The sequence below is a fragment of the Pseudomonas sp. NFACC16-2 genome, from assembly GCF_900119205.1.
GTDB classification, from domain to species: Bacteria; Pseudomonadota; Gammaproteobacteria; order Pseudomonadales; family Pseudomonadaceae; genus Aquipseudomonas; species Aquipseudomonas fluorescens_Q.
The window spans coordinates 1-722,549 of the sequence record NZ_FPIX01000001.1 but is presented as its reverse complement, the minus strand read 5'-3'; the positions used below and the strand labels follow the sequence as shown (position 1 = coordinate 722,549).

Genomic DNA, 722,549 nt, shown 5'->3' with positions numbered 1-722,549 from the left:
CAGCAAGACGCCAGAGATGATCGAGCAAGAGTTGTGGGGCGTGTTGTTGGGCTACAACTTGTTGCGCTATCAGATGGTGGAAATGAGTCGCCACTGTCCTGGCATTTACCCGTGCGAAATGAGCTTCACCGCCTGCACTTGGGCGATTCTCGGGTTTATCAACAGCGTCTCCGCCGACCGTTCCGGGAACATCCCCAAGTATTTGGCCGAGCTTCATGCTTCAGCGCCGCACTACGTGCTGCCGCATCGACGTGAGGAGCGCGTTTATCCTCGGGCGATTCGGCTGAAATCACCGAAATATCCGATCAGAAATGGAAATGCCAGTCAGCTTAACTGACTGGCATTAGCCGGTGAGGCTGCCTTTTTTTTGCGGGTGATTCACACCGCCCTTGGTGGCGAGGGAGCTTGCTCCCGCTCGAGTGCGCAGCGCTCGCAAAAGTGCTCGACGCACCATGGAGGGGGGCTGCTTCACGCCCAGCGGGAGCAAGCTCCCTCGCCACAAGGGCTTGTCTTGGTCCGGAAAATCACCTGAGCCTCTGTGGGAGCGAGCTTGCTCGCGATAGCGCCAGCCCATTCGACACAGGATCACCCGCCGGACTGGCATCCCAAGCCATCGGCCTTATAATGCCCGCCTTTGCGTACCTCAGCAGGCTGTAATTCCTTGGCAAACATAGACAACCCGGCCGCCGAAATGGCGGCCGACGGCTTTTTCCGGATCGCCTTGGGCGTAGAATACAAAGGCTCGCGCTATCGTGGCTGGCAGCGCCAGGCTTCCGGTGTTTTGACGGTGCAGGAAACCCTCGAAAACGCCCTGTCCAAAGTCGCCGACTCGCCCGTGTCGCTGCATTGCGCCGGCCGTACCGATGCCGGCGTGCATGCCTGCGGCCAAGTGGTGCATTTCGACACCCAGGTCGAGCGTTCGATGAAGGCCTGGGTGATGGGCGCCAACATCAACTTGCCCCACGACGTCAGCGTCAGTTGGGCGAAGGTGATGCCGGCGCATTTCCATGCACGCTTCAAGGCCATCGCCCGGCGTTATCGCTACGTGATCTACAACGATCAGATCCGCCCGGCGCACCTGAACGAAGAAATCACCTGGAATCATCGCCCGCTGGACGTCGAACGCATGGCCGAAGCCGCGCAATACCTGATCGGTATCCATGATTTCAGCGCCTTCCGTGCCGGCCAGTGCCAGGCCAAATCCCCGATCAAGGAATTGCATCACCTGCGCGTGACCCGTCACGGCAAGATGATCGTGCTCGACATCCGCGCCAGCGCGTTCCTGCATCACATGGTGCGCAATATTGCTGGCGTGCTGATGACCATTGGTGCTGGCGAACGGCCAGTGGAGTGGATCAAGGAAGTGCTCGACAGTCGTGTCCGTCGCTCCGGTGGTGTCACCGCGCACCCGTTCGGCTTGTACCTGGTACAGGTCGAATATCGCGATGAATTCGAGCTGCCGGAGCGTTACATCGGGCCACATTTCCTCACGGGCTTCTCGGAACTCGACGGCTGACGCCCTCCGCAGCATTTGCTACCATCCGGGACTTTCACGGATTTGCCTGAGGTTTTACCCACCATGCCGGTCGTTCGCAGCAAGATTTGCGGGATCACCCGCGTCGAGGACGCGTTGGCGGCTGTCGAGGCCGGGGCCGATGCCATCGGGCTGGTGTTTTACGCCAAGAGCCCGCGCGCGGTGACGGTGCAGCAGGCGAGGGCGATTATCCAGGCCTTGCCGCCGTTCGTGACGCCCGTGGGCCTGTTCGTCAACGCCAGTCGTTGCGAGTTGGGCGAAATACTCGATGCGGTGCCGCTGGGCCTGTTGCAGTTTCATGGCGACGAGGCCCCCGCCGATTGCGAAGGCTGGCATCGCCCGTACATCAAGGCGTTGCGGGTCAAGGCCGGGGATGACATTGCCGCCAGTTGCGCAGCGTTCGCCAGTGCCAGCGGCATTTTGCTGGACACCTATGTGGAAGGCATTCCCGGCGGGACCGGCGAAGCGTTCGATTGGTCGCTGGTGCCCCAAGGCCTGGACAAACCGATCATCCTGGCCGGTGGCCTGACCGTGGACAACGTGGCCCAGGCCATTCGCCAGGTTCGCCCTTACGCGGTGGACGTGAGCGGAGGTGTGGAGCAGGGCAAGGGCATCAAGGACCCTGCAAAGATTCGTGCATTCATGGCCGCTGTGCGCAGCAGCCAGTCGTCAATGTGACGGCTGGCAGACTGCCGCCGTCCATACCAGCACTGTACAAAGCAGGCAGGTGCCGCCTCCGGGTGGGCCGATAGCGAAGTGGTAGCCGCCGTGCGGTTGCCGGGATGGCTGAGGAAGGTTGGGTTGCACGCAGGTCATGTTTTGCACTGACCGTGGTGGCCCTCGACTCGCCGCACAATGAATTTAGCTCAAGGGCATACGCGGGGCCGCGAACCAAAGCGTTCGGGCCGCCGGTACTGGAGAAAGAAAGCATGAGCAACTGGTTGGTAGACAAACTGATCCCTTCGATCATGCGTTCCGAGGTGAAGAAAAGCTCGGTGCCTGAAGGTCTGTGGCACAAATGTCCATCCTGCGAAGCGGTGCTGTACCGCCCCGAGCTGGAAAAGACCCTGGACGTTTGCCCCAAGTGCAACCATCACATGCGCATCAGTGCGCGTGCCCGTATCGACATTTTCCTCGATGCAGAAGGCCGTGTTGAGCTGGGTGCCGACCTGGAGCCGGTGGACCGTCTGAAATTCCGCGACGGCAAGAAGTACAAGGATCGCCTGACCGCTGCCCAGAAGCAGACCGGCGAAAAAGACGCGCTGATATCCATGAGTGGCACCTTGCTGGGCATGCCGGTGGTGGTATCGGCCTTCGAATTTTCCTTCATGGGCGGCTCCATGGGTGCCATCGTCGGTGAGCGCTTCGTTCGTGCCGCCAACTACGCTCTGGAAAACCGTTGCCCGATGATCTGCTTCGCCGCTTCCGGCGGTGCGCGGATGCAGGAAGCGCTGATCTCCCTGATGCAAATGGCCAAGACCTCCGCGGTGCTGGCGCGTCTGCGCGAGGAAGGCATTCCGTTCATCTCGGTGCTGACCGACCCGGTCTACGGTGGCGTTTCTGCCAGTCTGGCCATGTTGGGCGACGTGATCGTCGGCGAGCCGAAAGCCTTGATCGGCTTTGCCGGCCCGCGCGTGATCGAGCAGACCGTGCGTGAAAAACTGCCGGAAGGCTTCCAGCGCAGCGAGTTCCTGCTGGAGCACGGCGCCATCGACATGATCATCCATCGTCAGGAGTTGCGTCCGCGCCTGGGCAACCTGCTTGCGCAACTGATGGGGCTGCCGACGCCGAAATTCGTCGCCGCGCCGATCGAGCCGATCGTGGTTCCGCCAGTGCCCGCCGGACTATGACCCAACGCACCCTGGGCGACTGGCTTGCCTACCTCGAGCAGTTGCATCCATCGGCCATCGACATGGGGCTGGAGCGCTCGCAAGCGGTAGCGTCCCGCATGGGGCTGTCCAAGCCGGCGCCCCGGGTCATCACCGTCACTGGCACCAACGGCAAGGGTTCGACCTGTGCCTTCGTGGCTTCGCTGCTGCGGGCCCAGGGCCTGGGCGTCGGTGTCTACAGCTCGCCGCACCTGCTGCGCTACAACGAGCGGGTGCAAGTGAACGGCGTCGAAGCCACTGACGTCCAGCTGTGCGAAGCCTTTGCCGCGGTGGAAGCCGGGCGAGGCGATACAACCCTCACGTATTTCGAGATGGGCACCCTGGCAGCGTTCTGGTTGTTTGCCCGTTCCGGTCTCGATGCGGTTGTGCTGGAGGTGGGCCTGGGCGGACGGCTGGATACGGTCAACCTGGTGGACGCAGACATTGCACTGGTCACCAGCATTGGTGTGGACCATGCCGATTACCTGGGCGATACCCGCGAATCCGTGGCCTTCGAGAAGGCCGGCATCTTTCGCCAGGGTGCGCCGGCGCTTTGCGGCGATCTCAATCCCCCCCAGCCGTTGCTGGACAAGGTGCGCGAATTGAGCTGCCCGTTCTTTCTGCGCGGGCGGGATTTCGACCTGGCGATGACCGAGCAGCATTGGCAATGGCGCGGCAGCGACCTGCTGGGCAATCCAGTGGAGTTGCACGATCTGCCCTTGCTGGACCTGCCGATGGAAAACGCCGCGCTGGCGCTCCAGGCCTACCTGTTGCTGGGTTTGCCATGGGATGCCGGGCAAATCGTCCAGGCGCTGCAGGCGACCCGTGTGGTCGGGCGCCTCGATCGTCGTCAGTTCGACTGGCAAGGCAAGCATCTGAACCTGTTGCTGGATGTCGGCCATAACCCCCACGCGGCGCAGTACCTGGCCGAGCGCCTGGCACGGCGACCCGTGGTGGGGCGGCGCCTGGCGGTGTTCGGGCTGCTGGCCGACAAGGATCTGGATGGCGTTGTCGAGGCGTTGGGTGCTAGTGTCCAGCATTGGGCGGTGACGCCACTGGATTCGCCGCGATCGCGTACCGCGGCGCAGTTGCAGGAAGCCTTGCAGCGCCATGGCGCTTCAGTGCAGGCCTACGCTAGCGTGGCCGCCGCGCTGGAAGGGCAGTGCGCCCTGGCGACGGCCGATGATGAAATCCTGCTGTTCGGATCATTTTTTTGTGTTGCCGAGGCCCTTCAATGGTTGGCCCGGCGCTCCACGGAGGAGGCTGCAGATGGCATTGCTGGATAAGGCGTACAAGCAGCGCATGGTCGGGGCCTTGGTGTTGGTGGCCCTGGCGGTGATTTTCCTGCCGATGCTGTTTTCCCGTCAGGACGAGCAACGCCAGGTCACGGTCGACGCGCCGGCCGCGCCCCAGGCACCTTCGGTGCCGCCTGTGCAAGTCGAGCCAGTGGCGGTGCCCGAGCCCCAGGCATTGCCCCAGGAACCTGTCCCGAGCGACGAGGAGTTGGCCGATCAATCGGCGCCGTCGATGCCGATTGCGCCTGCACCCGCAACGCCTGCGGCTGCCGCACCGACCAAGCCGTCAGTCGCTCCGGCTCCAGCTCCCGCTCCGACCGCTCCAGCGGTCAAGCCGGCCCCAAGCCAGCCAGTTACCGCCGCCCCGACCAAGCCTGACACCACGCAAAGCCGCGTGGATGCCAATGGCCTGTCGGTCAGCTGGTCGGTGCAACTGGCCAGCCTGACCAGTCGCGAAAGTGCCGAGAACTTGCAGAAAACCCTGCGCAGCCAGGGCTACAACGCCTACATCCGTTCCGCCGATGGCAAGAACCGGGTGTTTGTCGGGCCGCTGATCGAGCGCGCCGAAGCCGATCGCCTGCGTGACCTGCTCAGCCGCCAGCAGAACCTCAAGGGTTTTGTGGTGCGCTTCCAGCCAGAGCGCGGCTGACAGCGATTTGGCTGATTTGAATTGCAGCTTACCGACAGCCCTGCGCTCTGCTAAAATGCGCCGCCTTATCCGTCTGTAGGCTGCACCGTGCCATTTACCTGGGTTGACTGGGCGATCGTTGCGATCGTCGCCATCTCCGCATTGATCAGTCTGAGTCGCGGCTTCGTCAAGGAAGCCCTCTCGCTGCTGACCTGGATCATCGCGGGAGTCGTAGCCTGGATGTTTGGTGGTTCGCTGTCCCAGTACCTCGCCGGATACATCGAAACTCCGTCGGCTCGCGTGATCGCGGGCTGTGCCATCTTGTTTATCGCCACCTTGCTGGTTGGCGCAATGATCAATTATCTGATCGGCGAACTGATTCGCGTCACCGGGCTTTCCGGGACGGACCGGTTCCTGGGCATGGCCTTTGGCGCGGCGCGTGGCGCGTTGCTGGTGGTCGTGGCCGTCGGGCTCTTGAGCCTGGGGCCGGTACAGCAGGATACGTGGTGGCAGGAGTCCCGGCTCGTGCCACAATTTCTATTGGTCGCAGACTGGTCCAAAAACCTGATCCTGGGTTGGAGTAGTCAGTGGCTTGCCAGCGGTATCAGCGTACCCGCTGAAATACCGTTCAAGGAACACCTCTTGCCAACGGCCAAAACGCCGCAGTAAGTGTTGTTCAGTTCAGATCCATTAAGTAGGGGTTGCGTCGCATGTGTGGCATCGTCGGTATCGTCGGTAAGTCGAACGTCAATCAGGCGCTGTATGACGCGCTAACCGTGCTCCAGCACCGCGGCCAGGACGCTGCCGGTATCGTGACCAGCCATGACGGCCGGTTATTCCTGCGCAAGGACAACGGCCTGGTGCGCGATGTGTTCCACCAGCGCCACATGCAGCGCCTGGTCGGTCATATGGGGATCGGCCACGTGCGCTATCCGACTGCGGGCAGCTCGACGTCGGCTGAAGCCCAGCCGTTCTACGTCAACTCGCCGTACGGCATCACCCTGGCGCACAACGGCAACCTGACCAACGTCGAGCAATTGGCCAAGGAGATCTACGAATCTGACTTGCGCCACGTGAACACCAATTCTGACTCGGAAGTGATGCTCAACGTGTTCGCCCATGAGCTGGCCCAGCGCGGCAAGCTGCAGCCGACCGAAGAAGACGTATTCGCCGCCGTGACCGACGTGCACAACCGTTGCGTCGGCGGCTACGCGGTGGTGGCAATGATCACCGGCTACGGCATCGTCGGTTTCCGCGATCCCCACGGCATCCGCCCGATCGTATTCGGCCAGCGCCACACCGACGAAGGCGTCGAATACATGATCGCCTCCGAAAGCGTGTCCCTGGACGTGCTGGGCTTCACCCTGATTCGCGACCTGGCCCCGGGCGAAGCGGTCTACATCACAGAAGACGGCAAGCTGCACACCCGTCAGTGCGCGACCAACCCGTCCTTGACCCCGTGCATCTTCGAACACGTCTACCTGGCACGTCCGGACTCGATCATCGATGGCGTCTCGGTCTACAAGGCCCGCCTGCGCATGGGTGAGAAACTCGCCGACAAGATCCTGCGCGAGCGTCCGGACCATGACATCGACGTGGTCATCCCGATCCCGGACACCAGCCGCACCGCGGCCCTGGAGCTGGCGAACCACCTGGGCGTCAAGTTCCGCGAAGGCTTCGTGAAGAACCGCTACATTGGCCGGACCTTCATCATGCCAGGCCAGGCCGCACGGAAAAAATCCGTACGCCAGAAGCTCAACGCCATCGAACTGGAGTTCCGCGGCAAGAACGTGATGCTGGTGGACGACTCCATCGTCCGTGGCACCACGTGCAAGCAGATCATTCAGATGGCCCGTGAAGCCGGCGCCAAGAACGTGTATTTCTGCTCTGCGGCCCCGGCCGTGCGCTACCCTAACGTCTACGGCATCGACATGCCGAGTGCCCATGAGCTGATCGCTCATAACCGTACCACCCAGGATGTGGCCGACCTGATCGGCGCCGACTGGCTGATCTACCAGGACCTGCCGGACCTGATCGAAGCGGTCGGTGGCGGCAAGATCAAGATCGAGCACTTCGATTGCGCGGTATTCGACGGCAAGTACGTCACCGGCGACATCGACGAGGCCTACCTGAACAAGATCGAGAACGCACGTAACGATGCGTCCAAGGCCAAGACTCAGGCGGTCAGTGCGATCATCGATCTGTACAACAATTGATTAACCAACCGGCCCTGAGGGGCCGGTTTGCGTTTAAACCGATTTCAGGAGTGACAGCATGAGTCAGGATTGGGATGCCGGTCGGCTGGACAGCGACCTTGAAGGCGTAGCGTTCGATACCCTGGCGGTTCGCGCGGGTCAGCACCGTACACCGGAAGCCGAACATGGCGATCCGATGTTTTTTACCTCCAGCTACGTGTTCCGCACCGCTGCCGATGCAGCCGCACGGTTTGCCGGCGAAGTGCCGGGCAACGTTTACTCGCGCTACACCAACCCGACCGTGCGGGCCTTCGAGGAGCGCATCGCCGCCCTGGAAGGCGCCGAGCAAGCGGTGGCCACTGCCACCGGCATGGCCGCGATCATGGCCGTGGTGATGAGCCTGTGCAGCGCTGGCGACCACGTGCTGGTGTCGCGCAGCGTCTTCGGCTCGACCATCAGCCTGTTCGAAAAGTACTTCAAGCGCTTTGGCGTGGAAGTCGATTACGTGCCCCTGGCGGACCTGTCTGCTTGGGATGCGGCAATCAAGGCCAATACCAAGCTGCTGTTCGTCGAGTCGCCTTCCAACCCTCTGGCCGAGCTGGTGGACATCGCCGCGCTGGCGGAAATCGCCCACGCCAAGGGCGCCATGCTGGTGGTCGATAACTGCTTCTGTACCCCGGCGCTGCAACAGCCACTGAAAATGGGTGCGGACGTGGTGGTGCATTCGGCCACCAAGTTCATCGACGGCCAGGGTCGCTGCATGGGCGGCGTGGTGGCCGGTCGTGGCGAACAGATGAAGGAAGTCGTGGGCTTCCTGCGTACCGCCGGGCCGACCCTCAGCCCGTTCAACGCCTGGATTTTCCTCAAGGGCCTGGAAACCCTGGGCCTGCGCATGAAAGCCCATTGCGCCAATGCCCAGGCCCTGGCCGAGTGGCTGGAGCAGCAGGATGGCATCGAGAAGGTGCATTACGCCGGCCTCAAGAGCCATCCGCAGCATGACCTGGCCTTGCGTCAGCAGCGCGGTTTCGGCGCGGTGGTGAGCTTTGAGGTCAAGGGGGGCAAGGAGGGCGCCTGGCGCTTCATCGACGCGACCCGGTTGATTTCCATCACCGCCAACCTGGGTGACAGCAAGACCACCATCACCCACCCGAGCACCACGTCCCACGGCCGCCTGTCGCCCCAGGAGCGTGAATCGGCGGGTATTCGTGACAGCTTGATCCGCGTTGCGGTGGGCCTGGAAGACGTGGCAGACCTGCAAGCCGACCTGGCCCGCGGGTTGGCGGCCTTGTGATCGAGCTGGCAACGCCACCAAGCGGCACTCATGGCCGGGTTGCCCTGGTTACGGGCGCCGCACGGGGCATCGGCCTGGGCATCGCTGCCTGGCTGATCTGTGAAGGCTGGCAGGTGGTGCTGACCGACCTGGATCGCGAACGCGGTTCCAAGGTGGCGAAGACCCTGGGCGACAATGCCTGGTTCATCGCCATGGACGTGGCGGACGAGGCACAGGTCGCCACCGGTATCGCCGAGGTGCTTGGGCAGTTCGGGCGGCTCGACGCGCTGGTGTGCAACGCGGCCATCGCCGACCCGCACAACATCACCCTGGAAAGCCTGGATCTGGCTTATTGGAATCGGGTCCTGGCGGTGAACCTGGGTGGGCCGATGCTGCTGGCCAAGCACTGCGCACCGTATCTGCGCGCTCACAACGGCGCCATCGTCAACCTGGCCTCGACCCGCGCCGCGCAATCGGAACCCGACACCGAAGCCTATGCGGCGAGCAAGGGCGGCTTGCTGGCCCTGACTCATGCCCTGGCCATCAGCCTCGGGCCGGAGATCCGGGTGAACGCCGTCAGCCCTGGCTGGATCGACGCGCGCGATCCATCACAGCGTCGTGCGCAGCCGCTGACCGATGCCGATCACGCCCAGCATCCAGCGGGCAGGGTAGGCACGGTAGAGGACGTGGCGGCAATGGTGGCGTGGCTGTTGTCGCGCAACGCCGGTTTTGTCACGGGGCAGGAGTTCGTGGTGGACGGCGGCATGACCAAGAAAATGATTTATGAGTGAGGAGCAGCTGCAAGTGGCGAGCTGCAAGCTGCAAGCGACTATGCGGTGTTGGTGCTTCTGACTTGTAGCTTGAAGCTTGCCGCTCGAAGCTGTTTTTGAAAAAAAACCAACCCTGCTATTGACTTAGCTTCGGTACCTGCGTAAATTTCGCGGCCTCAACGAAGCAAAGGGTGATTAGCTCAGCTGGGAGAGCGTCTGCCTTACAAGCAGAATGTCGGCGGTTCGATCCCGTCATCACCCACCATGTTTTACGAGAGTTTTGCGAAAGCAAGACGGAAGCTGTCAAAAGCCTCCACCGACGCGCAGCGGTAGTTCAGTCGGTTAGAATACCGGCCTGTCACGCCGGGGGTCGCGGGTTCGAGTCCCGTCCGCTGCGCCATATTTTCCGAAGCAGGTTCGCCTGGTTCGAGATCCAAGCTCAAGGGGTTGGATCAGACGAGTTAACTGGACGCAAGTCCATAGCGATACGCAGCGGTAGTTCAGTCGGTTAGAATACCGGCCTGTCACGCCGGGGGTCGCGGGTTCGAGTCCCGTCCGCTGCGCCATATCTGCTTCGAGGCCCACTGAACGCCTTGAAGCTAAGAAGAAAGCTGCAAAGCTACTTCTAGTCGATAGCAAAGACCCTGGTCGAAAGACCGGGGTTTTTTGTTTTTGTGGTTTGGGTTTTCTGTCCTTCCTCATACGCCCTTTGTCAGCTCTGGCGGCACGTTTGACGATGCATTCTTATTCAGTATGATTAACTTTAAGTCGAATCGCTGAAGAGCTGCGTAGAATCAGGCGACCTGTACTCAAGAAGACGTAACGACTTGGAGCAATCCTGACATGGCTACCACCACGAAAACCCGATCTGTCACGGCTCACGTCCCTGAGCAACTGGCCCAAAAAGTCGATTTGATGGCGGAGCGTCTGGAGCGCTCCAAAAACTGGATCGTTAAACAGGCACTGTCGGCTTGGATAGATCAGGAAGAAGAGCGTAGTCGCATGACTCATGAGGCCCTGGCTGATGTTGACGCTGGTCGGGTGATTGACCAGCAAGCTGTCCAAGCCTGGGCTGATAGCCTTAGTACCGACACTCCATTGCCGGTGCCGCGCTGATGGAATTGAAGTGGACGAGCAAGGCGCTCTCTGATATATCCCGGCTTTACGAATTTCTGGCGGCAGTGAATCAGCCTGCTGCAGCACGAACGGTGCAGCAGCTCACCGCTGCACCGATCACGTTGCTGACCAGCCCGCGTATCGGTGAACGCCTTGAAGAGTCGAGCCGCGGGATGTGCGCCGAATTCAGATCGGCCACTATGAGATGCGTTACGAAATAATAGATTCCACCGTTTACCTGCTACGCCTGTGGCATACCCGCGAGAATCGATAGCAGGGTTAACCGGCTACGGATGACGAATCGCGAGTTTCAGAACCCAAGCTTATCCCTCAACCCGTAATACCAAGCCCCCATCGCCGCAAACGGCGTGCGCAATAGCTGCCCACCAGGGAAGGGGTAGTGCGGCAGGTCCGCAAACGCATCAAAACGCTCAGCCTGACCCCGTAGCGCTTCCGCCAGGACCTTGCCCGCCAGATGCGTATACGTCACGCCATGGCCGCTGCAGCCCTGGGAATAATAAATGTTATCCCCCAGCCGCCCGACCTGTGGAAGACGCGACAGCGTCAGCAGGAAATTTCCGGTCCAGGCGTAATCGATCTTCACATCCTTGAGCTGCGGGAAGGCCTTGAGCATCTTCGGCCGAATGATCGCCTCAATGTTCGCCGGATCCCTCGCGCCATATACCACGCCGCCCCCGAAGATCAGGCGTTTGTCGCCGGTCAGCCGGTAGTAATCGAGCAGGTAGTTGCAATCTTCGACGCAATAGTCCTGGGGCAGCAGGCTATGAGCCAGTTCATCGCCCAACGGCGCGGTGGCAATCACCTGCGTACCGCAAGGCATGGACTTGGCCGCCAACTCTGGTACCAGATTGCCCAGGTAGGCGTTGCCGGCCACGATAATGAACTTGGCCCTGACCTTGCCCTGTGGTGTATGCACCACAGGGCTGGCGCCTCGTTCGATACGCACCGCAGGCGACTGTTCATAAATCACCCCGCCCAGGGACTCCACCGCCGCTGCTTCGCCCAATGCCAGGTTGAGCGGATGAATATGCCCACCGCTCATATCGAGCATGCCGCCCACATACTCCTCGCAAGCCACCACCTCGCGAATACGACGCTCGTCCAGCAACTCCAACTGGGTATGCCCGAAACGCTCCCATAAACGCTTCTGCGACTCCAGATGGCCCATCTGTTTAGCGGTGAGGGCGGCGAATACACCACCGTCCTTCAAATCACACTGAATCTGATACTTCGCCACCCGCTCACGAATGATCCGTCCGCCCTCGAACGCCATGTTGCCCAGCAACTGCGCTTGCTGAGGGCCGACGCTACGCTCGATCACATCAATATCGCGGCTATAACTGTTAACGATCTGCCCGCCGTTGCGACCCGAAGCTCCAAAGCCGACCTTCGCCGCCTCAAGCACCGTGACCTTGAAACCGTTCTCCAGCAAAAACAATGCAGAGGACAGGCCGGTGTAACCAGCGCCGATCACGCACACATCCGTCTCGACGTCATCCTGCAGGGCAGGGCGCGGAGGAACCGGGTTGGCCGACGCGGCGTAATAGGACGCTGGATAGGATGTGTTCGCCATTCTGCAACCTCTGTTTTATATTTTTTACGAATGCAGCGATCCTACCTGAGATAAAAATCGGCCGCCAGCCACCGCCAAGTCTTGGTCGCATCGGCGAAATTAAATATTTTGCATATTCATAGGGTTAGGTGAAAAAAAGGTGTTGACACCCCTCCGGAATTCCGTAGAATGCCGCCTCACAGCAGGCACGTAGCTCAGTTGGTTAGAGCACCACCTTGACATGGTGGGGGTCGTTGGTTCGAGTCCAATCGCGCCTACCAAACAAAATCCGCTCTGCTGGGCGGTCTAGAAGGGTCAACCGAGAGGTTGGCCCTTTTTTGTTGGCGTATACATAAGGACATGGTCATGCGGGTTGTCACTTCCGTCACTCTTCTTGCTTTAGCACTTGCTGGTTGCTCTGGAATACCTTCAGTTCCATACGAAGAGCCTGCTCAATCAGAGGGCGTGGCGCGTGTTCGCGTTATCACGAACTCCGATGTGTATGGAGATAGCATCGTCGGCAGTTGTGCTCCTGCTACCCGGCATAAGATGGCTGAAGCCGGACGTTTCGGACAGGACGGTACGGCGAGCATCAACTATCCGCAGTATCCCCTGAAGTCGGCGAGCATTGGCATACCGAAAAGAGTTTGGCCCAGTCTTATCCAGTACATCCCTGCAATTCGGATGGGGGAAGGGGCTTACAAAGAGGTCGTGACCGAGTATCGCGTCAGGACGGATCTGCCATTCCAGATTGCAACCCGGGGCGCGACCATTGCGGGCAATGGCAGCTCTTACCTGACCTGTGGTGGCCAGGCGCTCGTTTACAAGCTGGAACCCGGGAAAGACTACGAAGCAGTGGTAGGGGTGGATGGCAGACCAAGCAAAGATGGCGAGCCAGCGCTGATTTGCATGTTGGCGGTTCTCGAACTTACCACTTTGCCTGGCACTTCGATTGTTATTCCCCAAAAGCTGACGCATGCTGCGCCTCCGCAGGTGGTCTGCAAAAACTGATAAGTACAGCCCGCCGTCGAGCGGGTTTTGCGTCTGGCAGAAACGAGAAAGCCCCGACTTGGATCGGGGCTTTTGCGTTGCGGCGGATAACGAGAGGCATAGGCGCCTCGACAGTAATCGGGGCCTTTTCGTTTTCAGCCACGCTGGGTTTTTTGTTGCTTCAAATCCTCGTCATGAGTAGGGCCCAGGTCTTCATGTTTCAGTCTCGCAAGGCTAAAAGCGTCCCAGCCAAAGTTGCTGAGGCGTTCAGAACTTTCACTGAGCCACCAGAACTTATCGTCGTCACCGTCTAGAACTACGGTTGCGAGCTTTGGTGGAACGGCGGCGTACTCCTGTGCCAGTCCAATTGGCAGGCTCAATTCATCCAAGCCTTTATTTGCAAGATGCACGAGGTAACGGGTGGCCGTCGGCTCTTGAATTTGGCGAATCAACAATTTGGTTGGGTTTTGGCTCATTACCTTGACATCAACGTAGAGTTCAAGAGCATCCAGGGCGCGCTCGACCTGATCCATTTTGGAGGTGTGAAGAAAGTCGACCAAGCGATCGCCTTGGGCCTGATGCACACCGAGCAGTCGGCACAAGTCGGCCTTTCGCATATCTCGCTCCATCATGGTGTTCCAAAGCGCGATCTTCGCCACGGTCACCGCAGGTAGATGAACAACGTGTTCGCCTTCCAGCGGGGCGGACGCCGGCGGAATCGAGCGGCGCTCATCGACGTAGATGGAGAGGGTGGATTCAATCCCGTCCAGGGCTTCGCGGATAGCGTGCTTCCGATCATCGCCGTAGCTGTTCAGCTCTGGCAGGTCGCGGCAGAACACGGCAACGCCTGGGGCGCTAACGTCCTGTTCGAATCGGATTGGATAGTCGTACATCGTCACTCCTTGGAGGTGATAGTCCAGTGCTCAGGCGTGGTGAAAGGGCTCTTCAGAGCCCAGTTGTTTAATGATCGCCTTACCGGTCGGTTCCGGCTTTTCCTTGGAACTGTGATCCGCGAGGTAGCCTTGTTGCCGTGGGTGGACTTTGAAGTGGATTCCTTTGCCTGCTTCGAAGGCCATCCTTTGGGTCTTCAACCATTGTCTGAGCTCGCTGAGCTTCATCACTTCGCTTGGTTGTTTGGATGAGTCCACTCTACAACATTTCTGTGTTAATACAACACTTGTGTGTTATTTTGTTCGAGCAGTGCCCGGGCCATGCAGGCCACTTTTATTCTGAAAGGACGATGGACCCTACTGATCTCGGCACAGGCACAGCTACCTGGATGAACTGACGAGCAAAACGAGCATCGCGCAGACCAGCTGTTTGCAGTTGATGGATGTAAGCGGGTGCCTCTCAGCTGTGTTGCGTCGACCGGTTGAATCCACAACCCTGAACGGACATTCATCGACGTCAGTTCAGGGTCGAAAACTGCTTGCTCCGCTATTGCAGCGGAACATACACATCAGTTTGCCAGTGATCTTGCGGTGTCTCGGGATAGATGCTCAAGTAATGGAAGAACAGCGGCTGGTCACGAAGTTCCTCTCCACTGCCAGGAAGCCAATCGCGGTAAATCGGATAGATCGTTTCGCCGATGTGATCCGGTGACCCCTCATGTCGCACCACGGCACAGCGACCGCCGGGAATAACGATTTCGCGCACGCCGAACTCATTCGGCGCCACGGCCTCGTGAATCTCGCCGCAGATTGCGAAGCGGAATGCTTGCGCGGGTGTCGTATCGGGGTTGCCATAGGGAATGCCGAAGCTGCGACTCGACGCCACCGGCGACTGTCCGCTCTGCTTACGCCACTCGATGAACTTGCGCACGCTCTCATTGACGAGCCCGGCGGGCCCGCAGTGTTCAAATGCTGCGACCCTGACTTCAGGGAATTGCACGATTCGTATTTGCATGATGATAGTCCTGGAAAAATGAGGGATTGCGAACACCGCATTCCAGACCTGCCAGTTCGGCTCCTTCCTGAACGCACTCGGCGTCATACCGAACGCCCGCCTGAACGCCCTGCAAAAAGCCTCCGGACTTTCGAAGCCGGCACCGAGTGCGGCCTCCAGTACCGGGTGATCAGCAGCTGCGGCAAGGCGATGCGCCGCGCGTCGTAATCGCATCAGTTGCACATAACGTGAAACAGGCACGCCTACGAACGCGGTGAATTGTCGATGGAAGTGAAATGCCGAAAAGTTCGCCACATGGCTCAACGTATTCACCGACAGATCACCTTCGAGATTCTCATTAATGTAGGCGAGGACGGCGTTGAAGCGTTTTGCGTAAGCGAAGTTGGTCGACATGTCAGACACTGGGAAAAGGCTCCTGGAAGTACGGTCGGCAATAGAGTCGACTATAGCGACCTGAGCGCGCCTAGCCGCGTTTGCTCAAGGCACGTTTTGGGTTGGCACGTGCGATCTCTTCCAAGGCGATGTGAAGGTCGGGGGCATTTCAGGTGACCATTTCTGGCCGTTCTCTGCCGGTGCTCACTGCTTCGTTTGCTGGTCAAGTCGAATGAGAAGGGAAAAAAAGGAGAACAGGGACAGACTACGATTATGAGACCGGTCGATTTTACAAGCGAACTCAAAATCGTGGTTTGTCCCGGTGTCTAATCCGTTCGTCAGGCAGGTGAATGATTAGCTGCATGCCCAGGCTGCGCATGAAGATCAATGCCTAACGCATGAATGACCTTGAGTACGGTATCAAATCTCGGCTTTGATCCGGGTGCGAACGCCTTGTACAAGCTTTCTCGCCCCATGCCAGAGCCTTGGCGATCTGCGCCATGCCGCGGGCCTTGGCGACATAGCCGATCGCTCGGAGAAACTCCTCGCTATCACCATCAGCCAGCACTTGGGAAAGGTATTCACTGATGGCTTCGTCGCTATCGAGTAGTGCCGCCATGTCAAATGTCGTCAGGTGTTGGCTCATGTTCAAATCTCCTTTGCCAATTACGAGGACAGACCACGACCTGATGATGAGTGAACTCAAAACCGTGGTCTCTCCCCAGTCTTTGCGTAGCAGCAAAAAGGAATCAGTGGGATGTATTCGAGGGCTTGTTACGGACTGCGCGCAAACGTCGAGAGGGCGGGTACGGCACGCATAAAAAAGCCCGCGAGAGAGGCGGGCTTATTCAGGGCTGATCTTCAAAGGCAATCGGACTTGCCTATCTGAAAGTCAGTGATCGGAGCACTGCTTGAGTCATTGATTGTGTATTTGATCAAGAGCCCCGACTTCACGAACTGTCCTAGACCTTTTTCATCGCAGGATACAGAGGCCGCAAGGGCTTTTTTGTCTTTCGTAAATGCGTCGGAATCGATTTCATCTTTCGAGGTTTTTGTAAGCGTGTAGGAAATACGCATGATCCCGTCTTGATAGATCACCGAATCAAGGCGAGTGTCATCGACCGTCTTTGGGGATTGGGCATTCATGATGAGCGCGATCCCTTTAAGCTGGCGTTCTCGCTCTTCCTTTTTGTCTTCCGAAGCAGACCGTGCGTGCCAGAGTTGAAGCAGGACAAAGAGTGAGATCATTACTGAAAAAAATAGGATGGGTCCGCGGTACTGCTTCAATTGAAATATCCATGTCAAAAGGCTATCAGTTATTTGACCATGCCGTCCCTCTCATCTCAAGCTGGAAAAATGCCGATGATTCGTGTGGTTGAAAGGATCGTGGTCTGTCCCAGCGCCCGATGATCCGGGTGGCAATTGCCGGGCGCGGCAGCAGCTCGGCGAGCGGTTACCAGAAGAAATTGAGCATCGGTAATCCTGACCTGATAGCGTTGTGGGGAAGGGTCATGGATGGGAACAGCGAATGGCCAAACCATGTGTTCCGATGGCTATTCGGAATGAGGACCGCTAATGCCGTACAACTACACGAACGGCCGCTACCTGGTCTTCAAAGGCAATGGCAGCGATGGGGCACCCTTGGGCCGGATTCACCAGGACGGAAAAATTCGAAACCACTTGGGTGAGCCGCTGTACTACATAGACGTAGACGAGCGTGCGTTCTGTTCGGTCGATTTTACCTTTCAGGGTGATATACAAAAATGTCGCGGCACGTTTTATGTGCTCAGCGACAGAACGCTTTTCACATTTTCCGAGATGAAGGTTAAACCACTGGGAAACGAGACCGAGGAGCAGGCGCTGCACAGGGAGTTCAAAAAGAGGGCGCTAAGTTTGGCGGGGCAGATCGTCCAGGCGAAAAATGAGATGGCGCAGGCACGCTTAGAGATGACCTGGTCCGATTCAAACCCTTTCGGCCGTTTCCTTGCCTTTCACGAGCCGAGCCCGCAGGCAGCGAGCATCGCCAGGATGGCGTTACAGTTAGAAGGTGATCATGAGTTCAAATCGAAGTCTGTCCCCAGCTTTCTGGTTTCCGCCGATCGAGGTGGGTTGTATAGCGGCACTTACAGCAAGTCCTCGCCGTAGCTCATGCTGGGAAAGTATCCAAGCAATCTATACTCCGCGTTTTTGCCCGGACACTCGCCAAATTGATTGGGTCTTATATGAAAGAGGTAGTTTTGGCACTCTCGCTGGTCACACTGGCAGCCTGCATGCCTTATCAATCAGTGACCTCGACAGATCCAAATTGGATGCGTCTGGGTGGAGATGAGCCTGAAGGTTATCCAAGGACGTTTGTTGAGAACCTGAGCGGCAATTGCGCTCTGGTTACCGAGTCATGGTCTGAGGGAAGAATCAATGGTCGTCTTCTGTGGACCAAGAAGCAATCTCGAAAGGCTGTTACCTGCCCATAGGCGCCTGTATAAGGGCTGATTTCGCGCCGGTAAGAAGGGACAAACCCACGATTTTGAGACCGTCAGATTAATGCACGCACCTGGCCCGTCCTTGGCTCGTAGCAGCGAAGTAATGGTGCTAAATTCTGCGCGTCCAGCATGTGAGCCCATCGGGCTCGGCGGGATATTTAACGTCTCTCTCAACTGATTTTGTGGATATGGAAATTCAATGAACACATCCAAGCTTTCGATTGCGCTGTCCTGTGCTGTTGCTGTTTTGATGTTGAGCGGATGCGCTGCTTCTGTAAAAAGCGGCGGAACTGAAACGCTCGTCATTCAGGAGTCAGCCAAGCAGAACCTGGTCGTAAACTTTCAGGGCAATAGCAAGGTTCAACAAAACGAGGACTGGCCTCGCTTGAAGCAAGAGTGGAATGACGCCCTGCAAGTCGAAGCGACTCGCGCCGGCTACAGCCTTAAAGACGCTCAGGCATCAAGCCTCGACGGCAAGGACGGTGTCGGTATCAAGATCAACGTCACCAATTTCCGTTACCTGACCCCAGGTGCTCGCTACGGAGCCGGGGTCATGGTGGGAAATGCGTGGGTCAATTCCAGTGCGGACTACTCAGACTTGAAATCGGGCCGCCTGATTGGAACTCGCACCTATGACACGTCGTCGTCGGCTTGGGAAGGTGTCATGTCGGCTATGACCAAAGAGCAGGTTCAGGCTATTTCTCAGAAAATCATCAGTGATATCAAGAGCGCAAAAGCCAAGTAATGCGATCCTGGCTAATCAGCGGCGATGACCGGGGCGGTGTCAATCTGATGCACGCCGCTGTTGATCTTTCGGAAAGCGGATAGGTAACAGGGAAAACGGGGACAGGTCACGATTATGAGATTCAGATGAATTCAAAATCGTGGTCTGTTCTAGTTTTTAGTGCGTGGCTAGTCCTCTATTCTAGTTTTTCAATGTCTCCGTTTGAAGTTTTGAAGTAGCTTATTATGTCTTTCGGTTGCAAGCCGGAGATTATTTTCATATCGTTGAGGCTGTTGAAATGAAAAAGCTTTAGCTCTTCTGCGTATGTGGCGACAATGGTTTCGTCATTTTCAAGGTGGCATACATACATGTTGTGAAATGGGGGGCGCGTTTCGGGCCAGTCATGGGGCTTGGTGGTGGTGGATGGTATTGGGCCAGCGAACGTTTGATTGTTTCCTGATTTGAAGTCTTCAGTTAGATTTCCTGTATAGAATTCTAGGTGGCCGATAACGTACTCTATTTTTCGAGTGCGAGGTGATGCGGACGGAAAGTGATAAAAGTCATTAAAGTCTCGGACTAGACAAGAGTCCGTGTCGCTGTAGTTTCTTGCGGCCTGGTTCCCCTTGAAAACTTTCCATGATTCCCAGTAGGTTATAGTTTTGTTTGGGGTTTTTTCTATAAAAATTTTGTCTACCAATGAGAATTCTCTTGTTGTAATGGTGACTTTTTGTACTAGATATCCATCTGATGTGGGGTTGTTAATGGCAAATGAGCATTTCCAACTTACATCTCTTCCTTGTGTTCTGCTAGGCAAGTCCAGAGAAACTATTGCGATTCTAGGTTTGTCTTTCATCAATTCCATATGTGCGATCTCCAGGAGGTATTACTTTTCGGACCTCAAGAACCTTAGCTGACTCATGGTTGAACGCCTGATCACCGGTGGAGTAGACCAAGGCTCCAGTATGATCGATACCACGACAGGTCACGAACGCTGGTGTCTTGTGAGAGTGGTCCTTAGCTATCCAACTCTCCGAACTGGGAGCATAGCTGCGTATGGAAAAATCGTAAGGCTGCGATCGTGGGGCGAGCCGATTGCAAGTGAGCTCAAAATTGTGGTGTGTTCCCAGTTTTCTTTTTTGCTCTAAACCTTGTCGCCCAGTCTTGTACCGAGAGCGCGAACGGTTGGCCGTTAGCCGGGTCTGGACACCTGCGTAGTGGTCTGGCGTGTGATGTAATCGCGTCGAAGCTGATGAAACAACGGGCCCGAGGAAGGTTAATCAATGCCAAAGAAACAGCAGGAAAGCAAAGCAGCGACGGCTGCTGACATTGAGCGCTCTATCCAGGCACTGAACAAGATGGCTGAACGCCTCTGGGGCGATGGTCGGGAGGCTGAGGCGAAAGCCCTGCTCGATGCCTTGGATGCTTTAAACAGGGCGCTCGATAGGATCAGGATTGGGGAGAGCCGCAGGGTTCTTCATTGAAGTGCGAAGGAAAATGGGACAGGCACGATATGAAACGGGCCGATTGCAAGGGGCTAGAACCGTGGTCTGTCCCCCAGTTCCATCCCCTCCAACCACTGGGCTTTTGTCCTTGGTGGATGCCTGGCCAGTCTGTTGGCGTTTCATCAAGCCCATGCAAGTCGTGATATCGTTCTGCTACTTAGCAATGGAGGCAAGCGATGAAAGTCGATAATTGGCAAGGCTGGGAACCCGAGTGGCTTAGGCTGACTGAGCATTTCCTCAATGCACCGGCGGCACCCGGCGCCTACATAATCTGTGCAGACCACGAGATTCGCCGGGCTGTCGGTTCCGACGAGCACGGTATCTTGACTATTGGCGAATCGGACAATTTACGGCGGCGTCTTGCTGCGTTTGTGCGCTGCGCAAGGAATCCCGGAGTCTCAGGGCATATGGCGGGCTGGCGGTTTAATTACGCCTCTTTCGAAACCGTTTTCCCTTTGGACACACTTTGGGTTAGCTGGTGTCCGACTCTCGATAAGACAGCCGCCTATGCAAAAGAAGGGGAGATGTTGGCCCTCTATTTGGCCCAGCATTTCGAGCTGCCTCCTCTCAACTACAAATTTAACTGGCCAAAGCTGGAAGTGGCAGTGCTTTAGCCCCAGGGGAAAGCGGGAGAAAACCACGATTATGGGACGGACTGATTTACAGATAAACTCAACATCGTGGATTGTCACCGGTTTCTAGGCGTCGACCTACCTTTGGCACGCAAAGAAAAGCCCGACTGGGGAGGCCGGGCTGAAAGGGTTTCACTAGGAGCTGAGATGACCATAGGCGCTCGGCTGTGAAAGGGATGTGAAAAATTGCGTTCAGTACGAGTTTTAAAATCGTGGTGCCCCTGGTTCCATTAAAGAAATGTTGATCCAGCTGTCGACGTGGCGAGCGAGTGAGATCGACCAATCGCTGCCGCATAACCGGCTACCGCCTACACTGGATTAGCTCATTAATCGAAGGACATGGAATGCTCATCGTCTTCAGCGGCCTTCCCGGCACCGGAAAAACGACTATCGCCAATGATCTCGCCGCTACGACAGGCGCTGTGTACCTGCGGATCGATACGATTGAACAGGCGATTCGAAACTCGGGTGTTCTTGCGCAAGATGTGGGGTGCAGTGGTTACATGGTCGCCAATGCGCTTGCCCTGAGCAACCTTCGTTTGGGGCGGACAGTCATCGTTGATTGTGTCAATCCCGTCCTCGAAAGCCGAGTCGCGTGGAGCGAAATCGCCTCACAGGCGGGTATTCGATTGGCAAATATCCAAGTGGTTTGCTCCGATAAACATGAGCATCAGCGCCGGGTCGAAACACGGATGGTTGATATTCCCGGCCTGACTCCACCAACTTGGCAGTCTGTGCTGGATCATGAATATGAGCCGTGGGATGAAGCTCCGTTTTGCATAGACACAGCCTCGACCTCTCCGGTGCAAGCGGTCTCGATGATCATCAACCGATTTTTGTCCAGTGAGTAGCATCCCTGTGCCGCTCGGATACAAATGATGGGCGAGCCTATGCAATACCCAGTTGAGAACAACATGAAAGTTCGAAAAGCCTTACTAGCCGATGCAGAATCGGTGTCCAAACTCCTAGGCCAGTTAGGCTACCAAGCCTCGCCAAAGCTAATCCGAGATAAGCTTGAGGCTTTAGAACTTAGCGGTCGCGATACCGTGCTGCTGGCACAAGACGGTAAAAATATTGTCGGCGTCATAAGCTTGCACGTACTTGAGCTGTTTCATCAGTCGGGTAGGCTCGGACGCATTACCTCCCTTGTCATCAATGAAGACTTTCGAGGGCGGGGAGTGGGGGCAATGCTTGTTTCCGCTGCTGACGCGTTTTTTACAGAGCAACTTTGCGTACGGGCTGAGGTGACTAGCAGTGACCACCGAATACAGGCTCACACTTTTTATCAGCAGCAAGGTTATGTGGTCGACGAGCGTCGTTTTGTCAAACGGTATGATTCTTCCGGGGCATAGTAAAAATTGGGGAAAGACCACGATTATGAGCCGGGCTGGTAACAGGTGAGCTCAAATCGTGGCCTGTCCCCGGTTCTACCCCGAGGCTGCAAGCGTCCCGATTCGTGGGGACGTAGGCAGAACTAATTCAACCAATACTCCGTCCCAACAACCACTCACTAAACCCCCGAACCGCCGCCTGCCGCTCCCGCCCTGGCACGCACACCACGGTATACCGCGCACCCGCCAAGCGAACCTCAGGGCGATATTCAACCAGCTCCCCACGCGCAACAGCCTCAGCAACCAATACATTGCTGGCAAGCACCAGCCCGTGCCCGGCGATCGCCGCCTGCAGGGCGTGTTGTTCCTCGTCATAACGCCGAAAACGCGCGTTCTCCAGCCAGCCTAGGGTGCCGGCCTTGGCACACCATGCAGGCCAGTCGACTGCAACGTTTGCGCTGCTCAGCCATGGCACGTCGATCAGTTCGACGGGTGAGCCCGCCGCGGGTGGTTGCCAACCGGGGCGGCAATAAACGCCAAAGTGCTCATCCAACAGAGGCTGTTCAAACAGCTGTGGGGCCGGCCTGAAGAGGGCGCGGATCGCCAGGTCGATGCTGGCGTCACGCTGCAGGTCGACCACGTCGTTGCTGGTATGCAGCCTGACGTCGATCTCCGGGTACAACCGATGAAAATCCCCGAGCCGCGGTATCAGCCACAGGCTGGCGAATGCCGGCGTCGTGCTCACCACCAGAGACTGTGCCGCACAAGGTGGTGACAGCACCTGCAGGCCATGTTGGATATCAAGCAGGGCGCGGTGCATGAACGGGTGAAGGCGCTCGCCATCGGCGCTCAGGCGCACGTTTTGGCTGGAGCGTTCGAACAGTCGCACGCCAAGGAAGGCTTCAAGACTTTTGACTTGATGGGAGATCGCCGCCGGGCTGACATTCAGTTCCAGGGCTGCTGCCTTGAAGCTGCCTAGCCGTGCGGCAGACTCAAAGCCACGCAAGGCGGTGAGGGGCAGTTTGGCGAACATGGGCGGGTAGGTTACTCAGGTTGAGCGTGGCTCAATTTAGCTCAATTGTGCGCGAGGGCTCAACTTGCCAGGCTGGGGTCTTCCAAACCGGCTCAGGAGCCCAGCGATGCAAGGTACGCCCCGTAAAATCCTCCAGGCCATCCTCTACGAAGCCGGTGGCGTGCTGTTCGTGGCACCGGCGCTGGCGCTGACTTACGGTCAAGGCATGGGTTATTCAACCCTGCTGTCGCTGGTGATTTCCGCCGTCGCGCTGGCCTGGAACATGCTTTTCAACGGCCTGTTCGAGTGGTGGGAGCGCCGCCAACCCAGTCGCCATCGTAACTGGCAGCGGCGACTACTCCATTCTCTGGGATTTGAAGGCGGCTTGACGTTGATTCTTACCCCGGTGATTGGCGCGTGGTTGGGCATCAGCCTGTGGTTGGCGCTGGTGACCAATCTGGGGTTGTTTGTATTTTTCTTTTTTTACGCACTGGTTTTTCAATGGATGTTCGATCGAGTGTTCGATGTTCCGCTTTCTGCGCAGACCGATCAGGGGTCTGCGTCCAGCGCCCGCTGAGTCAGTTGCACGACGTGACATTGCGCCTGGTTGTTGCTGATCGTCAGTCATAACCGGGTGCCGATGCTAAAAAACTCATCCAGAAGCCGATAAAAATAAATTCTATCCCGATCAACCTCGATCACTCCATATCGCCGCAGAAACGGCGCTACCCATTGTTCTCCCAATCCCTCGGCAATGTCCCGAGTTGCCAGCGCCAGGTCTTGGTATCGATGCGTGTAACGGGGTGGTGGTTGATTCGTCCTGGGGGGCACCGCAGCTCCTTGGAAGGTCTGGGTCGACCGTCATGAAACCACACATTGGCCCGCCGTGGCAGGGTGTCATTGGTCGGCGACTCGTCTAGACCGGGGGTTTATGCCGGGTCAAGGGTTGCCACTCAGGTTGTTGGCGACTACCCTGAAAATGTTTGGATTGTTACGAGTAAATTCAAGCGTGGCAATTTTCGGTCAACCGACTTAAGGATGAGGTGAACACAATGTTTTCTCATGAAGGTGCTGCAATAGAGGTGCTGCTATTCATTTTTGGCTTTGCCGGGTTTGCCTTGGCACTGTGGTTTGTTCACGCCTATTTTGAGCGAAAGACTAGAAATGGTGTAAAAAAACAACATTCAGCTCATCGGGGCAGTTAAGCATCGGCTGATGCTGCTTCCCAAGAATTTTTAATCCCCAGAAACAACAAGCCCGCACACTCTTGATGAGGCGCGGGCTCTCGATGATCCAAGCCTGCAATCAGAGACGCATGCCTTTGAACGGGTTCCAGCCTTGCTCGCCTTTCACTTCCTTGAGGTAGTAGGCGTAGTTGGCCATGAGTGCGTACATCATCGACATGGCGATGCTCAGGCCTGTACTCAACGGCCGCGGAAACTCCATGCCGAGGATCGCGAAAATCACGCTCAATGCGATATTGATCGCCAGGAAAATACCCAGCAGGGCGAGGTTTTTCTTCCAGAGGCCGAGGACGAACAGGTAGATAGGGCCAAAGAAAAACGCAATCACGTTAGCGTTGATGAGGATTTTCTTCTTGACGCCTGGCAGCGTCTTGACGGCTTCCTTGTAGCGCGGGTCGTTTGGTGCGCCATAGGTTTCAAAGAAGTCAAAGCGTTCCTGCCACTTGGCGCTGTATTTACCCGTGCTTTGTACTTGTTCAGTTGTGCTCATTTTGCAAGGCTCCTGCTTTCCATTAGTAATTTTTCTTTCTTCCAAGAAATCCTGTGCTCTGTTTCTAGCGCATTGATTGCTTTGATCTTTGACGAAGGGCGCGAGTGAGTCGCCTGAGGTGTTTATTTTGCCGTTTTATGGGCCTTGGTGTGGAACATTCCGCACTGGCCGCTGGAACGGTCGCCTGGTCTGTGACGTGCTTCACCCTATTTTTTCAATGGGCCCCCCGGTGTTGCTGAATCCGGATCGGGAGCAGCAGGTCGAGAACAGAGCAGCATAGTTAGACGGTTGACCTTCAGGAGCGGCTGACGCTGTCACCGTAGACACGGATCATGTCCAGCAGGTTCTTGACCCGCAACGGCAGGTTGCCGGCTGGATAGACCGCATGCATGCGCGGATCTTCACCCGTGCTGGAGGTCAGCTTGTACTTGGGGAACACCCGCGCCAGGCGTCCCGCAGCCACTTCCGGCTCCGCCAGCCAGTCGGCCAGGCGGGCAATCCCGGCACCGGCCAGCGCAGCCTGGAATACCGCCGCGCCGGAACTGAAGCGAAACTTGGGGTGTACGCGAAAGCTGCCGGCCTGGCCCGGCCCACGAAAATTCCATTCCTTGAGAATCCGCGGCGCCGTGTGCAGGATTAATGCGTGCTGTTCCAGCGCCTCGATGGACGCCGGCTGTCCGCATCGCTCCAGGTAGCCAGGGCTGGCATAGAGGTAGCGCGAATAGCTCCACAGCGGGTAGCCGATCAGGTCGCTGGATTGTGGGAAGGCGCCGCGAATCGAAAAGTCCAGCTTGCCCTCGACCGGATCGACCGCCGCATCGGTAAAGATCACATCCACGCTGACATCGGGATAACGCTGGCTGTACTGGGTGATCAACCCGGGGACCACCGTGTGGGCCAAGGATTCCGGTGCGGAAAAGCGGATCCAGCCGGTGGCCAGGCCGCTAAGCCCGGCCAGGTCCTCGTCCGCCTCACGTTGCAGATCGAGCATTCTGTGGGCGTGGGGCAGTAGCCGCTCGCCGGCCTCGGTCAGCGTCACGGCATTGGCCGAGCGATTGAACAGCTTGACCCCGCTGCGTTCTTCCAGCCCTTGAATGACGCGGGTCAGCGAGCTGGGGGAGCGCCCCAGGCTGCGGGCTGCGACGACAAAGCTGCGCTTGCGGGCCACCGTCGCAAAGGCTTCAAGATCAGCCAACATATCCAGTGCCACCGGCTACCTCATTGCACTTTTCACAATATGACATTGCAACACAAAAAAGCCCCTTCCGTTAGCCTTCCCGCTCTCAGCACAAGGACGTAGGTAGACAGGAGCGATGGATATGTCAACGCTGGATGAAACGCTCAGAAAAGCAACCGCCCTTGCGGGCGAAGCGACCCACGAATGGCTGGTGCCAAAAGCGCCCCTCTCGACAGAACAGCCTTTGGTCGAATTACAGCTTTCCTACGAAGAAAAAAGAAAACTCCACAACGAACTCAGGCATTTCGCGATCGGCGACAGCGCCAGCGGCCTGCGGCAGATGCCGGCCCTCGGACGCTGCCTGGAACAACTGCTGGCTCCGGAAAAATCCCGCTTGCTGCGTGATTTCCAGCACTGCGACGAGGTGGCGCTGGTGATCCGTGGCCTGCCGGTCGACGCGCAGTTGCCGGCGACGCCCTACGGTGGCAACCCGGATATCGCCGAACTGCCGGTGGTCGCCGGGGCGATCCTCGCGGTACTCGCCGTGCTCGGCACCTGCCCGGTGGGCTACCAGGGCGAGAGCGAGGACAGCATATTTCGCCATGTCTCGCCCAAGCAGCAGCGGGAAACCGAGAGGAGTTCTTACGGCTCGCGCCTGGACCTGGGCATGCATGTCGACAATCCACACCTGCCGCTCAGTTGCGAGGCCGTGCAGCAGTTGTCAGCCTGCCCCGAGTACCTGAGCCTGACCGGCTTGCGCTGCGAGCTGACGGTGCCGACGCGGATCGTCGCGATTGCCGATGTGCTCAACATGCTGCCGGACTTCGTCGAGCAGGAGCTGCTGCGCCCGAGCTTTTCGGTCCGCCGACCGGACTCGTTCGCTCGCCAGGACACGGTCCTGGAACATGTCCCGCTGCTCTACCGGCCCGGCAGCGGCGGCCTCCACTGCCGCTACAACATGGCCAGCGTCAGCGCTCACTGCGAGCACTCGCGGCTGGCCCTGCAACTGTTCGCCGCCGCCGCCAATCACCCCGACGTGGTCCGCTCGGTACTGCTGCAGCCCGGTGACATGCTGATCTTCAAGAACCAGCAGACCCTGCACGCGCGCGATGGCTTTGCGCCGCGCTACGACGGCCTGGACCGCTGGATGCTGCGGGTCTTCGGCGTCAACGACCGCAAGCGCCTGCTCCCGCTCTCGACCACCCACCCCTTTATCGCCAGAGCCTGATCCAATGTTCGATATCGTCCTGCTATGTGTCTTCGCCTTCGCCGCCGGCCTGATCGATGCGGCCGTCGGCGGCGGTGGCCTGATCCAGATCCCGGCACTGTTCAATGTGCTGCCCGGCGCCCAGCCCGCGGCCCTGCTCGGCACCAACAAGGTCGCGGCGGCCTGCGGCACGGCCTTTGCTGCGCGCTCGTTCGTGCGCAAGGTGGTGATCGACTGGAGCCTGGTGGTTCCTGCCGCCGGCGCGGCCTTTGTCATGGCCTTCGCTGGCGCGGCGACGGTATCGCTCGTGCCGCAGGCCGTGATGCGCCCGGCGGTATTGGTGCTAATCGTGCTGATGGCGATCTACACCTTCTGGAAAAAGGACTTCGGCAGCCTGCACAAGCCCATGCGCATCGGCACCAAGGAGAAGCTGCTGGCGGTATTGGTCGGTGGCGCCATCGGTTTCTACGACGGGTTGTTCGGACCGGGCACCGGCAGCTTCCTGATCTTCCTGTTCATTCGCTGCTTCGCCTTCGACTTCCTGCACGCCTCGGCGTCGGCCAAGCTGGTGAATATCGCCACCAATGTCGCGGCGCTGCTGTTCTTTATCCCGAGCGGCAACGTGCTCTACTTGGTAGCGCTGCCGATGGCGCTGTTCAATATCCTCGGCGCGCTGACCGGCACCTGGCTGGCGGTGCGCAAGGGTGTGCCCTTTGTCCGCGCGTTGTTCCTGGTGCTGCTGGTGATTCTGATCAGCAAGCTGTCCTATGACCTGATCTCGGTGGGTTGAGTTGCCCATAGCCCCGCCAAAAAGTGTTCGGCAAGCAGATTCAGCCCCATACTCTCGGTTTTTGCATCGCAGATATTCAGAAGAGGCCCTGTCTTGTCGAATGTTGAACCCCACTTGCACGCGCTGACGTTGAATCACATCTATGACGGTTTCAAACAGCTGATCCCAATCTCTCTTTTCGTCGTCGTGTTCGGCGTTGCTTTCGGCCTGGCGGCTGCGCAAACGGGCTTGAGTGATACGTCAGCCGTGCTCATGAGCACGTTGGTTTTTGCCGGCGCTTCTCAATTTGCCGCACTGGATCTATGGGGACAGCAAGTGCCGGTCGTTCCGCTGATGATCACCGTCTTCGCTATCAACGCCCGGCACTTGTTGATGGGCGCGACGCTGTACCCGTGGCTGCGAGAGCTGCCCGTTGCCAAACGCTACGGTGTCATGCTGGTTGTTTCTGACGCCAACTGGGCCATGGCGATGCAGGCGCTCAGTCGTGGCAAGCCGGGGCTCGGGCTTTTATTCGGCGGCGGCATCGCGCTCTGGGTCGCGTGGATCCTGGGCAGTTGGCTGGGACTTCATTTCGGCAGCGCCATTGAGAACCCGGTCAGTTTCGGGCTCGATATGGTGATGGGCTGTTTCTTGTTGGCGATGGTCGTGGGCGGGAAGAAAAACCTGCGCATGTTCATTATCTGGACCGTGGCGGCCTGCTCATCGCTGTTGGCTTACTGGTACTTGCCGGCGAACAGTCATGTCGTGGTCGGCGCTTTGGCGGGGGGCATTCTGGGCGCGCTGTGGATGGAGAAAACACAATGAGCATTGAAACGGCGGGTTACGGCACGCTGATTGTCATATTGATAATGGCCGCGGTGACATTGGCGACTCGGTGGGGCGGTGTTTTCGTGATGTCGTTCGTGCCGATCAACTATCGGGTGCAACAATTCATCACGGCCATGTCCGGTTCGGTGTTGGTGGCGGTGTTGGCGCCGCTGGCGGTTAAAGGTGATAACGGCGCACGCCTGGCTTTGCTGACCACGGCAATCGTCATGCTGATACTGAAAAAACCGTTGCCGGCAATTGCGGCCGGCATACTTGCAGCGGCTTTAGCCAGGCAGTTCTGAACGGTCGAGTCGCCCGCGAACAAGCGAGCGACGAAACCCCCTCAACACCCAGGTCAAAAACTCAGCGCCGCCGCTTCCCCAAACGAGTGATCCTGTACACCCGTCATAAAGTGCAGCGACATCTCTTGTGGCGCCTCGATGGGTGGAATTTCAAAACTCCCCACCACCTGCCCCTGAAGCGCACTCAGCCGTATCGACTCTTCTTCCTTTAACTTTGCCATTCTCGCGTGATTCGCTGCGATTTCGTTGAGAGTTGACACGGTACATCTCCGTTTGCTGACCAAGCATTGATTAATTTGCCGCCGCGTCAGAATTACGTCGTTCTTGGCTGCTGAGACAGGCCCGTGCAAGCCCTGAGCCAGACGTGGCCGCCTGTTGGCCCCGCCACTGGACAGGTGACGAATGGCGGGGCAGACGTGCATTGACGCCAGCAACGTTGCAACCATGCCTCAACAATAAGTCACTGATAATACAAACCGCTCCCCGGCAGGGTCAGTCGGTCTCGGCGCTGTAGATGCTTGACCGGTGTGTCGAATACCTGTGCACCACAACCACCCCGGCTCCGATCAGGCTGGTGGCAACCGCCAGCAGCAGAATCACCTGCTGCGTTCCAATAGGCGCGGCCAACACCGCGACCAGTAGGCCAGCGAGCGGTTGCGACAGGTTGTTGAGCAACGTGATGACGCCGACGGTCTTGCCGAAGTCCTGGGGCGGAATGACTTGCTGGCGGAGGGTGCGGAAGTAGACGTTGAACATTTTGTCGAAACCGACAATCAGCAAGAAACCGACGACGTAGCCCCCTGTGTTCGGGCTGAGTGCAGTGATGAAGGCGCCGACGGCAATCAGCGTGTAGGAGAGGGCGCCCAGCAGTTTCAAGGGCAGGGTCAGTCGGGCGAGGAGGAACAGAATGAGGATGGTGGTCACGGCGCCGGCTGCCTGTAAGCCTGCGTAGTCATCCTTGCCGGCACCGTAATGGCCGATGACCATGGCCGCTGAGGTGGCGAGGGTGACGCCGATGATCAGGTTGACGCCCACTGCCAGGCTGATGATCTTTTTCAGTTCTGCCAGGTTGCGGATGTGGCCGAAGGCAATGCGCAGCGGGTTCAGCCAGAGGTCATGATGCTGCTCGAAGGTTTCCAGGGTGACTGAACTGACGCGTTGCCAATACAGCATTGCCAGGTCTGCCAGCAGGAACAGCCCGGCAATCGCTAGCACCACCCAGTGCCACGCCCACACCTCAAGCAGCAGCGCAGCGATCAGCGGGCCCAGCACCAAGCCGGTCTGGTCGGCGATTTGCGAGTAGGACAGGGTCTTGGTGTAGGTGTAGTGCTTGAAGATGTACGGCATCACCACTTCGCGGGCCATGATGCCCTGGGTGGTCAGCACGCCGCACAGGGCCGAGAGTGCGACGATCCAATAGATCCCGCCGAAGACGCCATGGAGCACGACCGCCACCGCGCAGGCGACGGCGCGATAGACCTGGCTGATGTGCAGGATGCGAATCGGCGAGAACTTGTCGCACAGCGCGCCGCAGATCGGGAACGACAGGTAGCGTGGCAAGGACTCGACGAAGAACGCCAGGCCTGCCCAGGAGACGCTGTTGGTGGTCTGGAAAACAATCAGCGGGACGATGAACAGCAAAATCTGGTCGGCCAACCGGGAGAGGAACATCGAGACGAAAAAAGCCAGGTAATCCTTGCGCATGAAACTCCTTGATGGCGGTGTTCAGGTGTATCCGGTCCAGGCAAGCGGCGCGCAGTGTGATATGGAACTAATATCACCGTTAGTCTCTATACCTTTACAGGGGACATCCCTTTTTTGAGAGAACTGTCATGTTCAAATCGCGCTCGTTGATTGCTGCAGTGACGTGTTTCGCCCTGGCGGCTGGCCCAGGCATTGTTGTCGCGGACCCGGGCAACGGCAAGGGGAATGCTCAATTCGATCAAGGTCCTGGCCACGGGCAGGGAGGCAAAGGCGGGCAAGGCAACAAGGGCGGTCAAGGCAATCCCGGCAACAAGGGCAACCAGGGCGGCAAAGGCAACCAAGGTGGCGGCGGCGGCGATTGGCATAACGGCCCGAGCCTCGACCGCAGCGGCATCCTGGGTGTGATTGGCGGCTATCGCGATTACTGGAGCCCCGGCCCGGCGTTGCCGCCAGGCATCCAGAAAAACCTGGCCCGAGGCAAGCCGTTGCCCCCCGGCATCGCCAAGAAGCTTGATGGCCGGCTGCTGGGGCGGTTGCCGCACTATGACGGTTATGAATGGCAGCAGGTCGGCACGGACCTGATCCTGGTGGCGATCGCCACTGGCATCATCTATGAAGTGCTCAATGGCGCGTTCGACTGACCCGGTGTTCCAACTCAATGGCAACCTCTTCGCAGTGGTGCCAGTCAGTGGAACGAACCTCTTGTGGGAGCGAGCTTGCTCGCGATGGCGTCGTTTCAGTCACTTCATCATTGGCTGAACTGACGCTATCGCGAGCAAGCTCCCACAGTTTCGCGGGTATTCACCACTAACCCCTTGTGGGACAGGGTTTCGTATCAGCTTTCAAGTTGCCGCAGCCGTTTGTACAAGGTATTGCGGCTGACGCCCAGCCGTCGCGCCAGGTGTGAAATGTTCCCGCCCACTGCCTGCAACTGACGGTTCAGGTCCTCGGCATCGTTCAGGTCCACCGTCAGCGGCTCAGGCGTTTCCACCGGTTCCATTTCAAGGTCGACAAAGAAGTCGTCGGGCAGGTGTTCCGGGCGGATCGGCTGTTCCTCGGCCATTGCCAGGGCCACTTGCAGCACGCTGCTGACCTGTCGCAGGTTGCCCGGCCATGGATGGCGTTCGAACAGGTCCAGTACCTCGCGGCTCAGGCCGGCCCATTGGGTCGGTTCGCGGTGGTGTTCCCAGAGGCGTTTGAACAGGGCCTGTTTGTCGCTGCGTTCGCGCAGCGGTGGCAGCTCCAGGGTCAGGCCGCCGATGCGGTAGTACAAGTCTTCGCGAAACCGCCCCAGTTGCACCTGTTCACGCAGCGAGCGGTTGGTGGCGGAAATGATGCGGATATCCACCGGGAACAGCTCGGCGCTGCCCACCGGTTGCACGCAACGTTCCTGCAAGACCCGCAGCAGCCGGGCCTGGGTTGGCAGGGGCATGTCGCCGATCTCGTCGAGGAACAACGTACCCCGGTCGGCCTTGCGGATCAGGCCGATGCTGCCTTTCTGGTTGGCGCCGGTGAAGGCGCCTTTTTCGTAGCCGAACAGTTCCGACTCCACCAACTCGGCGGGGATCGCTGCGCAGTTGACGGCAATGAACGGCTGCTTGCAGCGTGAACTGGCCTGGTGCAGTGCTTTGACGAAGACTTCCTTGCCGACACCGGTCTCGCCGTGGATCAGCAGCGGAATGTCCTTCTCCAGCAAGCGCTCGGCCTGGCGCACGGCTTTCTCCACGCGGCTGTCACCGAAGTGCAGGGTGTTGAGGCTGATGGCGTTGCTGGCGGGGGCCGGCGCAGGTGCTGTTTCGGTGAACACGCGAGCCTTGATCGACACCTGGCTCGGGCGCCGGAGCAAGCACTGGAACCGGTTGCTACCGGATGCTTGCAGGGCGAACGGCAGGCCGTCGGGCTGGTTCAGCAGTTCCAGCAGCGAGACCTTGAACAGGCTTTCGATGCTGACCCGCGACAGGCTCAGGCCCAGCAGGTTGTCGGCCCGACGGTTGGCGGACAGGACCTGGCCGCTCTCATCGAAAATCAGCAGTCCGGCCCATTGGCTGTCAAGGTTGTTCAGGCCGGTGTTGAAGGTCAGTTGGAAGTGTTCACCGCGAAACAGGTTGAGGATCAGCCGGTTCTCCACGGTCTGGCTCATCATCTTGACCATGCCCAGGGTGTGGGAGGGCGGCAGGTAGCTGTCGCTGGAGACGTCCAGCACGGCGATGACCTTGCGCTCGGCATCGAAGATCGGCGCGGCGGAGCCGGTCATGAAGCGATTGGCCTTGAGGAAGTGTTCATCGTGTTCGATGTGCACCGCCTGTTCGCAGGCCAGCGCGGTGCCGATGGCGTTGGTGCCGGTGCAGCGCTCCATCCAGCTCGCCCCGGCGCTGAAGCCATGGGCCAGTTTCGGTTCGATGAAGCGCTGGGTGCCCCAGGAGGTCAGCACTTGGCCCTGGTTGTCGGCCAGCATGATCAGGCAGTTGGAGTTGCTCAGGATGTTTTCGTAGTACGGCAAGACTTCCTGGTGAGTGGTCTGCACCAGCGAATGCTGGCTCTCCAGCAACTGGGCGATGCCTTGGGCGGGCAACTGGTCGAAGGCCGGCACGCTTTGATGGTTCAGGCCGAAGGCGCGGCAACGGGACCAGGAGGCCTGGATGATGGCCTCGTGGGACAAGGCTGGAGCAGGTGCGGCCATGGGGCACTCTCGCAGGAGCTGTTTTTATTGTTGTGGCAAGTCTCGCACAGACGCCTTGTGCTGGGGCAGGCCTGAATACCACTTCATACACAAACCCTTGTGGGAGCGAGCAAGCTCCCACAAGGGCATGGCCAGGCTAGCCGAAAACGTTCTTTCAGTGTTGTTCAAAATTGTTCATTGTCAACCCGCACGTTGTTCAATTGTTCATTTCTGATTGTTCACTTGTGTTCATCAACGAACGTCTTTTTCCAGTGGATAAATGGAAATTTCTTTCAGATCAATGGTTTGTAATTTCTGGCACGGCTTTCGCTTTCTAACTCGGGTCGCTTGACTCCAATAATAAAAAGGCCGAGCCATGTCATTAAAGCTTGAGCACATCTGTCGCACCGTCGAAGGCCAGACCTGGATCGACGATGCCAATCTGAGTTTCGAACCCGGATCCTTCAACGTCCTGTTGGGCCGTACGCTGTCCGGCAAGACCAGTCTCATGCGCCTGATGGCCGGTCTGGACAAACCCGACAGCGGCCGCATCCTGATGAACGGCGTCGACGTCACCAACCGCCCGGTGCGGCTGCGCAATGTGTCGATGGTTTACCAGCAGTTCATCAACTACCCGACCATGACTGTTTTCGAAAACATCGCCTCGCCGTTGCGCCAGGCCGGTGTGTCCAACGAGGTGATCCAGAGCAAGGTGCTGGAAACCGCCAGGATGCTACGCATCGAGAAATTCCTGCAGCGCCATCCGCTGGAATTGTCCGGCGGCCAGCAGCAGCGCACGGCCATGGCCCGGGCCTTGGTCAAGGACGCCGAACTGATCCTGTTCGACGAGCCACTGGTGAACCTGGACTACAAGCTGCGTGAAGAGCTGCGCCAGGAAATGCGCGAGCTGTTCCAGGCTCGCCATACCATCGCTGTCTACGCGACCACCGAGCCCAACGAGGCGTTGGCCCTGGGGGGCACCACCACGATCCTGCATGAGGGCCGGGTGATCCAGAGCGGCAAATCGTCCTCTGTGTATCACCAGCCGCAAACCGTGCTGGCCGCCGAATTGTTCTCCGAACCACCGATCAACCTCATGCCGGGTCGTATCGCCGGCAACGAAGTCAGCTTCGCCAATTTCGTGCACTTTCCGTTGAACGTCGACCTGCGCCCGGTGGGCGAGGGTGAGTTCCGTTTCGGCGTGCGCCCCAGCCATATTTCCCTGGTGCCGAGCAATGACGACGACCTCGAAATGGCGGTGACCGTCGAGGTGGCCGAGATCAGTGGCTCGGAGACCTTCCTGCACGTGCGCAATGAACATTTCCTGCTGGTGCTGCACTTGCCAGGGGTGCATGAGTACGACGTGGATGCGCCGATCCGCATCTACATCCCGACCCATAAACTGTTTGTCTTCGACGCCCAGGGCAAGTTGGTCCAAGCCCCAGGGCAGCGTATCGCGAGGGTTGCCTGATGGCCGAAATTCGTTTGCAGAACCTCGCCCACAGCTACACCAGCACTCCGGCGGGCCCCGAGGACTACGCGATCCGCGAGATGAACCACATCTGGGAGCAGGGCGGCGCCTATGCGCTGCTCGGACCTTCGGGCTGCGGCAAGTCCACGTTGCTCAACATCATTTCCGGATTGCTCAGCCCTTCCGAAGGGCAGGTGATGTTCGACAGCAAGATCGTCAACGAGCTGACCCCGGAGCGGCGCAACATCGCCCAGGTGTTCCAGTTCCCGGTGGTGTACGACACCATGACCGTGTTCGACAACCTGGCGTTCCCGCTGCGTAACCAGGGCATGGCCGAGGCCAGGATCCACACCAAGGTCCAGGAAATCGCCGAGGTCCTGGACCTGCAGAGCCTGCTGGACAAAAAGGCCCGCAACCTCACCGCCGATGAGAAGCAGAAAGTCTCCATGGGCCGCGGGCTGGTGCGTGACGATGTGTCGGCGATCCTGTTCGACGAGCCACTGACCGTGATCGACCCGCACCTGAAATGGAAACTGCGGCGCAAGCTCAAGCAGATTCATGAGCAGTTCAACATCACCATGGTCTACGTCACCCACGACCAGTTGGAAGCCTCGACGTTCGCCGACAAGATCGCGGTGATGTACGGCGGCCAGATCGTGCAGTTCGGCACGCCCCGGGATTTGTTCGAGCGCCCGAGCCACACCTTTGTCGGCTACTTCATCGGCAGCCCGGGGATGAACCTGATCGAGGTCACGGCACAGCCCGGTGGCGTCGGCTTCGCCTCGACGCACTTGCCGCTGTCGGAAACCTTGCAAAGCCGGGTCGCCGAAGCCGAAGGCAAAAGCCTGAAGGTCGGTATCCGCCCCGAGTTCGTGCATGTCTGGGATGGCCCTTACGACGACGCGATGCGGGCTGACGTGGTCCACGTCGAAGACCTGGGCACCTACAAGATCCTGACCCTCAACCTCGATGGCGTACCGCTGAAAGTACGGCTGGCCGAAGACAAGCCCGTGCCTGAAGGTACGGCGTACATCAGTTTTCCGGGCCAATGGCTGATGGTCTATGCCGATGAGTATTTGCTGGAACCGTTGAGCGAGGTGCAGCCATGAACAAGGTGCAGAACAACAAGGCGTGGTGGCTGGTATTGCCGGTGTTCCTACTGGTGGCCTTCAGTGCCGTGATCCCGATGATGACGGTGGTCAACTATTCGGTGCAGGACATCTTCGACCAGTCCAGCCGCTACTTCGTCGGGGCCGACTGGTACAAGCAGGTGCTGCTCGATCCGCGGCTGCATGACTCGCTGCTGCGCCAGTTCATCTACTCGGCGTGCGTGCTGCTGATTGAAATCCCCCTGGGCATCGCCATCGCCCTGACCATGCCGACCAAGGGCAAATGGTCGTCCCTGGTATTGATCATCCTCGCGATCCCACTGCTGATCCCGTGGAACGTGGTGGGCACCATCTGGCAGATTTTCGGTCGCGCCGACATCGGTTTGCTGGGCTCGACCCTCAACGGCCTGGGCATCAACTACAACTATGCGGCCAACACCATGGACGCCTGGGTCACCGTGCTGGTGATGGATGTCTGGCACTGGACTTCGCTGGTGGCGCTGCTGTGCTACTCGGGTCTGCGGGCGATTCCCGACGTTTACTACCAGGCCGCGCGGATCGACCGGGCCTCCAGCTGGGCGGTGTTCCGGCACATCCAGTTGCCGAAGATGAAGAGCGTGTTGCTGATCGCCGTGATGCTGCGTTTCATGGACAGTTTCATGATCTACACCGAGCCGTTCGTACTCACCGGCGGCGGGCCGGGCAATGCCACCACGTTCCTCAGCCAGACCCTGACGCAGATGGCTATCGGCCAATTCGACCTGGGCCCGGCGGCGGCGTTTTCCCTGGTGTACTTCCTGATCATTCTGTTGGTGTCCTGGCTGTTCTACACCGCCATGACGCACTCCGACGCCAACCGTTGAGGCCCGCACGATGAGCAAGAGAAAGCTGATACCCCTGCTGATCTACATCCTGTTCCTGCTGGTGCCCATCTACTGGCTGCTGAACATGTCGTTCAAGAGCAACACCGAAATCCTCGGCAGCCTGACCCTGTGGCCCCAGGATTTCACGTTCCACAACTACAAGGTGATCTTCACTGACCCGAGCTGGTACACCGGTTACCTCAACTCGCTGTACTACGTGAGCCTGAACACGGTGATTTCCCTGTGCGTCGCGTTGCCGGCGGCCTATGCGTTTTCCCGTTACCGATTCCTGGGTGACAAGCACCTGTTCTTCTGGCTGCTGACTAACCGCATGGCTCCTCCGGCGGTGTTCCTGTTGCCGTTCTTCCAGCTGTATTCGTCCATCGGGTTGTTCGATACCCACATCGCCGTGGCCCTGGCCCACTGCCTGTTCAACGTGCCATTGGCGGTGTGGATCCTCGAAGGGTTCATGTCCGGGGTGCCGAAAGAAATTGACGAGACCGCCTACATTGACGGCTACAGTTTCCCCAAGTTCTTCACCAAGATATTCATTCCGTTGATCGGCTCCGGCATCGGGGTCACGGCATTCTTCTGCTTCATGTTTTCCTGGGTCGAGCTGTTGCTGGCTCGGACGTTGACCTCGGTGAATGCCAAGCCGATCGCGGCGGTCATGACCCGTACGGTGTCGGCGTCCGGTATCGACTGGGGCGTGCTGGCGGCGGCGGGGGTGTTGACCATCCTGCCGGGCATGCTGGTGATCTGGTTCGTTCGCAACCACGTGGCCAAGGGCTTCGCCCTGGGCCGGGTCTGAGGAGTCGATGATGGAATGGATGAACTGGACCGCGCCCACGGCGGTATTTTTCGGGGTTATCGCCTTATTTCTGGCAGGCATGACCACTTGGGAGTTGCGTTCGCCGAGCATCCCTCGGCGTGGTTTCCTGCCGATTACCACGACCCGTGGCGATCGGTTGTTTATCGGTCTTCTCGGTAGCGCCTACCTGCACCTGCTGGTAATCGGCGCCACCGACTGGAGCATCTGGATAGCGTTCGCGCTGTCTTGGGTGTGGCTGTTGGCAGTGATGCGGTGGGGCTAGTCGCGAAGGTTCGCCGATCAGGCTCTTAAACCCAAACAGGAGGTCTCTATGTTCAATAAAAACAATAAGCTGCGACATAGCGTTTCATTGGCAGCCATGCTGGCACTCAGCGGGCTGAGTGCTGCGGCCTGGGCCGACGCCTATGAAGACGCCGCTAAAAAATGGATCGGCAGTGAATTCAAGCCGTCTACCTTGACAGCCGAGCAGCAGCTTGAAGAACTCAAATGGTTCATCAAGGCATCCGAGCCGTTTCGCGGTATGAAGATCAACGTGGTGTCGGAAACCCTCACCACTCACGAATACGAGTCCAAGGTACTGGCCAAGGCCTTCACCGAAATCACTGGGATCCAGTTGACCCACGACCTGCTGCAAGAAGGCGACGTCGTGGAAAAGATGCAGACGGTGATGCAGTCGGACAAGAACATCTATGACGGCTGGGTCAACGATTCGGACCTGATTGGTACGCACTTTCGCTACGGCAAGACCGAATCGATCACCGACCTGATGGCCAACGAAGGCAAGGCTTACACTTCGCCAACCCTGGACATCAAGGACTTCATCGGCATTTCCTTCACCACTGCGCCGGACGGCAAGATCTATCAGCTGCCCGACCAGCAATTCGCCAACTTGTACTGGTTCCGTGCCGACTGGTTCGAGCGCCCGGAGCTGAAGGCCAAGTTCAAGGAAAAATACGGCTACGAGCTGGGTGTACCGGTGAACTGGTCGGCCTATGAAGACATCGCAAAGTTCTTCTCCGAAGACGTCAAGGAAATCGACGGCAAGCGTATCTACGGTCACATGGACTATGGCAAGAAAGACCCCTCCCTGGGCTGGCGCTTCACCGATGCCTGGTTCTCCATGGCTGGCGGCGGCGACAAGGGCCTGCCCAACGGTCTGCCGGTGGACGAGTGGGGTATTCGCGTCGAAGACTGCCATCCGGTCGGCTCCAGTGTCACCCGTGGCGGTGATACCAACGGCCCTGCAGCGGTGTTCGCCACCACCAAGTACGTGGACTGGCTGAAGAAGTACGCGCCGCCGGAAGCGGCAGGCATGACCTTCTCCGAGTCTGGTCCGGTACCGTCCCAAGGCAACATCGCCCAGCAGATTTTCTGGTACACCGCGTTTACCGCCGACATGACCAAGCCGGGCCTGCCGGTGGTGAACGCCGATGGCACGCCGAAATGGCGCATGGCGCCTTCGCCGCGTGGTCCGTATTGGGAGCAGGGCATGAAGCTGGGGTATCAGGACGTGGGGTCTTGGACATTCATGAAGTCCACGCCGGAGAAACAGAAACTCGCGGCCTGGCTCTATGCGCAGTTCGTGACGTCCAAGACCGTGTCGCTGAAGAAGACCATCGTTGGCCTGACGCCGATTCGTGAGTCGGACATCAACTCCCAGGCGATGACCGACCTGGCGCCGAAACTCGGTGGCCTGGTGGAGTTCTACCGCAGCCCGGCCCGCGTGCAATGGACCCCGACCGGGACCAACGTGCCGGACTATCCACGCCTGGCTCAGCTGTGGTGGAGCCACATCGCCGAAGCCGCCAGTGGCGAGAAGACCCCGCAGCAGGCCCTCGATGGCTTGGCCAAGGACCAGGATGCGATCATGACGCGCCTGGAACGCTCCAAGGCCCAAGCCACCTGCGCCCCGAAAATGAACCCCGAGCGCGACGCGCAATACTGGTTCGACCAACCGGGCGCACCGAAGCCGAAACTGGCGAACGAGAAGCCTAAAGGTGAAACAGTGAGCTACACCGAGCTGTTGAAATCGTGGGAGGCAGCACGCAAGTAAAACCCCAAGCGTGAAAACGAACGGCACCGAAAGGTGCCGTTTTTTTTGCGTGCGCTTGCACCGCTTTCGCGAGCAAGCTCGCTCCCACAATTTTTCCGCGTCGCTCACAGACCTCGCATGCGCCACAAATCCCCTGTGGGAGCGAGCTTGCTCGCGAAGGCGGCGGGTCAGCTTGCCGCGAGGGAGTGATCAACCCGCTTTGGCCGGGCTGGCCAAGGCGTTTCCGGCCACGGGCGATGGTGGGCTTTTCATCAGGGCATTCAATGCCTGCCGGTAGTTTTTGCCCGCCAGGCTCATGCTGTTGTTATGCGTCGCCCCCGGCACCAGCAGCAGGCGCTTGGGCTCCCGGGCGGCGTTGAACAGTTGCTCGCTGAAGCGCGGCGGGACGTAACGATCGGCAGAGCCATGGACCACCAGCAGCGGCATGTTGATCTCGCCGATTTTGTCGATGGAGTCGAATTTCTGCGACAACAGCCAGCGCACCGGCAGGGACGTATTTGCCATCGCGGTGGCGACATCGCCCAGGGAGGTGAACGTGGATTCGATGATCAGGCCGCGGACCTGGGCCGCGCCATTCTTCGCGGCCTCCTGGCCCAACTGCGCAGCGAGGTCCACCGCGACGGCACCGCCCAGAGAATGACCGTAGATCAGCCGCAGGGCCGGGTCCGGTTGCAGTACCTTGAGGCGTTCCCAAGCGATGCGTGCATCCTCATAGACGCTGGCTTCCGACGGCAGATCCCCATGGCTTTTGCCAAAGCCACGATAATCGATAGCCAGCACCGAATAACCCAGCGCCCTCAGTTGCTGGATACGAAACAACTGGCCGGTCAAATTCCAACGCACACCGTGCAAGTACAGGATCGCCGGTGCGTTCTTGCGTTCGGCCGGCCACCACCAGCCGTGGATATTTTCCCCGGCCTTGAAACTCTTGGGCTTGAGATCGAATTCCTGTACACCGCTCGGCAAACCACTGAACCAGGTCGCCGTGCCCGGCTCGATCCGAAAGACCAGCTCCCGTTCCTTGTGCTGTAACACAGCGCAGCCCACCGGCAGGCCGAGCACTAATGCGCCCATGCACAGCCAGGCCAACCAGCGGCGTTTCAGGCCAGAAAGTAAGAGTGAAGACATCGATGCCATTCGCTAGTCGAAACCGAAGATGCCTTGTAGCAGATTCTCTGAAAACGGCGCAGGGATTTTCGACTGTCATTCGTCTGAAGCGCGCTTTTAGACCCTGGAAAATCCCTCTCCGTGCCTCGCTGGCGCGGGGGGGCTGCGCTGACTGAGCATCTAGTGGGTAGGGAGTGAATCCCCTCCCTACCATCAAGCCTCTATGGCAGAGGGGTCATTACGCCTCCTCAAACTGAACCAGCTCAAATGCCCGTTCAGTGTTGCCATACCCCACCTTCGGCACCCCCGCCAGTCGCTGATTCAGCACCTGGGTCAACGAGCAGCCAGGAGCCAGGTAGGTGTCGCCGAAATCACCATCCAATTGCACTGGATGAACAATCACTTCCAGCAAACCATGGTCCGGTGCCGCGGCGTGCTGCAAGTCGGTTGGCGTGCACACATAGTCGGCCGTCGAGCCGCATAAACGACGCAGGCGGCGGTTGAGCAAAGTCTTGAAGATGCGCTTGGGGAGATTCAGGTTGGCTCCGAGGTTGCGCGCCAGGCGAATGGGTACATCTTGCCGCGCAGCGAAGCGCGCCACCAATGCTCCGATGGGCCAGATGTTATGTACGTGCTGATGGGAGTCGAGGTGGCTTGGGCGCAGTCCGTGGTCCAGGCAGCGTTGCCATTGCGCCTGGAGTTCGTCCTGTATGGCGGCGCGGTCCTTTGAGCCCAGGTGCAGGCAATAGCGGGACAGGCTGAAGTTGAACTGGCCGTCCGCATCGCAAAACGCCGGGCGTGATTGTATGGCCTGGCTCAACGGCTGCCCATGGCTGAGATTGAAATGCAGGCCGATGCGCCCTTTGAGCCGGTGCTGTCGGGCCAATACACAGGCTTGTTCGAAGCCGGGCGTATTGGCCATGAGGGTGGCGGAACTGATCAGCCCTGCTTCGAAGGCTCTAACGATGGTCGCGTTTTCGCTGAAGCACAACCCGAAGTCGTCAGCGTTGATGATCACTTGGCGGGGCATGTGAGTTCTCCTGTTCCTTGGGGATAGAGGATGAATCTGTCGCCGTTTTTTTGGGGGGTGGGTGTTTACGAAGCCAGGGTTTAAGACTTTTCCAGAGTCGCAAGGCGAGCCCGAGGATCAGGCCATCGGGTTGCCAGGAATAAAAACTCCAACGCCAGTGCTCCAGTTGTCCGGTCATGCGTTCGTGCAATTGATGGCTGGAATTATCGAGACTGACCCGTGACGCATCGATCCACCGCCAGTTTTCGTCCAGTCCCCAGCGAATCCACTCTTCGAGCAATACCCGGCCGCTGCCCAGGTCGGCGTGCTGCGGCAGGAACGCCAGGTTGTAATCATACAATCGGCCTTGGTCCAGCAGGCCGAGGCGATAGCTGATGCATTCACCGTTCAGCTCCAACAGCACCACCCGCACCAGGCCCTGGGCGGCGAGGGCGGTGAAGGCATGGGTCATCCATTGCCGGCGCCTGGGGTCGGCGAAGATGCCGACGCCTCCCTCGCCTTTCCAGCTGGCGGCCTCGACGTCGGCCAGGGCTCGCAACAGCTGTCCCATGCTGATGGCGTCCGGCGTCACTCGACGGATTTCGGCACCGCAAGCGGCGATCCGTTTGCGCGCCCGACGCAGCTTGTAGCGTGGATCGCCAGAGACTTCCTGATGATCACTGTCGCTGATCAAGTGCACCGGAACCCTGCAACTGAGCCGCCGCTCCCCGGTGGAGCTCAGTGCCATCCAGGCGCTAAGGACGCTTTGCTCACCAACCGGATCCACCACTTCATTGAGTTGCAACATCGCGTGGGGCACCTGCTGACGGATCTGCATCAGCGCCTGGCCCATGCCTTCGGCATCCAGGCGCACCAGCAGGGCGATGCGGTCGGCCAAGGGGTAACCCAAGTGATGCAACACCCGGAACCGCAGTCCGCCGATACGCTCACGTCCCGAAAGCAGGGGTAGGCATAGCAACAAATCCTGATCCTGCCAGCCCAGTAACACATGCAATTGCTGATCAGGCAACAGGGCAAATTCCGCTGCTTGCAGCCAGGCCAGGGTGTTGAACGGTGTTGCGTCGGCCACCTGGGTTCGCAGCCGTTCATAAGCTGATACAGGAAACTCCGCCGCGCCCAGGGAGCGATACCATTGGAACCGGATGGTCATGGAGGTCAGGCCGCCGCAGTGGATGGAACCGGTTTGGCCGGTTTACGAAAAGAGTCCAGGACCGAGCCGGTGTAAAACGTGTCACGGAAGAACCGCCAGCGGCCGAACAAGCAATGCATATGGGTGATCTGGCCGCGCTCCTGATAGTCCATGCGTAGGTGCAGCTTGACGGCTGGAATGTTGCTCAGCTCGAAGACGTCGACCACTTTGTTGCAACCCTTCTCGGCCATGGCTTTCCACAGATCCAGCTGGAAATCCACCGACAGCTGGGTCCCCCAGTAAGCGCGGTACAGCTCACCACCGAATTCGAAGAACTCACCCGGTTTGACCGGGAACCAGCAGCGAAAGAAATGGCGGTCGAAATAGTCCCGTGTACTGCCCCAGATGAAAGCGACGGTGTCGCCCTTGTCGTCCAGGTACATGAGCCCGGTGTGGCCTTCGGCAGCCAGTTCGCGCATGGTCTCGACGCGGTCGCCAAAGTACGTGGCGAAGGCATCGGCATTTCGGGTGGTAATAATTTCCCGGCGCAACGGCGTATAGGGCCTGAGGTTGTTGGGCCGTATCGGGCTGACCAGATCGCGTTCCATCCACACCAGCTGTTCGTGGAAATACAGGTAGTGTCTGCACAGCTGATTCAGAACGGCGCGCAGACCTTTTTTCCGAATTTGATCACGCAATTTTTGCAGAACGTTCATGGAGCCTCCTGGCGGGGGGCAGGTTGGGGAAAGACCCCATCGCGAGCTTGCTCGCGATGGGAGGTTAAATCGCCATGCACATCAGGCTGGGGCAGCCGATGCACGCGGCGGGGTCGGTTTACGAAAAGCGTCCAGTACCGAGCCGCGGTAGAACGTGTCGCGGAAAAACCGCCAGCGACCGAACAGGCGATACACGTGGGTGATCTTGCCGCGCTCCTGGAAGCCCATGCGCAGGTGCATCTTGATCGCCTGGATGTTTTGCAAATCGCAGACATCGACCATGGTGTTGCAACCGTGGTCTGCCATGACTTTCCACACTTCCAACTGCATGTCCGCGGATATAGTGGTACCCCAGTACTCACGGATCGCCTCGCCACCGAATTGAAAATATTCGCCAGGCTTGATCGGAAAATTGCAGCGATAGAAATGACGGTCGAAATAGTCCCGTGTACTGGCCCAAGCGAAACCCACTGTGTCGCCCTGCGCATCCAGGTACATCAAGCCTATGTAACCTTCGGCCGCCAGCTCGCGCATGGTTTCGACGCGGTCGCCGAAGTGCCGGGCAAAAGCATCGGCATTGCTGACCGTGATGAACTCCAGGCGCATCGGTGGGTAGGGTTTGAGGTTATGCGGGGGAAGTGGGGTCCGCACATCGTGTTCCAGCCACACCAGTCGGGTGTGGAAAAACACGTAGCGCCTGAACAGTTGTTTGAGGACGGCACGCAGGCCTTTTTTCTGAATGCCGTCACGTAATGCTTGCAGAACGCTCATGGTGCCTCCTGACGGGTGGCGGGTTGGGGAAAAGAGAGGGCGGTCCAGCCCAGGGCAAACACGGTTTCTCCTGGCAGGAGAAAACGGATCTGCCCGGCCTCGCAGTTGAACGGGGCGCTGCGGCTCTGGTTGTCGGGGCCGAAATACACCAGCGCTGCTTGCGCCAGGGGGCAGGACGCGGCGTCCAGGCTGACCTGTTGCGGGCGCGTGCTTTTGTTCACGCCCAGCAGGCTGCGCCTCGCGTCGGTGGCCATGGCCAACACGTCGACTTCGAAGGCGTCGTTATCCAGGCGTAGCACCTGGTTGAGCCAATGCTGTTGGATGAACTGCTGGGCCAGACCCACCGGCTTGAGTTCCAAGCGCTGGCCGTCCAGTACTCGCACCATGCCTTTGGGGTATTCAGGTTCGTCGGCGAGCATGAACCAGTTGAGCATGTCCAACCAGCCGTCGGCCGAGGCGTTGATGACCACGGACGTCCACCACAAGGCGGCGTAGTGGGTTTCCTGGTCGTAGGGGCTCAGGCTCGAGCCGCTGGACATGTTGGTCTGGTCCAGCAGCAAGGCCTTGTTCGGCCGGCCCTTGCTGTCCAGGCCCACCAGGTCAGCGGCTAGGCGCACGCTGTTGCGATAGACCCGGGTCGCCAGCAGGTCGCGGATCATCCATTCATGCCAGGCCAGGGCGTCGATCTGGTCACCGTATTTGGCCAGCAAGCGCCGCGCCCAATCGATCCCGCGCCGCTCAGCGGCGTTTTCCGCCAACGGACCATTGGTGAACCGGGAGCTGGCCGGTATGGCTATGCGCACCCCGGCATGGGCGTTGGCGGGGATAGCGCGAACCTGATTGGCCATGCTCTCGAACACCTGCTGGTAGCTGGCGAAATCCGGGTAGTTGAGGTTCGGCTCATCGGCGAAACTGAGGTAGTGGATGCCTTTGCCGCCCAAGGCGCGGGTTGCCTTGAGCCAGGCTTGCAAACCGTTGTTGCTGACGCGGTCGGCCTGCAGGTCGGCCTTGCGCGCGCTACCGGCCAGCAGGGTGATGTCCCGGGTGATGCCGAAGCGGTCCTGGTACAGGCGCCGAAACTGATTTTCATAGTCCGGCCTGTCTGCGGTGATGTCGACCAGGCTGTAGTAGCTGGCGGCCTGGGGCTTGAGGGCTTCGATCACCGGGTAGGCCGATGGCGGAGGCATGACGTAGGGCAGGTAGACCCCCAGTTTCGGGGTTGTTCCCAGGACATCGCCATAGAGTTTCAGGCGCACCTGCCCCGGATCTTGGCGCAGCGGTTGCAGATGCTCTGGGTCCTGGGCGAACAGGTTCGCCGTGCCATCCAGCCAGAATGCCGCCTTGCCGTTGCCCTGCAATTGCAGGCGCCAGGTTTGCTCGACATTGGCGACGGGCAGGGCGATTTGATCGAACTGCCCATAGGCCGGATACGGCTTGAGGTTCAATTGCACCTGTTTGCCATCGGTGACGCGCCGGGCGTGCAGGCTGCGCACGCCGCCATGGAACTTACCCGCCAGCACGGCCTGTTCGCCGGGGGCGACCTTGAAATACAACTCATCGCCGTCGTGGGTTTCGGCGTTGAAATGCACCTTGGCCGGAGCGAACAGCGCCCGGGTATGGGCGTCGTGTTCGACGGTGTAGCGGCGGAAACTGTAGCCGGGAATTTCCAGGCGATAGCTGGCGGCCCCCGGCAGCAAAGGCCACTGCTGCTCGCCACGTTCCTGGGCGGGCTTGATCAGGCGTTCACCCACCAGACGCCCTTGGCCGTTGAGCAGGTACAGGTATTCTGTGTTGGCGTCGGCCTGCCAGGCGGGTACCCAGCGCACGGTCACTTGGTCCGGTTGATCGGTTTGCAGGTACAGGCTGCCGTCGCGAATGCCGGTCCATTGCATGGCCGCGCCATGGGCCAACAAGGCCAGGCTCCAGAGGCACAGGCCGGCGCTCACTTTCCACCCATGCAGCACCGGCGCCATCGCGAGCAGGCTCGCGATGGCGGTTTGGCGGGCAACCATGCTCATGCCGATTTCCCCAGCAGCATCTGACGCATCGGCAGCAAGTCGCTGGGCAGGATGATCAGTGTCTGCCACAGCGCCACGCCGCTGAGGCGGCAGTACATCGCCAGCAGTGCCAGGGTCACGCCCAGGTAGGCGATTGACGACGCGGCGGCGGCTCCGACGATGCCGTAGCGGGGAATCAGGATCAGGTTCAGCGCCAGATTCAGCAGCGCGCCCACGCCCATCAACAGCGACACCGTACCTGGGCGGTCCTTGCCCAGCAGATCCAGACGCAAGATGCTCGCGTAGCAAAGCCCGAACAGGCCTGGCAGCAATGCCAGCAAGGCGGGATACGCCGGCTGGTAGGCGGCGCCGAACAAGGTGACGATCAGCCATTGGCCAATCAGCGCCATGCTCAGGCAAGCGCCGAGCATCACCGTGGCGGTCAGGCGCAGGGCCAGGGGGGTCAGGCGCTGCATGTCACTGTCTTGTTGCAGCAGGCGTTTCATCAGCGGCGTGGTGACGGCTTCCGGCACGATCAGCAGCAATTCGGCGGCGGCGCTGGCCATGGCGTAGTGACCCAGGGCCGTGCTGCCCAGCAGGGCACCGATGAACAGGAAGTCCGAGCGCAGCAGCACTTGCTGGAACAGCAGGTCCGGGTGGCTGCGGGCGCCGTAGCGCAGCAGTTCGTTCTGATGGGTGCGATCCCAGCGCAGGGTCACCACATGATCGCGGCGCAACCACATCCAACCGGCCAGCACCACCAGGCTCAGGCCCGCCAGCCAACTGATCAGCGCCGCTTCCAGGGCCGCATCTTTCCACATCCAGAACAACACCAGGAACAGCACCAGTGGCGCCAGGGATTCCATCAGGCGCAAGGCATTGAAGGCGCCCACGCCACCGGAGGCGTTGTGCAGCGTCAGCAGACCACTCTTGAGCACGGTCAACGGCACGGCCAGCAACAGCAGCCAGGCGAGCAGTCCCAGTTGCGTGGTGATGTCCAGTTCGCCGCCGAACTCGCGCACCAACGCCACCACCAGCAAGGTCAGCAAGCCGGCCAACAGGCAGCCGAAGACCAGCACCTGGCTGAGCAACAACCCCATCGAGCGCTGCTGCGCCGCCTGATAACCCACGGCGGAATTCAGGCCACCGCTGGTGGCGGCGCTGATCAGGTCCGGCAGGGTGCTGAGCAAGGCAAACAACCCGCGTTCGCTGGGCCCGAGAATCCGTGCCAGCAACACGTTGCGCAGCAGGCGCAGGCCGATCATCGCCAGGCGAGTGCCCATGCTCATTGCCAGGTGCTTGAGGTAGTGGGCGCGGCTCATGGGCGTGTCCCTCGGCGAATCCGCCAGGCCAGTAATTCGGGATGATGGGCATTGCGTTGGCTGACGCCGAAGCGCGGCAGATTCAATGGGTCGCCGTCGTGGCGATACAGCCCCGTCTCGGTGCCCAGAGCGAACGCAAAGCCGTGGGCCGCCACGTGCTGGCGTACGCGCTCATCGTTATCCCCGTTGGGGTAGCAATACACCGGCAGCGGTTGAGCGCAGCCGTTTTCCAGGGCGATCCGGCTGCGGGCCAGTTCTTCGTGCAGACGCTGGTCGTTCAGCCCGGTGAGAATTGTGTGGCTGGCGCCATGGGGACCGAAGCGGATCAGCCCCGAGTCTTCCAGCATGCGCACCTGAGACCAGTCCAGGGCCTGGGGTTGTGAACCCGGCGGGCAGGCTTGGGTGAGGTCGCTCAAGACCCGCGGCTCGAGGCTCTTGAGGCTTTGCAAATAGTGCAGCAGCGACAGGCTGCGCCGCTCGACATCCAAGTCGTCGAGCATCACCGGCAACGGGCGGCCGGCGTGTTGCAAGTGCTCGATCAGCGAGTGTCGCGCCACCTGGCCGTGGCTGCCCCACAACGTTTCGCCGATGCTTTCCCACCAGAAGTGCTGGCGACTGCCGATGAAATCGGTGGAGAGGAAAATACTCGCCGGCACCTGGTATTGGCGCAGCAACGGAAAGGCATTCATGGCGTTGTCGCGCCAACCGTCGTCGAAGGTCAGGGCCACTCGCGGACGGTTCGGAACGTTTTCGGGATCGGCCAGCAACAAGGTCATCAGCGGCACGCACTCGAAATGCCGTAGCAGCCAGATCAGCAAATGTTCAAACGCTTCGGGCCCCACGCACAGTTCGTTGCGGTGGGGCAGTTCGGCGGCGCGGTCGTTGTTCAATACACGATGGAGCATCAGGATCACGCCGGCGCCACGCAGGGGGTGGCGGCCCAGGGACGTGTTCAGGTACAGCCAGCCGCCGGTGCGCTTGAAGACTTGTTTGATTGACATGGGCCGTCCTCTTCAGCGGTTCTGTTCGGGGTTCCACTGGCTGTAGCGCTGGCCTCGCAGGAACTGCCAGAGCCCGATGCTCATGCCCGCCAGCGTCACCAGCACGAATGCGGCCAGGCGAAAGGGCCGGGGCAGGCGGTGGCGCGCGTCCATCAACCCGATCAGCGCCATGGCATAACCGAGCAATTGCGCCACCAGGCTCAGGCGATAGAACGGATGGTCGTTCCACAGCCAGGCATTGCTCAGCAAGAGCGGCAGCAGCAACACCGGCGCCAGGCGGCGGATCAACTTGTGGCTGATCAACCCGATGGCGTAGAGCCCATGGCGCAGTGGGTTGAGCAGTTCCCGGCGCTGAGCCAGGCTCTGCAACCCGCCAACGGTGACCCGCTGGCGCCGGCGAAATTGCTTGTCGGCTTCGTCCACGCCCTGGTCGGTCACCCGGGCCATGGGGGCGTAGACGATGGACTTGCCGGCAGCTGGCGCGCAGGTGCTGAGGAAAAAGTCATCGTTGACCTGGGCCGGTATCGGTTGGAACAGCACCCGGCGCAGGGCCAATAGCGCGCCGTCGGCCGAGACCATGCAACCGGTGCGACTCTCCACCCGACGCAACCAGCCTTCGTAATGGCGATACAGGCTGTCGCCCAGGCTCAGGCCCTTGCCCGGCACCGGGATTTCCATGTGCCCGGCACAGGCGCCGACTTCCGGATCGCCCAAGGGCGCCAGCAGATGGCTGAGGGTGTCGTTGGCCCATTGGTTATCGGCGTCGGTGAACACCAGGATCTCGCCGCTGCTGTGGGCGACACCGGTATTGAGGGCGGCGGCTTTGCCCTGGCGCGGCAGGTCAAGCACGGTGATGCGCGGGTCGATCACCTTGCGTGCGCAGGCCACCGTGTCGTCGGTGGAGCCGTCGCTGGCGAGGATGATTCGCAATGAACGGGCCCGATAATCCTGGGCCAGCAAGGTGCGCAACTTTTCCTCGATGTGCCGCGCCTCGTTGTGGGCGGCAATGACGATGCTCACGTCCATCGGAAGCGCCTTGGCGTAGCGCCGCACCGGAAACAGCGGCGCCAGCAGGCTCAACATCAAGGGATAACCGAGGTAGGCGTACACCGGCAGCAACAGGCACGACCAGTAAATGAATTCAGCCACGGGCAGGTCTCCTGGCATTCCAATGACACAGATTGAGCAGCAGTGCGGCGCCGGTCAGGTGCAGGCGCACCCCATGCAAGGCCCATAGCTGAAGTGTCAGGCGCAGATCACGCCGACTCTGGCGCAGGCTGAGGAACAAGGCCGGCAGCGAGGTGATCAGCAACAGCGTCAGCGCCAGGTGCAACTGCCCCTGGAGCAACGCGAGCACCGCCAGCAGGTCCAAGCCCCAGGCGCCGATGGACAACGCCGGGAAGCGCAACAGGCGCAGGCTCGGACCATGGCTGCGCAGCAGCTGCAAATGACTGCCCTGGCGCCACAGTTCCTTGCTCATCCACTCGCGCCAACTGCCTTCGTAGCCCCAGTGCAGGGCGACGCTTTCGTTGACCAGCAGCAATTGCGCGTCGGCCTGGCGCAGGCGCCAGGAGAAGTCCTTGTCTTCACCGGTGCGCAGGCTCTCGTCGAAGCCGCCGACCCGTTCGAACCAACGGCGGCGCATCAACAAGTTGGCACTGGGCAGCCACTGCACCCGATGCAGGAGGCGTGATGCCGGGCGTTGACTGCGGCGCTGCCAGGCTTCGGCGAACCACGGTGCCTGCCGGGGCGTGTCCAGGTCCAGGCCCAGCACATCGCCCTGGTGGCCTTCGAGCTCCAGCAACAGCTTGAGCCAGTCGGCCGGCATTTCGATGTCGGCGTCGATGAACGCCAGCCAGTCGCCGCTGGCGACGGCGGCGCCGCGGTTGCGCAGGGCGCCGATGTGCACGCCGGGCATGATCAACACCCGTGCCCCCAACTCGTTGGCGATGCGCGGGCCATGGTCGTCGGAGCCGTTGTCCACCACGATCAATTCGCACTCCAGCCGCGCCTGGCGCGCGGCTTCCTGCGCAGCCAACAGCGTACGGCCGATGTGACGCGCCTCGTTGTACATCGGGATCACAATGCTGACCCGGCTCATGGGCGAGCCTCCTGCGGCGCGGCCTGCTCAGCGTCGTAGCGCAACACACTGGTGAGGGCGAGCATGATCCACAGCAACTTGTGGTTCGGCGCACTGAGGAACATCAGGAACAATGCCAGCGAGAGAAAACTCGTGCCCAGGTGCGTCAGCAGGTCCGCCTGCGCCCAGTCCCGGCGTTGCAGCCAGAGGCGTCGGGCGTGTAGCAGGTTGTACAGGCCAAGGCCAATCATGCCGACGAACATCAGCCCGCCCGGAACGCCGATTTCGCTGAAGATTTCCAGGTAGGTGTTATGGGCCCGGCGATACAGGTCCCCCAGCTTGCGGTTGGCCGAGAACGCCTTGGCATAGCCGGTGGGCGCGTAGTGCAGGGGGAAGGTTCCGGGCCCTGACCCGAGTATCGGGTTCTCGCGGATCATCTGGCTGCCGACCAGGATGTACGAGGCGCGGCGGCCCAGGGATTCGTCCTTGTGGGCGTTGACGCCGGCGCTGAGTATGCTCAACGACTGGATGCGTGCCACGTAGCCGGCGGGCATCACCGCGACCGCCACGGGAATCAACAACGCCAGCCCGAGCATGGCGAAGCCCAGGTGCCGCGGACGGATGCGCGGCAGCTGCGCACGATAGTGGTACAAGCCGATCACCAGACTGAGCAACAGCACCACCAGTCCGGAACGCGACTCGGTCTTGGTCATGCCGCCCAGCAACAGGATAACCCCCCCGCTCCAGAACAATCGGTGCAACAGGTTCGGACTGCGCAGTACCAGCCACAAGGCCAGCGGTACGGTGAACGCAATCAACAGCGCAAAGGCGTTGGGGTCTTCCAGCAGGCCGGAAGCGCGGCCCTGATCCTGATATTTGGCCGAGAACATCGCGAGCACGCACGTGGTGCAGACGCTCACCGTCATCAGGCGGGCAAACAGATCCAGGTTCAGTTCACGACCGATCAGCAAGGTGATCACGAATAGAATCAGCCCCACCGTCAGCTCTCGCAGATGGGTCAGGGACAGGTCCATGCTTTCCGAGATCAACAGGCTCAGGCCATACAGCGCCATGAAGCCGATCAGCGGCTTCCAGATATTGCTGCGCAAGCGTGTCGCGGGAATCTGGTGCAAGGCCAGTTGCAACATCAGAATCAGGATCAGCGCCAAGCCAAAGAATTTGCTGCCGGAAAACGCGTTGTCCTTGAACAGGCCTTCGAACGGAACCAGCGCGGCAATACCTAGCAAACCCCAGCCGGGCTTGCGGTACAGCACGGCGACGCCGACCAGGCCGAGCACTGCGCCTGGTGCCAGGAACGGATAAGGGCTGGCCAGCAACGCCAGGGACACAAGACCCAGCAGGCCGATGATCGAGAGCGGGACAATCATGAGCGAGCCTCCCGTGCCGTGCGGATGTAAAGCTGCGACCAGCGTTCGGCCAGCGTGCGCAGGTCGTAGCGGTCCTGTTGGGTGCGGCGCGCGTTGTCGGCCAGGATCCGCGCCAGGGGCGGTTCGCTGAACAGCGTTTCGATCTGCGCCGCCAGTTCCGCGCTGTTGGCCGGTGCCGCGAGCAGGCCGTTATGACGGTCCTGCAATACGTCGGGAATGCCGCCGACGCCGAACGCCACCACCGGCACGCCGGCCTGCATGGCTTCGAGCAGAATCATCGGGGTGCCTTCGGTGCGCGAGCTGATCACCAGGGCGTCGAGGCGACTCCACCAGGCGTTCATGTCCGTCTGGTAGCCCGGCAATTCGATACGCGTGGGCAGTCCGGCGTCGGTGATGCGCTTGAGCAGCGCCTGGCGTTCCGGGCCGTCGCCGAGCATCACCGCGTGTAGCGACGCATGCTTCTGGCACAGCGGAATCATGGCGTCGAGAAACAGGTCAGGGCCTTTCTCGCTGCTCAAGCGGCCGACGTAGCCGACCCGCCAGCGTTGCTTGTCGGCGCGATGGGCCAGCGACGTGCTGGCCGCTGGCAGGCCGTTGGGAATGACGTCGAGTTTTTCCGCCTGCACGCTGGCCCGGCGATGCAGCGTGGCGATGCTCTCGGCCACGCAGACGACCCGCTTGACCGAGGCGGTGCGGCACAGTTGCAGGCTCAGCCAGGTATAGAAGCGCTGCTTGGGGCTCCGTGGGGTGAAGCCATGCTGGGTAATCACCAGCGGCAGGCCCAGCAGCGTGGCGGCGGACCAGCCGAACAACAGCCCCTTGAAGTTGTGGGTGTTGATCAGCGGCCGCTCGTCCCGGCGCTGGCGCAAGTGCTGCAACAACTCGGCCCAACTGGCGCAATGACGGCAATCGACCCCGGCCTGGCGAAAACGCTTGATCAAGGTGGGTGGCGCCGCGAGGAACAGCACCTGGTGCTGCCCAGGCGTCGCCAGGCAATGATCGAGCAGCATCCGCTCGGCCCCATAGAAGCCGCCGCTGTCGAGCAGATGAATGATCGACAGGGGACTGCTGTGGCGGGTCGGGCCGAACGGCGCGTTCAATTTCGCACCCAATGGACAAGGCTGGGCAGGCTCCAGTTGCGGTGCGGGTTGACCTTGTCGGGGGACTGTTCGTTGATCACCAACAGTACCGGCACATCCAATTGTTGGGTGATTTGCGCTGGATGCTTGAAGCGATGGTCGAAGAACTCACGCACATAGACCAGGGCGATCGCCAGCAGCAGGCCGGTGAACATGCCGAAGACAATGATCAGCATCGGCTTGGGAAAGGCCGCAGCGGTCGGTTCGAACGGCGGGCTCAGGACCCGGGCGTTGGACAGGTCATTGTCCAGCGAGCGCGCGGTGCTGGCTTCGGCGAAGCGCTGGGCGTAGGTGGAGAAGGCCGCATGCAAGGCGTTGATCTCGGTGTCCATCTGCCGCAGCTTGCTTTGAGTTTCCTGCAACTGATGGATGCGCTCCTTGAAGGCGGCGATGCGTTCGACTTTCTGATTGATCACCGAACTGACCACCGCCAGATCGGTGGTGCGTTCCTGGATCCGGTTGTTGACCACTTTCAGGAACTGCTGGCGCGTGCGGACGATCTGTTCCCGGGCCAGCAGCATCGGTTCGCTGCTGGGCTGGAAGATCGCCAGGTCATTCATGTAGCGGCTGACCTGGCTGGTCAGTTGCTCGCCCAGTTGTTTGATCTCCCGGTCCTCGAAGGCAATGTTGTCCACGGTGGTGGTGAAGGTGAACGGGAAGGTGTAGTCGTTGAACCGCGAGCTATTCGCCGCCGCCAGACTGGTCTTGAGGTAATCGAGCCAGCGTTGGCTTTGCAGCAGGCGATCCTGGTACAGGTTCAGGGCCTGTTCTTCGGTGTTGATGGCGTTCAGGCGGAAGGTGATTTCTTCCTTGGGATCGGACGAGCCGATGTTTTCCAACAGCCCCAGCCGAGTACCTTCCAGGCCGTCGAGGCGGGTCTGGTATTGGGCTTTCTTCTGCTCATAGAAGGTCTGCGGCAGTTCGATCGATTGCAGGTCCTGGCGGCTGCTGAGGTAGTTCTGCAGCAGTTGCGCCACGAACCGGGTGCCCTGGGCCGGGTCGCCGAAACTGTAGACGATGGAGATGACGTTGGAGCCGGGCAGGGTCTCGATCTTCAGGTTTTCGATGGCCTCGTCGGTCAGCGTATCGAGCACGGTGTCGCGCACCGGATCGACCTCCAGCCCCAGGCCGTCGCGCAACGGGTTGATGACGTACTCGCGCAGGGGCTGGGTGATGTAACGCTTGAAGGGATCGCTCACCCATTTGTTGAAGATGCCCGGGCTGGGCGTGTATTCGCCCTGGTCGCGCAGGGTGCTGATGGTCTGCCGGATCAACGCCGGCGAGCGCAGGATATTGCTTTCGGTTTCCATGTCCGCCAGGGACGGCGGGATGAAGGTGGCGTTTTCCTGGTTCAGCGACGTGGTGGCGTCACCCTGGGAGAGTTTTTTCGACTGGACGATCACCTGGGCGGTGATATCGAAGCTCTGCTTGAGCATCAACGGCAGCACCAGGGCGATCACGGCGAAAATCAGGAAGATACGCTTCACCCACTGTTTGTTGGCGAAGAAGATCCTGAAGAACTCGTGCAGATAGTTTTCCTTGGGGTTCATGATCGGTCACCTGGGTCAGTTGCTGTCGCTGCTTTTGTTGTCGAGGCGGTAGCCGAGGCTGACGCCAACGCCCTGGAACAGCACCACGTCGGCCAGTTGCCGGGCCATTTCACCGGCTTTGGCCAGGCCGGTCTTGGGCACGTACAGCATGTCTTCCGGCTGCAGGTAGGCGATCTGCGAGGCATCGCCACTCAGGGCTTTTTCCACGTCGTAGTGGCGGGCTTCGACCTGGTTGCCGTTGCGCCGCATGATCACCACCGAATCGAGCCGGGCCTTGACGTTGGTGCCACGAGCCAGGGTCAGGGCCTCGAGGACTGAGATCGGCCGGCGGATCGGGTAGGAACCAGGCTGCGCCACCTCACCGAGGACATAGATCTCGTTGCCGGCGGTGGACTTGAGCAGCACGTCGACGGTCATGTGGCCTGGCAACTGGGCGTAGCGCTCGTTGAGGAAGGTTTCCAGTTGGGTCACGGTCATGCCTTGCAGTGGCACGGCACCGATTTCCGGGAAGCTTGCGTAACCATCCCGGCCCACGATGATCTCCCGGCTCATGCCAGTGGCCGGGTGGGTCAGGGTGTTGCGCAGGTTTGTCTCGCTGCTCAGCGGGCTGGTCACCATTACCGTCAATTGGTTGCGATTGGGCTGGAACAGCATCTTCTGGTCATAGGCACGCTGGACCGCCAGGCGGGCTTCGTCGGTGGTCAGGCCGGCGACTTTCACTGAGGTGTTGGCCCCTGGCAGTTCGATGCTGCCGTCGGGCATCACCTGTTGCGTGCCGTTGAGCTGGCTGGCGGCGGTGAAGTTCAGGGCCACCTGGTCGCCCGGCTGCACCCGATAGGCCTGGGGCCCGGTGGTGCTGATGTGGAAGATCACATCCAGCACGTCCTGAGGCCGCAGGGTCTGTTCGACCTTGGGCATGTCGGTGGCCTGGGCGTTGGCCGGTGCGGCCGTGAGGATCTGCACCGGCATCGAGCGGGTATCGCTGGTGCTGGAGCAACCGGCAAGCGGCAGCAACAGCAGGACAAGCATTCTGGCGTTCATCTCGTCATCCTTTTGCGGGCTTACAGGTTGTTGTAGAGCCATTTGGGCATGTAGTACTTGCGGCGATTGAACACGCTGCCGACCACTTTCGCGCCGGCTTGGGACAGGCGCTGGCGGGCGGCCTGGGCCACTTCCCAGCGGGTGTCTTCACCGCGCACCACCAGCACCACGCCGTCGACCTGGGTGCTGAGCACCAGTGTGTCGCTGGCCGAATACACCGCGTCGGCGTCGATCACCACGAAGCGGTATTGCGCCGCCAGTTGCCTGAACAGTGGGCGCAGTCGCTCGGGGCTCAAGCGTTCGGCATTGCGGCCCAGGCGACCGTGGGGCAGTACGTCGAAGGGCAGGCTGGACGCCTGCACCACGCAGTCTTGCAACAAGGGTGGGGCGAGACTGTTGAACAGCAGGTCGGTAAAACCGCGCTCCTTGTGCAACGCCAGTTGCTGGCTGAGGTTATGGGGCGACTGGCTGGCGTCCACCAGCAGTACGCGACCGTTGCTCATCTGCGCCAGTTGAGCGGCCAGCGCCATCGCGCTGGTGCTGGTGCCGGTGCCGGTGTTGGCGGACGTCAAGAGCAGGATCCGCAGGGAAGGGTCGAGCACGGTCGAGGTCAGGTTGGTCTCGCTCGGGCTGGCTATGGTCAGGATATTGGTTGAACCGTCCATTTAACTCGCTCCGTGGCCGCTGAATACTTTGAAGGGGGTAATCATCAGGATCTTCAAATCCAGCCACAGGCTTTGTTCAGCGATATAGCTGAGGTCCAATTCCACACGCTGGTCGAAGTCGATATTGCTGCGCCCGGAGATCTGCCAAAGGCCGGTCATGCCGGGGTAGATGCTCAGGCGCACAAGATGGTTGTCCTTGTAGCGATAGGCGTTGAACGAGGTTGGCCGGGGGCCCACCAGGCGCATGTCGCCGGTCACTACATTGATCAGGTTCGGTAGTTCGTCGAGGCTGCTGCGTCGCAGGAACCGGCCGATGGGCGTGATGCGCGGATCGTTGTCGATCTTGAAGTCGATGGCATCGGCACCGTGTTTGTTGAGGTGGCGCAGCGACTCCTTGAGCGCCTCGGCGTCGGCCACCATGGTGCGGAACTTGTACATGCCGAAGACTCGGCCGCGATACCCGGTGCGCTTTTGCACGAACAGCACGGGACCGGGGCTGGAGAACTTGACCAGCAGCGCCAGGCCCAGCAGCAGCGGGCATAACAGCAGCAGGATCGCCAGTGCGCCGAGGCAGGCCACCACGCGATTGGTGTGCGAGACCGTCCAGGGCCGGCCGCCGTCGCGACCGGTCAACCAACCTCGACCCTGGCGGTGGATGGCCGCGTCCAGGCGCCTGCGGTGGTCGGGATCGACACGCTTGTCGCGTCCAGGGGCGTTGATCTCGATGACTTGCTCATGTCGGGTCATGGATTCCTCCGCTGAGGTTGGGCCGCAAGCGTTCAGTCGCGAGCGGTGCGTGGGCAGGCCGTGCGTAGTAATCGAGGAACCACTGGATGAAGCGGCCCAGGCCGTCGTCCAGTTCGATACACGGCTTGAAACCGGTGGCCCGTGCCAGGTCGCTGGCATCGGCGCAGGTGTTGAGCACATCTCCTGCTTGCAGGGGTAGCAGTTCGATGCGGGCGGTTTGTCTCAGGTGCTTTTCCAAAAGTGCGACATAGGTGCGCAGCGCTACCGGGTGCTGCCCGCCGATGTTGTAGATCCGCCAGGGCGCACGGCTGGTGGCCGGGTCCGGTTGTTCGTGATCCAACAGGGGCGTGACTTGGGGCGCACGGTCGAGCAGGCGGGCGATGCTTTCGACGATGTCGTCGATGTAGGTGAAATCGCGTTGGTGCTCGCCGTGATTGAACAGTTGCAGCACACGGTCTTCGACGATGGCGCGGGCAAACTGGATCGGCGACATGTCTGGCCGGCCCCAAGGGCCGTACACCGTGAAGAAGCGCAGGCCGGTGCAGGGAATACCGAACAGGTGGCTATAGCTGTGGGCCATCAGTTCGTTGGCTTTTTTGCTGGCCGCGTACAGCGACAGCGGATGGTCGACGTTGTCCTGCACCGAATAAGGCGTGCGCGAATTGGCGCCGTATACCGAGCTTGAGGAGGCGTAGATCAGGTGCTTGACCGGATAGCGGCGGCAGTTTTCCAGGATGTTCAGGAACCCGGTGATGTTGCTGTCGACATAGGCCTGTGGTTTTTCCAGCGAGTAGCGCACGCCCGCTTGGGCGGCAAGGTGAATCACTACGTCCGGGCGCCGGGCCTGGAACAGTTCATCGATGGCCGGCGCGTCGACCAGATCGATCCGCGCCAGGGGAAATTCGCCGGCCTGCTCGTTCACCCAGGTCACGCGGTCGTGCTTGAGCTGCGGGTCGTAGTAGTCGTTGAAATTGTCCAGCCCGCACACCCGATGGCCGTCGCGCAGCAGTCGCAGCACGACGTGGGCGCCGATGAAGCCGGCCGCGCCGGTGACCAGGATGTTCATGCTTGCGGCCCGGGTAGCGGGGAGCCCGGCACGGTGTGCCGCAGCCCGATACCGCGATACAGCAGTCCGGCGGCGGCCGGGTGTTCGGGGTTGTACAGGTTGCGGCCATCGATGATCACCCGGGCGCGCAACTTGCTGGCCAGCAGGTCGAAGTCCACCACGCGAAAATTCTTCCACTCGGTGCAGATCACCAGGGCGTCGGCGTCTTCCAGGGTGTCGTCGCGGGTGGCGCAGAGGTTCAGGTCCTTGCGATAGCCGTAGAGGCGCCGGCATTCGGACATCGCTTCCGGGTCATAGGCGTGGACGCGGGCGCCTTCGCGCCACAGCGCTTCCATGAGGTAGCGGCTGGGGGCTTCGCGCATGTCATCGGTGTTGGGCTTGAATGCCAGGCCCCAGATGGCAATCGATTTGCCGGCCAGGCCCTCCTGGAATTGCGTTGCCAGTTTCTCGAAGAGGATGTGCCGCTGGCTGTCGTTGACGTCGGTGACGCTGCGCAACAAGCGCAGTGGCATGCCGCTTTGTTCGGCGGTGTGCAGCAAGGCCCGCAGGTCCTTGGGAAAGCACGAGCCGCCAAAACCACAGCCGGGGTAAATGAAGTGGTAACCGATGCGTGGGTCCGAGCCGATGCCTTTGCGCACGGCTTCGATGTCGGCGCCCAGCCGTTCGGTGAGGTTGGCCAGTTCGTTCATGAAGCTGATGCGGGTGGCGAGCATGGCATTGGCGGCGTACTTGGTCAGTTCGGCGCTGCGGTTGTCCATGAACATCAGTTTTTCGTGGTTGCGGCAAAAGGGCGCGTAGAGCTCCGTCATCTGGTCGCGGGCCAGCGGGTCGGCGGTGCCGATGATGATCCGGTCGGGGCGCATGCAATCGGCCAGCGCACTGCCTTCCTTGAGGAACTCGGGGTTGGACACCACGCGCACGTTCAACTGTTTCAGGCCCCGCCGCGCCAACGCCTGGCGGGCGCATTCGGCCACCTTGTCGGCCGTGCCCACCGGCACCGTGGACTTGATGACCAGGGTGCGGTCGCTGTCCATGAAGTCGGTGATTTGCCGGGTGACGGCCAGCACATGGCTCAGGTCTGCCGAGCCGTCTTCATCGGCGGGGGTGCCGACGGCGATGAAAATCAGCTCGCCATGGTTGACTGCGTCACTGGCCTGGGAACTGAACGACAAGCGTCCTTCCTTGATGTTGTCTTCGAGCAAGCTGGACAGCCCCGGCTCGCTGATGGTCGGTACGGCCTGTTGCAGTTGCCGGATTTTGTTCGGGTCGATATCGATGCACAAAACGCGGTGTCCGACGTCGGCCATGGCGGCGGCCTGGATCAGCCCGACATACCCCGTACCAAATACGCTCACGTCCATTTTTGGCGCGCCTCGCAAACCGAATGATGTAACTCGGATGAAACTGTTTAGAGGGGTATAGCGCAGCTTCAGAAAAGCGTGTCAGCAAAATGACAGTTGTCAGTGTTGGCAATTCAAGTGAAATCGGGCCTTTTGATATCAAGTCCTTGACTGTCTTAATAAAGTGGCTGTTTTATTGGGCTTTACGGGAATTTGACAAAGCGATAAACGGTAGTAATCCATAGATTTTTACATTTTGTGATGCGTTTTCGTGTCATTTTTGGGGTAACTTTTTTTTGACGCGTGGTTCGGATGAAGCATTCCTTGCGCTTTGAAAATCGGCTGCTAACGTGCAGGAACGAAGTGCTTTTGACACAGCTATCTGGTCGAGAAAAACATGGCCCGTTACCTCAAGGAACTGCTGCTGGTCCTGTACCTGCTCAAGGGATACGACTATTACCTCGACCGTCTCAGCGCGTTGGGCCTGGGGGGCGCAACGTTGCTGTTCGGCGCCATGTTCACGGTGCTGGTGCTGGCGCTGTGGATGAGTGCCTACATACGCCAGGCCCTGGTAAGGCATGTGTTTGCCTTGGCGATGTTTGTTTCAGCGGTGTTTTTCGAGGTGTACACCCGGGTCACGGACAGTTACCTGACCTATAGCCAGTTCGTTTCGCTGGTGTACTCGGGGGGATTTATCCAGGAGGCGGCTTATCAGTACCGCGACGTGATTATCAGCGCGGTGATCAGCGGCTTGCTGCTGTTATTCGGCATCGCGCTAAAGCCTCGGCGGTCGGTGCGGTTGCCCGGGTATCTGCCGATAGCGGCGCCGGTGCTGGGCGTGTTGTTGCTCAGTGGCGTGTTGTTCGTGCGGGCGGGCGAGGGCGCGCGCGGCCTGCCGGTGATGTACACGCCGTTGGCCTATTTGAATCTGTTTGCCTACGAGTCCTTGCACAACACCATCGGTCCCCGGGAGCCGGTCACCCTGGCGCGACGGTCGTCTTCGATCGAGCAGGATATCGTGCTGATCATCGATGAAAGCATTGGCGGCAATTACCTGGATATCAACACGCCATTCGGCGTGCACACCGGGCTCAAGACGCCGCCCGAGGGCGTGGAGATCTTCAATTTCGGTTATGCGGCCTCCATCGCCAATTGCAGCGCCGACACCAACGTCACCCTGCGCTATGGCGGCACGCGCGCCGACTACATACGTATCAACAGCACCCGGCCGTCGATCTGGCAATACGCCAAAAAGGCGGGGTTGCGTACCGTCTACATCGACGCCCAACGCACTGGTGGCTACCTGCAAAACCTGATGACCGAGCTGGAAAAACAGGACATTGACGAATTCGTCCAATTCGACCAGGCCAGCGTGCGCGACCGCGACATGGCGGCTGCGGCGAAGTTGATCGAACTGCTGGGCGATAACCAGGCCGAACTGGTGGTGATCAACAAGGTGGGGGCGCATTTCCCGGTACACGACAAATACCCCGACGACTTCATGAACTACCGCCCGGCCTTGCCGCGAGGGCAGTTCCAGGATGTGGCCGACACCGGTAGCCGCGATGGCTTCAACGGCCAGAAAGATGACTGGTTGCTGTATCGCAATGCTTACCAGAACACCTTGCTGTGGAACGTCGGCGAGTTCTTCAAGCGCATCTTCCAGCAGGCCGATTTGAGCCATGCCGTGCTGATCTATACCTCCGACCACGGCCAGGACCTGCACGAGCGCGGCAACCCCGGGCTCAACACCCATTGCGGCGGTGACCCGGTGGCGGAGGAGGGGTTGGTGCCGTTGGTAGTGATCCAGGGCAGCCAACTGCACACCCTTGATTGGCGTGATGCCTGGGCCCGGAACAAGGACCGTTCGAGCCACTACAACATCTTCCCGACGTTGTTGCAGTTGATGGGTTACGACCCGGCCGGGGTTGAATCGGCCTATGGGAAATCCCTGAGCCAACCAACCGATGATGATTTCACTTTCAACTATCGCTTCAATGCGCGGTTGGGGGCAAAACCGGCTTGGAAACACATCGACTTGGGCGACATCGTGACACCGCAGTCCGGCCAGGTTGAGATGGCGGTAGGGCATTGACTGGAGTTGAGTTCTTGTTGATTGAGTACATATCCATTGCTGCGGTAACGGCCACTTAGGGTTTCGCCCTGACGGCGACTCACTTTTTTTCAAACGCCAAAAAAAGTAAGCAAAAAAGGCTTGCCCCACCACTCGGCACCTCGCTTAGGCTCGGTGTGCCCTCACTCCGGCATTGCTCCGTGGGCCGCCGCGAAGGGCCATCCATGGCCCAGCGCGGCTATCCCGGCATCCATGCCGGGATGCCCACTGCGCAATGCCTGCGTTCGGCCATCGTGGTTAACGGGGCGCCGAGATCAAAATCCAAAGCAACAGCAACAGCAACAGCAACAGCGAGGAAAATGCCGGCATCTATGTGGCTGAGCCACCGCTATCGCGAGCAAGCTCGCTCCCACATTGGATCTTCAGCAGCCACAAACTTTATGTACACCGCAGCCCCTTTGTGGGAGCGAGCTTGCTCGCGATGAGGCCGGCACATTCAACATCACTGCAAACTGATCTACCGCCTTCGCGAGCAAGCCCGCTCCCACAGGGGAAACGCGGTCCCACCAAGAACCAGGTCGGCTATCAGGCCGCCTCGTGGCGGACGTTGATCTCGGGCGCCCCGTTAACCACGATGGCCGAACGCAGGCATTGTGCAGTGGGCAACCCGGCATGGATGCCGGGTTAGCCGCGCTGGGCCATGGATGGCCCTTCGCGGCGGCCCACGGAGCAATGCCTTCGTTCAGGCATGCCGAGCCTAGGCGAGGCACCGAGTGGTGGGGCAGAAGCGCTTTGGTTACTTTCGCGCTTTTCGAAAGTGACCCGCCGTCAGGGCGGAACCCTAAGCGGCCGTTACCGCAGAAATGGATATACACCCCACCCCGACGAGCGATGAGAAAACCCGTGGGTGAGGACCGTCCCTCAACTCCGCTATCCTGACCCTCACGTTCATCCATCGAGCCTTTTCATGCTTGAAGTCCGCGACGTCTTTAAAAGCTACCCCACGCCCCAAGGCCCGTTGCCGGTGCTGCAGGGTATCGACCTGGCCCTGATGCCTGGCAGCAGTCTGGCGCTGATGGGGGAGTCGGGCAGTGGCAAGAGCACCCTGCTGCACCTGGTCGCTGGGCTGGACAAGGTCGATCGCGGCAGCATTCGCAGTGGCGAGTATCGGCTCGATGGCATGAGTGAAAGCCAGTTGGCGAATTGGCGACGCACGGAAATCGGCCTGGTGTTCCAGCAGTTCAACCTCATCAGCAGCTTGTCGGTGGAGGACAACCTGGCGTTCCAGGCGCGTCTGTGCGGCCGTCATGACGCAGCGTGGCAAGCCCATCTGGTGCAGCGGCTCGGGCTTTCAGGGCTGTTGCGGCGTTATCCCGAGCAACTGTCCGGCGGCCAGCAACAGCGGGTGGCGCTGGGGCGGGCATTGGCTTCGCGACCGCCCTTGTTGCTGGCCGATGAACCCACCGGCAGCCTCGACGAAGCCACCAGCGACGAAGTCCTGCAACTGCTACTGGAACTGCTGGAGGGCAGCCCCACCAGCCTGCTGATGGTGACCCACAGCCCACGGGTGGCAGCTCGCCTGGCCCAGCGCGTGGTATTGCACGGCGGACAGTTGGCGCAGGTGACCCAGGGGTGATGATTTTTCGCCAGACCCTCAAGGCCCTGCTCAGCCATTGGCGCCAACACCCGGTGCAATTCTTCAGCGTGCTGACCGGCCTGTGGCTGGCAACCAGCCTGCTCACCGGTGTGCAAGCGCTGAACAGTCAGGCCCGGGACAGCTACGCTCGGGCCAGCCAACTGATCGGCGGCGAACCCCAGGCCAGCCTCAGTGCTCCCGGTGGTGGCACCTTCCCCCAGCAATGGTTTGTCGAGCTGCGGCGCCAGGGCTGGCCGGTGTCGCCAGTGTTGCAAGCTCGGGTGCTGCTCAAGGACCACGAGGATCAGCGCCTGCAACTGATGGGCATCGACCCGGTGTCGCTGCCGCCCGGTGCCGCGCTGGCGGGGCAGGCGCGGGAGATGACAGAGGTGGTGGCGTTCTTTACCGACCCCGGCCGCACCTGGATCGCCCCGCAAACCTTGCAAGCCCTTGGGCTGACCGAGGGCGACCGCCCCCGGAGCGTCGATGGGCAAACCCTGCCGCCGTTGCATGCCCAGGAGGACATGGCGCCGGGCGTGCTGTTGATGGACATCGGTTTTGCCCAACAGGTACTCGGGGTGCCGGAGCAACTGTCGCGACTGTTGCTGCCCGCCACGTTCAGTGCCGCATTACCGGAAGCGTTCAACGGTCGCCTGCAACTCAAGCACGCCGATGAAGAAAACAACCTGTCGCGCCTGACCGAAAGCTTTCACCTGAACCTCGATGCCTTGGGGTTTTTATCCTTCGTGGTGGGACTGTTCATCGTTCACGCGGCCATCGGCCTGGCCCTGGAACAACGCCGCAGTCTGTTGCGGACCCTGCGCGCCTGTGGTGTCAGTGCGCGGGTGCTGGTCACCAGCCTGACCATCGAGCTGGGCGCGTTGGCCTTGCTGGGCGGGATCGCCGGGGTGCTCAGCGGCTATTGGCTGGCGAGCCTGTTGTTGCCCGATGTCGCGGCGAGCCTGAGAGGTTTGTATGGCGCCGAAGTGGCCGGGCACTTGAACCTCAGCCCGTGGTGGTGGTTCAGCGGTGTCGGTCTGAGTCTGCTCGGTGCGCTGCTGGCCGGGGCTGACAGTCTTTTGCGGGCGGCGCGCCTGCCCTTGCTGGCGCTGGCCAACCCCCAGGCCTGGCATCAGGCCCATGCCCGATGGCTGCGACGCCAGGGTTGGGTGGCGACGGTGGCGGCATTGATTGCCGCATCGGCGTTGATCTGGGGCGACAGCCTGGCCAGTGGTTTTGTCCTGATGACCGCCTTGTTGCTGGGCGCGGCGCTGGCCTTGCCGGTGTTGCTCAACAGCGCGCTGAAGCGGTTGTCGAGGCGCAGCCGCTCGGTGCTCGGGCAATGGTTTCTTGCCGATTGCCGCCAGCAATTGCCGACGTTGAGCCTGGCGCTGATGGCTTTGTTGCTGGCGCTGGCGGCCAATATCGGCGCTGGCAGCATGACCGCCGGCTTTCGTCAGACCTTCAGCAACTGGCTCGAGCAACGGTTGACCGCCGAGTTGTACATCAACCCGCAGACCCCGGCCCAGGCGGACGAACTGCACGCCTGGCTCAAGCAACAACCGGCAATCACTGCCGTCGTTCCCCTCTGGCAAGTCTCGGCCCCGTTGCAGGGCTGGCCGACGGATATCCACGGCATCATCGATCACCCCCACTATCGACAACATTGGCCGCTGTTGGAATCGGCCGGCGACAAGCCGTGGGAGCAACTGGCCGCCGCCGACACCCTCATGCTCAGCGAACAACTGGCACGGCGTCTCAAGGTGAGTATCGGCGATCAGTTGACCCTGCCGACACCCCAGGGGCCATGGGCGTTGCGCATCGTTGGCATCTACGCCGACTACGGCAATCCCAAGGGCCATGTGCTGGTCAACGTCGATCACTTGCTGGCGCACTGGCCGAACCTGACGCCGAACCGTTTCAACCTGCGCATCGAACCGTCCGCGATCCCGGCGCTACTGACAGCGTTGCAAGACCGGTTCAGCCTGGATGACAGCCGCATCGTCGACCAGGCCCGGCTCAAGGGCTGGTCGACCCAAGTGTTCGAACGCACCTTCGCTGCCACCGCTGCCCTCAACAGCCTGACCCTGGCGGTGGCCGGGGTGGCGTTGTTCATCAGTCTGCTGACCCAGAGCCAGAGTCGCCTCGCTCAGTTGGCACCGCTGTGGGCGCTGGGGGTGACACGTCGGCAGTTGATGCTGCTCAACCTCGGCCAGACCTGGCTGCTGGCGCTGCTGACCTTGGTCCTGGCATTGCCGCTGGGCATCGCCCTGGCCTGGTGCCTGGACACAGTGATCAACGTGCAGGCTTTCGGTTGGCGCTTGCCACTGCGGGTGTTCCCGTTGCAATTGGTGCAGTTGCTGGCCCTGGCGACGCTCGCCACGCTGCTGGCATCGGCCTGGCCGCTGTATGCGTTGTACCGCACGCAGCCGGCGGATTTGCTGAGGACCTTTGCCCATGAAGATTAGAGTCGGCGTGTTGTTGCTGCTGGCGTTGCTCAGCGGTTGTGATGACTCCGCGCCAGCGCAAAAGGGCTTTGCCGGCCTCGGTGACCAGGCTGTGGCCTTCACTCCGGTGGTGCCTGGGCGGGTATTCAGTTTCCCCGCCGACCACGGGACTCATGAAGGTTTTCGTATCGAGTGGTGGTACGTCACCGCCAATCTCAAGGATGCCCAGGGGCGTGAGTTCGGCGTGCAATGGACGTTGTTTCGCAGCGCCTTGAATGCCGCGCCCCAGGCCGGTGGCTGGCGCAACCAGACGATCTGGCTCGGCCACGCGGCGGTCACATCCGCCACCGTGCACCATGCCGCCGAGCGTTATGCACGTGGCGGGGTGGGGCAGGCCGGGGTACGGACGACACCCTTCGAGGCCTGGATCGACGACTGGCGCTTCGGCACTCGAACGACGGGCGTCGACCCGCTGGCGGATATGCAATTGCAGGCCCGGGACCCGCGCTTCAGCTATGCATTGCGGCTCACTTCGACCCGTCCGTTGGTATTGCAGGGCGACCACGGTTTCAGCCAGAAATCCGAACAGGGGCAGGCGTCGTACTACTACAGCCAGCCGTTCTTCCGGGCCAGCGGTGAATTGGAAATCGATGGCCAGCGTTACGCGGTCAGCGGTCCGGCCTGGCTCGACCGCGAATGGAGCAGCCAGCCCCTGAGTGCAAACCAGACTGGCTGGGACTGGTTTTCCCTGCACTTGGACAACGGCGAGCACCTGATGCTCTACCGCATGCGCCACAAGGACGGCGCGCCGTATCTCACGGGCACCTGGATCGACGCCCAGGGCCACGCGCAAACCCTGCGCGCCGGGGAGATCAGCCTGGCGCCACTGGACAGCGCCAAGGTCGCCGGGCGGTCGATGCCGGTGCGCTGGTCGATCAAGATCCCTGCCAGGCAGCTCGACGTGACGACCCAACCCTTGAACCCCAACGCCTGGATGAACCTGCAGATTCCTTATTGGGAAGGGCCGGTGCGATTGAACGGTAGCCACGTCGGCAACGGCTACCTGGAAATGACCGGCTACTGAGAATCGCCGGAACTCCCCACGAATCTCAGCCCTCATACCTTATGAATGCCTCGCAGGAGCCCGTCATGAGCGATGACCTCAAACCCCCGTCGCTGGCCGATTGGCAGCGGCTGTTCGACGACAAGGCTTATTGGCAACAATCACCCGACGTTCATTTCACCGAACTGATGCGGGTGGCCGATGATCTGTTTGGCCAGGGAGCTATCGACCTGGCGCAGTGGCAGGCGCTGAAGACCAAGGCTGAGCAACTGCACCAGCGCTCCCCCGATGCCAATGTCGCTGAAGAAGTCGCCGACCCTGATGCTTGATTGCCAGGCTTGAACAACCAAGGAGTTCGCCATGAACCACCGTTCCGATCAAACGCCGCACAACCCTGACGAGCCGGCGATGCCTGGCGAAGTGGAACGCGACAACGACGCCTTGCGCCCCAACGATCCCGCCAAGCGCAAACAGCAGCAGGGGGATGCGGGAGCAGGAGAGACCGATGCGCAGAAAACTGGCCGGCGTGGTTGAGGTGGCGCATCAAGGATGAATAATTATTTAAATGGACTCGCGGAAATATCCTGCAAGTTCCACTAATATTGTGCCGTTCGCCCAGTGTCAGGCTCTTTACCAGTGCATGGATTGCCGAGGCCGTCGCACTGGGCGAACACCTCTGAGGGAAAATATCCCTGTTTACTTCAATGCACATCGGCCAGCAGACCTGGCCGGTGCATTGACGAGTGCGCGGACTTAACCAGCGGCCGGTGCACGCCAGTCATCGACGCCCAGCGTGCTGCAGGCTATGTGATTCCAGGTGATCTTGCGGTACGAGAAGTGCACATCTTGCAAGTGAGTGAAATGTGAATTTGCCGGGTCTTGGCAGTTGAGCATGTAGTCCTTGATTTCGACGATAATCGCGTCCTCCAGCGTAGTGGTGTAGTAATGCTCTTGGGTTCCGGAGGCTGAAGTGCGGTACCACTTGATTTCAACTTTGGCCAGGGTTTCGCCGCGGCACAGGACTTCCTGCAGCATCGGTGAGGTTCTGTCAAAGACTTTAGTGATGACTAAGGGTTGGTGTATGCGTTGACCAGTTGGCTGACCGGACTGGGGGTCTCGTGGAATGGTCACCTGATGCTGGAAACCTTGCACCATGATTTCGTCTTTATGACCTTCCTGATAAATGTTACCCACCGAGTCGGCGGTAAACGCCTTCTCGGTCAGTAATATTTGATGGTTGTCTGTAATGGTCATGTACGCGGGGGTAGCCAATGGATGCTCTCCTTCCTGGATAACGATGGGGCCTGGGACTGGAGTCGTCCGAGGTGGCCTGACGATTATCAAGAGCTATGCCATTTTTAAAAAAACTATAAATATCAATAGGTTGATCTCGTATCGGGCTGATCCTTCCTCCAAACAGACCAGAAAGCGCTCAAAGACTTGCTCGGCCCATTGCAGTGCCTCGCGGTTCCACCAGGCACCGCGATGCCCGGGTCGGCAGGCCAAGAAAGGCGCGCCGCGTGCATGCCTCTCAGGCAGTTTTTTGCCGTTTTGTCCTTCGGCTTATTCCTACACGCCCAATGCAGCCCTGCACTCATCGATGGATCGCTGTTGTGTCTGGGCGTACAGCTCCAACTCATCGATGGTCGCCCGCCCCAGCGCTGCTTCAAAGGCGTGGCGATTGGACTGTCCGGCGTAGTGGCTCTGGGCAGCATCGCCAAGGTTCGACTGGAAAATGCCGGCGGCGCTGACCGGCAGGAAGTCTTCGTACACCAAGGGTTCGGCACGCAGGTATTGCTGCTCCAACAGGCGTTCCAGCGAGGCCGTGCGCTCGACGCTGCCCTTGGCGGCGAGGCCCTTGGGCGTCACGAAATAACGGAAGTACGCCAGTGCTTCTCGACGCAGCTCATCGTGGTTGTCGGGGAATTGGGCAAAGTGTTCGCTCATCAGCGTGTTGTAGCGTTCGGCGTTGGCCTCGTTGGGGAAATCCCCCAACGCATCCCGCGCAGCGTTGAGCAATCGATCGTAGAGTGCACGACCCTTGGGCGTGAGCGCGGCGCCGCGTTGCTCGATTTCGCCAAAGCGAGCGCTGTGGCTGCCTTGGGATTGTGATTGATCGGTGAAGCTGACCGGCTCATCGAGGGCCTTGAAGCTGGTCTGGCGCAGCAGGATCGGGCATTGGCGGCGAGGCGGGCCTTCGATCACCGCTTTGGGCGTGATGCCGTGCACGGGCATCCGGGCCTGGACGATGTCGATGTCCAGGGTGCGCGGTGTCAGGTGATTGATGTGTGGGCCCTTGAAGGCCACCACATCGGCGATCAACCGATGTTGGGCGCTCAGTTGCCGGTACTGCTCGGCGGTGACCGTGGCGCTGTGGTGCCAGCGAAAGGTTTCCAGGGCTTGTAGGACGAAGTCCTCAGCCTGGGACTCGCTCAGGCCACCCTGGTATTCGGCCTGCTCGATGAGCTCAAGGGCCCTGGGGGTGAAGATCTGCCGTTTATCCAATACCGATTCGGCAAAGGCCCGAAGCTCGGCGTTCTCGATCAGTTCCAGGCGCAGTAGCGAGGTAAACACCCGGAACGGGCTGACCTGCAACGCGCTTTCGTGCACGGCGCGGAAGGCGGTGGAATGCACCGGCACCCCGGCAGGCGTGAGGTCGTAGTAGCCCACCGGCTGCATGCCCATGACCGCGAACAGACGCCCCAGGGTCGCCAGCTCGGCGGCGGTGCCGACGCGGATCGCGCCGTGGCGTTCCAGGTCCAGGCGTTCGAGTTCGCCGGTGCTGCGCAGGTGTGCGGCCAGGATCGGGTCTTCGGCCAGCACCTGGGCGTTGGTGTGCTCCACCAGCTTCATCAGGGCGCCATACAGCGGCACCTCGTCGCGGTACATGTCGGACATCGCTCTAGAGAAGCGTTGGCGGATCAGGTCGGGGCTGACGAAGCTCATCGTAAGAATTCCTGGCGAGGGCTGTGGGAAAGTTGGACGAAAGATCGCAGCCTTCGCCGGCCCCGGCAAACGAAGAATCTTCAGGACTTCATTCTGCCAGGGACTGATCCACCAGCTCGATCCAGTGCCGCACGGGCGTGCGACCGGCGCCGTCGAGGTGGTTCTGGCAGCCGACGTTGGCGGTGACGATCAGCTCCGGCTGGCCACTTTCCAGCGCATTGAGGCGGTTGTCGCGCAATTGCCGCGCCAGGGCGGGCTGGGTCAGCGAATAGGTGCCGGCCGAGCCGCAACACAAATGGCCGTCTGGCACCTCGGTGAGGTTGAAACCCAGCCGCGTCAGCAGCGCCTCGATGCTGCCGCCGAGTTTCTGCGCGTGCTGCAAGGTGCAGGGGCAATGCACGGCAATGCGCTGGTTCCTGGCCGCGCAGATCTGTTCCAGCGGTTCGTTGCCGAGCACTTGCACCAGGTCCAGTGCCCGTTCACTCACCTGCTTGGCCTTGGCGGCATAGGCAGGGTCGTGCTCCAGCAGGTGCCCGTAGTCCTTGATGAAGGCGCCGCAGCCGCTGGCGGTCTGGACGATGGCTTCAGCACCGTTTTCCAGGTGCGGCCACCAGGCGTCGATGTTCTGTCGGGCGCGGTCCAGTCCTGTAGCCTGAGCATCGAGGTGATACTCCAGCGCACCGCAGCAGCCGGCCTGCGCACAGGGGATCACGCTGATGCCGAGTCGATCCAGTACCCGCGCTGCCGAGGCATTGGTGTTGGGCGACAGGCCCGGCTGCACGCAACCTTCGAGCATCAACACCGTACGCCGATGTCGCAGAGGCGGGCGCTCGCCGCGAGACGGGGAAGGGCGGGGCAACTTGGCGGTCAGGTTCGCCGGCAGCAACGGACGGAAGACCGCGCCAAGGCGCAGCAGGGCCTTGAACCGCTCGGGGCTGGCGGCCAGGCTGCGCAACCCCAGGCGCAGCGCACGTTGGTCGGCGGGGCGCGGTACGGCGTGATCGACCACCGCCCGGCCGATGTCCAGCAGGTTGTGGTAATCCACGCCGGATGGGCAGGTGGTCTCGCAGTTGCGACACGACAGGCAGCGATCCAGGTGCAGCTGGGTGCTGGCTGTCGCCGGCTGGCCTTCGAGCACTTGCTTGATCAGGTAGATGCGTCCGCGTGGGCCGTCCAGTTCATCGCCGAGCAATTGGTAAGTGGGGCAGGTGGCGTTGCAGAAGCCGCAATGCACGCAACTGCGCAGGATCCGTTCGGCTTCTTCGGCGCGGGGCAGTTTTTTGCTTTCCTCACTGAACCGAGTCTGCATAGTTAGTGTCCTGTATCACAAATGCTGTTCCTTTTTGACGGCGTCTGTTGTCGTCATGCTGCGTTGCCGCTCCTCGCCATAGCGGGCTATGACTCGTCGCGGCGCCTTGCCTGACGACAACAGCCACTCGTCAAAAAAGGAACGCATTTGCGACACAGGGCACTAAAGCTCCGGGTACATCCGACCAGGGTTGAACAGTCCCAGGGGATCGAGCTGGGCCTTGAGTTGCCGGTGATAGCGCAGCAGCGCCGGGGCCAGTGGCTGGAACGGTGTGTCGCTGGCACCCTGACGATAGCAGGTGGCATGGCCGCCGACTTCATGGGCCAAGGCCTGCACCGTGTCGGCCTCGGTTTTCAACCAGCGTTGGGCGCCGGCCCAGTCGATCAGTTGCGCGCCCGGCAGGGTGAGCGGCCCGGTATGGTTGGGCAACGACAGGCGCCACAGCGGCAAGCCTTCATCGAAGAACGCCAACTGATGTTCATTGAGTGCCGTCCAGTATTGATCGTCGATCACCTCGCCACCAAAACGCTGATGAGCGGCGCTGACCGAGCCTTCGCCACCCTCCAGGCGCAGGTGCAGACAGTCGCCGTCATGGCTGGCGGCGCTGATGGGCAGAGGCTGACGGTCCCATTCGGCGAGTTTTTCCAGGGCCTCGGTGCTGTCCAGTTCCAGGCGGATACTCAGGCTGTGACGGGGTTTGGGCAAGACCTTCAAGGAGACTTCGGTGATGACCCCCAGGCAACCGAAACTGCCGGCCAACAGGCGCGACAGATCGTAGCCGGCGACGTTTTTCATCACCTCGCCGCCGAAACGCAACAGCGTGCCGTGGCCACTGATCAGGCGCGTGCCCAGGACGAAGTCGCGCACCGAACCGGCCCATGGACGACGCGGCCCCGACAGCCCGGCGGCGACCATGCCGCCGACCGTCGCGTCATCGCCAAAGGCTGGCGGTTCGCAGGGCAGCCGTTGCCCGGCGGCGTCGAGGGCGGCAAGCAGTTCCCGCAGCGGGGTGCCGGCCCGGGCCGTGATGACCAGTTCGGTGGGGTCGTAGTGGACGATGCCACGATGCACGCGGGTGTCCAGCACTTCGCCAGCCACTTCGCGCCCCAGGAAGGCCTTGCTGTTCGACCCCTGGATACGCAGCGGCGTGGCGTTGGCCCGGGCGCGATTGACCTGTTCGAGCAGCAGGTCGCTGGCGTCCTGGTCGGCTTCGCGGCTCATCAGAAACGCTCCAGTTCAGGAAACGGCAGTTGCCCGCCATGGATGTGCATGGCACCGAATTCGGCGCAGCGGTGCAGGGTGGGGATGTTCTTGCCGGGGTTGAGCAGGCCTTGGGGATCGAACGCGGCTTTTACCGCGTGGAACAGGTTCAGTTCTGCGCTGTTGAATTGCGTGCACATCTGATTGATTTTTTCCCGGCCCACACCGTGCTCGCCGGTGATGCTGCCGCCCACCTGGACACACAGTTCGAGGATTTTCCCGCCCAGGGTTTCGGCGCGCTCCAGTTCGCCGGGCTGGTTGGCATCGAACAGGATCAGCGGGTGCATGTTGCCGTCGCCGGCGTGAAAGACGTTGGCGACGCGCAGGCCATGCTCGGCACCGAGGCTGGCGATGCGCTGCAGTACCTCGGGCAAGGCGCGTCGGGGGATGGTGCCGTCCATGCAGTAATAATCCGGCGCCAGGCGACCCACCGCCGGGAAGGCGTTCTTGCGCCCGGCCCAGAACCGCAGCCGCTCGGCCTCGTCCCGCGCCTGGCGCACCTCGGTGGCCCCGGCCTGCTCCAACACCTGACGGACCCGTTCGCAGTCGTCATGGACATCGGCCTCGACCCCGTCCAGTTCGCACAGCAGGATCGCTTCGGCGTCCACCGGATAGCCGGCGTGGATGAAGTCCTCGGCGGCGCGGATCGCCAGGTTGTCCATCATTTCCAGGCCACCGGGAATGATGCCGGCGGCGATGATGTCGGCCACCGCTCGCCCGGCCTTGTCCACCGAATCGAAACTGGCCAGCAGCACCTTGGCGACCTGGGGCCGGGGCAACAGCTTGACCGTCACTTCGGTGATCACCCCGAGCAAGCCTTCGGAGCCGGTGAACAGCGCCAGCAGGTCCAGGCCCGGCGAGTCCAGGGCTTCACTGCCCAGGGTCAGGCGTTCGCCTTCGATGGTGAGGATTTCCAGCTTCAGCAGGTTGTGCACCGTCAGGCCGTACTTGAGGCAGTGCACGCCGCCGGCATTTTCCGCGACATTGCCACCAATGGAACAGGCGATTTGCGACGAGGGGTCCGGCGCGTAATACAGCCCGAACGGTGCCGCCGCCTGGGAAATCGCCAGGTTGCGCACACCCGGCTGAAGCCGCGCGGTGCGGGCGTCGGGGTCGATGTGCAGGATCTGGTTGAACCGCGCCATCACCAGCAATACGCCGCTTTCCAGGGGCAGGGCGCCACCGGACAGACCGGTCCCGGCCCCCCTGGCGACCACGGGCACATCCAGCCCATGGCAGAGCTTGAGCAGCGCCTGCACCTGCTCGACGCGCCTGGGCAATGCCACCAGCAGGGGCGTGGTGCGGTAGGCCGACAAGCCATCGCATTCATAGGGCTTGAGGTCTTCCTCCTGGTGCAGGATGTCCAGGTCCGGAATCTGTGCCTGCAAGGCTTGACGCAGGGCCTGTTTGTCCACCTTGGGCAAGGGGCCATCGAGGTGTTCGTCGTAGAGGATGTTCATGAAGTCGATACCTCTGAGTCGGCTCGCTCCCACAGGGGTTTCATTTTGTTTTATACATTGCCGTCACTGCCCCAACCCCTTGAGAAATTCCCGATACAGCGCCGCGGTTTTCCCCGGTCGCTCGACCATGGGCATGTGGCCGATACCGTCCCAGATTTCCACCCGCAAATCGGCAATGCCCTTGCTCCACACCGGCACGCTGCTGACGTCGATCAGACGGTCCTTGCGCCCCCAGAGTAGCAGCGAAGGGGCGCGGATGTCGGCCAGGTGCGGTTCCATCGGTGGGCTGGCGCGAAAATCGACGAAGATCTCCGCCAGTTCATCGCGGCGCTGTTCGTAACGTTCGGCCATTGCCGCCAGCACCACGCTGGGCACCCAGGGCGGGGAGGCCATGGTCATTGCGTAGAACGGCGCGAAATCGTCCCGCGAGTCGACGAGGAACGGGTTATGCCCGGCGGCCAGGTGGCGTTCCATGTCGCTGGCCTGGGGGGCGGTGACACCGGCCGGATCGATCAGCGCCAGGGTGAGCACGCGCTCGGGCGACGTGGCCGCCAGCCATGCGGCGAGGTAACCGCCCATGGAATTGCCGATCACATGGACCTTGTCCAGGCCGCAGGCGTCGAGCAACTCGATGACCCGCCGGGCCTGGGTCGGGATGTCATAGCCGCCGCCGGCCTTGAAGCCGGTTTCGCCATGGCCGGCCAGGTCGGGCACCACTACCCGGTAGTCGCCGACAAAATGCCGGGCGAAGCGTAGCCAGAGATTCTTGTCGGCGCTATAGCCATGCAGCATCAGGATGCTGCCGGACGCTTCATAGGGCCCGCCTTGCCAGGTCGAGACGGTCATCTCGCTGATGGGGACGGTGATCTTGTGCAACCGGTAGAGACGTGCCTCCAGCGCCATGCCCATGTCGTACAGCACATGGCCGATGCCTGGATACGTCAACCAGCTCCAGGCGATAAACACGGCAAGGACTACCCACAACACCAACATGTTTTGCCCTCCATGGGTCAGGAAAGAATGTGATCGGCCAGTCTGAGCCGACGGGTCAGATACTCTTAAGTGAAGCTGAAACCCGAGGACATCGCGATGACATGGCGCATTTGCTTTGCTACTTGCTATGACAGCCGCCGGATGACTCATGTATAGCCAAAATCCGCGGCAGGGCCCGACATTTGAAGGCGAATAAATAGCCCTTCATTCAGTGGTGGCTATTTGATGCTGCCCTGATAGACTCCAAGCTACCCCCCGTCCCAATGACTTGGGAAACCCGCGGTGCAGAGGTTCCTATGCAAAAAACGGGAAAAAAGGGACGGACGCTGGCCAGGAGGCTTTATATATCGCGCATTCTGGGCCTGACGCTGGGGTTGCTGCTGGTGAGTGCTGCCATCTTTCCTCTCGAACCGGCGTCGTGGGTCTGGGGTTTCATGCTGTTCAATGGCCTGCTCTGGCCACACTTGTCCTACTGGTGGGCCCGGCGTAGCTCGATGCCCTACCACGCCGAACACCTCAATTTATTGATCGATGCGGTGCTTGGCGGCTTCTGGGTCGCGGCAATGCAGTTCAACCCGCTGCCCGCGGCCGTCACGCTGGCGATGATGGCGATGAACAATGTCGCCATCGGTGGCCTGCGTTTCCTGCTCATTGGAGCCTTGGCCCAAGTGGCCGGCATTGTCGTGGGCGTGCTGATCTTCCCGCTTGCCAGCGTGCCCATGACCAGCCCGGCGCAGATCTATGCGTGTTTGCCGTTGCTGTGCCTGTATCCGATGGCGCTGGGTTGGTTCTGCTATCGCCAGGCCTACACCCTGGGCCGGCAAAAGCGCGAATTGCTGGCCCTGAGTCGCACCGACAGCCTGACCGGCCTGCTTAACCATGGCGCCTGGAAAGATCGCCTCAACGAGGAGTTCCAGCGCTGCCAGCGTCACCCGAATGACGGGGCAGGGCGCGGCGCGATTGCGCTGATCGACATCGATCACTTCAAGGCCATCAATGACACCTATGGCCATGTCGCCGGCGACGTCGTGCTGCGCCAGCTTGGCAAGATGCTCAAGCAAAACCTGCGCGCCGCCGATGTGGTCGGGCGTTATGGCGGGGACGAGTTCTGTGTGATCCTGCCGGACCTGACGCTTCACAACGCCGTGCAGGCCATGGACGGGTTGCGCGAGCGCTTCGCGACGCTCAGCTATGAACAGAACCCGGCGCTGAAGGTGAGCCTGAGTATTGGCCTGGCGGCCTTCAACCCGGCTTATGGCGATGCCACCCATTGGCTCAATGATGCCGACCAGGCGCTTTACGAGGCCAAGACCGGCGGGCGCGACCGAGTCACTTGTTTCCGGCATCGGCAGGTGTCGGAGGAATCGGTCATGTCTCCCTGAGGTGGCCACCTGCGGTCTAGAGCCTTGACCCATTGTCGGGTAGGGTGCCTATGGCACTCTTTCGATACGGAACAAGGATGAAATCATGAGGATGACCGCTCTTCGCTCCCGTCTGGCCGTCAGTCTTGGCCTGAGCCTGGCCCTCGGCGCCTTCGCCCCCGGTGCTTTCGCACAGCCCCATCAACAAGTCCTGAGCGACGCCGAACAGTACAAGGGCGAGGCCCTGAAACTGCTCGAGCGGTTGGTGAACATCGACTCTGGCTCAGGCTATGTACCAGGGTTGACCCAGGTCGGTGATATTGCGATCGATGAGTTGACAAAGTTGGGCGCCACCATCGAAAAGGTGCCTAACTCGGACGGTACCCAGCACATCCTGGCGACCCTCAAGGGCACCGGCAAGGCAAAAATCCTGCTGATGGCCCATATGGACACGGTGTTCAAGGAAGGCTCGGCCGCCGAGCGTCCCTTCCACATCAAGGATGGCCGGGCCTATGGACCGGGGGTGATGGATGACAAGGGCGGCATCGTCGCCGGGATCTACGCCTTGAAGGTGCTCGAGAACCTGGACTTCAAGCACTACGCGCAGATTACTTTCCTGCTCGACGCCAGCGAAGAAACCGGCTCGGATGCCGCCACTGACCTGATCAAGAAAACCGCCAAGGCCCATGACGTGACCCTCAACCTGGAACCGGGTCGTCCGGCCGATGGCTTGGTGGTGTGGCGCAAGGGCAGTGCCACGGCGCTGGTGGAGGTCAAGGGCAAGGCGTCCCACGCCGGTGTCGCACCGGAACTGGGGCGCAATGCGGCGATGGAAGCCGCGCACCAGATTCTGCAACTGGGCAAGCTTGGCGACGCGGAAAAGAAAACCACCATCAACTTCACGGTGATCAAGGCTGGTGACCGGACCAACGTGATCCCCGACCAGGCGAGCGCCAAGGCGGATGTGCGGGCGGCGGTGCCGGAAGAGTTCGACCGCATCGAAAAAGACCTGGCCCGCGTGTCGCAAGACAAATTGATCGCCGACACCGAAGTCACCACCAGCCTCAAGCGCGGCCTGCCACCGATGCCGCAGACAGCGGAGTCGGATCGTTTGATGGCCATGGCCCAACGCATCTATGGCGAACTGGGGCGCAAACTGACTGAAGAAGGCAGCGGCGGCGCGGCGGATGCCAGCCTGTCGGCCGGGGTCGGCACGCCGACGCTGGATGGTTTTGGCATCGTCGGTGGCAACATCCATACGCCGGAGGAATACGCCGAAGTCGAGAGCGTGGTGCCAAGGATTTATTTGTTGTCGCGGATGATCATGGAGTTGGCGGGGCGGTAAAGCGCTATGTCGTCCTGTAGGAGCTGCAGCGGCTAGCGCGCTTCGATCGTTCCCACGCTCCGCGTGGTAATGCCGCCAGGGACGCTCCGCGTTCCGCTTCTGGAAGGTGACACAGAGCGTGGGAATGATCAATTGGTGGATGCCCAGAGCAATGTGGTGCCTTGAGCCTTCCAGGTCGAAGGCCAGGTCGCTGAGCGTGGCGCTGGCCTAAGCCAGAGTTTCGCTGAGGTTGGCGAGTAGGGAATCGGTGTCGACACCGTTGATGACAGTGAAGAGTTGGCCGGGATCAGCCTCGGTTTCGATCGTTCCCACGCTCCTGCGTGGTAATGCCGCCAGGGACGCTCCGCGTTCCGCTTCTGGAAGGTGACGCAGAGCGTCACGGGATGCATCCCACGCAGAGCGTGGCAACGATCAATGGGGTGGGGCGGCTAGCGCGGTTCGACGTTGTGCCCGACCCTAAGGCGTACAAGCCGGCGGATTCTGACGTAGTTGTAGGTAATGGCGCAAGGCGACGGAGCTTGGTCCTACATCGAAATCAGCGGGATAAACACACGGCTCTTGTGGCGAGTGAGCTTGCTCCCGCTCGGCTGCGAAACAGTCGTAAAACCGGTGATGCGGTCCACCTGAAAGACCGCGTCAGTCCATTTTGGGGCGGCTTCGCCACCCAGCGGGAGCAAGCTCCCTCGCCACGGGAATGAAGTTTGCCGTGGGAGAGGTGTCCGGCCTTTGGACCCTAGTGAACCCAAACCTCCACCCGCCGATTCCTGATCCTTCCTTCATCTTCACTATTGGCCGCCACCGGCATCAGCGCGCCGAAGCCGCGCACTTCCCGCAAGGTCACGCCGTACTTGACCAGTTCACGTCGTACCGCCATGGCCCGCAGTTTGGACAGAAGATCCGCCCGCGCCGGGTCGTCCTTGGCGTCGCCGAAACCCACCAGCGTCACGCGGCGCTCGGTCTTGCCGTGTTTCTGGATGTAATCGAGCACCCGGCCCAGGTCCTGGTGGGCCTTGTTGTCGAGGCTGGCGCTGCCTTCTTCGAAGCGGAAATTCACCGTCAGGCGCTGGGCATGGCGGCTCAGGGCCTGGTAACCCTCGGGCATCAATGCATTCGGCGTGACGGCCATGGCCTGGACGGTTTGGGCGATGAACCCGTTGGCCGCGACGATGGCCTGGCCTTTGTCGCTTTGGGTGAACTCGACCAGTGCCGTGGCCCACGGGTTGGTTTCCCGGGGAGGTAAATAGAAGAACAGCCGGCGGGACAAGGGGTAGTCCTCGGTGGCGATCAGGTGGTTCAGCGGCAACATCGGTTGAGAATCACCGTCGGCAATCGCCAAGGCTTTGGCCTGGCGTACGTAAGGCAAACCGATGAAACCGATGCCTTGCGGGTCTTGGCTGACGGCGTCGGACAACTGTTCGCTGGATTCGAAGCGTCGCGCTGTGGGATCCAGCCGCTTACCGTGTCGGCCAAGCACCAATTCCTTGAAGGTATCGTAGGTGCCAGATTGTTCATCCCGGGCATACAGATGAATCGGCCCGCCAACGCCGCCCACCGCTTCCCAGATCTTTGCCTCGCCGCTGAATATTCGTGCCAGTTGCACGGTGTCGAGCTGACGCAACGGGTTTTGCGGATGAAGAATAATCGCCAGTCCATCGATCGCGATGACCTGCTCGGCCGTTGGACTTTTCAGATCGCCGAGGGACGATAATTCCTTCCGCTCGCTGTCCTTGATCGGCCGGGAAGAGGCCGCCAGGTCGGCGCTGGCCTGCTTGAGGGCGGCGAAACCGGTGCTCGAACCATGGGCCGCGATGTCGACTTCCACCCGTCGGCCATCGGCGCTCAGGCCGACGATGCGCTGCTCGTTGTCGCGCCCGGTGATTTCGCTGCTGACCTTGAGCAGGCCCTGATCTTCCAGACCAAAGCCGGCCCCAGCGCCGCGCCGATGGTATTGGAGCCTTGGAGGCGCAAGGCTGGGCCCTGTTCGGGAATGGGCAAATGGCCGGCCCATGCCAAGAACGGCAGCCAGAGGCCCATGAAAACCACAACACACAGCCGCATGCCGGCACCTTCTGAACCTGAGGAAGTGCCGGAAGATTAAGTCAGTCAGGTTACTGAAAGGTGACAGGGGGGCGACGGAGTACCCAAATACAATGTGGGAGCGAGCTTGCTCGCGATGACGGCGGCACATTCAAGACCAATGTGACGGCTGGACCGCTATCGCGAGCAAGCTCGCTCCCACAGGGGACTCGATCAGCTCAACTGCAACCAGATCGGCGCATGGTCCGACGGTTTTTCCATGCCCCGCAGTTCGTAGTCCACGCCGGCATCCTTGACCCGTGGCAGCAGGCCGTGGGAGGTGAGGATCAGGTCGATGCGCAGGCCGCGCTTGGGCTCGTCCTCGAAACCGCGGCTGCGGTAGTCGAACCAGCTGAAGCGGTCGGTGACGTCCGGGTTCAGGTGGCGGAAGCTGTCCACCAGGCCCCAGTTCTTCAGGCGCGCCATCCATTCGCGTTCTTCCGGCAGGAAGCTGCATTTGCCGGTTTTCAGCCAGCGCTTCATGTTGTCCGGGCCGATGCCGATGTCGCAGTCTTCCGGGGAGATGTTCACGTCACCCATCACCACCACCGGCTGATCGTTGCTGAAGCGGCTTTCCAGCAGTTGCTGCAAATCGCTGTAGAAACGTTCCTTGGCCGGGAATTTGGTCGGGTGGTCGCGGCTTTCACCTTGTGGGAAATAACCGTTCATGATGGTCACCGGCACGCCGTTGGCATCGGCGAAGGTGCCCCAGATGAAGCGTCGCTGGGCGTCCTCGTCGTCGCCCTCGAAGCCCTTGTACAGGCTCAGTGGCGCCTGGCGGGAGAGCAGGGCGACGCCGTAGTGGCCCTTTTGCCCGTGGTAATGCACGTGGTAGCCCAGGGCCTGCACCTCGGCCAGGGGAAATTGTTCGTCGTGGACCTTGGTTTCCTGCAGCCCGATCACGTCCGGCTGGTGCTTCTCGATCAGCGCCGCCAACTGATGGGGACGGGCGCGCAGCCCGTTGATGTTGAAGGAGACGATCTTCATGGTCGGCTGTCCTGGCAAAACTGCGATGCTAGCTGACATGTGGGAAGGGAGCCAGCGTGGCAGTAGGACAAATGCGCTGCTAATGTCTTTTGCGTGTAGGAACGATCACGACCCTATCGGGTTCGTACTCAATAAGAGCAGGGCCTCACCGAGCCTCGCCCCAGGAGATCCAACGCCATGCCCGAAACTGCAACCGCCATCGCCGACATCCATATGCTCGACAGTGGTTATTCCCGTGAAGCCCGTTCGTTGCTGTATCAGGCTTATCGCCACGAGCCGACCTTCAGCTACCTGTTCGAATCCGAGCGTCCCGGTTATGAACAGCGGGTACGGGCCACGGTGCGCGAGCTGGTCAAGCAGCATTTTCTCCAGGATTTGCCGGCCATCGGCTTGCTGGTCAACGACCGCCTGATCGGCATCGCCCTGATCGCTCCGCCGCAGCGGCGCCTGGGCATCACCGAAAGCTGGGCCTGGCGCCTGCGCATGGTCTTGAGCACTGGTTTTCGTTGCACCCGGCGCTACCTGGAATACCACGCGGCGGTGCTGGCCTGCCTGCCGTCGGATGCGGTCCATGTATTGCCTCTGCTGGGCGTGCACCCACAGTTCCAGGGCAAGCATTTCGGTGAACAGTTGCTCGAGGCGGTGCATAACTGGTGTGCGGTGGACGAGCATTCCCAGGGTGTGGTGCTGGACACCGGCAACCCACGTTACCTTGAGTTTTATAAACGCCAGGGTTATGAGGAAATCGGCGAAGTGGCGGTAGGACCGATCCGCGAGCATGTGTTCTTCCACGCCAACCCTCAGGTTCTGCAAAGCGCAACGGCATAGTCGGCCGAACTTTTGCGAAATGTCCGGCTCTATCAAGCACCTACGCTCGTGATAGCATCCGCGCCATGAACCTCCCAGGAAGAATGACCAGTGGCGCGCTCTTGCTGTCCCTCAGCTGCGTGGCGCTGGCAAACAGTGAATTGGAAGTACGGGTCAAGCCGTCCGACGATGAACTCAAGGCCAACGTAGAAGGTTACATCGGCGGTGTGGGTGATCGTGATGAGGAGGCCTTGCTGCGCTTCAGCCGTGGTGCCGAGGAGCAGGCGCGCAAGGCCGCCCAGGCGCTGGGCTACTACCAGCCGCAGATCGACAGCGAGGTCAAGGGCGGCAAGGACCCACGCCTGGTGCTGACCATCGACCCCGGCGAGCCTGTGCATTTGCGCAACGTCACCGTGCGCATTGACGGGCCGGCGGCATCGCTCAAAGCCTTTCGCGTACCCAGCAACGCCGCCCTCAAGCCCGGCGCGGTGCTCAACCATGGTCGCTACGAAGACGCCAAGCGAATCATCCAGAACCAGGCCTCGCGTTATGGTTTTTTCAGTGGGCGCTTCACTCGGCAGAAGCTGTTGGTTGACCCCCAGGCGGGCATCGCCGACATCGAACTGATTTACGACAGCGGCCCGCGCTATGCCTTGGGCCCGGTGAGTTTTGAGGGCGACACGCCGTTCGACGAAGACCTGCTGCAGCGCATGGTGCCGTTCAAGGCCGGCACGGCGTACGACTCCGAACTCATTGCAGAGCTCAACCAGGCCCTGCAATCGAGCGGTTATTTCGAAGGCGTCCGGGTGGATGCCGCACCGACGGCGGCCACCGACAACGTGATCCCGGTGGCGGTCAAGCTTGATACGCGCAAGCCGCGCACCATGGGCCTGGGCCTGGGGTTTTCCACCGATGTCGGCCCACGGGTCAAAGCCAACTGGACGCGCCACTGGGTCAACCCCCAGGGCCACAGTTATGGCTGGGAAGCGGAAGTGTCGGCGCCCCGGCAGAACGTCGGCTTGTGGTACGACGTGCCGCTGGATCCGCCGCTGACTGACAAGATACGTTACGCCGGTGGTTATCAATATGAAGAACTGGCCGGCACCGACAGCCTCAGCAAACTGCTCACCGTGGGCCCGGAATGGCACAGCAAGTTGCCCAGCGGCTGGCAGCGGGTGGTATCGCTCAAGTGGCAGCGCGAGGAATATCGCCTCGGCGACGATGCGGGCCTGAGCACATTGCTGATGCCGGGCCTCAGCTATTCCTACCTGCGCAGCGACAACCGCATCGATCCACACAACGGTTACCGCTTGCAGTTCGACACCAAGGTCGCCAAGGAAGGGCTCGGCTCGGACAACAATCTTTTATACGGCACCGCCATGGTCAAGGGCCTGACCACGGTGTTCGACAAGCATCGCTTGCTGGCGCGGGCGCAGATCGGCGGCAGCGCCACCAATGGCTACAAATCCATCCCGCCGTCCCTGCGTTTTTTTGCCGGTGGCGACCAGAGCGTGCGGGGTTATGACTACCAGAGCCTGTCGCCGGAAAATTCCGAAGGCGACCGTATCGGTGGTCGCTACATGGTCGCCGGCAGCCTTGAGTATCAATATTCCATCGCGGAAAAATGGCGAGTGGCGACGTTCATCGACCAAGGCAACTCTTTCAACAGCCTGGAACTGCCGAGCCTCAAGACCGGCGTGGGTGTCGGCGTGCGCTGGGTTTCGCCGGTGGGTCCGATCCGCCTCGACCTGGCCCATGCGATGGACGACGACGGCGGCATCCGCTTGCATTTTTCCATGGGGCCTGAGCTGTGACGCGTGGTTTGAAGATAACGCTGCTGGCGCTCGCCGGGGTGCTGGTGGCGGTCGTGCTGGCCTTGAGCGTGGTGCTGGGCACGGCATTCGGCAGCCGTTGGGCCCTTGGCCTGGTGCCAGGGCTGACCGTGGAGAACTTCCAGGGCCGGCTGGGCGGGCAGTGGAGCGCCGATCTCGTGCTGTGGCAGCAGGACGCCAGTCGGGTGGAGGTGGATCGGCTGATATTCGCCTGGTCGCCGCTGTGCCTGGCGCGCATGACCCTGTGCATCGAACAGCTCAAGGCCGACCAGGTCGCCTTGCAATTGCCTGCCTCTGCCGATGAACCGGGTAGCGGCCCGATCAGCTTGCCGGACCTGGACTTGCCGCTCGCCATCGAACTGGGCGATGTGCAGGTCGGCAGCCTGTCGTTCAACGGCAGCGAGCAGCTCAAGGGGCTGCAATTGGTTGCCCATTGGACCGCCGAGGGCATGCAGATCGATTCGGTGCAATTACAGCGCGATGAACTGAGCCTGAAACTCTCCGGCCTGCTGAAACCGGGCGGCGACTGGCCGTTGCGCGCCGAGGGCCGGTTGACCTTGCCGGCGCCGGGCAGCACGCCCTGGGCGCTGGACCTGAAAGTCGACGGCAACCTGCTCAAGACCCTCAACCTCAAGGCCGACAGCCGCGGTTACCTGCAAGGCCAATTGAGCGGTGAACTGCAACCGCTGGCGGACAACCTGCCCGCCAAGGTGCGCATCAGCGCCGACGGCTTCAAGGCCAGTGCCGATCTGCCGGACACGTTGTTGCTCAATCAGCTGGAATTGACCGGCGAAGGCGATCTGAAAAACGGCTATCAACTGCTCGGCAAAGCGACGCTGCCCGCCGAAAAAGGGTCGGTGGCGTTGTTGCTGCAAGGCACGGTGGACGCCAATGGCGCGCAGATCGCCGGCCTGGATCTGGATGCCGGTGCTCAGCAAAGCCTGAAACTCAGCGGCCAACTGGACTGGCGCGAAGGTCTGCGCGCCGAAGCGAAGGTTGCCTGGCTGGATTTCCCCTGGCATCGCCTTTATCCGCTGATCGATGAGCCACAGGTGACGCTGCGCAGCTTTGATGGCGAAGTCTCTTACACCGATGGCCAATACCTGGGCAACTTCCAGGCCGCGCTGGACGGACCCGCCGGGGCATTCAGCCTGGGCAGCCCGTTCAGCGGCGACCTGACGCAAATCCATTTGCCGCAGCTCAAGCTCGCGGCGGGGCAGGGCAAGGCCGAAGGGCACCTGAGCCTGCAATTTGCCGATGACATCGCCTGGGATACAGCGCTGCAACTGTCGGCCATCAACCCGGCGTATTGGCTTGGCGAACTGCCCGGGACCCTGGCTGGGCCGTTGCGCAGCAAAGGGACGATGAAGAACGACCGCCTCGATCTCGACGCGGACCTGGACCTCAAGGGCAAACTGCGTGGCCAGCCAGCGGTGCTCCAGGCCAAGGCCAGCGGCGCTGGCGAGCAGTGGATGCTCAGCGCGCTGGACATTCGCCTGGGGGATAACCGCATTAACGGCAGTGCCAGCCTGCAAGAGAAACTGACCGGCCAGATCGACATCAAGCTCGCACGCCTGGCTCAACTCTGGCCGCAATTGCGCGGCCAAGTCGTTGGCCGTGTCGACGTGGCCGGCACGCTCAAGGCCCCCCAAGGCAAGCTCGGCCTGCAAGGCACGCAACTGGCCTTCCAGGACAACCGCCTGCAAAGCCTGAACCTGGACGCGACCCTCGACAGCGCCCAGCGCGGCAAGCTCGACCTCAAGGCCAGCGGCATCCGCGTCGGCGAAACGTCACTGGGCGTGCTGACGGTCAGCGGCCAGGGCGATATCAAACAGCAGAAGCTCAACCTGGACCTGCAAGGGCCGCAGCTCGACACGACCCTGGCCCTCGATGGCGCGCTCGACCAGGGCAACTGGCGCGGGCGCCTGGCCAGCGGCGACGTGCAAGCCGGCGGCCAAGCCTGGCGGCTGCAAGCCCCGGCGAAACTGGAGCGCCTGGCCGATGGCACGCTCAACGTCGGCGCTCATTGCTGGCGTTCCTTTGATGCCAGCCTGTGCGGTGAAGACCAGCGGCTGATGCCGGAGCCTAAGCTGCGCTATCACCTCAAGCAATTCCCCATCGAAAGCCTGGCCCAGTGGATGCCCAAGGATTTTGCCTGGCAGGGCCGGCTCAACGCGGATCTGCAATTGGACCTGCCGGCCAGCGGCCCGAACGGCCGGGTCCTGGTGGACGCCAGCGGCGGTACTTTACGGATCCGGGACAAGGAGGGCGATAAGGCGCAATGGCTGGACTTCCCGTACCAGACCCTCACGCTCAACAGCCGCCTGACCCCCAAGCGCATCGACACCGACCTGAATTTCGCCGGCGCCAGGCTCGGCGAACTGATGCTCCAGGCACAAATCAACCCCATGCCGGCCAGCAAACCCATCAGCGGCTCGTTCCGCCTGACCGGCCTGGACCTGTCCGTGGCCCGGCCATTCGTGCCGATGGTGGAAACCCTCACCGGTCACCTGAACGGCAGCGGGACCTTGTCCGGTGGTTTGCTCGCGCCCCAGGTCAACGGCAACCTGGTGCTCAGCGACGGCGAAGTGTCTGGCCCGGAACTGCCGGTCAGCCTCGAAGCCTTGCAGATGCGGGCAACGATTACCGGCGAAGCGGTACAGCTCAATGGCAATTGGAAAAGTGGCAAGAGCGGGCAGGGCAGCCTGAACGGCAACATCGGCTGGGCCGACGCCCTGACCATGAACCTGGCCCTCAAGGGCTCGCAACTGCCGGTCACCGTCGAGCCTTATGCGGTGCTCGACGTGGCGCCCGACCTCAACATCACCCTGCACGGTGAGCAGCTTGCCATTGTCGGTAAGGTCCTGGTGCCCAAAGGCGAGATCACCATTCGCGAACTGCCGCCGTCCACCGTCAAGGTGTCGGATGACACGGTGGTCGTCGGCCACCAGATCGAAGAGGACAAGGCACCGCTGGCCATGGCGATGGACATCGACGTGATCGTCGGCCAGGACAAACTCGCGTTCTCGGGATTCGGCCTGACCGCCAACGTGCAGGGCCAGGTCCACATCGGCGACAACATGGACACCCGCGGCGAGCTCTGGCTCAGCGACGGTCGTTATCGGGCCTACGGGCAACGGCTGACGGTGCGACGGGCGAGGTTGTTGTTCGCCGGGCCTATCGACCAGCCCTACCTGGACATCGAAGCGATCCGCCAGACCGACGACGTGATCGCCGGCATCCGCTTGAGCGGCAGCGCCGAGCAACCGACCACGCAAATCTTCTCGGAACCGGCCATGAGCCAGGAGCAGGCATTGTCCTACTTGGTGCTGGGCCGGCCACTGAGCACCACCGGCGAGGACAACAATATGCTCGCCCAGGCGGCGTTGGGCCTGGGGTTGATGGGCAGCTCGGGCGTGACCACCAGCCTGGCCAATAACCTGGGGATCGAGGATTTCCAGCTCGACACCCAGGGCAGCGGCAATGCCACCAGCGTGGTCGCCAGCGGCAACCTGTCGGAAAAACTCAGCCTGCGCTACGGCGTTGGCGTGTTCGAACCGGCCAACACCATCGCCCTGCGCTACAAGCTCAGCAAGAAGGTCTACCTCGAAGCCGCAAGCGGCGTCGCCAGCTCGCTGGACATCTTCTACAAGCGCGATTTCTAACCTTTCCCCAACCCCTGTGGGAGCGAGCTTGCTCGCGATAGCGGTATGACATTCAACCCCTTCGTTGATTGACACACCGCTATCGCGAGCAAGCTGCTCCCACATTTGTCTTCCCACAGGTTTATCTGCGTTTTGGCTGTCAGTGCATAGCAAGCTAACTATTTAATTGACATTTGCTGCCTAAGCAGTAATATCTCGACATACATTCACTGCCTAGGCAGCAAACGGTGGTCAGATGAAGCATTTCACCCCAGACAACTTTCACAATTGCCATCTCGGCATGCTGCTCGGCCGTACCGCGCTGCTCAAGGACCGGATCATCGACACGCATATGGAACCCGTCGGCATCACCGCCGCGCAGTTCAAGGTGTTGATCATCATGGCCCAGTACGGCATCGAGACGCCGGCCGAGCTGTGTCGCTACCTGTCCCTGGACAGCGGCTCGATGACGCGGATGCTCGATCGCCTGGAGCAGAAAGGTTTCCTGGCCCGTGAACGCTCCGCCCAGGACCGCCGGCAAGTGCGCCTGGTGCTGACCGAAGCCGGCCAGGCCCTTGCCGATCGCCTGCCGTTTATCGGTGCCGAGGCCATGAACCAGTTGGCCAGCGCCATCAGCCCCGAGGAGCTGCAAACCCTCGAACAGATCCTCAAGAAAATTCTGCTCGCCGCCGGTGACCCCATCACCGTGTCGCGAATGGGGGAAAAATGAAGTGTAAAACCTTGCGTACCCGATTAAGCCTGGTGGTCTTGGCCATGAGCCTGGCGGGTTGTGCCAGCTACAGGGGCCTGAAGACCGAAGGCGTCAGCTTGGAGGCCCAGAGCCTCAAGGCCGGGCAGTCCCTGAATGGCGTCACGCTGTCGCAGGCAGCGTGGCCGAAAAGCGATTGGTGGAAGAGCCTCGGCGACCCGCAACTCGACGGCCTGATCCGTGAAGCCCTGCGCGATAGCCCGGATATGCAGATCGCCAGCGCCCGGGTGCATCAGGCCAGTGCCGCGGCCTATGCTGCCAACGCGGCGCGCCTGCCGACCCTCGATGCCAGCGGCGGCGCCAGCCGTTCGCGCCTGTCCCGTGACCAGGACCCGCAAGGGCAGGGCGGGGCGTACAGTACCCTGCGCACGTTAGGCGTGGACTTCAATTACACCTTCGACCTCTGGGGTGGCCAGCGTGCCGCCTGGGAAGCCGCCCTCGGCCAGGCCCGCGCCGCCGAGATCGATCGCCAGGCCGCGCAACTGACCCTGGCCGCCGACGTGGCCCGGGCCTACAGCGACCTGGGCCAGGCCCACATTATTTATGACCTGGCCTCCGAAGACCTCAAGCGCACCCGGCAGATGCTCGACCTGGGCAAGCGCCGCCTCACTGCCGGGATCGACAGCGAATATCAGTTCCAACAGACCGAAAGCCTGGAGGCCAGCGCCGACGCCACCCTGATCGACGCAGAGAAACGCCTGCAAAGCGCCAAGATCGCCCTGGCGGTGTTGCTGGGCAAAGGTCCGGACCGCGGCAATGAAATCCCCCGGCCCAACGTGCTGCAAGCCAGCGCGGTCGCCTTGCCGTCGAACCTGCCGGCCGAGTTGCTGGGGCGTCGTCCGGACCTGGTCGCGGCACGCTGGCGGGTCGAGGCGGCGAGTAAGAACATCGAGGCCGGCAAGACCAATTTCTACCCCAATCTCAACTTGAGCGCAGCCGCCGGAACCCGGTCGTTGCTGGGCGATGCGATGTTCGGCTCGGCCAGCCGCTTCTTCAATGTGGCGCCGACGGTGTCGCTGCCGATCTTCGATGGCGGCCGCTTGCGGGCGGACCTGGATGCCCGGGACGCCGATTACGACCTGGCGGTGGCGCAATACAACAAGAGCCTGGTCACGGCCCTTGGGGATGTCAGCGACACCATCAACCAATTGCGTGACATCGCTCGCCAGATCGGCGCCCAGCAACATGCCACCGATATCGCACAGAGCTCCTACGACACGGTGGTCCAGCGCTACGGCTCGGGCATCGGGAATTACCTGGACGTGCTGAGCATCGAGCAGCAATTGCTCCAGGCCCAGCGCCAACTGGCGAACCTGAATGCCGAGCAGATCGATTTGTCGATCCAACTGATGCAGGCCCTGGGCGGCGGTTTCGAGGCCCAGACCCTGGCGGCGGCCACCCCGGCCGCTACCACGCCAAATAACTGATTCGAGGTACTTGTCATGGCGACTGCCGAAACGACTCAATCCGAACATGCGCAAGATGGCAATCCACGCAAGCGCAAGGTCATGCTGCTGACACTGACGCTGCTGGTCATTCTTTCGGGCCTGGGCGTCTGGGCCTGGCACGAACTGTATGGTCGCTGGAGCGAAAGCACTGACGATGCCTATGTGAACGGCAACGTGGTGGAAATCACGCCGCTGGTCACCGGCACCGTGGTGAGCATCGGGGCCGACGACGGCGACCTGGTGCGTGAGGGCCAGGTGCTGGTGCAGTTCGACCCGAACGACGCCGAAGTCGGGCTGCAAAGTGCCCAGGCCAACCTGGCGCGGACCGTGCGCCAGGTGCGTGGCTTGTACAGCAACGTCGATGGCATGCGCGCGCAGGTCAATGCGCAAGAGGCCGAAGTGCAGAAGGCCCAGGAAAACTACAGCCGACGCAAGAACCTGGCGGCCGGCGGGGCGATTTCCAAGGAGGAACTGTCTCACGCCCGGGATGACCTGACCTCGGCGCAGAACGCCTTGGCCAATGCCCGGCAACAGCTCAAGACCACCAGCGCCTTGGTGGACGATACCGTGGTGTCGTCCCATCCCGACGTGCAGTCCGCCGCCGCGCAGTTGCGCCAGGCCTTCCTGGCCAACGCCCGCAGTACTTTGATCGCACCCGTCACCGGCTATGTCGCCAAGCGCACCGTGCAACTCGGCCAACGGGTGCAGCCGGGCACGGCGTTGATGGCGGTGATCCCGCTGGATCAGCTGTGGATCGACGCCAACTTCAAGGAAACCCAACTGCGCGACATGCGCATCGGCCAACCGGTGGAGATCGAAGCCGACCTGTACGGCAGCGATGTGAAGTACAGCGGCACCATCGACAGCCTTGGCGCCGGGACCGGCAGCGCGTTTGCCTTGCTACCGGCGCAGAACGCCACCGGTAACTGGATCAAGATCGTCCAGCGGGTGCCGGTGCGCATTCACATCAATGCCCAGGAACTGGCCAAGCATCCGCTGCGCATTGGCCTGTCGACCCTGGTCAACGTCGACCTGCACGACCAGAGCGGCCCGGTACTGGCCCAGCAGCCACCGCAGAAAGCCTCGTTCAGTACCCAGGTCTACGATCAGCAGCTGACCGACGCCGACGCGATGATCGCGCGCCTGATCCACGACAACAGTGCGGCTGCGAGCAAGACCGCGCAGCGCTGACGAACCTGTGGCGAGGGGATTTATCCCCGTCGGGCTGCGAAGCAGCCCCTAAACCTGCGGCTCGGAGTGTCAGGGTTAACGCTTCTATCAGACAGGGCCGATTCGCAGCCCAGCGGGGATAAATCCCCTCGCCACAGGGGTTAACCGTGTTCCTGGTTCATGCAGGGCTGAGTCCGGTCCTCTCTGGCTTGCCCGCGATTTCGCCACCTTCGCTTCATAGGATTTCGCAATGAGCAATAACGCGTCTTTCACGCCGCCCAGCCTGTTGCTCAGCACCATCGGGCTGTCGCTGGCGACGTTCATGCAAGTGCTCGACACCACCATTGCCAACGTCGCCTTGCCGACTATTTCCGGCAACCTGGGCGTCAGCTCGGAGCAGGGCACCTGGGTGATCACCTCGTTCGCGGTGAGCAACGCCATTGCCTTGCCGCTTACTGGCTGGCTGAGCCGGCGGTTTGGCGAGGTGAAGCTGTTTTTGTGGGCGACGATGCTGTTCGTGCTCGCGTCGTTCTTGTGTGGTATTTCCACCTCGATGCCGGAGCTGATTGGCTTTCGCGTACTTCAGGGGCTGGTGGCCGGGCCGTTGTACCCGATGACCCAGACCCTGCTGATTGCCGTCTACCCACCGGCCAGGCGCGGCATGGCCCTGGCGTTGCTGGCGATGGTCACGGTGGTGGCGCCGATTGCCGGGCCGATCCTCGGCGGCTGGATCACCGACAGCTACAGCTGGCCGTGGATCTTCTTCATCAACGTGCCCATCGGCGTCTTCGCCGCGCTCGTGGTGCAACAGCAGCTCAAGGCGCGGCCGGTGGTCACCAGCCATCAACCGATGGATTACGTGGGGTTGATCACGTTAATCATCGGCGTCGGCGCGCTCCAGGTGATTCTCGACAAAGGCAATGACCTGGACTGGTTCGAATCGAACTTCATCATCATCGGTGCGCTGATTTCGATCATTGCCCTGGCGGTGTTCGTGATCTGGGAAATGACCGACCGCCACCCGGTGGTCAATCTCCGCCTGTTCGCCTATCGCAACTTTCGCATCGGCACCATTGTGCTGGTGGGGGGCTACGCCGGGTTCTTCGGCATCAACCTGATCCTGCCGCAGTGGTTGCAGACCCAGATGGGCTACACCGCCACCTGGGCCGGGCTGGCGGTGGCCCCCATCGGCATCCTGCCGGTGCTGATGTCGCCCTTCGTCGGCAAGTACGCCCACCGGTTCGACCTGCGCGTATTGGCCGGGCTGGCGTTCCTGGCCATCGGCCTGAGCTGCTTCATGCGCGCCGGGTTCACCAACGAGGTGGATTTCCAGCACATTGCCTTGGTGCAATTGTTCATGGGCATCGGTGTGGCGCTGTTTTTCATGCCGACCTTGAGCATCCTGATGTCGGACCTGCCGCCGCACCAGATCGCCGACGGTGCGGGCCTGGCGACGTTCTTGCGGACCTTGGGCGGCAGCTTTGCCGCGTCCCTGACCACCTGGATCTGGATCCGCCGGGCCGACCTGCACCATGCCTACCTGAGCGAAAGCATCAGCACCTTCGAGCCGGCCACCCGCGAGGCCCTCAACCAGCTTGGCGGCGCGAGCACACCGGCCTATGCCCGGCTTGACCAGGTCCTTACCAGCCAGGCGTACATGCTCTCCACCGTGGATTACTTCACGCTGTTGGGCTGGGCCTTCATGGGCTTGATCGTGCTGGTGTGGCTGGCAAAGCCGCCGTTTGCGGCGAAGGCTGGGCCGGCTTCGGCGGGTCACTGATCACGAAGTGAAGTGCAGTGTATGGGCATGCTGTTCACTTGAAATTCACCCGAATCCCTGTGGCGAGGGAGCTTGCTCCCGCTTGAGTGCGAAGCACTCATACAAAAAAGGGGCTGCTGCGCAGCCCAGCGGGAGCAAGCTCCCTCACCACAGGGGGGATTCAGGTTGGGTGAGGCGCAGGCAGCAGCGGCGGCGGGGCGAACCCAAACGGCGCCAACGCAAACCCTTGTTCATCCACCTGCAACGCCCAGCCTTGCTTGTCCCAATCCCCCAGCACGATGCGCCGGGCGGCGTGTTCGCCCAGTTGCAGCTTGTGGATGGCGGGGCGGTGGGTGTGGCCGTGGATCAAGGTCTTCACGCCGTATTGCTGCATGATCCGCGGGATCTCTTCGGGCGTGACGTCGACGATGTCATTGGCTTTCATGCGTGTCTGCGTGCGGCTTTCGCTGCGCAGTTTGCGCGCCAGTTTCTGGCGACTGCCCAGGGGCAGGTGCCGCAGGACGAACAGCGTGAGTGGGTTGCGCAGCCAGCGCCGCAGCTTCATGTAGCCTTCGTCGCGGGTGCAGAGGCTGTCGCCGTGCATCAGCAGCACCGCCTCGCCATTGAACTGCACGACACTCGGGTCCTTGAGCAGGGTGCAGCCGGCCGCTTTGCAAAAGGCCTGCCCCAGCATGAAGTCGCGATTGCCGTGCATCAGGAAGATGGCCGTGCCACTGTCGCTCAATTCGCGCAGGGCCTGGCAGATGGAACGCTGGAACGGCGTCATGGCATCGTCGCCGATCCAGGCTTCGAAAAAGTCGCCCAGGATGTACAACGCTTGCGCCGAGCGGGCGCGGGTGGCGAGTAAATCCAGAAACGCCCGGGTGATGTCCGGGCGCTCCTCTTCCAGATGCAAATCTGAAATCAGCAGTATCACTCAATGATCTCGGCTTTCTCGATGATCACGTCTTCTGCCGGGACGTCCTGGTGGCCAGCCTTGGACGTGGTGGAAACGCCCTTGATGCTGTCGACCACGTCGGTGCCTTCGATCACTTCACCGAACACGGCATAGCCCCAGCCCTGTACGGTCTTGGCGCTGTGGTTCAGGAAGCTGTTGTCAGCCACGTTGATGAAGAACTGCGCGGAGGCCGAATGCGGCTCCATGGTGCGGGCCATGGCAATGCTGTACTTCTTGTTCGGCAGGCCGTTGTCGGCTTCGTTCTGGATGCTTGGGCGCTTGTCTTTCTTTTCCTTCATGCCCGGCTCGAAACCGCCGCCCTGGATCATGAAGTTGCCGATGACGCGGTGGAAGACGGTGTTGGTGTAGTGACCGGCCTGGACATACTCGATGAAGTTGGCGACGGTCAGCGGCGCCTTTTCTTTGTTCAGTTGCAGAACGATGTCACCGTGGTTGGTGGTCAGTTTGACTTTGCTCATGGTCGGTACTCTTTCAAGGAATTCGTGGGTTTCGGGGCTTCACTGCCCGCAACCGGTCTGGCTGTAATCGGCCAGGCAGGGCAGTTTAGCGTGCCGGGCACGAATTTCGAGGCTGTTTTTTATCAGGCCGTCGATTAAATTCAATCGTTTGCCGCCCTGGCCTGTCAGGTGCTTGACAGCATCGGCTATGATACGGGCTTTGATTTATCAGGCCGCACCCGGCCGCGCACTTGTCTGTTCAAGGATCCTATGAGCAAGCCCACTGTCGACCCTACCTCGAATTCCAAGACCGGCCCGGCCGTGCCGGTCAATTTCCTGCGCCCGATCATCCAGGCGGACCTGGACTCGGGTAAGCACACACAGATCGTCACTCGCTTCCCACCAGAGCCCAACGGCTACCTGCACATCGGCCATGCCAAGTCGATCTGCGTGAATTTCGGCCTGGCCCAGGAGTTCGGCGGCGTCACGCACCTGCGTTTCGACGACACCAACCCGGCCAAGGAAGACCAGGAATACATCGACGCGATCGAAAGCGACGTCAAGTGGCTGGGTTTCCAATGGTCCGGTGAGGTGCGCTACGCCTCGCAATATTTCGACCAGTTGCACGACTGGGCCGTGGAACTGATCAAGGCCGGCAACGCCTATGTGTGCGACCTGACCCCCGAGCAGGCCAAGGAATACCGTGGCAGCCTGACCGAGCCGGGCAAGAACAGTCCGTTCCGTGATCGCAGCGTGGAAGAGAACCTCGACCTGTTCGCCCGTATGCGCGCCGGTGAGTTCCCGGACGGCGCTCGGGTGCTGCGCGCCAAGATCGACATGGCTTCGCCGAACATGAACCTGCGCGACCCGATCATGTACCGCATTCGTCACGCCCATCACCACCAGACTGGCGACAAATGGTGCATCTACCCCAACTATGACTTCACCCACGGCCAGTCGGACGCCATCGAAGGCATCACTCATTCGATCTGCACCCTGGAGTTCGAAAGCCATCGTCCGTTGTACGAGTGGTTCCTCGAGCACCTGCCGGTGCCGGCCACCCCGCGCCAGTACGAATTCAGCCGCCTGAACCTGAACTACACCATCACCAGCAAGCGCAAGCTCAAGCAACTGGTGGACGAGAAGCACGTCAACGGCTGGGACGACCCGCGCATGTCGACGCTGTCGGGCTTCCGTCGTCGCGGCTACACGCCGGCGTCGATCCGCAACTTCTGCGAGATGATCGGCACCAACCGTTCCGACGGTGTGGTCGATTTCGGCATGCTCGAGTTCAGCATCCGTCAGGATCTGGATGCGAATGCCCCGCGCGCCATGTGCGTGTTGCGTCCGTTGAAGGTCGTGATCACCAACTACCCGCAAGACCAGGTCGAAAACCTCGAACTGCCGCGTCATCCGCAAAAAGAAGAACTCGGCGTGCGCAAACTGCCGTTCGCCCGTGAAATCTACATCGACCACGATGACTTCATGGAAGAGCCGCCAAAAGGCTACAAGCGCCTGGAGCCGAATGGCGAAGTGCGTCTGCGCGGCAGCTACGTGATCCGTGCCGACGAAGCGATCAAGGACGCCGACGGCAACATCGTCGAGCTGCGTTGCTCCTACGATCCCGACACCCTGGGCAAGAATCCGGAAGGTCGCAAGGTCAAGGGCGTGATCCACTGGGTGCCGGCCGCCGCCAGCGTCGAGTGCGAAGTGCGTCTGTACGATCGCCTGTTCCGCTCTCCGAATCCGGAGAAGGCCGAAGACAGCGCGAGTTTCCTGGACAACATCAACCCTGACTCACTGCAAGTGCTGACCGGTTGTCGTGCTGAACCCTCGTTGGGCAATGCACAGCCGGAAGACCGTTTCCAGTTCGAGCGCGAAGGCTACTTCGTCGCGGATATCAAGGACTCGAAACCAGGTCAGCCGGTATTCAACCGTACCGTGACCCTGCGTGATTCGTGGGGCCAGTGATCAAGTCTTAAGGAAACACCGTGCTTACGATCTACAACACGCTCACCAAGAGCAAAGAAGTCTTCAAGCCGCTGGATGGCAACAAGGTCCGCATGTACGTCTGCGGCATGACCGTGTACGACTACTGCCACATTGGTCACGGTCGCAGCATGGTCGCCTTCGACCTGGTGACCCGCTGGCTGCGGTTCAGCGGTTATGACCTGACCTACGTGCGCAACATCACCGACATCGAAGACAAGATCATCAACCGTGCCCGCGAAAACGGCGAGCCCTACGATGCGCTGACCGAGCGCATGATCAAGGCCATGCACGAGGATGAGGCGCGCCTCAATATCCTCAAGCCGGACCTGGAGCCCCGTGCCACGGACCACATCCCTGGCATGCTGAGCATGATCCAGACCTTGATCGACAAGGGCTACGCCTACGCACCGGGCAATGGCGACGTGTACTACCGCGTCGCCAGGTTCATGGGCTACGGCAAGTTGTCGCGCAAGAAGATCGAAGACCTGCGTATCGGCGCGCGTATCGAAGTCGACGAGTCGAAAGAAGACCCGCTGGACTTCGTGCTGTGGAAGGGCGCCAAGCCGGGTGAGCCGAGTTGGGAGTCGCCGTGGGGCGCCGGGCGTCCGGGCTGGCACATCGAATGCTCGGTGATGTCCACCTGCTGCCTGGGCGAGACCTTCGACATTCATGGTGGCGGCAGCGACCTGGAGTTCCCGCACCACGAAAACGAAATCGCCCAGAGCGAAGCGGCCACCGGCAAGACCTACGCCAATGCGTGGATGCATTGCGGCATGATCCGGATCAACGGCGAGAAGATGTCCAAGTCCTTGAACAACTTCTTTACCATCCGCGACGTGCTCGACAAATACCACCCGGAAGTCGTGCGTTACCTGTTGGTGTCGAGCCACTACCGCAGCGCCATCAACTACTCGGAAGACAACCTCAAGGACGCCAAGGGTGCCCTGGAGCGTTTCTATCACGCGTTGAAGGGGCTGCCGAGCGTGCCGGCCGCCGGTGGCGAAGCGTTCGTGGCACGGTTTACCGAAGTGATGAACGACGACTTCGGCACGCCGGAAGCGTGCGCGGTGCTGTTCGAGATGGTGCGTGAGATCAACCGCCTGCGTGAGAGCGATCTCAATGCCGCGGCCGGTCTGGCGGCTCGCCTGAAAGAACTGGCCAGTGTACTGGGTGTGTTGCAGCTCGAAGCCGATGACTTCCTGCAGGCCGGTGCCGAAGGCCGCGTGGACGCCGCCGAAGTCGAGACGTTGATCCAGGCGCGCCTGACTGCACGCGCCAACAAGGATTGGGCCGAATCCGACCGCATCCGCGACCAGCTCACCGCCATGGGCGTGGTGCTGGAAGACGGCAAGGGCGGGACGACCTGGCGCCTGGCGGACTAGATCTTCTAAAGCTCGCCGTACCCCTGTGGGAGCGAGCTTGCTCGCGATAGCGTCGGATCAGTCAACAATCATGTTGGCTGAAAGATCGCCATCGCGAGCAAGCTCGCTCCCACAATTTTTTGTGCTCAGCCTGGCAATCATTCCTTTATGAGCTAGTACTGTCAGGTCGATTCGACGTTCTCTGACAGGGCTCTTCCATGTTGGCTCATTGGTCTCTGGCGGCAATACATCTTTTGGCGTTCGCCCTCGGGTTCTGGGCGGTGCTCACGCGCGGCACGGCGCTACGACGCCTGGCGGGTGGTGTGGATGCGGTGCCTAATGTGTTGATGGCGGATAACGTGTGGGGGGTGTCGGCGCTGGTGCTGCTGGTGACCGGTGGGATGCGCGCTTTCGCGGGGTACGAAAAGGGCACGGATTATTACCTGCACCAACCGCTGTTTCACCTGAAGATGACTTTGTTCCTGCTGATCCTGTTGCTTGAGATCGCGCCAATGATCGCCCTGATCAAATGGCGGATGGCACTGGGCAAAGGGGCTGCGATCGATCCCTCGAAAGCCGGCCGGTTTGCACGGATCAGTCACATCGAAGCTTTGTTGCTGATCCTGATGGTGATTGCCGCCACGGGCATGGCGCGCGGCGTGAGCCTGGGTTGACCGACCGCGAACGCCTGCTTCGTCATCATTAAAACGAAACGTCTGACAGCCATGCTAAGCGCCATGTCATTAGTATCGGTTCAACGGGCTGGACGAAAAAAGATGGGGGCAGGGTGAGGTACGGTCGACCAGAATCTTTAGCCAGCCATTGCGACGATGCAAACGGGCTGGCTACGGACTGCAGCAAGGCTCAGGGAGTTTGCGGTTTGTCAGGGGCGGTAAGGCCTGCCTGAATACGCTGATAAATCTCTTCACGATGCACCGCAACGTTTTTCGGGGCGTTGATGCCGATCCGGACTTGTTGGCCGCTAACGCCCAGAATGGTGATCGTGATGTCGTCACCAATGTTTATGCTTTCACCGACTTTGCGGGTGAGTATCAGCATGGTGTTCTCCTTGATTACTTTATAGGGCACCTGATTCAGACAGTGCAGATGTCGGTACTGCTTATAGATTAGTGCTAAGTGTCACAATGTGGGTGCCTCTTTCTGACGCGCAGACGCAGCATTAATTCCCAGGGTGCGACTATACAGAGACGCCGGGCAGGATTCTCGTGTTTTGAGCACTGTTTGCGGCGATCTTGAGGGGCACGGGTGCTAAAATCCGTGCCTCATGTCTTCCGGGGGAAACGTTGTGCGCAAATTGGCTTGGGTTATTGCGGTATTGGTGCTGGCAGGATGCGGTGAAGGGCGTGACGTCGAAGCACCGAAGCCCAAACCCGTAGCGACCTCCGCACCGGCCGCCGCTGCCGCGCCGCAGTGGGCCGTCGAGGTTCGTGGCCAGACGCCGCAGGCGGTCAGCGACCTGACCGGCTGGCTCATCGAACACAGCTTCATGTCGAACGTGGTGCGGGAGAACGGCAAGGAGCGCGTCCTGGTCGGTCCTTTCAGTTCCAAGGCTGAGGCCGAAGCCAAGCAGGAACAGGTGGCGGCTGCCCTGGTCCGGGCGAAAAAACGCAACATCGAGACGTTGGTGGTGGATTGCCCGACGGCCCAATAATCGGGCGACCCAAAAAAGTCAGCCAAGCCACAAAACCTGTGGGAGCGAGCTGTTCACGAGTGCGAGGTCAGCCGCAGGCCTTCATGTCCACCGGCCCCACGAACTCGTTGCCACGGCCCATGACGCACGCCACGCTCTGGTTGCGCTGACGCTCCCAGCTTTCGACCGGGTAGGTCTTGTCCCAGGCTTCATACAGGCGCCGGTCCTGTTTCGAGAGGCGCAGGCCGTATTGTTTGCTCATGTAGAAATAGGTCCGGGCGATCATGCCCCGGATAGAAGGGCGGGGCATGACCTTCTTGGCCTTGAAGTCCACTTGGGTCAGGCATGAGCCGTACTGGCCCTTCTGCACCGGCAACCAGCCAAAACTGAAATTGCTGCGATCACCATTCACTTCCCCGATGCTCGGCACCAGGTTGTGCAGGTCGGCCTCGGCCCGTTGATAGACCGGGTCATAGCGGGTGCAGTTCTTGCGACCACCTTGTTGCCAGCATTGACGCTGATGGCCGATCTGCCAGGCCGGGACAATATGCTCCCACTCGATGCGAGCGGCGCGGCTGGCATTCTTGCGCGGTACATAACCGCAGGCTGCCAGGTTCACGCGATTGCCAGTGTATTTACAGCCACAGTAGAACTCGGTGGATTGTGGTGCGTAGAGTTTCCAGGCGACTTTCTTGGCTTCGTTGAAGGTGCGCGGCGCACCGGCTTGTGCGCCCATCGCGATAAACACAAGCAAAAAAGCTAAACAGCGAACACTCATCAGGCTCAATCTTCCTTCGGCACAACCCAGAAAACCTGCACACCGCCATCATCGCGATAGGCGAGGGTCACGTTGTCGTTCTCGTCGATTTCTTCCAACAGGCGCTCCCACTCATCCACCGGCTCGTCAGGCAGACGGAAGATCAGGGCGGCCTTGGCTTTTTGCGCGGTGGGGGCGTTGATGATTTTCGAGACCCGGAGGCCGAGTCGCGTATAGGAATCTAAAGGGGTAGTTGCAGCGGAGGGGGTGGCCACAGGATTATCCTTATTAAGCTGTACGGGCATACAGTATTTAACCGTAGGCATTTACGCAACTACTTAAAATTCAAGAAAATCGTCTGACAGCACTTTTTTCGTTTTGATGTAGGAAAAAGGAATTTTTTATCGGCTTGCGTAAACAGGTTGTCACCCGCTCAAGGTGGCGAAGCTATTGACTGATTTCATCGGGCGCTAAAGAAAGTGCTTCGGCGGGCGATGTCCTTCGTAGGAATCCCCCTCTATGGAGTTTTGACATGTCGTTTTCCATCGGCTTTCCCAATGCGGCAGCGGTGACCATTGGCGGAAAATCCGCCGGCACCCTGAAGGCTTTGAGCGAGGCAGAAGACCAGGCCGCCGATGAGGCCCTGGGTGCAACGCAAGACTCGGGCAAGGTCCGCACGGGCATGGGCGCTGGCGCTGAAGCAGCCGACCAGGCGCAGGAGGGCGGCAGCAGCCAGAGCGTGGCCGTCCAGGTGCTGCTCAAGCGGATGCAAGAGCTTCAGCAGCAGCTCAGGGAGCAGCAACAACAACTGGCCGCCGCCCAGGCGCGCGACTATGCCACAGAGGAAGCCAGGACCTCGGCGGTCATGGCCATCCAGGGGCAGATCGCCGACACCAGTGGCGCTTTGCTGGAAGTCACTGGTCACTTGGTCACGGAGTTGTCCAAGGGCAGCGGTTCGGGTTCGGTGGTCAATACGACGGCCTGAGCTTCTACGTTGAGCCTCGACGTTGCGGATCAAACCGCAACGTTGACAAATCTGCGAAGCCTTACCATAGTTCACTTCACGCAAACGTTTGCGCGGCGTTCCGTGCATTGATTTGCTCACAATAATCATAAGATCGGAGTGAACCCATGAAGTTGCCATTCGCTGGACGCCTTCTCGCTGTTGCCATGCTCGCGACCGCATCCGCTGCGCTGCCTATCACCTCGGCATTCGCCCAGACCGCAGAAAAGCCCAAGGTCGCCCTGGTCATGAAATCCCTGGCCAACGAATTCTTCCTGACCATGGAAGACGGCGCCAAGGCTTATCAGAAGGAACACTCCGCCGATTTCGACCTGATCTCCAACGGGATCAAGGATGAAACCGACACCGCCAACCAGATCCGCATCGTCGAGCAGATGATCGTGTCCAAGGTCGATGCCCTGATCATCGCGCCAGCGGATTCCAAGGCCATGGTGCCGGTGATCAAGAAAGCCGTGGATGCTGGCATCACGGTGATCAACATCGATAACCAGCTCGATCCGGCCGTGGTCAAGAGCAAGAACATCAACGTGCCGTTCGTAGGCCCGGACAACCGCAAAGGCGCGCGCCTGGTGGGCGAGTACCTGGCCAAGCAGCTCAAGGCCGGTGACGAAGTCGGCATCATCGAAGGCGTGTCCACTACGACCAATGCCCAGGCACGCACCGCAGGCTTCAAGGATGCAATGGAAGCGGCGCAGGTCAAGGTCGTTTCCCTGCAATCGGGTGACTGGGAAATCAACAAGGGCAACCAGGTTGCCGCGTCGATGCTCAGCGAATACCCGAATATCAAGGCACTGCTGGCCGGTAACGACAGCATGGCGGTCGGCGCCGTATCGGCCGTGCGCGCGGCGGGCAAGGCGGGCAAGGTGCAGGTGGTCGGCTACGACAACATCAACGCCATCAAGCCAATGCTCAAGGACGGTCGTGTCCTGGCGACGGCCGACCAGTTCGCCGCCAAGCAGGCTGTGTTCGGCATCGAAACAGCGCTGAAGATCCTCAAGGGCGAAAAAGTCGACAGCGGTACCAACGGCGTTATCGAAACTCCGGTCGAGCTGGTGACCAAGCCGTAATCCTGGCGACACAACGGTGCTCGCCCGTCCGGGCGAGCGCATTGGAGAGTTTGTTATGTCCGTTCGCGACCCGAACGCTGTCCTGTGCGTCAGCGGTATCGGCAAGACCTATGCCCAGCCGGTACTGACCGATATCAACCTGACGTTGATGCGCGGTGAAGTGCTGGCGCTGACCGGCGAAAATGGCGCCGGCAAAAGCACCTTGTCCAAGATCATCGGCGGGTTGGTGACGCCGACGACCGGGCAGATGCAATTTCAGGGGCAGGATTATCATCCTGGCAGCCGGACCCAGGCTGAAGAGCTGGGCGTGCGCATGGTGATGCAGGAGCTCAACCTGCTGCCGACCCTGTCCGTGGCCGAGAACCTGTTCCTCGACAACCTGCCCAATCACGGCGGCTGGATCAGCCGCAAGCAATTGCGCAAGGCGGCCATCGAGGCCATGGCCCAGGTGGGGCTCGACGCAATCGATCCTGACACGTTGGTCGGCGAACTGGGGATCGGTCACCAGCAGATGGTCGAGATCGCCCGCAACCTGATTGGCGATTGCCATGTGCTGATTCTCGATGAGCCGACCGCCATGCTGACGGCCCGCGAAGTCGAGATGCTCTTTGAACAGATCACGCGTCTGCAGGCTCGCGGCGTGTCGATCATCTACATTTCCCATCGCCTCGAAGAACTGGCGCGGGTCGCCCAGCGCATTGCCGTACTGCGTGATGGCAACCTGGTCTGCGTCGAGCCGATGGCCAACTACAACAGCGAGCAACTGGTGACCCTGATGGTCGGCCGGGAGCTGGGTGAGCATATCGACCTGGGTCCACGCCAGATCGGCGCGCCGGCGCTGACGGTTAAAGGCCTGACACGTTCCGACAAGGTCCGCGACGTCTCCTTCGAAGTGCGCAGTGGCGAGATCTTCGGCATCTCCGGCCTGATCGGGGCAGGGCGCACCGAACTGTTGCGGCTGATCTTCGGTGCCGATACCGCTGACAGTGGCACGGTGGCGCTGGGTTCGCCGGCCCAGGTCGTGAGCATTCGCTCCCCGGCCGATGCGGTGGCCCATGGCATTGCGCTGATCACCGAAGACCGCAAGGGTGAGGGCCTGCTGTTGACCCAATCCATCGCCGCCAACATTGCCCTGGGCAACATGCCGGAGATTTCCAGCGCCGGCCTGGTCAATGGCGATGCCGAACTGGCCTTGGCACAGCGGCAGGTCGGCGCCATGCGCATCCGCAGTTCCAGCCCGACCCAGTTGGTGTCCGAGCTGTCGGGCGGTAACCAGCAGAAAGTGGTCATCGGGCGTTGGCTCGAACGCGATTGCGCGGTCATGTTGTTCGATGAGCCGACCCGTGGCATCGACGTCGGCGCCAAATTCGACATTTATGCGCTGCTCGGCGAGCTGACTCGCCAGGGCAAGGCGCTGGTCGTGGTGTCCAGCGACCTGCGGGAGCTGATGTTGATCTGCGACCGGATCGGCGTGCTGTCCGCCGGGCGCCTGATCGACACCTTCGAGCGCGACAGTTGGACCCAGGATGACTTGCTTGCCGCCGCATTCGCCGGCTACCAGAAACGTGATGCGTTGCTCAACGAAGCAGCGCCTAGGGATCTTTCATGAAAACCGCATCTGCCGTCGGCAAATCGAGTGGCAACTTCTATGGCCTCGGCACCTACCTGGGCCTGGCCGGCGCGCTGCTGGCCATGATCGCGCTGTTCTCGGCGCTGAGCAGCCATTTCCTGTCTTATGACACCTTCAGTACCTTGGCCAACCAGATTCCCGACCTGATGGTGTTGGCGGTCGGCATGACGTTCATCCTGATCATCGGCGGCATCGACCTGTCGGTTGGGTCTGTGCTGGCCCTGGCGGCCTCGACGGTCAGCGTGGCCGTGCTCGGCTGGGGCTGGAGCGTCTGGCCCTCGGCCTTGCTCGGCATGGCCGTGGCGGCGCTGGCGGGTACGGTCACCGGTTCGATCACCGTTGCCTGGCGGATTCCATCGTTCATCGTCTCCCTCGGCGTGCTGGAAATGGCCCGGGGCCTGGCGTACCAGATGACTGGGTCCCGGACCGCCTACATCGGCGACTCGTTCGCCTGGCTGTCCAACCCTATCGCCTTTGGCATCTCGCCTTCGTTCATCATCGCCTTGCTGGTGATCTTCATTGCCCAGGCGGTGCTGACCCGCACGGTGTTCGGTCGCTACCTGATCGGCATCGGCACCAATGAAGAAGCCGTGCGCCTGGCCGGTATCAATCCAAAGCCCTACAAGATCCTGGTGTTCAGCCTGATGGGCTTGCTGGCCGGTGTGGCCGCGCTGTTCCAGATTTCGCGCCTGGAAGCGGCGGATCCGAACGCCGGTTCAGGGCTTGAGCTGCAAGTCATCGCTGCCGTGGTCATCGGTGGTACCAGCCTGATGGGGGGCCGCGGTTCGGTCATCAGCACCTTCTTTGGCGTGCTGATCATCTCCGTGCTGGCGGCGGGCCTGGCGCAGATCGGCGCCACTGAGCCAACCAAGCGCATCATTACCGGTGCGGTGATCGTGGTGGCGGTCGTGCTCGATACCTATCGCAGCCAGCGCGCCAGTCGGCGGGGCTGAACCATGGCGACGATCAAGGATGTAGCAGCGCTCGCCGGGATTTCCTACACCACCGTGTCCCACGTGGTGAACAAGACGCGGCCGGTCAGCGAGGAAGTGCGGCTCAAGGTCGAGGCGGCCATCGAGCGCCTGGACTACGTGCCGAGCGCCGTGGCCCGGTCGCTCAAGGCCAAGACCACGGCGACCATCGGCCTGCTGGTGCCCAACAGCCTCAATCCTTACTTTGCCGAGTTGGCCCGGGGGATCGAGGACTACTGTGAGCGCAACGGCTATTGCGTGATTCTGTGCAACTCCGACGACAACCCGGACAAGCAACGCAGCTACCTGCGGGTGCTGCTGGAAAAACGCATCGACGGCCTGATTTTCGCGTCCGCCGGCGGTGATGTCGGCCTGGCCGAGGGGCTGTCCAACGTGCGCACGCCCATGGTGATCGTCGACCGTGGGCTCGAGGGTGTCGACGCAGACCTGGTGCGCATCGATCATGAATACGGTGCGTACCTGGCGACCCGGCACCTGCTTGAGCTGGGTCACCGCGATATCGCCTTCATCGGTGGCCCGGCCAATACCAGCGTGGCGCAAATGCGCTTGGCCGGTTACTGCCGTGCGCTGAAAGAGGCCGGGATCGAGCTGCCTGTCGAGCGTATGCTCGAGAGCGATTTCACCAGTACCGGCGGCTACCGCGCCGCTGCGCAGCTGCTTGAACAGCAGCCACCGAGCGCGATTTTTGCGGCCAACGACATGATCGGTATCGGTGTGCTGCGCGCCGCGGCTGAACGCAATGTGCGCGTGCCCAGCGAACTGTCGGTCATCGGTTTCGATGACATCCAGATGAGCCGTTATGTCTACCCGGCATTGACCACGGTAGGGCAGTCGATCCTGCAGCTCGGCGAGATGGCGGCCGAAGTGCTGCTGCGACGAATTGCGACGCCGGGCCTTGCCACCGAGCAGCGGATCGTGACGCCAAGTATTGTCCTGCGAGAGTCGACTGCGCCGCTGTCCGGCACATTCGCCCAATACCGCTGAACCGAATTGATGAGTAGTGATGTATGCCAGCAAAAGTAGTGGTAATAGGCAGCCTGAACATGGACCTGGTGACCCGGGCGCCGCGTCTGCCGCGTGGTGGTGAAACACTGATCGGCGAGTCCTTCTCCACCATCCCGGGCGGCAAGGGTGCCAACCAGGCGGTGGCCGCCGCGCGCCTGGGCGCCGAGGTATCGATGGTCGGTTGCGTGGGCAATGATGCCTACGGCGAACAATTGCGTGGCGGGCTGTTGGCCGAGGGCATCGACTGCCAAGCGGTCAGCGTGGTGGAGGGGGCCAGCGGCGTGGCGCTGATCGTCGTCGACGACAATAGCCAGAATGCGATCGTTATCGTTGCCGGTGCCAACGGTGCGCTCACCGCCGAGGTCCTGGACAGTGTCGATGAAGTGCTGCAAAGCGCCGATGTCATCATCTGCCAGCTCGAAGTGCCGGATGCCACCGTCGGCCATGCCCTCAAGCGCGCACGTGAGCTGGGCAAAATCGTCATCCTCAACCCGGCGCCGGCTTCCCATACGTTGCCCGCCGACTGGTACGCCTGCATCGACTACCTGGTTCCCAATGAAAGCGAAGCAGCGGTGCTGAGCGGGCTGGCGGTGGATTCCCTGGAAACCGCAGAGGCCGCCGCCGCGCATCTGATCGCCGCCGGTGCCGGCAAGGTGATCGTCACCTTGGGGGCCCAGGGGCTGATGTTCGCCAACGGCGCCAGCTTCGAACACTTCCCGGCCCCGCGGGTCAAGGCAGTGGACACCACGGCGGCCGGAGACACCTTTGTCGGCGGCTTCGCGGCAGCCCTGGCGAGCGGCAAAAGCGAGGTCGATGCGATTCGTTTCGGCCAGGCCGCCGCCGCGCTGTCGGTCACCCGCCCGGGCGCGCAGCCTTCAATCCCCACGTTGTTGGAAGTACAGGCTTTCAAATCATGAAAAAGACGCCGTTGTTGAATGTGGCACTGTCACGACTGATCGCTTCCCTGGGCCATGGCGACAAGGTGGTCATCGGTGATGCCGGCCTGCCTGTGCCGCCTCAGGTCGAATTGATCGACCTGGCCCTGACCCATGGCATTCCTGACTTTGTCAGCACCTTGAAGGTGGTGCTCAGCGAAATGCAGGTGGAAAGCCATGTCCTGGCCGAGGAGATCCTCGACAAACAACCGTCGGCGCTGACGACCCTGGAAGCGCTGCATGCCGAGGGTGCGCTGGGCGAGCGAGCGCTGGTCAGCCATGAGCAATTCAAGGTCATCAGCCGACAGGCACGGGCGATCATTCGCACAGGCGAATGTTCGCCGTACTGCAATATCGTGCTGGTCGCTGGAGTGACGTTCTAACCCTGTTCAACCCTGCACAAGGAGTGCGCCATGCACCGCTATGCTGAGAAAATGCATCAACTGATCCGGAGTCTGCTGCTTTTGTCACTGATCACCGCTACGAGCGCCCAGGCGGCGGAAAAAATCGACCTGATCATCGACACCGACCCAGGGGCCGATGACGTGGTTGCGCTGTTGTTCGCCCTGGCGTCGCCCGAGGAGTTGCATATTCGTGCGCTGACCACTGTCGCCGGCAATGTGCGCCTGGACAAGACCTCTCGCAACGCTCGCCTGGCCCGGGAATGGGCGGGGCGCGAAGACGTGCCTGTGTATGCCGGTGCGCCGAAACCGTTGATGCGCACGCCGATCTACGCGGAAAACATCCATGGCAAGGAAGGCCTGTCGGGTGTCACCGTACACGAGCCGAAGAAGGGCTTGGCCGAAGGCAATGCCGTCAACTACCTGATCGACACGTTGAAAGCGGCCAAGCCCCACAGCATCACCATTGCCATGCTTGGCCCGCAGACCAACCTGGCCCTGGCGCTGGTGCAGGAGCCTGATATCGTCCAGGGCATCAAGGAAGTGGTGATCATGGGCGGTGCGCACTTCAACGGCGGCAATATCACGCCGGTGGCCGAGTTCAATCTGTTCGCCGATCCGCAGGCGGCCGAGGTGGTGGCCAAGAGCGGTGTGAAACTGACCTACCTGCCGTTGGACGTGACCCACAAGATCCTCACCAGCGAGGCGCGCCTGAAGCAGATCGCGGCGCTGAACAACAATGCCAGCAAGCTGGTGGGCGATATCCTCAACGAATACGTCAAGGGCGACATGGAGCACTACGGCATGACGGGCGGGCCGGTGCATGACGCGACGGTGATCGCCTATCTGCTCAAGCCGCAGTTGTTCACTGGTCGTTCGGTCAATGTTGTGGTGGACAGTCGCGAGGGCCCGACGTTCGGGCAGACCATCGTCGATTGGTACGATGGCCTGAAAGCGCCGAAGAACGCGTTCTGGGTGGAAAACGGTGATGCCCAGGGCTTCTTCGATCTGCTGACCGAGCGCCTGGCGCGCCTCAAGTAACCCGCCTGCTATATGCGCCCGCAGGTGGGCCTGCGGGTGCGTGAGCATCAGTCCACGGCGTCGACGACGCTCGGATAGCGCTCGAATGCCTGCTGGATGAAGTTGCGGGCGACCTCCGTCCCCAGTTCCCTCACCAGCAATTCTATGCCGATGATTGCCAGCTCCTCGGGACTGCTCGGGCTATAGGAGCTATGGCCCTCCGACCATTTGGCATTGATGGTGGCTTCGATGCTGACGGTGCTCATGGTAGGGCTCGCGAGTTGGAGGGCTGTAAGTGGAGTTAAGCATTTTTGCCCCCGGTTTGGCACTGCGACTTAGGCATTGGAGGAGGGCTGTGCGACACTCTTTTTTTTGTTTTTAAAGGAGCCCCGCCGTGCAGATCGATTTGAACGCTCCGGATGGCCTGACCCTTGAGGCGGTTCGTCAATTGCTGGCCTCGGCCAGTGATGACGAGCATACCCAGCTGCGCGTGACCAAGGGCGGTATCGCCTATTTGTCCTCGGGTGTGGTCGGTGGCGCTGACATCGATGGTTTGCTGTTTCGGCTCGAAACCTGGGCGAAGGGCTCGGGATACGTCGGGCGGGTTGCGGCCAGCGACGAGGTCTGGGTCATGCAGATCTACAATGCGCTGAAGGATAACTGGCCCAATCCTCCGTTCGATTACATCGACGTTTATTGAGCGGTGTTCATATCCAGTCACGATTCATGTCTGAATAGCCGTGGCGGCTCAGGCAAACTGCCGGTTTTCCGGATGAGCCAGGCCGACGGCTGTGGTGTTGAAACCTAGCGCCGTTTGGGTTGTCGCACGCTCTCTGTTTATCTATCGAAAAAAGGAGGCTTCATGCCTTGGAAGCTCGCGTCATTGAGTACTCTGTTGGCCGCCGTGGTCTTGAGCGGTTGCAGCAGCACCTCGGAATCGACTCCCGAACCCGTGGCGACCGAGACCGGTCACGGCCGTTGCGAAGCGAAGGGCGCCGAGTTCGCCATTGGCAAGCAGGCCTCGCCACAATTGCTGGAGCAGGCTCGTACCCGTGCCGGCGCGCAGATTGCCCGAATCCTCAAGCCCAACGACATGGTGACGCTTGAGTACCGCTCCGATCGCCTGAATCTCAATACCGATGCCAACCTGGTGGTCAACCGGGTGAACTGCGGTTGACCGGCGGTTTTCTACCGCCCATAAAAAACCCCGTCACATGGACGGGGTTTTTTTAGTGCGCCAAGAAATTACTCTGGGCGAACCTGTGCAGCTTGCATACCCTTTTGGCCTTTCTCAGCCACGAAGGAAACGGTCTGGCCTTCTTTCAGGCTTTTGAAACCGTCGCTTTCGATAGCTTTGAAGTGTACGAACAGGTCGTCACCGCCACCTTGAGGAGTGATGAAGCCGAAGCCTTTTTCATCGTTGAACCATTTAACGGTGCCGGTTTGGCGATTAGACATGGTGTATCTCCAAGAAACATATATTTTCAGTGTACTGTGCTGCTCAGGCCAACTGGGCACACCCGGGTATCATAGTCGAAATGTTCGATTTGGGACCCCCCCAGACGCGCTGTTTGCCAATCAGTCGTGTTTACTTTACCGCCTTTACCCGCTGAAAGGCCCGGTTTTAAAGGCTTTCAGCCAAAAGTAAAGACGATAAAAAAAGCTGTAAAACCTGAATAAATCGTCCGAAAAAGCCTGAAATCAGTATTTTTCATCCCTGCCGGGCTCGTTCAGGAAGCCTGCTTTCTCACTTTTTCGCCTTGTTGTCAGCCTTGCATTTTGCGATCTGGCCCAGTGCCTTTTGCTGCAGTTCCGGGGTGGCCTTGTTATCCATCAAGGCCTGGATGTCCGAGGCTGGATAGGACTTGATCGCATCGGCGCCACAGGCGCAATGAGCCTTGGCAGCGGCCGGGCCGATCTGGGGTGTTGCCGCCTCCGTGCATTGGGCCATGTATTTTTCGCGCTCGCCTTTGGGCCAGTCGGCATGGGCGGTCAGTGGAAGCAGCAGGGCGAGTGGGGCGACTACTGCAAACAGTGTATTGAGACGCATGCGAAGATGCTCCTTTCGGGTCGATGTCTTGATATCTGAGGCGTTGCGCTCGGTTCAGTTCAGCACTCTGGCATAAAAACCGTGGATTTACGCCTGCTTCAATTCGAGCGCGGCGATGACCGTTCATCTGTGCTAGCATGCCGGGCTCGGGTATTTCCAGGCTGCGGATGACAACTCGTCCCGGCGGCAAATGTTCGAAATAACCCTGATTTGAATCCCAGTCACTCTGGTTCGGTTTTCCCGGTTGGCCGCAAGGCTCCTGCCGCTGTAAGGCAGGCGTTCGTCATTGAATGGCCTGGACTGGATCTTGTACTGGCTCATCCCAACCCACGTGACCTTTGGTAGGGGTCACCACTAGGAGAGGAGGCGCCATGCCAACTATTACTCTTCCCGACGGCAGTCAACGTTCATTCGATCACCCGGTTTCCGTAGCCGAGGTCGCCGCATCCATCGGCGCGGGACTGGCCAAGGCCACCCTGGCCGGCAAGGTCAACGGCAAACTGGTCGACGCCAGTGACGTCATCGACAGCGACGCCACGCTGCAAATCATCACGCCAAAGGATGAAGAGGGGCTGGAGATCATTCGCCACTCTTGCGCGCACCTGGTCGGCCACGCGGTCAAGCAGCTGTACCCGAGCGCGAAGATGGTCATCGGGCCGGTCATCGACGAAGGCTTCTATTACGACATCGCCTTCGAGCGTCCTTTCACGCCGGAAGACATGGCGGCCATCGAACAGCGCATGCAGCAGCTGATCGAGAAGGATTACGACGTCATCAAGAAAGTCACCCCGCGCGCCGAAGTCATCGAAGTCTTCAAGGCCCGTGGCGAGGACTACAAGCTGCGTCTGGTGGAAGACATGCCGGACGAGCAGGCCATGGGCCTGTACTACCACGAAGAATACGTCGACATGTGCCGTGGCCCGCACGTGCCGAACACGCGTTTCCTCAAATCCTTCAAGCTGACCAAGCTGTCCGGCGCCTACTGGCGTGGCGATGCGAAGAACGAGCAGTTGCAACGCGTCTATGGCACTGCCTGGGCTGACAAGAAGCAACTGGCAGCCTACATCCAGCGTATCGAAGAAGCCGAGAAACGCGACCATCGCAAGATCGGCAAGCGCCTGGGCCTGTTCCACACCCAGGAAGAATCCCCGGGCATGGTGTTCTGGCACCCGAACGGCTGGACCCTGTACCAGGTGCTCGAGCAGTACATGCGCCAGGTCCAGCGTGAAAACGGCTACCTCGAGATCAAGACGCCTCAAGTGGTGGACCGCAGCCTGTGGGAGAAATCCGGGCACTGGGCCAACTACGCCGACAACATGTTCACCACCCAGTCGGAAAACCGCGACTACGCCATCAAGCCGATGAACTGCCCTTGCCACGTGCAGGTGTTCAACCAGGGCCTGAAAAGCTACCGCGAGTTGCCGATGCGCCTGGCCGAGTTCGGTGCCTGCCACCGTAACGAGCCTTCGGGTGCGCTGCACGGCATCATGCGCGTGCGTGCGTTCACCCAGGACGATGCGCACATCTTCTGTACCGAAGAGCAGATGCAGGCCGAATCCGCCGCCTTCATCAAGCTGACCATGGACGTCTACCGCGACTTCGGCTTCACCGAAGTCGAAATGAAGCTGTCCACTCGTCCGGAAAAGCGCGTTGGCTCCGACGAACTGTGGGATCGCGCCGAAGCAGCCCTGGCGGCAGCCCTCGATAGCGCGGGCCTGGCGTACGACCTGCAGCCGGGTGAGGGGGCCTTCTACGGTCCGAAGATCGAGTTCTCGCTGAAAGATTGCCTCGGTCGCGTCTGGCAGTGTGGTACCCTGCAGCTCGATTTCAACCTGCCGATCCGTCTGGGCGCCGAATACGTGTCCGAAGACAACAGTCGCAAGCACCCGGTCATGCTTCACCGCGCGATCCTCGGCTCCTTCGAGCGTTTTGTCGGGATCCTGATCGAGCACTACGAGGGTGCGTTCCCCGCGTGGCTGGCGCCGACCCAGGCAGTGATCATGAATATCACTGATAAACAGGCAGATTTTGCCGCCGAAGTCGAAAAAACTCTCAACCAAAGCGGATTTCGTGCCAAGTCCGACTTGAGAAATGAAAAGATCGGCTTTAAAATCCGCGAGCATACTTTGCTCAAGGTTCCCTTTCTCTTGGTTATTGGAGATCGGGAGGTCGAGATGCAGACTGTCGCTGTGCGTACTCGTGAAGGTGCTGACCTGGGCTCGATGCCCGTCGCCGAATTCGCTGAGTTCCTCGCGCAAGCGGTTTCCCGGCGTGGTCGCCCAGATTTGGAGTAATTATTATTAAGCGTGAAATGAGACAAGATAAACGAGCTGCACCGAAAGCCCCGATCAACGAGAATATCTCGGCACGCGAGGTTCGGTTAATTGGCGCTGACGGCGAGCAGATTGGCATCGTCTCGATTGATGAAGCGCTTCGTATTGCTGAAGAAGCCAAGCTTGATCTGGTAGAAATTTCCGCAGACGCAGTCCCACCGGTTTGCCGGGTGATGGACTACGGCAAGTCGATCTTCGAAAAGAAGAAGCAGATTGCCGCGGCGAAGAAAAACCAGAAGCAGATTCAGGTAAAAGAAATCAAGTTTCGTCCAGGGACGGAGGAAGGGGATTACCAGGTAAAACTGCGCAACCTGGTACGTTTCCTGAGTGACGGGGACAGGGCCAAGGTATCCTTGCGATTCCGCGGCCGTGAGATGGCCCACCAGGAGCTGGGGATGGAACTCCTCAAGCGGGTTGAACAAGACCTGCTCGAGTACGGTTCGGTCGAACAGCATCCTAAGATGGAAGGACGCCAGCTGATCATGGTCATCGCCCCGAAAAAGAAGAAGTAATCACCAGGGCACGGCAGGCCTTGCGATTATGTTTATCAACTGAATGCGGAGTATCCGAACATGCCAAAGATGAAAACCAAAAGTGGTGCTGCTAAGCGGTTTCTGAAAACTGCTAACGGTATCAAGCACAAGCACGCTTTCAAGAGCCACATCCTGACCAAAATGTCGACCAAGCGTAAGCGTCAACTGCGCGGTAGCAGCTTGCTGCATCCGTCTGACGTGGCAAAAGTCGAGCGCATGCTGCGCCTTCGTTAATTTTTGGATCAAGAATAGAGGAAGTAACTCATGGCTCGTGTAAAGCGTGGCGTCATTGCCCGTAAGCGTCACAAGAAAATTATGAAACTTGCTAAAGGCTACTACGGTGCGCGTTCCCGCGTATTCCGTGTTGCCAAGCAAGCCGTAATCAAGGCAGGCCAATACGCCTACCGTGACCGTCGTCAGAAAAAACGTCAGTTCCGCGCTCTGTGGATCGCTCGTATCAACGCTGGTGCTCGTGTTAACGGTCTGTCCTACAGCCGTTTCATTGCCGGCCTGAAAAAAGCGTCCATCGAGATCGACCGTAAGGTTCTGGCTGATCTGGCAGTGAACGAAAAAGCGGCGTTTGCTGCGATTGTCGAGAAAGCTAAAGCCACCTTGGCTTAAGTACCCCCGACAGTCACCAGGGCTCACCTCTGTGGGCTCGGGTGTTAAACGTCATAAATAGGGGAAGAGCCTTAAAGCTCTTCCCCTATTTTGTATCTGGAGTCTGTACATGGAAAACCTGGATGCGCTGGTCGCTCAAGCACTAGAGGCTGTGCGAAGCGCTGAAGATATCAATGCCCTGGAGCAAATCCGGGTTCTGTACCTTGGCAAGAAGGGCGAGTTGACCCAGGTGATGAAGACCCTGGGGAACCTGCCTGCCGAAGAGCGTCCGCAGGTCGGTGCGCTGATCAACGTTGCCAAGGAACGTGTCACAGAGGTCCTTAACGCGCGCAAGGCGTTGTTCGAGGAGGCGGATCTGGCTGCCAAACTCGCCGCCGAGTCCATCGACGTGACCCTGCCTGGCCGTGGCCAGACTTCCGGTGGCCTGCATCCGGTGACCCGGACCCTGGAACGCATCGAGCAGTTCTTCACCCACATCGGCTACGGCATTGCCGAAGGTCCTGAGGTCGAAGACGACTACCACAACTTCGAGGCGCTCAACATCCCAGGCCATCACCCGGCCCGGTCGATGCATGACACCTTCTATTTCAATGCGAACATGCTGTTGCGCACCCATACCTCGCCGGTACAGGTTCGCACCATGGAATCGCAGCAGCCGCCGATCCGCATCGTCTGCCCAGGCCGTGTGTACCGCAGCGACTCCGATATCACCCACTCGCCGATGTTCCACCAGGTCGAAGGCCTGCTGGTCGATCGCGACATCAATTTCGCCGACCTTAAAGGCACGATCGAAGAGTTCCTGCGGGTGTTCTTCGAAAAAGAACTGGCGGTGCGTTTCCGCCCTTCGTACTTCCCGTTCACCGAGCCTTCCGCTGAAGTCGACATGGAATGCGTGATGTGCAGCGGCAAAGGCTGCCGTGTCTGCAAGCAGACTGGCTGGCTGGAAGTGATGGGCTGCGGGATGGTTCACCCGAACGTGCTGCGTATGTCCGGTATCGATCCGGAAGAATTCTCGGGTTTTGCTTTCGGCATGGGCGCCGAGCGCCTGGCCATGCTGCGTTACGGTGTGAATGACTTGCGCCTGTTCTTCGACAACGACTTGCGGTTCCTTGCGCAATTTCGCTAGGCCGCAGTCCGTAACGAATCTATTGGGAGAGCAGGATGAAATTCAGTGAACAATGGCTGCGCGGCTGGGTAAGCCCGCAGGTAAGCCAGGACGAGCTGGTTGCTCGCCTGTCGATGGCCGGCCTCGAGGTCGATAGCGTCACGCCGGCTGCCGGTGATTTCAGCGGTGTGGTAGTGGGCGAGGTGCTGGGCACCGAGCAGCACCCGGACGCTGACAAATTGCGGGTTTGCCAGGTCAGCAATGGCGCGGAGACCTTCCAGGTGGTCTGCGGCGCGCCCAACGTGCGCCCGGGCCTGAAGATCCCGTTCGCCATGATTGGTGCCGAGCTGCCGGGCGACTTCAAGATCAAGAAAGCCAAGCTGCGTGGCGTCGAGTCCAACGGCATGCTGTGCTCCCAGGCCGAACTGAAGATCGGCGAGGGCAACGATGGCCTGATGGAACTGCCGGCTGATGCGCCGGTGGGCCAGGACATCCGTGAGTACCTGGGGCTGGACGATGCGAGCATCGAGGTCGACCTGACGCCGAACCGTGGCGACTGCCTGTCCCTGGCCGGCCTGGCCCGGGAAGTCGGCGCGCTGTATGCCGTCCCCGTGACGCGTCCGGTGGTCGCGGCCGTGCCAGCGGTTCATGATGAGGTGCGTTCGGTTGAAGTCCTCGCGCCAGCGGCGTGCCCACGTTACCTGGGCCGCGTGATCCGTAACGTCGACCTGTCCAAGCCAACACCGCTGTGGATGGTCGAGCGCCTGCGCCGTGCCGACGTGCGCAGCATCGACGCCGCCGTCGACATCACCAACTACGTGATGCTGGAGCTGGGTCAACCGCTGCACGCGTTCGATCTCGCCGAAATCAACGGCGGTATCCGCGTGCGCATGGCCGAAGAGGGCGAGAAGCTGGTCCTGCTCGACGGCCAGGAAGTGACCTTGCGCAGCGATACACTGGTGATTGCCGACCATTCCCGCGCCTTGGCGATTGCCGGCGTAATGGGTGGCGAGCACAGCGGCGTTTCCACCACGACCCGTGACGTATTCCTTGAAAGCGCGTTCTTCGACCAGATCGCAGTGGCTGGCAAGGCGCGCTCCTATGGGCTGCACACCGATGCCTCGCACCGTTACGAGCGTGGCGTGGACTGGCAGCTGGCCCGTGAAGCCATGGAGCGCGCCACTGGCCTGCTGCTGGACATCACTGGTGGCGAAGCCGGTCCGATCATCGAGACCGTCAGCGAACAGCACCTGCCGAAGATCGCTCCGATCACTCTGCGTGCCCAACGCATCACCCAGATGCTGGGTATGGAAATGGACGCTGCCGAAGTCGAGCGCCTGCTCAGTGCCCTGGGCCTGAACATCAGCGCCGATGGGGCAGGGCAGTGGCGTGTCGAAGTGCCAAGCCATCGCTTCGATATCAGTCTGGAAGTCGACCTGATCGAAGAGCTGGCTCGCCTGTATGGCTACAACCGCCTGCCGGTTCGCTACCCGCAAGCACGCCTGGCCCCACAGGCCAAGGCTGAAGCTCGCAGCGACCTGCCGGAACTGCGCCGCCTGCTGGTGGCCCGTGGTTATCAGGAAGCGATCACCTACAGCTTCATCGATCCGCGTCAGTTCGAGCTGTTCAATCCGGGTGTCGAGCCGCTGTTGCTGGCCAACCCGATCTCCAACGACATGGCGGCCATGCGCTCGTCGCTTTGGCCTGGTTTGGTCAAATCGCTGCAGCACAACCTGAACCGTCAACAGGATCGCGTGCGTCTGTTCGAAAGCGGCCTGCGCTTTGTCGGGCAACTGGACGGCTTGAAGCAAGAGTCGATGCTGGCCGGTGTGGTCTGCGGCAGTCGCTTGCCGGAAGGCTGGGCGCAAGGTCGCGATGGCGTCGATTTCTTCGACGTCAAGGCTGACGTGGAAGCGGTGCTCGGCTTCGCCGGTGCGCTCGACGCGTTCACTTTCGTGCCGGGCAAGCATCCAGCGCTGCATCCTGGGCAGACCGCACGCATCGAGCGAGACGGACGTGAAGTCGGCTATGTCGGTGCCATTCACCCTGAACTGTCGAAAACCCTGGGCCTTGATCGTCCGGTCTTCGTTTTCGAGCTGGTTCTGGCTGAAGTCGCCCAGGGGAAAATGCCGAAATTCCAGGAGTTATCGCGCTTTCCTGAAGTGCGTCGTGACCTGGCGTTGCTGGCCGATCGCGACGTTGCATCCAGCGCCGTGCTGGAGGTAATCCGTGAAAATGCAGGCGAATGGCTGACGGACCTCAGGCTATTTGACGTGTATCAGGGTAAAGGCATTGATCCGCATAGAAAAAGCCTTGCAGTTGGCTTGACCTGGCAGCATCCATCGCGCACTCTTAATGACGATGAGGTGAATACCGCAACGCAGAACATCCTCACCTCGCTCGAAAACAGGTTGAACGCCACGTTAAGGAAGTGACGTATGGGGGCTCTGACGAAAGCTGAGATGGCGGAACGTCTGTATGAGGAGCTGGGCCTGAATAAACGGGAGGCCAAAGAATTGGTCGAACTGTTTTTCGAAGAAATCAGGCACGCTTTGGAAGACAACGAGCAGGTCAAATTGTCCGGTTTCGGCAATTTCGACCTTCGGGACAAACGCCAGCGGCCTGGCCGCAATCCGAAAACGGGAGAAGAAATCCCGATCACGGCTCGCCGTGTGGTCACCTTTCGTCCAGGGCAGAAGTTGAAGGCCCGAGTTGAGGCTTATGCTGGAACCAAGTCATAACGACGAACTACCCGTCATCCCGGGCAAACGCTACTTCACCATTGGTGAAGTCAGCGAGCTGTGTGCGGTAAAGCCGCACGTGCTGCGCTATTGGGAGCAGGAGTTTCCTCAACTCAACCCGGTCAAGCGCCGCGGAAACCGCCGGTATTATCAGCGACAAGACGTGCTGATGATCCGGCAGATCCGCGCGCTGCTGTATGACCAGGGGTTCACCATCGGCGGTGCGCGCCTGCGCCTCTCCGGTGATGAGGCCAAAGACGATACAACCCAGTACAAACAGATGATCCGCCAGATGATCGCCGAGCTTGAAGATGTACTGGTGGTGCTCAAGAAATAAATTTCTGCTTTTAAATACTTCCAGTTTTCAAAAGCTTGCGATATATTCCTGAGCGTTCCGTTGAGAAGCGGAACAAGATTCACGCCTAGTCGGGGCGTAGCGCAGTCCGGTAGCGCACTAGCATGGGGTGCTAGGGGTCGAGTGTTCGAATCACTCCGTCCCGACCATATTCTTCAAAGGGTTGCGAGATTTTATCTCGCGACCCTTTTTTATGTGCGCCCGGCATGGGCGCAATCTTGTGGGTGAAAGTCCCACCGTAAGCTGACCACAGCGAACGAAGTGAAGCGCAACTGCATGAGGGCGACCGAGTGTGGGGAGGAAGCGTGGATCGAAGCCATGAGCCGATGTACAAGAACCGGATAGAAGGCGAAGCCGATCAGGGCGAGCGGGCATAAAACCGCGAAGTTCTTGTGGTCAAGGATCAGGCTGCGTAAATCCGGCGGTTGTGTGGTGAAGGATTGCGTTCTTACCTGGGGAGATCTCGCCTTGTGCCTGAAAGGGCGACGGTGCAAGCCGGAGCGAGAAGTCAGCAGAGGCCGTAGTAGTCTTTTCTTTGACGAAGGGCCGAACGAGAGAAAGCGTCATAGGCCATGTTGATGCGAAAGATCGGAAGTTAGATGCCTGCCAAACGTAGGGCGGATGTGAGGACGCAAGCGGTGAAACCGTGAGAGTTCCCATCAGCGACGAGGTCAATCGTCCGCAAAATGAAACCGACAACGCAGGGCAAGGGCTGCTGGAACGGGCCTTTGCGAGAGAAAACCTGAAGCGGGCATGGAAGCGGGTCAAGGCCAACAAGGGAGCAGCGGGCGTCGATGGTCTGGACATTGAACAGACTGCCAAACATCTGCTCAGCCGATGGCCGACGATTTGTGAACAGCTTCTTTCAGGCGTCTACCGGCCCAGTCCGGTAAAACGTGTGGTAATCCCCAAGCCTGACGGTGGCGAGCGCGAGTTAGGTATCTTCTTCAAGTCCACGTTTTGCGCGCCCGGCGTGGAGCGTAAGCGCACCAACCAGGCTGCGGTGGCTACGTGGGGCTTGGAAGGGGGGACTCGCTTTTAGCGAAAGCGTCTATGCAGCTCTTCGCAAAGAAGTAATAAGGACATTGCGTGCTACAAAAAGTGATTCTGCTGATTCTGATCGCCAGCTTGAGCGGTTGCATGGCCACCGCGATGCGGATGGATTACGACAAACACCGATGCCCCTATATAGGCCTGCGCTTTGACTGGTGGCTGATGGGCACGTCCAAAGGAAAGCTGATCCCTTTCTTGCTTATCGACGCACCGTTCTCACTGGTGGTCGATACCGTATTCTTCCCCTTCGAATATCAGTACAGCTGCAACCTATAAGTGACAGGGATTCTTACGTGTCGGGGGATTTGTGGTTACTGTTGGCGTTGGTTCGCGGCAAGGCCTGTCCGCGAACCCGGATTCAGGCATAGCGCTTTTCTAAAGTAGAGGGATCCTCATGAAAGCCGTAGTTTACGAAGCCTTCTCCCAACCCCCACGTTTGATGACTGTCGAAGACCCGACCCCCGAGCGTCACGGTGTGGTGGTTCAGGTCCTTGGCACGGGCGTCTGCCGAAGCGACTGGCATGGCTGGAAAGGTCACGACCCTGACATTCGACTGCCCCATGTGCCCGGTCACGAATTGGCAGGGATCGTGGCTGAGGTCGGTAAAGATGTCACAAGATGGAAGGTGGGCGATCGCATCACCGTGCCTTTTGTCGGCGGCTGCGGCGCGTGTCCGGAATGCAATAGCGGCAACCAGCAGGTGTGCCACAGCCAGTTTCAGCCGGGTTTCACCCATTGGGGCTCTTTCGCCGAGTATGTGGGGATTCACAAGGCGGATTTGAACCTGGTTGCGTTGCCGGAAAACATGGACTTCGCCACGGCGGCGAGCCTGGGCTGTCGTTTCGTCACCTCGTTCCGCGCGGTTGTCGATCAAGGCAGGGTCTCGGCGGGGCAGTGGGTGGCGGTTCATGGCTGTGGTGGCGTGGGGCTGTCCGCGGTGATGATCGCCCACGCTATCGGGGCGAACGTCATCGCCATCGATATCTGCGACGATAAGCTCAAGCTTGCCCAGTCGCTCGGTGCCGTCGCGACGGTCAACGCAAGCCGGGTGGCGGATGTCACCGAGGCGGTACTCGAGATTACGAAGGGCGGCGCTCACGTTTCGCTGGATGCCCTGGGTCATCCAACGACCTGCTTCAACTCCATCAATAATCTGAGACGGCGCGGCAGGCATGTCCAGGTCGGTTTGATGCTGGCGGACCACAGCACGCCCTCGATCCCAATGAGCAAGGTCATTGCCTACGAGCTGGATATCTGTGGCAGCCATGGCATGCAGGCTCACCGTTACGGTGCGATGATGGAGATGATCACGTCCGGCAAGCTGGCGCCTGAAAAACTGGTAGGTAAGACCATCAGCCTTGAGCAATCGATTGATGCGCTCATGAACATGGACCGGTTTGACACCGCAGGCGTTACGGTTGTGACGCAGTTCTAAACGCTTGCCGCCGGCTGGCCGAGCGATTCCCGATACTGCGTTTCATCGACCTCGCTCAGCGTCGCATAACCGTCGTAACGGTAGAACCGATGCCTGTCACGGGCGTAGCGGTCATTCAGAAATTCGAGGGTGGCCAGGTCGATTCGCTTGGCGCTCAGCGGGCGTCGGTGGCAGAACAACTTGCGCGTGCCCAGTTGCAAAAAGTCAGGGTGGGGCACGTGGACCTCATCGGGACCGAACGCCACGTCCAGCGGCTTGCCTTCCGAGAAGATCAGCGTAGGGCTGATGGCATAGGTGCCGAGCATGCGGGTGTCCGAGGGATGTAGCCGCTTTTTCGCCTCGCCGTAGTAATACACCGCATCCCGATCCTTGGCCCAGCCATGCCCGCAGGATTCGAAAGAGGCCGCTTGTGCCTTACGAATCGGTTCCGGGGGATGGTAAAAAATCCGGTGGCAGAACACCGTCTTGCCGTCGGTCAGGTAGGGTGGGCCGAGTGAGCGAAAATGTTCCGCCGCTTCCGGGGAAAAACGTTCGGGTACTTCCGTGTCGGCGTTATGGAATGGGATCAGATACAAGCCGTTGGCATCGCCGCACAGATGCGTGTCCAGCAATTTGAAACTCGCTGCGTCCAGCCCGTTGATCACGCGTCCATGGAAATACACCTGGTCGCCTAGCTCAAAACCGAGACCGATGGCCTGTAGCGGCAGCGTTTCCGTGTGCGTTTGTGCGGCTTCAGGCCGTGCCTGCAAGCAGTGCCACCAATAACCTTCCAACTGCGGATGGGCTTCGAAGTAAGGCGCCCATGCCGCTTGCATGGCCGCATCGATGATGCCGCCAGAGCCCAGCGGGCCGTGCTTGTCACCTGCCAGCACGGGCGAGTAATCCTGGTCATGGCGATAGAGTTGGGTCACGACGAAGCTATCCACGTCGACATCGAGGCGTTTCTGGCGCCTGTAGACGTGTTGGTGATCACGGTAATAATCGAACCCCAAATGACGAAAACTCGGGCCATGGGCATCGCGCAGGCGGGTCCCGGCGGCGTAGACGTACTGGTCGTCCACGGCAAAATACTCATCCTCGTATTCGCTGGCGCTGACCACGCGACCGCCTTCATCGAACGCCGGCTGCCAGCATTGGAGCAGGTGGAAGTCGCCCACGTAGCGAATGGTTTTTCCGGTCAGGTAATAGGCGCGTTGCTTGTCCTTGGCGTAGCGTTCGTTAAGCACGGTGAAGGTCGCCAGGTCGGCATTGTCGATGCGGTAGAAGTACTCATAGGAAATGCTCGAACCTTGCTGCGCTTGCACGATGATCGACTGCCCATCGGTGCCCCAGCGTTGGGCGAGCATCTGGAAATCGTCCGGGGTGGCGACCGGCAGCGGCGTGCCGTCCTTCTGGTGCAGGGGCTTGAAGCCCCTATAGACTTGATCGTCGATCACTCGATAGGACGGGTGGTTGCAATACCGCACCCGCGCCGTGGCGCTGGCGATAATGTGCCCCTGCAAAAAGAGATGCGCACCGTCGCAGAACAGGGCGGACGCTGAAGTCACCGAGGCTGGGGACGAGGCCAGCAGGGCCAGCCTGTCGGGTCGCGCCTCGTGGATTTGGGTGATCGCGCACTCGCCGAACCAATAGGCACCGGTTGCGTCACGCCAGTACTGGTGACCGAGGCTTTCCAGGCCGTTGTCGAAGCGAAACGGCAGGGCCTGCAGCGCGTGGTAGCCATGGCGCTCCCGGTAGGCCGGAAGCAGGTAGTAATCACGCAGGGCGTCGCGCAAGACCCAAGGGTTGCGTCGATGCCGCCAAACCGGCTGACCGGCCAGCAAGGGTGAGGGCGGATAGTGCCCAGCGCTGGCACATTGTGCCAACTCGCCGGGTCGTGTGCCTTGAGGGTTGAGCATGATGTACACATCAGGCACTTGCCCATCGCCCAGCAGCACACCGTCCATGAATGCGAAGCCTTGATGCCATTCAAGGTTCAGCGGTTCCCAGTCAGCCTTATCCGTCCCTGTGATTGTCATTTATTGCGATCTGCTCTCCAGGTAGGTGGGACACCAAGTCAAAGATCGTCGCCGCCACGCTCAAAAAATGAACTTGAACAGCGCAATCACCACGATCAGGCCAATCAGGAAAATGATACCTACGGTGCCGCCAAGGAATTTCAACATAAGAACGCTCTCATCGGATGGGCTTAATCGTCTAGACCGCCACCGATAGCGCTCGTTTCGTCGAATATTCATGGGCGATGATCAATGGACCGCAAAGGACCTTGGCACCGGCACATGCTCGAATTTGGAAATGGTCTTGATCCAGTAGCGGCGATAGTCCGTCTGGTCCGGCGCCAGCGGCTTGTGGCCGGACCATGGGTGTTTCTCCTTCAGGCTGGCGCGGTACGCTTCCCATTCTTTCTGCTCGGCCACTTCCCGGGCTTTGCTCCGGTCGTCGAACCAGCCCAGGACGTAAGCTTCGCCCTGGTCCGTGCCGTGCGCTATCAGCAAATAAATCTCTGTCATGACTGACCTACCGTTCTGTCCTGCGCCCCAGTTGCGGGGTCTTACCCTGGGTATCGGCCGTTATTGGCCGTTTTTGAGATTGATCGCAGAAAAACGCTGAGCCCAAAGGTGCGCCTGACGAAATTGATGAACAGTCGAGCGGTCGCTTTGGCTGGCGAGTGCTTCCATGGCGGTTTTACCCAGATCGGTGCCTTCATCCACGATCCAGACCCCCGGTTCTCGGTCGCGCAGGGCCATTTCACCGAAGCGAGTGGAGATGACGGGCAGGCCGAGGGCGCGGTACTCGTAGTATTTGATCGGGTCGACCGAGGCGGTCAGGCGGTTGAGCTTGAACGGGATCAGGCCCACCGAAAACGTTGCCATGGCTGCGATTGCACCGGCGTGGGAGCACTCGGGGAGCAGCTCGATGTTGGCGGGCAATACGCAAGGCGGTGGTGTGAAGAGGGGGCCGATCAGCCGGATCTGGTTTCCAGGATTGGCCTGCGCCAGCGCGATGACCAGCTCCCAATCGAACCAACGCCCCAGCGTGCCAACGTAGCCGAGTACCTGCTGTTTGACACCGAAGTCCAGGCTTTCGATCGGCGCCAGTGCATGCATGTCACAGGCATTGAGGGCCAGTTCTACCTGGTCGGTCATACCCAGGAGTCTGTCGCGAAGCGGGCTGGAGGACGCCAGTACTGTGCCCACCTGTCCAATGAGCTGCGCCTGGCGACGTTCCATGGACCTGCGTGACAGGCCCTGATAAAAGGCCGGGAAATCATCCATGGCATCGTAGACGGCACGGCTGCCAGGGATGAGGGCGAGCAGTTGCAGGGCCAGTTCGGAAGGTTTTCCGACACAGATCATGCAGGGCTCTTGCGCGGAAAATGCCACGGCCTCGTTGAGCAGGTTGCGCCACAGTCGCTTGAGCAGCAACGCCGCGCCCGGAATGGGCTCGATGGGTAAGCTCCGGGGTTTGCAGACCTGCAACCAGGGTGGAACGGCGACGCTTTGCTGATCGGCAACAGGCGGTTTGCGCTTGAAATCGTTCAGCGTGGGTAAACGCGTCGGGTACGGATCGATCCAGAGTACTGGCGCCCCGGTCTGCTGGTGATACCCGTTGACGAAGTGATGGGGGCGCTGGCTGAAGCTGGCCCAAGGCACCGGGGACAGGTAGATCATGCGCATGGCTGCAAATGCTGCCTGAGAACGTCGACGATGCGCGCGGCGGCCTTGCCGTCACCATAGGGGGAAACTCCACGCGCCATGCCCTGGTAAGCCTGTGGGTCATCGAGCAGGCGCTGTGCCTGTTCGACGATGGTGTCCCGGTTGGCGCCCACCAGCTTGACCACGCCGAGCTCGACGGCCTCCGGGCGTTCGGTTTCCTCCCGCAATACCAGCACGGGTTTGCCCAGGGCCGGGGCTTCTTCCTGCACGCCCCCGGAGTCACTGATGATCAGGTAAGAACGCTTCATTGCCGCGATAAACGGTGCGTAATCCAGCGGTGCGCAGAGGAGGATGTTCGGCGTCTGGCCGAGCAATCGGTGCGCGACATCCTTGACGTTCGGGTTGGGATGGACGGGGTAGAGGATCTGGATGCCTGGGTTGCGCTCGGCCAGGTCCTTGAGGGCCTGGCAGATATCCTGGAACGGTTCGCCGAAGTTTTCCCGCCGATGGGCGGTCACCAGCACCAGGCGTTTGCTGGCGTCCAGTGGGATAGCCAAGGCGGAGTCTTGTGCGGCTGTCATCAACAAGGCATCGATCACGGTATTGCCAGTCAGGGTGATATCCCTGGCGGCGACACCCTCGCGCAGCAAGTTGTCCACGGCCTGCTGGGTCGGCGCGAAATGCCAGCGAGCCAGTTTGCCGGCGATCACCCGGTTGGCTTCTTCGGGGAACGGATTGCCTAGGTCCCCGGTACGCAGGCCGGCTTCAACATGGCCAAAGGGAATCCGCAGGTGGAAACACGCCAGTGCGGCGCACATGACCGTGGTCGTGTCGCCTTGAGCCAGTACGACGTCCGGTTTCTCGGCTTGCAGTACCCCGTCGAGTTCAAGCAGCAAGCGTGAGGTCAGCGCCGTCAATGACTGGTTGGGGCGCATGATGTCCAGGTCCAGATCGGCGGTGATTGCGAAGCCCTCAAGCACCTGGTCCAGCAAGCCTCGGTGCTGGGCGGTGGCGAGCACCCGACAAACGATATTGTCTTGGGCCTGGAGCGCCTTGATCACAGGGGCCATTTTGATGGCCTCCGGACGCGTACCGACGATGCAGAGTACCTTGCGTGTCATGCCTTGTGATTCCCTATCGTTGTTACGAGTGAACGGGCTATTCGGTCCGCGTTGGCCATGAGAGTCAGCGTGTGGGATTTCTCGGTCAGGCTGGGCAGGCAGGCGCCGTCGACAATATGCACGCCGCCAAGGCCCGCGATTTCGCCGAGGCGATCGGTCTGCCCGATCCTGGGCGCCGAGTGCATGGGCAGGGTGCCCGCATAATGGATATCCGCCCCCGGCCTGCCGACCGTGAAGCTCATGGGCATCAATAGCGCGCCCATTTTCCAATAGATCCGCCGCAGCTTTGCCTCGGCGGTCTTCATGAGGCCGGGAAGCTCCGGATGCTCGTGGCCGTTGATGCTCAACGAACCGTCAGGGCGCAAGACCGCCGTGTTGTGAGACAAGTGCCCGGGCAGGAAGATATTCCCGACGACGCAGGCGCTGAGCAGGTTTTTCAGCAGTTCGATGCTGTAGCGTTTGCTCATGGGGATCCGGCTGACAAATTCGGTCATCGGCAAGCCTGTGGTGCTGAACGTCGAACCGAAAGCAGTGGTACTGGCCGTCAGCGCCAGGACGAACGATAGCTGGCCCAGGCCAAATGTCGACACCCTTGGGGTTCCGAGCATTTTTGGCAGCCACAGCAGGAAGGCGGCCGTCGGCGATGACAGCAGCGGGATCGGGGACGAATGGTTCAGGCCCTTGAGGGCGAGCCGGGTCGTGGCCAGGGTGCCCGTTGCCAGCAGCAGGCGCGTACCGCAGAAGCGCCGGGCGCAGCGATGATCGGTGATCGCCCATGCACCGTCCAGTTTCTGCAGATCCTCCACGAGAAAGTCCTGGACGTGCTGGAACCCAGGGTATTGCTTGAGTTTTTGCAGCTCTTGCGAGGCGCTGTACAAGGCCTGGTTCTGACAGCCCCACAAGCAGTTTCCAGACAGGTCGCAGGCCTTGCGCTCGTCCAGCGGCTGGCTCAAGACGGCGACCCTGGAGCGGCCAAGGCGAAACCCCAGTTCGGGAAACGCCGATCGGCGCCGGGTGTATTGATCGAGCAGGCGCTGGTGCAGTGTGTCCAATGGCAGGGGCGGTTGCGACCACTCATCGAGACCGAAGTAGCTTGAGAGATCATCGTCGATCCGGCCACTGATACCGATCCGGCGAGTTACCGTTTCATAGGACGCCTGCATCTCGGAGTAATCGATGGGCAGCCCGGCAAAGTCGCTGGCCCCGAGCGTTGCCACGCCGCAGCCCCAGGCATTGGACAGGCCTCCGGTGGCCAGTGAACCGATGCCGATAAAGTTGTCGGTCTCGATGCGATTGCGGGCGCTGAACCCTTCGAAAACATGGGCGTGGGTCGGCGTCTTCAGCTTGGGCGATACCGCGTCCAGTTGGCTCAAGGCGTGGAAGTTTTCGCCGATCGTCCATTTCCACTGATGCTCGTCGTTTGCCCTGGCGCTGAGAAATGGACGCGTCGGCGCTGTCACTGAGCCTGTATCGGCTTGGGCATCGACCATCAGGACTTTCAGGCCCGCCTTGACCAGCGGATAGGCTGCCGAAGTCCCGGCCGGACCGCTGCCGACAATGATCACATCAAATTCAGGCTTCACGGTGGGCTTCACTTCCATGCAACAGTTGGCGGGCAAAGGGGCGGCCTAACAGCGCCGCTATCTTCCACGCCAGCGCTTTGACCGAGGTGAGTCCCAGCGCAACCAGCGTGGCGACCAGGCTGCGCGGCTGTTGGGCGCCGAGAAACACTTGCGCGCCCTGGGGGCAGGCTTCGGCTATACCGAGTGCAACCTGCAGGCGCCAGGACAGTTCCTGGCCGCCGGGCTTGTGCAGGACACCGGGATTGTCCAGAAGCGCCAGGAGTATCGGCCAGCGCATCAGCAAGGGTGAATGAATGATGGGTCGGGTTTTACCCGCACGTTGCAATGCCCTGGCGTAACGACTGACCAGGCTTTTTTGCGGCGGGCGTTTGAGCAGGTAGTGCAGGAGGATTGCGGCTTCTTGCAGAAGACCGCGACGTTGCCCATGGCCGGAGCGATGCATGCCGTGGGCAAGGGGGCGCAACTGGATGCCGAGTTTTTGCAGGGACTGCGCGCTGTCCATGGGCGGCAGGTGGATGAGGGAAAAAATCCGCGCCAGGCCCCATTTCGCGCTCAAGGAGCGTCCGAGTGACAGGCGCAATAGCCTGAGCAATGCCACCGGCAGAGGGACTGGCAGGCGAGCGGCACGCACCCGGTGCGCGGCAATCGACATCAGGAAGCTGCCAAAGGCAATCGGCTGCACGGCGCCCAGATTGAGGATCTCGGCGTCAAGGTCATCCCGCTCGACGACCGCTAAGATCGAGGCTGCCAAGTCGTCGACATGAATAGGTTGCACGCCAGGCGCCGGCATCAGGATCGGAACGAACGGGCTGCGGCGCACCAACCCTGACAACAAGCCAAAGAGCCCGCGTTCGGGGCCACCATACACTTGGCCAGGACGGATCACGGTGCCCCCGGCGGCCAATACGTGCTGCTCGATACGCCACTTTGTCCGGCCATAAGCGCCAGGGGCCGTGGCCATGGCGGTTTGACTGGAGATGAAGATGAACCTGGCCGAGCCTTGTTGGGCGCAACGGATCAGTGCCTCGGCCGCCTTGACTTCGTCGTCCGTGTTGGTGGGGGATGTCGATGTGTCGGCCGCCAAGTGGATCAACACCTGGGTACCCGCCGGGCACTCGGGCGCCGGGCCCTGCAGGTCATAAGGGAGCCAGGTATAGGTGGCGGGACACGGCTGGCGCGTGGCGCAAATGACCTCGTGTCCGCTGGCCGCCGCGAGGGCTGACAAGCGTTGTCCGATGTAGCCTGTCGCGCCGGTAATCAGTAGCTTCATCGTCATGCGCCTTCGGCGCGGTCAGTGGGAGCAGGCGGGTGCGCAGCGCAATGGAACACGAACAGTTTGCTGATCCAGTAAGTCAGCACCACGCAGGCCACATCGCAGACAAATTTCAACAGGGCAGGGCTGTTGACGAAGTACAGCCCCACGCTGAACAGCGCCGAAGCGAGCGGAATATTGACGGCAAGCAACGAGAAATAGCGCATCGCTTGAACCTTGCTGCTGCCCCCGGTCGACTGGAACGTGAAGTGCCGATGCAAAAAGAACGCGAACACACCGGCGACGCCTTTACCGACGATGTTGGCCAGGACGGGTTGATCGTTGGACAAGGCCATCAATAGCAAGAAAGTCCCCATGTCCAGCGCATAGGCCACGAGTTGGATGATGCCGTACCTGATAAAGGTCAAGACGTCCTCCGGATGACCACGATGTGGTGCAGCGCCAATACCCGTCTCAACGGATACAACAGTTTTTCAACGACCTTTAGCACAGAGATCAGCGCGTCGGGCAGCAACTGGCGAAAGTTCAAGCCGCCGGAAATCAGGTAGCGCAGATAGTTGCCGCAGATTTCCTGGTGGACGATTTCCAGGCCCGGGTGCTTGCGCTCGAACGCCTGCCTGTCGCGAACGAAGACGATGTAGCTGAGGGCTTGATTGGCACCGTTCATGGGCCCGCTCGACGGTGTTTCCCAGGATGGGAAGTGCATGTCGAAGCCTTCGGACTTGAACAGGCGTTTATAGAGAAAAGCGGCAAAGGGGCCGTGGAAGGGTTCGATCAAAATGGCGCCGCCGCCGATCTTGAGGGTTCTTTCCAGCTCCGTGAAGAAGCGATCGGGATGAGGGAAGTGGTGAAAACAGTTCTGAGCGTAAAAGGCCCTGACCGAGTGATCGTCCAGGCTCATTGCCTCGGCATTGAGCGCCATGTCCAGTTGCTCGGTGGCGACAATGTCCGTGGCCAATACGTCAGGGTATGAGTGACGCATGGGGGCGATGCCTGCCCCCAACTCCACCTCAAGACCTTCGACCTTGAAATAGTGGTCCGCCAGGCGATGAAACGCGTGGTGGAACTCCACGAAGACTTCCCGAAGCATCCGCTTGCGCTCAAGCACTTTGCCGTGAAGTTCCAGGCGTTCGCTGCCATCGACATCCAATGCCTTGAGCGACGGGTCCGATAAAAAATCTCTCAGCGCTTTAATGAGTTTTCTTCCCGCAATGACGTTGCTTTAACACGCCTGGATTGCCGTGGCCGGCTGGGCACCGAGGCGATGTCGTAACCGAGGAACGCCATGATCAGCTGCAACCCCATGAGCATGGGCAGTGCGCTGAGCATCACCGTGCCGGCGGGAGTCGCGATGCCATTCTGCGCCGATTCATACCAGTGGTAACTGCCGAAGAAGACGCCGAACAAGAACATGACAATCCCGATCGGCAGCTCGATCGAGGCCAGGGACATGTCGCGAAGATAATAGTTGTAGAGCACGCGCTTGGTGAAATTGCGCAGGTGTTTGAACAGGAACTCGCCAACGATCTTCGAGATCTTGAGGTGGCTGACTTCGTTGCCGTATCGGGCTTCCATCGGAATATCCACCACGACGGCGCGCACGGTGTTCAGGCGGAACAGAATGTCGGTCTCGAAAAAGTAGCGTTGGCTGACCTTGTCCAGGGGTAAAAGCCTGGCGACGTCGCGGTGAATCGCCGTGTAGCCGTTGGTGGGGTCGAACAGATCCCAATAACCCGTCGACAGTTTGGCCATCAGCGACAACACGGCGTTGCCAAAAAGGCGCAGCCGCGGCATCGATTGGACCTCTTCCAGATCGAAAAACCGATTGCCCTTGGTGTAGTCGGCTTCTCCCGCCAGGATCGGCTCGATGAACAGCGGGATCAGGGTCGGGTCCATCTGGCCGTCCCCATCGACTTTGACGATGATACGCGCACCGTCGGCGAGGGCGGCTCGATAGCCGGTCATGACCGCACCGCCCACGCCTTGGTTGACCTCATGGGGCAGCACCTTGACCCGGGGGTCGTGACAGGAAGCCAGGACATGCCCGCCGGAACCGTCCGGGCAGGCATCGTCGATGACGTAGATGCGCCAGACCTCCGGCCCTATGGCCGCTATGACGGCGTCTATATGAGCGGTAACCCGATAGCTGGGGATGACGACGGCGACGCGTTGTTCGTCCGTGAAAAGCGCTGTTTTTGAGTTCATCGATATCGCCCGCTATTGCCTGAATGAAAGTGACTTGAACTCCAGGGGGATGTCGGTGTGCCCGGACGCATAAATGATCACGGACGTGGCATTCGCGGGGGCAACGACGCTCATCTCATGGGTCTCCCATTGCGTGGTGCAGTCAAACGTTTCGATGCTGGTGGTAATGAAGCTGCCTTGGTCGTCCATCCAATTGGCCTGGATTCTTCCGGCGGTGGCCGTCGTTGCGCAACGTGCGGACACGCTGTTGATGTACGTCAGCCCCGGCGTCACTTCGACCCGCTGTGTGGTCGGTGTCTTGACGTTGACGGTCAGGATCTTGCGCGACGCGTCATAGGTCGAGGGTGACGTCAGGCTCCAGCCCTCGAGGCTGGACAGCGCTGGGTTGAGCAGGTGTTCGTAGTGCGTGACATTGAGCTTGCGCAGGTCCAGGTCACCCAGTCTGGCATACGACGTGGACACCGTGAGCAGCCGATCGAGTGGCGCCTGGTGAAGGGACTTGAGGTCGATCACCAGCCAGCTCACCTGGCGCCGGCGCAAGCGTTGGGCAAGTTCTGATGGCGAGGTCGCCGCGTCGAATTCGTTTTTCCACTTCAGGTTGTACCACGACGCGTAGAGGGCATCGCCATGTAAACCCGCCATCAAGGGCGACGCAAAGACCGCCACGGGCTGATGTCCGGTATTCAAGGCGTTGACGGTGTCGACCATTTTTCGAATGGGCAGGCGCTCCGATAGATAGGCATCCCGACCGGCCTGGCTCAACAGCGCAGAGGGTTTGATGTCGCCATAGTAAGTTGCGGCCTGGATGAAACGGGTATTGGTCAGGACCAGCACGGCACCGGCGACGATGGCGAGGCTGCGCGGGAAGATCCTGGCGTCGGAAAAGGGCAGGGACAGGATCACTGAGAACAGCGCGAAGGAGGGGAACACATAACGCAGGTAGGCCGTTGAGTGGAACGTCATGAACATCGCGCCGGCACCGACCAGGAGGATGCACAGGGCTTTTTTGTTGCCGCTCACCAGCACGGCGACGGCGGCCGTGGGCAGCAACAGCCATTGAAAGCCTGCCGCGCCGACGCGCCCCTCGATGAACTGAGGCGACTTGAAGACCATTCGATAGAGGGTGTCCCAGGTCATCCCTGTACCGAAAGCGGCCGGCGGTTCGAAATTGATGTTCGGCCAGAGTGGCGAATGGAAAATGGCATTGAAAAACGGAAACACCGGGTTACCGGTCAAGTACCCGGCAGAGACGTAAGGGGTGGCACCGGCCAGTATCAGGGCGACACTGCCCAGCAGGAGCGTCTTGACGATCCCTTGGACGGCCCAGGCCTTGTAGTGCAGCAAGAGGATCACCAGCAGGACCGGCAGGACGCTCAGGGTCACGGCCTTGGTCGCCATGGCGAAGCCCAGCAGGAGGCCCGCCAGGAGCAATTGTGACAGGCGCTCCCTGGGCTCCGGCGTAGCGCTTGAGACCTTCAGGATCGCCAGCGTCCCGGCCATCATGAAGGCGGTCCACGCCGATTCGATGTGCAGGCTGCTGCTTTCAGCGAAGGCGAGAGGCGTTGACAGAAAGATCAGGCTGGCCCAGCGGGCGCTTGTGGCGGAGCCTCCGGCCCAGAGGGTCATGTTGCGGATTTGCCACGCCAGCAGCAGGGTGGATGCGCTGTTGCTCAGGCGCGCTGCCGTTTCGCCGCCCAGCATATAGACGATGCTATAGATCCAGTCGGCCAGCATGGGCATGACCGCCCACACATAGGTGCTGGCGTCGAACGACCATTGATGCCGCTGGGCCAGGTGTGACGGGACAAAGAGGTGCATGGCCAATGCGTCATGCCCGACCTCCGGCATGAAGGCGACCAACACATAGAGGCAGGCGAAGCTGCAGATCAGTACGTCGAACCCCGTCTGGAGGGGTGTTTGCGCTGAGCGGCCGGCCCGGATTTGCCGCAACAGTTCACGGCCTATCGAGGTGACGTGTCTGCGTCCCAATACAAGCGGCAACAACAGCAGCGCGCCATACAGCCAGGGGTAGTTGATCGGCAAGTAGGCCGCCAGGCCTGTCAGCGTGCCGAACGTACCGGCTCCCACCAGCAGGTGGACGCTCCAGTCGTCCAAGGTTTCTTGCCTGAGCATCCACCTGCCGAGCACGGTCGAAGACAGTGCGAACACCGCGACGACCATCACCGGCCAAATCTGTGCGCAGGCAATGGACAGGCACGCCAGCAAACCCAGGCAAAGAATGATCGGTGGCTTGCGCGTGAAGACGGTGAGGGCGGCCAGGGCTGCCATCGACAGCAATATAGTCCGGGTGCCGCTGTTCATGGACGCCAGTTCAAGCGTCGAAAAACCATACACGCCGACCACTGCACTCGCCAGTAAAACCAACAACACCACGGCGTACTTCAGGCTGAATCTGGGCAAAATATCGTCTCGGCTAAAGGGGCAATGCTGTTCACTGGATGCTTGTTCGATTCATTGTGGCGAGGGGATAAATCCCCTCGCCACAAATTCATCTGCTGCGCATGCAAAGGGGCTGCTTATACGTCTCGGTACGTGTGCGGGACCCAGGATCCCCACTTGCTTTCGTAGATCGCCCGGTTCTTTTCGAAAAGTGCCTGTTTTTTCCTTGCGCCCAAGGTGTTGAACGAGGCGGACAGGTGGTGGTGCACAAAAACGTCTTCGGCACACGCCGCGCGCATGCCACGACGCTGCACGCGACGGCAGTAATCGTCATCCTCGAAGAACCCCAGGCCATACTCTTCGCACAGGCCACCGATTTGCTCGTAGGTCGAGCGTGGGAACATCACGCAGAAAAATGCCAGGGTGTTGATTTCGAACCACTCGCCCATACGGGCGCGGGTCATCTGCGCGGCTTCGGCGGGCATGTCTTCGATCCGGCCATAGCGGGTGCTGACTTTGGCCTCGTTGCCGATGTTGTTGGTGATCGGGCCGATGATGCCGATTTCCTTGTGGTCCTGCAGATGGCGGATCAAGCCTTTGATCCAGCCGGCGGTGACGACCGTGTCGTTGTTCAGGATGACCAGATAGTCGCCACTGGCCGCTGCGAGGCCCTGGTTGTTGCCGGCGGCGAAGCCCTTGTTGTCCGGGTTGAGGATGACGATCCGGTCCGGATGTCCCTTGGCCCAGGCGGTGAGATAGGCCGGGGTCTGGTCGCTGGAGTGGTTGTCGACGACGATGATTTCAAGGTTCGGGTATTGGCTCTGGGTCAACAGGCTGTCGAGGCAGGCCTTGGTCAATTCGAGGTTGTTGTAGGTCAGCACCACGACGCTGACTTTGGGCTGGGGCAATGTGGCGATGGCATCGCGCAGGCTGGCGGCCCGGTGCTGCCAGGTCTGGCCTCGGGCGAACGATTGACGAGCCTCCAATGTGGCGCTGGCCTCCGGCAGTGCCCCCAGGACAGCGCGCAGGGTCGAGATGAACTCAGTCGGCTCTTCAACCGCCCAGACCAGTTTGCCGAACTGGCTCAACTCCGGCAGTTTCACCGACACCACCGGTTTTCCCGCGCTCAGGTATTCATAGACCTTGACCGGGTTGGTGGCGAGGGTCAACGGCATGACCTTGAACGGTAGCAGGCAAACGTCCATGGCGTGGAGGTAGTAAGGCAGGGCGGTATACGGGACTTCACCTTCCAGGATCACATTCGGGCAGGCCTTGAAGTGTTTTTTTGCCTGGACGATATCACTGCCGATCAACAGAACCAGGTGCTGCGGGAAGGATTGGGCGACCCGCTTGACCAGGTCCAGGTCGAACCATTCGGCAATGACGCCGTAGTAACCGATGATCTTTCTGTTGGCAGGGTCCCGGTAGACCCTGTCGGGACGTCGGCTGAAGAAACTGAACTCGCAGGCGTTACGGATCACCTCGACGTTGCGGTTTTCCCGCTTGCCGTGTTGTTCGATCCAGTCGGACGTCGCCACCAGCAGATCGGCCCTGCGCATCAGGGCGATTTCCAGGTCGAGCAGTTCCTGGGCAACGTTGCCGAAACCTTCGTGATGATCCATGCAGTCATAGACCAGGGTGGCGTTGGGGACACGCCTTGCCAGCGGAAACCAGTAGGCGTGCTGGACAATGCAATCCGCGGCATCGACGTTCGCCGCTTCCAGGAGCATGGCCAGGCCTTCGCACAACTGGCGGATCACGGCCGCTGACGGCGGGGCATGATAGATGGCCGGTGCACCGCGTACCTTGAAACGGATCTGGAACAGCCGGTGGGAGCCTTCCAAAGGTTCTGCCTGGAAGCCGGGGGCCTCGTCGTCGATGAAATTGTTCGAGATATAAAAAGTCGTTTGTCCGGCCCGGGCCAATTCCTTGGCCAGGTTTTGTGGGCGTTGGATGCGAAAGTGCCAGTCAATCACGCCGAACATCAGGATCATGGGCTGCCCGAGGCTGGACGGTACGGCAACGTTTACGGGCGGTGGCAGAGTTTGCAGCGCAAAACCAGCGTCTGGCGATGATTCGCCTGGTGTTGCCTTGCCGGGTTTCAGCCAATTTCGAAGCCGACGCGCCAGTTTGCTTTTCTGCTGTGCGGTGAGGGGCAACCAGGCGTAGACCCGGCGCGATAATTTATACAATTGCTTGCGTATCGAATAACGCAGCGGTGCACGTTCGATGGCGTTGCCCCAGTCGGAAAGCTTGAACAACTCGGCTTGCTTGGCCGCCAGTTGGGCACGCAAATCCACCGCCCAATCGGAAAACACGACAGCCTCTTTTTCCTTTGCCTGGATTAATGCCTCGGCGTCCTTGAGGCGCTGTTCGGCCAGCCGCAGTCGCTCACGCAGCCGCCCGGTCTTGCCTTCTTGAAGTGACAGGCGGGTGCGAAGGGCTTTTGAATCAAGGTTCAGTTGTTTGATAAGCCGATCTCGATTCTCGATTTCCTTGACCAGTTGCAAGGCTTCAATGGATCTGGATTGTGTTGAGCGAGTCAGTTTGTCAATGCAATCAACAAGATGGTTGATCTGGTCCATGCGGTTTTCTGGTCCTTTGGTCAATACGGCAACGCATACTCGGTCTTTCAGGATCGATGTTGGCTTCAATCAACAGACAGGCCCAGGCTCCAGCCGTGCATGAATCATCATAGCGGCTGCTGGACGGGGCGCCACGCAAACAAGCGTCATATGACGTCGGCAAAGCCTTTGCGTGTCCGCTGGAACCAGGCGAACCCTGAGCAGGCAATCAGCGCGGAGATCGCCGAATAAGCGGCCAGTTGCCCCCATTGTGGCGCCTTGCCCCAAAACAGGACATCGCGAACCATTTCCACCGGCAGCGTCAGGGGGTTTGCCTGCAGGGCGACCTGGTAGCTTTGGGGCAGGGTCGAGAGAGGATAGAAAATCGGTGAGAGAAACAGCATCGCCGTGATGATAATGCCGATGAACTGGCCTATATCGCGCAGGTAGACGCTTATCGAGGCAAGAAACCAGGAGATTCCCAGCGTCAGCAGCACCAATGGGAACAGCACCACCGGTAGCAGAAGAGCGGTTACCGGAGGGGTACCGAACAGGACGATATAGAACACCAACCAGGCCAGGACGCTGACCGCCATGTGGAACAGCGCTGCGCCGAGCGACACCAGGGGCAGGGTTTCCAGTGGAAACACGATCTTCTTGACGTAGTTGGTATTGGCCAGCACCAGGCCCGGCGCACGGTTCACGCATTCGGAAAACAGGTTGAAGACCAGCAGGCCTGCGAACAGCACCAAGGCGAATTCGCTCTTGGATTCACCGCCCCCAGACCAGCGGGCCTTGAAAACGACACTGAACACGAATGTGTAGACCACCAGCATGAAAACCGGCGTGAAGAACGACCATAGAATACCGAGCATCGAGCCTTTGTAGCGACCGATGACTTCCTTGCGGATCAACACGTAGATCAAGATTCGATTGATCAGGACACTCCTGAGCATGGCAACGGGGGACGTGCTGAACGACTGCATGGGGGCTTGATCCTTAGGACAATAGCGGATGCTCCTTGAGTCGCATCCTCATGGAGTAGGCCCAGTGTAGATTCATTCGAAGTTTTTTATCCCATCTGTGCTTAACTCATCCGCAGCACCCAGCGAAGGACTGATTCAGTAACGCCGCAATAATGGCCGTGATTCATGGAAGGGTTTTATCGATGTCGTTTGAAGTGGCCATCCGCGCCGAAAACCTGAGCAAGTGTTATCAGATTTACGATGCCCCCAAGGACCGCCTGTTGCAGATGCTGGTGCGCGGCAGGAAGCGTTTCTATCGCGAGTTCTGGGCCCTGGACGATGTTTCCCTGACCATCGCAAGGGGGGAGACCGTCGGTATCATCGGCCGTAATGGCAGTGGCAAATCCACCCTGTTGCAACTGATCTGCGGAACGTTGATGCCGACCCGGGGCAGTGTCCAGGGGCAGGGGCGGATTGCGGCGTTGCTCGAGCTGGGGTCTGGTTTCAATCCGGAGTTCACCGGCCGGGAAAACGTCTATGTGAATGCGGCGGTGCTGGGCTTGAGTCGCTCGGAAATCGACGCTCACTTCGATGACATCCTCGCCTTTGCCAATATCGGCGACTTTATCGACCAGCCCACCAAAATCTATTCCAGCGGGATGCTGGTACGGCTGGCCTTCGCCGTTTCGGTCTGTGTCGAGCCCGAGATCCTGATCGTCGATGAGGCCCTTTCCGTCGGCGATGCCTCGTTTCAATTCAAATGCCTGAATCGGCTGGAGGAACTGGCTGCCAAAGGCACGACCCTGCTGTTCGTCTCCCATGACATGAGCATGGTCAAGCGCTTTTGCCATCGGGTCATCTATCTGCGCGCGGGCCGGGTCGTTGCCAGCGGTTCGCCCGATGAAATGGCCGAGCTGCATTTGCTCGACATGCGTGACGAGCAACGCCGCTGGGCCAGTGGCGGGGTCATACCGGTGACGCGCAAGTCCTTCATGGGCGGGCAGGAGGGGATGGCCTTCGGGACCGAGGAGGGGCACATCAGCGCTGCCTTTTTCACCAACACCCAGCAACTTTCCTCCAGCTACCTGTATGGCGACGACATCGAGATTCGTGCCGAGGCGTTGCTGCATGAGTCGATCACTCAACCCAACATCAGCTTCACCATCCAGGAAGCCAGGCTGCTGGTGATCGGCGGGGGCAACTTCGCACTGCAAGCAGGCCCGGCCGAGAATGGCTGGCGGCGCGGGGCGATCACGGTGCGCTTCCCGGCCAACCTCGCCGAGGGGCGCTATCATGTCACGCTCAAGCTGTTGCACGGCGTGACGGAAGACACCTCGCAACTGATCGAGAAACAGGTGGCGCCCTTGGCGTTCGACATGTTGCCGAACCACAAGCATTTTCTGGGCATGGTTGACCTGGGGTTGCAGAGGATCGACCCTCGACCAGTCGAGTCGCTTGCCAAGGCCTGCGGGACTCAAGGAGAGAAGGTCTTGACGCACCACCTGGACGAGCGCACGTGGCAGGTCGCTATATTCGGAACCTTTGATGTAGAAAACTACGGTGATCTGCTGTTTCCGATCATTGCCGAGGCGGAATTGGTCCGGCGCTTGGGTTCAGTCAACCTGCATCGGTTTTCCTATCACGGAAAAAATCGACCTGAATGGCCCTATGCGGTGACGTCTTTGACGCAGTTGCCTCATGTAGCGGCCAGCCTGGATGGCGTTTTGATCGGCGGGGGCTTCCTGATCCGGTTCGATAAAGTCGTTGCCCACGGCTATGGTCCGACAACCGCCAATATCCATCACCCCACCGGTTACTGGTTGACCCCTGCGCTTATCGCGCAGCAGCACGGGGTTCCGGTCATATGGAATGCCCCCGGGATGCATTGCAACAGTATTCCCGACTGGGCCAGGCCGTTGTTGACGATGGCCCTTGAGCAAAGCCAGTACGTGCGCGTCCGTGATGCGCTGTCGCGCGATGCCCTCGGTGCGCTCACCCCGCAGGCCGAGATCGAAGTGCTGCCCGATACCGCGTTTGGCTTGCCCCGCCTGATCGATGAGCAGCAACCCTCGGCCGAGTTCGTTCGCCTGCGTGAGCAGGCCGGGTTGAATGGGCCCTACATCGTGATCCACGCCATTCATGTGGTGGAGTCTTTTGTAAAACTGTTCGAAGACCACGCCGAGGCGTTCCAGGGCTATCAGTTTTTGGTGGTGCCGATTGGCCCTGTCCTGGGGGACGATCCGTCGGTCATTGCCGGGCGCTTGCCTGGGGCCGTCACCTTGTCGTTCTGGCCGGAACCGTTGCTGATGGCGGAAATTCTCAGCCAGGCCCAAGCGGTGATCGGCCATAGTTACCACCTGGCAATCACCGCTTTGGCGTTTGGCGTCCCGGTGTTCTGCTCGGCGGACCTGACCACGGGCAAATACACGGCGTTGGCTGGGTTCGACACACTCCACGCATTGCCGGACGTGGCGACGGTCGATCCGCAATGGTTCCTCGCGCGGGTGGGCAAGACCCGCCCATCGCCCGCGGCGCTTGCGGCGGCAGATCGGTTGGTCGAGCATTGGGACCGGGTCGCGGCGATCATTCGCCAGGGCAAAACCTCGTCCCAGCCGGTGTTGGGCGCTTTTCTACAGCATCTGCCCAATCTGCTCGAAAGCGCAGCCCAGGGGCGCGACCCATTGCCGGCTGAATGTCCGGCAAGCCCCGTCGTGGCGGAGCCTGAGGTCGTCGAACCGACGTCGGAGCCGGCAGCACAGGCGCTCGCCCAGCAGCAACGGATTGCCCAACTCAGTCAGCAACTGGCCTTCAGTGACGCCAGGATGCTTGAGTTGCAGAACTCCAATTCATTCCGAATGACCGCACCACTGCGTTCCATCGCCCGTGGTATCAGAAACCTGACAGCGAACAAGAACAGACAATGCTAGATCTCTCTCGTCTCACGCCAGCGGCGCTAAAGTCTCATCCATTCTCATGGGCTGAAATCGGCAGTCTGTATTCGGCCGGGGATGCCGCCGCGTTGGCGGCAACCTTCCCCCATGATCACTTCAAGACGGTGAGTGGCTATGGTGGTGAAAAAAACTATGACTATGAGGCACGCGCCCTGGTAGGCATGGGCAGCCATACCATCGCTTTCCCCGAAGAACTGAGCGAGGCGTGGTTGAGGCTGGCGCAGGATCTTGGCTCGGCCGGCTATCGTGAGGCCATGTCGGAGCTGACCGGGATTGATCTGCGCAGCGTGCCGATGGAGGTCAACGTTTTTCATTACGGTCCTGGCGCGAGCCTGGGGGCCCATCCAGACCTGCCCGATAAACTGGTCACCCATATCCTGTATTTCAATGAGTCCTGGGACCGCAACGACGGCGGGTGCCTGAACATCTTGCACCGTAACGATCCCACTGCCGTGGCGGCCGAGATCGAGCCCCTGGTGGGCAACTCGGCGATCCTGGTGCGTTCGGATAACTCCTGGCATGCTGTCACGCCCGTGGTGAGCGGCTGTCATTCCTCCCGCCGCAGCCTGACGGCAACGTTCTACCGACCGGGGTCCCTCAGTTCCATGTGGCCACCGGGCGACAGCACTCCACTGCATGGATACCCACGTGCTTAAGCTCGACAGCACCTTGATCGACCGCGACGCCGCCTTGGCTCAAAGAGATGCGGCCATCAATGAGCGCGATATTGCCTTGGCAAAAGTCGACTTCCTGCAAAACACCCGTTCGTGGCGTTTCACCCGACCGCTGCGTTCGCTTTTCCGGTTGATGCGTTATGGGTTTGCCGCCGCCCAGGAGTTCCCCGACACAGCCGCTGCAATCGTCTACCCGACCGCGCCGGAGCCGTTGCCGAACGTTGAGGTGGACGCTGATTTCGCCACGAAGGGACGCCTGGATATTCTCTGCTTCGCCAACATCGATTGGGCCGCACGCTTCCAGCGACCGCAGCAGTTGATGAGTCAGTTTGCGAGCAATGGTTATCGGGTGTTCTATATCGTCCCCGCCCGTGTGCCGGAACAGGGACAGCGCTATGGATTGACATCGGTGGCGCCCAATGTCTTTGAAGTGGTCCTGCAGCGCGAGGCGCAAGAGGCGTATTACGAGAAAATAGTGACGCCTGAAAATCATCAGGCGTTGCTGCGTGCCCTGGCTGCATTGGTCGCCGACATGCAGATCAGAACCGCCCTCTCGGTGGTGCATATCGCTTACTGGAGCCCCGTGGCACTCAGCCTGCGAGCCATGCATGGCTGGCGTATTCTCTATGACTGCATGGATGACTGGGATGGTTTCCCGAACATCGGCGAACAGCTGCTGAGCGAGGAAAAGACCCTGGTTGCCCAGGCGGATCTGGTGACCGTTTCCGCCGCGTTGCTTTACCACAAGTGGTGCGCCCATAACCCACGCTGCGTGCTGGTGCGAAACGCGGTGGATTTCGCTTTTTTTCGGCAGCACTGCTTTACCAATGATGTGCTGAACGGGCTTGTCGGGCCTGTCATTGGTTACTACGGTGCCCTGGCGCAATGGCTCGATTTTCCTTTGCTGGCGGCGTTGGCGGACAGGCGGCCTGAGTGGAACTTCGTCCTGGTGGGAGATGTTTTTGTCGACGATCTGGCGGGCCTTGAGCGCAAGCCCAATGTCCAGTTGTTGGGCCGCAAGCCTTATTCGCAGATGCCGCTTTACCTGGATCATTTCGATGCCTGCCTGATTCCCTTCAGGCTCTACAACGTGACGCATGCGGTCGATCCGGTGAAGTTCTACGAGTACATCAGTGCAGGCAAACCGGTGATCTCCACGCCTTTGACGGAGATGAGCATTTATAAGGACCTGCTGTACTTCGCCACCGGGGTCGATGAGTTCATCGAGCAGATCGAGTGTGCCTTGGCCGAGCGCGACCTGGCCCTGTACAAGCGACGCGTGGAGCTCGCCCGAGCGAACGACTGGAAGGATCGGTTCAATAGCATGCAACTTGCTATCGTCGGGCTGTACGAGAAAGTCTCCATCGTGCTCGTGACCTACAACAACCTCAACCTGACGATTCAATGCGTAAACAGCATTCTGCGCAATACCACCTGGCCCAATTACCAGCTCATTGTCGTCGACAACGGCTCGGAGGATGGTACGGGCGATTATCTTGAGCGCCTGCGCCAAGAGCTGCCGACCGCGAAGGTCATCCTCAACCCCGACAACCGAGGCTTCGCTGCGGCCAATAACCAGGGCTTGCGAGAAGCCGACGGTGACATCCTGCTGTTGCTCAATAACGACACGGTAGTGCCTGGCGGCTGGCTGGATCCGCTGGTCAGGCATTTGAGAGAGCCGAGTATCGGCCTGGTCGGGCCGGTCACGAATGCGGTAGGCAACGAAGCGAAAATCGAAGTCTCCTACACCGACATTCAACAGATGCAAGATTTTGCAGACCGCTACACCGAAGCCCGCAAGGGACAGACGTTCGACATCTCGATGCTGGCGATGTTTTGTGTCGCCTTTCGCCGCAGCATCCTCGAAGAGGTGGGTTATCTGGATGAAGCCTTCGGTATCGGCATGTTCGAGGACGACGACTACAGTCGTCGCGTACAGGCGGCGGGCTACCGGACGGTCTGCGCCGAAGACGCGTTTATCCATCATTATGGGCAGGCGTCGTTCAGGAAGCTGATCGCCAGTGGTGAGTACCAGGCCCTCTGGGACAAAAACCAGGCGTACTTCGAAAGCAAATGGGGGGCGTGGCAGGCCCACGTTCATCGTCACGAGCCTGGCGGGGAAACGGGGGAGAAGGCTGGGTCGCAATAAGGCCGGCACCGACACATCCAGCATCATCGCAACCATGGCAAGGCTGTTTCAGCGTCCAGGCAAATCTTCATCCATCAGATGAAACGCCCGGGGAGCAAAACCAAGCCAGTCACTGGCGTGCGAATGGTCGAACACCAGGTCCTGGTTCATCCGCCCCACCAGGGCGCTTGAAAGATGTCGGTAACGTGGCAGGCAGCGCAAAATCGAAACGCCCGCGCTGAGTGCCTTGGCGGGAAGGGACAGCGTTCGCTCCGGGCGTCCCATGGCCTGGAAGATTCGCCGCACCATCGTGTGATACGGCAAGACTTCTCCTCCTGAGAGGTTGTAGCCGCCGCTGGGCAGGCCAGGTGTACTCATGGCGGCCAGACACGCCTGGATCACGTCATCCCCATGCACTGGCTGGCGCAAACCGGTACCGCCACCGATAAGCGGGAAAAACCCGAAGCGTTGAATGAAACGTGCTATTTCCGAGATGTTCTTGTCGCGGCCAAAGCCATAGATCAGCGTCGGTCGCAGGATCACCCATTCGATTTGCCGTTCGATCGCCCACTGCTCGAGTTGTTCTTCTGCACAGATCAAGCGTTGCGCCACGTCGCGCTCCCGAGCGTCAGGCGATGCGTGCTTGGCAAAGCGGCTCGTGGAGGAGAGCACGACAACGCGTTTGACGTGAGTACTGGCAAGGCGCTCCAGGTAGTCGGGCAGCACCCAGAGGGGGGCGAAGGACAGGAAGGTGTCCAGCGCCAGTCCGTGCCAGTCGTCCGCCTTTCGCCAGGTCACTCCGGGACCGGGCACCTTGGGCAGGCTTCGAGTGAAGGCGCTCGTCGGGTGGCCGGTTTGAGCCAGCAATGGCAGGACGCGCTCGCCCAAGAGGCTGGAGCCGCCCAATATTCCTATCCGCAATTGAACGCCCTTATCGTAGATTCCATGCATTCCTGAACCGGGTGGTGGCGTGGCGAAGGATCACCAGGCCGAATCGAAACCAGACCCCGATCACCACGCTGATCCACAGGACGGTAGGGTACTTGCGGCGAAAGAACTTGCGATAGAAACGCAGGAATCCCAAGTGTTTGTGCCATTCGACGAAATAGGGACGATGACGACTGCAACCACCGGATACATGCATCACCCGGGCATCAGGTACGAACAGTACGCGCCAGCCGGCCTGATGGAAGCGCATGCACCAGTCCAGGTCTTCGCAATGAAGGAAATAGTCTTCGTCCCATAAGCCGACACTCTCGATCGCTTCGCGCTTGACCAGCATGCACGCCCCGGAGATGGCCTCAACGACAACGGGGGTGCCGGGTAGCGGCTCCTTGTGCAATAAAAAATCGGATAACAGCGATGGGAAAAGTACTGAGAGCCGCGAAAGTCCGAAAGCCCGCATGAAGGCGCGCCTGGGCGTGGGGAATACCCGGCGCCCACCAGCTTGCTCGCTGCCGTCCGGGTTGCACAGGAACCCTCCGACCATGCCGATCTCCGGCGCGCTGCGCAGTGCCAGTAGCAAGTGGTCTATGGCATCGGCGGCCAGCGAGGTGTCCGGGTTCAAGAAAAACAAGTTGGGGGCCGCTGACAGGCGGGCACCTTGGTTGCACGCCACGGCGAAGCCGAGGTTGGCGGCATTGCGTACGATTTGAAGCGCGTCGCCGGCAGCGTGGGTTCGCTCCACCAGCATCAGGCTATCGTCGTGGGAGTCGTTATCCACCACGATCACTCGGGAAGCGCCGGCGGCAAATGCCGACCCTACACACGCCAGTAAAAGCTTGCCAGCGTTGTAATTGACGATGATCACATCACACTCGCCACGCAGAGATGATGTGGCCCATTCATCCATAGCGAGCAGTTCCACTGCTTCCAACTTCATCACTCCATTGCTCAAACCTGGATACGTATGGGATCGCAACTACTCAGGTCTGTATCAAAGATAGCAGGTCCGTGCCCTGCGACCAGTTCCGGTCAGCGCTTTCAGAACATTTGCCCCAAGGAAAACTGGAATACCTGCGTATCAGGTTATCCAGCGTTCGGACCGGAAAGGCGACGTTGGCGCTCAACGGGCCCAGCGGGCTATACCAGGTCACCCCGACCCCCACCGAGCTGGCCATCTGGCTGAGATCGACCCCATCGCATCCCTGGGTGGTGCTCAGGTAGCACTTGTCGGAATAGACGCTGCCAACGTCCCAGAACACCGAGGTACGCAGTGATTTGTTGTCTTTGATGAAGGGCAGCGGGAACAGGTACTCCACGCCGCCGGTGATGAGTATGTTGCCGCCCAGTGACTCGGTGTGCCGGTCGGAGTAGTCCCCGGTTTGATGCTGTCATGTTGCACCGTCACGCCGACATTCAACCAGGAGGCTTCATTGATCGGATAGCTGAGAGAGGTGCCGGCGCCATAGCTATTGATGGAATAGTATGAATTATCGTCATTGCCATATTCGTTGTAGTCGGTGGCGTTGTAGAACGCGCTGTAACCCAGGCTCACGGCGTCCGGTGTGAAGTAGGGGTCGAAGTGCTGGGAGTGCCTGTGAGAGGAGTCCCTGTGTGAGCCGAGCTTGCTCCCACAGGGGATGTCGTGAACCCGTATGAATTGGAAACAGACTCAAGCCGCCGTCGATTTTTCCCGGCTGTCAGTCGCGGTGTCGCGGAACAGCCGAGGCGACATGCCGAACGTCGATTTGAAATGCCGGCTGAAGTGGGAGCTGCTGCCATAGCCCCAGGCGTAGGCGATTTCAGTGAGTGAGCGGTGGGCATGTTCCCGGTTGCGCAGGTCCTCGGCACAACGTGACAGGCGCCGCTGCCAGATGTATTCGCTGACACTGCACCCCAGCTCATCCTGGAAGGCGCGGTGCAGGCTGCGGACCGAGCACTGTTCGGCGTTGGCGATGCGTTCAATGCTCAGGTCGCGGTCGGCCAGGTGGCGTTCGATGTACGCCTTGAGGCGGTTCTGCTTGAAGAAGCGGAAGTCGTGTTCGAGTTGCTTTTCTTCCTGTTTGTTCTTCAGCGCGTTATCCAGCAGCCCGGTGATGCTGTCACCGATCAGCCCGGCCGAATGGTTGTTCAGCAAGGGATATTGATTGTAGGCATCGCTGATCAGGTGCATGAGCATCCGCCCCAGTCCATTGCGACCATTAAGGTGCATGTCGGCGGTTTGCGCGAACTGCCCGGAAGCCCCTTGGAACAGCAGGATGAAATGTTCGCAGCCTTGCGTGCTGGTTACGTTGAACGGTTTGCCGCAGTCGACCAGGAGTATTTCGTCAGGGGCCAGCACGCTGCTTTGCTGGCCCTGCTCGAAATGACTGACGCCGGCCACCTGCATGATCAACATGCGCGGCGTATCGAGGGCGTCGACCGCTTTGCTCAGGTGGCGCGAATATCGATGGGCGCTGGCGGTCATTCGACAGAAACGCAACTGGCCCAGGTCCCCGTACTCCAGCCGGCCCTGGAAGTTGCTGTCATGCAATGGGTCGATGAACGTCGATTCCAGCCGTTTTATATAGTCCGGCGTACGCCCCAGGTGATCGCTCATGAACTCTTTCCATTTCATCAGGCGGTCGGAGCGAACAACCTGATCGGTGGACACGCAGGCTAAATGGTTCATTTTTCGCCTCTATTTATTATTGTTTTCTGACGGATCGGGCAAAGGGGTCGATTTGCCCGATCCGGGTCTGATCAAGGGGGCCACAGATTCAGAACGGGTAGCGATGGCCTCCCGGCTGCCAGGTCACCCAATGGGCACGGGTAAACTCATCCAGGGCATAGTGACCGTTGAAGCGCCCGAGGCCGGAATTCTTTTCACCACCGAACGGGGCATTGGGTTGGTCATCGACGGTGATGTCGTTGATATGGGTCATGCCCGCCACAATGCCACGGGCGAAGTTCAAGCCACGGGCCATGTCCCGGGTGAACACGGCGCTGGACAGGCCATACTCGCTGGCGTTCGCCAACGCCAATGCATGGGTTTCGTTTTCTGCGACCAGCAGCGGCATCAGGGGGCCGAACGTTTCATCGCGGGCCAGTTCCTGATCGGCTCCCACTTCACCGAACACATGGGCAGGCAGCACCAGCCCGGATGCCGGGCCGCCGCACAGTTGCTTGAGGCCGGCACTCCGGGCGCCGTCGAGCTTGCGCAACAGGCCATCGAGCTGGCTCTGATTGACCACTGGCCCGATCACCGTGTCTGCCTTGGTCGGATCACCCGTCTTGAGGTTGCGCACGCGTTCCACCACCAGCGACGCGAAATCGGCATACAGCGAGCGGTCGACAATCACTCGGTTGACGCTCATGCAGATCTGGCCCTGGTGCAGGAAACGCCCGACCACCGCAGCGTGCGCCGCAACGTCAATGTCGGCGTCATCCAGCACCACCAGCGGCGCATTGCCGCCCAGTTCCAGGGCCACGCGCTTGATGTGTTTGCCACTGGTGGCAATACGGCCGACATTGCGTCCCACATCCGTCGAACCGGTGAAGGAAATCAGGCTCGGCACCGGGTGTTCGACAAAAGCATCGCCGATTTCCGAGCCCGCGCCGACCACCACGTTGAGCGAGCCCTCGGGGAAGCCGGCCTCTTCGAACAGGTGGGCAATCAGCAGGCCGCCGGTCACAGCTGTGTCGCTGGCGGGCTTGAGCACGATCGTGTTGCCCAGGGCGAGTGCCGGCACCACCGAGCGCATGCTCAGGTACAGCGGGAAATTCCATGGGCTGATGACGCCCACCACACCCAAGGGCTCACGGAAGACAAAGCTCTGTTCTCCGGGCTTGTAGCTGGTCAGGATCCGACCTTCGACCTGCATCGGCATCGTCGTGCATTCGCGCACCAGGTTCAGCGTGAATTGCCATTCCATGCTCGCCTTGATCCGGGTGCTGCCGGATTCGTGGATCAGCCAGTCGATGATTTCTTCGCGGCGGCTCTGGATGACCTGGGCGAGCTTTTCAAGTTGTGCGCCGCGCTGGGTGGGGTGCAGTTGTGCCCACGGTGCCTGCGCCTTTTGTGCCGCCTGATAGGCGTCGTCGAGATCGGCAATCGAGGCCAGGGGCATCTCCAGCAGTTGTTCGCCGTTGAAGGGGTTGCGGTCGTCCAGGCGGCGTGCGGAGCGCCCTGCACGCCAGGTGCCGTTGATGTATTGGTCGCCGTTGATGGCGTAGGGCGCGAGCGGTTGAGTCGTCATGGTCTTTTACCTTTGGAGGCAGGTGATCGCCTCGTTTAGAAATTAGGGGTGCAAACGCCGTTGGGAAATTGCTCAGCTCCTGATCCAGGCGCGGCCCCAGGAATTGAGTGTGTATTCCTCTTGTGCCCAGACGCCGGGCTGGCGGCTGGCATCGGTGACTTCCAGTTCAGCCGAGAACTCCAGGCGGTTGCGATCGGCATCGACCACCATGAAAAACAGGTTGTTGCCCGGCCCATGTCGGCCGGGCCCGAAGAAAATGGTGATGCGTTCCTTGGCGAAGCGATCACCCCAGTCGCGGATGTCATTCCATTCGTTGGTTTCGTAACAGTGGTGGTCCCACTCGTTTTTCGAACCGCGGAAAAACGCCAAGGTGTGGTGCTCGTCGTCCGAGCGCAGGAAGCACGTCATCAGTTGGCCGGTCTGCTCATCCACGACGTTGTCCGAAACAGTGAAGCCCACTGTGTTGACGTAGAAATCGATCATGGCTTCCAGCTCCGTGGTCTGGAATACCACGTGTTGCAAGCGGCCGGGCATGCCTTGGCCCGAGCCCTGGAGAGCGGGGTGAGCGACGCCAAATATCGTTTGCCGGCCCTGGGGATCACGGATCAGGAAGGCCCCCATTTCGAGCAGTGGCGAGTCGAGCTCTTCGATGAAACAGCCGTTGCCGAGCAGGCGAATCCGCAGTGCTTGCAGGCGAGGCTGACTGCCCAGGTCGAACGCCGCCGCGAGCAGGCCACTGTGGTCGGCGGGAGACACGAGCATGGCGCGTTGCGGGCCGCTGAGCATCCAGCTGCCGTCGGCTTGCGCCTGGCTATCCATGTCCAGCATCCGTCGATAGAAATCGATTTGGCGTTGCGCGTCCTTGCTCGCCAGGTGCAGGTAGCACAGGCGTGCAGGTGTGGAAGTCTGGAGTGTTTGCATAACCACCTCTGTGCTTGAAGGTTTAATGAAAGACGGGCGCGATGCTCGGCTCGATTGCGCTGCTGTGGGCCGCGGCGATGCCGAACAGCGACTGCAACGATTCGGCGGCCGGGGTTTCGGTGGTCCTGTCGAAAATCGCGGCGACATAGCGATCCGGGCGCAGCAGCAGGAACGGGTGTGAATCGCCCAGCAGGGTTCTGAGCTGGCCTTCACGGTCCTGGAGCACCGTGCAGCCGGGGATCGACGGCATGGCCTGGACGGACGCGGGCAGGATCAGGATGCGCCTGGCTTCAAGGTGGCTCCAGAGGCCATGCTTGAGTTCATCGATACGCTGGCGGGTCGGGTCGCCGTATTGAATCAAGGCGAAGCCGGCGCCGATGGCGTCATCGAGCAGGCGTTCTTGGCCGTGGGCGTCGGTGAGCATCGGTTGCGGGAACATCTGTCCGCAGGACAACGTGCCTGCTTGGCCTTCGGTCAGCACCAGGCCCCGGGTGAAGCGGGGTTTGGGCTTGAAGCGCATCTGCAGGAAGTAGTCGCGCAACGGCGGCAACAGGCCGACCAAGGCGAATGCGCCACTGATCAGGCGAGCACGCAGGACGGTGGCCGGTGCCATGACCACGCCGAGGTTCAAGGCCAACTTGATCAATGCCCATGCATGATCACGACGCTCGCTTTCGTAGGACAGCAGTGCGCTTTCCGCCATTTTCCCCTTCAGCACGCCGACCAGCTTCCAGCCCAGGTTGTGGGCATCGCGAACGCCGCTGTTCATGCCTTGCCCGGCATAGGGCGGGGTCAAGTGAGCGGCGTCGCCGGCGAGAAACACCCGCTGCACCTGCCACCGCTCGGCGACCCGGGCATGGAAGGTGTAGACCGTCTTGCGCACGATGGAAACCGGCGCGTTACCCTTGAAGGGGCGCAGCAATGCTTGCAGGCAGGTTTCGTCGAGCATCTGTTCGTCCGTTTCTCCGGGCTTGAGCAGGAACTCGAATCGGCGCGTACGGTGAGGGCCGGGCACTTCCACCACCGGACGCCTGGCGTCGCAATACACACGGGTCTGCCAGAAGGGGTCGTCGTCCTGGTCGGTATCGACCACCAGCCAGCGCGAGGAGAAGCTCGAACCGACCATCTCGATCCCGAGCTGCTTGCGCACCGGGCTGCGGCCACCGTCGCAGGCCACCAGGTAAGCTGCGTGGACTTCCATCAGTTGCCCTTCGGCGTCACGCACCAGCGCGCATACGCCGTGTGGGTCCTGGGTGAATTCCACCAGCTCGTGGCTGAACCGAGCCGTCAGGCTGGCAAAACGTTCGAGACCTCGCCTGAGGGTGTTTTCAAACAGCGGTTGGCGAAACGCGTTGCGCTTGGGGAAGCCATACAGCTTGCCGGTCGGCTCGACCTTGCCGAAGCAGCGACCGCCGGGCCGGGTGAAGTAATGCACGCCGTAGCCGGGCACGACATCATGCAGCACAGCGGCATCGAGCCCGATGGCCTGCATGGTGCGCAAGGACTCGTCATCGATTGAAACCGCCCGCGGCTCGCTCACGGTGCCCGGCTTGCGATCGATGATCAGGGTGTCCACATCGGCTTGGCCGAGCAGGTTGGCCAGGGTCAGCCCGGTAGGGCCGGCACCGATGACCAGGACCTGAGTGTTGATGCGTTTGAGGGTTGTCATTGTTATTCCCTTCCGGATGGCTCAGCCCAGTGGCTTGGCGCGGTTGGCGAGCGCAGCCATGCGTTGCGACAGTTCTTGCGCCAGGGCAAGGATCTGTTGCCCTTGTGTCTCTTCCTGGGCGCTGTCGCGTTCTCGTACCGGACGCACGCAACTGATGCTGCCGACGACCTTGCCATCGCCGTCGAAGATCGGCGCGGCCAGGCCATAGACGCCCGCGTCGACTTCACCTGCGCTGGCCACATAGCCTTGGCGACGCAGTTGCTGCAACGAGCGACGAAACGCTTCCCAGGTCTGGCCAAGTTGACTGGCGCGCACTTCATCGGGGTGGTCGAGAAACAGTTGGCTGTGTTGGCGCGAGGTCATGTTGGCGAGGATCGCCTTGGACGTCGCTCCCAGGAACAAGGGCCTGGGTGAACCACGGGAGTAGCTGACCTCACTGAACAGGTCCCCGTGTTGGTGAATGCACACAACCTGGTCCTTGAACAGCCGGCAGATCAGCCACACCTGTTGTTCGCTCCACTGCGGGAAGCCGGGCTCAAGCGATTGCGCGGCGCGTACGAGGGGGTCGCTCAGGCGCAGTTGGCGGTCCCAGGTAATGATTCGCGCGCCCAGGGCATAACGCCCGGCTTCGACCTGGAACAACAGGTTGGCTTCGGCCAATTCGCGCACGTAGCGGTAGATTGTCGAACGGGTAAAACCCAGGGCGCTGCCCATGTCGTCCACCGCCCAGATCGGGCTCTGTTCGGTGAACAGGTCGAGTACCCGCAACATGCGCTCCAGGCTCGAGCCTTTGCTGTCGCCATCCTGCTCGGGCAGGGCGTCAGGGGTGTGTAGGTTTTCCATGCTTATTGCTCGTCCACGATGTTGTTGCGCAGGGTGCCGATTCGAGCGATCTCGATCTCGACTTCGTCGCCTGGTTTCATCCATACCGGCGGCTCGCGGAACGCCCCGACGCCGCCGGTGGTGCCGGTGACAATCACGTCACCGGCGGCCAGTTCGGTGAAGGTGGAGCAGTACTCGATCAGTTGGCGCACATCGAAAATCATGTCGCTGGTACGGGTGTGCTGCATCACTTCGCCATTCAGGCGGGTGGTCAATTCCAGGTCCTGCGGATCGCCGATCTCGTCGCCGGTCACCAGCCAGGGGCCGAAACCGCCGGTGTTCGGGAAGTTCTTGCCGGGGACGAACTGAATGGTGTGCTTCTGCCAGTCGCGGACACTGCCGTCGTTGTAGCAGGCATAACCGGCGACGTAGTCCAGCGCGTCGGCCTGTTTGACGTGGCGGGCCGCTTTACCGATCACCACCGCCAGCTCGCCCTCGAAATCAAGCTTGTGGGACGCGGTCGGGCGAACGATGGGTTGCAGGTGGGCGGTCTGACTGTCGGCGAAGCGGGTAAAAATCATCGGATAGGTCGGCATTTCCCGACCGGTTTCGCGCACGTGGGTGGCGTAGTTGATACCGATGCAGAGCACTTTGCCCGGGTTCGGGATCACCGGCAGGAACGTCACGTCAGCCAAGGGGATACGCGGCAGGCGTGCCAGGCGCGCGGCGCCCAGTTCGTTCAGGCGATTGTGGCCGATGGCCTGCTTGAGATCGCTGCCAAGGGTTGGCTTGAGCGATTCCAGGTCGATGATTTGATCACCTTCGACCACACCGTAGCTACTACGGCCTTGGACAATAAAGCTTGCGAGTTTCATGGCGGTTCCTGGAGAGAGGGAGGGTGCAATGAGGGTTAATCTAGTCTTGCTATAAAATCCTGTAAAGTAGGATTTGTGCAAAAATCCTAAAATATGGAATTTATGTGTTTTTTTGGCGAGACTGTACCTTTGCCGGACTTGGGAGCCAAGGGAGGGGAGTCAGGCAGCCACCGCAGATGGCAGGGGCCGCCAGAGGTGCGCAAAAGGCTCTGAACGTGTGGGAGCGAGCTTGCTCGCGATGAGGCCAGCCAAGTTCAATACTCATGTAACTGAACCGCCGCCATCGCGAGCAAGCTCGCTCACAGGGATGGTGCTTAATTGACGGGCATCAGGGCCCGATGCCAATCAATCGCTCGGTGCCCAGCAGCCATGCAGCGACATGCGCATCCGGAAGGGAATCTTGATCCGGGCAATGGGGCCGCTGGCCATGTCACGGGTGTCCAGCACCACCAGTTCACTGCGCCCTTCGGCAATGAGGTTGAGCAGGGCAACCACGTAGCCATCGGCTTCCTCTGCATCCGCCGAGCGCGGTATGAAGATGGGTTCCTGGAAGCATCCGCTGTCGCCGGGAAACCAGGCGTCGGTGCGGCCTGTCTGCAGGTCCAGATGCGCCAGCAGGTTGAAAAACTGGAAGGGCATCGGTCCATTCGCCGAGCTGTAAGGCCGCTCAGGGTCAAAGGCGAGCAGGAACCCATGCCGGTATTTCCGACCGATGTAGCGATCATCACACCGTGGAAACTCGCAAGGATATGCCGTCAGTGGCTGCGGTCGAACGTCCTCCTGCGCGCCATTCAGGTCGAAGGTCCAGCGCATCAGGCTGGCGGCCAGGGTTTCAGGCGGTGGTACGTAGCCGTCGGCCTGGGGGAAGAAGTAGAAGATATTCCCGCCGGTGACCGGCATGTCCACGTACACCTTGCCGTCCTCATCGAACGCATTGAGCGTATGTCCCTGGAAACCGTCCTTGGGCCCCTTGAACCAGCGCACATCTTGCCCACGCCCGTTGCGCGGCACGATGGCGAACAGCTGGGGCAGGTCGGGTTGCCACTGGAAATGTGGCCCGCCGTTTTTCATGCGTTCGACGTCCACCGTCAACGGAATCAACGGGAACACGACGTAGCGTTCGGTCACCGCGAAATCATGCACCATCGCCGCATAAGGCGCCTGGAACCAGATCTCGTGCAGCAGCTTTCCGTCCGGCGAGATTTCGAAATAGGCCAGGTCGGGCGTGCCGTCGCCTTTGGCCTCATAACTGCAGGCCAGCAGGTTGCCTGTCACCGGATCGAGCTTGGGGTGGGCAGTGAACGTCGCGGCTTTGATCTGCCCGTCAAAGCTCCATTCACCGAGGGTCTCCAGGGTTTCGAGGTCCATCGCCCAAGGCAGGGCATCTTCCTTGAGCGCCAACAGGACGCCGTTGTGAGGGATAACGGTGGTGTTGGCGGTGGTGTTGTTTTTCGCCGCGAGGGGGTCATTGGTGTAGACGTTTCGATAGACGCCGTTGAGTGAACGCCCTTCACGGCGCTGGGCCAGCAGGCGATCGGTTTTCACGTAGCGGCGTCGCATCGAGACTTTGCCATTGGCGAAGTTGAAGCGGCTAACCACGCCGTCGCCGTTGAAAAAAATGTCGTTACCCAGCATGGGGGGGTACTGCGGGTCTGGCGCCACCTGATAAAAAGTCCCACAGATCGAAACAGGCAGGATGCCTTCGATCTCAAGATCGAACACCTCTGCTTCCACGCGGCTGGGCGTGTAGAGAGCACCGGAAAATTCAGGGGTTTGAGGGAATGGAATACTCATCAGGCAATCTCGTCAATGTGCGGGTTCGTTCAGGTTCAGGCCGATTGCGGGGACATCGCCGGTCCGGAAGGCTTCACGCCGCGGCGAAAGCGTGCAACGACCAGGCACGAGATCACCAAGGCTAGCAGATAGGCTGAGGCGGCCAGCCATCCGACCGCGCGCAAGTGTCCCTCGCCCACGACCAGTGCGGCGCCAAACGGGCCGAGTCCCTGGCCGATGAAAATCGCAGCGTTACCCAGGCCTGCCAATCGGCCGGAAGGGTCCAGTTCCGCCGCCATGGAAAGCAGGTAGGGCAGGCTGAAAAACCAGACCATATGGATCAGGCAGGCCGTGGTGATAAAAGCAACGGGACTGGTGCCATAGACCATGATCAAGGTCGCCAGCAATGCCGTGCCGAAGCTCAACAGTTGCGGAAACAGTAGGCCCAGGCGTCGTCCGATCAGCCCGGCCAGCGCGGCGCCAAGGGCACCGGCAAGGATGCTGCCGCCGAGGATGCCGCCAATCTGCTGGGGCTCCAGGCCGATGCTCTTGCCAATGCGTTCCTGGTACACCCACAGTGCCGAGTGGCCGAAGAACAGCAGGGCAAACAGCAGGATCAACAGCATGGCGGTGAGACCGAATGGCTGGATCGAGCCATTGGCCGCGCGATGGGCGTCCGGGTAGCGCTTGGGCACTCTCCAGCAACCCAGCGCCGCGAGCACGCTGGTGATCGCCAACAGGGAAAACGCGCCATTCACACCAAATGCTTGAAGGACCCGCGGCATGGAGGTCACCAGCAGCATGCCCCACAGCAGGTTGCCGATGTTGATGACCGCGAAGGTCGCATCCTTGGATGTACGCAGCGCTGCGGTGGCATAGACCACCGCCATGACCGCGCCGCCGCTGGCGCCGCAGATCATCCTGGAAATGACCAGTCCGGCCTGGCTGTGCAGTTGTGTGCTGGCCAGGTTACCCAATGCCAGGATCAACAAGGCCACCAGGGCGAAGCGACGCCGGTCGACGCTCGCCATGAACAGGGCGCAGACCCCGCAAGCGATGGCCATCGCCATGAGTTCAGCGGCGAAAAGAGCGCCGATTGCATTGAGCGGCAGGCCGAGTTGGTCAATCAAGGCACCGCCCAGGATCGGTTGGATCTGCAGTGTCCCCAGGGAAATGACCATCATCAGGCAGATGGCGCCCAGTGATTTTTTGCTGTCGATGGAGTCGAGTGCGTTCATGAAGCATCACCTCTGGTAAAGAGTCCGCTCATGCGTGAGCCGGCCTACACGTCAATCAGAACTTGTGGACGTAGCGAACCTGCACCTGGTAATCCGCTCGGGAGCGATTCTCGACGCCGGTTTCTTTATAGGTGTTGAGCCAGAAGGCTTTGTCTTCGGTGATTTTCCAGAACAGGCCCGGGCCAAAGCCCAGCACCTTTTCCCGGGAGTCGGTCAGGGTGTTGCCGTTGACCTTGTCATCCGAGATCTGCCGGAAGTAGTAGCCGTTGATGCCGACCGAGACCTTCGGAAACACTTCGTACGAAGCGGTGAAGTTGGCCCATGCCGACTGTCCTGACTGGGTGTCGTGCACCGTTTGCCCTTCAAAGAACTGCTGCGAACTGCTCGCCGGATCGTCGTTCTTGAAGTTGTACAGATAGTTCAGTCTCCAGCTCACTTCCCAACGGGGGGCCGGCATCCAGGTCGCTGCCCAGTAGGGGTTCAGGGAGAAGTGGTTGGAGCCTGGGTTCAGGTCTTTGTCTTTGTCGTACTTGCCTGTTGGCAGGATGGTGTCGAAGGCCATGCGCTGGACGAAAACCGGCCGGCCGCTGGCGTCGACGATCGGATCGAACTGGACCTGGGGCCCCACCGTGACATCGCCCAGGCCGGTAGCGTTGTCCTTGAGCTTGGCGCCGTTGTCACCGAAGTCGCCGTCCAGGGACACGACGGGAACCAGCAGGCTCCAACCCAGGTGTGCCCCTCCCACGAAAGTGTCGGGTGAGTAGTAGCTCAACTGATTGATCATCGTGATGACATTGATTTTCGGGTCATCGAAGGCGCCGTTTTTCTTGCCGCCGTTGGTCCTGATGCTGCTGGCGGTGCTGAACTTCAGGTAGGTCTGGTGAGTCAGCCCGGGTGGCCCCGCAAACCCGTCGTAGAAGCTGGTGCCGCCCAGGTTGATACCGCTGGGTTGGCTTACGGAAGGTGGAGGAGGGCCATCGGCGGCATGGGCGGCAAATGACGCGAAGCTGAGTGCCAGGCACGCTGGCAGGGATTTGGTCGGGCTCATTGAAGTGGCTCTATTCTTGGAATTGTGAGCGGGGGGGAATGTCCCCTGGCACTTCGACTTTAAGTCCCGGTGGTGGGTGATGCTTGAGCGCAACGGCCAGAGTTGACTGGGAGCGCCATGAACCGGGAGAAACCCGAGCGAGTTGCTCAGCCGCCAGAACCCTTTCTCCAGATAACTCATGCCCTGGTTGGCGTGGGCGAAATCGCGTTGTTGGATTCAGCCTGCGTTATCTTGGCTTGCCTGAGAAGCATGCCTTGTATGCGGTTTTTGCTCTGATGACGTTCGCTTTGGCGGGAACAGTGCTGGGGCCACATCCCAGCCGTTCAACTACACCCTGCTGGTATTTGCCACGCTGATTGGCCTGTTGGTGTTCGGCGAGCTACCAGCGAGCTTGCTCGCGAAGAGGTCGGCACATCCAGCATATTCATTGGCTGTGACCACGCATTCGCGAGCAAGCTCGCTCCCACATTTGATCTTCAGTGGACGTAAGCCCGGTTTAGAACCTGAAGCGCCCAACCAAGCCCTTGAGCTGACCGGAAATATCCGTCAGACGCCCCGAGCCGGTCTGTGCCGAGTGAGCGAACTCCTCGACCAACTGGGCATCGGCATGGATCTGCGCGATGTGCCGGTTGATGTCTTCGGCCACCTGGTGCTGCTCCTCTGCCGCTGTGGCGATCTGCGTATTCTGGTCGCGAATCGAGTCCACCGAGTTGCGGATCTTGTCGAAGCTGTCGCGGGCCTGTTGGATGCGTTCCACGCTGGTTTGCGACACTTGCAGGCTGCTTTGCATCTGTTGGGTGACTTCCTGGGTGCGCCGTGCGAGGTTGCCCAGCAGGCTGTCGATTTCGCCGGTGGAATCGGCGGTACGCCGTGCCAGCGCCCGGACTTCGTCAGCCACTACGGCAAACCCGCGACCTTGATCGCCGGCCCGTGCGGCTTCGATGGCGGCGTTGAGGGCCAACAGGTTGGTCTGCTCGGCGATCGAGCGAATGGTGTCGAGGATGGTGTTGATGTTCTTGCTGTCTTGTTCCAGCGCCTGCATGGTCTGGGTCGACTTTTGCAGGTCGTCGCTCAGTTTCATCACGCTGCCGGTGGCTTCGCCGATGTGATGCTGGCCATCGTGTACATCGCGATAGCCTTCGTCCGCGCTGGAGGCGGCCTGGCTGCAAGAGCGGGCCACTTCGTTGGCGGTGGCGACCATTTCGTTGAACGCGGTGCTCACCAGTTCCACCGCCTGGCGCTGGCGCCCGGCAGCGTCGTTCATGTTCTGGGCCACGTGGCTGGTATCGGCTGCGGCAGTTTGCAGGTCGGAAGAGGCGCTGCCGATGCGCTGCATCAGTTGCGCGATCATGCCCAGGAACTGGTTGAACCAGCCCGCCAGGGTGGCCGTTTCGTCCTTGCCTTGTACGGTGAGCTTGCGGGTGAGGTCGCCTTCACCTTCGGCGATTTCCTGCAGGCCATTGGCTACGCCGCGAATCGGCCGCACGATCACGCTGGCGAAACTGGCGCCCACCAAAGCGAACACCACGGCCAGTACGGCGGCAATGGCGGCGATCAGCCAAGTCAGGCTCGAAGCCCCGGCCATCACTTCATCGCGCTTGATCAGGCCGATGAAGCGCCAGCCCAACCCTTTGGAGCTGACCACGTTGGCCATGTAGGGCACGCCGTCGATCTCGATCTGGGTCACGCCATCACTGCTTTTGGCCAGCTCGGCATAGTTGGGCCCAAGGTCGGCCAGCGGCTTGAAGTTGTGCTTGGCATCGGCGGCGTCCACCAGGACGTTGCCGTTGGCTTCCACCAGCATCAGGTAGCCGCTTTCACCCAGCTTGATGTTCTTGACCAGTTCGGTCAGTTGCTTGAGCGACACGTCCAGGCCCACAACGCCCACCAGCTTGCCGCTGGCGTCGGCAATCGTGTGTACGATCCCAATCAGCGACACGTCGTCCGGCGCCCAGTAGTAGGCGTCAGTACGCACGGTGTTGCCAGGCGAGGCGACGGCCGCCTTGTACCATGGACGCACGCGTGGGTCGTAGTTGGAGATCTTGGGATCGTCAGGCCAGCTGGCGTAGCCGCCATCGGCCAACCCCACGGAAAGATAGGCGGTGGTTGGATGGCTCTTGGCGAATCTGTCGAAAATCTCCAAAAGCTGCTTGTTGTTTTCCGGCAGGGGCGTTTGCGCGGCGTCGGCGCCGGAATAGTTTTTCAGGTCTTTGGCGGCGACGATGCGCGGGTCCTTGGCAAAGAACTCGACGTTCTGGCTGATGCCATCGAAAAACTGCTTCATGCCGTTGTCGATCTGGCGAATCTCACGACCACTGCTGTCCAGGAAGTTGGCTTTTGCGGCGTCGCGCAGGTTCAGCACGACAAGCACCGCCACCAGGATAACCGGGAGGCAGGCGATGGCCGCGAACGCCCATGTCAGCTTCTGTTTGATATTCATGACTTCTCCCGCGGAATATTTTTAAGTGTTGGAACGGCGGAAACAGCAGTGCTTGGCGTTGCGAGTCTCTGGAAAGGAAAAGCGCCCATGCCTACTGACAGTGTATCGACCAAAGTCGTAGGCACTTGAGGCCTTCCATTATGGCGCGGACCGACCGGTAGACGGCGCAGGCGCGATTGCAGCCGGCTTGACTAGCCTGGAAGATAGCGTGGTTTGCTCTGCGCCTCGCCCTACGGCTCAAGGCACCCAAGCGCAGCCAATCATCATCGTCTTTGATGTATTAACGAGGCCCTATGCCAAGCGCATTCGAGAGCGTACTCAAAAACAAGAACATGGCTTATCGACCGCTCGGATCAGCCCCCGCCAGCCAGGTGCCGATCCGCGTCGCGTTTGTATTGATGGATAATTTCTCGATGATGTCCTTCACCGGTGCCGTGGACGCGCTGGTGACCGCCAATCTGATGAGCGACATGCCCCTCTATGAAGTGCTGACGGTGGGGGTTTCAGGTGGGCAAGTCACGAGCGACCTGGGCATTGTCATCTCGACCGACATCGAACTGGCGCAGATGCCGGAAAACCTGGACGTGCTGATTGTCGCCGGGGGCTTTCGCGTGAAGTTGCAAGGCCATCCCTTGCTGCGGCGCAAGCTGCGCGCCAACGCGGCGTCTGGGACGATACTGGGAGGACTGTGGAACGGCGTCTTCTTTGTGGCCGATGCCAATCTGCTGGACGGTTTCGAATGCGCTGTCCACCCGGAAAGTCGCGCCATGATGGCCGAGGTGTTTCCCCATGTGAAGGTGTCCAGCCGGGCCTATGTCGTTGACCGGGAGCGGGTCAGTTGCGCGGGTGCCAACAGTTCGCTGCGCATGATGCTCCAATTGATTCGCCAGACGGGCGGGGCGGCGCTCGTGGGCGCCATCGAGGAAATTCTTCGTTGTGACGAGTCAGGCGATGATGCGACGGACTTGCCTCCGGTCTTCGTCGAAACCGACCCGACGTTGCCGGAAAGCCTCAAGCTGGCTCTTGAACTGATGTGGCAAAACGTAGAAGAGCCGTTGACCATCGATGAGCTGGCGGCATGCGTCAAGATTTCCAAGCGGCAGTTGGAGCGGCGGTTCTGCAGTTTTCTCGGTGCGACGCCCACGCGCTATTACTTGGAACTGCGCTTGACGCGTGCCCGCCAGCTCATCCAGCAAACCAATCGATCCGTGACCGAAATCGCCGTGGCGACGGGTTTCGTCAGCTCCCCGCACTTCCAGCGTCGTTTCCGGGATTTTTTTGGTGTGCCGCCTGGTAGCTATCGCTCGAAATCGGAGCGCAAACAAACCGTGCGATGAAGACGCAGGCGGATCAGAGATGAGTTTTCAGGGAGCAGAGGGCATTGCCGCGCCGTAGCGCGGGAGCTATGTGGGGGCAAGCTTCACTCCCACAGTTCCTGCGCGACGAATACAAGTCAGGTGTTATCGTCTGTTTGTGTTTCGGTGGGCAGGTCTTCAGTTTGTGGCGCGGCTTTCGAAGCGGTCAAGGAGGTGTCGTTGCACAACGCTTTTCCGACTTCGTCGGCTATCGAGCCATCGATGATTCTTCCTTCCATCTGGTCGAACTGAGCTTTTTCCACCCCTGAAAGACTGTTGTACATCCCCATGTGCCGAACATTGCGGTTGGCGCAGTCGAGTTCAAGCTTCGTGTAGTTGGTGAAGTAAGTGCCCGATCTTTGTACGGTGGCCTGGATGGTTGAACCGCTGTCGACAAACGAAACGATGGAGTACACGGCATCCGAATCATCGTAGAGGTACTTGATGTTCTGGACGTCCGCAGCCGCACTGCACGCAATAGAGAGTAACGCGAGGGATATAACGGTTTTCATGCTTTCTTCCGTGAATAAGCAAGTCAGGAGAGTTGATGGCAAAGTGAAATTATTTTGCCTTGATGCGTGCATCGGGTCAATTTGCGTTGGATAGTATCCAATGACCATTGGTCAGAAATGAAACTATTATGGGAACTTTATAGGCCGGCCTGGCTCGTGGCAACAGACGAATACATTTGAGGCGGCCCGGTGATTCTCTCCTAATGCGCGATCCCTCCATTATCAAAGCCTGGATTATTCAGGTTGCCTGACTTTTTTTAGATGTTTTTCGCCTGAAATACGTTGTTGATCATGGATTCAGGACTTTCGAATCTTTCTTGGCGTTATGCGCAAGATAAGTCTTGTGGGAGCTGGCCCGCTCCCACAAGGGTTCATGGGGTTGCTTCAGGGCATCTGTGGCAGTTCCTGCGGCCGCAGATCGAACACCAGCACTTCGGCATCCTTGCCGTTGTTCAAGGTCAGGATTTGTTCCTCGCGCACCCGCACGCCATCACCTTCCTCTAGAGGTATGCCATTGAGCTCGACAGCGCCTCGTGCCACGTGCACATAGGCATAGCGTTCTGGCGCCAGGGCCAGGGTGGCGCTTTGCTCGCCATCGAACAGCCCGGCGTAGACCCGTGCATCCTGGCGCACTTGGAGCGAGCCGTCGGTGCCGTCAGGGGAGATGATCAATTGCAGGCGACTGCGCTTCTGCTCGCTGCTGAAATGCTTCTGTTGGTAGCGTGGTGTTGCACCGCTGACGTTGGGCACGATCCAGATCTGCAGGAAGTGCACCAGCTCGTCCGCGCTATGGTTGAACTCGCTGTGGGCCACGCCGCTGCCGGCGCTCATCAACTGCACGTCACCCGGGCGAATGACCGAGCCTGTGCCGAGCGTGTCCTTGTGTTCCAGCGCCCCTTCGAGCACATAGGAAAAGATCTCCATGTCCCGGTGGGGATGCTGGCCGAAACCCTTGGCGGCGGCGACCCGGTCATCGTTGATGACCAGCAGGTCGGAGAAGCCTTGTTCGTTGAGGTCGCGGTAGCTGGCGAACGAGAAGGTGTGAAACGAGGTCAGCCAGCCGTGGCGGGCAATGCCGCGGTCCGAAGCTTTGCGAAGGGTCAGCATGGTCAATTCTCCTGATGTCTGTGGGCGACGACTGGGCCGTTCGCCGGGTTCAGAAGAAGGTTAATGGTTATCCAGATGTTCAATAAGCGGGTGGAAAACGAAAGACTGTCCGCTACTGGTGGACAATCGAGAGTGCCTACCGGCGGGTGCTTCGCTTCGACATAATGCTGACGAGAAACCCTGTGCGAGCTTGCTCGCGATAGCGTCGGGTCAATTGGAATTGATGCGACTGACTCACCGCTATCGCGAGCAAGCCCCCACAGGGGGGCATTTATAGTTTCTGGATCTTTTTGGCGTCTTTTTAAATGAAAACCGTTGCAATAGTGCTGTTCCCGGATTTTTTGCTGCTCGACATGGCCGGGCCCCTGGAGGTGTTTTCCATCGCCAATCGTTACCTCGCAGCGGATCAGCGTTATCAATTGCTGACCCTGGGAACCGAGCGTGGGCCGTTGCGAGCGTCCAACGGTGTGTCGGTGCAGGCCGATATCCATATCGACCAGGCATGGGCGGCCTATGACGTGTTGCTGGTACCGGGCGGGCCGGGGGCCTATAACGACCAGCATCCGGGGCTGCACCACTGGTTGCGGGCCGCGGCGCAACGGGCTACGCGCTACGGCTCGATCTGCACCGGGGCCTTTGTGCTCGGTGAGGCGGGCTTGCTTGACGGTTATCGCGTCACCACCCACTGGCATTACACTGAACGCCTGATCCAACGTTTCCCCAGGGCCCTGGTGGAAACCGACAAGATCTTCCTGCAGGACCGGCGCCTGATCACCTCCGGTGGCGTCACCGCCGGGATCGACCTGGCCTTGTCCATCGTCGCTCAGGATCACGGTCGCAAAGTCGCGTTGGACGTGGCCAAGGTGCTGCTGGTGGTGATGAAACGCCAGGGCGGACAGGCGCAGTTCAGCCCCTCGGTGGCGGCGGTGTCGACGCAGGAATCGGCCATTACCCGCGTGCAGAATCATGTGATGGAACATCTGGAAGAACCCTTCACCATCGAGCGCATGGCCGCGTTGGCCGCCATGAGTGCGCGGCATTTCGCCCGGGTCTTCGCCCGTGAAGTGAAGATGACACCCATGGAGTTCCTGCAAGGCGCGCGCATTGACCGCGCGCGTCAGTTGCTGGAAACCACCGACCTGCCACTCAAGACCGTGGCGTTTCGCAGCGGCTTCGGCAGCGTGCGGCACATGCGCTTTTTGTTCGGTGAAAAGCTCGGCCTGACCCCGGTGCAGTATCGCCAGCAGTTCAGTTGAGCCATCGGTGTCCGTCCAGGGCACTGTGATGTCCGTGGCGCTCCCTGTGCCAGCATTGTCCTGAGGCCTGCGCCTGCCAAGATAACGGCGAACCCTTTGGAAAGGATGCGCAGGAGCCAGGGCAGCCGTGTTCGGTGAATCCGCACACTGACGCTCGCACCGGTTATCCGGCGCTGGATCGCCCATGAACAGTTTCGTCAAACCCGATAGCGAGCCGGCGGTGAGCTTCGGTCCGTTTGTCTTCTACCGGCAGCAGCGGCTGGTCACCCGTGACGGCCAGCCCCTCGCACTGGGCGGTCGTGCCCTGGATGTCCTGCAGGTGCTGGTGGAGCACGCCGGCCAGTACGTCAGCAAGCAAACACTCATCGCCCACGTCTGGCCGGACAGCGTCGTGGAGGCCATCAACCTGCGGGTGCACATTGCGGCGCTGCGGCGGGCGTTCGGTGATGGGCGGGGCGGCGCTCGCTACATTCTCAATCATCCTCGACAAGGCTATTGCCTTGCGCTGCCCCTGATAGCGCAAGAACGCGTTGAGTCGCCTTTCAGTCCACAAACCGAGCGACACAACCTGCCCAGGCGCTTGAACCCGGTGGTGGGTCGCGACAAAGTCCTGGGGCGGTTGCTGGCGCAAGTGCCCCGTCAAGCCGTGACCACCGTGACCGGCCCCGGCGGGGTCGGCAAGACCACCGTGGTGGTGCGGGTGGCGGAACTGCTGCTCGAACACTTTAAGGACGGTGCCTGGTTCGTTGACCTGGCGGCCGTCAACGATCCCTCACAAGTGGTGGCGCAAGTGGCCGGTGTGCTGGGCGTGGAGCAGGGGGCTTTGGCCCGCTCTCTCGAACCCTGTCGGATGTTGCTGGTGCTCGACGGTTGCGAGCACCTGCTCGATGCTTGTCGGGAGCTGGTCCAGGCAGTGGCTGCGGCGCCCGGGGTGTCGTTGCTGGTCAGCAGTCGCGCACCCTTGGACTTGCCCGACGAAAGAATTGTGTCACTGCCGGGCCTGGCCGTGGCGTCGCCCCTGGAACCGGAGCACCAGATCGAGGCATGCCCGGCGGTGCAGTTGCTGATCGAGCGGGTCGGCGCCCGGCAGCAGGGCTTCAGGCCGGGTGGGCGCGACTGGCGGACGCTTGCGCAGATCTGCCAGCGCCTGGACGGATTGCCGCTGGCGTTGGAATTGGCGGCGGCCCAAGTCGATGCCTTGGGAGTGGCAGGGGTTCTGGAACAACTGGGTCACGGTTTATCCCTCTTGAGCCATGGGCGGCGTACGGCGGTGGCCCGGCACCGCAGCCTGGAGGCGGTGTTGGACTCGAGTTTCGAGCGTTTGAGCACTGACGAAAAAACCGCATTCCAGCGTCTGGCGGTGTTCGAGGGGCCGTTTACGCTCAAGGCGGCGCTGGCCGTGATCAGTTGCGCTGAGCTGAGTGTCGGGCAATTACCCTCGCTGCTGTCGCGGCTGGTGGGCGCGTCACTGCTGATGGTCGAGCCGCTTGCCGAAGGGGGGCGCTTCCATCTGCTCCACACCACTCGCGCCTATGCCATGGACAAACTGCGACGCAGTGGCCAGTGGCCTGTGTTTCATCGGCGTTACGTGTTGCAAGGCGCATGGGGAGTCCGGCATTCAAGGCCCCAACCGTCAAGTCAGCGCCTGGAGCAGCGCGCTGGCTTCCAATAGGTCGGGGGTCTCGAAACCTTCGGTGAAGCGTCGATAGACCGGGTCGAGCAGCGCCTGCGCGGCATGCACCTGCCCTTGGCGCTGCCACAAACGGGCCAGGGACGTGGCGCTGCGCAGTTCCCAGGCCAGGGCCTGGTGACGACGGGCGATGCCCAGGGCGGCCAGCAGTTGCGCTTCGGCTGCTTCTTCCAGAGACGGTTCGTCCCGGGCCAGCAAAGTCTCGGCATCGGCCCGCAGGATCTCCGCCGAACACCAACCCGCGGCGCCACTGCGCGCCCGTTCGATTTGCGCCGGGCTGACGAAGTCGCTGCGCAGGGTGACGGCGATGTCCTGGATCAAGCCGTTTGTCGGGCATGTTGCCAGGGGCTGGCCATCGAATGTGCGTTCGTAATGGCAAGCCCAGTCATGGAACAGCATCACCGAATGTTTCTTGGCCTGCTGCTTCAACAGGTCGAGCCTTTCCCGGGCAATCGAATGATCGCCGGTGTAGTGGGCGATCACGCAACCGGCCAGCGCCAAGGTGTAGCAGATCGAAATGCCGTGGTTGATCTGCAAGGCGATTTGCAGCGCCAGGTTGGCTGTACGCCGGGCTTTCTCGGCAAAACCTTGCAGCCAGAGGATGCGCGCCAGAACCGTCAGCGTGGCCACGCTCTGATCGTATTGCACGCCGAAGCCGTGGCTGAAGCGGCTGAGGTGACCGCTCTGGGCCAGGCGCTGGATCACCTGTTCGGCTTCGCGCCGCGCCGCGCCCTGGTCGCCGGTGAAATGCAACGCCAGCACCCGCAGGCGTTGGGTGCTCAAGGACAGGGTCGGGTCGCCCTGCAAGCCCAACCGGTCGAAATCCCGGCTGTGTGCCAGGGCCTGTTGGTAGTCGCCGCAACTGAGGTCGACGGTCATTTGCCCGGACACGGCCCGCAGTTCGCCGGCCAGTTCCTGGCATTGCCGGGCCAGTTGCCGGGCCGTGGCGAAGGCGCGGACCGTGGCCGGCGTGCCGCCCTCGGTGTGGTAGTTGAAACTGGCGTGGGCCAGTTCCAGGGCGAGGGTCAAGCGCGGGCATGGCGCGGGGCTGGCCCGCAATAATTGCAGCGCTTTGTTGACGTAGAGGCCGTGTTCCTTGAGCAGCGACAGCTCCTGCCAGAGGGGCAGGGTACGGGCGGTCAGGCGGATCGCGATGGCGTGTGAACCTTGCGGGCCCAAGCCGCGGTCGAGCGCTGCGCGGATATCGTCGCGATAGTCGGCGTAGCGGGTGATCCACAGTCGGGTGGGGGTGTTTTCCCAATCGCTTTCCGCTTGTCCCATGAGCGCCAGGCAGCGCTCGGCATGGCGTTCCTGGCTGGCCGCCAGCTCCCCGGCTTCGGCCAGTTGCTCCAAGGCATAACGGCGGGTGGTGTCCAACAGGCGATAGCGCACCTCTTCGTCGCCTATCTCTACATTGAGCAACGATTTGGCGACCAGCTGGCTGACCGACACCAGCACCTGGTCGGGCGCGACATGCTGGCCGACGATCACTGCGGCGGCCGAGGCCAGGTTGAAACTGCCCATGAACACCGCCAGCCGCCGCAGGCAGGTCTGCTCGCAGGCCGTGAGCAATGCGAAGCTCCAGTCCAGCGTGGCGCGCAGGGTTTGCTGGCGCGGGGCGGCGTCGGCGTCGTTGTGAAGCAGGGCGACGCTGTCTTGCAGTTGCTGGTGAAGCTCCTCCAGGGTGAAACGGCCGATTTGCGCGGCAGCCAGCTCGATGGCCAAGGGAATGCCATCCAGCCGTCGGCAGATGTCGATCACCAACGGCACCTCGCGGTCGCTCAGTTCGAAGTCGTCACGGCTGGCCAGCGCGCGCTCGGCAAACAGTTGCAGCGCCGGGTATTCCAGGGCGGGATAGCCTTCGATGGGCATTTCCCGGGGCGGGAACGCCAGGGCATCCAGGCGCTGTACGTGTTCGCCTTCGGCGCGCAGGCCTTCGCGGCTGGTGGCCAGGATGTGCAGGTGAGGGGCGCCGCGCAGCAGGGTTTCGGCGAGCAGGGCGATGGCGTCGATCAGGTGCTCGCAGTTGTCGATGACCAGCAGCAGATGCCGCTCCTTGAGCTGCCGGGCGATGGCGTCCAGCGGATCACCGTCCTGCAGTGGCAGGTCGAGCAATGCGCACAGGTTGGGGGCGATCATGGCCGCGTCGTTGAGCGATGCCAGGTCCAGCAGATGAGTGCCGTCACGGTACTGGCCGATCAGCCGTTCAGCGACTCGCAGGGCAACGGTGGTCTTGCCGATGCCGCCGGTACCGACCAAGGTAATGAAGCGTTTTCGCGGTAGCTGGGCCACCAGGTTTTCCACCAGGGCCTGGCGTCCGATCATGCGGGTGCGCTGCAGCGGTAGGTTGCGCGTCAAAGACGGATGAGGGATGTGCGCCCATTGGTCGAGCGGTTCGAATGACAGCGGCGCGACAAAACTGTAGCCGCGCTGCGCCACGGTGACGATGTAGCGCTGCCCGGCCTGGCCATCCCCGAGGGCTTTGCGCAGTGCCGCGACGTGCACGCGCAGGTTGGTATCTTCCACCACGCTCCTGGGCCAGACCCGGGCGATCAGTTGCTGCTTGCTCACCACCTCGCCAGCGTGCTCGAGCAGCACCAGCAGAATCTCCACGGCCCGCCTGCCCAGGCGCAACGGTTGCCCACCCTCGAGCACCAGCCGCTGGCGAGGATGGACCCGGTAAGGGCCGAAGTGCACCGTCTGTTCGACGGGCAGGCTGAGGTATTGGCTCATGTTGCTCTCAATGTTCTGGTCGCGGTGCCTGGGCTTTACCCGAGCATATTCCTCAGGTTTTGCGTCAAGCGCAACGGCGCGGGCTTTCCTGCCAGGCACAGACTTCTGTGGCGAGGGGATTTATCCCCGTTGGGCTGCGAAGCGGCCCCCAAAACCCAAACTCCAGTCAGCCTGACACACCGACATGTCGCTTTTGGGGCTGCTGCGCAGCCCAGCGGGGATAAATCCCCTCGCCACAAAAGCAGTCTCCATCAGGGTTTTTAACACTTCAGTTCCGAAAAAATTAACAACGTTTAACTCACGCAGATGCCTCCCATGGCCGGACCATAAAGCGATCCACCCACCTCAAGGAGTCACGTCATGAGCACCTTCATTACCCGCGACGGCACCGAGATTTACTACAAGGACTGGGGCAGTGGTCAACCGGTGGTCTTCAGCCACGGCTGGCCGTTGAACTCGGACAGTTGGGAAGCGCAGATGATGTTCCTGGCGTCCAAGGGCTACCGGGTGATCGCCCATGACCGCCGTGGGCACGGGCGTTCCAGCCAGCCCTGGGACGGCAACGACATGGACACCTATGCCGATGACCTGGCCGAGCTGATCGAGCGGCTGGACTTGAAGGACGCGGTGTTGCTCGGCTTCTCCACCGGCGGTGGCGAAGTGGCGCGCTACATCGGCCGCCATGGGGCTGCCCGTGTCGCCAAGCTCGGCCTGATTTCGGCGGTGACGCCGCTGATGCTCAAGACCCCGGCCAACCCCGGCGGTCTGCCTGTGGAGGTGTTCGACGGTTTCCGCCAGGCCTCCCTGGCCGACCGTTCTCAGCTATACAAAGATGTGGCCAGCGCGTTTTTCGGTGCCAACCGTCCGGGCGCCAAAGTCTCCCAAGGCATGATCGACTGGTTCTGGATGCAGGGCATGCTCGCCGGCCACAAGAACACCTATGACTGCATCAAGGCGTTCTCGGAGACCGATCTTTCCGAAGACCTGCGCAACATCGACGTGCCGACCCTGGTGGTCCATGGCGATGACGATCAGGTGGTCCCCATCGAGACCGCCGGCATCGCCGCCGCCAAATTGCTGAAGAACTCGCAGTTGCTGGTATACCCGGGCGCGCCCCACGGGCTGACCGATACCCACAAGGACCGATTGAACGCCGACCTGCTGGCGTTCATTCAGGGCTGATCAAGCCACACACCTGTGGGAGCGAGCTTGCTCCGGGCGGCGTTCCGACGATGGCGGCGCAACAGTCAACATCGCCGCCGACTGACACCCGGCTATCGCGAGCAAGCTCGCTCCCACAGGATCGGTATTCGACAGGACCAACACCCATGAACCGCAACGATTTACGCCGCCTCGACATGAACCTGCTGGTGATCTTCGAGGCGCTGATGTTCGAGAAAAACCTGACCCGCGTCGCCGAAAAACTGTTCATGGGCCAGCCGGCGGTGAGCGCGGCGCTGGGGCGGCTGCGGGATCTGTTCGATGATCCGTTGCTGATCCGCCACGGTCGCGGCATGGAGCCGACGCCGCGGGCCCTGGCGATCCTGCAAGAGCTGCAACCGGCCATGGACACCATCTCCGGCGCGGTCAGCCGGGCCAAGGCGTTCGATCCGTCCACCAGTTGCGACGTGTTTCGTATCGGTCTGTCCGACGATGCCGAATTCGGCCTGTTTCCACCGTTGTTGAGCCAACTGCGCGAAGAGGCGCCGGGGATCATCGTGGTGGTGCGCCGGGCCAATTTCCTGCTGATGTCGTCGCTGCTGGCCAGCGGTGAAATCAGCGTCGGTGTCAGCTACACCACCGATCTGCCGGCCAATGCCAAACGCAAGAAACTGCGGGACATCCCTTGCAAAGTCTTGCGTGGCGACCAGCGCCCGGGGCCGCTGACCCTGGACGAGTACTGCTCGCGTCCCCACGCCATGGTCTCGTTCTCGGGCGACCTGAGCGGCAACATCGACCTGGACCTGGCCCGCATCGGCCGGACCCGCAAAGTGGTGCTGGCGGTGCCGCAATTCAGCGGGTTACGGGCCTTGCTGGCCGGCACCGAGCTGATCGCCACCGTGCCCGACTACGCCGCCTGCGCGCTGGTGGAAGGCTGCGCGCTGCGCGCCGAGGACCCTCCGTTCGAGATCAATGCCGCCGAGCTGTCGATGGTCTGGAGCGGGGTGCATGACAACGACCCGGCCGAGCGCTGGCTGCGTTCGCGCATTGCCAGCCACATGTCCCAACCGCTGCCAGCGGCGGCCTCGATCGCCGCGCACGGAGCCCACCGATGAACATGACCGATGAGCGCCCGTGGCAGGACCTGGGCTTGTTGTTCCTGCGCCTGAGTAGCGCGTTGTTTTTGCTGTGGGTCCATGGGTTGCCGAAGCTGTTGCACTACAGCGTCGAACTGACCCGCATCGAAGACCCGTTTCACTTGGGTGCAGCACCGACCCTGATCCTGGCGATTTTCGCCGAGGTGCTGTGTCCGCTGCTGATCATGGCCGGTGTGCTGGTGCGCCTGGCGTGCCTGCCGATCCTGTTTCTCCTGGCGGTGGCGCTGCTGGTGGTGCACCCGCAATGGAGCCTGGAAGAGGGGCAGTTCGGCTGGTTGCTGCTGATCATATTTACCAGCGTGTTCATCGCCGGGCCCGGGCGCCTGGCAATCAACACGCGTTTTGTTGGAGTGCTTCGCCATGTCTGAATCTCAAGCCATTGAATCCCCCGTGAGCCCGGCCAAACCCGGCTTCGATGAAATCGTGACCCTGGTGGTCAAGCACCGGATCAAGGCCGGCCAGGACGTGGCGTACGAGGCCTGGTTACGCCGCATCGTGCGCGTGGCCGGTCAATGGCCGGGCCACCTGGGCGTGGACGTAGTGCGCGGCAAACTGGGTGGGTTGTCGCTGTTCACCTGCGTGCTGCGCTTCTGCTCCACCGAAGCCATGCAACGCTGGCTGGACTCACCCGAGCGCCGCGAGCTGGTGGAAGAGGCCGCGCCGCTGTTGGCCGATGGCGACCAGACTGAAGTCGCCTCGCACAAGGAATTCTGGTTCGCTCCGCTGGCCGATGCCGCCACGCCACCGCCGCGCTGGAAGCAGGCCGTGGTGACGCTGCTGGTCATCCTGCCGCACACCTTGCTGGTGCCGTTGCTCTGGGGTCCGGTGCTGCAACTCAACGCCTTTCTGTCGAACTACGTGGTTGCCACGTTTTTGATCACCCTGACCATCGTGCTCTCGGTCTGCTACGTGTGCATGCCGCTGGCGACCCGTGTGTTCGCACCTTGGCTGGAAGCCTCGAAAGCTCACGAACAGCTGAAACCATAAGCGTTATCACATTGTGCTGGCGAGCGCTCTTGTGGCGAGGGGATTTATCCCCGCTGGACTGCGAAGCAGTCCTGAAAGAGCGGCCGCTACGCGACCGAGCGGGGATAAATCCCCTCGCCACACATTCTATTTTTGATAGTTGAAGGAAAAACCTATGAACGCCGATCTGATTTTGTTCAATGGCCAGTTCCATACCGTCGACCGCGAGAAGCCCCGCGCCAGCGCTGTCGCCATCAGCCAGGGCCGCTTCGTCGCGGTGGGCACCGATGCCGAAGCCATGGCCTTGCGAGGCAGCGGCACCCAGGTCATCGACCTCAAGGGCCGTACCGTCATCCCCGGGCTCAACGACTCGCACCTGCACTTGATCCGTGGCGGCCTGAACTACAACCTGGAGCTGCGCTGGGAGGGCGTGCCATCCCTGGCCGATGCCTTGCGCATGCTCAAGGACCAGGCCGACCGCACGCCAACGCCACAGTGGGTGCGCGTGGTCGGCGGCTGGAACGAATTCCAGTTCGCCGAAAAACGCATGCCGACCCTGGAAGAACTGAACCAGGCCGCTCCCGATACGCCGGTGTTCGTGCTGCACCTGTATGACCGTGCCTTGCTCAACCGTGCCGCGCTGCGGGTGGCCGGCTACACCCGTGACACGCCGAACCCGCCGGGTGGCGAGATCGTGCGTGACAGCAAGGGCGAACCCACCGGCATGTTGGTGGCGCGGCCCAACGCGATGATCCTTTATTCGACGCTGGCGAAAGGGCCGAAGCTGCCGCTGGAGTACCAGGTCAACTCCACTCGCCAATTCATGCGTGAACTCAATCGCCTGGGCCTGACCAGTGCCATCGATGCTGGCGGCGGCTTCCAGAACTACCCGGACGACTATGCGGTGATCGAGCAGTTGGCCCGCGAGCAGCAGTTGACGGTGCGCATCGCCTACAACCTGTTCACCCAGAAGCCCAAGGAAGAACTCAGCGATTTCAAGAACTGGACCGGCAGCGTCAAGTTGCACCAGGGCGATGATTTCCTGCGGCACAACGGCGCCGGTGAAATGCTGGTGTTCTCGGCGGCGGATTTCGAAGATTTCCTCGAACCGCGTCCGGACCTGCCGCCCGGCATGGAGCAGGACCTGGAACCGGTGGTCCGCCACCTGGTGGAACAGCGCTGGCCGTTCCGCCTGCACGCCACCTATGACGAATCCATCAGCCGCATGCTCGACGTGTTCGAGAAGGTCAACCGTGACATCCCGTTCAATGGCTTGCCGTGGTTCTTCGACCACGCCGAAACCATCACGCCGAAGAACATCGAGCGCGTACGGGCGTTGGGCGGCGGCATTGCGATCCAGGACCGCATGGCCTTCCAGGGTGAATACTTCGTCGACCGCTACGGCGCCAAGGCCGCCGAAGCCACGCCGCCGATCAAGCGCATGCTCGCCGAAGGCGTGCCGGTGGGCGCCGGCACCGACGCCACCCGCGTCTCCAGCTACAACCCCTGGACCTCGCTGTACTGGATGGTCAGCGGGCGCACGGTCGGCGGCCTTTCGTTGCACGAAGAGGGCTTGCCGCGCCTGACCGCTTTAGAACTGTTCACCCATGGCAGCGCCTGGTTCTCGTCGGAGCAGGGCAAGAAAGGCCAGATCAAGGTCGGTCAACTGGCGGACCTGGCAGCCCTGAGCGCGGACTTCTTCAGCGTCGAGGAAGAAGCCATCAAGTGGATCGAGTCGGTACTGACGGTGGTCGACGGCAAGGTGGTGTACGCCGCCGGCGACTTCGAAAAGCTCGGGCCGGCCAGCGTCCCGGTGCTGCCGGACTGGTCGCCGGTGGTCAAGGTCCCGGGCCACTGGCGCCCGACCTCACCGTTGCAGGCCCAGGTCCACCAGTGCAGCGGCCCGTGCACGGTGCATGCCCACAGCCATGAACGGGCGCGGTTGTCGAACGTCCCGGTCAGCGATTTCCAAGGCTTCTGGGGCGCGTTTGGCTGTTCCTGCTTTGCCTTTTGACTAACGCACCGATTCATCCCTGTGGGAGCGAGCTTGCTCGCGATGGCGGCGGAACATTCAACGTCGCCGCCGCCTGACACTCCGCTATCGCGAGCAAGCTCGCTCCCACAAGTTTTTGTAACATCCATCCCAAAGGAGTTATCCCATGAGCAACGTTCCCGCCTACAACCGTCTGAACAAAGACGACGCGGTCGTCCTGCTGGTCGATCACCAGACCGGCCTGATTTCCCTGGTCCAGGACTTCTCGCCCAACGAGTTCAAGAACAACGTGCTGGCCTTGGCTGACTTGGCAAAGTTCTTCGAACTGCCGACCATCCTGACCACCAGCTTCGAAAAAGGCCCTAACGGTCCGATCGTGCCGGAGCTCAAGGAAATGTTCCCGGACGCGCCGTACATCCCACGTCCAGGCCAGATCAATGCCTGGGACAACGAAGACTTCGTCAAGGCGATCAAGGCCACCGGCCGCAAGCAACTGATCATCGCCGGTGTGGTCACCGATGTCTGCGTGGCGTTCCCGACCCTGTCGGCGCTGGCCGAAGGTTTCGACGTGTTCGTCGTCACCGACGCCTCGGGTACGTTCAACGAAACCGTGCAACAGGCCGCCTGGGTACGCATGACCGCTGCCGGCGCGCAGATGATGAACTGGTTCTCGGTGGCCTGTGAGCTGCACCGCGACTGGCGCAACGACATCGAAGGCCTGGGCAACCTGCTGTCCCAGCGCATTCCGAACTACCGCAACCTGATGAACAGCTACTCGGCGCTGACGGCCAAGTAAGCTGCTTTCTTGCTGAACGGATGCCCGCCAATGTGCGGGCATCTTTTTGGCTGGCAATTAACCTTGTGGCGAGGGGATTTATCCCCGCTGGGTTGCGCAGCGGCCCCAAAGTCAGTCAACCAGTTGTGTCAGAATGTGCCCATGATTCATTACCGGGTCTGCTGCGCAGCCCAGCGGGGATAAATCCCCTCGCCACAGTTCTGTGTTCGGCTGACACCTTCCGTCTACTTGGAAAGAAATGAACCCCTTCGAAGAAATGCGCATCTTTGCCCAGGTCATGGAGTCGGGCAGTTTCACCGCCGCAGCGGAAAAACTGGGGCTGTCCAAGCAGTTCGTCAGCCGCAAGCTGATGGAACTGGAACAGCGCCTGGGCGTGCGCCTGCTCAATCGCTCGACCCGGCGGCTGGATGTCACGCCCCTGGGCCAGCGCTATCACCAAGCGGCGCTGCGTCTGCTCAATGAGCTCGAACAGGTGGAGCAGGGCATCAGCGGCCAGACCCGCGAGCCCCGCGGCACCATTCGGCTCAGCGCACCGCTGTCCTTCGCCATGGCGCATCTGGGCAGCCTGTTGCCGCTGTTCTTGCAGCGCTATCCGGGCGTCAGCGTCGAAGTGGACCTGAGCGACCGTTCGGTGGATCTGCTGGGGGAGGGTTATGACCTGGCGCTGCGCATCGGCGTGCTGGAGGATTCGACGCTGATTGCCCGGCGTATCGCGACTATCGAGCGGGTGTACTGCGCCAGCCCCGCCTACCTGGCACAAAAAGGCACACCCGCGCGGCCTGAAGACCTGCGCAATCACGACTGCTTGCCCTATGGTCACAGCCGTCAGGTGCAGTGGCGTTTCGTGGGGGCCGGCAAACCGCTGACCCTGGAGGTCACGGGACGCATGCGCGCCAATAACGGGGATTTGCTCAGGGACGCGGCCATCGCCGGCATGGGCATCACCTATCTGCCTGCTTTCATCCTCGGCGATGCCTTGAAGGATGGGCGGCTGATCAAGGTCCTGGAAGGCTTCGAGACCGAACCGTTGGCGCTGTCGGCGGTGTATCCCCAGCATCGGCAAAGTGCACGCCCGGTGCAGGCGTTGGTGGAATTCCTGCGTGAACAAATGCAATAAAGCGCCGCAACGCATTCAGCCGTCACATGACGGCTGAAGCATCTACCGCGCTTTGATCAGGCGGCGAGGTTGGCGCTGCTCAGTTCTTTTTTGTACTGCGCTTTCATCGTTTCCATGTCTGCACCCAAGGCATCGAGTTTTGCCTTGCCCAACAATTTTTTCGCGTGGGGGAACATCTCCTTTTCTTCTTCCTCGATGTGATGCTCGAGCAGTTCCTTGACCACTTTCACCCGACCGGCGAATTCCGGCTGGGTTGGATCGGTGGCCTTGAGGTCCGGCAGCACCAGCGAGTCGACGGTACGGTGTTCTTCCTTGGCCTCGTAATACATTTCAGCCTCGTCCTTGCCACCGGCCTGCTTGAAAGCCGGATAAAGAATTTCTTCTTCCAGGCGGGTGTGGATGGAAATTTCCATTTCCAGTTTCGCCAACAGGTCGGTGCGTTTTTTCACGGCGCGTTCAGTCGACTCGCTCAGTTGAGTCAGGATGGCTTTGACGCGTTCGTGGTCGGCTTTCAACAGATCGATGGCATTCATAGGTAGCTCCTCGGCAATACACGGAAGCGGGCAGGCTTCGAGCGCCTACGCCGCGTAAGAGCTGAATTGCATCAGCTGTGCCAGCCGAAGATCGATTTAAAAACTCTTTAAAAACAATAGGTTGAAAAGATAATAATTTCCGGCGTCGTGCAAGCTGCATGAGCGGGCTGCAAAATGCGTTGCACTTTGCGCGGGTGGCTAGACATTTTCGATCCGCTGTCGGACCCGGCTGGCGATTGCCAGGCAGGACGTCAGCCCAGGCGACTCGATGCCGAGCAGGTTGATCAACCCAGGCACTCGGTGTTCGGCCTCGCTGCTGATGACAAAGTCGTGGGCCGGCTCGCCGGGGGCGGAAATCTTCGGGCGGATGCCGCTGTACGCCGGTTGCAGGCTTTGGTCCGGCAGGCCTGGCCAATAATTGCGGATCGCCGGGTAAAACGCTTCGGCCCGGGCCGGATCCACTCGGTAGTCCTCACAGTCGACCCATTCGGTGTCCGGGCCGAAACGCGCCTGGCCGGCCAGGTCCAGCGTCATGTGGATGCCCAGGCCGGCGGCTTCCGGGGCGGGATAGACCAAGTGCCGGAACGGTGCTCGCCCGGCGAGGCTGAAGTAGTTGCCTTTGCACAAAAAGTCTTCGGGCACCGATTGCATGTGAAGGCCTTCGATGCGGCGGGCGAGAGCAGGTGCCTGGAGGCCCGCGGCGTTGATCAGCAGGCGACAGGACAAGGTCATCTGCGCCGTGCCGCCCAATTCCAGGATGAAGCCCCCAGTGATGATGCGAGCGCCCAGTAAAGGCGTACGGAAAGCAATGTTCGCCCCAGCCGCTTCGGCGTCACCCAGCAAGGCGAGCATCAGAGCGTGGGAATCGACGATACCGGTGGAAGGCGAATACAGCGCGGCGACACAGGCCAGGGCCGGTTCCAGTGCCTGCGCCTGTTCTTGGTCGAGCAGGCGCAGGTCGTCCACGCCGTTCTTCAAGCCCCGCTCAAGCAATGTTTCGAGTCCGCCCACCTGCGCCTGATCCGTGGCTACGATCAACTTGCCGAGCCGGCGGGTGGCGATGCCATGGCTTTCACAATAGGTGTACAACCGGTGCCGGCCTTCGACGCACAGCTGCACCTTGAGACTGCCCGGCGGATAATAGATGCCCGCATGGATAACTTCGGAGTTGCGCGAGCTGATGCCCATGCCGATGGCTTCGGCGGCTTCGATCAGCAGCACTTCATGCCCGGCACGCGCCATCTCTCGCGCCACGGCGAGCCCAACGACGCCAGCGCCCACGACCACGCATTCAAAATCGACGTTCAACCTTGTCTCTCCTTCCGGGCCCGCAAGTTAGTCTTTCATAGCGCAGGTTTGATTTGATCGCTCACGCTCTCAACTTCAGGGGCAGATAGCCTGAGGCCAGCCGACACGCGCTGCACGCAGGAGGCTGGCTTTAACGACCATACGGTGAAAGGGGGCAATAACGAAGATGTAGGCCCGGCCCAGACGGTTGTGGCACTGGACCACGGTTGAAAGAACCAGTTGCCGACTACCTTCTGGCTCTGCCTCACCAGAACACAGGATCGATATCCGGAAGTCGAGGTGCTTGTCGTCCTCGCCCAATACGATTTCAGTCTGGTTCGTGCTGTAGACCTTGAAGATACCAACCCGATTAGCAAGGGTTGCCAAGTGTCTGGCTGTCTTGAGACCAAAACCGGCAACGACAGTGTCTCGGACTTTCAGGAGCCATCCGATCCAGGATGGCTGGTGGGAAAAGATGAATCGAGCCAGCAGATCTGGATTGCTGGATGTGCCCGCAGGGAGCCGAATCGCAAAAGCGTCCGCCAGGTTCATCGACTTGTAAAGGTGGGTGATGCCGGACCTCGAGGGGACTGGCACGGCCATGATGAGCTCAAATTCTCGGGGCATCGGGGATCTCTCCTGAGTTCTAACTACCAATTCGGCGACAGGCCATGTCGCGTTTCTTGTTGGGCGGCGCCCACTTCTCCTTGTCGGATACTGAGCCCGATCAAGGCATCATAGAGTGCTTGCTGCCCAGCGGGCAGAACAGGGAGCAACGTCGCACGGCGTTTGTCGGCATCGAACCAGGATTCAACCAACCATCCCACCAGATAGAGCGCCGAAAGGCATCCGCCAGCGGTTGCAACGTTTCCCTGGCATACAAGCGGTTGGTCCATGGATTCAAGTCCCAGCGCTTGCAGGCTCGCTCGTGCATCCGGGTGGGTAGTGGCTGGGCCGCTGAGCAGCCCAAGCCGTTCGAGAATGAACGCTCCGGCGCATATGGAGCCGATTCGCTGGCGTCTGGCGTCAAGTTCAAACGACGTCAGGAAATCCGGGGCGGCAAGTGCAGCGGGTATCCCTTCCTTGCCGCTGACGAACAATACCGCGTCAGCACTGTTGGCCTCGGAAAGCGGACCGTGCACCGAAACAGGCAGGCCGTGCGCCGATCGCACGATAGCGCTGGAACCCAATATTCGGACGTGCCAATCCTCAGTGTTGCGGCCTAAGATGTCCCACATCAGGAATAGGTCGATATCAGTGAATTGGTCGAAAGCGACCAGAACGATTTTCTTCAAGGCGAGCTCCATGAAAAGTGCTGGCGTGCAAAACGCAACGGCCATCTCTGCTGGTGTTCGCAGCGTACTGATCGGTTACGCACCCTACACAGTCTGTATGGTGCTCAATAGGAGCGAAATGATCGGTGGGAAAGCTAACGCGTCACCATTGGATCGCGGCTGGTTTTGAGGCCCTCGACCAAATAGGGCATACCGGCGTTTCGGCCGAGAGTCTATCGCGCCGATTGAATGTGACCCGCGGATCGTTCTACCACCATTTCCGCAATCGCGAAGATTTTGTCCGCACCTTGCTGGCCGCTTGGGAAGAAGACTACACAGAGCGCATGCTCGCTTATGCGGGGCAGGGCAGTAGCGCGGGTGAAATCCTGAAACGCTATTTGAGTATTGCCGCTGAGAAACAACCGGGGCGGGAAGTTTCCATCCGCGCCTGGTCGCTGCATGATCCGTTGGTAGGCGAATTTCAGCAGCGTGTTGACACACGACGACTGGACTTCGCGATCCGGACGTGCCGCCGCTTGGTCCATATGCCAGGCGAAGCAGAAGTGATAGGTCAGGTGGCCCATCTGTGCCTGATTGGTGGTCAACAGGCAGGACTGCGGCGTGATGCCGCTCGCTTCAACCGGTTCCTGCATGGCGCCTTTTCACTTTTCGAAAGGGCGCTTCCACCGTGGCGGGCTGGGTCATGAGCTAGATCGGGCAACTGAATCAATAGCATTCCAATGCTGGCGTTCGAGCCATTGGCCTGCGGCACTAAAGATGTTTCCTTGCGTATAAAAAAACGGCACCTAAAAGGTGCCGTTTCTGTTTTCTACGAGCTACCGCTACGCGATCAACCTGTCAGGCCTGCCTGCTGAACCAGGGTCAGCAACGGCTGCGGGTACACGCCGAGGAAGAACGCCAGTACGGCGATGGCCAGCAGCATCACGCCGCCTGCCTTCTGTTCCCAGTGCAGCTCGGCGTCGTGGCGACGCAGGTTCGGTTCCATCAGGTACAGGGTGACCATGACGCGCAGGTAGTAGAACACGCCGATGGCACTGCCCAGCACCAGCGAGCCGACCAGCCACCATTGGTGAGCCTCGACGCCAGTGGCGATGATGTAGAACTTGCCGATGAAGCCGGCGGTCAGCGGGATGCCGGCCAGGGACAGCATCATCACGGTCAGCACGGCGGTCAGGTACGGACGGCGCCAGAACAGACCGCGGTACTCGTACAGGGCGTCGGCGTCGCGACCGTTGTATGGCGAGGACATCAGGGTGATCACGCCGAAGGCGCCGAGGCTGGTGATCACGTAGGTGACCAGGTACACGCCGATGGCTTCCACGGCCAGGCCTTTGCTGGCGATCAGGGCGATCAGCAGGTAGCCGAAGTGGGCAATGGACGAGTAACCCAGCAGACGCTTGAGGTTGCTCTGGGTCAGTGCCAGCAGGTTACCGAACAGGATCGACGCGATGGCGATGAGGGTCAGTACGTTGCTCAGCACACCGCTGCTGGCCACTGGCGAGATCTGGAACAGACGCACCATCACCGCGAACACCGCGACTTTCGATGCGGTGGCCAGGAACGCCGCCACCGGCGCCGGGGCGCCTTCGTAGACGTCCGGGGTCCAGAGGTGGAAGGGCACCAGCGACAGCTTGAACGCCAGGCCGATCAGCATCATGCCCAGGCCCAGTTGCGCGATCGGGCTAGGCAGGCCGGTGGCCGCCAGGGCCTGGCCGATGCCGACGAAGCTCAGGGTGCCGGCTTCGGCGTACAGCAGCGCCATGCCGAACAACAGGAACGCGGAACCGGCCGCCGACAGCACCATGTACTTGATGCCGGCTTCCAGGGAGCGCTTGTTGAAGAAGGCATAGGCCACCAGGCCGTAGACCGGTACCGACAGCAGTTCCAGGCCGATGAACAGGCTGGCCAGGTGCTGCGCGCTGACCAGGACCAGGCCACCGGCGGCGGCCATCAGGATCAGCAGGTACAGTTCTTCGCGGTTGCCCGGGTAACCCGAACCGCCATCGCCGAGGTAGGCGTGGGCGAGGGTAACGCAGGCCAGGGTGGCGACCAGGATCAGCGCCATGTACAGGCAGGCGAAGCTGTCGATCTGTATCAGCGGGGTGACCGCCAGGGGCGCGACTTTCAGGGCCGGCAAGATCGACAGCAAGGCCAGGTTCAGCCCCGCCACCGACAGCAGGAAGGTCTGTGAGTGATTGCGCCGCCAGGCGATCGCCAGCATCACCACGATGATCGTGGCGCTGGTGATCAACAGCGGCGCAAGCGCGATAAAGTGTTGAATCGTGAATTCCATAGCGCTCTTACCGGGCCGAAGCGAGTTGAGAGAAGGCGGTGCCGAGCCACTGCTGCACGCCATGCATCGTGGCGGCAGAGGTGTCGAGGAACGGTTGCGGGGAAACGCCGAGGTAAACCAGCAGCACCGCAAGGCCGAGCACCATGATCAGTTCGCGACCGTCCATGCCGCGCAGCACTTCGTCCGACTTGGACGGGCCGAAGTAGGCGCGGTGGATCATGATCAGCGAGTAGACCGAACCGAACACCAGGCCGGAAGTCGCAATGGCGGTGATCCATGGCGAACTGACGAACGAGCCGATCAGGATCAGGAACTCGCCAACGAAGTTACCCGTGCCCGGCAAGCCCAGGGACGCGGCCGCGAAGAACAGGCTGATGGCCGGCAGGTAGGCGATGCGCGACCAGATGCCGCCCATCTCACGCATGTCCCGGGTGTGCAGGCGCTCGTACAACTGGCCGCTGAGGATAAACAGCGCCGCCGCCGACAGGCCGTGAGCCAACATCTGGATCACCGCGCCTTGCAGGGCGAGCTGGCTGCCGGAGTAGATCCCGATCAGCACGAAGCCCATGTGCGAAACGCTGGAGAACGCGATCAGGCGCTTGATGTCGGTCTGGGCGAACGCCAGGAACGCACCGTAGAAAATCCCGATCAGGCCCAGGGTCATGGCGATCGGCGCGAACTCCGCCGAGGCATTGGGGAACAGCGGCAGGGCAAAGCGCAGCAGGCCGTAGGCCGCGGTCTTGAGCAAGATACCGGCCAGGTCCACGGAACCGGCGGTCGGCGCCTGGGCGTGGGCGTCCGGCAGCCAGGAGTGGAACGGCACCACCGGCAGCTTCACCGCGAAGGCGATGAAGAAGCCGAGCATCAGCACGTACTCGGTGGTCTTGGACATCTGCACTTTCAACAGGTCGGCGTAATTGAAGGTAATCACACCGGTGTTGTTGAAGTTGACCAGTACCAGGCCAAGGATCGCCACCAACATGATCAGGCCGGAAGCCTGGGTGAAGATGAAGAACTTGGTCGCCGCGTAGATCCGGGTTTTCTTGCCGTCCGAAGAGCTGTGACCCCAGAGCGCGATGAGGAAGTACATCGGCACCAGCATCATTTCCCAGAAGAAGAAGAACATGAACAGGTCCAGCGCCAGGAACACGCCGATGACGCCGCCCAGGATCCACATCAGGTTCAGGTGGAAGAAACCCACGTGACGCTGGATCTCTTTCCAGGAGCAGAGTACCGAGAGGATACCCAGCAGGCCGGTCAGCAGGATCATCAGCAGCGACAGGCCGTCGAGGGCCAGGTGCACGCTGATGCCGAAGCGCGCGATCCAGGCATGCTTGAATTCAAGCGCCCAGGTTGGATCGGCGCCAGGCGCCGGAGCGAATGAATAGTCACCGGTCGCCCACAGCCAGAGGCCGAGCGCGAGTTCCAGGGACATGGTCAGCAGCGCAATCCAGCGCGGGAGCGTGGAGCTGGAGCGCTCCGCGATCCAGCACAGCAGGCCGCCGATGAAGGGGATCAGGATTAGCCAGGGCAGAATCATGACGGGCTCGTTTCCTTTCGCAAGTTCGCAAGGTTCATATCAGACCGCTACCAGCACGATGGCGCCGATAACCAGCACGGCGCCAGCCGCCATGGAAGCCGCATACCAACGCAGTTGACCGGTCTCGGTACGGCTCAGGGCGGTGTGGCCGCCCTTGGCCATGCGCGGGATCAGGCCAATGGTCTGGTCGAGCGGGTCTTTGCGCAGAATGTGGCTGATCGCAAGGTATGGCTTGACGAACAGTTTGTCGTAGATCCAGTCGAAGCCCCAGGCGGCGAACCACCAGGCCGAAAGGAATCGCCCGATGCCGCTGTTGGCGATCGCCGTGACGAAGCGACGCTTGCCCAGGAACAGCAGGGCGGCCAGCAGGATACCCGCCAGGGCAATGGCGCCCGAGGCGATTTCCAGGCTGTGCTTGGCTTCGCCGCCGGCATGGCCGACGCTTTGCGGCAGCACATCGGCCAGCGGTGGGGTGATCATGGCGCCGACGAAGGTCGACAGCACGATCAGCACCGACAGTGGCAGCCAGTGGGCAATGCCATGGCCGGCATGGGCTTCGGTCTTGGCTTCACCATGGAACGCGATGAAGATCAGGCGGAAGGTGTACAGCGAGGTCATGAACGCACCCACCAGGCCGGCATAGAGCAGCGCCTGGTTACCGCTGGCGAACGCTTCCCAGAGGATCTCGTCCTTGGAGTAGAAACCGGCGGTGACCAGTGGCAGGGCCGCCAGGGCCGCGCCGCCGACGATGAAGCTGGTGTAGGCCAGCGGCAGTTTTTTCCACAGGCCGCCCATCTTGAAGATGTTCTGCTCGTGGTGGCAGGCCACGATCACCGCACCGGAGGCCAGGAACAGCAGGGCCTTGAAGAACGCGTGGGTCATCAGGTGGAAAATCGCGCCTTCCCAGGCACCCACGCCCAGGGCCAGGAACATGTAGCCGATCTGGCTCATGGTCGAGTAGGCGAGGATGCGCTTGATGTCGGTCTGTACCAGGGCGGCAAAACCGGCCAGTACCAGGGTCACGCCACCGACGATGCCCACCAGGTGCAGGATGTCCGGCGCCAGGGCGAACAGGCCGTGGGTACGGGCGATCAGGTAGACGCCCGCGGTCACCATGGTCGCGGCGTGGATCAGTGCCGAGACCGGGGTAGGGCCGGCCATCGCGTCCGCCAACCAGGTTTGCAGCGGCAGTTGCGCGGATTTACCGACGGCACCGCCCAGCAGCATCAGGGTCGCCAGGACGATCCAGAAGTCGCCGACCTTGAAGTGCTCCGGCGCCTTGACCAGCAGTTCCTGGATGTTCAGCGTGCCCAGTTGCTGGAACAGGATGAACAGGCCGATGGCCATGAACACGTCGCCGATCCGGGTGACGATGAACGCCTTGAGTGCCGCGTTCCCGTTGTTGCGGTTGCTGTAGTAGAAACCGATCAACAGGTACGAGCACAGGCCCACGCCTTCCCAGCCGAAGTACAGGAACAACAGGTTATCGCCGAGCACCAGGAACAGCATGCTGGCGATGAACAGGTTGGTGTAGGCGAAGAAGCGCGAGTAACCGGCTTCACCGCGCATGTACCAGGAGGCGAACAGGTGGATCAGGAAGCCTACGCCGACCACCACGCCAAGCATGGTGATGGACAGGCCGTCCAGGTAGAGGGCGAAGTTCGGCGTGAAGCCTTCCACCGCCATCCAGCGCCACAGCACCTGCACATACACACCGCCTTCGGGCGGGGCGACGTTGAACTGCCAGATCACGTAGGCCGTGACGATGGCAGACAGGCCGATGGAACCCACGCCAACCAGCGCCGAAAGGTTTTCCGACCAGCGTCCACGGGAGAACGACAGCAGCAGGAAACCAATGAGGGGGAATACGAAAGTCAGAAAGATTAGGTTCATCCGCGCATCTCGCTGGCAGCGTCGATATCGAGAGTGTGGAAGCGGCGGTACAGCTGCAACAGGATCGCCAGGCCGATACTGGCCTCGGCGGCTGCCAGGCTGATCACCAGGATGAACATGATCTGTCCATCCGGCTGCGCCCAGCGAGCGCCCGCGACGATGAAGGCCAGGGCGGAGGCATTCATCATGACCTCCAGGCTCATCAGCACGAACAGAATGTTGCGGCGGACCATCAGGCCAACCAGACCGAGGCAGAACAGGATGCCGGCAACCGCCAGACCATGCTCGAGAGGGATAGCAGGCATGTGATTACTCCTTCGCCTCGTTACGGCCCAAATGGAACGCCGTGACGGCTGCGGCAAGCAGCAGCATCGAGGCGAGTTCGACCACCAGCAGGTACGGACCGAACAGGCTGATGCCCACGGCCTTGGCACCTACGGTGGTGTGGCCGATGGCCTGGCCGCTCTGGTGAGCGAACAGCACATACAGCAGTTCACCCAGCAGCAGGGCGGACAGGATCACCGGCCCCGCCCAGATGCCGGGCTTGAGCCAGGAGCGTTCCTGCTGGACCGCGGCCGGGCCGAGGTTGAGCATCATCACCACGAACACGAACAGCACCATGATGGCGCCGGCGTAGGCGATCACTTCCAGCGCGCCGGCGAACGGTGCACCGAGGGCGAAGAAGGTCATGGCCACGGCGATCAGCGAAATGATCAGGTAGAGCAGGGCGTGCACAGGGTTGGTGTTGGTGACCACACGAAGCGTGGACACCACCGCGATACCCGATGCGAAATAGAAAGCGAATTCCATCTTTCTTCCTTAAGGCAGCAAGCTCTTCACGTTGATCGGTTCGGCTTCGTTCTGCGCGGCGCCTTTTGGCTTACCGGCAATGGCCATACCTGCAACACGATAGAAGTTGTAATCAGGGTTTTTACCGGGACCGGAAATCAGCAGATCTTCTTTCTCGTACACCAGGTCCTGACGTTTGAACTCGGCCATTTCGAAATCCGGTGTGAGCTGGATCGCGGTGGTCGGGCACGCTTCCTCGCAGAGGCCGCAGAAAATGCAGCGCGAGAAGTTGATGCGGAAGAAGTCCGGGTACCAGCGACCGTCTTCGGTTTCAGCTTTCTGCAGCGAGATGCAACCCACCGGGCACGCCACGGCGCACAGGTTGCAGGCCACGCAGCGTTCCTCGCCGTCGGGGTCGCGGGTCAGGACGATACGGCCGCGATAGCGGGGGGCCAGGTAGACCGGCTCTTCCGGGTATTGCAGGGTGTCGCGCTTGCGGAAGCCATGGCCGAAGATCATGACCAGGCTTCGCAGTTGGGTACCGGTACCCTTAACGATGTCGCCAATATATTTGAACATGGGTCAAATCCTCACTGAACCGCGGCCGCAGGCGCGTTCATCAAAACGATCGCAGCGGTCACCAGCATGTTGATCAGGGTCAGCGGCAGGCAGAATTTCCAGCTGAAGTCCATCACCTGGTCGTAGCGTGGGCGCGGGATCGAGGCGCGCAGCAGGACGAACAGCATGATGAAGAACGCGGTCTTCAGGGCGAACCAGACGAAGGACAGTTGCGGCAGGATGCCGAACGGACCGTGCCAGCCACCGAAGAACAGCGTCACCAGCAGTGCCGAGATCAGGATGATGCCGATGTATTCACCAACGAAGAACATGCCCCATTTCATGCCGGCATATTCAATGTGGTAACCGTCGGCGAGTTCCTGCTCCGCTTCCGGCTGGTCGAAGGGGTGACGGTGAGTCACGGCCACGCCAGCGATGAAGAAAGTACAGAAACCGAAGAACTGCGGAATGATGAACCACAGGTTCTGGGCCTGGTACTCGACGATGTCGCGCATGTTGAACGAGCCGGCCTGGATCACGATGCCCATGAGCGCCAGGCCCATGAACACTTCGTAGGACACGGTCTGGGCCGAGGCCCGCAGGCTGCCCAGCAGGGCGAACTTGTTGTTGCTCGACCAACCGGCGAACAGCACCGCATACACCGACAGGCCAGCCATGGCGAAGAAGAACAGCAGGCCGATGTTCAGGTCCGCCACGCCCCAGGTCGGGGTGATCGGGATGATCGCGAAGGCGATCAGCAAGGCGCTCATGGCCACGACCGGTGCCAGGGTGAAGATCACCTTGTCGGCGAACGGCGGCGTCCAGTCTTCCTTGAAGAACATCTTGATCATGTCGGCGGCGATCTGGAACATGCCGAACGGGCCGACACGGTTCGGACCGTAACGGTCCTGCCACCAGCCCAGCAGGCGACGTTCGACGAAGCTCAGCAGCGCGCCGCAGACCACCACGGCCAGCAGGATCACGATGGCCTTGAGGACCGTCAGGATCACGGCGATCACTTCGGGGGTGAACCAGCTCATTGCGCTGCCTCCTGCAGACCGTCGACGGTTTTGCCGAATACGGCTGGCGGAATGCCCGCCAGGCCGGCCGGCAGGGCCACCAGGCCGGCGCCCAGTTCTTCATTGATGCGCAGCGGCAGACGCAGGGTCTGGCCGGCCACGTTCAGGCTCAACAGGGCCCCGTCGTTGACGCCCAGGCGATCGGCTTCGGACTTGGCCAGCGCCACGTAGGCGGCCGGGATGCGTTCCTGCACCGGAGCGGCCTTGGAAGAGTTCTCTTCGCTGCCGAACAGGTGATGGAACGGCACGACCTGCCAGGTGCCCGGCGCCGGGTTGAAGGCGCGCGGCACGCTGGCGAACCAGCTGAGGCCATCGCCCTGGCTTTCGATCAGGCGGGTGCCCGGGTCGCCAGCACGCAGGTGACCGCCGACTTCGTCCTGGAACTTGTTCCACGCTTGCGGCGAGTTCCAGCCCGGCGACCAGGCGAACGGCACCTGGGAGCGCGGTTCGGTCGAGCCCGAGTAGCCTTCCATGGAGAACGAGAACGCAGTGTCGTTGTCCTGGGAAGTGCGCGGTTCGTGAACGCTGATGTCGGCGCGCATGGCGGTGCGACCGGAGTAGCGCAGCGGTTCGCGCGCCAGCTTCAGGCCCTTGATGCGGAACGCGGCCGATGGCGCGGCGTCGACGATGCGAGCCAGTTGCGGGCTGCTCGAAGCGACGGCGGCGGTGACGTGGTCCAGTTGCGTCCAGTCGATCGGCTGGTCCAGCAGGGTGGCGCGCAGGGCATGCAGCCAGCGCCAGCCTTCGTGAACCAGGATGCTGGCGTCCAGGTATTGCGGGTCGAAAACCTGGAAGAAGCGCTGGGCGCGACCTTCCTGGCTGACCAGCGTACCGTCGCCTTCGGCGAAGCTCGCCGCCGGCAGCACCAGGTGGGCGCGGTCGGTGGTGGCGGTTTTCTGATGGTCGGCGACGATCAGCACTTTCGCGGCGTTCAGGGCGGCGTCCACCCGGGCCTTGTCGGTGCGGGTGTAGAGGTCGTTTTCCAGCACCACGATGGCGTCGGCATTGCCGTCGATCACCGCTTGCAGGGCCGCGTCCACCGATTCGCCACCGAGCATGGCCAGGCCAAGGCTGTTGGCTTCCGGCACGATCAGGCTGATGGAACCGTCCTTCTCGCGCAGCTTCAAGGCCTTGGCGATGTTGGCGGCGGCTTCGATCAGCGCCTTGGAGCCCAACGAGGTGCCGGCGATGATCAGTGGGCGCTTGGCGGCCAGCAGGGCGTCGGCGATGCGCTGGGCCAGGGCGGCCGCTTCGCTGTCCAGGCCTTCGACGGCCGGGGCGCTGGCGTCCAGGGCGTGGGCCACGGCAAAGCCGATACGGGCCAGGTCGTCAGGGGCGGCGTGGACGCATTCTTCGGCGACGTCGTCGAGCTTGGTTTCAGCGAGGCTGGCGATGAACAGCGGGTTCAGCGCGTGCTGGCCGATGTTCTTCACGGCGGCGTCGAGCCATGGCTGGACGCGCATGGCGTCGGCCATGTCTTCGGCCTTGCCCTTGACCGACTGGCGCAGGGCCAGGGCCATGCGGGCGGCGGTCTGGGTCAGGTCTTCGCCAAGCACGAACACCGCGTCGTGGTCTTCGATGTCACGCATCGTCGGCACCGGCAGCGGGCTGTCCTTGAGCACTTGCAGCACCAGGCGGATGCGTTCCAGCTCACCGGCTTCGATGCCGCTGTAGAAGTGCTCGGCACCGACCAGTTCACGCAGGGCGTAGTTGCTTTCCAGGCTGGCCCGTGGCGAACCGATGCCGACGATGTTGCGACCGCGCAGCAGCTCGGCGGCCTTGTCCAGCGCTTCGTCCAGGCTCAGCTTGGCACCGCCCGCCAGCTGCGGTTGGCGTGGGCGATCCTTGCGGTTGACGTAGCCATAGCCGAAACGGCCACGGTCACACAGGAAGTACTGGTTAACCGAACCGTTGAAGCGGTTTTCGATGCGCCGCAGTTCACCGTAGCGCTCGCCCGGAGAGATGTTGCAACCGCTGGAGCAGCCATGGCAGATGCTCGGCGAGAACTGCATGTCCCACTTGCGGTTGTAGCGTTCGGAGTGAGTCTTGTCGGTGAACACGCCGGTCGGGCAGACCTCGGTGAGGTTGCCGGAGAACTCGCTTTCCAGGGTGCCGTCTTCGACGCGACCGAAGTACACGTTGTCGTGGGCACCGAACACGCCCAGGTCGGTGCCGCCGGCGTAGTCCTTGTAGAAACGCACGCAACGGTAGCAGGCGATGCAGCGGTTCATCTCGTGGGAGATGAACGGACCGAGGTCCTGGTTCTGGTGGGTGCGCTTGGTGAAGCGATAACGGCGCTCGTTGTGGCCGGTCATCACGGTCATGTCTTGCAGATGGCAGTGGCCGCCTTCCTCACAGACCGGGCAGTCGTGAGGGTGGTTGGTCATCAGCCATTCGACGACGCTGGCGCGAAACACTTTCGCTTCTTCGTCGTCGATGGAGATCCAGCTGCCGTCGGTGGCGGGGGTCATGCAGGACATGACGATCCGACCACGCTTGTCGTTCTCGTCGGTGTACTGCTTGACCGCGCACTGGCGACAAGCGCCAACGCTGCCAAGGGCGGGGTGCCAGCAGAAATAAGGAATGTCGAGGCCCAGGGACAGACATGCCTGTAACAGGTTGTCTGCGCCATCGACTTCGAGCTCTTTGCCGTCTACGTGGATAGTGGCCATGGTTCAAAGTTCTTCGTTGGCCCGGTGTCAGCGGGCGTGGCTAATGGAATCTTGTTGTTCGTCCGAATCCAAACAGCCTGGGTAAAAGGCGTCATCGGACGAAAGGCGAAGGGCACGGACCCTTCGCCTTTTAAAGCGTCGTTACGCGCCGACCATGGTCGGCGTGACCACCTGATTGAGGTCCCCGGCGCGCGTTGGCGCGATGCCGGCCTCGAATTCAGGGCGGAAGTATTTGATCGCGCTGCCCAACGGCTCCACGGCACCCGGTGCGTGAGCACAGAAGGTCTTGCCTGGGCCGAGGAAACCCACCAGACCCAGCAGGGTCTCGATGTCGCCGGCCTGGCCTTCGCCGTTTTCAAGGGCGCGCAGCAGCTTGACGCTCCAGGGCAGGCCATCGCGGCAAGGGGTGCAGAAACCGCACGACTCACGGGAGAAGAACTCTTCCATGTTGCGCAGCAGCGACACCATGTTGACGCTGTCGTCCACCGCCATCGCCAGGCCGGTACCCATGCGGGTGCCGACCTTGGCGATGCCGCCGGCGTACATTTGGGCGTCCAGGTGTTCGGGCAACAGGAACCCGGTACCGGCGCCGCCAGGCTGCCAGCACTTGAGCGTGTAGCCGTCGCGCATGCCGCCGGCGTAGTCTTCGAACAGTTCGCGGCCGGTGACGCCGAACGGCAGTTCCCACAGGCCAGGGTTCTTGACCTTGCCGGAGAAGCCCATGAGCTTGGTGCCCATGTCTTCGCTGCCGTCACGGGCCAGGGATTTGTACCAGTCCACGCCGTCGGCGATGATCGCTGGCACGTTGCACAGGGTCTCGACGTTGTTCACGCAGGTCGGCTTGCCCCACACGCCCACGGCGGCAGGGAAGGGCGGCTTGGAGCGCGGGTTGGCGCGGCGGCCTTCCAGGGAGTTGATCAGCGCGGTTTCTTCACCGCAGATGTAGCGCCCGGCACCGGTGTGGACGAACAGCTCGAAATCGAAGCCGCTGCCCAGGATGTTCTTGCCCAGCAGGCCCGCGGCCTTGGCTTCTTCCACGGCACGGTTCAGGTGCTTGGCGGCGGTGGTGTATTCGCCACGCAGGAAGATATAGCCACGGTAGGTTTTCAGCGCGCGGGCGCTGATCAGCATGCCTTCGATCAGCAGATGGGGCAGTTGCTCCATCAGCATGCGGTCTTTCCAGGTGTTGGGCTCCATTTCATCCGCGTTGCACAGCAGGTAGCGGATGTTGATGGATTCGTCCTTGGGCATCAGGCCCCACTTCACGCCGGTGGGGAAGCCCGCGCCGCCACGACCTTTAAGGCCGGAATCCTTTACGGTCTGGACGATGTCGTCGCCGGCCATGTCGGCGAATGCCTTGCGCGCGGCAGCGTAGCCGTTCTTGGCCTGGTATTCGTCCAGCCATACCGCTTCGCCGTCGTCACGCAGACGCCAGGTCAGGGGATGGGTTTCGGCTGAACGCTGGATGCGGTTGGCGGGCCCGAAGGAAGTCAGGGTCATACGTAGCCCTCCAGCAGTTTGGCGACGCCATCTGGCTTGACGTCACCGAAGGTGTCGTCGTCGATCATCAGCGCTGGAGCCTTGTCGCAGTTGCCCAGGCAGCACACCGGCAGCAGGGTGAAGCGACCGTCGGCGGTGGTCTGGCCGAGGCCAATGCCCAGCTTGCTCTGGAGCTCGCTGACCACCGATTCGTGGCCACCGATGTAGCAGACCATGCTGTCGCAGACGCGAATGATGTGACGGCCCACTGGCTGGCGGAAAATCTGGCTGTAGAAGGTGGCGACGCCTTCGACGTCGCTGGCCGGGATGCCGAGGATCTCGCCGATGGCGTAGAGCGCGCCATCGGGCACCCAGCCACGTTCCTTCTGGACGATCTTCAGGGCTTCGATCGACGCCGCGCGCGGGTCTTCGTAGTGATGCAGCTCGTGCTCGATGGCCGAGCGCTCGGTTTCGCTCAGGGCGAAACGGTCTGTCTGGATAAGCGTGCTGTTCATGCTTAGCGGTCCACGTCGGCCATAACGAAATCGATACTACCCAGGTACGCGATCAAGTCCGCGACCATGCTGCCTTTGATCACGGAAGGGATCTGCTGCAGGTGCGGGTAGCTTGGGGTGCGAATCCGGGTGCGGTAGCTCATGGTGCCGCCGTCGCTCGTCAGGTAATAACTGTTGATGCCCTTGGTCGCTTCGATCATCTGGAAGGACTCGTTGGCCGGCATGACCGGGCCCCACGAAACCTGCAGGAAGTGCGTGATCAGGGTCTCGATGTGTTGCAGCGTGCGCTCTTTTGGCGGCGGCGTGGTCAGCGGGTGATCCGCCTTGTACGGGCCTTCCGGCATGTTGCGCAGGCATTGGTCGATGATCTTGATGCTCTGGCGCATTTCCTCGACGCGAACCATGCAGCGGTCGTAGGCATCGCCATTGGCCGCCAGCGGTACTTCGAATTCGAAGTTTTCGTAGCCGGAGTAAGGGCGCGCCTTGCGCAGGTCGAAGTCGCAACCGGTGGAGCGCAGGCCAGCACCAGTGACGCCCCATTCCAGGGCCTCTTTGGTGTTGTAGGCAGCGACCCCGATGGTACGACCCTTGAGGATGCTGTTCTGCAGGGCGGCCTTGGTGTATTCGTCCAGGCGCTTGGGCATCCACTCGACGAAGTCCTTGACCAGCTTTTCCCAGCCGCGTGGCAGGTCGTGGGCAACGCCACCGATGCGGTACCAGGCCGGGTGCAGGCGGAAACCGGTGATGGCTTCGATCACCGTGTAGGCCTTCTGGCGGTCGGTGAAGGTGAAGAACACCGGGGTCATGGCCCCCACGTCCTGGATATAGGTCCCCAGGAACAGCAGGTGGCTGGTGATACGGAAGAACTCGGCCATCATGATGCGGATGACGTCGACCTTCTCCGGTACCTTGATCCCGGCCAGTTTTTCCACCGACAGCACGTACGGCAGGTTGTTCATCACGCCGCCGAGGTAGTCGATGCGGTCGGTGTACGGGATGAAGCTGTGCCAGGACTGGCGCTCGGCCATTTTCTCGGCGCCACGGTGGTGGTAGCCGATGTCAGGGACGCAGTCGACGATCTCTTCGCCGTCCAGCTGCAGGATGATGCGGAACGCACCGTGGGCCGAAGGGTGGTTCGGGCCGAGGTTGAGGAACATGTAGTCCTCGTTGGCACCCGAACGCTTCATGCCCCAGTCTTCAGGCTTGAAGCGCGCGGCTTCTTCCTCGAGCTGTTGCTTGGCCAGGGACAGGCTGAACGGGTCGAACTCGGTGGCACGGGCCGGGAAGTCCTTGCGCAGCGGGTGACCTTCCCAGGTCGGTGGCATCATGATGCGCGACAGGTGCGGGTGGCCGGGGAAGTCGATCCCGAACATGTCCCACACTTCACGTTCGTACCAGTTGGCGTTCGGCCAGATACCGGTCACGGTCGGCACGCTGAGGTCGCTCTCGGACAAGGCGACCTTGATCATTACGTCACTATTACGCTCGATCGACAGCAAGTGATAGAACACGGTGAAGTCGACGCCGTCGGGCAGCCCTTGACGCTTGGTGCGCAGACGCTCGTCCACGCCGTGCAGGTCATAGAGCATGACGTACGGCTTGGGCAGGTTGCGCAGGAAAGTCAGGACTTCGACGAGTTTGGCGCGGGCAACCCAAAGTACCGGCATGCCGGTGCGGGTCGGCTGGGCGGTGAACGCCTCGGGGCCAAAACGGTTGTTCAGTTCGACGACCACATCCTGGTCGTCTGCCTTGTAAGGCGGGATGTACAGAGCACTGCCTGTAGTCATGGTTATTTATCGCTTTCGGTCAACGTAAAGAATGAAGCCAGGTTCTCGTTTCTTGTAGGGAACAGAGCTGGATCAGACTTCGTCGGGGCTGCGCAAGTTGGTGACTGCGATACGCTGTTCGCGACGCTGTTCCTTTTGCGATGGCATGTCGGCGCGATAGACGCCTTGATCGCCAACGACCCAGGACAGCGGGCGACGCTCCTGGCCAATCGACTCCTGCAACAGCATCAGGCCTTGCAGGAAAGCTTCAGGGCGAGGCGGGCAGCCGGGCACGTAGACGTCCACGGGCAGGAACTTGTCCACCCCTTGAACGACGGAATAGATGTCGTACATGCCACCGGAGTTGGCGCACGAACCCATGGAGATAACCCACTTCGGCTCGAGCATTTGCTCGTAGAGACGCTGGATGATCGGCGCCATCTTGATGAAGCAGGTACCGGCGATAACCATGAAATCCGCCTGGCGTGGCGATGCCCGGATCACTTCGGCGCCAAAGCGCGCGATGTCGTGGGGCGCCGTGAAGGCGGTGGTCATTTCCACGTAGCAGCACGAAAGACCGAAGTTGTACGGCCACAGGGAGTTCTTGCGACCCCAGTTGACCGTGCTGTTCAGCACGTCTTCGAGCTTGCCCATGAAGATGTTTTTGTGGACTTGATCTTCTAACGGATCGGCGACGGTTTCCCGTTCGCCAATCGGATACTGCTCGTTAGGAGCATCGGGGTCGATCCTGGTGAGATTGTATTGCATTGCCAAAGCCTCATTGTTTCAGCTTCGCTTGCCGCTTGCGCCGAGCTTCCGGAGCCCAATCAAGCGCCCCCACTCGGTAAAGGTAGACAAGACCTGCCAACAGAATTGCTATGAAAACGAGAGCTTCGACGAATCCGGTCCAGCCGCTTTCGCGGACGGACACAGACCAGGCAAAGAGAAAGAGGGCTTCGATATCGAAGATCACGAAGAGCATCGCGACCAGATAGAATTTGGCTGAGAGCCGCAAGCGGGCGCCACCGGTAGGTAGCATGCCGGACTCGAACGGTTCATTTTTGCTGCGGCCCCAGGCTTTTGACCCGAGCAGGCTCGACACGCCGAGCATGAAGGCGCACAGGCCGACGACACCCAGAAGGAAAATGGCAAAGCCCCAGTTGTGGGCCATGAGTCCTGTCGCTTCGGGCATGCTGGAAATCCTTAACAGAGAGCAAAGGTCTCTGAGCTTGAATAGAAATAACGCAGTGACGATATGTCGCAGCAATCAATCGCGGTGATTTTATGGCTAAACACCGGGCAAGTAAAATTCCTATGGCGAAATTATTTATTGGAATAAGGACATAGCGCACCTCCAGGGCCCTGCGGCCCCGGCCCCGTGGGCGTTGGCCGGCTGTTCAGCAATAATATTTCGTGCGGAATGTAACAATGATAACGACTTCCAAATGATAATTATTATTATCTAGCCAGCCTTTTCTACAGTGCTCTTAGTGTCGTGTCCGAGAGGCTGTCTTACATCGTCGCTACTGCAATTGTCAGCGTCGGACGTTTTACTCCTTTTCCGACTGCCCAATACTGCGTTCGATCAATTTTTCTAGCGCTGCGTCGAAGTTTTTGTGGGGGCGGTGTCCGGCGAAGGTTGGGTCTGCATGAGGGACTGCTCCGTGGAAGCCAAGCTTGCTTGCAATGGCGGCAACGCGGTCCCGAGGCAGACAGCCTTATCGTGCATCGCAGCCAAGCCTGGCTTCCACAGTGCAGGCTTGCTCTTACAGCGTAGGTGGCTTCAAGGAAAACGGGTGAAAATACCTCGTCATCAGATCGAGGCCGCCCAGCCGAGCCAACCAAGAATCTTGCGCCCCTGGGCATTGACGCGTTAAGCGAACCCGCTTTGCCTGCAAAAATCGGCATGAGGCCGGCCCTAGAGCCTTGAAGAGTTGATGGCAAATGGCTATCTTTGCTGCTCACTCATCTAATCATCTATATCAATGCTGATTAGACAATTGCCCCTTCATAGATAGCTGCGTCAGTTTTTATCGTTCGCGGCGGATTACCAAAGGACTGTCATGAACTCTTGGATCGCGAACATGAGCGTGATGCTCAAGCTGGCTCTGGGTTTTGCTGTTGTGCTGTTTCTGACCGCGATCCTCGCCGCGACCGGCTGGACCAGCCTGGGCAAAATGATCCAGCGTGCGGATCGAATGACCAGCATTACCGAACTCGCCAACCGTCTTGATCACCTGCGCAGGGCTCGCTTGCAATACCAGGTGGACAAGGGCGATGAACAAAAAGGTGAATTGATCCAGGCGTCGCTGGAACAATTTGTCGCCAAGCAAAAAAGCCTTGCAAGTGAGTTGAAAAAACCCGAAAACCTGAAAAAACTTGCGCTGATCGAGCAGGCCAGCGCCCAGTATCAAGTGGCGCTGAATACAATGCGCGAGGCTTATCGCACTGACGCAGCCATGCGCAAGGAGATGGGCGTCAATGCGGTCAAGGGCGCCGCGCTGATTGCCAAGGTCATCGATGACGTAGAAGCAATGCCTGCCACGGACGAGCGCCGTTTTGAGTTGTACCGGATTATCCTCAAAGCCAAAGAGGACGTCGCGCTTGTGCGTTATGAAGTGCGTGGCTACACCGGCAACCCCAACAGCGCCACCGAACAGGCCGCCACCCGCCAGCTCGAAAATGCGCTCAAGAGCATCGAAACCCTTAACGGTGCTTTCGGCCCGAGCTATGCCGACACCATCAAGCAGCTGGAAACCGCGCTGATTGCTTACCGCCGCTCGGTGCAGAACTTCACCGCCAGTAATCAGGCCATTGGCAAGGCCGTGCAGGACACCATCGATCTGGGTGAAACCATCACTCGTCTAACTGACGAAATGTATGCCAGCCAGTTGGTCTCCCTGGGTGACGAAAGCGCCCAGTCCCGTATCCTGCAGTTGAGTTGCACTGCCTTGGCGATGCTGTTGGGGATTCTTGCGGCCATGATCATCACTCGCCAGATTACCCGGCCGTTGCAGGACACATTGGCTGTGGTCGATCGCATTGCGGCAGGCGATCTCACGCAAGGTACGGTCGTGACCCGTGGTGATGAACTGGGTGTCTTGCAGCAAGGTATCCAGCGCATGGGCACCACGTTGCGCGACTTGATCGGTGGCATCCGCGATGGCGTCACCCAAATCGCCAGCGCCGCCGAAGAGTTGTCGGCCGTCACCGAGCAGACCAGTGCCGGGGTCAATAGCCAGAAGACCGAGACCGACCAGGTGGCTACCGCCATGCAGGAAATGTCGGCCACCGTGCATGAAGTCGCGCGTAATGCCGAACAGGCTTGCACGGTTGCGTCAGAGGCCGATGCACAGGCCCGTATCGGCGACCAGGTGGTTGCGCAAGCCATCGTTCAGATCGAGCGCTTGGCCAGCGAAGTCGGGCGTTCCGTCGACGCCATGGATGAGCTGGAACAAGAAAGCGCGCGCATCGGCAAGATCATGGACGTGATCAGGGCAGTGGCTGAGCAGACCAACTTGCTGGCCCTTAACGCCGCCATCGAGGCCGCTCGCGCGGGTGACGCCGGGCGCGGTTTTGCCGTGGTCGCCGACGAAGTGCGGGGGCTGGCCCAGCGTACCCAGCATTCCACCGAAGAGATCGAAAGCCTGGTGGCGGGCTTGCAGAACGGCACGCGCCAGGTGTCGAGTATCATGCGCAATAGCCGCGAATTGACCGACAGCAGCGTGGAATTGGCCGGCAAGGCCGGCATTTCCCTGGGCAACATCACCCAGGCGGTTTCGGGCATCCAGGCCATGAACCAGCAGATTGCCGCTGCTGCGGTGCAACAAAGCTCGGTGGCCGAGGAAATCAGCCGCAGCATCCTGAATGTGCGCGATGTATCCGAACAGACCGCCTCAGCCAGCGAAGAAACCGCAGCCTCCAGCATCGAGCTGGCGCGCCTGGGTAACCAGTTGCAGCAACTGGTCAGTCACTTCAAAGTGTAAAAAACGGAAAAAAAAGCCCCGAACCAGTCGGGGCTTCAGATCGTCGGCTTTGCGGTTAGTTTTTATCCGGTCCGCAAGGGCCGCTCACTCGAGGCAAGCGTGTGAATCAGTGGAACTGTTCTTCTTCGGTGGAGCCGGTCAGTGCGGTCACCGACGAAGTGCCGCCCTGGATCACGGTGGTCATGTCGTCGAAGTAGCCGGTGCCCACTTCCTGCTGGTGAGCCACGAAGGTGTAACCCTTGGCGGCGTCAGCGAACTCCTGCTCTTGCAGCTTCACGTAGGCGGTCATGTCGTTGCGGGCGTAGTCGTGCGCCAGGTTGAACATGCTGTGCCACATGTTGTGGATGCCGGCCAGGGTGATGAACTGGTGCTTGTAGCCCATGGCGGACAGTTCGCGCTGGAACTTGGCGATGGTCGCGTCGTCCAGGTTCTTCTTCCAGTTGAAGGAAGGCGAGCAGTTGTACGACAGGATCTGGTCGGGGTATTCCTTCTTGATCGCTTCGGCAAAGCGACGGGCTTCGTCCAGGTCCGGCTTGGCGGTTTCGCACCAGATCAGGTCGGCGTACGGCGCATAGGCCAGGCCACGGGCGATGGCCTGGTCGAGGCCGGCGCGCACCTTGTAGAAGCCTTCCTGGGTGCGGGTACCGGTTACGAACGGCTGGTCGTACGGGTCGCAGTCGGAGGTCAGCAGGTCAGCGGCGTTGGCGTCGGTACGGGCCAGGATGATGGTCGGTACGCCGGCAACGTCGGCGGCCAGGCGGGCAGCGGTCAGCTTCTGCACGGCTTCCTGGGTTGGAACCAGCACCTTGCCGCCCATGTGGCCGCATTTCTTCACCGAAGCCAATTGGTCTTCGAAGTGAACGCCGGCGGCACCTGCCTCGATCATGCTCTTCATCAGCTCGTAGGCGTTCAGGACGCCACCGAAACCGGCTTCAGCGTCAGCCACGATCGGCGCGAAGTAGTCGATGTAGCCTTCGTCGCCCGGGTTCTTGCCGGCTTTCCACTGGATCTGGTCGGCGCGACGGAACGAGTTGTTGATGCGCTTGACCACGGTTGGAACCGAATCCACCGGGTACAGCGACTGGTCGGGGTACATCGACTCGGCGGAGTTGTTGTCCGCGGCCACTTGCCAGCCCGACAGGTAGATCGCCTGGATGCCGGCCTTGACTTGCTGCACAGCCTGGCCGCCGGTCAGGGCGCCCATGCAGTTGACGAAATCTTTCTCGGGACGGAAGGCTGGCTTGGCGCCCTGGGTCACCAGGTTCCAGAGCTTCTCGGCGCCCATTTTCGCAAGGGTGTGCTCAGGTTGAACCGAGCCACGCAGACGGACGACGTCAGCAGCGGAATAATTGCGCTTCACGCCTTTCCAGCGCGGGTTTTCAGCCCAGTCTTTTTCAAGGGCTGCAATTTGCTGTTCGCGTGTCAGTGCCATGGAGATAAACCTCGTCGCATAGGTCTTGGTGGAAAATTCCTGCTCCTGCCGACTAGGGGTTGGCGTACAAGTCGGTTCAGGCGGGGAGGCGACGGGATGAACGATGGGCTCGAGGGGAAAGTGAGCAGGTAGGGGCGAACTGCGGGCGCATTCGGGCGTCGTGGGCCTCCATACGAACTCAGAGTGATGCCGGGTTACCTAGTTACGCTTCCGTCCCTCGGGACAACTTCGTTCCAGTCGCAACCTCGTCAAACACACCTTGTGGGCGGTACAGACACGAATCGGCTCGCAGGGTAGTTGCAAGCGTCGACCCGAAGGCCCTTGCCAGGGCCCCTGATTAGCGGGAGCGAGGCCATCATGCCTTCGGTTTTTTTGCTCGTCAAACGTTTTGTAGTGCTTTTTTTATGGCACTACATCTTTGGTCTAATACGACTCATCAGTCAGTTTTTGGTGCTTCAGTTCAGGGTATCGACCTTGACCCGCAAAATCATGTCGTCGCGGCCCTGGGTCGAGTAGCTGCGGGTCAGGCCCTGTTTGTCGGCTTGAGTCTGGCGATTGACGCCGGCCAGGGTGATCCATTCGCCCAGGCGACCGCTGACGGTTGTGTCGGTACTCTGAACGTTCACTACATCGGGACGCTCCTGGCTCATGCGGTCACGATTGGTGCTGATGCTCAGATGAACGGTCTCGCCGGTGACGCTGGCCGTGACATAGAAACCCTGGGTGACGTTGCGGTATTCAGTCTGGCTCTGCATGCGGCCGTAGTTGTCGGTCTGGTTGCTGGTGAAGGGCACGCTCTGGCCTACCTGGATCAGCGCCGGCTGGCCTTCACTGGCCTGCACCTGCTGTACGCCGCCGTCACGGCTGGCGGTGCTGCGGTTGATGATGCGGGTCTGGCTGGGGGCGGCGCCGTTGATCGAGTAACCCTGGTCGCCCTGGAGGTTGTTTTCGTTGGTGTCGACCGTGATCAGCAGGCGCTTGGGGGCGGTGTCCAATTGGGCGAGGAATTGCCGCAGTTCTTCGATCTTGCCGGGCTCGGCGTTGACGATCAGCTGGTTGCCGTAGGCGCTGACCTGGCCGTCCTTGCCGATGAAGTTCTGTGCCACCGGCAGCAGGTCGGCGCTGGTGCGGTAGTTCAGCGGCACGATTTGCGTGTCGGCCATGACCGACAGGCTGCAACCGAGCAGCAGGGTGACCAGGAAGGTGCGTAGAGGCATGTCCATTTCTCCGCGAGACAAAGGCTTGATATTGCCAGTTTGTCGGCCTGGGGTGGGGCAAGTTGAATGGTAGACGGCAAAACGCCCCGGCATCGGAGATGACGGGGCGTTTTGGATGTGAGCTGAGTGATTACTTTGTGGCGAGGGGATTTATCCCCGCTGGGCTGCGAAGCAGCCCTCAAATCAATCGACGCGGTGTGTCAGGTCAATGCAATTCAGCTCCATTGGGGCTGCTGCGCAGCCCAGCGGGGATAAATCCCCTCGCCACAGGATTTGTGTCAAGCCGAATGCCGCACCATGTCCACATGGGGAATCCCGGCTTCCAGGAACTCCTCGCTGACCACCGCAAACCCCAGCCGCTCATAGAACGGCGTGGCGTGCACCTGGGCGCTGAGCATCTGTTGCTTGAGCCCGCGCTTCTCGGCTTCGGCGATCACGGCGTGCATCAGCGCGTCGCCCACCTTCAGGCCACGCCAGTCCTTGAGGACCGAGACACGGCCGATATGGCCATCGGTCAACAGGCGGGCAGTGCCGATGGGAAAGTCACCTTCAAACGCCAGAAAATGCACTGCGCTCTGGTCGTCGGCATCCCATTCCAACTCAGGAGGAACGGACTGCTCGGCAATGAACACGGTCTCACGAATGCGCCGGATCTCGGCGTTATCCTTTTGCCAGTCTGCGACACGAACGTGAATTTTATTCATCGGCAAACCCCAGGCTGCCTTGCTTGACCAGCTCGCAGACCAGGCCGCGACCGTCTTCGTCGGCCAACCACGGTCCGAGGTTCTCGATGTGCAGGGCGTCAGCGGCGCAGATCATTTTCAGCAGCTCGCGTAGCTTGCCTGGCAGGTAACGGCTCTGGCCGCTGGCGAACAGCAGCAGGTCGTCATCGACTTCCGACCAGGCCAGGCGCGCGCTCGGGTTGCGAATGATCACAGCGCCTTGTTCCAGGCTGGCCAGCAGGTCGTCTTCTTCCAGTTCCGGGCCCACCACCAGTTCCGGGTAGCGCGGCTCGGTCATGAACTGGCCGAACCAGGTCAGCAGCAGGCGCTCGTCGCTCATGTGCTCGGCCAGCAGGCCCTTGAGGCGGTCGAGAGCATCGTGCTGGATCTGGTGCGGATCGCTCACGGGCCGCGCATCAGCGTCGGTGTAGCGTTCTTCGTCCGGCAGGAACTGGCTGAGGAAGTCGGTGAAGTGGGTCAGCACTTCGGCGGCGCTCGGTGCACGGAAACCCACCGAGTAGGTCATGCAGTCGTCCACGGCCACGCCACAGTGCGCCAGGCGCGGCGGCAGGTAGAGCATGTCGCCTGGTTCCAGGGTCCACTCATCAGTGGCTTCGAATTCAGCGAGGATGCGCAGGTCGGCGTGCTGCAGCAGCGGGCTCTCGGAGTCGCACATCTGGCCGATCTTCCAGTTGCGCTGGCCATGGCCCTGGAGCAGGAACACGTCATAGTTATCGAAATGCGGACCCACGCTGCCACCTGGTGCGGCGAAGCTGATCATCACATCGTCGATGCGCCAGCTCGGCAGGAAGCGGAAGTTCTCCAGCAGCTCGCTGACTTCCGGTACGAACTGATCGACCGCCTGTACCAGCAGGGTCCACTCGCGCTCCGGCAGCTTGCTGAATTCGTCTTCGGCGAACGGGCCGCGACGCAATTCCCAGGGGCGCTCGCCGTGTTCGATCACCAGGCGCGATTCGACTTCTTCTTCCAGGGCCAGACCGGCCAGTTCATCGGCATCGATCGGGCTTTGGAAGTCAGGGATTGCCTGGCGGATCAGCAGGGGTTTTTTCTGCCAGTAGTCGCGCAGGAACTCCCGTGCCGTGATGCCGCCCAGGAGTTGCAGAGGAATATCAGGATTCATGTGTAACCTATTGAAAAAATATACTTTTCAGACGCGAATAAAAACGCCCGGCGCGGCCGGGCGTCTCAAAGGTAAAGCCGTGGATCAGATGCGCTTGGCTTGTGCCGCCGCGTTGCCGATGTAGCTGGCCGGCGTGAGCTTCTTCAGCTCTGCCTTGGCCTCGGCGGGCATGTCCAGGCCATCGATGAAAGTCTGCAACGCTTCAGGGCTGATGCCCTTGCCACGGGTCAGCTCTTTCAGCTTTTCATACGGGTTTTCGATGTTGTAGCGACGCATCACGGTCTGGATCGGCTCGGCCAGGACTTCCCAGCAGGCGTCCAGGTCGGCGGCGATCTTCTGCTCGTTCAGTTCCAGCTTGCCGATGCCCTTGAGGCTGGCTTCGTAGGCAATGACGCTATGGGCAAAACCCACGCCCAGGTTGCGCAGCACGGTGGAGTCGGTCAGGTCGCGCTGCCAGCGGGAGATCGGCAGTTTGCTCGCCAGGTGCTGGAACAGTGCGTTGGCGATGCCCAGGTTGCCTTCGGAGTTTTCGAAGTCGATCGGGTTGACCTTGTGCGGCATGGTCGAGGAACCGATTTCGCCGGCGATGGTGCGCTGCTTGAAGTAGCCCAGGGAGATGTAGCCCCAGATGTCGCGGTCGAAGTCGATCAGGATGGTGTTGAAGCGCGCGATCGCATCGAACAGTTCGGCGATGTAGTCGTGCGGTTCGATTTGGGTGGTGTAGGGGTTGAAGCTCAGGCCCAGCTCGTCTTCGATGAAGGCGCGGGCATTGGCTTCCCAGTCGATGTCCGGGTAGGCCGACAGGTGGGCGTTGTAGTTGCCCACGGCGCCGTTGATCTTGCCCAGCAGCGGCACGGCGGCTACCTGGGCGATCTGGCGCTCCAGGCGGTAGACCACGTTCGCCAGTTCCTTGCCCAGGGTGGTCGGCGAAGCCGGTTGACCGTGGGTGCGCGACAGCATCGGCACGTCGGCGAAGCGAATCGCCAGCTCACGGATGGCCTGGGCGATCTGGCGCATCAGCGGCAGCAGTACATCATCACGGCCTTCGCGCAGCATCAGGGCGTGGGACAGGTTGTTGATGTCCTCGCTGGTGCAGGCAAAGTGGATGAATTCGCTGACGTTGGCCAGTTCCGGCAGCTTGGCCGCCTGCTCCTTGAGCAGGTATTCGATGGCCTTGACGTCGTGGTTGGTGGTGCGCTCGATCTCTTTGACGCGCTCGGCGTGCTCCAGCACAAAATTTTCTGCCAGGGTGTTCAGCACCGCGTTGGCTTCGGCGGAAAACGCCGGGACTTCGCTGATGGCAGGGTGGGCGGCCAGGCGCTGGAGCCAGCGCACTTCAACCAGGACGCGGGCACGGATCAGGCCGTACTCGCTGAAAATCGGGCGCAGGGCCTGGGTTTTGCCGGCGTAGCGGCCGTCAACAGGGGAAACCGCAGTGAGCGAAGAGAGCTGCATGGGGTGTTCTCGGACAGTCGGGCAACGAAATGGGGCGCGTATCATACATGAAATCTTGCGCCGGTCCGTCGCCAACTGACCGGCGTATTACGCGTAACGAGATAAAACTGTTTATTACCTGTGGCGAGGGGATTTATCCCCGCTGGGCTGCGCAGCAGCCCTAAAAGCAGCGAACTCAATCTTCTTGGCGCACCGAGTTGCCTGGTTTGGGGCCGCTTCGCAGCCCAGCGGGGCGGTGCGACGTTTCGCTAAATCCCCTCACCACAAAAAAAGCAGGCTGAGGCGACTTATTCGTTGCGCATCAACGGGTAAAGCTCTTTAAGCAATTTGCGCCGGCTGACCACCAGTTGCCAGCGATGGCCGCCCAGCTGCCGCCACAGCCGTGCCGAACGAATCCCGGCCAGTAACAGGGCGCGGATCTTCGAGGCATTGCTCGGTTGCTGCAGGTTGCGCATGTCGCCATGCACCTGGATGCGTTGGCGCAGGGTACTCAGGGTGTCCTGGTACAGCGCGCCGCAGGCCGCGACGACGTTTTCGTGGGACGGGCCGAAGTGCTCGACCTGGGACTGGATCTGCGGCAAGCGTTTGCCGATGGTCTCCAGCAGGTCGTCGCGCTTGGCCAGCTGGCGCTCAAGGCCCAGCATCGACAGCGCATAACGCAGCGGTTCGCGTTGCAGGGCGCTGGGATCGCGCTCCAGGGCGCCGATCAGTGCACGATAGCCTTCGCGCAGGTTCAAGTCGTCGCCGCCGTAGACTTCCAGGGTGTCCTTGGGGTCGCGAACCAGCAGGCTGCCGAGCATGCAGGCCACGCCCGCTTCGGTGGCCTGGCCGGTCTTGGCGATCCTGTCCACCAGCACGGCGGCGAGAAACACACCGCCCAATGCCGTCAGTTGTTCCTGGATGGGGCTCATGCCTTGCTGCTCCAGGGTTCTGCCACTTCGATCACGCCGCCGCCCAGGCAGATTTCGCCGTCATAGAACACCACGGACTGGCCGGGCGTGACCGCCCGCTGCGGGTCATCGAAGGTGGCTCGGTAGCCCGTGGCGGTTTTTTCCAGGGTGCAGGGCTGGTCGCTCTGGCGGTAGCGAACCTTGGCCGTCAGACGGCGTGGTTCGCTGAGGTCGATCGGGTTGACCCAATAGATGTCGGAGGCGAGCAGGGCGCGGGAAAACAACCAGGGATGGTCGTTGCCCTGGCCGACGATCAGCTCATTGTGCTCCAGATCCTTGACCAGCACGTACCACGGCTCTTCCCCGGCGTCTTTCAGGCCGCCGATGCCCAGGCCCTGGCGCTGGCCGATGGTGTGGTACATCAGGCCATGGTGGCGGCCGATGACTTCGCCTTCGGTCGTCTTGATCTCGCCCGGTTGGGCCGGCAGGTATTGCTTGAGGAAGTCGCTGAAACGGCGCTCGCCGATAAAGCAGATCCCGGTGGAGTCTTTTTTCTTGGCGGTGGCGAGCTGGTGTTTTTCGGCGATCGCGCGCACTTCGGGCTTTTCCAGTTCGCCTACCGGGAACAGGGTCTTGGCGATCTGCTCGCCGCCGACGGCATGCAGGAAGTAGCTCTGGTCCTTGTTCGGGTCCAGGCCCTTGAGCAATTCGGTGCGACCGTCGATGTCGCGGCGGCGCACGTAGTGGCCGGTGGCGATCAGGTCGGCGCCGAGCATCATGGCGTAGTCGAGGAACGCCTTGAACTTGATTTCGCGGTTGCAGAGGATGTCCGGGTTCGGCGTGCGGCCGGCCTTGTATTCGGCCAGGAAGTGCTCGAACACGTTGTCCCAGTACTCGGCGGCGAAGTTGGCGGTGTGCAGCTTGATGCCGATCTTGTCGCACACGGCCTGGGCGTCCGCCAGGTCGTCCATGGCGGTGCAGTATTCGGTGCCGTCGTCTTCTTCCCAGTTCTTCATGAACAGGCCTTCCACCTCATAACCCTGCTCGATCAGCAGAAGGGCGGAAACGGAAGAGTCCACGCCGCCGGACATGCCGACAATGACGCGCTTCTTGGATGTGTCAGAAGGAGCTGGATCACGCATAGGAGTTCAATGAGTGTCTTGAAAAAGGACGCGATTCTATCAGGCCCGGGCGCACAAGGCTAAAGAGAAGGATGGATCAGCGTCAGACTGTGGCAGTGGCCGGCCAGATAATCGTCGATGCAGCGGATGATCAGCTCGCTGCGCCAGTGCTCGCGTTGCTCCAGCAGTTCGTCACGGCTTAGCCATTTGGCCCCGAGGATGCCATCGTCCAGTTGATACTCGGGATGGTGTTTCAAGGCCTTGGCAGCGAAACAGACGCGCTGGTAGGTCACGCCATTGCTGGGCGCGGTGTACAGGTAAATGCCCACCACGCTCGTGGGTTCGACGTCCCAGCCGGTTTCTTCCAGGGTTTCGCGCACGGCGGCTTCGATCAGTGTTTCGTCGGGATCCAGGTGGCCGGCGGGCTGGTTGAGCACCGCGCGTCCGCCTTTGGATTCTTCCACCATCAGGAAGCGGCCGTTGTCCTCGACGATGGTGGCGACGGTGATGTGGGGTTGCCAATCCATGGGGGGGGCTCCTCTAGTTCTCAAATGTGAATGCAGACCACTGTGGGAATATATCGTCAGGGGGAAATGCGTTGAGGTCAGAAACACAAACCCCGGCACTCGGCCGGGGTTCGTGGTACTGCCTACAACCTTACACCAGCGCAGCAATCGCCGCGTTGAAGGTGTTGCTCGGGCGCATGGCCTTGCTGGTCAGCTCCGGGTTGGCGAAGTAGTAACCGCCGATGTCCACTGGCTTGCCTTGGACGGCATTGAGTTCGGCAACGATTTTTTCTTCGTTGTCGGTCAGGGTCTTGGCCAGGGAAGCGAACTGAGCCTTGAGGGCTGCGTCGTCATCCTGGGCGGCCAGAGCCTGGGCCCAGAACAGGGTCAGGTAGAAGTGGCTGCCACGGTTGTCGATACCGCCGACCTTGCGCGAAGGCGACTTGTTGCGGTCCAGGAACTCACCGGTAGCCTGGTCCAGGGTCTTGGCCAGCACCAGTGCTTTCGGGTTGTTGTAGGTCACGCCCAGGTGCTCGAGGGACGCGGCCAGGGCCAGGAACTCGCCCAGGGAATCCCAGCGCAGGAAGTTTTCTTCCAGCAATTGCTGCACGTGCTTGGGGGCCGAGCCGCCAGCGCCGGTTTCGAACAGGCCACCGCCGTTCATCAGCGGCACGATCGACAGCATCTTGGCGCTGGTGCCCAGTTCCATGATCGGGAACAGGTCGGTCAGGTAGTCGCGCAGTACGTTGCCAGTCACCGAGATGGTGTCCTTGCCTTCGCGGGTGCGGGCCAGGGTGAACTTCATCGCGTCGACCGGCGCCATGATGCGGATGTCCAGGCCGGCAGTGTCGTAGTCCTTCAGGTAGGTCTGGACTTTCTCGATCACGACGCCGTCATGGGCGCGCATCGGGTCCAGCCAGAAGATTGCCGGCGTGTCGCTGGCGCGGGCACGGTTGACGGCCAGCTTGACCCAATCCTGGATCGGCGCGTCCTTGGTCTGGCACATGCGGAAGATGTCGCCAGCTTCGACGCTTTGCTCCAGCAGGGTGCGGCCGTTGCTGTCCGAAACACGGACCACGCCGTCGACCTTGATCTGGAAGGTCTTGTCGTGGGAGCCGTACTCTTCGGCTTTCTTGGCCATCAGGCCAACGTTCGGCACGCTGCCCATGGTGGTTGGGTCGAAGGCGCCGTGTTGCTTGCAGTCTTCGATCACCGCCTGGTAGATGGTGGCGTAGCAGCGATCCGGGATCACGGCCTTGGTGTCGTGCAGTTGGCCGTCGGTGCCCCACATCTTGCCGGAGTCACGGATCATGGCTGGCATCGAGGCGTCGACGATGACGTCGCTCGGCACGTGCAGGTTGGTGATGCCTTTGTCGGAGTTGACCATCGCCAGGGATGGGCGCGCCGCGTAGACCGCCTGGATGTCGGCTTCGATCTGCGCCTGTTGCTCGGCCGGCAGGGCCTTGATGCGGGCATACAGGTCGCCGATGCCGTTGTTCAGGTTGAAGCCGATCTGCTCCAGCACTTGTGCGTGCTTGGCCAGGGCATCTTTATAGAACTCGGCAACGATCTGGCCGAACATGATCGGGTCGGAGACCTTCATCATGGTGGCCTTGAGGTGAACCGACAGCAGGACGCCTTTTTGCTTGGCGTCTTCGATTTCAGCGGCGATGAAGTCGCGCAGGGCGTTTTTGCTCATCACGGCGCAGTCGAGGATCTCACCGGCTTGTACGGTGGTTTTTTCCTTCAGGACAGTGGCAGTGCCGTCCTGGGCGATCAGCTCGATCTTCACGCTGCCGGCGGCGTCGATCAGGGCGGCTTTTTCGCTGCCGTAGAAATCGCCGGTGCTCATGTGGGCCACGTGGGACTTGGAGTCGGCTGCCCAGGCGCCCATCTTGTGCGGGTGCTTGCGGGCGTAGTTCTTGACCGACAGCGGTGCGCGGCGGTCGGAGTTGCCTTCGCGCAGGACCGGGTTCACGGCGCTGCCCTTGACCTTGTCGTAGCGGGCGCGAGCGTCTTTCTCGGCATCGGTGGTCACGGTTTCCGGATAGTCCGGCAGTGCGTAGCCCTGGGCCTGCAATTCCTTGATCGCGGCCTGCAGTTGCGGCACCGAGGCGCTGATGTTCGGCAGCTTGATGATGTTGGCTTCAGGCGTAACGGCCAGGTCACCCAGTTCGGCGAGGTGGTCGGCTACGGCTTTGTCACCCAGTTGCTCGGGGAAGCTGGCCAGGATGCGCCCTGCGAGGGAGATATCGCGGGTTTCCACGGCGATATCGGCCGAAGCGGTAAAGGCTTCGACGATCGGCAGCAGCGAATAGGTGGCGAGGGCGGGCGCTTCGTCGGTGAAGGTATAGATGATCTTCGAGCGGGTGGGCATATTCGGATTAACTCTCTTCTTTGCTAAAGCATGCGCAGAAACTCGAGGGGCGCCGGGTAAGCGCGTTCGTTCAAAGTCATCCGTGAACCGAATGTCGAGGTTTCTTCGCGGTGATGTTGGGTGCATCAGTCGAGCGTCAAGCGGTTGGGCCGCGGTAACGGTCCGGCTTTTAGACTGGCGCAAAAGTCCTGTGATAGAGCGCTCAGCCAGCGTGACCCTGTGGTCAGCGGCGGCATTATACATAGGTAGCTGGCAATCTGCCGATGGTTCATAGACTTCCGTACACGTCCATTGGTCTAAACGTCGCAGTACCCAAGGAGCGGGCTATGCTCATGTTTGGCGCTTTTCCCTTGGTTTTCAGGGTTGTACACCGCGAACTGCAACGCTTTACCCCGGATGAGCCTAACGTAGGGTTTGCGCGCCGATTCAAGTGGGGTACGCTCGAACGCAGCCAGATGTTCAATCCAAGCAATGGAGTTCAGCATGGGGTATCAAAAGATTCAGGTTCCAGCCGTCGGTGACAAAATCACCGTCAATGCAGACCATTCTCTTAATGTTCCCGACAACCCGATCATCCCCTTCATCGAAGGCGACGGCATTGGCGTCGATATCAGTCCGGTCATGATCAAGGTTGTGGACGCTGCGGTTCAGAAGGCCTATGGCGGCAAGCGCAAGATTTCCTGGATGGAAGTCTATGCCGGTGAGAAAGCGACTCAAGTCTACGACCAGGACACCTGGCTGCCCCAGGAAACCCTGGACGCGGTCAAGGATTACGTGGTTTCCATCAAGGGGCCGCTGACCACGCCGGTGGGTGGTGGTATCCGTTCGCTGAACGTGGCCCTGCGCCAGCAGCTCGACCTGTACGTGTGCCTGCGTCCGGTGCGCTGGTTCGAAGGCGTGCCAAGCCCTGTCAAGAAGCCTGGCGACGTGGACATGACGATCTTCCGCGAGAACTCCGAGGACATCTACGCTGGCATCGAGTGGAAGGCCGGTTCGGCCGAAGCGACCAAGGTCATCAAGTTCCTGAAAGAAGAAATGGGTGTGACCAAGATCCGTTTCGACGAGGACTGCGGCATCGGCGTCAAGCCGGTTTCCAAGCAGGGCACCCAGCGTCTGGCCCGCAAGGCCTTGCAGTATGTTGTCGACAATGACCGCGACTCGCTGACCATCGTGCATAAAGGCAACATCATGAAGTTCACCGAAGGTGCCTTCAAGGAATGGGCCTACGAAGTGGCCGCCGAGGAATTTGGTGCGACCCTGCTCGACGGCGGGCCGTGGATGCAGTTCAAGAATCCGAAGACCGGCAAGAATGTCGTCGTCAAGGACGCCATCGCCGATGCGATGTTGCAGCAAATCCTGCTGCGTCCGGCCGAATATGACGTGATCGCCACCCTGAACCTGAACGGTGACTACCTGTCCGACGCCCTGGCGGCGGAAGTGGGCGGTATCGGTATTGCGCCGGGCGCCAACCTGTCCGACACCGTGGCCATGTTCGAAGCCACCCACGGTACCGCGCCCAAGTATGCCGGAAAGGACCAGGTCAACCCGGGGTCGTTGATCCTGTCGGCGGAAATGATGCTGCGCCACATGGGTTGGACCGAAGCGGCCGACCTGATCATCAAGGGCACCAACGGCGCGATTTCGGCCAAGACCGTGACCTATGACTTCGAACGTCTGATGGAGGGTGCCAAGCTGGTGTCGTCCTCGGGCTTCGGCGATGCCCTGATCTCGCACATGTAAGCGGATCGGCGCTCAGCGCGAATGCCCGGCTCGAGTGATCGAGCCGGGCATTTTCATTTGTCCGGTGCGGCGACCGGTCAATGGGTCTCGGTGACCCTGGCCTGGACAGGGGCGGGCGTTTGTTCGGCGGTGACAACCTTGATGTTGACCGCGTGCAGGCCCTTGGGTCCCTGGATGACGTCGAACGTCACAGGCTGTCCGGCCTTCAGGGTTTTATAGCCTTCCATGTTGATGGCCGAGTAATGGGCGAAAAGGTCTTCATCATCCCTGCCGGCCGCGATAATGAAACCGTAGCCCTTGGCATTGTTGAACCATTTCACCTTGCCATTCATCTTGACGACCGACATAACCCATTTCCCTCTGCAACGCACTCCATCACTGGAGTATCATCCAGTCCATCCGCAGGCTAATCTTGAAGTAAGGATAGATTCCACGGACCTTTTTAACCCACGATGGGCTCTATTGGTTGTAACACCGTTTTGCCGATAGTCAAGGTGGTCGGGTGGTCGTGGTTGAAATCGCCCACAAGCGCCCCCATCACTGTATTCGCCAACTAAACGAACCTTTCTTTCCATGCATGCAGTCAGCCAGATTCGACTAACATTCAATCAGGATCGCCCGGATCTACACGACGACGATTCCGCAGGCATTGCTGTTCAGGAAGCAAAGCCTGCATTACAGGCGCCACCGATGTACAAGGTGGTTTTGTTCAACGATGACTACACACCGATGGATTTCGTCGTCGAAGTGCTCGAGGTGTTTTTTAACCTGAATCGCGAGCTGGCGACCAAGGTCATGCTGGCCGTCCATACAGAGGGACGGGCAGTATGTGGAGTGTTTACCCGCGACATCGCCGAGACGAAGGCCATGCAGGTCAACCAATACGCCCGGGAAAGCCAGCATCCGCTACTCTGTGAAATCGAGAAGGACGGTTAACGCCGACCACTTGGGTATGAGGTGAAGCTATGTTAAACCGCGAGCTCGAAGTCACCCTCAATCTTGCCTTCAAGGAGGCTCGTTCGAAGCGTCATGAATTCATGACCGTCGAACACCTGCTGCTGGCCCTATTGGATAACGAGGCTGCCGCCACCGTTTTGCGTGCCTGCGGCGCGAACCTCGATAAACTCAAGCATGATCTGCAGGAGTTCATCGACTCCACCACGCCACTGATCCCCGTTCATGACGAGGATCGCGAAACCCAGCCAACCTTGGGCTTCCAGCGTGTCCTGCAGCGTGCTGTCTTCCATGTACAGAGCTCGGGCAAGCGTGAAGTCACCGGCGCCAACGTGCTGGTTGCCATCTTCAGCGAGCAGGAAAGCCAGGCGGTGTTCCTGCTCAAGCAGCAGAGCGTTGCGCGTATCGATGTCGTCAACTACATCGCCCATGGCATCTCCAAGGTGCCGGGGCATGGCGATCATTCTGAGGGTGAGCAGGATATGCAGGACGACGAGGGCGGTGAGTCTTCTTCTTCAGGCAACCCATTGGATGCCTATGCCAGCAACCTGAACGAACTGGCACGCCAGGGGCGCATTGACCCGCTGGTCGGGCGCGAAGCGGAAGTCGAGCGTGTTGCCCAGATCCTGGCTCGGCGTCGCAAGAACAACCCATTGCTGGTGGGCGAGGCGGGCGTGGGCAAGACCGCAATCGCCGAAGGCCTGGCCAAGCGCATCGTTGACGACCAGGTGCCGGACCTGCTGGCCAACAGCGTGGTGTATTCCCTCGACCTGGGTGCCTTGCTGGCCGGTACCAAGTACCGCGGCGATTTCGAGAAACGCTTCAAGGCGTTGCTCGGCGAGTTGAAAAAACGTCCGCAAGCGATCCTGTTCATCGACGAAATCCACACCATTATTGGTGCCGGGGCGGCGTCGGGTGGAGTCATGGATGCATCGAACCTGCTCAAGCCATTGCTGTCGTCGGGTGATATCCGTTGCATCGGCTCGACCACGTTCCAGGAATTCCGCGGGATCTTCGAGAAAGACCGTGCCCTGGCCCGGCGTTTCCAGAAGGTCGATGTGTCGGAGCCTTCAGTGGAGGACACCATTGGTATCCTGCGCGGCCTGAAAGGGCGTTTCGAGCTGCACCACAACATCGAATACAGCGATGAAGCCCTGCGTGCGGCGGCGGAGCTGGCCTCGCGTTACATCAACGACCGGCACATGCCGGACAAGGCCATCGACGTCATCGACGAGGCGGGTGCCTACCAGCGCCTGCAACCGTTGGAGAAGCGCGTCAAGCGCATCGAAGTGCCTCAGGTCGAGGACATCGTGGCAAAAATCGCGCGTATTCCGCCTAAGCACGTCACCAGTTCCGACAAGGAGTTGCTGCGCAACCTGGAGCGTGACCTGAAGCTGACGGTGTTCGGCCAGGATGCGGCCATCGACTCGCTGTCGACCGCCATCAAGCTGTCCCGCGCCGGTCTCAAATCGCCGGACAAGCCCGTGGGTTCGTTCCTGTTCGCCGGTCCTACCGGCGTCGGCAAGACCGAGGCGGCGCGGCAACTGGCCAAGGCAATGGGTATCGAGCTGGTTCGCTTCGACATGTCCGAGTACATGGAGCGCCACACCGTATCGCGTCTGATCGGTGCGCCTCCAGGCTATGTCGGTTTCGACCAGGGCGGCCTGCTGACCGAAGCCATCACCAAGCAGCCACACTGCGTATTGTTGCTCGATGAAATCGAGAAGGCGCATCCGGAAGTCTTCAACCTGCTCCTGCAGGTCATGGACCACGGCACGCTGACCGATAACAACGGGCGCAAGGCGGACTTCCGCAACGTGATCATCATCATGACCACGAACGCCGGTGCCGAAACTGCGGCTCGCGCTTCGATCGGTTTCACCCATCAGGACCACTCGTCCGATGCGATGGAAGTGATCAAGAAGAGCTTCACGCCTGAATTCCGCAACCGCCTGGATACCATTATCCAGTTTGGTCGCCTCAGCCATGAAGTCATCAAGAGCGTGGTGGACAAGTTCCTTACCGAACTTCAGGCGCAGCTCGAAGACAAGCGTGTCTTGTTGGAAGTCACCGATGCGGCCCGCAGTTGGCTGGCAGAAGGTGGTTACGATGTGACGATGGGTGCGCGGCCGATGGCTCGCTTGATCCAGGACAAGATCAAGCGTCCGCTGGCCGAGGAAATCCTCTTTGGCGAACTGGCCGAGCATGGCGGTGTGGTGCACATCGACATCAAGGATGGCGAGCTGACCTTCGACTTCGAAACCACGGCCGAAATGGCCTGATCGACCCGCAACAAAGCAAAAGGCGCCGAAAGGCGCCTTTTTGCTGTGTATGGGATCGTTCCCACGCTCCGCGTGGGAATGCCTCAACGGACGCTCCGCGTTCGGCTTTTGGGACGCAGAGCATCCCTGGCTGCATTCCCGCGCAGAGCGTGGGAATGATCCGCGTTGCGCGCAAACAAAAACGCCCGGCATCAGCCGGGCGTTTTGTATTGACTTGTTAGCGAGCGCGGTAAGTGATGCGCCCTTTGCTCAAGTCATAGGGCGTCAGCTCGACGCGCACTTTGTCACCGGTAAGAATACGAATGTAGTTCTTGCGCATCTTGCCGGAGATATGCGCGGTTACGACGTGCCCATTTTCCAACTCCACACGAAACATGGTGTTGGGCAGGGTGTCGACGACAGTGCCTTCCATTTCGAAGCTGTCTTCTTTCGACATGCAGTAAAGCCCTCGGTATCCAGTGAATGGCCCGGTGCAACTGCGCCAGGCAAAAGCGGCGTGCATTGTGCCCGAAAAAGGGGGTTCAAGCCAAGGGGTTCTAGCTTTATAAGCCGAAGGGGTCTAACTCAGGACAACCCACCGCTGGTTAATCAGCAGTTCAATGGGGCGATATTGGGTCTTGTAGTTCATTTTCTTGCAGTTCTTGATCCAGTAGCCCAGATACACCGCTTCCAGGCCCAGGCGCCGGGCTTCGTTGATTTGCCAGAGGATGGCAAACCGTCCCAGGCTGCGCCGTTCTTCGTCCGGCTCGTAGAAGGTGTACACCGCCGAAAGTCCATTGGGCAGCAGGTCCGTGACGGCGATGGCGACCAGGCGCCCGTCCAGTCGGAACTCGTAGAAGCGGGAAAACGGCAGGTCACGCACCAGGAACGTCGAGAACTGATCCCGACTGGGTGGGTACATGTCGCCATCGGCATGGCGTTGTTCGATGTAGCGCTGGTACAGGTCGAAATATTCTTCGGTGAACTGCGGCTTGGCCGGGCGGACCTGAAGATCGGCGTTGCGCTTGAAAATGCGTTTCTGCTGACGGTTGGGCAAAAATTGCGTCACAGGGATGCGCGCCGGGACGCAGGCGTTGCAATGCTGGCAGTGGGGCCGGTAGAGGTGGTCGCCGCTACGACGAAAGCCCATTTCCGACAGGTCTGCGTAGACATGCACATCCATGGGCTGGCTGGGGTCGAGGAACAGCGTCGTGGCCTGCTCCTCCGGCAGATAACTGCAAGAGTGGGGCTGAGTGGCATAGAACTTCAAGCGCGCCAACTCGGTCATGATCAACCCTCGGGATAAGCTTTTAGATTTAAGTGTAAGCCACGCGCGCGAATGTCGCTCAGCAAACCCAGGTTGCGTGGCTGGGTTGATCCAGATGGGCCTTGAGATAGCCAGCAAACTCAGTCCGTGGAATCGAGCGGGCGCCCAGGCTGTGCAGATGCTCGGTGGGCATCTGGCAGTCGATCAGCACGAAACCGGCGGCCTTGAGGTGTTGGACCAGCCTCGCGAAGCCGAATTTCGACGCGTTGTCGGCCCGGCTGAACATCGACTCGCCAAAAAACAGCTGGCCCATGGCCAAGCCATACAGGCCGCCCACCAACGCCCCTTGGTCCCACACTTCCACCGAATGGGCGAAACCGCGTCGGTGCAGTTCCAGATAGGCGGTTTGCATGGCGTCGGTGATCCAGGTGCCCTCGGCATACTCCCGCGGCGCCGCGCAGGCCTGGATGACTGCCGCAAAATCCCGATCGAACGTCACTTCATAGCGCTGCTTGCGCAGCAGTTTGCCCAGGCTGCGGGATATGTGCAGTTCGTCGGGAAACAGCACCGTGCGCGGGTCTGGCGACCACCAGAGGATCGGCTGCCCCTCGGAAAACCATGGGAAGCAACCATGGCGATACGCCTGGATCAACCTGTCGGCGGATAGATCGCCACCGGCGGCCAATAACCCGTTGGGGTCGCGCATGGCTTTTGCCAGGGGCGGGAACTCGAAGCTGTTGCGTTGTAACCAGGTCAGCATTGGTATCCGGCTTAGTAGAAGGGGAGGGCGGCAGGTGGTGGGCTTCGCCCATCCGTGAGCGTCCGCCTGGAAGGTTAACCGTCAAACGGCAGGGATGTCATCGAGATACTTCTCAGCGTCGAGTGCGGCCATGCAGCCGGCACCGGCGGAGGTAATTGCCTGGCGATAGACGTGGTCGGCCACATCGCCGGCGGCGAACACGCCCTCGATATCGGTCGCGGTGGCGTTGCCTTCGCTGCCGCCGCGTACGAGCAGGTAGCCGTCACGCATCTTCAACTGGCCCTGGAATAGCTCGGTATTGGGTTTATGGCCGATAGCTATGAATACGCCGGCCAGGGGCAAGGTGCTGGTTTCGCCGGTCTCACTGTGGCGCAGGCGCGCGCCAGTCACGCCGCTGGCGTCGCCCAGGACTTCATCCAGGTTCTGGTTCCAATGCAGCCTGATATTGCCGCTGGCGGCCTTTTCGAAGAGTTTGTCTTGCAGGATCTTCTCTGAACGCAGCTTGTCGCGACGGTGGATCAGGTGCACTTCCCTGGCGATGTTCGACAGGTACAAGGCTTCCTCGACCGCCGTGTTACCGCCGCCGACCACGGCCACCACCTGGTTTCGATAGAAAAAACCATCGCAGGTTGCACAGGCCGAAACGCCCTTGCCGGCGAAGGTCTCTTCCGAGGGCAGGCCCAGGTATTGCGCGGAAGCGCCGGTGGCAATGATCAGCGCATCGCAGGTGTAGGTGCCGCTGTCGCCGATAAGCTCGAAGGGACGCTGTTGCAACTTGGCGGTGTGAATATGGTCGTAGACGATCTGCGTGTCGAAGCGCTCGGCGTGCCGTTGCATGCGTTCCATCAGTACCGGGCCCGTCAGGCCTTCGACGTCGCCGGGCCAGTTGTCGACTTCCACCGTGGTGGTGAGCTGGCCACCGGCCTGCAGGCCGGTAATGACAACGGGTTTGAGGTTGGCGCGGGCAGCATAGACGGCAGCGCTGTACCCCGCAGGGCCCGAACCGAGAATGATCAGGCGTGAATGCTTCACTTCGCTCATAAAAAACACCTCATAAGCCTTTGTCACAAAAGAGAATGCATGGTCCAATTGGCGCGTGTATACCCTGTATTCGGCTATGCTGTCAGGCAATGCCTTGGCGCGGACAAAACCGTACAATGCTTGAGTTTTGAACGCAGGATGGGCTAAAGATCAAAATCTTCGGCAACACCTGCGGTTTTCTGGATGCACCCCACAGTGGTAAAAGTAGTACCGGTTGTGCACATTCACTTTTTTACCTGCTCGTCGTGGGCAGTTTTTTATAGTCATTCAACAGATGGACGCGCCGTTGGCGCAGGAAAAGAAGCGTTTTGAAGAAATCCACCGCAGCACCCAAACCAGTCGTTCCGCTCTGGCGCCAGCAATTGCACTACCGGCTCAAGGAAGGTGCGTTGATCGCCATCGGCGCCCTGTGCCTGTTCCTGATGATGGCCCTGCTGACCTACGGCAAGGACGATCCGGGCTGGAGCCATAACAGCAAGATCGACGATGTGCAGAATTTCGGCGGTCCGGCCGGTTCCTACAGCGCCGATATCCTGTTCATGGTGCTGGGCTATTTTGCCTACATCTTCCCGTTGCTGCTGGCGATCAAGGCCTACCAGATCTTCCGCCAGCGCCACGAGCCGTGGCAGTGGAGCGGCTGGCTGTTCTCCTGGCGGCTGATCGGCCTGGTGTTCCTGGTGTTGTCGGGTGCCGCACTGGCCCATATCCATTTCCACGCGCCCACCGGCTTGCCGGCCGGGGCGGGCGGGGCGCTGGGGGAAAGCCTCGGCGACCTGGCCAGGAACGCCCTGAACATCCAGGGCAGTACGCTGCTGTTCATCGCCTTGTTCCTGTTCGGCCTGACGGTGTTCACCGACCTGTCGTGGTTCAAGGTCATGGACGTCACCGGCAAGATCACCCTCGACCTGATCGAACTGATCCAGGGCGCGATGAACCGCTGGTGGGCGGCGCGCACCGAGCGCAAGCAACTGGTGGCGCAACTGCGTGAAGTCGACGACCGCGTCCACGACGTGGTAGCCCCGACGACGCCGGACAAACGCGAGCAGGCCAAGGTCAAGGAGCGCCTGATCGAGCGTGAGCAGGCGTTGAGCAAGCACATGTCCGAGCGCGAGAAACAGGTGCCGCCGGTCATCACCATGGCCCCGGCCAAGCCGCCCGAGCAAAGCAAGCGCGTCCAGAAGGAGAAACAGGCGCCGCTGTTCGTCGACAGCGCGGTGGAAGGCACCTTGCCGCCGATCTCGATCTTGGACCCGGCCGAGAAGAAACAACTCAACTATTCCCCCGAATCCCTGGCGGCCGTTGGCCATTTGCTGGAGATCAAGCTCAAGGAGTTCGGTGTCGAGGTCTCGGTGGACTCGATCCACCCGGGCCCGGTCATCACCCGCTACGAGATCCAGCCGGCCGCCGGCGTGAAGGTCAGCCGCATCGCCAACCTCGCGAAGGACCTGGCGCGTTCCCTGGCCGTGACCAGCGTACGGGTGGTGGAAGTGATTCCCGGCAAGACCACCGTGGGTATCGAGATTCCCAACGAAGACCGGCAGATCGTGCGCTTCTCTGAAGTGTTGTCGACGCCTGAGTACGACAACCACAAGTCGCCGGTCACCCTGGCCCTGGGGCACGACATCGGCGGCAAGCCGGTCATCACCGACCTGGCGAAGATGCCCCACCTGCTGGTGGCCGGTACCACCGGCTCCGGTAAGTCGGTGGGTGTGAACGCGATGATCCTGTCGATTCTGTTCAAGTCCGGCCCCGAAGACGCCAAGCTGATCATGATCGACCCGAAAATGCTCGAGCTGTCCATCTACGAGGGCATCCCGCACTTGCTGTGCCCGGTGGTCACCGACATGAAGGACGCCGCCAACGCGCTGCGCTGGAGCGTCGCGGAGATGGAGCGCCGCTACAAGCTGATGGCGAAGATGGGCGTGCGCAACCTGTCGGGCTTCAACGCCAAGGTCAAGGAAGCCGAAGAGGCCGGCACGCCGTTGAGCGACCCGCTGTATCACCGCGAAAATATTCACGACGAAGCGCCATTGCTGCATAAGCTGCCGACCATCGTGGTGGTGGTGGACGAATTCGCCGACATGATGATGATCGTCGGCAAGAAGGTCGAAGAGCTGATCGCCCGTATTGCCCAGAAGGCCCGTGCGGCCGGTATCCACTTGATTCTCGCCACCCAGCGGCCGTCGGTGGACGTGATCACCGGCCTGATCAAGGCCAACATCCCGACGCGCATGGCGTTCCAGGTGTCGAGCAAGATCGACTCACGGACCATCATCGACCAGGGCGGCGCCGAGCAGTTGCTTGGTCACGGTGACATGCTCTACATGCCGCCGGGCACCAGCCTGCCGATTCGCGTGCATGGCGCGTTCGTCTCCGACGACGAAGTGCACCGCGTGGTGGAAGCCTGGAAGCTGCGTGGCGCCCCAGAATACAACGACGACATCCTCAACGGTGTCGAAGAAGCCGGCAGCGGTTTCGAGGGCAGCAGCGGCGGCGGTGACGACGATGCTGAAACCGATGCGCTCTACGACGAAGCGGTGCAGTTCGTCCTGGAGAGCCGCCGGGCCTCGATTTCTGCCGTTCAGCGCAAGCTGAAGATTGGCTACAACCGCGCCGCCCGCATGATCGAAGCCATGGAAATGGCCGGGGTGGTGACGGCCATGAACACCAACGGCTCGCGCGAAGTACTAGCGCCGGGCCCGATGCGCGACTAACGACCCGGGCGGCCTGCTCATACGCCGCTCGACCCCCACGACTTCATGAGGACTCCCATGCGCCTGATTCGCATGTTGCTGTTGCCCGTACTGGCCTTGTCTACTATGTCGGCCCACGCCGGCGAAAAGGATGTGGCCCGCCTGACCCAATTGCTGGGGGGCTCCCAGACCCTGACGGCACGCTTCTCCCAGTTGACCCTCGATGGCAGTGGTACCCAATTGCAGGAAACCGCCGGCGACATGGCCCTGCAGCGTCCAGGTCTGTTCTACTGGCACACCGATGCGCCAGCCGAACAACTGATGGTCTCCGATGGCAAGAAAGTCTCCCTATGGGACCCGGACCTGGAACAGGTGACCATCAAGACCCTCGACCAGCGTCTGACCCAGACGCCGGCGTTGCTGCTCTCCGGCGACATCTCCGAGATCAGCCAGAGTTTCGAGATCTCCTCCAAGGAGGCTGGGGGCGTGATTGACTTCACCCTCAAGCCCAAGACCAAGGACAGCCTGTTCGACAGCCTGCGCCTGTCGTTCCGTAACGGCCTGGTCAACGATATGCAACTGATCGACAGTGTCGGCCAGCGCACCAATATCCTGTTCACCGGGGTCAAGGCCAACGAGCCGATCGCCGCGTCCAAGTTCAAGTTCGACATCCCCAAGGGTGCCGATGTAATCCAGGAATAAACACTGGCCCCCTGTTGGAAATGGCCTGTGGGGGCCGATCTGCTCCGGCAGAGAGGATTGGCAACAGGACCCAGCGGAGGTTGTGTAAGTAGTGATGGACCTGTTTCGAAGCGCCCCGATTGCCCAGCCATTGGCCGCCCGCCTGCGTGCGACCAACCTGGATGAGTACGTCGGCCAGGAGCATGTGCTCGCTCGTGGCAAGCCTTTGCGCGAAGCCTTGGAGCAGGGTGCGTTGCACTCGATGATCTTCTGGGGCCCGCCGGGTGTGGGCAAGACCACCCTGGCGCGGCTGCTGGCGGAAGTCTCGGACGCCCATTTCGAAACGGTGTCGGCGGTGCTGGCCGGGGTCAAGGAGATCCGCCAGGCGGTGGAAGTGGCCAAGCAGCAGGCCGGGCAATACGGCAAGCGCACGATCCTGTTCGTCGACGAAGTCCACCGTTTCAACAAGTCCCAACAGGACGCGTTCCTGCCCTACGTCGAAGACGGCACGCTGATCTTCATCGGTGCGACCACCGAAAACCCTTCGTTCGAACTCAACAACGCCTTGCTGTCCCGGGCGCGGGTCTATGTGCTCAAGAGCCTCGACGAGACGGCGATGCGCAAGCTGGTGCATCGGGCGCTGACCGAGGAGCGCGGCCTGGGCAAGCGGCATTTGAGCCTCAGCGATGAAGGCTTCCAGATCCTGTTTTCAGCCGCCGATGGCGATGGCCGACGCTTGCTCAACCTGCTGGAAAACGCCTCGGACCTGGCCGAAGATGACAGCGAGATTGGCGTCGAGCTGCTGCAAAGCTTGCTGGGCGATACCCGGCGTCGCTTCGACAAGGGGGGCGAGGCGTTCTATGACCAGATTTCGGCGCTGCACAAATCCATCCGTGGTTCCAACCCCGACGCGGCCTTGTACTGGTTTGCGCGCATGATCGACGGCGGCTGCGATCCGCTGTACCTGGCGCGGCGCGTGGTGCGCATGGCCAGCGAAGACATCGGCAATGCCGACCCGCGGGCCCTGAGCCTGTGCCTGGCAGCCTGGGATGTGCAGGAGCGCCTCGGCAGCCCGGAAGGCGAGCTCGCCGTGGCCCAGGCCATTACCTACCTGGCCTGCGCGCCAAAAAGCAACGCCGTGTACATGGGCTTCAAGGCGGCGATGCGCAGCGCTACCGAGCACGGTTCCCTCGAGGTACCGCTGCACCTGCGTAATGCGCCGACCAAGCTCATGAAGCAGTTGGGCTATGGCGATGAATACCGTTACGCCCACGACGAACCGGACGCCTATGCCGCCGGTGAAGACTATTTTCCCGACGAACTCGAACCCCAGCGGTTCTACCAGCCGGTGCCCCGGGGCCTGGAGCTGAAGATCGGCGAGAAGCTCAACCACTTGGCGCAACTGGACCGCCTGAGTCCACGGCAGCGGAGAAAACCTTGATTCCCTTGATCCTTGCAGTCTCCGCTGGCGGTGTTGCCGGCACCCTGGCACGGTTCGCCACCAGCAATTGGGTTAGCGCAAATTGGCCGCGGCACTTCTATACCGCGACGCTGGCCGTTAATATCGTGGGCTGTCTGCTGATCGGCGTCCTGTACGGCCTGTTTTTGATTCGCCCGGAAGTGCCTGTCGAAGTGCGTGCCGGGCTCATCGTCGGCTTCCTGGGCGGCCTGACGACCTTTTCATCCTTTTCACTGGATACGGTGCGCCTGCTGGAAAGCGGGCAGGTGCCGCTGGCCCTGGGCTACGCGGCCATCAGCGTATTCGGCGGGCTGCTCGCCACCTGGGCCGGCCTGTCCCTGACCAAACTTATCTAACGAGAGACCGACATGCTCGATTCCAAACTGTTACGTAGCAACCTTCAGGACGTAGCGGACCGCCTGGCATCCCGTGGCTTTGCCCTGGACGTCGCGCGCATCGAAGCGCTGGAAGAACAGCGCAAGATCGTCCAGACCCGCACCGAAGCCCTGCAGGCTGAACGTAACTCGCGCTCCAAATCCATCGGTCAGGCCAAGCAACGCGGTGAAGACATCGCGCCGCTGATGGCCGATGTCGAGCGCATGGCGGGCGAGTTGAGCGCCGGCAAGGTCGAGCTGGACGCAATCCAGACCGAACTGGATTCGATCCTGCTGGGCATCCCCAACCTGCCTCACGAATCGGTGCCGGTCGGGGAAGACGAATGCGGCAACGTCGAAGTGCGCCGTTGGGGCACGCCGACAGCCTTCGATTTCCCGGTGCAGGACCATGTCGCCCTGGGCGAGAAGTTCGGCTGGCTGGACTTCGAAACCGCCGCCAAGCTGTCGGGCGCCCGTTTTGCCCTGTTGCGTGGGCCGATCGCGCGTCTGCATCGGGCCCTGGCGCAGTTCATGATCAACCTGCACGTCACCGAGCACGGCTACGAAGAAGCCTACACACCGTACCTGGTCCAGGCCCCGGCGCTGCAAGGCACCGGTCAGTTGCCGAAGTTCGAGGAAGACCTGTTCAAGATCAGCCGCGACGGCGAGGCCGACCTGTACCTGATCCCGACCGCCGAAGTGTCGCTGACCAACATCGTGGCCGGCGAGATCGTCGACGCCAAGCAACTGCCGATCAAGTTCGTCGCCCACACGCCGTGCTTCCGCAGTGAAGCCGGGGCGTCGGGCCGTGATACCCGCGGCATGATCCGCCAGCACCAGTTCGACAAGGTCGAGATGGTCCAGATTGTCGAGCCGTCGAAATCCATGGAAGCGTTGGAAAGCCTGACCGCCAACGCCGAGAAGGTCCTGCAACTGCTGGAGCTGCCGTATCGCACCCTGGCGCTGTGCACCGGCGACATGGGCTTCAGCGCGGTCAAGACCTACGACCTGGAAGTCTGGATTCCGAGCCAGGACAAGTACCGCGAGATTTCCTCGTGCTCCAACTGCGGCGACTTCCAGGCCCGCCGCATGCAGGCGCGTTTCCGCAACCCGGAAACCGGCAAGCCGGAACTGGTCCACACCCTCAATGGCTCCGGCCTGGCGGTGGGTCGTACCCTGGTGGCGGTGCTGGAAAACTACCAGCAGGCCGACGGTTCGATCCGTGTGCCCGAGGTGTTGAAACCGTACATGGGCGGCATCGAGGTCATCGGTTAAATGGACTATCTGCCACTGTTCCACAACCTGCGCGGCAGCCGCGTGCTGGTGGTCGGCGGCGGGGAGATTGCCTTGCGCAAGTCCCGCTTGCTGGCCGATGCCGGCGCATTGCTGCGGGTGGTCGCACCCGACATCGAACCGCAGTTGCGGGAACTGGTCAGTGGCAGCGGCGGTGAATGCATCCTGCGTGGTTACGTCGAAGCGGATCTGGACGGCTGCGGCCTGATCATCGCCGCCACCGACGACGAACCGCTCAATGCCCAGGTCTCGGCAGACGCTCATAAGCGTTGCGTGCCGGTCAACGTGGTGGATGCGCCGACGCTGTGTAGCGTGATCTTCCCGGCGATTGTCGACCGTTCACCCTTGGTGATCGCGGTGTCCAGTGGCGGCGATGCGCCGGTGCTGGCGCGGTTGATCCGGGCCAAGCTGGAAACCTGGATTCCGTCGACCTATGGGCAGTTGGCTGGGTTGGCGGCGCGTTTTCGCCGCCAGGTCAAAGGCTTGTTTCCCGATGTGCAGCAACGACGGGCGTTCTGGGAAGACGTGTTCCAGGGCCCTATCGCCGACCGGCAACTGGCCGGGCAGGGCGCGGAAGCCGAGCGTCTGCTGCGGGAAAAGATCGATGGCCAGGCGCCGAACGCACCGGGCGAAGTTTATCTGGTGGGCGCCGGGCCGGGTGATCCGGACCTGTTGACCTTCCGCGCCTTGCGCTTGATGCAGCAGGCCGACGTGGTGCTGTACGACCGCCTGGTGGCGCCGGCGATCCTGGAACTGTGCCGGCGCGACGCCGAGCGCATCTACGTCGGCAAGCGCCGTTCCGAACACGCCGTGCCCCAGGACCAGATCAACCAGCAATTGGTCGACCTGGCCCGCCAGGGCAAGCGCGTGGTGCGGTTGAAGGGTGGCGATCCGTTCATCTTCGGGCGCGGCGGCGAGGAGATCGAAGAACTGGCAGCCCATGGCATTCCGTTCCAGGTCGTCCCGGGCATCACCGCGGCCAGTGGTTGCGCGGCCTACGCCGGGATCCCGCTGACCCATCGCGACTATGCCCAATCGGTGCGTTTCATCACCGGCCATCTCAAGGATGGCACCAGCGACTTGCCGTGGGCGGACCTGGTTTCGCCTGCCCAGACCCTGGTGTTCTACATGGGCTTGGTGGGGTTGCCAGTGATCTGCGACGAGTTGATCAAGCACGGTCGCGGGGCGGATACGCCAGCGGCGTTGATCCAGCAGGGCACCACGTCGAACCAGCGGGTCTTCACCGGCACCTTGGCGGACTTGCCACGGCTGGTGGCCGAGCATGAGGTGCATGCGCCGACGCTGGTGATCGTTGGGGAAGTGGTGCAGTTGCGCGAGAAACTGGCTTGGTTTGAAGGGGCTCAGGGGCAGGTCTAGAAAGACCCGCACCGTTGATCGTTCCCGACGCTCCGCGTGGGAATGCATCCGGTGACGCTCTGCGTCACGCCAAGAACGGAACGCGGAGCGTCCCGGGCGGCATTCCCACGCGGAGCGTGGGAACGATCTCATTGGTGCTGCCAGATCCCTTTTCCGCTCAACCGCCCCCGATCATGGGCAACCCTGAAATCCTGCTTCGGCCCCTTGGGCACGATTCCATTGGGGTTGATGGTCTTGTGGCTGCCATAGTAATGGCCCTGGATATGCGTGAAATCCACGGTCTCGGCAATGCCCGGCCACTGGTACAGCTCCCGCAGCCAGTTCGACAGGTTCGGATAATCGGCGATGCGCCGCAGGTTGCATTTGAAGTGCCCGAAGTACACCGCGTCGAAGCGGATCATCGTGGTGAACAGGCGGATGTCGGCCTCGGTCAGGTATTCGCCAGCCAGGTAGCGGCGGGTTTCCAGTAACGCTTCCAGCCAATCCAGTTCGGCGAATAGCCGGTCGAAGGCTTCTTCATACGCGGCTTGGGTCGTGGCGAACCCGGCGCGATACACGCCATTGTTCACCGCCGGATAAATCCGCTCGTTCAACGCGTCGATGTCGCCGCGCAGGTGTTCGGGATAGAGGTCCAGCCCGTTGCCGGTCAAGCCGTCGAAGGCACTGTTGAACATGCGGATGATTTCCGCCGATTCATTGTTGACGATGCGCTGTTGGCGTTTGTCCCAAAGGGCCGGAACCGTGACGCGGCCAGTGTAGTCCGGCGTGTCGGCGGTGTAGCGCTGATGCAGGAATTGCAGATGGTCGAGCTTGTCGCCGGTGGAGCCGTGGGCCTTGTCGAAGGTCCAGCCGTTTTCCAGCATCAGGTAGCTGACCACCGAGACATCGATCAGCGCCTCCAGGCCCTTGAGCTTGCGCACGATCAGCGTGCGGTGGGCCCAGGGGCAAGCCAGGGAGACATACAAATGGTAGCGCCCGGCCTCGGCGGCAAAGCCGCTCTCGCCCGAGGGGCCAGCGCTGCCGTCGGCGGTGACCCAATGACGGCGCTGCGCCTGTTCGCGCTGGAAGGTGCCGTCCTTGCTTTCATACCACTGGTCCTGCCAGCGGCCCTTGACCAACAAACCCATCTGGATCTCCTCGCTCAATAATCATTGGAGACGAGTCTATTCCCATAGGTTCGAACTAAAAGCGCAAAGGTTGGGCGTTAATGATCGGTTAAATCGAACGATCCCGAGCATCCCAATACCGCCGGGCTTTATCGAACGCTTCTTCGCGAGCCAGGCCCAGGCCACGCAAGGCCAGGGCCATGGTGGCGATGAGCGCCAGTTGCGGGTAGCTGTCTTCGACGTCACCACGCCAGATCGCTTTCAAGTGCTCGGGATCGAGGTTTTCCGGTTTGACGTGGCGCTGCTCGGCCAGTCGCGGCCATTCTTCGTCCCAGCTGGCGCCGCCGGTGGTGCCGTACAGGTGGCTGTCGGCGTCCGGGTTGATTTCGATCTCGCCGCCGTCGCCCTTGATCACGATGGCGGTATCACCGAGCAAACCGCTGGCGTCGCGATGCACGGCTTGGTAGCCCGGGTGGAAAATGCTTTGCAAGCCGCAACGGGCGGCCAGCGGGTTGAGGATGCGTGCCAATGAGTGGATCGGCGAGCGCAGGCCCAGGGTGTTGCGCAGGTCGATCATCCGCTGCATCTGCGGCGCCCAGTCCACCAGCGGCATGAAGGCCAGGCCGCCGTTGTCCAGCGCACTGCCGACCTGTTGCCAGTCACGGCATAGCGGGATCTGCAAAAACGCCAACAGTTGTTCGGTGTAGAGCCGGCCCGCCGTATGAGCGCCGCCGCCGTGCATGAAGATCCGCACGCCGTTCTGCCCAAGGCACTTGGCCGCCAGCAGGTACCACGGCAAATGGCGCTTCTTGCCGGCGTAGGTCGGCCAGTCGAGGTCCACCGCCAACGCCGGGACCACCAGGCGTTCACGCAGGGCCTCGGTGAAACCGGCCATCTCCTCGGCACTTTCTTCCTTGTGCCGCAGCAACATCAGGAAGGCGCCAAGCTGGGTGTCCTCGACCTTTTCGTCGAGCACCAGGCCCATGGCTTCGCGGGCTTCTTCGCGGGTCAGGTTGCGGGCGCCGCGCTTGCCTTTGCCCAGGATGCGCACGAACTGGGCGAACGGGTGTTCGGCCGGGGTCTCAAGGGTCAGCGATGGAAAGTCGGTCATAAGCAATTCGTCGGTTTGGGCAGGCCCGCCAGCTTGGCGGCGAGTTTGGCGGGAGTGCCTTTGAACAATCGGTTCAGGTGCAGGCTGTTGCCTTTGTCCGCGCCCAGTTTCAGTGCCGTGTACTTGATCAGCGGCCGGGTCGCGGGGGAGAGCTGGAATTCGTTATAGAAGCCGCGCAGCAGTTCGAGGATCTCCCAGTGTTCGGGGCCCAGCTCGATGTCTTCGGCAGTGGCCAGGGCCGTGGCGACCTCGGCCGACCAGTCGTCAAGGTCGGCCAGGTAGCCGTCCTTGTCCAGCGCGATGGCGCGTTCGCCCACGTTCAGCGTCTTCATAGCCAGGTGTTGACCTTGTCGTGCTCGATCGACAGCTCGACGAAACCCGAGTAGTTGATGGCTTCGGCCCAGTCTGGCGTGTCCAAGGCGCGGGCCTGGAGGTCTTCGGCGAGCACGAACAGGTTCACGCCAGCGGCCTGCAGCACTGCAAACGGTGGGCTGCCCGGTTGCAACGCGTACGTCGCGTCACCGCACAGCAGCAGCGCATCCTGATTGCCCAGTACCCGCAGGCAACTGGCGAGGCGGTTATCGCCGAAGGGCGAATGAGACAACACATGCAAAGTCGACATCAGAGGGTGATCACCTGGTCGTAACGGTCAATGAGCGCGGCGATTTGCGGCGCGGTCAGTGCTTTCATGTCGGCCAGCGCCAGGGTGTCGAGGGCGACACCGCGTTCGGCGGCGCTGTCGGCGCAGACAAACAGGTCGTCGACGCCAAACATCGGCAATGCCTGCAAGTTCGCGCTCAGGTCCTTTTGCTGGACGGCCTTGGCGTTTTGGCCGCTTGTCAGTTGGAATACCCCGTCATCGAGAAACAGCAGGCCGATGGGCAGGTCGAAGGCGCCGCCGGCCAACACGATGTCCAGCGCTTCCCGGGCGCCGGGGCCGGACCAGGGGGCCTGGCGGCTGATCAACAACAAAGACTTGGCCATCACGCGCCTCCAAAGCAGATCAAACGGTCGGCGTCCTGGATCGCATCGTGCAACTGGCCCAGCCCGGACAAGGCCCAGGGTGCCTCGACGCTAACCGCCGAACGCTGGTAGCGCTGGGCCTCTTCCTCGTTCAACACCCCACGGCGCAACGCCGCCGCGATGCAGACCACACCGTCGAGCTGGTTGTCGCTGACAAAGGTTCGCCATTGTTGGGGCAGGTCCTGTTCGTCCTGGGGCGTGACGACACTGGCGCAGGCGTTATAGACGCCGTCCTGATAGAAAAACAGCCGCACGATCTCATGCCCGCCCGCCAGCGCAGCCTGGGCAAACAGCAAGGCACGGCGCGAGGAGGGCGCATGGGCGGCGGAAAACAGCGCGATGGCGAACTTCATGACAGACCCGATCAGTAAAACTGCGGCCATGATAAAGCTTTATGGGCGGTGGGGCGATTGCCAGGAGATTCAACACAAGGGCATGGTTTGAATACTTTGTGGCGAGGGAATTTATCTTGTGGCGAGGGGATTTATCCCCGTTGGGTCGCGTAGCGGCCCCTCTTTCAGCCACCGCGGCCTGTCTGATACACCGCGTTGGCGGGTCGAGGGGCTGCTTTGCAGCCCAACGGGGATAAATCCCCTCGCCACAGTTGGTCTGCCATGTGTCGATCGTTCCCACGCTCCCGCGTGGGAATGCCGCCAGGGGACGCTCTGCGTTCCGGTTCTTCAAAAACACCGCGTTGGCAGGTTTTAGGATCGCTACGCGATCCAGCGGGAGCAAGCTCCCTCGCCACAGGGGCTGTGCTAGACCTTGAGCCCATGCAACTCGCAATACTCCGCCCACGCCATCCCCGCCATCTCCGCCACTTCCTTGTGCACTTCCAGGCGCTGGGCCTGGTAGTCCTGGGGCGAGGCGGCGGTCAGTTGCAGGGTCAGTTCCCAGGCAAACAGGCCCAGGCGCTCGGCCTCGGCTTCAAACGCTTCGTGCAAGCGCTCGGCGCGGTACTGCGCGGCGGTCTCGCCCTTGGCCTGGGCCAGCAGCGGGTTGAGGTGGTCCAGTTCGTGGCGCAGTTCGGGGCGCTCATCGAGAAACTTTGCCAGGGCCCGTTCGTGTTGCTGTTCGGTTGCCGCCATGGTCACTCCTTGGGAGACGAAGACTGCTTCTTGCTGGCCTTGGCCGCAGCCGCCAGGCATTCGAGGGCGAACTGTTCGGTGTAGCTCATCTGGATCGGCGTGGTTTCGCCCTTGACGGTGCGTTCCCCGTCGAGGATGTAGCGAACCCGCTTGTCGGTGACGCCGATGCGCTTGGCGATCCAGGACGGTGTCTGGCCGATCTGGCTGATCAGTTTGTCGGCGTATTCGGCAGTGGGTTTGTAGAATTCGGCGTTGGGAGTCATGGGGCGTGTTCCGTTGTGGCTGGTGGCAATGGCGCGACAGGGTGCGCGAATCGCAGGCCGATGTCCCGTGTAAATTTCAGTAAAGCAGCACGAAGGCCCGGGCCGCAGTGCTACAGTCCGTTTTTTTCTTGATGAGTGAACGCAATGCGAATGTTGACCGTGGCCCTGGCCGCGACCTTGCTGGCCGGCTGCGCGGGTTCTGCGATGAACGAGGCCCGGACCCAGGCCCCTTACAAGACCCTGACCTCGGACAAACCCGAACAGGTCGTGGCCCAGTGCGTGCAGTTCTCCTGGCAGGACGAAGCGGTGTTCGGTGTCGATGCTGGCGCCTACCTGCAACCGGGCAAGAAGGGGGGCTCGACGGTCTACACCCGCTCCGCTGAATCGTTTGTCGATTTGCACGCCGGTGCGACGGGCACCGAGTTGAGTTATTACGCCAAGCATGACGACTTCGTGGCCAAGCGCCGGTTGGCGGCGTTGGCGACGTGTCTTTGAACAGATAGATCGATCGCGAGCAGGCTCGCTCCCACAAGGACTGTTTTTAGTCAGAGGGCGTCAGGCGCTTCTGGAAGAAGAAGTGCTGGTGACCTGGCGGGTAGTCGTCGATCTGGCCGATTTCCGTGAAGCCGTGCCTGCGGTAGAACTCCGGCGCCTGGAAGTCGAAGGTGTCCAGCCAGATGCCCACGCAGTTTTTCTCCCGGGCCAGTGCTTCGGCCATCTGCATCAGGGTCGAGCCGGTGCCCTGGCCTCGGGCCTGTTCCGGCACCACCAGCAGCTCGATATACAGCCAGCGAAAAAACACTCGGCCATAGAGCCCGCCGACAATTTCGCCCTGTTCGTCCCTCACCAGCCAGGCCACCAGTTCAGGTGCACTGCCACCGGTCTTGGCCGTGTTATAGGCGCGCAGCGGAGCGAGGATGGCTTGGCGTTCTTCGTCGGTGGGCGCGTCCGTGCGTTCGATGCGTAGCGTCATTGGCAATGTCCTTATTCAGTCAAGATTAACCGCAGGAGCCTATCTCAAAGGCTGCCGTGGCGTCACCCGGTCGCCTTGGAAAACAGGCGCAATACGCAAACCGGGCCATACTAGCTAGTTGCTTGATGCGATCGCCGACTGTTTAAAACAAGAAGAGGCCGAATCATGAAGTTCGAATCCTTAGCGCGTACCCTCATTGCCACATCCCTGACCCTCAGCTGTTTGTATGCCCAGGCCGCCTCCCAGGCACCGGTGGCCGCCGAGAACGGCATGGTGGTCACCGCCCAGCACCTGGCGACCCATGTCGGTGTCGATGTGCTCAAGAACGGTGGCAATGCCGTGGATGCGGCGGTGGCGGTGGGGTATGCCCTGGCGGTGGTGTATCCGGCGGCGGGTAATCTGGGCGGGGGTGGGTTCATGACCCTTCAAATGGCCGATGGCCGCAAGACGTTCCTGGATTTCCGCGAAAAAGCCCCCCTGGCCGCCACGGCCAACATGTATCTGGACAAGGACGGCAACGTCGTCCCCGACCTCAGTACCCGCGGACACCTGGCCGTGGGCGTACCCGGCACCGTCTCCGGCATGGAGTTGGCGTTGAAGAAGTACGGCAGTAAACCACGGGCGGAACTGATCGCCCCGGCCATCAAGTTCGCCGAGGAAGGCTTCGCCCTGGAGCAGGGAGATGTCGATCTGCTGGAAACCGCCACCGATGTGTTCAAGAAGGACATGCGCGACTCCGGGGCGATCTTCCTGCACAACGGCGAGCCCATGCAGGTCGGCCAGAAGCTGGTGCAAAAAGACCTCGCCAAGACCCTGCGGGAAATCTCCGCCAAGGGGGCCGACGGCTTCTACAAGGGCTGGGTCGCCGATGCGCTGGTCACCTCCAGCCAGGCCAACAAAGGCATCATCACCCAGGCCGACCTGGACAAATACAAGACCCGCGAACTGGCCCCGGTGGAATGTGACTATCGCGGCTACCACATCATCTCGGCGCCGCCACCCAGTTCCGGCGGGGTGGTGCTGTGCCAGATCATGAACATCCTCGACGGCTATCCGATGAAGGACCTGGGGTTCCATTCGGCCCAGGGCATGCACTATCAGATCGAAGCCATGCGCCACGCCTACGTGGACCGCAACAGTTACCTGGGTGACCCGGACTTCGTGAAGAACCCCATCGACCATCTGCTGGATAAAAACTACGCCGCCAAGCTGCGGGCCGCGATCGAACCGCAAAAGGCCGGCGACTCGCAGAAGATCAAGCCCGGCGTGGCGCCCCATGAGGGCAGCAACACCACTCATTACTCCATTGTCGACAAGTGGGGCAATGCCGTCTCGGTCACCTACACCCTGAACGACTGGTTCGGTGCCGGTGTCATGGCGAGCAAGACCGGGGTGATTCTCAACGATGAAATGGACGATTTCACCGCCAAGGTCGGCGTGCCCAACATGTACGGCCTGGTGCAGGGCGAAGCCAATGCCATCGCGCCGGGCAAGGCGCCGCTGTCATCCATGAGCCCGACCATTGTCACCAAGGATGGCAAGACGGTCATGGTGGTGGGCACCCCGGGCGGTAGCCGGATCATCACCGCGACGTTGCTGACTATCCTCAATGTGATCGACTACGGCATGAACCTCCAGGAGGCGGTCGACGCGCCGCGTTTCCACCAGCAGTGGATGCCGGAGGAAACCAACCTGGAGACGTTCGCGGCCAGCCCCGATACCCGGAAGCTGCTGGAGAGCTGGGGGCACAAGTTTGCCGGCCCGCAGGACCCCAACCACATTGCCGCGATCCTGGTCGGTGCACCGTCATTGGGTGGCAAGCCGGTGGGCAAGAACCGCTTCTATGGCGCCAACGACCCCCGTCGCAACACGGGGTTGTCGCTGGGGTATTGAGTCATCGCGCGGCTCCGATAATGTTTGAAGAGGGAAGGTCATGAACACCGCATTGCTGATCATCGATGTCCAGAACGCGCTGTGCTCAGGCGAAGAGGAATGCTTCGACAGCCAGCGCATCATCCGGACCATCAACGACCTGGCGGCCAAAACCCGGGCCCTCGGCTTGACGGTGATCCTGATCCAGCACGAAGAGTTGGAAGGTTCGCTGACCTATGGTTCTGCCGCCTGGCAACTGGCCGACGACCTGTTGACCGCAGCCGATGACCTGCGGGTGCGCAAGACCACCCCCGATGCCTTCTACCAGACCGACCTGCAACCGTTGTTGCAGGCCCGAGGCATCGACCGCCTGGTGATCTGCGGGCTGCAAACCGACTATTGCGTCAACGCCACCGTGCGCCAGGCCCATGCCCTGGGGTACGACGTGGTTTTGGTGGCCGATGCCCACTCCTCGGTGGACAACGGCAGCATGGCGGCCGAGCAGATCATCGCCAATCACAACAATCGATTGGGGCGGCTGAGCAGTGCGGTATCGCGGATTGATGTGGTGCCGGCTGCTGAAGTCCGCCTCTGACCCGAAACCAATGAGAGAGCACGTCAATCCTGCGGCGAGGGGATGCTTCTGTGGCGAGGGGATTTATCCCCGTTGGCTGCGGAGCAGCCCCTTGGTTACGAAGTGCGTCAGGTAAACCACAGTGACCCAGCGGGGATAAATCCCCTCGCCACAAGGGTGTATGCAAATCGGGACCACATCACGGTGCGCCAAGCACCAGCGTCCAGTACACCCCCGCATCACTGCGCGAATCGCTGGCGGAAGCGGCGCCCATCTGGGTGAACATCGGGTTCATCAGGTTGGCGCAGTGCCCCGGGCTGGCCAGCCAGTCGTGCATGGCCTGGGTCGGTGAGCGTTGTCCGGCGGCGATGTTCTCGCCCAATTTATGTCCGCGAAAGCCGGCGCTCTTGGCCCGATCGGAAGAGGAACGACCGTCCGGGTCGCGATGGGCGAAATAATTCTCGCGGGCCATCGACCGGCTGTGGCCTTGGGCGGCGGTTCCCAGCGCGGCGTTCCAGCTCAGCGGCCGGGCCGCGGCGAAGCGCTGGCGCCCGCACATCCGCGGCTTGGCCCTGGCGGCGTTGACCTGGACCAGCAGCGACTTGTCCGTCGCACCCGCGTCGCTCATCCGTGTGCCCCCCATGGGCTGCGCCAGCACCACGCGCCACTCATCACCGACCCGATTGACGCCAATGTCGGCGTATTGGTTGTCCAGCAGTGTTGCGCAATGTTCGTCGGCCAACATGTCGAACGCTTCTTCGGCGTCCCGCGCATCGGTCAGGCGGATGCTGCGCACGGCCCGGGCCTGGTAGCCGGCGTCTTTCAAGGTCTCCCGCAGACCACCGCGAAAGCCCATCGGCAAGCCCAGGTTCGAGCGCAGCACCAGCGGCGGCGTGGCACGCACCGTGCGCCATTCACAGCGGCGTGATTGGCTACGGAAATCGTTGATGGCGTCCACCAGTTGCCTTTCGCCACGGGCGTGGGCGGGGCTGGCAAATAAGGGATACAGGGCAAGCAAGCACAGCGAAACGAAACGGCTAGAGCGAACAGGGTGGCGCATGGGGCGAACGGCTCAAGAGGGGGAGGTGCTTTAGCGCCAGGCTTGGCGCCGATCAGCTGGAAAACCCGGCGCTGCAGATCGGCGGGGTTTTCACGGCTGGGGTAGGACTGTCTGTTTGGGAACAAGTTTCAGGAGGGCGAGAGTATCTGTGAGCTGGCACAACACCATTGTGGCGAGGGAGCTTGCTCCCGCTGGCCTGCGAAGCAGGCCCAACGCATTGGCGACCGCTTCGCGCCCGAGCGGGAGTAAGCTCCCTCGCCACAACGCTGTTCAGTCAGTTCAATTCGCCGTTTCAGCCACTGGCACCTTGGCCCGCTCAACCTTGCGAGAGGTCAGCAATACGATGCCCGTCACCACAATCGCGCCACCCATCACCTGGCCTGGGTTGAGCATCTGGTCCAGCACCAGCCAGCCGATCAGCAGCGTGGCCAGCGGTTCGATGTTCATCACCGGGGCGTTGCGCGGCATGTCCAGGCGGGGCACGGAAATGAACAGCACAGTGAAGCCGGTGCCGTAGAGCACCACCAGGGTCGCCAGGGCGAACCAACCGGTGCTGCTGGCTGGCAGGTCGAAACCGCCGGGCAGGGCACCGGTCAGGCCGGCGAGGTTGACGCTGCTGAAGACGATGAAAATCGTCAGCAGGCTGCGCACCGAACCACGGACCTGGGACAGCTTGTGGTCGGTGATCCACAGCGCACAAGCGAACACGCAAGCGGCACAGAAGGCCAGGCCCACCCCCAGTAGCCATTGCGGGCCAACGCTCTGTTCAGACGATAACCGCGCCGGCACCTCCAGCACGAATACCAGGCCCACCAGGATCATCCCCATCAACGTGGCGGTGCGTGCAGTGGGCCGTGGCCCGCCCAGCGCCCAGGTCAGCAAGGCCAGCAGAATCGGAAAGACGTTGCCCACCAACAGCGCCAATGCCACCGGCACCCGGGCCACGGCCGAGTACAGGCACAGGCTCTGCGCAGCGATGAGCAACCCCAGCAGCACTTGCCAACGCCATGCGCCCGGCGGCAAACGCAGGCTCTGACGTTGCCACAGTACCATCGCGGCCAACACCAGCAGCGTCCCGCCTGAGCGCAGCAGGATCGCCAGCAATACCCCGGCACCGTCATCGAACGCCGCTCGGGCGGCGACATGATTGCCGGCAAAGGCACAGCCCATGCACAGCAGAACGAGCACCGCGAGGTGACGGGGCAATGGAGGCGGGGCGTCAGGTGCAGCGGCGGGACGAGTCATGGCAGGGTGTCTCAATGGTGGGCCGCCCAGGCAAATCGCCTTGGATCAGCTGTTTTTAGTTATAAGTCGTCGTACAACTTTGAGGGCTGTTTTTACCCTATAGGATTACAAGAGACAAGGTCGGGGTTGCGGGGGAGCTCTACCTTTAAGTGAATGACCGCGCGCACATTGTCCTGCGCTTTGCTGTACAACAACCTGACCGTTGTGTCGTTTACAGCATTGCCCTTTGCGGAGCTGCCCCATGCGCCTGGCCGATTTCATTCTCGACAATATCGAGCCGATTCTTCAGGCGTGGGAAGACTTCGCCAAAACCATCACCCCCGCATCCATTGGCATGGATTCCGTGGCCCTGCGCGACCATGCCGAGCAGATGCTGCGCACTATCGCCGCTGACCTGCGCACCTCGCAAACGCGCAATGAGGCGATTGCCAAGTCCCACGGCGAGGCCCCGCCGGTTGATGCCGAAACCGCCGCCGAAACCCATGCGGTCATCCGCCAGTCCTCGGGTTTTACCGTGGAGCAAATGGTTTCCGAGTACCGGGCCCTGCGCACCAGCGTGCTTATGCTCTGGATGCCGCACACGCAGTTGGATCACAAACAGGTCATGGACGATCTGATTCGATTCAACGAGGCCGTGGACCAGGCCTTGGCCGAGTCCGTCGTCAGTTACTCGGGGGCGGTGGATGCGTCGCGCAATATCTTTCTCGGGATTCTGGGGCATGACTTGCGCAGCCCCTTGGGCGCGATCCTGCTGAGTTCCGAAGTGCTGCTGCGGGCGGGGGACCTGCCCGCCAAGGCGACCAAGATCACTTCGCGCATCTACACCAGCGTCAAGCGGGCCAACAAAATCGTCGGCGATCTGCTGGATTTCACCCGCACCCAACTCGGCTCGGGCATTCCAGTGCAGCGCTTCAAGGGTGATCTGGTGGCCGCCTGCGAAGGTATGGTGGAGGAGGCGCGGGCCTATCACCCGGAAAGCGAAATTGTCTTTAAAACGAGCGGCGCCCTGGAGGCGCTGTTTGATCCGGCCCGCATGGAGCAGGTATTTGCCAACCTGATTGGCAATGCCGTCCAGCATGGTGCCGAAGGCTCGCCGGTGACTGTTTCGTTGAGCGTGGAAAAGGATATGGCCGTGATCGCGATCAACAACCAGGGCAAGCCTATCGAGAAAGAGGCCATTGCCAACATCTTCAACCCAATGGTCCGAAATCTGTGCAGCAGTGAAATGCAGTACGGTTCCACGGCTGGACTCGGACTTGGCCTGCACATCGCTTCGGCGATCGTATCGGCCCATCAGGGCACCATCAAGGTCCACTCGGAGGCGCAATTCGGCACGACCTTTACTGTTCGTATACCGCTGAACCCGGCCTGATCGACTGTGCGCAGAGCAGATTCACATACTTGTACGATGTCTTATCACGTAGTAAAACTGTCGTCCCGTCCAATAATAATTAACGGAGACGCACCGATGGATGCTTCGCAATCTGCAACCGCCGCCGATCAGGGCCGCCGGGTATTCCTGAAAAAATCCCTGGTGGTCTCGGCTGCTGCGGCCGCCCTTGGCAACCTGCCCGGGCTCGCTCAGGCCGAGCCCTTGAGTCAGCGTTACCCGGACCCGCTGATCAATATCCTTGACCCCAGCTTCATGGACTTGCGCATCTTCAACGCCAGCGTGGAGAAACTCGCCACCGGTTTGCGTTGGGCAGAAGGGCCGGTGTGGATTGGTGACGGTCGTTACCTGCTGGTCAGCGACATTCCCAACAACCGCATCGTGCGCTGGGATGAAATTACCGGTGGCCTGTCGGTCTATCGCGAGAATTCCAACTTCTCCAACGGCATGTGCCGCGATCGCCAGGGCCGGCTGCTGGTGTGCGAAGGCTCCACCACCGCCAGCGAAGGCCGACGCATCACCCGCACCGAGCACAACGGCACTATCACCGTGCTGGCGGACAGTTTCGAAGGCAAGCCGCTGAACTCGCCCAACGACATCGTGTGCAAGCGCGATGGCTCGGTGTGGTTCACCGACCCACCGTTCCAGACCGGCAACAATTACGAGGGACACAAAGTCACCCCCGCCCAGCCTCACGCGGTGTATCGCATCGATGGCGAAACCGGCAAGGTCACGCGGGTCATCGACGACCTGGCGGGGCCGAACGGGCTGTGTTTTTCCCCGGATGAGAAAATCCTCTACGTGGTCGAAGGCCGGGCCAAGCCCAACCGCTTGATCTGGGCGATCACCGTCAAGGATGACGGCACGCTGGGTGAGCGGCGCAAACACATCGAAGGCCTGGATTACGCGGCGATCGACGGAATCAAATGTGATGAAAGCGGCAACCTCTGGTGCGGTTGGGGCGGCAATGGCGACCCCAAGGCCGACCTGGAAAAACTCGACGGCGTGCGGGTGTTCAACCCTGAAGGCAAGGCCATCGGGCACATTTCCCTGCCGGAGCGCTGTCCCAACGTCTGCTTCGGCGGACGGGAAGGCAATCGGTTGTTCATGGCCGGCAGCCACTCGCTGTATTCGCTGTTCGTGAATACCCGAGGCGCGACGTTTGCCTGATGCAACAACCGATCTTCAGCCTGTTGACCATTGTGGCGAGGGGATTTATCCCCGCTGGGCTGCGAAGCAGCCCTAAGCTCAGTCAACCTCATGAGCCTGATGCACCGAGATGCCAGGCTTTAGGGCCGCTTCGCGGCCAGCGGGGATAAATCCCCTCGCCACAGTTCCTTGTCATGCCAAAGGGGCCGTACTGCCCCGCACCGTCAACTCAAACGGCAACACCACATGCCGTTCGGCAATCGGCTTCTTCTCGATCAAAGCGATCAGCATCTCTACCGCTTTTTGACCAAACGCTTCGGCAGGCTGCGCAATAGTGGTCAGGGGCGGGTCGCAGTAGGCGGCGAACGGGATGTCATCAAAACCCACCAGGGAAATATCCGCAGGCACCCGCAGGCCCATTTGCTTGATGCGCCTGAGCGCGCCGATGGCCATCTCGTCGTTTTCACAGAACAGCGCACTGGGGCGGTCGGCCAGCGCCAACATCGCGCCGGCTCCGTCATCACCGGCCTTCAAGGTGAAGTCGCCATGGCAGATCAGGCTGGGGTCGACGGCGATGCCGGCCTGGTGCAGGGCATCCTGGTAGCCGGCCACGCGATCCAGGGTCAGGGGGCTGCTGCGTGGTCCCTTGATGATGCCGATGCGGCGGTGGCCGAGGCCGATCAGGTGCTCGGTCATGGCCTGGGCGGCGGCGCGGTTGTCGAGACTGATGGTCGGGTAGGGGGCGTTCTTGACCACTTCGCAGGCGTTGACCAGCGGCAGGCTTTCGACGCCTGCCGGCATCGATTCGAAAGGATCGCTGGCGCGCAACTGGATCACCCCATCGGCCTGGTGGGCGTAGACCAGCGCGGCAAATTCCCGCTCGATCTGCGCGCGGCCCCGGGTGTCGCACAGCAGCAATCGATAACCCGCCGCCTGCGCGGCCTGCTGCGCGCCGCTGATGACCCGGGCGAAAAACGTATTGGCGATGGCCGGCACCAGGATCACCAGGTTGCCGGTGCGCCGGGAGCGAAATTGCACCGCCATCAGGTTGGGCCGATAGCCGGCCTGTTCCACCGCCGCGTTGACCTTGTCCCGGGTTTCGGGAAGCACCCGCTCGGGTGATCTCAGGGTTCTGGACACCGTGGCCACCGAAACACCCGCCAGCCGGGCCACCTCACGAATGTTGGACAAAATCACCTCGGGGAACAGGGGGTACGGTGGGGGAGCTTACCGCAGGTTGAGCGCCTCACAAATATTCCACGGTGAACCCTGTGGGTTTGACACGCGGGGAAACTGAGCCTAGATTTTCGCCATGATGTAACCGGTTACATCATCATCCTGACAGGAAGAGAATCGCGATGAATCCTGTAGCACCGAAAATAAGAATGGGCTTCGTCGGCGGTGGAGAGGGCGCGTTCATCGGCCAGGCCCACCGTCAGGCCGCGGGCCTGGACGGCGGTTTCGAACTGGTCTGCGGCGCATTCAGCCGCGACCCTCGCAACACTCGGCAGACCGGCGCGGCCCTGGGCCTGGCCGCGTCCCGTTGCTACCACGACTGGCAGCAGATGCTCGACACCGAAGCGCTGCTGCCGCTTGATCAGCGCATGGAATTGCTGGTCATTGTTACCCCCAATCATCTTCATGCACCCATCGCCAGCCAGGCTTTGAAAGCCGGTTTCCATGTGTTCAGCGAGAAACCCGCCGCACTGGACCTCAACGAGTTGCTGGCCCTCAGGGAAGTGCTGCAAGGCAGCCGTTGCCTCTACGGGCTGGCCCATACCTACCTGGGTTATCCCATGGTGTGGCAGGCCCGGGAGATGGTGCGCTCGGGCGCGATCGGCCAGGTGCGCAAAGTGCTGGTCGAGTACCCCCAAGGCTGGCTCAGCCAGGATGTCGCCACCCAAGGCAATAAACAGGCCGAATGGCGCGACGACCCCGGGCAGTCCGGCCTGGGCGGTTGCATCGGCGACATCGGCACCCACGCGTTTTCCCTCGCCGAGTTCGTCGCAGACCAGCCTATCCAGCAGCTATGCGCCACGTTGGGCACCCATGTTCCGGGCCGGCAATTGGATGACGACGTCGCGATGCTGTTCAAGATGGCGGGTGGCGCCAGCGGTGTGCTGATCGCCAGCCAGGTTTGCACCGGCGAAGAGAACCCGCTGAAGATTCGCGTCTACGGCGATAAGGGCGCCTTGGAGTGGCGCCAGGAAGAACCGGCGAGCCTGATCCATCGCGCCTTCGACCAGCCGTTGCGCATCCTGCGTAGCGGCGTCGGCCAGCCGTGGCTGTGCGCGGCGGCCACACGGCGCATGCGCCTGCCGGCCGGGCATCCCGAGGGCTACCTGGAAGCCATGGCCAATCTCTACGGCGATTTCGCCCACGCTATTCGCAACCATGTCGAAGGCCCCGACGCCCCAGGCGTACCCGGCATCGAGACCGGCTTGCGTGGCATGGCATTCATCGAGGCCGCCATCCTCAACCACCGTGGTGACGCGAAGTGGACCACCGTGCAAACCGGAGCATCCCTGTTGTGAGTACCCTCGACACACCACCGAGTGGCCTGCGTGGCCCAGGTATTTTCCTGGCGCAATTCATGTCCGCCGAAGCGCCGTTCGATACCCTGGCCAACATCGCCCAGTGGGCGGCGTCGCAAGGCTACAAGGCCATTCAGCTGCCGACATCGGGCACCCAATACATAGACCTGGCCCGGGCCGCCGAGAGCCAGGCCTATTGCGATGAGCTCAAGGCCACCTGTGCCCAGGCCGGTGTCGAGATCAGCGAGTTATCGACGCACCTGCAAGGTCAGTTGGTGGCAGTGCACCCGGCGTTCGACGCGCTGTTCGACGACTTCGCCCCGGCCCCTCTGCGCGGCCAGCCCCAGGCGCGGACCGAGTGGGCGATCGAGCAACTCAAGCTGGCCGCCCGCGCCAGCCAGCGGCTGGGTCTCAAGGCCCATGCGACGTTTTCCGGCGCGCTGCTGTGGCCGTATCTCTACCCTTGGCCGCAGCGGCCGGCGGGTCTGGTGGAGCAGGGGTTCGCCGAACTGGCCCGGCGCTGGTTGCCGATTCTCGATGCCTTCGACGTGGCGGGGGTGGACCTGTGCTACGAAATCCACCCCGGCGAAGACCTCCATGACGGCGCCTCGTTCGAGCGCTTTTTGGAGGCGGTCGATCATCACCCGCGGGCGGCGATTCTCTACGACCCCAGCCATTTGCTGCTGCAACAGATGGACTACCTGGGCTTCATCGACCGCTACTACGCGCGCATCCGCATGTTCCACGTCAAGGACGCCGAATTCCGCCCCAATGCCCGTTCCGGGGTATACGGCGGCTACCAGGGCTGGGTCGATCGGCCCGGGCGGTTCCGTTCGTTGGGCGATGGCCAGATCGATTTCAAATCGATCTTCAGCAAACTGACCCAATACGATTTCAGCGGTTGGGCGGTCCTGGAATGGGAATGCTGCTTGAAGGATTCACAACAGGGCGCCGCAGAAGGGGCAGCGTTCATCCAGCGGCACATGATCAGCAAGACCGGCAAGGCGTTCGATGATTTTGCCAGCGTCACGGCGGATGAGGATTCCAATCGGCGGTTGTTGGGCTTGCCCCCAATGCCAAAAGCGTAACCCTGTGGCGAGGGGATTTATCCCCGCTGGGCTGCGAAGCAGTCCTAAACCCTGACATCCCGGTTCGCCCAGGTTGATTGAGTCGACTGTTTTTTTGGGCTGCTTCGCAGCCCAACGGGGATAAATCCCCTCGCCACAGAGGACTCTGTAAAAGCTTCATTTTTCACAAGAACAACAATAAAACGGTGACGCTCATGACCACGATGAATGCACGCCTCAGCGTGATGATGTTCCTGCAGTTCTTTATCTGGGGTGGCTGGTTCGTCACCCTCGGCACCTTCCTCTCCAGCACCCTGGGCGCCAGCGGTGGGCAGATCGGCATGGCGTTCTCCACGCAATCGTGGGGAGCGATCATTGCACCGTTCGTCATCGGCCTGATCGCCGACCGCTTGTTCAACGCCGAACGGATCCTGGCGGTGTTGCACCTGCTCGGCGCGGTGTTGCTGTACCAGCTGTATTCGGCGGCGGATTTCAGCGTGTTCTACCCGTACGTGCTGGTGTACATGGTGGTCTACATGCCGACGCTGGCACTGGTCAATTCCGTGGCCTTCCGGCAGATGCGCGATCCGGCGCTGGAGTTCTCCCGTATCCGGGTGTGGGGCACGATTGGCTGGATCGTCGCGGGCGTGGTGATCAGTTTTGTGTTCGCCTGGGATTCGCGCGAAGCGATCTCGGCAGGCGGCTTGCGCAATACGTTCCTGATGGCGGCCGTTGCTTCCCTGGTCCTGGGGCTCTACAGCTTCACGCTGCCGGCCACGGCGCCGCTCAAGGAGCAGGCCAGCGCGGGCGGCGTCAAGCAGTTGCTGGGGCTGGACGCGTTGGGGCTGTTGAAGGATCGCAGCTACCTGGTGTTCTTCATCGCCTCGATCCTGATCTGCATTCCGCTGGCGTTCTATTACCAGAATGCCAACCCGTTCCTGGCCGAAACCGGGATGACCAATCCGACGGCAAAGATGGCCATCGGGCAGGTCTCGGAAGTGTTGTTCATGCTGCTGTTGCCGCTGTTCATCCAGCGCTTCGGCATCAAGCTGGCGCTGTTGGTGGGCATGTTGGCGTGGGCGCTGCGCTACCTGTTGTTCGCCTACGGCAATAACGGCGACCTGGCGTTCATGTTGTTCACCGGCATTGCCCTGCACGGCATCTGCTACGACTTCTTTTTTGTCTCGGGGCAGATCTACACCGATGCCAAGGCACCGGAGCGCTTTCGCAGCTCGGCCCAGGGCCTGATTACCCTGGCGACCTATGGCGTGGGGATGCTGATCGGCTTCTGGGTGGCGGGGCAGGTGACCGATCACTTTGTCGTGGCGGGCGGTCATGACTGGCAGAGCATCTGGCTGTTCCCGGCCGGTTTCGCGCTGCTGGTGTTGCTCTGCTTCCTGTTTACCTTCCGCGGCCAACAAGCGCTCGCTGCGCCGTCAAAGGCTTGAAGCAGGGCCGGGCGTCAGTCATTTGTGACTGACGTCCAGCTTGGTGTAGGTCACTTTCCCGCCTTCGTTGGAATAACCCTTGTTGTCCAAGGTGTAGACGCCGGCCTTGAAATAGAAGTCATAGCCGTACCAGGACGGGTCCAACTTCACCTGTTTGCCCGTGTTGCCGATCAGCACCGAGACCTTGCCTTGCTTGTCCATTTGCAGCGAATAGGAGAAGTCCTTGTTCAGCGGCACGTTGGGCACGGTGTAGATCACCGGGCTCTTCTTGTCCTTGGGCTTGACCCGGTATTCCACGTCGATATTGCCGGTGCCCTTGGCGTAGCGGTACACCAGTTTCAGCAACGGCGTGGGGGCGTCCTTGGCGTGGATCTGCGCCACCACCACCCGTCCTTCGGAAGGCACCTGGTTCACCGCCAGGGTGCCCTTGAGGGTATTGGTGCCGCTGTTGTAGCGCCAGTTGCGCAGCTTGCCGTCCTTGTTGGTTTCCCGCAGCTCGGAGCGCGGGTATTCGCTTTTACCGGTATGGGAACCGGTGACCGGCGCCCAGAAGACGATCCGCTGGCCGTTATTGTCGAAATACTTGTTTTTCAGGGTTGGCATGGCTTTGGTCGCCACGACCTGCGCCGGCGTTTGCACGGGCAGGGTAATGTTCCAGACAGTCAGGTCAATCATGATAAAACCCTCCAACGGGACCGGCCGCTACCTGGCGGCCGTCAAGACAGAAACTGCCTTCCGTGGCGCAGTTTTCATGTTATCGACGGGGGGCTGTTTCGCTGGAGGCGCACCTGACGGATGGCTCTGCGATGAGCCTTTCAGGCACTGGATTGGGCGGATTATCGTGTGTCAATTTATTGCTGATCGGTTAAAGTGCGCGCCGCCCGAGAGACGGATCCCGGGCGTCTTCCCATGGAGCATCAAATGAACCAAATCAGCAAAGTTGTCGCCTGCGCACTGTTCGGCCTGGCCCTGGCGGGTTGCACCGGCACCCCGATGAAAACCCAGCAATACGACAGCAGCCAATACACCGTTGTCGGCCACAGTGAAGCCAAGGCCACCGGCCTGTTGCTGTTCGGCGTGATCCCGATTCGCCAGAACAACCGTTTCGTGCGTGCCCAGGACGCGGCGATCAAGGCCAAGGGCGGCGACGCCATGATCAACACCCAAGTCCAGGAAAACTGGTTCTGGGCCTGGGTCCTGACCGGCTACACCACCTCGGTGTCCGGTGACGTGGTCAAGCTGAAAAGCGTTCAGTAACGCCGTTGCTTTGATCGTTCCCACGCTCCGCGTGGGAATGCCGCCCGGGACGCTCCGCGTTCCGTTAAGCGTGACGCAGAGCGTCAGTGGATGCATTCCCACGCGGGAGCGTGGGAACGATCAATCATGCCCGATCCTCTGTCAGTGTCCTCCCACCACCATATGCGTGAACGGCGCCACATACGCCTGCAACGTCACCAGCCCGCCCACCAGAATCGCCAGCACCACCGAGTGGAAAAACACGTAGCGCAGGATTTCGCCTTCGTGACCGTACCAACGGGTCGCGGTGGAGGCGACCACGATCGACTGGGCGTCGACCATCTTGCCCATCACCCCACCGGAACTGTTGGCGGCGGCCATCAACACCGGGCTGATGCCCAATTGCTCGGACGTGACCCGTTGCAAGCCGCCAAACAATACGTTGGACGCCGTGTCCGAACCGGTCAGCGCCACGCCGAGCCAGCCCAGCAAGGTGCCGAACATGGGGTAGAAAATGCCCGTGGCGGCGAAGGCCAGGCCCATGGTCGCGTCCAGGCCTGAGTAGCGCGTGAGAAACCCCAGGGCCAACATTGCTACGATGGTGATCAGCGAGTAGCGCACCACCCAGAGCGTTCGCAGGTAGTGGTGCAGCAGTTGCGGGATGGAATAGCCCATCAGCAAGCCACCGAGAATCGCCGCCAAGAAGATGCCGCTGCCCGTGGCGGTGAACCAGTTGAACTTGTAGACCGCTTCCTCGGTTTTAGGCTGGGGCACCACGGGCGGGACTTTTTCGATCTGCTGGTGGATGGTGCCGAAGGTCACCAGGGGCGAGAAGATCGGATTGGCCTCACGCATCGGTTTGCCTTGGGGATCAAGCTTGGCCGATTGGGTCTGCGGGTCCAGCGCCGGGCGGGTATCGAACAGGTTCTTGAAACCCTGGGTGCCCCAGGCGAACACGAAGACCGTAAGGATGATCCATGGCATCCAAGCCCGTCCCACGGCGGAGCGGGTGTCGCTGGAAAATGCCGCGCTGGCGACGGGTTTTTCATCCTCGCTGGCGTCGATCTTCGAGTTGTCGACCCGCCCGGACAGCGCGGCGGAGGTGTGCACCGTGGCCGGTTTCCAGACCTTGAGGAAACCGGTGAGGCAGGCCATGGAAATCAGCGCGGCAATCACATCCACCAGCATCGGCCCGTGGTAATTGGACACCAGGAACTGAGGGACGGCGAAGCTGACACCCGCCACCAGAATCGCCGGCCAGATTTCCAGCATCTTGCGCCACCCGGCAAACGCCCAGATCAACCAGAACGGCACCAGCATCGAGAAAAATGGCAACTGCCGACCGACCATCATCGACAACTCCATTTCATCCAGCCCGGTAACCTTGGCCAGGGTGATGATCGGCGTGCCCAGGGCGCCGAACGCCACGGGCGCAGTGTTGGCGATCAGCGCCAGGCCCGAAGCGGCCAAGGGGGAGAAGCCCAGCCCGATCAGGATCGCCCCGGTCACCGCCACCGGCGTCCCGAAACCCGCGGCGCCCTCGAAGAACGCACCGAAGCAAAAGGCGATCAGCAGCAATTGCAGGCGTCGGTCGTCGGTGATGCGGGCGAGGGAATCCTGCAGGACCTTGAACGAGCCGTTCTCGGTGGTCAGGCGGTGCAGGAAGATGATGTTGAGGACAATCCAGCCAATGGGCAGCAGGCCGTTGGCCGCGCCGTAAAGTGCTGCTGACCCGGCCATGCCGGCGGGCATGCCGAAGGCGAAGATTGCGATCAGCAAGGCCGAGGCCAAGGCCATCAACGCCGCCAGGTGCGCCTTGACATGAAAGAACGCCAGGGACGCCAGCATCACCACCACCGGAACCGCCGCCAGGAGCGTCGACAGCACCGCATTACCGAAGGGATCGTAGACTTGTTGCCAGACCATGTTCCACCTCTGCTTTTTATTGTTGGAAGTGCAGGCCCCGGGGGGATTGGCAGAGAAGTATAGGCGGGGATTGGCGAGGAGATTGCCAGGCAAACCCCTGTGGCGAGGGGATTTATCCCCGCTGGGCTGCGCAGCAGCCCCAAAAAGGCGGGTAGGGATCAACCTGACACACCGAGTTGACAGACATTGGGACTGCTGCGCAGCCCAGCGGGGATAAATCCCCTCGCCACAAAGGTGATGTGTCCGGCTAGCGTGCTTCGACGTTGTCCAGCGCGCGGTTCGCCAGCATTGCGCTCAGTTCGATCAGTTGCTGGATGCCCAGGGCAATGTGGCGCCTGGGACCTTCCAGGTCGAAGGCCAGGTCACTGACCATGGCATTGGCCGAGGCCAGGTTTTCGCTGAGATTGGCGAGCAGGGTTTCGGTGTCGACGCCATGGGCGACGGTGAACAATTGGCCGGGATCGGCCTCGGGTTTGTTGGGTTTGGGCTTGAGGTAGTGATCGAGAATGCGGTCGGCGGCTTTGTCGAACGCTTTTGAGTTGGCTGGATCGGTGTCCGGTGGGTTGGGTGTTGGTTTGAACATGGTGAATCTCCGTGATTGGTTGAGCCACCACGACCTATCGCTAAACAAGTAAAGGTGGCGGCTGTACGCAGGTTAGCGATCCGGGTCACAGAAACCCCGGGTAGACCAGAAGGTCTCCCACGCACAGCCACCATTAAGCGAGTTGCAGACGTAAAGACTGCAATCGAGACTGGGCATTGTTGCGTCTGTGTTGAGTCGGATCGCTAAACCCGATCACTGACTTATCAGTGACTCGGAAACGATAGAGCCCGCCCCCCCCAGGCGCACAAGCCGGCGGATTCTGGCGCAGTTGTAGGCAACGGCGCAAGACAACGTAGCCCGATCCCGAATGATCCTACATCTGGATAAACACAGGTCTGTCTGGGCTGGAAATAGGGTTAAGAACACACCTTGTGGCGAGGGGATTTATCCCCGCTGGGCTGCGAAGCAGCCCCAACATCAGTCACCTCGGTGAATCAGGTTGATCTCTATCAGCTTCTTTGGGGCTGCTGCGCAGTCCAGCGGGGATAAATCCCCTCGCCACAAAGGAGTCGTGTCTGTTGGGAGGTGGTCAGTTCAGCCCTTCGCCGCCATCGCCGTCACTTCCACTTTCATGCCTTCAACCGCCAGCCCCGCCACACCCACCGCCGCGCGAACCGGCCAAGGCTTGGCGAAGAAGCGTTTGTAGACCTCGTTGAACGCGGCGCGGTCGGCCATGTCGGTCAGGTAGATGGTCAGGTGCAGGACCCGGTCCATGGAACTGCCGGCGCCTTCCAGGGCGGTCTTGAGGGCTTGCAGCGTGCATTCGCTCTGCAGGGTGATGTCGCCCAGTTCCAGGCTGCCGTCGGCGTGGGTGGGGATTTGCGTGGAAACCAGCAGGCCGCCGAAACCGGCGACGTCGGAGGAAATGGAGTCCGCATCCGGATCTGGAATAAACGTGATGTCTGGGTTGCTCATGCAAAGCCTCATGCTGGAAAAAGAAAAAGGAGCGCCGCAGTTTACCGTTCATTGCCGCGCCGTTCCTGCATCCCTTTATCCGTGCGCCCCCAGCCCGTTGTTTTGCACCAGTGCCTGGATGTAGGCCTCGAGCGTCATGGTGCCGTGCAAGGCGTCGTCGCCCACGTCGAAGCCGCTGTCTAGGCTGACGGCGCTCATGCGCGCATAGGATTGCGCCGCAGCGGGGCTGAAGCCGAGGCTCTGGAAGGTGCTTTCCCATCGGTCCCTGGGTATCACGTGTACCTTGACCGGTCGGCCGAGCGCCTGGGAAAAAGCCTGCGCCACATCGTTGGGCGAGTACAGGCCAGGCCCCTGCACGTTACGCACGCCAATGTCATCCACCGACGATAGCAACCGCGCGGCCGCCACTTCGCCCAGGTCCCGAGGCGCAACCATGGGGAAGGCCAGGTCGGCTGGAAACAGCGTCGGCAGCTTGCCGGTCTCGCGGACGGTATCGAGCAGGCTGTCCCAGTTGCTCATGTAATAAGCGCCGCGATTGATCGCCGCCGGGATCGACTGGTTACGCAGCCCTTCTTCCAATTCCCACAACACGCTGAGATCGCCGATACGCCTGCCAGGCTGGGCGCCGGCGGTGGATTGCACGACAATTTTCTCAAGACCCGATCCGTCGAGGGCGGCCAGGATGTTGGCGACCGTGCGCCGTTCCACCGTATCGGTATCGGTACTGGGAGCCGCCGGCGGGTTGAGAATGAACGCCCTGCGCCCGAGCCGAAACGCTGCGCGCAACGACTCGACGTTTTCGGCGTCCGCTTCGACGATTTGAGCGCCCCTGGCCCGCCATTCAGTGGCGTGGGAGGCGTTGCGGGTCATGATAATCACGGCATGCCCTGGCGCCAGCAAGGCGCGGCCCGTGGCCGAGCCAACGTGACCTGTGGCGCCCATTATCACGTACATGGCTTTATCTCCCGAAGTCAAAGTCCGCCCTGGGCCGGACGGTGGGTTGTCAGTGCCGGTTCAAGGGGCGGTTGCGCGCCGTTCAGGCGTGCGGCCAGCTGTTGTGCCTGTTCCCATCCCAGGGCGGGCTCCAGCCAGTCGAGCGCATCTTCGGCACTGAAGGCCAGTACCCGCTGCTGCTGGCTGGCGATGTCGCCATACGTCACCAGGGCCAGGCCGTCACAGCCAAACGGGGTCTCGCTGGCCTGGGCCAGGGCAGCCAGGAAAATCGGGGCCGACTGCCGGGCGGTCGTGTAGGTGCGGCGTTGCGCCTGGGAGGGCGAGGCGGGGGCTTGTGACTCATACCAACCCTCCACGGGAACCAATACGCGGCCTTCGTGCTTGATGGGGTCGAAGACCTTGGAGCGCATCACCAGATGCAAGGGTAGATGGGTCAGGGGCGGCATCGTCCCGACCGACCAGATGGGCGACCAACCCCAGCGAACCTTGATGCATTCCAAATGCCCACCGCGACGACGAAGGGCGCTGACCTGCATGTTTGGCTTGATCAGACTCTGGCGCTCCTGGACCTTGGGCGGCGTTGTCACGTACAGGTCCAAGGGCGTCACGCTTGCACCGAAGCGGCTGCCGGGCGTGTCTCGCTGGGCGAAATACGCCAGGGAGTCTTTTGAAGAAACGTGTTGAACAAGACTGTCACACATAACGAAAACTCCCGGCAGTGAACGCAAAGAAGCCTTGATCCAGCCGCTGTTCAAGCCGTGACGTCGAAGCGCGTCAGCATAGCTTTCAGCAGTGTCATGTAGGTCCGAGCCGTGGCGAATGGCTTGGTTCGAAAATCCTTGCGGCGGGGAGACGAGCGGGCGGTGTGTCAGTTTGCAGAGAGGTTGGCTGTGCCGATGCCTTCGCGAGCAAGCTCGCTCCCACACTGTTGTGCGTTGATGAAGTCCACGAAAGCCCTCAATGGCGAGGGCAGGTAGCGGCGGCCGGGGTAGTAGAGAAATGGGCCGGTAAAGCGTTGCCACCAGGGTTCGAGTACCGGCTCGAGGGCGCCGCTGTCCAGGTAGGGTCGTAACCAATCTTCGAACAGGTAGACGATGCCCAGACCGTCTACAGCGGCTTGCACCGACAGGTCCACCGCACCGCCAATGCGCGTGATCAACGGGCCGCTCGGGTCGACGCTGATGGTTTCGCCGCCGCGCTCATACTCCCACAGCGGCAGGGCGCCGCTGGGGAACTTGCCCCGCAGGCACGCGTGTTCCAGCAGGTCTCTGGGATGTTCCGGCCTGCCTCGGGCATCGAGGTATGCCGGGGCGGCGGCCGTGGCGAAGCGCTGGAACCGTGGGCCGATGGGGATGGCGATCATGTCCTGCTCCAGGCGCTCGTCGTAGCGAATGCCCGCGTCGCAGCCGGCCGCGAGCATGTCGACGAAGCTCTCTTCGGTGACCACTTCCAGGCGGATGTCGGGATAGCTTTTCAGGAACGGCGTGATAATCGCCGGCAACACCAGCCGGGCCGCGCTGACCGGCACGTTCAGTCTGAGGGTGCCCGAAGGACGGTCGCGAAAGTCGTTGACCACGTCCATGGCCGCCTCGACCTCGCCCAGGGCCGGGACGATGCGTTCCATCAACCGGGCACCGGCCTCGGTCGGTACCACGCTGCGGGTGGTGCGATTGAGCAGGCGTACGCCGAGCCGGCTTTCCATCCGGCGTACGGCGTCGCTCAGGCTTGAGGCAGACTTGCCGCTCAGCCGCGCGCCTTCACGAAAGCCTTTCGCATTGACCACGGCCACGAAGGCCAACAAGTCTTGAATATCCGTCGTCATTGTTCTCTGCGCCGTACAACCTGTGCTGATTGCACCTGATTATCAGGAGAATGGTCAACGCCTATAGTCGGCTCACTCACATTGAACCGAGGGCGACGAGATGAACATTGCAGGCAAGGCAGGCAGCTTTTTACTGGGCGATCGCACGGTCAATCGCATGGGCTATGGCGCGATGCAGCTGGCGGGGCCCCAGGTCTTCGGGCCACCCAAAGACCCGGCGGTCGCCATCGCCGTGCTGCGCGAAGCATTGGCGAGCGGGGTCAACCACATCGACACCGCCGATTTCTACGGGCCCCATGTCACCAACCAACTGATCCGTGAAGCGCTGCACCCTTATGCCCAGGACTTGGTCATCGTGACCAAGGTCGGTGCCGTGCGCGGTGCCGATGCGTCCTGGAACCCGGCCCACAGCCCCGCCGAGCTGACCCGGGCGGTCCACGACAATCTGCGCAACCTGGGTGTGGAGGTCCTGGATGTGGTCAACCTGCGGGTGTGGGGCGACCTGCATTCGCCCACGGAAGATTCCATTGAGGAATCGTTCACGACGCTGGCCGAGCTGCAGCGCCAGGGCCTCATCCGTCACCTGGGGCTGAGCAATGTCACGGCCGCGCAGGTCAAGCAGGCCCAAGGCATTGCCCAGGTGGTCTGCGTGCAGAACCACTACAACCTGACCCATCGCGACGACGAACACCTTATCGCCGACCTGGGCCGGCAGGGCATCGCCTACGTGCCGTTCTTCCCCTTGGGCGGCTTCACACCGCTTCAGTCGGAAACCCTTTCCAGCGTGGCGGCGCGCTTGCAGGCGTCACCGCTGTGCGTGGCCCTGGCGTGGTTGCTGCAACGTGCGCCGAATCTGCTGCTGATTCCCGGTACATCGTCCCTGACGCACCTGCGGGAAAACCTCACGGCGAGTGAGCTGAAGATCCCTGCGCCGATGCTCGCCGAGCTGGATGCATTGGTTTAGTGGCCTGCAAGACCAACGTCTCGACAGCATCGTTGCTGAGTTGGGTTCCAGCAGCCGCTCGAACTGGCAGCGTATGTTCAAGGCGCCGACCGGGCTGACGCCGGTGCAATACCGGCGGGTATGACGCCGGTCAACCCGGCGTCTTGTCGGTTTCGTTGCGATGGTGTTCCTGCCAGTTGTCGACGGGGCGGGCACGGTCTTCGTTGAACATGTCCGTGAGCAGCGCATTGGCGCGCCGATAGGCATCGTGGCGGAACTTGAGGTCGTCTTCCGGCTGGGCGACGATCTCCTCCAGCATCTTGAGGTTCAGCCGGCGGAACTGATCCGCCCGCTCACGCGCTTCGTAAGCCCCGACGCCCATGTGCTCCAGTGCACTGCGACCCAATGCCAGCGCGCTCTCGAAGGTTTCCCGCTCGGCCGCCTCCACGCCCATCTGCCGAAGGGTGATGAGGTGGCCCATGTCCCGCGCCCGCACGATCAACTGCAACGCGGGGAAGTGCTCCTGGGCCAGCCGGGTCAGCGTCAGGTTGTCTTCCTGATTGTCGATCGCATTGATCAGCACCACCGCTTGGGCCGCGCCGGCTGCGTGCAGCAGATCAAGGCGCGTGGCATCGCCATAAAAGACTTTCACGCCGAATTTACGCAGCGTCTCGATGTTGTCAGGGTCGTGATCCAATACCACCACCTCGACGCCGCAAGACATCAGCAGGCGTCCGGCGATCTGCCCGAAACGCCCGAATCCGGCGATGATCACCCGTGGATTCTGCTGGTCGACGAGGTCGGATTCGCGTTTGTTTTTCTTGGCGACGGACTCGAACCGATCCAGCAACACGATCAGCAACGGCGTCAGGCACATGGACAGGGCCACCGCCAGGGTCAGGCTCTTGCCCCATTGATCGGTCAAGATGCCGGCCACGGTCGCCGCGCCAAACACCACGAAGGCGAATTCGCTGCCCTGGCCCAGCAACACCGCCTGCCAGGAGCGCTGGCCGGCGGGGACGTTGAGGAACCGGCCCGCCATCTTGATCACCAGCAGCTTGATCAGGATGAAGCCCAGGGTCAGGGTGACGACTTTCAGCGGTGCGTTGATCAGGGTGCCGAAATCGATCGACATGCCGACACCGATGAAGAACAGGCCCAACAACAGGCCTTTGAACGGTTCGATGTCGCTTTCCAGGGCATGGCGGTATTCGGAGCTGGCCAGCAGCACGCCGGCGAGGAACGCGCCCATGGCCATCGATAAACCGGCTTCCTCCAGCAGAAAGCCGAAACCGAACACCAGGAAAAGCGCCACGGCACTGAAGATCTCGCGCAAGCCTGACCGCGCGGCGAAGCGCAACAGCGGTCGCGTCACGTAGCGCCCCAACAGCACGACGATGGCGATGGCGGCGACGATTTTGCCAATCGATAGCAACAGCGCCATGCCCGAAGGCGTGTCGCCGTGGGCCGACAACAACGGGATCATCGCCACCAGCGGAATGGCCGCGATGTCCTGGAACAGCAGCACGGCAAAGCTGCTGCGCCCGACCGCGGTGGCGGTCAGGTTGCGTTCGTTCATCGCCTGCATGGCGATGGCCGTGGAGGACAGGCTCAGGGTCAGGCCGACCAGCAGCGCTGCCGTCCAGCTCAGGCCAAGGGCCGTGCAGAACAAGCCAATGGCAGCGCCACAGGCGAGCATCTGCAGGGCGCCACCACCGAACACCATCTTGCGCAGAGCCCAGAGCCGTTTGGGGTCGAGCTCAAGGCCGATGATGAACAGCATCAGCACCACGCCGATTTCAGCGAACTCCAGGATGGCTTTTACATCGGTAATCAGCTTCAGCCCCCACGGGCCGATGATGCACCCGGCCAGTAGATAACCCAACACCGGGCCCAGGCCAAATCGAACGGCAATGGGTACGATCAGCGTCGCCGAGGCCAGGTAGATGAGCATTTCAATCAGGCTGTGAGTTTCCACTTCAATCTTCCTTCCAGGCGGCCAGGCGAGCGGCATAGTGTTCGATTTGGGCGTGTTGGGCATCCGCTTCGGCGGCATAGGCGCCATGCACGACGACCGGCTCCAGCCAGCGCATGCCGCAATAGATGGCCGTGGCGTGGAGCGGTTGGGCCAGTGCGGCAAAGCCTGGGTAGCCGCCGATCTGGAAATGCCCCTGATCGCCACCGGTGGACACGGCCCACAGCAGGGACTTGTCCTTGAGCGCCGCGGCGCCTTTGCCATAGGCCCAGCCGTGGGTGAAGACTTTATCGATCCACAGTTTCAGCAGGGGCGGGGAGCTGTACCAGTACATCGGGTGCTGGAGGACGACCAGCTCTGCTTGTTCCACCGCACGCTGTTCCGCCTCGACGTCGATATCGAAGTCGGGATAAAGCCCATAGAGCGAACGTATGACCACGTCCGGGTTGGTCGACACTCGCTTGAGCATCTGCTGGTTGACCCGCGATTTGTCGGGGTAGGGGTGCGCGTAAATGATAAGAATCATCGGTGAATTCCTTGGTTTGGCTCCGTCGATTCCTGTCTGTCGTGAGCGCGAACGATGGCATTGAGTCGAGCGATACAAACAAGAGTGCCTTCCCGGAACAGGGCCCAGGCCGGAAAAACCGGACATCCTACCGAGGAAGGCGCTGATTGTTTAGCGCGGATCGGTACATCGGGCACTTCAGTCAAGCGGCAGCGAGACCCTGGCCTCCAATCCGCCGCCTTTTCGATTGCGCAGGGTCAGCGTGCCGCCATGCTCCAGCACCGTCGCCCGGGCCGCCGACAGGCCCAGCCCGACGCCGCCAGTGTGCTTGTTGCGAGAACCTTCGATGCGAAAGAACGGCGTGAAGACCTGCTCAAGGTATTGGGCGTCGATGCCCGGCCCTCGGTCCAGGATGCGAATGTCCACACGGTGGGGCTCGGCTTGGAGTCGAACCGTCGGCTGGCCGCCATATTTGATCGCGTTGTCGATCAGGTTGACCAAGGCGCGTTTGATGCCGATGGGCCGACCGACATACACCAAGCGCTGGGTACCTTCGAACCCAACCTCGGTGCCGGCGTCCTTGAGGTCATCGACGATGGTGTGCAGCAGCTCAGCCAGGTCGAACGCGGTGGCGTGTTCGAGCCGGGCATCGTCGCGGAAGAACTCCAGGGCCGAGTTGACCATCGCCTGCATTTCGTCCACGTCCCTGAACAAGCGCGATTGCTGTTCGGCATCCTCAATGAACTCCCCACGCAGGCGCATGCGGGTCAACGGCGCGCGCAAGTCATGGGAGATGGCGGCGAGCATCTGCGTGCGGTCCTGCAGGAAGTGCTTGAGCTGGGCCTGCATGGCATTGAACGCGAGGATCGCCTGGCGGATTTCGTGGGGGCCGATGACCGGAATCGGTGGCGCCTGGTGGTCGACGCCAAAGCGCCGGGCGCCCTTGGCGAAACGTTCCAGTGGGGCGGCCAGGTGCCGGGTGGCGATCAGCGCGACGATCAACGTCGAGAGCAGGATCAGCGCAATGATGATCCCGTTGCGTGCCCATTCGCCCAGCCCCCAACTGCGCGACGGCACGGAGAAGATCACCCACGAATGGTCGGCCAATTCGATGATCACCGCGTAGCGTGCATCCGGTTGGTCGGCCGGCCAGTCGCCCGGTTCGTAGGCTTCGATCCGGGCGTCCGGCCGGCCCAATTGCTGGCGCAGGAGCGCCGAACCTTCACTGAACTCCGGGTCGTCGATCACCGGCAACCGCGCGTCTTCATGCCGTTGCAGCCATTGTGCGTTGAACGCCTGGTCGCTGGCGGCCCTGGCAATCGCGGGGCGTTGTGCGGGGGCGACCGAGTCAATGATGCGGGTGATGGCGGCGGCCTTTTCCATCAGGCCGGTTTCCATCAGGGGAGGGCGCGCCCAGGCACCGGCCAGCAGGCTGAACAGCTCATTGAGAGCCAACAAGGTCAGCATGGCGAGCATGGTGGTCAGGGCGATCCAGCGCGCTACCGTGTCCCGTGGACGTTGGGAGCCCGAGCGCGAGGGTTTCATCGCTTCACCACGTGAGGGCTAAAGAGGTAGCCGCTGTTGCGCACGGTGCGGATCATCGACGCCCCGGTGATGTCGGTCTCCAACTTGCGCCGCAAGCGGCTGACCTGGACATCGATGCTGCGGTCAAACGCCTCGAAGGTTTCGCCGCGGGCCAGGTCCAGCAACTGCTGGCGCGTCAGCACCCGGCGCGGGTGTTCGGCAAACACCAGTAGCAGTTCGAACTCGCCGGCGGACAGCGGGATCATGACCTTGTCCGGTGAGCGCAGTTCGCGCCGGGTAACGTCCAGTTGCCAGTTCTCGAACTCCAGGATTGGCCGGGAGGCGTCGCTTGACGCGCCCCTGGCTTCACCGGTGCGCCGCAGAACGGCTCGCACCCGGGCCAACAGTTCCCGGGCGTCGAAGGGCTTGGTCAGGTAATCGTCCGCCCCCAGCTCCAGGCCGACGACGCGATCACTCAATTCGCCCATGGCGGTGAGCATGATGATGCCGACCGTGTGCTCGGCCCGCAGTCGTTGGCAAAGCACCAGCCCATTGTCGCCCGGCAGCATGACGTCGAGGATGACGAGGTCCGGCACCCGACGCTGCACCGCCTGCCACAGGGCGTTGCCGTCGGCGGCCACCTCCACGCTGTAGCCATGTTGTTGGAGGAACTTGCGCAAGAGGGCGAGGACTTCGAGGTCGTCGTCCACCAGTAATAAATGGCTCACGGCGGGCACGCAGGGTAATGAATACAGGAGGCGATACTAGGGGCAATCCAGGGCCTGCGTCATATATTTCAATCCGGCAATAAAGTTGCCGACGGGCAATATTCTGGAAATCTCCAGGCAAAGAAACAGCGGCAGGATCGCCCCGATGTCAGTCAGCAAAAGATAGCCGGTCCCACACAGAACCTGTGGCGAGGGGATTTTTCCCTGTTGGGCTGCGAAGCAGCCCCAAAACTGTCGACTCAATGAACCAGACACACTGGGATGTCTGGTATGAGGGTCGCTTCGCAACCCAGCGGGGATAAATCCCCTCGCCACAAGAGTTGTGTCAGGGTCCGTTTCTTTAGCTGATCGGTATCACCTCCATTCCTCGCCGAGATCACCCTGTATGCCGATCACCAGACCCGCTCCGTTGCTTGTTCGATCCACCGTTGTGGTTGTATTGACGGCATTCGCCAGTGGTTGCTCCAGCACGCCTGCTGCAAAACCGGGCGTGTGTGAGCGCGCGGCCTATACCGTTCACGATCCCGCAGAACCGGTCAACCGCGGTATCTTCGCGTTCAACCGGACCGTGGATGACTATGTGCTGGCCCCGGTCGCCCGTGGTTACCTCAAGTTGCCGGAGATGTTCCAGGCCGGCGTCCACAACTTCGTGGCGAACTTCGGTGAGCCCAAGGTGTTTATCAACGACCTGCTGCAAGGCAATGCACAACGCTCGGTCAACACACTGGGGCGGTTCGTCATCAACACCACGGCGGGCATCGTCGGGCTGATCGACGTGTCGGGCAAGTTGGGCATCGAGCGCCATAAGGCCGATTTCGGCCAGACCTTCGGCGTCTGGAACGTCGCCCCCGGACCGATCGTGGAACTGCCGTTGCTGGGCAGCGCCAACCTGAGGGACGCGTCGGGCAAAGTGCTGAGTTTTGCCGTCGACCCGTTTGGCGACAACAGCAGCACCGTCGACACCCTGGGTACGATCAACACCGTCGGCGGCGTTGTCGATGGCCGCGCCGAGGCATTGCCGCTGACCGACCAGTTGCAGGCCCAGGCGGATTACTATGCGGCGCTTCGCGATGCAACGGCGCAGCGGCGTGCCGATTTTGTCGCGCAAGGGAAGTGGGGGGCGGTAGTGCAGGACCGTCCGCAATGCCAGGACGGAGCCGCTGCTGATGAGTAGCGAGGTGTTGGTCCTGCATCGGCGAATGCGCACGCTCGATCCGGATGTGCTGCATTGCCGTGAGGTTGAACTGCGGTTGGCCGAGGATGGCCGCCACGTGCTGCTCAAGCGTTATGTCGAGTTGTATCGCCATGAGCACGTCAGTTGGTGCGCCATCCAGCAGCATCGGGTGCCGTTGGCGAGGATGGTGCGCTGGATGGTCGATAACGGCGAGCAGGTAAGGGGTTAGTGGCAATTTGCTCGTGAATACAACGGTCTCTTGGGAGCGGATACCATGAAACATTTCTACATAATTACGCATCAATAATGGTTGTACGACGTCGTATCTAATATGTTCGACTGTGGCCGATTCTCACAAAAAAAATAACGGAGATTCCATCCATGACGAGCATTCCTTCCGCTGAAGGCCAGGCTGCGGCGTCCACGCAAGGCCGTTTCGTACGCCTGCTCAAGCTTCTCGGCCCCGGCATCATCGCGGTCCTTTCCTGGCTGGGCGCAGGCGACTTGATCACTTCATCCGTGGCCGGCGCGAATTATGGCTACGCGATGATGTGGGTACTGGCGGTCTCTCTGCTGCTGCGTTACCTGATCGTCAACATCATCGCGCGCTTCCAGCTCTGCAATAACCAGGGCATGACCATCCTGCAAGGCTATGCCCAGCTCAATCCGTTTTTCGCCTGGTTCCTGTTGGTGTATGCGTTGCTCATGGGGCACTTGATGAACGCTTACATGATCAAGGGGGCTGGCGAGGCCTTGGCCATGTTGCTCAAGGTCGACTATCCACTGCTGTGTTCGGTGGCAGTGGTGTTGGCGGTGTGGATGCTTGTCGGGCGCAATATCTATTCGATGATTGAAGGCGTGATGAAAGGACTGCTGGCGATCATGACGCTGGCGTTCCTGGCCCTGGCGGTGATGTCCGGCCCGGATGTCGCCGGCATCGTCAGAGGCACCATCGGCTTCAGTATCCCGCCCGATGAAGGGGTGCACGGTGCGTTGCTGGTGGCCGTCTCGGTGATCGGTGCGGTGGCCGGTTCCATCGCCAACTTCGTTCATCCGTATGTCATGCGCCAGAAGGGCTGGGTGGGGCCGGAACACAAGCGTATCCAGCGTAACGACCTGCTGTTTGCGGTGTTTGTCGGTATCGTCATCAACCTGGCCATCTGGATCGTCGGTGCGGAAATCCTGCGACCCAACGGCATCGAGGTCAAAACCCTGGGCGATTTGGGCAAGGCCTTGGAAATGTTCTTCGGTTCGATCGGTTGGTACGTGTTCTTTATCGGTGTGTTTGCCACGCTGTTCGCCAGCATATCCGGCAAGACCACGGCGTTCCCGATGCTCATCACCGACGCCTTCCAGCACGTACGGCCCGAGCGCCGGGAGCGTTACGGCAAAGAGTTCCACCGTGACCCGATGCACAAATGGTTCATGCTGTTCATCCTCGTGACACCATTGATCTGGTCGCTTCCCGGCATGCCGGACTTCGTCACGCTGACCATCGGCGTCAATGCGCTGAACATCATCGGCTTGCCGGTGATTTCCCTGGGCCTGCTGATCATGTCCAACCAGAAGTCCCTGCTGGGCAAGGAGTACCGCAACAACCTGTTCGAGAACATCGCGTTGATGTTTGCCACAGGCCTGGCGTTGTGGGTTGCGTTCCAGTTGGGGGTTGATCTGTTCATCTGAGGGCAGGTCATCTGTAGCTTTCGGAGGGGCTGCTAGACTTTATCGTCCAGTCCCTTTCGGAGAACCGGAATGAACCATAAAAACAGGATTTGTCTCTGGTACGACGGCACCGCCCAGGAAGCGGCAGAGTTCTACGCGAAAACTTTTCCCGACAGTGCGGTGAGTGCTATCCATCATGCCCCGGGCGATTATCCGTCGGGCAAGCAGGGTGACGTGATCACGGTGGAGTTCACGGTGATCGGCATCCCTTGCATCGGCCTCAACGGCGGCCCGGTGTTCAAGCACAGCGAGGCCTTTTCATTCCAGATTGCAACTGAAGACCAGGCCGAAACGGACCGCTTGTGGAACGCGATCATCGACAACGGCGGCCAGGCCAGCGAGTGTGGCTGGTGCAAGGACAAGTGGGGCTTGTCGTGGCAGATCAGCCCGCGTGTGTTGCTTGAAGCGGTCGCCAGTCCTGACAAGGCCGTCGCCAAGCGGGCCTTCGAGGCCATGATGACAATGACCAAGATCGACATCGCGGCGATTGAAGCGGCGGTGAAAGGCTAGCCGACGTAGCGCTTTCATCCCCTTGTGGGAGCGAGCTCGCTCCCACACTCGATATTACGGGGTGGCCTCAGGCAACCTGGCAATCACCTTGATCTCGAACTGAAAACCATACAACCACGTCACGCCCACCGCCGTCAGTGTCGGATGCGGCGCGCTGCCCCAGAACTCGGGCACGACGCTCCAGACCCGCTCGAAGGTCGATTCGGGATCGACCATGAACACCGTCACATCCACCACATCGTCAAAGCTGCAATCGGCCGCGGCGAGGATCGCCTTCAGGTTGTTGAACGCCAGCCGCACCTGAGCTTCCAGGTCAGGTTCCGGCGAACCGTCGACGGTGCTGCCGACCTGTCCCGAGACGAACAGGAAACCATTGGAACGAATCGCCGGCGAATAGCGATTGCGATCATAGAGTGCCTGGCGTCCAGGCGGGAAAACCACGTCGCGCTGTGTCATGAGTATCTCCATCAAAGAGTGGGTTCCAAACGTTGAACTCACTCTAGGGGCTTGTGTCCTGGCGATAAACGAGCAACCTTGGCGATCACTGTTTGTAGAATCCAAACAATCGGATCGACACCCGAGGCACAGATGGATCGTTTTGATGCGATGCAAGCGTTCGTTCGAGTCGTGGAGGCGGGCAGCTTCACCAAGGCGGCTGAAACCCTGCACATGAGCAAAACCACCGTGACCCAATTGGTGCAGCAGCTCGAGGCACGGTTGCGGGTCAAGTTGCTCAACCGCACCACGCGCAAGGTCAACGTCACCGCCGACGGCGCGGTTTATTACGAGCGGGTGATCCGGCTGCTGGCCGACATGGACGATGCCGAGACCAGCGTGTCCGGCGCCCAGGCGCTACCTCGCGGGCGACTGCGTGTGGACGTGCCGAGCCCGCTGGCCGCGATGATCCTGATACCGGCCTTGCCGGCGTTCTACGCGCGATACCCGGACATCCAGATCGACATGGGCGTCAGTGATCGCATCGTCGACATGCTCGATGAAAACGTCGATTGCGTGGTGCGCGGCGGTGAGTTGAGGGATCAGTCGCTGGTCGCCCGACGCGTTGGCGATCTCGCCCTCGGCGTCTTCGCCGCCCCGAGTTACCTGGCACGATTTGGCCTGCCCGCGCATCCGCGAGAACTGGAAGATTCGCACCACCGCACTGTGGGTTTCCTGTGGGCACGCACCGGCAAATCCTTGCCCTACGCCATGCGCCGTGACGGTGAGCTGCTCCACGTCAAAGGGCGTTACTCGCTCGCCATCGACGACGGCAACGCCTACCTCGCGGCTGGTTTGGCGGGGCTGGGGGTGCTCTGGCTGCCCAAGTACATGTCCAGGCCTCATGAAGCGCAGGGTGAGTTGGTGCCGCTGTTCGAAGACTGGCACCTCGAGCCGATGCCGCTGTATTTGGCCTATCCTCCGAACCGGCACATCAGCGCCAAGCTGCGAGTGTTCATCGATTGGGTTGTGGAACTGATGGCGCAACATGCGCCGGTTGACGCCAAGGGAGGCGCGCAATGATCGCCGAAGGACTCGTTGTACTGTTGGACTACACCCTGTATCTGCTGCCGGGCCTGGCGCTCTTCGGCCTCTGGTTCGCGTTGACGCCCAAGACCCAGACAGCGTTGCGTATCGTGATTTTGCTATTGGCATTCGTGTTGATGCGCGATGCGATGACGCCCTTGGGCATGTGGTCCCTGAACGGCGATCTGCAGATTGGTTTTCTGGCCAACCCGTTCGTCCTGGCGATGTTGGGCGCTTCGTCGCTGCTGTTGGTCGCGTTGAGCGCGCGCCTGTTGCCGGACTTGTGGCAACTGGTCGTTCTATTCAAAGGCAATCGATTGGCTGGCCTGGTCCTGGGCATCGCCGTGGGCTGCCTGATCGGCCTGCCGCTGCGGCTTTATCAAGGGGCTGAAACGGCGATTCCAGGTTATTGGGCCTGGCTGCCCGGCATGACGGTGCTGGCCTACGGGGCCAACGCCCTGGAAGAAGTGTTGTTTCGTGGTTTCCTGCAGGGTTACCTCGAACTGCACGCCAGCGCCTTGCGAGCAGCGCTGATCAGTGCCGTGGCGTTTTCGGCGCTGCATGCTTTTCTCGCCTTGAGCGTCACCCCACTCGGTTGGCCCGTGTTGCTGTTTACGCTGATAGAGGGCCTGGCCTGCGGGCTCATTCGCATGCGCTACGGCGTCGTGGCATCGACCGCTACCCATGGGACGGCGATATTGCTGATCGCCGTGCCGATGATGAGTTAAACGAGTTAAACCAGGAACAGGCAGGCGCGGTCGAAGGTTGTATCTCGACCGCTCGACGACAGAGGAGACCCACCATGGACCGATTCACCGGCGGTTGCCTATGCGGCAACGTGCGTATCGAGGCCTCGGGCCGTCCGTATCGGGTTGGCCTTTGTCACTGCCTCGACTGTCGCAAGCATCACGGCGCGTTGTTCTACGCGGCTGCCGTGTTCCCCCAGGATGCCGTGACGATCGAGGGTGAAACACGGGATTACGCCGGGCGCTTTTTCTGCCCTCGCTGTGGCTCGTCGGTGTTCGCCCGTACCGGCGATGAAATCGAAGTGAACCTCGGCACGCTGGATGCCCCCGATCAACTGATGCCCACCTACGAAAGCTGGACCGTGCGCCGTGAGGCCTGGTTGCCGGCGTTTCCGTTCAGCCGACATTACGCGCATGATCGCGAGGGCACCGGGCGGGCTGAGGAGTAGGGCGCTCATTCGAAGCCGACAATCGCCTTGGTCTCCAGATACTCCTCGAAACCGTGAACCCCATACTCACGACCATTGCCCGAACGCTTGTAGCCACCGAACGGTGCCATCGGGTTCCACGCCGGGTAGTTCAACAGCACTTGCCCTGCGCGAATACGCGACGCAACGGCGCGCACAAGATCAAGGTCCTGACCCTGGACATGCGCCCCCAGCCCATAGACGGTGTCGTTGGCGATGGCGACGGCTTCATCGACCGTGTCATAGGCAATGATGCACAGCACCGGGCCGAAGATTTCTTCCTGGGCGATGCGCATGGCGCTGTCGACCTGCGAGAAAACCGTGGGGCGGGTGTAGAAGCCTTGTTCAAGACCCTCCGGGCGTCCTGGGCCACCGCACACAAGCTTGGCTCCTTCATTCATGCCGGCTTCAATCATGGCTTGCACGCGATTGAACTGGGCCTCGTTGGCGATGGGACCGAGTACGGTTTCTTCCAGTTGCGGATTGCCCACGATGATCGCGTTGGCGGTGGCGGCAGCCAATGCCTCGACTTCTGCCAGCCGATTCCTTGGCACGATCATTCGGGTTGGTGCGCTGCACGACTGGCCGACGTTGCGAAAAGCCGACATCACGCCCGGCGGTACGGCCTTGGCGAAGTCGGTATCGGGCAACAGCACGTTCGGTGACTTGCCGCCCAACTCTTGGGTAACGCGCTTGACCGTAGGGGCGGCCGCCTGGGCCACCAGTGCGCCCGCGCGGTTCGAGCCGGTGATGGAGATCAGGTCGATGTCGGGATGCGCCGCCATGGCCGCGCCGACCTCGGCACCGCTGCCGTTCACCAGGTTGAAGACGCCGGCAGGCAGGCCTGCGTCATGCACCAGTTGGGCGAAGAGCAGGGCGCTCAGGGGCGACAGTTCGCTGGGTTTCAACACCACCGTGCATCCGGCGGCAATCGCTGGGGCGACTTTGGCGGTGATTTGGTACAGCGGCCAGTTCCACGGCGTGATGAGGCCGCAGACGCCAATGGGTTCGCGTTGAATGGCCGTGCCATGCTCCATCTTCTGGAAGGTGTAAGTGGACAGCACATCGCGGGCCACCCGAACGTGTTCGGCGGCCAGCGGCACTTGCATGGCCCGTGCGAAGCCAATGGCCGCGCCCATTTCCAGCGAGAGCGCCTGGGCCAGTTCTTCTTTGCGTTCAAGGATTAGTGCATGGATCTTTCCCAGGATTGCCACGCGGGCATCCACCGCAGTCGAAGACCAGCCGGCAAAGGCTGCGCGAGCCGCCGCTACGGCGCGGTCAACGTCTTCGCCGGACCCTCGGGCGACCTCGGCAATGACTTGCTCGGTAGCAGGATTGACCACGGGCAGCGTGGCCGGGTATGCCGGAGGCAGCCACTCACCATTGATATAAAACTGCTGGGACGTAGGCGAGGTGTTCAAAAAAGGGGTGGTCATCCAACGGGCTCCCATAGAGCGGTGATAGCACTGCCGGCGACAGATCCTGAGGCCGTTTTCTTCTCGATAAACTAACAAAGCGGCCCGCAAGGGATATGCCGTTCTCAAGCCTGGCAAAGAAGAATCTGCTGTATCTGCCGGGTTAACTTCGCGAAAAAAGTGGCAGCATCCGTCCAGGGCAAAAAGGGCGCCCAGTCGCTTGTGTCAAATGAGCCTGCCGGTGCCGGGCGTGCTCATCTCATGCATTGTCAGGGCGGTCGGTTCGGTGAACCTGCGAATATCGAAGGGGCTGATCAGGGTGCGGGTGCTGCCGGTGCTGATCAGCTCGGCCATGACGTCGCCGACGCCCGGGCCGAGCTGGAAGCCATGCCCGCAGAACCCAAAGGCATAGAACAACCCCTTGACCTTGCCGCTTGGGCCCATGATCGGCAGCGAGTCTGGCGTATAGCTTTCGATGCCGCTCCACACCCGGATGATGTTGAGGTTCGCCACCCCGGGCAGCAGGCGGCTCATCTGCTGCATCTGGTTGAGCAGGCTCTCGGGCTTGAAGTAGGCGCGACGGTTGATCATGTCCGGTTTGCAGCGGTTGCCGCCGCCGATGATGAGATTGCCTCGGGGGATCTGCCGGAAGTAAATCACCTCTTCCTTGATCTTGGTGAACACGCCGATCACGGTCGGCAAGGCATAGGGCACAGGTTCGGTGACCGACATCTGTGGGCCATTGGCTTGTAACGGCACCGCTTCGTCGAATTGCTCGGACAGCTTCGCCCCCCACGCGCCCGCCGTGATCAGCAGTTGCTCAGCGATGAATAGCTGGCCGTCGGTGGTGGTCACGTGGAAATGGTCATTTTCCTTTCGTACTGTGGCGACTTCCGTTCGCTCGCGGATGCTGGCCCCGGCCCGTGTCGCCGCGCGTGCAAATGCGGGGGCTGCCAGGCGCGGGTTGGCGTGGCCGTCGTGCGGGGCGTACGAGCCGCCCTTGACCTCCGCGCCGAGGAACGGGAAACGCGCGTGCAACGCCTTGCCAGTGATGATCTGCAAGTCCAGCTCCCGGGCTTCGGGGGCGGCGGCGTAGGCTTCAAGCTCGGCGATTTCGTCCTCGCGATAACAAACGCGCATATGGCCGCTGGGGATGAACTCCAGGTCATCGCCAATCAACTCGGGGAGCCGTTTCCACAATCCGTACGAGCGATTCGACAGTTCCAGTTGGCCGAGGAATCGCCCTTGGCGTCGCACGTTGCCGAAATTCACCCCACTGGCGTATTGGCCGATCAGATCGCGTTCCAACAGGGTCACCGAGTGCCCACGCTGGCGCAGAAAGAACGCCGACGCCGACCCCATGATGCCGCCGCCGATAATCAATACATCGCTTTTTTCTGGCTTCATGATATTCCCTCGAAAATCCTCGACCGCGGTTCAATAGCAATACAAGACCTGGCCAGCCTCCCTCGCCACAGGTTCATCTAGGCCGTCGGGAAGGCGTGCACACGTGCCAGCGCTTCGATTTCGATCAGGTACCCATGGTGCAAGGCCGGGACGGGCACTACTGCACGCGCGGGCCGGTGTTCGCCGAGATAGTGGGCGTAGATCCGGTCGAAAGCCGGCCAGTGTTCGATGCCGGCGACATAGACCGTCACCTTCAGCAGGTCATTGGGGCTGCGGCCTGCCGCGCAGAGAATCGCCATCAGGTTGTCCAGGGCGATGGCGGCTTGCACTTCGAACGGTTGGTCGACGCTGTGGCTGCCATCGGCGCGTACCGGCAGTTGCCCGGACACGTACAAGACGCCCTGGTGCAAGACCGCCTGGGTGTAATGTCCGCCCGCTGCGGCCGCCTGGGTCGTGTGAATCAACTCGATTTCACCAGCCATGCAGACGACTCCAGGTGTGCACCGCGCCCGAGGCATCGCAGGCGCGGTAGTCAGGGAATTGCGCACCGGTGGCGCAGGCGTGGTTGGGCAGGATGCGCAGGCGACTGCCGATGGAAAACCGCTCGGTGATATCGATGTCCCCGGGAGTGGAAAGGGTGACGATACCGTGCTCCTGGTTGGCGCTGCAGAGCAGGGCGCCCTCGATCCAGTCGCCGGCTTCGCTGCACACTTGCCCATACCCGAAATCCCGCTGCTGGCGCTGGGTACCCCGATCACGACTCATGGCCATCCAACCGGCATCGGTGATGATCCAGCCTTTGTCCGGCTGATGGCCGATCACGGTGGTCAGTACGCTCAGGGCCAGCTCATCCGCCTGGCAAACACCGATGTTGTGCATCACCAGGTCGAAGAACACATAGACGCCAGCGCGCACTTCAGTGACGCCCTCCAGGCTTTGCGCCGAAAGTGCCGTGGGGGTGGAGCCGATGCTGACCTCGGGGCAGGCCAGCCCGGCTGCGCGGATGCGCTGGGCGGCGCTGACGCAGAGGTGGCGTTCTTGTTCGGCCAAGGCTTGCAGCGCTTGGAGTGTATCGAGCTCGTAGCTGGACCCGGCGTGGGTCATGACGCCGCAGAGCTGCATGCCGCCTTCGCTGAGTCGCCGTGCGATGTCGACGAGTGCATCGTCTTCAGCGCGCACGCCGGAACGATGGCCATCGCAATCGATCTCGATCCAGACCTCGAAACGCTCGTCGTGCTGCCTGCCAAAATCGACGATGGCCTGCGTCGCCGCCAGGCTGTCGGTCAGGATGCTCAATCGACAGCCCTTGCGCCGCAGCGTCAGGGCCTGGGCCAGTTTGCCAGGTGCCATGGATACGGCATAAAAGATGTCGCGGATGCCGTCGGCGAAGCAATGTTCGGCTTCCTTAAGGGTCGACACGGTGATGGCGTTGGCGCCTGCTGCAAGCTGCGCCCGGACCACCGGCAGGCATTTGCTGGTCTTGATGTGCGGGCGCAAACGCACGCCCAAGGCATCCATGCGTTGTTGCATGCGCTGGATATTGCGCTGCATTCGCGGCATATCGATGAGCGCGACCGGGGTATCGAGGGAAGCAATTGAGACTGGCATGGACGAGGCTCGCGGGTGAAAGACAGGTTCGACTCTACTCAGTCATCGTAAAGCCGTGGTTCAATGCGCTGTCATCAATCATTAAGTTGAACTGAATGATCAGCCTCGAAGACCTGCGTATGGCCGTGACGCTGGCACGCTGCGAATCGTTGAGCGCCGCTGCCAGGGCCCTCAATGTCTCGCCACCGGCGCTGTCCATGCGCTTGCGCAAACTGGAGACGTTCCTGGGCCTGACCTTGGCCAATCGCGACGCCCGGCGGCTGAGCCTGACCGCCGACGGCGAGCGTTTCTCGCGCCAGAGTGCGCTGTTGCTGGAACAGCTGGAGGCGCTTCCCGAATCGTTCAGGCAGCAAGACGATCAACTGGCCGGCACCCTGAGGCTGGCGGCACCGTTCGGCTATGGGCGCCAACGCCTCGCGCCGCTGCTGGCCCGTTTTGCCAGGTTGCACCCGCAGCTATGCCTGCATCTGGATCTCCGGGAAACGCCCTGGCCTGACCGTCATGACAGCGATGCGGTGATTCACATCGGTCACCTGAGCGACAGCCAGTGGGTCGCCCGGCCCCTTACGCAAAATGACCGTTGGCTGTGCGCGAGCCCCGCTTACCTGGAGCAGAACGGCACACCGTTAGCGCCGGAGCAACTCGCCGAGCATCGTTGTATCTGCATTCGTGAAAACGATGAAGATGTCACCCTGTGGCACCTGCGCAACGCGCACGGGCGCAAGACCCTGCGGATCAAGCCTGCCTTGTTGAGCAACGACGGCAGCGTGGCTCGACGCTGGGCCGAACAGGGCCTGGGGCTGGTGCTGCGTTCGCAATGGGACGTCAACAAAGCCATCGCCGACGGTCGCCTGGTACGGGTGCTCGCCGATTGGCAATTCGACAGCGCCCCAATCAACCTGCTGGTGCCCTCGCGCAAACTGCGCAGTGCACGGGTGCAGGCGTTGGTGAGTTTCCTGGAGGCCGAACTGAAGGTCTGAATCGGACACTGTTGCTACCGACCCACCGCCATCGCGAGCCCATTCACCAGGGGTGCTGAAGCTGCTGCGCCAAGCGCATATTCTGCCGGAAACAACCCTTTGCAGAGCCGTCTGGCGCACCATAACTGCCCGCAAACCCAAAGAAACACGGGCGCGACGCCCACGCCTGGAGCATCCCGCAAAGTCTGCTGAGCGAGCCCCGCAAAACGGTGGTTTGTACCAAGCGGCCGGTATTTTTAACGATTTATCCACGGTCTCATGGTGTTGTAATGAAAACGTGATGCAGCGTTGCACCGATGCCTCACGAAAGGCGCCATCGTTCGCCTCGTCGAGCCTTCAACAACCATCCAGGACCGCACTCATGAGCTTTCTTCGACCCAAGTACATCACCTTCGACTGCTACGGCACGTTGACCAATTTCCAGATGGGCACCATGACCCGCGAGCTGTTCGCCGATCGTGTCGATGCCGGGCAGATGGACCAGTTCGTCAAGGATTTCTCCGCTTATCGCCTGGACCAGGTGATGGGTGACTGGCGGCCCTATGATGAAATCATCAAGACCTCCCTGATGCGGGTCTGCAAGCGTTGGGGCGTCGAATATCGTGGCGAAGGCCAACTCTATTACGACGCCGTGCCAACCTGGGGCCCCCACGCCGATGTACCGGCGGGCCTGTCGAAAATCGCCGGCAAGATCCCCCTGGTGATTTTTTCCAACGCGATGGACGAGCAGATCATGTCCAACGTCGACAAGCTCGGCGCGCCTTTTTACAAAGTCTTCACCGCCCAACAGGCCCAAGCCTACAAGCCGCGCCTGGCCGCCTTCGAGTTCATGCTCGATAACCTCGGCTGCGGACCGGAAGACGTCCTGCATGTGTCGTCGAGCTTCCGCTACGACCTGATGTCGGCCCACGACATGAAGATCAAGCACAAGGCCTTCGTCGCCCGCGGACATGAACAACCGGCCAACGCTGCCTTTGGCTACCAACAGATCTCGGACATCGGCGGGTTGCCCGCCCTGGTCGGGCTCTGAGTCTCGACGCACGCTTGAAGGCGAAAGGGGTTAGACATGGGCAGTGAGTCCTATTGGCTCGACACCGCACCGGCGTTCACCGGTGCTCAGCTCGGCGGATTGCCCGGGCAGGTCGATGTCGCCATCGTCGGTGGCGGCTTCACCGGCCTGGCGGCGGCGCGGGCCCTGGCCTTGAAGGGGGCCAGCGTGGCGGTGCTGGAAGCGGGCAGGGTGATTGGCGAGGCGTCGGGGCGCAACGGTGGGCATTGCAGTACCGGCGTGGCCCAGGATTACGCGGCGCTCACCGCCAGCCTCGGCGCCGACAAGGCCCGGGCGTATTACCAAGCCTATGAAAACGCCGTGCACAGCGTCGTGACGCTGGTGGAGCAAGAGCAGATTGCTTGCGACCTCAAGCGCAACGGCAAGCTCAAGCTGGCTGCCAAGCCGATGCATTACGAAGGGTTGGCGCGCACCTGTGAATTGATCCGCAAGGAAGTCGATGCCGAGGTCGAGTTGCTTTCGGCCCAGGAGACGCGGGCGGAAGTCAATTCGGCGCAGTTTCATGGCGGCTTGTTGCAGCGCAATGGTGTGCAGATGCATGTCGGGCGTTTCGGCGTCGGCCTGGCCGAAGCGGCCGCCCGTCACGGTGCGTTGATCTTCCAGGGCGTAGCGGTGCAGGACTGGAAGGCCAGTGCCGGCGGCTATCGAGTCAACACCAGCAAAGGGGCGCTGCAGGCCTCGCAAATCCTGCTGGCGACCGGTACCTGTCAGCAGGGTGGCCTGGGCTGGTATCGGCGGCGAATCGTGCCGGTGGGCAGTTTCGTGATCGCCACCGAGGTATTGCCCCAGGCGTTGATCGACAGCTTGCTGCCGGCACGCCGCTCCTATGTCACCAGCCGCATGATCGGCAACTACTTTCGCCTGACCCCGGACAACCGCTTGCTGTTTGGCGGCCGTGCGCGGTTCGCCATGTCCGACAGTGTTTCCGATGCCAAGAGCGGCAAGGTGTTGCAGGCCGCCATGGTGCAGATGTTCCCGCAATTGTCGAACACCCGGATCGACTATTGCTGGGGCGGCCTGGTGGACATGACCTCCGATCGCCTGCCCCGGGCCGGCCAGCATGGCGGGGTTTATCACTCCATGGGCTACAGCGGCCACGGTGTGCAGATGTCGGTGCACATGGGCCAGGTCATGGCCGAGGTCATGGCCGGCAAGGTCGAGGCCAACCCTTGGCGCGAACTGGATTGGCCGGCCATTCCCGGGCACTTCGGCAAGCCTTGGTTTTTGCCGCTGGTCGGCGCGTATTACCGCTTGCAGGACTACCTGCACTGAGTTTCACCGCGTTGTTTGGCGTTTCAACCACGTTGCGTTAACGCAACGTCATCGAGCCCTATCATTTTCCGAAAGGTAGAACTGACATGAGTGACACTAAAAACGGCATCAAAGACCAGTTGATCACCGGTACAGAAAGTCTGCGTGTTTTCGAAGGGCTCAATCGTGGCATGTCACGCCGGCATGCCTTGCAAATGCTGGGGCTGGCCGGTGTGGCCGCGGCGGGTGCCGGCAGCCTGTTCGGTGCCGCCGGCAAGCTGCTTGCCGATGAACAGGCGAGCCCCGGCAAAGGCAAGCCCGGCGGGCGTATCCGGGTCGCCGGTATCTCCAGTTCCACCGCCGATACCCTGGACCCGGCCAAAGGCTCATCGTCCACGGACTACGTGCGCCATTACATGTTCTACAACGGCCTGACGCGTTTCGACAGCCACATGGTGCCGCAACTGGAACTGGCCGAACGCATGGACACCACCGATGCCACGCTCTGGGTGATTACCCTGCGCAAGGAAGTGACCTTCCACAACGGCAAGGGCCTCACCGCCGCCGACGTGGTGTTTTCCCTGATGCGCCACAAGGACCCGATCACCGGTTCCAAGGTCTTGCCGCTGGCCGAGCAGTTTGCCGAGGTCAAGGCCACCGGCACCCATGAAGTGCAGATACGCCTGAGCGGCCCGAATGCCGAGCTGCCATCGATCCTTGCCATTTCCCACCTGTTGATCGTCCCTGAGGGCACCAGCGACTTCAACCAGGGCATCGGCACCGGTCCATTCAAGGTCAAGGAGTTCAAGCCTGGGGTGCGTTCCATCGGTGCGCGCAATACCAATTACTGGAAACCTGGCCTGCCGTACCTGGACGAAATCGAATTCATCGGCATCGGTGACGAGCCGTCACGGGTCAACGCGTTGCTGTCGGGCGACGTGCAGATCATCAACGAGGTCAACCCGCGCTCGACCACGCGCATCAAGGACAGCACCACCCATCGCGTAGTGGATTCGCCGTCGGGTAACTACACCGACCTGATCATTCGCCAGGACCAGATGCCCGGCCAGAGCCCGGAGTTCACCGAGGCGATGAAACTGCTGCTGGACCGCGAACAGGTCAAGTCGGCGATCTTCCGTGGGTTCGCCAGGGTCGGTAACGACCATCCGATCGCCCCCGGCGCACGCTTCTACAACGCCGACCTGCCGCAACGGACCTACGATCCGGAGAAGGCTCGTTTCCTGCTGAAGAAGGCCGGCATGGAAAGCATCAGCATGCCGGTGATGTGCTCGCCAGCCGCCACCGGTTCGGTCGACGTTGCTGTGCTGCTGCAGCAATCGGCCAAGGAGGCCGGGCTCAAGCTCAACGTCAATCGCCTGCCGAGCGACGGCTACTGGTCCAACCACTGGGCCAAGCACCCGCTGAGCTTTGGCAATATCAACCCGCGGCCTAACGCCGACATGTTGTTCTCGCAGTTCTTCCAGTCGACGGCGCCGTGGAACGAATCCGGCTGGAAAAACCCGCAGTTCGACCAGTTGCTGATCCAGGCTCGCGGTGAAACCGATGAGGCCAAGCGCGGGCAGATGTATGCCGACATGCAGACCCTGGTGCATGACCACAGCGGCATCGGCATCCCGGTGTTTATCAGCAACATCGATGGCGTCGACCAACGCGTCAAAGGTTATGGCACCAACCCGCTGGGCGGTTTCATGGGCTATATGTTCGCTGAGCAAGTCTGGCTTGACGCTTGATGCGTGTTGTCTTGCGGCGTGACCTGGCACAAGGGGTAGGGCGATGAATAGCAACACACTTTGGTTGATCGGCCGGCGCCTGGGCGCTGCGGTCGTGACCCTGTTGATCGTATCGATGGTGGTGTTCGCCATTACGGCGGTGTTGCCGGGAGACGCGGCGCAACAGTCCCTTGGACAGTTCGCCACGCCTGAGCAAGTGGCGGCGCTGCGGGTGAAGATGGGCCTGGACCAACCGGGTGTGTTGCGCTACCTGCACTGGTTGATGAGCCTGCTCAGCGGTGACATGGGCGTGTCGATCTCCAACGCCACGCCGGTCAGCGAGTTGATGGCTGGCCGGGTGCCCAACACCCTGATGCTGGCGGCGGCCACGGCGCTGGTGTCGGTGCCCGTGGCGTTGATCCTGGGCATCGGCTCGGCGATGGGGCGAGGGGGACGCATCGACGGCTTCCTGAGCTTCTTCACCCTGACGATGGTGGCGGTGCCGGAGTTCCTGGTCGCCACCCTTGCAGTGCTGATTTTCGCGGTGAACCTGGGTTGGCTTTCGGCGCTGTCCTATTCCAGCGAGGTCACTTCGCCTCTGCAATTCATGCGTACCTACGCCTTGCCGGTGATGACCCTGTGCTGCGTCATCGTTGCGCAGATGGCGCGCATGACCCGGGCGGCGGTGATCGATCAACTCGACAGCCCCTACGTGGAAATGGCCCGTCTCAAAGGCGTGAGTCCGGTGCGGGTGGTGCTGCGCCATGCCTTGCCCAATGCCATCGGGCCGATCGCCAATGCCATCGCCCTGAGCCTGTCCTACCTGTTGGGTGGGGTGGTGATCGTCGAGACGATTTTCAACTATCCCGGCATCGCCAGCTTGATGGTCGATGCCGTGACCAACCGCGACATGGCGTTGGTCCAGGCCTGCACCATGCTGTTTTGTACGGCGTACCTGGCGTTGGTGCTGGTGGCTGACCTGTGCGCGATCCTGTCCAATCCGAGGCTGAGAAACCAATGAACAATCTCATTGTGAAATCCCCGCCTGCGGCGCCCGAACCGGCGTTGGTCAAGGTGTCGCGCAAAACGCCCTGGCTCGGCCTGATCGGCGCCGCGATGTGTGTGATCTGGTTGCTGGTGGCTATCTTCGGGCCATGGCTGGCGCCGCACCCGGTGGGGGAAGTGGTCTCCGACAATGTCTTCGACAACCTCAGCGCCACTTATCCGCTGGGCACCGACTATCTGGGCCGCGACATGCTCAGCCGCATTCTCGTGGGCGCGCGCTTCACGGTGGGCCTGGCGTTGGTGGCGGCGGTGCTGGCCAGTGGGCTGGGCACCAGTTGCGCGCTGTTGTCGGTGGTTTCGCCGAAGTGGCTGGACGAGCTGATCAGCCGCCTGATGGACGCTTTCATTTCAATCCCGAGCAAGATGCTGGCGCTGATCATGGTCTCGGCGTTCGGTTCGTCGGTGACGCTGCTGATCTGCACGGCGGTGCTCAGTTTCATGCCGGGGGCGTTTCGTATCGCCCGCAGCATGGCGGTGAACATCGAGGCCCTGGAATACGTGCAAGTGGCCCGCACCCGTGGCGAACGCCGGCTGTACATCGCCTGTGTGGAAATCCTGCCGAACATGCTCAACCCGGTGCTGACCGACCTGGGCCTGCGTTTCGGCTTCATCGTCCTGCTGCTTAGCGGTATGAGCTTCCTCGGCCTGGGCGTGCAACCGCCGGATGCCGACCTGGGCTCGCTGGTGCGGGAAAACATCGGCGGCCTCAACCAGGGTGCGCCGGCCATCGTGATTCCAGCCCTGGCCATCGGCACCCTGACCATCGGCGTCAATCTGTTTATCGACCGCTTGTCTTCGCGGCGCAACCGACGTACGGGAGGCCATTGATATGAGCCAATTGATCCGAGTCGAGAACCTGCGTGTAGTCGCCTGTGGCGAGCGCAGCGAAGTGGAGATCGTCAAGGGCGTGAGTTTTTCCCTGGAAAAAGGTGAAGTGCTGGCGCTGATCGGCGAGTCCGGTTCGGGCAAGACCACCATCGCCCTGGCGCTGCTCGGTTATGCCCGGCGCGGTTGTCGCCTGGCCGGCGGCGTGGTGCAGATTGGCGAACACGACATGCTCGCCTTGAGTGAGCGCGAGCTGCAAGGCCTGCGCGGCAATCGGGTGTCGTACATCGCCCAAAGCGCCGCGGCGGCGTTCAACCCGGCCAAGAAACTCATCGACCAGGTGGTGGAAGGCGCGGTGATCCATGGCCTGGGCAGCCGTGCCGTGCTCGAAGCCAAGGCCATCGAACTGTTCCGCGACCTGGCGCTGCCGGATCCCGAGCGCATCGGCCAGCGCTATCCCCATCAAGTGTCCGGCGGGCAACTGCAGCGGGTGATGGCGGCCATGGCGCTGATCAGCGATCCGCTGCTGGTGGTACTCGATGAGCCGACCACGGCCCTCGATGTGACGACCCAGATCGACGTGCTGCGCGCCTTCAAGCGGGTCGTGCGCGAACGTGGCGCGACGGCGGTCTATGTGTCCCACGACCTGGCCGTCGTGGCGCAGATGGCCGATCAGATCGTGGTGCTCAACGGCGGGCAGATCTTCGAACAGAGTGCCACGGCGCCGCTGCTCAAGGGCCCGGCTCACGCCTACACCCGCAGTCTGCTGGCGGCGGCACGGCCAGACACGACGATTCGCCCACCCTGCGGCGTGGCCGAAGACACGCCGCTGCTGACCATCCAGGGCCTGACCGCAGGCTACGGCAACAAGAACCAGCAGGGCATGCCGGCGATCCGGGTGCTCGAAGACATCGACCTGACGGTGCGCAGGGGCCAGGCCATCGGTGTGATCGGTGAGTCAGGCTCGGGCAAATCGACCTTGGCGCGGGTGGTGGCCGGGCTGTTGACCCCGGCCCTGGGCGGGCTGACGTTTGACGGTCAGCCACTGGGTGGCAGCTTGTCCGAACGCACGGACGAACAGTTCCGGCGTATTCAAATGGTGTTCCAGAATGCCGACACCGCGCTCAACCCGATGCACAGCATCAGCACCATCCTGAGTCGGCCGTTGAAGATGTATTTCGGCCTCAAGGGTGCTGCGCTGCGTGAGCGTATCGGCGAATTGCTCGACCTGGTGCGTCTGCCACGGGACATGGCCGAGCGCCGCCCGAGCGAACTCTCCGGCGGGCAGAAACAGCGGGTCAACCTGGCCCGGGCGCTGGCGGCCAAGCCGGATCTGATCCTGTGCGATGAAGTGACCTCGGCCCTCGACACCGTGGTCGGCGCGGCGATCCTTGAACTGCTGCGCGACCTGCGCCAGCAACTGGGGGTTTCCTACCTGTTCATCAGCCACGACATTTCCACGGTGCGGGCGCTGTGCGACGACATCGTGGTGATGTACAGCGGCCACAAGGTCCAGGCGGGCACCCGACAATCGTTCGCCCAGGCGCCGTTCCATCCCTACACCGACCTGCTGATCCATTCGGTACCGGAGATGCGTCAGGGTTGGCTGGAAAGTTGTGGCGCCACCACCTGCGGCACGCTGCCGGTGTTGGGCGCGCGCGCCGAGGTGCCAGACCTGTGCACCTTCCTCAATCGCTGCCCGGTGCGGGTCGACGGCCTGTGCAATCACACCGCGCCGCCCCGGCGGACCATCGATGGCGGCAGCGAGGTGCTCTGTCATCACGACAGCGCCGAGCTGCTCAAGCGCCAACAGGATTCAAACAGCATGATCGTGGGAGCCTACGCATGAACGCGCGTTTCGTGAGGTTGGCCGAACAGGGCCGGCCTGTCGTCAAATTGAAAGTGGATGGCGTCCCGGTCGAGGCGTTGCAGGGCGACACCTTGATGGTCGCCTTGCTGACCCACGGCCCGGCGTTGCGCCAGTCGGAATTCGATCCGGGCAGCCGTGCCGGTTTCTGCCTGATGGGCGCCTGCCAGGATTGCTGGGTCTGGACCCGCAGCGGCGAACGCCTGCGGGCCTGCTCCAATGAAGTACGCGAAGGGCTGGACATCATGACTCAACAACCGGAGGCGATATGGCCACTGCGCGGCTGAACACGCATCGAGTTGTCATCGTCGGCGCCGGGCCGGCCGGCATCCGTTGTGCCCAGACCCTGGTCGCAGCGGGCTTCAAGCCGATCCTGCTCGACGAAAACCGTCGCGATGGCGGGCAGATCTATCGGCGCCAGCCCGAAGGGTTCACCCGCAACTACGCCACGCTGTACGGCACCGAGGCGGACAAGGCCCGTGACCTGCACGAAAGCTTCGACCGCTTGCGTCCGCAGATCGACTACCGTCCGGACACCCTGGTGTGGAACCTGACCCCCGGGCAATTGTGCTGCGTCAGCCAGGGCCAGCACACGACGGTGGATTACGACGCGCTGATCCTCTGCACCGGCGCCACCGACCGCTTGATGCCCGTCGAGGGCTGGCAGTTGGGCGGCACCTACAGCCTCGGCGGCGCGCAGATTGCCTTGAAGGCCCAAGCGGTTTCCATCGGTCATCGGGTGGTGTTCATGGGCAGCGGGCCATTGCTGTATCTGGTCGCCAGCCAATACCTCAAGGCCGGCGCCAATGTCGCAGCGGTGCTGGACACATCGCCGCTGGGCCAGCGCATCAAAGCCTTGCCCAAGCTCATGGCGCGCCCGGGCTTGCTGTTCACCGGCATGAAATTGTTGGCGCAGTTGTATCGGGCGAAGATTGCCGTGCACCTGGGCATTTCGCCGCTGCAAATCCTGGGAGAGGCGAGCAGCGGCGTCAGCGGCGTGCGGGTCCGTACCGCGAGTGGGGAAACCTTGACGGTGGCATGCGACGCGGTGGCGCTGGGTTATCACTTGCGCCCGGAAACCCAACTGGCTGACCTGGCGGGCTGCCGCCTGCGCTTTGACGAGGCCTCCAGCCAATGGCTGCTGGACACCGACGAAGAGGGGCGGACCTCGGTCAGCGGTGTCTACGCCGCCGGTGATGGTTCGAAGATCCGTGGCGCCGATGCCGCCGAGCACGCTGGACGCCTGGTCGCCCTGGCATTGTTGGGCGATCTGCAGCAGCCGGTGGACGCCGCACTCGTCGCCGAACAGCGCCAGGCGCTCAAGGTGATGGACGCGTTTCGCCTAGGCCTGGCCCAGGCGTTTCCCTGGCCGGCGGCACAAGCGAAGGCCTTGTCGGACGACGCCATCATTTGCCGCTGCGAGATGATCAGCGCCGGCGAACTGCGCCGCACGGTCAGCGAAAAAGGTGCCTGTGAAGTCAATCGGGCCAAGGCGTTCAGCCGGGTTGGCATGGGCCGCTGCCAGGGACGTTATTGCTCCCAGGCCGGGGCCGAAGTCATTGCAGCAGCAGCGGGTGTCCAGGTGCAGGAGGTGGGTCGCCAGCGCGGCCAGGCACCCGTGAAACCCCTTTCGATGCTCACTCGGGAGGTGACGCCATGACGCTGAATAAAGCCGATGTGGTGATTGTCGGCGGCGGCCTGATGGGCTCGGCGGCAGCGTTTTTCCTGCGCCAGCGGGGGCAGTCGGTGATCCTGCTGGAGCGTGACCAGATCGGCCAGTACGCCAGCGGCGTCAACTTCGGCAACGTCCGGCGCCAGGGACGTTTCCTTGGGCAACTGGAACTGGCGAACCGCTCCTGGGCGCTGTGGAAACGCCTGCCGGAGCTGATCGACGACGACCTGGAATTCATCGCCAGCGGGCACATGCGCGTGTGTTATCGCGAGGATGAGATCCCTGAGCTCGAGGCTTACGCAGCGGCACCGGAAGCGGCGCAACTGGACTTGCAGATCTATCGCGGCAGCGAGCTGCACGCGCGTTTTCCGTTTCTTGGCAAGGACGTCAAGGGCGGCTCCTATGCGCCCCACGACGGTCACGCCAACCCGCGCCTGGCTGCCCCGGCGTTCGCCCGGGCGGCGCGGCGGCTCGGGGCACGCATCGAGGAGCGCTGCGAAGTGGCCGAGGTGCAGAAGGTCGGTGAGGGGTTCGGTATCAGCACCACCGATGGTCGCCAGTTCAGCGCCGCGCAACTGTTGATTACCGCAGGCGCTTGGGGCCAGAAGCTCTCGGCGCAATTCGGCGAGCCAGTGCCGCTGGAAACCAACGGCCCGCAGATGGCCGTCACCGAGCCGGTGCCTTACGCCTTGCCGACGGTGATCGGGGTGTACACCAAGATTCCTGAAGAAGTGATCTATTTCCGCCAGATTCCCCGGGGCAATATCATCATCGGCGGCGGCTATCGCAGTAAACCGGACATGCTCAACCGCCGGGCCTATGTCGAGCCGCGCAGCATCCTCAACCAACTGGAGCAGATGCGTCGGCTGCTGCCGGGTGTCGGCCATCTCAACATCATCCGCGTGTGGAGCGGCATCGAAGGCTACCTGTCCGATTCCCTGCCGGTGATGGGGCCCAGCGGCAACGTCGATGGCTTGTACTATGCGTTCGGCTTCAGCGGCCATGGCTTCCAGCTCGGTCCGGGCGTTGGCGATGTCATGGCTGAACTGATCAGCACCGGCAGCACTCGAACCTTCATCGAGCCGTTCTCCATCCGCCGGTTCGCCCTTTTCGCCGAGCAACGGAGCAAGGCCTCATGAAACCCCGCGTGTTAGCCATTTTCGAACGCCTGCTGGCGTTTGAAACGGTCTCTTCAGAATCGAACCTGGCCCTGATCGAGTACGTGCGCGAGCTGTTGCTGAGCAAGGGCATCGAGTCGCTGATCGTCAAGGATGAGAGCGGCAAGAAGGCCAACCTGTTCGCCAGCACTGGCCCGCGTGACTTGCCCGGGGTCCTGCTGTCCGGCCACACCGACGTGGTGCCGGCGGCGGGGCAGGCCTGGACCGTTCCGGCGTTCCAGGCGACCGTGCGCGATGGGCGGGTCTACGGGCGCGGCAGTTGTGACATGAAAGGTTTCATTGCGCTGGCCATCGACGCCATGCTCGATGCCGCCGACCATTCGTTGAACCGGCCATTGCAACTGGCGCTTTCCCACGACGAAGAGATCGGTTGCGTGGGGGTGCGGCGCTTGCTCGACGTGCTGCACCTGGCGCCGGTGCGCCCGTTTCTGTGCGTGATCGGCGAGCCGACCAACATGCAATTCGTGCTCGGCCATAAGGGCAAGGGTTCCTATCGCACCTACTGTCGCGGCCTGGAAGCGCACTCATCGTTGGCACCGCGCTCGGTCAATGCGATTCACGTGGCCTGCGATTTCATCGCGGCGTTGCGCCAGAGCCAGCAGCAATTGCAGGAGCAAGGCGCCCAGGACACGGATTACGACGTGCCCTACAGCACCGTGCATGTCGGGCAGATTGTCGGCGGCAAGGCACTGAACATCGTGCCAAACCTGTGCACCCTGGATTTCGAAGTGCGCAATTTGCCGGCCGATGATCTGGACCTGTTCCTGGAGCAACTGCGTGAGCGCGCCGAGATGATCGTGCGCGAGGCGAAAAAACTCTCCAGCGTCGCGGACATCGAGATCGAAACCCTGAACGTCTATCCGGGCCTCGACACCCATCCGAGCGTCGAAGCCGTGCGCTTCCTGAAAAATTTCGCCACCCCGGACACCGGCACCGCCAAGGTCTCCTTCGGCACCGAGGGCGGCCTGTTCAAGCAGCGTCTGGATGTCCCCGTGGTGGTCTGCGGCCCAGGCTCCATCGAACAGGCGCACAAGCCTGACGAGTTCATCGAAATCAGCCAGATGGACGCGGGGGAGCGGTTTCTGGAAGGGTTGTTGGGGTCGTTGAAAATCTAAGCCCTACACAAAACAAATGCGAGGTTCAGTGGTGACGCTGACACCTCGGTAGAGCCTGCCGTCCCACCTCGAAATTTCAGCATCCAACACTGCCCAATCCCCGCTTTCAGCATCCTGCCCCGCGGCATCTCCCTAGACTGGAGCTACCTCGGAACAGGACGCGACCATGCTCAAGAATCGATTGAAAGACCCCAGCCTGTTGGCAGAACTCGCTTACGTCGACGGTCAGTGGATCGGTGCCGACAACGCCGCCACCCTTGACGTCATTGACCCGGCCACCGGCCAGTCGCTGGCTCGTGTACCCGCGATGCAAGGCGTGGAAACCCGGCGTGCCATCGAGGCCGCCGAGCGCGCCTGGCCAGCGTGGCGCGCGCGTCCGGCGGCGGAGCGGGCAGCGCTGTTGGAGCGCTGGTATCAGGCCATGATGGACAACCTCGACGACCTCGCGCTGATCATGACGTGTGAGCAGGGCAAGCCGTTGAGCGAAGCCAAAGGCGAAATCCGCTATGGGGCCGGTTTCGCCAAATGGTTTGCCGAAGAGGCCCGGCGGGTCTATGGCGAGACCATCCCGGCGCCCAGCGGCGACCGACGCCTGCTCACGCTCAAGCAGCCGGTGGGGGTCTGTGCCGCGATCACCCCATGGAATTTTCCCAATGCGATGATCACTCGCAAGTGCGCACCGGCCTTGGCGGCGGGGTGCCCGGTCATCGTCAAACCCTCGGACCTGACTCCTTTGTCGGCCCTGGCCCTGGCGGTGCTGGCCGAGCGGGTCGGGATTCCGGCCGGGGTGTTCAATGTCGTGACAGGTATGCCCGCCGGTATCGGCGAAGAACTGACCGGCAACCCGACGGTGCGCAAGATTTCCTTTACTGGTTCGACCGCCGTCGGGCGTTTGTTGATGCGCCAGAGCGCCGAGCACATCAAGCGCTTGAGCCTGGAGCTGGGCGGTAACGCACCGTTCATCGTGTTTGACGATGCGGACCTTGAGCAAGCCGTCGCCGGCATCATGCTTAGCAAGTTTCGCAACGCCGGCCAGACCTGCGTCTGCGCCAACCGCATCCTGGTGCAGGACGGTATCTACGAACGCTTCGCCGCGCGGCTGGTGGAGGAGGTGGGCAAGCTCAAGGTCGGCAATGGGCTGGAGGCTGGCGTGATGATCGGTCCGCTGATCAACCTCGCTGCGGTGAACAAAGTTGCCCGGCACATCGACGACGCGTTGAGCCAGGGCGCGCGCCTGCTCTGTGGTGGCGTTCCCGAGGGCGACAGTCAGTTCGTCCAGCCAACGGTACTGGGCGAGGCCCACGCCGGGATGTTGCTGGCCAACGAAGAAACCTTCGGCCCGGTGGCTCCGCTGATGCGCTTTACTACAGAAGAGCAGGCCCTGGCCCTGGCCAATGCCACGCCGTATGGCCTGGGCGCTTATTACTTCACCCAGGACCTGCGCCGCTCATGGCGTTTCGGCGAGGCGCTGGAGTTCGGCATGGTCGGGCTCAACACCGGGATCATTTCCATGGAAGTCGCGCCCTTCGGCGGCATCAAGCAGTCGGGCCTGGGGCGCGAAGGCAGCAAGTACGGCCTGGACGAATACCTTGAAGTCAAAGCCTTCCACATCGGTGGGTTGTGATGCGACCGTCATTTGAACAGACACCAGGGAGCCACGATTGATGAGCAAACCATTTCGAATCGCTGCCATTGCCGGCGATGGCATCGGCAAGGAAGTCCTGCCTGAAGGGCTGCGGGTACTAGAGCAAGCCGCGAAAAAGTGGCAGTTGTCGCTGGACATCGAAGTGCTCGATTGGGCCCATTGCGATTACTACTTGGAACACGGGCAGATGATGCCCGCCGACTGGTTCGAACAACTCAAGGACTTCGACGCCATCTACTTCGGCGCCGTGGGCTGGCCGGACAAGGTGCCGGATCATGTTTCCCTGTGGGGCTCGCTGCTCAAGTTCCGCCGCGACTTCGACCAGTACGTGAACATCCGCCCGGTGCGGCTGTTTCCGGGCGTGCCGTGCCCCCTGGCCGGGCGCAAGGCGGGGGACATCGACTTCGTGGTGATTCGTGAAAACACCGAGGGCGAATACTCTTCCGTCGGCGGCAAGATGTTCGAGGGCACCGAGCATGAGTTCGTGCTGCAGGAATCGGTGTTCACCCGGCGCGGGGTCGACCGGATCCTCAAGTTCGCTTTCGACCTGGCCCAGACCCGACCGCGCAAACGGTTGACAGCGGCAACCAAGTCCAACGGCATTTCCATCAGCATGCCGTATTGGGACGAGCGCACGGCGTTGATGGCCGAGCGGTATCCGGATGTGCAGTGGGACAAGCAACACATCGACATCCTCTGCGCTCGCTTCGTTTTGCAGCCCGACCGGTTTGATGTGGTGGTGGCGTCGAATCTGTTCGGCGACATCCTTTCCGACCTGGGCCCGGCCTGCGCCGGCACTATCGGCATTGCACCGTCGGCCAACCTTGATCCGGAACGCCGCTACCCGTCGCTGTTTGAACCGGTGCATGGCTCGGCCCCCGATATCTATGGGCGGAACATCGCCAACCCGATCGCGATGATCTGGTCCGGCGCCTTGATGCTCGACTTCCTGGGTAACGGCGATGAACGCTACCGCGCGGCCCATGATGGGATTCTCAAGGCCATCGAACAGGTGATCGCCGAAGGCCCCATCACCCCCGACCTGGGTGGACAAGGCTCGACCCAGGCTGTTGGCCAGGCCATCGCCGCCGCGCTCTGAGGCTTGATCCAACCGGTGACACCTTTTGCCCGCTCACACTGCGGGCTTTTTTTATTCCAGATCGACCACCCACTTCACACCCGCCACCAATCCCTTGTGGGAGCGAGCTTGCTCGCGATAGCGCCAGTGCTGCCGTACACCGGATTACTTGACGACGTACACCTTGCGCACATAAACGCTGCTTTTCCAGGCACACGGGGCATTCAGCGGGACGAATACGGTATCGCCGGTGTTGACCGTCAAGTCGCTGCCGTCGGCTGCCTGTAAGGTGACGCTGCCTTCGAGCAGGTGCATCAGTTCATGCAGTTTGTGCGGTCGTGACTTGCGGGTGTAGGGCGTCGAGTCCCAGATACCGATGCGCAGGTTGCTCGCTTCTTCGACAAACAGATTGTGCGAGCGACATTGCGGTGGCGGGCTGAGCAGGATCTCGTCATCCGGGGCTGCGGAAGGCGAGAGCAGGGTGTGGGCGGGGAGTGCCGTCAGTCCGGGAAGGTGCGCTTCGATGCGCTGGGTGTCGGCACAGAAGGCCCAAAGCGAGCCGGGTTGCGCCTCGACTTCAAGCGCCGTCCCCCGACCGATCACCGCGCTTTCACCTGGCTTGAGCTGCAGCGTCTGCCCTTGGCTGCGCAGCGTTACTGCGCCGGCATGCACCACGAGCGTCTCACTGAAGGGGTATCCATCGACGCTGAACAGCCCGCTCGCCCGGACGACGCCGGCAGTCATGCCATCCTCCCCGGCATAGGCGATGAGTCGGTCGAACGGATCCCTGGCGCCCAGTGAACCCGGGGTGAACGGGGTTGAGGCAAGACGGCCATCGGCGTGTGCCAACAGCACTGCAGTGGGTTCGAGCATGAAGATGATTCTCCAGGGAAGCGTTGAGGGGAGTGTGGGTTTTCAGCCAATGGCTTGGGTCACCGGCGCAAATTGCCGAACCGCACCGCTAGCCTGCGGAGGCGTGCCCCGTGCCATTTGGGCGACGGTGTCGACCTGCTTGAGCCCGGCCTCTTCCAGCCAAGGGGCCAGACCGCTGTTTGAGGGAATGTCGATGCGAACGAATGCCCCCGGCACTTGCGCCAGCAGCACGGCGATCAAGTGCTGAGCCTGTTCCAGGGTCTGGGCGATGACCGGGCCAATGCAGCGACCACGGCCAAAGGGACGCAGCAGGGCGAAAGCGCACAGGTGACCGTCCTGTTCGATACCCACGCAATGTTCAACGACACCGAACAGGTCATTGAGTACGGCGGTTCGTTCCAGCCCGCTCCCGGCATTGGCCAGTTTGATCAACTCGGCGTGATCGGCTTCGTCCAGCACGCGGCAGCGTTCGTCGGCGGCCAGTTCTTGCGGGGCCGGCACCAGCGCTTGCCCTTGATGCTGCTGGATATGCCCAAAATCCACGAACCCCTGGCTGGCATACAGCGGGGCACCGGCCAGCGTCGCATTGAGGATGGCGGTTCGCGAGCCGCAAGCTTCGATTGCCAGTTCCATCAGTTTGCGACCGATTCCCTGGCCTTGATATTCATCGTCGACAATCACCAGGCCGATCGTGGCGTAATCCCCCTGGGCGCAGGTGAACGCCGTGCCAATCAAACGGCCCTGGTCTTCCACGACAAAACCCTGGGCAACACGTTGCAACATCGCCCAGTCTTCCAGGCGATGGGGCCACTTCAACTGCACGGACAAGGCATGGGCCGCAGGCACGTCGGCGGCGGTCATGGCGCGATAGAAGTAAGTAGGGCGTTGCGAAATGGACATGGCAGATCACCATAGAATAAGGGGCGAAATCGGATGGATGTATGCGCTGAAAGTCTTTGTATCTCACCTGCCATCGGGCCTGGCAAGGGCGGCAAATCGATTCGGTATCTTCCGTAAGCAACGGCTCTGCCGGCCACATTTCTTGCTCAAATCAGACGCTTGGCCAGCAGTAAATACCGGGTCGTTTTTTCGCTGTTCAGATCGAAACCAGAGGTCATCGAGGGCTCAATAGTTACGCTCACGATCAACCAGGCCCAGCATCGATTTGCCCCGTTGATGCCGGCGGATGTTCTCCAACAACACGCCAAAGGCACTTTCAGGCTGAGTCATCGCCGCGATGTGCGGCGTCAACAGTATCTGTGGATGGTGCCAGAAGGGGTGATCCATCGGTGCCGGCTCCTGCTCCAGCACGTCCAGCACCGCGGCGCTGAGTTGGCCGTCGGCAAGGGCTTCAAGCAGGTCCGCTTCCACCAGGTGCCCACCTCGGCCCATGTTGACCAACGCTGCGCCCTTGGGCAGGTGTTGGAACAGCTGGCGGTTGAGGATCCCTCGGGTCTGCTCGGTCAACGGCAGGACGCACAGCACAATGTCGCATTGACCGAGAAAGGCCGGCAATTGCTCATCGCCAGCAAAGCAGGCGACGCCCTCGATGTCATGCTCGCTGCGGGCCCAGCCCGATAAGGCAAAACCAAAGGTCTTCAAGCTGGCGAGTATCTGCCGTGCCTGCAAACCCAGGCCCATGACGCCCACCCGGCGTTGCCCGGCGGGTACCAGCCGGTGCGCTTGCCAGCACCGTTCGGCCTGTTGCTGACGATAGCGCAACATGTCCCGGTGCAGGCTGAGCACGGCGAAACTGGCGTACTCGCACATGCCCTGGCTGATGCCCGGGTCGAGCAAGCGCACCACCGGCAGCATCGTAGGCAACCGGCTCAGGTCAAGTTGATCCACGCCGGCCGACAAGGCAAACAGCACCTGCAGATTCGGCAACAGCGTTTCGACGTCGTCCGGCGCCTGCCAGGCCGCCAGGTACTGGATATCCCGCGGGTCGCCGATGTCTGGCCAGGCACGCCATTCGATGTCCGGCGCGTGTTCGGCGAATAGGCGCCGCCAGTGTTCGCCGCGTACCGGGTCAGCTTTATAGAGCAGGGCCATGGGTCACTTCTCGCCTGAATCAAGGAGCCCCTAGCATGCCTCAACGCTGGAGCAGGATCTGTCGAAAGGGCCGGCGTAGCAGCATCGCACTGCGTTGCAAGGTGCCTCTTGCGGCAGATTCCATGGGGCTGGAATGCCTCTGGAGGATTCTGCTGTTTGCCGGGGTGTAAACAGTCGATCCGAATTTCTCAACGACCAAGTTCGGCTTAGACAATCGCGTCGAACGCTTAACCTGTGAACACACCGCAGCCGCTTCCTGGGTGCGAGGCTCACGATGGGAAATGCCAATGAACAGTAAAGTCGAAGAAACCCCAAGTTTGCTCCGTCAGCGTGATCAATTCGTGCCACGTGGCCTGGTCACCGCGCACCCGTTGGTGATCGATCGGGCCCAGGGCTCGGAATTATGGGACGTGGATGGCAAGCGCTACCTGGACTTCGTCGGCGGCATCGGTGTGTTGAACATCGGCCACAATCACCCCAAGGTCGTCGCGGCCGTGCAGGCCCAGTTGCAGAAAATCTCCCATGCCTGCTTCCAGGTCGTGGCCTACAAGCCCTACCTGGACCTGGCCCAGCGCCTGTGCGAAATGATCGGCGGCCAGCACGCCTATAAAGCGGCATTTTTCACCTCGGGTGCCGAAGCGGTGGAAAATGCGGTGAAGATCGCCCGGGCCCACACCAACCGCTCGGCCGTGATTGCCTTTCGCGGCGGGTTCCATGGCCGGACCTTGCTCGGCACCACGCTGACCGGCATGAGCCAGCCGTACAAACAGAACTTCGGCCCGTTCGCCCCGGAGGTCTTCCACACGCCCTATCCGAATGCCTATCGCGGCGTCACCAGCGCCATGGCGCTCCAGGCGCTGGACGAGCTGTTAGCCACCCAAGTGGCACCTGAGCGGGTCGCGGCCATCATCATCGAGCCGGTGCAGGGCGATGGCGGTTTCCTGTCGGCCCCCGCCGAGTTTTTGCAGGGCCTGCGCGCATTGACGCAAAAGCATGGCATTGTGTTGATTCTCGATGAAATCCAGACCGGTTTCGGTCGTACCGGTAAATGGTTCGGTTTCCAGCACGCCGGTATCCAGCCGGACCTGGTCACGGTCGCCAAGAGCCTCGCCGGTGGCTTGCCGCTGTCGGGTGTGGTCGGCAAGGCCGAGATCATGGACGCTCCACTGCCGGGTGGCCTGGGCGGTACGTACGGCGGTAATGCGCTGTCGTGCGCGGCGGCGCTGGCGGTGATCGAGGCGTACGAGCAAGAACAGCTGCTGGCCCGTGGTGAAGTCCTGGGTGAGCGCTTGCGCCAGGGCCTGCTGCATCTGCAAACGCGTTACCCGCAGATCGGCGACGTGCGCGGCAGCGGCTTCATGCTGGCGATCGAACTGATCAAGCATGACGAGGCGCGCACCCCGGATGCCGACCTGAACCAACGCCTGATCGACGAAGCCCGGGCCGATGGTTTGCTGGTGATCAAGTGCGGGGTGTACCGCAACGTCTTGCGCTTCCTGGCGCCGCTGGTGACCAGCGAAGCGCAGATCGACGAAGCGTTGCAGATTCTCGACGGTGCCTTGGCACGCGTCCTGGGCTGATGCCTGCGTTCATGACGTTTGCCGGGGCAAGCGTCAGTGGCGGTTAATGGAGCGTTGATCGATGGGACATCATCGGAGGCTTTACAGATGAGGCTGACTGAATATCGGGCGTTGTTGATCGACTGCGATGAGGTCTTGGTGGATCGGGACTCCGGCGTCTGGACGGCGTTGCAACCGTTGCTGGAAAACCATGGCGAGCCATTGGACAAAACACAGGTGCTCGCCGATTTTGACGAAGTACTGCAAGCCTTGTACCCGCGTTTCGGTGAATTGGGCTTCAGCGGCTTGCTGTGTTTCGCCCACCGTCAATTGGCCGAGCGCTGGAAGCTCAAAATCAGTTGGGAGGAGGGCATGAGCTTCGCCCGCTCGGCTGCCGGTTGGACGCTGTTCGAGGATGCACCAGGTGCGATGCTCTACCTGCGCAAGTTCTATCGGTTGTTGGTGCAAGGGGATCGCGATGCCGAGGACCGGGGCGTGTTGTGCGAGCGCCTGGGCATCGAGCCTGATGATTTTATTTCGCTGGCGAGCGACCCGTTGCAGGATCACGATTGGCTGGCGGCCAATGGCCTGAGCGCCGAGACGATTCTTCAGGTGACCCGTCCTGGCGCCCGTCCACGGTCGGTTGGGGCTGTCTGCCTGATCTGCCGCAACGCCGATAGGTCGCCCGCGCCCTGTGCGGCGGACTACTGCATCAACAGCATGGCTGATCTGGTCGCTCAGCATCAGCTGTCCTTACGACGCTGATTTTGTTAGAAGATTGTCTTACAAACGGCAGGCAAGAGGTATGCGATGGAAGGTTTAGCGAAACTGGACCGGATCGACATCAGCATTTTGGTAGAGCTTCAAAAAGATGGCCGCATGACCAACGTCAGCCTGGCCGATGCCGTGGGCTTGTCCGCCAGCCCGTGCCTGCAGCGGGTCAAGCGACTGGAGTCGTTGGGGTACATTTCCAGCTACAAGGCCCACCTGAACCTGGCCAAGATTACCGACTCGGTGACGGTCTTCACCGAGGTCACCCTGAGCGACCACAAGCGCGAGGACTTCGCCAAGTTCGAATCCAACATCCGCCTGGTGGATGAAGTACTCGAATGCCACCTCATCAGCGGCGGCTACGACTACCTGGTGCGCTTCATGACCCGCAGCATCCAGGACTATCAGGACGTGATGGAAAGCCTGCTGGACAAGAACATCGGCATCTCCAAGTACTTCAGCTACATCGTCATCAAGTCACCGGTGCGCAAGGATGAGATTCCATTGCGTAAGTTGTTGCGGCATTGAGTTCGGAAACCATCCTGAAACAACTGCGGGAGCGAGCTTGCTCGCGAGGGCGTCGGCAGATTCAGCATTGAGGCAAGCTGATCCACCGCCATCGCGAGCAAGCTCGCTCCCACAAGGGATCTGGGCTTTTATTCCTTGAGGAAGGTCAGCAGATCCTGATTGAGACGATCCTTGTGCGTCTCGGTCAAGCCGTGCGGCGCGCCAGGGTAGACGATCAGTCGAGCGCCCTTGATCAGTGCCGCCGAGGCCCGGCCTGAAGCGTCGATAGGCACGATCTGGTCGTCATCGCCATGGATCACCAGCGTCGGCACATCGAATTTCTTCAAATCGCCGCGAAAGTCGGTAGCCGAGAATGCCGCGATCGAGTCATAGGTATTCTTGCTGCCACCCTGCATGCCTTGCACCCAGAACGACTGGATCAACCCCTGGGATGGCTTGGCGCCCTTGCGGTTGTAGCCGTAGAACGGGCCCGAGGCAATGTCCAGGTACAGCTGCGAGCGGTTCTCCAGGGATGCCTTGCGCAGGCCATCGAACACTTCGATAGGCAAGCCACCGGGGTTGGTGTCGGTCTTGAGCATCAACGGCGGGACAGAGGACACCAGCACGGCCTTCTTCACTCGAGCGGTGCCGTGACGGCCGATGTAGCGAGCCACTTCACCGCCCCCTGTCGAGAAGCCCACCAGGGTGACGTCCTTCAGGTCCAGCGCTTCAATCACCGCCGCCAAGTCATCGGCATAGTGATCCATGTCGTTGCCTTCCCAAGGCTGGCTGGAGCGACCGTGGCCGCGACGGTCATGAGCCACCACGCGATAACCCTTCGAGGCGAGGAACATCATCTGGCCTTCCCAGCTGTCGGAGTCCAGTGGCCAGCCGTGGCTGAAGGTCACGACCTGACCATCGCGCGGGCCCCAGTCCTTGTAATACAGCTGGACGCCATCCTGGGTGGTGATGTAACTGGCGGACTGAACCACGCTGCCGACAGCAGACGCGCTGGCAGCGGCCTGGACAGGTGACGCGGCTTCGGCGCTGAGGGTGGCCAATGCCAGGGTGGCGATAGCGAGGGTGCGGTTGAATGTGTTCATCGTTTCTCTCTCCATAAGGTCGGTTTGATCTGCGGCGATCGTCGTCGATCGCGTTGGTGGGCAGATTAGAGAGAGAGGCCGAGGACGAGAACGGCGCCGGTATCGATAGCAACTATGGGAAAATCGGATAACTGCGTTTCGCTTCGGTTGCGTGTGAATGGTCGGCGCGGGTTATGGTGACCTTGTGGCGAGGGGATAAATCCCCTCGCCACAATTGGCTGCTCTGTACAGATTCACACGGATGAAAGCGGCAGTGTCTTCAGGCCATTTGGCGTTTGAATATGCGCCACCAGGTAGGGAGCTAAAGACGCTTGCCGTGCATGAAGATGAACCGGGCCAGAAAAGTTCATGGCCGTCAGGATCGCGCTGGCTTTTTCCGGATCCGTATGGAAGATCTCCAGCGCCAATAAAGCGCACCCCTTGTCCTGGAGCATGTCCGCAGGATGAGGCCCAGGCGCCCATTGAATGAGGGTGGGGACTGATCCAGCCATGGGAAGGCTGCCATTAGCCGGTATGGTTATTTGCCAGTTCAATGCTCCTCTCGTCATGGGTTCGACATCTCCGACAAGGCCAGGGCAGGCATCACGAGCCGTATGGATATCATCGGTGCGTGCCACCCAGGTCGCCAGGCGTGTCGGCGAATCGGGGGCCAATTGATCGAGGCCGAACCAGCGTGCCCGCTCCGGACGTGGGGCGGACGGGTCCACGGCAATCACTTCGAGGTAGACCCCGGGGCCAAGGTGCAGCAGCCTGTTATGGGTGCCCATGCGTGAGTGGACGCCACCCGGCTGAAGGTCGACGCCCAGCGCGTCAGTCACGAACGCGCAGCCGGTATCGAGGTCTGTTGCCACGATGACGAGGTGATCAAGGGTGGTTTTCATGTGTTCATCCATCCGTGGGTTGGGAACTGTCTGTTGTCATCAACCAAAAGAAGGCATCGGCCCCAGCGAGTGCAAGATCCACATGACCGCCGCCACTGCTGCCAGCACGGCGACCCCTATGCCGATCAGCACCCATTTCAGGATTTTCTGCCCTTTCGACGGCTGGGACTTTGGCCCGTGTGCCTCTACCCTGTGCCGAATTTCCCCGGCGCATCGCGGGCAAGCAGCGGTGTCGTAAGGGAGGAGGGACCCGCATTGATCACAGTTTGTCATGTCGTCACTTCGAGGCTCAAAGGAGGGGCTGCCCTTTATGGGCTCGTAAAAGCGGACCGAACATATGTGGCGCCAGTCGCTTAATATTTGTAGACGATGCCCAGCCTGCCCATGATCTCCAAGGCATTGATCAGGCCCAGGCCGTTCATGGGCAGGCAGGCGAAGGCCTGGTATTCATCGAAGTGCGTACCGATGGCTAACAGCTTCAAGTCATGGGCTTCCAGCTGGGCGTTGAAGTACTGCAGGAGCGCACGCTCCCAATCGTTGGCGCGGTTGATGGCATCGATGGCTTTGCGCTCAGGCGCAGGGATTTCAATGCCCAACTGTCGCAGCGGAGCGAGGGCATTGACGGCATCGATCCCGTAGGACGACCACTCCTTCCATTCGAACCCGGCCAACTGATGGGTCTCGGTGAGTGCTGACTCGATTTGCGTCCAAGCCCAATCCCACTGCCCGGTAGGCGCCGGGATGTTCTGAATGAGCGCCTGCGCGCGCGCCTCGTCGAACAGGCAATCAAACAGATCGGCCAGGGTATCGGCCAAATCGGGCTGCGGCCCGTGTCCCTGGGTGTCCAGGTCGTGGCTCAAGCGCTGCCACAGACTGCCCAGTTCGGTCCAGTCCTCGTCGTCCATGTCGTCATCGATCACCTGGGCCTTATGGCCGCGCAGGTAGTTATCCAGCCGTGTCTTGCGCACGCGTACGCTGCCCTCGGCGAGATCGACCTCATAGCTGCGGTAATCCAGGTAGTTGGTCTGGAAAACGATACGGTCAGCAAACACCTCATGGGCGAGGCTTTCCTCAGCGTCGAAATACGCCGCGCCTTCGCAGTTGCCATGGGCGGTAATGATGCGTTGAAACGACAGTGGGTCGATCGGATTCATGTGGACTGGTCACAGGGAGAAGGGCGAAAGGGAAGTGCGGCGTACGCTGGCCGATATCCGGATCGCGCTGATCGTACACCAAGGCCTGGAGGTTGCTAAGGGGCGGAATGTGGACTGCGTCAACTGGCGGGCGCGTGTTTGGGTCTATGCTTACCTTGCCCCCTTGAATCAGGCCCGCCCATGCACAAACACCGAACAATCCACCGGGAGAACACGTGAAACATTCGACACCGGTTGCAGCGCTGATCTGCCTATTGCTCGGCACGGTTGATGCCTGGGCCGAGGAGTATCAAGTCGTCACCGAAGAGTGGGCACCGTACAACTATCAGGAAAACAATCAGCTCACCGGCATGACCACCGAGATCGTCCGGGCCATCATGGCGCTCACCGGGAATGACTTCGAGTTGCTGTTGCAGCCGAGTATGCGAGCCACCCAGGTACTGAAGACGCGACCCAAGACCATCATGTACTCCCTGTTCCGCACACCGGAGCGCGAGCCGTTGTACAAATGGGTCGGACCGATCGTGGAGGAGTCCATCCACCCCTATCAACTGGCCAGTACGCCGCCGGTGAACTCCCTGGAACAACTGCTGCATGCCCCGCAGATCACCACCCGTCACGCCGGCCTGGTGCCGCAGATGTTGCAGTCGCTGGGCTTCAACAACCTGGATAAAAGCGCCACCGAGAGCAAGCTGCTTTACCGCATGCTGCTTGCCGGGCGCACCGACATCATCGTCGGTGACACCGATGCGGGCGTGGCTTATTACAGCCGTCAGTTGAATATCGCGCCGGGCACCTTGCGACGGATCCCTATCGAGTTGTATCGCTCATCGCTGTACATCGCCTTCAGCCCTGACAGTGAGGATGAAGTGGTGGCGGCGTGGGCCAGTGCGTTGGAGAAGTTGCGGCGTTCCGGAGAGTTGGAGCGGATTCAGCGGCGGTATGAGGGGGCGGTGGGGCAATGAGCGCGCGGAACCGGCGAAAGCCGGCCCCGCAGACCTGCACTCACTTCACGCTCTGCACATGCATGTCGATGGATACCGAGTCATTTTTGTCAGTACTGGCGTGATAGAAGAACCCATAGTCAACCAAGTAGTAATAGTGCTTCAGCGGCACGACCGTCAAGCTTGGGCGCTGTTCACGGCAGCTCAACGCCTTGGCGTTACCGCTCAAGGCTGGGTTCAGTCGTTTGGCTGGCCCTTCACTGTCGACGGTACAGTCGAAGGTTTTCGGTTCCTTGCCCACGGTGCCGATCAGATTGCTGGTGAGGCTGCCCTGGCGGGTAAAGCCCAACTGACTGCCCACAGGCATACGCTGCCAATCGCCACGGAAACTCAGGCTGTTGACCACCTCGGTGTTCTCGGAACGCGTTGCCTGCTCTGTGCCCGATAGCCTGATCAGGCCGCGCCAGTTGATCTGGCGGCCATTGAGGTTTTCGCTTTTGTGAACAATGCTGAGCTGCCGGGTCACAGGGTCAGTGGACAGGAAGTACTCAGTACGCTCCGGCCAACTTTCTTGGGCATGACTGGCGGTGCCTGCCAACTCAATATAAGTCAGCGTCTTGACCGGGGCCGGCATGTGAAGTTGCTCAATGCTCCTCAACACACCTGGGCTGATATCGGGCAGAGCATCCGCCGCGATCGGTGCTTTGGTACGTGACTTGAACGGCGGCAGAGTGGCAATGGTCGTAGGCGCGTTGCACACGAGTTCAAAAACCTTCAACTGATCCTGATCGGCCGCTGTCATCGCCTTGGCCTCGGGAAACATCTCGATTTTCCCGTCAGTGACCTCGTTATTGGCATTGAGGTAATAACGGGCCAACAGCGTGACGTTTCGCGCTGCGCAGTCCAGCGTGTACTGCTCGCGGGTCTGCGTGAAAGGAGACCGACTCAGCGGGTTCAGGCGGGTCTGCGGCTCGTCGTACGCCATCCAGAACTGCACCTGTTTACCGCTTTTGCGCACGCTGCTGTTATCCAGCAACAGCCACCGTTCAGCGTCCCCCTTCATCACCTGGCGCCAATCCGGAGCGGGGAGATTTTTACACGCCTGGGTGAACGCCCGGTTGTTCATCAGCGTGGCGTGATAACGCTCGGGCAACGCTGTTGGCGGGGCATAGTGGCCGCTATTGTTGGCGTAGGAGCGGCGCAGCATGAACGAGTAAACCTGGTTGACCTGAGGTCTGGAGCAGGCCGCCGAAAACTGAACCGTTTGCCAGAAGGGTATGTTCGGCTCGCGGGGGGCAAACACCTGGAAGTTGATGACGTCGCCTTCGCGCATCAGGCTGTTGGGCGTCAACGGCTGAGCGAGCAGGGTGGCTAGCTTATCGGCTGGTGGCTGTTGGCTGGCGCAGGCGGTTAGCAGCACTGAGGCGATGAGAAGGGTAGGGCGTTGCACAGATGTCTCCGGTAAGTCCATTGAGGGAGGCAGGGTGGGGCGATGTCTTGGGGCTGGGGGCTTAGGATAGAGGGAGTGATTAGCTGATGCGAGCCCGGGTCAGCAATCAGGCCGGCCAGCGTCGGTGAAACGACGACTACCGGCCTGTGACACTGCATCGAGCAACAACACGGGTTGGGGCTTGACGGAACGTCCAATGGGTAACTGGTTTACCTACGGGCGCTAGGCCAAAGGTATGACACGGACCCATTCATGTATGAGTTTTATCCTCTACCGTCTTCAAGTAGGCCGCAGGTACCGACTCCACAAGCCAAACGCCGTTGTCCGCCTGAAAGAACCGAACCCCTGCCTGTTTCATACCCTGTACATCAACAGCGAGTAGAACAGGTTGTCCATAGCGCTTGCCGACGGCCATTGCCGTTTCGGGACTTTCAGTCAGATGGACATGGTGCCGACTGCCTGGGATCAAGCCCTGCACCTCGATGGAGGCCATGAAGCGGCTGGCGGTTCCATGATAGAGCTGGGCCGGTGGTGTTTTTTCGACGTGTTGCACCTGGACCTGCCCGGTGCTGTGACCTTGTGCGGCTCGAATGCGTTGGCCATCTTCAGAGAGCGTGAAACGCTTCTTTTCGTTGGTCTCGACCACTTCGTGCAGCATCTGGTAGTCGAAGGTATGGCCATGTTGGTGGGCGTTCGAAATCAGATTATCAATATCGGTCCAACCGTCGCGGTCCAGGACTAGCCCCATGGATTCGGGGGCGTGGCGTAGTACGTAGCTGAGGAGCTTGCTGATGTCGTCGCGTTGTTTCTTGTTCAAGGAAAGGTCCGTTTTCATTGGCTGATTGCAAATAGTACTGTGCTTGGTTGTATGGCGGCACTCAAACGAACGTTGCCCGCAGGCCGACGCGGGCAGTTTCGTTGGCTTTGGCGCACAAGGAAAGGGATTCCCACGGTTTCGTAGGCGTTGTGATGGCTGCGCGGGGAAACGGCGTATCGACTGATTCGGGGGCGTGAGGCAGGCGCATGATGAAATCACTCGCGGCAGTCTTTCTACCGCGCTTGATAGTACTGCGCCCTACGCCTGGCCTCTTCCCGCTCCATTTCTTCATAATGCTTGCGTTCTTCCCGCTCCCTCGCTTGATGGCGCTCGCGGTGTTTCCTGTCTGCTGCTCTGTCCATTTCGCGCTGGTGTTCCCAGTGGCGCCTGTTTGCCTCTCGATAGTCCTGGTTCCGATCACCGGCAAATGCGCCCGCTGAGGTGAAGCCAATCCAGGTGAGTACAAAAATGGCAGCCATTTTCATGTGATTGTCTCTCTGGCGCAGAGGTATGCAGGGGTGTGCCATTTGCGGCTTCCGGTAGACCATAAGGAGGGTCGCGAGTGCACTGCTTTGGGTTGAAAGGGGACGTTCCAAGTGACGTCCCCTTTTTTCTGCTTTCTAGAAACTGTACTTGGCGGTCAACATCATGTTGCGAGGGTTGCCGTAGGCATCACCGCCGTAGCTCACGGAGTTGGCGATGGTCGAGTAGTACTTGCGGTCGAAGATGTTGTTGGCGTTGACCTGCAAGTCCAGGTTCTGGCTGACCCGGTAGCCGGCCATCAGATCGGTGATCGCGTAGCTGCCCTGTTCGAGGCGGTATGTGCTGCCATCAGCCAGCGAGATGTCGTTGTACATACGGCTCTACCAGGAGACGTTGCCGCCCACGCGCAGTTTTTCCAGCGGGCCCTGGAAGTGGTAGCGGGTGGTCAGCTTGAACAGATGCTCCGGCGTGTCGGTGTCGAACTGCTTGTTTACGTTCTGCGGGTTGGCAGCGTCCTTGATGGTGTGTGCGCGCGCGTAGGTGTAGCCACCGCCGACTTGCCAGTTTTCGGTCAAGGCGCCTTGCAGTTCGAAGTCGATACCCTGGCTGCGAATCTCGCCGGAAGCTTCATAGCAGGTTGCCTGTGGGCAGTTTGCGGTAAACAGCTGCACGGCGCGGTTTTCCTGGTCGACGCGGAACAGCGCCACGCTCGCATTCAGCGCGCCATCAAAATATTCGCCCTTGATGCCGACCTCGTAGTTCTTGCCGACGATCGGCTTGACCGGGCTGCCGGAAGTGTCCTTGGAGCTCTGCGGCGTGAAGATATCGCTATAGCTGACGTAGACCGAGTGATGCTCGTCCAGGTCGTAGATCAGGCCGGCGTAACGGGTGAGGTTACGGGTGACCTTGTAGTCACCGTCGCCATCGCGGTTATCGTAGTCGTACCAGTCCCGGCGCCCGCCGAGAATCAGCTTCAACGGGTCGGCCAGGCTCAGGCGTGTGGTGAGATAGACGCCGTCCTGAGTGGTCACTTCGCGCTGGTTGCTGGTGTGGACGAAGTCCGGTTTACCCGCATTGAGCGGCCAGTTGGTGTCGTACGGGCTGTAGTTGTGGGTGGTCATGTCGTAGATGCGCTTGCTGGCGCCCACCACCAGTTCATGGGTACGCCCGAACGCTGCGAAGGGCCCACTGGCAAAGGCGTCTACGCCGGCCTGGTTTTCATCGAAGTCGGCCTGGTAAACCGTGCAGGCCAGTTTGTTGTTGACCCAGCGCGATTGGTAAGAGCCGGAGAATAACGCGTTCTGTTCGGCGTAGTTGGCGTTGACCTGAAGGTTCCAGTCGTTGGCCAGGCGATGACGGACTTCGGCGAATATGGTGTTGATCTCCTGATCCTTGTTCTCCCAATCCGTGCCCGGATTGTAGGAACGTGGCAGATCCAGATGATGGCCGTCCTGGCCGATCATCGAAGAGCCCCAGAAGTAATTGGTCTTGTCCTTCTGGTGGGAAAAACCCAGGGTCAGGGTGGTGTCTTCGCTCAAGTCCGCTTCGGTGACCGCATAAAACAGGCCGTGATCTTCTTCGACATTGTCGATGAAGCTGTTGGCGTCCTGGTAAGAGGTCACGACCCGGCCGCGCAGCGTGCCACTGTCGTTGAGCGGGCTGGAGGCATCGACCTCGCCACGGTAGTCGTCCCAACTGCCGGCGGCACCGGTCAGGGTGACTTTTTGCTCGGCCAATGGCCGCTTGCGAATCAGGTTGATGGCGGCCGAAGGGTTGCCTGCACCCGTCACCAGGCCGGTGGCACCGCGCACCACCTCGACCCGATCGAACATGGCCAGGTTAGGCTGGGCGCCAACGTTAACGCCGTTGTAGCCACTCGGGATGCGGTCATACATCAAGTTGTCGATTTCAAAACCGCGTGCCTTGTAGGTCTGCCGACCAGGACCAGAGGAAAAGTCCAGGAACAAACCGGGCGTCGCCTTGACCACGTCGTTGATGTCGGTCATCGGTTTTCATGTGGAGCGAGGGTTTCCGGTCCGTCGGGGTGTAACGCATTGAGAATGCGTTGATGCAGAAAACCTGAAGTGCGGAGCATGAATGCCCAGGGGAGCAAGTCTCTGCGGCTAATTAATCCAGATGCGTTGCATCTGCGCTGAGATACTGAGACCAGGCACGGCGGTCAGTGAGTTTTTGTGACAGTCGAGCGAATTTTTATCGATTGCTGGATTGACAGCGCCTTCTTAGGATTTCCACTGACCAACTGGGCTTGGCAACGATAATAAAAGAGGAGTTCTCGATGACGCTTGCAAACAAGAAAGTCGCCGTAATTACCGGCGGCGCTATGGGTATCGGAGCGGAAGCGGCAAGTGCGCTGGCGAGTGATGGCCACCATGTGATCATTTGCGACATCAATACCACCGAGGCCGAACGTTTCGCGCAACACCTGCGTGACCAAGGTTTCTGCGCCGATGCCTTCCAGATCGATGTCGGTACACCTGCCTCTGTGTCTGCTACGTTCGAATGGGTTGAGGGCAAGTTTGGGCGCTGCGATGTGCTGGTCAATTCTGCAGGCATCGCCAAGACCATGCCCTTCCTGGAATTTGATGCCGATGTCTTCAACCGGACAATGCTGATCAATGTCACGGGCACGTTCTTGTGCTGCCAGCTGGCGGCACGCATCATGCGTAAGCACGAGTTCGGCCGGATCATCAACATCGCCTCCGTTGCCGGGATGCGCGCAGTGGGCAAAGGCCGGACGGCCTACGGCACATCAAAAGGTGCTGTGATCGCGCTGACAAGGCAGATGGCCGTCGAACTGAGCGAATACGGAATCACCGCAAATGCCATCGCCCCTGGACCGGTCGATACGCCGATGACCAAAGAACTGCACAGCGATGAGTTCCGTAAGGCTTACAGCAACGCCATCCCAGCGAAACGTTATGGCACCACGCGTGAAATCGCCGGAGCAGTCAGCTATCTGGCGTCTGACGTCTCAGCTTACGTCAACGGAATTGTCCTACCCGTGGATGGTGGTTTCCTTGCGTGGGGCGCTGGCGATATCTGAGTAGCGCTGATACGAACAAAGGGGGCGCGTAATGAGCAGGCACTCCCTGTGCGGCTGATCATTCGGCCGCCATTTCTTCTACGATCCACTTCACCAGGTCTGCTGTGTCGGCCCGCGCTCTGGCGTTGGGCGAGATCCACAGCACCAATTTTTCCGGGCCTTCAACACAGCCAAACGGGGCTACCAGCGCGCCGCTCTCCAGTTCCGCTTGCACCAGCATCCGCGGCACACAGGCAAATCCCAAGCCGACCTTAGCCGCTTGAATCAGCAGATAGAAATGCTCGAAGTATTCCAATTCAGGGGGATCGGGCATGGTCATCTGCAACGCTGAATACCATTCTTTCCAAGCATGCGGGCGAGTCTTGGTAGCCAGCAGCTTTTTGCCGCTCAAGTCGCTCACTTGCTGCACACCTGAAGCCTTAAGGTAATCAGGCGAGCATATAGCCCCAATCCATTCATTGGCCAACGGGATCGGCGCGATGCCGGGAGGTGGGTCAATGCTTTCCAAGCGTATTGCCACGCTGACGCCATCTTGGACAAAGTCGATTGGACCGTGTCCGGTTCTCAAGCCCAGCTCCATCGTCGGAAAGTTGCTGTGCAACCCGGCAAGCCTGGGTAGCAACCAATGCATCATGATCGACGCCGAACATGACAGCTCCAGCGGTTGAGGGCGCACTTCGTCGATACTTTGCTGGATCAAGTTGAATGCGCGGCCCAGGCCAGCGGCAAGGCGCGCGCCTTCTGGAGTCAGTTTAGTGCCATGCGCATTGCGCGTGAGCAAGACGACCCCCAGCACGTCCTCAAGCGTCCGAATGTGTCGGCTGATAGCACCGTGAGTCACGGAAAGGGCATCAGCGGCTTCGCCGAAGGTGCCTTTCCTCGCAACCATTTCGAAAGCTCTGAGTGCATTGAGAGACGGTCGCGGAGGGGATGACATGTGCTGCACCTCATGGGCAGGCCATGGCGACCAGAGCGTCGGTCGAACCAGAAGCCTAATGTGAGTTTTTCTCAACTTAGCGGGAAATCATATCGTTAGCCCGTTCGCAGGGTCAATGTATATTCGAGGTGAAGGCCGCCCCTGCAAAAGCGGCCATTGAATATAAAAAAAGTAGAGCCAAGGTGATTATCGATGGTCGATCAAACAGCCGGGCGCGAAGAGTTTACGGCCCGCTTCTTCGTAGAGAGCAGTTACCCGATTGAACGTGTCGGCGAGGTCATCGCTGGCGAGCAATCCAGCGGTACATTCATTGCCTTGCCCGGCGAATCAGCTGATTTGAAAGAGCGTTCACGGGCCCGTGTGGTGTCGGTCAAGTCTCTTCCAGCGGTCACCCGTGCTTCGTTACATAGCGAATATCTGGCTCGGCACAATCCTTCGGCGACGTACTATCGCGGCGAAGTTGAAATCGCTTTTCCAACGGCCAATATTGGTCCGAATCTTCCTGCACTGCTGACCACCGTTGCCGGCAATCTATTCGAGATAGGTGAAGTCAGCGGTTTAAGAGTGCTCGATGTCGATCTTCCGGCAACATTTGCCGCTGGCTTCTTGGGCCCACAGTTTGGTATTGAAGGGACTCGTAAACTGTGCGGCGTTCATGACCGTCCAATCATTGGCACCATCATTAAACCCAGCATCGGCCTGACACCTGAGCAGACCGCTACCGTGGCCGATGAGCTGTGTGCGGGTGGTATTGAGTTCCTCAAAGATGATGAACTCTTGATCGACCCGACCTATGCATCCTTCGATGCGAGGCTAAATGCTGTCATGCCTGTACTTCACAAGCATGCAGATCGCCTCGGCAGGATGCCAATGTACGCGATCAATATTTCTGGGAGCATTGATGAAATGCTTCGCCGCCACGACGCCGTGCTGGAGTCGGGGGGGACCTGCGTCATGCTCTGCCTGAACTGGGTTGGGCATTCGGGGGTCGAGCACATCCGCAAGCATTCCCAGCTACCTATTCACGGCCATCGCAACGGCTGGGGTGCCTTTACCCGCAATCCACAGCTGGGCTTTTCGTTTGAGGTCTACCAGAAAATCTGGCGCCTGGCTGGCATCGATCATCTGCACGTCAATGGCATTCAGAGCAAATTCTGGGAACCGGATGACTCAGTCATTGCCTCGGCACTGAGCTGCCTGACCCCGTTTTCGGGCGTCCAACCGATCCTGCCGGTTTTCTCTTCCGGCCAATGGGCTGCGCAAGCGCCAACGCTGTTCGAAAAGCTGCAGTCGGTGGATCTCATGCATCTGGCGGGCGGTGGAATTATCGGCCATCCCCTAGGTATCGGTGCCGGCGTTCAGAGTATGCGCGAAGGATGGGAAGCGGCGACTCAGGGCATACCCCTGCAACAGTATGCAGAGGGCAGACCCGCACTAACCGCCGCCTTGGCAAAATTCGGAGGCGTATAAATCATGCGTTCAGCCAATACGCCCAGGCTTCGTCTGGTGTTTTACGGTGATGATTTCACCGGCTCGACCGATGCTCTGGAAGTCCTTACCGCAGCCGGCCTGAGATGCGCACTGTTTTTGGCGCCACCGTCGCCCGAGTTGTTAGAAGAGCTGGGTGGTTTCGACGCTATTGGCATCGCTGGCGATAGCCGCGCGTTATCCAATGCTGAAATGGATGAAGTGCTTCCAGACCTATTCGAAGCAATCAAGCGCCTGTCCCCCGACCTTGTGCATTACAAAGTTTGCTCCACGTTCGACAGCGCTCCCGACGTGGGCAACATTGGCCATGTCATCGAGCTCGCATCACGCGCCTTTGGGGTCAAGGGGGTGCCGATCATCGCGGGTAACCCGGCCCTGGGTCGTTACTGCGTGTTTGGCAATTTGTTTGCGCTGTCCAAGACCGACCACTGTGTACACCGGATCGACCGCCATCCCGTCATGCGGGCGCACCCCATCACGCCTATGGGAGAAGCCGATCTGAGTGTCCATATCGGCCAGCAAAAGCATTTGTCGATTGCCAAAATCGACATCCTGCAGCTTGACCAAACTGCCGACCTGGCGTCCTTGGTCAGCCAAGCTTCTCTGAGTCATGACTCGGTTCTGATCGACGGCACTACCAATGCACATATGACCCTTGCAGGAAAAGCACTCACGGAGATCTCTAGTCGCTCGGCGCCGTTATTCGTGGTTGGCTCTTCAGGTGTCGAGTATGGATTAACGCAGCACTGGCATTCGGTGGGGCTGATAGATGCCTACCAAACTCAGGTCATTGCGCTGCAGCCCGCCAGACAAGTGTTGGTCATTTCTGGAAGTGCGTCCCCGTTAAGTCGCGCTCAAATCGATACCGCTATCGCGAGTGGATTTGTCGAACTGGCGGTGGATGCGGCAGCGATCCTCGCAGAATCACATAAAGGAGGGCGGGTTCAAGATGTAGTGGCGACGGCAGTCGCGCACCTCAAAAGCGGACGCTCCGTGCTGATCCACACGGCAAAAGGTCCGGATGACCTGAGAATCGAACAGATGATCGAAGCGATGACCGCCAAAGGACTGCTTCGTGACGAGGCAAAAATCCGCGGCGGTAAGCAATTGGCTGTCGAAATGGGCTACATCGTTCTGGACATTCTTAAGGCGTATCCGCTCGAAAGACTGGTTATATCCGGCGGTGATACGTCAAGTCAGATCACCAAGATTCTCGCCCCTGATGCATTGGTCATCAAATCCGATCTCTCTCCCGGTGCGCCCCTCTGCCAGGTGCGCTCAAACAAACCGTACTTGGACAACCTGGAAATCGCCTTGAAAGGCGGGCAGATGGGTGACCAGGACTACTTCGTAAAAGCGCTCACAGGTAGGAGCTAACTTCCGTTCCAGGACAGGAACACGCTTGCATATTTACAATAACAACAGGTGAAACTATGCAAACCTCACTCTTAAGTAACAGCGAGACTCATCATGAACATGTTGATGATGAGAAGAAAAAATCCATGAAAAATGTTGTAGCCGGAAGTCTCTTCGGCACAGCGTTAGAAACCTATGACCTCTATTTGTACGGTACCGCGGCGGCGCTGATCTTCGCTCCTCTGTTCTTTCCTGGCACCGATGAAGCTGTCTCAAGACTCGCCTCGCTAGCGTCCTTCGCCATATCATTTGTCGCACGGCCACTGGGTTCGCTGGTGCTTGGACATTTCGGCGACCGGATAGGCCGCAAGAAATTGCTCTACCTCACGTTGATCATCATGGGCTTGAGCACCGTCGGCATCGGCTTGCTGCCTACCTACGCGAGCGTAGGAATCTGGGCACCCATCATGCTGTGTGTGCTGCGCTTCATCCAGGGTTTCGCTTTTGCCGGAGAATACAGCGGTGCAGTGCTCATGCTACTTGAGCATGCGCCCCGGCGAAAACGTGGTTTTTATGCAGCCATCAACAATATTGGTCCGGTGTTCGGATTCATCGCCTCGGCGGGGTTGCTGCTGATCGTCAGCAGTTTATTGTCGGTGGAGGATTTCTATAGGTGGGGATGGCGCATTCCATTCATTGCCAGTCTCGCCCTGTTGGTCGTTGGCGTCTTCGTACGGTCTAAAGTTGCCGAATCTCCGGTGTTCGAAAAGACCGCCGAAAAACGCGCGGCAGCCAAGGGGCCGAACCTGTCACCTGCCATGCGCCTGTTCACCAAGTACCCTAAACAGTTACTTTTGGTCGCGGGTGCCAACATTTGTCATTTTTCGACATTTTATCTTTTTACCGTGTTCGCATTGAGTTACGGCCAGAAGGAACTGGGCCTTTCCAATGCCTTTGTGCTCGCGGTAGCGATGGTAGCCATTTGCACGCACCTGGTAATCGTTCCCTTCGCCGGCGCAATGGCCGATCGACTGGGTCGACGCACCATGATGTTGATCGGCTTCGCGGTGACTGCACTGGCCGCGTTTCCCTTCTGGCACCTATTTTCCACAGGCCAGTTCCTACCCATGGTCTTGGGCTCATGCCTGTTCATGGCCGGCTACGGCCTGGTATACGGTGCTGTGCCTTCATTCACCGGCGAGGCATTTGGACCCAGCGCACGATTCACCGGGTTCGCCATGGCCACCAATGTCGGTGGCATCATCGGTGGCGGCACGGCACCCATCGTCGGCGCCTATCTGCTCAGCCATTATGGCTCGCCCTATGCCATCTCGGTCTACACGGTAGTGCTCGCGGCAATCTCTGCCTTGTGCGTCTACCTGTCAGCCGAAACCAGAACGATCAATATCACTGACGAGTAATGACCCCCGCGTGCGGCTTGTCCACATGCCGCACGCCCAGAGGTGACGGTCAGTGCCAGGTGGGTGATCAACTCCGGGCGTTCGAGCGCTGGGTGTCACCTGAGGCTCCAGGCAGAAAGAGGCGTTTGGCGGGGGATGCGATCATGGTTCGGTTCTTGAAGGTGGGATTGAAAGAGTCAGCAGGGGGGTAAGATGAATGCCGCAAGGTCAGATAACCACTTTTTTTCATCCGTGATTTAACGGTATGTTGAAGTCCCCACTCAAGGACGACCCATGGCCATCCACGTAGCCACCCCCACGCAAAAACACTTGGCAGTGTTAATCGACGCCGACAATGCCCCCGCCGCGATTGTCGAAGGTTTGTTCGAGGAAATCGCCAAGTACGGCGTCGCCAACGTCAAGCGAATCTACGGCGACTGGACTGGCCCCCAACTGGGGGGATGGAAAAAGGTGCTGCTCGACTACTCGATTCAACCTATCCAACAGTTCGCCTACACCAAAGGAAAGAACGCAACGGACAGCGCCTTGATCATCGACGCAATGGACCTGCTTTATACCCGACGCTTCGACGGTTTCTGCCTGGTTTCGAGTGACAGTGACTTCACCCGTCTCGCGTCGCGGCTACGCGAAGAAGGTTTGATCGTCTACGGGTTTGGTGAGGAGAAAACCCCAAGACCGTTCGTGTCGGCGTGCGACAAGTTCATCTATACCGAATTGCTTCGCAGTGAAGTGCTTGTTGCTGCGAGCAATGGGCATGATCGACCCGAGCCGGAGCGTGATCCTCCCGCTGCAATCGAGGCTGTCAAAGTTGCCAGTACGCCCGAGGCTAGAAAACTACCCAAGGCACCGGTAAGTTTCATTGCCAAGATCTTGGATGACATTGCCGACGAAGACGGCTGGGCCCACTTGGGAGCGCTGGGCACCAATATCAGCAAATTGAGGCCTGAATTCGACCCTCGCACCCATGGTTATAAAAAGCTCAGTGAGTTGATCAAGGGGTATCCGGATACGTTTGAACTGCAAGCGAGAGGAACGTCGGGAGTGGGGGGCTCGATACTCTATGCCCGGCATCGGCAGCCAAGCGCGTAGCCTCGGCGAGTACGCGCTCGGCGGCTGCAATCGATTGAGGCAGGGGCGTCAGGGGGGCGGACGGCTTGACGCGGGAACTGCCATGCTATTTGTCACGAAGACGGTAGTCGCTGCTGCTCCGATGAGCGTTGCCGAGAAGGTACGCCGGTTCATGACCATTTTCGATTTCTTTTCTGAACTTGGGTGAGTGTCACCTTCGGTGATGGAAGACGACCGCGAATCCTGTTCTAGCCTTCGGCTGGCGCTGAGCGAGGACGCGGGAACCAGTCAAAGTGTTTTGTGATCAACGGACTCACAATAAAGACAATGAGGCTTACGGTGATCGGCGTCAGAACCAGTGTTCGATGCCATACAGCCCAGTGGTCGGCCAACGGACTCAATGCGTAGAGCAGAAAGGATGGGGTCACGTTCCACAACCAAAGCTGAGCCCGGACTACCAGATCAGTGCCCAGGCGTTCAAGCGACCGTATTTTTGATCGAGAAATGGCGTCCGTCCCAATCATCGGCGTGTCGGGATACAGCTCCTCCAGATATTCGACGATGGCGGCGGAGTCGGTGATCGGCACACCCTCATCCTTCGCCAAGCTCACCATCATCACAAGAAGCGAAGACCCTGATGGCGCCTTAGACCGCTCGGGATGCGGCCCAAGGCAAGGAATAACCAGGTTTGCGGTCTACACCCATAAGTCAGCCACTCCGATCAACTGAAAGACCTCCTCTGCCGGGGGCTCGGCGAAGGTGATGTCCAAGTCACGGTAACCGGAGTGGTCCCCGACCAAGCTCAACTCGAATCGAGCCCCATCGGCGTCGGCTTCGTAGCTCTTCAAGTAAGTCAGGTTCTTGGTTTCATTGAAAACCACGTCCAGCGTGCCGTTGTAACCATTTCCCAGCCGGGTAAAGCCCAAGGCGGACAAATCGATCGTGTCTTCACCGGCGGTATAGTCAACCAGGCGATCAGTGTGGTTTTCGGTGGCGGTACGGTAGCTGTCGCTCAGTACGTCGAAGCGGAACACATCGTTGTTGCCGCCACCCGTCAATAGGTCCCGGCCCGCTGCGCCAACCAATACATCATTGCCTAGCGCTCCATAAAGGCGATCATCGCCCGCGAATCCTTCGATGATTTCGCCTCGAGCGTTGCCTTGTAAACGATCGGCCTCTTCGGTGCCCATCAGCCTGGCCGGCTGAAACAGGAGGTTGGTTTCATTCAGCGCTTGGCTCAAGTCACCGTCGAAGACCACTTCGAAGCGTTCCCCATCCGCGTTGGCATCGAAACTCTTGAGGTAGGTCCGCGTCCCGCTTTCATTGACTCGAATCGCCAGCGTTCCGTCGTGTCCATTACCCAGCCCGAGAAAGCCCAGGGAGGCGAGGTCGATCGTATCGGTGCTGGGGTCGAAGTCGGTGATGCGGTCGCTATGGGCCGTGGTTGCGGTTCGGTAGCTGTCTGTGACTGACTGGTAACGGAACGTATCGGCCCCGGCACCGCCCGTCAGCAGGTCACGACCTTGCTGGCCATCGAGCAGATCGTTGCCGGCCCCGCCGAAGATCGCATCGTCGAACGAGGCGGTGCCGAGCAAGAAGTCATCATCGCGGCTACCGTCAAGGTGGTAATAGCCGTCGTCGGGATTGCCAAAGCTGTGGTCCAGGCTGCCGTCGGGGTTCAGCTGGACCAGGGCGGCCAGATAGCCGTCCGCGCTGGTACCTTGGCTTGCGCCAATCAACAGCTTGCCGTCGGCCAGTACGAGCATGTCGGCTACGGCGAAAGGCGCGCTTTGCGAGCCCCAATGGACCTGGCCCTGATCACCGAAATCGCGGTCGAGCGAGCCATCGGCGTTGAGTCGGATGACGGTTGCCACGCCGCCCGAGGCGCCCGCCAGGAGGATTTTGCCGTCATCCTGGAGGACGAGGGCGTCTGCGTGAACATCCAGGGCCAGGCTGCCGCCGTTGGCAAAGCTGCTGTCCAGGGTGCCGTCCTGGTTGAGGCGCGTCAGGGTATCCTGCCCCGTGACCAATACCTTCCCGTCTCCCTGCAGCGAAACGTCGATCGTGCGGCTGGGTTGAATGCCGACGGACGCTGGCAGGTGCAGGATCCCGGCCTCTGCGAAAGACGAGACCAGGGCCCCCGTCGCGTCGAAGCGGGCGATATAGATCTCCCCAGAGGGATACGCGGCGCTGGCGAAAAAACTGCCGTCGCGTTGCACGGAGAACGACGCTTGCTGGCCTAGAGAGTCATTCCAGTAGAAAGGCACTGTCGCGGTGCCGCCATTCCCGAAACTCGTATCGAGGTTGCCGTCAGCCAAGGTACGGCTTACGCCCGACACCCAGGTGTCGCCTACTTTCACGTATTGCGCCACCAGGTAACTCCCTCCCGGCTGCACCGCGGCATTGCCGCCGTCCTCGATATCGAGCGCCACAGGCAGGAGGGATTTACCGTCGCCACTGAAGTGGCGGTCCAGGCTACCGTTGGCATTGAACCGGACCAGGCTGCCGGTGAAGCCTGAATCCTCTTCGCCGCCGAGTCCCAGGCGACTATAGGCGCCAAGCCAGATAGCACCGTCCGGATCGACCGTGATACCGCCGATTTTGTCCGAGCCCCACAAGGACGTGGCGACCATGCCTGTGTTCCCCACGGCTGAAGCGGCGGGCGAAATGCTCTGATTCATGTCCATGCCTCCGATAGCTATTCCGTCGCCAAAAACAATAGACAGGGTTCAGTCTGGTTGCCAGCAGCGGCTAGGATGTGGCCTTTCTGCGGGCGCCTAACTAATTGAAAGTCATTATCATTTGATATATTCTCGCGACTCCTCCTCGCTTGAGTCGCTTGCGTGTCCAGGCCATCCGATCCTCATTCCACCGACGGCCAGTTCGAGAGCCATTCGAGTGAACTGCTGCACTTCCTCACACGGCAGGTGAAGTGCGCAGAACTGGCGGCCGACCTGCGCCAGGAGACTTGGCTGCGCTTTCGTCGGCGCGAATCCGGGCAGGAGATCGGCAACCTTCGTGCGTTCCTCTATCGCATCGCGCGCAACCTGATCATCGACTACCGCCGTCAGCAAAAATCCCGTCCGGTCGAGGAGGAGCTATCCATCGAATTGGTCAGTGCCCAGCCGGGTCCGGAGCGAGCGGCAAGCGACGCCCAACGCCTGGAGCGACTGCAGCGCGTGGTCCAGGGTTTGCCGCCGCACCTGCGCGAGGCGTTGTTGTGGAATCGCCTGGACGGGCTGACCCAGCGTGAGATCGGCGAGCGTCTGGGTGTCTCGGAAAGCATGGCCGGACGCTATATCCTGAAGGCCCTCGAACACTGCCAGCAGCAGATGGACCCGCAGCCGTGACTCATCCTTCGCTTCTCGACCAGGCCCGACAATGGCAGGTGCTGCTGCATTCTGGCCGCGCCACCGCTGCCGATCGCGCTGCCGCGCAGGTCTGGCGCCAGGCGGCGCCCGAACACGAGCAGGCGTTGCGGGAGGTGGAAGGGCTGTGGTCGTTGCTCGGCCAGATAGAACGTCCGGCCGAGCAGCCCCAGGTGCGCGTGCTGCGTCGTCGTCGACTGTGGGCGGCTCCACTGGCCTGCGCCGCGATGCTGTTGCTCGCCTTGTGGCTACCGCGCGGCACCTGGATTGGCCTGTATGCCGACATCAGCACCCAGCCGGGGGAGGTGCGCGAGGTGCGGCTGGCCGATGGTTCGCTGTTGACCCTCAACGGCGATTCAGCGCTGGACTGGCAGTTTGTCGACGGTCGCCGCGAGGTCAGGCTGTACCGTGGCGAGGCGGATTTCCAGGTCGCCCATGACCCGGCCCGGCCATTCATTGTCAGGGCCGGCGAGGCGCGCATCCGCGTCACTGGCACGCGCTTCGATGTGCGTCTGGAGGAGGGCGGTGTCGACCTTGCGGTAAGCGAGGGCCGTGTGCTGGCCTCCAGCGAGGGGCGCGAGTCGCTGCCCGTGGTGGGCGGGCAACAGGTGCAGTGGCGCGGCGGGGCGCTGCAGGCGCCGCAGGCACTGGATGCGCGCCAACGCTTGGGCTGGCAGCGCGGCAAGCTGGTGTTCCGCGACAGGCCGCTGGAGCAAGTGTTCGCCGAGCTCGAGCGCAGCCAGTCTACGCGAGTGCTGTTTGTCGACGAAGCCGCTCGCCGGCTACAGGTGACCGGCGTGTTCGCCCTTGACGACCCACAGGCGGTGTTGAGCGCTGTGGAAACCACCTTGCCTGTGCGTCTGGTGCGCCTGCCGGGGTTGATCCTGGTCACGTCCCGCTGAGCTTCGCGCCGCGCCTGTACCTTCAAGAAAAAGAAAATATTTAGGCGGCGATGGTTCAGAAATCATCGCCGCCTTCGTCTTCCGTTCCTGCAAATGCGACTTCTTCGTATTGAAAGCCAAGGACATCAGCATGCGGTCGACTTCCTTCCTCGCGGCGCTAGCCGTTCTTCCCCTGGCCATGACCGCCGCACAGGCGCAAGCCGTCGAGCTCGACGTGCCTGCCCAGCGGCTCGACGCGGCGCTCACCGATTTCGCCGAGCAGGCCAACGTGCGGTTGCTCTATGACGCCGGCCTGACCCGTGGCAGCGCCATGGTGCCGGCGCTCAAGGGCGACTATTCGGTGATCGACGGCCTGCAGCGGTTGCTGGAGGGCAGCGGCCTGACCTTCCAGGCCGGCAACGACGGCACCATCACCCTGGTGCCGCTGCCCGAGCAGGGCGTGCTGGAGCTGGGCCCGACCACCATCAGTGGGCTCGCCGAAGACCGTGTCGACCTGCCGGCCGAGTACGCCGGCGGGGAGGCGGCGCGCGGTGCCCGCATCGGCGTGCTGGGCAACCAGGACATGCAAGATGTGCCCTTCGCTTTCTCCAGCTACACCTCCGAGCTGATCGAGAAGCGCCAGGCGCAGACCCTGGCCGATGTACTGGCCAGCGATCCGGGCGTGCGTCAGTCGTTTGGCTTTGGCAACTTCTCCCAAGTGTTCGTCGTGCGCGGGTTCCAGCTGTTCAGCGACGACATTGCCTTCAACGGCCTGTACGGCATTCTGCCGCGCCAGATCATCTCCACCGAGTCGGTCGAGCGCGTCGAAGTGTTCAAGGGCGCCAACGCCTTCGTCAATGGCGTGTCGCCGTCGGGCAGCGGTGTCGGCGGGGCGATCAACGTGGTCTCCAAGCGTGCCGAGGACACCCCCACGCGCAGCGCCACCCTGGACTATGCCAGCGACAGCCGAGTGGGTGGGCACCTCGACCTGGGCCAACGCTTCGGTGAGGACAACCGCTTTGGCGTGAGGGTGAACCTGGCCCAGCGCGAGGGCGAGACAGCAGTGGACGATGAACATTCGCGCTTCAGTCTGGCCACCCTCGGTCTGGACTATCGCGGTGACCGTCTGCGCCTGTCTGCGGACCTCGGTTACCAGAAGCAACGGGTCAATGAGGGACGCTCGGTGGTCTACCTGACCACGACGGGGCCTACCAGCACACTCAACGGCAAGACGCCGTCGGCACCCGACGCCGACCACAACTACGCGCAACCCTGGAGCTGGTCGCAGCTCGAAGACACCTATGGCATGTTCAGCGCCGAGTACGACCTGTCGCCCAGTTGGACCGCCTACCTGAGCGCAGGCGGCAAATACACGCGGGAAAACGGTGTCTACGCCTCCAACTACGTCTATGGCGCGAATGGCGACGCCCGTATCGGCCGCCTCTATTCGCCGCTGGACCAGGAAACCCTCAGCGCCGTCACCGGGCTGCGCGGCGAACTCGCCACCGGGCCGGTCAGCCACCGTATCAACCTGGCCGCCAACGGTATCTGGCAGGAGAAGCGCAACGCGTTCGAGAACACCGCGGCGGGCAGTCGCGGCTTTGGCAATCTGTACGAGGGCCAGCCCGTCGCCGAGCCGCCGGCCACCAGCGTCTCCGGCGATATCCACGACCCGGACACCACCGCCAAGGTGCAGAACCGTAGCCTGGCGGTGTCCGACACCCTGGGCTTGCTTGACGACCGCGTGCTCCTGACCCTTGGCGTGCGCCGCCAATCCATCGGCGCCGACGCCTGGAGCGCGGCCAGCGGTGCCCGCACCTCCAACTATCAGGAAAGTATCACCACGCCGGCCTATGGCCTGGTGATCAAGCCCACCGAGTACCTGTCGCTCTATGCCAACCGCGTCGAGTCGCTGCAACAGGGCCCGACCGCGCCGGCCGCCGCGCTCAACAACGGCGAGATGTTCGCGCCCTATCGCTCCAAGCAGACCGAGGTGGGCGCCAAGCTCGACTGGGGCACCTTCGGCGGCAGCCTCAGCCTGTTCCGCATCGAGCAGCCGCAAGGCGTGCTCGGCGGCGACGGCTACTACCGGGTGGATGCCGAGCAGCGCAATCGCGGCGTGGAATTGAGCCTGTTCGGTGAACCGCTGGACGGCCTGCGCCTGCTGAGCGGCGCCACCTGGACCAAAGCCGAACTTAGCGGCACCACCGGCGGTCGCGACGATGGTAACCAGGCGGTAGGGGTGCCGAAATTCCAGTTCAATCTGGGCGCCGACTGGGATGTGCCCGGCTTGCCCGGGGTGAGCCTGAACGGCCTGCTACTGCGCACCGGCGGCCAGTTCGTAGACAGCGCCAACGACTACAGCATCCCCGCCTGGACCCGCGTCGACCTGGGCGCGCGCTATCGGACGAAAATGGATGGCCGCGGGGTGACCTTCAACGCGATGCTGGAGAACGTTGCCGATGAGAATTACTGGGCCTCGGCCAATGGTGGATATCTGACCCAAGGGGCGCCGCGTACGTTGAAGGTGTCGGCTACTGTTGATTTCTGATGTGGCTGCATGGAAAGGCCCGCTAAGGGAAAAAGCCTCTCAGATAGTGCAATGCTGTTCACTTAAGGCAATCGACAAACCCGTGGCGAGGGAGCTTGCTCCCGTTGGGCCGCGAAGCGGCCCCAAACCTGCCAAATGCGGAGAATCAGGCACACCGCACTCGCCGGGTTACGACTGCTTCGCCGCCGAGCGGGAGCAAGCTCCCTCGCCACAGGTCCATCATTTTTAAGTGAACAGCATTGCTCAGATGAGTGGCTTTTTTTGCCTGAGATTTGTGTGCTTAAGCGTCGGGCAGGTGCAGTTGCACATCCATAGCGTCATGCAGGAGTCGGATGATCTCTATGACGTCGTCGTTTGCCACACGATAAAATACGATATGGCGTGGACTCTTGACACTTCCGTGCGGGTGTTTTGCCTGCTGGCGTGAGTAGATGAGGTGATAGCTGCGAAGGCCCGGTGCAATCTCATGTCGGTCGTGGCTGCCGATGCGGGTGGGCACGCCGGCGATATCTTGCAGCGCCGCAAGAATCAGTGCCTGGTAGCGCTGGCGTGCTTGATCGCCGAATTGTGTTTGGGAGAGCCTGAGGATGTAGACAATGTCTGTGCGCGCCGCGGCGGAAATCCGATAGTGCGGCATGCTCAGTGTTTCTCTCTCGCGGGGAGGGTTGCCTCCACGCTCAAGCCCTCGAGGTAATGCTCCAGGTCCCCCTCGTTCAACTGCGTGAAACGGCCGTGTTCAAGATCCATGATGCCGATCGAGGTCGCCTGACGCAGGGCCTCAATTTTCGCGGTGTCTTCCGCGACGCGTTGCTCCAATAGCCGCAAACCCTCTCGCATCACTTCGCTGGCGTTCTGATAACGGCCGGACTGAACCAAGTCATGGATAACCTGCTCCTGATGGGGGGTAAGCACAACGTTTCGCGTCGCCATAATTAGCTCCAGGTCTGGACAAACAGGTTTTCGATAGTTGGCATATTATGCCATTTCCCTCGTGAGCACTTGATTTCGGGATTTGTATCTGACGAACTGTTTGGTAGGGAGATCCTTCTGGCCTTGACCCGGACTGCATGTACCGCTTGGACGGCACCGACGATTTCAACGGCCTGAAACTACTGATGGCCTCGTTGATGACGATGAACGATCAGGAGATCACCATCATCGAAGTGATGTCCAGCGTAAACGACGCGGCCGGCCATACCGCTGCGTTGAAGAACATTCTGGGCAAGTAAACCGCAGGTTTCCGGATAGTAGGCTGTCGGCTCCCGACGGTCTGTCCATCACATGGAGCCCGCATGATCTCGTGCGCAAAGCTTGCCCAACTTGATGCCGTGCTCCCCGACCCGTTCGCGGCCGGCGAGAAGGACGACCAGATTCTGGCTAAACAGGGCTGAACCTAGGCGCAGATCGAGACTCTGTGTTCGCAGACCATGATCTGAAGAATGGGTCAGACTTTTCGAGCATTGCGGTCATTGGCGCGCGTCACGCCAACAGCGGAGCAAGGAAATAGGGAACGAGGATGACGACGGCCACCAGCACCGTCCAGCTTTCGAACAAGAGTCGCACCCCCCAGGGGGCGTGATCCAGTTCCATGAAGTGGAGCAGGACCATACGCACCTTCCAGGCGGCAATCAATATCGTCGCGATCGTGGCGGTCGCTGCGGTGACGCTGTCTTTCGACAAGCCCCAGGTCGTGACGATCGTCGCGATGCTCAGCAACAACCACACGCTGGTTACCCATCGTTGTGCGCGGTCCATGTATTACCTCATGAGATAAAGTAGCGGGAAAAGGACGATCCAAAGCAAATCGACCATGTGCCAGTAGATTCCCATGCTCTCGATACCTACCAGGCTGCTGTCTCTGGCGTATGTCCCCGCCCGAGCGCGTGTCCAGAACACGGCAAGCGCCACGCAGCCGGCGACGACATGCAGGAGGTGGATGCCGGTCAGCGCGAAATAGAACATGAAGAAGTCGTTGGTCAGCATGGTGTAGCCGGCCTGAATCTTCCCCATGTATTCAAAGACTTTCGAAATGCCAAACGCGATGCCGCTGGCGAGGGCGGCCGCCAGCCACGGACCGACCGCGGCGCGCCGGCGCGCCGCCTGGACGGCGCGAACCATGCACCAGGAACTGGTCAGTAAGATCAGCGTGTTGCCTCCTCCAAAGTGGAGGTTTAGAGCCTGACGTGAAGCCTCGAAGGTGTCGGGATTCTTTAGACGCTCGACCATGAATGAGCCGAACAGCAGCGCGAAGATCATCATGTCCAGGCCGACGAATACCCAGATACCTTCCAAACCCGGCAGGCGACGGACTTGTGGCGTGCACATGGGGGGCAAAAGGGGCCTGGCGGTAACACGCTGCCGTGACGGAATTAACTTCAATTCTTCCCCCGATCTTCCGCTTCGAGTCGCAGCAAAGCCTTCCGGGTCAACGGCACAAGGCAAAAGAGGTAGACGAAGAACGTCACGAACACGAGCCAGAAGGTGATCAGGCCGTGCCATGCAAAGATGCCGGTGGTCAGGAAAGGAATCAGTAGGACCGAGATGAAAGTTGCGCAGGTGAAGAAACCCAACCACGCGATCCAGGATGGAAATAGGGGCTGCTCCCGCTTGTCCATCAGCATGCAGATGCCAATGGCGCACCACTCGATCGCAAAGATCACAAAGGGTGGATCGAACATGAACCAGCCTAGGTCGTAGAGCATCTGGATCTCCCCATCGGAGCGGCTGTCGGGCCGAAAGGCGGCGGTCATCCAGTAGAGTGCAGGCAGCATCAAGGTCAACATGGCAGCTACGCCGCTAGTGCGCACCACCTGCGAGAGAACGCTCATGGAGTCCGTTAGGATGCGTTCCATGATTTTGGCCATGACCGCAGTCCAGGTCAGGTAGAAGGGCATACAGACGAACATGACCATCATGCCCACTCGGATACCGAAACTATTTTCTCGAAAATAGCTGCTGATTTCGCTTGCGTTGAGGTAGGCCGGAGGCGGTGGCCAGAAACCCGCGAATACAGCAAACCCAAGTAGTCCACCAAGCGCGACGATCAGAACAGAGTAGTTGCACAGATGCAGGATTCGGTAACTTGCCGAGCGTTCGGTCGTCATCGCGAGAGGTCCTTTTTTATGGCGAATAGTCAGTTTTTCTTGTGTTGGCGAAAGCATCATAGAGTTCGTCCGATCAGTTTCTCGAGGAGTTCGTTGGTTTATGTGTAGGTCGGCCCGATGAGTGCGATTCCGCTGCGTGGCCAATCGTCGGTTACGACGATTTTGCGTAACAGCGCTGGATTGTTTGCTGATAGTTCGAAAATATGCGGCGCCAACACAGGTGGTTGACACGGTATCTGCTAACTACCCATGAAAAACCCACTATCCAGAGCTGGTAAGCATCCCCTTGTTGGGTGATCCCGCCGTTACGTGCAAAAACTCTATTTACAGCCCTGGTTCTTAGCTTTCGCTTTGACGCAGATAATCAAGATAAGCCTTCGACCACCCCATTTCGACGTGACCTACACCTGGTTCACCATCAATCTCCACAACCATCGAACCCTCGTTAAGGGTGTACAGGGGGCTGACTTCGAACTCAAACAAGGCAAATAGCTTGGTACGCACAGTGGTGACGCGTCCGGCTGCATCTTCGATAACAAAGGCCATCTCGGTGTGATAAAACATCGGGTCTAGCGTGAAGTCGACCCGCACGTCCGTCACCTGCTCAATGCGTCCCTCTTTCTGGATGTATCCCATGAAGCCAGTGCGGCCAACAGCCATGTACTGAAAGACATTCAAGGCCACATCGGGGCCCGCCTGAGCTTCGAGCCACTTCGACTGCTGCACTTGCCCCCAATCACGCGTCCCCCACGAGTGGTCACGATGACCAAACGTCTCGAAGGGAATCGTGCGCTCGCCAAGGCGAAGCACGCCCTTTACGCGCCCACTTTGCTCAAAACGGTCTGTCGCCATCCAAGTTGGACATCCTTCCGGGCTGGAGCCGTAGTTGTAGGCCGGGTGCATCGCTTCGAACTGGTATTCGATACTGGCTTTCTGGCCGGAGTAGTGAACTTCCGCAGTCTCAAGCGGTAAGCGATGGCGGACTCGGACATCACCCACGTGCCAATCGTCAAAATCCATATCACTGGGTACAAGAATACCGTCGCAAATCTCAAATATGGGCTCTTTGCCCACGCCGGAACCGTAAACGCTCAAGGCGGCGCCTGCTTTATTGTCCCCGCTCACCCAGGTGTAAATGAAAGCGGCGATGTTTTCCTCGGCAAGCTGCAACATGAAAACCAGCGACTCGCGCGCATGGGATTCGTTACCTAATTTATGACGGAGGTCGTGTTCCGGTCCTAGGGAAAATGCTGCTGTTGAAGATTTATTACCTACCTTGTTCATGTCCACTCCTGATTATTATCGTATTTTCAAGGCAGCGCCTTGCTACAGAGTGCTGCCTGTCCGGACGTATGACGCAGTTCTCGACGGATGCTCACTTTCAGCTTTAGTTGAAGAGTGCTTCTGCATTCAGCTCCAGAACATGCGCGCCATGACGCTCCAGCGAAGCTTTGTACATCGCTAAGCCGCGCTCATTCTGTTGAACTAGCATGGAAGTACCCACCGCCATGAAAAACCCGTACAGGGCATGCAGGCGATAGCCATCCCAACAGGCTTGCCAAGAAAAGTCCCTTACTCCCATGGCAAGCAGCTGTTCGTGATAGTCACGGATTAACTCTTGCTCATGGCGCTGGCGGAGTTTCGTGGAGAGGCCGGCTCCGAGATAAAACGCGGCGTCGACCATCGGCGACCCTAAGCGCACCGTCTGCCAGTCAACAACTATCAATGGCGAATGCTCGCTATCGTGACCGAAGAGCATATTGTCGAGCCTGTAATCACCATGCTGTATGACTCGGGGGCCGTCCAACCTACTAATGTATTCGACTGAGCGAGGCACCACGCGCTCCGCCAGGCGAATCAGCTCGGGGTCGATGAGGGGCGCGAAGGTTTTGGAAAACACACCCAAGACACCAGGGAAGAGAGAGAACAAGCCCACGGTGCGTCGCTGGTCCGCGAGCCATGGCAGATCCAGGAGCAATGGGTCGTTCCAGCGCGGTTCCTGTAACCTGATAAGTTGTTGTAGCGCGAGACGTGCTTGCTCGACGGTTCCTCCTTCAATGACATTGCCCACACTGTAGGTACCAAGATCCTCGAACAGCAAAGTGAACCAGCCTTCGGTCGGGTCGAACTCTGCGAACCAGCAGCGTGGCGTTCTGATTTCAACGGTGCGACTGATTTGCTGATAAAAGCGTACTTCGGCTTCATACACTCCCATGGCAACGCCCGTTTGACGACTGGTCTCACTTACGGAAGCCAGTTTGGCAATAATGGTATTGGGGGCAAATTCATCGGCTCCCTCATAAGTAGGCGTCAGGCGTACGACGGAGCCCAATTGCCCTGTGCCAACGGTCTCCACCGTAAGATTGGAAACATGTCCTTTTGTAAGCGCACCGGCCTTGGTAAGGGTGTCCGTTAACCAGGCTGGGGTAAACTCTGCAGGGTTGCGAATGATCGGTTTCATGTTGCCTCTTCAATTTGTGCGTGATCGGTTGGGTCGGTGAGGCGTATAAATAAACGCTTTGGATTGCATTTTTTACTGGGTTGTTGGAAGTGAAATGTTTAATCTTGGCCTAGTCTGAGTCCAATAAATATGATTGTGGAAACAAGAAGCAGCCAGCCATCAAACGCTAATTTCCATGGCAGTGCCATGTTCTTGATCTGCATGAATTCCCGCATGACTAGCCTGCATTTAAACGCGGCAATGGCGATCATGATCAAGCGGCTCTCACTACTGGTGATCGCACTGCCAAGCGTGCTGCCCGAGAAATAAAAAGTCGCTAGCGTGGCCATTATCAGAAGCAGCCAGACAAAAGTTTCGCGAGATGGGAATGAGTAAGTCATCTTGCTATCTCATGATGTAGAGCAGGGGGAAAATTATAATCCACAGTAAATCCACCATGTGCCAGAAGGTGGCGGAGCTTTCAAGTCCGTGAACGCCCGATGAGCCATTTTTAATGCGAAAAAACATGACGATTAGAACAATTGATCCAATGAGTACATGCATAAAATGTAGGCCGGTAATCATGTAGTAAAACATGAAAAAGTCGTTGGTGAGCATGGTTATGCCGGTAGACAGTTTTTCTTTGTACTCTAGGAACTTTGAAATCGTGAAAGCCAAGCTGCACGCTAGAGTCAGGAGAATAAACACCATGCAGGTGCGCCGGTTCAGCTTGGACAGGCTACGTATGGCCAATACGATAAACCATGAGCTGGTTAAGAGAATGAGCGTGTTGAAAATTCCCGCATTTACGGATAACGACGATTGAGATTGAATGAAGCTGTCAGGATTTTTGGCTCTTTCATAAAAGTAAGAGCAGAATATAATCATAAATAACATCATGTCCATCAGGACAAGGATGAAGACTCCTTCCTCGCCAGGGGTGTGCTTGTTTTCTGTTCGAGTAGGAATGGTTTCATGTTGCTCTGGGCGAGAGCTGTGTAGTGCTCCGAGCGGGTAGTTGGACTGTCTGTTTTTTACTTTCTCAATGCTGGCAACCATTTCAAATCGCTCTGTTATGGAAGTTTGAAGCCCAATTGCACGCCCGCGAGTGTGCAATAGGACGGTCGCTCTATCTTTTTTTGCAGAAAATCAATGGTGCTCGGTAAACAATTGCAGTCAGGCGATGCCAATAGAATCCTGCTCGATGCGCTTAATGGCTTTCAGTACATAGTGAGTGGCGATGATGATCCATATAAAGAAATCAAACAGGCCAACGTAGTAGCAAAGAAGACCGTTCCACGCGAATGGGCCTGTCCGGAAAAACGGAATTAATACCGCCATAAGGAACGACAGACCCATGGCAATCGAGAACCATCCCAGCCATTTGGGGAATAGCGGTCTTGGGTTTTTATCAATTAGGCACAGGCAGCCAAATGAAACAAACTGGGTGACGGATACCATGACTGTGGTGTCAAACCATAACCAAGAGTAATCGGCCAGCAATTTTATGTCTTGTGCTGTCTTCAGTTCGGGGTCATAGGCGGATGCCTCCCAGCCTACGCATGAGGCCCAGGTCGCCACTACAGTGCCGAAAGCCCCCATTAATTGTATGAGGGAAAGCGTGCCATTCGGGCCTTCGACATATTGCATGGTTCTAGAAACTGCACTGCCCCATATGTAATAGAGGGGGGTGGATAGAAGTATCATTAACATGCCGATTCGGATGCGGAGGCTGTTGTCAATATAGTATTGATGGGTTTCATCTACGCTAAGGCTCTGTGCGGGAGGCGGTAAAAAGCCCGCAACTCCAGCCCAGGCTATAAGGATGATAATGCAGTATAGGTAACCTGCCCAGCCGCACCAGCGCCAACTTGTGAAGTGGGGGCGTTGGGGGATGTTATATATGGATTTCATGTTTTTTCTCCGATGGCTATGCGCTTGTTGTATTTGTGTCATGAAATTCAGTACGCGGCCTGTCTGGGTGAATATAGTTTCGCGAAACTTTCGTCGGTCGGAAGACGGTCTGCATCGTCAAAAAGTCCAGGCAACGAGGTCGGCGCATTTCACTAGATTCAGTAAGTCTTCTTCAGGCATTCCCTGAGCGATGAATCGCGAACACTGTTATTTAGGTATTATCTTCTCCCCCTGACGTCCACCCGACGTCGTCGAAATCGACGAATTAATGGGGGTCAGACCTTGAACTGATTAATGGCCTGGCGCAGGTCAGCAGCGGCACCGTCCAAACTGCGGGAGACCGCTGCGGCGTGCTCGCCGGTGCTGCAATTTTCCTGGCTCATCTGCGCCACCGCCTCGATCCGTTGGGCGATTATCTGGGTGGTGCGGTCCTGCTCGATCAGTGCCTGGGAAACCGCGCTGATTCCCTCCGATACCAGGCTGGCACTCTGCAGGATCTCGTTCATGCTGGCCGCCGCGTTTTCCGATAGCGCCTGGCTTTCGCGAGTGCGGCTGGTCACTATGGCCATTTCCACGACGGCCTGGCGGGCGGAGGCCTGCATGGAACTGACCATATCGCGGATCTCCTCGGCCGAAGTGCGCGTGCGCTCGGCCAACTGGCGTACCTCGTCGGCTACCACGGCGAAGCCACGGCCCTGCTCGCCGGCCCTTGCTGCTTCGATGGCGGCGTTAAGGGCGAGCAGGTTGGTCTGTTCGGCAACCGCCTTGATCACCTCGACGATGGTGGTGATGCGATCCGTTTCGTTGCCCAGTGCGCTGATAGTCTCGCTCGCTCGGCCGACCTGGCGCGTCACCTGGTCGGTTTCCTCTGCTGTGCGGCTGATTGCCTGCGCGCCGCAACCGGCGGCGTCCGCAGCATCCTGGGCTCGGGCGTGAGCATCGCGGGTACTGGCATTGATCTGGCCGATGGATGCGCTCATCTGTTCGATGGCGCTGGCGATATCTGTGGCAGCTTCGTTCTGCTGCACCGAACTCTTGGCCACCTGTTTAGCCATGGTGCTGGTCTGTTGGGCCGTTTGGTCGATGCGATTGGCGCCGACCATCACTTCGAGCAAGGCGGTCTGCACCCGTTCGAGCAAGGCGTTGAATGCGCTGGCGGCTTGCGCCACCTCGTCGCGGCCATGGTTAAGTGCACGGAGGGAAAAATCGTTGCTGCTGCGCACCTGTTCGAAGGTCGAGCGCAGCTGATGCAGCGGATTGACCACGCTGCGTACGATCAGGGCGGCGAGAATACCGAGGATCAGCATGGTGGCCCCTAGTACGCTGGCGATCAGGCTGTTGGCGGTGGCGATTACCGACTCGCCGCCAGCTTGCGCCTGCGCGGCATCGGTGACTCCGAGCTTGAGCAGTTTCTCCAGCGGCTCACTGGAGGCGTGGATCGCCGCTGCCCAGGGTAGGGTGTTAGTTACCAGCTCCAACGAGCGAATATGTACGTCGTCCCAGCTCTTCGCTTGAGCGAGGGTCTCGCAGATTTCGGTCTGCACTTGGTCGGCGCTCTGGAATTCGTTCCACAGCGCGCTGAATTCCTGCCACAGGGCCTGCTCTTCACGGCTTTTGGTCTGGGTATCGTAGGCTTTGAACGCCAGCTCGGCCTGCGTCAAGGCTTCGCGGTGGCGCGTGAGGATGTCGTTGAACAGGTCGTGGGCTTCGGCCAGTGCGTCGCTCTTGTCGCTCATCGAGTCGAACGCCTCGGGGCGCCAACTGGCGCCCTCCTGCATGGCGGCGATTGAGATCAGTCGCGCGTGACGCAGAGATGCCAAGGCATCAACGGCACTTAGCGCGCCGCTGACCTCTTCCATGCTGTGGCCGGCATTGTGGATACCGAGCCGGCTGGCGGTCCCTACGACGGCGAGGCTGGTGATGAAGCAGAACATCAGGAAGTACAGCTTTGTACGCACGGACAGATTGCGCATATGACGCTCCTTGGCTTCTGGCGGATGCTTCTGGGCAGCTTGGAGGGCGTAGGGGAGTCTCATTCAACGCATTTGTGCAGGTACACCGGGCCAACGTGGCCCGGGCGATGATGAGTCATACAACCTCGAAGTAGTCCGCCTTGCCGGCTCCGCAGTCCGGGCACATCCAGTCGTCAGGGAGGTCTTCCAGGGGGGTGCCGGGAGGGATACCGTTGTCCGGATCACCAAGACGCTCATCGTAAATGTGTGAGCAGAAACTGCATTGCCAACGTTTCATGGTCGGGCTCCTCTTCAGGTGGACAGATGGATGACGGGTTGAATGGCGAAGCCATGCTGAATCTGCAGGTTGCGCTGTCGTAGCTCCGGCTCCAATAATTGCCAGGCTTTCACATGCTGATACGCGGGCATGGTTGGGAACAGGTGATGAATCAGGTGGTAGTTGTGGTACTGACACAGCGGCGTCAGCAACCACTCGTGGCCCAGGCGCATGGAAGTAGCCAGGGTCAAGTCCTGCTCGGATTCCACGTCGTCCTTGACATGGGGCAGCCAGAAGAACACGCAGCCCACCAAGATGAAGACCAGGCGCGAGGGGATGAACCACAACAGCAGCACATGCATGCCGTAACCCAGGTAGGTCAACGCCGCGGCTATGGCCAGGGTGATCGCGGCATTGAGCAGTGTGCCGCGCAGGTGGCGCATGGCGATCGGATCCCGGTTCTTCATGATGAATAGCAGGTAACCAATTTCCAGCAGGGACCAGCGTGCCGGCAGGCTCCACCAGGGGCCGTGCATCCAGTTGTCGGGATCTTTCGGGCCATTGGTGAAACGGTGATGCTGGATATGCGCCCAACGGAAAATTCCCAAGCTGATCTGCGGTGCGAAGGTGGCCATGCCGATATGGCCAAACAGGTCGTTGAGCTTCTGATTCTTCGCCGCTGAACGGTGAATCGAGTCATGGGCCACAGTGAACTGCCAGTACATCAGGAAGGTATTGAGCAGGCAGGTCCAGCCTAGGTTGAAGTAGCCGAGCACGGCCAGGATGTCGGCAACAATCACGCCGCCGGTGGAGGCGACCAGCAGTCCAAGCACCATGGGGGAAGCGCCGGGGACACGGCACAATTTTTCGAGGGCCGCGCGCTTTTCCAGGGGGACGGTAAAGCGAGCCAGGGCATTGATAGTCACAGGTCTTCTCCTCTACATCAGCTATGCGACGACTGGCTAGTCGGTGGCTGCGGTTTTTTTGTTGGGGGGGCGATATCGCCTGCGTGCAGAAAACTGTCGATCAGCGGCCATGCCATTTCGCGCAGAGACAGGCCATGCACCAGCTGGTTAGCCGTGTGCAAAGAGAGCATCCCGTGCAGCAGGCTCCATAGACCGTGGGTAAGTAACAGGGCATTGCCATGCAGGCGTTTCTGGTCAATGGCGGTCTGTACCAGATCGACGCACGAGGCGAAAAACTCCCAGCGTTCTGTCAGCAGCGGTGGGTATTCGGTGAGATCCGGCTGAGTGTCAGAAAAAATGAGCCGGTATTTGGCTGGTTGGCTGCTGCCAAACGCCAGTAACTCCCGAAGGGTCGAGCGGATGCGTTCGATCGGATCTCTTTCGTCATCATTGGCCGGCATTGCCGCGGCCTTCAGCTCCAAAAGGCATGCGCGACGCATCTCGGCGACCAGGGCTTCCTTATTGGCGAAGTAGCGGTAGCCGACGGTGTGGCTCAGTCCCACCCGCTTGGCGATCCGACGCAGGGTGACGTTGTCCATACCTTCTTCCAGGTACAGCTCCAGGGCTCCGCGCACCAGGGTCTGGCGAAGGTTCTCGGTTTCATCGGCTGAGTAGACTGGGCGGGCCATGGATCATCGTGTTCAGTGGGGTGTGGGGCCAAACTAACAGCATTTTTGAGTATTGTTAACTGTGTAAAAATAACATTGTTAATCTTTAAGGGCCGCTGATCTGCTGCTATCTATCTGAATAAAAAAGTGATTTCGCCTGTTTGCCGATTTCGGCAGGTGGTTGAAAATCGTCGAATCCGACGAGCGGGAATGTGGGGTGTGCTCGACCCTGGCGCCCTTGGTTTTCGGGGCGAATGCAAGAGCGTGAGTCGTATTGAAGAGGTTAAGAAAAGGGTCGTTCAGTTGAGCAGTTAGTCGGCGGCGACTGGACTGTCTGGTGCGGGTGTTGGGGAATTCGTCGAAAGCGACGATCTGGGTTTTCGGGGGCATCGATACAGTGCCGGCTATCGAGTCTTCACTCCCCTTCAGAGGTTCGCGATGACGACATTAATTCCCACCCGTAACTGGGATGACCTGGTCCAGCATGACCGCGTGCATGGTTCGGTCTACACCGACGAAGAGCTCTTCCAGCTCGAGTTGGAACGGATCTGGTACCGCACCTGGGTTTACGTTGGCCATGTCAGCGAGGTTCCCAAACTCAACGATTTCGTGGTCAAGTCGATCGGCCCGCAGCCGGTGATCATGACCCGCGACGGGGAGGGGCAAATCCATCTGCTACTCAACCGTTGCCCGCATCGAGGCAACCAGGTGTGCCTGGAGCATGCGGGTAATCGCAGATCATTTACCTGCCCCTATCACGGTTGGACCTTCTCCAATACCGGTAGCTTGCGCGGTTATCCGTTCGCGGCCGGCTACGAAGGCACCGACCGAAGCACTCTGGGCTTGGGCAAGGTGGCGCGCATCGGCATTTACCAGGGCTTTGTGTTCGGCAGCATGGCCGTGGAGGGGCCGACGCTGGAGGAGCACCTGGGGGCGGCCCGTGGCGCGCTCGATGCGCTGGTGGTGACGTCGCCCGAGGGTGAGGTGGAAATCACTGCCGGTTTCCTGCAGCACAAGGCCAAGTCTAACTGGAAGTTCATCGTCGAGAACGAGACCGACGGTTACCACCCTCAGTTCGTTCATGCCTCGATCTTTGATGTCGCCTCCAGCGGTATCGGCGATCTGTACAGTGCTGACTCCACTGCCGTGGCCCGGGACATGGGCGGTGGCCACACCGAGATCGACCTGCGACCAGAGTTCCGCCGCATCGGCCAGCCCATGGGCTGGTTTGGCACCACCGAAGCACGCCTGCCCGAGTACGTGAGCAAGATGCGTGAAGCATATGGCACCGAGCGCGCCAACGAAATCATGATCGATGGCACGCCACACATCATGATCTTCCCCAACCTGTTCATCGCCGAAATCCAGATTTTCGTGATCCAACCGCTGGCGGTCGACGAGACCGTGCAACACGTCACCGCGCTGCAGTTCAAGGGCGCACCCGATCTCAACCGGCGCCTGCGCCAGCAGACAATGGGCTCGGTCGGGCCGGCTGGTTTCCTGCTCGCCGACGACTCGGAAATGTACGAGCGCACCCAGCGTGGGGTTCGCAGCCGCAATCCGGAGTGGAACTACCTCGGCCGCGGCCTGGCGCGTGAGCGCCGCGATGCTGACGGCTTCCTGATCGGTGACGCTACCGACGAAGTGACCACCCGTGGCATCTGGAGCCACTACCGCTCGCTGATGGAGGCGCAATAAATGGGCAGTGCAGTTATCCCGGAAAAAAACCTGATCGCCGAAGTTAGCCAGTTCCTCTACCGCGAAGCCCGCCTGCAGGATACTCACGAGTACGACGACTGGGAGGCTCTATGGACCACCGACGGTGTGTACTGGGTGCCGGCTAACGGCGATGACATCGACCCGGAAACGCAGATGTCGATTATCTATGACAACCGCTCGCGCATCGCCCTGCGGATCAAGCAGTTCCATACTGGCAAGCGCCACACTCAGTCTCCGCGCTCGCGCCTGGGGCGGGTGCTGTCCAACGTCGAGATCATCGAGGCCAGTGGTGACGAGATTCGGGTGGCGGCTAATGCCATGGTCTTTGAGTCCAACTTGCGCGCCGACACCGTGTGGTGCACCCGCAACGAATACCTGCTGCGTCGAGAAGAAGACAGCCTGCGCATGGCGCGCAAGAAAGTGGTCTTGGTTAACAACGACAAGGCCCTTTTCACCCTGTCTTTCCTAATCTGAGTTCGTCTTCCATGAGCAGTATGGATTGGCGCAGGTGCTGGGGCTGTACGGCGGCGGGTTAAGGGCGGGTCATCAATGTCGGTTACGAGGCCTGGGAGGCGTGCTGGGGCCGCTACCAGTGCGTCATGCAGTTGCTGCCTGAAGCCCCTTCCTGCGCCGGGCAGCCCCCGTTGTTCAAGCGGCTCGATCAACCGGGAGTGAGCCCGTTTCTGACCCCTGGATGGCAGGTAAGGGAGCCGCCACGAGTTCGTCGCAAACGACGATGTGCGGCTTCCAGCAGCGGGCGAGCATGACTGAAAAATGCAAGCCATAGTCATCTCGAAGAGAGCCGCCCCATGTATCCACAGAACGAAACTGCCGTCATTGTCGGCGCCGGTCATGCAGGTGCCGAACTGGTGGCTACGCTGCGTCAGAACGGCTATCCCGGCCGGATTATCCTGATCGGCGATGAGCCCGAGCTTCCTTATCGGCGCCCGCCGTTGTCCAAGACCTACCTTTCCGGCGAGGCGAGCCGCGAGTCGTTGCTGATTCGCAGTGCGGCCGCGTACGACAAGTTGCAGGTGGCGTGCTGGACCGGCGTGCAGGTCTGCGCCATCGACCGCGAGCGGCGGATCGTCACGCTCAGTGACGGCCGGACTCAGGCCTATGACAAGCTGGTGCTGGCTACCGGCGGAAGGCCGCGTCGCCTGGAGGAGCCGGCTGCGCAGAAACCCAATGTTCATTACATTCGTAACCTGGCGGATATCGAACGGTTACAGCCGGACTTCGTCGCGGGCAAGCGTCTGCTGGTGATCGGCGGCGGTTACATCGGTCTGGAGGCCGCCTCGGTCGGGATCAAGAACGGCCTGCAGGTCACCGTCCTGGAGGCGGCGCCACGGGTGCTGGCACGGGTCGCGGCTCCGGAGATTTCCGCGTTCTACGAGGGCGTTCATCGCCGCCGGGGCGTGGATGTGCGCACGGAAACCAGCGTGCAGGTATTCCAGGGGGCCGAGCGAGTGGAGTCGGTGCAGCTAAGCGACGGCAGTGAGTTGCCGGTCGACTTGATCATCGTCGGCATCGGAATCTTGCCCAATGACCAACTGGCCCGTGACGCCGGTCTGGAGATCGACAACGGCATCGTTGTCGACTCTTACGCGCAGACCCTTGATCCAGACATCCTGGCGGTTGGCGACTGCGCCCGACACGTCAACGGTTTCCTCGGCTGTCTCATCCGCATCGAATCGGTGCCGAGTGCCCAGGAGCAGGCGCGCACGGCCGCTCATACGATCTGTGGCAAGAACCTGCCACACATCGCCGTACCCTGGTTCTGGTCCGACCAGTTTGATCTCAAGCTGCAGATGGTCGGCCTGTCCCAGGGCTACGACCAACTGGTGCTGCGGGGCGATATGGCTGCTGAATCCTTCTGCGCCTTTTACCTGCGCAAGGGGGTGGTGTTGTCCGTCGACGCGGTCAACCGGCCGCAGGACTTCATGGTCGGCAAGCGTCTGGTTGCCGAGCGAGTTCAAGTCGATCCACAAGTGCTGGCGGACGAAAGTGTTGATCTCAAGTCGTTACTTGCCGCAGCGCTCTGACGCCGTTGCCAGAACAGTAGGAAGTAGAACTATGCCGAAAATCATTTTTATCGAACATTCTGATGTGGTGCACAGCGTTGAGGCCGAGACAGGCCGGTCGCTGATGCAGATCGCCGTCGACAATCTGGTGCCGGGCATCGACGGCGAATGCGGTGGGGCCTGCAGCTGTGCAACCTGCCATGTGTATGTCGATCCCGCCTGGCAGTCACTGTTGCCGGCGCGCAGCAGCGACGAAACCTTCATGCTGGAAGGCGCCTTCGAGGTCAATGAGAGCAGCCGCCTGGGCTGCCAATTGAAGATGTGCGAGGAGTGGAATGGGCTGGTGGTCAGGATTCCAGTGAGCCAGGGTTGATTTGCAGACTTCCTGTAAGTCTGCCTCGGCAAGTGAGGTTACGAAGTTGAATGGATTGATCTAACACACTTCACGATCACGAAGACCGGCGGCCTGGCGGTAACCATGGTTGCACCTAGATGGCATAGAGTGCGATTGCTGCACCGCCAGTCAGTCCGATCCAGGCCATGAATATGTGGCGCAGTACCCGAGGAGCCCCGCGAAGCTCCATGAAGTCCATGCCGATGTAATAGACCTTGATGAAGGCGATGGCTATCGCAATGGAGGACGCCAGGTGTTCGCTCGTGGCAGAAAAAGGGTGGCTGGTACTCAGCCACCAGGTAGCGCAGGTGGCTAATACCAGAGAGAGCCAGACGATGGTCACATGTTGCCGCGAAGAGGCACTCATGCGATGCATACCAAATAGAGCAGCGTGTAGATGAGGATCCACAACAGATCGACCATATGCCAATAGACCGCCGAGATTTCGACAAAAGCGCGCTCATCGCTCCAGGAAGCTTGGCTGTGACATCTGCTCCACCAGAGGCTGAGCAGGCATACGCCAATCAGAACGTGCAATAAGTGGATGCCAGTCAGAACGAAGTAAAAGGTGAAGAACAAGGAGCTTGTAGGTGTATGCCCATTGGCGACTTCAATGCTGTATTCGATTGCCTTGAGGCTGGCGAATCCTAACGCGCAGACCAAAGCGCCTAGTATCAGGCGGCCGGCGCGGACGGTATGACCGCGACGCTGTGCGCCCACAGCGAGCACAACCAGGTATGAGCTGAGGAGTAGGATGAGTGTATTGATGCCGCCGATGCTCTGGAACAGACTGCCTGCATCGTTTGAAAAGGCACTACGATCTTGGCGGTTGTTCCAGAGGAACGTCAAAAAGAGGGCACCGAAAATCATCATGTCACCGAAGATGAATACCCAGATTCCCGCTTCGCCAGGGTGGTTGTCATCGGCGGCATGCGACGGTTTACCCTCTATGGGCATTGCGACGTCGTTGCAGAGAAAGTCCGGGACCTGAGAGGTCATGCAGAGGCTCTTTCCATTTTGGCGAGGGCAATGATTTGTGCATTGGCGTGTTTGATTGCAACGCCCATGCCTACCAGGAATACCGCGTAAGCCCCCAGTGCCAACCAGAAGACGAAGATCCCGTTCCAGGCGAATGGTCCGCTCATGAAGAAGTAAGCGAGTACGTCAGGTACAAAGGCCAATGCAACCCACAGATTGAGGAACCCTGCCCAGCGTGGAAAGACTTTGTGGGGGGCGCTGAGCACTGCCGTGCCGATGGCAATGTTTTGGATCATGAAAGGTATGATCCCCGTGAACAGCAACAACCAAGCGATATCGTTCAGTGTTCGATACTCCTCGGGTGTTCGATCGGTACGAAAGGCGATGGTCGCCCACAGTAACTGGGGGAGGGTGTTAAGTATCACGGTAACTGCGCCGGCAATCATCTGGGTAAAACTGAGCAATGGGTAACGACCTTCCATGCGCAACATGTGCATTGAGATGGCAGCCAACATGGGAAGCATCAGTCCAACGCCGACGGAAGCAATGACAAAGCCTATCTTCGTCACCGTCGCATCGTCGATGAAGAACGCGGCGACTTCTATAGCGCTGGTTGAGGGGCCTAGGGGGAGTGGCAGTATTCCTGCGATCAGCCACCCGAGACAGGTAACAACTAATGCGGCAGTACCGCTCCAGGCGCTGATGCTGAAAACGCGCTGGTTCATAGTGCTTCCTTAGGACTACTGCTGGTGTGATCAACAGCGTGGGATTGTGGGATGGGTTGTGATACGGCTTTTGCATGTTCTTGTTGTTGGGGCTCGAGCGCCGCTTGTGCTGCTTGCCAGGGGTATGCTCGTTCAATCTTGGCCGCTACCAGAATGGCCGTTTCGGCACAGGCGGTCGTTGCCGCGCTACCCCATTCTTTGACGCCATCGCCGACGTTCCAGAGGTTCGCAATGGGGGTTTCATTCGGCAAGTCCGCGCCAGCCATGGCTCGTTGGGCGGGCCACTCGTCGCGGGTCACTACCACGTCCAAAATGCGTGCCTGCGCGAAGCCAGGGAACTCGTCTAGCAGGTCGGCTTTCAGGAGTTCTATTTCATTGGTTTCATTGAAGTCGCCGGTGCAGGGTTGCGGTACGCTGGCTCCGCAGTAAAGATGCCAGTTTGGCGGCGAGTTTTCCGGACAGGTTGGCGTGAAACTCGTTGCGTAGCAGAGCCTCCGGGTGGAGCTGAAGCAGGCAAATCCTGGGAAACTGGCCAGGGGCGTAGTACTGGCAAAGTAAATCGTGATGATGGCGCTTGGCTGGTGCTGGCGCTTTACCGTAGTGATGTAGTCGGCGGGAAGGTTTGCGTCCCCGCACAGGCCAAGGGTTGCCTGTGGCCCTATGTCACTCACCGTCAGCTTGGTTGTCAGTTGCCGTGGGATTCCATCGCGATTGACCGTAGCACCGTTCACCGTGCCGTCGGTTGCAAAACTAAGTTGCTCTACTTGCGCGTTCAACCAAATCTCGCCGCCGTGACGTTTGTAGGCCGTGAGGAGTTCCTGCCATACCGTTACGGTTCCACCAGGAGGGAATCCGAATTGCTTGAATGCTCCTTTGGTCGTCAGGTAATGCAAAAAAAGATCGGCGGGTAACAGGTGTGGCGTGGTGGCAAAGATTGATCCAATGAAGTTGTGAAGTACACCCAGGACCGTCGGATTGTTGGTGAAGCGTGTAACCCAGGCATGACTGGACTCACCTGGGCGCGGCTGGAGTGGTGGGATAACGTGGAGAGCAAGCCGCAGTAGCTTTATAGCAACACGGTTTGCCATGCCAGGAAGACCTGCCGAGATGTTTATATCCTTGCCTGAGACCCGGCAAACTATACCTGGCGAGGGTTGACGCACTATCAACCGTGCGCCAACTTCGTTGAAAACCTCTTCAGTTTCTGTACCTATTTCAATCCCGAGCGCCCCGGTATTCACGGCGAAGCCATCTTTGTAACGAGTCGACGCGCGGCCTCCGACTTCGCCGAGACGCTCCACGAGCAATGTGCGGTAGCCGCGCTTTGCCAGCAGTGCTGCGGTAAACAGACCACCGGCACCCGCGCCAATGACTAAGGCGTCAAATTCTAAGTTATCCGACATCATTGTCTCCTTGCGCCGAGGGGGCGTTACAGGCCGCGGCCGATGATTTCCCTGAGGATCTCGTTGGAGCCAGCGTAGATGGGTTCGATGCGTGCATCGATATACATGCGGGCAATCGGATACTCGAGCATATAGCCGTGGCCGCCGAACAACTGCAGGCAGCGGCTGATGATTTCGCATTGCTGCTCGCTGATCCACCACTTGCTCATCGAGGCAATGTCGGCGGTGATGGTGCCATCTAGATAGCGTTCGACGGCGAAGTCGGAGAACACCCGGGCAATAGTGGCCACGGTCTTGATCTCGGCCAGTTCGAAGCGCGGGTGTTGTAGATCGATCAGACGCTTGTCGAACATGGTGCGGTCGTGGGCATAGTCGCGGGTCACGCGGAAAGCGCGTTCCATGACGGCGGCGCAGTTGATGCCGGTCAAGGTGCGTTCGTAGGTGAGGTCCTGCATCATCTGGTAGAAACCGCGACCTTCGACGCCGCCGAGCAGCGCGCTTTCGGGCACCTCGCAGTCTTCGAAGAACAGCTCGCAGGTGTCAGAGCCGTGCAAGCCGATCTTCTTCAGGCGTTGGCCGACGCGAAAGCCCGGGTTGTTGGTTTCAAAGATGAACAGCGAGACGCCCTTGGCTTTTTGTTTGGGGTCTGTTTTTGCCGCCAGCACCAGGATGTCGGCAATGGAGCCGTTGGTGATAAAGGTCTTGGCACCGTTGATGATGTACTTGTCGCCCTGCTTGATGGCGCGGGTGCGCATGTTCTGCAGGTCGGTGCCTCCGCTGGGTTCGGTCATGCCCATGCCGGCAATCAGTTCGCCGCTGGCCAGGCCTGGCAGATAACGCTGTTTCTGCTCTTCGCTGCCGTAGCGTTCGATGTAGTGGGCGGCGATCACATGGATCTGCTGGCCACAGCGCCAACTGGTATCACCGGCCAGGCACAGTTCTTGGGCCAGTACCGCTTCGTGGGCAAAGGTGCCGTCGGAACCGCCGTACTCGCTGGAGATGTCCGGTAGCAGGATGCCGGCGGCACCGGCCTTGAGCCAGACTTCGCGGTCGGTGGCGCCCTGTTCGTACCAGCGCTCCTGATTGGGGGTAACTTCTTCGGCGGTGAAACGTCTGGCAAGATCTTGCAGCGCCAGAAGCTCTTCGTTCATCCAGCGCGGTTGGTAACTGTCGATCATAGGAATGTCCATGCTTTGCTTTGGGCTGATGCCTGCATGCTAGGCAAGGGGGGATTGTTCAGTGTCGTCGTTTACGACGATTTCCATCTTCGAAGCGTTGGCGATGATGAGGGTCAGTCAGTCCTATACCAGAGAGTTGCGCCATGTCCGCTGCCCCGGCACCGATCTTCCCTACCGAGACACTGACGCCGCAGTTGGCGGCGGATATCCAGCGGATATTTGCGATTCAGCGCCAGACGGCACTAAGCCTGCGCAGCTCCACTGTCGAGCAGCGCATCGCCAAGCTGAGACGCTTGCGTGAGGTCCTGATGATGCATCGCGAAGCCATAGTCGAGGCCGCCGGGAAAGATTTCAAACGGCCACCGGTGGAGGTCGATTTCACCGAGCTGATGCCGGTGATCATGGATATCTCGGACTATTGCAGGCGCCTGAAGAAATGGCTAAAGCCACGCCGTGTGCGGCAGTCGATGATGATGCTGGGAACTCGTGCTTGGGTTCGCTATGAGCCGCGGGGGCGCTGTCTGATTCTGGCGCCATGGAATTACCCGGTAACGCTGACCCTGGGGCCGCTGATCCCGGCCATTGCCAGTGGCAATACGGCGATGATCAAAACCTCGGAGATTGCACCAAACCTGTCGGCGGTATTGGTAAAGATCATTCGTGAAGTGTTCGATGAGTCCGAAGTGGCTGTGTTTGAGGGCGATGCCAGTGTGGCACAGGCGCTACTCGAGCTACCCTTCGACCATGTTTTCTTCACCGGATCGCCGTCGATTGGCAAGGTGGTGATGACCGCTGCAGCCAAGCATCTCACCAGTGTCACCCTGGAATTGGGCGGCAAGTCGCCGGTGGTGGTCGACCAGAGCGCTGACATCGAGCTTGCGGCCAAGACCATCGCCTGGGGTAAGTTCATCAATGCCGGACAGACCTGCATCGCGCCAGACCACATTTATGTTCACAGCAGTATCAGTGCGCAGTTTGTGCAGCGCGTTTGCGCTTACCTTGACACCTGGTACGGCGAGGGACTGGCCGCCATGGATGCTGAACTGTCGCGGGTTATCAACGTGCGTCACACCCAGCGTGTGGCCGACCTGATCGACGACGCCAAGACCCGCGGTGCGCGGCTGATTTATGGCGGAGCAGTGGATGTCGGCGCGCATTTTGTTTCGCCGACGTTGTTGGGGGACGTACCTGATGACGCGCGGATCATGCAAGAAGAAATCTTCGGGCCGGTGTTGCCGATTATCGCTTTCAATCATCTGGATGAGGTGATCGAGCGCATCAACGCAGCGCCCAAACCGCTGGCGTTGTATATCTGGAGTCGCGACCCGGCCAGTGCCGATGCGTTGATTGTCCGTACCAGTGCTGGCGGTACTTGTGTCAACCACATTGCCGCACACTTTCTGCACCACAACCTGCCGTTTGGTGGAGTCAATAACTCCGGCATCGGCAGTTACCATGGCGAATGGGGCATTCGCGCATTTTCCCATGAGCGCGCCATCGTCAAGACGCAGGTGCTTTTGGCGACTATGTTCTTTCCGCCTTACAAGCCACGAGTGCGCAAGATACTCGGCTGGATACTCAAGCATCTGTGAACCACTGCATAACAACCATAATCGTGTGCAGCCACACGAGCGTAAGCAATGCCAACTGTCAAGAGGCCGCTGCAATGAGCGACAAGCAACCCCAACTGTACCCAGGCGTGCATGCTATGCGTACGCCGGAAAAACCCGCTGTGATCATGGCTGAAACAGGCGCCACGCTGACCTACGCCGCACTGGATACCTATGCCAACCGGCTCGGCCGCCTTTACCAGTGGTTGGGTCTGAAGCCAGGTGATCACGTGGCCTATTGCCTGGAAAATCGCCTGGAGTGTCCAGCAGTACAGTGGGGAGCGCATTATGCTGGCCTGTATTACACCTTTATCAGTACGCGTCTGACTGCTCTCGAGGCGGCCTATATTGTGGCTGACTGCGAAGCCCAGGTACTGCTGGTCAGTGCCAAGACAGCACCGGCGATTCTTGATGCCGTGCGCGCCTTGCCAAGGCCACCGCAGATCTACAGCCTCGACCCGGTGCCTGGCGTCAAGCTATTCGATGACGCGTTGTCAGCGTTCGATGGCAGCCCCATTCGCAATGCCGTGGAAGGTAGCGAAATGCTTTATTCCTCGGGTACTACTGGGCGGCCAAAGGGGGTGAAGCCGAACCTTACCGGTTTGCCTTTGGGTAGTACGGCGGTAATCGCAGGTCTTATGCAGCGCGGTTTTGGTGTTAACGAAGAGTCGGTGTATTTCTCTTCATCGCCTTACTATCACGCCGCGCCAATGAAGTGGGGGCAAGGCATGACCATCCTGGGCGGCATCCTGGTGCTGGCGGAGAAGTTCGACTCCGAAAACGCCCTCAAAGCCATTGAGCGCTACCTCGTCACCCACAGCCAGTGGGTGCCGACCATGTTCCACCGCCTGCTGGCGCTGCCGCAGGAAGTGCGTGAGCGCTATGACCTGTCGAGTCAGAAGGTTGCGGTGCATGCAGGGGCTCCATGTCCGGTACCGACCAAGCAGGCGATGATTGAATGGTGGGGGCCGATCCTCGCCGAGTTCTATTCCTGTACTGAAAGCATCGGTTCCACCATGGTCGATAGCAAGACCGCGCTGGCGCGTCCTGGCACTGTCGGTCGCGCTATTCTCGGCGAGCTGCATATCGTCGGTGAGGACGGTCAGGAGCTACCGGTGGGTCAGGATGGCTTGGTGTATTTCGCCAACGGCCCGCGCTTCAGCTACCACAAGGACCCGGAGAAAACCGCCGAGGCCTACAATGCGGCCGGCTGGGCCACGGTGGGCGATATCGGACATGTGGATGCCGATGGCTTCCTGTACCTCACCGACCGCAAAAACAACATGATCATTTCCGGTGGGGTCAACGTGTACCCGCAGGAGACCGAGAACGTACTGATCACTCACCCCAAGGTGTTCGACGTGGCGGTGATCGGCACGCCTCACCGTGACTTTGGTGAGGAGGTGCGCGCGGTGGTGCAACTGGAATCGGGCGTGGAACCTTCCCCTACGCTGGTCGATGAGCTGATTGCCTACTGCCGCGAGCGCTTGTCGCCGATCAAGTGTCCGCGGGTGATTGACTTCGCCGAGAGCTTGCCGCGTGAGCCTAACGGCAAGCTGCTCAAGCGCCTGCTGCGTGACGAATACCGTGCCCGGTTAGCCTGAGCACCGTGCCATAACGAAAAAGGCCGCCCAAGGGCTAATGCCAGTCAGTTAAGGATCACATGACACAAAACCTGTGGGAGCAAAGCTTGCTCCCACAGGGTTTGAGGCTTAACTGATCGGCATTACACCCAAGGGCGGTCTTTTCGCTGGTGAGTGGTGTTGCGTTCAGGTGCACAGGCCCATGCGTCGCGCGATGGCGATGGCCTGGGTGCGGCTGCTGGCGTGCAGCTTGAGGTTTATGTTGCGCAGATGGGTGCGCACGGTCGAGTCGGAGACAAACAGCTTTTCCGCCATCGCCGCGTTGGACAATCCTTGGCCCAGCAGGTTGAGCACTTTCAGCTCTTTCTGCGTCAGCGGGTCGACCAGTGTGCCGTTGCTGCCGGCTGCGGGCTGAGCGGTGGCGCTGCTGCGCAGCCAGCGTTCGAGGCTGCTGTCATCCGTTGCGTCCTTGTCCTCGCGTTCGTTGTGCAGCTCGCGCAGCATGACCTGCACGGTCGCGCCTTCTTCCAGGAAGGTACGCACGAAGCCTTCGGTCTGGGCGAACTTCAGGGCTCGTTCCAAGGTGCGCAGGGCCATTTTCGCCTGGTTGTCGCGGTACAGCGCCTCGGCCAGCAGAATGCGCAGTTTCAGCGCCCGGCGCCCGCGTTGCAGGCGTTCGGCTTCGGCCAACTCGCTGCGCAGCGGCGCGATGGCCTTGCCGGACGCTCCACTGCGGATCATCCAGCGCAGGCGGCCGATGGTCGGGGTCAGGGTGTCGTTGGCGATGCCCCAGTGGGTCGCGGTCTCGGTCCAGGGAAAGGTCTGTTCGGCCAGGGCCAATTGTTCGAGGGCGCCGCTCTGGTCGCCATGGGCCAGCGTTTGCATGGCCCGTTCCAGGCGCGCACTGGCCGAGACGCGGGGCAGACCCAGGCGGTGGCCGACGTTTTCCAGTTCGCTGAGCATTTGCAGGGCGCGATCACGGTCGCCCTTGTCGTCGGCGATGCGGGCCAGCAGGGTATGGGCGGTGATTAGGCCGTCGGAGAGACCGAGATCTTGCACCAGGGGGGTATAGATCAGTAACAGGCGCAGGGCTTCCTCGCACTCGTCGCTTTCATAGAGCGTCTCGGCCAGCTGGACGGCGGCCAGGGCGTTGCCATTGCGATCACGTCGGCGCGAGCCTTCGAGCATGGTCGTGGCCAGGCGCAGGCGCGCGGTCGCTTGTTTGAGGCGGCCGGCCATCATGTCGAGCAGCGCTTCGGCCGATTCGGCGAGGACGAAACCGAACGCGCCAGCGGAATCGCTCTGCGCCCGACGTGCCTCATCGACGTATTGGTGCGCTTCCTGATGTCGGCCGAGGAGGATGCTGGCCTGCGTCAGCGCCTGGTTGAGCATGGCCCAGGCGAAGGGGTATGCGGTGGTCACCTGGGCCAGGGACTGCGTGCCCATCTCGTAGGCCTGTTCGGATTGGTCCATCATCACCAGCAGCATCGGGCGCAGGGCCAGCAGATAGGCTGCGGACTCGCCCGAGAGAGTGCTGCTGTCGATATCTGCCACCAGGGTCAGGGCCTCCTTGGGGCCCCAGGTGAAGGCCGTGCACCAGGCGCGGATCAATTGCAGTCGGGGGTGACGCTGAAGCTCTGTCTTCGGTAGTTGACCGATGCACTCGGCCAGCAGGCGCAGACGGCCCTGGCTGAGCAGCATGTCGACATGCTGGTGGAGCAGGTCGATGGCAATCTGTGTATTGCCGCACTGCAGAGCATGGCGGATGGCCGGAATGACCCGTCCTTGCGCAAGATAGGCATTGCAGGCGGCCAGGTGCAGGGCTGGCAGCTCTTCGTTGTAACGGCGTTGCATCTGGTGGCGGAGGAAGTCGAGAAACAGGCTGTGATAACGGTAAAGGTCGCGCTGCTCGTCGATCGGGACGAGGAACAGTTGGTGACGCTCCAGTTCGCGCAGCATGTCGAGGCTGTCGCTGCAGCCGCAGATCGCGTTGCACAAAGCCGGGCTCAACTCGTCGAGTAGGCTGCTGCGCAACAGGAACAGGCGCAGTGGCTCGGGCAGGGCGGCCAGCACATCCTCGGCAAGGTAGGCGGCGATGGCCGCATTGGAACCGGAGAAGGAATCGAGGAACTTGTCGGTGTCGCCGTGGTTCTCCAGGGCCAGCGAGGCCAGCCAGAGGGCAGTGACCCAGCCTTCGGTGCTGCACTGCAGGCGCTCGACCTGGGTGCTGCTCAGGCCGACGCCACGGCGCTGAGTGAGGAAATCCTGGGTTTCCTCGACACTGAAGCGCAAGCTGGCGGCATCGATCTCGGTCAGGCTGCCACGTGCGCGCAGACGGGCCAGGCCTATATCCGGCAAGGTGCGGCTGCCTATGACTAGGCAGGTCTTGTGCGGAATCGCCTCGATGCCGCGAGCCACCAGGCCGAGTACGACAGGGTTGCGAATGGCTTCGAAGTCGTCGAAGAAAATGGCCAGCGGGGTCTGGTGTGTACCGATCTGGTCGAGGATCCAGGCAACCAGATCGGTGTTGCGCAACTGGCCCAGGTCCTGTTGCGGCGCGTCTGGCTGTAGGCCGGCGATGGCGGTGGCGAAACCGCTGAGGAAGCGCGAAACATCGTTGTCGCCAGCGTCGAGGGTAAGCCAGACGGTGGTCATGCGCTGTTGACGATAGCGGGCCAGCAGCTGGGTCATGAAGGTGGTCTTGCCGAAGCCGGCTGGTGCATGCACCAGCACGGCACGGCTGGTCTCGGCTTGGCCCGCGCGGTCGAGCATGGCCTGACGCGGGACTTCGAAGTGCGAGGTGGCGGGAGGCGTCACCTTGGCTCGCGAGATGTAGGGCAAGGAGCGGTGATTCGACGACATCATGAATCCTTCATGGAGGTGCGATGCCTCCGCCTGTTCTTATTGGTTTCTTAAACTATGGGGCAAGCGGTACCTGGCGCAAGCCCTTTCAACGCTTGTGACTAAAACCAGACAAGGTTAAAACAGCCGAGGAAGCGGAGTCTACGAGGTGTAAATGAGCATTTCGAGGCTGTTTCAAACACCGTATGGCCGACGGCCAGGAACTCGTGAACGAGTTCTGGGCTGGTTATCGGGCTACCTCCCGCGGTCGCATGGCACTGGCGGCAGATACGGGTTGGCATAGTCTGGTGCGGCAGTACTGCGGTGATCGTCGCTTCCGACGATGTGGTCAGTCAGGGAGGCTCATAGGCTTCGGTCATGCAACCGAAATCGCCAAGAGGAGCCTCCCAATGTCACAGGCAGTATTCATTTACGACGCCGTACGCACGCCGCGTGGTAAGGGCAAGAAAGATGGCGCGCTTTACAGCGTCAAACCCGTGCACATGGCCGCCGGGCTGCTGACCGAGCTGCAGCAGCGGTACGATCTGGATACCTCGCGTGTCGATGACGTGGTGCTCGGCTGTGGCCAGCCCGTAGGCGAGCAGGGTGGCGACGTTGCCAAATGCGTGGTTCAGTACGCCGGCTGGGACGAGAGCGTGCCCGGTGTACAGATCGACCGTTTCTGCGCCTCTGGCCTGGAGGCGGTGAATCAGGCGGCCAGTCGCATTGCCAGCGGTTGGGAGGACTTGATCGTGGCAGGTGGCGTTGAGTCGATGTCGCGCCTGCCAATGGGCGCCGCCGGCCAGGCCTGGATTCAGGATCCGGAAATCGCCTTCAAGTTGCAGTCGGTACCCCAGGGCATCGGGGCAGACCTGCTGGCCGCGCTCGACGGCTATTCGCGCGAGGATGTTGACCGCTTCGCCTTGGTTTCCCAGCAGCGTGCCGCCCATGCACGCGACAGTGGCTACTTCGATCGCTCGGTGGTGCCGGTGCGCGACCTTAATGGTCTGGTCGTTCTCGAGCGCGACGAGTTCATTAAACCGGCCACCACCCTGGAGGCCCTGAGCCAGCTCAAGCCTTCATTCGCGGCCATGGGTAAGCTCGGCTACAGCGACGTAGCCCTGCGCAAGTACCCTCAGGTGGCGCGCATCGAACCTATCCATACGGCCGGCAATTCCTCGGGCATCGTCGACGGCGCCAGCGCCACGCTACTGGGCAGCGAACGTATTGGTCAGCAACTGGGGCTTGCTCCGCGCGGGCGGATCGTCGCCACCGCGGTGCTCTCCACCGAGCCGACGCTGATGCTGGCCGGCCCCGGTCCGGCTGCCAAGAAGGCCCTGGCCAAGGCGGGCCTGAGCGTGCAGGACATCGATCTGTTCGAGATCAACGAGGCCTTTGCTTCGGTGGTGCTGCGCTTCATGCGCGACCTCGATATCTCGCCGGAAGTCACCAACGTCAATGGCGGTGCCATTGCCCTCGGCCACCCGATCGGCGCCACCGGCGCGATGCTGGTCGGCACCGTGCTGGATGAGCTGGAGCGGCGCAACCTCAAGCGCGGCCTGATCGCCCTGTGCGTCGGTGGCGGCATGGGTATCGCCACCATCATCGAACGCCTCTGAGCCACTTCAAAGCCGCTGCGAGTCTGTGCCGTGGCGGATCACTCTTTCTACGAGAAACAACCTATGAGCGCATTCAATTACGAGAAGGACGCCGACGGCATTGTCACTGTGACCATGGATATGCCGGGGCCGGTCAACGCGATGAACCAGTTGTACCGCGAAACCATGGCTGCGACCGTGAATCGCCTAGAGCAGGAAAACGGCCTGACCGGTGTCGTCATCGCCTCGGCGAAAAGCACTTTTTTTGCCGGTGGCGACCTTAACGAGCTGACCGATTTCAAGCCCGGTGATGAAGCCGATTTTCAGGCCAAGATCGAGCTGACGAAGAATGACCTGCGCCGCCTTGAGCGTCTGCCGGTGCCGGTGGTCGCCGCGATCAATGGCGCGGCCCTGGGTGGCGGCTTCGAGATCGCCCTGGCCTGTAACTATCGGGTGCTGCTCAACAGCCCTGCCGCGTTGGTCGGCCTGCCCGAAGTCTCCCTCGGCCTGCTCCCGGGGGGCGGAGGCATCGTCCGTCTGGTGCACCATCTGGGCCTGGAAAGAGCTTTACCGTTGCTGCTTGAAGGCAAGCGCATGAAGCCGGCGGAAGCGCTGGCCCTGGGGCTGGTCAATGAGCTGATCGAGCAGACTGACGCGTTGGTGCCGGCGGCCAAGGCCTGGATAAAGGCGCAGGTCGGCGATGATGGCGTCAGCCTACAGCCTTGGGATCACAAGGGGCACAAGATTCCCGGCGGAACTGCGCAGCAACCCCATGTGGCGCAGATGATCGCCGGGGCTCAGGCGATGACGGCGAAGAACACCCGCGGCCTGCTGCCGGCGCCGGAGCGTATTCTCGCTGTGGCGGTGGAGGCTACCCTGCTGGACTTCGATGCCGCGCTGCTGGTGGAAACCCGTGGCCTTACCCACCTGGCCGCCAGCGTGCAGGCGAAGAACATCATCAACACCATGTTCTTCCAGATGAACGAAGTGAACGGTGGCTCCAGCCGGCCGACAGGTTTCGACAAGAGCAAGGTGAGCAAGCTCGGCATCATTGGCGCCGGCATGATGGGCAATGGCATCGCCCATGTGTCGGCCAAGGTCGGCATCGAGGTGATGCTGCTGGATGTCAGTCTGGAGGCCGCCGAGCGCGGCAAGGCCAATGTCGAGAAACTGCTGAGCAAGACGGTCAGCCAGGGGCGCCTGAGCGAAGCGAAGAAGGACGAGATTCTCGCCCTGATCAAGCCCACCGTGGACTATGCCGACCTGCAGGGCGTCGACTTCGTCGTCGAGGCCGTGTTCGAAAGCGTCGATCTGAAAGGCAAGGTCACCCAGCAGGCTGAAGCTCAGATGCCTGAGTCTGCCGTGTTTGGCACCAACACCTCGACCCTGCCGATTTCCCTGTTGGCCAAGGCCTCCAAGCGCCCAGCCAATTTCATCGGTATCCATTTCTTTTCGCCGGTGGAGAGAATGCCGCTGGTAGAAATCATCTGTGGTGAGCAGACCAGCGACGCGGCCTTGGCCAGGGCCTTCGACTTTGCCCGGCAGATCGGCAAGACCGCCATCGTGGTCAACGATTCGCTGGGCTTCTTTACCTCGCGCACCTTCGGCAGCTACTTCGACGAAGGCTGCAAGCTGCTCCAGGAAGGTGTTGATCCACTGCTGATCGACAACCTAGGCAAGCAGATCGGCATGCCGGTAGGGCCATTGACCGTACTCGACGAAGTCAGCCTGGAGCTGATGCGTAAGGTCAACGAGACGCAGAAGGAGATGGGCGTGTTTGCCACCGTCTTCGACAACAGCCACAGCGACGCGGTCGGCAACATCCTGATCAAGGAGTACAACCGCCCGGGGCGTCACTACGGCGGTGGCTTCTACGACTACCCGGAAGGCGGCGAAAAGACCATCTGGCCGGGGCTCTACGAGCTGTTCGTCAGGCCGGAGGTGGTGCTGCCGGTCGAGGATATCAAGGAGCGTATGTTGTTCCGTCAGGTTATCGAGGCGGTGAAGTGCCTGCAGGAGGGTGTGTTGCGCTCGGTGGCGGACGGTAACGTCGGCTCGATCCTCGGCATTGGTGCGCCGACCTGGACCGGTGGCTTCTTGCAGTTTGTCAACGGCTATGGCGTCGAGCGTTTTGTTCAGCGTGCCCGTGAGCTTGCGCAGACCTATGGTGAACGCTTTGCGCCACCGGTGTTGCTGCTGGAAAAGGCCGCCAAGGGTGAAGAGCTGCGTTAACCCTGGTGGCGGCGCAATTCGTCGCTTTCGACGACCGAAACGGGAGGGGCTGAGCGTAAGTTAAATTCAACGACCCCCCGCGACCCGGGCGCGTAGCTTGGGGGCGGACGGATTGCACCAATGCCTGAAATGCTTGCGGGTACTGGGCGAAAGTCCTCGAGCCCGTTGACCCCTAGTCTGGTGCTGCCACGGTGGCGCCACCCGATGAATATAACAAGAGAGGGAAACATGAAGCGAAGCAACCTAGCCAGCGTATTGGCGCTTGCCGTCCTGGCCGGCGCCGTTCAATCAGCTTTCGCCAGCGAGGCCGGGCAATTGGGTGGGGCTGAGCTGACGGCGTTCGGTGCGCAGCGTAGCGGTAATGCCGACGGCAGCATCCCGGCGTACTCGGACGAGCCGCTCAGCCTGCCAGCCTGCTACGACAAGGACGAGCCGACCAACTTCTGTGATCCGTGGAACGATAAGCCGATATTTACCATCACGCCGCAGAACCTTTCCCAGTACGCCGAGCGCCTGACCGAGGGGCAAAAGGCGCTGTTCGCGCGCTACCCCGAGTACAAGATGAATGTGTACCAGACTCGGCGTACTGTGCGTTTCCCGCAAACCTATCAGGACAATACGCGCAAGAACGTGGACGCCTGTAAGACCGCCAACGCCGGGGTCAGTATCGAGGGCTGCTATGCGGGTCTGCCGTTCCCGCTGCCGAAGACCGGCAACGAAGTGATCTGGAACCACCAGTTGCAGTACTCCCCGCCCTTGCAAGCTAACGCCCGATCCTATCTGGTCGATGGTAGTGCTCGGCGGATTTTGCTGAATGCATTGAAGGTATTGGAATCCAGCGAGTTTCTGGATACCACCGACAACGGTCCGAAAGGCAGCGGTGCCGAGTTTTGGCGCGTACGCTTCTTCGTGTACGACCCGGCCCGGCGTAACGGCGAGCAGACGCTGGCACGCTACCAGGTCAGCGGCGAACAGCGCGCTTGGCAGTACCTTCCTGGCCAGCGTCGGGTCAAATTGGCCCCGGATCTGGCTTATGACACACCGTCGCCAGTGGCGGGCGGCATCACCACCATGGATCAGCAGCGTTTGATCCTGGGGAAACAGGATCGCTACGACTTCAAGTATCTGGGAGTGGAGGAGAAGCTGATCAACTACAACAACTTCGCCGTCTACGACTACAAGGCGTGCTCGGAAGACAAGCTGTTCACAAAGAGTTTCCCGAATCCGGAGTGCATCCGCTGGGAGCTGCACCGTGTGCGGGTGGTCGAGGCCACGCTGAAACCGGGCTTCCGTCATCTGCTACCCAAGCGGCGCTTCTACATCGATGAAGATGCGAGCGGGGCCGGTACTGCCGACAGCTACGATGTCACCGGAAAGCTGATTCGCATCGACAGCATGCTGACCATCCCGAACTATGTGTACGGCTATGGACTGATTCCGGACAATACGCTGACGTTCGATCTGGAGCGAGGTGCTTACATTCTGCCGTCCTTTACGGGTTTCAAGGGGGGCGGCTACGCAGCGATTGGCAAACCCCCGGAGTCCACCTGGTCCCCCGAAAACATGGGGCAGACGGGTATCCGTTGAATGAATAACGGTACAGGCCGCAATCCGTTTCGGGTGCGGCCTTGTGCTGTCTGCAAAAAGGATCGCTGGAGGCCGGAGGTGCCCCTACCAAGGTGCAGATGCCGGCCTATCCGATGTATTGGACGATGGATGGCAGCAGACAGGCCCGCTTCGGCGGGCCTTGTTGTTTCCGGGCTTCCTATGGCCACTTCTATCGACTCACGTCCCGCTAACTGGATTCGTCGGTTCCGACGACAGGGGTGGGGGCTGTGGAGCGTAACGTCGTCTGCCAGTAGTCATCGTACGGGGCATTCATGCTCCTCTGCCAGGAGTGTTCCGCCGCGATGTTCGGTATGTGCGAATGGGCTAATAAATAACAAGAAGGAGCCAAATCTATGAAGATGGCAAGTCGATACCGGGCAGCGGGCGGCAACCTGCTGGTCGCGCCAATGATGGTTTTTTGTGTGGCTGGGCCGGCAAATGCGGTTACGGTCGATCTCGGCAATCCTGATATGTCGCTGCGCTGGGATAACACCGTGCGCTACAACGTGGGTTTTCGGGTGAATGACTGCGATAAAGATATTTGTGGAAACGACGCGGGCGCGGGCGATGTGACGGCCTACCAGTCCGACCGCAAGTTCTCCGATGCCGGCGACGTGGTCACCAATCGTGTCGATATCCTCACTGAGATGGACTTCGTTTACAAAGACCGTCACGGTGCGCGTCTGAGCGCCAGTGGCTGGTACGATCAGGCCTATGACGGTGATGTCGAGGGAGACCGTGCACTCGATGCCAGTGGTGCTGGCAACGGTGCGGGACGTGACGGCGACAACTACAGCCGCTACACCGATCGCTGGAACAACGGCCCCTCTGGCGAGATCCTGGATGCCTTCGTGTTTACCGGCTTCGACCTGGGCAGCGTGCCGGTCAACCTCAAGGCCGGCCAACATAACGTGTATTGGGGCGAATCGCTGTTCTCCTTCGTCAACGGCGTGTCTTACCAGCAGGGCCCGGTGGATATCCGCAAGGCGCTCGCCACGCCGGGCACCGAGGCCAAGGAACTGTTCAAACCGCTCAACCAGGTATCCATGATCGCCCAGTTGCAGCCGGATCTGACCGTTGCCGCGCAGTACCTCCTGGACTGGAAGCCGATGCTGGTCCCCAATGGCGGTACCTATTTTGGCGCGATCGATGGCTTGAGCTTGGGCAGTGGGGGCAGTGTCTTCGGCTTGCCCTTTGAGGTCACCGATGAGCCGGACAAGAAACACGGCGACTGGGGCATTTCGGCCCGCTGGTCGCCGCAGTGGCTCGATGGCACCCTGGGTTTCTATTACCGCGAGTACACCAACCGCTTCCCACAGCTGGTGCTGACCAAGATGGTGGTCATTCCCGGTGTGGGTGCCTTTCCGGCGGGAGCGGGTATCGACTACTCCTCGAACAAGCGGGAGAAGTTATACGGCGTGAGCCTGTCCAAGCAGGTCTGGGGTATTTCCTGGGGTACCGACATTACTTACCGAGAGGATGCGGTGCTGGCTACTACGCCGCTTTCTAACTTCGTGCCGGAAGGTACCGCCCCGGATACTTGGGTGCCACGCGGCAAACTGTGGTCCGGCGTTTTCAACGGTGTGGCCTACTTCAGTAAGACGCCGTTCTATGATGCTGCTTCCTTGACCGCCGAGCTGAACTACTCCTATCTGGACGAAGTCACCGAGAACGCGCAGACGTACAATGGTAAAGGCTACAATTGCGCCGACGACCATAACGCCACCAAGATTGCCTGCCAGACTCGCGATGCTCTAGGCGCGTCTCTGATGTTCCGGCCGACCTGGTACCAGGTAATGCCGGGAATCGATTTGTCCATGCCGTTGTTTGTCGATATCGGTTTGCACGGTAACTCGCCGGTCATGTTCGGTAGCAACGAAGGGCAGGGCACCTGGAGCATGGGCGTGTCTGCGGACATCTATGCCCAGTACAGCGTTGATCTGAAGTACAACGGTTTCATCTCCAAGCATTCGGATGATGAGCTCGGTGCTGGCAGCCTGAATAACTCCTCCCTGGGTAAGTACTGGGATCGTGACTGGGTATCTCTGACCTTCAAGACCACGTTCTGACAGGTCGAGTCGACTACCAGGAGCGATCGCCTGCGCGCGCGGACGGTCGTTCCTGATGGGTGTGCGTTTCGAAAGCCCTGAAGTGAGGTTTGTCATGCTTGCTGGAATACTGTTTTATTCTGCCCCTCTGCCTCGCTCGATTCTCGGGCGTCTGCTATTTGTCTGCTTGTCCCTGGCGACGCCCTTTGTGCACGCGTTCGAACCTCCGCTACAGGTCGCTGCCGTGCATAGCGAGCGCATGGCTGCCGGTCCGATGCTGGCGATTACCCGCGCCGGTGAGCGTCTGGTCGCCGTTGGCCTGCGTGGAGCCATCCTGTTTTCCGACGATCAAGGGCGCAGCTGGAGTCAGGCGCAGGTTCCGGTAAGTGTGGATCTGGTCGCTGTTGCTTTTGCCAATGCGACCCAAGGGTGGGCCGTAGGGCACGGTGGGGTGATTCTGCACAGCGATGATGCTGGAGCCACCTGGCAGAAACAGCTCGATGGCCTGCAGGCCAGCCAGCTGGCCATCGATTTCTATACCGCGAGCGCCGCTCGAGTGGCGGACGCAGCGGGTTACCTGGAGAAGGAGAAGCGGCTGGCGGTCGATCATGAGACCCAGCCATTTCTCGACGTTTACTTTGCCGACGAGCTTCACGGTTATGTGGTCGGCACCTTCAATCGCATCTTCGCTACCGAGGATGGTGGGCGTAGCTGGCTTCCGCAGATGCATCTGACCAATAACCCACAGGAGTGGCACTTCTACGCTGTCACGGGGCGCAATGGCCAGCTGTACCTGTCTGGAGAGCAGGGCCATGTCTGGCGTCGCGATGCACAGAGCGAGCAGTTCGTCTCGATAGATACGCCCTACAACGGCACCTTGTTCGGCGTTACTGCGACCGAGGGCGAGGTCTATGCCTATGGGATGCGCGGTAGCTTCTTCCGCAGCGCGGATCAGGGGCAAAGCTGGAGTCGCACCACGTTGCCACTGGGCAGCAATCTGATGCGGGTACTGCCGCTCGGCGCGCAGCGTCTACTTGTAGTCGCGCAGAGTGGAGAGGCGCTGTTGAGTGACGACGGAGCCCGGATTTTCAAGCCGCTGCGTCTGAGCCAGCCGATGCCTTACTACGGTGCCGTTCTGCTGGGCGACAGCCGCCTGGCGCTTGTCGGTGCCTTGGGGATCAGGGTCGAAGACCTCTGATCGCTGCCTCTACAACAATGAGAAGAACCTGATGATCGACAGCAAGCATGAAGGCGCGGGACTGATGAGCGTCATCCGTGATCCCGCGCTATTTAACCGGCTTTCCGGCAACTTTTTCGAGCGCATGATCTTCAACCATCGGCTGCTCATCATTGCCTTCTGCGTCATCGCCACGCTGCTCTCAGCCTGGCAGGCACGTAACCTGACGGTGACCACCAGCTTCGACAAGATGCTGCCGCACGGTCATCCCTTCATTCGCAACTTTCTGGACAACCGCGACCAGCTGCGCGGGCTCGGCGACTCCGTGCGCTTTGTGGTCGAGAACCGCAAGGGCGACGTGTTCGATGCCGAATACTTGAAGGCGCTCGGCCAGATGAACGATGAACTTTTCCGTATCCCGGGCGTAGACAGGACCTGGGTCAAGTCGATCTGGACGCCTGTGGTGCGCTGGACCGAGGTCACCGAGGAGGGGTTTGTCGGCGGTCCTGTGATGCCGGGCAACTTCGATGGTTCTCCCGAGACTATCGAACAACTGCGTTTGAACATCGCCCGTGCGGGGGTGGTGGGCAGTCTTATCTCCACCGACTATCACTCCAGCATGATCGAGATTCCATTGCTGGCGACCGTGGACGGCCAGCCGCTGAGTTACCAGGACTTGTCCGAGGCCCTCGAACGCATTCGCGTCAAGTACGAGGGGGCAGATCTCGGCATCTACATCACCGGATTCGCCAAAATCTCCGGTGACATGATCGATGGCATCTACAAGGTTATGCTGTTCTTCATTGTCGCCGCGTTGGTGGCGGCGCTGATCATCTACTTCCACACCCGCTGTGTTCGCAGCACCGCCCTGGTGCTGCTCTGTTCGGTTATTGCGGTGCTTTGGCAGCAGGGGCTGGTGATCGCCTTCGGTGGTGTCCTGGACGCTTTCACCATCCTGATCCCCTTCCTGATATTTGCCATTGGCGTATCCCACGGCCTTCAGAAAATGAACGGCATTGCTCAGGATATCGCCCGTGGTACCCACCCCTGGGTCGCTGCCCGCTATACCTTCCGTCGCTTGTTCCTGCCGGGGCTGATCGCGCTGATTGCCGATGGCGTCGGTTTTGCCGTGCTGGTATTGGTGGATATTCCGATCATCCGCGAGTTGGCACTGTCGGCTAGCCTCGGTTTCGCCATGCTGGTGGTCACCAACTTGATCCTGCTGCCGGTGCTGCTGTCGTTTACCGGTATCAGCCAGGAAGCGGCGCGTCGACACATCATCGAGCACGATACGACTATCCATAAGCTGGGCATCGATCGGGTTTGGAACAGCCTCGACCGTTTCACCGAGCGCCGCTGGGCTGTCCTGGCGATTGCCGTGGCGCTGGGCCTTACGGTGTTGGCGTTGGTAGAACGCAGCAAACTGCAGGTAGGCGATCTGCACGCCGGCAGCCCTGAGCTACGTCCCGACTCGCGTTACAACCGCGACAACACCTTCATTACTTCGAGGTTCGGCGTCTCCAGCGATGTGTTTGCAGTCATGATAAAGACGCCCGCAGACCAGTGTGGCTCGTACGAGGCTCTCATCGAGGCTGACCGACTTGCCCGGCAGCTGTCCCAAGTACCTGGCGTCCAGGCCACCGCCTCGCTGGCCGATACGGTACGAGCCTACACCTCTGGTGGTTTCGAAGGCAGTCCGAAGTGGTTCACGATCAGCGACAATAAGGGGGTTCTCTGGCCGCAGGTCAATAATGCCTTGGTGTGGAACTCCCAGTTCCTCAACAGCGAGTGCTCACTGATGCCTGTTTTGGCCTACCTTTCAGACCATAAAGCCGCCACGCTGGATGCTGTGCTGAAGGTGGCAAGCGAGTTCGCGGAACAACACAGTGTGAAGGACCGCCAGTTCTTGCTGGCTGCCGGCAGTGCGGGCATCGAGGCGGCGACCAACATCGTTGTGAAAAGTGTGCAGTTGGAAATGTTGCTGGCCGTCTATTTCGCCGTTGCCTTGCTGTGCCTGATGACCTTCCGCAGCTGGCGTGCTGTAGTGGTGGCCCTCCTACCGTTGGTGCTCACTTCCCTGCTGGCCGAAGCGCTCATGGTGCAGTTGAACATCGGCCTTAAGGTGGCCACCTTGCCAGTGGTTGCACTCGGCGTTGGCGTCGGGGTGGACTACGCCCTGTATCTGCTCAGCGTCCAGTTGGAAGGCCAGCGTATGGGACTCTCCCTGCAGCAGGCATACCGTCGGGCCATTCAATTTACTGGCAAGATGGTAGCCCTGGTCGGCGTCACCTTGGCGGTGGGCGTAGTCACCTGGGTATGGTCCCCGATCAAATTCCAGGCCGATATGGGGATCCTGCTGGCGTTTATGTTCCTCTGGAACATGCTGGCTGCGCTGGTGCTGATTCCCGCGCTGTCGCACTTTTTGCTTAATGGCCGGCATTTTCATGTAGCCCAGGCGAAGGCTTTTGCCGAGCAAGGCAATTCTATGGGAAGGCTTCAGGCGACTGGCCATTCGACCCGTGCTGAGAGTGTGAGGGCATCTGTCTGACGTTTTCCGCACCTATGCTGTGGCGATGCAGCATGGGTGCGCAAGTCCGTTTACGCGCATCGACACGAGCTAGTCTGGTGCATGCGCGTAGCGAGATCGCCCGTCAGGGCAGGAGGGCAAGGTTGATACAGCAGGCCGCAACATAAGGTTCTGCCGCCGCTCGCGGGCAACCCGCCCATGTCGAGAAAATTTGATGCGCTGACGAGGTAGGGGGAGCGAGCGGGGGGAAGTGCGGTTTACTCAGTCGTACCGGGTTTGTGAAACAGTACGGTTTCGGTGAATTCCACGACCTTTTCGCCACGCTGGTTTTTGGTAACGTGCAGCAGGTCGAGAATGGTAAAGCCGCTACTGCTGATGGCTTTGATCTTGGCTTCGCCTTCTACGTGCAAGGTGTCACCAGGGAATGCGGCGGAATGAATGCGTGCCTGCAGCCCAGTCATGCCTGCAAAGTTGCCCACGGCATGGCCTTCGAGGACGTCGGCGACAACCTTCATCAGAATCGGTGAGACTAAACCCATCGAGTAGGAGATGATCATTGGCCCCGGGGCAAAGCGGTTCTGGTGGGCGCCGGACATGTTGGCCTTCAGGTATTCCATGTCGATGAAATAGGGCTCATGAAAGCCCGTGAGGTTGACGAAATTGACGATGTCGGTCTCGGTGATGGTGCGCCGATGGGTGACAAACTTATGGGTGGGAAACTCTGCTGCATTGGTTTCGGACATCGATGGTGCTCCTTCGCTGTTTCAATAAAGGTCCGCAACGCCCATGCGTAGCGGCCTGGCAGCTATTGTGGAAACAGCGGGGAGCGGCGGTATCGTCGCATCCGACGAATCTGTGAGGGTGGTCGCGCTCCATGCATGGGGCTGTATGCACCAAGGCTATCAAGCGCAGACCGACGGATGCGCGAAGCGCACCCAACAGCTTTAGATTTTTTCGACCTGATGCACAGTCCACCACAGGATGTTGGGTATCCAGCGCCGCAGTCTCCAGGACATGGCAGTCATCGGTCCGGGAAACACCCACAATTTGTTGCCCTTGAGTACACGCTCAATCTTGTTCAGTACCACTTCGGCGGTAATAGGCGGGAACACGTCGAAGATCTTTGGCCATACCGTCGATTTGGCTTGATCCAGTAGCGGCGTGGCAACGATGGGTGGGCACACGCACACGATGCGCACTCCGCTGTTGCGGGTCTCGTGGAACAGCACTTCGGTGTAGGCGGTGACTGCATGTTTGGCGGCGTTGTAGGCACCCATGTAGATGATCGGCCAATGACCCGCCATGGAGGCGTAGCTGACGAACTCCCCGCGGCCACGGGCGATCATCTTCGGCAGTGCGGCCTTGGACAGATTGACCATGCCGCCGAAGTTGATCGCCATGATGTTCTGAATGACCTCGCGCGGCTGTTCCATCAGCAGCCCCAGCGGCATGATTGCGGCGGCGTTGGTCAGTCGGGTGATGGGGCCCAGCTCGGTTTCGCAGCGCTCGACCGCTGCTTCCACAGCGCTGGGGTCGGTGATGTCAACTACCAGTTTCAGCAGCCTGGGTGAGGAGCCCAATTGGTTGAGGCCGGCTTCGTTGATGTCCATGGCTGCGACAGCCCAGCCATCGGACAGCGCGCGCTTGGCGCTGAGTTGCCCGAGGCCACTACCGGCACCGGTAATGAACAGAACATTCTGATTCATGGAGCACTCCAGTTTGTTGTTCCCGGTTATCCGCCGCCGGGTTTTGTTTGGGTTATTTTCAATCTTCACGGCGGGTTACCTGTCGTCGTTTCCGACGAGATAGGGCCTCGGCCAGCCCATCGCTTTTTATCGTCATCACTTTCGAGGCTTCCGGACGCCCGCTGGCACCGGCCTGCATCGCCGCCGGCGAGCTGGCGCAGCGACGAGCTAACTCAATGAATCAGTTAGTAATTTTTCATCGTGCCAATCCACTTTTGGAAATCCATGGGGGGTTGCTTGTAAGCGCCGTCCTTGAGCGATTATGCCCCCGGTCGGACAATTTTCTTCACCCGCTGCAAAACCGTCGGAACCGACGAGTTGACCCAGACACCTCGCGCAGACTCTGAGCGCCCTCAGAAATCAGCAGAGGGCGTGAAAAATATGAGCAGGGTGGAAGAAGTCAAAAGACAGGCTGTGAGCCTGATGGCGGATAAGGGTTTCGAGGCCATGTCGTTGCGCCAGCTCGCGGCGGCGCTCGGGGTGCGCTCCGGTTCGGTGTACACCCACTACGAAAGTAAAGGTCAACTGCTCTTGGATGTGCACTGTGAGTTCTTGGAAGACCTACTTTCTACCTGGTTGGAACAACGCCCAAAGCGCTTGGACAGTGTGCGGATGCTGCAACGCTTTGTGAGTGTCTACGTCAGCTTTCATTACGCAAGGCGGGCTGAAAGCCGCATCGTTCAGCTGGATTTTCGTAGCCTTGATGAAGCGGGTAGGGCGCAGGTCAGCGAACTGAGATCGCAGTATGACGCTGAGCTGGAAACGATCCTGCAGACAGGTGAACAGCGAGGTTTTTTTCAGTTTGAGGACCTGCGTAACACGTGCTTGGCAATGTTCTGCGTGTTGCAGGGTGTTTGCGCTGGCGAGGCATTGCCCGAAGCGCGTGCCCTGGAGGTGTGTCTATCCAGCATTTCGCGGCTTGCCGGCATCCCTGCGCCACCTCAATCGCGCCTGCATGGCGAACTGTATGTCACGGGCCGAGTTGCCACCGCGCTTAAGGCCTCCATCCCCCAGGATCAAAAGCATCGAGGCTGAAGTCTCCGTACAGGGAATGCGCTTTGTCGTGGGAGGGATGGGCGGTATTCCGATTCCGCCTCGAGCCGCAAAGGTCGATTGACCAATGGTTCGAACGAAATTCGTCCAAAACGACGATTGGACGCGCGCCCTCCATCCCTAAAGTACGAAGCGTTGAAACCGGTGGCGACGAAATTCGCGTGACGGCCAACGCCAGGGTCTTCGAGCCCAACCTGCGGGCCGAAACAGTCTGGCGCGCCGCGAATCAGTTGGCCTGCGCATGGCCTGCAAAAAAGGTGGTGTTGGTCAACACCGACAAAGCCCTCTACACCCTTTCATTCCTGATTTGAGTGCCCTTTGATGAGCCAGCCTGAACTGTTGATCACCTCCGGCTTCGTGCTGCTGAGCTTGCATGGCAGCGTTGCCCACTTGCACCTGAATCGCCCGGACGCCGCCAATGGTCTGGATATTCCCACGCTGCAAGACCTTATCGCGGCGCTGATGCGCTGCCATGGCGAACGGCGTGTGCGCGTGGTGTTGCTCACCGGGGCCGGCGCTAACTTCTGCGCCGGCGGCGATGTGCATACCTTTGTCGGCAAGGGTGACGATTTACCGGAGTACATCCGCCAAGCCACGGTGTATTTGCAGGCTGCCATCAGCGCCATGATCCATTTGGATGCGCCGGTAATTGCCGCTGTGCAGGGCTTTGCTGCGGGTGGCGGCGGCATGGGGCTGGTGTGTGCGGCAGATGTGGTGATCGCGGGTGAGTCAGCCAAGTTTCTTGCCGGCGCCACTCGCGTGGCCATGGCGCCGGACGCTGGTTTGTCGGTGACCTTGCCGCGCTTGGTAGGACCACGCAAAGCCACTGAAATGTTGCTCATGAACCCGGTGGTGAAAGCCCCGGAAGCGCTCGCAATGGGCTTGATCAACCAAGTCGTCGCAGATGCTGAGTTGCAGACTACCGCCATGGCCTACGCCCAGCAGATGACCGAGGCCGCTCCCCTGGCTTTGGCCGCGACTAAACGTTTGCTGTGGGCGGGCATTGGTCTTGGCGTCGATGCCGCGATGCCGGAAGAAAGCCGTACCGTTGCCGAGCTGTGCCGCACCCGTGATGTGCGTGAAGGGCTGGCGGCGGTGATCGAAAAGCGCACCGCGCAGTTCGAGGGCCAATGACCATGCGTGCATTGACCGGTCAACGGGCTTTTGTCACTGGCGGTTCCAAAGGTATTGGCGAAGCCATCGTTCGGCGTCTGGCAGCCGAGGGCGCCAAGGTAGTGATTGCCGCGCAGGATATGATCAGCGCCGAGCGGCTGGCCGATGAAGTGGGCGGCCTGGCCGTTCGCCTGGATGTCACCGACCTGCTCGAAGTAGAGCGTGTGGTGACCATGCTAGGTCCATTCGAAATTTTGGTTAACAACGCTGGCTATGACCAGCATGACTTCTTCACCAAAACCACGGTGGAGCAGTGGCGCTACTTGTTGGCGGTCAACCTCGAAGGCGTATTTGCCTCAACCCACGCCGCGCTACCGGCGATGCAGGCGGCCGGTTACGGGCGAATCATTAATGTCGGGTCAGAGGCTGGCCGTCAGGGCTCCAAAGGTGGCGCCGTGTATGCCGCTGCCAAGGGCGGCGTGATCGCCTTCAGTAAATCCATTGCCCGGGAAAATGCCCGTTATGGCATCACTGTCAATGTGGTCGCGCCAGGACCAGTGGATACGCCTTTGCTGCGCAAAGCCCTCGACCGTGGCGGTGAAAAATTGTTGGCGGCCATGGAGGCCTCCACCCTGGTGGGGCGCTTGGGCGAGCCGAATGAAGTGGCGGCTGCCGTGGTGTTTCTCGCCAGTCGTGACGCCAGTTTTATTACCGGCGAAACCCTTGGTGTCTCTGGCGGGATGGGTTGCTGATGCACGCTCAAAGCGAGGCGGTGGAACGGGTAATTGCCCGCATCCAGACCGTGTACGGCCGCTGGCGTCGGCACACGCCGATTGAAACCCTGCGCCGCGATTGGGATGACTTGTTTTGGGCCGATAAGCTGACGTGTGAAACCCAAGACGCCAGCGCCAACGGTGTGCCGGTGCGCTGGATCAAAACGCCCGGTGTCGCCGAGCAGCAGGTGTTGATTTATCTGCATGGCGGCGGATTCAAAATGGGCTCGCTCACCTCTCACCATGACCTGATGGTGCGCCTTTCTGTGGCCGCGGGTTGCAGGATCCTGGGTGTCGATTATCGCCTGCTGCCTGAGCATGGTTTTCCCGAACCCCTGCTTGATGTACTTGCGGTCTACGACTGGTTGGTGGCCCAGGGTTTTGAACCCGATCAACTGGCCATCGCGGGGGATTCCGCAGGTGGTGGGTTGGCCGCCGCGGCCTTGCTGGCCCTACGCGACAAAGGCCGCCCGTTGCCGGCCGCCGCTGTGTTGCTGTCGGCCTGGACCGACCTCAGCGCCAGCGGCGAAAGCTACCTGACCCGTGCCGAGTCTGACCCCATTCACCAACGCCCAATGATTGTTGCCCTGGCCGCGCAGTATCTGGGGAAGGACGGCGATCCGTTCGACCCTTTAGCTTCGCCGCTGCATGGCGATCTGACCGGTTTGCCGCCGTTGCTGCTCCAAGTCGGCGACCGCGAAACCGGTCTGGACGACAGCACGCTGTTTGCCGCCAAGGCCCGCGCAGCAGGGGTTGCGGTTGAGCTGCAGGTATGGCCGCAAATGTTCCACGTTTTCCAACAGTTCGCCGCCGAGCTGGCGGAAGCACGCGAGGCCATCGTTTGCATCGGTACGTTTTTACGCAAGCACTGGAACCTAAAATGAGGACTGCATTGTGAGCATCGGTATCACCGGATTCGGCGCCTATATCCCGCGCCTGCGTTTGAGCCGGCAAGCCGTGGTAGCGGCCAATGCCTGGTACGCCCCCGAGCTGAAAGGCAAAGCCCGTGGCCATCGCGCCATGGCCAACTGGGATGAGGACAGCATTACCATGGCGGTCGCGGCTGCACGCGATGCCTTGGGCGGACAGGACCTGCAGGGCCGAGTGCGCGAGGTGATTCTCGCTTCGTGCACCCTGCCGTTTGCCGAGCGCCTCAACGCGGCAGTGGTTGCCGAAGCGCTAAACCTGGGTGAGTACACTGGCGCCAGTGACGTCACCGGCTCGCAGTGCGCGGCCCTGGCCGGTTTTTCCCAAGCCTTGGCCAGTGCCGCTAGCGCCCCAGGCACTGTGTTGCTGACAGCCGCCGACAACCGCCGCACCCGCGCCGCCAGCGCGCAGGAGCTGGATTACGGTGATGGCGCTGCCGCGCTGTTGTTCGGTCGTGAACAGGTGATCGCAGAAGTGCTCGGCCAGGCGGCGTCGAGCGTCGACTTTATCGACCACTTCCGCCTCACTGGCCGCGAGATCGATTATTTCGGCGAAGAGCGTTGGGTGCGTGATGAAGGCGTTAGTCGCTGCATGCCCCAGGTGATCAAACGCGCCCTGAGCGACAGCGGCGTCGACGCCGAAGCGGTGGCACATTTCATCTTCCCCACCTCGCTGGCGAAGATGGATGCGCAACTGGCCCAGGCCTGTGGCATCCCTGCCGAAGCGGTGGTCGATGGCCTGGCGGCAGAAGTGGGTAACACTGGCGTCGGCCATGGCCTGTTGCTGCTGGCCAATGTCCTGGAAAGTGCCGAGCCGGGGCAGGTGATCGTGCTCGCCCAATTTGGCAGCGGTGCTCGCGCCGTGGTACTGCGGGTGACCGATGAAATCAAACACTTCACCGCTCGCCGTGGCGTGTCCGGCTGGCTGGCCCGTGGCCGTGAAGAGCTCAGTTATACGCGCTTTCTCACCTACAAGGGCCAGTTGCAACTGGAGCGCGGTGTGCGCGGTGAGCAAGACAAAAAGACCGCGCTGAGCACAGCCTATCGCCATCGTCGCGCCATTCTCGGCCTGGTGGCCGGGCGTTGCCGTGTGAGTGGTGACGTGCATTTCCCACCCTCACGGCTGACCTACACCCCCGATGCCGCCGCCCTGGATACGCAGGACGCCCATCCCCTGGCTGACCGCCTTGGCCGGGTGCTGAGCTGGTCCGCCGAGTCACTGTCGTCCTATATGGCGCCGCCCCATCACTACGGGCAAATCGACTTCGAGGGGGGCGGTCGCATCCTGATGGAATTCACCGACGTCGCCAAGGGCGAAGTGCAGACCGCGCTCGAGGTGGAGATGGTCTTTCGCATCAAAGACATCGACGACCTGCGCGGTTTCAAGCGCTACTTCTGGAAAGCCACCCCCGTTCACACCCCCGCGCCGCAAGCGCCGTTGGAGTAATTCGTCATGCCCATTGGTATCAAAGACAAAGTTGCGATTCTCGGCATGGGCTGCTGCCGCTTCGGCGAACGCTGGGACGCCAGCCCGGAAGATTTGATGGTCGAGGCTTACAGTGAGGCCATGGCTGATGCAGGCATCTCCCCGGAGCAAATCGACGCCGCCTGGTTTTCCACCCACATGGAAGATGTGGGCACCGGCCGTGGCGGTACACCGATGAGCATTGCCCTGCGGTTGCCGAACATTGGCGTAACCCGAGTAGAGAACTTCTGTGCCGGCGGTTCAGAAGCCATTCGCGCGGCGGTGTATGCGGTGGCCTCTGGCGCCTGCGATATCGCCTTGGCCCTGGGCGTGGAAAAGCTGAAAGACACCGGCTACGGTGGCCTGCCGGTCGCAACAGTCGGTACCTATATTCCGCAGTGGTACCCCAGCGCCGTGGCCCCGGCCAATTTCGCTCAACTGGCCTCGGCTTACCAGGCGCGTTTTAACGTTGACCCGCAGCTACTCAAGCGGGCCATCGCCCATGTGTCGGTCAAAAGCCACGCCAACGGTGCCAAAAACCCCAAGGCGCACCTGCGCAAAATCATCACTGAAGAGCAGTGCCTGAAGGCGCCGATCATCGCTGAGCCCCTGGGCTTGTTTGATTGCTGTGGGGTTTCCGATGGAGCGGCGGCGGTGATCGTCACTCGCCCGGACATTGCCAGGGCCATGGGCAAGACCGATCTGGTGACCTTCAAGGCCCTGCAAGTGGCGGTCTCCAATGGCTGGGAAATGCAGGGCAATGGCTGGGACGGGAGCTATGTGCACACCACCCGCATTGCTGCCAGGAAAGCCTACGCCGAAGCCGGCATCACCCGGCCACGTGAACAGATCAGTCTGACTGAGGTGCACGACTGCTTCTCCATCACCGAGTTGGTGACCATGGAGGATCTGTTCCTCTCTGAGCCAGGTATGGCGGTGCGCGACGTACTGGATGGCGCCTTCGACGCTGAAGGCCGAGTGCCTTGCCAGATTGACGGCGGTCTCAAGTGCTTCGGTCACCCGGTTGGCGCCAGCGGGATCCGCATGCTCTACGAAATCTACTTGCAGCTACAGGGGCGCGCCGGTCCGCGGCAGTTGCCAGACCCGCGTACTGGGTTGATTCACAACCTTGGCGGGCAGCCATCACAGAACGTTTGCTCGATTTCCATCATTGGTAGAGAAGAAGACTGATGGCCATCCTGATCGATGATCCCGCCCCTGGCGTCCGGCGGTTGCTGATTAACCGTCCCGAGAAGCGCAATGCGATAAACCATGACGTACGCCAGTCACTCATCGATGCATTGACTGAGGCGCGTGAGCAGGCGGCTTGTCGAGCCATTATCTTGGGAGGTGTTGGAGGGATGTTTTCCGCTGGTGGCGACATTACGACCATGGCTGATCTGGACGAGTCCGGTGCGCGTGAGCGAATGCAGCACATCCATCAGCTCTGCCGTTTGTTGGGGCAATTTCCGATGCCTGTCATATCGGCAGTAGAAGGCATCTGTGCAGGAGCGGGGGTTGGACTGGCGTTGCTGGGAGACGTTGTGCTCGCCGGCACCAAGACACGGTTTCTGTTCCCTTTTCTGAAGCTGGGTCTCTCTCCCGATTGGGGATTGCTGCGAACACTACCTGCCCGAGTGGGTGTCGCCGAAGCAAAGCGCATGCTGACCCACGGCCAATACATATCCGCCGAGGAGGCCGTCGTCGCGGGTTTGGCGGATGAATGTGTTGGTCTAAATGTGATGGACTCAGCAGTCAGCCTGGCGAGCAGGATGAGTCGTTTACCGCGCGACGCGTTTTCTCGAATGAAAAATCGCCTGGATCACCCGTCGGCGAGCTTGGCCGAAGAGCTGCAGCGCGAGGAAGCCGACCAGGCGGTGCTGTTGCTCGGTGCCGATTTTCGCGAAGGTTTTGCCGCTTTTGCAGAGAAGCGCGAGCCGCAGTTCACCAGCACCGTGGACTACCTCGTATGAGCACACCGGTGGTGGTAGAGCGAAATGGCGCGGTGGCTATCTTGCGGCTGAACCGTGTTGAAAAGCGCAATGCACTGGACCTCAGCATGCGTGTCGCCATCGCCAGCGCCATGCAGGAACTGGAGCGTGACAACGGTGTGGCGGTGATCGTGATTACCGGCGGTGATAGCGTGTTTGCCGCTGGTGCCGATCTCAATCTACTGGTGGACAAGGGCGCCCAACAAGTGGCGGAGTTGGACCTGGGCCAGTACTGGGCGCCTGTGGCGAAAAGCCAGAAGCCGCTGATTGCGGCGGTCAGCGGCTTTGCCCTGGGGGCGGGCTGCGAGTTGGCGATGATGTGCGACATCCTGGTCGCCGACAACTCGGCGCGCTTCGGTCAGCCCGAAGCGAGGGTGGGCATTATGCCCGGCGCTGGCGGTACTCAGCGTTTACTGCGTGCCGTGGGTAAACCAGTGGCCAGCCTGATGCTGTTGGCCGGTGAACTGCTCAGCGCCGAGCGCGCTAGCCAGTTGGGTTTGGTCAGCGAATTGGTGACGGAGGGCAGCGCCTTGGCGCGCGCCATCGTCCTCGCCCAAGCCACGGCAACCATGCCGCCCAAGGCCTTGCGAGCAATCAAACGGGTGCTGGCGCTGGGCGCCGATCAATCGCTGGACCTTGCACTGGCCTTGGAACATCGCGAATTCCTACTGCTGTTCGACACGCAGGACAAAACCGAAGGCATGCGTGCATTCCTTGATAAACGCCCGCCGCGTTACACGGGAAACTAACTATGAGTATCCACAGTATCGCCGTGATTGGCGCCGGCACCATGGGCCGCGGAATCGTTCAGTTATTCGCCCAAGCCGGCCATTCGGTGCGTTGTTATGACGCTGTCGAGGGCGCCGCGCAGAGCGCCATCGAGTTTGTCCGTGACCTGATCGACAGGGCTGTTAGCAAAGAACGTTACAGCCGCGAGCAAGGCGACGCGATTATCGCGCGCATGTCCGCCTGCACACACATCGAAGACTTGGCCGGTTGCGACTTGGCTATTGAAGCGGTGGTGGAGGACCTCGGTATCAAGCGTGAGTTGTTCCGTGCCCTGGAAGCGGTGCTGGGTGATACGGCGATTCTGGCCAGCAATACGTCTTCGCTAATGATCGCTGATATCGCTGCCGGTTGCCGCCGTCCCGAACGCGTGGCCGGACTGCACTTTTTCAACCCGGTACCCTTGATGAAGGTCGCCGAAGTCATCGCCGCTGTGCGTACTGCGCCCGCCACTGTCGCTGCCTTGCAGTCAGTGGTAGTGGGGGCGGGTCACCGCGCGGTGGTGGCCGAAGACCAGCCGGGATTTCTGGTTAACCATGCCGGCCGTGGGCTATACACCGAAGGCTTGCGCATCCTCGAGGAGCAGGTGGCCTCGGTACAGGACATCGACACTTTGATGCGCGAAGCCGGTGGCTTTCGCATGGGCCCATTTGAGCTGCTCGACCTTACGGGGCTGGATGTGTCCGGCAAGGTGATGGAGTCCATCTACCAGCAGTTTTACCAAGAGCCGCGTTTTCGTCCATCGTCTCTGGTAGCGCCGCGCCTGGGTGCTGGCCTCTATGGACGCAAGACGGGTGAAGGCTGGTATCGCTACAGCGACAACCTCAAAAAACAGGTGGCACCTGCTCGGCCTGTTCCTGCGCTCAACCACGAGTTGTTGGTCTGGGTGGACCCGGCTGCCGACGACTACGAACGCCTGCAAGGTCTGGTGTTGGAGGTCGGCATGATGCTGCACCCTCTACCTGATGAGGCGGATATATCGCTGGTGCAGTTCTGGGGCGATGACGTCTCGCGTTACTGCGCCGTGCACGGTCTCGACCCCACCCGAACGGTGGCCGTGGACCCGCTGCCTGGCCTGGAAAATCACCGTACCCTGATGCTCAGCAGCGTCACCCGTCCAGAGGTGCGCGATGCCGCCTGGGCGATGCTGGCCGCACAAGACACACCGGTGACGGTGATCAACGACAGCTGCGGGTTCGTTGTCCAGCGAGTGTTGGCGACTATCGTCAATATCGCTGCCGATATTGTTCAACGGGGCATCGCCAGTGTCGCTGACATCGAAGATGCGGTGCGCCTTGGTCTGGGTTACCCGCAAGGACCGCTAAGCCTTGGCGATGCCATTGGTGGCAAGCGGGTGATGAACATTCTTACTCGCATGCATGAGCTCAGCGGTGACCCCCGTTACCGCCCCAGCCCCTGGTTGGCCCGGCGCGCGGCATTGGGGCTCTCGTTACTCACCGCAGAGACAGCGCGCGATGACTGAAATTGATATCGACTACTTGCGTGGCTGGGTAGGCCGCGAGCGTGTGCGTGAAGAGCTGTTGGCGCCGTTCGCTGTCCAGGCGCTGAGCGCTACGCTGGATCGCGAACAGGTGCCTATGCAAGGCGAGACGCTGCCACCTACCTGGCAATGGCTGTACTTCAATGACTGCGCCCAGCGTACCAACCTGGGTGCTGACGGCCATGGCAGAACCGGAGGCTTCCTGCCACCGGTGCCCTTGCCTCGACGTATGTGGGCGTCGGGTGAGTTCATGTGTGAGCGACCATTGCGCATCGGCGAACTGGCCGAACAGCGCTCGGTGGTCACTTCTGTTGAGCTGAAGGCGGGAAAAACCGGGGCCCTGGTGTTTGTCAGCCTGGAACATCAGATCAGCCAGCAGGGACGACGCTGTCTCGTGGAGAAACAACACTTGGTCTACCGGGAAATGGCCAACGGCCCCAGCCCCTCGCTGCCCGGCGAGCCCGCGCCAGATGAAGCGGATGTTAAGCAGCCGTTTCAACCTGACCCGGTACTGCTCTTTCGCTACAGCGCGCTGACCTTCAACGGTCACCGCATTCACTACGATCGCGACTACGCCACGCGGCAGGAGCATTATCCGGCGCTGGTGGTGCATGGCCCATTGTTGGCGACCTTACTGGCCGAGCAGGTGGCGATACAAATGCCCGAGGTACGGGTAAGCAGTTTTGGTTTTCGCGCTGTGCGCCCGGTGTTCGACACTGACCACTTATTGCTGTGCAGCAAACGCAGTGGCGATCGTGTTGATCTGTGGACGCAGAACCAGGATGGCTTTGTCACCATGATCGCCACCGCCAACGTGGAGGTGCCGCAATGAGTCGTGCATTCCCAATGTGGCGCTCGCTGCTGTTTGTCCCCGCACATATTGGCAAGTTCACTGAAAAAGCCCACGAGCGAAACGCTGATGCCTGCATCCTAGACCTTGAAGACAGCGTTGCTCCCGGGCAAAAGGCACAAGCTCGCGACGCTGCCAGCAGCGCCGCACAGAACATCTCCAACCATGGCCTGGATGTATTGGTGCGTATCAATACACCCGATAGCGGCGGGCTGTTGGATTTGCAGGCAATTGTCAGCCCCGCCGTTTGCGCCGTGGTGCTGCCCAAAGTGGCCTCTGCCGAGGTGGTGCGCCAGGTGGCCTTGCAACTGGACCGTTTGGAAGCCGAGCGCGGTATGACCTCGGGGCAAACGCTGATCCTCGCGCAGATCGAAGATGTAGCGGCGTTGCCCTTACTGGATGAAATTGCCACGGCCTCGCCACGGCTGATGGGCATGAGCCTGGGCCCGGAAGATTTTTCCGTGTCCGCGGGAATGGAACCTGTGCCGGAAACGTTACTGTGGCCCAACCAGCAAGTGGCCTTTGCCTGCCGCCGCGCAGGAATTCTGCCCTTTGGTTTTCCAGGCTCGATTGCCGATTTCAGTGATATCCCACGTTTTCGTCAGACCCTGGTACTGGGGCGGCAGCTGGGAATGATCGGCGCCTTCTGCATTCATCCTGAGCAAGTGGCGGTGCTTAACGAAGTGTTTTCTCCTGGCGATGCCGAGGTTGAATACTCCGTCGCTCTGCTGGCTGAGTATGCCTGTGCCGAAGCCGAGGGGCGAGGCGCCTTTGCCTTCCGCGGCAAGATGATCGATGCGCCGATCGTCGCCCGTGCCCGAGAGCTGCTGACCCGCCACATGTCTGCCATTCACTGCCAACGACTGCCAGCTAAATAATGTTTGGAGTTCGACCTATGCTGCCAATTACCGCTACCAACGATTTGCTGGGCCTGCTGTTACAGTTGCGCGGCGTACTGGAGCAGGCCACCCGTGCCTTGGCTTCACGCTGCACCAAGGGCCAGCAACTGGATGCTGACCTGCTGGACCTGATGCAAGTACCGACTTTCGAACTCGCTTGGGCCAGTGCCGAATTGTTGGCCGCCGAGCGTTCATTGCAGGCCATTGATGCCGGTACTAGCGCGGTGGATCGGCGCCTGATTTTGGTGTTTGCTGTGGAGGCCATCACCTTGGTGCGCAATCGCTTGGAGGCAATTTGTGCAGAGCTGGATCTGGCTGATAGCGCCCTGCATGCCATCGCGGCAGACCCTAGACTGCGTGCATTGCGTCGTAGTGTTTTATCGAGTGCTGCCCTGCATGACAGTGCGCGTTTAATGGCAGAACGTCCAGAGCAGATCGGTCAGGTGGCGATGGGGGACGAACTGTCGATGATTGAGGATCAGTTCCGCCGCTTCGCTGCTGACACCGTGGCACCACTTGCCGAGCACATTCATCGCGAAGACCTCACCATCCCCGACAGCTTGCTGGCAGCTTTGCGCGATATGGGCGTCTTTGGGCTGTCCATTCCCGAGCAGTACGGCGGCAGCGCTCCAGACGATCAGGAGGATCCGTTAACCATGATTGTGGTCACCGAGGCCCTGTCTCAGGCTTCACTGGCTGCCGCAGGCAGCCTGATCACTCGTCCGGAAATTCTCTCCAGAGCGCTACTGAGCGGCGGCACTGAGTCCCAGAAGCAGCACTGGCTTGCGCGACTGGCTGTGGGAGAGCCGTTGTGCGCGATTGCAATTACCGAACCTGATTATGGTTCCGATGTGGCCAACCTGACCCTGCGAGGAACTCCCTGCGAGGGCGGCTGGCGCCTGAATGGAGCGAAAACCTGGTGTACCTTTGCCGGGAAGGCAGGGGTGCTGATGGTGGTCGCCCGTACTCATCCCGACAAAGACCTGGGGCACCGCGGCCTCAGTTTGTTGCTGGCGGAGAAGCCTAGTTACGACGGCCATGACTTTGATTTTCGTCAACCGGGGGGAGGGCGCCTTACCGGGCGGGCAATTCCTACCATCGGCTACCGTGGCATGCATTCGTTCGATCTGTCGTTCGAGGACTTCTTTGTGCCTGACGGCAATGTGATTGGCGAGACTCAGGGCCTGGGTAGAGGTTTCTACTACACCATGGCGGGGATGACAGGCGGGCGTATGCAAACGGCCGGACGGGCCAGCGGCGTGATGCGGGCGGCTCTATTGGCGGGGCTGCAATATGCAACGGAGCGCAAGGTGTTCGGAGCCCCACTGGCGGATTACCCGCTGACCGGCGCCAAGCTGACAAAAATGGCTGCACGTTATGTCGCCAGCCGTTATCTCACCTATTCGGTGGGACGTATGCTGGCTCAGGGCGAGGGCCGAATGGAAGCAAGCCTGGTGAAATTGTTCGCCTGCCGTAGCGCAGAACTGGTGACACGCGAATCTCTGCAGATTCACGGCGGCATGGGCTATGCCGAGGAAGTGGCGGTGAGCCGCTACTTTGTCGACGCGCGGGTGCTGTCAATTTTTGAGGGCGCCGAAGAAACCCTGGCGTTGAAAGTCATTGGCCGCAGCCTGCTGGAAGCCGCACTGAAAGTCGAGGTCGCCTGATGAGCGAGGCAATTCTCAAGGGCATGCGCGTAATTGAGGTATCGGCCTTTGTCGCCGCTCCGCTAGGTGGCATGACCCTGGCGCAGATGGGGGCCGATGTGATCCGCGTCGATGGTCTCGACGGCGGCCTGGACTATCGCCGCTGGCCGGTCACCGACGACAACACCAGCTTGTTCTGGGCCGGGCTCAATAAAGGCAAGCGCTCGGTGGCTATTGATATCAATCGCCCCGAGGGCCGTGAGCTGGCCCAGGCGCTGATCACTGCGCCGGGCACGGATGCCGGCATGCTGCTGACCAACTTTCCGCCCCGAGGCTGGCTGGACTACGACACCCTGCGTTCCCAGCGTGCGGACCTGATTCAGTTGACCATTCAGGGCGATCGCCATGGCGGCTCGGCGGTTGATTACACGATTAATCCGCGCATTGGTTTGCCCTATCTCACCGGCCCGCAGGGCGTCGATGGCGCGGTCAACCATGTGCTGCCAGCCTGGGATCTGATCACTGGGCAAATGGCGGCCGTTGGGCTACTTGCCGCTGAGCGTCAGCGCAGCCGGCAGGGCATTGGTCAGCAGGTGAAGCTGGCTCTGGAAGATGTGGCGCTGGCAGTGATGGGGCATTTGGGCTTTCTTGCCGAAGCCCAGCGCGGCGTACAACGGCAACGCCACGGCAATGACTTGTTCGGCGCCTTTGGCCGCGACTTCGTGACCCGTGACGGGCAGCGCATTATGGTGGTTGGTCTGACCCTCAAACAGTGGCGCAGCCTCTGCGAGGTCACAGCTATCACCGAACAGGTGGAGGCCTTGGGTCGACACCTAGAGGTCGATCTAAATCGCGAAGGTGAGCGTTTCCACGCCCGTGAGGCCTTGGCCTCATTGGTCAGCCCCTGGGTGGCGGAGCGCACCCTGGAAGAGATAACCGCCCTCTTTGAAGACAGCGGCGTGTGCTGGAGCCACTACCAGAGCATCAGCACACTGCTCGAAGAAGACCCGTCCTGCTCCGAGCAAAACCCCTTGTTCAAAATACTGGAGCAACCCGGCATCGGCCAAATACTCACCCCCGGCATGCCCCTGCGTTTCAACGGCCACTACCGCACGCCGCAGCCGGCACCGCAATTGGGGGCTGATACCGAGGCGGTGTTGATGGACGTGCTGGGGTTGAGCAGTAGCGAGTTCGGCGCGTTGCATGACCAGGAATTGGTGCGTATCGCACATCGGTAGGGATGTGCCCGCGTCAACGTCGGGCGAGGATAGCTACAGGAGATCCAAACGGCCATCTTGCTCAAGGTTGTCAGGTCGTGCAGTCGTAAGAGAGCCCCGCCAGTCATCGTCTGTCTTATTTCGCGCGCGTCGCATGCAGACGATGCGCCGAATGGCCGTAGGGATCGTTGGAGAATACGCCAGGAAAAGGCAGCCCCGATCATCAAAACGCTGCATGACTGGATGTTGGCCCAGCGTGATCTGGTGCCCAACGGATCGGCAACAGCCAAATCCCTGGATTACAGCCTTAAACGCTGGATAGCGCTGACGCGCTACCTGGACGACGGGGCTGTGCCCATTGACAACAACCAAGTCGAAAACCAGATCAGGCCGTGGGCACTTGGGCGTTCCAACTGGTTGTTCGCCGGATCGCTACGCAGCGGCAAACGGGCGGCAGCAATCATGAGTTTGATTCAGTCTGCACGCATGAATGGGCATGATCCGTATGCATATTTGAAGGACGTGCTGATGCGGCTGCCGACGCAGCGGGCAAGCGAAATTACCGACTTGCTCCCTTTTCGCTGGGTCAAACAGGGAGGCTGATCGTTGGGAACATCCATCAAGCGGGAAGATAGCGATAGACCTTTGTTTCTCTAACAGAAAATCCTGCTCCCTCATATAAAGGATGAGCAGATTCTCGATTTGGGTTAGACGTGAGATCCAGTGTTTTTGCGCCCAGAGCATGACTTCTTTCTACAGCTGCCTGAATGAGTGCTTTGCCGACCCCTTGTCCCCGGGCACCAGCATCCACAACAACGTCCTCGATCCACGCACGAACTCCTGTCGGAATACGGAAATGAATGAGGGTTAGCGCTCCCAAGATATTTTCTCCACCTGTCCCCTTTACGACTAATAAACCCGAGCATTCTGCACCTACGATCTGCTGCAATTCTTGCATTGTCATCGCCTTCGCATTCATGGAAAGCTGGGGGAGTAGGTCATTCAAAGACTTGAGCAATACCGGATTTGTCTCTCGAACCAACTCGATCAATATGGGTTGATTTGTCATTAGAGATCCTCGGATAGGGAGCAGTGGAGAAGGTAAGAAGTCTATCAAGACACGGCACCAAGCCTCACACCATGCGATCAGACAGATTGCAGTCTCAATATAGTACAGGCTACCCATGACCCGCTGGCTGACGTTGGACATCTCGCTGTTTGACAGCCACAGTCAAAGAAACCAGACGGGATGACCGGACGCTTACGATCGAAGAACATTGAGGACGGGTGCGCCATAGGCATCAAGCATCTTGGCAATGGCTCGTTGCCTCAGACCCCGACTCTTGTGACGTTGGACGCGTGATACGTCTTTTGATACTGAGTTCATGATTAAGCATGGACACTCTGTACCGGATTGGCTGGGTGCTGCTCTCGAGGTTTGCCGCCGCCCGTAGACTACTTCTGACCCGATTCACTCAGCCACTGCTCTGAGTCGCTGTTCGCTCGACCATCAATTTCTTTGTACATAAAGTTGCCCGATAGCAGCGTACTGACCCCTCGGGCTGGCAGGCTGGTACAAGTTGCATGGCTGCTATCGTCAAGACCCTCTAATTTTTTTGTGGTGAGATGGCTATATGCAAAACATTCTGCCTTTCACAACACATAAGCATAAAGAGGGTTCGATATGTGCAAGTTTCACCGTAGCGTGTTGTTGCTCTCCGCCCTGAGTACCATGAACTCAGGTGCTTGGGCCTACGAGTTATACTCCGATTCTGACACTACATTGAAATTGAATGTTCAAGGGGCTGTGGGTTTCTTTCATAGCGACGAAAGTTACAATCAGGGTGGCCCGATAAAACCAGGTTCAGTGGCATGGCAAGAGGGTTTTGTACGCTACGGGATGAGCGGAACTCAGGTCTTTCCAGGTTCTGCAAACACTTCGTTGTATGGAGAATTCAACTTGGTCAGCAATGCTACCTGGGGTGAGGGTGACGCAGCTGGCTATACCGATGGAACGGAGCGTCGTACGGCTGTTGACCGTGCCTACGTTGGCTGGCGCTCCGGGGATCTGTTTCCCGCCTTGGGCAAGGACGGCGTAGACTTCTCCGCCGGCAGCCAGAAGGTCAAGATTGGTGATGGGTTCATCATCAACGGTGATGGTCTGAGTGTGGGTAATAACTTCGCCGACGGTAGCCTTGATCGCGGAGGGGCCTACTATTTGACCGCCCGCAATGCCTTCGATCGGACAGCCTGGTTGCGCCTCGGTGGACAGGAGGGTTGGCGCGGGGATTTGATCTGGTTGAAGTCAGATAATGAAATCAAGGCCAAGCCTGAGCTCGGTATCGGTGTGCTTGAGCATGTAGCGCCTGAGGGTACGGTAGGTCTGACGTATATCAAAGGGTTAGGCGTTGATGACAAACTGGCGAATGCTTTCAGCAGGCAGCGCGACGGTTTGAAGGTCACCAGCTTGCGTGCCCAGGGTAACGCTGGGGTTAAAGACTTGTTCCTGTCCTTCGAGTATGCCCATGAAGAGAAAAGTCTGGGTGATGAACATGCTTGGTATGCCGAGGCGGGCTGGACGTTCTCCGCTGCACCTTGGCAGCCACGTCTCGGTTACCGCTACAGCCGCTATTCGGAAAACTACGATCCGCTGTTCAGTGGCTTCAGTCGGGGGTATGGAACCTGGTTCCAGGGCGAGGTGGCGGGTAATTACTCAGGTCCATTTCAGCGGAATGCCGCCATTCAGATGGTCAGCCTTGGCCTGACACCGCATCCTGATGTAGCGATGGGTGTACTTCTCTTCGATTTCAACACCCTCGACCCTGCTCAAGGCAACCTCGACGCTAAAGAGTTGGATCTTTACCTCGATTGGACCTTGGGACAGTTCACGGTCAGCCCGCTAGTAGGCTTGTATAAGCCGAAGAAGAGCGCAGAAGAGGGTGGGTCGCAACAGGGTAGCGATGACCTTAACCTTTACAGCCAGTTGGTCATCTCATTTGCATTTTAGTGATCGTCTCCTGCCGTAAAGATGTTAAACCATAAATACATTACGAATAGGATATATCCGATGCGTGCTCCCTTTTTTCGCTCCGCGCTGGCTGCGACAGTCGGTATAGCTGCTTCACTCAGCGTCTCGTGCGCGCTGGCCGCCTCCAGCGACCCTACCAAGCCAAATATTCTAGTTGTCGTTGCCGATGACATGGGCTACTCCGATCTTGGTAGTTTCGGAGGTGAGATAGAAACCCCGAACCTTGATTCCCTGGCAGCGTCCGGGGTGCAACTGACCAACTTCCAGGCTATGCCTGCCTGCTCTCCAACCCGTGCCGCGCTGCTGACAGGGGCGGACCCCCATCAGGTCGGTTTGGGCAATATGGCTGAAGAAACAGCACCTAACCAGGAAGGCAAAAAGGGTTACGAAGGGTATCTGAATGATCGGGCAGTCACGATCGCCTCCCTATTGCGCGATTCAGGCTATGACACGTACCTGGCAGGTAAATGGCATCTTGGAAGTACTGAGCAAACCACTCCGAACCAGCGCGGCTTTGAGCATTCCTTCAGTATGCTTAGCGGTGGTGCCAGTCACTTCCCGGACATGAAGCCTGCCTATGCACCTACGCCGGAAGCTAGGGCACCCTACGCGGAGGACGGCAAAATACTTAAAACATTGCCCGCGCAATTTACCTATTCCAGCCAGTACTACGCGGATAGGATGATCGACTATATAGCCGCAGATAAGGACAGTGGGCGTCCATTCTTCGGCATGATGGCCTTCACTGCGCCGCATTGGCCGTTGCAAGCGCCAGATGAGGCTGTGGCCAAATATCGAGGTCGCTACGACGCTGGTTATGATGCATTGCTCGAAGCCAGGCTGAGTAAGCAAAAAGCCTTGGGTCTGGTGCCGGCGGGTGCCGAACCGGCAGCCCGTTCCCCTAAAGGTCGGCCATGGAATAGCCTCACCGACGAAGAACGTAAGCGTGAAGCCCGTGCAATGGAAATCTATGCGGCGATGGTGGATCAAATGGACGTAAACACGGGGCGTGTCTTCGACTATCTGCGCAAAAATGGTCTGTACGACAATACGGTCGTTATCTTCATTTCTGATAACGGCGCGGAAGGCCACGACCTGGACGATACATGGCCAGGCGACAAATTTCCAAAGATCCGCAAGGTAATCGACGAGACTAACGACTTCAGTTTCGAACGCATGGGTAAGCCTGGTTCCTACACATTCCTTGGTCCTAACTGGGCTCGTGTGTCATCCCCGACCTTTAGCCTTTTTAAAGGTTTTCCGACCGAGGGAGGCACCCGTACTGCGGGTATCATCCGCATTCCGGGTATTGAATCGCACGGTAAAAAGCTCGACAAGCTGGTCAGCGTCAAAGATTTCGCGCCAACATTGTTAGAGCTGGCAGGTGTCAAACGTCCTGGAGTGCAGTACCAAGGCCGTGAAGTTGCACCGATGACGGGGACCTCGATCATACCGCTGCTCAAGGGGCAGAATGTGGCTGAGCGAACGGAGGCCGGTGAATTGTTCGGTAAGCGCTTCGTACGTAAAGGCGACTGGAAGCTGGTGCATATGCCCAAGCCATGGGGTAATGGTGAGTGGCAGTTGTTCAACCTTCATACGGATCTGGCTGAGGCGCACGATCTCAGCGCAAAAGAGCCAGCTAGAGTGGCAGAACTAAAAAAGACGTGGGACCAGTACGCGCAGCAAAATCAAGTGGTCCTGCCGGATCAGGTTAGCGGCTATTGATTTACGCCTAAGCGGAACCAGCGGCGGATCTTCGCGGCTTCTACTCGATAAGAGATTGATCAATGCCTTACCGGGCCGTTCTAAAATGCTTGTGCTTGTTGCAAATTTTGTTGTCGACGCCCGGTATGGCAGCTTCGTCTCCTCCCGCACAAGCCTTTTCGGATGGTTATGTCGCTCAAGAGAGTTGCTCCGGCTGTCATCAGGCCGAGGCAAATGCATGGGCAGGTTCCCATCACAGTTGGTCCCTGCGGGAAGCTCGTGAGGGTAACGTTTTAGGGGACTTTAATGACGTCATTTTCAATGATGGCAATGGCATTGAGCTTCGGTTTTACAGGCGTGGTGACCGCGTTTACGTTAATGCTGAGGACGAGCAGGGTAAACTCACCGACTTTGTGATCGCGTACACCTTTGGTTTCTATCCACTACAACAATACTTGATAGAGCGCCCTGGCGGGCGCTTGCAGAGTCTGACCGTAGCCTGGGATAGTCGTCCGCAGATGGCGGGCGGGCAGCGATGGTTTTCACTGTATCCTGGGCAACGGTTCAGCCCCAATGACGCACTGCACTGGACGGGTCGCTACCAGAATTGGAACGCCATGTGTGCAGACTGTCATTCTGGCAATTTGCGCAAAGGTTACGATGCTGCTGCGGATACCTACCAAACTACCTGGAGCGAAATGGCGGTGGGGTGCCAAAGCTGCCATGGTCCAGGTCAACGGCATATCGACTGGGCAACAAAGAGCGCCCAAGAAACTGAGCGTTCCGGTCCGGATGAGAAAGGGCTCGCCGTCGACTTCCATAACTCTCAGAAAGGTTACCTGGTTGAGCAATGCGCTCGCTGCCATAGCCGTCGCCAACCCCTTGGTAATGGAGGTCAGCCCGGCAAACCACTGCTTGATGCGATGCGCCCAGCGGTGCTTTCAGCAGGGCTCTATCATGCCGATGGGCAAATCCTCGATGAAGTCTTTGAGTATGGCTCATTCACTCAGAGCAAAATGTTTAACAAAGGCGTGACCTGCAGCAATTGCCATGAGCCCCACACAACGAAGCTGCGTGCTGAAGGCAACGACCTTTGCAAGGCATGCCACAATCCGGCAGGCAATCCACTATTTCCCAGTCTGATACCTAAAAATTACGATAATCCAGCACATCATCATCACGTGCCTGGCTCTCAAGGCGCGCAGTGCGTCAACTGCCATATGCCGACTCGTACTTATATGGGTGTAGATGAGCGACGCGACCACGCTTTGCGCATACCTCGCCCGGATTTGGATGCACAGACCGGATCGCCCGACGCTTGTACTGGCTGTCATAAAGGAGAAACCCCGGCCTGGGCGGCACAAGCGCTCGCAGGATGGAATTTCCGACCTCCCCTTGTTAAGCACTACGGCGAAGTCTTCGCTGCAGCTCGTCGCAACGATCCTGAGGTCCTCCCTCAATTAGCGAAGCTCATCACCGACACTACGCAGCCTGCCATCGTCCGGGCTACCGCGGTTGAGCTTGGCGCAAGTTACGGCTCGGCTTTAGATCGCAGTTTTATCGAAGCACTAAAAGACGACAGTCCAGAGGTTCGGCTGCAAGCAGCACGTAGTGTGGAGGCGCATTCACCCACACAGCGTTTGGAGTATCTGCTGCCATTGTTGCGTGATCCGATCCTGGCGGTCCGTGATCAGGCGGCTCGGGGGCTCGCCGACTATTACAATACTGGCTTGCAGCCGCCGTTACAGGACCTGCTTTCCTCTCAGCTCGCCGACCATGAGCAGCGCTTGGCGCGCGACGCTGATCTGCCTGTGACAAGAGTGAACTTGGCGATACTGCAGGAGCGTCTGCATCGACCTGAAGACGCAAAGCACAACTACCGCCAGGCTCTTGTACAGGACGCACGTTTCGTACCGGCCCGTACGGGTCTTGTGCGTCTGCTGGTCATTCAAGGTCAGACCGTTGAAGCTGAACAGTTACTTCGCGCAGGACTGGCGTCACAGCCTCAGCAGCAGGAGCTTATCTTAACGCTTGGGCTTTTGCTCGCACAGCAGGGTAATGCTCCAGAGGCAATAGAATGGTTGCAGCGTGCCGACACTCCACGAGCGCATTACAACCTTGGTCTGCTTTTGAGCCGGATGGGGCGTCAGAAGGAGGCGAAAATATCATTGTTAAGAGGATTGGAGCAGGATCCCGCTAATCAGGATCTGCGCTACACGCTAGCGTACCTGAGTGCGCAAAACAACGAGTTGGATGACGCGCTTAAATATTGCGAAGGTTCTAACGATATGAGATGTCAGCGGCTATCCGATGCGATAAAGGCCCGTGGACAATGAACGCTCAGTAGTTCTATGGCCCTGTAACGGGTGAGCACTTCAACTGCGGCCTTGACCGCCGCGTAAACGCTTTATCCCGGCAATGTGAGTAAGCGGCCAGTGAACACACCTTGCTCAGATCAGGCAGGTATCCATTGATGCGCCAACAGTTGCTCGATCTCACTGGCTCGCTGCGTTGGCAGCCGCGTGAGCACATCCTTGAGATAAGCAAACGGATCATGCTCATTGATGGGCGCCGACTGGATCAGGCTCATGATCGCCGCCGCCCGCTTGCCGTCCCTACCGCGACCATCAGTGCCGACTAGATCATCACTTCCAAACACGTTTATTTGGTCTCCAATACCATAGCGCTAAACTTCTCCCTCACGTCTCGTTCTGGCAGTCCATCTCCAATAATAATGAGCTGGGTAGACCGCAAGTTCCCGGGCCATGCCTCCAAGCTGGTTTCGGGAAAGAGATAATGCTCCACCCCTTGTACGATGATGGGCTTATCCGATTCCATTATGTTCAAAATCCCCTTCATTCTTAACAGCTTGTGGCTGTACGTCCGGGCCAGCCACCTTAGAAAAGAGATGGCGACGGCCCACTTGATCGGCTCGTCGGCACTTAAGCAGAAAGTATGCACCCCCTTGTGATTGTGCGTCGAAGTACTCACCGATAAAGATGGTTGGAAATGCGTAGGTCTAAGCCTTAGAAGCATCTCTTTTGCCAATGGCTGCTGTTGGTTTCTCAAGCAGTAACGAAAAAATATCCTGTTGAACGCGACCATTTGTAATGGGTTTATCTGGGTACAATTCGCGCAGCTTTTTAGTAATACCTACAAGGGTATCGGTACTCACCAGATCTGTTTTTGTCAGTACCAGGTGATCGGCGATACCTATTTGTCTGTCTCGCTCTACCCGAGGCCGATGCTCCAGCGCACCTATCTGGCAATCCACCGTGGTCACTACTGCCTGAAGTCTAAATCTTGAAACGAGGCCTTCATCACCAAGCAACAGCTTCACCAGTGGAACAGGATCTGCCAACCCCGTCGTTTCGACAATCACACGATTAAAGTTTGGTAACACTCCGCTTTCACGTCGGTTAAACAGTGACTTGAGGGTGTCCCCAAACTCAGATTTCATAGTACAGCACACACATCCGCTTTTAAGGAGTACGGCATCGTCGTCGAGCGTTCCGACCAGTAGGTGATCCAACCCAACCTCACCGATTTCGTTGATGATGACGGCGGTGCGCGCCATGCGTGTGTCGGCGAGAAGCTCGCGGAGCAATGTCGTTTTACCGCTGCCAAGGAAACCGGTCAGAAGTGTGACCGGTATACGGTCATGGGTGGTCAGGTTGGTCACCATATTCTCCTAATTCACGCCGATTCCAGTGAGTAGACTTCTTCCCCACAGATGAAAGTTTTGAGTACTTTCGTCTCCGCTATTTCGGCGGGAGAGGCCTCGAATATAGGCGTGTCCAACACAATGAATGTCGCCTCTTTACCAATCTCCAAAGAGCCCCGTTGATCTGATCGACCGACAGCAATGGCGCCATTTATGGTTAACATTTCCACTCCGAGTTCAAGAGAAACGCTTTCATCTCCATGCTCCAATACCCCTGCAAGCGCCGGGAATAACGTTGGAGTAGGAGGTAATAGCCAGTCCGTGCCGATCGTCATCAAAGCGCCGTTCTCGTACAGGGTGCGAAAATCGTAAGCCCTACCCAATGCTTCTTGATACTGCGGAATATGCCAGATCGCCGGAGACATTTCGGCCACAACGCCTAGATCTGCGAAGCGCTTGCGATCCCGCTCAGAAATATAGTGGGCATGAGCGATGTCGTGGTATTGGCCTGGGGCTCGAGGTACATGCGATGCGCGTTCGTAGTTATCGAGTCCAATTCGGGCAGAACCGTACCCAGTGCAATGGGACTTAACAATAAGACCCTCAGCAGTCCAGTCCGCAATCCGTTCGCTCAGTTCATCTGGATCTAATAAGAGGTTGTATGTGATCGGTTGGTCAGTCACCGGATCAAGCGGTACATGGCTGAAAACGGGTGCCATGGAGGTCCCATCAAGTAAAACCTTGATAGCGTTCACGTCAACCCTTGGGCTTGCATACATAGCGCGATTCGCAATCACTGCATCCTGGCCGGCCTTATTGCAGCCCGCAAGCATTTCCGAGCCCCATGGTATGTGACATGTCAGGTTCAGAGTGAGCTGTCCACGAGAATCCAAAGCTTTCGCTGCTTTCAAAAACGCTTCGTTTGCTGAAGCCTCCTGAACCGACGTGATTCCATGCTCATTACAAACCAACGCCGCCACTTTAAGAGCTTCTACGTTCTCTTCAAGAGAACTTTGAGGAGCGGCGCGGTGTACAACCCCCCAAGCTTGCTCACGGAGAATTCCGTTCAGTTCCCCGGTATCCTCATCACGGCCAATAACGCCACCGGGAATTGGAGGGGAATTTTTATGCAATCCGGCGGCGGCGAGAGCGGCGCTATTCGCCATCGCATTGTGGTAGGAAAAATCGTGTAGCACGATAGGTACACCGGGGAGGACATTATCCAGCCATTCCAACGTCAGGATTTCAGTGGTCAAGACTAATGGATTGTAAACGCTAGCCGTAATCCATTTACGATGTGAGTTTTTTGTCCAATAAGCCCGGAGCTGTGAGGCAAGCTCATCTAGGGTCTGTGGGTCGTCCAGTTGGCACTGAAACCCCAGTCTGCGTGCCGCCGCCCAGATCAAATGGCTATGGGCATCGTGCAGTCCAGGAATGATTGTCTTACCCTTGAGGTCGACATTTACAGTTTGAGCATTTGCTAGAGCATTGATCTCGGTCACGTCCCCGATAGCCAAGATTTTTCCATCATTTACCAGCATCGCCTCAGCCCTAGGCTGATTCTTATTAACCGTCCAGATTTTTGCGTTGTAGTAGAGAGTTGACATGGTTACTCCTTTCAGACTTTTGACGTAAGTTCAGTTGAGATGCGAGGCGGATGCGCTTTTATCAGGTAGACGATGATCCCGGCCACGGTCGAACAGGTCGCAGAGATCACGAACACTGGCGCGAGGCTGTCTCCTACTATGACGCTGGCGATTAGTGTCGGGGCCAGAGCAACCGCTAGGCATTGAGTGACGCCCATATACCTAACGTAGATATAGTTTGGATCGTTTGCGGCGATGTGCGCCATGTAATACGAAAGCGCAAGCATCCATCCTACGTTCATTACAAACAGCGAAGTCATCAGTCCGTTTGTAGTGACACTTGACGTAGCTAAAATTACGGTCGGGACGGCGATTAAAATACAGCCGATTAGAATGAAAGGCTTCCTGCCCCAAGTATTGCCAACTAAGGCGGCGAAACCGGCTCCAGGCAAACCTCCTAATAGACCAATACCAAATGCCCAGCCAATGTCCACCTCGGAAATCCCTTGAGCCATACCAATGTTACCAACGTATCCCCACAGGGAAAATATAGCCACCTCTAAAAGGAACATACCCAACATGGCAACGCCGCCATCAAATTGCGTACCTTGTCCTAATAATGTTGAAGACGAAACACTCTGTTGGAGGCGAAAAAGATACTGGCTTAAAAAAGCGCCAGCGACAGTGATCATGACAAACCATATCCCGATAGAGTAAATAGCAGTTTTTGCACTGTAGTACTCAACGATGACTGGGTACAAAATGGCGTACCCGCAGAAGACCAATGTTTGCAGTGCTAGCGTGATGCCATATGAACGCTCTTGACCTTTGATCAATCCTAGATAGTAGATAGCCAAGCTGAATGCCAGTCCCGCACCGCATCCCGCCATAAATCTTGAAGCCAGGACTACCTGGAAGTTAGCAAACTGGGCGGATACTGTGTTAAAAATGAGTGCAATTAATCCAGCGCAGATGAAAAGAATGGCAGGTTTAATACGCTTGGCTAGCGAGGCACAAACTACGGTGCCGAGCAGCATGCCATAGCTTTCCGCAGAAATAATCCAGCCCTGTTCGGAAAGATCTAGATTGCGTATCGCCGCAAGCGACCCAATGAACATCGGAAGAATACCAAGAACAATTATTGCAATGGTTGCAATCCATATGAGTAGCAGTCGATCACGGTTTACATTGGAGGCGTGATGGTTGTGCATGATGCACCTGTTTGGTTTTGGCGTTGGAGGGATGGTCTGATCAGTATTTATACGCAACCCAGAACTCAAGTGCGCTGAAGGTTTCATCACCCAATGCTTGCTTCGCACCGGACAACGGCTGCACCCAATTGAAAGAAACGAAAGAATAGATGGAAGGGGTGGGGGTCCATTCCAAGTACAGACCTGTCTCATTTGCAAAGTTTTTATTTGTCACTGGCGTGCCAAAGTAATTACTTTCCGCCAGCTCAAAGTGATGGTGTTGGGCACCAACCGAAAAAACTTCGTTGAGCTTCATTCTGCCGCGGAGAGTACTGACCTTTGCGTTACTGTTGTACAGCACATAGTTGCCGACAACTTCCCCAATCAACCATTGCCCCCAGTCAGTGTATCCCTTCGTGCTAGGGTCAAAGCTTCGCTTGGTGTTATCGCCCGGATCGTCATCGCCTGAAAAATACGCATAGCGATATCCAATCGAGGGCGCAGACGGCATGGAAAACGTATAGTCCAACGATCCGTACCAAGCTTTGGCGTCGTATTTGATTCCGTCTCCGCTGCCTTTCTCCAATGCATACTCTGCGTTGTAGACTAGGCCAGGAAGACTAGGAATACTGCCTTTGAGCGCGCGTAAGTTGTAAACGTTTTGACCATTTCGTTGTGACGAGAGGGCGGAAAGCTCCGACTCCATTGTGTCGACTTTGTAAGCCATTGCTCCTAGCACGACGTTTGGCAATTGCCAGTCAGCGTTTAGACCTTGGAGCCTAAAGTCACCCGCATGTCCGTCTGTGCGAAGAGAAAAAGCCTGAGCACTGACATGGCTACCTGTCCAGTTGAGAACGACAGAGTCCCGGTAGGCCGTTCTGGGCGCGCTGTAGTAGGCGCCGTCACCAAATGCATCCACATTCCCATCACCAATAAGGAACATGTTCCCTACAGCGAAGTTTTGGTTACCAACGGTCAGCTTCCAATCTCCGACTTGCACGCCACCATATAACTCCTCTAGGGCAGTGTTGTTGGCGCCGTTGCGGGTGTAGCCCCCTGGGTCAGCCCCACCTTGTGTGGTAGCTGCAACGATGGAACCTCCGGCCAATAGGGTGATGTCTGGGTTGACGCTATATTCCATTGTTACGCCTGGCTTTACCGAGAACTCTTGCCAGGAATGGTTTTGCCCGGTCGGTTTGCCTGACCGGATATCGAATGCGCCAGCACCAAAGTTGGCGTTTTTTGAAGAAACCGAGGCCGCCAGTGCGGATAGGGTGAAATCAGCCTTGAAATCGCCTTCTTGGATTTGGTAACCGGCAAAGGCGGTTCCAGAAAGCGTCAGGCCAACGCCATACGATAGACAAGTGAGGCCGTAGGTACGTGCGAACCTATGCATTTGTGGCTCCTGTGTATTTGATTTTTTTGTTCAACAGGGCAGTGAGGAAGCTCCGAGTTCGAGATCGTCCTGATCAGATGTAGCTCGGCGTAGCTGTTTGTCTTGGGAGGTGAACCTCCCGGAGCTATGAGGCCTGAATCGGCCTCTGCGAGGCTCACCCATCTCCGTAGCGGGGGCCGTGAATTGATTTTTGCCATCAAAAAATATTTTTGTAAAGAAAATAATTTGAATAAAAAATAAAACTACCCTAATCTACGATCATCTGGAGAGAGGACAGTCATGACGGGGTTGAGAGAGCGACAGAAGGCGCAACGTCGGCAGGTGATTGCCGACGCCGCGCTGGCCGTATTCAGTGAGGTCGGATTTTCAGCAGCGACGCTTGACCAGATCGCCATTCGGGCCGGCGTGTCCGCGCCTACCGTAGTGAACTACTTTGGGGGCAAGCAGGAGATTTTGCTTGAGCTTCTCAAAGCGCCGGATGCGGTAGCAATCCAGCGCCTAAGGCTTCGTGCCGAAAAAGCCAGTAGTTTGCTGAACGCGCTTTGCGAAATTGATACAGAGGTCGCTGTACTCCAGCTGGAAGCATTTCCACCTAAATTGTGGGCTGAAATTGCACCAGCCCTTTTAGCAGGAGAGCTGCAGTACATTTTCAACATTTGGAATGAAGTCTTGCTGTCTGAGGTCAAGCTGATTTTGCAATATTACCAGCGTTCAGGCCTGTTCAAACCAGAGGTGAGCATTGACGTGGCGCTGCGCATTATCAGTGATCTTAGCAATATGGCATTCGCCCGCCTTGTCACTCAACCTGAGCCTGACTTGGTGGGGCATGCCGTCCAGATGCGCGCTACGTTTGAGGCCATTTGTGCTGGACTGGAAGCGGTTGGCCACTCTGGTCTGACACTTTCCTCTAAAAAGAAAAGCACTGCTGCAGGTTCCAATTTAGAGGCTAAAAACTGATAACCGCTTTTTGAGGTTTAGGAGCCTCGGTTCGATCCAAGTTCTGCACTCGTTAATCGCCCTTGTAGAGCAGAAGCGATGATGACCATGATCTAGTGGAAGTCTCCACAGTGATCTGCGGCTCAGTAAGCATGGGACAAGGCCACAAGCCAGATGGACTTAGCACCCAGCAACGGCTGAACGCTTGTGACGACCTGTTCGCCAATCGGCTTGATGGAATGCGCTCGTATGAAAGGCTAGCTAGTCATTAGGCCATTAGGAAGAAGTATATCTAACACTGAAGTATTTAACATGCCCAGTTGCATCGCAGGCCGTCGAACTACAAGAGATGTACACAAGGAAGCTTTTATATAGCCTCGATCGATAAATTTACTAATTCCACCATTCTTGCTCAATGGTCACAATCAAACAAAACGACGAGGCTCCTGTTATGTCTTCAAAGGAATATTGGAAAACATTGGTCCATAGCCAAAAATTCGCCAGTCACGCATGGATTGGAGGGCAAGGCACAGTTTCGCCCAATACATTTGAAAGCATAAATCCTGCTACCGGACAGACGCTTGCTCACGTCATCAATTGTGGGGAGGTGGAAGTCAATCAAGCAGTCGAAGGCGCCCGAGCAGCATTCAACTCAGGTGTATGGTCTTCTTGCAGTCCGGTCGAACGGAAGCAGGTGCTGTTGCGATTGGCTGATCTGATAATTGAGCACAGAGAAGAGCTCGCGCTTCTCGAGTCAAGCTGCATGGGCAAACCCATTTCTGACGCTATGAACATCGATGTTCCAGGTTCGGCAAATGTTTTTCGCTGGTATGCGGAAAGCCTAGACAAGCTGTACGGCGAAACCGCACCTTCGGCGCCTAATGTATTGGCTACGATCACCCGCGAACCACTGGGCGTGATCGGTGCGGTAGTGCCATGGAATTTCCCGCTGGACATGGCGTCGTGGAAGATTGCGCCGGCATTGGCTGCTGGTAACTCTGTCGTATTAAAACCTGCAGAACAATCACCATTCTCCGCCATTCGACTGGCTGAATTGGCAACGGAAGCGGGCGTGCCCTCTGGTGTGTTCAACGTAGTTCCTGGTTTAGGAGAAACCACTGGACGGTTGGTTGGGCTACATAACGATATTGATTGCCTGGTTTTCACCGGCTCCACACAAGTGGGAAAAAAGTTCATGGCGTACTCGTCACAGTCCAACCTGAAGCAAGTATGGCTGGAGTGCGGTGGTAAGAGCGCCAATCTCGTCTTTGCTGATTGCGAAGATCTTGAGCTCGCCGCCGAGAAAGCTGCCTTTGGCATCTTCTTCAATCAAGGGGAAATCTGTTCTGCAAACTCTCGATTGTTGGTGGAGCGGAGTATCCACGATAAATTCGTCGCGCTGCTGAAAGCTAAGGCTGCCCTTTGGATGCCCGGTGACCCGCTGGACCCCACAAGCCCCGCTGGTGCAATTGTCGACGCAAAGCAAACAAGCAACATTCTCGAACACATCGAAATCGCGAAGGCCCAGGGTGCAACACTTGTTTGTGGAGGGCAAAGCGTTGAAATCAACAATTCCAGCAACTTCATTGAGCCGACTATTTTCACAGACGTGAATCCGTCTATGACCTTAGCCACCGAAGAGGTCTTTGGCCCTGTGCTCGCGGTCATACCGTTCGACACGGAAGATGAGGCAGTGGAGATTGCGAACTCGAGCGTTTATGGGCTGGCCGCCTCAGTTTGGACGGACAATCTGAACCGCGCCCACCGTGTAGCTAAAAAACTTCGTGCGGGGACCGTATCGGTAAACACCGTTGATGCGTTGGACGTGACGATACCTTTCGGTGGATTCAAACAGTCGGGCTTCGGGCGCGATCTATCTCTGCATTCTTTTGAGAAATATACCCAGTTGAAAACCACGTGGTTTCAATTGCGCTAAGCAGCGCCAGGAGAGATGAAATGACCAAACCGATACGCACTACAAGCGACTATCAGAAGCTCGATGCCGCACACCATATCCATGCCTTTCTAGACCAGAAGGTGCTAAACGATAAAGGCGCACTGGTAATCGAACGTGGAGATCGTTTGCATCTGTGGGACACTCAGGGAAAACGGTACCTTGACGGCATGTCTGGCCTGTGGTGTACGAACCTGGGTTACGGGCGTAAGGATCTCGCAGACGTTGCCCATCGTCAGCTTCAAGAGCTGCCATACTACAACCTGTTTTTCCAAACCACTCACCCTAGAGTGAATGAGCTGTCCGAGCTGCTCTTTAGTCTCCTGCCAAACCGCTACAGTCACGCGATTTATACAAACTCCGGCTCCGAGGCAAACGAGGTACTGATTCGCACAGTGCGCCGTTACTGGCAGATCCTGGACAAGCCCGAAAAAAGCATCATGATCGGACGCTGGAATGGATATCACGGCTCCACTCTGGGCAGCACAGCCCTAGGGGGCATGGGTTTCATGCACGAGATGGGTGGCATGCTCCCAGGCTTCGCTCATATTGGTGAACCCTACTGGTACGCCCAAGGCGGCGAACTCGACGAGCAGGCCTTTGGCCTGAAAGCAGCGGCTGAGCTTGAAACGAAGATCCTTGAACTCGGGGCAGAAAAGGTAGCGGCCTTCGTTGCTGAACCATTCCAAGGCGCAGGCGGCATGATTTTTCCTCCGGCGAGTTATTGGTCCGAGATCCAGCGGATCTGCCGCAAATATGATGTCCTTCTTTGCGCAGACGAAGTGATCGGTGGTTTTGGTCGTACTGGCGAATGGTTTGCTCACGAACATTTTGGCTTTGAACCGGACACCCTCTCTATCGCTAAGGGACTGACCAGCGGATACATCCCGATGGGGGGCCTGGTTCTGAGCAAAAAGATAGCGGAGGTGCTGGTCGAAAAAGGCGGTGTTTTCGCAAGTGGCCTGACTTATTCTGGCCATCCCGTGGCCGCTGCTGTTGCTATAGCGAACATCCTGGCTTTGCGCAATGAAGGGATTGTCACCCAAGTTAAAAACGACACGGGCCCGTACCTTCAGAAAATCTTGCGTGAGGCATTCAACAATCATCCGCTGATTGGCGACGTGCAAGGGGTGGGAATGGTTGCTGCTCTGCAATTTGCTGAAGAAAAATCATCTCGCAAACGGTTTGAAGCGGAGAACGATATCGCCTGGCACTGCCGGACTGTCGGTTTTGAAGAGGGTTTGATTATCCGCTCAACCTTGGGTCGGATGATCATGGCGCCTGCTTTGATCGCTAACCATTCTGAGCTTGATGAGTTAGTAGAGAAAACTCTCCGGGCAGTGAACCGCACGGGCCAGGAACTCAATCTGATCTAGCTATTGCCGAGCCTCAGCTTCCAAGGTTGAGGTTTGAGAGCCTTCCTGTAGAAAGGGGCTCCGCTCGGAGTCATGGACATACCCTGAGCATGATGCTGGATGAGCAACCGTACACCAAATCTCTCGCCGTAGAGATCGAGGGTTGGACTATATAGAGCTTGCGTGAGGCCTCTGCTACGCATCCACACTCAATTGCCGCAATGAAGTATTTGAGCTGTCGTAAGGTTTGTGCCGCCCCCGGCTTGCTAAGCGACGGCTCAATCAAGGTGAGTTCCACTGGCCCACGTATTCGGCACGGCTCGGAAGTCTAAATCTAAGCCGAGCAATGCCCGCTTGTGCCAAATCGCATACGCCCGACTATGAAGTGCCTTAACCAGGCATGGACGTCCATAAGTACCGCGTCTTGCAGGCGCTGGAGATCGTACGTCATTTGCTGCATCAGGTTGTCCCCGCGCAACGTTACTTGTTTGGTAAGCGTCCGGCCAACTCACCTTCCTGACTCCGACTCCAAAGGCGATGGCGTCCACCTAAGCGGACGCAATCACCCTTAATGCTGGAGTTCGGTAGGTGACTTGGCCGGACGCCTAGTGCGCCAGTTAAAGCTGGCGGAGGATAGTCGATGAAAGTTCGATACTGGTAAGAAATGGCGAATCAACCAGGCCCCGAGTCATGCATGTTGCACCGTGAGGTGCAGGGTGAAGCGTTGACAGGGGAAACCGATGGGCCAGCCATTGAGCCGCGTAATCAGGAATTCGGGATGCCGATGCTGTTAAGCGAAGCAGAAGGCAATACGGAGCATGGCGTTATACGCCAGTCATGCTCTGATCCCGCGCGGTCGGAGACCCTGTGCACGTCGGGAAGTCCTTCGCACAGAAACTGGGAGATCTCAGCGGCGCCCGGTGCGCAAGCACCGGGCGGAGCAGGAGAGGCCAAAAGCCGAAACCCTGCTGTCTACGCCGCCGAGAAGTCGGATACGTCCGTAGTACCTGAGAAGCCATCGAACAAAGGGTCTGGCCCTGCGGAGATAGTGGGGGAAAGGGACGTAGCCAAGGGAAACACCAACAAGCCTCCCGCGCCCCGGACACTGAGCCGGATCAGTTGCGCGTCGATGGGACTTGAAGGTGTACGTGAAGCAGCCCGAAGGAACAAGGGCATGCAGTTCACGGCTTTGCTGCACCACATCACACCGCAGTTATTGGCGCAGAGTTTTTATGCCCTGCACCGCGATGCAGCGGTAGGCGTGGACGGCATGTCGTGGTGGGAATACGAGGAAGGTCTTCTCCAGCGGGTAACTGATTTGCACGCAAGGCTCCACGGTGGAGCCTATCGAGCAACGCCATCGCGGTGGGTCTACATTTCCAAAACTGATGGCAGGCAACGCCCGTTGGGCATTGCCTCTCTGGAGGACAAGATCGTACAGCAGGCAGCCGTTACCGTTCTGATGCGATCTATGAAGAGGACTTTCTGGGACTCTCGTATGGGTTTCGGCCGGGACGTAGCCAGCACGATGCGCTGGATGCGTTGACGGTCGCGTTGAAGGGCCAGAAGGTGAACTGGATATTGGATGCGGATATCACGTCGTTCTTTGATGAGATCGACCATGAATGGATGCTGATGTTTCTGGGACACCGGATTGCAGACTGGCGCCTGCTCGGGCTTATCTGCAAATGGCTTCAGGCGGGTGTTATGGAAGATGGCCGTAGGGTAGCTGCGACCAAGGGGACGCCCCAAGGCGCAGTGATATCGCCATTGCTGGCGAATATCTATCTTCACTACGTGTTGGATCTGTGGGCAAGGCAGTGGGCCAGCGGCATGCCCGTGGCGATGTAATTATTGTGCGTTACGCGGACGACAGCGTGGCGGGCTTCAGGACGAAAGTGCAGGCTCAGCAGTTTTTGGTGCAATTGCAGGAACGGTTGGCCAAGTTCGGTTTATCGCTCAACGCCTCGAAAACACGACTGATTGAGTTCGGTCGTTTTGCTGCGAGAAATCGTAGGAAGCGAGGTTTAGGTAAACCGCAGGCCTTTGACTTCCTGGGCTTCACACACTGTTGTAGTACCAACAGAAACGGTGGCTTTCAATACTGCGACTGACGGTCAAGAAGCGAATGCGTGCGACGCTGCTGGCCATTCGGGATGAGCTGAAACGTCGACGTCATGAACCCATCCGGGTTCAAGGGCAATGGCTCACTCGGGTGGTGAGCGGTTACTTCAATTACCATGCGGTGCCGGGAAACCTGATACGTCCTGGCGGTTTTCGTTTGGCGGTATGTCACCTGTGACGGCAAGCCCTCAAACGTCGCAGCTAGCGTAATCGGCTTCAATGGTCACGCTATGGACGCCTTGCTGACCTCCACATACCTAGACCCAGAAATGCACATCCTTACCCTGAAGATCGCTTCGCGTCACGTACCCAAGGCAGGAGCCGTATGCGGTAGTTCCGCACGTACGGATCTGTGCGGGGGGCGGCAGGTAACTGCCGTCCCAATCGCGACCGATGTGCCGGCATAAACTATGCCTCAATCAGTTTACAGTTTTGACTCAAATACTTGACGAAGCATCCGCCGCATCACTTTGCCGCTGCTCGTTTTGGGCAAATCTTCGACGATTTGGAACAGGCGGGGCACCTTGTACGCCGCCAGTCGATCACGGCAGTGGCGCTCTATTTGTTGAGTGTCAATCTCGTATCCGATTTTGGGCACAATGTAGGCCTTGGCTAGCTCGCCTTTGACCTCGTCCAATACGCTTCCTACCGCAACCATCGCCACCGAAGGGTGCTCCGCAATCACGCGCTCAAGCTCAGCCGGATAGATGTTGAAGCCCGCAGTAATGAACATGTCCTTGAGGCGGTCAACGATGTAAATAAAACCCTCAGAGTCCATTCTTGCCAGGTCGCCGGTACGAAGCCAGCCTTCATCTGTTTTTGTTTCGGCTGTTGCATCAGGGCGCCCCAAGTAATGCTTCATTACTACTGGGCCGCGAATCTGAAGCTCGCCTATTTCACCGAGCGGCAGGGTATCCCCGTCAAGCTCAAGCTGGGAAATTCGCGCTTCCAGATGAGGAAGGGCTACGCCAATGGATCCCAGTCGGCGCTCACCATAGAAAGAGTGGGTTGTGCCTAATCCGCCGAGCTCGGTCATTCCCCACAATTCCAGAAGACGGCAACCTAATGCGCGCTCGACTTCTTCCATTGCCGTATAGGGCATCGTTTGTCCTCCTACTGTACATCGCGTTAACGAAGACACGTCGTAGGCGCCGAGATTAGGGTAATTGAGAAGATAGATGTACATGGTAGGCACGCCTTCTAAGAGGGTCGCACCATAGGTTTGAATGCTGGATAAAACAGCTTCTGCATCAAATGTTTTATGCAATACCAGTGTCATTCCGTATGCAATCGCTGAGTTCATGACTACGTTCCCATAGACATGAGACAGTGGCAGCGCGCTGACCGCAGTGTCAGACGCTGTACGTAAATGCATTGTTGCAGTCATGGAAACGTTTGTGAGAATGCATCTATGTGAAAGCACTGCGCCTTTGGGTTGTCCTGTTGTGCCAGACGTGTAACCAATGGTCGAAATATCATCTTTTTGAATGCCCGTAACTGGATATTCAGGTACTGCAATGTTGGCATCGACCAACAGATTGAACTGTTGCATCCCCGCGACAGTTACGCCGTCGAAAGAGATTAGTGCTGTAACTTCCGTTGGCCCGATATGCTCCTGTAAAGCCAACAGTTTGTCTGAAGTAGAAAATACTGCCACTGCGCCACAGTTTTTTATCGCAAACGCCGCTTCACAGGCGGTAAGCATCATATTGAGTGGGTTGACGATCGCACCTATTTTTAAGATGGCGTAGTAAGTGATGACCCACTCTGGTGAGTTGGATGAGTAAATCGAAACTACTTCCTCTCGCTTCACACCCATCGACTCTAAACTTGCAGCCAGGCGGGATGACTGCACGTCGATATCTAGGAAAGACCAACATTTGCCTTCGAAAATAATCGCAGGTTTATTGCCGAAGCGTGCAGCTGATTGCCCAACCCAATTTCCGATTGAATGTTCCATAGTCGATCTCCTATCGGATCATTGCGCGGCTTTTAATAAAACTGTTTGCATGTTTGTGTATTCTGCGAGGCCATGAAGAGAGTTCTCAATTCCCATGCCCGAGTTCTTATGTCCTCCAAAAGCAACGTATGGAGAAAATTGGTGAGCGTGATTAATCCATACCGTGCCAGATTCGATCTGCTTTGCGACTCTTTGTGCTGCGTCCAAGTCTTTGGACCAAATGGTTGCTGCCAATCCATACTCCGAGCTATTGGCCTGTTTTATTACATCCTCCAAATCACGATATTTGATCATTGGAAGCACTGGGCCAAATGCCTCCTCTACGACGCAGCGAGCGTCAGCCGGGGGATTGTCGATGATCGTGACTGGAATGAAGTATCCCTTTCTTTCCTCAAGCTCACCTCCCATGAGGAAGGAGAAACCTCTGGTTTTGCAGTCCAGGAGCAGATCTTTGACTTTGTTGAACTGCATCCTGTTTTGCAAAGGGCCGAGCGCGACTTCCGGATCAGCGCCATTGCCCATTTTAACGGTACCTGCATACGCGACGAGTTCCCGAGCTACTTCATCGTAAATATCCTCATGAACGTAGAGGCGTTTTGTGGCCACGCAAAATTGTCCGCTATTAGCAAATGCCGCCCAAAACAAATCTTGTGCGATAGCCTTCGGATCTACATCGGGAAATACGATTGCGGGATCATTACCCCCGAGCTCCAGCGTGAGGCGTTTGAGATTGGTGGAAGCGCTCTGCATCACTCGTTTACCCGTCGCGGTAGAGCCAGTGAATGAAATTTTTCCAATGTCCGGATGCTCGGTAATTAGTTGCCCGAGCTCGTTTCCTCCCGACAGCACATTCAGCACTCCGGGGGGCAAGATCTTGTTTGCGAGTTCACCAAACCAGAGGGTACAAAGCGGGGTGAAAGGAGATGGCTTCAGCACCATTGTATTACCGGCTAGCAGTGCGGGAGCGACCTTCCAGATTGCAAGCAGAAGCGGGAAGTTCCATGGAGTGATTGCACCGATTACACCGATTGGAGTATGACGGCTTACGATTAATTCGCCAGTTACCCCCTGAGGGAACTCGTCTTCGAGTGACTGTTTGGCTATTTCACGGCACCAATGAATGCAACCGTCAATTTCCCATTCAGCCCCAGACCGTCCCTTACCCTGTTCGGTGGTTAGGAGTGTGATGAACGCTTCACGTTGTTCCTCAATAATATCCCCGAATGCGGCTACCAGCTTTTTTCGCTGTTCGATGGGGGTTACTCGCCAGTCTGTGAATGCGATCTTTGCTGCTTGGACAGCCTCCTCAAGCTGCGTGCGCGAAGCCAGGGGGTATTCACAAATAGGCTCCTCAGTCGCCGGGTTGATAGCGAAAGCCGTCTCAAGGGATTCTTCAGCGCGCCCATTGATGGACAGTTTAAAAGTTTGCAGCTTCATGAGAATTTTCCTTAGGCTTTTTTGGCCATTGTTTTTGTAGGGGTAAATTCTTCTTAACTCTTTGCGACAAATCCATCCGCCGGGGCATGGAACGCTGGACAGAGGGAATCTCTACGCCTCGGTGGATGGCGTGGTGAGCAATACGCTTGCCCATTAGAACAATCGACGTAGCGTTGCTCTTTGTTGGCAGGTCGGTTGATTGATCTTGTATCAAACGTGGAGGAGGCTATAGAGCGGTTAGGGTCAAAATCGAGCCGAAACGGCCAATGTGGGATGTTTTAGATAAGGCGTTTGGAGCGAAACAGCTATTCCTGGCAGCCCTCTAATTATCATGGTTGAGGTTTGACCCGCAGGAGGCTGCCAGCGAGTATGGCGACCCATATACTCTTGCTGGTAGATGGCGTCCGAGGTGAATCATGACCATTCAGTCAAAAAAACACGCTACGTTGACACCTGTTCATCTTTGCGCGTGCATTACAAGCTATCTGGAGCGAGCAGGTATCCCATTAGACGATGTGCTATTTGGAACCGGCCTCAAACCGCTCGACTTTGAAAAGTCAGCAAAAATGGTCGACCTCGATCAGGAGCAACTTTTGCTCTCGAATGCATTGAGGCTTTCAGGATGTCCATTTCTTGGCTTGGACATCGGATTGGCTGCACGGATTTCTTCATATGGCCTCCTGGGGTACGCCATGATGACGGCAGCAGACCTGCGTAGCGGTCTTCAAATTCCCATAACACTGCCAGCGTTGCTAGGTACCTACTTCTCGCTGAGCCTGGTCGTTGACGGTGAGAAGGTTCAATTGCGCGCGGATCACTGCAGGGCGCCAAAAGAGCTTGAGCCGATCTTGACTGAACTCTGCCTTGGCTCGTTCAAAACCATCATGAGCGATATGGTGGGAAGCTCGTTTGAGTTGGTTCAGGCGTGCTTCAGGTATGAAAGCTTTGAGGGCGCGTCAGAGGCTTACCGAGATGCCTTTGGCTGCGAGGTTCAGTTTGAATATTCATGCTCGATGATCGTCTTCGACACAGCGGCTTTGGACATTTGCTTGCCTCTGGCCAACAGTCTCTGCCACCGAAAAATTCTAGAGCTCTGTCAGCATGAGAATCGAGACCTTGTTTCCAACAGGGAATGGTTGGAGAAACTGCGAACATTCCTCGCTCTCAACTTAAAGGAGCCGCCAGCTTTCGACGCGCTCGCTCAACAGATGCACTGCTCGTCCCGCACTCTTCGTCGGCAACTGGACGGACAGCATACGAGCTACCGGCAGCAGCTCGATGAGCTGCGATTTGCGAAAGCCAAGGCCTTATTGAGCTCTGAGAGCGGAACCATCGACCAGATTGCGGAGCAGGTCGGTTTTAGTGATGGTGCTGCTTTGCGGAGGGCTTTCCGTAGGTGGTGCGGACTATCTCCAAAGGTGTTTCGTTCCTAGGCGGCCAGCCGATTGGACACTTTCGGCCCGGTTTTGACCTCGTTCGCTATATAGCGTGCTCCGGCACCTACCGCAGAATCATTACCAAGAGGTTTGAGTATCGATTTGCAGAACAGGGCATAACCGGAATGAAGACTATCTACAGCGCACAGCATAGCGGGCATTTCGGACGGTCAGAGCTGATCGATGGCGTGTTCCATTCAAGTTTTGAATGTCCTGCTCGCGCTACCCGGATTCTAGAGATGGTCAAAAGCCGCAACGTAGGCCCTGTGGAAGAATCACGTGATTCTGGTCTATCACCCATACTGCGTATCCATGGTTGCGAATACATTGATTTCCTTGAAGGAACGCGGGGCGCTGGACGGCAGAAGGCAACAATTTCGATCTGCTTTCGCCATCCCTCCTATGAATATACCTCGACACTTTTATAGATGATCCAATCTCGAAGTTTAAGTTGGATAGTATTGGCTGCAAGGTAATGGGGCAATTTATAGGAACTCTGGGGCTTGCTACACTCTTCGTCCAAGAGGGTGGGGGTGCCGTAGGTGATATCGGTAGGGATGTAACTAATGTCTTGCAGGGCCATTGCGACGCTGCGTAACCAGCTCTGTTCAGATAGATGCTATGTGTAATGTCTGGTAACGATCTTAAGCTGAGCGATACACATGGCTAAGCAACGATAAAGAATTAGAAAAAATCGAATCGCTTCATTTTGTTTTCTCTGCCGTCAAAAATAAATATTACTCATATGGCGAGGTTGTTATGCAAGATAATACTGATGGGATCTTTAGGGCCCGCCCGATTCAAAAAGTCGCTGCGTTAGTCATACCTTGTCTGGCTAGTTTACCTATTATGGTGATGCCCTTCATATTTGGTGCGGTCATTGATCAAGTACAGGTCGACTCATCCAACGCGACCTATGCCACCAGTGCTGAAATCTCCATGATCGCGTTAGCATCGCTTCTGGTTTCAATTGCGCTGAAGGTGCTCCCTCCGAGATTAACTGCGTTGATAGGTTTATCGCTTGCAGCAATTGGACATTTTCTCTCAATCGGAAGCACGTCGCTTGAGCCAATGATTATTGCCAGAGCGATAGCGGGGTTCGGTGAAGGATTATGCATGGGGATGGGCTTTGCTACCCTGGCCCAGATTATCGGCGGCACAAGGTTACTTGCTTATTCATCGGGCATTGTTGCAGCGGCATCACTCATCTCTTTTATTACGGTGCCTGCTTTACAGTCCCATCTCGGATCCAGCTCTATTTTTTGGTTCATGCTCGTGGTCACTTTAATCTGTTTTCCACTGTTCATATGGATGCCCATAGCAAAACTTAAGCAATTGCCCAATGCAGCAGGTGGCGTTTATGCCCTGTTTAATATAAAGAGCTTTTCACTTTTTCTTGTGGCGTTTTTAGCAAGCTCTGGATCGAATACGCTTTGGCTTTATTTTGAGCAGGTTGGTCATTCGGTGGGGATGGATTTGGCCGCTATAGGAAAACTGGGATCATTTTCATCCATTCCTACCCTTCTCGTTCCGTTTGTTGCAAATTTTATATTTGCGCGAAATAAAACGGTTGTGCCAATTGCCGTAGCCTGTTTGCTTTCCGGTATTGCATCATACTTTTATGGCGCACCACCATCAGTCATTGCCTTTTGTTCCGTGGTTGTAATTATGTCGTTCCTCTATGTTTTCCTTATAGCATATATTCGGATGTTTTCAGCGCACTTAGATAGTAGTGGTCGCACCACGGCTGCAGTCGGTGGGGCCGACTCGCTTGGAATGGTCGTTGGCCCATTAGTCGCCGCATTCACGCTCAATTTAACTACAGGTTTCTCGTCGTTAAGTTCCTTCGGTCTTGCTTTGCAATCGTTGTGTGTAATCCCTTGTCTGGGTTTCCTTTTCTATAAAGCATCGCGGCATACACGCAGTGTCGGGAACGCCTGATTTGTAGGTGGACTGGAGAAATTATGAAGTCGATCGTTGAGCAATCTTTGTCGTCCACAAAGTTCATGCCTTTTTGGCTCGATAGCCCGGACGCTCCGAGCGCTTCGCCAGCATTCAGTGGCTTTCAAGAAGTGGATCTGGTGGTCATTGGGGGCGGGTTTACTGGCTTGTGGACGGCCATTCTCGCAAAGGAAGCGAATCCCACTTGGTCGATTATAGTTTTGGAGGCTGGGCGAGTAGCACATGGAGCATCTGGGCGCCCAGGTGGAATCATTTCCACGTCAGTTATGCACGGTTTGGCGAACGAAGATCGAGTCTTTCCCGACGACATCGATATCCTTGAAAGACTGGGTATGGAGAATCTTGACGGATTCAAGAAAGCGTTGGCGGATTATGGGATTGACGCCGATGTCGAGTGGAATGGTGAGATGACCATTGCCGTAAAGCCGGAGCATGTAGCTGACTTAAAAGAAGAATATGAACTGCATCTAAAACACGGGCATGAGGTGCAGTTTCTTGACGCAGAGCAGACAAGGAAACAGCTCAAATCGCCTATGTTTGTAGCCGGTATGTGGTCGCAAAAACGCAGTGGTATCATTAATCCTGCCAAGCTGGCTTGGGGGCTCAAGGCTGCGGCGATCAAATTAGGCGTACAGGTGCATGAAAACTCCAAGATGACCGAGTTATCTGAACTAGCAGATGGAATGCTGGTTCGTACTGAAGGAGGGAAGATATCAGCTCCTAAGGTTTTCCTGGCTACGAATGCGTGGCACGCTGGGCAGCGTGATATTAAGCGCAGAATTATTGCTGTTCGCGACCATGTACTGGCTACCGAGCCTCTTTCACAGGAACAGCTAGCGCGTATAGGTTGGGGCAATCGTCAGGGTATTTATGATACTCGGACGCAGCTCAACTACATGCGACTAACAGCAGATAATCGAGTTATTTTTGGTGGTAGTGTTAGCTATCATTTTAACGGTGATACGGCTCCTAAATGTGATGCCAGAGCTGATACTTACTACAGCCTGGCTGAGGCGTTTTATACAACATTTCCAAGCTTAAAGGACGTTAGATTCAGTCACGCATGGGGTGGGCCTATTGATTATTCGATGCGTTTTTCGGTTTTCTTCAGAAAATATTTTTCTGGGAAAGTTGTATATGCGGGTGGGTACACCGGGTTTGGTGTCGCAGGAAGTCGATTTGGCGCATCAATGGGGTTGGGGATACTCACCAATAATCCCGACCCGATTTATAAGCTGGCTATCGCCATAGAGCCTTCCGGATATATACCTCCGGAGCCTTTCCGTTGGATTGGCGCAAAAATCACATTCGCCGCTCTAAGTAAAGTAGATGAGAAGGGTGGGTGGCGCCGTTTATGGCTCAATTTTGTAAAGGTGCTGGGTTTCCCTTTCTGATACCCGATTCGCTAGTTTATATAGGCGTGTAGAGAGACTTTGTAATGACTAAAAATATTATTGTGGTGGGCTCGGGTATCTCCGGCCTTAGCGCTGCTTATGACCTGACCAAGGCTGGTCACAAAGTTACTGTGCTTGAGTCGACGGCGACAGCCGGTGGTCGTATGGCCGATGTTGACATGAAAGGCCTTAATGTTCATTCGGGAGCCACCATTATCTGGGACAACTTTAAAGATATGATGGGGCTCGTCAATGAACTCGGAATGAAAGATCAATTGGTGTCATGGACGCGTGATGCTACGCGTGTTGATAATGGGCAAAAAGTCTACGATATCCAGTACCATTTCAGTGTGAGTAACATGTTGACGCACCCTGCCTTTGGTACTGCAACAAAGCTTAAGCTGGCTAAATTACTGCCAGATATCATTCGCAGTGGTTTGAAAACTGACCCTTGTTTTATGCATACGGCTGCGGAGTTCGATACTGAGTCCGTTGCGGAATATTTGACTGATAAGGGCGTTGTTGATTTTCTCGAAAATTATATTGAACCCTTGTTTCGCGCGCCATGGAATTGGGAGCCGGAAGAGTTTTCCAAGGCTTACCTGCTGACCATGATGGGGCATTTGCCTACGGCGAAGACCCATACATTTAAATATGGTATCGGCTCGTTAACGCGCGAGTTGGCGAAGCACGTTGACGTTAAGTACCAGACAAAAGTCCTCAGCATCGTTGAGAAGCAAGGTGCTGGGTGTGACGTCCAGATCGAGAACAACGATGGGACACATATTCTTCAAGCTGATATCGTGGTATTTGCGGCACCTGCGGATCGAGCCAGTGCATTAGTATCGACTCTAAATAACGAGGAAAAAGCATTCTTCGAGAGTGTGAGATACAACGAGTGCGGCATTGTTTATTATGTGCTGAATAAGCCTTTGGAGCAAAAGCTGCAATGGTACACGCGCAAGCATCCGTCCCCCGTCGTTTTCTATGCGCAAATTCCTGAGGATGAGCATGTTCCCGAAGGCCACCGCCAGCCACCTCACCTGTATCTTGAACTGACACCTCAACAGCGAGATCGAGCTGTTGCAGAGGGTGGGACAGGTCACCTTAAGCAGTATGTCCATCAGTTTGCCAAGGATATGTATCCAGCTGTTGATGAGGAGACCGTTGAAGTTATTGAACAATGGATTCCTCAGATGTTGCCTCTTTGGTATCCAGGATACGCTAAAAAAGTTGCTGCTTTTATCGAGACGTACGAAGCTGCCCCACGGTCTATATATTTCGCAGGCGATTATCTGGCTCATTCGCATACCGGAGGCGCGTGTGCGAGTGGTCGTCGCGCCGCACGTTTGATTCAAAAGCACTGGAATTAAGCAGGGACGCCGACGGGATTCGTCGGCGTCCTCATGGGGTAAGTAAGCCAATGCGAAACCAACTTTATATTGATGGTAAGTGGAAGTTTGGCGGCGGACAGCGTTGGGATGTAATCAACCCGGCCACAGAGGACGTTGTTGCTACCATAGCCCTTGCTAGTGAGCAAGACGCCGATAGTGCTGTTGAAGCTGCTTCAAAGGCTTTTCCTTCTTGGAGGCGCACTTCCGCCGAGCAAAGATCTGCTCTCCTTTTGTCAGTAGCGTACAAAGTGAGAGACTATCGCGATGCGTTGATAGCGTTGCAGATGGAAAGTAGCGGAAAACCGTATTATGAAGCTGAAATTGATGTCGTCGCCGTTGCGGAAACTTTTGAATTTTACGCGGAGCTACTTCATTCACATCCAGATCGATGTGGCGTCGATTTGAAGGTGGAAGGCTTTTACGCTGAAGTGCTTGCAGAGCCTGTAGGTGTCGCTGCTTTGATCGTGCCTTGGAATTTTCCAATGGTCACCACTTCATGGAAACTTGCTGCTGCGCTTGCTGCGGGTTGTACGGCGGTGGTCAAACCGTCTGAATACACGCCATTAGCTGAATTGGCGTTGGCAGATATTATGGCTGAAGTTGGATTTCCTCCTGGGGTGGTGAACTTTGTACCAGGATTGGGGGAAGTAGTTGGTACGAAGCTAATATCAGACCCCCGTGTTCGTAAGGTTTCTTTTACCGGCAGCGGCTCGGTTGGAAAATCAATATTGACGCAGACGGCCAGATCTGTGAAGAACGTCAGTCTTGAATTAGGTGGGAAATCTCCAATAATAGTGTTTGAAGACGCTGATATCGATGTTGCCTTGGATCTAGTGGTTGCGGGGATTTTTTATAATGCTGGCCAGGTCTGCTCCGCCACATCTCGCTTGCTCATTTCGGAGAGTATACGAGATAAGTTTGTCGAACTGTTGCTAGGCAAGATCGCTGAGGTCGTAGTGGGTAGTCCGCGCTCTGGCGAAACAACGATGGGACCGTTGATTTCGAAACTACATTACGATCGTGTTTTGGCCATGGTCAATCAAGCAAGAACTGATTCAAACGCAAACATTATGGCGGGAGGCAAAAGGCCGCCGGGAGTTGGTGCGCGTGGGTTTTTCTTTGAACCCACCCTCATAGAAATTTTCTCGCATGAATGTGAGATATGGAATCAGGAAGTATTTGGCCCTGTTCTATGTTTTATGGTCTTCCATTCAGAAGAAGAAGCTATCGCTTTAGCTAACTCTTCAGTGTACGGCCTAGCTGCTACGATAGTAACCGAATCCGGCGAACGCGCTGAAAGGGTTGTAAATAACCTAGAAGCCGGCTTTATTACTGTTAATGCGCCACAAATAGTTAGCCCCAGATTGTCATGGGGAGGCTATAAGGAAAGTAGTCAGGGTAGGGAGTTAGGCCCTTATGGGCTTGCGTCCTTTCAAGAGATAAAGAGCGTTATAAAAGCTCAGCGATAAGAATTTTACAATAAAAATCTCGTGTATCGTCTGCGGGAACGCCCTTCGCTGTTTAGAAACTGCCCCAATGTAAATAAAATCAAAGAGAGGCTAATATGCGATTTGCGAGACTTGTGCTGGTAGTAGGTGTTACTGTTCCTTTTGTTTCCGCTCATGCTGTGGAACTTAATGAAAATTGGTCGTTGTTGCTCAATGTCGGAGCGTTCTCGGAGTATAGCTCACGAGGAATATCGCAAACTCAGCGTAACCCCGCTATCCAGGCTTCCGCAACCATTGCACATTCTAGCGGGCTATACGCTGGGCTGTGGACTTCCAATGTTGACTTTGGGGGTGGGTTAGATGCACGTCAAGAAGTAGATTATATAGCGGGTTACCTATGGCAGCCTTCAGATAAGGTTAGTCTTGATTTGGGGTATATTAAATATACATATGATAAAAGTTCGTTGTTGAATCTTAGTGAAACATATGCAGTGCTTACAGCATATGATTTTGTGTTGGGTGCCAGCTATTCTAGCGATAACTTTGGTGATCAATCAGCGTTGTATGAGTTCGTGGGTTATAAGTTTGTGCTACCTTATGATACTGCGTTAGATGTACGTTACGGGCGGGCAGATTTTAAAGACCCGGTTCTTGTTTCCAACGACGGGAAAGGTTCAGATTCTTATCGTGAATGGGAAGCGAAACTCTCGCACGATTTCGTGGGGGTGAAGTGGTCTTTGAGCTATATCGATACCGACCTATCTGAAGCGCAATGTCAGTCGTATATATTTTACAAGGATGTTTGCTCTGCTAGGTTTGTTGTCGGCGCGAGTAAAAGCTTTTAAGGCGTCGGCGTTTCTTGTTGACTAGTTTGCGGGTCTAAAGCCGTCGGCTCGAGTAGAACTTTCTCAAATTCTCCAGAAGGGTATATGATGTCTAAGTCGGAACTTGATCTTTGCTATCTCACTGCCACGGAGGCCGTGGCGCAATTTAAAGCGAAAACGCTATCCCCAGTCGACGTCTTGCGTGCTCAAATTGCGCGCATCGAAGCCGTGAATTCGAAACTTAACGCCATAACCTACACTCATTTTGATCGCGCGCTCAAAGAGGCTCAAGTTGCGGAGGGCCTCTACATGCGTGGCGTAGCGACTCGGCCGCTCGAAGGCGTCACCTGCGCAATAAAGGATGGCAATCCGATCAAGGGCGAGATCATGACCGTTGGCTCGAAGGCCTTCGCGGATTTCATCCCGGATGAATCGGCTCCGACCGTCGAGCGCCTAATAAATGCCGGGGCCATCGTCCATTGTCGCACCACGATGTCTGAGTTTGGTCATTCCGCTATCACCAAGAGTCCGTTGTGGGGTGTGACACGTAACGCCTGGAACCCTGAATATAGTAGCGGAGGCTCCAGCGGCGGCGCTGGATCGGCTCTCGCTGCGGGAATGACAACCTTGGCCGACGGTACTGATGGTGGCGGTTCAATTCGAGTTCCAGCGGCTCTTGGAGGGCTGTTTGGATACAAGCCACCCTTCGGACGAAATCCTGTGGACACTCTCTCGCCCGGGGAGACCCTGATGCACTACGGTCCTTTGGCTAGATCGGTCGCAGATTGCGCTCTGATGCAGAACGTTATGTCGGGTCAGCACCCAAAAGATCTCTACTCGTTGCCGGATCAAGTTGTTCTACCCACGTTTGGCGAAAGCCTTCGCGGAAGGCGGATCGCGTTGTCGATGAATCTCGGGTTTTATGAGGTCTCCAAAGAGGTTCGTGAAAACACCTTAGCGGCGGCGGAAATTTTTCGCGGTCTTGGCTGTATCGTGGAGGAGATTCAACTGCCTTGGGAACGGGCATCCGTAGAGGACGCCTGGCTTATCAAATGGCAGGCCCTACTATGGGCTCAGTGCGGCGACCTGCTGCCCGAATTTCGGAATGACCTCGATCCTTTCGTTGTGGAACTCATGGAACAGGGAAGCCATCTCGACCTCAGGCGCTTTTATCGTACCAATCAAACGAAGCATGAGATGCATCAGGCGCTTGTGGCTGCGATGTCGGGTTATGACCTTCTTATCGCACCAACTACGGCAACGACCCAGATCCCAGCAGATCGCCACGACGCGGACCCTCTGCTAATAAATGGCAAAGCGATCGATAGGCCCTATGTAGGATGGTTGCTGACGACCCCCTTCAATCTTCTCAGCCAGTATCCAGTCTTCAGCGTCCCGTCTGGGGTAGATCAGACCACCTCAATCCCAACGGGCCTTCAAATTATCGGGCCGGCCTACGATGACTTGGCGGTGTTCAGCGCTGCATACGCTTTTGAGGCTGCTACCCAGCCCTGGAGCTTCCGACGACCGCTCTTGTGATTGACGCGCTCATGCATGTCAAACGGCATGCAAATTGCCGCCGAAGCACGAAAGGACTTCCATGCCAGAGGCGACGGAATGAACGTGCAATAGTAAGGGGCGGTCAACCACGCCACCAAGGGCCGAACAGGTTATGCCGCCAGTAGGCGTCAGAGTCTCGTCGAATGTCACAAAAGCAGAAATCTCTCCTCAAGAGGGCAGTAACCGCAAGTCCCGGACGGAATCCGGGCCTTGCGGCTGGCAGTGCGCAGGCATCGACGGCGTCTGCGACGTGGACGAACGCGGAGCCGGGCACGCTGATGGAGCGGGTGCTCGCGGTTCCATCCTGTACTCGTCCTTGTCTCTGAGCAACCGCCATGCATTGGAACCAGCAGTAGGCGGGGGACTATTTAAGATATTCCATGCGTCGTTTGGCCTTGTAACAGTCATTGATATCGATAGCCTTCTGGTAATACTCCAAGCGACGCGCACGATTGCTGTCGCCCTGTAGGCGGTAGATTTCAGCTTGATAATCACGACCATTGCCCCATTGCATGGCGAAACCCACAGGTTCCTCAGGCTTGCATTCAAGCCGGACAACTGGTTGTGGAAAATACTTTTCGTAGAGTGGCATGCTGGTTTCTATGGCCTGCAAGGTTTTCTGGTACTCGGGCGTATCGGTAAACGCCAAGCACCAGGAGACAATTTCAAGTGCTGGAGGGGCAAAGCCCTGGGCGAGGCTTCGTTCGAACAAGGGGCAAGCTTTCTCTTTGATCACTTCGCTCGGAGACAGCATCGCGTAAATCAATCCGAGACGATATTGGGCTACGGGATGATCAAGGGCCGCTGCTTGTTCAAGCAAGGTAAAGGCAGGTTTGAGTAGCGCACCTCCTTCTTCGGCTAGGGTTAGGGAGCGCTGTCTCTCCTCTTCGCTTGTTGTTGGGGTGTCAGCTGTCACTGCTTCGAGCTTGGCATTCGCTTGTAGTAGGTATGGAACAGCTTCTTGGTAAAGACGCTCGGCACGAGGATCTATATGCAGTGTGCTGGCCAGGCTCAACTGTGGCAGCAGACAAGTTAGTAGGATGTAGCTCCAACGATGTAGGTGCACAAATTGGCCTTCTTGCATCAGCTATTGGGGGGCGGTCTAGACAAACTGCCTGGCTTTTTTTTGACCGGCCGCCGGCTAGTATCGGCCAGTTCGGTTGAAAAATTAGCTCCGGGTTACTGTGTGCAGCGGATCCGGGATGTCCTGGGGCCGCTGGTCATCGACATGCTCTCGACGGGGGCTCCCGTGGTTCTCGATTTTCCTGCCAACACTCCGGCAGATCGTCATTGGCTACGCAGCCTGGCTGACGCTGCGAAAGTCCCTCACCGTGTTCACTACGTCGAGATGGACGATGACACCTGCCGTCGCAGGCTGCACCACAGGAATGCGCGTGGCGAGCATGACTTCGCAGCCACTGATGCTGAATTCGACCTGATCACGAGCTACTTTCGTGCACCCGACCAGGCGGAAGGGCTGGATGTTGTCGTACACCGAATTTTGATCCGTTGAACATGTCGGGGCATTAAAGGTCGGTTTGCAGCTCGTGAAATACAGGGCATCGAATCCATAGGTTCGCTACGGCAGGCGTGCTTCACGATCCCATCCACTTATCCAAGAAATCCGTGAGTATGTCTGTGGATAACCGAGCTGATGCCCGGTAGGCAGGGCGTTTTAACGGGCGCTCAAAAAATGTACAGGCAGGTTGGCATCACCCTCCCGCCATAGGCCATTCAATCCTGCTAAACGTGGACTGCGTTGTGAGGCACTCAGTTGACTGAAATCCTTCCATGGCCGCGCGCGAAGCGGGCACGTTGAGACTATGCTCATTGCCACTGCAGGCAATGTACTGGTTTCACTGGTCGCCCACTAAGGAAAGGAGTCTGTATGTGTCTGATTCTTCATGCCCGGTTCTATTATCTGAATGGTCGAATGCGCAGTCTGGTAACGCGTGTCCATCGGCGTATTTCGAACACTCACAAAATCTTCTGGCGCTTGGCCGGCTGCGTGACTGGGCTGGCGCTGGTTGCTGTCAATCCAGTCCACGCTGCCGACGGCGGCATCGCCGGCGGCCCTACCGCGGGCTATAGCATTGCCTTCAGCAACTCCTATGCGGGCAGTGATTTCCGCAAGGTGATGGTGCGCAACTGGCAGGAGATTGCGGTCCAGGCGCAAAAGGATGGCTTGATCCGCGAGGCTCCGGTGGTCAGTGCCGATAACTCGGCCTCGGAACAAGCGGCTCATATCCAGGACATGATCGTCAAGGGTGCCAACGCCATCGTCATCCTGGCCGCGTCCGACACGGCCCTCAACGGCGTGATCCGCGATGCCTGCAACGCTGGCATCGTGGTAGTGGTCATGGCCAGCCTGGTCACCGAACCCTGCGTCTATACCGTGGACTACAACTGGTCCGCCATGGGCCGCGTGGAAATGGACTACATCGCCGGGCGCCTCAAGGGGAACGGAACGCTGCTGGAGATTCGCGGCATTGCCGGCGATGCCACCGATAAAAACATCAGCGACGGCATCCGCAAGGCCGCTGGCGATTACCCGGGCCTGAAGTTCGCCAAGACCGTCTACGGCAACTGGACCGCTTCCGTGGCACGCAAGGAGGTGGCGCTGGCGCTGCCGTCGCTGCCCAGCATCGATGCCGTCGCGACCCAAGGGGGCGACGGTTATGGCGCGGCCATGGCGTTCAAGGCGGCAGGACGCCCTTTGCCGATCATCGTGATGGGAAATCGTCAGGACGAACTTGCCCTGTGGAAACAGGAGCGCGATGCCAATGGCTACGAGACCGTCTCTGTCTCCGCTTCCCCGAGCGTCTCCCAGGTGGGTTTCTGGGTGGCCCAGCAGATTCTGGCGGGCAAGCAGGTGCCGAAGTTCGTCGAAGTGCCGCTGGTGCGTATCGATGGGAAAGACCTGGACGCCTGGCTCGCCACCATGCCGGTGGGCGGCGCCGCCAATCCTTCCTATGACCAGGCTTCCGTTGCGGCGATGATCGACGCGGCCATCAGCAATACGGCGCCGCCGACGCCTTTGCCGGAGGTGACGAAGCAGTAGTGCCAGGCGTGGAGCGGGGAGGCGAGGCGCCATGTTGACATTCAAATCCTCCACGGACAGGCCCATTGCCGTCAGGATTGGCCTGGCGGTCGCCGCGCTGGTGTTCCTGATGCTGGTGGTATCGCTGGTGAACCTCTATGGCCTGCGAGGCATGGTGCGTGCGGTGGATTCCGCCAGCCATTCAGCGGAAATTCTGGCCTCGGTCAACGGGGCCACCGGGCGGGTGGAAAACTTCATCGCCACCCGCGATCAGGAAAGCCTGTCCCAGGCCGAAGGTATGGTGGCGACGGCTATCGCCGGCCTCACCGCCATTCCGGTGGCAGAGGCGCAATCGCTCAAGGGCAGTCTGGAAAGGCTCGCTGCGGCAATCGCCGCCTTGCGCGCGGCGACCCTGACCATGGACGGCGAAACGGAGAACATGACAGCCCACTACGGGCGGATGCGAGAGGCGACGATCCTCGTCGAACAGGGCATCGCCGATGGGCTGAAGGGGATTGATGCCCGCGCCGCTGAGCACGAGGCGCGGGTGAGCAACATCGAAAGTGCTCATCGCATTCTGGATATCCTGCGCAACGGCGAACGGATCATCATCGCCAATGTGGCCAAGATGCTGGTGACCGGTAATGGGGCGGCCGTCACTGCGGCGCGGAACGCCTGCGCGGCACTCCCGCCGGTGGTCGAGCAATTGCGCGAGTCGATGGAGGCGCCGCAGGAGCGAGAGACTTTGGACCAGTTGGCGACGGCGGTCGCGGCTGTCAGCCAGGCGGTCGAGCATCTTGGCGAGGCACCCAAGCTCCGGGGAGACGAGGCTTTGCGGCATCTCGCCGCCGTCGGGGATTTGGTCGAGCGCCTCGATGCCATGTTGGGTGAAGTGGACGGGCATGTTTCCCGTGACGCAAACGACATTCAGGCAGCAACCGGTTTGCTGCAAAATGCCGCCGCGTTGTCCAAGCGTTTCGCCGAGCGTGTTGCGACCCTGGAGGCGCAGACCTTGTCGTTTCGCCTGTCTCCGTCGGCCGAGGTCGCCGGTTCGGTCGGCCACATCCTGGACGAGCTCTCCCGGCTCTCTCGGGTTCTCCCGGCGTCCGTGGGGCTGCAGGCCAAGGCTACGCCTCTGACGGTCAGCGAACAGATTGCCGGCTACCGGGCGGCATTCGCCAGGTTCCATCAGGCGAGCAACGCCTTGAGCGACGCGCGCGACCAGGTTCGCAACGAGGCTCGGAGCGCCGGCCTGTTGGTGGCGCGCTTCGCAGGTCAAGCGCGTTCCGACGCCGTGGTCCACAATGATCGCGGCATGCTTGCGACCATAGTTGCAGGGACCGTCGCCATCCTGCTGGCCGGCGCCATCGCCTGGAGCACGTCGCGATTTGTCGCGCAGCCCATCGTGGCCCTGGCTTCGGTCATGCGCCGGCTTGCGGCTGGCGATCTGAACGCCGAGATCGCCAGCGCCGGACGCGGCGACGAGATTGGAATCATGACCCGCGCCGTGCGGGTGTTCCAGGAGAATGCCCTGCGCATCCGGGTGTTGGAGGCCGAGGCCGAGGCCGAGCGACAGCAAGTCCAGGCCTCTTTGGAAAGAATGGTCGCCGAACGGACCGACGCGCTGCACCATCAGACCGAGGTGCTGGAGGCGCAGGCCATCGAACTCATTCAGGCGCGCAACCAGGCCGAGGCGGCTAACCAGGCGAAGAGCGATTTCGTGGCCACGGTCAGCCACGAACTGCGCACCCCCCTGACCCTCATTCTCGCTCCCCTGGAGCAACTCTGGGCGGCGACCACCCCGCCGGCGGACTGGCATGTGCAAGTCGAACGCGCCCAACGCAACGCGCTGCGCTTGATGATCCGGGTGAACGACATCCTCGATTTCTCCAAGGCCGAAGCGGGCAAGTTCGAGTTGTGTCCGATGCCCGTTGACTTGAACAAGACGGTGGGTGTGCTGGCCGAGGATGCCGCCATGGTGGCTGAGGGCAAAGGCTGCACCTTGACCTGCAGCATCGATCCCGCGCTCGGTACGGTGTTCCTGGACCCCCGGCACTTCGAGAAGATTCTCCTCAACCTGGTGAGCAATGCCATCAAGTTCACGCCCGCTGGCGGCACCGTGCACGTGGCAGTGACCGCGATTGATGGCGAGCGATTCGAGCTCGCGGTGCAAGACTCGGGGATTGGCATTGCGCCTGACAAACTGCCGTTGCTGTTCCAGCGTTTTTCCCAGATCGACAATTCCGCCACGCGCCATTACAGCGGCACCGGCATCGGTCTCGCTCTGGTCAAGGATCTGGTCAAACTGATGGGGGGCGAAGTCGGCGTCAATAGCGAGCCCGGGCGGGGTTCGTGCTTCTTTGTTCGACTTCCGCTGGGGGCCGAGCAAGACGCTGTACCGGGCGAAACCAGCCATATGCACGAGCGATCGTCACCGGGTACAGCAAGCACAACCGAGCAGCGCCACCTGCGTTTCGACGACGGCCGCCATGACAGTCGCAATGGCCGGGCGCCGATGGAAGACGCGGGCAAGCAGCACTCGGAACACGCCTTGCGATCCAACGTGCTCGTGGTAGACGACAGCCCGGAAATGCTTAGCTATCTGCGCGAGCTGTTGCGCGATGACTACAGCGTCGCCACCGCAACCGATGGAGAGCAGGCCTGGGCACTCCTGCAGCGTCGGCCCATCGATGTCGTCGTCTCGGATGTGATGATGCCGAAGCTCGACGGCTTTGGCTTGACGGCCAGAATCAAGGCCAGCGCCGGTTTCGCCCATTTGCCCGTGATCCTGGTGACCGCTCGCGGCGGTAGCGAGGCTTGCGTCTCCGGGCTGGAGAGTGGCGCCGATGACTACATCGCCAAACCCTTTTCGCCGCTGGAACTCAAGGCTCGCGTACGCGCGGCGCTGCGCATGAGCCAGGTACAAACCGAACTGCACGCAAAATCCCGTCAGGCGGGCATGGCCGAAATCGCTACGACTGTGCTGCACAACGTCGGCAACGTTCTCAACAGCGTGAACGTATCGGCAGAACTGGTCAGCAGCCAGATGCGCACCTCCAAAGCCCAGGGGCTGGGCAAGGTGGCTCAACTGCTGAGCGAACACGTCCATGACCTGAGCGATTTTCTCACTAGGGACCACAAAGGGAAGATGCTGCCCGACTACCTGCTCAGGTTGGCGAAAGTGGTGACGGAGGAGCAACAGGGCATCATCGAAGAACTTGGGCAACTCACCAAGGGCATTGACCACATCAAAACCATTGTCGCTGCCCAGCAGTCCTATGCCGTCGCCGTCAGTATTGTCGAGACAGTGCCGGTCGCAGAGTTAATCGACGATGCCTTGCGCATGAGTGCTGGATTACTGGCGCGCCAGGAGGTGACGATGGTCAAGGACATTGCCGACTTGCCCCTGCTGGCGTTGGATCGGCACCGGGTGCTGCTGATTCTGGTGAACCTGATCGGCAACGCCAAGCAGGCGTTGGACGGCGTGATCGATCGCAGCCCATGCGTCACGTTCAGCGTGTCCCTCGTTGAAGGGTCAGTATTGCGTATCACGGTGGCCGACAACGGCAATGGGATTGCGCCTGAGCACCTGAAGCGTATTTTTACCCATGGCTTCACGACGCGCAAAGACGGTCATGGTTTTGGCCTGCACAGCTGCGCGCTGGCCGCGCAGGAAATGGGTGGCAGCTTGACCGTGCACAGCGACGGGGTTGGACAGGGCGCAACCTTTACCCTCGATATTCCTCTTGATGCTTCGCTGAGTAAGCCATGAACACCTACCTGGCCTGACTGGCGCCTCAAAGGGGAATGTGGGTGGTCGACAAGACCTGGCGCAACCCCATGAACGAGCGAATCTGGCGAACCCCGGGCAGGTAAAGCAGTTGCTCCGCGTGGAGCCGGTTGAAGCTGTTGCTGTCCTTGGTTCGTATCAACATGAAGTAGTCGAATTCCCCCGTCACCACATGGCATTCCATGCAGCCGGACACTTTTTGTGCGGCCGCCTCGAATGCGGCGAAGGACTCCGGTGTGGAACGGTCCAGCACCACGCCGATCAAGACCACCATCCCCGCATCCAGCGCTTCATTGTCCAGCAGTGCGACGATGTGCTTGATCAGGCCGGCCTGCTTGAGCCGTTCGACGCGTCGCAAGCAGGCTGGCGCGCTCAGTTTGACCTTCTCTGCCAGCGCCACATTGGAGATGGAGGCGTCCCGCTGCAGGGCCTTGAGAATGGCGCGGTCGGTTCGATCCAGCGGCTGCGGCGTTGGGGCTATTTCGGTCGGCTTCTTGCGAGTATTTATTGCGCTCATATGTATTTCTACGCAGTAAAAGTATGTTTGATGGTTTTTTCTGAAAATTATGTTTCTTTAATTTCTAATAATTTGCAATACATATTTTTCGATTTCTTCTTAGTATTGAACTCATCGAAGCCCCCGTGGAAGAGCCTGGAATGCAGCCCTTTGCTTCTCGGCCTGGCGCTTGGATATTCAATAATCGAGGAGCAGAGTCATGAACCTGAATCGTTTTAAACGTTATCCGTTGACCTTCGGTCCTTCTCCCATCACGCCCTTGAAGCGTCTCAGTGAACACCTGGGTGGCAAGGTCGAGCTGTATGCCAAGCGTGAAGACTGCAACAGTGGCCTGGCCTTTGGCGGGAACAAGACTCGCAAGCTCGAATACCTGATTCCCGAAGCGATCGAGCAAGGCTGCGATACGTTGGTCTCCATCGGTGGCATCCAGTCGAACCAGACCCGCCAGGTCGCTGCAGTCGCTGCCCACTTGGGCATGAAGTGCGTGCTGGTGCAGGAAAACTGGGTGAATTATTCCGACGCGGTGTATGACCGGGTGGGCAACATCGAGATGTCGCGCATCATGGGGGCGGACGTGCGGCTTGACGCAGCAGGTTTTGATATTGGTATCCGGCCGAGTTGGGAGAAGGCCATGAGCGATGTCGTGGAGCAGGGAGGCAAACCGTTCCCGATCCCGGCGGGTTGTTCCGAGCATCCCTATGGCGGCCTCGGGTTCGTCGGCTTTGCCGAGGAAGTGCGCGAGCAGGAAAAACAACTGGGCTTCACGTTTGACTACATCGTGGTCTGTTCCGTGACCGGCAGTACCCAGGCCGGCATGGTCGTCGGTTTCGCCGCGGACGGCCGTTCGAAGAACGTGATCGGCATCGATGCCTCGGCCAAGCCAGAGAAAACCAAGGCACAGATCCTGCGTATCGCCCGGCATACCGCGGAACTGGTGGAGTTGGGCCGCGAAATCACCGAAGAGGACGTGGTGCTCGATACGCGGTTTGCCTATCCGGAATACGGTTTGCCTAACGACGGTACGCTGGAAGCGATTCGCCTGTGCGGCAGCCTGGAAGGTGTGCTGACCGATCCGGTGTACGAAGGAAAATCCATGCACGGGATGATTGAAATGGTCCGCCGTGGCGAGTTCCCCGAAGGCTCGAAAGTGCTTTACGCGCACTTGGGCGGGGCGCCGGCACTGAATGCCTACAGCTTCCTGTTCCGCAACGGCTGATTCACGCCAATGACCTGTAGGCGAGCGCTTGCTCACGAGGCGGTGGGGCAGTCGGCATGCATGTTGAATGTCACGGCCTCATCGTCGGATCGCCGCTCGGAGCGAGCCGCTGCAACCCAACCGCCGGGAGTACCGCCATGCATGGGATATCGCAATCCGCAGTCTGGATCAAGGAACCTTCGGCGGATGCCGGGGTGGTCATCGTGACCAGCGCCGCATTGCCCAAATACATGATCGACAAGCTGCACGTGACGATAGATGACTGGGACCAGGTGGCTTATCTGGCCGTCGCGCAATCCGAGGCGTTGTTGGTCGACTGGTTGCGGGTCGGGTCCAGTCCGGAGCCGTCTGCCGGGGGCGACACGTGTCATGCCCGCCAACTGTTGCGCTCCGTCCCCCACGGCAGCTTTTTACTGGAAGTCGGCACGGTGCCTGGCCTGACCTGGCTGGGATCCGTCTGCGGCCATCCGCTGCGCGTCGTCGAACTGGGAACGATAGCCTCATCCACTGCGGCGATGGATCGACAGGTGGAAGAAGTGTTATCGGCGACCCGGAGCCTGGCGAAAAGTGTGCTGCAGGCGCGTGGCGTCATTTAATCCAGTCCTCGTCAATTCGCCTGTTGAAACCAGAAAGGCAACGCTTATGAGCCGAACCGCCGAGGGTCGTATCCATGCAATGAAGTGGATGCGCGAGCCTTCCAGTTGTACGCGTATCGTGGTCATCGTGAGCGGACTCGATAGCGACCATATCGATTTGATCCATCAGGGGTTCAGCTGTTTTGACAATGTTGCGCTGATCCATGTCGATACGGTGAATACCGTGAATGGCAAGCTGGTTGGCGTGCAAATGGCCAAGAGTGACTACTGTTTTGTGGTACTCGGTGAGCTTGATGAGCGCTTCTTGCAGGACCTTTCCATTGGTCAGCCCTGCCTCTACCCGGTCGCACCGGACGAGGCGGCCGAACGCTCCGTCATTGCGGCGCTAGAGCAGGTAAAACGCCTCGCCCGAGTGAGCCACTCGCGCCACTTTGAAGTGATACCCGACACCTGCAGGAGTTGCCTATGAACCTGTCCGATCCCCATGCCCAATGGCCGACCCAGGCTGCCGAGGATGAAGAAATGGCCGAGTGGCGTGAGGCTTTGCTCTCCGTCGCAGCCCACGGCGGCACGGGCCGGGCCAAACAGATCCTCGACATGCTGCTGGCCGTTGCTAGCACTTCGGACATCGGCTGGCGACCCAGCCATGGCACCCCTTACATCAATACCATCAGCGTTGAGCAGCAACCGGTGTTTCCCGGGGACCTGGCCATGGAGGAGCGTCTGGCATCGATCATGCGCTGGAATGCCCTGGCGATGGTTGCCCGGGCCAATCACGCCTATGGCGAATTGGGCGGACACATCGCCAGTTATGCCAGTGCGGCGGATTTGTTTGAAGTGGGCTTCAATCACTTCTTCAAGGCGCGCACCCCAACCGGCGGCGGTGATCTGGTGTTCTACCAACCCCACTCGGCGCCAGGCGTCTATGCCCGGGCGTTCCTCGAGGGACGCCTGGAAGAAAAGGATCTGCAGCACTATCGACAAGAGATCGGCGCGCGTGCCAAGGGCGCCCGGGGGTTGTCAAGTTATCCGCATCCCTGGTTGATGCCGGACTTCTGGCAGTTCCCGACGGGCTCCATGGGGATCGGTCCGATCAGCTCGATCTACCAGGCGCGTTTCATGCGCTATCTGGAGCACCGCGGCCTGCAAAAAACCTCGGGGAGAACTGTCTGGGGGGTGTTTGGCGACGGTGAAATGGATGAGCCGGAAAGCATGTCGGCGCTGACCCTGGCGGCGCGCGAAGGGCTGGATAACCTGGTCTGGGTGGTCAACTGCAACCTCCAACGCCTGGACGGCCCGGTGCGTGGCAACGGTCGCATCATCGACGAGCTCGAGGCGTTGTTCGGCGGTGCGGGCTGGAACGTGATCAAACTGGTCTGGGGTTCCGACTGGGACAGATTGTTTGCCCGGGATAAGGACGGCGCGTTGGTCCGGGCCTTGTCGGCCACGGTCGATGGCCAGTTCCAGACGTTCGCGGCCAAGGATGGGCGCTTCAACCGTGAGCATTTCTTCGGCCAGGACGAAGCCCTGGCGCATTTGGCCGAAGGCCTGACCGACGAGCAGATCGACCGCCTCAAGCGCGGTGGTCATGATCTGGTGAAGATCTTTGCCGCCTATCAAAGTGCAATGCTCGAGGGCAAGAAACCGACGGTCATCCTGGCCCAGACCAAGAAGGGCTTCGGCATGGGTGACGCCGGGCAGGGCAAGATGACCGTGCACCAGCAGAAGAAACTCGACAGCGAGGCGTTGATCGCGTTCCGCAACCGTTTCAACCTGCCATTGACCGATGAACAGGCCACCTCGCTGAGCTTCTTCAAGCCGAGCGACGACAGCGCGGAAATGCGTTATCTGCATGCACGCCGCCGGGCATTGGGCGGTTACCTACCTGCGCGATCTTCGACCTGCGCGTCATTGGCCGTGCCCGACGTAAACAGCTACGCCGGGTTTGCCATCGCCGCCCAGGGCAAGGAAATGTCCACCACCATGGCCTTCGTGCGGATGCTCAGCGGCTTGCTCCGGGACAAGCAACTGGGGCCGCGAATCGTACCGATCGTGGCGGATGAAGCGCGTACGTTCGGCATGGCCAGCCTGTTCAAGCAGATCGGCATCTATTCCAGCGTGGGGCAGCGTTATGAGCCGGAGGACATCGGCTCGATCCTCAGTTATCGAGAAGCCCTGGACGGGCAGATTCTCGAAGAGGGCATCAGCGAGGCGGGGGCGATCAGTTCCTGGGTGGCAGCGGCGACCAGCTATTCGGTGCATGGCTTGCCGATGCTGCCGTTCTACATCTACTACTCGATGTTCGGCTTCCAGCGCATCGGCGACCTGATCTGGGCGGCGGCGGATCAACGGGCTCGTGGTTTTCTGCTGGGTGCCACCGCTGGCCGTACGACATTGGGTGGCGAAGGTCTGCAGCACCAGGACGGCAACAGTCATCTGATGGCGGCGATGGTCCCCAATTGTCGGGCTTACGATCCGGCATTCGCCGGCGAGTTCGCGGTGATCCTGAATCACGGCATGCGCCAGATGCTGGAGCGCCAGGTCGACGAGTTTTACTACGTCACCTTGATGAACGAGAACTACCCGCAGCCCAACCTTCCTGAAGGTGTAGAACAGGCCGTTATCAAGGGCATGTACCTGTTTGCCCGGCATGAAGTCGAGGAGGCGCGTGGACGTGTTCAGTTGTTGGGTTCCGGCGCCATCCTGGGCGAAGTGATTGTCGCCGCCGAATTGCTGGCGAGCGATTGGGGGATCGACAGTCAGGTCTGGAGCGTTACCAGCTTCACCGAATTGGCCAGGGAGGCACGGGAAGTGGAGCGCTGGAATCGACTGCATCCCGGACAACCTGCCAAGCGCAGTCATGTTCAAGAATGTCTCCACGACTCGGCGTCCGTCATTGCCTGTACCGACTATGTGCGCGCCTTGCCCCAGTTGATTGCCAGTTATCTCGATGGCCATTACACCGTACTCGGCACCGACGGGTTTGGCCGCAGCGATACCCGCAGCCAACTGCGCAGGTTCTTCGAAGTGGACCGCCACCAGATCGTCCTCAGTGCGCTGACCTCCCTGGTGCATGAGGGGCGTCTGGACGCCAGTGTCTGTGCCGAGGCCATTGAACGCTACGCCATTGACGTTGACGCCGTGGCCCCTTGGGTGGCTTGAAACCGGGCCATCAACCGCTTTCACCGACAGACAGGATGGTCGCCACCAACGCCTGGGCGCGAGGCACCAGCGTGTCCAGCTTCAGGTATTCACGATCGGTGTGGACCTTGCCCCCCACCGGACCGAGGCCACACAGGGTTGGAATGCCCAGGCTGGCGGTGAACCCGGAGTCGGCGCAACCGCCGGTGAATTCGCCTTCGACGCTGAAACCCAGCGCCAGGGCTTTTTGTTGGTAGATGTGCAGCAATCGTTCGCTGTGACGGGCCTCCATCGGCAGAAAGGTGGTCGCTTCCTTGAGGATGGCGTGGGTGCCGATCAGTTCTTCTTCGGCGACGATGGCCAGGATTGCGCTAAGGATTTGATCCCAGTGCTTGAGTTCGATGAAGCGTACGTCCAGTCGCGCGCAGGCGCTAGGCGCGACGGTGTTGCTGGACGTGCCTCCGGATATCAGGCCCACATTAGTGGTGATGCCTGCCGAGTAATCGGTCAAGGCATGGAGCTTGACGATCTTGCGTGCCAGGGCCTCGATGGCGCTGGCGCCGTCGGCATGATTGACCCCGGCATGCGCCGCGCGCCCGCTGACTTCGATGATCAGCGTGGCGCCGCCTTTGCGGGCGCTGACCACGTTGCCGCTGGCCCGACCGGGTTCGGTATTGAGCACGGCGCGGGCGGCACGGGCGGCGTGTTCGATATGGGTCCTGGCGCTGCCGGAGCCTATTTCTTCGTCACCGGTGTACAGGACCTGCACCGGATAGGGCAACGAACCGGCGCGCTTGAGTGCCTTGAGCGCGAAGCAGTTGAGCACCAGGCCGCCTTTCATGTCGGCGACACCGGGGCCATAGGCGAGGTTGGCGTCGCGGCTGTAGCCGCGCGTCGTGGTGGTGCCTTTGGGGAACACCGTGTCGCGATGGCCCAGCAGCAACACCGGCTTGCCAGGTTCGCCTGGCACTTCGGCGAGCATCACGTCGCCAAAACCCTCCACCGGCATGCGCTTGAGCAGGATGCCGTCGGCTTCCAGTTCCGCCGCGAGCAGCGCCCCCACCGCGTCGACGCCCACCTTGTCATAGCTGTTGGAGTCGGTGTCGACGATACGCTGCAGCAGCGCTTCCATGGCTGGGCGCTGGTCAGCCAGCCAGTCCAGCGCCTGTTGTGCAGTGGCACTCATTGCGCCTGCTCCCGCAACTGATGTTCCTGGGTCAGGCGTGCTGCGTCGTTGCCCAGGTCCCAGAACAGCCCGGCCATGATTTGCAGGCTTTCCTTGACCACCGGTGCCAGCAGATGTTCGTTCGGCGCATGTTGTGAGCAGGCCGGGTACGAGTGCGGCACCCACAAGGTTGGCAGGCCGAGCACATCGGCGAACACATCGTTGGGCAGCGAGCCACCGAGGTTTGGCAGCAGCGCGGGTTTTTTGCCGGTGGTCTGTGCCAAGGAGCTGAGCGCCCAATTGACCCATGGGCTCTGCGGGTCCAGCCGCGTGGCATGCATCACCTCGACATGGCTTTGCTTGACCTCGACATTGCTGAAACCATGGGCATCCAGGTGGGCGCGCACCGCCGGGATAAAGGTCGTGTAGTCGCTGTTCACCACGAAACGGATGTGACAATGGGCATTGGCCTTGCCGGGGATCGCATGCACAGGAGCATCCGGGTTGCCGGTCTTGAAGGCGATGACGTCGAGGGTGTTCCAGCCGAACACTTTTTCGCTCAGGGATAGCTCCGGGTTACCCCAGTTGGCGTCGATGTCCGGATCGCCCGGTCCGCCACCGACGTCAATATCGGCCAGTGCCTGGCGAACCGGCTCAGGCAGTGATTCAGGCATCAGGCCCGCCACTTTCACCCAACCGTGTTCATCGACCATGCTCGCGATGGCATTGGCCAGGATGATGCCTGGGTTGGCCAGCAACCCGCCCCAGTTGCCAGAGTGATGAGCGCCTTCGCGCAGATTGACCACCAGCTCGAAGTTGAACACCCCCCGTGAACCGAGAAAAATCGTCGGTCGTGAGGCCGCCAGGCGCGGGCCGTCCGAGGCGATGAAAACATCCGCGGCGAGCTCTTTACTGTGGGCGGCACAGAATGCATTCAAGCCCGGAGAGCCTTCTTCTTCGCCCATTTCCAGCAGCAGCTTGACGTTGAACCCCAGCTTGCCGTCGCGAGCCTTGAGGGTTTGCTCCAGCGCGGTCAGGTTGATCAGGTGCTGGCCTTTGTTATCCGCCGTGCCTCGGCCGTACCAGCGATCACCTTCGGCAATGACTTGCCACGGCGACAGCCCCTCACGCCATTGCGCTTCATAGCCGCGTACCACATCACCGTGGCCATAGCTGAGTACGGTCGGCAGTTCCGGATGCTCGATGCGCGTGGCGATCATGAAGGGACCGCGCTCTGCCACCGGGTTGTCATAGATCTTGACGCTGAAGCCCATCGCCTCGACATGCGGGGTGATGAACTCATGGAGGTAGCGATACAACTCGGGCCGGCTGTCCGTTGCCTGGCTTTCGGTGTGCAAGGCGACGCTGCGTTCGAGCAGATTGAAAAATGCGCCGCTATCGAATTGCTCGGTGGTGTTGCTGATGGCCAGTGAACGACTCATGAGTGGACAAGCTCCAGTGTTTGGGCGGGACTGTCGTGGAGGTGGCAACGCACGTTGCCGCCGATAATCGGATCATTGGCCGGGTAGGCCGTTTTGCAGGGGGCGAAGCAGCTCGGGCAGCGCGGATGGAAGGCGCAACCGGAGGGCGGTGACATCGGATTGGGGAAGGCACCGCGCAGGCCGATTTCGGGAATGCCCAGGCGCGGATCGGGCGTGAGCACCGAATCCAGCAAGGCGCGGGTGTAGGGGTGGCCGGGTTTGGCGAATAACGCTTCGCGGGTGCGTTCCTCGACGATACGCCCCAAGTACATCACCGCGACCCGGTCGGCGAGGTGTTCGATGACCGCCAGGTTATGGCTGATCAGCAGATAGGTCAGGCCGAATTCGCGCTTGAGGTCTTGCAGCAGGTTGAGAATCTGCGCCTGCACCGACACGTCCAGCGCCGAGGTGGGTTCGTCGCAGATCAACACGTCAGGACGCATGATCAACGCCCGGGCAATGGCCACCCGTTGCCGTTGGCCGCCGGACAGTTGGCTTGGATAACTGTCGATGACGCGCTTGGGCAGGCCGACCACATCGAGCATCGCTTCGGTCTTCTTGCGCCGTTCGGCCGGGCTGCCGATGTCATGCACGATCAGCGGCAGGGTAATGATTTCGCGCAGTGTCTTGCGTGGGTTCAGCGAGGAATACGGGTCCTGGAATATCGGCTGGATGTGCCGGGCCATTGCCTTGCGATCCGTCGCTGCCAGATGTTTGCCATTGATCAGCACATCGCCGCTGGTTGGCGCCAACAGACCGAGCAATAGCTTTGCCAGGGTACTTTTTCCGCAACCGGACTCACCTACCAGGCCGAGGGTCTCGCCACGCATCAGGCGCAGGGAAACACCATCCACGGCTTTCAGGGTGGCGGTGGGTTTGAACAAGCCCTTGTTGATCCGAAACTCGCGACGGATGTCGCACAGCTCCAAGGCAATGTCTTTTTTCATGACCGAGCCCTCTCTTGAAGGCGAATCGGCGCCGGGGCCGGTGCGGCGAACAGGCAGCGCGCCATGTGGCCGTCCTGTTCGATTTCGGGGATGTCTTGCGCGCAGGCCGTTATCGCCTGGGCGCAACGATTGCGGAACGCACAACCTTGCTGTTCGCCCACCAGGCTTGGCACCAGGCCTGGAATCGAACCCAGTGCCTCGCCCGGTTTGGTCCGGCCGGGGATTGGAATACTGGCCAGCAGACCACGGGTGTACGGATGCTGCGGGTTCTCGAACAGTTGTAGGGCAGGGGCGGTTTCGACGATTTCCCCGGCATACATCACCGCGACCCGATCGGCGATCCGTGCCACCAGCCCAAGGTCGTGGGTGATGAAAATCACCGCCAGGCCGAGCTCTTTCTGAATGTCGCGGATCAAGCGCAGGATCTGCGCCTGGATGGTCACGTCCAATGCCGTGGTGGGTTCATCAGCGATGATCAGGTCCGGCTCGCACATCAACGCCATGGCGATGATCACCCGCTGGCGCAAACCGCCAGACAATTGATGCGGGTACTGGCGCAAGCGTTCGGTGGCGTTGCTGATACCGACTTTCTCCAGCATCTGCGCGGCGCGCGCCAGGGCATCCTTGCGTGACACCTTGCGATGCTGGGTCAGTACTTCGCTGAGCTGGTCGCCAATGCTGTAGGCCGGGTTCAGCGAAGTCATCGGTTCCTGGAAGATCATCGCCAGACGGTTGCCGCGCAGGTCGCACATGCGCCGCTCGCTCTGGCCGAGCATGTCGATGCCGTCCAGTGTCAGCCGGGACGCGGTGCGTCTGGCCTTGCGTGGCAACAGGTCCATCAGCGCCAGCGAGGTCAGGGATTTACCGCAGCCGGATTCGCCGACGATACACAGCATTTCACCGCGCTCGACTTCAAAATCCAGACCGCGCACGGCATGCAGCATGTCATCCGGCGTCGGGCTGTTGCCCATGGGGATGTCCACGCGCAGGTTTTCAACATGGAGTAGTGCCATGTCCGGTACCCTCTATTAGTAAGGCCGTCTATCAGTTGCGGCCGTCGGGCAGGATCAGATCGCGCAGGCCGTCGCCGACCAGGTTGATGCCCAGCACCAGAATCATCAGGGCGACGCCGGGAATGGCGATGACCCACGGGGAAAAGAACATGTAGGGTTTGCCTTCGGCGATCATCAAGCCCCAGGACGGCGTCGGCGGTTGCACGCCAACGCCGAGGAACGACAGGGCCGACTCCAGCAGGATCGCGTGGGCCATTTCCAGCGTCGCGACAACGATCAGCGCGCCGACCAGATTGGGCAGGATTTCACTGGCCAGAATGCGCAGGGTCGAGCAGCCCAGCGCCTGGGCCGAGGCCACATATTCAGCATCGCGAATCTGTTGCACCGAAGCCCTGACCACCACCGCGAAGCGATCCCACAGCAGGCAGCCGAGCAGCACGATGACCACTTTCAGCGAGCCGCCCATCAGCGAGGCCGAGGCCAGCGCGACCATCACCACTGGCATCGCCAGCCGGGTGGTGATCAGGTAGCTGATAAATGCATCGACCTTGCCGCCGTAGTAACCCGCCAACAGCCCCATGACGGTGCCGATAAAGCCGGAAATCAGCGCCGCCGCGATGCCGATGAACAGCGAAATCCGTGCGCCGTATAGCAAGCGCGAGAGGTAGTCACGGCCCAGCTTGTCGGTGCCGAGGATGTACTCCCAGGTGCCGTTGGCCATCCACACCGGCGGTTTCATGCGCAGCATCACGTCTTGCGCATAAGGGTCATGGGGCGCCAGCCACGGGGCGAAGAGTGCGCCGGTGAAGATGATCAGCAACAACACCGCGCCGATGGCGAAACCACGATGGCGAAAGCTCTTGCCGAGTACTCGGCTCAAGCTGCTGGGGGGTGGCAGGTAGTCATTGATCGCGAGGGTCGTGGGGGTGCTCATGTAAGCCTCCTAGCGCACGCGGATGCGCGGGTCGAGCAGTGCGTTGAGCACATCGGCCAGCAAGGTGAGGATGATGTAGATCACCGCAATCAGCAGGACCACGGCCTGTACCACCGGAAAGTCGTCACGGGCGATGGCGTCCCAGGCGAGTTGTCCGATGCCTTGCAGGGAAAACACGGTTTCGATCACCACCGAACCGCCGAGCATGAAACCGAACTCCACCGCCGCCAGGGCGACGACTGGAATCAAGGCGTTGCGCAGTGCGTGCTTGAACAACACTCGGGCAGGGCGCAGGCCCTTGGCGCGGGCCGTGCGGATGTAATCGGAACTGAGCACGTCAAGCATGCCTGCACGGGTCAGGCGCATGATGGCCGGCGTCGCGTAGTAGCCCAAGGCAATGGCCGGCATGACGAAGTGCAGCAGGGTCGAGTTGCCGGACACCGGTAGCCACTTGAGCGTCACCGCGAACACCACGATCAACATCAGCGCGAACCAGAAACTGGGCATCGCCTGGCCCAGCACCGCGATGCTCAAGGCCAACCGGTCAACCCAGGTGTCGCGTTTGACCGCCGCCAGCACACCCAGTGGAATCGCCACCAGCAAGGCGATACCCAGGGCCATGGCCCCCAACCCGAGGGTAATCGGCAAACGGCTGGCGACGAGGTTGTAGACCGACTCCTGAAAGAAAAACGAGTCGCCCAGGTCCAGCCGTAGCAAATCGCCCAGCCAGTTGAAGTACTGGGTCGGTAGCGGGTTGTTCAAGCCGTATTGCACGCGGATCTGTTCGATCTGTTCGCTGGTGGCTTCCGGTCCGCCAATGGCCGTGGCCAGGTCGCCGGACAGGTGCAACAGAGAAAAGCTGATCACCGACACGGTAATGGCCACGCAAATAGCGATGCCCAGCCGGCGCAGAAGGAATCCAAGCATGGCAAGTTTCCTCGTATCCAATGGATGACATGTCAGGTGGTGTCCGTGGTGCGGCTCAGTCCGCAAGCCACGGCACCTCTGGATCAATCCGCTCTGTGCGGATTATTTCCAACTGGACTGAACGAAACGCGGCAGCTCATCCGGGTACGACGTGAACGCGAGGTCAGAGGTGTAGGCGTAGTTCATCGAGTAGTTGAACAGCGGCGCCCAGTACGCCTGTTCGCTGATGCGCTGCAACGCCTTGCGGTAGTTGTCCTTGCGCAGTTGCGGGTCGAGGGCGTTGTCAGCGGTCTGCAACCAACCCTGGACTTGCGGATCCTTGATGTTGTCGTCCGGGTTGCCCTTGAACCAGGTGCCGGCCGACGCCGAGGTGTCGAGGATCGAGAACGAGCCCCAGGCCTGAAACGACATGGGCACCTTGCCGCCACGCTGCTGGTCGCGCAGGGCGGCGTACTTCAAGAAGCGCAGCTTGGCGTTGATGCCCACGGCACGCAGGTTACCGATGATGGCTTCGACGTAGTCACGGTCGCGATAAGCGAAGATTTCGGTCTCGAAGCCATTCGGGTAACCGGCTTCGGCGAGCAGCGCCTTGGCCTTGGCCGGGTCATAGTCGTAGACCGTGGCCGCGGTGGTATCGCAGCCGAACTGGCCTGGATAACAGGCCACCTGCAAGGGCTTGGCTTCGCCACCGACCAATTGCGTGGCCAGCGCGTTGCGGTTGATCGCATGGTTGATGGCCTGACGCACCTTGAGGTTTTTCATGGGCGAGTTTTCAGTGGAGGTGCCCCGGGCATCCAGAATCAGGAAACCGATGCGCATGGTTTCGCCGCTGGTCACGGTCAGGCTCTGCATACCTTTGAGGTCGACTGCCTGATCCGGGGTCACGCGCCACGTCCAGTCGACACCGTCGGTCATCAACTCGGCCAGGCGGGTTTCCGCATCCGGGATCACCCGGAACTTGAGGTGGCCGATATGGGGCTTGCCTTGTGGGCTGTCCGGGAAGTAGTCCTTGTTGATCTCCATCGTCACGCCTTCGCCAGCCACCACCGACACGGCTTTGTACGGCCCGGTACCGATTGGCTTGCGACTGAATTCGGCCAGGCCGACCTTCTCGAAATACTGCTTGGGGAACATCGGAACGGCGTTGGACAGGTATTCCAGCGCCGGAGGGAAGGGCTTCTTCAAATGCAGGCGGACGCTGTAGTCACCGGTTTTTTCGGCGCTCTTGATCCAGTCGACGTTTTGCACGGTCACGACTTTCGCTTCGGGCGACACCACGTAGTTGAGGGTGAACACCACGTCGTCGGCGGTGAAGGCGTCGCCGTTGTGAAATTTGACGCCTTTGCGCAGCTCAAAATCGATGGTCGTGTCGTCGACCTGTTTCCAGCCAGTGGCCAACATGGGTTGGTATTGGCCGCTGTTGGGGTCGCGGTAGATCAGGTTGTCCCAGATCAGCCGCCCGAGAATCACGCCTTCGCGTAGATCGTTGTGATAGGGGCTGATGTTTTCAGGCTCACTGTCGGAAGCGTAAACCAGGGTGTCGTTGGCTTTACCGGCATGAGCCGGAAAACTGCTGATGAAGCCCATCAGCGCAATAGTGCAGGCGAAACCTTTGATGCCCATGCCGTCGTCTCCGTTGGCGAGAGTGGTTGAATCAAAGGGCAGCGAATCGCAAAAGCGCAAAGGAGGGTAAAAAGACCAGGTCATGTTTTTTTTGATCTGGACACGAATGTAGGGAAAGGCTATCAATGCCACAAGAATAATATTTCGATACTTCCTTTGCCGAAAAGGCAAACCTTGGGGGCACCGATGCAGCTGTATGGTGTGCAGTCCACGGCATTGCGCTATTTTCTTGAAGTGGCGCGATGCGGATCGATCAGCGAAGCCTCGGTACGGCTGAACGTCGCGGCGTCAGCGGTGAGCCGGCAGATTGCCAAGCTTGAATTGGCCCTGGACGCCAGCCTGTTCGAGCGTCGTGCCCGGGGCATGGTGCTGAGCGAGGCGGGGGTACGACTGGCGGCTTATGCGCGCAAGTCGCAGCTTGAGGCCGAGCAGGTGGTGCTGGAAATTACCGAGCTGCATGGCTTGCAACGAGGTCATGTGCATGTCGCCTGCTCGGAAGGATTTGCGCTGGAATACATGCCCAGGACCATCAGCGCGTTCCGGCGTGAGTATCAGGGCATTCATTTCACATTGGAGGTCTGTGCGCCTGCCGAAGCGACCGAGAAGGTTCGCTCCGGCGAAGCCGATCTGGCGATGACCTTCAGCCTGACGCCGCAAAAGGAAATCAAGGTCGAACATGTCCTGAGCGGGGCGATTTTTGCCGTGGTCTCCAACGCTCATCCTTTGGCCGGGCGTGAAGCGGTCAGCCTCGCTGAGTTGCAACCCTGGCCCATTGCGTTACCCAAGGCCGACACCACGATTCGGCAACTGTTCGACATCTGTTGCGGTGTACAGGGGTTATTGTTCGACCCAGTGTTGACCACCAATTACGTTGCCTCGCTCTATAGCTTCGTCCGCGAAGAGGGGGGTATCAGCCTGGCCAGCGAAATGACCTTGCACAAACAGGTGGCGGACAAGGCCCTGCAATGCTTGCCGATCCTCGATGAAGGCATGCATGCGCGGCGCATCGAACTGCAAAGCATGGCTGGACGCAATTTACCGGCAGCGGTTTGTGCCTTCAGGGATTTTCTGATTGCGGATCTGGCGAAAGCGAAGCTCTGAGCCGGGTGAATGTGTTCTAAATGTTTGAATGACGTCATTCGATTTTCTTGACCATCAGCCGCCGCGCTGTATCTGCTCCAGTATCAGGCTATCGGTGATGTTCATGTCGTCCAGCAACAGAAACATCTTGCTCAGCACCTCGGCCATTTTCCTGTCGGTGTCGGCGAACGGCAGGTAGAAATCCGTGACGCTGCTGCCTGCGGGCACGATGCACAGATAGTTGCCAGGTTCGATGTGGATGGCCGCGCTGCCCAAATGAATGCGGTAGTTCGCACGCTGGCCGGTCACGTGCAGAAAATGCCCTTCGCATTTAACGTTTTGCAACCCTAGCCCCTGAATCAACTCACCGACCAGTTCGGCGCGTCGTTGCAGGGTTTCTTGGCTGGTGCTGTAGTCGTCCGCGGCGTGGGCCACGGAGACCAGCAGGTCGGCGTCACGCATGACTTCCGAGAACAGCAGCGGCGGTACTTGTTCAAGGGGGATGGCTTTGTGGTTGCGGTGGAACGCAATCGTGTCGAAGGTAAAGTGTTCTGTTTCCGAGAGGTAATGACCGGTATCCAGAAAGTTGAACAGGGCGTAAATACCGTGCTCTTTGCTCTCGTAATAGATGTCCTCGACGCTGGAGGTCGACCAGTTGCGGACCTGTAGCAACCGGGCGGCGACTTTGGCTTTGAGGCGGTGGCCGGCAAAGCGGTTGGACCACAGGCCGGTGTCTCGCTCAGCAGGTGTCAGCAGGTATAGCTCGCGAAAGGCCTGTTTGAACGGCTGCACGCGGCGATGGGTCACCACTTCTTTCTGCCAGGCCGACAGTTGCCCTGCCGTGAACAGATGAAATGGGTGGGCGATACGCAGAGTCTTTTCAGCGACGTGTTGGCGGCCTTCAAGGTCAGTCACCGTCAGCGTCGCGGCATCGAGCCAGCCCAGCGCAGCGTCGTCGGCCTGCACAATCAGTTGTTCGAGCAGCAGGCGAACGGCGGGCATTTTCAACAGCGGCTTCAGGTCGTCCAGGGCCAGGGTTTCGCCGCTGCTCATTATCGCTTCCAGGGTGCGGCAGAAGCGGGTGATCTGTTCCTTGAGCTGGGTTTGCTGCGTCTTGAGGGCGATGAAATCGGCGTTTTTGCGCACCGCAGGCGGCGCGGTTTTGAGTGTCTTTCCGGCTTTGCAGATGGTCAACGTGGGCGACAAGCCGTCGATGACGAGGGTGATGTCATAGCCATCGACGGTGGCGGCTGTCAGGGCGGACTCGGCGATCTCCGATTCCATGGCCCACTCCAGGCGAATTGCCGAGGGGTAACCGGCGACACGCGCCAGGTTTTCCAGGCCTGCCTGCACCGCTGCGTGGGAGTTGGCCTGGCGTTCAGCGCCGTACTTGCGCACCTCTTTGTGCAGTTTCTTGAGTGTCAGATAGCGTTGGCGTACGTCGTCCGCATCCTTGACGGGCAGTACACCATAGATGCGCATGGCCGCCTGTGCATGGCGGGTCAACTTCTTTTCCAGCGCCGCTCGACCGATGCCCTGGTAGGCGTCGAGCAGCACGCGCGTCTCGGGAAACGCCCAGTGCGAGGGTTCGAGTGCCGCGAGGTACTCGCGCAGGTGGTCTGGGTCGGCCTCGGCCAGCGCCTTGTCCAGCAGGTAGCGATCCACCACACCCACGGTTTCATCCAGCGTATTGGGCAGGTCGGTGCCCCAGCCGGATCGAGGTGCCAGGGCAATGTTCAGGTATTCACGCTGGAACGCTTGCAGGTCACGCCAGCCGAGGGCGTCGAGCACCACTGGGCTGGCTTGTCCGGCGTAGGGCAGGGCGGTCAGCAAGGTGTTTCTTGAAAAGCCGGACAACGCCGCGAGCAGCGCTGCCGATTGGTCTTTGGGCAGATCCTGGAGCAGCAGGAAGCATTGGAGTACCGCGGCCGTATCGCCGAAGCTGTCAAAGTCATCCGGCGCCATGCCCAGTCGTTCGATGGCCGCCAAGGCCTGTAGCAACCAGCGAGTCTGATACACCTCTACCGAACGGAAGGTGTCAGCCAGCCTCACGGCGTTGTCGGGTAATCCAGCCAGGGCGTCCTCGACGTAACGAGCGGTGAAGTTCGCCAGTTCCGAGGGCACTTCGGCGGGGGCGTCGTCCGGCTGAGATGACTCATCATCGATGTCTTGCGGGTCATCGTCGTTTGAGTCGTCTTCGTCGAAATCTTCATCAGCGTATCGATCCAGGTCCACATCATCGCTGTCCAGCCCGGCGTCGTCGGAATAGAACATCATGGCGCGGCCCCAGGTATTGGCCGCCCGGACGAAGCGCGGGTAATCGAGGCGGCCCGCTTCCATCAGGCCCAACGCGATGCGCCTGATTTCCTCGTGCCCGTAGATATACGCATCGGCGAGTGTCCTTTGTTCACCACCCGGCGTTGAAGGGGGCTGCTCGCGGTTCCAACTGCCGTCCAGCAACCATTCGGCGAAGGCCTGCCAGGCCGGGGTGGACGGGTAATGGCTCAGGCGATTGATGCACGCCGGGACGTCAGGCAAGGCCCAGGCCTGGTCCGGACGTCTTCGGTAATAGGCCGGGCCATCTTCGTCAGTGGGCAATGGATAGTCACTGTCCTCGAAGGCGAATTGCAGCATGTGCCGCAGTCGCGCGCAGATCTGCTCCAGCGCATAGGCGTCCGGGTGAGCCGTGATCCACGCATCGCAGAGTCGATATTGCAGGCCATAGCGCTGTTGATCGCGACGGTCCTCCAGATCGTCCCAAACGGTCGGGAACACAAAACCATCCGCCAGCGCCTTGGGCCCCTCCTGGGGATGCTGCCTGACCCAGTCATCGGCTATGCGCAGGCAGTCGATGCCGTCCCAGAAATCGGGCTCGAATTCGTCATATTGGCTGAGCTCGGGATAGTCATCCAACGCGTTATCACAGAATGCTCGCAGCGCAGCGAGGCGTGTGGCTTGTTCGGGCACAGGACGGCGTGATTGCATGAGGGTATCCGAGGGAAGTGAACGACGAGGATCAACCGCCAATCAGCGGCACCAGGCGGATAAACGTGAGCGTGAAAGGGGGGCTCAATTCGATTGTCTCGTCGAGACTTTGCAGCATGACGCCGTTGTGCAGAACGCGGAATGCACGGGCTTCAAAACCTTTCAGGGCTCGCTCGACCTCAACGCCGACATCCAGGTCTGGAGCCGCGCGGGCCTGAGGCATGACAACCGCGCCTTCACGGGCCTGCCGAAGAACGTCCCGCTCGTTCAGGTACTGGCGGTCGAGCATTTCACGCATCGACGCTTGTTCCAGCCAATGCTGGACCGACAACGCGGCGATCTGTTCGGCCACGGTCAGGCGAATGAGCTCGGCGACCGTCAAGGTCAACGAACTCGGTGTCAGGGTGACGGGAGGCAGCAAAGGCTCCTGGCGTGCGCCTTTCAGGCAATAGCTATGAACCACGAACTCCATGACGCATTCCTTGCAAGCCAGGCCAACCGGGCAGATGGCGCCTTAGCATATCCCGGTCTGCAATAAACTTCATCGCGCCGCGTGCTCGGGCGCCGTAATAGAAGCCTGACAGGTTGTGGTTTACGACATTACTTTTCGTACGGTGCCTGGCTCAGATTACTTTTTCACTATCGCCATCCTGCGACCACTCATGAAGCACAGCAGGCCCCCCATGGCGGTCAGTGCGCTTAACGCATAGAACATCGTGGGGGCCGGAGTATGCATCAGCAGGTATCCGCAGATCACCGGGCTCAAGGCGCCGCCGAGAGCTGCCAGGTTTTGAGCACCGTAGTAGCTGCCGCGCAGCTCTTCCGGCGCCAGGGTATCGACGAAAAGGAATTCGGCCGGGTAAATGATCATTTCACCGAGGGTGAAAATGAACATCGCCACGCACCAGCTCACCATGTCGTCTGCCAGGCTGAAGCCGATCAGGCCAAGAATGAACAGGCTGGTGCCCGCTGCAATCCAGTAGCGCAGCTTCTCGCGATCGAGGAACCGGCCGATCTGGTATTGCAGCAGAATTACGGTGACGGCGTTGCAGGCGAGCAGGGCGGCCATGATGTCCAGCGCGCGTTTGGAGTCGTGGGTCACCAGCAGGTATTGCGACAAGTAGAGAGTAAAGCGTCCGTGCACCACGGTGCTGAGCAGGCAGCCGCAGGTGAACATGATCAGGGTGCGGTCGTTTTTCAGGGTCTTCAGCGTCTTGAGAAAACTGGGCGGTTGACCAATGACCGGTGTCAGAGCGGCATCCCTGGGGATTCCGGTCATCAGGAAGATGCTGAAAAACGCGATGCCACCGGCGATCAGGAACGGCGCAATCGGGTAGACACCGGCAATCACCACGCCGAGCATGGGGCCGGTGGCATAGCCGATGTTGGTCAGGGTGTAGCGCAGGGAAAATGCCTTGGCGCGCTGGCCCATGGGCAGGTTTTCGCTGAGGATCGCTTTCGAACCGATAAGGAACAGCGCTGACGCGGTCTCGGTGATTACCACGGTCATGGTGGTCAGGTAGAGGTTTTCGGCAAAGGTCAGCAGGATGAAACCGATGGCACTGGAGAGCATCGCCAGGATCAGCAGGCGGCGCTTTTCCAGGCGGTCGATGACATAGCCACCATACAGTGCCAACAGGGTGGCGATGAACACTGCGATACCGAGCAGCAAGCCGACATCCTGTTGGTTGAGGCCCAACTTATTGCTCAGGAATAACGTGAGCAATGGACTGGTAATGGCGCGGCTGACGACGATGGTCAGTGAAACGATCATCAAGCGTCGGATAACGAGCGAGTAAGTGGCCACGGAGCTATAAATGTCCTTATTCAGATTTTTGGCGTTCGCCGCAATACCGCGTCGCTGCGAGCGCGGACAAGCCACCGATCCAGTGTGCGTACCGATTGCAGTTCTTCAATACGCCACAATTGCTCCAGTAGTCCTTCAGCCTGTTCCCGCGGCATCACCGGCATCGTCAAGCTGAAAAACTTCTGCTCCAGAGCCACATCAGTCAGCGGATTGCCTGGCGCGCCCAATGGTACTTCCACGCACAAGCTCGCCTGCCGGCCATCCACGGTCCGCAGCGTCACCACGGGCTCGCCATCCTCGGACAGGCGCGGGTCGATTTCAAGGTGAATGCGCGACAGCCATTGGGTCATATGCGGATCGTTGCGTTGCGAGTCGTCAAAAGCCTGCAATCGACAATGCCCTTGCACCAGCCGCGCGGCCAAGGCATACGACAGGCTCATTTGCGCGGCTGCAAGGGTGCTGACGTCCTGACCGCCACACATGTTGTGGAGAAACCTGCTCAGCAATACCTGCACGTCTTCGACCTGGTCGACCCGTGCATTCAGTTGATCCAGCAGCAGCCCCAGAGCGTCGATGGCCGAATGGGTCCCGCGGCAGGAGGCATGGGGTTTGATCGAGCAACGGGCGAGCTTCCAGACCACACCAAGGTCCGCATCCAGCGCTTCGGGCATGGAGGTCTCCGGGGCGAGGGTTTTCAGAAAACCACCCCAGACCTCATCGAACAACTGCGTCGGCCCGCTGATGCCCTGTTGGGCAAACCGCGCCGCCAGTAGCCCACCTTCTGCGGCTCGTCCGCTGTGCAGTTTCTTGCTCTGCGAACCGTCGTGGATAAAGGCCCACAGGCCACCGCTGAAACTGCCGGCAATGCCTAGCGCCGCGAGGGTTTGCCGCGCATCCAGGCCCAGGATGCATGCACTGGCTGCTGCCGCACCGAACACTCCACAGGTCGCGGTGGAATGCCAACCGGCGCCGTTGTGGGCTGAATAGCCACCGCATGCTTCGAGCACCCGACGGCCCACTTCGTAGCCGATCACTACGGCACAGATGAACTCACGACCACTCACTGGCCGCGCGAGCAGCGAAACTGCCGCCATCACCGCCGGGAGCACAACGGCACCGGAATGATCGCAGCCACCGGTGTCGTCCAGCTCCAGGGCATGGGCGGCAACACCGTTAAGCATTGCTGCCTGAGCCGCGTTAACCTGCAGATCAGTGCCCCAAACCGACACCTCACCCGTTTCACCGACAAACACCTTGCCCGCCTGTTCTGCGACACCGCTATCGGCTCCGGCCAGCGTCGCGCCGAACGTATCAAGAATGTGCCGCTTGGCTTGCGCCACCAATGCAGGAGGCAAATCTTCAAACCGCAGGTCCACACAGAATTGCGCCAGACGTTGCAGACGTTCGCTCATAAAACGTAATCCCGATAATGTCGCTCGTAAACGGACGCCGGATGATCCTCGGCGACTGGCGTTGCGGTTTCTGCCCACCACTGCGCGACCTCGGCCCCCGTGGCGATCCACACGTCATCGTGCTGTTGAATGCCCTCGATCAACTCGCGCAACACGCCTATCCGTCCCGGCGTGGCGATGATTTCCGGGTGGAGGCGAAGGACGTAGCACAGGCCAAAGCGATGAAACCCAGCGAAGTCCATCTGCAGGTTGCCCAAGGTGTGGCTGTAGGACGCGATCCGCGATTGCCCCGGCGGCACCGCCGGGCTCAGGTTGAAGGCGAAGTAAGGCTCGTCTTCCAGTTCATGATGCAGGGGGAGTTCAATGACGCTGGGTGCAGTTGGGTGAGCGAATGGCAAGTCATCGCCGCACCACGACGAGGACCAGCGGATGCCCTGGACTTTCAAGGCCTCGATGAACCCCGGTGCGGCATTGCCCGCCGGGATTCGAAAGCCGACCGGCCGCTGGCCGGTCAGTCCGGCCAGGGCCTCACAGCCCTTGGCGATGTCATCGCTTTGCGCGGCCAGGTCCAGCGTGTCGTAGTCTTGATGACGATAACCAGCGCAGGCGATTTCATGGCCGTCGGCCTGGATCGCCTGAATGTGTTCGGGGTTTTCCTGCGCAACGATGCCGGGGACAAACCAACTGCTGGAGACCTCGAGTTCCTTGAACAGGCCGAGCAACCGCTCCACGCCGCGTTGGGTGCCGTAGCGCCATACCGACAAGGTCTTGTCACGTCCGGCGACTTCCGGGGCCTGGGTCAGGATGCCGTGGATGTCGTTGTAATCGACGCTCAGTACCACGGCGCAGCGATAACCTTTCGGCCAGGGAGTGAGATCAGCCATGGTGATGCTCCTTTAGCCACCACTGGGCGACGTCGCGGCAGGTGGCGAACCATACGTCGTCGCGCTGGCGCATGTGCTCGAAGAGTTTTTCCAGCAGCAGGATGCGCCCCGGCTTACCGGTAATCTTGGGGTGGAACAGGGTGGTCAGGCATAAGCCTTCGCCCATCGCGCCGTCGTATTCGCGGCACCAGTTATCCAAGGTCAGCGCGTAGCTGGCCGTGCGGTCCAGCCCGCAAGGGAAGTTCGGCGCGCGGGTATAGGCGAGGGAGGCGTAGTCGTCCATTTCCCAGCGGCCAGGGATTTCCACCAGCGGCGTATCGAACCCCGGCACGTTCACCAAGTACGGTCGATCGTCTCCACGCATGCTGCTGGAATAGGTAACGCCGGCCTCCACCAGCATGGCCGGGGTTTCGGCACGCCAGTCGCCGGACGGCGTCCGAAAACCTTCTGCGCGAATGTTCAGGTGTTTCCAGAACACCTCGCGGGAGGTGTTCATCACCTCTTTTTGCTGATCCAGCGTCAGGGCGTAAAAAGATTCGTGTTTGTAGCCGTGATAAGCCACCTCATGCCCGCGTTCGACAATCGCCTGGCACTGTATCGGCCAGTTCTCTACGACCCAGGCCGGCACGAAGAATGTCGTCGGGATACGGAACTCGTCGAGCAGATCGAGCAGGCGTGGTAGCGCCCGGTAAGGACCATAGCCACCGAAACCGAAGTACTCGGGCTTGCGCCAGATCGAGCCGTTGAGCATGGCGTCACCGGTCGGGCCATCGAGGTCGAAGGCCAGGGCCAGGCAGGCCTTGTATTTGTCAGGCCAGGTGGGTTGGGGCGAGGAGGACATCTGTAGTGCTCCAATAATCTTTCAAATACACAACCTATCCCTGTGGGAGCGAGCTTGCTCGCGATGAAGTCGGCACACTCAACATCTGCGCCGGCTTCATCGCTTTCGCGAGCAAGCCCGCTCCCTCATTGGATTAGGGGGGGCGCGGTTACTTCCCGGCGTTGATGGTAACGGTCTTGATTGCACCCAGTTCCAAGTCCCATTTTTTAAGGATCGCCTGGTAGCTGCCGTCATCGATCATGCTCTGCAGCGCAACCTTCACCGCTTCGCTGAGCTCGGGTTTTTTCTTGCTCACGCCCATCCCACTGAACTGCTCGGAGATCGGCAGGCCCACGGTCTTGTACATGTCCTTTTCCTGGGTCTTGAGGTAGGGCAGGGTTTCGCTACCCTGCATGGCCGCATCGATGCGACTCTGGCGCAGTTGCGCACGGGCATCGGCCGAGCCTTCGGTGCCGATCACATTGATCGCAGGCTTGCCGGCGGCTTCACAGTTGGCCTTGCTCCACTCGGCAATTTCCGTCGGGAAGGTGGTGCGGCGGCTGGTGCCGACTTTTTTGCCGCACAGGTCGACGATCTCGTTGGTGTCCTTGTTTTTCTGCAGGGTGTAGAACTGCGGACCGCTGGTGAAGTAGTCGATGAAGGTCACGCTGGCCTGACGTTCGGCGGTGTCGGTCATGCCCGACAGCACCATGTCCACGCGGTCGGTGGTCAGGGCGTTGATCATTTGTTCGAAGCCGGTTTCCTGCCATTTGATCTTCACGCCCAGGCGTTCGGCCAGGGCATTGCCCAGGTCATAGTCCAGACCGGTGAGGGTGTTGGTGGCCGGGTCCTTGAAATCCATCGGCGGGTAGTTCGGCATGATCGCTACGACGATCTCGCCCTTGGCCTTGATACTGGCCGGCAATTCAGTGGCGAGGGTGAAGCCGGATGCCATAACGCCTGCGAGCAATGCTGGAATAACGAAGTTCTTCATGGTCGTTCTCTTTTGAGTGTTGTGAGCGCCAACGGGCGCTTAGGTTCGAACGGCAGAAATGAAGCTTTGGGTGCGAGGGTTTTGCGGACTTATTAGTATTTCTTCGGGGCTTCCAGCCTCCACGATCTGCCCGCCGTCCATGAACACCATGCGGTTGGAAACCTCGCGAGCGAAGCCCAGTTCATGGGTGACGACGATCATGGTCATGCCGGTCTGCGCCAGATCGCGCATCACCGACAGCACCTCACCGACCAGTTCCGGGTCGAGTGCCGAAGTGGGTTCATCGAACAGCATCAGCTTGGGGCGCATGGCCAATGCACGAGCGATGGCGACGCGTTGCTGCTGGCCGCCCGAAAGCTCGATCGGGTAGCTGTTGCGCTTGTCGGCCAGGCCGACGCGGGCGAGCAGCTCCAGCGCTTCCTCATTTGCCTCTTTGGGTGAGCGCTTGAGCACCTGGCACGGTCCTTCGATGATGTTCTGCAGCACGGTCATGTGCGGGAACAGGTTGAACCGTTGAAACACCATGCCGGTGGACAGCCGCTGGCGGGCGATCTGCGTTTCGTTGAGTTCGTGCAGCTTGTTGCCGACGATCCGGTAGCCCACCAGTTCGCCGTCGACCCACAGGCCGCCTTTGTCGATTTTTTCCAACTGGTTGACGCAGCGCAGCAAGGTGCTTTTTCCCGAGCCGGACGGGCCGATGATGCACAGCACTTCGCCTTGCTCGACTTCGATGTTGATGTCCTTGAGCGCGTGGAACTGGTCGTAGTATTTATTCAGGCTCACGGCCTTGACGATGCTTCTCATGGGGAACTCCTCAGGAACGCTTGCCGGCGCCGCGGGCGAAACGACGCTCCAGGCGGCTCTGACCAAAGGACAGGACGGTGACGGTGGCCAGGTACCAGATGCCGGCGACGATCAGCAGCTCCATCACGCGGGCGTTGGCGTAGTAGATGTTCTGGGCGTTGTAGAGCAGTTCCGAGTATTGGATGACGCTCGCCAGCGAGGTCATTTTCACCATGCCGATGAACTCGTTTCCCACCGGTGGAATGATGATGCGCATGGCCTGGGGCAGGATGATTCGACGCAGCGCTTGCAGGCGCGGCATGCCGATCGACTTCGCGGCTTCATACTGCCCGGTGTCCACCGAGAGCAGACCGGCACGCACCACTTCAGCGGTGTAGGCACCTTGGTTGATGCTCAAGCCAAGCAGGGCCGCCACGAATGGGGTCATCAGGCTCACGGTGTCCATTTCGAACAGGCCGGGGATGCCTATGGTGGGGAAGATCAGCGCCAGGTTGAACCACAACAGCAGTTGCAGGATCAGCGGCGTACCGCGAAACAGCCAGGTGTAGATCAGCGCCACATAGCGCAGGATCGGGTTGGCCGACATGCGCATGATCGCGGTGATCACACCGAACACGATCCCCAGCGCCATCGCCAGCACCGCCATGACGACGGTGTTGAGCAGGCCCCACATGATCGCCTGGGAGGTCAGGAACTGGCCGATGTACGACCATTCGATCTTGCCTTCGGCGAAGGCGCGCACCAGGCCGATGAGTGCGATGACGATCACCGTGGCGAAGAAGATCCGCCCGTAGTAGCGCCGGGGCACATGATCGTACTGGGTGATGTCGAACTGGTTTTCCGCCAGCTTGCGCTCCGCCTGGAGTCGTTCTGCCTGTGTCTGGCTCATGGTGGTTCTCCGTACTCGGTTTCGGCGCTATCGCTGTGGGAGCGAGCTTGCTCGCGATAGCGGTGGGTCAGTCCACGTTGATGTTGAAGGTGAAGCCGTAATCGCGAGCAAGCTCGCTCCCACAGGTTTTGCGTGCCGCTTCAGAGGCGAAAGCCCTGATAGTCCTCGGTCCATTGCTGCTGGGCGGCGAGGGCGGTTTTCAACCGGCCGATCTGTTCGCGCACCTGTTGTGGCGCGGTCCCGCCCCAGCCGCTACGGGCAGCGATGGCGGCTTCGAGGGTCAGGCTTTCGCGCACTTGCGGTGTGAGGCGCGGGTCGATTTCCGCCAGCAGTGCGGAGGAGGCTTCCCACAATTCGATATCGTTTTTCTCGCAAGCCTGGACCAACGCGCCGGTGATCTCGTGAGCTTCCTTGAACGGCACGCCGCGCACTGCCAGCCAATCGGCGACTTCGGTGGCGAGGGTGAAGCCCAGCGGTGCCTGGCGACGCAGTTCTTCGACGTTGACCTTCATGGTCGCAACCATTCCGGCCATGGCCGGCAGCACCAGCAACAGGGTGTCGACGCTGTCGAGCACGCCGTTCTTGTCTTCGCTCAAGTCGCGGTTGTAGGACAGTGGCAAGGATTTGAGGGTGGACAGCAGGCCGGTCAGGTTGCCGATCAGGCGTCCGGCCTTGCCCCGTGCCAGTTCGGCGATGTCTGGATTCTTTTTCTGCGGCATGATCGAACTGCCGGTGGCGAAGGCGTCATCGAGCGCGACCCAGCGGAACTGCCGCGACGACCACAGGCAAAACTCTTCGGCCAGGCGCGAGATATTGATGCCGAGCATGCTGGCGATGAACAGGAACTCGGCGACGTGATCGCGACTGGCAACGGCGTCGATGGAGTTTTCGCAAACACCGCTATAGCCCATTTCCTTTGCCGATTGCTGAGGCAGACGCGCGATAGCCGAGCCAGCCATGGCCGCCGCACCCAGTGGCGACAGTGACGTACGCACGTCCCAGTCCACCAGGCGCTGCACGTCGCGCAGCATCGACTGGGCGTGGGCCAGCAGGTGATGAGCGAACACGATCGGTTGTGCCTGTTGCAGGTGGGTGAAGCCGGGGCAAATAGTCTCGATGTGTTGCTCGGCCTGGTCCACCAGTGCCTGCTGCAAACCCAGCACTTCAACGGCCAGGGTGCGCACGTGGTCACGCAGGAACAGCCGCAGGTCGTTGGCGGTCTGGTCGTTGCGCGAACGACCGGCACGCAGCTTGCCACCGAGGGCGCCGAGGCGTTCTGTCAGCAGGCGCTCGATAAAGGTGTGGACGTCTTCGTCATCCAGGGTCGGGGCGATGCCGCCAGCGCGGTAGTCCGCGCCGATGCGTTCCAGGGCGTCGAGCATGGTCAGGGTTTCTTGCTCGCTCAGTAGTCCGGCGCGCTGCAATTCCCGGGCATGGGCCTTGGAGCCGGCGAGGTCATACGGGGTAAGTCGGAAGTAACGCTCAGGGCAACGGGAGAGGGCCGCCAGGGCTGCGGAAGGGCCGCTTTTGAAGCGAGCACCCCAGAGACGGTCGGTGGTTTGGGCCATTGTTGTTTTCCTCGTCAGTAACGCGAACTGAAATGGGTAATCCGGGCCCAAACGTCGCCGGAAAATAGGCGTGCGAAATCGGGCCAGAGCAGTTTTCAAGGGGCAGTTGCAACGGGGCGAGAGCTGATCGAAGTGTCAGCTTTTAATGTTTCGAGATCAGTGGTTTGGCATGGAGGCCTGGGATTTATTGGCGGTTGCCAAGGCTGGTTTTCTGTGTTCATTATTATTAGGCCAGCTATATTTTTTGTTGTTGGACACAGATTGTTGGATAGGGCGCCAGAGGTAAATAAGCATTATGGAAACCCCACTTTCCAATTCCGGAAACCCGCCGCCGAAACCGCTGCAACGGGCACCGTTAGCCCTCAGTGGGCTGGACTTCAAACTGCTCAAGGTGTTCAAGGCCGTGGTCGAGGCAGGAGGCTTCAGTGCTGCGCAAAATGAGCTGAATGTAGGGTTGGCAGCCATTAGCAAACAGATTTCCGATCTGGAAATCCGTATCGGCATGCGCCTTTGCACGCGGGGGCGAGAGGGGTTTCACCTGACAGAAGAAGGGCGTCTGGTATATCAGGCGTCAATAGATTTATTTGCCTCGGTTGACAATTTCCGCGATCGTCTTAGTTCCGCACAAAATGAACTTGTCGGCGATCTTGGCGTGGGGGTTATTGATAATACGATCTCTGATTCCAATTCGCCGTTAGTTGCCGCGCTTAAGCATATAAATGAACAGTCGCCCAAGGTCAGGTTTCAACTTCAGGCCACGCAACTTGATGAGGTTGAAAGAGGTGTCGTCGAGGGGCGATTGGTGGCGGGAATTGTGCCGATTTATCAAAAGCGCGAAGAGTTCGATTACTACGCGTTATACGAAGAGCGCTCGGAGGTTTATTGCGCGCTCGGCCACCCGCTGTTCTCCATGGCGGACGCGGACATGGGGGAAAATGTGCTCAAGGATTACGAGTGCATCAACCATCGCTACGCGATTCATCGCGACAAACTGAAATTTGCCCACTACGACAGCTTTTCCGCCTCGGCAACCCAGGTGGAGGCCGTTGCACTGCTGATCAAAACAGGGTGTTTCCTGGGCTTCCTGCCCCAGCATTACGCCGCGCCGATGGTCGCGCGGGGCGAGTTTCGCGCGGTGCGCCCGGACCTGTTCAACATCGTCACGCCGTTCAGTCTGATACTGCGCCATAACATAGTGCGCAGCCCCTTGGTCAAGGCATTTGCTCTGGCATTGGGCGTGGACTTAAAAGTCCCGGTATGATTGTTTTTCGCGTTAAACACTAACGTGCACCGGTTACGAACAACAACGATTGACCAAGCGTAAAGGCCCAGCATTACAGTAGTACTAACGCCGTTCTATTCGGCCTCTGTTGCGTCGACCGATTGAGTCTACAGCTGATTGTTGCCAGTCAAGGCACGGAGAAGTCGGCTCTCCCAGACTGATGGACCTGTTCATGGACGGTCTATGCGCTGACATCCCCGAAAGCTTGAAGAAGAAACCGTCGAGAACTTAACTAAGCGCTCGACGAACAGTGTGCCTACAACGAGCGATGCAAAGGCGCTAGCATGAGCGTTTACTCATAGAAGGGACCATCATGCGAAACCTCCCTCCTTCTTCGAGCCTGCGCGCCTTTGAAGCCGCTACGCGGCACGCCACGTTCACCGCGGCAGCAGAGGAGTTGCATGTCACACAGAGCGCAGTGAGCCACCAGCTCAAGCATTTGGAACAGCTCTGGGGATTGCAACTGTTTCATCGTGGTAACTCGCTGCACCTGACCTCGGCAGGCGCAGCGCTTGCGCCCATCGTGCGGGAGTTCTTCATGAAGCTCGAGGCCACCTTGGCCGATCTGCGCGAGCAGAACGGGCGACAGCGGCTGAGCGTGAGCACGACCTATTCTTTCGCCTTGAAGTGGTTGCTGCCCAGGCTGCCTGACTTGGCGCAAGCGCATCCGGAAATTCTGCTTACCCTGGACAGTACCGATAGCCCCATTAATTTCTCGACGACAGACCCGGACGTGGCTATCCGCCTGGGCAACGGGCATTTTCCTTCGCTGTTTTCAGAATTTCTGTTCCGCGAGCAGATTTTCCCGGTCGCCAGCCCAGCGTTGCTTGCACGCTTTGGTACGCCTCAAACGGCCGCCGAATTGCTGCGCTATCCGCTGCTTACGCGCGATGGCGCAGCGTTGGTGCCGAAATGGGAGCAGTGGTTTGCCCAGGTGGGCGTCGAGGTCACGAGTTTGAAGGAAAGCATTCGCTACGCAGATACCAATATGACCATCGAGGCGGCGCTCCTGGGACAAGGGATCGCGCTGGCACGCAGCGGGCATGTCGAAGCCGAACTCAATGACGGCCGTCTTGAAAGGCTTTTCGAACTGCCGTGTGCATCGCCCCTGGCGTATTACTTCGTATGCCCCAAGGGGATCGAGACCCAGCCTCATATCACCCACTTTCGTCGTTGGCTGATTACCCAGGCCCTGGATGCGCAGCACGCTTATGCATGAGGTTTTCTTCATGCGGGGATGAGGAAACTTTGCTTTTTTGGCGCTACTCGATCGGTCTAGGATGATGCATGCCTTTACACATCATCTGCCTCGTCTTGTTCGCCGCGCTGCTGCACGCCAGTTGGAATGCCATGCTGCGCGGGGGCACCGACCGTTTGTGGTCCATGACCATCATGTGCGTGGCGATAGCCTTGGCGAGCGTCATCGTGGCGGCGCTGCTGGCGCCGCCCGCCCGTGCCAGCTGGTTCTGCGTCGGACTCTCCGCTGTATTGCACGTGGGTTACAACCTGTTCCTGGTGCGCAGTTACAAGTCCGGCGACCTGGGCCAGACCTATCCAATCGCCCGCGGTGTATCCCCGATCCTGATCGTCCTGGCCGCTTCGCTGTTCGCGGGCGAGCGGGTGGCGCCGAGTGGTCTGCTAGGTATTGCGTTGGTGTCGACCGGAATCCTCTCGCTGGCTTATACCGGGCGCCGGCGGGCGTTACCTGACTTGCCCTACGCACTGGGAACCGGTTTTTTCATTGCCGCCTACAGCGTCGTCGATGGCATGGGTGTTCGCCTTTCCGGGGCGCCAATGGCCTACACCGCCTGGATGTGCCTGTTGTGGGGCGTGATGATGCCCCTGGTTTATATCGGACTGCGAGATGCCAGCAGCCTCTTTGCCTGGCGGCCAGGTATCGCCGCAGCCTTCGCTGGCGGGTTGGTTTCGTTGCTGGCCTACGGCGTCGTGATCTATGCCATGGCCCATGCCCCGATGGGAGCGGTGTCCGCCCTGCGGGAAACCAGTGTCATGTTCGCCGCGTTGATCGGGTACGCCTTTCTTGGCGAAGCATTGACCTTGCGCAAGCTGCTGGCCTGCGCCGTTATTGCGCTCGGTACGCTGGTGATCGGTTGACGCCACTTTTTTCATTGGGCTGTGAGGATTGACCATGAATGACCGTTCGCAAAACCCCGTGATCCTGATCACCGGAGGCGGGCGCGGGATCGGGGCGGCGACGGCCCTGCTGGCCGCTGAGCAAGGTTACAACGTCGTGCTGACCTACATCGCCGATGAGGCGTCGGCGTCGGTGGTGGCAGCGCAAGTCGAGGCCAAGGGGAGCCGTGCCTTGGCGGTACGTGCCGATAACGCCGACCCAGTTCAGGTCGCCGAACTCTTCGCCACCCTTGACCTGTGCTTCGGACGACTCGATGTGCTGGTCAACAACGCTTCGATATTGGCACGCCAATCTCGCTTGGAAGATCTCGGCTTCGAGCGCATGCAGCGAATCTTTGCGGTCAACACCTTGGGCCCGATGCTCTGCGCGCAACACGCGACCCGACGCATGGCCTACCGTTATGGCGGGCCTGGCGGTGCCGTCATCAATATCTCTTCAGCGTCAGCCCGCCTCGGTAGCCCGAATGAATACGTGGACTACGCAGCGTCCAAGGGAGCGGTTGAAACGTTCACGACCGGTTATGCCAAGGAAGTGGCCCGGGAGGGTATTCGGGTCAACTGCGTTCGCCCCGGGCATATCTACACCCAGATGCATGCCAGTGGCGGAGAGCCGGGCAGAGTCGACCGGGTGAAGGAGACGATCCCCATGGGGCGTGGCGGCCAGCCGGAGGAGGTGGCGCGGGCCATTCTCTGGTTGGCGGGGCCGCAGGCTTCGTTTGTGACGGGCACCTTTCTGGATGTGACCGGAGGGAAGTAGACCGGTTAGCGAGGTCGTCCTGCAAAGAATAGGATTTGGGCTTGCAAGTCGCCGCTGATCCCTGGCCGGGATCGCGGCGAAATGAGGGGCCTGTCGCTACTTGTAATGTTGCTCAAACACCGCCAACTGCTCAGGCTTGATCAACTGAAAGGGCACCCAGACGTCCGTTTCCACCGGTTCTCCCTTGATCATCTTGAGCGCTGCCTGTACCGCGCTGGTCGCCTGGGCCTTGGGGTCCTGGAACACCGAGGCGACCAGCATCCCGCGCTTGATCGCCGCCAGGCCATCGGGCAAGCCGTCGATCCCGACGATGGCGACCTCGCCCTTGGTTTTGCCGGCCTGCTGCAAGGCCATGGCCGCACCGATGGCCATCTCGTCGTTGTTGGCGACGATGGCGTCGAACCGACTGCCCGCCAGCAGCCAGTTACTGGTCAGGTCCATCCCTTTGTTGCGCTGCCACTCGGCGCTTTGCTGCTCGACGATCTTGATGCCGGGATAGTCCTTGAGCACCTGTTTGACGCCTTCGGTGCGGTCGTGGGTGGCGTTTTGTGCCAGGTCGCCCATGATGATCGCGAGGTTGCCCTTGCCGCCGAGCTTTTCGGCCAGGTAGCGCATCTGCAGTTGTCCGGCCTCGATGTCATTGGACGCCACCGTGACGACGCCTTTGGGCAAGGTGCGCTCGTCCGGGTGACGGTTGACGTAGACCAGCGGCGTCTTCGCTTCGACCGCGGCGCGGGTGATATTGGCCGTGGCGGAGGTGTCCACCGGCAGGACAATCACCGCGTCCACTTTCTGGTTGATAAAGCCTTGGACCTGGTTGAGTTGGCGCACCACGTCACCTTGGGCGTCCTCGAACTGGATCTTCACGTTTTCCTTTTTCGCGGCCTCGTCCAGGCCGTTACGCACGTAGGTCATGAAGTTGTCGTCGACCCTGGCGATGCTGACGCCGATGCGGTAGTCGGCGGCGGCCCATTGGCTGAACAGCAACAGCAGGGTGGCGAAAAGCAGTGTGCAACGACGCATGATGATTGTCCTTTTGTTGTTATGAGTTGTACGTCACCAAGAGATGAAAATCTGCCGCACGTCTTGAACACGGCGCGGCTTTATCCATCAAGCGTGAAGGCCTGCCGGAAACGCTCCAGCGCGATCTCGCTGTCACCGCTGGCCCAGCCTTCGAGGCCGACGACACCGCTGTATCCCATGCCGAACAAGGCCTTGGCAATGGCGGGATAGTGGATTTCACCGGTGCCTGGCTCCATGCGCCCCGGCACATCGGCGACCTGGATTTCGCCGATGGCGTTGCCGGCGCGCTGGATCAGTTCGATCAGGTTTCCTTCGCCGATCTGTGCGTGATAGAGGTCCAGGTTCATCTTCAGATGCGGGCTGCCCACGGCTTCGATCAGCGCCAGGGTATCGTCAGCGCGGGCGAACGGCGTACCCGGGTGGTCGACTGCGGTGTTGAGATTTTCCAGTAGGAACACCCGGCCTGCGTCTTCGCCCAGGCGGGCAATTTTTTCCAGCGTCTTGCAGGCGTTCAACCACATGCGCCCGGTGGTCCGGGCCACGGGGTTGACCGGCAGGCCCTGGTCACCCAGGCCGGTGCCATGCAGGTTCAGGCTCGGGCAGCTCAATTGAGCGGCGACCGCCAAGGATTCCTGGGCGCTGTCGAGCAGTTGCTGGATGCCCTCGGGATCGGTCAGGTTGCCTGAGATGTAGCCGGTCATGGAGGTGAAGTCCGCGCCGCTCGCTACGAGGGCTTGGATGTCCTTGGTCGTCCAGTTCCATATCTCGACGCTGAAGCCCAGGGCATGAATGCGTTTGACACGCTCGATGAAGGGCAGGTCGAGGAAGACCATTTCGGCGCTGATCGCCAGTTTGAACGGGATGAAACTCATGACCGTGCTCCTTGCACGCGCACCGCTTTGCCCTGTTGGAAGGACTCGATACAGGCACGGGCAATGGCCAGTGCCGCCCGCGCGTCTTCACCGCTGGCGAGAGGTTTTTCTCCACTGCGCACGCAGTTGGCGAAGTGGTTGAGCTCAGCCACATAGGCATCCCGCAGCAGGTCGGTGTCCATGCGCTGGGTGTCGGCCTGGACCCCATTGGCCAGGTAGCGCAGCAAGTCGGAGTCGTTGACGTTGCCCATGGTCAGCATGCCAGCGCTGCCGAACACTTCGCCGCGGACATCGTAGCCATACACGGCCTGGAAATTGGCCTCGGCCGTGGCGATGGCGCCGTTATCGAAACGGATCGTGACCACCGCAGTGTCGAGAAACCCTTTGTCCTTGTAGGTCGGTGCGATCAGGGCATCGGCCATCACAAAAACCTCAACCGCCTCGGCGCCCGGATTCAGGTAGCGCAAGGTGTCGAAGTCATGGATCAGGGTTTCCAGGAAGATCACCCATTGCGGCGACGCGGCCGGGTTGTTCAGCGCTGGGTCACGGGTCAGCGAGCGCAGCAGTTGTGGCGTACCGATCCGACCGGCAACCACGTCCAGGTGAGCGGTGCGGAAACTTTTGGCAAAGCGACGGTTGAAGCCGACTTGTAGCGTCACCCGTGCGTCGGCAGCGGCGGCGATGGCGCGGTCGGCTTCGTCCAGGGTGATGGCCATCGGTTTTTCGCAGAACACGCCTTTGCCGGCCCGGGCCGCACTGATCACCAACTCGGCATGGCTGCGGGCCGGAGCGGCGATCAGCACGGCGTCGATGTCCGGGTCATCGAGTAATTGCTGTGGGTCGGTATAGACCTTCTGCACGTCCAGTTCTGCCGCCAAGCGTGCGGCTTGGCCGGGCGTAGGGTCGGCGATGGCGGCGAGGCAGCCGCCGGGGATGTGCCGGGCGGCGGTCAGGCCGTGAAAACTGCCCATGCGGCCGGCGCCGATGAGGCCAAGGCGAAGGGTCTTGGATGTGCTCATGAACATGACTCCCTTTATTGTTTTTGCGACTCGGCGCTAAGAATGGCCTCGTCTGTGCAAGCAGGGAGCAAGCGCTGTGCCAATAGTTAACTAATTGATATTAAAAGTGTTTTATTCAATTCTATTCAAAATCATGTTCATTTAAATGACATGTCTATACTGACATGTCGAAAATATGAACATGTGGCCGAATCATGAACCAGCAACCTGCAGCATTGAGCGCCGAAGACCGTGACTACCTCACCACGCTGGGCCCCGCGTCGTTGAACCAAGGGCCAGGCACTGCGCTGGATGAGGCTTGGCGCGCGTGTTTGCAGGGGGCTATCGAACGGCCTGCGGGGATCCGCCGGGTGATTTGGGAATCCTGGTTGCGCAGCGTCCATGCCGGCCTCGACCCAGAAGACGGCGAGTACCGTTTTGTCGCGCCTGCCGACCTGACCGCGACACTGGCCGCCAACCGGGTGCTGATCGCTGCTGCGGCGCAAGTCATGCGCGGTTTGCTCGCCTATAACCCCAGGGGCCATATCAACCTGACCGATGCCGAAGGCACGACGTTGTATTTCTGTGGCCTGGACCTCACACCCATAGGCAGTCGATTGCTGGAGTCGGTACAGGGCACCAATTGCACCGGGCTGGCTATTGTCGAAGACCGTTTGGTGTATGTGCTGGCCGAGGAGAACTTCGGATTTGGCCTGCGCCAGCGTCGGATGCATTGCGCCGCCGCGCCAATCCGCGATGCCCAAGGCCGGACGCTGGGTATGTTGACCTTGACGGCAGAGCCCGGCTGGTTTCATTTCCATACGCTGGGCACCGTCCAGGCTGCGGCCGAGGCGGTCTCCAGGCAGATGGCGCTGCAAGCCTTGCTGGAAGAACAACAGACAGTCCTTGAGGTGCTCAACGAGGGCTTGGTGGTTTTGGATGAGCAGGGCCGCATCAAGGCCCTCAACCATTACGCGCGACAACTGTTCCGCGTCGGCCATGACCTGCTCGGCAGTCCGTTCAAGAGCCTGGGCCAGAGCGAATTGACCGATGCAGTCCTGCTCGCGGGCGGGGATGGCGTGCGCGACCTGGACTGCACCTTTGAATTGCCCGACCGCAGCCATCTGGCCTGCCTGGTGTCGGTCTGCCCGCTGGAGCAAGGCGGGCGGATTGTGTCGTTGCGCGAGAACCGACGCATCCGGGAAATCACCCGGCGGATCATTGGCACCCAGGCCAGCTACACCTTCGAAACCATCCTCGGCCGTTCACAGGCGATTGAGGATGCACTGCACCTGGCGCGGGTTGCCAGTCGCAGTGATTCGACCACGCTGATCCTCGGTGAGAGCGGCACTGGCAAGGAGCTGTTCGCCCAGGCCATCCATAATGGCAGTGACCGTTGTGGGGGGCCTTTTGTGGCGGTTAATTGCGGCGCCATTCCCCGTGACCTGGTGCAGAGCGAACTGTTTGGACATGTCGAAGGCGCTTTCACCGGAGCGGCGCGCGGTGGGTCGGCGGGCAAATTCGAATTGGCCGATGGTGGGACGATTTTCCTCGATGAAATCGGTGACATGTCCTTTGATGCGCAGGTCAGCCTGTTGCGTGTCCTGCAGGAAGGCGAGGTGACACGGGTGGGGGCGAAAAAATCGCTGCGGGTCAACGTGCGCATCATCGCCGCCACCCATCGCAACCTGAGCCAGGCCGTGGCCGAAGGCGCCTTTCGCGAGGACCTTTACTACCGGCTCAACGTGCTGAACCTGACGGTGCCGCCACTGCGGATGCGCCGCGAAGATGTACCGTTGCTCGCGCGGCATTTTCTCGCGCGATGTGCCCGGTCGCTACGCAAGTCGATGCAGGACCTTTCGCCCGCGGCGCTGGACATGCTTGGCGCCTATCACTGGCCAGGCAATGTTCGTGAGCTGGAAAATGTCATTGAGCGGGCGACCAACCTGGCGATGACTGAACTGATCGAGCCGAGCGATCTTGCCTTGGAAATCAGGCAGCGAGGGCGCCCATCGACATGGGGAAGTGCCCCTGGGCCGCGGATGGCGCCGGACCTGGGCACCCATGAGATGAATGCCATCATCGCCGCCCTCAAGGATACGCGCGGGAACATCCGCCTGGCTGCTCAACGGCTGAATGTGTCGCGTGGCGGGTTGTACAACAAAATGAGTCGGTTTGGGCTCAAGGTTGATGCGTTCCGTTCTTAGCGGGATGCTGTCGTAAATGCGCTGAAAATTGCCACGATCCCTCGCTGGGCTGCTGCTATAGAGCGTGCGCGATAACGCGTAAATGCCCGTGATGGGAAGCGTTAACGCGCAGTCCTGACGATGACCGACCAACGGGGAATGTAAGTTTTTACGGTTTCTTTACGGTAGTGTTATGGCCTGGAATGATACTGGCCGCGATTTTCAGATCGTCCGGGCGCCTTGCATTTCCAATGGCCTTGGCAAATCGTATTGCACGAGGATGGCATACACTTCCCCCCGTAATTTTATAGACGTAGCCCTTGAGCGAAGCAGCGATTCCCGCCCATGAAGACTCCCATACCAAAACATCAGGAGTGGGCTTGCTCGTCGCCGCGGTGGGCGTGGTTTATGGGGACATTGGCACCAGCCCGCTGTACACACTCAAAGAAGTGTTCGTCGGTCACTACGGCGTCCAGGCCAACCAGGACGGTGTACTGGGTATTCTGTCGTTGATCTTCTGGTCACTGATCTGGGTCGTCTCGATCAAGTACGTGCTGTTCATCCTTCGCGCCAACAACCAGGGCGAGGGGGGCATCATGGCCTTGACCGCATTGGCACGTCGGGCTGCGGCACCGTTTCCCAAAATGAGCAGGGTCTTGGTATTGCTCGGGCTGTTCGGCGCGGCACTGTTTTACGGGGACAGCATGATCACCCCGGCCATCTCGATGCTCTCGGCGGTCGAAGAGTTGCAGCTTGCGTTCGATGGAATCGAACGGTGGGTCGTTCCGCTGTCCGTGGTCATCCTGGTAGCGCTGTTCCTGATCCAAAAACAGAGGGTCGCTTGATTGGGCTGATGGCTCCTTGTGAGTCAACATAGCCAGCAAGGCCGACTCCGAAGAGGCGACGTGATCGAGATTCCTAGCGCGACTTTTCGAGCTGGGCCTATTGGCAAGGTGGATGCTGCTGCGCTGGACCGCGTGGCGCCGCGTTCGATGCTGCCCGCGTCGGCATTGTGATGCAGCGATCGATGTTTCTTGCATACGGGCTAATTACTGTCAGCCGCTCCACCCGATGATTGACAGTGTCAAACAGCTCCCGTTATTGACAAAAGGGGGGATAACGCATAGTTGATGTTGCCTTGTCTGCCTGCCCAATTTCGTCCCCCTGACCAGACGACTCCCCCTTAAGCAGCTCTTGAGCGAAGTGCACATGATTTTCTCTATGAAAACGGATGCTTTGACCGCCCGGATAGCGCAAGCCCAACTCTTCGATGCGACGTTCGAACTGGTGTCCTCGGCGCTCGTCCTGCTCGATGGCCAGGGCCGGATGCTAAAAGTGAATGACGCTTTTGCCGAGCTGTTCGGCTACAGCCTGCCGGAACTGCTCGGTGCACCGTTTTCGGAGCTACTCGATCCTACTGAATGGTTGAGCCGAAAGCCTCAGGATGGCCAAGCCTTGCTCATTCATCTCCCAGGCTCGCTTGTTGATCGGCATTATCGGCACAAAGATGGCAGCCTATTGCTCGGACGAAGCAAGATGATCGCGGTCGGGACGTTGTCGCTGTGTGAGATCGTTCCGATTGAAGTCCCGGTGGATGAGGGGCTGGGACAGCACCAGTGGTTGCAACGGATCGTTGAAACCGCGCCAGGTATTATAGGCACCTTTCGCTTGAACAGTGACGGTACCGCCTCTGTGCCCTGGGTCTCGTCCTGTTATGAAGAATACTATGGCGTGACCGCGGAAGAGGTGAAGCGGGACGCCAATGTTCTGTTTGAGCGGCTTCACCCTGAGGACGTTGGCCGGGTCCGGGATTCGATTGCCGAGTCGGCGCGTACGTTAAATGATTGGCAATGCGAATACCGCGTATGCCATCCAAAAAAGGGCGAGATCTGGCTGGAGGGTCGCTCCAAACCGACACGAGAAGCTGGTGGTGCGGTTCTTTGGGTGGGTTTCCTGCACGACATCAGCGAGCGCAAGCGCATGGAGCAGGCTTTGCTGGAGAGTACGGCTCGTTACCAGGAGGTCTTCGATAACTCATCGGATTGCCTGTATCTGTTGGAGGTCACCGATAATCGACAATTTCGATACATAGCGGTCAATGCGTCTTTCGAACGAACCTCGGGGATCGACCGGCAACAGTTGATAGGCCGCTGTCTCGGCGATGTCATTCCGCACGCCGGTCAAAAGGTCATGGCCGCAATCAGGGATTGCCTGGCCTGCGGCCAGATCATAGAACGGGAAAGTGAACTCGAATTGCCTGCCGGGCTCATCGCCCTGCATTCGACTTTCATTCCCGTACGGGACGAACACGGCATCATCTATCGCATCGTTGGCATCAGTCGCGACGTGAGCGAGCGCAGGCGCATGGAAAATCGCTTGCTGACGAGTGAGCAACAGTTTCGCACATTGGCAGAGAACTCGCTGAGCCTGATTATTCGCTATGACCTGAACGGCCGACGAACCTACGTCAATCCCGCCTTTGAGCGCGAGACCGGAATTCCCGTCGCCCAGGCGTTACATACCGAGCTTGAAGCCGGCTGGAGCGCAGACCTGCCGGTAACTGAGTATCAGAACCTGTTACGTCAGGTGATCGACACTGGCGAGCCGGTGGAAACAGTTTTGGAGTGGCGCTGTGCGCGAAGCGGAAAAGTGGTGGTGCATGCTGTTCAACTGATTGCCGAGCGCGGAGTGGGCGGCGAGGTTGTCAGTGTATTGGCCAAAGGGCATAACATCACCGCGCTCAAGCGCCACGAGCGCCTGGAAGAGGCCAGGCTATGCCTTTTCGAGCAGTTGGCGAAGGGGGCTCCGTTACCGGAAGTTCTGGCGCTGGTGACCCGTTTTATCGAGCAGGGGCGGGCGGACTTTATTGCCTGCGTCATGTTGGCGGACGACGATGGCCGGTATTTGATTCCGGGCTCGGTTTCACAACTGCCGCACCCATGTGTGCAAGCCCTTGGCCGAGTCTGGATCGGCGAGGATGTCGGTTTTTGTGGCTCGGCCGCTTGGCGTGGCTCGGCGGTGATCACTGAGGATCTGGTCGCGGCCCCCTGCCGTAGTGCCTTGCGCGAACGACTGATAGAGGCCGGGTTTCGTGCGTGTTGGTCAAGACCTATCCAGGATTCGCTAGGGAAGCTGCTTGGGACCTTCTGTGTTTATTTGCGTCAACCGGGGCGGCCTTCGGAGGACGATCTCAAACTGATCCATCAAGCCAGCCACTTGGCTGCCATTGCCATCGAGCGCAAACGTGCCGAGACGTTGTTGCTTGAGAGCAAAAAACGCTATCGGGACATTTTTGATGGTTCTCTGGACGCCCTGTTTCTTCTGGATGTCAGCGAAGATGGACGGTTTCGCTTTGTTGAGGTCAACCCGGCTTTTGAGCGGCGTATCGGCATGGGGCGTGCGCAACTGTTGGGCCGGACCCTGGATCAAACGCTCGCGCCCTTTGCCGTGGCGATTGCCATCGAAAGGTGTCGGCACTGCGTACGCAGCGGTGTTCCATTTGATAAAGAAGATGAGTTCGATCTGCCCAGCGGGCACCTGGCCTTTCATACGACGCTGATCCCCGTGCCAGGCGTCGATGGACAAATCCGGCGAATCGTCGGTATCGCACGCGACATCACCGAGCGTAAACACACGGAACGTGTTGTGCATGCACGGGAGCAAGAGTTTCGTGCGCTGGTGGAGAACTCTCCGGATGTCATCGCTCGCTTCGACCCGCAAGGGCGTTTTCTATACGCCAACCCGGCGGCGCAAAGGGTGCTCAAACAAACGCTGAGCGAACTGCTTGGCAAGACCTTCAGTGACGCATTACCGAGTTCGCCAACAGCACAATCTTTTCAAGACAAGCTAGAGCTGATCATTCAGAACGGCGACGTTCTCGACGAGGAGTTCACTTACGAAACACCGCTCTCACAAAATGAGCAGATCATGTGCCATCAGGTTCGCGCCGTCATTGAATATGACCGACGTGGGCGGTTGCTCAGCGTTCTCGCCGTCGGTCGCGATATCAGCGCCATGCGTGCCGCCGAGCGGCGCCTGGAAGAGTCCAATGGTCAACTGCGCCAGTTATCGAGCTATCGCGAAGCCACGCGGGAAGAGGAGCGAAAGCGCATTGCCCGGGAGATCCACGATGAGCTGGGTCAACAACTCACTGCGCTGCGCATGGGAATTTCCATGCTACGCCTGCAATTTGGTCACGATCATCCCGCGCTGGTGGAACGGGTCCAGGCGCTGATGGCGCGGACCGACCAGACAATCGAGGTCGTGCGCAACGTCGCCACCAGCCTGCGTCCCGCTGCATTGAACATGGGCTTGATTCCAGCGCTCGAATGGCTGGTGTCCGAATTTTTGCAGTGCACCGGTATAGCCTGTCGATTGCACGTGCCATCGACTCGACTAAAACTCGACGATGAACGCGCCACCGCAGCTTTTCGGGTGATTCAGGAGTCGCTGACCAACGTTGCCCGTCATTCACGGGCCAGCCTGGTGGTGATCCACCTCGTGAGTGGAGACGACTACGTCTTGATAGAGGTGTGCGACAACGGCCAGGGGTTCGACCCGATGCTATTGCCTAAAGGTACGCTAGGTATGCTTGGCATGCGTGAGCGGGGGGTGATGCTCGGCGGCAAAGTCACCATCGACAGCCAGCCCGGCCAAGGTGTCCGGGTTCGCGTGCATATCCCCCTGCTCGTCAGCTCCTGACGGCGCTCGGGCTTTACCCACACGGCCGACGGTCGCGTTGATGATCGGATCTGGGTAGGGGGATTCCTACCGACGCCACCAAAATGCTTACTTAAAATCAGCCTTCACCGATAGGTGATATCTCGTGTGACCTGCACTATGCGCCATTGTTATGACATCGCTGTTTCCCGTGCGGAACGGACAATGATGTCGCTGATGCGTTGGTTCATTCGAATGGCTTGGATGTCGGTTCATCGTTTCCTGGGATTGAACGAGTGACTCACTCAGCGCGCTGACGTGGAGGAGTGTGGGTTTGAGTCATGTTTGCTTAGCCATACGGGATATGCCGGATGAGCAGCTATCGATGCGTTCGGGCGGACTGTATTGGGTCTGTGTCGACCGCGTCGGCGATACCGAGACCTTGGCGCTACAAGGGCTGAGGGCATTACCTGCACAACACCGAGCGACCCTGGTGTGGAGTGGTTATGTTCCAGAGCAATTGATCAGTGCCCTGAATGAGCGATCCGCGACTGGCCCTTCGCACCTGTTCGAGGTCGCCGAAACCGATATCCATTTGGCTCTCCAGTCGCTGCCATCCGAGTTGAGGCGCGCGGCAACGACGTCTGGCAGCCTGCTCTTGCTGATGTTGCCCGCAACCAGTTGGCAAGCCTTCGACGCGGCGAGCCTGCAGCGGTGGTGTGAGGGGATGCGGCGCTGGTTGCGCGAGCATCGGTGCACGCTTCTGGTGTTGTGCCATGGACAGGCCCCGCGACTGCATGGCGAGTTGGTTCGTCTCGATGAGTATTTGTCCGGGTTGGCGCAGTTGTACCGGCGCGATGGCGGCATCCACTATCAATCGCACTTCTGGCACAACGACCATGGCGTTTGCGGCGCTCGGGAATTCGAGTTCGAGCTGCACGCCACTGGCTTTGGCCTGTCCCAGGCCGAGCAGGCTAGCCCAACTCCGACACGCACCGATGACCAGCGCATCTATCTTGCCCAGCGCACCGTGCTGGAAGGTGCTGCGGTGCCATCGCAACAGTGGAGCGTGTTCGAGCGGCGTATCGACCTGTTGCAACAGGCCACTCAGGCCCGCGCCGCGAGCGTGATGGTCGCTGTCGAAAGTGACCAGCAGGTAGAAGCGCTGGCCCGCGACCTATACGCGTTGCGCCAGCGTTGCGGTACGGCACTGAAAATCATCGTGCGGGAAATGGAGCCGTGCTTGCGCTATCGCGACGAGCGCCTGTTGATGACCTGTGGAGCGAACATCATCGTGCCCTTTGGCAACGCGTTGCCTCGGTTCTTTAGCCTGGTCGACAGTGTGCAGGGCCAGGTTTGGCGCCGCAGGCGAGCGAGCCGCGACCTGGAGTCATTGCTTGCACGCTTGCGTGCGCCGATGACGCGCGGTCTGTTGGCTCCTCGGGAGTTTCTGTCGGCGCTGGAGCAGATCTATGGCGGCGCTTCTGGCGAAGTCGAGCACCAACTGCTGCGGTTGCAGCCGCGACCGGCGCTGACGATCGAACAATGCCTGCACCAGATCAACCTGCGCCGATTCGGCGATATCGCCACCGTGGTCGATGGCGTTTTCTATCTGTTTCTGTTCGCTTGTCGCAGCGATGGCCTGGAATCGGCGCTGGGCAATATCTGTCGCCTGCCGTGGCGCACTCTCTTCAGCGACTGCCAGCCTCTTGCCGAACTGGATGCTTTGCCGCGAACCGCCTTCCATGACGCCGCGAGTCTGCCGGACACGTTGTGCCTGGCCCGGGACGGGACGGAGACAGTGACGCGGGCGCGAGCCGAAATGGGTGCCTACCTGCCAGAGCGAGCCCGTTTGGCGATCATGGACTGCTGCGAATGAGTTATTACGAATTACTCCAGGTCATTGCTACGAGCAGCTTTTTGACGTTGGCGCTGGCCCTATTGTTGCGCGGTTTCTGGCGCCAAGGAAGAGACTGGCTCCAGAGCCTTCTGCCTCCGCGCTATTTGAAGCCTCACCGTTTACCCCGGCACGCCTCGACGCGCCAGCACCCGGGTGTGCCTCATGAGTAAGTTCGAGTCAGTGATCCCAGCAAGCACCGTGCGGGCGTGGCCCGGCCTGGGTCACTGGAACCTGTATTTCATGATCAAACTCGTATTGCAGTGGGGCGGCTACCTAAACGTTCAGGTGCTGCCCAACCTGTTGTTCGCGGCGTTTTTGCTGTTGCCCCTGAACAGCCGCTTCAGTGTGATCGGGCGTCGGCTGATCGCTGTGCCAGCGGCGTTGGCGCTGTTCTATCAAGACACTTGGCTGCCCCCTTTGAGCAGTTGGATGGCCTGGCCTTCGGGGGCGGACTTTTTCTCCGGCCATCTCTTTGTGTTGGCCGAACGTCTGATCGATTGGAACCTCTTTGGTTGGCTGTTGCTGTTGGTGGTGGCGTATCTGTTTGTCCAGCCCTGGCTGCGTATGACTACGCTGAGCCTGGTCGGTCTGGCCTGGTTGGGCTGTGTCAACCTGCTGGTGCTGTACCCGGGCCACGAGTCGAACGCCACGCAGGTAAGCCCGTCGGGCGATACGGTCATGGGCGCAAGCTCGGCTGTCGACAACTACCTGCAGCAGTTCTACCGCGCCGAGGCCGACCGACGGGTCGCATTCGAGCCTTCGACCTCTGCCGCGCAGCCCTTCGACCTGGTGCTGATCAACATTGACTCCATGGCCTGGGACGATCTGGATTTCAGCGGTTTGCGCGACCACCCGTTGCTGCGGCAAATGGATGTGCTGTTCGACCACTTCAACTCGGCCGCCTCCGAGCGGGTACCGGCCACGCTTCGGCTGTTGCGTGCCGGGTGCGGCCAGACGCCCCTCAGCCAGTTGTATAGCCCTGCCAACGAGTCTTGCCTGCTGTTCGACGCGTTGGGTCGACAGGGTTTCGTCGGTGAAACCCTGCTCAATCACAGCGGGCAGTTCGAGGGCTTTCTAAACGCGGTACAAACCCTGGGCGCGTTGCCGGAACCGGAGACGAATGTCAGTCATTTGTCGCCCGTGCTGGCGGGACCAGACGGCTCACCGGTGTTGCGCGATGGCGAGGTATTGGATCTTTGGTGGCAGCACCGCCAAGCTCAGCCCAACCAGCGAGTGGCGCTGTTCTACAACACCCTGACGTTGCATGAGGGCAACCGGCTCGTGACGGCCGATGGTGCTGGCCACCGCGCCGACTACAAGGCACGGGCCCAGACTCTGCTGGACGACTTGAGCGGCTTTATCGAACAACTGGAGCTTAGCGCTCGTCCCGTGGTCGTGGTGATGGTGCCGGATCGCGGCGCGGCCCTGCGCGGCGACCGCATGCAGTTCCCCGGTATGCGTGAGATACCCGGCCCGTCGATCACTCGGGTGCCCGTCGGCATCAAGTTGATCGGCATGGGACGTAATCCGCGCTCCACCCCTTTGCGCATCAGCGAACCGAGCAGCTACCTGGCCGTGGCGCAAATCATCGAGCGACTGTATGCCTCGCCTTCTCGCGCCGAGGGACAACTGCCGGATTTGCAAACTGTGCTGAAAGGGTTAGCGCAAACCTCGTGGGTGTCCGAGAGCGAAAACAGCGTTGTGCTGGATTACGCCGCAACGCCTTATGTACGGATCAGGGAGAACGACGCATGGCTGCCTTACCGGGCGATGTCCAAATGAGCGCCAGGTCGCTGTCGCGCACAGAGCGGGCCGATGACATCGCTCGATTGAAGGCCGAGTTGCAACTGCCCGCCTTGAAATATGTCGACGTCTCGCTTCAGAAAGAGTTGCGCCGTGCCTTGCAGCGCTGGCCGCTGCTCGCCGAATTCGAGCAGGCGCAACGGGTGCCTGGGGCGCGGGTTTCGCTGGCGCGTCAGAACGAGCCGGAGGTGGCAACGTGACGTCTTTGGGTTTGCACGGATTGCGTGGTGGCACTGGCAGCAGTTCGTTGCTGGCGGCCCTCGGTTATGCCCTGCACGCCTTGGAGCAGCGCGTGCTGCTGGTGGACATGTGCCCGGAAAATCTGCTGCGTCTGCACTTCAACCTGGCTGTCACGGAGACGGATGGCTGGGCGCGAGACCTGCTCGACGGCCAGGATTGGAAAGGCCAGTTCTGGAACCTTGCGCCGAACTTGAGTCTGCTGCCCTATGGTCGACTCTTCAGAGCCGACCAGATGCGACTGGAGCAAGCGTTGAGCCTTCAGCCCGGACTCTGGGACAGGCGCATGAGGGCCTTGGCCGAGCACTTCGATTGGATACTGTTTGATCTACCCCATCACATGCCCTGGCTTGACCGCGCCGTGTCCTGCCAATTGCAGATTCAGGTGATCGAAGCCGATGCTGCCTGTCATGTCTTGCTGCAACAGCAGGAGGAAATGGCCGATTACCTGCTACTCAATCGGTTCGATCCGGCCAGTCAGATTCAACGCGACCTGATGCTGATCTGGCGCCAACACTATGATGCACGGCTGCTGCCGGTGACCGTGCACAGCGATGAAGCGATGCGCGAAGCATTGGCCTGCAAGCAGCCGGTGGGCCGCTATGCGCCGGGCAGTCTGGTGGCGCAGGACGTGCTCAGCCTGGCGATATGGTGCCAGACCCGACAAGGGGAGGGGGTATGATCGCCCGCTGCTTCCCTTATCAGTATTTGCGCGATAAGCACGGATGCGGGCCGCTGGTTGCGCTGCTGCTGGGGTTGGCGAGCGTCCTGGCCTGGTCGGTGTTGCGCTTGGAGTCAGCCGCCTGGCGCCAGTTGCTGGACCAGCGGCAACGCTGGTATCCACAGTTGGCCGCCAAGTCGCCGAGTCTCGGCGATCCCTTGCGTTATGTCTTGCAAAGCGTCTGGTTGCTGCTGATACGACCAGTCGCGCCAGAGCAGCGGTCGAACTCGTTTAGTGGGTGGACGCGGGTCGTCTCCTTGAATCGGATGGTGTGGCTGCGGCTGAGCAATGCGCTCCAACAGCAAACCCAACGTATTCGTGATCACTCGCGAGTCACCCAGGGCGTCCATTGGTGGAAAGGCCTGGAGCGGCACCGCCAATGGTTGCTCGGCGGTTTCCTGGTCGCCCAGTTGGTTCTGCTGACGGTGTTGTGCATCACTGAGCCGTTCGGTTATGTAGAGCAACTAGTCTTCGGACTCTTGCTCTGGGGCTTGACCATGCTGGTGCGCGGCATGCCCGGACGTTTCGCGACCCTGTTGATGGTGGTGTTGTCCACCATTGTCTCCTGCCGTTACCTGTGGTGGCGTTACACCTCGACGCTGAATTGGGATCAGCCCCTGGATCTGGCCTGTGGCCTGGCGCTGCTGGCGGCGGAGACTTACTCCTGGATCGTGCTGATCTTTGGTTACATCCAGACCTGCTGGCCACTGAATCGTGAGCCGGCGCAGTTGCCGGACGATACCCGGCACTGGCCGACCGTCGATTTACTGATTCCGACCTATAACGAGGATCTTTCGGTGGTTCGAGGCACGGTGTACGCCGCCCTGGGCATCGACTGGCCGGAAGAGAAACTGCGGATCCATATCTTGGACGACGGCAAGCGCGAAGCCTTTCGCCAGTTCGCCGCCGAAGTCGGGGTCGGCTACATCATTCGTCCGGACAATCGACATGCCAAGGCCGGCAACCTCAACCACGCGTTGGGTCGCATAGACGGCGAACTGGTCGCCCTGTTCGATTGCGACCATATGCCGGTTCGCTCATTCCTTCAGTTGACGGTGGGTTGGTTCCTGCGCGATCCGAAACTGGCGTTGGTCCAGACGCCCCATCACTTCCTGTCCGCCGATCCTTTTGAACGCAACCTCTCGGTGTTTCGCAACAGGCCGAACGAGGGTGAACTGTTCTATGGCCTGATCCAGGATGGCAACGACATGTGGAACGCCGCGTTCTTCTGCGGCTCCTGTGCGGTGCTGCGGCGTTCGGCGCTGGATGAGATCGGCGGATTCGCGGTGCAGACCGTGACCGAGGATGCCCATACAGCCTTGCGCCTGCATCGCGCAGGTTGGAACTCGGCGTATGTACGCGTTCCCCAGGCGGCCGGCCTGGCCACGGAAAGCCTGTCCGCCCATATTGGCCAACGCATCCGTTGGGCCCGGGGCATGGCGCAGATTTTTCGTACCGACAATCCCTTGCTGGGCAAGGGCCTGACGGTGTTCCAACGGATCTGCTACGCCAACGCGATGATGCACTTTCTCGCCGGTTTGCCGCGGTTGATATTCTTGATCGCGCCCTTGGCTTTCCTGCTGCTGCACGCCTACATCATCTATGCCCCGGCGTTGATGATCCTGTTGTACGTTTTGCCGCCGATGATCCATGCCAGCCTTACCAACTCACGCATGCAGGGGCGCTATCGGCAGACGTTCTGGGGCGAGGTCTATGAGACCGTCCTGGCCTGGTACATCGCCCGCCCCACCACAGTGGCGCTGTTCAGCCCGAACAAAGGCACCTTCAACGTCACCTCCAAGGGTGGCCTGATGGAGTACGACCGGTTCGACTGGAAAATCGCCCGGCCCTACCTGATCCTGGCGGGCCTGAACATTGCGGGGCTGGGTTTTGCCTGTTGGCGGTTGTCCACGGGGCCGGCCAATGAGGTCGGCACGGTGCTGGTGAGCTCTCTGTGGGTGATCTACAACCTGTTGATCCTCGGTGCGGCGGTAGCGGTCGCGGCTGAAGTTCGCCAAGTGCGCCAGACGCATCGGGTGCAGACCCGGTTACCGGTGGCGGTGCGTCTGGACAGCGGTCATTCGTACCCGGGCACGCTGCTTGATTATTCCGATGGCGGTGTTGGTGTACAGATCGATGTGCCGTTGTCGTTGCCGGTTGGCGGGCGCATTTCGTTGTTGATGCAGCGTGACTCGCGAGAGTTCCTGTTTCCCGGTCTGGTCAGCCGCAGCCACAAACAGTTCGTTGGCATCAACTTCGGCCAACTGTCCACCCGGCAAAAAATCGATTTTGTGCAGTGCACGTTTGCCCGCGCCGATGCCTGGCTGAATTGGGGCGAGAACTATGTCCCGGACAGGCCCCTGCATAGCCTGATCGATATTTTCAAACTCGGTGCCAAGGGCTACTTCCAACTCTACCAATACCTGCCTTTGTGGGTTCGCCGTGTGGCCGGACCGCCACTGCGCCTGGTGGGCTGGTTATTGAGTTACCTGCCGCGGATGCCGTCCTCATTTTTTTCATCTTCTTCTCGGTCAGTGAGCCCAACATGAGTCGCTATTTCAGTAAATCCCTGGTTGCCGGCCTGGCGCTTCTGACCCTTGGCGGCGCTCAGGCTCAAGGCCTCGCAACGCCGCCGCTCGATTCGGTCCCGAGCTGGAGCAACACCTACAATTTCGCACAGTTGGGTCACGCTGCCGACAACCTGTTGCTGGGCATTCATGACAGCGAGCAGATCGAATTTTCGTTGCGTCGCGACCGCATCGCCAGCGATGCCCGCTTACGGCTGGAGTACACGCCGTCGCCAGTGTTGCTGCCAGTGTTGTCACATCTGCGGGTGTATCTCAATGACGTGCTCGTCAGTGTGCTGCCCATCGAGAAAGAACACCTGGGGCGCAAGACATTCCGCGACGTGGCGTTAGACCCGCTGTTGATCACCGACTTCAACCGGGTGCGTCTGGAGTTCGTCGGCCACTACACCGACGTTTGTGAGGATCCAGCCAACAATGCGCTGTGGGTCAATATCGGTCGTCGCAGCGAGATCGAACTGCATGAGCAGGCGTTGTCCTTGAAGAACGACCTGGCCTATTTCCCCTTGCCGTTCTTCGACTCGCGGGGCCAGGACAAACCGAGCCTGAGCATGGTTTTCGCGGCGTCGCCAACATTGGGCGAGCAACGCGCGGCGGGGGTCCTGGCGTCTTATTTCGGCAGCAAGGCCGGTTGGCGTGGCATGCGTTTTCCGGTGTTGTTCGACCGTCTGCCCGAGGCCGTGACCGGAGCCACGCCTGCGATCGTATTCGCCACCAATGACCGTCGCCCGCCGTTCCTGGCCGACCTGGAGCAGTTTCCAAAGGTAGCGGCACCGGTGCTGCAGATGATCGACAACCCACAGGCGCCTCACAGTAAGGTGCTGCTGGTGCTCGGTCGTGACGATGAGGATCTACTGGTCGCTGCCCGCGCATTGGCGCTGGGCGGGGATCTGTTGCGCGGTTCGCGTGTGACGGTGGACAAGGTGCAGCAACTCAAGCCCCGGCAACCCTACGATGCACCCAACTGGATTCGCACCGATCGTGCTGTCCGCTTCGCCGAGTTGATCAGCTATCCCGGGCAATTGCAGGCGAGCGGCCTGCGTCCGGCGCCGATCAGCGTCGATCTCAACCTGCCGCCGGATCTGTTTGTCTGGCGCAGTCAAGGGGTCCCGTTGCAGATCAACTATCGCTATACGCCCAGCGTGGTCACCGATGAGTCGCGGCTGAACATCAATCTCAATGATCAATTCATCAGCAGCTTGCCCTTGCCAAGCAGTGATAGCTCGAAGTTGCAAAGACTGCGCCTGGCGGTGCTGTCCACGGACCCTGCCAATCCCGACGAGAAGGTGTGGGTGCCCGCGCTGAAAATCGGCGAACGCAACACTTTGCGCTTCGACTTCAACTTTGCCAGCACCCTTGGCAGCGCTCAACGCGATCATTGCCAGACGACGTTGCCGGCAAGCAATCAGGCGGCGGTTGACGACGCCTCGACGATCGATCTGTCCGGCTATCACCACTTCATCGCCATGCCGGACCTGAAGGCGTTCGCTCGCAGCGGCTTCCCCTTCACGCGCATGGCCGATTTGTCGGAAACGCTGGTCATGGTGCCAGCCCAAGGCAGTGCCGTGCAGATCAGCACGTTGCTCGAAACCCTCGCGGCGATCAGTGCACGTTCGGGGGCGCCGGCCCTGGGCCTGCAACTGTCTGCCGACTGGGGCATGGCGACCCGCACGGACGCCGACCTGTTGGTGCTGGGAGGGGTTGCCAGGGGCATTGGCGAGATTGCCGATACGAACCTGATGCTCGATCAGCTCCATGACTGGTTGCTGGAACCGTCCAGCCAGGCGCTGAACGGTTCGTCAGCGCGTGCCGGTCAGCTCAACGACATCAGGCGCCAGCCGGCCCATCGGGTCGAGGTCACGGCCCAGGCGCCGATTGCCGCCTTTGCCGGCCTCAAGTCGCCGTTCCATGAGCAGCGCAGCATTGTCGCGCTGCTTGCCCAGGATGATGCCGGTTACCAGTTGCTACGCGATACGCTCGCTGACGGCGGGAAGATGGACACCGTGGCAGGTTCTGTAGCGCTGTTGCGCAGCAGCGGCGTAGAGAGCAGCCAGGTTGGCGAGCAGTACTTCGTCGGACATCTGCCCTGGTGGTTGTTGCTCTGGTTCCAGCTCTCCGAGCATCCGGTGTTGCTGGCGGTGACGGTGGTGCTGATCGTGCTGCTCATTGCATTCGTATTGTGGCGCTCGCTCAGTTGGGTTGCCCGGCGGCGGCTGATGAGCCAGGAGTGATGCCCGTGAGAGGTTTTCTGGTGCTGCTGTTGAGCCTGTATGTCGTTGGCCCGGCGAGTGCTGCGCAGTGTGGCTGGCCGGCCTGGGAAAGTTACAAACAGGCATTGGTGAGCCCTGACGGCCGGGTTGTCGACCCCTCCACCGAGCAACGAATCACCACGTCGGAAGGGCAGAGCTATGGCCTGTTCTTCGCGTTGTTGGCCAATGACCGGGCGAGCTTTGCCCGGTTGTTGAGCTGGACCCAGGACAATCTGGCCGGCGGCGACCTGTCTCGTCGGTTACCTGCCTGGCAGTGGGGCCGCGACCAGGAAGGCCATTGGAAGGTGCTCGACGCCAACAATGCCAGCGATTCCGATTTGTGGATCGCCTACAGCCTGTTGGAGGCGGGTCGACTTTGGCGCCAACCTGCCTATGAGAAGCTCGGGCTCAATATGCTCTGGCTGAGTGCGGCGCAGAGCATGCGCAATGTGCCAGGGCTGGGCCTGATGCTGCTCCCTGGAGGGCAGGGTTTCGATGGCCCCGACAGTTGGCGACTGAACCCCAGCTACCTACCCCCGCAATTGCTGGCGCGATTTGCCCAAGTGGCGCCGATCTGGAGTGAGCTCGCCGCCAACTCGCAGCGCTTGCTGATGGAGGGCTCGCCCTTGGGGCTGGCTCCCGACTGGTTATTGTGGCGAGCCGGGCAGGGCTGGGCAGCCGACAGCGTGACGGGTGCCAAGGGCAGCTACGACGCGATCAGAGTCTATCTATGGCTCGGGATGCTGGCCGAGGATGCGTCTGGAAGGCGTGAGTTGCTCGAGCATTTCCAACCCATGTTGGCGTTGATCACGCGTTTGGGGGCGGTGCCGGAAATGCTCGACACCCGTACCGGTGCGGACACCGGCAGAGGCCCCGTGGGTTTTTCCGCGGCTCTGCTGCCCCTGTTGGCCAGTGCACCCGCCAGCGCTGAGGCATTGAAGGGACAACGTGAACGGTTGCGCCAGGAACCACCCGCCCCCGATGCTTATTACAATCGTTCCTTGCTGTTATTCGGTCAAGGCTGGGATGAGCGGCGATATCGGTTTGACAAGAACGGACGTCTGCTACCGAACTGGGTGGACGTATGCAAAAAGTAACGGGATGGGCGCTGCTGGGATGTCTTTGTGGGCCAGTGCTAAGCCAGGCGGCCACCCCGGTTGATCAGCAACAGCGGTTTCTGGAGCAGATGCGTACCGGCGAAGCGCTTTATCGCGAAGACCTGGTCCGTGACGCGTTGGCGCGCCTGAACCTGATTGCCCCCGACCAGCCGCGAGTGTTGGTCGCCGGGATCCGCCAGGCACTGCTGCAACAGGATCAGCCGCTGGCTGCGCGCTTGTTGGCGACCTTGCAGCGCCAGGCGCCGGACTCCGCGGAATTGCTCCAGGCGCGAAGCCTGTTCACGCTGCAAAGCGCGATCGGGCAGCAGGGCTTGCATCGGGCGCGGGAACTGGCGGCGGCGGGAAAGGCCCAGGAGGCGGTCGGAATGTACCGACAATTATTCGGCGACGCCCCGCCGGATCTTGCCAGCGCCGTGGAGTACTGGCAGGCACGCAGCGGCATGCCCGGGCAGCGGGCAGCGGCCATCGACCAGTTGCAGGCACTGGATCGTCAGTATCCGGGCAATATCCGCCTGCGACTGGTGCTTGCGAACCTGCTGTTCGCGCAGAAAAAAGACGCCGAGGGCCTGGCGATCCTGCATCGGTTGGCGGGTGATCCACTGGCGAGCAAGGACGCCGCCGAGCAGGAATACAACTACCTGAGTCGTCTGCCCATCAGCCCGAACAGCGTGCGCGGCTGGCAGGACTTTGTCGCTCACTATCCTGATTCGCCCCTCAAGGGAAAAGCCTTCGGGCAGTTGCAGCTTCAACAACAACGCTTGGCCGATCCAGCCTGGCAGGCCGCGGCCAAACGTCGGCAGCAAGGCCCGAAAACCGTCGACCATTATTCGATACTGTTGCGCCAGGGTGACCAGGCTTTGCGGCGCAATGAGCTGGTCAAGGCCGAGAAGGCGTACCAGCAGGCCCGTAAAATACGGCCGAGCGATGCCAGGGCATCATGGGCCCTGGTCCGTCTGTACCAGGCCCATTCACCCGATCAGCTTGAGACCTTTCTCGATAAGCTCTCGCCTGCGCAGCAGCGCGAATTCCAGGCGTTGCGCCAGAGCCTCGCGCTCGCGGGTTTGAAGGCCCAAGCCGATGTTGCCACGCGACGGTCCGATTGGGCGCAGGTCAACCGTCTGCTGCTCAAGGCCCGCATGCTCGATGGGGACGACCCCTGGCTGGCCTTTCATTTGGCCAAGGCTCAGCAGGCGCTGGGCCAGACTGGCGCGGCCGAGGACACCTTCCGCCAGCTCATGCAGCGTCAATCAAACAATCCCGAGGCGCGTTACGCCCAGGCGCTGTATTTGAACGCCAACGGCCGGGACAGCGAGGCGCTGGACGCACTGACACAGATCCCACGATCGGCCTGGAGTCAGCCCATGCGGGACTTGGCCGGTCAGTTGCAGCGCCGTCTGCTGCTGGCGCGAGCCAAAGCGTTGCGCGATGCGGGTCAGGAAGCCCAGGCGGTGACCCTGCTCTTGCAGCAGCCGAACAGCGAAGACTTGGTGGCAGTCGCCGGTTGGGCTTTGCAGCGCGGTGACCGAGCTCAGGCTCAAACCTATTACCGTCAGGCATTGCAGCGTGATGCACGGAATGTCGAAGCACAGTTGGGTTTGATCGAAACCCTGATCGCCGATGGTCAAATGCAACCGGCGCAGCAACGGCTGGAGCAGATGGTTGTGGCGCCAACCACGACCCCTGACCATCTGCGACGCCTGGCCAATGCCTGGGCCGCCGTTGGCCATCCGGAAAAGGCCGACGCATTGTTCGCGCAATTGCTGAACACCCCGCAAAGCGATCCGTTGATCTACCGCGATGGCGCCCGACTGATGGCCAGGCAACAACCTCAAGTGGCTCTGGATCAGTATGCCCGTGGCATGGCGGCTGCCGGCCTGCTGAGCCCAGCCCAGGCCAGCCCCCGGGACGATCGCGCCCTGACCCTGGCCAGCCGCGAGAAGGACACCGACGACTGGCTGCCACGCAGCTTGCGTCAGGAAGTCGAGGATGTGTACCAGCAACAGAATCCGACGGTACACCTCTACCATGACATCGCCTGGCGTACTGACAACACCACACCGGGTACCTCCGACTTGCTGGCCCAGACCTCCATCTTGCGTATCGACGCGCCAGTTGCCGAAGGCCAGGGCTTTGTCCAGGCCGAAAACGTCGACCTTGATGCCGGGCGCTTCGACACCGATGCCGACAGCCTGCATCGCGAAAGATTCGGTACCTGCGCGATTCGCCTGCGCAATCGTGCAACCGGTGAGCTGTCGCCCGGCGGCTGCCCGGGCGAGACGCAACGGGCGCGGGGCAACACCTTGGCAATCGGTTGGCATGATGAGCGCTGGGCCCTGGATATCGGTCATTCCGCCGAAGGCTTCCCCGTCGCGAACTGGTTGGGCGGGGTCAGCTTTGCCAGTGACTGGAACAGCCTGAACTGGAAACTCACGGCTTCGCGGCGACCGGTGAGCGATTCGCTGTTGTCCCACGCTGGGGCCGTCGATCCCGTCAGCGGCGTTCGCTGGGGCGGCGTCACCGCCAATGGCCTACGCCTTGATGTGAGCCATGCGACCAGCGCGGTGGACGGTGTCTGGGCCAGTCTTGGTGCCCATTGGCTGCGAGGCGAGAATGTTGCCGACAACAGCCGTCGCTCAGCGATGGGCGGCTACTACTACAACCTGATCGAACGGGCCAACGAGCGTCTGCAGACCGGCCTGACGCTTATGTATTGGGGGTATGACAAGGACCTGAGCGATTTCACTCTGGGGCAGGGCGGCTACTACAGCCCGCAGCACTATTACTCTCTGGGTGTTCCGCTCGATTACGCCTGGCGCAACGACGACTGGTCGGTGCGGCTGGAAGGTTCACTTGGCTGGGCTTATGCGACCACCCAGGCCAGTGAACTCTATCCCCTGGAGGGGGCCGGGGCGAACTGGCTGAGCCACGTGCAGCAGGCAGGTTTTTCCGCCGAGGATGTGAGTCAGGTCAAGGCCGCAAGCTCCACCAGCGGGGCCAACATGCGCCTGCAAGGCCTGGTCGAACGCCGTCTTTCGGATCACCTCGTATTGGGCGGCGGATTGGCCTGGCAGCACAGTGAAGACTACGCGCCGAGTCGCGCCTTGTTGTACCTGCGATACACCTTTGACCCTTGGCAAGGCAACTTGCCTTTGCCGCTCGAGCCGATTTCACCCTATGCGCAAATGCGCTGATCGGTCACAGAGTTCATGTTGTCAACCGCCGCCGTCGGGAGAAGGCGGTAGAGGAAATCGATAGATGGTGGGAGAAAATTCCAGTGGCGTATCCCCTAAGCATTCGCTGACCAGGCGTGCCCTGCGCCTTGCCATATTGCGCATTGGTCTGGTTTCTCTGAGCGCGGGGGGGATTTCGTATTATTTCAACTCCACCTTGATCGAGTGGGAAGTGACGGGGCAATTGCTGCTGTCTACCGAGCAGTCCTTGCAGCGCGAAGCCTTGCCGTTTCGTGAAATCAAGGATCTGCAACAGAACTTTCTCAATGAGTTCAAGGAAATCCTGGCTCGTCCTGGCATGCAGGCCAGGCTGGTGAACGACTTCCAGCAGATTTTCTACCGTCACGAAGATGGCTCCTATACGCAGCGCCCGCAGTTGTTTGAAGGCCAGCCGTTGGCCGACGGACGCCGTTTTGCCGGGATGTCGGCGACCTACGCGCCTGACATTGTGCCCAATGACGACACCAAGGCGCGGTTTGCCCTGTCCTACATCTTGTCCCACAAGTACGGTTCCAGCACCAAGGGCCGACTGTTCAATTTCTACGGCGTGGTGCCTGAAAAGGGGTTTCCCATCTATCAGGACGCCGATATCGCCAAGGTGTTCACCTATTCGGGGCCGGATGCCCTCAAGCTTGAAACCTATGAGTTCTATGAGCGCGGCTTCGGCACACCCGGCAACGACACACTGTTTACCCGCATGTATTGGGATTTCTCCAACAACGCCTGGATGACCACCATCGCCACCGCCGATGTGGCTGATGCGTCCGGCAAGCACCAGATTCTGGCTTGTGTCGATGTGCTGCTCGATGAACTGATGAAGCGTACCGCCAGGCCCGCCATGCACGGCGCGTACAGTACGCTGTTCATTGCTGATGGGGAGGGCACGTTGATCTACGGCCCCACCGTCATGGAACAGGTCAAGAGCAGCGCGGGCAAGGCGTCCATTCAGTCGCTCCAGATGACCGAACATTACCCATTGCTCGAAGCCGTTTCTTCGCTGGTACCTGGTCAGGCGCGGATTATCCATACACAAGACGACATCGTCGCGATGGGCCTCATTCCCGATACGCCCTGGGTGCTCGCAGTCCACTATCCTCGGACGCTGATGGCCCCGGCCGTTCTCGATAACCTGCTCATCGTGGTCGTCCTTGGGTTGCTGACGCTGTTGGTGGAAATCTTTATCCTGCGCTCCATTTTGCAACAACAGGTGGCCGTTCCGCTGTTCCGGTTGCTCCAGGCGACGCGACTGCTCGGCGTGGGCAAGGAGCGTCTGCGGCCTGAGCAACTGCCAATCCAGTCCGCCGACGAGATCGGTGAACTGGCCCGGGCCTTTGCCCAAATGGCCGAACGCGTCCAGGACGCCCACGAACATTTGGAAATCAAGGTGCAGGACCGGACTTGCGAGCTCGAAAAAACCAATCGGCAACTGTATGAGCTGAGCACCACCGATGGCTTGACCGGCATTGCCAATCGCCGGCACTTCGATGAGAGGTTGGTCAGCGAATGGCGTCGCGCGTTACGCGCAGGTACCGTTTTGTCGCTGATGCTGATCGACGTCGATCACTTCAAGAAATACAACGACCATTATGGACATCAAGCCGGTGACGATTGTTTGCGAAACGTTGCCCGCACGCTAAAGGAGCATGCCCAGCGGGCAGGTGATTTGGCGGCGCGCTACGGCGGCGAGGAGTTTGTGCTTATCACCACCACCGGAGTAGATGGGGCGCTGGACCATGCTCAGGCAGTTTGCCTGGCGATGGAAAACATGGCGCTGCCCCATGCGATGTCACCCTTCGGTGTGGTCACCGTGAGCATAGGTCTGGCGGTCATGCCTTTTACCCAGGAGGGTGCGGTGGGCGACCTGCTCAAGCAAGCCGACCAGGCTCTTTACAGCGCCAAGGCTCGGGGGCGCAATCAGGTAGTGCTGGCAGACACTCAGTGATGTGTTCCAGATCGAGGATGTCCGTTGCCATAAAGAATCCATGGTCCACACTGAACCCATGGGCGATGGCGGACAACTGTGGGAGGTGCTATGAGTTTAAGGTGCCATTACACCTTCGACCCTTGGCCATGCAACCTGCCTTTGCCGGTCGCTCCCCTGTCACCCTATGCGCCATTGCGCTGATCGATAACAGGTTGCATGCAGATCGGACGCCGCCGTCGGGTGATGGCGGCAGAGGTAATCGATAGATGGTGCCAGAGAACTCCGAGGGTGTTTCCCCCAAGCATTCGCTCACGACCCGCGCCTTGCGTCTTGCCATCGTGCGCATCGGTCTGGTGTCGCTGGGCGGCGGGGCGATTTCCTATTACGTCAACTCCACCACGATCGAACAGGACGTGACCTGGCAATTGCTATTGTCGACCGAGCAATCCTTGCAGCGTGAGTCCTTGCCGTTTCGGGAGATCAAGGATCTGCAGCGGAACTTCCTCAAGGAGTTCAAGGAAATCCTGGCCCGTCCCGGCATGAAGGCCAGGCTGGTAGAAGATTTCCAGCAGATTTTCTACCGTCATGAGGATGGTTCCTATACTCAGCGTCCGCATCTGTTTGAAGGCCAGCCCCTGGCCGATGGACGTCGGTTTGCCAGGATGTCGGCGACCTATGCACCCGATATCGAACCCAATGACGACATCAAGGCACGATTTGCCCTGTCGTACCTGCTGTCTCATAAATACGGTTCCAGCACCGAGGGCCGACTGTTCAACTTTTATGGTGTGGTGCCGGAAAAAGGCTTCCCCATTTACCAGGATGCCGATGTCGCCAAGGTGTTCACCTACTCGGGCCCGGAGGCGCTCAAGCTTGAAACGTATGAGTTCTATCAACGCGGTTTCGGCACCTCGGACCATGAGACGCTGTTTACCCGGATGTACTGGGATTTCTCCAACAATGCCTGGATGACCACCATTGCCACGCCCGATGTGGTCGATGTTTCGGGCAAGCACACTATTCTGGCCTGTGTCGATGTGTTGCTTGACGCGCTGATGGAGCGTACGGCCAAGCCCGCCATGCAGGGCGCCTATAGCACGCTGTTCATCGACGATAGCGAAGGTACGCTGATTTACCACCCTTTCGTCATGGAACAGATCAAAAGCAGCGCGGGCATGGCTTCTATCCAATCGCTCCAGATGGTCCAGCACTATCCACTACTCGAAGCCGTTCCCACCCTGACGCCGGGTCATGCACGGATAGTCCAGACGCCGGATGACGTCGTCGCGGTGGGCCGGATTCCCGATACGCCCTGGGTGCTCGCGATCCATTATCCACGGACACTGATGGTGCCGGCCATTCTGGATAACCTGGCTATCGTAGTGATTCTCGGGCTACTGACCTTATTGGTGGAAATCCTGATCCTGCGCTCCATCCTGCAAAAACAGGTGGCCCATCCGCTGTTCCGGTTGGTCCAGGCGACACGGCAGCTCGGCGTGGGTAAAGAGCGTCTTTGTCCTGAACAATTACCCACCCGGTCCGTCGATGAAATCGGTGAACTGGCCCGCGCCTTTGCCAAAATGGCCGGACGGATCCAGGACGCCCATGAGCGTCTTGAACTGAAGGTGCAGGAGCGTACTCGCCAAGCCAGCCACCTGGTTGCCATTGCCAAGGAGAGGGAGCGTGCCGAGACGCTGCTGCTCGAGAGCGAACGGCGCTACCGGGACATCTTCGATAACTCCATGGACCCCTTGTTCCTGCTGGAACTGACCGATGAGGGCTTGCGCTACATTGAACTCAACCCAGCCTTTGAGCGGGCGACAGGTCAGGGGCGCACTGAACTGATCGGCAGAACCGTGGAACAGACACTGCCGACACATGCCGCAGCGGTGGCAATCGCCACGTATCGGCGCTGCGTGGACGGCGGTGTCCCACTTGACGAGGAACATGAGCTGGATTTGCCTGCCGGTCGCCTGACTTTCCACTCCACGCTGATCCCTGTCATTGGCCCCGATGGGCATGTGCAGAGGATTGTCGGCATCGCTCGCGACATCACCGAGCGTAAACACGCCGAACGACTGCTGCATACCCGTGAACAAGAGTTCCGCGCCTTGGTGGAAAACACGCCCGATATCATTGCTCGTTTCGATTTGCGGTGTCGCTTCTTGTATGCCAACCCCGCAGCGAGAGACTTACTTGGCCATCCCTTGGATTTTCTGCTTGGCAAAAACGTCTGTGAAGTATCGCCGGATTCGGATGTCGCACGATTCTTCCACCATGCGCTTGAACAGCTTATTGGTACGCGCGACGTTACCGAGGAGGAGTTATCGATCAGCGTTCCGGTTAAACGGGGCAAAGAGGTTTTCTGCTATCAGGTCCGCCTTGTGCCTGAACGTGATCGATACGGGGGGCTGGTGAGTATTCTTGCCGTTGGACGCAACGTCAGTGCCATGCGTGCAGCTGAGCAGCGCCTCAAGGAGTCCCACGCGCAGTTGCGCCAGCTGTCCAGTCACCGGGAGTCCACGCGCGAAGAAGAGCGCAAGCGCATTGCCCGGGAAATTCACGACGAACTGGGCCAACAGCTCAGCGCGCTACGCATTGGTATTTCGCTGTTGCGCCTGCAGTTTGGCAATGATCAACCGTTGTTGGTGGAACGGGTCCAAGTCTTGATGGGGCGCGTCGATGAAACCATTCAGGTGGTTCGCAATGTGGCCACAGCCTTGCGTCCCTCGGCACTCGACATGGGACTGACCTCGGCGCTCGAATGGCTGGTTTCCGAGTTCTCGAGCAACACAGGCATTGCCTGTCGACTGAAGGCGCCAACGGCTAGATTGGAACTCGATGACGAGCGTGCCACCGCCATCTTTCGCCTCATACAGGAATCGTTGACCAATGTTTCCCGCCACGCCCAGGCGAGTCAGGTGCATATTCGCTTGGAGTGTCTTGCCGAACACGTCGTGATTGAAGTATCCGACAATGGCAAGGGCTTCGATCCAGCGCAATTGCCCAAGGGCACACTTGGGATGCTCGGCATGCATGAGCGCGGACACATGCTTGGCGGAACGGTTAGCATAAGCAGTGCCCCGGGGCAGGGAGCCTGTGTGCAGGTGAGTATTCCCTTTCAGATAGACCCGGAGGACAGATGATCAAATTAATGATCGCCGACGACCACGCCATCATGCGCGAAGGCTTGAAACAGCTCTTCGCGTTGGCTGCGGATCTGCGTGTGGTGGCTGAGGCGGAAAACGGCGTGTTGCTGCTCGAGCGGCTGCGCCAAGGTGGTATCGACCTGTTGCTCTTGGACATGAGCATGCCGGGTATCAGTGGCGATGACCTGGTCGCGCGGATACGTGCCCATTACCCGCAACTGCCGATCCTGGTGTTGAGCATGCACAATGAGGTGCAGATCGCCCAGCGCGCGCTCCGCTCGGGCGCCTCAGGTTATCTCACCAAGGACCGCGACCCCGAGACCCTGCTCGCGGCCATACGTCGCGTAGCGGCCGGGGGGCGCTACATCGATGCCGGATTGGCCGAACAAATGGCCTTTGCCGCCTCAGGCCTGGGACCCAGCAATGAGCATGACGCGCTAACCGACCGGGAACTTCAAGTGTTGCGACTGCTCGCCCGAGGCCTGAGTGTCTCGAGCATCGCGACGGAGCTGGTCATCAGCCACAAGACCGTCAGCACGCATAAGGCGCGCTTGATGGAAAAGATGGGATTTCTCAGTACCGCCGATATCGTGCGTTATGCGATGAGCAAGCAATTGCTCTGATCGATCCACGCATACGCCAGCAGGACATGAGCAAACGTCGGGCATGCGTTGGCGCGTGCAATACGACCTAAGGCGTGTAGGCGTTCGGATCGCAGCATGCCACGCTCGCTACTGATCAGACCATGAGTCTGTCCTTCCCGGTAGCCCAGCCAATGCACTCAGAATCATGTCCAGATCCATCCGCCTGTTGATTGCCGATGACCACGCCATCATGCGCGAGGGACTGAAGCAGATGTTCGTTTTCGCCGACGATGTGCAAGTGATGGCTGAAGCCGAGAGCGGTGCCGCGGCGTTGGACAGGCTACAACAGGGCGATATTGATCTGCTGTTGCTTGATATGAACATGCCGGGACTCAGCGGCGTAGAGATGATTTCACGCATTCGCGCCCAGTATTCGGACCAGAAAATACTGGTGTTGAGCCTGCACGACGAACCTGAGGTCGCCTTGCAGACTATCCGGGCTGGCGCTAACGGGTACCTTTGCAAAGTGTGTTCACTCGAGACGCTGCTCGGTGCTATTCGTCGCGTGGCATCTGGCGCACGTTTTCTCGACCCTCAAATCGCCGAGCGCATAGCGCTTGGTAGCCCAGGGCCGGGACAACATCCCTATCACGGCGTGCTTACCGAGCGTGAGCTTGAGGTGCTGCGCCTGTTTGCCGGCGGCAGCAGCGTGACCCAAATCGCCGAAATGTTGACCATCAGCAGCAAAACCGTGAGCACTCACAAGGCTCGACTGATGGACAAAATGGGTTTTTCCAGTAGCGTGGAAATCATCCGCTACGCGGTGAGGCAGCAGCTTATCGAATGACAGCGGTGTTCTTTGAGCACCGTACCTGATTATTCACGGACGCAATCCGGCTTTCACGGGAGGGGTCAGAGGGCCCCTACCGAACCCATCAGAATACCTACCGAAAAAACAGTTCAACCCTATGTCGGCTTATCGCATAAGACCGGCATCATCGGCGCGTCTGCCGCCTTCCCGTTACTGCTCGTGAGCCGCAGCCTGCCGCCAATTTTGTCGACCGTGCGTCAAAGGAGAGTAAAGAATGTTTTTTTCCAGAATGGGTGTCAGTGCCAGGCTCGGCTCCGGATTTGCCGCCTTGCTCCTGATGATGGTGATGATGGCCATTGTCGGCATGAGCGGCCTTTTCAATGTGCACATGATCGTCAACGATATAACGAGCAATGCCTATCCCAAAGTTCAAATCAGTAATGACTTGGTCGGTAGCGTCAACGATACCAGTACTACTTTGCGTGATTTGATTCTTAAGACTGATGAACCGTCAATGAAGCAGCTTCGCGACAGGCTCAAGGCGATCCGCGAAAATCGCATTCGACAGATGGACGCCCTGGAAAAGTTACTGGACGACCCAGAAGAAAAAAACCTTTTCAGTAGCGTGCGCAGCGCTCGCATGGGCTATGCCCAGGTCGCTGACCGCGTCACGGAGTTGGCATCCGCAAATATGAACGATCAGGCAGCCGAGGTGCTTTATGGTGAGCTGGAGCCCGCACAGGCTCAATACGCCGGATTGCTTAACGACATGGTTGAAATGCAGGAAGAGTCGTTCGCACAGAACGATCAGCGAGAGCAGATGGAATACGACCATACTCGTTTCCTGTCTTTCACGCTTCTTGGTTTGGCGCTGGTTATCGGCTTAGGGCTGGCACTCTGGATAACGCGCAGCCTCACTCGTCAGTTGGGTGGCGAGCCGCAATTTGCCGCGGAAATTTCACGGCGGATTTCGGCTGGTGATCTCAGTGTGACCATCCCGTTGCGCCGTAACGATACTGATAGCCTGCTCGCCGCGATGAAAGGCATGGTCGAGAAGCTCTCGCAGATCATTGGTGAGGTGCGCGGCGCGGCCAACGCCCTGAGCGGCGCCTCCGAGGAGGTTTCCGCCACCGCCCAGTCGATGAGCCAAGCCTCCAGCGAGCAGGCGGCCAGCGTCGAGGAAACCACCGCTTCGATCGAGCAGATGTCTGCCTCGATCGATCAGAACACCGAAAACGCTCGGGTCACCGACAGTATGGCCGGTAACGCCGCCAAGCAAGCGGTCGAAGGCGGCGCGGCAGTCAAGGACACGGTCGCGGCGATGAAGAGCATTGCCGACAAGATCGGCATCATCGACGACATTGCCTACCAGACCAACCTGCTGGCCCTGAATGCGGCAATCGAAGCGGCTCGCGCCGGCGAGCACGGCAAGGGTTTCGCTGTCGTCGCGGCGGAAGTGCGCAAGCTGGCTGAGCGCAGCCAGGTTGCCGCCCAGGAAATCGGCGAGGTGGCGAAGGGGTCGGTGGCCCTGGCCGAACGCGCCGGCAGCTTGCTGGATGAAATCGTCCCCGGCATCGCCAAGACCAGTGACCTGGTCCAGGAAATCGCTGCGGCTTCGGATGAACAGTCCTCGGGCGTAGGTCAGATCAACACCGCGATGAACCAACTCAACCAGATTACCCAGCAGAACGCATCGGCTTCCGAGGAACTGGCCGCCACCGCCGAGGAGATGAGCGGTCAGGCCGAGCAACTGCAACAGCTGATGAGCTTTTTCAGCCTCACCAACCAAGGGGATAGCGGGCGCGGCGTTGCGACCACGCGGGCCAAGCCAAGCACCAATCTCATGGTCTCCGCGTCGGCAACGAGGTCCGGCAGCCCCAGGGAAATGGCTGTACCGGCCGGTTTTGTGCGTTTCCAGGAGTAATGCCATGAACCCGTTGAATAAGGTGGAACGCGCCGGCGGCGCGGGGCAAGTGCGACAGTACCTGACCTTCACCCTGGCCGGTGAACAGTTCGCAGTGGGCACGCTCAGCGTGAAGGAGATCATCGAATACGGCCAGCTCACCAGTGTGCCCATGATGCCGCCCAGTATCCGCGGCGTGATCAATCTGCGCGGCGCGGTGGTACCGGTAATTGACCTCGGGGCTCGCTTCGGTGGCCGGCAAGCGGAGGTCGGTCGGCGCACTTGCATCGTCATCCTTGAGGTGGACCATTCTGACGAGCAGCAGGTCATTGGCGTGCTGGTCGATGCGGTGAATGAAGTGTTGGAAATTGCCCCGGCGGATATCGAACCGCCACCGGCCTTCGGCGCACATATCCGCACTGACTTCATCCTGGGAATGGGCAAGGTAGAGGGGCGATTCGTCATCCTCTTGGATATCGCCCGGGTACTTTCGGTGGACGAGCTTGCTGCGTTGACACGGGTCTCGGAAATGCTACCCGGTGAGTAAGACGAACCGTGTGATGTACCCAGTAAAACAGTCCGAAACTGAAGTTCGAACGCTTGCGCTGCAAGTGTTCTGTGCAACCTGAGAAGCGGAAATATCATGTTCAAGAATATGCGAGTCAGTGTCCCTGTGACGCTCGGTTTCGTCGTGGGTTTTCAGGAATGATGCAATGGGCCAGTTGATCGATATGCATGAGGTGGGGTTCTGGCTGCTCCTGCTCACTCCGGGCCTGGCGATGCTTGTCTGGCTGGCGGTTAGCCTTTGGCGTGTGCCGAGGGTGACGACCAGACCTGTCGACCCGCACGCCGAGGCTGAGCCCGTCAGGTTGGAGCAACTCGCCCGTCAAACGATCGAGCAGCTCAACGATGCATCGATCGCGCTTAGACGCTCACTGGTGGATGTGGACGAGCATTCGACACATGAGAAGCCAGGCCCCCTGACGGGTTTGCCGGTACATAAACCTGGCATCACCGTCGACAAGGATTTTATTGACCTCGCTGACAAGATGTACGCGTTGGCTGAGCTGACCACCCACCTGCGGGATAAAAAAGAGGCTCTGGCGCGTGGCGGCATCGACCCTCAGTTGGCGGCTATCAGCCCGGCATCGAGCAAGCATTACTTGTCGTTCACACTTCTCGGTGAGCGCTTCGCGATCAATACGTTGAACCTCTACGCCATCGTCGAGGCCAGTCAACTGATCGTCAAGTCGGCCTCGACGCCAAAGTTGCACCGTGCGATCAGACTGCGCAATACCCTGGTACCGGTGATCGACCTGAGCCAGCATCTGGCTGGCCGCCCCACGCAAGTGGGCCCGCGCACGTGTGTCGTCATCCTTGAATTGGCTCGTGCCGATCATATGCAAACGATCGGTGTGGTGGTGGATGCCGTCGCTAATGTGCTGGAAATTTCACCGGCTGACATCGAACCGCCGGTGACAAGCGACAACAGGATCCGCAACGACTTCGCTCTTGGCACAGTCACGGTCAACCACCACCCCCTCACAGTGTTGGATCTGGCGCGGGGACTTTCGGTAAACGGCTTCATTCTGCCTTGCGCAAATGTTCAACCGATGGCGCGAGAGCGATTGCCGTCATGAGCGTTCACCTGCAAGTACCTGACAACGTGCGGAGAGCCAATCCATGAAAGTGTTAGAACGCCTGTCTTTGCCCGGCAAGTTCACGTTATTGGCACTGCTGTGTCTGGCGTTGATTGCCGCGCCGACCTCCCTGTATGTACTCGGGGCCTTGAGTCAGAGTCGCCAGGCTGTCCAAGAGTCTCGTGGCATGCAACCCGTGCAGCAACTGCTTCACCTCATTCAACTGATGCAGCAACATAGCGGGCTCTCTTCGGCGGTGTTGGGCGGCAATCGCGCTTTAGATGGAGAGAGACAAAGCAAGCTGGCCGAAGTGGAGCGCGAGTTCGAGCGAACCGAACGCGAACTCCACGACGCGTCGGTTCCTTCCTCCTTGCTGGAGTCTTTGCAGCAGGTGCACCGGCTGTGGGGCGAACTGGCGCGCGATATTTCGCTCGTCTCAGTCGATGGCGCGCAGAGTATGACGCGGCATGTCCGATTGATCACCGCTTGTCTTCAAATTGAAGATTCGCTGCTGGATCACTTCGAGTTGTCGTTGGATCCGATCTTCGAAACCTACTATCTGATCACTGGTGCCTTGGTCGAACTGCCGCAGACCAGCGAGTTGCTTGAACAACTGCGCGCGACGGGTGCCTTGTACCTGGCGCAAGGGAAAATACAGCCCGGGCAGCGCGCCGTGCTGAGTGGCCTGACGACTCAGGCGATGGATAACTTCGACAAGTTGAATCGCGCCTTCACCAAGGTCAATACCGTCAGCCCGCAATTCAATGCACTGCTGAGTGCTCCCCTGACGGCACTGCGATCGCAGGTCGAACAGACACTGAAATTGACCGACACACATCTGATCTCGGCCAGTGTCCCGCTGTATCCGGTCGCTGATTACATAGCGGCCTATACGCGAACCATCGACACTTTGTTCAATTTCAACCGGCCGGCGTTGGCTGCGCTTGCCGACGCGCTTGCTGCGCGACGCGACAGTGCCCGCAACGATGTGATTCTGATGTCGGCCGGCTTGCTGGTGTTGTTTCTGGCCGGGTCTGTGTTAGCAACTTCGATGGTATTGCGTCTTCTCAAGCAACTTAAGGTCGCGTTAACGGCCGCCGAACGCATCACCACGGGCGACCTGAGCTATCCGATCGACTCGTTCGGAACCGATGAGCCAGCCCGTTTACTGCACGCGTTGCAGCGGATGCAAGAAGGACTGCGCGGCACGGTCGAACATATTATGCGCTCTGCCGAGCGACTGGCCTTGACCGCCGGGGAGTTGAGTACGGTGACCCAGGATGCCACGCGTGGTTTGAACCGACAGAGCGGCGAACTGGATCAGGCCGTCACCGCGGTCAACGAAATGACCACTGCGATTGCGGATGTCGCGCGCAATGCCGCCTCAGCTTCCGAGGTTTCTCAGTCCACCGAGCAACGCTCTCTAGACGGCCGGGGGAGTGTGGGTCGGACTGTGGCTTCAATCGAGTCGCTGACGGGTGATATCGAGAACACCACAGACACCTTGCAGTTTCTGGCAAAACAGACTGGCGCAATCACCACCGTGCTTGACGTCATCCGTGGTATCGCCGAGCAGACCAACATGCTGGCCTTGAACGCAGCGATCGAAGCGGCAAGGGCAGGGGAGAGCGGGCGCGGTTTTGCCGTGGTCGCGGACGAAGTACGAGCCTTGGCGCAGAGGACCCAGGAGTCGACCAAGCAGATCGAGAGCATTATCGACTCGGTGCAAAAGGGCAGCCAAGGTGCTCTCAGCGCCATGCAGGACAGCAGCGGCAAAACAAGAAAAACATTGGAAGTTGCCCGCGAGGCGGGCTTGGCGTTGGGTTTGATCGCAGAGGCGATCGTGCAGATCAACGAGCGCAACTTGAGCATTGCCAGTGCTACCGAGCAGCAGTCCCACGTGGCCCGTGAAGTCGATAGCAACCTGCTTAATATTCGCGATGTTTGTGTGCAAGCGTCGAGCAGTGCGAACCAGACTCATGCATCCAGTCGTGAACTCGCGGGCCTGGCCGATGAGCTCAATGCCCTGGTCAAGCACTTCATTGTTTGAGGTAAAAAACGCCGCATCATGAAACATCTGCACGGACTTCCCCCGCAATGAATAACCTGGTGCTCTCCGATAAGGAGTTCCGGCTGTACCGCGACATGATTTTTGAAGTGGCCGGAATCAGTATGTCTGATGCCAAAAAATCGCTGGTCAGTGGGCGTCTGGCCAAACGCATCCGCCAGCGCAATCTGTCGAGCTACGGTGACTATTTTCGGCTGTTGATGCGTGACCCGGCCGAACAGCAAATAGCAGTGGATTTGTTGACCACCAACGAAACCTATTTTTTTCGCGAGCCCAAGCATTTTGCTTTCTTGCGCGAGCGCATCCTGCCCGAGCTTGAAAACCGCTCCACGTTAAGGGTCTGGAGCGGCGCATGTTCCAGCGGCGAGGAACCTTACAGCATTGCAATGACCCTGGCCGAAGCGCTCGGCAACCGGTCATGGGAACTACTCGCCTCGGATCTCAGCACACGGGTGCTGGAAAAGGCTCGCGATGGCCTGTATCGCATGAACGATGCCGAAGATATTCCACGGCCGCTGTTGGTTAAATACTGTTTCAGGGGCGTCGGCGAAAACGCAGGCACTCTGCTGATCGACCCGGTCTTGCGTAACCGCATGAGCTTTCAACAAATCAATCTGAACGCGCCATTGCCCCAGTTGGGGGCGTTCGAGGTCATTTTTTTGCGTAACGTGATGATCTATTTCGATCTTGAGACAAAGCGTCAGGTGATGCGGCGATTGCTTCCGATGCTGAGGCCGGGGGGCTACTTCATTGTCAGCCACTCGGAGAGCCTCAACGGCGTTTGTGATGAGTTGAAAGTCGTCGCGCCTTCCATATACCGGAAGCCTCATGCGTAGACACGACGGCATCATCGAGATTTTCCTGCAGCCGGGAGAGTTGTATTTCGGCGACCGCTACACCCGAATCCGTACGTTATTGGGCTCCTGCGTATCCATGGTGTGCTGGCATCCAAAGCGGTTGATCGGCGGTATGAGCCATTTCATGCTGCCGACCCGCCCGTTGCCCTCTACCGATGAACTCGACGGTCGTTACGGCGATGAAGCGATTGCGCTGATGCTGCGTGAAGCGCGCCTGCATGGTGTTTCGCTCGCGGAGTTCCGCATCCAGCTATTTGGCGGTGGCGATATGTTCCCCGCCATAGGAAGACAAAAAGGTAACCATGTGGGCAAGAAGAACGTCGAGGCCGCCAAACAGCTGTTACAGGCCCATGGGTTGAGTTGCAGCGGTGCCCATGTGGAGGGCGTCGGCCATCGGAATCTGATCTTCGATCTGTGGAGCGGCCATGTCTCGCTCAAGCATATTCCGCCAACGGCGGACGTACATCAGGGTAAACGAGCATGAAGCCAATCAAGGTGATGATCGTCGACGACTCCGCCGTGGTACGCCAGGTCCTTTCGGCGATGCTCGCCGAGCACCCCGGGATCGAAGTGATCGGGGTGGCCGTCGACCCGTTGTTCGCACTGGACAAAATGCAACGTGAGTGGCCCGACGTCTTGGTGCTGGACGTAGAAATGCCACGCATGGATGGCATCACGTTCTTGAAAAAACTGATGGCTGAACGACCGACTCCGGTCGTCATCTGCTCCACGCTCACCACGGCCGGCGCCCAAACGACGTTGCAAGCGTTGGCCGAAGGTGCAGTTGGAGTCATCGGTAAGCCTGGCCATGGGCTCAAGCAGTTCCTCCACGATACCGCTGAAGAGCTGGTCCAGGCCATCCAGAGCGCGGCGAGGGCCAACTTGAGCCGCCTTATCCCACGGGCGGGCTCCAGGTCGCTCGCCGATCTTACCCTGCCGCCCGTTCACCGTGCCCTGCGACAGGCTACCGAGACGCTGGTTGCCATCGGCACGTCCACCGGCGGCACTCAGGCCTTGGAGGCGATACTCACACGCCTGCCACCGGGTTGCCCGGGCTTGCTCATCGTCCAGCACATGCCGGAGCGTTTCACGGCTGCCTTCGCCGAGCGGCTGAACCAGTTGTGCCGGATCGAGGTACTCGAAGCACGCAACGGCGATCGGGTCATGGCCGGGCGGGCATTGATCGCGCCAGGCGGACGGCACATGTTGCTTGCGCGCAGTGGTGCTCAGTACATGGTGGAGGTTCGTGACGGGCCGCCTGTCAGTCGGCACCGACCTTCGGTCGACGTATTGTTCCGCTCTGTCGCTCGGGCGGCTGGTAGCCGTGCGCTGGGTATCATCATGACGGGCATGGGCGACGACGGCGCGCGAGGTCTGAAAGAGATGCATGAGGCCGGTGCCCGTACCCTTGCTCAAGATGAGGCCAGTTGCGTGGTCTTCGGCATGCCCAAAGAGGCGATCAAGCTGGGGGCGGCGGAGCGTGTTTTGCCACTTTGCGACATTCCTTCGGCGATTCTCGCCAGCACAAACGCAAGGGGCGGGGCATGAAGATGAACGAAGAACTTCCTCCCCTGAGCTTGCACGACGGTACTCCCTGTGCCGAGCAGACAGCACCTTGCGCCCGACTTGTACGTGAGGCGTTCGAGAGCGCAGCCGATTTTCGGGCATTCCGCGCATTGGCCGAGAACACGCCGGACACCATTGCCCGCTATGATTGTCAGGCTCAGCGTACCTATGCCAACCCTGCCTTCGCCCGTATGGTCGGGGTGCCCGCCGCGGATCTGCTTGGCAGCAAGCCCAGCCAAAGTGGTATTCCTCAAATGTTGGCCTACGAGGCCGCATTGCTCGACGTCGCACGCAGCGGCCAGCCTACCGAATACGAGCTGTCCTGGACCGGGGCGGGTGGGCACTTGATCACCAGCCAGATTCGTCTCGTTCCAGAGTGTGGAGCTGACGGACGGGTCATCAGCGTGCTGGCCGTTGGTCGCGACATTTCCGAGTTCAAGGCAACGGAGCGGCGCTTGGAGCAAGCCGAGGCCATGGCTCGTCTCGGCCACTGGCAACTGGACTACCGCCCGGGCTCCTTACGACTTTCGGCGCAGCTCTGTCGGATGCTGGATAAACCTCGTGATTGGGCTCCGACCCAGAGCGATCTGCTTTCTATGCTCGCGCTCAAGGACCGTCGGCGAGTTCTTGAGTGTCTCTGGCAGGCGCGCTCCGAGCGAAGCACTTCCCTGACACTGGAATATTGTGTCTCTGTGGGTGGGCAGTCCCTGCACCTACATTCTGATATGAACATCGAATACGACGCCGATGGTCGGCTCCTGCAAGCACTTGGCACCGTTCAGGACGTCAGCGAACTGAAAGCCTATCAGCGGCGATTGCATACCCTGGCGTTCTATGATGCTCTGACAGAACTGCCTAATCGCGAGCTGTTTCGAGAGCGTCTGCAACAGGCGTTGGCCGAATCCGGGCGCAGCGGTCGCCAGGTTGTTGTCGCGGTTCTGGACCTCGACAATTTCAAAGTCGTAAACGATACGTTTGGACATGGCGCTGGCGATGAATTATTGCGCGAAACCGCCAGGCGCCTGCGACGTTTCGTATGCGGTAACGATAGCGTCGCACGCCTGGGCGGTGACGAGTTCGCTTTGATTCTTACCAAACTCACCAACGCTATGGACCTGGAGGATGTAGGCAAAAGAATCCTACAGGCGATTACGGGGATCTACCGGATTCAGGACCGGGAAGTTTTCGTCTCTGGCAGCCTCGGAATTTCACGCAGCCCGACAGACGCACACACCATAAGCGAACTGCTGCAATACGCTGATTCGGCCATGTACCATGCCAAGGCACATGGGCGGAACAATGTGCAACTCTACTCGCCGCGCCTGACTCAACAAGCCACCGAGCGCCAGACGTTGGCGGCCAGCTTGCGCCATGCCCTGCACAACGGCGAACTGGCGCTGCACTATCAGCCGCAGATCGACCTGGCCAGCGGGCGTGTCATCGGTGCCGAAGCGCTGCTGCGCTGGAATCACCCCGAGCAGGGCCAGGTGCCGCCGGATACGTTCATCCCTATCGCCGAAGAAACCGGATTGATCGTAAGCATCGGCGAATGGGTCCTGAATGAGGCCTGTCGCTTTGCCGCCGCCTGGAACCGCGAGGGGCGTTGCCCGTCGCTGAAAATAGCCGTCAACCTTTCGCCACGGCAGTTCCAGATGAACGATTTGTTCGCTTCGGTCCAAGCCATTTTGCAGCAGACCCGTTGTGAGCCAGGCTGGCTGGCGCTGGAAATCACCGAAGGCCTGTTGTTGGAAAACAGCAGTGTCGTACGCGAAACCCTTGAGCAACTGAGCGCCATGGGTATTTCGATCGCCATCGACGATTTTGGCACTGGCTATTCGGCACTGGGCTATCTGAGTCGCTTCCCCATCGAAACCTTGAAGATAGACCGCTCTTTTATTCACGACATCGAGCACAACCGTGACAGCGCCGAGTTGGTCAAGGCGATCATTTCCATGGCGCATAGCCTTCGTTTGTCATTGATCGCCGAAGGTGTTGAAGAGGTCTCCCAGCAGGTATTCCTGCAGCGCTATGGCTGTCATAGCGCGCAAGGCTGGCTGTATGGCAAAGCTGTGTCCCAGGAAGATTTCGGACAACTGTCATTGTTTCATGCTGCCTGGCCTTGATGGGCAGCACGCGGCATCCGTGGCTCTCCCACCGTTTTGATTTTTTCCTATCAGAGTTGATACACCCCGATGAAAAGTCTTCGCAATATGCCAATAAGCCGCCGGCTATGGATTGTTCTTTTGCTCGCCATGACCATGCTCCTTGCGCTTGGCGGATTTATGCTGCAACAGATCTACAAAGAGGAATATGAAGCCAAGACCGTCAAGACCCGCCAAGTGGTTGAAGCAGGCATGGGCGTACTCAAGCATTTCCATGAGTTGGAAACCAGCGGCGTTCTGGGTCGTGAAGAAGCACAGAAGCAAGCCCTTGTGATCATCCGAAAGCTACGCTATGACGGCGACAACTACTTATGGGTCAATGACTTCGGACCGAGGATGCTTATGCATCCGACCAACGCCAAGCTCGACGGACAGAACCTTTCCGGCTTCAGGGACCCTGATGGCAAGGCGTTATTCCTGGACATGGTGGCCGTTGCCAAGAGCCATGGCGGCGGCGTGGTGGGCTATCGCTGGCCCAAACCAGGCTTCAGCGAACCCGTTGGAAAAATTTCTTATGTCGAACGGTTTCAACCTTGGGAATGGATACTCGGGTCCGGCACCTACATCGATGACGTGCAGGCAGCTTTCCGAGTGCAGCTTTGGAAAGCGGCCGGTGTGTTCCTGGCGATCGGCTTAATCATGAGCCTGCTGGTCATACTGATCAGCAGAAGTATTATCCGGCCATTGAATGAAGCGGTGCGCGCCATGGCTGACATCGCCAGCGGGGAGGGCGATCTTACCCGTCAACTGGATGCCGGCGGCAATGACGAGCTGGCTGCGTTGGCCGGCCACTTCAACGCCTTCACCCAAAAGTTGCGGAATGTGATCGGCCAATCGCTGCAAGCCGCTACGTCTTTGAGTCAGGCGTCCGTTTCACTGGATGGGATCGCCAATGAAGGTCAGGGGCACAGCGAGCAGCAGGCCCATCAAATGGACCTGGTGGCGACCGCGATCAATGAAGTCACCTATGGCGTACAGGACGTGGCGAAAAACGCCGAGCAAGCCGCCAGCGAAGTGCGCGATGCCGATGAGCGTGCCCGGCAAGGGCATAGCAACATTGGCAACTGCTCGCGACAGGTCGAACAGTTGTCTGGAACGATCCAGCAAGCCGTGAAAGTCATCGAGGCGCTGGCGCAGGAGAGTACGCAGATCGGCAGTGTGATTGAAGTGATCCGTGCAATTGCCGAACAAACCAATCTGTTGGCCCTCAATGCCGCCATCGAAGCGGCGAGGGCGGGGGAGCAAGGCAGGGGCTTTGCGGTGGTAGCAGATGAGGTGCGCATGTTGGCTCAGCGCACACAGCAGTCCACCACACAGATCCAAGGCATGATCGAAACCTTGCAGCGTAATTCAGAGGCTGCCGTCAAGGTGATCGATGAGAGCAGCCAAGGTTCGCAATTGACCATTGAACAGGCCAGTCTGGCCAGTCTGAGCCTGGATCAGATCAGCCAATCGTTGCGTAACCTGACAAGCCTCAATGCCTCGATTGCCAGCGCGACCTTGCAACAGTCCCATGTGGTCGAGGACATCAACCGCAATGTCACCCAGGCCGCTGGCCTCGCGCAAGACAACACATTGGCCTGCGAGCGAACCAGCGCGGCAAGCCAGAGCCTGCGCCAATTGGCTGATCAATTGAACCGCCTGTTGGGCCAATTCCGGGTGTAAGCCCGGACGGGACAGTGTCAATTAGGCTCACATCGTCGCACAGGGCGCTGACGGTGTGATGTCCAGCTAGGCCGCGACGGCGAGGCGGCTTGCTGAATGTCGGTGTAAGCATCCCCCTACGTGATTGCGCAAGCCCTTACTCAATTATCAGTCCGGGCTTATGGGGTAACACCTGAAAAAGTGGCATTTTGAAATCGGCTATTACAGCAACGATCACTATCCAGTGGTCCGCCGCGAAGCGACAGGCTTCGATCTGTCAAACACAAAAACAAGTCCTACAAACGTCGACCTCTTGTGAAGCGGGATCGATCCGTGCGCAACGACTTCACCGCCGGCCGAGAGAATCACATCCAGATCATGCCATTAGACTCCGCCGTCTCACCGTTACGCCGGCACGTCTTGCTAAGCACTTGCCGATGTTTCTGCGTGTTGGGCTTCTGGTTGCTGTCACGAGTAGTGGTCGCCCAAGATCTGACCAGTGTTCCATTCGAGCAGTTGCTGGAAACCGAAGTGGTCGACGCAGCACGATTTTCACAGCAACTGACCGATACCCCGTCCGCCGTCTCGGTGATCACGGCACAAGACATTCGCCGTTTCGGTTACCGGACGTTGGCCGAAATTATGAACAACATGCGCGGCCTGAATATCGGTTTCGATGGTGCCTATTACTTCCCTGGAGGCCGTGGTTACGGGCAGCCTGGCGAATACGCGGGACGGGTTATGCTGCGCATCGACGGTCAGCCGGTCGCCGATAACGTTTTCAACCAGATCTACCTTGGTGAAGACGGCTTGCTCGACACCGAGCTGATCGATCGGGTCGAATACGCGCCAGGGCCGGGCGCCGCGTTGTACGGCAACAATGCCTTCTTGGGGGTCATCAACGTTGTAACCCTGCGAGGGCGCGATCTGAATGGCACCCAGGTGGCCATGACCACCGGCTCGAACCAGGACCGTAAGGTGCGCGCCAGTTGGGGCAAGCGTTTGGATAACGGTGCTGAATGGTTGGTTTCGGCCTCGTCGTCTCAAGCCGATCTGCCGCGAACGCACCTTGACGATGGGATCCTACAAGACGATCTTGACGGGCAGCGGCTTTTCATCAAGGGGGCACAGGGCGCCTGGAGCATCGAGGGGGTCTTTGCCGAGCGCAATCAGCAAGAGTTGTCGACTCCGCTTGGCTCCGCCTGGAACTTTTCCGATACGAATACCTTATGGAAGCTCGGCCACGATGCGGACCATGGCAGCTTCCGTTCCTCTGTCCGGCTCGCCCAGGGTAGTTATCAGTACAGCAGTGCCTACCGTGAGCCCATTGAAGACGGGCGTCGTTTCATCGAAAACATTGACGCCGACGGACGGTGGTGGGATCTGGAGGGGACTATCAGCAGCATAGCCCTCACGGGCCATCGCGTGGTATTGGGTGGCGAATACCGCGATGACTATCTGCAAGATCAACAGATGCGGCGATATTTCCCCCGACGCAACGAATACGAATTGAGCCGGAGCCATGGGGAGGCCCAAACCGCCAGCCTCTTCGCCCAGGATGAGATCGAGCTGCCCTACGATCTGAGCTTGAACTTGGGACTGCGCTTTGATCGGCGTAGCAGCAACGACACGGTGGTGCGCAGTGCCCCTCGCGCTGCTCTGCTTTATACAGGCCTGTCAGACACCACTCTGTCGCTGTCCCACGGCGTTGCGACTCGTTTCGCAAGCCGCAACGAGACGACCTTCTACGAGCTTTCCTCGACCGAGTCGGAACGTGTCACCACTACCGAGTTCGTGAGCGACTATCGCCGTGGTGACTTCAGGGTGTTGGGCAGTCTTTATCGTTACCGCATTACAGATCCGATCCGACGGTTTTCGGATCCTGCCTTGGCATGGGTCGACACCCGTGGTGCGGAACTCGAAGCGCAATGGCAATGGCACGGTGTTCAACTGCGCGGCAGCCATACTTGGCAGCGCTCGCAGGACAACCTGGCGCGGAACCTGATCAATTCGCCGCGCAACCTGAGTAAGTTACAGATATCGGTACCGCTCGCTGGAGAACGGTTGCGAGCGAGTCTCGCGGCGCGCTACGTGGGTGAGCGCCTGATAGCACCTGGAAGGAATGTTGCCGGTTATGCAATCACTGACCTTACCCTGACGAGCGAGGAAATTCTGCCCGGCGTGAGTGTGACCGCCGCGGTGCGTAACCTCTTCGACCGCCACTACCTGGAGTCCCCGTTCGGCGCTGAGATTGAACGCGGAGAGCGTACCCTGTGGTTCAGCCTGGGGTACGCGTTCCAATGAAAAACCTCGTTCTCCACCTACTCATTTCTGCCGTACTGTACCTGCCCAGCCAGAGTCTGTTAGCTGACGCGGCGGTGGACGAGCGCGCCATGAAGGCGGCCTATCTCTATAACTTCACGCTGTTCGCCCAGTGGCCCTCCCTGCCTGACGCGGACTTCCAGTTCTGCGTGCTAGGCAGCACACCCTTGGATGAAGAACTCACTCACCTGGAGGGTAAAAAAGCCCAAAACGGCTTACCCATTTCCATACGATGGGTCCTGCCCAATGAGTCGTTTTCCGGCTGTCAGGTACTGTATATCGACGAACGCAACCGCCGAACGCTGGATTCGCTGCTCCACCGGCTTGCCGCATCGCCAGTGTTAACCATTACAGACGCCACCGGTTTTGCCGATCGGGGCATCATGATCGAGATGCGCCGCCAGGGCCCGCGCATTGTTTTCGACGTTAATCTTGCAGCAGCACGGCGCGTGAATCTTGACTTCAGTGCCCGTCTGCTCAAACTCGCCAGTTTCGTGGCCTACAGGTCCTAGGCATGTCTCCCATGCCTTTCAGGGATCGGCCGCTACGCGACAAACTCACCCATACGGGTTTTTTACTGACCGCGGCTGTCATGGTGATCCTGCTGATAGCCTTGCTGGCCTACCAACTGATCGTACAGCGCAATGCGTTGGCGGAAGGGGTGAGGGCGCACGCCATGGTGATCGGAAGTAACGGTGCCGCGGCGATCATGTTTCACGATGCACTCGAAGCCCATGAGACACTCGCGTCTCTCAAACACATTCCAGACATCACGTGGGCCGCGTTTCTCTTGCCCGATGGAAAGGAGCTGGCAAGCTACCAAAGGGACACGACCGATGCCAATGGGAATCGCGCAGTGACCGATGGCATAGGCTGGAATTACTTGCTTATTCGTCAGCCTATTGTGCTTCATGGACAATACATTGGCAGTGTCGCGGTGCAGGCAAGTCTGGCATCCCTTTACCGTGGCCTGGCGTTGCAGAGCGCATTCGGGGGGCTTGCGGCCGTCGTGGCCCTGTCATTGTCCTTGATCTTATCGCGACGAATCGCGTCAAGCATTGTGCGACCCTTGCTGGACTTGGTTAACCTTACCGAACAAGTACGCGCCAAGCGCGATTTCAGCCTGCGGGCAACGGAGTACGGGGCTGACGAGGCCGGCCGTCTCGCCCGCAGCTTCAATGACATGATGGAGCAGCTAGAATGGCACGATGCCCGGATCAGTGCCGAACTGCAACAGCGTCGGCTGGCCGAGCAACAGCTCAACCAATTGGCTTACCACGATCCCATTACCGGCCTGCACAACCGGCACTATTTCAAGGAAAAACTCGAGACCGCCGTGGCGGAAGTGCTTCGCTACGGGACGTCCTGCGCAGTGCTGTTTATCGACCTGGATGATTTCAAGATCGTCAACGATACGCTCGGTCACGAGACCGGCGACAAGTTGCTGATCTTGGTCGCGGAGCGATTGCGTCATGCATTACGAAGCAACGATGTGGTATGCCGGATCGGCGGCGACGAGTTTGCGGTGATCCTGGAAAATCGAGTCAGCACTACTCAGGCCACCCGGGTCGCGGCGAACATCGTCGGCGCACTGTCCGATCCTTTCGATATCGAGGATCATCGGATAAACATCGGCGCGAGCTTGGGCATCAGCCTGTGCCCCGATCACGCCTCAGACACCGTCAGTCTTCTGCGCAATGCGGACATGGCGATGTATCGCGCCAAAGGTTGTGGGAAGAACAACTTTTCTTTGTACGCATCGGAAATGGAAAGCAACCCGGTCAGCCACTGATATTCAGGTGCCCCCTATCCGGCAACATAGGGGGCGCCCTACCTGAGAATCAGTCTTGCCTGATAGTGGTCGCGAGGGGCCACGCCTATATTGGATACCCTCAAGGGAGACCACGTCCACACAGGTCCGGTGTCTGTGCCGCAAACATGTCCTCGTTCAGCTCCTCTTGATCATCAGAGGGGCGCTCACGGATAGGTAAGACTTCGACGGTTCGCCCCAGTGTCTCTTCCCGTTCAGCTATTGGCGAGCACGCACCAGGAATCGTAATGATGAATTTGAATGTCAGCACCCGGTTAGGTTTTGGTTTCGCGTTTATCTTGGCGCTGTCGACCGCGCTGACATGGCTGGCGACCTCTCAAGTGACCTATATCAAAAACACCCTCTCCGGTATCAATGACGTCAATAACGTCAAAGCCCGCTATGCGATTAACTTTCGCGGTAGCGTGCATGACCGGGCGATTGTATTGCGCGATACATTGCTGATCGCAAACAACACGGAAATCCCGCCCGAGCTGGCGAAAATCAAAAAGCTCTCGGAAGATTATGCGACCTCGGCTGAGGCGCTCGATCGCATGTTTGCGAGCCAGCATGACATTACCTCTGAAGAGCGCAGTGCGCTGGCGAAGATCAAGGCCATCGAGGCGAAAACCCTGCCTCTGATCGGGCGCGTGGTGGAAATGCGCCTGAATGATCAGGGGCCCCAGGCCCTTGAGCTATTGCTGACTCAAGCCCGTCCTGCGTTCGTGGAATGGTTGTACCTAATCAACCAATTGATCGATCTCGAAGAGGGCATGAGCAAACAGGCTGCCAGTCAAGCTTATGCGGTGGCCAGCCAATTCAGTCTTGTCATGTGGGGGGCGACCATCGCTCTCATCATCTTGGGGGGCGGCGTGGCTTGGGTGTTGGCTCGCAGTTTCTTGAAACCGCTGACCCATGCGCTGGCTATGGCCGAGTCGGTCGCGGTGGGTAATCTTACCTCTACACAGGAAGTTGAAGGGTCGGATGAGCCCGCCCGTTTGCTCAAGGCTTTGGAACGTATGCAGCGGAGCCTGCGCAATACGATCAACAATATTTATGTTTCCGCCGATCATCTGTCCCATACCTCGGAAGATATGAAAACCCTTTCTGAGCAAAGCTCGATGGGCTTGAACCGGCAGAACCTGGAGATCGAGCAGGCTGCCAGTGCAGTGACGCAAATGACCGCGGCTGTGGAGGAAGTGGCCCGTAATGCCCTGCTGGCCTCGCAGGCATCAGGCACCGCCAGTAGCTCATCAAAACATGGCCGAGAGATGGTGGTAGCGACTGTCAGCGCGATTCAGCAGATGATCGAAGAGGTACAAAAGACCTCGACACAGGTCGGCGAACTCGCCCGTAAAAGCCAGGACATCGGAAGGGTACTTGAAGTCATCCGCTCAATTGCCGAGCAAACCAATCTGCTGGCCTTGAACGCTGCCATTGAAGCGGCGCGGGCGGGCGATGCCGGTCGCGGTTTTGCGGTGGTCGCCGACGAGGTGCGAGGCCTGGCTCATCGCACTCAACAATCGACTTTGGAAATCGAAGACATGGTCACGGGCATCCGTGGTGACATTGAAGATTCCGTGCTCTTGATGAAAGGCTGCACACTAAAAGCTGACGGTACGCTCGACGTTGCGCGTTCAGCAGGCGGAGCCCTGGATGAAATTACCCATGCCGTAGAGCAGATATCGGAACGCAATCAAACCATTGCCAGCGCGATGCAACAGCAAGCAGTGGTGGCGCGAGAGGTAGACCACAACCTGCTGAATATCAGGGATTTCTCTATCGAGTCGCAGGAGGTGGCGAATAAGACGTTTACGACCACCAAGGAGCTTAACCAGGTGATTAACGACTTGCGTGAAATGATGAAGAGCTTTGTCCTCTAAGTTACGTAGGTCGCCCCTGGAAACCGATATCGTCTGCGCGGCAACGCTATAGAGGTCTCCATGGGCTATGGACGTTGTCGCCAAGGTCTTGGATTGAGCGACAACGGGAGCAACGATAGACACGCGATCATGCGTGCGCTGCGACTATGCCGTTCTGGCAGATTCGAATCCTGCGGCACAGGCTCGATTCGCTAGCAGCGCTGCCAACGTCCGCTATAAAAATCCGTTGACATCAGTGGATACACCTCTGTAACGTCAGCGCACAGGTCGTCGTTTCCTTTTGGAAATCGCAGACCCTCAGCAATATTGCTGAGTACATATCGGCTATAGAAGCCCCTGAATTGCGTTAGTAGCGCATTCGGGGGCTTTTTTTTTGGAAAAAATAATATGTCGGCTTTTCGATCCTCTGACGAAACCCAAGAATTTCCGAGCATCACGGTGGCAGCCGTACAAATGGAGCCACGAGTGGGCTGCAAGGCTGAAAACCTGGAAGTGTCGCTGCACCTGATAGCCGAAGCGGCCAGCGCCGGTGCGCAGATCGTTGTACTGCCCGAATTGGTTAGCAGCGGGTATGTCTTTTCCAGTCGTGAAGAGGCCTTTGAACTGGCGGAATCCGTACCGGCAGGCATCAGCACCCAGGCGTGGGAAGACGCTGCCCGCCAGCACAACGTTTACGTCATCGGCGGCGTTGCCGAACGAGTGGGGCACAAGCTTTACAACGCTGCCGTCATGGTCGGCCCCGAAGGTTATGTGGGGACTTATCGCAAGCTCCATCTATGGGGAGACGAACATCTGTATTTCGAGGTCGGCGATCTTGGTTTACCGGTGTTCCATACGCCTTTTGGCCGCTTGGCGATGATCATCTGCTATGACGGCTGGTTCCCGGAGGTCTATCGACTGTTGGCCTTGCAAGGCGCAGATATCGTCTGCATGCCAACCAACTGGGTACCCATGCCGGGACAGGGCAGCGGCGCGATGATCATGGCCAATACGCTGGCCATGGCCAATGCGCACGTCAACGGTCTGAACATCATTTGCGCTAATCGTGTAGGCACCGAACGCGGTCAGCTCTTTGTGGGCAACAGCATCATTGTCGGCGCCGACGGTTGGCCATTGGTGGCCCCAGGCAGTGCAGATAACCAGCAAATACTTTACGCCGATATCAATCTGAAGGCGTCCCGTCAATCCCGGCGCCTTACAACGTTCAATACGGTCCTGCGTGACCGCCGTACCGATATCTATGACCCCATGTTAGGCACCGGCTGGCAGCTACCTCGCTACTAACCCCCCATCTCTACAACAAAACGATCGAGGATACTCACATGAAATCCACTTATCCCCTTATCCGTATCGCTGTTCTGGCTGCTACGGCGATCATAGCCACCCAGGGACATGCCGCTGAACCTATCAAGATTGGCGTTGCGGTGGGGTTGTCAGGCGCCAATAGCGTGGTGGCGCCAGCTGTTGTTCAGTCCTCGGAGCTCGCTGTGGAGCAAATCAACGCCGCCGGTGGAATCCTCGGTCGCCCGGTGCAGTTGGAGATCGTTGATGATGCTTCCGGTGCAATAGGTGCGCAGAAAGCCTTTGATACGTTGGTGCTGGAAAAGAAAGTGAACGCCATTATTGCGATGGAAAGTAGCGCCGCGCGCAATGCCGCCTTGCCGGTTATTTCTCGGGGGCGCGTGCCCTATATCTATACCTCGTTCTATGAAGGCCGTTCTTGCAATAAGTGGATGTATGTCAACGGTTGGGTGCCAGAACAGCAAGTTGCCCCCGTAGTGGATTACTTCAGCCAGAAACTCGGGGCTAAAAACTACTTTCTTGTCGGTAGCGATTACGCCTTTGGCCGGGGCATGCTGAAGTTTACTAAAGCGTACATTGAGCAACACGGCGGGAAGGTCATCGGTGAAGAGTACCTGCCGATGGACGGAAGTGACTGGACGGCCGTTATTTCAAAGATTCGCTCGACGCAACCCGACGCGCTTATCAGTGCCACGGCAGGTGGCGCACCTAACGTCTCATTGGCCAAACAGTTGAAAGCCGCGGCGCTGACACTGCCTTACGGCAACCTGGCCATTGACGAAGGCACCGCCAAGACCATGGGGGATGTCGCAACGGGTATGTACATGTCGGCTTCGTACTTGACCAGCATCGACACACCGGAGAATAAAAAATTCCTGAGTGACCTCGGCCAGAAGTTTGCCGGGAACCTGTCCACGCCAAACGAACTTTCCGAACCGCAATATGAAGCCTTCTTTCTCTACAAGGCTGCGGTGGAAAAAGCCAACTCCATCGACTCCGCTGCGGTTGTAGAGGCGTTGAACGATGTCTCCATCGTCGGGCCGCGCGGCGTTGTGCAGATGAATGCCAGCCGTCATACCCCCCTGGCCATGCGCCTGGGTCAAATACAAAGCGATGGTTCTATTCGCATTTTTGAAACCCAAGAAAAAGTCAGCCCAGGTATTCAATGCCCGAATTTGAAATAGTCCATTGCTTGATTACTAAGTAACGCTTTACGGTGCATTCTCCCCGGAGGGAGACGTCATGGTGTTAATTCTAGATATAACAACAACAATAGCCATGCTGTTCATTGTTACTGCGGGCCTGATGATGATTTTCGGAATAATGAAAATCGTCAACTTCGCCCATGGTGCCTTGCTGACCATGGGAGGGTATGCGGCGTTTGTCGTGACCCAACTGGGATGGAGTCCCTGGCTTGCGTGGCCGTTGGCTCTCGCGACCGGAATGATCGTTGGCGCGATTATCGAATATCTGATTGTTCGGCCACTTTACAAACGCCCTCTGGATGCCATCTTGGCAACGTGGGGGCTGGGTATCGTGATTGGCCAACTGATCATTCTCGCCTTTGGTCGGGATGTGAAGTTTGCAGATGTGCCTCTGGCTGGAACCTGGTCGCTGGGTGGAACGGATTACTCCGCCTATCGACTACTGTTGATTCCCCTGGCACTCGGCCTGTGCGCCTTGCTGACGGCGCTACTCAACGGCACCCGCTTCGGTGTCAAAACCCGCGCCGTCATCATGAACGAGGAATTGGCCAGTGGCCTGGGCATCCATGCCGGGCGCATACGCTTCATTACCTTCAGCCTGGGCGCGGGCCTGGGCACATTGGCCGGGGCCTTGATTAGTCCGCTTTCGAGTATTGACCCAGGCATGGGGATTATCTGGCTGGTTTCTGCCTTCATGCTCGTCATGGTCTCCGGGCATTCGATGCCCAGCCTTATCGTGACTTGCGCGGTATTTGGTGCGTGCCAAGTTATCGTGAGCACCTATGCGAGCCCGGTACTTGGCGGACTCACGATTGCCGTGTTGGCGGCGTTGACCTTGCGTATTCGTCCAAAGGGGTTCGCACATGACTAACACTACGTTGCAGGCGGCAAACCCCCAATCCACGGGGGCCAGTCGTCAGGGAGCATGGGGCCGTCCGGGCGTGCTGGCTTTGATCGCCATCGCATTGCTGGTCGCTGGCCCATGGATCTTCGATAGCTATGTCCTCAACCTGCTGATCAAGGCCTTTCTGTTTGCGATCGTCGTTATCACGGTGGATGTGCTGTGGGGCTATACCGGATATCTCACCTTTGGGCAGTCGGCGTTTTTTGGTATCGGTGCGTATGCCGCAGGCTTGGTTTTTACTCACTTTGGCCTGTCGCCTGGCTCCATTGCTATCGCCATCGGGCTCGCGATTGTTGTCCCGATGGTGGTTGCAGGGTTGGTGGGGTGGCTATCCTTCTACCGGGGCGCCTCGCCGTTTTTTGCCACGGTTATCTCGCTGGTGTTGCCCATCGTAATGACCCAGTTGTTGCTGTCCGGCGGTGAGTGGACGGGCTCCAGCTCTGGCCTCACCGGCTATGACACCTTCGACTTGTCGCTCAATGCCTGGTACTGGATCGCCGGGAGTGGCTTGGCAACGATAGGGCTTTTCGCCTGGCTGTTCGTGCGCAGTGATGCCGGGCGTGTGCTGGCGTCGATACGTGACAACGAGTCCAGATGTGCGTACCTGGGGATCAACGTTCCGAACATCAAAATCCTTCTGCTGATCGCCACTGCGGCGATTACAGGGATCGCAGGTTTTGGCTACGGCGTTTTCAGTGGCGTGGTGGCGCCCGAGTTGTCCGGTTTCGTCTTGGGTACCGAGCTGATCATCTGGGTTGCGCTGGGTGGACGCGGCACGTTGTGGGGGCCCATGGCGGGGGCGATTCTGATTAACGTCGCAACGGCCTATCTCGGCAGCCGCATGCCGTTTTTGTGGCAACTGATCCTCGGCCTCTCTTTCGTGCTGGTGATCGTCTTGTTGCCGCAGGGGATCGTCCCGGCTCTGCTCAAGCCCCTCGGTTTCGGTGCACGTTCGCGGCGAGTACCGGCGCTGGTTGAACGTGAAGGGAAAGCGGTTCCCGAATCGGATGGCGTGCCTGCGCTTCTAATGGAGGACGTCACCAAGAGTTATGGTTCGCTCAAGGTACTGCAGGGGATCAACCTCAAGGCCGAGGCCGGTGATCTGGTTGGACTGATCGGCCCCAATGGTGCCGGTAAAACAACGCTGATGCGGTGCATGAGCGACGGGGCTGACCGTACATCCGGGACGGTGCATCTGTGCGGTAACGATATCCGTCGGCTTCCGGCCGAGGCCTGCGTCCGTTTTGGTCTCGGGCGCAAATTTCAAAATGCCAATATTTTCGAATCCCTGACCGTCGCCGAGTGTCTGCGTATGGCCGGAACCCTTCACGAACGACCCTTGTTTTTCACGCGGGCGGATACGTTGGCCTTGCCATCCTATGCCTTGGACGTTCTGCGGGTTACCGGGTTGGATAGCATGCTGGACGTGGTCGCTCGAGACTTGTCGCACGGTGAACAGCAAGCGCTGGAACTGGCCATGGTGCTGGCCCTGGAACCTCGTATCGTGCTGCTCGACGAGCCTACCGCAGGGCTGACAAAGACCGAACGCACGCAAATCGGTGTGGTGCTTTCCATGCTCGCAAACCGCTACAAATTGTGCTGCCTGCTGGTTGAGCACGATCTGGATTTTGTGGAACAGATCGCTACCCGAATCGTGGTATTACACCAAGGGACGATGGTCATGCAGGGCACTTTCGAAGAAGTCGTCAATTCGGATTTGGTCAAGACGATTTATGCCGGATCTGCACTTGTTCCACAGGAGGTCGTATGAACGGTGCCACATTGGAACTGAATTCAGTCACGAGCGGTTACAGGGCGTCCGTCGTCCTACGGGATATGTCGTTCAAAGTCGCGGCCGGCGAAGCGGTCGCATTGCTGGGCAAGAACGGCATGGGCAAGACGACGTTGCTCAAGACCATCATGGGGTACCTGCCCAAGAAACAAGGCACTGTTCAAGTCAACGCCTGTGACATTACACGACTGTCGCCTCATCGAGTCGCACAAGTAGGTATTGCTTATGCGGCTCAGGAAAAAGCGCTTTTCACCGAACTGAGCATCCGGGACAACCTGCGTATGGGGCTCGAGAAAGACGCGTTGTTCGATGAGCGTTTCGCTGCCATAGAATCCGTGTTCCCGGTTTTCAAGGACCGTCTGAAGCAGTACGCCGGCACGCTGTCGGGAGGTGAGCAAAAAATGCTGCTGGTGGCGCGCGCGTTAATGATGCGCCCCTCCATCATTTTGCTGGACGAAATCACTGAAGGCTTGCAGCCCTCGGTGATTGACCGGATCGCTGTCGCACTGGTGCACGAGCGGCAACTCCACGGCACGACCCTGCTGCTTATCGAACAAAATGTACCGTTCGCTTTGAAGGTGGCGGATCGATACCTGGTGCTCAAACAAGGCGAGATCGAAGAGGAAGGCGACGCCCGCGCACCAGGTGCTACCGAAGCCATTTTCAATCATCTGAGGGTGTGACGCTCATGGCCCTGTCCAGTTCTGACGACCTGCCGTTGTGCCTGTTCATCGCCACAGGCGGAACAATTGCCATGCAAGTTGACCCTTCAACGTCGGCCCCGATACCTGCGTTGTCGGGCAGCGACTTGATCAAGGCCGTGCCTGCCATAGCGACGATCGCGCGGCTCGAAATCAATAACCTGTCTAATGTCCCGTCAGTCGAAATCGGGCCGCAGCGCTGGGTACAGCTGCATCAGGTCATTGAAGCCGCGTTGGCTCGTCAGGATATCGCGGGTGTGCTGGTGTCCCACGGCACCGATACCCTTGAAGAGACCGCGTGGTTTCTCGACTTGACGTTGACCTCCAGCAAGCCTGTTGTGCTTATCGGCGCGCAACGCAATGCCTCCGAATCGGACTTCGACGGGCCGCGCAACCTTTTGAGCGGTGCCAGGGTCTGCGTTGAGCCTGAGTCTTCGGGCAAGGGCGTGATGGTGGTCCTGAACGATCAGATCAACGCCGCACGGGAAGTCAGTAAAACCCATACCTCAGACGTTGAGTCGTTCAACTCGGGCGATGCCGGTTTTCTCGGAAGAGTGGACGGCGATACGGTCATTTTTTCTCGCTCATCCTGTCGTCGACAATACTTGTCGCTGGGGCGAGACAGCTTGCCTCGCGTTGACATCGTGGCCATGTACGCCGGCGCCGACGCCTCCTCGTTGGACGCTGCCGTGCAGGCGGGCGCCAGGGGGATCGTCATCCAGGCGCTGGGGGCGGGAAATGTGAATGCCGAGGTGTATGCGGCCATTTCGCAGGCCATCGACGCCGGTGTCACGGTGGTCGTTGCCACCCGCGTACCTCGTGGTCGGGTCAGGCCTCTTTATGGCTTTGCCGGGGGCGGCAGTACTTTGAAAGAGGCCGGTGTCATCTTCGCCAATGACCTGAGTCCGCAGAAAGCGAGGATATTGTTGATGTTGGCTATCCAAAGCCTCAGGTCCGCAACCGAACTACAAGATATTTTTGATCAATAGGTAAGCGTCATGCCCAACACCAAGACAGCAGTCACTAAAGACCAGGGGTGGCCTATCGGCATCTTGTACTCGCGCTCGGGTGCTACCGGTGTCACTGAGTCCGAACATTTTTTTGGTACTGTGCTGGCGATCGAGGAAATAAACGCCCTGGGTGGCGTCCTGAATCTGCCGTTGATTCCAACCGCCTATGACCCCAAGGGGTCTGCGGAAGAATACCGACGCTTGACCGGCAAGTTGCTGATCGAAGATGAGATCAACGTCATTTTTGGCTGTTCCCGCTCTTCCAGCCGAAAAGCGGTGCTGCCGCTCATCGAACGCCATAACGCGTTGCTCTGGTATTGCTCGTTCTATGAAGGGTTCGAATATTCACCCAACATCATTTATACCGGCGCCGTACCCAATCAGAACAGCATTCAATTGGCCGCTTACCTGTTGCAAAACAAGGGCACCCGGTTCTTTCTGGTGGGTGCGGACTATATCTACCCTCGTGAATCCAATCGCATCATGCGGGACGTCGTTGAACAATACGGCGGCGAGATTGTAGATGAGGTCTACCTGCCCATCGACGCAGGCGTAGAACAACTCAAGGACGTTTTGAATGAAATCCGCGAAGCCCAGCCGGATGTTGTGTTTTCGACCCTCGTCGGACAGTCGGCCCGGTCTTTCTATCAGTTGTATGGAGAGCATGGGCTGGATCCCAAAAAAATGCCCATTGCCAGCCTCTCCATGACCGAAGAAGAAATCCGTTTGATCGGGCCGCAACTGTGTGAAGGCCACATCACCGCTGCCACCTATTTCGGTTCGCTGCGCAACGATAGTAATCAACGGTTCATTGAGCTTTGGCGCACACGCTTCGGCGACCGACCAACCAGTACCTGGTCGGAAATGGCCTATTCCCAGGTTCACCTGTTCGCGCGTGCCCTGGAGCGAGCTGGTAGTCTGGACAGGCGCAAATTAGTCGACGCCGTACACAAGGTGAAGTTCGCTTCGCCAGAAGGGCCGATAGCGATTGATGCGGAAAATAACCATTGCGCCCTCACGCCCCGGATCGGAATTTGCCGCAGTGATGGGCAGTTCGACGTCGTATGGGAAGGATCGGGGCCGGTCAAACCCGACCCTTACCTCTCCACCTTCGGTTTCTCTGAGTTTTGGTTGAGGTGACGCCATGAGTTCCAGCCTTCGTCGTCTCTATGAAGATTTGCGCAGCATCTGTGTTGCGTTTGTTTATCCCCCTGGGGATGACCGCGATATTGTCATGCAGCAGCTGAAAAGAATTGGCTGCCGGGTGAAAATCGTCTGGCCATTCCCCTCAGAGCCGCCTGCGGACGTCGACGTCATTCTCTTTCAGATTACGCAGGCGCTGGAAGGCAACAAGATCTGGTCGGGCGCCTCCGTCAACGCGGCGCTCATCGCGCTTTCCGACTACGAAAGCCCGACCATCTTGAAGTTGTTGCTCGATACGCGTGCTCACGGGGTGATTTCAAAACCGTTTCGATCTTCCGGAATTCTTAGCACGCTGGTCCTTGCTAGAGCTTCGTACAGCTATCAGGAACGCTTGCAAGGGAAAATCGACAAACTGGAGTTGACCATAAAGTCTCGTCGACAGATCGAAAAAGCCATTCGTGTGTTGGTCGAACGTCAAAACCTGACCGAGACTCAGGCTTACGAACACATGAGGTCGCGGGCAACCAAGTTGCATGTAACCGTCGCCGAAGTGTCCGGGATGATCATCGAAGCCCATGAGGCCATGGAGCGGCTTGGCTTGAAATCGTAGTCTGGATGTCCCACGTTACGACCACGCCAGCGGCAAACAGACCATCCGTCCCGACGCTCGCATACAGTGCGCTGCGCTTCAGGAGTTCCTCCAGGCGTTGTTCGGCAGGGAACAGGTTTTTCAAATAGACGTCGGTCCGTACGTTGATGAACAGCTTGACGCCCGCCTGGTTTGCCACCTTTCTCGCAACGTCGATCTTGCGAACAAGCAGCTCTGGAGAGCCCAGGCCGTCTTCGATGTTGATCCCGACCGCCCCAGCGGCGATGACGGCGTGGATTACGTGGCCGACCTGCTCCAGGTCATCCGAGTAGCCGCCTTCGATATCCACCGTGAGCGGTACGCTGAGCACCCGTGCCATCGATTTGACGGAGATCGAGAGGCAGCTTGTTGCCATCCTGATAACCGTGGGACCAGGCCATGGCCGCGCAACGGGCACGCTTTATCTTTTATCACTTCGCTCGGAGACAGCACCTCCAAGGCTCGGGATATCACCTAGCCCTTCTCAAGCGCTGATTCCCAATTCGTCAATAGCGCCTACCGCGCTACACCTGTCCTGCCCCTGTAGCGCTACTCGCTACACCTGTAGCGTCTTTCACGGATGAATAGCGCTTCGCCCCGTCCCGGAACCCCAACAAATCAAGCCGTCTAGCCCTGTTCCAAGTCAGTGGCATGGGCATTGCTCCTTCACGAGCGCGCATCGATATGACCGCGCCACTAATAAGAAAAGGACTACGCCCATGAGACAGATTGGTCATGCCTCGTTTTCCGGTGTTCGATCTATCGTCGCCGGTATCCCTCTGAAATCACTCGTCGCCGCTTTGCTGTTGAGCCTGGCCACTGCGTCTGCCTTGGCTTCTGAGACGCCAGCCAACGTCGACAGTCAGCGACTGATTGCGGCCGATAAAGAACCCGGCAACTGGATGAGCACCGGACGGACCTATGATGAGCAGCGCTACAGCCCGCTCAAACGGATCAGCGACCAGAACGTCGGCCAGCTTGGGCTGGCCTGGAGCTACAAGCTTGATCTGGATCGCGGTGTCGAGGCCACGCCGATCGTGGTCGATGGCGTGATGTACACCACTGGGCCGTTTTCGGTGGTGTACGCGCTGGATGCCCGTAACGGTAAGTTGATCTGGAAGTACGACCCGCAATCGGACCGTAACCGCGCGGGCGAAGCCTGCTGCGACGCGGTCAACCGTGGCGTGGCTGTGTGGAAGGGTAAGGTGTACGTGGGCGTGCTTGACGGGCGCCTGGAGGCCATCGATGCCAAGACCGGTCAACGCGCCTGGTCGGTCGATACCCGGGCCGATCACAAGCGCAGCTACACCATCACCGGCGCGCCCAGGGTGGTCAACGGCAAGGTGGTGATCGGCAACGGCGGCGCGGAATTTGGCGTGCGCGGCTATGTCACGGCCTACGATGCCGAGACTGGCAAGCAGGTCTGGCGGTTCTATACCGTGCCCGGCGACCCCAAGCTACCACCGGAAGACAAGGGTATGGCCATTGCCGCCAAGACCTGGCATGGCGACGCGTTTGTCGAGCAGGGCGGTGGCGGGACGGCCTGGGATTCGTTTGCCTTCGACCCGGATTTGAACCTGCTGTACATCGGTGTCGGCAACGGTTCGCTGTGGGACCCGAAATGGCGCAGCCAGGCCAAGGGCGACAACCTGTTCCTGTCGTCGATTGTCGTCGATTGTCGCGGTCAACGCCGATACCGGTGAGTACGTCTGGCACTACCAGACCACCCCGGGCGACGCGTGGGACTACACCGCGACCCAGCATATGATCCTCGCTGAACTGCCCATCGACGGGAAACCGCGCAAGGTGCTGATGCAGGCGCCCAAGAACGGCTTCTTCTATGTGATCGATCGCGCCACCGGCCAGTTGCTTTCGGCCAAGGGCATCGTGCCGCAAAGCTGGACCAAGGGCATGGACATGAAGACAGGTCGGCCAATCGTCGATGACGAGAACGCTGCCTATTGGAAGGACGGCAAGCGCAAGCTGGTGACGCCGGCCTTCTGGGGCGCGCATGACTGGCAGCCAATGTCCTACAACCCGAACACCGGGTTGGTGTATATCCCGGCCCACATCATGTCCGCCTACTACGAGCACATTCCCGAGGCGCCCAAGCGCAACCCTTTCAAGAGCATGTACCAGTTGGGCCTGCGGACCGGAATGATGCCGGAGAATGTCGACGGTCTGTTGGAAATGGCCAAGGGTTGGTCGGGCAAGCTGATCGCCTGGGACCCGGTCAAGCAGCAGCCGGCCTGGGAAGTGCCCTACGTAACCATCTTCAATGGCGGCACCTTGAGTACCGCCGGTAACCTGGTATTCGAAGGCAGCGCCGATGGCCGGGTGATCGCCTACGCGGCCGACACCGGCAAGAAACTCTGGGAGCAACCTGCGGCCAGTGGGGTGATGGCAGCACCGATCACCTACAGCGTCGATGGCGAGCAGTACGTGACGTTCATGGCCGGTTGGGGCGGGGCATTTTCCACCTTTGCCGGCGCCCTGTCGCTGCGTGCCGGGGTGCAGCCCTTTTCCCAGGTGCTGACCTACAAGATTGGCGGCACCGCCAAGTTGCAGGAACCGGCGCCGCGTCCCGATACCCCGAAACCACCCGCGCTGAGCACCGACACAGCGGCTATCGAAGCCGGCGGCAAGCTCTATGACGGATATTGCTCGCAGTGCCATGGCATCCACGCGGTCAGCGGCGGCGTGTTGCCGGATCTTCGCAAGCTGACGCCGGAGAAACACCAGATGTTCCTCGGCATCCTGTTCGGTGGGCGTGTGCCCGATGGCATGCCGTCCTTTGCCGATGCCTTTACCCCAGAGCAGGTCGACCAGATCCATCAGTACCTGATCAAGCGGGCCCACGACCTTCAGGACGAAGGACTGGCCTGGAAAAAATTCAGCGCCAAGCAATAAGCCTCCGGCCGGCCGGTAGCCTTGCCGGTCGGTCGCACATCCTCGACAGGAGAGACGCGGATATGAGTGACATCATCTACCAGAACTACATCGCCAATGCCTTTATCGCCAGCGACGAGCATCTTGAGGTCCATAACCCGGCCAACGGCCAGTTGCTTGGGCGCGTGCCCCAAGGCAGCACCGCCGAAGTCGAGCAGGCCATCGCAGCCGCGCGCCAAGCCCAAAAGGCCTGGGCTGGCCGCCCGGCCATTGAACGTGCGGGCTATCTGCGCAAAATCGCCAGCAAGGTGCGCGAACACGGCGAGCGTTTGGCTCGGACCATTACTGCCGAACAGGGCAAGGTTCTGGAGTTGGCGCGGGTCGAAGTGAATTTCACGGCCGACTACCTCGACTACATGGCCGAGTGGGCGCGGCGCCTGGAAGGCGAAGTGCTGAGCAGCGACCGGTCCGGCGAGAGCATCTTTTTGCTGCGCAAACCCCTCGGCGTGGTCGCCGGGATTTTGCCGTGGAATTTCCCGTTCTTCCTGATCGCCCGCAAGATGGCGCCTGCGCTCTTGACCGGCAATACCATCGTCATCAAGCCGAGTGAAGAAACGCCGATCAACTGTTTCGAGTTCGCTCGCCTGGTGGCCGAGACCGATCTGCCCGCTGGCGTCTTCCACGTGGTGTGCGGCACCGGCGCTACGGTCGGCCATGCGCTGACCAGCCACCCAGGCATCGACTTGATCAGCTTCACCGGCAGCGTCGGCACCGGTTCGCGGATCATGGCCGCTGCGGCATCGAATATCACCAAGCTCAATCTGGAACTGGGCGGCAAGGCCCCCGCCATTGTTCTGGCTGACGCCGACCTGGACCTGGCGATCAGGGCGATTACGGCCTCGCGGGTGATCAATACCGGGCAAGTGTGCAACTGCGCCGAGCGAGTCTACGTCGAGCGCAAGGTGGCCGATGCGTTTATCGACGGTATTGCGGCGTCCATGGCGGCCACCCGGTATGGCGACCCTCTGGCCGAACATGGGTTGGACATGGGGCCGCTGATCAATCGCGCGGCGCTCGACAAGGTGGCGCAAATGGTCCGGACCGCGAGCGGGCAGGGTGCGCAGATTATCACCGGCGGCGCGGTGGCTGATCTGGGCCAGGGTTTCCACTACCAGCCAACCGTTTTGGCCGGGTGTTCCGCGAACATGGAAATCATGCGCAAGGAGATCTTTGGTCCGGTGCTGCCGATCCAGATTGTCGATGACCTTGACGAAGCGATTGCACTGGCCAATGACAGCGAATATGGCCTGACCTCGTCGATCTACACTGCGAGCCTGAGCGCTGCCATGCAGGCAACCCGCTCGCTGGATTTCGGTGAGACCTATATCAACCGCGAGAACTTCGAAGCCATGCAGGGCTTCCACGCCGGGACGCGCAAGTCAGGTATTGGCGGTGCTGATGGTAAGCACGGGCTGTACGAATACACCCATACCCATGTGGTGTATATCCAGGCGTGACAGTTCCACAGCCCTAAAAAACACCCAGGTCAGATTGAGGGTCTGGGTGTTTTTATTTGGGATCAGAGACGGTCGTTGGGTTGCACCAAACGTTGCTTTTTCATCTGTCGATAGAGCGTCGAGCGAGCGACCCCCAACTCGGCGGCTGCCGCGCTGATGTTCCACCGATGCCGGCGCAAGATCTCCAGCAGATTCGACGCGGGTGGTTCGCTGCCCACGGACGGGCTGGCCAGCCGGGCATACGCGTCGCCCTGCAGCAGTTCGGCGGGGAGGCAGTCGACATCGACATTGCCGTCCTCGGCCAGCGCCACCGCGTAGCGCAGGGCATTGATCAGTTGGCGGATATTGCCAGGCCAGGGTGCTTCCAGCAGGCACCGGTGGGCTTGGGCGGAGAGTTGCAGGCCCTTGGCTTCGACCTGGCTGTCGAGCAGATGTTGGATCAGTTGCGCGCGGTCACTGCGCTCGCGCAAGGGCGGCAGACTGAGGTTCATGCCATTGAGGCGATAGAACAGGTCCTCGCGGAAGTGTTTGTCGCGCAGCATGCCTTTCAGATCCTGGTGTGTGGCGCAAATCACCTGGATATCCAGTGATACCGGCACTGGGGCGCCAAGGGGGGTGATCTCCCGTTCGGCCAGCACGCGTAGCAGACGGGTTTGCAGATGGGCCGGCATATCGCCAATTTCATCGAGAAACAGCGTGCCGCCTTGGGCCAGTTCCAGCTTGCCCTTCATGCCTTTTTTATCGGCACCGGTGAAGCTACCGCCACGGTAGCCGAACAGTTCACTCTCGATCAGGCTCTCGGGGATTGCCGCGCAGTTGAGTGCGATAAAGGGCTCGTCCCGGCGCGCGCTGGCCTGGTGAATGGCCCGTGCGAAGGCTTCTTTGCCAGTGCCCGTCTCGCCGGTGATCAGGATGGCGATGTCGTTGTCGATGACCTTGCGCAAACGGCGCACGGCCTGTTGCAGCGTCGGGTCATCACCGGCCAGTTGCTCCAGATCGGGGTGACGGGGCCGCTGTGCCTTGGCCGGCGCGGGCGCCAGACGGTGATGGCTCGCGGGGATGCGCAGGCTCAGGTCCAGTAGCGCTTCGTCATGCCGCGCACGCAGGCGCAGGCCGCGGGCGCCGCCGTTGGTCAGGCGCAGTAGCTCGTCGACGCCCATGGGCAGCAGTTGGTCGATAGGGCCGCCCAGCAGATGGGGGCCATGGGCCTGGTCATGGGCGACAAAGGCCGCGTGATTGGCACCGATCACTCGACCACTGTCATCCAGCGCCAGCAATTGCTCGTTGGCGAGATCGGCAATCTCGTCGATGGGCTTGAGCGAGAGAGTCAGCCGATCCCGGTAGTTTTGGCGAAAGTGTGCGTTCTCGATCAAGCGGACATACAGGATCACCAACTGCAAGGTCAGGTATTGGCTTTCCTTGGGTCCATTGCTGTTCAGGCAAGTAGCGTTCAAGCAACCCTGCAGCAGGCCCTGGGCGTTGAAAATCGGCGCAACGGAACAGCTCAGGCGAGCATTCGAGGTGAGGAAGTGCTCCTCGCGGTGGATGATCAAAGGCTCGGTCGCAGCCAACGTGGTGCCGATGCCGTTGGTGCCGGCGATGGACTCGTCCCAGCGCGCGCCGACCACCAGGCCCGAGCGGACATAAGGAACAGGCTGGTCGGGCAGGCGGGCATCGAGGGTGATGCCGTGTTCATCGCTGAGCAACACCGCGAAGCCGGCCGGTACCACGCGCCGGGCCAAACCGCTGACGCCCTGGCTGGCGATATCGAGGTACTGCTGGTGTCGTTGCTGATGCTGGCGGATGTCTTCGGCGCAAAGAACATCCAGGCGTGCGGACGAGGAGGGATCGAGTCGATGTTTTATGACGCTGCGATACCAGGACTGGGCAATCACTCGGTCCGGACTGATTCGCCGCTCAGGGAAGTGCTCGTTGACGAAGGCAGCGAGTTCGCTCGGATGGGGCTGCGCGCTATGCCGAGTCATGGGAGGCTCCGTGTAGCGTGCCGCTTCAGAGGGCGGGCACGGCGTTATTGTTATCGGTGCGACGAGCCACGGCCGTCAGGGCTTTAAGATAGTCCCTGTTCGCGGTTGACGCTATGCCAGGCCACATCTCAAGCACCCGGAGGATTAAGTGACGCCACCGCTTACATCCGGTGATGCTCCAGCAGGAAATCCACGAACAGCCGCACCCGCGCCGGCATTGCCGAGCCCCCCACGAACACCGCATGGATCGGTTCTCGGTCGCCTGGGTTCCAGGCTTCCAGCAGCGGTATCAGGTCGCCGCGCTGCAGGTCTTCGCTCACGGTGAACTCGCCGATACGCGCAATGCCGGCACCGACTCGCGCGAGTTGCGCCAGCGCCTCTCCACTGCTGCATTCGATGTTGCCGCTGACCTTCAGGGAAAACTCCCTGGCGTCGCGGATGAACGGCCAGTTGGGTTCGGCACGCCGGAAGTTGAAGCGTAGGCAGTTGTGTCGTAGCAGGTCTTCCGGCTCCTGGGGGATGCCGTGGCGCTGCAGGTATTCGGGCGATGCCACCACGACCTGGCCGGTGTCGCCGATCCTGCGCGCGGTCAGCGGGCTGTCGGGTAGATGACCAAAGCGCACCGCCACGTCGGCCTGGCCACCGAGAATGTCGACGACTTCGTCGCCGAGGGTGAGGTCGACGACGATGTTCGGGTAGCGGGCGCTGAAGGCTGCCACCAAGGGAACGATGGCCAGCCGCCCGTGGCCAAGGGCGGCGCTGACCCGCAATCGGCCCCTGGGTACGCCCTGGTCGGCGATGGCTTCTTCGACCTCGTCCATGTCGGCCAGGATACGCCGTGCGCCGCGCAGGAACGCCTCGCCCTCGGCGGTGAAAGTGATCGCGCGGGTGGTGCGCAACAGCAGGCGGGTACCCAGGCGTTGTTCGGTACGCGCGATGATCCGGCTGACCGCCGAGGGTGTCAGCCCCAATGCACGCGCGGCGGCTGACAGGCTGCCTTCCCGCGCCACGGTGGCGAACACGCTCATTTCACCTGACCTACCGTTGAAGTCCATTTGTGCCTCTTGCGCAAAGGTGATTGCCAAAAATGCTATCTACCGCCTGAAAAGACGGGATCGTAGCATTCGCAGCATAGATGAGGAGCCTTCCATGCGTATCAATCCACCACTTGTTGCACTCGCCATCGGTGCCTTTGGCATCGGCGTGACCGAGTTCGCCCCCATGGGCATGTTGCCGGGCATCGCTGCGGATCTCGGCGTTTCCATTCCCGCTGCGGGTCTGTTGGTCAGTGCCTACGCCTTGGGCGTACTGCTCGGCGCGCCATTGATGACCCTGACCACCGGCAGGATCCCCCGGCGCTATCTGCTGATCGGGCTCATGGCGATTTTTACCCTGGGTAATCTGATGTCAGCCCTGGCGACCGATTACTACAGCCTCATGGTCGCCAGGGTGGTGACCTCACTGAACCACGGTGCGTTCTTTGGCGTTGGCTCCATCGTCGCCGCCAGCGTGGTCGCTCCGCAGAAACGTGCCGGGGCGGTGGCGGCAATGTTCATGGGCCTGACCCTGGCGACCATCGGCGGCGTGCCGCTGGCCACCTGGTTTGGCGAACTGTTCGGCTGGCGCACGACATTCTGGGGTATCACCGGCCTTGGCGGGGTGACCATGGCCGCGTTGTGGTTCGCCTTGCCCAACCTGCAAATGCCGCAAGGCGTCGGCGTGCTGGCTGAAATTCGGGTACTGGGCCGTGGCCCGGTGCTGGGGGCGTTGGCCCTGACCGTCGTCGGCTCGGGGGCCATGTTTACCGTCTTCACTTACATCGCACCGATCCTCAGCAACGAGACCCACGCATCCACCGCTTACATCACCGCCATGCTGGTGCTGTTCGGTGTGGGATTGACGCTGGGCAACATGTGGGGTGGCAAGGCCGCCGACCGCTCGATAGACCGCACCCTGATCGTTTCGCTGAGCGTGCTGATTCTCGTCTTGCTGGCGTTCACCGCGCTGATGCGTTGGCCACTGCCGGCCGCCGTGGCCATCCTGATATGGGGTATCGCCAGTTTCGCCCTGGTTCCGCCGCTACAGATGCGCGTCATGGAAGCCGCCAAGGACGCGCCCAATCTGGCCTCGGCGGTGAACATAGGTGCCTTCAATCTCGGCAACGCGATAGGGGCGGCGCTGGGCGGAGCGGTGATCAATGCCGGGCTGGGTTATCCGGCGATTTCCCTGGCCGGAGCGGCGATGGCGGGTCTGGGGCTGCTGATGGTGTTGGCTTTTGCCTGGCGTTCCAGAGCAACTGCAACGGCGGTTGCATGACGATGCTGTGAGGGGGACTGTGAGTCCCCGTCGCCTCACGCGCCTGCTTGGCCATCGTGCGGCTAAACCAGCTGACGGATTTCCAGAGACAAAATCGAAGGCGGCTTGGGTGATGGCCGGCAGGCACGCGCCGGCCATGGTGAGTGGATATTCTCTCGCCCAGGACTGAATGTCGCCTTATGGCTTAGGCTTGCCCAGTTGCTTGGCCGTCTCGGTCACGATGGCGCTGAGGCCCTGCTCGTTGATCTTCTTCCAATCGCTGTCGGTGGCCAATTGCATGCTGTCGCGTGCGCCGGAAACCACTTCCAGTGGTGCTGCGCCCTGGGTTTCGATTTTCAGGTGGGCCTTGTTATTCACCGCCACGCTGAACGCACCTGGAGAGAACCACGACCAGTATTCGACGATGTGCACGTTCACGTTGGCGGCGCTCGGCGTGGGGGTGTTCACCACTTGGTACCCGGCCTGCTGATAGGCTGTCGCCACCGCATTGCCCACCAATTGCGACACGGTACGACCCGACGGCAGCACTACATCGCCCAGCCCTTTACCATAACCGTTGCGCTTTCGTCCGATGGCCCGTTGGGTGACGCTGGTATCGTTCACTTCCTCATCGTTTTTCAGGGAAGGAATATCGGCGCTACGAGGCTTGATCTGAAACACCCGCTCATCCACTGCGCTGATATACACCTGCTGCCCTTGGCCGGAAGTACTGGCTTGCGGCGCGGGGCCGACGACGTCCACCTCGGAGCGGCTGGTGGCGCACCCCACGAGTGAGGCGAGGGCGATGGCGGTGGCGATGACTTTGAAAGATGACATGGTGGCTCCTGAGGGTTCGGTTGTCCTTTTGCCCCCGGCCTTCATACGGGCGTTTTCGGGGCGACGGAGCTTAACCGTTGCGCGATGCCTGGGGAAGCGATGCCGCGCACCGGGCGTGCTCCCAATCCAAGGCGGGCTCATGAAGCCCAGGTAGCTTGGTATTGCGCAGATAGCGCGGGGTCCGGCGGATTGCTCGATATGCTCATCATCCGGCGATCAGCGCCGGCCAGGCTCGGGGCCTATCATTTAGCGATCCGTTACCGAGACTTGGCTTGGCTGTTGGAGCAATACGCGAACGTTGTGCGTTCCCCTTTATTGAGTCAGAACCGCAGTCAGAAAACGGTTTTCTTGAAGGGGCGAGCGGATACGCCCCGATAGAACGACCAAATAGCGAGCCCCTGCACGACGACTGCTGCTGTCACGACGGCGACGATCGCGTGATTCGGATCGCTGAAGAGGGAGCGCACCAGGCCGAAAAAGGCTGGGGCGAAGGCGTAGGTGGCCTGACTGATCGCGACCATCAGGGCGATCACCTTGGCGGTTTGTTCACGGCTGAACTCGGTCTGGGCTATCAGTGGGGGCAAGGAGGTGGCATTGCCAATGCCTGAACCGATCAACACCACGGCTATCCAGGCCACTGTCGGGTGAAGGTCCAGGCCCAGAAGCATCAGCGTGCCCAGCATCTGGATGGCATAACCTTGGCAGGCCAGTTGTCGGCGGTTCATGCCTTGGATCATCAAGCGTGCGGCGACGTATCGCCCGCCCATCGCACTGGCAGTGGCCAGACCCATGGCGAATGAGGCGTCATGCGCCCCCATGCGACCCACCAGGATCGAGTACAGGTGCGCGATCAAGCCGATCTGGGCGAACAGCCCCAAGGACATGCCGGCTGCCAGGGTGCGGAAGCTTGCCGAGCTGAGGGTCTGCTTTGCGGTCCACGGCGTGGCGCTGGCGCTGATCGGCACGGGTTCCGGTTGGTTTGCATTGTCGGGATGTTGTCCCACGCTTTGTGGGCTCTTGTTGAAGACCAGCAAAGCGAAGGCGCCTATGAGCAACACCGCGATAATGCTGATTACCAGCGCCGCCATGGCAAAGCCGAAACGCTCGATCAGCAACACCCACAGCGGCGAAAAGATCACGCCACCCAGGCTGGCGCCGTTGTAGGCCTTGCCCAGGGCCTTGGGTCTTTCCTTGACGTACCACGGCGCGATCAGGGTGTTGACGGCCGCGGCCCCCAATGTCACCCAGCCGATACCCGAGCAGACGGCGCCGGTATACAGCACCCATAACTGGTTGGCGTGAGCCCAGATGTTCACCCCGATGCCCAGGAGGATGCTGCCCAGCAGGGTGATGGCGGGTATCCCGAAGCGTGCGTAAAGGCGTGGCAGGTTGGCGATGACAAGCGTGCCGCTGAGAAAGTGCACGGTCACGGCAGCCGAGACCTGGGCGATCGGCCAACCCGTGCGCTCCATGACCGCTTGCATATAAATCGGCGGGCCATAGAAGCCGATCCCCCAACCGATCATCGCCAGGATGAACGTGCAGGCCAGTACGGTTTTGCCAAAAAAGCGGGTGTGTGTCATCGCCATCTCCTCCAGGGTGGCTCACAGACTATGGGATCGACAGGTTCCTCAATTCGAGGTGCGTCGAACTATGGATGTCGAGCACGATTGCTTCCTGGATTTGGTTTTCGCGTCACTCCGGGACGCTGCTGCCGGCGGGTACGATGCACAGGCAGTTGCAACTCACAGCCTGGAGCATCCGCTACATTGAATGGAGCTGAGCTTCAATCGCTTCCTTGTCGATAATCGACCAGACCTCACGGATCCTGCCTTCCTCGAACGCGTAGAAGACGTTTTCCCTGAAGGCGATCCGTGCTCCATTAACGGCAAGCCCCAGGAACTCCCCAACCGGCGTGCAATTGAATGCCAGGCGAGCCGCCAGCTTGGGTGGGTCGATCACCAGAAATTCGACTTCAAAGCGCAAGTCGGGAATGTCCCGATAGTTCGCTTCCAGCATGCTTTGATAGCCATGCAATCCTAATCGCCTCACGTTGTGAACCACCTCCTGGTGCACAAAAAGGCCCAGGTTTTCCCAATCCTGTGCATTCAGGCAGGCAATGTAGTCGCTATAAATATCTGCAAGATTCGAGGTCATGGGGACTGATCTCCGCTACGTGTCTGTTCAAAAAGCATAGTCATCTGCAGCTTCGGCCTGCTTGTCGTCACGTCGGCAGCTCCATTGAGTGTGTCAGCGGCATATCGAAAAATAATGGCGTCGATCTGTCGATTTCGACCATTGCCGTTCGATTAGTCCGTAGAGCCGCCACACGGACGGCCTAATCCATTCACTCTCAGGAGATCAGAGCATGCGATTTATGGTGATCGTCAAAGCCAGTCCGGAATCGGAAGCCGGAGAAATGCCCAGCGCGGAACTGCTGGCCGCCATGGGTGCCTACAACGAAGAGTTGGTCAAGGCCGGGGTGATGCTCGCCGGTGAAGGCCTGCACCCCAGCGCCGAGGGCGTGCGCGTGCAGTTTTCCGGCAAGGACCGGACGGTGATCGATGGGCCCTTTGCTGAAACCAAGGAGTTGATCGCCGGTTTCTGGATCTTCAAGGTCCAGTCATTGCAGGAGGCCATCGACTGGGTCAAGCGCTGCCCCAACCCGATGGTCAGCGACAGTGAAATCGAGATCCGCCAGATCTTCGAGCTCGAGGAGTTCGGCGAGTCCTTTACCCCTGAATTGCGCGAGCAGGAAGAACGCTTGCGGGCGCAGATGTCTGGCCAATCCTGAAACCGACTACAGGAGACCCTACCATGAGAATCATTCCTTACCTGACCTTCAACGGTAACTGCAAGCAAGCCTTCGCTTTGTATCAGGAGGTACTGGGCGGCGATCTGTTTTCCATGTCTTTTGCCGAGGCCCCCGAGGAAACCGGGATGCCCAAGGATCCCAACCTGATCATGCACGCTTGCCTGACCGTCGGCTCCTTCAGCCTGATGGCCTCCGATTGCCCGCCAGGCCAGCCGTTTCGCAAGCCGCAAGGCGTGTCGGTCTCCCTCAATGTCGACAGTGTGGAGGAGGCCGAGCGGCTGTTTAAAGGTTTGAGTGCAGGTGGCAGCGTGTACATGCCCTTGGAGAAGACCTTTTGGGCGGAACGCTTTGCCATGTTCGAAGACCGTTTCGGGATTGCCTGGATGGTCAATTGCGAGGGGGAAAAATAAGTCGAGCCCAGCCCATGGATGGACGACTCGGGTGAACCTTGCGCCAATACTGCGTTCACTTATTGAGGTGCCGTTTTAAGTGGTCCTGGGGGGCGAGCAAGCTCGCTCCCACATGGGCCAGTCTGAATCTGGCGGCCGCCCTCCAGTGCCGATAAGGACTTCGCATGCACCCAACCTCATCCACATTCCCCTTGACCACCGCCGTCGAACGCGAACTCAGTCCGCGTGCGGTCAGTACGGGAATCGTCCTCGGTATCCTGCTGACGCCTTCCAATGTCTATGCCGGGTTGAAGATCGGCTGGTCGTTCAATATGTCGATCATCGCCTTGCTGGTTGGCTATGGCATCTGGCAAGGCTTGGCGAGTCGATCGGTGGGGCGACTGCCCTGGACGCTGCACGAAAGCAACATCAACCAGACCGTGGCCTCTGCCGCTGCGTCGATCATTTCCGGTGGGTTGGTCGCTCCTATCCCGGCCTATACCTTGCTGACCGGCCAGCAGTTGGACGCCATTCCCATGGTGGCCTGGGTCTTTTCGGTAAGCTTCCTGGGGATCTGGATTGCCTGGTACTTGCGCCCGTCACTGCTCAATGACAAGGCGCTGAAATTTCCCGAGGGCATGGCGACCCTGGAAACCCTGCTGCATATCTATAACCACGGCCACGAAGCCGCGACGCGCTTGAAGGTGCTGCTCAGCGCCGCGTTGTTGTCCGGGTTGGTCAAGGCGGTCGACACCTTCATGTGGGCCATCCCGCGCTGGTCTCCGAGTGCCCAACTGGAGCGCCTGACGTTTACCGCCGACCCTTCGCTGTTGTTAGTGGGGTTCGGCGGGATCATCGGTATTCGCGTGGGCCTGACCCTGCTGCTCGGTGCCTTGCTGGCGTGGGGCGGGTTGGCGCCGTGGCTGCTGGGGCAGGGCCTGGTGCGGTTGCCGCATGGCAGCAGCGGCCCGCAGTTCGCGGCGCTGGTGGAGTGGTTGCTCTGGCCGGGGGTGAGCCTGATGGTCTGCTCGACCCTGGCCTCGTTGGCGATTCGCTTGTGGGCATTGCACCGCTCCACCAAGGCGGGCGGCGGGGCGATCTGGACGATCCCCAAGCCTGGGCCTGCCGTCGGTTTCATGCTGTCGATCATCCTGGTGGTGAGCCTGCAAGCGCTGTTGTTCGGCATCAATCCGTGGATGGCCTTGTTGACCATTCCCTTGGCGATCTGCTTGGCGGCGGTGGCCGCCCGGGTGGTGGGCGCCACAGGCATTCCGCCGATCGGCGCCATCGGCCAATTGTCCCAATTGAGCTTCGGCATCGTCGCCCCGGGACAGGTGCCGATCAATCTGATGAGCGCCAACACTGCCGGTGGTTCGGCCGGGCAGTGCACCGACCTGATGAACGACTTCAAGGTCGGCCGGGCGATCGGTGCCACGCCGCGCAAACAATTGATCGCCCAGACCCTCGGTATTTTCGTCGGTAGCATCGTCGGGGTGTTGGCCTATCTGGCCCTGATCCCGGACCCGCCAACCATGCTGCTCACCGAAGAGTGGCCGGCCCCGGCGGTCGCCACCTGGAAGGCCGTGGCGCAAACCCTGACCCTGGGTCTGGATTCGTTGTCAGCGAGCATTCGCTGGGCGATTTTCATCGGCGGCCTGGTCGGTTTGTTGTTGGGGATTCTCGACAGCCTGCTGCCGGTGCATCGGGCTCGCTACTTGCCCAGCACGGCGGCCTTGGGCCTGGCCTTTGTCTTGCCGGCCTCGGTGTCGCTGATGATGGCCCTTGGTGCGGTGCTGACATGGCTGGCGAGCTGTCGCTGGCCGAGCCTCACGGAACGCTTCGCCATCATCGCGGCGGCAGGGTTGATTGCCGGGGAGAGCATTACCGGAGTGGGGGCGTCGTTGTGGCAGATGCTTACCAACGGCTCGTAGGTGCGACGTGCCCACTTCAACTGCTAAGGCTGGCCCGTGGTCTTGGTGGAGACAATTTTGCCGTAGTTTTCTGCTGGCGGCGTCTCGACGACCAACATACGTCCTTTGCGACACTTGAACTTCACCCCTTTGCGCGGCGCCATGACTTTGGTCGTCTCCATGCACATTGCCTTGGAAGCAAAGGTTGGCCCTGGTTGTCGTTCCTCGACACAGCCTTCGAAGCCACTGCAGATCGTCATCACAACAAAATAAACAGTCATCATCTCGGTGTCGCTCCATTGAGAGATGCGATTAATTACTTCCTGTGGTCCAGGTCGTTGGCCTAAACGTTTTGCGGGGGCTGCCTGCGAATGATGAGCTTCGATTTGAACCCCCAGCAATGGCGCAGGGGTACCGTGCGTCGGGAAACCGTCACTGTATTAATTTATTTTTATTTCGTTGGTTTTTGTGCCAATAAGTTGGCGTCAGCCGGGGTGAAGTGGACGTGTTCGAGGTGGCTTGGGATGGCCGTCACCGGGCGGTAAAATGGCGCAGAGAAACGAAAAACCTGTGGGGGCGAGCTTGCTCCTACAGGTTTTCTCTTGGTTGGCTGATATTGTGCCGTCGGCCTGTTTCATGAGGACCTGGCAGTGCCCGTTTGGACAAGCTTGGCCTCAAGCCATTCCTTCAGCGCCAATGTGGCGCAGGAGGCGAATTTCGCCGAGGGCCGGATAAGGTAGATCCCTCCTTTTGCCCCCAACTCCCAGTCCGGTAATACCCTGACCAGTTCTTTGTTTGCCAACGCCCGGCTGAACAGCCACTCCCCCGCACCCAGGATGCCGGTACCTGCAATGGCCGCGCTCAAAAGCGCTTCACTGTCGTTGGACACCAGGGAGCCTTGGGGGCGTATGGTCACTTGTTCACTGGCGCTGATCAGCTTCCATTCAGGATAAGACGCCAGCCCCGTGAATCCCAGGCAGTTGTGATTGGTCAGGTCCGTGGGTGACGCTGGCCAGCCATATCGTTCGATATAACCAGGAGACGCGCAAAGAATGCGCCGATGATCGCCGAGGCGCTTGGCAATCAGGCGGCTATCGTTGAGTTCCCCCAGGCGTATCGCCACATCAAAGCCTTCGGCGATCACATCAACCAAGCGCTCGCTGTAGTTCACGGTGAGCGTCAAATGTGGATGGGCCGCCAGGAACTCCGGCAGTATCGGCGCCAACCAGAGCCTGCCCAGGGCGGCCGGCACCGCCAGCCGCAGATTGCCGCGCACCTCGGCAGCCCCTGACGCTGCCTCTTGTTCTGCTTCAGCCATCAACTCGGTTGCCAACCGCAGGCGCTTGACCAGAAGGGTTCCTGCCTCTGTCAGGCGGATATGGCGGGTGCTGCGTTCGAGCAGCCTGACCCCCAGCCGGGCTTCCAGCGCCGCGAGGCGCTTGGAAATGATCGTGGGGTGGCGCTGCAAAAGCCGAGCGGCCGCCACAAATGAACCTTGCGATTCGAGCGCAAGCAATGCGGCAAATTCGTCTGTGTGGCGGCTATCCAGTGTGATCACGTGTCCACGGCCTCCAGGCTTCTCAAGGACATCTCAGGGAGTGAGCAGGAGAGTACCTGAAGCGCGGCCGCTTTCCAGGTCCGCGTGGGCTTGTGCGGCGTTTTCCAGCGGGTAGGTTTTCCAGACGGCGGGTTCGATGATCCCGGCCTGAAGTGCAGCCAGGACGTCATCGGCGCGCGCCTGATATTCCTCGACGCTGCTGGTGTGGGCGGCAATCGAAGGGCGGGTGAGGAACAGCGAACCCTTGGCATTCAGCAGGCCCACTTCGACTGCTTGTGGCGCGCCTGACGACGCGCCGAAAGACACCATCAGCCCGCGCGGGCGCAGGCAATCGAGCGATGCCGCGAACGAGAGACGTCCAATCGGGTCGTAAACCACATCGGCCTTCCTGCCGTCGGTGATTCGAGCCACCTCCTGCGCAAGCGTCTGTGCATCGAAAACCAGGACGTCATCGCAGCCCAGTGCACGTGCCTTCTCGACGCTTTGCGCACGAGAGACGACACCGATCACGAAAGCGCCCAGGTGCTTGGCCCACTTGGCCATGATGGCGCCCACACCGCCAGCGACGCCATACAACACCATGACCGTTCCCGGCCCCACTGGATAAGTGCTCTTGAGCAGGTACTGGGCCGTGATGCCCTTGAACAGAACGGCGGCGGCATCCTGGAAACTGATCGAGTCGGGAAGGGGCACCAGTTTCCCGACCGGAACCAATCGACCACTTGCGTAGGCACCCAACGGGCCGGTGGCATAAGCCACGCGATCAGCCACTTTGACTTGAGTGACATCCGGCCCCACGGCAGCGACCACCCCGGCCCCCTCCAGGCCCAACCCCGACGGCAGGGCGACGGGAACCACGCCGTTGCGCTGGCTGACGTCGAGGTAGTTGATACCAATGGCATGCTGCTCGACCCACACTTCACCGAGGCCGGGCGCAGCATGATCGTTTTGTCGGACCTCTAGAACGTCCGGTCCGCCTGTGGATGAAAAACCAACGACAGTGACCATCTCAGCGACTCCTCAGGGTTTGAAATAGATGTCACTGGAGGATGATTGCAGATCGAAGTATGGACAATACCTTGGATATGCAGGGCATAGCTGCACCTTATGCAGCAATTCGCTTGCTTGAATCGGTGGTTGGGCTGACCCTGTCCTGGCTTGGACTCCTGCAATTTTTTATCACCTGCGTCGCACTTTTACCCAACTTGGTGGCAGCAGAACCGACTATTCTTTCGGAACACTGCCTTCTTGGCAAAAAGGGACGTCATGCCAGACATCGATCGCACCACCGGTCCCACACACGGCATCACATGCGCTGATCGAACCTGTTCGATTGGGCCCAGGTTTGCAAGATCCTCGTTACTCCGGATGGCTTTAATGACGGTTTCCTGTCTTTTCACGGCAATTTGCGCATACGGCCAGGACCTGTCGACCGTAGCGGGGCTCGAAGACACCACGGTCACGGTGATGCAAGCGCAGGAGGTCGTTGCCAGGGCCACCCTTGGCGCCGCGCGCTGGAGCGGCCCTGTATCCGGCCCGCAAGCCCAGCGGGGCAAGAGCATCGCGCTTGTCGCAGAAGATTTGCGTAACGGAGGCATTGTCGGTGTCGCACAGGGTGCCCGGGAGGCCGCCAATGCGTTGGGCTGGACGCTGAAGATATTCGATGGTGCCGGCTCATCGGCCGGGCGCGCAAAAGCCTTTTCCGATGCCCTGGCCGCGAAGCCCGACGGCCTTATCCTGTGCGGCTCCGACGCTCTCGAGAACAAGGCCGCGCTGATGCTCTTTTCCAACAAGGAGATACCGGTGGTTGGCTGGCATGCCGGGGCAAGCCCGGGGCCGATTGACGGCACGCCGGTGGCCATGAATGTCACGACTGACCCGCTTGACGTGGCGCGTCTCACGGCCATGGCGGCAGTGGCGCAATCAAATGGACGCGCCGGCGTGGTCATCCTGACCGACTCCAAGTACAGCATTGCCATGGCGAAAGCCAAGGCCATGGAAGACGTCATTCGGGCCTGTCGTGAATGTACGTTGCTGGAGGTGCGCGATGTGGCGATCTCCGAAAGTGGCGAGAGGATGCCGGTGGTGACCAAGGAATTGCTTCAGCACTATGGCAAACGCTGGACCCATGCGTTGGCTATCAACGACATCTATTTTGACTATTCGATTGCCTCGCTGACCGGCGCCGCCATACCCAGTGACGGCATCAGTCTGTTGTCTGCCGGTGACGGCAGCGCTTCGGCTTTCCTGCGCATACAGGCAAAAACCTACCAGACCGTGACGGTGGCCGAGCCGCTCAACCAGCATGGCTGGCAAGTGATGGATGAGTTGAACCGGCTGTTTGCAGGTCAGCCAGTGAGCGGCTTCGTCGCGCCGATTCACTTGGTCAATAACGACAATATCGCCTTCGATGGCGGGAAAAAATTCCAGTACGATCCTGACAATGGCTATCGAGACATCTATCGCCACCAATGGAATCCCTGATGTTGGACGTGACTTCCCGGCTTGGACGCCAGCTATTGCCCCAATCGCTGCGCGCACAATTTACCCTGGCGTTTCTGACGCTGGCGCTGCTGATCCTGGCAGGCGGTGCTACGGCGGTCTACGCGCTGCGCACCTCGAACAGCGCGACTCGACAGCTGACGGATGAGCGACTGGTCCGCATGCAAAATGGGCAAGACATGGTGCAGCGCACCTTGCTGATCGAACGCCAGACCGACCAGCTTCTGACAACCCGTTCCTCCGACATCCTGCGTTCAAGCTATGCAGCGACCGTCGAACAGCTTGAAGCCCTCGATCAACTGGTGCAGCAACTGACTGCCGCAAACAGTGGCGTGGCGATACTCGACATGCATCAGTCGAGTCAGATGTTCCGCAATACCGCCAACATCGTGGCGCAACTGCGAGAAAGCCTGCTGCAAACCGAGGTCACCTTCGAGCAGGCCCTGGCGGATCACACCGCTCGATTAACGGCGGCCCAGACCCGGGCCAGCCTGGAATTGGCGGTGCTGCTTTTCGATCTGCCGCAGGCCGTTGACAGTGAGGCCGTGCAACGGCTGCGGGCCCGGTATGAGCGCCTGCCACGCACCGCCGGCGCGTTATCCGACGCTGAGGTGCAGATTCCGGATCTTTTCTCCCTGCGCCAGACGCTCATCGATCAACACAACGTCCTGCAGCGTTTCAACGAGCAACTCAAGAATGAGGCCGGGGTCCTGGTCGCGGTGGCCCGTACGCAATCGAATGCCTACACCCAAGACTATCGCGAAGCGGTACAGCGTCTGGTTGAGGCCTCGAATCGCAGCCAGCGATGGGTGCTGATCATGTTGGGCGCCAGCCTGGTGTTCGCCTGGTTCGTCACCCGGGTTTTCATGGGGCGTCATGTGCTCGTGCGCCTGAATGAAATAAGCCGGCAATTGCGTCAGGAACACACGGACAAAACGCATTTGATGATGGCCGACCATGGGAAGGACGAGATCGGCAACATGGCGCGGGCGGTGAATCAATTTCTCGAAGACCGACTTCAATTGGAAAAAAGAACGGCCCAACTGAGTATCGCCACAGAACGGCTCGCCGTGCAAAACGATCGATTGGAGCAGGAGGCCATCGTTCGTGCCGGACAAGGTCATGTCCTGGAACTGATCGCCAGGAGCACCGAGCTTACAGAGGTGCTTGATAGCCTGGCGCACCTGGTCGAGTCCCAACTGGAGGGCATGAAGGTCTCCATCCTGCTGCTGGATGAGGAGGGCAAACACTTGCTGCACGGGACGGCACCCAGTTTGCCGAAAGCCTATAGCGAGCTCATCGACGGAATTGAAATCGGTCCGAACGTCGGTTCATGTGGGACCTCGGCGTATCGACGAGAGCCGGTCATTGTCACGGACATCGAGCAGGATCCACTGTGGGAAGCGTACCGTTCACTCGTGGCGCCCTATGGGTTTCGCGCCTGCTGGTCGACGCCGATCCTGTCCCATGAGCGAAAGGTCTTGGGTACGTTTGCCTTGTATGCCAACACCGTGCGCAGCCCCAGCGCGGCCGAGACGCAACTGATCGAGATGGCCACACCGCTTGCCGGCATTGCGATAGAACGCCAACTGACTGAAAAACGCATTCGTTTTATGGGTGACCATGACGCCCTGACCGGGCTGCCGAATCGCACGCTGCTCGAAGACCGCCTCAAGCAGGCGATGCTATATGCCCAGCGTTACAACCGGCTGGTGACAGTGGTGTTTCTCGACCTGGACAAATTCAAACTGGTGAATGACAGCCTTGGGCACAGTGCCGGGGACGAACTGCTGAAAACCGTCGCCCAGCGCATGCTGGGATGTGTACGGCGTACCGACACCGTGGTGCGACTGGGTGGCGACGAGTTTGTGATCATTCTGTTCGACCAGCCCTCGGACCTGGACGGCGTGACGCCCGTCCTGCACAAGATCCAGGAAGCCATCCTGCGGCCGATTCAACTCAGCGGCCATACGCTGCACGTCACCTGCAGCATGGGGTTGGCCACGTACCCTACCGATGGCACCGACACCGACACGTTGCTCAGCAATGCGGACGCCGCCATGTACCGTGCCAAGGAGCTGGGGCGCAACAGCTTCCAGTTCTATACGAGCGAGATGAATAACAAGGTCCAGGGCAAGCTCGCCATGCAAGACGGGCTGCGAAGCGCACTCAACAATAACGAGTTCCTGCTGTTGTACCAGCCACAAGTGGATTTGCAGTCAGGCCAGATCATCGGCGTGGAGGCATTGATCCGCTGGCAGCATCCCGAACTCGGCATGGTCTCTCCCATCAAATTCATTCCCCAGGCCGAAGAGACCGGACTGATCGTGCCCATCGGCGATTGGGTGATTCATAGCGCCTGTAGACAGAACAAGGCGTGGCAGGATGCTGGCTGGCCGCCGATCACCATGTCGGTGAACATCTCGGCTCGCCAGTTCATCGAAAGGGACCTGATCGACCGGGTGATGCATGCCTTGCAGGAATCCGGACTGGACCCGATGTACCTTGAGCTGGAACTGACCGAAAGCCTGATCATGCAAGACCTTCAGCAAGCCATCAGCAAAATGAAGGCCCTGCAAGCCATGGGGATCAGCCTTTCGATCGACGACTTCGGCACCGGCTACTCCAGCCTCGCCGCATTGAAAAGCTTCCCGATCGCGAGGCTCAAGATCGATCAGTCTTTCGTGCGTGATCTGCCCGACAACGAGAATGACAAAGCCATCGCCACCGCCGTGATTTCGTTGGGGCACAAGCTCAATCTCAAGGTCATTGCCGAAGGGGTCGAAACCGAGGAGCAGCAAACCTTCTTGCGTGACAACGGCTGCGATGAAATCCAGGGGTATTTTTTCAGCAAGGCGGTCAGCGCGCAGGAGATCGGTCAGTTGTTGCGTATGCCCCGCCTGCCTCACGCGAGCGGCATTGCGAGCCCAGGCTCGGCAAGGCAAAAACAGATGTAAAACGCCCCAATCGTCCAATGCCCGGGCATTGATGGCTCTGCCTTTGAGTATTTCGAGGGAGGGCATCCGGATTTCAGGAAGCATCCTGCTCGTAGCTTCAACCCACGTAGGGATCGCTGTCCTTGTCTTCCGTGGAGACCACTCGCAGGGTAGCGCCGTTGCCGAGGCTGCCCTGACAGTCAACGTAGCCGTCGGTATCCAGGGTCTTTTTCAATTTCAGGGTTATTCCTGAGGGTGGACTGTCGTAGAAACTACTTTTTTTGCTCATTTCTGGCACCGGTAAGTCGGCGAGATAACGGTCGGCATGACCAACCCACAGGCCACCGCAGCACTGACGGCCTGTTGGCGGCTTACCGAGCCCAGCTTGCGTCGCGCATTGAGCAGGTGGAAGTCGATGGTGCGTTCGGAGCAGGTCAGGATGTGGCTGATTTCCCAGGTGGTCTTGCCTTCGCTGGCCCAGTACAGGCAGTCCATTTCCTTGGGCGTCAGGTCCTGGCGCGGTTGGGCAGGCCGTTGCAATTGATGTCGTATCCCGGCGAGCAGGTAGGGGATGAGCATGAACAGTTGGTAGACGGCAGGATTGGAAAACCCTTTCTGTTCAGTGATCTGTGTGTCGTCGAAGGCCACGCTCAAGGTTCCCCTGAGCATTTCGTAGCGCAGTGGGATGCTCACGCCGCTGCGCAGGCCGTGTAGTTCGCGTTGCTCCCAGAAATGCCGGGAACGTCCCCGGGCACGCCGTCGCTCGCTGTCCCAGAAAAGCGGCACCAGCTCGCGTCGACAGTGCCTGAGTATCGGGTCGATCTCGATCAACCCATCACAGCGGTAGTGTTCCAGCCAGCGTTTGGGAAAGGTAGTGATGAGGCCAGCGAGAGGGTCGGTATCCCTCGGCGTTGCCGGCCCGAGGCTGATGAGGTAGCTGCCGAAGCCGAGTTGGCGCAGCACTTTGTTCAGCAGGCGCTCCCAATCGCAACGGTTGGCATCCTTGGCGAGGCTTGTGAAGGCGGCCAGCGTAGCGGCACGCTCGGCCTGGGTCCGGCCGCAGGCGGGGGAGTGGTGTTTGTCCATAAACGGATCGCTCTCGTTGTAGCAGGAATGACTCAGTCGCAGTACGGGGAAGGAAGGGGCGCATGCCCCTTCCGGATGGATCACTTGTGCACGTGACACCGGATGAAGCTGCGGAACAGGTCCAGGCCGTTTTCGGTGAGGATGCTTTCAGGGTGGAACTGCACGCCTTCCACCGGCAGGTGGCGATGGCGCACGCCCATGACATAGCCGTCGTCCGTGGATCTGGACGTGATCTCCAGGCAGTCGGGTAACGGCTGCTCGCTGATCATCAACGAGTGGTAGCGGGTCGCCCGAATCGCCTGTGCCTGGGTGTGGTCATAGACGCCCTTGCCGTCGTTCTCGATCGTGCTCACCTTGCCGTGCATCACGTGTGGAGCCCGGCAAACCTGGGCACCGAAGGCCAGGCCGATGGCCTGGTGACCCAGGCACACACCCAGCAGCGGCAGGCGTCCCTGAAAGTGCCTGATCACTTCGATGTAGCCCACATCGGCCGGATGCCCAGGCCCAGGGCCCAGCACGCAGAAATCCGGTGAGAACGCTTCAATGCGCTGGATGAGGTCCGGTACGTCGTGACGCTCGACGTGGGTTTCCAGCCCCAATTGTTCCAGGTATTGGCTGATGATGAAGACGAAGCTGTCATAGGCGTCGATCAAGAATACTTTCACAGTGCGATCTCCTGGCCGGTCACTGCCCGATAGACGGAACCCATCTTGTACAGCGTCTCTTTCCACTCAAGCTCTGGCACCGAATCGGCCACCACTCCGGCGGATGCACGCAAGTGGTACGTACCCTCATCGAAGACCGTCGAGCGAATGCACAATGCGGTGTTGACGCTGCCATCGAAACCGACCAGGCCCAGGGCCCCGGCATAAATGCCCCGGCGGTTGCTTTCCATTCCCTCGATCAACTCCATCGCCCTGACCTTGGGCGCGCCGGACATGGTGCCCGCGGGGAACGAGGCCTTGATCACGTCGTAAGCATCCAGGCCCGGGCGCAGCAGGCCGCGAACGTTCGACACCATGTGGTAGAGGTGCGAGTACTCTTCCACCAGCATGAACTCATCGACCTCCAGCGAGCCGGCCTGGCACACGCGACCGATATCGTTGCGACACAGGTCGATGAGCATCAGGTGTTCGGCGCGCTCCTTCTCGGAGCGGGTCAGCTCCAGGACCAACTGAGTCGGATCGACGCCAGGCTTCTTGCCCACGGTGCCGGCGATCGGGCGCATCTCGATCAAGTCGTCCTTGATCCTGACGAACAGCTCGGGACTGGCGCCGATCAGGTCGATGCCGCCTACGTGGGCCAGGTACATGTAGGGGGAGGGGTTGCGCAGGCGCAGGTTCTGGTACACATCGAACGGCGAAACCTGCGAGCGGATGCGAATCTCATGACCGAGCTGGATCTGGTAGACGTCGCCGGCGCGGATGTGCTCCATCGCCACTTCGACACGCTCGACGAATTTCTCCGGGGTCACCGTGCGCTCTTCCTCGAAGCCCTCGGGGTACGGTAGCGGAGCCAGTGCCTCGGATGCCGGGGTTGTGTTCAGGAAGGGGTAGTCCTCCAACGTGCGGGGCGACCAGAGATCGTGGTTATTGATCAGGGTTTCGACGATGCCATTGCTGTGGAAATAAACCAGGGTCTGATAGACCGACAGGGCAATGAGCGGGTAGTCGTAGGTCTGTTTGGCCAGATCGGGAAGTCGCTCGATCAGGCGAACGCAGTCGTAGGAGAAATAGCCGAAGAAGGCCAGGCTGGAAGGGGCATTGGACGCCGGTTGGAACGTTGCCTGGATCGCCCGGAGCAGGTTCCACGCAGCCTCGCTGTCGGGTAGATGGATCTTGTGTTCCGGATCGACCTGCATGCCCGCTTGCCGCAGGCTGGCGGACAAATGCTCACACAGGGCGGCGCAGCCTCGCAGTTGGGCCTGGCCCTCATCGATACACACTTCGAAAAGCGGTTCGAGCCCGACGATCGTCGCCCGGCGATCACGGCTTGGGCCAGACAGTGATTCAAGAATGAAAACAGACTCGCGACCCAGTTGTTCCAGTGCATTTGCATATATGCCAAGTGCATCCGTAGGTCGACGTTCTTCACGGCGAAGAACATTCACGCCAATTAAATTTTTATTCACGGTTAATACCATATTCAAGGTGTAACGATTCAGGCGCTCGATTAAGAGAGCGCCACGGGAATATAAAGCGCGCAGGCACTTTAAATACGTGTTGACGGATATTCTGAATAGACGGGACGGACGCTGTTCATGTCGCGCGCACTAAAAAGCTTGCAATGGATTGCAGCCAATTGTTACGCAGGGCACAAGGTGCGAGCGCCTTCGATTTCAGAGGGAAAAGATCAGGACGTTGCTGGCAGGCAGCAGACAGGCTCCGGTCTTCGCTAGATTAGCGACGCCAGATATTGCTTTTGAAGATGGCCAGAATGGCCCGGGAACAGCTGTCGGGATAGCTGTGGGAGGAACTGATAGCAGAAAGGTGATAGTACATTTTAGACATCCCAGTCTTGGCTAAGCACTGCGGGAATAATTGGCAGTGCGGCGAAATTACCAGCGTGCCCTGGGGCTGTCAACTGCTGCGGGCATATTAATCTTTCATTCATTTCTGAATGTCGACGGGGCGAAGAGCTATCCCTGCGCGTATGTAAACGCGCGTGCTTTTAACAAGAAACTCGTGCGCGCACAACTGTGAGATAGCGCAGCTGGGTATTTATAAGTTCTGTTACTAACGTAGCGGCCGTTGAGTTCCAGTAACCCATCAAACCTGAGCGGCTGAAATGAAAGAGCATTTAGAGACATTCAAGAAGCGGTACGATCCGATTCATCATGCCTATTGGACCGACGTCCTCAGCGACACCGAGCTGGCGGCCTGGCACCAGGCACAGTTGCGGGAAGTGGTCGGCCACGTGAAGCGGTCCTCGCCGTTCTATTCCAGGCACCTTGCCCAGGTCGACGAGCGTTCGCTGACCTTGGATGACCTCGCCACCTTGCCATTCACGACCAAGGATGATCTGCGCGAAGCAGGCTTCGACATCTTGTCCGGCCCGCTGGAAGACAGCATCTTCTATTACGAGACCACGGGGACCACCGGGCCCGCCACGCCATGCCCGCGGGACCGCAAGGAGAGCTACGCGAGCAATCGCCAACTGGCCATGGCCTACCAGGCCGTGATCGAAAAGCACTTCCCGGGCGAAAAGACCGTGGTCGGCATCATGGGACCTACCGAGGTCCATTCCTTCGGTGACACCCTGGGCGATGTCTGCACCCAGCTCGACCTGTGCAATGCCAAGATCTGGCCGCACTCACCGGTGATCGGTTGGCCCAAGGCGCTGCAACTGCTCAAGGACCTGCGGATCGGCGTGCTCGCATCGGCGCCGGGGCTCTTGCTGGCCATGGCCAAGGAAGCCGAGCGCCAAGGCTTGAACCCACGCGAGGACTTCGCCCTGCGCGCGTTCATGATGAGCGGCGAGCTGTGCACCCCTGCGTTGAAGAACAACCTCTACAGCCTGTGGGGCGCGCAGGCCTACAACAGCCTGTATGGCTCCCAGGAAGCGATGATCATCGCGGCCTGCAACGCCAACGACCAGTTGGTGCCGCATCGCCTCAACTACATCATCGAGGTGCTCGATCCCAAGTCCGGGGAAAGCCTGGGCTGCACCGGCGACGGTGAGTTGTGCGTGACCATGCTGATTCCTGGCAGCAAGCCGTTGATTCGCTACCGCACGGGCGATCTGGTCTCGATCCAGTCGCGTCCCGGCTATCCGCAATCGATGCGCCAGACCGTCAAGGTCGTCGGTCGGGTGAAGGATGCCGTGCAACTGAACGATCGCGCCTTCTCGGCCGCACAGATCGAGCAGGCGCTGATTGAAGGCGTCGAACAATGCCTTGGTTACCAGATCATCCTCAGTCGCGCCAATGATCGCGACACCGTCATCGCCAAGTTGGAAATGTCGCGCTTCTTCGAAGGCGATCGTGGACGTCTGGTGCTGCTGATCAAGGAGCGCCTGCGCGAACGGCTGGGGGTCGATGCCACGGTCATGGTGGTGGGCGACCTGGCCGAGCATGTGAACCTTGGCAGTTGGTTCAGCTGGAAAGAAGCGCGCATCGTCGATCAGCGTCAAGGCCAGTGAGGTCAGCGATGAGCCTGTCTGTTCGCGTGATTGACAACGCCAATGAACTGTTCGAGTCCGTCAGGCAACTCAGGAGTCGCTACCTGGGGACCAACCCGGCACGGGAGGATGACTTCGAGCGACGGGAGCAGGTGCGCGACGCCTTGTCCTATCACCTGGTCTACCTGGACAAGGACGAAGTGGTCGGGACGTTGCGCGTCACGCCGCTGGGTCATGGCCTGAGCTTCGTCGAGCGAGCGGTCGACGTGCAGGCCTATTTCGAACAATCGACGGATGCCTTCGATGCCAATCGCCTGGTGCTGGACGAGCGATACCGCGGCGGTCGGCACCTGCGCATGTTTCTCCTGCAAGCGGCCATTTGGCTGAAAGCCAACACTCACCTGCGATTCATCTCGGCACTGTGCCGCGGCCAATTGGCTGCGCTCTATGTCGGTCTGGGCGGGCGCGTGCTGGTGGATGACGTTACCTGGACCGGGGAACAGGTCGAGCGGCGCTACAGCCTCGTGTACCTGGAACTCGAAAGTGTTTACCTCAATGTTAAAGGAGCCAATTGAAATGCAAGCATTCTTCAAGGAACTCGACGCTATCGTCGACGCGGGCTGGGCCCAGATCAAGCAGGGCGCCTACTGGAAATTCAGCCTGGACAACCCAACGCCGCCAGCCCTCTACCAACAGCTCATGCTGCAGGTCTACCACTACACCCGCTACAACTCGGTGAACCAGGCCGCCTGCGCCTTCAGTGCCGATCCAGAAGAAACGACGCTGTTGCGCTTCGTCTACAAGCACGCCTTGGAAGAGCTGGGCCACGAGCGCATGGTGCTGCGTGACCTGGAGTCGGTCGGGCTGTTGCCGCAAGCCATGCCGGCGCCCCTGGCGCCGACCCAGGCACTGATCGCCTTTCTCAACGATGTGGCCATCCGCAAGGGGCCGATCGCTCGCCTGGGCTACAGCTACTGGGCCGAGGACGTCTACGAGCACATCCAACCGATCCTGGAACGGTTCCGCGCCGACCTGGGCTTGAAGGATGAGCAGATGACTTTCTTCGTCGCCCACTCGACCATCGACGAGAAGCACGCCGAGGAAGTGCGTATGGCGATGCAGCGTGCGGTGAAGACCGAAGCAGATCGTCGTCAGATCAAGGAAGTGGCACGCGTCACGCTCTGGCTGACCGGGCAGTTGATGGAAGAGGCTTTGCGCGCCTACCTGGCTGGCGAAGAAGGGTTGCGGGAGGCGTCCTGAATCATGAATCTGACCATCATTGTCGGGTCAAGCCGACCTTGTGGTGTCAGTGCACGGGTGGTGGCGCTGGTGCGCCGCCACCTGGGCGAGGAGGTCGCGGTCGATGACATCTGGCTCAAGGATTACCGGATCGACTACTGCGACGCCGACAACGCCTGTTCCGACCAGGACTGCCAAGTGCAGGACGACGTCGGGCAGTTGGTGGCGCGGCTGGACCGCGCCGATGCGGTGCTCTATCTCCCCGTCATGCATGCCTACGGCACCAACAGTCGCTTCCAGGCGTTTCTGGAGCGAGTCGGCTATGGCTTCCTGCGGCCTCGGGAGCGTCCGCTGCGCGACAAACTCGCGGCAATTGCGGTCGTCGGCCGACGCTATGGACACACGGCGGTTTTCTCCCAGGTCGCGCTGAACGTGCTGCTCAACAAAATGATTTTGGTCGGCTCGGGATTTCCGCCGTGCTTCCAGACCCAACTGGCCCACGATCCTGAAGCGGAACAGGCTCTGCGCGAGACATTGGACCGGCTTTGCGAGCATCACTGTCGACTTAACCCCCCAGCCCTTGCGACAGGCAAGCCGGAAAGAATCCTGCGGCCCATTCAATTTCAGAAGGGATAACTGTCATGCCATTGAAAGACTCATTGCTCGCGTTATTGGTCGCGTTTCTCTGGGGCGCGCAGGTCACTGCAGTGAAAATCGGCGGCGCCGAGTTGCCGCCTATCCTCATGGTCGCCATGCGCTACGCGATCATGGCGCTGTTTCTCCTGCCGCTGCTCAAGCGCGTCAAACGTGAACAGTTTGCGTCCGTGGCCCTGATCGCCACGATCACCGGGACCTTGCATTTCGGTTTGCTGTATTGCGGTATCGCTCGGGTAGACGCCTCTACCTCGGCGATCATTTATCAATTGGCGGCACCGTTTACCCTCGTCCTGGCATTCGCGTTATTGGGGGAAGTCCTGAAACTGCGGCTCCTGGCGGGCATCCTGCTGGCGTTCGCCGGTGTCCTGGTGCTACTGGCTACGCCATCGGCGGGCGGGACGTTCATCGGCATGTTGCTGGTGGCGCTGGCGGCCTTGGCATTCGCAGCCGGGTCAGTGTTGACCAAGCGTCTCGGACCGCTGGATCCGCTGGCCTTGAGTGCCTGGACGGCGGTCATCGCCGCACCGCAACTGTTGCTGTGGTCGTTCGTCCAGGAAGGCGAGCAATGGACACGCGTCTACACGGCCAGCGCCCAGGCATGGTGGGCGGTGCTCTACACCGCACTCAGTGGTGGCCTGCTGGGGTTCGGTCTGTGGTTCTGGTTACTCGGTCGCAACTCGATGCAGCAACTGAGTCCGTACCTGCTTCTGGTGCCGGTGTTCGCGATCGCTGTCAGCCAGGTCATGCTCGCCGAAGGTTTCAGTCAGCGCCTGGTGATCGGCGCCGTGTTGACGCTGTCAGGCGTGGCGCTATGCCAACTGCGCCTGCCGGCAAGATTCTTCCTCAAGGCCGGTAGCAAAGGGCAAGGAGTGGCGGATGAACCGCGTTGATCGATTGCTGCTCGGCACTTTGCGCCTGGTCCACCGCTGGCAGTTCGGTTTGAAACTGCGCTGGCACACCGGTAAACATGGACGCCTGGCCTATCTGCAAAGCCCTGCGCGGCAACAGCGGACGACGCTGGTCATGCTCCATGGCTTGGGCGCCAGCAAGGATCAGTGGGGCCCTGCGATGCTGGGCATGGCGCGCCATCACCACTGCGTTTTCGTCGACTTGCCGGGGCATGGCCAATCCGTGTACGAGGCGGGTGCCGGCTTTGGTCCCCTGGCAATGCTGGCGGAACTCGAAGGCCTGCTGGATACACTCGTCGAGGGCCCCTTCGTGCTGGTCGGCAGCTCTTTGGGTGGGTGCGTGGCCGGCCTGTATGCCGCCAAACACCCGCAGCGTGTCAGTCACTTGGTCTTGTTGGCGCCTGCCGGTCTGGGCGAGCAAGCGCTAGGCCCCACGTTGAAAGCCAGCCTGCAAGGGGCGGGCACGGTGTTTGGCTATCGTACGGTCGAAGAGATGAAGCGCTTCTGGAGCCTGGTGTTCCAGGCGCCGCCCGAGGTAGGAGGGCGCTTGGCCCAGGCCATGGCGGCCAGCGGCAAGTCGAGGTTTGCCGCGGTGCAGCGGGTCGTCGAGGATTTCCGTCGCGAAGGCCTGGACGTGCTGCTCGAACGGTTGCCACAGATCGCTGCCAAGACGCTGGTGATATGGGGCCGGCATGACCAGGTATTCCTGCCGGCGACCCTGGACAACCTGCTCCAGCAACTGCCCGATGCACGCGGCGAGTTCATCGAGGACTGTGGGCATGTGCCCTATCTTGAACGGGGCGCCGTTGTGGTGGCGGCCATCAGGGGGTTCATTGCAACGTCCAGGGTCTAGCCGGATTCGATCAAAGCCTGGCCGCCAAAGTCCCCTTTCTGACCTCCCATAGCCTCAACAGCCGGGTAGCGCTGCCGTAACGTGCACCTGACTGCGCACGCAGAGGGAGCGTCCTGATGAATCGTAGAACCTTTATGCTCGGCACCGCCGGAGTGGGTGCATTGATGGTCGGGGCGGGGGCGCTGTTGCGTCCGAGCGATCGGGGCAGCCCCTACAACGAGTACTTCCGCGCGTTGAACCAGGAGCTCAAGCGCCATGGGCCGATGCGCCCCGTGATGCTGATTGACCTGGACCTGCTCGATCACAATATCGATGTGGTCACGCAATCCGTTACACGCGCCGGTAAACATTTGCGTCTGGTGGAGAAATCCCTGCCATCACCGGGTCTGTTGTCATACATCGCCAAACGTACCGATACCCGGCGGCTGATGTCGTTTCATCAGCCGTTTCTCAATCACGATGCCGTGACCTTTCCCGAGGCTGACATCTTGCTCGGCAAGCCTTTACCGGTACGCTCGGCCGAGGTGTTTTACCAAACCCACAAGGGCGCCTTCGACCCTTCCAGGCAACTGCAATGGTTGCTCGATACCCCCCGGCGGCTGATGGATTACCTGGCATTGGCGCAAGGCCTGGGCATCCGGATGCGGGTCAATATCGAGCTGGATGTCGGCCTGCACCGTGGCGGAGTCGCTGACCACGCGGTGCTCGGCGAGATGCTGACGCTGATCAGTGCCCATCCGCAGCAGCTCGAATTTTCAGGCTTCATGGGGTATGACCCGTTTGTCGGCATGGGCGTGCCCAGGGTCCTCGGTTCGTCCCAGGCGTTGTTCGACAAAGTGATGGTCATTTACAACGGCCATGTGAATTACCTGCGTGAACACTTCCCTGCACTTTGGCACGAAGGGCTCACGCTCAATACGGCCGGTAGCCCCAGCTACGGTATACATGAGCAGGAACGCTTGAGCAGCGAGGTTTCGGTGGGAACGGCGTTTCTCAAGCCGACCCATTACGACCTGCCATCGCTGGTCAAGCATGTGCCGGCGGCCTTTATCGCAACGCCGGTGCTAAAGAGCACTGGCCCCGTCAATTTCCCAGCCCTGGATGACAAGTCGCGATTGTTCTCCTGGTGGGACCCTAACCAGCGCGCAACATTCTTCCTCTACGGCGGTAACTGGATGGCCGAGTTGGAGTCTCCCAAGGGGCTGCAAAGCAATGAGCTCTATGGTCGCAGCTCCAATCAGGAAATGGTCAACGGCTCCCTGGCCGTAGGGTTGAACGTGGAGGACCAGGTGTTTTTACGGCCGACCCAGACTGAATCCGTGCTGCTGCAATTTGGTGATTTGCTGGCCGTGCGCGGTGGGAAGATTGTTGAAACCTGGCCGGTGTACTGATTGGCGCAGGGAGGCGAGCTTTTGGCTTGGCCGAGAAAGCGTCCTCAAAGACGCCCCCGCAACAGAAACAGCACCAGCGCCACCAGGCAGGCCATCGTCTGAATCCCACCCAGCGTCGTGACCGGCGCGAAGCTCAAGACCGAGGCCAGCCAGGTGCTCAGGGCAGCCGCACCCATGGAGAGAAAACCCAGCAATGCGGAGGCCATCCCGGCTTCCTTGCCGAAAGGCCCCATGGTGATTGCCGTGCCCAGCGGATTGGCCAGGCCCATGCCCCACAGGAAGATGATCATCGAGAGGGCATACCACCCAAGACCAGGCGCGGCTGGGCCGACGAGCAGCAGGCCGCCGCCGGCCATGGCGCAGGCAATGCCCACGAGTGTGGCGATTCGGGCGCCATGACGATGCGCCAGGCGCGGGGCCGCCATGCCGGCTGCGAACACGACGAATACCGTAGCGGCGAAATACAGGCCGGTTTGCAACGAGGTCAGGCCGATACCTTGCATCAGGATGGCGGGCGCCGCCGCGAAGGAGGCGAACAGGCCGCTCATCAGCAGGCTCATTGAAAGGGCAGGGAGGATGAAGCGCTTGTCCAGCGCCAATCTGCCATAGGCGAGCACCACGCTCTTGGCCGAGTGCGGCGCCCGGCGATCGGCGGGATGGGTCTCTCCGAGGTCGCGTACGTAGAAAAACGCCAGTACCACGGCGGCCAGTCCCACCAGGATGAAGATGGCTCGCCAGCCGAGCGTGACGGACAGGACGCTGCCGGCCAGCGGCGAAAAGCCCGGCGCCGCGGCAGTGGCGATCATCGTCAGCGACAAGGCGCGGGCCAGCGTCTCGCCTTCGAACAGATCCCGTGCGATGGCGCGCGACAGCACCGAGGCTGCGCACACGCCCAACGCCTGGACGACGCGTCCGGCGATCAGCACATCAAGGGTGGTGGCAAGGCCGGCGATGACGGTGCCGACCACGAACACTGAGAGGCCGCCGAGCACCAGTTTCTGGCGCCCGTAGCGGTCGGCCAGTGGCCCGACCACCAACTGGCCCAAGGCGAACGTGATGAAGAAGCTGGACAGCGTCAGGCCGAGCTCGCGAGCGGTCACGCCCAGGTCTTTGCCGATCTCCGCGAACGCCGGGAGAATGATGTTGGTAGACAGCATGCTGATCGCCGCCAGGCCTGCAAGCAGCGCCACGACTTTGCCGGTCAATGGTTGTGTGGAGGCGTGCGGTTGCGTAGCGGTAATCGCCAATGAAGTTCTGGCTTCCATACATCCTCTCCTAGGCTTGGTTGGCGGGCAAAGGCATTGATGTCAAACGCCAAGATTGTGGTTCGCGAGCTCGGTGCAGTAATGGAGATTTACACATGACGCTCATAATATTTTCATGAATATGATGATCGTAATCTCTTGCGTCAAGTTAAATATCTGGAGTGCGCAGGCAGGATTTCACTGTTGCCTATAAGTAGGAACGAGGGAGAGCGGATGGGGAGGATGTGAGGTCGACGCTTTTCAAGCGTCGTGACCTCGGTATCAGGTAGGTCCGGATCGAAAGATGTCTCAAACGGCCGGCCGACGCATCGCCAGAATGGCCGCACCGAAGCCGATGAACGTCGAGCCGACGAGCCTGCTGATCCACACGGAAAACGCTGGCCGTTTCAGTACGCCTTTGGCCTGGGCCGCAATGGCGGCATACAGGCTCAAGGAAATCAGTGACAAGCCGGCGAATATCGAGGTAAGGAGCAGAAACTGCGGCAGCAGTGGGGCGCTCTGGTCGATGAATTGCGGGAACAGGGCGGTGAAGAACATCGTCGCCTTGGGGTTGGTGATGGCTGTCAGAAAGGCCGACTTGTATAGCTTTGAACGCGATGGCTTGCTGGTTTTGCCATCGGCTTGCACATCCTGCGCGAGTATCGGGCTCTTTTTGAACAACTGCCTGGCGCCCAGGTAGAACAGATAACCCGCCCCTAGGACTTTCACGGCGTTGAACAACCATTCGGAGCTGGCGAGCAACGCGCCGAGCCCCAGCATCGCGGCGGCCGACAAGCAGAACAGCCCGCTGGCGTTGCCCACCGACGACCACACCGCGTAACGCGGCCCGTAGGCCAGGCTGTTATTGATCGCCATCAAGGTGGCCGGTCCAGGACTGGCGATGGCGATGGCCGCGACCAGGGTAAAGGCGAGAATTGAGTGCAGTTCCATTGTTCACATTCGCGACTGGTTGAGAGGGATGCATCCTACAGGAGAACCTGGGGTTGCCTGAATACAGCCGCCATAACGTTTCTATCGGTGCAGCCGCCCTCGGGGTGTCCATCGAGTGGTTCGCGACCCTGCTGGGGCCTTGCCTTGGGCACTGAGCCGTTGGGGCGGCTTTAATGCTACAGTCCGGCCTTTCCTGGGGAGGGGCGCGTCATGCGGATCGTATTAATGGCTTTGACCATGGCGCTGCTGGGTGGATGTGCCACGGCCAACGAAACCTTTGGCATGGGACAGCTCTGCGGCCGCCATCCTTACTGCGGTGCGGCGACCGACATCGAGATCATCAAGGCCTCGACGAATGACAACGACGTGTATTCACGCGCGCTGGCACCGTTTGCAGTCGTCGACCTTCCGTTTAGCATCGTCGCCGATACGCTGATCCTGCCTTATACGATTTTTCATATGAGGCCTGCCGAGGAGTAGGGAGTGTGCCTCGACCGGTTGAATGCGCCTGGCCCGCTGAATGATGCCGTCGCCGGTAGTTGCCGCCGGTCCTTTATTCAGGGGGTGGTCACCAACATTGGCAACCCCAAGTCCATGGGGTGGTGGTTTGATTTTTTCTCTGGGGGGTTCGCCAGCTGGTTTAGCGAGTAGCCGTTGCTGGAGCAAGCCTTCGTCGTTATACACCAGGTTGGTCTTCCGCTGACCGACCTGGCGCTGGACGAAGTGACTGTACCGCACTAGCGGTTGATCGTTCCCACGCTCCTGCGTGGGAATGTCGCCAGGGACGCTCCGCGTTCCGCTTCTGGATGTGACGCAGAGCGTCACCGGATGCATTCCCACGCAGAGCGTGGGAACGATCAATTGATTGACTGTGTGGTGGTTTGATCTTGTCTCTGGGGGGGGGGGCGCCAGCTGGTTTAGCGAGTAGCCGTTGCTGGAGCAAGCCTTCGTCGTTATACACCAGGTTGGTCTTCCGCTGACCGACCTGGCGCTGGACGAAGTGACTGTACCGCACTAGCGGTTGATCGTTCCCACGCTCCTGCGTGGGAATGTCGCCAGGGACGCTCCGCGTTCCGCTTCTGGATGTGACGCAGAGCGTCACCGGATGCATTCCTACGTCTTGCTGCGCCGAAGGTTCGCGCATTTGTCGATTTCATGTGCGCCAGGTACGCGGACATGTCTCTGTTACTGAATGGATAGGGACGATCAATATCACGTCGGGTTGTCGGCAATGAGCCTCACCCTGTGGCAATCGGCCGGTTCGAGTTTCTGACCGTTTGAGGAACGAACATCCATCGGCATGAGCGCCTGCCCGGACGTATTGTCCAACAGTACGGAACGCGTTTCTCCTGGCTCGAACAGGAAGCGTTCGCCCCATTGTCGCAGGCTGACCACGACCGGAAAGATTTCCCGGCCTTTGTCCGTCAGGACGTACTCCTTGTAGGCGCTTCCATCGGATGCGGGTCGAATGTCGAACACACCGGCCTCGACCAACGCTTTGAGTCGCGAAGCCAGAATGTTCTTGGCCACGCCCAGGCTCTTCTGAAATTCGCTGAAGCGGCGAATGTCGTCGAATGCGTCACGAATGATCATGAGCGACCAGCGATCGCCAATCACATCCAGTGTCCTGGCTACCGGGCATTCGCTGTTTTGCGGTGAAGCGTTTTCCATTTTATTGACCTTCTGAAAAAAGGATCGCAAGTCTGGTCGATGTCTGTGGTTGCAAAATGAAACCTGATCGAGCAACAATCCAGTCAGGTTTTTAATTGAAACCAGTTTAGCGCCAAGGAGACGCGCATGACAGCCGATGTCGACTGTTTCACCCAGCAGCCTTCGGACAAACAGGGGGGCGAGGGAGCTTGCTCCCGCTTGAGTGCGAAGCGCTCACGGAAGGGGTCGCTTCGCAGCCCAGCGGGAGCAAGTTCCCTCGCCACAGGTTCTTTGAATGCGCAGCAGTGCCCGGGGCTTTCGCCGGCGCTCACGTTATTGTTTTCCGTGACCTGCGCACTGGCCGTCGCCAATGTCTACTTCGCCCAGCCCTTGCTTGCGTCAATGGCCGAGAGCCTGGGCGTCGCGCCGGGATTGATCGGGGTGGTGGTGACGGCCACACAGGTGGGTTACGCGCTGGGGTTACTGTTCATCGTCCCGCTGGGGGACAGAGTCAACCGTAAACGACTGGTTTGCGCGCAATTGGTGTTGTCCGCGCTTGTGCTGGCGGCCGTCGGTGCAGCCCAGCATTGGTTGGCTTTGCTGGGGGCGATGATCGTGATGGGCTTGCTGGCGGTGGTTGTCCAAGTGCTGGTGGCCTATGCCGCCATGCTGTCCACGCCCTCCCAGCGGGGGCAGGCCGTGGGAACCGTCACCAGCGGCGTTGTCCTGGGTATTCTCCTGGCGCGGTTTACCTCTGGAGTGATCGCCGATCTGGCGGGCTGGCGCGGGGTTTATTTCGTTTCCGCGGGATTGATGCTGACTATCGCGGCTGTGTTTTGGGCGGTGGTGCCTGCCGCCGTGTCGTCACCTGATCGGCAGCCTTACCTGGCGCTCATCCGGTCGCTGTTCAAGCTGTTCATGACCGAGCCGGTGCTACGGATCAGGGGGCTGCTGGCCTTGCTGATCTTTGCGGCGTTTTCGGTATTATGGACCGCCATGGTGCTGCCGCTGAGCTCCGCGCCGCTGTCGCTTTCACACACGGCCATCGGCCTGTTTGGCCTGGCTGGCGTCGTCGGGGCCCTGGCAGCCAGAAGGGCCGGCCGGTGGGCGGATCAAGGCTTCGGACAACGCGTTACCGGCTGGTCGCTGGGGCTCCTGGTGCTCTCCTGGCTGCCCATCACGTTTACCGAGACCTCCCCGGTTGCACTGGTGTGCGGCGTGGTGTTGCTCGACTTCGCGGTACAAGCCGTGCATGTCACTAACCAGAGCTTGATCTTCGCAGCACGGCCCGACGCCCAAAGTCGCATGGTCGGTGCTTATATGTGCTTCTACTCGGTGGGCAGCGCACTGGGCGCGGCGGCCGCGACCCAGGTTTATGCGCTGTGGGGCTGGATGGCGGTCAGCCTGCTAGGCGCCTTGATCAGCTTCGCCGCGCTGGCGGTGTGGAGGCTCTCGCTTCATTGCGGCCACTGCTCAAGCAGGATCGAGACAAACTTCTCCGCAGCCGGGGAAAGCGATGCGCCCCGGCGGTAGACCAGGCCCAGCGAGCGGTTTACCACCGGCTCGATCAGCGGCACGCTGACCAGCGTTGGATGATCCCCGGCCGGCATCGCCAGGCTGGGCATCGCCGACACGCCGAGGCCAGCCTCGACCAGTCCCAGCGACGTCGACAAGTGCTGCACTTCGTAGAACCACTGCGGACGCCAGCTCAGGCCCGACAACGCGTGGTCCAGCAGCATGCGGTTGCCGCTCAGGCGACCGACGCCTATCAGCCGATAATCACTGAGTTCCGACCAGGTGACCGCACTGCGTTCAGCCAGTTCATGATCGCGCCGGCAGGCCAGCACAAAGGGTTCGTTGACCAGGGGCACGAACTCGATGTCCGGGTGCTGGCCGCTCATCATGTTGATGCCGAAGTCGGCTTCACCGCGCAGTACCGCTTCGAGTCCTTCGTTGGCGCTGAGGTCGAGCAGGCGGATGCGGATTTTCGGGTAGCGCTCGTTATAGAGGCGAATCACCGAAGGCAGGAAATAGAACGCCGCCGTGGGGATGCACGCCAACGTCACCCGGCCGATCTGCCGCTCCGCCAGCTCGCGGATGTTGAGAATCGAGTCATCGAAATCATCCAGAAGCCGCCGCGCCTTGGGCAGGAAATCACGGCCGACACTTGTCAGGCTGACCTTGCGGGTCGTGCGATCGAGCAAAGCGGTGCCCAGACCCTCTTCGAGTTTTTTCATCCGTCGACTCAGGGCCGGTTGTGACAGGTGCAGCGCATCGGCGGCTTCGTGGAAACTGCCCAGTTCGGCGATTTTCACGAAAGATCGTATGTCCTGGAGTTCATATTCCATGTTCTACCTCACCGGAGAGGGGGATGCGCGGTGCAAATCATCGTAAAGTAATTCATTTGTGAAACGCAATAATCTCTCTGATCTTTGCATTGGAAACACTTTTCAAATTTTGCCACTCTTGTGTCCAGAGCATCAATTATCCAGATTGATCAACAAGAGTTAGTGAACATGCAGCGAATTCCTTGTGTGCTAATGCGCGGCGGTACGTCCAAAGGCCCGGTGTTTCTCGCCTGGGATCTGCCGGTCGCCATCGCCGAACGTGACGAGCTGCTGCTCAACCTGATGGGATCCGGCCACGAGCTGGAAATCGACGGTATCGGTGGCGGCAGCCCACAAACCAGCAAAGTGGCGATCGTCAGCCCATCGCTGCACCCTGACGCGGATGTCGATTATTTGTTCGTCCAGGTCATGGTTTCCCAGCGTCGGGTCGATACCGCCCCCAACTGCGGCAACATGCTCTGCGCCGTCGGCCCCTTTGCCATCGAGCAGGGGCTGGTCAAGCCTTCCGGCGACCTGACCCGGGTGCGTATTCGCAACCTCAACACCGGGACTTTCGTGAATGCCCAAGTGCAAACCCCGGAAGGCAAGGTCAGCTATGAAGGCGACACCGCCATCGACGGCGTGCCTGGCACAGCCGCTCCGGTACAGCTGACGTTTCTCGATGCGGCGGGCAGCAAGACGGGGAAACTCTTCCCGACCGGGCAACCCCAGGACCTGATCGACGGCATCCCGGCGACCTGCATCGACATGGCGATGCCGATGGTGATCGTTCAAGCCAGTCAGCTTGGCAAGCGCGGCGATGAAAGCCCCGCTGAGCTGGACGCCGATAAAGCCTTCCTGCAGCGCCTGGAGTCCCTGCGTCTCAAAGCCGGCCTGGCCATGGGCTTGGGTGATGTCAGTGACAAGGTCATTCCCAAACCGGTGCTGGTGTCTCCGGCCAAGTCTGGTGGGACGATCCAGGTGCGCTACTTCATGCCGCACAACTGTCACCGCGCCCTGGCGATCACCGGCTCCATCGGCCTGGCCACGGCGTGCGTAACCGAAGGCAGCGTCGTCGCACAGTTGCTTCGCACCGTCAGCGAGCCGCGCTTGCAACAGGTTCGGATTGAGCACCCAAGCGGCGGTATCGATGTCGTACTGTCCTACACCGGTGAAAAGGGTGAGACCATCCGGGCCTCGGTGGTGCGTACCGCGCGCCGGCTTTTCTCAGGTTACGTCTACGCCACGGCGTCCCAACGGTTGGCCGGATAGCCTAGGCAGCCAGGGTCTTTTGCATCAGAACAATTCTAAAAATGGGTGATGCCATGAAAGTTGTTAAATCGCTCTACTTCCAGATCATCTGCGCTGTGCTGCTGGGCGTGGTCGTCGGGCATTTCTGGTCGCAACAGGCGATTGCCTTGAAGCCGCTGGGTGATGCCTTCATCAAGCTGATCAAGATGATGATCGCGCCGGTGGTGTTCTGCACCATTGTCACCGGTATCGCCGGCATGAGCGACAAGCGCTCGCTGGGACGTTTGTTGAGCAAGACCCTGCTGTTGTTCCTGGCGCTGACGGTGATCAGCCTGATCATCGGCCTGGTGTCGGTCTACCTGTTCAAGCCCGGCGCGGGCATGAACATCGACCCGACCCGGTTGAGCACCCAAGGATTGTCGCAGTACACCGAATCCGCCGCGAAACTGGGTGTGGTGGACTTCTTCATGCACATCATTCCCGACACCTTCATCGGCGCGTTCGATAAAGGCGAGGTGCTGCCGGTGCTGTTTATCGCAGTGCTCTGCGGTTTTGCCCTGTCGTCCCTGGGCGAGCGTGGCAAGCCTGTGCTGGACGTCCTGGAATCGGCTTCGCACATGGTGTTCAAGATTTTCTCCTACCTGATGCGTTTCGCTCCGATTGGCGCTTTCGGGGCCTTGGCCTTCACGGTGGGGCAGTACGGCATCACGTCGCTGGGCTCGCTGGCCAAGCTGATCATGACCTTGTATATCGCCTGCGCCTTCTTCGTCTTCGTGGTGCTGGGCAGCGTTTGCCGCGCCCACGGTTTCAGCCTGTGGAAGCTGCTGCGTTATCTGCGTGAAGAGTTCCTGGTGGTGCTGGGGACGTCCTCGACCGAACCGGTAATGCCGCGGATGTTGGAGAAACTCCAGGCCCTGGGTTGCAAGAAAGGGGTCGTGGGGTTGGTGCTGCCGACGGGCTACTCGTTCAACCTCGACGGCACGGCGATCTATCTGTCGCTGGCGGCGATCTTCATTGCCCAGGCCTGCAACATCGACCTGACGCTGACCCAGGTCATCACCATGCTGGCGATCATGCTGCTGTCGTCAAAGGGTGCCGCGGGGGTGACCGGCAGTGGGTTTGTCGCCCTGGCCTCGACCTTGACGGTCATCCACGATATTCCCCTGGCGGGCCTGGCCCTGTTGATCGGGATCGACCGGTTCATGTCCGAAGCGCGGGCGTTGACCAGCCTGGCGAGCAACGCCGTTGCGACCGTGGTGATCTCCCTTTCGGAGAATGCCTGCGACCGCGAAGTCCTGTTGCGGACCCTGGATGGCAAACCGGCCCTGGCGCAGACCTCGGCAACGGACTCTACCTGGGACGATACGAAGGTCGCCAAACACCTCTAGCCGCTCGCGGCTGACTCGACGGCACCACATCCGCTTACTCACTACCTGCGCCAGGCACTTTTGCGTGTTGCCTGGCGGGTTGGGGGGCGTGCGCCTGAATGTCAGCCAAGCTACTCATAACAACAAGAGAACTGACATATGCTCGCTTTACTTGGCTTGGCCATGGTGGTGGTCTTCACCTTCCTGATAATGACCAAACGGTTGTCACCGATCGTCGCCCTGACGGTGGTCCCCATCGTCTTTGCCGTGCTTGGCGGCTTTGGCGGGACCACCGGCAAGATGATGTTGGACGGCCTGAAAATGGTCGCGCCGTCGGCGGCACTGTTGTTGTTCGCGATCCTGTTTTTCGGCCTGATGATCGACGCCGGTCTGTTCGACCCGTTGATCCGCAAGATCCTCAAGCGGGTCAATGGCGACCCGATGAAGATCGCCGTGGGCACTGCGCTGCTGTCGCTGTTGGTGGCGCTGGACGGTGACGGCACGACGACTTACATGATCACCTGTGCCGCGATGTTGCCGCTGTACAAACGCATCGGCATGAATCCGATGATCCTGGCGACTGTTTCCATGCTCTCCTTGAGCATCATGAGCGGCATGACCCCTTGGGGCGGCCCGGCGACCCGCGCGATCGCAGCGTTGGGCCTGGATGCCGGTGAGTATTTCGTGCCGCTGCTGCCGACCATGATCGGTGGTGCGATGTGGGTGGTGTTCACGGCCTTCCTGCTGGGCCGTGCCGAGCGCAAGCGCATTGGCAACGTCCAGCTGCAAAGCGGTGGCGGTGACTGCTACATCAACGCGATCATCGAGAACACGCCGCACAAGCGTCCGAAGCTGGCCTACGTCAACCTGCTGCTGGTGGTTGCGGTGATGGTTGCGCTGGTGATGGGGCTGATGCACTCGGCGATCCTGTTCCTGATCGGTTTCGTCCTGGCACTGATGATCAACTATCCGCAGTTGGACATTCAGAAGGAGCGCATTCTCGCCCACTCGGGCAACGCCATGACCGTGGTCCTGCTGGTATTTGCCGCGGGCATCTTCGCCGGGATTTTCTCCGGGACGAAAATGGTCGATGCGTTGGCACAAACCCTGGTCGACTGGATTCCGCCATCCTGGGGCCATCTCTTCCCGCTGGTGGTGGCGATTACCAGCATGCCGTTGACCTTCGTATTGTCCAACGATGCCTACTACTTCGGTGTCGTGCCGATCCTTGCCAATGCCGCTGCCGCCTATGGCATTGATCCGGTCGAAATTGCCCGGGCGTCCATTCTCGGCCAGCCGGTGCACCTGATGAGCCCACTGGTGGCCTCGACGCTATTGCTGGTGGGCATGGTCGACCGCGACTTGGGCGACTTCCAGAAAGCCACCGTCAAATGGGCGGTGCTCACCTCCCTGGTGATTACCGTGTTGGCCCTGCTGACCGGGGCGCTGACGCTGTTTTCCTGATTCACCCGACAACCTTGTTTTCCTGCCTGACACGCCCCCTGCAAATGGGGGTGAGAAGGCCTGCACGCCCAATAACAACAACGAGTAGCCAGACATGACCATTTTGCTGACCCGCGGGGCTTTGTTTCCAATCCTTGGCCTGTTGCCCCTGGCCTCGGCCAGCGCCGAAGGTTTCATCGACGACAGCAAGCTGAAGCTGCAATTGCGCAACGTCTACTTCAACGAAAATTTCCGCGATGAGCACGGGATGAGCACGCGGGCGGCAAGGACTGCCAAGAGTGAGCGCACCGAATGGGCCCAGGGCTTCCTGCTCGATTACCAGTCAGGCTTTACGCCGGGCACCATTGGCTTCGGGGTCGATGCGCTGGGCCTGCTCGGGGTCAAGCTCGATTCCGGGCGTGGCCGCAGCGGCACCGGCCTGCTGCCGGTGCATGACGACGGTCGCGCCGCCGATGAGTTCGCCAGCGCGGGCATGACCGCCAAGGCCAGGATAGCCAAGACCACACTCAAATATGGCACCTTGCTGCCCAAGACTCCGGTGCTGGTCTACAACGATGCGCGGCTGTTGCCCCAGACTTACCAGGGCACTCAGATCAGTAGCACCGACATCGACAACCTCACCGTCACCGGCGGGTATCTGGAGCGTTTCAAGCTGCGCGATTCGAGCGACAGCATGCCCATCGTGCCCGATGGCTACGGCGGCGATAAGTCCGGTGATTTCAGTTATGCCGGTGCCGACTACAAGTTGGGCAAAAACATCCGCCCGAGCTATTTCTATGGCGAGCTGGAGAATTTCTATCGACAGAACTTTGTTGGCATCCAGCATGATCTGCCCCTGGGCGCCGGGGTATTGACCAGCGACCTGCATTACTTCAACAGCGTCGATTCGGGTTCGGCCTACGGCGGCAAGATCGACAACGATATGCTCAGCGGGTCGCTGTCCTACGCCGTTGTCGGCCACACACTGAGCGCCGGCTATCAAACCCTCAGCGGCGAGGCGGGCCTGCCTTATGTCAGCGGCGCCACGGTGTACTCCTTCAGCAACGTCGGGATCGGCAAGTTCATCGAGGAAGACGAGAAGACCTGGATGCTCGGTTATGGCTACGACTTCGCTCGCCTCGGTGTGCCTGGCCTGACATTTTCCACCCGCTACCTGAGCGGCAACGACGGCAAGTCCAACACCACGGTCAAAGAGTGGGAGCGTGACGCAGAGATCGCCTACGTGGTGCAGCAGGGTACGTTCAAGGGGCTGGGGGTGAAGTTGCGCAACTACGTCTATCGCTCGGACTTTTCCCGTGGCCGTGACAGCAATCGTATCTACTTCAGCTACGACATCGCGCTTTGGTAGGTCATGCAGTTACCTAAGAAACAACGATGGACCTGTGGCGAGGGAGCTTGCTCCCGCTCGGTTGCGACAGTCGTGAACCGGCGGGTGCGGTGTGTCTGTGTTACGCGTTCGGCAGGTTTTGGGGTCGCTTCGCGACCCAGCGGGAGCAAGCTCCCTCGCCACGGTTTTCTCAGTGGCCCCGCGCTCATCACGGTGGCCCGGTCGAAACGTTTGCACCTTATGAATCCAAGCAGCATGAGATAGGGGTCAAGTACGAGCACGGCACGTTCATGACCACCCTGGCGCTGTTCCAGATCGAGAAGCCCAGTGGCGAGCTCGGTGCGAACAATGTTTTCTCGGTGCAGGCCGAACAGCGCAACCGTGGCGTGGAACTGAGCGTGTTCGGCGAAGTGGCCCCCGGCACCCGTTTGATGGGCGGCGTGACATTGCTCGATGGTGAGCTGACGGATTCCGCCACAGCGGCCAACCGTGGCAATAAGCCGGTGGGCGTGCCAGACGTGCAAGCCAACCTGTGGGCCGAATGGGACACCCCGTGGGTGGAAGGCTTTACCCTCACCAGTGGCGCGATCTACACCAGCAGCCAATACGTGAACCAGGCCAACACCCAGGAGCTGGATGCCTGGACCCGTTTCGATGCGGGCGCTCGCTACGCCACCAAGATCGAAGGTCGACCGACGACTTTCCGAGCCACGGTCCAAAATGTCTTTGACCGCGAATACTGGTCGGGTGTCGCCTCGTATGGGGCGTTCTCTCCCGGCTCTCCGCGCACATTGCAACTCTCGGCCACGGTCGATTTCTAAGAAGCGAGCAAGGGTGGCTCAAACCAAGGGCCATCCCCTCGTTTATAGCGGTCGATCAGAACTTTTTCGGCACGGGCAGGGGCCGGTCGATACAGTCATGGTCAGGAGCGCGCCGCGCAGGCAAGGGCACCAGCGGTACCAATTCCTCTTCGACGATTTGATTGCTCATGGCCAATTCCAGCTCGGGGCAGTCAATGCTGAGCCAGTCACCGTGCTGGAGCGGCACATTCGCGGTGCGATGACTCAAGCTGTGAAACACGTAATGAACCAGCCCGGGCTCGAGAAACTGCTCGTGTTTCTCCAAGAACTCTTCCGAGTATCGGCGCAGACTCTGCCAGCGATGCAAACTCATCCGGTGGTGACTTGCCGTCAAGGGTTGGCCGTCGCGTTCTATCTGGACATTGATGGCCAAGTCAGCCTGCAATTCCCCCACGATCAATGCCGGGGCAATCGCACAGGTACGCAAGTGCGCATGCGTTGAAGAAATGGCGTCACGACTGTGCAATACATGATCGTGAATATCGTTACCCAGGGTAAAACCAATGAAGCGCAGCGCACCAAACGGGTCGACCCAATAGAGGCAGACAATGCACGGCTCGCTACTGATGCTTTGTGAATGATAGGGCACCTGCAAAGGGTCGCCGTCGGTCTTGAGCAGTCGGCCGTTACCTTTGTAATACCAGGCTTGTTCTGTCTTGGCGGTACAGAGCGTGATTTCGCTGATCTGGACCAACAAGTTGTTATCGGGCTTGAGCGGCGGTCGGTATTTCACCGCCGCAGGCGTAAGCGGGTAGGGCGTGGACGGCAGGTCCTTGAGATAGGACTCCCAGTCCATATTCCGATCCGCGCAATGGGCCAGGGCTTCATAAAGATTTCCCTGGGGTGGACGCACCTCCCGGCTTTGCCCGGACTTGAAGTCAAATACGCCAAGGCCTCCTCGCGGCACTGGAGAGTCCAGCAACATTACATAGTGGGTCATCACTTATCCTCCAGGGTCAAGCGTGCGGACAGGGGGGCGTAGTCCTTGAGTCCGTTGAACGCCGGGTTTGCCTCTTTGAGCCGTAAGGACAGCAAGCCCCCCGTGATACTTCCGGCCAGTGCCAGGAACAGAATCGCGGTAAGTCCCCACGTCATGGCGATGTAGCCGGCGACGACAGGGGCGACGCCCCCTCCAAGAATCTCTCCGCAGCCCACCACCAGGCCCGTCGCGGTGGCCAATAAACTGGGCGGCACTGATTCGCTGGTCAGTGGGCCGACCGTCATGCAGATCAGGCTGAAGTTGATAAAGGACAAGAAAAATAATTGAAGGAACAGTAGCCAGGGCAACGGTGGGCTGATGATCAATAAACCCACCAACAGGGCGCTGATCATGAAGCAGATCGAGACCACGGGCTTGCGACCCAGTTGGTCGGACAAGCCGGGAATGACCAGTTGGCCAAAAAAACCACCCAGGCCAATTGCAGAAATGATCATGGCCATGGAGAAATTGCTCAGGTGCAGAATGTCTGTCAGGTAGCTAGGGAGCAGGGCGCACAGAACGAACTGGCACGTCAGTATGCAGAGCATCAAGGCAATATTGAGCCGCACGTTCCCGCAGGACAGGGCCGTCCTCCACTGGCTTTTGGAGGTATGTTCAATCGACTCCGTGCTGGGCGCCTGGGTCGGTTGGTAGATTCTATAGAGGTACCAGGCCACTAATAGGCCGGGTAACGAAATGATGGCGAATACGGCGCGCCAGGATCCGGACATTTCCAGCAATACGCCCGCCAGCAGCGGTCCGAGGCACAGGCCGATGATGGGGAACAAGGCCTGTTGAATCCCTAGGTTGAGTCCGCGCCGGGAAGGCTGCGAGACTTCATCGGTGACAATGATACTGACCGGAGTGAAGGCCCCTTCGCAGACGCCCATCAAGGCGCGCAAGAGCACCAGGCCCACCAGGCCGGTGATCAATGCAGACGCACCGGCCAGAATCGATAGCAAGGTGATCGACAGCACCAGCAACTTCTTGGGGCCCAGTAGCCTGATGGCGGCGCCCATGAACAGGGCAGAGCCTCCCCATGCAAATGCCAGGATGGCCGACAACATGCTCAAGTCCTGATAGTCCAGGGCCAAGTCACGCATGATCACCGGGAACAGCGGCATGATAATGAACCTGTCCAGTCCTACCAGCCCGAAGCTCAGCGACAGAAGCGTGATCATGCGTCTTTCATAGCCGCCCCAAGGTCGAGCGACCAAATACTTCATCTCCATGTTCTTTTCCTTCTTTCCCTAGCGCTTTCGAAGCTCTCTTGAGCGAGGTGAACGCCTGCGATCCATACTCCGGCAGCCAGGGGCAGGTGTGCCCCTGGCTGGGTGCCGGTGTTTTATCGGATCTGTCAGGCGACCCACTTGCCCACGGCCATTTCAGCGGTGAAACCGGGGCCGAAGGCCGCCAGCATGCCAGTCGCGCCATCGACAAGCCCGCTGTCAAACTGGCGCTTGAGCACATCGAAGACCACTACGCTGGCGATGTTCCCGGCTTCGCTCAAACTGTCGCGAGATTGCGCGACCCGGCCGGGTTCCAAGTCCAGTTGCAGGACCAGTTCATCAAGAATTTTCCGTCCGCCGGTATGGAAGATGAAAAAGTCATTTTGAGCGCAATGTTGATTGAAGGTCTCGTAGTTCAATTCCTCCATCATCGGTGCGACATCTTTAATGGAGTTCATGACGGCCTTGTCCAGGGTAAAGTGAAAGCCACTGTCCTTGACGTCATATTTGATGTAGTGCTCGCTATCAGGCAGGAAATAAGACCCGGTCTTGGCGATCTTGAAACCAGGCGCCTTGTCATCGGCACGCATGACGCAGGCCGATACGGCATCGCCGAATAACGCCGCCGATATGAACGCGTGCAACTTGGTGTCCTGGGGTTGATAGCAGAGCGACGAGAACTCCAGGGAGACGATGAGGACATGGTTGTCCGGCGCCAGGCTGGCAAAATCATTGGCGCGATTGATCGCCGCAGCGCCTGCCACGCAGCCCAATTGAGCGATGGGCAGTTGTACGGTCGAGGTTCGCAGGCCCAGGTCATTGATCAAGTGGGCCGTGAGCGAGGGCATCATGAAACCGGTGCACGATGTCACCGCGACCATGCGAATGTCGTCGATGGTCAGCCCGGCATTTTCAATGGCTTGGCGCGCCGCGATGGATGACATGCGACGGGCTTCGCGTTCATAAACGATGCTGCGGTGGGTGAAGCCAGTGTGCACCGCCAGTTCATCGATAGGCAGGACCAAGTGCCGTTCGTTCACCTGTGTGTTTTGAATCATTCGTTTGGCAAGTGCCATTCGTGGATGATCATCATGCAACTGCTCTAGATGCTCGATCATTTGTTGCTGGGTGATCTTGTATTGCGGAAACAACAGACTGGGTTTGCAAAGAGTAGACATGACAAGTCCTCGGCTAGAAGCCAATAAAGTTAGAAGCACATTTAAGGCAATGACTGCAAAGCAGGACTCTGAAAGACAGAATCAAAGCAGCGGGCTGGGGAGCCAAAAAACTTGACTGTTGTTATCGAAAGAGCGGTGTAGCGGATGCCTTGTTTGTTATTTAACCAACACAAACTTATAGGCATATTGCCAGGCCAAGTTACTTTCCCGGACATGTTTGCGAATAACCATGCGCACGGGCGCACCGCTGACGACTTGCCGGGGATCGGTGACATCTACGATTTCCGAGGCAATCACCAAGCCATCATCCAGACGCACCATCGCCATGAAGCGGGGCACGGTTTCGCCATAGCCCATGGCTGCCAGTATCGGATTCTCGGCATGGGCGCTGACTTGAATCGTGCCGGTGCGTGCGCAGCGATACGGTTCCACATTCAACGAATTGCACGCGCCGCAGACGGTGCGCCGAGGGAAGAAAATTTCTTCGCAATCCTGGCAACGGCTGCCTTCGAGACGGTATTTGCCGCCATGCTCGCGCCATTCGCGCAACATGCTGGCGGTGGTCATGCGGTGAATCTGTTCAGGGTAAAGGGACATGGTCGGCTCCTTAATCGTTGGAAAGCACAATGACACTGTTGTGCGCGGCGTAACCGCCCAGGTTTTGCGAGACACCGATACGGGCGCCTTTGACTTGGTTGTTGGACTCGCCGCGAAGCTGTCGGAACAATTCAGTAATGTGCAAAATCCCATCGCAACCGGAGGCGTGGCCGCGTCCGATGTTGCCACCGTCAGTGTTCAGGGGAAGTTGCCCATCAAGAGCTATGCCGCCTTCCAATACGAAGTCGCCTGCCTGGCCTGGACCACATACGCCCATGGACTCCATTTGAATCAACCCGGCGCCCAGCAAGTCGTAGACTTGCGCCACATCGATATCCTTTGCAGTGATGCCGGCTTTTTTGTAGGCGATTTCTGCGCAGGCCATCGAGTTGGCGGAAACTGCCATGCCTACATCTTTTGGCAGTCCCGGAAATTGGAGCGTCGGGTTGTGATAGCGCGTGCCGAAATAGTGCGATACACCGGTGTAGGCACAGCCACGGATAAATACCGGTTGGGTCGTGTAACGGTGCGCAAGGTGTTCGGCAACCAGGATGGCGCAACCGCTGGCTTCGCCCCAGGCCAACATCGAGCCACACGCTTCGCTACTCTTGAGCGCTTCAAGGGATGGAATCGGCACGCCATAGCGGGTGGCGGTGGGGGTGTTATGGGCATAGATACGCATCTGCCGCCCAAAGGTTGCCAATACATCCGCTTCGCGTCCTGCATAACCGAACTTTTCAAAATACTCGGCGGTCGCCAGGGCGAAGGCGTCTGTGTGTGAGATGCCTAGAAAATAATCGTATTCACATTCGGTGCTGGAGCCAATGTACTCGGCGTAGTTGATGTGGTCGGTCATTTTTTCGAAACCGCCGCACAGGACGATGTCGTATTCACCTGAGGCGACCATTTGGTGAGCCATCTGGAAAGACACCGAACTGCTCGTGCAGTTGGCAGTACTCATGAACGTGGGGGCAGGGCTGATACCCAAGGCATCGGAAATGGTCGGGCCCAGGCCTCCGTATTCAGAAATGCCTTCACCGTGGTAGCCATAGGCAACAGCCTGGAGTTCGCGGGGATGCATCTTGATGGCGTTGAGCGCTTGGTAGGCGGACTCGACGATCATCTCCTTGAACGTCTGGCGAACTCTGGAACTGCCGGGCTTAGGGGTATAGGCAGCCGAAACGATAGCAACGCGTCGTGCGCTCATAAAAGGTGCTCCTTGCTGGATGAATTGGAATCAGAGATAGGCCGTCAGGGCGTAGTCGGGCCGCAAGTATTTGAACTCGTACTTGATCGACGTCCCGTAATCCACGTAGTACTTATCCTCCAGCAGCGTGCGCAGCGGAACGTTGGTCTTTTGATAGGCTTCGATGGCATCGGTGACGGTCAAGGCAATGGCATCGCTGCCCGCACCAAACCCATAGGAAACCACCAGGATTCTTTCACCGGGACGCGCTTGATCGAGGACGTTGACCAAGCCCAGCAAAGGGCTTGCTGCCCCAGCATCGCCGACACTCTGGGCATAGATGCCAGGTTCGATTTGCGCCGTCGTGAATCCCAGGTGCTTGCCCAGAGAGTAGGGGGTTGAAACCAGGTTCTGTTGGAAGACGACATAATCGAAATCACCGGCCTGCGCATGGATCTTGGCCATCAATCCCGAGGCAGCACGGCGAGTCTGGTCTTCCAGGCCGATGCTGTTCTTGTCCGAGCCCAATCCCATTCCCGACCGGATATAGCGGTCCCCTTGAGGCCTGATGTTGTCAGCGACATCCGCCGCGCAAGAAAAACTGGCGTCAAAATGCGCGATCACATTTTCGGTACCCAACAGCAGGGCAGCGGCGCCCGCTCCGGCGTAGGACTCGGTCAAATCGCCGGGGGCGGTGTTGCGGTTGATCGTATCAGCGCCCACTGCCAACGCGTTGCCCACCATGCCCGATGCTACCAAGGCGTATGCAATCTGTAGGGCGCTGGTGCCGGATTTGCCGGCAAACTGCACGTCTGCGCAAAAGGCGTCATAGCCGCAGCCAAGCATTTCCAGGATGATCGCGGCCGAGGCCCGGGAGTCATATGGATTGGTGCAGGTGCCAAGATAAAGCGCTTCAAGGGAACAAGGCGGCGCTTTGTCCAGTGCGCGCTGGGCGGCGAGGACGCCCAAGGTAATGACGTCTTCATCAGGTTGCAGCACGGCCCTTTCAAGGACGCCCAATTGACCCTTTACCAAGCTCAAGTCGGTGTTTTTCCACACCTGGATCACGTCGTCCACCTTGAGCCGGCAGACCGGGATGCCCGCGCCATAGCTCACAATTCCTACTCTATTCATGTGTACTTCCTCCAGATTCCGTTCTTTCACCTGCTGGCAGAAAGCCGTGACAGGCGCATGAAATATTTAGAAACTATCTATTGGTGCTCGCAAAGTGATAAATGGCGGTCCCATGCTCCGTAAATCGGCGGGTCCAAGCAGCAGAACCTACCGGTCAACCTATGAACAATAGGTTTGTTTTCGTGCAATCATTATGTATGATACGAAACGTACCGTATCGTTAAGGTGACGTTAAAAATTTATGACTTTCTTTCTCATGTCTCCCTATATAGAGGTAGTAAGCGCTCAAGAGACCCCCTTCCAAGCAGAAGCTGAGATCATATAAATATACAAAACGAAACGATCCGTTTCATTGCTTTTCGAGAGAATCCTATACCCTGAGTCTCTTTTGTCAAGCGCCATATTGGAGATTTTGATTTATGGCCCGTAAACCATCTCGGAGCTCCATTGGCTCATTGAGGAGCCCTCACACGCACAAAGCGATCATCATTTCTGCCATAGAAACACTTAAAGAGTGCGGTTACTCGGGGTTGAGCATCGAGGCGGTGGCCCGCCGCGCTGGCGCGAGCAAACCGACAATCTACCGGTGGTGGGGTAACAAGGCAGCCTTGATCGCCGAGGTCTACGAGAGTGAAAGCGAGCAGATTCGCAAAGAGCCTGATAAAGGCACTTTCAAGGAGAACCTCAATTTCTTGCTGCTCAATCTCTGGAAGGTCTGGCGAGAAACGATTTGCGGGGAAGCTTTTCGATGCGTCATTGCTGAGGCCCAGCTCGATCCCAGCACGCTGCCCAAGCTGAAAGACGAATTCATGGAGCGGCGTAGGGAGTTGCCTCGCAAGCTGGTGGAAAAAGCTATTCAGCAGGGCGAGTTGCCCAAGGATACATCGCGTGAATTGCTCTTGGACATGATCTTTGGGTTTTGCTGGTACCGGCTGTTGACCGAGCAGTTGGAGGTGGAGGCAGATATCAATGAGTTCACGACACTGCTGATGAACGGGGTACTGCGCCCGACTTCGGCGGCGGTTCAAGACGCCGCCGAAGCCTGATTATCGGGAGGGGTTGGGCTTATTTCGCGCCGCTGAATCGTGCATGAAGGCTCGGCAGGATGCTGGCCAGGTGGTTGAACTCACACAAGTCATGCACCGCAAATTCATAAGCCAGGGTTTCCAGCTCCACTTCTCCCAGGCCGTTTTCTTCCAGTAGCTGGGCGGCGCGCTCGGCGCCTGGAAAACGCTGCATGGCGGGGTGGCTGCCGACCCAGTAACGGCTCGTCAGGTACAAACCCTCCGGGCATTCCTTGAACAAGTGCGCCATCAACGACACCGGTACTTGCGGTTCGTGGGCCAGGCTCATCAAGGCGCTGACACTGCCGTCTATTTTGGATTCGCGGTAAAGATCCGGACAGAAGCCCAGGTCGCAGGGGGCCCTGAAATCAATGTGCAGGTGCATAAGGCGGTCACCGACGTACTCGGAGGCGCAGAAGGTATTACCGTACAAGCGCTCCTCGAAAGTCAGGGTATCGTCCAGGAGGCGCTCGTGATGAACGCAGGGGTTTTCCACGTGGGCATAAGGAAACCACAGGGTGTAGCGTTCAGCCTCCAGTGGATGCCACATGAACCACCACTTGAGCATCTGCGCGGTGCAGTTGGGAAAAAACTTGCGACTTTGCACATAGGCCATCGGCCCTGGCAGCAGGGCGTATCCGGCCTCTTCGCTAATGAAATCAGCGGCGAGCATGCGGTTAAGGTCTTCAACGCTGGGCGTCAAGGCGTCAGCCAAGGGCATGGGGCCTTGCTGTATTTTTTCGACGGCACTGAGCGGCACGCTGATCTTCGAGCGGAAAAAGTCGGCGTAGGGTTTGCCTTGGATGGCCCGCTGATTGGCCAGGAACTGCTTCTGCATTGGCAATGAGAAGTAGGTGAAAGGTGTCATTACGCGCGCTTCCATGACGGTATTTCCTTGATAGTGCGCGAAAAGCCCGGAGCATCGGCTGCGAAGTCCTCGCGCGGTGTTGTAAAGGGACAATGACGGGACCAAAATAGGTAGGCTGAAATAAAAAGTCAAATTTGAATTAGAACTATAAAGAGATGAGCTCATGGACAATGCCATTGGCAAGCCTTCCCTGCCTCGTGCTTCGCGGCTCGATGGGCAGGCAACGCGGCTGCAGATTCTGGAAAAAGCGGGTGAATTGTTTGCCGAACAGGGATTGGCCAACACCACCAGCAAGCAGATTTGCGAACGTTCGCAAGCCAACAGTGCGGCGGTGAATTATCACTTCGTAAACAAAGAGGGCCTGTACCGCGCGGTATTGCTCGAAGCCCACGCTCGGTTGGTGCGGATGGAAACTCTGGTTTCGCTTAACGAGCGGCCCGGTTCGCCGCAAGACAAATTACGTGCCCTCATCACCGTGCTGGTCGAGCGCCTGCACGACCATCCGGATGGCTGGGCGCTGAAAGTGCTCACGCGCGAAGTGCTTTCGCCTTCTCCCGAGTTTGAGGTGGTACTCAAGGAGCAGTCGTTTCCCAAGGCGCACATTCTGCGTGGCTTGCTTGGGCAAATCATGAACTTGCCAGCGGATCACCCGACAACGTTGCGCAGCGCCATCAGTGTCTTCGCGCCCTGTCTTTTTTTGCTTATAGCCCATCAGCCGTTAAAGCAGCATGTGCTGCAAGGGTTGAGTCTCGAGCCGCAGGGTTTGATCGACCACATGATGAGCTATGCCCTTGGTGGGCTCCAGGCAGTGGCCGCGACTGCCCACGACGCTGCAAGCTGACGCGGGGGCCATGGTTATGGGGGGCTACCGTTGGCGCGAGTCCAATGAGTAGGCACCGCCGCCGCGCGCGACGATGTAGAGGGCAAGAAACCCCATCAGCACAGGAAACTCGATGCCTCGATCTATCCAGGGCCATGTCGGCCCCAGCGCATAGCTGATTGCAACCATCTCAATGGCGATCAGCAGGGCGACGAGTCGTGTGCCGAGCCCTATTGCCAGCATGAGCGCACCGACCGTCTCCAGCAGCATGACCAGGAAGGCAAGCTGTGCCGCGAAAGGCAGTCCCATCACGTTCTGGATGAGGTTGATCGAGGCGGCCATTGGATCCGCCATCGAACCGTGGGAAATGCGCAGAACTTTTGGTAAACCGTGGGTCAGCAGGACGCCGGCGAAGATGATCCGCAGCAAGGTGTACAGGAGCGCTTCGACGCGGGCGACTCGTTCAGTCGCAGCGGCTAACACGCGGCGCAGCGACGATAAGACTTGAGTGGTCATGGGGAATCCCTGGCAGGGTTGCTTGAAGCGCTGACGCATGAATTCGATAGCGCCCCCTGCACTGTGCAAGGGGCGATACCTCTGCGAATACTCCCTGGGCGCTATTGCCCTTTGGCGGGCAGGCCCATCTTCGCCAGTGTCAGCGTTTCATCGGCGCGCCCCCATCCGCCGTCTGCAACCTCTTCGACAAGGATCATGGTGAACGGACGAACACCCTCGCCGAAGTACTCGACGAACATCTCTGTGGTGCGATGGATGATCTCTTCTTTGCGGGCGTGGTCCAGGATTCCTTCGGGGAATTTGTAGTTGGCAAATGGCATGGATCGACTCCGTGGTGTAGGAAAAATTCGGTAGGGTCAACAACCCAAGCGCATCTTTCCCCTTCAGGTCCATGGAATAAATCCCTCTGGATTGTCATCAGCATTCAACGTGCGCGAACAATCGGCCCCTCGGCTCAGTGCGAGTGACGCGGTTCACCACTGCGGGCAATCACGCGCAGATGCAACGTCGCCGGCTCCAGGCAGCCTCCTGTGGAAAGCTGTCCCACCAGTTGCCGGTACAGTTCCTGCCAAGGTGTTTGCGAGGGTGGGATATTCGGCGTCCATTCGCGGCGGCGCTGGGCCATCTCGGCGTCGTCGATCAGCAGGTTCACGGTACGTGTGTTCAGGTCCACTTTCAGCCGGTCGTTGGTTTTCAGCAACGCCAGGCCGCCGCCCACGGCCGCTTCCGGGGACATGTTGAGGATCGACGGGCTCGCCGAAGTGCCGCTCTGACGCCCATCGCCGAGGCAGGGCAGGGAGTCGATGCCTTGCTTGATCAGCGCCGCCGGCGGGGCCATGTTCACCACTTCGGCGCTGCCGGGGTAGCCTACGGTGCCAACGCCACGGATCACCAGGATGCAGCGCTCGTCGATGTCCAGCGCCGGGTCGTCGATCCGCGCGTGATAGTCCTCCGGTCCTTCGAATACGATGGCCCGGGCTTCAAAGCTATTCTCGGCGCCGGGCTCGGACAGGTAGGTCTTGCGAAACGCCTCGCCCACCACCGACATCTTCATGATCGCGCTGTCGAAGAAGTTGCCGCTGAGCACGATGAAGCCGGCCCGGTGCTTGAGCGGGGTGTTGAAGGGATGGATCACATCGGTGTTGCTGGTCAGGCTGTTGCTGACGATTTCACCGATGGTCTTGCCGCTGACCGTGGCGCAGTCTTCATGCAGGCGCCCGGCTTTTTGCAGTTCATGCATGACCGAGGGCACGCCTCCGGCCCGATGGAAACCCTCGCCCAGGTACTTGCCCGCCGGCATGCAATTGACCAGCAACGGCACGTCCTCGCCAATCCGTTGCCAGTCCTCCAGGCTCAGCTCGACGCCCATGTGCCGGGCGATGGCGATCAAGTGCGGTGGGCAGTTGCTCGAAGCGCCGAGTGCCGAGGCGACGGCGATGGCGTTCTCGAAGGCCTGGCGGGTCATGATCTGTGAGGGGCGTATGTCTTGCAGCACCAGGTCGCAGATGCGCTTGCCGGTGGCATAAGCCATTTGCCCGCGCTCGCGATAGGGCGCCGGAATGCTCGCGCAACCGGGCAGCGACATGCCCAGGGCTTCGGCCAGGGCGTTCATCGACAAGGCGGTGCCCATGGTATTGCAGTGACCCACCGACGGCGATGCCGCAGTGGTCATTTCCATAAAGCCTTCGTAGTCGATCTCGCCGGCGGCCATCAGGTTGCGTGCATGCCAGAGTACGGTGCCGGAGCCGATCAGTTCGCCCTTGTGGTGGCCGTCGAGCATCGGCCCGCCGGACAGGACAATGGCCGGCAGGTCGGTGGTCGCCGCGGCCATCAGGCAGGCCGGGGTGGTCTTGTCGCAGCCGGTGGTGAGCACCACGCCGTCCAATGGGTAACCGTGAAGAATCTCCACCAGCCCCAGGTACGCCAGGTTGCGGTCCAGCGCGGCGGTGGGGCGACGCGACTGTTCGGCGATCGGGTGCACCGGGAATTCCATGGGAATGCCGCCGGCATCACGGATACCGGCCTTGACCCGTTGGGCCAGTTCCAAGTGATGACGGTTGCAGGGCGTCAGGTCGCTGCCGGTCTGGGCGATGCCGATGATCGGGCGTCCCGACTGCAGTTCTTCGCGGGTCATCCCGTAGTTCATATAGCGTTCGACATACAGGGCGGTCATGTCCGCGTGATCGGGGTCATTGAACCATTGCTCGCTGCGCAGGCGGTGTTTTGGCGTGTCACTCATGATTCATTTCTCTCTTGTAATTGGATGAATCGGTCACGGTCCTGGCGTTTTAGCGGTCCAGCAGTCCTCGGGCGGCAAGATTACGCAGCAAGGCGCTGACACCAAAAGTCCAGGGGGCGGCATCGCAGCTGTGGGCCACCTGGTTATGCAGGCTTCCGAGCAACGGGCTGCTGATGCTGACCACATCACCGCGTTTGTGGGTGAAACCGCTGCCGGCATGATCACGGTCTTCGGTGGGGGCGAACAGGGTACCGAGAAACAGCACAAAACCATCTGGGTATTGGTGATTGGCGTTGAGTGTCTGGCCTGCCAGGTCCTGTGGGTCGCGGCTGATCTGGTTCATGGAGCTGGAGCCGTGCAGGCGGTAGCCATCCTCGCCGTGTACCTGAAGATCGACCACGCACTCCCTTACATCATCCAGGCTGAAGTGTTCGTCAAACAGGCGAATGAACGGCCCGATGGCGCAGGAGGCGTTGTTGTCCTTGGCCTTGCTCAGCAACAGTGCGCTGCGGCCTTCGAAATCCCGCAGGTTGACGTCGTTGCCCAGGCTGGCGCCGAGGATCTGGCCCCGGCTGTTCACGGCCAGCACCACTTCGGGCTCCGGGTTGTTCCATTGCGAGCCGGGGTGAATACCGATGCGGCTGCCGCTGCCCACGGCGGCCAGGACCGGTGCCTTGGTGAAGATCTCCGCATCCGGGCCGATGCCGACCTCCAGGTACTGCGACCACATGCCCTGTTCGATAAGCAAGGCTTTGAGGCGCATGGCTTGCTCGGAGCCCGGCACGATCGTGCGCAGGTTATCGCCGATCACGCTGTGGACGGTGGCGCGTACAGCTTCGGCCTTCGCTGCATCGCCGCCGGCCTGTTCCTCGATCACACGCTCGATCATGCTGGCGGCGAAGGTCACGCCGGCGGCTTTGATCACTTGCAAGTCCAGGGGCGGCAACAGCGACGGTTTGCTCGGGTCGGCATCTGGGCCGGTGTTGGCCAGCAGGGCTTCGACACTGGCGATGAAGGTGCCGGGCGTCTGTCGCACGGCGGCCAGCGGCGATTCTGTTTCCAGCAGATCACTCAATGTCGCAAAACGATCCGAGAGGTCGAATACACCGTCGTTGCGCAACGCAATGGGCGAAGGCCCGGCGATTCGGCCCGGCACCCAGGCACGACCAATCAGGGTTCCGGCCACACCATCGACCGGCAGGGTATTCTCGGGAGTAAGCAGTAGCGACATGGCAAGTCTTCCTGTTCGTAAAGCCTTCACGCTAGGGTGGCCGCTCGATAAACTCCAATGAGATATATTCAGTATTTGATAACGTCGGGTTATCGCCGGCCTGAGGAATAGCCATGTCAGATCTGTCCTTCTCCAGCTTCTGTGGCTGGCTCAAATTCCGCCACTTGCTGCTGATCGACACGTTGGGGCGCACCCGCAACATGCACCTGGCGGCGCAGCAGATGAACCTCAGCCAGCCGGCCATCAGCAAGATGCTCAAGGAAATCGAAAGCCTGCTCGGCTTTGCCCTGTTCGAACGGCTGCCACGGAGCATGCCGCCTACGGCTTTGGGTGAACACGTACTGCGGTATGCGCAGATTGCCTTGAATGATGCGCGCTCGTTCGTCGAGCAAATCAGCAGCTTGCGCGAGGGTGGCCACGGCTTTCTCAAGGTCGGCGGGATCTTTGCTGCCACTGCGGTGGCTTTGCCCGAGGCGATCTTGCAGATCAAGCAGCGCTGGCCGTTGCTGTCGATTGAAGTGGTGGAGCAGACCAGTAACCACCTGATGGAGATGCTTGAAGAGAAGACGCTCGACCTGGCGGTGGCCCGTTTTACCGATCAAAGCCAGCAGCAGCGCTATGACTTCCAGCCGTTGGCCCCGGAGCCGTTCTGCATCGTGGTCAACTATCGCCATCCGTTGGCCGGCGCGGGCCCGGTCTCCTTGCAGCAGTTGGTGGACTTGCCGTGGATTCTCTACCCGGTCGGCACGCCGATTCGCGCACGCATGGAGCTGGCGTTCGCCGAGGCCGGGGTGGGAATGCCGCGCAACACCATCGACACCATTTCCATGCAGACCTTTCTCCAGGTGCTGCAACGCGGGCCCATGATCGGCATGCTGCCCCATGCGATGGTCGATCCGCTGCTCGAAAGCGGCCAGCTCAAGACCCTCGACACCCCGCTGCACCTGGTGCCGCAGGACTACGGCATTCTCACGCGCAAGGATGAGCCGTTGGTAGGCGCGGCGCTGGAGTTTGCCGAGATTCTCAAGGACAACGCCCGCCAGATGATTTGAAGACGCAATCGAAACTGTTTGGTCCGGGGACATGGTTAACCTGTGGCGAGGGGATTTATCCCCGTTGGACTGCGCAGCAGTCCTAACCTCGGCCCCGCTTTCTGTCAGGTTGATTTTAGGTTGAGCTTTTTGGGGCTGCTGCGCAGCCCAGCGGGGATAAATCCCCTCGCCACAAGTCATGCGCCTTGACTTAAATCCTCGCCCGGATTTCTAGAACCTTGATAACGGGTGGTTATCGACTAATCCAAAAATGCCATTGGGAAAGAATCGATCCCCGACAGTAGAGTCCTCGTTCAATCGCCGGATGATTCGTTCATTCGACGTGACCCAATAAAAACAATCAGGGGTTACCTCATGCAAACCATCTCCGAGCAGTTGCCCGCGCAGGCGCCCGCCTGCGAATTGGATTTCGAAGACCGGACCTACCGCAAGGTGATCTGGCGGATCCTGCCCGTGTTGCTGTTGTGCTACATGGCGGCGTACCTCGATCGAGTGAACATCGGGTTCGCCAAGCTCGACATGCTTAATGAGCTGCAGTTCAGCAACACCGTGTATGCCTTGGGCGCCAGTATGTTTTTCTGGGGCTATTTCCTCTTCGAAGTCCCCAGCAACCTGTTGCTGCATCGCTTTGGCGCGCGGTTCTGGATTGCCCGGATCATGCTGTCCTGGGCGGTGATTTCCATGGCCGTGGCCTACACCGTGCCGCTGGCAGGTTTGTTCCACATCGAATCGAGCAGCATGTTCTATGTGTTGCGCTTCTTGTTGGGCATCTGTGAAGCGGGCTTTTTCCCCGGCGTGATCCTGTACCTCAACTACTGGTTCCCGACCCACCGGCAGAGCCGGGTGATGTCCGGGTTCCTGCTGGCATTGCCGGTCAGCCTGACCCTGGGCGGTATACTCTCCGGCTGGCTGATGAACAGCATGCAAGGGGTGCATGGCCTGTCTGGCTGGCAATGGATGTTGCTGATCGAAGGCATTCCTTCGATCATCATGGCGTTCGTGGTGATCGTCTGCCTGGCCGACAACATCGACAAAGCCAAATGGCTGTCTGTCGCGGAAAAAGCCCTGCTCAAGGCCAACCTGCAAACCGACAACCAGGGCAAGGCCACGCGCTTGAGTGAAGTGTTCTTCAACCCTCGGGTGTGGTTGCTGGTGTTGATCCTGCTGACCTTCAACACCGGCTTCTATGGCCTGGCGTTCTGGATGCCGTCGATCATCAAGAGCACCGGTATCACCAACAGCTTGCACATCGGTTTGCTGACCGCCATTCCTTACTCGGTGGCGGTGGTGGCGATGCTGCTCAACGCCCGGCACTCCAACCGCACCGGTGAGCGGCGCCTGCACGCGGCAATCCCGGCGTTCATTGGCGGAGCCGGCCTGATCCTCAGTGCGTTCTTCGCCGACAACCTGGTGTTGTCCGTGCTCTTTCTCAGTGTTTCCGCTTCCGGGATCCTCAGCCTGATGCCGATTTTCTGGACCCTGCCGGGCACCGTGCTATCGGGGGTCGCCGCCGCAGCCGGCATTGGCATGATCAACGCCATCGGCAACCTGTCGGGCTTCACCGGTTCGATGATCACCGCCGTGGCGGAAACCCTCACGGGCAACATCAACAACGGCACCTATGTACTGGCCTTGTGTCTTTTGGTCAGTGGGGGACTGATCCTGGCCATTCCCGCCTCGATGCTCGGCAGGACACCCAGGCACGCCACCACGGCAGCGCAACTGGAGACCGCATGAACCTACAAAACAAACGCGTACTGGTCACGGCAGCGGGGCAGGGCATTGGCTTGGCCAGCGCCATTACCTTCGCCCGGGCCGGTGCCGAGGTGTTCGCCACTGACATCGATATCCAGGCACTGGCGGGGATCGAAGGGATCACCGCCATGCCCCTGGACGTCACGTCGCCCGCTGCAATCAGCGCCGCCTGCGAACGTATCGGTGGGCTCGACGTGTTGTTCAACTGCGCAGGCTACGTGCACAGCGGCAACATACTGCAATGCGATGAAGCGGCCTGGGCACGTTCGATGGACCTCAATGTCACGGCCATGTACCGGATGATCCATGCATTCCTGCCGGGCATGCTGGCCCGTGGCGGCGGTTCGATCATCAACATGTCGTCGGTGGCCTCCAGCGTCAAGGGCGTGCCCAATCGCTTCGCCTATGCCACCAGCAAGGCCGCAGTCGTGGGCCTGACCAAGGCCGTCGCCATCGACTTCGTCAGCCAGGGCATCCGCTGCAACGCGATCTGCCCTGGCACCGTGGACTCACCCTCGTTGCGTCAGCGCATCGCTGACCAGGCCGCGCAGCAGGGCGTGGATGAGGCGCAGGTCTACCGGCAATTTCTCGACCGCCAGCCCATGGGCCGCATCGGCCACACTGAAGAGATCGCCCGGTTGGCGTTGTACTTGGGCAGTGATGCGTCCGCCTACACCACGGGTGCCATCCACATCATCGACGGTGGCATGAGCATCTGAACCCCGGTCTTCACTTGAGCAGGAGCACGACATGAAACTATTGCGCTACGGCGAAAAAGGTTCGGAAAAACCCGGGCTGTTGGATGCCGACAATCAGATCCGCGACCTCTCGGCCCATGTGCCGGACATCACCGGGCAGGCCCTCGGCCCCGACAGCCTGACAGCGCTCGCCACCCTCGACCCCCGCAGCCTGCCGCTCGTGGCCGGCCAGCCGCGCATCGGTGCCTGTGTCGGGCAGGTCGGCAAATTCATCTGCATCGGCCTGAACTACGCCGACCATGCGGCCGAGTCGAACATGGAGGTGCCGAAAGAGCCGATCATCTTCAATAAATGGACCAGTGCCATCTGCGGGCCGAACGACGACATCCAGATCCCGCGCGGCTCACTCAAGACCGACTGGGAAGTCGAGCTGGGCGTGGTCATCGGTAAAGGCGGACGCTACATCGACGAAGCCAATGCCATGGAGCATGTCGCCGGCTACTGCGTCATCAACGATGTGTCCGAGCGCGAGTGGCAACTGGAGCGCGGCGGCACCTGGGACAAGGGCAAAGGCTTTGACACCTTCGGCCCCCTTGGGCCGTGGCTGGTGACGCGAGACGAAATCGCCGACCCGCATACGCTGGACCTATGGCTGGAGGTCGACGGACACCGCTATCAGAACGGCAATACCCGTACGCTGATCTTCAGCGTGCCGCAACTGATTGCCTACCTGAGCCGGTGCATGAGCCTGCAGCCAGGGGATGTGATCTCCACCGGCACGCCGCCCGGCGTCGGCTTGGGCATCAAGCCCAAACCGGTGTTCCTGCGGCCGGGCCAGACCATGCGCCTGGGAATCCAAGGCCTGGGCGAACAGCGCCAGGTCACGGTGCAGGCGGACTGAGGGCTGGGCTTGCTCCCACAGAACGATTCCGGATGCACGCGGATATGGTGTCCGCTGTAGACCCAATGTGGGAGCAAGCTTGCTCGCGATAGCGGTGGCCCGGTCTGGCCTCACTTGGGTTCAACACGCCTGACCCGCTTCATCACCACCACAAAAAACACCGGCACAAACACCACCGCCAGCGTGGCGGTGATCATTCCGCCGATGACCCCGGTGCCGATGGCCTGCTGGCTCGCCGAGCTGGCGCCCGTGGCAATCGCCAGCGGGACCACCCCAAGGATGAAGGCCAGCGAGGTCATGATGATCGGCCGCAGGCGCAGGCGTGCGGCCTGTAGCGTGGCGTCGATCAGGTCGTGACCTTCGTCGTATAGGCTCTTGGCGAACTCGATGATCAGGATCGCGTTTTTCGCCGACAGGCCGATGATGGTGATCAGCCCGATCTTGAAGAACACATCGTTAGGCATGCCGCGCAACGACACAGCCAATACCGCGCCGAGCACACCCAGCGGCACCACCAGCAACACCGAGGTCGGGATCGACCAGCTCTCGTACAGCGCCGCCAGGCACAGGAACACTACCAGCAGCGACAGGCCCAACAGGATCGGTGCCTGGCTGCCGGACAGGCGTTCCTGCAAGGACAACCCCGTCCATTCTTGGCCCAGGCCCGTCGGCCCCAGGGCCACCAGCCGTTCGATTTCAGTCATGGCTTGCCCGGTGCTGTAGCCCGGTGCCGGTTCACCGGAAATGCTCACCGCCGGATAACCGTTATAGCGGGTCAATTGCGCCGGCCCCTGGGTCCAGCGGGCCTGGACGAAGGCTGACAACGGGACCATTTTCCCGCTGTTGTTGCGCACATGAATCTTCAGCAAATCTTCGACCTGGCTGCGCTGGTCGCCTTCGGCCTGGACCACCACCCGTTGCATGCGCCCCTGGTTGGGGAAGTCGTTGATGTAGGTCGAACCCACTGCCGTGGACAACACACTGCCGACGTCGGCAAAGGAAATGCCCAGGGCATTGGCCTGCTTGCGGTCGACTTCCAATTGCACCTGCGGCGCCTCCGCCAGGGCGCTTTCACGCACATTCATCAGCATCGGGCTTTTGTCGGCGGCGGCGAGCAATTCGCTGCGGGCCTGCATCAAGGTGGCATGGCCGAGGCCACCACGGTCCTGCAAACGGAACTCGAAACCGCTGGAAGTGCCCAGGCCGTCCACCGGCGGCGGTAGCACCGAGAACGCCATGGCGTCCTTGATCTGGCTCAGCGCCAGGTTGGCGCGGTCGGCGATGGACGCCGCCGAATCCTCGGCGCCGCGTTGCGACCAGTCCTTGAGGGTGGTGAAGGCCAGGGCCGCATTCTGGCCGCTGCCGGAAAAGCTGAAGCCCAGAATGATCGTGCTGTCGCCGACCCCCGGTTCGCCGGCGTTGTGGGCTTCGATCTGCTCGACCACTTGCACCGTACGATTCTTGCTGGCACCCGGTGGCAGCTGGATGTCGGTGATGGTGTAGCCCTGGTCTTCCACCGGCAGGAACGAGGAGGGCAGGCGGCTGAACAGCACGCCCATGCCCACCAGCAACACGCCGTAGATCAGCAGATAACGGCCGCTGCGTTTTACCGCATAGGCCACCCAACCTTGATAGCGCTCGCCGAATCGGTCGAAACCACGGTTGAACATGCCGAAGAATCCAGTCTTGGCGTGGTGATCACCTTGGGCGACCGGTTTGAGCAAGGTTGCACAAAGCGCCGGGGTCAAGGTCAGGGCGAGAAAAGCCGAGAACAGGATCGATGTCGCCATCGACAACGAGAACTGCTGGTAGATCACCCCCACCGAGCCCTGCATGAACGCCATCGGAATGAACACCGCCACCAGCACCAGGGTGATGCCGATAATCGCCCCGGTGATTTGCCCCATGGCCTTGCGTGTGGCCTCTTTGGGTGACAAGCCTTCCCGGGCCATGATCCGCTCGACGTTCTCCACCACCACGATGGCATCGTCCACCAGGATACCGATGGCCAGCACCATGCCGAACATGGTCAGCACGTTGATCGAGAACCCCAGCGCGAGCATCGTCGCGAAGGTGCCCATCAGCGCCACCGGCACCACCAATGTCGGGATCAGGGTGTAGCGGATGTTCTGCAGGAACAGGAACATCACCGCGAACACCAGCAACATCGCCTCGCCGAGGGTGTAGATCACCTTGGTGATCGAGACCTTGACGAACGGCGACGTGTCGTAGGGAATCTTGTATTCCACGCCGGCCGGGAAGTAGCGCGACAGCTCGTCCATCTTGTTGCGCACCAGGGTCGCGGTGTTCAAGGCGTTGGCACCCGGAGACAGTTGCACGGCCACGGCAGTGGACGGCTTGCCGTTCAGGCGCGTGGAAAACTGGTATTCCTGGCTGCCGATTTCTACCCGTGCCACGTCGGCGATGCGCACCGTCGAGCCATCGGGGTTGGCCTTGAGCACAATGTCGGCGAACTCTTGTGGTGTATTGAGCTGGCCCTTGACGACGATGGTCGCGGTGATTTCCTGGGTGTGGCGGCTCGGCAAATCGCCCAGGCTACCGGCCGATACCTGGGCGTTCTGCGCCACGATGGCTGCGTTGACGTCGGCCGGAGTCAGGTTGAAGCCCACCAGTTTCTGCGGGTCGATCCAGATCCGCATGGCCCGTTCGGCCCCGTACAACTGGGCCTTGCCGACACCGTCCAGGCGCTTGATCTCGTTCATCACGTTGCGCGCCAGGTAGTCGCTGAGAGCCACGTCGTCGAGCTTGCCGTCGCTGGAGGTGAGGGTGATCAGCAGCAGGAAGCCAGCGGAGACTTTGTCCACTTGCAAGCCTTGCTGGGTCACCGCTTGCGGCAGGCGCGACTCCACGGCCTTGAGGCGGTTCTGCACATCGACCTGGGCCAGTTCCGGGTTGGTGCCGGGTTGGAAGGTCGCGGTGATGGTGGCGCTACCCAGGCTGCTCTGGGACTCGAAATACAGCAGGTTGTCGGCGCCGTTGAGTTCTTCCTCGATCAGGCTGACCACGCTTTCGTCCACGGTTTGCGCCGAGGCACCCGGGTAGACGGTGTAGATCTCGATTTGGGGCGGGGCCACGACCGGGTATTGCGCCACCGGCAGTTGCGGGATGGCCAGGATACCGGCCAACAGGATGAATAGCGCGACCACCCAGGCGAACACCGGACGGTCGATGAAGAACTGCGGCATGGCTTAGTGTCCTGCCTGTGGCCCGGGAACCTGGGCGAGGGGAAGTGGGGTGTCATCGACCTGGACCTGCTCACCGGGACGGGCATGTTGCAGGCCTTCGATGACGATGCGGTCGCCGGGTTTCAAACCTTGCGTGACGACCCAGCGATCGTTTTGCGCGGCGCCCAGTTGCACAGGCTGCTGGCTGACCTTCTGTTCGGCGTCCAGCAGCAGCACCTGGGCAACTCCGGCGCTGTCTCGCAGGATGGCCCGTTGCGGCACAGTGATGCCCTGGCTGTTGACCGCCTGTTCCAGGCGCACGCGAATGAAGCTGCCGGGCAGCAGGTCCAGGTCGGGGTTGGGGAATTCGCTGCGCAGGGTGATCTGGCCGGTGCTCGGGTCGACGCTGAGGTCGGTGAACAGCAATTTGCCGGGCAGCGGATAGGGGCTGCCATCGTCCTGAATCAACGTGGCCTTGGCCTGGTCCTGGCCGACCGCTTGCAAAAGCCCTGCGCGAAAGGCGCGGCGCAGGTCGTTGAGTTCGCGGGTCGATTGCGTGAGGTCGGCGTGGATCGGGTCCAGTTGTTGGATCAGCGCCAACGGCGTGCTTTCGTTCTGCCCGACCAAGGCACCTTCCGTCACCAGGGCGCGACCGATACGTCCGGAAATCGGCGCGGTCACCGTGGCGTACCCCAGATTCAGTTTCGCCCGTTCCACCGCGGCCTTGCTGGCAGCGACGTCGGCGGCGGTCTGGCGCACGCTGGCCCGGGCGTTGTCGTAATCCTGGCCACTGATCGCCTTGTCATCGATCAACTGGGCGTAACGTTGTGCCTGCAAACGGGCCTGGAACGCATTGGCCTCGGCCTTGCGCAACGCCGCCTCGGCACTGTCCAGGTCGGCCTTGAATGGTGCCGGATCGATGCGAAACAGCAGTTCGCCCTGTTTGACGTCGCGGCCTTCACGAAATACCTGTTGCAAGACTACCCCGGCCACCCGCGCCCGCACTTCGGCTACCCGCGGCGCGGCGATCCGGCCACTCAGCTCGTTGCTGATCGACAGTGGCCGGGCCTGAACGGTTTCGATACGCACGCTTGCCAGCGGGGAGGATGCTTCTGGGGGCGAGGCGCTATCACAGCCACTGAGCAGCAGCGCGCCGACCAGCAGGCCCAATGTGATGAAAGGAATCTTGGACATGGTGCTTCCCCACTATTGAGCCGCCCATGGTAGGGATCGAGGCCAACGGCAGGGGTGAAGCTTTGTAGGCGCTCTGTGAAATTGTGTAAGCACCCCAGTGGTCTGTTTCAGGGGCCACTAGATCCGAAAATGCCCCACCAACTGCTGTTGATGGTTGGCCATGGCATGCAACGAGTGGCTCGCCTGCGACGCTTCTTCCATCCGGCTGGTCAAGGTTTCGCTGATTGCGCGAATGTCGCTGACGCGATGGCTGATGTCCTCGACCACAGCGCTTTGCTCCAGGGCGGCGCTGGCGATCTGTTGGTTCATGTGTTCGATCACTTCCACGGCGTCGGTGATGTGTTGCAACGCCGCCTGGGTCTTTTCGACTTGGGCGACGCTGTCCCTGGCTTGTTCGCGGCTCAGTTGGGTGCTGTGCACGACTTCCTGGCTCAACTGTTGCAACGCTTCGATCACCGTGCGTATCTGCTCGGCCGAGTTCTGGGTGTTACTGGCCAAATGGCGGACTTCGTCAGCCACCACCGCGAAGCCGCGTCCCTGTTCCCCCGCCCTGGCCGCTTCGATGGCGGCATTCAAGGCCAGCAGGTTGGTCTGCTGGGCAATGGCGCAGATCACGTCCAGCACCTGGCCGATGTGTTGACTGTTGCCGGCCAGCGCCTGCACCTGCTCGAGCGTGGTCTCCAGGCGCCGGTCGAGGCTGTCGATACTGGTGACCGCATTGGCGAACAATTCACGCCCCGATCGGCTAGCGTTTTCGGCGACGCTGGCGGCATCGGCCGCCTGGTGGGAGTGACGGGCCACTTCCTGGGCGTTGGTGCTCATTTCATGCAGGGCGGTCGCGGCCAGCTCGACTTCCCGGTACTGCGTGTGCATGCCTGCGCTGACTTCCCGGGCCACCTGCGCCGACGTATCGGCGGTGTCGCGGGTGTCCAGGGACGCTTGCTGGATATCGCGGATAATGGGCTGCAATTTGTCGAGAAAGCGGTTGAAGCCCTTCGCCAGGTGGCCCAATTCATCGTAGCGGTCGTTGGGCAGGCGTTGGGTGAGATCGCCGTCGCCCTCGACAATGGCGTCGAGCATGTGCGCCACCCTGAGCAAGGGGCGTGTGACGCCGTAGGCCGTCAGCCAGATAAGCAATAGGCCCAGGCAACTGGCGAGCAAGCCCAGGCTGAGGTTGAACCAATTGGACTGGCGACGCTTGTCGTCCAACTGGGCCTGCATTTGCAGGGCCGGCGCTTGCACAAGCGACTCAGGCACGCGTATCTGCAATTGCCAGGGCGTATTGGCGGGAACGGTTTGCACGGCTTGCTGGACGTCGATGGAGATGCCGTCAACCGTGCCGCTATGGCCGGCGACTTGCCCTGATGGGGAAAGAATGTTGATCTCGCTGTGGCCGGGGTACAGGTCGTTGGCAAGGCTGGCGGCGAGTTGCTGGAGGGTATCGAGGCTGATGTCCATGCCCACCACGCCGATGACGTTGCCCTGGTCCAGCAACGGTATGGAGATGCTGCTCATCAAGGTCTTCTGGCCTTCGACCTCGATCGCGTAGGGCTCTGTCACGCAGGTGCGCCCCTGGGTCTGCGGGCAGACGTACCAGGCGTTGGCCGGCTCGCTACCCGGTGGTGCGGTGTTGGCGCTGATCTGGGCTTCGCTGAGCACCTCCTGCACCAAATGGCCGGGTTGGCTTTGCGACCAATATAGGGCAAAGCGACCTTTTTCATTACCGGCCAGATCGCGTTGGCCAGTGAAACCGCTATCTTCACCGACCAGCGCGTCGGGAAGCAGCACCACGTAGAAACCGAGGACTTTTTCGCGGTTCTGAAGGGCTTGGCGGGTTGCGGCGATCAGGTCCCGGCGCAGTTGCCCTGGCGTCAGTCGCCCGCTCCACGCTTGGGCGCGCAGTTGCAGGACCTGCTGGGCAAAACCTTCCCCATAGATCGCCGTTTCGCTGAAAAAGCGTTCCACCCGTTGACCGTGGGCCAGGCCCTGAGCCTGCAAACCTTCCAGGGCCGAGCGCCCCAGCAGTTGACTGCTTTGCTGCTTGAGCAGCGTTGCACCTTGCTGGTTCTGATACAGGGAAGCGCCGGTCAGTGCCCCGACGACGGCGAGCAGGCACAGGCCACTCAAGAGCGTGATCCGCCATTGGATAGAGAGACGAGCGAAAAACATGCTGAAGTTTCCTGCGCTTAGGGATTTTTATTGTTCTGTGCCCAGCACGGTTTGAAGGACGGGCGAGGCTATCTTGCGGCAGCAAGCGCCTGTCGGTTATCCCGAATCGGCAGCCTTTACCAGGCATGGGGCTAATGCGAGTCACTTTGGGCGACGACGTCCCTGTGGCGAGGGGATTTATCCCCGTTGGGCTACGTAGCAGCCCCCCCATACAAGCCAACTCAATCTATCTGACACACCGAGTTGTTTAGCTTTTAGGACTGCTGCGCAGCCCAGCGGGGATAAATCCCCTCGCCACAGGACTGACCTGTTTTGGGGCAGTGCTTTGGATGCTGCCGTTTTGGGATAGCGAAGGGTTTTGGCAAGGGCCTAGCATCGAATCCAGCGTGCAAGCAGAACAATAAGCTTTTGGAAGTCGGCGAAGCTGGCTGTCCCCGATCCAGCAACAACTGCCTCATACAATAAGGTCAAGAACAATGAGCGTATCTTTCCCGATCAGCAGCTCGACGGAGTTGAAACGCGGCGCCTTGGGTGTCGGCTTCATCATCTTCTTTGTGATTTCGGCGGCGAGTCCCTTGAGCGTCATCGCCGGCGGTTTCCCCATTGGCATCATGCTGGGCAACGGCGCTGGCACACCGGCATTGCTGATCTTGGCCTTGTTGGTGTTACTGGCGTTTTCGGCGGGCTACACCGCCATGTCCCGCCACATGACCAACGCCGGTGGTTTCTATGCCTTCACCTCCCGCGGCCTGGGTGGCTTGGCCGGCGGGGCGGCGGGGGTGCTGGCGATGTTCGCCTACAACATTCTCCAGGTTGGCCTCTACGGCATGTTCGGTGGCGTGGTCAGTGGCACGATGGCCAGCGTCTTTGGCCTGGACTTGCCCTGGTGGACCTATTCGCTCCTGGCGATGGCGAGTGTCGCGATTCTCGGTTATCGCAAGATCGACCTGTCGGCCCGGGTGCTGTCGGTAGTGGTCATTGCTGAGTACCTGGCGATCCTGACGCTGGATTTCGCCATTCTCACGACGGGTGGTGACAGCGGCATCAATCTCGATTCGTTCGAGCGCAGCCATGTGTTCAGCGGCACGCCGTCCATCGGCTTGCTGTTCTGCTTCGCGGCATTCATCGGCTTCGAGGCCACCACCATCTACGGCGAGGAGGCCAGGAACCCGCACCGTACGATTCCCATTGCTACCTACAGCTCGGTGCTGTTGATCGGTGGTTTCTATGCCCTGTCGGTCTGGGCGATGGTGATCGGCGTCGGGGCTGACAAGATCGTGCCGACCCTGCAGGCGCTCCAGGATCCGACGACGTTCATCTACGGCATGTCCGATCACTTTGTCGGCCCGCACCTGACCCAGGTCATCCGCGTGCTGTTCATGGTCAGCATCTACGCCGGGCTGCTGGCGTTTCACAATGCCGCGGCTCGTTACTTCTATGCCATCGGCCGTGACGGTTTGCTGCACAGCCGGTTGGGCACCACCCATCGCGTGCACCAGAGTCCGCACATGGGCTCGGTCCTGCAAAGCCTGATCGCGGCGGTGGTGGTACTGATCTTCGCCGCGCTGGACGCCGATCCGATCCTTCAGCTGTTCGCTTGGTTCTCCAACCTGGCCACGCTGTGCGTGATCCTGCTCATGGCGCTGACCTCAGCGGCGGTGTTTGTCTATTTTCGCGCTCATCCGGAGCTGAAGCTGGGGCTCTGGCGCGGTCGGATTCTTCCGGTCTTTTCGTGCCTGGCATTGCTGGCGGTCCTGGCCCTTGCGGTGATTCATTTCGACGTGCTGACCGGCGCCAGCCAACTGTTGTCCTACGGCCTTTGCGCCGTCATTCCCGCCGCGCTGATCGTCGGCGTGTTCCTCGCCGCCCGATTGCGCAAGTCCTCGCCCGAGCGGTTCATGGCGTTGGGCAGCCACAAGCTCTAGGGCGCCACGCGACCACGTCAAACCACACAAAAAACTGCGCTGTCGTTCGGGACGGTCCGGCAGCGCGTGAAAGGAAGATGCTATGCACGATTATCAAATGCTCATCAATGGGGCCCGGGTCGACGGCGAAAACGGCCACTTCGATGTGCTCAATCCGGCGACCGGTAGCGTGTTCGCCCGTTGCGCGGCCGGTTCCCTGGCCCAGCTGGACCTCGCTGTCGAAGCGGCGCAGTCGGCCTTTGTCGAGTGGCGACACAGCACCCATGAAGACCGCCGCCAACGCCTGCTGAGCATCGCTGTCGATCTCGAGCAGGAAGCCGAGGCATTGGCCCGGCTGATTGTCCTGGAGCAGGGCAAGCCGCTGGAACTGGCGTTCTCCGAAGTGATGGGCGCGGTGGCCTGGACGCGTTACGCCGCCGAACAACAGATCCCCGTGGAGTTGGTGGAGCAGACTCCGAGCCAGCGCATTGAACTGCACCGCAAGCCATTGGGCGTCGTTGCGTCGATCACGCCCTGGAACTGGCCCTTCATGATCGCCGTCTGGCACATCATGCCGGCATTGCGGGCCGGCAACTGCGTGATCAGCAAACCGTCGAGCCTGACCCCCTTGAGCACCCTGCGCCTGGTGGAAGTCATCGCTCGCCACGTGCCTCGGGGCGTGATCAATAGCGTGACCGGCGAACAGGGTTTCGGCAGCGCGATCACTGCCCACGCGGGCATCCAGAAGATTGTCTTCACCGGCTCCACCGCCACCGGCCAAAGCGTGATGCGCGGCGCTGCCGGCAACCTCAAGCGCCTGACGCTGGAGCTGGGCGGCAACGATGCCGCCATCGTGCTGCCAGGCACGTCGGTCGAGGCGGTTGCCGAAGATATTTTCCAGGCCGCGTTCCTGAACATGGGGCAGACCTGCGCCGCCCTCAAGCGCTTGTATATCCACCAATCCCAGTACGAGGACTTTGCCGAGGCCCTGACCCTGATCGCCCGGCGTCAGGTGGTGGGTGATGGCCTGGCGCCGGGGGTTACGTTTGGCCCAGTGCAGAACCTCGAACAGCTGGCGCTGGTGGAGGAGCTGGTGGCGGATGCCCGTGCCCAGGGGGCGCGTGTGTTGTGTGGCGGTGCCCGTCTGGACCGCCCGGGCTTTTTCTATCCGCCGACGCTGGTCGCCGATGTGACCGACGGGCAGCGCCTGGTGGATGAGGAGCAGTTCGGTCCGGTGTTGCCGCTGATTGCCTACCAGGATGTCGAGGATGTCCTGCGTCGCGCCAATGCTGGCGACATGGGCCTGGGTGGATCGGTCTGGGGCCGCGACAGCGAGCAGGCACAGGCCCTGGCCAGTCGCCTGGAATGTGGCATGGCCTGGGTCAACTGCCATGCGCAGATCCAGCCGAATACGCCGTTTGGCGGCAGCAAGATGTCCGGGTTCGGCGTCGAGTTCGGCCTTGAAGGGTTGCTGGAGTTCACCGGCCAGCAACTGCTGTACGTACGCAAGCGTGAAACAGAGTGAGGAGTACAACCATGTACGAGCAATACAAGACAGCACAAAAAAAATTCTGGCACCCGATGAGTTCTTCGGCGCCGGCGAACCGGTCCAAGACGTTGATCATCGCCCGTGGCGACGGTAACTACATCACCGATATCGACGGCCATCGCATGCTCGATGGTGTCGGCGGCTTGTGGAACGTGAACGTGGGCCATAACCGGGCTTCAGTGAAGGCAGCCATTGCCGCGCAACTGGACGAACTGGCTTATTACCAGACCTTCGATGGCATCGCTCATCCGCGGGTGTTCGACCTGGCTGAGCGGCTGACGTCGATGTTCGCCCAGGAAAACATGACCCGGGTGTTGTTCAGTTCAGGCGGTTCCGATGCGGTCGAGACGGCCCTGAAAATGGCCCGCCAATACTGGATCGCCAGCGGCGAGCCAGGGCGCACGCGCTTTCTGTCATTGCGCAATGGTTACCATGGCGTGCACATGGGCGGCACCTCCGTGGGCGGCAACGGCGTGTATCACTACAACCACGGGCCGCTGCTGGCGGGCTGTCATCTGCTCGATACGCCGTGGCTGTACCGCAACCCCTGGGACTGCCGCGATCCGGAGGAGTTGACCGATCACTGCATTCGCCAGTTGGAAGACCAGATCGCGCTGCTGGGTTCGCAAACCATTGCCGCGTTGGTCGCCGAGCCGGTGCAAGGTGCCGGTGGCGTGATCGTGCCGCCGGCGCATTACTGGAAGAGACTGCGTGAAGTCTGTGATCGCCACGGCATCTTGTTGATCGCCGATGAAGTGGTCACGGGGTTCGGCCGCACCGGCTGCATGCTCGGCAGCCGGGGCTGGGGCGTCGCGCCCGACGTGCTGTGCCTGGCCAAGGGCATCACCGCCGGCTACATCCCCATGGGCGCCACAGTGTTCAACCAGCGTATCGCCGATGCCATCGAGAATGGCCCGGGTTTCAGCAGCGTGATCATGCATGGCTACACCTACAGCGGTCACCCGACGGCGTGTGCGGCGGCCCTGGCGGTGCTGGACATCGTCGAAGCCGAGGACTTGCCGGGCAATGCCGGGAAAGTCGGTGCCCAATTGCTGGAGCAACTGCAGCCGCTGACCGAGCGTTATGCGGTGGTGGGCGAAGTGCGTGGCAAGGGCTTGATGATCGCCGTGGACCTGGTGGCGGACAAGGCCACCCGCGAGCCGCTGGACCCGGCCAATGGCCTGGCCTCGCGCATCGCCGAGCAGGCGCGCCGCGCCGGCGTACTGGTGCGCCCGATAGGCAACAAAATCGTGATGTCGCCACCGCTGACTCTCACCTCCGACGAGGCCGCCATGATGGTCGCTGCGTTGGACGGCGCGCTCGCCGATTGCCGCTAGCCCGACCCGCCGGCGCAGCGTGCTGCGCCGGCTCCTGAATATAAAGACAGCCTTCGAAGGCGCACCACAAGGAGCTCCAGCCATGCGGAACCTGTCGCGTATGGAATTTTTCGGCAGTGGCCTTGCCTGTACGCTGGCGCTCTGCGCTGCGAGTCAGGTCCAGGCCTATGAGTTGTATGCCGATGACGACACTCACCTCAATGCCGACATGCTGGCGGTGTTCGGCCATTTCAACAGCCGCAAGAACTACGACGGCAGGCCCGGCGGTTCAACCTGGCGCGAAGGCTTTATCAAGTATGGCGTCAGCGGCGACCAGGGCCTGGCCGGCCATGGCACCGCCTACGGGGCGTTCAGCCTGGTCAGTTCCGCCACTTGGGGCGACGGCGACGCGGCCGGCAATACGCTGGGCAGCGAGCGCACGACGAAGATCGAAGACGCTTACCTGGGTTGGCGTTCCGCCGATCTGTTCCCTGTGTTGGGGCAGGACGGTGTCGATATCTCCGGCGGCCGCCAGGTGGTCAAGCTGGGCAGGGGATTCTTGATCAACGATGACGGGCCGAACCTGGGCAAGGGGCCTGCCGATGGTCGCTTGAATCGCGGTGGCGCCTATTACCTGGCTGCCCGGCATGCATTCGATCAAACCGCCGTATTACGTCTGGGCGGGCAGGAGGGGCTGCATGGCAGCGTGGTGTGGCTCAAGTCCGACAACCGTGCCCAGGCCGAAACCGAACTGGCCGCCGGCACGCTCGATTACACCGCCAAGGCGGGCACGTTGGGGCTGACCTGGATACATGGCCTCGACGTGAACGAGCAGTGGGCCAGCGATTTCCAGAAGCAACGCAAGGGCATGGACGTCTACAGCGTCCGTGGTGAAGGCGACGCGGGCATCGAGAACGCCAGCCTGGCATTCGAATACGCCTGGCAGGACAAGGACGCCGGCCCGCAGAACGCCTGGTACGCCGAGGCCGGCTACACCTTTGCCGATCTCGCCTGGGCACCCAAGCTGACGTACCGCTACAGCCGCTATTCGCAGAAGTGGGATTCGCTGTTCACCGGGCAGAGCACGGGTTATGGCACGTGGTTCCAGGGTGAAGTCGCGGGCAATTATGCCGGGCCCTTCAACAGCAACACGGGCATTCATCATGTCGGCCTGACCGCCAAGCCGCTGGAGAACCTGACCCTCGGTGCGTTGTACTTCGATTACAACACTGTGCGTAAAGACAACGGCCTGAACCTGGATGCCCGTGAGCTGGATCTGTATGCCGAGTGGGCCGTCAACGAGCATTTGATCGTCACCCCGCTGATCGGCCTCTACAAGCCGGATCGGGATGCAACGACCGGGGGCAATCAAGTGGCGGGCAATGGTACCAACGTGTACAGCCAGGTGACGGTGGCCGTGCCGTTCTGAGGCAGGAGTGGTTCGATAAACCCTGTGGCGAGGGGATTTATCCCCGTTGGGCTGCGCAGCAGCCCCCCATACAAGTCAACTCAATCTATCTGACACACCGAGTTGTTTAGCTTTTAGGACTGCTGCGCAGTCCAACGGGGATAAATCCCCTCGCCACAGGGGAGCGTTTTTATTGAGTGAGCAGTGTCCCTGTTGTCTAGCTGACAGCAGGCGGATGTTGCATCCGCTCGGCAATCCGCCGGGTGGTGTCCATCACCATTTCAATCACGGTTTCCTGGCGCAGCAGTTTGAAGCTGTCGGTGCTGCCGACGGCTGAAAGGCTGCCCACCACCTCGTCGAGCTCGGGGTTGACGATCGGCGCCGCGATACCGGTGAGGCCCAGGTTGAGTTCATCGTGGGTCATGCAATAGCCATCCTTGCGGATCTTTTTCGCTGCTTTGGAAAAGCTTGCCCAGTCATGGCCGCTGTCGGGGTCGTTGGCCAGGTGTTCTTCGAACAGGCGTTGCAGGCGCCGACCCTTCTGGAAGGCGATCAATACCTTGGATTGCGCACCGCGAAAAAACGGCAGTGGTTGGCCGCGGCCGAATGCGAACTGGTAGGTGTCACTGGGTTCGGCGATGTAGGTGTTGATGATGCGGCCGTCGTAAAAAACGCTGGCGAATACCGCCAGGCCAGTGGCGTCGGACAGCTCGTGCATCAACTCGCGGCCTGCCACGAGGATCGGGTCGTACTGCCGCATCATCCAGTCCAGCTCAATGATGCGTGGCCCCAGGCCGTAGCTGCCGGCATCGACCCTGACCAGCAGGCCCGCATCACACAAATCCTTGACGTAGCGGTACACAGTCGCCCGTGACAGGCCCATGCGCTCGGCAATGGTGTCGGGGTCGATCTTCAGCGTTTCCGGGCCGAACAGGTCCAGCACACTCAGCATTTTGCTCAGACTGCTCATTTCGCTCCTAAAGGGGGGAATGGCGCGTAGGTGGTCGTTGGGTGAGCACTATAGGTAGGTGCGCCGATGATGAAAAGCCCGCTCGTTCGGCGAACAGGGCGTCGCCACGATACGCCAGTGCTTGAGAAAAACAAACATATTGAAGGTGGTATTCGAGTTGTTATTTTGCATAAATCTCAAAATAAGAGCTTTTGTATGTAAAAATACTTGAGTGAAGGGTTTTTCTGTGTGATAAATCTCAGCCACTGCAAACGCTCGATCAAGAGGGCTGGAAATGAATGGTGCGCAACTGATAGTGAAAGCGGCGGTGGCGAGCGGTATCGAATACTGCTTCGCCAATCCCGGAACGACTGAAATCCCCCTGGTGGCAGCCATGGCCAGTGCGCCAGCCCTCAAGCCGGTGTTGTCCTTGTTCGAAGGGGTGTGCACCGGTGCTGCGGACGGCTACGGCCGGATTGCCGGCAAGCCGGCGATGACCCTGACTCACCTGGGGCCAGGCTTTGCCAATGGCATTGCCAACCTGCACAACGCGCGTCGCGCCAACACCCCGATCGTCAACGTCATCGGCGATCACGCGTCATGGCACGTCAATTACGATCCGCCACTGGCCAGTGATATCCAGGCGCTGGCCGGGAGTGTTTCCGGGTGGGTGCGCACATCGCGCACCGCATCGGGTGTTGGCGAAGATTTCCAAGAGGCAGTGCGTGCCGCTTGGCAAGCCAACGGGCAGATCGCCAGCCTGATTCTTCCGATGGACCTGCAAGCCAACACGGTGCGGCACGAGAAAGCCTTCGCGGCATTGCAGGCCCCGGTTCGCCGTTTTGCCGGTGACCGGATCGAGGCGGTCGCCCAGGCCCTGCGTGATGGCCAGCGCCTGGTGTTTATCGTTGGCGACCAAGGCTTGTCCGTCGCCGGACTCGAAGCGGCGGGGCGCCTGGCTCAGTTGCCGGGCGTACGCCTGTTCGCCGAAACCTTTCCGCGCCTGAGCTATCGCGGCGGTGGTTTGCCTGACCTGGATCGCCTGCCGTACTTCCCCGAAGTGGCCATTGAGATCCTTGACCAGTACGACGCGGTGGTGTGCGCCGGCGTGCCGGACCCGATCAGTTATTTCGGCTACGAAGGCATCGCTTCTCGCCTGGCCGAACGTGAACGCCTGCTCTGCCTGGCGCAAGTAGGGGACGATGTTGCCGGCGCGCTCACTGCACTTGCCGATGCGCTTGAAGCGCCGGCTTATGTGCCAACGCCAACCGGTATCGAACTGCCGCCAGGCGACGCTACGTTGACCCCGCAGTCCGTGGGGCAGGTGCTGGCCGCATCGCTGCCGGACGACTGCATCGTTTCGGTGGAAGGCGGGACGTGCGGCTATCCATTCTTCACCGCGTCGGCCCATGCCGCACGGCATCGGGTCTTGACCAACACCGGTGGGGCCATCGGCCAGGGCATCCCGGTGGGCTTTGGCGCCGCCATGGCCGAGCGCGGCAACCGCGTCTTCTGCCTGCAATCGGACGGCAGTGCCCAGTACACCATCCAGACCTTGTGGAGCATCGCCCGCGAGCAACTGCCGGTAGTGATCCTGATCGCGGCCAACCACCGCTACGCCATCCTGCAGAACGAGTTGCGCCGCTTCGGCATGACCGAGCTGGGCCCCGAGGCCCTGAGCCTGACGGTGCTGGACCGTCCGCGCATCGATTGGAAGGCCTTGGCCAAGGGTTACGGATTGCCGGCCAGCACCGTGCACACCAACGGTGAGTTGCAGCGCGCCCTGGCCAACGCCAAGGCCGATGGCGGTCCTTGCCTGATTGAAATGGCACTGTGAAGGAGCGGATATGAGCCCGATTCAATTGTTACCAGCGGTCGAGAAGTTCCTGTCGCTGCCCGGGCGCCTGTTTATCGGCGGCACCTGGCAGGATGCCGCCAACGGCCGTCGGTTTGCCGTGGAAAACCCGGCCACTGAGCACACCCTGGCGGAAGTCGCCGAAGGCGGTGCACGTGACGTGGATGCCGCCGTCGCTGCCGCCCGCGCGGCCTTCACCGGGCCTTGGGCGCAGCACTCACCGGCGCAGCGCGGGTTGTTGCTGTTTCGCCTGGCGGAACTGCTCGACCAGCATCGCGAAGAGCTGGCGCAACTGATCACCCTGGAAAACGGCAAGCCGATCGGCGCGGCCCGGGGCGAAGCGGCCAGTGCGGCCAATATCATTCGTTATTTCGCTGGCTGGCCGACCAAGATCGAAGGCAGCACGCTGCCGGTATCGCCTTCCAGTGGCGCGCCGATGCTCAACTACACCTTGCGTGAGCCGGTGGGTGTCTGCGCCTTGATTGTGCCGTGGAACTTCCCGCTGACCATGTGCGTGTGGAAGCTTGGCCCGGCGCTGGCGACCGGTTGTGTCGCGGTGCTCAAGCCCGCCGAGCAGACGCCTCTGGTTGCGATTCGCCTGGTGCAATTGATCGAGGCCGCCGGTTTCCCGGCTGGGGTGGTCAACCTGCTCACCGGCCTCGGTGCGCATACCGGCGCTCCGCTGGCCCAGCACCCGGACGTGGACAAGATCGCCTTCACCGGTTCGACCCAGGTGGGGCGACTGATCGCCCAGGCGGCCACCGGCAACATGAAAAAGGTCTCCCTGGAGCTGGGTGGCAAGTCCCCCAACATCATTCTTCCGGACGCCGATATCGCCCGTGCCGCCAAGGGCGCCGCCGACGGCATTTTCTACAACCAGGGCCAGGTCTGCACCGCCGGATCGCGTCTGTACGTGCACGCCAGCGTCCTCGATCAGGTGCTTGAAGAACTCCAGCGCCACGCGGCCGCCCATGTGTTGGGGCCGGGCCTGAATCCGGCCAGCAGCATGGGCCCGCTGGTCTCGGCCCGGCAATTGGGCACGGTGCGCGGCTACCTGCAACGGGGCCAGGAAGAGGGCGCCGAACTGATCTGCGGCGGTGACCGCCCGGCCCACCTGGAGCGCGGCCACTTCATCCGGCCCAGCGTGTTTCTCGACCGCGCCGAGCGCGCCTGTGTCGCCCGGGAGGAAATCTTCGGCCCGGTACTGACCGTGATGAGCTGGACCGAGATCGATGAACTGGTGCTGCGCGCCAACGACTCGCCTTACGGCCTGGCGGCGGGTCTCTGGACCCGTGACTTACGCTCCGCCCATCGCGTGGCCGCCCAGTTGAAGGCTGGCTCGGTGTGGATCAACTGCTGGAACGTCGTCGACCCGGCCTCGCCATTTGGTGGCTACAAGCAATCCGGCTGGGGCCGGGAAATGAGTAAGAACGTGATCGATGCCTACACCGAAACCAAGAGTGTCTTCGTCGATCTCGCCTGAGCCGAACAATCACAAGAGGAACTGCTATGGATCTGGAATTACAAGGCCGCGTGGCGATCGTCACTGGCGGTGGCATGGGCATCGGCAAGGAAGTCGCGCGCTTTCTGTCCCAGGAAGGTTGCAAGGTGGTGATCTGCGCACGGCGGATGGAGTTTCTCCAGCAAGCCGCCGAGGAAATCACCGCGCAGACCGGCAACGAGGTGCTGCCGCTGTTTTGTGACACCAACCAGATGTCGGCGGTGTCCGACATGGTCGAGGCTGCCCACAAGCACTTTGGTCGCATCGACATCCTGGTCAATGGCGCCGCGGCACCGTCCGGTGTGGTGCGCAACGACATCGAGCATGCCGGCGACGACGAATTGCTCTCGGACCTCAACACCAAGGTGATCGGCTATTTCCGTTGCGCCAAGGCCGTGACCCCACACATGAAGGCCGGCGGCTTCGGTCGCATCATCAATATCGGTGGCCTGACCGGGCGTGGCAGCAAGGTCCTCTCGGGCATGCGTAACCTGGCCATCGCCCACATGACCAAGACACTCTCCGACCAACTGGGCCCCTCCGGCATCACCGTCAACCTGATCCACCCCGGCGTGGTGGACACCCCGCACATCCAGGAGCTGTATGAGCGCGAAGGGATCAAGCAGGGCAAGACGCCCGGGCAGGTGGAGCAGGGCTACATCGATGCGACACCGATCCGGCGCACCTTGGCGCCCATTGAAATGGGCTGGCTGATCGGTTTCCTCGCTTCCCCCAAGGCAGGTGCCGTGACCGGGGAATCCATTGGCATCGACGGCGGCTTGACCCGTGGCATCTTCATTTGAGGAGCAGCAGTGATGAGTAACGGAACCCTTTTGGTCGCCACCGTCGGGCAAGCGGTGATCCGCAGTGCCGACGATGGCCGTACCTGGCATCGCCTGGGCCTGGGCCAGGACCTGGAATTCGACGCGATCAGCCGATCCCTGAGTTTCCATCCGGGTACGCCCGAGGTGATTTACGCCGGTACCGATATCGGCCTGTGCATCAGCCGCGATACCGGCGGCCATTGGCAGCGGGTGGATTCGCCGTTCAATGGGCAGACCGTCTGGAAAGTGGCCGTGGACCCACAGGATGCACAGCGCATTTTCGTCGGCACCGGTGCACCGTCGCGCGCCGTGCTGTGGCGCACCCTCGACGGTGGCCAGCACTGGGATCGTGCCCCCGTGGAGATCCCGGAGTTCTGCGACGGCGTCAGTCGTCCACGCTTGCTGGCCTTCGCCTACGATCCGACGGATCGCAACCAGCTCTGGTTCGGCCTGGAAGAGGGCGGGCTGTTCCACAGCCGTGACGGTGGCGAGAGCTGGACACGCGTCGATGACCGCCTGCTGTGGGACTACAACTCGGACGTGCACAACATCGTCGTCCTGCCCAACCATGGGCAAAAGGTCATCGTCGTGGTGTGCGTCAACGCCGTTTACCGCAGCCTCGACGAGGGGCAGACCTGGACCGGCATCGTCGCCCGGGAAGCCTTCGGCCTGTACTACGTACGCGCCATGAATGCACCGTTGGGCAGCGAGGACACGCTCTACCTGAGCATCTCCGACGGCACTCCAGGCACGACCAGCAAGGTCCTGGTGTCCCGGGATGCCGCCCTCCGTTGGGAAGTGCTGCCGCTGCCACAACAGCCCAACTCCTGTGTCTGGGCGATTGCCTTGAACCCTGCCGACCCTCGCCAGATTGTCGCCGGTACCAAGTACGGGCATCTGTTCACTTCCGAGAATGGCGGTGACGGCTGGCAGAAGCAGTGGCGTGAATTCAGTGAAATCGCTGATGTGCTCTGGACGCCCGCCGTGGCGCAAATCAAGTCCGGGCATCAATCCATCATCAAGAAGAACTGAGGTATCGCGCGATGAAAGTCGAAGTCGTTCGTACTCACCTGTCGCTATCCGTGAGCGACCCGGAAGTGTCGGCGCGTTGGTACGCCGATGTGCTGGGCATGCATGAAAGCGCCCGGGGTGAAAGCTGGATCATGATGGCCTTCGGTGCCAAGCACCACGACATCGCTTTGCTGCGCGCAGCACCCGGGGCCCACCAGGGCGGCCTGGGGCTGCAGCACTACGGGCTGGAGATTGCGGGCGACATGACCACCCTGCGCAAGCTCTACGGCATGTTGCTGAACAAGGGCGTCGAGGTGGTGAAGATCACCGACCACGAAATCGGCAACGGCGTGTATTTCAACGACCCCGACGGCAATCGCCTGGAATTCTTCCTCGAATCCGAACATGACGACGAGCGCGGCAAGGCCCGCTTCAAGGCCGCTGGGGCCCCCAGCCGGCATTTCGATCTCGACCCACTTTAAAGAGGCAAGTCTGATGAAAACCGCGAATTTCGCCAGTTACCACATCCGCAAATGGTACACCTTCGTCGAGGAAACCCTGGCCAACGAAACCGGCCAGTTGGCCGATGGCGAGCCGCTGTTCAAGTACGCCATTGGGGCGGTGATCGCCAACCCTTACGCCGGACGTTTCAGCGAAAGCCTGGCCGAGTTGATAGAACCGTCACCCTTGCTCGGCCAGGAGTTTGGTCGGCGTATCCAAGCCTTGGCCGGCGAGCATGAGATTGTCAGCTACGGCAAGGCGTGCCTGGTGGGCAGCCAGGGCGAGTATGAGCACGGCAATGCATTGCTGACCAATCCGGCGGCGGATCCGATCCGTGTCGCATTGGGCGGTGGCAAGTCCTGGGTGCCTTCCACCGGCAAACGTGGCGGGCCTGGCGTGACCATCGACGTGCCGCTGGCCCACAAGGACGCGCTGTATGTCCGCTCCCATTACGACAGTATTTCCCTGACGTTCGGTGATGGTCCCTCGGCCGACGAGTTGATCATCATCTGGGCCTTCGCCACGCGCGGGCGTTTGCACGCACGCCTGGGTGGCCTCCAGGCCGCTGACGTCAAGGGCAATGACGGCCTGTATTGAGGTGCGCTGACGTGGGAAGCCAACGAATGTCTGCAAACAGCCAGTTCTTCACCAATCGTTCGGGAATGCGCCTGCACTACTTGTCGTGGGGCAACGCGTCAGGCATTCCCGTGCTGTTGCTGCATGGGCTGCGGGCCTATGCCCAGACCTGGGCGTCCTTGGCCGATGCGTTGGGCGAGCAATTCTGCTGCCATGCCCTGGACCAGCGTGGCCGTGGCGACAGCGACTGGGCAGAGGCTTCCAGCTACCGGACCGAAGCCTATGTCAGCGATCTGGACGATTGGGTCAAGCACCTGGGGCTGGAGCGTTTCGTGCTGGTGGGGCATTCCCTCGGCGGCACCAATGCGCTGGAGTATGCCCGGCTCAATCCTGGACGCCTGCAAGCCCTGGTGATCGAAGACATTGGCCCCGGCTCGTCGATCAACGGCGACGGTGCCGAGCGCATCCGTCGCGAAATGAGCCAGACGCCCCTGTCGTTTCCCGACTGGGAAAGTGCCGCGCAATTCTGGCGCCGCTCACGTCCCGGTCTGTCCGCCGAGGGGCTGGCGTCCAGGTTGACCCATTCGATGAAGGAAACCCCGGCAGGCATCGGCTGGCGCCATGATCAGGCCGGCATTGCCCAGGCGCGCCTGAGCATCACCCCGACCGATCTGTGGCCGGCGGTCCGGGCGCTGGATTGCCCGACGCTGTTCATCCGGGGCGCGCGCTCCGATTTTCTGCCCGAGGCGACCCTGGAGGCGATGAAGGAGGCCAATCCGCGCGTGCATACAGCGCAAATCGCCGACGCCAGCCATTATGTCCATGACGATCAGGAGGACACGTTCAACCTTGTCGTCATGGACTACTTGCACGACCAATGCCTACAACCACAACAACAAAGCGGTGAATAGCGATGAAGCAGGAGAAAACCCAGGTTGTCATCGTGGGCGGCGGCCCCAACGGGATCACGGCCGCTCATTACATGGGGCTGTACGGCATCGACTGCATCGTCCTTGAATTGGCTGACGGCGTCCTGCCGTATCCGCGCGCGGTGGGCATGGATGACGAGGCGCTGCGGGTGTTGCAGGGCATCGGCATCGCCGAGTTGGCCGCGCGCGACATGATCTGCAACGTGCCCTTGCGTTACTACAATGCGCGAGGCGTCTGTTTTGCCGAGGTCAAGCCGAGCACGGCTCACTATGGCTGGCCGATGCGCAACATCTTCATGCAACAGTTGCTGGAAACCACATTGCGCGAGCAATTGGGCAAGCACGCCAGTGTCGAGCTGCGCCAGGGCCATGAAATGCTCGATCTGGAGCAGGATGCCGAGGGCGTGACCTTGCAGGTGCGCGATGCCCAGGGCGAGCTCTATCAATTGCAGGCACAGTACGTGATCGGTGCCGATGGCGGACGTTCCAGCGTGCGCAAGAAACTCGGCATCGAACTGCTGGGGCTGACCCATCCGCGCAAATGGGTGGTGATCGACACGGCCAACGACAGCCTGGATGCACCGTATACCGCCCTGCATGCCGACCCTCAGCGACCCTTCGTCTGCATCTACTTGCCGTACCAGCAACGACGCTGGGAATTCATGCTCCTGGAGGGCGAAGACGAGACCCGGATGTGCGAAGAGGCGACGATCCGGGACTTGATCCGTGGGCATATCGGCGATGCGGTCGATCAATTGGAAATCATCCGGATCCGCGCCTACACCCATAACTCCCGGGTCGCGGCGCGCTTTGTCCAGGGCCGTGTGGCATTGGTGGGCGATGCGGCGCATATTTCCCCGCCCTGGGCCGGGCAGGGGCTCAATTCGGGCTTGCGTGATGTCGCCAACGTCACCTGGAAGCTTGCCGCGATCCTCCAAGGTCGGGCGTCGCCGGCGATTCTTGCCAGCTACGATCAGGAGCGCCGTGGGCATGCGACCGACCTCATCGCGTTGGCCGACAACATGGGTGCAGTGCTGGGGCTGACCAACCCGTTGATGGCCGGTGTGCGGGACTGGTTGTTCCAGGCCGTCAACAGCGTCGACAACCTGCGCTCGCACTTGCTGGAATTCAAGTTCAAACCCAAGGCGACCATCACCAAAGGCCTGGTTCATCACGAGCGTGCCGAGCTGCATGAGGATGATCTGGTCGGGCAATTGTTCATCCAGCCGTCTGTCGAGGACGCCCAGGGTCAGCGCCGGCGCCTGGACGACGTGCTGGGGCATTCCTATGCGGTGCTGGGGTATCGGGTCAATCCGAGTGAACAGCTCAGCAAGCAAACCGCCGCCTGGTGGGCGCGCTGGGAGACGCGTTTCATCCAGATCAATCGCTCGCGCAGTGGCGTGGGGCATAACCAACCCTTGTCCGCCAGCGGCGCCATTTGCGTCGAGGACGTCGATAACCGCTTGGGCGAATGGTTTGCCAAGGTGCGTGACTGCGTTGTGGTGGTGCGGCCGGATCGGTTCGTTGCCGCGATTACCACACCCGAGCGGCTCGAAGGCGTCTTGCGCAAACTGGCGGAGCAACTCTCATGAGCCGCGAAGATCATCTGTTGGTTCGGCTTCACGATGCCGCGCAGGCCGTGCACGCCTTGCCTTCGTTGGAACCAGAGGCCGTCGACCTGCCGACCGGCTACACCTTGCAGCGCGAGGCATTGCGCCGGCGCCAGGTCGCGGGTGAGCGGTTGACTGGGTGGAAGGTGGCCTTCGCCGGCCGCGCCGCCCAGGACCGTTTCGGTATTGATGAACCGGTATTGGGTGCGCTGACCGATGCCATGGCTGTGGAACCCGGCAACACGATACCCCTGGCACGGCTGATCCAGCCCAAGCTGGAAATCGAGCTGGCGTTTGTCCTGGGACGTACGCTGGTGCCCGGTTTCTACAGCGACGAGGACATCCTCGCCGCCGTGTCCGAGGTCGCGCCAGCCTTCGAAATTGCCGATAGTCGCTGGCAGGGCTGGCGTTTCGGCGTCGGCGGGTTTCTTGCCGACAATGCCGCCGCGGCGCTGTATTGCCTGGGTTCGCGGGTCAGGTTCCATCCCGAGCAATTGGCCCACGTGGATTATCGCCTGGCGTGCGATGGGGTGCCTTGTGGCGAGGGCAATGCCCAGGCGCGCGAGGACATGCCCCAGGCCAACCTGTGCTGGTTGGTGCGGCGCTTGCTGGCCGACGGGCAGTGCATTGAAGAGGGCCAGGTGGTGTTGTCCGGATCTTTATTGGCACCTCTGGACATCAAGGCTGGCGAGTACCGGTTGTACATGCTTGGCATGGAACTGGCTTTGGTTTTCCGGCAGTAAGCACCGTTCACTCAAGGAAACGCCGAACCCGTGGCGAGGGAGCTTGCTCCCGCTTGAGTGCGAAGCGCTCACAAAAATGGGTCTGCTGCGCAGCCCAGCGGGAGCAAGCTCCCTCGCCACGGGGTTCAGATGTCCTTGAGCAACCTTACCAGGCAATAAACGCAGCGCCACCGAGGACCAACGATCATGTTCGCCGAAGTCCGTACCTTCAATGATCCTCAACAACACGCCGGTTCGATCCTGGGCTGGCAACAGGTCTATGACCAGCTCGGGCGTGGCTGCCTTTCCAGTGAGCTGCGCCAGGTGTGCGCCGAACGTTTCCAGATTTTCCAGGAGGTGCTGGATAAACGCGTGGTGCAGCACGGTTGCGCGCCAAAAGGGCGATTGTGCATCGCCATGTCGCTGGGCGGTGCGCCGGTGGTCCAGGGGCACCAGGTAGGCGCCCACAGCGTCGTGTTGTTGCGCGATGGCGAGGACTTCGTCTTGCACGCTCCGGAAGGCATGCACTTCTTTGCGGCCAATGTCGACACGGTGCGGTTCGCCAAGCTGGCGGCCTACGAACTGTCGAGCGAGCAGCTCAAGCGTTTGAAAAGCGTGTCCCAGGTCAGCGTGGATGAGGCGGTGCTGCGCCGCGTGCAGCAAAGGATCCACCCACTGTTCCGTCACCTTTTGGAACAGGCGGACGCGGTCAATCCGGCCTCGGAAAAAATCCTCGAAGACGTCCTGCTCAACGCCTTTCTCGATCTGTTCAGTCACGCTTCGGACGAGGTGCGTGGCCGGCGCGGCAATTTTGCCGTCAGTGCCTATCTGGTCAAGCGTTGCCAAGAGCTGGTCGTCGCCAGCGCAGAGGTGCCCTTGAGCATCCTTGATTTGTGCGAGCAATTGCGGGTAAGCCGCAGGACCCTGCAGAACAGTTTCCAGGCGGTCACCGGGATGCGCCCGGTGGAGTACCTGCGCAACCTGCGGCTCAATGCCGTGCGCCGGCGTTTGATCACGACCCGTGCGGCCGCGCTGAACGTCAGTGAAATCGCTGTGGCGATGGGGTTTTTCCACCTGAGTCATTTTGCGGCCCATTACCGGGCGCTGTTTGGCGAGTCACCCTCGGATACACCCAGGGCACCTGCATGATGGGCTCCAAATGCGCAGTGAAATCTGTGGTGAGGGGATTTAGCGAAACGTCGCACCGCCCCGCTGGGCCGCGAAGCGGCCCTGAACCCAGCCACCGCAATGTGCCAGGTTGGCTGCATTCGGCCTTTTTTGGGGCTGCTGCGCAGCCCGGCGGGGCGGTGCGACGTTTCGCTAAATCCCCTCGCCACAATTAATCTTACAAATCCTTGGGTAACTGGCATTGCGGTGTTACCGAAGCGCCCTCGTGCACCCATAACAGGCAGTCGCTGAGCTATTTGGTAGCACACGTGTGCGATCCAAGGTTTCAGGCAGGCAGTCGTTTTCGCTGAAAATTCCTTCAAATCAAACGCTTGCATGATCATGGGAGAGCTTGGCACGCATTCTGCTTTCTTGAATCCGTGGATAATTGGATACAAAAATGCAGAAGGTGCTGCCATGCAATTTGCCCCGACTTACGCTGAACGCCCACCGATGACCGCCGAGGAGGAGGCCTACAACTTCCTGCTCGATGCCATTTGTGGCGGTCGGTTACGCAAAGGCGACCGGCTGATTGCCGAGGACATTGCCAACGAGATCGGCATGAGCCGGATGCCGGTGCGCGAAGCCTTCCGTCGTCTGGATGCCCAGGGCCTGGTGACCCTGCGACCCAATCGCGGGGCGATTGTCAGCGGCCTGGACATCGACGAGTTGCACGAAGTCTTCGAGATGCGCAGCGCTCTGGAAGGCCTGGCAGTTCGTGTCGCGACAGCCAGAATTGGCGAGCGCCAGTTGGCTGCCTTGGAGCGACTGCTGGACGAGATGGACGATTACCGCGAGGAAAGCGCCGAGTGGGTCAGCCGCCATCGCGCGTTCCATGAATACCTGTGCAGCCTCAGCGGTCGTCCGCGATTGCTCAAGCAGATCAGCGCGCTGTATTCCTTGATCGAAGCGCCCATGCGCCTGTGGTTGCAGCATGTGGAAAAGCCCCTGAGTGCGCGCCAGGAGCACATGCTGATCCTCGACGCCCTGCGTGCGGGCGATGCCGGGAAGGCCGAGGCGGTGGTGCGTGCGCACATCGAGGGCACCGTTCCTGAATTGATCGAGTTCCTGCAATCGAAAAAATAACGAGAGCAGGAGATTAGACCTGCCCGTGTTCTGACTTTGAGTACTGCCCGTTACTTACTGAACTGGAGTGTCTGGTCATGCATAAGCCTCGCCTGTTGGTTGCCGCTTTATCCTTGGGTGTCTGTGCGCAGTGGGCGGTTGCCGCGCCCGTTGTCCCGGAGCGCTTGCTCAAGGTCGACAAACTCGTCTACTGCTCAGGCATGGATTCGCCGCCGCTGGTGTCTTTCGATGAGGCGCAGAAACCCAAGGGATTGACCGTGGACCTGGGGCTGGAAATCGCCAAGCGCCTGGGTGACAAGAAGGTGGAGTGGCGGGTCATTCCCTTTTCCGGATTGCTCCCCGCATTGCTGGCCCGCCAGTGCGACATGATTGTCGATCAGCTGTTCGACAAGCCCGAGCGCCGCGAGGTGATCGACATCGTCAACTACATGTATTCCAGCCAGGCGGTGGTGGTGCCCAAGGGCAATCCGAAGGGCCTCAAGACACTGCCGGATCTCTCCGGGCACAAGGTCGCGGTGCTCAACGGTTCCACCATCAAGACCCTGCTCGACGCCGAAAACGAAACCCTGGCCAAGGCCGGCAAGCCGGCGATGAAGCTGGTGGTCTACAACACGGACACCGATGCCTTCCAGGCCCTGCGCATCAGCCAGGTCGACGCCTATGGCACCACCGTGGAAACCGCTGGTTACTACGCGGCCATGGCGCCCGACCTGTTCGAGGAGGGCGTGCCGGCCTTCAGCCGGATTCTCACCGGCCTGGGCATTCGCAAGGACGATCCGCAACTGACCGCTGCCGTGCAGCAGGTGATCGGCGATATGCGCAGCGACGGCAGCTACACCCAGTTGCTTGGCAAATGGCATGTCGCCAGTGACACACTTGATTGAGGTGAACCACCGATGAATTTCAATTGGGATGTGTTCTGGCAGTACCTGCTGCAGCCCAGTGGGGTGTACCTCACCGGGCTCTGGCTGACCTGCCTGATCAGTGTGCTGGCGATGCTGCTGGGCTGCGCCCTCGGGCTGGCCGCCGCGTTGCTGCGGTTGTCGAGCAACCCATTACTGCATTTGCCAGTGCGCTTTTACGTGTGGCTGATGCGCGGCACACCGTTGCTGGTGCAGATCGTCTTTCTCTATACCGCGCTGGCCGCCGGCGGGATTTTCCGCTTCGAAGACATCGACCTGTTCGGCCTGGTGATCCCCGGCAATATCCAGGCGGCGATCATTGCCCTGGGCCTCAACGAGGGGGCCTACATGGCCGAGATCATCCGCGCCGGCATCGGTGCGGTGGACAAGGGCCAATACGAGGCCGGGCGCTCGCTGGGCATGACCTTCGCCAAACTGATGCGCCGCATTGTGCTGCCCCAGGCGTTGCGGGTCATCGTTCCGCCGCTGGGCAACGAGTTCAACGTGATGCTCAAGAACACCACGCTGGTCAGCGTGATCGGCGTACAGGAATTGTTGCTCAGTACCCAGATGGTCACCTCGGCGACGTTCCGGGTGTTCGAACTGTATCTGGTGGTGGCGATCTACTTCCTGTTGCTGACCACGTTGTGGGGCTTTTTCCAGCGCTGGCTGGAGGCCCGTTTCGGCCAATCGGACCGGCCTTCGTCGCCACCGCCGGCGTCGACGCGGATGTTCGGTCGCAGCACCCTGAACCTGCTGAGGGCACGTTAACCATGGCGCATAAAAGCGAAGAGCTGATTATCGAGGCGCTGGACGTGCACAAGTCCTTCGGCGAGCTGCAGATTCTCAAGGGCATTTCCCTGCAAGTGCGGCGCGGCGAAGTGGTGGTGCTGATCGGCGCTTCGGGCTCCGGCAAGACCACCTTCATCCGTTGCATCAACTTGCTGGAGGACATCCAGGGCGGGCGTATCCGCGTCAACGGCCGGGCCATGGGCTATCGCGAGCGGGCCGACGGCAGCCTGGTGCGTGAGTCGGAGCGCAACATCGCCCGGCAGCGGCGGGACATCGGCATGGTCTTCCAACGCTTCAACCTGTTTCCTCACATGACGGCCCTGGAGAACATCATCGAGGCGCCGATCCAGGTGCTTGGCGTGACCCGCACCGCAGCGCTGGAGCAGGCCCGCGGCCTGCTGGAGCGGGTCGGCCTGGCGGACAAGGCCGATCACTACCCGTCGATGCTTTCCGGCGGCCAGCAACAGCGGGTGGCGATTGCCCGGGCCCTGGCCATGAAACCCCAGGCCATGTTGTTCGATGAACCCACCAGCGCCCTCGACCCGGAGACCGTCGGCGAGGTGTTGCACGTGATGAAGGAGCTGGCCGAGGAGGGGATGACCATGGTCGTGGTGACCCATGAAATGGGCTTTGCCCGGGAAGTGGCCGACCGTGTGGTGGTCCTGGACCAGGGCGAGCTCATCGAGCAGGGGCCGCCGGAGCAGATTTTCTGTCACCCCGTCCATCCTCGTACCCGGGCTTTTCTCAGTCGCGTGCTATGACCTTTCCCGGCCACTGAATTCTGTATCGAAGAGCCTTCGCCATGCTGAAATTTTCTGCCCACGAATACCCTTATCCGTCGCAACGCCAAAGCGTTTTCGCCCGTCGAGGCATGGTCGCCGCGTCCCAGCCCCTGGCTGCCCAGGCGGGCATCGAGATCATGCAAAAGGGCGGCAATGCCATCGACGCCGCCATCGCCACGGCCGCCGCACTGACGGTGGTGGAACCCACCGGTTGTGGCATCGGCGGCGATGCCTTCGCGCTGGTCTGGTGCAAGGGCCAGTTGCACGGCCTCAACGGCAACGGCCATGCCCCGGCCGCCTTGAGCATCGAGACGGTCAAGGCCGCCGGCCATGAGCAGATGCCGCTCTATGGCTGGACACCGGTGACCGTCCCTGGCTGCCCGTCGGCCTGGGCCGAGTTGTCCCGACGCTTTGGCAAGCTGCCCTTTGCCGAGCTGCTGCAACCGGCGATCAGCCTGGCGCGGGACGGCTTTGCGCTGTCGCCGGTGGTTGCCCATCAATGGCAGGTCGCGGTGAACGAATTCACGCCCCATCGCGATGTCGTCCTCGAGGCCTGGTTCGAGACTTTCCTGATCGAAGGCCGAGCGCCACGGGCCGGGGAGATTTTTCGCAACCCGGCCCAGGCGCGCACCCTCCAGGAGTTGGCCGACACCCGCTGCGAGAGCCTGTATCGCGGTGCGTTGGCCGAGCGCCTGGACGCCCATTCCCGGGCCAGCGGCGGCTATCTGCGAGCTTCGGACCTCAAGGATTATCGCGCCCAGTGGGTGGAGCCCATCCATGTCAATTACCGAGGCGTGGATGTCTGGGAAATCCCACCGAGCGGGCAGGGCCTGGTGGCCTTGATGGCGTTGAAGATACTGGAAGGCTTCGACTTCGATCACCGTGACAGCCAACAGACCTGGCATCGCCAACTGGAAGCGATGAAGCTGGCCTACAGCGACGGCCTGCACTACATCACCGATCCTTTGCACATGCGCGTGGCGGTGGCCGACCTGCTCAGCGATGACTACAGTGCCCGCCGTCGTCGGCAGATCGGCGAACAGGCCCAGCCGCCCGCGCCCGGTGACCCCCACGCCAGCGGCACGGTGTACCTGGCGACCGCGGATGGAGAGGGCAATATGGTCTCGTTCATCCAGAGCAACTACCACGGGTTTGGCTCCGGCGTGGTGCTGCCCGACAGCGGTATTGCCCTGCAGAACCGTGGGCAGGAATTCAGCCTCGATCCGACCCACGTCAACTGCCTGGCTCCCGGCAAGAAGACCTTCCATACCATCATTCCCGGTTTCCTCACCCGCAATGGCCAGGCCCTCGGTCCCTTCGGCGTGATGGGCGGCTACATGCAGCCCCAGGGGCATGTGCAGATGGTCATGAACCTGGTGGATTTCGGCCTGAACCCGCAAGCGGCGCTGGATGCGCCGCGCTGGCAATGGCTGGGGGCGATGAGGGTCGGGATCGAGCACGGGGCCTCACGGGACCTGGCCAATGCGCTGGCGCGACGGGGGCATGAGGTCCGGATCGCCAGCGATCTGACCGACTATGGCCGCGGCCAAATTATCCTGCGTGACCCGGTCAGCGGCGTGCTGTGCGGCGGTACCGAGCCCCGGGCGGATTCGCATATTGCCGTTTGGTAAATGCGCGATCCGCCGATGCCTGGAGTGTCTGCGGATCGCGTTTGCCGCTCAAGGCCGATTGCCACAGGTCAAATCAGCGCTTTTCTTCAGGCGGTACTGGCCTGACGCTCCTCATTGCTCAAGCATCAATGTGCGCCAGACAACTACCGGCGCAGCAACTGGCGCGGCGGTGTCTTGCACCTGCTTGTTTTTCTCCACGGTTGCCGGGGCCGAACGGGGCTCCTTTGTTGTCGGATCCTGGTCGCTCTGCGGCGCCGGTACGCTTTCACTCATCGGCCATTCCCGAGTGGATCTTGATGACGACCTTACCCTTCGATCGTCCTTGTTCGACATAGCTCAGGGCATCGGCTGTCGCGTCGAAGGGGAAGGATCGGTCAAGCACCGGCTTGATGCTGCCGGACTCGACGAGCGTGGTGATCTCCCGCAACTGAGGACCATTGGCACGCATGTACACGAAGGCGTAGCTCACTCCCTTTCGGTGGGCCTTGCGGCGTATACCGCGGCTCAACAGGCCCATGATCAGTCTCAGCACCCAGGAAAGTCCCTGGGCCTGGGCGAACTGTGGGGTGGGGGGGCCGGAGATGGAAATGAGTTGGCCGCCTGGTTTCAGGATCTTCAGCGATTTCTCCAGCTCATCGGCGCCCAGGCTGTTCAACACGACGTCATAGTCCTGCAGGACGCTTGAGAAATCCTGTTGTTTGTAATCGATGACAACGTCTGCGCCCAGGGCTTTGACCCACGGCACATTGCGGGTGCTGGTGCTGGTCGCCACGAAAGCGCCGAGGTGCTTGGCAAGCTGGATGGCGAGGGTGCCGACACCACCTGAACCGGCCTGGATGAAGACTTTTTGGCCTTTCTTCAGCCGGGCGGTTTCAACCAGTACCTGCCAGGCGGTCAGGGCGACCAAGGGCAGGGCGGCGGCTTCTTCCATGCTGATGTTTGCCGGTTTCACGGCCAGGGCATTTTCGTTCACTGAAATCTGCTCGGCGAAGGTGCCGATGTGCCCGTCCGGGGCGCGGGCATAGACTTCATCGCCCGGCTTGAATTGCTCGACACGGGATCCCACGCGGACCACGACCCCGGCCAAGTCATGACCCAATGCCAAGGGAAAGGAGTAGGGCAGGATCAGCTTGAATTCGCCTTTACTGATCTTTGAATCCAGCAAATTGACGCTGGCAGCCCGCACGCGGACCAGAACGTCGTGGTCACCCACGTCAGGGGCCGGTAACTCGCCGATACGACCACTGTGCTTGCCGTAGCGGTCGATTAAAAATGCCTTCATGGTGCTTTGCTCTCATAAGGGATGCAGTGCAGTGATCACTGGGTCCGGCATCCGGAAATACCGGCGCTGTCCTTCGCGCCGGCACCTGCTAAACGATGATCACGCCGGGTCTTGATAGCGTTCGGCGACATGGGACTGCCGGATTTGCCCGAGCAGGCCTTGACGTGCGGCCTGCAAGGCATCCCAGCGTGCTTCTTCATGCAAGGGCGGGATGGTCACCGGCTCGCGACGATCAAAACCGACCAGTGCGGCATCGACCAGGTCACCGACTTCCATGATTTCATTCAGGGTGTTGATATCGATGCCCGCGCGTTCCCAGATCTCAGTGCGAGTGGCCGCTGGCAGGACGGCTTGTACGTAGACGCCTTTCGGAGAGAGTTCCAGGCTGAGTCCCTGGGAGAGAAACAGCACGAACGCCTTGGTCGCGCCGTAGACCGACATACCGAACTCCGGTGCCAGGCCAACGACGGAGCCGATGTTGATGATCGCGCCGTCACCCGCTTCCACCAGGCGTGGGGCGATGGCGCTGGCCAGCCGGACCAGCGCGGTGGTATTGAGCGACACCAGGTGCGCGACACTGTCGGTCGACTGTTCGATGAAGGTCCCGGATTGGGCGGCGCCGGCGTTGTTGACCAGGATGCCGATGTTGGCGTCTTCGCGCAGCCGGGCTTCGACGGTTGTCAGGTCGCCGAGCTGGGTCAGGTCGGCCTGGAGAATATCGACGGCAACGTTGTGTTCGCTGCGCAGCTTGGCGGCCAGCGCTTCCAGGCGCGCGCTGTCGCGGGCCACCAGGACGAGATCGTGTCCACGTTGCGCAAAGCGTTGGGCATAGACAGCGCCAATACCGGTGGAGGCGCCAGTGATGAGAACAGTTGTGCGAGTGTCCATGGAGATTCTCTTCTTCAAGGTATCGATGAGCGAGTTGCGCGCTGTTGTTCAGGCGCGCAGTCGGGTCTGGCCAGTGTTACTGCGCGCTGGATTCAGCGAGCGTTGGATAGTCGATGTAGCCCTTCGCACCACCACCGTAGAGGGTAGCGGGATTGAATGCCGACAAAGGCGAACCGGTCCTGAGCCGCTCCACCAGGTCCGGATTGCCGATGAACGGCCGGCCGAAGGCGATCAGGTCAGCCTTGTCTTCGATGAGTCGTGAGGTCGCCAGGTCCAGGTCGTAGCCGTTGTTGGCGATGTAGGTGTTTTTGAAGCGCTGGCGCAAGGCACCGAAGTCGAAGGGCGCAACGTCGCGCGGCCCACCGGTCGCGCCTTCGACCACATGCAGGTACACGATGTCGAGGGTGTTGAGCTGGTCGATCAGGTAGTCGAACTGGGCCTGTGGCGCGCTGCTGGACACACCATTGGCCGGCGAGACCGGCGAAATACGCAGGCCGGTGCGGTTGGCGCCGACTTCGTCCACCACCGCCGCCGTCACTTCCAGCAACAGGCGAGCACGATTTTCAATCGAGCCGCCGTAGGCATCGGTGCGCACGTTGGCACCGTCCTTGATGAACTGGTCCAACAGGTAGCCGTTCGCACCGTGGATCTCTACGCCGTCAAATCCCGCGGCGATGGCGTTCGCCGCCGCCTGGCGAAAATCGTTGACGATCCCGGGCAACTCGCTGATGTCCAGCGCTCGCGGTTCGCAAACGTCTTCGAAACGATTGTTGACGAATACCTTGGTCGCCGGGCGCAGAGCAGAGGGGGCCACTGGCGCCGCACCGTTCGCTTGCAGGTCGACGTGGGAAACGCGACCGACATGCCACAGTTGCAGGAAAATCCGCCCGCCTTTGGCATGCACGGCATCGGTGACCGTGCGCCAGCCGTCGATCTGGGCCTGGGTGTAGATCCCGGGGGTGTCCTGATAGCCCTGGCCTTGCTGGGAGATCTGTGAGGCCTCGGAGATCAGCAGGCCTGCGGACGCTCTCTGGCTGTAGTAAGTGGCAGCGAACTCGCTCGGCACAAAACCTTGCCCCGCACGGTTACGTGTCAGCGGCGCCAGGACCACTCGGTTGGAAAGCGTGAGATCACCCAACGTGTAGGGTGTGAACAGGATCTGGTCGGCCATGACGTCTTGTTTCCGTAGGTTTGGATAAAGGGAGCGCGTGCAGCCTGGCGAGGTGAGCGCGCTTTTCATTAGGATGATGATCGAAATCTAAACTGCCAACGAATTTGATTATGCTCGACATCTATGTATGATGTGGGCATGAATTTCGAGCTGCACGAGGGAGTGAAAAATGAGGGTGACCAAGGCCCAGGCCCAGGCAAATCGGGAGCACATCGTCGAGACGGCCTCTGTTCTGTTTCGCGAGCGAGGCTTTGACGGCGTGGGTGTGGCGGACCTGATGGCGGCCGCCGGCTTCACCCATGGCGGGTTCTACAAGCATTTCGGCTCCAAGGCCGACCTGATGGCCGAAGCGGCGGCGAATAGCCTTGCGCAGTCGCTGACCGACAGTGCGGGCATCGACGTAGCTGGTTTCGTCGATCTTTACGTGTCCAGGGACCACCGTGACGGCCGGGGTGGCGGTTGCACCATGGCGGCACTGTGTGGCGACGCTGCCCGTCAATCGCCCGAGCTGAAGGCTACCTTTGCCAACGGCATCGAGAACATGCTGGCCGCGCTCGAAAGCCGGTACGAGGCCGGGCAAGACGCGCCGCAGGAAGCGATCAGGGCAAAAATGCTCGACATGTTGGCGCATGCCGTCGGTGCGATCGTGTTGTCACGGGCCTGCCCGGACGATTCCGCGCTGGCCGATGAAATCCTCGAGGTGTGCCGCGCCCGGATCATCGCGGCGTTGCCGTCGTCGCCCGCGAAGCAGCCTTAGTGATCAAAATGCTGTTCACTTAAGAAAAACGGTGCACCTGTGGCGGTCTTATAGCGACGCCCTGACCACCAGGGGGCAATCCACTGGCTGGGCGCCCGACACCTCGAGGTTCTCGATCAGGTGCCGGGCCGCCTGGCGCCCGATCTCGTAGTACGGCAGTTGTACCGTGGTCAGTGGCGGCATGAACAGTTCGGCGATGCCGATCATGTTGTCATAGCCGAGCACTGCGACATCGTCGGGAATTTTCAGGCCGCGCCCCAGCAACAACTGATAGGCGCAAAAGGCAATGCGGTCGTTGCCGCAGACCAGGATGTCGAATTGCGGACGGCCGTCAACGATATGCCGGTCGAGAATGGCGGCGGTTTCATCATAGGCGTCGTGATCGGACAGGTCGTACTGCAAGAGTGCTTCAGGTGCCAGCCCGACGGCCTGACAGGCGCGTTTCAGGCCTTGTTGACGCAGGCCCCAGGCAAGACTCTTCCTCGGCAAATTGATACACAGCGGGCGCCGATAGCCTTGGCTCAACGCATGCTGCATGGCTCGATGCTGCCCGGCTTCATCATCCGGCACATAACTGACCAAGTGGCTGTCATCGGCCAGGCAATTGGCGAGCACCAGCGGTTTGCTCTTGAGTCGTTCGGGAATGCTCACCTGGCGCAATCCCATGGCACTGAAGATCAACCCGTCGGGGCGGTGCGACAGCATCAGGTCGATGTTCTGGTCGGTGGGCGGGTTGCTCAACAGGTTAAGGATGAAGACGTTCCAGCCTGCCTGCTGCGCGGTCTGTTCGATGGACAGCAGCAACTCGACGGCAAACGGCGTGGTCGCGGTGTCCAGTGCGAACACACCGATGGTGCGCGCCTGCAGGTTGTCGCCGCGCATCCTGCGCGCCGACAGGCTCGGTACGAATTGCAGTTCCTCAATGGCGCGACGTACCCGCTGAAGGGTTTCGGGGCTCAGTTTTTCCGGCGTGTTGAGCGCGCGCGAAACCGTCATCAGGGATACGCCGGCCAGCTGTGCAACGTCTTTCACGGAAGTCATGCGAAGTGCGGCCAGTCAGGTTGACGCCGAATCATGACACAGGCCCTGGGCTTCTCGCGACTCGAATGACGGTACTCACAGCCAACCCGAGTCCAGCGGCCACGCCTTGGGAATGGCGACGCGCCCGCCAGTCCCGTTCGCCAATAGTTTCACCCCGAGGCTGTCGGGCCGCGGATAGAGGCGGCTGCTGAAGCTGAAGCGGCCGTTTTCCTCGAACACCTCGATGGACGAGCGATCGAGAAATACCCGCAGGTGCAGCTGTGTTTGCGAAGGCTCGATCGACACGCTGCGCTGACCGCTCACTTGCGCACCCGAGCGGCTGCGATCGAGTACCAGGCGTCGCAGCGACGCGTCGTAATAAAGCAGGGTCTGTTCCTGCTCATCGGCACTGCAGCGCAAGGCAATGCCCAGGTGGCCTTCGGTGCAGCCGAGCAGATCCAGGTGCACATGGATTTCGAGCCTGTCGCCCTTCACTTGCGGCACCCAGCGGCTGCCCGACTCGCCCCACGGCGCGACGCTCGGTAGCGGCGCCTGGCGCAGCGCGGTCAGTTCCCGTGCCGGAAACACGCCAAGGCGATCGCCGTGCAGTTCAAGCTCGCGAGGCAAACCGAGCATGCCGCACCAGTGATGGGCCTGGCTCGGCATCGGGCTTTCCCACATGTCCAGCCAAGCCCACACCAGGCGCCGACCATCGGCGGTCTCCAAGGTTTGCGCGGCATAGAAATCGTGACCGTTATCCAGTTCGATGAACGGCCCGCCGGTGAAGTGCCATTCGCTGTCGAGCCGGCCAATGCGATAACCGGTCTGGTACTTGTTGAGGCGTTCGTAACCTTCGGGTTTCATCCCCTGGGGGGAGTAAAGCAGCACGTCACACCCGTTGAGGCGAAACAGGTCCGGGCATTCCCACATGTAGCCATCGCCCTCATTGCCACTGGACACGTAGTCGAGGAAGTCCCAGGTGTGCAGGTCGGTGGAGCGGTACAGCGGCAACAGCGGCTTGTCGCCCAGGCGCGCGCCGGCAATCAGGTACCAATAGCCATCCTCCCGCCAGACCTTGGGGTCGCGAAAGTGCATGATCGTTTCTTGCGGCGCGTTCTCGATGACGGCGCCATGCTTGACGAACCGGATGCCGTCGTCACTGGTGGCCAGGCACTGGACCTGGCGGATAAAGCGTTCGTCGCCCACATCTCCCAGCCAGGTGTGCCCGGTGTAGATCAGCGCCAAGGTGTCGCCACACACCACCGCGCTACCGGAAAAACAGCCGTGGCGGTCGAAATCATCGCCTGGCGCCAGGGCGAGGGGCAGATGCTGCCAATGGACCAGGTCGGTGCTCTTGGCGTGCCCCCAATACATCGGACCCCATTTGGCATCGAAAGGGTGGTGTTGGTAGAACACGTGATACTCGCCACGGAAAAACACCACCCCGTTAGGGTCGTTCATCCAGCCTGCGACAGGCGCCAAATGATAGTCCGGTCGATAATCGCCGATGAGACGAGACTGACCTTCACTCAGCGCTTGCTGCGCATGTTCAAGGGGGGAGGGCATGGGGGCGTTCATGGCATTCACAGACACAGTCATAGGGCGCCTGCTTTTGGCGAGCGCTGCGGGACGTCCTCCGGGAGGACTTCAATAACAGCAGGATGGCGTCTCAAGGCTGTGCCATCCGCGTCGAACAGATGCACGCTGCCGAACGCCAGTTGCAGTTCAACTCGATCGCCCACTCGCCATCCGGCGTTGACTTCGCAGCGACAGATCAACGGTTCATCCTCGCCTGACTCCAGGTGCACGTAGGTTTCGCTGCCCAGGTATTCGACCCCGACCACGCCGACCCCGGCGCTGCCTTGCGCCGCTTTGAGCGACATGTGTTCCGGGCGAATCCCCAGGGTCAGCGGACTGCCCGCCGCCAGGTGGGCGCTGTCGAAGGGAAGGGGCGTCATGCCCAATAAAGGGCTGTCGATCTGGCTGGTTTCACCTGGGGAGTGCAGGCGCGCCGGCAGAAAGTTCATCTTGGGCGAACCGAGGAAACCGGCGACAAAGCGGCTGGCCGGGTGCTCATAGAGTTCGCGTGGCGAGCCGACCTGCTCGATGCGGCCGCCATTGAGCACGACAATCTTGTCGGCCAGGGTCATCGCTTCAACCTGGTCGTGGGTCACGTAGATCATGGTCGAGCCCAGCCGCCCATGTAGCCGAGCGATTTCGTTGCGCATCTGCACGCGCAGGGAGGCGTCGAGGTTGGACAATGGCTCGTCGAACAACAGGATGTCCGGTTCCCGCGCCATGGCCCGGCCCATGGCCACCCGCTGGCGCTGGCCACCCGACAGTTCCCGTGGCTTGCGCTGCAGCAGTTTGTCCAACTGCAGGATTTGCGCGGTTTTCAGCACTCGCTCGCGCAGGCTGGCTTTTTCGGTCTTGGCCAGTTTGAGGCCAAAGCTGATGTTGTCGTAGACGCTCATGTGCGGGTACAGCGCATAGGACTGGAACACCATGCCGACGCCACGCTCGCGCGGTTCCAGGTCATTGACCCGGCGTCCGTCGATCAGCAGGTCGCCGTCACAGATCGAATCCAGCCCGGCGATCAGCCGCAGCAAGGTTGACTTTCCGCAGCCCGAAGGGCCGACGAAAACCACGAATTCACCCGCCGAGATTTCCAGGCTGACGTCGCGAAGAATGCGTGCGCCGCCCAATTGTTTGTTCACGTTGTCCAGCTTCAACTTGATCACGATGCTGTTCCTTTCTTGTCTGTGTTGGGCCTCAACCCTTTAACGCACCGGCAGTGAGGCCGGAAACGATGCGGCGCTGGAAGATCAGCACCAGAATCACCAATGGGACCGTGACCAGCACCGACGCCGCCATCAACAAGCCCCAAGGCAATTCATGAGGGCTGCCGCCGGAAATCAGCGCGATGGCGACCGGGACCGTGCGTTGCGAGTCGGTCAGGGTGAAGGTCAGGGCAAACAGGAACTCGTTCCAGGCGGCGATGAAGGCCAGAAGCCCCGTGGTGACCAGTGCCGGCCAGAGCAGCGGCAACAGCACGCGGGTCAGCGTGACCCAGGGTGACGCACCGTCCATGATCGCAGCCTCTTCCAGCTCATGAGGCAGTTGTCCCATGAAGGTGGTCAGTACCCAGACGGTGAAGGGCAAGGTGAAGATCGTGTAGCTCAGGATCAACGCCCAGGACGTGTTGTACAGGCCCAGGGCACGTATCACTTCGAACAATCCCGACAGCACCGCGACTTGTGGAAACATCGAGACGCCCAGGACCATCATCAACACCACGCCGCGTCCGCGAAACTTCACCCGGCCCAGGGCATAGGCGGCGGTCAGGCTGAGGAACAACGCCAGCGCGACCACGCTCAGCGCAACCACCAGCGAGTTGCCGATGGCCCGCAGGAACGAGGCCTGGCTCAGCACGGCGGCATAGTTGGAGAAGTCGGGGTTATCGATCCAGTAGCTCACCTGGAACAAGGCGCTGGACGGCTTCAGCGACGTCACGATGGCGTAGTAGAACGGGAAGACCGCGTACAGCAGCAAGATCCCGATCAGGCACCAGAACCCGGCGCGCAGCAGGGCTTTTTTCAGCAGGCGCGGGCTCATGAACGAACCTCCAGCTGACGGCGTCCGAGGTACAGGTACGCCATGGCGATTACCGCCACGACCAGAAACAGCAAGGTCGAAGCGGCGCTGCCGTAACCGACGTCCTGGAATTCCACCAGGTGCTGACGGGCATAGACCGACATGCTCATGGTGCTCGATGAGTTCGAGGTCAGCACATAGATGACATCGAACACCCGCAAGGAATCGAGGATGCGAAAGATCGCCGCCACCAGCAATGCCGGCATCAGCAGCGGCAGGGTGACCCACCAGAACACTTTCACCGGGTGAATGCCATCGACCCTGGCGGCTTCGTAGCAGTCGCTGGGCAACATCTGCAAGGCCGCCAGCATCAGCAGCGTGACGAAAGGCACGGTCTTCCAGACGTCGACGATGATCACGGCCCACATCGACAGGTCCGCGTCGGCTGTCCAGGCCAGGGGCGCATCGATCAGACCGAGGCCGAGCATCAGGTTATTGATGATGCCGAACTGGTCGTTGAGCATCCATGACCAGATTTTCGCCGAGACGATGGTCGGGATCGCCCAGGGAATCAGGATCAACGCCCGCACCAGCGCGCGTCCAGTGAACTTGACGTTCAGCAGCAACGCCACCATCAGCCCCAGTACGATTTCCAATCCCACTGACACCACGGTGAAATGCAGGGTGTTGCGCACCGCGTTCCACCACTGTGGATCGACCAGGATGCCTGACCAGCCCGCGCTGCTGTGAAACAGATAATTGCTCAAGCCGACAAAGGTTGCATCGCCCGTGTCGGCCAGGCTGGCGTCGGTCAGGCTGAACCAGAATGTGCGCAGCAGCGGCCAGGCCGCCACCAGGGCCAGGCATAGCAACATCGGGCTGAGGAACAGCCAGGCGGCGCGAACGCGACGGCGTTGTACCGGCGTTTCCCGATTGAGCAGGTACTCATCGTCGCCGGGGGCGAGTGTAGTGGAGACAGACATGGTGATTTCCTTCCTTGTGGCTTACCAGTTCCGGCGTTTGATGCGTGTGAGTTCGCTTTCCAGTTCGGCCAGCGCCTGATCGACCGGCCGTTCGTCCGCCAGCACGCCGTGCACTTGATCGAAGAAAGCATTGGAGACCCGTGGATAGCGGTCGGCGGTGATTGAAGCAGGGCGCATGACCCCATCATTGAGGATGCTGCGCAGTTGGCTGTAGTACGGCATGGCCGCGAGCAGCTCGGGATCCTGGTACAGCGACTCGATCACCGGGTTGTAGGCACCCACCAGGGCGCGGTGTTTCTGTTGTTGGGCGCTGCTCAGGTAGCTCACCAGTTCAGCGGCGAGCTTGGGGTTGGCGCTGTAGCGCGACACCGCCAGGCCCCAGCCGCCGAGGGTGGACGCATGAGTGCCCGTCTCGCCGCCGCGGGGCAGGGGAGCGACGCCGACCTTGTCCTTCACGACGCTGTCCTGGCTTTGCACCAGGGCCCAGACATAAGGCCAGTTACGCATGAACAACGCATTGCCCGACTGGAAGACGCCGCGTCCTTCTTCCTCGGTGTAATTGAGTACGCCGCGCGGGGAGATGTCTCCCACCCAGCTTTTGGCCAGGGTCAATGCGGCCCTTGAGGCCTGGCTGTTGACCACGATGTCGCCTTGCTGATTGACCAGCCCGCCTTGCGGCTGGCTGCTGATCCACTCCAGTGCGTTACACGTCAGGCCTTCGTAGGCGCGCCCTTGGAATACATAACCCCAGGCATTGGCGTTCCCGGCAGCGCGTTCGGCCTGCTGGACAGTCCTGGCAGTCGTGGTCATTTCTTCCCAGGTCTGGGGCACGGGCTTGTTGTACTTCTCGAGCAGGTCCTTGCGGTAATACAGCAGCCCCGAGTCCGTGAACCACGGCATGGTCACCAGGCGCCCGTTCACCGTAGCGTTGTCCACCTGGGCCTGGAAGTAACCCTGGGTCGCGTTGGCAGGAAGCACTTCGCGCAGGTCCATCAAGTGCTTGGCCAACATTCCCGGCCACACCATGTCGATCTGGATGATGTCGATGTCGCTGGATTGCGCACTGAGGATCTGTTGGTAGAACGACAACCGCTCGGTCGCCGAGTTAGGCGTGGAAACCACTTCGACGCTGTTGCCGGTCTGCTTCGACCACGCCTCGACGGCCTCCTTGCACAGTTGCAATTCAGCACCCACGGCACCGCAGGAAATCGTCAGGCTGGCGGCTGTGGAGAGGGATGGAAACCCGACGCACAGGCCGAGCAGTGCCGCTGGAAGGATCGATTTGAGCTGTTTCATAAAGCCCTCTTTATTTTTGTTTTTAGAAAAGTTAACGTTAACATCGCCAAATGTAGCAGTGTATTTGCGATGAGGCATCCTTTTTTTCCTTTGGTTTGACAATTCAGAACCTGGGCGAAAAAGGCCGGTCGCGGCAACAGAACAATAAAAACAAAACAGGGAAAATCCACATGCAGAAAGCATCAAGCTGGCTACTCGCAGGCGTGCTCGGCGCCGCGGCGACCACGTCTCAGGCCGCGACTCTGGAAGAGCGAATGGCCGCGTTCGAGGCCCGTGCCAGCGCAGCGGAAAAACGCGCCGCCGCCGCCGAACAGCAAACCCAGGCACTCGCCAGGGAGTTGCAGCAACTCAAACTCGCCACGCCCGCCGTGCAACCGGTGGCATCCGCCGCTACGGTCCCCACACTCGACGCTCGCCTGGCAAAACTCGAAGCCAGCCAGCAAAGCACGCAGAAACAGGGCAGTGGCGCACACCTTACCGACGGCTTCAGCTTCAAGGGCTACGCCCGCTCCGGGCTGCTGATCAATGATGGATTGGGCGGTGGTCGTGGCGGTCCGTACACCACTCCGGCCGGTTCTGTGGGTGGCGCGGTCGGGCGACTCGGCAACGAAGACGACACCTACATGCGCATCGACCTGTCGAAAGAGCAGTACGCGCAGAACGGCACCCACTCCAAGTTCACGGTTTCCATCGCCGATGGTGTGGAGAGCTCCAACGACTGGACCGCCGATGAAAGCAACCTGAACGTGCGCCAGGTGTTTACCGAACTCGATCACCTCGCGGCATTCAAGGGCAACTCGATGTTCGAAAACTCCACCCTGTGGGCCGGCAAGCGCTTCGACAGGGACAATTTCGACATCCACTGGCTGGACTCCGACGTTGTCTATCTGGCCGGCACCGGTGGCGGTATCTACGATATACAGATGAACAAGAACTGGCGCTCGAACTACTCATTGATCGGTCGCAACTACGGGGATTTCAGTGAGGGCGGCGTCAATGCCGATGTAGAAAGCTACATCCTGACGTCCAACCAGTTTTTCGACGGTGGGCAGTGGCAGTGGATGTTCAACGCCATCGGCTCGAAGAAAAACGACTTTGCTACCCGCACCAACGAAGCGGGGCTGACGCCGGCCGATTCCGGCTTGCACAGCATGATCGCCAATCACCAGAAAAACTTTTTCGGCCGCGAAGGCTTCTTCAAGACGGCGCTGCTCTATGGGCAGGGGTTGGGGGCCGAGGTCAAGAACGTTGGCTCGGATGGCGAACTGATCGACGACGCCCGCGCTGTGCGCCTGGCGCTGTACGGCGAAACGCCCTTGGCGTCCGACTGGCGCATTGGCCCGAGCCTGCTGGCTGAGCAAAGCAAGGACCGCTACGTCAAGGGCGACGATTACCGTTGGATGACCCTGAACGTGCGGTTGGCCAATGAAATCAACAGCAATTTCGAGATGGCCTACGAGATGAGCTGGCAAACCATGAAGCTGGACCCCAAGGGCTACCTGCAACGCAATGCGGTTGACGGCAACTTCTGGAAATTCACGGTCGCCCCGACCTTCAAGCCCGACCTGGGCGATCTGCTCACGCGTCCTGAGCTGCGCCTGTTCGCCAGCGTCATGAACTGGTCGTCGGACCTGGACAGGTACAGCACCACGGACTCCTTCGGCAAGACTGACTTCAACGCCGGCGGTGTCTGGCAGTACGGCATCCAGATGGAAACCTGGTTCTGATGCCGGTCAGTTGAAACTGGTGGAGCAAGCCCGCTCCCACAGGTAATACGGTTCACTCAGGAAAAAACGATGGACCTGTGGCGAGGGAGCTTGCTCCCGCTGGGTCGCGAAGCGGCCCCAAAACCTGCTAAGTGCGGAGCATCAGACACACCGCACCCACCGGTTCACGACTGCTTCGCAGCCGAGCGGGAGCAAGCTCCCTCGCCACCGCTTTTGCGATTAGCGCGCATGCCAGCCCAACTGGCTTGAGATCTGTTGGGTGGCTTGCATCAGTTGCTTGACGTAGTCCTGCTTCAACTCTTCCCTGAAGCGAAAGCAGGGAAATGAAACGCTCATTCCGCCGATCACATGGCCAAAACGGTCGCGGATCGGTGCCGCCAGGCAACGCATGTTGTCCTCGAACTCTTCATGGTCCTCGGCATAGCCTTGTTGGCGGACGGTCTCCAGTTCCTGCAGATACGCTTCGGCACTGGTCAAGGTATTGGCCGTGCGACGCTCGAAGCTTTCCTGTGCCAAGTGCGCCAGCAACTCCTCTTCTTCAAGCCAGGCCATCAGCACCTTGCCGATACCGGTGCAGTACAACGGCGCCCGCCGGCCGATCCGCGAGTACATGCGCAGGTTGTACTTGGAGTCGATCTTGTGCACGTAGACGATGCTGCCTTCGTCGAGAATCCCCAGGTGGACGGTCTCGCCGGTCAGCTCGTTGATCCGCCGCATGCCCGGCTCCGCTTCCCGGACGATGTCCAGGTGGGGCAGGGCCTGGGCCCCCAGTTCAAACAGCCGGACGCTGAGGCGATAGCGATCCTCGGCGTCCTGCACCACATACCCACGGGCCTTGAGCGACTGCAAAAAGCGATAAACCGTGGCCTTGGACATGTCCAGCTTGTTGGCGATTTCCGAGACGCCGCTTTCTTCCGGATGCTCGGCCAGGGCCTCGAGTACGGCCATGGTCCGGCCCACCGCCGACACCAGATCGTTGTTTGGAATAACGCTGTTGTCCATGAAGGCTCCAACGTGAAAGTAAAACCCAAGGATATACGCAAGCAGAACAAAACGCTGTTTCATTTTTACTTGACGAGGCGGCAAATCTGACTAGACTCGGGCCTTGAGATAAAAATGAAACGCCGTTTTAAAAACAAGAAAGGCGCGCTGATTATGGATGTAATGCTTAACCATGGCCCGCAAACCCGCTTCCGCCGCCCGCTGAAGGTGGCGTTGGTGGGGGAATGCATGATCGAGATGCGCGGTGAACCGGGCGCCGCGATCATGCAGACCTTCGGTGGCGATACGCTCAACACCGCGGTCTACCTGTCCCGATTGAATTGGCCTGGCGCAGTGGCCGTGGACTACATGACGGCGGTGGGCAGCGACGCGTTCAGCCTTGCCATGCGCCGGTCCTGGCTGGGCGAAGGGATTGGTGATGCCCATGTCCGCGTGATCCAAGACGCGCTACCGGGGCTGTATTTCATCCAGACCGATCCCCACGGCGAGCGGCGTTTCCTTTATTGGCGCGGGGAAGCGGCGGCGCGGCGCATGTTTGAGGGCCCCGAGGCCGAGGCCATGCTCGCTGCGCTGGCCGATTACGACTACGTCTACCTGAGCGGCATCAGCCTGGCGATCCTTACGCCAGAAGGGCGCCAACGCCTGATCCAGGCCTTGCACCTGGCGCGCCGAGCCGGCACGCGCATCGTTTTCGACAACAACTACCGACCTCACCTCTGGCCCGATCCTGAAACCGCGCGGCAGGCCTATCGCGACCTGTTGCAGCTGACCGACCTGGCCCTGGTCACTTGGGAAGATGACGCGACCCTGTTCGGCTATCGCGACGCGGAGGCCTTGTTCAATGCCTACGCCGAGGCGGGAATACGCGAAGTGGCCCTCAAGCGCGGCGCCGCCAGTTGCTTGATCCAGTGCCCGACAGGGCGTTTCGAAGTACCCGCGCAAACCGTTACCCAAGTCATCGACACCACCGCTGCCGGTGATTCGTTCAACGCCGCCTACCTGGCCTGCCGCCTGCGCGGCGGCGATCCAGAGCAAGCCGCCCGCTGGGGCCATCGCCTGGCTGCCCAAGTCGTCCAGTACCGGGGGGCGCTGATTCCCCAAGCGGCGATGCCGAACATGGGCACGTCCTCACTCCCTTCTGTTGCACAGGTCTGACTTTATGAAAATTGTTGAAGCGCGCGTCATCGTGACCTGCCCGGGTCGCAACCTGGTCACCTTGAAAATCGTCACCGACGAAGGCCTCTATGGCATTGGCGATGCGACGTTGAATGGCCGCGAACTGGCGGTGGTCGCTTATCTGGAGGAACACGTACTGCCTGCGTTGATCGGCCGCGATGCCCACCGCATCGAGGATATCTGGCAGTACCTGTATCGCGGTGCGTACTGGCGCCGGGGGCCGGTGACCATGACCGCCATTGCCGCCGTCGACGTGGCGCTCTGGGATATCAAGGCCAAGGCCGCGAACATGCCGTTGTACCAGTTGCTCGGTGGCAGGAGCCGCGAGCGGGTGATGGTCTATGGGCACGCCACCGGCAAGGACATCGAAGGGTGCCTGGACGAAGTCGCCCGTCACGTCGAACTGGGCTACAAAGCCGTGCGGGTGCAATGCGGCGTGCCCGGCATTGCTACCACCTACGGCGTCGCCAAGCGCAGCGGTGAGCGTTATGAACCGGCCGACAGCGACCTGCCCGCCGAACACGTCTGGGACACCGCCAAATACCTCAACTACGTCCCCAAGCTGTTCGCCGCCGTGCGCGAACGCTTTGGCGACGACCTGCATATTCTCCACGACGTGCACCATCGCCTCACGCCCATCGAAGCGGGGCGCCTGGGCAAGGCCGTGGAGCCGTACAACCTGTTCTGGCTGGAAGACTGCACGCCGGCCGAAAACCAGCAGAGCTTTCGCCTGATCCGCCAGCACACCACCACGCCGTTGGCCGTTGGCGAGGTGTTCAACTCCATCCACGACTGCCGCGAGTTGATCCAGGAACAATTGATCGACTACATCCGCACGACGCTGGTGCATGCCGGCGGCATTACCCACGTGCGCCGTATTGCCGATTTCGCCGCGCTGTTCCAGGTGCGTACGGGCTTTCACGGCGCCACCGACCTGTCGCCGGTGTGCATGGGCGCGGCCCTGCATTTCGATACGTGGGTGCCCAACTTCGGCATCCAGGAACACATGCCTCACGAAGCGCGCATTGATCAAGTCTTCCCGCATGCCTATCGCTTCGAGGACGGCCACTTCACGCCGGGCGAAACGCCGGGGCATGGCGTCGACATCGATGAAGACCTTGCCCGGCAATACCCGTACAAGCGCGCCAGCCTGCCGGTCAACCGTCTTGAAGATGGCACGCTGTGGCATTGGTGAAACGGTTTTTACCCTTTGAGCAAACGGGGCGAATGTCCCGTCAGGAGTGACCCGATGAAAGCGTTCCAGGTAAGAGCACCCTTCGAGTTCGGGCTGGCCCAGGTCGACCGGCCCCAGATCGCCCATGGCGAGGTCCAGGTCGATGTGGCTTACGCCGGCATCTGTGGCTCGGACATGCACATCATTCATGGGCAGAACGCATTCGTGCGCTTCCCTCGTGTCACCGGTCATGAGTTCTCCGGCGTAGTCCGGCAAGTCGGCGAGGGCGTCGAACACCTGCAAGTGGGTGACCGGGTGTGCGTCGATCCGGTGATCAGTTGCGGCACCTGTTACCCCTGTCGGATTGGCCGACCGAATGTCTGCAACCGGCTGCAAGTGATCGGCGTGCATCGTGACGGCGGTTTCAGCGAGCAGGTATGCGTACCGGCCGAGAATGCCCACCGCTTGCCCGATTCGATGTCCCTCAGCCACGGCGCCCTGGTCGAGCCGTATTCCATTGCCTTGAACGTGCTCGATCGGATGCAGCCCCATCCGGGCGACAGCGTGCTGATCTATGGCGCCGGGGTGATCGGCCTGACCCTGGTGCAGATGGCCCGGGCGCTGGGATTGACCGACATCACCGTGACCGATGTTATCGACAGCCGCCTGGAGACAGCGCGTGCCTTGGGCGCCAGCCGAACCCTCAACGGCCAGCAGGTCGACGTCGAGACCACGATGCGTGAATTGACTCAGGGTGAAGGCGTGCCGTTGATTGTCGATGCCGCCTGCATTCCAGCACTCATGCCGCAGATGGTGCGCCTGGCTTCGCCGGCCGGACGCATCGGGTTGCTGGGCTTCAATGCCACGCCCAGTGATCTGGTGCAGTTGGAAATGATCAAGAAGGAACTCACGTTGGTGGGCTCGCGGCTCAATAACCGCAAGTTCCCGCGGGTGATCGAACTGATCGCCAGTGGCAAGTTGCAGGTCCAGGACCTGATCAGCCATCGCGTCAGCTTCGACGAAATGCCCGGCGCCATCGACCTGATCGAAAAACACCCCGAGCAAACCCGAAAAGTGCTGGTGGAACTGACGAACGCCCATCCCTGAGCTGTCGGCACCACCGGCTTCATCGTGCCTGTCATGGGCACCCTCACCGAATAAACACAACAAGCGGGAGGTTCCACCATGTTTGGTCAAGGACGTAGCTTAATCATCATCATGCTGTTCCTGGCCGGGGTCATCAATTACCTCGACCGATCGGCATTGTCTGTGGCGGCACCTTTCATCCAGAAGGACTACGGTCTGAGTACGGGTGAGATGGGCATGATCTTCAGTAGTTTTTTTGTCGGCTATGCCGTCTTCAACTTCATCGGTGGCTGGGCCGCTGACCGTTACGGCGCCAAGACCACGTTGCTGCTGGCCATGGTCCTGTGGTCGCTGTTCAGCGGCCTCACCGTGTTGACGGTGGGCTTCGCCTCGCTGGTGCTCATCCGGATTCTGTTCGGGATGGGTGAAGGACCGCTGAGCGTCACCACCAGCAAGATGGTGAACAATTGGTACACCCCCAAGCGCCGCGCGCGGGCGATTGGCACATCGATGTCCGGCACGCCGCTGGGCGGGGCGATTTCCGGCCCGGTGGTGGGCTTTATCGCCGTCACCTACGGCTGGAAGATGTCGTTCATCATCATCATGTTGATCGGCCTGGTCTGGGCGGCAGTATGGTTCAAATTCGTCAAGGAACGGCCCGAAGGCGAGGGCGCCGAGGAGATTCTGCGGGCCGAGGGGCAAGGCGAGCTCGCGGCACAACCGGTGTTCCCACTGCGGTTCTACCTCAAGCAACCGACGGTGCTGTTTACCTCCCTGGCGTTCTTTTCCTATAACTACACCCTGTTCTTCTTCCTGACCTGGTTCCCCAGCTACCTGACCATGGCCCACGGCTTGAACGTCAAGGACATGAGCATCGCCACGGTCATTCCCTGGGTGCTGGGTTTCCTCGGCCTGGCCTTGGGCGGTTTCATCTCCGACTTCGTGTTCAAGAAAACCGGAAAGATGATGTTCTCCCGCAAAGTGGTGCTGGTGACCTGCCTGCTGGCCTGCGCCGTTTGCATCGCCTGTGCGGGGATGGTCAAGACCCTGTATCCGGCCGTCATCCTCGTCGCCTTGGCGGTGTTCTTCCTGTACCTCACCGGCGCCATCTACTGGGCGATCATCCAGGACACCGTCCCGGCGGCGCGGGTGGGCGGCGTCAGCGGTTTCATGCACTTCCTGGCGAACACCTCGGGCATTGTCGGCCCGACCTTGACGGGCTTTCTGGTGCAGTTCACCGGTTCGTTCACCAGTGCATTCCTGCTGGCGGGGCTGCTGACTGTGATCGGTGCCGTGTGTGTGGCGCGCTACGTTAAACCGCTGTCGGTGGCGGATACCGGCAACGCGGCGGCACAGAGCCCGCAGCCCGTTTCGGCCCTGGGCCGTTCCTGAACAGAAGGAGTGAGTCGATGCCTGTTGTGAAACGTGTACCTTGCACCGGCACTGCGACGCAGATCGGTATCGTGCACCTGGGCCTGGGCGCGTTTCACCGTGCGCACCAGGCGGTCTACCTGCAACGCCACCTCAATCGCCATGGCGAAAGTGACTGGGGATTATGCAGTGCCAACCTGCGCTCCAATCGCACCTTGGTCGAGCAATTGCGCGAGCAGGACGGCCGCTACCATGTGGCCGAGTACCGCGACCGCGAGCAAGTGACGCTGCGTGAAATCGGGGTGTTGCGCCAGGCCTTGTATGTGGGCGAGGGGGGGGATGAACTGGAGCAATTGCTGCAGCGCATGGCCGCGCCGCAAACGCGCATCGTCACGCTCACCGTCACCGAAAAAGGCTACTGCCTGAGCCCTTCCTCCGGGCAGTTGCGCCGCGAAGATCCGGCGATTGCCCATGACATCGCGCATCCACAAACGCCACGCTCGGCTCCCGGCATTGTCCTTGAAGCCTTGCGTCGCCGTCGCGCGGCAGGCATCCCGGCCTTCACCGTGTTGTGCTGCGACAACATGCCTGACAACGGCCAGCGCACCCGCCAGGCGGTCAGTGCCTTGGCGGCGTTGCAGGATGAGGCGTTGGCGCATTGGGTCGAGCAACAGGTGGCGTTTCCCAGTTGCATGGTCGATCGCATCGTGCCGGCCATGGACGACGAGTCCTTCCGCCGACTGGCGCAACAACTTGACTGCCACGACCGTGCGGCAGTGGTCTGTGAGCGTTTCAGCCAGTGGGTGATCGAGGATCACTTTCCCCTCGGCCGCCCGGACTGGGAAGTGGAGGGCGTGCAGATGGTCGACGATGTACGCCCCTTTGAAACCATGAAGCTGCGCATGCTCAATGGCAGCCATTCATTGCTGGCTTACGTGGGGTTGCTGGCCGGCCATGAGTCGGTCTTCGAGGCTGTCCGCGACGTGAAGCTGGCGCGCCTCATCGAGCGTTACATGGCCGAGGAAGCCGCACCCACCCTGGACATGCCGGCCGGCATCGATCTTTCTGTGTATGCCCACGACCTGCGGGTGCGCTTTGCCAACGACAGCTTGCAACATCGCTTGCGCCAGATCGCCATGGACGGCTCGCAGAAGCTGCCGCAACGCTGGTTGCTTGGCGCGCAGCAATTGCTCGACCAGGGGCGCGGCATCGACTGTACGGCGCTGGGGATCGCGGCATGGATCCACTACTGCACGCAGCCGTTGCCTGGTCGTCCGGCGCATGTAGTCGACGACCCGCTCAGCGCAACCCTTGCCGATCTTGCGGGACGATTCGAGGGCGCATCGCGGGTAGACGCCGTTCTCGACCTGTACGAAGTCTTCCCACCGCAGCTCTCGGCTCGCGCAGTATTTCGCGACGCGGTGCACCGCGCCTACGGCGCCCTGACGCGCGATGGCGTGGATAGCCTGTTGAATACCCTTGCCGCATCCAACTGATAAAAAGGAGAAGAACATGGAACAGACATGGCGTTGGTTTGGCCCCAAAGATTCGATTTCCCTGGCGGACATTCGCCAGACCGGTGCGACCGGCATCGTCACCGCGCTGCACGAGATTCCCAATGGCCAGGTATGGCCGGTAGACGCCATCGCGGCGCGCAAGCAGATGATCGAAGCGGCCGGCCTGAGCTGGTCGGTGGTGGAAAGCATTCCGGTGCACGAAGACATCAAGCGCGGCTGCGGGCGGCGTGACGAGTACATCGCCAACTACCAGCAAAGCGTGCGCAACCTGGCGAGCTGCGGCATCGATATCGTCTGCTACAACTTCATGCCGGTGCTGGACTGGACCCGAACCGATTTGTCTTTTGAGCTGGCGGATGGCGGTTGGGCCTTGCGTTTCGATCAAACCGCGTTTGCCGCCTTCGACCTGTTCATCCTTCAGCGCCCAGGCGCGCAGAGCGAATACAGCGCCGAGGACATCCATCAGGCCAAGGCCTACTTCGAACAACTGACGCCGGCCCGGCGCGAAACCTTGGTCAATACCCTGATTGCTGGCTTGCCCGGTGCCGAGGAGCACTACAGTCTGGACAACCTGCGTGACTTGCTGCGTACCTACGCCGACATCGACGAGGCCAGGTTGCGTGAACACCTGGGGTATTTCTTGCGTGCGGTGATCCCGGTGGCAGAGGAGGTGGGGGTGCGCATGGCGATCCACCCGGACGACCCGCCCCGGGCGTTGCTCGGCTTGCCACGCATCCTCTCCACTGCCGAAGACGCCCAGTGGCTGGTGGACGCGGCTCCAAGCCCGGCCAATGGCCTGACGTTCTGTACCGGCTCCTATGGCGTGCGCGAAGACAACGACCTGGTGGCGATGGCCAAGCACTTTGCGCCGTTCATCTACTTCACCCACCTGCGCTCAACCCGTCGGGAAACCGACCCACGCAGCTTCCATGAAGCCCATCACCTGGACGGCGACGTCGACATGGTCGGGGTCATCGCTGCCCTGGTGGCTGAAGAGCTCCGACGTAAGCGCGAAGGCGGCCCGCGCTTGCCGCTGCGTCCCGACCACGGGCATCAACTGCTGGACGATCAACAGCGCAAAAGCAATCCCGGCTACTCACTGATCGGCCGCCTCAAGGGCCTGGCCGAAATCCGCGGCGTGGAACTGGCGGTACGCCAACAACTGAGCCAAGTAGCGCACTGACCTCGTGGCGAGGGAGCTTTTGGTCGTTGATCGTTCCCACGCTCCTGCGTGGGAATGTCGCCAGGGACGCTTCGCGTTCCGCTTCTGGGGTGTGACGCAGAGCGTGGGAACGATCAAAATCCGCGGCGGTACGCCAACAACTGAGTCAAGCCCCCTCCGGTTCCAGCGCTTGCAGCCAACGGTTCTCCGAACGGCTCAGATGCTGGCGCATCGAGGTTTGGGCGCCGAGCACATCCTTGCTGGCTACGGCGTGCAGGATCGCCTCATGCTCGACGACCGCAGCTTCCCACGTCAGGGCATTTTCCGAGTGTTTGCTCAGGTGGGCCGAAATCGGGTTGTGTCGTTCATCAAAGAGCGCAGTGATGATCCGGACCAGGGCCGAGTTGCCGCTCATCTTGGCCAGGCGCTGATGGAATCGACGATCATCCTCCAGCGGAGGCAGGCCATTGGCAATGCTTGCGCGCATGGCATCGATACATTCCTGCAGATAGCGGTAGTCGCTTTTCTTGCCGTGCAAGCACGCCAGGATCACCGACTCACCTTCGATCAAGGCGCGAGCCTGCATCAGTTCCGACGGGCTCTCGCCCAAGGTCATGCTCGGGTTTTTTCCGTCCTTGGGCTTGGTGCGCACGTACACGCCGGAGCCCATCTTGATCTCGATGTCACCGTCTATTTCCAAGGCAATCAGCGCCTCGCGAAGCGACGGCCTGGAAACCCCCAACAGTTGGGTCAAGTCCCGCTCGGGGGGAAGCCTGGAGCCTGCCTTGAAATCTCCCTGGGCGATGTAGCTGCGCAGTTGATCGGCGATTTTCTGGTACGGCTTTCGCTCGGCGGTGTTGATCGGTGAGACCATGGGGTGGCGTCCATCGGAGAGTCCGCAAAGGCTACCATAGGCGCTTGATGATGTTCATTTATGTGGGAGCAATGACTCTGCCATTCACATCACCGCACCGATCTGCCAAGGCAGGAACTCGTTATCACCCAAGCCGTTTTCCTCACTGCGGGTGCGGTGTCCGGACGCCGTCTCCAGCATCAGTCGGAACAACCGCTCACCCGCCTGTGCCACCGACTCCAGCCCATCGACAATGCCCCCGGCGTTGAAATCCATATCCAGTTCCATGCGTTGGAACAGGCGAGTATGGGTGGCGATCTTCAAGGAGGGCGTGGGTTTGCAACCGTAGGTTGAGCCGCGGCCCGTGGTGAAGCAGATCAGATTCGCGCCCCCGGCCACCTGGCCGGTCGCGGACACCGGGTCATAGCCGGGCGTGTCCATGAACACGAGGCCTCGGGCATCGACCGTTTCAGCGTATTGGTAAACGCCCATCAGCCCGGTCGCACCGGCTTTCGCTACGGCGCCCAGGGACTTCTCCAGAATGGTGGTGATACCCCCTGCCTTGTTGCCCGGCGAAGGGTTGTTGTTCATGTCGCCGTCGTTGTGGCGCACGTAAGCTTCCCACCAGCGGATCCGCTCCATCAATTTTTCAGCGATTTCGGCAGACGCTGCGCGAGCCGTCAGCAAATGTTCGGCCCCATAGATTTCCGGCGTTTCCGATAGAATCGCGGTGCCGCCATGCTGCACCAACAGGTCCACGGCCGCGCCGAGTGCCGGATTGGCCGTGATGCCCGAGTACCCATCCGAGCCGCCGCATTGCAAACCGACGCATAAGTGGCTGGCGGCAACGCTCGACCGTTGGTATTGGTTGATGACAGGCAACATCGCTTCAATATGGGCGATGCCATGGCGCACGGCTTCGCGAGTACCGCCTTCCTCCTGAATGATCAGGCTGGCCTTCAGCACAGCGCGGCGATCCCCCAGTTCATTCATCAACGGGGTCAGTTGGTTGACTTCGCACCCCAGGCCGATCAAGAGCACGCCGGCGAAGTTGGCGTGAGCGGCATAACCGCGCAAGGTGCGTTTGAGAATGTCGATGCCTTCACCCTTGGCGCCCATGCCACAACCGCTGCCGTGGGTGATCGCCACGACGCCATCGACGTTGGGAAAGTCTTTCAGGCGTTCCAGGGAAAAGGCGTTGGCGATGTGTTTGCAGACGGTTGCCGAGCAGTTGACGCTGGAAATGACACCGATGTAGTTGCGGGTACCGACGCGCCCATCCTCACGGACGTAACCTTCGAACGTAGCGGGATCATTGCTCAACGAAGTGGGCACATAGACGTTCCGTACGCGGTGTTCGGCATTGGTGGCGGGCATGTCCAGGTTGTGCACGTGGACGTAGTCGCCGGGCTCGATGTCCCGCGTTGCCTGGCCAATGGTCTGACCGTACTTGAGCACCCGTTGGCCGGCCAACACCGAGCGCAGGGCGATCTTGTGACCGGACGGAACCGGCTGCCGGGCGGTCAGGGTGATGCCGTCGGCACTCACGTGCTGACCTTCGGCGATATCGCCCCGGGCCACTGCGACATCATCACCCGGTGCCAGCACCAGTAAAGAAGAGGGCGGGTTCATGCGGCGTTCTCCGATTCCTAGCACTCGATGATGGCTTTGACGACGCCCTGGCTGGGGTCGAGTAATGTGGCGAACGAATCGGCCACGTCGCCCAGCGTCAGTCGGTGGGTGTTCAGGGCCGTATCCGGAATCAATCCGTCGCGCAGGCATCGCTCGACGTGTCGGAAGTCTTCCTGGGTAGCGTTGCGGCTGCCCATCAGCGTGGCTTCACGCTTGTGGAATTCAGGGTCGGAGAAGGTGATGGAGTCCCGCACCACCGAAATCATCACATAGGTACCGCCATGGGCGATGAACTCGAACCCGCGTTCCATGGCCCGTGCGTTACCGGTGGCATCGAACACGACGTCGAAAAAATCACCCCCCGTCAGTTCAGCCAGGGTCTGCTTGTCGCCTTCGCCGATGTGCACTGCGGCGTGGATAGCCAAGTGTTGCTTGCAGAACGCAAGACGATCCTCACGGGTATCCAGGACGGTGACTTGCGCCCCACGCAGGCTGGCGAAGATTGCCGCGGCCATGCCGATCGGGCCGGTGCCGACCACCAGCGCGCGTTTATCCGCCTGGACATTTGAGCGTCGCACAGCGTGCGCGCCGATCGACAGAAACTCGATCATCGCCGCCTGATCAAGGGAAACACCCACAGCCTTGTGCACGAATTCGTGGGGAACGCTCAGGTACTCAGTGAACGCTCCGTCGCAATGAACTCCCAGTACTTGAATGCGGGTGCAGCAGTTGGTCTTGCCCTGGCGGCAGGCGATACATGTCCCGCAGGAAAGGTAGGGCATCACATAGACGACATCACCGATGGCGAGGTCGCTGGCGCTGTCCGTCTCGTCGACAACCCCGGAGCACTCGTGGCCCATGACGCGCGGATATTCGAGGTACGGCTGATTGCCAGTGAAGATGTGCAGGTCGGTGCCGCAGACCCCGACGCGCTTGACCCGGATGAGGATCTCCCCCGGTTTCCTGGAGGGTTTTTCACGTTCGATGGCGGTTAGCGAGCCGGGTTCGTTGCAGATGACAGTCAGCATGTCGATGTTCCTTGGCTGGCGCGCAAGCAGTGGCTACCTGCGCTCGGGAGGAGGGTGTGAGCGCGCGGCTGCCGGGACCGAGGCTCTTTTTTGTTGTAGGCGGGCAGTGACCTGCACCGATGATCTGGGTTCGAAACTACACGCCAAGAAAAATATTGGCAAGACCAATTAATAAAAAACAAGATTGGACTGACCAATAGGGCTTGTAACGCTGACCCGATTTCCCCACGGATGCATTGAGTGCATTCCGGTGACCGACAGGGTGGACGGCTGCTTGGGCCTGTCATGATCGAATGCGAGTCGCCTTTGCCGGAATCTCCAACCGACGGGTTGCTTTTGGAAGGACTGGGGCTACTGTACTTAGGATCAACCTGCCGGCCCCGGGGCCGATTGATTCACCCAGCCAGCGCTCGGGTGCTGGGCCTGGTTCGTAGAGGCAACGTGATTTTCGTGTCCACCGCACCGCCAAGGAGGCGCCATGTCATTTCTTTACCATGTGACGAACAAGGCTAACCTGGCGAATATCAGCGCCGCCGGGCTGGCCCCCGCCGCCAAACGAAAGGCATCCGCGGCCCAGGCATTCGGTGCAACTCAAAAGAACCGGATTGAGATGCGCGAACACAATCGCCTTGCACGCTTCAAGATGCTCCTCAAGGACCTGGCGGTGGCAGGTTATTCACCGCGCACGATCCTTTTCAATGAGCGAGCGGCAACGGCGAGGGTGCAGATCGCTTTTTCCAACAAGGATTTTGCCGTCGTAGACGATATTCCCTATGTCGAGCAGGTCGGTGTCTATCCGCCCATTCCCGCAAAAAAAGGCGTTGTTGCGGCCGACGCGGACCTCAAAGAGATTCTGGCAAGGTACGTCGAGAAGCTGCGCAGCGTCTCGGCACCGTTGGACGAGGACTTGTTCGACGAGCGACAGGCCAAGGCCCATAGGGCGAAGAATTCCTTTTACGGCAAAGCAGTCCAAGAGATCGATAGGCTGGATCTGTCGTTGCACCACCGGCATTTTCTCAGCGAACTGGCCTATGCCTATGAAGAGTTGGTGGCCGACGACGAACAGGAAGTCACCCGTCACCGCGTATACCTGTTCCCCGAGAAGCATCTCAAGAGTCAGTACAGCACTTACGCCAAGCATATCGTCAGTGGTCAGTACGAGAACCTGGCGATATTGCGGGTGGATTCGGCGAATGTTGCCAATCCGATGTTCGATGCGGCGCAGGGCAACGGCGCGACAACGAAAGAAATCATCCAGGCCATCCACATCAACTATGTGGTCGGTATTCCCTTGGCGTCGGTGCAGGATGGCAGTGTCTTCAATGGACAATGGAATGAGTTGAGTCAATACGAGTGAGGCTATCGAAGATTTTTTACTGAACCCGGGTCTATCCGGTCATGTCACTCGTTTGTCAGGAACGACAACATGATGGAGCAGCCGATGCGACCTCTGTACTTCACCAGCCTTTCCTTTGCCGCGCTGCTGTGCGTAGCGTGTTCAAGCCAGCCGCCCGCGACATGGAGCTATGCAGACGCTCAAGGACGGGCCAATCTCCCTCCCGACCAAACCTACCCCGAACTCTTTGAAGCGGTGCAACGCGAGCAGGTGTTCACCGACCAGAAGCATTTCGTGGACGCACTGCCCAACCGTGACCCGGCGCAGATCCGCGCCGATTACCTGGACCGACGTAATCGCGATGGCTTCGATATCAAGTCTTTCGTGAAAGACAACTTCATCGAATCCGGCGAAGTCGAAAGCCCGGCTCCCAAGCCCGGCGCTCCGATCAAGGAACATATCGACAGCCTTTGGCCGGTACTGAGTCGATCCTACAGCCAGGTGCCGGCCTACAGCAGTTTGTTGCCCCTGCCGCAGCCCTATGTGGTGCCCGGCGGACGCTTTCGCGAGATGTATTACTGGGATTCATATTTCACTATGTTGGGTCTTGAGCAGAGCGGTGATAAGGCCCAGGTCCGGCAGATGACCGACAACTTTGCCTACATGATCGACACCTACGGCCACATTCCCAACGGCAATCGCAGCTACTACTTGAGCCGGTCGCAGCCTCCATTCTTCGCTTACATGGTGGAGTTGCAGGCGCGTATCGAAGGTGACCAGGCCTATGGACGATACCTGCCGCAGTTGCAGAAGGAGTATGCCTATTGGATGGAGGGCGCCCAGTCACTCAAGCCCGGTTCGGCCGCGCGACACGTGGTCAAACTCGCCGATGGCAGTGTGCTCAACCGCTATTGGGATGCCAGTCCGACGCCTCGACAGGAGTCCTGGTTGCAAGATGTCAGCACCGCCGAGCGAGCGCCGGACCGGCCCAAGGAAGAGGTCTGGCGTGACCTGCGCGCCGGCGCTGAAAGCGGTTGGGACTTCAGCTCGCGCTGGTTGGACGACGGCCAGAACCTGGCGAGCATACGCACCACGGCCATCGTGCCCGTGGACCTCAACAGCCTGATTTATCATCTCGAAAACACCATCGCCAAAGCTTGCGAGACGGTGCAGAACATCCCCTGTGTCCAGGCTTACGGCCGGCGCGCCGAGTTGCGCCAGCGTGCCATCGAGAAGCATTTGTGGAATGCCGACAAAGGTTTCTACGTGGACTACGACTGGCAACGCAACCAGCCACGCCAGCAGCTCACGGCCGCGACGCTTTTCCCGCTGTATACGGGGCTGGCGTCTGTCGAGCATGCCAATCGCACCGCCGATGCGGTACGTGACGGCCTGTTGCGCCCCGGCGGCATCGCCACCACCCAGGTCAGCAATGGCCAGCAGTGGGACGAACCCAATGGCTGGGCACCGTTGCAATGGGTCGCGGTGGAGGGGCTGGACCGATACCGGCAAACCGCCCTGGCGCAGCAAATTGGCAGCCGCTTCTTGCAGCAGGTCGAGAACCTTTACCGCAAGGAAAACAAGCTGGTGGAGAAATACGATCTGTCTGGGCGCGGTGACGGCGGGGGAGGCGGTGAATATGAACTGCAGGACGGCTTCGGCTGGACAAATGGGGTGACGCTCAAACTGCTGGGTAAATATGCTGAAACGTCGTCAAGCCTTATGAGTGAGTGAATGCCACACACATTCCCTGTGGGAGCGAGCTTGCTCGCGAAAGCGGTGGTTCAGCAATATTGAGGGGGACTGACACACCGCCATCGCGAGCAAGCTCGCTCCCACAGGGATGTGTATGGGCTCGCTATTCATGCACCGTCACCCGATTGCGTCCGGTCTTCTTCGACGTATACAGCGCCTGGTCCGCCCTGGCGATCAGGTCGGCGTGGTCGTTCGAGGGCTGGCTCAGGTCGGCCACGCCCAGGCTGATGGTGAAACGGATGGTCTGGTCGTTGTGCACCACCTCCAGCGCCTCCACGGAATGCCGCATGCGTTCGGCGAACGCGTGTGCGCCGCTGCTGTCGGTATCCGAAAGCACCACGCCAAACTCTTCACCGCCATATCGCCCGACCACATCGGAGTCGCGCGCATGTTCGCGCAACAGCCTGGCGACTTGCTCGATGACCTTGTCGCCGGCCTGGTGACCGTAGGTGTCGTTGACCCGCTTGAAGTGATCGATATCGAGCATCACCAGGCTCAATGCATGGCCGTAGCGCTGGTGCCGGGCGTAGGCGGCTTTCAGGTTGCTTTCCCAATGACCGCGGTTGTACAGCCCCGTCAGCCGATCGGTGCTGGAGAGTAGCTGCAGCTGCGCGTTGGCGGCCTGGAGCTGATGCCGGTTGGTGGCGACGTCGGTGACGTCATAGATCACCAGGCAGATGTGCTTGATGGTGTTGTCAGGCGAGCGCAGCGGCAGCAGCGTGGTGTTCTGGTACATGAACGCTTCCTGGCCGGTGATCGGCTGGTAGCTCTTGAACCGAATCAGGTACGGGCGCTGCTCCCAGACCGTGAACGCTGGCGTGCCCAGGGTCGCGACACTTTCCACCTTGCGACTGAACCATTGGCGATCGATTTCAGGGAACAGGCTGAAAAAATGCTGATTGTGGGCATCCTTGGGCTGCACCCCCGAGCGGTTCTCCATGAACGTGTTCCAGACCTGCACGCGGTACTCTCGGTCGAGCACCACGACACCGACGTCGATGCTCTGAACGATGGCCAGCAACCAGTGAAACTCGTTCAGATCGATGGAATCGTTCATGGCTCAGCTCATCAGATAGGCGAGTTTGTGGGTCAACCGTTCGATGGAGTCTTCCGTGAACAGCAGCAACAGATCGAAGCGAATATCGTGCCCTTCCAGGCTGTAGCTGATTTCCACTGCCAGGGTCTTTTTCCAGTGCATGCGGTTGCCCTGGATCAGCTCCTCGATGGCCGCGTGCTGGCCGAGAATCTGCGGATGGCCCTGGGAAAACACCACATCGATCTGTTCGGCAATGCTGCTGAGACACGCGCCGATCAAGACGCTGGAAAGGTCCAGCAACATTTCCAGGTCCGAATAATCGGCGCTCTCGCGCTGCATCAATTGCGCGATGTCGGCGATTTCCGAGTCATGGAATATCAGCAGGGCCTCACCGGCGATGCCGCTGCCGATGAAACCCTGGCAGATGGCCGTGAGTTGCTGGGAGCTGCCGACGTCGTTGAGCGCCATATGCAGTTCCCCGACTTCGAGGATGTTCACGTTCGGCACCGGCAACTGCACAAAGACCCCCAATACCTTGGCGATCAGGGCCGCTGCCCGGCCTATGGCCACGTTGACCGTCTCGCGGAACACATCGTGAAAACCGATGGCCGTGTTCGTGGCCGAACGATTCTGCAACGGCACCTGGCCGGATCGGGTCAGTAGCCCCACCCGGGTGAGGGTCTGGCGCAGTTCGTTTTCGTCGAAAGGCTTTTTCAGGAACGCCAGCGCGCCCAGCTCAAGCACGCGGCGCACCGCCTCGTCCTGGACGTCACCGGAAATCACGATGACTTGCGCCTTCAAGCCCTCTGCGCGCAATGCGCTCAACACCTGGTAGCCATCCATCTCCGGCATGGTCAGGTCGAGCAGCACCACTTGCCCCAGGCCTTGGCGTATGGCGTCCATCGCCTGGCACCCGTTGACCGCCTCGGTGACCGAAACCGGCCAGTCTGTAGGCAGCGCGCGCAACACCTGTTTGCGCGCCATGCTGGAGTCGTCACACACAACCAGGGGAATCAACGGCACAGGGGCATCCATTGGCGTTCAATGGCAGGGTGGGTCCTACGTACATCATTCATAGGCTGGCAGGGGCCCTTGATTAACGAACAGGATTTATCGGGCATTGCGTCCTGCGTGAAAGACTTGCAGGGCACCGTTGTATTAAAAACTGGACCAATAAGTCAGGGGAGTCAACTGCACTTCGTCATTACAACTAGCGCAAAGCCACGGTCGGCGTGCCGATTGGCATTGGCAGGCACAGTTTGTGGTCTATAGTTTTGTGCAGGTCCGCAATCCTTCAGTGCCGGCGGCCAGGAACCATGGACGCCGCGCAGCATTGCCGCGCCGGATATTCGCAGGCCGTCAGCAGTGAACAATGCAGGGAGCACACCATGGCAATCCAACGGGCGAGTGTACTGACGTCGGCCCAGGATGTTGCCCCTCGTGAAAACCCCTTGTCCGATGCGACGGGCGATCTGTTTCGGCGCCGCTTCGATCAGGTCAAGGAAGCCTACATTCTGTTCCCGCTATTGGCGGCTCTCCTGTTGTCGGTCATCTGGGCGGGCACCCTGTACCTGATCAAGGTCGAACAGACCCGCGCGCAGCGGGGCATCGCCGAGGCGAGCCTGGAAATCGGCGCCACCTACGAAGCGCAGATCCTACGGGCGGTGCGTGAAATCGACCAGACCCTCAAACTCGTCAAGTACACCTACGAGTCCGAGCGCGAGACAAACCCGCTGCCCAAGCTCAAGGCACGCGGCTTGCTGCCTTCACCTTATTTGTTTGATGTCAGCGTGGTGGATGCCAGAGGTCTGGTCGTGGCCAGTACCCAGTCGAGTGAGGTCGCAAACCAGATCGCCAAGGATGAGCTGCAAACGGTGGGGCGTGACACTGCACTGTCGATCAGCCGTCCGTGGAAAAGCCCGGCGACGGGGGAGTGGAAGCTACGTTTCAGTCGGCGGCTCGACACGGGGGATGGCGCATTCGCCGGGATCGCCATGGTTGAAGTCGACGCGGCCTATTTCGTCAGCAGTTATGACACCTCGAAGCTTGGCAATCAGGGCTTGCTCGGCCTGCTGGGCATCGACGGCGTCTTTCGGGCACGGCGTAGCGGGGAAGCGATATCGGCCGGCGATGAGATCGATTACGCCGCCGTGGTGCCGGACACCGAAAACACTGACGCCGTACGCTTGATCAACGGAACGGACGGCGTGCGGCGCTACACCAGCGCCCGTCAGCTCTACGATTTTCCGCTGGCGGTGATCGTCGGGTTGTCCGAAGAAGAACAATTGGCCACAGTGAAGCGGCAAGCGCACACCTACCTCTGGCGCACGGCCGGCGGCAGCCTGTTGCTGGTGTTGTTGGCGGGGCTGCTCGCCCGGATGAGCTGGCAGCTGGTGCAAAGCCGTCTGCGCGCAGGCGAAGCGAAAATTGCCTACGCCGAAAATGTCGAGTATCTGGCCTATCACGACGGCCTTACGGCATTGCCCAATCGCAGTCTGTTCAGCAAGCTGTTGAGCCAGAGCATTGGTGAGGCAAGTCGTTATCATCGGCAACTGGCGGTGCTGTTCCTCGACCTCGACCGCTTCAAACAAGTCAACGATACGCTTGGGCACGATGCCGGCGATCAATTGCTCAAGGAGGTGGCGCTGCGACTCAAGGCGTGTCTGCGCACCAGCGATACGGTGGCCCGATTGGGCGGCGACGAATTCGTGATCCTGCTGCCAGAGCTGTCCGATGGCAAGGACGTGGCCACCGCTGCCCAGAAAGTCCTTGGGGCCATCGCCCGGCCTTTCAACCTCCAGGGCCAGGAGTTCCGGGTGACCGCCAGCGTCGGCATCAGTGTTTTCCCACAGGATGGCCTGGACGAGCAGACCCTCAAGAAAAACGCCGATATCGCGATGTACCAGGCCAAGCAGTGCGGCAAGAATAATTTCCAGTTCTACTCCGCGAAGCTGAACGCGGACTCACTGGAACGGATGACGCTGGAGCTGAGCTTGCGCCACGCCCTGGAGCGCCACGAGTTCCAGCTTCACTACCAGGCCAAGCGAGATATTGGCAGTGGCCGCATTACCGGCATGGAGGCGCTGCTGCGCTGGAATCACCCGGACCTGGGTATCGTGGCACCGATGCAATTCATCCCGGTAGCGGAAGAGACCGGTTTGATCGTGCCGATCGGCAAGTGGGTGCTCAAGACCGCCTGCCAGCAAAACGTGGCCTGGCAGCAACAGGGATTACCATGCCTGGGGGTCGCCGTGAATCTCACGGCACGGCAGTTTGCCGATGAGAACCTGCTGACGGACCTGGCTGGGATATTGGCTGAAACTGGGATGGATGCACGTCTGCTGGAGCTGGAGATCGCCGAGAGCCTGCTCATGCAGGACGTCAAGAGAGCGTTGAACGTGTTGACCGGGCTTAAACAGCTGAAGGTCCGCATCGCCATCGATGATTTCGGCATTGGCTATTCTTCGCTCTCTGCCCTCGAACAGTTTCCGCTGGACGTCATCAAGATTGACCGCTCGTGTATCTGTGATACCAGCAGCGTGTCGGAAGACAAAGCCTTGACCGAGGCCATTATTGCCATGGGCCGGACCCTCAGCCTGACCGTGGTGGCCCAGGGCGTGGAAACCAAGGAACAGGCCGATTTCCTGCGCGACAATGCCTGCGACGAATTCCAGGGGTTCTACTTCAACAAACCGGTGCCCGCCGATCAGTTCAAGGTGTTGCTGCAAGCCCAGGCGGCTGGCCCGGATCTCGATACCTGAGGCCCGCGCTTATTACGGGTCAAACGACAGTGCCCTGACGCTGCCGTCTACCTCCTGAGCATCGATATAGCCAATGGTGCCGGGGTTCTCTGCAACACGCTTCTTGACCTCCGCACTGCTTGAAACAGCCTGGGGCGGTTGGCCTCTGCCGGTAAAGATGATTTTCGACCAGTGCGCCTTGAGCTGGGAGGCGGACTTGCTTGTGAACGTTGTGTAGAACTCGTCGCGGGTCGGCGAATCTTCCGTCAGGTCAATGGGCGTTGCCTGTCCTCCGTCGGGGAAACGACTGGTCTTGCCGAGGAATATATCCGCCACCTGATTGCGCGCGAGCGTCTTCACCGGGCTGGACGCGGCGACGACCACCACCACCTCGGCCTTGACGGCAGCGCTGGCGGCGCACAGGGCGAGCCCCGCCATGGCGAATCCGATGAGTCTCACAACCCACATGGCCTGCTCCATCAGAAGACAAAATCAACAGCCAGGCTGATGACGTTGAGCGAACCCCCCGACGTGAAGTCCGGTTGGGGGTTGATCAACGGACCGACCGAGTTGCCCTTGAAACGTGTGTGATCGAATTGCACTTTGGCGTCCATGTTCTTGGTGAAATCCCAGCGCATACCCAGGGAAAGGGTCTGCTGGCCTTCGTTTGAGCCCAGGATGCTGTTGAGCGCACCGTTGAGTTCGGCGGCCGCGCCCGCCAGGGCCGGCGGCAAGGCCGATAGCGTCAGGCCCGGGCTGGAGACTTCTGTTTCGGTTCTGGAGCGTGCGTAGGTGACATAGGGAGTGAACGCTTCAATGCGGTATCCGCCGCTGATGTACCAGGCGCTGGTCCTGCCCAGGCCGGAACGGCTATCCAGACGCCCCCATTCACTCATGACGAACCAGTCGCCCGGATCGTAGCTGGCACCCAAGCCGATAAAGTCGACGGGGGTGTCATCGGAATCGTAGCGATCGGCGATGGCGACGCCTTCCGGACCGAACGCCCTGAAGGTATCGAAGAGTGAATTGAACGGCTCCAGGGTCAGGTCGGCCTTCATGTAGCTGATGCGTGTGGTGAGGACGCCAAGCTCGGTGGTGTTGGTGACCCCCCAGAGATTTCTCGTCAGCGCCTTGCCGGTCCCGTCGGAGTCGCGGCTGTCGGTCTGGCCGTAGTGGGCGTGCACCGTGTTGGTGATTTCATCGACTCGAAACCGGTAGCTGCCATCGATGCCGTCGCTGCTGGAAATTGGCATCAGGCCGTAGACCTCCATGGGGGCCCGCACCCAGGGCAGGGTATAGCCCACTTTTCGAGTGTCGGAGACCAGGAAAGTCGGCAATACGGTACGGCCAATGCGTGCGTTGAAGTCCGGCGTGAACTGGTACTTGATGTTGGCCCACTCGACAAAGGGTCGGTAACTGTTGTCGTAGCGCTGCTCGGAAATGACCTGCACCACAGCTGACAGCTGCGGGGTGAACGTGGCGGTCAGCTGGGCACCGATCAGGCTGTCGACGTCGGCGCTCCAGTTGCGCGAATGCCCCGCACCGTTGGGCTTGAAGATACTGGACGTGAAGTCGGCTTTTTTCTCGCTGGAATGAACGATCCCCACCGTGCCGAAGCTGCTCAACGAGAACATCGACGTATCGGCTGGGTCGGCGCTGGAACCGCCGGCATACAGCGTCATGACGGCCAGGGCCAGTGTATTGGGTCTTGTCGCCATAGGGTCAACGTGACCTCGTTGCATGGAGCGCCATTCGTCTGTTCCTTGTAACGTTGGCTGAAAACTGCGTGAAACCACCGAAGCGTAGCCTAGATCGCCAATTTGAGCGTAAAGGTCGCCCCTGTTCCCGGGCCATCGCTGTGGGCTTCCAGTGAACCGCCCATCTCCATGGCCGCCAGGACGCAGCTGTGCAGGCCAAAACCATGACCGTCCTTGCGCGTGGTAAAGCCATGGGCAAAGATTCGCGTCAGGTTCTCGGGCGCGATGCCTTCGCCATTGTCGATGACCTTGATCACCAGGGTGTCTCCTTGGTGCATCTCACTCTGAAGGATGATCTGGTGATCAAGCTCCGGCTTGTCATCCATTGCCCTGCTGGCGTTTTTTATCAAGTTGACCAGGATTAGCAGCACCCGGTGCTTGTCCAACTGCAGCAAGGGCGTTTCGGCAAAATTTCGTACCACGGTTATCTGGCGCGCCGCGATGATGCCGGCGTTCATGCGCAAGGCATCCTCGATCAGTTCCTTTATCTGCACGGTTTCGGCAATGGTAGAGGTGCCCGCATACGATTGCTGGGCGGAAACGATTTCCTTGATGTGGTCAACGCTTTTAGTCAGTTGGCCGAGTTCCTCGGTCATGCTCTGTTGCTCGATCGCAAGCGCGTCTACCAGTTGGTTCAGATAGCCGGGCAGCAGCTTGCCTTTTGCGTCGTGGGAGATGAAGTCGCCGAGGTCCTCGGCATGCTCGTTCATCATTTGCACCGCTTTGCCGAGCCCCAAGGCCTTGCTGGTACGCAGCTTGCGGGTGACCAGGTCGGCGGAGATATTCACGCTGTTGAGCACATTGCCGACGTTATGCAAGACGTTGGTGGCGATTTCGGCCATGCCGGCCTGACGGGCGGCCGCGGCCAGTTGCGTCTGGGCTTCGGCGGCGCGCAAACGGCTCTGCGCCAGTTGCCAGCTCATCCGGGCGAGCAGGCTCACCAACAACACCAGCACCAGGCTGCCGCCTGCGGCGCGCCAGAGATAGGTGCGCGCCTGCTGGTTCACCGCGGCCAGTTGCTCTTGCTCGGACAAGCCTACAATCACCGCCAACGGAAAGTCGTAGAGCTGGCGGGCACTGGTGTAGCGCCGCACCCCGTCCCATCCGTTGACCGAGAGCACGGCCTCGGTGTTTTCGGCGTCCGGCACCACGGCGCTGTAATTGACCATATCGCCGGCCAGTACCGTTTCCCCGGTGCGCCGTACGCGGAAGACGCCGTCGGTGCCAAGGAGCCCGAGCGCACCCTGGTCGCCGAGTTTCGAGGCGTCGTAGCTGCTGACGAAGTACGCCGCATCGACTTCGACCCTGGCGATCCCGGAAAGCCCGCCATCCGCCGCGTCGAGTCTCCGGCTGAAGCGCAGGCGCCATTCCCCGGTGACAGGGCTTTTCCACGGGTGGCTGATGGACAGTGAGTCGCTATGACGTAGCGTTTGCTGCTCATCCGGGTCAGCGATATTTTCCCGCTCGTTGACCCGCGTGCTTGCCACGAGCCTGCCGTCCGGGCTGACCACACTGACGTCGAACACCAAGGCCGGCGGCAACAAGGCCCGCTCCTGGAGACGGCGCAAGGGATTAGGCTCACCTTCAGCTTCGTAGGTGTATTTGACCAGTTTGAGGGTTTGATCGATTTCGTGAATGGCGCGCAACATTTGCGCTTCGTAGGTGGCGCCCATCTCCAGGCTTGCCGTCGCGGCGCTCTGCTGCGCCCGGGCATGTTCAACCTTGATCAGGTACAGGGTCGCGGTCCAGATGGCCAGCAACAGAAGGGCGGCCAGTAACGGAAACAGAATGTAGGCTTCCTTGGCCTGATCGATGCCAAACCGAAACACGCCGGCCTCGGTATCGCCATCAATCTCTGCATGATGGGCAGGGCCAGGGGCCAACCTCAGTGTCTCAGGCCGCTGGTTCGGCATAGTGTGCTCCCTGCATTTCACTATTGAAGGCGGATGGTTATCCGACGCGGTTTATGGCTCGAGAGGATGTTGCTCCAGGTTGCACGAGCGAAAATATTTCGGATTTGCTAGGAACTATAGACCACAAACCGTACCTGCCAGTGCGCGGTGATACGGTCCGATAGCCTTGATTCCCCAGGCCTATGCCGAAATCCTGGTTAGCAATACCTGATTGGTCGATTGTCCTTGGGACGTGATCGGTTTTTTGTATGAACAGGCGCTTGATCGCCCTTGAGGGAGGTAGAAGCCAGTGTTACCCAGCTTCTATTTGGTGCTTGGATTTCTGCTGCGTTACAGGGTTCGGTCGACGCCTTCCAGCGCCGACCGAGCCAACCTTACCACCTGAAATTAACGGAGGTTACCAACTCGCGCTCGTCGCCGTAGCGGCAGATGGCAAATTCACAGTAAGTGTATTTCTTGTTCGTCACGTTGTTTGCGTTGAGGGCGATGTCCCAGTTCTTGTCGATCTGGTAACTGGCCATGGCATCGAACAGGGTATAGGCCGGCATCTGCGAGTCGATACCCGAGGCCTGGGTCGTTCCCTTGTAGCGAGCACCGCCACCGACTTTCAACTGCGGCAAGCCGAACAAGGCGAAGTTGTAGTCTGCCCATATGGCGGCCTGATGGTAGGGCGTGTCTTCGCTGCGCTGGCCTACTTCGCTCTGGATCTGGCTTTTGGTAATGCGCGCATCGGTGTAGGCGTAGGTCGCAATGACACTCAGTTGAGGCGTCACCTCTGTTTTGGCTTCCAGTTCCAGACCTCGGGAGCGCTGTTCGCCAATCTGCTGGGGATTTAGGCCTGCCAGGTCGCGCTTCACTACGTTTTCTTGCGTCAGCTCATAAACCGCTGCGCTCAACAGGGTGTTGCTGCCAGGGGGCTGGTAGCGGATGCCGATTTCGTACTGCTTGCCTTCGGTTGGATCGAATTTCTGGCCAGGTGCCTCGGCCACCGCAACCGGGAAGAACGATTCGCTGTAGCTGATGTACGGGGCCAGGCCGTTATCTGCCTGATAAACAAGGCCGGCACGCCAGGTGGTGGCTTCGTTGCTCTGGTCGAGCTTCTGGCCAGTGGCAAAAGCTCTTTGATCCTGGTCGGCCCAGTCATGTCGGCCGCCGAGCAACAGCAACCAATGGTCGTCGAACTTGATCTGGTCTTGCAGGTAGATGCCTGTCTGCAGGGTATCGATCTGCGAACCACGATCACGGTTTGGGCTCTTGTCCACCACTACCGGTTGCCCGTAGTTGTAGTCACCGATATTGATAGAAGGTGCGTTGGCCCGGAAGTTATGCGAATCGTACGACGCATCGTAGGTATCAGCGCCCACCAGGAAGGTGTTTTCCACGCCGCCGATGTTCCAGCGAGTTTCGACATTGGTGTCGCTGGCCAGGGCCCTGGAGCGCTCATGTCGATCGCTGTACTGCCGACGCAGGATACCGGTAGTGGCGGCGGCATTGATGGCCGCAGGACTGGTCTGGGCCTGCAGGTATTTCCATTTCACATCCGCTTCGTAGTAACGCAATTTGTTGCTGATGCGGGTGTGCTCGTCGAAACGGTGTTCAAACTCGTAGCCGATGGCGGACATTTCGCCATTCATATCGTCGTAGTCAGGCTCACCGATGAAATCGTGGCGGCCGATGGTGAAGGGGCCGTTGCCGACACCTTTGACGAGTTGATAGGGCAGGGGGGCGGAGAAGCGTGTGTCACTTTTTTGATAGAAGGACAGCAATGTCAGCGACGTGTCTTCGTTGGGACGCCAGGTCAGGGCCGGGGCGATGTAGGTCTTGTCGTCGTTGATGTAGTCCTGCTGGGTGTCACTGTCGCGCTGGAGCATGGTCAAGCGATAGCTAAGCGTCTCGCTGTCGCCCAGGGGGCCGCTGAAGTCGGCTGTCAGTTGCTTGCGATCATGATTGCCGTATTGCAGGCCCAATTCATGCAACGTTGTTTCGGTCGGGCGTTTGCTGACGCCGTTGACGAACCCACCCGGTGACAATTGCCCGTAGAGTACCGAGGCGGCGCCGCGGATCACTTCCACGCGCTCCAGGCCGAAGGGTTCTTGGACGCCGTCGTAGGAGTTGTTTTGCAGGCGCAGGCCGTCGCGCAGCGAGCCGCCGGTGGCGGACTCTACGTCGAAACCACGAATGCGGAACCGATCGGAGGTCCGGTTGAAGCTGCTGGGCTGGCTGGTGAAACCCGGGGTATAGCTCAGGGTGTCGGCCAGGGTATCGGACTTGCGATCGCGCATTTCATCGGCGGTCACCACGGACAGCGACTGTGGCGTCTCAGTGATGGCCGCGTTGGTTTTGGTGGCGCTGGTGTTGCGCAAGGCGACTTTGCCGTTGACCGGGCCAGTCGGGTTTTCCAGGGGGGCGGCGTTGATGTTGATTTCGCCGAGTTGAACGGCAGTGCCCTTGTTGGAGGTGTCATCCTGCGCGGCGATCGCCTGGGCTGAAAAGATGCTACCCAAAGCCAGTGCAAGGGTGCTCAGGTGAAACGCTGGGTGACGCGAGACGTAACGTTTTCCGGTGCCAACTGTTGTTTTTGTTCCGAGCATCGAGGGAATCCTTGAGTTTACATTTTGGCTTTGGGGGGCCTTATGCCCTGATTCAGTTCGATCAATAGACCATCAGGGTTGGTGTCTACTGGCCATATGTTAGCTGTAAATGATAAGGGTTTGCATTAGTGTTGTCAGTCTTGTAGGCAATTATTTTATTTTCGACATATCCTGTCGCCCACTTATGCCCCCCCGGCTGACTCCCTACGGTGTTACCGGACGCAAGAAATATCGCGGGGGCGTTGCTCGACGAATAATTCGATCAGGCCTTTTGGGCGTGGAGGGACGGTCATGCTGAAAGCCACCGATGTGCGGCTGAGCTATGGCGAACAGCAGATTCTCAACGGTGTCAGCCTGGATATTCCTGAAGGTTGTTTCACGGCGTTGATCGGGGCGAACGGGTGCGGCAAGACCACGTTGTTGAATGTGCTTGCGCATATGCTGCGGCCGAGTGCGGGCGACGTGCAGCTGTCGGGGAAGCGGCTGGGGCAGTATTCGCGTCGAACACTGGCACAACACCTGGCGTTATTGCCGCAGCGCACGACATCGCCAGCGGGTATGAGTGTGCGCGAGCTGGTGATGCAGGGGCGTTTTCCCTGGCAGACCTGGTGGCGTCAATGGTCCGAACAGGATCAACAGGCAATTGACCGCGCCATTGACTTGGCGGGCGTCAATCCTTTGCTTGATCGTTCCTTGGCCACCCTGTCGGGTGGACAATTGCAACGCTGCTGGATTGCAATGACCCTGGCCCAGGATACGCCGGTGATCCTTCTGGATGAGCCAACGACATTTCTGGATATTGCGCATCAGATCACGCTGCTTGAGTTGCTGGTGGATCTTCGTGAGCAAGGCAAAACCATCGTGGCGGTCCTTCACGACCTGAACCAGGCGGCGCGTTATGCCGATCACCTGGTGATGATGCGCGAAGGGCGTGTGCTCGCCCAGGGCGCACCTGCCAAGGTGTTCACTCGGGACAATCTCAAAGCGGTGTTTGATCTGGATGCGCACATCATCACCGACCCTTATTCCGGTGATCCGTTATGCGTGCCGCAGACGAGCCGAAGCCAGCCATTGGCTGTGCGGGAGGCGATGTGAGTCAGGGTTTACGGTTGCCGGTCTGGTTGGGCTTGTTGATGGCAATTGCCTTGACCTCGCTGCTCCATCTGGCCGTCGGCGCAAAGGACATACCTTGGCAGGAAGCTTGGCAGGCCTTGGTCGCCTATGCGCCGGGCAACCCCGACCAGAGCGTCATCCGTGGCAGCCGCTTACCGCGTCTGCTGGTCGCGATGCTGGTGGGGGCCAGCCTCGGGCTTGCCGGTGCAATCATGCAGGCGGTGGGTGATAACCCGTTGGCCGATCCGGGCATTCTCGGCATCAACAGCGGTGCTGCGTTATTCGTCGTGTTCGGTTTGCTGGTGCTGCCGGGCAACGATATGTCGATGATTCCATTGTTTGCATTTGCGGGGGCATTGGTGGCCTCTGTCGGCGTCCTGCTGTTGGCGGGCCGGGGGCACAATCCGATTCGGCTGACACTGTCCGGAGCGATGATCGCGGCACTGTTCAGCGCCATTACCTCGATTTTGCTGCTGCTCGATCAACAGGGGCTCGACAGTCTGCGGCGCTGGCTTACCGGCTCCATCGGAGTGACCGGGGGCTCGATGCAGGCTTGGGTCTGGCCTTATGTCTTGCTCGGCATGTGCCTGTGCCTGGTGAACGTCCGTGCATTGAATGCCCATCGTCTTGGCCCGCAGGCTGCGGCCGGCATGGGTGTCAACCTGTTGAAAATGCGCGTGCTGGGCTTGGCGTCGGTGGTGCTGTTGTCTGGGGGGGCAGTGGCCTTGGCGGGGCCCATTGGCTTTGTCGGTCTGGTGGTGCCTCATGCGGCGCGACTGTTGTTCGGCGATGATTATCGTCGACTGTTGCTGGCCGCCCCGTTGCTGGGAGCGTTGCTGCTGATTCTGGCGGATATCGCGGCAAGAACCGTGGTGCGTCCGTTCGAACTCAATACCGGTATCGTGACGGCGCTTATCGGCGGCCCTATTTTTATCGTGCTGGTATTGAGGAAGGTCAGATGATGCGAGCGGGATTGACCTTGCCCCGGGCGTATCCGTTGTTGCCTTGGATTGCGCGACCGATCGACTTGATTTCAGTGTTGTTGCTGATGGTTGCCGTTGTTGCATTGGCGCTGTACGCATTGACCGTCGGCAGCTACTCACTGAGTGTCGCCCAGGTCTGGCAGGCCTTGCTGGCGCCTGAGCAAGTCAATTCGACAATGCGCAACCTGCTCTGGGAGCTGCGGCTGCCGCGTGTCTTGCTGGCGGTCTTGGCTGGTGCGGCCATGTCCCTTGCGGGTCTGTTGATGCAGTCGTTGACGCGTAACCCGCTGGCGGCGCCGGGCCTGGTGGGCGTGGAATCAGGCGCCAGCGTCACCATGTTGTTGATTATCGTGCTCTGGCCGGCGCTTTTACCTCTGGAATTCTATCCATTGGCGGCACTGGCCGGCGGGTTGGCGGTGGCTTTCTTCGTTGCGCTGCTGTCCTGGCGCCAGGGTATCTCGCCGTTGCGCTTGATCCTCGTCGGCGTCGGTCTCACCGCGATGCTTAGCGCGGTGGCCGACCTGCTCATCACTTACGGCAATATCGATCAGGTGGAGTCGGCCCTGATGTGGCTTGGCGGCAGTTTGCACCGAGCCAGTTGGCCGCAGGTTCATAGCCTCGGCCTCTGGCTATTGGTGGCTGGGGTGCCGTTGCTGTTCTGTCATCGCCAGTTGAATCTGTTGCAGTTGGGTGAAAAAGTCGCACTCAGTCGAGGGCTGAATGTCACGTGGATCATGGTTTCGTTGTTGCTGTGCAGCGTCATGTTAACGGCGGCTGCAGTGGCGAACGTGGGCACCATGACGTTTGTCGGGCTGGTGGCGCCTCATCTGGCGCGACAAATGGCGGGTGACCGTCATGGCGCCTTGATCCCCTTGTCGGCCTTGGTCGGTGCGTTGTTGGTGCTGGCCGGTGACACGCTGGGCAGGGGGCTTTTGCCGCCCCTGCAGTTGCCCGCAGGGCTGGTTGTCGCAATCATCGGCGCGCCGTATCTGATTGTTTTGCTGGCGCGTCAACGCAGTCGCTGAAAACACAGCGACGCTCATTGGAAATGTATGGAGGTAAACGCGTGCGGGACCGGGTTAAAGGTTTTTTCCGAGGTGTGCTTGGCATGCTATGTGTGCCGTTGGCATTGGTGGCTGTACAGGCTGGCGCCGCTGAAACCAAAGTGTTCGAGAACAGTTTTGGCCGAGTCGAGGTTCCCGTGGCGCCGCATTGCATTGTGTCTTTGCATGACTTCAGCCTGACGGCCCAGTTGCTGGAGTTGGGGGTCAAACCCTGTGGTTCGACGGGGCGCAAAAAACTGTTCTCGGATGTGTTGTTCCGCGGGACGCAGGAGCGGTTCGATGTGACGGGCATTCAGTATATCGGCTCGCACCAGGCGCCCGATCTGGAAGCCATTGCAGCCTTGAAGCCTGACTTGATCGTGGGTTTGTCCTATCACGCCGACCTCAAGGACAAGCTCAGCAAAATCGCCCCGGTCGTGCTGCTCCCCGCTCGGGAAAGCGACATCAAGACTTACGCTAAACAACTCGCCGACCTGGTCGGCAAGCAGCAGCGCTATGCGGAAATGCTCAACGAATATCAATGGGTCGTCAGCGAGTTCAAGAAACGCGTGAAAGATCCTTCGCGCATTACCGTCACGACGCTGGAAGTCTACAGCGACGGCTTTCAACTGATCGGTCGCGGCGGCATGGACGACGTCATTGCCGACTTTGGCCTGGGGCGTGTCGCCGCGTACCGCGAGGCGCGGCAGAACGTGCCTTACAGCCTGGAACGCATCGGCGGCTTCGACAGCGATTTCATTATTGACACGTATGAAGAGTTGCTCGACTCAGAAGCCAGCACAGCGGCGTTTCGTCAGTCCCCACAGTGGCAGAATCTGTTTGCAGTGAAGAATCGCCAATTCCTGTACCTCAATCGCAGCCGCTATGCCGATACGATGCAGGGCCTGGTGGGTTCTGCCTATCTGCTGATGTCGCATATCGCCGAGCGCGAGAGCGTGCTGCAGACCAAGTAAAACGTATCATCTGCGATACAATCGTCACTAATGACAATGATTCTCTATTGCAGGTGTTACTCGTTTGTATTAGTTTATGCTCTCGAAAAATACGCTGATCGCGATGGCGGGGGGCTTAAATGGAAAGCGGTTTGATGCGTGCACAGGTTCAATTCATGGATGTTGTACCGGGTAACGAGCAGACCCTGCCGTTCATATTCCAGGCTCCGCTTGCCGGCGATGCCTGGCAAGCCAGTCGAGCGCAGATCCAGCAGGTCGTAGAAACTGAGTTGCCGCGTGCGGGTGGCATTTTGTTTCGCGGTTTTGCGTTCAAGGGAGAGGCGGACTTCGAGGAATTTGCTCGTAGCTTCGGCCATGAACTGCTGACCTACGACTACGCTTCCACCCCGCGCACCAAGCTCAACAACCGGGTATACACCTCCACCGAGTACCCGGCCCATCAGGTTATCCCGCTGCACAATGAACAGTCCTATTCGCTGAATTGGCCGATGAAAATCTGGTTTCATTGTATGCAGGCCTCGCCGGTCGGCGGTGAAACCCCCATAGCCGACAGCCGCCTCGTTTACCAGCAACTCGATCCTGCTATCCGTCAGCGTTTTGCCGAGAAACGCCTGATGTACGTGCGCAATTACGGCAATGGCCTGGACTTGCCCTGGCAACAGGCCTTCAGCACCGAAGACCGCGCCCAGGTCGAGCGTTTCTGTCGCGCCAGCAACATCGAGTTCCAGTGGACGGACGATGGCGAGCTCTCCACTCGCCAGGTCTGCCAGGCCGTTGCCCAGCATCCGGTGACCCGGGAGTGGGTGTGGTTCAACCAGGCTCATCTGTTCCATATCTCCAACCTGGCAGCGTCGGTGCGCGAGACATTGATCTCCATCGTCGGGGAGCAGGGCGTGCCGCGTAACGTGTTTTATGGCGACGGCTCGCCAATTGAATTGGAAGCGTTGGAGCACATCCGCGAAGTGCTGCAGCGCTGTCAGGTGAGTTTTCCCTGGCAGGCGGGTGACGTCTTGATGCTCGACAACATGCTGGTCGCTCACGGTCGTTCGACCTTCCAGGGATCGCGCAAGGTCGTGGTCGCCATGGCAGAACCAGCCTCGGCAAGCTGATCGCCTCCCACTTTCAGAAAGCCGTCGTAATGGGCGGCCTATTTCGAACAAGTACAATCAAGGACATCAAATGCTCGATCGCCTGATGCATCGCTGCTGGCTGCGTGGAATTCGCCTATCGATAGCCCAAGGTCAATTGATCGTTACGCACGGATCGCCAGGTGCGCTGGATGATGAGCTCAATGCCGAGCTCCATGCACGCGACGCCGAAATTCTGCAGTGGCTGCAACAGCACCCCGATTATTTTGCTGCCCGGCCCCTGACGGATAACGAGCAGGCGCTCTGGTTCCTTCAGCGCCTGGAGCCTGACAGCTGCGCCTATAACATTGCCTATGCCGGACGGATCAAGCCGCAGTTCGTTACCCAAGACTTGCCTCAACGCCTGCAGGACGCCTGGGTGACGGTCCAGCAGCGCTATCCGATGTTGTGCACGGCCTATGCCGAGCGCAACGGCGAGTTGTTGCAGTGGAGCCACCGCGAGCGGGTCCAGCCGTTGCAGTGTGTGGCCCTGCAAGACGCGGGCGCAGAGACGTTGCAGCAACGTATCACTGAGTCGGCCGATCTTCCCTTCAAGCTGGAAGAGGGTGACGTCAGTCGGGTCGTCCTTTTGAGCAATGTACGCGACGGCCATGTCGAGCACACCGTGCTATTGGTGATTCATCACATCGCGGCGGATCTGGCCACGTTCTACATTGTGCTCAACGAGCTGTTCGCATTGATCAACGATCAGCCGCTGCCCGCCGTGAATCCCGACGCCTATCGCAACTACTGCAGTGATCTGCACATCCGCAGCGAAGCGGCCGAGCCCGTGGAACTGGCCTGGTGGCAGGCACAACTGGCCGAAGCGCCGACGCTGGAGTTGCCGACGGATTTTCCCTACGGCAGCAATCAGGCATTCAAAGGCGGGGAGTTGTCGGTCCGCTTCGATCCGGCCACCACGGCACGGTTTCGCGCCGTAGCCCGAGAGGTGGGAGTGACGCCGTATGTGCTGTGGTTCTCACTGTTCCAGCAATTTCTCGGCGTGCTGTCAGGCCAAGACGATTTCGTCCTGGGGACGCCCAGCGGTTGGCGCTTGCGACGCGAGCACGTCAATCTGCCGGGCTACCTGGTCAATCCGCTGCCGATTCGCTGCCGTCTGCGTCGGGATCTGTCCAGCGGCGACTGGGCCAGGCAGGTAGATGCCACCGTCAAGCAAGCCCTGCAGCACCGCCACTACCCATTCTCGCGCCTGGTCAAACAGCTGGATTTACCGCGCCAGGTGGGCAGGGCGCCGCTGTTCCAGCATATGTTCACGCTGAACAAGGAACGCATCGCGCCTTTCGAGCAGTACGTCGACCGCTTGCTGTCGGAGCAGCGCGGCGCGGCCCACGAACTGAACATGGTGATCATCGACGAAGAGGAGGGGTTCCTCTGTCGCTGGCGTTACAGCAAGGCGTTGTACCGCCATGAAACGATTGAGCGCTATCGGGATCAGTTCGTCGCCTTGGCACTCGCGGCGATCGAACAGCCCAAAAGGCCGTTTGCCGAGCTCGACTGGTTGGTGCCCGAGCAGCAGTCATTCCTGCGCGGGGAGGATGCGTCGGTCGCCGTCAGCAACGCCTGGCAGGCGTTCACTGAGCAGTGTGAGCGCAAGCCGCAGTCGATTGCTCTTCAGGATGAGCAGGGTACGCTCAGCTATGCCGAGCTGGGGCGTGCTGTGGTCGCCCGCGGCGAACGCTTGCAGGAGGCTTCGAGCCTGGCCGGTGAGCGCATTGCCTTGTGCCTGCCGCGCAGTCGTGAGTTGGTGATGCATATGCTCGCAACCTGGCAGTGTGGCGCGACCTACCTGGCCCTCGATCCGCAGTGGCCGTCGTCGCGTTTGCAGGCTATCTGTCAGGATGCAATGCCCAAGGTGTGGATCAGTGAGGGCGCGCGCCCCGAGTGGTTGCCTGAGCAGGTTCGGTGGTTGGCGTTGCCGTCTGTGCAATTGTCCAGTGAGTCACCTTTGCGAGCGGCCCTGGCGGCCGATCTTGCGGCTTACGTGGTGTACACCTCGGGCTCCAGCGGCCGGCCAAAGGGCGTAAAGGTCAGCCAGGGCAATCTGATTCATTACGTCACCGGCTGCCTTGAACGCCTGAAGCTGCCGGCCGATGCGAGTCTGGCGAGTCTGGCCAGCTGTGCGACCGACCTGGGCCACACGGCCTTGTTCGGCGCACTGCTGAGCGGCCGCTGTCTGCGCCTGCTGGCCGAGGAACTGGCCTTCGACGCCGAGGAACTGGCTGCCGTGCTTGAACACCAGCCCGTCGACCTGTTGAAAATCGTGCCGTCGCACCTCAACGCCTTGTTGATCGCCAAAGACCCGCAGCGGCTGTTGCCGCGTCGATGCCTGGTGGTGGGCGGCGAGGCCCTGAGCCGCGAGTTGGTGACACGCTTGCGTGCCTTGAGCGCGGATTTGCGCATCGTCAACCACTATGGACCCAGCGAAACCACCGTCGGGGTGCTGACCCATGAGGTCGATGCCAGCGGTGCCGCACCGTTGGGGCGGCCACTGGCCAATGTCCAGGTCAGCGTGCGCTCGTTTGATGGCGCTCTGTTGCCGATCGGCGTCAGCGGTGAACTGTACGTTCAAGGGGCGACCGTCGCTCAGGGGTATCTCAGTGCCACCGATGCCGATCACGCACGCTTTGGTGAGCACGGTTATCGCACTGGAGACCGCGTGCGACTCAATCACCAGGGGCAGGTGGAGTTTCTCGGTCGCCTCGATGAGCAGGTCAAGATCAGGGGCTACCGGGTGGAGCCGGCGGAAGTCGCGGCACAGTTACGCGCCATGCCTCATGTCAGCGATGTCAGGGTGCTCAACAGCCCCACGCCGTTGTCGGGCAATCGACTGGTAGCCTTCCTGGTTGCGCCGTCGGCCGCACTGGCCGAAATCCAGACGGCGCTGCAACGGCAATTGCCGGACTACATGCAACCGAGTCAGTGGCATTGTCTCGACGGCTTCGCCTTGCTGCCCAACGGCAAAGTCGATCGTCAGGCATTGTTGCGCCTGGCTGAGCAAGCGACGGCGCCGCTGCATGGGGCAGGGCCGTTGGGCGATCAGCCCTTGAGCACCGTGGAAGCCGCGTTGCTGGACATTTGGCGGGCGATGCTCGGCAATCCCGAGGTGGGGCCTGATGACAACTTCTTTGCCTTGGGTGGCGACTCCATTCTTGGCCTGCAAATCATTGCCCTGGCACGCCAGCAACAGATTCTGATGACACCCAAGCAGTTGTTTGCCGAGCAAAGCGTGCGAGCCTTGGCCCGGGTGGTGCAGACACCACGGCGGACCCTCGAGCAGCGCCTTCTCGAAATCGCCCGGGAGATTCTCAATAACCCGGATCTGCGGGTAGACGACAATTTTTTCTCGGTCGGCGGCGACTCGATTCTGAGTTTGCAGATCATCGCCCGGGCCAAGCAACAGGGTCTGCAGCTCAAGCCCAAGCAGATTTTCGAATACCCCACCGTGCGCGGCTGGGCCGAGCAGGTGGTGGACCTTGGCGCGATGGATGCGCAGCCTGCCAGCGACGGGCCTGAGCCCACCACGGCTTTCGCCTTGACGCCGATCCAGGATTGGTTCTTTGCCCAGCAGCAAAACCTGGCCGAACACTGGAACCAGTCGCTGTTGCTGGCTTTGGACGAGCCACTGGATCAGGCGCGGTTTACCCAGGCCCTGGGCTCGTTGCTTGAGCGCCACGCCAGCTTGCGCCTGACCTTTGAAACATCGGCGCAGGGCTGGCAACAACGCTATCAGCGCTTTTCCCAGGAACAGGTCAAAGCGCTGTTCCAGGTTGTGGAAGAACCCTTGACCGAAGCGCTGCTGCAACGCTCGCAGCAGGGCTGGAACCTGGCCCAGGCACCGCTGATCCGCTGGGTGTACTTCCCCCACAGCCGGGAATTGCTTTGCACGGCCCATCACCTGTTGGTCGATGCGGTGTCGTGGCAGGTTCTGCTGCAAGAGTTGGAAGGCCTGTACCTGCAACCGGACATGGTTCTACCCGCCGTCACGGCAGGTTTCCATGTATGGAGCCAAGCGTTGCAGCGCCACCGCGGTGAGCCTGATGTGGTGGCGCAGGTGGATTTCTGGCACGAGCAGCTGGCCGCCGAGGGCGTCGTACCTGCACAGGTCAGCTTGTACGGTGAGAGCCGGACGCTGGACACGCAATTGTCGGTTGAGCAGACGCAGTTGTTGCTGGGCGATTGTCATGGGGCGTACGGCACCCAGGTCCAGGATCTGTTGGTGGCCGCACTGGCCGGAACCATCGGCCAGTGGCAGGGGCGGGAGCGCGTCACCCTCGAATTGGAAAGCCACGGTCGCAGCGGTTGGGAGCAGAGCCCCGATCTGTCCCGCTCGATTGGTTGGCATACCAGCCGCTATCCGCTGGCAGTCGACACCTCATGGGATTGCGAACACTCGATCATCGCCGCCAAGGAAGCCCTGCGCCGCGTACCTGAACAAGGCATGGGTTACGGATTGCTGCGCCTCGACCCGGCCCATGGCCTGGGGGCGGCCTCGCTGCTGACCTTCAACTACCTGGGGCGGGTCGACCAATGGCTCGATGCGTCCAGCCTTTGGCGATTGGCTCGGCCGATCTGCCCGGGCATGCGCGCCGACAGCACCCGCCGTACGCACTTGCTGGATGTCACCGCGCTGGTGAACGAAGGTCGGCTGCACATCGAATGGCGTTATGCCCCGCAGGTCCACGAGCCAGCGTTGGTCCGCGAGTTGGCGCAGCAGTTCCAGCAGCGTATTGCGGCCTTGCTGGAGCACTGCCTGGCCCCCACGGCCGGTCGCGCCACGGCTTCGGACTTCGCCGACTCCGGCTTGTCCGACGATGAGTTCCTGGGGCTGCTCGAACAACTCGAGCAGTGACATCTATTGCGCCCCCCTACATTACAGGTTCGGATACCGTCAGCATGAACGACAAGGTCAAAGCACTTTCGCGCAATATCGAAGCGATTTACCCGCTGGCTCCCATGCAGCAGGGGCTGCTGTTTCATAGCCTGCTGCACCCTGGCAAGGGTATGTACCTGCTGCAATACCGTCATGTCATGGTCATGCCCAATCTCGATCTGACCGCTTTTCGTCAGGCCTGGGCGCAGGTGGTGGAGCGCCATGAGTTGCTGCGCACCTCTTTTGTCTGGAAGCAGCAGAAGCGACCGATGCAGGTCGTGCACAAGCAGGTCGAATTGCCGATCACCTATGAGGACTGGTCGCATCTTAGCGAAGGTGAGCAGCAGGATCGCCTGGAGCAATTGCTCAGCGAAGAACGCGCCCAGGGACTGGATTTTACCAAGGCCCCCCTGATGCGGGTCAGGCTGTACAAGCTGGCACCCGACACCTACCAGTTTGTGCGCAGCTATCACCACATTCTAATGGATGCCTGGTGCTTCTCGATCATCATGATGGACTTCCTCAACGGCTACCGCGCCGCCCAGGAAGGTCGCCGCCTGAATTTGCCGGCACCGCGTCCGTACCGTGATTTCATTCGCTGGCTGGAAACCCAGAAGCCGGAGGATCATCAGGCGTTCTGGCAACAGCGCCTGGCGGGTTTCGACACGCCCAATGAATTTGGCTTCGGTCATGTCGGGCGCATTCAGGGCGCCGCCGAGCCCGTCGAGGACTGTGTCGAACATCTGGAGCTCGAGCAAACCCAGGCGCTGCAAAGCGCGGCGGCCCAACACGGCATTACCCTGAACACCCTGGTGCAGGGGTCCTGGGCTTTGCTGTTGGCGCGTTACAGCGGTGATCGCGACCTGGTGTTCGGTATTACGGTCGCCGGTCGCCCGGTCCACCTGCAAGGCATGGAAAGCATCGTCGGGTTGTTCATCAACAGTTTGCCGCTGCGCTGGCGTTGGTGCCCGGATGACGCGCTGGGTCCATGGCTGAAGGCCTTGCAGACCGAGAACCTGAGCCTGCGCGAACACGAGAGTGTGTCCCTGGCCGAGATCCAGCGTTGGAGCGAAGTACAGCGTCAGGATTTGTTCCAGAGCCTGTTCGTCTTTGAGAACGCACCCATTGCCGCCGACTTGCGCCAGGGGCAACTGGACTACCTGATCAGCGACATGGCCAACCGCACCCATACGAACTATCCCATCACGGTGGTGATCGTCCCGGGTGAGCGCCTGCATTTGCAACTGACCTACCAGACCGACTGGTTCCTGCGCGAAGAAGTCGAGCAGATGCTGCGCCACTTCCGCACCTTGTTGCTGAACATCGGTGATGCCCTGCACACGAACGCCGAGACCCCTTTGCACCACTTGGCGATGCTCGATGAGCGTGAGATTGCCCACCAGCATCAAGTTTGGGCCGGGGGTGGTCTGGCGGCCAATGAACAACTGCTGCAACCGCTGTACATCGAGCGGTTTGAGCAACAGGTTCGCCAGACGCCCGAGCGCATTGCCATGGTTCACGGCGAGCAAAGCCTGACCTTCGACCAGTTGAACCGCGCCGCCAACCGTCTGGCCCGGCACTTGCGGGCGCAGGGGGTCAAGTCCGACGATTTGGTCGCGGTGTTCGACGAGCGAGGCCTGGACCTGGTGGTGGTGATTGTCGCCACCCTCAAGGCCGGTGCCGGTTGGCTGCCGCTCGACCCACGCAACCCGCCTCAGCGGCTGGCGCAGGTCCTGCGCCAGAGTCGAACGCCACTGCTGATTCACAGTGCAGGGCAGGGCGAGCTGGCGATGGAGGCTTTGGACTACCTTGAGCAGCGTCCCCAACCGGTGCTCTACGATCCGGCGGTGTTGAGCAGCTACAGCGATGACGCGTTGAACATCCCGGTTCACGACCGCTCGTTGGCCTATTGCATCTTCACTTCCGGTTCCACCGGCACGCCCAAAGGAGCCATGGTGGCGCACGGGGGCATGCTCAATAACATTCTCGGCAAACTGCCGGGGCTGGGGCTCGATGCGACCGACGTGATTGCCCAGACCGCGCCGCAGTGCTTCGACATTTCCGTCTGGCAAACCCTCGCAGGCCTGGTGCTGGGGGCGCGCACGGTGATCCTCGGCGATTGCGTCGTGCAGGATCCTGAGGCGCTGGCTTCAGCCATTGAACGGCACGGCATCAGTATCCTTGAGGCCGTGCCGTCGTTGATGCAGAGCCTGCTCGACGCGGGGCTCGAGCGTTCGTCCCTGCGCTGGGTGCTGGCCACCGGCGAGGCGTTGCCGCCGGCGTTGGCGCGTCGCTGGTTCGAGCGTTATCCCGCCATCCCGTTGATGAACGCCTATGGGCCGGCCGAATGCTCCGATGACGTGGCTTTTCATCCGTTGCTCGAGCGTTTGCCTGAGCAGCGCACCAATGTGCCGATCGGTCGCGCCACATTGAACAATCGCTTGTACCTGCTCAATGCCGACCTGCAGCCGATACCGGCCGGCGCGGTCGGGGAAATCTTCGTGGCCGGGGTGGGCGTCGGGCGCGGCTACATGGCCGACCCGGCGCGCACGGCGGCGGTGTTCCTGCCGGACCCGATTGCCAACGACGGTTCCCGTCTCTATCGCACTGGCGACCTGGCGCGCTTCCTGCCCAATGGTGATCTTGAATACGTCGGCCGTACCGACCACCAAGTCAAGATCCGCGGGCACCGTATTGAACTGGACGAGATCGAAGCCTGCCTGACCCGTTACCCCGGCGTACGGGAAGCCGTGGTGGTGGCTCGTGATGACCAGCAACGTTCCAAGGTCCTGGTGGCTTATGTGGTGGCGGATGCACAGGCAAGCATCGAGGCCCTGCGCGAGCATGTTCTGGGTAACCTGCCGCCGTACATGACCCCGGGCGCTTTTGTGTTTCTGGAGCGCTTTCCACTCAATGGCAATGGCAAGATCGACCGCAAGTCCTTGCCCGCGCCGGATTTCGCCGCGCAAAGTCAGGCCCGCTACGTTGCGCCCAGCAGCGAGTTGCAGGGGCAGATGGTCGAGGCTTGGCAAAGCGTGCTGGGGCTCGGTCAGGTCGGGGTCGAGGACAATTTCTTCGAGCTAGGCGGTCACTCGCTGCTGGCCACTCAACTGATTGGCCTGATCGGCAAACTCAGTGGCAAGGATTTGCCTCTGCGCGTGGTGTTCGAGCGCCCGACCATCGCCGCCATGGCCGATTGGCTGGAAAGTCGGGCCAGCACGGTCAAGTTGTCGCCAACGCTGTTGCCGCGCCCTGAAAAGTTGTCACTTTCGTTTGCCCAGCAGCGCCTGTGGTTTCTGCAGCAACTGGATCCGCAAAGTCCCGCCTACAACCTGGCCGGTGCCGTGCGCTTGACCGGCGAGTTGCATATCGCCGACCTGCAGGCTGCCCTGCAGGCCGTGGTCGATCAGCACGAAGTGTTGCGCACCGGGTTCATCGGCGAAGCTCAAGGGCCGAGCCAGGTGATCCTGGCCCGCACCGAGCTTGAGATGCCTTTGATCGAGGTGCAGAGCGAAGAGGCGCTGCACGACTTGCTGCGTCAGGATGCAATGACGCCTTTCTCTCTGGAAACGGCTCCGTTACTGCGTGCAAGACTCTATCGCCTGGCGCCGGATGCATTTGTCCTGTCGTTGAACTGCCATCACATCGTTGCCGATGGCTGGTCCCTGCAGTTGATCATCGACGGTGTGTGCAAGCAGTACCGCAACTTGCGGCAAGGCCTGGTGACGGAGCAGTCAGCCTCGTCGATGCAATACGCCGACTATGCACTCTGGCAACGCCAATGGATGACCAGCAAGGCCTGTGAGCAGGAACTGGCCTATTGGCGCGAGCAGTTGGCCGGCGAGTTGCCGGTGCTGGAGCTGGCGGCCGATTTTCCTCGTCCTGCCCAGGCCACCCAGGCTGGCGGTCGTGTTGAACGGCGCGTGCCCGAGGCCCTGGCGGCACGCTTGCGCGCGTTCAGTGCTCGTCATGGCTGGAGCAATTTCATCCCGATGCTGACCGCGTTTCAGCTGCTGTTGCGCAGCCGCAGCGGCGCGGACGACATTCTGGTCGGGGTTCCCGTTGCCAATCGGCACCATGGGGTCCTGCAGCCCCTGGTCGGTTGCTTCGTCAACACGCTGGTGTATCGCAAAAAACTGTCGGGCGAGCGCAGTCTGCTGCAACTGATGACCGAGTTGCAGGCGTTGTCGGTGTCGGCTCAGTCCCATCAGGACTTGCCCTTCGATTACCTGATCGAACAGCTTGGTGTGGTCCGGCAGGTAAGTTACAACCCCCTGTTCCAGGCCATGTTCAACTACTTTCCGGGCAACGCCCTGGAGCGTTTTGAGCTGACCGATGTGATCGCCGAGCCGTTGGACAATCGTCCGGACAGCGTAATGTGTGACCTGCACCTGGACGTGCGGGACAGCGAGCATGGCATCAGCCTGAGCCTTCAATACAGCAGCGATCTGTTCCGCGAACAGACCGTGCAAGCGATGGCCGAACAATATCTGGCATTGCTTGATGCGTTGCTAGAGCAGCCAGGGCAGGCCTTGGGTGAGCTGGCATGGCAACCCGCCGAACGGGGTCTTGCCCGAATCGAGGGGCACCGCGTGGCCGGTCATCAGGACATCCTCCAGGCCTTTGCTCATCAGGTTGCCCGCCAACCCGACGCGGTCGCCGTACTGGCCGGCAATGAGCGCCTGAGCTATGGCGAACTGGATCAGGCCGCCGAACGACTGGCGACGGCTTTGCAGGCCCATGGCGTTGGCATCGAAGATCGAGTGGCCTTGAGCCTGCCTCGTGATGCCCGCCTGCCCATGGCGATGCTGGCGATCCTCAAGGCCGGCGCTGCCTATGTGCCGTTGGCCGAGGACACGCCACCGGAGCGTGGCCGTTACATTCTTGAGGCGGCGCAACCCAAACTGTGCCTGGGCACTGCCGCGAGCCTGGCGGTGTTGGCGCAGTGGAACAGTGGCGTGCCGTTGCTTGATATCGATGCGATGAGCGCTGCCGACCGCTACAAGGCTCCGGTATTGGTGGCGGAGCAGCTCGCTTACGTGTTGTACACCTCCGGTTCCACCGGCCAGCCCAAAGGCGTGGCTATCAGCCGCGGCAACCTGATGAACCTGATGCTGGCCGTGGACCAGGTCTTGCCAATGACGGCCCGGGATCGGGTGCTGGCATTGACCACCGCGACCTTTGATATTGCCATTGTCGAATTGCTGCTGCCTCTGGCGCATGGCGCCAGCATCCTGTTGGCTGATCGCGAGCAGGCGCGTGATCCCCAAGCGATCGATCAGCTATTGATGACAGGACAACCAACGGTCATGCAGGCCACTCCGGCGACCTGGCGGATGCTGGTGGCGCACACCTCGCGCAGTTGGCAAGGCGTGCGTGCCGTTTCCGGTGGGGAGGCCTTGCCGTGTGCATTGGCCGAAGCCATCGAGGGCAGGGGCGCCAGGGTCATTAACGGTTACGGGCCGACAGAAGCGACGGTCTACAGCACTTTTGAAGTACGCAGCGGTGGTGAGGCGGGTGTGGAAGTGCCGATCGGACAACCAGTGGTCAATACCGCCGCGTATGTCCTTGATGCTGATCTGCAGCCAGTGGCCGCAGGTGTACCGGGTGAACTGTATCTGGCCGGGGCCAACCTCGGTCGTGGTTACTTCGCGGCGGCGCGACTGACCGCGGCGGCTTTCCTGCCCGATCCTTTCGTGCCTGGCGCCCGTATGTACCGCACCGGTGACCGGGTTCGTCGTAACAGCCAGGGCGGCCTGGATTACCTGGGGCGTCTGGATTTCCAGGTCAAACTGCGCGGCTTCCGAATCGAGTTGGGTGAAATCGAAGCGCTGCTGGCGCGTATTCCCGGGGTTCGCGAAGCGGCTGTCGTGCTGCTGGGTGGCGGCGAAACAGCGAGTCTGGTGGCTTACTACGCAGGCGACCCGCTGGATGAAGCGCTCTTGCGTGAGACGCTCGGCGCGCAATTACCGGACTACATGTTGCCGAGCCAGTTCGTTCGCCTGGACACCCTGCCTTTGAGCCCCAGCGGCAAGGTTGACCGCAAGGCATTGCCGGCGCCGGTACAGCGTAACCGCCACAGTGGCGCGCTTTCGGGCGAATGGGAGCAGGCGTTGGCCAAGCTCTGGGAGGAGCTGTTGGGCTGCACCGATGTGGGTGCCGACGATAACTTCTTCGCCTTGGGCGGCCATTCTCTGCTGGCAGCGCGTCTGGTGGCGCGAATGGCCGAACAGCATGGCCGGCGCCTGCCTTTGCGCACGGTGTTCGAGCAGCCGGTCCTGCGGGATCTGGCGGCGCAGTTGGCGGCGACGGGCATTGAGGCCGAGGGCGTCTTGCGTCATTTTGCAGAACCCTTGGCACCGCTGCATTTCACCCAGCAGCGGCTGTGGTTCCTCGATCGTTTGCAGGGCGATACCCAGGCCTACCATTTGTCCCTCGCCTTGCGTCTGGAGGGGGCGCTGCAACCGTCGTTGCTGGAGCAGGCACTGACGCAACTGATCAGTCGCCAGCACAGTTTGCGCACGGTATTCAGCGAAACGTCCGAGGGCGCACGTCAGCAGGTCGAGGCGCTCACGGCGGTGCCGTTGAGCTTCGAGCCTCTGGAGATTGACGCGCATTCGCCAGTTTTTGCGCAGAAACTGAGTCAAGAGGCACAGCGTCCCTTCGACCTTTCGGCGCCCCCGCTGTGGCGAGTGCGTGTGTACCAGGGCCAAAGCCTGAGTGTGCTGCAGGTTACCTTGCACCACATCATCGCCGATGCCCGTTCGCTGGAAATCTTCTTCAATGAACTGCAACTGATCTACCAGGCGTTGCTGGAAGGGCGCGGCGCTTGCTTGCCGCCACTACCGCTGCAGTTTTCTGACATCGCCGCCAGTTGGCAGAGTCCTGCGGGGCAAGCGTGTATCGAATCGCAGCTTGAGTACTGGCGTCGGAGCCTGGCAGGGGAGCCGCCGGTGCTGAACCTGCCGACCGACATGCCACGCCCCGCGGAGCAAGGTTACAAAGGCCAGCGCCTGCGCTTCAGCCTGCCGGCAACCCTGGTCAAGGCGCTGCGCGAGACCGCGCAACGCCATGGGTTGACCGCGTTCGCGCCGTTGCTTGCAGCCTGGAAAGTTCTCCTGGCCCGACACTCGGGCCAGCGTGAAATCTGGATTGGCCTGCCGGTCGCCCATCGCCATCAGGCCCACACCGACAACCTGATTGGCTACTTCGCGACCACCCAGGTGCTGCGCAGTCACATTGATGCCCAGCAACCGGTCGAACAGTTCTGGCAGCAACTGCAAGCCACTCACCTGGCTGCACAGCAGCATGGGGACGTCCCTTTCGAGCGACTGGTGGAGGCGTTGCAAGTGCGCCGCGACCTTAGCCACACACCGCTGTTCCAGGCGTTGTTCAACCTGATCCAGCGCGATGTCGCCGCAAAGGATGAGCACCGTTTCGCCGGCTTGCCGGCGCAGCGACTGGATGTGGAAAGTGACAGCGCCCTGGTGGATATCGGCTTGCACATCGAGCAGCACGGTGACGATTGGCAATGTGTGCTGGAGTACAACACCGACCTGTTCCTGGCCCGGACGGCGCAACGTTATGCCGACGAATATCTGTATCTGCTCGAGGGCATGCTGAAAAACTCACAGGCGCGCCTATGGGACATCGACCTGGCCAACGCCGATCATGCCCTGGCCCAGCGGCCATGGAACCAGGCAGCCGAGGTGCTGCACCGCGAAGTGGACTTGATTGCCCGCTTCGAGCGCCAGGTGGCGTTGACGCCCCAGGCATTGGCGGTCGATTGCCAGGATCAGCAATTGAGTTATGCCCAGCTCAATGCCCTCAGCAATCGCCTGGCCCATTGGCTGTGTGCGCAGGGTGTCGGCACCGATGAGTTGATTGCCGTTTGCTTGAGTCGTGGCCCCTGGTTGCTGCCAACCCTGCTGGCTATTCACAAAGCTGGCGCGGCGTACTTGCCGCTGGATCCGCAGCACCCGGCAGATCGCCTGCGCTTCATCATCGAGCACGCGCGGCCGGCCCTGGTGCTCAGCGAAAGTCAGTGTGGCGATGCCTTGAGCGGTGTCGACAACGTCTGGCTCGATCAGTTGTCGCTGGAGGCGTGCAGCGCCGACAACCTGATGCTGGCGGTCAACCCACAGCAACGCGCTTATGTGATCTACACCTCGGGCTCGACCGGTACACCAAAAGGCGTGCAGGTCACACGCGAGAACCTGGGCAACCTGTTGGCCGGTCTCGATCGGCAGTTGCCACTCAGCGCTGCGGATGTCTGGCTGGCCAGTACCACTTACGCGTTCGATATGTGCAAGCCGGAACTGTTCTTGCCGCTGGTCAACGGCGCAGCCATCTTGCTGGCCCGTCGCGAGCAGGTCGTCGATGGTCATCAACTGTTTGCCTTGCTGCGCCGGGCCACGGTGTTCCAGGCGACACCCGCCGGCTGGCAGATCCTGCTGGAAACCGGGCAGGCCGACTGGCCGCCAGTGCGCGGGCTGATTGGTGGTGAGGCGGTTCCGGGCGAACTGGTGACCGAGCTGCGTAGCCGGGGCGTGGTACTGATCAACGCCTATGGCCCGACCGAAACCACCGTCTGGTCGACCACGCAGGCGTTGCAGGAGGTGCCGTCCGGCGTGGCTGATATTGGCTCGCCGCTGCTCAATACCCGCTGCTATGTGCTCGATGAAATGCTGCGTCCGGTGCCGCTAGGCACTACCGGAGAGCTGTATATCGCGGGCGCCGGGGTTACCCGTGGCTATCAGCATGCCGCCGCCGCAACGGCCGCGGTCTATCTGCCTGACCCCTATGCCGGCGAACCTGGCAGCCGCATGTACCGCACTGGCGACCTGGTACGCCGGCGCGGTGACGGTCGGTTGGCGTATGTCGGCCGCAGCGACTTCCAGGTCAAGGTGCGTGGATTCCGCATCGAGCCCGGTGAGATCGAATCGCTGGTGCGTCGTTACCCGGGCGTGGAAGAGGCCGTGGTGATGATCGATCCGCGCAGTCAAAGCCTGTTCGCTTGGCTGCAGGCGCCCAGCCCCGTCGATCAAGTGGCCCTGCGGCGGCATCTCGAAGGCCTGTTGCCGGGCTACATGGTCCCTGCCGGTTTTATCGAGCTGCAGCGTTTTGCCCTCAATGCCAACGGCAAGATCGACCGCAAGGCCTTGCCGGCACCGCAGCCCATCGCTGTACAGGGCGTGGCGCCGCGTAACGAACTGGAGCAGCAACTGGCCGACATCTGGCAGAGCCTGCTTGAGGTGCCGCAAGTCGGGGTGTTCAACAGTTTCTTCGAGCTGGGCGGGCATTCGTTGTTGGCGATGCGCCTGATGACCCAGGTCGAGAGCCGTTTCGGCATCAGGATCGAGCTGCGCAGCCTGTTCCATAACCCGACGATCGCCGGTCTTGCCGAGCAGATCGAGAAACCCCAAGGGCCTTCGACCGACGAAGCACTGGACGAAATGCAGCGCCTGTTATCAGAGATGGAAGAGTAAGGATGAGTGCGATGACGCAACAAGCTTTCCTGGAGATTGCGCAGCGGCTGGCTTCCTTGCCCGCAGACAAGAAAAAAGTCTTTCGCCAGCGCCTGGCCGAGAAGGGCATCGATAGCTGGCGTCTGCCAATCGTTCCCGCCGTGCTTGGCGAAGGTGAGCGTATGCCGTTGGCGCAGGCGCAGCGGCGCTTTCTGTCGGCGGAAGCCCTGAGTGGTCGTGCCCTTTACAATCTGTGCTCGGTACTGCGTTTCGACGGCCGCCTCGATGGCGAACGTTTGCAACAGGCCATGCAGCAGTTGACGGACCGTCATCAGATCCTGCGCACCCGTTACACCACCGATTCCCAAGGCCAGATGCAGCCCCATTGTGAGTCGCAACAAGTGCCGCTGCCATCCGTCGAACCGTTGACCCTGGCGGCTTCTGAATACGAGCAGTGGTGCGCCGATGAATACGCCCGCCAGCTCGCCGAGCCCTTCGATCTCGCTCAATCGGCGCCTTGGCGCTGGCAAGCCTTCAGCGACGCGCAAGAGCAATCGACCTGGTTGTTTTTCACCATTCACCATGTGGCCTACGATGCCTGGTCGGCTCAGCAACTGACCCTGGAACTGGCCGAGGCTTACCGGGCGCTGGCAATGAATGAGCCGGCCCGCCAACCCGAATTGAGTATCCAGTACGCCGATTACGCGGCTTGGGAACGCGAGTGGCTGGACAGCGAAAGCTGCCGGCAGCACATCGACTTCTGGCGCGGCCAACTGGCAGATGCGCCGGCGCCCTTGGCATTGCCCCTGGATCGGCCACGCCCTGCGCCCGCGCAACGCCGCCATAGCGGCGCGGTGCTTGCCCGGGAGCTTTCGCCGCAGCTGACGACGGCGGTAGAAGCCGCCATTCGTAGTCATGGGGTGACGCTGTACATCTACGGCCTGACGGCCTTCAGTTGCTTGCTGTCGCGCTACAGTGGCGAGAACGACCTGTGCCTGGGCACCTCGGCGGCACAACGTGATCGCCCAGAGTTGATGCCCTTGATAGGCCCGTTGCTCAATACCCTGGTGATCCGTCAGCGCCTGCACGACAACCCGGACTTCGCCACCGCGCTGCTGCGCACCCGTGACACCGTCGCGGCCGCCTTCGATCATCAGTTGCTGCCTTTCGAAAATGTCCTCGAAAGCCTTGACCGTCCACGTTCGAACCCGCTGTTCCAGGTAATGTTCGTCCAGGTCGATTTACCCGAAAGCCGCACCCTGACATTGCCCGGTGTCGCGGTTGAAGTGCTCGACCCGCCGCAGCGTCATGCACGTTTCGACCTCACGCTGCGCCTGGTACGTACCGCTGACGCGCGCCTGCGCTGCGAGTTGGAATACAGCGACGAATTGTTCGACGCGGCCACGGTTGAGCAGATGCTGGATGACTTGCTGGCGATTTTCCAAGAGGCATCAACTCATCCCCAGCGACGTCTGGCCGAACTGCAACTGATTTCGCCGCCAAGTGAACTGAATGGCCCCGCGTTGGGCACCATACCCTTGCCGCTGGATCAGCAAGTACTTCACTGGGCAACGCACACGCCGAATGCGGCAGCGTTGTGCAGCGCTGGGCAAACCGTCGACTATGCCACGCTCGGTGCCGCAACCGGCGCGCTGGCCGCGCGACTGGCCGGGCAGGGCATAGGCCCGGGGCAGGTGGTCGCACTGTGCATGCCCCGTTGCGCGGAACAACTGCTGGCGATGCTGGCCTGCTGGCAACGCGGTGCGGTGTGTCTGTTTCTTGACCCGGCACAGCCGCCACAGCGAATTGCGCAGTTGCTGCAGGACAGTGGCGCGAGGCTGTGGGTGACACTGGCCGAGGCCCCTGAAACGGACGTCGACATGGCGCGCCTGGTACTCAGTACCGCCGATTTGTCCGCGGTGGCCACCGAGGGGCTGGGCGAGAGCCTCAGTCAGCCGCACCTGCCTGCCTACCTCATTTATACCTCGGGTTCGACCGGTCAGCCCAAAGGTGTCCTGGTCACTCATGGCAACGTGGGACATTACGCGAGCGCGATCGGTCAACGCGTGCAAGCCAAGCCGGGTAGCCGCTGGGCGACGTTGGCGACCGTGGCCGCGGACCTGGGGCTGACCTGCGTGTTCGCCGGGCTGAATGCCGGCGATCCGCTGATTCTGCCGCCAGCGTCGTTGACCTTCGATCCGCCAGGCTGGGCTGAATTTCTCGACGAGCAGCCCGTGGATTGCCTGAAAATCGCGCCGTCGCATTTACGCGGGCTGTTGGCGCTGGACGATGCCCGACGCGTCTTGCCCAGGGATGTGTTGATCCTGGGGGGTGAGGGTTTCGATCAGGCCTTGTTTGCACGGGTGCGTGAATTGGCACCGCAACTGCGCATCTTCAACCATTACGGTCCTTCGGAGACCACGGTCGGCGTGATCTGCGGGGAAATCCAGGCCCTCGACGCCCCTGACTCGGGTCTGTATCTGCCCTTGGGGCAGCCGTTATCGGATTGCCATTTGCGCATCGTAGACGGCAATGACGTATCGGTGCCGCTGGGTGTCGCCGGTGAGCTGCTGATCGCAGGCCCTCAGGTCGCCCAGGGCTACCTCGGTCAACCTGAGTTGACCGCCCAAGTATTTGGTTCCACTGCCCAGGGGCAACGCTTTTATCGCAGCGGCGACCGGGTTCGCCTGGATCGCAATGGGCAACTGGTGTTCCTGGGGCGTCAGGACGATCAGGTCAAGATCCGCGGTTTTCGCGTGGAACCGGGCGAAGTCAGCGCCTGGCTCACTGCTCAGCCCCAGGTTCGCGAAGGGGCGGTGTTGGCCTGCGAGGTGAAAGGGCGCACGCAACTGGTGGCGTATCTCAGCCCCGCCCTGGCAACCGAAGCGTTGGCTGCTCTGCAAGCCGAGGCCAAGCGTCAATTGCCGGAACACATGGTGCCCAGTCATTGGTGGGTGCTGGATACGTTGCCTCTGACGGCCAATGGCAAGCTGGATCGGCGGGCATTGCCTGAGCCGGCCGAGACCGAGTCGGTCGATGCATCCGCCCGGCCACCGATCGGCGTCACGGAACAGCGCCTGGCGCAGCTGTGGTGTCAGATTCTCGATTGTGCGCACGTCGGACGCGAGGATGATTTTTTCGCCCTCGGTGGCGATTCTATTCTCAGTCTGCAATTGATCGGCCTGGCCTTGCGCGAAGGACTCAAGTTGCAACCACGCGATGTCCTGCAACATCCCACCTTGGCGACCATGGCCCTGTGCATCGATGGCCGGTTGAACCCCGTGTTGCTGACCGTCCTCACGGCTTTTCGCGAGTTGCTTGAACAGCCTGGCCTGGGACCGGACGCCGACTTCTTTGCCGAAGGGGGGGATTCGATCCTAAGCCTGCAATTGATCGCGCGTCTGCGTCAGGCTGAACTGCGCCTGATGCCCCGGCAATTGCTGGAGAACCCCAGCGCCCGGCAACTGGCTGGGGTTCTGACCTCCTCAGCGTCGCCGGCGGTTGCACCGCAGCCGGCAACCGAAGCCTTGGCGCCGTCACGTGCACTGTCCCATGCCCAGCAACGGGTGTGGTTCATGCAACAACTCGATCCGGCTGCAACGGCTTACAACGTTACGCAATTGTTGGCCTTGCGCGGCGATCTGGACGTGCCACGATTGCAGCGCGCTTGCCAGGTCCTTGTCTCGCGCCATGATGCATTGCGCTGCAGGTTTTTCGAAGAGCAAGGGCGAGTCTGGCAGCGCCTGGATGAGACGGCTGCTGCAATCTTCAATGTGCATGACCTCCAGGACCTGGATGAATCACAACAGGCAGTGGCCATTGCCGGGGCCGCCAAGCGGGTTTTTGACCTTGCGCAGGGGCCGTTGCTGGCAATCGATGTATTTTGTGTGGCTCCGGGTGATTATCGCTTGCTGTTCAATGTCCACCACATTGCCGTGGACGGCTGGTCCATGGGCTTGTTGGTCGAGGACTTTGCGCAGATCTACCAGGACCGGGCCACGCCTGCGACTACCGGATTGTTGCCATTGATCGAAGCACAACGGCGAGGCCTGGAAGGGGAGCAGGGCAGCCAGTTGCTGGCCTACTGGCAACAACGCTTGCAAGGTCTGAGCAACGAACCGCTGGAGCTTCCCGACCACTGCACGCGACCGGCGCTGCAGGCATACGCCGGCGCCCGCAGTGAGCTGGCCTTGCCCGTTTCGTTGAGCGCGGCGGTCGAGGCCCGGGCCAGGGCACTGGGTGTCACGCCCTTCGTGCTGTATTTCGCCGCCTACCAGCTCCTGCTCTGGCGTCATGGTGGACGCAATGATTTCGCCATTGGCTTGCCAGTGGCAGGGCGCGAATCGGCCGAGAGCCAGGCATTGGTCGGTTTGTTCGTCAACACACTGGCGCACCGGGTGCAGATTGATCCCCGGCAAAGCCTGCAAGCCTTTATCCAGACTCTGAACGGGCAGTTGGCCGATGATTTGTCCCATCAGGCGCTGCCGTTCGAGCAACTGCTGGACATGCTGGATATCGAGCGCAGCCTGGATCGCACGCCGGTGTTCCAGGCGATGTTCAACTACCAGGCCGACCATCGGGATTCGCGCCGCCTCAACCTGCCGGGCATCAGCGTGGAAACACTGGCGTTGCCGGACGGCGTGGTGAGTGCCAAGTTCGACCTGACGTTCAATCTGTTCACCCAAGGCCGCGGGACTGATGCGCGTACCGGCTTGATTGTCGAATACGCGACTGCGCTGTTGCGCCCCGGTACCACCCAACGACTGATGGAGGATTACCAGGGATTGCTCGCCAGCCTGGTCAGCCTCGATCTTCAGCAGCGCTTGCTGGAAATTCCCCTGGGTTCAGTCGCAACTTTGGCCGCGGCGGGCAAGTCCATGCATCTGCACAGCGAGGCCGATTTTGTCACGCGCTTTGAAGTGCAGGCCGCCGTTCATCCTGAGCGTATCGCGGTGTGCTGCGCTGATCGCCGCTTGAGCTACGCGGCGCTGGATGCCCAGGCCAATCGCCTGGCCCATTGGTTGCTGGCACAGGGCATAGGGCAGGAGTCGACGATTGCCTTCTGCCTGCCTCGGGACGAAAGACTGCTGGTGTGCCTGTTGGGGATCCAGAAGGCAGGTGCTTGCTACCTGCCGCTCGACCCAGCTCATCCACCGGCACGCCAGGCGCAGATTCTCACCCGCGCTCGACCGCAATTGCTGCTCTGCGACAAGCTGTTCGCGGGCCTGCCCGAACACCTGCGCAGTTGCCTGTGGGCGGACCTGCCATTGGCTCGGTTCCCTGCACAAGCCCCGGCATTGGCGACGACGCTTGAACAGTTGGCCTACACGCTCTACACCTCCGGATCGACCGGGCAACCCAAGGGCGTGCAGATCAGTCGAGGGAATTTCGCCAACTTCCTGCTGGCCATGGAAGAGGCGCTGCCACTGGAAAACGTGCAGCGTTATCTGGCCTTGACCACGGTGACCTTCGATATTTGCGGCCTGGAGCTGTGCCTGCCGCTGGTGCGCGGCGGCACCGTGGTATTGGCCGATGATGAAGAGCGACAGGACCCCATGTTGCTTGCGCGATTGATTCAGGACCAGGCCGTGGATCTCATCCAGGCTACACCGGCCACTTGGGCGATGTTGCTGCAAGGCGATCGCCAGGTGCTGGCCGGGCGTGTGGCCCTGGCCGGTGGTGAGGCGCTGGCGGCGGAAATGGCGACCGAGATCAGCCAATGCGTGGCTCACCTCGTCAACGTCTACGGCCCGACAGAAACCACGGTGTGGTCCACCCAGGCGCCGATCGGTGCCTTGCAGTTGCCCGTCGCCCCCATTGGCCGGCCATTGCTCAATACCCGCTGCCACGTCCTTGATGAGCACTTGTGCGAAGTACCTCCTGGCTGTGTGGGCGAGCTTTATATTGCCGGTGACGGTCTGGCCCGCGGTTATGCCGGGCAGCCTGGATTGACCGCCGAACGGTTTATTGCCGATCCGTTCAGTCGCGAGGGTGGGCGTTTGTACCGTACGGGTGACCTGGCGCGTTGGCAGCCGGATGGGCAGCTGTATTACCTTGGCCGCACCGATGACCAGATCAAATTGCGTGGTTATCGCATCGAACTGGGGGAGATCGAGGCCGTGCTGCTCAGCCACCCCGAACTGCTGCAGGCGGTCGTGGCCGTGCAGGGCGAGCATCTGGCCGCCTTCTGGGTAGCGAATCCCGACAACCCACCCGACGCTGCCTCCATCCGCACTTACTTACAGGGGCGCTTGCCGGCCTATATGTTGCCGACGCATTTGCAGGCGCTGGAGCAACTGCCCCTCAATACCAATGGCAAGGTGGATCGTAAACAGCTGCCACGCTTGCAGTTGGAAAACCGCGGCGAGGGGGGCGTCCAGCGCCCGCTGACGGCCAGCGAGGCGTTGCTGGCCGGAGTCTGGGCAGCGGTGTTGAACCTGCAACGGATTCCTGCCGACGGTCATTTCTTCCAACTGGGCGGCCATTCGCTGATGGCGGCCCAGGTGCGTGCGCGCTTGCGGGAACAGGGCTTTGAAGTGCCCTTGCGCTGGCTGTTCGAAACGCCGGTTCTGGCGGACCTTGCGCAGCGCATCGAGGGCCTTGCGCAGCACCTGGATCTGGCTTCGTTGCAGATCCCTCAGGTCGACCGCCAGCTTGATCAACCTTTGTCCTCGGCGCAGCAGCGCGTCTGGTTGATGCAGCAGCTGGACCTGGCCGACAGCAGCTTCAACATGAGCAGCAATGTGCGCCTGCGCGGACAACTGGACCGTCATGCCCTGGAGCGTTCAGTGCACCGGCTGGTGGACCGCCATGCCATCTTGCGTACCACTTATCACCAGCGTAACGGCGAGTTGTACCAGCGGATTCACGGACAGATGTCGGTAGCGTTGCAAGTGATCGTCTCGAACGCCGCGCAGTGGACGGTCGATGCCCGCGACATTGCGCTGCGACCGTTCGACCTCGCCAGCGAGGCACCGCTGCGGGCCGTCCTGTACCGCCTCGGTGAGCAGGAACATGTGCTGCAGTTGGTCATGCACCACATCGCCTCCGATGGCTGGTCCGGCGCTGTGCTGGTGGATGAACTGATCCAGGGTTATGAAGCGTACAGCACCGGCGCGCTGCCGCCCCAGAGCGAACTGGCGATCCAGTACGTCGACTATGCCGTATGGCAAGGTTCGGCGGCGGTACAGCTGCGTCAGCGTGAAGGCCTGGCGTTCTGGCGACAGACCCTGGCCGGCATTCCCGCGCAGGTGCCACTGCCGTTCGATTTTCCCCGTCCGGAGCGCGACAGCGGCACCGGGGCGGCCCTGGACTTCCAGTTGTCAGCGGCCACGGTTGGCCGGCTGAAGGCTTTCGCGCAGGATAGCGCAACGTCGCCGTTCATGGTGCTGCTGACGTGCTATGCCGCCGTGCTGCAGCGCGAAACGCAAGGCCGTGATCTGGTGATCGGAACGGACGTCGCCAACCGCGAGCATCCGGCCACTGAATCGCTGATCGGCTTTTTCGTCAATCTGCTGGCCTTGCGTATCCGCGTGCAACCAGAACTGAGTTTGCGTGAGCAAGCGCAGCAGGTCCGGGAGATTTGTCTGCAAGCATTCGCCTGGCAGGACACGCCGTTCGAGCGTGTCGTCGAGTGCCTGGAGCTGCCACGGGTGGCGAATGTCCACCCGTTGTTGCAGACGTTGTTTGTCCTCGACAACACGCCGCGCCAGCAACGCCAACTCGGCAATCTGCAGGTTGAACCACTGACGGGCGAGCAGCACCATTCCAAGTTCGACATGGCCCTGTTCGCCAGCGAAGACGGCGATGTGTTCAACCTGCGCTGGGTGTATCGCACCAGCCTGTTCCGCCCGGCCACGGTCGCACGCTTGCGTGATGCCTTCGAGTCCCTGCTGGACATGGCCCTCGGCGCACCGGACAAACCAATCGACACCCTGATTCCGACTCCAAAAGGAGCTGCTGCAATGTCCACGGACAATCCGCTGCAACGCAAAATGAGCAAATTGGGCAAGATGCGCCAGAGCGGATCGCCCGTTACCCGCGAGCCCTTTGAAGCCCGACCGTTGCGCGAAGGTTCGAAGTTCCCCCTGTTGATTCAACTGCGTGACCGCGAACTGGCGCCGGCCATTTGGGCTGAGGCCAACCGTGAGAAGGTCGAAAGCTGGCTGCGCGAGCACGGTGGCATTCTCTTGCGCGGCTTTGATTTGCCGACGCCGGCGGCTTTCGAGGCTTTTTGCCAAGCCTTGTGCCCTCAGTTATATGGTCAGTACGGTGACCTGCCGAAGGAAGAGGGCGGCAAGAACATCTACAAGTCCACGCCCTATCCCAAGGATCGGATGATCCTGTTCCACAACGAGAGTGCTCATCAGCATCGCTGGCCGCGTCGCCAATGGTTCTACTGCCAGACGCCCGCCACTTCCGGTGGCGCGACCCCGATTGTCGACAGCCGCCAGGTTTACCGTGAACTGCCGGCCTGGCTGCAAGTGAACCTGCGTCGCAAGCAACTGATGTACGTGCGCAATTTCAGCACCAGCCTGGACGTCAGCTGGCAGCACTTTTTCCAGACCGAGGAGCGCGAGCAAGTCGAGCGGATCTGCCGTGAGAGCAATATCGATTTTGAGTGGCGCGGCGCCAACGATCTGCACACCCGTCAGGTTTGTCCTGCGGTGATCCTGCACCCGCTAACGGGAGAGGAGAGCTTCTTCAATCAGATCCAGCTCTATCACCCGGCCTTTCTCGATGCCGATGTGCGTGAGCAGTTCCTGCGCGACGGGACAACTGCGATGCCCAGACAGGTGTTCTACGGTGACGGTTCCGAGCTTGAGCCAAGTGCCATCGAGGCCATCAACGCTGCCTACGACCGTTGTGCCGTGCGCTTCGACTGGCAGCAGGGCGATGTGGTCATGCTCGATAACATGCTGGCTGCGCACGCCCGGGATCCGTTCGAAGGCGAGCGTAAAATTGTGGTGGCCATGGGTGAAATCTATGGTCGTGATCAGGTCATGGCTGCGCCGGCGCAGACCGAAGAGACACCCGTAGAGTTGAAACCATGATGGACCTTGGACTAACGCTTTCACCTCAACAAAAACAACTGGCCCAGGCCAATCCGCAGGCCTGGCGCTGGGTTCGGATGCAACTGTCGGGCGTGCCCGGTGCCACTGTCCAACAGCGACTGCGTGACGGCTTGCAGCAGCATCAAGCGCTGCGCTTGCGCTACCAGCGCCCGGTTGGCGCCACGGGACTGCGCCAGCGTGTGGTCGAGCCCCTTGACTTGCGCCTGAGCTGGCGTGAGGGACGTTCAGGTGACGGGCATGATGAGCAACAGTGGCTGCTTGAGGCCAAGGCGCATTGCCTTGCCGAACAACCCGATGTGTTGGCCTGGCTACTCGACGATTATCTGTTGTTGGCGGTCCCGGTTTATTCGCTGGATCAACGCAGCCTGATCCAGTTGCAGGAGCAATTGTTGGGACGTGCCGCGTCGTTTGACACTGAACCCATGCAGTACGGCGAATACGTCGAATGGATCAATGGCCTGCAGTCGGACGAGGATGCCGAGCAGGGCACGCAGTTCTGGCGCAACCTGGCCTTGCAGGACGTACCGGGCATGCGCCTGATCGAGCGCTATGGTATCGCCAGCGGCAACCATGCCGTTGTTCGGCTAAAGCTTGCACAGACATTGCCAGCGGCGTTGACGGCGCTGGCCGCGCGCGAAGGCGTGGCTGTCGAAGCGCTGGCCCTGGCCGCCTGGGGCTCATTGCTGGGCCGGCTCAATGGCCAGCAGCACGGCCAGTTGGGTCTGCAGCACGATCCTCGCGATGACTATGAAGAACTCTCGGGAGCCTATGGGCTGTTCGAGCAGACGCTGCCGATGGTGGTGCGGGTGTCCGAACACAGCACCTGGATCAACCTGGCCCGGCCATTGGCACGGCAACTGGAAAACGCGGTGGCTTGGCAGGAATATGTCGGTCAGGCTCAGCTGTTGCCCGAGTGGCGTGCCAGTTTTCAGACCGGGCTGCGTGTCGTGCATGCACCGCTGCTGGAGGGGCTGCAAGTCCTGTCCTTCGACACCCCGGTCGAACTGCAATTGCAACTGACGCTCGATGCCCAGGACAGTGGGGAACTGACACTGGCCTATGACCGTGGTCTGTACCGTGAAGAGCAGATGCAGGTCTTGCTCAAGCGCTTCGCCCATTGGCTCGAGCAATTGCTGCAGTCGCCCAACGGCCTCATCACTGGCGTCGATCCGCACTTACCCGAGGAGTTGCTCGCGTTACCGACGCGCCCCGTCCTGGCGCCGGATCTCGATATTGTCGCCACCGTGCGCGAGCACGCCCGGACACAACCGGATCGACCGGCGCTGCGCTATGCGGGGCAAATGTTCTCTTACGCCGAACTCGATGCCTTGAGCGATCGTGTTGCCGGCAGCCTGCGTCAGGCCGGTGTTGGCCATGAACACGTGGTCGGCCTGTATTTGCCCCGTGGGGCGCAGATGTTGATCGCGATGCTGGCCTGCTTCAAGGTCGGTGCTGCGTACCTACCACTGGATCCCCAACAACCACCGCTGCGGCTGGCCGACATTATCGAGGATGCCCGACCGGCCTTGTTGCTGTACGTAGAGGGGCTGCTGCCCGATACCTCGGTCGACACCCTGTGCTGGTCACAGGCATGCACTGGGCCGGCGTTCGATTCGCCGGTGCAGGGTTCGGCGCAAGACCTGGCCTACGTGCTCTATACCTCGGGCACCAGCGGCAAGCCCAAAGGTGTGCAAATCGAGCAAGGCCAATTGCGCCATTACGTCACGCAAGTGACCCGCGCGCTCCAGTTACCCGAGGCCGGGCATTATGGCCTGGTGTCTTCACTGCTCGCGGATCTGGGAAATACGGTGTTGTTTCCGGCCTGGTTGCAGGGCGGTTGTGTGCATGTGCTGGAGCAGTCCACCGTGACCGATGCCCGGGCGTTCGCCGAAGAGCTTCAACGCTACCCGTTGGACGTGCTCAAAATCGTGCCTTCGCACCTCGAAGCGCTGATGGGCGAACACGCTCCCAACGGCATTCTTCCACGCCAGGTCCTGGTACTGGGCGGAGAGCCGCTCAGTGAGCATTTGCTGAGCCGTTTGGCCCAAGCGAAACCGGCCTGTCGCCTCTACAACCATTACGGCCCGACAGAGACCACAGTGGGCGTGCTATGGCGTGCGATCGATGTCAGCCAGGGCGTGGGTGATAGCGCCTTGAATCAGGTATTGGGTGATAACCGCATCCACCTGCTCGACGACCAGCAACGCGCGGTGCCGTCAGGCCAGGCCGGGGAATTGTGCATCAGTGGCGCCAGTGTCGGGCGCGGTTATGTGGGCGGTGTCGGTGGCGGTGCCTTTGGTGTCGATCCAGTCAGTGGCGACCGCCTGTATCGCACCGGTGATCTTGCTTTGCGCCAAGCCGATGGTGCCGTACGCATTCTGGGGCGCAATGATCAACAGGTGAAAATCCGTGGGTTTCGCCTGGAGTTGGCGGAAGTCGAACAGGCTTTGTTGGCCCAGCCGGGCGTGTTGCAGGCTGCGGTCTTGCTGGACGGCGAAGGCGACCATGGGCGCTTGCTGGCTTTCGTGGTCAAGGACGACGCCCTGTCGCAAACGACCGAGCAACTGTACGCCGCCCTGGCTCGCCAGCTACCGGACTACATGCTGCCCAGCGGTATCCTTGCACTCAAGACGCTGCCACTGAACAGCAATGGCAAGCTTGATCGCAAAAACCTGCTCGAGCGCGCCAGGCAGCGTTTGCAGAACACTCGCGTGGCGCCTGTGGGCGAGCTCGAAACGGCCATTCTGGCGATTTGGTGCGAGGTGTTGGGTGTCGACGAGCTGGGGGTGACCGACAATTTCTTCAACGTCGGTGGGCACTCGCTGGCGGCGATCAAAGTGGTGTCGCTGATTCGCGAGCGCCTGTCGCTCGAATTGCCGACCAATCTGTTGTTCGAGCGGCATACCGTCCGTGACCTGGTTCATGGCCTGGGTAACGATCACAGCGGCGGCCCATGGCACGTCTTGAATGACGCGCATGAACATGCGCCGGCCCTGTTGCTGGTGCATGGCGCGCAAGGGCATCTGCAGGCGTATCAACCGTTGGTAGAGAATCTAAACGGTAAAGCCGCTGTCTTTGGTCTGGCCGCCCTGGAAAAGGGCTGGGATGAGGACGACATGGAGGTGCTGTTGCAGCAATATGTGGCGAGCATCCCTGTCCAGCTTAAACAGCGCCCGCTGGTGCTGCTGGGCTGGAGCCTGGCGTCGCGGCTGGCATTGATGCTGGTGCCCTATCTGCAAGCCCACGGCTTTAGCGTCGAAGGGCTTGTGGTGCTCGATCACGATGCGCAGCGCAGCCTGGCCGGCGAGGGCGACGAAGCCGGCCAGTTGATTGCCGATTTTGCTTTCTACTGCCGCACTCACGCCCAGCCAATCGGTGAGTCGCTGCGCGAACGTGTGACGGGACTGTTGGCAGGTCTGGACTATGCCGAGGGCGTTGCCCGCTTGCTCAACGATGCCCAGGTGCGTGCGCATCTGCAATGGGGAGCCGCCGATGCTGATTTGCTCACGCTATTGGCGCAATATCGCTCGATCAAGATGCGCTTGTATGAGCAAGCCTTGCCCACCGTTGATGTGCCGCTGTGGCTCTGGCGCGGCAATGCCCATGCCGATTTGCGTGCTCAGTGGCAAGCGCATACCCACCAAGCTGTTCGCCAGTGGACGCTGGACGTGGGGCATCACGAGATGCTCGCGGAGCCTCGATTGGTCGAAAGCCTGTTGCCTTTACTGTTGCAAACCTCTGCCAAGGTGGTGCCTGTCTCATGATGTTATTGAAAGAACTGCTGCACGACGCTCGATGGCGCATTCTGCTGGCGATTCTGAGCAGCGCCTTGAGCGCGGCAACCAGTATCGGCCTGATCGGGTATATCAACCGCAGCCTGGAGCATGGGCTCGATGATATCGGCCGGGGCTTGTTGCTGTTCGGTGGTCTGCTGATCCTATTGTTCATCAGCGGTGTCACGTCGCAATGGCTGCTGGTGCAGATCGGGCATCGCCTGGTTTACCAATTGCGCCTGCGGCTGGTGGGCAAGGTGTTGGGCACAGCACTCGAACGCATCGAGCGGCTGGGCAGCCCGCGTATCTACAACGCGCTGACCAAGGACGTGACCACCGTCGCCACGGCGTTCAAGCAACTGCCGATTTCCTTGTACAACGGCTTGCTGTTGTTGGCGGGGCTCGCCTACATGGCCTGGTTGAGCATGCCGTTCTTTTTCCTGACCTTGGGGGTGATTGCCCTTGGGGTCGGTCTTGATGTGCTGCTGGGGCGCAAGGTCAAGACCCTGATGCAGGCCGTGCGGCAGCAGGATGACCAGTTGACCGAGCAGTTCGAGGCCGCCATCCAGGGGCGTTGCGAGTTGGGCCTGAGCCGGGAACGCCGGCACCTGCTCTACGAACACAAGCTCGAACCCATCGCGCGGGCCTCGCTGGAGGCGTCGGTACGTGCCGACACCTTGTGGGCGGTGAACCTGAACTGGACGACACTGCTGGTGTTCGTACTGATCGGTACGCTGTTCTTTCTCGGCCAGGGGCTGGGGTTGCTCAGTCAGCAGGTTGTGGTGGGTTACGTGCTGGCAATCATGTTTCTGCGCACGCCGATCTCGATGATCCTGGATGCCATTCCTGCGGTCATTCGCGGCCATGTCGCCTTGCAGGCCATCGATGCCCTGGCGCTGGGGGAGACGGTGCAGTTCAAGACCCCTGCACAAGCGGCGCAACCCTTCGGTGAGTTGCGCCTGTCAAACGTGCATTACCGTTATCCCGGGCAAAGTGACGAATTTGCGTTTGAGTTGGGGCCGATCGACCTGTCGATTCGTCGCGGCGAGTTGATTTTCATTGTCGGTGGCAATGGCAGTGGCAAGTCGACCCTGGCCAAGCTCCTGACGGGGCTCTACGTTCCCACCTCTGGGCAGGTTTTGCTGAACGGCGTGGTGCTCGATACCCACACTAGCGAGTGGCACCGGGAGCATTTCGCCGCCATTTTTGCCGACTTCTATCTGTTCGCCGATGTGCTGGGCGAAGCGGGCAATCATGAGGGGCTCGAGGCCCGGGTGGATCATTACCTGGACCGCCTTGGGTTGGCCCATAAAGTCGAGTTCGCTGCCGGGCGCCTGTCGACCACGGCCCTGTCCCAGGGCCAGCGCAAGCGCCTGGCACTGTTACTGCTGATGATGGAGGGCAGGGAGGTGTTCCTGCTGGACGAATGGGCGGCGGACCAGGACCCGGTGTTCCGTCACGTGTTCTACAACGAACTGCTGCCCGAGCTGAAGGCGGCCGGCAAGACGGTGATTGCAATCACCCATGACGACCGCTATTTCGATGTTGCCGACCGGGTCTATCGTCTCGACTACGGCCATCTCGTGGACTACGACCGAGCGACAGAGAACCCTTTTCAACTGGCGAAATAGGTTGCAGTTAAACGGGCTGTTCCTGCCGTTTGCATTCATCAAGTGGGCAACTGCTGCAATAGCCGACGCCGGGAAGGCGGTAGCGAATGCAGCAGATGCGCCTCAGGCGCTGTGGCTCGTCCTCGCCGATATCGCGGTACTGCACGGGGGCGAACAAAGGATTACGCCGGCCGTTCGGGCGCAGGCGGGTATTCAGGATTTCTTTGGCCGGTGCGGTGCTGTACGCGTTGGCCAATGGGTGCAGGTCGATACGGCTGGTGACGAATTCGAACGTATTGCCGGCATTGCTCCAGAACAACCGGGGCGATGCCTGGGAGACACTGACCAAGGTTTCGATGACGGGCTCCAGATGATCCTCGACCAGGGTATGAAATCGCTCGAAGGCGGTGCAGGGTGGCAAAGGCTGGCCGGCATGGGGCAAGTGCAACGCCTGTGGCCTGGCGTCATTGCCCAGTTGTATCCCGGTGTCGGCAAGGGCAAGTGGCAGATCGCATTGCTGGAGCAGATTGGCGGCCATCACGGGTGCCAGGAAGGTGCTGAAGTACCATTTTGACCACAGCGACACCAGGGCCAGGCGCTCATCGGTTTTGTACCGTGCCTGCAGGTCGTCGACGAATGCAGCGAAATACTCGTGCTGGAAGAACCTGTCCCCCGGTACATCTGTACGGGGATGGCTGCGCAGTTGCAGCTTTTCACCATGGTCGGCAAGGGGACCGGTGAACAGCGGGGCAAGGCTGGGAATCATCGACTCATCCGTGGACCGCGAATTGAGAGCGGTTATCGTTCAGAGGGGCCCGAAGTATAAACAGGGCGTTGCCGTCTTGCGACTGTTCATCGTCGATAGGGAAATTTGAGAACAGTGTATGAATTTTTAAAAATTAATGAGAATCGCTACCATTAGTATTGTATCGTAGGCGTCTTTCCGCCATGTCAGTCAAGGAGCAAGCAATGAGTTTGGACAGTCCGGATACGCGCTTTCTGGTTGTAGTCAATGATGAGGAGCAGTACTCGATCTGGCCGGATTATCGAAGCGTGCCCAATGGCTGGCGCACGCTCGACATGAAAGGCAGCAAGCAAGAGTGTCTGGACTATATCGAAAAGGTCTGGACCGATATGCGCCCGCTGAGCCTGCGCCAGGCCATGCATGTACAAGGACAGGGCTGATCGCCCGCGACAGAGTTTTTACCTCAGGGATTCAATATGGAAAGCGTCCAGCCCCGTCTATCATCCAGCGCAACCTTCACGCTGGAACAGTTTCGCCAGCAAGCACCGCGTGAACTGAACACCAACCCGTATCTTCAGCGCCAGGCGGCCCGTGAATCGAATGCCCGGTCTTATCCACGGCGTATTCCGTTGGCGCTGCAAGAGGCCCATGGCCTCTATGTTCGTGATACCCAAGGTCAGCTGTTCATGGATTGCCTGGCGGGGGCGGGAACTCTGGCGCTGGGGCACAACCACCCGGTAGCCATCGCGGCCATGCGCCAAACGCTCGACTCCGGCTTGCCCTTGCACACCCTGGATCTGACGACACCGGTCAAGGATCGCTTCGTCGAAGACCTGTTCAACGCGCTGCCGGAAAACTTTGCCCGTCATGCTCGCATCCAGTTTTGCGGGCCGACCGGTGCCGATGGCATTGAGGCGGCCTTGAAGCTGGCCAGGACGGCCACCGGGCGCAAACCGATTCTGTCGTTCTCTGGCGGCTACCACGGGATGACACTGGGCACGTTGAGCCTGATGGGCAACCTGGGGCCGAAACAGGCACTGGGCTCGCTGATGGCCGATGTGCAATTTCTGCCGTATCCCTATGACTACCGTTGTCCGTTCGGCATCGGCGGCGAAGCCGGTGTCGACGCCGGCTTGCATTTTATCGAACAACTGCTCAGCGACCCGGAGTCGGGTGTGCTGCCACCCGCGGCGGTGGTGGTCGAAGTCGTGCAGGGCGAGGGCGGCGTGATCCCTGCGCCGATACGCTGGCTCCAAGGCTTGCGCCAATTGACCCGTAAGTTCGGCGTGGCGCTGATCATCGATGAAGTCCAGACCGGCCTGGGTCGTACCGGCAAACTGTTTGCGTTCGAACACGCGGATATCGAGCCCGATATCCTCGTACTCTCAAAAGCCATCGGTGGTGGCCTGCCGTTAGCCGTGATGGTGTACCGCGAAGAATTGGATACCTGGAAACCAGGTGCCCATGCCGGCACTTTCCGCGGCAATCAAATGGCGATGGCTGCGGGGGCTGCGACGCTGCGCCATATCATCAGCGAAGACTTGCCGGGACATGCCGATGTCATGGGGCAACGACTCATGGCGGCTCTGCGCCAGTTGCAGGACCGCTATGCTTGCCTGGGCCAAGTACGCGGCCGAGGACTGATGGTGGGTGTGGAAATCGTCAGTGACACGGCGAGCGACAGTCGTGTCCCAGCAGCCGATACGGCATTGGCCCAGGCAATCCAGCGTCAATGCCTGCGCTTGGGTGTCATTCTGGAGCTCGGGGGGCGCCATGGTGCCGTTGTGCGGTTCCTGCCGCCATTGATCATCCAGGCCGAGGAGGTCGACGCGTTGGTCGAACTGTTCCAGGTTGCCCTGGCCAATGCTCTGGTGGAGGTCAAGGGCCGGACGTTGCATATCGCATGAAATGCTGCAATGTGGGAGCCAGGTTTGCTCGCTCCCACAGGAGATCTATGGCCGTCGCTCATCTCGGCCATCAGCATTCGGACTCAACACCAAACCCTGCAACAGTTGCTCAAGCGCTGGCGTGGGTCAGCCCGGTCAAGGTGTCCGCGATGGCCTTCGTGCGTTGTGCCGTGCCTTCGGTGGTGCGGCTTGAGTCTTCCAGGGCATCGAGCATCTCGCGCAGGGCGCTGACGGCGACGGACTGGTCTTCGATCTGTTGGGCGACGCCTTGGATCTCCGTCGAGAGCAGGTCAATGTCCACGCCAATTTCCGCAGCATTCTTGCGGGTGATTTCCGCGAGCTTGCGAACCTCATCAGCCACCACCGCGAACCCTCTGCCCATTTCACCTGCCCGCGCTGCTTCGATGGCGGCGTTAAGGGCCAACAGGTTGGTCTGTCCGGCGATTTGCTGGATGACCTGTACGATCGACTGAATACGCAAGCTCGAACTGGCGAGCGCACGGGCGCCGACCACCGCTTCACCCGCTTGCGTGGCAAGCTGTTCGACGGTCGTGCCGGCCTGCTCGGCGACGCTGTTTTGCCGGTCAATCGTGCCCGTCAGGTCATCCATCGACAGGTGTAGCTCACCTGAGTAGTGCTTGATTTGCGTCGCCATCTGCGCTTGCTGCTGGCTGGCCTGGGCCAATACCTGGCCCAGATCGGTCAGGCCGTCGAACACCGGCAGGATGGTGTTGTCCAGGCCGCGAGTGTCCAAGGCGCTGCTGAAGTCGTTCATCTTGAACGCCATGATCTGCTTGACCACGACGTGGTTCAGGCCGGCCAGTTTCTTGACCTGGCGGCGCAGGAAAAACGCCTTGAACTCGCCATAATGGGCGATGAAGTTGTCGACGTACTCATCGACAAAGCTGGTGCCCTTGGTGACCCTGAAGAAGAAAATCGCCGTGAGTGTCTGGTTAAGGTTCAAACCGAGAATTTCACCAAACGTCGAGAAACCGGCCAAAGGCACATCCCCGAAAATACCGGCCATGCTGCCCAGGTCGCTGCTGTTGTTGAGCCGGCGCAGGATGCAGTCATTGAGAATAGCGGCCACCGGACGGCCGCCCTTGCCCTTGAGGAATTTCTCGTAGTCCAGTCGGGTCGCCTCGCGAAGGGGCGTGCGCTTGACCATCACCAGCTCTTCGCCGGGCGCCACGTCGCAGAACAACTGGATGATCTGCTGCTGATAGTCGATACGGGCAATGGAGCGCACGAACAGCTCATCGCCCACACGGATGGCGAATGAATAATCGGCGAGCTTCTTTTCCAGCGCCTGGGCACTGCACTCGAATGCATCGCACAGCGCCTGGACCATGCTCTTGATGTTCCCCCGGCTGTCGATGACCTGGTCGATGGTGCGGTCTTCAACCGACGCGGTCAGCACGCTGAACGTCAGCCCGGCAGGTTGGAAGTTCTGGCTCTTGAACACCCCGAAGCGCACATCCGCCGCGGTTTTCAGGAAGACAATCTGCGCGTGGTTCTGATAACTGCGTTGCCCATCACTGATCAGGGTTTTTTTGAAATCCGTCTTGCCACCGGCCGAGCCGCCGACGAACAGGCAAGGGAAACGCCCCGACTCATAGAGCGCCTCCATAAAGAACGACTCGGAAGCGGAAAGACCATCGAACACCACGTAAGCCAGCGTATCGCGATGGTCAATGGGCGTGCGCACTTGCACCTGCTTGATGTTATTCACCAGCCTGGCGATGCGCTCACGCATGGCCAAGCGCTTGCCCCCTCCGCGAATGTCCTCGCACTCCAGCGGCACCATCACCACCTCGGCCGACACAATCACGCTGGCGTCAAAGAGCTGCAACACCACCCGATCCCAGCTCTCGCCGGTCTGGCAGTACAGCGTGTTCGCACCGTTGCACAGCTCACCCGACGTCGTGCACAGGCTGATGGCGCTTCGGGGAAAACGCTGCTTGACCTTAGCGGCGACCCGGTCGATGTCCAGGTGAGGGGAGACGAACCCGGTGACCAACACAGGGGTGATACGTACGTTGGCCAGCGCCTGGTCCAATTCAGCAGAGGTGCAGGCCACACTTACAGCCCCTTGAGAGCGGGCTCGGGCAGTGTTGAAGAGGTTCAGTAGGTTCATGGCTGGACTCGGTTGAGCGCGACGTGACGCGTACGAGGTATGCGTGCGGAGTCCTTTCCCTGTAGCGGTCACGGCTGGGGACTTGTATGGGCGTGAGCTTGTGCTATTTGCGGGGGCGGTCCATAGGGGCTTTTGGTTGGGGTTTGCTCCGTCTGTTGGATAGCGACTTTCGTACGAGTTCGGCAGATTCGCTGCATTACGTGGATGAGTTAGGGCTCAGGCGACACCATCCGATCAACGATTCCGTAGATGGCCTTCTCCAATGCCTGATCCTCCAGCATGGTTTCAGCGACTTTTTTTGAAATGCTGCCGAATTCGGGATGTTCCAGAATGCTTTCGCCAAACTCCCAGCGCAGGATTTCCTGCACGGTGATGACTGGGGCCGCCTCGTGGAAATCTTCAGTATTTCTTTTGAGGTCTCGAAGACGACTTTGCAAATGTACGCGCAGCACTTCGAGATCTTTTTCGCCCTTTTTGGCCTTGGCAGCGCTGGTGTTGTTTGTTGCGCTCGATGTTACTCGTTCCTTAGGCTTGGCCAGCGCAGCCAGGACCTGGGAGAGGCGAGTCGAATCGATCTTGCTCATCAGGGCGTCTCGAAGGCGTTGCGGTAGGCACCAAGAAATACCGCAGGTTCGGTAGGATCAGGAGTTATGTGGGCGGCGGTGTCTGAAAGACTGGCCAGCACTCGTTCCATATCTGCCTTTAATGCCGGATTAGGGCAATCTGTCAGACCCTGAGTCAGCCGGGTGATAGCGTTCGACGTACGTTCGTCGAGCAGTTCCAGATAGGCCCCGGAGAATTCCCTGAGGCTCATATCCTGCGATGTGTTCAGCAGTGAGTTGAAGGCGTTTCGGGCTTCGTCCAGCTTCGATAATTGCAGGCTGAGCAAACCCAATTGGAAGCGCGCAATATCCATCTCGGGATCTAGTTCAAGTGCCTCGATCATTTCCGCATGTGCACGCTCCAGCAGGCCGAGCTCGGCATGTTCGGCGGCGCGAAAGTAATGGACCGCTGCATTCTTCGGTTCTATTTCAAGTGCTGCGTTCAGGTAGTTAAGGGCGGCGTGGTGGTCACCGTTCTGGCTGGCATTGATGGCCAAGTGTAGATATTCCGATGCGTCCAGCATGTGGGGCTCCGCGTGCGATGGCTTAGTGTTGGTCCGGATGACGGTCGGGGATCTTGTTCTGGTGTGTTTGCAGCCAGTTCTCCATCAGGACCCTGCCAGTGTCGCTGCTATCGGGTCTCGTACGGTCAAGAACCTGATCGATCACTTGAGCTGCCTTTTCCGGGTGTCCGGCTTGCTGGAGGAGAAGGGCTTCAGCGTATCGAGCCGACAGACCGTCAGGTTTGAGTTTGAGTGCACGGCGAATACCTTTTTGGGCACGCTCTGTCATTCCCTCCAGGATGTCGACGATTGCCAATCCACCATGGGTTTCACCAAAGTTACGGTCCAGTGCGTAAGAGCAGTCGAGCGCCCGGCGGGCCTGAATGCTGTCCCCTCGCAAAATGTAGATCCAGGCCAAAAGATGCCAGGTACCGATGTGGTCCGGCATGAACTTGACCGCCGTCTTGAGATGCTCTTCAGCCGCGTCGAATTCCAGTTCGTTGAATTCCAGTCGCGCCAGCCCGGACCACGCCCGGCCGCATTCAGGATGCACAGCGATTGTATGAAGCCAGGCGTTGCGTGATGCAGTGATGTTGTGTTGGTGGAAGTGGACCGAGGCGCAGGCGATCAGCGCATCGAGTTGATCAGGGTTCTGCGCCAGTGTCTCGTGGGCAGTGATCAATGCTGGAGAGTAGTTGTCGTTCTCGTATTGCAGTAGAGCGAGTAGCCCGCGAATCTCGATGTTTGCCGGATCTTGCAACAATGCGCGCGCAACCAGTGCCTCGGCCTCTTCAGTCTCCTCCAGTTGATGCAGGGCGCGTGCATGCATCACCAATAGCGAAGTAGGGCTTTGCGCCTCATGGCTCAGGCGCGAAAGCAATGTATGGGCAGTTGCGTAGTCGCCGCTGTAAAAGTGCCCTTGGGCGGTGTTGAAGATAACCGCTGGATGCTTGATTCCACCTTCGATTGCCTTATCCCCGAAAGCGCCCGCTTCTGCATATTGGCCGGCCTGCAAGGACACATGGGCAGCCAGTGCACAGATGTTGGGTTCTTCGATCGCCTGGGTCTTCATGTGGTCGATCAATTGTTGGCCATGAATGACGTCGCCAAGATCGATGGCCAATGCCAACGCGTCGGCCAACAGCGCCAGGTTGGTCGGATCATGCCCCAGGAAAGTGAGCAGGCGCGCCAGGCGATTCTGTTCAGCGGACGAGTTATCAATGGTCATGAATGGATTCTTTTTCGGCGATCGGAAGAAGGGGAAGGCGGTTCTCCCGGGCGATTATTGCCTTGATGGCTGCGGCCTGTCATGCGTTAAACAGGCAATTTCAACGCCTCATAAAATATTTTCCATTTCCCCTAAACTTTTTTCGAAAGCCGAGCATAAGCACTGACAGTAGCGCTGCTTGGCCGTTGGGCGGGCAGCTATGTTTCGGCCGCGTGGGCGGCTCAGCTTCGTCGGGGAGTTAAGGGAATCATGGTCGCCATCGTCGCCGGTAATGGATTAGGGCTGTTCAATGCTTCGGTGAATTCGTTGGGAGGCAGCGGTGTCGGCGGCCAAGGCAACCTGGGGCAGGCCGGGGGGCAGGCGTTGGTCAATGTCAGCAACGGCAACCTGGTGCTGCGCTTTACCGACGAGCAATTGTCTGGCCTGGGCCAGGATCTGCTGCACACCCGCACCTACAACACCCAGGGCGGCTTGAGCGATGGCGATGCCGATGGTTGGCGCTGGGACGGCGAACGCAGCCTGTTGTTGACCGGCACCGTGAACACTTCTGGCAGCCAGGTGACCCGTACCATGGGCGACGGTCATCAGACGGTCTACCAATGGAACGGCAGCCGCTATCAATCGACCGAGGGCGATGGCGCCCATGACACCGTTACCTGGGATGCCGGTGCCGGTCAGATGGTCTGGACGGATGGCTCTCGGCGGACCGTCGAACGTTACGACGACAATGGCAGGCTGCTGTCGGTCACCGACGCCAACGGCACGCAGATCAGCTACGGCTACGATGCCAATGGACGCTTGAATTCGGTCCAGGACAGCTCCGGCCAGGAACTGGTGCTGAGCTACAACGCGTCCGGCAAGCTGGAGCGCGTCGACACGCGCAATGCTGCGGGCGGTGCGTTGACCCAGCAAGTGTATTACGGCTATGACGCTCAAGGCCGACTGATCAATGTCAGTACCGATCTGAGCCCGGAAGACAACAGCATTGCCGATGGCAAGGTCTACCGTACCGACTATACCTACGACGGGGCCAGCTTCCGTATCGCCAGTGTCGTGCAAAGTGACGGCACCTCGGCCAGCTTCACTTATCAGTTGCGCGATGGCGAATACCGGGTCAAGACGGTTTCCGACGGTTCGGGGACCACCACCTTCAGCTACGACATCGCCAGTAACCGTACAGATGTGCTCAATGGCTCAGGCCAGCAGTGGAGCTACTTCTACGATACCAACGACCGCTTGATAGAAGTGCAGACCCCGGCGGTGGATGGGCAGCGCCTTTCCACGCGCTATGCTTATGATTCGGACGGCAATGTCATCAAGGTCACGGATGGGCGCGGCAACGCCGTCACCTACCAGTACGATGCGAACGGTAATGTCCTGTTGGAGCGCGATGCGACGGGTGCCACGGTAGCTCGCAGCTATAGTGCCGATAATCAGTTGCTCAATGAAATTCGCTACACCGCGACAGCGACCCTGAACGCTGCCACCGGGAGCTGGACAGAGCCGCCGGCCAGTACCGCCCAGGTCACCCGATTGGCCTACGACAGTAATAATCGGGTGCGTTTCATGGTCGATGGGCGTGGCCAGGTCACGGAGTATCGCTATAACGCCCAGGGGTTGAGAACCCAGGAAATCGCCTACGGTGATGCCTTGTTTGTGCTGACCGGGCTCACACCGCAGGATGTGTTGACCGAGTCGCAATTGGTGACTTGGGTCGGTTCGCGAGACCGAACCCGTTCGACCCTCACCGAGCTGAGTTATGACTACCGCGGCAATTTGAGCCGTCGGGTCGCTTACGGCTCGGTCAATGCTGCCGGTACAGGTATCCAGGAGAGCAGCACCAGCGTAACCGAGTACGTGTATAGCCAGCATGGTCAGCTTCTGCAGACGTTCGTAGTCCGTGCGGCAGACCGTAGCCGGAAGATTACCCTCAGCTCGGTTGTCTACGATGGCTTGGGGCGTGTGATCAGCCAGACCGACTCGGCTGGCACACGGACAACCGCTTATAACGGTACTGGCCGTACGGTGGCGGTGACCAATAGCGCCGGCATGACCATTACCCAAACCTACAACGACCGAGGCCAACTGCTTGGTCTGACACAGACGGCAGCCGGCCTGGCATCGCGCTCCACCTCGTATGTCTATGATGATGCTGGCCGGCAGGTCATGGTCCAGGATGCGACGGGCGTGCGCAGCTATACGTTTTACGACGAGGCCGGGCGGGTCAGTGCCCTGGTGGATGGCCTCGGTGCGGTGACCGAATACAGTTATAACGCCGCCGGGCAGCGTACCCAGGAAAAACGCTACGCAACCCTGGTCGACACCTCGGCCTGGTACGACGGCACCGCGGTGCTCAAGAAACAGGTTGATGAAGTTCGGCCGGTGAGCGCTTCTGCGGATCGGACTACCGTTTTGTCTTATGACAATGCCGGTCGACTGAGCGCCAGTACGGATGCCAGTGGTACGCTGACCACCTTCACTTATGACGGGCAAGGCCGGCTGATCAAGCAGCAGACCGGTGATCGCGCAACGCGATTTTTCTATGACGCCAGCGGGCATCAAATTGGTCAGTTGGATGCTGAAGGCTATCTGCGTGAAGACCGTCATGACGCCGCAGGTCGGCTGACACAGAGCATTCGTTATGCGAACGCGACTGTGCTTGCGAATCGGGCCACCGGCACCCTCGTTGGTTTGCGCCCACCTTCGGCGGGTGATCTGACGAGTTGGTATTTCTACGACACGGCCGGTCGGCAGATCGGCAGTGTCGATGAGAAGCAGTTCGTCACTGAAACGGTATACGACGAAGCGGGCAATACGCAGAAAACCATTCGTTATGCCACGGCCTATACTGCTGCGATTTCCGCTACGACAACCTTCGCTACCATCAAGAGCGGCGTGGCTGCGGGGGCGGCACAAACCGCGACCACCACCTTCGACGATCAGGGCCGCGTGGCCCTGCGTGTCGCCACCGATGGCACGGCCACGGCGTATGAGTACGATTCGGTCGGGCGCCTGGTGCGTGAAACCCAAGCCCAGGGCACCACTGAAGAGCGCAGTACCCGTACCCGTTACGATGCTTTTGGGCAAACCATTGGCAAGCTGCTCGGTGAAGCGTCGGGGCGCGTAACGACCGGTATGAGTGCCACCGAAGTGGCTGCGATCTATGCGCAGTACGGTTTGACCTATCAATATGACGTGGCCGGACGGGTGGCCAGCGCCACTGACGCGCTGGGTAACCGGACGTTGTCTTACTACGACGCGGCAGGGCGCCTGACTCACGTCGTCAACGCGATGGGCGAGGTCAGCGAAACGGTTTATAGCGCCTTTGGCGACGTTCGCGAGCGGACTGATTTCACGGGGCGGTTGGCCACGGCAGACACCGCCGCCTTGTCGGGCGGTGTGTTGAATGCGCAACTGAAGACCCTGGTACAAGCGATCCGCAATGCGACCAATGACAATCGGCGTGTGTATGGCTATGACAACCGTGGCCTGCTGACGTCTTCGACCGATGCCATGGGGTACGTGACCGGTTACGGGTATAACGCCTTCGGCAACCAGACATCCGTCACCCGCACAATCGCTACGGGGAACACGATTGTCAGCAGCATCACCTACAACAAGCGTGGCGAGCAGATAAGCCGCATCGACGATGTCGGCGGTTTGGCGCGCGGCAGTGCCACTGTTTATGACGCCTTTGGCCGGGTGATCAGCCAGGTTGATGGTCGGGGACTGACCAGCACCACGACCTATGCAAGCAATGGTCGAGTCATTGTTTCCCGGAACGCACTCAACCAGGGACAAATCAGCGAATACGACGCCTTCGGTCGAGTACTCAAGCAAACGGATGCACTGGGCAAGGTCACCACCTACGCCTACAACGACAGCACGCGCAGCCTGACGGTGACCACGCCCGACGGCGTCAGTGTGGTGACCGTCAAGAACCGTCACGGCCAGACCCTGACGGTCACCAATGGCACCGGTGCGGTGACCCGCTATAGCTACAACAAGGAAGGGCAGCTCGTCACCAGCCAGGATGCCCTGAACCGCACCACCACCAACGCTTATGACGAGGCCGGGCGGCTGCTCACCGTGACCGATGCCCTCGGCCGGATCAGTCGCTACGGCTACGACGCCGCCAACCGCGTGCTGACCCGTACCGATGCCAACAACAGCGTGACCCGCTACAGCTTTGACGGCCAGGGTCGCCAGGTGCGGGTCGTTGATGCGGAAGGGAAAACCGAGCAACGTATCACCGACTACGCCTACGACCGTAAAGGTCAGTTGCTAAGGGTGACCCAGGATCCCAACGGCCTGAAGCTCACCACCAGCTACAGTTATGACGGTGTCGGCCAGCAAGTGCAGGTGATGCGTGGCACGGTGGCCAGTCCCAGCCAGCAGGTCACCCTGTATGCATTTGACAAGCTGGGCCGGCGTACCAGTGAGCGCCAAGACCCGAGCGGGCTGAACCTGACCACTCGATACAGTTACAACGAGAACGATCAGGTCACGCGCAAGATCGATGCGGCGGGCAACAGCACTTGGTATGTCTATGATGCTGCCGGTCGTGTGAGTGCCACTGTCGATGCCCTGGGGTATGTCAGCGAGAACAAGTACGACGCCAATGGCCGGGTGGTCGAGACGGTACGTCATGCCAAGCCGATTCAGGTGCCGACGGTGGGCAGTAGCGATGGCCAGACGCTTTCCCTGAGCGGCAACTCTCGCTTGTTGACCGCGTTGGATAAAATCGCCATCGATCCGGCCAAGACCTACACCGTGCGTGTCAAGCTGCGTCAGCTAACAGGTGAGGGGAGCGTCTATGCCGGCGTGGTGACTTACGACAGTGCGGGCAACAAACTCGCCAACACATCCGGAGGAACCTTTTCCTATAACGCAGCTTCGGCAGTGAAGCTGACGCCGGAGATGGGTTGGCAGACCTTCGAAGGCACCATCAGCGGCACCAGCCCGAACAGCGGGGGGGCCAACCGCAACAAGTTCATCGAAGGCAGTGCAAGCGCCGTACCTCTGCTGTTGTACAACTACGGCGTCGACAGCAGCGGTGATCCCACTCGCTTGATTGAAGTGGATTCACTGGAACTGATCGATACGGCGACGGGCCAGGTACTCAACGCCAATGCCAAGGCTGACGCCGGCCAAGTGAACTGGTCCGTGGCCGGCCCCGTGGGTATACACGAGGGCAGCGATGCCCTCAGCGCCGAAAATCTTCAAGCGCTGCTGCGCCCTGACAGCGATGACCGGCACACCCAATTCGTCTACGACGCCGTAGGCCGTCAACGCTACGTGATCGACGCCCAGGGCGCGGTTACCGAGAACAAGTACGATGCCAACGGGCGACTTGCCCAGACCGTCCAATACGCCACCCGCATTCAACGTCCCACGTATGGCAGCAGTGACGGCTCGACGCTCTCTTTGAGTGGCAACTCAGGTATTTTTACCGCGCTCGAAAAGATCGCCATCGACCCGGCCAAGACCTATACCGTACGCGTCAAGCTGCGTCAGGTAACGGGGGAGGGTCTCGTCTATGCCGGTGTGGTGACTTACGACAGTGCGGGCAACAAACTCGCCAACACATCCGGAGGAACCTTTTCCTATAACGCAGCTTCGGCAGTGAAGCTGACACCGGAGATGGGGTGGCAGACCTTCGAAGGCACCATCAGCGGCACCAGTCCGAACAGTGGAGGGGTCAACCGCAACAAATTCATCGAAGGCAGTGCCAGCGCAGTGCCTCTATTGTTGTACAACTATGGCGTTGACAGCAGCGGTGACCCCAGCCGCCTGATTGAAGTCGATTCGCTGGAACTGATCGATACGGCGACCGGCCAAGTACTGAACGTCAATGCCAATATCGATGCCGGCCAGGCGAATTGGTCCGTCGCCGGCGTCAACGGTGTGCATAGCGCGAGCGATGCCCTGAGCGTCGAACAGCTGCAAAAGCTGCTGCGCCCCGAGAGTGCCGGCGACCGCACCACCACCTACACCTACGACGCCGCCGGTCAACAAAAAACCGTGACCGACGCCGCTGGCAAGGTCGAGTCCTACACCTACGATGCGGTGGGCAACCGCAAGACCCTGACGAATAAAAACGGTCACGTCTGGACCTACAATTACGACGTGCTCAACCGTCTGGTGGAAGAAATCACACCAGCGGTCGCGGTGGCCAGTATCACCGAGGCCGGCGTGGTGTCGGCTATGAACCGTTACCTCGTGACCCGCAATACCTATGACGCCCTCGGCAATGTCACCAGCCGTACCGAAGGCCGCCTGCGGGCCAGCGTTGCCGCCGATCCGTCACTGGACGAACTGACCGAGGCGCGCACCACCGGCTATGCCTACGACGCCATCGGCCGGCAAATTCGCATCACCAGCCCAGGCTGGTACAACAAGCTCAGCGGTCGCTATCAACAGGCCTCGGATGGCACCGCCAATACCTTCCAGGTCAGCACCGAAGTCACCTACGATAGCCTCGGCAATGCGGTGCGCAACCGCGTGCGAGTCAACAACAGTGGGGTGGCGGCCACCGATTTCGTCGACAGCTATAAGGTCTACGACGTACTGGGACGGGTCAGTTATGATATCGACGGGCTCAAGGGCGTAACCGCTTATTCGTATGACGGCCTGGGCCAGACCATTCGTACCGTTCGCTACGCCAATGCCTTGACCCAAGCCGTGCCGGCCAGGGGTTATTACCTCTCGACCGATATCACCGCCACCACCCTGGTTCCCGACGCCACTCAGGACCGCACGCTGATCACCAGCTATGACGCCCTAGGGCGCAAGACCGCGGTGCAGAAAAATATCGTCAGCCTGTTCACCTTCACCGGTAACGTGGCGACCTCAACCCTGACCAACCTGGCACCCACTACGCTTTACAGCTACGACGCCTTCGGGCAACTGGTGCGCGAGACCCAGGTAGCGCGCAACGCCAGCGGCGCTACGGTGCAGACCGGCGCCAGCTCCGTGTACTACTACGACATGGGTGGCCAGCGCATCGGCAGTGTGGATGCCCTTGGTTATTACACCCGCATGGAGTACGACGCCCTCGGTCAATTGACCCGGCAGACCGATTACGCCACCAAGCTCGCCAGTTGGAACGAGAATGCATTGCCGGCGGTCCCGACGGCCAGCATTAACGACCGCCGTGTTCGCTTCAGCTACGACGCCATGGGGCGTCTGAGCCAGACCACGGTGGAAGGTGCGCGTTTCTGGCAGCAGAGCATCAACGCCACCACGGGAGCGGTCAGCGCCACGTTGGTGACCGCCGACCTGTCGCTCAGCCGTAGCACTTACGATGGCGTAGGTAACGTCAAGACGGTCACTGACGCCCAAGGCAACGTCGTCAGCACGGACTACAACGCCCTCGGCCAAGTGATCAAAGTCACCGAGCCCGCCAGGGCTACCGCCAAGAACGGCGCCGTCGATCCTTTTGCCAGTGCCGAAGTCATTGCATCACCGACCACTACGCTCCTGCTCAACGCTTTTGGGCAGCAGATCCGCGAGGTCCGAGCGGTTGGCACCGACAGCGCTGGCAACGTTCAGGCCGGTCTGGGCCAGATTACCCGCACCCGTTACGACGCTGTAGGGCATGAGATCCAGGAGCTTGATGCGGCGGGTTCGGCGCAGAACTATAAGGTTGATGTGGCTGGTCGGCGCATTGAAGAAACCCGACAAATCAATGTCACGATGAGCGCTTGGATTACAGTGTTCGGCGTGCCGATGGCGATGAATCACACCACACGCCGTACCTTCGAATACGATGCGCTCGGCCAGCAGATAGCCACTGAGGATTGGTACACCGTGGGTTGGGACACCAAAGTGTCCGCGCGCGAAAGCGCCCTCTATAACCGCTTCGGTGAAGTCGTCCGCAAGCAGGTCAATGGCGGCACTGTAGAAATTTTTAACTATGACCAGGTCGGTCGGCTCGGATCCTACGGCAACGCGACCAATATCACCGCGTTCCAGTACGACCTTTCCGAAAAAGTCAGCAAAAGCACGGTGGTGGGTGACTGGAGCATCAGTACCGACGACCGCATCAACTACATGCGCAACGACTTGCTTGGCCGCACGTTCGAGCAACACCTGCCAGCGTTCGAGGCCAACCTCGGCGCCGACACCCTGAACAGCGCTACCCTGACGCTGAGTACCCCGATCATTCGACAGACCCTCGATCGCTGGGGTAACGTGCTCAATCGTACCGATGCGCGGGGCTACGTCACCAGCTACACCTATAACCACGCGAATCAGGTGCTCACCGAGACCCTGCCGGTCACTGACATCTTGCGTGAGAACGGTACTGGCTACCGGGCCAGCCTGATCCACGAAAAACGCTACGACATCCTCGGCAAACTGATCCAGGAAGCCGATCTGGTCGGGCCCTACACTGGCGTGACCACCAATACCCTGCTGCGCATCCGCCAACACGTCTACAACCAGGTCGGTCAACTGACCCGCGATGTTGATGCGCTCGGTAATTCACGGCAATACCGCTATGACATCCATGGCAACCGCGTCGCCACCCAGGATGCCTTGGGTACGGTGTTGGTCGACGGTTACGATGCTATGGATCGGCAGATCAACCACGGCATCATTCGTGGCGGTGCCAAGGTTACTCTACTGACCAACAAGTACGACCAGGCCGGGCGTCTGTATGCCGAAATCAGCGGCACAGCGGAGACAGCGGAAACCCTGAAGAACGTCGAAGACGGTCGCCAAGGGGCATCTTATATGTCCGGGGTGGCGGGAAATACCCGATACACGGTTTATAACGAGCGCGGAAATATCACCCATAGCTATAACGAGTCGGGGGTGATGTTCAGTTATGAATACGATGCGCTCAATCGCAAGACCCTTGAACAGGACGAGATGGGAAATACCAAGACTTGGACCTACTCGGCTGGGGACGTTTCTCGGTTGGTTGGGCATAAGGACTGGGGCGGACATACCTATACCTACACCTACAATGCTTTTGGTGAGGTGGCAAAAGAGCAGGTCGCCGGAGGCCCTGACAAAATCTACCAATATTTTGCCAATGGCCTGACCAAGTTGGTGACCGAAGGTCCCGCAGATAATTGGGCGGCTACTGGATCGGAATATGATCTGGCCGGGAATAAAGTACGTGAATTCAACTCCGCCAGCTTCAAGCTGATCTCGAGTACCTTCAATACGCACTATGAAACGCTCTACAAATATGATGCATTGGGAAGGTTGGTAGGGGTAAGAATGCCTGCCGGTATTGACCTTGCGAGCCCTGTAATCGCCCGTATTGATTATAACTACGACGAGTTGAGCAATCGGCGTCGTGTCGTGCTGGATACCACCAATCAAGCCGGCGTACGCACGGTGATTGACAATTGGTTTAAATATGATCTGGAAGGGCGGGTACTGGTCGAGGACGGCTTCCGGAGCAGCGGCGGACAAGTAGCCGCCGGTGTCGTTGGCGGCAAAGCCAAGGGTAAGGTCTATACCTACGATGCTGTGGGTAAACGGACATCTGCCGAAGAGTATGTAAAGACTATCGATTTCTTTGGTTATCCCAGTCATGAATATGTGCTGAATAACTACACCTATAATGACCTTGGTTCGCTGCTCACAACCACCAAGCGCGCTTCGATCCGAAATCTATCGACTAACCCCGATACCTCCTATGGGGCGCTGCTCGGCGAGGCCAGTCAGATCTTCAGTGCCCAATATGACGGGCGCAATAACCGCATCTTTCAAGAGGATGTCAACGGCAGTGAGCGCACCCGTACCACCTACACCTATCGTGGAGATGGGCAGCTCAATAATCAGTTGGTGACTCGCTGGAACGGTAGCAGCTGGATTGCTTCTCAATACACGTTCTTCAACGAGGCACGAAAGATCGGTGCTGATGGCGTGGAGCGTGATTCCGTTGTGGGATATAACGCTGCGGGACGTTCTGTTCACTATCGCTATAGCGTATACGACAGGAACGGTAGTCGGACCATGTGGGGGGAGAATTTCACGACTCTTGCAGGGTTTGAGACATGGAAGGAAAGCGAGATCCAGGCAACTGTTAATAGAGGAACCAATGGCCAGACGATCATGTCCTACAGCGCCCGCGGCGAACTGCTTACGGCAAATGCGAGCGGGAAAGCGTATTTTTCTCGATATTTTACTGCGGATCGAAATGGTCAACTAACCACGCGCATGGACGGTTACGATTTCACAGCCCAGCGTTATGTCCTCCATAACGGCAACGTGCTAGCAAGTGTCGGCAATAACAGTGCACCGGAGATTTACGACACCATCGCATCTGTCTCTCCCGATGAAGTGCCGCGCACGCCTGGTAGCTACGTGATCGTGGAAGGCGATACCCTCCAGAGCATTGCCCAGAAAACCTGGGGCGACTCGAGCATGTGGTACCTCATCGCCGACGCTAATGGATTAAGCGTCGGTGATGCTTTAGATCGCGGCACAAGCTTGATTATCCCCAACGTTGCCGGTAGTAATGCTAACAACGCCGACACCTTCAAGGCCTATGATCAAAACGAAGTGACTGGCGATCTTACGCCGGTGCCGATCTACCAACCCCCAAAGCCGAAGAAAAAGAAGAGTAAAGGACTCGCCAGTGTCGTCATGGTGGTTGTGGCTGTGGTGGCGACGGTGTTTACGGCAGGCGCGGCGTTGGTGGCAGTGGGGGCTGCTGGAGGTGCGACTATTGCTGGGGCCGGGGTCGCTGCGCTCAGCGGTGCGGCAGGTTGGGCTGGTTTTGGAGCTGCGGTAGTGGGTGGCATGGCCGGTAGCGCTGCCGCCCAACTCGCTGGTAATGCCATGGGAGTGACCGACGGTTTTTCCTGGGGACAAGTCGCCATGGGAGGGCTCGCCGCAGGCGTTGGCGCTGGAGTTGGTAATGTGATCTCGGGCGGCCAGACTGTCCAGCAACTGGCGCAAACTGGCAGCTATGGAAAAATCGCCACTGCCGCAGTACTGAACTCTTTTGGCAACTATGGCGCGAGCAAAGTTGTCGGCTTGGACGCCAGCTTCAGCTGGCGGTCAATCGCCACGTCGGCGCTGGCTTCGGTAGCCACCGCTCGGATCAGTAAAGGGTTGGGCCTGACTACCGATAACTTCAAATCCAACTTCATGAACGGGGTCATTGGAGCCCAGGTCAGTTCCAGCGTGCAGGCCTTGATTGGTACGGAGGGCAAACTGGACTACGCGGACGTAGCGGCAGATGCCTTTGGTAATGCGATAGGAAACGGGTTGATTGAAGCGTCGTTGGGGGGCAATTTTTTTGGTCCTGAATCAGGCCAGAAGAGTCGTCGGCAACAGATAGTTGATAAGGCGTTCGAGCGACGGGAGCAGGCTAATTATGCTGAAAATCATAGCGATTTTCTCGCCGACAATCCTTCGGTCTTGCTTGACGACAATCCATTCCAGAGGATGCGGTCCGGAATTGGCCAGGGCTATATCGGAGCTTATTCTGACGTTGCTTTGGCGCCAGATGCTAGCAGCGCTGCGGCAAGTACGTCCGACTCTCCATTCGGCGTTACATCAACCGGCACCACGAAGTCCAGGGTGAACGAGATTGGCCTCACCGATGATCAGGTTCTGTCTGGACAGGAAGATCCGTCGGACTGGTTCGAGTCCACGATTGATTCAGCCAATAAGACGATTGGGGTGAATATTAATTTGAAGTACGACACCAGTACGTTAACGGAGACGCAGGCGACCAAGCTGATGTCTTTAACCCAGGATGGGGTATCTAGGTTCTGGAGCCGCACTATTGATCTGAATGGCGATACGTATGTTGTTAATGTTAACGTGAGCAAAAATGAAGAAGGCATGCCTATTAGCCTGAGAATCGAAAGTGGAAAAAAATATGCACGTTCGCTCAATACAAACGGCGCGATCTTTCCGTTCTCGATCCCTGGTGCCACCATCTATTATCAGCAAGGAGCCAGCGGCGGCAATCTGGATTGGGCTGACAAGGACTATCAAGTTGTTGCTGCACACGAAATCGGGCACCCTATCCTTACGCTGGCAGGTGGTCTGAGGTATTCGTGGGGTCACGAGGGGACTTCTGGTATTTTTGGCTATGAAAACGGCGGGCGGGCTCCTGTTCCAAAAACTGGTGAAATGAATTTGATGAAATACTACGAAGCCGATAGCGTTAGGATAAAATTTGACCGATCAATTGCGAGTGAGAGCGATGTCAAGAATCTTATTTATATCTCTAAGCGTCCTTAGAGTATTGGGTTTGCCGCTGGTGTTGTCTGGCTGTTTTCTGGCGCACAACTTGGAAGAGCAAGTTTTTTTATATGAGTTGCGCATTGTAAATAAACTTGCAGTGCCAATAGCTTACTGTGAAGACTTCGAAGCTGCGTCTTGTCCAAACGTGGTTCAGGGTGGAGGAAGTGAGCGAGAAATTTTCAGCTCGCATGTCGAAAATCGCAGTGATGAAGATAAGCTAAAGTCATTCAATCGTCAAAAGATCAAGATATGTGGGAAACTCGTTGAGCTCAAGCTAATCAGCTCAGTTTCACCGGTAGTCAAGCATGACAAAGATCATTTCGAGATCGTCATCGACACTGCGGTGACCGATAGGTTTTGCCAGTCGGACGTATCAGGATAACGGGGGACAAACCCTGAGGGATCCCCACAAATCTACTCCAATGCCTGTGCCTGTTGATGTGCCCCTGCTAGCAACGCGTGCTCAAGCCTCTCAAAGGTGCTTCGAGAATTTGAGCCGCGTCCGCAAAACGTGTCTGTCCGTGATGGACTGCGAGCATTGGGGCCTCACGTAGGAAACTTCTGAAAATTCCACCAAAAGCACTATTCTGGCCCTAAGCCTCTCGCCGGAGGTTTTCTGTCGCGTTACGCTCTGGATGTCGCTGCACATTCAGCGACCGGGCTTGGTAACCCGGTGGAATAAGGCGTAACAGTGCACGGACAGGATTGCAGGCTTTCAGGCCTGCGATTTTGTTTTATGGCAGCTGTGTGTGGGACGTCTTCTGACGTGCCGGTTTCCTTGATTCCCCGGTTTACCAACCTGCGCACAGCTGCCACCCATTCGCTTGGTAACGGATGCGGCAGCTCTTCGAATCAAGGGAGTTGAACAATGCATATCGATAGATCAAGAAAACGGCCTCATCTGCTCCGCAACTCTGTATCGCGGTCCCGCTGCATCTCAGTCAGTGGAGATAGCAAATGACCGAACAAGCAGAAGCAAAAACTATCGGCTACACCCCATTCCATTATTGCTCCGACCGTCCGCTGTTCCGCGTTAACGGCGGTGTTCCGTTAACTGAAGCGTTGCAACAAGCGTCAGATCTCTTGCATCTCGCTTACAGGCTTGCAGAGGACGCCACTTTCGAAAGGAAAACGGACCGCCATGCCTGGGCCGCTCATTATTTAATGGAGATGAGCAAAGCAGTGATTGATGATGTAGTGAAAGTCATGACGGTTAGACCTGAGGGATCAAAACACTCCAATAGCTAACGGACACGTCGAGACAGCAAGCATTAGATTCGCCGGAACGGGGAAAAGCGGGGTAGACCACGATTATGGGGCGGACCGATTACAGAAGCTCTAAGCGTGGTCTTTCCTCGGTTCCTTTCCCGGATTTCTCTCGTTATTCAAGCCTACTCCCGCCACCATTCGTCCCCGCCACGTAACATCCTGTTGCATCCCATGACACTATATCGCTACCATGGCGATCTGCCATTCAGGCTATGGCGCGCCCAGAGTGCACCTTGGATCAAGTTCAGTTGGGGTTATGGATGACGCAGGATTTCATGCTCTACGCGCTCAAAGAAGCGCTTCTAACCTCCGCAATGGTGGCTGCTCCGTTACTCCTGGCCATTCTGATCGTCGGCCTTGCGGTCAGCATTCTGCAAGTCGCGACCCAGATCCAGGAAATGACCCTGACCTTCATCCCAAAACTGATCGTGACAGTTGTCATGTTGCTGGTCTTTGGAGGCTGGATGCTGACGGTCCTCAAACAATTCGCACTCAGTGCATTAACTCAGGCCGCTAGCTTCTAGCAGCGTTTTTGGTGTGAGTTTGTGCTGACATACTTCTTCCTCAATGCGCTTCTCGTGTCGGTCAGGTTGATTCCGCTCGTGGTGGTTTCGCCGATCCTATGTTTTTCGCGCATTCCGTTGACTGTCAGGTTGATCTTGGCACTGGCGCTGTCCGCCGTGTTGGTCGGCAGCATGACGCTCACCCAGGCCCCTGTATTCACGCTGCCCGTGGTGTTGGGCGAGTTGCTGCTGGGTGTGTTGATGGCCTTCGGTTTTCATGCCGCTCATGCCGGTGTCGATATGGCGGGTAAGTTGATCGACACTCAAATCGGTTTGAATGCGGCCGGGGTGTTTGATCCGGGCACTTCTAACATGACCGGCCTGATGGCCGAGCTGTTGGTCTGGTCGTTGGGTGCGCTGTTTGTCGTGCTCAATCTGCATCACGATTTGCTCAGGGTGTTCGCTCAGTTGCTGGTGGCGGTTCCGCCCGGCAGTGTGTCGCTGAGCACGCTGTCCGTGTCTTTGGCGACGGTCATGACGCAGCAGTTTTTGCTGGCGTTCATGATTGTCGTGCCGGTGATTCTCGGGCTGTGGCTGATCGATGTGGCGTTTGCGTTCTTGTCCCGTTCCATGCCCCAGGCCAATGTCTATTTCCTGTCCTTGCCCCTCAAGTTGGGCGTGGGCATGTTCATTTTTATCCTGACCTTGCCGATGATCGTTCAGCGTCTGCCGCTGCTGATTGAAAACGCCTTGCGGTTTGCCCTGTCACCGGCGGGTGTGCAATGAGCGATCAGCAGGACAAGAGCGAAGAGGCAACACCCTACAAACTCGAAGAGGCACGCAAGAAAGGGCAGGTACCCCGCAGCCCGGACCTGTTGTCCTTCATCATGTTGTTGACATTCCTGATGGTTTTTTCGGCCATTGCCTATCCGTTGGCGAGTGTCATTGCTGCCCACACTCACTGGTGGTTGGGCAACGCCGGGCAATTGGGACAAGGCTTTGGTTACCTGGGCGAGCAGGGCGGCTATAGCCTGCGACAGGTGGTGTACGGGTTATTGCCGTTGATTGGTGCGTTGGTGCTGATGGCGGTCCTGACGAATCTGCTGTTCAGCGGCCCGGTGTTTTCAATGACCGCGTTGAAGCCTGATTTCAAGCGGCTCCATCCGATCCAGGGCCTCAAGAAACTCTTTTCGCGACGCATGTTCGTTGAGCTGATCAAGGTGCTGGTCAAGGGCGCGTTGTTCTCGTTGGTCTTGTATTACCTGTTCCAAAGCGTGCTGCCGCAGTTGTTGGGCATGGCGACGATCTCGCCCCTGGAGTTGCCGCAGGCCGGCAAACAATTGCTGATGCAGTTGGGGTTTACGGTATTGGCGGTGATGGCGGCCGCGGCGCTGTTTGATATCTGGTATTCGCGGCGTGAGTTCGGGCGGCAGATGCGTATGAGTCGCCGGGAAACGAAGGACGAACATCGCCGCCGCGAAGGTGACCCTGAAGTACGTGCCAAGCGCAAAGGTATCCAGCAGGCGCTGTTGAAGAAGGCCGCTGCGCTGGGGCAGGTCAAGGATGCCGACGTCATCATTACCAACCCGACTCATTACGCGGTGGCTTTGCAATACCGACCGTCCAGCATGCTCGCGCCCAAGGTGCTCGCCATGGGACGCGGCCTGCATGCCCGACGTATCTGCCATGTTGCCAGGAAACACCAGGTACCGATTTTGCGTCGTCCGCCCTTGGCGCGGGCGCTGCATGCCTTGGCACGGGTCGATTCGGCGATTCCGGATTCGACGCAGGCCGACGTGGCGCGGATTTATCGCTGGGTCATCGCACTGCCAGGCAATAAGGTGCTTTCGCCATGAAGCCACTCTTGTCACGCCTGCTTTCCGAGGGCAGCGATCTGCTGCTGGCTGTGGCGGTTATCGGCATTTTGCTGGTGTTGTTCACGCCGATCCCTACCTGGCTGTTGGATTTGCTGCTGCTGACCAACTTTGCTGTTGCGTTGATGGTGTTGCTGGTGACCTTCGACATTGATAAGCCGTTGAGCTTTTCGACCTTTCCGTCGCTCTTGCTGATGACCACGTTGTTTCGCCTGGCCCTGAATATCTCCGCGACGCGGCTGATCCTCACCGATGGTGATGCGGGGCTGGTCATCGCGGCCGTGGGCACCCACGTGGTGGGTGGCAACTATGTCATTGGTTTCGTGATTTTCCTGATCCTGGTGGTGGTGCAGTACGTGGTCGTCACCAGCGGCGCCCAACGGGTGGCCGAGGTCGCCGCTCGTTTTACCCTGGACTCGTTGCCGGGTAAGCAGATGAGCATCGATGCGGACCTGAACATGGGCATCATCGACCAGGAAGAAGCCAAGCGCCGACGCAGCCAGTTGGAGCGTGAGTCGAACTTCTACGGGGCCATGGACGGCGCGTCCAAGTTCGTCAAGGGCGATGCGATTGCCGGCATTGTGATCATTGCGATCAACATCATCGGCGGCCTCTCGGTCGGCATCCTGCAAAAAGGCCAGAGCTGGGGCGATGCGCTGCATCACTACACGTTGCTGACGGTGGGCGACGGTATTGTGACGCAGATTCCTTCGCTGATTATTGCCGTGGCGGCGGGCATCATCATCACCCGCGCCGCGACGGATGCGCGCCTGGGCCCTGAATTGGGGCGACAGGTCTCGGCTTATCCCAAGACCCTGGTGGTGGTGGCGCTGGTCACCCTGTTCCTGGCGATGATGCCAGGATTGCCCTTGATTCCGCTGATGATGCTGTTTTGCGCGTTTGCCGCGGCGGCGTGGTTTTCCTACCGCAAGTTGCGGGACAAGGCCAGCGTTGGTGAGGACTCCCAGAAGGACGTGCTGACAGGGCAAGACAGCGAGTCCGATGATGTCTACGCATTGATGAACACCGATGCGTTTGAACTGCGGTTGAGCGCTGACCTCGCGACTCACGTCCTGGCAGCCACCAGTACCTTGAGCCTGCGTATCGAAAACCTGCGCAAGCAGTTCGCCAAGGATTATGGCTTTGCCTTGCCATCGCTCAACGTGCATGCCGATAAGAAATTGGCCAGTGGCACTTACCAGGTTTGTGTACAGGGCGCGGTGATTGCGGCAGGCGAGTTGGAGTTCGATAAGTTACTGGCGATCAACCCCGGTGGCGCAACGCTGGTGCTCGAAGGGCGTGCCACCAAAGAGCCTACCTACGGGCTCAAGGCGCTCTGGATCGAGGTGGCGCAACGGGCCCAGGCGCGCACGGCGGGGTACACCCTGGTCGAGCCCGACACCGTGCTGTTGACCCATTTGTCCGAGCTGGCCCGCCGCTATGCGCCGGAGTTTCTGACCCGTGCCGAGACCGAGCGGTTGATCGAGAAGAAGCGCGTCGGCTTGGGCAGCCTGGTGGACGAACTGGTGCCCCAAGTCCTCAGTTACTCGGATATCCAGCGGGTGCTGCAACTGTTGCTGCGCGAGCAGGTGTCTATCCGCAACCTTGAGACCATTCTCGAAGTGCTGGTGGATGCGGGGCGTAGCAACAAGAGCGCCGAAGACCTCGTCGAACGGGTGCGCGAGCGCCTGGGCGCGGCATTGTATGAGCGGTTGGTCGACAAGAACGGCGAGCTCAACGTGTTGACGATCGCACCGCAATTGGAAGGCTACATGCTGGCGGCCTCGCGTCCTCGCGAAGGCTTGCAATCGGCGTTGTTGCCGGCCCAGGAACTGGAGCGATTTGTCACCACCGTCGCCCGGGAAGCCGAACGCCAGCTCAGTGGCAACAAGCAACCGGTGCTGTTGTGTGCGGCGCCATTGCGACGGGTCTTGCGGGCCTTCATGGCGCGAGCCGTGCCGCACATGGCGGTGCTCTCGGTCAATGAAGTGGGGCAGCACGCCCGCGTGACCTCGGCAGGCATGATTGACCTGCCCGGTTTCCCCAGCCTGGAGTCCCCATGAGCGATTTGATCATGCAACTGGCTGGGGTCATCCAGCGCGATGTCGATCACCTGAAAGCCGTGTCGCAGAACGTCGCCAATGCCAATACCGTTGGCTACAAGGCCGAGCGCACCTTCAATGTCATGGCGTCGAACGTGGCCGGGCCGGGCGTTGCAGGTGGGCTAGACGACATTCAGGCGCAGACCTGGATCAGCACCGACGGCGGTGCGTTGCAACACACCGGGCGGGCCACCGACCTGGCGCTGTCAGGGGATGCCTGGTTTGCGATAAAGACGCCGGGCGGTGTGTTGTTGAGTCGTGACGGGCGTTTCCAGGTCGACAAGGCCGGTTATCTGGTCAGCAAGGCGGGTTATCCGGTATTGGCCGATGACGGTCCGCTGCAAGTGGCGGATGGGGTGCTCAAGATCGACGCGAGCGGGGAAGTCAGTGTCGCTGATCGACCGGTAGGGCGCCTGAGTATTGTGCGCGTCGACAATCCGCAGCAGCTATTGGCCGTTGGGGATGGGTTATACGCGGCCAGTACCGGGATCACACCCGCCAAGAGCTTCGTGGTGCATCAGGGGCTATTGGAGCGCTCGAACGCCGCCATGGGCGCCGACATGGTGAAGATGATGGAAGTGTCGCGGCATGTCGAAACCATGCAGCGAGCGCTGTCGGCCTACGACGGCATGCTCAACAGCGGTATCAACCAAATTGGCAAGAACTGATCAAGGGATGTGCTTGTGATTGACTCATTAAGTATTGCCAGCTCCGGGCTGACCGCGAACCAGGCATGGATCGACAGTATTTCGAACAATGTGGCGAACATGCAGACCATTGGCTACAAGCGCAGCCAGGTGGACTTTCACGACATGGTTCGCGAGGTTGGGACACGCGATGATGGCGGTGGCATGACCGAGAGCTTGCTGACTGGCGCAGGTATCCAGGCTTCGCAGCCGAGTCAGGTCTTCAGCCCGGGCACTGTCCGCGAAAGTGGCAACGCGCTGGACTTGGCCATCCAGGGCGATGGGTTCTTTGAAGTCGCGTTGCCGACGGGCGAGCTGGCCTACACCCGCGCGGGACGTTTCCATCTCGACAGCGAAGGGCAACTGGCAATGCCGGACGGGCAGACGCTGACGGCCGACCTGCGCGTACCACCGGACGCACGCAACTTGGTGATCAAGCAGAACGGGGAAGTCCAGGCGACTATTACCGAGACAGGAGAAATCATCAGCGTTGGACAGGTGCAATTGGCCAAGTTCGCCAGCGCCGAAGCGTTGACGAAGCTCAGCGACGGCCTCTATCGACCGACGCAGGCCAGTGGCGAAGCCATTTATGCCGAGCCGGGTCGAGACGGTCAGGGTGTGTTGTTGCAAGGCTACGTCGAGATGTCCAACGTTAACCTGATCGACGAGATGAGCGGGCTGGTGCTGGCCCAGCGCGCTTATCAGATGAACGCGCGATTGCTGCAAGCCAGCGATCAGATCCTGGAAACCATCAACAACCTGCGTCGTTGAACCTCATGAATATCCCTTGGTTGGCCGGATTCGGGCTGTGGCTCGCCAGTGCAAGCTACGCCCAGGCGATGTCCGATGCCGGTTGCGATTCGGCGGCAAATCAAGCCTTGAGCATGGCCACCCAACGTATCCAGGCGCAGTTGGCCACGCCTGAGGTTGAGCTGCAGCTCACGCCCATGGGCGAGCTGCCGGCCATGGCGCATCCACAGATCCGGCTGTTGAGCCAGGGCATCCGCAGCCGGGTGTCCGTTGCTTTGAGCGGCACGGTGTGCGGACATGAGCGGCCGAGCGTGGTGACGGTGTGGTTCAAGGTCCAAGCCTGGAAACAGGCGTGGGTCTATGGCCGCAACGGGCGAGCCGACCAGATGGTGGCCGATGCTCAGCCCCGGTTGGAGCGGGTGGACCTGGCAGCGGCGCAAATGTCGCCCGGTGATCTGCCCAATGACCTTGCAGGGCAATGGCTGACGCAATCGGTCAATGCCGGCATGCCGGTGCTCAAGCGTCATCTCAAGGCCGAGCCTTTGGTGTACCGCGACGCCCCGGTGACCGTGGTGGTCTATGGCCCGGGCCTGATGCTGCGCACCGAAGGCAAGGCACTGCGTCCGGGTGTGTTGGGAGAACGCGTACCGGTGATGTTGGACGGCGCCGAGTCGAGCCTGTTGGCGGTGGTTGCCGGTAAAGGAGAGGTTCATGTCGACCCGTAACGTTCGCAAGGCTGGGCTGGTGATGCTGTTGCTGCCGGGGATGGCTTGCGCGCAGAGCCTGATCAACCCCGATGGCTATCGCTCACTGACGGGAGACCGCCGTGGCTACCATTTGGGCGACACCCTGACGGTGCTGGTGGTGGAATCGACCACGGCGCAAAGTGCGGCCGGCACCGGGGCCGAGAGCAATACCGATATTTCCGCGCGCACCGGCCTGGACAGCAATACGCATCAAGCGAACCTGGGCTTGAGAGGCGATACCAACGGCACGGGCCAGACCAACCGCAGCGGACAGATTCGTACCAACGTTTCGGTACGGATCATTGAACAACTGCCCGAGGGTTTGTTGCGCGTCAGCGGCGAGCAACGGGTGACGGTCAACGATGAGAAACAACAAGTGCGTATCACCGGTCTCGTTCGACCCGATGACATCGCCTACAACAACACGGTGCTTTCCTATCGCCTGGCAGACGCACAAATCGACATCGTCGGTGACGGTGTGGTGACCGATGCGCAGAAGCAGAACATCGTTTTCCGGGTGCTCAAGTGGCTGCGAATCTTATGAAAATGATTGCTCGACTGCTCTCGGGCCTGCTGCTCGCCCTTTGGCTGCAGCCGACGCTGGCTGATGTCCGGATCAAGGAACTGACGCGCATTCAAGGCGTGCGGGACTATTCCATCATCGGTTATGGGCTGGTGGTGGGCCTGGCCGGCACCGGCGATACCGACCGTAATCGGGCCACTCGCCAGTCATTGGTCAATACCCTGAAGAACTTCAACGTGAATGTCGCTGATGGAGACCTCAATACCCGCAACACGGCGGCGGTGATGGTCACCGGCAACCTGCGTTCGTTCAGCGAGTCCGGGGACAAGCTGGACGTCGAGGTCTCCTCCCTGGGCGATGCACGCAGTCTGCTGGGGGGCACCTTGTTGATGACCCCCCTGTATGGCCCGGATGAAAAGCTCTATGCCCTGGCCCAAGGGCCGATGTCGGTGGGCGGATATGTCTTCGAGGCCAACGAAAATTCCGTGCAGAAGAACCATCCGACCGTCGGGCGTATACCCCGCGGCGCCAGTGTCGAACGTTCGGCCTTTTCGGAAAACGATGAGGTTTCGAAAAAATTGGTGCTGATTCTCAACGAGCCGGACTACACCACCGCGCAACGTATTGCCGATGCCTTGAGTCGCGAGTTGGGTGTGGCCGGTGTGCGTGTCGTGCATGCCGCTAAAGTGGAAGTGCCCGTGTCAGCGGGCATGACCGTGCCGCGGTTGATTTCGCGGGTACAGAACGTTTCAGTCGCACCGGATTATGCCGCCCGGGTGGTGGTCAACGAACGCACCGGCACAGTGGTCGCGGGCGCCAATGTCCGATTGGGCGAGGTGAGCATTTCCCAGGGTTCGCTGAGTGTCGTGATCAGCACCAAGTTCCAGGTGTCGCAGCCCTCGTGGGTCGCCCGCACCGGGCCGAGTGTCGGTACCGTGGTCGTGCCTGACACCGAGCTGACGGTGAATGAAGAAGAACACGGCCCGGTGAAATTGGCCGAAGGCGCGACGGTGGGAGATCTGGTGAAAGCCCTCAATCAGGTTCGATTGAGCACGCGAGAAGTCATCACCGTGTTGCAAGCCATCAAACAGGCGGGCGCTCTGCACGCTGAACTCATCGTTCAATAAGGAAGATTGATGTCAACCGATATGAATCTTGCAATAGAGACCGTGCGCTTCGCCATGAGCCTGGAGCAATTGCGGGCGAAAGTCGCGGCTCACAACATCGCCATGGCCAACGTTCCGGGGGGTAAGGCCATGCGCCTCAACGGCTACGAGCCGATGGCCGCCTTGCGCGGTTTACACAACGACCCTGAGTTGTTCGCCCAATCGTTGCGTTCGCTGCAGGACAGCGAACTCACACCGTATTTGCAAAGCTATACGCCGGGCGCGCCATTGGCACTGGACGGTGAAGTGGCGCAGATGTCCGCCGCGAGCGGTCGCTACCAAGCCTTGGCAGACGGTGTATCACGCCAGTTCGCATTGATGCAGCTGGCTATCCGGGGAGGTCGCTGAAGATGCCTTTGGACAACATCAGCGAGATCGTTCGCGGGAGCATGGCTTATGAGCGTTCGCGGGCAGAAGTCGCCAGCTACAACCTGGCGATCGCCAACGTGGCAATAGGACCGGGCGAACGCTCACCGTTGCTCAGCGTATCGCCTCCGACCAGCTTTGCCGGCCAACTGGGGTTGCAGCAGCCCCGCGTTCACGCTCAAGCACGTAGCGACAGCCGCTTGGTCCATGAACCGAGCCATCCCATGGCTGACCAGAATGGGATGGTGCATTACCCCAACATCGAAGCCGCCAGGGAGATGGCGACCTTGGTATCGGCTACCCGTGCCTATGAAGCCAATATCCGCTCCTACAACAGCTTGCGTGAAATGACGCTCAAAGCCTTTGAAATTGGAAAGTGACATGACCGCCGCCATTGCGCCTATCGCATTGACCCCCGACCTTACACCGGCCGCTGCCTTGGCGGACGGACCGATGGGGCCTCAGGGCACCGACTTTGTCGAATTGCTGAAATCGGGTGCCACCCAACTGAATGCACAAACCGGCCAGGCCAGCGAGATGCTGTCGGCTTATGCGCTGGGCGACAACATTGCGCCTCACGATCTGGTCATGGCCATGGAGCAAGCGAAGCTGTCGCTGCAATTGGCCGTGGAGGTGCGCAACCGTCTGGTAGATGCCTACCAGGAACTCACGCGGTTGCAGATCTAAGCCATGGAGAATCAACCGGTGTCCTCGTTCCTGGCGGGTCGTACTCGCGTCTTTCTGATGGGTGCCTTGCTGATTGTCGGCCTGCTGGCCGTGTCGGCGTGGTGGGTGATCCGACCGCAATATGTGGCGTTGTACAGAAACGCCGACGAGGCGTCCCAGGCCCAGATCCTGGCTACATTGAGCCAACGGCATGTGCCCTATCGGATCAATACGCAGCAGGGTGCGATTGAAGTCCTGGCCGATCATGCGGCCTCTGCCCGTATGTATCTGGCTGAGGCGGGTATCCCGACCCGTGGCGGCACGGGGTTCGAGTTGTTCGACAAGGCCGACTACGGTATGTCGGAGTTCAGCCAGAAAATCAACTACCAACGGGCCATGGAAGGGGAACTGGCGCGCACGATCATGAGCATGTCCGAAGTCGAATATGCCCGTGTGCACCTGACGTTCAAGAAAACCAGCCTCTACCAACAGGCGGAAGAACCACCCAAGGCATCGGTGATCGTGCGTCTGCGTTCGGCGGGGACGTTGATGCCGCAGCGAGTCAGGGGTATTCAGCAACTGGTGTCGTCAGCGGTGGAGGGCATGACGCTTGAGCGCGTATCGGTGCTCAACGAAGACGGGCAGGTACTCAGTGCTTCCGGTGGCGCCGCGGCGGCGCCGGAGCACCTGCAGTTGACGGCCCAGGTCGAGCAGGCACTCAAGCTGAAGGCCGAAGAATTGCTGGCGCGCCCGCTCGGTCATCGTGGCGTCGATGTGTCTGTGCGGGTGCTGATGAACTTTGACCGTGTCAAATCCATCAGCGAGCAACCGCTGACGAACAAAATGCGTCGTGAAAAACGCACGGAGTCCACCGAGAACTCCAGTGGCGAGTCCACGAGCAAGCGTTCCCAGAACAACCGGGAAATCGATTACGAGGTGGGTAAGGCGCGTGCTGAAACCGAGCATGCGGCTGGCAAAATCGAGCGTATTACCGTTGGTGTGGTGCTCAGCACACCGGTGTCGGACGCTCAAATGAAAGATATCCAGGCGTTGCTTGAAGCGGCTTTGGGGCTGGATCTCAAGCGGGGCGATCGCTTGGTAATGGTCTACATCCCCGATAGGCCGGAGACGGCTCCGTTAGTCGAGCCCTTGGTGCAGCCGGCGCCGGTGAGTAGCGAGCAGGTACCTGTGCCCGTCGATGGGGGTCTGTCGTTGCCATGGACGCGCTGGTTGGGTGTCGGCGCGATAGTTGCCCTGGCGATCGGTCTGTTGCTGCTTTGGGCAAAAGGACGGCGCAAGTCTGTTGCCGTCCCTGTCACGGTGCCGCGACTGACATCGGTCGAGCGCGAGCAATTGCTGGTGGACCTGCGCCGCTGGCTATTGGAGGGGCGTTAAGGTCATGGAATTCTCAGCGCTTCGTAAAGCGGCTATTCGCCTTGCCTGTTCTCATGCCGAAGACCGTGAGTGGATTCTGGCGCGGCTGGAACCTGAGGAGCGGCGCCAGGTTGAGGTGCTATTGGAAGAAATCAATCTTCTGGGATTGAGCAACGATCCTTCCGTTGTCGCGGCCTTGATGAGCGAGTTGGCAGTAGCGCCATCGGCAGCCCGCACGACGCTTGACACTGCACCTATCAAGGCCAGGCTTTCGAAAGCGACACATCCGTTTTGGAGCGCGTTGGTCCTTCAGTTGGAGACATCCACTGCACGCCGTGAAGTGTTGGGTGGCCTGGCCAACAGCAGTGAGATTCGTCGATGGGATGGCAAATTTGCCAAGCAGATCCTGCCTCCGGCACTGATGAATAGTTTGAAGACCCGGATGGATGCCCAGGAGGCAGGCGATGAGCACGCCTAAGCCGCCCCTGTCGTCGACGGTGTTGCGTCAACCTTCCCAGAACCTGGGGACTCGACGCCTGCCAACCCTTGGCGCCAATGTCCAGACGAACACCTCGCCCAATGAAGAGCGTCAACCAGATGTGAAGCAGGCGTTGCGCGAGACCTTCGCGCTGGAGCTCGCGGAAATAGAGCGAGAGAGTCTCGAGAGGGGGTTATTGGAAGGCAGCAAGCAGGCCCGTACGCAACTGAGCGCGGCCCTGGCGCATCAGGAGCAGCAGTGGCTGAAGAAGGAGGCGTCCTTGCGTACCGCGCTCGAAACGGAACGCCTTCAACTCGCACGCTTGATTGAAGCCTTGGGGGCGCAACGGAAACAGTTGATGGTAGCCATGGAGCCCTCGGTAGGACGGCTCGCGCTGGCGGTGGTAACACGCCTTTTAGACCTGCATGCCGAAACGCGTCCGTTAATCGCCGACCTGGCGAGGCGGGCCATCGAAGAATATCAACTGGTCGGTCCACTGCGGATTCGTGTTGCCCGTGGCGATTACGAAACGTTGCTTCGGCTGGCGCCGGATGACGCACTATTGGCGTCGTTCCAGGTCGATCCGCAGGCCTCTCCAGGTAGCTGCCTGATCGACTTCGGCGGCGGTCAATTGGATGTCGGTGTGCAGACGCAACTGGCCAATGTCGCAGCCGTGTTGAACGGGGGAGATGGCCGTGTGGCAGGGGCTTGAGCATCGACTGTTGACGCAGCTTACCCAGGCCCGACTCTGTCGGCGGATGGGCCGTTTGAGTTCGATTCAGGGCATGGTGCTGCACGCCACCGGCCTGGATGTCCGGCTGGGTGAGTTGGTCGACCTCCACCCGGCTCGCGGTGGCGAAGCCATCGCGGCTGAGGTGGTTGGCTTGCGCAGTGAATCTACCCTGTTGATGCCTTATGGCCCGGTGGATGGTTTATGCCTGGCCAGCGAAGTCCATGCCCGTGGAACCCCTTACACGGTTCCCGTGGGGGCCAGTCTGTTGGGACGTGTCCTGGATGCGACCTGCAACCCCCTGGATGATTTGCCGGCCCCTGAAGGGCTGACGCGGATGCCGCGGTTCGTGGCGCCGATCAATCCTTTGCACCGTTCGCCGATCGACACCACGCTGCTCACCGGAGTGAAAGCCGTCGATGTCTTCACACCGCTTGGGCGCGGCCAGCGGATGGGTATTTTTGCCGGCAGTGGCGTGGGCAAAAGCACCTTGCTGGGCATGATGAGCAAATATGCAGAAGCCGATGTGATCGTGATCGCCTTGATCGGCGAGCGTGGTCGCGAGGTAGGGGATTTCATTCGCGACAGCCTGGGGCCGGAGGGTTTGAAAAAGGCTGTGGTGATCGCTGCGGCGGCCGAGCAACCGGCGGTTCTGCGACGCCAGGCAGCCTACACGGCGACGACAATCGCCGAATGGTTCCGGGCCCAAGGCAAGCATGTGCTGCTGATCATGGACTCGATCACCCGTTTTGCCCTGGCCCAGCGTGAAATCGGACTCTCGACGGGCGAACCCATGGGGAGCCGAGGCTATACACCTTCGGTATTTGCCCTGTTACCGCCGCTGATGGAGCGCGCTGGGGCGTTGTATGGGCAAGGCTCCATTACGGGGGTCTATACGGTACTGGTCGAGGGTGACGACATGAATGAGCCCGTGGCTGACCATATGCGTGCCATTCTCGACGGGCATATTGTCTTGAGTCGCAGTGTGGCGGCCCGTGGGCATTGGCCGGCCATCGATGTGTTGCACAGCATCAGTCGATTGGTGGGCACCCTGCATACCCAAGAGCGCAAAACCCAAGTCGAGCGCCTGCGGTCAGCCCTTGGCAATTATCAGAACAGCGTGGACCTGATCGAACTGGGCGCCTATGAAAAGGGCTCACAGCCGCTGCTGGACACCATGATCGACTTGAAGCCCGAGTTCGATGCGTTGTTGCAGCAAACCCCGCAAGAACATTTCTCCGCATCAAGCACCTGGCAAACGGTTCATCAGTTGTTCCAGCGGCTGGGCAAGGGGGTGAACGATGCAAGATGAGTGGCGCAAGTCGCGGCAATTGAATGCGGCCTCTCGTTTGCGTGCCATGCAGCGGGAAAGGGCGCAGCTCGCCTACAACCGCAGTCTCCGTGAGTTGGCCCAAGCCGAGCATCGGTTGAGGGTGGAGCAGGTACGCTACGACAGCATCCAGGCGCACCATGAAGCGTCGGGATGCATTGGCGCCACGCTCGATCCCTCCCAGCACGAACAACGCCTATTGGCGCAGACAGCCGCTTTTCAGCGACTTGAAGCCGCGCATCAGCCCGTCATCGAGGCGCGAAGCCTGTCGCACTCGGCCATGTCACAGCTGCTCAAGTGCAAAGTGAACGAAGACCTGATCGACAAGGCCAAGGATCGACTGCAGGTGCTGCTGGATAAAGCGGCGCGCGAATACGAAGCCATCGACATTTTTGATGCACAGCAAGCTCAGGGGATGGGACATGGCCGTTAAAGTAGGGGCATCGTTGTGGACCATGGCGGCGGATCAGCAACGTCCTCCCGCTCGTGACACACAGGCCAAGGACTTCGAGCGAAAAATAGGCCTGCATGATCAATCACCCGCCTCAAACGAGAGCACAGGTCAGCAGCGCAACCCTCAGGTGATGTCAGAACAGCGACTGGTGCACTCCGCCATTGCTGACGCGGATCTGGCGCGGGTTGTGCAATTGCGTTCCATCGGCGCGTCAACGTCCATGACTGCCGAGGCGCTTGAGCTGTATGCGCTGGGTGCGCACGCCGGGCATCACCTGTCTTATCTGCCCGATACATTCCTGGCGGAGCCGGGAGTGCACAGCGTTGCTTCAATCGACACTGAGCAAGCCTATTCAGCCCCTTCCAGCGCTTTGTCGACGACCTCGGCGATTTCCTCCACGCCCGGTGCTGTCCTGGCACAAGGCTCCGATAGACCCCGGATCGAGCCCGTTACCATCGAGCAGCAGGGCACAGAGGACTCCACCGGTCAGCCGCTATTGAGCTATTTGAATGGGAAATGGCCGGATCGACATTTTCAGTTCCTGCCTCGAGGTAAAGGTCTTGAGTTGTTGGTACGTGACTACCGGCTCACCGCGCAAGAACGCGATGAGCTGATAGAAGAGCTCGCTCGCCGGGCCTCATCGATGTCTGAACGCCCGCAGCAGATCTGGCTCAACGGTCAGCAGGTCTGGCGCGCATCGCCTCTTTCGAACGATTACACAGGTGAATACGATGGCCGTTGAAGCGATCGGTAATGAGCTGAGTTCCACCACGTCGGAGTTGGCCCAGAGCCGTCTGGGGCAGGAAGATTTCATCAAGTTGTTTTTGACGGAGTTGACGTTTCAGGATCCGCTGGAGCCGATCAACAATCGTGAGTTCCTGGCGCAGATGGCTCAGTTCGCCAACCTCGAGCAAACCCGGATCACCAACGAAAACACCGACAACCTGGTGTCCATGAATGCCACTTCGCAGTCCCTGGGCCTGCTGGGGCGCCAAGTTGAAGTCAGCATCACCACGGGGGGAACGGCGATTGGCTCAGTGACGGCGATTGCGTTTTCATCGACCGGGCCGGTGCTGTCCGTCAAACGAACCGACGGTACGGTCCTCACTGACGTGCGGCTGTCACAAATCAAACTGGTCAGGCAGGGGGCGTAATGCTGCAAGCTTTCTTTAATGGAATGAGTGGCCTGTTTTCCTTCGCCAAGGGCTTGGATAACGTCTCCAACAACGTGTCGAACATGAACACGCCAGGCTACAGGGGCAGCGATACTTTTTTTCGCGCCGTCAACGGACAGGATGGCCAGAGTTTTGGTTCAGGCATCGCCGGTACCCAAGTCCGTATCAAGCCGGGTGAGAACCGCCAGACAGGCAATAACACCAACGTGGCGATCAATGGCGCCGGCTATTTCGTTCTTCGCGATGAGCAGGGAGCGCTGTCATACACCCGCGCCGGGCAATTCGAGGTGGATAAGGACGGCTATCTGGTCGATACCATCAGCCAGCAGCGCATTGCGGGTATCGACTCGTCCGGGAATCTGCGCGATATCAATATCCAGGGGCAGCGCACCTTGCCGCCGCAGGCGACCACCCGAGTCGAGATGGTGGGGGCCTTGGCTCGTACCGGTACTACGGAGGCGACCCATCAGATCAACGCTATCCAGGTGTTCGACTCGACCGGTGCGAGCCATACCCTGAGCGTAAAGTTCGAACCGAAAACGACGCCCGCCAATAGCTGGAGTGTCACGGTTTCCGACGCGAGCGGCGTTCAGTTGCAGACCGGCACCATCGCCTTCGGTATCGATGGCAGCCCCGCTACCGGTTTCAACACGTTGTCGGTCCCGTTGACGGTTAATGGCAAGATCCAGAGCATCGTGCTGGATTTCGGAACACCGGGTAGCTTCAACTTGGCCTCCCAGGTCGCCAGCGGACCGAGCCATACACTGGGTGCGCGTGTGGTCGACGGTAGCGCAGTCGCCGGCCTGAATAGCTTCGCATTCGATGAGAAGGGCATCCTTAAATTCACCTACGCCAACGGCGAGAAACGTGATGGCAGCCAATTGGCGCTGGCGGATTTCGCGGATGAAAGTGCCTTGATCGCGGGCGCCAATTCGCTCTACCACGCACCTTCTTCCATGAAGGCCGAGTTCGGCCGCGCGGGGGAGAAGCAGTTTGGGCGTGTCCAGGGTGGTTACCTGGAATTGTCCAATGTCGATCTGGCCCAGGAGTTTGGAGACATTCTGATTATCCAGCGCGGGTATCAGGCCAGCTCAAGGGTGATGACGGTCTCCAATGAAATGCTGGAGCAGTTGTACAACGGAACGAGAGGGGGCTGACCAATGAGGATGTTGGGTTTTGTCGGCACGACTCGTCTGCGCATGGCCTGCGAGCGATTACCGGCCGTGGCCAGGCACTGGTTTGAGCAGTGGTGCATGCCGGATGCACACCACACCTGCGAAGTGAGCTGTTCGGCCCTGGATGATTCAAGTGAGTGGGCATCGACACTGGCTTGGCAGAGCGCCAAATCCGTCAATGGCTCAATCACCCTGGCAGGTGATGGGGCTTCGATGATCTTTGGTCCTTTCATGCATGACGCGCCTGAGGATGAGACCGCAAGGCATCTGGTACGCGAAGCACAATTGGCGCTGATCAATCATGTGCTTGAGGTCCTCGGGCAAAGCGGCGTCTCCCATTTAACCGTCGAGTCATCCCGGCCGTCCTCGGGGTTACTCAGTGCCCAGGTATTGCTGCAACTGCGCGTCGGTCAATCGACGCTGCATCTGTCGCTGGATGCGGCATTGTTCAATGCTGCGCTTGAGAAGCCCGTTGCGCGCACGCCGTTGGTTGAGCGTAAGCACGCCTTGGGTAACGCTCGGGTGACGTTGTCGGTGCGTCTCCCCTTGGCAAGCCTCTCCATCGGTGAGATGCAGGACTTGCGTCCTGGGGACACCTTACGGGCCAGTGCATTGCTGGCCGATCCGGTCTCGCTACAGCTGGCCGAAGGCCCAGCGATCGCGAGCGGCTACTTGGCTAAGCAGCAAGGTCAAGTCGCCGTGCAGTTGATTTCCCATGAATGAATCAGGAGTGTTGGTGTGACGGCAACGGTAGATGCGATTGAGCTGGAAGAAGCCCGGATGGCGGCCAACGACGGGCAGTCACCGCTGATCAAGCGAGACATGAATTTGATCAAGCATGTGGTCGTGGAATTGGTGGTGCAGCTCGGTCACGCCTCCATGAGCGTGGATGAGTTGTTCGCGCTGAAGGCTGGCGACGTGGTCAAGCTGTTGGAGCAGGTCCATGAACCGGCGTCGCTGTGCCTGGACGGTAAACCGGTTGCCCGGGGCAATCTGGTGGCAGTCGATGACAACTTTGGCATTCAGTTGACGGAAATACTGTGACGTCTGAAACCGTAGCCCAACCGCTTGGATTAGCGTTACGGCAGGATGATCCGCTGTCGTTTGTGTTGATGATCAAAGTGATGCTGATTACGGCTGTTTTATTGGCCGTGGTCTACGGCGTGATGCGTTGGTACGCGCGACGTCAAGTGGGCACCGGCAAACCTTTAGCGGATCTGACCGAGTTGCATTGTGTACGCGCTGTGCGATTGTCAACCAAGACCAAGGTGTATCTGCTCAAGATCGAAACGTCTCAGGTCCTGGTCACTGAATCTTCAAATGGAGCGACCGTGACCCTCTTGCCAGAACAACCCTCATCCTCTGCGTTGGATGTCTGCCCTTGAAGTATTCGATATGACTCGCCGCTTGCTGTTCCTGGTGCTCAGCGGCTTTGCTCCCTTGGCGGCAGCCGCGGATGACTTCTCTGAATGGGGAAGTTTGCACATCAATCAGATTCAATCGCCGGTCAGCGTTGTGGCCTTGTTGACGGCGCTGTCGTTCCTGCCGTTTTTGGTCATTTCCCTGACCACGTTCACGCGCAACATCGTAGTGTTGTCATTGACCAGGCAGGCATTGGGGCTGCAACAGACGCCGCCGAATATCGTGTTGATCGTACTGTCGATGTTCTTGACGTTGTTCGCCATGGCTCCAACCTTGGAAAAGGCCTATGACGCAGGCATCAAGCCATTCCTGGCGAACAAAGTAGGGCTTGACGGTGCCGCGTTGCAAGGCTGGGTGCCGATCCGTGATTTCATGATCAGGCAGACCCATGAAGAGGATTTGCGACTGATTTATGAATTGGCCAAGGATCCGCTGCCACAAGCACCGGAAGGACTGTCCCCGGTGAAGCTGGTGCCGGCATTCATGTTGAGCGAACTGAAACTGGCTTTTCAGATCGGCTTCATGATCTTTCTGCCATTCTTGATCATCGACTTGGTGGTGGCGTCAATCCTGATGTCGTTGGGGATGATCATGGTGCCCCCCATCACGATTTCTTTGCCATTGAAGATCATGCTGTTTCTGTTGATCGACGGTTGGGGCCTGATTGCCCAGACGTTGATGCGCAATCTCGGTTAGCGCAAAGGTGCAGCCTTCCATGGTGACGGATGAGCCCAGCAATGAAGGCGATGACGAGCAAGCGTTGTGGCGCGACTGGCTGGACAGCAAAACAGAGGCGGCCAGGAGTCGGTTGTTCTTTTTTTATGGCCAGTGGCTTCGGATGATTGCCGGGCTTTTGTATTCTCGCTACCCGCATCCGTTGGCTGAGTGGGGGGATTATGTGAACCTGGCCTCGATTGGTCTTCTGCAGGCCATTGACCGGTTTAATCCGGGGTTGGGCACGCGTTTCCAGTCCTATGCCGAACCTTTTGTGAGAGGTAGCGTTCTCAAGGGCTTGTCCTGTTACGTAAGTGATCGACGGCGCTATTACCAAGAGCGGTTGGAGAGTCTTTCCGGCATGCAAGAGGAGGGGCGAGCGGAGTCTGATCTGGAGCAGGTGGCGAACGTCGCTATTGGCTTGGCGTTCGGGCTGTTTTTGGAATCTGGGATCGTTGATCCGGAACCCAAGGACAATAACCCGCTAAGCCTCTACGAAGTTGAGCGTGAGAGCGACACGCTGGAGGCGTGCGTGAAGCTTCTTTCGGCGAACGAACAGCGGGTTATCCAAGCTCACTATCACCAGCATTTAAGTTTTACCGATATCAGTGAACTCATGGGTGTTTCGAAGTCACGCGTTTCCCAATTGCACGCCCAGGCGTTGAAAAATATTCGGATAAGCCATGCAAGATTAATGGCCGGGGATAGTTGGTAGCATCGGTGGGGGGAAGTAGGAGGGGCGGGCAAAGCCGCAGCAGATGCCGTTGGGTCGGCGAAACCTAAGAAAACACTATAAAAAAAGTAAGACAATTGACTCAGCAGCACTGCACGCAAATCAGGCGCACTTGGATTCCACGACGGTTTGCAAACCCAGACTTGGTCGCTGTGTTGTATTGCGTAGCAGGCGAGGCAATGAAGCCGTTGGGCAAGGCAGAGCCTTGAACCCCCTGCCTTTGCTGATTGGCGCATTGGCTTTTTCATGGTCATCGGGCCGCGTGTGTCAGGCGAATTCGATGTTGACGGTCATGACGCCTTCGCGAGCAAGCCCGCTCCCACAGTAACCACAGAACCCCAGCAGCCAGCTCGCACGCCGCTCGTTCGTTGACATTCGGCCTTCCTCGACCATCATTAAGTGCCTCCAGAGTCATCACTTCTCCAGAGGCATGAACATGGCGCAAACGGACATTCTCATTGTGGGAGCCGGCCCTACGGGATTGGTCCTGGCTTTGTGGCTCACCCGGCAGGGGCTTGTGGTCAGGATTGTCGACAAGAGCAGCGGGCCGGGGGAAACCTCGCGTGCCATGGCCGTCCAGGCCCGCACACTTGAGCTGTATCGCCAGCTCGGCATGGCCGATGCGGTTATCGGAGCGGGGTACAAGACCCCGGCCATGAACATGTGGGCCCGGGGCAAACGCAAGGCGCGGATTCCTCTGGTGGACGCTGGCGGGGATGTATCGCCTTATCCTTTTGTCCTCATATACCCCCAGGATCGTCATGAGCGGTTGTTGGTCGAACAGCTTCAGTCCCTGGGCGTCGAAGTCGAGCGGCAGACCGAACTGCTGTCCTTCGAGGACCGTGGCGACTCCGTTATCGCGCGCTTGAAACACGCCGATGGTCGCGAAGAAGTGCTGACGACTGCTTTCCTCGCAGGCTGCGATGGCGCGCGCTCGCTCGTGCGTCATCAGGTGGGAAGCGGCTTCGAGGGCGGCACCTATAAGCAGCTGTTCTATGTGGCGGACGTGTCTGCCAGCGGTTTCGAGCCTGCGGATGAGGCCCATATCGCTTTTGATAAATCCGAATTCGTGTTGGCGTTTTTCTATGGCGAAACTGGCCAATATCGCCTGATCGGTACGGTTCGCGACGAGCGCGCGGAACGTCCAGAGACGCTGACGTTCGAGGACGTTGGCCATGACGCGATCAACGGTCTGAACATCAGGATCAATGGCGTGAATTGGTTTTCCACCTACCGGGTCCATCATCGCGTCACGGATCAGTTCCGCTGGGGCAGGGCGTTTTTGCTGGGAGACGCTGCGCACGTCCACAGCCCGGCCGGTGGACAAGGCATGAACACAGGCATCCTCGACGCGATCAATCTGGCTTGGAAACTGGCGGCGGTCGTGAAGGGACAGGCGCCAGACGCGTTACTCGACAGCTATCAGGTCGAACGCCAGGCGTTTGCGCAAAAGCTTGTGGAAACGACGGACCGGCTGTTCACCTTTGCAACCGCCCAAGGCAATTTTGCCGACTTCGTGCGCACGCGCATCGCACCGCTTTTTGCGAGTGTTGCCTACAAAAGCGAGAACGTGCGTGAGTACCTGTTCCGGATGGTGTCCCAAACCACCTTGAATTATCACGAGAGCCCGTTGAGTGCCGGCAAGGCCGGTGACGTACTGGGCGGTGACCGTTTGCCCTGGGTACCGGTGCCGGGCGCCGATAACTACGAACCGCTCGCCTCCATCGGCTGGCAGGTGCACGTCTACGGCGAGGCCCGGGCGGACCTGAAAGCCTGGAGCCGCCAGCAGCGGATCCCTCTGCACACGTTCACCTGGCAGGATGAGCATCATAAAGCCGGGCTGTGTCGGGACGCCGCCTATCTGCTGCGTCCCGACACCTACGTCGCCCTGGCGGATCCCCAAGCGTCTGCGGCAACGTTGAGCCGGTACTTCAGCGACCGGGGCCTGACGCTGCCGGCTTGAGCGCGTCAGGTGTGGCGATTGGCCCTTAGCCCAGATCCGCAGCCTCATGCCGCTCCGGCACCTGGCTCGCTTCGTCACCCCACGTGCGGTTGACCCGCTGCCCGCGCAGGACGGCCGGTCGTTTGGCAATCGCCTCTGCCCAGCGCTGCACATGGGTGTATTCGTGAGCACTCAGGAACTCGGCGGCGCCGTACACGTTGTTGCGCACCAGTTGGCCATACCAGGGCCAGACCGCGATGTCGGCAATGGTGTAGTCATCGCCTCCCAGGTATTGGCTTTCGCCGAGGCGGCGATCCAGTACGTCGAGTTGACGCTTGGCCTCCATGGTGAAGCGATTGATCGGGTATTCGAGTTTCTCCGGTGCATAAGCGTAGAAATGCCCGAAGCCGCCACCCAGGTACGGGGCAGAGCCCATCTGCCAGAACAGCCAGTTCAGTGTTTCGGTGCGGCCGGCCGGATCGGTGGGCAGGAAGGCGCCGAATTTTTCCGCCAGGTACAGCAGGATCGAGCCGGATTCGAAGACCCGAATGGCGGGTTCCACGCTGCGGTCCAGCAGGGCCGGGATCTTGGAGTTGGGGTTGACCTCGACAAAACCGCTGGAGAACTGGTCACCTTCGTTGATGCGGATCAGCCAGGCGTCGTATTCCGCACCCGTATGACCCAACGCCAGCAGTTCCTCCAGCAGGATGGTCACCTTCACGCCATTGGGCGTGGCCAGGGAATACAGCTGCAACGGGTGTTTGCCAATCGGCAAGGTTTTTTCGTGAGTCGGCCCGGCGATAGGGCGGTTGATACTGGCGAACTGGCCGCCAGACGGGGCGTCGTTTTTCCAGACCTTGGGCGGAACGTAGGACGCTTGGCTCATCGGGACATACCTCATCGTTTGCTTGTGGTGTGATCCCTCATAGTCTACCGCTGTTCGTTCATGATCCGCGCCACTTCACCGGAAGCCTTGAGCTGTTCGAAAGCGCGCTGGGCCCTGGCGACGACTTCGTCCGGTGTGCTCTGGCTGAACGCCAGGTGGACCCTGTGGGGTTGCTCGTCGAGGGTATAGACCTCTTCCAGGGAAGTGAAATCCACTTGGGCATCCTTGCTCATCAGGCGCGCGGTGTTCTCCGGCATCGGCAGCAGTTGGATCTGGTGATTCAGCAGCTTTTGAAAGTTGTCGTGGTTGTTGGCCGAGATGACCAGCCGGGTAAACCCACGCTGTTGCAGGTAAATCTGCTTGGCGTCATTTCGCACCACACCGATGCTGTACTGCTTGGCATCCTCTAGGTTGTTGACGGCGATGCCGTCACTGTCGCGCATCTTGTAGAGCCGGCTCGCCACCCGATGTATTTCACCGACCCATTTGAACAACGGCTCGCGGGCCGGGGTGCGGTCCAGCGGGAAAATCAACACGTAGGGCTCGTGCAGCGCCTTTTCGTAGGCCCGGGCCCACGGGTACAGCAACAGGCTGTAGTCGGTGAGCTGCGCGTTTTTCAGCGTTTGTTCGGCGATGCGAATACCCGGTCCGACGACCTTGTCGTCATGCTGGTAGGCATAGAGGGAATCTTCGGTCACGACTTCGATCGTCTCGGCGCGGCCTTGCAGGCTGATCGAGGTGAGTAGCAGGCACGAGCAGAGCATTAGGCGATAGTGCATATACAGACCTCATGGCACGTGATGGTTCACAGGGCGATGCAATCGCGCCCCTTATGTTTGGCCCGGTACAGCGCCTGGTCGGCGCGTTGCAGCAGTTGATCGAAATGATCCATGGTCTCCGGGTCCAGCTCGGCGACGCCGATGCTTACGGTGACAAACGGCGATACCTTGGAACCGCTGTGGGGCAGTTCACGTTCCGCCAGGCTTGCACGCAAACGTTGGGCGGCCTCGCAGGCCTGGGCAGCGTCGATGTTGGGCAGGACCACGACGAACTCTTCGCCGCCCATGCGCGCAGTCAGCTCGCCAGAGCGGCCGAACACGCTGCGCAGGGTCTCGGCGATCTCTTTCAAGCACAAGTCGCCCTGCATGTGGCCGTAGGTGTCGTTGTAGATCTTGAAGAAATCGACATCGCACATGAGCACCGCCAGCGGGGTCTTGTGGCGGATCGCCCGGCGAAACTCGATCTCCTTCAACTCGTCGAAATAGCGACGGTTGGCCAGCCCCGTCAAGTCATCGTGACGTGACAGTGCTTCGAGGGCCTGGTTGGCCGCCTTCAATTCAGCGGTGCGCGCCTCGACCAGTTCGGCCATCTGGTCGCGGCTGGCGGCAAGCGCCAGTTCGTCCGAATGCTGGCGTTCCAAATGGGCGCGCAGGTTGTCCTGGAGGGTATTCACCTGGCGTTCGAGCAGACTCAGTTCGTCCTGGCGCCGCACCGCCCGTTGCAGCTTGAGGTGGCGCTTGAGGGTTTGCGGCGCCAGTTCGCCCAGGTGTCGGGCGATGTGCACCACATGCACGGTCACCAGGCGGTTGAACACGGTCATGATCAACCCGGCCAGCAGCAAGGACTGGATGAGCTGGGTGATGACGATGCTGCGTGCTTCGCCCCAGAGGCGCTCCCAGAGCAGGTTATTGTCGCCTTCGATGGTCAGCTCGCCGACTTTTTCATGGGCCCCGGCGTAGGGCTGCGCAATGAGTTGGCGATGCAGCACCGGCACCACGCCCGATTGAGCGACGGGGTATCGATTGAGTTCGATGACTTCAGGCGCTTGCCCGGGGCGCAGGATGTTCAACACCAGGCGGCCCACGGGCGCTGCCATGGCGACGCTGGCGATTTGCTGGTCGAGGGATTCACGGTCCAGTTCCCAAATGGCATGGGCCAGGGTGTTCTGGAACACTTGGTCGATCAGGGCCAGTTCCGAATTCATTTCCGCCAGGTTGTTTTCCCAGGCCATCCAGGTCCGCCAGGTGACCATCACCAGGGTAAAGAGCAGGCAGAACAACAGCGTTGCCAGTACCAGGCGGCGTCCCAGGGAGCTGAATGCCTTGGTCTGTGGTTGTGAGGAGGCCGTACGAAAATTGGCATCCATGTCATAACCATTTGCGCAGGATGGCATCGTAGACGCCATTGCGCCGGATGGTCTCCAGGCCCGCACGGAATTTCGCCACCGTATCGGCAGGCGTATTGCGGCTGAACGCCATGCTCAAGCCGTCGGCGCTGCTTAGCTCGGGCAGCGCCAGCGAGCGGATCAGCAACTTGTCCGGGTCTTCGCCATTCTGGCGCGTCAGGTACAGCGCGTTGAGCTCATTGGAAATCCACAGCTCCACGTGATCGACCTTGAGCTTGCGGTAGTTGTGTTCGTACTTGGTGCTCGACTGCAGTTCTTCACCGATGCGAAAGCCCTTCGATACCAGGTATTGCTCACCCACGTCCTGATTGACCGTGGCGATCTGGTGTCCATGGGCATCGGCCAGCGAGTCGAGTTTCACCGGCCGGTCCGCCAGCGAGTAGATGTACCACTGCGTCGGGCCGATGCTGCCGACCCACTGGAAAAGCGATTCGCGTTCAGGCGTGCGGACGATCGAGTAGATCAACACGTTGCTTTCATTGAGCGCCAGTTCGTAGGCCCGGGCCCACGGCATGGAATGGATAGGCGCGTCCATGCCGACCTCCTTGAGCACGGCCTGGACCACCTCGGTGCTCATGCCGGTCATGCGACCGTTTTGCGTCATGTTGTAGGGCGGTAGTTCCTCGGTCACGATGCGCAGCGGCGCCTCTGCAGCACAAACGCTCGCAGTGAGGAACATCAGGACGCCCCACACTAGCAGGCGATTCAGCGGCAAACCCATTGATCATTACCCTATGCAACTAGCAGAGCCCGGAGGTCTGGGAGCTATTATTGATAGGGTTATCGGCTGGGCTGGCGCCTGCTTGAATCCGGTCTGTCGAAACTGCCAGCCCAGCCGAAGGATCAACCGTTCAACAACGTCATTGTGTGCGCCTGGTATCGGTCGCCCGCCACGGCACCTTCGCCTGCGAAAATCCCATCCAACCGGGCCAATTCACCAGTGCTCAACACCACCGAAGCCGCTGCCACGTTGCTTTCCAGGTACTTGCGTTGCTTGGTGCCCGGGATCGGGATGACATGGTCACCCTGGGCCAATACCCAGGCCAAGGCCAATTGCGCAGCGCTGATGCCCTTGTCCAAGGCCAATGCCTTGACCCGTTCTACCAGCACCAGGTTGCGATTGAAGTTGTCGGCCTGGAAGCGTGGGTTGAAGCGGCGATAGTCATCGGCGGCGAAGTCCTCCGGTGACTTCAGCTCGCCGGTCAAAAAGCCCCGGCCCAAGGGACTGTAGGCGACGAATGCAATGCCCAGGCGCCGGCACGTATCGAGTACGCCATTGTGTTCGGGTTCACGGGTCCACAGCGAGTATTCGCTTTGTACCGCTGCCAGGGGATGCACGGCGTGGGCTCGCTGGATGGTTTCGGCACTGGCTTCCGAGATCCCGATGTGGCGGACCTTGCCGGCCTTGACCAGATCGGCCATGGCGCCGATGGTTTCTTCGACGGGCACTTCAGGATCGATGCGGTGCTGGTAGTAGAGGTCGAGGTAATCGGTATCGAGACGCTTGAGGCTGCCATCGACAGATTGCCGGACGTAGTCGGGGCGACCATTGACGCCGCGGGCATGGGGATCGCTGCTGCGCACCAGGCCGAATTTGCTCGCCAGGTACAGGTTTTCACGCTTGCCACGCAGGGCCCGTCCGAGCAGTTCTTCGTTGGTATGGGGCCCGTACATGTCGGCGGTGTCGAACAGCGTCACACCCAACTCCACGGCGCGGTGCAGCGTGGCAATCGCCTCGCGCTCGTCCACGCCCGTGGTGTAGAAATCCGACATGCCCATGCAGCCCAGGCTGATGGAGGAAACGTGAGGGCCGTGATGGCCGAGTTGGCGAGTCTTCATGTTGATAGCTCCTGGAAATGAACGACCTGTGCAGTCTCTATCAAGGGCTTTTCTGGATAAATCCTCGATTATTGGTTTAACTATTCGTGATATCTAAATAGTGAGGCGTGAGATTGGACCGATTACAGGCCATGCAGGTGTTCCGGCGCATCGTTGAACTGGGTGGTTTTGGCAAGGCGGCCGATGACCTTGGACTGCCCCGGGCCACCGTCAGCCTGCTGATCCAGCAGTTGGAAGCCCATCTGGGCGTGCAACTGTTGCAACGCACCACCCGGCAGGTGCGCGCGACGCTCGATGGGCAAGCGTATTACCAGCGCAGCGGCCAGTTGCTGGACGACCTCGATGACCTGGAAAGTTCGCTGTCGGCGCAACGCAGCCAACCGCGCGGCACCTTGAAAGTGGACATGCCCATCGCCTTTGGGTGCACCTGGATCCTGCCGCGCCTGCCGGATTTCTATCGTCGCTACCCGGGGTTGCAACTGGACATGGGTTTCCATGACCGCCAGGTCCATCTGCAGCGCGAGGGCGTGGATTGTGCAATCCGCGCCGGCAATGTCGTCGACCAGGCGCTGGTGGCGCGCCCCATCGTGCGCCTGCATCAACTGACGTGTGCCAGCCCTGGCTATCTGGCCCGCGCCGGCACGCCCGGACGGTTGGACGATTTGACGGCGCACCGGGCCATTGGTTTTGCGTCCGGCAATGGGCGGTTTTTCCCGTTTGAATTCGAGGTGGCGGGGCGGATGCGCGAAATGCAATTGCCCAGTGACTTGAACGTCAACAATGCCGACGCCTATGTGACGGCCTGTGAAGCGGGATTCGGCTTGATCCAGGTGCCGCGTTATCACGTGCAACGGCAATTGGCAGAGGGCCGGCTGGTTCAAGTGCTCGAAGACTACGGCGTGCCGTCGTGGCCGATCTCAGCGGTGTACCCGCCCCATCGACAGTTGTCGCCCAGGGTGCGGGTCTTTATCGACTGGGTGATCGAGCTGTTGCAGGGAGACGCGGCTGCCCAGGGGGCGCTGATGGAGAGGGTGTAGCAGTGCCGAATCGCTGTGTGAGCGAGCCGCTATCAGAGACTCGATCGTTCCCACGCTCCGCGTGGGAATGCCGCTTCGGACGCTCCGCGTTCGGCTTTTGAGTGGACGCAGAGCGTCCATGGCTGCATTCCCACGCAGAGTGGGAACGATCAACAGGTTGCGTGGTTTCACGGAAAGTGTTGTTTTTGCCCAGGGCTTCAAGCCTTGACCCAGCGTTGACGACTCCAGCTGCTCAATGTGTCGACCGCGAAAACCAGCAGCAACATCGCCAGGATCACCGTGCTGCCTTGGGCTTCCTGGAACAGGCTGAGGCTGACGTAGAGCATTTGCCCCAGGCCCCCGGCGCCGACGAAGCCGAGCACGCTGGCCATGCGGATATTGTTTTCCCAGCGATATAGGACGTAGGCCAGCAGTTGCGGCAGCAGGTTGGGCAGTGTCCCGTAGCAGAACGCCAATACGGCGTTGCCGCCTTGCAAGCGGATGGCGTCGGCCGGTTCGCAAGGGGTATTTTCCAGGGCTTCGGCGAACAGCCGGCCGAGCACGCCGGTGGTGTGCAGGGCCAAGGCCAGGGTGCCGGCATTGGGGCCGAGCCCGGCGGCCAGGACCATCAGCGCCGCCCACACCAGTTCTGGAACCGCGCGCAAGGCATTGAGCACCAGCCGCGAAGCACTCTGCAGGGGCCAGCCGAAGCGCCCGGCCGCAGGCAGGGCCAATAGCAGGCCGAACACCGCCGCGAGAAGGGTGCCGAGGGCGGACATGGCCAGGGTTTCCAGGGCACCGTGACCGATGGCTTTCAGGTGGCCCGGGCTCAGGTCCGGGCTGAGAAAGCGCTGCGCATAAGCGCCCATCTGGTGCAGGTTGCCGCTGTCGCCGAGTTCGCCCAAGTCGATGCTCAGGTAGACGAACGAGGCGATGACTGCCGCACCGATGCCCAGGACAATGGCCGCGTTGATCAGGCGATTCATGCCAGCCTCCAGCGCAGCAGGCGGCTGAGTTGATCGGCGAGCAGCACCAGCACCAGGAACGTCAGCAGCAGGCTGGCCACTTCACCGCCGGCGAACATTCGCAGCGACAGGTCCATTTGCTGGCCCAGGCCTCCGGCACCGACGAAGCCCATCACTACCGAGGCGCGGATGGCGCATTCCCAGCGATACACCGTGTACGACAACAGTTCCGCCGCGACATTGGGCAGGATCCCGTAGCTGAAAGCGGCGAGCCGGCTGCTGCCAGATTGCAAGAGCGCATGGGCCGGACGCTGGTCGACCGACTCGTAGATTTCCGCGTAGACCTTGCCCAGCATGCCGCTGTAGGTAATGGCGATCGCCAGTACGCCGGCCGTGGGACCGAGGCCGACGGCACGGACGAAGAGCAAGGCCCAGACGATTTCCGGGACGCTGCGCAGGAAGATCAGCAGGCCGCGCACAGGCCAGCGCAGCAGTTGGCCCCAATAACCCGGGTGCCCGGCACGGGAGGCTGCCGACAGCGACAAGGCGCGGCTGGCCAGCAGGCTCGCCGGCACCGCCAACAGCAGCGCCAAGGCCATGCCAGCCGTGGCGATCGCCAGCGTCTGCAAGGTGGCTTGCCACAGCAGTTCGACAAATTCGTCGCCATGGGCTGGAGGCCAGAAGGCGGCTAAAAACCGGCCCATTTCGCTCTGGCTGCCTCCCGACACCAGCACGCGAAGGTCCAGTTCGCTGAACTGGATGCCCGGCCACAGCAGGACGAGCGCCAGCAGACTGAGCAGCAGGCGAGGGCGGGTGGCGGGGTCTCGGGTATCGCGTGTCAGCATCGGGGGATCTGCACGCTCAAGGAAGAGGGGGGTGGTGTTGGTGAAGACTGCAGTTGTTCGTTGGCGTAGAGCGTGTCGAGCAACGAACGGTCGACCGCCTCGGTTGGCAGGTCGAACAGGATCTGCCCGTCCCGCAGGCCGATGACCCGGGAAAAGTGCGCCAAGGCCAGATCCACCGCATGCAGGCTGGCGACCAGGGTGACGTTGTGTTCCCGGGCGTGGCGGCAAAGCACCGAAAGCGTGTGCTCGGCCAATACCGGATCCATGGCCGAAACCGGTTCGTCGGCCAGCAGCACCTCTGGCGCCTGGTACAACACCCGGGCAATGCCCACGCGTTGCAGTTGGCCGCCGGACAGCTGCTGGCATTGCGCGAACAGTTTGTCGCCCAGGTCCAACTGGGCCAATGCCGCCCTGGCACCTGGAATATCCAGCGGGTGCAACAGGTTCAACAGGCTTTTGCCGACGCCCCACTGGCCGAGCTTTCCGGCCAGGACCGCCGTCACCACACGTTGGCGCGGCGGCAGAGGGGGCGATTGGTGGATCAGGCCGATGCGCGCGCGCAGGCGTTGACGCTGGCGGGCAGACAGCTGCCAGGCGCGTTCGCCGAGCAACTGCAGCTCGCCGTTACCCGGGCGCAGGGCGGTGGCCAGCAGGTTGAGCAGGCTCGACTTGCCCGCGCCGGACGGGCCGATGATGGCGACCTGCTCGCCGGCGCCGATGTGCAGGTCAATTCCCCGCAGCGCCTGGACGCCGTTGGCATGGGTAACGCTGACCTGGGTCAGTTGCAGGGTCATTTGAGCAGTTCGGCGGCGCGTGCGGCTTCCTCGATGCCCTTGTAGTTCTCAGGCTTGGTTTCGATGAAGCGACTGGCGGCCTGCAGGTCGAGGATTTCCTTGTCCTTCGGGTTGGCCGGATCGAGTGCCAGGAAGGCTGCCTTTATCTTGGCCGCCAACGCTGGGTCGAGGGTTCCGCGCACCGTCCAGTTGTAGTCGAAGTAGGCAGGGGTGGTGGCGAAGACCTTGACCTTGGTCGTGTCGACCTTGCCGGCAGCGACCAGTTTTTCCCAGACACTGGCGTTCAGCACGCCAGCGTCCACCTTGCCGGCCTGGACCCAGGCGACGGTGGCGTCATGGGCGCCCGAGTAGCCCACGCGACTGAAGTAGCTTTCAGGCTTGATGCCGTCCTTGAGCATGAAATAGCGCGGCATGAGGCTGCCGGACGTCGACGACACCGAACCGAAGGCAAAGGTCTTGCCCTTGAGGTCGGCGAGGGATTTGACGGCCGGATCGGCGGTGATGAATTTACTGGTGAACTGGGCGTCCTGTTCGCGCTGTACCAGGGGAATGGCATTGCCGGTTTTCAGGCGTGCCTGCACGAAAGTGAAGCCGCCCAGCCAGGCCATGTCGATGCGGTCGGTGGCCAGCGCTTCGACCACGGCGGGGTAGTCGCTGACGGGGACGAACTCGACTTTCATGCCGGTTTGCTGTTCCAGATAGGCGCCCAGCGGCTTGAACTTGCGCAGCAGCTCGGTCGGGGCCTCATCGGGAATCGCACTGACTTTCAAGGTGTCAGCGGCCTGGGTCAGCAGGCTGCTAAAAGACAGGGCAACGCCGACGGCCAATGCCAGGGAACGCTTGAGCATGGAGGATCTCCGGTACATGAAGGCAAGGAATGGTGAAGCATCACGCCCACGGGGATGGCGGTACGCCGCTCTGTGAGGGTAGACGAAGGAGAACGATATTAACCGTTTCTGGCCTTGAACTCACTCATTCCCCCGTGGCGAGGGAACTTGCTTCCGCTGGCCTGCGCAGCAGGCCCCAGCATGCTGACAGGCGGACCGCATTGTCTGGTTTTGCGACTGCTGCGCAGCCGAGCGGGAGCAAGCTCCCTCGCCACAGGTTCTGGGTTGTCTGGGTTGACGCTATCGCGAGCAAGCTCGCTCCCAGGGGGGGCGGGCGGGAGAACCGGGGCCTCGTCGGGTGAGGCCTCGGCGATTGAGAGGTCAGAACAGCTTGGTGAACATCCAGTAGAGGCTGCCGGAAAGGAGGATGGCAGCAGGCAGCGTCAGTACCCAGGCCATCACCAGGTTGCGGATGGTGCGCATCTGCAAGCCAGAGCCGTTGGCGACCATGGTGCCGGCCACGCCGGAGGACAACACATGGGTGGTGGACACCGGCAAACCGAACATGTCGGCGGCGCCGATGGTCAGCATGGCGACGGTTTCGGCCGAGGCACCTTGGGCGTAGGTCAGGTGGGACTTGCCGATTTTCTCACCCACCGTCACCACGATGCGCTTCCAGCCGACCATGGTGCCCAGGCCGAGGGCGATGGCCACGGCGATTTTCACCCACAGTGGAATGAACCGCGTGGAACTGTCGATCTGCTGTTTGAACAATTGCAGCTGGGCGCTGGTGTCGGCGTCGAAGTTGCCGACCTTGTTCTTGTCCATAAGGCGAATGGTTTCGCTGGTCAGGTACATGTCGTTGCGCACGTTGCCCACGGCTTCGGCGGGGACCCTGGCCAGCGAACCGTAACCCTTGACCTCGGCGCCAATGCTGCCGGTCATCGCAGCCAGGGCCGGGACCAATTGCGGCGTCGCTTCCTTGCTGCCCACGTAGGTGGAAAGGATCGCTCGCGGATTTTCCGGGGCCGGCAGCGGCGAGTGCTTGACCAGGGCTTGCTGGGTGACTTGCGCCACGGCGGCGAATTGCAGTGCCTGGTCGGCCGGCATGGTGCGGTTCAGCGCATACGCCATCGGCAGGGTGCCGACCAGAATCAGCATGATCAGGCCCATGCCTTTCTGACCGTCGTTGGAGCCGTGGGCGAATGACACGCCGGTGCAGGTCAGGATCAGCATGCCGCGTATCCACCAGGGCGGCGGAGTATTGCCTTCCGGGGCCTTGTACAGCGAGCGGTTCTTGACGAAGGCCCGCAGCGCTAGCAGCAGCAACGCAGCGCAACCGAAACCCACCAGCGGCGACAGCAGCAACGCATAGCCAATCTTGGTCGCCTGGGCCCAGTCCACACCGCTGGTGCCGTCACGCCCGTGCATCAGGGCATTGGCGACGCCCACGCCGATGATCGAGCCGATCAGCGTGTGGGACGACGACGCCGGCAAGCCCAGCCACCAGGTGCCCAGGTTCCACAGGATGGCGGCGATCAGCAGAGCGAAGATCATGGCGAAGCCGGCAGAGGAACCGACTTGCAGGATCAGCTCCACCGGCAGCAGGGCGATGATGCCGAAGGCCACGGCGCCGCTGGAGAGCAGCACCCCGAGGAAGTTGAAGAAGCCCGACCAGGCCACGGCGAAGTTCGGCGCCATGGAATTGGTATAAATGACGGTGGCCACGGCGTTGGCGGTGTCGTGGAAACCGTTGACGAATTCGAAGCCAAGGGCAATCAGCAACGCGACGCCCAACAACAGGAACGGCGTCCAGGTGGTCACCACGGTGCCCAGTTCGTTCATGTCGTGCATCAGGCTGTAGGCGGTAAACAGCAAACCGCAGCCCAGCACGGCGAAAAACACCACCAGGGTGATTACACTCGGTTTGCGGTTGAGCTGCGGTCTTGAACTGGGGGCGATGGAACTCGATGAGTCCATGACCAGGGTCTGGTTTGTCATGATGAAATCCGATTCGGTGAGCAGTGGGGTTGTAAGGCTCGGTGCCGGGCGTCCCTGGCGGGCTGTGAAAGGCCCGGGGCACGATACGCGTCGGTGGCTTCGGACTGCGCAAGCATCTTCTTGTCGTCCCGCTGTGGCAGTTCGATGGCCGGCAATCGCACCGCTTCATCCACGCTAGTTGCAATTTGTTACATGGCCGTGACTGACATCTGTATTTCACGCGCTTTCCCCTGGCTAAAACGTTTTTCCCAAGGGGATGCCGGCAAGATTGGGTTTATCGATTACGCTCGACCGCGCAGGGGGGCGCCCGGAGTTTCGCCAACAAGCGCCTGCTCGCATGGCAAAGTCCAAGGTGTGTCATCCAGGTGTCATCGAAGCCATGGCAGGATCTTCGCAAACCATCGTGGGAAGTCCGGCAGCGCCCGTGCCTGCTGGCTGATGAAGCAAGGAACACCGCTATGAAAGGCGACGCCCCCCTGTTCGCGGCCATTGACTTGGGCTCTAACGCCTTCCGCTTGATGATCGGCCAGTCGGTCAAGCGCAATCGACGCCTGGTGATCCAGGAAGTGAAGACCCTGCGTGAGCCGGTCCGATTGGCCGAGGGCCTGCAGGCCGGGGCGTTGGACGAGCTGGCGCTGGATCGGGGCTGGCAGGCGCTCGCCCGATTTGGCAAGAAACTGCGTGGCTTTGAGGCCGCAAGGGTGCGGGCGGTGGCGACCAGTGCCGTGCGCGAAGCGGCGAATGCCCAGTTGTTCCTGGCCAGTGCCGAGCGGCACCTGGGGTTTCGGATCGACGTGCTGTCCGGGCATGAAGAAGCCCGGCTGGTGTATGCCGGTGTCGCCCATACCGTGCCCGGTGTCGAGCGCGCGCGGCTGGTGGTGGACATCGGCGGTGGCTCGACTGAACTGATTCTGGGGCTGGGCGCTCAACCGCTGCTGACGGAAAGCATCGCCATCGGCAGTGGCACCTTTGGTGCGCGTTACTTTCGGGGTGGAAGCATCACCGCCCAGGCGCTGTTAGAGGCTGAGCGGGTGGCTGTCCTGCAGTTTGAAAAAGTCGCGGCGGGTTATCGCGCCCAGGGCTGGCAGCAGGCAATCGGTTCTTCCGGTACGGCGCGGATGTTGGCCAAAGTGCTCAAGGCCAATGGTTTCAACGATGTTGGGCAAGGCGGCATTACCTACGGTGGATTGTTGCGTCTGTCGCTGCGGTTGCTGGAAGTCGGCCATGTCGACCGGCTCAGACTGGCCGGCTTGCAAAGCCACCGCCTGGGCATCCTGCCCGGCGGCCTGGCGATCATGCTGGCGGCATTCAAGGTGTTCGGTATCTCGCAAATGATTGCTTCCGAGCCGGGCCTGAGGTTCGGCGTGCTGCATGGCCTGATGCATCAGCACTGATCATCGACGGTTGTTGCCCATTGCCGTCTATCAGCGATAGCCAATTTCGAGCATCGACGCCTCTTCGGCGATCCCTTCTTTACCAGATCATCCAGCATTTCATCGCCTGGGCAGTCGGTACGTCCGGTGATCGCAAAGCGTGGGCCTGGATCAGGGTGATTGCGTGAACGGGGCTTTTCGCTCTTTCGATATGCAGTCAGTGAAGGCACAATGCGCATCCTTTTTTGGCTCGCCTTGCCCGGAGGCCTCGAAAATGATCAAAACGCCGTACTACCTCATCGACAAACAAAAGCTGCTGGCGAACATGCAGAAGATCGCCTATGTGCGTGAGCAGTCCGGGGCCAAGGCCTTGCTGGCGCTCAAGTGCTTCGCCACCTGGTCGGTGTTCGACCTGATGCAACAGTACATGGACGGCACCACGTCGTCGTCGCTCTATGAGCTCAAGCTCGGCCGGCAGAAGTTCGCTGGCGAGACCCACGCCTACAGTGTCGCCTGGGCCGACGATGAGATCGAGGAGATGCTTGCCAACTGCGACAAGATCATCTTCAACTCCATCGGCCAGTTGCAGCGCTACACCGAGGCGTCGGCCGGCAAGGTCCGCGGCCTGCGGGTCAATCCGCAAGTGAGCAGCTCCGATTACCTGCTGGCCGACCCGGCGCGCCCCTTCAGCCGTTTGGGCGAATGGGATCCGGTGAAAATCGAGCAAGTCATCGAGCATATCTCCGGCTTCATGTTCCACAACAATTGCGAGAACGGCGATTTCGGTTTGTTCGACCAGATGCTGGGCACTATCGAAGAGCGCTTTGGTCACTTGCTGCATAAGGTCGAGTGGGTCAGCCTCGGTGGCGGCATTCACTTCACTGGCGAGGGCTACGCGCTGGACGCCTTCTGCGCACGGCTCAAGGCGTTCTCGCAGAAATATGGCGTGCAGGTCTACCTGGAGCCGGGCGAGGCCGCGATCACTCAGAGCGCGTCGCTGGAAGTTACCGTGCTCGACACGCTCTACAACGGCAAGCACCTGGCCGTGGTGGACAGCTCCATCGAGGCGCACATGCTCGATCTGCTGATCTATCGCCTGGACGCCAAGCTGGCGCCGAGCGAGGGCGAACACACCTACATGGTGTGCGGCAAATCCTGCCTGGCTGGAGACATCTTTGGCGAATACCAATTCGATCGTCCGCTATCCATCGGCGATCGGCTGTCGTTCATCGACGCAGCAGGTTACACCATGGTCAAGAAAAACTGGTTCAACGGCCTTAAAATGCCGTCCATCGTTGTGAAGCAACTCGACGGCAGTGTCGAGATGGTTCGCGAGTTTGTTTACGACGACTACTTGTCCAGCCTGTCTTGAGCTGGCGGAAGGAGAAATGAAGAAATTGAAGAAGAACGTACTTATCATTGGTGCAGGAGGTGTCGCCAAGGTGGTGGCCCACAAGTGCGCGCAGCACAACGACGAACTCGGTCGTATTGCTATCGCGTCGCGCAACATCTCCAAATGCCAGGCCATCATCGACAGCGTCAAGGCCAAGGGTAGCCTCAAGCAACCCGCCGACATCAAGGCCTTTGCACTGAACGCTCTGGATGTCGAAGCGACCAAGTCGCTGATTCGCGAAACCGAGTCGCAGATCGTCATCAACGTCGGCTCTGCCTTTCTCAACATGTCGGTGCTGCGTGCCTGCATCGATACCGGCGTGGCCTACCTGGACACCGCCATCCACGAAGAACCGGGCAAGGTCTGCGAGACGCCGCCCTGGTACGGCAACTACGAGTGGAACCATCTCCAGGAGTGCCAGGAAAAGAATATCACCGCCATTCTCGGCGTGGGCTTCGACCCGGGTGTGGTCAATGCCTATGCGGCACTGGCGCAGCAACAGCATTTCGACCGCATTGATTCGATCGATATCCTCGACGTCAATGCCGGCTCCCATGGCAAATATTTCGCCACCAATTTCGACCCGGAAATCAATTTCCGCGAATTTACCGGACAGGTGTGGAGCTGGCAGGACAGCCAGTGGACCAGCAACACCATGTTCGAGGTCAAGCGCACCGACGACCTGCCGGTCGTAGGCTCGCAGAACCTGTACCTGACCGGCCACGACGAAGTGCACTCGCTGTCGAAGAACCTCGACGTGCCCAACGTGCGTTTCTGGATGAGCTTCGGCGAGCACTACATCAACGTGTTCACCGTACTGAGGAACCTCGGCCTGCTCTCCGAGCAACCGGTCAAGACCGCCGAAGGCCTGGAAGTCGTGCCGTTGAAAGTGGTCAAGGCCGTGCTGCCTGACCCGAGTTCGCTGGCGCCGGGCTACACTGGCAAGACCTGCATCGGCGACCTGGTCAAGGGTGTCAAGGATGGCCAGCCGCGCGAGCTGTTCATCTACAACGTGGCCGACCACGAGGACGCCTACGCCGAAACCGACAGCCAGGGTATTTCCTATACCGCAGGTGTGCCACCCGTGGCCGCAGCCTTGCTGGTGGCCCGTGGCGAGTGGGACGTGCAGCGCATGGTCAACGTCGAGGAGCTGCCTGCCGAGGCGTTCCTCGAGGCGTTGGATGTGATGGGCTTGCCGACGCGCATCAAGGACGAGCATGGAGACCGTCCCTGGAACCAGAACGCCTGAAGGACGCCAGGCAGGTTCCGTTCCGACTCTCCCGATAGGAACTCTTGAAGAAATGCTCCGTATCGAAAGGTACGGAGCATTTTTCGTTCATGACATTGATCGTTCCCACGCTCTGGTGGGCATGTATCCCGTGACGCTCTGCGTCACCTTGCAGAAGCGGAACGCGGAGCGTCCCTGGCGGCGTTCCCACGCGGAGCGTGAGGAACGATCTTCCACCGCCGCCGCGACCCGATCGTTCCCACGCTCTGCGTGGTAATGCATCCCGTGACGCTCTGCGTCACCTTGCAGAAGCGGAACGCGGAGCGTCCCTGGCGGCGTTCCCACGCGGAGCGTGAGGAACGATCTTCCACCGCCGCCGCGACCCGATCGTTCCCACGCGGAGTGAACGAGCGGTAGGCCGTTACTTGGCCATGATCGCCACGAACAGCTCGGACTTCAGGAACCGTTGCAACCAGTCCCGTAGCCGAGGATAAGGCGCCTGGGCAAACCACTCGCGGTCGACATGGGCAAACTGACGCACGAATGGCATCAGCGCCACATCGGCCAGGCTCAGGTGATCCGCCACCAGGAATGGCCGCGCTTCCAGCAGCGTTTCCAGCCGCCCCAGGAACACCTCGCCCTCGGCCCGATAATGCTCCACCGGCTGTTCAGGATGACGCTCGGGGTACTTGTAGCGGTTCAGGTGAAGCTTGAACCGATGGTCGTTTTCCTCGATCAACGCTGCCGCCAAGGCCTGGCCTTCGGGATCGTCCAGCAACCGCCAGTCTTGTGGATCATGCCGGGCCAAGGCCCAGGCCATGATGTCCAGGCTTTCATCGATCACCCGGCCATCAACCTGGAGCACCGGCACCGTGCCTTTGCTGGAGAGGGCGAGCATCTCGGCGGGCTTGGCCTTCAGGCTGACTTCGACAATCGCCACCTCGACCGCGCTGTAGCGCAAGGCCATGCGCGCCCGCATCGCATAGGGACAGCGGCGGAAGGAATAGAGCGTGGCGAGGCTCATTTCACCTCCACGGTGCTCAACCCATTGCCTTGACGACGGACCTGGATCTGCACCGGAATCCGCTCGTGCATTTCCTGCACGTGGGAAATCACCGCGACCTTGCGGCCCTGGGCCTGCAGGCCGTCGAGGGCGTCCATCGCCAGTTGCAGCGACTCGGGGTCGAGGCTGCCGAAGCCTTCGTCGATGAACAGCGACTCGATCTTCAGTGTGCTGGACGCCATCGAGGCCAGGCCCAATGCCAAGGCGAGGGAGACCAGGAAGGTTTCGCCGCCGGACAACGAATGTACCGAGCGCAGTTCATCGCCCATTTCCGTGTCCATCACCAGCAGCCCGAGCATGCTGCCGCCACGCTTGAGCCGATAGCGGCGTACCAGTTGCCGCAGTTGGGCATTGGCGTGGTGCACGAGCAAGTCGAGGTTGTAGGCCTGGGCCAGTTTGCGGAAGCGGTCGCCGGTGGCCGAACCGATCAGGGCATCGAGACGTGCCCAGCGCTGGTATTCGGCGTAGGCCTGTTCGATCTGCTGGGCCAGGGCCTGGTTGGCGTTCTGCCGGCGTTGGTCTTCGGCCTGTTCGGCGCGCAGTTCGGCGCAACGCTGTTCGCTGACGGCGAATTGAGTTTGCAGTTCGGCGAGGGCTTCGGCGAGTTGCTCGGGCGCCAGGTTGCCGTTGTGCTGGGCCTGGTGGTTGTGCAGGCGCTGCTCGCGTTCGGTGAGCAATACGCTGGCCTGTTCGATGGCTTTTTCGCTGTTGAGCAAGCGCTGGCGCAACTGGCCGACGTGTTGCTCGTCCAGGCTGAGCAGGGCTTCAAGGGCGGCATCGTCCAGTTCCGGATGGCCGGTGCGCCACTGCGCAATACCCGTGGTCAACGCCTGAAGTTCGTGGTCCAGGGATTGCGCCTGTTCCTGGCGGGCCTTGAGTTCGGCGGCCAGTTGCACAAGGCTGTTGCGCACTTGCTGCAACTGCTGATTGGCTGTCGCCTCGGCCTCCCGGGTCTGTTCCAGGCGCTGGTCGAGTTGTTGTTGCCATTGTTCGGCGCTGACGTGTTCGCCGAGCAGTTGCGCGAGTTTCTCCTGGCAGGCCTGCTGTTGCTCGCTCAGGGCGCTGAATTGCAGGCGGGCCGCTTCCAGTTGCTGGGCGCGGGTTTGCTGACGGTCCTGCTCTTTCTCCAGGGTCTGCTGGCGCTGGAGCTGTTCGCTCAGTTCGTCGCGCTGCTGTTCCAATTGCTCCAGGCGCTGGGCGATATGCTGGTCGAGCTGCAAGAAGGTCGCGGCGGGTTCGCTGCGCAAGGCCTGCAGGGTGTCAGCGGGTAGCAGGGTGCTGAAGTGGCTCAGCTCCTCGTCCAGACGCTGGCGGTCGCGGGACAGTTCCTGCTGCTGGTTGCCCAGGTGTTGTGATGCCTGTTGGCTGGCTGCCTCGGCTTCACGCAGTCGCTGCGCCATGCGCGCGGCGTCTTGCTGCAGGGTCAGCAGGGCGGTTTGCCGTTGTTCGTCCTGGCTGATGCGCAGGTTCAGTTGGCTGTTCTGCTGGGTCAGCCAGGCGTCGCGCTTGTTCGCATCCTGGGCCAGCAGCTGCGCCGACAACGGGTGGGCTTCAAGGCTGGGCGCCAGGCTCTGTTGCTGGTTGGCGAGCTGTTCCTGCTGCTGTTTGAGTTCCTTGAGCTGGGCGATCACCCCGCTGTATTGCGCCCGCAGGTCGACGACTTTTTCATTGAGCAGGTCGACGGCCTTGCGGGCGTTGGCCTCTTCGGTTTCATCGAAGCGCCCGAGGTTTTCCAGCAGGGCTTCGGGCTGATGATAAGGATGCTCGACACTGCCACACACGGGGCAGGGCTGTTCATCCTGCAACTGTGCGCGCAGCTGCTCGACACTTTCGCTGCGGGCCAGGCGCTGGCGCTCCAGCAGCTCGCGAGTAACGGTCAGGGTCTGTTCGGCGATGGTCAGTTCGGCCTTGGCTTCGCCGCCTTCGCGCACCAGTCGGTCACGTTCCTGCAACGCTCGTTGCTGGCGTTGTTCAAGCTCGGCGCCACGTTTGTCCAGCTCTTGCTGACTGGCCCACAGCCGGGTCAGGTCTTCGAAGGCGCGCAGTTGCTTGCGGTTGTCTTGCAGCAGGGTGCCGAGCAACTGGATCTGTTCGGCCACGGCCTGCGGCTCGGCGCCGGCTTCCTTGTAGAGCACTTCAAGGTCTTGTCGGCGGGTGGCCAGTTCCTCGGCGGCGCGGGTGGCGCTTTGTTCCAGTGTGGCGAGTTCGGCCTGGCCCTGGTTCAGGCGATTACCGATCAGCATCAGTTGTTGGAGGCGATCGCGATAGGCGTTCCAGGCATCGCTCAGCGGGGCCAGGTGCGTGCTTTGTTCCAGCGCGTCGGCGATGCGCTGCAAGCGCTCGGCCACCTGCCTTTGCTGTTCGAGCAAGGTGTCGATGGTGCGCTGGCCTTCGGTGCAGGCTTGTTGCGTCTGGTCCTGGTGCTCGGCGGCCTGGCTGGCGTCCTTGACGAGGCGGGCGAGGGTGCTTTGCGCCTCGAAAGCCTGGCGCAATAACGGCGCGTTGTCGCTGCTTTGTTGCCGGGCCGCAGCCAATGCCAGTTGCGTGACGCCCAGGCCTTTTTCCAGTTCGGCTTGCTGTTGGTGCAGGTCGATTTGCTGCTGGGTGAGCTGCTGGATCTGCGCGGCCAAGGGGTCGAGCTGTCGGCTCAGTTCCGCCTGGCGGATGAACTGATGGCGCTGGGGCGCCAGTTGTTCCAGGCGGGTCAGTTTCAGGCGTTCGTCGGCCAGGGCGTTCCAATCGCCCTGGGCCTGTTGCAACTGTTCGGCGGCGCTGGCGTGTTCATCCTGCAATTGGCGCAGGTCGCGCAGCCAGGTGTGTTGCTGCTCCAACTGCTTGAGTTGCGCCTGTTGGGCCTTGAGTTGTTGCTGGGCGTCGTTGAAGCGCTGGTCGAGTTCGGCCCGGGCTTCGGGGGCCAGCGGGGTGACACCGGTGGCCTGGTCCTGCAGCTGTTTGTGGGTTTCCTTGGCTTGCTTGGCCTTGTCGAAGGCGCGGCGGCCGAGGCGGGTATACAGGGCGGTGTCAGTGAGTTTTTCCAGCAGTTCGCTGCGATCGTTGTCATCGGCCTTGAGGAACGCGCTGAACTCGCTCTGGGCCAGCAACACGGCACGGGTGAACTGCTCGAAGTTCAGGCCCAGGGCCGTTTCGAGCTGGGTCTTGTATTCGCCTTTCTGGCTCGCCAGCAGTTGATCGTTGTCCAGATCCCGCAGGCTCTGGCGGCTGGCTTGCAACTTGCCGCCGGCCTTTTCCCGGGCGCGATTGGCTTCCCAGCGGGCCCGATAGCGACGTCCGTCGATGCCGCGAAAATCCACTTCGGCAAAGCCATCACCGGTGCCACGGCGCAACAGCGTGCGCGGATCGCCCGTGGCAATCTCGCCATCGACGTCCGGCACCTTGGCATCGCGACCGGTATTGTTCAGGCGCGGTACGGCGCCGAACAGCGCCAGGCACAAGGCGTCGAGCAGTGTGCTTTTGCCGGCGCCGGTCGGGCCGGTAATGGCGAACAGGCCGGCGCTGGCCAAGGGTTCTGCGGTGAAATCGATTTCGAAAGGCCCGGCGAGGGAGGCCAGATTCTTCAGGCGGATGGCGAGGATCTTCATGGCTGCTCGCTCTCCATCTGCACGTCTTGCAACAGCACGGCAAAGTCCTTGAGGGTCTGTTCGTCCACGTCGTTGCCGTAGGTGTCCTGCCAGGCGCGGCTGAACAACTCCTGTGGGCTGAGTTGATCCAGCTCCACCAGCGCGCTGCCATCATCGGCATTGCTGGCGCCGCCGTTGCCGGCGTACTCGGCGGCGATCCGCACCAGGCGCACGGCCTTGCCTTGCAATGCGGTCTCCACTTGGTGACGCAGGTCCGGCTGCGGTTCGTCGAGGCGTACCCGCACTTCCAGCCAGGGTTGGCGCTGGACATCGGCCAGCAGGTCGATGTCGGGCAGGTCCTTGAGTTGCACCAGCAGATCGGCCAGTGGCGCCGGGCCTAGGCGTTGCAGGTTGACGGCCCGTGGGATCAGGCGCGGCTCGACCTTGACCAGCGCCTCGCCGTCGAGGGTGATGTCGAGGATCTGATGCTGATAGCCGATCTCCGAAAATGACAACGGGATCGGCGAACCGCTGTAGCGGATACGCTCTTCACCGTTGACCTTCTGCGGCTTGTGCAGATGGCCGAGGGCGACGTAGCTGATGTTCGGGCCGAACAGGCTGGCGGGTAGGGCCTCGGCGTTGCCGATGATCAGGCTGCGCTCGGAATCCTCGGACACCGAACCGCCGGCCATATGCGCATGACTGATGGCGATCAACGCCTGGCCTTTCTTGCGCTTGCTATTGGCCGCGGCGATCAGCCACTCATGCACCTGGCCGATGCCTCGCAGGTAGTCGTCGCCCAGCTGTGCGCCAGTGACTTCGGCAGGGCGCAGGAACGGCAGGGCCAGGCACCACGCCTTGACCTTGCCTTTGGCATCGGGCAACGGCAACAACAGGCGCTCGACGTCCAGTTGACCGTCGTCCAGCCACAGCACCCTGCCCAGGGCGTGGGTGCGCAGGCGTCGCATCAGCGGCGCAGGCAGTTCGATACGCGAGCCGGAGTCGTGGTTGCCGGCGATCATCACGATGGTCAGGTTGGCGTTTTGTTCATGGGCGCTGACGATGAAGTCGTAGAGTCGCTCCTGGGCTTTGACCGGCGGATTCACGGTGTCGAAGATATCGCCGGCAATCAGCAGCGCATCGGGTTTTTCGCCGGCCAGCTGGCGCAGTAGCCAGTCGAGGAAACACGCGTGTTCGAAGTCGCGCTCCTGGCCGTGGAGGTTTTGCCCCAGGTGCCAGTCGGAGGTGTGAAACAGACGCAAGGTGTACTCCAGGAAACAGATGATGGCCGCGTGAAGAGGGGCGGCTAAAAGAAGCAGAGTTTACTGGGAAATGGGGGCGAGGACTTGCTGAACTTCGTTGGATGTACCGATCGAATCTGGAGCCAACTCTGTGGCGAGGGGATTTATCCCCGATAGGCTGCGAAGCAGCCTTGGAATCTCACATATTCATTTGTCTGTTTGATGGAGTCGACAGTGTTAGGGCCGCTTCGCGGCCCAGCGGGGATAAATCCCCTCGCCACAGGTGCTGTGGCTGGCTCAATTGCTCTGCATGAATGCGTGAGTTACTTGGGGTACAACGGCGGCAACCCGGAATCACTGGCAGAAGCCTGCGCCCCATCGGTGGGGGGAATCGCCCGAATCGCCCGCCACAGGTCTTCACCCTGCCAATGCTGGCCGGTCTCGCTGTAGAGCGCGCCGTTGAGGCCGTCCAGGGCGTCGGACAGCGGCACGAAGCGCGCGGCCATGTCGGCCAGGGTTTCCGGTTGCTGGCGGGCCCAGGCGTCGAGGGCCTGGCGGGTGGCGTGGGGATCGTTGGCCAGGCAGGTGCGTTTGAGATCATCCAGCAGGGTGCGTGGGCTCGGTCCGGTCTGGGTCGAGCGCAGGATGGCCGGCTGCCAGCGGCCGCGCCACCACAGGGCGAAGCCCAGCACGGTCGTGCAAGCCAGGACCAAGGTGCTCAGTTGCCAGTACCACAGCATGTCGCTGTCGACGGTTGTTACGATCTGCGCCGTGCCGGCCGGCGTGTCCACCATCAGGCTTGGATTGTTCGCCACCTGCAGGGTCCGCGCCGGGAGGCTGGTGCGGTCCAGGTGGTCTTCCAGGGTGTTCCACCAGACCACTTCCACCGGTGGCAACTCGATGGTGCCGCTGCGATTGGGCACCAGGGCCTCGCGGTCTTCGCGGCTGCCCACCAGCCCGCGTTCACTGTTGCGGCTGCTGAGTACCGGTTGGTCCGGATAGCGCCGCAGGCCATTGATCTCCGTGGCCGGCAGCGGTGGCAACTGGGCGCTGGCCAGGCCTTCGGCTTCCAGGGTCAGGCTGCGGGTCAGGGAATCGCCCACCTGGCTGTGGGTCGGCTCCGGGCTCCAGCTTTCACTCAAGGACAGGCTGCGTGCCGGCAGCCAGGGCACGTCGGCCGGATAACTGGCAGGCTTGGGCTTGACGCGCAGCAACAGTTGCGCGGAGCTTACCCGCATCAACTGGCCGGGCTTGGGGCCCGAAGGTACGGCGTCCTGGGCCACCGGCTCGACCAGGGTGGCGCTGAATGTCTGGGCCGGAATCGTCAGTTCGCCACTGCGCTGTGGGTAGATGCCGTAGCGCAGTTCAATCACCCCATGGCGGACATCGTTGATGACTTTTTCATAGGTGCGCGATTCGCCCAGTTGCTCGGTGCGGGCATCGGGGATGTGCAGCGGCGTGAGGCTGCTGTCGTCGTACAGCGACACCGAATGGTAGATGCGCAGGGTCAAGATCGCCTGGGCCTGAACATACACGTCGGTCTGGTCGAGGCTGGCCTCGATAAACACCGCTGCCAGGGGCTGCGAGGCGTTGCGGGTTTCGCTTTCGATCACCTGCAGGGTGATCGGCTGGCTGGTCACTTCGCCCAGTTGCAACGGTGGAATGATCACGGTGCCGCTTTGGCGCGGCAGCAGGGTCACGATCCAGCGGGTGGTGGCGCGGTTCTCACCGTCAAGGGTCGTCAACTGGTTGACCTGACGGGTACCGCGCACATCGAACAAGGCCTGGAGCGGAGCCAGGTCCGGTTTGCCGAACAACGTGGCGTCGTTGGATTCAAGGGTCAGCTCCACCGTTTCCCCGGAGTTCAGGCGGCTGCGGTCCACACTGGCCGTCAGCTGCGCAGCCTGGGTTCCGGAGGCCCAGAGCAGCAACACGAGGAAGTAGGTGGTGAAGCGGGTCATTTGGTTTTTTCCTGGGCCTGATGGCTTTGCTGTTCATACCAGAATTTACGTCTGAGCAGCTCCCCTGGATTATCCGGGATCTGGCGCAGCCATTGTTCCAGTGCCTGGCGCTGTTCTTCTTCATTGCGCTGGCCCGCGGCAGGACGCAGTGGCGGGGTGGTGGTCTGCTCATCGGGCAGTTCGCTGCCTGGTACATCCTGGGCGGTAGGCGGTTGTGCCGTGCGCGGGGGCTGGGGCTCGTCCGATGTCGCGCTTGCCTCGAGAGAGGGCTGTCCCGGTTCGGAAGACTGGGTGGGTGAGTCGGTATCCGGCGATTGCTCGGTGGGGGCCGGCTCCTCGCTTTCGGCAGGCTTGGGTTCTTCCGGCACGGGGGCCGGCTGTTTCAACAAACTTTCCACCAGGGCCTTGTTGGTCTGGGCCGGGCGCAGGTCGGGTTGCAACTCCAGGGCCTGCTCATAGGCATCCAGCGCGGCTTCCAGTTCGCCGCTCCTGGCCAGGGCGTTGCCGCGATTGTAGTGCGCACGGGCGTCGTGGCCTTCGGCGAAGCGTCGGGCGGCTTCGCTGTACTGGCCGGCTTCGTACAGGGCGACGCCCTGCCACTGGCTGTCCTCGAAGTGGGCGGCGGCTTCGGCGGGACGTTTTTGCTTGAGCAAGTGCTGGCCCTGTTGGTCGGCGCGCAACCACAGGTCTTGGAATTCGAAGGCGTGGCCGGTTTGCGGCAACATGAATAACAGTGGCAGGCAGAACAGCCAGCCTCGCCGTCCGGCACAGGCGGCCAGCAGCAACAGGGGCAGGAGCAGCCAATAGCCCTGGTCGGCCCAGGTGTCCAGGCGCAGCGTTTGTCCGTCGCTGCGCAGATGACGAGGGCCGTCCAACAGGCCCAGGCCGCGCAGGTCGCTGTCGTCCAGGCGCGCCGGCCGGTAGCGGCCGTCCAGCTTGTTGGCAAAGGCCTTGAGGCCCGGGCTGTCCAGGCGTGGCAGCAGGATCGAACCCTGCGCATCCTTGAGGTAACTGCCATCTTCCTGGGGCACCGGTGCGCCTTCGCGGGTACCGATGCCGAGCATCAGCCATTGTGTGGCGGAACCGTCCAGGGCCTGGCGAATGCCTTGGCGTTCCTGCTCGTTCAGCGACGAACCGATCAGCAGGATCCGGCCATGGCCCAGTTCGCCCTGGTCCAACAGGGCCAGCGCCTTGCGGACCGCGAGGTCGGCACGATGGCCGCTCTGCGGCATGATCGATGGCGCAAGGGCTTCGAGCAGGTTGGCGCTGGTGGACAGGTCGTCGGACAGCGGCACCAGCGTATGGGCGCTGCCGGCATAGACGATGATCGCGGTCTGGGCGTCGCTGCGGTTCTGCAACAGGTCCAGTACCTTGCGCCGGGCCTGCTCCAGGCGCGTGGGCGGGACGTCGGTGGCGAGCATTTCCGGGGTCAGTTCCAGCACCACCACCAGCGGGTCGGCGGGTTTCTGGCTGGTCTGTTCGACCCGCGCCCAACTCGGCCCCAGCAACGCCAGCACGATCAACAGCCAACCCAGGCCCAGGGCAATCCATGGCAGCCGGCTTTCACGGCCGCTGCCGCCACTGAGCAGCACAGCATGAAAGGCGGGCGGCAGGATCATCTGCCAGCGACCCACGCGTTTCTGCCGGTGCCACAGTTGCCAGAGCAACCAGCCCAGCAGAGGTAGCAGCAATACGAACCAGGGGCGTAGCCAATGTGGCCAGAAGGCGATCATCGACGCCTCCGCAAGCGCAGGCGCTTGAGCCGCTGGCGCCACTCGGTGTGTTGGGCCGGCTGGAACAGCGGCTGGTTGAACAGGCGCTGCAACGGATTGTCCGGCCAGCGCGCCCGGGCCACCAGCAACATGCTCAACAGCAGCGCAACGGCCAAGGGCCAGTGATACAGCGCCAGGGCAGGACGGGCCTGGGTCGGTTGCTGGGTCACCGGCTCGAGCTGGTCGAGGGTGGTCTTGATCGCCAGTAATTGCGCGCCATCCTGGGCACGAAAATACTGGCCGCCGGTGGCTTGGGCGATTTCCTTGAGTGTCGGTTCATCCAGGTCCAGGCTCGGGTTGACGCCGAGCAAACCCGTGGTGCCGCTTTGTTCCGGGTCGGCACCGATGCCGATCGGGTAGATTTTCACGCCTTCGTCGGCGGCCAGTCGCGCGGCGGTGAGGGGGTCGATTTCGCCGCCATTGTTGGCGCCGTCGGTGACCAGGATCAGCACGCGGCTGTGGGCCGGGCGCTGGCGCAGGCGCTTGAGGGCCAGGCCGATGGCGTCGCCGATGGCCGTATTCTTGCCGGCGATACCGATACGCGCCTCATCGAGCCAATGGCGCACGGTGCGGCGGTCGAAGGTCAGCGGTGCTTGCAGATAGGCCTGGCTGCCGAACAGGATCAGGCCGACCCGGTCACCTTCGCGGCCTTCGAGAAAGTCCCCGAGCATGTGCTGGACCAACACAAGGCGACTGACCTCTTCGTCCTTCCACTGCATGTCGGGAAAGTCCATGGAACCTGAGACATCCACCGCCACCAGCAGGTCGCGGCCGCTGGCGGCAATGGGTAATGGCTCGCCCAACCACTGCGGTCGAGCCGCGGCGATCAGCAACAGCAGCCAGAGCAGGATGAAGGGCGCCTGTTGCCGCCAGGTCGGCAGATTGGCCCGCGCCCGGCGACCCACCAGGCCTTCCAGGTCCCCGAGGAAACTGACCTTGAGCGCTGGCTCGCCGCTATCGGCCGCCGGCAGCACCAGGCGCATCAGCCAAGGCAGCGGCAACAGGGCGAATACCCACGGCCAGGCGAACTCAAACATGTTTGCGAATCCAGATTTCGACCGCCTGGGTCAGGCCAGCGATAGCTTTGTCATCGAGCTTGCATTCGGGTTTGTAGGCGCCTTCCACCAAGATCATCCAGCGCGTCAGGCCCGCGGCCGGGCAGCGGTTATCCAGGAACGCCAGCCATTTGCGCCCATTGAGGGTGTGGCTCTGGCTGTAGGGGTAGTGATTGCGGCATAGGCGCTTGAGCAGCCCGTTGAGCTGTTGCAGCCAGGCCCCGGCCGGCGCGCCGTCGTAGGGTTTGGGCAGCAGGGCGAGTTCGGCAAGCGCGGCCAGGCGCACCGGGTCGAGGGGTTGTTCGGCGCGGGCGACGGTGCGCTTGATGGGAATGAACCGGCGCAGCTGCCACAGGCCCAGGCCCAGCAATGGGATCAACACCAGCAGCAGCCACCAGCCTGGCGCGGGTGGCCAGAAACCGATAGGCGGCGGCGCCATCAGCGGTTGCAGTTGATCCAGGCTGCTCATCGGCTTTTCCCGGCCCGCTTGGGGTTCAGGTAGTCGCGCAGCTGCTCGACCATGTCGCCCTGGGTACTCAGGGGCAGCATCAGGATTCGCAGTTTCTGCGCCAGCATCTCCCAGCGTTCCTGGCGCGCCTCGGCCTGGGCGCGATAGGTCTGGCGCAGTTCGAAATTCAGGGTGTCGAGTTCCAGCTGCGAACCACGCTGGGTGAACCGCAGCAGACCGGCGGCGGGCAGGGCATGATCCAGCGGGTCCGACAGTGGCAGCAACAACAGGTCGCAATGGCGCGACAGCAGGCTCAACTGTTGCTCGGCGCTGTCGGACAGCGCGCGCTCATCGCAAATCACGATCGCCAGGCTGCCGGGCCGTAGCACTTCCCGGGCCCGGCGCAGGGCGATGCCGAACGAGTCGCGATCCGGCTCGGCCTCGGTGTGCAGTGACTGATTGACCCGCACCAGTCGGTTGAGCAATTGCAACAGGCTCTGTTTGCTGCGTCGCGGCTTGACCTCGTAATGGGTGTTATTGCCGAACACCAGGCCGCCGACCCGGTCGTTATGCCCCAGCGCGGCCCAGCCTATGAGGCTGGCGGCCTGGGCGGCGAGCACCGACTTGAACACCAGCCCCGAACCGAAGAACAGCCGGTGGCTTTGCTCGATCATGATGAAGATCGGCCGCTCGCGTTCTTCGTGGAACAGTTTGGTGTGGGGCTCCTGGGTCCGGGCGGTGACGCGCCAGTCAATGGTGCGTACGTCGTCGCCGGCCTGATAGACCCGCACCTGATCGAAATCCACCCCACGCCCGCGCAGTTTGGAGTGGTGCAGGCCGATCAACGGGCTGCGCTGGCCTGGGGTCGAGAACAACTGCACTTCGCGCACGCGATGGCGCATCTCGATCAGCTCTGCGAGGCTGACGCGGATGCCCGGTGCGGGCGCCAGTGGGTTATTCATGACACATGCTCAAGCGACAGCGACGACGTCGAGAATCCGCTGCACGACCCGGTCCTGATCGATGCCAGCGGCCTCGGCTTCGAACGACAGGATGATGCGATGGCGCAGCACGTCGAACAGCACGGCCTGGATATCTTCGGGGCTGACAAAGTCGCGTCCGGCGAGCCAGGCGTGGGCACGGGCGCAGCGGTCCAGGGCGATGGAGCCCCGCGGACTGGCGCCGTAGGCGATCCATTCGGCCATTTCCGGATCGAACTTGGCCGGGTTGCGGGTGGCCATGATCAGTTGCACCAAGTACTCCTCCACGGCGTCGGCCATGTACAACCCGAGGATTTCCTTGCGCGCGGAGAAAATCGCCTGCTGGCTCACTCGGCGTTCGGGCTTGGTCTCGCCGTTCAGCGCTTCACCCCGGGCCTGCTGCAGGATACGGCGTTCCACCGCGGCGTCAGGGAAACCGATCTTGACGTGCATCAGGAAGCGGTCGAGCTGGGCTTCGGGCAGCGGGTAGGTGCCTTCCTGCTCGATCGGGTTCTGTGTGGCCATCACCAGGAACAGCGGCGACAGTTCATAAGTGCTGCGCCCGACGCTGACCTGGCGCTCGGCCATCGCCTCCAGCAAGGCCGACTGGACCTTGGCCGGGGCCCGGTTGATTTCGTCCGCCAGCACCAGGTTGTGGAAGATCGGCCCTTGCTGGAACACGAAGCTGCCGGTTTCCGGGCGGTAGATTTCCGTACCGGTGATGTCGGCGGGCAGCAGGTCGGGGGTGAACTGGATGCGATGGAATTGCGCTTCGACGCCTTCGGCCAGTTCTTTGATGGCCTTGGTCTTGGCCAGCCCCGGCGCGCCTTCCACCAGCATGTGGCCGTCGGCGAGCAGGGCGATGAGCAGGCGCTCGATGAGTTTTTCCTGGCCGAGAATCTGCGTTGAAAGAAAGGTTCGCAGCGCCAGCAGCGCTTCACGATGTTCCATCGGTGACTGTTCCTGGAAAGGGTGGCCCCAGGCGTTCGGATAACGCCGGGGCTGGGGGCGTTACTTTAATGCATGGCGGGGGGTGGCGACTAACGGGATTTTGATTGGCCGTGTGAATTGTGATCGGCTTGGAAAGATTGTGGGGGTGGGTTTGCTTGCCTTGAATCCCACCCGACAGGCGCACCTACGCTGTAGCGAGGGAGCTTGCTCCCGCTTGACCGGGCTGGCGCTCCAGTGCGAAACACTCACAAAATGAAGGGGTGTTTATCGGGATGTAGGAGTGCTCTGGAACAGGCTACGTTGTCTTGCGCCATTGCCTACAACTGCGCCAGAATCCGCCGGCTTGTGCGCTTGGGAGGCAGATTCTATCGTTTCCGGGTCGCTGATGAATCAGCGATCGGGTTTGGTAGCCCGGCTTTTGACTTGTCGCACAACCCCTGCAACAGAGGTCTTTTTGGGATCTGTTTTATGGCGGTCATGCGCAGGGCGTCTTCGGACGCGCCGGTTCTCCAAGTCACCGGTCTACCAACCCGCGTATGGCCGCCACCTTCGTTTGGTAGCGAGGTTGATGGTCTCCTTTTTCTGATTTGGAGATTCATTCATGTTCAAAGTAACCCCGAACCCACCGAACACCGATCCAACGTCACCGCGTCCAAAAACCAAGTCTCAAAAACACGACGAAGTCACCGACCGAGTCCTCGACCATTACCTGAACCCCAAGCCGGACAAACCCGAAGCAGAACCTGCCCCCGGCCAACTCTTCACCGTCAACAAAGACATCGACACCGAAAGCCTGCTTGCCAACCTCAGCGAAACCCTGGCTTCGGCCAATGCCATGGTCAACGACCTGGCGTTTGACCTGGACGGTTCACGCCGGCATTTCCTCCTGGGCATTCAGCAACTGATCGAACTGGGCAGCCTGCTGGCGAATCGTGCACTGGACAACATCGAAACCCGTCAGTCGACATAACCCTTGTGGCATTCCTTAAATCCTGGGCAAACCGCAAAAACCTGTGGGAGCCGAGCTTGCTCGCGATGGCGGCGGTATATCCAACATAGATGGAGCCTGACCCACCGCTATCGCGAGCAAGCTCGGCTCCCACAGGTTTGATCGTTCCCACGCTCTGCGTGGGAATGCATCCTGTGACGCTCTGCGTCACCTTGCAGAAGCGGAACGCGGAGCGTCCCTGGCGGCGTTCCCATGCGGGAGCGTCACTAGTGTCCGGTAAAATCTTTTCAGAGCTGAAGGTTACCTTGGGTAGCCTTCAGCTCTGTTCGCTTCTGCCTTCGGTCTTCAAGGCGTT

The 722,549-nt window shown here is 60.2% G+C and carries 597 protein-coding genes, 5 tRNA genes and 28 pseudogenes; 347 read left to right on the top strand and 283 right to left on the bottom strand.

The features are described from left to right. The 15 genes and pseudogenes from BT116_RS03125 to BT116_RS03055 form a co-directional block, all read left to right on the top strand. Window positions 1-337: pseudogene (locus BT116_RS03125) on the top strand (IS4 family transposase); the annotation flags it as partial. A gap of 354 nt (window positions 338-691) precedes the next feature. After that, a complete protein-coding gene (truA, locus tag BT116_RS03120; protein WP_072339957.1) occupies window positions 692-1,516 on the top strand; it encodes a tRNA pseudouridine(38-40) synthase TruA in 825 nt (274 codons plus the stop codon). Window positions 1,517-1,579: 63 nt separating this feature from the next. Beyond that, on the top strand, window positions 1,580-2,212 hold the full coding sequence (locus BT116_RS03115) for a phosphoribosylanthranilate isomerase (RefSeq protein WP_072339895.1): 633 nt from the start codon (window positions 1,580-1,582) through the stop codon (window positions 2,210-2,212). A 251-nt stretch (window positions 2,213-2,463) separates the two neighbouring features. Continuing rightward, the gene (gene accD / locus BT116_RS03110) at window positions 2,464-3,384 is read left to right on the top strand and encodes an acetyl-CoA carboxylase, carboxyltransferase subunit beta (protein ID WP_058546590.1); all 921 of its coding nucleotides are present in this window, start codon (window positions 2,464-2,466) and stop codon (window positions 3,382-3,384) included. Then, entirely contained in the window at window positions 3,381-4,688 is a 1,308-nt protein-coding gene (folC, locus tag BT116_RS03105; RefSeq protein ID WP_072339894.1) for a bifunctional tetrahydrofolate synthase/dihydrofolate synthase, read from the top strand. Before accD ends, folC begins: the two co-directional genes overlap by 4 nt. Further along, window positions 4,672-5,346, top strand: a complete 675-nt coding sequence (locus BT116_RS03100) for an SPOR domain-containing protein (protein ID WP_072339892.1) — start codon at window positions 4,672-4,674, stop codon at window positions 5,344-5,346. Before folC ends, BT116_RS03100 begins: the two co-directional genes overlap by 17 nt. Before the next feature lie 87 nt (window positions 5,347-5,433). Continuing rightward, entirely contained in the window at window positions 5,434-5,994 is a 561-nt protein-coding gene (locus BT116_RS03095) for a CvpA family protein (protein ID WP_030142022.1), read from the top strand. Window positions 5,995-6,035: 41 nt separating this feature from the next. Then, on the top strand, window positions 6,036-7,541 hold the full coding sequence (purF, locus tag BT116_RS03090; RefSeq protein WP_003203840.1) for an amidophosphoribosyltransferase: 1,506 nt from the start codon (window positions 6,036-6,038) through the stop codon (window positions 7,539-7,541). A gap of 58 nt (window positions 7,542-7,599) precedes the next feature. Beyond that, a complete protein-coding gene (locus BT116_RS03085; RefSeq protein WP_072339890.1) occupies window positions 7,600-8,811 on the top strand; it encodes an O-succinylhomoserine sulfhydrylase in 1,212 nt (403 codons plus the stop codon). Further along, entirely contained in the window at window positions 8,808-9,581 is a 774-nt protein-coding gene (locus tag BT116_RS03080; RefSeq protein WP_063320321.1) for an SDR family oxidoreductase, read from the top strand. The genes BT116_RS03085 and BT116_RS03080 overlap by 4 nt, the downstream gene beginning before the upstream one ends. A 168-nt stretch (window positions 9,582-9,749) precedes the next feature. Continuing rightward, window positions 9,750-9,825, top strand: a tRNA-Val gene (locus BT116_RS03075). A 58-nt stretch (window positions 9,826-9,883) separates the two neighbouring features. Further along, window positions 9,884-9,960: transfer RNA gene (locus BT116_RS03070), tRNA-Asp, on the top strand. An 89-nt stretch (window positions 9,961-10,049) separates the two neighbouring features. Then, a tRNA-Asp gene (locus BT116_RS03065) sits at window positions 10,050-10,126 on the top strand. 277 nt (window positions 10,127-10,403) lie between these two features. Continuing rightward, entirely contained in the window at window positions 10,404-10,676 is a 273-nt protein-coding gene (locus BT116_RS03060; RefSeq protein ID WP_003179778.1) for a CopG family ribbon-helix-helix protein, read from the top strand. Then, a pseudogene (locus tag BT116_RS03055) lies at window positions 10,676-10,950 on the top strand (type II toxin-antitoxin system RelE/ParE family toxin). Before BT116_RS03060 ends, BT116_RS03055 begins: the two are co-directional and overlap by 1 nt. Before the next feature lie 36 nt (window positions 10,951-10,986). Here the strand turns inward: BT116_RS03055 and BT116_RS03050 are convergent. Next, window positions 10,987-12,270 carry an NAD(P)/FAD-dependent oxidoreductase gene (locus tag BT116_RS03050; RefSeq protein ID WP_072339888.1) on the bottom strand — a complete coding sequence of 428 codons (1,284 nt, stop codon included), beginning with the start codon at window positions 12,268-12,270 and terminating at the stop codon, window positions 10,987-10,989. A 183-nt stretch (window positions 12,271-12,453) separates the two neighbouring features. On the opposite strand from BT116_RS03050, the gene BT116_RS03045 reads away from it, so the two are divergent. Further along, window positions 12,454-12,530: transfer RNA gene (locus tag BT116_RS03045), tRNA-Val, on the top strand. Window positions 12,531-12,615: 85 nt separating this feature from the next. Beyond that, window positions 12,616-13,260: a hypothetical protein gene (locus tag BT116_RS03040; RefSeq protein ID WP_072339886.1), complete on the top strand. Its 645-nt coding sequence runs from the start codon at window positions 12,616-12,618 to the stop codon at window positions 13,258-13,260. A 455-nt stretch (window positions 13,261-13,715) separates the two neighbouring features. Here the strand turns inward: BT116_RS03040 and BT116_RS03035 are convergent. The 5 genes and pseudogenes from BT116_RS03035 to BT116_RS03015 form a co-directional block, all read right to left on the bottom strand. Continuing rightward, window positions 13,716-14,132 (bottom strand): annotated as a pseudogene (locus tag BT116_RS03035) (type II toxin-antitoxin system HicB family antitoxin); the annotation flags it as partial. Between the two features lie 30 nt (window positions 14,133-14,162). Then, window positions 14,163-14,315: an mRNA interferase gene (locus BT116_RS03030; RefSeq protein ID WP_256572517.1), complete on the bottom strand. Its 153-nt coding sequence runs from the start codon at window positions 14,313-14,315 to the stop codon at window positions 14,163-14,165. A gap of 361 nt (window positions 14,316-14,676) precedes the next feature. Continuing rightward, on the bottom strand, window positions 14,677-15,546 hold the full coding sequence (locus BT116_RS03025) for an AraC family transcriptional regulator (protein ID WP_072339881.1): 870 nt from the start codon (window positions 15,544-15,546) through the stop codon (window positions 14,677-14,679). Between the two features lie 308 nt (window positions 15,547-15,854). Further along, window positions 15,855-16,162, bottom strand: a pseudogene (locus BT116_RS03020) (addiction module antidote protein). Between the two features lie 215 nt (window positions 16,163-16,377). Then, entirely contained in the window at window positions 16,378-16,803 is a 426-nt protein-coding gene (locus BT116_RS03015) for a hypothetical protein (protein ID WP_256572518.1), read from the bottom strand. Window positions 16,804-17,091: 288 nt separating this feature from the next. On the opposite strand from BT116_RS03015, the gene BT116_RS03010 reads away from it, so the two are divergent. Together BT116_RS03010 and BT116_RS03000 are read left to right on the top strand one after the other, a co-directional pair. Continuing rightward, on the top strand, window positions 17,092-17,661 hold the full coding sequence (locus tag BT116_RS03010) for a hypothetical protein (protein ID WP_072339879.1): 570 nt from the start codon (window positions 17,092-17,094) through the stop codon (window positions 17,659-17,661). 534 nt (window positions 17,662-18,195) lie between these two features. Beyond that, window positions 18,196-18,741: a DUF4410 domain-containing protein gene (locus BT116_RS03000; RefSeq protein ID WP_072339875.1), complete on the top strand. Its 546-nt coding sequence runs from the start codon at window positions 18,196-18,198 to the stop codon at window positions 18,739-18,741. Window positions 18,742-18,916: 175 nt separating this feature from the next. Here BT116_RS03000 and BT116_RS30270 read toward each other — a convergent pair whose 3' ends face one another. Beyond that, the gene (locus BT116_RS30270; RefSeq protein WP_139209376.1) at window positions 18,917-19,582 is read right to left on the bottom strand and encodes a hypothetical protein; all 666 of its coding nucleotides are present in this window, start codon (window positions 19,580-19,582) and stop codon (window positions 18,917-18,919) included. Between the two features lie 418 nt (window positions 19,583-20,000). Here BT116_RS30270 and BT116_RS02995 point away from each other — a divergent pair, with 418 nt between their 5' ends. The 4 genes from BT116_RS02995 (at window position 20,001) to BT116_RS02980 (ending at window position 22,206) form a co-directional block, all read left to right on the top strand. Beyond that, window positions 20,001-20,201 (top strand): hypothetical protein, encoded by a 201-nt coding sequence (locus tag BT116_RS02995; RefSeq protein WP_072339873.1) that lies wholly within the window; start codon window positions 20,001-20,003, stop codon window positions 20,199-20,201. Between the two features lie 197 nt (window positions 20,202-20,398). Next, window positions 20,399-20,836 carry a hypothetical protein gene (locus BT116_RS02990; protein WP_063320330.1) on the top strand — a complete coding sequence of 146 codons (438 nt, stop codon included), beginning with the start codon at window positions 20,399-20,401 and terminating at the stop codon, window positions 20,834-20,836. A gap of 362 nt (window positions 20,837-21,198) precedes the next feature. Next, on the top strand, window positions 21,199-21,705 hold the full coding sequence (locus BT116_RS02985) for a P-loop nucleotide/nucleoside kinase family protein (RefSeq protein WP_072339871.1): 507 nt from the start codon (window positions 21,199-21,201) through the stop codon (window positions 21,703-21,705). A gap of 63 nt (window positions 21,706-21,768) precedes the next feature. Continuing rightward, window positions 21,769-22,206, top strand: coding sequence for a GNAT family N-acetyltransferase (locus BT116_RS02980; RefSeq protein WP_072339953.1), 438 nt, complete (start codon window positions 21,769-21,771; stop codon window positions 22,204-22,206). 127 nt (window positions 22,207-22,333) lie between these two features. Here BT116_RS02980 and BT116_RS02975 read toward each other — a convergent pair whose 3' ends face one another. After that, a complete protein-coding gene (locus BT116_RS02975; RefSeq protein WP_072339869.1) occupies window positions 22,334-23,218 on the bottom strand; it encodes a LysR substrate-binding domain-containing protein in 885 nt (294 codons plus the stop codon). Window positions 23,219-23,324: 106 nt separating this feature from the next. Here BT116_RS02975 and BT116_RS02970 point away from each other — a divergent pair, with 106 nt between their 5' ends. After that, window positions 23,325-23,774, top strand: a complete 450-nt coding sequence (locus BT116_RS02970; protein WP_072339867.1) for a PACE efflux transporter — start codon at window positions 23,325-23,327, stop codon at window positions 23,772-23,774. A 475-nt stretch (window positions 23,775-24,249) separates the two neighbouring features. Beyond that, window positions 24,250-24,402: a hypothetical protein gene (locus BT116_RS30980; RefSeq protein WP_170845894.1), complete on the top strand. Its 153-nt coding sequence runs from the start codon at window positions 24,250-24,252 to the stop codon at window positions 24,400-24,402. Between the two features lie 100 nt (window positions 24,403-24,502). Here the strand turns inward: BT116_RS30980 and BT116_RS02960 are convergent, their stop codons facing one another. Beyond that, complete coding sequence (locus tag BT116_RS02960; protein ID WP_072339863.1) at window positions 24,503-24,931, bottom strand: DUF2628 domain-containing protein; 429 nt, start codon at window positions 24,929-24,931, stop codon at window positions 24,503-24,505. A gap of 295 nt (window positions 24,932-25,226) precedes the next feature. After that, window positions 25,227-26,141, bottom strand: coding sequence for a LysR family transcriptional regulator (locus tag BT116_RS02955; RefSeq protein WP_072339861.1), 915 nt, complete (start codon window positions 26,139-26,141; stop codon window positions 25,227-25,229). 109 nt (window positions 26,142-26,250) lie between these two features. Between BT116_RS02955 and BT116_RS02950 the strand changes: the two genes are divergently transcribed. From BT116_RS02950 to BT116_RS02935, 4 genes are all read left to right on the top strand, one after another. Then, window positions 26,251-27,336, top strand: coding sequence for a TauD/TfdA family dioxygenase (locus BT116_RS02950; RefSeq protein WP_072339859.1), 1,086 nt, complete (start codon window positions 26,251-26,253; stop codon window positions 27,334-27,336). Between the two features lie 4 nt (window positions 27,337-27,340). Further along, window positions 27,341-28,105 carry a sulfite exporter TauE/SafE family protein gene (locus BT116_RS02945; protein ID WP_072339857.1) on the top strand — a complete coding sequence of 255 codons (765 nt, stop codon included), beginning with the start codon at window positions 27,341-27,343 and terminating at the stop codon, window positions 28,103-28,105. Window positions 28,106-28,198: 93 nt separating this feature from the next. Next, window positions 28,199-28,909: an AzlC family ABC transporter permease gene (locus BT116_RS02940; protein WP_072339852.1), complete on the top strand. Its 711-nt coding sequence runs from the start codon at window positions 28,199-28,201 to the stop codon at window positions 28,907-28,909. Beyond that, window positions 28,906-29,214 (top strand): AzlD family protein, encoded by a 309-nt coding sequence (locus tag BT116_RS02935; RefSeq protein WP_063320341.1) that lies wholly within the window; start codon window positions 28,906-28,908, stop codon window positions 29,212-29,214. The genes BT116_RS02940 and BT116_RS02935 overlap by 4 nt, the downstream gene beginning before the upstream one ends. 53 nt (window positions 29,215-29,267) lie before the next feature. Here BT116_RS02935 and BT116_RS02930 read toward each other — a convergent pair whose 3' ends face one another. Together BT116_RS02930 and BT116_RS02925 are read right to left on the bottom strand one after the other, a co-directional pair. Further along, window positions 29,268-29,474, bottom strand: a complete 207-nt coding sequence (locus BT116_RS02930) for a hypothetical protein (protein WP_072339850.1) — start codon at window positions 29,472-29,474, stop codon at window positions 29,268-29,270. Between the two features lie 232 nt (window positions 29,475-29,706). Further along, on the bottom strand, window positions 29,707-30,918 hold the full coding sequence (locus BT116_RS02925) for an MFS transporter (RefSeq protein WP_072339848.1): 1,212 nt from the start codon (window positions 30,916-30,918) through the stop codon (window positions 29,707-29,709). Between the two features lie 128 nt (window positions 30,919-31,046). On the opposite strand from BT116_RS02925, the gene BT116_RS02920 reads away from it, so the two are divergent. After that, a complete protein-coding gene (locus BT116_RS02920; protein ID WP_063320343.1) occupies window positions 31,047-31,559 on the top strand; it encodes an anti-virulence regulator CigR family protein in 513 nt (170 codons plus the stop codon). A 194-nt stretch (window positions 31,560-31,753) separates the two neighbouring features. Here BT116_RS02920 and BT116_RS02915 read toward each other — a convergent pair whose 3' ends face one another. Next, window positions 31,754-33,598: a sigma-54-dependent Fis family transcriptional regulator gene (locus BT116_RS02915; protein WP_018608201.1), complete on the bottom strand. Its 1,845-nt coding sequence runs from the start codon at window positions 33,596-33,598 to the stop codon at window positions 31,754-31,756. 355 nt (window positions 33,599-33,953) lie between these two features. Here BT116_RS02915 and BT116_RS02910 point away from each other — a divergent pair, with 355 nt between their 5' ends. From BT116_RS02910 to BT116_RS02885, 6 genes are read left to right on the top strand one after another with little or no spacing between them, the layout of a single operon-like run. Then, entirely contained in the window at window positions 33,954-35,048 is a 1,095-nt protein-coding gene (locus tag BT116_RS02910; protein WP_072339846.1) for an ABC transporter ATP-binding protein, read from the top strand. Next, window positions 35,048-36,157, top strand: coding sequence for an ABC transporter ATP-binding protein (locus BT116_RS02905; RefSeq protein ID WP_072339844.1), 1,110 nt, complete (start codon window positions 35,048-35,050; stop codon window positions 36,155-36,157). The genes BT116_RS02910 and BT116_RS02905 overlap by 1 nt, the downstream gene beginning before the upstream one ends. Next, window positions 36,154-37,020, top strand: a complete 867-nt coding sequence (locus BT116_RS02900; protein ID WP_003179834.1) for a carbohydrate ABC transporter permease — start codon at window positions 36,154-36,156, stop codon at window positions 37,018-37,020. Before BT116_RS02905 ends, BT116_RS02900 begins: the two co-directional genes overlap by 4 nt. A gap of 10 nt (window positions 37,021-37,030) precedes the next feature. After that, window positions 37,031-37,831, top strand: a complete 801-nt coding sequence (locus BT116_RS02895) for a carbohydrate ABC transporter permease (protein ID WP_003203759.1) — start codon at window positions 37,031-37,033, stop codon at window positions 37,829-37,831. Window positions 37,832-37,841: 10 nt separating this feature from the next. Beyond that, on the top strand, window positions 37,842-38,114 hold the full coding sequence (locus tag BT116_RS02890) for a DUF2160 domain-containing protein (protein WP_041023708.1): 273 nt from the start codon (window positions 37,842-37,844) through the stop codon (window positions 38,112-38,114). A 48-nt stretch (window positions 38,115-38,162) separates the two neighbouring features. Continuing rightward, window positions 38,163-39,905 carry an ABC transporter substrate-binding protein gene (locus tag BT116_RS02885; RefSeq protein WP_072339842.1) on the top strand — a complete coding sequence of 581 codons (1,743 nt, stop codon included), beginning with the start codon at window positions 38,163-38,165 and terminating at the stop codon, window positions 39,903-39,905. A gap of 189 nt (window positions 39,906-40,094) precedes the next feature. Here BT116_RS02885 and BT116_RS02880 read toward each other — a convergent pair whose 3' ends face one another. The 18 genes from BT116_RS02880 to BT116_RS02795 all read right to left on the bottom strand — a co-directional run bounded on the left by BT116_RS02880 (window position 40,095) and on the right by BT116_RS02795 (window position 60,015). Further along, window positions 40,095-41,033, bottom strand: a complete 939-nt coding sequence (locus BT116_RS02880) for an alpha/beta hydrolase (protein WP_072339840.1) — start codon at window positions 41,031-41,033, stop codon at window positions 40,095-40,097. 217 nt (window positions 41,034-41,250) lie between these two features. Then, the gene (locus BT116_RS02875; protein WP_072339838.1) at window positions 41,251-42,042 is read right to left on the bottom strand and encodes a carbohydrate deacetylase; all 792 of its coding nucleotides are present in this window, start codon (window positions 42,040-42,042) and stop codon (window positions 41,251-41,253) included. Further along, window positions 42,014-43,192 carry a GNAT family N-acetyltransferase gene (locus BT116_RS02870; RefSeq protein ID WP_072339836.1) on the bottom strand — a complete coding sequence of 393 codons (1,179 nt, stop codon included), beginning with the start codon at window positions 43,190-43,192 and terminating at the stop codon, window positions 42,014-42,016. Before BT116_RS02870 ends, BT116_RS02875 begins: the two co-directional genes overlap by 29 nt. 5 nt (window positions 43,193-43,197) lie before the next feature. Continuing rightward, the gene (locus tag BT116_RS02865; protein ID WP_072339834.1) at window positions 43,198-43,887 is read right to left on the bottom strand and encodes an N-acetyltransferase; all 690 of its coding nucleotides are present in this window, start codon (window positions 43,885-43,887) and stop codon (window positions 43,198-43,200) included. A gap of 81 nt (window positions 43,888-43,968) precedes the next feature. Further along, entirely contained in the window at window positions 43,969-44,658 is a 690-nt protein-coding gene (locus BT116_RS02860; RefSeq protein WP_072339832.1) for a GNAT family N-acetyltransferase, read from the bottom strand. Then, a complete protein-coding gene (locus BT116_RS02855) occupies window positions 44,655-46,631 on the bottom strand; it encodes a hypothetical protein (RefSeq protein ID WP_072339951.1) in 1,977 nt (658 codons plus the stop codon). Before BT116_RS02855 ends, BT116_RS02860 begins: the two co-directional genes overlap by 4 nt. A gap of 41 nt (window positions 46,632-46,672) precedes the next feature. Continuing rightward, a complete protein-coding gene (locus tag BT116_RS02850) occupies window positions 46,673-47,977 on the bottom strand; it encodes a lipopolysaccharide biosynthesis protein (RefSeq protein WP_072339830.1) in 1,305 nt (434 codons plus the stop codon). Continuing rightward, window positions 47,974-48,978, bottom strand: coding sequence for a polysaccharide deacetylase family protein (locus BT116_RS02845; RefSeq protein WP_072339828.1), 1,005 nt, complete (start codon window positions 48,976-48,978; stop codon window positions 47,974-47,976). Before BT116_RS02845 ends, BT116_RS02850 begins: the two co-directional genes overlap by 4 nt. A 12-nt stretch (window positions 48,979-48,990) precedes the next feature. Continuing rightward, window positions 48,991-50,127 (bottom strand): glycosyltransferase family 2 protein, encoded by a 1,137-nt coding sequence (locus tag BT116_RS02840; protein ID WP_072339826.1) that lies wholly within the window; start codon window positions 50,125-50,127, stop codon window positions 48,991-48,993. Beyond that, window positions 50,120-51,079, bottom strand: coding sequence for a glycosyltransferase family 2 protein (locus BT116_RS02835; protein WP_072339824.1), 960 nt, complete (start codon window positions 51,077-51,079; stop codon window positions 50,120-50,122). Before BT116_RS02835 ends, BT116_RS02840 begins: the two co-directional genes overlap by 8 nt. Further along, window positions 51,076-52,446 carry an O-antigen ligase family protein gene (locus BT116_RS02830; RefSeq protein WP_072339822.1) on the bottom strand — a complete coding sequence of 457 codons (1,371 nt, stop codon included), beginning with the start codon at window positions 52,444-52,446 and terminating at the stop codon, window positions 51,076-51,078. The genes BT116_RS02835 and BT116_RS02830 overlap by 4 nt, the downstream gene beginning before the upstream one ends. Further along, on the bottom strand, window positions 52,443-53,546 hold the full coding sequence (locus BT116_RS02825; protein ID WP_072339820.1) for a glycosyltransferase family 4 protein: 1,104 nt from the start codon (window positions 53,544-53,546) through the stop codon (window positions 52,443-52,445). Before BT116_RS02825 ends, BT116_RS02830 begins: the two co-directional genes overlap by 4 nt. Beyond that, window positions 53,543-55,135: a GumC family protein gene (locus BT116_RS02820; RefSeq protein ID WP_072339818.1), complete on the bottom strand. Its 1,593-nt coding sequence runs from the start codon at window positions 55,133-55,135 to the stop codon at window positions 53,543-53,545. The genes BT116_RS02825 and BT116_RS02820 overlap by 4 nt, the downstream gene beginning before the upstream one ends. Before the next feature lie 15 nt (window positions 55,136-55,150). Then, entirely contained in the window at window positions 55,151-56,176 is a 1,026-nt protein-coding gene (locus tag BT116_RS02815) for a polysaccharide biosynthesis/export family protein (protein WP_072339817.1), read from the bottom strand. Window positions 56,177-56,196: 20 nt separating this feature from the next. After that, window positions 56,197-56,841 carry a CpsD/CapB family tyrosine-protein kinase gene (locus tag BT116_RS02810; protein WP_072339810.1) on the bottom strand — a complete coding sequence of 215 codons (645 nt, stop codon included), beginning with the start codon at window positions 56,839-56,841 and terminating at the stop codon, window positions 56,197-56,199. Continuing rightward, window positions 56,842-57,588: a sugar transferase gene (locus BT116_RS02805; protein ID WP_072339808.1), complete on the bottom strand. Its 747-nt coding sequence runs from the start codon at window positions 57,586-57,588 to the stop codon at window positions 56,842-56,844. Then, entirely contained in the window at window positions 57,575-58,654 is a 1,080-nt protein-coding gene (locus BT116_RS02800; protein ID WP_072339806.1) for an NAD-dependent epimerase, read from the bottom strand. The genes BT116_RS02805 and BT116_RS02800 overlap by 14 nt, the downstream gene beginning before the upstream one ends. Then, window positions 58,651-60,015 carry a UDP-glucose dehydrogenase family protein gene (locus tag BT116_RS02795; protein WP_072339804.1) on the bottom strand — a complete coding sequence of 455 codons (1,365 nt, stop codon included), beginning with the start codon at window positions 60,013-60,015 and terminating at the stop codon, window positions 58,651-58,653. The genes BT116_RS02800 and BT116_RS02795 overlap by 4 nt, the downstream gene beginning before the upstream one ends. Window positions 60,016-60,391: 376 nt before the next feature. Between BT116_RS02795 and BT116_RS02790 the strand changes: the two genes are divergently transcribed. The 6 genes from BT116_RS02790 (at window position 60,392) to BT116_RS30975 (ending at window position 67,748) form a co-directional block, all read left to right on the top strand. Continuing rightward, window positions 60,392-62,089, top strand: coding sequence for a sulfatase-like hydrolase/transferase (locus BT116_RS02790; RefSeq protein WP_072339802.1), 1,698 nt, complete (start codon window positions 60,392-60,394; stop codon window positions 62,087-62,089). A gap of 946 nt (window positions 62,090-63,035) precedes the next feature. After that, on the top strand, window positions 63,036-63,704 hold the full coding sequence (locus BT116_RS02780) for an ABC transporter ATP-binding protein (RefSeq protein ID WP_072339798.1): 669 nt from the start codon (window positions 63,036-63,038) through the stop codon (window positions 63,702-63,704). Continuing rightward, window positions 63,704-66,172, top strand: coding sequence for an ABC transporter permease (locus BT116_RS02775; RefSeq protein WP_083569096.1), 2,469 nt, complete (start codon window positions 63,704-63,706; stop codon window positions 66,170-66,172). Before BT116_RS02780 ends, BT116_RS02775 begins: the two co-directional genes overlap by 1 nt. After that, a complete protein-coding gene (locus BT116_RS02770; protein ID WP_072339794.1) occupies window positions 66,162-67,235 on the top strand; it encodes a lipocalin-like domain-containing protein in 1,074 nt (357 codons plus the stop codon). Before BT116_RS02775 ends, BT116_RS02770 begins: the two co-directional genes overlap by 11 nt. Window positions 67,236-67,300: 65 nt before the next feature. Beyond that, window positions 67,301-67,543 carry a hypothetical protein gene (locus BT116_RS02765; protein WP_072339792.1) on the top strand — a complete coding sequence of 81 codons (243 nt, stop codon included), beginning with the start codon at window positions 67,301-67,303 and terminating at the stop codon, window positions 67,541-67,543. 31 nt (window positions 67,544-67,574) lie between these two features. Further along, entirely contained in the window at window positions 67,575-67,748 is a 174-nt protein-coding gene (locus tag BT116_RS30975) for a hypothetical protein (RefSeq protein WP_170845895.1), read from the top strand. Between the two features lie 219 nt (window positions 67,749-67,967). Here BT116_RS30975 and BT116_RS02760 read toward each other — a convergent pair whose 3' ends face one another. The 6 genes from BT116_RS02760 to BT116_RS02735 form a co-directional block, all read right to left on the bottom strand. Beyond that, window positions 67,968-68,486 carry an Hcp family type VI secretion system effector gene (locus BT116_RS02760; RefSeq protein ID WP_072339790.1) on the bottom strand — a complete coding sequence of 173 codons (519 nt, stop codon included), beginning with the start codon at window positions 68,484-68,486 and terminating at the stop codon, window positions 67,968-67,970. 297 nt (window positions 68,487-68,783) lie between these two features. Further along, window positions 68,784-70,160: a 2-oxoadipate dioxygenase/decarboxylase HglS gene (locus tag BT116_RS02755; protein ID WP_072339788.1), complete on the bottom strand. Its 1,377-nt coding sequence runs from the start codon at window positions 70,158-70,160 to the stop codon at window positions 68,784-68,786. Between the two features lie 88 nt (window positions 70,161-70,248). Beyond that, window positions 70,249-71,469, bottom strand: coding sequence for a glycolate oxidase subunit GlcF (gene glcF, locus BT116_RS02750; RefSeq protein ID WP_072339786.1), 1,221 nt, complete (start codon window positions 71,467-71,469; stop codon window positions 70,249-70,251). Between the two features lie 162 nt (window positions 71,470-71,631). Beyond that, entirely contained in the window at window positions 71,632-72,690 is a 1,059-nt protein-coding gene (gene glcE / locus BT116_RS02745) for a glycolate oxidase subunit GlcE (protein WP_072339784.1), read from the bottom strand. Further along, on the bottom strand, window positions 72,690-74,189 hold the full coding sequence (glcD, locus tag BT116_RS02740; protein WP_072339782.1) for a glycolate oxidase subunit GlcD: 1,500 nt from the start codon (window positions 74,187-74,189) through the stop codon (window positions 72,690-72,692). Before glcD ends, glcE begins: the two co-directional genes overlap by 1 nt. 63 nt (window positions 74,190-74,252) lie before the next feature. Beyond that, window positions 74,253-75,182, bottom strand: coding sequence for an alpha/beta fold hydrolase (locus BT116_RS02735; protein ID WP_072339780.1), 930 nt, complete (start codon window positions 75,180-75,182; stop codon window positions 74,253-74,255). A 296-nt stretch (window positions 75,183-75,478) separates the two neighbouring features. On the opposite strand from BT116_RS02735, the gene BT116_RS02730 reads away from it, so the two are divergent. Together BT116_RS02730 and BT116_RS02725 are read left to right on the top strand one after the other, a co-directional pair. Further along, a complete protein-coding gene (locus BT116_RS02730) occupies window positions 75,479-76,564 on the top strand; it encodes a diguanylate cyclase (protein ID WP_072339778.1) in 1,086 nt (361 codons plus the stop codon). 85 nt (window positions 76,565-76,649) lie between these two features. Then, the gene (locus BT116_RS02725) at window positions 76,650-77,888 is read left to right on the top strand and encodes a M20/M25/M40 family metallo-hydrolase (protein ID WP_072339776.1); all 1,239 of its coding nucleotides are present in this window, start codon (window positions 76,650-76,652) and stop codon (window positions 77,886-77,888) included. A gap of 126 nt (window positions 77,889-78,014) precedes the next feature. On the opposite strand, the pseudogene BT116_RS31340 reads toward BT116_RS02725, so the two are convergent. The 3 genes and pseudogenes from BT116_RS31340 to xthA form a co-directional block, all read right to left on the bottom strand. Beyond that, window positions 78,015-78,182, bottom strand: a pseudogene (locus BT116_RS31340) (DUF6124 family protein); the annotation flags it as partial. A 439-nt stretch (window positions 78,183-78,621) separates the two neighbouring features. After that, a pseudogene (locus BT116_RS02715) lies at window positions 78,622-79,946 on the bottom strand (substrate-binding domain-containing protein). A 192-nt stretch (window positions 79,947-80,138) separates the two neighbouring features. Next, window positions 80,139-80,951: an exodeoxyribonuclease III gene (gene xthA / locus BT116_RS02710; RefSeq protein WP_003203684.1), complete on the bottom strand. Its 813-nt coding sequence runs from the start codon at window positions 80,949-80,951 to the stop codon at window positions 80,139-80,141. Between the two features lie 177 nt (window positions 80,952-81,128). On the opposite strand from xthA, the gene BT116_RS02705 reads away from it, so the two are divergent. From BT116_RS02705 to BT116_RS02675, 7 genes are all read left to right on the top strand, one after another. After that, a complete protein-coding gene (locus tag BT116_RS02705) occupies window positions 81,129-81,779 on the top strand; it encodes a GNAT family N-acetyltransferase (protein ID WP_003203682.1) in 651 nt (216 codons plus the stop codon). Window positions 81,780-81,844: 65 nt separating this feature from the next. Further along, window positions 81,845-83,572: an autotransporter assembly complex protein TamA gene (locus BT116_RS02700; RefSeq protein WP_072339774.1), complete on the top strand. Its 1,728-nt coding sequence runs from the start codon at window positions 81,845-81,847 to the stop codon at window positions 83,570-83,572. After that, window positions 83,569-87,255 (top strand): translocation/assembly module TamB domain-containing protein, encoded by a 3,687-nt coding sequence (locus tag BT116_RS02695; RefSeq protein ID WP_072339772.1) that lies wholly within the window; start codon window positions 83,569-83,571, stop codon window positions 87,253-87,255. The genes BT116_RS02700 and BT116_RS02695 overlap by 4 nt, the downstream gene beginning before the upstream one ends. Before the next feature lie 235 nt (window positions 87,256-87,490). Next, window positions 87,491-87,964: a MarR family winged helix-turn-helix transcriptional regulator gene (locus BT116_RS02690; protein WP_058546840.1), complete on the top strand. Its 474-nt coding sequence runs from the start codon at window positions 87,491-87,493 to the stop codon at window positions 87,962-87,964. Then, window positions 87,961-89,430 carry an efflux transporter outer membrane subunit gene (locus BT116_RS02685; RefSeq protein ID WP_072339770.1) on the top strand — a complete coding sequence of 490 codons (1,470 nt, stop codon included), beginning with the start codon at window positions 87,961-87,963 and terminating at the stop codon, window positions 89,428-89,430. The genes BT116_RS02690 and BT116_RS02685 overlap by 4 nt, the downstream gene beginning before the upstream one ends. Before the next feature lie 15 nt (window positions 89,431-89,445). Beyond that, window positions 89,446-90,642: an HlyD/EmrA/EmrK family protein gene (locus tag BT116_RS02680; RefSeq protein ID WP_072339768.1), complete on the top strand. Its 1,197-nt coding sequence runs from the start codon at window positions 89,446-89,448 to the stop codon at window positions 90,640-90,642. Between the two features lie 229 nt (window positions 90,643-90,871). Then, window positions 90,872-92,401 (top strand): DHA2 family efflux MFS transporter permease subunit, encoded by a 1,530-nt coding sequence (locus tag BT116_RS02675; protein WP_072339765.1) that lies wholly within the window; start codon window positions 90,872-90,874, stop codon window positions 92,399-92,401. A 160-nt stretch (window positions 92,402-92,561) separates the two neighbouring features. Here the strand turns inward: BT116_RS02675 and BT116_RS02670 are convergent, their stop codons facing one another. Then, on the bottom strand, window positions 92,562-93,317 hold the full coding sequence (locus tag BT116_RS02670; RefSeq protein WP_072339763.1) for a UDP-2,3-diacylglucosamine diphosphatase: 756 nt from the start codon (window positions 93,315-93,317) through the stop codon (window positions 92,562-92,564). After that, complete coding sequence (locus BT116_RS02665; RefSeq protein ID WP_042732373.1) at window positions 93,314-93,817, bottom strand: peptidylprolyl isomerase; 504 nt, start codon at window positions 93,815-93,817, stop codon at window positions 93,314-93,316. Before BT116_RS02665 ends, BT116_RS02670 begins: the two co-directional genes overlap by 4 nt. A 249-nt stretch (window positions 93,818-94,066) precedes the next feature. On the opposite strand from BT116_RS02665, the gene BT116_RS02660 reads away from it, so the two are divergent. The 3 genes from BT116_RS02660 to BT116_RS02650 all read left to right on the top strand — a co-directional run bounded on the left by BT116_RS02660 (window position 94,067) and on the right by BT116_RS02650 (window position 97,823). Next, on the top strand, window positions 94,067-95,767 hold the full coding sequence (locus BT116_RS02660; RefSeq protein ID WP_072339761.1) for a glutamine--tRNA ligase/YqeY domain fusion protein: 1,701 nt from the start codon (window positions 94,067-94,069) through the stop codon (window positions 95,765-95,767). Window positions 95,768-95,787: 20 nt separating this feature from the next. Continuing rightward, complete coding sequence (cysS, locus tag BT116_RS02655; protein ID WP_072339759.1) at window positions 95,788-97,170, top strand: cysteine--tRNA ligase; 1,383 nt, start codon at window positions 95,788-95,790, stop codon at window positions 97,168-97,170. A 197-nt stretch (window positions 97,171-97,367) separates the two neighbouring features. After that, window positions 97,368-97,823 (top strand): DUF2214 family protein, encoded by a 456-nt coding sequence (locus tag BT116_RS02650; protein ID WP_072339757.1) that lies wholly within the window; start codon window positions 97,368-97,370, stop codon window positions 97,821-97,823. A 190-nt stretch (window positions 97,824-98,013) separates the two neighbouring features. Here the strand turns inward: BT116_RS02650 and csrA are convergent, their stop codons facing one another. Further along, window positions 98,014-98,208, bottom strand: coding sequence for a carbon storage regulator CsrA (gene csrA, locus BT116_RS02645; RefSeq protein WP_003179932.1), 195 nt, complete (start codon window positions 98,206-98,208; stop codon window positions 98,014-98,016). A gap of 247 nt (window positions 98,209-98,455) precedes the next feature. Between csrA and BT116_RS02640 the strand changes: the two genes are divergently transcribed. Further along, window positions 98,456-98,821 carry a penicillin-binding protein activator LpoB gene (locus BT116_RS02640; protein ID WP_072339755.1) on the top strand — a complete coding sequence of 122 codons (366 nt, stop codon included), beginning with the start codon at window positions 98,456-98,458 and terminating at the stop codon, window positions 98,819-98,821. Between the two features lie 67 nt (window positions 98,822-98,888). Here the strand turns inward: BT116_RS02640 and BT116_RS02635 are convergent, their stop codons facing one another. Both BT116_RS02635 and BT116_RS02630 read right to left on the bottom strand, forming a co-directional pair. Then, window positions 98,889-99,578, bottom strand: coding sequence for an endonuclease (locus tag BT116_RS02635; protein ID WP_043042288.1), 690 nt, complete (start codon window positions 99,576-99,578; stop codon window positions 98,889-98,891). Between the two features lie 5 nt (window positions 99,579-99,583). Next, window positions 99,584-99,883 (bottom strand): DUF1654 domain-containing protein, encoded by a 300-nt coding sequence (locus BT116_RS02630; RefSeq protein WP_053121397.1) that lies wholly within the window; start codon window positions 99,881-99,883, stop codon window positions 99,584-99,586. A gap of 206 nt (window positions 99,884-100,089) precedes the next feature. Here BT116_RS02630 and BT116_RS02625 point away from each other — a divergent pair, with 206 nt between their 5' ends. The 8 genes from BT116_RS02625 to BT116_RS02590 all read left to right on the top strand — a co-directional run bounded on the left by BT116_RS02625 (window position 100,090) and on the right by BT116_RS02590 (window position 107,652). Further along, entirely contained in the window at window positions 100,090-100,542 is a 453-nt protein-coding gene (locus tag BT116_RS02625) for a hypothetical protein (RefSeq protein WP_072339753.1), read from the top strand. Window positions 100,543-100,688: 146 nt separating this feature from the next. Next, a complete protein-coding gene (locus BT116_RS02620) occupies window positions 100,689-101,648 on the top strand; it encodes a sugar ABC transporter substrate-binding protein (RefSeq protein WP_072339751.1) in 960 nt (319 codons plus the stop codon). Between the two features lie 55 nt (window positions 101,649-101,703). Next, entirely contained in the window at window positions 101,704-103,257 is a 1,554-nt protein-coding gene (locus BT116_RS02615; protein ID WP_072339749.1) for a sugar ABC transporter ATP-binding protein, read from the top strand. Beyond that, window positions 103,254-104,231, top strand: a complete 978-nt coding sequence (locus tag BT116_RS02610; RefSeq protein WP_018608928.1) for an ABC transporter permease — start codon at window positions 103,254-103,256, stop codon at window positions 104,229-104,231. Before BT116_RS02615 ends, BT116_RS02610 begins: the two co-directional genes overlap by 4 nt. A 3-nt stretch (window positions 104,232-104,234) precedes the next feature. After that, window positions 104,235-105,254: a LacI family DNA-binding transcriptional regulator gene (locus tag BT116_RS02605; protein ID WP_013693779.1), complete on the top strand. Its 1,020-nt coding sequence runs from the start codon at window positions 104,235-104,237 to the stop codon at window positions 105,252-105,254. Between the two features lie 23 nt (window positions 105,255-105,277). Continuing rightward, on the top strand, window positions 105,278-106,192 hold the full coding sequence (gene rbsK / locus BT116_RS02600) for a ribokinase (protein ID WP_072339747.1): 915 nt from the start codon (window positions 105,278-105,280) through the stop codon (window positions 106,190-106,192). Further along, on the top strand, window positions 106,189-106,593 hold the full coding sequence (gene rbsD, locus BT116_RS02595; RefSeq protein ID WP_053180551.1) for a D-ribose pyranase: 405 nt from the start codon (window positions 106,189-106,191) through the stop codon (window positions 106,591-106,593). Before rbsK ends, rbsD begins: the two co-directional genes overlap by 4 nt. A 30-nt stretch (window positions 106,594-106,623) precedes the next feature. Continuing rightward, a complete protein-coding gene (locus BT116_RS02590) occupies window positions 106,624-107,652 on the top strand; it encodes a nucleoside hydrolase (RefSeq protein WP_072339745.1) in 1,029 nt (342 codons plus the stop codon). 47 nt (window positions 107,653-107,699) lie between these two features. Here the strand turns inward: BT116_RS02590 and BT116_RS02585 are convergent, their stop codons facing one another. Next, window positions 107,700-107,897 (bottom strand): hypothetical protein, encoded by a 198-nt coding sequence (locus BT116_RS02585; protein ID WP_003203634.1) that lies wholly within the window; start codon window positions 107,895-107,897, stop codon window positions 107,700-107,702. Between the two features lie 128 nt (window positions 107,898-108,025). Between BT116_RS02585 and BT116_RS02580 the strand changes: the two genes are divergently transcribed. After that, window positions 108,026-108,331 carry a hypothetical protein gene (locus tag BT116_RS02580; RefSeq protein WP_003203632.1) on the top strand — a complete coding sequence of 102 codons (306 nt, stop codon included), beginning with the start codon at window positions 108,026-108,028 and terminating at the stop codon, window positions 108,329-108,331. A gap of 162 nt (window positions 108,332-108,493) precedes the next feature. Then, complete coding sequence (locus BT116_RS02575; RefSeq protein ID WP_014337548.1) at window positions 108,494-108,808, top strand: I78 family peptidase inhibitor; 315 nt, start codon at window positions 108,494-108,496, stop codon at window positions 108,806-108,808. A gap of 68 nt (window positions 108,809-108,876) precedes the next feature. Here the strand turns inward: BT116_RS02575 and BT116_RS02570 are convergent, their stop codons facing one another. Together BT116_RS02570 and BT116_RS02565 are read right to left on the bottom strand one after the other, a co-directional pair. After that, a complete protein-coding gene (locus BT116_RS02570) occupies window positions 108,877-109,089 on the bottom strand; it encodes a cold-shock protein (protein ID WP_003179963.1) in 213 nt (70 codons plus the stop codon). A gap of 289 nt (window positions 109,090-109,378) precedes the next feature. Further along, window positions 109,379-109,681, bottom strand: coding sequence for a hypothetical protein (locus BT116_RS02565; RefSeq protein WP_072339741.1), 303 nt, complete (start codon window positions 109,679-109,681; stop codon window positions 109,379-109,381). A 371-nt stretch (window positions 109,682-110,052) separates the two neighbouring features. Here BT116_RS02565 and thrS point away from each other — a divergent pair, with 371 nt between their 5' ends. The 12 genes from thrS to BT116_RS02500 all read left to right on the top strand — a co-directional run bounded on the left by thrS (window position 110,053) and on the right by BT116_RS02500 (window position 119,857). Then, the gene (gene thrS / locus BT116_RS02560; protein WP_003203626.1) at window positions 110,053-111,975 is read left to right on the top strand and encodes a threonine--tRNA ligase; all 1,923 of its coding nucleotides are present in this window, start codon (window positions 110,053-110,055) and stop codon (window positions 111,973-111,975) included. Next, window positions 111,975-112,526, top strand: coding sequence for a translation initiation factor IF-3 (gene infC, locus BT116_RS02555; RefSeq protein ID WP_169432615.1), 552 nt, complete (start codon window positions 111,975-111,977; stop codon window positions 112,524-112,526). Before thrS ends, infC begins: the two co-directional genes overlap by 1 nt. 60 nt (window positions 112,527-112,586) lie before the next feature. After that, window positions 112,587-112,781, top strand: a complete 195-nt coding sequence (gene rpmI / locus BT116_RS02550; RefSeq protein ID WP_002553160.1) for a 50S ribosomal protein L35 — start codon at window positions 112,587-112,589, stop codon at window positions 112,779-112,781. A 30-nt stretch (window positions 112,782-112,811) separates the two neighbouring features. Further along, the gene (rplT, locus tag BT116_RS02545) at window positions 112,812-113,168 is read left to right on the top strand and encodes a 50S ribosomal protein L20 (protein ID WP_072339739.1); all 357 of its coding nucleotides are present in this window, start codon (window positions 112,812-112,814) and stop codon (window positions 113,166-113,168) included. Between the two features lie 109 nt (window positions 113,169-113,277). Then, on the top strand, window positions 113,278-114,294 hold the full coding sequence (pheS, locus tag BT116_RS02540; RefSeq protein ID WP_072339737.1) for a phenylalanine--tRNA ligase subunit alpha: 1,017 nt from the start codon (window positions 113,278-113,280) through the stop codon (window positions 114,292-114,294). Between the two features lie 35 nt (window positions 114,295-114,329). Beyond that, complete coding sequence (gene pheT, locus BT116_RS02535) at window positions 114,330-116,708, top strand: phenylalanine--tRNA ligase subunit beta (RefSeq protein ID WP_072339735.1); 2,379 nt, start codon at window positions 114,330-114,332, stop codon at window positions 116,706-116,708. Between the two features lie 3 nt (window positions 116,709-116,711). Beyond that, on the top strand, window positions 116,712-117,014 hold the full coding sequence (gene ihfA, locus BT116_RS02530) for an integration host factor subunit alpha (protein WP_002553164.1): 303 nt from the start codon (window positions 116,712-116,714) through the stop codon (window positions 117,012-117,014). Next, window positions 116,995-117,351: a MerR family transcriptional regulator gene (locus BT116_RS02525; RefSeq protein ID WP_003179985.1), complete on the top strand. Its 357-nt coding sequence runs from the start codon at window positions 116,995-116,997 to the stop codon at window positions 117,349-117,351. Before ihfA ends, BT116_RS02525 begins: the two co-directional genes overlap by 20 nt. Before the next feature lie 90 nt (window positions 117,352-117,441). Next, window positions 117,442-117,518 (top strand) — tRNA-Pro (locus BT116_RS02520). Window positions 117,519-118,015: 497 nt separating this feature from the next. Beyond that, window positions 118,016-118,411 carry a hypothetical protein gene (locus BT116_RS02510; protein WP_371856142.1) on the top strand — a complete coding sequence of 132 codons (396 nt, stop codon included), beginning with the start codon at window positions 118,016-118,018 and terminating at the stop codon, window positions 118,409-118,411. Between the two features lie 47 nt (window positions 118,412-118,458). Next, on the top strand, window positions 118,459-118,698 hold the full coding sequence (locus BT116_RS02505) for a YceK/YidQ family lipoprotein (RefSeq protein WP_072339733.1): 240 nt from the start codon (window positions 118,459-118,461) through the stop codon (window positions 118,696-118,698). Between the two features lie 118 nt (window positions 118,699-118,816). Then, window positions 118,817-119,857 (top strand): zinc-dependent alcohol dehydrogenase family protein, encoded by a 1,041-nt coding sequence (locus BT116_RS02500; protein ID WP_072339731.1) that lies wholly within the window; start codon window positions 118,817-118,819, stop codon window positions 119,855-119,857. Here BT116_RS02500 and BT116_RS02495 read toward each other — a convergent pair. The 12 genes from BT116_RS02495 to BT116_RS02440 form a co-directional block, all read right to left on the bottom strand. After that, window positions 119,854-121,875: a DKNYY domain-containing protein gene (locus BT116_RS02495; RefSeq protein WP_072339729.1), complete on the bottom strand. Its 2,022-nt coding sequence runs from the start codon at window positions 121,873-121,875 to the stop codon at window positions 119,854-119,856. The genes BT116_RS02500 and BT116_RS02495 overlap by 4 nt on opposite strands. 228 nt (window positions 121,876-122,103) lie before the next feature. Beyond that, complete coding sequence (locus tag BT116_RS02490; RefSeq protein WP_072339727.1) at window positions 122,104-122,367, bottom strand: hypothetical protein; 264 nt, start codon at window positions 122,365-122,367, stop codon at window positions 122,104-122,106. 60 nt (window positions 122,368-122,427) lie between these two features. After that, the gene (locus tag BT116_RS02485) at window positions 122,428-123,534 is read right to left on the bottom strand and encodes a glycosyltransferase family protein (protein ID WP_072339722.1); all 1,107 of its coding nucleotides are present in this window, start codon (window positions 123,532-123,534) and stop codon (window positions 122,428-122,430) included. After that, window positions 123,525-124,634 (bottom strand): non-hydrolyzing UDP-N-acetylglucosamine 2-epimerase, encoded by a 1,110-nt coding sequence (wecB, locus tag BT116_RS02480; RefSeq protein ID WP_072339720.1) that lies wholly within the window; start codon window positions 124,632-124,634, stop codon window positions 123,525-123,527. Before wecB ends, BT116_RS02485 begins: the two co-directional genes overlap by 10 nt. Then, window positions 124,631-126,217 carry an FAD-dependent oxidoreductase gene (locus tag BT116_RS02475; RefSeq protein WP_083569095.1) on the bottom strand — a complete coding sequence of 529 codons (1,587 nt, stop codon included), beginning with the start codon at window positions 126,215-126,217 and terminating at the stop codon, window positions 124,631-124,633. Before BT116_RS02475 ends, wecB begins: the two co-directional genes overlap by 4 nt. Then, the gene (locus BT116_RS02470; RefSeq protein WP_072339716.1) at window positions 126,207-127,487 is read right to left on the bottom strand and encodes an NAD-dependent epimerase/dehydratase family protein; all 1,281 of its coding nucleotides are present in this window, start codon (window positions 127,485-127,487) and stop codon (window positions 126,207-126,209) included. The genes BT116_RS02475 and BT116_RS02470 overlap by 11 nt, the downstream gene beginning before the upstream one ends. Window positions 127,488-127,489: 2 nt before the next feature. After that, the gene (locus tag BT116_RS02465; RefSeq protein ID WP_072339714.1) at window positions 127,490-127,897 is read right to left on the bottom strand and encodes a GtrA family protein; all 408 of its coding nucleotides are present in this window, start codon (window positions 127,895-127,897) and stop codon (window positions 127,490-127,492) included. Continuing rightward, complete coding sequence (locus tag BT116_RS02460; protein ID WP_256572519.1) at window positions 127,894-128,580, bottom strand: class I SAM-dependent methyltransferase; 687 nt, start codon at window positions 128,578-128,580, stop codon at window positions 127,894-127,896. The genes BT116_RS02465 and BT116_RS02460 overlap by 4 nt, the downstream gene beginning before the upstream one ends. Before the next feature lie 92 nt (window positions 128,581-128,672). Beyond that, on the bottom strand, window positions 128,673-129,695 hold the full coding sequence (locus BT116_RS02455) for a glycosyltransferase family 2 protein (RefSeq protein WP_072339710.1): 1,023 nt from the start codon (window positions 129,693-129,695) through the stop codon (window positions 128,673-128,675). 12 nt (window positions 129,696-129,707) lie between these two features. Further along, on the bottom strand, window positions 129,708-132,116 hold the full coding sequence (locus BT116_RS02450) for a phospholipid carrier-dependent glycosyltransferase (protein WP_256572520.1): 2,409 nt from the start codon (window positions 132,114-132,116) through the stop codon (window positions 129,708-129,710). A gap of 116 nt (window positions 132,117-132,232) precedes the next feature. Beyond that, complete coding sequence (locus BT116_RS02445) at window positions 132,233-134,680, bottom strand: glycosyltransferase (RefSeq protein ID WP_072339706.1); 2,448 nt, start codon at window positions 134,678-134,680, stop codon at window positions 132,233-132,235. A gap of 146 nt (window positions 134,681-134,826) precedes the next feature. Further along, on the bottom strand, window positions 134,827-135,645 hold the full coding sequence (locus BT116_RS02440) for an ABC transporter permease (protein WP_072339704.1): 819 nt from the start codon (window positions 135,643-135,645) through the stop codon (window positions 134,827-134,829). A gap of 182 nt (window positions 135,646-135,827) precedes the next feature. Between BT116_RS02440 and BT116_RS31335 the strand changes: the two are divergent. From BT116_RS31335 to BT116_RS02425, 4 genes and pseudogenes are all read left to right on the top strand, one after another. After that, window positions 135,828-137,051, top strand: a pseudogene (locus tag BT116_RS31335) (ABC transporter ATP-binding protein); the annotation flags it as partial. After that, complete coding sequence (locus BT116_RS31330) at window positions 137,031-138,551, top strand: polysaccharide pyruvyl transferase family protein (protein WP_256572524.1); 1,521 nt, start codon at window positions 137,031-137,033, stop codon at window positions 138,549-138,551. The pseudogene BT116_RS31335 and the gene BT116_RS31330, both read left to right, overlap by 21 nt. Then, the gene (locus BT116_RS02430; RefSeq protein ID WP_072339700.1) at window positions 138,545-139,231 is read left to right on the top strand and encodes a 2OG-Fe(II) oxygenase; all 687 of its coding nucleotides are present in this window, start codon (window positions 138,545-138,547) and stop codon (window positions 139,229-139,231) included. Before BT116_RS31330 ends, BT116_RS02430 begins: the two co-directional genes overlap by 7 nt. Further along, window positions 139,224-141,398 (top strand): glycosyltransferase, encoded by a 2,175-nt coding sequence (locus BT116_RS02425; protein WP_083569093.1) that lies wholly within the window; start codon window positions 139,224-139,226, stop codon window positions 141,396-141,398. Before BT116_RS02430 ends, BT116_RS02425 begins: the two co-directional genes overlap by 8 nt. Before the next feature lie 48 nt (window positions 141,399-141,446). Here BT116_RS02425 and BT116_RS02420 read toward each other — a convergent pair whose 3' ends face one another. From BT116_RS02420 to BT116_RS31715, 14 genes and pseudogenes are all read right to left on the bottom strand, one after another. After that, complete coding sequence (locus BT116_RS02420) at window positions 141,447-142,328, bottom strand: NAD-dependent epimerase/dehydratase family protein (protein WP_072339696.1); 882 nt, start codon at window positions 142,326-142,328, stop codon at window positions 141,447-141,449. Then, entirely contained in the window at window positions 142,309-143,253 is a 945-nt protein-coding gene (locus tag BT116_RS02415) for a glycosyltransferase family 2 protein (RefSeq protein WP_083569101.1), read from the bottom strand. Before BT116_RS02415 ends, BT116_RS02420 begins: the two co-directional genes overlap by 20 nt. Before the next feature lie 107 nt (window positions 143,254-143,360). Continuing rightward, window positions 143,361-143,898: pseudogene (locus tag BT116_RS30050) on the bottom strand (BamA/TamA family outer membrane protein); the annotation flags it as partial. Window positions 143,899-143,991: 93 nt separating this feature from the next. Beyond that, window positions 143,992-144,990 carry a helix-turn-helix domain-containing protein gene (locus BT116_RS02400; protein ID WP_072339691.1) on the bottom strand — a complete coding sequence of 333 codons (999 nt, stop codon included), beginning with the start codon at window positions 144,988-144,990 and terminating at the stop codon, window positions 143,992-143,994. An 88-nt stretch (window positions 144,991-145,078) separates the two neighbouring features. Beyond that, window positions 145,079-146,557 (bottom strand): aldehyde dehydrogenase family protein, encoded by a 1,479-nt coding sequence (locus tag BT116_RS02395; RefSeq protein WP_072339689.1) that lies wholly within the window; start codon window positions 146,555-146,557, stop codon window positions 145,079-145,081. Between the two features lie 72 nt (window positions 146,558-146,629). Beyond that, window positions 146,630-147,478 carry a VOC family protein gene (locus BT116_RS02390; RefSeq protein ID WP_072339687.1) on the bottom strand — a complete coding sequence of 283 codons (849 nt, stop codon included), beginning with the start codon at window positions 147,476-147,478 and terminating at the stop codon, window positions 146,630-146,632. A gap of 22 nt (window positions 147,479-147,500) precedes the next feature. Then, a complete protein-coding gene (locus BT116_RS02385) occupies window positions 147,501-149,147 on the bottom strand; it encodes a bifunctional 3-(3-hydroxy-phenyl)propionate/3-hydroxycinnamic acid hydroxylase (RefSeq protein WP_072339685.1) in 1,647 nt (548 codons plus the stop codon). Window positions 149,148-149,168: 21 nt separating this feature from the next. Next, the gene (locus BT116_RS02380) at window positions 149,169-149,990 is read right to left on the bottom strand and encodes an IclR family transcriptional regulator (protein WP_072339683.1); all 822 of its coding nucleotides are present in this window, start codon (window positions 149,988-149,990) and stop codon (window positions 149,169-149,171) included. Between the two features lie 2 nt (window positions 149,991-149,992). After that, the gene (locus BT116_RS02375) at window positions 149,993-150,844 is read right to left on the bottom strand and encodes a fumarylacetoacetate hydrolase family protein (protein ID WP_072339681.1); all 852 of its coding nucleotides are present in this window, start codon (window positions 150,842-150,844) and stop codon (window positions 149,993-149,995) included. A gap of 345 nt (window positions 150,845-151,189) precedes the next feature. After that, window positions 151,190-152,638, bottom strand: coding sequence for a carotenoid oxygenase family protein (locus BT116_RS02370; RefSeq protein ID WP_072339679.1), 1,449 nt, complete (start codon window positions 152,636-152,638; stop codon window positions 151,190-151,192). Between the two features lie 35 nt (window positions 152,639-152,673). Beyond that, the gene (locus BT116_RS02365; RefSeq protein WP_072339677.1) at window positions 152,674-153,855 is read right to left on the bottom strand and encodes an MFS transporter; all 1,182 of its coding nucleotides are present in this window, start codon (window positions 153,853-153,855) and stop codon (window positions 152,674-152,676) included. Window positions 153,856-153,910: 55 nt separating this feature from the next. Beyond that, window positions 153,911-154,903 carry a SphA family protein gene (locus BT116_RS02360; RefSeq protein WP_072339675.1) on the bottom strand — a complete coding sequence of 331 codons (993 nt, stop codon included), beginning with the start codon at window positions 154,901-154,903 and terminating at the stop codon, window positions 153,911-153,913. Between the two features lie 496 nt (window positions 154,904-155,399). Beyond that, window positions 155,400-156,167 (bottom strand): methyl-accepting chemotaxis protein, encoded by a 768-nt coding sequence (locus tag BT116_RS31720; RefSeq protein ID WP_371856145.1) that lies wholly within the window; start codon window positions 156,165-156,167, stop codon window positions 155,400-155,402. A gap of 93 nt (window positions 156,168-156,260) precedes the next feature. Next, window positions 156,261-157,343: pseudogene (locus BT116_RS31715) on the bottom strand (cache domain-containing protein); the annotation flags it as partial. Window positions 157,344-157,636: 293 nt separating this feature from the next. Here BT116_RS31715 and BT116_RS02350 point away from each other — a divergent pair. Further along, the gene (locus tag BT116_RS02350; protein ID WP_072339671.1) at window positions 157,637-158,680 is read left to right on the top strand and encodes a GlxA family transcriptional regulator; all 1,044 of its coding nucleotides are present in this window, start codon (window positions 157,637-157,639) and stop codon (window positions 158,678-158,680) included. 116 nt (window positions 158,681-158,796) lie between these two features. Here BT116_RS02350 and BT116_RS02345 read toward each other — a convergent pair whose 3' ends face one another. Both BT116_RS02345 and BT116_RS02340 read right to left on the bottom strand, forming a co-directional pair. After that, the gene (locus tag BT116_RS02345) at window positions 158,797-159,210 is read right to left on the bottom strand and encodes a hypothetical protein (RefSeq protein ID WP_072339669.1); all 414 of its coding nucleotides are present in this window, start codon (window positions 159,208-159,210) and stop codon (window positions 158,797-158,799) included. Window positions 159,211-159,594: 384 nt separating this feature from the next. Next, window positions 159,595-160,317, bottom strand: coding sequence for a pirin family protein (locus BT116_RS02340; RefSeq protein WP_072339667.1), 723 nt, complete (start codon window positions 160,315-160,317; stop codon window positions 159,595-159,597). Between the two features lie 305 nt (window positions 160,318-160,622). Here BT116_RS02340 and BT116_RS02335 point away from each other — a divergent pair, with 305 nt between their 5' ends. Together BT116_RS02335 and BT116_RS02330 are read left to right on the top strand one after the other, a co-directional pair. Then, window positions 160,623-161,573 carry a GlxA family transcriptional regulator gene (locus BT116_RS02335; protein ID WP_072339665.1) on the top strand — a complete coding sequence of 317 codons (951 nt, stop codon included), beginning with the start codon at window positions 160,623-160,625 and terminating at the stop codon, window positions 161,571-161,573. Window positions 161,574-161,757: 184 nt separating this feature from the next. Then, window positions 161,758-163,245: an ATP-binding protein gene (locus tag BT116_RS02330; RefSeq protein ID WP_072339663.1), complete on the top strand. Its 1,488-nt coding sequence runs from the start codon at window positions 161,758-161,760 to the stop codon at window positions 163,243-163,245. On the opposite strand, the gene BT116_RS02325 is transcribed toward BT116_RS02330, so the two are convergent. After that, complete coding sequence (locus BT116_RS02325; protein ID WP_072339661.1) at window positions 163,207-165,996, bottom strand: ATP-binding protein; 2,790 nt, start codon at window positions 165,994-165,996, stop codon at window positions 163,207-163,209. The two genes, BT116_RS02330 and BT116_RS02325, sit on opposite strands and share 39 nt — an antisense overlap. 360 nt (window positions 165,997-166,356) lie before the next feature. Between BT116_RS02325 and BT116_RS02320 the strand changes: the two genes are divergently transcribed. The 7 genes from BT116_RS02320 to BT116_RS02290 all read left to right on the top strand — a co-directional run bounded on the left by BT116_RS02320 (window position 166,357) and on the right by BT116_RS02290 (window position 173,186). Next, a complete protein-coding gene (locus BT116_RS02320; RefSeq protein ID WP_072339659.1) occupies window positions 166,357-167,178 on the top strand; it encodes an alpha/beta fold hydrolase in 822 nt (273 codons plus the stop codon). A gap of 146 nt (window positions 167,179-167,324) precedes the next feature. Then, window positions 167,325-168,272 carry a LysR family transcriptional regulator gene (locus tag BT116_RS02315; RefSeq protein ID WP_072339657.1) on the top strand — a complete coding sequence of 316 codons (948 nt, stop codon included), beginning with the start codon at window positions 167,325-167,327 and terminating at the stop codon, window positions 168,270-168,272. Beyond that, complete coding sequence (locus BT116_RS02310) at window positions 168,269-168,682, top strand: DoxX family protein (protein ID WP_072339655.1); 414 nt, start codon at window positions 168,269-168,271, stop codon at window positions 168,680-168,682. Before BT116_RS02315 ends, BT116_RS02310 begins: the two co-directional genes overlap by 4 nt. Continuing rightward, window positions 168,675-169,301 carry an antibiotic biosynthesis monooxygenase gene (locus tag BT116_RS02305; protein WP_072339653.1) on the top strand — a complete coding sequence of 209 codons (627 nt, stop codon included), beginning with the start codon at window positions 168,675-168,677 and terminating at the stop codon, window positions 169,299-169,301. The genes BT116_RS02310 and BT116_RS02305 overlap by 8 nt, the downstream gene beginning before the upstream one ends. 154 nt (window positions 169,302-169,455) lie before the next feature. Continuing rightward, complete coding sequence (locus BT116_RS02300; RefSeq protein ID WP_024617381.1) at window positions 169,456-171,294, top strand: amidohydrolase; 1,839 nt, start codon at window positions 169,456-169,458, stop codon at window positions 171,292-171,294. 145 nt (window positions 171,295-171,439) lie between these two features. Then, entirely contained in the window at window positions 171,440-172,069 is a 630-nt protein-coding gene (gene ycaC / locus BT116_RS02295; protein ID WP_003203400.1) for an isochorismate family cysteine hydrolase YcaC, read from the top strand. 238 nt (window positions 172,070-172,307) lie between these two features. Further along, a complete protein-coding gene (locus BT116_RS02290; RefSeq protein WP_072339651.1) occupies window positions 172,308-173,186 on the top strand; it encodes a LysR family transcriptional regulator in 879 nt (292 codons plus the stop codon). A gap of 56 nt (window positions 173,187-173,242) precedes the next feature. On the opposite strand, the gene BT116_RS02285 is transcribed toward BT116_RS02290, so the two are convergent. From BT116_RS02285 to BT116_RS02270, 4 genes are all read right to left on the bottom strand, one after another. Further along, window positions 173,243-173,719: a hemerythrin domain-containing protein gene (locus BT116_RS02285; RefSeq protein ID WP_003203396.1), complete on the bottom strand. Its 477-nt coding sequence runs from the start codon at window positions 173,717-173,719 to the stop codon at window positions 173,243-173,245. A gap of 198 nt (window positions 173,720-173,917) precedes the next feature. Further along, complete coding sequence (locus tag BT116_RS02280; RefSeq protein ID WP_072339649.1) at window positions 173,918-175,027, bottom strand: NAD(P)/FAD-dependent oxidoreductase; 1,110 nt, start codon at window positions 175,025-175,027, stop codon at window positions 173,918-173,920. A gap of 75 nt (window positions 175,028-175,102) precedes the next feature. Continuing rightward, a complete protein-coding gene (locus BT116_RS02275) occupies window positions 175,103-175,633 on the bottom strand; it encodes a DUF2867 domain-containing protein (RefSeq protein WP_072339647.1) in 531 nt (176 codons plus the stop codon). A gap of 23 nt (window positions 175,634-175,656) precedes the next feature. Next, the gene (locus tag BT116_RS02270) at window positions 175,657-176,346 is read right to left on the bottom strand and encodes a DJ-1/PfpI family protein (protein WP_371856141.1); all 690 of its coding nucleotides are present in this window, start codon (window positions 176,344-176,346) and stop codon (window positions 175,657-175,659) included. Between the two features lie 80 nt (window positions 176,347-176,426). Between BT116_RS02270 and BT116_RS31710 the strand changes: the two genes are divergently transcribed. Then, a complete protein-coding gene (locus tag BT116_RS31710) occupies window positions 176,427-176,987 on the top strand; it encodes a TetR/AcrR family transcriptional regulator (RefSeq protein WP_072339645.1) in 561 nt (186 codons plus the stop codon). Window positions 176,988-177,130: 143 nt separating this feature from the next. On the opposite strand, the gene nuoN is transcribed toward BT116_RS31710, so the two are convergent. From nuoN to BT116_RS02200, 13 genes are all read right to left on the bottom strand, one after another. Next, entirely contained in the window at window positions 177,131-178,594 is a 1,464-nt protein-coding gene (gene nuoN, locus BT116_RS02260) for an NADH-quinone oxidoreductase subunit NuoN (RefSeq protein ID WP_072339643.1), read from the bottom strand. Between the two features lie 7 nt (window positions 178,595-178,601). Next, window positions 178,602-180,134: an NADH-quinone oxidoreductase subunit M gene (nuoM, locus tag BT116_RS02255; protein WP_072339641.1), complete on the bottom strand. Its 1,533-nt coding sequence runs from the start codon at window positions 180,132-180,134 to the stop codon at window positions 178,602-178,604. Window positions 180,135-180,173: 39 nt separating this feature from the next. Continuing rightward, window positions 180,174-182,027: an NADH-quinone oxidoreductase subunit L gene (nuoL, locus tag BT116_RS02250; protein ID WP_063320470.1), complete on the bottom strand. Its 1,854-nt coding sequence runs from the start codon at window positions 182,025-182,027 to the stop codon at window positions 180,174-180,176. After that, on the bottom strand, window positions 182,024-182,332 hold the full coding sequence (nuoK, locus tag BT116_RS02245) for an NADH-quinone oxidoreductase subunit NuoK (RefSeq protein WP_003180046.1): 309 nt from the start codon (window positions 182,330-182,332) through the stop codon (window positions 182,024-182,026). The genes nuoL and nuoK overlap by 4 nt, the downstream gene beginning before the upstream one ends. 4 nt (window positions 182,333-182,336) lie before the next feature. Continuing rightward, window positions 182,337-182,837 (bottom strand): NADH-quinone oxidoreductase subunit J, encoded by a 501-nt coding sequence (gene nuoJ, locus BT116_RS02240; protein ID WP_003180049.1) that lies wholly within the window; start codon window positions 182,835-182,837, stop codon window positions 182,337-182,339. Window positions 182,838-182,846: 9 nt separating this feature from the next. Beyond that, window positions 182,847-183,395 (bottom strand): NADH-quinone oxidoreductase subunit NuoI, encoded by a 549-nt coding sequence (gene nuoI / locus BT116_RS02235; RefSeq protein WP_003180051.1) that lies wholly within the window; start codon window positions 183,393-183,395, stop codon window positions 182,847-182,849. 11 nt (window positions 183,396-183,406) lie between these two features. After that, window positions 183,407-184,414: an NADH-quinone oxidoreductase subunit NuoH gene (gene nuoH / locus BT116_RS02230; RefSeq protein WP_025212983.1), complete on the bottom strand. Its 1,008-nt coding sequence runs from the start codon at window positions 184,412-184,414 to the stop codon at window positions 183,407-183,409. Then, the gene (gene nuoG, locus BT116_RS02225; RefSeq protein ID WP_072339639.1) at window positions 184,411-187,125 is read right to left on the bottom strand and encodes an NADH-quinone oxidoreductase subunit NuoG; all 2,715 of its coding nucleotides are present in this window, start codon (window positions 187,123-187,125) and stop codon (window positions 184,411-184,413) included. The genes nuoH and nuoG overlap by 4 nt, the downstream gene beginning before the upstream one ends. Window positions 187,126-187,266: 141 nt before the next feature. After that, window positions 187,267-188,625 (bottom strand): NADH-quinone oxidoreductase subunit NuoF, encoded by a 1,359-nt coding sequence (gene nuoF / locus BT116_RS02220; RefSeq protein WP_058546150.1) that lies wholly within the window; start codon window positions 188,623-188,625, stop codon window positions 187,267-187,269. Further along, the gene (gene nuoE, locus BT116_RS02215; RefSeq protein ID WP_072339637.1) at window positions 188,622-189,119 is read right to left on the bottom strand and encodes an NADH-quinone oxidoreductase subunit NuoE; all 498 of its coding nucleotides are present in this window, start codon (window positions 189,117-189,119) and stop codon (window positions 188,622-188,624) included. The genes nuoF and nuoE overlap by 4 nt, the downstream gene beginning before the upstream one ends. A gap of 2 nt (window positions 189,120-189,121) precedes the next feature. Next, a complete protein-coding gene (nuoC, locus tag BT116_RS02210; protein WP_063320475.1) occupies window positions 189,122-190,906 on the bottom strand; it encodes an NADH-quinone oxidoreductase subunit C/D in 1,785 nt (594 codons plus the stop codon). Window positions 190,907-190,978: 72 nt separating this feature from the next. Next, on the bottom strand, window positions 190,979-191,653 hold the full coding sequence (locus tag BT116_RS02205; RefSeq protein WP_013693708.1) for a NuoB/complex I 20 kDa subunit family protein: 675 nt from the start codon (window positions 191,651-191,653) through the stop codon (window positions 190,979-190,981). Between the two features lie 10 nt (window positions 191,654-191,663). Beyond that, window positions 191,664-192,077, bottom strand: coding sequence for an NADH-quinone oxidoreductase subunit A (locus BT116_RS02200; RefSeq protein ID WP_030141323.1), 414 nt, complete (start codon window positions 192,075-192,077; stop codon window positions 191,664-191,666). Window positions 192,078-192,948: 871 nt separating this feature from the next. Between BT116_RS02200 and BT116_RS31705 the strand changes: the two are divergent. Both BT116_RS31705 and BT116_RS31700 read left to right on the top strand, forming a co-directional pair. Then, window positions 192,949-193,968, top strand: a pseudogene (locus BT116_RS31705) (methyl-accepting chemotaxis protein); the annotation flags it as partial. Window positions 193,969-194,007: 39 nt separating this feature from the next. Beyond that, complete coding sequence (locus tag BT116_RS31700; protein WP_371856144.1) at window positions 194,008-194,871, top strand: methyl-accepting chemotaxis protein; 864 nt, start codon at window positions 194,008-194,010, stop codon at window positions 194,869-194,871. A 106-nt stretch (window positions 194,872-194,977) separates the two neighbouring features. On the opposite strand, the gene aceA is transcribed toward BT116_RS31700, so the two are convergent. The 9 genes from aceA to BT116_RS02150 form a co-directional block, all read right to left on the bottom strand. Beyond that, a complete protein-coding gene (gene aceA / locus BT116_RS02190; RefSeq protein ID WP_063320477.1) occupies window positions 194,978-196,303 on the bottom strand; it encodes an isocitrate lyase in 1,326 nt (441 codons plus the stop codon). A gap of 455 nt (window positions 196,304-196,758) precedes the next feature. Continuing rightward, window positions 196,759-197,520: a secretin N-terminal domain-containing protein gene (locus BT116_RS02185; RefSeq protein ID WP_063320478.1), complete on the bottom strand. Its 762-nt coding sequence runs from the start codon at window positions 197,518-197,520 to the stop codon at window positions 196,759-196,761. 278 nt (window positions 197,521-197,798) lie between these two features. After that, window positions 197,799-198,224 carry a GNAT family N-acetyltransferase gene (locus BT116_RS02180; protein ID WP_072339633.1) on the bottom strand — a complete coding sequence of 142 codons (426 nt, stop codon included), beginning with the start codon at window positions 198,222-198,224 and terminating at the stop codon, window positions 197,799-197,801. Next, entirely contained in the window at window positions 198,217-199,383 is a 1,167-nt protein-coding gene (locus BT116_RS02175) for a ribosomal protein uL16 3-hydroxylase (protein ID WP_072339630.1), read from the bottom strand. Before BT116_RS02175 ends, BT116_RS02180 begins: the two co-directional genes overlap by 8 nt. A gap of 84 nt (window positions 199,384-199,467) precedes the next feature. Then, complete coding sequence (gene purB / locus BT116_RS02170; protein ID WP_072339627.1) at window positions 199,468-200,838, bottom strand: adenylosuccinate lyase; 1,371 nt, start codon at window positions 200,836-200,838, stop codon at window positions 199,468-199,470. Window positions 200,839-201,125: 287 nt separating this feature from the next. Continuing rightward, a complete protein-coding gene (hflD, locus tag BT116_RS02165) occupies window positions 201,126-201,749 on the bottom strand; it encodes a high frequency lysogenization protein HflD (RefSeq protein ID WP_072339625.1) in 624 nt (207 codons plus the stop codon). Then, window positions 201,746-202,870 carry a tRNA 2-thiouridine(34) synthase MnmA gene (gene mnmA, locus BT116_RS02160; RefSeq protein WP_057450008.1) on the bottom strand — a complete coding sequence of 375 codons (1,125 nt, stop codon included), beginning with the start codon at window positions 202,868-202,870 and terminating at the stop codon, window positions 201,746-201,748. Before mnmA ends, hflD begins: the two co-directional genes overlap by 4 nt. A gap of 59 nt (window positions 202,871-202,929) precedes the next feature. Beyond that, window positions 202,930-203,376: an NUDIX hydrolase gene (locus BT116_RS02155; protein ID WP_072339623.1), complete on the bottom strand. Its 447-nt coding sequence runs from the start codon at window positions 203,374-203,376 to the stop codon at window positions 202,930-202,932. Between the two features lie 130 nt (window positions 203,377-203,506). Next, window positions 203,507-205,732, bottom strand: coding sequence for an NADP-dependent isocitrate dehydrogenase (locus BT116_RS02150; RefSeq protein WP_072339621.1), 2,226 nt, complete (start codon window positions 205,730-205,732; stop codon window positions 203,507-203,509). Between the two features lie 483 nt (window positions 205,733-206,215). Here BT116_RS02150 and icd point away from each other — a divergent pair, with 483 nt between their 5' ends. Further along, window positions 206,216-207,472 (top strand): NADP-dependent isocitrate dehydrogenase, encoded by a 1,257-nt coding sequence (icd, locus tag BT116_RS02140; protein ID WP_018609234.1) that lies wholly within the window; start codon window positions 206,216-206,218, stop codon window positions 207,470-207,472. A gap of 77 nt (window positions 207,473-207,549) precedes the next feature. On the opposite strand, the gene BT116_RS02135 is transcribed toward icd, so the two are convergent. After that, window positions 207,550-207,819 (bottom strand): cold shock domain-containing protein, encoded by a 270-nt coding sequence (locus tag BT116_RS02135; RefSeq protein ID WP_072339617.1) that lies wholly within the window; start codon window positions 207,817-207,819, stop codon window positions 207,550-207,552. A 226-nt stretch (window positions 207,820-208,045) separates the two neighbouring features. On the opposite strand from BT116_RS02135, the gene clpS reads away from it, so the two are divergent. Beyond that, window positions 208,046-208,408: an ATP-dependent Clp protease adapter ClpS gene (gene clpS / locus BT116_RS02130; RefSeq protein ID WP_003180089.1), complete on the top strand. Its 363-nt coding sequence runs from the start codon at window positions 208,046-208,048 to the stop codon at window positions 208,406-208,408. 29 nt (window positions 208,409-208,437) lie between these two features. Next, the gene (gene clpA / locus BT116_RS02125; RefSeq protein ID WP_063320487.1) at window positions 208,438-210,708 is read left to right on the top strand and encodes an ATP-dependent Clp protease ATP-binding subunit ClpA; all 2,271 of its coding nucleotides are present in this window, start codon (window positions 208,438-208,440) and stop codon (window positions 210,706-210,708) included. A gap of 217 nt (window positions 210,709-210,925) precedes the next feature. Here clpA and infA read toward each other — a convergent pair whose 3' ends face one another. The 4 genes from infA to trxB all read right to left on the bottom strand — a co-directional run bounded on the left by infA (window position 210,926) and on the right by trxB (window position 213,755). Next, window positions 210,926-211,144 carry a translation initiation factor IF-1 gene (gene infA, locus BT116_RS02120; RefSeq protein ID WP_002553999.1) on the bottom strand — a complete coding sequence of 73 codons (219 nt, stop codon included), beginning with the start codon at window positions 211,142-211,144 and terminating at the stop codon, window positions 210,926-210,928. Window positions 211,145-211,267: 123 nt separating this feature from the next. After that, window positions 211,268-211,975 carry an arginyltransferase gene (locus tag BT116_RS02115; protein WP_063320488.1) on the bottom strand — a complete coding sequence of 236 codons (708 nt, stop codon included), beginning with the start codon at window positions 211,973-211,975 and terminating at the stop codon, window positions 211,268-211,270. A gap of 58 nt (window positions 211,976-212,033) precedes the next feature. Next, window positions 212,034-212,714, bottom strand: a complete 681-nt coding sequence (gene aat / locus BT116_RS02110) for a leucyl/phenylalanyl-tRNA--protein transferase (protein WP_072339615.1) — start codon at window positions 212,712-212,714, stop codon at window positions 212,034-212,036. A gap of 81 nt (window positions 212,715-212,795) precedes the next feature. Next, entirely contained in the window at window positions 212,796-213,755 is a 960-nt protein-coding gene (gene trxB / locus BT116_RS02105; RefSeq protein WP_072339613.1) for a thioredoxin-disulfide reductase, read from the bottom strand. Between the two features lie 308 nt (window positions 213,756-214,063). Between trxB and BT116_RS02100 the strand changes: the two genes are divergently transcribed. The 6 genes from BT116_RS02100 to cysG all read left to right on the top strand — a co-directional run bounded on the left by BT116_RS02100 (window position 214,064) and on the right by cysG (window position 221,632). Next, window positions 214,064-216,469, top strand: a complete 2,406-nt coding sequence (locus tag BT116_RS02100) for a DNA translocase FtsK (RefSeq protein WP_063320491.1) — start codon at window positions 214,064-214,066, stop codon at window positions 216,467-216,469. A 57-nt stretch (window positions 216,470-216,526) separates the two neighbouring features. Next, the gene (lolA, locus tag BT116_RS02095; protein WP_072339611.1) at window positions 216,527-217,150 is read left to right on the top strand and encodes an outer membrane lipoprotein periplasmic chaperone LolA; all 624 of its coding nucleotides are present in this window, start codon (window positions 216,527-216,529) and stop codon (window positions 217,148-217,150) included. A gap of 94 nt (window positions 217,151-217,244) precedes the next feature. Next, complete coding sequence (locus BT116_RS02090) at window positions 217,245-218,570, top strand: replication-associated recombination protein A (RefSeq protein ID WP_072339609.1); 1,326 nt, start codon at window positions 217,245-217,247, stop codon at window positions 218,568-218,570. Beyond that, the gene (gene crcB / locus BT116_RS02085) at window positions 218,567-218,944 is read left to right on the top strand and encodes a fluoride efflux transporter CrcB (protein WP_063320494.1); all 378 of its coding nucleotides are present in this window, start codon (window positions 218,567-218,569) and stop codon (window positions 218,942-218,944) included. Before BT116_RS02090 ends, crcB begins: the two co-directional genes overlap by 4 nt. A 12-nt stretch (window positions 218,945-218,956) precedes the next feature. Further along, window positions 218,957-220,237, top strand: a complete 1,281-nt coding sequence (gene serS, locus BT116_RS02080; RefSeq protein ID WP_072339606.1) for a serine--tRNA ligase — start codon at window positions 218,957-218,959, stop codon at window positions 220,235-220,237. Next, on the top strand, window positions 220,238-221,632 hold the full coding sequence (gene cysG, locus BT116_RS02075; protein ID WP_072339604.1) for a siroheme synthase CysG: 1,395 nt from the start codon (window positions 220,238-220,240) through the stop codon (window positions 221,630-221,632). A gap of 128 nt (window positions 221,633-221,760) precedes the next feature. Here the strand turns inward: cysG and BT116_RS02070 are convergent, their stop codons facing one another. The 8 genes from BT116_RS02070 to BT116_RS02035 all read right to left on the bottom strand — a co-directional run bounded on the left by BT116_RS02070 (window position 221,761) and on the right by BT116_RS02035 (window position 226,223). After that, the gene (locus BT116_RS02070; protein ID WP_072339602.1) at window positions 221,761-222,759 is read right to left on the bottom strand and encodes a glutathione S-transferase family protein; all 999 of its coding nucleotides are present in this window, start codon (window positions 222,757-222,759) and stop codon (window positions 221,761-221,763) included. An 88-nt stretch (window positions 222,760-222,847) separates the two neighbouring features. Then, window positions 222,848-223,849 (bottom strand): glycosyl transferase family protein, encoded by a 1,002-nt coding sequence (locus BT116_RS02065; RefSeq protein ID WP_072339600.1) that lies wholly within the window; start codon window positions 223,847-223,849, stop codon window positions 222,848-222,850. Beyond that, window positions 223,846-224,181, bottom strand: coding sequence for a TusE/DsrC/DsvC family sulfur relay protein (locus tag BT116_RS02060; protein ID WP_072339598.1), 336 nt, complete (start codon window positions 224,179-224,181; stop codon window positions 223,846-223,848). Before BT116_RS02060 ends, BT116_RS02065 begins: the two co-directional genes overlap by 4 nt. Continuing rightward, window positions 224,178-224,471, bottom strand: a complete 294-nt coding sequence (gene tusB, locus BT116_RS02055) for a sulfurtransferase complex subunit TusB (RefSeq protein ID WP_063320500.1) — start codon at window positions 224,469-224,471, stop codon at window positions 224,178-224,180. The genes BT116_RS02060 and tusB overlap by 4 nt, the downstream gene beginning before the upstream one ends. After that, window positions 224,471-224,833: a sulfurtransferase complex subunit TusC gene (gene tusC / locus BT116_RS02050; protein ID WP_072339595.1), complete on the bottom strand. Its 363-nt coding sequence runs from the start codon at window positions 224,831-224,833 to the stop codon at window positions 224,471-224,473. Before tusC ends, tusB begins: the two co-directional genes overlap by 1 nt. Beyond that, complete coding sequence (gene tusD, locus BT116_RS02045) at window positions 224,833-225,225, bottom strand: sulfurtransferase complex subunit TusD (RefSeq protein ID WP_063325040.1); 393 nt, start codon at window positions 225,223-225,225, stop codon at window positions 224,833-224,835. The genes tusC and tusD overlap by 1 nt, the downstream gene beginning before the upstream one ends. A 405-nt stretch (window positions 225,226-225,630) precedes the next feature. Then, window positions 225,631-225,960: a DUF6388 family protein gene (locus tag BT116_RS02040; protein ID WP_063320502.1), complete on the bottom strand. Its 330-nt coding sequence runs from the start codon at window positions 225,958-225,960 to the stop codon at window positions 225,631-225,633. 2 nt (window positions 225,961-225,962) lie between these two features. Further along, a complete protein-coding gene (locus BT116_RS02035; RefSeq protein ID WP_072339593.1) occupies window positions 225,963-226,223 on the bottom strand; it encodes a hypothetical protein in 261 nt (86 codons plus the stop codon). A gap of 144 nt (window positions 226,224-226,367) precedes the next feature. Between BT116_RS02035 and BT116_RS02030 the strand changes: the two genes are divergently transcribed. Further along, on the top strand, window positions 226,368-226,718 hold the full coding sequence (locus BT116_RS02030) for a hypothetical protein (RefSeq protein WP_013693699.1): 351 nt from the start codon (window positions 226,368-226,370) through the stop codon (window positions 226,716-226,718). A gap of 46 nt (window positions 226,719-226,764) precedes the next feature. On the opposite strand, the gene BT116_RS02025 is transcribed toward BT116_RS02030, so the two are convergent. Then, window positions 226,765-227,196, bottom strand: a complete 432-nt coding sequence (locus tag BT116_RS02025) for a GNAT family N-acetyltransferase (RefSeq protein WP_072339591.1) — start codon at window positions 227,194-227,196, stop codon at window positions 226,765-226,767. 165 nt (window positions 227,197-227,361) lie between these two features. On the opposite strand from BT116_RS02025, the gene ggt reads away from it, so the two are divergent. Together ggt and BT116_RS02015 are read left to right on the top strand one after the other, a co-directional pair. Further along, a complete protein-coding gene (gene ggt, locus BT116_RS02020; protein WP_072339589.1) occupies window positions 227,362-229,089 on the top strand; it encodes a gamma-glutamyltransferase in 1,728 nt (575 codons plus the stop codon). A gap of 40 nt (window positions 229,090-229,129) precedes the next feature. Continuing rightward, the gene (locus BT116_RS02015) at window positions 229,130-229,663 is read left to right on the top strand and encodes a cysteine hydrolase family protein (RefSeq protein WP_072339587.1); all 534 of its coding nucleotides are present in this window, start codon (window positions 229,130-229,132) and stop codon (window positions 229,661-229,663) included. 178 nt (window positions 229,664-229,841) lie between these two features. On the opposite strand, the gene BT116_RS02010 is transcribed toward BT116_RS02015, so the two are convergent. Next, a complete protein-coding gene (locus BT116_RS02010) occupies window positions 229,842-230,702 on the bottom strand; it encodes a CAP domain-containing protein (protein WP_072339585.1) in 861 nt (286 codons plus the stop codon). 279 nt (window positions 230,703-230,981) lie between these two features. Next, window positions 230,982-231,947 carry an EamA family transporter gene (locus BT116_RS02005; protein WP_072339583.1) on the bottom strand — a complete coding sequence of 322 codons (966 nt, stop codon included), beginning with the start codon at window positions 231,945-231,947 and terminating at the stop codon, window positions 230,982-230,984. Window positions 231,948-232,188: 241 nt separating this feature from the next. Between BT116_RS02005 and BT116_RS02000 the strand changes: the two genes are divergently transcribed. Together BT116_RS02000 and BT116_RS01995 are read left to right on the top strand one after the other, a co-directional pair. Beyond that, on the top strand, window positions 232,189-233,319 hold the full coding sequence (locus BT116_RS02000; RefSeq protein ID WP_072339581.1) for a sensor histidine kinase: 1,131 nt from the start codon (window positions 232,189-232,191) through the stop codon (window positions 233,317-233,319). 96 nt (window positions 233,320-233,415) lie between these two features. Then, complete coding sequence (locus BT116_RS01995) at window positions 233,416-234,507, top strand: SMP-30/gluconolactonase/LRE family protein (RefSeq protein ID WP_072339579.1); 1,092 nt, start codon at window positions 233,416-233,418, stop codon at window positions 234,505-234,507. Window positions 234,508-234,678: 171 nt separating this feature from the next. Here BT116_RS01995 and BT116_RS01990 read toward each other — a convergent pair whose 3' ends face one another. Further along, window positions 234,679-235,677: a LacI family DNA-binding transcriptional regulator gene (locus tag BT116_RS01990; protein WP_072339577.1), complete on the bottom strand. Its 999-nt coding sequence runs from the start codon at window positions 235,675-235,677 to the stop codon at window positions 234,679-234,681. Window positions 235,678-235,844: 167 nt separating this feature from the next. On the opposite strand from BT116_RS01990, the gene BT116_RS01985 reads away from it, so the two are divergent. The 3 genes from BT116_RS01985 (at window position 235,845) to BT116_RS01975 (ending at window position 239,535) form a co-directional block, all read left to right on the top strand. Next, window positions 235,845-237,020, top strand: coding sequence for a Gfo/Idh/MocA family protein (locus tag BT116_RS01985; protein ID WP_072339575.1), 1,176 nt, complete (start codon window positions 235,845-235,847; stop codon window positions 237,018-237,020). Beyond that, entirely contained in the window at window positions 237,017-238,108 is a 1,092-nt protein-coding gene (locus BT116_RS01980; protein ID WP_072339573.1) for a sugar phosphate isomerase/epimerase family protein, read from the top strand. Before BT116_RS01985 ends, BT116_RS01980 begins: the two co-directional genes overlap by 4 nt. Before the next feature lie 194 nt (window positions 238,109-238,302). Continuing rightward, the gene (locus BT116_RS01975) at window positions 238,303-239,535 is read left to right on the top strand and encodes a nucleoside permease (protein ID WP_072339571.1); all 1,233 of its coding nucleotides are present in this window, start codon (window positions 238,303-238,305) and stop codon (window positions 239,533-239,535) included. 18 nt (window positions 239,536-239,553) lie between these two features. On the opposite strand, the gene BT116_RS01970 is transcribed toward BT116_RS01975, so the two are convergent. Next, a complete protein-coding gene (locus BT116_RS01970; RefSeq protein ID WP_072339569.1) occupies window positions 239,554-240,210 on the bottom strand; it encodes a polysaccharide lyase family 7 protein in 657 nt (218 codons plus the stop codon). Between the two features lie 246 nt (window positions 240,211-240,456). Here BT116_RS01970 and BT116_RS01965 point away from each other — a divergent pair, with 246 nt between their 5' ends. After that, window positions 240,457-240,792: a hypothetical protein gene (locus BT116_RS01965; RefSeq protein ID WP_072339567.1), complete on the top strand. Its 336-nt coding sequence runs from the start codon at window positions 240,457-240,459 to the stop codon at window positions 240,790-240,792. Window positions 240,793-240,933: 141 nt separating this feature from the next. On the opposite strand, the gene BT116_RS01960 is transcribed toward BT116_RS01965, so the two are convergent. The 6 genes from BT116_RS01960 to BT116_RS01935 form a co-directional block, all read right to left on the bottom strand. Beyond that, complete coding sequence (locus BT116_RS01960; protein WP_072339565.1) at window positions 240,934-242,697, bottom strand: L-lactate permease; 1,764 nt, start codon at window positions 242,695-242,697, stop codon at window positions 240,934-240,936. Window positions 242,698-242,944: 247 nt separating this feature from the next. After that, window positions 242,945-243,280, bottom strand: coding sequence for a DUF6124 family protein (locus BT116_RS01955; RefSeq protein ID WP_072339563.1), 336 nt, complete (start codon window positions 243,278-243,280; stop codon window positions 242,945-242,947). A 555-nt stretch (window positions 243,281-243,835) separates the two neighbouring features. Further along, on the bottom strand, window positions 243,836-244,216 hold the full coding sequence (locus BT116_RS01950) for a RidA family protein (RefSeq protein WP_072339561.1): 381 nt from the start codon (window positions 244,214-244,216) through the stop codon (window positions 243,836-243,838). Between the two features lie 75 nt (window positions 244,217-244,291). After that, window positions 244,292-245,170 carry an NmrA family NAD(P)-binding protein gene (locus BT116_RS01945; RefSeq protein WP_072339559.1) on the bottom strand — a complete coding sequence of 293 codons (879 nt, stop codon included), beginning with the start codon at window positions 245,168-245,170 and terminating at the stop codon, window positions 244,292-244,294. A gap of 17 nt (window positions 245,171-245,187) precedes the next feature. Further along, entirely contained in the window at window positions 245,188-245,871 is a 684-nt protein-coding gene (locus BT116_RS01940; RefSeq protein ID WP_072339557.1) for an SOS response-associated peptidase family protein, read from the bottom strand. A 167-nt stretch (window positions 245,872-246,038) separates the two neighbouring features. Further along, complete coding sequence (locus BT116_RS01935; RefSeq protein WP_072339555.1) at window positions 246,039-246,992, bottom strand: LysR family transcriptional regulator; 954 nt, start codon at window positions 246,990-246,992, stop codon at window positions 246,039-246,041. A 100-nt stretch (window positions 246,993-247,092) separates the two neighbouring features. Here BT116_RS01935 and BT116_RS01930 point away from each other — a divergent pair, with 100 nt between their 5' ends. Both BT116_RS01930 and BT116_RS30240 read left to right on the top strand, forming a co-directional pair. Then, window positions 247,093-247,956 (top strand): aldo/keto reductase family oxidoreductase, encoded by an 864-nt coding sequence (locus tag BT116_RS01930; protein WP_072339553.1) that lies wholly within the window; start codon window positions 247,093-247,095, stop codon window positions 247,954-247,956. Next, window positions 247,943-248,080, top strand: a complete 138-nt coding sequence (locus BT116_RS30240; RefSeq protein WP_256572523.1) for a helix-turn-helix domain-containing protein — start codon at window positions 247,943-247,945, stop codon at window positions 248,078-248,080. Before BT116_RS01930 ends, BT116_RS30240 begins: the two co-directional genes overlap by 14 nt. 6 nt (window positions 248,081-248,086) lie before the next feature. On the opposite strand, the gene kefC is transcribed toward BT116_RS30240, so the two are convergent. From kefC to BT116_RS01910, 4 genes are all read right to left on the bottom strand, one after another. Then, the gene (kefC, locus tag BT116_RS01925) at window positions 248,087-249,913 is read right to left on the bottom strand and encodes a glutathione-regulated potassium-efflux system protein KefC (protein ID WP_072339551.1); all 1,827 of its coding nucleotides are present in this window, start codon (window positions 249,911-249,913) and stop codon (window positions 248,087-248,089) included. 1 nt (window position 249,914) lies between these two features. Next, a complete protein-coding gene (gene kefF, locus BT116_RS01920) occupies window positions 249,915-250,436 on the bottom strand; it encodes a glutathione-regulated potassium-efflux system oxidoreductase KefF (RefSeq protein WP_072339549.1) in 522 nt (173 codons plus the stop codon). Between the two features lie 177 nt (window positions 250,437-250,613). Continuing rightward, window positions 250,614-251,960, bottom strand: coding sequence for an ATP-binding protein (locus BT116_RS01915; protein ID WP_072339548.1), 1,347 nt, complete (start codon window positions 251,958-251,960; stop codon window positions 250,614-250,616). Then, window positions 251,957-252,667 (bottom strand): response regulator, encoded by a 711-nt coding sequence (locus tag BT116_RS01910; protein WP_072339546.1) that lies wholly within the window; start codon window positions 252,665-252,667, stop codon window positions 251,957-251,959. The genes BT116_RS01915 and BT116_RS01910 overlap by 4 nt, the downstream gene beginning before the upstream one ends. A 385-nt stretch (window positions 252,668-253,052) precedes the next feature. Between BT116_RS01910 and BT116_RS01905 the strand changes: the two genes are divergently transcribed. From BT116_RS01905 to BT116_RS01890, 4 genes are all read left to right on the top strand, one after another. Next, window positions 253,053-253,841: an MlaA family lipoprotein gene (locus BT116_RS01905; protein ID WP_072339544.1), complete on the top strand. Its 789-nt coding sequence runs from the start codon at window positions 253,053-253,055 to the stop codon at window positions 253,839-253,841. Continuing rightward, on the top strand, window positions 253,834-254,070 hold the full coding sequence (locus BT116_RS01900; protein ID WP_072339542.1) for a hypothetical protein: 237 nt from the start codon (window positions 253,834-253,836) through the stop codon (window positions 254,068-254,070). Before BT116_RS01905 ends, BT116_RS01900 begins: the two co-directional genes overlap by 8 nt. A gap of 152 nt (window positions 254,071-254,222) precedes the next feature. Next, window positions 254,223-255,524, top strand: a complete 1,302-nt coding sequence (locus BT116_RS01895) for an Nramp family divalent metal transporter (RefSeq protein WP_072339540.1) — start codon at window positions 254,223-254,225, stop codon at window positions 255,522-255,524. A gap of 69 nt (window positions 255,525-255,593) precedes the next feature. Then, a complete protein-coding gene (locus BT116_RS01890) occupies window positions 255,594-256,073 on the top strand; it encodes a VOC family protein (protein ID WP_072339538.1) in 480 nt (159 codons plus the stop codon). Window positions 256,074-256,127: 54 nt separating this feature from the next. On the opposite strand, the gene BT116_RS01885 is transcribed toward BT116_RS01890, so the two are convergent. Further along, complete coding sequence (locus BT116_RS01885) at window positions 256,128-256,529, bottom strand: RidA family protein (RefSeq protein ID WP_072339536.1); 402 nt, start codon at window positions 256,527-256,529, stop codon at window positions 256,128-256,130. 132 nt (window positions 256,530-256,661) lie between these two features. Here BT116_RS01885 and BT116_RS01880 point away from each other — a divergent pair, with 132 nt between their 5' ends. From BT116_RS01880 to BT116_RS01870, 3 genes are all read left to right on the top strand, one after another. Next, window positions 256,662-257,591, top strand: a complete 930-nt coding sequence (locus BT116_RS01880) for a LysR family transcriptional regulator (protein WP_072339534.1) — start codon at window positions 256,662-256,664, stop codon at window positions 257,589-257,591. Further along, the gene (locus BT116_RS01875; protein ID WP_072339532.1) at window positions 257,588-258,322 is read left to right on the top strand and encodes a CPBP family intramembrane glutamic endopeptidase; all 735 of its coding nucleotides are present in this window, start codon (window positions 257,588-257,590) and stop codon (window positions 258,320-258,322) included. The genes BT116_RS01880 and BT116_RS01875 overlap by 4 nt, the downstream gene beginning before the upstream one ends. 74 nt (window positions 258,323-258,396) lie before the next feature. Further along, on the top strand, window positions 258,397-258,789 hold the full coding sequence (locus BT116_RS01870; protein ID WP_072339530.1) for a GFA family protein: 393 nt from the start codon (window positions 258,397-258,399) through the stop codon (window positions 258,787-258,789). Window positions 258,790-258,794: 5 nt separating this feature from the next. Here the strand turns inward: BT116_RS01870 and BT116_RS01865 are convergent, their stop codons facing one another. From BT116_RS01865 to BT116_RS01850, 4 genes are all read right to left on the bottom strand, one after another. Beyond that, window positions 258,795-260,243 carry an aldehyde dehydrogenase family protein gene (locus BT116_RS01865; protein WP_072339528.1) on the bottom strand — a complete coding sequence of 483 codons (1,449 nt, stop codon included), beginning with the start codon at window positions 260,241-260,243 and terminating at the stop codon, window positions 258,795-258,797. Window positions 260,244-260,447: 204 nt separating this feature from the next. Further along, window positions 260,448-261,629, bottom strand: coding sequence for an NAD(P)/FAD-dependent oxidoreductase (locus tag BT116_RS01860; protein WP_072339526.1), 1,182 nt, complete (start codon window positions 261,627-261,629; stop codon window positions 260,448-260,450). A gap of 77 nt (window positions 261,630-261,706) precedes the next feature. Further along, entirely contained in the window at window positions 261,707-262,111 is a 405-nt protein-coding gene (locus BT116_RS01855) for a RidA family protein (protein WP_072339524.1), read from the bottom strand. Further along, window positions 262,101-263,237 carry a DSD1 family PLP-dependent enzyme gene (locus tag BT116_RS01850; RefSeq protein ID WP_072339522.1) on the bottom strand — a complete coding sequence of 379 codons (1,137 nt, stop codon included), beginning with the start codon at window positions 263,235-263,237 and terminating at the stop codon, window positions 262,101-262,103. Before BT116_RS01850 ends, BT116_RS01855 begins: the two co-directional genes overlap by 11 nt. A gap of 95 nt (window positions 263,238-263,332) precedes the next feature. On the opposite strand from BT116_RS01850, the gene BT116_RS01845 reads away from it, so the two are divergent. The 13 genes from BT116_RS01845 to BT116_RS01785 all read left to right on the top strand — a co-directional run bounded on the left by BT116_RS01845 (window position 263,333) and on the right by BT116_RS01785 (window position 278,733). Then, window positions 263,333-264,217, top strand: coding sequence for a LysR family transcriptional regulator (locus BT116_RS01845; RefSeq protein WP_072339520.1), 885 nt, complete (start codon window positions 263,333-263,335; stop codon window positions 264,215-264,217). A gap of 361 nt (window positions 264,218-264,578) precedes the next feature. Continuing rightward, on the top strand, window positions 264,579-265,247 hold the full coding sequence (locus BT116_RS01840; RefSeq protein ID WP_072339519.1) for a haloacid dehalogenase type II: 669 nt from the start codon (window positions 264,579-264,581) through the stop codon (window positions 265,245-265,247). Window positions 265,248-265,283: 36 nt separating this feature from the next. Continuing rightward, the gene (locus BT116_RS01835; protein WP_072339517.1) at window positions 265,284-266,558 is read left to right on the top strand and encodes an NAD(P)/FAD-dependent oxidoreductase; all 1,275 of its coding nucleotides are present in this window, start codon (window positions 265,284-265,286) and stop codon (window positions 266,556-266,558) included. Window positions 266,559-266,644: 86 nt separating this feature from the next. Further along, on the top strand, window positions 266,645-268,288 hold the full coding sequence (locus BT116_RS01830) for an ABC transporter substrate-binding protein (RefSeq protein ID WP_072339515.1): 1,644 nt from the start codon (window positions 266,645-266,647) through the stop codon (window positions 268,286-268,288). A gap of 43 nt (window positions 268,289-268,331) precedes the next feature. Then, window positions 268,332-269,288 (top strand): ABC transporter permease, encoded by a 957-nt coding sequence (locus BT116_RS01825; RefSeq protein WP_072339513.1) that lies wholly within the window; start codon window positions 268,332-268,334, stop codon window positions 269,286-269,288. Beyond that, the gene (locus BT116_RS01820) at window positions 269,285-270,160 is read left to right on the top strand and encodes an ABC transporter permease (protein WP_063320549.1); all 876 of its coding nucleotides are present in this window, start codon (window positions 269,285-269,287) and stop codon (window positions 270,158-270,160) included. The genes BT116_RS01825 and BT116_RS01820 overlap by 4 nt, the downstream gene beginning before the upstream one ends. Before the next feature lies 1 nt (window position 270,161). Continuing rightward, window positions 270,162-272,006, top strand: coding sequence for an ABC transporter ATP-binding protein (locus BT116_RS01815; protein WP_072339511.1), 1,845 nt, complete (start codon window positions 270,162-270,164; stop codon window positions 272,004-272,006). Further along, window positions 272,003-272,311 (top strand): (2Fe-2S)-binding protein, encoded by a 309-nt coding sequence (locus BT116_RS01810; protein WP_072339509.1) that lies wholly within the window; start codon window positions 272,003-272,005, stop codon window positions 272,309-272,311. The genes BT116_RS01815 and BT116_RS01810 overlap by 4 nt, the downstream gene beginning before the upstream one ends. Continuing rightward, complete coding sequence (locus BT116_RS01805) at window positions 272,293-273,684, top strand: FAD/NAD(P)-dependent oxidoreductase (protein WP_072339507.1); 1,392 nt, start codon at window positions 272,293-272,295, stop codon at window positions 273,682-273,684. Before BT116_RS01810 ends, BT116_RS01805 begins: the two co-directional genes overlap by 19 nt. Then, window positions 273,681-274,835, top strand: a complete 1,155-nt coding sequence (locus tag BT116_RS01800) for an NAD(P)/FAD-dependent oxidoreductase (protein WP_072339505.1) — start codon at window positions 273,681-273,683, stop codon at window positions 274,833-274,835. The genes BT116_RS01805 and BT116_RS01800 overlap by 4 nt, the downstream gene beginning before the upstream one ends. After that, window positions 274,832-275,989, top strand: a complete 1,158-nt coding sequence (argE, locus tag BT116_RS01795; RefSeq protein ID WP_072339503.1) for an acetylornithine deacetylase — start codon at window positions 274,832-274,834, stop codon at window positions 275,987-275,989. Before BT116_RS01800 ends, argE begins: the two co-directional genes overlap by 4 nt. Window positions 275,990-276,155: 166 nt before the next feature. Next, on the top strand, window positions 276,156-277,613 hold the full coding sequence (locus BT116_RS01790; protein WP_072339501.1) for an NAD-dependent succinate-semialdehyde dehydrogenase: 1,458 nt from the start codon (window positions 276,156-276,158) through the stop codon (window positions 277,611-277,613). 40 nt (window positions 277,614-277,653) lie between these two features. Beyond that, entirely contained in the window at window positions 277,654-278,733 is a 1,080-nt protein-coding gene (locus tag BT116_RS01785) for a tartrate dehydrogenase (protein ID WP_072339497.1), read from the top strand. 144 nt (window positions 278,734-278,877) lie between these two features. Here BT116_RS01785 and BT116_RS01780 read toward each other — a convergent pair whose 3' ends face one another. From BT116_RS01780 to BT116_RS01770, 3 genes are all read right to left on the bottom strand, one after another. After that, window positions 278,878-279,585 carry a cupin domain-containing protein gene (locus tag BT116_RS01780; RefSeq protein WP_072339495.1) on the bottom strand — a complete coding sequence of 236 codons (708 nt, stop codon included), beginning with the start codon at window positions 279,583-279,585 and terminating at the stop codon, window positions 278,878-278,880. Window positions 279,586-279,627: 42 nt separating this feature from the next. Further along, the gene (locus BT116_RS01775; protein WP_072339493.1) at window positions 279,628-280,485 is read right to left on the bottom strand and encodes a GNAT family N-acetyltransferase; all 858 of its coding nucleotides are present in this window, start codon (window positions 280,483-280,485) and stop codon (window positions 279,628-279,630) included. 225 nt (window positions 280,486-280,710) lie between these two features. After that, window positions 280,711-281,637 carry a 2-hydroxyacid dehydrogenase gene (locus BT116_RS01770; RefSeq protein ID WP_072339491.1) on the bottom strand — a complete coding sequence of 309 codons (927 nt, stop codon included), beginning with the start codon at window positions 281,635-281,637 and terminating at the stop codon, window positions 280,711-280,713. Window positions 281,638-281,924: 287 nt separating this feature from the next. Here BT116_RS01770 and gabT point away from each other — a divergent pair, with 287 nt between their 5' ends. The 3 genes from gabT (at window position 281,925) to BT116_RS01755 (ending at window position 284,495) form a co-directional block, all read left to right on the top strand. Then, window positions 281,925-283,217 (top strand): 4-aminobutyrate--2-oxoglutarate transaminase, encoded by a 1,293-nt coding sequence (gene gabT / locus BT116_RS01765; RefSeq protein ID WP_072339489.1) that lies wholly within the window; start codon window positions 281,925-281,927, stop codon window positions 283,215-283,217. A gap of 87 nt (window positions 283,218-283,304) precedes the next feature. After that, entirely contained in the window at window positions 283,305-283,961 is a 657-nt protein-coding gene (locus BT116_RS01760) for an HAD family hydrolase (RefSeq protein ID WP_072339487.1), read from the top strand. 45 nt (window positions 283,962-284,006) lie between these two features. Further along, on the top strand, window positions 284,007-284,495 hold the full coding sequence (locus tag BT116_RS01755; protein WP_003203167.1) for an Lrp/AsnC family transcriptional regulator: 489 nt from the start codon (window positions 284,007-284,009) through the stop codon (window positions 284,493-284,495). 128 nt (window positions 284,496-284,623) lie between these two features. Here BT116_RS01755 and BT116_RS01750 read toward each other — a convergent pair whose 3' ends face one another. The 3 genes from BT116_RS01750 to BT116_RS01740 all read right to left on the bottom strand — a co-directional run bounded on the left by BT116_RS01750 (window position 284,624) and on the right by BT116_RS01740 (window position 287,612). Continuing rightward, entirely contained in the window at window positions 284,624-285,577 is a 954-nt protein-coding gene (locus BT116_RS01750) for an alpha/beta fold hydrolase (protein WP_072339485.1), read from the bottom strand. Between the two features lie 233 nt (window positions 285,578-285,810). Continuing rightward, window positions 285,811-286,458, bottom strand: a complete 648-nt coding sequence (locus tag BT116_RS01745; RefSeq protein WP_072339483.1) for a VOC family protein — start codon at window positions 286,456-286,458, stop codon at window positions 285,811-285,813. A 353-nt stretch (window positions 286,459-286,811) separates the two neighbouring features. After that, the gene (locus BT116_RS01740) at window positions 286,812-287,612 is read right to left on the bottom strand and encodes a DUF6630 family protein (RefSeq protein WP_072339481.1); all 801 of its coding nucleotides are present in this window, start codon (window positions 287,610-287,612) and stop codon (window positions 286,812-286,814) included. Window positions 287,613-287,827: 215 nt separating this feature from the next. Here BT116_RS01740 and BT116_RS01735 point away from each other — a divergent pair, with 215 nt between their 5' ends. Then, a complete protein-coding gene (locus BT116_RS01735) occupies window positions 287,828-288,577 on the top strand; it encodes a substrate-binding periplasmic protein (protein WP_072339479.1) in 750 nt (249 codons plus the stop codon). A gap of 40 nt (window positions 288,578-288,617) precedes the next feature. Here BT116_RS01735 and BT116_RS01730 read toward each other — a convergent pair whose 3' ends face one another. The 4 genes and pseudogenes from BT116_RS01730 to BT116_RS01715 form a co-directional block, all read right to left on the bottom strand. Continuing rightward, complete coding sequence (locus tag BT116_RS01730) at window positions 288,618-290,006, bottom strand: surface-adhesin E family protein (protein WP_072339477.1); 1,389 nt, start codon at window positions 290,004-290,006, stop codon at window positions 288,618-288,620. 250 nt (window positions 290,007-290,256) lie between these two features. Beyond that, window positions 290,257-290,823, bottom strand: a complete 567-nt coding sequence (locus tag BT116_RS01725; RefSeq protein WP_092156355.1) for an RNA 2'-phosphotransferase — start codon at window positions 290,821-290,823, stop codon at window positions 290,257-290,259. Window positions 290,824-291,056: 233 nt separating this feature from the next. Further along, the gene (locus tag BT116_RS01720; RefSeq protein ID WP_072339944.1) at window positions 291,057-291,308 is read right to left on the bottom strand and encodes a hypothetical protein; all 252 of its coding nucleotides are present in this window, start codon (window positions 291,306-291,308) and stop codon (window positions 291,057-291,059) included. A 135-nt stretch (window positions 291,309-291,443) separates the two neighbouring features. Further along, window positions 291,444-293,312 (bottom strand): annotated as a pseudogene (locus BT116_RS01715) (TonB-dependent siderophore receptor); the annotation flags it as partial. Between the two features lie 290 nt (window positions 293,313-293,602). On the opposite strand from BT116_RS01715, the gene BT116_RS01710 reads away from it, so the two are divergent. Then, entirely contained in the window at window positions 293,603-294,370 is a 768-nt protein-coding gene (locus BT116_RS01710) for an SDR family NAD(P)-dependent oxidoreductase (protein WP_072339473.1), read from the top strand. Between the two features lie 58 nt (window positions 294,371-294,428). Here BT116_RS01710 and BT116_RS01705 read toward each other — a convergent pair whose 3' ends face one another. Then, complete coding sequence (locus BT116_RS01705) at window positions 294,429-295,307, bottom strand: LysR substrate-binding domain-containing protein (protein WP_072339471.1); 879 nt, start codon at window positions 295,305-295,307, stop codon at window positions 294,429-294,431. 192 nt (window positions 295,308-295,499) lie between these two features. Between BT116_RS01705 and BT116_RS01700 the strand changes: the two genes are divergently transcribed. From BT116_RS01700 to BT116_RS01685, 4 genes are all read left to right on the top strand, one after another. Beyond that, on the top strand, window positions 295,500-296,777 hold the full coding sequence (locus BT116_RS01700) for a ribulose-bisphosphate carboxylase large subunit family protein (RefSeq protein ID WP_072339470.1): 1,278 nt from the start codon (window positions 295,500-295,502) through the stop codon (window positions 296,775-296,777). 3 nt (window positions 296,778-296,780) lie between these two features. Beyond that, on the top strand, window positions 296,781-298,172 hold the full coding sequence (locus BT116_RS01695; protein ID WP_072339468.1) for a four-carbon acid sugar kinase family protein: 1,392 nt from the start codon (window positions 296,781-296,783) through the stop codon (window positions 298,170-298,172). 56 nt (window positions 298,173-298,228) lie between these two features. Then, a complete protein-coding gene (locus BT116_RS01690) occupies window positions 298,229-299,572 on the top strand; it encodes an MFS transporter (protein WP_072339466.1) in 1,344 nt (447 codons plus the stop codon). A gap of 273 nt (window positions 299,573-299,845) precedes the next feature. Next, on the top strand, window positions 299,846-300,661 hold the full coding sequence (locus BT116_RS01685; protein ID WP_072339464.1) for an NYN domain-containing protein: 816 nt from the start codon (window positions 299,846-299,848) through the stop codon (window positions 300,659-300,661). Between the two features lie 227 nt (window positions 300,662-300,888). Here BT116_RS01685 and BT116_RS31200 read toward each other — a convergent pair whose 3' ends face one another. Together BT116_RS31200 and BT116_RS01670 are read right to left on the bottom strand one after the other, a co-directional pair. After that, on the bottom strand, window positions 300,889-301,227 hold the full coding sequence (locus BT116_RS31200; RefSeq protein ID WP_218189664.1) for a putative antibiotic biosynthesis monooxygenase: 339 nt from the start codon (window positions 301,225-301,227) through the stop codon (window positions 300,889-300,891). Between the two features lie 108 nt (window positions 301,228-301,335). Beyond that, window positions 301,336-303,321 (bottom strand): M10 family metallopeptidase C-terminal domain-containing protein, encoded by a 1,986-nt coding sequence (locus tag BT116_RS01670; RefSeq protein WP_072339460.1) that lies wholly within the window; start codon window positions 303,319-303,321, stop codon window positions 301,336-301,338. A 162-nt stretch (window positions 303,322-303,483) separates the two neighbouring features. On the opposite strand from BT116_RS01670, the gene BT116_RS01665 reads away from it, so the two are divergent. The 3 genes from BT116_RS01665 (at window position 303,484) to BT116_RS01655 (ending at window position 307,440) form a co-directional block, all read left to right on the top strand. Next, window positions 303,484-303,990 carry an RNA polymerase sigma factor gene (locus BT116_RS01665; protein WP_072339458.1) on the top strand — a complete coding sequence of 169 codons (507 nt, stop codon included), beginning with the start codon at window positions 303,484-303,486 and terminating at the stop codon, window positions 303,988-303,990. After that, window positions 303,987-304,910 (top strand): FecR family protein, encoded by a 924-nt coding sequence (locus BT116_RS01660; RefSeq protein ID WP_072339456.1) that lies wholly within the window; start codon window positions 303,987-303,989, stop codon window positions 304,908-304,910. The genes BT116_RS01665 and BT116_RS01660 overlap by 4 nt, the downstream gene beginning before the upstream one ends. A gap of 130 nt (window positions 304,911-305,040) precedes the next feature. Continuing rightward, complete coding sequence (locus tag BT116_RS01655) at window positions 305,041-307,440, top strand: TonB-dependent receptor (protein ID WP_072339454.1); 2,400 nt, start codon at window positions 305,041-305,043, stop codon at window positions 307,438-307,440. Window positions 307,441-307,720: 280 nt separating this feature from the next. Here BT116_RS01655 and BT116_RS01650 read toward each other — a convergent pair whose 3' ends face one another. Both BT116_RS01650 and BT116_RS01645 read right to left on the bottom strand, forming a co-directional pair. After that, complete coding sequence (locus tag BT116_RS01650; protein WP_072339452.1) at window positions 307,721-308,077, bottom strand: type II toxin-antitoxin system RelE/ParE family toxin; 357 nt, start codon at window positions 308,075-308,077, stop codon at window positions 307,721-307,723. A 2-nt stretch (window positions 308,078-308,079) separates the two neighbouring features. Further along, window positions 308,080-308,370 (bottom strand): type II toxin-antitoxin system ParD family antitoxin, encoded by a 291-nt coding sequence (locus BT116_RS01645; RefSeq protein WP_072339450.1) that lies wholly within the window; start codon window positions 308,368-308,370, stop codon window positions 308,080-308,082. Window positions 308,371-308,507: 137 nt separating this feature from the next. On the opposite strand from BT116_RS01645, the gene BT116_RS30970 reads away from it, so the two are divergent. Next, window positions 308,508-308,669 carry a hypothetical protein gene (locus tag BT116_RS30970; protein WP_256572533.1) on the top strand — a complete coding sequence of 54 codons (162 nt, stop codon included), beginning with the start codon at window positions 308,508-308,510 and terminating at the stop codon, window positions 308,667-308,669. 250 nt (window positions 308,670-308,919) lie between these two features. Here BT116_RS30970 and BT116_RS01635 read toward each other — a convergent pair whose 3' ends face one another. The 13 genes and pseudogenes from BT116_RS01635 to BT116_RS01580 form a co-directional block, all read right to left on the bottom strand. Next, the gene (locus BT116_RS01635) at window positions 308,920-309,195 is read right to left on the bottom strand and encodes a cytochrome C oxidase subunit IV family protein (protein ID WP_072339448.1); all 276 of its coding nucleotides are present in this window, start codon (window positions 309,193-309,195) and stop codon (window positions 308,920-308,922) included. A 3-nt stretch (window positions 309,196-309,198) separates the two neighbouring features. Further along, window positions 309,199-309,765 (bottom strand): cytochrome c oxidase subunit 3, encoded by a 567-nt coding sequence (locus BT116_RS01630; protein ID WP_072339446.1) that lies wholly within the window; start codon window positions 309,763-309,765, stop codon window positions 309,199-309,201. A 50-nt stretch (window positions 309,766-309,815) separates the two neighbouring features. Beyond that, window positions 309,816-310,544 carry a hypothetical protein gene (locus tag BT116_RS30965; protein WP_072339444.1) on the bottom strand — a complete coding sequence of 243 codons (729 nt, stop codon included), beginning with the start codon at window positions 310,542-310,544 and terminating at the stop codon, window positions 309,816-309,818. A 339-nt stretch (window positions 310,545-310,883) separates the two neighbouring features. Continuing rightward, the gene (locus BT116_RS01620) at window positions 310,884-311,828 is read right to left on the bottom strand and encodes a DUF7064 domain-containing protein (RefSeq protein WP_072339441.1); all 945 of its coding nucleotides are present in this window, start codon (window positions 311,826-311,828) and stop codon (window positions 310,884-310,886) included. 103 nt (window positions 311,829-311,931) lie between these two features. Then, complete coding sequence (locus BT116_RS01615; protein WP_072339434.1) at window positions 311,932-313,005, bottom strand: phosphotransferase; 1,074 nt, start codon at window positions 313,003-313,005, stop codon at window positions 311,932-311,934. A 98-nt stretch (window positions 313,006-313,103) separates the two neighbouring features. Then, a complete protein-coding gene (locus tag BT116_RS01610; RefSeq protein WP_072339428.1) occupies window positions 313,104-313,385 on the bottom strand; it encodes a cytochrome C oxidase subunit IV family protein in 282 nt (93 codons plus the stop codon). Window positions 313,386-313,389: 4 nt separating this feature from the next. Next, complete coding sequence (locus tag BT116_RS01605) at window positions 313,390-314,043, bottom strand: cytochrome c oxidase subunit 3 (RefSeq protein WP_083569090.1); 654 nt, start codon at window positions 314,041-314,043, stop codon at window positions 313,390-313,392. A gap of 117 nt (window positions 314,044-314,160) precedes the next feature. Beyond that, window positions 314,161-314,898 carry a hypothetical protein gene (locus BT116_RS01600; RefSeq protein ID WP_072339425.1) on the bottom strand — a complete coding sequence of 246 codons (738 nt, stop codon included), beginning with the start codon at window positions 314,896-314,898 and terminating at the stop codon, window positions 314,161-314,163. A gap of 275 nt (window positions 314,899-315,173) precedes the next feature. After that, a complete protein-coding gene (locus tag BT116_RS31695) occupies window positions 315,174-315,953 on the bottom strand; it encodes a methyl-accepting chemotaxis protein (protein WP_371856152.1) in 780 nt (259 codons plus the stop codon). A gap of 78 nt (window positions 315,954-316,031) precedes the next feature. Continuing rightward, window positions 316,032-316,871 (bottom strand): annotated as a pseudogene (locus BT116_RS31690) (Tar ligand binding domain-containing protein); the annotation flags it as partial. A gap of 115 nt (window positions 316,872-316,986) precedes the next feature. Continuing rightward, window positions 316,987-317,148: a rubredoxin gene (locus BT116_RS01590; RefSeq protein WP_072339421.1), complete on the bottom strand. Its 162-nt coding sequence runs from the start codon at window positions 317,146-317,148 to the stop codon at window positions 316,987-316,989. A 14-nt stretch (window positions 317,149-317,162) separates the two neighbouring features. Then, entirely contained in the window at window positions 317,163-318,053 is an 891-nt protein-coding gene (locus tag BT116_RS01585) for a fatty acid desaturase (RefSeq protein ID WP_072339419.1), read from the bottom strand. A 17-nt stretch (window positions 318,054-318,070) separates the two neighbouring features. Next, window positions 318,071-318,721 carry a TetR/AcrR family transcriptional regulator gene (locus BT116_RS01580; RefSeq protein WP_072339417.1) on the bottom strand — a complete coding sequence of 217 codons (651 nt, stop codon included), beginning with the start codon at window positions 318,719-318,721 and terminating at the stop codon, window positions 318,071-318,073. A gap of 417 nt (window positions 318,722-319,138) precedes the next feature. Between BT116_RS01580 and BT116_RS01575 the strand changes: the two genes are divergently transcribed. From BT116_RS01575 to BT116_RS01560, 4 genes are all read left to right on the top strand, one after another. Then, a complete protein-coding gene (locus tag BT116_RS01575) occupies window positions 319,139-320,398 on the top strand; it encodes an aromatic ring-hydroxylating oxygenase subunit alpha (RefSeq protein ID WP_072339415.1) in 1,260 nt (419 codons plus the stop codon). Beyond that, on the top strand, window positions 320,399-320,893 hold the full coding sequence (locus BT116_RS01570; RefSeq protein ID WP_072339413.1) for an aromatic-ring-hydroxylating dioxygenase subunit beta: 495 nt from the start codon (window positions 320,399-320,401) through the stop codon (window positions 320,891-320,893). 335 nt (window positions 320,894-321,228) lie between these two features. Continuing rightward, complete coding sequence (locus BT116_RS01565) at window positions 321,229-322,464, top strand: NAD(P)/FAD-dependent oxidoreductase (protein WP_072339411.1); 1,236 nt, start codon at window positions 321,229-321,231, stop codon at window positions 322,462-322,464. Window positions 322,465-322,495: 31 nt separating this feature from the next. Continuing rightward, complete coding sequence (locus tag BT116_RS01560; RefSeq protein WP_072339409.1) at window positions 322,496-322,816, top strand: 2Fe-2S iron-sulfur cluster-binding protein; 321 nt, start codon at window positions 322,496-322,498, stop codon at window positions 322,814-322,816. A 115-nt stretch (window positions 322,817-322,931) separates the two neighbouring features. Here BT116_RS01560 and BT116_RS01555 read toward each other — a convergent pair whose 3' ends face one another. From BT116_RS01555 to BT116_RS01535, 5 genes are read right to left on the bottom strand one after another with little or no spacing between them, the layout of a single operon-like run. After that, window positions 322,932-323,204, bottom strand: a complete 273-nt coding sequence (locus BT116_RS01555; RefSeq protein WP_072339406.1) for a cytochrome C oxidase subunit IV family protein — start codon at window positions 323,202-323,204, stop codon at window positions 322,932-322,934. Continuing rightward, window positions 323,201-323,836 carry a cytochrome c oxidase subunit 3 gene (locus BT116_RS01550; RefSeq protein ID WP_083569087.1) on the bottom strand — a complete coding sequence of 212 codons (636 nt, stop codon included), beginning with the start codon at window positions 323,834-323,836 and terminating at the stop codon, window positions 323,201-323,203. The genes BT116_RS01555 and BT116_RS01550 overlap by 4 nt, the downstream gene beginning before the upstream one ends. After that, on the bottom strand, window positions 323,833-324,540 hold the full coding sequence (locus BT116_RS01545) for a hypothetical protein (RefSeq protein ID WP_072339404.1): 708 nt from the start codon (window positions 324,538-324,540) through the stop codon (window positions 323,833-323,835). The genes BT116_RS01550 and BT116_RS01545 overlap by 4 nt, the downstream gene beginning before the upstream one ends. Next, the gene (locus tag BT116_RS01540; protein WP_072339402.1) at window positions 324,537-325,943 is read right to left on the bottom strand and encodes a phytoene desaturase family protein; all 1,407 of its coding nucleotides are present in this window, start codon (window positions 325,941-325,943) and stop codon (window positions 324,537-324,539) included. Before BT116_RS01540 ends, BT116_RS01545 begins: the two co-directional genes overlap by 4 nt. A 26-nt stretch (window positions 325,944-325,969) precedes the next feature. Further along, entirely contained in the window at window positions 325,970-327,121 is a 1,152-nt protein-coding gene (locus BT116_RS01535) for an acyl-CoA dehydrogenase family protein (protein ID WP_203417420.1), read from the bottom strand. A 143-nt stretch (window positions 327,122-327,264) separates the two neighbouring features. On the opposite strand from BT116_RS01535, the gene BT116_RS01530 reads away from it, so the two are divergent. Together BT116_RS01530 and BT116_RS01525 are read left to right on the top strand one after the other, a co-directional pair. Further along, on the top strand, window positions 327,265-328,713 hold the full coding sequence (locus BT116_RS01530; protein WP_072339400.1) for an aldehyde dehydrogenase family protein: 1,449 nt from the start codon (window positions 327,265-327,267) through the stop codon (window positions 328,711-328,713). A 74-nt stretch (window positions 328,714-328,787) separates the two neighbouring features. After that, window positions 328,788-330,335, top strand: coding sequence for an acyl-CoA synthetase (locus BT116_RS01525; RefSeq protein ID WP_072339398.1), 1,548 nt, complete (start codon window positions 328,788-328,790; stop codon window positions 330,333-330,335). 165 nt (window positions 330,336-330,500) lie between these two features. Here the strand turns inward: BT116_RS01525 and BT116_RS01520 are convergent, their stop codons facing one another. Further along, a complete protein-coding gene (locus tag BT116_RS01520; protein ID WP_072339396.1) occupies window positions 330,501-333,176 on the bottom strand; it encodes a winged helix-turn-helix domain-containing protein in 2,676 nt (891 codons plus the stop codon). 389 nt (window positions 333,177-333,565) lie between these two features. Between BT116_RS01520 and BT116_RS01515 the strand changes: the two genes are divergently transcribed. From BT116_RS01515 to BT116_RS01490, 6 genes are all read left to right on the top strand, one after another. Beyond that, window positions 333,566-334,774 carry an acetyl-CoA C-acetyltransferase gene (locus BT116_RS01515; RefSeq protein WP_072339394.1) on the top strand — a complete coding sequence of 403 codons (1,209 nt, stop codon included), beginning with the start codon at window positions 333,566-333,568 and terminating at the stop codon, window positions 334,772-334,774. A gap of 63 nt (window positions 334,775-334,837) precedes the next feature. Then, window positions 334,838-336,985 (top strand): 3-hydroxyacyl-CoA dehydrogenase NAD-binding domain-containing protein, encoded by a 2,148-nt coding sequence (locus tag BT116_RS01510; protein ID WP_072339392.1) that lies wholly within the window; start codon window positions 334,838-334,840, stop codon window positions 336,983-336,985. 228 nt (window positions 336,986-337,213) lie between these two features. Continuing rightward, window positions 337,214-338,572, top strand: coding sequence for a DUF1329 domain-containing protein (locus BT116_RS01505; protein WP_072339390.1), 1,359 nt, complete (start codon window positions 337,214-337,216; stop codon window positions 338,570-338,572). A 374-nt stretch (window positions 338,573-338,946) separates the two neighbouring features. Beyond that, window positions 338,947-340,662: a DUF1302 domain-containing protein gene (locus BT116_RS01500; protein WP_083569083.1), complete on the top strand. Its 1,716-nt coding sequence runs from the start codon at window positions 338,947-338,949 to the stop codon at window positions 340,660-340,662. Between the two features lie 94 nt (window positions 340,663-340,756). Beyond that, entirely contained in the window at window positions 340,757-341,839 is a 1,083-nt protein-coding gene (locus BT116_RS01495) for a WD40/YVTN/BNR-like repeat-containing protein (protein ID WP_072339934.1), read from the top strand. 31 nt (window positions 341,840-341,870) lie between these two features. Further along, window positions 341,871-344,366: an efflux RND transporter permease subunit gene (locus BT116_RS01490; RefSeq protein ID WP_072339385.1), complete on the top strand. Its 2,496-nt coding sequence runs from the start codon at window positions 341,871-341,873 to the stop codon at window positions 344,364-344,366. 236 nt (window positions 344,367-344,602) lie between these two features. Here BT116_RS01490 and BT116_RS01485 read toward each other — a convergent pair whose 3' ends face one another. Together BT116_RS01485 and BT116_RS01480 are read right to left on the bottom strand one after the other, a co-directional pair. Next, window positions 344,603-345,088 (bottom strand): MaoC family dehydratase, encoded by a 486-nt coding sequence (locus tag BT116_RS01485; RefSeq protein ID WP_063321836.1) that lies wholly within the window; start codon window positions 345,086-345,088, stop codon window positions 344,603-344,605. A 201-nt stretch (window positions 345,089-345,289) separates the two neighbouring features. Beyond that, window positions 345,290-346,051: an SDR family NAD(P)-dependent oxidoreductase gene (locus BT116_RS01480; protein ID WP_072339383.1), complete on the bottom strand. Its 762-nt coding sequence runs from the start codon at window positions 346,049-346,051 to the stop codon at window positions 345,290-345,292. Window positions 346,052-346,342: 291 nt separating this feature from the next. Here BT116_RS01480 and BT116_RS01475 point away from each other — a divergent pair, with 291 nt between their 5' ends. From BT116_RS01475 to BT116_RS01410, 15 genes and pseudogenes are all read left to right on the top strand, one after another. Then, on the top strand, window positions 346,343-347,125 hold the full coding sequence (locus tag BT116_RS01475) for a TetR/AcrR family transcriptional regulator (RefSeq protein WP_139209408.1): 783 nt from the start codon (window positions 346,343-346,345) through the stop codon (window positions 347,123-347,125). 179 nt (window positions 347,126-347,304) lie between these two features. After that, window positions 347,305-347,454: a hypothetical protein gene (locus BT116_RS30960; protein WP_161951733.1), complete on the top strand. Its 150-nt coding sequence runs from the start codon at window positions 347,305-347,307 to the stop codon at window positions 347,452-347,454. Window positions 347,455-347,464: 10 nt separating this feature from the next. Next, window positions 347,465-348,277, top strand: coding sequence for an enoyl-CoA hydratase/isomerase family protein (locus BT116_RS01470; protein ID WP_170845908.1), 813 nt, complete (start codon window positions 347,465-347,467; stop codon window positions 348,275-348,277). Window positions 348,278-348,279: 2 nt separating this feature from the next. Then, entirely contained in the window at window positions 348,280-349,008 is a 729-nt protein-coding gene (locus BT116_RS01465; RefSeq protein ID WP_086936774.1) for an SDR family NAD(P)-dependent oxidoreductase, read from the top strand. Then, the gene (locus BT116_RS01460; RefSeq protein ID WP_072339379.1) at window positions 349,008-349,913 is read left to right on the top strand and encodes an alpha/beta hydrolase fold domain-containing protein; all 906 of its coding nucleotides are present in this window, start codon (window positions 349,008-349,010) and stop codon (window positions 349,911-349,913) included. Before BT116_RS01465 ends, BT116_RS01460 begins: the two co-directional genes overlap by 1 nt. Window positions 349,914-349,923: 10 nt before the next feature. Further along, window positions 349,924-351,402, top strand: coding sequence for a hydroxymethylglutaryl-CoA synthase family protein (locus tag BT116_RS01455; protein ID WP_218157838.1), 1,479 nt, complete (start codon window positions 349,924-349,926; stop codon window positions 351,400-351,402). A 6-nt stretch (window positions 351,403-351,408) separates the two neighbouring features. Further along, window positions 351,409-352,611 carry an acetyl-CoA acetyltransferase gene (locus tag BT116_RS01450; protein WP_072339377.1) on the top strand — a complete coding sequence of 401 codons (1,203 nt, stop codon included), beginning with the start codon at window positions 351,409-351,411 and terminating at the stop codon, window positions 352,609-352,611. Then, on the top strand, window positions 352,611-353,393 hold the full coding sequence (locus tag BT116_RS01445; RefSeq protein WP_072339376.1) for an enoyl-CoA hydratase/isomerase family protein: 783 nt from the start codon (window positions 352,611-352,613) through the stop codon (window positions 353,391-353,393). The genes BT116_RS01450 and BT116_RS01445 overlap by 1 nt, the downstream gene beginning before the upstream one ends. Further along, a complete protein-coding gene (locus tag BT116_RS01440) occupies window positions 353,390-354,160 on the top strand; it encodes an enoyl-CoA hydratase-related protein (RefSeq protein ID WP_072339375.1) in 771 nt (256 codons plus the stop codon). The genes BT116_RS01445 and BT116_RS01440 overlap by 4 nt, the downstream gene beginning before the upstream one ends. Window positions 354,161-354,162: 2 nt before the next feature. Continuing rightward, on the top strand, window positions 354,163-355,680 hold the full coding sequence (locus BT116_RS01435) for a 3-hydroxyacyl-CoA dehydrogenase (RefSeq protein WP_072339373.1): 1,518 nt from the start codon (window positions 354,163-354,165) through the stop codon (window positions 355,678-355,680). Continuing rightward, window positions 355,673-356,530: an HTD2 family dehydratase gene (locus tag BT116_RS01430; protein WP_072339371.1), complete on the top strand. Its 858-nt coding sequence runs from the start codon at window positions 355,673-355,675 to the stop codon at window positions 356,528-356,530. The genes BT116_RS01435 and BT116_RS01430 overlap by 8 nt, the downstream gene beginning before the upstream one ends. Next, window positions 356,527-357,426 carry an HpcH/HpaI aldolase/citrate lyase family protein gene (locus BT116_RS01425; RefSeq protein WP_072339369.1) on the top strand — a complete coding sequence of 300 codons (900 nt, stop codon included), beginning with the start codon at window positions 356,527-356,529 and terminating at the stop codon, window positions 357,424-357,426. Before BT116_RS01430 ends, BT116_RS01425 begins: the two co-directional genes overlap by 4 nt. A gap of 17 nt (window positions 357,427-357,443) precedes the next feature. Then, window positions 357,444-359,114: an acyl-CoA dehydrogenase family protein gene (locus tag BT116_RS01420; RefSeq protein WP_072339367.1), complete on the top strand. Its 1,671-nt coding sequence runs from the start codon at window positions 357,444-357,446 to the stop codon at window positions 359,112-359,114. Beyond that, on the top strand, window positions 359,114-360,331 hold the full coding sequence (locus tag BT116_RS01415) for a CoA transferase (RefSeq protein ID WP_072339365.1): 1,218 nt from the start codon (window positions 359,114-359,116) through the stop codon (window positions 360,329-360,331). Before BT116_RS01420 ends, BT116_RS01415 begins: the two co-directional genes overlap by 1 nt. Before the next feature lie 162 nt (window positions 360,332-360,493). After that, a pseudogene (locus BT116_RS01410) lies at window positions 360,494-360,913 on the top strand (transposase); the annotation flags it as partial. A gap of 16 nt (window positions 360,914-360,929) precedes the next feature. Here BT116_RS01410 and BT116_RS01405 read toward each other — a convergent pair. After that, a complete protein-coding gene (locus BT116_RS01405) occupies window positions 360,930-361,379 on the bottom strand; it encodes a GNAT family N-acetyltransferase (protein ID WP_083569081.1) in 450 nt (149 codons plus the stop codon). Window positions 361,380-361,994: 615 nt separating this feature from the next. Here BT116_RS01405 and BT116_RS01400 point away from each other — a divergent pair. The 3 genes from BT116_RS01400 (at window position 361,995) to BT116_RS01390 (ending at window position 367,378) form a co-directional block, all read left to right on the top strand. After that, on the top strand, window positions 361,995-363,317 hold the full coding sequence (locus BT116_RS01400; protein ID WP_072339363.1) for an alginate export family protein: 1,323 nt from the start codon (window positions 361,995-361,997) through the stop codon (window positions 363,315-363,317). A 60-nt stretch (window positions 363,318-363,377) separates the two neighbouring features. Next, window positions 363,378-365,063: an arylsulfatase gene (locus BT116_RS01395; protein ID WP_072339361.1), complete on the top strand. Its 1,686-nt coding sequence runs from the start codon at window positions 363,378-363,380 to the stop codon at window positions 365,061-365,063. A 125-nt stretch (window positions 365,064-365,188) separates the two neighbouring features. Next, a complete protein-coding gene (locus tag BT116_RS01390) occupies window positions 365,189-367,378 on the top strand; it encodes a tetratricopeptide repeat protein (RefSeq protein ID WP_170845909.1) in 2,190 nt (729 codons plus the stop codon). Window positions 367,379-367,497: 119 nt separating this feature from the next. Here BT116_RS01390 and BT116_RS01385 read toward each other — a convergent pair. The 6 genes and pseudogenes from BT116_RS01385 to BT116_RS01360 all read right to left on the bottom strand — a co-directional run. Then, window positions 367,498-367,668 (bottom strand): annotated as a pseudogene (locus BT116_RS01385) (transposase domain-containing protein); the annotation flags it as partial. A 35-nt stretch (window positions 367,669-367,703) separates the two neighbouring features. After that, window positions 367,704-368,078: a GTP-binding protein gene (locus tag BT116_RS31685; RefSeq protein WP_371856151.1), complete on the bottom strand. Its 375-nt coding sequence runs from the start codon at window positions 368,076-368,078 to the stop codon at window positions 367,704-367,706. Further along, a complete protein-coding gene (locus BT116_RS01375) occupies window positions 368,062-368,724 on the bottom strand; it encodes a CobW family GTP-binding protein (protein WP_256572534.1) in 663 nt (220 codons plus the stop codon). The genes BT116_RS31685 and BT116_RS01375 overlap by 17 nt, the downstream gene beginning before the upstream one ends. Window positions 368,725-368,738: 14 nt before the next feature. Next, window positions 368,739-370,313, bottom strand: a complete 1,575-nt coding sequence (locus tag BT116_RS01370; RefSeq protein ID WP_072339352.1) for an amidohydrolase — start codon at window positions 370,311-370,313, stop codon at window positions 368,739-368,741. A gap of 11 nt (window positions 370,314-370,324) precedes the next feature. Beyond that, window positions 370,325-371,503 (bottom strand): MFS transporter, encoded by a 1,179-nt coding sequence (locus tag BT116_RS01365; RefSeq protein WP_072339350.1) that lies wholly within the window; start codon window positions 371,501-371,503, stop codon window positions 370,325-370,327. Window positions 371,504-371,543: 40 nt separating this feature from the next. Beyond that, window positions 371,544-372,878: an alginate export family protein gene (locus BT116_RS01360; protein WP_072339348.1), complete on the bottom strand. Its 1,335-nt coding sequence runs from the start codon at window positions 372,876-372,878 to the stop codon at window positions 371,544-371,546. A 279-nt stretch (window positions 372,879-373,157) separates the two neighbouring features. On the opposite strand from BT116_RS01360, the gene BT116_RS01355 reads away from it, so the two are divergent. The 3 genes from BT116_RS01355 to BT116_RS01345 all read left to right on the top strand — a co-directional run bounded on the left by BT116_RS01355 (window position 373,158) and on the right by BT116_RS01345 (window position 377,144). Beyond that, entirely contained in the window at window positions 373,158-373,835 is a 678-nt protein-coding gene (locus BT116_RS01355) for a TetR/AcrR family transcriptional regulator (RefSeq protein ID WP_072339346.1), read from the top strand. 430 nt (window positions 373,836-374,265) lie between these two features. After that, the gene (locus BT116_RS01350; protein WP_072339926.1) at window positions 374,266-375,750 is read left to right on the top strand and encodes an aldehyde dehydrogenase; all 1,485 of its coding nucleotides are present in this window, start codon (window positions 374,266-374,268) and stop codon (window positions 375,748-375,750) included. Window positions 375,751-375,770: 20 nt separating this feature from the next. Continuing rightward, on the top strand, window positions 375,771-377,144 hold the full coding sequence (locus tag BT116_RS01345; RefSeq protein ID WP_072339344.1) for an aspartate aminotransferase family protein: 1,374 nt from the start codon (window positions 375,771-375,773) through the stop codon (window positions 377,142-377,144). A gap of 38 nt (window positions 377,145-377,182) precedes the next feature. Here the strand turns inward: BT116_RS01345 and BT116_RS31315 are convergent. Continuing rightward, window positions 377,183-377,406, bottom strand: a pseudogene (locus tag BT116_RS31315) (LysR family transcriptional regulator); the annotation flags it as partial. A gap of 891 nt (window positions 377,407-378,297) precedes the next feature. Between BT116_RS31315 and BT116_RS31680 the strand changes: the two are divergent. From BT116_RS31680 to BT116_RS31670, 3 genes are read left to right on the top strand one after another with little or no spacing between them, the layout of a single operon-like run. Next, window positions 378,298-378,669 carry a hypothetical protein gene (locus BT116_RS31680; RefSeq protein ID WP_371856147.1) on the top strand — a complete coding sequence of 124 codons (372 nt, stop codon included), beginning with the start codon at window positions 378,298-378,300 and terminating at the stop codon, window positions 378,667-378,669. Further along, window positions 378,591-378,974, top strand: a complete 384-nt coding sequence (locus tag BT116_RS31675; RefSeq protein ID WP_371856150.1) for a reverse transcriptase domain-containing protein — start codon at window positions 378,591-378,593, stop codon at window positions 378,972-378,974. The genes BT116_RS31680 and BT116_RS31675 overlap by 79 nt, the downstream gene beginning before the upstream one ends. Continuing rightward, window positions 378,932-379,237 (top strand): reverse transcriptase domain-containing protein, encoded by a 306-nt coding sequence (locus tag BT116_RS31670; protein WP_371856146.1) that lies wholly within the window; start codon window positions 378,932-378,934, stop codon window positions 379,235-379,237. The genes BT116_RS31675 and BT116_RS31670 overlap by 43 nt, the downstream gene beginning before the upstream one ends. A 434-nt stretch (window positions 379,238-379,671) precedes the next feature. Here the strand turns inward: BT116_RS31670 and BT116_RS01330 are convergent, their stop codons facing one another. After that, window positions 379,672-381,207 (bottom strand): class I adenylate-forming enzyme family protein, encoded by a 1,536-nt coding sequence (locus BT116_RS01330; protein WP_072339342.1) that lies wholly within the window; start codon window positions 381,205-381,207, stop codon window positions 379,672-379,674. An 18-nt stretch (window positions 381,208-381,225) separates the two neighbouring features. Beyond that, on the bottom strand, window positions 381,226-382,644 hold the full coding sequence (locus tag BT116_RS01325; protein WP_072339340.1) for an aldehyde dehydrogenase family protein: 1,419 nt from the start codon (window positions 382,642-382,644) through the stop codon (window positions 381,226-381,228). A gap of 416 nt (window positions 382,645-383,060) precedes the next feature. On the opposite strand from BT116_RS01325, the gene BT116_RS01320 reads away from it, so the two are divergent. From BT116_RS01320 to BT116_RS01290, 8 genes and pseudogenes are all read left to right on the top strand, one after another. Further along, complete coding sequence (locus BT116_RS01320; protein ID WP_072339338.1) at window positions 383,061-384,077, top strand: AraC family transcriptional regulator; 1,017 nt, start codon at window positions 383,061-383,063, stop codon at window positions 384,075-384,077. Window positions 384,078-384,492: 415 nt separating this feature from the next. Beyond that, window positions 384,493-384,678 (top strand): annotated as a pseudogene (locus BT116_RS31665) (histone deacetylase family protein); the annotation flags it as partial. A gap of 161 nt (window positions 384,679-384,839) precedes the next feature. Further along, on the top strand, window positions 384,840-386,021 hold the full coding sequence (locus tag BT116_RS01315) for an MFS transporter (protein ID WP_072339335.1): 1,182 nt from the start codon (window positions 384,840-384,842) through the stop codon (window positions 386,019-386,021). A gap of 23 nt (window positions 386,022-386,044) precedes the next feature. Further along, the gene (locus tag BT116_RS01310) at window positions 386,045-387,436 is read left to right on the top strand and encodes an NAD(P)/FAD-dependent oxidoreductase (protein ID WP_072339333.1); all 1,392 of its coding nucleotides are present in this window, start codon (window positions 386,045-386,047) and stop codon (window positions 387,434-387,436) included. A 44-nt stretch (window positions 387,437-387,480) separates the two neighbouring features. Next, complete coding sequence (locus BT116_RS01305) at window positions 387,481-388,809, top strand: protoporphyrinogen/coproporphyrinogen oxidase (RefSeq protein WP_072339331.1); 1,329 nt, start codon at window positions 387,481-387,483, stop codon at window positions 388,807-388,809. Between the two features lie 50 nt (window positions 388,810-388,859). After that, a complete protein-coding gene (locus tag BT116_RS01300; RefSeq protein WP_072339329.1) occupies window positions 388,860-390,299 on the top strand; it encodes an aldehyde dehydrogenase family protein in 1,440 nt (479 codons plus the stop codon). 95 nt (window positions 390,300-390,394) lie between these two features. Beyond that, window positions 390,395-391,123: a TorF family putative porin gene (locus tag BT116_RS01295; RefSeq protein WP_072339327.1), complete on the top strand. Its 729-nt coding sequence runs from the start codon at window positions 390,395-390,397 to the stop codon at window positions 391,121-391,123. 87 nt (window positions 391,124-391,210) lie between these two features. After that, on the top strand, window positions 391,211-392,641 hold the full coding sequence (locus BT116_RS01290) for an amidase (RefSeq protein ID WP_170845910.1): 1,431 nt from the start codon (window positions 391,211-391,213) through the stop codon (window positions 392,639-392,641). A 385-nt stretch (window positions 392,642-393,026) separates the two neighbouring features. On the opposite strand, the gene BT116_RS01280 is transcribed toward BT116_RS01290, so the two are convergent. Then, window positions 393,027-393,746, bottom strand: coding sequence for an SEL1-like repeat protein (locus BT116_RS01280; RefSeq protein ID WP_072339322.1), 720 nt, complete (start codon window positions 393,744-393,746; stop codon window positions 393,027-393,029). 108 nt (window positions 393,747-393,854) lie between these two features. Here BT116_RS01280 and BT116_RS01275 point away from each other — a divergent pair. The 5 genes and pseudogenes from BT116_RS01275 to BT116_RS31650 form a co-directional block, all read left to right on the top strand. Beyond that, window positions 393,855-394,175 (top strand): annotated as a pseudogene (locus BT116_RS01275) (AAA family ATPase); the annotation flags it as partial. A 375-nt stretch (window positions 394,176-394,550) separates the two neighbouring features. Further along, complete coding sequence (locus BT116_RS01270; protein WP_072339320.1) at window positions 394,551-395,723, top strand: ABC transporter substrate-binding protein; 1,173 nt, start codon at window positions 394,551-394,553, stop codon at window positions 395,721-395,723. Between the two features lie 31 nt (window positions 395,724-395,754). Further along, window positions 395,755-398,067, top strand: a pseudogene (locus BT116_RS31660) (ATP-binding protein); the annotation flags it as partial. A gap of 51 nt (window positions 398,068-398,118) precedes the next feature. Next, a pseudogene (locus tag BT116_RS31655) lies at window positions 398,119-398,613 on the top strand (response regulator transcription factor); the annotation flags it as partial. Further along, complete coding sequence (locus BT116_RS31650; RefSeq protein WP_371856149.1) at window positions 398,614-399,474, top strand: sensor histidine kinase; 861 nt, start codon at window positions 398,614-398,616, stop codon at window positions 399,472-399,474. A 25-nt stretch (window positions 399,475-399,499) separates the two neighbouring features. On the opposite strand, the gene BT116_RS01260 is transcribed toward BT116_RS31650, so the two are convergent. Beyond that, window positions 399,500-400,009: an Lrp/AsnC family transcriptional regulator gene (locus BT116_RS01260; protein WP_072339316.1), complete on the bottom strand. Its 510-nt coding sequence runs from the start codon at window positions 400,007-400,009 to the stop codon at window positions 399,500-399,502. A 199-nt stretch (window positions 400,010-400,208) separates the two neighbouring features. On the opposite strand from BT116_RS01260, the gene BT116_RS01255 reads away from it, so the two are divergent. The 4 genes from BT116_RS01255 to mdeB all read left to right on the top strand — a co-directional run bounded on the left by BT116_RS01255 (window position 400,209) and on the right by mdeB (window position 404,983). Then, window positions 400,209-401,225 (top strand): 1-aminocyclopropane-1-carboxylate deaminase, encoded by a 1,017-nt coding sequence (locus BT116_RS01255; RefSeq protein ID WP_072339314.1) that lies wholly within the window; start codon window positions 400,209-400,211, stop codon window positions 401,223-401,225. 137 nt (window positions 401,226-401,362) lie between these two features. Then, complete coding sequence (locus BT116_RS01250) at window positions 401,363-401,821, top strand: transketolase (RefSeq protein ID WP_072339311.1); 459 nt, start codon at window positions 401,363-401,365, stop codon at window positions 401,819-401,821. A gap of 46 nt (window positions 401,822-401,867) precedes the next feature. Further along, window positions 401,868-402,290 (top strand): hypothetical protein, encoded by a 423-nt coding sequence (locus BT116_RS01245; RefSeq protein WP_083569078.1) that lies wholly within the window; start codon window positions 401,868-401,870, stop codon window positions 402,288-402,290. Beyond that, window positions 402,287-404,983 carry an alpha-ketoglutarate dehydrogenase gene (gene mdeB / locus BT116_RS01240; RefSeq protein WP_072339309.1) on the top strand — a complete coding sequence of 899 codons (2,697 nt, stop codon included), beginning with the start codon at window positions 402,287-402,289 and terminating at the stop codon, window positions 404,981-404,983. Before BT116_RS01245 ends, mdeB begins: the two co-directional genes overlap by 4 nt. Before the next feature lie 10 nt (window positions 404,984-404,993). Here mdeB and BT116_RS01235 read toward each other — a convergent pair whose 3' ends face one another. The 7 genes from BT116_RS01235 to BT116_RS01205 form a co-directional block, all read right to left on the bottom strand. Continuing rightward, window positions 404,994-406,148 carry a M20 family metallopeptidase gene (locus BT116_RS01235; RefSeq protein ID WP_072339307.1) on the bottom strand — a complete coding sequence of 385 codons (1,155 nt, stop codon included), beginning with the start codon at window positions 406,146-406,148 and terminating at the stop codon, window positions 404,994-404,996. Next, window positions 406,145-407,569 (bottom strand): M20 family metallopeptidase, encoded by a 1,425-nt coding sequence (locus tag BT116_RS01230; RefSeq protein WP_072339305.1) that lies wholly within the window; start codon window positions 407,567-407,569, stop codon window positions 406,145-406,147. The genes BT116_RS01235 and BT116_RS01230 overlap by 4 nt, the downstream gene beginning before the upstream one ends. Next, window positions 407,566-408,555, bottom strand: a complete 990-nt coding sequence (locus BT116_RS01225) for an ABC transporter ATP-binding protein (RefSeq protein ID WP_072339303.1) — start codon at window positions 408,553-408,555, stop codon at window positions 407,566-407,568. Before BT116_RS01225 ends, BT116_RS01230 begins: the two co-directional genes overlap by 4 nt. Continuing rightward, window positions 408,552-409,568 (bottom strand): ABC transporter ATP-binding protein, encoded by a 1,017-nt coding sequence (locus BT116_RS01220; protein WP_072339301.1) that lies wholly within the window; start codon window positions 409,566-409,568, stop codon window positions 408,552-408,554. The genes BT116_RS01225 and BT116_RS01220 overlap by 4 nt, the downstream gene beginning before the upstream one ends. A gap of 31 nt (window positions 409,569-409,599) precedes the next feature. Further along, entirely contained in the window at window positions 409,600-410,502 is a 903-nt protein-coding gene (locus BT116_RS01215) for an ABC transporter permease (protein ID WP_072339299.1), read from the bottom strand. 9 nt (window positions 410,503-410,511) lie between these two features. Then, the gene (locus BT116_RS01210) at window positions 410,512-411,429 is read right to left on the bottom strand and encodes an ABC transporter permease (RefSeq protein WP_072339297.1); all 918 of its coding nucleotides are present in this window, start codon (window positions 411,427-411,429) and stop codon (window positions 410,512-410,514) included. A 102-nt stretch (window positions 411,430-411,531) separates the two neighbouring features. Continuing rightward, window positions 411,532-413,052 carry an ABC transporter substrate-binding protein gene (locus BT116_RS01205; RefSeq protein ID WP_072339295.1) on the bottom strand — a complete coding sequence of 507 codons (1,521 nt, stop codon included), beginning with the start codon at window positions 413,050-413,052 and terminating at the stop codon, window positions 411,532-411,534. 186 nt (window positions 413,053-413,238) lie between these two features. On the opposite strand from BT116_RS01205, the gene BT116_RS01200 reads away from it, so the two are divergent. Then, window positions 413,239-414,153 carry a LysR substrate-binding domain-containing protein gene (locus BT116_RS01200; protein WP_072339293.1) on the top strand — a complete coding sequence of 305 codons (915 nt, stop codon included), beginning with the start codon at window positions 413,239-413,241 and terminating at the stop codon, window positions 414,151-414,153. A gap of 54 nt (window positions 414,154-414,207) precedes the next feature. On the opposite strand, the gene BT116_RS01195 is transcribed toward BT116_RS01200, so the two are convergent. The 10 genes from BT116_RS01195 to argH form a co-directional block, all read right to left on the bottom strand. Continuing rightward, window positions 414,208-417,117: a DUF4132 domain-containing protein gene (locus BT116_RS01195; RefSeq protein ID WP_072339289.1), complete on the bottom strand. Its 2,910-nt coding sequence runs from the start codon at window positions 417,115-417,117 to the stop codon at window positions 414,208-414,210. 31 nt (window positions 417,118-417,148) lie between these two features. Beyond that, window positions 417,149-417,589: a hypothetical protein gene (locus BT116_RS01190; RefSeq protein WP_072339287.1), complete on the bottom strand. Its 441-nt coding sequence runs from the start codon at window positions 417,587-417,589 to the stop codon at window positions 417,149-417,151. A gap of 156 nt (window positions 417,590-417,745) precedes the next feature. After that, window positions 417,746-418,924, bottom strand: a complete 1,179-nt coding sequence (locus tag BT116_RS01185) for an MFS transporter (protein ID WP_063321805.1) — start codon at window positions 418,922-418,924, stop codon at window positions 417,746-417,748. A 20-nt stretch (window positions 418,925-418,944) separates the two neighbouring features. Beyond that, window positions 418,945-420,336: an MmgE/PrpD family protein gene (locus BT116_RS01180; protein WP_072339285.1), complete on the bottom strand. Its 1,392-nt coding sequence runs from the start codon at window positions 420,334-420,336 to the stop codon at window positions 418,945-418,947. Next, window positions 420,333-421,220 (bottom strand): polysaccharide deacetylase family protein, encoded by an 888-nt coding sequence (locus BT116_RS01175; RefSeq protein ID WP_072339283.1) that lies wholly within the window; start codon window positions 421,218-421,220, stop codon window positions 420,333-420,335. The genes BT116_RS01180 and BT116_RS01175 overlap by 4 nt, the downstream gene beginning before the upstream one ends. Then, window positions 421,213-422,061 carry a polysaccharide deacetylase family protein gene (locus BT116_RS01170; protein ID WP_063321802.1) on the bottom strand — a complete coding sequence of 283 codons (849 nt, stop codon included), beginning with the start codon at window positions 422,059-422,061 and terminating at the stop codon, window positions 421,213-421,215. Before BT116_RS01170 ends, BT116_RS01175 begins: the two co-directional genes overlap by 8 nt. Window positions 422,062-422,209: 148 nt before the next feature. Next, the gene (locus BT116_RS01165; RefSeq protein ID WP_072339281.1) at window positions 422,210-423,034 is read right to left on the bottom strand and encodes an ABC transporter substrate-binding protein; all 825 of its coding nucleotides are present in this window, start codon (window positions 423,032-423,034) and stop codon (window positions 422,210-422,212) included. Between the two features lie 39 nt (window positions 423,035-423,073). Next, the gene (locus tag BT116_RS01160; RefSeq protein ID WP_008001408.1) at window positions 423,074-423,838 is read right to left on the bottom strand and encodes an amino acid ABC transporter ATP-binding protein; all 765 of its coding nucleotides are present in this window, start codon (window positions 423,836-423,838) and stop codon (window positions 423,074-423,076) included. Window positions 423,839-423,848: 10 nt separating this feature from the next. After that, complete coding sequence (locus tag BT116_RS01155) at window positions 423,849-424,727, bottom strand: amino acid ABC transporter permease (RefSeq protein ID WP_063321800.1); 879 nt, start codon at window positions 424,725-424,727, stop codon at window positions 423,849-423,851. Window positions 424,728-424,867: 140 nt separating this feature from the next. Then, window positions 424,868-426,295, bottom strand: a complete 1,428-nt coding sequence (argH, locus tag BT116_RS01150; protein ID WP_072339279.1) for an argininosuccinate lyase — start codon at window positions 426,293-426,295, stop codon at window positions 424,868-424,870. 295 nt (window positions 426,296-426,590) lie between these two features. Between argH and BT116_RS01145 the strand changes: the two genes are divergently transcribed. From BT116_RS01145 to BT116_RS01130, 4 genes are all read left to right on the top strand, one after another. After that, window positions 426,591-427,556 (top strand): LysR family transcriptional regulator, encoded by a 966-nt coding sequence (locus BT116_RS01145; RefSeq protein ID WP_072339277.1) that lies wholly within the window; start codon window positions 426,591-426,593, stop codon window positions 427,554-427,556. A 334-nt stretch (window positions 427,557-427,890) separates the two neighbouring features. Further along, the gene (gene gcvA, locus BT116_RS01140) at window positions 427,891-428,796 is read left to right on the top strand and encodes a transcriptional regulator GcvA (protein WP_072339275.1); all 906 of its coding nucleotides are present in this window, start codon (window positions 427,891-427,893) and stop codon (window positions 428,794-428,796) included. A gap of 68 nt (window positions 428,797-428,864) precedes the next feature. Beyond that, window positions 428,865-429,692: a DMT family transporter gene (locus BT116_RS01135; protein ID WP_072339273.1), complete on the top strand. Its 828-nt coding sequence runs from the start codon at window positions 428,865-428,867 to the stop codon at window positions 429,690-429,692. A gap of 34 nt (window positions 429,693-429,726) precedes the next feature. Next, a complete protein-coding gene (locus BT116_RS01130; RefSeq protein ID WP_072339271.1) occupies window positions 429,727-430,488 on the top strand; it encodes an SDR family oxidoreductase in 762 nt (253 codons plus the stop codon). A 96-nt stretch (window positions 430,489-430,584) separates the two neighbouring features. Here the strand turns inward: BT116_RS01130 and BT116_RS01125 are convergent, their stop codons facing one another. The 3 genes from BT116_RS01125 to BT116_RS01115 form a co-directional block, all read right to left on the bottom strand. Further along, window positions 430,585-431,511 (bottom strand): sugar ABC transporter substrate-binding protein, encoded by a 927-nt coding sequence (locus BT116_RS01125; RefSeq protein WP_072339269.1) that lies wholly within the window; start codon window positions 431,509-431,511, stop codon window positions 430,585-430,587. Window positions 431,512-431,591: 80 nt separating this feature from the next. Beyond that, complete coding sequence (locus BT116_RS01120) at window positions 431,592-432,383, bottom strand: TIM barrel protein (RefSeq protein ID WP_072339267.1); 792 nt, start codon at window positions 432,381-432,383, stop codon at window positions 431,592-431,594. Beyond that, entirely contained in the window at window positions 432,380-433,402 is a 1,023-nt protein-coding gene (locus BT116_RS01115) for a Gfo/Idh/MocA family oxidoreductase (RefSeq protein WP_072339265.1), read from the bottom strand. The genes BT116_RS01120 and BT116_RS01115 overlap by 4 nt, the downstream gene beginning before the upstream one ends. 194 nt (window positions 433,403-433,596) lie before the next feature. Here BT116_RS01115 and BT116_RS01110 point away from each other — a divergent pair, with 194 nt between their 5' ends. The 38 genes and pseudogenes from BT116_RS01110 to BT116_RS00910 all read left to right on the top strand — a co-directional run bounded on the left by BT116_RS01110 (window position 433,597) and on the right by BT116_RS00910 (window position 487,059). Continuing rightward, entirely contained in the window at window positions 433,597-435,588 is a 1,992-nt protein-coding gene (locus BT116_RS01110; RefSeq protein ID WP_072339263.1) for a sigma-54 interaction domain-containing protein, read from the top strand. A gap of 299 nt (window positions 435,589-435,887) precedes the next feature. Continuing rightward, window positions 435,888-436,409 (top strand): annotated as a pseudogene (locus tag BT116_RS01105) (KUP/HAK/KT family potassium transporter); the annotation flags it as partial. Window positions 436,410-436,788: 379 nt separating this feature from the next. After that, complete coding sequence (locus BT116_RS01100; protein ID WP_170845911.1) at window positions 436,789-440,268, top strand: PAS domain S-box protein; 3,480 nt, start codon at window positions 436,789-436,791, stop codon at window positions 440,266-440,268. A gap of 286 nt (window positions 440,269-440,554) precedes the next feature. Beyond that, on the top strand, window positions 440,555-442,105 hold the full coding sequence (bcsE, locus tag BT116_RS01095) for a cellulose biosynthesis protein BcsE (RefSeq protein WP_256572535.1): 1,551 nt from the start codon (window positions 440,555-440,557) through the stop codon (window positions 442,103-442,105). Further along, window positions 442,102-442,296 (top strand): cellulose biosynthesis protein BcsF, encoded by a 195-nt coding sequence (bcsF, locus tag BT116_RS31645; protein ID WP_072339257.1) that lies wholly within the window; start codon window positions 442,102-442,104, stop codon window positions 442,294-442,296. The genes bcsE and bcsF overlap by 4 nt, the downstream gene beginning before the upstream one ends. Next, window positions 442,289-443,908 carry a cellulose biosynthesis protein BcsG gene (gene bcsG / locus BT116_RS01085; protein ID WP_072339255.1) on the top strand — a complete coding sequence of 540 codons (1,620 nt, stop codon included), beginning with the start codon at window positions 442,289-442,291 and terminating at the stop codon, window positions 443,906-443,908. The genes bcsF and bcsG overlap by 8 nt, the downstream gene beginning before the upstream one ends. Continuing rightward, a complete protein-coding gene (gene bcsR / locus BT116_RS01080; RefSeq protein WP_072339254.1) occupies window positions 443,878-444,129 on the top strand; it encodes a cellulose biosynthesis protein BcsR in 252 nt (83 codons plus the stop codon). Before bcsG ends, bcsR begins: the two co-directional genes overlap by 31 nt. After that, a complete protein-coding gene (gene bcsQ, locus BT116_RS01075; RefSeq protein WP_072339252.1) occupies window positions 444,126-444,848 on the top strand; it encodes a cellulose biosynthesis protein BcsQ in 723 nt (240 codons plus the stop codon). The genes bcsR and bcsQ overlap by 4 nt, the downstream gene beginning before the upstream one ends. Then, window positions 444,845-447,436: a UDP-forming cellulose synthase catalytic subunit gene (bcsA, locus tag BT116_RS01070; RefSeq protein WP_072339250.1), complete on the top strand. Its 2,592-nt coding sequence runs from the start codon at window positions 444,845-444,847 to the stop codon at window positions 447,434-447,436. Before bcsQ ends, bcsA begins: the two co-directional genes overlap by 4 nt. Continuing rightward, window positions 447,433-449,703 carry a cellulose biosynthesis cyclic di-GMP-binding regulatory protein BcsB gene (bcsB, locus tag BT116_RS01065; RefSeq protein WP_072339248.1) on the top strand — a complete coding sequence of 757 codons (2,271 nt, stop codon included), beginning with the start codon at window positions 447,433-447,435 and terminating at the stop codon, window positions 449,701-449,703. Before bcsA ends, bcsB begins: the two co-directional genes overlap by 4 nt. After that, window positions 449,703-450,818 (top strand): cellulose synthase complex periplasmic endoglucanase BcsZ, encoded by a 1,116-nt coding sequence (gene bcsZ, locus BT116_RS01060; RefSeq protein ID WP_072339246.1) that lies wholly within the window; start codon window positions 449,703-449,705, stop codon window positions 450,816-450,818. The genes bcsB and bcsZ overlap by 1 nt, the downstream gene beginning before the upstream one ends. After that, window positions 450,806-454,030, top strand: a complete 3,225-nt coding sequence (locus BT116_RS01055) for a cellulose synthase subunit BcsC-related outer membrane protein (RefSeq protein ID WP_072339244.1) — start codon at window positions 450,806-450,808, stop codon at window positions 454,028-454,030. Before bcsZ ends, BT116_RS01055 begins: the two co-directional genes overlap by 13 nt. A 64-nt stretch (window positions 454,031-454,094) precedes the next feature. Beyond that, window positions 454,095-456,011, top strand: a complete 1,917-nt coding sequence (locus tag BT116_RS01050; protein ID WP_072339242.1) for a GGDEF domain-containing protein — start codon at window positions 454,095-454,097, stop codon at window positions 456,009-456,011. Between the two features lie 248 nt (window positions 456,012-456,259). After that, entirely contained in the window at window positions 456,260-459,139 is a 2,880-nt protein-coding gene (locus tag BT116_RS30040; protein ID WP_083569077.1) for a PAS domain-containing protein, read from the top strand. Next, window positions 459,136-459,765, top strand: coding sequence for a response regulator (locus BT116_RS01020; protein ID WP_072339241.1), 630 nt, complete (start codon window positions 459,136-459,138; stop codon window positions 459,763-459,765). The genes BT116_RS30040 and BT116_RS01020 overlap by 4 nt, the downstream gene beginning before the upstream one ends. A gap of 166 nt (window positions 459,766-459,931) precedes the next feature. Further along, window positions 459,932-460,573: a response regulator gene (locus BT116_RS01015; protein ID WP_072339239.1), complete on the top strand. Its 642-nt coding sequence runs from the start codon at window positions 459,932-459,934 to the stop codon at window positions 460,571-460,573. 253 nt (window positions 460,574-460,826) lie between these two features. Continuing rightward, window positions 460,827-462,461, top strand: coding sequence for a methyl-accepting chemotaxis protein (locus tag BT116_RS31640; protein ID WP_072339922.1), 1,635 nt, complete (start codon window positions 460,827-460,829; stop codon window positions 462,459-462,461). A gap of 4 nt (window positions 462,462-462,465) precedes the next feature. After that, window positions 462,466-462,987, top strand: coding sequence for a chemotaxis protein CheW (locus BT116_RS01005; RefSeq protein ID WP_072339237.1), 522 nt, complete (start codon window positions 462,466-462,468; stop codon window positions 462,985-462,987). Between the two features lie 166 nt (window positions 462,988-463,153). Further along, window positions 463,154-464,080: a chemotaxis protein CheW gene (locus BT116_RS30035; RefSeq protein WP_083569076.1), complete on the top strand. Its 927-nt coding sequence runs from the start codon at window positions 463,154-463,156 to the stop codon at window positions 464,078-464,080. A 43-nt stretch (window positions 464,081-464,123) separates the two neighbouring features. Then, window positions 464,124-465,272 (top strand): annotated as a pseudogene (locus tag BT116_RS31635) (nitrate- and nitrite sensing domain-containing protein); the annotation flags it as partial. Further along, window positions 465,267-466,130, top strand: coding sequence for a methyl-accepting chemotaxis protein (locus BT116_RS31630; RefSeq protein ID WP_371856148.1), 864 nt, complete (start codon window positions 465,267-465,269; stop codon window positions 466,128-466,130). The pseudogene BT116_RS31635 and the gene BT116_RS31630, both read left to right, overlap by 6 nt. Before the next feature lie 47 nt (window positions 466,131-466,177). Further along, complete coding sequence (locus tag BT116_RS00990; RefSeq protein WP_072339234.1) at window positions 466,178-466,984, top strand: CheR family methyltransferase; 807 nt, start codon at window positions 466,178-466,180, stop codon at window positions 466,982-466,984. After that, window positions 466,977-467,489 (top strand): chemotaxis protein CheD, encoded by a 513-nt coding sequence (locus BT116_RS00985; RefSeq protein ID WP_072339232.1) that lies wholly within the window; start codon window positions 466,977-466,979, stop codon window positions 467,487-467,489. The genes BT116_RS00990 and BT116_RS00985 overlap by 8 nt, the downstream gene beginning before the upstream one ends. Beyond that, a complete protein-coding gene (locus BT116_RS00980; protein WP_072339230.1) occupies window positions 467,486-468,553 on the top strand; it encodes a protein-glutamate methylesterase/protein-glutamine glutaminase in 1,068 nt (355 codons plus the stop codon). The genes BT116_RS00985 and BT116_RS00980 overlap by 4 nt, the downstream gene beginning before the upstream one ends. Further along, window positions 468,550-470,694: a putative bifunctional diguanylate cyclase/phosphodiesterase gene (locus tag BT116_RS00975; protein WP_072339228.1), complete on the top strand. Its 2,145-nt coding sequence runs from the start codon at window positions 468,550-468,552 to the stop codon at window positions 470,692-470,694. The genes BT116_RS00980 and BT116_RS00975 overlap by 4 nt, the downstream gene beginning before the upstream one ends. A 69-nt stretch (window positions 470,695-470,763) precedes the next feature. Next, window positions 470,764-472,398 carry a methyl-accepting chemotaxis protein gene (locus tag BT116_RS00970; RefSeq protein WP_072339226.1) on the top strand — a complete coding sequence of 545 codons (1,635 nt, stop codon included), beginning with the start codon at window positions 470,764-470,766 and terminating at the stop codon, window positions 472,396-472,398. A gap of 312 nt (window positions 472,399-472,710) precedes the next feature. Continuing rightward, the gene (locus BT116_RS00965; RefSeq protein WP_083569075.1) at window positions 472,711-474,681 is read left to right on the top strand and encodes a TonB-dependent receptor plug domain-containing protein; all 1,971 of its coding nucleotides are present in this window, start codon (window positions 472,711-472,713) and stop codon (window positions 474,679-474,681) included. Continuing rightward, the gene (locus BT116_RS00960) at window positions 474,678-475,211 is read left to right on the top strand and encodes a YfiR family protein (RefSeq protein WP_072339222.1); all 534 of its coding nucleotides are present in this window, start codon (window positions 474,678-474,680) and stop codon (window positions 475,209-475,211) included. Before BT116_RS00965 ends, BT116_RS00960 begins: the two co-directional genes overlap by 4 nt. Before the next feature lie 2 nt (window positions 475,212-475,213). After that, window positions 475,214-476,491 carry a sensor domain-containing diguanylate cyclase gene (locus BT116_RS00955; protein WP_083569074.1) on the top strand — a complete coding sequence of 426 codons (1,278 nt, stop codon included), beginning with the start codon at window positions 475,214-475,216 and terminating at the stop codon, window positions 476,489-476,491. A gap of 266 nt (window positions 476,492-476,757) precedes the next feature. Further along, complete coding sequence (locus BT116_RS00950; RefSeq protein ID WP_083569073.1) at window positions 476,758-478,392, top strand: methyl-accepting chemotaxis protein; 1,635 nt, start codon at window positions 476,758-476,760, stop codon at window positions 478,390-478,392. 387 nt (window positions 478,393-478,779) lie between these two features. Then, window positions 478,780-479,676 (top strand): nitrilase family protein, encoded by an 897-nt coding sequence (locus tag BT116_RS00945; RefSeq protein ID WP_072339216.1) that lies wholly within the window; start codon window positions 478,780-478,782, stop codon window positions 479,674-479,676. 38 nt (window positions 479,677-479,714) lie between these two features. Then, a complete protein-coding gene (locus BT116_RS00940; protein ID WP_072339214.1) occupies window positions 479,715-480,878 on the top strand; it encodes a substrate-binding protein in 1,164 nt (387 codons plus the stop codon). A gap of 58 nt (window positions 480,879-480,936) precedes the next feature. Next, window positions 480,937-481,770: a branched-chain amino acid ABC transporter permease gene (locus BT116_RS00935; protein ID WP_072339212.1), complete on the top strand. Its 834-nt coding sequence runs from the start codon at window positions 480,937-480,939 to the stop codon at window positions 481,768-481,770. Continuing rightward, window positions 481,763-483,574 carry an ABC transporter permease subunit gene (locus BT116_RS00930; protein WP_083569072.1) on the top strand — a complete coding sequence of 604 codons (1,812 nt, stop codon included), beginning with the start codon at window positions 481,763-481,765 and terminating at the stop codon, window positions 483,572-483,574. The genes BT116_RS00935 and BT116_RS00930 overlap by 8 nt, the downstream gene beginning before the upstream one ends. Beyond that, window positions 483,571-484,278 (top strand): branched-chain amino acid ABC transporter ATP-binding protein, encoded by a 708-nt coding sequence (locus tag BT116_RS00925; protein WP_072339208.1) that lies wholly within the window; start codon window positions 483,571-483,573, stop codon window positions 484,276-484,278. Before BT116_RS00930 ends, BT116_RS00925 begins: the two co-directional genes overlap by 4 nt. A 5-nt stretch (window positions 484,279-484,283) precedes the next feature. Next, window positions 484,284-485,285, top strand: a complete 1,002-nt coding sequence (locus BT116_RS00920; RefSeq protein ID WP_072339206.1) for an asparaginase — start codon at window positions 484,284-484,286, stop codon at window positions 485,283-485,285. A 9-nt stretch (window positions 485,286-485,294) separates the two neighbouring features. Further along, window positions 485,295-486,446 carry a transporter substrate-binding domain-containing protein gene (locus BT116_RS00915; RefSeq protein WP_072339203.1) on the top strand — a complete coding sequence of 384 codons (1,152 nt, stop codon included), beginning with the start codon at window positions 485,295-485,297 and terminating at the stop codon, window positions 486,444-486,446. Window positions 486,447-486,450: 4 nt separating this feature from the next. Then, complete coding sequence (locus tag BT116_RS00910) at window positions 486,451-487,059, top strand: ANTAR domain-containing response regulator (RefSeq protein ID WP_072339201.1); 609 nt, start codon at window positions 486,451-486,453, stop codon at window positions 487,057-487,059. Here the strand turns inward: BT116_RS00910 and BT116_RS00905 are convergent. Further along, a pseudogene (locus tag BT116_RS00905) lies at window positions 487,034-487,484 on the bottom strand (isocitrate lyase/phosphoenolpyruvate mutase family protein); the annotation flags it as partial. The gene BT116_RS00910 and the pseudogene BT116_RS00905 overlap by 26 nt on opposite strands. A gap of 312 nt (window positions 487,485-487,796) precedes the next feature. Here BT116_RS00905 and BT116_RS00900 point away from each other — a divergent pair. Further along, window positions 487,797-489,987 (top strand): annotated as a pseudogene (locus BT116_RS00900) (PQQ-dependent dehydrogenase, methanol/ethanol family). Between the two features lie 62 nt (window positions 489,988-490,049). Next, complete coding sequence (gene aldA / locus BT116_RS00895; protein ID WP_072339199.1) at window positions 490,050-491,483, top strand: aldehyde dehydrogenase; 1,434 nt, start codon at window positions 490,050-490,052, stop codon at window positions 491,481-491,483. Between the two features lie 62 nt (window positions 491,484-491,545). Here the strand turns inward: aldA and BT116_RS00890 are convergent, their stop codons facing one another. Next, complete coding sequence (locus tag BT116_RS00890) at window positions 491,546-493,468, bottom strand: sigma-54-dependent Fis family transcriptional regulator (protein ID WP_072339197.1); 1,923 nt, start codon at window positions 493,466-493,468, stop codon at window positions 491,546-491,548. Between the two features lie 161 nt (window positions 493,469-493,629). Further along, window positions 493,630-494,523, bottom strand: a complete 894-nt coding sequence (locus tag BT116_RS00885) for a LysR family transcriptional regulator (protein ID WP_072339195.1) — start codon at window positions 494,521-494,523, stop codon at window positions 493,630-493,632. Between the two features lie 94 nt (window positions 494,524-494,617). On the opposite strand from BT116_RS00885, the gene BT116_RS00880 reads away from it, so the two are divergent. Continuing rightward, on the top strand, window positions 494,618-495,784 hold the full coding sequence (locus BT116_RS00880) for an MFS transporter (protein ID WP_072339194.1): 1,167 nt from the start codon (window positions 494,618-494,620) through the stop codon (window positions 495,782-495,784). 177 nt (window positions 495,785-495,961) lie between these two features. Here the strand turns inward: BT116_RS00880 and BT116_RS00875 are convergent, their stop codons facing one another. The 3 genes from BT116_RS00875 to BT116_RS00865 form a co-directional block, all read right to left on the bottom strand. Continuing rightward, window positions 495,962-496,600, bottom strand: coding sequence for a YajG family lipoprotein (locus tag BT116_RS00875; RefSeq protein ID WP_072339193.1), 639 nt, complete (start codon window positions 496,598-496,600; stop codon window positions 495,962-495,964). Window positions 496,601-496,932: 332 nt separating this feature from the next. After that, window positions 496,933-498,183, bottom strand: a complete 1,251-nt coding sequence (locus tag BT116_RS00870) for an MFS transporter (protein ID WP_072339192.1) — start codon at window positions 498,181-498,183, stop codon at window positions 496,933-496,935. Between the two features lie 181 nt (window positions 498,184-498,364). After that, window positions 498,365-498,757, bottom strand: coding sequence for an ester cyclase (locus BT116_RS00865; RefSeq protein WP_072339191.1), 393 nt, complete (start codon window positions 498,755-498,757; stop codon window positions 498,365-498,367). Between the two features lie 211 nt (window positions 498,758-498,968). On the opposite strand from BT116_RS00865, the gene BT116_RS00860 reads away from it, so the two are divergent. The 3 genes from BT116_RS00860 (at window position 498,969) to BT116_RS00850 (ending at window position 501,735) form a co-directional block, all read left to right on the top strand. Further along, window positions 498,969-499,394, top strand: a complete 426-nt coding sequence (locus tag BT116_RS00860) for a YciI family protein (RefSeq protein ID WP_072339190.1) — start codon at window positions 498,969-498,971, stop codon at window positions 499,392-499,394. A gap of 23 nt (window positions 499,395-499,417) precedes the next feature. Further along, window positions 499,418-499,825: a VOC family protein gene (locus BT116_RS00855; RefSeq protein ID WP_072339189.1), complete on the top strand. Its 408-nt coding sequence runs from the start codon at window positions 499,418-499,420 to the stop codon at window positions 499,823-499,825. A gap of 164 nt (window positions 499,826-499,989) precedes the next feature. After that, window positions 499,990-501,735, top strand: coding sequence for an OPT/YSL family transporter (locus BT116_RS00850; RefSeq protein WP_072339187.1), 1,746 nt, complete (start codon window positions 499,990-499,992; stop codon window positions 501,733-501,735). A gap of 23 nt (window positions 501,736-501,758) precedes the next feature. Here the strand turns inward: BT116_RS00850 and BT116_RS00845 are convergent, their stop codons facing one another. From BT116_RS00845 to BT116_RS00835, 3 genes are all read right to left on the bottom strand, one after another. Beyond that, window positions 501,759-501,998: a hypothetical protein gene (locus BT116_RS00845; protein WP_072339185.1), complete on the bottom strand. Its 240-nt coding sequence runs from the start codon at window positions 501,996-501,998 to the stop codon at window positions 501,759-501,761. 350 nt (window positions 501,999-502,348) lie between these two features. After that, entirely contained in the window at window positions 502,349-503,272 is a 924-nt protein-coding gene (locus BT116_RS00840; protein WP_072339183.1) for a LysR family transcriptional regulator, read from the bottom strand. A gap of 33 nt (window positions 503,273-503,305) precedes the next feature. After that, window positions 503,306-504,280 (bottom strand): quinone oxidoreductase family protein, encoded by a 975-nt coding sequence (locus tag BT116_RS00835; protein WP_072339181.1) that lies wholly within the window; start codon window positions 504,278-504,280, stop codon window positions 503,306-503,308. A gap of 456 nt (window positions 504,281-504,736) precedes the next feature. On the opposite strand from BT116_RS00835, the gene BT116_RS00830 reads away from it, so the two are divergent. Then, entirely contained in the window at window positions 504,737-505,756 is a 1,020-nt protein-coding gene (locus tag BT116_RS00830) for a substrate-binding domain-containing protein (protein WP_072339918.1), read from the top strand. Next, window positions 505,744-508,763 (top strand): annotated as a pseudogene (locus tag BT116_RS00825) (EAL domain-containing protein). Before BT116_RS00830 ends, BT116_RS00825 begins: the two are co-directional and overlap by 13 nt. A gap of 65 nt (window positions 508,764-508,828) precedes the next feature. Here BT116_RS00825 and BT116_RS30955 read toward each other — a convergent pair. From BT116_RS30955 to BT116_RS00810, 4 genes are all read right to left on the bottom strand, one after another. Further along, the gene (locus BT116_RS30955; protein WP_170845906.1) at window positions 508,829-508,999 is read right to left on the bottom strand and encodes a hypothetical protein; all 171 of its coding nucleotides are present in this window, start codon (window positions 508,997-508,999) and stop codon (window positions 508,829-508,831) included. Beyond that, window positions 508,996-509,796, bottom strand: coding sequence for an autoinducer binding domain-containing protein (locus tag BT116_RS00820; RefSeq protein WP_072339179.1), 801 nt, complete (start codon window positions 509,794-509,796; stop codon window positions 508,996-508,998). The genes BT116_RS30955 and BT116_RS00820 overlap by 4 nt, the downstream gene beginning before the upstream one ends. 80 nt (window positions 509,797-509,876) lie before the next feature. Further along, complete coding sequence (locus BT116_RS00815) at window positions 509,877-510,461, bottom strand: anthranilate synthase component II (protein ID WP_063321726.1); 585 nt, start codon at window positions 510,459-510,461, stop codon at window positions 509,877-509,879. After that, the gene (locus BT116_RS00810) at window positions 510,458-511,939 is read right to left on the bottom strand and encodes an anthranilate synthase component I family protein (protein WP_170845912.1); all 1,482 of its coding nucleotides are present in this window, start codon (window positions 511,937-511,939) and stop codon (window positions 510,458-510,460) included. Before BT116_RS00810 ends, BT116_RS00815 begins: the two co-directional genes overlap by 4 nt. 644 nt (window positions 511,940-512,583) lie before the next feature. Between BT116_RS00810 and BT116_RS00805 the strand changes: the two genes are divergently transcribed. From BT116_RS00805 to BT116_RS00775, 7 genes are all read left to right on the top strand, one after another. Further along, the gene (locus BT116_RS00805) at window positions 512,584-513,936 is read left to right on the top strand and encodes a phenylacetate--CoA ligase family protein (protein ID WP_072339175.1); all 1,353 of its coding nucleotides are present in this window, start codon (window positions 512,584-512,586) and stop codon (window positions 513,934-513,936) included. 8 nt (window positions 513,937-513,944) lie between these two features. Further along, window positions 513,945-514,490, top strand: a complete 546-nt coding sequence (locus tag BT116_RS00800) for a GNAT family N-acetyltransferase (RefSeq protein ID WP_003200646.1) — start codon at window positions 513,945-513,947, stop codon at window positions 514,488-514,490. Window position 514,491: 1 nt separating this feature from the next. Then, complete coding sequence (locus tag BT116_RS00795; RefSeq protein WP_063321722.1) at window positions 514,492-515,175, top strand: iron-containing redox enzyme family protein; 684 nt, start codon at window positions 514,492-514,494, stop codon at window positions 515,173-515,175. Window positions 515,176-515,178: 3 nt separating this feature from the next. After that, window positions 515,179-515,790: a flavodoxin family protein gene (locus tag BT116_RS00790; protein WP_003200650.1), complete on the top strand. Its 612-nt coding sequence runs from the start codon at window positions 515,179-515,181 to the stop codon at window positions 515,788-515,790. A 5-nt stretch (window positions 515,791-515,795) separates the two neighbouring features. Beyond that, window positions 515,796-516,701 (top strand): DMT family transporter, encoded by a 906-nt coding sequence (locus BT116_RS00785; protein ID WP_072339173.1) that lies wholly within the window; start codon window positions 515,796-515,798, stop codon window positions 516,699-516,701. Continuing rightward, a complete protein-coding gene (locus BT116_RS00780) occupies window positions 516,688-517,572 on the top strand; it encodes an alpha/beta fold hydrolase (protein ID WP_072339171.1) in 885 nt (294 codons plus the stop codon). Before BT116_RS00785 ends, BT116_RS00780 begins: the two co-directional genes overlap by 14 nt. A 185-nt stretch (window positions 517,573-517,757) precedes the next feature. After that, window positions 517,758-518,963: a DSD1 family PLP-dependent enzyme gene (locus tag BT116_RS00775; RefSeq protein ID WP_170845913.1), complete on the top strand. Its 1,206-nt coding sequence runs from the start codon at window positions 517,758-517,760 to the stop codon at window positions 518,961-518,963. Between the two features lie 44 nt (window positions 518,964-519,007). Here BT116_RS00775 and BT116_RS00770 read toward each other — a convergent pair whose 3' ends face one another. Both BT116_RS00770 and BT116_RS00765 read right to left on the bottom strand, forming a co-directional pair. Continuing rightward, window positions 519,008-520,228: a multidrug effflux MFS transporter gene (locus tag BT116_RS00770; protein WP_072339167.1), complete on the bottom strand. Its 1,221-nt coding sequence runs from the start codon at window positions 520,226-520,228 to the stop codon at window positions 519,008-519,010. 288 nt (window positions 520,229-520,516) lie between these two features. Further along, on the bottom strand, window positions 520,517-521,158 hold the full coding sequence (locus BT116_RS00765) for a LysE family translocator (protein ID WP_072339165.1): 642 nt from the start codon (window positions 521,156-521,158) through the stop codon (window positions 520,517-520,519). Window positions 521,159-521,368: 210 nt separating this feature from the next. On the opposite strand from BT116_RS00765, the gene BT116_RS00760 reads away from it, so the two are divergent. Continuing rightward, window positions 521,369-521,638, top strand: a complete 270-nt coding sequence (locus BT116_RS00760) for a YceK/YidQ family lipoprotein (protein WP_028236548.1) — start codon at window positions 521,369-521,371, stop codon at window positions 521,636-521,638. A gap of 732 nt (window positions 521,639-522,370) precedes the next feature. Here the strand turns inward: BT116_RS00760 and BT116_RS00745 are convergent. Beyond that, complete coding sequence (locus tag BT116_RS00745; protein WP_072339162.1) at window positions 522,371-522,829, bottom strand: winged helix-turn-helix transcriptional regulator; 459 nt, start codon at window positions 522,827-522,829, stop codon at window positions 522,371-522,373. 126 nt (window positions 522,830-522,955) lie between these two features. Between BT116_RS00745 and BT116_RS00740 the strand changes: the two genes are divergently transcribed. Beyond that, window positions 522,956-524,341 (top strand): MFS transporter, encoded by a 1,386-nt coding sequence (locus BT116_RS00740; RefSeq protein ID WP_256572543.1) that lies wholly within the window; start codon window positions 522,956-522,958, stop codon window positions 524,339-524,341. Here BT116_RS00740 and BT116_RS00735 read toward each other — a convergent pair. Further along, the gene (locus BT116_RS00735; RefSeq protein WP_003200706.1) at window positions 524,266-525,156 is read right to left on the bottom strand and encodes a LysR family transcriptional regulator; all 891 of its coding nucleotides are present in this window, start codon (window positions 525,154-525,156) and stop codon (window positions 524,266-524,268) included. The two genes, BT116_RS00740 and BT116_RS00735, sit on opposite strands and share 76 nt — an antisense overlap. Before the next feature lie 168 nt (window positions 525,157-525,324). Here BT116_RS00735 and BT116_RS00730 point away from each other — a divergent pair, with 168 nt between their 5' ends. From BT116_RS00730 to BT116_RS00710, 5 genes and pseudogenes are all read left to right on the top strand, one after another. After that, window positions 525,325-526,407, top strand: a complete 1,083-nt coding sequence (locus BT116_RS00730; protein WP_072339158.1) for a 4-oxalomesaconate tautomerase — start codon at window positions 525,325-525,327, stop codon at window positions 526,405-526,407. 41 nt (window positions 526,408-526,448) lie between these two features. After that, window positions 526,449-527,774 carry a C4-dicarboxylate transporter DctA gene (gene dctA, locus BT116_RS00725; RefSeq protein ID WP_072339156.1) on the top strand — a complete coding sequence of 442 codons (1,326 nt, stop codon included), beginning with the start codon at window positions 526,449-526,451 and terminating at the stop codon, window positions 527,772-527,774. A gap of 138 nt (window positions 527,775-527,912) precedes the next feature. Continuing rightward, window positions 527,913-529,217, top strand: coding sequence for a CitMHS family transporter (locus tag BT116_RS00720; protein WP_072339154.1), 1,305 nt, complete (start codon window positions 527,913-527,915; stop codon window positions 529,215-529,217). A 94-nt stretch (window positions 529,218-529,311) separates the two neighbouring features. Beyond that, window positions 529,312-530,565: an OprD family porin gene (locus BT116_RS00715; protein WP_072339152.1), complete on the top strand. Its 1,254-nt coding sequence runs from the start codon at window positions 529,312-529,314 to the stop codon at window positions 530,563-530,565. Window positions 530,566-530,768: 203 nt separating this feature from the next. Next, a pseudogene (locus BT116_RS00710) lies at window positions 530,769-531,365 on the top strand (TonB-dependent receptor); the annotation flags it as partial. Between the two features lie 55 nt (window positions 531,366-531,420). Here the strand turns inward: BT116_RS00710 and BT116_RS00705 are convergent. The 6 genes from BT116_RS00705 to BT116_RS00680 form a co-directional block, all read right to left on the bottom strand. Further along, on the bottom strand, window positions 531,421-532,344 hold the full coding sequence (locus BT116_RS00705) for a fumarylacetoacetate hydrolase (protein ID WP_072339150.1): 924 nt from the start codon (window positions 532,342-532,344) through the stop codon (window positions 531,421-531,423). Next, window positions 532,344-533,609: an MFS transporter gene (locus tag BT116_RS00700; protein WP_072339916.1), complete on the bottom strand. Its 1,266-nt coding sequence runs from the start codon at window positions 533,607-533,609 to the stop codon at window positions 532,344-532,346. Before BT116_RS00700 ends, BT116_RS00705 begins: the two co-directional genes overlap by 1 nt. Before the next feature lie 131 nt (window positions 533,610-533,740). Then, the gene (locus BT116_RS00695) at window positions 533,741-534,790 is read right to left on the bottom strand and encodes a type III polyketide synthase (protein ID WP_063321692.1); all 1,050 of its coding nucleotides are present in this window, start codon (window positions 534,788-534,790) and stop codon (window positions 533,741-533,743) included. Window positions 534,791-534,946: 156 nt separating this feature from the next. Beyond that, window positions 534,947-535,387: a Zn-ribbon domain-containing OB-fold protein gene (locus BT116_RS00690; protein ID WP_013693033.1), complete on the bottom strand. Its 441-nt coding sequence runs from the start codon at window positions 535,385-535,387 to the stop codon at window positions 534,947-534,949. Window positions 535,388-535,397: 10 nt separating this feature from the next. Then, entirely contained in the window at window positions 535,398-536,594 is a 1,197-nt protein-coding gene (locus BT116_RS00685) for a thiolase family protein (RefSeq protein ID WP_057447984.1), read from the bottom strand. Between the two features lie 30 nt (window positions 536,595-536,624). After that, window positions 536,625-537,689 carry a hydroxymethylglutaryl-CoA synthase gene (locus tag BT116_RS00680; protein ID WP_256572542.1) on the bottom strand — a complete coding sequence of 355 codons (1,065 nt, stop codon included), beginning with the start codon at window positions 537,687-537,689 and terminating at the stop codon, window positions 536,625-536,627. Between the two features lie 437 nt (window positions 537,690-538,126). Here BT116_RS00680 and BT116_RS00675 point away from each other — a divergent pair, with 437 nt between their 5' ends. Continuing rightward, window positions 538,127-538,753, top strand: coding sequence for a TetR/AcrR family transcriptional regulator (locus tag BT116_RS00675; RefSeq protein WP_063321691.1), 627 nt, complete (start codon window positions 538,127-538,129; stop codon window positions 538,751-538,753). A gap of 19 nt (window positions 538,754-538,772) precedes the next feature. On the opposite strand, the gene BT116_RS00670 is transcribed toward BT116_RS00675, so the two are convergent. After that, window positions 538,773-539,654: a 2,4-diacetylphloroglucinol hydrolase gene (locus tag BT116_RS00670; RefSeq protein ID WP_072339145.1), complete on the bottom strand. Its 882-nt coding sequence runs from the start codon at window positions 539,652-539,654 to the stop codon at window positions 538,773-538,775. Between the two features lie 148 nt (window positions 539,655-539,802). Between BT116_RS00670 and BT116_RS00665 the strand changes: the two genes are divergently transcribed. Further along, complete coding sequence (locus BT116_RS00665) at window positions 539,803-540,480, top strand: TetR/AcrR family transcriptional regulator (protein WP_018600493.1); 678 nt, start codon at window positions 539,803-539,805, stop codon at window positions 540,478-540,480. Between the two features lie 24 nt (window positions 540,481-540,504). Here BT116_RS00665 and BT116_RS00660 read toward each other — a convergent pair whose 3' ends face one another. The 4 genes from BT116_RS00660 to BT116_RS00645 form a co-directional block, all read right to left on the bottom strand. Next, window positions 540,505-540,975, bottom strand: a complete 471-nt coding sequence (locus BT116_RS00660; RefSeq protein ID WP_072339143.1) for a DoxX family protein — start codon at window positions 540,973-540,975, stop codon at window positions 540,505-540,507. A gap of 101 nt (window positions 540,976-541,076) precedes the next feature. Next, window positions 541,077-541,295 (bottom strand): tautomerase family protein, encoded by a 219-nt coding sequence (locus BT116_RS00655; RefSeq protein WP_072339141.1) that lies wholly within the window; start codon window positions 541,293-541,295, stop codon window positions 541,077-541,079. A gap of 134 nt (window positions 541,296-541,429) precedes the next feature. After that, complete coding sequence (locus BT116_RS00650) at window positions 541,430-543,214, bottom strand: IlvD/Edd family dehydratase (protein ID WP_072339139.1); 1,785 nt, start codon at window positions 543,212-543,214, stop codon at window positions 541,430-541,432. A 49-nt stretch (window positions 543,215-543,263) separates the two neighbouring features. Beyond that, complete coding sequence (locus BT116_RS00645) at window positions 543,264-544,445, bottom strand: fumarylacetoacetate hydrolase family protein (RefSeq protein ID WP_072339137.1); 1,182 nt, start codon at window positions 544,443-544,445, stop codon at window positions 543,264-543,266. A gap of 113 nt (window positions 544,446-544,558) precedes the next feature. Between BT116_RS00645 and BT116_RS00640 the strand changes: the two genes are divergently transcribed. The 4 genes from BT116_RS00640 (at window position 544,559) to BT116_RS00625 (ending at window position 548,851) form a co-directional block, all read left to right on the top strand. Beyond that, complete coding sequence (locus BT116_RS00640; RefSeq protein ID WP_063321685.1) at window positions 544,559-545,497, top strand: LysR family transcriptional regulator; 939 nt, start codon at window positions 544,559-544,561, stop codon at window positions 545,495-545,497. Between the two features lie 354 nt (window positions 545,498-545,851). Further along, on the top strand, window positions 545,852-547,234 hold the full coding sequence (locus BT116_RS00635; RefSeq protein ID WP_072339135.1) for an MFS transporter: 1,383 nt from the start codon (window positions 545,852-545,854) through the stop codon (window positions 547,232-547,234). Beyond that, the gene (locus BT116_RS00630) at window positions 547,231-547,971 is read left to right on the top strand and encodes an SDR family oxidoreductase (RefSeq protein WP_072339133.1); all 741 of its coding nucleotides are present in this window, start codon (window positions 547,231-547,233) and stop codon (window positions 547,969-547,971) included. Before BT116_RS00635 ends, BT116_RS00630 begins: the two co-directional genes overlap by 4 nt. Before the next feature lie 31 nt (window positions 547,972-548,002). Further along, on the top strand, window positions 548,003-548,851 hold the full coding sequence (locus BT116_RS00625) for an ureidoglycolate lyase (protein WP_072339131.1): 849 nt from the start codon (window positions 548,003-548,005) through the stop codon (window positions 548,849-548,851). A gap of 110 nt (window positions 548,852-548,961) precedes the next feature. Here BT116_RS00625 and BT116_RS00620 read toward each other — a convergent pair whose 3' ends face one another. From BT116_RS00620 to BT116_RS31620, 4 genes and pseudogenes are all read right to left on the bottom strand, one after another. Continuing rightward, a complete protein-coding gene (locus BT116_RS00620; RefSeq protein WP_072339129.1) occupies window positions 548,962-552,057 on the bottom strand; it encodes an efflux RND transporter permease subunit in 3,096 nt (1,031 codons plus the stop codon). Window positions 552,058-552,060: 3 nt separating this feature from the next. Next, on the bottom strand, window positions 552,061-553,230 hold the full coding sequence (locus BT116_RS00615) for an efflux RND transporter periplasmic adaptor subunit (protein WP_072339127.1): 1,170 nt from the start codon (window positions 553,228-553,230) through the stop codon (window positions 552,061-552,063). 117 nt (window positions 553,231-553,347) lie between these two features. After that, a pseudogene (locus tag BT116_RS31625) lies at window positions 553,348-553,944 on the bottom strand (methyl-accepting chemotaxis protein); the annotation flags it as partial. A gap of 261 nt (window positions 553,945-554,205) precedes the next feature. Beyond that, window positions 554,206-555,399 (bottom strand): annotated as a pseudogene (locus BT116_RS31620) (HAMP domain-containing protein); the annotation flags it as partial. 476 nt (window positions 555,400-555,875) lie between these two features. Between BT116_RS31620 and BT116_RS00605 the strand changes: the two are divergent. The 4 genes from BT116_RS00605 to BT116_RS00590 all read left to right on the top strand — a co-directional run bounded on the left by BT116_RS00605 (window position 555,876) and on the right by BT116_RS00590 (window position 561,597). After that, window positions 555,876-557,324, top strand: a complete 1,449-nt coding sequence (locus BT116_RS00605) for an APC family permease (RefSeq protein ID WP_072339123.1) — start codon at window positions 555,876-555,878, stop codon at window positions 557,322-557,324. A gap of 82 nt (window positions 557,325-557,406) precedes the next feature. Continuing rightward, window positions 557,407-558,828, top strand: a complete 1,422-nt coding sequence (locus BT116_RS00600) for an aldehyde dehydrogenase family protein (protein WP_072339120.1) — start codon at window positions 557,407-557,409, stop codon at window positions 558,826-558,828. An 11-nt stretch (window positions 558,829-558,839) separates the two neighbouring features. Then, on the top strand, window positions 558,840-560,189 hold the full coding sequence (locus BT116_RS00595; protein WP_072339118.1) for an aminotransferase class III-fold pyridoxal phosphate-dependent enzyme: 1,350 nt from the start codon (window positions 558,840-558,842) through the stop codon (window positions 560,187-560,189). A gap of 82 nt (window positions 560,190-560,271) precedes the next feature. Further along, a complete protein-coding gene (locus tag BT116_RS00590) occupies window positions 560,272-561,597 on the top strand; it encodes an alginate export family protein (RefSeq protein WP_072339116.1) in 1,326 nt (441 codons plus the stop codon). Window positions 561,598-561,793: 196 nt separating this feature from the next. On the opposite strand, the gene BT116_RS00585 is transcribed toward BT116_RS00590, so the two are convergent. Beyond that, window positions 561,794-562,546 carry an IclR family transcriptional regulator gene (locus BT116_RS00585; protein ID WP_072339114.1) on the bottom strand — a complete coding sequence of 251 codons (753 nt, stop codon included), beginning with the start codon at window positions 562,544-562,546 and terminating at the stop codon, window positions 561,794-561,796. 274 nt (window positions 562,547-562,820) lie between these two features. Between BT116_RS00585 and BT116_RS00580 the strand changes: the two genes are divergently transcribed. The 15 genes from BT116_RS00580 (at window position 562,821) to BT116_RS00510 (ending at window position 578,414) form a co-directional block, all read left to right on the top strand. Further along, window positions 562,821-564,362: an acetolactate synthase large subunit gene (locus BT116_RS00580; RefSeq protein WP_072339112.1), complete on the top strand. Its 1,542-nt coding sequence runs from the start codon at window positions 562,821-562,823 to the stop codon at window positions 564,360-564,362. 10 nt (window positions 564,363-564,372) lie between these two features. After that, window positions 564,373-565,863, top strand: coding sequence for an aldehyde dehydrogenase family protein (locus BT116_RS00575; RefSeq protein ID WP_072339110.1), 1,491 nt, complete (start codon window positions 564,373-564,375; stop codon window positions 565,861-565,863). A 26-nt stretch (window positions 565,864-565,889) separates the two neighbouring features. Next, the gene (locus BT116_RS00570; protein ID WP_072339108.1) at window positions 565,890-566,684 is read left to right on the top strand and encodes an SDR family NAD(P)-dependent oxidoreductase; all 795 of its coding nucleotides are present in this window, start codon (window positions 565,890-565,892) and stop codon (window positions 566,682-566,684) included. Between the two features lie 12 nt (window positions 566,685-566,696). Next, a complete protein-coding gene (locus tag BT116_RS00565; protein WP_072339106.1) occupies window positions 566,697-567,737 on the top strand; it encodes a VPS10 domain-containing protein in 1,041 nt (346 codons plus the stop codon). Between the two features lie 11 nt (window positions 567,738-567,748). Continuing rightward, a complete protein-coding gene (locus tag BT116_RS00560) occupies window positions 567,749-568,198 on the top strand; it encodes a VOC family protein (protein WP_058546791.1) in 450 nt (149 codons plus the stop codon). 13 nt (window positions 568,199-568,211) lie between these two features. Continuing rightward, on the top strand, window positions 568,212-568,814 hold the full coding sequence (locus BT116_RS00555; protein WP_072339104.1) for an amino acid synthesis family protein: 603 nt from the start codon (window positions 568,212-568,214) through the stop codon (window positions 568,812-568,814). Between the two features lie 26 nt (window positions 568,815-568,840). Further along, complete coding sequence (locus BT116_RS00550) at window positions 568,841-569,704, top strand: alpha/beta fold hydrolase (protein ID WP_072339102.1); 864 nt, start codon at window positions 568,841-568,843, stop codon at window positions 569,702-569,704. A 2-nt stretch (window positions 569,705-569,706) separates the two neighbouring features. Then, window positions 569,707-571,314 (top strand): bifunctional 3-(3-hydroxy-phenyl)propionate/3-hydroxycinnamic acid hydroxylase, encoded by a 1,608-nt coding sequence (locus tag BT116_RS00545; RefSeq protein WP_072339100.1) that lies wholly within the window; start codon window positions 569,707-569,709, stop codon window positions 571,312-571,314. Further along, a complete protein-coding gene (locus BT116_RS00540) occupies window positions 571,311-572,075 on the top strand; it encodes a 2-keto-4-pentenoate hydratase (RefSeq protein WP_072339098.1) in 765 nt (254 codons plus the stop codon). Before BT116_RS00545 ends, BT116_RS00540 begins: the two co-directional genes overlap by 4 nt. 186 nt (window positions 572,076-572,261) lie before the next feature. Then, on the top strand, window positions 572,262-573,203 hold the full coding sequence (locus tag BT116_RS00535; RefSeq protein ID WP_072339096.1) for a helix-turn-helix domain-containing protein: 942 nt from the start codon (window positions 572,262-572,264) through the stop codon (window positions 573,201-573,203). A gap of 435 nt (window positions 573,204-573,638) precedes the next feature. After that, entirely contained in the window at window positions 573,639-574,307 is a 669-nt protein-coding gene (locus BT116_RS00530) for a GntR family transcriptional regulator (protein WP_072339094.1), read from the top strand. Between the two features lie 77 nt (window positions 574,308-574,384). Continuing rightward, a complete protein-coding gene (locus BT116_RS00525; RefSeq protein WP_072339092.1) occupies window positions 574,385-575,191 on the top strand; it encodes an ABC transporter substrate-binding protein in 807 nt (268 codons plus the stop codon). A 12-nt stretch (window positions 575,192-575,203) separates the two neighbouring features. Next, window positions 575,204-575,980: an amino acid ABC transporter permease gene (locus BT116_RS00520; protein WP_072339090.1), complete on the top strand. Its 777-nt coding sequence runs from the start codon at window positions 575,204-575,206 to the stop codon at window positions 575,978-575,980. 2 nt (window positions 575,981-575,982) lie between these two features. Continuing rightward, the gene (locus tag BT116_RS00515) at window positions 575,983-576,762 is read left to right on the top strand and encodes an amino acid ABC transporter ATP-binding protein (RefSeq protein WP_072339088.1); all 780 of its coding nucleotides are present in this window, start codon (window positions 575,983-575,985) and stop codon (window positions 576,760-576,762) included. Window positions 576,763-576,803: 41 nt separating this feature from the next. Next, window positions 576,804-578,414, top strand: a complete 1,611-nt coding sequence (locus BT116_RS00510; RefSeq protein WP_072339086.1) for a gamma-glutamyltransferase family protein — start codon at window positions 576,804-576,806, stop codon at window positions 578,412-578,414. Between the two features lie 111 nt (window positions 578,415-578,525). Here the strand turns inward: BT116_RS00510 and BT116_RS30950 are convergent, their stop codons facing one another. The 4 genes from BT116_RS30950 to BT116_RS00495 form a co-directional block, all read right to left on the bottom strand. Then, complete coding sequence (locus BT116_RS30950) at window positions 578,526-578,687, bottom strand: hypothetical protein (RefSeq protein WP_170845922.1); 162 nt, start codon at window positions 578,685-578,687, stop codon at window positions 578,526-578,528. Beyond that, complete coding sequence (locus tag BT116_RS00505; protein ID WP_072339084.1) at window positions 578,680-579,696, bottom strand: NADP-dependent oxidoreductase; 1,017 nt, start codon at window positions 579,694-579,696, stop codon at window positions 578,680-578,682. The genes BT116_RS30950 and BT116_RS00505 overlap by 8 nt, the downstream gene beginning before the upstream one ends. A gap of 99 nt (window positions 579,697-579,795) precedes the next feature. Continuing rightward, entirely contained in the window at window positions 579,796-580,584 is a 789-nt protein-coding gene (locus BT116_RS00500) for an SDR family NAD(P)-dependent oxidoreductase (protein WP_072339082.1), read from the bottom strand. A 76-nt stretch (window positions 580,585-580,660) separates the two neighbouring features. Further along, window positions 580,661-581,755, bottom strand: a complete 1,095-nt coding sequence (locus tag BT116_RS00495) for an alkene reductase (RefSeq protein WP_072339080.1) — start codon at window positions 581,753-581,755, stop codon at window positions 580,661-580,663. Between the two features lie 169 nt (window positions 581,756-581,924). Here BT116_RS00495 and BT116_RS00490 point away from each other — a divergent pair, with 169 nt between their 5' ends. After that, complete coding sequence (locus tag BT116_RS00490; protein WP_072339078.1) at window positions 581,925-582,512, top strand: TetR/AcrR family transcriptional regulator; 588 nt, start codon at window positions 581,925-581,927, stop codon at window positions 582,510-582,512. 48 nt (window positions 582,513-582,560) lie between these two features. Here the strand turns inward: BT116_RS00490 and BT116_RS00485 are convergent, their stop codons facing one another. From BT116_RS00485 to BT116_RS00460, 6 genes are all read right to left on the bottom strand, one after another. Then, the gene (locus BT116_RS00485; RefSeq protein ID WP_063321673.1) at window positions 582,561-583,553 is read right to left on the bottom strand and encodes a LacI family DNA-binding transcriptional regulator; all 993 of its coding nucleotides are present in this window, start codon (window positions 583,551-583,553) and stop codon (window positions 582,561-582,563) included. 75 nt (window positions 583,554-583,628) lie between these two features. After that, window positions 583,629-585,131 (bottom strand): glycoside hydrolase family 32 protein, encoded by a 1,503-nt coding sequence (locus BT116_RS00480; protein ID WP_072339076.1) that lies wholly within the window; start codon window positions 585,129-585,131, stop codon window positions 583,629-583,631. Further along, on the bottom strand, window positions 585,128-586,273 hold the full coding sequence (locus BT116_RS00475) for an ABC transporter ATP-binding protein (RefSeq protein ID WP_072339074.1): 1,146 nt from the start codon (window positions 586,271-586,273) through the stop codon (window positions 585,128-585,130). The genes BT116_RS00480 and BT116_RS00475 overlap by 4 nt, the downstream gene beginning before the upstream one ends. Before the next feature lie 31 nt (window positions 586,274-586,304). Beyond that, a complete protein-coding gene (locus BT116_RS00470) occupies window positions 586,305-587,147 on the bottom strand; it encodes a carbohydrate ABC transporter permease (RefSeq protein ID WP_038858890.1) in 843 nt (280 codons plus the stop codon). Continuing rightward, the gene (locus BT116_RS00465) at window positions 587,144-588,109 is read right to left on the bottom strand and encodes a carbohydrate ABC transporter permease (RefSeq protein WP_072339072.1); all 966 of its coding nucleotides are present in this window, start codon (window positions 588,107-588,109) and stop codon (window positions 587,144-587,146) included. Before BT116_RS00465 ends, BT116_RS00470 begins: the two co-directional genes overlap by 4 nt. A 21-nt stretch (window positions 588,110-588,130) precedes the next feature. After that, on the bottom strand, window positions 588,131-589,405 hold the full coding sequence (locus BT116_RS00460) for an ABC transporter substrate-binding protein (protein WP_072339069.1): 1,275 nt from the start codon (window positions 589,403-589,405) through the stop codon (window positions 588,131-588,133). Window positions 589,406-589,575: 170 nt separating this feature from the next. On the opposite strand from BT116_RS00460, the gene BT116_RS00455 reads away from it, so the two are divergent. Then, on the top strand, window positions 589,576-591,132 hold the full coding sequence (locus BT116_RS00455; RefSeq protein WP_072339067.1) for a carbohydrate porin: 1,557 nt from the start codon (window positions 589,576-589,578) through the stop codon (window positions 591,130-591,132). A gap of 219 nt (window positions 591,133-591,351) precedes the next feature. Here BT116_RS00455 and kdgR read toward each other — a convergent pair whose 3' ends face one another. Beyond that, window positions 591,352-592,134, bottom strand: coding sequence for a DNA-binding transcriptional regulator KdgR (gene kdgR, locus BT116_RS00450; protein ID WP_003200849.1), 783 nt, complete (start codon window positions 592,132-592,134; stop codon window positions 591,352-591,354). A gap of 153 nt (window positions 592,135-592,287) precedes the next feature. Here kdgR and BT116_RS00445 point away from each other — a divergent pair, with 153 nt between their 5' ends. The 6 genes from BT116_RS00445 to uxuA all read left to right on the top strand — a co-directional run bounded on the left by BT116_RS00445 (window position 592,288) and on the right by uxuA (window position 599,641). Beyond that, window positions 592,288-593,289 (top strand): sugar kinase, encoded by a 1,002-nt coding sequence (locus tag BT116_RS00445; protein WP_072339914.1) that lies wholly within the window; start codon window positions 592,288-592,290, stop codon window positions 593,287-593,289. 4 nt (window positions 593,290-593,293) lie between these two features. Beyond that, window positions 593,294-594,505, top strand: coding sequence for a D-mannonate dehydratase ManD (gene manD, locus BT116_RS00440; protein ID WP_072339065.1), 1,212 nt, complete (start codon window positions 593,294-593,296; stop codon window positions 594,503-594,505). A gap of 54 nt (window positions 594,506-594,559) precedes the next feature. Then, on the top strand, window positions 594,560-595,591 hold the full coding sequence (locus BT116_RS00435) for a Zn-dependent oxidoreductase (RefSeq protein WP_072339063.1): 1,032 nt from the start codon (window positions 594,560-594,562) through the stop codon (window positions 595,589-595,591). A gap of 78 nt (window positions 595,592-595,669) precedes the next feature. Then, on the top strand, window positions 595,670-596,962 hold the full coding sequence (locus BT116_RS00430) for an MFS transporter (protein ID WP_072339061.1): 1,293 nt from the start codon (window positions 595,670-595,672) through the stop codon (window positions 596,960-596,962). 17 nt (window positions 596,963-596,979) lie between these two features. Continuing rightward, on the top strand, window positions 596,980-598,437 hold the full coding sequence (locus BT116_RS00425) for a mannitol dehydrogenase family protein (RefSeq protein ID WP_072339060.1): 1,458 nt from the start codon (window positions 596,980-596,982) through the stop codon (window positions 598,435-598,437). Window positions 598,438-598,453: 16 nt separating this feature from the next. Then, window positions 598,454-599,641 (top strand): mannonate dehydratase, encoded by a 1,188-nt coding sequence (gene uxuA / locus BT116_RS00420; protein WP_072339058.1) that lies wholly within the window; start codon window positions 598,454-598,456, stop codon window positions 599,639-599,641. A gap of 145 nt (window positions 599,642-599,786) precedes the next feature. On the opposite strand, the gene BT116_RS00415 is transcribed toward uxuA, so the two are convergent. From BT116_RS00415 to BT116_RS00405, 3 genes are all read right to left on the bottom strand, one after another. After that, window positions 599,787-600,494 (bottom strand): FadR/GntR family transcriptional regulator, encoded by a 708-nt coding sequence (locus BT116_RS00415; protein WP_072339056.1) that lies wholly within the window; start codon window positions 600,492-600,494, stop codon window positions 599,787-599,789. Between the two features lie 84 nt (window positions 600,495-600,578). Further along, the gene (locus tag BT116_RS00410) at window positions 600,579-602,105 is read right to left on the bottom strand and encodes a UxaA family hydrolase (protein ID WP_072339054.1); all 1,527 of its coding nucleotides are present in this window, start codon (window positions 602,103-602,105) and stop codon (window positions 600,579-600,581) included. Between the two features lie 17 nt (window positions 602,106-602,122). After that, on the bottom strand, window positions 602,123-603,133 hold the full coding sequence (locus BT116_RS00405) for a zinc-binding alcohol dehydrogenase family protein (RefSeq protein ID WP_072339052.1): 1,011 nt from the start codon (window positions 603,131-603,133) through the stop codon (window positions 602,123-602,125). 478 nt (window positions 603,134-603,611) lie between these two features. Between BT116_RS00405 and BT116_RS00400 the strand changes: the two genes are divergently transcribed. Continuing rightward, the gene (locus tag BT116_RS00400; RefSeq protein WP_072339050.1) at window positions 603,612-604,490 is read left to right on the top strand and encodes a hypothetical protein; all 879 of its coding nucleotides are present in this window, start codon (window positions 603,612-603,614) and stop codon (window positions 604,488-604,490) included. A gap of 84 nt (window positions 604,491-604,574) precedes the next feature. Continuing rightward, window positions 604,575-606,203 carry an alpha,alpha-trehalase TreA gene (gene treA, locus BT116_RS00395; protein ID WP_092156383.1) on the top strand — a complete coding sequence of 543 codons (1,629 nt, stop codon included), beginning with the start codon at window positions 604,575-604,577 and terminating at the stop codon, window positions 606,201-606,203. Between the two features lie 124 nt (window positions 606,204-606,327). On the opposite strand, the gene BT116_RS00390 is transcribed toward treA, so the two are convergent. Beyond that, window positions 606,328-607,281, bottom strand: a complete 954-nt coding sequence (locus tag BT116_RS00390) for a GGDEF domain-containing protein (RefSeq protein WP_072339046.1) — start codon at window positions 607,279-607,281, stop codon at window positions 606,328-606,330. A 3-nt stretch (window positions 607,282-607,284) separates the two neighbouring features. After that, the gene (locus tag BT116_RS00385) at window positions 607,285-608,295 is read right to left on the bottom strand and encodes a response regulator (protein ID WP_072339044.1); all 1,011 of its coding nucleotides are present in this window, start codon (window positions 608,293-608,295) and stop codon (window positions 607,285-607,287) included. 353 nt (window positions 608,296-608,648) lie between these two features. Here BT116_RS00385 and BT116_RS00380 point away from each other — a divergent pair, with 353 nt between their 5' ends. Beyond that, window positions 608,649-611,021 (top strand): putative bifunctional diguanylate cyclase/phosphodiesterase, encoded by a 2,373-nt coding sequence (locus BT116_RS00380; RefSeq protein WP_072339912.1) that lies wholly within the window; start codon window positions 608,649-608,651, stop codon window positions 611,019-611,021. Window positions 611,022-611,033: 12 nt separating this feature from the next. Here BT116_RS00380 and BT116_RS00375 read toward each other — a convergent pair whose 3' ends face one another. The 4 genes from BT116_RS00375 to BT116_RS00360 form a co-directional block, all read right to left on the bottom strand. After that, window positions 611,034-611,468, bottom strand: coding sequence for a type 2 periplasmic-binding domain-containing protein (locus BT116_RS00375; protein ID WP_072339042.1), 435 nt, complete (start codon window positions 611,466-611,468; stop codon window positions 611,034-611,036). Between the two features lie 11 nt (window positions 611,469-611,479). Then, the gene (locus BT116_RS00370; protein ID WP_072339040.1) at window positions 611,480-612,718 is read right to left on the bottom strand and encodes a porin; all 1,239 of its coding nucleotides are present in this window, start codon (window positions 612,716-612,718) and stop codon (window positions 611,480-611,482) included. Between the two features lie 89 nt (window positions 612,719-612,807). Next, complete coding sequence (locus BT116_RS00365) at window positions 612,808-614,670, bottom strand: ATP-binding protein (protein ID WP_072339038.1); 1,863 nt, start codon at window positions 614,668-614,670, stop codon at window positions 612,808-612,810. Window positions 614,671-615,044: 374 nt separating this feature from the next. Continuing rightward, a complete protein-coding gene (locus BT116_RS00360) occupies window positions 615,045-617,261 on the bottom strand; it encodes a TonB-dependent siderophore receptor (protein WP_072339035.1) in 2,217 nt (738 codons plus the stop codon). Between the two features lie 291 nt (window positions 617,262-617,552). Here BT116_RS00360 and BT116_RS00355 point away from each other — a divergent pair, with 291 nt between their 5' ends. The 10 genes from BT116_RS00355 (at window position 617,553) to BT116_RS00310 (ending at window position 651,337) form a co-directional block, all read left to right on the top strand. Next, on the top strand, window positions 617,553-618,356 hold the full coding sequence (locus BT116_RS00355; RefSeq protein WP_072339033.1) for an ABC transporter ATP-binding protein: 804 nt from the start codon (window positions 617,553-617,555) through the stop codon (window positions 618,354-618,356). Further along, the gene (locus BT116_RS00350) at window positions 618,353-619,336 is read left to right on the top strand and encodes a FecCD family ABC transporter permease (RefSeq protein ID WP_072339031.1); all 984 of its coding nucleotides are present in this window, start codon (window positions 618,353-618,355) and stop codon (window positions 619,334-619,336) included. The genes BT116_RS00355 and BT116_RS00350 overlap by 4 nt, the downstream gene beginning before the upstream one ends. Further along, the gene (locus BT116_RS00345) at window positions 619,333-620,382 is read left to right on the top strand and encodes a FecCD family ABC transporter permease (protein WP_063321656.1); all 1,050 of its coding nucleotides are present in this window, start codon (window positions 619,333-619,335) and stop codon (window positions 620,380-620,382) included. Before BT116_RS00350 ends, BT116_RS00345 begins: the two co-directional genes overlap by 4 nt. Before the next feature lie 83 nt (window positions 620,383-620,465). Further along, window positions 620,466-621,374, top strand: a complete 909-nt coding sequence (locus BT116_RS00340; RefSeq protein WP_072339029.1) for an ABC transporter substrate-binding protein — start codon at window positions 620,466-620,468, stop codon at window positions 621,372-621,374. A 134-nt stretch (window positions 621,375-621,508) separates the two neighbouring features. Then, window positions 621,509-622,483, top strand: coding sequence for a TauD/TfdA family dioxygenase (locus tag BT116_RS00335; RefSeq protein ID WP_072339908.1), 975 nt, complete (start codon window positions 621,509-621,511; stop codon window positions 622,481-622,483). Window positions 622,484-622,553: 70 nt separating this feature from the next. Further along, window positions 622,554-627,371 carry a non-ribosomal peptide synthetase gene (locus BT116_RS00330; RefSeq protein ID WP_072339027.1) on the top strand — a complete coding sequence of 1,606 codons (4,818 nt, stop codon included), beginning with the start codon at window positions 622,554-622,556 and terminating at the stop codon, window positions 627,369-627,371. 44 nt (window positions 627,372-627,415) lie between these two features. Continuing rightward, window positions 627,416-636,880: a non-ribosomal peptide synthetase gene (locus BT116_RS00325; RefSeq protein WP_072339025.1), complete on the top strand. Its 9,465-nt coding sequence runs from the start codon at window positions 627,416-627,418 to the stop codon at window positions 636,878-636,880. 11 nt (window positions 636,881-636,891) lie between these two features. Next, window positions 636,892-645,912 carry a non-ribosomal peptide synthetase gene (locus BT116_RS00320; protein WP_072339906.1) on the top strand — a complete coding sequence of 3,007 codons (9,021 nt, stop codon included), beginning with the start codon at window positions 636,892-636,894 and terminating at the stop codon, window positions 645,910-645,912. Next, window positions 645,912-649,697, top strand: coding sequence for a non-ribosomal peptide synthetase (locus BT116_RS00315; RefSeq protein WP_256572541.1), 3,786 nt, complete (start codon window positions 645,912-645,914; stop codon window positions 649,695-649,697). Before BT116_RS00320 ends, BT116_RS00315 begins: the two co-directional genes overlap by 1 nt. Beyond that, window positions 649,694-651,337: a cyclic peptide export ABC transporter gene (locus tag BT116_RS00310; protein WP_072339021.1), complete on the top strand. Its 1,644-nt coding sequence runs from the start codon at window positions 649,694-649,696 to the stop codon at window positions 651,335-651,337. Before BT116_RS00315 ends, BT116_RS00310 begins: the two co-directional genes overlap by 4 nt. Window positions 651,338-651,344: 7 nt before the next feature. Here the strand turns inward: BT116_RS00310 and fhuF are convergent, their stop codons facing one another. After that, window positions 651,345-652,082, bottom strand: a complete 738-nt coding sequence (gene fhuF, locus BT116_RS00305; protein ID WP_072339019.1) for a siderophore-iron reductase FhuF — start codon at window positions 652,080-652,082, stop codon at window positions 651,345-651,347. A 203-nt stretch (window positions 652,083-652,285) separates the two neighbouring features. On the opposite strand from fhuF, the gene BT116_RS00300 reads away from it, so the two are divergent. Continuing rightward, window positions 652,286-652,501 carry an MbtH family protein gene (locus BT116_RS00300; RefSeq protein WP_063321649.1) on the top strand — a complete coding sequence of 72 codons (216 nt, stop codon included), beginning with the start codon at window positions 652,286-652,288 and terminating at the stop codon, window positions 652,499-652,501. 36 nt (window positions 652,502-652,537) lie between these two features. After that, a complete protein-coding gene (locus BT116_RS00295; protein ID WP_072339017.1) occupies window positions 652,538-653,968 on the top strand; it encodes a diaminobutyrate--2-oxoglutarate transaminase in 1,431 nt (476 codons plus the stop codon). A gap of 109 nt (window positions 653,969-654,077) precedes the next feature. Here the strand turns inward: BT116_RS00295 and BT116_RS31615 are convergent, their stop codons facing one another. From BT116_RS31615 to BT116_RS00275, 5 genes and pseudogenes are all read right to left on the bottom strand, one after another. Then, complete coding sequence (locus tag BT116_RS31615; protein WP_223471818.1) at window positions 654,078-654,578, bottom strand: methyl-accepting chemotaxis protein; 501 nt, start codon at window positions 654,576-654,578, stop codon at window positions 654,078-654,080. A 372-nt stretch (window positions 654,579-654,950) separates the two neighbouring features. Further along, window positions 654,951-656,105 (bottom strand): annotated as a pseudogene (locus tag BT116_RS31610) (FIST signal transduction protein); the annotation flags it as partial. A gap of 209 nt (window positions 656,106-656,314) precedes the next feature. Beyond that, the gene (locus BT116_RS00285; protein ID WP_072339013.1) at window positions 656,315-656,689 is read right to left on the bottom strand and encodes a hypothetical protein; all 375 of its coding nucleotides are present in this window, start codon (window positions 656,687-656,689) and stop codon (window positions 656,315-656,317) included. After that, window positions 656,689-657,231, bottom strand: a complete 543-nt coding sequence (locus BT116_RS00280; RefSeq protein ID WP_072339011.1) for a tetratricopeptide repeat protein — start codon at window positions 657,229-657,231, stop codon at window positions 656,689-656,691. The genes BT116_RS00285 and BT116_RS00280 overlap by 1 nt, the downstream gene beginning before the upstream one ends. A gap of 22 nt (window positions 657,232-657,253) precedes the next feature. Beyond that, window positions 657,254-658,438: a tetratricopeptide repeat protein gene (locus tag BT116_RS00275; protein WP_072339009.1), complete on the bottom strand. Its 1,185-nt coding sequence runs from the start codon at window positions 658,436-658,438 to the stop codon at window positions 657,254-657,256. Window positions 658,439-658,687: 249 nt separating this feature from the next. Between BT116_RS00275 and BT116_RS00270 the strand changes: the two genes are divergently transcribed. The 4 genes from BT116_RS00270 (at window position 658,688) to BT116_RS00255 (ending at window position 672,459) form a co-directional block, all read left to right on the top strand. After that, window positions 658,688-670,663: a LysM peptidoglycan-binding domain-containing protein gene (locus tag BT116_RS00270; protein ID WP_072339007.1), complete on the top strand. Its 11,976-nt coding sequence runs from the start codon at window positions 658,688-658,690 to the stop codon at window positions 670,661-670,663. Between the two features lie 10 nt (window positions 670,664-670,673). Then, entirely contained in the window at window positions 670,674-671,048 is a 375-nt protein-coding gene (locus tag BT116_RS00265; RefSeq protein WP_072339005.1) for a hypothetical protein, read from the top strand. 575 nt (window positions 671,049-671,623) lie between these two features. Beyond that, window positions 671,624-671,914, top strand: a complete 291-nt coding sequence (locus BT116_RS00260; RefSeq protein ID WP_072339003.1) for a DUF3077 domain-containing protein — start codon at window positions 671,624-671,626, stop codon at window positions 671,912-671,914. A 254-nt stretch (window positions 671,915-672,168) separates the two neighbouring features. Further along, window positions 672,169-672,459, top strand: a complete 291-nt coding sequence (locus BT116_RS00255) for a flagellar biosynthetic protein FliQ (protein ID WP_256572540.1) — start codon at window positions 672,169-672,171, stop codon at window positions 672,457-672,459. On the opposite strand, the gene BT116_RS31285 is transcribed toward BT116_RS00255, so the two are convergent. Beyond that, a complete protein-coding gene (locus BT116_RS31285; RefSeq protein ID WP_256574475.1) occupies window positions 672,456-672,632 on the bottom strand; it encodes a hypothetical protein in 177 nt (58 codons plus the stop codon). The two genes, BT116_RS00255 and BT116_RS31285, sit on opposite strands and share 4 nt — an antisense overlap. Here BT116_RS31285 and BT116_RS00250 point away from each other — a divergent pair. From BT116_RS00250 to BT116_RS00130, 25 genes are all read left to right on the top strand, one after another. Further along, window positions 672,553-673,224, top strand: a complete 672-nt coding sequence (locus tag BT116_RS00250) for a flagellar biosynthetic protein FliR (protein WP_256574474.1) — start codon at window positions 672,553-672,555, stop codon at window positions 673,222-673,224. The two genes, BT116_RS31285 and BT116_RS00250, sit on opposite strands and share 80 nt — an antisense overlap. Beyond that, window positions 673,221-674,294: an EscU/YscU/HrcU family type III secretion system export apparatus switch protein gene (locus BT116_RS00245; RefSeq protein ID WP_072339000.1), complete on the top strand. Its 1,074-nt coding sequence runs from the start codon at window positions 673,221-673,223 to the stop codon at window positions 674,292-674,294. The genes BT116_RS00250 and BT116_RS00245 overlap by 4 nt, the downstream gene beginning before the upstream one ends. Further along, window positions 674,291-676,375: a flagellar biosynthesis protein FlhA gene (locus BT116_RS00240; RefSeq protein WP_072338998.1), complete on the top strand. Its 2,085-nt coding sequence runs from the start codon at window positions 674,291-674,293 to the stop codon at window positions 676,373-676,375. The genes BT116_RS00245 and BT116_RS00240 overlap by 4 nt, the downstream gene beginning before the upstream one ends. Further along, window positions 676,372-677,082, top strand: a complete 711-nt coding sequence (locus tag BT116_RS00235; protein ID WP_072338996.1) for a flagellar hook-basal body protein — start codon at window positions 676,372-676,374, stop codon at window positions 677,080-677,082. Before BT116_RS00240 ends, BT116_RS00235 begins: the two co-directional genes overlap by 4 nt. 15 nt (window positions 677,083-677,097) lie before the next feature. Further along, window positions 677,098-677,871 carry a flagellar hook-basal body protein gene (locus BT116_RS00230; protein WP_069970903.1) on the top strand — a complete coding sequence of 258 codons (774 nt, stop codon included), beginning with the start codon at window positions 677,098-677,100 and terminating at the stop codon, window positions 677,869-677,871. A 5-nt stretch (window positions 677,872-677,876) separates the two neighbouring features. Continuing rightward, complete coding sequence (flgA, locus tag BT116_RS00225; RefSeq protein WP_072338994.1) at window positions 677,877-678,575, top strand: flagellar basal body P-ring formation chaperone FlgA; 699 nt, start codon at window positions 677,877-677,879, stop codon at window positions 678,573-678,575. After that, complete coding sequence (locus tag BT116_RS00220) at window positions 678,562-679,140, top strand: flagellar basal body L-ring protein FlgH (RefSeq protein ID WP_083569069.1); 579 nt, start codon at window positions 678,562-678,564, stop codon at window positions 679,138-679,140. Before flgA ends, BT116_RS00220 begins: the two co-directional genes overlap by 14 nt. Next, complete coding sequence (locus BT116_RS00215) at window positions 679,137-680,246, top strand: flagellar basal body P-ring protein FlgI (protein ID WP_072338992.1); 1,110 nt, start codon at window positions 679,137-679,139, stop codon at window positions 680,244-680,246. The genes BT116_RS00220 and BT116_RS00215 overlap by 4 nt, the downstream gene beginning before the upstream one ends. A gap of 9 nt (window positions 680,247-680,255) precedes the next feature. Further along, on the top strand, window positions 680,256-680,633 hold the full coding sequence (locus BT116_RS00210; protein WP_072338989.1) for a flagellar biosynthesis protein FlgB: 378 nt from the start codon (window positions 680,256-680,258) through the stop codon (window positions 680,631-680,633). A 2-nt stretch (window positions 680,634-680,635) separates the two neighbouring features. Further along, on the top strand, window positions 680,636-681,031 hold the full coding sequence (locus BT116_RS00205) for a flagellar basal body rod protein FlgC (RefSeq protein ID WP_013693091.1): 396 nt from the start codon (window positions 680,636-680,638) through the stop codon (window positions 681,029-681,031). Between the two features lies 1 nt (window position 681,032). Beyond that, a complete protein-coding gene (gene fliE / locus BT116_RS00200; RefSeq protein WP_072338987.1) occupies window positions 681,033-681,338 on the top strand; it encodes a flagellar hook-basal body complex protein FliE in 306 nt (101 codons plus the stop codon). A 3-nt stretch (window positions 681,339-681,341) separates the two neighbouring features. Continuing rightward, window positions 681,342-682,712: a flagellar basal-body MS-ring/collar protein FliF gene (gene fliF, locus BT116_RS00195; protein ID WP_072338985.1), complete on the top strand. Its 1,371-nt coding sequence runs from the start codon at window positions 681,342-681,344 to the stop codon at window positions 682,710-682,712. Between the two features lie 4 nt (window positions 682,713-682,716). Further along, on the top strand, window positions 682,717-683,169 hold the full coding sequence (locus BT116_RS00190; protein WP_072338983.1) for a hypothetical protein: 453 nt from the start codon (window positions 682,717-682,719) through the stop codon (window positions 683,167-683,169). Then, complete coding sequence (locus BT116_RS00185; RefSeq protein WP_072338981.1) at window positions 683,156-683,881, top strand: FliH/SctL family protein; 726 nt, start codon at window positions 683,156-683,158, stop codon at window positions 683,879-683,881. Before BT116_RS00190 ends, BT116_RS00185 begins: the two co-directional genes overlap by 14 nt. Next, window positions 683,859-685,211, top strand: a complete 1,353-nt coding sequence (locus BT116_RS00180; RefSeq protein ID WP_072338980.1) for a FliI/YscN family ATPase — start codon at window positions 683,859-683,861, stop codon at window positions 685,209-685,211. Before BT116_RS00185 ends, BT116_RS00180 begins: the two co-directional genes overlap by 23 nt. Next, a complete protein-coding gene (locus BT116_RS00175; RefSeq protein ID WP_072338978.1) occupies window positions 685,201-685,662 on the top strand; it encodes a hypothetical protein in 462 nt (153 codons plus the stop codon). The genes BT116_RS00180 and BT116_RS00175 overlap by 11 nt, the downstream gene beginning before the upstream one ends. Then, window positions 685,652-686,425 carry a hypothetical protein gene (locus BT116_RS00170; protein ID WP_256572539.1) on the top strand — a complete coding sequence of 258 codons (774 nt, stop codon included), beginning with the start codon at window positions 685,652-685,654 and terminating at the stop codon, window positions 686,423-686,425. The genes BT116_RS00175 and BT116_RS00170 overlap by 11 nt, the downstream gene beginning before the upstream one ends. Further along, complete coding sequence (locus BT116_RS00165; protein WP_013693099.1) at window positions 686,415-686,837, top strand: flagellar hook assembly protein FlgD; 423 nt, start codon at window positions 686,415-686,417, stop codon at window positions 686,835-686,837. Before BT116_RS00170 ends, BT116_RS00165 begins: the two co-directional genes overlap by 11 nt. Beyond that, window positions 686,837-688,015, top strand: a complete 1,179-nt coding sequence (flgF, locus tag BT116_RS00160) for a flagellar basal-body rod protein FlgF (protein WP_072338976.1) — start codon at window positions 686,837-686,839, stop codon at window positions 688,013-688,015. The genes BT116_RS00165 and flgF overlap by 1 nt, the downstream gene beginning before the upstream one ends. 3 nt (window positions 688,016-688,018) lie before the next feature. Further along, window positions 688,019-688,756: a FliM/FliN family flagellar motor switch protein gene (locus BT116_RS00155; RefSeq protein WP_256572538.1), complete on the top strand. Its 738-nt coding sequence runs from the start codon at window positions 688,019-688,021 to the stop codon at window positions 688,754-688,756. Window positions 688,757-688,771: 15 nt separating this feature from the next. Continuing rightward, window positions 688,772-689,077 carry a FliM/FliN family flagellar motor switch protein gene (locus tag BT116_RS00150; RefSeq protein ID WP_072338974.1) on the top strand — a complete coding sequence of 102 codons (306 nt, stop codon included), beginning with the start codon at window positions 688,772-688,774 and terminating at the stop codon, window positions 689,075-689,077. Continuing rightward, window positions 689,074-689,418, top strand: a complete 345-nt coding sequence (locus BT116_RS00145) for a hypothetical protein (protein WP_072338970.1) — start codon at window positions 689,074-689,076, stop codon at window positions 689,416-689,418. The genes BT116_RS00150 and BT116_RS00145 overlap by 4 nt, the downstream gene beginning before the upstream one ends. A 10-nt stretch (window positions 689,419-689,428) precedes the next feature. Further along, window positions 689,429-690,151 (top strand): flagellar type III secretion system pore protein FliP, encoded by a 723-nt coding sequence (gene fliP / locus BT116_RS00140; protein ID WP_170845920.1) that lies wholly within the window; start codon window positions 689,429-689,431, stop codon window positions 690,149-690,151. Between the two features lie 19 nt (window positions 690,152-690,170). Next, window positions 690,171-690,884 carry a sigma-70 family RNA polymerase sigma factor gene (locus tag BT116_RS00135; protein WP_072338965.1) on the top strand — a complete coding sequence of 238 codons (714 nt, stop codon included), beginning with the start codon at window positions 690,171-690,173 and terminating at the stop codon, window positions 690,882-690,884. Window positions 690,885-691,338: 454 nt separating this feature from the next. Beyond that, a complete protein-coding gene (locus tag BT116_RS00130; RefSeq protein WP_072338963.1) occupies window positions 691,339-692,865 on the top strand; it encodes an FAD-dependent monooxygenase in 1,527 nt (508 codons plus the stop codon). A gap of 25 nt (window positions 692,866-692,890) precedes the next feature. On the opposite strand, the gene yghU is transcribed toward BT116_RS00130, so the two are convergent. The 5 genes from yghU to BT116_RS00105 all read right to left on the bottom strand — a co-directional run bounded on the left by yghU (window position 692,891) and on the right by BT116_RS00105 (window position 697,754). Next, window positions 692,891-693,730: a glutathione-dependent disulfide-bond oxidoreductase gene (yghU, locus tag BT116_RS00125; RefSeq protein ID WP_072338961.1), complete on the bottom strand. Its 840-nt coding sequence runs from the start codon at window positions 693,728-693,730 to the stop codon at window positions 692,891-692,893. A gap of 44 nt (window positions 693,731-693,774) precedes the next feature. Then, complete coding sequence (locus BT116_RS00120; protein WP_072338959.1) at window positions 693,775-694,509, bottom strand: substrate-binding periplasmic protein; 735 nt, start codon at window positions 694,507-694,509, stop codon at window positions 693,775-693,777. Between the two features lie 26 nt (window positions 694,510-694,535). After that, window positions 694,536-695,876, bottom strand: a complete 1,341-nt coding sequence (locus BT116_RS00115; RefSeq protein ID WP_072338957.1) for a diguanylate cyclase — start codon at window positions 695,874-695,876, stop codon at window positions 694,536-694,538. Window position 695,877: 1 nt separating this feature from the next. Then, complete coding sequence (locus tag BT116_RS00110; RefSeq protein WP_072338955.1) at window positions 695,878-696,636, bottom strand: substrate-binding periplasmic protein; 759 nt, start codon at window positions 696,634-696,636, stop codon at window positions 695,878-695,880. A gap of 122 nt (window positions 696,637-696,758) precedes the next feature. Continuing rightward, a complete protein-coding gene (locus BT116_RS00105; RefSeq protein WP_072338953.1) occupies window positions 696,759-697,754 on the bottom strand; it encodes an aldo/keto reductase in 996 nt (331 codons plus the stop codon). A 113-nt stretch (window positions 697,755-697,867) separates the two neighbouring features. On the opposite strand from BT116_RS00105, the gene BT116_RS00100 reads away from it, so the two are divergent. Then, the gene (locus BT116_RS00100) at window positions 697,868-698,791 is read left to right on the top strand and encodes a LysR family transcriptional regulator (RefSeq protein ID WP_072338951.1); all 924 of its coding nucleotides are present in this window, start codon (window positions 697,868-697,870) and stop codon (window positions 698,789-698,791) included. A 197-nt stretch (window positions 698,792-698,988) separates the two neighbouring features. Here BT116_RS00100 and phnE read toward each other — a convergent pair whose 3' ends face one another. The 5 genes from phnE to BT116_RS00070 form a co-directional block, all read right to left on the bottom strand. After that, entirely contained in the window at window positions 698,989-699,756 is a 768-nt protein-coding gene (gene phnE / locus BT116_RS00095) for a phosphonate ABC transporter, permease protein PhnE (protein ID WP_072338949.1), read from the bottom strand. After that, entirely contained in the window at window positions 699,753-700,580 is an 828-nt protein-coding gene (locus tag BT116_RS00090; RefSeq protein ID WP_072338947.1) for a PhnE/PtxC family ABC transporter permease, read from the bottom strand. The genes phnE and BT116_RS00090 overlap by 4 nt, the downstream gene beginning before the upstream one ends. Continuing rightward, on the bottom strand, window positions 700,574-701,374 hold the full coding sequence (locus BT116_RS00085; RefSeq protein ID WP_072338945.1) for a phosphonate ABC transporter ATP-binding protein: 801 nt from the start codon (window positions 701,372-701,374) through the stop codon (window positions 700,574-700,576). The genes BT116_RS00090 and BT116_RS00085 overlap by 7 nt, the downstream gene beginning before the upstream one ends. After that, window positions 701,371-702,222, bottom strand: coding sequence for a putative selenate ABC transporter substrate-binding protein (locus BT116_RS00080; RefSeq protein WP_014339226.1), 852 nt, complete (start codon window positions 702,220-702,222; stop codon window positions 701,371-701,373). Before BT116_RS00080 ends, BT116_RS00085 begins: the two co-directional genes overlap by 4 nt. 360 nt (window positions 702,223-702,582) lie before the next feature. Next, complete coding sequence (locus BT116_RS00070; protein WP_072338941.1) at window positions 702,583-704,202, bottom strand: inorganic phosphate transporter; 1,620 nt, start codon at window positions 704,200-704,202, stop codon at window positions 702,583-702,585. 458 nt (window positions 704,203-704,660) lie between these two features. Here BT116_RS00070 and BT116_RS00065 point away from each other — a divergent pair, with 458 nt between their 5' ends. The 3 genes from BT116_RS00065 (at window position 704,661) to BT116_RS00055 (ending at window position 708,217) form a co-directional block, all read left to right on the top strand. Further along, window positions 704,661-705,596, top strand: coding sequence for a Ppx/GppA phosphatase family protein (locus BT116_RS00065; RefSeq protein WP_072338939.1), 936 nt, complete (start codon window positions 704,661-704,663; stop codon window positions 705,594-705,596). 253 nt (window positions 705,597-705,849) lie between these two features. Then, on the top strand, window positions 705,850-706,947 hold the full coding sequence (locus tag BT116_RS00060) for a carboxynorspermidine decarboxylase (protein ID WP_072338937.1): 1,098 nt from the start codon (window positions 705,850-705,852) through the stop codon (window positions 706,945-706,947). Between the two features lie 25 nt (window positions 706,948-706,972). Beyond that, the gene (locus tag BT116_RS00055) at window positions 706,973-708,217 is read left to right on the top strand and encodes a saccharopine dehydrogenase family protein (protein WP_083569099.1); all 1,245 of its coding nucleotides are present in this window, start codon (window positions 706,973-706,975) and stop codon (window positions 708,215-708,217) included. A 400-nt stretch (window positions 708,218-708,617) separates the two neighbouring features. On the opposite strand, the gene BT116_RS00050 is transcribed toward BT116_RS00055, so the two are convergent. From BT116_RS00050 to BT116_RS00010, 9 genes are all read right to left on the bottom strand, one after another. Then, complete coding sequence (locus BT116_RS00050; RefSeq protein ID WP_072338933.1) at window positions 708,618-709,220, bottom strand: glutathione S-transferase; 603 nt, start codon at window positions 709,218-709,220, stop codon at window positions 708,618-708,620. Continuing rightward, window positions 709,217-712,858 carry an AAA family ATPase gene (locus BT116_RS00045; protein WP_072338931.1) on the bottom strand — a complete coding sequence of 1,214 codons (3,642 nt, stop codon included), beginning with the start codon at window positions 712,856-712,858 and terminating at the stop codon, window positions 709,217-709,219. Before BT116_RS00045 ends, BT116_RS00050 begins: the two co-directional genes overlap by 4 nt. After that, window positions 712,855-714,099: an exonuclease SbcCD subunit D C-terminal domain-containing protein gene (locus BT116_RS00040; protein WP_072338929.1), complete on the bottom strand. Its 1,245-nt coding sequence runs from the start codon at window positions 714,097-714,099 to the stop codon at window positions 712,855-712,857. Before BT116_RS00040 ends, BT116_RS00045 begins: the two co-directional genes overlap by 4 nt. 302 nt (window positions 714,100-714,401) lie before the next feature. Beyond that, on the bottom strand, window positions 714,402-716,039 hold the full coding sequence (locus BT116_RS00035; protein ID WP_072338927.1) for a BatD family protein: 1,638 nt from the start codon (window positions 716,037-716,039) through the stop codon (window positions 714,402-714,404). Continuing rightward, window positions 716,036-717,772 (bottom strand): VWA domain-containing protein, encoded by a 1,737-nt coding sequence (locus BT116_RS00030; protein ID WP_072338925.1) that lies wholly within the window; start codon window positions 717,770-717,772, stop codon window positions 716,036-716,038. Before BT116_RS00030 ends, BT116_RS00035 begins: the two co-directional genes overlap by 4 nt. Then, a complete protein-coding gene (locus BT116_RS00025) occupies window positions 717,769-718,848 on the bottom strand; it encodes a vWA domain-containing protein (protein WP_063320764.1) in 1,080 nt (359 codons plus the stop codon). The genes BT116_RS00030 and BT116_RS00025 overlap by 4 nt, the downstream gene beginning before the upstream one ends. After that, window positions 718,841-719,335 carry a DUF4381 domain-containing protein gene (locus tag BT116_RS00020; protein ID WP_063320765.1) on the bottom strand — a complete coding sequence of 165 codons (495 nt, stop codon included), beginning with the start codon at window positions 719,333-719,335 and terminating at the stop codon, window positions 718,841-718,843. The genes BT116_RS00025 and BT116_RS00020 overlap by 8 nt, the downstream gene beginning before the upstream one ends. Beyond that, window positions 719,332-720,276, bottom strand: coding sequence for a DUF58 domain-containing protein (locus BT116_RS00015; RefSeq protein WP_072338923.1), 945 nt, complete (start codon window positions 720,274-720,276; stop codon window positions 719,332-719,334). The genes BT116_RS00020 and BT116_RS00015 overlap by 4 nt, the downstream gene beginning before the upstream one ends. A 9-nt stretch (window positions 720,277-720,285) precedes the next feature. Beyond that, the gene (locus BT116_RS00010) at window positions 720,286-721,245 is read right to left on the bottom strand and encodes an AAA family ATPase (protein ID WP_003202654.1); all 960 of its coding nucleotides are present in this window, start codon (window positions 721,243-721,245) and stop codon (window positions 720,286-720,288) included. Between the two features lie 601 nt (window positions 721,246-721,846). On the opposite strand from BT116_RS00010, the gene BT116_RS00005 reads away from it, so the two are divergent. Next, window positions 721,847-722,215, top strand: coding sequence for a DUF6124 family protein (locus tag BT116_RS00005; protein WP_072338921.1), 369 nt, complete (start codon window positions 721,847-721,849; stop codon window positions 722,213-722,215). The last annotated feature ends 334 nt before the right edge of the window (window positions 722,216-722,549 follow it).

What these genes read in the sequence shown, in the direction of transcription:
- BT116_RS02585 (WP_003203634.1), bottom strand. Translation starts at nt 107,897, where the DNA reads ATGAGCACCGTCAGCATCGAAGCCACCATCAATGCCAAATGGTCGGAG.
- BT116_RS01470 (WP_170845908.1), top strand. Translation starts at nt 347,465, where the DNA reads ATGAGCCAGCCTGAACTGTTGATCACCTCCGGCTTCGTGCTGCTGAGC.
- BT116_RS00260 (WP_072339003.1), top strand. Translation starts at nt 671,624, where the DNA reads ATGACCGAACAAGCAGAAGCAAAAACTATCGGCTACACCCCATTCCAT.
- BT116_RS01405 (WP_083569081.1), bottom strand. Translation starts at nt 361,379, where the DNA reads ATGACAAATCAACCCATATTGATCGAGTTGGTTCGAGAGACAAATCCG.
- BT116_RS01400 (WP_072339363.1), top strand. Translation starts at nt 361,995, where the DNA reads ATGTGCAAGTTTCACCGTAGCGTGTTGTTGCTCTCCGCCCTGAGTACC.
- BT116_RS01235 (WP_072339307.1), bottom strand. Translation starts at nt 406,148, where the DNA reads ATGAGTGCCACTGCACAACAGGCGCTGGACTGGCTGGCTGACCAGCGC.
- mdeB (WP_072339309.1), top strand. Translation starts at nt 402,287, where the DNA reads ATGAACCTGTCCGATCCCCATGCCCAATGGCCGACCCAGGCTGCCGAG.
- BT116_RS00870 (WP_072339192.1), bottom strand. Translation starts at nt 498,183, where the DNA reads ATGACACACACCCGCTTTTTTGGCAAAACCGTACTGGCCTGCACGTTC.
- cysG (WP_072339604.1), top strand. Translation starts at nt 220,238, where the DNA reads ATGGACTATCTGCCACTGTTCCACAACCTGCGCGGCAGCCGCGTGCTG.
- BT116_RS02870 (WP_072339836.1), bottom strand. Translation starts at nt 43,192, where the DNA reads ATGACCATCCGGTTCCAATGGTATCGCTCCCTGGGCGCGGCGGAGTTT.
- nuoF (WP_058546150.1), bottom strand. Translation starts at nt 188,625, where the DNA reads ATGACCCTGACTTCCTTCGGGCCCGCCAACCGCATCCAGCGTTCAGCC.
- BT116_RS02865 (WP_072339834.1), bottom strand. Translation starts at nt 43,887, where the DNA reads ATGAACGTTCTGCAAAAATTGCGTGATCAAATTCGGAAAAAAGGTCTG.
- BT116_RS01170 (WP_063321802.1), bottom strand. Translation starts at nt 422,061, where the DNA reads ATGTCCTCCTCGCCCCAACCCACCTGGCCTGACAAATACAAGGCCTGC.
- BT116_RS00670 (WP_072339145.1), bottom strand. Translation starts at nt 539,654, where the DNA reads ATGGAAGCGCGCGTAATGACACCTTTCACCTACTTCTCATTGCCAATG.
- BT116_RS02350 (WP_072339671.1), top strand. Translation starts at nt 157,637, where the DNA reads ATGCCAAGCGCATTCGAGAGCGTACTCAAAAACAAGAACATGGCTTAT.
- BT116_RS00660 (WP_072339143.1), bottom strand. Translation starts at nt 540,975, where the DNA reads ATGACCACTCAAGTCTTATCGTCGCTGCGCCGCGTGTTAGCCGCTGCG.
- hflD (WP_072339625.1), bottom strand. Translation starts at nt 201,749, where the DNA reads ATGAGCCCCATCCAGGAACAACTGACGGCATTGGGCGGTGTGTTTCTC.
- BT116_RS01355 (WP_072339346.1), top strand. Translation starts at nt 373,158, where the DNA reads ATGACGGGGTTGAGAGAGCGACAGAAGGCGCAACGTCGGCAGGTGATT.
- BT116_RS00845 (WP_072339185.1), bottom strand. Translation starts at nt 501,998, where the DNA reads ATGATGACTGTTTATTTTGTTGTGATGACGATCTGCAGTGGCTTCGAA.
- aat (WP_072339615.1), bottom strand. Translation starts at nt 212,714, where the DNA reads ATGCTGACCTGGTTACAACGCAACAGCTTCGAGTTCCCGCCCCTGGCA.
- BT116_RS01110 (WP_072339263.1), top strand. Translation starts at nt 433,597, where the DNA reads ATGAACCAGCAACCTGCAGCATTGAGCGCCGAAGACCGTGACTACCTC.
- BT116_RS01125 (WP_072339269.1), bottom strand. Translation starts at nt 431,511, where the DNA reads ATGCGTCGTTGCACACTGCTTTTCGCCACCCTGCTGTTGCTGTTCAGC.
- BT116_RS02300 (WP_024617381.1), top strand. Translation starts at nt 169,456, where the DNA reads ATGAACGCCGATCTGATTTTGTTCAATGGCCAGTTCCATACCGTCGAC.
- BT116_RS02705 (WP_003203682.1), top strand. Translation starts at nt 81,129, where the DNA reads ATGCCCGAAACTGCAACCGCCATCGCCGACATCCATATGCTCGACAGT.
- BT116_RS02830 (WP_072339822.1), bottom strand. Translation starts at nt 52,446, where the DNA reads ATGATTGTCCCGCTCTCGATCATCGGCCTGCTGGGTCTTGTGTCCCTG.
- BT116_RS03030 (WP_256572517.1), bottom strand. Translation starts at nt 14,315, where the DNA reads ATGGCCTTCGAAGCAGGCAAAGGAATCCACTTCAAAGTCCACCCACGG.
- BT116_RS00785 (WP_072339173.1), top strand. Translation starts at nt 515,796, where the DNA reads ATGCCATTGAAAGACTCATTGCTCGCGTTATTGGTCGCGTTTCTCTGG.
- BT116_RS02070 (WP_072339602.1), bottom strand. Translation starts at nt 222,759, where the DNA reads ATGGGTTTGTTGGTCAAGGGCCGCTGGCAGGACCAGTGGTATGAAAGC.
- BT116_RS01485 (WP_063321836.1), bottom strand. Translation starts at nt 345,088, where the DNA reads ATGTCCGAAACCAATGCAGCAGAGTTTCCCACCCATAAGTTTGTCACC.
- BT116_RS01270 (WP_072339320.1), top strand. Translation starts at nt 394,551, where the DNA reads ATGTGTCTGATTCTTCATGCCCGGTTCTATTATCTGAATGGTCGAATG.
- BT116_RS00235 (WP_072338996.1), top strand. Translation starts at nt 676,372, where the DNA reads ATGAGCGATTTGATCATGCAACTGGCTGGGGTCATCCAGCGCGATGTC.
- BT116_RS00600 (WP_072339120.1), top strand. Translation starts at nt 557,407, where the DNA reads ATGCACGATTATCAAATGCTCATCAATGGGGCCCGGGTCGACGGCGAA.
- BT116_RS00085 (WP_072338945.1), bottom strand. Translation starts at nt 701,374, where the DNA reads ATGACCCTGCAACTGACCCAGGTCAGCGTTACCCATGCCAACGGCGTC.
- BT116_RS00135 (WP_072338965.1), top strand. Translation starts at nt 690,171, where the DNA reads ATGGTGACGGATGAGCCCAGCAATGAAGGCGATGACGAGCAAGCGTTG.
- glcF (WP_072339786.1), bottom strand. Translation starts at nt 71,469, where the DNA reads ATGCAGACTCGGTTCAGTGAGGAAAGCAAAAAACTGCCCCGCGCCGAA.
- BT116_RS02370 (WP_072339679.1), bottom strand. Translation starts at nt 152,638, where the DNA reads ATGAGTATTCCATTCCCTCAAACCCCTGAATTTTCCGGTGCTCTCTAC.
- BT116_RS02835 (WP_072339824.1), bottom strand. Translation starts at nt 51,079, where the DNA reads ATGAGCCGGGTCAGCATTGTGATCCCGATGTACAACGAGGCGCGTCAC.
- BT116_RS02010 (WP_072339585.1), bottom strand. Translation starts at nt 230,702, where the DNA reads ATGCGCCACCCTGTTCGCTCTAGCCGTTTCGTTTCGCTGTGCTTGCTT.
- BT116_RS02735 (WP_072339780.1), bottom strand. Translation starts at nt 75,182, where the DNA reads ATGTTGGTGTTGTGGGTAGTCCTTGCCGTGTTTATCGCCTGGAGCTGG.
- BT116_RS02620 (WP_072339751.1), top strand. Translation starts at nt 100,689, where the DNA reads ATGAAGTTGCCATTCGCTGGACGCCTTCTCGCTGTTGCCATGCTCGCG.
- BT116_RS01290 (WP_170845910.1), top strand. Translation starts at nt 391,211, where the DNA reads ATGTCTAAGTCGGAACTTGATCTTTGCTATCTCACTGCCACGGAGGCC.
- BT116_RS00485 (WP_063321673.1), bottom strand. Translation starts at nt 583,553, where the DNA reads ATGACTTCCGTGAAAGACGTTGCACAGCTGGCCGGCGTATCCCTGATG.
- BT116_RS01740 (WP_072339481.1), bottom strand. Translation starts at nt 287,612, where the DNA reads ATGAATCCGATCGACCCACTGTCGTTTCAACGCATCATTACCGCCCAT.
- BT116_RS00020 (WP_063320765.1), bottom strand. Translation starts at nt 719,335, where the DNA reads ATGAGCAGCCTGGATCAACTGCAACCGCTGATGGCGCCGCCGCCTATC.
- BT116_RS01175 (WP_072339283.1), bottom strand. Translation starts at nt 421,220, where the DNA reads ATGGCTGATCTCACTCCCTGGCCGAAAGGTTATCGCTGCGCCGTGGTA.
- BT116_RS01805 (WP_072339507.1), top strand. Translation starts at nt 272,293, where the DNA reads ATGGCCACTGCGCGGCTGAACACGCATCGAGTTGTCATCGTCGGCGCC.
- bcsZ (WP_072339246.1), top strand. Translation starts at nt 449,703, where the DNA reads ATGCCCGTGAGAGGTTTTCTGGTGCTGCTGTTGAGCCTGTATGTCGTT.
- rplT (WP_072339739.1), top strand. Translation starts at nt 112,812, where the DNA reads ATGGCTCGTGTAAAGCGTGGCGTCATTGCCCGTAAGCGTCACAAGAAA.
- BT116_RS00375 (WP_072339042.1), bottom strand. Translation starts at nt 611,468, where the DNA reads ATGTGGGTTGTGAGACTCATCGGATTCGCCATGGCGGGGCTCGCCCTG.
- yghU (WP_072338961.1), bottom strand. Translation starts at nt 693,730, where the DNA reads ATGAGCCAAGCGTCCTACGTTCCGCCCAAGGTCTGGAAAAACGACGCC.
- BT116_RS00765 (WP_072339165.1), bottom strand. Translation starts at nt 521,158, where the DNA reads ATGGAACTGCACTCAATTCTCGCCTTTACCCTGGTCGCGGCCATCGCC.
- BT116_RS01545 (WP_072339404.1), bottom strand. Translation starts at nt 324,540, where the DNA reads ATGAACCAGCGCGTTTTCAGCATCAGCGCCTGGAGCGGTACTGCCGCA.
- BT116_RS02900 (WP_003179834.1), top strand. Translation starts at nt 36,154, where the DNA reads ATGAACAAGGTGCAGAACAACAAGGCGTGGTGGCTGGTATTGCCGGTG.
- BT116_RS00470 (WP_038858890.1), bottom strand. Translation starts at nt 587,147, where the DNA reads ATGAGCCCGCGCCTGCTGAAAAAAGCCCTGCTGCGCGCCGGGTTCTGG.
- BT116_RS31695 (WP_371856152.1), bottom strand. Translation starts at nt 315,953, where the DNA reads ATGGCTAAACAGGTGGCCAAGAGTTCGGTGCAGCAGAACGAAGCTGCC.
- BT116_RS01145 (WP_072339277.1), top strand. Translation starts at nt 426,591, where the DNA reads ATGGAAACCCCACTTTCCAATTCCGGAAACCCGCCGCCGAAACCGCTG.
- BT116_RS03085 (WP_072339890.1), top strand. Translation starts at nt 7,600, where the DNA reads ATGAGTCAGGATTGGGATGCCGGTCGGCTGGACAGCGACCTTGAAGGC.
- BT116_RS01420 (WP_072339367.1), top strand. Translation starts at nt 357,444, where the DNA reads ATGCTGCCAATTACCGCTACCAACGATTTGCTGGGCCTGCTGTTACAG.
- BT116_RS01785 (WP_072339497.1), top strand. Translation starts at nt 277,654, where the DNA reads ATGAGCAAACCATTTCGAATCGCTGCCATTGCCGGCGATGGCATCGGC.
- BT116_RS30040 (WP_083569077.1), top strand. Translation starts at nt 456,260, where the DNA reads ATGGTGCCAGAGAACTCCGAGGGTGTTTCCCCCAAGCATTCGCTCACG.
- BT116_RS02660 (WP_072339761.1), top strand. Translation starts at nt 94,067, where the DNA reads ATGAGCAAGCCCACTGTCGACCCTACCTCGAATTCCAAGACCGGCCCG.
- BT116_RS02790 (WP_072339802.1), top strand. Translation starts at nt 60,392, where the DNA reads ATGGCCCGTTACCTCAAGGAACTGCTGCTGGTCCTGTACCTGCTCAAG.
- BT116_RS02805 (WP_072339808.1), bottom strand. Translation starts at nt 57,588, where the DNA reads ATGACCCGACATGAGCAAGTCATCGAGATCAACGCCCCTGGACGCGAC.
- BT116_RS02565 (WP_072339741.1), bottom strand. Translation starts at nt 109,681, where the DNA reads ATGCGTCTCAATACACTGTTTGCAGTAGTCGCCCCACTCGCCCTGCTG.
- BT116_RS30270 (WP_139209376.1), bottom strand. Translation starts at nt 19,582, where the DNA reads ATGGAATTGATGAAAGACAAACCTAGAATCGCAATAGTTTCTCTGGAC.
- dctA (WP_072339156.1), top strand. Translation starts at nt 526,449, where the DNA reads ATGGGTGATGCCATGAAAGTTGTTAAATCGCTCTACTTCCAGATCATC.
- BT116_RS02360 (WP_072339675.1), bottom strand. Translation starts at nt 154,903, where the DNA reads ATGAGCCCGACCAAATCCCTGCCAGCGTGCCTGGCACTCAGCTTCGCG.
- BT116_RS02155 (WP_072339623.1), bottom strand. Translation starts at nt 203,376, where the DNA reads ATGGATTGGCAACCCCACATCACCGTCGCCACCATCGTCGAGGACAAC.
- BT116_RS02420 (WP_072339696.1), bottom strand. Translation starts at nt 142,328, where the DNA reads ATGCATGGAATCTACGATAAGGGCGTTCAATTGCGGATAGGAATATTG.
- BT116_RS02920 (WP_063320343.1), top strand. Translation starts at nt 31,047, where the DNA reads ATGTTCAAATCGCGCTCGTTGATTGCTGCAGTGACGTGTTTCGCCCTG.
- BT116_RS02775 (WP_083569096.1), top strand. Translation starts at nt 63,704, where the DNA reads ATGATTTTTCGCCAGACCCTCAAGGCCCTGCTCAGCCATTGGCGCCAA.
- BT116_RS30975 (WP_170845895.1), top strand. Translation starts at nt 67,575, where the DNA reads ATGAACCACCGTTCCGATCAAACGCCGCACAACCCTGACGAGCCGGCG.
- BT116_RS02135 (WP_072339617.1), bottom strand. Translation starts at nt 207,819, where the DNA reads ATGTCGGTCGTCAAGATGAATGGCAAGGTGAAATGGTTCAACAATGCC.
- BT116_RS00050 (WP_072338933.1), bottom strand. Translation starts at nt 709,220, where the DNA reads ATGAGCCTCGCCACGCTCTATTCCTTCCGCCGCTGTCCCTATGCGATG.
- BT116_RS00315 (WP_256572541.1), top strand. Translation starts at nt 645,912, where the DNA reads ATGGACCTTGGACTAACGCTTTCACCTCAACAAAAACAACTGGCCCAG.
- BT116_RS01515 (WP_072339394.1), top strand. Translation starts at nt 333,566, where the DNA reads ATGTCACAGGCAGTATTCATTTACGACGCCGTACGCACGCCGCGTGGT.
- BT116_RS00625 (WP_072339131.1), top strand. Translation starts at nt 548,003, where the DNA reads ATGAAACTATTGCGCTACGGCGAAAAAGGTTCGGAAAAACCCGGGCTG.
- BT116_RS00335 (WP_072339908.1), top strand. Translation starts at nt 621,509, where the DNA reads ATGCGTGCACAGGTTCAATTCATGGATGTTGTACCGGGTAACGAGCAG.
- BT116_RS00575 (WP_072339110.1), top strand. Translation starts at nt 564,373, where the DNA reads ATGAGCCCGATTCAATTGTTACCAGCGGTCGAGAAGTTCCTGTCGCTG.
- BT116_RS00060 (WP_072338937.1), top strand. Translation starts at nt 705,850, where the DNA reads ATGATCAAAACGCCGTACTACCTCATCGACAAACAAAAGCTGCTGGCG.
- BT116_RS03115 (WP_072339895.1), top strand. Translation starts at nt 1,580, where the DNA reads ATGCCGGTCGTTCGCAGCAAGATTTGCGGGATCACCCGCGTCGAGGAC.
- BT116_RS02175 (WP_072339630.1), bottom strand. Translation starts at nt 199,383, where the DNA reads ATGAATCCTGATATTCCTCTGCAACTCCTGGGCGGCATCACGGCACGG.
- BT116_RS02290 (WP_072339651.1), top strand. Translation starts at nt 172,308, where the DNA reads ATGAACCCCTTCGAAGAAATGCGCATCTTTGCCCAGGTCATGGAGTCG.
- BT116_RS30950 (WP_170845922.1), bottom strand. Translation starts at nt 578,687, where the DNA reads ATGAGTGAAAGCGTACCGGCGCCGCAGAGCGACCAGGATCCGACAACA.
- BT116_RS30980 (WP_170845894.1), top strand. Translation starts at nt 24,250, where the DNA reads ATGTTTTCTCATGAAGGTGCTGCAATAGAGGTGCTGCTATTCATTTTT.
- BT116_RS02970 (WP_072339867.1), top strand. Translation starts at nt 23,325, where the DNA reads ATGCAAGGTACGCCCCGTAAAATCCTCCAGGCCATCCTCTACGAAGCC.
- BT116_RS02335 (WP_072339665.1), top strand. Translation starts at nt 160,623, where the DNA reads ATGAAAACCGTTGCAATAGTGCTGTTCCCGGATTTTTTGCTGCTCGAC.
- BT116_RS00065 (WP_072338939.1), top strand. Translation starts at nt 704,661, where the DNA reads ATGAAAGGCGACGCCCCCCTGTTCGCGGCCATTGACTTGGGCTCTAAC.
- BT116_RS31615 (WP_223471818.1), bottom strand. Translation starts at nt 654,578, where the DNA reads ATGGATGACCTGACGGGCACGATTGACCGGCAAAACAGCGTCGCCGAG.
- ycaC (WP_003203400.1), top strand. Translation starts at nt 171,440, where the DNA reads ATGAGCAACGTTCCCGCCTACAACCGTCTGAACAAAGACGACGCGGTC.
- BT116_RS01325 (WP_072339340.1), bottom strand. Translation starts at nt 382,644, where the DNA reads ATGAAGCTGCAAACTTTTAAACTGTCCATCAATGGGCGCGCTGAAGAA.
- BT116_RS02880 (WP_072339840.1), bottom strand. Translation starts at nt 41,033, where the DNA reads ATGTCTTCACTCTTACTTTCTGGCCTGAAACGCCGCTGGTTGGCCTGG.
- BT116_RS00220 (WP_083569069.1), top strand. Translation starts at nt 678,562, where the DNA reads ATGTCGACCCGTAACGTTCGCAAGGCTGGGCTGGTGATGCTGTTGCTG.
- pheS (WP_072339737.1), top strand. Translation starts at nt 113,278, where the DNA reads ATGGAAAACCTGGATGCGCTGGTCGCTCAAGCACTAGAGGCTGTGCGA.
- BT116_RS01450 (WP_072339377.1), top strand. Translation starts at nt 351,409, where the DNA reads ATGCCCATTGGTATCAAAGACAAAGTTGCGATTCTCGGCATGGGCTGC.
- lolA (WP_072339611.1), top strand. Translation starts at nt 216,527, where the DNA reads ATGCGCCTGATTCGCATGTTGCTGTTGCCCGTACTGGCCTTGTCTACT.
- BT116_RS01845 (WP_072339520.1), top strand. Translation starts at nt 263,333, where the DNA reads ATGATCAGCCTCGAAGACCTGCGTATGGCCGTGACGCTGGCACGCTGC.
- BT116_RS01495 (WP_072339934.1), top strand. Translation starts at nt 340,757, where the DNA reads ATGCTTGCTGGAATACTGTTTTATTCTGCCCCTCTGCCTCGCTCGATT.
- BT116_RS02665 (WP_042732373.1), bottom strand. Translation starts at nt 93,817, where the DNA reads ATGAGCAAAGTCAAACTGACCACCAACCACGGTGACATCGTTCTGCAA.
- BT116_RS00975 (WP_072339228.1), top strand. Translation starts at nt 468,550, where the DNA reads ATGAAGATGAACGAAGAACTTCCTCCCCTGAGCTTGCACGACGGTACT.
- BT116_RS01315 (WP_072339335.1), top strand. Translation starts at nt 384,840, where the DNA reads ATGCAAGATAATACTGATGGGATCTTTAGGGCCCGCCCGATTCAAAAA.
- BT116_RS01605 (WP_083569090.1), bottom strand. Translation starts at nt 314,043, where the DNA reads ATGGTTGCCAGCATTGAGAAAGTAAAAAACAGACAGTCCAACTACCCG.
- BT116_RS01960 (WP_072339565.1), bottom strand. Translation starts at nt 242,697, where the DNA reads ATGGTCTGGCAACAAGTCTACGATCCCTTCGGTAATGCGGTGCTGTCG.
- BT116_RS01930 (WP_072339553.1), top strand. Translation starts at nt 247,093, where the DNA reads ATGAACATTGCAGGCAAGGCAGGCAGCTTTTTACTGGGCGATCGCACG.
- BT116_RS02925 (WP_072339848.1), bottom strand. Translation starts at nt 30,918, where the DNA reads ATGCGCAAGGATTACCTGGCTTTTTTCGTCTCGATGTTCCTCTCCCGG.
- BT116_RS00720 (WP_072339154.1), top strand. Translation starts at nt 527,913, where the DNA reads ATGCTCGCTTTACTTGGCTTGGCCATGGTGGTGGTCTTCACCTTCCTG.
- BT116_RS02385 (WP_072339685.1), bottom strand. Translation starts at nt 149,147, where the DNA reads ATGACAACCCTCAAACGCATCAACACTCAGGTCCTGGTCATCGGTGCC.
- BT116_RS02810 (WP_072339810.1), bottom strand. Translation starts at nt 56,841, where the DNA reads ATGGACGGTTCAACCAATATCCTGACCATAGCCAGCCCGAGCGAGACC.
- bcsF (WP_072339257.1), top strand. Translation starts at nt 442,102, where the DNA reads ATGAGTTATTACGAATTACTCCAGGTCATTGCTACGAGCAGCTTTTTG.
- BT116_RS02890 (WP_041023708.1), top strand. Translation starts at nt 37,842, where the DNA reads ATGGAATGGATGAACTGGACCGCGCCCACGGCGGTATTTTTCGGGGTT.
- BT116_RS01555 (WP_072339406.1), bottom strand. Translation starts at nt 323,204, where the DNA reads ATGAGTGCCTCTTCGCGGCAACATGTGACCATCGTCTGGCTCTCTCTG.
- BT116_RS02995 (WP_072339873.1), top strand. Translation starts at nt 20,001, where the DNA reads ATGCCAAAGAAACAGCAGGAAAGCAAAGCAGCGACGGCTGCTGACATT.
- BT116_RS01870 (WP_072339530.1), top strand. Translation starts at nt 258,397, where the DNA reads ATGGACCGATTCACCGGCGGTTGCCTATGCGGCAACGTGCGTATCGAG.
- BT116_RS00180 (WP_072338980.1), top strand. Translation starts at nt 683,859, where the DNA reads ATGGCCGTGTGGCAGGGGCTTGAGCATCGACTGTTGACGCAGCTTACC.
- manD (WP_072339065.1), top strand. Translation starts at nt 593,294, where the DNA reads ATGAAAATTGTTGAAGCGCGCGTCATCGTGACCTGCCCGGGTCGCAAC.
- BT116_RS02455 (WP_072339710.1), bottom strand. Translation starts at nt 129,695, where the DNA reads ATGAACTCAAAAACAGCGCTTTTCACGGACGAACAACGCGTCGCCGTC.
- BT116_RS01305 (WP_072339331.1), top strand. Translation starts at nt 387,481, where the DNA reads ATGACTAAAAATATTATTGTGGTGGGCTCGGGTATCTCCGGCCTTAGC.
- truA (WP_072339957.1), top strand. Translation starts at nt 692, where the DNA reads ATGGCGGCCGACGGCTTTTTCCGGATCGCCTTGGGCGTAGAATACAAA.
- folC (WP_072339894.1), top strand. Translation starts at nt 3,381, where the DNA reads ATGACCCAACGCACCCTGGGCGACTGGCTTGCCTACCTCGAGCAGTTG.
- BT116_RS01055 (WP_072339244.1), top strand. Translation starts at nt 450,806, where the DNA reads ATGCAAAAAGTAACGGGATGGGCGCTGCTGGGATGTCTTTGTGGGCCA.
- BT116_RS00505 (WP_072339084.1), bottom strand. Translation starts at nt 579,696, where the DNA reads ATGAAGGCATTTTTAATCGACCGCTACGGCAAGCACAGTGGTCGTATC.
- BT116_RS01580 (WP_072339417.1), bottom strand. Translation starts at nt 318,721, where the DNA reads ATGGCCCGCCCAGTCTACTCAGCCGATGAAACCGAGAACCTTCGCCAG.
- BT116_RS00910 (WP_072339201.1), top strand. Translation starts at nt 486,451, where the DNA reads ATGAGTTCCAGCCTTCGTCGTCTCTATGAAGATTTGCGCAGCATCTGT.
- BT116_RS01360 (WP_072339348.1), bottom strand. Translation starts at nt 372,878, where the DNA reads ATGCATAGGTTCGCACGTACCTACGGCCTCACTTGTCTATCGTATGGC.
- tusC (WP_072339595.1), bottom strand. Translation starts at nt 224,833, where the DNA reads ATGGCCAAGTCTTTGTTGTTGATCAGCCGCCAGGCCCCCTGGTCCGGC.
- pheT (WP_072339735.1), top strand. Translation starts at nt 114,330, where the DNA reads ATGAAATTCAGTGAACAATGGCTGCGCGGCTGGGTAAGCCCGCAGGTA.
- BT116_RS01550 (WP_083569087.1), bottom strand. Translation starts at nt 323,836, where the DNA reads ATGACCTCTCAGGTCCCGGACTTTCTCTGCAACGACGTCGCAATGCCC.
- BT116_RS00555 (WP_072339104.1), top strand. Translation starts at nt 568,212, where the DNA reads ATGAAAACCGCGAATTTCGCCAGTTACCACATCCGCAAATGGTACACC.
- BT116_RS01800 (WP_072339505.1), top strand. Translation starts at nt 273,681, where the DNA reads ATGACGCTGAATAAAGCCGATGTGGTGATTGTCGGCGGCGGCCTGATG.
- BT116_RS01165 (WP_072339281.1), bottom strand. Translation starts at nt 423,034, where the DNA reads ATGAAGAACTTCGTTATTCCAGCATTGCTCGCAGGCGTTATGGCATCC.
- fliF (WP_072338985.1), top strand. Translation starts at nt 681,342, where the DNA reads ATGGAGAATCAACCGGTGTCCTCGTTCCTGGCGGGTCGTACTCGCGTC.
- BT116_RS02115 (WP_063320488.1), bottom strand. Translation starts at nt 211,975, where the DNA reads ATGACCGAGTTGGCGCGCTTGAAGTTCTATGCCACTCAGCCCCACTCT.
- BT116_RS00215 (WP_072338992.1), top strand. Translation starts at nt 679,137, where the DNA reads ATGAAAATGATTGCTCGACTGCTCTCGGGCCTGCTGCTCGCCCTTTGG.
- BT116_RS02795 (WP_072339804.1), bottom strand. Translation starts at nt 60,015, where the DNA reads ATGGACGTGAGCGTATTTGGTACGGGGTATGTCGGGCTGATCCAGGCC.
- nuoI (WP_003180051.1), bottom strand. Translation starts at nt 183,395, where the DNA reads ATGTTCAAATATATTGGCGACATCGTTAAGGGTACCGGTACCCAACTG.
- BT116_RS00270 (WP_072339007.1), top strand. Translation starts at nt 658,688, where the DNA reads ATGGTCGCCATCGTCGCCGGTAATGGATTAGGGCTGTTCAATGCTTCG.
- BT116_RS00515 (WP_072339088.1), top strand. Translation starts at nt 575,983, where the DNA reads ATGGCGCATAAAAGCGAAGAGCTGATTATCGAGGCGCTGGACGTGCAC.
- glcE (WP_072339784.1), bottom strand. Translation starts at nt 72,690, where the DNA reads ATGAGCCGCGAAGCCGACCAGGACGCCAGCGACCTGCTGCTCGAACAG.
- BT116_RS02570 (WP_003179963.1), bottom strand. Translation starts at nt 109,089, where the DNA reads ATGTCTAATCGCCAAACCGGCACCGTTAAATGGTTCAACGATGAAAAA.
- BT116_RS00330 (WP_072339027.1), top strand. Translation starts at nt 622,554, where the DNA reads ATGCTCGATCGCCTGATGCATCGCTGCTGGCTGCGTGGAATTCGCCTA.
- BT116_RS00010 (WP_003202654.1), bottom strand. Translation starts at nt 721,245, where the DNA reads ATGGAACATCGTGAAGCGCTGCTGGCGCTGCGAACCTTTCTTTCAACG.
- BT116_RS00425 (WP_072339060.1), top strand. Translation starts at nt 596,980, where the DNA reads ATGCCTGTTGTGAAACGTGTACCTTGCACCGGCACTGCGACGCAGATC.
- BT116_RS02025 (WP_072339591.1), bottom strand. Translation starts at nt 227,196, where the DNA reads ATGACGCTACGCATCGAACGCACGGACGCGCCCACCGACGAAGAACGC.
- BT116_RS02610 (WP_018608928.1), top strand. Translation starts at nt 103,254, where the DNA reads ATGAAAACCGCATCTGCCGTCGGCAAATCGAGTGGCAACTTCTATGGC.
- BT116_RS01160 (WP_008001408.1), bottom strand. Translation starts at nt 423,838, where the DNA reads ATGAGAAGCATCGTCAAGGCCGTGAGCCTGAATAAATACTACGACCAG.
- glcD (WP_072339782.1), bottom strand. Translation starts at nt 74,189, where the DNA reads ATGAACATCCTCTACGACGAACACCTCGATGGCCCCTTGCCCAAGGTG.
- nuoK (WP_003180046.1), bottom strand. Translation starts at nt 182,332, where the DNA reads ATGCCTGCTATCCCTCTCGAGCATGGTCTGGCGGTTGCCGGCATCCTG.
- BT116_RS00925 (WP_072339208.1), top strand. Translation starts at nt 483,571, where the DNA reads ATGAACGGTGCCACATTGGAACTGAATTCAGTCACGAGCGGTTACAGG.
- BT116_RS02035 (WP_072339593.1), bottom strand. Translation starts at nt 226,223, where the DNA reads ATGACTCCCAACGCCGAATTCTACAAACCCACTGCCGAATACGCCGAC.
- BT116_RS00045 (WP_072338931.1), bottom strand. Translation starts at nt 712,858, where the DNA reads ATGAAGATCCTCGCCATCCGCCTGAAGAATCTGGCCTCCCTCGCCGGG.
- BT116_RS01135 (WP_072339273.1), top strand. Translation starts at nt 428,865, where the DNA reads ATGCCTTTACACATCATCTGCCTCGTCTTGTTCGCCGCGCTGCTGCAC.
- BT116_RS02440 (WP_072339704.1), bottom strand. Translation starts at nt 135,645, where the DNA reads ATGCAGTCGTTCAGCACGTCCCCCGTTGCCATGCTCAGGAGTGTCCTG.
- BT116_RS00675 (WP_063321691.1), top strand. Translation starts at nt 538,127, where the DNA reads ATGGCCCGTAAACCATCTCGGAGCTCCATTGGCTCATTGAGGAGCCCT.
- BT116_RS01225 (WP_072339303.1), bottom strand. Translation starts at nt 408,555, where the DNA reads ATGAAAAAAGACATTGCCTTGGAGCTGTGCGACATCCGTCGCGAGTTT.
- BT116_RS01985 (WP_072339575.1), top strand. Translation starts at nt 235,845, where the DNA reads ATGAATCCTGTAGCACCGAAAATAAGAATGGGCTTCGTCGGCGGTGGA.
- BT116_RS00295 (WP_072339017.1), top strand. Translation starts at nt 652,538, where the DNA reads ATGGAAAGCGTCCAGCCCCGTCTATCATCCAGCGCAACCTTCACGCTG.
- BT116_RS01295 (WP_072339327.1), top strand. Translation starts at nt 390,395, where the DNA reads ATGCGATTTGCGAGACTTGTGCTGGTAGTAGGTGTTACTGTTCCTTTT.
- fhuF (WP_072339019.1), bottom strand. Translation starts at nt 652,082, where the DNA reads ATGATTCCCAGCCTTGCCCCGCTGTTCACCGGTCCCCTTGCCGACCAT.
- BT116_RS02000 (WP_072339581.1), top strand. Translation starts at nt 232,189, where the DNA reads ATGCGCCTGGCCGATTTCATTCTCGACAATATCGAGCCGATTCTTCAG.
- BT116_RS02780 (WP_072339798.1), top strand. Translation starts at nt 63,036, where the DNA reads ATGCTTGAAGTCCGCGACGTCTTTAAAAGCTACCCCACGCCCCAAGGC.
- BT116_RS02365 (WP_072339677.1), bottom strand. Translation starts at nt 153,855, where the DNA reads ATGAACGCACTCGACTCCATCGACAGCAAAAAATCACTGGGCGCCATC.
- BT116_RS00640 (WP_063321685.1), top strand. Translation starts at nt 544,559, where the DNA reads ATGTCAGATCTGTCCTTCTCCAGCTTCTGTGGCTGGCTCAAATTCCGC.
- BT116_RS00205 (WP_013693091.1), top strand. Translation starts at nt 680,636, where the DNA reads ATGCCTTTGGACAACATCAGCGAGATCGTTCGCGGGAGCATGGCTTAT.
- BT116_RS02285 (WP_003203396.1), bottom strand. Translation starts at nt 173,719, where the DNA reads ATGAATGCCATCGATCTGTTGAAAGCCGACCACGAACGCGTCAAAGCC.
- BT116_RS00650 (WP_072339139.1), bottom strand. Translation starts at nt 543,214, where the DNA reads ATGAGTGACACGCCAAAACACCGCCTGCGCAGCGAGCAATGGTTCAAT.
- BT116_RS01750 (WP_072339485.1), bottom strand. Translation starts at nt 285,577, where the DNA reads ATGAACACATTCAACCGCACCCTCGCTATCGCCACCCTGGCATTGGCC.
- BT116_RS01835 (WP_072339517.1), top strand. Translation starts at nt 265,284, where the DNA reads ATGGGCAGTGAGTCCTATTGGCTCGACACCGCACCGGCGTTCACCGGT.
- BT116_RS01560 (WP_072339409.1), top strand. Translation starts at nt 322,496, where the DNA reads ATGCCGAAAATCATTTTTATCGAACATTCTGATGTGGTGCACAGCGTT.
- BT116_RS31330 (WP_256572524.1), top strand. Translation starts at nt 137,031, where the DNA reads ATGGTTGACCTGGGGTTGCAGAGGATCGACCCTCGACCAGTCGAGTCG.
- BT116_RS01015 (WP_072339239.1), top strand. Translation starts at nt 459,932, where the DNA reads ATGTCCAGATCCATCCGCCTGTTGATTGCCGATGACCACGCCATCATG.
- BT116_RS00865 (WP_072339191.1), bottom strand. Translation starts at nt 498,757, where the DNA reads ATGACCTCGAATCTTGCAGATATTTATAGCGACTACATTGCCTGCCTG.
- BT116_RS00645 (WP_072339137.1), bottom strand. Translation starts at nt 544,445, where the DNA reads ATGTCGCTACTGCTTACTCCCGAGAATACCCTGCCGGTCGATGGTGTG.
- BT116_RS00405 (WP_072339052.1), bottom strand. Translation starts at nt 603,133, where the DNA reads ATGCTGACTGTCATCTGCAACGAACCCGGCTCGCTAACCGCCATCGAA.
- BT116_RS02615 (WP_072339749.1), top strand. Translation starts at nt 101,704, where the DNA reads ATGTCCGTTCGCGACCCGAACGCTGTCCTGTGCGTCAGCGGTATCGGC.
- BT116_RS01600 (WP_072339425.1), bottom strand. Translation starts at nt 314,898, where the DNA reads ATGAAATCCATATATAACATCCCCCAACGCCCCCACTTCACAAGTTGG.
- BT116_RS01115 (WP_072339265.1), bottom strand. Translation starts at nt 433,402, where the DNA reads ATGAGCACATCCAAGACCCTTCGCCTTGGCCTCATCGGCGCCGGCCGC.
- fliP (WP_170845920.1), top strand. Translation starts at nt 689,429, where the DNA reads ATGACTCGCCGCTTGCTGTTCCTGGTGCTCAGCGGCTTTGCTCCCTTG.
- BT116_RS01425 (WP_072339369.1), top strand. Translation starts at nt 356,527, where the DNA reads ATGAGTCGTGCATTCCCAATGTGGCGCTCGCTGCTGTTTGTCCCCGCA.
- BT116_RS00030 (WP_072338925.1), bottom strand. Translation starts at nt 717,772, where the DNA reads ATGATCGCCTTCTGGCCACATTGGCTACGCCCCTGGTTCGTATTGCTG.
- BT116_RS02990 (WP_063320330.1), top strand. Translation starts at nt 20,399, where the DNA reads ATGAAAGTCGATAATTGGCAAGGCTGGGAACCCGAGTGGCTTAGGCTG.
- BT116_RS31720 (WP_371856145.1), bottom strand. Translation starts at nt 156,167, where the DNA reads ATGAACGACGCTGCCGGGCGCCAGCGCCAGGCGGTGGAACTGGTGAGC.
- BT116_RS00090 (WP_072338947.1), bottom strand. Translation starts at nt 700,580, where the DNA reads ATGCTGACACGCGATACCCGAGACCCCGCCACCCGCCCTCGCCTGCTG.
- BT116_RS00015 (WP_072338923.1), bottom strand. Translation starts at nt 720,276, where the DNA reads ATGAATAACCCACTGGCGCCCGCACCGGGCATCCGCGTCAGCCTCGCA.
- BT116_RS01230 (WP_072339305.1), bottom strand. Translation starts at nt 407,569, where the DNA reads ATGAGTCGTTCACTGGCCATCAGCAACACCACCGAGCAATTCGATAGC.
- BT116_RS00365 (WP_072339038.1), bottom strand. Translation starts at nt 614,670, where the DNA reads ATGCCGAACCAGCGGCCTGAGACACTGAGGTTGGCCCCTGGCCCTGCC.
- BT116_RS02625 (WP_072339753.1), top strand. Translation starts at nt 100,090, where the DNA reads ATGTCGTTTTCCATCGGCTTTCCCAATGCGGCAGCGGTGACCATTGGC.
- BT116_RS01050 (WP_072339242.1), top strand. Translation starts at nt 454,095, where the DNA reads ATGGTGGGAGAAAATTCCAGTGGCGTATCCCCTAAGCATTCGCTGACC.
- BT116_RS00175 (WP_072338978.1), top strand. Translation starts at nt 685,201, where the DNA reads ATGCAAGATGAGTGGCGCAAGTCGCGGCAATTGAATGCGGCCTCTCGT.
- BT116_RS01850 (WP_072339522.1), bottom strand. Translation starts at nt 263,237, where the DNA reads ATGCCAGTCTCAATTGCTTCCCTCGATACCCCGGTCGCGCTCATCGAT.
- BT116_RS01415 (WP_072339365.1), top strand. Translation starts at nt 359,114, where the DNA reads ATGAGCGAGGCAATTCTCAAGGGCATGCGCGTAATTGAGGTATCGGCC.
- BT116_RS00790 (WP_003200650.1), top strand. Translation starts at nt 515,179, where the DNA reads ATGAATCTGACCATCATTGTCGGGTCAAGCCGACCTTGTGGTGTCAGT.
- BT116_RS01945 (WP_072339559.1), bottom strand. Translation starts at nt 245,170, where the DNA reads ATGTACGTGATAATGGGCGCCACAGGTCACGTTGGCTCGGCCACGGGC.
- BT116_RS00985 (WP_072339232.1), top strand. Translation starts at nt 466,977, where the DNA reads ATGCGTAGACACGACGGCATCATCGAGATTTTCCTGCAGCCGGGAGAG.
- BT116_RS01710 (WP_072339473.1), top strand. Translation starts at nt 293,603, where the DNA reads ATGACGCTTGCAAACAAGAAAGTCGCCGTAATTACCGGCGGCGCTATG.
- BT116_RS01465 (WP_086936774.1), top strand. Translation starts at nt 348,280, where the DNA reads ATGCGTGCATTGACCGGTCAACGGGCTTTTGTCACTGGCGGTTCCAAA.
- aceA (WP_063320477.1), bottom strand. Translation starts at nt 196,303, where the DNA reads ATGGCACTGACACGCGAACAGCAAATTGCAGCCCTTGAAAAAGACTGG.
- BT116_RS30965 (WP_072339444.1), bottom strand. Translation starts at nt 310,544, where the DNA reads ATGACGACCGAACGCTCGGCAAGTTACCGAATCCTGCATCTGTGCAAC.
- BT116_RS02575 (WP_014337548.1), top strand. Translation starts at nt 108,494, where the DNA reads ATGCCTTGGAAGCTCGCGTCATTGAGTACTCTGTTGGCCGCCGTGGTC.
- BT116_RS02755 (WP_072339788.1), bottom strand. Translation starts at nt 70,160, where the DNA reads ATGAGCTTCGTCAGCCCCGACCTGATCCGCCAACGCTTCTCTAGAGCG.
- BT116_RS30240 (WP_256572523.1), top strand. Translation starts at nt 247,943, where the DNA reads ATGCATTGGTTTAGTGGCCTGCAAGACCAACGTCTCGACAGCATCGTT.
- BT116_RS31640 (WP_072339922.1), top strand. Translation starts at nt 460,827, where the DNA reads ATGGGTGTCAGTGCCAGGCTCGGCTCCGGATTTGCCGCCTTGCTCCTG.
- BT116_RS00915 (WP_072339203.1), top strand. Translation starts at nt 485,295, where the DNA reads ATGCCCAACACCAAGACAGCAGTCACTAAAGACCAGGGGTGGCCTATC.
- BT116_RS00980 (WP_072339230.1), top strand. Translation starts at nt 467,486, where the DNA reads ATGAAGCCAATCAAGGTGATGATCGTCGACGACTCCGCCGTGGTACGC.
- BT116_RS00310 (WP_072339021.1), top strand. Translation starts at nt 649,694, where the DNA reads ATGATGTTATTGAAAGAACTGCTGCACGACGCTCGATGGCGCATTCTG.
- BT116_RS02065 (WP_072339600.1), bottom strand. Translation starts at nt 223,849, where the DNA reads ATGACCGACTTTCCATCGCTGACCCTTGAGACCCCGGCCGAACACCCG.
- BT116_RS00240 (WP_072338998.1), top strand. Translation starts at nt 674,291, where the DNA reads ATGAAGCCACTCTTGTCACGCCTGCTTTCCGAGGGCAGCGATCTGCTG.
- BT116_RS01395 (WP_072339361.1), top strand. Translation starts at nt 363,378, where the DNA reads ATGCGTGCTCCCTTTTTTCGCTCCGCGCTGGCTGCGACAGTCGGTATA.
- BT116_RS01195 (WP_072339289.1), bottom strand. Translation starts at nt 417,117, where the DNA reads ATGCAATCACGCCGTCCTGTGCCCGAACAAGCCACACGCCTCGCTGCG.
- wecB (WP_072339720.1), bottom strand. Translation starts at nt 124,634, where the DNA reads ATGACACGCAAGGTACTCTGCATCGTCGGTACGCGTCCGGAGGCCATC.
- BT116_RS01645 (WP_072339450.1), bottom strand. Translation starts at nt 308,370, where the DNA reads ATGGCGACGCGAAACGTTGTGCTTACCCCCCATCAGGAGCAGGTTATC.
- BT116_RS00480 (WP_072339076.1), bottom strand. Translation starts at nt 585,131, where the DNA reads ATGACTGTGTCTGTGAATGCCATGAACGCCCCCATGCCCTCCCCCCTT.
- BT116_RS01155 (WP_063321800.1), bottom strand. Translation starts at nt 424,727, where the DNA reads ATGAGCCAGACACAGGCAGAACGACTCCAGGCGGAGCGCAAGCTGGCG.
- BT116_RS02490 (WP_072339727.1), bottom strand. Translation starts at nt 122,367, where the DNA reads ATGACAGAGATTTATTTGCTGATAGCGCACGGCACGGACCAGGGCGAA.
- BT116_RS02850 (WP_072339830.1), bottom strand. Translation starts at nt 47,977, where the DNA reads ATGAGCCGCGCCCACTACCTCAAGCACCTGGCAATGAGCATGGGCACT.
- BT116_RS01820 (WP_063320549.1), top strand. Translation starts at nt 269,285, where the DNA reads ATGAACAATCTCATTGTGAAATCCCCGCCTGCGGCGCCCGAACCGGCG.
- BT116_RS01460 (WP_072339379.1), top strand. Translation starts at nt 349,008, where the DNA reads ATGCACGCTCAAAGCGAGGCGGTGGAACGGGTAATTGCCCGCATCCAG.
- BT116_RS02680 (WP_072339768.1), top strand. Translation starts at nt 89,446, where the DNA reads ATGGCGACTGCCGAAACGACTCAATCCGAACATGCGCAAGATGGCAAT.
- BT116_RS00035 (WP_072338927.1), bottom strand. Translation starts at nt 716,039, where the DNA reads ATGACCCGCTTCACCACCTACTTCCTCGTGTTGCTGCTCTGGGCCTCC.
- BT116_RS03000 (WP_072339875.1), top strand. Translation starts at nt 18,196, where the DNA reads ATGAACACATCCAAGCTTTCGATTGCGCTGTCCTGTGCTGTTGCTGTT.
- BT116_RS02960 (WP_072339863.1), bottom strand. Translation starts at nt 24,931, where the DNA reads ATGAGCACAACTGAACAAGTACAAAGCACGGGTAAATACAGCGCCAAG.
- BT116_RS00115 (WP_072338957.1), bottom strand. Translation starts at nt 695,876, where the DNA reads ATGGATGCCAATTTTCGTACGGCCTCCTCACAACCACAGACCAAGGCA.
- BT116_RS01505 (WP_072339390.1), top strand. Translation starts at nt 337,214, where the DNA reads ATGAAGCGAAGCAACCTAGCCAGCGTATTGGCGCTTGCCGTCCTGGCC.
- BT116_RS01590 (WP_072339421.1), bottom strand. Translation starts at nt 317,148, where the DNA reads ATGAAACGTTGGCAATGCAGTTTCTGCTCACACATTTACGATGAGCGT.
- BT116_RS02390 (WP_072339687.1), bottom strand. Translation starts at nt 147,478, where the DNA reads ATGCAAACACTCCAGACTTCCACACCTGCACGCCTGTGCTACCTGCAC.
- BT116_RS02985 (WP_072339871.1), top strand. Translation starts at nt 21,199, where the DNA reads ATGCTCATCGTCTTCAGCGGCCTTCCCGGCACCGGAAAAACGACTATC.
- BT116_RS02185 (WP_063320478.1), bottom strand. Translation starts at nt 197,520, where the DNA reads ATGCCTCTACGCACCTTCCTGGTCACCCTGCTGCTCGGTTGCAGCCTG.
- BT116_RS01435 (WP_072339373.1), top strand. Translation starts at nt 354,163, where the DNA reads ATGAGTATCCACAGTATCGCCGTGATTGGCGCCGGCACCATGGGCCGC.
- BT116_RS00390 (WP_072339046.1), bottom strand. Translation starts at nt 607,281, where the DNA reads ATGAACGATTCCATCGATCTGAACGAGTTTCACTGGTTGCTGGCCATC.
- BT116_RS02305 (WP_072339653.1), top strand. Translation starts at nt 168,675, where the DNA reads ATGTCTGAATCTCAAGCCATTGAATCCCCCGTGAGCCCGGCCAAACCC.
- BT116_RS02770 (WP_072339794.1), top strand. Translation starts at nt 66,162, where the DNA reads ATGAAGATTAGAGTCGGCGTGTTGTTGCTGCTGGCGTTGCTCAGCGGT.
- BT116_RS01365 (WP_072339350.1), bottom strand. Translation starts at nt 371,503, where the DNA reads ATGCACAACCATCACGCCTCCAATGTAAACCGTGATCGACTGCTACTC.
- BT116_RS01280 (WP_072339322.1), bottom strand. Translation starts at nt 393,746, where the DNA reads ATGCAAGAAGGCCAATTTGTGCACCTACATCGTTGGAGCTACATCCTA.
- BT116_RS00700 (WP_072339916.1), bottom strand. Translation starts at nt 533,609, where the DNA reads ATGAAGTATTTGGTCGCTCGACCTTGGGGCGGCTATGAAAGACGCATG.
- BT116_RS01255 (WP_072339314.1), top strand. Translation starts at nt 400,209, where the DNA reads ATGAACCTGAATCGTTTTAAACGTTATCCGTTGACCTTCGGTCCTTCT.
- BT116_RS00520 (WP_072339090.1), top strand. Translation starts at nt 575,204, where the DNA reads ATGAATTTCAATTGGGATGTGTTCTGGCAGTACCTGCTGCAGCCCAGT.
- BT116_RS00745 (WP_072339162.1), bottom strand. Translation starts at nt 522,829, where the DNA reads ATGGAAAACGCTTCACCGCAAAACAGCGAATGCCCGGTAGCCAGGACA.
- BT116_RS00385 (WP_072339044.1), bottom strand. Translation starts at nt 608,295, where the DNA reads ATGGATGCCCCTGTGCCGTTGATTCCCCTGGTTGTGTGTGACGACTCC.
- BT116_RS01840 (WP_072339519.1), top strand. Translation starts at nt 264,579, where the DNA reads ATGAGCTTTCTTCGACCCAAGTACATCACCTTCGACTGCTACGGCACG.
- BT116_RS00495 (WP_072339080.1), bottom strand. Translation starts at nt 581,755, where the DNA reads ATGGCCGACCAGATCCTGTTCACACCCTACACGTTGGGTGATCTCACG.
- BT116_RS00730 (WP_072339158.1), top strand. Translation starts at nt 525,325, where the DNA reads ATGCAGCGAATTCCTTGTGTGCTAATGCGCGGCGGTACGTCCAAAGGC.
- BT116_RS01320 (WP_072339338.1), top strand. Translation starts at nt 383,061, where the DNA reads ATGACCATTCAGTCAAAAAAACACGCTACGTTGACACCTGTTCATCTT.
- BT116_RS01670 (WP_072339460.1), bottom strand. Translation starts at nt 303,321, where the DNA reads ATGAATCAGAGCATTTCGCCCGCCGCTTCAGCCGTGGGGAACACAGGC.
- BT116_RS00970 (WP_072339226.1), top strand. Translation starts at nt 470,764, where the DNA reads ATGAAAAGTCTTCGCAATATGCCAATAAGCCGCCGGCTATGGATTGTT.
- clpS (WP_003180089.1), top strand. Translation starts at nt 208,046, where the DNA reads ATGCATGCAGTCAGCCAGATTCGACTAACATTCAATCAGGATCGCCCG.
- BT116_RS00695 (WP_063321692.1), bottom strand. Translation starts at nt 534,790, where the DNA reads ATGTCTACTCTTTGCAAACCCAGTCTGTTGTTTCCGCAATACAAGATC.
- BT116_RS00860 (WP_072339190.1), top strand. Translation starts at nt 498,969, where the DNA reads ATGCGATTTATGGTGATCGTCAAAGCCAGTCCGGAATCGGAAGCCGGA.
- BT116_RS01500 (WP_083569083.1), top strand. Translation starts at nt 338,947, where the DNA reads ATGAAGATGGCAAGTCGATACCGGGCAGCGGGCGGCAACCTGCTGGTC.
- BT116_RS01440 (WP_072339375.1), top strand. Translation starts at nt 353,390, where the DNA reads ATGAGCACACCGGTGGTGGTAGAGCGAAATGGCGCGGTGGCTATCTTG.
- BT116_RS00245 (WP_072339000.1), top strand. Translation starts at nt 673,221, where the DNA reads ATGAGCGATCAGCAGGACAAGAGCGAAGAGGCAACACCCTACAAACTC.
- BT116_RS30970 (WP_256572533.1), top strand. Translation starts at nt 308,508, where the DNA reads ATGTACCGCTTGGACGGCACCGACGATTTCAACGGCCTGAAACTACTG.
- BT116_RS31680 (WP_371856147.1), top strand. Translation starts at nt 378,298, where the DNA reads ATGCAGTTCACGGCTTTGCTGCACCACATCACACCGCAGTTATTGGCG.
- BT116_RS02200 (WP_030141323.1), bottom strand. Translation starts at nt 192,077, where the DNA reads ATGCCCGAAGCGACAGGACTCATGGCCCACAACTGGGGCTTTGCCATT.
- BT116_RS01535 (WP_203417420.1), bottom strand. Translation starts at nt 327,121, where the DNA reads ATGATCGACAGTTACCAACCGCGCTGGATGAACGAAGAGCTTCTGGCG.
- bcsB (WP_072339248.1), top strand. Translation starts at nt 447,433, where the DNA reads ATGAGTCGCTATTTCAGTAAATCCCTGGTTGCCGGCCTGGCGCTTCTG.
- BT116_RS02180 (WP_072339633.1), bottom strand. Translation starts at nt 198,224, where the DNA reads ATGAATAAAATTCACGTTCGTGTCGCAGACTGGCAAAAGGATAACGCC.
- BT116_RS00770 (WP_072339167.1), bottom strand. Translation starts at nt 520,228, where the DNA reads ATGGAAGCCAGAACTTCATTGGCGATTACCGCTACGCAACCGCACGCC.
- BT116_RS01180 (WP_072339285.1), bottom strand. Translation starts at nt 420,336, where the DNA reads ATGAGCGAACGTCTGCAACGTCTGGCGCAATTCTGTGTGGACCTGCGG.
- purF (WP_003203840.1), top strand. Translation starts at nt 6,036, where the DNA reads ATGTGTGGCATCGTCGGTATCGTCGGTAAGTCGAACGTCAATCAGGCG.
- BT116_RS00545 (WP_072339100.1), top strand. Translation starts at nt 569,707, where the DNA reads ATGAAGCAGGAGAAAACCCAGGTTGTCATCGTGGGCGGCGGCCCCAAC.
- BT116_RS01565 (WP_072339411.1), top strand. Translation starts at nt 321,229, where the DNA reads ATGTATCCACAGAACGAAACTGCCGTCATTGTCGGCGCCGGTCATGCA.
- BT116_RS03100 (WP_072339892.1), top strand. Translation starts at nt 4,672, where the DNA reads ATGGCATTGCTGGATAAGGCGTACAAGCAGCGCATGGTCGGGGCCTTG.
- BT116_RS02800 (WP_072339806.1), bottom strand. Translation starts at nt 58,654, where the DNA reads ATGAACATCCTGGTCACCGGCGCGGCCGGCTTCATCGGCGCCCACGTC.
- BT116_RS02150 (WP_072339621.1), bottom strand. Translation starts at nt 205,732, where the DNA reads ATGCCCACCCGCTCGAAGATCATCTATACCTTCACCGACGAAGCGCCC.
- BT116_RS00885 (WP_072339195.1), bottom strand. Translation starts at nt 494,523, where the DNA reads ATGGACTTCAACGGTAGGTCAGGTGAAATGAGCGTGTTCGCCACCGTG.
- BT116_RS00370 (WP_072339040.1), bottom strand. Translation starts at nt 612,718, where the DNA reads ATGGCGACAAGACCCAATACACTGGCCCTGGCCGTCATGACGCTGTAT.
- BT116_RS02330 (WP_072339663.1), top strand. Translation starts at nt 161,758, where the DNA reads ATGAACAGTTTCGTCAAACCCGATAGCGAGCCGGCGGTGAGCTTCGGT.
- BT116_RS01390 (WP_170845909.1), top strand. Translation starts at nt 365,189, where the DNA reads ATGGCAGCTTCGTCTCCTCCCGCACAAGCCTTTTCGGATGGTTATGTC.
- BT116_RS02845 (WP_072339828.1), bottom strand. Translation starts at nt 48,978, where the DNA reads ATGTCAATCAAACAAGTCTTCAAGCGCACCGGCGGCTGGCTGTACCTG.
- BT116_RS01690 (WP_072339466.1), top strand. Translation starts at nt 298,229, where the DNA reads ATGCAAACCTCACTCTTAAGTAACAGCGAGACTCATCATGAACATGTT.
- BT116_RS03040 (WP_072339886.1), top strand. Translation starts at nt 12,616, where the DNA reads ATGCGGGTTGTCACTTCCGTCACTCTTCTTGCTTTAGCACTTGCTGGT.
- BT116_RS02975 (WP_072339869.1), bottom strand. Translation starts at nt 23,218, where the DNA reads ATGTTCGCCAAACTGCCCCTCACCGCCTTGCGTGGCTTTGAGTCTGCC.
- BT116_RS02345 (WP_072339669.1), bottom strand. Translation starts at nt 159,210, where the DNA reads ATGAAAACCGTTATATCCCTCGCGTTACTCTCTATTGCGTGCAGTGCG.
- BT116_RS31700 (WP_371856144.1), top strand. Translation starts at nt 194,008, where the DNA reads ATGGGCACCACGTTGCGCGACTTGATCGGTGGCATCCGCGATGGCGTC.
- BT116_RS01770 (WP_072339491.1), bottom strand. Translation starts at nt 281,637, where the DNA reads ATGGCCCTGCTCTATAAAGCTGACCCGGTACGCGGCGAACACTGGCGG.
- BT116_RS01480 (WP_072339383.1), bottom strand. Translation starts at nt 346,051, where the DNA reads ATGAATCAGAATGTTCTGTTCATTACCGGTGCCGGTAGTGGCCTCGGG.
- BT116_RS00455 (WP_072339067.1), top strand. Translation starts at nt 589,576, where the DNA reads ATGCAGAAAGCATCAAGCTGGCTACTCGCAGGCGTGCTCGGCGCCGCG.
- BT116_RS00445 (WP_072339914.1), top strand. Translation starts at nt 592,288, where the DNA reads ATGGATGTAATGCTTAACCATGGCCCGCAAACCCGCTTCCGCCGCCCG.
- BT116_RS02685 (WP_072339770.1), top strand. Translation starts at nt 87,961, where the DNA reads ATGAAGTGTAAAACCTTGCGTACCCGATTAAGCCTGGTGGTCTTGGCC.
- BT116_RS30035 (WP_083569076.1), top strand. Translation starts at nt 463,154, where the DNA reads ATGGGCCAGTTGATCGATATGCATGAGGTGGGGTTCTGGCTGCTCCTG.
- BT116_RS00990 (WP_072339234.1), top strand. Translation starts at nt 466,178, where the DNA reads ATGAATAACCTGGTGCTCTCCGATAAGGAGTTCCGGCTGTACCGCGAC.
- BT116_RS00805 (WP_072339175.1), top strand. Translation starts at nt 512,584, where the DNA reads ATGAAAGAGCATTTAGAGACATTCAAGAAGCGGTACGATCCGATTCAT.
- BT116_RS01350 (WP_072339926.1), top strand. Translation starts at nt 374,266, where the DNA reads ATGTCTTCAAAGGAATATTGGAAAACATTGGTCCATAGCCAAAAATTC.
- BT116_RS01880 (WP_072339534.1), top strand. Translation starts at nt 256,662, where the DNA reads ATGGATCGTTTTGATGCGATGCAAGCGTTCGTTCGAGTCGTGGAGGCG.
- phnE (WP_072338949.1), bottom strand. Translation starts at nt 699,756, where the DNA reads ATGAATCGCCTGATCAACGCGGCCATTGTCCTGGGCATCGGTGCGGCA.
- nuoC (WP_063320475.1), bottom strand. Translation starts at nt 190,906, where the DNA reads ATGACTACAGGCAGTGCTCTGTACATCCCGCCTTACAAGGCAGACGAC.
- BT116_RS00795 (WP_063321722.1), top strand. Translation starts at nt 514,492, where the DNA reads ATGCAAGCATTCTTCAAGGAACTCGACGCTATCGTCGACGCGGGCTGG.
- BT116_RS00655 (WP_072339141.1), bottom strand. Translation starts at nt 541,295, where the DNA reads ATGCCATTTGCCAACTACAAATTCCCCGAAGGAATCCTGGACCACGCC.
- BT116_RS02945 (WP_072339857.1), top strand. Translation starts at nt 27,341, where the DNA reads ATGTTCGATATCGTCCTGCTATGTGTCTTCGCCTTCGCCGCCGGCCTG.
- nuoM (WP_072339641.1), bottom strand. Translation starts at nt 180,134, where the DNA reads ATGATTCTGCCCTGGCTAATCCTGATCCCCTTCATCGGCGGCCTGCTG.
- BT116_RS01430 (WP_072339371.1), top strand. Translation starts at nt 355,673, where the DNA reads ATGACTGAAATTGATATCGACTACTTGCGTGGCTGGGTAGGCCGCGAG.
- BT116_RS01915 (WP_072339548.1), bottom strand. Translation starts at nt 251,960, where the DNA reads ATGAAACCCTCGCGCTCGGGCTCCCAACGTCCACGGGACACGGTAGCG.
- BT116_RS00560 (WP_058546791.1), top strand. Translation starts at nt 567,749, where the DNA reads ATGAAAGTCGAAGTCGTTCGTACTCACCTGTCGCTATCCGTGAGCGAC.
- BT116_RS02650 (WP_072339757.1), top strand. Translation starts at nt 97,368, where the DNA reads ATGTTGGCTCATTGGTCTCTGGCGGCAATACATCTTTTGGCGTTCGCC.
- BT116_RS00130 (WP_072338963.1), top strand. Translation starts at nt 691,339, where the DNA reads ATGGCGCAAACGGACATTCTCATTGTGGGAGCCGGCCCTACGGGATTG.
- nuoJ (WP_003180049.1), bottom strand. Translation starts at nt 182,837, where the DNA reads ATGGAATTCGCTTTCTATTTCGCATCGGGTATCGCGGTGGTGTCCACG.
- BT116_RS02950 (WP_072339859.1), top strand. Translation starts at nt 26,251, where the DNA reads ATGTCAACGCTGGATGAAACGCTCAGAAAAGCAACCGCCCTTGCGGGC.
- BT116_RS31650 (WP_371856149.1), top strand. Translation starts at nt 398,614, where the DNA reads ATGAGCCAGGTACAAACCGAACTGCACGCAAAATCCCGTCAGGCGGGC.
- accD (WP_058546590.1), top strand. Translation starts at nt 2,464, where the DNA reads ATGAGCAACTGGTTGGTAGACAAACTGATCCCTTCGATCATGCGTTCC.
- BT116_RS01445 (WP_072339376.1), top strand. Translation starts at nt 352,611, where the DNA reads ATGGCCATCCTGATCGATGATCCCGCCCCTGGCGTCCGGCGGTTGCTG.
- BT116_RS01655 (WP_072339454.1), top strand. Translation starts at nt 305,041, where the DNA reads ATGCGGTCGACTTCCTTCCTCGCGGCGCTAGCCGTTCTTCCCCTGGCC.
- flgA (WP_072338994.1), top strand. Translation starts at nt 677,877, where the DNA reads ATGAATATCCCTTGGTTGGCCGGATTCGGGCTGTGGCTCGCCAGTGCA.
- kefF (WP_072339549.1), bottom strand. Translation starts at nt 250,436, where the DNA reads ATGATTCTTATCATTTACGCGCACCCCTACCCCGACAAATCGCGGGTC.
- BT116_RS00760 (WP_028236548.1), top strand. Translation starts at nt 521,369, where the DNA reads ATGCGGATCGTATTAATGGCTTTGACCATGGCGCTGCTGGGTGGATGT.
- BT116_RS02040 (WP_063320502.1), bottom strand. Translation starts at nt 225,960, where the DNA reads ATGGCGGCAACCGAACAGCAACACGAACGGGCCCTGGCAAAGTTTCTC.
- BT116_RS00005 (WP_072338921.1), top strand. Translation starts at nt 721,847, where the DNA reads ATGTTCAAAGTAACCCCGAACCCACCGAACACCGATCCAACGTCACCG.
- rbsD (WP_053180551.1), top strand. Translation starts at nt 106,189, where the DNA reads ATGAAAAAGACGCCGTTGTTGAATGTGGCACTGTCACGACTGATCGCT.
- BT116_RS00280 (WP_072339011.1), bottom strand. Translation starts at nt 657,231, where the DNA reads ATGCTGGACGCATCGGAATATCTACACTTGGCCATCAATGCCAGCCAG.
- BT116_RS01610 (WP_072339428.1), bottom strand. Translation starts at nt 313,385, where the DNA reads ATGACTTACTCATTCCCATCTCGCGAAACTTTTGTCTGGCTGCTTCTG.
- thrS (WP_003203626.1), top strand. Translation starts at nt 110,053, where the DNA reads ATGCCAACTATTACTCTTCCCGACGGCAGTCAACGTTCATTCGATCAC.
- BT116_RS00585 (WP_072339114.1), bottom strand. Translation starts at nt 562,546, where the DNA reads ATGAGCAGTCTGAGCAAAATGCTGAGTGTGCTGGACCTGTTCGGCCCG.
- BT116_RS02340 (WP_072339667.1), bottom strand. Translation starts at nt 160,317, where the DNA reads ATGCTGACCCTTCGCAAAGCTTCGGACCGCGGCATTGCCCGCCACGGC.
- BT116_RS00155 (WP_256572538.1), top strand. Translation starts at nt 688,019, where the DNA reads ATGAGGATGTTGGGTTTTGTCGGCACGACTCGTCTGCGCATGGCCTGC.
- BT116_RS01700 (WP_072339470.1), top strand. Translation starts at nt 295,500, where the DNA reads ATGGTCGATCAAACAGCCGGGCGCGAAGAGTTTACGGCCCGCTTCTTC.
- BT116_RS01965 (WP_072339567.1), top strand. Translation starts at nt 240,457, where the DNA reads ATGAACCAAATCAGCAAAGTTGTCGCCTGCGCACTGTTCGGCCTGGCC.
- BT116_RS01575 (WP_072339415.1), top strand. Translation starts at nt 319,139, where the DNA reads ATGACGACATTAATTCCCACCCGTAACTGGGATGACCTGGTCCAGCAT.
- BT116_RS00460 (WP_072339069.1), bottom strand. Translation starts at nt 589,405, where the DNA reads ATGAAACAGCTCAAATCGATCCTTCCAGCGGCACTGCTCGGCCTGTGC.
- BT116_RS00510 (WP_072339086.1), top strand. Translation starts at nt 576,804, where the DNA reads ATGCTGAAATTTTCTGCCCACGAATACCCTTATCCGTCGCAACGCCAA.
- nuoH (WP_025212983.1), bottom strand. Translation starts at nt 184,414, where the DNA reads ATGAGCTGGTTCACCCCCGAAGTGATCGCCGTGATCCTGACGGTCCTC.
- BT116_RS01950 (WP_072339561.1), bottom strand. Translation starts at nt 244,216, where the DNA reads ATGAGCAACCCAGACATCACGTTTATTCCAGATCCGGATGCGGACTCC.
- BT116_RS00415 (WP_072339056.1), bottom strand. Translation starts at nt 600,494, where the DNA reads ATGGTCTCACCGATCAACACCGCCGAGCGAAAGCCGTACCAGAAAATC.
- BT116_RS02495 (WP_072339729.1), bottom strand. Translation starts at nt 121,875, where the DNA reads ATGACAATCACAGGGACGGATAAGGCTGACTGGGAACCGCTGAACCTT.
- csrA (WP_003179932.1), bottom strand. Translation starts at nt 98,208, where the DNA reads ATGCTGATACTCACCCGCAAAGTCGGTGAAAGCATAAACATTGGTGAC.
- BT116_RS01955 (WP_072339563.1), bottom strand. Translation starts at nt 243,280, where the DNA reads ATGTTCAAACCAACACCCAACCCACCGGACACCGATCCAGCCAACTCA.
- BT116_RS01760 (WP_072339487.1), top strand. Translation starts at nt 283,305, where the DNA reads ATGAGGCTGACTGAATATCGGGCGTTGTTGATCGACTGCGATGAGGTC.
- BT116_RS00800 (WP_003200646.1), top strand. Translation starts at nt 513,945, where the DNA reads ATGAGCCTGTCTGTTCGCGTGATTGACAACGCCAATGAACTGTTCGAG.
- BT116_RS00690 (WP_013693033.1), bottom strand. Translation starts at nt 535,387, where the DNA reads ATGTCCCTTTACCCTGAACAGATTCACCGCATGACCACCGCCAGCATG.
- BT116_RS01635 (WP_072339448.1), bottom strand. Translation starts at nt 309,195, where the DNA reads ATGGACCGCGCACAACGATGGGTAACCAGCGTGTGGTTGTTGCTGAGC.
- BT116_RS00275 (WP_072339009.1), bottom strand. Translation starts at nt 658,438, where the DNA reads ATGACCATTGATAACTCGTCCGCTGAACAGAATCGCCTGGCGCGCCTG.
- BT116_RS00715 (WP_072339152.1), top strand. Translation starts at nt 529,312, where the DNA reads ATGACCATTTTGCTGACCCGCGGGGCTTTGTTTCCAATCCTTGGCCTG.
- BT116_RS01900 (WP_072339542.1), top strand. Translation starts at nt 253,834, where the DNA reads ATGAGTAGCGAGGTGTTGGTCCTGCATCGGCGAATGCGCACGCTCGAT.
- BT116_RS01940 (WP_072339557.1), bottom strand. Translation starts at nt 245,871, where the DNA reads ATGTGTGACAGTCTTGTTCAACACGTTTCTTCAAAAGACTCCCTGGCG.
- BT116_RS01860 (WP_072339526.1), bottom strand. Translation starts at nt 261,629, where the DNA reads ATGAAGCCAGAAAAAAGCGATGTATTGATTATCGGCGGCGGCATCATG.
- BT116_RS01620 (WP_072339441.1), bottom strand. Translation starts at nt 311,828, where the DNA reads ATGAACAAGGTAGGTAATAAATCTTCAACAGCAGCATTTTCCCTAGGA.
- flgF (WP_072338976.1), top strand. Translation starts at nt 686,837, where the DNA reads ATGCTGCAAGCTTTCTTTAATGGAATGAGTGGCCTGTTTTCCTTCGCC.
- BT116_RS01245 (WP_083569078.1), top strand. Translation starts at nt 401,868, where the DNA reads ATGAGCCGAACCGCCGAGGGTCGTATCCATGCAATGAAGTGGATGCGC.
- BT116_RS00630 (WP_072339133.1), top strand. Translation starts at nt 547,231, where the DNA reads ATGAACCTACAAAACAAACGCGTACTGGTCACGGCAGCGGGGCAGGGC.
- BT116_RS00355 (WP_072339033.1), top strand. Translation starts at nt 617,553, where the DNA reads ATGCTGAAAGCCACCGATGTGCGGCTGAGCTATGGCGAACAGCAGATT.
- gabT (WP_072339489.1), top strand. Translation starts at nt 281,925, where the DNA reads ATGAACAGTAAAGTCGAAGAAACCCCAAGTTTGCTCCGTCAGCGTGAT.
- xthA (WP_003203684.1), bottom strand. Translation starts at nt 80,951, where the DNA reads ATGAAGATCGTCTCCTTCAACATCAACGGGCTGCGCGCCCGTCCCCAT.
- ggt (WP_072339589.1), top strand. Translation starts at nt 227,362, where the DNA reads ATGAAGTTCGAATCCTTAGCGCGTACCCTCATTGCCACATCCCTGACC.
- kdgR (WP_003200849.1), bottom strand. Translation starts at nt 592,134, where the DNA reads ATGGACAACAGCGTTATTCCAAACAACGATCTGGTGTCGGCGGTGGGC.
- BT116_RS00540 (WP_072339098.1), top strand. Translation starts at nt 571,311, where the DNA reads ATGAGCCGCGAAGATCATCTGTTGGTTCGGCTTCACGATGCCGCGCAG.
- BT116_RS01650 (WP_072339452.1), bottom strand. Translation starts at nt 308,077, where the DNA reads ATGCCGCACTATCGGATTTCCGCCGCGGCGCGCACAGACATTGTCTAC.
- BT116_RS00435 (WP_072339063.1), top strand. Translation starts at nt 594,560, where the DNA reads ATGAAAGCGTTCCAGGTAAGAGCACCCTTCGAGTTCGGGCTGGCCCAG.
- BT116_RS01825 (WP_072339513.1), top strand. Translation starts at nt 268,332, where the DNA reads ATGAATAGCAACACACTTTGGTTGATCGGCCGGCGCCTGGGCGCTGCG.
- BT116_RS00380 (WP_072339912.1), top strand. Translation starts at nt 608,649, where the DNA reads ATGGCAATCCAACGGGCGAGTGTACTGACGTCGGCCCAGGATGTTGCC.
- BT116_RS00105 (WP_072338953.1), bottom strand. Translation starts at nt 697,754, where the DNA reads ATGAAGACTCGCCAACTCGGCCATCACGGCCCTCACGTTTCCTCCATC.
- BT116_RS02885 (WP_072339842.1), top strand. Translation starts at nt 38,163, where the DNA reads ATGTTCAATAAAAACAATAAGCTGCGACATAGCGTTTCATTGGCAGCC.
- BT116_RS02430 (WP_072339700.1), top strand. Translation starts at nt 138,545, where the DNA reads ATGCTAGATCTCTCTCGTCTCACGCCAGCGGCGCTAAAGTCTCATCCA.
- trxB (WP_072339613.1), bottom strand. Translation starts at nt 213,755, where the DNA reads ATGAGCGAAGTGAAGCATTCACGCCTGATCATTCTCGGTTCGGGCCCT.
- clpA (WP_063320487.1), top strand. Translation starts at nt 208,438, where the DNA reads ATGTTAAACCGCGAGCTCGAAGTCACCCTCAATCTTGCCTTCAAGGAG.
- BT116_RS02315 (WP_072339657.1), top strand. Translation starts at nt 167,325, where the DNA reads ATGAACCGCAACGATTTACGCCGCCTCGACATGAACCTGCTGGTGATC.
- BT116_RS00960 (WP_072339222.1), top strand. Translation starts at nt 474,678, where the DNA reads ATGAAAAACCTCGTTCTCCACCTACTCATTTCTGCCGTACTGTACCTG.
- BT116_RS02915 (WP_018608201.1), bottom strand. Translation starts at nt 33,598, where the DNA reads ATGGCCGCACCTGCTCCAGCCTTGTCCCACGAGGCCATCATCCAGGCC.
- BT116_RS00400 (WP_072339050.1), top strand. Translation starts at nt 603,612, where the DNA reads ATGTCATTTCTTTACCATGTGACGAACAAGGCTAACCTGGCGAATATC.
- BT116_RS02860 (WP_072339832.1), bottom strand. Translation starts at nt 44,658, where the DNA reads ATGAGCGTTCTGCAAGCATTACGTGACGGCATTCAGAAAAAAGGCCTG.
- BT116_RS01695 (WP_072339468.1), top strand. Translation starts at nt 296,781, where the DNA reads ATGCGTTCAGCCAATACGCCCAGGCTTCGTCTGGTGTTTTACGGTGAT.
- BT116_RS31285 (WP_256574475.1), bottom strand. Translation starts at nt 672,632, where the DNA reads ATGCTGCCGACCAACACGGCGGACAGCGCCAGTGCCAAGATCAACCTG.
- BT116_RS00595 (WP_072339118.1), top strand. Translation starts at nt 558,840, where the DNA reads ATGTACGAGCAATACAAGACAGCACAAAAAAAATTCTGGCACCCGATG.
- BT116_RS01780 (WP_072339495.1), bottom strand. Translation starts at nt 279,585, where the DNA reads ATGCTCGAACCCACTGCAGTGCTGTTGGCACACGCCGATGGCCGTCTT.
- BT116_RS01935 (WP_072339555.1), bottom strand. Translation starts at nt 246,992, where the DNA reads ATGACGACGGATATTCAAGACTTGTTGGCCTTCGTGGCCGTGGTCAAT.
- BT116_RS02980 (WP_072339953.1), top strand. Translation starts at nt 21,769, where the DNA reads ATGAAAGTTCGAAAAGCCTTACTAGCCGATGCAGAATCGGTGTCCAAA.
- BT116_RS01855 (WP_072339524.1), bottom strand. Translation starts at nt 262,111, where the DNA reads ATGGCTGGTGAAATCGAGTTGATTCACACGACCCAGGCGGCCGCAGCG.
- BT116_RS01685 (WP_072339464.1), top strand. Translation starts at nt 299,846, where the DNA reads ATGGCCATCCACGTAGCCACCCCCACGCAAAAACACTTGGCAGTGTTA.
- BT116_RS00580 (WP_072339112.1), top strand. Translation starts at nt 562,821, where the DNA reads ATGAATGGTGCGCAACTGATAGTGAAAGCGGCGGTGGCGAGCGGTATC.
- BT116_RS01215 (WP_072339299.1), bottom strand. Translation starts at nt 410,502, where the DNA reads ATGAGCACCCCCACGACCCTCGCGATCAATGACTACCTGCCACCCCCC.
- mnmA (WP_057450008.1), bottom strand. Translation starts at nt 202,870, where the DNA reads ATGCGTGATCCAGCTCCTTCTGACACATCCAAGAAGCGCGTCATTGTC.
- BT116_RS01310 (WP_072339333.1), top strand. Translation starts at nt 386,045, where the DNA reads ATGAAGTCGATCGTTGAGCAATCTTTGTCGTCCACAAAGTTCATGCCT.
- aldA (WP_072339199.1), top strand. Translation starts at nt 490,050, where the DNA reads ATGAGTGACATCATCTACCAGAACTACATCGCCAATGCCTTTATCGCC.
- argH (WP_072339279.1), bottom strand. Translation starts at nt 426,295, where the DNA reads ATGGCCCAAACCACCGACCGTCTCTGGGGTGCTCGCTTCAAAAGCGGC.
- BT116_RS00535 (WP_072339096.1), top strand. Translation starts at nt 572,262, where the DNA reads ATGTTCGCCGAAGTCCGTACCTTCAATGATCCTCAACAACACGCCGGT.
- BT116_RS00300 (WP_063321649.1), top strand. Translation starts at nt 652,286, where the DNA reads ATGAGTTTGGACAGTCCGGATACGCGCTTTCTGGTTGTAGTCAATGAT.
- BT116_RS00210 (WP_072338989.1), top strand. Translation starts at nt 680,256, where the DNA reads ATGTCAACCGATATGAATCTTGCAATAGAGACCGTGCGCTTCGCCATG.
- BT116_RS03060 (WP_003179778.1), top strand. Translation starts at nt 10,404, where the DNA reads ATGGCTACCACCACGAAAACCCGATCTGTCACGGCTCACGTCCCTGAG.
- BT116_RS01630 (WP_072339446.1), bottom strand. Translation starts at nt 309,765, where the DNA reads ATGTGCACGCCACAAGTCCGTCGCCTGCCGGGTTTGGAAGGTATCTGG.
- nuoL (WP_063320470.1), bottom strand. Translation starts at nt 182,027, where the DNA reads ATGAACCTAATCTTTCTGACTTTCGTATTCCCCCTCATTGGTTTCCTG.
- BT116_RS00940 (WP_072339214.1), top strand. Translation starts at nt 479,715, where the DNA reads ATGAAATCCACTTATCCCCTTATCCGTATCGCTGTTCTGGCTGCTACG.
- BT116_RS02605 (WP_013693779.1), top strand. Translation starts at nt 104,235, where the DNA reads ATGGCGACGATCAAGGATGTAGCAGCGCTCGCCGGGATTTCCTACACC.
- BT116_RS00345 (WP_063321656.1), top strand. Translation starts at nt 619,333, where the DNA reads ATGATGCGAGCGGGATTGACCTTGCCCCGGGCGTATCCGTTGTTGCCT.
- BT116_RS00880 (WP_072339194.1), top strand. Translation starts at nt 494,618, where the DNA reads ATGCGTATCAATCCACCACTTGTTGCACTCGCCATCGGTGCCTTTGGC.
- rpmI (WP_002553160.1), top strand. Translation starts at nt 112,587, where the DNA reads ATGCCAAAGATGAAAACCAAAAGTGGTGCTGCTAAGCGGTTTCTGAAA.
- BT116_RS00955 (WP_083569074.1), top strand. Translation starts at nt 475,214, where the DNA reads ATGTCTCCCATGCCTTTCAGGGATCGGCCGCTACGCGACAAACTCACC.
- gcvA (WP_072339275.1), top strand. Translation starts at nt 427,891, where the DNA reads ATGCGAAACCTCCCTCCTTCTTCGAGCCTGCGCGCCTTTGAAGCCGCT.
- BT116_RS02470 (WP_072339716.1), bottom strand. Translation starts at nt 127,487, where the DNA reads ATGAAGCTACTGATTACCGGCGCGACAGGCTACATCGGACAACGCTTG.
- BT116_RS02765 (WP_072339792.1), top strand. Translation starts at nt 67,301, where the DNA reads ATGAGCGATGACCTCAAACCCCCGTCGCTGGCCGATTGGCAGCGGCTG.
- BT116_RS00590 (WP_072339116.1), top strand. Translation starts at nt 560,272, where the DNA reads ATGCGGAACCTGTCGCGTATGGAATTTTTCGGCAGTGGCCTTGCCTGT.
- BT116_RS02855 (WP_072339951.1), bottom strand. Translation starts at nt 46,631, where the DNA reads ATGGCGCCGGTGCTGCATGGGTGGAAAGTGAGCGCCGGCCTGTGCCTC.
- purB (WP_072339627.1), bottom strand. Translation starts at nt 200,838, where the DNA reads ATGCAGCTCTCTTCGCTCACTGCGGTTTCCCCTGTTGACGGCCGCTAC.
- BT116_RS02725 (WP_072339776.1), top strand. Translation starts at nt 76,650, where the DNA reads ATGAGGATGACCGCTCTTCGCTCCCGTCTGGCCGTCAGTCTTGGCCTG.
- BT116_RS01005 (WP_072339237.1), top strand. Translation starts at nt 462,466, where the DNA reads ATGAACCCGTTGAATAAGGTGGAACGCGCCGGCGGCGCGGGGCAAGTG.
- BT116_RS02375 (WP_072339681.1), bottom strand. Translation starts at nt 150,844, where the DNA reads ATGAAACTCGCAAGCTTTATTGTCCAAGGCCGTAGTAGCTACGGTGTG.
- BT116_RS02400 (WP_072339691.1), bottom strand. Translation starts at nt 144,990, where the DNA reads ATGAACCATTTAGCCTGCGTGTCCACCGATCAGGTTGTTCGCTCCGAC.
- BT116_RS00285 (WP_072339013.1), bottom strand. Translation starts at nt 656,689, where the DNA reads ATGAGCAAGATCGATTCGACTCGCCTCTCCCAGGTCCTGGCTGCGCTG.
- BT116_RS00920 (WP_072339206.1), top strand. Translation starts at nt 484,284, where the DNA reads ATGGCCCTGTCCAGTTCTGACGACCTGCCGTTGTGCCTGTTCATCGCC.
- BT116_RS00340 (WP_072339029.1), top strand. Translation starts at nt 620,466, where the DNA reads ATGCTATGTGTGCCGTTGGCATTGGTGGCTGTACAGGCTGGCGCCGCT.
- BT116_RS01720 (WP_072339944.1), bottom strand. Translation starts at nt 291,308, where the DNA reads ATGAAAATGGCTGCCATTTTTGTACTCACCTGGATTGGCTTCACCTCA.
- BT116_RS00500 (WP_072339082.1), bottom strand. Translation starts at nt 580,584, where the DNA reads ATGGACACTCGCACAACTGTTCTCATCACTGGCGCCTCCACCGGTATT.
- BT116_RS02445 (WP_072339706.1), bottom strand. Translation starts at nt 134,680, where the DNA reads ATGGACCAGATCAACCATCTTGTTGATTGCATTGACAAACTGACTCGC.
- nuoN (WP_072339643.1), bottom strand. Translation starts at nt 178,594, where the DNA reads ATGGAATTCACGATTCAACACTTTATCGCGCTTGCGCCGCTGTTGATC.
- BT116_RS01745 (WP_072339483.1), bottom strand. Translation starts at nt 286,458, where the DNA reads ATGAAAACCACCCTTGATCACCTCGTCATCGTGGCAACAGACCTCGAT.
- bcsG (WP_072339255.1), top strand. Translation starts at nt 442,289, where the DNA reads ATGAGTAAGTTCGAGTCAGTGATCCCAGCAAGCACCGTGCGGGCGTGG.
- BT116_RS01885 (WP_072339536.1), bottom strand. Translation starts at nt 256,529, where the DNA reads ATGACACAGCGCGACGTGGTTTTCCCGCCTGGACGCCAGGCACTCTAT.
- BT116_RS00740 (WP_256572543.1), top strand. Translation starts at nt 522,956, where the DNA reads ATGACAGCCGATGTCGACTGTTTCACCCAGCAGCCTTCGGACAAACAG.
- BT116_RS00360 (WP_072339035.1), bottom strand. Translation starts at nt 617,261, where the DNA reads ATGCTCGGAACAAAAACAACAGTTGGCACCGGAAAACGTTACGTCTCG.
- BT116_RS01210 (WP_072339297.1), bottom strand. Translation starts at nt 411,429, where the DNA reads ATGCTTGGATTCCTTCTGCGCCGGCTGGGCATCGCTATTTGCGTGGCC.
- BT116_RS01895 (WP_072339540.1), top strand. Translation starts at nt 254,223, where the DNA reads ATGACGAGCATTCCTTCCGCTGAAGGCCAGGCTGCGGCGTCCACGCAA.
- BT116_RS02015 (WP_072339587.1), top strand. Translation starts at nt 229,130, where the DNA reads ATGAACACCGCATTGCTGATCATCGATGTCCAGAACGCGCTGTGCTCA.
- BT116_RS01830 (WP_072339515.1), top strand. Translation starts at nt 266,645, where the DNA reads ATGAGTGACACTAAAAACGGCATCAAAGACCAGTTGATCACCGGTACA.
- BT116_RS02730 (WP_072339778.1), top strand. Translation starts at nt 75,479, where the DNA reads ATGCAAAAAACGGGAAAAAAGGGACGGACGCTGGCCAGGAGGCTTTAT.
- BT116_RS01130 (WP_072339271.1), top strand. Translation starts at nt 429,727, where the DNA reads ATGAATGACCGTTCGCAAAACCCCGTGATCCTGATCACCGGAGGCGGG.
- BT116_RS02060 (WP_072339598.1), bottom strand. Translation starts at nt 224,181, where the DNA reads ATGAAGACGCTGAACGTGGGCGAACGCGCCATCGCGCTGGACAAGGAC.
- BT116_RS01540 (WP_072339402.1), bottom strand. Translation starts at nt 325,943, where the DNA reads ATGTCGGATAACTTAGAATTTGACGCCTTAGTCATTGGCGCGGGTGCC.
- BT116_RS02395 (WP_072339689.1), bottom strand. Translation starts at nt 146,557, where the DNA reads ATGACGACTCAACCGCTCGCGCCCTACGCCATCAACGGCGACCAATAC.
- BT116_RS00615 (WP_072339127.1), bottom strand. Translation starts at nt 553,230, where the DNA reads ATGTCCAAGATTCCTTTCATCACATTGGGCCTGCTGGTCGGCGCGCTG.
- BT116_RS00110 (WP_072338955.1), bottom strand. Translation starts at nt 696,636, where the DNA reads ATGGGTTTGCCGCTGAATCGCCTGCTAGTGTGGGGCGTCCTGATGTTC.
- BT116_RS01875 (WP_072339532.1), top strand. Translation starts at nt 257,588, where the DNA reads ATGATCGCCGAAGGACTCGTTGTACTGTTGGACTACACCCTGTATCTG.
- BT116_RS01260 (WP_072339316.1), bottom strand. Translation starts at nt 400,009, where the DNA reads ATGAGCGCAATAAATACTCGCAAGAAGCCGACCGAAATAGCCCCAACG.
- BT116_RS00705 (WP_072339150.1), bottom strand. Translation starts at nt 532,344, where the DNA reads ATGACCCACTATGTAATGTTGCTGGACTCTCCAGTGCCGCGAGGAGGC.
- infA (WP_002553999.1), bottom strand. Translation starts at nt 211,144, where the DNA reads ATGTCGAAAGAAGACAGCTTCGAAATGGAAGGCACTGTCGTCGACACC.
- BT116_RS30955 (WP_170845906.1), bottom strand. Translation starts at nt 508,999, where the DNA reads ATGAGCAAAAAAAGTAGTTTCTACGACAGTCCACCCTCAGGAATAACC.
- BT116_RS00850 (WP_072339187.1), top strand. Translation starts at nt 499,990, where the DNA reads ATGCACCCAACCTCATCCACATTCCCCTTGACCACCGCCGTCGAACGC.
- BT116_RS01865 (WP_072339528.1), bottom strand. Translation starts at nt 260,243, where the DNA reads ATGACCACCCCTTTTTTGAACACCTCGCCTACGTCCCAGCAGTTTTAT.
- icd (WP_018609234.1), top strand. Translation starts at nt 206,216, where the DNA reads ATGGGGTATCAAAAGATTCAGGTTCCAGCCGTCGGTGACAAAATCACC.
- BT116_RS01705 (WP_072339471.1), bottom strand. Translation starts at nt 295,307, where the DNA reads ATGTCATCCCCTCCGCGACCGTCTCTCAATGCACTCAGAGCTTTCGAA.
- BT116_RS02905 (WP_072339844.1), top strand. Translation starts at nt 35,048, where the DNA reads ATGGCCGAAATTCGTTTGCAGAACCTCGCCCACAGCTACACCAGCACT.
- BT116_RS01200 (WP_072339293.1), top strand. Translation starts at nt 413,239, where the DNA reads ATGCAGCTGTATGGTGTGCAGTCCACGGCATTGCGCTATTTTCTTGAA.
- BT116_RS00070 (WP_072338941.1), bottom strand. Translation starts at nt 704,202, where the DNA reads ATGACAAACCAGACCCTGGTCATGGACTCATCGAGTTCCATCGCCCCC.
- BT116_RS31685 (WP_371856151.1), bottom strand. Translation starts at nt 368,078, where the DNA reads ATGCTTCTAAGGCTTAGACCTACGCATTTCCAACCATCTTTATCGGTG.
- BT116_RS00550 (WP_072339102.1), top strand. Translation starts at nt 568,841, where the DNA reads ATGTCTGCAAACAGCCAGTTCTTCACCAATCGTTCGGGAATGCGCCTG.
- BT116_RS00935 (WP_072339212.1), top strand. Translation starts at nt 480,937, where the DNA reads ATGGTGTTAATTCTAGATATAACAACAACAATAGCCATGCTGTTCATT.
- argE (WP_072339503.1), top strand. Translation starts at nt 274,832, where the DNA reads ATGAAACCCCGCGTGTTAGCCATTTTCGAACGCCTGCTGGCGTTTGAA.
- BT116_RS01510 (WP_072339392.1), top strand. Translation starts at nt 334,838, where the DNA reads ATGAGCGCATTCAATTACGAGAAGGACGCCGACGGCATTGTCACTGTG.
- BT116_RS01250 (WP_072339311.1), top strand. Translation starts at nt 401,363, where the DNA reads ATGCATGGGATATCGCAATCCGCAGTCTGGATCAAGGAACCTTCGGCG.
- BT116_RS02500 (WP_072339731.1), top strand. Translation starts at nt 118,817, where the DNA reads ATGAAAGCCGTAGTTTACGAAGCCTTCTCCCAACCCCCACGTTTGATG.
- BT116_RS01190 (WP_072339287.1), bottom strand. Translation starts at nt 417,589, where the DNA reads ATGGAGTTCGTGGTTCATAGCTATTGCCTGAAAGGCGCACGCCAGGAG.
- nuoE (WP_072339637.1), bottom strand. Translation starts at nt 189,119, where the DNA reads ATGAACAGCACGCTTATCCAGACAGACCGTTTCGCCCTGAGCGAAACC.
- bcsR (WP_072339254.1), top strand. Translation starts at nt 443,878, where the DNA reads ATGGCTGCCTTACCGGGCGATGTCCAAATGAGCGCCAGGTCGCTGTCG.
- BT116_RS01120 (WP_072339267.1), bottom strand. Translation starts at nt 432,383, where the DNA reads ATGAGTTTCATCCCGTTCAAACTGGCGATCAGCGCCGAAATGGTCTTC.
- nuoG (WP_072339639.1), bottom strand. Translation starts at nt 187,125, where the DNA reads ATGGCCACTATCCACGTAGACGGCAAAGAGCTCGAAGTCGATGGCGCA.
- BT116_RS02205 (WP_013693708.1), bottom strand. Translation starts at nt 191,653, where the DNA reads ATGCAATACAATCTCACCAGGATCGACCCCGATGCTCCTAACGAGCAG.
- BT116_RS01615 (WP_072339434.1), bottom strand. Translation starts at nt 313,005, where the DNA reads ATGAAACCGATCATTCGCAACCCTGCAGAGTTTACCCCAGCCTGGTTA.
- BT116_RS02875 (WP_072339838.1), bottom strand. Translation starts at nt 42,042, where the DNA reads ATGCCCCGCCAAGTGATCATCAACGCTGACGACTTCGGGTTGTGCTTC.
- BT116_RS02005 (WP_072339583.1), bottom strand. Translation starts at nt 231,947, where the DNA reads ATGACTCGTCCCGCCGCTGCACCTGACGCCCCGCCTCCATTGCCCCGT.
- tusD (WP_063325040.1), bottom strand. Translation starts at nt 225,225, where the DNA reads ATGAAGTTCGCCATCGCGCTGTTTTCCGCCGCCCATGCGCCCTCCTCG.
- BT116_RS00635 (WP_072339135.1), top strand. Translation starts at nt 545,852, where the DNA reads ATGCAAACCATCTCCGAGCAGTTGCCCGCGCAGGCGCCCGCCTGCGAA.
- BT116_RS00950 (WP_083569073.1), top strand. Translation starts at nt 476,758, where the DNA reads ATGATGAATTTGAATGTCAGCACCCGGTTAGGTTTTGGTTTCGCGTTT.
- BT116_RS00190 (WP_072338983.1), top strand. Translation starts at nt 682,717, where the DNA reads ATGGAATTCTCAGCGCTTCGTAAAGCGGCTATTCGCCTTGCCTGTTCT.
- uxuA (WP_072339058.1), top strand. Translation starts at nt 598,454, where the DNA reads ATGGAACAGACATGGCGTTGGTTTGGCCCCAAAGATTCGATTTCCCTG.
- BT116_RS01525 (WP_072339398.1), top strand. Translation starts at nt 328,788, where the DNA reads ATGAGCGACAAGCAACCCCAACTGTACCCAGGCGTGCATGCTATGCGT.
- BT116_RS01890 (WP_072339538.1), top strand. Translation starts at nt 255,594, where the DNA reads ATGAACCATAAAAACAGGATTTGTCTCTGGTACGACGGCACCGCCCAG.
- BT116_RS01530 (WP_072339400.1), top strand. Translation starts at nt 327,265, where the DNA reads ATGTCCGCTGCCCCGGCACCGATCTTCCCTACCGAGACACTGACGCCG.
- BT116_RS00565 (WP_072339106.1), top strand. Translation starts at nt 566,697, where the DNA reads ATGAGTAACGGAACCCTTTTGGTCGCCACCGTCGGGCAAGCGGTGATC.
- BT116_RS02460 (WP_256572519.1), bottom strand. Translation starts at nt 128,580, where the DNA reads ATGCTTCGGGAAGTCTTCGTGGAGTTCCACCACGCGTTTCATCGCCTG.
- treA (WP_092156383.1), top strand. Translation starts at nt 604,575, where the DNA reads ATGCGACCTCTGTACTTCACCAGCCTTTCCTTTGCCGCGCTGCTGTGC.
- BT116_RS00165 (WP_013693099.1), top strand. Translation starts at nt 686,415, where the DNA reads ATGGCCGTTGAAGCGATCGGTAATGAGCTGAGTTCCACCACGTCGGAG.
- BT116_RS00810 (WP_170845912.1), bottom strand. Translation starts at nt 511,939, where the DNA reads ATGGTATTAACCGTGAATAAAAATTTAATTGGCGTGAATGTTCTTCGC.
- BT116_RS00875 (WP_072339193.1), bottom strand. Translation starts at nt 496,600, where the DNA reads ATGTCATCTTTCAAAGTCATCGCCACCGCCATCGCCCTCGCCTCACTC.
- BT116_RS02630 (WP_053121397.1), bottom strand. Translation starts at nt 99,883, where the DNA reads ATGCCTACGGTTAAATACTGTATGCCCGTACAGCTTAATAAGGATAAT.
- BT116_RS02380 (WP_072339683.1), bottom strand. Translation starts at nt 149,990, where the DNA reads ATGGAAAACCTACACACCCCTGACGCCCTGCCCGAGCAGGATGGCGAC.
- BT116_RS00325 (WP_072339025.1), top strand. Translation starts at nt 627,416, where the DNA reads ATGAACGACAAGGTCAAAGCACTTTCGCGCAATATCGAAGCGATTTAC.
- BT116_RS01300 (WP_072339329.1), top strand. Translation starts at nt 388,860, where the DNA reads ATGCGAAACCAACTTTATATTGATGGTAAGTGGAAGTTTGGCGGCGGA.
- BT116_RS02700 (WP_072339774.1), top strand. Translation starts at nt 81,845, where the DNA reads ATGAACCTCCCAGGAAGAATGACCAGTGGCGCGCTCTTGCTGTCCCTC.
- BT116_RS01905 (WP_072339544.1), top strand. Translation starts at nt 253,053, where the DNA reads ATGCCGATCACCAGACCCGCTCCGTTGCTTGTTCGATCCACCGTTGTG.
- BT116_RS01020 (WP_072339241.1), top strand. Translation starts at nt 459,136, where the DNA reads ATGATCAAATTAATGATCGCCGACGACCACGCCATCATGCGCGAAGGC.
- BT116_RS02895 (WP_003203759.1), top strand. Translation starts at nt 37,031, where the DNA reads ATGAGCAAGAGAAAGCTGATACCCCTGCTGATCTACATCCTGTTCCTG.
- BT116_RS01755 (WP_003203167.1), top strand. Translation starts at nt 284,007, where the DNA reads ATGGAAGGTTTAGCGAAACTGGACCGGATCGACATCAGCATTTTGGTA.
- BT116_RS02310 (WP_072339655.1), top strand. Translation starts at nt 168,269, where the DNA reads ATGAACATGACCGATGAGCGCCCGTGGCAGGACCTGGGCTTGTTGTTC.
- BT116_RS02525 (WP_003179985.1), top strand. Translation starts at nt 116,995, where the DNA reads ATGCTGGAACCAAGTCATAACGACGAACTACCCGTCATCCCGGGCAAA.
- BT116_RS00820 (WP_072339179.1), bottom strand. Translation starts at nt 509,796, where the DNA reads ATGGACAAACACCACTCCCCCGCCTGCGGCCGGACCCAGGCCGAGCGT.
- BT116_RS02320 (WP_072339659.1), top strand. Translation starts at nt 166,357, where the DNA reads ATGAGCACCTTCATTACCCGCGACGGCACCGAGATTTACTACAAGGAC.
- BT116_RS02270 (WP_371856141.1), bottom strand. Translation starts at nt 176,346, where the DNA reads ATGGCCGTTGCGTTTTGCACGCCAGCACTTTTCATGGAGCTCGCCTTG.
- BT116_RS02030 (WP_013693699.1), top strand. Translation starts at nt 226,368, where the DNA reads ATGCGAATGTTGACCGTGGCCCTGGCCGCGACCTTGCTGGCCGGCTGC.
- BT116_RS02275 (WP_072339647.1), bottom strand. Translation starts at nt 175,633, where the DNA reads ATGCCCCGAGAATTTGAGCTCATCATGGCCGTGCCAGTCCCCTCGAGG.
- BT116_RS00185 (WP_072338981.1), top strand. Translation starts at nt 683,156, where the DNA reads ATGAGCACGCCTAAGCCGCCCCTGTCGTCGACGGTGTTGCGTCAACCT.
- bcsA (WP_072339250.1), top strand. Translation starts at nt 444,845, where the DNA reads ATGATCGCCCGCTGCTTCCCTTATCAGTATTTGCGCGATAAGCACGGA.
- BT116_RS01570 (WP_072339413.1), top strand. Translation starts at nt 320,399, where the DNA reads ATGGGCAGTGCAGTTATCCCGGAAAAAAACCTGATCGCCGAAGTTAGC.
- BT116_RS00080 (WP_014339226.1), bottom strand. Translation starts at nt 702,222, where the DNA reads ATGCTCAAGCGTTCCCTGGCATTGGCCGTCGGCGTTGCCCTGTCTTTT.
- BT116_RS00620 (WP_072339129.1), bottom strand. Translation starts at nt 552,057, where the DNA reads ATGCCGCAGTTCTTCATCGACCGTCCGGTGTTCGCCTGGGTGGTCGCG.
- fliE (WP_072338987.1), top strand. Translation starts at nt 681,033, where the DNA reads ATGACCGCCGCCATTGCGCCTATCGCATTGACCCCCGACCTTACACCG.
- BT116_RS01220 (WP_072339301.1), bottom strand. Translation starts at nt 409,568, where the DNA reads ATGGCACTACTCCATGTTGAAAACCTGCGCGTGGACATCCCCATGGGC.
- BT116_RS01810 (WP_072339509.1), top strand. Translation starts at nt 272,003, where the DNA reads ATGAACGCGCGTTTCGTGAGGTTGGCCGAACAGGGCCGGCCTGTCGTC.
- BT116_RS00890 (WP_072339197.1), bottom strand. Translation starts at nt 493,468, where the DNA reads ATGACTCGGCATAGCGCGCAGCCCCATCCGAGCGAACTCGCTGCCTTC.
- BT116_RS02090 (WP_072339609.1), top strand. Translation starts at nt 217,245, where the DNA reads ATGGACCTGTTTCGAAGCGCCCCGATTGCCCAGCCATTGGCCGCCCGC.
- BT116_RS00170 (WP_256572539.1), top strand. Translation starts at nt 685,652, where the DNA reads ATGGCCGTTAAAGTAGGGGCATCGTTGTGGACCATGGCGGCGGATCAG.
- BT116_RS00780 (WP_072339171.1), top strand. Translation starts at nt 516,688, where the DNA reads ATGAACCGCGTTGATCGATTGCTGCTCGGCACTTTGCGCCTGGTCCAC.
- BT116_RS00465 (WP_072339072.1), bottom strand. Translation starts at nt 588,109, where the DNA reads ATGTCTGTCTCCACTACACTCGCCCCCGGCGACGATGAGTACCTGCTC.
- BT116_RS01775 (WP_072339493.1), bottom strand. Translation starts at nt 280,485, where the DNA reads ATGTCCATTTCGCAACGCCCTACTTACTTCTATCGCGCCATGACCGCC.
- BT116_RS01100 (WP_170845911.1), top strand. Translation starts at nt 436,789, where the DNA reads ATGAAAACGGATGCTTTGACCGCCCGGATAGCGCAAGCCCAACTCTTC.
- BT116_RS01970 (WP_072339569.1), bottom strand. Translation starts at nt 240,210, where the DNA reads ATGATTGACCTGACTGTCTGGAACATTACCCTGCCCGTGCAAACGCCG.
- BT116_RS00570 (WP_072339108.1), top strand. Translation starts at nt 565,890, where the DNA reads ATGGATCTGGAATTACAAGGCCGCGTGGCGATCGTCACTGGCGGTGGC.
- BT116_RS00945 (WP_072339216.1), top strand. Translation starts at nt 478,780, where the DNA reads ATGTCGGCTTTTCGATCCTCTGACGAAACCCAAGAATTTCCGAGCATC.
- BT116_RS02635 (WP_043042288.1), bottom strand. Translation starts at nt 99,578, where the DNA reads ATGAGTGTTCGCTGTTTAGCTTTTTTGCTTGTGTTTATCGCGATGGGC.
- BT116_RS00525 (WP_072339092.1), top strand. Translation starts at nt 574,385, where the DNA reads ATGCATAAGCCTCGCCTGTTGGTTGCCGCTTTATCCTTGGGTGTCTGT.
- BT116_RS00855 (WP_072339189.1), top strand. Translation starts at nt 499,418, where the DNA reads ATGAGAATCATTCCTTACCTGACCTTCAACGGTAACTGCAAGCAAGCC.
- BT116_RS02675 (WP_072339765.1), top strand. Translation starts at nt 90,872, where the DNA reads ATGAGCAATAACGCGTCTTTCACGCCGCCCAGCCTGTTGCTCAGCACC.
- BT116_RS00530 (WP_072339094.1), top strand. Translation starts at nt 573,639, where the DNA reads ATGCAATTTGCCCCGACTTACGCTGAACGCCCACCGATGACCGCCGAG.
- BT116_RS01995 (WP_072339579.1), top strand. Translation starts at nt 233,416, where the DNA reads ATGGATGCTTCGCAATCTGCAACCGCCGCCGATCAGGGCCGCCGGGTA.
- BT116_RS01815 (WP_072339511.1), top strand. Translation starts at nt 270,162, where the DNA reads ATGAGCCAATTGATCCGAGTCGAGAACCTGCGTGTAGTCGCCTGTGGC.
- BT116_RS02590 (WP_072339745.1), top strand. Translation starts at nt 106,624, where the DNA reads ATGCACCGCTATGCTGAGAAAATGCATCAACTGATCCGGAGTCTGCTG.
- BT116_RS00735 (WP_003200706.1), bottom strand. Translation starts at nt 525,156, where the DNA reads ATGGAATATGAACTCCAGGACATACGATCTTTCGTGAAAATCGCCGAA.
- BT116_RS01330 (WP_072339342.1), bottom strand. Translation starts at nt 381,207, where the DNA reads ATGGAACATTCAATCGGAAATTGGGTTGGGCAATCAGCTGCACGCTTC.
- BT116_RS00665 (WP_018600493.1), top strand. Translation starts at nt 539,803, where the DNA reads ATGGACAATGCCATTGGCAAGCCTTCCCTGCCTCGTGCTTCGCGGCTC.
- BT116_RS00685 (WP_057447984.1), bottom strand. Translation starts at nt 536,594, where the DNA reads ATGAGCGCACGACGCGTTGCTATCGTTTCGGCTGCCTATACCCCTAAG.
- BT116_RS00410 (WP_072339054.1), bottom strand. Translation starts at nt 602,105, where the DNA reads ATGAACCCGCCCTCTTCTTTACTGGTGCTGGCACCGGGTGATGATGTC.
- BT116_RS01490 (WP_072339385.1), top strand. Translation starts at nt 341,871, where the DNA reads ATGATCGACAGCAAGCATGAAGGCGCGGGACTGATGAGCGTCATCCGT.
- BT116_RS31630 (WP_371856148.1), top strand. Translation starts at nt 465,267, where the DNA reads ATGCAAGAAGGACTGCGCGGCACGGTCGAACATATTATGCGCTCTGCC.
- BT116_RS03010 (WP_072339879.1), top strand. Translation starts at nt 17,092, where the DNA reads ATGCCGTACAACTACACGAACGGCCGCTACCTGGTCTTCAAAGGCAAT.
- BT116_RS00120 (WP_072338959.1), bottom strand. Translation starts at nt 694,509, where the DNA reads ATGCACTATCGCCTAATGCTCTGCTCGTGCCTGCTACTCACCTCGATC.
- BT116_RS02485 (WP_072339722.1), bottom strand. Translation starts at nt 123,534, where the DNA reads ATGCGCATGATCTACCTGTCCCCGGTGCCTTGGGCCAGCTTCAGCCAG.
- BT116_RS02815 (WP_072339817.1), bottom strand. Translation starts at nt 56,176, where the DNA reads ATGAACGCCAGAATGCTTGTCCTGCTGTTGCTGCCGCTTGCCGGTTGC.
- BT116_RS02935 (WP_063320341.1), top strand. Translation starts at nt 28,906, where the DNA reads ATGAGCATTGAAACGGCGGGTTACGGCACGCTGATTGTCATATTGATA.
- BT116_RS00320 (WP_072339906.1), top strand. Translation starts at nt 636,892, where the DNA reads ATGACGCAACAAGCTTTCCTGGAGATTGCGCAGCGGCTGGCTTCCTTG.
- BT116_RS00490 (WP_072339078.1), top strand. Translation starts at nt 581,925, where the DNA reads ATGAGGGTGACCAAGGCCCAGGCCCAGGCAAATCGGGAGCACATCGTC.
- ihfA (WP_002553164.1), top strand. Translation starts at nt 116,712, where the DNA reads ATGGGGGCTCTGACGAAAGCTGAGATGGCGGAACGTCTGTATGAGGAG.
- rbsK (WP_072339747.1), top strand. Translation starts at nt 105,278, where the DNA reads ATGCCAGCAAAAGTAGTGGTAATAGGCAGCCTGAACATGGACCTGGTG.
- BT116_RS00025 (WP_063320764.1), bottom strand. Translation starts at nt 718,848, where the DNA reads ATGTTTGAGTTCGCCTGGCCGTGGGTATTCGCCCTGTTGCCGCTGCCT.
- BT116_RS02690 (WP_058546840.1), top strand. Translation starts at nt 87,491, where the DNA reads ATGAAGCATTTCACCCCAGACAACTTTCACAATTGCCATCTCGGCATG.
- BT116_RS01520 (WP_072339396.1), bottom strand. Translation starts at nt 333,176, where the DNA reads ATGTCGTCGAATCACCGCTCCTTGCCCTACATCTCGCGAGCCAAGGTG.
- serS (WP_072339606.1), top strand. Translation starts at nt 218,957, where the DNA reads ATGCTCGATTCCAAACTGTTACGTAGCAACCTTCAGGACGTAGCGGAC.
- BT116_RS03050 (WP_072339888.1), bottom strand. Translation starts at nt 12,270, where the DNA reads ATGGCGAACACATCCTATCCAGCGTCCTATTACGCCGCGTCGGCCAAC.
- BT116_RS01370 (WP_072339352.1), bottom strand. Translation starts at nt 370,313, where the DNA reads ATGTCAACTCTCTACTACAACGCAAAAATCTGGACGGTTAATAAGAAT.
- tusB (WP_063320500.1), bottom strand. Translation starts at nt 224,471, where the DNA reads ATGTCGACTTTGCATGTGTTGTCTCATTCGCCCTTCGGCGATAACCGC.
- BT116_RS00605 (WP_072339123.1), top strand. Translation starts at nt 555,876, where the DNA reads ATGAGCGTATCTTTCCCGATCAGCAGCTCGACGGAGTTGAAACGCGGC.
- BT116_RS01790 (WP_072339501.1), top strand. Translation starts at nt 276,156, where the DNA reads ATGCTCAAGAATCGATTGAAAGACCCCAGCCTGTTGGCAGAACTCGCT.
- BT116_RS01975 (WP_072339571.1), top strand. Translation starts at nt 238,303, where the DNA reads ATGACCACGATGAATGCACGCCTCAGCGTGATGATGTTCCTGCAGTTC.
- BT116_RS02820 (WP_072339818.1), bottom strand. Translation starts at nt 55,135, where the DNA reads ATGAACCCCAAGGAAAACTATCTGCACGAGTTCTTCAGGATCTTCTTC.
- BT116_RS02910 (WP_072339846.1), top strand. Translation starts at nt 33,954, where the DNA reads ATGTCATTAAAGCTTGAGCACATCTGTCGCACCGTCGAAGGCCAGACC.
- BT116_RS00930 (WP_083569072.1), top strand. Translation starts at nt 481,763, where the DNA reads ATGACTAACACTACGTTGCAGGCGGCAAACCCCCAATCCACGGGGGCC.
- BT116_RS02325 (WP_072339661.1), bottom strand. Translation starts at nt 165,996, where the DNA reads ATGAGCCAATACCTCAGCCTGCCCGTCGAACAGACGGTGCACTTCGGC.
- BT116_RS00835 (WP_072339181.1), bottom strand. Translation starts at nt 504,280, where the DNA reads ATGGTCACTGTCGTTGGTTTTTCATCCACAGGCGGACCGGACGTTCTA.
- BT116_RS01205 (WP_072339295.1), bottom strand. Translation starts at nt 413,052, where the DNA reads ATGGGCATCAAAGGTTTCGCCTGCACTATTGCGCTGATGGGCTTCATC.
- BT116_RS00430 (WP_072339061.1), top strand. Translation starts at nt 595,670, where the DNA reads ATGTTTGGTCAAGGACGTAGCTTAATCATCATCATGCTGTTCCTGGCC.
- BT116_RS01345 (WP_072339344.1), top strand. Translation starts at nt 375,771, where the DNA reads ATGACCAAACCGATACGCACTACAAGCGACTATCAGAAGCTCGATGCC.